Origin of the sequence: Luteolibacter sp. SL250, from assembly GCF_026625605.1 — a bacterium.
In the GTDB taxonomy this organism is placed as follows: domain Bacteria; phylum Verrucomicrobiota; class Verrucomicrobiia; order Verrucomicrobiales; family Akkermansiaceae; genus Luteolibacter.
In genome coordinates this window covers 1,770,128-2,692,873 of record NZ_CP113054.1, presented here as the reverse complement: position 1 = coordinate 2,692,873, position 922,746 = coordinate 1,770,128, and the positions used below count along the sequence as shown (strand labels likewise).

Annotated in this window: 786 protein-coding genes, 8 tRNA genes, 2 other RNA genes and 3 pseudogenes (2 of these 799 only partly in view); 458 read left to right on the top strand and 341 right to left on the bottom strand. The window is 62.8% G+C overall.

The window, feature by feature from the left end; genetic code table 11:
• From OVA24_RS11810 to OVA24_RS11795, 4 genes are all read right to left on the bottom strand, one after another.
• Window positions 1-1,241: the 5' portion of an FAD-dependent oxidoreductase gene (locus OVA24_RS11810; protein WP_267670005.1), read on the bottom strand. It extends 307 nt beyond the left edge of the window; 1,241 of the gene's 1,548 nt are visible here — the first part of the coding sequence; the start codon lies at window positions 1,239-1,241; its stop codon lies beyond the left edge, outside the window.
• A 26-nt stretch (window positions 1,242-1,267) separates the two neighbouring features.
• Window positions 1,268-2,863 carry an alpha-L-arabinofuranosidase family protein gene (locus tag OVA24_RS11805; protein ID WP_267670003.1) on the bottom strand — a complete coding sequence of 532 codons (1,596 nt, stop codon included), beginning with the start codon at window positions 2,861-2,863 and terminating at the stop codon, window positions 1,268-1,270.
• Between the two features lie 405 nt (window positions 2,864-3,268).
• Window positions 3,269-3,339: transfer RNA gene (locus tag OVA24_RS11800), tRNA-Gln, on the bottom strand.
• 387 nt (window positions 3,340-3,726) lie between these two features.
• Window positions 3,727-3,814 (bottom strand) — tRNA-Ser (locus OVA24_RS11795).
• A 662-nt stretch (window positions 3,815-4,476) separates the two neighbouring features.
• On the opposite strand from OVA24_RS11795, the gene OVA24_RS11790 reads away from it, so the two are divergent.
• Window positions 4,477-6,381 (top strand): Ig-like domain-containing protein, encoded by a 1,905-nt coding sequence (locus tag OVA24_RS11790; RefSeq protein ID WP_267670002.1) that lies wholly within the window; start codon window positions 4,477-4,479, stop codon window positions 6,379-6,381.
• 73 nt (window positions 6,382-6,454) lie between these two features.
• On the opposite strand, the gene OVA24_RS11785 is transcribed toward OVA24_RS11790, so the two are convergent.
• Window positions 6,455-6,577 carry a hypothetical protein gene (locus tag OVA24_RS11785; RefSeq protein ID WP_267670001.1) on the bottom strand — a complete coding sequence of 41 codons (123 nt, stop codon included), beginning with the start codon at window positions 6,575-6,577 and terminating at the stop codon, window positions 6,455-6,457.
• A gap of 165 nt (window positions 6,578-6,742) precedes the next feature.
• Here OVA24_RS11785 and OVA24_RS11780 point away from each other — a divergent pair, with 165 nt between their 5' ends.
• Window positions 6,743-8,242 carry a fibronectin type III domain-containing protein gene (locus tag OVA24_RS11780; RefSeq protein WP_267670000.1) on the top strand — a complete coding sequence of 500 codons (1,500 nt, stop codon included), beginning with the start codon at window positions 6,743-6,745 and terminating at the stop codon, window positions 8,240-8,242.
• A gap of 17 nt (window positions 8,243-8,259) precedes the next feature.
• Window positions 8,260-9,588: an MFS transporter gene (locus tag OVA24_RS11775; RefSeq protein ID WP_267669999.1), complete on the top strand. Its 1,329-nt coding sequence runs from the start codon at window positions 8,260-8,262 to the stop codon at window positions 9,586-9,588.
• Here OVA24_RS11775 and OVA24_RS11770 read toward each other — a convergent pair.
• Window positions 9,582-10,004 (bottom strand): hypothetical protein, encoded by a 423-nt coding sequence (locus tag OVA24_RS11770; protein WP_267669998.1) that lies wholly within the window; start codon window positions 10,002-10,004, stop codon window positions 9,582-9,584. The two genes, OVA24_RS11775 and OVA24_RS11770, sit on opposite strands and share 7 nt — an antisense overlap.
• Window positions 10,005-10,143: 139 nt before the next feature.
• On the opposite strand from OVA24_RS11770, the gene rpiB (OVA24_RS11765) reads away from it, so the two are divergent.
• The 4 genes from rpiB (OVA24_RS11765) (at window position 10,144) to OVA24_RS11750 (ending at window position 12,888) form a co-directional block, all read left to right on the top strand.
• Window positions 10,144-10,572, top strand: a complete 429-nt coding sequence (rpiB, locus tag OVA24_RS11765; RefSeq protein ID WP_267669997.1) for a ribose 5-phosphate isomerase B — start codon at window positions 10,144-10,146, stop codon at window positions 10,570-10,572.
• Window positions 10,565-11,005, top strand: coding sequence for a YiiD C-terminal domain-containing protein (locus OVA24_RS11760; protein ID WP_267669995.1), 441 nt, complete (start codon window positions 10,565-10,567; stop codon window positions 11,003-11,005). The genes rpiB (OVA24_RS11765) and OVA24_RS11760 overlap by 8 nt, the downstream gene beginning before the upstream one ends.
• A gap of 53 nt (window positions 11,006-11,058) precedes the next feature.
• Window positions 11,059-11,838, top strand: coding sequence for an MBL fold metallo-hydrolase (locus tag OVA24_RS11755; protein ID WP_267669994.1), 780 nt, complete (start codon window positions 11,059-11,061; stop codon window positions 11,836-11,838).
• A gap of 288 nt (window positions 11,839-12,126) precedes the next feature.
• Window positions 12,127-12,888 (top strand): class I SAM-dependent methyltransferase, encoded by a 762-nt coding sequence (locus OVA24_RS11750; RefSeq protein WP_267669993.1) that lies wholly within the window; start codon window positions 12,127-12,129, stop codon window positions 12,886-12,888.
• 3 nt (window positions 12,889-12,891) lie between these two features.
• Here the strand turns inward: OVA24_RS11750 and OVA24_RS11745 are convergent, their stop codons facing one another.
• Together OVA24_RS11745 and OVA24_RS11740 are read right to left on the bottom strand one after the other, a co-directional pair.
• The gene (locus OVA24_RS11745) at window positions 12,892-13,629 is read right to left on the bottom strand and encodes a hypothetical protein (protein ID WP_267669992.1); all 738 of its coding nucleotides are present in this window, start codon (window positions 13,627-13,629) and stop codon (window positions 12,892-12,894) included.
• A 14-nt stretch (window positions 13,630-13,643) separates the two neighbouring features.
• Window positions 13,644-14,024, bottom strand: coding sequence for a HesB/IscA family protein (locus tag OVA24_RS11740; RefSeq protein ID WP_267669991.1), 381 nt, complete (start codon window positions 14,022-14,024; stop codon window positions 13,644-13,646).
• A 260-nt stretch (window positions 14,025-14,284) separates the two neighbouring features.
• Between OVA24_RS11740 and rpoD the strand changes: the two genes are divergently transcribed.
• The 3 genes from rpoD (at window position 14,285) to OVA24_RS11720 (ending at window position 17,958) form a co-directional block, all read left to right on the top strand.
• A complete protein-coding gene (gene rpoD / locus OVA24_RS21350; RefSeq protein WP_324287857.1) occupies window positions 14,285-16,189 on the top strand; it encodes an RNA polymerase sigma factor RpoD in 1,905 nt (634 codons plus the stop codon).
• 83 nt (window positions 16,190-16,272) lie between these two features.
• Window positions 16,273-17,034, top strand: a complete 762-nt coding sequence (locus tag OVA24_RS11725) for an Hsp33 family molecular chaperone HslO (RefSeq protein ID WP_267669990.1) — start codon at window positions 16,273-16,275, stop codon at window positions 17,032-17,034.
• Between the two features lie 3 nt (window positions 17,035-17,037).
• On the top strand, window positions 17,038-17,958 hold the full coding sequence (locus tag OVA24_RS11720) for a glucosyl-3-phosphoglycerate synthase (RefSeq protein WP_324287856.1): 921 nt from the start codon (window positions 17,038-17,040) through the stop codon (window positions 17,956-17,958).
• Window positions 17,959-18,188: 230 nt separating this feature from the next.
• Here OVA24_RS11720 and OVA24_RS11715 read toward each other — a convergent pair whose 3' ends face one another.
• The gene (locus OVA24_RS11715; protein WP_267669989.1) at window positions 18,189-20,720 is read right to left on the bottom strand and encodes a protein kinase domain-containing protein; all 2,532 of its coding nucleotides are present in this window, start codon (window positions 20,718-20,720) and stop codon (window positions 18,189-18,191) included.
• Between the two features lie 143 nt (window positions 20,721-20,863).
• Between OVA24_RS11715 and OVA24_RS11710 the strand changes: the two genes are divergently transcribed.
• A complete protein-coding gene (locus OVA24_RS11710; RefSeq protein WP_267669987.1) occupies window positions 20,864-22,195 on the top strand; it encodes a DUF1501 domain-containing protein in 1,332 nt (443 codons plus the stop codon).
• Window positions 22,196-22,208: 13 nt separating this feature from the next.
• Window positions 22,209-24,617: a PPC domain-containing protein gene (locus tag OVA24_RS11705; protein WP_267669986.1), complete on the top strand. Its 2,409-nt coding sequence runs from the start codon at window positions 22,209-22,211 to the stop codon at window positions 24,615-24,617.
• An 11-nt stretch (window positions 24,618-24,628) separates the two neighbouring features.
• On the opposite strand, the gene OVA24_RS11700 is transcribed toward OVA24_RS11705, so the two are convergent.
• The gene (locus OVA24_RS11700) at window positions 24,629-25,426 is read right to left on the bottom strand and encodes an SDR family oxidoreductase (protein ID WP_267669985.1); all 798 of its coding nucleotides are present in this window, start codon (window positions 25,424-25,426) and stop codon (window positions 24,629-24,631) included.
• Between the two features lie 191 nt (window positions 25,427-25,617).
• Between OVA24_RS11700 and OVA24_RS11695 the strand changes: the two genes are divergently transcribed.
• The 4 genes from OVA24_RS11695 to nadD are packed head-to-tail and all read left to right on the top strand — an operon-like array spanning window position 25,618 to window position 29,096.
• Window positions 25,618-26,523 carry a hypothetical protein gene (locus tag OVA24_RS11695; RefSeq protein ID WP_267669984.1) on the top strand — a complete coding sequence of 302 codons (906 nt, stop codon included), beginning with the start codon at window positions 25,618-25,620 and terminating at the stop codon, window positions 26,521-26,523.
• Window positions 26,524-26,583: 60 nt separating this feature from the next.
• Window positions 26,584-27,267, top strand: a complete 684-nt coding sequence (locus OVA24_RS11690) for a response regulator transcription factor (protein WP_267669983.1) — start codon at window positions 26,584-26,586, stop codon at window positions 27,265-27,267.
• Window positions 27,264-28,475, top strand: a complete 1,212-nt coding sequence (locus OVA24_RS11685; RefSeq protein ID WP_267669982.1) for a sensor histidine kinase — start codon at window positions 27,264-27,266, stop codon at window positions 28,473-28,475. Before OVA24_RS11690 ends, OVA24_RS11685 begins: the two co-directional genes overlap by 4 nt.
• A gap of 30 nt (window positions 28,476-28,505) precedes the next feature.
• Window positions 28,506-29,096 (top strand): nicotinate (nicotinamide) nucleotide adenylyltransferase, encoded by a 591-nt coding sequence (gene nadD / locus OVA24_RS11680; RefSeq protein ID WP_267669981.1) that lies wholly within the window; start codon window positions 28,506-28,508, stop codon window positions 29,094-29,096.
• On the opposite strand, the gene OVA24_RS11675 is transcribed toward nadD, so the two are convergent.
• The gene (locus tag OVA24_RS11675) at window positions 29,044-30,045 is read right to left on the bottom strand and encodes a COX15/CtaA family protein (protein ID WP_267669980.1); all 1,002 of its coding nucleotides are present in this window, start codon (window positions 30,043-30,045) and stop codon (window positions 29,044-29,046) included. The two genes, nadD and OVA24_RS11675, sit on opposite strands and share 53 nt — an antisense overlap.
• A gap of 132 nt (window positions 30,046-30,177) precedes the next feature.
• On the opposite strand from OVA24_RS11675, the gene OVA24_RS11670 reads away from it, so the two are divergent.
• From OVA24_RS11670 to OVA24_RS11630, 9 genes are read left to right on the top strand one after another with little or no spacing between them, the layout of a single operon-like run.
• A complete protein-coding gene (locus tag OVA24_RS11670; protein ID WP_267669979.1) occupies window positions 30,178-30,573 on the top strand; it encodes a hypothetical protein in 396 nt (131 codons plus the stop codon).
• Window positions 30,524-31,321 carry a metal ABC transporter ATP-binding protein gene (locus tag OVA24_RS11665; RefSeq protein WP_267669978.1) on the top strand — a complete coding sequence of 266 codons (798 nt, stop codon included), beginning with the start codon at window positions 30,524-30,526 and terminating at the stop codon, window positions 31,319-31,321. Before OVA24_RS11670 ends, OVA24_RS11665 begins: the two co-directional genes overlap by 50 nt.
• 11 nt (window positions 31,322-31,332) lie before the next feature.
• The gene (locus OVA24_RS11660) at window positions 31,333-32,169 is read left to right on the top strand and encodes a metal ABC transporter permease (protein WP_267669977.1); all 837 of its coding nucleotides are present in this window, start codon (window positions 31,333-31,335) and stop codon (window positions 32,167-32,169) included.
• 42 nt (window positions 32,170-32,211) lie between these two features.
• Complete coding sequence (locus tag OVA24_RS11655; RefSeq protein ID WP_267669976.1) at window positions 32,212-32,820, top strand: peptidylprolyl isomerase; 609 nt, start codon at window positions 32,212-32,214, stop codon at window positions 32,818-32,820.
• 25 nt (window positions 32,821-32,845) lie between these two features.
• Window positions 32,846-33,550 (top strand): glycerol-3-phosphate 1-O-acyltransferase PlsY, encoded by a 705-nt coding sequence (plsY, locus tag OVA24_RS11650; protein WP_267669975.1) that lies wholly within the window; start codon window positions 32,846-32,848, stop codon window positions 33,548-33,550.
• Window positions 33,543-34,553: an NAD(P)H-dependent glycerol-3-phosphate dehydrogenase gene (locus OVA24_RS11645; protein ID WP_267669974.1), complete on the top strand. Its 1,011-nt coding sequence runs from the start codon at window positions 33,543-33,545 to the stop codon at window positions 34,551-34,553. The genes plsY and OVA24_RS11645 overlap by 8 nt, the downstream gene beginning before the upstream one ends.
• A gap of 34 nt (window positions 34,554-34,587) precedes the next feature.
• On the top strand, window positions 34,588-35,256 hold the full coding sequence (locus OVA24_RS11640) for a DedA family protein (RefSeq protein WP_267669973.1): 669 nt from the start codon (window positions 34,588-34,590) through the stop codon (window positions 35,254-35,256).
• 48 nt (window positions 35,257-35,304) lie between these two features.
• Window positions 35,305-35,928, top strand: a complete 624-nt coding sequence (locus tag OVA24_RS11635; RefSeq protein ID WP_267669972.1) for a LolA family protein — start codon at window positions 35,305-35,307, stop codon at window positions 35,926-35,928.
• Window positions 35,929-35,965: 37 nt separating this feature from the next.
• On the top strand, window positions 35,966-36,214 hold the full coding sequence (locus OVA24_RS11630; protein ID WP_267669971.1) for a hypothetical protein: 249 nt from the start codon (window positions 35,966-35,968) through the stop codon (window positions 36,212-36,214).
• Between the two features lie 148 nt (window positions 36,215-36,362).
• On the opposite strand, the gene OVA24_RS11625 is transcribed toward OVA24_RS11630, so the two are convergent.
• On the bottom strand, window positions 36,363-37,247 hold the full coding sequence (locus OVA24_RS11625; RefSeq protein ID WP_267669970.1) for a transglutaminase family protein: 885 nt from the start codon (window positions 37,245-37,247) through the stop codon (window positions 36,363-36,365).
• Between the two features lie 46 nt (window positions 37,248-37,293).
• The gene (locus tag OVA24_RS11620; protein WP_267669969.1) at window positions 37,294-38,019 is read right to left on the bottom strand and encodes a TlyA family RNA methyltransferase; all 726 of its coding nucleotides are present in this window, start codon (window positions 38,017-38,019) and stop codon (window positions 37,294-37,296) included.
• 93 nt (window positions 38,020-38,112) lie between these two features.
• On the opposite strand from OVA24_RS11620, the gene OVA24_RS11615 reads away from it, so the two are divergent.
• From OVA24_RS11615 to OVA24_RS11595, 5 genes are all read left to right on the top strand, one after another.
• Window positions 38,113-39,174 carry a 3-deoxy-7-phosphoheptulonate synthase gene (locus OVA24_RS11615; RefSeq protein WP_267669968.1) on the top strand — a complete coding sequence of 354 codons (1,062 nt, stop codon included), beginning with the start codon at window positions 38,113-38,115 and terminating at the stop codon, window positions 39,172-39,174.
• A 203-nt stretch (window positions 39,175-39,377) separates the two neighbouring features.
• Window positions 39,378-40,799 (top strand): class I SAM-dependent methyltransferase, encoded by a 1,422-nt coding sequence (locus OVA24_RS11610; RefSeq protein WP_267669967.1) that lies wholly within the window; start codon window positions 39,378-39,380, stop codon window positions 40,797-40,799.
• Window positions 40,792-43,506 carry an ATP-binding response regulator gene (locus OVA24_RS11605; protein ID WP_267669966.1) on the top strand — a complete coding sequence of 905 codons (2,715 nt, stop codon included), beginning with the start codon at window positions 40,792-40,794 and terminating at the stop codon, window positions 43,504-43,506. Before OVA24_RS11610 ends, OVA24_RS11605 begins: the two co-directional genes overlap by 8 nt.
• A gap of 53 nt (window positions 43,507-43,559) precedes the next feature.
• Window positions 43,560-44,621 (top strand): response regulator, encoded by a 1,062-nt coding sequence (locus OVA24_RS11600; protein ID WP_267669965.1) that lies wholly within the window; start codon window positions 43,560-43,562, stop codon window positions 44,619-44,621.
• 82 nt (window positions 44,622-44,703) lie between these two features.
• On the top strand, window positions 44,704-45,096 hold the full coding sequence (locus OVA24_RS11595) for a helix-turn-helix domain-containing protein (protein WP_267669964.1): 393 nt from the start codon (window positions 44,704-44,706) through the stop codon (window positions 45,094-45,096).
• Between the two features lie 10 nt (window positions 45,097-45,106).
• Here OVA24_RS11595 and OVA24_RS11590 read toward each other — a convergent pair whose 3' ends face one another.
• From OVA24_RS11590 to OVA24_RS11560, 7 genes are all read right to left on the bottom strand, one after another.
• The gene (locus OVA24_RS11590) at window positions 45,107-46,504 is read right to left on the bottom strand and encodes a carbohydrate porin (protein ID WP_267669963.1); all 1,398 of its coding nucleotides are present in this window, start codon (window positions 46,502-46,504) and stop codon (window positions 45,107-45,109) included.
• A gap of 5 nt (window positions 46,505-46,509) precedes the next feature.
• Window positions 46,510-47,649 carry a phosphatidylglycerol lysyltransferase domain-containing protein gene (locus tag OVA24_RS11585; protein WP_267669962.1) on the bottom strand — a complete coding sequence of 380 codons (1,140 nt, stop codon included), beginning with the start codon at window positions 47,647-47,649 and terminating at the stop codon, window positions 46,510-46,512.
• Between the two features lie 46 nt (window positions 47,650-47,695).
• Window positions 47,696-48,532 (bottom strand): alpha/beta fold hydrolase, encoded by an 837-nt coding sequence (locus OVA24_RS11580; protein WP_267669961.1) that lies wholly within the window; start codon window positions 48,530-48,532, stop codon window positions 47,696-47,698.
• A gap of 153 nt (window positions 48,533-48,685) precedes the next feature.
• On the bottom strand, window positions 48,686-49,612 hold the full coding sequence (gene trxB, locus OVA24_RS11575; RefSeq protein ID WP_267669960.1) for a thioredoxin-disulfide reductase: 927 nt from the start codon (window positions 49,610-49,612) through the stop codon (window positions 48,686-48,688).
• 63 nt (window positions 49,613-49,675) lie between these two features.
• The gene (locus OVA24_RS11570; protein WP_267669959.1) at window positions 49,676-50,617 is read right to left on the bottom strand and encodes a thioredoxin family protein; all 942 of its coding nucleotides are present in this window, start codon (window positions 50,615-50,617) and stop codon (window positions 49,676-49,678) included.
• Between the two features lie 4 nt (window positions 50,618-50,621).
• Window positions 50,622-51,749 (bottom strand): DUF4332 domain-containing protein, encoded by a 1,128-nt coding sequence (locus OVA24_RS11565; RefSeq protein WP_267669957.1) that lies wholly within the window; start codon window positions 51,747-51,749, stop codon window positions 50,622-50,624.
• Between the two features lie 48 nt (window positions 51,750-51,797).
• Window positions 51,798-54,485 (bottom strand): valine--tRNA ligase, encoded by a 2,688-nt coding sequence (locus OVA24_RS11560; protein ID WP_267669956.1) that lies wholly within the window; start codon window positions 54,483-54,485, stop codon window positions 51,798-51,800.
• A gap of 66 nt (window positions 54,486-54,551) precedes the next feature.
• Here OVA24_RS11560 and clcA point away from each other — a divergent pair, with 66 nt between their 5' ends.
• Window positions 54,552-55,898: a H(+)/Cl(-) exchange transporter ClcA gene (clcA, locus tag OVA24_RS11555; RefSeq protein WP_267669955.1), complete on the top strand. Its 1,347-nt coding sequence runs from the start codon at window positions 54,552-54,554 to the stop codon at window positions 55,896-55,898.
• Window positions 55,899-55,908: 10 nt separating this feature from the next.
• Here the strand turns inward: clcA and OVA24_RS11550 are convergent, their stop codons facing one another.
• From OVA24_RS11550 to uxaC, 3 genes are all read right to left on the bottom strand, one after another.
• Complete coding sequence (locus OVA24_RS11550; RefSeq protein ID WP_267669954.1) at window positions 55,909-56,895, bottom strand: carboxylesterase family protein; 987 nt, start codon at window positions 56,893-56,895, stop codon at window positions 55,909-55,911.
• 74 nt (window positions 56,896-56,969) lie between these two features.
• Window positions 56,970-58,058, bottom strand: coding sequence for a lactonase family protein (locus tag OVA24_RS11545; RefSeq protein WP_267669953.1), 1,089 nt, complete (start codon window positions 58,056-58,058; stop codon window positions 56,970-56,972).
• A gap of 37 nt (window positions 58,059-58,095) precedes the next feature.
• A complete protein-coding gene (uxaC, locus tag OVA24_RS11540; RefSeq protein WP_267669952.1) occupies window positions 58,096-59,499 on the bottom strand; it encodes a glucuronate isomerase in 1,404 nt (467 codons plus the stop codon).
• A 189-nt stretch (window positions 59,500-59,688) separates the two neighbouring features.
• On the opposite strand from uxaC, the gene OVA24_RS11535 reads away from it, so the two are divergent.
• The 4 genes from OVA24_RS11535 (at window position 59,689) to OVA24_RS11520 (ending at window position 64,019) form a co-directional block, all read left to right on the top strand.
• A tRNA-Thr gene (locus tag OVA24_RS11535) sits at window positions 59,689-59,764 on the top strand.
• A gap of 114 nt (window positions 59,765-59,878) precedes the next feature.
• Window positions 59,879-60,523, top strand: coding sequence for a hypothetical protein (locus OVA24_RS11530; RefSeq protein WP_267669951.1), 645 nt, complete (start codon window positions 59,879-59,881; stop codon window positions 60,521-60,523).
• Complete coding sequence (locus tag OVA24_RS11525) at window positions 60,520-61,674, top strand: hypothetical protein (RefSeq protein ID WP_267669950.1); 1,155 nt, start codon at window positions 60,520-60,522, stop codon at window positions 61,672-61,674. The genes OVA24_RS11530 and OVA24_RS11525 overlap by 4 nt, the downstream gene beginning before the upstream one ends.
• 101 nt (window positions 61,675-61,775) lie before the next feature.
• Window positions 61,776-64,019, top strand: coding sequence for a serine/threonine protein kinase (locus tag OVA24_RS11520; RefSeq protein ID WP_267669949.1), 2,244 nt, complete (start codon window positions 61,776-61,778; stop codon window positions 64,017-64,019).
• A 33-nt stretch (window positions 64,020-64,052) separates the two neighbouring features.
• On the opposite strand, the gene OVA24_RS11515 is transcribed toward OVA24_RS11520, so the two are convergent.
• Window positions 64,053-65,849: a hypothetical protein gene (locus OVA24_RS11515; protein WP_267669948.1), complete on the bottom strand. Its 1,797-nt coding sequence runs from the start codon at window positions 65,847-65,849 to the stop codon at window positions 64,053-64,055.
• 245 nt (window positions 65,850-66,094) lie between these two features.
• Here OVA24_RS11515 and OVA24_RS11510 point away from each other — a divergent pair, with 245 nt between their 5' ends.
• Together OVA24_RS11510 and OVA24_RS11505 are read left to right on the top strand one after the other, a co-directional pair.
• Complete coding sequence (locus OVA24_RS11510; protein WP_267669947.1) at window positions 66,095-66,667, top strand: hypothetical protein; 573 nt, start codon at window positions 66,095-66,097, stop codon at window positions 66,665-66,667.
• A 24-nt stretch (window positions 66,668-66,691) separates the two neighbouring features.
• On the top strand, window positions 66,692-68,461 hold the full coding sequence (locus OVA24_RS11505) for a Sel1-like repeat-containing protein kinase family protein (protein ID WP_267669946.1): 1,770 nt from the start codon (window positions 66,692-66,694) through the stop codon (window positions 68,459-68,461).
• Window positions 68,462-68,497: 36 nt separating this feature from the next.
• Here OVA24_RS11505 and OVA24_RS11500 read toward each other — a convergent pair whose 3' ends face one another.
• Entirely contained in the window at window positions 68,498-69,031 is a 534-nt protein-coding gene (locus OVA24_RS11500) for a hypothetical protein (RefSeq protein ID WP_267669945.1), read from the bottom strand.
• A 216-nt stretch (window positions 69,032-69,247) separates the two neighbouring features.
• Between OVA24_RS11500 and OVA24_RS11495 the strand changes: the two genes are divergently transcribed.
• Window positions 69,248-71,977 carry a serine/threonine protein kinase gene (locus OVA24_RS11495; protein WP_267669944.1) on the top strand — a complete coding sequence of 910 codons (2,730 nt, stop codon included), beginning with the start codon at window positions 69,248-69,250 and terminating at the stop codon, window positions 71,975-71,977.
• 4 nt (window positions 71,978-71,981) lie between these two features.
• Here OVA24_RS11495 and OVA24_RS11490 read toward each other — a convergent pair whose 3' ends face one another.
• Window positions 71,982-74,009, bottom strand: a complete 2,028-nt coding sequence (locus OVA24_RS11490) for a hypothetical protein (protein ID WP_267669943.1) — start codon at window positions 74,007-74,009, stop codon at window positions 71,982-71,984.
• Window positions 74,010-74,093: 84 nt separating this feature from the next.
• On the opposite strand from OVA24_RS11490, the gene OVA24_RS11485 reads away from it, so the two are divergent.
• The 15 genes from OVA24_RS11485 (at window position 74,094) to OVA24_RS11415 (ending at window position 94,061) form a co-directional block, all read left to right on the top strand.
• Entirely contained in the window at window positions 74,094-75,110 is a 1,017-nt protein-coding gene (locus OVA24_RS11485; RefSeq protein WP_267669942.1) for a hypothetical protein, read from the top strand.
• A 36-nt stretch (window positions 75,111-75,146) separates the two neighbouring features.
• Window positions 75,147-76,553: a type VI secretion system baseplate subunit TssK gene (gene tssK / locus OVA24_RS11480; RefSeq protein ID WP_267669941.1), complete on the top strand. Its 1,407-nt coding sequence runs from the start codon at window positions 75,147-75,149 to the stop codon at window positions 76,551-76,553.
• Window positions 76,554-76,572: 19 nt separating this feature from the next.
• Window positions 76,573-77,457, top strand: a complete 885-nt coding sequence (locus tag OVA24_RS11475; RefSeq protein ID WP_267669940.1) for a DotU family type IV/VI secretion system protein — start codon at window positions 76,573-76,575, stop codon at window positions 77,455-77,457.
• A gap of 16 nt (window positions 77,458-77,473) precedes the next feature.
• A complete protein-coding gene (locus tag OVA24_RS11470; RefSeq protein WP_267669939.1) occupies window positions 77,474-80,755 on the top strand; it encodes a type VI secretion protein IcmF/TssM N-terminal domain-containing protein in 3,282 nt (1,093 codons plus the stop codon).
• 18 nt (window positions 80,756-80,773) lie between these two features.
• Window positions 80,774-81,787, top strand: a complete 1,014-nt coding sequence (locus OVA24_RS11465) for a hypothetical protein (protein ID WP_267669938.1) — start codon at window positions 80,774-80,776, stop codon at window positions 81,785-81,787.
• Between the two features lie 54 nt (window positions 81,788-81,841).
• The gene (locus OVA24_RS11460; protein WP_267669937.1) at window positions 81,842-82,873 is read left to right on the top strand and encodes a type VI secretion system protein TssA; all 1,032 of its coding nucleotides are present in this window, start codon (window positions 81,842-81,844) and stop codon (window positions 82,871-82,873) included.
• Window positions 82,874-82,918: 45 nt separating this feature from the next.
• Window positions 82,919-83,665, top strand: a complete 747-nt coding sequence (tssB, locus tag OVA24_RS11455; RefSeq protein ID WP_267669936.1) for a type VI secretion system contractile sheath small subunit — start codon at window positions 82,919-82,921, stop codon at window positions 83,663-83,665.
• 94 nt (window positions 83,666-83,759) lie between these two features.
• Complete coding sequence (tssC, locus tag OVA24_RS11450) at window positions 83,760-85,190, top strand: type VI secretion system contractile sheath large subunit (RefSeq protein WP_345783440.1); 1,431 nt, start codon at window positions 83,760-83,762, stop codon at window positions 85,188-85,190.
• Window positions 85,191-85,307: 117 nt separating this feature from the next.
• Window positions 85,308-85,796, top strand: a complete 489-nt coding sequence (locus OVA24_RS11445; protein WP_267669934.1) for an Hcp family type VI secretion system effector — start codon at window positions 85,308-85,310, stop codon at window positions 85,794-85,796.
• Between the two features lie 141 nt (window positions 85,797-85,937).
• Window positions 85,938-86,651, top strand: a complete 714-nt coding sequence (locus OVA24_RS11440; RefSeq protein WP_267669933.1) for a type VI secretion system accessory protein TagJ — start codon at window positions 85,938-85,940, stop codon at window positions 86,649-86,651.
• A complete protein-coding gene (gene tssE / locus OVA24_RS11435) occupies window positions 86,648-87,127 on the top strand; it encodes a type VI secretion system baseplate subunit TssE (RefSeq protein WP_267669932.1) in 480 nt (159 codons plus the stop codon). The genes OVA24_RS11440 and tssE overlap by 4 nt, the downstream gene beginning before the upstream one ends.
• A gap of 27 nt (window positions 87,128-87,154) precedes the next feature.
• On the top strand, window positions 87,155-89,044 hold the full coding sequence (tssF, locus tag OVA24_RS11430; RefSeq protein WP_267669931.1) for a type VI secretion system baseplate subunit TssF: 1,890 nt from the start codon (window positions 87,155-87,157) through the stop codon (window positions 89,042-89,044).
• A gap of 3 nt (window positions 89,045-89,047) precedes the next feature.
• On the top strand, window positions 89,048-90,145 hold the full coding sequence (gene tssG / locus OVA24_RS11425) for a type VI secretion system baseplate subunit TssG (protein WP_267669930.1): 1,098 nt from the start codon (window positions 89,048-89,050) through the stop codon (window positions 90,143-90,145).
• A gap of 27 nt (window positions 90,146-90,172) precedes the next feature.
• A complete protein-coding gene (gene tssH, locus OVA24_RS11420; RefSeq protein ID WP_267669928.1) occupies window positions 90,173-92,782 on the top strand; it encodes a type VI secretion system ATPase TssH in 2,610 nt (869 codons plus the stop codon).
• 163 nt (window positions 92,783-92,945) lie between these two features.
• The gene (locus OVA24_RS11415; protein ID WP_267669926.1) at window positions 92,946-94,061 is read left to right on the top strand and encodes a hypothetical protein; all 1,116 of its coding nucleotides are present in this window, start codon (window positions 92,946-92,948) and stop codon (window positions 94,059-94,061) included.
• A 13-nt stretch (window positions 94,062-94,074) separates the two neighbouring features.
• Here the strand turns inward: OVA24_RS11415 and OVA24_RS11410 are convergent, their stop codons facing one another.
• From OVA24_RS11410 to OVA24_RS11375, 8 genes are all read right to left on the bottom strand, one after another.
• Window positions 94,075-95,850 carry an acyl-CoA dehydrogenase family protein gene (locus tag OVA24_RS11410; RefSeq protein ID WP_267669925.1) on the bottom strand — a complete coding sequence of 592 codons (1,776 nt, stop codon included), beginning with the start codon at window positions 95,848-95,850 and terminating at the stop codon, window positions 94,075-94,077.
• Window positions 95,847-97,805: a 3-hydroxyacyl-CoA dehydrogenase NAD-binding domain-containing protein gene (locus OVA24_RS11405; protein WP_267669922.1), complete on the bottom strand. Its 1,959-nt coding sequence runs from the start codon at window positions 97,803-97,805 to the stop codon at window positions 95,847-95,849. Before OVA24_RS11405 ends, OVA24_RS11410 begins: the two co-directional genes overlap by 4 nt.
• Before the next feature lie 4 nt (window positions 97,806-97,809).
• Window positions 97,810-99,051 carry a thiolase family protein gene (locus tag OVA24_RS11400; RefSeq protein WP_267669921.1) on the bottom strand — a complete coding sequence of 414 codons (1,242 nt, stop codon included), beginning with the start codon at window positions 99,049-99,051 and terminating at the stop codon, window positions 97,810-97,812.
• Window positions 99,052-99,055: 4 nt separating this feature from the next.
• Complete coding sequence (locus OVA24_RS11395) at window positions 99,056-100,510, bottom strand: phenylacetate--CoA ligase family protein (protein ID WP_267669920.1); 1,455 nt, start codon at window positions 100,508-100,510, stop codon at window positions 99,056-99,058.
• The gene (locus tag OVA24_RS11390) at window positions 100,467-101,471 is read right to left on the bottom strand and encodes a patatin-like phospholipase family protein (RefSeq protein WP_267669919.1); all 1,005 of its coding nucleotides are present in this window, start codon (window positions 101,469-101,471) and stop codon (window positions 100,467-100,469) included. The genes OVA24_RS11395 and OVA24_RS11390 overlap by 44 nt, the downstream gene beginning before the upstream one ends.
• Before the next feature lie 274 nt (window positions 101,472-101,745).
• A complete protein-coding gene (purC, locus tag OVA24_RS11385; RefSeq protein ID WP_267669918.1) occupies window positions 101,746-102,456 on the bottom strand; it encodes a phosphoribosylaminoimidazolesuccinocarboxamide synthase in 711 nt (236 codons plus the stop codon).
• 60 nt (window positions 102,457-102,516) lie between these two features.
• On the bottom strand, window positions 102,517-102,843 hold the full coding sequence (locus OVA24_RS11380; RefSeq protein WP_267669917.1) for a hypothetical protein: 327 nt from the start codon (window positions 102,841-102,843) through the stop codon (window positions 102,517-102,519).
• 57 nt (window positions 102,844-102,900) lie between these two features.
• On the bottom strand, window positions 102,901-105,462 hold the full coding sequence (locus tag OVA24_RS11375) for a DEAD/DEAH box helicase (RefSeq protein ID WP_267669916.1): 2,562 nt from the start codon (window positions 105,460-105,462) through the stop codon (window positions 102,901-102,903).
• Window positions 105,463-106,070: 608 nt separating this feature from the next.
• Between OVA24_RS11375 and OVA24_RS11370 the strand changes: the two genes are divergently transcribed.
• The 10 genes from OVA24_RS11370 (at window position 106,071) to OVA24_RS11325 (ending at window position 117,180) form a co-directional block, all read left to right on the top strand.
• The gene (locus OVA24_RS11370; RefSeq protein WP_267669915.1) at window positions 106,071-106,865 is read left to right on the top strand and encodes a ParA family protein; all 795 of its coding nucleotides are present in this window, start codon (window positions 106,071-106,073) and stop codon (window positions 106,863-106,865) included.
• Window positions 106,866-107,077: 212 nt separating this feature from the next.
• Window positions 107,078-108,106 carry a rod shape-determining protein gene (locus OVA24_RS11365; RefSeq protein ID WP_267669914.1) on the top strand — a complete coding sequence of 343 codons (1,029 nt, stop codon included), beginning with the start codon at window positions 107,078-107,080 and terminating at the stop codon, window positions 108,104-108,106.
• Between the two features lie 26 nt (window positions 108,107-108,132).
• Window positions 108,133-108,942, top strand: coding sequence for a rod shape-determining protein MreC (gene mreC, locus OVA24_RS11360; RefSeq protein WP_267669913.1), 810 nt, complete (start codon window positions 108,133-108,135; stop codon window positions 108,940-108,942).
• 3 nt (window positions 108,943-108,945) lie between these two features.
• Window positions 108,946-109,533, top strand: a complete 588-nt coding sequence (locus OVA24_RS11355; protein WP_267669911.1) for a hypothetical protein — start codon at window positions 108,946-108,948, stop codon at window positions 109,531-109,533.
• Window positions 109,534-109,540: 7 nt separating this feature from the next.
• Window positions 109,541-111,709 (top strand): penicillin-binding protein 2, encoded by a 2,169-nt coding sequence (mrdA, locus tag OVA24_RS11350; protein WP_267669910.1) that lies wholly within the window; start codon window positions 109,541-109,543, stop codon window positions 111,707-111,709.
• A 51-nt stretch (window positions 111,710-111,760) separates the two neighbouring features.
• Complete coding sequence (locus tag OVA24_RS11345) at window positions 111,761-113,350, top strand: Rne/Rng family ribonuclease (RefSeq protein ID WP_267669909.1); 1,590 nt, start codon at window positions 111,761-111,763, stop codon at window positions 113,348-113,350.
• A 199-nt stretch (window positions 113,351-113,549) separates the two neighbouring features.
• A complete protein-coding gene (gene pyk, locus OVA24_RS11340; RefSeq protein ID WP_267669908.1) occupies window positions 113,550-114,953 on the top strand; it encodes a pyruvate kinase in 1,404 nt (467 codons plus the stop codon).
• Complete coding sequence (locus OVA24_RS11335; RefSeq protein ID WP_267669907.1) at window positions 114,946-115,629, top strand: hypothetical protein; 684 nt, start codon at window positions 114,946-114,948, stop codon at window positions 115,627-115,629. Before pyk ends, OVA24_RS11335 begins: the two co-directional genes overlap by 8 nt.
• Window positions 115,630-115,650: 21 nt before the next feature.
• Window positions 115,651-116,337 (top strand): GNAT family N-acetyltransferase, encoded by a 687-nt coding sequence (locus OVA24_RS11330; protein WP_267669906.1) that lies wholly within the window; start codon window positions 115,651-115,653, stop codon window positions 116,335-116,337.
• 9 nt (window positions 116,338-116,346) lie between these two features.
• A complete protein-coding gene (locus OVA24_RS11325; protein ID WP_267669905.1) occupies window positions 116,347-117,180 on the top strand; it encodes a DNA-methyltransferase in 834 nt (277 codons plus the stop codon).
• A gap of 7 nt (window positions 117,181-117,187) precedes the next feature.
• Here the strand turns inward: OVA24_RS11325 and OVA24_RS11320 are convergent, their stop codons facing one another.
• Window positions 117,188-117,508 carry a hypothetical protein gene (locus OVA24_RS11320; RefSeq protein ID WP_267669904.1) on the bottom strand — a complete coding sequence of 107 codons (321 nt, stop codon included), beginning with the start codon at window positions 117,506-117,508 and terminating at the stop codon, window positions 117,188-117,190.
• Window positions 117,509-117,625: 117 nt separating this feature from the next.
• Between OVA24_RS11320 and dapA the strand changes: the two genes are divergently transcribed.
• Together dapA and OVA24_RS11310 are read left to right on the top strand one after the other, a co-directional pair.
• Window positions 117,626-118,507, top strand: coding sequence for a 4-hydroxy-tetrahydrodipicolinate synthase (gene dapA / locus OVA24_RS11315; protein ID WP_267669903.1), 882 nt, complete (start codon window positions 117,626-117,628; stop codon window positions 118,505-118,507).
• A gap of 45 nt (window positions 118,508-118,552) precedes the next feature.
• The gene (locus OVA24_RS11310) at window positions 118,553-119,626 is read left to right on the top strand and encodes a pyridoxal-phosphate-dependent aminotransferase family protein (RefSeq protein WP_267669902.1); all 1,074 of its coding nucleotides are present in this window, start codon (window positions 118,553-118,555) and stop codon (window positions 119,624-119,626) included.
• 76 nt (window positions 119,627-119,702) lie between these two features.
• Here the strand turns inward: OVA24_RS11310 and OVA24_RS11305 are convergent, their stop codons facing one another.
• Window positions 119,703-120,902 carry a pectate lyase family protein gene (locus tag OVA24_RS11305; RefSeq protein WP_267669900.1) on the bottom strand — a complete coding sequence of 400 codons (1,200 nt, stop codon included), beginning with the start codon at window positions 120,900-120,902 and terminating at the stop codon, window positions 119,703-119,705.
• 123 nt (window positions 120,903-121,025) lie between these two features.
• Here OVA24_RS11305 and OVA24_RS11300 point away from each other — a divergent pair, with 123 nt between their 5' ends.
• Both OVA24_RS11300 and OVA24_RS11295 read left to right on the top strand, forming a co-directional pair.
• Window positions 121,026-122,351 (top strand): CCA tRNA nucleotidyltransferase, encoded by a 1,326-nt coding sequence (locus tag OVA24_RS11300; RefSeq protein ID WP_267669898.1) that lies wholly within the window; start codon window positions 121,026-121,028, stop codon window positions 122,349-122,351.
• Between the two features lie 32 nt (window positions 122,352-122,383).
• On the top strand, window positions 122,384-123,490 hold the full coding sequence (locus OVA24_RS11295; RefSeq protein WP_267669897.1) for an Lrp/AsnC family transcriptional regulator: 1,107 nt from the start codon (window positions 122,384-122,386) through the stop codon (window positions 123,488-123,490).
• A 79-nt stretch (window positions 123,491-123,569) separates the two neighbouring features.
• On the opposite strand, the gene OVA24_RS11290 is transcribed toward OVA24_RS11295, so the two are convergent.
• From OVA24_RS11290 to tatC, 3 genes are all read right to left on the bottom strand, one after another.
• The gene (locus tag OVA24_RS11290) at window positions 123,570-124,844 is read right to left on the bottom strand and encodes an ATP-dependent Clp protease proteolytic subunit (RefSeq protein ID WP_267669896.1); all 1,275 of its coding nucleotides are present in this window, start codon (window positions 124,842-124,844) and stop codon (window positions 123,570-123,572) included.
• 64 nt (window positions 124,845-124,908) lie between these two features.
• Window positions 124,909-125,745, bottom strand: coding sequence for a hypothetical protein (locus OVA24_RS11285; RefSeq protein ID WP_267669895.1), 837 nt, complete (start codon window positions 125,743-125,745; stop codon window positions 124,909-124,911).
• A gap of 30 nt (window positions 125,746-125,775) precedes the next feature.
• Window positions 125,776-127,173 carry a twin-arginine translocase subunit TatC gene (gene tatC, locus OVA24_RS11280; protein WP_267669894.1) on the bottom strand — a complete coding sequence of 466 codons (1,398 nt, stop codon included), beginning with the start codon at window positions 127,171-127,173 and terminating at the stop codon, window positions 125,776-125,778.
• A gap of 176 nt (window positions 127,174-127,349) precedes the next feature.
• Between tatC and OVA24_RS11275 the strand changes: the two genes are divergently transcribed.
• Both OVA24_RS11275 and OVA24_RS11270 read left to right on the top strand, forming a co-directional pair.
• On the top strand, window positions 127,350-128,666 hold the full coding sequence (locus OVA24_RS11275) for an APC family permease (protein ID WP_267669892.1): 1,317 nt from the start codon (window positions 127,350-127,352) through the stop codon (window positions 128,664-128,666).
• Window positions 128,667-128,683: 17 nt separating this feature from the next.
• Window positions 128,684-129,772, top strand: a complete 1,089-nt coding sequence (locus OVA24_RS11270; protein WP_267669891.1) for a hypothetical protein — start codon at window positions 128,684-128,686, stop codon at window positions 129,770-129,772.
• A 13-nt stretch (window positions 129,773-129,785) separates the two neighbouring features.
• On the opposite strand, the gene OVA24_RS11265 is transcribed toward OVA24_RS11270, so the two are convergent.
• The 4 genes from OVA24_RS11265 to OVA24_RS11250 all read right to left on the bottom strand — a co-directional run bounded on the left by OVA24_RS11265 (window position 129,786) and on the right by OVA24_RS11250 (window position 133,494).
• Window positions 129,786-131,321 carry an FAD-dependent oxidoreductase gene (locus tag OVA24_RS11265; RefSeq protein ID WP_267669890.1) on the bottom strand — a complete coding sequence of 512 codons (1,536 nt, stop codon included), beginning with the start codon at window positions 131,319-131,321 and terminating at the stop codon, window positions 129,786-129,788.
• Between the two features lie 64 nt (window positions 131,322-131,385).
• Window positions 131,386-131,685 carry a hypothetical protein gene (locus OVA24_RS11260; protein WP_267669889.1) on the bottom strand — a complete coding sequence of 100 codons (300 nt, stop codon included), beginning with the start codon at window positions 131,683-131,685 and terminating at the stop codon, window positions 131,386-131,388.
• Window positions 131,682-132,860, bottom strand: a complete 1,179-nt coding sequence (locus tag OVA24_RS11255; RefSeq protein WP_324287855.1) for an MFS transporter — start codon at window positions 132,858-132,860, stop codon at window positions 131,682-131,684. The genes OVA24_RS11260 and OVA24_RS11255 overlap by 4 nt, the downstream gene beginning before the upstream one ends.
• A gap of 322 nt (window positions 132,861-133,182) precedes the next feature.
• Complete coding sequence (locus tag OVA24_RS11250) at window positions 133,183-133,494, bottom strand: hypothetical protein (RefSeq protein WP_267669886.1); 312 nt, start codon at window positions 133,492-133,494, stop codon at window positions 133,183-133,185.
• Between the two features lie 189 nt (window positions 133,495-133,683).
• Between OVA24_RS11250 and OVA24_RS11245 the strand changes: the two genes are divergently transcribed.
• From OVA24_RS11245 to OVA24_RS11220, 6 genes are all read left to right on the top strand, one after another.
• On the top strand, window positions 133,684-135,468 hold the full coding sequence (locus tag OVA24_RS11245) for a tetratricopeptide repeat-containing protein (protein WP_267669885.1): 1,785 nt from the start codon (window positions 133,684-133,686) through the stop codon (window positions 135,466-135,468).
• A 6-nt stretch (window positions 135,469-135,474) separates the two neighbouring features.
• Window positions 135,475-136,029, top strand: a complete 555-nt coding sequence (locus OVA24_RS11240) for a hypothetical protein (RefSeq protein ID WP_267669884.1) — start codon at window positions 135,475-135,477, stop codon at window positions 136,027-136,029.
• On the top strand, window positions 136,026-136,844 hold the full coding sequence (locus OVA24_RS11235) for a S8 family serine peptidase (protein ID WP_267669883.1): 819 nt from the start codon (window positions 136,026-136,028) through the stop codon (window positions 136,842-136,844). Before OVA24_RS11240 ends, OVA24_RS11235 begins: the two co-directional genes overlap by 4 nt.
• A 58-nt stretch (window positions 136,845-136,902) precedes the next feature.
• On the top strand, window positions 136,903-137,319 hold the full coding sequence (locus tag OVA24_RS11230; protein ID WP_267669882.1) for a DUF3828 domain-containing protein: 417 nt from the start codon (window positions 136,903-136,905) through the stop codon (window positions 137,317-137,319).
• A 168-nt stretch (window positions 137,320-137,487) separates the two neighbouring features.
• The gene (locus OVA24_RS11225; protein ID WP_267669881.1) at window positions 137,488-138,498 is read left to right on the top strand and encodes a lysylphosphatidylglycerol synthase transmembrane domain-containing protein; all 1,011 of its coding nucleotides are present in this window, start codon (window positions 137,488-137,490) and stop codon (window positions 138,496-138,498) included.
• Complete coding sequence (locus OVA24_RS11220; protein ID WP_267669880.1) at window positions 138,479-139,357, top strand: patatin-like phospholipase family protein; 879 nt, start codon at window positions 138,479-138,481, stop codon at window positions 139,355-139,357. Before OVA24_RS11225 ends, OVA24_RS11220 begins: the two co-directional genes overlap by 20 nt.
• Window positions 139,358-139,408: 51 nt before the next feature.
• Here the strand turns inward: OVA24_RS11220 and OVA24_RS11215 are convergent, their stop codons facing one another.
• Window positions 139,409-140,938, bottom strand: a complete 1,530-nt coding sequence (locus OVA24_RS11215; RefSeq protein ID WP_267669879.1) for a DEAD/DEAH box helicase — start codon at window positions 140,936-140,938, stop codon at window positions 139,409-139,411.
• A gap of 287 nt (window positions 140,939-141,225) precedes the next feature.
• On the opposite strand from OVA24_RS11215, the gene OVA24_RS11210 reads away from it, so the two are divergent.
• Window positions 141,226-143,616, top strand: a complete 2,391-nt coding sequence (locus tag OVA24_RS11210) for a c-type cytochrome domain-containing protein (RefSeq protein ID WP_267669878.1) — start codon at window positions 141,226-141,228, stop codon at window positions 143,614-143,616.
• Window positions 143,617-143,695: 79 nt separating this feature from the next.
• Here OVA24_RS11210 and OVA24_RS11205 read toward each other — a convergent pair whose 3' ends face one another.
• Window positions 143,696-144,922 (bottom strand): S41 family peptidase, encoded by a 1,227-nt coding sequence (locus OVA24_RS11205; RefSeq protein WP_267669877.1) that lies wholly within the window; start codon window positions 144,920-144,922, stop codon window positions 143,696-143,698.
• A 102-nt stretch (window positions 144,923-145,024) separates the two neighbouring features.
• Between OVA24_RS11205 and ssrS the strand changes: the two genes are divergently transcribed.
• The 6 genes from ssrS (at window position 145,025) to bioB (ending at window position 151,967) form a co-directional block, all read left to right on the top strand.
• Window positions 145,025-145,205, top strand: a non-coding RNA gene (gene ssrS / locus OVA24_RS11200) — 6S RNA.
• A 70-nt stretch (window positions 145,206-145,275) separates the two neighbouring features.
• Window positions 145,276-147,996, top strand: coding sequence for a hypothetical protein (locus tag OVA24_RS11195; RefSeq protein ID WP_267669875.1), 2,721 nt, complete (start codon window positions 145,276-145,278; stop codon window positions 147,994-147,996).
• Window positions 147,997-148,081: 85 nt separating this feature from the next.
• The gene (locus OVA24_RS11190; protein WP_267669874.1) at window positions 148,082-149,278 is read left to right on the top strand and encodes a phosphoglycerate kinase; all 1,197 of its coding nucleotides are present in this window, start codon (window positions 148,082-148,084) and stop codon (window positions 149,276-149,278) included.
• 47 nt (window positions 149,279-149,325) lie between these two features.
• Window positions 149,326-150,117: a triose-phosphate isomerase gene (gene tpiA / locus OVA24_RS11185; protein WP_267669873.1), complete on the top strand. Its 792-nt coding sequence runs from the start codon at window positions 149,326-149,328 to the stop codon at window positions 150,115-150,117.
• A gap of 100 nt (window positions 150,118-150,217) precedes the next feature.
• Complete coding sequence (locus OVA24_RS11180; RefSeq protein ID WP_267669872.1) at window positions 150,218-150,901, top strand: hypothetical protein; 684 nt, start codon at window positions 150,218-150,220, stop codon at window positions 150,899-150,901.
• A gap of 55 nt (window positions 150,902-150,956) precedes the next feature.
• Window positions 150,957-151,967: a biotin synthase BioB gene (bioB, locus tag OVA24_RS11175; RefSeq protein WP_267669871.1), complete on the top strand. Its 1,011-nt coding sequence runs from the start codon at window positions 150,957-150,959 to the stop codon at window positions 151,965-151,967.
• A gap of 205 nt (window positions 151,968-152,172) precedes the next feature.
• Here the strand turns inward: bioB and OVA24_RS11170 are convergent, their stop codons facing one another.
• Window positions 152,173-152,748: a DUF1287 domain-containing protein gene (locus OVA24_RS11170; protein WP_267669870.1), complete on the bottom strand. Its 576-nt coding sequence runs from the start codon at window positions 152,746-152,748 to the stop codon at window positions 152,173-152,175.
• Entirely contained in the window at window positions 152,745-153,410 is a 666-nt protein-coding gene (locus OVA24_RS11165) for a 3-keto-disaccharide hydrolase (protein ID WP_267669869.1), read from the bottom strand. Before OVA24_RS11165 ends, OVA24_RS11170 begins: the two co-directional genes overlap by 4 nt.
• 920 nt (window positions 153,411-154,330) lie before the next feature.
• Between OVA24_RS11165 and OVA24_RS11160 the strand changes: the two genes are divergently transcribed.
• Both OVA24_RS11160 and OVA24_RS11155 read left to right on the top strand, forming a co-directional pair.
• The gene (locus OVA24_RS11160) at window positions 154,331-155,311 is read left to right on the top strand and encodes an autotransporter outer membrane beta-barrel domain-containing protein (protein WP_267669868.1); all 981 of its coding nucleotides are present in this window, start codon (window positions 154,331-154,333) and stop codon (window positions 155,309-155,311) included.
• Window positions 155,312-155,331: 20 nt separating this feature from the next.
• On the top strand, window positions 155,332-156,171 hold the full coding sequence (locus OVA24_RS11155) for an alpha/beta hydrolase family protein (RefSeq protein ID WP_267669867.1): 840 nt from the start codon (window positions 155,332-155,334) through the stop codon (window positions 156,169-156,171).
• Window positions 156,172-156,248: 77 nt separating this feature from the next.
• Here OVA24_RS11155 and OVA24_RS11150 read toward each other — a convergent pair whose 3' ends face one another.
• The 10 genes from OVA24_RS11150 to OVA24_RS11105 form a co-directional block, all read right to left on the bottom strand.
• Window positions 156,249-156,839, bottom strand: coding sequence for a P-loop NTPase family protein (locus tag OVA24_RS11150; RefSeq protein ID WP_267669866.1), 591 nt, complete (start codon window positions 156,837-156,839; stop codon window positions 156,249-156,251).
• Between the two features lie 11 nt (window positions 156,840-156,850).
• The gene (gene fmt, locus OVA24_RS11145) at window positions 156,851-157,777 is read right to left on the bottom strand and encodes a methionyl-tRNA formyltransferase (RefSeq protein WP_267669865.1); all 927 of its coding nucleotides are present in this window, start codon (window positions 157,775-157,777) and stop codon (window positions 156,851-156,853) included.
• A gap of 15 nt (window positions 157,778-157,792) precedes the next feature.
• Window positions 157,793-158,425, bottom strand: coding sequence for an adenylate kinase family protein (locus OVA24_RS11140; RefSeq protein ID WP_267669864.1), 633 nt, complete (start codon window positions 158,423-158,425; stop codon window positions 157,793-157,795).
• 47 nt (window positions 158,426-158,472) lie between these two features.
• Complete coding sequence (locus OVA24_RS11135; protein ID WP_267669863.1) at window positions 158,473-159,372, bottom strand: UbiA prenyltransferase family protein; 900 nt, start codon at window positions 159,370-159,372, stop codon at window positions 158,473-158,475.
• A gap of 63 nt (window positions 159,373-159,435) precedes the next feature.
• Window positions 159,436-161,325 (bottom strand): M48 family metallopeptidase, encoded by a 1,890-nt coding sequence (locus OVA24_RS11130; protein ID WP_267669862.1) that lies wholly within the window; start codon window positions 161,323-161,325, stop codon window positions 159,436-159,438.
• 10 nt (window positions 161,326-161,335) lie between these two features.
• Window positions 161,336-161,932 carry a LemA family protein gene (locus tag OVA24_RS11125; protein ID WP_267669861.1) on the bottom strand — a complete coding sequence of 199 codons (597 nt, stop codon included), beginning with the start codon at window positions 161,930-161,932 and terminating at the stop codon, window positions 161,336-161,338.
• Window positions 161,933-162,059: 127 nt separating this feature from the next.
• Window positions 162,060-162,596: a DJ-1 family glyoxalase III gene (locus tag OVA24_RS11120; RefSeq protein ID WP_267669860.1), complete on the bottom strand. Its 537-nt coding sequence runs from the start codon at window positions 162,594-162,596 to the stop codon at window positions 162,060-162,062.
• A 28-nt stretch (window positions 162,597-162,624) separates the two neighbouring features.
• A complete protein-coding gene (gene trpS, locus OVA24_RS11115; RefSeq protein ID WP_267669859.1) occupies window positions 162,625-163,590 on the bottom strand; it encodes a tryptophan--tRNA ligase in 966 nt (321 codons plus the stop codon).
• 47 nt (window positions 163,591-163,637) lie between these two features.
• Window positions 163,638-164,144, bottom strand: coding sequence for a pyridoxamine 5'-phosphate oxidase family protein (locus tag OVA24_RS11110; protein WP_267669858.1), 507 nt, complete (start codon window positions 164,142-164,144; stop codon window positions 163,638-163,640).
• A 55-nt stretch (window positions 164,145-164,199) separates the two neighbouring features.
• On the bottom strand, window positions 164,200-164,595 hold the full coding sequence (locus OVA24_RS11105) for a YciI family protein (protein ID WP_267669857.1): 396 nt from the start codon (window positions 164,593-164,595) through the stop codon (window positions 164,200-164,202).
• A 226-nt stretch (window positions 164,596-164,821) separates the two neighbouring features.
• Here OVA24_RS11105 and OVA24_RS11100 point away from each other — a divergent pair, with 226 nt between their 5' ends.
• Window positions 164,822-165,430, top strand: a complete 609-nt coding sequence (locus tag OVA24_RS11100; RefSeq protein ID WP_267669855.1) for a PEP-CTERM sorting domain-containing protein — start codon at window positions 164,822-164,824, stop codon at window positions 165,428-165,430.
• 73 nt (window positions 165,431-165,503) lie between these two features.
• Here the strand turns inward: OVA24_RS11100 and OVA24_RS11095 are convergent, their stop codons facing one another.
• Entirely contained in the window at window positions 165,504-166,232 is a 729-nt protein-coding gene (locus OVA24_RS11095) for a DUF899 domain-containing protein (RefSeq protein WP_267669854.1), read from the bottom strand.
• A gap of 43 nt (window positions 166,233-166,275) precedes the next feature.
• Window positions 166,276-166,830, bottom strand: a complete 555-nt coding sequence (locus OVA24_RS11090) for a DUF1579 domain-containing protein (RefSeq protein WP_267669853.1) — start codon at window positions 166,828-166,830, stop codon at window positions 166,276-166,278.
• 274 nt (window positions 166,831-167,104) lie between these two features.
• Between OVA24_RS11090 and OVA24_RS11085 the strand changes: the two genes are divergently transcribed.
• Complete coding sequence (locus OVA24_RS11085; protein ID WP_267669852.1) at window positions 167,105-167,722, top strand: hypothetical protein; 618 nt, start codon at window positions 167,105-167,107, stop codon at window positions 167,720-167,722.
• A 121-nt stretch (window positions 167,723-167,843) separates the two neighbouring features.
• A complete protein-coding gene (locus OVA24_RS11080) occupies window positions 167,844-168,890 on the top strand; it encodes an Mrp/NBP35 family ATP-binding protein (protein ID WP_267669851.1) in 1,047 nt (348 codons plus the stop codon).
• Window positions 168,891-169,001: 111 nt separating this feature from the next.
• Here the strand turns inward: OVA24_RS11080 and OVA24_RS11075 are convergent, their stop codons facing one another.
• The 6 genes from OVA24_RS11075 to OVA24_RS11050 all read right to left on the bottom strand — a co-directional run bounded on the left by OVA24_RS11075 (window position 169,002) and on the right by OVA24_RS11050 (window position 177,893).
• Window positions 169,002-171,350 carry an FAD-dependent oxidoreductase gene (locus OVA24_RS11075; RefSeq protein ID WP_267669850.1) on the bottom strand — a complete coding sequence of 783 codons (2,349 nt, stop codon included), beginning with the start codon at window positions 171,348-171,350 and terminating at the stop codon, window positions 169,002-169,004.
• A 143-nt stretch (window positions 171,351-171,493) separates the two neighbouring features.
• A complete protein-coding gene (locus OVA24_RS11070) occupies window positions 171,494-172,057 on the bottom strand; it encodes an anthranilate synthase component II (protein WP_267669848.1) in 564 nt (187 codons plus the stop codon).
• 18 nt (window positions 172,058-172,075) lie between these two features.
• The gene (gene trpE / locus OVA24_RS11065) at window positions 172,076-173,575 is read right to left on the bottom strand and encodes an anthranilate synthase component I (protein WP_267669847.1); all 1,500 of its coding nucleotides are present in this window, start codon (window positions 173,573-173,575) and stop codon (window positions 172,076-172,078) included.
• An 80-nt stretch (window positions 173,576-173,655) separates the two neighbouring features.
• Window positions 173,656-175,080 (bottom strand): hypothetical protein, encoded by a 1,425-nt coding sequence (locus tag OVA24_RS11060; RefSeq protein ID WP_267669846.1) that lies wholly within the window; start codon window positions 175,078-175,080, stop codon window positions 173,656-173,658.
• Window positions 175,081-175,319: 239 nt separating this feature from the next.
• Entirely contained in the window at window positions 175,320-176,360 is a 1,041-nt protein-coding gene (locus OVA24_RS11055) for a metallophosphoesterase (RefSeq protein ID WP_267669845.1), read from the bottom strand.
• A gap of 138 nt (window positions 176,361-176,498) precedes the next feature.
• Window positions 176,499-177,893: a sulfatase family protein gene (locus OVA24_RS11050; RefSeq protein ID WP_267669844.1), complete on the bottom strand. Its 1,395-nt coding sequence runs from the start codon at window positions 177,891-177,893 to the stop codon at window positions 176,499-176,501.
• Window positions 177,894-177,967: 74 nt separating this feature from the next.
• Here OVA24_RS11050 and OVA24_RS11045 point away from each other — a divergent pair, with 74 nt between their 5' ends.
• The 4 genes from OVA24_RS11045 (at window position 177,968) to OVA24_RS11030 (ending at window position 183,019) form a co-directional block, all read left to right on the top strand.
• A complete protein-coding gene (locus tag OVA24_RS11045; RefSeq protein ID WP_267669843.1) occupies window positions 177,968-179,128 on the top strand; it encodes a hypothetical protein in 1,161 nt (386 codons plus the stop codon).
• An 82-nt stretch (window positions 179,129-179,210) separates the two neighbouring features.
• Window positions 179,211-180,806 carry a phosphoglycerate dehydrogenase gene (gene serA / locus OVA24_RS11040; RefSeq protein WP_267669842.1) on the top strand — a complete coding sequence of 532 codons (1,596 nt, stop codon included), beginning with the start codon at window positions 179,211-179,213 and terminating at the stop codon, window positions 180,804-180,806.
• A 153-nt stretch (window positions 180,807-180,959) separates the two neighbouring features.
• On the top strand, window positions 180,960-182,513 hold the full coding sequence (locus tag OVA24_RS11035) for a PEP-CTERM sorting domain-containing protein (RefSeq protein ID WP_267669841.1): 1,554 nt from the start codon (window positions 180,960-180,962) through the stop codon (window positions 182,511-182,513).
• Window positions 182,514-182,587: 74 nt separating this feature from the next.
• Window positions 182,588-183,019: an exosortase system-associated protein, TIGR04073 family gene (locus OVA24_RS11030; RefSeq protein ID WP_267669840.1), complete on the top strand. Its 432-nt coding sequence runs from the start codon at window positions 182,588-182,590 to the stop codon at window positions 183,017-183,019.
• A gap of 161 nt (window positions 183,020-183,180) precedes the next feature.
• On the opposite strand, the gene OVA24_RS11025 is transcribed toward OVA24_RS11030, so the two are convergent.
• The 4 genes from OVA24_RS11025 to OVA24_RS11010 form a co-directional block, all read right to left on the bottom strand.
• Window positions 183,181-183,993 (bottom strand): PEP-CTERM sorting domain-containing protein, encoded by an 813-nt coding sequence (locus OVA24_RS11025; RefSeq protein WP_267669839.1) that lies wholly within the window; start codon window positions 183,991-183,993, stop codon window positions 183,181-183,183.
• A 72-nt stretch (window positions 183,994-184,065) separates the two neighbouring features.
• The gene (locus OVA24_RS11020; protein ID WP_267669838.1) at window positions 184,066-185,910 is read right to left on the bottom strand and encodes an FAD-dependent oxidoreductase; all 1,845 of its coding nucleotides are present in this window, start codon (window positions 185,908-185,910) and stop codon (window positions 184,066-184,068) included.
• 41 nt (window positions 185,911-185,951) lie between these two features.
• On the bottom strand, window positions 185,952-187,424 hold the full coding sequence (locus tag OVA24_RS11015) for a DUF1501 domain-containing protein (protein WP_267669837.1): 1,473 nt from the start codon (window positions 187,422-187,424) through the stop codon (window positions 185,952-185,954).
• Entirely contained in the window at window positions 187,421-190,597 is a 3,177-nt protein-coding gene (locus OVA24_RS11010) for a DUF1553 domain-containing protein (RefSeq protein WP_267669836.1), read from the bottom strand. The genes OVA24_RS11015 and OVA24_RS11010 overlap by 4 nt, the downstream gene beginning before the upstream one ends.
• Window positions 190,598-190,820: 223 nt before the next feature.
• On the opposite strand from OVA24_RS11010, the gene OVA24_RS11005 reads away from it, so the two are divergent.
• The 8 genes from OVA24_RS11005 (at window position 190,821) to epsC (ending at window position 200,564) form a co-directional block, all read left to right on the top strand.
• Entirely contained in the window at window positions 190,821-192,914 is a 2,094-nt protein-coding gene (locus OVA24_RS11005; RefSeq protein WP_267669835.1) for a sensor histidine kinase, read from the top strand.
• A 2-nt stretch (window positions 192,915-192,916) separates the two neighbouring features.
• Window positions 192,917-193,552 carry a response regulator gene (locus OVA24_RS11000; RefSeq protein ID WP_267669834.1) on the top strand — a complete coding sequence of 212 codons (636 nt, stop codon included), beginning with the start codon at window positions 192,917-192,919 and terminating at the stop codon, window positions 193,550-193,552.
• 154 nt (window positions 193,553-193,706) lie between these two features.
• Window positions 193,707-194,246 (top strand): hypothetical protein, encoded by a 540-nt coding sequence (locus OVA24_RS10995; protein ID WP_267669833.1) that lies wholly within the window; start codon window positions 193,707-193,709, stop codon window positions 194,244-194,246.
• A gap of 9 nt (window positions 194,247-194,255) precedes the next feature.
• Entirely contained in the window at window positions 194,256-195,728 is a 1,473-nt protein-coding gene (locus OVA24_RS10990) for a DNA polymerase Y family protein (protein ID WP_267669832.1), read from the top strand.
• On the top strand, window positions 195,725-198,850 hold the full coding sequence (locus tag OVA24_RS10985; protein ID WP_267669831.1) for a DNA polymerase III subunit alpha: 3,126 nt from the start codon (window positions 195,725-195,727) through the stop codon (window positions 198,848-198,850). The genes OVA24_RS10990 and OVA24_RS10985 overlap by 4 nt, the downstream gene beginning before the upstream one ends.
• 44 nt (window positions 198,851-198,894) lie before the next feature.
• Complete coding sequence (locus OVA24_RS10980; RefSeq protein WP_267669830.1) at window positions 198,895-199,107, top strand: hypothetical protein; 213 nt, start codon at window positions 198,895-198,897, stop codon at window positions 199,105-199,107.
• A gap of 5 nt (window positions 199,108-199,112) precedes the next feature.
• Window positions 199,113-199,613: a rhodanese-like domain-containing protein gene (locus tag OVA24_RS10975; protein ID WP_267669829.1), complete on the top strand. Its 501-nt coding sequence runs from the start codon at window positions 199,113-199,115 to the stop codon at window positions 199,611-199,613.
• A 36-nt stretch (window positions 199,614-199,649) separates the two neighbouring features.
• Window positions 199,650-200,564 carry a serine O-acetyltransferase EpsC gene (gene epsC / locus OVA24_RS10970; RefSeq protein WP_267669828.1) on the top strand — a complete coding sequence of 305 codons (915 nt, stop codon included), beginning with the start codon at window positions 199,650-199,652 and terminating at the stop codon, window positions 200,562-200,564.
• Window positions 200,565-200,700: 136 nt separating this feature from the next.
• On the opposite strand, the gene OVA24_RS10965 is transcribed toward epsC, so the two are convergent.
• Together OVA24_RS10965 and OVA24_RS10960 are read right to left on the bottom strand one after the other, a co-directional pair.
• On the bottom strand, window positions 200,701-201,093 hold the full coding sequence (locus OVA24_RS10965) for a hypothetical protein (protein WP_267669827.1): 393 nt from the start codon (window positions 201,091-201,093) through the stop codon (window positions 200,701-200,703).
• 50 nt (window positions 201,094-201,143) lie between these two features.
• Window positions 201,144-201,503, bottom strand: a complete 360-nt coding sequence (locus OVA24_RS10960; protein WP_267669826.1) for a hypothetical protein — start codon at window positions 201,501-201,503, stop codon at window positions 201,144-201,146.
• Between the two features lie 226 nt (window positions 201,504-201,729).
• Between OVA24_RS10960 and OVA24_RS10955 the strand changes: the two genes are divergently transcribed.
• Both OVA24_RS10955 and OVA24_RS10950 read left to right on the top strand, forming a co-directional pair.
• On the top strand, window positions 201,730-203,175 hold the full coding sequence (locus OVA24_RS10955; RefSeq protein ID WP_267669825.1) for a DUF1501 domain-containing protein: 1,446 nt from the start codon (window positions 201,730-201,732) through the stop codon (window positions 203,173-203,175).
• On the top strand, window positions 203,172-203,774 hold the full coding sequence (locus OVA24_RS10950) for a YdcF family protein (protein ID WP_267669824.1): 603 nt from the start codon (window positions 203,172-203,174) through the stop codon (window positions 203,772-203,774). The genes OVA24_RS10955 and OVA24_RS10950 overlap by 4 nt, the downstream gene beginning before the upstream one ends.
• 190 nt (window positions 203,775-203,964) lie before the next feature.
• Here the strand turns inward: OVA24_RS10950 and hrpA are convergent, their stop codons facing one another.
• On the bottom strand, window positions 203,965-207,657 hold the full coding sequence (gene hrpA, locus OVA24_RS10945) for an ATP-dependent RNA helicase HrpA (protein ID WP_267669823.1): 3,693 nt from the start codon (window positions 207,655-207,657) through the stop codon (window positions 203,965-203,967).
• Between the two features lie 227 nt (window positions 207,658-207,884).
• On the opposite strand from hrpA, the gene OVA24_RS10940 reads away from it, so the two are divergent.
• Entirely contained in the window at window positions 207,885-211,184 is a 3,300-nt protein-coding gene (locus OVA24_RS10940) for a serine-rich family protein (RefSeq protein WP_267669822.1), read from the top strand.
• A 60-nt stretch (window positions 211,185-211,244) separates the two neighbouring features.
• Here the strand turns inward: OVA24_RS10940 and OVA24_RS10935 are convergent, their stop codons facing one another.
• Window positions 211,245-213,284 carry an ATP-dependent helicase gene (locus tag OVA24_RS10935; RefSeq protein ID WP_267669821.1) on the bottom strand — a complete coding sequence of 680 codons (2,040 nt, stop codon included), beginning with the start codon at window positions 213,282-213,284 and terminating at the stop codon, window positions 211,245-211,247.
• Between the two features lie 111 nt (window positions 213,285-213,395).
• Here OVA24_RS10935 and OVA24_RS10930 point away from each other — a divergent pair, with 111 nt between their 5' ends.
• Window positions 213,396-214,136 (top strand): hypothetical protein, encoded by a 741-nt coding sequence (locus tag OVA24_RS10930; protein WP_267669820.1) that lies wholly within the window; start codon window positions 213,396-213,398, stop codon window positions 214,134-214,136.
• Window positions 214,137-214,509: 373 nt separating this feature from the next.
• Entirely contained in the window at window positions 214,510-215,298 is a 789-nt protein-coding gene (locus tag OVA24_RS10925; RefSeq protein WP_267669819.1) for an outer membrane protein, read from the top strand.
• An 83-nt stretch (window positions 215,299-215,381) separates the two neighbouring features.
• On the opposite strand, the gene OVA24_RS10920 is transcribed toward OVA24_RS10925, so the two are convergent.
• From OVA24_RS10920 to OVA24_RS10890, 7 genes are all read right to left on the bottom strand, one after another.
• Window positions 215,382-216,089: an ABC transporter ATP-binding protein gene (locus OVA24_RS10920; protein WP_267669817.1), complete on the bottom strand. Its 708-nt coding sequence runs from the start codon at window positions 216,087-216,089 to the stop codon at window positions 215,382-215,384.
• On the bottom strand, window positions 216,082-216,876 hold the full coding sequence (locus OVA24_RS10915) for an ABC transporter ATP-binding protein (RefSeq protein ID WP_267669816.1): 795 nt from the start codon (window positions 216,874-216,876) through the stop codon (window positions 216,082-216,084). Before OVA24_RS10915 ends, OVA24_RS10920 begins: the two co-directional genes overlap by 8 nt.
• Window positions 216,873-217,868 carry a branched-chain amino acid ABC transporter permease gene (locus tag OVA24_RS10910; protein ID WP_267669815.1) on the bottom strand — a complete coding sequence of 332 codons (996 nt, stop codon included), beginning with the start codon at window positions 217,866-217,868 and terminating at the stop codon, window positions 216,873-216,875. Before OVA24_RS10910 ends, OVA24_RS10915 begins: the two co-directional genes overlap by 4 nt.
• Complete coding sequence (locus OVA24_RS10905; RefSeq protein WP_267669814.1) at window positions 217,868-218,779, bottom strand: branched-chain amino acid ABC transporter permease; 912 nt, start codon at window positions 218,777-218,779, stop codon at window positions 217,868-217,870. The genes OVA24_RS10910 and OVA24_RS10905 overlap by 1 nt, the downstream gene beginning before the upstream one ends.
• Window positions 218,780-218,839: 60 nt before the next feature.
• Window positions 218,840-219,988 (bottom strand): ABC transporter substrate-binding protein, encoded by a 1,149-nt coding sequence (locus OVA24_RS10900; RefSeq protein ID WP_267669813.1) that lies wholly within the window; start codon window positions 219,986-219,988, stop codon window positions 218,840-218,842.
• A 106-nt stretch (window positions 219,989-220,094) separates the two neighbouring features.
• The gene (locus tag OVA24_RS10895; RefSeq protein ID WP_267669812.1) at window positions 220,095-220,823 is read right to left on the bottom strand and encodes an alpha/beta hydrolase; all 729 of its coding nucleotides are present in this window, start codon (window positions 220,821-220,823) and stop codon (window positions 220,095-220,097) included.
• Window positions 220,820-221,728 carry an NAD(P)-dependent oxidoreductase gene (locus tag OVA24_RS10890; protein WP_267669811.1) on the bottom strand — a complete coding sequence of 303 codons (909 nt, stop codon included), beginning with the start codon at window positions 221,726-221,728 and terminating at the stop codon, window positions 220,820-220,822. The genes OVA24_RS10895 and OVA24_RS10890 overlap by 4 nt, the downstream gene beginning before the upstream one ends.
• An 11-nt stretch (window positions 221,729-221,739) precedes the next feature.
• Here OVA24_RS10890 and OVA24_RS10885 point away from each other — a divergent pair, with 11 nt between their 5' ends.
• The gene (locus OVA24_RS10885) at window positions 221,740-223,431 is read left to right on the top strand and encodes a hypothetical protein (RefSeq protein ID WP_267669810.1); all 1,692 of its coding nucleotides are present in this window, start codon (window positions 221,740-221,742) and stop codon (window positions 223,429-223,431) included.
• A gap of 8 nt (window positions 223,432-223,439) precedes the next feature.
• On the opposite strand, the gene OVA24_RS10880 is transcribed toward OVA24_RS10885, so the two are convergent.
• Both OVA24_RS10880 and OVA24_RS10875 read right to left on the bottom strand, forming a co-directional pair.
• Window positions 223,440-223,844 (bottom strand): DUF3293 domain-containing protein, encoded by a 405-nt coding sequence (locus tag OVA24_RS10880; protein ID WP_267669809.1) that lies wholly within the window; start codon window positions 223,842-223,844, stop codon window positions 223,440-223,442.
• Complete coding sequence (locus tag OVA24_RS10875; RefSeq protein ID WP_267669808.1) at window positions 223,844-224,140, bottom strand: putative quinol monooxygenase; 297 nt, start codon at window positions 224,138-224,140, stop codon at window positions 223,844-223,846. The genes OVA24_RS10880 and OVA24_RS10875 overlap by 1 nt, the downstream gene beginning before the upstream one ends.
• A gap of 243 nt (window positions 224,141-224,383) precedes the next feature.
• Between OVA24_RS10875 and OVA24_RS10870 the strand changes: the two genes are divergently transcribed.
• From OVA24_RS10870 to OVA24_RS10840, 7 genes are all read left to right on the top strand, one after another.
• On the top strand, window positions 224,384-228,004 hold the full coding sequence (locus tag OVA24_RS10870) for a PVC-type heme-binding CxxCH protein (protein ID WP_267669807.1): 3,621 nt from the start codon (window positions 224,384-224,386) through the stop codon (window positions 228,002-228,004).
• Window positions 228,005-228,270: 266 nt separating this feature from the next.
• Window positions 228,271-229,047 carry a class I SAM-dependent methyltransferase gene (locus tag OVA24_RS10865; RefSeq protein WP_267669806.1) on the top strand — a complete coding sequence of 259 codons (777 nt, stop codon included), beginning with the start codon at window positions 228,271-228,273 and terminating at the stop codon, window positions 229,045-229,047.
• Between the two features lie 77 nt (window positions 229,048-229,124).
• Window positions 229,125-230,675 (top strand): OpgD/OpgG family glucan biosynthesis protein, encoded by a 1,551-nt coding sequence (locus OVA24_RS10860; protein WP_267669805.1) that lies wholly within the window; start codon window positions 229,125-229,127, stop codon window positions 230,673-230,675.
• On the top strand, window positions 230,651-231,238 hold the full coding sequence (locus OVA24_RS10855) for a hypothetical protein (RefSeq protein WP_267669804.1): 588 nt from the start codon (window positions 230,651-230,653) through the stop codon (window positions 231,236-231,238). Before OVA24_RS10860 ends, OVA24_RS10855 begins: the two co-directional genes overlap by 25 nt.
• Window positions 231,239-231,242: 4 nt before the next feature.
• Window positions 231,243-233,384, top strand: coding sequence for a glucans biosynthesis glucosyltransferase MdoH (gene mdoH / locus OVA24_RS10850; RefSeq protein WP_267669803.1), 2,142 nt, complete (start codon window positions 231,243-231,245; stop codon window positions 233,382-233,384).
• A 62-nt stretch (window positions 233,385-233,446) separates the two neighbouring features.
• The gene (locus OVA24_RS10845) at window positions 233,447-235,078 is read left to right on the top strand and encodes a fumarate hydratase (protein ID WP_267675264.1); all 1,632 of its coding nucleotides are present in this window, start codon (window positions 233,447-233,449) and stop codon (window positions 235,076-235,078) included.
• Window positions 235,079-235,083: 5 nt separating this feature from the next.
• Complete coding sequence (locus OVA24_RS10840; protein ID WP_267675263.1) at window positions 235,084-235,689, top strand: L,D-transpeptidase; 606 nt, start codon at window positions 235,084-235,086, stop codon at window positions 235,687-235,689.
• Window positions 235,690-235,970: 281 nt separating this feature from the next.
• On the opposite strand, the gene OVA24_RS10835 is transcribed toward OVA24_RS10840, so the two are convergent.
• Window positions 235,971-236,333 (bottom strand): hypothetical protein, encoded by a 363-nt coding sequence (locus OVA24_RS10835; RefSeq protein ID WP_267675262.1) that lies wholly within the window; start codon window positions 236,331-236,333, stop codon window positions 235,971-235,973.
• Window positions 236,334-236,339: 6 nt separating this feature from the next.
• Window positions 236,340-236,723 (bottom strand): hypothetical protein, encoded by a 384-nt coding sequence (locus tag OVA24_RS10830; RefSeq protein WP_267675261.1) that lies wholly within the window; start codon window positions 236,721-236,723, stop codon window positions 236,340-236,342.
• Window positions 236,724-236,944: 221 nt separating this feature from the next.
• On the opposite strand from OVA24_RS10830, the gene OVA24_RS10825 reads away from it, so the two are divergent.
• Together OVA24_RS10825 and acnA are read left to right on the top strand one after the other, a co-directional pair.
• Window positions 236,945-239,719, top strand: a complete 2,775-nt coding sequence (locus OVA24_RS10825) for a bifunctional aconitate hydratase 2/2-methylisocitrate dehydratase (protein ID WP_267675260.1) — start codon at window positions 236,945-236,947, stop codon at window positions 239,717-239,719.
• Window positions 239,720-240,156: 437 nt separating this feature from the next.
• Complete coding sequence (gene acnA, locus OVA24_RS10820) at window positions 240,157-242,835, top strand: aconitate hydratase AcnA (RefSeq protein ID WP_267675259.1); 2,679 nt, start codon at window positions 240,157-240,159, stop codon at window positions 242,833-242,835.
• 12 nt (window positions 242,836-242,847) lie between these two features.
• Here the strand turns inward: acnA and clpB are convergent, their stop codons facing one another.
• On the bottom strand, window positions 242,848-245,424 hold the full coding sequence (gene clpB / locus OVA24_RS10815; RefSeq protein ID WP_267675258.1) for an ATP-dependent chaperone ClpB: 2,577 nt from the start codon (window positions 245,422-245,424) through the stop codon (window positions 242,848-242,850).
• A 135-nt stretch (window positions 245,425-245,559) separates the two neighbouring features.
• On the opposite strand from clpB, the gene OVA24_RS10810 reads away from it, so the two are divergent.
• Window positions 245,560-246,294: a GDSL-type esterase/lipase family protein gene (locus OVA24_RS10810; protein ID WP_267675257.1), complete on the top strand. Its 735-nt coding sequence runs from the start codon at window positions 245,560-245,562 to the stop codon at window positions 246,292-246,294.
• Window positions 246,295-246,310: 16 nt separating this feature from the next.
• Here the strand turns inward: OVA24_RS10810 and OVA24_RS10805 are convergent, their stop codons facing one another.
• Entirely contained in the window at window positions 246,311-247,534 is a 1,224-nt protein-coding gene (locus OVA24_RS10805; protein WP_267675256.1) for a hypothetical protein, read from the bottom strand.
• Between the two features lie 138 nt (window positions 247,535-247,672).
• Between OVA24_RS10805 and OVA24_RS10800 the strand changes: the two genes are divergently transcribed.
• Window positions 247,673-248,761, top strand: a complete 1,089-nt coding sequence (locus OVA24_RS10800) for an Ldh family oxidoreductase (RefSeq protein WP_267675255.1) — start codon at window positions 247,673-247,675, stop codon at window positions 248,759-248,761.
• Window positions 248,762-248,786: 25 nt separating this feature from the next.
• Here OVA24_RS10800 and OVA24_RS10795 read toward each other — a convergent pair whose 3' ends face one another.
• A complete protein-coding gene (locus tag OVA24_RS10795) occupies window positions 248,787-249,197 on the bottom strand; it encodes an HIT domain-containing protein (protein WP_267675254.1) in 411 nt (136 codons plus the stop codon).
• Between the two features lie 66 nt (window positions 249,198-249,263).
• Here OVA24_RS10795 and OVA24_RS10790 point away from each other — a divergent pair, with 66 nt between their 5' ends.
• From OVA24_RS10790 to OVA24_RS10755, 9 genes and pseudogenes are all read left to right on the top strand, one after another.
• The gene (locus OVA24_RS10790) at window positions 249,264-251,441 is read left to right on the top strand and encodes an excinuclease ABC subunit UvrB (protein WP_267675253.1); all 2,178 of its coding nucleotides are present in this window, start codon (window positions 249,264-249,266) and stop codon (window positions 251,439-251,441) included.
• Between the two features lie 24 nt (window positions 251,442-251,465).
• Window positions 251,466-251,771 carry a hypothetical protein gene (locus OVA24_RS10785; RefSeq protein WP_267675252.1) on the top strand — a complete coding sequence of 102 codons (306 nt, stop codon included), beginning with the start codon at window positions 251,466-251,468 and terminating at the stop codon, window positions 251,769-251,771.
• A 72-nt stretch (window positions 251,772-251,843) separates the two neighbouring features.
• Entirely contained in the window at window positions 251,844-252,197 is a 354-nt protein-coding gene (locus tag OVA24_RS10780; RefSeq protein WP_267675251.1) for a hypothetical protein, read from the top strand.
• A gap of 68 nt (window positions 252,198-252,265) precedes the next feature.
• Window positions 252,266-252,715: pseudogene (locus tag OVA24_RS21375) on the top strand (FKBP-type peptidyl-prolyl cis-trans isomerase); the annotation flags it as partial.
• A complete protein-coding gene (locus OVA24_RS21370) occupies window positions 252,704-253,426 on the top strand; it encodes an FKBP-type peptidyl-prolyl cis-trans isomerase (protein ID WP_345783439.1) in 723 nt (240 codons plus the stop codon). The pseudogene OVA24_RS21375 and the gene OVA24_RS21370, both read left to right, overlap by 12 nt.
• Window positions 253,423-253,926: a rhodanese-like domain-containing protein gene (locus OVA24_RS10770; protein ID WP_267675249.1), complete on the top strand. Its 504-nt coding sequence runs from the start codon at window positions 253,423-253,425 to the stop codon at window positions 253,924-253,926. The genes OVA24_RS21370 and OVA24_RS10770 overlap by 4 nt, the downstream gene beginning before the upstream one ends.
• Window positions 253,927-253,933: 7 nt before the next feature.
• Window positions 253,934-254,425 carry a rhodanese-like domain-containing protein gene (locus tag OVA24_RS10765; RefSeq protein ID WP_267675248.1) on the top strand — a complete coding sequence of 164 codons (492 nt, stop codon included), beginning with the start codon at window positions 253,934-253,936 and terminating at the stop codon, window positions 254,423-254,425.
• Window positions 254,426-254,434: 9 nt separating this feature from the next.
• Window positions 254,435-254,764, top strand: coding sequence for a pyrimidine/purine nucleoside phosphorylase (locus OVA24_RS10760; RefSeq protein ID WP_345783438.1), 330 nt, complete (start codon window positions 254,435-254,437; stop codon window positions 254,762-254,764).
• A gap of 17 nt (window positions 254,765-254,781) precedes the next feature.
• Window positions 254,782-255,546, top strand: a complete 765-nt coding sequence (locus OVA24_RS10755) for a DUF2459 domain-containing protein (protein ID WP_267675282.1) — start codon at window positions 254,782-254,784, stop codon at window positions 255,544-255,546.
• Here OVA24_RS10755 and tilS read toward each other — a convergent pair whose 3' ends face one another.
• Window positions 255,547-256,461 carry a tRNA lysidine(34) synthetase TilS gene (tilS, locus tag OVA24_RS10750; protein WP_267675246.1) on the bottom strand — a complete coding sequence of 305 codons (915 nt, stop codon included), beginning with the start codon at window positions 256,459-256,461 and terminating at the stop codon, window positions 255,547-255,549. It abuts the gene before it with no gap.
• A gap of 61 nt (window positions 256,462-256,522) precedes the next feature.
• On the opposite strand from tilS, the gene OVA24_RS10745 reads away from it, so the two are divergent.
• The 3 genes from OVA24_RS10745 (at window position 256,523) to OVA24_RS10735 (ending at window position 261,744) form a co-directional block, all read left to right on the top strand.
• Window positions 256,523-257,311 carry an SDR family NAD(P)-dependent oxidoreductase gene (locus OVA24_RS10745; RefSeq protein ID WP_267675245.1) on the top strand — a complete coding sequence of 263 codons (789 nt, stop codon included), beginning with the start codon at window positions 256,523-256,525 and terminating at the stop codon, window positions 257,309-257,311.
• 129 nt (window positions 257,312-257,440) lie between these two features.
• Entirely contained in the window at window positions 257,441-260,629 is a 3,189-nt protein-coding gene (secA, locus tag OVA24_RS10740; RefSeq protein ID WP_267675244.1) for a preprotein translocase subunit SecA, read from the top strand.
• Window positions 260,630-260,937: 308 nt separating this feature from the next.
• Window positions 260,938-261,744, top strand: a complete 807-nt coding sequence (locus OVA24_RS10735) for an FKBP-type peptidyl-prolyl cis-trans isomerase N-terminal domain-containing protein (RefSeq protein ID WP_267675243.1) — start codon at window positions 260,938-260,940, stop codon at window positions 261,742-261,744.
• An 85-nt stretch (window positions 261,745-261,829) separates the two neighbouring features.
• On the opposite strand, the gene OVA24_RS10730 is transcribed toward OVA24_RS10735, so the two are convergent.
• Both OVA24_RS10730 and OVA24_RS10725 read right to left on the bottom strand, forming a co-directional pair.
• Window positions 261,830-263,275 (bottom strand): DUF1501 domain-containing protein, encoded by a 1,446-nt coding sequence (locus OVA24_RS10730; protein WP_345783437.1) that lies wholly within the window; start codon window positions 263,273-263,275, stop codon window positions 261,830-261,832.
• 5 nt (window positions 263,276-263,280) lie between these two features.
• Window positions 263,281-266,514, bottom strand: a complete 3,234-nt coding sequence (locus OVA24_RS10725) for a PSD1 and planctomycete cytochrome C domain-containing protein (RefSeq protein ID WP_267675241.1) — start codon at window positions 266,512-266,514, stop codon at window positions 263,281-263,283.
• Between the two features lie 117 nt (window positions 266,515-266,631).
• On the opposite strand from OVA24_RS10725, the gene OVA24_RS10720 reads away from it, so the two are divergent.
• From OVA24_RS10720 to OVA24_RS10685, 8 genes are all read left to right on the top strand, one after another.
• Entirely contained in the window at window positions 266,632-267,162 is a 531-nt protein-coding gene (locus OVA24_RS10720) for a sigma-70 family RNA polymerase sigma factor (protein ID WP_267675240.1), read from the top strand.
• Entirely contained in the window at window positions 267,159-268,628 is a 1,470-nt protein-coding gene (locus OVA24_RS10715; RefSeq protein ID WP_267675239.1) for a DNRLRE domain-containing protein, read from the top strand. Before OVA24_RS10720 ends, OVA24_RS10715 begins: the two co-directional genes overlap by 4 nt.
• 375 nt (window positions 268,629-269,003) lie before the next feature.
• The gene (locus tag OVA24_RS10710) at window positions 269,004-269,759 is read left to right on the top strand and encodes a class I SAM-dependent methyltransferase (protein WP_267675238.1); all 756 of its coding nucleotides are present in this window, start codon (window positions 269,004-269,006) and stop codon (window positions 269,757-269,759) included.
• A 54-nt stretch (window positions 269,760-269,813) separates the two neighbouring features.
• Complete coding sequence (locus OVA24_RS10705; protein ID WP_267675237.1) at window positions 269,814-270,332, top strand: RNA polymerase sigma factor; 519 nt, start codon at window positions 269,814-269,816, stop codon at window positions 270,330-270,332.
• Window positions 270,319-270,618, top strand: coding sequence for a hypothetical protein (locus OVA24_RS10700; protein WP_267675236.1), 300 nt, complete (start codon window positions 270,319-270,321; stop codon window positions 270,616-270,618). Before OVA24_RS10705 ends, OVA24_RS10700 begins: the two co-directional genes overlap by 14 nt.
• Window positions 270,619-270,626: 8 nt before the next feature.
• Window positions 270,627-272,036 (top strand): hypothetical protein, encoded by a 1,410-nt coding sequence (locus OVA24_RS10695; RefSeq protein ID WP_267675235.1) that lies wholly within the window; start codon window positions 270,627-270,629, stop codon window positions 272,034-272,036.
• A 92-nt stretch (window positions 272,037-272,128) separates the two neighbouring features.
• A complete protein-coding gene (locus OVA24_RS10690; RefSeq protein WP_267675234.1) occupies window positions 272,129-273,727 on the top strand; it encodes an OpgD/OpgG family glucan biosynthesis protein in 1,599 nt (532 codons plus the stop codon).
• Window positions 273,728-273,857: 130 nt separating this feature from the next.
• The gene (locus OVA24_RS10685) at window positions 273,858-274,862 is read left to right on the top strand and encodes a hypothetical protein (RefSeq protein WP_267675233.1); all 1,005 of its coding nucleotides are present in this window, start codon (window positions 273,858-273,860) and stop codon (window positions 274,860-274,862) included.
• 90 nt (window positions 274,863-274,952) lie between these two features.
• Here the strand turns inward: OVA24_RS10685 and OVA24_RS10680 are convergent, their stop codons facing one another.
• Window positions 274,953-275,405, bottom strand: a complete 453-nt coding sequence (locus OVA24_RS10680) for a hypothetical protein (protein WP_267675232.1) — start codon at window positions 275,403-275,405, stop codon at window positions 274,953-274,955.
• 233 nt (window positions 275,406-275,638) lie between these two features.
• Between OVA24_RS10680 and OVA24_RS10675 the strand changes: the two genes are divergently transcribed.
• The 4 genes from OVA24_RS10675 to OVA24_RS10660 all read left to right on the top strand — a co-directional run bounded on the left by OVA24_RS10675 (window position 275,639) and on the right by OVA24_RS10660 (window position 277,782).
• Window positions 275,639-275,938, top strand: coding sequence for a PAAR domain-containing contractile injection system baseplate protein (locus OVA24_RS10675; RefSeq protein ID WP_267675231.1), 300 nt, complete (start codon window positions 275,639-275,641; stop codon window positions 275,936-275,938).
• 93 nt (window positions 275,939-276,031) lie between these two features.
• The gene (locus OVA24_RS10670; RefSeq protein ID WP_267675230.1) at window positions 276,032-276,301 is read left to right on the top strand and encodes a hypothetical protein; all 270 of its coding nucleotides are present in this window, start codon (window positions 276,032-276,034) and stop codon (window positions 276,299-276,301) included.
• Window positions 276,302-276,331: 30 nt separating this feature from the next.
• The gene (locus tag OVA24_RS10665; RefSeq protein ID WP_267675229.1) at window positions 276,332-277,288 is read left to right on the top strand and encodes a hypothetical protein; all 957 of its coding nucleotides are present in this window, start codon (window positions 276,332-276,334) and stop codon (window positions 277,286-277,288) included.
• A complete protein-coding gene (locus tag OVA24_RS10660) occupies window positions 277,285-277,782 on the top strand; it encodes a hypothetical protein (RefSeq protein WP_267675228.1) in 498 nt (165 codons plus the stop codon). Before OVA24_RS10665 ends, OVA24_RS10660 begins: the two co-directional genes overlap by 4 nt.
• 69 nt (window positions 277,783-277,851) lie before the next feature.
• Here the strand turns inward: OVA24_RS10660 and OVA24_RS10655 are convergent, their stop codons facing one another.
• From OVA24_RS10655 to OVA24_RS10580, 16 genes are all read right to left on the bottom strand, one after another.
• Window positions 277,852-278,424 (bottom strand): hypothetical protein, encoded by a 573-nt coding sequence (locus tag OVA24_RS10655; RefSeq protein WP_267675227.1) that lies wholly within the window; start codon window positions 278,422-278,424, stop codon window positions 277,852-277,854.
• 2 nt (window positions 278,425-278,426) lie between these two features.
• A complete protein-coding gene (locus OVA24_RS10650) occupies window positions 278,427-279,128 on the bottom strand; it encodes a hypothetical protein (RefSeq protein WP_267675226.1) in 702 nt (233 codons plus the stop codon).
• On the bottom strand, window positions 279,125-279,490 hold the full coding sequence (locus OVA24_RS10645) for a hypothetical protein (protein ID WP_267675225.1): 366 nt from the start codon (window positions 279,488-279,490) through the stop codon (window positions 279,125-279,127). Before OVA24_RS10645 ends, OVA24_RS10650 begins: the two co-directional genes overlap by 4 nt.
• A 6-nt stretch (window positions 279,491-279,496) precedes the next feature.
• Window positions 279,497-280,024: a DUF4123 domain-containing protein gene (locus OVA24_RS10640; protein ID WP_267675224.1), complete on the bottom strand. Its 528-nt coding sequence runs from the start codon at window positions 280,022-280,024 to the stop codon at window positions 279,497-279,499.
• A 3-nt stretch (window positions 280,025-280,027) separates the two neighbouring features.
• Window positions 280,028-282,130: a type VI secretion system Vgr family protein gene (locus OVA24_RS10635; protein WP_267675223.1), complete on the bottom strand. Its 2,103-nt coding sequence runs from the start codon at window positions 282,128-282,130 to the stop codon at window positions 280,028-280,030.
• 336 nt (window positions 282,131-282,466) lie between these two features.
• Entirely contained in the window at window positions 282,467-284,599 is a 2,133-nt protein-coding gene (locus OVA24_RS10630; protein ID WP_267675222.1) for a ShlB/FhaC/HecB family hemolysin secretion/activation protein, read from the bottom strand.
• Between the two features lie 59 nt (window positions 284,600-284,658).
• Window positions 284,659-292,701 (bottom strand): filamentous hemagglutinin N-terminal domain-containing protein, encoded by an 8,043-nt coding sequence (locus tag OVA24_RS10625; RefSeq protein ID WP_267675221.1) that lies wholly within the window; start codon window positions 292,699-292,701, stop codon window positions 284,659-284,661.
• Between the two features lie 983 nt (window positions 292,702-293,684).
• Window positions 293,685-294,278 carry a hypothetical protein gene (locus OVA24_RS10620; RefSeq protein WP_267675220.1) on the bottom strand — a complete coding sequence of 198 codons (594 nt, stop codon included), beginning with the start codon at window positions 294,276-294,278 and terminating at the stop codon, window positions 293,685-293,687.
• 327 nt (window positions 294,279-294,605) lie between these two features.
• Window positions 294,606-294,691: transfer RNA gene (locus OVA24_RS10615), tRNA-Tyr, on the bottom strand.
• 81 nt (window positions 294,692-294,772) lie between these two features.
• Window positions 294,773-295,966, bottom strand: coding sequence for an FAD-dependent oxidoreductase (locus OVA24_RS10610; protein ID WP_267675219.1), 1,194 nt, complete (start codon window positions 295,964-295,966; stop codon window positions 294,773-294,775).
• A gap of 3 nt (window positions 295,967-295,969) precedes the next feature.
• Complete coding sequence (locus OVA24_RS10605) at window positions 295,970-296,737, bottom strand: CAAX prenyl protease-related protein (RefSeq protein WP_267675218.1); 768 nt, start codon at window positions 296,735-296,737, stop codon at window positions 295,970-295,972.
• A gap of 8 nt (window positions 296,738-296,745) precedes the next feature.
• Window positions 296,746-297,912 carry an aminotransferase class I/II-fold pyridoxal phosphate-dependent enzyme gene (locus OVA24_RS10600; protein ID WP_267675217.1) on the bottom strand — a complete coding sequence of 389 codons (1,167 nt, stop codon included), beginning with the start codon at window positions 297,910-297,912 and terminating at the stop codon, window positions 296,746-296,748.
• 104 nt (window positions 297,913-298,016) lie between these two features.
• A complete protein-coding gene (sugE, locus tag OVA24_RS10595; RefSeq protein WP_267675216.1) occupies window positions 298,017-298,337 on the bottom strand; it encodes a quaternary ammonium compound efflux SMR transporter SugE in 321 nt (106 codons plus the stop codon).
• Between the two features lie 272 nt (window positions 298,338-298,609).
• Window positions 298,610-299,908: a phosphopyruvate hydratase gene (gene eno, locus OVA24_RS10590; protein ID WP_345783430.1), complete on the bottom strand. Its 1,299-nt coding sequence runs from the start codon at window positions 299,906-299,908 to the stop codon at window positions 298,610-298,612.
• Window positions 299,909-299,940: 32 nt separating this feature from the next.
• On the bottom strand, window positions 299,941-301,776 hold the full coding sequence (locus tag OVA24_RS10585) for a GreA/GreB family elongation factor (RefSeq protein ID WP_267675215.1): 1,836 nt from the start codon (window positions 301,774-301,776) through the stop codon (window positions 299,941-299,943).
• Window positions 301,777-301,981: 205 nt separating this feature from the next.
• Window positions 301,982-303,409 (bottom strand): FAD-dependent oxidoreductase, encoded by a 1,428-nt coding sequence (locus OVA24_RS10580; RefSeq protein ID WP_267675214.1) that lies wholly within the window; start codon window positions 303,407-303,409, stop codon window positions 301,982-301,984.
• A 111-nt stretch (window positions 303,410-303,520) separates the two neighbouring features.
• On the opposite strand from OVA24_RS10580, the gene OVA24_RS10575 reads away from it, so the two are divergent.
• The gene (locus OVA24_RS10575) at window positions 303,521-304,381 is read left to right on the top strand and encodes an AraC family transcriptional regulator (protein WP_267675213.1); all 861 of its coding nucleotides are present in this window, start codon (window positions 303,521-303,523) and stop codon (window positions 304,379-304,381) included.
• A gap of 36 nt (window positions 304,382-304,417) precedes the next feature.
• Window positions 304,418-305,074 carry a phytanoyl-CoA dioxygenase family protein gene (locus OVA24_RS10570; protein ID WP_267675212.1) on the top strand — a complete coding sequence of 219 codons (657 nt, stop codon included), beginning with the start codon at window positions 304,418-304,420 and terminating at the stop codon, window positions 305,072-305,074.
• A 6-nt stretch (window positions 305,075-305,080) separates the two neighbouring features.
• Here the strand turns inward: OVA24_RS10570 and OVA24_RS10565 are convergent, their stop codons facing one another.
• Window positions 305,081-306,655 (bottom strand): LamG-like jellyroll fold domain-containing protein, encoded by a 1,575-nt coding sequence (locus tag OVA24_RS10565; protein ID WP_267675211.1) that lies wholly within the window; start codon window positions 306,653-306,655, stop codon window positions 305,081-305,083.
• The gene (locus OVA24_RS10560) at window positions 306,652-307,233 is read right to left on the bottom strand and encodes a sigma-70 family RNA polymerase sigma factor (protein WP_267675210.1); all 582 of its coding nucleotides are present in this window, start codon (window positions 307,231-307,233) and stop codon (window positions 306,652-306,654) included. Before OVA24_RS10560 ends, OVA24_RS10565 begins: the two co-directional genes overlap by 4 nt.
• Before the next feature lie 187 nt (window positions 307,234-307,420).
• On the opposite strand from OVA24_RS10560, the gene OVA24_RS10555 reads away from it, so the two are divergent.
• From OVA24_RS10555 to OVA24_RS10540, 4 genes are read left to right on the top strand one after another with little or no spacing between them, the layout of a single operon-like run.
• Window positions 307,421-308,215 carry a hypothetical protein gene (locus OVA24_RS10555; protein WP_267675209.1) on the top strand — a complete coding sequence of 265 codons (795 nt, stop codon included), beginning with the start codon at window positions 307,421-307,423 and terminating at the stop codon, window positions 308,213-308,215.
• Between the two features lie 59 nt (window positions 308,216-308,274).
• The gene (locus OVA24_RS10550) at window positions 308,275-309,258 is read left to right on the top strand and encodes an FAD:protein FMN transferase (protein WP_267675208.1); all 984 of its coding nucleotides are present in this window, start codon (window positions 308,275-308,277) and stop codon (window positions 309,256-309,258) included.
• 8 nt (window positions 309,259-309,266) lie between these two features.
• Entirely contained in the window at window positions 309,267-310,526 is a 1,260-nt protein-coding gene (locus tag OVA24_RS10545) for an FAD-dependent oxidoreductase (RefSeq protein WP_267675207.1), read from the top strand.
• Window positions 310,519-311,463 (top strand): hypothetical protein, encoded by a 945-nt coding sequence (locus OVA24_RS10540; protein ID WP_267675206.1) that lies wholly within the window; start codon window positions 310,519-310,521, stop codon window positions 311,461-311,463. The genes OVA24_RS10545 and OVA24_RS10540 overlap by 8 nt, the downstream gene beginning before the upstream one ends.
• A 6-nt stretch (window positions 311,464-311,469) precedes the next feature.
• Here OVA24_RS10540 and OVA24_RS10535 read toward each other — a convergent pair whose 3' ends face one another.
• The 3 genes from OVA24_RS10535 to metK all read right to left on the bottom strand — a co-directional run bounded on the left by OVA24_RS10535 (window position 311,470) and on the right by metK (window position 315,284).
• The gene (locus OVA24_RS10535) at window positions 311,470-312,465 is read right to left on the bottom strand and encodes a nucleoside hydrolase (protein ID WP_267675205.1); all 996 of its coding nucleotides are present in this window, start codon (window positions 312,463-312,465) and stop codon (window positions 311,470-311,472) included.
• A 115-nt stretch (window positions 312,466-312,580) separates the two neighbouring features.
• Window positions 312,581-313,993 carry an adenosylhomocysteinase gene (gene ahcY, locus OVA24_RS10530; protein ID WP_267675204.1) on the bottom strand — a complete coding sequence of 471 codons (1,413 nt, stop codon included), beginning with the start codon at window positions 313,991-313,993 and terminating at the stop codon, window positions 312,581-312,583.
• Between the two features lie 97 nt (window positions 313,994-314,090).
• The gene (gene metK / locus OVA24_RS10525; RefSeq protein ID WP_267675203.1) at window positions 314,091-315,284 is read right to left on the bottom strand and encodes a methionine adenosyltransferase; all 1,194 of its coding nucleotides are present in this window, start codon (window positions 315,282-315,284) and stop codon (window positions 314,091-314,093) included.
• A 69-nt stretch (window positions 315,285-315,353) separates the two neighbouring features.
• Between metK and OVA24_RS10520 the strand changes: the two genes are divergently transcribed.
• The 7 genes from OVA24_RS10520 (at window position 315,354) to ftsY (ending at window position 321,338) form a co-directional block, all read left to right on the top strand.
• Complete coding sequence (locus OVA24_RS10520) at window positions 315,354-316,274, top strand: ArsR/SmtB family transcription factor (protein WP_267675202.1); 921 nt, start codon at window positions 315,354-315,356, stop codon at window positions 316,272-316,274.
• Between the two features lie 28 nt (window positions 316,275-316,302).
• The gene (locus OVA24_RS10515; protein WP_267675201.1) at window positions 316,303-317,166 is read left to right on the top strand and encodes a phosphodiester glycosidase family protein; all 864 of its coding nucleotides are present in this window, start codon (window positions 316,303-316,305) and stop codon (window positions 317,164-317,166) included.
• Between the two features lie 87 nt (window positions 317,167-317,253).
• Window positions 317,254-317,595 (top strand): hypothetical protein, encoded by a 342-nt coding sequence (locus OVA24_RS10510; protein WP_267675200.1) that lies wholly within the window; start codon window positions 317,254-317,256, stop codon window positions 317,593-317,595.
• A gap of 58 nt (window positions 317,596-317,653) precedes the next feature.
• Window positions 317,654-318,577, top strand: coding sequence for a D-alanyl-D-alanine carboxypeptidase family protein (locus OVA24_RS10505; RefSeq protein ID WP_267675199.1), 924 nt, complete (start codon window positions 317,654-317,656; stop codon window positions 318,575-318,577).
• A gap of 26 nt (window positions 318,578-318,603) precedes the next feature.
• Complete coding sequence (locus tag OVA24_RS10500) at window positions 318,604-319,752, top strand: aminotransferase class I/II-fold pyridoxal phosphate-dependent enzyme (RefSeq protein ID WP_267675198.1); 1,149 nt, start codon at window positions 318,604-318,606, stop codon at window positions 319,750-319,752.
• 12 nt (window positions 319,753-319,764) lie between these two features.
• On the top strand, window positions 319,765-320,442 hold the full coding sequence (locus OVA24_RS10495; RefSeq protein WP_267675197.1) for a 3-keto-disaccharide hydrolase: 678 nt from the start codon (window positions 319,765-319,767) through the stop codon (window positions 320,440-320,442).
• 44 nt (window positions 320,443-320,486) lie between these two features.
• Window positions 320,487-321,338, top strand: a complete 852-nt coding sequence (gene ftsY / locus OVA24_RS10490; RefSeq protein WP_267675196.1) for a signal recognition particle-docking protein FtsY — start codon at window positions 320,487-320,489, stop codon at window positions 321,336-321,338.
• 9 nt (window positions 321,339-321,347) lie between these two features.
• On the opposite strand, the gene OVA24_RS10485 is transcribed toward ftsY, so the two are convergent.
• Window positions 321,348-322,136, bottom strand: coding sequence for a hypothetical protein (locus tag OVA24_RS10485; protein WP_267675195.1), 789 nt, complete (start codon window positions 322,134-322,136; stop codon window positions 321,348-321,350).
• 65 nt (window positions 322,137-322,201) lie between these two features.
• On the opposite strand from OVA24_RS10485, the gene gcvT reads away from it, so the two are divergent.
• The 4 genes from gcvT (at window position 322,202) to OVA24_RS10465 (ending at window position 327,143) form a co-directional block, all read left to right on the top strand.
• Window positions 322,202-323,290: a glycine cleavage system aminomethyltransferase GcvT gene (gene gcvT, locus OVA24_RS10480; RefSeq protein WP_267675194.1), complete on the top strand. Its 1,089-nt coding sequence runs from the start codon at window positions 322,202-322,204 to the stop codon at window positions 323,288-323,290.
• Between the two features lie 32 nt (window positions 323,291-323,322).
• Window positions 323,323-323,700 carry a glycine cleavage system protein GcvH gene (gene gcvH, locus OVA24_RS10475; RefSeq protein WP_267675193.1) on the top strand — a complete coding sequence of 126 codons (378 nt, stop codon included), beginning with the start codon at window positions 323,323-323,325 and terminating at the stop codon, window positions 323,698-323,700.
• An 83-nt stretch (window positions 323,701-323,783) separates the two neighbouring features.
• Complete coding sequence (gene gcvP, locus OVA24_RS10470) at window positions 323,784-326,597, top strand: aminomethyl-transferring glycine dehydrogenase (RefSeq protein WP_267675192.1); 2,814 nt, start codon at window positions 323,784-323,786, stop codon at window positions 326,595-326,597.
• A gap of 54 nt (window positions 326,598-326,651) precedes the next feature.
• The gene (locus OVA24_RS10465; protein WP_267675191.1) at window positions 326,652-327,143 is read left to right on the top strand and encodes an 8-oxo-dGTP diphosphatase; all 492 of its coding nucleotides are present in this window, start codon (window positions 326,652-326,654) and stop codon (window positions 327,141-327,143) included.
• 6 nt (window positions 327,144-327,149) lie between these two features.
• Here the strand turns inward: OVA24_RS10465 and OVA24_RS10460 are convergent, their stop codons facing one another.
• Window positions 327,150-327,728: a sugar O-acetyltransferase gene (locus tag OVA24_RS10460; RefSeq protein ID WP_267675189.1), complete on the bottom strand. Its 579-nt coding sequence runs from the start codon at window positions 327,726-327,728 to the stop codon at window positions 327,150-327,152.
• 548 nt (window positions 327,729-328,276) lie between these two features.
• Here OVA24_RS10460 and OVA24_RS10455 point away from each other — a divergent pair.
• The 3 genes from OVA24_RS10455 (at window position 328,277) to OVA24_RS10445 (ending at window position 332,369) form a co-directional block, all read left to right on the top strand.
• Window positions 328,277-328,681 (top strand): GreA/GreB family elongation factor, encoded by a 405-nt coding sequence (locus OVA24_RS10455; protein WP_267675187.1) that lies wholly within the window; start codon window positions 328,277-328,279, stop codon window positions 328,679-328,681.
• Window positions 328,682-328,712: 31 nt separating this feature from the next.
• Complete coding sequence (gene gdhA, locus OVA24_RS10450; RefSeq protein WP_267675185.1) at window positions 328,713-330,077, top strand: NADP-specific glutamate dehydrogenase; 1,365 nt, start codon at window positions 328,713-328,715, stop codon at window positions 330,075-330,077.
• Between the two features lie 390 nt (window positions 330,078-330,467).
• Window positions 330,468-332,369, top strand: coding sequence for a sialidase family protein (locus OVA24_RS10445; protein WP_267675183.1), 1,902 nt, complete (start codon window positions 330,468-330,470; stop codon window positions 332,367-332,369).
• Between the two features lie 80 nt (window positions 332,370-332,449).
• Here the strand turns inward: OVA24_RS10445 and rpsD are convergent, their stop codons facing one another.
• Genes rpsD through rpsM form a run of 3 tightly spaced genes read right to left on the bottom strand, consistent with a single transcriptional unit; the run spans window position 332,450 to window position 334,025 of the window.
• Window positions 332,450-333,061: a 30S ribosomal protein S4 gene (gene rpsD / locus OVA24_RS10440; protein WP_267675181.1), complete on the bottom strand. Its 612-nt coding sequence runs from the start codon at window positions 333,059-333,061 to the stop codon at window positions 332,450-332,452.
• Between the two features lie 25 nt (window positions 333,062-333,086).
• A complete protein-coding gene (gene rpsK, locus OVA24_RS10435) occupies window positions 333,087-333,638 on the bottom strand; it encodes a 30S ribosomal protein S11 (protein WP_345783429.1) in 552 nt (183 codons plus the stop codon).
• Window positions 333,639-333,656: 18 nt separating this feature from the next.
• Window positions 333,657-334,025 (bottom strand): 30S ribosomal protein S13, encoded by a 369-nt coding sequence (gene rpsM / locus OVA24_RS10430; protein ID WP_267675179.1) that lies wholly within the window; start codon window positions 334,023-334,025, stop codon window positions 333,657-333,659.
• Between the two features lie 237 nt (window positions 334,026-334,262).
• Between rpsM and OVA24_RS10425 the strand changes: the two genes are divergently transcribed.
• The 8 genes from OVA24_RS10425 to OVA24_RS10390 all read left to right on the top strand — a co-directional run bounded on the left by OVA24_RS10425 (window position 334,263) and on the right by OVA24_RS10390 (window position 344,251).
• A complete protein-coding gene (locus OVA24_RS10425) occupies window positions 334,263-335,282 on the top strand; it encodes an AAA family ATPase (protein ID WP_267675177.1) in 1,020 nt (339 codons plus the stop codon).
• Window positions 335,283-335,328: 46 nt separating this feature from the next.
• Window positions 335,329-336,222, top strand: a complete 894-nt coding sequence (locus OVA24_RS10420; RefSeq protein WP_267675175.1) for a DUF58 domain-containing protein — start codon at window positions 335,329-335,331, stop codon at window positions 336,220-336,222.
• A 15-nt stretch (window positions 336,223-336,237) separates the two neighbouring features.
• The gene (locus OVA24_RS10415; protein ID WP_267675173.1) at window positions 336,238-338,229 is read left to right on the top strand and encodes a BatA domain-containing protein; all 1,992 of its coding nucleotides are present in this window, start codon (window positions 336,238-336,240) and stop codon (window positions 338,227-338,229) included.
• A gap of 3 nt (window positions 338,230-338,232) precedes the next feature.
• A complete protein-coding gene (locus OVA24_RS10410) occupies window positions 338,233-340,437 on the top strand; it encodes a hypothetical protein (RefSeq protein WP_267675171.1) in 2,205 nt (734 codons plus the stop codon).
• Window positions 340,438-340,494: 57 nt separating this feature from the next.
• Complete coding sequence (locus OVA24_RS10405; protein WP_267675169.1) at window positions 340,495-342,561, top strand: alpha/beta hydrolase; 2,067 nt, start codon at window positions 340,495-340,497, stop codon at window positions 342,559-342,561.
• 84 nt (window positions 342,562-342,645) lie between these two features.
• Complete coding sequence (locus tag OVA24_RS10400; RefSeq protein ID WP_267675167.1) at window positions 342,646-343,248, top strand: 3'-5' exonuclease; 603 nt, start codon at window positions 342,646-342,648, stop codon at window positions 343,246-343,248.
• Window positions 343,249-343,311: 63 nt separating this feature from the next.
• Window positions 343,312-343,752 carry a transcriptional regulator MntR gene (gene mntR, locus OVA24_RS10395; RefSeq protein WP_267675165.1) on the top strand — a complete coding sequence of 147 codons (441 nt, stop codon included), beginning with the start codon at window positions 343,312-343,314 and terminating at the stop codon, window positions 343,750-343,752.
• Window positions 343,753-343,756: 4 nt separating this feature from the next.
• The gene (locus OVA24_RS10390; protein WP_267675163.1) at window positions 343,757-344,251 is read left to right on the top strand and encodes a GNAT family N-acetyltransferase; all 495 of its coding nucleotides are present in this window, start codon (window positions 343,757-343,759) and stop codon (window positions 344,249-344,251) included.
• On the opposite strand, the gene OVA24_RS10385 is transcribed toward OVA24_RS10390, so the two are convergent.
• Entirely contained in the window at window positions 344,220-345,119 is a 900-nt protein-coding gene (locus OVA24_RS10385) for a helix-turn-helix transcriptional regulator (protein ID WP_267675156.1), read from the bottom strand. The genes OVA24_RS10390 and OVA24_RS10385 overlap by 32 nt on opposite strands.
• A 116-nt stretch (window positions 345,120-345,235) precedes the next feature.
• Between OVA24_RS10385 and OVA24_RS10380 the strand changes: the two genes are divergently transcribed.
• The 24 genes from OVA24_RS10380 (at window position 345,236) to OVA24_RS10265 (ending at window position 382,131) form a co-directional block, all read left to right on the top strand.
• Entirely contained in the window at window positions 345,236-346,267 is a 1,032-nt protein-coding gene (locus tag OVA24_RS10380; RefSeq protein ID WP_267675154.1) for a TIM barrel protein, read from the top strand.
• Window positions 346,268-346,421: 154 nt separating this feature from the next.
• Window positions 346,422-347,255 (top strand): class I fructose-bisphosphate aldolase, encoded by an 834-nt coding sequence (locus OVA24_RS10375; RefSeq protein WP_267675152.1) that lies wholly within the window; start codon window positions 346,422-346,424, stop codon window positions 347,253-347,255.
• 44 nt (window positions 347,256-347,299) lie between these two features.
• Window positions 347,300-348,673 (top strand): FAD-binding oxidoreductase, encoded by a 1,374-nt coding sequence (locus tag OVA24_RS10370; protein ID WP_267675150.1) that lies wholly within the window; start codon window positions 347,300-347,302, stop codon window positions 348,671-348,673.
• Between the two features lie 87 nt (window positions 348,674-348,760).
• On the top strand, window positions 348,761-350,800 hold the full coding sequence (locus OVA24_RS10365) for an autotransporter-associated beta strand repeat-containing protein (RefSeq protein WP_267675149.1): 2,040 nt from the start codon (window positions 348,761-348,763) through the stop codon (window positions 350,798-350,800).
• A gap of 97 nt (window positions 350,801-350,897) precedes the next feature.
• The gene (locus OVA24_RS10360) at window positions 350,898-352,208 is read left to right on the top strand and encodes a (Fe-S)-binding protein (protein WP_267675147.1); all 1,311 of its coding nucleotides are present in this window, start codon (window positions 350,898-350,900) and stop codon (window positions 352,206-352,208) included.
• Window positions 352,205-353,326, top strand: a complete 1,122-nt coding sequence (locus tag OVA24_RS10355; protein WP_267675145.1) for a Gfo/Idh/MocA family protein — start codon at window positions 352,205-352,207, stop codon at window positions 353,324-353,326. The genes OVA24_RS10360 and OVA24_RS10355 overlap by 4 nt, the downstream gene beginning before the upstream one ends.
• Window positions 353,323-354,303 carry a carbohydrate kinase family protein gene (locus OVA24_RS10350; protein WP_267675143.1) on the top strand — a complete coding sequence of 327 codons (981 nt, stop codon included), beginning with the start codon at window positions 353,323-353,325 and terminating at the stop codon, window positions 354,301-354,303. Before OVA24_RS10355 ends, OVA24_RS10350 begins: the two co-directional genes overlap by 4 nt.
• A gap of 235 nt (window positions 354,304-354,538) precedes the next feature.
• Complete coding sequence (locus OVA24_RS10345) at window positions 354,539-356,158, top strand: FAD-dependent oxidoreductase (protein ID WP_267675140.1); 1,620 nt, start codon at window positions 354,539-354,541, stop codon at window positions 356,156-356,158.
• A gap of 54 nt (window positions 356,159-356,212) precedes the next feature.
• On the top strand, window positions 356,213-356,824 hold the full coding sequence (locus OVA24_RS10340) for a carbonic anhydrase (RefSeq protein WP_267675139.1): 612 nt from the start codon (window positions 356,213-356,215) through the stop codon (window positions 356,822-356,824).
• A gap of 94 nt (window positions 356,825-356,918) precedes the next feature.
• Complete coding sequence (locus OVA24_RS10335; protein ID WP_267675138.1) at window positions 356,919-357,719, top strand: PEP-CTERM sorting domain-containing protein; 801 nt, start codon at window positions 356,919-356,921, stop codon at window positions 357,717-357,719.
• Between the two features lie 56 nt (window positions 357,720-357,775).
• Window positions 357,776-358,133: a transfer-messenger RNA gene (ssrA, locus tag OVA24_RS10330) on the top strand.
• 93 nt (window positions 358,134-358,226) lie between these two features.
• A complete protein-coding gene (locus OVA24_RS10325) occupies window positions 358,227-358,655 on the top strand; it encodes a hypothetical protein (RefSeq protein ID WP_267675137.1) in 429 nt (142 codons plus the stop codon).
• Between the two features lie 155 nt (window positions 358,656-358,810).
• A complete protein-coding gene (locus OVA24_RS10320) occupies window positions 358,811-360,391 on the top strand; it encodes a ShlB/FhaC/HecB family hemolysin secretion/activation protein (RefSeq protein ID WP_267675136.1) in 1,581 nt (526 codons plus the stop codon).
• Between the two features lie 42 nt (window positions 360,392-360,433).
• Window positions 360,434-362,284: a DUF2341 domain-containing protein gene (locus OVA24_RS10315; RefSeq protein ID WP_267675135.1), complete on the top strand. Its 1,851-nt coding sequence runs from the start codon at window positions 360,434-360,436 to the stop codon at window positions 362,282-362,284.
• Between the two features lie 36 nt (window positions 362,285-362,320).
• The gene (locus tag OVA24_RS10310) at window positions 362,321-362,722 is read left to right on the top strand and encodes an ExbD/TolR family protein (RefSeq protein ID WP_267675134.1); all 402 of its coding nucleotides are present in this window, start codon (window positions 362,321-362,323) and stop codon (window positions 362,720-362,722) included.
• A 15-nt stretch (window positions 362,723-362,737) separates the two neighbouring features.
• Window positions 362,738-363,424, top strand: a complete 687-nt coding sequence (locus OVA24_RS10305; protein ID WP_267675133.1) for an energy transducer TonB — start codon at window positions 362,738-362,740, stop codon at window positions 363,422-363,424.
• A 59-nt stretch (window positions 363,425-363,483) separates the two neighbouring features.
• Window positions 363,484-365,295 carry a putative porin gene (locus tag OVA24_RS10300; protein ID WP_267675132.1) on the top strand — a complete coding sequence of 604 codons (1,812 nt, stop codon included), beginning with the start codon at window positions 363,484-363,486 and terminating at the stop codon, window positions 365,293-365,295.
• Window positions 365,296-365,309: 14 nt separating this feature from the next.
• A complete protein-coding gene (locus OVA24_RS10295) occupies window positions 365,310-365,960 on the top strand; it encodes a hypothetical protein (RefSeq protein WP_267675131.1) in 651 nt (216 codons plus the stop codon).
• Window positions 365,961-365,983: 23 nt separating this feature from the next.
• Window positions 365,984-366,820, top strand: a complete 837-nt coding sequence (locus tag OVA24_RS10290; protein WP_267675130.1) for a peptidylprolyl isomerase — start codon at window positions 365,984-365,986, stop codon at window positions 366,818-366,820.
• Window positions 366,817-378,021 (top strand): filamentous hemagglutinin family protein, encoded by an 11,205-nt coding sequence (locus OVA24_RS10285; RefSeq protein ID WP_267675129.1) that lies wholly within the window; start codon window positions 366,817-366,819, stop codon window positions 378,019-378,021. Before OVA24_RS10290 ends, OVA24_RS10285 begins: the two co-directional genes overlap by 4 nt.
• A 120-nt stretch (window positions 378,022-378,141) precedes the next feature.
• Entirely contained in the window at window positions 378,142-378,981 is an 840-nt protein-coding gene (locus OVA24_RS10280) for a hypothetical protein (RefSeq protein ID WP_267675128.1), read from the top strand.
• Between the two features lie 35 nt (window positions 378,982-379,016).
• Window positions 379,017-380,171 carry a hypothetical protein gene (locus OVA24_RS10275; protein ID WP_267675127.1) on the top strand — a complete coding sequence of 385 codons (1,155 nt, stop codon included), beginning with the start codon at window positions 379,017-379,019 and terminating at the stop codon, window positions 380,169-380,171.
• Between the two features lie 98 nt (window positions 380,172-380,269).
• Window positions 380,270-380,890, top strand: a complete 621-nt coding sequence (locus OVA24_RS10270; protein ID WP_267675126.1) for a hypothetical protein — start codon at window positions 380,270-380,272, stop codon at window positions 380,888-380,890.
• Between the two features lie 101 nt (window positions 380,891-380,991).
• A complete protein-coding gene (locus OVA24_RS10265) occupies window positions 380,992-382,131 on the top strand; it encodes a hypothetical protein (RefSeq protein ID WP_267675125.1) in 1,140 nt (379 codons plus the stop codon).
• 19 nt (window positions 382,132-382,150) lie between these two features.
• Here the strand turns inward: OVA24_RS10265 and OVA24_RS10260 are convergent, their stop codons facing one another.
• A complete protein-coding gene (locus OVA24_RS10260) occupies window positions 382,151-383,497 on the bottom strand; it encodes a hypothetical protein (RefSeq protein ID WP_267675124.1) in 1,347 nt (448 codons plus the stop codon).
• Window positions 383,494-385,065, bottom strand: coding sequence for a hypothetical protein (locus OVA24_RS10255; RefSeq protein ID WP_267675123.1), 1,572 nt, complete (start codon window positions 385,063-385,065; stop codon window positions 383,494-383,496). The genes OVA24_RS10260 and OVA24_RS10255 overlap by 4 nt, the downstream gene beginning before the upstream one ends.
• Before the next feature lie 130 nt (window positions 385,066-385,195).
• On the opposite strand from OVA24_RS10255, the gene OVA24_RS10250 reads away from it, so the two are divergent.
• Entirely contained in the window at window positions 385,196-386,551 is a 1,356-nt protein-coding gene (locus tag OVA24_RS10250) for an O-antigen ligase family protein (RefSeq protein WP_267675122.1), read from the top strand.
• On the opposite strand, the gene OVA24_RS10245 is transcribed toward OVA24_RS10250, so the two are convergent.
• The 8 genes from OVA24_RS10245 to OVA24_RS10210 all read right to left on the bottom strand — a co-directional run bounded on the left by OVA24_RS10245 (window position 386,505) and on the right by OVA24_RS10210 (window position 394,067).
• Window positions 386,505-387,890, bottom strand: coding sequence for a class II fumarate hydratase (locus tag OVA24_RS10245; protein WP_267675121.1), 1,386 nt, complete (start codon window positions 387,888-387,890; stop codon window positions 386,505-386,507). The genes OVA24_RS10250 and OVA24_RS10245 overlap by 47 nt on opposite strands.
• Window positions 387,891-387,943: 53 nt before the next feature.
• Complete coding sequence (locus tag OVA24_RS10240; protein WP_267675120.1) at window positions 387,944-388,933, bottom strand: sulfate/molybdate ABC transporter ATP-binding protein; 990 nt, start codon at window positions 388,931-388,933, stop codon at window positions 387,944-387,946.
• Window positions 388,934-388,944: 11 nt separating this feature from the next.
• The gene (cysW, locus tag OVA24_RS10235; protein ID WP_267675119.1) at window positions 388,945-389,784 is read right to left on the bottom strand and encodes a sulfate ABC transporter permease subunit CysW; all 840 of its coding nucleotides are present in this window, start codon (window positions 389,782-389,784) and stop codon (window positions 388,945-388,947) included.
• Between the two features lie 4 nt (window positions 389,785-389,788).
• Window positions 389,789-390,673, bottom strand: a complete 885-nt coding sequence (locus tag OVA24_RS10230) for an ABC transporter permease (protein ID WP_267675118.1) — start codon at window positions 390,671-390,673, stop codon at window positions 389,789-389,791.
• Between the two features lie 24 nt (window positions 390,674-390,697).
• Window positions 390,698-391,714, bottom strand: coding sequence for a sulfate ABC transporter substrate-binding protein (locus OVA24_RS10225; RefSeq protein WP_267675117.1), 1,017 nt, complete (start codon window positions 391,712-391,714; stop codon window positions 390,698-390,700).
• Between the two features lie 157 nt (window positions 391,715-391,871).
• Window positions 391,872-393,077, bottom strand: coding sequence for a porin (locus OVA24_RS10220; RefSeq protein ID WP_267675116.1), 1,206 nt, complete (start codon window positions 393,075-393,077; stop codon window positions 391,872-391,874).
• A 224-nt stretch (window positions 393,078-393,301) separates the two neighbouring features.
• On the bottom strand, window positions 393,302-393,499 hold the full coding sequence (locus OVA24_RS10215; RefSeq protein ID WP_267675115.1) for a YezD family protein: 198 nt from the start codon (window positions 393,497-393,499) through the stop codon (window positions 393,302-393,304).
• On the bottom strand, window positions 393,480-394,067 hold the full coding sequence (locus OVA24_RS10210) for an RrF2 family transcriptional regulator (RefSeq protein WP_267675114.1): 588 nt from the start codon (window positions 394,065-394,067) through the stop codon (window positions 393,480-393,482). The genes OVA24_RS10215 and OVA24_RS10210 overlap by 20 nt, the downstream gene beginning before the upstream one ends.
• Window positions 394,068-394,408: 341 nt before the next feature.
• On the opposite strand from OVA24_RS10210, the gene OVA24_RS10205 reads away from it, so the two are divergent.
• The 3 genes from OVA24_RS10205 (at window position 394,409) to OVA24_RS10195 (ending at window position 398,211) form a co-directional block, all read left to right on the top strand.
• Window positions 394,409-394,978: a hypothetical protein gene (locus tag OVA24_RS10205; protein WP_267675113.1), complete on the top strand. Its 570-nt coding sequence runs from the start codon at window positions 394,409-394,411 to the stop codon at window positions 394,976-394,978.
• A gap of 42 nt (window positions 394,979-395,020) precedes the next feature.
• Complete coding sequence (locus OVA24_RS10200) at window positions 395,021-396,424, top strand: FAD/NAD(P)-binding protein (RefSeq protein WP_267675112.1); 1,404 nt, start codon at window positions 395,021-395,023, stop codon at window positions 396,422-396,424.
• Between the two features lie 215 nt (window positions 396,425-396,639).
• Window positions 396,640-398,211: an NAD(P)/FAD-dependent oxidoreductase gene (locus OVA24_RS10195; RefSeq protein ID WP_267675111.1), complete on the top strand. Its 1,572-nt coding sequence runs from the start codon at window positions 396,640-396,642 to the stop codon at window positions 398,209-398,211.
• A 466-nt stretch (window positions 398,212-398,677) separates the two neighbouring features.
• Here the strand turns inward: OVA24_RS10195 and OVA24_RS10190 are convergent, their stop codons facing one another.
• Window positions 398,678-398,896, bottom strand: coding sequence for a hypothetical protein (locus tag OVA24_RS10190; RefSeq protein WP_267675110.1), 219 nt, complete (start codon window positions 398,894-398,896; stop codon window positions 398,678-398,680).
• Window positions 398,897-399,206: 310 nt separating this feature from the next.
• Window positions 399,207-401,513, bottom strand: a complete 2,307-nt coding sequence (gene bamA / locus OVA24_RS10185) for an outer membrane protein assembly factor BamA (RefSeq protein WP_267675109.1) — start codon at window positions 401,511-401,513, stop codon at window positions 399,207-399,209.
• A gap of 141 nt (window positions 401,514-401,654) precedes the next feature.
• Here bamA and OVA24_RS10180 point away from each other — a divergent pair, with 141 nt between their 5' ends.
• From OVA24_RS10180 to OVA24_RS10170, 3 genes are all read left to right on the top strand, one after another.
• Entirely contained in the window at window positions 401,655-403,340 is a 1,686-nt protein-coding gene (locus OVA24_RS10180) for an ABC-F family ATP-binding cassette domain-containing protein (RefSeq protein WP_267675108.1), read from the top strand.
• A 73-nt stretch (window positions 403,341-403,413) separates the two neighbouring features.
• Window positions 403,414-403,734 (top strand): putative signal transducing protein, encoded by a 321-nt coding sequence (locus tag OVA24_RS10175; protein ID WP_267675107.1) that lies wholly within the window; start codon window positions 403,414-403,416, stop codon window positions 403,732-403,734.
• A gap of 56 nt (window positions 403,735-403,790) precedes the next feature.
• Entirely contained in the window at window positions 403,791-405,005 is a 1,215-nt protein-coding gene (locus OVA24_RS10170) for a DUF418 domain-containing protein (RefSeq protein WP_267675106.1), read from the top strand.
• Between the two features lie 155 nt (window positions 405,006-405,160).
• Here the strand turns inward: OVA24_RS10170 and OVA24_RS10165 are convergent, their stop codons facing one another.
• On the bottom strand, window positions 405,161-405,622 hold the full coding sequence (locus OVA24_RS10165) for a GNAT family N-acetyltransferase (RefSeq protein ID WP_267675105.1): 462 nt from the start codon (window positions 405,620-405,622) through the stop codon (window positions 405,161-405,163).
• A 66-nt stretch (window positions 405,623-405,688) separates the two neighbouring features.
• Between OVA24_RS10165 and OVA24_RS10160 the strand changes: the two genes are divergently transcribed.
• From OVA24_RS10160 to OVA24_RS10145, 4 genes are read left to right on the top strand one after another with little or no spacing between them, the layout of a single operon-like run.
• On the top strand, window positions 405,689-406,039 hold the full coding sequence (locus tag OVA24_RS10160; RefSeq protein WP_267675104.1) for an ArsR/SmtB family transcription factor: 351 nt from the start codon (window positions 405,689-405,691) through the stop codon (window positions 406,037-406,039).
• Entirely contained in the window at window positions 406,036-406,527 is a 492-nt protein-coding gene (locus OVA24_RS10155; protein WP_267675103.1) for an SRPBCC family protein, read from the top strand. Before OVA24_RS10160 ends, OVA24_RS10155 begins: the two co-directional genes overlap by 4 nt.
• Window positions 406,528-406,547: 20 nt before the next feature.
• Window positions 406,548-407,339 (top strand): DUF899 domain-containing protein, encoded by a 792-nt coding sequence (locus OVA24_RS10150; RefSeq protein ID WP_267675102.1) that lies wholly within the window; start codon window positions 406,548-406,550, stop codon window positions 407,337-407,339.
• Complete coding sequence (locus tag OVA24_RS10145) at window positions 407,339-407,638, top strand: hypothetical protein (RefSeq protein ID WP_267675101.1); 300 nt, start codon at window positions 407,339-407,341, stop codon at window positions 407,636-407,638. The genes OVA24_RS10150 and OVA24_RS10145 overlap by 1 nt, the downstream gene beginning before the upstream one ends.
• A 22-nt stretch (window positions 407,639-407,660) precedes the next feature.
• Here the strand turns inward: OVA24_RS10145 and OVA24_RS10140 are convergent, their stop codons facing one another.
• The 4 genes from OVA24_RS10140 to OVA24_RS10125 form a co-directional block, all read right to left on the bottom strand.
• Entirely contained in the window at window positions 407,661-408,578 is a 918-nt protein-coding gene (locus tag OVA24_RS10140; RefSeq protein ID WP_267675100.1) for an N-acetylglucosamine-6-phosphate deacetylase, read from the bottom strand.
• Window positions 408,579-408,587: 9 nt separating this feature from the next.
• Window positions 408,588-409,358: a glucosamine-6-phosphate deaminase gene (locus tag OVA24_RS10135; protein ID WP_267675099.1), complete on the bottom strand. Its 771-nt coding sequence runs from the start codon at window positions 409,356-409,358 to the stop codon at window positions 408,588-408,590.
• A 716-nt stretch (window positions 409,359-410,074) separates the two neighbouring features.
• A complete protein-coding gene (locus tag OVA24_RS10130) occupies window positions 410,075-410,935 on the bottom strand; it encodes a YceI family protein (RefSeq protein WP_267675098.1) in 861 nt (286 codons plus the stop codon).
• A gap of 75 nt (window positions 410,936-411,010) precedes the next feature.
• Entirely contained in the window at window positions 411,011-412,468 is a 1,458-nt protein-coding gene (locus tag OVA24_RS10125) for an AlkA N-terminal domain-containing protein (RefSeq protein ID WP_345783436.1), read from the bottom strand.
• A 118-nt stretch (window positions 412,469-412,586) separates the two neighbouring features.
• Between OVA24_RS10125 and OVA24_RS10120 the strand changes: the two genes are divergently transcribed.
• From OVA24_RS10120 to OVA24_RS10110, 3 genes are all read left to right on the top strand, one after another.
• On the top strand, window positions 412,587-413,087 hold the full coding sequence (locus tag OVA24_RS10120; protein WP_267675096.1) for a methylated-DNA--[protein]-cysteine S-methyltransferase: 501 nt from the start codon (window positions 412,587-412,589) through the stop codon (window positions 413,085-413,087).
• A 10-nt stretch (window positions 413,088-413,097) separates the two neighbouring features.
• The gene (locus OVA24_RS10115; protein WP_267675095.1) at window positions 413,098-413,547 is read left to right on the top strand and encodes a GNAT family N-acetyltransferase; all 450 of its coding nucleotides are present in this window, start codon (window positions 413,098-413,100) and stop codon (window positions 413,545-413,547) included.
• 78 nt (window positions 413,548-413,625) lie between these two features.
• Window positions 413,626-414,228, top strand: coding sequence for an LOG family protein (locus tag OVA24_RS10110; RefSeq protein ID WP_267675094.1), 603 nt, complete (start codon window positions 413,626-413,628; stop codon window positions 414,226-414,228).
• 152 nt (window positions 414,229-414,380) lie between these two features.
• Here OVA24_RS10110 and OVA24_RS10105 read toward each other — a convergent pair whose 3' ends face one another.
• From OVA24_RS10105 to OVA24_RS10060, 10 genes are all read right to left on the bottom strand, one after another.
• The gene (locus tag OVA24_RS10105; RefSeq protein ID WP_267675093.1) at window positions 414,381-414,902 is read right to left on the bottom strand and encodes a L,D-transpeptidase; all 522 of its coding nucleotides are present in this window, start codon (window positions 414,900-414,902) and stop codon (window positions 414,381-414,383) included.
• A 201-nt stretch (window positions 414,903-415,103) separates the two neighbouring features.
• Window positions 415,104-415,985, bottom strand: coding sequence for a GDSL-type esterase/lipase family protein (locus tag OVA24_RS10100; protein WP_267675092.1), 882 nt, complete (start codon window positions 415,983-415,985; stop codon window positions 415,104-415,106).
• Between the two features lie 22 nt (window positions 415,986-416,007).
• Entirely contained in the window at window positions 416,008-419,049 is a 3,042-nt protein-coding gene (locus OVA24_RS10095; protein WP_267675091.1) for a DUF1592 domain-containing protein, read from the bottom strand.
• Between the two features lie 83 nt (window positions 419,050-419,132).
• On the bottom strand, window positions 419,133-419,636 hold the full coding sequence (locus OVA24_RS10090) for a hypothetical protein (protein WP_267675090.1): 504 nt from the start codon (window positions 419,634-419,636) through the stop codon (window positions 419,133-419,135).
• A complete protein-coding gene (locus OVA24_RS10085) occupies window positions 419,636-420,529 on the bottom strand; it encodes a hypothetical protein (protein WP_267675089.1) in 894 nt (297 codons plus the stop codon). Before OVA24_RS10085 ends, OVA24_RS10090 begins: the two co-directional genes overlap by 1 nt.
• Window positions 420,530-420,601: 72 nt before the next feature.
• Window positions 420,602-420,826, bottom strand: a complete 225-nt coding sequence (locus tag OVA24_RS10080) for a hypothetical protein (protein ID WP_267675088.1) — start codon at window positions 420,824-420,826, stop codon at window positions 420,602-420,604.
• A gap of 258 nt (window positions 420,827-421,084) precedes the next feature.
• On the bottom strand, window positions 421,085-421,291 hold the full coding sequence (locus OVA24_RS10075; protein ID WP_267675087.1) for a hypothetical protein: 207 nt from the start codon (window positions 421,289-421,291) through the stop codon (window positions 421,085-421,087).
• Window positions 421,288-424,248 carry an ATP-binding cassette domain-containing protein gene (locus tag OVA24_RS10070; RefSeq protein ID WP_267675086.1) on the bottom strand — a complete coding sequence of 987 codons (2,961 nt, stop codon included), beginning with the start codon at window positions 424,246-424,248 and terminating at the stop codon, window positions 421,288-421,290. The genes OVA24_RS10075 and OVA24_RS10070 overlap by 4 nt, the downstream gene beginning before the upstream one ends.
• A 53-nt stretch (window positions 424,249-424,301) precedes the next feature.
• A complete protein-coding gene (locus OVA24_RS10065; protein WP_267675085.1) occupies window positions 424,302-424,757 on the bottom strand; it encodes a hypothetical protein in 456 nt (151 codons plus the stop codon).
• A gap of 37 nt (window positions 424,758-424,794) precedes the next feature.
• Window positions 424,795-425,634, bottom strand: a complete 840-nt coding sequence (locus OVA24_RS10060) for a hypothetical protein (protein ID WP_267675084.1) — start codon at window positions 425,632-425,634, stop codon at window positions 424,795-424,797.
• Between the two features lie 178 nt (window positions 425,635-425,812).
• Here OVA24_RS10060 and OVA24_RS10055 point away from each other — a divergent pair, with 178 nt between their 5' ends.
• The gene (locus OVA24_RS10055) at window positions 425,813-427,012 is read left to right on the top strand and encodes a Gfo/Idh/MocA family protein (protein WP_267675083.1); all 1,200 of its coding nucleotides are present in this window, start codon (window positions 425,813-425,815) and stop codon (window positions 427,010-427,012) included.
• A gap of 108 nt (window positions 427,013-427,120) precedes the next feature.
• Here the strand turns inward: OVA24_RS10055 and OVA24_RS10050 are convergent, their stop codons facing one another.
• A complete protein-coding gene (locus OVA24_RS10050) occupies window positions 427,121-427,564 on the bottom strand; it encodes a GNAT family N-acetyltransferase (RefSeq protein ID WP_267675082.1) in 444 nt (147 codons plus the stop codon).
• A 91-nt stretch (window positions 427,565-427,655) separates the two neighbouring features.
• Here OVA24_RS10050 and OVA24_RS10045 point away from each other — a divergent pair, with 91 nt between their 5' ends.
• The 7 genes from OVA24_RS10045 to ligD all read left to right on the top strand — a co-directional run bounded on the left by OVA24_RS10045 (window position 427,656) and on the right by ligD (window position 435,489).
• On the top strand, window positions 427,656-429,029 hold the full coding sequence (locus tag OVA24_RS10045; RefSeq protein ID WP_267675081.1) for a DUF1552 domain-containing protein: 1,374 nt from the start codon (window positions 427,656-427,658) through the stop codon (window positions 429,027-429,029).
• A gap of 111 nt (window positions 429,030-429,140) precedes the next feature.
• A complete protein-coding gene (locus OVA24_RS10040; RefSeq protein WP_267675080.1) occupies window positions 429,141-429,959 on the top strand; it encodes a PEP-CTERM sorting domain-containing protein in 819 nt (272 codons plus the stop codon).
• Window positions 429,960-429,994: 35 nt separating this feature from the next.
• The gene (locus tag OVA24_RS10035) at window positions 429,995-430,888 is read left to right on the top strand and encodes a glucose 1-dehydrogenase (protein ID WP_267675079.1); all 894 of its coding nucleotides are present in this window, start codon (window positions 429,995-429,997) and stop codon (window positions 430,886-430,888) included.
• 147 nt (window positions 430,889-431,035) lie between these two features.
• Window positions 431,036-431,347, top strand: coding sequence for a hypothetical protein (locus tag OVA24_RS10030; RefSeq protein WP_267675078.1), 312 nt, complete (start codon window positions 431,036-431,038; stop codon window positions 431,345-431,347).
• 19 nt (window positions 431,348-431,366) lie between these two features.
• Entirely contained in the window at window positions 431,367-432,251 is an 885-nt protein-coding gene (locus tag OVA24_RS10025; RefSeq protein WP_267675077.1) for a YihY/virulence factor BrkB family protein, read from the top strand.
• Window positions 432,252-432,281: 30 nt separating this feature from the next.
• Window positions 432,282-433,208, top strand: a complete 927-nt coding sequence (locus OVA24_RS10020; RefSeq protein WP_267675076.1) for a non-homologous end joining protein Ku — start codon at window positions 432,282-432,284, stop codon at window positions 433,206-433,208.
• Window positions 433,165-435,489 carry a DNA ligase D gene (ligD, locus tag OVA24_RS10015; protein ID WP_267675075.1) on the top strand — a complete coding sequence of 775 codons (2,325 nt, stop codon included), beginning with the start codon at window positions 433,165-433,167 and terminating at the stop codon, window positions 435,487-435,489. Before OVA24_RS10020 ends, ligD begins: the two co-directional genes overlap by 44 nt.
• Before the next feature lie 136 nt (window positions 435,490-435,625).
• Here ligD and OVA24_RS10010 read toward each other — a convergent pair whose 3' ends face one another.
• The gene (locus OVA24_RS10010; protein WP_267675074.1) at window positions 435,626-437,947 is read right to left on the bottom strand and encodes a hypothetical protein; all 2,322 of its coding nucleotides are present in this window, start codon (window positions 437,945-437,947) and stop codon (window positions 435,626-435,628) included.
• Window positions 437,948-438,035: 88 nt separating this feature from the next.
• Window positions 438,036-438,752 carry an AraC family transcriptional regulator gene (locus OVA24_RS10005; protein ID WP_267675073.1) on the bottom strand — a complete coding sequence of 239 codons (717 nt, stop codon included), beginning with the start codon at window positions 438,750-438,752 and terminating at the stop codon, window positions 438,036-438,038.
• Window positions 438,753-438,887: 135 nt separating this feature from the next.
• On the opposite strand from OVA24_RS10005, the gene xylA reads away from it, so the two are divergent.
• The 7 genes from xylA to OVA24_RS09970 all read left to right on the top strand — a co-directional run bounded on the left by xylA (window position 438,888) and on the right by OVA24_RS09970 (window position 445,709).
• Window positions 438,888-440,195, top strand: coding sequence for a xylose isomerase (gene xylA, locus OVA24_RS10000; RefSeq protein WP_267675072.1), 1,308 nt, complete (start codon window positions 438,888-438,890; stop codon window positions 440,193-440,195).
• Window positions 440,196-440,314: 119 nt separating this feature from the next.
• Window positions 440,315-441,568 (top strand): SGNH/GDSL hydrolase family protein, encoded by a 1,254-nt coding sequence (locus OVA24_RS09995; RefSeq protein ID WP_267675071.1) that lies wholly within the window; start codon window positions 440,315-440,317, stop codon window positions 441,566-441,568.
• An 85-nt stretch (window positions 441,569-441,653) separates the two neighbouring features.
• Window positions 441,654-442,400, top strand: a complete 747-nt coding sequence (locus OVA24_RS09990; RefSeq protein ID WP_267675070.1) for a hypothetical protein — start codon at window positions 441,654-441,656, stop codon at window positions 442,398-442,400.
• 12 nt (window positions 442,401-442,412) lie between these two features.
• A complete protein-coding gene (locus OVA24_RS09985; protein ID WP_267675069.1) occupies window positions 442,413-443,555 on the top strand; it encodes a glutathionylspermidine synthase family protein in 1,143 nt (380 codons plus the stop codon).
• A gap of 225 nt (window positions 443,556-443,780) precedes the next feature.
• A complete protein-coding gene (locus tag OVA24_RS09980) occupies window positions 443,781-444,200 on the top strand; it encodes an OsmC family protein (RefSeq protein WP_267675068.1) in 420 nt (139 codons plus the stop codon).
• An 87-nt stretch (window positions 444,201-444,287) separates the two neighbouring features.
• Complete coding sequence (locus OVA24_RS09975) at window positions 444,288-445,379, top strand: sialidase family protein (RefSeq protein WP_267675067.1); 1,092 nt, start codon at window positions 444,288-444,290, stop codon at window positions 445,377-445,379.
• Between the two features lie 162 nt (window positions 445,380-445,541).
• On the top strand, window positions 445,542-445,709 hold the full coding sequence (locus tag OVA24_RS09970) for a hypothetical protein (protein WP_267675066.1): 168 nt from the start codon (window positions 445,542-445,544) through the stop codon (window positions 445,707-445,709).
• Between the two features lie 208 nt (window positions 445,710-445,917).
• Here the strand turns inward: OVA24_RS09970 and OVA24_RS09965 are convergent, their stop codons facing one another.
• Window positions 445,918-446,859: an alpha/beta hydrolase gene (locus OVA24_RS09965; RefSeq protein WP_267675065.1), complete on the bottom strand. Its 942-nt coding sequence runs from the start codon at window positions 446,857-446,859 to the stop codon at window positions 445,918-445,920.
• A 323-nt stretch (window positions 446,860-447,182) separates the two neighbouring features.
• Here OVA24_RS09965 and OVA24_RS09960 point away from each other — a divergent pair, with 323 nt between their 5' ends.
• Window positions 447,183-447,527 carry a hypothetical protein gene (locus tag OVA24_RS09960; protein ID WP_267675064.1) on the top strand — a complete coding sequence of 115 codons (345 nt, stop codon included), beginning with the start codon at window positions 447,183-447,185 and terminating at the stop codon, window positions 447,525-447,527.
• Between the two features lie 3 nt (window positions 447,528-447,530).
• Here the strand turns inward: OVA24_RS09960 and OVA24_RS09955 are convergent.
• Window positions 447,531-447,604 (bottom strand) — tRNA-Arg (locus tag OVA24_RS09955).
• Between the two features lie 84 nt (window positions 447,605-447,688).
• Between OVA24_RS09955 and mtnP the strand changes: the two genes are divergently transcribed.
• From mtnP to OVA24_RS09930, 5 genes are all read left to right on the top strand, one after another.
• On the top strand, window positions 447,689-448,549 hold the full coding sequence (gene mtnP / locus OVA24_RS09950) for an S-methyl-5'-thioadenosine phosphorylase (RefSeq protein ID WP_267675063.1): 861 nt from the start codon (window positions 447,689-447,691) through the stop codon (window positions 448,547-448,549).
• Window positions 448,550-448,627: 78 nt separating this feature from the next.
• The gene (locus OVA24_RS09945) at window positions 448,628-449,548 is read left to right on the top strand and encodes a polysaccharide deacetylase family protein (RefSeq protein WP_267675062.1); all 921 of its coding nucleotides are present in this window, start codon (window positions 448,628-448,630) and stop codon (window positions 449,546-449,548) included.
• A gap of 23 nt (window positions 449,549-449,571) precedes the next feature.
• On the top strand, window positions 449,572-451,287 hold the full coding sequence (locus OVA24_RS09940; protein WP_267675061.1) for a dynamin family protein: 1,716 nt from the start codon (window positions 449,572-449,574) through the stop codon (window positions 451,285-451,287).
• A gap of 116 nt (window positions 451,288-451,403) precedes the next feature.
• On the top strand, window positions 451,404-452,210 hold the full coding sequence (locus OVA24_RS09935) for a DUF3108 domain-containing protein (RefSeq protein WP_267675060.1): 807 nt from the start codon (window positions 451,404-451,406) through the stop codon (window positions 452,208-452,210).
• A 116-nt stretch (window positions 452,211-452,326) separates the two neighbouring features.
• A complete protein-coding gene (locus OVA24_RS09930) occupies window positions 452,327-453,049 on the top strand; it encodes a L,D-transpeptidase family protein (protein WP_267675059.1) in 723 nt (240 codons plus the stop codon).
• A 9-nt stretch (window positions 453,050-453,058) separates the two neighbouring features.
• Here the strand turns inward: OVA24_RS09930 and OVA24_RS09925 are convergent, their stop codons facing one another.
• The 3 genes from OVA24_RS09925 to OVA24_RS09915 all read right to left on the bottom strand — a co-directional run bounded on the left by OVA24_RS09925 (window position 453,059) and on the right by OVA24_RS09915 (window position 457,108).
• Window positions 453,059-454,312: a PEP-CTERM sorting domain-containing protein gene (locus OVA24_RS09925; protein ID WP_267675058.1), complete on the bottom strand. Its 1,254-nt coding sequence runs from the start codon at window positions 454,310-454,312 to the stop codon at window positions 453,059-453,061.
• Between the two features lie 102 nt (window positions 454,313-454,414).
• Entirely contained in the window at window positions 454,415-455,905 is a 1,491-nt protein-coding gene (locus OVA24_RS21345; protein WP_324287895.1) for a glycoside hydrolase family 16 protein, read from the bottom strand.
• A 123-nt stretch (window positions 455,906-456,028) separates the two neighbouring features.
• Entirely contained in the window at window positions 456,029-457,108 is a 1,080-nt protein-coding gene (locus tag OVA24_RS09915) for a substrate-binding domain-containing protein (RefSeq protein WP_267675057.1), read from the bottom strand.
• Window positions 457,109-457,280: 172 nt separating this feature from the next.
• On the opposite strand from OVA24_RS09915, the gene OVA24_RS09910 reads away from it, so the two are divergent.
• From OVA24_RS09910 to OVA24_RS09885, 6 genes are all read left to right on the top strand, one after another.
• Window positions 457,281-458,195 (top strand): hypothetical protein, encoded by a 915-nt coding sequence (locus tag OVA24_RS09910; protein WP_267675056.1) that lies wholly within the window; start codon window positions 457,281-457,283, stop codon window positions 458,193-458,195.
• A 37-nt stretch (window positions 458,196-458,232) separates the two neighbouring features.
• Window positions 458,233-459,000 carry a GDSL-type esterase/lipase family protein gene (locus OVA24_RS09905; protein ID WP_267675055.1) on the top strand — a complete coding sequence of 256 codons (768 nt, stop codon included), beginning with the start codon at window positions 458,233-458,235 and terminating at the stop codon, window positions 458,998-459,000.
• 89 nt (window positions 459,001-459,089) lie between these two features.
• A complete protein-coding gene (locus OVA24_RS09900) occupies window positions 459,090-460,643 on the top strand; it encodes a hypothetical protein (RefSeq protein ID WP_267675054.1) in 1,554 nt (517 codons plus the stop codon).
• A gap of 11 nt (window positions 460,644-460,654) precedes the next feature.
• Window positions 460,655-463,597, top strand: a complete 2,943-nt coding sequence (locus OVA24_RS09895; RefSeq protein WP_267675053.1) for a PVC-type heme-binding CxxCH protein — start codon at window positions 460,655-460,657, stop codon at window positions 463,595-463,597.
• Window positions 463,598-463,723: 126 nt separating this feature from the next.
• Entirely contained in the window at window positions 463,724-464,533 is an 810-nt protein-coding gene (locus OVA24_RS09890) for a 3-keto-disaccharide hydrolase (protein ID WP_267675052.1), read from the top strand.
• 115 nt (window positions 464,534-464,648) lie between these two features.
• A complete protein-coding gene (locus OVA24_RS09885; RefSeq protein WP_267675051.1) occupies window positions 464,649-468,173 on the top strand; it encodes a PVC-type heme-binding CxxCH protein in 3,525 nt (1,174 codons plus the stop codon).
• Window positions 468,174-468,464: 291 nt separating this feature from the next.
• Here the strand turns inward: OVA24_RS09885 and OVA24_RS09880 are convergent, their stop codons facing one another.
• Window positions 468,465-469,157 carry a S1 family peptidase gene (locus OVA24_RS09880; protein ID WP_267675050.1) on the bottom strand — a complete coding sequence of 231 codons (693 nt, stop codon included), beginning with the start codon at window positions 469,155-469,157 and terminating at the stop codon, window positions 468,465-468,467.
• Window positions 469,158-469,267: 110 nt separating this feature from the next.
• Window positions 469,268-470,296, bottom strand: coding sequence for an A/G-specific adenine glycosylase (locus OVA24_RS09875; RefSeq protein WP_267675049.1), 1,029 nt, complete (start codon window positions 470,294-470,296; stop codon window positions 469,268-469,270).
• Window positions 470,297-470,413: 117 nt separating this feature from the next.
• On the opposite strand from OVA24_RS09875, the gene hchA reads away from it, so the two are divergent.
• Genes hchA through OVA24_RS09855 form a run of 4 tightly spaced genes read left to right on the top strand, consistent with a single transcriptional unit; the run spans window position 470,414 to window position 472,879 of the window.
• On the top strand, window positions 470,414-471,295 hold the full coding sequence (gene hchA / locus OVA24_RS09870; protein WP_267675048.1) for a glyoxalase III HchA: 882 nt from the start codon (window positions 470,414-470,416) through the stop codon (window positions 471,293-471,295).
• Between the two features lie 46 nt (window positions 471,296-471,341).
• Window positions 471,342-471,740, top strand: a complete 399-nt coding sequence (locus OVA24_RS09865; protein ID WP_267675047.1) for a hypothetical protein — start codon at window positions 471,342-471,344, stop codon at window positions 471,738-471,740.
• Window positions 471,737-472,279 (top strand): hypothetical protein, encoded by a 543-nt coding sequence (locus tag OVA24_RS09860; protein ID WP_267675046.1) that lies wholly within the window; start codon window positions 471,737-471,739, stop codon window positions 472,277-472,279. The genes OVA24_RS09865 and OVA24_RS09860 overlap by 4 nt, the downstream gene beginning before the upstream one ends.
• 15 nt (window positions 472,280-472,294) lie before the next feature.
• A complete protein-coding gene (locus tag OVA24_RS09855; RefSeq protein WP_267675045.1) occupies window positions 472,295-472,879 on the top strand; it encodes a hypothetical protein in 585 nt (194 codons plus the stop codon).
• A 22-nt stretch (window positions 472,880-472,901) separates the two neighbouring features.
• Here the strand turns inward: OVA24_RS09855 and OVA24_RS09850 are convergent, their stop codons facing one another.
• Window positions 472,902-473,225 carry a putative signal transducing protein gene (locus OVA24_RS09850; protein ID WP_267675044.1) on the bottom strand — a complete coding sequence of 108 codons (324 nt, stop codon included), beginning with the start codon at window positions 473,223-473,225 and terminating at the stop codon, window positions 472,902-472,904.
• Window positions 473,226-473,426: 201 nt separating this feature from the next.
• Here OVA24_RS09850 and OVA24_RS09845 point away from each other — a divergent pair, with 201 nt between their 5' ends.
• From OVA24_RS09845 to OVA24_RS09815, 7 genes are all read left to right on the top strand, one after another.
• On the top strand, window positions 473,427-475,925 hold the full coding sequence (locus OVA24_RS09845) for a discoidin domain-containing protein (protein ID WP_267675043.1): 2,499 nt from the start codon (window positions 473,427-473,429) through the stop codon (window positions 475,923-475,925).
• A 169-nt stretch (window positions 475,926-476,094) separates the two neighbouring features.
• Window positions 476,095-477,498 carry a cytochrome c oxidase accessory protein CcoG gene (gene ccoG, locus OVA24_RS09840; RefSeq protein WP_267675042.1) on the top strand — a complete coding sequence of 468 codons (1,404 nt, stop codon included), beginning with the start codon at window positions 476,095-476,097 and terminating at the stop codon, window positions 477,496-477,498.
• A gap of 153 nt (window positions 477,499-477,651) precedes the next feature.
• Entirely contained in the window at window positions 477,652-478,356 is a 705-nt protein-coding gene (locus tag OVA24_RS09835; RefSeq protein ID WP_267675041.1) for a sulfite exporter TauE/SafE family protein, read from the top strand.
• Window positions 478,356-480,779 (top strand): heavy metal translocating P-type ATPase, encoded by a 2,424-nt coding sequence (locus OVA24_RS09830; RefSeq protein ID WP_267675040.1) that lies wholly within the window; start codon window positions 478,356-478,358, stop codon window positions 480,777-480,779. Before OVA24_RS09835 ends, OVA24_RS09830 begins: the two co-directional genes overlap by 1 nt.
• Before the next feature lie 100 nt (window positions 480,780-480,879).
• A complete protein-coding gene (locus OVA24_RS09825; RefSeq protein ID WP_267675039.1) occupies window positions 480,880-481,794 on the top strand; it encodes a helix-turn-helix domain-containing protein in 915 nt (304 codons plus the stop codon).
• Window positions 481,795-482,092: 298 nt separating this feature from the next.
• Window positions 482,093-483,463, top strand: coding sequence for an LptF/LptG family permease (locus tag OVA24_RS09820; RefSeq protein ID WP_267675038.1), 1,371 nt, complete (start codon window positions 482,093-482,095; stop codon window positions 483,461-483,463).
• A 35-nt stretch (window positions 483,464-483,498) separates the two neighbouring features.
• The gene (locus OVA24_RS09815; protein WP_267675037.1) at window positions 483,499-484,164 is read left to right on the top strand and encodes a hypothetical protein; all 666 of its coding nucleotides are present in this window, start codon (window positions 483,499-483,501) and stop codon (window positions 484,162-484,164) included.
• A gap of 81 nt (window positions 484,165-484,245) precedes the next feature.
• Here OVA24_RS09815 and OVA24_RS09810 read toward each other — a convergent pair whose 3' ends face one another.
• From OVA24_RS09810 to OVA24_RS09800, 3 genes are all read right to left on the bottom strand, one after another.
• Window positions 484,246-484,800, bottom strand: a complete 555-nt coding sequence (locus OVA24_RS09810) for a PqiC family protein (protein WP_267675036.1) — start codon at window positions 484,798-484,800, stop codon at window positions 484,246-484,248.
• Between the two features lie 73 nt (window positions 484,801-484,873).
• Window positions 484,874-487,399 carry a hypothetical protein gene (locus OVA24_RS09805; RefSeq protein ID WP_267675035.1) on the bottom strand — a complete coding sequence of 842 codons (2,526 nt, stop codon included), beginning with the start codon at window positions 487,397-487,399 and terminating at the stop codon, window positions 484,874-484,876.
• A gap of 39 nt (window positions 487,400-487,438) precedes the next feature.
• Entirely contained in the window at window positions 487,439-488,131 is a 693-nt protein-coding gene (locus OVA24_RS09800) for an SGNH/GDSL hydrolase family protein (protein WP_267675034.1), read from the bottom strand.
• Between the two features lie 152 nt (window positions 488,132-488,283).
• Here OVA24_RS09800 and OVA24_RS09795 point away from each other — a divergent pair, with 152 nt between their 5' ends.
• Window positions 488,284-489,048 carry a PEP-CTERM sorting domain-containing protein gene (locus OVA24_RS09795; RefSeq protein WP_267675033.1) on the top strand — a complete coding sequence of 255 codons (765 nt, stop codon included), beginning with the start codon at window positions 488,284-488,286 and terminating at the stop codon, window positions 489,046-489,048.
• 33 nt (window positions 489,049-489,081) lie between these two features.
• Here OVA24_RS09795 and rsmH read toward each other — a convergent pair whose 3' ends face one another.
• The 5 genes from rsmH to OVA24_RS09770 form a co-directional block, all read right to left on the bottom strand.
• Window positions 489,082-490,101 carry a 16S rRNA (cytosine(1402)-N(4))-methyltransferase RsmH gene (rsmH, locus tag OVA24_RS09790; protein ID WP_267675032.1) on the bottom strand — a complete coding sequence of 340 codons (1,020 nt, stop codon included), beginning with the start codon at window positions 490,099-490,101 and terminating at the stop codon, window positions 489,082-489,084.
• Window positions 490,098-490,448 (bottom strand): nucleotide pyrophosphohydrolase, encoded by a 351-nt coding sequence (locus OVA24_RS09785; RefSeq protein WP_267675031.1) that lies wholly within the window; start codon window positions 490,446-490,448, stop codon window positions 490,098-490,100. Before OVA24_RS09785 ends, rsmH begins: the two co-directional genes overlap by 4 nt.
• 523 nt (window positions 490,449-490,971) lie before the next feature.
• Complete coding sequence (locus OVA24_RS09780) at window positions 490,972-491,490, bottom strand: hypothetical protein (protein ID WP_267675030.1); 519 nt, start codon at window positions 491,488-491,490, stop codon at window positions 490,972-490,974.
• Between the two features lie 51 nt (window positions 491,491-491,541).
• Window positions 491,542-492,402 carry a hypothetical protein gene (locus OVA24_RS09775; protein ID WP_267675029.1) on the bottom strand — a complete coding sequence of 287 codons (861 nt, stop codon included), beginning with the start codon at window positions 492,400-492,402 and terminating at the stop codon, window positions 491,542-491,544.
• Window positions 492,403-492,595: 193 nt separating this feature from the next.
• On the bottom strand, window positions 492,596-493,342 hold the full coding sequence (locus tag OVA24_RS09770; protein ID WP_267675028.1) for a DUF72 domain-containing protein: 747 nt from the start codon (window positions 493,340-493,342) through the stop codon (window positions 492,596-492,598).
• 98 nt (window positions 493,343-493,440) lie between these two features.
• Here OVA24_RS09770 and trpB point away from each other — a divergent pair, with 98 nt between their 5' ends.
• Window positions 493,441-494,643, top strand: a complete 1,203-nt coding sequence (gene trpB / locus OVA24_RS09765) for a tryptophan synthase subunit beta (protein WP_267675027.1) — start codon at window positions 493,441-493,443, stop codon at window positions 494,641-494,643.
• A 231-nt stretch (window positions 494,644-494,874) separates the two neighbouring features.
• On the opposite strand, the gene ptsP is transcribed toward trpB, so the two are convergent.
• The 3 genes from ptsP to OVA24_RS09750 form a co-directional block, all read right to left on the bottom strand.
• Entirely contained in the window at window positions 494,875-496,644 is a 1,770-nt protein-coding gene (gene ptsP / locus OVA24_RS09760) for a phosphoenolpyruvate--protein phosphotransferase (RefSeq protein ID WP_267675026.1), read from the bottom strand.
• 92 nt (window positions 496,645-496,736) lie between these two features.
• Window positions 496,737-497,003 (bottom strand): HPr family phosphocarrier protein, encoded by a 267-nt coding sequence (locus OVA24_RS09755; RefSeq protein WP_267675025.1) that lies wholly within the window; start codon window positions 497,001-497,003, stop codon window positions 496,737-496,739.
• A 110-nt stretch (window positions 497,004-497,113) separates the two neighbouring features.
• A complete protein-coding gene (locus OVA24_RS09750) occupies window positions 497,114-497,593 on the bottom strand; it encodes a low molecular weight protein arginine phosphatase (protein ID WP_267675024.1) in 480 nt (159 codons plus the stop codon).
• Between the two features lie 90 nt (window positions 497,594-497,683).
• Between OVA24_RS09750 and OVA24_RS09745 the strand changes: the two genes are divergently transcribed.
• Window positions 497,684-498,334 carry a helix-turn-helix domain-containing protein gene (locus tag OVA24_RS09745; protein WP_267675023.1) on the top strand — a complete coding sequence of 217 codons (651 nt, stop codon included), beginning with the start codon at window positions 497,684-497,686 and terminating at the stop codon, window positions 498,332-498,334.
• Between the two features lie 165 nt (window positions 498,335-498,499).
• On the opposite strand, the gene OVA24_RS09740 is transcribed toward OVA24_RS09745, so the two are convergent.
• Window positions 498,500-500,614: a RecQ family ATP-dependent DNA helicase gene (locus OVA24_RS09740; protein WP_267675022.1), complete on the bottom strand. Its 2,115-nt coding sequence runs from the start codon at window positions 500,612-500,614 to the stop codon at window positions 498,500-498,502.
• Between the two features lie 163 nt (window positions 500,615-500,777).
• Here OVA24_RS09740 and OVA24_RS09735 point away from each other — a divergent pair, with 163 nt between their 5' ends.
• From OVA24_RS09735 to OVA24_RS09720, 4 genes are all read left to right on the top strand, one after another.
• Complete coding sequence (locus OVA24_RS09735; protein WP_267675020.1) at window positions 500,778-501,065, top strand: hypothetical protein; 288 nt, start codon at window positions 500,778-500,780, stop codon at window positions 501,063-501,065.
• Between the two features lie 145 nt (window positions 501,066-501,210).
• Window positions 501,211-501,369 (top strand): DUF1328 domain-containing protein, encoded by a 159-nt coding sequence (locus OVA24_RS09730; RefSeq protein WP_267675019.1) that lies wholly within the window; start codon window positions 501,211-501,213, stop codon window positions 501,367-501,369.
• A 52-nt stretch (window positions 501,370-501,421) separates the two neighbouring features.
• Window positions 501,422-502,957: a CbiX/SirB N-terminal domain-containing protein gene (locus OVA24_RS09725; protein WP_267675018.1), complete on the top strand. Its 1,536-nt coding sequence runs from the start codon at window positions 501,422-501,424 to the stop codon at window positions 502,955-502,957.
• Window positions 502,958-503,083: 126 nt separating this feature from the next.
• Window positions 503,084-504,043, top strand: a complete 960-nt coding sequence (locus tag OVA24_RS09720; RefSeq protein WP_267675017.1) for a hypothetical protein — start codon at window positions 503,084-503,086, stop codon at window positions 504,041-504,043.
• Window positions 504,044-504,147: 104 nt separating this feature from the next.
• Here OVA24_RS09720 and OVA24_RS09715 read toward each other — a convergent pair whose 3' ends face one another.
• The gene (locus OVA24_RS09715; RefSeq protein WP_267675016.1) at window positions 504,148-504,612 is read right to left on the bottom strand and encodes an Lrp/AsnC family transcriptional regulator; all 465 of its coding nucleotides are present in this window, start codon (window positions 504,610-504,612) and stop codon (window positions 504,148-504,150) included.
• A 59-nt stretch (window positions 504,613-504,671) separates the two neighbouring features.
• Between OVA24_RS09715 and OVA24_RS09710 the strand changes: the two genes are divergently transcribed.
• Entirely contained in the window at window positions 504,672-505,787 is a 1,116-nt protein-coding gene (locus OVA24_RS09710) for a ketopantoate reductase family protein (protein ID WP_267675015.1), read from the top strand.
• A 188-nt stretch (window positions 505,788-505,975) separates the two neighbouring features.
• Window positions 505,976-507,751, top strand: coding sequence for an FAD-dependent oxidoreductase (locus OVA24_RS09705; RefSeq protein WP_267675014.1), 1,776 nt, complete (start codon window positions 505,976-505,978; stop codon window positions 507,749-507,751).
• A 4-nt stretch (window positions 507,752-507,755) separates the two neighbouring features.
• Here the strand turns inward: OVA24_RS09705 and OVA24_RS09700 are convergent, their stop codons facing one another.
• Window positions 507,756-508,580: a hypothetical protein gene (locus OVA24_RS09700; RefSeq protein ID WP_267675012.1), complete on the bottom strand. Its 825-nt coding sequence runs from the start codon at window positions 508,578-508,580 to the stop codon at window positions 507,756-507,758.
• A gap of 61 nt (window positions 508,581-508,641) precedes the next feature.
• Here OVA24_RS09700 and OVA24_RS09695 point away from each other — a divergent pair, with 61 nt between their 5' ends.
• Window positions 508,642-509,976, top strand: a complete 1,335-nt coding sequence (locus OVA24_RS09695; protein ID WP_267675011.1) for an arylsulfatase — start codon at window positions 508,642-508,644, stop codon at window positions 509,974-509,976.
• Window positions 509,977-510,011: 35 nt separating this feature from the next.
• Here the strand turns inward: OVA24_RS09695 and OVA24_RS09690 are convergent, their stop codons facing one another.
• Window positions 510,012-512,270 (bottom strand): FdhF/YdeP family oxidoreductase, encoded by a 2,259-nt coding sequence (locus OVA24_RS09690; RefSeq protein ID WP_267675010.1) that lies wholly within the window; start codon window positions 512,268-512,270, stop codon window positions 510,012-510,014.
• 83 nt (window positions 512,271-512,353) lie between these two features.
• On the opposite strand from OVA24_RS09690, the gene OVA24_RS09685 reads away from it, so the two are divergent.
• Window positions 512,354-513,400 (top strand): agmatine deiminase family protein, encoded by a 1,047-nt coding sequence (locus tag OVA24_RS09685; RefSeq protein ID WP_267675009.1) that lies wholly within the window; start codon window positions 512,354-512,356, stop codon window positions 513,398-513,400.
• A gap of 30 nt (window positions 513,401-513,430) precedes the next feature.
• Here the strand turns inward: OVA24_RS09685 and OVA24_RS09680 are convergent, their stop codons facing one another.
• From OVA24_RS09680 to OVA24_RS09670, 3 genes are all read right to left on the bottom strand, one after another.
• Complete coding sequence (locus OVA24_RS09680; RefSeq protein WP_267675008.1) at window positions 513,431-514,600, bottom strand: formylglycine-generating enzyme family protein; 1,170 nt, start codon at window positions 514,598-514,600, stop codon at window positions 513,431-513,433.
• Window positions 514,601-514,846: 246 nt separating this feature from the next.
• Window positions 514,847-515,089 (bottom strand): hypothetical protein, encoded by a 243-nt coding sequence (locus tag OVA24_RS09675; RefSeq protein WP_267675007.1) that lies wholly within the window; start codon window positions 515,087-515,089, stop codon window positions 514,847-514,849.
• A gap of 21 nt (window positions 515,090-515,110) precedes the next feature.
• A complete protein-coding gene (locus OVA24_RS09670) occupies window positions 515,111-516,031 on the bottom strand; it encodes a class I SAM-dependent methyltransferase (protein WP_267675006.1) in 921 nt (306 codons plus the stop codon).
• 96 nt (window positions 516,032-516,127) lie between these two features.
• On the opposite strand from OVA24_RS09670, the gene OVA24_RS09665 reads away from it, so the two are divergent.
• The 3 genes from OVA24_RS09665 to OVA24_RS09655 are packed head-to-tail and all read left to right on the top strand — an operon-like array spanning window position 516,128 to window position 518,820.
• The gene (locus tag OVA24_RS09665; protein WP_267675004.1) at window positions 516,128-516,772 is read left to right on the top strand and encodes a class I SAM-dependent methyltransferase; all 645 of its coding nucleotides are present in this window, start codon (window positions 516,128-516,130) and stop codon (window positions 516,770-516,772) included.
• Window positions 516,769-517,785, top strand: a complete 1,017-nt coding sequence (locus OVA24_RS09660) for an NAD(P)/FAD-dependent oxidoreductase (RefSeq protein WP_267675003.1) — start codon at window positions 516,769-516,771, stop codon at window positions 517,783-517,785. Before OVA24_RS09665 ends, OVA24_RS09660 begins: the two co-directional genes overlap by 4 nt.
• Window positions 517,786-517,794: 9 nt before the next feature.
• Entirely contained in the window at window positions 517,795-518,820 is a 1,026-nt protein-coding gene (locus OVA24_RS09655; RefSeq protein ID WP_267675002.1) for a type III polyketide synthase, read from the top strand.
• An 82-nt stretch (window positions 518,821-518,902) separates the two neighbouring features.
• Here OVA24_RS09655 and OVA24_RS09650 read toward each other — a convergent pair whose 3' ends face one another.
• From OVA24_RS09650 to OVA24_RS09630, 5 genes are all read right to left on the bottom strand, one after another.
• The gene (locus OVA24_RS09650; RefSeq protein ID WP_267675001.1) at window positions 518,903-520,114 is read right to left on the bottom strand and encodes an OmpA family protein; all 1,212 of its coding nucleotides are present in this window, start codon (window positions 520,112-520,114) and stop codon (window positions 518,903-518,905) included.
• Between the two features lie 32 nt (window positions 520,115-520,146).
• Window positions 520,147-520,779, bottom strand: coding sequence for an HAD hydrolase-like protein (locus OVA24_RS09645; RefSeq protein WP_267675000.1), 633 nt, complete (start codon window positions 520,777-520,779; stop codon window positions 520,147-520,149).
• 31 nt (window positions 520,780-520,810) lie between these two features.
• Window positions 520,811-521,818: a tRNA (adenosine(37)-N6)-threonylcarbamoyltransferase complex transferase subunit TsaD gene (tsaD, locus tag OVA24_RS09640; RefSeq protein WP_267674999.1), complete on the bottom strand. Its 1,008-nt coding sequence runs from the start codon at window positions 521,816-521,818 to the stop codon at window positions 520,811-520,813.
• A gap of 90 nt (window positions 521,819-521,908) precedes the next feature.
• On the bottom strand, window positions 521,909-525,388 hold the full coding sequence (locus OVA24_RS09635; protein WP_267674998.1) for a beta strand repeat-containing protein: 3,480 nt from the start codon (window positions 525,386-525,388) through the stop codon (window positions 521,909-521,911).
• A 181-nt stretch (window positions 525,389-525,569) separates the two neighbouring features.
• Window positions 525,570-526,871: a 3-keto-disaccharide hydrolase gene (locus tag OVA24_RS09630; protein WP_345783435.1), complete on the bottom strand. Its 1,302-nt coding sequence runs from the start codon at window positions 526,869-526,871 to the stop codon at window positions 525,570-525,572.
• A gap of 297 nt (window positions 526,872-527,168) precedes the next feature.
• Between OVA24_RS09630 and OVA24_RS09625 the strand changes: the two genes are divergently transcribed.
• The 3 genes from OVA24_RS09625 to OVA24_RS09615 all read left to right on the top strand — a co-directional run bounded on the left by OVA24_RS09625 (window position 527,169) and on the right by OVA24_RS09615 (window position 530,125).
• The gene (locus OVA24_RS09625; RefSeq protein ID WP_267674996.1) at window positions 527,169-528,038 is read left to right on the top strand and encodes a helix-turn-helix domain-containing protein; all 870 of its coding nucleotides are present in this window, start codon (window positions 527,169-527,171) and stop codon (window positions 528,036-528,038) included.
• A gap of 104 nt (window positions 528,039-528,142) precedes the next feature.
• Entirely contained in the window at window positions 528,143-529,165 is a 1,023-nt protein-coding gene (locus tag OVA24_RS09620) for a Gfo/Idh/MocA family protein (protein ID WP_267674995.1), read from the top strand.
• A 27-nt stretch (window positions 529,166-529,192) separates the two neighbouring features.
• Window positions 529,193-530,125: a sugar phosphate isomerase family gene (locus tag OVA24_RS09615; protein ID WP_267674994.1), complete on the top strand. Its 933-nt coding sequence runs from the start codon at window positions 529,193-529,195 to the stop codon at window positions 530,123-530,125.
• Between the two features lie 127 nt (window positions 530,126-530,252).
• Here the strand turns inward: OVA24_RS09615 and OVA24_RS09610 are convergent, their stop codons facing one another.
• From OVA24_RS09610 to OVA24_RS09575, 8 genes are all read right to left on the bottom strand, one after another.
• A complete protein-coding gene (locus OVA24_RS09610) occupies window positions 530,253-530,717 on the bottom strand; it encodes a DoxX family protein (protein WP_267674993.1) in 465 nt (154 codons plus the stop codon).
• Between the two features lie 4 nt (window positions 530,718-530,721).
• On the bottom strand, window positions 530,722-532,122 hold the full coding sequence (gene nuoF, locus OVA24_RS09605; protein WP_267674992.1) for an NADH-quinone oxidoreductase subunit NuoF: 1,401 nt from the start codon (window positions 532,120-532,122) through the stop codon (window positions 530,722-530,724).
• Window positions 532,119-532,520, bottom strand: a complete 402-nt coding sequence (locus OVA24_RS09600) for a type II toxin-antitoxin system VapC family toxin (protein WP_267674991.1) — start codon at window positions 532,518-532,520, stop codon at window positions 532,119-532,121. Before OVA24_RS09600 ends, nuoF begins: the two co-directional genes overlap by 4 nt.
• Window positions 532,517-532,816, bottom strand: a complete 300-nt coding sequence (locus tag OVA24_RS09595; RefSeq protein WP_267674990.1) for a ribbon-helix-helix domain-containing protein — start codon at window positions 532,814-532,816, stop codon at window positions 532,517-532,519. The genes OVA24_RS09600 and OVA24_RS09595 overlap by 4 nt, the downstream gene beginning before the upstream one ends.
• Before the next feature lie 41 nt (window positions 532,817-532,857).
• On the bottom strand, window positions 532,858-533,427 hold the full coding sequence (locus OVA24_RS09590; protein WP_267674989.1) for an NADH-quinone oxidoreductase subunit NuoE family protein: 570 nt from the start codon (window positions 533,425-533,427) through the stop codon (window positions 532,858-532,860).
• Window positions 533,428-533,429: 2 nt separating this feature from the next.
• Window positions 533,430-534,125 carry a thioredoxin-like domain-containing protein gene (locus OVA24_RS09585; protein ID WP_267674988.1) on the bottom strand — a complete coding sequence of 232 codons (696 nt, stop codon included), beginning with the start codon at window positions 534,123-534,125 and terminating at the stop codon, window positions 533,430-533,432.
• 18 nt (window positions 534,126-534,143) lie between these two features.
• Window positions 534,144-535,403, bottom strand: coding sequence for an NADH dehydrogenase (quinone) subunit D (gene nuoD, locus OVA24_RS09580; protein WP_267674987.1), 1,260 nt, complete (start codon window positions 535,401-535,403; stop codon window positions 534,144-534,146).
• A gap of 73 nt (window positions 535,404-535,476) precedes the next feature.
• A complete protein-coding gene (locus tag OVA24_RS09575; protein ID WP_267674986.1) occupies window positions 535,477-537,291 on the bottom strand; it encodes a hypothetical protein in 1,815 nt (604 codons plus the stop codon).
• A 150-nt stretch (window positions 537,292-537,441) separates the two neighbouring features.
• Here OVA24_RS09575 and OVA24_RS09570 point away from each other — a divergent pair, with 150 nt between their 5' ends.
• Window positions 537,442-537,948 carry a glycine cleavage system transcriptional repressor gene (locus OVA24_RS09570; protein WP_267674985.1) on the top strand — a complete coding sequence of 169 codons (507 nt, stop codon included), beginning with the start codon at window positions 537,442-537,444 and terminating at the stop codon, window positions 537,946-537,948.
• On the opposite strand, the gene OVA24_RS09565 is transcribed toward OVA24_RS09570, so the two are convergent.
• The gene (locus OVA24_RS09565) at window positions 537,949-539,784 is read right to left on the bottom strand and encodes an SLC13 family permease (protein WP_267674984.1); all 1,836 of its coding nucleotides are present in this window, start codon (window positions 539,782-539,784) and stop codon (window positions 537,949-537,951) included.
• Between the two features lie 87 nt (window positions 539,785-539,871).
• Here OVA24_RS09565 and OVA24_RS09560 point away from each other — a divergent pair, with 87 nt between their 5' ends.
• Window positions 539,872-540,498, top strand: coding sequence for a RibD family protein (locus OVA24_RS09560; protein WP_267674983.1), 627 nt, complete (start codon window positions 539,872-539,874; stop codon window positions 540,496-540,498).
• A 15-nt stretch (window positions 540,499-540,513) separates the two neighbouring features.
• Here the strand turns inward: OVA24_RS09560 and OVA24_RS09555 are convergent, their stop codons facing one another.
• Window positions 540,514-540,690, bottom strand: a complete 177-nt coding sequence (locus tag OVA24_RS09555; protein WP_267674982.1) for a hypothetical protein — start codon at window positions 540,688-540,690, stop codon at window positions 540,514-540,516.
• Window positions 540,691-540,751: 61 nt separating this feature from the next.
• Entirely contained in the window at window positions 540,752-541,870 is a 1,119-nt protein-coding gene (gene lpxB, locus OVA24_RS09550) for a lipid-A-disaccharide synthase (protein WP_267674981.1), read from the bottom strand.
• Window positions 541,871-541,999: 129 nt separating this feature from the next.
• Between lpxB and OVA24_RS09545 the strand changes: the two genes are divergently transcribed.
• The 4 genes from OVA24_RS09545 to nadA are packed head-to-tail and all read left to right on the top strand — an operon-like array spanning window position 542,000 to window position 545,368.
• Entirely contained in the window at window positions 542,000-542,923 is a 924-nt protein-coding gene (locus OVA24_RS09545) for a tetratricopeptide repeat protein (RefSeq protein ID WP_267674980.1), read from the top strand.
• A gap of 42 nt (window positions 542,924-542,965) precedes the next feature.
• Window positions 542,966-543,520, top strand: coding sequence for a bactofilin family protein (locus tag OVA24_RS09540; protein ID WP_267674979.1), 555 nt, complete (start codon window positions 542,966-542,968; stop codon window positions 543,518-543,520).
• A 33-nt stretch (window positions 543,521-543,553) separates the two neighbouring features.
• Complete coding sequence (locus OVA24_RS09535; RefSeq protein WP_267674978.1) at window positions 543,554-544,375, top strand: bactofilin family protein; 822 nt, start codon at window positions 543,554-543,556, stop codon at window positions 544,373-544,375.
• A 57-nt stretch (window positions 544,376-544,432) separates the two neighbouring features.
• On the top strand, window positions 544,433-545,368 hold the full coding sequence (gene nadA / locus OVA24_RS09530; RefSeq protein WP_267674977.1) for a quinolinate synthase NadA: 936 nt from the start codon (window positions 544,433-544,435) through the stop codon (window positions 545,366-545,368).
• A 19-nt stretch (window positions 545,369-545,387) separates the two neighbouring features.
• Here nadA and OVA24_RS09525 read toward each other — a convergent pair whose 3' ends face one another.
• Window positions 545,388-545,753 carry a DUF2200 domain-containing protein gene (locus OVA24_RS09525; RefSeq protein ID WP_267674976.1) on the bottom strand — a complete coding sequence of 122 codons (366 nt, stop codon included), beginning with the start codon at window positions 545,751-545,753 and terminating at the stop codon, window positions 545,388-545,390.
• 253 nt (window positions 545,754-546,006) lie between these two features.
• On the opposite strand from OVA24_RS09525, the gene OVA24_RS09520 reads away from it, so the two are divergent.
• The gene (locus tag OVA24_RS09520) at window positions 546,007-546,531 is read left to right on the top strand and encodes an adenine phosphoribosyltransferase (protein ID WP_267674975.1); all 525 of its coding nucleotides are present in this window, start codon (window positions 546,007-546,009) and stop codon (window positions 546,529-546,531) included.
• 22 nt (window positions 546,532-546,553) lie between these two features.
• Window positions 546,554-548,107 (top strand): glucose-6-phosphate isomerase, encoded by a 1,554-nt coding sequence (locus OVA24_RS09515; protein ID WP_267674974.1) that lies wholly within the window; start codon window positions 546,554-546,556, stop codon window positions 548,105-548,107.
• A 53-nt stretch (window positions 548,108-548,160) separates the two neighbouring features.
• Here the strand turns inward: OVA24_RS09515 and OVA24_RS09510 are convergent, their stop codons facing one another.
• Together OVA24_RS09510 and OVA24_RS09505 are read right to left on the bottom strand one after the other, a co-directional pair.
• The gene (locus OVA24_RS09510) at window positions 548,161-548,691 is read right to left on the bottom strand and encodes a hypothetical protein (RefSeq protein WP_267674973.1); all 531 of its coding nucleotides are present in this window, start codon (window positions 548,689-548,691) and stop codon (window positions 548,161-548,163) included.
• Entirely contained in the window at window positions 548,688-549,119 is a 432-nt protein-coding gene (locus OVA24_RS09505; protein WP_267674972.1) for a deoxycytidylate deaminase, read from the bottom strand. Before OVA24_RS09505 ends, OVA24_RS09510 begins: the two co-directional genes overlap by 4 nt.
• A 253-nt stretch (window positions 549,120-549,372) precedes the next feature.
• On the opposite strand from OVA24_RS09505, the gene rarD reads away from it, so the two are divergent.
• Together rarD and OVA24_RS09495 are read left to right on the top strand one after the other, a co-directional pair.
• The gene (gene rarD, locus OVA24_RS09500) at window positions 549,373-550,254 is read left to right on the top strand and encodes an EamA family transporter RarD (RefSeq protein ID WP_267674971.1); all 882 of its coding nucleotides are present in this window, start codon (window positions 549,373-549,375) and stop codon (window positions 550,252-550,254) included.
• The gene (locus tag OVA24_RS09495) at window positions 550,251-551,009 is read left to right on the top strand and encodes a zinc ribbon domain-containing protein (protein WP_267674970.1); all 759 of its coding nucleotides are present in this window, start codon (window positions 550,251-550,253) and stop codon (window positions 551,007-551,009) included. The genes rarD and OVA24_RS09495 overlap by 4 nt, the downstream gene beginning before the upstream one ends.
• A gap of 4 nt (window positions 551,010-551,013) precedes the next feature.
• Here the strand turns inward: OVA24_RS09495 and OVA24_RS09490 are convergent, their stop codons facing one another.
• From OVA24_RS09490 to OVA24_RS09480, 3 genes are read right to left on the bottom strand one after another with little or no spacing between them, the layout of a single operon-like run.
• On the bottom strand, window positions 551,014-553,137 hold the full coding sequence (locus OVA24_RS09490; RefSeq protein ID WP_267674969.1) for a hypothetical protein: 2,124 nt from the start codon (window positions 553,135-553,137) through the stop codon (window positions 551,014-551,016).
• The gene (locus tag OVA24_RS09485) at window positions 553,134-553,670 is read right to left on the bottom strand and encodes a hypothetical protein (protein ID WP_267674968.1); all 537 of its coding nucleotides are present in this window, start codon (window positions 553,668-553,670) and stop codon (window positions 553,134-553,136) included. Before OVA24_RS09485 ends, OVA24_RS09490 begins: the two co-directional genes overlap by 4 nt.
• Window positions 553,667-554,074 (bottom strand): hypothetical protein, encoded by a 408-nt coding sequence (locus OVA24_RS09480; protein ID WP_267674967.1) that lies wholly within the window; start codon window positions 554,072-554,074, stop codon window positions 553,667-553,669. The genes OVA24_RS09485 and OVA24_RS09480 overlap by 4 nt, the downstream gene beginning before the upstream one ends.
• A gap of 81 nt (window positions 554,075-554,155) precedes the next feature.
• Here OVA24_RS09480 and OVA24_RS09475 point away from each other — a divergent pair, with 81 nt between their 5' ends.
• A complete protein-coding gene (locus tag OVA24_RS09475; RefSeq protein WP_267674966.1) occupies window positions 554,156-554,758 on the top strand; it encodes a hypothetical protein in 603 nt (200 codons plus the stop codon).
• A 1-nt stretch (window position 554,759) separates the two neighbouring features.
• Here OVA24_RS09475 and OVA24_RS09470 read toward each other — a convergent pair whose 3' ends face one another.
• The 5 genes from OVA24_RS09470 to mutL all read right to left on the bottom strand — a co-directional run bounded on the left by OVA24_RS09470 (window position 554,760) and on the right by mutL (window position 560,295).
• Window positions 554,760-555,785, bottom strand: a complete 1,026-nt coding sequence (locus OVA24_RS09470; RefSeq protein WP_267674965.1) for a hypothetical protein — start codon at window positions 555,783-555,785, stop codon at window positions 554,760-554,762.
• A 3-nt stretch (window positions 555,786-555,788) separates the two neighbouring features.
• Window positions 555,789-556,313, bottom strand: coding sequence for a hypothetical protein (locus OVA24_RS09465; protein ID WP_267674964.1), 525 nt, complete (start codon window positions 556,311-556,313; stop codon window positions 555,789-555,791).
• A 46-nt stretch (window positions 556,314-556,359) separates the two neighbouring features.
• Window positions 556,360-557,196, bottom strand: a complete 837-nt coding sequence (locus OVA24_RS09460) for a hypothetical protein (protein ID WP_267674963.1) — start codon at window positions 557,194-557,196, stop codon at window positions 556,360-556,362.
• 246 nt (window positions 557,197-557,442) lie between these two features.
• Entirely contained in the window at window positions 557,443-558,210 is a 768-nt protein-coding gene (locus OVA24_RS09455; protein ID WP_267674962.1) for a hypothetical protein, read from the bottom strand.
• 291 nt (window positions 558,211-558,501) lie between these two features.
• Window positions 558,502-560,295, bottom strand: a complete 1,794-nt coding sequence (gene mutL, locus OVA24_RS09450) for a DNA mismatch repair endonuclease MutL (protein WP_267674961.1) — start codon at window positions 560,293-560,295, stop codon at window positions 558,502-558,504.
• Between the two features lie 231 nt (window positions 560,296-560,526).
• Between mutL and OVA24_RS09445 the strand changes: the two genes are divergently transcribed.
• Window positions 560,527-562,203, top strand: a complete 1,677-nt coding sequence (locus OVA24_RS09445; protein WP_267674960.1) for a DEAD/DEAH box helicase — start codon at window positions 560,527-560,529, stop codon at window positions 562,201-562,203.
• Between the two features lie 111 nt (window positions 562,204-562,314).
• On the opposite strand, the gene OVA24_RS09440 is transcribed toward OVA24_RS09445, so the two are convergent.
• Window positions 562,315-562,899, bottom strand: coding sequence for an LON peptidase substrate-binding domain-containing protein (locus OVA24_RS09440; protein ID WP_267674959.1), 585 nt, complete (start codon window positions 562,897-562,899; stop codon window positions 562,315-562,317).
• A gap of 181 nt (window positions 562,900-563,080) precedes the next feature.
• Here OVA24_RS09440 and OVA24_RS09435 point away from each other — a divergent pair.
• The 5 genes and pseudogenes from OVA24_RS09435 to OVA24_RS09415 all read left to right on the top strand — a co-directional run.
• Window positions 563,081-563,746, top strand: a pseudogene (locus tag OVA24_RS09435) (ATP-binding cassette domain-containing protein); the annotation flags it as partial.
• A gap of 90 nt (window positions 563,747-563,836) precedes the next feature.
• Window positions 563,837-564,562: an ABC transporter permease subunit gene (locus OVA24_RS09430; RefSeq protein WP_267674957.1), complete on the top strand. Its 726-nt coding sequence runs from the start codon at window positions 563,837-563,839 to the stop codon at window positions 564,560-564,562.
• A gap of 36 nt (window positions 564,563-564,598) precedes the next feature.
• Window positions 564,599-566,500, top strand: coding sequence for a Gldg family protein (locus OVA24_RS09425; RefSeq protein WP_267674956.1), 1,902 nt, complete (start codon window positions 564,599-564,601; stop codon window positions 566,498-566,500).
• A 49-nt stretch (window positions 566,501-566,549) separates the two neighbouring features.
• Window positions 566,550-567,971, top strand: a complete 1,422-nt coding sequence (locus OVA24_RS09420; protein ID WP_267674955.1) for a DUF4340 domain-containing protein — start codon at window positions 566,550-566,552, stop codon at window positions 567,969-567,971.
• A gap of 234 nt (window positions 567,972-568,205) precedes the next feature.
• The gene (locus OVA24_RS09415; RefSeq protein ID WP_267674954.1) at window positions 568,206-569,057 is read left to right on the top strand and encodes a hypothetical protein; all 852 of its coding nucleotides are present in this window, start codon (window positions 568,206-568,208) and stop codon (window positions 569,055-569,057) included.
• Between the two features lie 112 nt (window positions 569,058-569,169).
• Here OVA24_RS09415 and OVA24_RS09410 read toward each other — a convergent pair whose 3' ends face one another.
• Window positions 569,170-569,544, bottom strand: a complete 375-nt coding sequence (locus tag OVA24_RS09410; RefSeq protein WP_267674953.1) for a hypothetical protein — start codon at window positions 569,542-569,544, stop codon at window positions 569,170-569,172.
• A gap of 145 nt (window positions 569,545-569,689) precedes the next feature.
• On the opposite strand from OVA24_RS09410, the gene carA reads away from it, so the two are divergent.
• The 12 genes from carA (at window position 569,690) to OVA24_RS09350 (ending at window position 582,730) form a co-directional block, all read left to right on the top strand.
• Entirely contained in the window at window positions 569,690-570,838 is a 1,149-nt protein-coding gene (carA, locus tag OVA24_RS09405) for a glutamine-hydrolyzing carbamoyl-phosphate synthase small subunit (RefSeq protein ID WP_267674952.1), read from the top strand.
• Between the two features lie 8 nt (window positions 570,839-570,846).
• Window positions 570,847-571,257: a GxxExxY protein gene (locus tag OVA24_RS09400; protein ID WP_267674951.1), complete on the top strand. Its 411-nt coding sequence runs from the start codon at window positions 570,847-570,849 to the stop codon at window positions 571,255-571,257.
• 37 nt (window positions 571,258-571,294) lie between these two features.
• Window positions 571,295-572,563 carry an adenylosuccinate synthase gene (locus tag OVA24_RS09395; protein WP_267674950.1) on the top strand — a complete coding sequence of 423 codons (1,269 nt, stop codon included), beginning with the start codon at window positions 571,295-571,297 and terminating at the stop codon, window positions 572,561-572,563.
• Between the two features lie 74 nt (window positions 572,564-572,637).
• Window positions 572,638-573,390: an undecaprenyl pyrophosphate synthase gene (locus tag OVA24_RS09390; protein WP_267674949.1), complete on the top strand. Its 753-nt coding sequence runs from the start codon at window positions 572,638-572,640 to the stop codon at window positions 573,388-573,390.
• 72 nt (window positions 573,391-573,462) lie between these two features.
• Window positions 573,463-574,854, top strand: coding sequence for an efflux transporter outer membrane subunit (locus OVA24_RS09385; RefSeq protein ID WP_267674948.1), 1,392 nt, complete (start codon window positions 573,463-573,465; stop codon window positions 574,852-574,854).
• 18 nt (window positions 574,855-574,872) lie between these two features.
• The gene (locus OVA24_RS09380; protein ID WP_267674947.1) at window positions 574,873-576,183 is read left to right on the top strand and encodes an efflux RND transporter periplasmic adaptor subunit; all 1,311 of its coding nucleotides are present in this window, start codon (window positions 574,873-574,875) and stop codon (window positions 576,181-576,183) included.
• Entirely contained in the window at window positions 576,180-576,887 is a 708-nt protein-coding gene (locus tag OVA24_RS09375) for an ABC transporter ATP-binding protein (protein WP_267674946.1), read from the top strand. Before OVA24_RS09380 ends, OVA24_RS09375 begins: the two co-directional genes overlap by 4 nt.
• Window positions 576,888-576,895: 8 nt before the next feature.
• Entirely contained in the window at window positions 576,896-578,110 is a 1,215-nt protein-coding gene (locus tag OVA24_RS09370) for an ABC transporter permease (protein ID WP_267674945.1), read from the top strand.
• A complete protein-coding gene (locus OVA24_RS09365) occupies window positions 578,110-578,760 on the top strand; it encodes a response regulator transcription factor (protein ID WP_267674944.1) in 651 nt (216 codons plus the stop codon). The genes OVA24_RS09370 and OVA24_RS09365 overlap by 1 nt, the downstream gene beginning before the upstream one ends.
• Before the next feature lie 90 nt (window positions 578,761-578,850).
• Window positions 578,851-580,215 (top strand): sensor histidine kinase, encoded by a 1,365-nt coding sequence (locus OVA24_RS09360; RefSeq protein WP_267674943.1) that lies wholly within the window; start codon window positions 578,851-578,853, stop codon window positions 580,213-580,215.
• Between the two features lie 68 nt (window positions 580,216-580,283).
• Window positions 580,284-581,333 carry a hypothetical protein gene (locus OVA24_RS09355; protein ID WP_267674942.1) on the top strand — a complete coding sequence of 350 codons (1,050 nt, stop codon included), beginning with the start codon at window positions 580,284-580,286 and terminating at the stop codon, window positions 581,331-581,333.
• Window positions 581,330-582,730 carry a hypothetical protein gene (locus OVA24_RS09350; RefSeq protein ID WP_267674941.1) on the top strand — a complete coding sequence of 467 codons (1,401 nt, stop codon included), beginning with the start codon at window positions 581,330-581,332 and terminating at the stop codon, window positions 582,728-582,730. The genes OVA24_RS09355 and OVA24_RS09350 overlap by 4 nt, the downstream gene beginning before the upstream one ends.
• 3 nt (window positions 582,731-582,733) lie before the next feature.
• Here OVA24_RS09350 and OVA24_RS09345 read toward each other — a convergent pair whose 3' ends face one another.
• Both OVA24_RS09345 and OVA24_RS09340 read right to left on the bottom strand, forming a co-directional pair.
• Window positions 582,734-583,954: an MFS transporter gene (locus tag OVA24_RS09345; RefSeq protein WP_324287894.1), complete on the bottom strand. Its 1,221-nt coding sequence runs from the start codon at window positions 583,952-583,954 to the stop codon at window positions 582,734-582,736.
• 51 nt (window positions 583,955-584,005) lie between these two features.
• The gene (locus tag OVA24_RS09340; RefSeq protein ID WP_267674940.1) at window positions 584,006-584,902 is read right to left on the bottom strand and encodes a helix-turn-helix domain-containing protein; all 897 of its coding nucleotides are present in this window, start codon (window positions 584,900-584,902) and stop codon (window positions 584,006-584,008) included.
• Window positions 584,903-585,040: 138 nt separating this feature from the next.
• Between OVA24_RS09340 and OVA24_RS09335 the strand changes: the two genes are divergently transcribed.
• Both OVA24_RS09335 and OVA24_RS09330 read left to right on the top strand, forming a co-directional pair.
• A complete protein-coding gene (locus OVA24_RS09335; RefSeq protein ID WP_267674939.1) occupies window positions 585,041-585,247 on the top strand; it encodes a hypothetical protein in 207 nt (68 codons plus the stop codon).
• Between the two features lie 74 nt (window positions 585,248-585,321).
• A complete protein-coding gene (locus tag OVA24_RS09330; protein ID WP_267674938.1) occupies window positions 585,322-587,169 on the top strand; it encodes a monovalent cation:proton antiporter-2 (CPA2) family protein in 1,848 nt (615 codons plus the stop codon).
• A 228-nt stretch (window positions 587,170-587,397) separates the two neighbouring features.
• On the opposite strand, the gene OVA24_RS09325 is transcribed toward OVA24_RS09330, so the two are convergent.
• Genes OVA24_RS09325 through OVA24_RS09315 form a run of 3 tightly spaced genes read right to left on the bottom strand, consistent with a single transcriptional unit; the run spans window position 587,398 to window position 590,552 of the window.
• On the bottom strand, window positions 587,398-588,321 hold the full coding sequence (locus OVA24_RS09325) for an SGNH/GDSL hydrolase family protein (protein ID WP_267674937.1): 924 nt from the start codon (window positions 588,319-588,321) through the stop codon (window positions 587,398-587,400).
• A 45-nt stretch (window positions 588,322-588,366) separates the two neighbouring features.
• Window positions 588,367-589,974 (bottom strand): LamG domain-containing protein, encoded by a 1,608-nt coding sequence (locus OVA24_RS09320; RefSeq protein ID WP_267674936.1) that lies wholly within the window; start codon window positions 589,972-589,974, stop codon window positions 588,367-588,369.
• A complete protein-coding gene (locus tag OVA24_RS09315) occupies window positions 589,971-590,552 on the bottom strand; it encodes a sigma-70 family RNA polymerase sigma factor (RefSeq protein WP_267674935.1) in 582 nt (193 codons plus the stop codon). Before OVA24_RS09315 ends, OVA24_RS09320 begins: the two co-directional genes overlap by 4 nt.
• A 130-nt stretch (window positions 590,553-590,682) precedes the next feature.
• On the opposite strand from OVA24_RS09315, the gene OVA24_RS09310 reads away from it, so the two are divergent.
• From OVA24_RS09310 to OVA24_RS09300, 3 genes are all read left to right on the top strand, one after another.
• Window positions 590,683-591,495, top strand: coding sequence for a PEP-CTERM sorting domain-containing protein (locus OVA24_RS09310; protein ID WP_267674934.1), 813 nt, complete (start codon window positions 590,683-590,685; stop codon window positions 591,493-591,495).
• Between the two features lie 105 nt (window positions 591,496-591,600).
• Complete coding sequence (locus OVA24_RS09305) at window positions 591,601-592,848, top strand: polysaccharide pyruvyl transferase family protein (RefSeq protein WP_267674933.1); 1,248 nt, start codon at window positions 591,601-591,603, stop codon at window positions 592,846-592,848.
• Window positions 592,849-592,981: 133 nt separating this feature from the next.
• Window positions 592,982-597,502, top strand: a complete 4,521-nt coding sequence (locus OVA24_RS09300) for a Calx-beta domain-containing protein (protein WP_267674932.1) — start codon at window positions 592,982-592,984, stop codon at window positions 597,500-597,502.
• A 7-nt stretch (window positions 597,503-597,509) separates the two neighbouring features.
• On the opposite strand, the gene OVA24_RS09295 is transcribed toward OVA24_RS09300, so the two are convergent.
• Entirely contained in the window at window positions 597,510-598,094 is a 585-nt protein-coding gene (locus tag OVA24_RS09295) for an HD domain-containing protein (protein ID WP_267674931.1), read from the bottom strand.
• A 104-nt stretch (window positions 598,095-598,198) separates the two neighbouring features.
• On the opposite strand from OVA24_RS09295, the gene prfA reads away from it, so the two are divergent.
• The gene (gene prfA / locus OVA24_RS09290; protein ID WP_267674930.1) at window positions 598,199-599,299 is read left to right on the top strand and encodes a peptide chain release factor 1; all 1,101 of its coding nucleotides are present in this window, start codon (window positions 598,199-598,201) and stop codon (window positions 599,297-599,299) included.
• Between the two features lie 66 nt (window positions 599,300-599,365).
• Here the strand turns inward: prfA and OVA24_RS09285 are convergent, their stop codons facing one another.
• Window positions 599,366-601,294 carry an amidophosphoribosyltransferase gene (locus OVA24_RS09285; protein WP_267674929.1) on the bottom strand — a complete coding sequence of 643 codons (1,929 nt, stop codon included), beginning with the start codon at window positions 601,292-601,294 and terminating at the stop codon, window positions 599,366-599,368.
• A 22-nt stretch (window positions 601,295-601,316) separates the two neighbouring features.
• On the bottom strand, window positions 601,317-602,312 hold the full coding sequence (purM, locus tag OVA24_RS09280) for a phosphoribosylformylglycinamidine cyclo-ligase (RefSeq protein WP_267674928.1): 996 nt from the start codon (window positions 602,310-602,312) through the stop codon (window positions 601,317-601,319).
• A gap of 518 nt (window positions 602,313-602,830) precedes the next feature.
• On the opposite strand from purM, the gene OVA24_RS09275 reads away from it, so the two are divergent.
• From OVA24_RS09275 to OVA24_RS09180, 20 genes are all read left to right on the top strand, one after another.
• Window positions 602,831-603,442 (top strand): ATP-binding cassette domain-containing protein, encoded by a 612-nt coding sequence (locus OVA24_RS09275; protein ID WP_267674927.1) that lies wholly within the window; start codon window positions 602,831-602,833, stop codon window positions 603,440-603,442.
• Window positions 603,443-603,446: 4 nt separating this feature from the next.
• Entirely contained in the window at window positions 603,447-604,214 is a 768-nt protein-coding gene (locus OVA24_RS09270) for a hypothetical protein (protein ID WP_267674926.1), read from the top strand.
• 5 nt (window positions 604,215-604,219) lie between these two features.
• The gene (locus OVA24_RS09265) at window positions 604,220-605,146 is read left to right on the top strand and encodes a hypothetical protein (RefSeq protein ID WP_267674925.1); all 927 of its coding nucleotides are present in this window, start codon (window positions 604,220-604,222) and stop codon (window positions 605,144-605,146) included.
• A gap of 4 nt (window positions 605,147-605,150) precedes the next feature.
• The gene (locus tag OVA24_RS09260) at window positions 605,151-606,422 is read left to right on the top strand and encodes a type IV pilus twitching motility protein PilT (protein WP_267674924.1); all 1,272 of its coding nucleotides are present in this window, start codon (window positions 605,151-605,153) and stop codon (window positions 606,420-606,422) included.
• Window positions 606,423-606,566: 144 nt separating this feature from the next.
• Window positions 606,567-607,022 carry a hypothetical protein gene (locus OVA24_RS09255; RefSeq protein WP_267674923.1) on the top strand — a complete coding sequence of 152 codons (456 nt, stop codon included), beginning with the start codon at window positions 606,567-606,569 and terminating at the stop codon, window positions 607,020-607,022.
• A 115-nt stretch (window positions 607,023-607,137) separates the two neighbouring features.
• Window positions 607,138-608,913, top strand: coding sequence for a hypothetical protein (locus OVA24_RS09250; protein WP_267674922.1), 1,776 nt, complete (start codon window positions 607,138-607,140; stop codon window positions 608,911-608,913).
• 87 nt (window positions 608,914-609,000) lie between these two features.
• Window positions 609,001-609,528: a hypothetical protein gene (locus OVA24_RS09245; RefSeq protein WP_267674921.1), complete on the top strand. Its 528-nt coding sequence runs from the start codon at window positions 609,001-609,003 to the stop codon at window positions 609,526-609,528.
• The gene (locus OVA24_RS09240; RefSeq protein ID WP_267674920.1) at window positions 609,525-610,157 is read left to right on the top strand and encodes a hypothetical protein; all 633 of its coding nucleotides are present in this window, start codon (window positions 609,525-609,527) and stop codon (window positions 610,155-610,157) included. The genes OVA24_RS09245 and OVA24_RS09240 overlap by 4 nt, the downstream gene beginning before the upstream one ends.
• A gap of 17 nt (window positions 610,158-610,174) precedes the next feature.
• Complete coding sequence (locus OVA24_RS09235) at window positions 610,175-611,977, top strand: type II secretion system protein GspD (protein WP_267674919.1); 1,803 nt, start codon at window positions 610,175-610,177, stop codon at window positions 611,975-611,977.
• Window positions 611,974-612,558: a hypothetical protein gene (locus tag OVA24_RS09230; RefSeq protein WP_267674918.1), complete on the top strand. Its 585-nt coding sequence runs from the start codon at window positions 611,974-611,976 to the stop codon at window positions 612,556-612,558. Before OVA24_RS09235 ends, OVA24_RS09230 begins: the two co-directional genes overlap by 4 nt.
• Window positions 612,555-614,252 carry a GspE/PulE family protein gene (locus tag OVA24_RS09225; protein WP_267674917.1) on the top strand — a complete coding sequence of 566 codons (1,698 nt, stop codon included), beginning with the start codon at window positions 612,555-612,557 and terminating at the stop codon, window positions 614,250-614,252. Before OVA24_RS09230 ends, OVA24_RS09225 begins: the two co-directional genes overlap by 4 nt.
• On the top strand, window positions 614,245-615,417 hold the full coding sequence (locus tag OVA24_RS09220) for a type II secretion system F family protein (RefSeq protein WP_267674916.1): 1,173 nt from the start codon (window positions 614,245-614,247) through the stop codon (window positions 615,415-615,417). The genes OVA24_RS09225 and OVA24_RS09220 overlap by 8 nt, the downstream gene beginning before the upstream one ends.
• A gap of 16 nt (window positions 615,418-615,433) precedes the next feature.
• Window positions 615,434-615,847, top strand: coding sequence for a hypothetical protein (locus tag OVA24_RS09215; RefSeq protein ID WP_267674915.1), 414 nt, complete (start codon window positions 615,434-615,436; stop codon window positions 615,845-615,847).
• Window positions 615,844-616,311, top strand: coding sequence for a type II secretion system protein (locus OVA24_RS09210; protein ID WP_267674914.1), 468 nt, complete (start codon window positions 615,844-615,846; stop codon window positions 616,309-616,311). Before OVA24_RS09215 ends, OVA24_RS09210 begins: the two co-directional genes overlap by 4 nt.
• Complete coding sequence (locus OVA24_RS09205) at window positions 616,308-616,769, top strand: hypothetical protein (protein WP_267674913.1); 462 nt, start codon at window positions 616,308-616,310, stop codon at window positions 616,767-616,769. The genes OVA24_RS09210 and OVA24_RS09205 overlap by 4 nt, the downstream gene beginning before the upstream one ends.
• Window positions 616,766-617,551 (top strand): hypothetical protein, encoded by a 786-nt coding sequence (locus tag OVA24_RS09200; RefSeq protein ID WP_267674912.1) that lies wholly within the window; start codon window positions 616,766-616,768, stop codon window positions 617,549-617,551. Before OVA24_RS09205 ends, OVA24_RS09200 begins: the two co-directional genes overlap by 4 nt.
• Window positions 617,548-618,279, top strand: coding sequence for a hypothetical protein (locus tag OVA24_RS09195; protein ID WP_267674911.1), 732 nt, complete (start codon window positions 617,548-617,550; stop codon window positions 618,277-618,279). The genes OVA24_RS09200 and OVA24_RS09195 overlap by 4 nt, the downstream gene beginning before the upstream one ends.
• Window positions 618,276-618,800 carry a hypothetical protein gene (locus tag OVA24_RS09190; protein ID WP_267674910.1) on the top strand — a complete coding sequence of 175 codons (525 nt, stop codon included), beginning with the start codon at window positions 618,276-618,278 and terminating at the stop codon, window positions 618,798-618,800. Before OVA24_RS09195 ends, OVA24_RS09190 begins: the two co-directional genes overlap by 4 nt.
• A gap of 13 nt (window positions 618,801-618,813) precedes the next feature.
• A complete protein-coding gene (locus OVA24_RS09185; protein ID WP_267674909.1) occupies window positions 618,814-619,599 on the top strand; it encodes a cysteine peptidase family C39 domain-containing protein in 786 nt (261 codons plus the stop codon).
• A gap of 45 nt (window positions 619,600-619,644) precedes the next feature.
• Window positions 619,645-620,403 carry a DUF4198 domain-containing protein gene (locus OVA24_RS09180; RefSeq protein WP_267674908.1) on the top strand — a complete coding sequence of 253 codons (759 nt, stop codon included), beginning with the start codon at window positions 619,645-619,647 and terminating at the stop codon, window positions 620,401-620,403.
• A 48-nt stretch (window positions 620,404-620,451) separates the two neighbouring features.
• Here OVA24_RS09180 and OVA24_RS09175 read toward each other — a convergent pair whose 3' ends face one another.
• A complete protein-coding gene (locus tag OVA24_RS09175; protein ID WP_267674907.1) occupies window positions 620,452-620,832 on the bottom strand; it encodes an EF-hand domain-containing protein in 381 nt (126 codons plus the stop codon).
• Between the two features lie 179 nt (window positions 620,833-621,011).
• Here OVA24_RS09175 and OVA24_RS09170 point away from each other — a divergent pair, with 179 nt between their 5' ends.
• The 7 genes from OVA24_RS09170 to OVA24_RS09140 all read left to right on the top strand — a co-directional run bounded on the left by OVA24_RS09170 (window position 621,012) and on the right by OVA24_RS09140 (window position 630,577).
• Entirely contained in the window at window positions 621,012-621,917 is a 906-nt protein-coding gene (locus OVA24_RS09170) for a phosphatidate cytidylyltransferase (RefSeq protein ID WP_267674906.1), read from the top strand.
• Window positions 621,914-623,092, top strand: coding sequence for a 1-deoxy-D-xylulose-5-phosphate reductoisomerase (dxr, locus tag OVA24_RS09165; protein ID WP_267674905.1), 1,179 nt, complete (start codon window positions 621,914-621,916; stop codon window positions 623,090-623,092). The genes OVA24_RS09170 and dxr overlap by 4 nt, the downstream gene beginning before the upstream one ends.
• Window positions 623,093-623,121: 29 nt before the next feature.
• Window positions 623,122-624,225, top strand: coding sequence for a peroxiredoxin family protein (locus OVA24_RS09160; protein WP_267674904.1), 1,104 nt, complete (start codon window positions 623,122-623,124; stop codon window positions 624,223-624,225).
• 28 nt (window positions 624,226-624,253) lie between these two features.
• Window positions 624,254-625,243 (top strand): Lnb N-terminal periplasmic domain-containing protein, encoded by a 990-nt coding sequence (locus tag OVA24_RS09155; protein ID WP_267674903.1) that lies wholly within the window; start codon window positions 624,254-624,256, stop codon window positions 625,241-625,243.
• 65 nt (window positions 625,244-625,308) lie between these two features.
• Complete coding sequence (locus OVA24_RS09150) at window positions 625,309-625,866, top strand: hypothetical protein (RefSeq protein ID WP_267674902.1); 558 nt, start codon at window positions 625,309-625,311, stop codon at window positions 625,864-625,866.
• 63 nt (window positions 625,867-625,929) lie between these two features.
• Window positions 625,930-627,186, top strand: a complete 1,257-nt coding sequence (locus tag OVA24_RS09145) for a right-handed parallel beta-helix repeat-containing protein (protein ID WP_267674901.1) — start codon at window positions 625,930-625,932, stop codon at window positions 627,184-627,186.
• A 181-nt stretch (window positions 627,187-627,367) separates the two neighbouring features.
• Window positions 627,368-630,577, top strand: coding sequence for a phosphodiester glycosidase family protein (locus tag OVA24_RS09140; RefSeq protein WP_267674900.1), 3,210 nt, complete (start codon window positions 627,368-627,370; stop codon window positions 630,575-630,577).
• A 16-nt stretch (window positions 630,578-630,593) separates the two neighbouring features.
• On the opposite strand, the gene OVA24_RS09135 is transcribed toward OVA24_RS09140, so the two are convergent.
• Window positions 630,594-631,370, bottom strand: a complete 777-nt coding sequence (locus OVA24_RS09135; protein ID WP_267674899.1) for a helix-turn-helix domain-containing protein — start codon at window positions 631,368-631,370, stop codon at window positions 630,594-630,596.
• 118 nt (window positions 631,371-631,488) lie between these two features.
• On the opposite strand from OVA24_RS09135, the gene OVA24_RS09130 reads away from it, so the two are divergent.
• Window positions 631,489-633,645, top strand: coding sequence for an FAD-dependent oxidoreductase (locus tag OVA24_RS09130; RefSeq protein ID WP_267674898.1), 2,157 nt, complete (start codon window positions 631,489-631,491; stop codon window positions 633,643-633,645).
• A gap of 81 nt (window positions 633,646-633,726) precedes the next feature.
• Here the strand turns inward: OVA24_RS09130 and OVA24_RS09125 are convergent, their stop codons facing one another.
• Both OVA24_RS09125 and OVA24_RS09120 read right to left on the bottom strand, forming a co-directional pair.
• Complete coding sequence (locus OVA24_RS09125) at window positions 633,727-634,446, bottom strand: PEP-CTERM sorting domain-containing protein (protein ID WP_267674897.1); 720 nt, start codon at window positions 634,444-634,446, stop codon at window positions 633,727-633,729.
• Between the two features lie 85 nt (window positions 634,447-634,531).
• The gene (locus OVA24_RS09120) at window positions 634,532-634,828 is read right to left on the bottom strand and encodes a DUF2917 domain-containing protein (RefSeq protein WP_267674896.1); all 297 of its coding nucleotides are present in this window, start codon (window positions 634,826-634,828) and stop codon (window positions 634,532-634,534) included.
• Between the two features lie 153 nt (window positions 634,829-634,981).
• Between OVA24_RS09120 and OVA24_RS09115 the strand changes: the two genes are divergently transcribed.
• Window positions 634,982-636,412, top strand: a complete 1,431-nt coding sequence (locus tag OVA24_RS09115; protein WP_267674895.1) for an aminotransferase-like domain-containing protein — start codon at window positions 634,982-634,984, stop codon at window positions 636,410-636,412.
• 660 nt (window positions 636,413-637,072) lie between these two features.
• Here the strand turns inward: OVA24_RS09115 and OVA24_RS09110 are convergent.
• Window positions 637,073-638,752 carry a DUF4407 domain-containing protein gene (locus OVA24_RS09110; RefSeq protein WP_267674894.1) on the bottom strand — a complete coding sequence of 560 codons (1,680 nt, stop codon included), beginning with the start codon at window positions 638,750-638,752 and terminating at the stop codon, window positions 637,073-637,075.
• 200 nt (window positions 638,753-638,952) lie between these two features.
• Here OVA24_RS09110 and OVA24_RS09105 point away from each other — a divergent pair, with 200 nt between their 5' ends.
• The 13 genes from OVA24_RS09105 to OVA24_RS09045 all read left to right on the top strand — a co-directional run bounded on the left by OVA24_RS09105 (window position 638,953) and on the right by OVA24_RS09045 (window position 656,535).
• Window positions 638,953-639,846 carry a PEP-CTERM sorting domain-containing protein gene (locus OVA24_RS09105; RefSeq protein WP_267674893.1) on the top strand — a complete coding sequence of 298 codons (894 nt, stop codon included), beginning with the start codon at window positions 638,953-638,955 and terminating at the stop codon, window positions 639,844-639,846.
• A gap of 57 nt (window positions 639,847-639,903) precedes the next feature.
• Window positions 639,904-641,196 (top strand): dGTP triphosphohydrolase, encoded by a 1,293-nt coding sequence (gene dgt / locus OVA24_RS09100; RefSeq protein ID WP_267674892.1) that lies wholly within the window; start codon window positions 639,904-639,906, stop codon window positions 641,194-641,196.
• Window positions 641,197-641,423: 227 nt separating this feature from the next.
• Window positions 641,424-642,011, top strand: coding sequence for a hypothetical protein (locus OVA24_RS09095; RefSeq protein WP_267674891.1), 588 nt, complete (start codon window positions 641,424-641,426; stop codon window positions 642,009-642,011).
• Between the two features lie 114 nt (window positions 642,012-642,125).
• The gene (locus OVA24_RS09090) at window positions 642,126-643,985 is read left to right on the top strand and encodes a DUF1592 domain-containing protein (RefSeq protein WP_267674890.1); all 1,860 of its coding nucleotides are present in this window, start codon (window positions 642,126-642,128) and stop codon (window positions 643,983-643,985) included.
• A gap of 15 nt (window positions 643,986-644,000) precedes the next feature.
• Window positions 644,001-645,404, top strand: coding sequence for a DUF1552 domain-containing protein (locus OVA24_RS09085; RefSeq protein ID WP_267674889.1), 1,404 nt, complete (start codon window positions 644,001-644,003; stop codon window positions 645,402-645,404).
• A 743-nt stretch (window positions 645,405-646,147) separates the two neighbouring features.
• Window positions 646,148-648,277, top strand: coding sequence for an amidase family protein (locus tag OVA24_RS09080; protein WP_267674888.1), 2,130 nt, complete (start codon window positions 646,148-646,150; stop codon window positions 648,275-648,277).
• A 116-nt stretch (window positions 648,278-648,393) separates the two neighbouring features.
• The gene (locus tag OVA24_RS09075; protein ID WP_267674887.1) at window positions 648,394-649,983 is read left to right on the top strand and encodes a hypothetical protein; all 1,590 of its coding nucleotides are present in this window, start codon (window positions 648,394-648,396) and stop codon (window positions 649,981-649,983) included.
• Between the two features lie 37 nt (window positions 649,984-650,020).
• Complete coding sequence (locus OVA24_RS09070; RefSeq protein ID WP_267674886.1) at window positions 650,021-650,782, top strand: PEP-CTERM sorting domain-containing protein; 762 nt, start codon at window positions 650,021-650,023, stop codon at window positions 650,780-650,782.
• Window positions 650,783-650,890: 108 nt separating this feature from the next.
• Window positions 650,891-651,313, top strand: a complete 423-nt coding sequence (locus OVA24_RS09065) for a hypothetical protein (RefSeq protein WP_267674885.1) — start codon at window positions 650,891-650,893, stop codon at window positions 651,311-651,313.
• 130 nt (window positions 651,314-651,443) lie between these two features.
• Complete coding sequence (locus tag OVA24_RS09060; protein WP_267674884.1) at window positions 651,444-654,110, top strand: tetratricopeptide repeat protein; 2,667 nt, start codon at window positions 651,444-651,446, stop codon at window positions 654,108-654,110.
• A gap of 19 nt (window positions 654,111-654,129) precedes the next feature.
• Window positions 654,130-655,572 carry a sulfatase-like hydrolase/transferase gene (locus OVA24_RS09055; RefSeq protein WP_267674883.1) on the top strand — a complete coding sequence of 481 codons (1,443 nt, stop codon included), beginning with the start codon at window positions 654,130-654,132 and terminating at the stop codon, window positions 655,570-655,572.
• Window positions 655,569-655,931 (top strand): DUF6614 family protein, encoded by a 363-nt coding sequence (locus OVA24_RS09050; RefSeq protein ID WP_267674882.1) that lies wholly within the window; start codon window positions 655,569-655,571, stop codon window positions 655,929-655,931. Before OVA24_RS09055 ends, OVA24_RS09050 begins: the two co-directional genes overlap by 4 nt.
• A 10-nt stretch (window positions 655,932-655,941) precedes the next feature.
• Window positions 655,942-656,535, top strand: coding sequence for a hypothetical protein (locus OVA24_RS09045; protein WP_267674881.1), 594 nt, complete (start codon window positions 655,942-655,944; stop codon window positions 656,533-656,535).
• Between the two features lie 40 nt (window positions 656,536-656,575).
• Here OVA24_RS09045 and OVA24_RS09040 read toward each other — a convergent pair whose 3' ends face one another.
• Window positions 656,576-656,875 carry a Dabb family protein gene (locus OVA24_RS09040; RefSeq protein WP_267674880.1) on the bottom strand — a complete coding sequence of 100 codons (300 nt, stop codon included), beginning with the start codon at window positions 656,873-656,875 and terminating at the stop codon, window positions 656,576-656,578.
• Between the two features lie 70 nt (window positions 656,876-656,945).
• On the opposite strand from OVA24_RS09040, the gene OVA24_RS09035 reads away from it, so the two are divergent.
• The 4 genes from OVA24_RS09035 (at window position 656,946) to OVA24_RS09020 (ending at window position 661,795) form a co-directional block, all read left to right on the top strand.
• Window positions 656,946-658,613: a glycoside hydrolase family 5 protein gene (locus OVA24_RS09035; protein WP_267674879.1), complete on the top strand. Its 1,668-nt coding sequence runs from the start codon at window positions 656,946-656,948 to the stop codon at window positions 658,611-658,613.
• Between the two features lie 84 nt (window positions 658,614-658,697).
• Window positions 658,698-660,197 (top strand): S1C family serine protease, encoded by a 1,500-nt coding sequence (locus OVA24_RS09030; protein ID WP_267674878.1) that lies wholly within the window; start codon window positions 658,698-658,700, stop codon window positions 660,195-660,197.
• Between the two features lie 268 nt (window positions 660,198-660,465).
• Window positions 660,466-660,960, top strand: coding sequence for a 2-amino-4-hydroxy-6-hydroxymethyldihydropteridine diphosphokinase (folK, locus tag OVA24_RS09025; protein ID WP_267674877.1), 495 nt, complete (start codon window positions 660,466-660,468; stop codon window positions 660,958-660,960).
• Window positions 660,961-661,021: 61 nt separating this feature from the next.
• On the top strand, window positions 661,022-661,795 hold the full coding sequence (locus OVA24_RS09020; protein WP_267674876.1) for a hypothetical protein: 774 nt from the start codon (window positions 661,022-661,024) through the stop codon (window positions 661,793-661,795).
• Window positions 661,796-661,864: 69 nt separating this feature from the next.
• Here OVA24_RS09020 and OVA24_RS09015 read toward each other — a convergent pair whose 3' ends face one another.
• A complete protein-coding gene (locus OVA24_RS09015; protein WP_267674875.1) occupies window positions 661,865-662,725 on the bottom strand; it encodes a sigma-70 family RNA polymerase sigma factor in 861 nt (286 codons plus the stop codon).
• A 373-nt stretch (window positions 662,726-663,098) separates the two neighbouring features.
• Here OVA24_RS09015 and OVA24_RS09010 point away from each other — a divergent pair, with 373 nt between their 5' ends.
• From OVA24_RS09010 to OVA24_RS08985, 6 genes are all read left to right on the top strand, one after another.
• Window positions 663,099-664,124, top strand: coding sequence for a quinone-dependent dihydroorotate dehydrogenase (locus OVA24_RS09010; RefSeq protein WP_267674874.1), 1,026 nt, complete (start codon window positions 663,099-663,101; stop codon window positions 664,122-664,124).
• A 331-nt stretch (window positions 664,125-664,455) separates the two neighbouring features.
• Window positions 664,456-665,922, top strand: a complete 1,467-nt coding sequence (locus tag OVA24_RS09005; RefSeq protein ID WP_267674873.1) for an arylsulfatase B — start codon at window positions 664,456-664,458, stop codon at window positions 665,920-665,922.
• A gap of 33 nt (window positions 665,923-665,955) precedes the next feature.
• On the top strand, window positions 665,956-667,383 hold the full coding sequence (locus OVA24_RS09000; protein WP_267674872.1) for a sulfatase: 1,428 nt from the start codon (window positions 665,956-665,958) through the stop codon (window positions 667,381-667,383).
• Between the two features lie 135 nt (window positions 667,384-667,518).
• A complete protein-coding gene (locus OVA24_RS08995) occupies window positions 667,519-667,668 on the top strand; it encodes a hypothetical protein (protein WP_267674871.1) in 150 nt (49 codons plus the stop codon).
• Window positions 667,669-667,914: 246 nt separating this feature from the next.
• A complete protein-coding gene (locus OVA24_RS08990) occupies window positions 667,915-668,211 on the top strand; it encodes a transposase (protein ID WP_267670354.1) in 297 nt (98 codons plus the stop codon).
• Window positions 668,208-669,062: an IS3 family transposase gene (locus OVA24_RS08985; protein WP_324287898.1), complete on the top strand. Its 855-nt coding sequence runs from the start codon at window positions 668,208-668,210 to the stop codon at window positions 669,060-669,062. Before OVA24_RS08990 ends, OVA24_RS08985 begins: the two co-directional genes overlap by 4 nt.
• Before the next feature lie 51 nt (window positions 669,063-669,113).
• Here the strand turns inward: OVA24_RS08985 and OVA24_RS08980 are convergent, their stop codons facing one another.
• The 6 genes from OVA24_RS08980 to OVA24_RS08955 all read right to left on the bottom strand — a co-directional run bounded on the left by OVA24_RS08980 (window position 669,114) and on the right by OVA24_RS08955 (window position 681,266).
• On the bottom strand, window positions 669,114-670,478 hold the full coding sequence (locus tag OVA24_RS08980; RefSeq protein ID WP_267674870.1) for a DUF1501 domain-containing protein: 1,365 nt from the start codon (window positions 670,476-670,478) through the stop codon (window positions 669,114-669,116).
• Window positions 670,479-670,501: 23 nt separating this feature from the next.
• Window positions 670,502-673,081: a PSD1 and planctomycete cytochrome C domain-containing protein gene (locus tag OVA24_RS08975; protein ID WP_267674869.1), complete on the bottom strand. Its 2,580-nt coding sequence runs from the start codon at window positions 673,079-673,081 to the stop codon at window positions 670,502-670,504.
• Window positions 673,082-673,109: 28 nt separating this feature from the next.
• Window positions 673,110-673,817 carry a hypothetical protein gene (locus OVA24_RS08970; RefSeq protein ID WP_267674868.1) on the bottom strand — a complete coding sequence of 236 codons (708 nt, stop codon included), beginning with the start codon at window positions 673,815-673,817 and terminating at the stop codon, window positions 673,110-673,112.
• A 5-nt stretch (window positions 673,818-673,822) separates the two neighbouring features.
• Window positions 673,823-677,323: a hypothetical protein gene (locus tag OVA24_RS08965; RefSeq protein WP_267674867.1), complete on the bottom strand. Its 3,501-nt coding sequence runs from the start codon at window positions 677,321-677,323 to the stop codon at window positions 673,823-673,825.
• 19 nt (window positions 677,324-677,342) lie between these two features.
• Window positions 677,343-680,762: a LamG domain-containing protein gene (locus OVA24_RS08960; protein WP_267674866.1), complete on the bottom strand. Its 3,420-nt coding sequence runs from the start codon at window positions 680,760-680,762 to the stop codon at window positions 677,343-677,345.
• Window positions 680,763-681,137: 375 nt separating this feature from the next.
• Entirely contained in the window at window positions 681,138-681,266 is a 129-nt protein-coding gene (locus OVA24_RS08955; protein WP_267674865.1) for a hypothetical protein, read from the bottom strand.
• A 378-nt stretch (window positions 681,267-681,644) separates the two neighbouring features.
• On the opposite strand from OVA24_RS08955, the gene OVA24_RS08950 reads away from it, so the two are divergent.
• Window positions 681,645-683,633: a sialate O-acetylesterase gene (locus OVA24_RS08950; protein ID WP_267674864.1), complete on the top strand. Its 1,989-nt coding sequence runs from the start codon at window positions 681,645-681,647 to the stop codon at window positions 683,631-683,633.
• Between the two features lie 312 nt (window positions 683,634-683,945).
• On the opposite strand, the gene OVA24_RS08945 is transcribed toward OVA24_RS08950, so the two are convergent.
• A complete protein-coding gene (locus OVA24_RS08945; protein ID WP_267674863.1) occupies window positions 683,946-684,878 on the bottom strand; it encodes a ThuA domain-containing protein in 933 nt (310 codons plus the stop codon).
• A 108-nt stretch (window positions 684,879-684,986) separates the two neighbouring features.
• On the opposite strand from OVA24_RS08945, the gene rnhC reads away from it, so the two are divergent.
• The 6 genes from rnhC to OVA24_RS08915 all read left to right on the top strand — a co-directional run bounded on the left by rnhC (window position 684,987) and on the right by OVA24_RS08915 (window position 688,824).
• Window positions 684,987-685,946: a ribonuclease HIII gene (gene rnhC, locus OVA24_RS08940; RefSeq protein WP_267674862.1), complete on the top strand. Its 960-nt coding sequence runs from the start codon at window positions 684,987-684,989 to the stop codon at window positions 685,944-685,946.
• Window positions 685,947-686,028: 82 nt separating this feature from the next.
• Complete coding sequence (locus OVA24_RS08935; RefSeq protein ID WP_267674861.1) at window positions 686,029-686,358, top strand: HU family DNA-binding protein; 330 nt, start codon at window positions 686,029-686,031, stop codon at window positions 686,356-686,358.
• A gap of 49 nt (window positions 686,359-686,407) precedes the next feature.
• Window positions 686,408-686,929: a septal ring lytic transglycosylase RlpA family protein gene (locus OVA24_RS08930; protein ID WP_267674860.1), complete on the top strand. Its 522-nt coding sequence runs from the start codon at window positions 686,408-686,410 to the stop codon at window positions 686,927-686,929.
• Window positions 686,930-687,321: 392 nt separating this feature from the next.
• On the top strand, window positions 687,322-687,738 hold the full coding sequence (locus tag OVA24_RS08925) for a GNAT family N-acetyltransferase (RefSeq protein WP_267674859.1): 417 nt from the start codon (window positions 687,322-687,324) through the stop codon (window positions 687,736-687,738).
• Between the two features lie 83 nt (window positions 687,739-687,821).
• Window positions 687,822-687,896 (top strand) — tRNA-Glu (locus OVA24_RS08920).
• Between the two features lie 118 nt (window positions 687,897-688,014).
• Window positions 688,015-688,824 carry a zinc-ribbon domain containing protein gene (locus tag OVA24_RS08915; RefSeq protein ID WP_267674858.1) on the top strand — a complete coding sequence of 270 codons (810 nt, stop codon included), beginning with the start codon at window positions 688,015-688,017 and terminating at the stop codon, window positions 688,822-688,824.
• 25 nt (window positions 688,825-688,849) lie between these two features.
• Here OVA24_RS08915 and OVA24_RS08910 read toward each other — a convergent pair whose 3' ends face one another.
• A complete protein-coding gene (locus tag OVA24_RS08910) occupies window positions 688,850-689,662 on the bottom strand; it encodes an NIDO-like domain-containing protein (RefSeq protein WP_267674857.1) in 813 nt (270 codons plus the stop codon).
• Between the two features lie 225 nt (window positions 689,663-689,887).
• Between OVA24_RS08910 and OVA24_RS08905 the strand changes: the two genes are divergently transcribed.
• Entirely contained in the window at window positions 689,888-690,808 is a 921-nt protein-coding gene (locus tag OVA24_RS08905; protein ID WP_267674856.1) for a PEP-CTERM sorting domain-containing protein, read from the top strand.
• A gap of 175 nt (window positions 690,809-690,983) precedes the next feature.
• On the opposite strand, the gene mnmA is transcribed toward OVA24_RS08905, so the two are convergent.
• The 3 genes from mnmA to OVA24_RS08890 all read right to left on the bottom strand — a co-directional run bounded on the left by mnmA (window position 690,984) and on the right by OVA24_RS08890 (window position 694,251).
• The gene (gene mnmA, locus OVA24_RS08900) at window positions 690,984-692,063 is read right to left on the bottom strand and encodes a tRNA 2-thiouridine(34) synthase MnmA (protein WP_267674855.1); all 1,080 of its coding nucleotides are present in this window, start codon (window positions 692,061-692,063) and stop codon (window positions 690,984-690,986) included.
• A gap of 88 nt (window positions 692,064-692,151) precedes the next feature.
• Window positions 692,152-693,285 carry a HEAT repeat domain-containing protein gene (locus tag OVA24_RS08895; protein WP_267674854.1) on the bottom strand — a complete coding sequence of 378 codons (1,134 nt, stop codon included), beginning with the start codon at window positions 693,283-693,285 and terminating at the stop codon, window positions 692,152-692,154.
• A gap of 111 nt (window positions 693,286-693,396) precedes the next feature.
• A complete protein-coding gene (locus OVA24_RS08890; RefSeq protein WP_267674853.1) occupies window positions 693,397-694,251 on the bottom strand; it encodes a PEP-CTERM sorting domain-containing protein in 855 nt (284 codons plus the stop codon).
• A gap of 162 nt (window positions 694,252-694,413) precedes the next feature.
• Here OVA24_RS08890 and OVA24_RS08885 point away from each other — a divergent pair, with 162 nt between their 5' ends.
• The 4 genes from OVA24_RS08885 to OVA24_RS08870 all read left to right on the top strand — a co-directional run bounded on the left by OVA24_RS08885 (window position 694,414) and on the right by OVA24_RS08870 (window position 699,369).
• The gene (locus OVA24_RS08885) at window positions 694,414-695,289 is read left to right on the top strand and encodes a YicC/YloC family endoribonuclease (protein ID WP_267674852.1); all 876 of its coding nucleotides are present in this window, start codon (window positions 694,414-694,416) and stop codon (window positions 695,287-695,289) included.
• 218 nt (window positions 695,290-695,507) lie between these two features.
• Window positions 695,508-696,707: a glycosyltransferase family 4 protein gene (locus OVA24_RS08880; protein WP_267674851.1), complete on the top strand. Its 1,200-nt coding sequence runs from the start codon at window positions 695,508-695,510 to the stop codon at window positions 696,705-696,707.
• Window positions 696,707-698,113 carry an O-antigen ligase family protein gene (locus OVA24_RS08875; RefSeq protein ID WP_267674850.1) on the top strand — a complete coding sequence of 469 codons (1,407 nt, stop codon included), beginning with the start codon at window positions 696,707-696,709 and terminating at the stop codon, window positions 698,111-698,113. The genes OVA24_RS08880 and OVA24_RS08875 overlap by 1 nt, the downstream gene beginning before the upstream one ends.
• A gap of 11 nt (window positions 698,114-698,124) precedes the next feature.
• Entirely contained in the window at window positions 698,125-699,369 is a 1,245-nt protein-coding gene (locus tag OVA24_RS08870; RefSeq protein ID WP_267674849.1) for a glycosyltransferase family protein, read from the top strand.
• A 46-nt stretch (window positions 699,370-699,415) separates the two neighbouring features.
• Here OVA24_RS08870 and OVA24_RS08865 read toward each other — a convergent pair whose 3' ends face one another.
• The gene (locus OVA24_RS08865; RefSeq protein ID WP_267674848.1) at window positions 699,416-703,966 is read right to left on the bottom strand and encodes a CotH kinase family protein; all 4,551 of its coding nucleotides are present in this window, start codon (window positions 703,964-703,966) and stop codon (window positions 699,416-699,418) included.
• A 141-nt stretch (window positions 703,967-704,107) separates the two neighbouring features.
• On the opposite strand from OVA24_RS08865, the gene OVA24_RS08860 reads away from it, so the two are divergent.
• Together OVA24_RS08860 and OVA24_RS08855 are read left to right on the top strand one after the other, a co-directional pair.
• The gene (locus OVA24_RS08860; RefSeq protein WP_267674847.1) at window positions 704,108-705,106 is read left to right on the top strand and encodes an NAD(P)H-dependent glycerol-3-phosphate dehydrogenase; all 999 of its coding nucleotides are present in this window, start codon (window positions 704,108-704,110) and stop codon (window positions 705,104-705,106) included.
• Between the two features lie 157 nt (window positions 705,107-705,263).
• Window positions 705,264-705,452, top strand: coding sequence for a hypothetical protein (locus OVA24_RS08855; protein ID WP_267674846.1), 189 nt, complete (start codon window positions 705,264-705,266; stop codon window positions 705,450-705,452).
• A gap of 20 nt (window positions 705,453-705,472) precedes the next feature.
• Here the strand turns inward: OVA24_RS08855 and OVA24_RS08850 are convergent, their stop codons facing one another.
• Window positions 705,473-706,102 carry a response regulator gene (locus OVA24_RS08850; RefSeq protein ID WP_345783428.1) on the bottom strand — a complete coding sequence of 210 codons (630 nt, stop codon included), beginning with the start codon at window positions 706,100-706,102 and terminating at the stop codon, window positions 705,473-705,475.
• Window positions 706,099-708,276: a sensor histidine kinase gene (locus tag OVA24_RS08845; RefSeq protein WP_267674844.1), complete on the bottom strand. Its 2,178-nt coding sequence runs from the start codon at window positions 708,274-708,276 to the stop codon at window positions 706,099-706,101. Before OVA24_RS08845 ends, OVA24_RS08850 begins: the two co-directional genes overlap by 4 nt.
• Window positions 708,277-708,525: 249 nt before the next feature.
• Between OVA24_RS08845 and OVA24_RS08840 the strand changes: the two genes are divergently transcribed.
• Window positions 708,526-713,196, top strand: coding sequence for a delta-60 repeat-containing protein (locus tag OVA24_RS08840; protein WP_267674843.1), 4,671 nt, complete (start codon window positions 708,526-708,528; stop codon window positions 713,194-713,196).
• A gap of 272 nt (window positions 713,197-713,468) precedes the next feature.
• Here OVA24_RS08840 and OVA24_RS08835 read toward each other — a convergent pair.
• Window positions 713,469-713,541, bottom strand: a tRNA-Lys gene (locus OVA24_RS08835).
• 167 nt (window positions 713,542-713,708) lie between these two features.
• On the bottom strand, window positions 713,709-714,581 hold the full coding sequence (locus OVA24_RS08830; protein ID WP_267674842.1) for a cation diffusion facilitator family transporter: 873 nt from the start codon (window positions 714,579-714,581) through the stop codon (window positions 713,709-713,711).
• A gap of 193 nt (window positions 714,582-714,774) precedes the next feature.
• Between OVA24_RS08830 and OVA24_RS08825 the strand changes: the two genes are divergently transcribed.
• Window positions 714,775-715,476, top strand: coding sequence for a PEP-CTERM sorting domain-containing protein (locus tag OVA24_RS08825; protein ID WP_267674841.1), 702 nt, complete (start codon window positions 714,775-714,777; stop codon window positions 715,474-715,476).
• Between the two features lie 197 nt (window positions 715,477-715,673).
• Here the strand turns inward: OVA24_RS08825 and frr are convergent, their stop codons facing one another.
• From frr to OVA24_RS08810, 3 genes are all read right to left on the bottom strand, one after another.
• Window positions 715,674-716,240 carry a ribosome recycling factor gene (gene frr, locus OVA24_RS08820; protein ID WP_267674840.1) on the bottom strand — a complete coding sequence of 189 codons (567 nt, stop codon included), beginning with the start codon at window positions 716,238-716,240 and terminating at the stop codon, window positions 715,674-715,676.
• Between the two features lie 27 nt (window positions 716,241-716,267).
• Window positions 716,268-717,005, bottom strand: a complete 738-nt coding sequence (gene pyrH / locus OVA24_RS08815; RefSeq protein ID WP_267674839.1) for a UMP kinase — start codon at window positions 717,003-717,005, stop codon at window positions 716,268-716,270.
• Window positions 717,006-717,190: 185 nt separating this feature from the next.
• The gene (locus tag OVA24_RS08810) at window positions 717,191-717,754 is read right to left on the bottom strand and encodes a hypothetical protein (protein ID WP_267674838.1); all 564 of its coding nucleotides are present in this window, start codon (window positions 717,752-717,754) and stop codon (window positions 717,191-717,193) included.
• Window positions 717,755-718,119: 365 nt separating this feature from the next.
• Between OVA24_RS08810 and OVA24_RS08805 the strand changes: the two genes are divergently transcribed.
• From OVA24_RS08805 to OVA24_RS08795, 3 genes are read left to right on the top strand one after another with little or no spacing between them, the layout of a single operon-like run.
• Window positions 718,120-719,091, top strand: a complete 972-nt coding sequence (locus OVA24_RS08805) for a KpsF/GutQ family sugar-phosphate isomerase (RefSeq protein WP_267674837.1) — start codon at window positions 718,120-718,122, stop codon at window positions 719,089-719,091.
• Window positions 719,088-720,263 (top strand): BaiN/RdsA family NAD(P)/FAD-dependent oxidoreductase, encoded by a 1,176-nt coding sequence (locus tag OVA24_RS08800; protein ID WP_267674836.1) that lies wholly within the window; start codon window positions 719,088-719,090, stop codon window positions 720,261-720,263. Before OVA24_RS08805 ends, OVA24_RS08800 begins: the two co-directional genes overlap by 4 nt.
• 33 nt (window positions 720,264-720,296) lie before the next feature.
• A complete protein-coding gene (locus OVA24_RS08795; RefSeq protein WP_267674835.1) occupies window positions 720,297-721,367 on the top strand; it encodes a DUF3500 domain-containing protein in 1,071 nt (356 codons plus the stop codon).
• Between the two features lie 253 nt (window positions 721,368-721,620).
• Here OVA24_RS08795 and OVA24_RS08790 read toward each other — a convergent pair whose 3' ends face one another.
• The 3 genes from OVA24_RS08790 to rpiB (OVA24_RS08780) all read right to left on the bottom strand — a co-directional run bounded on the left by OVA24_RS08790 (window position 721,621) and on the right by rpiB (OVA24_RS08780) (window position 726,017).
• Window positions 721,621-722,673: a glucose-6-phosphate dehydrogenase assembly protein OpcA gene (locus tag OVA24_RS08790; protein ID WP_267674834.1), complete on the bottom strand. Its 1,053-nt coding sequence runs from the start codon at window positions 722,671-722,673 to the stop codon at window positions 721,621-721,623.
• A gap of 51 nt (window positions 722,674-722,724) precedes the next feature.
• Complete coding sequence (zwf, locus tag OVA24_RS08785) at window positions 722,725-724,251, bottom strand: glucose-6-phosphate dehydrogenase (protein ID WP_267674833.1); 1,527 nt, start codon at window positions 724,249-724,251, stop codon at window positions 722,725-722,727.
• A 92-nt stretch (window positions 724,252-724,343) separates the two neighbouring features.
• Window positions 724,344-726,017 (bottom strand): ribose 5-phosphate isomerase B, encoded by a 1,674-nt coding sequence (gene rpiB / locus OVA24_RS08780; RefSeq protein WP_324287893.1) that lies wholly within the window; start codon window positions 726,015-726,017, stop codon window positions 724,344-724,346.
• A gap of 376 nt (window positions 726,018-726,393) precedes the next feature.
• On the opposite strand from rpiB (OVA24_RS08780), the gene OVA24_RS08770 reads away from it, so the two are divergent.
• From OVA24_RS08770 to OVA24_RS08755, 4 genes are all read left to right on the top strand, one after another.
• Window positions 726,394-726,582, top strand: coding sequence for a hypothetical protein (locus OVA24_RS08770; protein WP_267674832.1), 189 nt, complete (start codon window positions 726,394-726,396; stop codon window positions 726,580-726,582).
• Window positions 726,583-726,628: 46 nt separating this feature from the next.
• A complete protein-coding gene (locus OVA24_RS08765) occupies window positions 726,629-727,150 on the top strand; it encodes a hypothetical protein (RefSeq protein WP_267674831.1) in 522 nt (173 codons plus the stop codon).
• An 18-nt stretch (window positions 727,151-727,168) separates the two neighbouring features.
• Window positions 727,169-727,894 (top strand): hypothetical protein, encoded by a 726-nt coding sequence (locus OVA24_RS08760; protein ID WP_267674830.1) that lies wholly within the window; start codon window positions 727,169-727,171, stop codon window positions 727,892-727,894.
• A gap of 104 nt (window positions 727,895-727,998) precedes the next feature.
• Entirely contained in the window at window positions 727,999-728,745 is a 747-nt protein-coding gene (locus OVA24_RS08755) for a hypothetical protein (protein ID WP_267674829.1), read from the top strand.
• 6 nt (window positions 728,746-728,751) lie between these two features.
• Here OVA24_RS08755 and OVA24_RS08750 read toward each other — a convergent pair whose 3' ends face one another.
• The 7 genes and pseudogenes from OVA24_RS08750 to OVA24_RS08720 all read right to left on the bottom strand — a co-directional run bounded on the left by OVA24_RS08750 (window position 728,752) and on the right by OVA24_RS08720 (window position 736,790).
• Entirely contained in the window at window positions 728,752-729,984 is a 1,233-nt protein-coding gene (locus OVA24_RS08750; RefSeq protein WP_267674828.1) for a competence/damage-inducible protein A, read from the bottom strand.
• Window positions 729,985-730,095: 111 nt separating this feature from the next.
• Window positions 730,096-730,719: a TVP38/TMEM64 family protein gene (locus OVA24_RS08745; protein WP_267674827.1), complete on the bottom strand. Its 624-nt coding sequence runs from the start codon at window positions 730,717-730,719 to the stop codon at window positions 730,096-730,098.
• A 99-nt stretch (window positions 730,720-730,818) separates the two neighbouring features.
• Window positions 730,819-731,751, bottom strand: coding sequence for a thioredoxin fold domain-containing protein (locus tag OVA24_RS08740; RefSeq protein WP_267674826.1), 933 nt, complete (start codon window positions 731,749-731,751; stop codon window positions 730,819-730,821).
• Window positions 731,752-732,015: 264 nt separating this feature from the next.
• Window positions 732,016-734,772 (bottom strand): annotated as a pseudogene (gene metH / locus OVA24_RS08735) (methionine synthase); the annotation flags it as partial.
• 56 nt (window positions 734,773-734,828) lie between these two features.
• Window positions 734,829-735,230: a GxxExxY protein gene (locus tag OVA24_RS08730; protein WP_267674824.1), complete on the bottom strand. Its 402-nt coding sequence runs from the start codon at window positions 735,228-735,230 to the stop codon at window positions 734,829-734,831.
• Window positions 735,231-735,289: 59 nt separating this feature from the next.
• Entirely contained in the window at window positions 735,290-736,384 is a 1,095-nt protein-coding gene (locus OVA24_RS08725; protein ID WP_267674823.1) for a homocysteine S-methyltransferase family protein, read from the bottom strand.
• A gap of 82 nt (window positions 736,385-736,466) precedes the next feature.
• Complete coding sequence (locus OVA24_RS08720) at window positions 736,467-736,790, bottom strand: hypothetical protein (RefSeq protein ID WP_267674822.1); 324 nt, start codon at window positions 736,788-736,790, stop codon at window positions 736,467-736,469.
• Window positions 736,791-736,995: 205 nt separating this feature from the next.
• On the opposite strand from OVA24_RS08720, the gene OVA24_RS08715 reads away from it, so the two are divergent.
• The 4 genes from OVA24_RS08715 (at window position 736,996) to OVA24_RS08700 (ending at window position 739,868) form a co-directional block, all read left to right on the top strand.
• A complete protein-coding gene (locus OVA24_RS08715) occupies window positions 736,996-737,880 on the top strand; it encodes a TIGR02587 family membrane protein (RefSeq protein ID WP_267674821.1) in 885 nt (294 codons plus the stop codon).
• Entirely contained in the window at window positions 737,877-738,275 is a 399-nt protein-coding gene (locus OVA24_RS08710) for a hypothetical protein (protein ID WP_267674820.1), read from the top strand. Before OVA24_RS08715 ends, OVA24_RS08710 begins: the two co-directional genes overlap by 4 nt.
• Complete coding sequence (locus OVA24_RS08705; protein WP_267674819.1) at window positions 738,272-739,420, top strand: DNA topoisomerase IB; 1,149 nt, start codon at window positions 738,272-738,274, stop codon at window positions 739,418-739,420. The genes OVA24_RS08710 and OVA24_RS08705 overlap by 4 nt, the downstream gene beginning before the upstream one ends.
• A 67-nt stretch (window positions 739,421-739,487) precedes the next feature.
• Complete coding sequence (locus OVA24_RS08700) at window positions 739,488-739,868, top strand: hypothetical protein (RefSeq protein ID WP_267674818.1); 381 nt, start codon at window positions 739,488-739,490, stop codon at window positions 739,866-739,868.
• A gap of 21 nt (window positions 739,869-739,889) precedes the next feature.
• Here OVA24_RS08700 and OVA24_RS08695 read toward each other — a convergent pair whose 3' ends face one another.
• The 4 genes from OVA24_RS08695 to gmk all read right to left on the bottom strand — a co-directional run bounded on the left by OVA24_RS08695 (window position 739,890) and on the right by gmk (window position 744,356).
• Window positions 739,890-740,570 carry a response regulator transcription factor gene (locus tag OVA24_RS08695; RefSeq protein ID WP_267674817.1) on the bottom strand — a complete coding sequence of 227 codons (681 nt, stop codon included), beginning with the start codon at window positions 740,568-740,570 and terminating at the stop codon, window positions 739,890-739,892.
• Window positions 740,564-742,099, bottom strand: a complete 1,536-nt coding sequence (locus tag OVA24_RS08690; protein WP_267674816.1) for a sensor histidine kinase — start codon at window positions 742,097-742,099, stop codon at window positions 740,564-740,566. The genes OVA24_RS08695 and OVA24_RS08690 overlap by 7 nt, the downstream gene beginning before the upstream one ends.
• 8 nt (window positions 742,100-742,107) lie before the next feature.
• Complete coding sequence (locus OVA24_RS08685; protein WP_267674815.1) at window positions 742,108-743,517, bottom strand: hypothetical protein; 1,410 nt, start codon at window positions 743,515-743,517, stop codon at window positions 742,108-742,110.
• Window positions 743,518-743,753: 236 nt separating this feature from the next.
• Window positions 743,754-744,356 carry a guanylate kinase gene (gmk, locus tag OVA24_RS08680; protein WP_267674814.1) on the bottom strand — a complete coding sequence of 201 codons (603 nt, stop codon included), beginning with the start codon at window positions 744,354-744,356 and terminating at the stop codon, window positions 743,754-743,756.
• A 95-nt stretch (window positions 744,357-744,451) separates the two neighbouring features.
• Here gmk and OVA24_RS08675 point away from each other — a divergent pair, with 95 nt between their 5' ends.
• The 6 genes from OVA24_RS08675 (at window position 744,452) to OVA24_RS08650 (ending at window position 753,115) form a co-directional block, all read left to right on the top strand.
• Entirely contained in the window at window positions 744,452-745,141 is a 690-nt protein-coding gene (locus OVA24_RS08675; RefSeq protein WP_267674813.1) for a hypothetical protein, read from the top strand.
• A 112-nt stretch (window positions 745,142-745,253) separates the two neighbouring features.
• A complete protein-coding gene (locus OVA24_RS08670) occupies window positions 745,254-745,421 on the top strand; it encodes a hypothetical protein (protein WP_267674812.1) in 168 nt (55 codons plus the stop codon).
• Between the two features lie 93 nt (window positions 745,422-745,514).
• On the top strand, window positions 745,515-746,150 hold the full coding sequence (locus OVA24_RS08665) for a helix-turn-helix transcriptional regulator (RefSeq protein WP_267674811.1): 636 nt from the start codon (window positions 745,515-745,517) through the stop codon (window positions 746,148-746,150).
• Between the two features lie 170 nt (window positions 746,151-746,320).
• Entirely contained in the window at window positions 746,321-749,266 is a 2,946-nt protein-coding gene (locus tag OVA24_RS08660; RefSeq protein ID WP_267674810.1) for a DUF6600 domain-containing protein, read from the top strand.
• 214 nt (window positions 749,267-749,480) lie between these two features.
• The gene (locus tag OVA24_RS08655) at window positions 749,481-750,221 is read left to right on the top strand and encodes a hypothetical protein (RefSeq protein ID WP_267674809.1); all 741 of its coding nucleotides are present in this window, start codon (window positions 749,481-749,483) and stop codon (window positions 750,219-750,221) included.
• Between the two features lie 197 nt (window positions 750,222-750,418).
• The gene (locus tag OVA24_RS08650; RefSeq protein WP_267674808.1) at window positions 750,419-753,115 is read left to right on the top strand and encodes a right-handed parallel beta-helix repeat-containing protein; all 2,697 of its coding nucleotides are present in this window, start codon (window positions 750,419-750,421) and stop codon (window positions 753,113-753,115) included.
• A gap of 31 nt (window positions 753,116-753,146) precedes the next feature.
• Here OVA24_RS08650 and OVA24_RS08645 read toward each other — a convergent pair whose 3' ends face one another.
• Window positions 753,147-754,052 (bottom strand): TIM barrel protein, encoded by a 906-nt coding sequence (locus tag OVA24_RS08645; RefSeq protein WP_267674807.1) that lies wholly within the window; start codon window positions 754,050-754,052, stop codon window positions 753,147-753,149.
• A 7-nt stretch (window positions 754,053-754,059) separates the two neighbouring features.
• A complete protein-coding gene (sufT, locus tag OVA24_RS08640) occupies window positions 754,060-754,605 on the bottom strand; it encodes a putative Fe-S cluster assembly protein SufT (RefSeq protein WP_267674806.1) in 546 nt (181 codons plus the stop codon).
• A gap of 110 nt (window positions 754,606-754,715) precedes the next feature.
• Here sufT and cdaA point away from each other — a divergent pair, with 110 nt between their 5' ends.
• A complete protein-coding gene (cdaA, locus tag OVA24_RS08635) occupies window positions 754,716-755,558 on the top strand; it encodes a diadenylate cyclase CdaA (protein WP_267674805.1) in 843 nt (280 codons plus the stop codon).
• Between the two features lie 85 nt (window positions 755,559-755,643).
• On the opposite strand, the gene OVA24_RS08630 is transcribed toward cdaA, so the two are convergent.
• From OVA24_RS08630 to OVA24_RS08615, 4 genes are all read right to left on the bottom strand, one after another.
• Window positions 755,644-756,162: a YbjN domain-containing protein gene (locus tag OVA24_RS08630; protein WP_267674804.1), complete on the bottom strand. Its 519-nt coding sequence runs from the start codon at window positions 756,160-756,162 to the stop codon at window positions 755,644-755,646.
• A gap of 31 nt (window positions 756,163-756,193) precedes the next feature.
• Window positions 756,194-756,661: a hypothetical protein gene (locus OVA24_RS08625; protein WP_267674803.1), complete on the bottom strand. Its 468-nt coding sequence runs from the start codon at window positions 756,659-756,661 to the stop codon at window positions 756,194-756,196.
• Entirely contained in the window at window positions 756,654-757,022 is a 369-nt protein-coding gene (locus tag OVA24_RS08620; protein ID WP_267674802.1) for an Hpt domain-containing protein, read from the bottom strand. Before OVA24_RS08620 ends, OVA24_RS08625 begins: the two co-directional genes overlap by 8 nt.
• Window positions 757,023-757,159: 137 nt before the next feature.
• Window positions 757,160-757,702 carry a hypothetical protein gene (locus tag OVA24_RS08615; RefSeq protein WP_267674801.1) on the bottom strand — a complete coding sequence of 181 codons (543 nt, stop codon included), beginning with the start codon at window positions 757,700-757,702 and terminating at the stop codon, window positions 757,160-757,162.
• Between the two features lie 240 nt (window positions 757,703-757,942).
• Here OVA24_RS08615 and OVA24_RS08610 point away from each other — a divergent pair, with 240 nt between their 5' ends.
• Window positions 757,943-758,086, top strand: coding sequence for a PEP-CTERM sorting domain-containing protein (locus OVA24_RS08610; RefSeq protein ID WP_267674800.1), 144 nt, complete (start codon window positions 757,943-757,945; stop codon window positions 758,084-758,086).
• A gap of 43 nt (window positions 758,087-758,129) precedes the next feature.
• Window positions 758,130-759,527, top strand: a complete 1,398-nt coding sequence (gene cysS, locus OVA24_RS08605; RefSeq protein WP_267674799.1) for a cysteine--tRNA ligase — start codon at window positions 758,130-758,132, stop codon at window positions 759,525-759,527.
• 65 nt (window positions 759,528-759,592) lie between these two features.
• On the opposite strand, the gene OVA24_RS08600 is transcribed toward cysS, so the two are convergent.
• Both OVA24_RS08600 and crcB read right to left on the bottom strand, forming a co-directional pair.
• The gene (locus tag OVA24_RS08600) at window positions 759,593-759,874 is read right to left on the bottom strand and encodes a hypothetical protein (protein ID WP_267674798.1); all 282 of its coding nucleotides are present in this window, start codon (window positions 759,872-759,874) and stop codon (window positions 759,593-759,595) included.
• A 32-nt stretch (window positions 759,875-759,906) separates the two neighbouring features.
• The gene (crcB, locus tag OVA24_RS08595) at window positions 759,907-760,284 is read right to left on the bottom strand and encodes a fluoride efflux transporter CrcB (RefSeq protein ID WP_267674797.1); all 378 of its coding nucleotides are present in this window, start codon (window positions 760,282-760,284) and stop codon (window positions 759,907-759,909) included.
• A gap of 113 nt (window positions 760,285-760,397) precedes the next feature.
• Between crcB and OVA24_RS08590 the strand changes: the two genes are divergently transcribed.
• The 4 genes from OVA24_RS08590 (at window position 760,398) to OVA24_RS08575 (ending at window position 763,492) form a co-directional block, all read left to right on the top strand.
• Complete coding sequence (locus tag OVA24_RS08590; protein WP_267674796.1) at window positions 760,398-760,793, top strand: BlaI/MecI/CopY family transcriptional regulator; 396 nt, start codon at window positions 760,398-760,400, stop codon at window positions 760,791-760,793.
• Window positions 760,794-760,894: 101 nt separating this feature from the next.
• Entirely contained in the window at window positions 760,895-762,514 is a 1,620-nt protein-coding gene (locus OVA24_RS08585; RefSeq protein WP_267675276.1) for a M56 family metallopeptidase, read from the top strand.
• 216 nt (window positions 762,515-762,730) lie between these two features.
• The gene (locus OVA24_RS08580) at window positions 762,731-763,294 is read left to right on the top strand and encodes a hypothetical protein (protein ID WP_267674795.1); all 564 of its coding nucleotides are present in this window, start codon (window positions 762,731-762,733) and stop codon (window positions 763,292-763,294) included.
• 24 nt (window positions 763,295-763,318) lie between these two features.
• Window positions 763,319-763,492, top strand: coding sequence for a hypothetical protein (locus tag OVA24_RS08575; protein WP_267674794.1), 174 nt, complete (start codon window positions 763,319-763,321; stop codon window positions 763,490-763,492).
• A gap of 60 nt (window positions 763,493-763,552) precedes the next feature.
• Here the strand turns inward: OVA24_RS08575 and OVA24_RS08570 are convergent, their stop codons facing one another.
• A complete protein-coding gene (locus OVA24_RS08570; protein ID WP_267674793.1) occupies window positions 763,553-767,368 on the bottom strand; it encodes a hypothetical protein in 3,816 nt (1,271 codons plus the stop codon).
• A 257-nt stretch (window positions 767,369-767,625) separates the two neighbouring features.
• Here OVA24_RS08570 and OVA24_RS08565 point away from each other — a divergent pair, with 257 nt between their 5' ends.
• Window positions 767,626-768,744 (top strand): helix-turn-helix transcriptional regulator, encoded by a 1,119-nt coding sequence (locus tag OVA24_RS08565; RefSeq protein WP_267674792.1) that lies wholly within the window; start codon window positions 767,626-767,628, stop codon window positions 768,742-768,744.
• Window positions 768,745-768,753: 9 nt separating this feature from the next.
• On the opposite strand, the gene OVA24_RS08560 is transcribed toward OVA24_RS08565, so the two are convergent.
• The 3 genes from OVA24_RS08560 to OVA24_RS08550 form a co-directional block, all read right to left on the bottom strand.
• Entirely contained in the window at window positions 768,754-769,680 is a 927-nt protein-coding gene (locus OVA24_RS08560; protein WP_267674791.1) for a phytoene/squalene synthase family protein, read from the bottom strand.
• A 420-nt stretch (window positions 769,681-770,100) separates the two neighbouring features.
• The gene (gene rplQ, locus OVA24_RS08555) at window positions 770,101-770,589 is read right to left on the bottom strand and encodes a 50S ribosomal protein L17 (RefSeq protein WP_267674790.1); all 489 of its coding nucleotides are present in this window, start codon (window positions 770,587-770,589) and stop codon (window positions 770,101-770,103) included.
• 27 nt (window positions 770,590-770,616) lie between these two features.
• Entirely contained in the window at window positions 770,617-771,699 is a 1,083-nt protein-coding gene (locus OVA24_RS08550) for a DNA-directed RNA polymerase subunit alpha (RefSeq protein WP_267674789.1), read from the bottom strand.
• A 244-nt stretch (window positions 771,700-771,943) separates the two neighbouring features.
• Here OVA24_RS08550 and OVA24_RS08545 point away from each other — a divergent pair, with 244 nt between their 5' ends.
• From OVA24_RS08545 to OVA24_RS08525, 5 genes are all read left to right on the top strand, one after another.
• Window positions 771,944-772,204: a hypothetical protein gene (locus OVA24_RS08545; protein WP_267674788.1), complete on the top strand. Its 261-nt coding sequence runs from the start codon at window positions 771,944-771,946 to the stop codon at window positions 772,202-772,204.
• 54 nt (window positions 772,205-772,258) lie between these two features.
• Window positions 772,259-773,677, top strand: coding sequence for a cryptochrome/photolyase family protein (locus tag OVA24_RS08540; protein WP_267674787.1), 1,419 nt, complete (start codon window positions 772,259-772,261; stop codon window positions 773,675-773,677).
• A 48-nt stretch (window positions 773,678-773,725) separates the two neighbouring features.
• Window positions 773,726-774,079, top strand: coding sequence for a hypothetical protein (locus OVA24_RS08535; protein ID WP_267674786.1), 354 nt, complete (start codon window positions 773,726-773,728; stop codon window positions 774,077-774,079).
• Window positions 774,080-774,163: 84 nt separating this feature from the next.
• Window positions 774,164-776,296, top strand: a complete 2,133-nt coding sequence (locus tag OVA24_RS08530; RefSeq protein WP_267674785.1) for a multicopper oxidase domain-containing protein — start codon at window positions 774,164-774,166, stop codon at window positions 776,294-776,296.
• A gap of 36 nt (window positions 776,297-776,332) precedes the next feature.
• Window positions 776,333-776,572 carry a hypothetical protein gene (locus OVA24_RS08525; RefSeq protein WP_267674784.1) on the top strand — a complete coding sequence of 80 codons (240 nt, stop codon included), beginning with the start codon at window positions 776,333-776,335 and terminating at the stop codon, window positions 776,570-776,572.
• Window positions 776,573-776,578: 6 nt separating this feature from the next.
• On the opposite strand, the gene OVA24_RS08520 is transcribed toward OVA24_RS08525, so the two are convergent.
• The 6 genes from OVA24_RS08520 to OVA24_RS08495 form a co-directional block, all read right to left on the bottom strand.
• A complete protein-coding gene (locus tag OVA24_RS08520) occupies window positions 776,579-777,544 on the bottom strand; it encodes a S1C family serine protease (RefSeq protein ID WP_267674783.1) in 966 nt (321 codons plus the stop codon).
• Window positions 777,545-777,779: 235 nt separating this feature from the next.
• Entirely contained in the window at window positions 777,780-778,763 is a 984-nt protein-coding gene (locus OVA24_RS08515) for a S1C family serine protease (RefSeq protein ID WP_267674782.1), read from the bottom strand.
• A gap of 64 nt (window positions 778,764-778,827) precedes the next feature.
• The gene (locus OVA24_RS08510) at window positions 778,828-779,844 is read right to left on the bottom strand and encodes a hypothetical protein (protein WP_267674781.1); all 1,017 of its coding nucleotides are present in this window, start codon (window positions 779,842-779,844) and stop codon (window positions 778,828-778,830) included.
• On the bottom strand, window positions 779,841-780,500 hold the full coding sequence (locus OVA24_RS08505; RefSeq protein ID WP_267674779.1) for a TPM domain-containing protein: 660 nt from the start codon (window positions 780,498-780,500) through the stop codon (window positions 779,841-779,843). The genes OVA24_RS08510 and OVA24_RS08505 overlap by 4 nt, the downstream gene beginning before the upstream one ends.
• 85 nt (window positions 780,501-780,585) lie before the next feature.
• Window positions 780,586-780,933, bottom strand: a complete 348-nt coding sequence (locus OVA24_RS08500) for a hypothetical protein (RefSeq protein WP_267674778.1) — start codon at window positions 780,931-780,933, stop codon at window positions 780,586-780,588.
• Window positions 780,934-781,036: 103 nt separating this feature from the next.
• Window positions 781,037-781,912, bottom strand: a complete 876-nt coding sequence (locus OVA24_RS08495; protein ID WP_267674777.1) for a hypothetical protein — start codon at window positions 781,910-781,912, stop codon at window positions 781,037-781,039.
• 130 nt (window positions 781,913-782,042) lie between these two features.
• On the opposite strand from OVA24_RS08495, the gene OVA24_RS08490 reads away from it, so the two are divergent.
• Entirely contained in the window at window positions 782,043-782,408 is a 366-nt protein-coding gene (locus OVA24_RS08490; protein ID WP_267674776.1) for a hypothetical protein, read from the top strand.
• A gap of 83 nt (window positions 782,409-782,491) precedes the next feature.
• On the opposite strand, the gene OVA24_RS08485 is transcribed toward OVA24_RS08490, so the two are convergent.
• The 3 genes from OVA24_RS08485 to OVA24_RS08475 form a co-directional block, all read right to left on the bottom strand.
• Complete coding sequence (locus OVA24_RS08485) at window positions 782,492-783,334, bottom strand: transglutaminase family protein (RefSeq protein WP_267674775.1); 843 nt, start codon at window positions 783,332-783,334, stop codon at window positions 782,492-782,494.
• A gap of 71 nt (window positions 783,335-783,405) precedes the next feature.
• Window positions 783,406-784,464 carry an alpha-E domain-containing protein gene (locus OVA24_RS08480; RefSeq protein WP_267674774.1) on the bottom strand — a complete coding sequence of 353 codons (1,059 nt, stop codon included), beginning with the start codon at window positions 784,462-784,464 and terminating at the stop codon, window positions 783,406-783,408.
• Between the two features lie 42 nt (window positions 784,465-784,506).
• Window positions 784,507-785,940: a circularly permuted type 2 ATP-grasp protein gene (locus tag OVA24_RS08475; protein ID WP_267674773.1), complete on the bottom strand. Its 1,434-nt coding sequence runs from the start codon at window positions 785,938-785,940 to the stop codon at window positions 784,507-784,509.
• Between the two features lie 166 nt (window positions 785,941-786,106).
• Between OVA24_RS08475 and OVA24_RS08470 the strand changes: the two genes are divergently transcribed.
• From OVA24_RS08470 to OVA24_RS08445, 6 genes are all read left to right on the top strand, one after another.
• Window positions 786,107-786,757 carry a hypothetical protein gene (locus OVA24_RS08470; RefSeq protein WP_267674772.1) on the top strand — a complete coding sequence of 217 codons (651 nt, stop codon included), beginning with the start codon at window positions 786,107-786,109 and terminating at the stop codon, window positions 786,755-786,757.
• Entirely contained in the window at window positions 786,747-787,142 is a 396-nt protein-coding gene (locus OVA24_RS08465; protein ID WP_267674771.1) for a hypothetical protein, read from the top strand. The genes OVA24_RS08470 and OVA24_RS08465 overlap by 11 nt, the downstream gene beginning before the upstream one ends.
• Before the next feature lie 301 nt (window positions 787,143-787,443).
• On the top strand, window positions 787,444-788,166 hold the full coding sequence (locus OVA24_RS08460; RefSeq protein ID WP_267674770.1) for a succinate dehydrogenase cytochrome b subunit: 723 nt from the start codon (window positions 787,444-787,446) through the stop codon (window positions 788,164-788,166).
• Between the two features lie 51 nt (window positions 788,167-788,217).
• Window positions 788,218-788,577, top strand: coding sequence for a four helix bundle protein (locus tag OVA24_RS08455; protein ID WP_267674769.1), 360 nt, complete (start codon window positions 788,218-788,220; stop codon window positions 788,575-788,577).
• A gap of 39 nt (window positions 788,578-788,616) precedes the next feature.
• On the top strand, window positions 788,617-790,593 hold the full coding sequence (locus OVA24_RS08450; protein WP_267674768.1) for a fumarate reductase/succinate dehydrogenase flavoprotein subunit: 1,977 nt from the start codon (window positions 788,617-788,619) through the stop codon (window positions 790,591-790,593).
• A gap of 58 nt (window positions 790,594-790,651) precedes the next feature.
• The gene (locus OVA24_RS08445; protein ID WP_267674767.1) at window positions 790,652-791,314 is read left to right on the top strand and encodes a hypothetical protein; all 663 of its coding nucleotides are present in this window, start codon (window positions 790,652-790,654) and stop codon (window positions 791,312-791,314) included.
• 253 nt (window positions 791,315-791,567) lie between these two features.
• Here OVA24_RS08445 and OVA24_RS08440 read toward each other — a convergent pair whose 3' ends face one another.
• Both OVA24_RS08440 and OVA24_RS08435 read right to left on the bottom strand, forming a co-directional pair.
• A complete protein-coding gene (locus OVA24_RS08440) occupies window positions 791,568-794,471 on the bottom strand; it encodes a M56 family metallopeptidase (RefSeq protein ID WP_267674766.1) in 2,904 nt (967 codons plus the stop codon).
• Window positions 794,468-794,854 (bottom strand): BlaI/MecI/CopY family transcriptional regulator, encoded by a 387-nt coding sequence (locus OVA24_RS08435; RefSeq protein WP_267674765.1) that lies wholly within the window; start codon window positions 794,852-794,854, stop codon window positions 794,468-794,470. The genes OVA24_RS08440 and OVA24_RS08435 overlap by 4 nt, the downstream gene beginning before the upstream one ends.
• A gap of 374 nt (window positions 794,855-795,228) precedes the next feature.
• Between OVA24_RS08435 and OVA24_RS08430 the strand changes: the two genes are divergently transcribed.
• A complete protein-coding gene (locus tag OVA24_RS08430) occupies window positions 795,229-796,095 on the top strand; it encodes a LamG-like jellyroll fold domain-containing protein (RefSeq protein ID WP_267674764.1) in 867 nt (288 codons plus the stop codon).
• Between the two features lie 348 nt (window positions 796,096-796,443).
• Window positions 796,444-796,516: transfer RNA gene (locus tag OVA24_RS08425), tRNA-Ile, on the top strand.
• Between the two features lie 29 nt (window positions 796,517-796,545).
• Here the strand turns inward: OVA24_RS08425 and OVA24_RS08420 are convergent.
• The gene (locus OVA24_RS08420) at window positions 796,546-797,457 is read right to left on the bottom strand and encodes a metallophosphoesterase (RefSeq protein WP_267674763.1); all 912 of its coding nucleotides are present in this window, start codon (window positions 797,455-797,457) and stop codon (window positions 796,546-796,548) included.
• A gap of 329 nt (window positions 797,458-797,786) precedes the next feature.
• On the opposite strand from OVA24_RS08420, the gene OVA24_RS08415 reads away from it, so the two are divergent.
• From OVA24_RS08415 to OVA24_RS08400, 4 genes are read left to right on the top strand one after another with little or no spacing between them, the layout of a single operon-like run.
• Window positions 797,787-797,948 (top strand): hypothetical protein, encoded by a 162-nt coding sequence (locus OVA24_RS08415; protein ID WP_267674762.1) that lies wholly within the window; start codon window positions 797,787-797,789, stop codon window positions 797,946-797,948.
• Window positions 797,949-797,959: 11 nt separating this feature from the next.
• Window positions 797,960-800,437, top strand: coding sequence for a cytochrome-c oxidase, cbb3-type subunit I (gene ccoN / locus OVA24_RS08410; RefSeq protein ID WP_267674761.1), 2,478 nt, complete (start codon window positions 797,960-797,962; stop codon window positions 800,435-800,437).
• A 13-nt stretch (window positions 800,438-800,450) separates the two neighbouring features.
• Window positions 800,451-800,621, top strand: a complete 171-nt coding sequence (locus tag OVA24_RS08405; protein ID WP_267674760.1) for a hypothetical protein — start codon at window positions 800,451-800,453, stop codon at window positions 800,619-800,621.
• Window positions 800,622-800,627: 6 nt separating this feature from the next.
• Window positions 800,628-801,263, top strand: a complete 636-nt coding sequence (locus OVA24_RS08400; RefSeq protein WP_267674759.1) for a cbb3-type cytochrome c oxidase N-terminal domain-containing protein — start codon at window positions 800,628-800,630, stop codon at window positions 801,261-801,263.
• A 169-nt stretch (window positions 801,264-801,432) separates the two neighbouring features.
• Here OVA24_RS08400 and nagA read toward each other — a convergent pair whose 3' ends face one another.
• Window positions 801,433-802,563, bottom strand: coding sequence for an N-acetylglucosamine-6-phosphate deacetylase (gene nagA / locus OVA24_RS08395; RefSeq protein ID WP_267674758.1), 1,131 nt, complete (start codon window positions 802,561-802,563; stop codon window positions 801,433-801,435).
• Between the two features lie 51 nt (window positions 802,564-802,614).
• Between nagA and OVA24_RS08390 the strand changes: the two genes are divergently transcribed.
• A complete protein-coding gene (locus tag OVA24_RS08390) occupies window positions 802,615-803,208 on the top strand; it encodes a hypothetical protein (protein ID WP_267674757.1) in 594 nt (197 codons plus the stop codon).
• A gap of 97 nt (window positions 803,209-803,305) precedes the next feature.
• Here OVA24_RS08390 and OVA24_RS08385 read toward each other — a convergent pair whose 3' ends face one another.
• On the bottom strand, window positions 803,306-804,115 hold the full coding sequence (locus tag OVA24_RS08385) for a hypothetical protein (RefSeq protein ID WP_267674756.1): 810 nt from the start codon (window positions 804,113-804,115) through the stop codon (window positions 803,306-803,308).
• A gap of 111 nt (window positions 804,116-804,226) precedes the next feature.
• On the opposite strand from OVA24_RS08385, the gene OVA24_RS08380 reads away from it, so the two are divergent.
• From OVA24_RS08380 to OVA24_RS08360, 5 genes are all read left to right on the top strand, one after another.
• Window positions 804,227-805,087, top strand: a complete 861-nt coding sequence (locus OVA24_RS08380) for an ABC transporter ATP-binding protein (RefSeq protein ID WP_267674755.1) — start codon at window positions 804,227-804,229, stop codon at window positions 805,085-805,087.
• On the top strand, window positions 805,084-806,022 hold the full coding sequence (locus OVA24_RS08375; RefSeq protein ID WP_267674754.1) for an ABC transporter permease: 939 nt from the start codon (window positions 805,084-805,086) through the stop codon (window positions 806,020-806,022). The genes OVA24_RS08380 and OVA24_RS08375 overlap by 4 nt, the downstream gene beginning before the upstream one ends.
• Window positions 806,023-806,029: 7 nt before the next feature.
• Complete coding sequence (locus tag OVA24_RS08370) at window positions 806,030-806,974, top strand: hypothetical protein (RefSeq protein WP_267674753.1); 945 nt, start codon at window positions 806,030-806,032, stop codon at window positions 806,972-806,974.
• A gap of 128 nt (window positions 806,975-807,102) precedes the next feature.
• Entirely contained in the window at window positions 807,103-807,825 is a 723-nt protein-coding gene (locus OVA24_RS08365) for a metallophosphoesterase family protein (RefSeq protein WP_267674752.1), read from the top strand.
• A 277-nt stretch (window positions 807,826-808,102) separates the two neighbouring features.
• Window positions 808,103-808,531 carry a hypothetical protein gene (locus tag OVA24_RS08360; RefSeq protein WP_267674751.1) on the top strand — a complete coding sequence of 143 codons (429 nt, stop codon included), beginning with the start codon at window positions 808,103-808,105 and terminating at the stop codon, window positions 808,529-808,531.
• Between the two features lie 171 nt (window positions 808,532-808,702).
• On the opposite strand, the gene OVA24_RS08355 is transcribed toward OVA24_RS08360, so the two are convergent.
• Window positions 808,703-809,320, bottom strand: coding sequence for a hypothetical protein (locus OVA24_RS08355; protein WP_267674750.1), 618 nt, complete (start codon window positions 809,318-809,320; stop codon window positions 808,703-808,705).
• A gap of 122 nt (window positions 809,321-809,442) precedes the next feature.
• Between OVA24_RS08355 and OVA24_RS08350 the strand changes: the two genes are divergently transcribed.
• The 4 genes from OVA24_RS08350 to OVA24_RS08335 all read left to right on the top strand — a co-directional run bounded on the left by OVA24_RS08350 (window position 809,443) and on the right by OVA24_RS08335 (window position 812,177).
• The gene (locus OVA24_RS08350; RefSeq protein WP_267674749.1) at window positions 809,443-810,153 is read left to right on the top strand and encodes a hypothetical protein; all 711 of its coding nucleotides are present in this window, start codon (window positions 809,443-809,445) and stop codon (window positions 810,151-810,153) included.
• Between the two features lie 32 nt (window positions 810,154-810,185).
• Window positions 810,186-810,653 carry a GNAT family N-acetyltransferase gene (locus OVA24_RS08345; protein ID WP_267674748.1) on the top strand — a complete coding sequence of 156 codons (468 nt, stop codon included), beginning with the start codon at window positions 810,186-810,188 and terminating at the stop codon, window positions 810,651-810,653.
• Between the two features lie 296 nt (window positions 810,654-810,949).
• Window positions 810,950-811,426 carry an RNA recognition motif domain-containing protein gene (locus OVA24_RS08340; protein WP_267674747.1) on the top strand — a complete coding sequence of 159 codons (477 nt, stop codon included), beginning with the start codon at window positions 810,950-810,952 and terminating at the stop codon, window positions 811,424-811,426.
• A 223-nt stretch (window positions 811,427-811,649) separates the two neighbouring features.
• Entirely contained in the window at window positions 811,650-812,177 is a 528-nt protein-coding gene (locus OVA24_RS08335) for a hypothetical protein (protein WP_267674746.1), read from the top strand.
• Window positions 812,178-812,387: 210 nt separating this feature from the next.
• On the opposite strand, the gene alr is transcribed toward OVA24_RS08335, so the two are convergent.
• The 5 genes from alr to OVA24_RS08310 all read right to left on the bottom strand — a co-directional run bounded on the left by alr (window position 812,388) and on the right by OVA24_RS08310 (window position 817,455).
• A complete protein-coding gene (gene alr, locus OVA24_RS08330; RefSeq protein ID WP_267674745.1) occupies window positions 812,388-813,500 on the bottom strand; it encodes an alanine racemase in 1,113 nt (370 codons plus the stop codon).
• Between the two features lie 139 nt (window positions 813,501-813,639).
• Window positions 813,640-814,395: a type II secretion system protein gene (locus OVA24_RS08325; protein WP_267674744.1), complete on the bottom strand. Its 756-nt coding sequence runs from the start codon at window positions 814,393-814,395 to the stop codon at window positions 813,640-813,642.
• A 173-nt stretch (window positions 814,396-814,568) separates the two neighbouring features.
• The gene (locus OVA24_RS08320; RefSeq protein ID WP_267674743.1) at window positions 814,569-814,964 is read right to left on the bottom strand and encodes a hypothetical protein; all 396 of its coding nucleotides are present in this window, start codon (window positions 814,962-814,964) and stop codon (window positions 814,569-814,571) included.
• 41 nt (window positions 814,965-815,005) lie between these two features.
• The gene (locus OVA24_RS08315) at window positions 815,006-816,016 is read right to left on the bottom strand and encodes a Gfo/Idh/MocA family protein (protein ID WP_267674742.1); all 1,011 of its coding nucleotides are present in this window, start codon (window positions 816,014-816,016) and stop codon (window positions 815,006-815,008) included.
• Window positions 816,017-816,024: 8 nt separating this feature from the next.
• Entirely contained in the window at window positions 816,025-817,455 is a 1,431-nt protein-coding gene (locus tag OVA24_RS08310) for a neutral/alkaline non-lysosomal ceramidase N-terminal domain-containing protein (RefSeq protein ID WP_267674741.1), read from the bottom strand.
• Window positions 817,456-817,621: 166 nt separating this feature from the next.
• Between OVA24_RS08310 and OVA24_RS08305 the strand changes: the two genes are divergently transcribed.
• Window positions 817,622-818,890 carry a Gfo/Idh/MocA family protein gene (locus tag OVA24_RS08305; protein ID WP_267674740.1) on the top strand — a complete coding sequence of 423 codons (1,269 nt, stop codon included), beginning with the start codon at window positions 817,622-817,624 and terminating at the stop codon, window positions 818,888-818,890.
• Between the two features lie 90 nt (window positions 818,891-818,980).
• Here the strand turns inward: OVA24_RS08305 and eda are convergent, their stop codons facing one another.
• From eda to OVA24_RS08285, 4 genes are all read right to left on the bottom strand, one after another.
• Complete coding sequence (gene eda, locus OVA24_RS08300) at window positions 818,981-819,619, bottom strand: bifunctional 4-hydroxy-2-oxoglutarate aldolase/2-dehydro-3-deoxy-phosphogluconate aldolase (RefSeq protein WP_267674739.1); 639 nt, start codon at window positions 819,617-819,619, stop codon at window positions 818,981-818,983.
• A 198-nt stretch (window positions 819,620-819,817) separates the two neighbouring features.
• Window positions 819,818-820,921 (bottom strand): zinc-binding metallopeptidase family protein, encoded by a 1,104-nt coding sequence (locus OVA24_RS08295; RefSeq protein ID WP_267674738.1) that lies wholly within the window; start codon window positions 820,919-820,921, stop codon window positions 819,818-819,820.
• A gap of 4 nt (window positions 820,922-820,925) precedes the next feature.
• Window positions 820,926-821,177 carry a hypothetical protein gene (locus OVA24_RS08290; RefSeq protein WP_267674737.1) on the bottom strand — a complete coding sequence of 84 codons (252 nt, stop codon included), beginning with the start codon at window positions 821,175-821,177 and terminating at the stop codon, window positions 820,926-820,928.
• Between the two features lie 90 nt (window positions 821,178-821,267).
• Entirely contained in the window at window positions 821,268-821,672 is a 405-nt protein-coding gene (locus OVA24_RS08285; protein WP_267674735.1) for a DUF2721 domain-containing protein, read from the bottom strand.
• 93 nt (window positions 821,673-821,765) lie between these two features.
• On the opposite strand from OVA24_RS08285, the gene OVA24_RS08280 reads away from it, so the two are divergent.
• On the top strand, window positions 821,766-822,035 hold the full coding sequence (locus tag OVA24_RS08280; RefSeq protein ID WP_267674734.1) for a YMGG-like glycine zipper-containing protein: 270 nt from the start codon (window positions 821,766-821,768) through the stop codon (window positions 822,033-822,035).
• Between the two features lie 115 nt (window positions 822,036-822,150).
• Window positions 822,151-824,283: a protein-disulfide reductase DsbD family protein gene (locus tag OVA24_RS08275; RefSeq protein ID WP_267674733.1), complete on the top strand. Its 2,133-nt coding sequence runs from the start codon at window positions 822,151-822,153 to the stop codon at window positions 824,281-824,283.
• Between the two features lie 193 nt (window positions 824,284-824,476).
• Here OVA24_RS08275 and OVA24_RS08270 read toward each other — a convergent pair whose 3' ends face one another.
• Entirely contained in the window at window positions 824,477-825,907 is a 1,431-nt protein-coding gene (locus OVA24_RS08270; protein WP_267674732.1) for an FAD-dependent oxidoreductase, read from the bottom strand.
• 251 nt (window positions 825,908-826,158) lie between these two features.
• A complete protein-coding gene (locus OVA24_RS08265) occupies window positions 826,159-826,734 on the bottom strand; it encodes a L,D-transpeptidase family protein (RefSeq protein WP_267674731.1) in 576 nt (191 codons plus the stop codon).
• Window positions 826,735-826,908: 174 nt separating this feature from the next.
• Here OVA24_RS08265 and OVA24_RS08260 point away from each other — a divergent pair, with 174 nt between their 5' ends.
• Window positions 826,909-827,550 (top strand): metalloprotease, encoded by a 642-nt coding sequence (locus tag OVA24_RS08260; protein ID WP_267674730.1) that lies wholly within the window; start codon window positions 826,909-826,911, stop codon window positions 827,548-827,550.
• 3 nt (window positions 827,551-827,553) lie between these two features.
• Here OVA24_RS08260 and OVA24_RS08255 read toward each other — a convergent pair whose 3' ends face one another.
• On the bottom strand, window positions 827,554-828,294 hold the full coding sequence (locus tag OVA24_RS08255; protein WP_267674729.1) for a sulfite exporter TauE/SafE family protein: 741 nt from the start codon (window positions 828,292-828,294) through the stop codon (window positions 827,554-827,556).
• 96 nt (window positions 828,295-828,390) lie between these two features.
• Between OVA24_RS08255 and OVA24_RS08250 the strand changes: the two genes are divergently transcribed.
• Entirely contained in the window at window positions 828,391-830,124 is a 1,734-nt protein-coding gene (locus OVA24_RS08250; protein WP_267674728.1) for an ABC transporter ATP-binding protein, read from the top strand.
• Window positions 830,125-830,157: 33 nt separating this feature from the next.
• Window positions 830,158-830,457 (top strand): hypothetical protein, encoded by a 300-nt coding sequence (locus OVA24_RS08245; RefSeq protein WP_267674727.1) that lies wholly within the window; start codon window positions 830,158-830,160, stop codon window positions 830,455-830,457.
• A 198-nt stretch (window positions 830,458-830,655) separates the two neighbouring features.
• On the opposite strand, the gene OVA24_RS08240 is transcribed toward OVA24_RS08245, so the two are convergent.
• The 3 genes from OVA24_RS08240 to OVA24_RS08230 form a co-directional block, all read right to left on the bottom strand.
• On the bottom strand, window positions 830,656-832,017 hold the full coding sequence (locus tag OVA24_RS08240) for a hypothetical protein (RefSeq protein ID WP_267674726.1): 1,362 nt from the start codon (window positions 832,015-832,017) through the stop codon (window positions 830,656-830,658).
• 76 nt (window positions 832,018-832,093) lie between these two features.
• Complete coding sequence (locus tag OVA24_RS08235) at window positions 832,094-833,440, bottom strand: hypothetical protein (protein WP_267674725.1); 1,347 nt, start codon at window positions 833,438-833,440, stop codon at window positions 832,094-832,096.
• Between the two features lie 137 nt (window positions 833,441-833,577).
• Window positions 833,578-834,513, bottom strand: a complete 936-nt coding sequence (locus OVA24_RS08230; RefSeq protein ID WP_267674724.1) for a 1-phosphofructokinase family hexose kinase — start codon at window positions 834,511-834,513, stop codon at window positions 833,578-833,580.
• A gap of 143 nt (window positions 834,514-834,656) precedes the next feature.
• Here OVA24_RS08230 and OVA24_RS08225 point away from each other — a divergent pair, with 143 nt between their 5' ends.
• On the top strand, window positions 834,657-835,556 hold the full coding sequence (locus OVA24_RS08225; protein ID WP_267674723.1) for a LysR family transcriptional regulator: 900 nt from the start codon (window positions 834,657-834,659) through the stop codon (window positions 835,554-835,556).
• A gap of 24 nt (window positions 835,557-835,580) precedes the next feature.
• Here the strand turns inward: OVA24_RS08225 and OVA24_RS08220 are convergent, their stop codons facing one another.
• The gene (locus OVA24_RS08220; RefSeq protein WP_267674722.1) at window positions 835,581-837,563 is read right to left on the bottom strand and encodes a DNA gyrase/topoisomerase IV subunit A; all 1,983 of its coding nucleotides are present in this window, start codon (window positions 837,561-837,563) and stop codon (window positions 835,581-835,583) included.
• A 390-nt stretch (window positions 837,564-837,953) separates the two neighbouring features.
• On the opposite strand from OVA24_RS08220, the gene OVA24_RS08215 reads away from it, so the two are divergent.
• On the top strand, window positions 837,954-839,366 hold the full coding sequence (locus OVA24_RS08215; protein WP_267674721.1) for an alkaline phosphatase: 1,413 nt from the start codon (window positions 837,954-837,956) through the stop codon (window positions 839,364-839,366).
• A gap of 308 nt (window positions 839,367-839,674) precedes the next feature.
• Here OVA24_RS08215 and OVA24_RS08210 read toward each other — a convergent pair whose 3' ends face one another.
• The gene (locus tag OVA24_RS08210; protein WP_267674720.1) at window positions 839,675-841,303 is read right to left on the bottom strand and encodes a glycerophosphodiester phosphodiesterase family protein; all 1,629 of its coding nucleotides are present in this window, start codon (window positions 841,301-841,303) and stop codon (window positions 839,675-839,677) included.
• Here OVA24_RS08210 and OVA24_RS08205 point away from each other — a divergent pair.
• From OVA24_RS08205 to OVA24_RS08190, 4 genes are all read left to right on the top strand, one after another.
• Window positions 841,302-841,514, top strand: a complete 213-nt coding sequence (locus OVA24_RS08205; RefSeq protein WP_267674719.1) for a hypothetical protein — start codon at window positions 841,302-841,304, stop codon at window positions 841,512-841,514. The genes OVA24_RS08210 and OVA24_RS08205 overlap by 2 nt on opposite strands.
• Window positions 841,511-843,100, top strand: a complete 1,590-nt coding sequence (locus OVA24_RS08200) for an alkaline phosphatase D family protein (RefSeq protein ID WP_267674718.1) — start codon at window positions 841,511-841,513, stop codon at window positions 843,098-843,100. Before OVA24_RS08205 ends, OVA24_RS08200 begins: the two co-directional genes overlap by 4 nt.
• 273 nt (window positions 843,101-843,373) lie before the next feature.
• On the top strand, window positions 843,374-845,143 hold the full coding sequence (locus OVA24_RS08195; RefSeq protein ID WP_267674717.1) for a hypothetical protein: 1,770 nt from the start codon (window positions 843,374-843,376) through the stop codon (window positions 845,141-845,143).
• A gap of 118 nt (window positions 845,144-845,261) precedes the next feature.
• Window positions 845,262-845,555 carry an SHOCT domain-containing protein gene (locus OVA24_RS08190; protein WP_267674716.1) on the top strand — a complete coding sequence of 98 codons (294 nt, stop codon included), beginning with the start codon at window positions 845,262-845,264 and terminating at the stop codon, window positions 845,553-845,555.
• 36 nt (window positions 845,556-845,591) lie between these two features.
• On the opposite strand, the gene OVA24_RS08185 is transcribed toward OVA24_RS08190, so the two are convergent.
• Window positions 845,592-847,220 carry a SpoIIE family protein phosphatase gene (locus tag OVA24_RS08185; RefSeq protein WP_267674715.1) on the bottom strand — a complete coding sequence of 543 codons (1,629 nt, stop codon included), beginning with the start codon at window positions 847,218-847,220 and terminating at the stop codon, window positions 845,592-845,594.
• Between the two features lie 133 nt (window positions 847,221-847,353).
• Between OVA24_RS08185 and OVA24_RS08180 the strand changes: the two genes are divergently transcribed.
• Together OVA24_RS08180 and OVA24_RS08175 are read left to right on the top strand one after the other, a co-directional pair.
• On the top strand, window positions 847,354-848,400 hold the full coding sequence (locus tag OVA24_RS08180) for a PA0069 family radical SAM protein (RefSeq protein WP_267674714.1): 1,047 nt from the start codon (window positions 847,354-847,356) through the stop codon (window positions 848,398-848,400).
• Between the two features lie 88 nt (window positions 848,401-848,488).
• Complete coding sequence (locus OVA24_RS08175; RefSeq protein ID WP_267674713.1) at window positions 848,489-849,412, top strand: sugar phosphate isomerase/epimerase family protein; 924 nt, start codon at window positions 848,489-848,491, stop codon at window positions 849,410-849,412.
• A 320-nt stretch (window positions 849,413-849,732) separates the two neighbouring features.
• Here the strand turns inward: OVA24_RS08175 and OVA24_RS08170 are convergent, their stop codons facing one another.
• The 3 genes from OVA24_RS08170 to OVA24_RS08160 form a co-directional block, all read right to left on the bottom strand.
• Window positions 849,733-850,821, bottom strand: coding sequence for an NAD(P)H-dependent flavin oxidoreductase (locus tag OVA24_RS08170; protein WP_267674712.1), 1,089 nt, complete (start codon window positions 850,819-850,821; stop codon window positions 849,733-849,735).
• A gap of 34 nt (window positions 850,822-850,855) precedes the next feature.
• A complete protein-coding gene (locus OVA24_RS08165; protein ID WP_267674711.1) occupies window positions 850,856-851,332 on the bottom strand; it encodes a hypothetical protein in 477 nt (158 codons plus the stop codon).
• Between the two features lie 166 nt (window positions 851,333-851,498).
• A complete protein-coding gene (locus OVA24_RS08160) occupies window positions 851,499-851,819 on the bottom strand; it encodes a bactofilin family protein (RefSeq protein ID WP_267674710.1) in 321 nt (106 codons plus the stop codon).
• 130 nt (window positions 851,820-851,949) lie between these two features.
• Between OVA24_RS08160 and OVA24_RS08155 the strand changes: the two genes are divergently transcribed.
• The 4 genes from OVA24_RS08155 to OVA24_RS08140 all read left to right on the top strand — a co-directional run bounded on the left by OVA24_RS08155 (window position 851,950) and on the right by OVA24_RS08140 (window position 856,186).
• Window positions 851,950-852,696: an FHA domain-containing protein gene (locus tag OVA24_RS08155; RefSeq protein ID WP_267674709.1), complete on the top strand. Its 747-nt coding sequence runs from the start codon at window positions 851,950-851,952 to the stop codon at window positions 852,694-852,696.
• An 18-nt stretch (window positions 852,697-852,714) separates the two neighbouring features.
• Window positions 852,715-853,164, top strand: a complete 450-nt coding sequence (locus OVA24_RS08150) for a hypothetical protein (RefSeq protein ID WP_267674708.1) — start codon at window positions 852,715-852,717, stop codon at window positions 853,162-853,164.
• A gap of 71 nt (window positions 853,165-853,235) precedes the next feature.
• Entirely contained in the window at window positions 853,236-854,852 is a 1,617-nt protein-coding gene (locus OVA24_RS08145; protein WP_267674707.1) for a hypothetical protein, read from the top strand.
• The gene (locus OVA24_RS08140; protein WP_267674706.1) at window positions 854,852-856,186 is read left to right on the top strand and encodes a hypothetical protein; all 1,335 of its coding nucleotides are present in this window, start codon (window positions 854,852-854,854) and stop codon (window positions 856,184-856,186) included. Before OVA24_RS08145 ends, OVA24_RS08140 begins: the two co-directional genes overlap by 1 nt.
• Window positions 856,187-856,751: 565 nt before the next feature.
• Here the strand turns inward: OVA24_RS08140 and OVA24_RS08135 are convergent.
• From OVA24_RS08135 to nadB, 3 genes are all read right to left on the bottom strand, one after another.
• Complete coding sequence (locus OVA24_RS08135; RefSeq protein ID WP_267674705.1) at window positions 856,752-858,521, bottom strand: beta strand repeat-containing protein; 1,770 nt, start codon at window positions 858,519-858,521, stop codon at window positions 856,752-856,754.
• A gap of 283 nt (window positions 858,522-858,804) precedes the next feature.
• A complete protein-coding gene (locus tag OVA24_RS08130; protein WP_267674704.1) occupies window positions 858,805-859,428 on the bottom strand; it encodes a thioester domain-containing protein in 624 nt (207 codons plus the stop codon).
• 259 nt (window positions 859,429-859,687) lie between these two features.
• Entirely contained in the window at window positions 859,688-861,301 is a 1,614-nt protein-coding gene (nadB, locus tag OVA24_RS08125) for an L-aspartate oxidase (RefSeq protein ID WP_267674703.1), read from the bottom strand.
• Window positions 861,302-861,396: 95 nt separating this feature from the next.
• Between nadB and bioD the strand changes: the two genes are divergently transcribed.
• The 3 genes from bioD to OVA24_RS08110 all read left to right on the top strand — a co-directional run bounded on the left by bioD (window position 861,397) and on the right by OVA24_RS08110 (window position 863,868).
• Window positions 861,397-862,026, top strand: coding sequence for a dethiobiotin synthase (gene bioD, locus OVA24_RS08120; protein WP_267674702.1), 630 nt, complete (start codon window positions 861,397-861,399; stop codon window positions 862,024-862,026).
• Between the two features lie 24 nt (window positions 862,027-862,050).
• Complete coding sequence (locus tag OVA24_RS08115) at window positions 862,051-862,314, top strand: DUF7336 domain-containing protein (RefSeq protein WP_267674701.1); 264 nt, start codon at window positions 862,051-862,053, stop codon at window positions 862,312-862,314.
• A 312-nt stretch (window positions 862,315-862,626) separates the two neighbouring features.
• On the top strand, window positions 862,627-863,868 hold the full coding sequence (locus OVA24_RS08110) for an RsmB/NOP family class I SAM-dependent RNA methyltransferase (RefSeq protein ID WP_267674700.1): 1,242 nt from the start codon (window positions 862,627-862,629) through the stop codon (window positions 863,866-863,868).
• Between the two features lie 4 nt (window positions 863,869-863,872).
• Here OVA24_RS08110 and OVA24_RS08105 read toward each other — a convergent pair whose 3' ends face one another.
• Entirely contained in the window at window positions 863,873-864,346 is a 474-nt protein-coding gene (locus tag OVA24_RS08105) for a hypothetical protein (protein ID WP_267674699.1), read from the bottom strand.
• Between the two features lie 89 nt (window positions 864,347-864,435).
• Here OVA24_RS08105 and OVA24_RS08100 point away from each other — a divergent pair, with 89 nt between their 5' ends.
• Together OVA24_RS08100 and OVA24_RS08095 are read left to right on the top strand one after the other, a co-directional pair.
• Window positions 864,436-864,567: a hypothetical protein gene (locus OVA24_RS08100; RefSeq protein WP_267674698.1), complete on the top strand. Its 132-nt coding sequence runs from the start codon at window positions 864,436-864,438 to the stop codon at window positions 864,565-864,567.
• Between the two features lie 199 nt (window positions 864,568-864,766).
• Window positions 864,767-865,501 (top strand): hypothetical protein, encoded by a 735-nt coding sequence (locus OVA24_RS08095; protein ID WP_267674697.1) that lies wholly within the window; start codon window positions 864,767-864,769, stop codon window positions 865,499-865,501.
• 419 nt (window positions 865,502-865,920) lie between these two features.
• Here the strand turns inward: OVA24_RS08095 and OVA24_RS08090 are convergent, their stop codons facing one another.
• On the bottom strand, window positions 865,921-866,106 hold the full coding sequence (locus OVA24_RS08090) for a hypothetical protein (RefSeq protein ID WP_267674696.1): 186 nt from the start codon (window positions 866,104-866,106) through the stop codon (window positions 865,921-865,923).
• A 115-nt stretch (window positions 866,107-866,221) separates the two neighbouring features.
• A complete protein-coding gene (locus OVA24_RS08085) occupies window positions 866,222-866,779 on the bottom strand; it encodes a hypothetical protein (protein ID WP_267674695.1) in 558 nt (185 codons plus the stop codon).
• Between the two features lie 108 nt (window positions 866,780-866,887).
• On the opposite strand from OVA24_RS08085, the gene OVA24_RS08080 reads away from it, so the two are divergent.
• A complete protein-coding gene (locus tag OVA24_RS08080) occupies window positions 866,888-870,079 on the top strand; it encodes a DUF1553 domain-containing protein (protein ID WP_267674694.1) in 3,192 nt (1,063 codons plus the stop codon).
• A 234-nt stretch (window positions 870,080-870,313) separates the two neighbouring features.
• Complete coding sequence (locus OVA24_RS08075; protein WP_267674693.1) at window positions 870,314-871,204, top strand: class I SAM-dependent methyltransferase; 891 nt, start codon at window positions 870,314-870,316, stop codon at window positions 871,202-871,204.
• 14 nt (window positions 871,205-871,218) lie between these two features.
• Here OVA24_RS08075 and OVA24_RS08070 read toward each other — a convergent pair whose 3' ends face one another.
• Both OVA24_RS08070 and OVA24_RS08065 read right to left on the bottom strand, forming a co-directional pair.
• A complete protein-coding gene (locus OVA24_RS08070; protein WP_267674692.1) occupies window positions 871,219-871,827 on the bottom strand; it encodes a hypothetical protein in 609 nt (202 codons plus the stop codon).
• Window positions 871,828-871,937: 110 nt separating this feature from the next.
• A complete protein-coding gene (locus OVA24_RS08065) occupies window positions 871,938-872,411 on the bottom strand; it encodes a Dps family protein (RefSeq protein ID WP_267674691.1) in 474 nt (157 codons plus the stop codon).
• A 205-nt stretch (window positions 872,412-872,616) separates the two neighbouring features.
• Here OVA24_RS08065 and OVA24_RS08060 point away from each other — a divergent pair, with 205 nt between their 5' ends.
• Window positions 872,617-872,805 (top strand): hypothetical protein, encoded by a 189-nt coding sequence (locus OVA24_RS08060; protein WP_267674690.1) that lies wholly within the window; start codon window positions 872,617-872,619, stop codon window positions 872,803-872,805.
• Window positions 872,806-872,951: 146 nt separating this feature from the next.
• Here the strand turns inward: OVA24_RS08060 and OVA24_RS08055 are convergent, their stop codons facing one another.
• Window positions 872,952-874,124 carry an RsmB/NOP family class I SAM-dependent RNA methyltransferase gene (locus tag OVA24_RS08055; RefSeq protein WP_267674689.1) on the bottom strand — a complete coding sequence of 391 codons (1,173 nt, stop codon included), beginning with the start codon at window positions 874,122-874,124 and terminating at the stop codon, window positions 872,952-872,954.
• A gap of 94 nt (window positions 874,125-874,218) precedes the next feature.
• On the opposite strand from OVA24_RS08055, the gene OVA24_RS08050 reads away from it, so the two are divergent.
• The 4 genes from OVA24_RS08050 (at window position 874,219) to OVA24_RS08035 (ending at window position 877,115) form a co-directional block, all read left to right on the top strand.
• Window positions 874,219-875,391, top strand: a complete 1,173-nt coding sequence (locus OVA24_RS08050) for a class I SAM-dependent rRNA methyltransferase (RefSeq protein WP_267674688.1) — start codon at window positions 874,219-874,221, stop codon at window positions 875,389-875,391.
• 118 nt (window positions 875,392-875,509) lie between these two features.
• Window positions 875,510-875,755 carry a hypothetical protein gene (locus tag OVA24_RS08045; protein WP_267674687.1) on the top strand — a complete coding sequence of 82 codons (246 nt, stop codon included), beginning with the start codon at window positions 875,510-875,512 and terminating at the stop codon, window positions 875,753-875,755.
• A 205-nt stretch (window positions 875,756-875,960) separates the two neighbouring features.
• Window positions 875,961-876,653, top strand: coding sequence for an aquaporin Z (gene aqpZ / locus OVA24_RS08040; RefSeq protein ID WP_267674686.1), 693 nt, complete (start codon window positions 875,961-875,963; stop codon window positions 876,651-876,653).
• Between the two features lie 270 nt (window positions 876,654-876,923).
• On the top strand, window positions 876,924-877,115 hold the full coding sequence (locus tag OVA24_RS08035) for a hypothetical protein (protein ID WP_267674685.1): 192 nt from the start codon (window positions 876,924-876,926) through the stop codon (window positions 877,113-877,115).
• Between the two features lie 55 nt (window positions 877,116-877,170).
• Here OVA24_RS08035 and OVA24_RS08030 read toward each other — a convergent pair whose 3' ends face one another.
• Window positions 877,171-877,992, bottom strand: coding sequence for a PPK2 family polyphosphate kinase (locus OVA24_RS08030; protein ID WP_267674684.1), 822 nt, complete (start codon window positions 877,990-877,992; stop codon window positions 877,171-877,173).
• A 134-nt stretch (window positions 877,993-878,126) separates the two neighbouring features.
• Here OVA24_RS08030 and OVA24_RS08025 point away from each other — a divergent pair, with 134 nt between their 5' ends.
• Both OVA24_RS08025 and ppk1 read left to right on the top strand, forming a co-directional pair.
• Window positions 878,127-879,686, top strand: coding sequence for a Ppx/GppA phosphatase family protein (locus OVA24_RS08025; RefSeq protein ID WP_267674683.1), 1,560 nt, complete (start codon window positions 878,127-878,129; stop codon window positions 879,684-879,686).
• Between the two features lie 111 nt (window positions 879,687-879,797).
• Complete coding sequence (gene ppk1, locus OVA24_RS08020; RefSeq protein WP_267674682.1) at window positions 879,798-881,891, top strand: polyphosphate kinase 1; 2,094 nt, start codon at window positions 879,798-879,800, stop codon at window positions 881,889-881,891.
• A gap of 86 nt (window positions 881,892-881,977) precedes the next feature.
• Here the strand turns inward: ppk1 and OVA24_RS08015 are convergent, their stop codons facing one another.
• From OVA24_RS08015 to OVA24_RS07975, 9 genes are all read right to left on the bottom strand, one after another.
• Window positions 881,978-884,080, bottom strand: a complete 2,103-nt coding sequence (locus OVA24_RS08015; RefSeq protein ID WP_267674681.1) for a DUF4034 domain-containing protein — start codon at window positions 884,078-884,080, stop codon at window positions 881,978-881,980.
• A 186-nt stretch (window positions 884,081-884,266) separates the two neighbouring features.
• Window positions 884,267-884,713, bottom strand: coding sequence for a hypothetical protein (locus OVA24_RS08010; protein ID WP_267674680.1), 447 nt, complete (start codon window positions 884,711-884,713; stop codon window positions 884,267-884,269).
• A 74-nt stretch (window positions 884,714-884,787) separates the two neighbouring features.
• Window positions 884,788-886,848: a DUF4034 domain-containing protein gene (locus OVA24_RS08005; protein WP_267674679.1), complete on the bottom strand. Its 2,061-nt coding sequence runs from the start codon at window positions 886,846-886,848 to the stop codon at window positions 884,788-884,790.
• Window positions 886,849-886,890: 42 nt separating this feature from the next.
• Window positions 886,891-888,966: a DUF4034 domain-containing protein gene (locus OVA24_RS08000; RefSeq protein ID WP_267674678.1), complete on the bottom strand. Its 2,076-nt coding sequence runs from the start codon at window positions 888,964-888,966 to the stop codon at window positions 886,891-886,893.
• Between the two features lie 200 nt (window positions 888,967-889,166).
• The gene (locus OVA24_RS07995; protein ID WP_267674677.1) at window positions 889,167-890,120 is read right to left on the bottom strand and encodes an acetyl-CoA carboxylase carboxyltransferase subunit alpha; all 954 of its coding nucleotides are present in this window, start codon (window positions 890,118-890,120) and stop codon (window positions 889,167-889,169) included.
• Between the two features lie 44 nt (window positions 890,121-890,164).
• Window positions 890,165-891,076 carry a LysM peptidoglycan-binding domain-containing protein gene (locus OVA24_RS07990; protein ID WP_267674676.1) on the bottom strand — a complete coding sequence of 304 codons (912 nt, stop codon included), beginning with the start codon at window positions 891,074-891,076 and terminating at the stop codon, window positions 890,165-890,167.
• A gap of 14 nt (window positions 891,077-891,090) precedes the next feature.
• Entirely contained in the window at window positions 891,091-891,627 is a 537-nt protein-coding gene (locus OVA24_RS07985; protein ID WP_267674675.1) for a hypothetical protein, read from the bottom strand.
• A 99-nt stretch (window positions 891,628-891,726) separates the two neighbouring features.
• Window positions 891,727-891,969 (bottom strand): acyl carrier protein, encoded by a 243-nt coding sequence (gene acpP / locus OVA24_RS07980; protein WP_267674674.1) that lies wholly within the window; start codon window positions 891,967-891,969, stop codon window positions 891,727-891,729.
• Between the two features lie 109 nt (window positions 891,970-892,078).
• Window positions 892,079-892,915, bottom strand: a complete 837-nt coding sequence (locus tag OVA24_RS07975; protein ID WP_267674673.1) for a hypothetical protein — start codon at window positions 892,913-892,915, stop codon at window positions 892,079-892,081.
• A gap of 187 nt (window positions 892,916-893,102) precedes the next feature.
• Between OVA24_RS07975 and fbaA the strand changes: the two genes are divergently transcribed.
• Entirely contained in the window at window positions 893,103-894,134 is a 1,032-nt protein-coding gene (fbaA, locus tag OVA24_RS07970; protein WP_267674672.1) for a class II fructose-bisphosphate aldolase, read from the top strand.
• A gap of 114 nt (window positions 894,135-894,248) precedes the next feature.
• The gene (locus tag OVA24_RS07965; RefSeq protein ID WP_267674671.1) at window positions 894,249-895,019 is read left to right on the top strand and encodes a VC0807 family protein; all 771 of its coding nucleotides are present in this window, start codon (window positions 894,249-894,251) and stop codon (window positions 895,017-895,019) included.
• A gap of 213 nt (window positions 895,020-895,232) precedes the next feature.
• On the opposite strand, the gene OVA24_RS07960 is transcribed toward OVA24_RS07965, so the two are convergent.
• On the bottom strand, window positions 895,233-895,517 hold the full coding sequence (locus OVA24_RS07960; RefSeq protein WP_267674670.1) for a 4a-hydroxytetrahydrobiopterin dehydratase: 285 nt from the start codon (window positions 895,515-895,517) through the stop codon (window positions 895,233-895,235).
• Window positions 895,518-895,651: 134 nt separating this feature from the next.
• On the opposite strand from OVA24_RS07960, the gene OVA24_RS07955 reads away from it, so the two are divergent.
• Window positions 895,652-896,095: a hypothetical protein gene (locus OVA24_RS07955; RefSeq protein WP_267674669.1), complete on the top strand. Its 444-nt coding sequence runs from the start codon at window positions 895,652-895,654 to the stop codon at window positions 896,093-896,095.
• Window positions 896,096-896,113: 18 nt separating this feature from the next.
• On the opposite strand, the gene OVA24_RS07950 is transcribed toward OVA24_RS07955, so the two are convergent.
• The 4 genes from OVA24_RS07950 to OVA24_RS07935 all read right to left on the bottom strand — a co-directional run bounded on the left by OVA24_RS07950 (window position 896,114) and on the right by OVA24_RS07935 (window position 900,587).
• Window positions 896,114-896,707, bottom strand: coding sequence for an exopolysaccharide biosynthesis protein (locus tag OVA24_RS07950; protein ID WP_267674668.1), 594 nt, complete (start codon window positions 896,705-896,707; stop codon window positions 896,114-896,116).
• Window positions 896,708-896,866: 159 nt separating this feature from the next.
• Complete coding sequence (locus tag OVA24_RS07945; protein WP_267674667.1) at window positions 896,867-898,759, bottom strand: hypothetical protein; 1,893 nt, start codon at window positions 898,757-898,759, stop codon at window positions 896,867-896,869.
• 113 nt (window positions 898,760-898,872) lie between these two features.
• The gene (locus OVA24_RS07940) at window positions 898,873-899,772 is read right to left on the bottom strand and encodes an ADP-ribosylglycohydrolase family protein (protein ID WP_267674666.1); all 900 of its coding nucleotides are present in this window, start codon (window positions 899,770-899,772) and stop codon (window positions 898,873-898,875) included.
• 50 nt (window positions 899,773-899,822) lie between these two features.
• Entirely contained in the window at window positions 899,823-900,587 is a 765-nt protein-coding gene (locus OVA24_RS07935; protein WP_267674665.1) for an NYN domain-containing protein, read from the bottom strand.
• A 110-nt stretch (window positions 900,588-900,697) separates the two neighbouring features.
• Here OVA24_RS07935 and OVA24_RS07930 point away from each other — a divergent pair, with 110 nt between their 5' ends.
• Window positions 900,698-901,177 carry a hypothetical protein gene (locus OVA24_RS07930; RefSeq protein ID WP_267674664.1) on the top strand — a complete coding sequence of 160 codons (480 nt, stop codon included), beginning with the start codon at window positions 900,698-900,700 and terminating at the stop codon, window positions 901,175-901,177.
• Between the two features lie 143 nt (window positions 901,178-901,320).
• Here the strand turns inward: OVA24_RS07930 and OVA24_RS07925 are convergent, their stop codons facing one another.
• The 4 genes from OVA24_RS07925 to OVA24_RS07910 form a co-directional block, all read right to left on the bottom strand.
• On the bottom strand, window positions 901,321-902,430 hold the full coding sequence (locus OVA24_RS07925; protein ID WP_267674663.1) for a nucleoid-associated protein: 1,110 nt from the start codon (window positions 902,428-902,430) through the stop codon (window positions 901,321-901,323).
• A gap of 213 nt (window positions 902,431-902,643) precedes the next feature.
• Complete coding sequence (locus tag OVA24_RS07920; protein ID WP_267674662.1) at window positions 902,644-903,426, bottom strand: SDR family NAD(P)-dependent oxidoreductase; 783 nt, start codon at window positions 903,424-903,426, stop codon at window positions 902,644-902,646.
• A 43-nt stretch (window positions 903,427-903,469) separates the two neighbouring features.
• Window positions 903,470-904,501, bottom strand: coding sequence for a zinc-dependent alcohol dehydrogenase (locus tag OVA24_RS07915; protein WP_267674661.1), 1,032 nt, complete (start codon window positions 904,499-904,501; stop codon window positions 903,470-903,472).
• A gap of 123 nt (window positions 904,502-904,624) precedes the next feature.
• Window positions 904,625-905,035, bottom strand: coding sequence for a hypothetical protein (locus tag OVA24_RS07910; RefSeq protein ID WP_267674660.1), 411 nt, complete (start codon window positions 905,033-905,035; stop codon window positions 904,625-904,627).
• 111 nt (window positions 905,036-905,146) lie between these two features.
• On the opposite strand from OVA24_RS07910, the gene OVA24_RS07905 reads away from it, so the two are divergent.
• Complete coding sequence (locus OVA24_RS07905; protein ID WP_267674659.1) at window positions 905,147-906,121, top strand: ABC transporter ATP-binding protein; 975 nt, start codon at window positions 905,147-905,149, stop codon at window positions 906,119-906,121.
• Between the two features lie 21 nt (window positions 906,122-906,142).
• Window positions 906,143-906,547 (top strand): DUF4279 domain-containing protein, encoded by a 405-nt coding sequence (locus OVA24_RS07900; protein WP_267674658.1) that lies wholly within the window; start codon window positions 906,143-906,145, stop codon window positions 906,545-906,547.
• A gap of 23 nt (window positions 906,548-906,570) precedes the next feature.
• Here the strand turns inward: OVA24_RS07900 and OVA24_RS07895 are convergent, their stop codons facing one another.
• The 9 genes from OVA24_RS07895 to OVA24_RS07855 form a co-directional block, all read right to left on the bottom strand.
• On the bottom strand, window positions 906,571-906,735 hold the full coding sequence (locus tag OVA24_RS07895; RefSeq protein WP_267674657.1) for a hypothetical protein: 165 nt from the start codon (window positions 906,733-906,735) through the stop codon (window positions 906,571-906,573).
• 336 nt (window positions 906,736-907,071) lie between these two features.
• Entirely contained in the window at window positions 907,072-907,611 is a 540-nt protein-coding gene (locus tag OVA24_RS07890; RefSeq protein WP_267674656.1) for a 5' nucleotidase, NT5C type, read from the bottom strand.
• A 12-nt stretch (window positions 907,612-907,623) separates the two neighbouring features.
• Complete coding sequence (locus OVA24_RS07885) at window positions 907,624-908,226, bottom strand: NUDIX hydrolase (RefSeq protein ID WP_267674655.1); 603 nt, start codon at window positions 908,224-908,226, stop codon at window positions 907,624-907,626.
• A 230-nt stretch (window positions 908,227-908,456) separates the two neighbouring features.
• A complete protein-coding gene (locus OVA24_RS07880) occupies window positions 908,457-909,134 on the bottom strand; it encodes an NlpC/P60 family protein (protein WP_267674654.1) in 678 nt (225 codons plus the stop codon).
• Between the two features lie 58 nt (window positions 909,135-909,192).
• Window positions 909,193-909,756 carry a hypothetical protein gene (locus tag OVA24_RS07875; protein ID WP_267674653.1) on the bottom strand — a complete coding sequence of 188 codons (564 nt, stop codon included), beginning with the start codon at window positions 909,754-909,756 and terminating at the stop codon, window positions 909,193-909,195.
• 16 nt (window positions 909,757-909,772) lie between these two features.
• A complete protein-coding gene (locus OVA24_RS07870) occupies window positions 909,773-911,638 on the bottom strand; it encodes an ABC transporter ATP-binding protein (RefSeq protein ID WP_267674652.1) in 1,866 nt (621 codons plus the stop codon).
• Complete coding sequence (locus tag OVA24_RS07865) at window positions 911,635-913,494, bottom strand: ABC transporter ATP-binding protein (RefSeq protein WP_267674651.1); 1,860 nt, start codon at window positions 913,492-913,494, stop codon at window positions 911,635-911,637. The genes OVA24_RS07870 and OVA24_RS07865 overlap by 4 nt, the downstream gene beginning before the upstream one ends.
• 492 nt (window positions 913,495-913,986) lie before the next feature.
• A complete protein-coding gene (gene msrB / locus OVA24_RS07860) occupies window positions 913,987-914,541 on the bottom strand; it encodes a peptide-methionine (R)-S-oxide reductase MsrB (RefSeq protein WP_267674650.1) in 555 nt (184 codons plus the stop codon).
• Window positions 914,542-914,615: 74 nt separating this feature from the next.
• Complete coding sequence (locus tag OVA24_RS07855; protein WP_267674649.1) at window positions 914,616-915,368, bottom strand: succinate dehydrogenase/fumarate reductase iron-sulfur subunit; 753 nt, start codon at window positions 915,366-915,368, stop codon at window positions 914,616-914,618.
• Between the two features lie 384 nt (window positions 915,369-915,752).
• Here OVA24_RS07855 and purN point away from each other — a divergent pair, with 384 nt between their 5' ends.
• Window positions 915,753-916,343 carry a phosphoribosylglycinamide formyltransferase gene (gene purN, locus OVA24_RS07850; protein ID WP_267674648.1) on the top strand — a complete coding sequence of 197 codons (591 nt, stop codon included), beginning with the start codon at window positions 915,753-915,755 and terminating at the stop codon, window positions 916,341-916,343.
• 46 nt (window positions 916,344-916,389) lie between these two features.
• Here purN and OVA24_RS07845 read toward each other — a convergent pair whose 3' ends face one another.
• The 5 genes from OVA24_RS07845 to OVA24_RS07825 all read right to left on the bottom strand — a co-directional run bounded on the left by OVA24_RS07845 (window position 916,390) and on the right by OVA24_RS07825 (window position 922,225).
• Entirely contained in the window at window positions 916,390-916,734 is a 345-nt protein-coding gene (locus OVA24_RS07845; protein WP_267674647.1) for a hypothetical protein, read from the bottom strand.
• Window positions 916,735-916,790: 56 nt separating this feature from the next.
• Entirely contained in the window at window positions 916,791-918,203 is a 1,413-nt protein-coding gene (locus OVA24_RS07840; protein ID WP_267674646.1) for an apolipoprotein N-acyltransferase, read from the bottom strand.
• Between the two features lie 388 nt (window positions 918,204-918,591).
• Entirely contained in the window at window positions 918,592-920,412 is a 1,821-nt protein-coding gene (aspS, locus tag OVA24_RS07835) for an aspartate--tRNA ligase (protein WP_267674645.1), read from the bottom strand.
• Between the two features lie 47 nt (window positions 920,413-920,459).
• Window positions 920,460-921,758, bottom strand: coding sequence for a histidine--tRNA ligase (hisS, locus tag OVA24_RS07830; protein WP_267674644.1), 1,299 nt, complete (start codon window positions 921,756-921,758; stop codon window positions 920,460-920,462).
• Window positions 921,759-921,820: 62 nt separating this feature from the next.
• Entirely contained in the window at window positions 921,821-922,225 is a 405-nt protein-coding gene (locus OVA24_RS07825; protein ID WP_267674643.1) for a thiol-disulfide oxidoreductase DCC family protein, read from the bottom strand.
• A gap of 71 nt (window positions 922,226-922,296) precedes the next feature.
• On the opposite strand from OVA24_RS07825, the gene OVA24_RS07820 reads away from it, so the two are divergent.
• Entirely contained in the window at window positions 922,297-922,662 is a 366-nt protein-coding gene (locus tag OVA24_RS07820) for a Dabb family protein (RefSeq protein WP_267674642.1), read from the top strand.
• Between the two features lie 4 nt (window positions 922,663-922,666).
• Window positions 922,667-922,746, top strand: the start of a protein-coding gene (locus tag OVA24_RS07815; protein ID WP_267674641.1) for a hypothetical protein. It continues 295 nt past the right edge of the window; only the first 80 of its 375 coding nucleotides appear in the window; it begins with the start codon at window positions 922,667-922,669; its stop codon lies beyond the right edge, outside the window.

Below are 922,746 nucleotides of genomic sequence, written 5' to 3'. Positions count from 1 at the left end.
ACCCCCTGCGGCAGCAGGCTGCGGTAAGGGATCTCATAGACCGACTTTCCGGAGCCGGTGAAGATCTGCTGCTTTCCATCCGGAGGATGGATGTCGATGGCGAAGGTCCCGCACGCGATCCCGTCCCCAAACGCCCGGCTGCCCAGCACGTCCTCCTCCACCATGGTGTAGTCCCCCACGATGCGGCGCGTCTCACGCACCCCCACCTGCACCCCGGAATCCACGATGTAGGAATTTTCGAAGCCGCCGACGTGCTTCCGCAGGAACTGGTGGATCTGCCACGCCTGCCTGCGGGTGATGATCTCCGCCCGCGTCAGGTCCTCCACCCGCGTACCGTCGATCCCCTGCAACCTGGTGCAGTTCACGGCGATCTGGCCTTCCTTCGGCAACTGGTACATGAGGATCCGCGGCGCGGCATCCGCCGGGAACTCGCCCGCCGCCACCGCCTTCTTCACGAGGTCCGTCAGACCCAGGAAAGCCAGCGTGCCGCTGGAGTCGATCTGCTCATCGCTGGGGGCGTCCTTCAGCTCGCCACGGTTCGCTTTCATCCACCTACGGAGATTGCCGTAGTCCACCCCGCCGATGCGGTAGAAGAGGGTGACGGGCTGCATCGCGCCGTCGCTCTCACGCCCCTTCACGAATGGCGCGCCGATCCTCGCCACCACATCCGCATCCGCGGAGCAGTCGATGACGAACTTCGGCCGGATGGCCTGCCTGCCGGACTTGTTCTCCACGATGACATGGCTCACCCGTCCATCGACCGCCACCGCGTCCGCGAAGACACTGTGCAACAGCAACTCCACCCCCGCACCTTCCGTCATGTCGAAAAGGAGCAGCTTCATCCCTTCGGGATCGAACGGGGTCATCGACGCGTTGTCGAAGGTGAGGTCCGTGACATGGCCCGGCGACGCGGTGATCTCCACCAGACGGTCCACCACCTCTCCTGCGATGCCCCGGATGACCTGCTCCCCGTGGATGTCATGGAAGGTGAACATCGGGTTCACCATGGCCGCGGTCAGGTTCCCGCCCAGGAAGCCGTAGCGCTCCACCAGCAGCACCTTCGCGCCGTTCCGCGCCGCGGCCACCGCCGCACCGATCCCCGCCGGCCCCGCGCCGATGACCAGCACGTCCGGCTCATGGGTCACCGGCACCTGCCGCGCCGGTTCCTCCACATAGGCTCCCCGCTTCCCGGCGTCCGCTTCCTTATCCGGGACTGAAGTCCCCGTTCCTTGATGATCCATTTCTTTGTTCTGTTAGATTCTGGTTCTCACTTCACTTTTTCGCAGGAGAGCAGCACCACGCTCCGCGCGGCGCATGACCACGAGGACACCGGCTCCGTGATCTCCTTCTCCACCGGCATCACGCGCTCCGGCGTGGCGAAATCATTCACGGCCTTCGCATCGGCGTGGCCCATGGTCCATGAGCGCTTCACCCTATATCCCGGAGGCAGTTTCAGCGCGACCTCCGCCGCATCCGCGCGGTGGCGATTGATGAGGCTGACGACCAGCGTGCCATCCTCCCGCAGGGCCGCGGCGGTATCGAGGAGGGGTGCCTCCTTCCGGTCGTAGTTTTTCGGGAAGTTCTTGTGCGACATGCCTCCCGTCTTCGGAGGCGGAGTGGTCACCACCGGGCTTTCGACCTTCACTTCCAGTGCGCTGCCGTTCATCCATTCCGAATATTGGCGGAACACATGGTAGAGCGGTGTTTTCACCACACCGTCCGCGTTCACCAGCATCGGCGCATGGCCGTTGATGAGGAAGACGTAGTTCGCCATCGCCACCCGCGGGCTGTGCCGCACCATCACGTTCAGGGTTCCGGCCACGAACATCATGTCCTCCACGTTGCGCGGATCCCTCCGCCGGAGGTTCTTCTTGAAGTCGCCCTTCCCCGTCGCGAAGTGCCGGATGTTCCATTCATCCATGGAAATCCGCACGTCGTTCTTCAGGCCGGTCTCCGCCTTGTGTTCGTCGATGGTCTTCAGCATCCGGCGGATGGCGAAGTCGAAGTATTCCGCGGTGAAGACGACCGCCTCATACTCGTCCGGCTGGTCGTTCACGGAACTGCCGTAGGCGTGGAGCGTCAGGTAGTCGATCTTGTCCCCCGCCTGCTTCAGCACCTCGCGGTCCCACTTCGGATCGGAGCCGGCGTTCGATCCCACGGCGAGGATCCTGATGGAAGGATCCTGCTTGCGCATGGCAGTGGCCCACTCCGCCAGCATCTTCGAGTAGGTCACCGCATCCGTGTGGCCGGTTTCCCATGGCCCCCACGTTTCATTGCCGATGCCCCAGTAGGGCACGTTGTAGGGAGCGGCGTGGCCGTTGGCCGCACGGCGTTTCCCCTGCTCCGATGTCGCGGGACCATTGCAGTATTCCAACCAGCGCAGCGCCTCATCCAGCGTGCCGGAGCCGAGGTTCACATTCACATACGGCGTGGTCCCCACCTGGGCGGACCATTGCAGGAACTCATCCGTGCCGAACTGGTGCGATTCGTTTCCGCCCCAGTGCTTGTTCGGCAGCACCGGACGCTTGTCCCGCGGCCCGATGCCGTTCTCCCAATGATAGACATCCGCGAAGCAACCACCCGGCCAACGCACGACCGGCACCTTCAGCTCCCGCACCGCCGCCATCACGTCCTTCCGCAGCCCCATCGCATCGGACTTCGGCGAGGTGTTGTCCCATATCGACGGGTAGATGCACTCGTCCGCCTCCTCCACATGCTCCAGGTATTGCCCATAGATGTCCGGCTCGATCTTTCCCGTCACCCGCGCCGTGTCGATCTCCACCGAGGCCTGGTAACCCTGCGCGAAACACACCTGGCCCAGCGCCGCCAGCATGCCCATCATGGATGAAAATTTCGTTCTCATTGCTGGATGGGACCATGCACAGCTCCGCAGATTCCTGCCATGGCCCTGTTGCACGGGTACATGTCCCGGATGCCCATTGGGAAAATGGCAGGCGGTGGCAACGGCCGCGCCGAAGGGTTGACTCACTACGGAGCGGTTGGATCAGGGTTCATCGATAGCCTGCGCGCCGAAAGCCACGGCGGACCGGGGCCGGTCCAGCCCTACCGGGTTTCAGAGCGGCTGTGCCGCCTTGGGAAATACCCGCCTCTCCTCTCTTCATCCGTGACCATCCGCATCCATCCGTGGTTCAAAATCAGACTTTGCAGCGGAGCAAGCAGCCGGGACACAAAAAAGGAGTCCGCTATGGACTCCGTGATTGCCGCTTGCTCTGGAACCAACATCAGTTGTTGGGAGCGATCGGAAAAGTAGCCTCACTAGGATTCGAACCTAGGCGAACGGAATCAAAATCCGGTGTGCTACCGTTACACTATGAGGCTTTTCCGAGGCCTTTCGGCCTCGCGGCGGGCAGAAATTATGCTGCGACTGACGGGTTTGGCAACAGGGAAATTCAACCGATTCAATCTTTTCCTCGTAGAGCTCCAGCCTACCGCCAAAGGCCCGTTGGCACTCACGGGTTTCGGACCCGTGGTCCTCATCCGGGCATTGCTTCCTCTCCTTAATGTCAACACCCCAGTCTCGCGAGCAGGGCTGGGGTGTTGGCGGAGAGAGTGGGATTGATTCGCTTCGCAAATCCAAGCGGAGTGGCTTCGCTCTCTTTGAAGGTTCGCTAACTCTCACGGGGCTTTCGAACCCGGGTTCGCACTTGGGAACTCGTCCCGCCCTATAACGCCAACACCCCAGTCCCGCGAGGGGGACTGGGGTGTTGGCGGAGAGGGTGGGATTCGAACCCACGTTAGGTTTCCCTAAGCCGGTTTTCAAGACCGGAGCCATAAACCACTCGACCACCTCTCCTCTGGGTCGCGGCGGGCCGCTGTGGCGAAGTAGGTGCTGGAGAAGCTTCGCAAAGTCAAGTGAGAAGCGACCGCCAAGGCCGCTGGGAATCCCGCTTCAGCGCGAACAACCCAGAACGAATAACGAGCCTCCCCCCTTTTGGATCGGGCGAATCGATTCCACACGTTCCAAAGATCCATTTGATCCAGTCCGTCGGGAATTTTCCCCTCGGTTTCAGAGAAAATGCAGGCACAGCACGATTCTGAACCACAGCAAAGACACAGCGCCGGGCCAGTTTCAACTTCCAGCGGAAAAGTCACTTTCCCGGAACCGGAACACGACATGAACTTGATTGCCATATCACATCCGCTTATGACACCCGCAGCTTGGTGAAAGCGTCCCGGAGAAAGGGTAGGAGCGACACCTCGATACTCATTTCCGGCAGTCATGCCATCAACATGCAGCTCATGAATTCCGAACGTATCCGTGCATCGAGATTTTTCCGCAAACTCGCGTCAACAGCCAGCCAACTGTGGACCGGAGTCCTGATCTGCGGATCGTTGGCCGGCATTGCCGCCGCGCAGCCGGTGAACGATCACTTCGCGAACCGGACGCTTATTCCATCACTTCCGGCTACGGTTACCGGAAACACCACTGGATCCACCCTGGAAGCCGGTGATCCCATGACAGGCCGCTCCATTTGGTGGAAGTTCACACCCCAGGCGAGCGGCTCCCACTACATCTCCGCCTACCCCGCCTACTCGAATTACTACAGGCTGCATCTCTATACCGGCAATTCGCTCGGCACCCTTGTAAAAAAGGAAGGCCAATTGATCGCCAGCGCCCCCACCTATACCTGGCTGGAAAAGTTCGAGCTGACCGCCGGTGTGGAATATAGCATCCTGGTGGGTTCCACGATTGATTGGGATGTCGGTCCCGTTACGTTGAAGGTGAACCGGAATTCACCTCCGGCCGTATCAATCACCCATCCAACCGCAGGCAAGCCGGCTTACCACGGCACAGCGCTTGAGCTGCGTGTGGATGCCAGCGATCCGGATGGGAACGTCGCGCGCGTCGATTACTACCTGGGCCACCATTACCTTGAAGGGAGCAGCCAACCCGTCGCCTCATCCACGGTGGCTCCATTCAGCGCGACGATGACCGTGCCTCCGGCCGGAACGTATCAGGAAAATGTCTTCGCGGTCGCCACTGACAACCAGGAGGCGAAGACCGTCTCGGCCTCCGTCTCATTCCTCATCACCGAATACGTCGCCCCCCCGGCAAACGACCACTTTGCGGATAGAATCCTGATCCCTGTCCTCCCGGCGACCGTTTCCGGAAATAGCGGCGGATCCACATACGAGGACGGAGAGCCCATTGCGGGACGTTCCATCTGGTGGAAGTTCATACCGCAAGCCAGCGGCCCCCACTACATCTCAGCCTATCCGAATGGTTCGACCAACAACCGGTTCAATCTCTACACGGGAAATTCGCTCGGTGCGCTGGTGAAACAGACCGGCCAGTTGGTCAATGGCTCTCCCGCGGGTACCCTGATGGAAAGGTTCGAGCTGAGCGCCGGAATCGAATACAGTATCCGGATTGGTTCCCAGGGATCTCTCAGCGACGATCCGGTCACCCTGACGGTCACCCCTAATTCGCCTCCGTCCATCTCGATCACCAATCCCGTGGGCAGCTTGCCCTACTACGTCGGCACGAACCTCGAGCTGCGTGTGAACGCAAGCGATCCGGATGGGAACGTCGTGCGGGTCGATTACTACTACGATTCCTACGACGCCGGAGGCACCAGCCTCCCCATTGCAACATCCACCGTTCCGCCGTTCACCTCCACGGTCACCCTGCCACCGGCTGCCAACCATTACCAACGCATCCTCGCGGTGGCCACGGACAACAATGGGGCGAAAACCGTCTCGGCTCCCGTTCTGTTCCTGATTACCTACTACACACCGAACGATTTTTTCGCAAACCGGAAAGTCATCACCGGAAACAGGGTTTTCGAACTGGGTGACAATCAGTATTCCACAACGGAAGCCGGGGAAACAGGAGGCGGCAGCAAGTCGATCTGGTGGTCGTGGACCGCTCCCGTTTCAGGAACCTTCGTCATCTCCAGCCGGGGATGGCCCGCGGGATTCATGCCGAGAGTCGATGTCTATACCGGTTCATCACTCGACACACTGACCCATGTCGGATCCGGCACCGCCAGCAACCTCAGCACGACCTACACCGCGCAGATATCCCTGGACGCCACCGCAGGCCAGACCTACGCGATCCGCGTGGCCACCGTTGGGGGCATTGGAGGTGAAGCAGGCCTGTCGATCCTGCCACTTTCTCCCCCGGGAACACCTCCGCAGCTCGAGATACTTCCGTTCTCCGACAATGGGAAAATCGAGTTCATGGTCCTGACCAACAGCGCGGTTTCAACCGAACTGCAACGGTCGCCCGACCTGAAGACCTGGACGCCTTTCACCAGCACCACTTATCCTCCGAACGGATACTTCAAGGAGATCTATCCACGTCCTTCCGAATCATCCTACTTCTACCGGATCGTGGAAAAAGTTCCTCCCCCATAGGGTAGTCCGCGTTCCGTTGGAGGGAAGTGAAAAGCAATGCACGCACGCACGATGCGCCGGCAGTCGGCCACCCCTACCTCACTCCAACCCTGAACGGAACCACCGGCAGCCCGCTGCGGTTGGAGAGGTTGCACAGCGGGTTGTTCGCCCAGGAGACAAGGCAAAGGCAGAGGAGGCTCCGGAAAAGCACACGCATGGAATCCACCCGATACCGCCGCCGTGCGATCCTTTTCTCCATCCGCTCCCGTCACGATGCTTTCTCCCCGCCCTCCTGTTACAAATCCGCTGAACAGTTAACCTCAACCCACCCGGCATGGCACTTCCCATGGGCGGGCGCAGGTGTCTATGCTGCGCGAAACCCATGCGTGCCTCCTCGTTCCTTCCCCTCCTGCCGCTTTTCTCCGCGATGGCCATGGCCGCGGTGCCCGCCGCTCCGCTCGGCTTCGCGATGACGGACAACTCCGCAAACAGCGTCACCCTCACCTGGTATCGCCCGCTGGTGGCGGATGCGACGGGCCACACGCTCTACGTGAGCGACAAGAAGGACGGCACCTTTACCAAGGTGCCCGGGGCACAGTTCGCGGAGCGGGCGGTGAAGATCGGCAAGCTGCCGCAGGGAACGACGTTTTACTTCAAGCTCACCGCCACCAATGCGGATGGCGAAAGCCCACCCACTCCCCCCACCCAGGCGTTCACGATCACGCCGTCTCCCGGCGCGCCGTTTCCGGTGAAGATCGCCAAAAACATGTGCCTCACACTGGGGTCCGCCATCGTCAGCACGACGAAGCCGGTGCTGGGCAAGCTGGAGGACCTGGTGGACGGCTCCGACGCGACGAGCTGCGGCTTCAAGGAGAAGGAACCCGTTGATGTCCGCATCAAGCTCGATCCGAAGATCCCCATCGCGGACGCGGAGTATCTGATGCTGAACTTCCGCACGGACTCCACCGGCCAAGGCTACGCCTATAACATCAACTGGCGGGCATTGAAGACCTACACCATCATCGAAAGCCATGACTCCACCGATGGCATCAACGGCACATGGACGGAGATCGCGTCCGGGGAGAACAAGTATCTGGACGGCGTGATCGCCTTCCCGAACCACAAGCCGAAGTGGATCGGCGTGAGGAACTCCAGCAACTTTCAGCTCTGCAGGCTGGATGTGTTCCGCGCCGCGCCGAAGGGCTTCCACAATGACTCGTGGCTTTTCGCCGGGGACAGCCTGGTGGTGCAGGACATGGTGGGCGGTTCCCCGGAGCGCCACAGTGTCTGGTTCTCCGATCTGGTGCGGAAGCAACACCCCGACCGCTATCCCATGGTCATCAACTCCTCCCAGGGCGGAGAGATGATGGGCAACACCTACGGGCGGATGAAGAACTTCCTGCCGCTGCTGAAGGCACCGGAAGGCGCGACCGTCCCCGTTGGCACCCTCCTCTGCTACGAGCCAGGCTTCAACGACGTCGGTGTCGGTGGTGGACTGTGGATGGGGGAGAAGTTCATCAAGATGCTCACGGAGGCGCAGGATCTCTGCACCGCGAATGGCATGTTCCTGGTGCCGGTCCGCATCGAGTTCTCCACCGGCTACCTGAACCTGGAGACGCTGGAACCCGTGAAATACAACGTCTTCTACAACACGCTGCCGGTGAACCTGGCCGGGGTGGATGTGTTCTGCCGGACAAAGGCACCGTATGCACTGGATCCCGCCACCCAGCTCCCCTACGCGGACTACTGGAGCTACACGCGGAAAAACCATGCCACCGCGCTGGCGAAGGATGGCGTCCACCACACGAAGGAAGGCTCCGACGGCATCAACCGCCTGTGGGCGGAAGTCGCGGACAAGATGATCTATTCGAAGCAGCGGTGATGGGATAAAGTGCCGCCGTGCCTTCCGCTCCGCTCCCGCGCAACATCCCGCTCTTCATCGCGTTCCGCGTGTTCTTCAACGCGCGGTGGTACTACCCGGTGCTGGCGATCCTGTTCCTGGACCTGGGGTTGAGCGTGGGCCAATACGCGATGCTCAACGTCGCGTGGGCGGCGGCCATCGTGGGGCTGGAGGTGCCATCCGGCGCGCTGGCCGACTACCTGGGGCGGCGGCGGATGGTCGTCATCGCCGCCATCCTGATGGTGGTGGAGATGGCGGTGTTCGCCTTCGCGCCACGGGGCAACCCCACCCTGCTGTTCGGGCTGTTCCTGGTCAACCGGCTGCTCAGTGGCGCGGCGGAGGCCAGTGCCAGCGGCGCGGATGAGGCGCTGGCCTACGACACGCTCGCGGCGGAGGGACGGGAAAAGGAATGGCCGCAGGTGCTGGCGCGGGTGATGCGCTGGCAGTCGGTCGCCTTCTTCATCACCCTGATGGCGGGCGCGGCGATCTATGACGAGGGCTTCATGCAGCGGCTGCTCCATGCCACCGGCCTGCCATGGACCATCACCAAGAACACCGCCATGCGGCTGCCGCTGCTGTTCACGCTGGGAAATGCCGTCCTCGCGCTGGCTGTCGCGCTTTCCATGCGGGAACCGGCGGCGACCTCCCACGATGGAGGCACGCAAGCCAGCCCGTGGAAAGCCACCCTCGCCGCCGGGCGGTGGATCTGGCTGACGCCCGCCGCCTTCGCCATCATCCTCACGGGCCTGTGCTTTGACAGCATCGTCCGCCTGTTCCTGACCTTTGAGGCGGGGTATTTCCGCATCATCGGCCTGCCGACGGCGGCCTTCGGCATCACTGCGGCGGCACTTTCCCTGCTGGGTTTCGTCGTCCCGGCCATCGCCAAACGGATGGTGGAGCGGGGCAGCATGGCACGGAACTTCGGCATCCTCGCCGTGGTGGTCTTCATCGGCCTGGTGGGGTCCGCCTTTGTCACGCCGTGGTATGGTCTCATCTGGCTGGTGCCGCTGGGCATGGCCATGTCGTTCATCCAGTTCTTCGTCTCCCACTACCTGAACGAACTGGTGACGGACTCCCGGCGCCGGGCGACGATCCTGAGCTTCCGCGGACTGGCGTTCAACCTGGGCTACGGAGCGGTGGGGCTGATGTTCGCCGGACTGACAAAAGGAATCAGCCAGGTCTCTGGTGCCGGAACGTCCGCGGACGAGGTGTTTGCGAAGTCCCTCGGCTGGCTGCCGTGGTATTTCATCGCCACGCTGGTGCTGCTGGCGGTGGTCGTCCGTTTGAAGAAAACCAAACCGGCATCATCGGAAAGGACCTTTCAGTAGCTCCAATGGAGATAAAGGATCTCGTTAGATCCGTCATCGGGGAATGCAACCATCCTGAATCGTCGGCCGACGCGATAATTGATCCAATCCGCGTCATAGATCGAGATGTTGGTCGGCCAAATTACTTTCATACTCCGGAACTTTCCCTGGAGGCTCGCAGGCAGTTCGGTTTTGGAAGTCGTCGATTCATAAGAGTGACGCTTGAGGAAATCGCGGACGTCCGCCGGATCGCACCGGTAGCGTGCCCAATAAATGCTGCCCGAACCCCTGACGCCATGGTGTGCCTCGATGATCTCTCCCGGCCCCACAAATGAACGCAATTCTTTGGCACGGTCTGGTGTAGCCAACGCGGCGATTCCCCATGCAGTCAATATAACCGCGGAGATTGACACAATAGGTTTCAGGAATCGTCGCATTTCCAAATGTGTTCCAGGAAGTTCATTCACGAGCTTACTCGTAGCAAGGAGCGGAATGTGAAATCGACGTGAAGCCGCTTCTTCTCATTCCTACCAGCCGGGTCTTTGACAAAAAGCTGCTGTTGCCTACCATTCTGCCATGAAAATCGCCATCGGCTCCGATCATGCGGGCTACACCTACAAGCAGGAAATCATCGTCCACCTGCGCAAGGCCGGGCATGAGGTGACGGACTTCGGTACGGACTCCACGGCATCCGTGGACTACCCGAAATTCATCCGCCCGGTGGCGGAGGCGGTGGCCGCCGGGGAGTATGAGCGGGGAATCGTCCTCGGTGGCTCTGGCAACGGCGAGGCCATCGCGGCGAACCGGGTGAAGGGTGTGCGCTGCGGCCTGTGCTGGAACCTGGAGTCCGCCAGGCTCACCCGCCTGCACAATGACGCCAACGTGCTGTCGATCGGCGAGCGGATGATGGACTCCAACACCGCGCTGGCCGTCGTCGATGTGTTCCTGACCACCGCCTTCGAGGGTGGCCGCCACCTTTCCCGCATCCGCCAACTGGATGAGTGACCATCTCCACGCCACCGAAAGGTTCCTTCACGAGCAGATCCCGCTTACCCGCGCGATGGGTGTCCGGGTCGCACGGTTCGATGAAGAGGGACTGGTGCTCACCGCACCGCTGGAGCCGAACCACAACCATCTGGGCACGGCCTTCGGCGGCAGCCTCAGCGCCATCGCCACGCTCACAGGCTACGCGCTGCTGTGGCTGGAGCTGGGCGACCGGGACTCCCATATCGTGATCAAGGGCAGCTCCCTGAAATTCCGCCACCCGGTCCGTGGTGAAATCCGCGCCGTCTGCCCGAGGATCGATGCGGAGGCGCTGGCGGCCTTCCGCGGAAAGTTCGCCCGCACCGGGAAGGCCGGCATTTCCCTGCGTGTCGCCATCGTGGAGAACGGGGTGGAATGCGTGGAGTTCGAGGGACTTTTCGTTGCCCTGCGGTGATCCGGCATCCGGCCCTTGATTCTTTCCCGGCGGCTCCCCATTTTCCCGGCGTGATGCGTTTCGCGGTTCTTGGGAGTGGCAGTGGTGGGAATGCGACGGTGGTCGAGGCGGGCGGACTGCGCCTGCTGGTGGACGCCGGCCTGAGCGCGAAGCAACTGGTCACCCGCATGCGTGCGGTGGGCATCGACCCCGCGCAGCTCGATGGCGTCATGCTCACCCACGAGCACGGCGACCACGTGCGTGGCCTGAAGGTGCTGCTGAAGCAATTCAACCTTCCCGTGTTCACCACCCCCTCCACCGCCCGCGTGGTGAAGGAACAGGGCATCGAGGGCGGGACCTGGAAATACTTCGAGGCTGGACAGTCGTTCGAGCTGAAGGGCGTGATGATCGACACCTTCGCCATCCAGCATGATGCGGTGGATCCCGTGGGATTCGTCTTCGACCATGAATTGCGGAGGCTGGGCCTGGTATCAGACGCAGGGTTCGTCACCCGCAGCATGACGGAGCGCCTGCGCAACCTGCACGCGCTGTTCGTGGAGGCGAACTACGATGACGCCCTGCTGGAAGCGGATATGAAGCGCCCGTGGGCAACCAAGCAGCGCATCAGCTCCCGCCACGGCCACCTTTCCAACAAGCAGGTGGCGGACCTGCTGGTGGAGATCGCCCATCCCCTGCTGCTGCGGATCGTGCTGGGGCATCTCAGCTCGGACTGCAACAAGCCGGACGTCGCCATCCGCCATCTGCGTGCCTGTCTGGATGGACTGGGGCACACCAGCATCGAAGTCCACTGCGCTGCGCAGGAAACGCCGTCGGATTGGTTCTTGCTCCAGTAAGGAGGGTGGACATTGCGGCTGCGCCGCCATGTCCGCTGCGCTCCCATTCTTGTCCACCGGCGGCATTGGCGAATGATCAAAGATCTACCGCGACGGACTCGAAGGTTCCTAATGTCTCTTTCCCTTTGCGCTTACTTTGTGGACTTTGCGACTTTGCGGCAGGTCTTTCCTGATTGCTGTTGCAGCCGGAGGACAGGAATGGAAGCGCAGCGGACATAGCGGCGCAGCCGCAATGTCCTCCCTCCTTACTCCTTGCGATTTCTACCACCTCCCGCTACCACTCGACGGATGCGTCCCCTTGGTGTTCTCGTTCTGGTTCTCGGAGTTACCGGGGGGATTTTCTATTGGACTACCCGTGCTGCGGAGAAGCCGGCTCCTCCCCCACCCGCTCCGCAAGTCACGGAACAGCCGAAGCAGCCCGCTTATACGGAGGGGACCGCCTCCCCGGATGGAATCGGCAAGTTTTTCCACGGCCGTGAGATCTCCCAGGTCATGGGCCACCCGGGGATTGGCTGGCTGGAACGTGACGAACGGGAGCAGGAGGAAGCCCCCACGCGCGCCATCAAGGCGTTGGAGCTGCCGAAGGACGCGGTGATCGCGGACATCGGCGCGGGGTCCGGCTACTATGCGTTCCGCATTTCACCGCAGGTGCCGGACGGAAAAGTCATCGCCGTGGACATCCAGCCGGAGATGCTCACCTTTTTGAAGGATCGGGCGAAACAGCTCTCCATCACCAATGTGGAGCCTCACTTGGGGACCATCGATGACCTGAAACTGCCGGATGCCTCACTGGACGCCGCCTTGCTGGTGGATGCCTACCACGAATTTTCCCACCCGGCGGAGATGCTGGCCTCGATGCACCGCGCGCTGAAGCCCGGCGGCCGTGTGTTCCTGCTGGAGTTCCGCGCGGAGGATCCCCGCGTCCCCATCAAGCCGCTCCACAAGATGACCGAGGCCCAGGCACGGCTGGAGTTCGAGGCTGCGGGCTTCCGCTTCATCTCGAACCGCCGCCAGCTCCCGTGGCAGCATTTCATGGTGTTCGGGAAATGACCGTCACTTGAAAACCGGAAACCCCGCGCCAGGCCGCAGCTCGGTGGGTGGCTCGATGTTGAACGAGCTGGACTTGCCGATCTGATACGGCCCGTAGGCGATCGGGATGACGGTCAGCAGCAGCACCTCGTCATCATCTTTCCGCGCCTTGTCGACGTGGACGACGGCGGCGCAGTTGGGGCTTTTGCTGACTTCCAGGATGTCACCGGTCTTGAACTTCCGGGCGGCCGCTTCATCTACCGTGGGAAAGACATACTCGATGACCACCGGGTAGGGTGACTCCGCGGTGAACTCGTCCGGCTTGACCAGCGCCTGGGCACGGATGACGACGCCGGGGCTGAAAAAGTCATTCCCGGTGAGCGCCCGCACCCCGTCGATCTGATACCTGCCCTCGATATAGGTGAGAAGAAGCGGCTTTTCGAAGTTCGTGAGGTAGTTCCGCATCAACAGGCCGTTCACCCGCGCGCGCTCCTCCGGACTTCCGCCGAAGAACCTTTTGTAAAGCTCCTGCGGCCCCCTTGCGGTTCCGTTGGGAACATCGAGGACCACATAGCGTTTCAGTTCCGGCGCACGCTTCAGCTTCCGGAGGATCTCATAGTTCTGTGGAACCTCGGGGTTCTGGAAGATGTAGAGGCACACGAACCAACTGACCAACGCGAAACACAGCGCGAGCAGGTTCGCCAGCAACCACCAGAAATAGGCCGGCTTGGAGGGAGGGGGCGCTTTGATTGTCCGTGGCACGGGCGGGGAAAGCGTCAGTTGCTGCCACAGGCTTCACCATCCGGCACGGCATGGGCTCCGGGTGGCTCGCTGGCGATCTCGAAGGAGGTTCCGCAGCCACAGGACCGGGCCGCCTGGGGGTTGTTCACCTTGAAGCCCGCATCGCTCAGATCATCGGAGAAATCGATCTCACAGCCGTTCAGGCGTTCGATGCTGTCCGCCGCGACGATCACGCGGGCCTGGTCTTTCTCCACCACCAGATCCCCCTCCTCCGGCATACCCACGTTCATTTCATACTGCCAGCCCGCGCAGCCGCCACGGCGCACGGCCAGCCTGAGCCCGGCTTCCGGTGCTGCCGCCTTGCGGGTGAGCAAGGCCCCGAGTTCAGCCGCCGCTTTGTCAGTGAGAGTGATCATGGTCCGCCACGAATCTGCCGTGGAACCAGACGATTGGAAATGAAAACGTAGGCGGTGATATGAAAAATCCCTCGCAAACCTAGGGAAGGTCCGCTTGAATGTTCTCCTGTGACGGTGCCCGTGCATCCGAGATTGCGTGAAATTATTCCTTGACGCTCCCCGATGCCACCTTTTCATTCCGCCCCGCAAGCGCGCATGCCGGGTTTGCCCTATAATGGATGAGGTATATCCATTTTTCCAGACTCCCTGAGCATTTCCATATGTCCAAACCAAAACCTTCTTCCGACAAGTCGAGCGAAAAGCCAAAGCCGAAAGCAAAGGCAGCGCCGGCCGAGAAGACCAAGGTGAAAGCCGCAGGCGCAGCCGCCAAGGCGCAACCCGCCGCGAAAGCGGCGCCAGCCCCTGCGAAAAAGCCCGCCAAAGCCGCTCCAGCCGCCCCTGAACCGAAAGCGTCCGCCAAGAAACCTGCCGCGGCCCCCGCCAAGACCAAGAAAAAGGAAGAGGTCGTGGAGGTTGTCGAACAGCCGAAGGTTTCCAAAAAGGACAACAAGCGCCGCATCGACACTCCTGAGATCCAGGAGAAGATCCGCGAACTCATCAAGCTGGCCAAGGAGCAGGAATACCTGACCTACGACGACATCAACGAAGTCCTGCCGAACGACCTGGTCGATCCGGACGACGTCGAGGCGATCATGGACCGGCTCCGCAACATGGAGTTCGACATCATCGATGCCTCCGAAGTGGACCGCTACAAGGACAAGAAGCGGGACGAAGGTGGTGATGACGAGGAGGACAGCAAGACCGACCAGAAGCTCGATATCCTGGACGACCCCGTCCGGATGTATCTGAAGCAGATGGGCCAGGTGCCTCTCCTCACCCGCGAGCAGGAAGTTGAAATTTCCAAGCGCATCGAGGATGCGGAGATCGAGGTGGCCCGCCACCTGCACCTCTTCGGCTTCACCGCGGAATCCTACCTGGAACTGGCCGACAAGCTCAACAAGGGCAAGGAGCGCTTCGACCGCGTCATCCTCGACAAGAAGATCGAGTCCCGGGAGCGCTACATGAAGGGCCTGCCCAAGCTGTGCGAACACCTGAAGCAGCTCCACCAGGAGAACGATGACATTTTCCGCCAGCTCTCCGTCAAAGCTCCGCGTGGCAAGAAGAAGCTCGAGGAGGACTTTGCCAAGAACCTCCAGACCCTCAACCGCCTTTACACCCGCTTCTACTACAAGCAGAAGGTCGTCGAGGACTTCTGCGAGCAGGTCGATGACTACATGCAGAAGTTCTGGAAGTACGGCCGCAAGCTGGCGACCGATCCGGAGGACAAGGAGTTCCAGACCAAGATGCGGGAAATCCAGCAACGCTCCTGGCACACCACCGAGTCCTTCGAGGCCGCGAACAAGCTGCTGAAGCACTGGCTCAAGGAAGCGCTCAAGGCGAAGACGGAAATGGTGGAGGCCAACCTGCGCCTGGTCATTTCCATCGCCAAGAAATACACCAACCGCGGCCTCTCCTTCCTCGACCTCATCCAGGAAGGCAACATGGGCCTGATGAAAGCGGTCGAGAAATTCGAATACCGCCGGGGCTACAAATTCTCCACCTACGCCACGTGGTGGATCCGCCAGGCCATCACCCGCTCCATCGCGGACCAGGCCCGGACCATCCGGATCCCGGTCCACATGATCGAGACGATCAACAAGCTGATGCGCGTGCAGAAGCAGCTCGTCCAGGAATACGGCCGCGAACCTTCCCCGGAGGAAATCGCCGAGGAAATCCACCTTCCCGTCGAGCGGGTCCGCGCCGTGCTCAAGATGGCGCAGCAACCAATCTCCCTACAGGCACCGGTCGGCGACTCGGACGACACCTCCTTCGGTGACTTCATCGAAGACAAGGCCGCCGACAACCCGATGGAGGAAGCCGGTTTCTCGATGCTCAAGGACAAGATCAAGGACGTCCTCGACACCCTGACCGAGCGCGAGCGCGAGGTGTTGGAGCAACGCTTCGGCCTCAAGGACGGCTACAGCCGCACGCTCGAGGAAGTCGGCCGCCAGTTCCAGGTCACCCGCGAGCGGATCCGCCAGATCGAGGCGAAGGCCCTCCGGAAAATGCGCCACCCCACCCGGATCCGGAAACTGGAAGGCTTCATCGAACTCCCGGGAGCCTGATGAGGTGGGACACTCCTGTCCCACCCGTCCACAACCAACCAAAGAAGGAGGACACTCGTCCTCCTTTTTCATTTCAGCCTCACATGGAAATCCAGGAAGAGTTCACCAAAATCGAGTCGATCTTCGTCCGCCACCGCAATGCCCTGCTGGTGCGCGGACAGTTCACGCCCATCTACACGGACTACTACCTGCATCTGATGCAGCATGGCATCCGCCATGGGGAGGAAATCGACCAGATGCTGAAGGACGCGCTGGCGGTCCTGACGCTCCATCTGGTGGCCCGTCCATGGGCGGAAACCATCGCCTGGACAGCGAACCTCCGCGCCCCGCGGATCAACCTCTTCGTCACCGGGGGATCCGTCGCGGAAGCCATCACCGGCAGGGTCTTCACGGAAGACGTGCGGGAGCCGGACCGGAACCTGTTCTATGCGCAGACCACCACCCTCCAGGGCGCGGAACCCCGCGTTTCCACCATGGAGGTGGAGGGGCGTGATCCCGTCGCCTGGGTGTCCCAATATTACGACCAGTCCGAACAGCGGCCGGCAAGGGCCTTCCGGCTCGATGACGAGAACTTCGTCCTCATCGCCGCCCAACCGGACTGCGACCTGGAATGGCTGGCCGGACTGGATGAGGACGCCGTCGCGGTCATCGAACAGACGGAAGAACTGAATCCGCTGGAGAACCGCCGGTTCCGTTTCCACTGCGGTTGTACGCTCGACAAGATCCTGCCGATCCTCGGGAGCTGGCGCGAACGCCCGGACGAACTGTTCGAGGGTTCCCATGAAATCACCCTCCAATGTCCCCGTTGCGCGGCCAGATATGTGGTCACGCGGGACATGCTCTGATCCATGATGCCGGGGAGGAATTTCCATCACTCCGAATTCACGGATGCCCGCCGTCTTGCCGATCTCAAGACGGCGCCAATCAGCGTGTGCATCCCCACGCTGGATGAGGAGAACACCATCGGCAGGATTGTTTCAACGATCCGCCGCGAGTTGATGGAATCCGTCCCACTGGTGGACGAACTGCTGGTGATCGACTCCGGTTCGACCGACGGCACCCGGGAGGCCGCAGCCGGCGCCGGTGCCACGGTCCACCTTTCGGCGGACATCGCCGCAGGGCATGGGACCCATCGGGGAAAAGGAGAGAACCTGTGGAAAGCGCTGTTCGCCGCAAAGGGGGATCTCATCTGCTATGTGGACGGGGACATTTCCAACTTCCACGCAGGCTTTGTCACCGGCCTGCTCGGCCCCCTGCTCTGCCACCCCGGGATCCGCTACGTGAAGGCGCACTATGAACGGCCGCTCACCAACGGAGGGGATTTCCACCGGACCGGAGGAGGACGGGTTTCAGAGATTCTCGTCCGTCCCCTGCTTTCGCTGTTCTACCCGGAACTGACCGCCATCTTCCAACCGCTCTCCGGCGAGTACGCCGCACGACGCTCCCTGCTGGAGCAACTGGCCTTCCCCACCGGCTACGGGGTGGAAATCGCACATCTCATCGACCTCCACGGAATGGGGGCGCTGGATGCCGTCGCCCAGGTGGATCTCGACCAACGCATCCACCGCAACCGGGGGGATCTGGAACTGGGCAGAATGTCGTTCTCGATCCTCCGGACCATCTTCCACCGGCTGGAACGGGATGGAAAGGTCACCGTCCATCACGCCTTGGAAGAGCTTCACCGCACCTGGACCCACGACTCCGGGGAAGCGGTGGGACTTGAAACCCGGATCGCCGAGCCGGAGCGGCCACCGATCATTTCACTGTAGCAAAGATCTACCGCAAAGTCGCAGAGGCCGCCAAGGTATGCGGAGGAGCAAACTGGATTTCTTCTCCTCTTTCCTGAAAACACCGTTGCGAAGCAACTGAGACGAACAGGAAAACTGAATCATCTGAGTCAAAACACTGGAAACTTCTCCTCCTTTGTTCGCCAATGCCGCCGGTGGACAGGAATGGAAGCGAAGCGGACATGGCGGCACTGCCGCAATGTCCACCCTCCTTACTGCAGCTCCTTGATGCGCTGGCGGCACCAGGCGAGGCTATCCTGATACTCCTCACTCTTTGGCCGGGATTCCAACAACCGCTCCCAGAGCGATGCGGATTCCGTGAATGCCCCGATCGCTTCTTCCTTTTTGCCTGCGAGCTGCAGCGCATGCCCCAGATCCCCCAGCAGGTAGCCGGAGGATCTCTGGATCTTCTCCATCGGAGGGCCGCCGGGATTCTTGTCCGCCTCCAGGCGCGTCATCAACCCGTGCGCCCTCCGGATCAGCTCCACCTCCTCTTCGCGTTTCCCGCCCATGCCCACCATTTTGCCCTTCTGCCACCAAAGCAGCGCCAATCGGTATCCGGCCAGCGTGTTTTCCGGGTGTGAGGCATAAAGCCCCTCGAGGATCCGTAGCGCCTCATCGAACGCCTTGAGCGCGGCTTCCGTTTCCCCTTTGTCCCGCATGAGACCCGCTTTCAGCCCGATCTGCGATGCCAGCCTGGCACCCGCCTCCACCAGATCCGGTTGCTCGCGCAGCAGTTCCTCCAGAATACGGATTGCTTCGGTTGACCGGGTTTCGGCTTCGGCGGTATCTCCTGAAAACAAGGCGGACTCAGCCATCAGGCCGTAGCACCCAGCCAGATCGAGCCTCAGCCCGGGATCCTTCGGGTTTTCCTTCAGCATCTTCGCGATCTCCTGGGCGGCCAGCATCTGGGTTTCCCATGCGTCACCGAGATTTCCCATGCCCTCGAGGATGGTCGCCGAAGAAAGATAACAGGTGGCCAGAACCGACCGGAGCACCACGGCATCCGGCCTCTCCTCCGCCAGCCGGTTCAGGCTCTGGGTTGCTGACATGAGCTGGTTGAGGGCCTTGCCCGTGTCCCCGCGGGCGGCGATCACATTCGCTTCATGGAAATCCAAGATGGCCATCAGTTGCTGGAGGCGGTCGGTGTCGACTTCCTCCTTGCGGACTTCCCCCAGCGCTTTCCTGGCGGCCTTGAATGCCCCCTCCATCCTTGGGTCGTTGTTTGATTTCAACAACAGCGCCAGCAAAAGACGACTCGTCGCCATCCGGAACCGCAGTTCCTCGTCAGCAGGGTTGTCCTTCCATACTTCCAGGACCTCCTTGAGCCGCGATATCGCTTTCTCGGCGTCCCCCGCCGCGAGCGAGATTTCCGCAAGCTGGAGTTTGATCCGCGCACTCTCGTCCGCCAGTTCCGGCACCTGCCCGATCCGCACGAGAAAGTCCTCGAAGTATTTCTCGAGCGATTTCAGCCGCTCCAGACGGCCGTCCAGAGGCGGCAGCTTGCGATGCCCTTTTTCCATCGCCCATGCGAACAGCCTGTCACCGATGAGCCGGGATGCCTCCAACCGGGCAATCCCGATATTCCTTTCATAGTCGAGGGCGCGTGTCGCTTCGCCTGCCGTTTTCTCAGCCGCAGCTTTTGCGGCGACCGCTGCCTCCGTCGTGGAGCGCAGCTCCGCCGTATCGTCCACGCGGCCCTTCTTCTCCGCATCCCGTTGGTTCGACGCAAGTTGCCAGAGTGCCCCGAGGACGAGGCAGGCTCCGCCAACCAGACACGCGGTGACACACCACCGGGAAGCCTTTCTTTCCGCTCCGCGGATCCGGTCGAGCATCGCGTCCCGCTCGATATCCCCGGCGAGCCTGCGCTCCCCGGCCTCGAAGCCTGCCAGCACCTCCGCCATGGAAGATGGCCGCATGGCCGGGTCCAGATGCAGGCAACGGTCGATCCATTCCCGCCTGCTCTCCTCCTCCTTGTCCGCAGGCGGCGACGGCCAGGAAAAGTCCGGATGGAGTTCGAGATTCTTCGCGATCTTCGGCAGATCCGCATGGATCCCCTCCCGGCGTGTCTCGCCCTGCGGCGGCGCCACCTTGATGAAGGTGTCATTGCAACGGGGGTACTCGCCCGTCGTCAGGCGGAATGCCAGCACTCCGAAAGCGAAGACATCCCACCGGTAGCCCGCCTCCTCCAGGTAGCCGCCCGGATCCCGCAGTTGTTCCGGCGGTTGGTAGAGAAGCGCGTCCGTGAACTCCAGATGGGACACTCCGGGCATGTTGCCCAGCGCCCAGTCCGAAAGCAGGACATTGCCGTTCTGATCAAAGAAAATGTTCCCGGGCTTCAGATTGCCATGGGCCACCCGCTTCCCGTGCATGGCTGCCAGCGCACGCCCCACCGCCATCAGGAGATTCCAGGGATCCTCCCCTGGAAACCGGTCCACACGGTACTGCAGCGAGCGCGGCTTGAGAGCACCATCCGCATCCGTATCCGCCAGCAGGGGCATCACCACCATCGCCGGGCGCCCCTCCAGTTCGCTGGAAATGATCGGCACCACGCCCTCCGGCCACCCATCCTGGATCAGGCGACCCAACATGGAGGAAAGGAGGTTCCGGCGGATGGCCATTCCTTCGAAATATTTCACCGCCACCTGCTTGCCGCCGGCATCTTCAGCCGAGCAAACCGAACCACACCCTCCCGGGCCAATCAGCCCGATGACGTTCAACTCCCCGGTATCCTGCGCACCCATCGATTTTTTATCTAGCGGGTTGACGCCTTTCCGCAACCCCGAACGAGCCACCCGGACTCCTAAAAAATAATTTCACGTTGTATGAAATTTATCCCAACTCCCTGCTGTAAAGCTTTTGTCGCCTTCCAACCCAACCTCACTTTATGAAGCACGTCTGCCCAGGCAATCCACTCGAGCGCTATTCCTCCCGCCGGGAGTTCTTCTACGTCGGACTTCTCGGAGGCCTCGGCCTCACGCTTCCGCAGTTCCTCAGGGACCGCGCTTTCGGCGACACTAAAACCTATGCTCTCCGTGAGCCGGTTGCCCAGGGAATCATCCACATCTTCCTTCCCGGAGGTCTCGCCCACCAGGAATCCTTCGATCCCAAGCCACTCGCCCCCGCCGAATACCGGGGCCCCTTCGGTGCCATCAACACGAAACTCCCCGGCGTCCAGTTCGGAGAGAAGATGACCGAAATGGCGAAAATCGCGGACAAACTCACCATCATCCGGTCGATGTCCCACGGTGAGGCCGCCCACGAGCGCGGCACCCACAACATGTTCACCGGCTACCGCCCTTCCCCGGCTCTGGAGTATCCATCGTTCGGATCGGTCATTTCGCACGAACTCGGTTCCCGGAACGACCTGCCACCCTACGTCTGCGTGCCGTCCGTCCCCAACGAATATGCGGGCTCCGGCTACCTTTCCTCCGCCTACGGTCCGTTCGCACTCGGCTCCGACCCGGGGAACGCGAACTTCCAGGTCAGGGACCTCAATCTCCCGACCGGGGTGGATGACAAGCGCTTCAGCCGCCGCCGCACCCTGCTGGACACGGTGGACCATCATTTCCGCACCCTTGAGGAGTCCGACGCGCTCGACTCCATGGATGCCTTCTACCAGCACGCCTACAAGCTCATCTCATCCCAGAAAGCCCGGGAGGCGTTCAACCTCGCGGCCGAGACGGACGCCATGAAGGACAAGTATGGCAAGAATGCGGCCGGCCAGCGCATGCTGCTCGCCCGCCGCCTGATCGAAGGTGGTGTCCGCATGGTTTCCCTCACCGCAGGCGGCTGGGATCACCACGACAACATCAAGAACGGCATGGACAACAACATGCCGAGCGTGGACAAGGCCATCGCCGCCCTCATCAACGACCTCGACGAACGCGGGATGCTGGACACCACCCTGGTCATGGTGACCTCCGAGTTCGGCCGCACGCCGAAGATCAACAACACCGCAGGTCGGGACCACTGGCCGCGGGTCTTCTCCACCGTCCTCGCGGGCGGCGGCATGAAGCGCGGCTACGTCCACGGTTCCTCCGACGCCCTTGGTGGCGAGCCGGAGACCGACAAAGTGGGCGTGGAGGATCTCGCCACCACCATCTACAACCAGATCGGCATCACCGCGGACAAGGAACTGATGTCTCCCGGCAACCGCCCGATCGAGATTGTGGACGGAGGTCACGTGCTCGACTCCCTCCTTTCCAAGAAAGCGTAACGTTTTCCCAGCCGTGAAACTCGCCCTCACCAGCCTCTTTGCATTCACTGCGGCGGCTTCGGCCGGCTTTTCCCCCGTGCTCAGCGGCATCCTCCCCCGCGGAGGACAGCGTGGCACGGAAATGGAAGTCATCTTCGCCGGCCAACGCATCGGGGATGTGCAGGAAATCCTTTGTTATGAACCGGGGATCACCATCTCCGACCTCAAATCGAAGGACGACAACAACGTCACCGCGAAAGTGACCATCGCACCGGACGCGAGGTTGGGCGAGTATTCCATGCGCCTCCGGACGGCTGGCGGGCTTTCCATCCTCAAGTCGTTCTATGTCGGACAGTTCCCGGCGGTCGAGGAGGTCGAACCGAACAACAATTTCGACCAGCCCCAGAAGATCGAACTGAACAAGACCATCAATGGCGTTGTGAAGTCGGAGGACGAGGACTTCTTCCTCGTTTCCCTCAAGAAAGGCCAGCGCATCTCCGTCGAGGTGGAGGGGATGCGGTTGGGCCGGACCCTCTTCGACACCTATGTGGCCATTCTGGATCCAAAGCGGTTCGAGATTGCGGCCAGCGATGACACCGCCCTCCTGAAGGCGGATTCCTTCGTTTCCGCCATCGCGCCGGAGGATGGCGACTACCGGGTGGTCGTCCGTGAGTCGGCCTACGAAGGCAGCGATGCCTGCCAATACCGCCTCCACATCGGGACCTTCCCCCGTCCGACCGCGGTCTATCCGCTGGGAGGCAAGCCGGGGGAAACCCTGGAGTTCAACTTTGTCGGGGACCCTTCCGGTGTCATCAAGAAGTCCGTCACCCTTCCGGCGAACGCTGTGTCCCCGTTCCCCATCTTCCCGGAACACGATGGACTCATGTCCCCCTCCCCTCATTGGATCACCGTATCCCCGCTCGAACATGTGGCGGAAAGCGGGGCGAACCAGGAGTTGAAAGCCGCCGTGGCGATGCCGCCCATCCCGAGCGCCGCCCATGGCGTGCTCTCCGAACCACAGAAGTCGGATTGGTTCAAGTTCGCGGCCAAGAAGGGTGACGCCCTCGTCCTCCAGGTTGTCGCCCGGGAACTGAGATCTCCCGTGGATTCCGTCCTGAGCCTTTACAATTCCGAAGGCAAGAAACTCGCCGGCAATGACGACAGCGGCGGAACCCCCGACAGCAAGCTGCCCTGGGCCTGCCAGGCGGATGGCGAATATTTCATCGAGATTTCCGACCAACTGAAACGCGGCGGAGCCGACTTCAGCTACCGGGTTGAAGTCGTCCGCAAAACGGAATCCATCACCGCGTCCCTGCCGACGGTCGAGCGGAACAACAGCCAGAAATGGAAGACCATTTCCGTGGCGAAGGGCAACCGTTATGCTGCGGTGGTCAACGTCGCCAAGCAGAACATCGCCTGTGACGTCCTCTTTGAAGCAGCCTCGCTTCCACCGGGCATCACCATGCACCGGCCTCCGGTTCCGAAGAACGTCACCAGCTTCCCGGTGATTTTCGAAGCCGCCGCGGACGCCCCCCTCGGTTCCGCGTTCACCACGTTCAAGGTGAGTTCCACCGGCGAAAACGTGCCGGCGGTCTCCGGCCCGCTGCTGGACACCATCGCCCACATCGAGATCAACAACCAAGGCACCTATCACGGGGTGACCCTCGACAAAGTTGCCACCGCCGTGGTCAACGAGATGCCCTTCAAACTGGAACTCGAGACCCCGGCGGCGCCATTGGTGAAGGACGGGATCATCAAGCTGAAGGTCACCGTCGCCCGCGCGGCGGACTACAAGGAACCCATCTCCGTCAGATTTCTGTGGAACCCACCGGGCATCAGCGCCCCGGTGAACGTGGAAATCCCCGGGGACAAGTCCGAAGCAATCTATGAACTGAATGCGAGCGCCGAGGCCGCAGCCGGAGATTGGCCGGTATGCGTCCTGGCCGAAGCGAAGGCTGCCGCCGGTCCGGTGCTGATTTCCTCCGGCTTCGCCACCCTCAAGGTTTCCGACCCGATGGTCGCCCTGGCCTTTGACTTGGCCGCCACCGAACAAGGCCGCCCGGTTTCGATGGTAGGCAAGATCGACAAACAGCAGGATTTCGAGGGCAACGCCACCGTCGAACTGGTGGGCCTGCCCCATGGAGTGAAATGCCCTCCCCAGACTTTCACGAAAGACCAGACGGAAGTGACCTTCCCGCTTGAGATCGCGGTGGATGCGGCCGTGGGCAAGCACAACGCCATCTTCTGCAAGGTGAACGTGCCGGTGAACGGCCAGATGGTGATCCACCAGACCGCCAAAGGAAGCACCCTCCGCATCGACAAGCCCGCCGCCCCGGTGGTGGCGAAGGCAGACGCTCAGAAGCCTGCGGCTGCCGCTCCCGCACCGGCGGCCGGGGAGAAGCCCCTCTCCCGTCTGGAGCAGTTGCGCCAGAAGAGCCAGTGATCACCACGCACTCAGCCCTTGAGCAGGGACTGTGTGCCGTCGATGTAGATCTCAGTCCCTGAAATATGGTTTGAGGCGTCGGAGACGAGGAACCAGGCCAACTGGGCCACCTGCCCGGCGGTTCCCGGACCTCCACCCGTCAGAGGCACCTCCCCGGCTGGGTATTCCGCAGCCGGGCGGATGGATTCCAAGCCACGTTCATCCGTCGAATCGTCGATGTCCGTCTCGATGCTGCCCGGGCAGATGACATTGACGCGGATGTGATCTTTCGCGAACTCCAGCGCGGTCATCTTCGCAAAGGCGGTCTGACCGGCTTTCGAGCAGGAGTACGCGGTTGCCCCGGTATTGCTGAACATCCGGTTGCCATTGACCGAGGAGACGATCACCACCGACCCACCCCGCTTTTTCAACATGGGATAGGCTCCCCTCACTGTCAGAAAGGTGCCGGTGAGGTTGATTCCCAGCGTTTCATTCCACTCCTCCAAGGTGATCTCCGCAAGCGGAGCCCACGTCCCGTTGATACCGGCGTTGGCCACCACGATCTGCAATCCATCCCACTCCGCGGCGATCCCATCGAAGACCCCCTTCATAGCCCCTTCATCCGCAACGTCCGCGGTAAACATCAGGTGCCCTGACCCGGCGCCGCCGATCTCATTCCAGACTTTCCGGATATCCTCTTCCGTCCTCGCCAGGAGGGCGACTTTCGCTCCGGCATGGGCCAGCAGCTTGGCGGTGGCCCTGCCGATGCCCGAACCCGCGCCGGTCACCAGAGCCGTCTTTCCTTTCAGGGTATCTCCCGCGACTTTCATACCACCTCACGCGCAGGCGACGTACCAGTTACGGAACAACGCAACGCCGGGAGATACAGGCCTCCGGGGATGCCTGTCCCCATGCACCGTGCAACCACCACCGGCAATCTGCACCGGCATGAAAATCATCACCCAGGTTGATGAAAAAGCGTGAGTCTGACGGCTTCTGTGCTGAAATTGATAGAAAGCCCATGAAAGCGACATTGCTGCCTCCGAAAAACCCCACTTACTGCGCCCCAATCACATCCAACCGGGAGCTTGGGAGCTGCCTGATCGCGAACATCCCGATGCGCGACCTCCTCTCCACGGAGCTGGTCCGGGCGGGTTTCGAGATGATTTCCCCCAAGGACGCCTGCCCGCGGACCATCCGCATCCCCATCGACACCTGGATCGAAATCGGCGCGTTGATGATCCTCGCCCGCAATCCTGGAGCCGCGAAGTTATGTGATTCCGACGGAGCCATCCTGGCATGGAAAGGAAATGAGGATCCCGAGCAGGTGACTGACAAGATCGTCACGGATGCGGATTGCTTCCCGGTGGTCTATCCTTGGGATCTGCTGCGCATGCACGAGGAAGTGCTGGCCATGATGGATGAAACCTCCCTGCTGGGTGATGTCAGCCCGCTCGCCACCCTCACCGGTGTGGTCCGGCTGGGCAAAGGTTCACGCATCCTTCCCGGCACGGTCATCGAAGGTCCCGTCCTTATCGGACCAAACAGCCAGATCGGACCGAATGCCTACATCCGTGGCGCCACCAGCATCGGTGCCAACTGTTTTGTGGGGAACGGTGCGGAGGTGAAAAATTCCATTATATACAATAACACCTATATCTCACGACAATGTTACGTTGGTGATTCCATTGTTGGCACCCATGTCACATTGGGGGCGGGGACCGCCACGGAGAACCACCGTCATGACGGCCGCCAGCATGTCTCCACCATCCATGGAAAACCCATCAACACCGGCAGGCTCAAGCTTGGAGCCATGATCGGAGACGGGGTGAAGACCGGCGTGAACACGTCCATCGCGGCCGGGGTGAAGATCAGCGTGGCCCGCACAACCCTCCCGGGAACCTACGTTTCCCAGGACTTGATGTGACCGATTTGTCACATTACCCCATTTCTCATGAGCGCAGATGCCCCGCTACAAATCGTCCCGATGCACAAGATATTGGTCGTCGAGGACGAAAGGGACATCGCGGATCTGATCGGGTTCAATCTCCAGAGAAACGGATTCGAGGTACTGAAAGCCCATGACGGGATCGCCGGCACGGAAATCGCGCTCAAGGAGCGTCCGGCCCTGATCATCCTGGACCTGATGCTGCCGGGCCGTGACGGCTACGCCGTCTTCCGGGAACTGCGGAGGGATACCCGGACGGTGAATACCCCGGTCATCATGCTGACGGCGAGAGCCCAGACGGAGGACCGGATCCAGGGACTGGAAGTCGGCGCGGACGACTACCTGACGAAACCTTTCAGCCCGAAGGAACTCATGCTCCGGGTGCAGGCCATCCTCAAACGCTCGGAAGCCCCTCCAGGGGCCGTGGATTTCACCTACGGCCCGTTCCGTTTCGACAAGAACGCCTTGAAATTCTACCTGGATGGAGAACCGGTTGACCTGACCTCCACGGAATTCAAGCTGCTCCTTTACCTCTGCGAGCGCTCCGGCAAGCCGCAGGACCGCAATGATCTGCTCAGAACCGTCTGGGGCTACAGCGACGAGGTCCACAGCCGGACGCTGGACACCCACATGAAGCGGCTCCGGCAAAAGCTCGGGGACCACGGAGCATGGATTGAAACTGTCCGGGGCGTCGGTTATTGCATGGCCGCCGCCGAACGATGAATCACCCCGCCACCATCCTTTTCATCGCCGGCGCTTTTGCAGCGCTGGTCTTCATCATCATCCGCTTGAGAATTTCACAAGCAGCCTACCAACGCGAAGTCGATGGCTGGAAAGCCCGCCTCCAGGCGGATCTCGACCAAGCCCGGGGAGAGCGCGACCGCCTGCTGAACGCTCTGGGCGACGCCGTCTTCCTGATCGACAAGGAGTCGGTCATCCGTTTCGCGAACAAGTCCGCATCCGCGATGTTCGGCGGCAGGGAACTGGTCGGACGGCCGGTCCGGGAGGCGTTCCTCGATCCCCGGTTGTCCCAACCCCTGTTCCTCTGCCTGGAATCCGGGGAACCCGTGCAGTCCCAGGTGGTGCTGAGCCAGCAGACCTCTCCACGGGGTGATCAGGAAACCCGCGGCGTCAACGCATGGGTCATCGATGCCGCTCCGCTCGTGGTTTCAAAGGACGAGATGCCGGTCATCCGGGTGGTGATCCGGGATGTGACCGCGGAGCACCAGTTGGAGCAGATCCGGAAGGACTTCGTCGCGAATGCCTCCCACGAGCTGCGCACGCCTCTGGCGATCATCAACGGCTATCTCGAGAACCTGATCGAGGATGACATGCTTTCGGAACCGGCGATGGCCCGCCGTTTCCTGGAGATCATGCGGAAGCACACGGAGCGGATCTCACGCATCGTGGAGGACATGCTGGTCATTTCCCGGCTGGAGTCGGGAGAGGCCAATGCGCTCAAGATCGAACCATTCAAGCTCCGTTCCTGCATCAGTGACATCCTCGAGCGGCTGGAGTCTGTCATCCGCGAGCACTCCGCCACGGTGAACGTCAATCTCGCGGATCCGGAGGTGGTTCTCCACGGCGACCGCTTTTATTTCACTCAGGTGCTTTTCAATCTGGTGGAGAACGCGCTCAAACAGAACCCGCGGCCCGGGCTCCAGATCGCCATCGGATCGAGGAATGCCAACGACAAGATCGAGATCTGGGTTTCCGACAGCGGGGTCGGCATCCCCAGCGCGGATCTTCCCCACATTTTCCGCCGCTTCTACCGCGTGGAGAAACACCACTCTCAGCAGGAAATCAAGGGAACGGGGCTGGGGCTCTCCATCGTCAAACGCGCGATCGAAGCGCACCATGGCACCGTCGGGGTGACTTCAACTCCCGGGAAGGAAACGAAATTCCTCATCACCCTTCCCCTCGCCCATTGACCGGCGGGGATTTCCCCGGAGAATGTCCGGGTGAGCGTTCCCCGCAAGATCGGCCTCTTCGGTGGCACCTTCGACCCCGTCCACCTCGGGCATGTCCATCTGGCGGATCTCGCCCGCAGGACGGTGGGGCTGGATGAGATCAGGTTCATCCCGTGCCAGATCTCACCGCACAAGACCGGCACCCATCCCGCAAGTCCCGCCGATCGGCTGGAAATGCTGGAACTCGCCACCGCGGATCTGCCGTGGGCCGTGGTGGACGACATCGAACTGACCGGCGTGGGGCCGAATTTTTCCTATCTCACCGCGGAACGGCTGCACGCCAGGTTCCCGGACGACCGCCTGTTCTGGATCATGGGCGGTGACCAGTGGGCCGCCCTGCCCACCTGGAAGCATCCGGAAAAACTCGCTGCAGTGGTCGAATTCATCGTGCTCGCGCGGAATGACCGTCCGGCACCGCGCGAGGGCTACCGCATGCATCTGGTGACCGGAGAGCACCCCGCATCCTCGACCGCAATCCGCCAGGGAAAAAGGGATCACCTCCACCCTGTCGTGCGCGATTTCATCGACCTCAGGCTGCTCTATCCCGGTCCTGTCCGGTCAGACCCATCCACCAGAGGATGACCAGGGAGAGCAGCACGGCGGCCAAACCCACGTGTACCACCTGCACCCATTGGTAGATGTGGACTTGGGACATCACCATGCCGAGGACCATCTGGATGAGGACGATGCCCATGGCAGCCTTTTCCACGCGCCCCGCTCCACCATCACGGAACCGCCCGCTCATCCAGTAGGCCCAGATGGACGCCGCCAGCACCGCCCAGGAAAAGCTGCGGTGGAACAGATACACCCACGCCTGCTCCAGTTCGTCGATCCACAGATCGCGCGCCTGGCCAACGTGGGCTTTCGCCATTTCATCGGTGATCTCCCGGATCTGGGAGCCGATCATCCCTTCCGCCGCGACCACCAGCACGAGGATGGTCACGGACCATTTCACCCACCCGGCACCGCCTTTGAGCCGGATCCTCCACGGGGTATCCGTCCCCCGCCACGCGCAGTAGGTGAGGGTCGCCAGCATCACCATCGCCAACGCGAGGTGGGTGGTGATGATGACCGGCTTCAGGCGTGATGACACCACCATTGCTCCGACCAAAGCGTTCACGATCACCAGCATGAGGGAGGCGAAGGCCATCCAGAACACCAAGGGCCGCTTCTTCCGCTGCCAGAAAGCCGCCACAAAGGTGGCAATGGTGAAGATGGAAACAGGGGTGGCGGAAAGCCGGTTGAGATACTCCGTCCACGCGTGTGTGACGTTGAACTCGGCATGGAGGCTTTCGACCGTGACCGACGTCGGATCGAGCCCCTGCTTCTCCGCCGCGCGGCGGAATTTCTCCATCGGCAGCTTGTCAAAATCGATCTCATCCGCAGAGGCGGGAGGCACCAGCTTCCCCCAGCAGCGCGGCCAGTCCGGACACCCCAGCCCGGCCCCCGTGACCCGGACGACCGCGCCGACACAGATCAGAGCCATCAGAGATACCAGCGCCGCAGTCGCCAGTTTTTGAAACCGAGTCATCCCCATGCGGCGAAGATGCTTTCCCGGACAAACGGATTTCCAGAGAAAAGCGTCATCTGCGGGAGAAGTTTCCGCAACCCCCTTGCAATAGCGGTCCATTTGCGACACTTTGCCGCCGTGCGGGGATCCCCATTGCTACGCTCCATTATCATCCTGCTGCTGCTCATCGCGTCGGCGGCGGTCCTGGTGCGCCTCACCGCCACACGGACACCTGCGCCGACCGCCCGCCAGGAGCAGGCCGCCGAGAGCAAACCCACGGACCAGAGACTTCCCTACCGCCTGACCTTTTCGGCGGAAACGGCGGAGGTGAAGCTTTCCGCAGGTGACCAGCCCCCCGTCAGCGAGCTGTCCGGTATTCTCGAAGCAGCCCCACAAGCTCCACTTTTCCTGAGCGTCCGCTGGAAATCCCCCGCAGCCGCCGGTGAACACCGTTTCGCGAAACTGGTTCTGGAACCCGCCGGCAGGCCCACCATCACCCATGTCTTCGACGCCGAGGGCGACATCGACGACGTCTTCGAACTCCCCTGAGATGAGCCACGAACACCATTCCTGCTGCGCCCATCACAGCCATCACCATGAGCTGGAGATCAAGGAGCTGTCCGTCTCCTACCGGCGGGTCGTGGCGTTGGAGGACATTTCGCTGGCAACCTCCTGCGGCAACCGCGTGGCCCTCATCGGTCCGAACGGAGCAGGAAAATCCACCTTGTTGAAAGCCATCGCCGGACTGGTTCCACGGACCGGCGGCACCATCAGTTGGCGTGGTTCCCATGTCCGCAAGTGGTCGCGCGAATTCGCCTACCTTCCCCAACGGGAGGAAGTGGACTGGGCATTTCCCATCACCGTCCGGGGCTTGGTCGAAATGGGCCGCTATCCCCAGACCGGCTGGTGGAAGCGTTTCAGCGCACAGGACCAACAGGCGGTGGATGCCGCCCTGCACTCCCTCGCTCTGGACGATCTCCAGCACCGCCAAATCCGCGAGCTTTCCGGAGGCCAGCAGCAGCGCGCGTTCCTGGCCCGTGCGCTCGCCCAGGAAGCCCACGTGCTGCTGCTGGATGAACCGTTCACCGGCCTGGACCGGAATGCCGCGCAGTTGCTGGGCACCCTGCTCGAACGGCTGGCCAAGGAAGGCCGCCTGGTCATTGCCTCCCACCATGACATGAACACGGTGCCCCTGCTCTTCGACGAGGCACTGGTGCTCAACCGCAGTTCCATCGCCTTCGGCCCGGTCGGGGAAATCCTGACGCCCACCCTCATTTCCGAAACCTTCGCGGCCTGAACCCGGACACCATGCCCGAGCTTCTCACCAATCCTTTCTTCCAGCGGGCGCTTGCCGCCGCCGCGTTCATCGGCTTCACCAACGGCTTCTTCAGCGGCATCGTCATCCTCCGGCGCAATGCCCTCTCCGTTTCCGCCCTTTCCCACACCATGCTGCCGGGGATCGCGCTGGGGATCTTTGTCACGGGGGCGCTCAGCCAGTGGAATGCCTTCCTCGGCGCGCTGTTCGCCGCATTGCTGGTTGGCCTGGGATCAGTCGCCGTCTCACGGGGAAACCGGGTGGGACAAGGCACCGCGCTGGCGGTCCTCTACACCACCGCCTTCGCGGGAGGCATCGCCCTGCTGCCAAAACTGGATACCCGGCAGGAGCTGGAGCATTGGCTGTTCGGGGACATCATCGCCGTCGGCAACTCGGACCTTTGGATCGCCTTCGGCATCGGTGCCGTGATCCTGTTCCTCACCAACCTGCTGATGCGGCCCATCCTGCTGACCCTGTTCGAGCCGAATGTGGCGGCGGCGCAGGGGGTGCACGTGCGGTTCATCCAGTATCTCGTCTTCGCCCTGCTGGTGCTGGCGCTGGTTTCCTCCCTGCAGGCGGTGGGCTGCGTGCTTTCCGTCGGGCTGCTGGTCACCCCGGCGGCGACGGTTTCCCTGTTCACGGACAAGACCTCCGCCCTGTTCTGGGGCGGCGGCGTGCTGGGCTGCGTCGGCTCAGTCGGCGCGGTTCTGGCCTCCGGAGTCCTCGGCATCAGCCCCGGACCTGCCATCGTCATCGTCCTCGGCGGACTGTTCGTCCTCGCCTACCTGCTCAGCCCGAAATACGGCCTCCTGGCGTGGAAAGCACGCTGACGCACTTGCACTGAACCCATCATTCACCTACCCATTTGTCCGATGAAACGCCGACTCGCCCTCTCCACCCTGCTGTTCGTTCCGCTGTTCGCCCATTGCCAACCGGCAAAGGAAACCCCGGCCGCTGAGAAACCCGCCGCCGCGGCGGTGGCGAACACCAAGGTCCGGCTCAAGACCACCCTCGGTGACATCGTCATCGAACTCAACGGGGAAAAGGCCCCCATTTCGACCGAGAACTTCCTCTCCTACGTCAAGAAGAAGCACTACGACGGCACCGTGTTCCATCGTGTGATCGATGATTTCATGATCCAGGGCGGCGGCTTCGCCGTCGATGGAGGCACTCTCGTCCAGAAGCCCGTGGCCGCCCCCATCCAGAACGAAGGTCAGAACGGACTGAAGAACGACCGCGGCACCATCGCGATGGCGCGCACCAGCAATCCCAACAGCGCGACCGCCCAGTTTTTCATCAACGTCTCCGACAACGCCGGGCTGAACTACCCGAGCAATGGTGGCTACGCCGTATTCGGCAAGGTCGTGGACGGCATGACCGTGGTGGACAAGATCAAGGCGGTTGAAACGTCGAACGCCGGCATGCACCAGAACGTGCCCGTCAAGCCGGTGGTCATCGAGAGCGCCACCGTCGTGGAGTGATCCCAGGCTTTTCCCCACCTCCCGCATGCAACTCTGGCTCTGCCCCCTGCTGGCATTCCTCCTTGGCTCCATCCCCTTCGGCCTTCTCATCGCGAAGGCCAAGGGCATCGACATCCGCCAGCACGGCTCCGGCAACATCGGGGCCACCAACGTGCTGCGGGTGGTCGGGAAGAAATATGGCATCACCTGCCTGATCCTGGACGCCCTCAAGGGACTTATCCCGACCATCATCGGGATTTCACTCATCCGCTTCGCCGGGATGAAAAATCCAATGATGATCTCCGCGCTGGATCCCTTCTCCGCGGAATTTCCCATGCTGACCGCCCAGGTGATGCAGGTGATCACCGGCCTCTGCGCCATCCTCGGCCACAATTACTCCCCGTGGGTTGGCTTCAAGGGAGGCAAGGGAATCGCCACCTCGGCAGGTGTGCTCATCGCGATGATGCCAGCCGCCATCGTGATCCTGCTCATCGTCTGGCTGCTGGTGTTCCTCATCTCCCGCTACGTTTCACTCGCCAGCATCGTCACGGCGGCGGTTCTGCCGTTGATCACCCTCTGGGGCTCCTGGTTCCATGGCAAGATCCAGAACGGCACGTGGAACAAGCCGCTGTTCGTCTTCACCATCATCATCGCGGTTCTCGCCATCTGGAAGCACCGGAGCAACATCCAGCGCCTCCGCCAGGGCACGGAGAACCGCTTCCAGCGCAAACCCAAGCCGGGCCATGTCTGAGACCCGTTTCCGCTCCATCGCCATCCTCGGCTCCGGGTCATTCGGCACGGGCATCGCCAAGCTGCTTTCGCCGAAGGTGGAATCCATCGTCCTCATCGGCCGGGATGCGGGTGCGGCGGAAACCATCAACCGGGAACACCGGAACCCGCACTACCTGCCGGACATCGTGCTGCCGGAAAATGTGACCGCTTCCTCCGATCCGGCGGATGCACTGGCCCATCCCCTTCTCATCTTCGTCGTCCCGACTTCCGCCACGCGGGCGACGGCCCTGAACCTGTCGGAGCTGGGCCTCCCGCAGGACCGGGTGCTGCTGTCATGCGCCAAGGGCATCGAGAAACAAACCGGCGACCGCATGAGCGAGGTCCTGCGTGAGGTTTTCCCATCCAACCCGGTGGCCGCGCTTTCCGGCCCGAACCACGCGGAGGAAATCGCCGCGGGCATGGCCACGTGCGCGGTGATCGGCAGCGAAGACCCGCAACTGGCGCTCTCCCTGCAGGACCTTTTCACCCTGCCCCATTTCCGTTCCTACACCAGCGACGACCTGCCCGGCATCGAGATCGGCGGAGCGGTGAAGAACATCTACGCCATCGCCGCCGGGATGGCCCACGGTCTGGGACTGGGGGACAACGCGGTGGCCGCCCTGGTCACCCGCGCGCTGGCGGAGATGACCCGCCTGGGCACCGCGCTCGGCGGACGGACGGAGACCTTTTCCGGACTCTCCGGTGTGGGCGACCTCATCGTCACCTGTTTCTCCAGCCACTCCAGAAACCACCGGGTGGGACTGGCTCTCGGATCCGGCAAGACCTTGGACGAAGCCGTGAAATCACTCGGCATGGTCGCCGAGGGCGTTCCGAACACCCTCTCCATCCATGAGGCCGCCCGCCGTGCGAACGTCCGCACGCCGATCATCGACGCGGTCTATGCCATCCTCTACGAGGGCAAACCCGCCCCTCTGGCGATGAAGGAACTGCTCTCCCGCGATCCGCGCCCCGAATGCGGCTGATCCCCTTTCCTTTTCCTTCCCCACCCACAAGCCAATGGAATTGCTCAAAACCGCGCTCGATTTTCTCCTCCATCTCCAGGACCACCTCAACCAGTTCACCCGGGACTACGGCTCCCTGGTCTATGGCCTCCTTTTCCTCATTGTATTCGCGGAGACCGGCCTCGTCGTCACCCCCTTCCTGCCGGGTGACTCCCTCCTTTTCGCCGTCGGCGCGCTGGCGGCGGATGAGGCTTCCGGCCTGAACATCTGGATCGCCGCCGGCCTCCTGCTGGTCGCCGCCATCCTCGGTGACACCGTGAACTACTGGATCGGCCGGAAGTGCGGTGCCTGGGCCATCCGCACCTTCCCGCGCTTCATCAAGCAAAGCCACATCGACAAGACTTCCGAGTTCTTCGTCCGCTATGGTGGCAAGACCATCATCATCGCCCGCTTCGTCCCGATCGTCCGCACCTTCGCCCCCTTCGTCGCCGGATCCGGTGCCATGGACTACAAGCGGTTCATGTACTTCAACGTCGTGGGTGCCCTGCTGTGGGTCGGGCTTCTGCTCCCGGCGGGCTTCTTCTTCGGACAGATTCCGGTCGTGAAGGAGAACTTCGAGATCGTGGTGCTCGGCATCATCGGATTCTCCCTGCTGCCGATGGTCTATGAAATCGCCGCGGCGAAGCTCCGCAACCGGAAGACGCCGCCGGTTTCGCTGGACTGATTCCACTTCTGTTCGACGCCAGCCACCATCCGACTATCTTGCCCGGTCATGCGCGCCTTCATCATCCAGTCCCTTCTCGTTTCCGCCGCGCTCGCCCAGGATGCCGTCATCGACGGCTGGCTGGAAAGACAGGCCACCATCACCTCCCTGGATGCCGGTTTCACCCAGCAGCGGAAGCTTCCTTCGCTGAAAGAACCGGTGACCACGCCGGGACGCATTTCTTTCGCCAAGCCGGACAAGTTCCGCTGGCAGCTCGGCGAGCCGATGCAGACGCTGGCGGTGTCCGATGGGATCACTCTCACCCTCATCGAGGAGTCTGAAAAGTCCGCCCGCCAGATTTCCAAGGACGCTCCGCAGGCCGCTCGTTTTTCGCTCCTTTCCGGCAAGGCATTCGAAAGCAAGGAGGCGTTCTACGGGAGCTTTGAGATCATCGAGAGCCGGGTCACCGCCGGGATCCATCAGTTCACGCTGAAACCGAAGGACCGGCGCATGCGCTCGAATGTGCCATGGGTCTTCATCGACATTGATCCCGTGAAGAAGGAACTGCGGGCGATGGAACTGGAGATGCAGGACAAGTCCCGCGTGCGCACCGTCTTCGAAAACCCGCGGTTCAATACCAAGCTGCCTGATTCATTCTTCAAGCCGGACCTGACCGGCTACAAGGTGAAGTGAGGATCAGGGGGCTTCCGGAGCGCCTTCTTGATCCTCGGTGGGCTCGAAGAAGGTGGCGCGGCCGGAAGAGGGAGTCTCCGAGGAGGAGGGCCGGGAGAAGGCCGGTGTGACATCCGAGGTTTTCGTGGGGCCCACAGGCTTCACCCGCGGGCTTTTCCCCTGTTCGGCTGACTTCGCGCTTTCCGTGTTGGCTGGCACCGCCGCTTTCGACTGTCCGCCTTTCAAGACCCACACCGCTGCCAGCACGAGCAGGACGGCGATGAGCAAGGCGGAAGTCCCGGAATGATTGCTCCTCTTCACAATGACCACGATTGATTCATCGGCAGGCCCGGGCACGGGCGGTTGAGGGCGTTTGCTCATTGGGAACGGGCACGTGGTGAACCGTTGCAGACCATCAATCAAGCGCAATCCGGCGAGAGGAGCCGCCCCACCACTCAGATGCCCTCCACCGGAATCACGTCCACAGCCACCTTGAGCTTCTGCCCCCCAGCCCCGAGGGTGACACCCCGCAGGGGGCTGACATCCGAGAAATCCCGCCCCCAAGCGATGGTGATGTGACGCTCGTTGGGCAGCATGTCATTGGTCGGGTCCGCATCGATCCACCCGGCTTCCTCTCCGCAAAAAACCGACACCCAGGCGTGGGAGGCATCCGCGCCGGTCAACCGCGTCTGTCCTGCGGGTGGTTTTGTCTCCAGATAGCCGCTGACATAGCGCGCGGGCAGGCCGAGCGAACGCAGGCAGGCCAGCATGAGGTGCGCGAAGTCCTGGCAGACCCCCGCCTTCTTCCGGAGGACCTCCGACACCGGTGTCGCCACATCGGTTGCGACGGTGTCAAATTTGAACTCCCTGTGGATCCTGCCCATCAAGGCGATCACCGCCCCGAGGATCGGCCGGCCCGCAGGGAAATCCTGCCGGGCGTAGTCCGCGAATTCCTTCGCCGTCGGGACCATCGGCGAAGCGAAGCGGAAGGCCCCCGCCTCCGAATATCCATTCAGGACGGAAGATCCGCATGCGGCCCGGACACGCTCCCAGGCGGGGGTTCCCTCCGCCTTCGGATGCACGGTAGGGAAAACCTCCACGAAGCTGTGGGCGACCACCTCCAGTTCGCCGTGACTCCCCTCCATCTCGAAGTAGGTGGTCACATTCCCATAAGCGTCCGCATGGACCCCGCGTCCCACCGGAACCGGCTGGATGGAAAGCTCATGCCACGGGCAGCGCTGGTTGGGAAGAGGACGGGGCGCCAGCCGCGCCATGTGATGGGAAACGGTGACCATCCCCTCGTAGAGGTAGCTCGTGCGATGGATCAGCTCGTATTTCATCCGACGGGGGACCATCCCATGAACGACCTGCCCTGAAAAGGCGGAATCAGCCGATCCATGCCAGAAACTCCTGGTTCCCATCCGTGCCGGTGATCTGGGAAGGGATCACCCCCCGCCATTCGCGGCCGTGTTCCTCCGTGACGAATTTCCTGATCTTCTCCACCGCCCGTTCATGGAGCGCCGGATCACGGACAATCCCGCCTTTCCCGATGTCATCCCGGTCCAGCTCGAACTGGGGTTTGATGAGGGAAATCACACTGCCCTTTTCCTCCAGGATGGAGAAAACGGCGGGTAGCACCTTGGTCAGCGAAATGAAGGAAAGGTCCATCACCGCCAGCATGACCTTTTCTCCGATGTCCTCCGGGACCATATGGCGGGCATTGAACTGCTCTTTCGCGATCACCCTGGGGTCGTTCCTCAGCTTCCAGACGAGCTGGTTGGTGCCCACATCCACGGCGTGCACCCTGGCGGCGCCACGTTGGAGGAGGCAGTCGGTGAAACCACCTGTCGACGCCCCGACGTCAAAGCAGACCCAGCCGGCAGGATCCACGCCGAAGGCGTCCAGCGCCCCTTCCAGCTTGAAGCCGCCGCGTCCGACGTATTTCGGCTTCTCTTTCACTTCCAGCGGCGCGTCCAGCGGGAGCTTCACGCTCGGCTTGTCGATCACCCTGTCCCCGCTCTTCACTTCGCCTGCGAGAACCAGACGCTTCGCCTGTTCCCTGGAATCACAGAGACCCCGGGATACCAGCAGCGCATCGACACGTTCCTTCATGGGTGGGAGACCTTCGTGTCCTTGAAATATCCCCGCCCCGCAAGGCAATTTGCCGCTTGCCTACGCGCACCGCACCCGTCAACGATCCGCGCCGTGACGCGCCACCGCACCGACGACCTCCGTATTTCAGGCATCAATCCGCTCATTTCACCCGCGGTGCTCGCCTATTACCTGCCCATTTCCGAGCAGGCGTCAGAACTGGTGGCCAGCGCGCGTGCCCAGGCCGAAGCCATCCTGCGTGGCGATGACGACCGCCTGCTGGCCATCGTCGGCCCCTGCTCCATCCATGATCCGGAAGCGGCCATGGAGTATGCGGCGAAGCTCAAGAAAGAGGCGGAGCGCCTGAAGGACGACGTCTTTGTCGTCATGCGGGTCTATTTTGAGAAGCCCCGCACCACCGTCGGCTGGAAAGGGCTGATCAATGATCCGCATCTGGACGATTCCTTCGACATCAACCACGGACTCCGCGTCGCCCGCGGACTGCTGCTGGATCTCGCGAACATGGGAGTCCCCGCCGGCACCGAGTTCCTCGACACCATTTCCCCGCAATACATCGCGGATCTGATCGCCTGGGGCGCCATCGGCGCACGGACGACGGAATCCCAGATCCACCGGGAACTGGCGTCCGGACTCTCCATGCCCGTGGGCTTCAAGAATGGCACCGGAGGGTCGATCCAGATCGCGCTGGACGCCATCCAGTCCGCCTCCCGGCCGCACCACTTCCTCTCCGTCACCAAACAGGGAGTTTCCGCCATCGTTTCGACGGCCGGCAACGAATCCTGCCACCTGATCCTCCGCGGCGGGAAATCCGGACCGAACTACGACAAGGAAAGCGTGGCGGCGGCGGAAGCGATGCTGCGGGAGCAGAACCTGCCGCCCAGCGTGATGGTGGACTGTTCGCACGGGAACTCCATGAAAGACTACCGCAACCAGCCGATGGTGGCTGCGGATCTGTGCAACCAGATTTCCGCGGGATCCCGGACCGTCACCTCAGTCATGATCGAGTCCAACCTGGTCGAAGGCAACCAGGGGCTGTCCAAGGACCTTTCCTCGCTCGTCCGGGGCAAGTCCGTCACTGACGCCTGCATCGGCTGGGATGACACCGTGGAGGTTCTGGACCGCTTTGCGGCGGCCATCCGAGCGAGACGTCATTGACCTTTCCGCGGACAACGGCTATTTCCGGGAGGTGATGTCCAAGGCGGTTCATCCCGTATGCCGTGATCGCGTAGTTCGCGGCGTTATTGCAAATGATTGCTTCCCGCAACGTGGGTTGATCCGGTAATTTCCGGCCTGTCAGCCATGCGGCCCCACCCGGCTTCCTTTCCAGGAGAGACACTTTCACCTGTTCCCTTTTACTAATGGATCTCACCAGCGAATCGTCCCAGAGCGTCATCACCTGCCGTAACAGCCAAGGCACCGAGCTGACCGCGAACCTCCTCCGCATCAAGCGTTACTCCGTCGTCTTCGAGGTCTATAACCCTTATAGCATCCTCCAGCTCTCGGAAGTGCTTTCCGACTTCCGGATCATGGCATCACGGAGGCTGCTGTACCACGGCAAGGCGGTGGTCAGCAACCTGCTCAACACCGGCATCGTCCTGGTCTGCGAGGCGATGCTCGATGAAGGCTGGGTCGAGGTTGATTTCCTCTCCAGCGTCGCCGCGGATACCAGCGGTGACCTTTCCAGCCAGTTCCTCTCGTTCATGAGCGAGTGGAAGTCCGCCAACAAGGTGCAGGATCCGTTCAAGCTGGTGGTGGCGGACCTTTCCAGCATGCTCTCCGGAGTCCAGCACTGGCTCACCGGCGTGGATGTGGGCATCCGCACGACGGTGACGCGCCGCCGGGACGACCTGGAGCAGGAGATCTTCGCCAGCATCGAGAACCGCGTGGTCGAGGAGGTCCTTCCTTCCATGGAGAGATTCGAGGACATCGCGAAGGAAATCGGCGATGCGGAGATCGCCGTCCACAAGTCCTATGTGCGGCGTGAGATCCACCCCATCGTCCTCTGCTCTCCGTTCCTTTACCGGACCTACACGAAGCCGCTGGGCTACGCCGGCGACTACGAGATGGTGAACATGATGCTGAGGAACCCCTACGAAGGCTCCTCCGCCTTCGCCAAGCTCCTCAACTTCGCCCTTCTGAACACCGAGCCCGTGGTCGCCCACCGCAACCGCATCGACTACCTCGTCGAGCTGCTGCGCTCCGAGTGCGTCCGCAGGGTCACCAAGGGCAAGACACGGGTCTTCAACCTGGCTTGCGGTCCTGCGGTGGAAGTGCAGCGCTTCCTGCGCGAGTATGACGAGAGTGACCTGGCGGAGATCGACCTCCTCGATTTCAACGCGGAAACCCTCGAATACACCCGTGAGCGCATCGTCGAATCGCGGCACGCCGGCGGCCGGGAAACCCAGGTCCGCTACTTCCAGCGATCCGTCCACCAGCTCCTCCGCTCCGCGACGCAGGGCGGAGAGGAGGATTTCACCAACTACGACATCGTCTATTGCGCGGGTCTTTTCGATTACCTCTCCCAGCGGGTCTGCAAGCGGCTTGTCGAACTGTTTTGCACGATGGTGCGGCCGGGCGGCATCGTCATCGTGACCAACGTGGCCGCCGCCAATCCGCGGAAGGCGTGGATGGAATACGTGATGGAGTGGAACCTGATCTACCGGGATGATGACGAGATGAGGGATCTGGTCCCTGAGGGATTCCCCGTCTCCCGCGTCGAGATCAAACCTGACCTGACCGGTGTGAACCTCTTCCTGGAGATCGAGCGCGCCAATGCTTGAAACGGTCGTCCATACCCATGAGAACAGCGCTGAGTTCAAGCGTCTGTTCCGTGACTATGAAGATCGCATCGCCGTCTCCAATTCACGGCGGGCCGCGCTGCTCGCCGCGATTTTCATGCTCGGCGGATGCACGCTGGACTACGTCGTTTTTCCGGAGCTGGCCAACAGCTTCCTCCTCATCCGCATCGCCTCATTCGTCCTGCTGGGTTCGATCTTCCTGCATCTCGGCAGGATCGACGTCGAGGACAGGGGGCATTTCATCTCAGCCGGCATCGCACTGATCCCGCTCATCGCCATCTGCGCGATGATCGTGAGAACCGGCGGCGGCAACTCGGAGTACTACGCGGGCCTGAGTCTGGTCCTCGTCGGACTGTCACTGCTGCTCCGCTGGTCATTCCGGAAATCGCTGGCGATGATCAGCGTGTGCCTCGTCTTCTACGCGCTCAGCGTTTCGCTGGCGAAGGAACCCGTCAACCGGCAGATCCTTTTCAACAACAGCTATTTCCTTTTCGTCACCTCCGTCTTCGTGGTGGCGGGCAGCTATTTCTACGAGCAGCTCCGGTTCCGGGAGTTCGCCCTGCGCAACGAGGTGGAGAAGTCCCACGAGTTGCTGGAAAGCCAGAACAAGCAACTCAGCGAACTGGACGAGGCGAAGACGCACTTTTTCGCCAACATCAGCCATGAGCTGCGCACTCCCCTCACCATCATGCTCGGCATCACCGAGCGGTTGAAAGCCTCCATCTCCAGGCAACCGGCGGACGCGAAGATGACGGAGATGACCCAGATGCTGGAACAGAACGGCCTCCGGCTCCTCAAGCTGATCGACGACCTGCTCGACCTCGTCCGGTTCGACACGGGACACACGGACATCAACACCCAGGCCACCGCGATGGACGCCCACCTGGATGGTCTGTTGCTCTCGCTGCGGCACCTGGCGGAGCAGGACCGCGTCAGCCTGGTCTGGGAAGGCAAGTCCGACGTCGGGCGCGTGATGCTCGACCGGGACAAGTTCGATAAGATCCTGCTCAACCTGGTCATCAACGCCATCAAGTTCACTCCATCCCGGGGGGTGATCGATGTGAAGGTGGACATCCGCGGAGGAAAGCTCCTCCTCACGGTGGAGGACACCGGCGTGGGCATCGCCCCCCATATCCTGCCGCGGATTTTCGAGCGCTTCTGGCAGGTGGATACCTCCTCCACGCGGAAGTTCCAGGGGGCTGGTATCGGCCTCGCCCTGGTGCGCAGCCTCACACAGGCGATGGAGGGAGAGATCACGGTGGACAGCCAGCCGGGAGTCGGCACGAAGTTCACGGTGAATTTCCCGGTCGAAACGGCATCGGAAACGACCGAAACCGAGATCGAGGAACCCCTCAAACACGGTGGGAAGATCGCTGATCTCCACCGCCGTGCCGCCATGGCGGTCCCCGGGAAAATCCAGTCCACCACCCCGTCCGGCCCCACCGGCGCGCTGCGGGCACCTCTTCCACCGGTTTCCATCGGTGGCCGCCCGAGCACCGCGCGGCCGTTGGTCCTCATCGCGGACGATGAGCCGGACATCCGGCGCTTCCTGCGCATGCAGCTCGAGGACGTGGATGTCATCGAGGCGGCGGACGGCGCGGAGGCATTCCAGCTCGCCCAGCAACGCCAGCCGCAGCTCGCCCTTCTCGACCAGATGATGCCGGAGATGGATGGCGTGGAAGCCTGCCGCAGGATCCGCGAGAACCACACCACACGCAGCACCGCCATCATCATCCTCACCGCCCGCGCGGATGAGCAGACGAAACTCAACGCGCTCCAGGCCGGCGCGAACGACTTCCTCACCAAGCCGTTCTCCACCGCGGAACTGAGCCTCCGCCTGTCGAACCAGCTCGCGATGGCCCGCATCCGCCGGGAACTCCTCGACCTCAACACGGAACTCCAGTCCGCGATCGAACAGATCAAGGAGAATGAGGTCGCGATGGTGCGGAACGAGAAGCTTTCATCGCTCGGCCGGATGAGTGCTGGCATCATCCATGAGATCAACAACCCGTTGAACTACGCGACCGCCGGCCTGCACGCGCTCGCCACTTTCACCCGCAGTCTTCCGGACAAGGACCAGGAGGATTTCGAGGACATCCTGAAGGACATCCGCGAGGGCGTGGAGCGCGTTTCCCAGATCGTCATCGACCTGCGCCAGTTCACCCGTGAGGACAACGGCATCAGCGGGGACGCGGATCTGACCGAAGTCATCGCCCGCTCCCAGCGCATGGTGAGCCACCAGGTGGGCAAGGAAATCTCCTTCAAGCTGAACGCTCCGCCCCACGCGATGATCCGCGGCAATGCGAACCAGCTCGTCCAGGTTTTCGTCAACTTTTTCCAGAACAGCATCGACGCCATCAACGAGCGGCCCGCCGTGCCGGAACCCGCTCCCGGGCAAATCGAGGTCACCATCGAGCCGGTCGGAGAGGGCTGGACGCTCACCGTCCGTGACAACGGCGTGGGTATCCCTCCGGAGAACCTCCAGAAGATCTTCGACCCGTTCTTCACCTCGAAGGACGTTGGCAAGGGCATGGGCCTCGGCCTTTCCATCACCCACCAGATCCTCCAGGGACATGGCGCGATCATGGAGGTGGACAGCCGCCCGTCCCAGTACACCGTGTTCCGCCTGACATTCCCCGGCGTTGCCTCCAAACAACCGGGAGATTCCGCTCTCGACCCTGTCGCCTGACCCATTCTAGAAATTCACCCATTCATCCCTCCATTCCCTTTCCCCACTGATCCATGAGCAAAGACATCGACTCCTACGACTATCAACGCTATGCCATTCTCTTCGTGGATGACGAGGCGACCACACGGAAGTATTTCCGGCGCCTCTTCGGGGAGAAATTCCGCATTCTTGAAGCGGAAGACGGTGTGGAGGCCCTCGCGGTCTTCAAACAGCATGCGGACGAGATCGGCGTCATCGTGACCGACCAGCGCATGCCGAATGAAACCGGTGTCGGCTTCCTCTCGAAGATCGCGGACAAATATCCGGATATCATCAAGATCCTCTCAACGGCCTACTCCGACATCGACGCCGCGATCGGCTCGGTCAACCAAGGTGGCATCTTCCGTTACATGACGAAGCCGTGGGACATCCCGCAGCTCGAAGTGACGCTTCGCCGCGCGATGGAGTTCTTCACGGTCAAACGTGAGCGTGACGCGCTTCTGGGCGCGAAGATGCAGGCCATGGGCAACGTGCTGCTCTCGAGCCGCCTCGCTTCGTTCGCCCTCGCCCCCGTCTGTGCGGGCATTTCCCTGAAGCGTGGTGCTGAGGCCATCGCCTCCTTCCTCCAGACCGGGGTGGCCGGACGCCGCACCGGGGATGATGAGGAATCCGCCTTCCGCTCCCCGGATTGGGCACGGCTCCACAGCCGGCAGATCGAGCTGGCAACCGCCCTCGAGAAGCAACTTTCCGAAGCTCTCGCCGTTGCCGGCCTCCAGGAGCGCATCGCCGCCCTGGAAGCGCAGCTTACGGCAGCCGGTGCCGAGGACGTCCTCGTCGGCGCACCCGAGCTGGCCACACGCGTGCAGGCCAAATCCGATCCCACCCCCAAGCTGCTGGACGCCCTGCTGGGCCGGACCGACGACAGCGACATCATCACCGCGGCGGTCAGGATCCTGGCGGCCTATATGGCGATCTATGATGCGGGTGGCACCATCCGCCGCATCCGCGGAGAAGGCCTCACACTGGACATCACGGAAGTCACCTCCACCGCTCCGGCGAGGACTCCAGGCGCGGAGACCGCCAAGTGGCTGATCGACGACGATCTGCTGATCTCCGCCGCGCTGGGCCTCCTCTGATCCGGCACAAGGTCAGCGTCAGCGTTGACAAGCAAGGAATGTGAACTAGTGTGGGTGCGTTCATCCACCCTTACCCACCCCCGTGAAACGGCGCGAAGTCGAAATCATCCAGAAAGACGGTAGGCTGCTGGTTTTTTTTGCGAATGATGTCTTCCCGGCATCACTTCCCATCATTGCCCGTGAAAGCCGCTTCAATGCAACGGAGCTTTGCACCCGCCTCGGTGTGTCGGAGCGTCACCTGCGCCGCCTTTTCGAGGAAGGCCTCGGCATCGGCGCCAAGGAATGGCTCCGCCAGGAACGCATGGTGGTGGCACGCAACCTCCTGAGGGAAGGCACCCCGATCAAGGAAGTGGCCACCCAGCTCGGCTTCGCGAACTACAAGAACCTCAACCGGGAGTTCCTCGCGTTCTATGACATCAGCCCGTCCGACTACCAGCGGCGGGAGCTGGCGAAGCTGAAGGCCACCGCGATCTGAGCGGAGACGCTCAGAAACGCAGTGTCGTCTGCAGGACGAACGCGATGGCGTCTCCCGGAGGGTCCACGAAATTCGTCCTGCCACCTGGGTGCAGGACCCACTGCACGCTCGGCTGCAAGGTCCACCAGGCGGTCAACTGCGCCTTGTAGGAAAGTTCCACAAGCCCTTCATAGTCGGGGATCTGGAAGTCGGTGCCATAGTTGCGGTTCACGTCCCGCACGCCATCCCCGATGTCGTCGCTGACCTTGAGATAGGAAAGCCCCAGCCCGATGGTGTCCCAATCCCGTCCGGGGATCAACCCCTTGAGGACGATGCCGCCATCAATGCCGAACTCGGTGAGATTCCGGTCTCCCGGTGCGGCGGCAACCCGGAAGAAGCCGATCGCGCCCTGCATGGCCGGGTCCCCGCGCCCTTCCTCAAGCCAAAGATATTGTTCGGCGAGGAGGTAGCCGCCGTAGTTCCCACCATGTTCGCGGGGTTCCGGCGGATTGAGGCCGAATGATGAGTCCACGATGAAGGAAACACCTTCCCGCACGTCACTGAACTCATCGGTATGGTAGAATCCGCCAAGCTTCAGGCTGCCCGGCAAGCCGCTCTCCCGGTTCCAGCGGAAGCCGGTTTCCGCGTAGATGAGTGCCCCTTCACTCCCATCCAGGCTGAAGTCCACCCCGTGGTAGCTGTCGTCCGGATTCCCCTCGTAAACCGCCGCCTGGACGTAGAACCCGTCGGTGGGCTCCACTTTCATGAACACGCCCAAGGCACCATAGGGAGTCGAAGGCAGGGAATGGTTTCCGTACGGGAAATCAGGGATCTGATAGAGATTGAAGGCCAGCGTGGGATAGAAAAACGTCTGGTTGAGGAAATTGATGGAAGACAGCGAATTGTAATATTCCGGCGCGATGAAGTCCCGGTCCACGGACATGATACCCGCCTTGACCATCAGCTTGCCATCCAGCAGTTCCTGGGAATACCAGGCCTCCCACAGCCGGAGCATGTTCGAGAAATCGACAAGGTTCACCTTATTCATGTCCCCAATGTGTTCGTCGGAGAACCCCTCCTCGCCATGAAGCCACACGGAACTGAGGAAGAACCTTCCTCCGTCCAGACCGACGAGTTTCTCCAGATCAAGGTCAACCACCCCCAGAAGCGCTCCTTGGTACACGGTCCCGGTCTTGATCCCCCCATCCACGTTGCTTGGCAGGCTGCCGAAATAGAAAAGCTCGAAATCGGCCCCCCGCTCCTTGAGGTCCGTCCTCAATCCGCCCCAGGTTCCGAGCATGTAGTCGCCCTCCAGCCACGTCATCAGCGGGGACTTTTCCTGCGGAGCCGTGGCGGGCAAGTCACCTGCCATTGAAAGCGGGGCCGCCAGCGCGAGAGCCGTGAGGGAGATGGAGAGCTTGGAAAGCATGGATTTCATTTGCCTTTTGGTGAGGGTTTTTTCGTGGAAAGTTCCTTGCACACCCCTTTGATGATCCCCTTGAGGAGCATTCCCATGGTGGAGAAGTAGCTGTTGGTGATGTTCGAGGAAAGGTAGGCCAGGTAGATGTCATTGGAGGACGACCAGTTCCTCGACGCGAAGTACAGGGGCTTCTCAGCCACGCGGTACTTGGATTTGTTGAATGCCAGACCCTTGAAGTTGTAGATGTCGTTGCCGTATTTCTCGCTGAGCTCGAAGAACAGCTTCGCGAACTTGTCATCGTTGTATTTGCCCAGCTCCAGCCGGACGAAAGTCGCCAGGCAGAGGTTGAGCACCTCCTTGCCCTCCGCCCGGAAAATGTCCACGGCTTCCATGTGCACCGCCGTCGCCAGCCGTCCGTAGCGGGACTCATCACAGCGCGAGGTGTTCGCGGAGTAACCGATCACCTCACCGTCACGGTAGATCGGATCATAGAACACGAATCCCACGATCCCGCCCTCGCGGTCATAGGCGACGAATTTTCTCACATCCGGTTCCGTCCCCCACACCGGCTTGCGGGCGTAGATCCAGATCTCCCGGTCGTTGAGGATCTTGTTCCCCATCCATTTGGCGGAAACGGCCTCCAGCTTCGCCGGATCGATGTCCTCCAGCCGATCCTCACGGATGACGATCCCTTCGCGCTTGGCCTCGTTGCGCGCGCGCTTGATCATGTCCAGTTCCTTCCAGTTCCCCTGTGTGTTGTAGGTCTGGATGGGCAGTTCCGGTTCCGGCCCCAGGCAATTGATCTTGTAGCCGCGACGCCGCAGTTCCTCGGCGCAGTGTTCCGAGATGACGATGAAAGAGGCCTCCGGATCGTCCCCCAGAAACAGGTCCAGGAACTCCCCCAGGTCCTCCCTGGCGCAGACGGGATCCGCCAGGACGATCCGCTTTGGCTTGCGGGCGAAAACCGGGTGGGAGACCGTCGTGAAGGCAACGTATCCCAGCCGGTCATCGATGAAATACTCCATCCCGTCCTGAAGCGTGGCGTAGGACATCGCCTCCCGCCCATACTTCCGGAGAAATGGCGACAACTTCTCCCACTTTCCGGCTCTGTCGAATGTCAGTGCGTCTGGCCCGAGAATCTTCTGAATTGCCATGCGCGGGAACTATGTTCGGTTCGGAGCGGGTATCACGCCTTATCCTTCATTCAGCCAAAAAATCAAGGACGGCATGGTTGAAGGCCTCCGGAGCCTCGACCGGGGCGAAATGGCTCACTCCCTCCAGAATCCGGAGCCGGGCGGCCGGGATCAGTTCCTCCATCCTGCCGCTTTCCTCACGACGGACGATGTCGGTCTCCCCGACGAGCAGCAACACCGGGCACGCGACCTTTTTGAGATCTTCCTCCGCGAAGGCGGGGAGGGTCAGCCACATGTCCTTCAACTTCGAGAATATGACCGGCCAATGCTCCGGACCGTCCGGAGAGAGCGCCTTGTATCCTTCGGACAGGATGGCCGGAAAATTTTCCGGAGTGGCACCCTCGATCTCCTGGCGGAACTCATCCGTCATCCCTTCCGGCCGGGAATGGGTGCCGAACGCGACCACCTTCCGGACCAAGTCCGGCCGGTCCATGGCGATCTGGAGACCGGTCACCCCGCCGTCACTCCAGCCCACGATGTCCACCTCCGTCAGACCCAGGTGGTCCAGCAACGCCCCGAAATCCTCCGCCATGATGCGGAAGTCGATGGTCCCGCCGGCATCCGGCGTGCGCCCATGACCGCGGGCCTCGGGAACGATGAGTTTGTAACGCTCCGCAAGTGCGGGGATCTGGCAGAACCAGCTTTCGATGGTCGCCGCTCCACCGTGGATCAACAACAAGGGAGGCCCGTCACCAAAAGTTTCGTAGTAGATTTCCGCGCCATTGACGCTGACCAGGGCCCCTGGAGCCCGGTTCGGGATCTCGGGAATCCCCGTCATTTCCAGTGCCGATGACTCAAGGGTAACCTGCTCATCGTGAGCGGGTTTCGGGATGTTGTTTTCCATGATGAGCGGTGCTACCAGAACGACGCATCCGGCAAGCCCCTCATGTGGCCTCCTTTTCGGACCCGTCTGCCACGATGATCAGGAAAAGTTAAATTTCATCAATGCGAAAACTGAAATAAATTTCCGCATTTTCATGAATGGCACGGGAGCATCTCACTCGTGTTCACTGAGGAAGCGCTCGGCTTCCAAGGCGGCGGCACACCCCTGCCCTGCGGCGGTGATGGCTTGGCGGTAGAAATGGTCCGCGACATCACCCGCGGCGAAGAGGCCGGGCGTTTTGGTGGAGGTGCGGCCCGGATTCTGGAGGATGTAGCCGTTCTCATCCTTATCCACCAGATCGCCGAGGAACGCGCTGTTCGGCACATGGCCGATGGCGACGAACACGCATGCCACATCCAGTTCACTTTTCTCTCCGGTCACCAGGTTGGTGATCTCCACGGCGCGCATCTCGCCCTTGTCGTCAGTGAGGTATTCGGTGACGCCGGAATTCCACACCGGTTCGATCTTCGGGTTTGCCAGAGCGCGATCGGCCATGATTTTGGACGCACGCAGTTCTTCCCTGCGGTGGATGAGATAGACCTTGCTGGCGAAGCGGGTGAGGAATCCCGCCTCTTCGCAGGCACTGTCCCCTCCACCGATGACGGCAACAGGAACGTCCCGGTAGAACGCACCATCACAGGTGGCGCAGGAGGTGAGGCCGTGGCCGATGAGTTGCTTTTCATTCGGCAACCCCAGGTGACGGGGGGCCGCTCCGGTGGCAATGATGACGGTCTTCGCCTCGAAAGATTCCTCACCAGCTTTCAGGAGGAAGGTGCCGTCCGCGCGTTTTTCCACGGATTCCACGCTGGCCCATGCAATGCGGGCGCCGAATTTCTCCGCCTGGCTCTGCATGTTCATCATCAGCTCCGGCCCCATGATCCCCTGCGGAAAGCCGGGGAAGTTCTCGACTTCGGTGGTCGTCGTGAGTTGGCCTCCGGGCTGGGTTCCGGAAAGAAGGAGCGGCGAGAGATTGGCGCGGGCGGTGTAGATCGCGGCGGTGTATCCGGCACATCCGGTGCCGATGATGATGACGTTTTCCATGATTCAGGGAGGCGCTGTGGCGCGGAGGAGTATTCGGACGGATCGTCCGATCCGTCAACCTCTTCACTGGATGCCGCGCAGCATTTTCTGCTGCTTGATCCAATCCCGGTCCTGGGAGGAAAGACGCTCCTCCTTCGTCTGTGAACGGAGGCCGTCCGGCTCGATCAGAACCAGGTTCCCCTTGTGGTAGTTCAGAAGCTTGGCGAACACCTTGCGCCCCTTCGTGTCCTGCCACTCCCGGTAGCCTTTTTTCTCCAGCCCCTTCCTCCAGGTCCCGTAGGTGGTGGAGGAAGCGATCTCACCCTGTTTGATGAGACCCCAGGTGAAATCCGCGTCGCCCCGCTTGTAGCCACGGTAGCGTCCGACGACTTCGCCGTTCGGACCGAGCAGCAGGAGGGTCGGATGACCGAGAACCTTGTAACGCTTCTTCAGATCGGTCGCAGCCTGTTTCCGCCGCAGCACCTTTTCATCGTGTTCCGCGAAGCTGTCGGTCTCAATGGAGGGATTCGAATCCACGACAAGACGGACCAATTTCTCATCCGCCCAGGCACCGAAATCCGGCCTGGAGAACAACTCCTCGCTGAGCGCTTTACCGGGCGCGGACCGAGGATCCGTGAACCAGATCAGCAGCGGCTTCCCTTCTCTGGAAGCCCTCCGTCTGGCGACGGCCTCGTTATCCTCCCAAGGACCCTTCCTGGGATTCGAAAGCAGTGTGCCGAGTTCCGGAAGCCCCTTGTCCGGATTATCCGGATCCGTGAAGACGAGATCCTCCTCCGGGACGATGGCAGCGGCAAGCCGCGCGGCATCCACATTCCCCCCGGGAGCAACCTGGGTGCCGTCCCTGCCTTTCGGCCGGAGCTCAGGGGGGATGCCGGTGGCACCGAACGGATTGGGTTCCTTCCCTTCGTCCTTCTTCCCCAGTCCGCAGGCAGTGACGCAGAGCCCCACCAACCCGGCAAGGCAGATACGGATGCTGGCGGCGGAAAATCGGACCGGAAAAGCCATGGTGTTACTTCTTGAGGCGGACGGGGGTTCCGCAATAGATGCAGCGGAACCATTTGAACGTCAACATATGGAGGGCCGTGGGGATAATGTGCCCGATACCCGGAACATGGTGGGCTTTGGAGTTTTTCCGGCAGTTGCGGGGCCAGAATAGACGCTGGCCGCAGATCCGGCATTTTCCGCCCACTCCGAAGATCAGGTAAAGGAATCCCACCACGGGAAGGGCAGCCGGGATGGCAAGCAGCCATTTCGGCACCCACGGAAGGCTTCCGGGGAACTGGTCCGAAACAAAGAGCAACCCTGCGGATAGGATGGCGGCAGGCAACAGGATCATCAGCAGCAACGTGATGATCGCCCCCAGCGCCAGACTCATCGGATGGGTGTGGAGGACGCCCTTGATAAAGAAGCGTGAATTCGGATTTTTCCCGCGGTTCGTCTCTTCACGGGGAGCACGCAGAAGGGCCACACGGTCGTTCTCCTGCAGGGACTTTTTACGGGGCGGCCTCTGTGCCGGGATATTGGAAAACTCCTCGAAGGTCTTCACCCGGCTGGTATCGATATCCAGACGAGACTCCGGTACCGCCGCCCTTTGGATGAGGCCGCTCGGAGAAGGTCTGGATAGGTCGGCGGGTTCCCGCCGGGCGGATGAGCCGGCAACTGGCCGCTCTTCCGGAGATGGCGCCGCCGGGCGTGAATCCTCATCACTGTCGCTCACCCGCACCTCCAGATCACCGGAGTACCGGTTGAGCAGGATGGCCGGCGGGATGTCGGAAACCGCCAGCTTGTTGTCGACCATGATCTTGACCGGCAGAGGGATGGCACAGGGGGAATCCTCCAACATCTGGGCGACCTCGGCGTTCCCCTCATAGTTCACCGGCATCTGCCGGGGCGCTTCCTTCCCTACCGGCAGCGCTGAGATCCCGGTCATTTCACGGGCGGTCTCAACCCATTCCTCCACGGATTCGCGTGCCGGAGTATGATTGGAGATCTTCAGGATGGAATTCGCCTTTTCCAAGGCGGCAACAAGATCATCCACCCCAGCATGGGCAATCGCTTCAATGTCGAGAAATCCCGCGACTTCGAGCAATTCCTGAACTGATTTCCCGATTCCGGGAATGGTGGTGATCTGCGCCATTCTGGGTTCTGCCGCTGAAAATAGGGATACCGCCGTCCGTGGCAAGCGTCATCCCAATGCCGAAAGCATATCCCGCAGTTGCTGGAGTTTCTGTTTCCAGTCCGCAAGGCGGGCCTTCTCCTGTTCCACAACCTCAGGCGGGGCCCGGTCCACGAAGCTGGCATTGCCCAGTTTGCCCTCGGCTTTCCGGACTTCCTGCTCGGTCTTCTCAATCTCCTTGGTGATGCGGATGCGCTCCGCCTCCACATCGATGAGGCCTTCCAACGGCATGTACACTTCACCCACGGGCGTGATGGATGCGGGAGTGCCTTTCGGGGCTTCGTAGGAGGAATCGAGGACGATCTCCCCCGCCCCGGCAAGCAGCGCGAGGATTTTCGCCTCGGAGGCAACCCAGTCCGGAGCCAGTTTGACGATGAAGCGGATGTCCTTCCGCGAACCCATCTTGTACTCCGCCTTCAGATTGCGGATGCGGGCTGCGGCTTCATAGATATCGGCGGCGACTTTCTTCGCCGCATCGATGCTCTCCACGTGGACAAGTGCCAGCAGTGGCTCATCCGGCAGCGGCTTGCACATCAGGTATTCCCCGGCGGAAACGTAGCCCATGCGGCTGGACAGCTCCTCCGTCACGTGCGGCATGTACGGATGCAGGAGCTGGAGGAAACGGCTCATCACCGCATCGAACGTGCCCAGCGTGGCCGCGCGCTCCGCAGGCGTCGCGGTTTCCCGCAGGTCCAGCTTCACCGCTTCCAGGAAGCGGTCGCAGAACTCCGCCCAGAGGAACTCGTAAAGGCGCTGGGCGATCTCACCGAAGCGGTAGTCCGCGTAGAGCGCCGCCAGATCCGCGTTCAGTTCGTCCAGCTTCGCCATCACGTCCAGGTGATAGACGGGCAGGTCCGTGTAGGTCTCCAGCAGTTGCACCTCCTCCCCCGCCATCTGGCGGAAGCGGCAGGCATTGTAGAGCTTGTTGGCGAAGTTCCGGCCTTCCTCGATGGAAGTCTCGTCAAAACGCACGTCCGAGCCAACGGGGGCGATGCGCATGAGGCCGAACCGCAGGCCATCCGCACCGTATTTCTCCATCAGGTCGATGGGGTCCGGGGAGTTGCCGAGAGATTTCGACATCTTGCGCCCCTGGAGGTCGCGGATGATGGCGGTGAAATACACGTTCCGGAACGGCAGTGCGCCGGTGAACTTAAAGCCGGCCATGATCATCCGGGCGACCCAGAAAAAGATGATGTCCGGACCGGTGACGAGATCGTTGGTCGGATAGAACTTTTTGAGCGTGTCGGATTCCTCGCCCACATCCGCCATGGTGGCGAACGGCCACAGCCAGGAGGAGAACCAGGTATCCATCACGTCCTCGTCCCGCTCCCAGTTGTCCGCATCCGCGGGAGGCTCCACGCCCACGTGGATGTCCCCGGCGGTGAAGTCAGTCATGTCGAGGGACTCCGCGTTCTTCAGCGCCTCCAGCTTGTCCTTGCGATACCACACCGGGATCTGGTGACCCCACCAGAGCTGGCGGCTGATGCACCAGTCCTGCAGGTTCTCCATCCAGTGGGCGTAGGTCTTCGCCCAGCGTTCCGGGCGGAAGACGATGTCGCCGTTGGCCACCGCCTCGGACGCCTCGTGCACGCAGGGGTATTTCAGGAACCACTGCATGGAAATGCGCGGCTCGATCGGCACGTCGGCGCGTTCGGAGAAGCCGACGTTGTTGTCGTATTCCTCGATCCTGATGAGCAGTCCCATCTCCTCCAGCTTCGCGGCGGCGCGCTTGCGTGCGACGAAGCGGTCGAGGCCGTGCAGTTCCGGCACCTCCGGGCAGTTGATGTGGGCGTCCGGGGTGAGGATGTCGATGATCTCCAGGTTGTGGCGCTGGCCGATCTCGAAGTCCGCCTTGTCATGCGCGGGGGTGATCTTCAGCGCACCCGTGCCGAACTCCATGTCCACGTGCTCGTCCGCGATGATCGGGATCTCCGCGAGCGGGAACGGCCGGATGACCTTTTCACCGATGTATTTCGCGAAGCGCGGATCCTTCGGGTTCACGGCCACGGCGGTGTCCCCCATCAGGGTTTCCGGGCGGGTGGTGGAAATTTCGAGGAATTCGCCATCCGAGCCGGAGATGGCGTACTTCATGAAATACAGCTTCGACCGCTGCGGCTTCATGATCACCTCCTCATCGGAGAGCGCGGTGAGGGAGACCGGGCACCAGTTCACCATCCGCTTGCCGCGGTAGATGGCGCCGTCCTTGAACAGCTCCACGAAAACGTGGCTCACCCACTTCGTGTAGGCCTCATCCATGGTGAAGCGCTCGCGGCTCCAGTCACAGGAACAGCCCAGCCGCTTGAGCTGGTTGATGATGATGTCGCCGTGCTTGTTCTTGAAATCCCAGACACGCTCGAGGAAAGGCTCGCGGCCGAGGTCACGGCGGGTCTTGCCTTCCTTTTCGCGCAGTTCCCGCTCCACCTTCGCCTGGGTGGCGATGCCGGCGTGGTCCGTTCCCGGGAGCCAGAGCACTTCCTTCCCGTTTTGGCGGGCGCGGCGCGCGAGGATGTCCTGAAGGGCATTGTTCAGGACGTGACCGAGGTGCAGGATGCCGGTGACGTTCGGCGGAGGAATGACGATCGAATACCCTTCCTTCTCCGAAGAAGGATCGGCTTCGAAGCATTTTCCATCGATCCAGGCGGCGTACCATTTGGCTTCCACCGCCTGCGGTTCATAGGCTTTCGGCAACTCGGACATTGGGGGCGGATGGTTGCCACGGGGTTCCGCGTTTGTCCAGCAAACGCCGCGTTACAATCCCCGGGGTTGAATGGGGCCTTCTGCCGCGGGCAGGATCCGGTTGTGGAGCTTCATGGCGGCGATGCTGGTGGGGGACTGAACGAACCGGAGGTCAAAAGACGGCACATCCTGCCGAAGGCGGTGGCGGTGGGGATCACCGCAGGGGTCGTCGCCTCCGCATTCCGGCTGGGACTTGAGGAGGTGGAGCACCTACGCGAAGTCCTGATCGCCCGGCTGCCACGCGGACCGGCACTGATGGCGGCCGTGGCCGGAGGCGCATTTCTCGGCGGTCTGGGCCTATGGCTGGTGAGGCGGTTCGCACCGGAAGCCGCAGGCAGTGGCATCCCGCATCTGCAGTCGGTCCTGCTCGGAGAAAAGCCCATGAGGTGGAAGCGGGTGCTGCCGGTCAAGTTCATCGCAGGACTCCTCAGCATCGGTGGTGGGATGGCTCTGGGCCGTGAGGGCCCGACGGTCCAGATGGGCGGTGCCGTCGGCATGATGGTCGCCGGTTGGTTCCGCATCCGGACCGGATTCGGAGAAAAGAAGGCGCTGATGTCCGCCGGGGCAGGTGCAGGTCTGGCGGCCGCGTTCAACGCACCACTGGCAGGGGTGATCTTCGTCCTGGAGGAACTCCAGCGCAGTTTCACTCCGGTGGTCTTTGTCGCTGCCTTCCTCGCGTCCGTCTGCGGGGATGTGGTGTCGCGGTTGCTGGCCGGGGATTCCCCCATCTTCCATCTTGGAAGCCTACCGGAAATCCCCCTGCGCGAGCTTCCTCTGGCGCTCCTGCTCGGTGTGCTGGCGGGGTTCGCCGGCATCCTTTTCAACCGCTCGTTGGTAGGCACCCTCAGCGGCTTCGAACGGTTGACGAAATCGGATTGGGTGCCCGGAGCACTCGCCGGCGGTCTGTGCGGTCTGGCCGCCTGGTCGATGCCCGGTCTGGCCGGTGGTGGCGGCTCCATCGCGGACCAGGCGATCTCCGGGGGCATCGCGCTGTCGTTGCTGCCGGTTCTATTGGTGGCCCGTTTCGCGCTGACGATGGTTTCCTACGGCTCCGGAGCGGCGGGCGGCATCTTCGCGCCGATGCTGGTGATGGGAGCTTTGGGCGGCTTGCTGATGGGACAGTCCATCGAAAGCATCTTCCCGGCGGCGCTCGGGCACCCGGAGGTGTTTTCGGTGCTGGGGATGGGAGCGTTGTTCACGGCGGTTGTCCGGGCCCCGCTCACGGGCGTGGTTCTGATGGTGGAGATGACCGGCCATTACGGCTTCATGCTCCCGCTGCTGGTGTGCTGCCTGACCGCCTACGGCGTGGCGGAGCGGCTGGGTGAGCCCCCCATCTATGAATCCCTGAGACGACGGGGAAAGACGACGGACTGACTCCGCAGCGTCAGCGCTTTTTCCCGGCCACGGGGATTCGCTTCTGGGCGAAGATCCACTCACCCAGCTCCGGCTTGCCGTAGACTTGATCCGTGATGATGTGGCCTGCGCCGGGAAGCTCGGTGTATTGGACATTCCCCTTCACCCCCTGCATGGCGGCGTACATTTTCCGCGAAGCCTCCACCGGCACCGAGTCATCCTTGTCGCCATGGAAGATCCAGATGGGCACGCCCTTCATGGTCTCCGCTTTCGAGGCGTCCCCGCCTCCGCAGAGTGGCACCGCACAGGCGAACACATCCGGCCACTTGGCGATCATCCCCCAGGTTCCGGCACCACCCATGCTGGAGCCGGTCAGGTAGATCCGGTCCTTGTCGATGGGCAGGTTGTCGGAAAGGTCCGTGATCAGGGCCATCAGGTTGTCCGCGACTTCATTTTTCCAGCCGATCGCCCGGTCCGGGCACTGCGGCATGAGCATGAAGAACGGTTGCTTTTTCTGCGCCTCCTCATTGTAGAGCTGGCGGGGTGAACCGGCCGCCTGGGAGGTATTGTCATCCCCGCTCTGTCCGGCACCGTGGAGCCAGACCAGCAGCGGGTAACGCTTTTTCCCATCCCATTTGGGATTCCCCTTGATCTGATATTTCAGCCCCTTTTCGGAGACGTTCTTCGTGAACTCCCCCTCCACCATCTGGGTGGCGAACTTCCCGTCGGTGAGGCTGTAGTCGAGCGAGTTCTTCTTCACCATCGCCATCACGAAGTCCCGGTCCTCCTGGGAGAGCCGTTCCATCGGAATCCTGACGATCTTGAAGTTCTTCGACGTGTTGACCTTGATCTCCGTCTCCGAGTATTCGAGCAGTTCCGCCTGGAGGGACTTGCCGTCATCGGACTTCCACTCCCGGACGATTTTCACCTCCGGCTTGGTCATCCCGTTGAGTGATCCCGGTTCCTTCGCGTGGAGGAACGCCGGAAAGAGGATCAATCCGAGGAGCAGGGTTTTCATGGGTTTTCAAAAGGAGGGGCGCACGCCGATGCGCCCATCTGGATCATGAAAGCGCATCGGCGTGCGCCTGGCCATCACTTGCCGAAGAGCAGGCAGATCGGCTTCGGAGCGGAGACCGTGTTGGCCGGTTCACCGAGCTTGCCGGTGGCGGTGTCCAGCGCCAGGACGCTGATGGTGTTCGTGTCCTGGTGGCCGATGAGCATCCACTTACCCGATGGGTCGATCTTGAAATGGCGTGGGGTCTTGCCGCCGCACGGCGCGTGCTGGACGAAGGTCAGCTTGCCGCTTTCCGCGTCCCGCGCATAGACAGCGATGGAGTCGTGACCGCGGTTGGAGCCATAGACGAACTTGCCGTTCGGATGGACTTCGACTTCCGAAGTGGTGCTTTTTCCGCTGAAGTCCGCTGGCAGGGTCGGCACGGTCTGGATTTCCTTGAGGCCGCCCTTTCCGTCATGGCTGGCGACGAGGATGGTGTTGTCCAACTCGTTGATGACGTAGGCGTGCTTTTCGTCGGGCGAGAATGCGAGGTGGCGTGGACCCGCACCAGGCTTCGTGCCAAGAGGCTCGGAGACTGTGATCTCAGACGTTTTCGGGTCATGCTTGTAGACCAGCACCTTGTCGATCCCCAGGTCTGGCATGAGGAGGAACGCGTTCGACTTGTCGAAATAAACGCCGTGGGCGTGCGGTCCCTTCTGGCGGCCGGTCGGGCCACTGCCGGTCGCGATGATGGTCGAGGCGAGCTTTCCGAACGAACCGTCCTCACCGAGGCGGATGGTGGAGGTCGTGCCGTCGTTGTAGTTCGCCACGGCGAGGGTGCTGCCGGTGGCATCGAGCGCGATGTGGCAGGGGCCTTTGCCGCCGCTTGAAGTCTCGCTGATGAACTCCAGCGTGTTTCCCGCACCGATCTTGAACGATGCGATGCCACCGGTCTTGTCCGGGAACTCCTGCTTCGGGCTGCCCGCCGCGTAGAGCACCGGCTTCGAGGGATGAAACTCGATCCAGCCGGGACCCTTGTATTCGGCGGCGAGCTTCGGTTCGGTGAGCTTGCCGGTCGCGGAGTCGAAATCCGCGAGGTAGATGCCGTCGGCTCCCGTGCCGATGAAGACAGGAGCGGCGAAGACGGAGGATGAAAGCAGGAAGAGGTTGAAAAGTGTGGTTCGCATGGGTCCGGGGTAGAACGGGATTCTCAGAGGGTTTGTTTCAGACGTTGAATTCGAAGTAACGGTTCGCGTTGTGGAAGCAGACATCTCCGATGAGCTTCGCCAGCATGTCGAAGTCGTCCGGCAGCTCGCCCCGCTCCGCCTCGGCGCCGATGAGGTTGCAGAGGATTCTGCGGAAGTACTCATGCCGCGGGAAGGAGAGGAATGAGCGGGAGTCGGTCAGCATGCCGACGAAGCGGGAAAGCAATCCTGTCTGGGAGAGGGCGTCGAGCTGCAGCTCCATGCCGTCCTTCTGGTCGAGGAACCACCAGCCGGAGCCGAACTGGATTTTTCCGGCGACGGTTCCGTCCTGGAAAGCACCGGTCATGGCGGCGAGCAGGTAGTTGTCCCGCGGATTGAGGTTGTAGAGGATGACTTTCGGCAGCGCATCCAGCTTCGCCAGCGCATCCAGATAAACGACGAGCGCGCGTCCCTGATCGTAGTCACCGATGGTGTCGTAGCCGCTGTCCGGCCCCAGCTTCGCGAACATCCGGGAGTTGGTGTTCCGGAAAGCGCCGAGATGGAGCTGCTTCGTCCAGCCTTTCGCCGCATCGAGCTGGCCGAAGAAAACCATCAGGTAGAAGAAGAACTTTTCCTTCTCCTCCGCCGTGGCCGCCCTGCCCGCACGGGCATTGTCAAAGATGGCGGATGCCTCCGCATCCGTGCAGGGAAGCGCGGGGCAGCGGTCCAGACCGTGGTCCGAGAGGCGCGCACCGGCTGCATGGAAGTCATCATGGCGCTTCTGGAACGCGGCCAGCAGATCGGAAAGCGTGGTGATGGAGATGCCGGAGGTGGCCTCCAGTTTCCCCAGCCACGGGTTCAGCAGATCCGGGCGGTCCACCAGCCACGCCTTGTCCGGTCGGAACGTCGGCACGACCTTGGTCCTGATTCCCGACTCCGCGATGGCAAGGTGGTCGTCGAGAGGATCCGCCGGATCATCCGTCGTGCCCACCACCCGCACGTCGAATTTCTTCAGGATGCCATGGGTGGAGAAGTCGGCCTCCTGGAGTTTCTCGTTCGTCCTTTCCCAGATCTCGTCCGCCGTTTCCGGAGAGAGCAGCTTGTGGATGCCGAAGTAGCGCTGGAGTTCCAGATGCGTCCAGTGGTGCATGGGATTCCGCAGGGTGTAGGGCACCGTCTCGGCGAAGGCCTGGAACTTCTCCCGCGGCGAGCTGTCACCGGAGATCAGGCTTTCGTCGATGCCATTGGCCCGCAGCAGGCGCCACTTGTAGTGGTCACCGCCCAGCCAGATTTCCGCGATGTCCTTCCACCGGTGGTTCGTGGCGATCTCACGCGGCGAGAGGTGGCAGTGATAGTCGATGATCGGCTGGTCCTTGGCCACCTCGTGGAAGAGGCGGCGGGCGGTGTCGGAATGGAGCAGGAAATTTTCGTCGAGGTAAGCCATCGCCCGCTCATAACACCCGTGCGGGCGTCCCCTCCACAAGCGATAAACGCGGATGGAGTGAAAATGATCTGATTCTGAAATGCGTCCCGCCCGGGAGATAGGCCATCCAATGAAAATCCCATTGCCAAGCAGCCTGCCCCTGTGCCAAGCATTCGCCGCCCGCGCGCCTCACATCCCGCGGCACAAAAGGCCGGCTTAGCTCAGTTGGTAGAGCAACTGATTTGTAATCAGTAGGTCAACGGTTCGAGTCCGTTAGCCGGCTCCATTTCCCACGCCGTGGCACGCTGCGAAAATACCCTCTGTGCCCGGGGAATTGGCTTGTGAAGATGATCTGTGAGAGACAGATAATATCACAAGACCAACCATACGTGGCAACCCCGTGAACCTCGCATCGCTCCCACTCTGCGCCTTGGCAGCCGCCGCCGGCCTGGGAGGTGGTGCATTCGCAGGATGGAGTTTCGGACTCCAACAACGCGCGCAGCAGGAACAGACCACCGCCCGTGAAAATCGGACGACATCCTCACTGGTCCGGATCACGGGAGGAAATCTCCAGGAAACCCTGCGGCTGCAGGCCGATCGTGCGGCACAGGAGGAAAAGGAGGTGGTGGCGCACTTTGAGAAGTTGGACGAGGCCTTGCGGCAGCAACTGGCCGCCAGCTCCGCGGAATCCGGCCGCGCCAACGAGACCGTCACGAGGATGGCGGCACTCCTTCCACCGTTGAAAAACCGGACCGAGAAAATGAAGGGGTCGTCCCCCGCCGTTCCGGACACCCTGCTGGCCGAAGCGCGGCAGGCGATCGGCTTTCCCGGGGCTTCCGCGGAATGGCCCAAGCTGACAAGCGATCTCACCGCACTGTCCGTGAAACTGGCGAAGCCCGTCCACATCAAGGACAAGCCATCACTCGAAACGGAAGTGGCCAAAACGACCGGCCTGGACGCGCTGGCTTCCCTGCCCGCGCCGGATGCGTGGGAAGCGGAGCGGAAGGCCCAGCTTGAGAAGTGGCTCCAAAGCAAAAAGCCATGATCGTATTCCGCATCACAGGCATTCTGGCCGCCCTCCTGCTCACCGCCTCCATCGCGCTGGGTACCCGCTCCCTGATGCAGCGGAAAACCGAGCGTGCCCGACAGACGGAAAGTTCCACGTCATTCCTTCCGTCCACCGCTCCCACCTCTTCAGCGGCTGCGACCGCCACCCGTGGGAGATACCTTTCCTCCCTGGAGGCCACCAGGAAGCAGGAAGCCCCGCTCTCCTCTCTCTGGACGGAGTTCGAGAAAAATCTCCGCGCCATCCATCCGGACTCTCCGGCCATCCGCTCGGAAGCGGATGCGGCTGCGGCGCTTCAGAAAGCCAATGCCTGGCTGGATGCCCGGGAAAAGGAAATGGCGGACGCCTCCAGCACCGCCGTAGTCCAGGCCGCGGACCAGATCCGCCAGGAGATCTCCCAAAGAAAGACCGAGCTGCAGGAACTCCGGAAACTGGCCGCCCTCCCCTACCGGGAAATGCTCGGCCAGTTGTTGGTGCTGGGCAGCAACCGCCGGACTCCACAGGGGATCGAGCTGGTGTGGATCGACGACCCGGCCGGGCACTCGAAAAGCGGCGGCTTCTGGGCTGCGAAGAAGGAAGTCACCACCGAGATATGGGGAAAAGTGACGGACGAAGCTCCTGCTGGCAGATGGTCGCCGCCACGGGTCGCCACGGTGGCGGACTTCATGGATGAGGCCCGCCAGAGATTCGTGGCCAGTCTCCAGGGACCCCAGAGAATCGCCTACGACAGTGCCAACGCGCAGGACAAGCAACGGATGCTGGCCTTCCACTCCGGAAGGATTTCCCAGATCGCAGCCAACCTGCAGAAAGCGGCGAATGCCAACCAGGCCGACTACTCCCGCTTTCCGGCACAGTTCGTGAATCTTCCGACGAAAGCGGGAACCGAACCTTTCGTCCAGAAACTGTCCGCGGACAATCCGCCCGGCTCTGCCTGGATCTTCCGTCTCCCGACATCCGCGGAATGGACGGCGATGAGCGGCAAGGTGGACGGGATCGGCGCTCCGGATGTGAGTGAATGGCTCATGGACAAGCCCTCCGCGGCCGACAAGAACTGGAAATCCAACCAAGCGACGGATCCTCCGGAGCCAGGCACCGTGGGCTTCCGGGTGGTATTCGCCGAAACTCCATAACTTCATCATTCCATATCATCCGCGACCTAACAATGTCCACGCTTCCCCCTTGCCGTCATCCCATGGGACAGGGTAGAAAACCGGAAGCGTCCTGACCGCCGATGCAATTCCAACTTTCGAATGAGCAGGGAATCAATTTCCCGCCACTCAGCCCCACCTATCAGGAAGGAGAGTTATTCTTCAACCGGTTCCGTGCGCTCGTGCCCCGGGATGCGCGGGACAGCATTATCGGCGAAGGTGGCACAGGATTGATCCACCTCGTGCGGGATGAGTTGATGGAGCGCATCGTGGCGCTCAAACTCCCCCACGAGAGCATCCTGCGGGATCCCAGCGCCCGCTTTGATGTCATCCGGGAGACCCGCCAGGCGATCGAACTGACCCATCCGCATATCGTGCGGATCCATGACTTCCATGAAGGAAAGGAAGGCTGGGGCATCTCCATGCAATATGTCCGGGGGATGAACCTGGATGAATGGCGGCACGTGGGGCGGATAGGGCCGCGGCGCAGCATCGTCGCCTTTCCAGTCGATCAGATTGTGGACTGGGTCACCCAGCTTTGTGAGGCGCTCGTCTATGCGCATGAAGACGCGCGGATGGTCCACCGTGATATCAAGCCGAAGAACCTGATGCTGGAAAAGCGTGAGGACGGCGGGGAAAAACTCCTGCTCACCGACTTCGGTATCACGCAGAAACTGCGGCTGCATACCATCATGCTCTCCCGCAGCCAGCCGGGAGTGAATGACAAGAACACGATGGGCACCCTGCCCTACATGCCGTGGGAACAGATCCAGGGAGCGCCCGCCTCCACCCTGGACGACGTCTATGCGGTGGGTGCCACCATTTACGAACTGCTCACGGGTCGGCCACCCTTCCACGAGGGCGGCTATGAACAGATCCGGATGCAGATCGAAACCGCCGTTCCCCCGCCGATGACGGAGCGGCTGGCGTCGTTTGATCTCCCCGACTTCCACATCCCGAAGGAATGGGAGGAAACGGTGGCGGCATGTCTTGCCAAACGGGCCGAAGACCGCCCAAGGAGCATCCGTGAAATCGCTTCAGGTCTGAGCTTGGGTGTTTCCCCCCTGGGAGGAGCCGCCACCCCGCAAGCACTCATCCCCCAGATCTCATCCGCGGAAGCGGAGGCGAACCAGGCCCAGATTCTCACCCTCAGGACGGAAAACCGGGAGGCCTCCGAGAAGATCTCCCAGCTTGAAAGCGAGCTTTCCGGCATCCGCACGGAACTGGACAAAGCGGTCCGGGAGGCAGCGGATTGGAAAAACTCACTTGCCGCCGCCGGAAGCGGATCCGACGAACTGACCCAGCAACTGGTGGACCTCCAGTCGGCGCTGAGGAACAAGGAACAGGACCTTGAGGCGGCCGCTGAAGCCAGGAAAGAACTTGAGCAACGTACCCGCGAGATCGAACAACAACGGGACCAACATTCGCAGCGCCTCGCCGCGCTGGAAGCGGAACTGGAGAAAGCCCGGCTGAACGCGGACGATGCGAACCGGGATTTGATTGATTCCCTGCGCGCGGACATCGAGGCCGCAAAGCGATCCCTCGAAGAGTCCCGCAACGCCGTCGCCGCGGAGAAGGCGGCTGCCGGAAAGGCGATCCAGGATGCGGAATCAGCCGCACGGAAGGACACCGAAAAAGCCGCCAATGATGCGAGGAATGCCCGCGAGGAACTGGAGAAAAGCCGGGCCGCACAGGGAAAGATCCAGTCCCAGTTGAAGGAAATGCAGACCGTCCGGTCCGCCCCTCTCAGGCAGGCATCCATCATTCTTCTGTCCTGCCTGATCCTCGGAGGAGGAATCGGTTTCGTGACGTCCAAACTCGGCGGTGCGAAGGCGGAGGCCGGGATGATCGCGGACCTGTCTCCATTTTCCGACTCGATCCCCACTTCCCCTTCCGATACCGGGGCTGCGGTCAGCGCGGGTCTTTTCCGGGAATATCTCATCGCCCAGTCGATCCCTGAACAGGACCATGCAAAAGTGATCCCCGGCATCGACGGCCTGGATGACGACGCCCCCGTGACGTCCGTTCCGTGGTGGACGGCGGAACAGTTCTGCGCGTGGCTGACCGGCAACAAAGTCTCCCCGGAAGACCGTGCCCGGAACCAGCACTACCGTATCGCCACCAGCACGGAGGTGGAGAAATCCGGTGGCGCGCGCAATCCGGAATGGGTCTCCGACCCACCATCCACCGATGGGAAAGCCCCCGCTTCATCCCGCCGGATCACCGGCCAGACGGAAGGTGCGGATCCCTGGCAAGCCCCCTCTTCGCCAAAGACCATGGACGGGAAGCCCATCGGCTTCCGTGTAACCCTGGAGAAAGGCAAATGATGGTGGAAACGGGACGACGCGACCTTCCGCGCCTCAGCCCACCCTGCCGACCATTCCGCGGATCACGGAAAGGATCTCCCTGCTCGCCACCGGGTTCCAGAACAACAGGCTGCGGCAGGTCTCGATGAGTCCGTCCACGGCAATGATGGGTTCGGCATAGACGCGCTCCGGCGCACGGGCCTCGAAGTCATCGAAATCCTTCGCAAATGACCCCGGCATTTCTCCGGGAAAGAGCCGCCCGATGAATTCCACCGCCCGCCACCACAGGTGGGGCGGAATCGCCTGGGAAGCGGTTTCAGCGGAAATCCCCTCCGCGATGCGTGCAGGCCCCAGCTTTTCTTTCCAGAGCTTGCCCTTCTCCGAATGGATGAAAGACGAAAGATTTCCAGATCCGGTGTCCCAGTCGCTGCGCTCGAATGTCTGGCCGTAGGCGTGGATCAACTCCATCAGATCGTCCATCGTTTCTGCAAGGGATGTCTCACGGGAGAACAGGGTGCGCACCGCAACAACCCCCAGTGAATAGAGGTCCGCGGTGGCGCCAATGCTGGGAATGATCCTGAAGTCCACCCGCTCGGTGATCTGGAGCCCACCGTTCTCCATTTCCGCCATGATGTCAGGCGCGACCTCCATGGGCAGGGACAGGAAGCGGCTCTCCCCCTGGACGGGTTTCAGGCTGAGGAAATTCGCGTGGATCTTGAGGCGCTTGCCACGCGGCAGGCGGATATCCAGTTCGAGGAGGTCTTTCCTGGAAACTTCCAGAATTTCATCCGTCTGCAGGGTGCCCTCGATGACGGACAAACCACCATCATCTGCCGGGGAAATTTTCCGGAAACGTATCCTGCCTTTCCCTTCCGTCACCCCGGCCACGCGGCCCGCCCGGTAGATGGATTGGGAAGTCTGCCCGCACTGGACCAGCATTTGCTCCCCTGCCGTGCCCAGAGGCATGGACACCACCTGCGGCAGCGCGAACAGGCTCACACGGTGGTTCCACAAGAACGGCAGGGATGCCGCCGGTTCGGCCAGGTGCACACCGAACGAATCCGTGGAGATCCCAAGGAAAGGCATCTTCTGGGCTTCCGTCGCCGCCTTCAGGGTTTCCATCGCCCCGCGGAGAAGGCTGAGTTTGAGGAAAAGGATCTCCGCCAAACGCTCGTTCATGCTCGAGCGGCCGTTGATGTATCCGACGCCCGCCTGGCCCTGGGCATTCTTGTCGAGGAACGTCTTGTAAATCCCCACGGGAGGAACCCTCAGCAGATCCTTCGGCTGGTCCCCGAAATCCTTGCCCGCGAGGAAGTCGGTGAAATCCTCATACTTCAGGCCGGGGGCACGGCTGATCATCATCAGACCACCTTCACGGTTCACCGCCTGGAGGTCCTTGAAAATTTCCTCGAACTCGACGGTGGAGGGAGAGCGGGTGGCGGACGCGGTCAGCGGGACGAACTTCACACCATCCGCATGTGAAACGAGGTACCGGTGCCAACTGCCGGAAAAGGTGGAAAGTCGGTGCCTTGCCAGCAACTCGTCATCCATGCAGAGGGTCCATCCCCCCTCCGGCCTCACCCGCCTGCCTTTCAGCGGGTCGATGAACACCGGTTCGCCGTGCACGGTTTCCCATTCACCGCGGATCATCAGGTCGGCGGACGCTTTCGCATAACCATCCGACATGCGCTTCCAGCGTTGGTCCAGCACCGGGCCGCTGCTCTCCGGCGCACCCGCATCGAACCCGCCTTCAAGTCCGGCGACCTCCTGGATACGTATCTCCACCCACTCCCGGGGATGTCCGGATGCGTCCCTGATGGCGCCAAGATAAGTGACGGCATCCAGTTGCATCTGGAGGATGCACGGACGCGGAATTCCATCCGCCGCGTCTTCCATGACGATGGACAATCCTCCGCACCCCGGAATTTCTAGATCAACCAGCTCCATTTCACCTAACAAACTGCGTTATGGTAGCCGCCTGATCCCCTGTATCTGCAAGGAAAAATTCCTCCTCTCTTTTCTGTTTGCCGGACCCCGCGGCCAGCTTATTTTGCTTGAGAGGAGGAGCCCGGACATATCATATCTTTCCTGAAGCCATGAAACCGCTCCGATTCGCCTCTTCCGCCATCGTTCTTGTCCTCACCGCCGCCCTTTCATCGTGCGGAGGAGGAAACAAGGGATCTGCTTCCGTGCCGCTGATTTCGCCGGATCCGGTGGCCGCGCAGGCTGCGGCCCAGGCGGCCGCGCAAGCTGCTGCCCAGCAAGCGAAAGACGCCCCCATCAAGGCCGGTGAATTCACGCTGACCATCACGCCTGACGCAGACGCGGCCTCCGCCAACGCCATCCCCGTCCATGTCCTCTCCGTCCATTCCGGGCAAGCTTCCCAATACAAGGTGATGGGAGCTGACAACTATTGGAAAAGCCCGAGTGGCAGCGCGCAGTCGAAGGTCTTCGGCAGCTCCGGCAGCCGTGGCAGGGCGACCTTCAAGGTCCCTTCCAGGGAAGGAGCGGACACCGTCGTGATCATCGCCAAACTGCCGCCATCCGGTGGCGGTGACGCCCGGATCCTGGAAATCCCGCTGAAGCGCCAGACCGGCACCGACCCGCTCCAGCCAAGCACCCCTCCCATTTCCGTCCGGCTGGGCCGGCTTGGCCTCCTGCCGAACTAACCCGAGTGGAAATCTGGTCCGACGATGCTTGAGATCACTCCATCCACATTCGACCGCCTCCATCTGATCGAGAAACTCGATCTGACGGAAGCCCTCGCTCCGGAAGCACGCACTTACCAGGTCCAGGATACCGGCGGACACAGGCCGGTGCAGGATCTGGTTGCGAAGATTTTCGAAGCGAGCTTCGGCAAGTCGAACGGAAGCGCGTGGGACACCAGCCGGTGGAACACCCGGGAAGGAGACCAATGGGCGACCGCCGCCCATGGAAAGGGAGGAAACGAGGCAGCCGTGGACAATGCTTCCCGCATTGCCAATCTCCAGCTCAACTGGCTGATTGCGGAACAGTCCCAGCACCTTTTCTTCCCCCAGATCGTCGAGGTCGGAGAGATCGATGGCATGCCCTATCTGCTCAGGGAACGGCAGCCGCAGAGCCTGGCCGCACTGGCACGAGCCCGTGTCACCCCGAATGGCGCGATGCTTTACCAGCTCATCAGCGGCATCTGGACGGCCCTGTGTTTCCTCCACCAGCCGGATCTCAACATCCCCCACGGAAATCTCAAACTGTCGAACGTTCTCTTTGGCGCCGGCCCGCTGACCGAAGCCAAGATCCTGCTCACTGATGCGGTTGAAACCCAGGAAACGGAGAGAAAGCGCCAGAAGCAGGAGGATTTCCGGTCCCTGGGGGCCATCCTTTACCAGTTTGCCTGCGCCAGTCCTGGCGCCATTTCGAATGTCGACGCACTGGTGAGGGCCGACTCGGCGGATTGGTCCGGCCTCGGTAAAGAAGGAGAGGCGTGGAAAGAACTCGCCATCCGCCTTCTCGACGAGAGCACCTACCCGACGTTCAACGCCGCGGCGGCGAGGCAGGAATGGCTGGACCGATTCCGCCCCAAAAAGTCGAAGTTCATCGCCGTACCGATCCCCGCCCACGCCCCACCCGCCGGACCAACTGTTGGCGGAGAGGCAAAGGCAAAGCCCGCGAGCGAGGTATGTGCGGAGATCGACGCCATCATCCAGAGCGGAAAACTCACCCTCGCCCTGTCCACCGCCACCAAGGCATTGGTCAAGCAGGAAGGCCCTTCCCCGGAGATCCTCAGCCGCATCGACTACTGCGTGGTCGGCATTTCCCCTGACGAAGTCGGCAGAACGGACGTGCTTTCACTCCTCGAGGAAGCCGCCAACCTTGGTTCCGTGCCCGCCACCTCACGCCTGGGGCTCTCACTGGTGAAGATCGAGCCTGATGAGGCCTACACCTGGCTGGAAAAAGCCGCCTCCCTGGGCGATGTGGAGGCAATCCCGCCGCTGGCCCGGCTATATGAGGACGGGACCCCACAACATCCCGCCAGCCCTGCGAATGCGGTTTCCATCATGAACCAATGGCGGGAGATCCAACCGGATGTTCATACGGACTATCTCTATGCGGCGATGATTCTCCGCGGGAAGGTCGGTGTGCCGGGAACCGAGGCTCTCACCTTGCTTGAAAGCTGCCATGAACGTGGGCACTACCGCTCCACGGATCTGCTGGCCCAGTGCCATGCCACCGGCATTGCTTCCCCGATTGATGAGAAGCGGGCATCGAGTCTCTTCGCGGAGGCCTGGAACCGGTCAAAGGCCGCCAACCAGGAATACCACACGGCTTCGAACAATCTGGGAGTTTGCTTCGCCACCGGCTTCGGCGTGCCGAAAGATATGGAAAAGGCGAAGCACTACTTCCGCCAAGGCGCCCTGGCGAAGCATGCCCCGTCCGAGGAAAACCTCAGCAGGCTGACACAGGCGAGCAACGCCCGCCTGTAGCACGCAGCCGCCGGGATTCCCTCCCGCCGCGGGTCCTCAAAGTTTGTCACCTGCGGTGGCGAAGTACATCGTCGGATCTCCGCCGAGCTTGATGGTTTCGCCTTCCTTCATGCCGCTCTGCTCCTTCGCGGCGAACACTTCACCGGTGGGTTTGCCTGTCGCCACATTGACTTTCATCACCGTTCTGCCCGGAGCCGCTTTGGTCTGGCTTTTGTCCCGCTTCACGGCCACCGCCACATACTTCACATTGCTCGCCTTGAGCTTCTGGCGGGTGGCGGCGGAACGGAGTACGACCTGGGCATTCTGTGCCGCCATCTTATGCTGTGCCTCGGTCGCCTGGCCGATGTGCATGGCATGGAAATTCCTGGATCCAGTGGACGCGGCAAGACCGAACCGGCCCACCGCTCCCGGGGAGAAGCCCGGATTCATCCACTCCTCGGGCTGCACCTTTCCCGGAGCTGTGAGCGGCGAACCCGTCGAAGAAAAGGATTGGTTCATGTCCCCGCAGGAAGTCACCGCCATAAGTCCCACGGTGAGGGCCGCCGTAACCATCAGTTGATATCGCTTCATAACGTCAGAAGGTTTGGTTTCAGAGTGATCCGAATTGCCGGCACCTTAACTGCGCGGGGAATCTCCGGTCAATCCACAAGATCGATCCTCACCTGGCGGATGTGGGAAACAACTCCTCCGCCCGGCGCATTCTTGCATGTTGCCGCACGGAGCTTGAACCTTTACACTCCAGCAGGTTGAATCCTTGTTGTAGCAGGCTCAATCCGTGACCCCACCGTGAAATTCCTTCTCCATAACGAAGAAAACATCACCTTTCCCGCGATACGACCGGCTTACCAGGAAGGAGAGTTGTACTTCGACCGCTTCCGGATGCTGACTCCGCGGGATGCCAAGGACAGCATCATCGGCGAAGGAGGTACGGGCATCATCCATCTGGTCAGGGATGAGCTGCTGGACCGTATTGTGGCACTCAAACTCCCGCACGAAAGCATTTTGCGCGATCCCAGCGCCCGCTTCGACGTCATCCGGGAAACACGCCAGGCGATCGAGCTGACCCACCCGAACATCGTGCGGATCCATGACTTCCATGAAGGCAGGAGGAACTGGGGCATCTCCATGCAGTATGTGAGGGGGATGAACCTGGACGAGTGGCGGCATGTGGGAACGACCGGAACACGGCGGACGATCGTCACCTATGACGTTGAACGGATCACCGCATGGATTTCCCAACTCTGTGACGCACTGGTCTATGCCCACGAAGAAGCGCACATGGTGCACCGTGACATCAAACCGAAGAACCTGATGTTGGAGCGGTGGGACGACGGGCACGAGCGACTGCTGCTCACCGATTTCGGCATCACGCAGAAGCTGCGCATGCACACCATGATGCTGTCCAGGGTGCAGTCGCGGACGGACGGGAAGGGAACCATGGGAACCCTCCCCTACATGTCGATGCAGCAGATCCAGGGGGAATCCGCATCGATCTACGACGACATCTATGCCGTGGGGGCGACCATCTACGAACTGCTGACCGGACGCCCGCCCTTCTATGAGGGAAGCTATGCCCAGATCCGGACCCAAGTGGAGACGGTCATCCCCCCGAGCATGAACCAGCGCTTGCAGGACTTCGACATCCCTGCCCGCGACATCCCCGATCTGTGGGAGGATGCTGTCAGCGCGTGTCTGGCAAAGAAACCCGCTGGCAGGCCCGCGTCCATCCGGGAACTCAAATCCCGGCTCGGTCTCTCGGACTCCGCCTCTCCCGCCACGGAGGATGCGCACCTCCGTGACGAAATCATCATCATCTCAAAGGCGCTCGAGGAACGCGGACAGGCCGTTCTCGCCCTGGAAGCGGAACGCGACACCTTGCGCAGAACCATCGCCGAAACCGCGCCGGTCGATATCCCGGCCGGCGAATGGCAGACCGCGTATCACGACCTGAAGGCCAACTTTGATGCGACCCGCTTCCTGCTGGACGCCGCCATGGGCGAACGGGATGCTTTCCACGCGTCATTGGCCGAAACCCAGCAGTCGCATGCCGAGCTTCTGCAGACCCACTCCCTGCTTGAGCACGAAGTGGATCACCTGCGAGGGATGTTCTCCTCCGGAGAGGCCGACGGAGAGGTGCTCCGGCGGGCGGAAGAAACAGCCACCGCGCGCATCCAGCAAGCGGAGGAAGACGCCCGGGCCAGAATCGCCGCCATCGAGGAAGAAGCCTCGGTGAGGATCCGGCAGGCGGAGGAAGCCGCCGGTCAACGGGCTGCCGCCGCGGAAGGTGAAACCGTGGCCCGCATCCAGCAGGCCGAAGGCAACTCCCAGGCACGCATCGACGCGATCCAGGAAGAATCATCCGCGAAGATCCGTGAGGCGGAGGAAGTCGCCCGGCAGCGGATCACCGCCGTGGAACGCGAAGCAGCGGACCGGATCCAGCAGATGGAAATCTCCGCCCAGGCAAGGATCGATGCCATCCAGGAGGAAGCATCGGCAAAAGTCCGTCAGGCGATGGATTCAGCCGAGCAAGTTGCCGCCGCTGCGAAAAGCGAAGCTGTTCCGCAGATCCAGCAGGCGGAGAGCTCCGCCCAAGCAAGGATCGACACCATCCAGGAAGAAGCATCCGCAAGAATCCGCCAGGCGGAGGAAGCAGCCGAACAGCGTGTTGTCACGGCGGAGAACGAAGCGGCCGCACGCATCCAACAGATCGAAAGCTCCGTACAGGCCAGAATCGATGCGATCCAGGAAGAAGCTTCCGTGAAGGCCCGGCAGGCGGAGGAGTCCGGCGAGCAACGGTCCTCCGCAGCGGAACACCAAGCCGCCGCCCGCATCCAGCAAGCCGAGGGTTCCGTGCAGGCGAAGATCGATTCCATCCAGGAAGAAGCTTCCGCGAGAATCCGGCAGGTGGAGGAAGCCGCGGAACAACGGGCCGGCGCGGCGGAACGGGAAGCAGCGGCCCGCATCGAGCAGGCGGAACTTTCCGTTCAGTCAAAGATCGACGTCATCCAGGAAGAAGCCTCCGCCAGGATCCGCCAAGCGGAAGAGTCCGCCGACCAGCGCGCTGCGGCAGCGGCGAATGAGGCGACGGCACGCGCCCGGAATGCCGAAGACTCCGTGCAGGCCAGAATCGATGCGATCCAGGAAGATGCCGCGACCAGGATCCGGGAAGCAGAGCAATCCGCCGAACAGCGGATCGCCTCCGTCGAGGGCGAATCCACGGCACGGGTCCAGCAAGCGGACAGCGCGGCCTTGGCAAAGATCACCACCATCGAGGAACAGACCGCCACCAGAATCCGTGAGGCGGAGGAATCCGCCGAACGGCGGATCACCGAGGCAGGGAATGAAGCCACTTCCCGCATCTCGGCAAAGATGGAGGAACTGGAGGAAACCGGACGCGTGCTGCGGCTGAAGGCGGCACGCCCGCTCGCGGAGGCCCTCGCAAAGCTGGAAGCCGCCAACCAACAGTTGGAGCGCCTCCGGGCGGAGCGCTCCGCCAATCAAAGCGGAGAAGGCTGAATCCTCAGCGCTTGCGCAGGAAGTTCCAGCCGAAGAAGCCAAAGGTCAGGAGGATAAGCCCCCCGAGGATCCAGGGTAACAGGGGGAAACCCTTTGTCTCCACGAAGCCGAACGCTTCCGGACACTCAACCAGTTCCCGCTTCGCGTCGTCATCCGGGCCGAAGGAGACACGGTATCTCAAAACATCCGAGAACGACGATGCGACACGGATGCATGGTCCGTTGGACGTCTCCTCAAGCTTCAACGGCCACTCGTTCGAACTCCCCTCCAGCGGCACCCATTCGCCCCCCTCTTTCTTCATGACGGACAGGTCGTATGAAAATTGATGCTTGGTCCAGCGGTCCATCCAGTTGCCGATCTTGATGAGCTCACCTTCCTCGACAACGCGCGGCTCACTCTCGCTTTCCGCGGTCTTCCGCAGAATCATCAGGTTCGGAGGAGGCAGGACAAACCAAGCTTCCGCCGGCGTGGCGACGGTTCCGTCCGGCCATGTGGCGGTGAGGCGCAGGCGGTAGGTTCCGCCAAGCGGGAGGGCGCTGTCCGAAGATTCGTCCGCTGTCAGCAGCTTGCTGAGGACGGCGGACTTTTCCTCCGGTGACAGCTTGGTCACCGTCTCCAGTTTCCGGGTGCTGTCCAGTTCATCAACGAAAGACAGCGAGCGCTCCAGTTTCGAGGGAGGTCCGAGATCCTCCTTGTCGCCGCTGGTCCAGTTCCAGGCGACCTTGTAGCCCAGGATATCACGGTCACGGCGGGGATCGAAAACACGGGCGCCATCCTTTTTGCCGGCCTCGGCGAGTTCACCGAGGAACGCGAGCCGCGGAGCATCCCGTTTGACGTTGATGAACGCGGAGGTGACCACCGGAGACACACCTTTACCGGTCGCGGTGAGGCGCAGTTCGTAGTCACCATTCGCCAGATCCGGGAACCATTGGAAAAGCGAACCCTCATTCCCGGTCACCTGTTTCACCCCCATCTCGGCACTGTCCGAAGCACGGCGGACGTACAACTCCAGCGTATAGTCCTCCGCCCGCTGCCCAGCAGGCAGATCAAGCGACCAGTTGATCCTGTCCGCGGAACGGCTGACCGGATAGGGTTGCCCAGCACTCGAGTCCGCCGGGGTGGTGAAGGCCAGCGCCACCGCCTGCTTTGGCCTGGCACTGTAAATCGAGACGCTCACCGGGACTTTTTTCTCCGGATGGCTGGTGAAGAATGCCTGGATATCAGGTCCTTTCAATGTGATCCGGCATAGCAAACGCTCCGCGAAGTTCTTCTTGAAGGAAGCGAGCGCGCCCCGGGCCGATTCGTCATACCCAGGGTAGGTCTTTCCGCCGATCTTCACGGTGGCACCGCTGATACGTTTGAGATTGTATGCTTCGAGGATCCTCGCCTTTTCGAGATCCCGGAAATCACCTTTGGCCAATGCTGCGGGATCCTTGATTTTCGATGCATCCAGGTAGCTGCTGACCGGCCAGTTGACCAAATCTTCGACACCGTCCGATATCACAAAAAAGTAAAACTCCCCCGCCCCGCCGAGGCGGGCCGCCGCAGTCGCCCTCGCCAGTTCGAAATGAGTCTCATTGTCACTGGGCGCGACCGTCTTCGCCCAGTCCGTGATCTTTGCACTGGTGGACCCGGAAACTTCGGCCCAAGCCTCGGACTCCAGGTTTTTAACCGTATCAAGATTTCCGAATGATCCGAGGAATAGCCGGAAACGCTCCCCCGCCAGCCCCTTTCCCGCCTCTCCGTTGAGCAGGGCACGGATGTTGGCCAGCTCCTGCCGCCTCAACTCCCGCTGCCCGGGATCATCCTCACTGGATATGCCATCCGCCTGGATCATCCATTTCCCGCGGATCCGTGACTGGACATCCCCGGCCAGCAGGCCGTTCACCAATTCGACCGCCTCATCCCGGTTTCCCTGCTCCACGGACCGCGAACGATCCATTAATATTCCAATGTCCTTCGCCATCAAAGGAGTGAAAATGGCAACCGTGACCAAGGCGATCACCAGCCTGAATACAGTCGGACGAATCATGAAAAAGCGAGGGATGGAATCTTCTTGCAGGATGGTTTGAAGCAGTTAGACAGGATTGCGAATAGGTTATTATCCTTATCCGAAGTGGCGAGCAAATTTCAATCACCGGTTATTGATACCGACGTATGGGCAAGGAGGACGGCAGCCCGGCTGCGGTTGATCCATTCCAGCTTTGCGGACCAGGGTTTCGAGCAGAAGAAGACTTATCTCGAAGATGAGATCGAATTCGCGCTGGAAGACGCTGGCGCTCTGGATGCCATACAAAAACGGACCCTGCTGGAGAAACTGTCCGGCTGCTTTCCGGTGTTCACGGACCATGCGGGTTCCGTGTCTTCTCCAAACGTTCCATCACAGGAACCCCGCTCTGTTAAGGTGGATCCGTTGGAGCAGTTCCTCGAGCACTGGAAACAAGCCGCTCCGGAGCAACGGGAACGCATCAGCGCAGCACTCTCAGCCGCCGGCATCACCCCCGCTCCACAGGCCGCCACCACATCGCTGCCGCCCGAGATCTCCTCACGGGTGATCCTGCCATCCCGGCCGGATGAACTGATGGATCTCACCCGTGGGCTCGACCAGTTGTGGAGGGAGCTCGACACCCCTGCCGCGCCGATTGATTTCAATCGTTTGTTCAAACTCCTGGGGATGCTCGCCAGTTCGATGCGGGATCTCCACAAGTTCATCTGGGAGTTCTGGAGGCAGAGCGCACCGCGGGAGTTGCAGTCCTTGATGACCAGCAACTTCCTTTCCTCGTTCGAAGGAACGGTGGCCGCCTATCTGAAAAACGACGACCAAAGCAGCTCCCGTGAACTTGCCGCGGAGATCGAGAAGACCAAGCGTCTCATGCTGGGCATCTGTTTCGCCATCCGCCGGGGAACCGAGGAGTTTGCCCGCGGACACCACCGAATGTTCGCGCCGGAGAACATCGAAAACACCGTCGCGATCGAGGAAACCGCAAGCGACGCATCCCGAGTCAGGGACCTCGGCCGGAAGTCCTGGGACAAATACACGAAGCTCACCAAGCATCTCACGGCGGATGCCGTGGACCAGGAGTTCCAACGGGCGTTCTGCGGCGCCCTGGTATCCTACCTCAGATCAAGCTGACCCTGCTGATCCACCTTCCAACCCCTTCATCTTCCCATGTCCACTCCCATCATCCACTGGCACGAAGGGTTGTTCCTCCTGCCCCAGCACTTCCAGATCCTCCAGCGCGGCATCCTCGACCAGTTCGGCAGCGAGCGGGCGATGAGCTGGGCGTATCCCTACGGCGTGGTGGAGGCCCGCATCTCAAATGACGATCTGGAGAATTTCCGCATCCGCTTTGACCGGCTGCAGGTGGTGATGCCCGGAGGCATCCACCTTTCCTACCCGGAGAACACGGACCTCCCCAGCCTGGACATCCGTGAAGCCTTCGCGGCGAATCCAAAAGGCTTCACGGTCTATCTCGGCCTTCCCCACTGGTTCTCCCACCGGGCGAATACCCTGGACAGTGATGAGCTGACCGGCGCGCGGGTGAAGATCATGTACCGTGTGGCCAGGGAGACCGTGGACATCTCCGACGAGAACACCGGCCAGACACCCCGCGCGGTCCAGTTCCGCCGCTTCAACGCGATGCTGCTGCTGGATGGGGATGATGACAGCGATCTGGAGAAAATCCCGCTGCTGAGGGTGGTGCATGATTCCAGCCGCGAGGAGCCGTTCCCCCGCCAGGATCCGGCCTACGTCCATCCGTGCCTGCATCTGAGCGCCTCCCCCACCTTGCGGGAAATGGTGAAGGACCTATCCGGGCAAGTGGCCGCGGTCCGGGAGCAGCTTGCCAACATCGTGGCACGTGGAAGCAACACGCAGACCATGAACCGGCTCCAACTGGAGCAGACCCTCCGGCTGCGCTCGCTGAACCGTTTTGCGGCACGGATGCCGGCATTCCTCGATGTGGGTGACGGAGCGGCCAAGGTGCCGCCGCTGGACATCTACATGGAGCTGCGCGGTCTGTTGGGGGAATTGATGGCGCTGTTCCCGGAGCGGGGTGGCTTCGACATCGCCCCCTACCGCCATGACAATCCCCTGCCATCCTTCCAGGCGGTGATTTCACAGATCCGCAACTATCTCCACGGTGCCGTGGCACCGGACTACTGGAAGGTCGATTTCCAGGCCGGCCCGGACGGCAGCCGTCTGGCCGTGCTGGAGGAGAAGCACTTCAACGAACCCAACGCCTGGTTCCTCGGCATCAAGACCCAACTGGAGCCGAGCCGTCTGGTGGAGCTGGTGGAGGATACGGACCAGTTCAAGCTCATGCCACGCTCCTACCTGGAGCGCGCGATCCGCGGTGTGGTTCTCAAGGAAGAGCGGTTCCCACCGCTGGAACTTCCCGCGGAGACCGGCCGATACTATTTCCGCCTCCAGACGACGCAAAGCCGCCGCATCTGGGAGGAAGTCGTGCGGGAGAAGGAACTGGTCTGCCGCTGGAGCATGCAGCGGGAGGTCGCAGATCTCCAACTGGGCCTCTACATGACATTGGGCGGTCGTTCCTCCGGCTCCGCCGAATAAACCAGCATCCTTCCAGGTCATGGCCAAGAACAAGGGCAAAGGAGAGGACTCCGGATGGGGTGGTGGCAGCGATGATGGATTCTGGGGCGGATCGTCCGCTCCTCCTCCACCACCAGCCGCGTCTTCCTCCCCTCCCCAATTTTCCGGTCCACCGTCGAAAAAGATCAGCCTTCTGGAAGCGGTCGAGCCGATCTTCCTCTTCATCTGCCAGCAACACCGCATCGTCAGGGACGGCAAGGACCTCTCCTTCGAGGCGGTGCGCGGTGAAACCACCCGTCTTCTGGGAAGCATCGAGGACGGTGCCCGGCGGGATCCCGTCCTGCAGCAGCAGTTCGACCGCATCCGGGATCCACTCTACTGGTATGTGGACTATTGGTTCGGATCCTCCGGGGAGTTCCCCACCCTGCGGGCTCCCTGGAACAACGACCGCCTCGGTGAGTATCCGGATGATGATGATGGCTCGCTCGCCGGTGACGAGGCGTTCTATGACAAGCTGGAGGCGACGCTGAAGGCGGACTCCCAGGATGAGGCCGCGAACGAACGCCTCGCTTTCTACTACACCGCACTCGGCATCGGTTTCACCGGCCTGTATTTCAAGGCCATCCCGGAACACCACGCCAAGCTGCGGGATTACATGGGCAGGCTCTACCCGCGCGTCCGCAAGTTCATCGACGCGAACCCATCCTCCAAAGTCACTCCGGAGGCATACACCTTCACCGACAAGCGCGACTTCGTGGCACCGGCCCGCGACCGCCCGCTGATCCTGCTGGCGGCGATCCTGTGCCTCCTGCTGACCATCTTCATCGGCTACTTCTACGTGTACGGCATCCAGAAGAAAGGCCTCGAATCCTCCGTGCTGGAGATCCAGCGCACGGAATCCGTCCAACCCGCCGTCCAGGAATGAGCCGCTTTCCCGCCGCATGAACCTTCTCAGTAAAATACCGAACTCAGCCAGGGGCGCCGTCGCCATCATGGGTCTCTGCGCCCCGGTCGTGATGATGGCCGGAGCGGCCCAGCCGGAGATGCTGAAGCTCTACATGGCGGGTTACATCACGCTCTGCGTGCTTTCCGCCCTGGGCGCCTACTTCGTCGACAGGGCGCAGAAGAAAAAGGCCAAGGGGTTCTCCGAAGACATCAAGGACAATGCCGGAAGCGTCCAGGGGGTGAGCGATCCCCAGCGGCGCCGCGAGATCGATGAAATGCGCCAGCAGTTCCAGCGCGGCATCGACATCTACAAGCAATACGGCAAGGACCTCTACAGCCTGCCATGGTATGTGGTGGTGGGTGAGTCCGGATCCGGCAAAACGGAGGCCCTCCGGCGCAGCGAGATCGGCTTTCCCGACAAACTGCAGGACTACTGGCAGGGAACCGGCGGCACCATCAGCATGCACTGGTGGTTCACCAACCGTGCGGTGATCCTGGACACGGCGGGCCGTCTGTTCGTGAGTGACAGTTCATCCGGCGGGGACCAGGCGCAGTCGCAGTGGATTTCCTTCCTCCAGATGCTGAGGAAGAACCGCTCGGACTGCCCCATCAACGGACTGGTTCTCGTCATCCCCGCAACCTCACTGGTGCCGCTGGAAGACGAAGCGGCCGAAAGCACGTCGGTCAAGGAGATCGACGCCAAGGCGGGCCAGATCGCCAAGCAGATGGAGACGCTCCAAACGGAACTGGGCGTGCGTTTCCCCGTGTATCTGTTGATCACGAAAACGGACCGGATCATCGGCTTCCGGGAATTCTTCTCCTACATCGAGTCCCCGGAGGAACGCTACCAGATGATCGGCTGGTCGAACCCCGAACCGCTCGGAAAGACCTTCGATCCCTCCAGCGTGGCATCCTCCCTGCGGGAGACATCGGACCGGCTCCGGCGGCGGCGCATGGCACTGATGAAGGATCCGATCCCGGCCCCCGGGAAAAAGCGGTTCGAGGAGGTGGATTCCATGTTCGCGTTTCCGGATGCGTTCGAGAAGCTCGCGCCAAAGCTGGAGCGTTACCTGCGCCACATCTTCGCCGTGGACGAATGGTCATCAAAGCCTCCATTCCTGCGCGGGATCTATTTCACCTCCGCCCTCCAGCAGGGTGCGGTTCTCGATGAGGCCCTTGCCAAGGCGCTGGGACTTTCCATCCGTGACATGGAGCACAAGACCGGGGAACACGACCTCAGTCTGGCGAAGAACCGTTCCTACTTCCTCCGGGATTTCTTCCTGGACAAGGTTTTCCAGGAGAAGGGACTGGTCACGAAAGGAAAGATCGCACGCAAACTTTCCGGCTGGAAGCTGTGGATCCCCGTCGGATTCGTATCCGCACTGCTCCTGGTGGGGCTCATCGGATGGTTCACCGGCCGCAAGCCCCCGGGCGAACTCCGTTCCTGGAGATTCCTCGCGGATGACGCCTACTCGACGGAGAACTATGGGTTCCATCCCCTGATCGTTCCTTCGTCAGAGGGCGGCTGGTCGTACATCAAATCCCCCGTCAGCTCGGACGATCTGCTGCGGAACCTGAACCAGCTCGGCAACGACCACCTGAAGTCCCGCCCGAAGTTCGGATGGTTGTTCTCACCTGCCGTGGCGCTGGACGGCGGAGTTTCGAAGGACCGCCACGCCGCATTCCGGACGGCGGCGGATGCCATCGTGACCCGTCCGCTTCTGGAAGCGGCGATCGACGGTCTCGCGAAGCGGTCGAGCCAATGGGGGGCGGAAGGCATTCCGCAGTCCGATGCGGATGCGCTCGATGAGATCCTTTCCTGCCTGTCTCCGAAGGCATCCGAAGGTTCTTCGGGCAAAGACTCCACGCCGGACCTTGAGTCCACCGCGGCCATCCTGATCCGCTCGGCCGGGCTGCCCTACACCAGTTCGAAGAACCGGGATCTTTACCGTAACACCATCGGCCCGGTGATCGGCATCCTGAAAGCCGCCCATCCGGATGGAAAGCTGCCAGCCACCGCAGTGGACGAAAAGAGCCGGGCGCTTCTGGTGACGGTGATCGACCGTCTGTTTGGGGGTGGGGACGACGGAGCGTTGACCCGTCAGTTGCAGTCCTATGATGTGGCCTGGAGGGCCGTCCGCGAAATCACGCCGGGAACTTCGTTCACGGATGCACAGAAGCTCGTACAATCCCTCAACTCCGCATCGGAAACCCTCGCGAACCTGGAGCCGCAGCTCCGCTACCTGGCCTCAAACACAGGAAAAGCCACCACCGAAGAATCCACCTCCAGCGAAAAGGAACAACCACGGACGCTCGGGAAGCGCCTGCTTCAGGAGCACGAACAAGGCCTCCAGGTGCTGGCCTCCAACCGCATGGGGCGCTGGCAGGACGACGCCGATCGTCCGGAAGAATCCAGCGAGGCGGCGAAGCTGAGGGAGAAACTCGTGGCCGAACACGCGAAGATGTTGGAGAACCCGGAGAAGCGCACCCATGCCGCACGGGCCGGACTTGCCAGCGAGGTGATGAATCTGGACACCATCGTACCGGAACGCTTCAGCCCCGCCACCTACACGCAGTTCGCTGCAAGCATCGCATCGGTGCAGGCGAAAGCGAAAGCGATCGGCATCGAGGAAATCGGGAATGTGCTCATCGGTATATGGTCGCAGCATTTCGTCGCGGATCTGCTGCCGAAGCACATCGGTTTCCCGCTGGTGTTCGACAAGGTCCGGGGAGACAACGAGAAGATCCTGCCAAGGGAGGAAGCCGCCGCGGTTGCCAGTGCGATCCTCCGGGTGTCGGAACTTTCGGACAAATCACGCCTGAAGCTCTCCCCGATCAAAGGGGTGATCGAGTCGATCTTTGATGTCGAGAAGCTCCCCAAGGGCGAGATCGTCGTCAAAGAGTGGGAGATTTCCCTGGCCCAGAATGACATCTGGTTCGGGCTGGTGAATGACGTGAGCATCGAGCCGAGCCGTCCCGGCTCCGGGAGGCTGCGTTGGGATGCAGCGAGCGGCGGAGAAGGGAAGCTGCTGGCGGCGGACCAAGGGGCGAAAATCTCCTATACGGACACAAACGTCCCTCCCAATACGTACCCATTCTCCAGCGGGAACCAGCCGCAGTGGGCTCCGGTGCACTGGGCGGTCGCCGCGATCAGCCAAGGGGCGCAGGGACCGTTCACCCAATTCGGCGGCAGGAGGATCTCCCTCAATGTGAAACTGCCCGCGACATTCCCGCAGGCCCTCGATGGACTGCCCACCACCCGGAACCTGAGCGAATAAACCACGTTCTATTTTGTCATGCTCGACGAACCGCCAGATACCGTCAAAGCAGCGGATGGTTCACGCATCCCGCTCGCCGTGTTCGGCAAGCACCGGGCTTGGTCGGACCATCTGGAGGACATCGGGCTGGACACTCCGTCGCTCGGAAAGTTCAAGCAATCCTTCTACACCGATGGGATCCGGACGAATCTGGATACGGGGGCGTGGGAGCCTCTTTCCGAAGAAGGCAAGACGGTGGACTGGGACCATGAATTGTTCATGACCGGCCCACGGGGGATGATCCTGGCACGGCTATGGGCGTCCACCGATGGGCGCGGCCGGCGTTCCTACCCGATGATCGCCGCAACCCACCTTCCCACCACACGGCTGCCTGCGGATCTCACCCCGCTTCAGGAAGCGCTGGAGCTGGCGAAGGAACAGTGCTCGTCAGCGGATACCCAGGATGCGGTCCGCTCCGCCGCCGTGTCCGGGAAGATCGCGCTCGAGTACGCCGTGCGCAATCTCTCACCGATGCCAGCCGAGGGGCCCACGGAGGAATCCCGCGCCAGGTTCCTGGGCATGGGGTCCGGTGAGGAGGGCTTCCGGAGGATCCTCCATGTCATGCTGGCCGACCTGGCGGCATTCTCAAAGAACCGCCGGCAGCCGGATGTGAGGCCGCGGCATTTCAGGTTGCCTTCATCTCCCGGAGATCGCGGGAAAGGCTTTCTGATGTGGCACACCTTCTTCCAACCCCATCTTCCGGACGGCACCCTGTGGACCATCATCGCCCCCAAGGATGGCGGCTGGGCGGATGTATCTGTCGGCGGAACCGACAGTGATTTCGTCCACCTCTCGAGGTTGAACGCGGAAGGGATGCCACCACTGAATGAGATTCCATATTCCCTGGCTCCGGAGAATGAGGAACAGTTCGGGAAAATACTCTCATCCTTCACTTCCCCACCCTTCGCGGTGACATCGCTTTTCGCTCCGGACCAGCCCTCGGGAACCTTCAGTTCCGTAATGGGGAGATTGTTTGGCAAAGGACAGCCATAACCGTTATTTCATTGACTGAATCCGACCGTAATTCCTAAATATAGTTATCAACAAGTGGCATTATCCCTCGAACAATACCTCGCCCCATGTGTGAATCAGCCGCCATGCGGCGATGATGTTTGGGAGAACATTGTCCTCGACTCAGAACTTGGGAAAACGCTCGACAGCATCGTCGGCGGACTGGACCGGGGCATGGTGGGCGGAGAGCGTGAATCCCAGGGCACAGGCGACTGGGCGGGCCTGCTGATGGAGGTGGGAGCCCACTTCGGAAACACCAAACATCTGGGGCTGGCATACTATGCGACCACGGCAAGCCTGAGGCTCTCCCAACTTGAAGGTTTGGTGGACGGCATCGTCCTCTTCAACCAACTGCTGCACAGATACTGGCTTCAGGTCCATCCGGTGATGGAAGACGGGGATCCGGATGAAAGGTTATCCCTCATCTCCCGCCTGGACACACCTGTCGTCATCAGCGGGATCGATGAGATCATCATCGCAAAGGGAAGACGTTCCGGGAGTTATACATTCGCGCAGGCGGAGAGTTCCCTTGCGGGGAATCCATCCCCCACGCTCATCGAAGCCTCGATCAATGAAACATTGTCCGAGGATCCTGAATTCTATGACCGGCTCGCCGCCCAATGCCGCGAGATCCGCCACGAACTGAATGCCCTCCGCGACACGCTGCAGACCCATCTGGGCAGTCCGTCGCTGTCCCTTCCCCTTCTGGAGGAAAAGCTGGGCAAGTTCGAGGGCTTCCTCGCCCGGAGCGCGGTTGTAACCGGAGGGGCAGCCCCCGCGACCGATGGCTCCCCGGAAGGAGGGGATGCCGCAACCCCGGCAGCGGCCGTGCAGGTGGCGCAACCGGGCGAGATCCGCAACCGCGCGGATGTCTGCCGCACCATCGACCAACTCATCCGCTTCTACCGCCGGACGGAACCCACCAGTCCGGTGCCGTATCTGCTGAACCGCGCGAAGCGTGTGGCGATGATGGACTTCATCGAAATCGTCAAAGAATTCCGCCTGAACGGCAGTCCATCCATCGACGATGTCTTCGGACCGACCGAGGAGATCACCGACTCCAACTGATGCCTTTCCCATCCCAGACACCGGCAACCAAACATTTCACATATTATGGCCAAGAAAACATCCAGCTCCCAGAAACTGCTCCCGCGGAAACCCCGTGTCCAAATCGAATATGACGTGGAGGTGGGTGACGCGCTCCGCCAGGTGGAACTGCCCTGGATCACGGGCGTGATGGCGGATCTTTCCGGTGCGAATGCCGGTGAACTGCCAGAGCTTTCCAAGCGGAAGTTCAGCGACGTCGATGCGGACAACTTCGACGCTTTCCTCAAGGACCAGAAGCCGCGCGTCACTTTTGCCGTCGACAATCTGGTGGCCGGAGAGGGCCGCATGGGCGTGGATGTGACGCTCGAATCCATGGCGGACTTCAGTCCGGATGTCTTTGCCCGCAAGATTGGCGCGGAGATCATCGAGATTGTCATCACGGAGGAAGGCAAGGGGTCCGACAAACGCTATGTGTTCGATTCCACGAATCCCCACAGCGCGCCGTTCGGGGAAAGCGTGGCTTCGTTGGATGCCCTTTCGAAGGAGTTCATCGCCTACAAGATCGGTGAAAAGGCCGCCGATCTGGAATCCTCGATCCTCCCCGATCCCCGGAACACGAAACGCTGGACGCTCCGGATCGTCAAGAAGGGCCCGCTTGCGAAACTGCTGGATGCCCGCAACCGGCTCAAGGAGCTCCTCATCAAGGTGGACGGCAAGGCCGGCGCCCAGAAGGCTCTCGACGAGCTGCTCCAGGACAAATCCGTGATGGAAGGCCTCCTGAAGGAACAAGCACCGTCTTCCGAAGCACCCTAACCCCAGCCCCCTTCCCGCCATGAGTAATGCCCAACAAGCCGGATCCACCAATGCCGCCGGCACCGTAACCACCCAGGAAAGCGCACTCGACCGGATGCTCTCCGTCGTGGATGCCCTCCGGCCGAAATCCGAAGAAGCGAAGCGCGAGATCCAGGACGCTGTTTCCACCCTCTTCGAGCACATCCTCGGAGACTACGAGAACATCTCGAAGGAGACCCCTGAGGTTCTCGACAAGATCGAACGCGTCATCGCCGAGATCGACCGCCGCCTGACCTCCCAGCTCAATCTCATTCTCCATCATTCGGACTTCCAGAAACTGGAAGGTTCCTGGAGGGGGCTCCACCACCTGGTCAGCGGCACGGAATCGAGCGACCAGCTAAAGATCAAGGTCATCAACATCTCCAAGAAGGAGATCTACAAGCAGCTCAAGGGCAAGGACCGCGCCGGCTGGGACCAGACCGAGCTCTTCAAGAAGATCTACGAAGAGGAGTACGGCACCCCCGGCGGCCAACCGTTCGGCGTGCTGATCGGTGACTACGAATTCGGCCACACCGGTCCGGACGTGCAGGTACTCCGCGGCATGTCGAAGATCGCGGCAACCGCTCACGCCCCGTTCATCGCCGCCGCTTCCTCCGAGCTTCTCGGCATGGAAAGCTGGACGGAACTGCCGAACCCACGCGATCTGCGGAAGGTGCAGGACTCCGTGGAGCATGCCGCCTGGCGCAGCCTGCGCGAGGATGAGGATGCCCGCTACCTGGGCCTGGCCATGCCCCGATTCCTCGCCCGCGTTCCCTATGGCTCCAAGACGGAGCCGGTGGAAAGCTTCGACTTCGAGGAAGATACGGACGGCTCCGACCACACGAAATACACCTGGTCCAACGCGGCCTATGCCATGGGCGCCAACATCAACCGCGCGTTCTATGAGAACGGCTGGACCACGCAGATCCGCGGTCTGGAGAGCGGCGGTATCGTGGAGAATCTGCCCACCCACCTGTTCCCGACGGACGACGGCGGAGTGGACGCGAAGTGCCCCACGGAGATCGCCATCACCGACCGGCGCGAGAAGGAGCTGGCGGACATCGGACTGATGCCGTTGTCCCACTACAAGAACAGCGACTATGCCTGTTTCTTCGGTGCCCAGTCGCTCAAGAAGCCCACTAAGTATCTGGATGCCGACGCCCAGGCGAACGAGAATCTTTCCTGCCGCCTGCCCTATCTGTTCTCCACCTGCCGCTTCGCCCACTATCTGAAGTGCATGGTGCGCGACAAGATCGGCTCATTCATGGAGCAGGAGGAGATGCAGAAATGGCTGACGAACTGGATCATGGCCTACGTGCTCCGCGGCGGCGGCGACGAAAGCCTGAAAGCGAAGAAGCCCCTGGCCGATGCCCGGGTGGAGGTCACCTCCATCGAGGGCGACCCTGGGAACTACAGGGCGGTCTTCTACCTCCGGCCGCATTTCCAACTGGAAGGACTCACCGCTTCGCTGCGTCTGGTGTCCAAACTGAAGCAGAAATCAAACTGATCAACCAACGAATCTTCGCCCCATTCCCCTCACCGGTCCGGCGGGGAGGATGAGGCAATCCTGAAAACCGGGTGACTCACCCGAATCCCGAAACCAACAACAGCCAAAAGCAAAACCATGTTTGACGCATATTTGAAAATCGACGGCATTCCCGGCGAGTGTGAGGACAAGGGCCACGAGCAGTGGATCCAGCTTCTCTCCTTCAGCCACGGAGTGCAGCAACTCGGCACCAACCTGGGTGGCGGCGGCAACCGCGGCTCCTCCGGCAAGGCCGAGCACCAGCACTTCAGCTTCACGAAGTACGTGGACAAGGCCAGTCCGAAGCTCAACCTCCATTGCAGCAACGGCCAGAACCTGAAGAAGGTGACCGTGGAAATCTGCCGTCAGGTGGACAGCCGCATCGCCTACCTCACCTACACCTTCGAGCCCTGCCTTGTCAGCAGCGTTCAGATCGGCGGTTCCACCCAGGGTGATGACCGTCCGGTGGAGCAGGTGAGCTTCAACTACACCAAGATCGAGTGGAAGTACACCGAGGTTGCCAAGGACAACACCCCTGGGGGCGACACCATGGCCCACTGGGATCTGTCCACCAACACCGGCGGCTGATTTCCCATCCGGAAAATGGGAAATCTACAGGAAATCAAAAAACAGATCTCCGACGGGAACGCGGCCGCAGCTCTGGCATCTGCCAAAGCAGCGGTCCGCGGGGCTCCGGCGGATCCATCCTGCCGTTCCGCCCTATTCAGCTTGTTCGCCATTCATGGCGAATGGAGCAGGGCTGCGGAGCAGTTGGAAAACGCCCTGCAGCTCGGCGGAGATCCGGGCCTGGCGGTGTATCTGATCATCCTCAAGACGATCTCCGGACGAGATGAGGTGTTGAGAGGTCTGGCGGATCCCCATTTCCCCGCGTGTGACAGCATACCGGACTGGTATCCCGGCTGGAAAGCCGCGCTGGAGGCACTGCACGGAGGCTCTCCGGAGCCGTTGGCCGCAGCCGCCGCGGACCGCGCCGATGCCCTGGACACCATCACCGGATTCAATGAGGAATATGAATTCGAAGGCTTCCGGAATTGTGACACGCGGTTGTGCGGTGTCTTCGAAGGGATTTTTGAAGGGAAGTATTCATGGCTGCCTTTCGAGCAGGTTCTGCGCATCGCGGTTCCCGCACGTCCGGAAATGCTCCACGACCTGCTCTGGCTGCCGGTGATGATCCACCTGCGCAAGGGAGCCCCCTTGAAAGGCTATCTATTTTCCACCTACCCGGGCACCGCCGGGCGGAGTGACGACGCTGCCAGGCTTGCCAGGGACACCGGTTGGGACGAACGGTTCGACACCGTGGACGTGGGGTTCGGCACCCAGCTTTTCGCACTCGGGGCCGAGGTGGTTCCGGTGTTTTCATTGGGCCAGTGCTGTCTCGGGGACCTACCGGACGCCACGCCCGCCTCCCCTGTTGAACCGTGAAAACGTCGTTCCGCGAAGAGCTGACACTGCCTTCCCTTTTCTGGAGGATCGATGAGGCGGAGCAGTCCCGGTACGCGCGGGGTGCATCTCTGGCGGTCTACCGTGCGGATGTACTGCGGAACCTTCGCTGGCTCCTCAATGCTTCTTCCGCCCGTTCGGAGGACCCTATCTGGAACTTCCCGGGCGCGGCGGCTTCGGTACTCAATTTCGGCGTCGCCCCTTATTCCGGGCGGATCGGTTCCTCCATGGACATGGATGAGATGGCGTCCTCGATCCGTGAGGCGATCCTCCACTTCGAGCCCCGCATCATTCCTTCCACACTGGAGGTCGAGCGCATCGGGGACCAGTATGACGATGAGGGCAACTCGGTCGCGTTCCGCATCAGTGGCAGCATCTGGGCCCAGCCGGTTCCAGAGCGGTTCACCATGGAAACCGCCGTCGACACCACTTCCGGAGCTTGGTCTTTCGACTCCTGATCGGCTCCCTCCCACCCATTCCAACGGATGAACGAAACTTTCCTCGGTTATTTTGAAGACGAGCTCCGCCACATCCGCGAAGTGGCCGGTGAGTTCGGCACCATGCACCCACTGGTGGCCGGCCAGTTGCGACTGAGAAACGATGGATGCGACGATCCGTTCGTGGAGCGCCTGCTCGAAGGCTTCGCTTTCCTCGCCGCCCGGGTCCACCAGAAGCTCGACGCGGATTTCCCGGTTTTCACCCAGTCGCTGCTTGAGACGATCTATCCGGCGATGCTGTGCCCGGTGCCATCCATGGGTATCGTGGAGCTGCAGGGGGACGCTGCTTTGACTGTGCCGTTGACCGTACCGCGGGGTTCCATGTTGACCGGACATCTGGGCCCGGATGCGGACACCCGGTGCGAGTTCCGCACGGCTCAGGAGGTGACGATCCATCCCATCCGCATCGCCCGTGATCCGCAGGGGAGACCCCGCTACTTCGACCGGGATCTGGACCTGCTGCAGCTTCCCTCGAGTGCCCCGGCAAAGGCGGCGCTCCGGCTCCGGCTGGATCTGCATCCGGATGCCGGTTTCTTCAGCGACCAGACTTCACTCGACGAGCTGACCTTTTTCGTCCGCGGCGACCTGGGTGGAGCAGGGCGGATTCTGGAAGAACTTTTCTCCCATGGCACCCACCTTTTCATCTCCTCCGGCGCCTATCCGGCGAAGATCCTCAAGACGTTCACGCTCGGCGACCGGGATGGCGTGAAGATCGTGCCCGGAGGTTTCTCAAAGGATGAAGCCCTGCTGCATGCGGATACACGGGTGTTCGAAGGTTACCGCCTGCTGCGCGAGTACATGGGGATGCCCCAGCGCTTCCTGTTTTTCAAGATCCAGGGTCTTCGCGCAGCCTTCGCCGGGTTGGAAAAAACCTCCGTCGATCTCATCATCGGCTTCAAGCGGTCCGCTGCGGAACTCGCGAATCTGATACGTCCGGAAACCTTCGTGTTGAATGCGACCCCCTTGGTCAATCTGTTCGAAAGACGGGCGGACCAGATTTCCGTAGACTCCGGGCGTTCCGATTTCCACCTGGTGGTGGACCGTACCAAGCCCCTCCACCACGAGATCCTGCTGGTGAACGAGGTGACCGGCATCACCGGTGGCACCTCCGAGAAGACCCGTTTCCTGCCGTTCTACCGCTGTGGAGCCGGGGAGCCGGGAGCGAAATCCTTCTTCTCCATCCGTCGCGCACCGCGCCTGAGCACCGGCCGGGAGAAACGGGAGGGACCATCCTCACGCTACGCTGGCTCGGAGATCTACATCTCCCTCGTTGACGGGAACAGCGCGCCCTACCGGGAAGACATCGATGCCCTCTCGGTGAAGGTGCTCTGCTCCAACCGCCACCTGCCCCTCTCGATGCCCATCGAAGGGCGCGATACCGACTTGCTCCCTGACGCGGGTCTGGCGCTGGCGGCGGTACGCTGGATCATCCCCCCCACCCCTCCGATGGACAGCCTGGCCCACGGAAGCGAGGCCTGGCGTTTCATCAGCCATCTGTCACTGAACTATCTCTCTCTGGTGGAAGACTCCGGCGGCGGCACGGCCGCCCTGCGGGACCTGCTGCGGATCTACGTGCCCTCCGGCATGGAAGATGTCTACGAGTGGATCGAGGGGATCACCTCGGTCACCTCCGCTCCGGTGATCCGGAGGATGCCGGGAGGCGGCCCCGTTGCCTTCCAGCGGGGGCTTGCGGTGGACATCACCTTTGATGATCGCCGATTCGCCGGTGCCAGCGCGTTCCTCTGCGGGATGGTTCTGGCGCGCTTCCTGGCGCACCATGTGACCATCAACTCCTTTGTTGAAACATCCCTTCACAGCACGACCCGCGGAAAGCTGATCACCTGGCCGCCGCTCACCGGGACCCGATCCCTCGCCTGACCCATGGCCATCCCAACCCAGAGTTCAGATGACCTGGAACGCGCCCGCGCCCGGGGATTCATCGAGGCATCCGGAGGGGATCCGTGCCAGACGGATTTCTTTGCCTTTGTACGCTGGATCGAGGGACTGCTTCCCAACATGCCCCGTGTGGGTGAAGGCCGGCATTTGTCGGACGATGTTCTGGTCTTCCACCAGACGCTGCACCTCGGCTTCGCACCGGCGACGGTGAGGGAGGTGAAATCCCTCCCGGAACGCGGGACCGGCGGCCCGGTCGGTGAAGTGTCCGGTTACTTTCTCGGCCTGTTGGGACCGTCCGGACCACTACCGCTGTCGCTAACCGAGTATGTGTGGGCACGCAGCCAGGGCGTCCCGCATCCTGACCGGATCGCCCCGGTCACGAACGCCCAGGTATCCGTCCACCGGCGGGATACCAGCCTCGAGGACTTCCTCAACATCTTCAACCACCGCTTCATTTCATTCCTCTACCGTGCATGGGCATCCTGCCGGAAGACGGTGGACTACGACCGCCCGGAGGAAGCGAACTACCCGCGCTTCATCGGCTCACTTTTCGGACTGGGGATGGACAGCCTCCGCGGGCGCCAGCATCTCAACGATGAGGCGAAGACCTATTTCGCGGGACATCTGTCGAATCCCAGCCGTCATCCGGAAGGCCTTGCGTCCGTGGCGGCCGATTATTTTTCGACCCGCGCGGAGATCATCGAAAACGTGGGCCGCTGGCTGGACATCCCGGACAACGAGCAGTGCGTCCTCGGCGCGCCTCAGATGACCACGCTCGGATCCGGCATCGTCATCGGGGGCCGCATGTGGGACCGGCAACTTCACTTCTGCCTCCGTCTGGGACCGATGCCGATGGCGACCTACAGGAAGCTCTTTCCGGGTGAGGAGTCGCTGGCGGCGCTGAAGGACCTCGTGAAATTCTACACCCACCGGGAACTCTTCGCCGAAGTCCAACTGGTGCTGGATTACCGGGACTATCCCGGTTGTGCATTGGGATCAGGTGCCCGCCTCGGCCTGAGTTCCTGGCTCCACAGCTCCCCACCGGCCCGCGACCTGGACAACCTGCACATCGAACTCCAGTAACCCAATCCATTCCCACCTCCGCCCACCATGCAATCCCAGACACCGTCCTTCTATTTCAAGAAACTGAATCCCTTCGCCTACGCGGCGATGGACAAGGCCACCGAGCGTTGCATGGAACGGGGAAACCCGGAACTGGAACTGGCCCACTGGATGCTGGTCCTGGCGGAGAACGAAGAGAGTGACCTGGTCAAAATCATCCGCCACTTCGGCGGGGAGTCATCCCGCGTCACCACGGACATCAACCGTTTCCTCGACGGACTGCCACGGGGGGCGAGCCGCCTTTCTTCCTTCTCCCGTCTGCTGGTGGACGCGCTGGAGCAGGCGTGGGTCTGTTGTTCGCTGGTGTTCGGTGGAACCAAGATCCGCACCGGGCATGTCCTGTTGGCCTCCGTCCGGAACTCCGCCCTCCGCGCGTATCTGGGCGGCATTTCCAAGGAGTTCCAGAAGGTGAACGCGCAACAGCTCGAGGAAGCGTTTGACGCCATCTGCAAGGGCTCCGCCGAGGACGACAAGGCAACCGCTTCCAGCGAAGATGATGCGGACTCCCCCGCCCCGCTGAAGCCGGGCGAATCCGCCCTTGAACGATTCTCCGTCGATCTCACCGACCGCGCCCGCAAGGGCGAGCTGGACCCGGTCCTCTGCCGGGATGACGAAGTCCGCCAGCTCATCGACATCCTCATGCGCCGCCGCCAGAACAACCCGCTGCTGGTGGGTGAAGCAGGCGTCGGCAAGACCGCCGTGGTCGAAGGCTTCGCGCTCAAGCTCGCTACCGGCGACGTGCCTGACTCACTCAAGAGCGTGATCCTCCGCTCGCTCGACATCGGTCTGCTCCAGGCGGGAGCCAGCATGAAGGGTGAGTTCGAAGACCGCCTGCGCAAGGTCATCGATGAGGTGCAGAAGTCCCCGAAGCCGGTCATCCTTTTCATCGATGAAGCCCACACCCTGATGGGGGCGGGTGGCGCCGAGGGTACCGGAGACGCCGCCAACCTGCTGAAGCCTGCCCTTGCCCGCGGCACGCTGCGCACCGTGGCCGCCACCACCTGGGCGGAGTACAAGAAGCACATCGAGAAAGACCCCGCGCTCACCCGCCGGTTCCAACCGGTGAAGGTCGAGGAGCCCACCGAGGAGCAATGCTGCCTCATGCTCCGCGGCATCGTTGACGTCCTGGAGAAGCACCACAAGGTGGAGATCCGCAATGAGGCGGTGGCCGCCGCGGTGAAGCTTTCCCACCGTTACATCCCCGCCCGCCAGCTCCCGGACAAGGCGGTCAGCCTGCTGGATACGGCCTGCGCACGCGTGGCCCTCAGCCAGGGTGCGCCACCGGCATCCGTCGAGCGCTCCCGTGAGAAGATCCAGCATCTGAAGCTGGAGCTGGAGATCCTGGACCGCGAGGCGAAGGCCGGACGTCCCGACCAATCCGCCATCGAAGCGGCCTCCGAGAAACTCGGCAAGGAAGAGGCGAACCTGAAAGCACTGGAAGAACGCTGGAACTCCGAGAAGGAGGCACTGGCGAAGATTTTCGAAACCCGGATCTCCGCCCGCGAAGGCAGCTCCGAAGCCGCCGCCGTGGTGGCTCTGGAGAACGCGCTGCTCTCCGCCCAAGGTGACGATCCGCTGGTGCAGAGCTGCGTGGATGAAGGTGCGGTGGCCCAGATCGTCGCGGACTGGACTGGCATCCCGGTCGGACGGATGGTGCGGGATGACATCAAGTCAGTGCTCGATCTCGCCCAACGCCTCACCTCCCGTGTTGTCGGCCAGGACCATGCACTGGAGATGATCGCCAAGCGGATCGTCACCGCCCGCGCCGGTATCGACAATCCTTCGAAGCCCATCGGTGTGTTCATGCTCGCCGGGACCAGCGGTGTCGGCAAAACGGAGACCGCACTGGCACTGGCGGAGGCCCTCTATGGAGGCGAGTCCAACGTCATCACCATCAACATGAGCGAATTCCAGGAGGCGCACACCGTTTCCACGCTCAAGGGAGCGCCTCCCGGCTACGTCGGCTATGGAGAGGGAGGTGTGCTGACCGAGGCTGTCAGACGGCGTCCCTACTCCGTCGTGCTGCTCGACGAAGTGGAGAAGGCACACAGCGATGTGCATGAGATCTTCTTCCAGGTCTTCGACAAGGGTGTGATGGAGGACGGTGAAGGCCGCCTGATCGATTTCAAGAACACCATCATCCTCCTCACCAGCAACGCGGGCAGTGATCTGCTGATGAGCCTTTGCAAGGATCCGGAACTCGCACCCGAGCCGGAGAAGCTGGCGGAAGCCCTGCGGAAACCATTGCTCGACATATTCCCCGCCGCTCTGCTGGGCCGTCTGGTCACCATCCCCTACTACCCGCTGGCGGACTCCACGCTGAAGATGATCATCCGCCTTCAGCTCGACCGGATCAAGAAGCGCATCGAGACGCAGAAGAAGATCCGCTTCAACTATGGCGACGACGTTGTGGACCTGATCCTCAGCCGCTGCAAGGAAGCGGACAGCGGCGGCCGGGTGGTGGATGCCATCCTGACGAACACCATGCTGCCGGAGATCGGCCGCAAGCTGTTGGAGGCACTCTACGCCGGAAGCGAGATCAAAGCCGTCGACATCAAGGTGAAGGACGGGGATTTCAGCTACGAGTTCTCCGAGTAGAGCCCCTGCTCCCGGGCCGCAGGCGGAAACACCCATCCATCCCTATGAGGTTTGGAAGGTCCCTCCTTGCCATGCGGGTGATCCGGGCTGATCCAAATCTCCCGTTCCGGACATCGACTGATTTTCATTTCCTATCACAGGGAACTTCTCATCATGTGTTGAAATGAAAACTCCCGTCACGTTGGCACTCCTGTCCTTTGGCATGTCCATGCATCTGACGGGATCGACCCTAAGGGTTCTTTCCGTCGCCACCTCTCCGGAGTCCTTTCCCGCGGACGACCGCTCCGTCATCTTCCGGGATGAATTTGACGTGCCTCCTGCCGGGAATCCCGGCTATGTGGAACATCAGAAAGGAAATCCGCAGGGGTTCACCCATTCCCCGGATGGCGGCCTGCGCGGTGGCGGCATGACCGCGGTTTTCGAAAAGGGTCAGGTTGAGAACGGCAGCCTCAAGGTCTTCTTCGGCCGGACTCCGGCAGGCAGCCGGGGCTTGAGGAAAGATGAGACATTCCGCGAGATCTATTGGCGCGTTTATGTGAAACACGAAGCAGGCTGGGAAGGGAATCCCGCAAAGTTCGGACGGACCACCTGTCTGATGAGTCCGGATTGGAAGCAAGGCTTCATCGCCCATGTCTGGGGAGGAAAGAACAACTGCCTGTGCATCGATCCTGCAACCGGCATCGTTGACAGCAACCCGGTGACCACACGCTACAATGACTTCGCCAATCTGAAATGGCTGGGCGCCCGCCACGGCGGCATTCCTGTCTTCAGCAGCGCGGAGTCCGGACGGTGGGTGTGTGTGGAGTCCCACGTGCGCCTGAACTCCCCCGGCAAGGCGGACGGCATTTTCCAACTGTGGGTCGATGGAAAGCTTGAAGCATCCCGCCATGACATCAACTGGCACGGCAACTGGGATGACTACGCCATCAATGCGGTGTTCCTGGAGAATCATTGGAACGACGGATCCAAAAAACGCCAATCGAGATGGTTCGACCACTTCGTCATCCGCACCGAGCCGATCGGTCCGGCAACCGCAGCCCGCCCCGTAACCATCGGGAGAACCGTGTCGCATGGAGACACTCCATGGGAGGTGGAAATCGCGAAAGATCCGGACGGAAAAGAAATCGTTTGGAAATCCAGTGCCCCCATTCCCTCCGCTGCCATCACCCTGACGGTTGACGATCGAAGCGTCCCACACGCGCCGGGAGTCACCTACTGGGTGAGGATCCGCAAGGCAGGTGAAGCGGAATGGTCGCCATGGCACTCTCCTTTCCGCTGAATGATCCGGAGGATCATTTCTCCAGAAGACGCTTCGCCACACGGTAGCCGGCATCATCCGGAGCACCACCGATTTCAGCAAAGAGGTTCCGGACACGCCTTTCACCGCGGCGGGTGATGTAACCGGCCAACTGCCGTGAGTCCTCATCTCCGAGTGCCCTTGCACGCGCCACGGAGACGCTCATTGCGAACAGTTCCGCGCCGATGTCCACCAACCTTCCGAGCAGAAGCTGGCGTTTCTCCAGCTTCGGTCCATATCGTGCCATGGAGTGGAAAAGCGTCCGTGCCAGCTTCCGGCTTAGGGAAGGTATCGGACCGAAATCCCCACCTCCTGCCGGAATGGGGAGCCAGCGCAGCGGATACCAGCCCGTGTAGAAGATGCCCGCCTTTAGCGCGGTCTTCATCCTTTCCCCCATCGACTTGCGCGTATCGAGGGCGGCGGCACCGCGCCTCAGGTGGGGATCGAGCGCCTCGCGGGCGATGAACAGGTGCATGATCTCCGTGGAGCCTTCGAAGATGGTGTTGATGCGGCAGTCACGGAACAACCTCTCCACTGGATCCGGTGCCTCACCGCGGTTCCGCAACGAGTCCGCCGTTTCATATCCCCGGCCTCCCTTGATCTGGAGCGTGGCATCCGCACCACGCCATCCGGCCTCTGTTCCCCACAGCTTCGCCAGCGCCGCCTCCAAGCGGATGTCCGCGGAATGGTCCGCATCCACCAGCGCGGAGGTGTAGAGCACCAGCGACTCCGTGGCGAAAGCATCCGCCGCCAGATCCGCGAGCTTGGCGGCGATGGCCGCGTGTTTCCCGATCGGCTGGCCCCATTGCTCACGTTCGCGGGACCATGGCAGGACCATCTCCAGACAGCGGTTCAGCAGACCGGCACAAGCGGCGGGAAGCGTGAGACGGCCTGTGTTCAAAGTGGTGAGCGCGATCTTGAGGCCCTTGCCCGCCTCCCCCACCAGATTCTCCACCGGCACCATCACATCGGTGAAGCGGATGACGCCATTGTAGAGGGCCTTCAGCCCCATGAAGTGGCAGCGGGTCACGATCTCCACTCCCGGCCAATCCGTTTCCACGATGAATGCGGAGGTCGCCTGCGGTTTGTCAGGCAGAGGTGTGCGGGCCATCACGATGATCGCATCCGCTTTGAGACCGTTGGTGCACCACAGTTTCTCACCACTCAGGGTGTAGTGGGTGCCATCTTCTGACAGCTTCGCTTCCGTCTTCATCCTCGCCGGGTCCGATCCCACGTCTTTCTCGGTCAAAGCGAACGCCGAGATGGATCCCGCCGCACAGCGGGTGAGGTACTTCCTTTTCTGCGCCTCATCGCCGAACATGAGCAACGGTTGTGGCAGCCCGATGGATTGATGCGCGGACAACAGAGCGGTGAGGTTTCCGCAATGCCCTCCCAGCAACATGGCGGTGCGGGAGTAGTTCGTCTGGGAGAGTCCAAGGCCACCATACTCCTTCGGAATCTTGATACCGAAGGCTCCGAGCGCAGCCAATCCTTCCAGCACTTCGTCCGGAATCTCGCCTTCGCGGTCGATCGCATCCGGATCCGTCTTCGTGTCCAGAAATGATCTCATCTTCGCGATGAACGCATCCCCTTCATCCCTGTCCTTCTTATCCTGCACCGGAAACGGAAAGATCCTCCCGAACTCCGGAGAACCATCGAACAGCGATGCGGCGAAGCCGCTGAGTTCCCGGGAATCCCGTGATGCCTCCGCCATTTCCAACGCCGCACGCTGGCCTTCTGACATCTTTGAAGTGTCGATGATCGAGCTCATGGTTCCTCCTTTCTGAATTGCATCGGTCCGCCACGGAACGGCGCGTAGCCGGTCCCCATCACCATCGCCAGATCGATGTCGTCCGCCGTTTCCGCCACCCCTTCGCTGAGGCAGAGCCGCGCTTCCTCCGTCATTAGCCCGGAAAGGCGGTCACAGGTATCAGCAGGCAACGGGGCGGCTCCCGAACGCAGTCCGAGCGCGACAGGGTTCGGGAACTCGCGCCGTCCACCGTAGAGGTAGAAGCCCTTGCCGGATTTCCTCCCCAACTGTCCTTTCTCCACCAGCTTCGCCGCGATTTCCGGGACCTTCATCCGCTCCGGATAGGCGGCGGTCAGTGTCCGCGCGACGTGGATGGCCACATCCAGTCCGACTTCATCCAAAAGGCGGAGTGGTCCCATCGGCATGCCGAAGTCCAGCATGGTGCGGTCGAGGGCTTCCGGATCTGCACCTCGTTCAAAGATCGCCGCAGCCTCCACCAGATAGGGCATGAGGATGCGGTTCACCAGGAAACCGGGCGAATCCCTCACCACCACGGGCAGCTTGCCGATGGAGCGGACAAAGGCGACACCCGTAGCCAGCGTTTCATCCGAGGTCGATGGAGTGCGCACCACCTCCACCAGTTGCATGCGGTGGACGGGGTTGAAAAAGTGCAGGCCGAGCAAGCGCCCGGGATTTGTGATCACTTCCGCGAGTTCATGGATGGGAAGCGCGGAGGTATTGGTCGCCAGCAAGGTCTCCGCCGACACCCGGGAGGAAAGGTCGGCGCAGATCTTCTTCTTGATGCCGAGTTCCTCGACCGCAGCCTCGATCACCAGATCACAGCGACCCATCGGCACCGGCACACTGGAAGGATGGATGCGGTCAAGCCCTCGCGCCGCCTCCGTTGGCGTGAGAACCCTGCGGGAGGCGGCATCACGGTACAACTTCCCGATACCCGCCATGCCTTTCGCGATGGCATCGGCGGAAACATCCCGCAACAGGACCGGATAGCCACGTGTGCTGAGCCAGTACGCGATGCCGGATCCCATCACCCCCGCGCCAATCACCGCGGTGTTCTCCACCTTCCGGGGTTCCGCCTCCACATGGCGGTGCTTCTTCGCCCGTTCCTGGAGGAAAAACAACCGCATCAATTGGTGCGTTTCCGGAAGCTCCGCCAGCCGGATGATCTCATCCCGCTCCGCCCGGAGGCTCTCCTCACGGGATCGCCCGACGGAGTCCGCCACCACCTCCAGCGCGGCGGCGGGTCCCGGGTAGAGTCCCCGTGTTTTCGCCATCAGACCCGCCCGCGCTTTCTTGCGGATGACCGCGACGGAAAGCGGATTGTGGATCAACGCATGACTCTCCATTTTCCGCTTTCCGCGTGCGATCCATCCGGAAGCAAAGGCATCCAGATTTTCCTCCGGCGCCACCGCATCCACCACGCCCTTGTGTTTCGCAGCCTTTGCCGCGAGCAGCTTGCCGGAAAGGATGAGTGACAACGCGGTGGGGAGCCCCACCAGCCGTGGCAGCCTCGTCGATCCGCCCCACGCGGGGAGAATGCCGAGCTGGGTTTCGGGCAGGCCGATCTTGGTCTTCTTCGAATCACTGGCGACCCGCCAATCACAGGCAAGGGCCAGTTCCAATCCACCGCCGACACACGCACCATGAATCGCGGCAACCGTGGGAATCCTCAGGTCAGCCAGACGGTCGAACGTCTGTTGCCCCAGCTCGATCAACGCCTTGAGTTCATCACCCTTCGCGGAAGAGAGCGTCCTCAGGTCCGCGCCCGCGATGAAGATCGATGGTTTCGCCGACCGGATCACAAGACCTTTCAAGGAAGCATACGTTGAGATCTCTGTAATGAGTCCGCCAAGTTCCTCCAGTGTCGCGCGGTCGAAGATGTTCGCCGTAGAGCCGTCACGGTCGAAGGTGATCGTGGCGATTCCGTCCCGGGTGGTGAGCTGCAGATTCGGCATGATGTCAGGTCCTTTCCAGCCACAGCGCGGCGCCTTGGCCGCCCCCCACACAGAGGGAGGTGAGCGCACGGCGTCCGCCGGTGGATTTGAGCTGATGGAGCGCTGTCAGCACCAACCGGGCACCGGTTGCGCCAACCGGATGCCCGAGTGCGATGGAGCCACCGAGGCGATTGATACGGGAAACGTCGATCTCATCCCGTTCCCCGTACTTTTTCATATGGGCCAGTACCGCCAGCACCTGTGCGGCGAATGCCTCATTGATCTCGATGACGTCCGCATCTGCGGGAGAAAGCCCGCTTTTCTGTTTCGCCAAGGCAATCGCCGGGACGGGGCCGAGCCCCATCCGCGCCGGATCACATCCCGTATAGGCGTATGAAACCAGGCGACCCAGCGGCTCGATACCGGTGTGACGGACCGCCGCCTCATCACCCACCAGCAGGGCGACCGCTCCATCGGTGATCTGTGAACTGTTCCCTGCGGTTACGGTTCCCGTCTGGCGGTCGAAGATGGGTTTCAATTTGGCGAGTTTCTCCAACGATGAATCATCACGGATTCCGTTGTCTGCGGTCACGGCTTTCCCATTCACGGCAACCGGCGCGATTTCCACATCAAGCTCTTCCCTCGCACCTGCGGCCTTGAGGTGGGATGCCACCGCGAATTCATCCTGCATCTCCCTGCTGATGCCGTGCTCACGGGCGAGAATCTCGGCGGTGTCGCCCATGATCATCCCACTGAAACGATCCGTCAGGCCGAGTTGCAGGCCAATGCGCGGCTTGAAGTCAGCAGGCCGGAATGCGGTCATCGCCCCGAGCTTTCCACCCACTCCCTTCGCCTTCGCCAGCGCTCCGAATTTCCCGGCGGTGCGGTGCGGATAGAACAAGGGCACCTGCGACATGCTCTCCGCTCCACCAACGAGGAACAGATCCCCCATCCCCGCAGCCAGCCGCTGGTGGGCGGTGGTGACCGCCTCCATCCCGGAGGCGCAGTTGCGGTGTACGGTGGCGGCAGGGACGTGCTGTGGCACACCGGCCCGCAGCGCGATGATGCGGGCGACATTCGCCGAATCATAGGGCTGCGCGACACAGCCGAAGATCACCTCGGAAAGACGTCCCGGATCAATGCCCGTCCGGGCCAGCAACGCCGAGCAGGCCTCCCGGCCCAGATCCGCCGCCGTCAGCCCATCGAAGTCCGTCCCCATCCGGATGAACGGGGTGCGGATGCCGGCGATGATGAAGAGGTCCTTCATGGTTTCAATTTTCAGCGGGCCGGTGATCGACCACTTTCTTTTCCTTCAGTTCCTTCCCCACGCCCTGGAGTTTCCTCATTTCCTCCCAGCCGTGGATCAGCACTTCATTGGGCGTGAATTCCGTCGCATCCCGGAACCGTTTCGCGATCTCCTCCTTCAACGAACCGGCGGAACCGTTCATCGCCACGGCATGGACGATGACCTGATCGCTTTCAAGAGGGTCGTCGTTTCGCTTCCTCAGCTCGATCTGCCACGCACCCATCCCATCCATGTCATCCAACAGGTTCTCCAGGCGGTTGAAATCGACCAACGTTCCCTTGAGCTTGCCGATGTCCAGTTCTCGGATGTCCGACACCCGCGATATTTTGCCAAGCAACCTCGGACAGGTGCGTCCGCAGTAGGGACATGGCTCATAGGTGATGCCGTTCTCGATCAGGTCTCCGGTGCGGTAGCGAAGCACCACGGTCCCACGCGCATCCAACGGAGTCACCACGATCTCACCCGGCTGTCCGTCCGGGACGCGCTCCCCGGTATCCGGATCGATCACCTCGACGAAGGCCATGTCCGGGTAGGTGTGGAATCCACTGGGCGCCCCCCCTTCCGGAGGCATGCACTCCGTCCAGGCGATCTTCGCCTCGGTGAATCCGTAGGTGGACATGATCGCCACCCCCGGGGAACCCATCTCCGCGCAAAGGGCCTTCAGCTTCCTCCGCATGCCGGCAGGAACCTTCTCCCCACCAAGGACGAGGCGCTTCAGGTTCTTCCAGCGGGAACCATTTGCAGCCCCTTCCTGGAGGAGGTGGTAGAGGAAAGTCGGCATTGCGATGATCGCGTCCGGATCAATCTTGTCGATGAGCTTCACGTTCCCCTCCGTGCCCATCGTCTTCCCCCCGCCGCTCGAAACCATGAAGGTCCCGAAACCTGTGCCGGCATAGTGAGCCTGCCAGAACGCGAGATGGGGGGCGAAGGGGAACGCATTGATGTGCCGCCATGGCCGCTCCGACCGGCAGAGCGTCATCAGGCGGACGCCGCCCTCCGTGAGCCGTTCGATGTCATGCTGGGAGTAAAGGAACGGAACCGGCGCGGCGGAGCGACCGGTCGTGCTGGTGAGGAAGATGGGGCGCAGTTCCCTTTCCAGGAGCTCATTGGCACCGCCCGGGCCATGGGTGACCGCGAGCTTCAGCGTGCTCCACTGGAGCTTCAGCACCTTTTCATCCGGGATGATGACAAAGTCCTTCGGTGTCCCGAGATCCTTCTTCGAGGTGAACGGCAGCTTCACCAGATCCCCGGTGCCACCGACATCCGCGGCGTCCAGTCCCAGCTCGCGGAACATTTGTCCGTAGTGCGCGGTGAATGGCACCACGCGCTCCCGGAGAAAGCGGCGGAGCATCGCATCCTGACGGTGTGAGATCTCATCATGCGACGCGTTCTCCCACCATGTTGTGGTTTTCGTCTTCATGGGTTTGAGGGTCTTCATGCAGCATGGCACGGATGGCCTCCAGATTGTCCGTCGCCACCTTGCGCCCGGCTTCGATGAAGCGGGTGAAATTCGAGTAGTCATGCCATGGGGCATAGAAATGCTGCGGCCGCAGACAGAGGTCGGCCCCCTTGACGGAGTCGTGCGCGATGCGGATCTGCGCAGCCCGGATGCTCTGCCTGAATGTGTCGATGGCATTGCCCGGAGCCATGAGGTTCACGTGCTGGTTCATGCCACTCATCATCCTCCGGAAGATCGAGCGCGGCTCCTCATGCTCATTCCTGCAGACTCCTTCCTCCACATCCTGGAAGGTCGGAATGACGGAAACCGCGAGGATCCTGTCCACATGGGAATATTTTTTCAGAACCCCCACCGGCACCGGATCGACCACCCCTCCGTCCACACACCTCCTGCCGTCCAGCAAGACCGGGGCGATGATGCCCGGCATCGCACAGGATGCATGGACCGCATCACTGATCTTTCCCTTGCTGATCACCACGCGCTCCTTGGTGTCGATGTCCAGCGTGACCACGAACAGTTCGCGCTCCAGGTCCTCGAATTTGAGATCCTCCAGCGAGCGTTCCAAGTGAGCCTTGGCCTTCAGTCCGCGGAAAAGCCCCTTCACCGGCGGCACGATGGGATCGGCTAGCCGCCACAGAGTCCGGCGGTCCTGCATTTCCGCCGCCAGCTCGCCCAGCTTTGTGCCGGAAAAGCCCGCAGCCCACAGGGACCCCACATACGCTCCCATCGAGGATCCCGCGATGGCGTGCACCTCGATCCCGTTTTCCTCCAGTACCTGCAGCACCCCCACATGCGCCAGCCCCCTCGCGCCGCCGGAAGACAGCGCCAATCCCAGCTTCAGGGGGGCCCCGTCATGCAGTGGCCGATCCTGACGCCCGGGGTTCGGTTCCCCTTTGAAAAATCTGACAATGGCTCCAAACATGGCCCGTCGGTGGGTTGCGGACCGGCTTTACCACCAGCCCACCTAACAGTAGCCGCGAACCCTATGGAATCAAATGGTTCCAGACAAAAAATGTTAAATCGCCCGATGCGCGGCGACCGAAACAAAAGCCGTCGATGGGATCGCTATATCATGATGGGCGGTTGCCGCCACATTGCGTGGGGATCGCCCGCTGATAAATACCCCGGCAGGGCAACAAAAAGCGGGCGGGGATGATTCCTCCCGGCCCGCTTTCCTTGAAAGGTGTTCGCGCAGATCAGGCCTGCTTCTGAAGACGGCCGAGGACTTCCTCATACGCCTCCATCACTCCACCGAGGTCACGGCGGAAGCGGTCCTTGTCCATCTTCTCCCCGGTCTTGAGATCCCAAAGGCGGCAACCGTCCGGGCTGATCTCGTCCGCCAGTACGATCACCGACGGATCTTCCTGCAGGCGTCCGAACTCAAGTTTGAAGTCCACCAGCTTCAACCCCGCCTTGGCGAAGAAGTCGATGAGGATGGAGTTCACCTTCAGGGCGGCGGTCCGCAGGAAGGCCAGATCTTCCGGAGAGGCCAGTCCCATCTCACGGATGTAGTCATCATTGATGAGCGGATCCCCCAGCTCATCGCTCTTGTAGGAGAACTCGATGATCGGCCGTGAGAAAACCTTTCCTTCGGCGATGCCGGTGCGCTTGCAGAAGCTGCCGGCGGCGAGGTTCCGGACGATGACCTCCACCATGAGGATCTCGACTTTTTTGACCTCCACGTTCGTTTCGTCGATCTGGCGGACGAAATGCGTCGGCACGCCTTCCTTTTCCAGGAATCCATAGATCAGGGTGCTGATCGCGTTGTTGAGGCGGCCCTTGTTTTCAAACTGTGCCTTCTTCTCGCCGTTGAAGGCGGTGGCGTCGTTCTTGAACTCCATCCGCAGGGTGTGCGGATTCTCCGTGGCCCAGAGGCGCTTGGCCTTCCCCTCGTAAAGCGGTGTCATTGGAAAGACGTAGAATCCGGCTCCGGATTGGTCAAGACCGCCGAAGTTCTCCCGGCATTTTCACCGGGAAACCCGGACGGAGAGCACTTTGTCCCGTGAAATCCAGTTCTCATAGGTGCCGTCCTTCAAAACCACCCAGTCGTCGCCCCAATGGATGATCTTCCCCCGGAGGGTATGGTCCGGATGAAAGCCGGAAATCGGATCCGGCCGGGTGGCCGGGTTGTTCTGCCACGCCTGCATCTCCACGGTCACGACACAGTCCATCCCGGTGGGGATCTCCACCGGGCCTTTGGGAGCAGCGGCGGGTTGTCCAACCGCCGGCCACGGGAAAAGGAATCCACCCAATGCCATGATGCCAATCACCGGAAGCAGGACTTTTGCCTTCATCCCCACCTGATAGCTCCAACCCGACTCCCTTGCCAGAAGAAGATTCGAGTTTCCCGGTCAGCCCTCGAGCAGCCCCATCAACTCCGCTTCGCTCCACCCCGCCGCATCCCCGCCTCCCGCTTCGTCGATGGCCACCGCCAGCCGGCGTTTCTTGTTCTGGAGGCTCACCACTTTTTCCTCCACCGTCCCCCGGGCAATCAGACGATAGATGGTCACCGGCCGGGACTGGCCGATCCGGTGCGCCCGGTCGGTCGCCTGGGCCTCCGCCGCGGGATTCCACCATGGATCGAAATGGATAACCGTGTCCGCCGCGGTGAGGTTGAGGCCATAGCCACCGGCTTTGAGACTGATCAGGAACACGGGCGGACCGTCCGGAGACTGGAATCGATCCACCAATTCCTGCCGGTTTCTGGTCTGTCCATCGAGCCGCAGGGAGGAGATTCCGGCCTCATTCAGGCTGTTCTCGATTTCCCGTAACTGCTTCTGAAATTGACTGAATACAAGAACCCTATGATTTCCAGAAATCGCTTCAGAAACCAGTTCCAACAAGCGTTGTAATTTCGCCGAGCGTCGCGGGACAGACAAGCGTTTGAATTTCTCATTTTCAAACAGGGCGAGGTCACAGCTGGCCTGCCGGAGGCGAAGCAGGACCGTCAGCATCCGCATCCTGGCCGCGCCGGAGTTCTTCGTATCCTCCATCTCTTCCACCCTCCGCCGCCCCTCGGCGAGCAGTTCGCGATACACCCCCTGCTGGTCAGTGGTGAGGTCACAGTATTCCTCGATGAAGATCTTGGATGGCAGCTCGGGTGCGACCTCCTCCTTGGTCCGGCGAAGCATGAATGGCGAGATCTTCAGACGGAGGCGCTCAAGCACCTTGGGATCATCCGCCGCGAGTTCATACCGCTGTTTGAAATCCTCCCGTTTGCCCAGCCAGTCCGGCTGGATGAAACGGAAGATGGACCAAAGATCCCTCACTCCGTTCTCCACCGGAGTTCCCGTCAGGGCGATCCGGGCATCCGAATTCAACCGGCTGATCGCCTTCGCATGATCCGTATCCGGGTTTCTCATCAAGCTCGCCTCATCGACGACGACGGCCGCGAACTTTTGTTTCAAATACCAGGCGAGATCCCTCGGTAATGTCCCATAGGTCGTGAGCAAAACCTCTCCGGATTTGACGGCACGCTGCTCAGCTTCCCGACCCGTTCCATGAAGCAGCCTGACCGGGAGATGGGGAGCGAACTTGCGCAGCTCGGTTTGCCAGTTGCCCAACAAGGAGGCGGTGGCGACGATCACCACCGGCCCTTCGGATTGCTGGATCAATCGTTCGATGCAAGCGATTGCTTGGATGGTTTTCCCCAAGCCCATGTCGTCCGCCAGAAGCGCGCCGCCGTAGTTTGAAACACGATCAATCAGCCAGCTTGCGCCCTGTGTTTGATACTCCCGCAACGAAGCTTTGATGGCCGGGAAAGCAGCACTATCTTTTATTTCATTAAAACCGCTGATGGATTTCGAATTGTGTAATTTTTCACACAATTTCCGGATAACTTCACCGGCACGTTTGGAGGCGGTGAATCCGTTCGCTTCCTGGCGGATTTCCAGCTCGGCAAACAGAGGCTCAATCATGTTTGCAGCATCGTCTGAAATGACGATTTTCTGCGATCCATTTCCGCGCTTTGAAACGAGCAGTTGGCGGATATCCGCTGCTGAAAAGGATCGCCCATCATTTGATTGAAACGAAAAATCGAATCTCAGCCAGTCATCCCCGGAGCCGAGAATCTTGATCTTCGGCTCGATGACGGCGACCTGCTTTCTCGTTAGTTTGAAGCGATCGCTTTCCGTAATCTTCCACGCCACCTCAACCTCCGGGAGACCTTTCGAGAGAAAGCGGATGATGGCATCCTCCCCTCTCAGGATCCAGCCGCTTGAATCGATCGATTCAAATCCAAATGCAACGAGTTGGCTGGCGGCCAGCTTCTCGGACGACCAGTCCCGCACATGGCATCGGTCCCCTTCCAACTTTGGCAATGCATCCACTTCGCCAAGCCCCAAGGAAACGGCAGGAGAGGCCCCATAGCGGACATCGACCGTCGCCTCCAATCGTTGGAGCGTGCCGTCGATCTTCATTTCGATCACATGCCCGGCAGGAACGAAATGGATGTCGTCCAACCACGGAACTGGCGAGAACCCGATCCACTCCTGCCACTGCCCGATCTCGCGGAGGAAATCCCTGAGAGGGATGCGGACGTTCCGATCCCTCCGAAGGCGCGCCAACAGTTGTTTCAACCAAGCCGGAGAGACAGCCGGCCCCACCGGCGCGACTTCACTTTCGGAAATCCGGAACCACCCCTCGCCCACCTGGGCGAGATCTTCGCCCGCCGTCAGGTGGACGGACTCGCCCACCCTCTCCGGTGACCCGACAGGATAGGGTCCCGGCTCCTGAATGGTGATCCGGGTGTCCGTTTTCCGCACGGCGACCCGGGGGTGTCCGATGGCCGCGCGGAGAAAGGATTCACAGAGGGCGCCATCCAGATTGAGCTGGAGATTGACGGCGGGCTTCAATCCCGTCCCGGCCAGCCATAAGGAAAGCCGCTCGTCCGCCGGGGTGATTTCCCCGCCCATGGTCAGGACCGCAGCCAGCTTGCCCCTTTTCAGGGATTCCTGCCAGTTCACCGGCAGGCCGATTGAGAACGCCACCACCACCGGAGTTGCGGCAGGCGGAGCGGAGGCACGCGGAACCGCCGCTGTTGCCACGGCATCCCGGGATGCCACGGCAGCCCGGGATGCCACGGCAGCCCGGGATGCCGCGGGCTGCGGAGCAGCGGCCGGAGCGCCACCCAGTGCCGCCAGACCGGAGGCCACCGCATGCGCGCACACCGCGCCGGTCGATTGGTTGTCGGGACACGCGCAGCGCGCCTCCAGGTTGGTGGGCGACAGCACCTTCACGGATACTTTGAAAACACGCTTCCCCTCCCGGACCGTCCCGGTCCACGCACCTCCGCCGCTTTTCACACCCGTGACCGCGCCGCCGTCAAACAAGCCTTTCCCCTCCTTGAAGGCCTTCCAGGATGCCGCGCCCCGCAGCGTTGATTCATTCCACCCGGTCATGTGCCGCGGATGGTGCCGTGGGAAGCCCTGCGGATCAACTTCTCTCTCTTCCGCTGCAATTTGGTTGCCAGTCCACCGCCCAACCGGAAGACTCCGCGACCGTCCGGCCTGCCTCGGGAAACATGAAAGTTGTCGCCATTGCCAATCAGAAGGGCGGCGTGGGTAAAACCACCACCGCCCTCAACCTCTCCGCCGCCCTCGCCCTCCGCGGCCAGCGCGTGCTCCTGATCGACCTCGATCCCCAGGCGAACTGCACCAGCGGTCTCGGCATCGAGCCTCCGGAGGACAGCAGCATGTACTCCGTGCTCATCGGAGAAAAGACCGTCCACGACCAGATTCTGGAAACCGGTCGGGAAAACCTGTGGCTCGTCCCCTCGGAAATGGACCTCGCCGGAGTCGAAATCGAGCTGGCCCGGAGCGACGACCACCTCACCCGCCTGCGCCGGATCCTCCAGGCGTTGAAGCCGAACGATCTTTTCGATTACTGCATCCTCGACACCCCGCCTTCCCTGGGCGTGCTCATGACTTCCGCGCTCGCGGCGGCGGATGAGATCGTCATCCCTCTCCAGTGCGAGTGGTTCGGCCTCGAGGGTCTGGCCAAAATCGTCCATGTCATCGATCAGATCCGCAGTTCCGACGCGAACCCGGACATCCGGCTCGAAGGCATCATCATGACCATGTACGACGGACGCACCTTGCTTTCCCGCCAGGTGGTGGAGGAAGTGGCGAAATTCTTCCCGGAACAGATGTATAAAGCAGTCGTTCCGCGAACCATCCGGATCGGCGAAGCTCCCAGCCACGGAAAAACGATCTTCGAACACGACCCGACCGGCATCGGAGCGCAGGCCTACGGAGCGGTCGGAGACGAGTTCCTGATCCGCCGTGCGGCGGTCGGACCACTGCTTGCGAAGCATTGAAGGTGAGGGCGTGGAACGCCCGAAAAGACTTTGGGGAACACCGGATTCCCGCTTGACCTCGGCGGGCCGAATGATGAGCCTTTTCCGCTTCCGGCACTGAATGCCGCCGACTTGTCTTGCGGAAGATTTTTTCCGTGGTCGCAAGCCGACGCCACCCCGAGCGTCCGGAGCTGACACTTTCTCCACGAGTCTCTCATTTTCAATTTCATCCAATGTTCAAAAAGCTTTTCGGCAATATTTTTTCCAATGACATCGGCATCGATCTCGGCACGGCGAACACTCTGATCAACGTCAAGGATCACGGCATCGTGCTCCGCGAACCGTCCGTCGTGGCGGTGAAATCCGGCACCAACGAGGTGCTTGCGGTGGGTGACGATGCCAAACGCATGCTCGGCCGGACGCCCGGCAACATCGTGGCGATCCGTCCGTTGAAGGACGGCGTTATCGCTGACTTCGAAGTGACCGAGGCGATGCTCCGCCATTTCATCCGCAAGGTGAACAAGAACAAGCGTTCCACCCCGCGGGTCCTGATCGCCATCCCATCCGGCATCACGGAAGTGGAACGCCGCGCCGTCCGTGAGTCCGCCGAGCAGGCGGGCGCGCGCGAGGTGTATCTGATCGAGGAGCCGATGGCCGCCGCGATCGGTGTGGGCTTGCCGGTCCAGGAGGCTTCCGGCAACATGATCGTCGATATCGGCGGCGGAACCACGGAAGTGGCGCTTATTTCCCTTTCGGGCATCGTCTACGCCCGCTCCGTCCGCACTGCGGGTGATGAGCTGGATGAGGCGATCATCCAATACATGAAGCGGGCCTACAACCTGATGATCGGCGAGCGCACCGCCGAGGACATCAAGATCCGCCTGGGCTCCGCAGCCCCTCTTCCGAAAGAACTCACGATGGAAGTGAAAGGCCGCGACCTGGTGGCTGGCCTGCCGAAGACCATCACCATCACTTCCCAGGAGATCCGGGAAGCGATGTCCGACCCTCTCAACACCATCGTGGACGCCGTCCGCACCACGCTGGAGCGCTGCCCGCCGGAACTGGCGGCGGACCTCGTTGACCGGGGAATCGTCCTCGCTGGCGGTGGTGCCCTTCTCAAGGGACTCGACCGCCTGCTGCGTGAGGAAACCGGCCTGCCAGTCCACATTGCGGAGGATCCGCTCAGCGCGGTGGCGGAGGGAACCGGCAAGGCGCTGCAGGAGCTTGCGCTCCTGAAGCGGGTCACCAACTCGGACCGTTGATCTGAGATCACGGCCCCGTTCCGGCCATGAAACCACTCAACCTCATCGCACTCCTGCTCTTCCTCGGAGGGGCCATGTGGGCGCTTACCCGCAGCGAGCGGGCCGTCCGGGAAATCCAGTCGGTCTATTTCTCCGCCATGTCCCCTTTCCTGAGCGTGGGGTCCAAGACGGAGGTCAACGCGCGGAATTTCATGGAAGAGGTGCGGCACTCGAAGGAGCTGCAAACCGAGCTTGATGCCGTGAATGGCAAGCTTGGCCGGCTGCGCGTCATCGAGTCCCGCTTCCGGGAGCTGGAAAATGAAAACGCCCAGTTCCGCCACGCGCTCCAGTTCAAGCAGGCGACCAAGTTCGACGTGGTGGCCGCACGGGTCATCCGCAACCAGCCGAACACCTGGGGCCAGACCGTGGAGATCGACGCCGGGACGGAACGCGACATCGGCATCCAACTCGCGGTCCTCTCCAATGAAGGCCTCGTCGGCAAGATCGACCGGGTGGACAAAGGCCGTTCGTCGGTCCTGCTGCTGACGGATGAGAAGTGCCAGGTTTCCGCGAAGGTCGAAGGTTCACCGGAGATCGGCATCCTCAGCGGCCCCCGCGGAGGCATGAGCGAAGGCGAGCCCCGCCTGCGCCTGAGATTCTTGTCCAAGGAAGCGCTCGTGAAACCCGGGCAGAGAGTATTCACCACCGGCCGGGGAGGCATTTTCCAGGCCAACATCCTTTTAGGAACCATTGAGCACGTCGAGAAAGGCGCGCTGGATTCCGAAGCTATCGTCCGTCCCTCGGTTGACTTCGCGGATCTCAGCACGGTCTTTGTCGTGCTCTCGGGAGATCCCTGAGCCGTGATCCGCTACACCATCATCACCGTCCTGCTGGTGCTCGCCGCGTTTGTGGTGCAGCAGTTCCTGCCAGCGTTCACCGGCTTCCACAACTCCCGCGTGCTGCTGGTGCAACTGGTCTTCCTGTGCGCCGCCGTCACGGTGGAGTCCCCCGCCATGCTGCTGCTGGCGCTCATTTCGGGATTCCTCTGGGATGCGAACAGCGTGACCGGTCCGCACGGCGGGGACCCGGAGGTGTACACGCAGCCGGTGGAGTCCATCCGCTTCGGCTCGTCGATCCTGCTGTTCGCCGGCATGGGCTATCTGATGCAGGGCATCCAGCCGCTGTTCCGCCAGGGGAAATGGTATCTCTCGGTGGCCCTCTCCGGCATCGCCGTATTCCTCTATCTGGCGGCGGAGTATGCCACCATCAGTTTCATCCGGGGTGGATTCATCCTGACAAAGGCCACGCTGATGCAGATGGCCTACACCTCGCTGGCGACCATGCTGTTCTCCCCGCTGGTCTTCTGGCTCCTCTTCTCGATCGCTTCGCTATGCCAATATTCCATCAACCCGGATGCGGACAAAAAGAACCGCCGCCGCACCTTCTGATTTCCCCATGGAACCCCATTACCGCGTCAGAATCTATCTGCTCACCGCCCTCATCCTGTTCGGGTTCGGGTCGCTGCTGACCCGCCTGCACAGTTTCCAGATCGAGCGCAAGGAACACTTCCAGGCGCAGGTCCCCGGCAGCCGCATCGTCACCGTGCGGGAACCCGGCATCCGCGGCAACATCACCGACCGCAACGGCGTCGAGCTGGCGCGCAATCTCCGCAACTACGAGGTCTCCTTCAACCTGGATGAAATCTACCGCGCCTACCGCCGCCAGCACGATGATGCCCCGAGCATCGACCGCATCACCAACGAGAGCGGCCTCCAGCGGAAGAAGACCGAGAAGGACATCGCCAAGGTGGTCAACGATTGGACCGTCGGCCGGCTGAAGGAACTGGGGCTGGACAAGAGCTACAACGAAAGCGCGCTGCGGGTGCACTACCGCACTCATGGCGGGCTGGTGCCGTTCACCTACCGGGCGGACCTCACCTATGAGGAGTTCGCCAAATTCGCCGAGCACAACCTCGAACTGCCCGGCGTGACCATCCGCACGAAACCGCAGCGGGAGTATCCGTATGGAGCGCTCGCCTCCCACGTCATCGGCTTCGTGAAGCAGTGGGAGAAGAAGGACATCACCGACGCGGAGAAACGGGAATTCAACCACTACGTCGGAGACGAACGCGGCGAGATGGGCATCGAGGGGACCATGGACAAGCACCTCCGCGGCATCAGCGCGAAGACCCAGGTCGTGATGGATGAAAAAGGCGCCATCATCAGTTCCTTCCCCGAAAGCAACCCGCGGGCCGGTTCCAACGTGCAGCTCACGCTGGACGCACGGATCCAGTTGCTGGCGGAAAATGTCCTGCGTGAGAACATCGGCCGGGGCGCCGCGGTCGTGATGGACGTGAACACCGGCGAGGTGCTGGCAATGGCGTCCGTGCCGGACTATGACCTGAATTCCTTCGTCCCCAGCATCACCGCGAAACAGTTCGCCGCGTACAATGCGAACCCGTTCAAGCCGTTCACCAATCGTTGCCTTTCCGGCTTCGCCCCCGGCTCCACCTTCAAGCTGCCGACGGCCATCTCCGGAGCGATGAAGGGGCTGGCCACGAATTCCTTCAGTTGCAGTCCCGGTTATATCAAATTCGGCAACCACTCCGTGGGGTGCTGGCTTTACAACCAGAGAAAGGGCAACCACGGCACACTCGGCTTGAGCAAGGCGATCCAGCAATCCTGCAACCCGTATTTCAACAAGATGGCGAATGCGGTCACACCGAGGGGGATGGCCGAAGGCTTCACCTTGGTCGGTTTCGGCCAGAAAACCGGCATCGAACTGCCGAACGAGGAACCCGGCCTCATCCCTGGCAACAAGGAATGGAAAGCCCGCAATCCGAACGCCACCGTAACGCCGGTCGAGAACGCTTTCCTTTCCATCGGCCAGGGCTACGCGATGGCCACTCCCCTCCAGCTATGTGCGATGGTTTCCTGCATCGCCAACGGAGGGAAATATTACAGTCCGCGCATCGTGAAAAGGGTGGTGGCTGATGACGGTGAAATCGTCGTCAACGACACGCCGAAGCTCAAAGTGGATATCACCGAAGCGGGTGTGAAACCATCCGACCTGGATCTGATCCGGAAAGGCATGTGGATGGCTGTCAATGAAGCCGGCGGCACCGCCGGAAAGGTCAAGATCCCCAACATCGAGGTTGCCGCGAAAACCGGCACGGCCCAGACGATCGACCGGGGCAAGAAATCCCACAACGCTTGGGTCGTCAGTTTCGCACCGTTCGACAAGCCGAAGTATGCCGTGTGTGTGCTGGTGCAGAATGGGGGGTCCGGTGGCGCCGTGGCAGGTCCGCTCGCCAATATGATCTACCAAGGCATTTTCGGACAGGAGAATGAGGGCATCAGGCTCCGCCTCTTCCCGCAAACGGAGTTCGCGGGCAACGACAAGCGCTATGAAGCCGAGGATATGATACTCCCCGAAAATTTCCTCTCCACCATCCAGGCAACCCCAGCAGACGATGGCGAAAGCGGCGACGAGGCCGACACCACCGCTCCGGAATCCGTTTCATCAAGCGCCAAACCCACCGCGCCGAAGCCGACCATCACGGAAGAAGCTGAAGCCGAAGGCCTCATCCCCCGCGCGAAACCAGTCCGCGGCCGCCGCAGGTGAAATTATATGCTTTCTCAAACCCATCCTATCTAACAGATTCTTATCAAAACCATGATCCAACGTATCAAACGACTCCTCGGAATCGGCAAACCCGATCCCTCGCGGGGAAACAGCATCATCGTCAACGTCGAGAAACTGGAGCGACGCGTCGCCCTGCTCGAGGACGGTGTCCTTGAGGAATACACCGTCGAGCGCGAAGGCGACCAGAACATCGTCGGCGGCATCTTCAAGGGAAAGGTCAAGAACATCGAACCCGGCCTGAAGGCCATGTTCGTTGACATCGGCCTGGACAAGAACGCCTTCCTCCACTTCTGGGACGCCATCCCCGCTGCCCTCGACTCCGGGCTGGAGGAGATCCAGCGCGAAGGCAGGCAGAAGAAGCAGCAGAAGAAGATCACTTCGAAGGACATCCCGGACATCTATCCGATCGGTTCGGAGATCGTGATCCAGGTTTCCAAAGGCCCCATCGGCACGAAGGGACCGCGCGTCACCACGAACATCTCGCTGGCCGGCCGCTATCTGGTGCTGATGCCCTTCACGGAGCAGTTCGGCATTTCCCGGAAGATCGAGGACCCGAAGGAGCGCCAGCGCCTCCGCCGCATCGTCCAGAAGCTGTCCGTGCCGGAAGGAATGGGTATCATCATGCGGACGGTGGCCAGCGGCACGCGTGCCCGCCACTTCGTCCGCGACCTCGCCATGCTGCTGGAGCAGTGGGACGAGATCGAGGAGAAGCGCGCCACCCGCCCCGCCCCGGCCTGCATCTTCCAGGAACCCGGCCTCATCGAGCGCACCGCCCGTGATTTCCTGACGGACGAGATCGACCAGGTGCTCTGCGATGATGCGGAGACCACCGAACTCATCCGCGACATCGCCGGCAAGATCTCCCGCCGCGCGAAGCGCCGGGTCCACCACCTGGCGACCGGCCACCAGCCGATTTTCGAAAAAGTCAGCATCCAGAAGCAGATCGACGAAGCGTTTTCCCGCCAGGTGTGGCTCCCGTGTGGCGGCTACATCGTGATCGATGAAACCGAGGCACTCATCTCCGTCGACGTGAACACGGGCCGCAACCGCGGCTCGAAGGACGTGGACAAGATGATCCTCGAAACCAACGTCGAGGCGGCCCAGGAGGTCGCCCGCCAGCTCCGCCTGCGGAACATCGGCGGTCTGGTGGTCGTTGACTTCATCGACATGCGCCACCGCAAGGACCAGCAGACGGTCTACAAAGCGATGAAGGACCGCCTGAAGAAGGACAAGGCGAAGACGCAGGTCCTGCAGATCTCCCCCATCGGCCTGATGGAGATGACGCGCCAGCGCCTGAACGAGTCCCTGCGGGACTCGATGTACGAACCGTGCCCGTATTGCCAGGGCCGCGGCCGGGTGAAAACGCCGATGACCATGTCCGTGGAAATCCAGCGCCGCCTGAACTCCGTGATCCAGAAACACCGCGACCATGTGGGCGACCTCATCGTCATCGTGAACAGCGACGTGCTCAACCGCTTCAAGTCGGACGATGCGAAGCTGCTGGTGGAGCTGGAACGCTCCCACTCCGGCCGCCTCATCTTCCGTTCGGACCCGTCGCTCCACCGCGAGCGCTTCGCCGTCATCGACGCGGCGACAGAGAAGACCATCGACCAAGCCTGACCCACCCTGTTTCAAACCGACGGCCATACCCGGATGGGGCGTGGCCGTCTTTTTTTTCCGGCTAGGTTGGTGCAAGTGCCTGCTGCGGCGGATCTTTCACCGATGGGGCCTTGTCAGGGTCATCCGGGGAGTATTTCCTCCCCTGCGGCATGACGCGTGCTTTGCATGCCTCGGCCGCCATCCATCTCAATTCCATCCCATGCCCCGCAAGACCAAGCTCACCGTTACCCTAGGACCGGCCACTGAATCTGAAGAAATGATCGGGAAACTGATCGATCTTGGCGTGAACGTGTTCCGACTGAACATGAGCCACGCCAAGCACGAATGGGCCAGTGAAATGTCCAAGCGGATCCGCCGCCAGTCCGACCAGCGGGGCATCCACATTCCGGTGCTCTTCGACCTCACCGGACCTTCGATCCGGACCGGCACCCTGGACCAGCCGTATGATCTGAAGGAAGGCGACATCGTGGAATTCCGCGAGGAGAACACCGCTCCGCAACTGCCCATCTCCACGACGGTCAACTACCCCGGCCTGATGGCGGATGTGAAGGAAGGCAACACCCTCGTGGTGGACAACGGCGTGCTGCTGATGCGCATCGACAAGGTGGAGAAAGACCGCGTCCACTGCTACGTGAAGACCCCCGGGGTCATGGGATCCCGCCGCCACATCAACCTTCCGGGTGTCCGGCTCAACCTGCCGGCGCTCACGGAGAAGGATCACAAGGACCTGGCGCTGGCCGTCTCCTGCAAGGCGGACTACATCGCCGGTTCCTTCGTCCGGGACTCCTCCCACGTGCGCGAACTGCGGGAAGCGATGGAAGCGTTGGAAGGCGAAGCGCAGATCGTTGCGAAAATCGAGGACCAGGAGGCCGTCAAGAACATCGACGCCATCATCCATGCGGCGGATGTCATCATGGTGGCCCGCGGCGATTTGGGTGTGGAGGTCGATTTCGAGGAACTCCCGATCCTGCAGCGCCGGATCGTGAAACGCTGCCATGAACTGGGCACCCGCGTGATCGTCGCCACCCAGATGTTGGAGTCCATGATTTCCAATCCGACACCGACCCGTGCGGAGGTGACCGACGTATCCAACGCCGCGTATGAAGAGGCGGATTCGCTGATGCTTTCCGGAGAGACGTCCGTGGGCCGCTATCCGGAGCGGTGCGTGGAGGCGATGGTCCGCATTTCCTCCCGGATCGAGCGCTCCGGCGGTCTGGGCTACGGCCAGAACGTCCTGCTGCGGGACGAACGGCAGAAAGTCGCACGCGCTGCGGTCACCCTGGCCGACTCCCTTCCGGACGGGCGTCTGGTGGTCCTGACCCGCCGTGGCGTGCTGGCCAACCATGTGGCGCTGCTGCGCCCGAAGACCGCCCACTTCTACGCCTTCACTCCGAAGCCTGTCGTGTGCCGCCAGCTTTCGCTGACACGGGGCATCACCGCTTTCCAGATTTCCTTCGCCGTGAATATCGAGGAGACCATCATGGCGGTCACCGAACACCTGAAGGAACTGGGTCTGGTGCGTCCGGGAACCCCCATGGTCATCGTTTCCGACATCCTTTCCAACCACTTCGCGGCGAATTCGATCCTGCTCCATCATGCCTGACCGGATTCCACGATGGTTGGGAGTCGCTGTGATCCTGGGTACCTGCATCTCCGGCGTCCGGCTGGATGCCGCGAACGTCGTCCTGACGTATGACCACGGAGCGGACTACCTTTCCCCCATCGCCGCCTACCCGGCCACCCAGGTCAGCATTCCCTACTATGATGAAAGTGGGTTCCGGACCAAACCGCTGGGCGATATCGATTCATCCCCGCCCTATCGCCTCGCACTTGCCGGTCCGCAAACGGGAACCCTGGCCGAGAATGGAACCGCCCACCTTTCGTTGCTCTACGACGACAGCCTGGAGGTCCATTCTCTGACCGGCCTGATCTTCGACGCCATCTCCGTGGATCTGGCGGAATATTCGATGGTCTATCCCGTGCCGCGGATCATCACCTTCGAGGGCATCCTGGGGGATGGCTCGGTCGTTGCGGCATCATTCACCCTGGATGGGATCATCACGGGAGGAAGCAGTGCCCCGGACTTCCAAACGTTCACCTTTCCGGAGACCTTCCGTGGCCTGCAAATCCTGAGGTCATCCACCGACCTCTACAGCCTCGACAACCTGACGCTTTCGGTTGTGCCGGAGCCGGCGTCCGCGATGCTGGCGGGTGTGGCGGTCCTCATGTCGGCGGGACGGAGGAGCCGGTTGCCACGAACGGACCGACCGGCCCATTGACCCATCACCGCATGATGCACGATGCCTGATATCCCCCACACTTTCCCGGCGCTCCAGCGCGGCATCCGCCGCCTGAGGCTGATCTTCGATACCTGGTATCCGTGGGATCTGAAAAAAGTCGGGGGAAAGGTGCGTGCGCTGAAATTCAGGCAACTGGAGATGGACGACATCGAATGGTGCCTGAAGCTGTATGCAAGGAACGAGCGTTGCGGAGTGCCGGAAAGCGGTCGTGGGCTCTATGAGGAATATCTGGAGTCGAGGGACCACCGCATCCTGATCGTGGAGGATTCCGGCGGCCGGGTGGGCACCTTCGGCATCCACATGGCGGATGAAACCACCGGCTACATCAGCTATCTGCTGGTGGATCCCGGTGCGCAGCGAACAGGAGTGGGGACCACCATGGTGCTGGCCGCCGCAGCGCTGCTGGGGGTGGATGATCGGGAGAAATATCTCATGCTCACCGCCTTTGACACCGCACTTCCTTTCTACCGCCGCCTGGCATTCGCGAGCATCCTGACGGAAAGGCATGAAGGCAGGCCGTTGCATCATCTCGCACACGGTCCCATGCCCCCTCTGCTGATCGCGGATTACATCGAAATGCTCCGCCGTTCCGGCGTGGATCCCGAGGAACTCCGGTTGCGCATCCCTTTCTCGAAAACCCCCACCCTTCCGGGAAGCTTGGACACGGAGGAGGAACTCCCCTACTGATTGCTCCCGATGAATCTGATCGGGGGGGATTGTCTGGAAGTCATGCCACGCCTGGCTGCGGGCAGCGTGGATCTCGTCGTCACCTCGCCCCCCTACAACCTCGGGATCGGCTACAACACGTTCAAGGACACCGCACCCAGGGATGAGTTCCTTGCCTGGTGCAGGGAGTGGGCGGCCGAGCTGCGTCGCGTGATGGCGGACGACGCCTCGTTTTTTCTCAATATCGGCGCGGCTCCGGCAAATCCCCTGCTGCCCCACCAGTTGATCCTTTCCCTGACCGAGGGAACCGAACCGCTGTTCGTCCTCCAGAACACGTTCCACTGGATCAAATCCATCACGGTGGCCACCCGGGCCGGAGAATCAATCAGCGCCGGGCATTTCAAGCCGATCAACTCGAAGCGCTTTGTGAATGACTGCCACGAGTATGTCTTCCACCTGACAAAAGGCGGCGATATCCCTCTCGACCGAAGGGGGGCGGGCGTCCCCTACCAGGACAAATCAAACATCGCCCGCTGGGGACACACCGGCGGCGAAGACCAGCGGTGCCGTGGCAACACCTGGTTCATTCCCTACGATACCATCAAATCCCGGGCGAAGGACCGCCCCCACCCCGCCACTTTTCCAATGGGGCTGGTGGAGCAATGCATCCGTCTCCATGGCAAGGGAGCCGCCACCCGGATGCTGGATCCATTCCTGGGCATCGGCACGAGCGCTCTTGCCGCCCATCGGCAGGGAATCGAAGCCTTCACCGGTATCGAACTGGATGCCGACTACCTCCAGTTTGCACATGAACGGCTGAATGGAGGAAGGGATTTCCTCTTTCCGCCAGCGAACAGTCCTTGAGGCAACCTCACATCAACGGAGCGGACTCCGCCGAGCCGAAGTGCTTGGTAAGCTGCACGCTGATGGCATCCTCCCCCAGCCCGTTGAGCGCATAAACGACGGTGTCACCCGCGTCGCTCTCGACATCCAGCTTCTGGTAGGTCTCATAGACTACGGCTTCATCCGGAATCGGATCGTCGTCCAAGGCACGGGCCACTGGATCTTGGAGGGCCGGCTGTCCGGACAGCGAAGGGAGCCGGATTTCCAACTGGCTGGAGTCCACCTCCAGGCGCTGCCCATCCGCGCTGCCACCGATGAAAAGGCATACTTCTTTCGGGGTTGCAGTCATCTGACACCCTAACACAGGTCTGCGGGAGCCGCAAACCTGTACAGGAACACAGAATTTCTCATTTTCCTCCGTTCCGGGTTTGCCCTTCGCAAAATGCCGTTCATCCTCCCGCCAGCCATGAGCTTTTCCGGCACCTACACCGCCCTGATCACCCCGTTCCGCGACGGCGGGATCGACGTCCCCGCTTTCCAAGCCCTCATTGAAAGACAGATCGCCGCGAAAGTCACCGGCATCGTCCCGGTCGGCACCACGGGTGAATCCCCCACCCTCGATACGGAGGAACACATCGAGGTGATCCGCCTCGCCGTGGAATTCGCCGCCGGCCGCTGCGAAGTCGTCGCCGGAACCGGTGCGAACGCCACCGCCGAAGCGATCGAGCTTACGGAAGCCGCCGAGAAGCTGGGCGCCACGGGCACGCTGCAGGTTTGCCCGTATTACAACAAGCCGTCCCAGGAAGGCCTCTACCAACATTTCCGCGCCATCGCCGAGTCCACCGAGCTGCCGATCATGCTCTACAGCGTGCCCGGCCGCTCCAGCATCGAGATCGCCCCGGAGACGGCGGCCCGCCTCGCCGCGGACTGCCCGACCGTCGTCGCCATAAAGGAGGCGGGTGGATCCGTTGACCGCGTGAACCAGCTCGTCCAGGCGCTGCCGGAGGGCTTCGGCATCCTCAGCGGGGATGATCCGCTCACCCTGCCCTTCTTCGCCGCCGGTGCGAACGGCCTCGTTTCCGTCGCCGCGAACCTCGTCCCCGAGGTGATCGTCAGCCTCGTGAACGCCTGCCTTGCGGGGAACTTCTCCGAAGCGCTCGCGCTGCAGAAGAAGTATTACCCGCTGATGCGCGGCCTGATGTCCATCGACGTCAACCCGGTGCCGATCAAGTCCGCCGTCGCCCTGCAGGGCCACTGCTCGGACGAGTTCCGCCTGCCCCTCGTCGGACTCAACTCCTCCGGCACGGAGCAGCTCACCGCGCTCCTCAAGTCCTACAATCTCCTCTGATCAGTCTTCTTCCTGAAAACTGAAAACTCCAAAACTTTCCATACCATGCCAACGCCCAAACTCTTCAGTCCAGGCCCCATCGACGTCTCGAAGGAAACCTTCGAGGCGATGTCCCACACCATGATCGGCCACCGCGGCTCCGATTTCGAGGCGCTTTACGCCTCCCTCCAGCCCGGTCTCCAGGAGATCTTCGGAACGAAGCGCCCTGTCTTTCTTTCCACCTCGTCCGCCTGGGGTGTGATGGAAGGCGCCCTGCGCAATCTGGCCCGCAAGAAGGTGCTCTGCCTCTGCTGCGGCGCGTTCTCCGACAAGTGGCTGGATGTCGCGAAAAAGTGCGGCTATGAAGCGGATTCCGTCCAGGTCGGCTGGGGTGAAACCTTCGACCCGGAAGCCGTCCGCGCCAAGCTGGCGGAAGGTGGCTTCGACACCGTCACCTTCATCCACTCGGAGACCTCCACCGGCGTCCTCAACGATCTGCCTGCCATCGCCAAGGTGGTGAAGTCCTTTCCGGACACCATGCTCATCGTGGACACCGTTTCCTCCCTCTCCACCGTGGATGTGGATATGGATGCGAATGGCGTGGATGTGATGCTCGCGGGCGTCCAGAAGGCTCTGGCGCTGCCTCCGGGACTCGCCGTATTCGCCGTTTCCGAAGCGGCCATGGAACGCGCCAAGGGCACCCCGAACCGGGGCTACTACTTCGACTTCGTCGAGTTCGCGAAGAACGCCGCGGTGAACAACACGCCGTCCACCCCGGCCATCTCCGTCCTCTACGGCCTGCAATATATCCTCGGTGAAATCGCCAAAGAAAGCTTCGCCGCCCGCAAGGCACGCCATGCCAAAACGAACGCGATGATCCACGCGTGGGGTGCGAAGCACGGCTTCGAGCACTTCGCGCCGGAGGGCTACCGCTCCACCGCCCTCACCTGCTTCAAGACGCCGGAAGGCTTCGACCAGTCCGGGTTCATCAAGAACCTGAAGACGAAGCACAACTTCCTCATCAACGGCGGCTACGGCAAGGTCAAGGGTCTCACCTTCCGCATCTCCAACATGGGCAACGAAACCGAAGCGACGATGCAGGAACTCATCGACGCGATGGATGACGTGCTGGGCGGTTGATCTGTCCCGGATCCGCCCTCAAACGAAAGATTCCAAGCGCTCCGGGAAACCGGAGCGCTTTTTTCTTTGGGGGATCTCAATACCCGCCGACCTCGCTCTCGCTGTTGATGATCTTTCCAGTCCCAGCGCGCGCTTCGGCGACCAGGCGCTTGTCCGTGGCGTCACGATCCCATGGCCTCGCCCCGGCGTTCTCCAGCACCCATTCGGCGGCTTCGGAAGCTGGCTTTGCCATGAGTCCTTCCGGCCACTTTGGTGCCTTGCCGAGCAGCGTGATCTTCTGTTCCTCCGCTGTGGAAGGCTTTCCTCCCAAGCCGGTGATCTCCAGCTTCGGCGGTTGGGACACGCCTTGTTTATCAAAGACGAGATTGTCGGAAAACCAATGATCACCGGGACCGCGCAGCCGGGCGAAGGAGCTGCGGCGGGTATCCTGCCCCTGGCGCAGCACATTCCCGGTCACCGAAACCGCCCCCCTCTCCCACGCCTGGCCCTCCCATTCCTTTTCGGAAAGGGAGTAGGTGAAGGCATACAGGCCCGGGTTGTGGATCAGGTTGTTCACCACCGCACCCCGCGCACCACCTTTGAACAACGGGTTGCGGTCGTTGTTGCTGATGTAGAGGTTCCCATACACGAGGACGTCGCTCACGTTGTCGTGGATCAACGACCCCATGGAGTGGACGCCTTTCTTGTGGGTGGAGTCCTTCAGTCCCTCACCGATGATGCAGTGGCTGAAAGTGATGCGGTGCGAGGTGTTTTCCCGCCACTCATCCGGACCCGCCCCCTCATGACGCGGACCGGAGGCGGAGAGATTCTCATCGGTGGCCCAGGTGATCGAGCAATGGTCCACGATGACATCCGCCGTGGCATTGGTGGTGATGGCATCCGCCTCCCAACCACTCTTCTTCGGCTTACCATTCTCACCGGGACGCACACGGAGGTGGCGGACGATCACGTCATCCGCGGAGATCGAAAGCCCGCCCTTGATCAGGGTGATGCCGGGTGATGGAGCGGTTTCACCCGCGATGGTCACCTTCGGGTTGGAGATCTTCAGTTTTCTTCCAGCCAGATCGATCACACCGCCGACCTTGAACACGATGGTCCGCGCTCCCTTCGCCCCAAGAGCCTCTGAAAGCGAACCCTTTCCAGTGGGGTTGAGCGTGGTCACTTCGATTACCTGTCCCCCGTCTCCTCCTTTGGTGGCAGTCCATCCCGGTGGCCTCTGCCACTCGCCGGCTGATACCCAGGCAGTTGTCAGAAAGCCGAACGTGATCCATTTCATGGCGTGGTTACGTTCCGCCGGAGCATGGGTTTTCATCCGCTGGAGTTCCTGGAACGCCGCATGCCGTTGGGCAATCCGCGCTTCACTCTTGATCATCCAGTCCGGGGGCAGGAAAGTGGGCTGATGTCCGCACGGGAATCCGCCCTCCACCTGGCCAGCCGCCTCCGCGAAGCTGGTCACACCGCCCTTTTCGCCGGTGGGTGCGTGCGCGACCGTCTGCTTGGCAGGGAACCGAAGGACTACGACATCGCCACCTCGGCGACTCCGGGGGAGGTCCTGCGTCTTTTCCCCGGTTCCAATGAAGTGGGGGCCCATTTTGGCGTCGTGATCGCGAAACATGGCGGACACCATGTGGAAATCGCCACGTTCCGGACGGATGGCTGCTACAAGGATGGCCGTCGCCCGGAAACCGTGGAATTCTCCACTCCTGAGAAGGACGCGGAACGGAGGGACTTCACCATCAACGGTTTGTTCGAGGATCCCGAAACCGGCGAAATCATCGACCATGTGGGTGGGATGGCGGATCTTCAGGCCCGTTGTCTGCGGGCCATCGGCGATCCCTCCGCGCGCTTTTCCGAGGACGCGCTGCGCTTGCTGCGGGCGGTCCGCTTCTCCACCTCACTGGAATTTCCCATCGAGGAAAAGACGCACGAAGCCATCCGCGCGCACGCCGGGCTGCTGGCAAAGATCTCCCCGGAGCGCATCCGGGACGAGTTTTCCCGGATCATCACCTGCCCGCACCGCCGGCAAGGCATCGAGCTGCTGGTGGAGAGCCGGTTGATGGAGCATATCGTCCCGGAAGTGTACGCACTCATCGGGTGCGACCAGCCGCCGGAATGGCATCCGGAGGGGGACGTCTACGTCCACACCCTCATCATGCTGGACATGCTGGGAGCGGACGCACCGCTGGAGCTGTGTCTGGCCGTCCTGCTGCACGATATCGCCAAACCGCCTACCCGGACGGTTGATGAGGATACCGGCCGCATCCGCTTCAACGGCCATGACGCACTGGGTGCTGAAATGGCCGCGGATATTCTCACCCGCTTGAAATACCCGAACGCGGTGATCGATGCTGTCGTGCCGATGGTGGCGAGACACATGCAGTTCATGCACGTCCAGAAAATGAGGGTGGCCAAGCTGAAGAAGTTCATGGCCGAGCCGACTTTCCCGATGGAAATGGAGCTGCACCGTGTCGATTGCGGATCTTCCAACGGATTCACGGATAACTACGACTTCCTTCTGGAAAAGGAGACGGAGTTTTCCGCGCAGCCGCTGATACCCCCCCGCCTGGTGACCGGCCAGGACCTCATCGCCCGCGGGATGAAGCCCGGCCCTCAATTCCGCGAAGTGCTGGAGTTCATCCAGACCGAGCAACTCGAGGGACGAATCCTTGATCGTGAAAGTGCCCTGAACCATCTGGATGGACTGCCGCGCGAAACTTCCGTCTGATTTTCCCGTATCCCCTACCAACCCATTTTCCCATGCATACCATTCCCACCGAACACTCCGATCCCGTGAACGCGAAGATCCTCGCCATTTCAGAGGATCTCATCGCGGGTTTCCACCGCCATCCTTTCCATGTCATCGCGGAGAAATCCGGAGTCGATCTGCCGACGGTCATCGAACGCATCCGCGCCATGCTGGAGGCGGGCGTGATCCGGCGGGTGCGCCAGACGCTGCTTTCCACCAAACTGGCCCACGGTGCCCTCGTCGCCTGGAAAGTGCCGGAGGAAAAACTGAATGCCGCCTTTGACTTCATGTCGAAGGAGGATCCCTTCTCCGGCCACGTGGTCATCCGTTCGACGGACACGGAGGTTTCCGGATCCGGCTACCGCCTGTGGACGACGCTCAAGGTGCCGGTGGGCGAGTCCCTGGAGTTCCATGCGGATGCCCTCAAGCGCCTGACCGGTGCCACCGAGTATCTGCTGATGCCGGCGAACGGCGTCTTCGCCCTGGGTGTGGGACACGTCCGCCGCAGAAGCCTGGAACCCGGCGACAAGGCGGAGGAACCTGCCGTGATGATGACCACCGTCCCGGTGGAACTCACTCCGGAGGAGTGGAACGTGCTGCTTTGCCTCAAGGAGGAACTCACTCCTGATGAAGTCGTCTATGATCCGTGGATCGGCCGGGCTGAGAAAGCCGGTGTCTCCATCGAACGGTTCTGCGAGGTGGCCGAAACGCTGAATGCGAAGAAGGTCATCGGCCGGTTCTCCACTTTCCTGGAGCACGTAAAACCATCCTCCACCGGTGAGCGGGTCACCCGCTTCAATGGACTGTTCCACTGGGCGGTGCCGAAGGGCCGCGAGATCGAAGCCGGGGCCGAGGTCGGCCGCCACTTCTGCATGACCCACTGCTACTGGCGGGAGGGTGGACCGCAATTCGGCGACGTGAACATCATGGGCGTGGTGCATGGCACCGAAAAGCCGCGCGTGCTGGAGCACAAGGCCGCGATCGACCGCCACCTTGAGTCCATCGGCATCCCCGTTTCCTACACCAACGTCTTCTGGGGAGGACGCTCCGAGATCAAGCCATCCGAGATCTCCCCGCAGGTCTTCGCCGACTGGCACCGGAAACACTCCGCGGAGTAACCGCTGCATTCATCTCCCAACGCAAAAGGGGCACCATCGCGGTGCCCCTTTCTGTTTTTGGGAAAGAAGGATACGCGGCTCACCTCACGCGGTAGTAGCCGTCGGGGTTGTAGAGGAAATAGACATCCTTGGGATTGAGGCGCGGCAGGAACATGCAGGGCTTGCCATCGGCATCCAGGGTTTCCTCGAAGGCCGCCGGGGTGGCCGCGGGTTTCGGTTTCTCCTGCGCATCCGGATCCTTGTTCAGCGAAGTCTCCTCGATGCCGGTGAGGATGTTGTTCACCCACTTCAACTCCTTCGCCTTGTCCCCGAACTCGCTCCAGTCGCCGCCGGAGGACTTCTCATACATGGCCTTGATGAACTCATCCGTGGAGATGCCCATCTTCGCCGCGACCGGGCTGGCCAGGCGTTCCCACCAGCGCTGGCTGTCCTGGTAGAACTCCTTCTGCTGGGTGAGATTCAGCCTCGCGAACATGAGTTGCGAGGCGATCTGGTGGTGGAGGATCAGGGAGTTCGGGTAGCAGTAGGATTCCTCCGCCAGCGTGGTGATGCAGGCGGCCATGGAGGCGGCGAATGATTTCACCACCACGTGGATGGGGGCCTCGCTGGCCTCCATCGACTTCAGGATGCGGTAGCCGGCCATGACCGAACCACCGGGGCAGTCATCGATGACGATGAAGATCGGCAGCTTCTTGTCCTTGTTGTTCCAGTAGTCGATCCGGCTGGTGATGTAGTCCGCGGTGGCCGGAACGATCATCCCGTTGAGAGGGATGCGCCGGTCGGAGATGACGAGCACGCCGTCGTCGCGCAGCGGCTTCTCCAGATACACCGGCTTCGCATCGGCGAACTTCGCCCGCTTCTCGGTGGTCTCGAAGAGCGAGATGTCGTTCTGGAGTTTGGTCAGCTCCAGCATGGCCTCGGTCTGGAGGGCCTTGAGATCGTTGGTGAGTTTGTCCGCCCGGAGCTTGGCGATCTCGCCTTCCTTGGCGAGCTTCTCCTTGTCCGCCTCTCCCTTGAGTTCGGCCTCGGCCTTTTTGGCTGCGTCCAGCGCGAGCCGCTCGGTGATGAGCTCGCGCTCCATCTTCAGTCGGGTGATCTCCGCACGCAGAGTGTTGGTCTCAGCGGTCAGCCGCTCCGCCTCCAGCTTGTTTTTCGTCGAAAGGGCCTCCGTTTCGGAAGATGGGCTGGGCGCCGGTTTCGGTGCGGCGGGAGCTGGTGGTGCCGTCGCAGGGGCGGTTGGAACCGCGGGAGTCGAGGCGGCTCCCGGGGTGGAAGGACCGGCGGATGCTTCCTTCGAATGACCGAAGGCGGCTAGGGAGAGGCCGATGAGGACGCAGGTGGCGGGCAGTTTCATGGCAGGAAAGGGTGCTACAGGAAAACGGTGGACCAGGCCCGAATTTTTCCCGGAACCTCCGAAATCAAACGATTTCCCGCTTCTTCCGCAAGCCGAGAAACAGCATGCAGGCGACAAACAGGAGGAACAGGGACGCTCCGATCGCCAGGAATTTCACCAACCGGCTGGAGGCGGCATCCACCTGTTTGTCCGTGATGGTGGTGGAAATCACCTCCCCGGCCTTGCGGCGCAGCACGAGATTTCCGTCCGCAAGTTCCACACCGGTGAGCTTCTTCATCGTCGGGCCCAGAACCGGGTCCGTCTTGTATCGCTCGGTCACCCGGTAGGGGGACATGCGCTCGATGAACTCCTTCACCACCGTCTTTCCCGGCACCTGGATATCCGAGATCTGGAGCACCAGCTCCCCCTCGAACAGCTCCGGACGGGCGATGATGGTTCCATTCAGGTAGCGATGGTCCGTCGTCACCCCACCGGATTCCCCTTCCTTCGCCAGCCGTGGCATCCCGTTGAGCGGAAACGATGCGGCGATGCGGAGATCCTTCTCCCCGATCTCCAGGATCCGGAATGTGCCACGGAAATCCTTCAGCGAATCATAAACCGCCACCGAGGTGTTCAGATCATCCGCGGAAAGTGAGAGGGTGGTGTCCTTTTCGTCCGCCAGATCCTGTCGGAAAACCTCCAACCGTTCAGCAAGACGGTTGAGGTCAGTTTCCCGGTCTTCGATGGAGGTCACCTCCACCGGCACGGGCTTTTCATCGGTGAACTTGGCGATTTCCTTGTACTGCCGGAAAAACGTGACGATGGAGATGACGATGAGGAAGACCATCATCACAACCACACAGATGAAGATCGCGCAGCCGGCGAAGGGCGAGCGGGCGGTGGCTTTGGCCGGTTCGGTCATGGAAGTCGCTGGATGGGGATGTGGAACGGATCAGTCCTGGTTGCGGCGGCGTTCCTCCTCCTCGGGGATGCTGTCCGGCGGACCCGCAGCGGGATCGACGGGTTCGTCGGTGATGTCGGTGTCCTCCTTGAGCTCGTCGATCTTCGGAGGCTCGGCGGTGTCCGGTGTCTCGTCGTGATACTGGCTGTGGTAGTCGTGGTAGGGATCGTGGTCCGGGGTTTCCTCCGCCTTCCAGCCGTCGTCACCGTGGTCCGCGTGTTCCTCGTTGTGGGCGGTGCGGATGTCCTCGTGCTCCTCGTAGTCGCGGAGCAGGCGTTCCATGCGCTCCTTCGCCTCAGCTTCTTCGGCCTTCTTCTCCTTCCGCTCCAGCATCCACGCCAGGAGGATGCAGATCTCATAGAGGACATACATCGGCAGCGCCATGAGCGAGAGCGTGATGATGTCCGGCGTGGGCGTGAGGACCGCGGCCAGCACCATGATGCCGACGATGGCGTAACTGCGGGTCTTCTTCATGGTGCCGTAGCTGAGAAGGCCCAGCTTCACGATGACCATGACCACGACCGGCAGCTCGAACGCGACCCCGAACAACAGGGTGAAGGTGGTGGCGAAGGAAATGTATTCACCGATCCGCCATTCGTTCGCGACACCCAGCGAGAGGCTGTACTGGTAGAAGAACTCCAGCGCCTTCTGAAGCACCACGAAGTAGGCGAAGCAGACACCGCCTAGGAACAACCCGAACGCGACCGCCAGCGCGGGCCACAGCACCTTTTTCTCATTCTGGTGCAGGCCGGGCAGGATGAACTGGAGGATGAAGGTCAGCAACAGCGGGAACGCCACGATGATACCGGCGAAGAACGCCAGCTTCATGGACAGCATGAAGGATTCCGTCGGCTTCAGGGTGGACATCATCCGTAGGTCCCCGCGCACGGACACCTCCGGCTGGAGCTTCCGCTCGATGAGGAATTTCACCTGTTCCCGCACCTTCACCTCCGGTGTGACTTCGTTGAGGAAGGCGTCCCTCTTGTCCTTGGGAAGGGTCAGTGCGGCCCGCTGGAGGGCGGCGATGCGGGCATGCCTTTCCAGATCCGGGTCCTTGAGATGACGCAGGAAAACCTCGCGTTCCGCTGGGGGCAGGCTGCCCGCAGCATGCTCCGCCGCCTTCGCCGCTTCCCAGCGATCCGGGGAGATGGGGATCGGGGGTCCGGCAAGCTGTTCCTTCGCCGTATCCTCCAGCACCTTGTAGATCGGCCGCTGGAGAACCTCCATGAGCTGCTTCTGGAACATGAAGCAGACGACCATCGAGATGATGAGCGTGATGGCGATCCGGAACACCGTGACCCGCAGGTCCTCGAGGTGGTCGAGGAACGGCTTTTCATTGTCCGGATTCACGTGATCCCGGAGTTGGAAGACCTTTTTGAGCAAAAACATGCCTGTGGGCCGGGATTCAACGCGCGGGGGACGGGGTCCGCAAGTCTCTAGAGGTGCTTTTGTTTCATGCAAGATCCGGCGGATTTCCACGTAGCCGCGCGATTCCCGCTGAATCCGCCGCCCGATGGGCTTCGGAAGCTTGCCCGGGGCGGGCGCGGTGCCTAAAATGCGATGGAATGAACGAACCTGCCCAGCGCCGCATCCGGACCGTCCCTGCGGCAGCATTGGTGGTGGCCAGCATGGTGGGCACCGGTGTCTTCACCAGTCTGGGCTACCAGGTGGGTCCCATCCCGTCCGGCCCCGCGCTCATGCTGGTCTGGGCCCTGGGCGGACTGCTGGCGCTGTGCGGTGCCCTCTGCTACGCGGAACTGGGTGGCGCCCTGCCCCGCTCCGGTGGGGAGTATCATTTCATCTCCACCCTCTATCACCCCTCGATGGGCTGGGCGGCGGGATTGATCTCCGCGGTGATCGGTTTCGCCGCGCCCACGGCGCTGGCCGCCATCCCGCTGGGGAACTACGCCCACAGCGCGGTCGATTGGCTCCCGGCGAAGGCGGTCTCCATCACCGCGCTGGTGGCGGTGACAGCGGGGCACCTGATCACCCTGAAGTCGAGCGCCTGGCTCCAGACGGTCTCCACAATCCTCAAGCTGTCGCTCATCGTCGGCTTCGTCATCGCCTCGTTCGTACTGCCCGGAAAGGGAGATGTCCGGTGGGAACCGAAGCTCACCGAAGACCTGGCCATCATCCTCCAGCCCGCGTATGCCATCGCCCTGCTTTTCGTCTTCTACGCCTACTCCGGCTGGAATGCGGCGATCTACATCCTGGATGAGATCGACGACGTGCGCCGTACCCTCACCCGGGCGCTGCTGCTGGGCACGGTTCTGGTCACCATCCTCTATCTGCTGCTGAACATGGCCTTCCTGAGGGCGGCCCCCCTTTCCTCCCTGCAGGGTGTGAACGAAGTGGGCTTCGTCGCCGCGGGGTCCCTTTTCGGCGAAGGCGCGGCACGCTGGTTCAGCGGACTGCTGTCGCTGGGCCTGGTTGCCACGGTGAGCGCGCTGATCTGGGCGGGACCGCGGGTGCTGAATGTCATGGGCAAGGATTTCCCGGCCATCGGCCTGCTGGGGCGGCGCAACCAACAGGGCATCCCGGTGGCGGCCACCCTTTTCCAGTTCCTGCTGGCCCTGGTCTTCGTCTGCGTGGGGGACTTCGAACGGTTGCTCACCTACACCCAGTTCGGCCTGACGCTGTGTTCCTTCCTCACCGTGGCCGGTGTTTTCATCCTGCGCGCCACCAGAAAGCCGGTGCCGGGGGCCTTCCGCTGCCCGTGGTTCCCCCTGCCGCCGATTGTCTTCCTGGCGATGACGGGTTTCGTGATGGTGCGTTCCTTCATCGCGGCCCCCGTCCCCACCCTCGCAGGGCTTGGAACCATTCTGTTAGCATGGCTGTTGTATTTTCCCCTGAAGCGGACGAAGTTGCCTTCAAGCCAGTAAATCGATCCATCCCACCTATGAAACGCTCCCACGCCCTGCTCCTGCTCGCCTGCGCCTTCATTGCCGGTTGCGCCTCAAAACCGAAGACGAGCAAAGTCCAGTATCTGGAAGATCCGCCGCCGGAGTTCAGGGAAGTGGGCGGCGAGGCCAGCGCCAATGACATCGCCCTGTTCCTGGCGGGCAAGCCGGTGAAGCGCGGAGCGGTCCTCTCCCGGCTCCAACTCACCACCAACTACCTGGAGCACCAGCGCGAGATGCGGGCCGTCTGGAGGCAACTGGCCAGCCGCCGGATCGCGGCGATGAACACCTGGTCCGGACAGAACCTCCCCTCACCGGCAGTCGTTCACTACCCGTTCGGCGGACCTGACCTGCTCCATGTGCGCGGCATGTTCCCGGATACGCCCAACTATGTCCTGCTCGGCCTCGAAGGCGTGGGCGAAGTTCCGCCACTGGAACACCTGCCGGCGGAGGAAGTGCTGGGAGCCTTGCCAGCCTACCGTGAAGCGACGAAAACCCAGCTCCGCGTGGGCTACTTCATCACGAAGGACATGCGGTCCGACCTGGAGCGCAGCGCGCTGCGCGGTGTGACGCCCATCCTGCTGGGAACCATCGCCCTTTCAAACGGCACGGTCACGGGCGTGTCCTCCGTTTCCGCAGGCGGAAAGCCGGGGGTTGAGATCACATTCAACGACTCCCGCGGCAGCGGCCACCGCGCGACCTACGTCTCCGGCGACCTTTCCAACAGCGGCTTCAACGGCAGCTACCAGTCCTGGGTCGCTTCACAAGGCAGAGGCGTGACCTACTTCAAGGCGGCGTCCTACCTGACGCATGACGACCGCTTCTCGAAGGTGCGGAATTTCTACCTCGCGAACTCCAACGCCATCCTGCAGGACGACTCTGGCATTCCCTTCCGCTATTTCGACCAGGGCCAGTGGAACATCCGTTACTTCGGCAACTATGAAGCCCCCATCGAGCTGTTCGCGAAGCATGCGCAAGCGGACCTGCGCGCCGCCTATGCCGCCAATCCTTCGACGTCCATCCCGTTCGGTTCCGGCTACCACTACAACGCTTGGAACGCCAACCTGATCCTGGCGACGAAGCGCTGAGCGACGTTGCCCATCACGGGTCGATGTTCTTCGCCGGTTCGTGGAACCCTTTCGCGCTGATGATCTGCTTCTGCTCCACCAGCTTCGCCTGGAGTTGCTGAACCGGTAGATCATTCAGCGGGGTTCCGGAGCCGATGCTCATGGAAGCGGCCACGCCGGAAGCATGGCCGAGCATCATGTAAACCGGCTCCATCCTCAGGGTGGAGAGGGCGATGTGGGAGGCGGAGACGCAGACCGGCACCAGGAGGTTCACGGCCTCCGACTTCTTCGGCAGCAGGACACGGTAAGGGATTTCGTAGGGTTTCACGAAGATCCCGCCCTTCATGCTTCCTTCCGGTACGATTCCGCCATCCTTGCCGACCACATACTGGACGTCGTGGACATCCAGCCGGTAGCTGCCGAGCGCGACGGAGTCCGGCTTGAACCGTGACGCCTCATCCTGGACGTCCTTCTGTGTCATCACGTAGTCGCCCACCAGACGGCGGGCTTCCCGGACGTAGATGTGGTGGGGGAAGTTCCCGTTGTCCGCGAACTCATCCTTCGCATGGCCCCACCGGGACATCTCCTCCCTGATCGCGGCGGGCACGGATGCATCGGTCAGCAGGAACCAGAGGTATCCCTCGCTGTATTCGCGGTGCTCGCGGGAGATGACGGCGCGTTCCTCGCGGCTGGCCTCGGGGAATGCCCATGATCCGCCGATCCATTCGCCGGTCCGGGAGTCCGTCTTGCGGTTCGGCAGCAGGTTCAGCGGAAGCAGCGCGGAAAGAGAGGCGGGCGGCTTGCGCTCGATGCGGGCGACATCCGGCGCGTAGCTGGCCCGGTGGTAGTTCGCGGGCCGGGTGATGGGAACGCGGTTCTCCGGCACATCCGTCAGGCAGACGCGGAAGGTGTAGCGCTGCGTCTTGCCATCCGCCTCCCCCACTCTTTCCGGCGGATAGCGGAGACCCGCGAGCGGTTCGTCATACTCCGCGCTCGCCTCCCTCCCCACACGGTATGAGCAACCCGCCCACTTGATGAGATCGCCTTCATAACTGGCGTCGATGAAGACAGCGGCGGAGATGCGACGCTTGCCCTCCGTCGTGACGGAAAGGATGCGGCAGCCTTCTTTCTCCAGCGAAACCACGGGGTCCTCCCGGAGCACCTTCAACGGTGTTTCCGCCAGCCAGTCTTCGAAGATCTTCTCCGCCACATGCGGCTCGAAGCGGAGGCCCTTGCGGCACAGTTTCACCTGTTCCGAATCCTCTCCATACTTGCCCAGATAGTAGCGGTGGATGCGGTCGTGGAACTCCCTGCCCAATCCTGCGAACGTCTTCTCATCCCCAGCGTTGGACATTGCCAGGCCGCTGGTCCGCATCGCCCCGAGGTGCTTGTCCTCCGTGATCAGGATGACGCTGCGGCCCTCCTTCGCGGCGGCAATGGCCGCGACGATGCCACCCGGTGTGGAGTCATAGACGAGGATGTCCGCCTTCAGGGAGGTCTCCTGCGCATGGCAGAACGCCGGAGCCAGCAGAAGAAGCGCGAGGAAGGTGCGGAGCCGGCGGGTTTTCATGAACGGTCGGATACGCGGCATGCCCAGCATCCCTTCCGACGAAACATCAGACGTTCGTGGACCGTCAGGCACCCGGCCACGGTGGGTGCCACTTGATGGCCGAAGGATCGACCTGCGTGAGCAGCTCGCGGGCTTCCGGCAGGGACAGGCCCCATTTCTCCAACCGCACCTTCACCTGCTCGTCGGTGGTCAGGTTCCGGATGTTCGGGGCAGGCACACTTTCCTCATCCCATGTCGGATTGGATAGGATATCGCCGGGGTGGATGGCGTCCACATCGTCCGCGGTGAAGACGACGTAACCGGTCGCACTGGGCAGCCCGATGAAGCGGCCTTGGTCGGCCTTCGCGCAAACGACGAGCTTCATGCTCCGGCCGGAGGGGTGGTGGATTTCCGGCGGTCGATGGCCAGCGGGAGGAGCACCACCAGACCGGCGATGAAGAAACCCGCGTTCACGAAAATGGCAATCCGCTCACCGAAGAAGGTGGCCGCCATGCCGAAGACCGGAGGCCCGATGACGGCCGCCAGCTTTGTGAAGAAGCCCCAGTAGCCGAAGTATTCCCCGCTCTTCCCTTCCGGGGTGAACGTGGCCACCACCGCCCGCCCGGCGGATTGGAGGGAACCCATGGCGACACCTGCCAGCGCGCCGATGATGTAGAACTCGACTTTCGTCCGGCATAGTGCCGCCCATACGCACACTGCGATCCACAGACAGAGGGATATCACCAGTGAGTATTTCGGCCCCTTCCGGTCCTGCAAGAAACCAAAACCATATGCTCCCGCCGCACCTGCGAGTTGCAGCACGACAAACAGGCCGATGATCTCATTTTTTTTCATTCCCACCACCTCGGCCGCATAGATGGAGGCAAAAGCAATCACGGCCGATAGCCCCGTAGTGAACAGGGTGAGAGCGATGAAAAATTTGCCCAATGCCCCGCCACTTCTCAACCGACGCAGGGACTCCGCGTTCTCCCGCCAACTAGCAGTCCATAGATTCCTGCCGGGCGGCAGGGATTGTGGAATAGCGCGCTCCTTCAGCAGTATCAGCGTGGGGAGAGCAGCAGCCATGAAAAAGACCCCAGTCATGATGAAAGTCCATGGAGTTCGCCCTTCTCCACTCTGGTAGATTACAAGCGCGAGGACAAGACTTATGAGTCCCCCGAAATACCCGAAACTCCATCCGTAGCCGGATATCTTACCGGCCGTTTCTGGCGTGCTGATTTCAGGCAGAAAGCCGGAGCAAATGTTCTCGCTCATCGAGAATGCGATGTAAGCAATCGCCACCAACGTAACCGCAAGTACCACCTCACCGCTGCCAACGAAGAACAAGGCGCAGGTTGCGACCGAACAAACCACGGTCGTAATCATGAGAAAGCTTTTCTTGCAGGCCTTCAGGTCCGCGATGGCGCCGATAAGAGGAGCGAAGAGGATCACCACGCACTGGGATAGGCTCAGAGTCCATCCCCACACCGCATTCGACCAAGGAGCTTTGTTCGCCACCTCTTCCTTGAAGTAAACCGAATAGATCACCGTGATGATCACGGTGACAAACGCGGAGTTGGCGAAATCAAAGCAACACCACCCGAAAATCTCCTTCTTCTTCACCGGTTCGTTCCGGACGGCAGGCTCATTCATCTGCCGCCATTAGAACCGGTTCTGGGACGGATGCAAGCGGGGCGAAGGGTGGAATGGGCAGCCCCCGACTGGGACCGCGGAATTCATTCCGCTTGGTTTCGCTGGCTGCTGGGAGCGCCGGTCTTCAGACCGGCATTGGCTTTGCCGGCATGTTGCTTTGGGGCGGAATGAATTCCGCGGTCCCAGTCCGGAGCAACGGTGCGGCCGCCGTCTACCGGCTTCCAATCCCTCACGCCGCCACATCCAGAGGACGGCGGGCGTTCACCAGCTCCTCCGCGATGATGTCGATGGCTTCCGGCATCTGCATGGGCATGATTCGCCCGTTGATTTCAATGCGATGGCTTCCCGGAATGGAACGCACCTTCCGCAGGATCCACATCGCGAACGCGGTCCCGCTGATGACACGGAGATTCACCTTCAGCGCCAGCCTCGAACCCGGGACGCATTCCGCGGGCAACCGGACTCCGAGGGGGGCGGGTTCGCCCCGGACAAGACTGGCAGCCAGATTGGAACGGTCGGTGAGGATGATGACGTCACGCATGGTGGGATCGGTTTGGTTTTGAGCGGGTTACTCCAGCAATGCGGATGCCAATGGACAAACCCGCACCACGGCACTGATTTTCATAAAACCTTTGCTGACAACATGATGCGGAATGCAAACATCAACCCGCATTTTGCAAATCCCGGGACTTGTGGAGGCCGGGAGTTTCCCGTTAGAAATCAAGGAGCCGTGCCGAGTTCCCCTCCTCCATCCAGAACGGCACGCGCCAGTTGGCTCGCCGGAAGGCAGCCGTATCTGGACGATCCAGCCGGTGCGGTGGCGCTGTTGAAACAAGCGAACGGCTCCGGGGATCACCTGCTGGCCATCGGCATCGCGGAGGCGGTGCTTGCCACCCAGCCAGCGGAGCGCGCCGGGATCGTGCAACAGATGGCCCGTGCGCTGGCGGTGCTGGGATCATTGGATGCGGCCCGCGGCCATCTGGACAAACTCGCGGCGGAAGAAGGCGCATCCGCCGAAACATCCGGCCTTCTGGGGCGGGTGGAGAAAGATCTGGCGGCAGGTTCCACAACACCCGAAGGACGTGCACAACACCTGCAGGCGGCGCTTGCGAACTATGCCAGCGGGTTCTCCTCCGCATCAGCCGCCGGGGACTCCGCCGGGGCCGCCTATTGCGGGATCAACGCCGCGGCGATCTCCGTGTTGCTCGACGATCCGGCGACCGCGAAGGAAATCGCGGAGCGGACTCTCATCCATGCGGGAGAGGGAGCGGACTACTATTCCCTCGCCACCCGGGCCGAGGCCCATCTGATCCTGGGGAATGAAAGCGAAGCGCGGAACCAGTATGAGGAAGCCGCCCGCCTCGCCTGCGCGGAAAAACGTCTGGCCGACCTGGCCTCCACCCGCAGGCAGTGCCGTGAACTATGCCTGAAGCTGCATGGCCGCAGGGATCATCTGGATGTATGCTTCCCCTCCGGTGGAATCGCCATCTTCTCCGGCCAACCGGACCTGGAGCCAACAGAGGAAGAAGCCATCTCCGTCCGTGGGATGCTCTCAGGCTGGCTGGCCGAGCGGCGGATCCGCGAAGTGTTCGGCAGCCTGAAGTCCCGCTGGGACATCATCCTGTTGGAAGCGGCCCGCGATGCGGGATTGGATCTGCATATCTCGATGGGTGTCGCCCCCGCTGGGGAGGATCCGGCCCGGTTGCACGTCCTGCTCAACCAAGCCTCTTCCCTGATGGAGCCACCTTCGGAAGGCGAGGATGATCCAGGCTTCATCGACCGGATGATGACCGCCCGCGCCGCGCTGCGGGCGGACCACTTGGGCTTCACGTTGGAGGCACTGGCGGTGGGCGCGGATTTTTCAGCCACCGCCCTGCCCTTCTGGCAGCGGAAAAACCTCCACGTCTCCGCCCGCCGTCCGGCCGCCCCGGAAGAGGATGCCGTGCCGGACAAGGAGGCTCCTGCGGATGCGGTGCCCTTTCCCCGGGCACTTGCGAAGGCAAAGGATAAGTCGGAGGTACTGGCGCTGCTCCATTTCCACTTCGCGGACTATACGAACTTCGGCCAGGGAGGCCCGGTCGTGTTCCAGAAAGCGGTGCTCGGTCCCATCGCCGCACGACTGGCCATCGCGGCGCATCCTCCCCTGGCAAGGCAGGGATTCGGCGCGGACTATCTTTTCCTGTTCGATGATCTCCATGCCGCCGCCGTGGTGTGCTTCGACCTGCTACAGGCCCTCGGGGAGTCCGGCACCCTCGGCAGACCCTCCGTCTGTCTCCACGCGGGGCCGCTCGTGCAGTTGGTCAATCCGGTGCTGAACTTCCATTCCCACGAAGGCACCTCCATCCTCCGTGCCGCCGCCGTCGCAGCCGCCATGCCCGCAGGAACGGTGGCTGCGACGGAAAGTTTCACCGCCCTCTCCTCCCTGGAGGCCATCCGGGGCTTCCGCTTCGAGCATTCCGGGGAGATATTGCTCGGCAACTCATCCGAACGGATCTTCCGCGTGCAACCCGCCTGACCCGCCATGAACCGACTCGTCATCGTCCCTGATCCGGCGCTGGAGGCGGCGGGCGCCCTGCTCACAACGAAACTCTCCGTCATGATCGCGGAGATCAGCGCGGACCATCTCCCGCAGTTCCTTGGCACCCACGCACTGCGCTGCCTGGCCTGGGCGTCGGCTGAAGCCCCCGGGGCGGAACTCATCCTCTGGGGAATGGGTGGCACCGGCCACGTGGTGGGATGGAGTTCCAGCGGAGATTCTGCACGCGCCCAGGCTGACGGCGGGGAAGGCCTCGTCGCCCGTGTGGCCGCAAGCCAGCGCTCCGCGACCGAAGGCGCGTATGATCTGCAGGCGGCGGAATGGACCAACCTCGAACGTCTGCGTGGTGTCACCATTTCCGCCATGGCGGCCAGCCCGGTCATCGTTTTCGGCACGACGGCCGCCGTCCTGAGCCGGGTGTTCTACGGAAAGGATGAACCTGTGCCATCCCCCGCCGCACCGGCTGACACGGCATCCTTGCTGGGCCGGTTGATCGAGGACCGCCTCATCCGCTCCACCCTGGGCATGGAATCCTCATGAACCACCGCTCCAACTGGCTGAGTCCCGAGGACGCCCGCGACGCCATCACCAACGGCCGCGGCGCGGGCATCAGGATCGCGGTGATCGATTCCGGGATCGAACTCACCCACCCCGCCATGGCCGGGCTTCGGCTCATCGATGACCTCGCCTTCGAACTGACCACGGAAGGCATCGTCAAGCGTTCCCCGGCCTGGGGCGTCGATCTCTTCGGCCATGGCACCGCCGTCGCCCATGTCATCCGCAGGATTGCCCCGGAAGCGCAGATCGGCAGTTTCCGGGTTCTGGACCAGCGGCTGGGAAGCAAGTTCCAGATCATCCGTGAGGCCGCCGCGCTGGCCGTGGATCTGGGCTACCACATCATCAACTGCAGCTTCGGCAGCCGCGCGGACATCACCCGCATCGAACATTTCAAACCATGGATCGACACGGCTTACCGCCGCGGCGTGCATGTGGTGAGCGCCTGTGACAACGACGACTTCCGCAGCGCGGAGTGGCCCGGGCATTTTCCCAGCGTCATCACGGTGAACATGGCGAAGACCGAGAGCGACGATCTGTTTTTCCGCTGGGACCAGCCGCATGGTCCCTTCGCCTCCCATCTGGTGGAGTTCGCCGCACGCGGGGTGGATCTGGAACTGCCATGGAAAAATGGCCGCTGGTCGAAGAAGACCGGCAGCAGCTTCGCCGCGCCCCACGCCGCCGGTCTGCTGGCACGCCTGCTTTCCATGCAACCGGGGCTGAAGCCACCGGTGGCAAAGGCGCTGCTCCAGGAAATCGCCACGCCGTGGAATCCCTCCATGCGGGGACCGAATTCCTGAGATCGTCCACAGCGCCGGATTGACCCATCCATCTGTTTCCGCTCTTCTGTCCGGAAGCATGAAACCGTTCTCCATCCTGCTGTGCCTCATCCTCACCCTGTTCGCGGAACTCCCCAGTTCCGCCGCCGGTGTGGATGACGGCCCCGGCATCGTGACCGAGAAATTCTACGCCGGATATGTCGCGGAGGTGGACGCCAACCGCGACACCAAGGTGTGGGTGGCCAAGTCGAAGCTGGTGACGGACAAATTCAGGAAAGCCTATGCAAAGATCATGAACTCGGAGGAGGTGGATGCTGATCCGGTGCTCAACGCCCAGGACATCCCCTCCGCACCGTTCAAGACCGAAACGGCGATCATCAAGGAGGACACCGCCACCGTGGTGGTGGCCTCCTCTTTCGGCGGCGACAAGCACCGGTTGAAGCTGAAACTGGTGAAGGTGAACGGCGTCTGGTTGCTGGATGGCCTGCCCGAGTGATCCCACCAACGGATTCCGCCCCCCCGTCCGGCATGCCGGCATCCGCCCCCATTTATCCTGCTTGCGACCACCCTCGGCGGGCTGGCATCTTTCGCGGACTTTCCAGCACTTCATTCTGTTTCCCAAGTTCATGCCCGTCCGACCACCCGCCACCCGATCCCTCCGGCCATGAGTGGAAGCGCAGGAAAAAAGTGGGGCAGCCGGGTGTTTTTCGGCATCCAGATCCTCATCGCGGCGGCCATCCTCTGGTGGGTCCTGTCACGGCCTGATTTCTCCAGCAGCTTTGCGACCGCATGGAAGAGCATCCATCCCGGCTGGATGATGGCGGGGGTGATCTGCGCCGGGGCGAGCATCGCCGCGCATGTGTGGAGATGGTGGATCTGCCTGCGCCTGCTGGGCGTGCAGGCGGGCTGGAAGATGCTGGCCCGCGTTTTTCTCGCCAGCTCGTTCGTCGGTACTTTTGTGATCGGGGGCATCGGTGGTGACGCGGCACGGATTCTGATGTTGACCCGGCGGTTTCCCGGATCCGCTTCCCGGCTGATGGTGTCCGTCATCGCAGACCGCCTCTGCGGGCTTGTCTCGCTGATCCTGCCCGCCCTGTTCCTCACCTTCCCCGCCCGCGAGGTTCTGTCCGCGACGCCCACGGGCAAGGCGGCGGTGCATTTCCTCTGGGGTTATCTGGTGTTTTCCTCGCTGCTGTTCCTCTTCTGCTGGTTCTGCGGCACGGAAAATGCCCGGCGGTGGCTTCCACGGTGGATGCCCGCACGGGAGTGGATGCTGCATGTTTCCGGCTGCTTCGAGCAGCTCCGTCCAGCCGGGTGGAAACTGCTGGGTGCGGTGGCCGCAAGCGTGCTGATGGTGGCCCTCCACTTCGCCACCTTCTGGTGCATCGCCCGGGGCTGCGATGCGGGTGTGACACTGCATGAAATCAACACCGTCATGCCGGTGATTGAGGCCGCCACCACCGTGCCCGCGACTCCCGGAGGACTGGGCATGAGGGAGGAGTTGTTCCGCGACCAGCTCGCCTCCCTGAGCAGGACTTCCTCCGGGGCCTCCGTCCTCATTTCCCTCGGAGGATTTCTCTGTGGACTGTTCTGGTGCCTGATGGGTGGACTGGCTGCCACCTCCCTTCTTCCAAGATCCCTTTCCCAGCCGAAACATGCCGGAAACGCTGCCTGACATCACCCCGGGACTCGCACTCAGCCTGGAGTCCTCCTACTTCGGGTTCTTCGCCCATGCGGGATTCGCAGCGGCGCTGCTCCATCATGGCATCAGGCCCGGGTTCTTCGCCGGAGCGTCATCCGGATCGATGATCGCCACCCTGCTCGGTGCCGGATTCACCGCGGAGGAGATCAAGGCGATCATCTTCGACCCGAAGTTCAAGTGGAGCTTCTGGGAGCTGAAGAGCTTCGCACGGGGCTTCGCGATGATGTTCTGCTGGCCGGGCGTGAGTGGCCTCACCTCAGCGCGGGACGCGCGGAAATACCTCACCCGCGTGCTGCTGGAGCGTGCCCCGGTACTGGAAGCGTGCCGCCACGGCGAAGTGTCCGTCACCGTCGCGAACCTGAACAAGCTGCGCACGGAGATCCTGACCACCGGGGACAGCGTCTCCGCCATCCTGGCGAGCTGCGCTTTCCCATGTCTGGTCTCCCCCCAGCAGGTTGATGGCGAACTATGCTGGGACGGAGGTCTGGCGAACAGCTCCCCATTCCTCCACTACGCGGAGGATGCGCGGGTCGATACCATCATCACCCACCACATCCACCATCCCTCCGTGGCGGACCGGTGGAAGCAGCCGGGCTTCCGCCCGCGCATCGCGGATACGCTGTCCCGCGGCCACCTCCTCATCACGGCGGAGATCCACCGCCTGCACCTGCAGGTGATGGAGAAATCCGGCAAGCGCATGCTGCCCGTCACCACCACCACGGACCGTCCCGGCCTGTTCAGCGGCAGGGCGGCCCAGCAGCGGTGCTATGACTTGGGATGGGAAAGCGGTGAGACCTTCGCCACGGGCTATCTGGCCCACCCACGGGCCTGATCCTGACCCCGGCCGCCGCAGCGGACAGGGTAGGTCCGGCCCTGTCATTGATCAGCGGTCGGATCCGACCATCTTGCGGATGGCATTGAGGCCGCTCCGCAGGAGGCCACCGGACGAGGAAGACCCGCGCTGTTCGCCACGATCCTCATCCATCTGGTAGCGGCTGCGGGTTGCCCCATCTCCCCTGCCTTGGTTGCCGGAACCCTGGGGACGTTCACCGTTGCCACGCTGGCGGCGGTCACCGCCCTGTGGCTGGCGTCCGCCTCCGCCCTGACGGCCACGGCTTCCACCGCCTCCGCCTTGCTGTTGCTGGCGTCCACCGCCCCCTTGGCGGCCACGGTTCCCACCGCCTCCACCTTGTTGCTGGCGTCCGCCCTGGACCATGCGGCCACCGGTTTTGAGCTTCACATGGCGCTGGGCCAGATCCTCGTCGTGCCACTCATGGTCATTCGAGTGGGGGACGGGCATCTTGATGACTTTCTCGATCTCGCGCAGGAACTCGCGCTCATCTTCCGAGCAGAAGGAAACGGCACGGCCTTCCGCACCGGCACGGCCCGTCCGGCCGATCCGGTGGACGTAGGCTTCCGGCTCGTTCGGGAGGTCGAAGTTCACGACCAGCCCGACGTCCTTCACATCCACGCCACGCGCCGCCACATCCGTCGCAACGAGGATGGGGGTGAGGCCTTTTTTGAAGCGGTCCAGCGCCTTCTCGCGCTGGGCCTGCGACTTGTTGCCGTGGATGGCGTCCGCCGGGAAGCCGGAGGAGGAAAGGCTCTTCGCCAGCTTGTTCGCTCCGTGCTTGGTGCGGCTGAAGACGATGGTGAGCTTGCCCGACTCCACGCCGGACTGCTCGCGAAGGAGCTTCTCCAGCAGCGGGCGCTTGTTGTCCTTCGACACGAAGCAGACGGTGTGCTCGATGCGTTCCGCCGTGGTGGTCTCCGGCGCGATGGAAACGCTGGCCGGATCACGGAGGATGGTCTTCGCCAGATCGACGATGTTCGGTGCCAGGGTGGCGGAGAAGAACAGCGACTGCTTGCGGGCGGGCAGGAAGGAGATGATGCGCTTCACATCCCGGAGGAAGCCCATGTCCAGCATGCGGTCCACCTCATCCAGCACGAGGAACTCGACCCCGGAAAGGTCAACATGGTTCTGGTCGATGAGGTCGAGCAGACGGCCCGGTGTGGCCACCAGCACATCCACACCGCGGCGCATGGCATTCACCTGTGGCACCTGGCCGACACCACCGTAGATGAGCGTCTGGGAGAAGCGGACGTATTTGCCGTAGGTCGTGAAGCTCTTGCCGACTTGGCCGGCGAGTTCACGGGTCGGAGCGAGTACCAGCACGCGGCATTGTTTCGGGCGGACCTGCTTCGGTTTCTCGTGCAGCGCATGGAGGATCGGCAGGGCGAAGCTCGCCGTCTTGCCGGTGCCGGTCTGCGCACAGCCGAGGACGTCGCGGCCTTCCAGCAGATAGGGGATCGCCTGGGCCTGGATGGGGGATGGCGTCTCATAGTTGAGTTCAGCCAAAACCTTGTGGAGGGGTGCCGCCAAAGGCAGCTCCCCGAATGTCTTCGTGGTCATGTTTTCGTATGCCAGCCCGCGCCGGATTGATGGGCGGCTGGCGGGTCGATGAGGTTGTCAGTGAATCCCAGAACAATCTCTCATCGATGAAGACCGGAACAGGCTCGGGCCACTCAGGCCCTGCGACGCTCGGGAAAGCGCGTGGCGGATGGATAGCCGATGTTTTCAGGAAAACAAGGGTTAAATATCAGGCACCCGAGGTGCCACAACTGATGCAAACCTAAAAAATAAACGAAAAACCGGGATTTACCCACACGTATTCCGCTGCAACCCAAAGCATCGGACCTGTGATTTCCCGCTACACCACCCTCTTCGTGCTTTCCGCGCCGTTCGCCATCGCTGCGGACAAGGTCACTTTCGACGATCACGTCCTGCCTGTTTTCCAGCAAGCCTGCCTCAACTGCCACAACCCCGACAAAGCGAAAGGCGGCCTCGATCTCTCCACCTACGGCGCGACCCTCAAGGGCGGTTCGGGCGGAAAGATCGTTGAACCCGGTGACGCGGGATCGAAGTTGCTCGGTTGTGTCATCCAGACCGTCGAACCGAAGATGCCACCGGAAGGTGACAAGATGGCCGGCGCTCAGATCGACGTCCTCAAGCAGTGGATCGAGGGCGGTCTCCTCGAGAACAAGAACTCCTCCGCGAAGAAACCGTCGAAGCCGAAGTTCGAGACTGCGATGGGTTCCGATCCCTCGAAGAAACCGGACGGTCCTCCACCGATGCCGCAGCATGTCCTGTTGGAGCCGGAGGTGATCACCCCGAAGGCCTCCTCCGTCCACGCCCTCGCAGTGTCCCCTTGGGCGCCGTTGATCGCCGTCACCGGCCAGCGGCAGATCCTGCTGCACGATACCAACACCCTGGAACTCGTCGGCATCCTGCCGTTCCCGGAGGGAGACCCCATCTCGCTCGCCTTCACTCCGGACGCCCGCTACCTCATCGTCGGCGGCGGCATCCCCGGCAAATCCGGCATCACCGTGACCTTCGACGTGACGAACGGCTCGCGACTGCTATCGGCCGCGAAGGAGTTCGACTCCATCCTCGCCGCGGACATCAAGCCCGGCTTCGACATCGTCGCCACCGGTGGTCCATCCCGCCTGCTCAAGCTGTGGAAGACGGAGGATGGCGAGATGATCACCTCCATCAAGAAGCACACGGACTGGATCACCGCGCTGGACATTTCCAATGACGGCATCCTGCTCGCCAGCGGCGACCGCAACGGCGGTGTGTGGGTTTGGGAAACGGACACCGGAAATGAATTCCACACCCTGCGGGCGCACCAGGCGGGCATCACCAGCCTCGCCTTCCGCTCCGACTCGAACATCCTCGCTTCCGCGTCCGAGGACGGCTCCGTCCGTATGTGGGAGATGAACAACGGCGGCGAGGTGAAGAAGATCGACGCCCATCCCGGCGGCGTGACCGCCTTCGCCTTCGCCCGCGACGGCTCGTTCATCACGGCGGGACGGGACAAGAAGGCGAAGCTCTGGAAGCCGGACTTCAACCTGCTCAAGGAAATCGGCCCGCTGCCGGAACTCCCGACCTCCGTGGTCATCGACGTCGAGAGCAAGAAAGCCTTTGTTGCCGACGCGCTGGGAACCATCCGTGCGTTCGACACCACCGAGGGCAAGCCACTCGGCGAAATCCACGCCAACCCACCTGCGATCGGGACCCGCATCAAAACGCTGGCGGAACGCGCCGGCACCCAGAAACAGCGGCTGGCGGATGCGGAAGCCGCGGCCAAACAAAAGGCCGCTGCCGTGGAAGCAGCGAAAAAAGCCTTGGCCGATGCCGAGAACACCCTGAAGCAGTCGAAGGAGATTGCCCAGGCCTCCAAGGCTGGCGCCGACAAAGCGAAACAGGAACTGGATGCCCGCAGGGGTGCACGCCAGAAGCAGCAAGAGGAAATCAACCGCCTCGCGGAAGCGAAGAAGGCGGCACAGGCCGACACCGACGCCAAGAGAGCCGCACTGGCAGCACTGCCGGAAGACCAGCGCGACCCCGCCCCGCTGTCCGCCGCGGAGCAGAAGAACCGCGAGATCGGCGACCAACTGGTGAAACTCCAGCAGGCGTTCGATGCCCCGGCCAATCAGGAGGGCCCGCTGGCCTCCGCCTTTGAGATGGCGAACAAAACCGCCGGAGTCGCCCAAGCCCGCATCAAACCTGCGGAAGATGCCCTGCCACCGCTGCGCAAAGCCGTGGAGGAGGCAGGCAAGGGCGCGGCTGCCGCCATTGCCGCAGCGGAAGCCGTGAAGAACGAACTGCCGCAGATCAAGGTAGCGGAGAAGCACTGGCACGCGGCAGCCATCAACGCCAGTGCCATCAAGGCCGCGGAAAAGGCCGAGTCCGCCACCGAGGAATCCGAAGGTGAACTCGCCGGCTTCGCTGAGGCGCTCAAATCCCTCGAAGCCCAGCTCGCCGTCATCGCGGCGAAGCGTGATGAGCTTGGCAAACTCCAGGAACGGCTCGCCCAGCCGGACCTGACGGAACCCATCAGGGAAGAGATGGCCGCCACCGCCGCTGCGGTCCAGTCCGTCATCCAACGGGAGACCGCCACCCTGCGGAAGCTGCAGGATGACACCCTCAGCGCCCGCTCAACCGTCGAGCAGAAACTTCCCGCCGCCTACCTCGCCTCCTCCGAAGCGAACCAACTGAAAGCGGCCTACGCCAAGGCCCGTCAGTGATCCCCTCCGATGGCGCTCCGCGTCATCCCCCTTCTGAAGGTGGGATCCTGACCAACAGGATGGCAGGTTGGGCCGGGGGCTATTTCGCAGCCGCTGGTCCATCCAGCACCTCCCCGGCTTTTTTCATCACCGGATCCACCCAGGAGGCCACCTTCGTGCGCTCCGCCTCATCCAGGGTATCCGCGCGGTTGCGTTTCTCAAAGTTGTCCCGGTCCGCGTCCACGAGATCCACCCGCACATCGGGAGTGATTCCGACGCGGTGCGGAGTCCGTCCGGAAGGAGTGTGATAGGTGGCCACGGTGAGACGCATGGCGGTCCCCTGCCCCAGCGGGATGATGTGCTGCACGGAGCCTTTGCCGAAGCTCAGTTCGCCGATGACCGTCGCCCGCTTCAGATCCTGGAGCGCACCCGCCGTGAGTTCGGACGCGGATGCGGACATGCGGTCGATGAGAACGGCGATGGGATACTCCCGTTTCCGCCGTTGGCGGGAGGGGGTCTTGAGTGGTTCCTCCTCGCTGCGGCTGCGGGTGGTGACCACGGTGGTATCCGGAGGAAGGAAAAGACCTAGAATTTTCACGGTCTCATGCAGATCCCCGCCACCGTTGCCACGGAGATCCAGGATCAGTGATTTCATCCCAGCGTCCTCCAGATCATCGAGGGAAACCTCCATCTCCTTCGCGCATGCACCACCGAATGAGGCGAGCCTGATATAGCCGGTGCCTTTCTCCTTGTTGATGATCTTCGCTTCCGCGACGGAGCGTTCCTCCACCAGACGGTGGACGAGGGAAATCTCGACAGGCTTCGGTTCCTCGGGGGATTTCAGTTTCAGGCGGCTCGTCTCCCCCGCCTTCCTCCGCAACGTGCCCACCAGATCCTCGAATTGCCCGCCCTCGGTCGGCCGGCCGTCGATCTCCAGGATGGAACTGCCTGCCGTGATCCCGGCGCGTCCCGCCGGGCCGGGCGGTGCCACGGCCATCACGTAGAGACCGGTATCCCGCAAGCCCAGTGTCAGCCCCAGCGAGGGCACCTCCGGATCGAGCTTCCCGTTCGATTTCATCAGCGCGGCCATCTCCGGGTGGATGAAGGAAGAAAACGGGTCCAGCCCCTCCATCATCCCCTCCAAGGCGTGGTTGACCAGCCGGTCATAGGCCAGACGGTCCGTATCCGGATGGTTTTTCCTGACCGCTTCCAGCACCTGGATGAACCGCTCGACGGCAGGATAGGCGGCTTCCTCCGCATCCGGCGGACCCGCCGGAGCGGCGATGGAAAGCGAAGGGACAAGCAGAAAACCGCAACACCATTTCATGACCCGTCTCTAACACCGCCCAACCACCTTGGCGCGGGAAAAATTCAATCACCTGCAATGCCAGATTTTGGTTGCGGGGGGAGGGATCGGATTTACTCTCTCCAACGACTGCTGTGTGCGTTCGATTTTGGCAGCTAGCCCGAACCGATATCACTACCACGGGATCAAAATCCGGCGAACCAGGTCATGCCTTCATAGGAAGACCCAAATAGTCCGGACGATCCCACTTGTTGAGCTTACGGAACGTGGCTCATAGCGCCAAGAACGGCACAGCGGTTTTTCTTTTCCCCGTTGTTCCTCCTCCTGACCTCGGGGGTTGATTTCTCCTGCGAATCCACGAGCATGTAGCTCTGATGAATCCGTTCAGCGCCGCCTTCTTCGTGTTCCTCGCAGGAACGGGAGTGCTGTCTGCCGCCGTTCCCGCGCAGGACGCCCCCGAAACCCGGGAAAGTGCGCCGGAGCCATCCATCGGGGAACTGATCGCCGATCTCTCCTCAGAGAATTTCGCGGTCCGTGAAAAGGCGACCCTCAAGCTCTGGACCCTTGGAGAGCCGGCCCTCACCGAACTGAAAAAGGCGTCCACGGGCGATGACCCGGAGGTGGCGTTCCGCACCTCGAAGCTCATCAGGGACATCGAGCATTTCTTCACTCCGGACACCGACCCGGAGTTGATCCAGCATGTGGAGGACTACAAGAAGGCGTTTCCAAAGAACAAAGTGGAGATCTTCAGAAAGATCGCCATGAAACGCGGGTGGCACCAACTGCTGAAACTCTACGCCGATGAAACGGATCCCGCCGTATTGGCGGAACTGCTGGACCAGGCCCATGGAGCCTCCATCATCGGAGCCCGCGAGAAGATCATCCTCGGGAAGAACGACGAAGCACGGAAATTCCTCGAACTGGCGCCCCGTGACGCCCGGTCACTGATGGCACTGGCCTGTTTCCACCGCTCGAATGGCACACTGGAGGAGGAGCGCCGGAAGGCGGACACCGGCCCGGCGGACTGGCGTGCGGCGCTGGCCCGTGTGGCCGGTGACACGGCAACCGCGGCGGCAGCGGCAAAGGAAGCCGGGGATCCGCATCTGGCAGCAGCGATGGGACTGTTCAACGGAGACTTCCTGCCCTGGCTGGATCTCATGAAGGAGAGTGAACAAAGCACCTCCCGGAAGCTGTATATGGACATCATCGGAGGCCGGTGGGATCCGGAACGGGAGGAAGAGGCCCGGATCGCCCTCAGGAAGCTTTCCGCCGAAGCCTCCGGTTCACGGGATGAAGCCGCCCGGGGCAGCGCCGCATGGAACCTTTTCCTCTCCGGTCATCCTGATCTGGCGGAAGCCGCTCTGACGAAAGCGCCGGTGCTCCAGGCGATCGACTACTACTCCTCGATCGAAAGGTTCGATGATGCGCTTTCCACCTTCGGACTGGACCCCGCGGCTCCCGATTTCAAACGATGGGTTGAGGAAAAGTTCGGAATCTACCTGAACCAGAAACGGTTCGAGAATGACCGTGCGGGGGACCAATCCAGTGAGGCGGAAAAGGAGCTGCTGAGGATGGCGGTTCTCCTGAACCAACTGGGACTGGAGGAGGAAATGCTCTCCGCATTCGAGAAACCATTGCTTTCCATGGCGGAGACGGAACTGGACGATTTCCTGATTCTGCTGGCCACACTTTTCGCCGCGGATCAAGGCCCATCCGACACGGCCGTCCTCGCCCAAGCCGTCGCCACGAAATGGGCCGGCGACGACGAAGGGCGCTGGCGTCAATTGGTGAACCTGGCCTTCAACGAGGATGAGGTCGCCATCCAGTGGTGGGACTGGCTGGCGGTTCTGGATGAGGAGTCGTCCTTCGCCGACCAATTCGAGGGGATGCTGGGACTGTTCGGCGCCATCCCCGATCCGAAGCGAACCCGCGACCGCTGGCTGGGCCTCGCATGGAAGGCGGTCGAGAAAGCGGCACCCGCGCAGAAGTCCCAGTATCTCAAGCGGATCGCCTACACCTCGGATTTCTCGCGGACGGAGGGCAGGTTCGCCGATATGGCCACCTCCCTCAAGGTCCAGGGGATGCAGGCCGCCGCGGACCAGAGTTCCGCCCTCCAGACGCAGAACTTCATGGGACTGTCGATCCGTGGCGAGTGGGACCAGGTGGCGGAGATCTTCACAAAAATGATCGCCGGGGACAGAGGCGACAAGGTCTCGCTGGGCCGCCCGGAACTGCACGCCTACCTCGCCGCCAGCCTCAGGCGGGCGGGCCGGGAGGATGAAGCGGTGGTGCATGATGGCTGGGCGGAGAAACTGTCGCTGGGCGACTCCGGCTCCTCCATCATCATCTCGAACGCCTACGCCTTCGGTGGAGACATGGAGAGAGCGTCCACCTGGCTGGCCCGCTACGCCATCGAGTCATCCCCCACTCCGGAACCTTACGGGGACCTCGCCAGCGGCTACACGCTGGACGCCTTCAACCGGTATTCAGTCCAGCTTCTGGAACAAGGCAGGTGGAAGGAATCCGCCGCGCTGGCGGAAGCGATGGCCCTGCGTGCCAACGACGGGGACACCAATCTCTCGCTGGCTCCATTCCTCCTGAACATCCGGCTGAGGGCGGATCTGCCCCACGGTCTGTCACTTCTGGAAGGAGACCGGGAACGGGGACTCGACCTGCTGGACCGGTGCCATTCTTACTTTCCCGGCGTCGGCCATCTGGCGGATTATTTCTTCCCCGCGCTGCGGAAAGCGGGCCTGATCAAGGAACATGACGAGTATTTCGAGAAATCCTGGAAGGTCATGTCCGGCTTGATCGAACGCTTCCCGCGCTCCGGACAGACGCTGAATGGCAGTGCCTGGCTCGCGGCCCGGGCAGTCCGCCGCCTGCCGGAGGGCGAGGCGCTTTCCCGGAAGGCGCTTGCACTGAATCCTGACGAGGCGGCCTATCTGGACACCCTGGGAGAGATCCACTTTTCGAAGAAAGACCGCAAGGGGGCGGTGAAATGGTCCGCCCTCGCCACGAATTTCGCGCCCGGGGATTCCATGATCCGCCGCCAGTATGAGCGATTTTCAGCGGACCCCTTCCCCGGAGATTAGATTCCCGCATTCCGCGCGCTTTCTTGCCCCCCGGAGATGAGCATGGCTTGACAGCGGGGCTTCTCTCGGGCGGGATTCCCCGCCCATGGCCAAACTCTCGATCCGCGATCTCGACGTCAATGCGAAGGAAGTCCTCATGCGTGTGGATTTCAATGTCCCCCTCAAGGATGGGGTGATCACCGACGATACCCGCATCCAGGGTGCTGTGCCTTCCATCAAACATCTCATCGCCGGTGGCGCGAAGCTCGTCCTCTGCTCCCACCTCGGCCGTCCGAAAGGGGGACCTGAGGCGAAATACTCCCTCGCACCTGCCGCAGCCGCCCTTTCCGAGATCCTCGGCCAGGAAGTGAAGCTCGCCCCGGACAGCATCGGTGAGGAAACCGCAGCCCTGCGTGCCGCCCTCCAGCCCGGCCAGGTCCTGCTGCTCGAAAACACACGCTTCTATCCTGAAGAGGAAGCGAACGAAAAGGACTACGCAAAGGCCCTCGCCGGCAGCGCCGAGATTTTCGTGAACGACGCCTTCGGCACCGCTCACCGCGCCCACGCCTCCACCGAAGGCGTCACCCATTTCATTCCGAAGGCCGCCTCCGGCTTCCTGCTCGACCGTGAGCTGGAATACCTCGTCGGCAAGCTGGAGAACCCTGAGCGCCCGTTCCTCGTCATCATGGGCGGAGCCAAGGTCTCCGACAAGATCCAGGTCATCAACGCCCTCATGGAAAAGGCCGACGCCTTCCTCATCGGCGGTGCGATGGCCAACACTTTCCGCAAGGCCCAGGGCTACCACACCGGCAACAGCCGCGTGGAGGCGGACAAGCTGGACCTCGCGCTCGAGATCCTCGCCAACGCGAAGGCAAAGGGCGTCAACTTCCTCCTTCCTGCTGATACCCGCATCACCCAGGAGTTCAAGGAAGGTGCCGAAACCAAGAGCACCCAGCCCTATGAACAGGGTGGCGAAACGCCGGACGGCTGGGAAGGCATCGACATCGGTGACGTGGCCGTCGACGAATTCGTCGCGGAAGTCGCCAAGGCCAAGACCATCATCTGGAACGGCCCGATGGGCGTGTTCGAACTCGACAGCTTCGCCAAAGGCACCAAGGCCGTGGCCGAAGCGATGGCCGCCAACACCGGCACCACCATCGTCGGTGGCGGAGACTCCGTCACCGCGGTCAACAAGTTCGGCCTGGATGACAAGATGACCTTCATCTCGACCGGCGGTGGTGCCTCCCTCGAACTGCTCGAAGGCAAGGTGCTCCCTGGCGTCGCCGCACTTTCCGACGCTTGATTGAATTACCTGCCAGCCTTTACGTCAAAATACCCGATCCCAACGATATGAACCGCAAGCCGATCTTCGCCGCCAACTGGAAAATGAACAAAGGACCTTCGGAAACGGAGGACTTCGTGAAGAGCCTGCTCTCCAAGCTCCAGGGCTCGAATTTCAACAGCGAAATCGTGATCGCGCCTCCGTTCGTGTCGCTGGCGAAGCTGGCGGACCAGCTCCACACGGCCACCGCCGTCCAGAACGCCCACGCCATCCAGATTGCCGCGCAGAATTGCTCCGAGTATGACTCCGGCGCCTACACCGGTGAGGTGAGCGTGCTCATGCTGCGCGAGTTCTTCGTCCACTACGTGATCCTCGGACACAGCGAGCGCCGCTCCATCTTCGGTGAAACGGACGCCGTCATCAATGCGAAGATCAAGAAGGCCCGCGAAGCGAACCTGAAGCCGATCTTCTGCATTGGTGAAACCCTCGCCGAGCGCGAAGGCGGGAAGCTGGAAGAAGTCCTCCGTACCCAGATCACCGGTGGTCTGAAGGATGTCTCCGAAAAGGATCTGGCGGAAATCGTCGTCGCCTATGAGCCCGTCTGGGCGATCGGTACCGGTGTGACCGCCACTTCCGCCCAAGCTCAGGAAGCCCACGCCTTCGTCCGCTCCGTGATTTCCGGGCTGTATGGCGCGGACGCCGCCGGCAAGATCCGCATCCAGTATGGCGGCAGCGTGAAGCCGAACAACGCCGCGGAACTGATGGCCTGCCCGGATATCGACGGCGCCCTCATCGGTGGTGCCTCCCTGGAGCCGCAGAGCTTCTTCGAGATCATCCGGAACGGGACCCAGTCCGCCTGACCGCCCGCGCTGCCGGAGCGTATGAAATTCAACGGACCCGGTTCTCACGAACCGGGTTTTTCATTTGTCTCAGGCATCCGGACCTTCTACTTTCCCGGCCATGAGACTCTTCGCACGGCTCGCCGCCCTGTTGTTCCTGCTCTTTTCCGGCATCGCCAGCGCGGAGCACGTCATCGTTTCCGGCGGTCCATCCCTGAAAAAATGGGAGCACCTGCGGGTGCCGGATGACCAGCATGACCGCTGGTGGGCGAACTTCATCCGCGCCGCCACCCTCCGCATGGCGGAGATCCGGCAGGCATACGGACCGGATGCACCCATCGTGTGGATGGTCCACCAGAAGAGCTACCAGGCCCGCGGCAGGGAGGACGGAAAACCCTACACCACCTGGATCAACGAACAGGCGGCGAAGCGGCGTGTCACCCTCATCTGGGTGAACTCCACCGGGGACCTCATCCGGGCCATCAACTCCCGCCCGCGTGGCTCCATCCAGACCTTCGACTACTTCGGCCATTCGAACCGCCATGCGTTCATGCTGGACTACGGCAGTGAGATCATGGCCGCGTCCACCTCCTGGCTGCATGAGCGGGATCTGCCGAAGATCAAATCATCGGTCTTCTCCAAGAACGCCTACTGCAAAAGCTGGGGCTGCCACACCGGCGAAAGCATGACCAAAGTGTGGAGGAACGCCGTCGGCATCCCGCTGGAGGGAGCCAAGGGCAAGACGCTCTATACTTCGGTTGGCCAAGGCAAGATGCCGCTCGTCGATGGCGGCTGGGCACGTTGACCCGACATCACGACCGGAAAATCCCCCGACCCTCCCCTTTCTTCCACTCTCCCACATGATTCTCTCCGAACTCCAGGCACTCTACGACCTTCCCTTCTTCGAACTCATCCAGCGTTCCCGGAAAGTGCATGAGGCCAACTGGCCGGATGCGGAGGTCCAGCTCTGCACCCTTCTTTCGATCAAGACCGGTGGATGCTCCGAAGACTGTTCCTACTGCGCCCAGTCCGCCCGCTACAACTCCGGCGTCCAGATCGAGCGGCTTATGGAAAAGGAGCAGATCATGGAGCGCGCCCGCGCCGCCCGTGAGACCGGCTCCACCCGCTTCTGCATGGGCGCGGCATGGCGTGGTGTCCGTGGCGGCACCCAGCGCTTCGAGCAGGTGCTGGACATCATCAAGGACGTCTCCACCCTCGGCATGGAAGTCTGTGTCACCCTCGGCGAACTCGGACCGGAAGAAGCGGTCCGCCTGCGCGAAGCGGGTGTCACCGCCTACAACCACAACCTGGACACCTCCCCGGAGCACTACCCGAACATCGTCTCCAGCCATACCTACGACGACCGCCTGCGGACCATCCGCAACGTACAGGACGCCGGCATGTCCGTCTGCTGTGGCGGCATCCTCGGTCTCGGCGAAACGATCACCGACCGCCTGCGCATGCTGGAGGTCATTTCCAGCTTCAACCCGCAGCCGGAGAGCGTGCCGATCAACTCCCTGATGCCGATGCCCGGCACGCCGCTGGCGGAAAACCCGCAGGTCGATCCGTTCGACCTCGTCCGGATGATCGCCGTCACCCGCATCGCCATCCCGAAGGCGAAAGTCCGCCTTTCCGCCGGCCGCACCCGCCTGTCGGATGAAACGCAGGCGATGTGCTTCTTCGCCGGAGCGAACTCCATCTTCTACGGTGACAAGCTGCTCACCGCAAAGAATCCATCCGTGGAAAAGGACCGTGCGCTGCTCACCAAGCTGGGCCTCTCGACGCTCGCACCGAATCCATCTTTGGAAGCACCAACAGCCGACTGCGACATGCCTGCCAGCCCTGCCTGCGCGGGCGCGGGATGCTGTTGAGCAAGGAGGGGATACACTCTTGTGCCCCGGCGGCATTGGCCAACGAAGAAGGAGAAGTTTTCAGAAGAGAATGAAACGAACAACAGATCTCTACGAACTTGGGGAATCCATCTTCCCCTTTCGCGATCTTTGAGTTTTGCGGTGAATCATTGGTTATTTGCCAATGCCGCCGGAGGACAGGAGTGTCCTCCCTCCTTACTTCTCCTTACTTCCACCGGTAGTGGCCGGTGAGCGGATAGGTCGCCAGCACGTCTTCTTCCCTCGCTCCACCTCCGATGTTGTGGATCACCAGCGGCCTGCCTTCCGCGGTCTTTTTGTCGCTCACGATCATGATGTGCGGCAGGTGCGGTGGCACGGTGCACGTGACCAGATCCCCTGGCAGGAACGCGGCGTAGTCCACCGGTGACTCCAGTTTGATCCCATATCCCTTCCGTTCAAAGAAGCGGCGGAGGTTGGGCACACGCCGGTGGTCGATGTTGCGGTCGGTGCGGCTCAGCCCCCAGTTCTTCGGGTAGGTGCCGAAGTTCGTCTTCATGTCCTCGTGGACGAGCTGCTGGAGATCCTGTGAAAGCCCGTCCCGCAGTGCCCGGATCACCACATCCGTGCAGACGCCCTTTTCACGCGGCACATCGCCGTTCGGATAAGCCAGCTTCGTGTAGGCGGGATCATAGCTCAGGGTGACCCCGATCTGCTTGCGGGCCGCTCCGACGATCTTCGAACCGGTCTGCGCGTGGAGCGGGACAAGGGCCAGCAGCCAGCAGAACAACGCGGCACGGATCATTTGAGGGACGTCAGTTCCAGCTTCCGGAATTCCACCTCGGTGCCTTCCGCCTGCAGCGCGAGCTTGCCGGAGGATGCGGTGCTTTTCGAGCCATGGTTCACGAGGACGCCGTTGACGTGGACGATGACCTCATCCCCCTTGCACTCGATGGTCATGGTATTCCACTCGCCGAGAGGTTTCTCCGCGCCGTCGTTGAGGTTGAGGATACGGCGGGCATCGGCAGGACCACCGCCGAAGTTCTGCCCTTCCTTGCGAGGGCGGCGCTTTTCCATGTCAGGCACTTCGATGTTCTCGCCGATGCACCAGAAATCCCCCGCGTCGCCGGAGTTCATCTGCACTTCAATGGACTTGGGGAACATCTTGTAGAGATTCCGTGGTTCGGAGGCGTGGATGAGCACACCGCAGTTTCCGCCCTTTCCGGGGAAGCGGTACTCCACCTCCAGCTTGTAATTCGAGTAGGACTTGTCGCTGACCAGGTGGCCTTTGGGATCACCCTTGCTGACGAGCAGACCGTCACGGACGATGAAACTCGGAGGCGTTTCCGGCTTGCCATCGGCAGATGGAACATCAGGGGTCCATCCGCTCAGATCCTTGCCATTGAAAAGCGGCTCGGCGGAAGCAAACGGAGAAAGAAGCAGGAGAGTGAGAAGCGTGGGTTTCATGGTGGATCTGGAAGATGATGAGGCTTTCGCGTTTCCCTCTACTACGGTCCACTCCCGTCTGTTTCAAGGAACGAATGGAGACCAGCGGAATACCGGGTTCTCCCGGAAGTGCGGTCTTGACGCGGAAGGCACGGAAATGTTCCTCTCACCAAACCTCCGAACCTGGGACCTGGCATTTTCCAGGTTCGATGAGTCTCCCTCCTCCCCGCGACTTCCTCCCATGAAGCCCAGATTCCTCCCCACCATCGTTTTCTCCCTCCTCCTCCCCGTATCCACCCACGCGGAGACCTACTACTGGGATGGTGCGTCCAATGGAGTCTGGGATCTGAACACGAACTGGGCGACGACGCTGGCCGGAGGCACGGATCCGGCGGGCTTTCCCGTTGCAGGAGATACCGCTGTCTTCGGCATCACGGGGTTGACCGGCGCACGCAACGTGAACCTGAACGGCGACCGCCAGATGGCCGGCCTGCAGTTCAACAGTGGCGAAACCTTCACTCTCCAGGGCGGCGGCACGAACCGGACGCTGGAACTCGGTGCCGGCGGCATCACCACCACCGCCGCCACCAAGACCGTCAACATCGGCAGCAACACCACCAACCAGAACGTGGCCATCTCGCTGATGGCCGCGCAGTCATGGGCATTCAACAGCACCGCTTCCTCCCCGAGCAATAGTTGGGGGATTTTTGTGAGGAACGCGGTGAGCCTGGGAATCTCCGGAACCCACACCCTGACGCTCGCGGGAACCACCAACACCTCCTCTCCCCTCAGCAACATCAGCGGCGCGATCAGCGACGGCTCCGGCACGCTCAACATAGAGATGAGCGGCGGCGGCAGCCTGCGCTGGACCCTTTCAGGGAACAACTCCTACACCGGGACCACGACCATCAAGAACGGTGGCATGACCATCGGCCACGTCAATGCGCTCGGCAGCACCTCCACTGGAACCACCGTGGAATCCGGAGCGTCACTTTTTTTTCCGGGACACCATCGGTTCCATCGCTGCGGAACCCCTCACCATCAGCGGCACAGGAGCGGGATCGAGCGGCGCGCTGCGGAACGTCAACGGGGTCAACACCTGGAACGGCGCCCTCACGCTGGCTGGCGGCACCTACATCACCTCGGACGCGGGCACCCTCACCCTCAGTGAGACGGCGGCCATCAGCCGTTCCGGCACAGGAGGACGGACCGCCACCTTCACGGGCAACGGAACCATCGAACTGCACGGTGAGATCAACGGCGACATCGCCGTCGTGCGCGGTGTCAACGGCACCCTCCTGATGACCGGCGTTGCCAAGGCCTACACCAACACCACCAGCATCTCCGCCAACGGCAACATGATCCTCAACACCTCGCTGGACGCGACCTCCGGGGTGACGGTCAATGGCAACCTGCGCGGAAACGGCGGCTCCATCCAGACAGGAGCTGCGGTGGGTGTGACCGGCACCGGCACGCTGGCACCCGGGACCACCACCACCGGACAGGAAATCGGCGTCCTCTCCATGGGTGCCCTCTCCCTCCAGAGCCTCGCCAGACTGGCAGTGGAAATCAACTCAGCCAGCATGACGAATGACCTGGTGGAAGTGACCTCCCTCAACGTGGGCAGTGGCGCTGTCCTCGCCGTCGCTGACCTTGGCAACTCCACCATCCCCCTCGGTGAGGCCCTCCTGTTCATCAGGAACGGCGGCTCGCTGACCGGTTCCTTCTTCACCGTCGATGGAACGCTGATCGAGGACAAATCGACCACCTTCACCGTGGGTTCGAATACGTTCCAGATCGACTACAACTACAGCGGCACACAGGGCAGCGGCGTCGCATTGATCTCCGTCGTTCCGGAGCCGACGGTATCCGCGCTGGCTTCCCTGGCAGCGCTGGCCATGGTCTTCCGCCGGCGGAGGTGAGGAAATCAGGCCCTCCCCTTATGAACCGCGGCACACTCTTCCGCTGGGCCCTGGTGGGAGCAACCGCCATGGCCATCGCGCTGGCGCTCATCAGTTGCACCCAGTCCCGCTTCATTTACTTCCCGCGTCCGTATGGGGCGGGCGTGGTCGGAGATTGGCGGAAATCGACCGGCGGCAGGCAGATCGACTTCGAAACCTCGCAGGGCAGCCAGCGTGCCTTCCTCCAGGGAAACCTCACCTCCCCGCGCAATCTGTGGATCTTCTGCGGTGGGAACGGCACCATCGCGCTGGACTGGTCCCAGTGGCTGCAGGAACACGCACCACAGGAGGATGCGTGGTTATTGATCGACTACCCGGGATACGGTGATTGCAAAGGCGCTCCCTCCCCCGGCCGCATCCGGGACTCCATCAAGACCGCCGTCCCCCTCGCCGCGAAGGAGCTGGGATGGCCGACGGTGCCCGATCCAGCGCGGTTGAGGTTCTTCGGCCACAGCCTGGGTGCGGCGGCCGCACTCGTCGGAGCATCCGAGTTTGGCATCCAGCGGGGTGTGTTGCTCACGCCCTTCACCAGCACCATGGACATGAGCAAGGCCATGACCGGCCTGCCCATCGGGTTTCTGATCTGGCACCGCTTTGACAACACGGCCCGGCTCAAGGAACTGGCGGAACGCGGCCCTGGCGAGGTGGTCATCTTCCACGGCACCACGGACGAGGCGATCCCCGTTGAAATGAGCCGCCAGCTCGCTGCGGAGAGAAAGGATGTGGTGAAGTTCATCGAGATCCCCAACGGCAGGCACAACACGCTACAGGATACGAATCCGGAGGAAATCGTGCGGGCGTTGGAGGAAATCGGACGGTGATCTTACGGAGTGCGGACTTCAGTCCGCTTGGCTTTGCTGGCTTGATTCTCTGGAGCGGACTGAAGTCCGCGCTCCGTTCAGCCAAAGATCCGGCGGCCCTCTTGCTCCTCAAAACGCATGAGAAAGCGGCTTACCTCGCGTGGTGATCTGAACCTGATGATGGTGAGATGCGCATGCTCCGGATCCTCCATGAGCCGGAGGTAGCGCCCACGCTGCCTGCCATAGGAGGTGATCGTCCACCAGATGATCGAGTCCTTGCTGAAAAACGATTTCCGGAACGATTCGCGGTTGCCGGTTCCGGGCCAGAGTTCCGCCTTGGTGAATGACCGACCGAAGGCACGCCGCGCCGCCTGCCACAGCGTGCGGGGAAATGAAAAGTCCACCCACACCACCATGGTCGCACGCCGCCATTTGACCGGCTGGGTGCGGGAGTAGTTGCCGTCGAGAATCCATTCCTCCCCTGCCAGTGCGTGCTCCACTTTGGCAAGGAACTCGTTCTCCGCGGTGCCCGTCCAGCCGGGCTTCCAGAACAGGGCATCCATCTCGATGTGGCGGATGCCGGTGACCGTGGACAGCCTCTTCGCCAAGGTGGATTTCCCGCTGCCACTCACGCCCACCACGTTGATCCGCGCGGGCCGGGTGAACGGTGGGAGTGGCCCGTTCTTCATGACCGTCCGGATTACTGGAATCCCTGTGGCTTCCGCCCGGCGAGATATTGCTCGGCGGTCATGCGCTTGCCGCCTTCCGGCTGGACGTTCAGCAACTCGACTGCGCCCTTGCCTCCACAAGCAACGAATAGCTTCTTGCCGGAAACTTGGAATCCCTCCGCCAGTTCCGCACCGCCGGGCGCGGGGATCACGGGCGGGAACACCTTGAGGCGCTTCCACTTTCCATCTTCCTGGACGGTGGTGAAAGTCCCCGGCCATGGATCATACGCACGGATGCGCCGCTCCAGCGCATCAGCGGTCATCGACCAGTCGATCCGGCCGTCATCGCGCTCCAGCTTCGACGCGTAGTTGGAAAAGCTGTCGTCCTGCGGCGTGCGGGTGTCCGTCCCCTCCCCGATCCGCTTGAGCGTTTCCGCCAATACTTCGGCCGCTACATCCGCGAGCTTGTCGTGGAGCGTGCCACCGGTTTCGTCCGGCTGGATCGGGATGGCCTTGTCGAAAATCACGTCACCCGCATCCAGCTTCTTCACCACGTGGATGGCCGCGATGCCGGACTCCTTGTCTCCCATGTCGATGGCGGCCTGTACGCAGGACGCACCACGGTGCCGTGGCAAAAGCGAACCATGAAGGTTGATGATCGCCTTTGACGGCAGCTTCAGCACGTCCTTCCGCAGGATCTGGCCGTAGGCGAAGACCACGATCACCTCCGGATCGAGCGCGCGCATTTCCTCCACCGCGGAGCTGATGTTGTCCGGTTGCAGCACGGGCAGCCCCGCCTCCAGCGCCTCCACCTTGATGCGAGGTGGCGTGAGCGCCTGGTGGCGGCCCACCGGCTTGTCCGGCTGGGTGACGAGGGCCAGCGGCTTCGGACCGTGGGCCAGCAGATGGCGGAAGGACGGCAGCGCGATGTCGCCGGTGGCTACAAAGATGACTCGCATCGGGAAGAAAGTGGATCAGGCCGACTTCGAGGCCAGCGCCTGGTATTCCGGCAGCGTGAGGACTTTCTGGATGATCTCCGACAGCACCTTCACCGGCGGCTGGGTCGCGTCGATGTCCGTGATGCGGTCCTGCGGGTAGAAAGCGAGGATCGGCTTGGTCTCCGCTTCGTAGGTGGCGATGCGCTGGTCGATGACCTTGTCGCTCGCGTCGTCGATGCGATTGTCCTTGAGCGCCCGCTTGCGCATGCGGCGGGCCAGTTCGTTGCGATTCGGGCAGGAAAGGTGAAAGACCTGCAGGACGTCCAGATGGCGCTCCAGGATGCGGGCCTGCTCCACATTGCGCGGAATGCCATCGAGGATGAGGATGTCGATGTCCGGCTTGTAGTTGTGGGTGTCCGCCAGGTTGTCGATCTGGGCTTTCCACAGCTCGATGGTCAGTTCATCCGGCACCAGCTCGCCGCGGCTGGAGTAGTGGACGAACTGCTGGCCCAGCGCGGTGCGGGTGTCCAGCGAACGGAACACATCACCACAGGCGCAGTGGAAGAACCGCGGGATGCTTCCCATCACCTTGCCTTGGGTGCCTTTTCCCGAGCCGGGGGCTCCCAGAAAGATGATGGCGGGTTTTTTCGAATCCGGATGGTGTGACATGAAGGGAACGGAAAATAAATGGCCCGTCCCACCGCCGCAAGCACGGATCAGCCGAGGGGTTCTTTTGAGGATGCGAAGAAAACCAGCACCGGGATGAGCAGCGCCACATCCGCCAGCACCCGCAGCGTGTCCATGTGGAAGCGGGTGCGCGTGCGGTTCAGCACATACAGCAGGGCGGCGCCGGTGAGGATGGCGTAGAAAAACGCACGCCTGACCAGGCCGTAGTCCACGACATCCTCCGGGTGGGGATTCGCCTGGTAGGCAAAAACGATGGCGGACAGCCCCAGAAGCACCAGCGGCAGGGTCAGCGCCAGCTCATCCGTCGCCTTGACCTCCCTATCCTGGCTGCGGTTCGCATGCTCCCACAGGTCGATGGCGGAGATATTCATGATGCACAGCACCGCGAAGCAGATCATCTCCCGGGACCGCATGGTCATGTAGAAATCCGCGGACTGGTTATAGACGCTGGCCAGCAAGCCCACTCCGTAGGCGAAGGTCAATCCCGCCAGGATGTTCTTCAGATACGGGATCTCGTTCGAATCCTCCTGGGAAAGGAGCGACAGCCCGAAAAACGCGCCGATGAGAACCACCGCCACGAACAGGTAGCCGAAAATGGAATACGGCATGTAGCGGATGACCAGGAACAGCGCCGTAACCGCCGCAATGCCGGCTGAGGCGGCGAACACCTTCCGGTACTTCCAGTGGAAGAAATGCCGTGGCTCACACCGCTCCGGGGTGTCCTTCCGCAGGGAGGCATCGATCAGGCGGTCCACCACGTAGATGACCCAGACCACCAGCCCCAGGGCGACGTAGGCCTCCCACGGGTGATAGACCAGACGCCATGTCTTCGCGAACACAGCCAGCCACGCCACCGCCACCAGCGGAGCATCCAGGCTCAGCAGGTTGGGGAAAAGCCACCAGGGCTTCTTCGGAAGTTCCGATGTCACAGCGGGCGGACCATCCCCGAGCAAGGCCAGGAAGGCAAGCGCTCAAATCGCCCCGGGATCCTGCTAGACGATCCGGGCGAAGGGCGGCACCGGCGCTCCGACCGCCTCCGCGGTGGCACGGAGCAGCTCGCTTTCCTGTTCCCCCAGCCTTCCGTCCCGCATGACCACCAGACCACAGAGCCTGAGCATCTGGACTTTCGCCAACTGTGGCAGGGCATCCAGTTCCTGCAGGACCAGGGACAATGATGGAGGATCGAACCCGCTGATCATCTGCTGCTCCGGCAGGTCCCGGCCGAGATGCTGCCGGAACTCCGCCTTCACATGATCCCCCCACGAACGGTTTCCTCCCATGATGGACGCAAAGACACCCAACAGCTCCGTCACCTGTTCCCGCACATCCGCGATGCCCCGGTAGCGGACGATGGACGCCCTCCTCAGGCCGACGCTGATCGCGACCTGCCGCTCGATCACTTTCTGCAGCATGAACTCGAACACGCTGATGCGGCCGTCCGCTCTCATGATCTCCACCGTCAGGTCGATGAAATGGCGGGCTTCCGGGCGGGTCATCCTCCGGAGGAATGGCAGGGAAAGATCCATCAGCGCCATCCGTTCCACGGCTGGGCATGCCTGCAGACGGTCCGCCCAGGTCCGCGCGCCGGCCAGGATGTCTTCCTCGTGCAGCCCCGGGGTGCGGTGGAAGGCACGGGTGTCCGCGTTCTGGCCGAGCAGCAGGGCCAGCACCAGGTACTTCGCATCCTCCTTCGTCTGGAGACGCAGGCCTTTCCCGTGGAGGCTGCCGAGGATGGCGTCGCCCACCTCGACATGGAGGTTGGAGGAGTTCCCCGGATCGTTGATGAAAACGGGCTCCATCACCAGATTTCCGGGCTTCCTGCGGCGCGGCGTGGGTTTTTCCCGGGATGCGGTGGTGCGCTCCATTTTCCCATCCCAGTGGGGTTCCAGCGCACGGATGCGCCGCTCCAGCGGCGGGTGGGTCCGGAGAAAAACATCAGCGAGGCCGGTTGCAGTTCCCGCGAAGAACAGGTGCCGCACCTCCATGACCGCGGGCGCGTGGATGGCAGCGCTTTCATCCATTCCACCGATTTTCTTCAACGCACCGGCCAGACCGGCGGGATTCCGCGTGAACTGGACCGCCGCCGCATCCGCCAGATACTCCCGCTCCCGGGAGACGGCCGCCTGCAGCAGGCGGGAGCAGAACACGCCCGCACTGCCGACCAGCCACAGAATGCCACCCACCATGGCGATGAGCGCGCGCGGATCGCCCTTCTTTCCGGAACTCCGGCTGGAGCGGCTGTCGCGCATGCATTCCAGCAGGAACCTGCCGATGAGCGAGATCATGAGCAGGCCGAAGATCCAGCCCGTGAGCCGCTGGTTGAGTCTCATGTCGCCATTCAGGATGTGGCTGAACTCATGGGCCACCACGCCCTGGAGTTCGTCGCGGCTGAGCTTCTCCAGACAACCGGTGGTCACGCCGATGACCGCATTTCCCGGATCCGTCCCGGCGGCGAAGGCGTTGATGCCGGACTCCTCCTCCAGCAACCAGATCTCCGGGGATGGCAGCCCGGAGGCGATGGCCATCTCATCCACCACGTTGATCAGGCGGCGCTCCAGAGGCTCCGCCGACGACCGCGGGACGAGCCGCCCTCCCAGTGAGCGCGCCACCACGGCCCCGCCGGCGGCGAGTTCGTTCAGCTTCCAGATGCTGCCGAGGATGATGGTTCCGCCCACTGCCGGAAAGACCACCCCGGCCATGTCCCCATGCCACCAGGAGCCTTGTAAAAACGCCCCCTCGAAGGTGTCCGAAAACCAGAACGGCAGGACGAAGCGGAGGGCGGTGTAGATCACCAGAACAACCGCGATGACACAGAGGATGAACCACCAGACCAGCAGGCGGCTGGAACGGCGGGCACGGTCCTGCGAGGCGAAAAAGTCCATCGCCGGAAGATCAGAACTGGACCTTCACCGGTTCCCTTTCCTTCGCTTCGGAAAGCTCGAACAACGCTGCCGGACCGAAGTTGAACATGCCCGCCACGATGTTCGTCGGGAACACCTCGCGCTGGTTGTTATAGCCCATCACGGAATCGTTGTAGGATTGCCGGGCGAAAGAGATCTTGTTTTCCGTGGAGGTGAGTTCCTCGGTGAGCTGGGCCATGTTTTGGTTCGCCTTCAGGTCGGGGTATGCCTCGGACAAGGCGAACAGGCGACCAAGCGTGCCTCCCAGGCTGCCCTCCGCACCGGCGAGCTGCTTGATGGCGATGGCATTCGAAGGATCCGCCGCGGCGACGGAGCGCGCGCTCTCCGCGGAGTTCCGCGCGGCGATGACAGCCTCAAGCGTTTCCCGCTCATGGCTGAGATAGGCCTTTGCCGTTTCCACCAGGTTCGGGATGAGGTCATGGCGGCGCTTCAACTGGACATCGATCTGGGAGAACGCGTTCCGGTAGAAGTTGCGGGCACGGACAAGGCCGTTGTACTTCGCGACGACGAACAGTCCCAACAGGACGACGAAGCCGACCAAACCGCAGGTAATGACAAGGACCATCATGGACATAAGGCCGTGATGTTAGACCCTATGTGACGTTCCGCCTATTCCAAAACATCGCGATGTTTTGACGGGATGTCCCAGGTTATGGATGGTGCGGGAGTTATGAGTTGCAGGAACTGATGTGCTCCTACGCCATGATGGCTTCGGACACTTCATCCACCGCGGCCTCTCCGGCCAGGTATTCGACCAAGGCAAAGCCGAAGTCCAGGGCGGTGCCCGCTCCACGGGACGTGATCAGCAGGCCGTCCTCCACCACGCGCTCATCCTCGGCATCGGGCAGTTCTTCCCAGGTGCTGGAATGGGAGGTGAAACGGCGGCCATCCAGCAGGCCCGCATCATGAAGGACCAGCGGCGCGGCACAGATGGCGGCGATCTTTTTCCCGCCGTCATGGAACTCCTTTGCGAGCGCGGCCACGCGGCCATCGGCGCGCAGTTCCTTCACCCCCGGACCGCCGGGGATGAGCAGCAGGTCGAACGCCTCCGGCGTCACCTCCTCCAGCGCCACATCCGGCACCAGGCGGATGCCACTGCGGCCGGTGACGGGACCGGGCCGGAGGCCGGCGATGAGCACCTGCACCTCCGCGCGGCGCAGGAGATCCACGGGCGTGATGGTCTCGATCTCCTCGAAACCATCCGTGATGACGCAAAGGACATGTTTGGGCATAGCCCGGGAAATCTAACCCCAAGGCGGCTCAGCGCAAGCCGGTGGCCGAGCGGACACGGGCGAGCACCCTGGAGGCTTCCCCGCGGGCGCGCTCCGCACCTTTCGCCAGCACGGAATCGACATATCCGGGATCGGCCACGATCTCCTCACGGCGCGCGCGCATCGGCGCGAAGTAGTCCCAATACGCCTCCGCCAGCCGCTTCTTCAGGTCGCCGTAGCCGCAGCCGCCTTTCTCATGGTCCGCGATCATGGTGGCGTAGTCCGCCTCACTGGCGAACAGCTTGTAGAGGGCGAGGATGGTGGAGTTTTCCGTCGGCTTCGGCTCCTCGACCGGGGTCGAGTCCGTGACGATGCGCATGATGAGCTTCTTGGTCGGCTTCTCTTCGCCGAAGATCGGCAGCGTGTTGCCGTAGCTCTTGCTCATCTTCCGCCCGTCGAGGCCGAGGATGACGCCCGTTTCCTCCCGGATGATCGGCTCCGGCAGGGTGAGGATGCCTTCACCATAGATTTCATTGAACTTGCCGACGAGATCGCGGGTGACTTCCAGGTGCTGCTTCTGGTCTTTGCCGACAGGCACGCGGTTGGAATCGTAAAGAAGGATGTCCGCCGCCATCAGCACCGGGTAGGCGAAGAGGGCGTGGTTCGGGTGGATGCCATTGGCGATCTTGTCTTTGTAGGAGTGGCATTTCTCCAGCAGACTCATCGGCGAGACGGTGGAAAGCAGCCAGGCCAGCTCGTTCACCTCCGGTACCGCGCTCTGGCGGAAAAACACCGCGCGCTCCGGATCCAGCCCGCAGGCCAGGAAGTCGATGGCCAGCTCCCGGACGTTCTTCCGCAACTCCTCAGCATTCTGCGTGGAGGTCATCGCGTGGTAGTCCGCGATGAAATAGAATGTCTCCCCTTCATCCTGCAGACGCACCGCAGGCTCCATGGCGCCGAAATAATTCCCGACATGGAGCTTTCCGCTCGGCTGCAGTCCCGTCAAAATTCTCATGCGGCGGGAGCATGCTTTCTACCCCCGCGGACGGTCAAGCACGGGTGCTAGACCCTCAGGTCACCCTGCACGCCACCGTCCTCCACCTTTCCGGTCACGGTGCCGACGAGTATCTTCGCCAGGACGACGAGTTTTCCGTCCTTGGTGTCCCAGTAGTGGGCCTTCAGCGGATCGACGCGGATCAGGGTGAGATTCGGATCTTCCTTCCCTTCCGGGAACCATGCCTTCACCAGCGGTTTCCAGAGTTCCTCCACCTTCGCGGGATCATCCACGATCTCGGCATCGCCGAAGACGGTGAGGAATTCATATTTCGAGGGATTGCTGTAGATGAGTTGCACCTGGGATCCGGCGCGGATGTGGCCCACGTGCTCGCTGTCCAGCCCGCTGAAAAACCAGAGGCTGCCGGCATCGTCCACCTGCTGGGTGTGCATGGGGCACACATGCATGGGAGTGGCGGTGAGGTCCGTGCCGAACATGCAGGTCGGACAGTGGGTGGTCAGGTCGCGGAGCTTCAACACCGCTTCCGCCGATACGAGATTTTCGGTTTTATCCATCTGACACCCTCCGCTGTGAATGCGGGATGATCAAACGGAAGATCCCCGCCATTTCTCAGGTAGTGCCATGCGCCGCGCTGGCAACGCGTGAAGACGGGCAGACATCCGCCGCGGGTCTCACCTCCACGGTCAGGCCGTAGGGCAGGGCCGGGCATGCCTTCGCAAGTTCCACCGCCTCCTCCATCGAGGCTGCATTCACCATGAAGAAGCCACCGACGGTTTCCTTCGACTCCGCGAAGGGGCCATCTGCCACCTCCTTGTTCTTTCCGGACACCAGCTTGCCCTCGTTCTCCAAAGGGCTGGCTGCGATCATGTTCCCCGCCTCCACCACACCGCCATACCAGGCCTCCCAGCGGGACATGACATCGCGGACTTCATCGATGGAAAGGCCGCGATGCCAGTCGGTGCCGCGGAACAGGAGCAGATAGGCGTTCTGGTGGTCGTGTTTCATGGAATCGATTGCTTTTCTACCAGAGGCAGGCCCGGCATGCCAAGGAGAGCCACGGGCTTCCATGAATCTAACAGTGCACGATCTGGCAGGCACTTTCGCGGACTTCGCAGAGGTTGATCTTACGCAATCGCGTAACAAAGCCGCGTTCTCCTTGCGGCATGTGTGAGCCCCCCGTAGACCGGCCGCCCCTTACATGAAGTCCCTTACCAATAAATTGAATTGCGCCGTGGCGATTGCAGCGGCATCCGCCCTTTTCGGGCTTTCCACCATTGAAAGCCAGGCCGCCAGCAGTGCCACCATGGTGTTCACCGTGGATGCCGGAGTGGTCACCCACATCAGCATCACCGAGCCTTTTGGATTCCTATCCAGAACGTCGGGTGAATTCCGGAGCGCCGGACTCGTCCTGGAGGATCTCTATGTGGGGAACACGGCTGAAGAGTTTGTGGAAGGATCGGGAAGCAACCCCGGATTGTTTTCCGTATCGGGCTCGGGTGTGAGCTTTGACGGGCCGATGGCGGTCAAATTCAACATGATAGGCTCCCCGACGGATGGCGATCTCGCGATCGTATTCTCTTTCACACCGGACCGCCTGACCCTTACCTCCGAAAACTTCGTGGAAATCTCTGGAGGATTCGCCGTGGATCCGTCCGCAGAGCTTTCCGTTCCTACGGCAGGATGGTATTCGGCCACGTTGTTTGAGGTGAACGAAGGGCTGGGTGATCCGCTGACCAATACCCTCTCGGTCAATGTCATCGTGAACTCCGTCCCTGAGCCGGGCAGCAGCCTGCTTTCCCTTCTGGGAGTGTCCACGCTGTTCCTCCGCCGCAGACGCTGAAAATCCCCAGCTTCAACAGCCGGGTGCGTGCCGCCACATGGGCGGTGACACCCGGCCTTTTCTTGCCCGGCGGTCAGTGGCCGCAGCAGCTCTTTTTTCCGCCTTCATCATAGCGGTCATGGAGACGGACCCAGTCCATGGTCCCGTCCTCGTTCCGCCCCTTTGGAGTAATGTCCATCCAGATGAAGCCGCCCAGCGCTTCCTCCAGCCCGCGGGCATAGGAGGAATAGGTGTGATAGATGGTGCCGTCCCCGTCCTTCACGAAAACACTGGCCCCGTGGTGCTCGCCCGGCTCATCCGTCGGGGCGTAGTTGTAGGTGGCCTTTCCCTCCGCGACCTGCTCCTCCGTGCAGGAGGCGTCGTAGTCGTAGTTGAAATCCGTGTTTCCGGATGACACCCAGGGAAACTTCCACCCCATCCGCTCCCTGAACGCCTCCAGTTTTGCCAGCGGCGCGCGGGACACCGCAACGTAGGAAACGTCGCGGTTCTCGAAGTGGAGCCTCGCTCCGTCCACATGGTCGCTGATGAAGGAACAGCCCGTGCAGCCTTCCTCCCAGGAGGGATCGAACATGAAGTGATAGACGATGAGCTGTGACCTCTCCCCGAAGAGCTCCGCCAGCGAAACCTTTCCGGAGGGGCCATCGAAGACATAGTCCTTCTCCACCTTCACCCACGGCATGGCGCGCAGCTCCTCCTTCAGCCGGTCGCGCTGGCGGGTGAATTCCTTTTCCTTCGCCAGGAGTTCCTTCCGGGCTTCCAGCCATTCGGCGCGGCTGGCCACCTTGTGTCCGTTATTGTCCATGGAGTGGTATGGTTGGTGTTGCTGACAGGACGCTGCAATCAAATCAGGGCTTTTTCTTCGCCTCGCCGGTGAAAATGGTGACCCACTCCCCTTTCTCATCCTTGAACCGGCTGGTGAAGGTGCGGACGCCATCATCCTTGAACTCCGTGATGTCCTGGAAGTCGGTCATCACGCCGCCACGCATGGGGCATGGGCCGGTGGTCTCCAGCGTGAGGATCTTTCCGGACTCATCCAGGCTGCCCTCATACTGCCACATCTTCCCCATCATGGAGTCGATCATGGTGCCGACATACTTTTTCTTCCCCGGGTCATAGCCCAGCGTCATGGCGTAGTGCATCTGCATGCCCATCAGCTCGCCGGAGCCTTTTGAGATGACCCAGAAGCCGCCCAGCATCTCGGCTTTCTCCGTTCCTGTGCTCTTCACCGTCTCCCCGGTGGGCATCTTCATTTCGGAAGTGGTGGTCCACTCCCCGGTGAATTTCTTGAGCCACTCATGTTCCTTCAGCGGCTTGGGCATCTCCGGCATTTCCTGGGCGGAGAGGGTGGTGATGCCACAGAATGCGGCGAAAATGGCGAGTGCGAGAGTCCTGATTTTCATGGTTCGGTCGGTTGGGGTTTCAATGGATCGACGGACGGGAACGGGAAATCAGGACAGGGTAGGCCCATTTTCCCGAAAAATCCCGGATTTCCGGAAAATGCGGAAGGATGGAGGTGCTTGCCCTTTTCCAAGTTGTGCGACGTCCCGTGTCTTGCCATCCTCCTCTACGATGAGGGTCCTCCTTTGCTCGTTTCTGTCCGCTCTTGGCACCGCCTGGGTGTCTGCCCAGGCGGAACCGTTCATCGAAGTTCCTCAACCCGACGGAACCAGTAGCGTGAAATATTATCCCGAACGGTTGGACCCCGTATCCCAAACTCCCCACGATTGGGAGAAACGGTATCACGATCTGCTCGGTGAAAGGCTGAAAACCGACGCTCCGTTTTTTGCCCGTATCATCATCTGCCCTGCCTTTTCGGGTGAATCCTGCATGCGGCTCCATGGCAAAGGGGACGAGCAGCGGTGTTTCGATCAAACCGAAAGCTTTTTCATCACCCATACCACTGCAGACAAGAGCATCTGGTACTCCATGCCGGAGAATAATGAGACAGCTGATAAGAGGGATGTCAAAGTCTCCACCAGGACAGCCGCCATCCCGCCTCCGATCGCGAAAAGGATCTGCCGCCTGTTCCAGCGATTCCTTCTCCTTCCCAAGAACGATTTTCCCGGAGGCGGACTGGACGGGATAACCTATGAATTCGCCACGCCTTCGTCGAAGGGTGAGGCATGGTGCCCTGGAGCACCCCATCTTGCCGGGTTGTTTGCCGAGCTGGGCAAGCAGATGATCGACTACTGCGAAAGTCCGTCCGACGAGAAGAGAGCCGGATTTCTGAAGGACATCGAGACGAAAACTGCGGCCATTGAAGAGAGGTTCCCACCAGAGCCAGACAGGTGACGATCGATCCTCTGAGGCTGGACCGGAGGACAGATCCATTTCTCCAAAAAATCCCGGATTTCCGGAAAATGCGCGTGAAGGGTTGCACCCTCCCCCAGTTGGGCAACAATCCCCCCGCCCCATGACTCCTGATTTCATCCGCGAAGCGCTCCGCCAGGTGCGCTACCCTGGTTTCTCCCGTGACATTGTTTCCTTCGGCCTGGTGAAGGACGTGAAAACCGAACCCGGCCAAGTGACGGTGAAGATCGAGATCGCCACCCGCGACCCGAAGGTGCCGGAACAGATCTTCCGGGATACACACGCCGTGCTGGACCAGGTGCCGGACATCGGTGCGGTGAAGGTGGACATCGACGTGAAGGATGCCCCCGCCGCGGCAGCCGGAGCGGGCGGCAGCGTGGGGAAATCCTCCATTCCCGGCGTGAAGAAAATCATCGCCGTGGCCTCCGGCAAAGGGGGCGTGGGGAAATCCACCGTCGCCGCGAACCTGGCCGTCGCCCTCGCCGCCACCGGTGCGAAGGTGGGTCTGTGCGACTGCGATCTCTACGGACCGTCCGTGGCCCAGATGTTCGGCACCGCCGAACGGCCGATGGCGAACGAGCAGGACGAGATCATCCCGGTGGAGGCCCACGGCCTGAAGCTGATGTCCATGGGCTTCCTACTGGAGGACCGCTCCCCCGTCATCGTCCGCGGTCCGATGGCGACCCGCTACACCCAGCAGTTCCTCCGCCAGGTGGCATGGGGAGAACTGGACTACCTGGTGCTGGACCTGCCACCCGGCACGGGCGACATCCAGCTCACCATCGTGCAGACCGTTTCCGTAGATGGCACGCTCATCGTGACCACGCCGCAGGAAGTCGCCCTCATCGACGCGCGCAAGGCGGTAACCATGTTCGCGAAAGTGAACGTGCCCATCCTCGGGCTGGTCGAGAACATGGCCTGGTTCGAGGCGGACGACGGGAAAAAGTATTACCTCTTCGGCAAGGAAGGCGGCATCCGCGAGGCCGCCGTCATGAACGTACAGGTGCTGGGCCAGATCCCGATCGACATCGAGACGCGCGAGCGCGGTGACTCCGGTGCGCCCGTGGCATTGGTGTCCCCGGAACAGAGCAAGGTCTCCGCCGCGTTCCATGACGTCGCGGCGAAGATCCGTGCGAAGGTGCCGGTGTAGGGCCATCCAACACCGGGCCAACGGAGCGCGGACTTCAGTCCGCCCCGGAGAATCCTGTCTTTGCGAAGCCAAGCGGACTGAAGTCCACGCTCCGTTTTTCCCATCCCTCTATCAGGGGAGCTTCCGGTCGATGCCGCGCAGGAGCGCGCGAACATTCATCCCCGCGCAGAAGGCACCTTCCTTGGCGTGCGTCTTCCAGTAGGACGCGGTGGAGATGACGCCCTTTTCGACGAGGATGTCCGCAGGCTCGCGGTTGTCACCGGGGGCGATCTTTGCGGCGGCTTTTTTCATGACGATGGCGACTTTCCCGCCATCGCACCTGCTGGTTTCGTTGGCGTTTTCCAGCCAGTAGTCCCCTATCGTGATGACGCCCGCGTCCAGCAGGCGTTTCACCACCTTGCGCAGCAGCGGGCTGATGTTCGGGCTGGGATCGGAGGAGGGCCGGAGCTTCGTCCAGTCGAGGGACTGGGACTGGCCCGTGGTCGCAGCCAGTCCACGGAGCCGGATGAACTCCGCGATGACCTGTGCGGCTTCCGAGCGGGTGATGGCGGACGATTTCTCCGCATCCGCTCCGTCGAAGGCGACCTTCACCGACGCCTTCCCGCCAGCTTCCTTCAGAAAGGCGGCGAAGGCCCCGCGGCTGACACCCTCCGGCAGGCCGGATTTCGCGGTGTCGGTGAGCTTTTCATGGATGACGGAGTACTGGGCGGCGCTGACTGGCTGCTTTGGCCCGAACACACCCTTCACCGGCAGCAGCATGCCGTGGGTGCCGGTCAGTTGCACCGCGTTCCATTCCGGATTCGCGGCGTGGATGTCCGTCACAGGCGGATAGAAGAGAATGTCTCCGGCGTCCAGCAAGGCACCCTGCACCACCGCGGCATCCAGGTTCCGCGGTTGCACGCCGTGCTTTACGGAAAGGGCGGCGGTCGCACCGACGGCTTGGCCGATGAGGAGTGTGTGCGGCTGCAGGCGGGTGGCGCCGTTGCCCAGCTTCGACTGCGAAAAATTCTTCTCCGCCGCCAGGAAGCCATCGAGCTTCTCCGGGATCAGGCTGCGGTAAGGAATGGCGAACGGACCGGTGATCCATTTGCCATTGCCGTGGTCCGGGATGTCCTCTGCACGGTCCAGCTCCAGTTCCATGTACTTCGGCTGCATGGAGCCATGCAAGTCCACCGCGTAGTCGCCCACGGCAATCGAGTCAGGAAACAGGACCGGCGTGCCTTTCTCCCTTTCGATGTCGCGGGCTTTCAGCGTGTATTCGCCGATCATGCGGCGGCTTTCCCGCGCGTATGCCATGACCGGGAAGTGTTTCAGCACCGGCCGGTAGGGTTCCAGATCCGGGTTTTTCTTCAGCCATTCGTCCAGCTTGGCGAGGTTGTAGGGTGTGTCATACCCTTCGTCATCCGCCACCGCCCAGTCGCTCTTGCCGAGGTTGTTCTGGATGTAGTGAAGGAGGTAGAGGGTCTTCAGAATGGCGTTCCGCTCCAGTTTCCTGCGTGCGGCGGGGTCCTCCAGTTCCCGCACGGTGGTCGGGTGGTAGTCGTTGTTGAAATTGAGGTGCGTGCGGGTGATCACGCGCTGCGGTGGGCGGGTGCCGTCCGGCATGCCGCGGTAGCCGATGAATTTGTACCAGGTCCACGGCCCCTCGCGGGGCACGCCCATGTCATCACCATTGCGGAGCGTCCGGGTGAATGAGGCCTCCTGCTTCTCCGTGTAGCCGGGCGGACGGGTCTTCACCTTCAATTCCTCCGGCACCCCGTTGGGGTACTGCTTCACCACCGCCGTCCAGGTGATGGCCTGGATGAGGATGTCCTCCAGTTTTTTGTCGGGCGTGAGCTGGTCGCTGGTGAGGTTTCCGGTCCGGTAGCGCGCCCCGGCCAATGGCAGGACATCGCCCCATTCGGTGGCATCGACGAGGAATTTGCTCTTCACCGACTTGGTGGTCTTTCCCTTTTCCGTCACCACCTCCACCTCCGCGCCTGTCACCCGGTCGCCATCCTTCGCCACTTTGACAACGGTCGCCCGCAGGGCGAGGTCCACCTTCGCTTCCGCCAGCATCTTGTGCAGGATCTCCCGGCCCACCCGCGGCTCCACGCCGATGTGGCCCCACCAATAGGCGGTCTCCGGATTGATGCCCTTTTTCCCGTAGTGTTCCTCGATCCGCTCGACGAGTTCCTTGTAAAGCCCGCGCTCCCGCACGCTGGTGCCGCCCTCGTCCATGGAGGTGACCGCCGCCGCATTCATCTGCCCGCCGATGTAGTCCGTCTCATCCAGCAGCAGCACCTTCGCTCCCAAGCGCGCCGCCTGGATGGCCGCCCCGCAGCCGCCCGTGCCCGCCCCGGCGATGACCACGTCATACTCCGCCGCCCACTTCTCCGGCGGCAGATTCGCCGGGATGAACTCCGCACGCACCGCTACCAGTGCACCCAGCCACATACAGCAAACAACGAGAATTTTCATGGAATCTTCGGGCGACTGATACTGCCCGGATCGCCTAGGGTTTTCACCCGATGATGCCGGAGCGCCGCATGTCCCCCGCCCCGCATGAAAAAACAGCGGCGGCCCTGGGGGCCGCCGCCGCAGCGAGCGTCACAACGGACGGATCAGAGCTTGAGGAAATTCTCCAGCAGGCGCTTTCCATCCTGGGTCAGGATGGACTCCGGGTGGAACTGGACGCCGTGGACTGGATATTCCTTGTGCTTCAGGCCCATGATCTCCCCTTCCTCCGTCCACGCGGTGATCTCCAGGGAATCCGGGAGCGTGTCGCGTTTCACGATGAGGGAATGGTAGCGGGTGGCCTCGAACGGACTGGGCATGCCGGCGAAGACGCTCTCCCCCTCATGGATGATGGGTGAGGTCTTCCCGTGCATGAGACGGTCCGCGCGGACGACATCCCCGCCATAGACCTGGCCGATGGACTGGTGGCCGAGGCACACGCCGAGGATGGGCGTGGTGGCACCCATTTCACGGATCAGGTCCAGCGAGATGCCCGCCTCATTGGGCGTGCAGGGTCCGGGCGAGATGCAGATGCGGGACGGATTCAACGCCTTCACCTCATCCACAGTGATGACGTCATTCCGGAAGATCTTCATCTCCGCACCCAGCTCGCCGAAGTACTGGACGAGGTTGTAGGTGAAGGAATCGTAGTTATCGAGAATCAGAAGCATGGTCGTGGTGGTCTGGGGTTAGGCACCGAGGGTTTTCGCCAGAGCCACCGCACGCAGCATGCCTTTGGCCTTGTTACGGGTTTCCTCATACTCGTAGGTCGGATCGGAATCCGCGACGACACCGGCTCCCGCCTGCACGTAGGCCTTTCCGCCTTTCAGTAGACAGGTGCGGAGGGTGATGCAGGAATCATGAGACCCGTCGAAGCCGAAGTAGCCGACCGCACCCGCGTAGGAGCAGCGCTTGTTCTTCTCCAGGGAATTGATGATCTGCATGGCCCGGATCTTCGGAGCGCCGCTGACGGTGCCAGCAGGGAAGGTCGCCCGCAGCACGTCATACGCGCTGTGGGATGGGTCCAGCTCACCGGTCACGTTGGAAACGATGTGCATGACGTGGCTGTAACGCTCGATGATCATGAAATCATCGACTTTCACGGCCCCGTGTTTCGCGATGCGGCCCACGTCGTTGCGGGCGAGGTCCACCAGCATGAGGTGTTCCGCCCGTTCCTTCGGGTCTGCCAGCAGGTCCGCTGCCAGAGCGTCGTCCTCCGCCTCCGTTTTCCCCCTCCAGCGCGTTCCGGCGATGGGGCGGATGTCGATCTTCCCGTTGATGGAGCGGACATGCACCTCCGGCGAACTGCCGACGAGCGCGAAGTCCCCCAGCTCCAGGATGAACAGGTAGGGCGATGGATTCACGAAACGCAGCGCCCGGTAGAGGTCCACCGGCGGGCGGTCGAAGTCCGTCTCGAAACGCTGGCTCGGCACGAACTGGAAGACATCCCCGGCGGCGATGAACTCCTTGCCGTCCCGCACCATCTTTTCGAACTCCTCCTGGGAGGTGTTGCTCTTGATTTCCGGCAGGTCGTAGTCCGTCAGGCCGTTGAGCGCAGGGACATGGAACGGCCGGTTCAGGATCTCCACGATGGCCTCGATCTTCCCGCGGGCGGCGGCGTAGGCCTCCTCCACCGAAGCGGACTCCCCGACGATGGCGTTGGCGATGACCTGCAGGCGGCGCAGACGGTGGTCGAACACGACGAGCGTGTCCGCCAGCATGAAAATGGCGTCGGGAATGCCCAGCGTATCCTCCGGCGGAGGGCCGATGGTCGGCTCGAACTGGCGGACGGCATCATACGACAGATAGCCGACCAGACCGCCCGTGAAGGGAGGCAGGGCGCCATGCGTCACCGGATGGTAGGCTGACATTTCGCGCTCCAGCGCGGCCAGCACGTCATCCGGCGCGGTGTAGCTCCGGGTCTTGGAGCCCTCGCGGACCGTGATTTCCTTCCCGCGGGCCTCGAAAACCGCGCGTGGTCCACTCCCCAGGATCGACCATCGGCCGCCCTTTTCCGTGCTCTCGGCGCTTTCGAGCAGGAAAGAATGGCGGCTATCCCTCAGCTTCAGGTAAGCCGAGAGCGGGGTTTCAAAGTCAGCGGCGAGCTGGGTGTAGACGGGCACAACATTGCCCCGCTCCGCCAGCCCGGCGAAGACTTCCAACGATGGTTCAACCGGAATGGAACTCACAAGGCCGCGACTCTTCCCCAGACGCCCGGTTTCCGCAAGCGCGGAGGAACGCCGCATGATTCGTCGATCCGTACGGCGGATTAGCGGAGGTCCTGGACGATCCGCGCCCTGATCCGGTATTCCGGCCCGCCCGGTTTGCCTGGAAGGCGTGCGAAATCACCGTCCACCACCACCGCACCGGCATCCAGCACCTCCTTGGCAACTCCCTGCCCGGTTTCATGGAGGGTGCTTACTTCGATTTTCTCCCAGAAATCCGTAAGATTGGGCTCGAAGTGCGTGGAGGAAATGACCTGCCCTCCCTCCGCACGCGAAAGATACAGCCGCAATCCCGGCTTTCCCATCAGGGCGACACGCTGCGGACCGTCCAAGATACACATGACGTTGGGAGGATGAGGGGTCACAAACGCCTCGAAGATCGCAGCAAACTCCTCGGCTCTCGCACGGCTTCCCGAATGGAAAACCGCCAACTCGGCCAAAGGGTCATAGCCACCGAATTCGCCTTCGGCCACTCCCCCCATATGCTTCCTGAGGGTCGCATCCAGGTTCACCAAAGAACCATATACCAACGGTTCCAGCAAAGGAGGTGGCGGGACTTTCGGCACTCTCTCCATGTTCTCTTCCGCTTGTTTCCCGGTGGTGGAGAAGGGGTCTTCCAGAGGCCTTCCGGTCAAGGTCGGGATCACATCGCCCGCCGGAGCCCATCGGGAGACGAAGTAACCCCGCGCCGCCGGTATGGGCCACTTCGTTTCAGCGGGATTGAAATTGATCCGCTCCGTGTCCCCCCGATGTTCCCGTAAGACCATCTCCGCCCGCGGAGTTCCGTCCTCCAGCATGATCGTCGCCGTAATCCGGAGGTCGTGGCCAGATTTCCCATTCCAGTCGCCAGCCACCCAGGTAGGCACCCCGCTGTGGAGGGTCACGGCCGTATCCACGGTGATCCCCTGTCCCCCTTCGGGCACAAACCGCAGATTGAACGAGTGCAGCGTGACAACAGACTCCCCCCTCCCCCACACCTCCGCCTCCACTTGGAGCTTCCCCTTTCCGGTCTGGCCGTCATTCCGGGCCCGCGATCCATTCTCCTGCGCGACCGTGCAGGATGCCACCGGTTCCCCCCGACCGGAAAATTCTCTCTCCGCCACCGCAGGGAAAATTTCATAAAGCAGCCGCACCCGGAAAGGCATCTCCCATACCACCATGCGCTGGTGCAGCCTGCGCATCGCGGACTTGCTCCCTTTCGCCACCACCCGTCCGGAAGTGGCATTCCACACCAACCAGTCCAGAGCGGCATCTCGCACATCAGGGGCATCCACTTTCGACAGATCCCATAATTCATCCTGGGGACGAAAGAAAATCGATTCCTCCGGCGCGTTCCCAAGCTTGGCCACGCCCTTCCCTTCAACCCCTCCGGTGACATATCTCTCCAGAGGCGCTTTCCACGCCACCACTTCCGCGGCCCGGCAGGCGCAGAACATGCAGAAAAACAGTGCAAGGAAACGGAGCGGCATGGTTCCCCATCCCGTCATAGGAAGACTTGGCTCACAAGATGGAAATGGTTACCCGCCCTTTCTCCACATTTGTGGACAATCTCCCTGAATCCCCAAAGGCCGATCTCGCCCAGGAGGTGATCGTGGAGGACGTTGGGAGCACCCGGTCTTCAGGCCGGCTCCTGCCCGGTATCGGAATTTCTCCCCAGGGGTGGATCCTCCCCGCCGGATCTCTCACGAGATCCGCTACATCTGCTCCATCACATCACCAGCTCGAACTGTTGCTGTTCATCCGTCAGCCATTGGTCGAGCCACGGGGAGTAGGTCTTCACGCGGACCGTTTTCTTGTCCGGAAGGAACTGCATGAGGCGGAAGAAGCCGCCGCCACGGAAGGGACGGTCCGGTTTCACGCCGCTCTGGTAGTTTGAGAGGATCTGGTGGACGGTCTGGCCGGCACTGCCTTTGCTGGCGAGGCGGCCCGCGCCATCGTGGAGGACGTGGCCGTTGAGGGTGAAGCGGACATTGGGGTGCTTGCCCGCGAGCTTGGTCCAGAGGGCCTCGCCATCGTTCACCGGCTCCAGCTTCGCCACACCGTAGGTGTTGGGGTTCCACGTCTGGGCTTTCCCGAGTTTGGGGAAATCATAACGCGTGTCGTCATCATAAAGATAGGCATGGGTGGTGAGGATGACGGCATGCCGCGGCCGCGCGGCGATCTGACGGTCCGCCCAGGCGACAACGGCATCCCGCGGGCCGAACTCCAGCGCGAGCACTAGGAAGTCGCCCTGCGGGCTGGAGAAAGTGTGGGCGGAGTTCTCCATTTTTCCGGCCTCGAAGTAGGCCACGCTGCCGCTGTTGGCATAGTCCTCCGGCTTGAAGAAATCATTCATCAGGGTGGTGCGGTCCAGACACTTGCCACCCGGGCCAAGGTCGTGGTTTCCGGGCAGGAGGGAATAGGGCACGCCCGCCTTTTTCAGCACATCCATTGCTTTCTTCGCGTTCGTCCACTGCTCCGGCAGGTTGTTGTCCGTGATGTCCCCGAGATGGGCGACGAAGCGGATGTCATGGCTGGCCTTGTGCGCGGCCACCCACTCCGCTTGGCGGATGAAGACCTCCGGATACAGCCGGGTGAGGGTCTGGCTGTCCGGAAAGGCGGCCAGCGTCCATGTCCCCGGCGGCGCGTCGAACGGGGTTTGCGGCACCTTTTCCGCATGTGGCGGGGTCTCCTGCGCGAAGGCGGCGGAAGGGAGAAGGGCGGCGAGGCCGGCACCGGCGGCGGGTTTCAGGAAATCACGGCGTTTCATGGGTTCAAATTGGAGTTCCGGTGGAGGCAGGCATGTCCGATCACCTGCGGATCCGCGAACCACGGTTCGCACTGATCCGACGGAATACACTGATCATGAAATGACTGTTCCGACACAATCAAAAAGGATGATCCCTTGTCACCTCCCCCGCTTCGCCCGCTTCTCGTAGTCCTTGTTCCGGGGATGGATGATGCCGTCGGCGATGAGTTTCTCCAGCGGAACCGCCCCCTTGTCATTGGTGTCCGCCAGCCAGCGGTCACACTCCGCCCGGAGTTCGGCCAGCTTCGCGGCGTGGGCCGGATCGTCGATGACATTCCTTACCTCGAAGGGGTCCGCCTTGCTGTGATAGAGTTCCTCCTTTGGTTTCTCCTTCCGGAAATGGATCGACTGGATGGCGTCCAGCTTGCCCTCCGCCGCCCATTGCCGCCAGACCTGCATGGTCTTGCCGCGCTCCATGTAGTCATTGCGCAGGGAGTATGGGACCTGCGGTTCGAAGTTCCGCACGTAGCGCCATTCGCCGTCGCTCACGCTGCGGATGCGGTCGTAGGCCTCATCCATGTAGTCGCGGTGGGAGTGGACGTATTTCCGCTGGTTGGTGGCCTTCCCCTCCTTGTCCATGAACGGGACCCCATCGAAGTTCTCCGGCACCGGCACCCCGGCCATGGCCAGTGCGGTGGCGGGCAGGTCCAAGAACTCCACCAAGCCCTCGCGCACCTCTCCCGCCCCGATCTTGCCCGGCCAGCGGACGATCAGACCGACATGGGTGCCCGTGTCATAGCACCACCGCTTGTAGCGCGCCATGCCCCGGCCGTGATCGCCGAAGTAGATGACGATGGTGTTCTCCGCGAGACCGTGCTTGTCCAGCCACGCCAGCACGTCGCCCGCGTTGTAGTCCACGGCGGTGACCAGATCATGGTAGTTCGCCACCTCCCGGCGGACCTCCGGAGCGTCCGGCCAGAAGGGCGGGAGCTTTACCTTCGCGGGGTCCCGGCGTTGTTCCGGTGTCAGCCGCTTCGTGTTCTCCGCGTATTTGTCGCCGTCATTCCGCACCTGGCTTTCGTGGGAGACGGTGAAGTTCGCGTAGGCGAAGAACGGCCCCTCCGGCACCACATCCTGGGTCCACCAGTTCTTCTGGGAGTCGCGGAACTCCTGCGGCTGGTCGAAGTTGAAATCCGTCTTTCCCGGCCAGGAGACGTGGTAGCCGCTGTCCCGCAGCAGCTTCGTGAAGGTCACCGGCGGGTTCACCAGCTTCGAGCGCATGTGCATGGCCCCTGTCTTGATGGGATACTGCCCGGTGATGAGTCCATGGCGGCTGGGCGCGCAGACCGGGGCATGGGTGAAAGCATTCGTAAAACGGGCGCCTTCCGACGCCAGCTTGTCGAGATTGGGCGTGATCGCGTCCGGATCCCCATAGCAACCCAGTTCCGGCCCCAGATCCTCACCGACGATCCAGACAATGTTCGGCCGCTTCTGTTCCTGCGCGGCACCCGACATGACCAGCCCCACGAATGCCCCGCAAATCCATCGTTTCATTCCCATCATCAACCCAGCCCGCCCTAAAAGGTTTCGCATTGCCAGCAAATCCTTTTCCATTGATATGGAACCGGATGCCGGAATCCACGAAAACCACCCTCACCCGCTACGCCCCAGCCTTGTTGCTGGCGGGTTGCGCGCTGATGCTGGGACTGCGGACTTCCCAGGAAAGCGGCACGCACCCATGGCAGCCATCCCCGACCGCCGCGCCGCAAGTTCCCGCTCCAGGTTCATTCACAAGCCCCTACCGCGAACTGCGTGAAAAGCAGGCCGCCGTCCTCAGGTCCGTGACCCGCCCGCCGCTCCTACCTGCGGACAACGCGCTGCCCCCCCTGTCCGTTGGGGAGGCGAAGCAGCTGGTCGCGGAATCGAGGCAGTTCGGGGGTGCCTCCGGCCGTGGCCGGGTGGCTGCGGAGGCGATTTCCCGGCTCTGTGCCGCCGGGCATGTGGACGAGGCTTTCTCCCTGATCGAACCCCAGGCTTCCGAAGCCAGAAACGCGGGCATCAAGTCCTTCTTCGAGACCGCGAAGCTGGATGAAGCGGAAATCGTCAGGCGGATCTCCGGTTTTCCGGAAAACGGGGATGCCGCCACCGCACTGGCCGCCTACCTGGCACGCGTGCCACTCCGGGGGATCGAGCTGTTCGCATCGCGGTATCCGGAACTGGAAAGGATCCTGAAAATTGCGATGTCCTCGTATCTGGAACGCCAATTCTCCGGTCCGGACACGGAACTGGCGAAGATCATCGTGGATTCCCTGCACGCGAAGGGTCTGGTGGAAGACCGGCTGTTGATGCGGAAGATCCTGGAAGACACTTCCACGAAGCCCATCCTCCGCATGCACGAGCTGCGGCTGCGCATCCCGGCGGCCAGTCCGTATTTCGGGGAGACCCAGATGGAGATCGTCAATCAGATGGCCCACACCACCCCGCGGGAAGCCGTCGAATTTTCCCTCAACGCGAAGTATCCGGAGCGTCCGAACACCGCCCTGCGGAACGTGCTGGGGATCTGGGCGAAAAACGACCGGGAAGCCGCCCTACGGTGGTACCGCGAGCATTCCGCGGGACTGACGGAAGCCCAGCGGGACGATGCCGCATGGGCATTCGCCAACAGCGCGGTGGAATCCGGAAATCTGGAGGAAGCCCGGGAGTGGTCGTCACGCATCAAGGGGCAAACCATGAAAAACTCCCTCGGCTCCCAACTGCGCAGGTTCCCTGGTTGGGACACCGGGGAGTGAGGAAACTCCGACCCTCCGCAGCCGCTTTTTTCACCGCAAACCCTTGCCAAGCGGGCGGCCTGCGGGTTATTCCCCCGCCCCTATGGCCACCTATCGTGTGTTGGTTTCCGATCCCATTTCGGAAAAAGGCGTTGAAGCACTCCGTACCGCTCCCGGGATCTCCGTGGACGTGAACACCGGACTCAAGCCCGAGGAGCTTCTCAAAATCATCGGCGACTATCATGGCCTGGTCGTCCGCTCCCAAACGAAGGTCACCGCGGAGGTTTTCGCCGCCGCCACCAACCTGAAGGCCATCGGCCGTGCGGGCGTGGGTGTGGACAACATCGACCGCGCCGCCGCCACCGACCACGGCGTGGTGGTGATGAACACCCCCAGCGGCAACACCATCTCCACCGCGGAGCATGCTTTCTCGCTGATGCTTTCCCTGGCCCGGAACATCCCGCAGGCCCACGCCACGGTCATCGCCGGAAAATGGGACCGCAAGTCCTTCGAGGGCAAGGAAGTCTTCGGCAAGCGCCTGGCCATCCTGGGCATGGGCCGCATCGGCTCGGAGTTCGCCAAGCGCGCGCAGGCCTTCGGCATCACCGTCGTCGCCTATGACCCGTTCCTGACCGCTGACCGCGCGAAGTCGCTGAAAGTGGAGCACGCGGAGACCCCGGAAGCCGCCCTCACCGGCGCGGATCTGGTGACCCTGCACGTCCCACTCACCCCGGAGACCCAGCACATCATCAACTCCGACCGCATTGCCCTGCTCAACAAGGGTGCGCTGGTCGTCAACTGCGCCCGTGGCGGTCTGGTCGATGAAGCCGCCGCGAAGGCCGCGCTCGATTCCGGCCACCTCGGCGGCATCGCGCTGGACGTCTATGAAGTCGAGCCGCCGCCGGCGGATTTCCCGCTGTTTTCCTCGAACAAGGCCGTCTTCACTCCGCACCTCGGTGCCTCCACCGCGGAAGCCCAGGAGAACGTGGGCATCGAAGTGGCCCACCAGGTGAAGGACTTCCTCGTCACCGGAGAGATCCGCAACGCGGTGAACATGCCGAACCTCGACAGCAAGACCATCGAGGAAGTCGGCCCCTACCTCGACCTCGCCCAGTCCCTCGGCAAGCTGCTCTACAAGATCGGCCCGGCCCAGTCGGACAGCATCAAGGTTTCCTACGTCGGCCCGGTTTCCGAGATCGACACGGAGCTGGTGAAGCGTTCCGTCCTCAGCGGCTACCTCTCCGCCGCCCATCACGAGGCGCAGGTCAACCTGATCAACGCCCCGGCCATCGCCAAGGCGCACGGCATCCAGGTCACGGAATCCACCGCGGCGCTCGCCAGCACCTTCACCGACCTCATCGAGGTGAGCGTGAGCAAGGGCGGTGAGACCACCACGGTGGCAGGCACCTTGGTCGGCAAGTCCGCCCGGATCGTCCACATCGCCGGTCACTACGTGGAGACCAACCCGGCAGGCCGTTTCCTCTTCGTGGAGAACGACGACCGCCCCGGCATCGTCGGTGTCATCGGCAGCGCGCTGGGCGCGGCTTCCGTGAACATCGCCAACATGTCCCTCAGCCGGAACCGCGACAAGAACACCGCCGTCACCGTCATCGAGGTGGATACGGAGCCACCAGCCACCATGCTGGAGTCCCTCCGCGCCACGCCGGGCATCCTGCGGGTGCTCAGCTTCGAGCTTTGAGGCACGGAATTTCCGGTTCCGCCGGTTTTTAACAGAGGGTTGGGTTCGTTACAGACGAATCCAACCCTTTTCCTTTGACGGAAAAAGAGAAATCCTTCGGGATCAGCGGGATTCGTCCGGACCGGCTCCGGAGAATCAAACCCTTATCCGACCATGAAACCCCCATCAGCGCCCTCCATCTTTTCCATCGCAGCCTGCCACGCCCTATTGGTCACCCTGTCCTGCTCCAGCGCCCACGCCCTCAACTGGGACGGATTGGCAACCGGGGCCGGAGCATCCGACGGGGGCGCGAACTGGAATGCGGGGAATGTCTGGTGGAACGGGACAAGCAGCGGAGCCTGGGTCGATGGCTCGTCCGCCGTGTTCGGAGCCGGAGGAATGGCCGGAACCGTCAATCTCCAGGGCCAGACCTACAATGTGTCCGGTCTGACGTTCAATGCGGTCGACCTGACCGATGTCACCGACCCACCTCCAACCGTGGTCCATCCCGCCTATACGCTCAGCAACGGAAGGACCAACATCGCCTCCGGCGGTTCCATCAGCATCGCCGCCACGGCGACCGGCCCCGATCCGAGCGACCGGATCAAGCTCAACCAGATCATCGGTGGCCATGACGTGACCATCACCCATACGGGAGGGTCGGTGTTCTATCAACTGGGTGGTTCCAACCAATGGACCGGAAACCTCACACTCGACGCGACCAACGGCAACAACAGCCAGTTCGTGGAGATCAAGGCACCCAACGCGATTTCCACGCTGGGCAAGATCACCGTGGAGAGCGGCAATACCCTTGCGATGGCCGCCTCCGGCACCTTCACCGGACCGGAGATCGAAATCCGGGGCACCGGAGCGAACAGCCGTGGGGCGTTCCGCATCGACGCCAACGCAACGATCAACAACAACATCACGCTGGCTGCGAACGCCCGCATCTCGACCATCAATGACGGCGTCGTGACGACTCTGGGAGGCAACATCACCGGAGCCTTCCTGCTCGACCAGAATTCCAGCGGCACCGTCGGCACCTTGATCTACGCGGGCACCAATACCATCAGCGAATTGTCCGCCACCAAAGGCAACGCACAGATCGGGGTGGGTTCCGTGGGCTCCATCACCGGCAATGTGACGGCGGGTGGAACGGCCGCGATGGTGACCGGAACCGGAACGATCAACGGCAACCTCAATGTCACCACCGGCGTGGTGAAACCCGGCGACCACACTGGCACCGGAATCGCAGGAGCCGGAACGGGTCTCGGGACCCTCAATGTGAACGGCAACGCCTCCCTCAACCTGACGGCAGCGGGAACCGCCGCCGAGTTCCAGATGGGATTGGCCAGCTCCGACCGCCTCGCCGTCACGGGCAATCTGACCCTCAGCGGTACCACTACCATTGTCGGACTGTTCGCCGCAGGTTACACGCCCACGGAGGGCAACACCTGGAACCTCATCACCTACGGCGGAACCCTCACCCAAGGCTCTTTCGATCTGGGCGCAAATATGAGGACCGGGGCCGACAGTGTCGGCAATGAAGGAAACCTGAACCTGCCGGACGTTTCCGCCAACGGGCTGGTCTGGGATGTCGCTCTCACGAACGGCGCACTCACCGCCACGCTGGCCGTCATTCCGGAACCCTCCGCGGCCTTGCTTTTCGGAGCTTCCACCACGCTCCTCACCCTCCGCCGTCGCCGGAAATCCGGCTGCGGGGAATAATTAACTTTCCTGAATCATTTCCGCCAAAAAACCATTGCCAACCCCACATCCAACTCCCTAACATCTTCCCCAGCATGAAAAAACTCCTCGTCATCGCTGCCTCCATGGTCGCCCTGTGCGGCGTGGTCTCCGCCGATATCCACGCACCACCCGCCTCGCAATACACCAAGTCCCGCAAGCTTGGCCGTGCGATTGGTAACATTCTCTACGGGGTGATGGAAATCCCCGAGCAAATCGTCCGCAAGACCGACGACCACGGCCGCAAGGCAGGCTGGTCCTATGGTGTGGTTGACGGCACCAGCCGCGGTCTCCGCCGTCTGGGTTATGGCTTCTACGAGCTGGTGACCTTCACCTGCCCGACCTATCGCGGCACCTTCAAGCCACCTTACGAGCGTTGCGGCGAAGACAACCGCATCGAGATGAACGTCAAGGACGGCCTCTCTGAATTCCCGCCGGAACTCGGTTTCGAGACCTACTTCAGCCACAGCCGCACCCAGCGCTATTGATCGGCTGACCTGAGAGTCCATTTTCAGAACCCGGTGGTGCCCACAAGCCCACCGGGTTTTTCTTTTTGGAGCGGGGACTTCAGTCCGCATCCGGGGAATCACGCCTCGCCTTGCCACTTCTTGCGAAGCAAGGCGGACTGAAGTCCGCGCTCCGTTCCCCCTTATCCCCTGCGCCTCCGGAGAACGGCGAGGAATGCCACGCCACCGGCAAGCGCCGCGGAGGAGGGCTCAGGAACCGTCTGGATCAGCAGGTTGTCCAGATAGGTGGTGGATTGCTGGGTCGTGCTCGTGGCCAACCGGAAGTTGAGGTTGCTTTCGGTCATGGCGTGGGCGGTGAAGCCACCGAGCACGCCGTCAAAAAGAGTGTTCCCTCCCTGGGTCGCGGACACATTGATCGTGGTCCCTCCGTGAAGAAGGGAGATGTTGATGGTGACATAACCTCCCGAGTTGTTGTCCGCCGCAGTGGTCGAATAGTCCCCGAAGGCGTGATAAAGCATGTTGCCCGGTACGGGATCGACGTCCACCGGGCCAATGCCATTTCCCCGGATGGCATAGAGGACGAACTGGCTGTCCGCCGAAGGCCCGGACCGTCCGAAGGCGACGGTGAGGGCGTTGCCGGCAGGCCCGAAAATGAGCCTGGGAACGCCCGCGGCATTCACATCCGCTGTCATTGCGGTGACGGCGAAGTCATACCTGATCCGGAGTTCCGACTGGCCGGCGGATGCCGTATTGAAGGCACCCGTGGCACCGGCGAACTGGGCCTGCGCCTGGCCGCTCCCGGTGTCAGTGAAAGCGAGTGACCTGGATCCGCCCGGGCCTGACGTTGAATAATCAGCCGTCGCATTGGTGCCACCGCTCAGGGTGACACCGGCCAGGTCGGTGCTGAAATCCGTGCTGATCGCTACCGCCGCATTCGCGGTGGGCAGGGAGATCAGAAACGCAGCGAGGGGGAAGAGGATCGGTTTCAGGCGCACGACGGGATTCCAAGGATAGGGGATGAAGCCGGGATTGCCTTGTGGTCAGGCTATTCCGGCATGGAGATGATATTACAGGGAAGGTGCGCCTGATTTTTCAGGAATGGATTTCAACATCTCCCCGACGTTTTCGTAGCGGGCGGATCCGGGTTGTTTCCACAGTGCCTTCGCCTCATCCAGGTGCTTGGTGTAGATGTCCCGTGGCATGCAGTCATGGGCGGTGGCCAGTGCGGCGGCACGACCGGCGGTGACTCCCATCATGCCGATGGTTTTCATGACGCGGATGCTGCCGAGCGCATCCCGGTTCACGCTGATGTTGCGGCCCGCCATGAAGAGGTTGGGCACATTGCGCGAGTAGAGCAGACGGTATGGGATCGGGTAGCCGACATACTTGTTCAGGCCTTTCCCCTGCTCCGCACGGGCAATGAACGGACGGCCCGGGATGGTGTTCTTGTATTTCTCCAACGGATAGTGGAGGTCGATGGGCCAGGTGGTGAGGAGGGTCGCGTCATTGAACTCCGTCTTGCCGATGATATCCTTGCCGCTCATCACGACATCCCCGAGCAGTTGGAGCGTCTCGCGCGGACCACCGATGTAGGCCAGCCACGTGAGTTCCGCGTTTTGGTGCTTGTTCTTGTCGCGTTCCGCGTAGGCACCGTGGTTCTTGATCGAGTTCCAGGAGCTGTAGGTGGCAAAGAGGTTGAGGTCCCGGGTCGTCTCCAGGTCCTTGATGGGATGCGCGTCATAGCCGCTTTCCCAGAACCACTCGGCATGGCCGAATCCGTCACGGACGCGCGGGTATGGGAACTGCGCGGAGGTGAACTTGAGCATCCATGGCTTTTCCTCAAACTTCACAGGCTCCTTGCGGTTCTGCCAAATCCACATGTTGCTCATGCCCATGCGGCCCTTTTCGGTTTCGGTGTGATCCGCACCGGCCCACAAGCCAATGAAGCCGTGGCCCGTGCAGTCGGAGAAAAGGCGTCCTGTGACCCGCTTGAGCTTCCCGGCGCCGATGTCCACCATCTTCACCGCGGCCAGCTTGCCGTCCTTCATCTCCACTCCGTAGGCGTGGTGGGACAGGAACAGGGTGATGTTCTTCTCCGCACGCACAACCTTTTCCTTCAGGTCGTCACCGAACTCCTTGGCAGGAGCGGGGGATGCGATCGCCTTGTCCTCGAATTCCTTCACGATGTCCGCGAGAGGATACTCGCTTTTCGGATAGTAGCCCTTCGCCCACACCCGGATCTCGGAAGAGCCGTTGCCACCAAGGACATCCCGGTTCTGGATGAGGGCGACCTTCAGGCCCATGCGGGCCGAAGAGATGGCGGTGGCGATGCCACCATAACCACCGCCGACCACGACGAGGTCGAAGTTTCCGGCGTCTTCCATCGCGGCTGGCACACCGGGGATTTTCCACGTGGTCCGCTCCTCGAAGGTGGCATCCGCAGGTGGATTGAACGCTCCGTCACTGCTGAAAAGGACGGCGTCGGCCCGGCCGTCGAAACCGGTCAGATCCTTGAGGGCGAGCTTCGCCTTGCCCTGCTTCAGGTTGACCTTGCCGGCAGGCTGCCAGGTCCACTTCTTGTCGTCCTTGCCCAGTTCCGCGACCAGCGGCTTGCCGTCGATGGAAACCTGGAAGGTGCCCGCTCCGGGCTTCTGGCCGAGCCGTGCTGTCCAATCAACGGTGCGGACCCACACACGGTACTCTCCGGCTTCCGGCACGGCCACCTCCGTGGTGGCATCCGCAACCGGCTTTCCCAGCCCGTGGGCGATGAGATAGGGCGAGCCCATGGACTCGATGAACTGGGTGTCGATCCCCCACCCGCCTTTGTCTGAGAATTGCTCCGCTTCGACGAGGAACGTGGCGGCCTGGAGCGGAAGGATGGCGGTGGCGTACAGGGGCAGCAGGAACTTCATTGATGTCTAAGTATGCGAATTGGAAAATGGAGTGGGCGAGGTCAGGCGAGGATGTCCTTGATGACATGGCCGTGGACGTCCGTCAGGCGGAAGCGGCGGCCCTGGAAAATGGTGGTCAGTTTCGTGTGATCGACCCCCATCAGGTGGAGGATCGTGGCGTGCCAGTCGTGCACGTGGACCGCGCCGGGCGTGAAGTGATCCTTGCTCGGCTCCAGCTTGTTTCCGTCCGCATCGGCGATGTTGTAGCCGTAGTCGTCCGTCGCGCCGTAGGTGATGCCCGGCTTCACGCCGCCACCGGCCATCCATCCGGTGAAGCAGCGGGGGTGGTGGTCCCGGCCGTAGTTGTCCTTGGAAATCTTGCCCTGGGAGTAGCTGGTGCGGCCGAACTCCCCTCCCCACACCACCAGCGTGTCATCCAGCATCCCGCGCTGCTTCAGGTCCGTGATGAGCGCGGCGCAGCCTTGGTCCGTCTCCGCGGTGAGCTTGGTGATGCCGCCCGGCAGCCCGCCGTGGTGGTCCCAGCCGGGGTGGTAGAGCTGGATGAACCTCACCCCGCGTTCCGCCAGCCGCCGTGCCTGCAGGCAGTTCGCCGCAAAGGTGCCGGGCTTGTCCACATCCGGACCATACAGATCCTTGGTCGATTGCGGTTCCTTCGAGGTGTCGCTGACCTCAGGCACACTGCTCTGCATGCGGTAGGCCATCTCATATTGGGAAATGCGTGTCTCGATCTCCGGGTCCAGTTCCGCCTCGAACTGCTGGCGGTTCAGTTCGCCCAGCTTGTCGAGCAGGGCGCGCCGTCCGCTCTGGCAGACGCCGTCCGGATTGGAGAGGTAGAAGACGGGATCTTTCCCGGACGAAAAGCGCACTCCTTGGTAGCGGGAGTCGAGGAAGCCATTCCCCCACAGCCGCGCATACAGCGGCTGGTCCGTCGGCTTCTTGGTGGTGAGCACCACGAAACCGGGCAGGTTGTCATTCATCGAACCCAAGCCATAGCTGACCCAGGCCCCGAGACTCGGACGCCCGGCGATCTGCGAGCCGGTCTGGAAAAAGGTCATCGCCGGATCATGGTTGATCGCCTCCGTCCACAGGCTTTTCACGAAGCAGAGATCATCCACCACCTTCGCCGTGTGTGGCAGCAGGGAGCTGACCCAGGCACCGCTCTGCCCGTGTTGCTTGAAGTCGAACTTCGATCCCGCCAGCGGGAAGCTCGCCTGGTTCGCGCTCATGCCGGTGAGCCGCTGCGCGCCGCGCACCTCCGGCGGCAGATCCTTTCCATGGAGGTCGCGGAGCTTCGGCTTGTAGTCGAAGAGATCCAGATGGGACGGTCCACCGGACATGAAGAGATAGATGATGCGCTTCGCCTTCGGGGCGAAGTTCGGGAATGCCGGAGCATTCACCGCCGCACCGAAGGCATCCCGGTCGAGCAGCGAGGCGAGCGCGGCCCCGCCGATCCCCTGCCCCAGGCGGGAAAGGAAGTGGCGGCGTGTGACGGCAAGTGGATGGAGCGGGTTCATCGCAGTGTGATGCTGGCGTCGAGGTTGAAGAGAGCGCTGGCCACGGTGGCGGCGGTGGCCGCTTCGATGGGAGGGAGCGCGGGGTCCGATTTGATCTGGCCGATGGAAAGGAGCTTGGCGGCACCCGCGGGATCCGCGGTGAAACTGTCCCGCTGCCCTTTGTACAACCCAAGCAGAACGGGAACCTCCTTCGGCCCGGCATTCCTGCCGGTCACTTCGCGGTAGGCCCACTTCACGCGTTCCTCATCGGTGGCTCCGCCTTCCTTCAGCATGCGTTCGCCGAGGGCACGGGCGGCTTCCACGAACTGCGGATCATTGAGCAGGACCAGCGGCTGCAGCGGAGTGTTCGTGCTCTGGCGCTTCGCGGAACAGGTGTCACGGGTCGCCGCGTCGAACACCATCATGTTCGGCGGGGTGGTGGTGCGCCGCCAGAAAGTGTACATCGAGCGGCGGTGGACGCCCGCTCCCTTGTCCTCCACATAGACCGGCAGGAAATTGTTCAGCGTCTTCCACATCGAGCCCTCAGCCTGGTAGGGCTTTGCCGGTGGTCCGCCGATCTGGGGCTGGAGGATGCCGCCGAGCGCGAGCGCGGAATCCCGCAGCATCTCCGCGGTCAAGCGGCGTGATGGCCCGCGGGCGAGCAAGCTGTTGTCCGGGTCCTTTTCGCGTCGCGCGGCATCCGCCCTGGAGTCCTGGCGGTAGGTGGCGCTGAGGACGATCTCCCGGCACATCCGCTTGTGATCCCAGCCGCTGTTGATGAAGTCCCGGGCCAGCCAGTCCAGCAGTTCCGGATGGGTCGGGTGGGCGCCCTGCAGCCCGAAATTGTCCGATGTCGCGACGATGCCGGTGCCAAAGAACTCCTGCCACAAGCGGTTCACCAGCACGCGGGAAGTCAGCGGATGATCCGGCATGGTGAGCCACTTCGCGTAGCCCAGGCGGTTGCGCGGTGCGTCCGCCGGGAAAGGAGGAAGGAATGCCGGCGTCTCCCGCTCGACTTTTTCGCCGGGCTGGTCATAGGCCCCACGCAGCAGGATGTGGGCGGGCCGAGGCTCGGCGGTCTCCTTCATCACGGAGATTTCCTTCACCCCGTCGATCACCTCCCGCCAGGCGGTACGGGCGGCGAGGAGCTTCTTCTCCCCTGCCCTGGCCTGCGGATGGATGGAGGAGAAATAATAGGCCCGCAGGGCCGCGGTTTCCTCAGGAGACAGCGTGGGTTTCGCCAGCAGGGTGGTGAGCGAGCTGCCATCCACAATCTGGGCGGATTCGATGGGTGTGATGGGACGGTTATAGATGCGGATGTCATCCAACGCGCCGTTGCGGAGGCCGAAGTCACGGCCTCGCGCCCCGAAGTTGATGGTACCCGACGTCCGGAAATCACGGCTGAGGTTGTCACGGACGATCTTGGTGGCGGCGGGCTTGCCGTTGAGATCGATCCTCATGCCGGTGGCCCTGCTCGAGCCGTCATAGGTGACGATGACATGGCTCCATTCCCCAACGGGGAGAGAATCGTCAGACTGGATGGAAATGGCACTACCCGGAAACTCACGCATGAGCGTCCAGCGGAGCCGCCCGTTCTCCAGCAACAGTTCGTAGCCGCAGAAGTTGGCGTCGAAGGAGGTGGTGTTGGCGATGACGACCGCCCTCGGATAATTCTCACCGGGTTTCAGCCAGAAGGAGAAGGTGAGCGGATCATGGCACTTCTTGATGCCGAAGTCCTGCATGGCGACGGCGTCGTCCCCGGTGCAGAGCATGCCTTGGCCCAGCTTTCCGGGAGTCTGCTTGTTCGCACCCTGGCGGGCCGTTTTCAACGGAGCTTTGGCTTTCTTCGGCGAAGCGGGATCCGCCTTGTCGGCGGGCTTCGCGGGATCCGGGGACGCCTGCGGGCCGACGGGCGGAGGAGCGGGTTTTTCAGCCGCGTTGGTGATCTGGCCGTCCTTGATCTCGTCAAAGGTGAAACGGGCGATGAGATCCGCATCCACGTATTCCCGCTTCCCAACGAGCCATGACTGGAAGTCCGCCTCATGGGCGGCGGGGATGCCGGCAAGGGCCTTCCCCGCACCGGCGACCGCCGAGGCGGTGCGGTCCATGGCGCTCTTTTGCTCCTGGGTGGGCAGCATCAACGCGGGCTGCGGCAGCGTGAGGCCGCGGTTGTCCCCTCCCTGGATCATCCCGTGTTCGTCGATGCTGTTGAAGAATGCGGCGAGGGAGTAGTAGTCCTTCGCCAGGATGGGATCATACTTGTGGTCATGACACCGGGAGCACTCGAAGGTCAAACCGAGGAACGCGGTACCGACGGTGTGCACCCGGTCGCTGATGCCGTCCTGGCGCATTTCCTCCGGGATGCTTCCGCCTTCGTTGGTCTTGCGGTGCAGGCGGTTGAACGCCGTGGCCAGCTTCTGGTCATGCGTGGCGTCCGGCAGCAGATCCCCCGCCAGTTGCTGGGTGATGAACTGGTCCCAGGGAAGGTTGTCGTTCAGAACCTTGATCAGCCAGTCCCTCCACGGCCAGGTCTGCATCTCGATGTCCGCCTGGTAGCCGAAGGAATCCGCATAACGCGCGACATCCATCCACGGCACGGCCATCCGCTCCCCGAAACGGGGAGAGGCGAGCAGGCGGTCCGCCACGGTCCCATATGCATCCGGTAAAGTGTCCGCGAGAAAGGCGTCGATCTCCGGTTGGGATGGAGGAAGTCCGGTCAGATCGAAGGTGACGCGCCGCAACCAGCGCTCCCGGCTGGCTTCCGGAGATGGCTTCATTTTCTCCGTCTCCAGACGGGCGAGGACAAAGCGGTCGATGTCGTTGCGCGGCCACGCTTTGTCAGCGACGGCGGGAACGGCGACCACGGAGGCAGGTGCGATGAAGGACCAGTGGGGCTGATATTCCGCCCCTTCGTCGATCCACTGTTTGAGCAGATCCTTTTCCTGCTGCGTGAGCGTGAGGTGGGACTTCGGCGGCGGCATCACCTCATCCGGGTCTTTGGAAAGGATGCGCAGGAGAGCCTCGCTGTCGGCGGATTTGCCGGGGACGATGGCGTCCTTGATCGCCTCCTCGCGGAGGTCCAGGCGGAGGTCCGCCTCACGGTGGGAGGAGTCAGGGCCGTGGCAATGGAAGCACTTGTCCGAGAGGATGGGGAGGATTTGCCGGTTGAAGGATACCTCCCCCGCGGAAGCCACGGCGGGCAGGCAAATGAGCAAACCCAACCCCAGCAACGGATGCCGGAAGGGTGATTTCAGGAATATGGGTGATTGCCTGGCCATCGGGATCGGGTTTCGACATCGCGCCGGGGTTCAAGGCGGCAATGATTCGGTTATCCTTTGAATCTTCCAAATTTCGCTTCCTGATTCAAGTACACGGAGGTGTAGAAGAATCCGCGCGGGCGTCCGCGTAATCATCCCCATGCCGAAGCGCCGATCCATCTTTCGTCCCGCCCTGATCGGCATGATGCTTTTCCTCCTCCCCAACGGGGTCCGGGCGCAGGCACCGGCGACCATCGGGGAACTGCGGGCCATCCCGAAACCGATGGTGCCTGACCATCCCCCCGTCGTCGTACGGGGAATCGCCACATCGGTCCGCGGCGAGAACTACCCCGACTTCATCCTGCAGGATGCGACCGGCGCGCTGGCGATCATTTTCGGGAAAGAGGTCGGCCCCATCGCCGAGGGGCAGATGGTGGAGGTGGCAGGACGGATCGATCCATCCAACACCTCCATGCGCATCCTCGCCGACCGGATCACCCCCGGGGAAATGGTCGGCCTCCCCGCCCCGGTGAAGGTGGATGCCGCGGACCTCGCGGATGGCTCGAAGGACTGCCAGTATGTCGAGCTGTCCGGCGTCATCCGCACAGTCCACACCGATGCCAGCCTCCAGCCGGTGAGGTTGATCCTCGGCCTGGGACCACAGGACCGGCGGCTGACCATCTGGGTTTCCCATTTTGACGGGGAGATCCAGGCGAAGCTGCGGCCAGATACGGCGGTGACCGTCCGCGGTGTCTGCCGTTCGTGGCGGACCTTGAAATACCAGCCGTTCGGCACCTTCATCGTCGTCACGGATCCATCTTCCATCCGGATCGACCGGGCGGCGCCACCCGGCCCGGCGGAACTGCCGGTGCGGTCGCTGCCGGAGATTTTCCAACTGACCATCGATGATCTGAAAGCCCGCCGGGAACGGATCAAGGGGGTGGTGACCCTGGCGTGGCCGGACACCCAGGTGGTGCTGGAGAATTCCGAAGGCTCCATGTTCCTCACCACCGGGGAGGATATGGGATTGCGCCCCGGCGATGAAGTGGACATCGCGGGTTTCCCCACCCGGCGGGACAGCCGTGTGGTGATGGAGGATGCCGTGGTGATCCATGGATCCCCCACCGCGCAGGAAGGCCCGATCACCCCGCTGGAGATCACCCCTGGACGGATCATCAGCGAAGCGAAGTCACTGGACCTGGACGGCCGCCTCCTGGGGATCGATGGCATCTTCCGCCAGATGATGCGGGAGGACAAGCGGCACATCCTGATCATGGGTTCGGACGACGGCCGGGAGTTCCAAGCCATCCTGCCGGTGGAGGAACCCCTGCCCCGCGCGCTGAAAAGCGGTGCCCGGGTGCGGATGGACGGGGTGTGCCGGATGTTGTTCACCGAACAACCGGTCAGGTCCCGCTCCGTCCCCAACAGCTTCGAGCTGATGCTGCCGGATGCAGGTGCCATCCGGATCATCCAGTCCGGACCATGGTGGACCACCGGACGGCTGCTGATGGTGCTGGCCACGCTGTTCATCATCCTGGGGATTTCCATCCTCTGGTCCCTTGCACTGAGGCGGCAGGTGCGCAGGCGGAGCGAGCTGCTGCTCCAGGAAATCCGTTCCCGTCATGATGCGGAACTTCTGGCGGCGGAACGGAGCCGTCTGGCGTCAGATCTCCATGATACCCTTTCACAGTCGCTGTCCGGCGCGGCGATGCAACTGGAGGTTGCCGGCGCCCTTTCCGCCGGGGAGTCCGGGACCACCGGCCACTTCACGCTCGCCAAGCGCCTGCTCGCGCGCAGCCGTGAGGATCTGCGGCGGGCGGTGTGGGACCTGAATCCCAGCGTGATGGAGGACCGGGACCTACCCTACGCCCTACGGAAGATCGCGGAAGAGATCAACCAGTCAGGCGTCTGCGAAGTGACGGTGGAGGCGACCAACGGCGGGATCGATCCGCTCCCGGAACGGATGCGCACCCATTTGTTCCGGGTGGGGCAGGAGGCGATCAACAACGCGCTGCATCATGGCCAGCCACGTCACATCCACGTGCGCATGGAAGTGGCGGGCGGCCAGGTCCGGCTGTCCGTCGCCGATGATGGCCGCGGCTTCGACCCCACCACCGCCCCCGGTCCGGACCAGGGCCATTTCGGGCTGAGTTCCCTTTCCGAGCGGTTGGTCCGGCTGGGAGGCAGCCTTGACATCACCAGCTCTGAAAAGGGCACCATCCTCACCGCGCAAGTTCCCAGTGACGCCGCATGACCATGAAAGCCGATCCGTCACGCATCCGCCTGCTCATCGCCGATGACCACTACATCGTCATCATGGGCCTGACCGCGCTGCTCAAGCTGAGGAAGGAGTTCCAGGTGGTCGCCAGCGCGCGCGATGGAAAGGCGGTGCTGGAGCTCTACCGCGAGCACCACCCGGATGTCGTGCTGATGGATCTCCAGATGCCGAAGCTGGACGGCATCGGCGCGGTGAAGGAACTCCTCGCCGAGTTCCCTGACGCCCGGGTGATCATCCTGACCAGCTTCGGCCGGGAGGAGGATGTCCACCTCGCCTTCAAGGCCGGTGCCTGCGGCTACCTGCTGAAGGAAGCGGAACTGCCCGTACTGGCGGAAGCGATCCATGCCGTCCACCGGGGGGAACGCTGGATGCCCGCCAATGTCGCCCACCTGGTGGCGGAGCGGGCGAAGCTGCCGGAGCTTTCCCGGAGGGAAGTGGAAGTCCTCGAACTGGTCGCCAAGGGCCTCCGCAACAAGGAAATCGCCGACCTGCTGGGGTTCAGCGAAGACGGCGCGAAGCAGCACCTGAGGAGGATCTATGGCAAGCTGGGCGTCACCGCCCGGGTGGAAGCCATCGCGGAAGCCCAGCGGAGAGGCATCCTCGACCGGCGGTAGTCAGGCCGCCATAAACTGTTCGATTGAACATTTAAACAACGGACGATAAAGTGCCTTCGTGCCTGCCCCCGGGATCGAAGATTTGCGCCGCCAGCTACGGGAAAAATTTCCCGCCGCCCATGGCGTGCAGTCTGGGAGCGCCCCCCGGAAAACGATGGGAAGTCCTTTCCAGATGGAGTCTTTCCCATCCGGAACCATCTCGGAAGTGATCCCCTCCGGACCGACGGCCGGGCTCTCGCTGGTGATCGCGGCGCTTTTGGGAGATCCCGGGGAAGGCAGCCCCCTGCCGGAACTGGCGCTGATCGACGGGGCGGATGGTTTCGATCCATCCTCCCATACCGCCGCGGCCTGCTCCCGGTTGCTGTGGGTGCGCTGCGCCTCCGCACCGGAAATGCTCAAGGCCGCGGATCTGCTGGTGCGCGACGGCAACCTGCCGTTCGTACTGCTGGACGCGAGCGGGCTTCCACATCGCGAACTGGCCGCCATCCCGGCGTCCTCCTGGTGGCGGCTCCGGCAGATGGCCGGGCGCACCGGCGGGCGGCTGGTGGTGCTTTCCCCCTCCCCCATCGTGCCGGGAACGGGCCTGCGGCTCAGGCTCTCCGCGGATCTTTCCCTCCACGACTTCGATGCCCCCCGCCGGGAATTGCTCGAAAGGATGGCCACTGATTCCGAAAGCCTCCGCCAAGCCACCTGACCGCGCGCCATGTTCATCTCGTTGCACATTCCGGATTTCGCGATGGCGGCGGCCTTGGCCGGTCACCCGGAAGGGAGGGATGCGCCCTGCGCCATCCTCGCCGCATCCTCCGGGAAGGTGGTGAAGGAAAAGCTGCCCCTGCTGGCCGTGAACCAGGCCGCCCGGCACACTGGTATCGGCGAGGGTTGGCCGCTCAACCGCGCGCTGGTCCGCTGTCCTTCGCTGAAGGTGATCCCCGCCGATCCGGAGCGGGAGGTATCCCTGAGGGAAAAGCTGATCCTTCTCGGCGAATCACTGACGCCGGATCTGGAACTCACCGCCGCGGATACGGTGACGCTCGATCTTTCCCACCGCAGAGCTGCTGTGGAACTGCCGACGGTGGAACTGGCGGATGCCGACCTGTGGCAAGGCCGCGCCGCCACGCCGGATCTCGCCCATCTGGCGGCACGCCATCGGGAACTCCACGGGCGCATGATCTCCCCCGCCGATCTTTCCCCGCTGCCGCTCGACCGGCTCGGCATCTTTTCCCCCGGTGAGAACTGTCTCACCATCCTCGGCTGGTGGGGCATCAAAACCCTCGGCGACTTCATGAACCTGCCACGCCAGGCGCTGGCCGAACGGCTGGGGCCGGAGAGCGGGCACTGGCATGATGTGCTGCACGGAAAGTCATGCCGCCTGCTCCGCCTCCACCGTCCGCCGGAAAGTCTGGCGCAACGCATCGATTTCGAGGACGCCGCCTGCACGCTCGATCCGGTGATTTTCCTGCTCAAGCGTCTTCTCCACACCCTCGCCGGCCGTCTGGCGGGCCGGTCGCTCGCCGCCGGGCTGCTCGACCTGCGGCTGACCCTGGAGTCCGGCAATACCCTCACCCGCCGCATCCGCCTGCCGGATCCGCAGACGGCGGTGGAAGGCATGCTGGCCCCTCTGCAAACCTGGCTGGAATCCCTCCGGCCGGATGCGGCGGTTGTCGCCCTAGAACTCGATGCGGAAGCCACCGCCAAGGACGCCTCCCAGCGCGACTGGCTCCACCGGGAACTGCCCAACCCGTCACGCTGGGCGGAAACGCTGGCAAAACTGGAAGCGCTGCTCGGGCCGGGCCATGTCGGTGTTCCCGTGCCTGCGGACTCCCATGCAGCGGACGCTTTCATCCTCCGTCCGGCGGCGGGAAACGCCGGTGCTGTCCTTGCCCGGCCGTACCATCCCGCCTGCCCGGTGCCGCTGCAACGCTACCGCCCTCCCCGCCCCATCGCCGTGGCCCATGAATGGACCGACGGAAGGCCCGTGCCACTCGCGCTGCTCACCGGTTCCCATCCCGGTGAGATCACCGGTCGCCGTGGTCCTTTTTCCTCCTCGGGCACATGGTGGCAGCCGTCGGAAGCATGGCAGCGGCTGGAGTGGGACATCCAGATCGCCAGCCGCCATCTGCTGCGGCTCGTCTTCGAAACGCCGGACCGCTGGCAACTGGAGGGCATCTACCGGTGACAGCCCCCTTCGCGGAACTGCACGCCCTCTCCGCCTTCTCTTTCCTGGAAGGGGCCAGCCAGCCGGAAACGATGATCCGTCATGCCGCCGAGCTGGGATACGGGACTATCGCCATCACCGACCGGGCGGGCTTCTATGGCTCCGCGCGGGCGCACCACGCGGCGAAGGAATGCGGCATCCGCGCCCTCGTCGGGGCGACGCTCGATCTGCCGGACGGCACGTGCTTTCCCGTCCTGTGCGCCACGCGGGAAGGCTACCGGATGATGAGCCGCCACCTGAGCGACCGTCACCTGCTGCCGGAGGAACCCCACAGCCTCCCCCATGGCACCGGGCATCTGGTCGCCCTCACCGGCGGGCGTGACGGCCCGGTGTGCAAGCCCCTGCTGCGCGACGACCGACCACAGGCACTGGAAGCCGCGCAACGGCTGGTCACGCTGTTCGGCAGGGAAAATGTCTTTGTGGAACTCCACCGCCACGGACTGCGGGAAGACGGACGCATCAACCGCCACCTCATCGATCTGGCCGGGCATCTCCGCGTTCCCGTGGTGGCGAGCAACGCCCCCCTCCACGCCACACGCGGCGACCGGCGGCTGGCGGATGCCTTCGCCTGCCTCCGCCATCATGTGCCGCTCGACCGGGCCGGACGCCTGCTGGCCGCGAACGGTGAACGCCACCTGAAATCCCTCCCGGAAATGGCCGCGCTTTTCGCCGATCTGCCGCACGCCATCCACAACTCGCTGCGCCTCGCGGAACGGATCGGTTTCACGCTGGAGAACCTCGGCTACCGCTTTCCGGCTTTCTCCGACGGTCAGGGAAAGCCGCTATCGCTGGATGAGCAGTCCGCACGCCTCCGTCACTTGGCCTACGCGGGCGCTCGGAAACGCTACGTGAAATCCAGCGCCAGGGTGAAGCAGCAGCTCGAAAAAGAACTGGCGTTGATCGGGCAGCTCGGCTTCCCAGGCTACTTCCTGATCGTCCACGAGCTGATGGAATTCGCCCGCGGGCGCGGCATCCTCTGCCAGGGCCGGGGGTCTGCCGCGAACTCGGTGGTCTGCTACTGCCTGGAGATCACCGCCGTCGATCCCATCAAACATGAACTCCTCTTTGAAAGGTTCCTGTCGGAGAACCGGAAAACCTGGCCGGACATCGACATCGATTTCCCATCGGGCGACCGCCGGGAGGAGGTCATCCAGCACGTCTATAAAAAGTATGGCGTCCGCAACGCGGCCATGACCGCCAACGTCATCACCTACCGCTCGAAATCGGCATTCAGGGAAATGAGCAAGGTGCTGGGCTTTCCGCCGGAACTGGCTGACCGCTTCTCCAGCGGCTCCCACCGTTTTTTCCGCAAGGATGACGAAGTGGCGGAAGTGAAAAGCCAGTTCGAGGACCAAATCGCCCCTCTGATCCCCCCTTCCCACCCGCGCCTCGCCGCGCTGGACCACCTCTTCCACGCGGCGCTCGGTATGCCCCGTCACCTCGGCCAGCACTCCGGCGGCATGATCATCTGCGACCACGGGCTGGATGCCGTCGTCCCGCTCCAGCCCGCCACCATGCCCGGCAGAACCGTCGTCCAGTGGGACAAGGACGATTGCGAGGACTTGGGCATCGTCAAGATCGACCTCCTGGGACTCGGCATGCTCGCCGCCATCGAGCATGCGCTGGAGATCCGTTCCCGCCGCGGTGATCCGGTGGACCTCGCGAAGATCCCGAAAGACGACCCCGCCGTGTTCGATCTGCTCTGCCGGGCCGACACCATCGGCACCTTCCAGGTGGAATCCCGCGCCCAGATGGCGACCCTGCCCATCCTGCGTCCCCGCACCTTTTACGATCTGGTGGTGGAGGTGGCCATCATCCGTCCCGGCCCCATCGTCGGGGATCTCGTCCATCCCTACCTCCGCCGCCGCAACGGCCGTGAGCCGATCGACTGCATTCATCCGGACTGTGCTGAAAACCTGAAGCGCACCTTCGGCGTCCCCCTGTTCCAGGAACAGGTCCTCCGCATGGCGATGGATATCGCCGGCTTTACGGGAGCGGAGGCCGACGAGCTGAGGCGGGCCATGGATTTCAAGCGCAACGACGAACGCATGCAAAAGGTCACCGCCAAGCTCCGGCTCGGCATGACCGCGCGGGGAATCAGCGAGGAGGTGCAGCAAAAGGTCGTCGCCGCCATCGGTTCCTTTGCGCTCTACGGCTTTCCGGAAAGCCATGCGATCTCCTTTGCCCTGCTGGCCTACACTTCCTGCTGGCTGAAGGTCCACCACCCGGCGGAGTTCTACACCGCTCTCATCAACCACCAGCCGATGGGCTTCTACTCGGTCCACACCCTCCTCCAGGACGCGAAACACCGCGGCATGCGGGTCAAGCCGGTGTCCTGCCTGTCCAGCGAGGTGCAGACCACCGTCGAGGATGACCTCACCATCCGGCTCGGCTTGCACCGGCTCAAGGGGCTGTCAGCCGCCACCGCCGCCCGGATCACCGGGATGAGAGAGGTTCAGGCTTTCTCCTCGCTGGAGGACTTCCTTTCCCGGGTGAAGCCCGGCGACAAGGAACGGCGGATCCTCGCCCGGGCCGGAGCCTTGAACGGGCTTCCCGAAGTCGCCCACCGCCGTCAGGCGCTCTGGCAGGTGGAACTACCCCTCCACGACGAACTGCTCCCGCCCGGCAGACCCGGCCCAGTGGAATATCTCCCTGTCATGTCGTCCACCGAGCGGCTGTCGGCGGACTTCGAGATCCAGGGAGCTTCCACCGGCCCGCACCCGATGCAGCTCTGGCGCAAACGGTCGGCAGACAGGAAGATCCTCCGCGCCAACGACTTGCGGAACCTGCCCCACGGCATCCCCGTCACGGTGGCGGGCATGGTCATCTGCCGCCAGCGCCCCGGCACCGCCAAGGGGCACTGTTTCATTTCGCTGGAGGATGAGACCGGCATCGCCAACCTGTTCGTGAAAAAGGAAACCTTCCACCGGCTGCGCGCCGTGATCACCAGCGAGCCGTTCCTGCTCTCCCATGGCCATCTCCAGCGGTCGGAAGGCGACCAACCGACGGTTTTCATCCACCACATCGAGCCGTTGCCGGGTGTGGAAGCCAGCCAGGCGGCACGGTCACATGATTTCCACTGACCAGTGGCTACGGCGGTCTGGAACCACCATCCTCCGCCAGGGGAATGAATGGGGTGAAGCGGAGCTTTGTTGAAAATCCCGGCGCGGACTCCATTGTGGCGGCGGGCAATGGCAGGAACGACCGCGGTATGTTCTCCGCCGCCCGCCCGGGCATCGCCGCGATCCAGAAAGAAGGTGTCGCTGTGACGGGTTGTGTCTTCGACGCCTCCGAACTCCTGCAATGCCCCACCCGCCTCACCGCCACCCTCCGTTCCTGACTGACATGACCACCATCACTCCCACCGCTCTCCGCGAACTCCTCACCGCCGATCCCTCAGCCGAACTCATCGACGTCCGCACTCCGCTGGAGTTCAGGGAAGTCCACGCACAGGGCGCGAAGAACCTGCCCCTGGACACCCTGGATCCGTCCTCCCTGCCGGACGGCAAGCCCATCTACCTTCTCTGCCGTTCCGGACAACGTGCCACCCGTGCCGCTGAAAAATTCTCCTCCTCACAGCTACCCGTCGTGGTGGAGGGCGGGACGCTCGCCTGGGTGGAGGCCGGCCTGCCGGTGGTGCGGAGCGAGAAGAAGGTCATCGGTCTGGAACGTCAGGTCCGCATCGCGGCCGGTTCCCTGGTCCTCACGGGGTTTCTGCTGGGATGGTTTGTGAATCCCCATTTCTTCTTCCTCTCCGGTTTCGTGGGGGCGGGACTCGTCTTCGCCGGTATCACCGACTGGTGCGGGATGGGACTGCTCCTTGCGAAAGCCCCCTGGAACCGCTGACATCACGGGTCCACCGGCCCAGCCCCAGATCCCACCGTGCCCGACCACTCCTATTCCGAGTATATCCCCAAACTTCTCGCCTCCTACGAGAAATTCGGAGGCCTCAACAACGCCGACGCCCTCAACCTGCCTTCCAAGCACGCCGTGGGCGAAATCTGCGAGGGCCTGCTGCAGTTGCTTTTCCCGGGCTTCCTCGACAATGACGTCGTTCATTCCGGCAACCTGGAGGAGATCACCGGCGAGCGTCTGGCATCCGTGATCGGCAGGCTGGAGGACCAGGTGCGGAAGAGCGTCCGCATTGGGAATCCCACCAAGCCCACCGGCCTGACACCGCCCATCATCCGGAAGTTCTGCAAGGCGCTCCACATCGTCCGGGAGATCCTCCGCACCGACATCGAGGCCGCCTACAACAACGATCCCTCCGCCCGCAGCCATGAGGAGATCATCCTTTCCTACCCGTTCATCGAGGCCATCGCCATCCAGCGGCTGGCCCACCGGCTCTACCGTGCGGGCGCGCCGATGATCCCGCGCATGATGACGGAGTGGGCGCACTCCCGCACCGGCATCGACATCCACCCCGGGGCCTCCATCGGCGCCCATTTCTTCATCGACCACGGCACCGGCGTGGTCATCGGAGAAACCTGCAACATCGGCAACCACTGCAAGATCTACCACGGCGTGACCCTGGGCGCCCGCACCTTCATCAAGGACGAACACGGCCACGTCATCAAGGGACTCAAACGCCATCCCAACCTGGGCGACAATGTGACCGTCTATCCGAACTCCACCATCCTCGGCGGGGAAACGGTCATCGGTTCGAACTCCACCATCGGTGCGAACGTCTTCCTCATGCACAGCATCCCGCCGGACAGTCTGGTCATCCACGAGGAAAAGAATCTCTCCATCCGCAGCAAGGTGGAGCGCCGCGCCGACCTCACATGGTCGATTTGAGCGAAGCTCAGATCAAACATCGAACATTGAACGTCCAACATCGGACGCTGAAGTGAGGAATCCTTCTTAATCCTATAATCTGCGCTTAAAAAATCTCACCGTCCGAGACTTTCCAACGTCTGCGCGGGGCCGCATCTCATTGGTGGAACCGGACCACCGCGCCGCCGGATCCGCTTCCAGGGTCATAGCCGAGGCTGATCTCGCACCAACGGTGGTTCCCCGGCTTGTAGCCCAGGCCACGCAGCCATTTACCGGTGCGCCGGACACACTCCCGTTCCTCCGCCTCCGTCCAGTTCTCCCAGCCAACCGAGCCGCTCCCGGCATCCCCAACACGCAGGGACACCGTCACCAGGTCACCTTGGTAAAAACAAAGGCCAGCCGCCAGCAAGCCCCCCTCAACGGGAGCCTGCGGGAGATGCCGCCATACAAAACCGTTCCCCATCTCCTCCTCAGTGGAGCCGCACAGCAAGACCGCCTGCTTTTCCTCCATCCCCCTCGCGATCCGCAGACCGCACGGGTGATGGAGCACGAACTCCCCGCTCAACAAGATTCCTTCCCTCATCCCGCCAACCGTCCGTCTCAGGCTTGGGTAACCACCCGTTTCGGAGCCGCACCCGCAAGGAGCTGCCTCACCTTGTCCATGTCCCCCCTCCTCACGAACCATCGCAGGGTTTTGGAAGAAAGAACCCATCCGAGATCTTCCACGGCCATTCTCCTGCCCGTAAGCAGGCCCACGTATCTGGCATCCCCGTCCGTGACTTCCATATACGGCCTGACGATGATGAGAAACGTCAGGATCAGGCCCAGTATCAGGATGATGCCCGCAGCAGGCAGCGAGCCGGACAACTGCGCGATACATCCCGTCAGCAGCAACGGTGAACAGATGCTGCGCAGGCAATAGCGCACACGGACCGGGGACGATGGTGGGAGGGATGCCATGGTGGTCTTAAGGGATGCCTTATTTTTGAAGACTCCTGACATTCGCCACAACGGATCCGACCGGGCAACCCGAATATGCCCGGCTACCATGAACCCGGCAGCTTACTCCACGAATCTGCCGCCCATCCGCATTTTCACCACCCGTCTTCCGGGATCATCACGAGGTTTTGCTGGGAAAGAAGCCCTTCTCTCCCCAGCGTATGGTAACTCCAGAAACCCAAAACCCATGCTCCAGGATTTCCAGAATCTCGCGCTGACCAGACGCCAATTTTTCCGGCGCTCCGGGACGGGGCTCGGCGTTGCGGCGGTATCATCACTGCTGGCAAAAGCCGGTCTCGGTTCGACGGCGGATGCAGGACTGCCCCATGCCGCCGCGAAGGCGAAGCGGGCGATCTACATTTCGCTGATCGGCGCTCCATCGCAGATCGACCTGTTCGACCACAAGCCGGAACTGGCGAAGCGGTTCAAGGAAGATCTGAAAGACTATCTGGCGAAGCAGGGCGAGCGGCTCACGGGCATGACCTCCGGCCAGGCGGCGTTCCCGCTGGCACCATCCATCTTCAAGTTCGCCCAACACGGACAGTCCGGCACCTGGTTCAGCGAGCTGTTGCCATGGCACGCGAAAATGGCGGATGACATCTGCGTCATCCGGTCCATGCACACGGATGCCATCAACCATGAGCCCGCGAACCAGCTCGTCTGCACAGGGTCCATGCAGAACGGGAAGGCATCGATCGGTTCCTGGCTTTCCTACGGATTGGGATCCATGAACAAGGATCTTCCGGACTTCGTGGTGCTGCATGCCAGGCACAGCTCCCCGTATTCCAACGTGCAGGCCATCTCCTCCCGCCTCTGGGGTTCCGGCTTCCTCCCGGGCAAGCACGCGGGCGTGGCCCTGCGGGCCGCCGGTGACCCCGTGTTGTATCTGAACGACGCACCGGGCATTTCCCGTGAAACGCGGCGCACCATGCTGGACGGCATCAACGCGCTGAACCGGAAATCCTTCGGCACGATCAACGATCCGGAGATCCAGACCCGCATCCAGCAGTATGAGATGGCCTTCCGCATGCAGGCGTCCGTTCCCGAGCTGGCCGACCTTTCAGGGGAAACGGAAGCGACCTACCAACTCTACGGCGAGGACAGCAAGACACGCGGCACCTTCGCGAACTCCACCCTCATGGCACGGCGGCTCCTGGAGCGCGGCGTGCGCTTCGTCCAGATCTTCCACCGCGGCTGGGACCAGCACGGGAACCTGCCACGCGACCTGGCCTCCCAGTGCAAGGACGTGGACCAGGGGGCCTACGGGCTGATCCAGGACCTCAAACAACGCGGCATGCTGGAAGACACGCTCGTCATCTTCGGCGGCGAGTTCGGCCGCACCGTTTATTGCCAGGGTGGTCTCAGCGAGACGAACTACGGCCGGGACCACCACCCGCGCTGCTTCTCCCTTTGGATGGCGGGCGGCGGCATCAAGCCCGGCACGACCTACGGTGAGACGGACGACATGAGTTACAACATCGTGAAGGATCCCGTCCACATCCGCGATCTGCATGCGACCATCCTGCACCAGCTCGGACTCAACCATGAGCGGCTGTCGTTCAAGTTCCAAGGCCTCGACCAACGATTGACCGGAGTGGAACCCGCGAAGGTGGTGGGTGGGATCCTCGCATGACGAAGCCGCGCCGCTTCCGTTGGCTCGTAAAATCCGCCGCCGTGGTGGTCGCGGTGGTTATCGTCTGGCTCATATGGCTGGGCATCTCCATCCACCGCTTCGGTTCGGAGGACCAGGCGCGCCCGTCCGATTGCATCATCGTGCTGGGTGCCGCAGTTCACGGGGATGTGCCCTCGCCGGTCTTTCTTCAACGGCTGCGCCACGGGGTGGATCTCCAGCACAGGGGCATGGCGCGGAAGATCATTTTCACCGGAGCCCGTGCGGAGGGAGACAGCCATTCGGAAAGCGGGATGGGCGAATTCTTCGCCCGCAGCATGGGCATCCCCGCGGACAACATCCTGATCGAGGAACGCTCTACTACCACGCTTGGCAATCTGGTGGAGGCAGCCGCATTGATGAAGGAACACCGCCTGGAATCCGCCATCATCGTCAGCGATCCCGACCACATGAAGCGGGCGATGAGGATGGCGCGGGATCTCGGCATCCGTGCGTATTCCTCCCCCACCCCGACATCCCGCTACCAGTCATGGAAAACGCGGCTGCCTTTCCTGCTGCGGGAGATGTATTTCTTCCACCACTATCTGGTGACAGGCGATTGATGCCCGGTCGATTGAAGTGGCCGGAGCTGGAAAGTAAGGAGGAGGCACACTCCTGTGCCTCGGCGGCATTGGCGATGCGGGATAAGATGGATCTGTCGTAAATGGCCTTTGCTATGGATTCCCAATGCCGCCGATGGACAAGAATGGGAGCGAAGCGGACATAGCGGCAAAGCCGCAATGTCCACCCTCCTTACTTGAGCTTCGCCCATGCTTCCTCCACCCGCTTTTCGGACACCTTTACAACAGTGGGAATTTCCGGGGCGAAGATGGATACACGCAGCTCCTCCAGCATCCAGCCGTGCGGCCACAGGCGAGGTTCCTCCGGCGCGTGCATCCATGCTTCATACCACGGCGACCACAGCCGCCGCATCTTGTCCATCTTCTCCAGATCCTTCACGATGGGCAGGGACGAAACACGGTCCAGCCGCGCGCGCATCGCCTTCAGCCTGCGCGGGTAGTCACGCAGCCCGGAGAAGCCCGCACGCCACGCGAACCTGCCACGGAAGAGCCATGTCAATTCCTCCTCCAGATCCTCCGCGATCTCACCATAGTTGCGATCGCCTTTGTTCCGGTCGATCCATGTCCGGATCTCAGGCAGGATCTCGAAGATCTCATCGAGCGCCATGCCGATGACCGCGGCGGCATCATACCAGCGCCCGCGTGCCTTTTCCTTCATGGCCGCGAAATCCTGCGGTGACCGGGGGAAAGCGCCTCCCGCCGCGCCTTCCGCGCAAAGCAGGATCAGATCCTCCAGTGAGGTTCCGCCCACGCCGAGGCGCGGCATCTCCACCTTCGCCATCATGCCGAGGGGGAACTTTTTCTTCAAATAGTTCACCTGGTCCTGGTGGGCCAGCCAAAGCAGCCGCGCGCCGCCCGCACGGTGGGATTCCGCCGCTTCGACCGGATCGGTATAGGCACGGACACCCACCGACTTCCCCTCATCCACCAGTGCCGGATAGGCGGGTCCGCCCGGAGTCATCACCAGCTCGGGCAGGCTCTCACCATCCCATGAACTGATGCCCCGCCGCTCGACATCCGCATTCGCCGCCGCTTCGAAACGCACGCGCATGCGGTCGGCGAGCTGCAGCTTCAGCACCGACACATCCTCGCCCATCGCCAGCTCGCCGCCATCATCGTCACAGACCCAGATCTTCGTCACCAGATGTGGTGGCAGGCGGGAGGCGTCGAAATCCCCCGCAGGAACGAACGCTCCTGTACGATCTTTCACGTACTCGACCATCGCCTGATACAGCGGACGATCCTTCGGAGCGGCTTTCCACAGTTCCGCGAAACCCTGCGCCACGGAGGCGATGGGCTGGCATACGCGCCGGAAATCCTTTGGCAAAGAGCGCAGCAGGATCTCCGCGCGTTCCTCCAGATCCCCGTCCACGCCCCATGGGGGCAGCCAGTCCGGCAGGCCCGGCAGTTGGTCCACATGGACGCCCAGCGTCACGCCATCATCCCGTTCTCCGGCAGCGGCATGGTAGTAGATGGCATACTCATTACCGTCATGGCGCACCATGTCCGGGTAGCCGTCCAACCCCAGGTATTCCAGATCCTCCGCCACCACGTCACCAACGGACATGATGAGATTGTCCTCATGCTTCTCCCGCCACTTGTGGAAGCCCGCCGCCGTGTTGATCTCGCCGGGCACACGTTCTTCGAAGAACCGCAGCACCGCATCATCGCTCCACAACCCGCCCGGACGGCGCAGCTTCTGTTCGATGAGCTGGAGTTCCTCCCGCAGCTCCTCCATGCGGTCCAGGAAGCGGCACTTCCTCTTCAGCCCGCCACCGACCACTCCCTCGCGGAGAAAAATGCCGTGCGCGGCCTTGGGATCCACACGTCCGTAATGAACGCGACGCCCGGCCACCACCGGCAAGCCGCCGCAGATGACCGTCTGCTTTCCATACACCGCGCCCTGGCCTTCGTCCCAATGCGCTTCACCGTAACGGCTGGTGCAGAGATGAGGCGCGACTTCCTCCACCCACTGTGGATCGATCCTGGCGACACGGCGGGCGTAGAGCTTCGATGTCTCCACCAGTTCCATCGCCATCACCCACTCCCAGCGCTTCGGCGCACCGAAAAGTCCCGAGCCGGGGAACACGGCGAAAAACCCGCCACCCGCACTGCGGTAGGCCTTGTTCTCCCGATCCCACAGACCGAACTGCCGCGGCACCCCGGAGAGCAGCGCCTTGTGGATGGTGGCATAGCTTCCCTGACCGGCGAAGTCCTTGCCCATGGCGCCGATCTTCACCTTCCATTCGCGCTCCAGCAGATCCTGCAGTTCCCCAGCCACGTTCCCCCACTCCACCGCGCGGCGTGCGTTGAGGAAAAGCGGCCCGCAGAATTTCCGCAGCGCGTTCATGCGCCAACGTCCGCGATCATCACGGAATGCGGAGACGTCCTTCCACATCCGCAGGATGCCGGTAAAGTCACTCTCCGCATCCTTCCAGCGCGCATGCGCCGCATCCGCCTCCCGCGCCTTCTCCGCCGGGCGTTCCTTCGGATCGTTCGACTCCAGCGCCGCCACGATGGGCAGCACCTCGGCCAGGCAACCTTCCTTCCTAGCTTCGATCAGCATGCGCCCCAGCCGCGGATCGACCGGCAGGCGCGCCATCTCCCAGCCGGATTCCGTGAGCTGCTTCTCCTTGTCCAGCGCGCCGACCTCCCGCAGCGTGCGGTAGCCCTCCGACACCGCCTTCGCCGCAGGTGGGTCGAGAAATGGAAACTCGTCGATCTCCGGCAGTCCCAGCGCTTTCATCCGCAGGATGACACCCGCCAGCGAGCTGCGGCGGATCTCCGGGTCCGTGAATTCCGGCCGCTCCAGCAGCTCGCTTTCCTCATAGAGGCGCACGCAGACGCCATCCCGCACGCGGCCGCAGCGGCCCTTCCGCTGCCGCGCGCTGGCCTGGCTCACCGGCTCGATCTGCAGGCGTTGCACGCCCTTTCCCGGACTCCAGCGGCTCACCCGCGCGATGCCCGTGTCCACCACGCAGGCGATGCGGGGAATGGTCAGCGAGGTCTCCGCGACGTTCGTCGCCAGCACCAGCCGCCGCTTGTTCCCCGGTTGGAAAACCCGCTGCTGGTCGCCCAGCCCGAGCCGCGCGAAAAGTGGCCGCACCTCCGTGCCACGGTATTGCCTGCCCTCCAGCACGTCCGCGCACTCGCGGATCTCACGCTCGCCGGGCAGGAAGACCAGCACGTCCCCCTGCGGCTCCATCACCGTAAGGTCATCCACCGCACGCGCCACATGCTGCGGCAGCTCCTCGTCATCCTTCGGCGGCAGGAAAAACTCCGCCACCGGAAACATGCGGCCCGGAGCCTCGATGACCGGCGTGCCATGGCCGAAGAACGCGGCGAAGGCACCCGCATCCAGCGTCGCGGAAGAGATCACGATTTTCAGGTCCTTCCGCCGGTCCAGCAGTTGCTTCAGGTAGCCCAGGAGGAAGTCGATGTTGAGAGACCGCTCATGCGCCTCGTCGATGATGAGCGCACCATATTGCTTCAGGCTGCGGTCACCCTGCGTCTCCGCGAGCAGGATGCCATCCGTCATGAACTTGATCCGCGTGTCCCGCGTGGTCTTGTCCTCGAACCTCACCTGGTAACCGACGAACCCACCGAGCGGCACCCTGAGTTCCTCCGCAACCCGCTTCGCCACGCTGGCCGCCGCGATCCGCCGCGGCTGCGTGCAACCGACCCGGCCGCCATCCGGCCCCAGTGCCTCCGCCACCATCTTCGGGAGCTGGGTCGTCTTTCCGGATCCCGTCTCACTCACCACCACCACCACACGGTGCGCCCGCACCGCCGCGATGATCTCATCCCGATGCTCCACCACCGGCAGCTCCGCCGGGTAATTCCACCTTCCTGTAAATTCGCTCATTTCTCCACGGAATCACCCATCCGTCCGCCTCTGCGTGCGGGCAGGGAAAGTAACAGGTTCCACCATCCGGTCAACCAACGCCCTTTTTTGGCTAAGAATGATCTTTTATCCCCCATCGGTCAGAAAGATGGCGAGAAATCCCCCGTCGGTTCCGTATGGTTCCCTTAATCCCTCCGGACCTGATGCCGGATGGGATCCAAAAATCCACAAACCCACATCCCAGCACCATGAAGACCCCATGGAAGGTCGCCATGTTCACCTTTGCCTGTCTGGCCCCAGCGGCGCATTCGGCGAAAGTGGAGGCCGACTTCAATGACCTCAATATCGGAGACACCCGCACGGTTGGCTTCGGCGGCTCACAGAACAACAACGTCCTCAACACCGGCCGTGGCTTCGCCACCGGTGGCGATGGCGAGTATAACAACGGCACGGGAGTGGTGAAGTTCCACGCGGGTGATCTCGCAGCCCCGGCCGGAGTCCAGAATTTCCGCAGCGAACAGAAGACACCGGTGGATCCCGCCGCCGCCGGCCTCGGTGTGGTCTTCACCTCGGACACGACCACCGTGGAACCGTTCCACACGCGGATGCAGGAGCGAAAATTCGCCACCGCGCTCACCGGAACGGAAATCTGGTTCTCTTTCCTTTTCAAACTCAATGGCCCTGCGGCGCAGGGACAGGTATTCTTCAACTCCCCCGCCACCACGGATGGAGGCGCCTCCGCCGGTGGCTTTGGCATCTCCCTCGGACATCCTTCCAAGCCTGGTGCGGTTGCCGTCAACCTCGACCCGGTGCAAACGCCGAACGATGTGCCGAACAGCAGCCCTCTCCTCTACTTTGACGGCACCAAAGGGGTGGAAACCGCAAACACCTCCGCCATCACCGCGCACCTGGTCGTCGGACGCATCACCTACAATGCATCCGGATTGGATATCATCGACGTCTGGCTCGATCCCGCGGATGCTTCGAATCCCACCGCCACCGCACCAACCCTGACGACAACCAGTGATGAAATCCCCGCCGAGGGTCTTTTCTCGGTCGCTTTTGAGGGAACGCGCAATCTCGCGCCGGTGCTCAGCGGATCGAACTATGTTTCCGGAGGGCAGTTCTACCTCGATCACTTCCGGATCAGTGATGACGCCGATGGACTGGCGTTCGTGACCGGCAACATCGAGAGCGATCCGAAACTGGTGATCGACTCCACCAGCACCGCCACCAGCCTGAACTTCCGGGGCGTCTATGGAACAGGGTCTCCTGTCACGGCGGCACCCCGCACCATCACGCTGCGCAACACCGGCGCGAGCAATCCCATCACCATCAACAGCATCGGGTTCCAAGCGGCGACGACGGTTTTCAATGTATCCACGGAAGCAACGCTTCCGGTCACGCTGGCGCCAGGCCAGACCACCTCCTTCACGGTCGGCGGCAGCAGCAGCGCCTTCGGTGTGGCCCAGTCCGCCACCCTGGCCGTCAACACCAGCGTCCCGGAACAGAACATGACTTTCCCGGTGTCCGCCACCTTCTTCACGGCAGGCACCAGGCTCACCGCGAACCCTGGATTCGAAACTGGCACGGACGGCTGGCTTTCCGACAACTTCAGCCTGAACACGCCGGCCGGGCGTGTCACCCCGGGTGCGATCGGCTCCGCGGGGATGGCCCACCTGAAAGGGATGGGCGTCACGGGATCCCCGGACAACTTCAGCCAAACCATGATCAACGGAGCGGCGGACTGGGAGATGACGTTCTACTTCAGCCCCCTGGATGGTTCCGTTTTCTCCGAATATCACTCGGAAGGCAACGCCCCGGAGGGTAATGACCGCACCTTCCAGGTCGTCATCCAGTCCAACAACACGCCCCCCACCCCCGCGAGCGGGACGGAAGGCACCTACACGGATGCGAACAACGGCAACGCCGCCCTCATCAACCTGGCCTACCTGCCTGCGAATGACCAGGGTTTCTCTGTCTTCAACGGATCATCATGGGAATCATTGGGACTGCCACTCATCGTCGGCTCGATCGATGCGAACAAGGACGGAAGCCTGCGTTCCAGCCATGGTGACAGCGTGGTGTTCTATCTCGTCCGTATCAAGGGAACCGGCTTCGGAACCTCCTCGGCGCGGTACAGCATCTCCGTTTCCCAGCCGAACTCCGTCACGACGGCGGCCACCGTTTCCAATCTGGCGACCTGGTCGTCGGATGCGGGAACGGACCATACCCCCGGCTCTTTCACCTTCCCCACCGGGGATGTCTCCCGCTCCGGTGGACTCACAACCAGCTACTGGATCGATGAGGTGTCGTTCTACGCGACGGAAGCGGCGGATCCGGATTTCTCCGTTGTCCCCACGGGTGAGATCGTCTCCCACAACGGAGTGACGACCTCCGGCGGCATCACCATCACCAACACGGGTTTCACACAGGATCTGGTCATCACCGGAGTGGAATTCAACCAGACCGTTGCCACCAGCCCGCAGGTGTTTCCCCTCACCATCCCACCCGGCACCTCCCGGGCACTTCCCGTCGATGTGATCCCGGCGAACTTCGCCACCGGGAACAACGCCACACGTCTGACCGCCACGGTGAAAAGCGATCTGCCAACCAACCCCGACCGCAACGTCATCATCACCTGCGTGGGCACCACGGACCAGAATCTGGCGGGAAACTGGAACTTCCAGGTGGATGGCGGTGACCCATGGACCGATTGGGATACCTGGGCCAGTTGGGCCGAAATCGAGACCGCGAATGCCTCCAAGGATGTGCCTGGCCTTCTCGACGGCACCGGAAAGGCAGCCTATCTGGGCAACAACTCCGCCATCAGGAGCACCTTCGGTGCGTCCACATCCGACTTCGTGGTGGAGTTCCCCTTCGCGCTGAAAGCCACCACCACGGACTTCCGCATGTTCAACCTGCTGATCCACACCGTGGATGGACGGAACATCAACATCCGCTACAGGAACGATGTGTGGCAGTGCTTCCAGGAAGGGACCGGCTGGCAGGACGTCATCACAGGAACACCCATCGTGGCGTCTGCGGATGGCAACAACGACGGCGACCTCGCCGATGCAGGTGACACGAAGAACGTCCATAAGTTCCGCCTGACCGGCACCGGATGGGGCACTCCCGCCGCCACCTACCGGATCGAGATCCTGGACGCCGCCGACCAACCGTTCGCCTCATCCGCGCCGGACCTCGCCTTCTTCCAAGGCGGAGTCCCCGCCGCAGGCGCCACTTCCGTGACCTTCCAGGCCCAGATGGAAAGCTGCCCCGGTTACTGGGTGGATGATGTGTCGGTGCGCTCACTGGCACCTCCCGCCGCCACCGAGCTGAAGATCACGGGCATCTCCGGGGGACCGGGGACGTTCATCCTCCACTGGGACAGCCAGGGCACTCCGGTGACCGTCGAGCGCTCCACCACCCTCCTGCCTCTGTCCTGGGAGGAAATCAGCATCAATGACGGAGACGGCACGCACACGGACTCTTCAGCTCCGGCTGGCCGCGCCTTCTACCGGGTGAAGCCCGTGGGCGCTCCCTGATCCCGGAAGGGCCAACCTCTCCGCCGTCCGCCCCGCCACGGGGCGGGCGGCGTCTGTTTTTCAGAACGGCTCGTCCCCCCAACCGGTGTCACGCCCCACCACCCACTCCTCAACCATGTCTCCGGGGAAGTCATCGAGGAAGCGCGACGGGCGGGTGATGATGTCGCCGGTGTAGGACTTCGGGTTCATCATGGGGTAACTCAGGTAAAGATCGTCCTTCGCCCGGGTGAGGGCCACGTAGAACAGCCGCCTCTCCTCTTCCAACGCCGGTTCATCGTCCGCCTCCAGGATGCGGCCGTTCGGAAACTGGCCGTCGGTGAGCCAGATGAGGAAGACCACCTTCCATTCGAGCCCCTTCGCCTGGTGGATGGAAGAGAGTGTCACCTTCTCATCATCCCGCGCGGATTTATCCCCGGAGGGATCCCCGTCCACCGCACTCATCAAGGAGAGCTGTGCGAGGAAATCGAGGATATCATCGAAGGTCGCCCCATACTGGGAAAGCTGCTCGATGTCGCTGCGGCGATTGTCGTAGTTGTCGAAGTTCGCCTTGAGGAACTCGTCATAGACGCCCTCCAGCACGCTGAAGATCATCTCCGAGGGACGGGCGAAAGTTCCTCCGGGGGTGAGTTCGTCCAGCGTGTAGCAGAGCTGCTCCCAGTGTTTGAGGGACTTTTTCGGAGCCTTGAACTTCAGGAGGATATCGGACCATTTCGGCGGTGGTTCCGGGTTTTTCGCAAAGCCGGTCCTGAGCCATTCCTGCCACAGCTTTTCCGCAGCCCCACCGCCGATGCCCGGCAGCAGCATGGCCATCCGCTTGAAGCTCACCTCGTCCCGCCGGTTGGTGACGAACCGTAGGAACGCGGCAATATCCTTGATATGCGCCTGTTCGAAGAACCGCAGCCCGCTGGTGATGCCGAACGGGATGCCGCGCCGGGTCAGCTCCATCTGCACCTCCATGCTCTGGAAATGAGCGCGGTAGAGCACCGCCATCTCCTCCAGTTCGATTCCCTCGTCCCGCAGTTCCAGGATGCGCTGCGCGACGAACGCCGCCTGCGTGTTGGGATCCTCCAGCGGCACCAGCGCCGGCTTCGCGCCGATGGCATCTCGGGACGAACGCAGGTCCTTCTCATACCTCGCCGTGTTCGCGCGGATCGCCGCGTTGGACAGATCGAGGATCTCCGGCACGCTCCGGTAGTTCGTCTCGATGGTGAAGACCCGGGACCCGGGGTAGCGTTGGGGAAATCCCAGGATGTGGTCCATGTCCGCACCGCGCCAGGAGTAGATCGACTGCGCGTCATCCCCCACCGCCATCAGGCTGTTGGACTCCCCCACCAGCAGATCGATCATGCGGCCCTGCACGGAGTTCGTGTCCTGATACTCGTCCACCAGGATGTGCCGGAAGCGTTTCCGATAGATCGCCAGCACGTCCGCATCCTCCTCCAGCAACCGGACTGTCTGCGTCAGCAGATCGTCGAAGTCCATGGAGTTCGTGTCGCGTTTCTTGTCCGTGTAGATTTCCCCCACCTTGCGGATCTCATCGAGCCAGTCGTAGAAGTACGGATACCTTTCACCGATGACATCCTCCAGGGAGGCCCCGGTGTTCTCGATGAGGCTGTAGATGGACGCCAGCACATCCGCTTTCGGGAAACGACGGCTCTTGGTGTCGATCTCGCACGCCGCCACCGCGGCGGCGAGCAGGGATTTCTGGTCATCCCGGTCGAGGATGGAAAAGGCGCGGGTGAAGCCGATCTCCTCCGCATGACGGCGCAGGATGCGATTGCCGATGGAGTGGAACGTCCCGGCCCACAAGTCGGACGTGTCGTGCGGCACCAGTTCCCGCACACGCTCCGTCATTTCCCGCGCCGCCTTGTTCGTGAACGTCAGCAGCAACACCTGCCTGGAGTCGATGCCGTGGTCCAGCAGCCATGCCACCCGGTAGGTGAGCGTGCGGGTTTTTCCGGATCCCGCCCCGGCGATGACCAGCGCCTTCCCCGGCGGGGAAGAAACCGCTTCATACTGCTCCGCATTCAGCGCCGCCTGGTAGTTGATGCCGGACGCGGGAGTGGCTCCGGGGCGGTGAAGGGAATACTGGCGGGCCATGGGACGCGGGGAAGATGACAGCACGGGCGACCGGGATCAACCCCGCTGAGGAGACTCCGTCCGGATGAATAATCTTGCTCTCCAGACCACGGAATGACTACTCCAGAGCCTATGAAACTCCCCTTGGTGATCGCTCTCCTCGCCTCCTGTCATACGACATACGCGGCGGTCAACCTCCCCTATGCCAATGATTTCGGTTCCTCCGCCTCGGATTTCACCGCAGGAGGAACCGGCACCTGGTCCGTGGGAAGCGGACGATATACCAACAACATCCCCACGGATGCTCCTTCGTATTCCGTCGCACAGGTTACGGGACTGGGCGGCGCCACCAAGCAGTCCTTCAGCATCTCCACGGTGATCGCCGCCGCCTCCGGCTCGTCCGCCTCCGTCGGCTTCGCCGTCCTCTCCAGCGGTTCCAACGTGAACACCTCCACATTCATCCTGGCGGATCTGTTCAACAACGGAACCCTGCGCTTCCGCCCGTTCAGCGCAGGCAGCCCCACCGGGACCGACATTTCCCTCGCCTCCCCGGTCAGATTCCTGGAGATCTCCACCCTGGGTGCCGTCAGTCTCTCCGTCACAGGCATCTACAATGGCGATGACTCCCTGACGCTCACCCTGTCCGCCACCCAGGGAGCCACCACCACCAACCATTCCACCACGTTCGCCAGCGGCAGCGTACCAACTGGCGATTTTTTCGGCTTCCGCAACCGGAACAACACGGGGGTCACCAACGTGACGCCCTACAGCGTGAGCTTGGACAGCGTCGCCATCAATGCGGTCCCGGAGCCGTCGGTGGCTCTGCTCACCGCCGGATTCATCGGCCTCGCAGCGCTGCGCCGCCGGCGCTAACGCGCTCCCGCCGTCAACTGGGATCCGGTTTCACGGATCCAACGATGAACATCGCCACTCTGCGTGGCTTGAGTCCAGTGCCATGACTGCGTTCAAGCATCCAATGCGTCGAAGATCTGCATTTTGCGGATTTCCCGATACGGCTGACGAACCATTTTATCCCGTCACGTCATGGCTTTACGCCTTGTATATCTGCATTTATTACCGTGCAAAATCCCTCCTTAAAATTGCATAAATCTGATATCGATACGCAAAATTCCCTATTTTAACTTATTTCGTGCCAACCAGTTGCGAAACTATTTCTCCGGATTAAGGCGCGGTTTGAAACAGTTAGAACCATCCTGTTTCAAACCAACCCCTAAGACCTATACCCATGAAACCGCTGACATCAGTCATCATCGCATCCGCACTCGCACTGCCTGCATTTGCGGGTGAACCCGCCTCCGCCCCGATCTCCTATCAATCCGCCGAGCCCGAATGGAGCTGGACCGGATTCTACATGGGTGTGCAGGTCGGCGGTGCTTTCAACACCGGCGACAATGGCGACCTTGAGTTTGACGGAGGCCCGGGGACCGCCGGTCCGGATGGCAACTTCGATGAAGTGATCCCCGCCTTCGGAAACAACTTCGACGGGAGCTTTGACTCGAGCTTCACGGGCGGCCTTTTCGCTGGTTACGACCATCAGTTCGGGCGGTTCGTCCTTGGCGGAGTGATCGACGCGAACTTCGCGGACATCAGGCAGCGCCAGAGCGGCTTCTCCGCCACACCGGCATTCTACCACGAGGATCGGGAGATCGACTTCATGGCCACAGGCCGCCTTCGCTTCGGCTATGCGTTCAACGACCGCGTGATGGCGTATGTCACGGGGGGTCTGGCCTACGCGAACGTGGACTATGATTTCAAGTCGAACACCCCCGCCACCGTTGCCAGCCGCGGCGGAGACAGCAGCCAGTTCGGCTATGTGGTCGGCCTCGGCTTTGAAGCCCGAGTCACCCGCAACATCTCGCTGGGTCTGGAGTATCTCTACACCAACCTGGGTGACGACAACTACAGGACAAACCTCAGCGGTGTCGGTGCATTCGCGCCTTCCACGGACACCCGTGGCTCCGACCGTGACTTCGACTACCACATGATCCAGGCGAAACTCGCCTACCGCTTCTGATCCACCCTCAGGTGTCCACCACCGATGGACGCCGCGGATTGCTTCGAGCTTGTCGTGGCCTGGCCACGGCAAGCTTTTCCGCTTCAGGCCCCAAGATAGGCTTCCTGCACCTGGGGATTCGCCTTCAGTTCCGCGCTCGGTCCTTCGAGGAGAATCTTTCCGGTTTCCAGCACGTAGCCATATGAGGACACATCCAGCGCGAGGTTCGCGTTCTGCTCCACAAGGAGGATGGTCAGGCCCTGCTCGCGGTTGATCTCCACGATCCGCTCGAAAATGGTCTTCACCAGCAGCGGGGCGATGCCAAGGGACGGCTCGTCCAGCATGAGGAACTTCGGTTTGGAAAGCAGCGCCCGGCCGATGGCCAGCATCTGCTGCTCCCCACCGGACAAGGTGCCGGCCGCCTGGGATGCTCGCTCCTTCAGGCGCGGGAACAGTCCGAAGACGTAGTCCGTCTGCTCCGCGATCCACTTCTTGTCCCGCTGGAGATAGGCCCCCATCTTCAGGTTCTCCGCCACCGTGAGGTTCGAGAAAATCATCCGTCCCTCCGGAACATGGCAGAGGCCATCCGCCACCACTTTGTTCGCCGGCAGACGGGAAATCTCATGGCCATCATAACGGATGCTGCCCGCAGCGGGTTTCACCAGACCGGAGAGGGCGCGCAGGGTCGTGGACTTCCCGGCACCATTCGCACCGATCAGCGTGACGATGCTACCCTTCTCCACCTTCAGGCTCACGCCGTGGAGGGCCTTGATGGCACCGTAGGAAACGTGCAGATTTTCGACCTCAAGCATGGGCGGCTTCGATGGGGGTTGCTGCGGCGCCAAGATAGGCCTCGATGACCTTCGGGTGGCACTGGATTTCCTTCGGCGTGCCCTCGGCGATCTTGCGGCCGTATTCGAGGACGGCGATGCGCTGGCAGATGCCCATGACAACCTTCATGTCATGCTCCACCAGCAGGACGGCCAGGTTGTAGCGCTCCTTGATGAAATGGATGAGGTGCATGAGATCGTCCTTTTCGGACGGGTTCATGCCAGCAGCCGGTTCGTCGAGCAGAAGGAGCTTCGGCCGGGTGGCGAGGGCACGGACGATCTCCAGACGGCGCTGGTCACCGTAGGGCAGTGATGTCGCCTCCTCGTCACGGAAGCGGGCGAGCTTGAAGATCTCCAGCAGTTCGAGCGCGTGCTTCTCGGTCTCCGCCTCGCACTTCTTCCAGCCCCGGCCACGCCACAGCGCGCCGAAGTAGCCCTGGGGATTGTGCAGGCGTGCGGCGACGCGGATATTGTCGATGACGCTGAGCGATTTGAAGAGACGGATGTTCTGGAAGGTGCGGGCGATGCCGAGGTCGGCCAGCTTGCTGGGCTTCACCCCGCGGGTGCAGCGCCCTTCCAGACGGATGGTCCCGGACGTGGGCTGATAGACGCCCGTGATCATGTTGAAGGCGGTGGTCTTGCCCGCGCCGTTCGGTCCGATGAGGCCGATGAGCTCCCCTTCCCCCACGGTGAGGGAAAGTTCGCTAACGGCGGTCAGGCCGCCGAAGCGGATCGTCGCCTTGTCGAGTTCCAGAAGAGGGGCGCTCATGAAAGTTTCGCTTCGCGGCGGAGTTTGATGCGGGAGAAAAGCCACGCCGGGCTCAGGAGCATGAGCAGGATGATGAGCAGCGCATACACGATCATCCGGTACTCGGAAAACTCCCGGAGCAGTTCCGGCAACCAGGTGAGCAGGGTCGCGGAGGAAACAATGCCGAGGGTGGCCCACAGTCCCTTGAGCGGCACGCGTCCGCAGAAGATCCTCAGGCTTCCTTCAATCAATTCCCCCAGCGCACCGCCGAGGATGACCATGACCACGATGTCGATGGATTTCAGCCAGCCGAAGCCGACCGGGGAAAGGAACTGCTTGTGGTGGGCGTAGAGGCCACCCGCGATACCGGCGAAAAAGGCACCGGTGACGAACGCGGTGACCTTTGTCCGGGTCGTGTTCACCCCGTTCGACTCGGCGGCGATCTCGTCATCGCAGACCGCGACGAAGCCCCGGCCGTAGGTGGAGTTCACCAAGGCGGTGACGGCATAGATGGTCACCGCCGCCAGACCGAAGGTCCAGCCGAGGGTGGTGAGTTTCGGGATGCCTTTCAGGCCGCTCGCCGCGCCCACCGCCTGGGTGTTCTGCGCGATGACGCGGATGATCTCACCGAAGCCGAGCGTCACGATCGCCAGATAGTCACCGCGCAGGCGGAGCGACGGCACACCCACCAGGAATCCGACGCCGGCCGCCAACAGGCCGCCCGCGATGAGGGCGAGGGGGAAAAACCAGAACTCATCCACCACGGCAGCTCCCGCTTTCAGGGACAACCACGCGGAAAAATAGCCACCCACCGCCATGAATCCGGCATGGCCAAGGCTGAACTGGCCGGTGTAACCGTTGATGAGATTGAGGCTGGTGGCCAGGATGATGGCGATGCCCACATCCGTCCAGACCCCCAGGTAGTAGCGGTTGAACTGCGGGGCCAGGTAGGAGGCGACGATCGAAAGGACGATGCCAACGAACAGCCAGCGTTTTGCTCCGGGAAAAGGCATCAGACTTTCTCGACGGTGGACCGGCCCAGCAGACCGGCGGGTTTGAAAAGGAGGATGAGGATCAGGATGCCGAAAGCGATGGCGTCCCGATAGTTCGACAAGCCGGGGATACCGCCCGCGAAGGTCTCCAGCAGGCCGATGATCAGGCCGCCCAGAACCGCTCCCGGCAGGTTGCCGATGCCTCCCAGCACCGCGGCGATGAACGCCCGCAGACCGGGCTGCACGCCCATCAGCGGCTCGATGCCCGGTGCCTTGATCGAGTAGAGGATCCCGGCGATGGCCGCCAGCGCGGAGCCGAGGCCGAAGGTGAAGGAGATGATCCGGTTCACCGGTACGCCCATCAGCAGCGCGGCCTGCTGGTTGTGGGAGACGGCGCGCATGGCGGTCCCCACCCGGGTGCGCTGGACGATGAACCACATCCCCGCCAACAGGGCGATGGTCACACCGATCATCAGCAGGTCATTTCCGGAAACGATGACATTGCCGAAATGGAAGGTCTTCTCCGGGATCATCCGCGGGAATGCCTGCGGGGAGGCCCCGAAGACGCTCTTGTGCTGCCCGGTGAACTCGATGAACAGCGAAACACCGATGGCGGTGATCAGCACGGTCAAGCGAGGACGGTTCCGCAGCGGCCGGTAGGCCAGACGCTCGATGGTGATCCCGATGGCCGCACAGATGGCGGCAGCGGCGACAAAAACCAGGATCACCCCCACCGCGGACGTACCGCCCATCATTTTCTCAACCGCAGGGGCGAGATAGAAGGCGGAGAACGCCCCCAGCATCAGCACATCCGCGTGGGCGAAATTGATGAAACGCAGGACGCCATAGACCATGGTGTAACCCAGGGCGATGAGCGCATAGATCGCCCCGAGACCGAGGCCGTTGATCAGTTGCTGAAATAGATGGTCCAATGTCGGCAGGTGATCGGTATGCTCGGTCGGTGGATTCGGTCTGCTTGCGATCTCCGCCGGTTACGGGTTGACGGTGGCGGTGTAGTTGAACTTCCCGTTCTCGATCTTGATGAAGACGAGGGCCTTCACCGCGTCCCGGTTTTCGTTGAGGGAGAAGCTGCCGCTGGCACCGGTGAAGTCCTTGGTGGCGGCGATGGCGTCGCGGATCTTCGCGCTGTCCGCGGAACCGGCGCGCTTGATGGCGTCCGCCATCACCTTCGCGGCGTCATAGCCCAGCACGGCCATGGCGTCCGGGGTCTTGCCGTTGTATTTCTTCTTATAGGCATCGACAAAGGCGACCATCTCCGGGGTGCCCTGCTCGACGGAGCAGTGGGTGGAGAAGTAGTTTCCGTTCATCGCCTCCTTGCCGATGCTGAGGAGCGCCTCGCTCTCCCAGCCGTCACCGCCGAAAATGGGGGTGGTGATGCCCAGATCCTTCGCTTGGCGGCAGATGAGGGCCACATCATTGTAGTAGCCGGGGAGGAAGATGGCGTCCGGATTGTCCGCCTTGATCGCGGTCAGCTGGCCCTTGAAATCCTTGTCACCGCCGTTGAAGTCCAGCTCGATGCCCAGCGTGCCGCCGCTGGAGGTGTACTTTTCCTTGAAGCTCTTCGCCAGGCCCTTGCTGTAGTCGCTGGTCACGTCGGTGAGGACGGCCACCTTGTTCGCGTTGAGCGTGCCCTTGGCGAAGTTCGCCAGCGCGGCGCCCTGGAAGGTATCCGTGAAGCACACGCGGAAAATATAGTCACCCTCCTGGGTCACCGTCGGGTTGGTGGACGCCGGGGTGATCATCGGGATCTTGTTGTCCTGGCAGATCGGGGCGGCCTCCATGGAGCGGCTGGACGCCACCTCACCGATGATGGCCACCACGCCGTCCTTCGAGATCAGCTTGTTCACCGCGTTGGAGGTTTCCCCCGCCTTCGTCTGGTTGTCCTCCGTGATCAGCTCGATCTGCTTGCCCAGCACGCCGCCGGCCGCGTTGATCTCCTCGATCGCCAGCACGGTCCCCTCATGGGAGGAGGTTCCGAAGGTGGCTTCCTTGCCCGTCAGCGAGGCGAATTCGCCGATCTTGATGGTGTCCCCGCCCCCGGATTTGCATCCGGTGAGGCCGAGGGTGGCGGCGGACGCGACGGTGGCGGCGGTGAGCGCGAGGAAGGTGCGGGGTTTCATAAGGGAAAATTCGGCGGCTGATGGTTCGCCGGGGAGTCTAGGGAAACCCTCCCGGTGAGCGCAACAGCAAAGCAGAATTCGTACCCTGTAAATGTATCCCTTTTCCCTAACCGAGGTGCTTCCGCAGCCAGGCATCCACCGCCTCCACGATGACGGGATAGGTGGACTCGTCGAAAACGTGGCCCGCTCCGGCGATGGGGAGCCATTCCTTCCCACAGGTGGCGGCGGCGAACGCGTCCTCGCCATCCTTGATCGGCACCAGATCATCCGCATCCCCGTGGACCAGCAGCCATGGCTGGATCACCTGGGCGGCGGCCTCCAGCGTGCTGCCGATGGAGGTGAGATCGTTCCAGTAGGTTTCCGAAAGCGGATGCTCCGGCTCATCCCACATGTTCCCCTGCCCCGGCGTCACGTCTCCGAACTCCCTCTTGGCGAAATCCGCCGTGTGGGTCATCCCGGCGAGGGACACCAGCACACGGATGCGCGCGTCCCGGGAGGCGGTCATCACCCCCACGGCACCGCCCATGCTGTGGCCGATGTAGGCGATATTGACCTCCTGCGGCACGCTGCGGATCACCGACTGGAGATCGCCGACTTCCTTCGTGATGCAGGAGTCGCCGAAACTCCCCTCGGAAGAACCGTTGCCGGAATAGGAAATGCGCAGGCACGCCCAGCCACGCTCCGCCAGTCCCTTCGCCACGGCGACCAGCAGCGGACGGTCCTTGTTCCCGGTCACGCCGTGGCCCAGGATGACCAGCGAGCCGAGCTTCTGGCCCAGGTGGTAGGAGACATCGATCCGCTCACCGGCGGAGTTGCGGATTTCGCTGGTGGTCATGATTTTTGGTTGAGGTTCGCGCCGCCCCTGTCCGGGAAGGTCAGTTCCGCCACGCCGGATTTGTCCAGCTCGCCAAGCCCCATGTCAGTGAGCCGCTGGTACTGGGCCTGGGTCGCTTCGGAAAGCGGAACGCCGATGTTCACGGAATGAGCGAGAGCATTCGCAATGCCACTGTCCTTCGCCGCGTGGGAGGCGGAGAAAAACACGTCGTGCTCCCGGGAAATCATGTCATCCCCATCCGTCTCCAGCACGCGGGAGTTCGCACCGGTCTGGGAGAAAATCTCCTTCAGCAGGACGGGGTCCAGCCCCAGCGCCACGCCCAGGCCCAACCCTTCCGCAAGACCGGCGGTGTTGATGTTCATCACCATGTTCACCAGTGCCTTCACCTTCGCCGCGTTGCCCACCGGACCCACATATTTCAGGGAGGAAGATATATCATCCAGCAGCTCCTTCGCCCGGTCGAAAACGGCCTGTCCGCCACCGATCATGAGATAGAGCGTGCCCTGCCGCGCCTGGGTGATGCTGGATGCCATGCTGGCCGCGAGCGTGTCCGCCCCTCCGGCTTTCGCCGCCGCCGCCGCTTCCTCATGTGAGGCGGGACTCACCGTCGCGCAGTTGATGAAAAGCTTTCCGTCCACCGGCACGGAAAGCAGCGAGCCGTCCCCGGTGAAGATGCCGTGCATGGCCGCATCATCCGTCACCACGGTGAAAATAACATCACTCGCCGCGCTCACATCCGCCAGGGATTCCACCGCGGTGGCTCCCAGCTCGATCGCCAGTGCATGTGCTGAAGGAGCATGGCGGTCATACACCGAGGAGATCTTGTATCCCAGGTCCGCCAGACGGCGGGCCATGTTCGCCCCCATCCGCCCCACTCCAACAAATCCAATACGGGAATCTTTCATTGCAGCGGAATGTGTCGGGTCACGAGGTTTCATGCAACCGGAAGTTTTTGCCAAAAGAATCCAAAACAATTACTCCGTTCAGCCTGCCAATGAACCACGAGTTACACGAAGCGATCCTGGCAATTTGTGACGGCGGCGGGACACGCGGGCCGGGTGCCCCGGACCACCAGCTCATCGCCGGAGCGGATCCGCAGGAGGCTCTTCCGGATTTCGCGGGGATCTTGTGGCCCTCTGCGAACAAGAAAGCTTGGAGCGACGCATCCGCAACTTTCCTGCAGCTCGCGGAACGCCTCCCCGTCACCGCATGGCCTGCCATGGATCAATCCATCCGCTCCTGGGTGCGCTGTCCCGGGCCTAGGGTTCTACCGACAGACACCTTCAGCCTTCAGGATATTTTCAGGCGCCTCACCGGAGGAGCGGAGGCCGCGTTCCCTTCCCCCGCCCACATTCTCATCGCGCTATGCCACCACTCAGGAAAATTGAGGGAGAAAGCGCTGTCATTCGTGGATCAATTGCCGCCTTTGCTGGAGACCTGTCTGTTGATGGTGCGTGCGAACGACTGGGTTCGCCCGATCCGCGCAGCGGCGACCAAAGCGATTCCCTCATCCATCAGCCATTTGGAGCCTAAGGAGCGACTGCTTCTGCTTCCACTCGCCATCCATTTCCGGGACTGCGGGAGGTTGGACGAAAGAGATCTGCCTGATACCTGGGTCCGACTTCTCAGCTCAACGGTCAACGATGACTTGTGGCTGGAGGTCTGGAGGAGTGCCCCTCCCAAGCAACAACGCCTTTATCTGTCCCTGCTCGATCCGGAGGCGAAGATGCCCGGACTCCTATTGAGGATGGCGCTCATCCGCAGCAGAAACCGTCTGGCGATCACCTTCCATCTGACCCGTATCTTTCCCCATCTCTCAGGGCAGGAGAAAGAGGAGGTGGAAAGAATCGCCTCCACTTCCCGCGTGGCATCAGTCGTCCGCATTTGGATGGAACATTTCCTCCAACACTCACCGGCCGAAGCCATCCCGCGACTGGTGGAGTTGCTTTCCTCCCGCAGCCGCAGTCTGCGGGACTTCGCCCGATTCCATCTCAAGAGGCTGTCTCCCATGGATTTCACGCAACATTACCTCCACCAGCTTGCGGAGGGATCGGATTCACCGACAGCACTGGCAGGATTAAGCGAGACAGCTCCCGCAGTTGCGCATGAAGTGGCCCTCGAAAGGTTGTCGTCACCCGTCCCTGCAATCAAGAAAGCGGCAATCCTCGCACTTTCTCCGGAGTGGATCGAAGCAAACCTCCCTTGGGCCTTTTCGCCCGGGGCATGGGATTCCCCCCAGAGCGGAAAGGCCATTCGCATGCGACTCGCCCGCATCCCACGGCAACTGGGGCCTCATGTGTTGGAGAATCAGGAAATTCTCGAAGCATCCCCGGATATTCGGTCGTTTCTCTTGAACCAAGTCTCCTGTTTCTCGAAATGGGATGGATTGGAAGTCCTGCTGCTCTCCCCCTCCGCGCAGCTCGATCCCCGTTTCCCCCACATCTTTTGGAAATGGGCCGGAACCGAACGATCCACATACTCTCATCTGCCGTCCGACAGGAAGGCCCGATTGCTGGAACTCGTCATGAGCTATCCTTTCCGCAACGAACTGGCGAAAAGACATTGGGCGGCCAGGGAACTGAAATTCCTGCTGGAGAGTGCGGAGTGACGCATCCTCTAACCTCCCGCCATCTCCTCCCAGGTCCGCAGATGGAAGCGCTCTTCATTCTCCGAACAGAATACGAGCCACCCTTCCCCGTCCTTGATGTGAAAAACCGCCACCTGCTCCCATTTCCGCCCCAGACACATGGCTTCCCGCGCATCACAGATGATGCCGAATCCCGGTTCGCGGTGGATCCCGTCCGGGTCATAGCCCGTCACCGGAAAGTGAACCAAACCCGCCGAAGATAGCTCCGCTTCAAAGCGGACCGTCCTTTCCGCGTTCTGGTGCGGATCAAGTTCCTCTCCATTCGGATCGCAGGCGGTGATCACCCAGAACTCCTGCGGATAGCCGCCGGGCGGGGGCGTCGCATCCAGCTTCGCCCCGAAGTAGCCCGGGTATCTCTCCCGCAGATCCATCATCACGCGTGGATCACTTCACCCAGCACGGACGATTTTCCGACGATGAGGTCGAATTCCTTCACCCGTTCCTGGAACAGGATGAAATGGGGCGTGAGGCGGTGGGCCTCCAGCGCTGCCATGTCGTCATAAAATTCGGCGAGGGTGAATACGTTCGGCTGGTCAACGCTGCGGGAGACGGTGAACTGGCGGCAACCGGGTTCATTGGCGATGCAGTCCGCGGCTTCCTCCGTGATGAAGCGCGCGAAATCATCCACCCGCTCCGGGTTCACCTCGACCGTGATCAATAGGGAAATCATGGGACAGAGTGTGTCCGTGGCAGCAAACCCCGCAAGCATCATATATAGAGTAAGGAGAGGGCACACTCTTGTGTCCCGGCTGCAACCGGAACCCATAGCCACCGTATCTTCCCATTACTATAGGTTCCCATTGCAGCCGGCGGACAAGAATGGGAGCGAAGCGGACATAGCGGCAAAGCCGCAATGTCCGCCCTCCTTACTTTTCCCTGAAATCCGCGGCGATGCTCCCGCGTATCCGCCGAGATGCCCCGCAGCCTCTTTCTTTTCCTCACCCTCCCTTCCCTACTCTCCGCAGCTCCGGTCGCCATTTTCGATGGCAAGACCCTCGACGGGTGGGAAGGCACGGCCGGTGTCTGGCGGGTGGAGGACGGCGCGATCACCGGCGGCTCCATGGAGGGGAATCCGAAGAACGAATTCCTCGTCACGAAGAAGGACTACAGGAACTTCGTCCTCACCTTCGAATACAAGCTCACTGGAACGGATGGCTTCATCAACGGCGGCGTCCAGTTCCACAGCCAGCGCATCGACAACCCGTCGAACGAGATGATCGGCTACCAGGCGGACATCGGCGGGGCCAAATACACCGGCTCGCTCTACGACGAGTCCCGCAGGAAGAAGAACCTCGCCACAGCGGATGAGAAATTGGTCGCCACGCTGGAGAAACCCGGCGAGTGGAACCGCTATGAGATCCGCGCGGAGGGCGACCGCGTCCGCCTTTTCGTCAATGGCACCGAGACCATCTCCTACACCGAGAAAGATCCGCAGATCCCTCTCAGCGGAAAGATCGGCCTGCAGATCCACGGCGACTGCAAGGCGGTCATCTCCTTCCGCAACCTGATGCTGGACGCCCTGCCGGACCACATCACCCCGGACCAGGGACGGGTCATGGAACGCTTCGGCGATCCGGCGCTGGCCGGGGGAAAGCCCTCGCCGTGGACGGCGGGAAAGTTCGAGCCGGCGGAGAATGAGGTCATCATCTTCGCCGGCCAGACCAACCTCGCCCGGGAGCAGAAATCGGGCACGCTGGAAGCCGCGCTCGCCACAGTCCACGCCGCGAAAAAGCCCGTCTTCCGCTCCATGGCATGGGAAGGGGACACCGTCTATGAACAGTGGCGGGACCTGAACTTCGGCTCCTGGGAGAGCCAGCTCCGCGCGGCGGGTGCCACCGCCGCCATCCTCCAGTTCGGCCAGATGGAGGCGCTGGACGGAGTGGAGAAGCTTCCTCAGTTCACCGCCGCCTACCACCGCCTGCTGGACCAGTTCGCCGCCGTCACGCCGCGTCTCGTCCTGCTTTCCCCCACCCCGTTTGAAAAGCCGCTGCTTCCGCTGGCACCGGACCTTTCCCAACGGAACCAGGACCTGAAAGCCTACACGGACGCCATCCGCGGCATCGCCGAACAACGCGGCGCGATCTTCGTGGATCTTTTCACCCCACTCTCCGGACGCAAGGAACGCCTCACCGAAAACGGCGTCCATCTCACGGACAAGGGCCTGGAAACCGTGGCCCACGCCGTGACCGGCCAACTCGGTGCCACCGACCATCTGGTGGGTGCCCAGCTGACCGCCCTCATCGTGGAAAAGAACCGCCTGTGGTTCGACTGCTGGCGTCCGGCGAACTGGTCCTTTGTCTATGGCGACCGCGTGCAGTGGCCCTTCGGCAAATCCTCGGTGGACGCTCCGTCGCTCCGCGCCGCCTTCGAGTCGCTCAAGCCGCTCATCGCCGCGCGGGATGCGGAGATCCATGCCACCGCCAGCGGCTCCACCGTATCAGCTCCCTCCCCTGCCCCCGCGCCGCCCGCCGTGGAAACGGTACCCCCTCTTACACCGGAGGAACAGATGGCGAAGTTCACCCTCGCCGATGGCTACCAGATCAACCTCTTCGCGGACGAGAAGTTAGGCGTGTCAAAGCCAGTCCAGTTTTCCTGGGATGAAAAGGGCCGCCTCTATGTCGCCTGCTCCCCCACCTACCCGCATACCCTGCCCGGCCAGCATCCCGGCGACTACATCCTCGTGCTGGAGGACACGGATGGCGACGGCAGGGCGGACAAGTCCCACCGCTTCGCCGAAGGTCTGACCATGGTGCAGGGCGTGGAACCCGGCGACGGCGGACTGTATGTCTGTGATTTCGACCAGATTCTCTATCTCCGAGATACGGACGGCGATGGAAAGGCGGATGAAACGAAGGTCATCCTGAGCGGCTTCGGCATCGGGGACACGCACCAGCTTGTCAATTCCGTCAGCCGTGGTCCGGACGGCTGCCTGTGGTTCACGCAGGGCCTGCATGCGTTCTCCCGCGTGGAGACTCCGCACGGCATCGCCCGGCTGGACAAGGCGGGTGTGTGGAAATTCAACCCGCGCACGCTGAAGCTCACACCCTACTTCAATGGCGGTGCGGCCGGGCACAACTGCTGGGGCGTGGTCTTCGACGACTGGTTCCGCCCGTTCCACAAGTCCGGCGACCGCCCCCACGGCTACTTCTCCCTTCCCGGCCTGATCGATATCCCGGATCCGGATGACTACCACTCCGTGGCAAACCTGTTCGAGAGCAGCCCGAAAACCACCGCACTGGATATCATCGGGACCAAGGCGCTGCCGCAGGACCTTCAGGGCACCGCCCTCATCGGCGGCTACTTCGGCTCCGTCGTGGAACTGCACCGGCTCACGGAGGACGCCTCCGGCTTCACCAGCAAGCAACTGCCCCGCCTGCTGAAGTCCGCCGACAATTCCTTCCGCCCGGTGGACGTCGGCATCGGCCCGGATGGAGGGATCTATCTGGCGGATTGGCTGAACCCGGTGATCGGCCACTACCAGGCAAGCTACGCGGACCCGCGCCGCGACCGGGTGCACGGGCGGATCTGGCGCATCTCCGCGAAGGCCCTGCCCCCGGTGAAGCAGCCGGACCTTTCCTCCATGTCCATTCCGGAACTGCTGGAACAGCTCCGCTCACCGGAACGCTGGACCCGCTATCAGGTGCGCCGCCTGCTGGGGGAAAAGCCCGCCGCCGAAGTACTTCCCGCCGCCGCGAAGTTCATCAAGTCCACCCGCCATGACCCGCAGGCGGACCATCTGCTGCTGGAGGCCGCCTCCCTCCACCAGGCACATGACCGCTATGATGCCGGGATTCTCCGGCAGCTCCTCGACTCGGAGAACCCACTCGTCACCGCCTACGGCGCGCGACTGCTCGGCGACTGGGCCGTCACGCATAAGGATGCCGTCCCCTCCCTCATCCGGCTCTGTTCCCACGATGATCCCCGGATCCGGTTGGAAGCCATCGTCGCCTGTGCCGCGGCAGCGAATGATCCCCAGTTGGTGAAAGGCCCGCTCGAGGCACTGGAGCATCCGCGCGACCGCCACATCGACTACGCGGTGAAGCAGGCCGTGAAGAAACTCCGCCCGCTGTGGGAGCCTGCCTTGGCAAGCAGCACCCTGAAGCTCCTCGACGGACAGGTCGCCTATCTCCGCCAGTTCACCGGTGACCGGAAGGAAGCGGCCCATCCCGGAAAGCAGATCTACGAATCCCTCTGCCTGAACTGCCACCAACCGGACGGCAAGGGATTGCCCGGAGTCTATCCCCCGCTCACCCCGAATGAATGGGTCGGAGCGGTGGACGTTTCCATTCCCATCCGCATCCTCCTCCACGGTCTCACCGGCCCCATCAAGGTGAATGGCAAGGAGTTCGGCGCCACCACCCCGATGCCAATGCCGCCGATGGGTCTGGATGACCAGCAGACCGCGGACATCCTCACCTACATCCGCGGCCAGTTCGGCAACCAGGCTCCCGCCGTCACCAGTGGGCAGGTAAAGGAGGTCCGCGCCGCGCACTCCGGCCGCACCGCCTTCTGGACGGCGCAGGAGTTGAAGTGAGGAGGGAGGACATAGCGGCAGAGCCGCTATGTCCGCTGTGCTTCCATTCCTGTCCACCGGCGGCCTTGGCAAGAAAAACGGGAAGTTTTCAGTATTCAGAACTCAGGAAAGAAAAGAGCTGGAGGATTCCATCCCTACTCCGCGCCTCTTAGCGATCATCGCGTCTTTGCGGTAGATCCTTTGTGGTTCGCCAATGCCGCCGGAGGACAGGAGTGTCCTCCCTCCTTACCCCTTGCCGCATCGCGGCTTCCTGATACATCGCACGGATGCCGCAGCCCTACGTCTCCCTCGAAGCCGAGTTCCATGACGCCTTCTGGGCGGAGGACGACGATGCGACGGAAGTTTCCCTGATGGAGCGCTTCCTGGCTTCCCACCCGGGGCGGGCTCTGGAGATCGGCTCCGGCTCCGGCAGGTTGCTGCTGCCGCTGCTGGCGGACCACCCGGAGGTGGAGGGACTGGAGCTTTCCGATGACATGATCCGCCTGTGCCGGGAAACGGCGGAACTGGCGGGCGAGCAGGTCGTGGTCCACCGCGGGGACATGACCGACTGGAAAGCGGAAAAAAACTACCGCTCCCTGCTGGTGCCCGCTTTCACTTTCCAACTCGCAGAGGACCCTGCGGCCACCCTCCGCCACTGGCGGACCCTGCTGGAGGACGGCGGCGGGCTCTACCTGACCGTCTTCATCCCATTCGCCGAACTGGAGGGCGACATGGAGGAAGACGTCTGGCATCCGGACCATGTGGCCCCTCTGGCCGACGGCCGGACGGCGAAACTCGACACCCTGCACCGGATCGACCCGCAGAAGCAAATATTGGAGCGCCGGCACCGCTATTACTTCGCCGATGCACCCGCCGACTTCCACGAATCCCGCCAGACCCTGCGATGGTTCGCCCCCCAACAAATGCACGATCTTCTCTCCACCGCCGGATTCCACGTAACGGAAGCGTTCGTGGACTTCGATCCCTCCCGTCCGGCCACCCGGCGGAAGATCGATGATTCCGACGGCATCCTCACCTTCCACGCCACCACCGGGCAGGCCTGAGATTTTATGCAAAATTCACGGCGTCAGACCATCGGCCTCGTTGACTTTTCAAACAGTTTGTCCCTATGAACAACGCCGTGCCACGGACTCTCGTTCTGTTATCCACCCTCACCGTTCTCACCCCTTCGGCTTTTTCCCAGACATGGGAACGCGAGGATGTGACCTTCCCCTCCATTGAGAGCCGGGCGAAAGACCTCGCCAACAAGCCCTACGTGGCTCCGGACAAGGGCGGCCTGCCTGACTGGATGAAGAACCTGACCTACGACCAGTACCGGGATATCCGCTTCAACCCGGACCAGGCGTTGTGGGCGGGTGACAAGCTCCCCTTCCGGGCGATGCTGTTCCACCCCGGCTATATCTACAACGAGCCGGTCCGGCTGAACGAATTCACCGCGACCCACACCCAGCGCATCCGCCTGGCGGAGGCGTTCTTCAACTACGGTCCGTTGGTGAAGAAGCACGGCGACCTGCCCGCCGACGGCGGTTTCGCGGGTTTCCGCCTCCACGCTCCCCTCAACAACGAGTATTTCGATGAGCTGGCCGTTTTCCAAGGTGCCAGCTACTGGCGCGCACTGGGAAAAAACCAACGCTACGGTATCTCCGCACGCGGCATCGCCGTGGATACCGGCTCGGAGGGAGTCAAAGAGGAGTTCCCCCAGTTCCGGGAATTCTGGCTGCGCAAACCGGACGCCAATGACAAGTCCGCCACCGCCTACGCCGTGCTGGACGGCCCGTCCTACACCGGCGCGTATTCCTTCAAGATCGAGCCGGGCGAGGACACCACCGTCAACGTCACCGCCGTGCTTTTCGCCCGCAAGGAGGTGAAGCGCCTCGGCATCGCACCGATGTCCTCCATGTTCTGGTTCGGTGAGAATTCCCGCCGCCGCTTCGACGACTTCCGCCCGGAGGTCCACGATTCCGACGGCCTTTCCATCCGTATGAGCACCGGCGAGCGCCTGTGGCGTCCGATTACCAACGACACGAACAAGCTCGAGTTCAGCTTTTTCGAAATGGACAAGTGTGAGGGCTTCGGCCTGCTCCAGCGCGACCGCCGTTTCAGCGCCTATGAGGATGCGGAGGCAAACTACCACATGCGCCCGTCCCTCTGGATCGAACCCACCTCCGACTGGGGTTCCGGCCGTGTGATGCTGATGGAGATCCCCACCACCAACGAGCTTTCCGACAACGTCGTCGCGCTCTGGGAGCCAAAGGAAACGCCGAAAGCGGGCGACCGTGTGGAGTTCTCCTACAAGCAGCATTGGACCGTCGCGGAGGACCCCTCCATGGCAGGCGGCCGCGTGATCGCCACCCGCACCGGTCTCCACGACTGGCAGCCGGAACAGCGCACCATCGCCGTGGAGTTCGCCGGACCGAATCTTGAGAAACCGGATGAAAAGCCGCTCCAAGCGCTGGTTCAGGGCGTGGGTCCGAATGCGGAGAAGATCAAGATTTCCGGCGTCGCCGTGCAGAAGCTGCCGGAGAACCGCTGGCGCGTCGGCTTCCAGGTCTCTCCCGCCGCGGAAGGCGGCAAACTCGCCGATGTCGGACAAGTGGAACTGCGCTGTTCCCTCCGCCGCGGCGAATCCGAGTTCCTCACCGAGACATGGGTCTACCGAATCAATCCCTAGAACCGTTCCGTCCGCTCACGGAAAACGAGCTGGACGAATGGGAACAGGCCTACGCTGCGGTGGAGGCCTACCTGCAGGCTCTCCGCATCCGTAACCGCCTGCTCGCCGCGGAACTGGTCCGGGGCATCCTGTGGCGCGCATCCGCCCGGGCTGCCAACGAGCCGGAGAAGACACCGCGTTTTCTCGCGATGGAGGAGGCGCTGGCGGAGATCGCCAACTGGACCCAGGACGTGCTGGATGAGCCGCTGGAGAACCGCCGCCTCGCCGCGCGGGGCCGCCTCGCGCTGTTGCTGGCGGGCATGCCCGGCAAGTGGCAGGGCGTCTTCCTGACCCCGCCGCCATGGCCGCCGGAATTCGTCGATTCCATGCGGAAGTCCTACCTCGCCGCCGGCCCGCAGTTCGCGGAGCTGACCATGATCCCCGCCCCCCTGGAACTCAACGCGCTGGGTTCCGGTGCAGCCCAGTGGCAGAACACAATGAACCGCCGGCCCATCCTGCGGAAGCTGTTCATCCTCGGCGTCCTCGCCACCATCGCGGGCATCATCTACCTTATTGTTTACTGAATCCATGGAGGGCCACGATCCCACAGCCGACATCAAGACGGAACGGCGCTACTACGGCCGTTTCAAAACCACGGTGCGGCGCTTCATCTTTTTCAGCACCGTGCTGGTGGTGACCACAGTCTCCAGCCTCTGGCTGGCGGACCTGTTCTACCGCGACGGCTACCACAAGGTGAACGGCATCCTGCTCGGCATCTTCATCGTCCTCAACGGCCTGCTCACCCTCGGCTCGCTCCACGCCGTGTTCGGCGCGATCGACATGCTGCTGGGGCGCAAGCAGGCGGTCCGCATCACCAAGCTGACCGACGGGATGGATGGTCCCCTCTCCCGCCGCTTCGCGGTGGTGATGCCGATCTACAACGAGGATTCCCACAAGATCTGCGCCCGTATCGAGGCGATCTACCGCTCGATCGAAGCCACCGGCCACCTGGAGTCGTTCGACTTTTTCATCCTCAGCGACACCCGCGACCTCGACCTGTGGGTGCTGGAGGAAACCGCTTGGACGAACCTCTGCCGGAACCTGGACGCCTTCGGCAAGATCTACTACCGCCGCCGGAAAAAGAATGAGAACCGGAAGGCCGGAAACATCGGCGACTTCGTCCGCACCTGGGGCGGCGGTTATGAGGGCATGGTCGTGCTGGACGCGGACAGCCTGATGGACGGCGGGGACATCCTCAAGATGGCCCGCGTGATGGAGGCGCACCCCCGCCTCGGCATCCTCCAGACCCCGCCGAAGCTCATCCGCGGCAATTCCATCTTCACCCGCCTGCAGCAGTTCGCCATGCGGCTCTACGGTCCGCTGTTCATCCGCGGGCTGAACTTCTGGCAGCTCGGTGGCGGCAGCTATTGGGGCCATAACGCGCTCATCCGCCTGAAGCCGTTCTCCGATTATTGCGAACTTCCCGACCTCCCGGGCAAGGAACCCTTCGGCGGGAAGATCCTCAGCCACGACTTCGTGGAGGCGGCGCTGATGGTCTCCCAGGGCTGGGAAGTATGGCTCGCCTGGGACATCGAGGGTACCTACGAGGAAGCCCCGCCGACGCTGGTGGACCACCTCATCCGCGACCGCCGCTGGTGCCAGGGCAACCTCCAGCACATGTGGCTGATCTTCGCTCGGAATCTCCCGTTCAGCGTGCGGATGCACCTTTTCATGGGCATCATGGCCTATCTGGGCAGCCCGGTATGGTTCCTATTTCTGATGGTCGGCACCTGGCTTGCCTGGGAGCGGGAGCGAAGCGACCTGAGCGCCTTCCCGTTCGAGAGTTTCGTGGAGCGCTGGCTGCACATAGGCCGCGGGGAACAGAGCATCATCCTCACCATCTTCGTCTTCACCCTCCTGTTCCTGCCGAAGATCCTCGCCGTCACCGGAGCGATCCTGGTGCCGCGCATCCGCCGCTCCTTCGGCGGGTTCTTCCCGCTGGTCACCGGCCTCACCGTGGAAACCGTGGTCTCCATCCTGCTGGCACCGTGCATCATGGCGTCCCACACCATGATGGTGGTCAGCATCTTCCTGGGGCGCGCGGTCGGCTGGGGCAACCAGAACCGGGAGACGGACGGCACCGCATGGGCGGACGCTTTCCGCGTGCACCTGTTCCCCACGGTGCTCGGCATCGCCTGGAGCTTCGTCGCCTTCAGGATTTCACCGACCTTCGCCGCCTGGATGTCCCCCATCCTGCTCGGCCTCGTCCTTTCCATTCCGGTCTCGGTCATCACCAGCCGCACCCGCTACGGCATCGCGCTGCGCCGCAGCAACATCCTGGCCACCCCGGAAGAGATCGACACACCATCCGTCATCCTGCTCGCGGATGCGGCGAAGTCCTCCCATGACCCAGCGCTGGACTCCTCCGCGGAACACCGCCAGGGGGTCATCGCCGCGATCGTGGACCCTTATGTGAACGGCGTGCACGTCTCACTGCTTGAGTTTTCCGAACTGACTCCGGCCGGGGAGGCACTCGCGGAACGCTGCCTGAGCGAAGGCCCCGCCGCCCTCTCCAAGGCTGAGATGTCCGAGCTGATGTACCTCGCCCCCGCCATGCTACACATGCACCGCTCCGTCTGGCTGCGCTCCACCGAGGGCATCCACTCCGTCTGGACGCAGGCACTGGAAAGCTACCGCCGCCGACTGGACAGCCACACGCCTGAGGCCTGATTCCGCAATTCCCGTTTGCCCCGGTGCCGCTCCCCGTCTAGAGATCGGCGCAGCAGCAACCCATGGCCGAGAAACCATTCTTCTACCAGGACCCATTCCCGCTCGGTCCGGACACCACGGAATACGAACTCCTCACCACGGACTTCGTCTCCACGGCGGAATTCAACGGAAAGACGATCCTCAAGATCGACCCGCAGGCGCTCACCCTGCTCGCCGCGGAGGCGATCAAGGCGGTGAATTTCACCCTCCGCCCGGCCCACCTGGCGCAGGTGGCCGCCATCCTCGACGATCCTGAAGCCACCGACAACGACCGCATGGTCGCGCTGATGCTGCTGAAGAACGCGGAGATCGCCGCGAAGGGTATCCTCCCCGCCTGCCAGGACACCGGCACCGCCACCATCGTCGGCAAGAAAGGCCAGCAGGTGTGGACCGGCTGCGATGACGCCGAATTTCTCTCCCAGGGCATCCACCAGACCTACACCAAGGAAAACCTCCGCTACTCCCAGACCGCACCGCTGGATATGTATGAGGAGGTCAACACGAAGACCAACCTGCCCGCGCAGATCGACCTCTACGCCACGGAGGGAGAGGCCTACAAATTCCTCTTCGTCAGCAAGGGCGGCGGCTCCGCCAACAAGACCTTCCTCTACCAGGAAACGAAGGCGCTGCTGAACCCGAAGCGGCTGAAGGAATTCTGCGTGGAGAAAATGAAGTCGCTCGGCACCGCCGCGTGCCCACCCTACCACATGGCCTTCGTCATCGGCGGCACCTCCGCGGAGAACTGCCTGAAGACGGTGAAGCTGGCCTCGACCAAATACTACGACGCCCTGCCGACCACCGGCAACGAACACGGCCGCGCCTTCCGCGACATCGAGCTGGAAAAGGAACTGCTGGAGCTGGCCAGGAACGTCGGCATCGGCGCACAGTTTGGCGGGAAATACCTCGCCCTGGACATCCGGGTCGTCCGGCTTCCGCGCCACGGTGCCTCCTGCCCCGTCGGCCTCGGTGTTTCCTGTTCCGCCGACCGACAGGCGAAAGCGAAGATCACCAAGGACGGCATCTTCCTTGAGAAGCTGGAGAAGAACCCCGGCCGCTTCATCCCGGAGAAATACCGCGACTGGAAGTTCAAGGGCGTGGCCATCGATCTCGACGAGGGGATGGAAAAGACGCTCGCCACGCTTTCCAAGTATCCGGTCACCACTGCCCTCTCGCTCAACGGCACCATCATCGTCGCCCGGGACATCGCCCATGCGAAGCTGAAGGAGGTCCTGGAGAAGGAGGGAGACCTGCCGGACTACTTCAAGAAATACCCCGTTTACTACGCCGGCCCGGCGAAGACCCCCGCAGGCATGGCCAGCGGTTCCTTCGGCCCGACCACCGCGGGCCGGATGGACAGCTATGTCGATCTGTTCCAGGAACACGGCGGTTCCATGGTCATGCTGGCGAAGGGCAACCGCTCCCAGCAGGTGACGGATGCCTGCAAGAAACACCGCGGATTCTACCTCGGCTCAGCCGGTGGTCCGGCCGCCCTGCTGGCTCAGGACCACATCAAAAGCCAGGAGGTCGTCGCCTTCCCGGAACTGGGCATGGAAGCGGTCTGGAAAATCACCGTGGAGAACTTCCCCGCCTTCATCCTGGTGGATGACAAGGGCAACGACTTCTTCCAGCAGATCAACAACTGCCCCGTTTGCTGAGCCGCATGAACCTCCGGAACGCCATCCTGCCGTTCGCCCTGGTGCTCACCGCCGGGCTGCTCCCGTCCTGCTCCATCATGCAGAAACCGGGAGCCGGTCTGGCCGCCTACCAGAACTATGACCGCCCGGCGAAACTGCCCGGAAACCCGGACAACGTGACGGTGAAGATCTCCATCCGCCGCCAACGCGCGTACGTGATGGAAGGACAGCAAATGTTGCTGTCGATGCCCGTTTCCGTGGGCACTCCCTCCACACCAACCCCACGCGGGCATTTCCGGATCACCGACAAACAGGAGAAACGCCGGACCAAGAACGGCTCCCCCACCCCCTATTGGTGCGGTTTCGCTCCGAAGCTGGGCTTCCACACCGGCTGGCTGAAGCACTACCCCTGCACGGACGGCAGCATCCGCATGCACGAAAATCTGGCTCCGAAGTTCTTCCGCCTGGTGAAGCGCGGCACTCCGGTCGAAATCGCCTACGCCCAGACCGAGGATTTAGCGCAGTGGCGCATGCCCCTGCCTCCGGATTCCGGCCCGCTGCCGGACTACCCCGCCAGCTTCTACAAGGGCGACGGTTATTTCCGGCAGCACAAGGAGCCGGTCTTCCAGTAAGGAGGGAGGACACTCCTGTCCTCCGGCTGCAACCGGAACCCAAAGCAAAGGCATCGGAGGGATAGATCCATCTGTTCTTTCATTCGCCAATGCCGCCGGTGGACAAGAGTGTCCAACCTCCTTACTCGGTTGCAACGGGAACGCGGGGCAAAACGAAGGGCAAGGCAGCTGTGCCGCAATGTCCACCCTCCCTTACCCCTTCAAACTCCGCACGCCAATCACGTGGTCCGTCACCGTCTGTTCCTCAACAGCATCCAGTCCGGCGTGGCCGATCATTTACACTATTCCTTCTGACGATCCGGTTCGGGTCGGTTTTTCCGGATGACGAAAGGCCTTTTGGCATCCCTTCGTTCGCGCCGATACCACATAACCGCGTACCAGCATACGGAAATGAAATGGGCGGCAATGAGTCCTAACACCAGATAGACGTTGAGGTCTGATCCAGTCGCCTCCTCTTCTCCACCACCGGGATGAGCTTTCTGAAAAATCGACTCGGCCTGTACCCAGAGTGCTTCGGACTGGGAACGGCTGGGGTCTCCTGAATTTACAATCAGATACGAAGACACCGCGAGAACCAGCGCGACCGCATAAATCCAGACGCGCGGCTTCCAACTCAACTTCCGGCGATCCTGGAAAACGCTCATGGAACCTTACCCCTTCAAACTGCGCACGCCGATCACATAATCCATCACCGCCTGTTCCTCGACGGTGCCCAGTCCCGCGTGGCCGATCATTTTCGGCAGTTTCCGCTCCCAGCGATCCTCATCGATCGCCTGGGGCAGCATGTAGTTGTGGCACTCCCCGCATTTCAGCATGTAGACCTCATGGCCGCGCTGGAGGCGGCTGAGGGATTTGCCGGATTTCGAGGCCATTTCCGCACTGGGGTTCGGGACGTCGGAAATTCCCCCTTCCGCTGGCTCATCCCCTGCTAAATCCCCCATCTGACCCTTGCTGGCCCCGTTTCCGCCACCCGCGCACGCCACCAATCCGAACACCGCAAATCCAGCCACCAACACGAGCCATGGGTTTCTCATGGCCCGGAGGCTTCCACACCCGGCCCGCTTGCTCAACCCCTGAAATTTTCCTCCCCGCATTTACCGGGAACATTTTTGACAAATCGCCCTTCTTCAATAACCTCCGCCCGTCCCCGCTGACAATCGCAAGACGCCGTCAATCTACCACAAAGCTCCGCTCAACGGACGCCCCGTGCGCATCCGGCGCCGACTGAACGACTTTCATCCATCGATCCACGAAAATGCACCTATATCAGGACTATCTGGCAGAAATTGAGGAACGCAAAACCGCCGGTTTGCACCCCAAACCCATCGATGGCGGTGAGCTGGCGGCCGAAATCATCTCCCAGATCAAGGACCCTTCCAACGAACACCGGAAGGATTCCCTCAACTTCCTGATCTACAACACCCTCCCCGGCACCACCAGCGCGGCGGGAGAGAAGGCGCGCTTCCTGGAAGAGATCATCCTCGGCAAGGCCACGGTGGAGGAAATCTCCACCCCGTTCGCCTTCGAGCTGCTGTCCCACATGAAGGGCGGCGCCTCCATCACCACCCTCCTCAACCTCGCTCTCGGGGACGATGCCGACATCGCCAAGCAGGCCGCCGAGGTCCTCAAGACGCAGGTTTTCCTCTACGACGCCGACACCTCACGCCTCAAGGAAGCGTTCAAGGCCGGCAACCCGATCGCCAGGGAAGTTCTCGAGAGCTACGCCGCCGCCGAGTTCTTCACCAAGCTGCCTCCCGTCCCCGGTGAGGTCCAGGTCGTCACCTACATCGCCGCCGAGGGTGACATCTCCACCGACCTCCTTTCCCCCGGCAACCAGGCGCACTCCCGCTCCGACCGCGAGCTGCACGGCAAGTGCATGATCGACGCGGACGCCCAGGGGCGCATCCAGGCCCTGCAAAAGCTCCATCCGGACAAGAGTGTCATGCTCATCGCCGAAAAGGGCACCATGGGCGTCGGCTCCTCCCGGATGTCCGGCGTGAACAACGTCGCCCTTTGGACCGGCAAGCAGGCCAGTCCGTTCGTGCCGTTCGTCAACATCTTCCCAGTCGTCGCGGGCACCAACGGCATCTCCCCGATCTTCCTCACCACCGTCAGCGTGACCGGCGGCATCGGCCTCGATCTCAAGAACTGGGTCAAGAAAACCGACGAGGAAGGGAAGGTCGTCAAGGACGCCAATGGCGATCCGGTGCTGGAGCAGGCCTACTCAGTCGAAACCGGAACCGTCCTCACCATCAACACCAAGGAGAAGAAACTCTACGGCAACGGCAAGGAGCTGGCCGACGTGTCCTCCGCCTTCACTCCGCAGAAGCTGGAGTTCATCCGCGCGGGCGGCTCCTACGCCATCGTCTTTGGCAAGAAGCTCCAGACCTTCGCCGCGGAGACCCTGGGCATCAAGGCCCCCGTCGTCTTCGCCCCATCCAAGGAAATCTCCCACCACGGCCAGGGCCTCACCGCCGTTGAGAAGATCTTCAACCGCAACGCCGTCGGCACCACCCCGGGGCTGATCCTGCACGCGGGCTCCGACGTCCGGGTGAAGGTCAACATCGTCGGCTCCCAGGACACCACCGGCCTGATGACCTCCCAGGAGCTGGAGGCCATGGCCGCCACCGTCATTTCGCCCACCGTGGATGCCGCCTACCAGTCCGGCTGCCACACCGCCTCCGTCTGGGACAAGAAGGCGCAGGCCAACATCCCGAAGCTGATGTCCTTCATGCAGCGGTTCGGCCTCATCACCGCCCGCGACCCGAAGGACGGCTATCACGCCATGACCGACGTCATCCACAAGGTCCTCAACGACCTGACCGTGGACGACTGGGACATCACCATCGGCGGTGACTCCCACACCCGCATGTCGAAGGGCATCGCCTTCGGTGCGGACTCAGGCACCGTCGCCCTCGCCCTCGCCACCGGTGAGGCCACCATGCCCATCCCGGAATCCGTCAAGGTCACCTTCAAGGGAACGCTCAAGCCCTACATGGACTTCCGCGACGTCGTCCACTCCACCCAGGCGCAGATGCTGAAGAAATTCGGCGAGAACGTGTTCCAGGGCCGCGTCATCGAGGTCCACATCGGCACCCTCCCCGCTGACCAGGCGTTCACCTTCACCGACTGGACCGCCGAGATGAAGGCGAAGGCCTCCATCTGCATCTCCCAGGGCGAAACCCTCATCGAGTCCCTGGAGATCGCGAAGAGCCGCATCCAGATCATGATCAACAAGGGCATGGACAATGAGGTCCAGGTCCTCCAGGGACTCATCGACAAGGCCGACAAGCGCATCGCCGAGATCCAGTGCGGCGAGAAGCCGCCGCTCGCCCCGGATGCCACCGCGAAGTACCGTGCCGAGCTGGTGGTCGATCTCGACGTCATCGACGAGCCGATGATCGCAGACCCGGACGTGAACAACGAGGACGTGTCCAAGCGCTACACCCACGACGTCATCCGCGGCCTTTCCTACTACGGTGGCACGAAGGCGGTTGACCTCGGCTTCGTCGGTTCCTGCATGGTCCACAAGGGTGACCTCAAGATCGTCTCCAAGATGCTCCGCAACCTGGAGCACACCCAGGGCAAGGTGGAATTCAACGCCCCGCTCGTTGTCGCCGCGCCGACCTACAACATCATCGACGAACTGAAGGCCGAAGGCGACTGGGACATCCTCCAGAAGTATTCCGGATTCGAGTTCGATGACAAGGCGCCGAAGACCGCCGCCCGCACCGAATACCAGAACATGATGTATCTGGAACGCCCGGGCTGCAACCTCTGCATGGGCAACCAGGAGAAGGCGGAGAAAGGTGACACCGTCATGGCCACGTCCACCCGTCTCTTCCAGGGCCGCGTGGTCGAGGATTCCGAGCGGAAAAAGGGCGAGTCCCTCCTTTCCTCCACCCCTGTCGTCGTCCTCTCCGCCATCCTCGGCCGCACGCCGAGCCTGGAGGAATACAAGGACGCCGTCGCGGGCATCGACCTCACCACCTTCGCCCCACCGGTGAAGGAGATGGTGGCGAACTTCTGACAGAGCGCGGACTCCGGTCCGCTGCCTTCCGAGGGTTTGAAATCGGAAGGCCCAGGGCATTCTTTTCAACGCAGATTAAGAGGATTACATGGATTCCGCAGATTAAGAAGGGCAGGTCAGCGTTGGATGAAAGTAACTCCAGCGCTGAACGGGAATCCGCGAAATCCTTCTTAATCCTCTTAATCTGCGTTTGAAGGAAGGCCACTTTGCTCTAACAGTCATCACCAGTCCTTGGCGGCATTGAATCTCAGTCGCCTTCAGGGTTGATCCCATGAGCCGTCACGTGCCTTCTATGGTATCCTCTCTTAAAGCGGCGGAGGGCCGCCGCGCTCCATGAGCTGGCGCAATGTCACGGCACCCCGATGAGGACGAATGTGTACCAAAATCGGGAATCCCCTCTGGCAGAATCCTGACTGCTGTTGTATGGATGGTAGCATATGGACACTCTCAGAACCTTCACCACCGGTTCCAGCACAGAGGGAAAGTTCCACTCCCTGCCGGCCCTTGCGGATCAAGGGTTTCCGAACCTCTCACGCTTGCCCGTTTCCATCCGCATCGTCCTGGAGTCCCTGCTCCGCAACAACGACGGACTGAAGGTCACCGAGAGGGACATCCGCAACCTGGCCGCCTACCATGCCGCGGCTCCGGGCGACTATGAGATCCCCTTCGTGGTGGCCCGGATTGTCCTCCAGGACTTCACCGGCGTGCCGCTGCTGGTGGACCTTGCCGCCATGCGCTCCGCGGTGGACCGGATGGGGCGCGATGCGAAGATGATCGAGCCGTTGGTCCCGGTGGACCTGGTGGTGGATCACTCCGTGCAGGTGGACTTCGCCGGGACCGGCGCGGCCTTCGAGCGGAACCTCGATCTGGAGTTCCACCGCAACCGCGAGCGCTACGAGTTCCTGAAATGGGGTGAGCAGGCGTTCGATACCTTCAAGGTCGTGCCCCCGGGCATCGGCATCGTCCACCAGGTGAACCTGGAGTATCTGGCGAAGTGCGTGCTGGAGAAAGACGGCGTCTTCTATCCGGACACGCTGGTGGGCACGGACTCCCACACCACCATGATCAATGGCCTGGGCGTGGTTGGATGGGGCGTCGGCGGCATCGAGGCCGAGGCCGGGATGCTCGGCCAGCCGGTGACGTTCCTGGTGCCGGAAGTCGTCGGGGTATATCTGACCGGCGCGCTCGTTACCGGAGTCACCGCCACGGACCTGGTGCTGGTGGTGACCGAGTTGCTGCGGAAGACGAAGGTCGTCGGCAAGTTCGTCGAGTTCTACGGACCGGGCGCGAGGGCGCTCAGCCTGCCGGACCGCGCCACCATCGCCAACATGGCGCCAGAGTATGGCGCGACCATGGGCTTCTTCGGCATCGACGAGGTGACCACCAGCTATCTGGAGAGCACCGGCCGCCCGCCGGAGCTGTGCAGGACCGTGGAGAACTACTACAAGGCGCAAGACCTGTGGGGCATCCCCACCGACCGCAACGCGCTGGATTTCACCCAGGTGGTGGACCTCGACCTTTCCACCGTGAAACCCGGCGTCGCCGGACCGAAACGGCCGCAGGACCGCATCGATCTGGACAACCTCAAGGTGAAGTGGGGCGAACTGCTCGCCGCACCGGTGAAGGACGGCGGCTTCGACAAGACTGGCAGCAAGACCGCCGTCGTCCACGTGGACAGCAAGGACGGCGTGCCGGACAAGATCGGCCACGGGTCCGTCCTCATCGCCGCCATCACCAGTTGCACGAACACCTCGAACCCCAGCGTGATGCTCGCCGCCGGCCTGCTGGCGCAGAAGGCGAACGCCTACGGCCTGACGGTGAAGCCGTCCGTGAAGACGTCCCTCGGCCCTGGATCCCGTGTCGTCACCGACTACCTCACCAAGACCGGCCTGCAGGCGGAGCTGGACAAGCTCGGCTTCCAGACCGTCGGTTACGGCTGCACCACCTGCATTGGCAACTCCGGTCCGCTGGACAGCGGCATCGAGAGCGTGGTCAAGGCGGAGGACATCGTCGCCGCTTCCGTCCTTTCCGGGAACCGGAACTTCGAGGCCCGTGTCCACCAGTCCATCCGGGCGAATTTCCTGATGTCCCCTCCCCTCGTCGTCGCCTTCGCCATCGCGGGCACCGTGGACATCGACATGGCCACCGAGCCGCTCGGCAAAACACCGAAGGGAGATCCCGTCTATCTGAAGGACATCTGGCCGACCGCGGAGGAGATCACCGCGGCCATGGTCTCCTCCCTCCGCCCGGAGGTCTTCCAGGCCCTCTACACCGGCTTCTCCGACCAGAATCCGAAGTGGAATGAGATCAAATCCTCCACCGGTGACGTCTATGAGTGGGATCGGGAGTCCACCTACATCCAGGAGCCGCCGTTCTTCGACGGATTCTCCCCATGCCCCCGTGACATCGAGGAAATCCACGGCGCGCGCCCGCTCGGCATCTTCGGCGACTCCGTCACCACCGACCATATCTCGCCCGCCGCCGCCATCAAAATGGACAGCCCGGCCGGACGCTACCTCAGGGACAAGGGCGTTGGCTTCGCCGACTTCAACTCCTACGGCTCACGCCGGGGCAACGACCGCGTGATGACCCGTGGCACCTTCGCCAACGTCCGGATCAAGAACCTCATGGTTCCCGGTGTGGAGGGGGGCGTGACCAAGGTCGGCGACAACGTGGAGGCCATCTACGATGCGGCGGAGATCTACAAGGAAGACGCCATCCCCACCATCATCATCGGTGCGGAGGACTATGGCATGGGATCCTCCCGCGACTGGGCGGCGAAGGGCACCAACCTCCTCGGTGTGAAGGCCGTCATCACCAAGTCCTTCGAGCGGATCCACCGGTCCAACCTCGTCGGCATGGGCGTCCTGCCCTGCAACTTCGTGGACAAGGACGACTACGAGAAAGTGAAGGACCTGGCCGACGCCACCTTCGACCTCGTGGGCATCGACAACGACCTCAAGCCCATGCAGCAGGCGACGCTCCGCGTCCATCCCGCAAGGGGCAGGGCGTTCGACATCCCCGTCATCGTCCGCATCGATACCCCGGTGGAAAAGGCCTACTACCGCGCGGGAGGCATCCTCCCCTACGTGCTGGCGCAGATTCTGGAGAAGTAAGGAGCAGCGGTGTCACACAAGTGAGAAAGTCATCTGCCCGTTCTGGAGATCCGCACGGATGACGTCACCTTCCTTGAAGTTGCCGTCCAGCACCTCCAGGCTGAGCGGGTCGAGGAGATGATGCTGGATCGCACGCTTCAACGGACGGGCACCATACACTGGATCGTAGCCCTGGTTGCCCAGGTATTCCTTCGCATTCTCAGACAGCGCGAGCGCGAGGCCCTGTTTGGCCAGACGCTTGCGCACCCGCTCGAGCTGGAGATCGACGATGGTGGTCAGTTCGTCCCGCTGCAGGCGGTCGAAGATGATGGTTTCATCGATCCGGTTGAGGAACTCCGGCCGGAAGTGCGCGCGCAGGGCTTCGGTCACCTTCGCCTCGCGTTGCTCCGCATTCTCCTCCGTCAGGATGTACTGGGAACCGATGTTGGAGGTCATGATGAGCACGGTGTTGCGGAAATCCACGGTACGGCCCTGGCCGTCCGTGATACGTCCGTCATCCAACACCTGCAGCAGCACGTTGAAGACATCCGGGTGGGCTTTCTCGATCTCATCGAAAAGCACCACGGAGTACGGCTTCCTCCGCACCGCTTCGCTGAGCTGGCCGCCCTCGTCATAGCCGACGTAGCCGGGAGGCGCGCCGATCAGGCGGGCAACGCTGTGCTTCTCCATGTATTCCGACATGTCGATGCGGACCATCGCTCCTTCGTCGTCGAAGAGGAACTCGGCGAGCGCCTTTGAAAGCTCCGTCTTCCCGACCCCCGTCGGCCCGAGGAAAAGGAACGAACCGATAGGGCGGTTCTCATCCTGCAGTCCGGCACGGGCGCGCCGCACCGCGTTGGACACCGCCTTGATCGCCTTCTTCTGTCCGATCACACGTGCTCCCAGCCGCTCCTCCATGTGGACGAGCTTCTGCTTCTCCCCTTCCTGCAGGCGGTTCACCGGGATGCCGGTCCATGAGGAAACCACGCGGGCGATGTCCTCCTCCGTAACCTCCTCCTTCAGCATCGCACCGTTCGTCTGCAACGATGCGAGTTGGTCCTTCGCATCATCCAGCGCCTTGGTCGCCGCAGGCAGTTCGCCGTAGGTGATCTCCGACGCACGGGTCAGGTCACCGATCCGTTGGGCCTTCTCCGCCTCCGTCTTGAGGGTCTCGATCTGTTCCTGCGCCCCGCGCACGTCGTCGATGATCTCCTTCTCATTGCGCCACTGCGCCATCAGGCCGGAGGACTGCTCGCGGAGGTTCGCCTGCTCCTCCTTCACCTTTTCCAGACGCGCCGCGGATCCCTTGTCGGTTTCCTTCTCCAGCGCCTTTTTCTCCATCTCGAGCTGGAGGATCTGGCGTTCGAGCGTGTCGATCTCCGTCGGCATGGAATCCAGTTCGATCTTCAGCCGGGAGGCGGCCTCGTCCATCAGGTCCACCGCCTTGTCAGGCAGGAAGCGGTCTGAAATGTAGCGGTCCGACAACGTGGCGGCGGCGACGAGCGCACCGTCCTGGATGCGCACGCCGTGGTGCACCTCATAGCGTTCCTTCAGCCCGCGCAGGATGGCGATGGTGTCCTCCACCGATGGCTCGCCGACCATGACCGGCTGGAAGCGACGCTCCAGCGCAGCGTCCTTCTCAATGTGCTTGCGGTACTCGTCCAGCGTGGTCGCACCGATGGTGCGCAGTTCACCGCGGGCGAGCTGGGGCTTGAGCAGGTTGGAGGCATCCACCGCGCCCTCGCTGGCACCCGCGCCGACGATGGTGTGCAGCTCGTCGATGAACAGGATGATCTGGCCGTCCGAGTCCGTCACTTCCTTGAGAAAGGCCTTCAGCCGCTCCTCGAACTCGCCGCGGTATTTCGCGCCCGCCAGCATGCCGCCGAGGTCCATGGCGATCACGCGTTTGTTCTTCATCGAGTCCGGCACGTCGCCGGAAACAATGCGTCGCGCCAGTCCTTCGACGATGGCCGTCTTGCCGACGCCCGGCTCACCGATGAGCACGGGGTTGTTCTTCGTGCGCCGGGACAACACCTGCAGCACCCGGCGGATCTCGTGGTCCCGGCCGATGACCGGGTCGATCTTCCCGGCGCGGGCGCGGGCGGTCAGATCGTTGCCATATTTCTCCAGCGTCTGGTATTTTCCCTCCGGTTGGTCGTCCGTGACCTTCTGGGAGCCACGGACGCTGTCGATGGCTTCCTTCGCGGAGGCCTCCGTGAGTCCCGCTTCCTTGAGGAGTTTGCCCGCAGGCGAGTCTCCCTTCAGCGCACCGAGCAGGAAATGCTCCACGCTGAGGTAGTCGTCCCCCATGCCCTCGCGGATGGTGTCCGCCTCATCCAGCGTCGAGCGCAGGCCCACGCTGATCTGCGGTTGGGTGCTGGCTCCCTGCACGCGCGGCTCCCGGTCGAGCGCCGATGCCACCGCGATCTTCAGGTGGTTCGTGTCCACACCCGCCTTCTGCAGGATGGGAACGGTGATGCCTCCCTCCTGCTGGAGCAGGGCGAGCAGGACGTGCGCGCTCTTCAGCTCGGAATGCGACGACTTGGAGGCCAACCGCTGGGCGGACTGGAGTCCCTCCTGTAGCTTCTGGGTGATTTTTTCGAGTCCCATAATTTGATGCCACACAGTCCCCTAGCATTCGCTTTTATCAAATGGAGGATGTGGAAATTTTTGAAAAATCCGCGGATCCTCTGCCATTTTTTCCATCGTCATCCGTCCCCCTTTCCCCTCACCCTCCGGGCTGTCATGAAACTCGGAACCTTTCTCGCCCTCGCGCTCACCCCTGTCTTCGCGCTCGCCCAGCCCGCCGCTCCGGTGGCGGACGCCGACCGCTCCACCACCCCGGCCGACCGCCTCGCCGAGGCCTGGTGGAAGAACCGCTGGGAGGCGAAGGTGAAAGCCACTGCTGAGGCCCAGGACAGCCAGCTTGTCTTCCTCGGCGATTCCATCACCCAAGGTTGGGAAGGACCTGGCAAGAAAACGTGGGAGGAGAAGTTCGCCGCCTACAAGCCGCTGAACCTCGGCTTCTCCGGCGACCGCACGGAGCACCTGCTGTGGCGCATCGAGCAGGACAAGGAGAGCCTCAAGAAGCTCAACCCGAAGGTGGCCGTCATCCTCATCGGCACGAACAACACCGGCCACCAGCAGCGGCCCGCTGGAGAAACCACCGGCGGCATCAAGGCCACGCTCGGCGCGCTCCATGCCATCTGGCCGCAGACCAAGCTGCTTGTCCTCTCCGTCTTTCCCCGTGGCGCGGACGCGAACGACCCGCACCGCAAGCTGAACGACGCGATCAATGCGGAAGTCGCAAAGCTGGCGGACAAAAAAACCATCTTCGTGCAGGACATTTCCTCCTCACTCATGAACGCGGATGGCACCCTTTCCAAGGACATCATGCCGGATCTGCTGCACCTTTCCCCGAAGGGTTACGAGCTGTGGGCCGCCGCCATCGAGCCGAAGCTGAAGGAGCTGGGCCTGTAAGCCCGCTCCGCCAACTTCAGGAGTAGCCCTCCACCGTGCGCCGCAGGATCTCCGAGATCCGGCGGCGTTCCTTTTCCCCGATTTCCGGAAAATCCTTCCCCTGCTCCAGCACTTCCTTCAGCCGGGAAAAGACCGCGCCTTTCACCCGTGGCGGCAGTACCTTGAATGCCTGGGAATGGATCATGTAGGAACAACGGTTCTTGAACAGCCGGCTGCCAAGCTGGAACTCCGCCAGCGTGCCACCGTCGTCCGCCTTTGGATACCGAGCGGTGAAAACATCCTGGAAAGCCGTGTCCCCATCGACCCCGCCGTCCCCCATCGGGGCCTCGTCCTTGAACAGCATGGCATCCACGATGGACTCCGCGTGTTCGTCCGCCGTCTTCCCCGCACGGCCGTCATCCGGATCAGCAGCCGGTTCCAGGGTCCTCGAAAACCAGTGCATCCGCCGGTATTCCATGGAGGCGGAGACCAGCAGGTTGTGCATGCGGCACTGATGCTCCAGCACCATCAGGGAAACGATGTCGCTGGTGTTGCGGAGGTATTTCGAAACGTCGATCACCCCGTCCAGCGTGCGGTGTTGCACGGCTTCGGTGACTCCGTCGCGCTCATCCGCCTCCGTGTAGATCCGGTTGCCCAGATGTGGCAGCGAACTGTTCCCGGTGACGTAGTAGCCGCCCCAACGGATAGGAATGGGGCTGCGGGCGTCGATGTGGTCCATCCCCAGCTTCAGGATCAGGTGGCCGTCCTCGTCCGGATGCACCGAGCGAATGAGCACTCCCGGCACCGACTCCGTACGACGGGTGCCATGGCAGGCAAGGCAGGCATTGCCATCCCTGGCGACGATCTTCGCGGGATCTTTCTGCGTGAGGTCGATCAGATAAAAGGTCATGCCCAGCACCGGGTCATGCGTGATGACTTCGATGTCTCCTCCCGGCACGAACCCCACGTAGGAATTCTCGTTGAAGTAAAGGCATCGCGGATTCTTCGGGCGGATCAGCGCGTTCTGCTGGCTGGTCTGGGAATAGACCAGCACCTGGGACTCCACCGGAACATCCAGCATCTCCAGCACGGCCGCCAGTTTCTGGAGATCAGTCTCCCCCCTCAGCGTCGTTTTACCGGAGGCAAGATCCTCCGCCAGCCGGGCGATACGGTCCGTCGCCTGTGTGTCCGAGTAACGGATCGGCTCCATTTCCCAGAACTCCACCGCACTCGCCGTTCCGCAGAAGGCGCTCAGGATCATGACGGAAAACCGCTTCAACACCCCGAAGCTGAATCCCCGGGCGGCGGCCCGCAAACCGAAATCCGTACCACTTTCATACCACTCGACAACCCGGGCCGTTCCATCTTTTCATGTCTCTGAACAGTTGCATACAAATCCATGTCCGAATTTCTCGTCATTCCCCGCGCCGACCACGATTCGCTAGTCATCGCCGCCTACCAATCCCGCGGTTACTCCGCGGATGAAGCCGCCGAGGGCGCGAAGCTGGCCGCGGAAGCAGCCCGCCACGGCATCCGCACCCACCACGCGCTGAAGGCGCTGCACCTGGACCACCTTTTCGGCTCGGAGATCGGCGGTTGCGTTCCCGGCGCGGAGATCGAGGTGCTGCCATCCCGCTTCCCCGCTTCCGAGCGCTGGAACGCGAACAAGAAACTCGGCCAGTCCGTGGCCTACCGCGCGATCGACCGAGCCATCGAACTGGCGGACCAATACGGCGTCGGCCAGATCGCCGTGGATAACACCTTCCACTACCTCTGGGGCGGTGGTTACGTGATGGAGGCCGCGGAGCGCGGCTACTACGCCTACACGAACTGCACCTCCACCCTCGCGGAGGTGGTTCCTTTCGGCGGGAAGTTCCCGACGCTGGGCACCAACCCGCACTCCTGGGGCATCCCGAGCACGGAGGCGAACGGCTTCCCGATCGTGATGGACTGGGCGACCTCCACCGTGGCCATGGGCCGCGTGCAGGCACTGAAACGCGAGGGCAAGCAACTGCCTCCCGGAGCAGCCGTGGACAAGGACGGCCAGCCGACCAACGACCCGCACCAGGTGGCGGCGCTGCTGCCCTTCGGCGGCCACAAGGGCTACGGCATGTCCCTGCTCAACGAAATCTTCGGCGGCCTCATTGGCGGCTCGCTCCCGACCATCCGTGGCCGTGAGACGACCATCCCCGGCGAAAAGACCACCACCGTTTTCTACTTCCAGGTCATCCATCCGGACGCCCTTTCCGGCGGCAACTTCGCGCAGGGCCGCACCCAGCAGGGCAACCTGAAGGCGGTGCTGGACGACGTCCTGGGCCACGGCAATGAGAACGCCATGCTCCCGGGCCAGATCGAAGCCGGTTTCCGCAAGCGTTCCGACGAAGCGGGCGGCATCCTGTTCACGGACGCCGAAGTGGCGGAGTTCAATGAACTGGCCGCCAGCCTCGGCCTGGCGCAGTGGGATGTTTCCGCGCTGAAGCGGGCCTGATGATCCACCGCGAGCCGTTACCGCATCACTCCAGATCGAGGGCGATGCGGGCGGTCTCGCGGATCTCCTCCACCTCCTCATCGGTGTAGGCCTTCTTCCCGTCAAAGGCCCAGACGGTGCCGGGCCATGCGGGATCCCCGCTTGTCCGCCCGATGATGTGGATGTGCATCTGGCGGACGATGTTGCCGATGCAGGCGACATTGAGCTTTTCCGGAGAGAAGTGGGATTCCGCGAACTCCGAGACATGGCGAACGGCTTCCAGCACCTCGGTGTAGCGATCCGGTGGAAGCTGGTGCAGGTCCTCAACACCCTCCACTTCCGGGACCAGGATGAACCAAGGGAACAGCGCGTTGTTCTTCAGCAGCAGTCGGCACCCGGCGGTCCTGCCCAGCGCGAAGCCACCAGTTTCCAACTTGGGATCGAGCGTGAATGCCATGCCTGAGAAAGGCATCATCGGTGGCCCTTGTCACCCCCGGATTCCGGGTTTAGCCTCGCAGGGCAGATGCCCTTCAAACTCGCCAGCGAATACCAACCCCAGGGTGACCAGGCGCAGGCCATCGCCAAGCTGACAAAGTCCCTGCGGGCGGGGAACCGCCACCAGACGCTGCTGGGCGTGACCGGCTCCGGCAAAACGTTCACGATGGCGAATCTGATCCGGGAGACCGGCAGGCCGACGCTGATCATGAGCCACAACAAGACGCTCGCGGCGCAGCTTTACTCCGAGTTCAAGAACTTCTTCCCGCACAACGCGGTCGAGTATTTCGTCTCCTACTTCGACTACTACCAGCCGGAGGCCTACATCCCGCGGAGCGACACCTACATCGAGAAGGATTCCTCCATCAACGATGAGATCGAGCGGCTGCGGCTCAGCACCATGGGATCCCTGCTCACCCGCAGCGACACCATCGTGGTGGCCTCCGTTTCCTGCATCTACGGCCTCGGTTCGCCGGAGGACTACAAGGGACGGATGCTGAAGGTGTGGAAAGGCCAGCGGATCACCCGGGAGGAATTTCTCAGCGAGCTGGTGGGCATGCTTTTCGAGCGGAACGACATCGCCTTCAGCCGGGGGAAATTCCGCGTGCGCGGGGATGTGGTGGAGATCCACCCCGCCTACCTGGAGAACACCGCCATCCGGGTGGAGTTTTTCGATGACGAGGTGGAACGCATCACCAGCATCCACACCGTCTCCGGCCATGTGATCGACCGGCTGGAGGAGCACACGTTTTTCCCGGCGAAGCAGTTCGTCACGGAGGGGAACAAGATGCGGAAGGCGGTGGTCGCCATCCGGGAGGAGATGACGGAGCAGGTGGCGAAGTTCGAGAAGGAGGGCAAGCTCATCGAGGCACAGCGCCTGCGCATGCGGACGGAGTATGACCTGGAGATGATGGCGGAGATGGGATTCTGCCAGGGCATCGAGAACTACTCCCGCCACCTCACCGGGCGCGAACCCGGCGCGCGTCCGCACACGCTGCTGGATTTCTTTCCCCGCGACTTCCTGCTGCTGGTGGATGAGAGCCACGCCACCATCCCCCAGGTCGGCGGCATGTTCGAGGGAGACAAGAGCCGCAAGACTGTGCTGGTGGACCACGGCTTCCGCCTGCCCAGCGCACTGGACAACCGGCCGCTGCGTTTCGACGAGTTCATGCAGATGACGGACCAGCGGGTCTACGTTTCCGCGACGCCCGCCGCCTTCGAGATCGTCAACTCCCGCCCGGAGAACAAGGCGTGGATCCCGGTGAAGTCCCGCGATGACATGGGCGGCTTCACCCACATCGACCTGAAGAAGCTGCGGGTGAAACCCAGTGGCAACGAGGAACCGGTGGAGGCGTTCGATCCGTCGAAGCGCGGCACCCCGCTGGTCGTGGAGCAGATCATCCGCCCGACGGGCCTGCTGGACCCCACCCTCACCCTCCGGCCGCTCAAGCACCAGATCGACGAAACCATCGAGCTCTGCCGCCAGCGCGTGGAACGGAAGGAGCGGGTGCTGGTCACCACCCTCACCAAAAAGACGGCGGAGGACCTGTCGGAGTATCTTCAAGGCACCGGCCTGAAGGTGCGCTATCTGCACTCGGACATCGACGCGATCGAGCGGGTGGAGATCCTGCGGCAACTGCGCGCGGCGGCTTTCGACATCCTCATCGGCATCAACTTGCTGCGGGAGGGTCTGGACCTGCCGGAAGTCTCGCTGGTCTGCATCCTGGACGCGGACAAGGAAGGCTTCCTGCGGAATGAAACCTCACTCATCCAGACGGCGGGACGCGCCGCGCGCCATGTCGGCGGCGAGTGCGTGCTTTTCTGCGACAACGTCACGGACTCCATCCAGCGTCTGATCGACGTGACGGAATACCGCCGCAGCCGCCAGATCGCCCACAACGAGGAACACGGCATCACCCCGCAGAGCGTGAAGCGGGCGGTGCAGCAAAGCCTCCAGACCCACGAACGCACGGTGGCGGGCGCGGACCAGCTCAACGCCTCCCTCGTTGCCGAGGATGCCGCCGCCTATGACAAGGTCCGGGTCATCGCGGAACTGGAGGAGGAGATGCGCGAGGCGTCCTCCCGGCTCGAGTTCGAGCGGGCGGCCCACCTTCGCGACCAGATCAACGCCCTGAAGAATGGCAGAACGCCCGCCGAACCTGCTGTGGCGGTGAAATATCCGAAAGGACGCCGTCCGAAGAGATAAGCCATCATTCGATTTCCGGGGCACTTGACCGGATGTCACAATTTCCTCACGGTTCCGGCTGTGTTCAGCGCGAAGGCAGACCGCCCTTATTTCGACACCTGGCTCAAGCGGACGCGCAAACAGTTCGCCGTCAGCGGACGCCTGTCACAAACCGCCCTGCTCCTGTCCCGGGAGGAAGGCGGCACCCCGGAAACCTGGGCTGACCGGCTGCGGAACCTGCTGGACGGCCATGAGGTCCCGTCCCTCGATCTGCTGACCCGGATCGACACCATCCTTTCCCACACACCACCACCTCCTTCTGGCCAGGACAGCCAAGGCTCCCTTTGGTGACCATCCCTTTCCCTGCTCCAACCCATCCCGATGCACCGCCTTCCTTCCCAATCCGCAGTCACACGATTCCGTGTGGCTGCTTATCTTTATATCCTGTTCATCCTGCTGGTGATCGCCGGTGCCGGCTACCTCGGCTGGGCGCTCTTCAACAACCATCCCCAGCATGTTATTTTCGCGGCTTCCTCCATCGGTGGCGCGGTGGCCGTCTTCATCTTCCACTGGATCACGGCGTCCCGTGTCCGCTGCCCGCTGTGCCTGGTTCCGTCAATGGCGAGGAAGAACTGTTCGAAAAACCGCAACGCGAAGCGGCTGATGGGCAGCTACCGGCTGAAGGTTGCGAGTTCCATCATCCTGCACAACCATTTCCGCTGCCCGTATTGCAACGAACCGACGGTTCTGGAGGTCCGGCAGCGCCGGAACGCCTGAAGACTCGGTATTTGACAGAATCCCCGGCAACGAAGAGTTTCCCCGCCGTGAAATTCTCCGCCAAACCCTTGCGCTCCTCCGCGCTCCGTACGCTCGTGCTGGCCACCGCCATCGCCGCAGCACCACTTTCCACCTACGCAGACAACAAAATGCCCGAGACTCCAGCCGATGTCAAAGCCGCCCCAGCCGATGCCGCGAAAACCGCGTCCGGCCTGGCCTCCAAGGTCCTTCAAGCAGGCAAGGGCACGAAAAAGCCTGCGGCGACCGACACCGTGACCGTCCACTACTCCGGTTGGACCACGGACGGCAAAATGTTCGACAGCTCCGTCCAGCGCGGCGAGCCGACCAGCTTCCCGCTCAACGGCGTGATCAAGGGCTGGACCGAAGGCCTCCAGCTCATGGTCGAAGGAGAGAAGCGCCGCTTCTGGATCCCCGCCGACCTCGCCTACGGTGAGAACCCGGGCGGCGGACGTCCGGGCGGCCTGCTGGTGTTCGACGTCGAACTCATCAGCATCAAAGAAGCCGCGAAGGTTCCCGCCGATGCGGAAAAGGCCAAGGACGGCACCGCTTTCAAGAAAATCTCCCCCGCAACCGGCGAAGGCAAACCCGGCGAAGGCGACCTGGTGACCTTCCACTTCAAGGCGGCGACCATGGACGGCGAAACCGTTCAGGACACCCACGGCGAGCCAACTCCTCCCACCGCCCCGCTCGACAAACTGCCGCCAGCCATGGCCGCCCAATTCCAGGACATGGGACCTGGCGAAAAGCGCCGCATCTGGATTTCCGAACCCCGCGCTCCTGGCGGACACATCGTCGCGGATCTGGAACTGATCTCGTTCAAGGCAGCCCCTCCAGCCCCGAAGGCTCCCGAGGATGTCGCAAAGGCTCCGGACGATGCGGAGAAGACCGCCTCCGGCCTTGCCTCGAAGGTACTGACCAAAGGCACCGGCACCGCAAAACCGAAGGAAACCGACACCGTCGAGGTCCACTACTCCGGTTGGACCACGGACGGCAAACTGTTCGACAGCTCCGTCCAGCGCGGTGAAACCACCTCCTTCCCGCTCAACGGCGTGATCAAAGGCTGGACCGAAGGCCTCCAACTCATGGTCGAGGGTGAGAAGCGCCGCTTCTGGATCCCCGCCGGTCTCGCCTACGGTGAAAACCCTGGCGGCGGACGTCCCGGCGGTCTGCTGGTATTCGACGTCGAACTGATCAAGATCGCGAAATGACCCGGCTGGCGGCCACGACTTTCTCCACTCTTCCCCTGTTGGCCGTGCTGTCCTGCACCGGCCCGCAGCGGGAGACGGAGGATGTGATCGCCGCCCCATCCCCTTCATCCGGCCTGAAGGTTTCCGCGGAAGCGGACGAAACGCCCGTAAAGCCCGGCGCGGGACGCGTCACCCGCATCATGCTGGGAGACCTGTTCAAGCTCCAGCAGGAGAACCGGGCGCTCATTTTCGATGTCCGCCCATCGTTCCTCTATCAACTTGGCCACATCCCCGGAGCGGTGAACTGGCCGAAACCCAGCTTCAACGCCCAACTGGCGGCGAATGAAGCGCGCATCACCGCCGCCAGGAGCGCCCGCAAACCGGTCGTGGTCTATTGCGTGGATTTCGCCTGCCCGGACGCCAGGACCGTGGCCACCTGGCTCTCCGAACGCGGACACTCCGTCGCGGTTCTGGAAGGTGGCTGGGATGCCTGGAAAACCGGTGGACTGCCCACCGAATAAGAAAGCCATGGCCTCCCTCAGCTCCATTCTTTTCCCTCTCGCGGTGGCATCCGCAATCGTGTCCTGTGCCCCTCACCCCGCACCGGCCCAGGCTCCCGCCCAACAACCGGAGGAGACGAAAGCCCCGGAAAAAAGCAAGCGCCTGCCCGCCAGCCAGCGCGGAACGGTCAGTTCCATTTCCCTCACGAAGCTGTTCGAGCTGCAACAATCCGGCAACGTCCTGATCTACGACGCGCGGCCATCCGTCTTCTACAAAGAAGGCCACATCCCGGGTGCCATCAGTGTCCCCAAATCGGTGGGCCGGGAGGCGGTCCGCGTGCGTGACCCGGAGCTGAAGGCGGCCAAGGCCGCCGGAAAGCCGATCGTGGTCTATTGCACCGGCGTCCTCTGCGCGGATGCCCGGACCGTGGCGCGGTATCTCGCCAGCGCGGGTTACTCTTCCTCCACCTTTTCCGGCGGGTGGGATGAATGGAAATCCGCCGGTCTCCCCACTGAATAAATCTCAAATATCATGTCAGACACCGCATTCACCAACGTCACCGTCGATACCAAGGCCAACATCTACTTCGATGGCCGCGTCATTTCCCACAACGTTCACTTCCAGGACGGCAGCCGCAAGACCATCGGCCTCATCTACCCGGGTGTATATCACTTCGGCACCGCAGCTCCGGAACTGATGGAGATCATCGCCGGCGAGTCCAAGGTCGTGCTGGATGGCACCGACGAGACGCTGGAAATCAGCGCGGGCACCTCCTTTGAAGTGCCCGGCAAGAGCGGGTTCACCATCACGGTGGCCGATGGCATCTGCGAATACATCTGCTCCTTCCTCCCCGCCTGAACCGAGCCTTGTTCCAAATGCGGGTGCTGAGATCCACCGGACGCGCGCTTCTCCTGCTGGCGGTTCCATTGCTGGCCACTTCCTGTGGTCTGCGGTTGCCCGTCCACCGCAAGCCGGTGGCCACCAAGCCGGCGGAGACGCGTACCGTCCTTGATCGGGAAAACTTCCGGATCAAGGACGGGAATGACCCGGACGTGGTGGTGTATCTGCTCGCGGACACCCTCCATACGGGAGTGGTGTTTCCCTACGACTGGCTGGTGGATTCCGGTTTCGTGCCTCCGGAGGGTTTCAAGGAAACCCCCGTGGCTGTCAGCATGAGCTGGGGGAACCGGGATGCCTACGTCGAGAAGCGCTGGCTCAGCCCGTGGAAAGTGTTCCGCGCGCTGTGTACCCCGTCTCCTTCCGTGATGGAGATCATCCCGGTCAACTGGAACATCCCGGAGGTGGTCCCGCACCAGCGGGTGTATCAAAAGCTGGTGCCACGGTCGAAGGGGCCGGAGGTCGCCGCTTTCCTGAACAACTGCAGCCGCATGGATGCCGACGGCAAGCCCGTCAACATCGGCCCGTCGAGCTGGGGCAGCGGAGTCCTGCTGGAATCCCGGCACGCGTATTTCCTGCCGCGGATCTGCAATATCTGGACGGTCCAGGCGTTGGAGGCCACCGGTTGCAATATGAACGCCTGGATGGGCCTGAGCGCCAATGGCGTGATCCGTCAGGCCGTGAAGCCCGGCAACGATTTCGAGCAGATCTGGCTCGGACCGGAGGAAAAGAAAGCGGATTGATTATTCCACGAAGAGCCGCCCCGCCCTCCGGCGGAGGCGCTTTCCTCCGGGTAAATTGACGGAAGAGGCCGATCCATCAATCATTTCAAGCGAGCGCTTCAGCAGATCTCTGCTGGGTGCGATCCCATGCTGAACCAGGTAGCGGGCAAGGACCTCCCCCTGCAAAGCCGGCGGCAGTTTTTTAAACTGGAGAAGGTGAACCCTGTTTTGTGGATCAAGAATATCCACCTGTTTTAATGCGAATTCCGTAACCGAGGAAATCTCCGCGAAATCCTCAAGCAACCGGATGAACGATCCAACGCCATCCCTGCCGCCGATTTCATCCAGCAAAGGGAATACCTCATTCCGCAGTCGGTTGCGCACCGCGAGCGGTTCATCGTTCGTGGCATCCTCCCGCCATTTCAATTGATTGCTTGAAAGCCATTCCCTGAGCTGCTTCCGCCGCCATCCGAGAAGAGGCCGGTGGAATTCGAGGCCTTTGACTTCCTGGATCTCCTTCATCCCCTTCGGACCATGCGAGCCGCGGAGGAGGTTCCACAGAATGGTTTCCGCCTGGTCATCGGCATGGTGGGCGAGGAGGACCCTGTTGCACCGGTGACGGGCGGCGCACTCACGGAAGAATTCATGGCGTGCATTCCGCGCCGCCGTTTCCAGGGATTCGCGGCGCTCCTCCGCCAACCGGCGGACATCCACGCGAGCCGTCTCGCCGGGCAGTCCGAGTCGATCCGCCAAGCGCTTCACGAATGCGGCATCCCCGGTTGAGGCCCTTCCCCGCAGGCGGTGATCGACATGACAGACGACCAGATTCCGGAATCCCTCCCGGAGCAGCAGGTGGAGCAACGCAACCGAGTCCGCGCCGCCCGAGACGGCGACCAACCACTTCCGCCGCTTCGAAGCCTCCCCGAACCAACTCATCGGCAAGAATCCTCCATCTTCTACCTTGAATCTTCAATCCCCATTCCCAAGTCTTCCGCTCATGCAGACCGCCGCCTTCTTGAAAGACCTCTTCGACCTGTCCGGAAAAACCGCCGTCATCATCGGTGGAACCGGCGAACTTTGCGGGACGATGGCCGTCGGCCTGGCCCGTGCGGGTGCGGAGGTTGTCCTCGGCGGCCGGATCCCGGAGAAGGCGGAGAAGCGCCTCGCGGAAATCGAGAGCCACGGTGGCAAGGGCTACTTCGTGCCGGTGGATGTGACCTCCCGCCAATCGCTCCACGATCTTCTGGATGCCGTGATCGCGCGCTCCGGAAAGGTGGATATCCTCATCAACGGCGCGGGCACGAATTCCCCGACTCCGTTCCTCGAGATCGCGGAAGATGAGTATCAGCGGATCATGGACACGAACCTGACGGCCATCTTCCGCGCCTGCCAGGTCTTCGGCCAATATTTCCTCGATGAAGCCCGCCCCGGCTCCATCATCAACCTGGGTTCCATCTCCGGACTCAACCCCCTTTCCCGTGTCTTCACCTACTCCGCCTCGAAAGCGGCCGTGCACAACCTGACCCGCAACCTGGCCCGCGAATGGGCGGACCGGGACATCCGAGTGAACACCCTGGTGCCCGGATTCTTCCCCGCGGAACAGAACCGCAAGGTGCTGGATGAGTCCCGCGTGCTGGACATCCTCCGCCAGACGCCCTCCTCCCGTTTCGGCAATGCGGAGGAACTCATCGGCGCGACGCTGCTCCTCGCCTCCCCGAAGGCTGGTTCGTTCATCACCGGCATCGAAATGATCGTCGACGGTGGCTTCCACGCCATGACCATCTGACGGAAGGCCGGCTTCCTCCGTGCCCCTCCGGCATTACATTTTTCGCACCACCACCGCTCTTGCTTCGCCGGATTTCCCGGTATATTGCCTCGCCCCCGGCGGAATATTCCCGCCAAACCTCGCTCTCACATGATTAAGTGGATCCTACAGAAAATCGTCGGCAGCAAAAACCAGCGCGAACTCCGCCGCATCCGTCCGACCGTTGCCCGCATCCGGGAGATCGAGGAAGCCCTGCAGAGGGAGCCTGAGGACAAGCTCCGTGAAATGACCGCGAAGTGGCAGAAGCACCTGTCACGTTATCATGCGCTGGAGGCACCGCCGAAGCCGGTCGTCGAGCGCATGGGACCGGATGAACTCCGCGCCACCGCCGAGGCACTGGACGAGCGTCTCGCCCCGCTCCGCGACGAGTTTTCCTCCCTCCCTTCGAAGGTCGAGGGAACCGCATCTTCGATCGAAGCCGCCAAGACCGCGTTCCATGAGATCGAGGGGGACTTCATCCGCTCCCGCGCCCGCTACCTGGAGCAGATCCTCCCGGAAGCCTATGCCGTCGTGAAGAACGGCGCGCGCCGGATGTGCGGCAGCACCATCGAGGTGAACGGCCACCCCTTGGGATGGGAAATGGTTCACTTCGACGTGCAGCTCATCGGCGGCACGGCGCTCCACCGTGGCATGATCGCGGAAATGCAGACCGGTGAGGGCAAGACCCTTGTTGCCACCCTGCCCGTCTATCTCAACGCCCTCACCGGCCTGGGTGTCCACGTGGTCACCGTCAACGACTACCTCGCCCAGCGGGACTCCCAGTGGATGGGTTCCCTTTTCCGCTTCCTCGGCCTGACCGTCGGCTGCATCCAGAACCAGATGCCGCCATGGGAACGCCGTGCGGAGTATGCCTGCGACATCACTTACGGCACCAACGCGGAGTTCGGCTTCGACTACCTGCGGGACAACGGCATGGCATCCTCCAAGGACGAGCAGGTCCAGCGCGGACACTACCTGGCCATCATCGACGAGGTGGACTCCATCCTCATCGACGAAGCGCGGACGCCGCTCATCATTTCCGGACCGACCAGCCAGTCCACCCACCAGTTCGACAAATACAAGGATTCCGTCGAAGCGCTGGTCCGCAGGCAGACCCAGCTCTGCACGGAGTTGGCCGCGGAGGCGAAGAAGTTGCTGGATGAAGGCGACAAGGACGGAGCGGGCCGCGCCCTCTTCAAGATCAAGCTCGGCCAGCCGCGCAACCGCCAGCTCATGCGCTACATGGAGGACCCGGACATGCGCCGCCTCCTGGAAAAGACCGAGCTTTCCCTCTATCAGGACGCCCAGAAGCGGGAACTCTTCATCATCAAGGAGGAACTCTACTTCACTATCGACGAAAAAGCCCACGACGCCGACCTGATGGAGATGGGCCGTGAGTTCCTCTCCCCGGGGGATGCGGAAGCCTTCACGCTGCCTGATCTCGGTACCCTTTACGCCGACATCGACACGGATCTGAGCCTGGACGACGAGCAGAAAGCCGCCGCCAAGGATGCCGCCCAGCAACGGATGGATTCCCAGGCGGAGAAGATCCACAATATCTCCCAGCTCCTGAAGGCATACTGCATCTTCGAGAAGGATGTCCAGTATGTCGTCAAGGATGACAAGGTCATCATCGTCGATGAAAACACCGGCCGCGAGATGCCGGGCCGCCGCTGGTCGGATGGTCTGCACCAGGCCGTCGAAGCAAAGGAAGGCGTCTCCATCGAGAAGGAAACCCAGACCTTCGCCACCATCACCATCCAGAACTACTTCCGGCTTTACGAGAAGCTGGCTGGCATGACCGGCACGGCGGAAACGGAAGCGGCGGAGTTCCACGACATCTACCGTCTGGACGTGCTGCCGATCCCCACGAACGCACCGAACATCCGCGTCGATGACAACGACCAGGTCTTCAAGACGCGCCGTGAGAAATTCAACGCCGTGATCCAGAAGATCGAGGCTGCCCACACCAAGGGCCAGCCGGTGCTGGTCGGCACGGCCTCCGTGGAAGCTTCCGAGACCCTTTCGCGGATGCTGAAGCGGGCGAAGATCCCGCACACCGTACTCAACGCGAAATACCACGCCCAGGAAGCGGAAATCGTTTCCCAGGCGGGCCAGAAGGGTGCCGTCACCGTGTCCACCAACATGGCGGGCCGGGGCACCGACATCAAGCTGGGCGCGGGCGTCCACGAACTCGGCGGTCTCTACGTCGTCGGCACCGAGCGCCACGAATCCCGCCGGACCGACCGCCAGCTCCGCGGACGTTGCTCCCGCCAGGGCGACCCGGGCCGTTCCCAGTTCTTCATCTCCTTCGAGGATGACCTGATGCGAAACTTCGCCGCAGCCGACCGCATGACCAACATGATGGAACGGTTCGGCATGAAGGAAGGCGAGGCCCTCGAGCATTCCTGGCTCAACCGCTCCGTCGAAACCGCCCAGAAGCGCGTCGAGCAGCGGAACTACACAGGCCGGAAGCGCGTGCTGGACTTCGACGACGTGATGAACAAGCAGCGGGAGGTCGTCTACGGCTACCGTAACGAGGTCCTCACCACGGAGACCCCGCGGGATCTGGTCAATGAGATCATCGACGAGTGCATTTCCTCCAAGGTCGGCGAATACCTGAACGGTCGCGACGAGAACTCCGAGGATTACAACGAGCTGCTGCATTGGGTGAACTCCACCCTCCCCATCCGCATCACTGCGGAGGAACTGAAGTTCGAGAACAGCAACGAGGAGGAGATTTCCGCCTTCCTCATCGGCAAGGTGAAGGAGACCTACGAGACCCGCGTGGCGGATCTGCCGCTGGAAGTCCTGGACCAGGAGGAGCGCCGCATGGTGCTCGCCGCCATCGACAAGCAGTGGCAGGCCCATCTCTACAACATGGATGCCCTCCGCGAAGGTGTGGGCCTCCGTGCCCAGGGCCAGAAGGACCCGCTCATCGAGTACAAGAACGAGGCCTACAACCTCTTCGTCACGCTGATGGATTCCATCAAGCAGGACGCGCTCCAGAACCTGTTCCGCTCCGCCGCGAACCTGGAGGCGTTCCTCCGCCAGCTCCACAGCGCGCCGCAGGAACTGCACGCCGCCGAGGAAGACTACATCTCCCACGACAACATCGCGGAGTCCGGCAGTTCCGGCTTCATCGACCCGGCCGCCATGCCTTCGCCGGAGGGAACGAAACTGAACCTCAGCCTGCCCAAGCGCAAACCGAGCTTCTCGATCGAGTCAACCGGCCGGAACGCCGATTGCCCGTGCGGCTCCGGAAAGAAATACAAACAGTGCTGCGGCAAGGAGGCGTAACGACCCTTTCTCCCAGACAATCTCATCCAGAAACGCCGGCGGACCTTCGTCGGCGTTTTCGTGTCCATCAACGGAGGTAGCGTCGTGGCTGCGCCACGACGGTTGGGTGAACTCCGACTCCATCCCGCGACGTGGGTACGTCAGGGGATTCTCCACCAGGGTCGGAGAGAGTTCGGTACTGGAGGATGATGGGGCGTCTTCCCAGCCGGAATGGCGCAGCCATTCCGCTACTCTCCAAAACAACTCCTTCTCGACACCCCCGCCGCCGCCACCTACTTTCCGGCCTTTCCAATCAAACCAATACCCTGATGATCCGCAACCTGCTCCCAGGCACCCTGGCGCTCAGCCTGATGGCCACCGCATTCGCCCAACCTGCCTCCCCCGCCGCCCCCGCCACTCCGGAGGAAGCACCGAAGCCGGCAGTGGATCCCGCCGTCCTCAAGAAGGACTCCTCCTATTTCCTCGGTTTCAGCAGCGGCAAACAGTTCGCCGGACATGGTCTGACCTCCGCGGACGTTGACACCGAAGCCTTCGTGAAGGGTCTACTGGCTTCCTTCGACTCGAAAAGCGAGATCGACGAGGAGAAGTTCAAGAACACCATGCAGGCACTGGGCGACGTGCTGCAGGAGCGCGAGAAGGCCAAGGCCGCCGCGAACCTGGAAGCTGGCAAGAAGTTCCTGGAGGAGAACGGCAAGCGCGAAGGCGTGACCACCACCAAGAGCGGCCTCCAGTACGAAGTGCTGGCAAAGGGCGGCGCCGAGAAATATGTGGCACCGAAGGAAGGTGACGACAGCGAGAAGCAATTCCTGGTGAACTACAAGGGCAGCCTCATCGACGGCACCGAGTTCGACGCCTCTCCCGCCGGTGAGCCCGTGCCGATGACCCTCGGTGTGATCGACGGCTTCAAGGAGGCCCTCACCACCATGCCAGTCGGTGCCAAGTGGAAGCTCTTCATCCCGAGCGAGCTGGCCTACGGCGAGCAACGCCAGGGTTCAGACATCGCCCCGAACAGCGTGCTCATCTTCGAACTGGAACTGGTGAAGATCGAAGACGCACCGGCCGCTCCGGCAGGTGGTGGTTTCCCTATCCCGATTCCGGGACAAGAAGGCCAGTAATCCACTCCCTTCAAAAAAGTGGCTCCAGGCATCCAGCCCGGAGCCTCACCGGTGAGGCCCGCGGCATGCGGGCCTCACGCCGTTTTCAGACCAGTCCGCGGATCTTCTCGCAGACGTGGCCTTCGTTCTGATCGATCCGCTCCGGACGGCCTTTGTCCTGGTAGATCATCTGGGTGTGATCGACACCCATCAGGTGCATGATGGTTGCGTGCAGGTCATGGACGTGCAGCTTGTCCTTCACGGCATGGAGGCCGAGATCGTCTGTTTCGCCGATGGACTGGCCGCCTTTGACACCACCGCCCGCCCACATCATGGAGAAGCCTGTCGGGTTGTGGTCGCGGCCATCGCCCTTCTCGGACATCGGCGTGCGGCCGAATTCTCCGCCCCAGATGACGAGGGTGTCCTCCAGCAGGCCGCGCTGCTTCAGATCCTTGATCAGTCCGGCCACCGGCTTGTCCATCTCCGCGCAGAGTTTCTTGTGGTTCGGTTCCAGCTTGTTGTGGGCGTCCCACTTGCTGCCCGCACCGTGGTAGAGCTGGACGAACCGGACGCCACGTTCGACGAGCCGCCGGGCCAGAAGGCACATGCGGCCGAAGTTCTGGGTATGGTCCTCGTCCATGCCATAAAGCGCCTTGGTTGCTTCGGTCTCACGGCTGAGATCGACCGCTTCGGGAGCCGTGGCCTGCATGCGGAAGGCCAGCTCCATGCTGCGGATGCGGGCATCCAGCTCAGTGTTGTCCTCCCTGCCCCGCATGTGGCGCTTGTTCATCTCCGCCAGCAGGGCGAGCTTTTCCTTCTGCCGGGCGGCGGTGATGCCCTTCGGGTTGTTGAGGTTGGCGATGGGGTTCGGGCCGTCATCCAGCAACGTGCCCTGATAGACCGCAGGCATGAAGCCGCTGCCCCAGTTCCGCACGCCATTGACCACCTGGGAGTCGCTGTCCTTCAGGACCACGAAGGACGGCAGGTTCTGGTTCTCCGTCCCCAGGCCATAGCTGACCCAGCTCCCCAGCGACGGCCTGCCGCCGAAGATGGAGCCGGTGTTCATCTGGCACACGCCGCCGGCGTGGTTGATGCCGTTGGAGACGCAGGCCTTCAACTGGCACCATTCGTCCGCGACGGATGCCATGTGCGGAACCAGATCGGAGAACCACTGCCCGCCTTCACCATACTGCTTGAAGGTGCGCGGGGTACCCATGATGGGGGCATTCGCCTCACCCATGGCGGTGATGACCTTGCCGAAGCTCTCCGGCAGTTGCTGGCCGTCCAGCTTGTTGATCAGCGGCTTGGGATCGCAGATGTCCAGGTGGCTCGGTCCACCTTCCATGAAGAGGAAGATGACGCGCTTCGCGGTACCCGGGAGTTGGGTCAGCTTCGGAGCCAGCGGGTTGATCACACTGCCCTGGGCTCCACCCAGCGCGGCCATGACATTGCTGTCGCCGAGGATGGAGGCCAGCGCGACCGCACCGAACCCCGCGCCGCCACGGCGGAGAAAGTCGCGGCGGGTGTGGAGGATTTCGTGATGGGGAATCATCGGGTTCATGGCAGGTAGAAAAATTCGTTCGAGTTGATGAGCGTGTGGAACAGGTCCGCCAGAGCCTCGAGTTTCGGGGAGCTGCGGGTCTTCGAGGAAGGCACTCCGCTGGATTTCTCCCAACTGAAGGTCGGCTTGTAGGTGTCCGTCAGGGTGTCCGCGTTCAGTTCAAAGAGACGCTCCGGGGCGTTCATCGGCTTCGATGCGGCGAGCTGGGTGACATCGAGAAGCTTGTTGGTGACGGAAACCGACGCCATGCCGCCACTCCAGAGGTGTCTCTCCGTGGTATCACGGCCACCGATGATCAGTTTGCGCTCCGGGTTCACATACCCATTTCCGATGCCATGGGGGACCGTCACGGATACCAGCTTGGCTTTGGGATCCGCAAGGTTCAGCGCATGGAAAGTGATGGAGCCGCCGAAGGTCTTGCCCTCCACCGGGCGATTGCTGACGACCGCGGCAATGTAAAACGGCGTGTGATCCGGAACAAAGATGGTGGACGGCACCACCTCACGGACCAGGGAGCCCTGGAAATCGTCGCCGGTGATCTCGAAAACGAGGTGGTTCGGCTTGTGGCGGGAGGTCTTGCCGGTGAGTCCGAGCGACCACCCCTTCGTGGCGAGGTCGCCGTTCCAGCGGGAGGCGATGGTGCGGACGGAGGCATCCGGGAACACGGAGTCCACATTCACCACGGCCTCCACCGTGAATTCCGGGGTCTCCGGAGCGGAGGCGACGCGCACTTTCTCGAAGGTCGTGCCCGGACGGAAAGTGATCGCCTTGGACGGGGCCAGGAAGTGCTTGTTGAACAGTGCCGCCGCATCGACCACCGGGTTGGTCACCTCCGGCGCAGCCTCAACCGGACGATCCTTCGAGATCACCGACTGCTGGTGCTTGAGGAACTTGAGCACGCCATCCACTTCCGCCTTCGTGCCGGGACGGGAGTACGCCAGGCGGATCGCCTCGGCGGCGGCGGCCTTCTCGTCGTTATTGGCATCCTTGAGCACCTTGGCGGCCATCACGCGGGCACGTTGGAGAGGCCACTCACCATTGATCATGACCAGGCTCTGGAGCGCGGTGGTGGTGGTTTCACGCTTCGCCATGCTGAAGAAGCCGGGCGCCGCGTCGAAGCGGGTCATGAACTCATCCGGGGAGTTCCGGCGCTTGCGGGTGAAGATGGAGCGCACCGGCTCGCTGGCGTCCACCCCGGGACCGGAGATCTGGTCCTTCAGCTCGCCGCTCATCATCAGCAGCGTGTCCCGGGTCTGCTCCGCGTCCAGACGGAGCGGATTCATGCGCCACAGCAGTTTGTTCGACGGATCGACCTGATTGGTCAGATCGGTCGGCTGCACCAGGGAACTCTGGCGGTAGGTTTCCGAAGTCAGGATCAAGCGGTGGAGTTTCTTGAAGCTCCAGCCGTTGGCCAGGAACTCGCCCGTCAGCCAGTCCAGCAGTTCGGGATTGGAAGGAGGGGTTCCCAGCCTGCCGAAGTCGCTTGTGTTCTCCGCCAGCGCCCGCCCGAAATGGAACTGCCAGACCCGGTTGACGATGACGCGAGTGGAAAGCGGATTGGTGGGATCTGTGATCCAGTCCGCCAGCGCGGTCCGCCGTCCGGAGGAGTTCCGCTCCGCCAGTGGCTTCACGTCCAGCTCATCCGGCTTGAGAATGGTGAGGAAACCAGGCTTCACATCGGTATCACCACGGCGGGATTTCAATACCGTCGGAGGCGCGGTGGTCCCCACATCCGTTGCCACAAAGGCGTAGGGCAGCGGCTTGGGCTTCGTTTCCTCGAACGGCTTCATCGCCTCGATGACCGGGTCCGCCTTCTGCTTGAGCTTCGCGAGGGTCTTGTTTTGATCCACCATCACCTGACGCTCGACCAGGTAGTTGATCTGCTTTTCATAGGGAGTGCGTTGGTCATCCGGCTTGGCGACCATGGCCTTCACCTCTTCCGGGAACATCTCGGTGGCCTTGCGGCGGGCATTGTCGAGGGCCGGCTGGATGAGAGCCTCATAAGCCTCCCGCGCCTCCTTGGATGATTCCTCCCATGCCTTCATCTGCTCCGCGTGGGCGGCCTTCTGCTCCGGGGTGGCCAGGGCCACGTCCTCACGCCACTGCACACCGGTGAAGAACGACTTCAGACGGTAGTAGTCCTTCTGCAGGATGGGGTCGAACTTGTGGTCATGGCAGCGGGCACAGGCGAAGCTGAGGCCGAGGAAAAGCTCGCCGGTCACGTCCGTCATCTCGTTCACCATCAGCTCGCGCTGCCCTTCGGCATCGCGCTGGTTCCATTCATAGATGCCATGGCGGAGGAACGCCGTGCCGATGAGCACGTTGGGATCGTCCGGGTTGATCTCATCCCCCGCCAGTTGCTCGCGGACGAACTGGTTGTAGGGCTTGTCGTCGTTGAAGGACTTGATGACGTAATCCCGGTATGGCCACGCATTCGGCCGGTAGGCATCCTCGCGATAGCCGTCGGACTCCGCGTAGCGGGCCAGATCCAGCCAGTGCTGGCCCCAGCGGATGCCGTAGCGAGGGCTGGCCAGCAACTCGTCCACCAGCCGCTCGTAGGCGTCCGGGCGCTTGTCGTCGAGGAACGCCTGCACCTGCGCCGGAGTCGGCGGCAGGCCGTGGAGATTGTAGTAAAGGCGGCGCACCATTTCCGTGCGGCTGGCCTGCGGAGCCTGCGACAGTCCTTTTTCCTTCAGCCCGGTGGCGATGAAGTTGTCGATCGGGTTGGCAACACGCGCATCCCCGACCGCAGGCGGCGTAACTTTCTTCAGCGGCTGGAACGCCCACCAGCCCTTTTCTTCTTCCGTGAACTCACCGGGCTTCTTCGCCTGGACGATCTCCGCCTTCGGCCATGGAGCACCCATATCGATCCACTTGCGGATGTCCTCGATCTGGCTGTCCGGCAACTTCTTGTCCTTCGGCGGCATCTGGAGGTCCTTGTCCTCATAGGTGACAGCCTTGTAGAGATGGGAGGCCATGGCATCCCCGGGGACGACCGCGGGACCGCCTTCGCCGCCCTGCAGGATGTAGCCCAGATTGTCCATGCGCAGGCCGCCCTTCTGCTTTTCCTCACCGTGGCAGTCGTAGCAATTCCCGGCGAAGACCGGACGGATCTTCGTCTCGAAGAACTTCAACGCCTCGGCATTTTCCGCAGTGGCGTGGAGCATCCCCGGCGCGGACAACAGGCCGAGCAACAGGAACTTCGTGCTGGGTTTACACAGGAAGGGCATTTCACACAAACTAGTCGAAACCGGCGCGGTTTTGGACAAAAAAGATTTCCGTCCAAAAACCCGCCGAACTGCACTTCTTTTGACAGAATCCACGATTTCCAGCGGTGGAATGATCCGATGAGCGATGACCCCAGCACCGACTTCCTGACCCTGCTGACCCGGCATGACCGGGCCCTTTCGCTCTACGTCTATGGCCTTGTCCCCGCCCAGGCGGATGCGGACGATATCCTACAGCAGACGAAGATGGTGATGTGGAAAAGCTTTTCCCAATTTGAGCCGGGGACCAACTTCATCGCCTGGGCGCGGAAGGTCGCCTTTCACCAGATCCTGGGCTACCGCCGCCAGGCGAAGCGCGCCCACCTCCCGCTGAGCGGGGAGATGCTGGAGCAGATCGGCCAGGAGGTGGCGAAACTCTCCGACCATGGCCAGGCCCGGCGCGAGGCGCTGGAGTCCTGCCTGCACAAGCTGCCGGTGGAGCACCGGCAGATCCTGCTGATGCGCTATTTCGAGGATCTGGAGGTTGACCAGATCGCCGAACGCATCGATAGCACCGCCGGTGCCGTCTATCGCGCGCTCAGCCGCCTTCGCTTCACCTTGCTGGAGTGTGTCGAAAACCGTCTCAAGAACGAAGAATCCGCCCTGTCATGAACTCCGGAGATGCCAAACGCTGGGAACTGCTCGAGCGCTGCGAACGCGCCCGGGACGGAAAGCTCTCCCCTGACGAGGAAGCGGATCTGGACGCCCTGCTGCGGGCGGACTCGGAGATGCGCGCGCTCTTCGCCCGCTCCCTGTTTCTGGACGCGGAGCTGCGGCACGACCCGCGCCTCGTCCGGGATCTGGCCTCCCAGGAGGCTCCCGCAGGGAATGTGGTGCCGCTCCGGCGCACCAACCCGCTCATCCCCATCGCCCTTTTTGCCGCCGCCGCCTGCGTGATGATCACCGTGGGCATCCGCACCTTCGTGAAGGATGCCCCGCCTTCCCTGGTCACCGCAGCGGTCCCGACCGTCGCGTCCATCACGAAGTCCCAGGGTTGCCGCTGGGGTGGCAGCACCCTGCCCACCGCGGAGGGATCACGGATTTCCGCAGGGACCTTTGAACTGGTGGAAGGTCTGGCCACGCTCAAGTTCGACAGCGGCGCGGAGGTCGTCCTGGAGGCCCCAGCCACGCTGGAGATCATCGACACCATGAACTGCCGCCTGGTACGCGGCACTATCGTCGCGGATGTTCCGAAGCAGGCGATCGGTTTCACCGTGGATACCAAGGATGCGAAGGTCGTGGACCTGGGCACCCGCTTCGGCGTAAGCGCGGATGACGATGGAAAATACCTCGTCCACGTGATCGAGGGCCTCGTTGAGGTCGGCCACAAGGGTGAGAAGGGCATGAAGCAGGTGACGCCTGCGCAGGCGCTCGACCGGGGTCTGCTCAAGAAAAAGCTCAACCCGTCCGTGGGTGAGGATGATGAGACGAACCGCTGGCAGCCGGATGTGATCGTGAGCGACCACCAGGGCTGGCAGACCATTTCCACCAACTACGGCAGCGGCCGGGATGCCTTCATCCAGTCCACCAAGATTCCGAAAAACTACGGCATTGAACCTTTCATGCGGGTGAAGAATACCACCCACCAGGAAGACCTCATCCGCAAGGGATATGCCGCCTTCGACCTGTCGAAGTTCGACCTGGAGAAGATCGAAGACGCGGAGTTCAGCCTGAACGTGGAGCCGAGCGATCTCGGCTTCGCGACGCTGGTCCCGGACAGTGTCTTCCACGTCTATGGCCTGACCGATGAGACGGGCGACACCTGGGAGGAGAAGGCCATCACCTGGCAGAACGCCCCCGCGATGAATGGGGACGGGAAGCTCCGCCACCTGCCGGATCCGGCGAAAGTCGTCCCGCTTGGCAGCTTCGAGCTGGCACAGGGCACCAGCCGCGCCACCTGCGCCATCAAAGGGTCCGCCCTGGTGGATTTCCTCAGGTCGGACACCAACGGCACCGCCACCATCATCATCTGCCGGGAAACGGACGAGACCGCAAAGAACGGCTTTGTCCATGCCTTCGCCACCCGTGAGAACCGCAGCAACACGCCTCCCCTGCTGCGGGTGAAGCTGCGGGAGTGAGGATACGAGGCATAGGACCGGCCTTCCTGATTTCCATAACCGGCGAGAACCGGACAGAGGGGGGCCTATATAAGCCCCCCTCTGTCCGTTTCCGGTTCGGGAGCGGAAAGGAAGCTCCGTTTCCGGTTCCTTTCCGGTTTTCCGGTTCAAGCCAAACGACGGAAAACGAAACTGATCACCAACGGCTTACAATTTCATCCCATACGATCCATCACGACTTTCTCCTTTCCGGTTCGTGTCCGGAACAGTTCCACTCGCCGGATCGCGGTAAAAACCGGAAAGCTCCGAGATTTCCGGTTCCGGAGAACGTCTTGAAAGAGTAGGATCGACCGGCTCAACCAGGTGAGGAGTGTCCACCCTCCCTACTGTTTCCCGATGATATCCTCCTCCACACAACGCTTCTCCGACCGGGTGGAAAACTACGTCCGCTACCGGCCCGGCTACCCTCCGGAGGTGGTGGATCTGCTCGTGAGAAAGGCCCATCTGTCCCCGTCATCCACGGTGGCGGACATTGGCTCCGGTACCGGCATTTCCGCGGAGATGCTCCTGAAGGCGGGTGTCCCCGTCACCGGCGTGGAGCCGAACGCGCCGATGCGTGAGGCGGCGGAGCGTCTGCTGGCGGCCTACCCCGGCTTTACCAGCGTGGACGGCACCGCACAGGCCACCACCCTGCCGGACGGAAGCGTGGATCTCATCCTGGCAGCGCAGGCGTTCCACTGGTTCGCCGGGGCGGAAACGCGGGCCGAGTTCTCCCGCATCCTGAAACCGGGCGGTCTCATCGCGCTGCTGTGGAACGTGCGGCAGGTGGATACCACGCCGTTCCTGCGGGACTATGAGGCCCTGCTGCTGGAGTACGGAACCGACTACAACACCGTGCGCCATGAGACCATCGACAGCCGCGTGCTGGGCGGGTTCTTCACGGACGGCTACGCCCTCCACACTTTCACCAACCGCCAGGTGTTCGGCTACGAAAGCCTCCGCGGCCGCCTGCTTTCCTCCTCCTATGCCCCCGCCCCGGGGCAACCGCGCCATGAGGAGATGACCGCGGAACTTGAGCGCATCTTCGCCCTGCACCAGCAGGACGGCACCGTGAGCATCGACTACATCACGGAGGTGTATCTGGGCCGTTAGGAAAATACGCCGGTCCGTCAGACAAATCTTCCCCTCCCGCGCGTCCACCCGATAATGGCCGGCGCGAAGCGGAAACCCTCACCCGAAGAACTGGAGCGGATCTATGACGATCACGCCACCGTCATGTTCGCCCATGCGATGTCGCTGCTGAGGGATGAGGCCGCCGCCCGTGACATCCTGCAGGACCTTTTCCTCAAGCTCGCCGGAGGCCGTGCGGATCCCTCCATGATGGAGAACCAGCGGTCCTACCTGCTGAGGATGGTCCACCATGCCGCGGTCGATCTCATGCGCCGGAACACTGTCCGCACGAACCACTCGGCGAAGGGACAGGGCGACCTGCTGCAGCCCTGCGCGGATCCGGACCGGGAGGCCTTCCGCCAGAGGCTGGAGGAAGCGCTGGCAGACCTGCCCCCGGAGCAACGGGAGGTGGTCGTGCTGAAGCTCTGGCAGGAGCGCACCTTCGAGGAAATCTCATCCACCTGCGGCATCCCCATGAACACCGCCGCCAGCCGCTACCGCTACGCCTTAGACAAACTCCGCGACCTCCTGCGTCCCCTGTATGAAGAGCTTTGATCCCATGAACGGCGGCGGCGACAACGACATCGAGAAGCAACTCCTGGAAATGGAGCTGCGCCCGCTGCCCGCGCACTGGAAGGCGATGATCCTGCCCGCCCCCGTGGCGGTCCCATGGTTGCCGCAACCTTTCCTCGCCGGTCTATGCGCCTGCTGGGCCGCCACCCTCACCTTCATCCTGCTGGCTCCCCCGGTCGAGCGGATGGAGGGACCGGTGCTGCGGCCCGCATCCGAACTGCCGCCACCGTCGCCGGAAGATCTGCTCGGATACAACACCAACCCATGATCCGACCGATGAAAAGCCTCCTGTCCCGCAATTGGTTCCGCCGCCTCTGCCAGAGCCTGCTCGGCCTGGTCTCGCTCATCGCCCTGCTTTATGCCGCCGCCAACTGGCATGGGGCCGGCATGCGCCGCGACGCGGTGCGGAAGATGAAAGCGGAAGACCAGCCTACCCGGCTCTCTGACATGGTCCGCGCGCTGCCACCGGAAGACGAGAATTTCGCGATGATCCCGCTGCTCGCGGAGGCCCGGAGCGAATCATTTGACCCTGGGAAGCAGGACGCCAACTATGCCCCCGGCTCCGCACGCGCCCGGCTCAACGACGCGCAACTTAGGCGGGGAGGTTCCAAGAACCGGTTCTTCCGCCACGATGACGGCTCCCTCAATGACCTGAAAAAGTCGCTCAAGCTCACCGGGGATGCCGCCACCAATCTGGCCACTTTTGAAAAGACCCTCGCAGGGGTCCTACCTGACCTGCGGGCGGGCCTGGACCGGCCGCAGACCGCCTCCCCCACACTTGCCATGTTGTGCGAGTTGGACGATTCAAACGTCAGCTACGGACTTTCGTTCCAGCTCGTCGATGTGGTGGGTTCCCTCACCCTGCGGGCGGAACTCGCGCTCGAAGCCGGCCGTTCCGACATCGCCCATGAAAGCATGATGATCTGCCTGCGCCTGATGGAGACCATGGCTTCCGATCAGCTGATGACCTCCCTCATCCTGCGCGGTGCGGCATTCAGCCGGACCCAGCCCACATTGGCAAAATGTCTGGAGAGATGCGGCTGGAGTGACACCCAGCTCAACGCCATCCGCTCACGACTGGCACGGTGGAATCCCACCGCGGAGTTCCTCCGGGCACTGGAACTCGAAATCACCGCCTCCTTCCCGATGTTTGATTCCTATAAAGAGGGCCAGCCCTCCGGATACATATCCTCGCCGGGAAGCTGGAATGCCTTTTCCATCTTCCCCCGTGTTGTTCCCGGAGGCCTGTGGGATCGCAGCGCGGCCATGGTCGTCTCCCGGGAACTCGACCTTAGGAAGGAACTGGCGAAGACGGAAAACCTCAAGGGTTGGCTGGATGTGTGCAACCGGTACGCCGCCACGTCGCCAAAGCCCGAGTTTTTCAACCATACGGCAGTGGAGTGGGATTTCGCCAGGCAGTGCCGGATGGCCGTTGACCTGACCATCCAGATCCATCAGGCGGTGCTCGCCTGTGACCTGGAGCTTCACCGGCTGGAGCACGGCAGCTATCCCTCCAGCTTGGCGGCTCTTCCGGGAACCTCAAAGATCGACCCGCTGACAGGTGAACCTTTCCGCCACCGGATGGAGGGATCCAGGCTGGCCATCCACTCGGTGGGAACTGACCTGAAGGACGATGGCGGCCAGCCGTGGAGGAAGGGCAAGCCGCCCACCGATGTGGTGTGGTGAGACAATGCGGCGGATAGTGGAATGTGCGCTGGATTTTCCACGTGCTTTCCACCCCGCCAACTGCCAGAAATCCGGCAGTGTTCTTCCACCGCATGACATCCTTCCGCAGGTCCCTCGTCGTCACGGCATCCCTCGCCGCCCTCCCTTTTTCCGCCTCCCTCGCCCAGCAGGAGTTTTCCTTCGACACGCTGAAGGCGAAGGCCCGCGCGCTGGCGGCGAAGCCCTATGAGCCGCAGAAGGACGACCTGGCGGACTTCTGGAAAAAGCTGACCTACGACCAGCACCGGGACATCCGCTTCAACATGGAGTCCGGCCTGTGGTGGAACGAGGGGCCATTTTCCATCGACTTCTTCCATCCCGGCTGGACGGCGAAGAAGACCGTCTCCCTGCATGAGGTGAAGGATGGCAAGAGCATCCACCTCGACTTCAACCAGAAGCTCTTCAACTACGGCAAGCAGGTGGTGCCAAAGGACACGCCCCCACCGCCGAACTACGCGGGCTGGCGCGCCCGCACCCACCTGAATTCAAAGGAATACATGGACGAGTTCCTCGTCTTCCTCGGCGCCAGCTACTTCCGCGCCATCCCCGCGAACTCGCCCTACGGCCTCTCCGCACGCGGTCTCTCCCTGAACAGCGGCATTCCCGGCGTGCCGGAAGAGTTCCCGGACTTCACCGAGTTCCACCTTGAGAAACCGGCCAAGGACTCGAAGTCGCTCAAGGTTTCCGCCCTGCTCAACGGGCCGAGCGTGGCCGGTGCCTACCAGTTCACCGTGACTCCCGGGGAGGAAACCATCGTCGAGGTGGAGGCGGAACTCACCCTGCGCAAGCCGGTGACCCAACTGGGTCTGGCCCCCTTTTCCAGCATGTATTGGTTCGGCGAAGGCACCCATCCGAAGCCGTTCGACTTCCGCCCGGAGGTCCATGACAGCGACGGCCTGCTGATGGAGCTGGGCAGCGGCAATCTCCACTACCGCCCGCTGGAAACGACGAAGGACCAGTTCCGCCACTGTGTCTTCACCATGGAGAAGCCACGCTCCTGGTCCCTGCTCCAGCGCGATCGCCACTTTTCCTCCTACCAGGACCCGGAGGCCCGCTACCATGAGCGCCCCAGTGTGAAGGTGGAACCGATCGAAGGTTTCGACAACGGCAAGCTCCACCTCATCGAGATGCCGACGAAGGATGAGACGGACGACAACGTCATCCTCCTCTGGGAACCGCAGCCGGAGCATGCCGTCGGCAAGCCGTTCAAGGTCCACTACCGTCTGCGCTGGATGCGCGATCCAAAGCCGTCCGGCCTCTTCACCGTCCGCGCCACCCGGCTGGGCAACCCCGTTCAGAAGCCGAATGAGGTGCTGGTCGCCGTCGATTTCGCGAAGCCGCTGGAACCCGAAAAGAAGGTCGGCGATCCGAAGTGGGATGACATCAAGGATTTCAAACCCGTCGTGGAGATCAACAACAAGCAGGTGAAACTCATCCACGTCGGCCTGTCCGACATGAGCATGCCGAACGTCGATGACATCCCCGCCGGTCTCGGCCGCAGCCCACAGCTTCATATGCCACAGGTGTTGCGTGCCTTCTTTGTCCTGGATCCAGGCACGGCCAATGACCTGGACATGACTCTGGAACTGCGTGACGGAAATGACAAAGCCATCTCCGAACGCTGGGTCTACTACTGGAGGAAAACCCATTGAACGAACGGATGGGTTGGACCTCCGGGCGTCGCATCCCTCCGGAAACTTCCCTCTTGATCGGCGCCACCCTGTTGCACACCATTTATCTTGTTGATCGATGGCGGGCAGCAATTCCAATTCCCCTTCCGGTATGCCGACCGCCGGACAATGTACGGCGAACGGGCCGCTCGGCATGGAGCGGGAATCCACCACCGTCACGGTCCACTCATCGGATATCGACCGGCTGCTTGACGCCGCCTACCAGGCGCTGCCTTTGATGCCGGAGGAACTGCGGGAACGGGTTTCGGAACTCCTCACCCCGGAAGCCATGGCGGTCATCGCCGGAGTGGCCGCCATCTGGGCGGGCAGCCATTTTTTCGGAGTCGGTTTCGTCGCCGACATCATCATCGCGGGAGCCACCATCATCGCCATCGGATGGGACGCGATCAAGGCGCTGAAAGCTTATGTGAAATACTACGACACGGCGGTCAAGGCCTGCAACGACGCTGACATCCAGGTCGCCGCACGCCATTTCGCGGATGCCACCCTCACCCTCGCCAGTGCCATCGGCTGGGCGAAACTCGGATCCTGGCTGGGAAAAGGCGGCGCACAGATCGGCCGGACCATCAGGGCGGGCAATACCGCAGCACAGAAGGCACGCTGGATCCGTTATATCAATTCCCTGAAGTTCGAAGTTCCCGCCGGCAAGGGCATGCTATGGTCAAAACTGGGAGACTTCCGCACGGCGGAAGAAATCGCCCGCCGCAAGGGCCTGACATCGCTCGAGATGATCCTGAAGAAAAATGGATTTTATCAGCTCTATTCGCGCGAGTTCGGGAAAACACAGAACGATCTCACCAAGGAAATCTGGACCTTGGTCTCCCGAAGATATGTCCAGAGCCTGCAAGGCGAAGTCGTCGGCTACGTGAACAGGGCCGCCCACTATGAAGCGATCAACAAAGCCGCCAATCCGAAGATCATCAACAGCACGGATCCCGTCATCGTACACGAAATCGATGAGATCAGCAAAATTCTTCTTGGTAATCCAAAGATCACCCATGTGACACTCATCGACGTCAAAAGCGGCGAAGCCTTCGGCTTCCGCTCCCGCGAGCTTCTGGAAAGCCTGATGAAGCTGGAGAAACGCAATCCCTGATGCTTCCGCGCGCTTCGCCCAAATCCCCCTGGAGAAGCGGAGCCAGCCCGCAATTTTCAATCCGCAGGAGTGGCTCCGATCCAGATCCCCTTACCGGAGGCCCGCCGCGAACGCTTCTTTCACGACCTTCTCGAACCCCTTCCGGATCACAAATTGCTTCACCGTGCTGGTGGTGATGATTTCCGCCGCTTTCGCGCCGAACATCCTGACCCCGGGCGCGAAATAGGCCGTATAGATACCCTGCGCGATCAGGCCGCGCGCGAAGTTCAGGTACATCTTGGAGGCCATCGTCTGAACGGACGGGTCCCGCCCGATGATGTCCGGATCGACCCGTGCCTGCATGAGAACCTCCACGACGGCCCGCCCTTCCAGGTTGAACAGCGCCATCGAGGCGATCCGTTCGGCCATGGACACCCGGCCATCCTTGTTGCCATCCCGGTCATCGAAGAAAGCGGCAACCGCCACCGCATCACTGCCGATGAACCCGATCGCTCCGATTGGAGATTTCACGAAACCATAGACGGCGACCCAATCAATCTTCATGCCATATCATTAAATTGGCACGAGCTCATCTGTCAACGGAGAACCCCCACATCCCACCCTGATCATATCAAAGAACGCATCCCGAGTGATGATCCAGACACACGAACAAATATATAAAACACTACATACCATAGTGTTGCCTGATCCGAAATATGAATCCTCAGCCGCCGATTCCCAGCTTGCATCGGAGCGATTGTTTTGCTCTCATTGACAAGAACGCTCCCACCATCCCCATGCCTCCAGCCGCCCGAGTCACCGACCTGCATGTATGCCCGATGGCCACGCCCGGCACGCCGCCTGTTCCGCATGTCGGCGGCCCCATTGTCACCCCGGGCCACCCGATGGTGATCATCGGCTTCATTCCGGCCGCCGCCGTAGGCAGCACCTGCGTCTGCGTGGGCCCGCCGGACTCCATTGTGAAGGGTTCGACTTCCGTCATGATCGGCGGCAAACCCGCAGCAAGGATGGGAGACATGACCGCACACGGCGGAACGATCACGATGGGATGCCCCACGGTCATGATCGGGGGATGAGCATTTCCTGGATTTCAACGGCAGATGTTCAGGATCGGCAAATCCCAGATGGAAAGCCTCGCTGCGGCACAGCGCGGGAATTTCATCCGTACGATGGCAGATCATCTTTCCGCGGCTTTCGGCGGTTGCAGGGAACTCCCGCGGGCTGAGCTCGAAGGGAAGATCGCCGCAGGGATCACTGAAGCGAACCAACACGGCATCGACCTGGAGCCGGATGTCAGGGTGTATCTGGAGATTCTCGCGGATCTCGACTGGGAGTTGCATGAGCGGCCAGGTGCGGACGCCATCCTTTCCGCAACGAACATCTCCGGGACGGGTAAAGTCGATCAGCTCTCCGATTGGGCGACCTTCGGGAACCGCTGAGCCTGGCAGGATACAACGACTTTCTTCACCATGAGCAAACGTCCCGCCCGTCCCCTCGATCCTGCCGCGGTGAAGGCGGCGGATGCGGCGATCTATTCCGCCCATGCCGGGGATCCCCGTCCCAATCCCCTTTACGATGCAGCCGGAAACAAGCAGCCACTGGATCCGAAGGACAGCTCCCAGGCAGCTCTGCGCTCCGAGTGGATGGATTCCTACGAGGCGAATGGCGGCAAGATGAACCCTCCGTCCGGATCGTCCGGGAAAACTCCGGTCGCAGCTCCGGTCGCACCCTGTCCAAAGGAGGCGACCGCCACACTCAAGGTGACCGCCCTCTACAACGTCATCCCGAACCCCGTCAAATTCGTGGATGTCACCATCACGGGCCCCGTGACGGCCACCCAGACCGCTGATGCGACCGGATCCACGGTCTTCACCGGCCTGCCACCCGGGACCTACCAGATCACCACGAAATACACGCAGAAGAATACGATCGTGGACAATGCCAAGAAGCACGTGTCCAGCACGGACTGGGCCTATGTGGCGGACCGCCCGCCCTACCTCCCTCCGGATACGAACAAGTGTAACGGCTTCGTCTATGAGGTGCTGACGGCCAGTGGAGAGACCGTGCCACTGAAGACCCGTTTCAGCTACCGCCGCATGTCGGATGTAAGCTATCCCCCACTGGCCGGCCACTGGGCGAGCTCCACCGGAAGCTTGGGCACGTCCGTCGTCGTCACTGACCCGGAACCTGGCGATGTCATCGCACAGGCGAAGCAATATTCCGACGCCACCGGACACGTGGGGATCATCAGCTACCCAAAGGACGGAAGTGGATCAAGAACGCTCGCAGAGGGGGAAAACGCGGAAGAAACCGTGGAGATGAAACGCCTCACCATCTCCGCGGCTGAATCGGAAGTCGTTGAAAACGGTTGGGGATGGAGGGATAGCCAAGCCGGAGATAGTTTCACCTACCGCAGATTTCCATGAATCCATCCCTTTCCAAGCTCATCCAACAGATCATGGAGATCGACCGTGAGATCGAAGATCTGTCCGTGCCCGGCGATCTCTTTTCCTCAAAGACCTTCATCGCTCTTTACGAAAACCCAGGTGGAATCATCGAAGACGCCAGAACACTGTTGCGTCATCTGGTCCTGACCCCGAAGCAGAAGCAGATCCTCGCCTACAGCCTCCAGAAACTCCCCGCGGAGGAATACCGGAATTTGGTCTCGCATGTGATCGACGGTGTGATTGAGGACGAAACCGATTTGAAAACCCTCGAAGTTCTCACCTTCCCGTCATTTGACTGGGGTGGAGGCCTGGTGAAAACTTCCGACACCCCGGAGACCATCGAATTGGTCAAAAGACTCCTGGAGCTGGAGAAGTTCCCTCCAGGTAGGAAGACCTACATCCAGACACGCGTCCTGAACGGTACGGCGAAGAAGGAACTGATCGACTACCAGGAGATGTACGCGGAGGAGTGACACAGGATGGACGGCTGGATGACCGGCGGTCGCGATTTTGCCAACACTCGTCCCAAGCTGCCAACCCGCTTACTTTCCCGGCTCCTTCGCATTCCCGACAAACCGATAGCCGCCTTTCCCGTCCGCTTCGCTGCGGAGTCCTTCGAATCGACTCCCCGCATACTCCTTCGAGTATCGATAAGGTTCAAGATCGTGCACCACCCTGGCATCAGTAGCGGAGAGCCGTGCTGCCGCAGCGTTGGCTCCACCAGCCTCACCGAAACTGTTGGAAATGGAAAGGATCTCCCGGTCTCCATCCAGAATCCCAGCTTTGACGAGGACGAAACGACATGATTCACCACCGCCCGCCCACTCCTCCGCAAATTCCTTGATCACCCAAAACTCTTCGATCCCAGCCTCCTCGATCCGGCTCACACAAATCACCTGATGTTTGATCCCCCTGAACTTCGTCCGGAAATGGGCAAGCGCGCGCCCTTCGCCTACTTTCGGAGCAACCCACAGTTGGACTCCCCACTCCGCCGCCAGAAACTTGCCGACCGCTGCCGCTCCGTCCTTCCGGAAAACGGCAATCCCCTTCCGGACCAGCCACTCGGATGACTCTTCCAATGCCTGTCTGGCCTTTTTCTGTTCGGTAATATCCATTCTCAATTCCCCCATTTCATGTACGGATCGACGTCGGCCGCCTTGTGATCTCCAGCTTTGTCCGGTCCGAAGAAATTGAACGTGCCCAGATTCGATCTGTCAGACACCACCTCACCGTTGGAATCGAACACCACTTCCCGATGACCGTCGGCGGAGACATATTTTTCATTCGATCCGAAGGGATTGTAGTAATCCTGATGAAATATGCTCTGGTGCCATGGCAATTTCTTGAAGCCCTGCGCCTCCGCATCCTCCTTGGAGGCCGGGATGTTGGTGTTCAGGATGTCGCGGTAGGTCGTATGCAGATCCTTGTCCGCCTCAAGCAAAGCCTTTGCCGAATCCGAATCCGTGAACATGGCCTCCACTTGTTCGCGGGTCAGATCCTTCCCGGTTTGCTTTTTGTAGAGGTCGATTGATTCATCCACAGTCATCCCCCCGGTCGCAGCTTCGAATTTCTTGTCGAACTCTGATTTTTCAGGGGTGGGGGGCAGGGGGCAGATCTCCTGGCTCGCCCCCATGTCACGCTGCTGTGGCGGCGGAGCAGGATTGTCCGCAGGTGGCAGAGATTTCTTGTACTGATCGGCCCATTCCTTGCGCAGAGCGGCATCCTCAGGCGCCATCGTCAACTTCCGCCCTCCGGTCTTGGCAAGGATGGCGGCATCGGCTGCGGCCACCGCATTTGGATCAAGCGGCCGGGTGATCATGGTGGGGGAAATGCAGCGTGAAGCGCCAGTTCCTCGGAAAGGGCGTTGGCTTTTTCGTCGGCGGTATTTTCACTCCTTTGGAGACAGTTTGCCAGGTCTCCATGGGATCCATTGTCCTTGTGGAATCCCGGCCCGAACAGCATGCGTGCTTCGGCAAACAGGTAGATCTGATCCTTGGTCCGCAATCCACAGGCCCTTGCTTCTTCCACCGACTCCCGGATGAACGGAACACGGCTGTCCGGAGGGACGATCGCGGATTCCTTCGGATGCTCCCGCCCCAGTCTCTCCGCCAGCCCTGCAACGTCACGCTCCAACATTTCAGAGTCCAGAACCATCATCTGTTGTCTTGAGATGATCAACATGCGCCGTTACAGGTTCAGATCGGAACGTGACAGCCTGCTCATGCCCCCCATCTGCTGGCCTGGACACAGATAGCATTCCACAGGCCCATAGAACTGGCTCTTCTGCTCTCCCTCACAGCTCTTGATGAATGTCGGCAACACCCGGGGATCGTAGAAACGGAAATATAGATTGTTCCCTTCCGGTCCCTTCACGATCAGAAACTTGCGGAAGTGTTTCCGCATTTCCCTCAAGGTCGAAGGGGCCTTGCAGAAAATCCCCCATGGCTTGGCCTTGATGTTCTCCAGCAGCCAAAGCGTGAAAGGGTGGTCGTGTTCCAGTTGGATGAGATACGGAGCCACTTCCTCGATATCCTCCTCAAGCTCGCCTGCATAGAGGCAGCAGTACTCCGGCTTGAATTCATCAAGCCGGTCGAGCAGGCCTTCGCAGGCGGCACCGTCGATGATGGTGTAAGTGGCGAGGTTTGGGTCCCCTTCGGTCGGGAAGAGGGCATCCCGGAGCTGGAGCTGCGGGGAGATCGGTGCGGGTGCGGCCATGGATCAGCTTTTCTTTCCTTTCTCGCAGATCTCGCAGAAAGGAGTTCCGGATTGGGCGGCCTGTTTGAGAACAACGGCGGTCGGTGACGCCGGTCCGGGAGATTTCTTCTTCTTGTCGCTGCCGCCACTCGCCGCCTTGTCGGATTTGCCGGGGTTCGCCTTGTCCGCTTCCTTCGGCTTCTGCGGAGGCGTGGGCGAACAGCCGGCGCCACTGCCTGCCGCTCCCCCGGAATTGATGAGAACAGGTGTCCCGGAAATGGCGACGCCGGTGGGGCCGACGGTGATGAATCCTCCGCCCGCCTTGAGCGTGATGGACATGCCCGCCTCGATGATGAGATTCATGCCGGCCTTCAGGTGCATCTCCGTGCCGGCTTCCTGTGCCAACCTCAGACCGGCTTTCTGGAAAATGTTCTGCCCCGCCTTGGTGGACAGGCTTTCGGAAACCTCTTCGTTCTGCTCTCCGCCGGTCTTGAAGTGCACATCCCCCTCCACTTCCTCGAAGCGGTCCTTTTTGACGATGACGTGCTCGTTCTCCCCGATGAACTCGAAATTGTCCTTCTTGACGCGGAGGTCGCGGTTCTTCTCGGCATGGATGAAGATCTGCTCGCTGCCTTTCTTGTCCTCGATGCGGATCTCGTTGAACCCTCCCCCACCCTTGCTGGAGTTGGTCTTGATGGTGCTGCGGGTGGCGTTCCCGGGCAACTCATACGGCGGCATGGCATCCGCATTGTAGACGCGGCCGGTGATGATCGGGCGGTCCGGGTTTCCTTCCAGGAATTCGACGATGACTTCCTGCCCGATGCGCGGGATGGTGATGCCTCCCCAGCCCTTGCCTGCCCAGATCTGGGCCACGCGGACCCAGCAGGAACTGCCGGCGTCGAACTTGCCGTAGCGGTCCCAGAAGAACTGGACTTTCACCCGCCCGTATTTGTCGGTGTGGAGTTCCTCACCGGAGGGCCCCACCACCATGGCGGTCTGCGGCCCCTGGACCACGGGGACATAGGCGTTGCGGGCGGGACGGAAGGTGGCACTCTTCGGGATCCCGGAGAACGAACATTCATAGGTGTCCTCTCCCGTCCCCGAGCCGGAGCTGTAGTTGCCGCACTGGGCCTGGAAAGAAGCACTGGTGATGAGGAACTGGCCGTTCTGGTCCTTCCGCGGGTTCTCCTTCACGCCGAAAATACACCCGACGAAGAGGCCTCTCGCATCCGTGGTGGCGGTGATGGTTTTCGTGGATACCTGCGCCTCCTCCCGGCGGATCTTCGCATACCTCTCCCCCTCCGACCTCTCGATGAAATCCCCCGGGTTGTCATACATCTCGTAGTCACCCAGACGATGGCCGTGGGGCTGCATGCTGAGTCCGAGGAGCTTGGTGCTGGGAGACGGAACGGGAGTTTCGAAGTTGAACGAATTGACGGCAAACGCACCCGGCGTGACGCGCTGGCGGACATGCCAGGAGTGGATGCGGCTATGATCCCGCAGGCCGCTGTCATGTGCCCGGTAGAGCAACGACTCAAACCCGGGAACCGGCTTGTGCGCGGACATGGCGTCACAGAACACCAGCTTGTGCCCGGAAGATGTGTGTTCGGCGAAGTAATAGATGCCTTCATGCTCAAGCAACCGCTGCACGAAGTTGAGATCCGTCTCCCGGTACTGCACGCAATAGACCCGCGGCTTGTAGGAGCCGGTCAATCTGAACTCATGATCGTTGAATCCGAAATCGGAGAAGATTTCCTTCACGATCTCCGGTACGGATTTGTCCTGGAAAATCCGGCAATCCGCCGTCTTCGAGAGAAACCAGATCCATGGCACCACGGTCAGTTCATACCGTGAAAGCCCCGAAAGGGCATATCCCGTGTGAACCACCTGTGAAACGTGCCCGTTGAAGTAACGGCTGCCTTCCTCCTCCATCTCAAGGGTGACGGTCACCCGTTGCCCGATGAGATCATCAAACGAAAACCCATCCTTGGTGGCCACAGCCGTCACACGATATTCGAACGGGGTGCTGAGGGACTCGTTTCCGGAAATCCGCTCAATGACCAGCACATCTTTACCCAACGGCGTCGCCAGGGCCAGACTGCGGTGCTCTTGGGTTGGGGTCGCCATGGATTTCAACTAAGCACGCTAGCAGGAAGGGTAACACTGGCGAGAAAAATCCATCCACTTTCGTGCCAATACCGGCAGAATATCCCATGACTGGCGGGAGCTGTTTCCAAATCAATCCGTAACGATATCCCCGACCTGTCCGAAGATGACAAAACACCCTGGAAGATCATCTTCCCCAGTTATATTTCCACCGATCCCACCTGATTGTCCGGGAAGAGTGATTCCCATTGGATTCATCCACGGAAGAATACAGGGAGAAAGAAATCGCCCCGGCCGGCCCAGGGATCCCCATCAGGGGCTTCCGCTGGACCAGGCGCGGGACGGCGGAGCATCCGATCAGAACGTCCAGACCAGTCCGATATGGGTCTGGTTGTCGTTGGTTCCCTGCGGGAACGGAGGCTCGTCGAGTTGCTGCACCTGGATGCCGTAGTCGATCCGGAGCCGCAGGTTGTCATTCACGTCATAGCGGAGGCCGATACCCACGGAGCCGATGGTCTGGTCGTCGTCAAGGGGGTCCGCGGCGAACTCCTCGGAGGCGCTGCCACTACCCCAGTCGGTGAAGATCAGGAAGCGGAGTTCATCCGCCCAGCCCAGGGATGGGAAGAGATGTCCAAGTGGATGGATCGCAGGGCTGTAAAGTTCCAGAGAGAGCAACCAGCCGTTATCCCCCCGGAAAGAACGTTCCGGGAAGCCTCGGACGGAGTTGTAGCCACCGAAGCCGAGTTGCTCGCTCTGCAACAGGTTGTCGGTGGAATATTGCCCGGTGAGGCGGCCATGTGCCAACATGCCCCAAGGCAGATCATGTTCACGGTCGAGTTCCACCTTCGTATACCAATAGCTGGACTCCGCCCCATTCCGCAGGGCCCCCAGCTCAGCATCACTGCTGCCGCCGATACCAAAATGGTTTTTCCAACTGAAGGTGGTCTCACCGGAAGCATCCGTCTGCCGCGCATTGTATTCAAGGACGAGCTGCAGGATGTCCGCGGAGTCCGCGGTGACGGTCGCACCACCGAACTGGAGGTTGTTGTCGGTGCTCTTGAAGTCGAGACCGGCACCCACCTCATGGAAAATGCCGAAACTCTGGCGATCACGTTTGCCCAAGGTCCACCATGCCAGACGTCCGTCCGCTTCACGGGCATAGCCGTCGCCCCGGATGATCTCACCACCGGCCACGATGGGCGGAAGTTCGTAGTAGTGGCGGAAGCCAACGACGGTGCTTTCCCCTGTGACATCCGACGGGATGCCCCCGATGGTGATACCGGCAACGCTCTCCGAATAGGCCGCGTAGATCTCCGTTGTCTGCTTCTCAGTCCAGGGGACGATATAGCTGCCAGCGACACCCTCGATGAAGTCCCCGTCCGGACTGGTGAAATACTGGATCGCAAGCTGGTGGTCGAGGTTCAGCGCGAATGCGTCATACCAAACCAAGCCGGCATAAATCCGGTCCTCCCCGAGGAGGTCCGTAAGCGCATTGTCATAGCCGGTGAAGAAGCGCAGCGGGCGCTTCTGCTCTACAAGCAAGGTCACTTCCGTCTGGCCGATGTAGTCCTCCACCGGGCTGTATTTCGCGGTGACCCGCCGGAACGGATGCTGCACCGGGCGCTCCAGCCTCGCCCACGGACTCTGGTTCAGATCGAGCAGGACCTTGTTGAGTTCGACAGGCTCGACGGCACTGAGGTTCGCCGTTTTGTCGCGGACTTTCTCAAGGATCTTGTCCAGCGAGTATGGCTCGTCATACCACGACGCCCACCAGGAACGATCTTCAGGGACCACGGATTTCGCATCAAGCTTGGTGACCTTTCCTTCCAAGATTGCGATGGCGACCTTGTCCGTGATCACCTGGGACGGCACGAAGGCGTGGGTGAGCTGGCGGCCGTGGCGGATGTAATGGTTCTCAACCAGTTTCACCAGATCTTCCAGACCTCCGAATGTGAGCGGCTTGTTGAGGAAGCGGCCGTCGATCTCCCGCAGCAGCTCCTCTTTCGCCGGAGGATCCTGGATTCCGCCGAGAAGCTTCACCCCGTCAACGGGTGTTACATCGAGCGGTGGGCGGTCACCGATCTTCACCCGTTTGTCAGGGATGAGCGTAACTCCCCGGAGCGGAATCTGCGCACCGGCGGGAGAAAGCGTGATCACCTGGCTGCGGCGCGCCGGGCCACTGGGAATCGGAGCGACCGGTGCGATCGGAAGCCCGGGCCCGTCCGGCAATCCCTGTGGCAACAGCGCCGGGTCCGGCGGCATCTGCCCCTCCGGCAAGGGAGCAGGGATCGGCACATTTTCTCCAACCGGGGCGGCGGGTGCAGCGGGCGCGCCAGGGGCGGCAGGTGCAGCCGGAGCGGCAGGGGCAGGATCCGCCGCTGGCTTGGGCTCCGCCTTGTTCTCCGGTTCCTGCGAGGACGACGGAGTGACAAAGGTGAGCAACGCACTGGTGGCGAGGGTGGCGGCGGACGCGAGCGAACGGGAGCGCATGATGGTGGCAGGTGATGGGAAACTTGCTTCGGGAGGGATTGATAATCCGGCGTGATCGGTCAGTCTTCGATGATCGCGTCGTATTTCACTTCAGGCGGCTGGCCACCTTGCTTCAGGTAGAGCGGATAGCGTCTCTTGTAGTAGAGCTTGTCCTCCGGCACCTGGCCGCCGACTTCCTTCTCATACCACTCATGCTCGTAGCTGGTGACAGAGAACGGACCATAGAGTGGCGGGAACAGGCCGGATTCGAAGCGGGCCAGCTTGCCGATTTCAACAATGCTCTCCGCATCACCCGAGATCAGGTTCGTCGTGCTGAGGAAGTCGTTGAAGAAGGCGCGGATCAGGGCGGCCACGTCCGAACCACCGGTGTCGATCACCGGACCAGCCCCGAAGAGATGGAGTGCGTTCGGTGCCCCGAAGCTCCCTGCATTCAGGGTATTCACCAATGTGGCGCCGGTCTGGCCGCCGAAGCTGAAGTTGAACTCCGTGGTGGAGAATGGACTTCCTCCGCCCGCCATCGCACTGAAGTCCGAGCCGATGAAGTTGGTTCCATCCGTTTCCGTGCCGATGCTGTTGGCGACAATGAACAGTTTCGCACCGCCATTGATGTCAGCGCCCAAATCGGCGTTGCTGCGGAACTCGTTGGTTCCAGGGGCACCCGGAGTCGTTCCGGCGACGAGAATGACGTTGCCCGCGCCCGTGAAGCTTGGACCACCGCCGCCTCCCGCAATGACATGGATGCCACCTTCAGTCAGCACCACCATGGTGCCGCTGGCTATCGTTGAACCGTTCCCTGTCAGCACCAAGCCAGGTTCCGGAAGGCCGGGAATGCTGCCGAAGCCCGTGCGTCCGGAGATTCCAGCGTCCAGCAAACGGAGGTCTCCGATCTCTCCGCCACCCAAGGACAGCACGTCGATCTGGTTGAGCGGGTTGACTGCGGTGAAATCCCCGGCGGTGCCGATGTTTCCGCTCAGCGTCAGACGAGCGAAGTCGAGCGCACTGTTGAGAGTGGCTCTCCCGATGTCACGCAGTTCCAGATTTCCATCCGTGTCCCGGATGAAAGAAGCAATGCTACCGACCACAAGATCCGAGAGATTCTCGACCAATCCGGTGAAGGTCACCTCGCTGCCAACTCCGGTATGGCCGATCTCAAGGGAGAAAGGACCGCCGACCGACCTGACATCCGCGCCGAACCTCAGATCTTCCGTTGAGATCGTGGTATTGGAGGCGAGGATCACATTGTCATTGTAGGTTTGGTCACCGGTGGTGGTGATGCTGAACGCGCCGGCGCCACCGAACGTGGTGCTTCCGTCCGCATTGGTCTCAATGCTTTCCAACGCCACTGTCGATCCAACATTACCGGTGAAGGTTGTGGATCCACCACCGGAAGTATTGACGACCAGCGTGCGGCCTGCGGCCGCGCCATCAAGAGTCGAACTGAAGCGGACGTTCGCTCCGTCGAGGACCGAATTCACCGCGCCGAGCGTGACCGCATCGCCATAGGATTGGTCGCCAACGGTGGTCACCCCCTCTCCATTGATCCGGGTGAAGCCACCGCCATCAGTGGTGAGGGACGCGAGCGCCGTGTTGCCACCAACGAAGCCACCGAAGATTGTGTCGCCCGCAGCGGTGACCGTGAGGCCCCTCGCGGCAGCATCACCGTCAACCGTCGTGGCAAAGGTCACCTGCGACGCCGAAATTCCGACGTCCGAAACAAGCCTTACAGCATCATTATACTGCTGGAATTCCGTGGTGTTGACTTGAATCCCTGCCACCGAACCAAGGAAGGTGGTGCCTCCCGCATCGGTGGTGAGGGATCTCAATTCCGTCGTCCCGCCGACCGAGCCTTCGAACCGGGTGTCGCCGGATGAATTCGCTGTGAGTCTGAATCCACCATTCACGGTTTGGGTGAAGATGATGCCGCCGCCGGTGACGGTCACGTCCGCCGCAAGGACAACCGGGCGACCGAATGAAACGTTCCCCGCGATGAGGGATTGCGTGGTTACATCCGCTGCGAGGGTGATGGTTCCCGCTCCGACCTGCCCGAGTTCGATCTCATCGCCCGTCGTGGTGATGCCGGTCACACCATCCACCGTTCCGACCGTGAAACCATCAGAGTCGGCCAGTTTCAGGGAACCATCAAGATCCGCTGAAACTGTGGTCAGGACATTGCCCGCATTCTTGATCTCGAAATTACCACTTCCGGCACTGGTGACCCGGAGTCCGGCTGCATCAACCCTGCCTGAGACGACCGTGGAGACCCCGTTGTTGACGAACTGCAGGTCGGACAATGCGGGGGCGAGGAGTCCATTGGCACTGATGAAGCCGGTGATATCACCACTTCCAGTGAACGTTAAGCGGTCGATGAGCGTGCCGCCACTATGGATCTGGGAGAAGCCGGTGAATGTGAGGCCCAGCACGTTGCCCGCGTTGGAGCCGGTGATGTTCCACGCTTCCGTTCCGACGGTTCCGGCAAAGGTATTGGTTCCGAGTCCGCCATTCACGTTTTCGATTGCGATGAAACGAATGCCATTGGTGGTGCCTGAACCTGCTGACAACGCTTGGAAGGTATCGTTGCCGGCGGTCAGATTGACGGTATCCGTGCCGCCCTGCGCGTCCATGTTCTCAATCGAACTGAACGTAATGCCCGAGGTCGTCGCGGAATTGGCGCCGTTGACCTGGATCACGTGATCGGCTGCAACCCCGTTCAGATTGATGAGGTCATTGCCCGCAAGCGCGTCCACATTGGCCAAGCCGGTGTAGAGCAGCCCGCCGGTATGGTTGCCGGTGCCATTGCCCGTAACCGTGAACGTGTCATCCCCCGCCGTGAGGGTGAGCAGCGCGGTGTCCACCGTCTCGAAGTTCGAGAAACCAATCCCGCCGATGGTGTTCGTCGCCGCCGCGTAGGCCTCGGCAACAACATCGTTGTTGAGGGTATCCGAACCACCGAGCGCATCGACGCTGGTCAGGCCGGTGTAGAGCAGACCGCCGGTGTGGCTGCCGGAGCCTTCGCCACCGGCAACCGCCGTCAACGTGAAGATGTCATTGCCGCCCGTGAGCGTCAGCAACGCGGTGTCCACCGTCTCGAAGTTCGAGAAGACAACCCCGCCGATGGTGTTGCCCGCCGCCGCGAACGCCTGGCCCGCAACACTGTTGACCAAGGTATCCGCGCCACCGAGCGCATCGACGCTGGTCAGGCCGGTGTAGAGCAGACCGCCGGTGTGGCTGCCGGAGCCTTCGCCACCAGCAACCGCCGTCAACGTGAAGATGTCATTGCCGCCCGTCAGGGTCAGCAGCGCGGTGTCCACGGTCTCGAAGTTCGAGAAGACAACCCCGCCGATGGTGTTGCCCGCCGCAGCGAACGCCTCGCCCGCAACGCTGTTGACCAGGGTGTCCGAACCACCGAGCGCATCGACGCTGGTCAGGCCGGTGTAAACCAGACCGCCGGTGTGGCTGCCGGAGCCTTCGCCACCGGCAACCGCCGTCAACGTGAAGATGTCATTGCCGCCCGTGAGCGTCAGCAACGCGGTGTCCACGGTCTCGAAGTTCGAGAAGACAACCCCGCCGATGGTGTTGCCCGCCGCCGCGAACGCCTCACCCGCAACACTGTTGACCAGGGTGTCCGAACCACCGAGCGCATCGACGCTGGTCAGGCCGGTGTAAAGCAGACCGCCGGTGTGGCTGCCGGAGCCTTCGCCACCGGCAACCGCCGTCAACGTGAAGATGTCATTGCCGCCCGTGAGCGTCAGCGACGCGGTGTCCACCGTTTCAAAGTTCGAGAAGGCGACCCCACCGATGGTGTTGCCCGCCGCCGCGAACGCCTCGCCCGCGACGCTGTTGACCAGGGTATCCGAACCACCGAGCGCATCGACGCTGGTCAGGCCGGTGTAAAGCAGACCGCCGGTGTGGCTGCCGGAGCCTTCGCCACCGGCAACCGCCGTCAACGTGAAGATGTCATTGCCGCCCGTGAGCGTCAGCAACGCGGTGTCCACGGTCTCGAAGTTCGAGAAGACAACCCCGCCGATGGTGTTGCCCGCCGCCGCGAACGCCTCACCCGCAACACTGTTGACCAGGGTGTCCGAACCACCGAGCGCATCGACGCTGGTCAGGCCGGTGTAAAGCAGACCGCCGGTGTGGCTGCCGGAGCCTTCGCCACCGGCAACCGCCGTCAACGTGAAGATGTCATTGCCGCCCGTGAGCGTCAGCGACGCGGTGTCCACCGTTTCAAAGTTCGAGAAGGCGACCCCACCGATGGTGTTGCCCGCCGCCGCGAACGCCTCGCCCGCGACGCTGTTGACCAGGGTATCCGAACCACCGAGCGCATCGACGCTGGTCAGGCCGGTGTAAAGCAGACCGCCGGTGTGGCTGCCGGAGCCTTCGCCACCGGCAACCGCCGTCAACGTGAAGATGTCATTGCCGCCCGTGAGCGTCAGCAACGCGGTGTCCACGGTCTCGAAGTTCGAGAAGGCAACCCCGCCGATGGTGTTGCCCGCCGCAGCGAACGCCTCACCCGCAACACTGTTGACCAGGGTGTCCGAACCACCGAGCGCATCGACGCTGGTCAGGCCGGTGTAGAGCAGACCGCCGGTGTGGCTGCCGGAGCCTTCGCCACCGGCAACCGCCGTCAACGTGAAGATGTCATTGCCGCCCGTGAGCGTCAGCAACGCGGTATCCACCGTCTCGAAGTTCGAGAAGGCAACCCCGGCGATGGTGTTGCCCGCCGCCGCGAACGCCTGGCCCGCAACACTGTTGACCAGCGTGTCAGAGCCTCCCAGCGCATCGACGCTGGTCAGGCCGGTGTAAAGCAGACCGCCGGTGTGGCTGCCGGAGCCTTCGCCACCGGCAACTGCCGTCAACGTGAAGATGTCGTTCCCCGCCGTGAGGGTCAGCAACGCGGTGTCCACCGTTTCGAAGTTCGAGAAGGCGACCCCGCCGATGGTGTTGCCCGCCGCAGCGAACGCCTCGCCCGCGACACTGTTGACCAGGGTGTCAGAGCCACCGAGCGCATCGACGCTGGTCAGGCCGGTGTAGAGCAGACCGCCGGTGTGGCTGCCGGAGCCTTCGCCACCAGCAACTGCCGTCAACGTGAAGATGTCGTTCCCCGCCGTGAGGGTCAGCAACGCGGTGTCCACCGTTTCGAAGTTCGAGAAGGCGACCCCGCCGATGGTGTTGCCCGCCGCAGCGAACGCCTCGCCCGCGACACTGTTGACCAGGGTGTCAGAGCCACCGAGCGCATCCACGCTCGTCAGGCCGGTATAGAGCAGCCCGCCGGTATGGCTGCCGGTGCCTTCGCCGCCGGCAACCGCCGTCAGCGTGAAGATGTCATCGCCACCCGTCAGAGTCAGCGACGCGGTGTCCACCGTTTCGAAGTTCGAGAAGGCGACCCCGCCGATGGTGTTGCCCGCCGCAGCGAACGCCTCGCCCGCAACACTGTTGACCAGGGTGTCAGAGCCTCCGAGCGCATCCACGCTCGTCAGGCCGGTATAGAGCAGGCCGCCGGTATGGCTGCCGGTGCCTTCGCCGCCGGCAACCGCCGTCAGCGTGAAGATGTCATCGCCACCCGTCAGAGTCAGCGACGCGGTGTCCACCGTTTCGAAGTTCGAGAAGGCGACCCCGCCGATGGTGTTGCCCGCCGCAGCGAACGCCTCGCCCGCAACACTGTTGACCAGGGTGTCAGAGCCTCCGAGCGCATCCACGCTCGTCAGGCCGGTATAGAGCAGGCCGCCGGTATGGCTGCCGGTGCCTTCGCCGCCGGCAACCGCCGTCAGCGTGAAGATGTCATCGCCACCCGTCAGAGTCAGCGACGCGGTGTCCACCGTTTCGAAGTTCGAGAAGGCGACCCCGCCGATGGTGTTGCCCGCCGCAGCGAATGCCCCACCCGCGACACTGTTGACCAGGGTGTCAGAGCCACCGAGCGCATCCACGCTGGTCAGACCAGTGAAGAGAAATCCGGGGGCGCTGGCGATGGTGCCGGTGCCTTCACCGCCAGCGACCGCCGTCAGCGTGAAGACATCGGCCCCCGCACTCAGAATGAGCAGCGCCGTGTCCACCGACTGGAATTCGTTGAACGTCATCCCGCCCACCGAATTATTGCCTGCATCAAAACTGGATCCCACGATCGCATTGATCAGGTTATCACTGCCAGTCCCGCCAAAAACCGTACCGACTCCGCTGATGGTGGCAGTGCCGTATTCGATGGTGTTTGCCGCAGTCGCAGTAACCGTATCAGCAACACCACTGAGGTGCACATTATTGGAACCTCCCGCCAGATCAACGGTGATCGCGGTGGCTGGTGCGGCACCGAACGTTGCCGTATCATCGCCCGCCCCCCCGGTGACCGTGGTCCCCGCAGAGAGGCTTCCGCTGGCGGTCATGGTGAACTGCGCGCCACCCGATTGCCCAAAGCTGAGTGCCGACACACCGCCAGCGGCAACGGTTCCATTGATGTTGAGATCCGCCCCTGCACCAATACTCAAGTCTCCGGTCAGTCCAATGGCGGCATTGATGGCCACCGAACCCGCTGCGTTCAATGCAAGGCCGCCATTCCCAGCGGTGTTGGTGATCGCGCCGTTGACACTGATCGTCCCACCAGCAGCCGTGGTAGTCAGGGTGAGAGTCGATGCGGTGTTCCAGGTGATGGATGCACCCGCATCGACAGTGATGTTGTCCGTGGCGGCAAGTGTGAGATTACTGGCTCCCAAAATCGCCTGCACTTGGAGCGCGGTGATGAAGCTATCCACCCCCGGATCACCGGCCGCGACATCGCCTGTCAGATCATCATCACCTACTTCATTGGGCGTGCCATCCCCATCCAAGTCCGGATCCGCTGCCCGGATGGTGAGATTGGTCGGATCGAGGAGGAGCTCCCCCTTCTTTCCGGAGGCGGAGGTAAGGTCCACGGTGCCGCCGAATGCCAGGGCAGCCTTGCCGGAAATCTCCGCAAAACCACCGGCACCACTGCCAGCGCCCTTGGCGCTGAGGTGCCCCTGGTAGGTGGTGGTGTTGTCCGCCCAGAAAATGATCCGCCCGCCATCGCCATCAACGGTGGCGTCCGCCTTCACCACGGCACCCTTCTCGATCCTCGTGGTTTTGGCATTGGTGATGGAAGTGTCCTTCCCTTGATAGCCGCCGCCGACCTTGACGGTGCCGCCACCCTTCGCACCGGAGGCATCAATGGTGGAGCCGCTTTTCAACGTCACCTCACGACCACTGATATCCACCTTGCCGCCCTTATCCCCTTTGACGGCCTGGATATTGCCTGAATGGGTGACGGAGCCTTCATCCCCCGCTCCGAGGTAAACGCCGCCGCCCGGGATGAAGGTCGCGGTGGTCGCACCCTCGCCACCCGCATTGATGGCATAGGTGTAGGGATTCCCCCCATTGTCCCGCATCTCTTTCTGGATGGCTTTGATCGAACCGGCGTTCACCACCTTGTCACCACGGTTGGAGGCCTTCACCTCCACATAGACATTCTCCTCGCTCGCCTTTCTCAGGACGATCTCGCTTCCCGCAGCCAGTCCGGCATTGCCGTTCTGCGCTTCAATGCTCCCTGAGTTCTGGACGTTCCGCCCGAAAAGATAAACATCCCCTTCGCGGGCGATGATGGCCCCCTTGTTCTCGATGCCGGCCTCGGACGTTCCGGAAAAGGTCAGGTCACCGCTGGCAAGGAATGACTCATTTGAAATGTTCAGGGTCGAACCGATGAATCCTTTGGTATCAATGACACCCTCCTGACCGACAACGATCCCGTGCTCATTGATAAGTGCGACCTTTCCGTTGGAAAGCAGGCTTCCCAGAATCTCGGAGGGCATAGTCCCCACCACCCGGTTGAGTGTGGCGGAGTTCGCGCCCGGCTGGGTGATCTGCGTGATCTCGTTGATACCGATGGAGAAAGACTGCCAGTCAATGACGGTTTGATCCGTCGCCGTGATCACGCTCAGAATATCTCCGTTCTGGGAAATGGTGGCTGAACCAACCGTCACATTTCCATCCGCAGGGTTCGCGGATGCCGTCTGAATCCATGCCGTGAGGGCGAAGAAGATACTGGAGAACATCAGGCGCCCGCTCCTGCGGACGAACGGATTAAGAGGACGGGTCTTCATGGCTGGCCTGGGACGATTGAAACAAGAAAACTTTGACACCAAGTGAATAAGTGAAGTGGAGAATTTCTGTCGAGGAAATTCAGATAGATCGAGCCGCCAAAGTGAGACGATTCCTTAACCTTCAGGGTAAGCCGGCATGAATGCCACTATAATGCATGGACACATCCGGAAACACCTCAAAAGGCATACACACGCCCCTACAGACAACTCATATAATACTAATCCTAAGGACAATGGAAATCCCGCACCACCACCTCCCCACCGCACCAATCTAAAGCATGCCGCAGGTGGGATGCATCCGATCGGGCATCCTTGCCACATTTCACGCAATTCAAGTTCGCCGTTCAAGCAAGACCTCGGTCCAGACTGGCTTGAGCCCCCCCTCCGCATCAAGATATGGTTTCGTCAATCGAACCGCACGAGGGTATCCAGCCCAATTTTTCCGGAGCCTCCTTCACCCGGCCGACGGAAATATCCGGGATGTTCCGGTCCACTCCGAACACCCGGAAATGAACCTGGCCACCGGATCCCCTGAGAACGCCCGGGCAGCACCCGTGCGAGTTCAGCGAACGCCAGCGGCCTCCTCCGCCTCGCCGACGTCCAGGCATACATGGAAACCATCCGTCAGCGCGCCGCCGATGACTCCACGATGACACCGCTGGAGCACCCGCGGTTCTAAGCCCGGATCGCCCGGACTCCTATCACGGCGATCGATCCGGATGACCCCAGCCTGAAGAACCACGATCTCATCAGAAAACTCCGCAGAAGGTTCAATGCCGAGGACGATTCCACCACGGAGGAGTCGGAGAAGCCCGACCCGCCAAAGGCGTGCGACCTGGACACCAAGGCGGCCGGGAAGAACTCGGAATCGAATGCGAATGAGGATTTCGCTCAGGCGCTCCGGGGGATTGGGACACATAGTGGCGCTCTGCCAACCGAGAGGCTATAAAGAGCGGCTTTATATAGATCTCGGGGAAATCCGCTCAATGTTTGGTGTATCGATAACCTCCTCCGAGGGTCTGCTCCCTGCGATAGACACTGCCGTCATCCCCCTTGTACTGGTAGCTCCCGTTCAGCAACTGCTCCCGGCGGTAGCTGCTTCCGTCCGATCCTCGCAACACTCTTCCGCCTCCGAGGGTCTGATGGTTCGTATAGGTTACCCCTGACGATGTGGTGTAACGGGGCCTGCCATCCAGTCCCTGGGAAGTTGTGACGGAGTTTCCCCAGCGATCGGTGGCTCTGGAGCCTCCACCCAGCAAATCGGTGGTCCTGTAGTCACTATCGAGAGTGTAGTTCCTGCGTTTGCTGAACAGATCCTGCCGACCAGAAGAAGAAAACGTGGATGGGGCGGATAGGCCAGAGCCGCCGCCCAAGGAAGATCTGCCGGAAGGCGACATGAGCTTCGGCATCGGTGCCGATGCCCAACTGAAGTCCGGTTGGTAGTCCGACCTGATGGGAACATACTCGGGCTGCCTGAGGTAGTTGGGATCCCTGGGCCTCTTGCCGGACATGACTTCCCTTTCATATTCGATCCCCCGATACCCCGCCGCGGGGTCATCGTCATCGTAGTCTGCCATGAGATCTGCACAGGAAACCAATGCGACCGGGAAGAGGAGTGAAAGCAATGGGAGGATGAGTTTTCCGAACATTGGAGAACGGTAAGACATCTGTTAGGATCACAACAAGAGGAAACAGGCAAGCAGCGCACCCAACATCCGCTGGTACCTTCCAAGTGCTGCTTTCTGCCCTCGGTCCAGCACCGCCCCATTCACTCGCATTTCGCAGCCCGGGGCTGTCCACTTCAAACCCTTCGCTCACAAAAGAACGAAACCAGATACCCAACCGCAAATCCCCCAAACGAACAAGGGGAGCCTTTCGGCTCCCCAAGTCATTGAGAAAGAAGATGGTGGGCAGAGCTGGATTCGAACCAGCGTAGGCGTAAGCCAGCAGATTTACAGTCTGCCCCCTTTAGCCACTCGGGCATCTACCCATCCCGCGTTGCGGGGCGCGATGTATGAGGAACGGGGGGGGCTTTGACAAGGGAAAATTGTCAATTTTCGCCAATTCACCATCATCTTTTTCCGACCGCTCCGATGACGCCCGCCATGGTTCGCGTCATCAGCCCGCGCAGCGGCGGAAGTGACTGCGAAACACGGAACATCGCCTGGCGGAATGGAGTGATCCATTCCATGTCCGACTGGAAAAATGGCGTCAGTCTGCGGGTGGCGAACTGGTAGTAGCGGATGGTCGGCCAGCGGCGGCGCTGGTACTCGCGGAGGGCATCCGCGAGAGGCTCGCGGGAGATGCAGTCCGCCAGGCAGGATGCATCCGCCAACGCCAGATTCACCCCCTGCCCCAGTTGCGGGCTCATCGCGTGGGCGGCATCCCCAAGGATGACGATTCTCCGGCCATACCAGCGGCGCATGGTCACGTCCCCATAGCGGGCGGTGGCGATCTGGCTCCAGTCATGGATCTGGTCCAGCAGGACCGCCGCACGCGGACAGAGGGAGAGGATGGGACGCTTCCATTCCTCCAGCGGCTGGGAGCGGAGCTTTTCATCATCACGGATGCGGATGCTCCAGAACAGGCTGACGAGCGGCTCGTCATGATCGAGATCGCAGCCGGTGGCGAGGAAGCCGCCGAGCTGGCGGGTGCCTCTCACCACTTGGTAAAGCTCATTTTCGGGGAAGACGCCGCGATTTTCACCGATGAACCAGTGGGCACCCCATGGATAGCCACGGTTGGTGCCACCACCGCCAACAAGGTGGCGGAGAGAGGAGCGCGCGCCATCAGCGAGGATCAACAGATCGAACGGATCGCTGACAGCGCCGTGGGAAAAAGCCAGGTGCCAACCGTCCGATGTTTCATCCGCTGAAGTGATCTCATGATTCCAACGGACATTCACGCCTGCCCTCTCCATCGCCGATATCAGATGATGCAGCAGCACGGGACGATGAAGCCCCGCCCCGAAAACCCCAGCATCCATGTCACGATAGAGCAGCTCCAGCAAGGTGGAGCCATCCGGATTCACGATGTGGAGGGAGTCCACCTTCGCCGCCTTGGCCAGAACGGCCTCCGCGATGCCCAGTTCGTCCAGCACGGCCATGCCGGATGGCTGCAGCAGGAATCCCGCACCGACCGGGCGGCACTCCGGTGCGCGTTCGAAAAGCGTCACGTGGTGCCCTTGGCGGGCGAGCAGCGTGGCGGCGGCGGGACCGGCCGTGCCACAGCCCACCACCGCAACCCGCATGCGCTCCGTGTCCATACGCTACCAGACTCCGTATTTCCCGTAGGCCATCGCATAGAGCCCCATCAGGAAATTCGCCACCGCGTGCATGATGACGCAGGCTCCCAGGCTCTTGCTCCACACGCAGAGGACATAGGTCAGGCTACCGTAGATGAAGGCCCCCGCATAGTCCACCGGCGCGTGGGCCAGCATGAAAAGGACGGTGATGATGAGGTAGGATTTCCAGTGCGCCCGGCCAAAGGGTTGCCGCCAATAGTTCCCTTCCCAGTCCATCACAAACCGCATCAGGAAACCCCGCCAGAAGATCTCCTCCACCAGCGCGACGATCACCGCGGCGCGGATGAACCGCATGACGGCGGAGAACCAGAAGGCAGCCGGGTTTTCGAAGATACCGGGATCAAAGCCTTCCTTCCTTTCCGCCACGCCCAGCCACTTCAGCACACCCTCCGTCTTTCCGGTGAGGCCCCAGTGGTCATAGAGCGTGGTGGGCAGCAGCCAGAAGCCGATGCCGACGGCACCGAAGACCGCGCCGATGAAGGCCCACTTCCACGACCAGTTGAACGTGTAGCTGCGCCAGTAGCGGATGAGGAAGAATCCCGTGGCCAGCACCTGGATGGGATAGACCAACTGCGCGGGATCCCGCCGCCACCAGGGTGCGGCGGGATGTTTCCACTCCACCAATGCCCCTCCGAATTGGAGGAGCATGAGGAACCCCATGAAGACGGCGAACGGGACGATATGCGCCCGGGCCAGCACATCGGGATCGTTGGCGGGCCGTGCGTCCTTCATGCCGGATCTCAGAGGCGGTTGACGAAGCGCTCGATCTTGTCCGTCGCGGTGCGGATGTCATCGAACGCCGTCGCATAGCAGCAGCGCAGGAAACCCTCGCCGGACGGGCCGAAGGCACCACCGGGCACCGCGGCGACGTTCTCCTGCTCCAGCAGACCGAAGGCGAACTCCTTGCTGCTGAGGCCGGTCTTGCGGATGTCCGGGAAGACGTAGAACGCACCGCCGGGCGTGTGGCAGTCCAGGCCGATCTCGTTGAGCCTGCGGACCAGGAAATCACGCCGCTGGTGGTAGCTGTTGCGCATTTCGATCATGGCGGGCGTGCCATTCTCCAGAGCCTCGATCGCGGCGTTCTGGCTCATGATGGGAGCGCAGAGCATGGAGTATTGGTGGATCTTCATCATCGCCTCGATGATGGGCTGCGGGGCGCAGGCGTAGCCCAGGCGGAAACCGGTCATCGCGAATGCCTTCGAGAAGCCGTGGAGCAGGATGGTGCGCTCCTTCATGCCAGGGAGGGACGCGATGGAAACGTGCTCCTCACCGTCATAGCGCAGCTCGCTGTAGATCTCATCCGTCATGACGATGAGGTCATGCTCGATGGCCAGCTTCGCGATGCCTTTGAGGTCCTCCAGCGGAGCAACCGCTCCGGTCGGATTGCACGGGAAATTGATGAAGATGATGCGGGTCTTCGGCGTGATCGCAGCAGCCACCGCTTCCGGCTTCAGGGAGAACTCGTCCTCCTTGGTCGTCTGGACCGCCACGGTCTTGCCGTGGGCCATGACAATGCTAGGGCTGTAGGACACGTAGCACGGCTCGTGGATGATGACCTCATCCCCGGGGTTGAGAAGCGCGCGGAGGGCGATGTCGATCGCCTCCGAGACACCGACCGTCACCAGGACTTCCGTCGGAGCGTCGTAGGAAACCTTGAAGAAGTTCTCCACGTATTTCGAAATCGACTTCCGCAGGGAAAGGAGACCCAGGTTGGAGGTATAGGTCGTTTGTCCTTTCTCCAGCGAGTAGATGGCGGCTTCGCGGATGTGCCATGGAGTGACAAAGTCAGGCTCGCCCACGCCGAGGGAGATGACCCCCTCGCGTCCCTGGACGAGTTCGAAGAAGTCGCGGATCCCGGAACGGGGGATGGCTGCGACGTTTTGCGCGATTTTCGCTTGGTAATCCATTGGCAACTCCGCACTTCGGCGGGGCGGAGGTTCTACCCCACCCACCGCCAAGGTCAATGCGGGGTTTGTACCGCAGGGTACAATTCCCGCATTTCTTCTGCTGCTCAGGCAGGTGTGGAAATTTTCAGGCCGACGATGCCGATCAGGATCAGCACCAGGCTCACCACCCGGAACAGGCTCACCGGATCCCCCATCAGGAAAATCCCTGCGATAACCGTGCCGACCATGCCGATGCCGGTCCAGACCGCATAGGCGGTCCCCACCGGCAGCGTGCGCATGGCCAGACCCAGAAGGCACAGGCTGATGATGATTGCCAGCACCGTGAAGACACTCGGCCAGAATTTGCTGAAGCCTTCGGTGTATTTGAGGCCCAGCGCCCAACCGACCTCAAACAGGCCGGCGATGACAAGGATGATCCAATTCATAATTCAACTAGGGGTTCCAAGGTCGTCCCTGGCTGATGAGTTGGATGGGCGGGGTCGTCCCCGCTTCCGCCGTTCGGCTGGGGGAAAATAGGAACGCCCCACTGTATTTCAAGCACTTATTCAAATGAACGAAAAGTCATCCGATCCTCATCGCCGACCTTCCCAGCTCTCGCACCCTCTTCGAGCCGCTCCACAAAAAAAACGGCGGCCCCGTTTCCGGAGCCGCCGTTGTGAGATTCAGCGCGGAGATCAACGACCGCCGCGCGGGGCAATCACTTGCCGAGGACCTTCAGCTTCTTGATGCCGAAGACCGCGTCGTCGCCCAGTTGCTCCTCGATGCGGAGCAGTTGGTTGTACTTCGCGATCCGGTCGGAGCGGCTCATCGAGCCGGTCTTGATCTGGCCGCAGTTCGTGGCAACGGCGAGGTCGGCGATGGTGCTGTCCTCGGTCTCACCGGAGCGGTGGCTGAGCACGGCGGTGTAGCTGTTCTCCTTGGCCAGCTCGACGGCGTCGAGGGTCTCCGTGAGGGAACCGATCTGGTTGACCTTGACGAGGATGGAGTTGGCGACGCCGGCCTTGATGCCTTTGCCGAGGAAATCGACGTTGGTGACGAAGAGGTCGTCGCCGACGAGCTGGGTCTTCGCACCGATCTTGTCGGTGAGGACCTTCCAGCCATCCCAGTCGTTCTCGGCGCAGCCGTCTTCGATGGAGATGATCGGGTAGCGCTTCTGGAGGTCGGCGTAGAAGTCGACCAGCTCGGAAGCGGAACGGACGGATCCGTCACCCTTCTTGAAGACATAGGCGTTCTTCGCCTTGTCGAAGAACTCGGAGGAAGCGACGTCGAGGGCGAAGGCGATGTCCTCACCCACCTTGTAGCCGGCCTTTTCGATGGCCTGGCAGAGCACCTGCATGGCATCTTCCACACCGTCGAGGGACGGGGCGAAGCCACCTTCGTCACCGACGGCGGTGGAAAGGCCGCGGTCGTGAAGCACCTTCTTCAGGGAGTGGAACACTTCAGCACCGTAGCGGAGGGACTCACGGAAGGTCGGCGCGCCGACGGGCACGATCATGAACTCCTGGAAGTCGATCGGGGCGTCCGAGTGGGCACCGCCGTTGATGACGTTCATCATCGGCACGGGGAGGACCTTCGCGTTCGGGCCGCCGACATACTTGTAGAGCGGTTGGCCGAGCTGGGCGGCGGCGGCTTTCGCCACGGCGAGGGAAACGCCGAGGATGGCGTTGGCACCGAGCACCTTCTTGGTGGAGGTGCCGTCGAGCGCCAGCATGGCGGCGTCGATGGCGGCCTGTTCGGTCGCGTCGAAGCCGAGAAGCTCGGGGGCGATCTTCGCGTTCACGTTCTCAACGGCCTGGGTCACGCCCTTGCCGAGGTAGCGGCTCTTGTCGCCGTCACGAAGCTCGACAGCCTCGTGCTCGCCGGTCGATGCACCGGATGGCACCGCGGCACGGCCGATGGCACCACCTTCAAGGTGCACATCGACTTCAACGGTGGGGTTGCCGCGCGAATCGATCACTTCGCGGCCGCGGATTTCAACGATGGTGGTAATGTCCATGGTATGGTTATATAGGCAGAGGGGTGTGTCCGTCAGGGATTGAACGGCTTGATGGAGCGGATCGTCAGGGTTTGCAAGGCTTCCGTCACGGAATCCCGGACTTTCACCTCGTCACCGACGGTGCGTTCCATGAGCGACTTTCCGACTTCGGAGAGGTAGGAGACAATTTTCTGTTCCGGCAGGGAGTCCCATGCGCCGAGGACGGTCATAACGATCTCTTTTCCGGATTCATCCGTGAAGGTGATGACCGTTCCGGCGTTCACCTTGGAAGCATCGGACCCCTTGAAGTCGGTGCCGCGGGCGCGGGCGATGTCCTTCTCCAGCTCGCTCTTGCGGCGCATGAGGACCTTCTGGAGGTCCTTGGCGGACTTGTATTCGAAGTTCTCGCGGAGGTCGCCGTAGGAACGGGCGATGGAGATATCCTTGGTGTTCTGCGGGATGCGGACGCGGATGAGTTCGTCCAACTCGATTTTTTTCTTCTCCAGGCTGTCCCAGGAAACGAGGAGCGGCTCCTCTTTCTTCCCTTCCCCGCCCACCAGTTCGGCGGTTTCCGGGCGGGCCTTGATGATCCGGGCCATCAGGGACTTCTTCTCCAGCTCGGCGAAGACCGGGCAGTCGAGAAGCCTGCGGGAGAAGTTCCGGGCCTCGTTGATGTCCATAGCCTCCACCAGATCCTGGAGGAGCGTCTTGTCCTCGCTGAGCAGCGTCTGGAGACGGGACGTTTTCCGTGGCCCGTCGGAAAGGTGGTCGTTCTCAAGCAGGTTGAGGATGGAGGCTCCCACATCCGCGCTGAAGACCTCGGCGGAAGCTCCCTTCCGCTCACGGCACACCCAGATCAGGGCATCCGGTCCGAGCGCGCGGCGGGCCAGTGTCGAGCGCAGGTGGTTCTCCAGAGCTTCCAGCTCGCCGCGGTCCGAAAGGATACGGGCGATCTCGGTGACGCCACGGGCGCCGACCTTGTCAAAGACATGGACCATTTTTTCCACCCACTCGTCGCCGAAGGCATTCGGGAAAGCTTCGTAGATCGCACGCTGGCGGCCGGAAGGAAGGGTGCCGGCCTCCTCCGCCAGCTTGAAGGAATCCGCCGTGAGGATCAGATCGGAAAGGCGGACCGCGGTCGGGTCGAGTTCCAGCGCCTTCGAGGAGCCGATGACTTCGTCCCGCGCGGCCACCAGTTGCAGTGCCTGGCCGAGCTGGACACGGGCTGCTTTCTTCGCGCCTTCGTCGATGTCATGGAGCAGGCGCTTCAGGGCATCGGAATCGTTTTCGAAGGCACCGATATCGGCGGCGATCGCCTCCAGAGCCTTGATCATGCCCTTGATGTCGCGGGCGGCCTCGAAATCCGCAACCAGCGACTCGGCGGGCGTGCGGTCGCTGTCCCGGAGGACGAGCGCCTCGGTCCGCTTCTGGGGCACCACCACGCGGCGGCTTTCCTTCAGCGTCTTCTTCGCGGAGTCCCACCATTTTTTGAAATTGCCTTCCGCCACCACTCCGCCGGAGATCTCCTTCTCGAGCGCCTCACCGGTCATGCTGCCGCCGTGGCTCTGGAGGAGGTGGACGATGAGTTCGACCGGATCCTTCTTCGCCAGCGTGCGGAGTTCCTCGAGTTGCTCGATCTTCTTCGCTCGGAAGTCATCGGAGGGAATCCACTCGGTCTTCTGGAACGCGAACTGCAGTTCCATCATTTGGCCGGAGGACCGCTCGAAATCGATGGTCACTTTCTTTCCGGGAAGGTCCCAATCGACCACTTTTCCGGCTCCGAAGGATTTGTGCAGGCAGAAATTTCCGGGAGCCAACTGGGAAAGCCGCTCGCCGACAGGTTTTGGAATGCGGCCGGCGTCAACCAGCTTCGCCACATCAGGATGCATGCGCGGAGGATGCGAACCAGTCTCATAAAACGCAAGGCATTCCCTGTGGAAATCTGGCCGCATCCTGCATCCAAGCCTTCGGAATCCTTGGTCACCGGCCCGAATGGATGACCTCGCGGGCTCCAGCGGCGGCAGGCGGACGGCGCACGGACCACCCGATGCAGCGGCATTCCACGGCATTGGATGGTCCGGGCACAGGATGCCCTCACGCCTTCCTCACTTTCTTCTCCAGCACCTCCGCCACTTCCTTCCACTCCACCTCATGGGGCAGGCGTTTGCTGGTGGCGGCGACCGCACCGGCCGCCCCCGCCGCCTCTCCCATGGCCACGGCATTTCCAGTGACACGGTAGCTGGCATGGGCGATGAAGTCTCCGCTGATGCACCGGCCCGCCATCATGAGGCCGTCCACATCGTTCGCGATGAGGGCGCGCAGCGGGATGTCGTAGGGGGTGAACTTCGTCACTCCGCCCCGCTCGATGGTGAGCTTGTCGTTCTCCTCCTTCGTCTTCGCGTGGATGTCCACGCCGAAGGTCACGCGCGCCACCGCATCCTCATGACGCGCGGCGCTCATGAGGTCATCTTTCTTGACCACATAGCGGCCCTTGATGCGCTTGCCGTCCCTGACGCCGATCTGTTCCGCCGTCGCCACCACCTGGAGGCCGTCCCACACCCCGCCCAGCTTCCGCAGGGAACGGCTGATGCCGAAGATCTCCTTCCGCGCCCGGACCGTCGCCGCCGTCATCGCGTCCGCATCGTCCGGACGGATACCGTATTCATGGTTCAGCATCAGCAGGACGATGTTGTCACGGATGTGGAAGATGGTCGGCATGCCGTAGGAAGGATCGATCCCCGCTTTCCGGATGTCCGCCTTCAGGTTCTCCGTGGCCTTCACGTGCCAGTTCAGGTCACCTTCATAAAAGGAAACGTAGTCCCGCATCTTCGTGATGTCCTTCACTGCCGCGATGGCGTTCATGGTCAGGGGCTGGCAGAGGCAGCGTGAGGACTCCTCCTTGCCCATCTGCCCCAGTTCCCAGTCGCACCCGGCCAGCGCGCCGAGCACACCGTCCCCGGTGGCGTCGATGAATACCGGAGCCCGCCACGCCTCCCGCCCGGAGGCGGACTCCGTGACGATGGTGGTCAGCCGCCGCCCGTCGCGGTAGGCGGCCACCACCCGCGTCTGCAGGCGGAACTTCACGCCCGCCTCCGTGCACATGTCCTCCAGCAGGAGCTTCATCTCATCCGGCTCATAGACGAACACCTTCGGGCTGGTGCCGCGCCGCGCGCCGCGCTCATCCAGCTTCGAACGGATCTCTTTTGTCAGGCCCGGTTTGTCGAAGTCGAAGATCCACGTCAGCAGCCCCGCCGTCCACACGCCACCGAGACAGCCGTGGACATCGAACAGGCGGACCTTCGCACCCGACCTGGCAGCGGCGATGGCGGCGGATACACCCGCCGGTCCCGCACCACAGACGATCACATCCGCGTCCTCGATCAGCTTCAGATCGCGGGGCGGCTCACCGAAAACGCCTTTCGCACCCTTCGGAATCTCCTGACCCAACAGTGGAACGGTCATGGAGCCAGCCAAGGCGGCGTGGATGAACTTGCGGCGGGAAACGTCTGATGAGGTTTGCATGATTTTCAGAAAGGTAAATTTGACACCTGATGACAGGATGAAACCCTGACAGTATGGCATTTATCTTTGATAGGGAGCGGAAACATGAAACATTCATAGCACAAAAGGAACATGCGAAGCACAGACCCCACTCCCCGCTTCTCCAGCTTGATCGACCGTATGCTGGATCGGGATCTCCCCCGTGGAGTCCACTTGGCGAACGAACCCGGGGCACCGACCGGCAGCCATGGGATCCTTCCCTACCCGCGCTTCAGCCTCTGTCTCTCCGGAACAGCCCGCTACGATGTCTCCGGGGATGGAGGCACCCGTGTGATCACCCTCGCCCGGGGAGAGGCCATCGCGGCGGCACCCGGCTGCCTCATGGAGCCGCATCCCCGGTCTCAGTATCTCGCTCTCGGCATTGTCTTCACCCCGGAGATGACGCGCTTCCTGCTGGCGCGGAAAAACCCGGGACAGCACCGCTTCCTGCTGGCCCACCACTCCACCGCCTTGCTGGATGAGGAAACCGGCCAGTTCTTCCGCGCGCTGACCCGCCCCTCCCCCCGGCCGCCGGAGGATCCCTACCTGCGGAAGCTGCTGCAACTGCTGCTCGTCAAGTCCCGGGAAATGGTGGAGTCGGCGCAGCCCGTCCCCTCCTCCCGCAAGGCATGGTTCACCTGGCAGTCCGCTTGCCGATTCATACAGGAAAACTTCTCCCAACCCATCGGACGTCCGGAAGTGGCCGCCTTCCTGAACCTCCACCCGAACCACCTTTCCCGCCTGTTCACTCGCTTCAGCGGCTGCAGCTTCAACCAATACCTCCTGGACATCCGCCTGCGCCACGCGGCGGAAATGCTGGCCGATCCCAGGATGAACATCGGCGACGTCGCGCGGGCCTGCGGGATTCCGGATACCAATTACTTCATCCGCTGCTTCCGCAAGCGGACGGGACTGCCTCCGGCACGCTACCGCTCCGCTGCAGATAAGGATTGAGCCGGGAACAAACCACCTCTCATTCTTTCTCCATCCATGGATCTCGAGAAGGAAGGCTACCGGATCATCCGCTCCGTGTTCACGGAAGAGGAGGTCGCGCGGTTCCGGGAGGAGGCCGACCGTGTCGCCGCCGCCGCGGGTTCCGCGTGTGTGCGGCATCTCCGGTCGCACTCCGGTCTTTTCAGGGACCTCGCCCTGGAAGAAAGGCTGCGTGTGCTGCTGCCGGGTGATCCCGTGCTCGCCCGGAGCATTCTTTTCGACAAGACACCGGAGGAAAACTGGCCGGTGGCCTGGCACCAGGATCTCACCATCGCCCTCCGCAGGCAGGAGAATGTTCCCGGCTACGGTCCATGGTCCGTCAAGGACGGCGCACCCCATGTCCAACCTCCCGTTGCCCTGCTACGGAACATGGTGACCATCCGTATCCATCTGGATGACACGCCTGCGGACAATGGTGCACTGGCCGTGGTCCCCGGCAGCCACCTGCACGGCCGCATCCCCGCGTATGAGGTCGCCACGTATGTCCGGCATCCCGTCATCTGTGAATGCCAGTCGGGAGACATCCTGCTGATGTCCCCTCTGATCCTCCATTCGTCAAAACGGGCGGTGACTCCGCGGCGCCGCCGGATCATCCATTTCGAATATGCCCGGGAGGGAGATCTCGCGGAGAACCTGGAGTGGCTGGAATCCTGATGCCCGCTACGGAGCCTCGTGATGCTTCATCAGGTGCTGGATTTCCTTCTGCACCAGCGCCCGGTCGAAGATGAACACCTCGTCCATCGCTCCATGGTAGAAATTCCTCAGTCCCGGCACGGGAACACTATGCCTGCCCAGAATGACGCCGCTCTCCGCGTTCCGCACGTTGGTTTCCACCCGGAAGTCCTCGCGTTGTGAAATGGGTTCCAGATTCCCATCCACGTAAAAAAGGACGTTTCCCGGAACTTCCGGCCTGCTCCCCGGTCCCAGCACCACCGCGATGTGATGCCATTTTCCGTCACACAGATCCGTGGTTCCGACCACCCTGCCGCCGTAGGTCCCGATCCGCAGCTTGCCCTTCGTTCCATGCTTCGACCAATCCACGGCGATCTGCCACACCCCGTATTCCGTCGCACTGCCCCACGAAAGGATCCCCTGTCCGGCCGAAAGATCCCCCTCCGGCAGCCGGATCCACATCGCCACCGTGCGGGGCAGCGCCCCTTCGATCCCGGGATAGCCGGATTCCGCGAAAGATCCCACGCCATCGAAGGACAGCGCTTTTCCCTTCACTCCATCGATCCACGCCGGCGGTGTGCCGATTCCAAAGCCGAAGGCATTGGAAACATCGCTCCGCAGCTTCATCGCCGCGTCGCTCCCCATCGCCAGATAGCGGCCAGAGTCCGCCCCGGCTTCACCCGCGCCTTCGTCGAAGCTCCAGTGGACGTAACCGCCCTCCCGTTCCGACTGGGCCGGAATCCTTGTGATGAAAGCACTCGCATCCGCGCTCCCCAGGCTGGTACTGCCTCTTTCCACCCTCAGCGCGTCCCCCTCGAACAGGGAGATCTTGCCGCGGTTCGCCGGGTTCATCGTGACCATTCCCGTCAGGACATGCACCTCCGTGGTGCCGTCGCCGGACGCCCGCATCCCGAACTCCGTCCCCAGGTCCACGACCTTTCCCTCGTGGGTTTCGACGGTGAAACCGCGTGCGGAAGGCGGGCATTTCACCGCCAGCCTGCCGACGTTGAGCTTCATGTCCATCCGCCCTTTCATCTCCACGTCGAACGGGCCTTCCAGGATCACCTTCGCACCGTTGCTCAGGCGCAGTTCCAGCAGACCCGCCAACGCCCTCAGACGATCTCCACGTTTGACCCGCCCTTCATGGATGCCGCTTCCTTTCTCCCATACCAGGGACTCGGAACGCGCGAGCATCGCCACCGGTTCCAGCAAGCCTTTCCCCCACCACGCCCCGACAAGGGACAGCAGGATCATGGCCGCCCAAGCCAGCCACCGGCCGCGCTGCTCCCTGCCCAGCACCTGCCCCACCCGGTCGATCACCCGCCAACCGTTGTCGCCCATCCCTTTCCCGGCACCCAGCCGCATCATAACCTCCCGCGCTGTCAGCTCCCCCGTCGGGTCCGTCATCGCCGGGGCCAGCAGGCGGTCCATCCCCACCATGTTCACCGTCGCCTCCAGGACCTCTTCCGACTCCTGGCACATCGCCAGCAGCGCCTCCCGCTCCTTCGCGGTGAGCGTTCCTTCCAGCAATCCCGCCACCAGATGATTCCAGTCCGTACTCATACCGATTCCGATGGATGGTCCAAAACTCCGAGTTTACCCCTCACACAGTCCCCCAGAACCATGCGCAGACGGTGCAACTGCATGGAAACCGCCGATGGTTTCCTCCCCAGCCTGCCGGACAGTTCCTCCAGAGACTCCCCTTCCTCATAGCGGGCCCGCAGCAGGTTCCGGGCGGGATTCTCCAGCCGCTCCAAGCACCGCACCAACGCCTCCAAGGCAGGTCCGTCCCGGTCATCGTTGCCGAATCTCGCTTCCAGCCCGGCATCCAGCAACGCCTGCAGCTCTTCATGGGAGCCGACCAGCTCCGGCCGGTTTTTCCGCCGGAAATTCGCCAGCAGTTTCATGGCAATGCCGCGGAACCATGGCTTGATCGGACGGTCCGGGTCACAATCCCCGATCCGCCGGAATGCGGTCATGAAGACCTCCTGCGCCAGATCCTCCGCATCATGGGAGTTCCGTAGCCTCACGGCGAGGCAGGCCCGCACATCCGCGTGATGCCGCTGCACCAGGATCGCGAACGCACCCAGGTCCCGCTTCTGCGCGGCGCGGATCAACTGGGGCTCGTCATTCGGTTCCATCGGTTGCTTCGGAAAGTATCACCTCCATGAGTGTACTGTTTCCACCCCCGATGTTCAGCACCGGAAATTTTTTCTCCCGAGGAAATTCAGGAAATCCGCCCCATCCCCCAACTTTCATGTGCTGAAATTTCCACCCGCGACAGTACCCCGTTGAAGGCCCCTTCCGCCGACACTCCCGAAAAGCCCCATGAAATCCCTACTGCCCACCCTGTCCCTCTGCGCATTCCTCGCCCTTCCGACCGCCTCCGCAGCCGTGATTTACCAGCACAGCTTCGGTGGAAGTTCGGCGAACACACTGAATGGTGTTTCCCTCGACACCGCCAGTGGCCTGCACGGAGGGTCCGCGGGAACCACCTGGCTCGCCAGCGACACCCGCTTCCTCGCTGACGGCTCCACCACGAACGCCGCCACCTCAGCCGCTGCCTACGTGCCATTTTCTCCCGTCAACGGTTTCATCTACACGATCTCCCTCGATGTCACGGCAACCGCCATGACCTCGAACACCGCACGCTTCACCATGAGCCTGCTCGACTTTGGCGGGACTGGCTCCCCAAGCCTCGGCGCTGACTTCCAGGCTACCGCCAACCACACCACCTACGGCACCATCGGTCTGCGCACGAGCGACTTCAATGACTCGGGAAACAAATACAACTTCCTTACCTGGACGGGTGCGGGGACCGGCGGAGCCAGCCACCTCAACCACACCACCCCCGGCACGTGGAACCTCTCCATCATCCTGGATACCACGGTGACCAACGCGTGGACCCTGGCGCTGATCGGCACCAGTGACAGCGGCCAGATCCTTTCCCGCACCGGGACCATTCCATCAACAGCGAGCATCGACCACATCATGCTTACCAACTACCAGCGGATCGAGGTCGGCATGGAAAGCTTCTCCGTCACCGCCATCCCGGAGCCGGGACTCACCCTGCTGTCCTCCATTGGCGGCCTGCTGCTGTTCCGCCGCGCCCGCCAGGGGTGAAATTCCCCGGAGAAAAATCCTGTCTTTCCCGTCCACCCGGATAATCTGAGCGAAACCCCATGTCCTTCCGCTTCCTGTTGCTGGTGCTGCCCCCGCTGCTTGCCGCCTTGCCGGCCTCCGCGGAGAAGTTCCGTTTCGAGCGGCCGCTCATGGGCACCCGCTTCATGGTGGTCTGTCATGCGGACGACAGGGAGACAGCGACCAAGGTGGCCAACGCCGCTTTCCGGGTCGCGGAGGAACTCAACGCCACCGCTTCCGACTACCTGCCGGAAAGCGAGCTTTCGATGCTTTCCTCAATGCCCGTCGCCAAACCCATCCCACTCTCTCCGTTGCTCTACGGGTTGCTCGAGCATTCCCGCCGCATGGCCGAGGCGACTGGCGGAGCCTTCGACCCGACGCTGGGGCCCCTCACCCGGCTCTGGAGGGAGACACGGGACCAGCGCCGCCTGCCGGATGCGGAAAAGCTCCGATCCGCCCGCGAGCGCACGGGATGGCGGAACTTCACGCTCGATCCGGAATCGCAGACCATCACCCTGCACCGGGAGAACATGGCTTTCGACCTCGGCGCGGTGGCCAAGGGCTACGCCGCCGACCTGATGCTGGAGTCCCTGGCGGAACACGGCATCCGCAGGGCGATGATCGCCGCAGGAGGGGAAATCCGGCTGGGTGACGCGCCGCCTGAGCGCGACGGCTGGCGGGTGGCCGTGCAGACCTTCGACCCCGCGCGTCCCGATGACATCGTCGTCCTTTCCAACGCCGCCGTCTCCACCTCCGGAGATCTTTACCAATCGGTGGAGATCGACGGCATCCGTTATTCCCACATCCTGTCTCCCCCTACCGGCCTGGGCCTGAAGCAGCGCGTCGCCGCCATGGTGATCGCGGACGAGGCGAAGCTCAGCGATGCCCTTTCCACCGCGGCCTGCGTGCTCGGCCCGGATTCATCCGAACAGCTGCGGCATTTCCCCGGACTCCGTGAACTGAAAGTGATGACACCTCAGGAAAGCCTCGTCCGTATTCCCGGAAACATCCCATCCACCCATTGAACCCATTTATGAAAAACAATCGCAGAGCGTTCATCCAGAACACCCTTCTTGGCGCCACCGGCCTTGGTTTCGCCATCGCCTCCACCACCGAGGTCCGCGCCGCGGAGGTCGCCAATGCCGCCGCGGCCGATGTGACCGATGATGTCGACGTGCTGGTCGTCGGCGGCGGCACGGGCGGAGTCATCGCCGCCATCCAGGCAGCACGCGCGGGTGCCAGCGTCCTGCTGGTGGAGCGTCACAGCCAGCTAGGCGGGACCATGACCACCGGCGGCGTCGCCTTTCCCGGACTGTTCGATGCCTGGGGCAAGCAGATCATCGCGGGTATCGGCTGGGAACTGGTGAAGGAAAGCGTGGAACTCGACCAGGGCACCTTCCCGGATTTCGCCAAGGTGCCGCAGCGCCACTGGCAGAACCAGATCCAGATCAACCAGTTCCTCTACGCCATCCTCGCGGAGGAGAAGTGCGAACAGGCGGGCGTGAAGATCGCCTACTACGAATCCCCACAGACGGTGACCAAGACGGACGGTGGCTGGGAGGTGGCCTGTGCGGGATTCGGCACCCGGCGGAAAGTGACGTGCAAACAGATCGTGGACTGCACCGGCGGAGCCGAGGTGGTGGGACTGGCCGGATTTCCCCGCCAGCGCGAGGAGGAGCGCCAGCCGGGATCCTATCTGTTCATGCTGGGCGCACCCAATGAGCCGGGCCGGAAGCAGACCCACCAGCTCTACGTCCACGGCGCGGACTCCACCAACTCCCGCACCGTGACGGAAGCGAACCTCACCGGACGCAAGTCCATCCTCGCCAAGGTGCGGAAGGATACCGGCAAGCGGCTGATGCACATGCAGTCCGAGACCGGCTTCCGCGAAAGCTACCGCATCGAGGGCGAAACAGTCATCACCGTGAATGACTACCGCTCCGGCAGGAAGTTCGACGACGCCGTCAGCAACGCCTTCTATCCGGTCGATCTGCACACCAAGAACGGCGTGAAGCCGGAACCACTGAAGCCTGGCACGGTGCCCACCGTCCCGCTGCGCGCCCTGATTCCCAAGGGCAGCCGCAACATCATGGTCGCCGGACGTTGCGTGAGCAGCGACCGCCTCGCGAACTCCGGTCTGCGGGTGCAGGCTTCCTGCATGGGCATGGCGCAGGCCGCCGGTGCCACCGCCGCGCTGGCCGCGAAAAAGGGGACCACTCCGATGGAGGTTCCGCTCAAGGAGATCCACGACTTGCTCCGCACCCACGGCGCCATTATCCCGGGGGATGTCTAAGAGGCAGCAACCGAAGCTCGGCACGCTCCCGCGCCGGACGGTATCCCTGCTCACCGCACTGACCTTCCTGGTCCTCGCGGTGACGGGGATCGTCGCCTTCATCCAGCCGTTCTCCATCGGCATCATCGGCCTGCATTCGCTGATGGGCTTCGTCTTCATCGGTCTGATCGTCCTCCACATCGCGAACAACAGCCGCCCGCTCGGCAGTTACCTGCGGAGCAAGGCCCTGTGGGGAACCCTCGCCGTCACCTCCATCCTCACCGTTCTTTTCTGGTGGCAGCCGGCCCCCGTCAGGGCGGTGCTGGGCCTGAGCGGGAACCTCGGTCCCGCCATGGAGCGGTTCGAAATGGACGCCGAAGGGATGGCCTTCGACTACAGCCCGTCACCCGCCTACAAGATGCGGCTCAATGTGAAACCGGGTCCCACCTACAAGGCGGACAGCCCGCCGCAAGTGGCCATCTGGCTGGAAAACCAGGGCGGCTATCACATCAAGACGCTGCTCGCTCCCGTCTCCAAGGAAGAGACACCTTATTGGTCCTTCAAACATGCGGGGTGGGAAAAGGCCCGGCGCGAGGCGGAGGAGCTGGGCGAGGTCGATGCCGTCTCCTCCCCCACTCCGAACGGATCGTTCGATCCCGCCGACTACATCCTGCCCAACTCAACGAAGGACTCCACGCCCTACAGCCTGGTGCTGGAGGTCAACCAACCCGGAGACGACCAGGCGTCGCTGGTCTATTCCGTCGAGATCGACAACAGCCTCCCCCGCACCTTCCAACTGCTCGAACTGCGCGGCTATCCCAAGCGTGAGGAAGACGATAAGGACGGAAAGGAAAAGTGGGGGCTGTATTACGTCGATGATTCCTTCACTTCCGCGCTCGATCTCATCGACAGCGTCCTGCTGACCCTCCAGCGCACTGCCCCGCAGTCCACGGATTGAACGGCGTCACTCCACGACCGGCATCATCAGATCCTCGATCTCCGCTGCCAGCTCCACGGCGGGCATCTTCTCCACCAGACGGGTGTGGCGCCCTTCCGCTGAAACCTCCCAATGGTTGGTGCCATCCGGGTCCACCTTCAGGTTCCCCCGTTCCGTGGAAAAATACCTGTCACCCGGGCGGACCGCGGCCAGCACCGCCGTCTGGTCATAGCTCGCCCTCCCACCCACCTCGTAGCGGCTGGTCTTTCCCATCTCCTCCTTGTCCTGGGGGATGGACATCGCATAGGCATCCACGACCGGGTTCCCCTTGATCTCCATGCGGATCATCCGGTCTCCCGTCCTCACGTGGCGGCCCACCTCATATCCGGCGATCAGGATCTCCACCGGCCAGTCCTCGAAAACCTCACGCGCGCTCTCCGGATCGACGATGATGTTCGTCTCCTTTCCGGAGGGAAATTTCCCGGCCATCGAGACGAGACGCTTCACCTTCTTCCTAACCAGCTCCTTTCCGTCCAGCGGGCTTGCGGCATCCGCCGGTGAACGCAGCAGGTTCCGGAGGTTCGGGAAAAATCCGACGCTGACCATCACGACGGACCCGTCCTCCGCCGCAGCGAGCGCCTTGCGATAGATCGCCACCGCATCCGGCGCCTCCGCGGACAGCGGCAGATCGATCGGGTAACGCTGCGGCAGCACCTCGGTCCACTTCTCACCCTTGTGCCAGGTATCGATCCCCGGTCCCTTTCCCTTCAACGCGCCGATGGGGATGCCCTCGCGCTTGTAAGAACGGTTGATGAGACCGATGAGCCTCACCGCGTTCGGCAGGTGGTTGGATGCTCCGGCGGCGAGGATCTCCGCCTCCCCGAGGTCCGCCAGACGGTTCAGAACCGCCAACGCGCCCACGTCGTCATAGTCCGGCCCCATGTCGGTGTCGAAGATCACCGGAACCTTTGCCGGGCACGTGAGCAAACCCGCCGCCATGACCAAACCTAGCAGAAACATCATCCTCATCGCGGTTATCTACCCACCGGACGCCGCCCTTCTCTCATCCTCCTCCCCACCAACGGAAAAACCGGCCGGGACATGCATCCCGGCCGGTTTTGTCAAAGCATGACAGCTCTCAATAGCGGTAGTGGTCCGCCTTGTAGGGGCCTTCCACCGGCACGCTGATGTAGTCGGCCTGGGCCTGGGTCAGCTTGGTCAGCTTGGCGCCGACCTTCTCCAGGTGGAGACGGGCGACTTCCTCGTCGAGGTGCTTGGAAAGCACCTTCACCTCGCCGGCCTTGTAGCTGTCCTTGTTCTTCCAGAGGTCGATCTGGGCGAGCGTCTGGTTGGTGAAGCTGTTGGACATCACGAAGCTCGGGTGGCCGGTGGCGCAGCCGAGGTTCACCAAGCGGCCTTCGGCCAGCATGTAGATGCTGTTGCCCGTCGGGAAGGTGTACTTGTCCACCTGCGGCTTGATGTTGTTGCGGACCACGCCAGGAGCAGCGTTGAGCTTGTCGATCTGGATCTCGTTGTCGAAGTGGCCGATGTTACAGACGATGGCCTGGTCCTTCATCTTCTCCATGTGCTCCAGGCGGATGATGTCGAAGTTGCCGGTGGTGGTGACGTAGATGTCGCCCCAGCCGAGGGTGTCCTCGACGGTCAGGACGCGGAAGCCTTCCATGGCAGCCTGCAGGGCGCAGATCGGGTCCACTTCGGTCACGACGACCTGGGCACCCTGGCCGCGGAGGGCCTGGGCGCAGCCCTTGCCGACGTCGCCGTAGCCGCAGACCACGCCGACCTTGCCGGAGATCATCACGTCGGTGGCACGCTTGATGCCGTCCACGAGGGACTCACGGCAACCGTAGAGGTTGTCGAACTTGGACTTGGTGACGGAGTCGTTCACGTTGATGGCAGGAACGAGCAGGGTGCCCGCCTTCGCCATCTGATAGAGGCGGTGGACGCCGGTGGTGGTCTCTTCGGAGACACCCTTCCAATCCTTCACGATCGTCGCGAAGATGCCCGGTTGCTCGGCGTGGATCTTCTTGAGCAGGTCCTTGATGACGGATTCCTCATGGGAGCCGGACGGGGTGTTGACCCAGTCGGAGCCGTTCTCCAGCTCGTAGCCCTTGTGGATGAGGAGGGTCGCGTCGCCACCGTCATCGACGATGAGCTGCGGTCCGAGTCCGCCCGGGAACTGGAGGGCTTCCCAAGTGCACCACCAGTATTCCTCCAGGGTCTCGCCCTTCCAGGCGTAGACCGGGATCTCGGCAGCGGCGATGGCCGCGGCGGCGTGGTCCTGGGTGGAGAAGATGTTGCAGGAAACCCAGCGCACGTCGGCACCCAACTCCACCAGCGTCTCGATGAGGACGGCGGTCTGGATGGTCATGTGGAGGGAGCCCATGACGCGCACGCCTTGCAGCGGCTTCTCAGGGCCGTACTTGGCGCGGGTGGCCATCAGGCCCGGCATTTCGTGCTCGGCGATTTCGATTTCCTTGCGGCCGAAGGCGGCGAGGGAGATGTCGGCGACCTTGTAGTCGGTGAAGCTCATATTAAAGTTATCAGTTTTCAGTGTTCAGTTTTCAGAAAGACATGGATGGGGTCCGGGTCCCGGCAGAAAACCGGAGGCCCGAACCTCGCAAACCTCTTCACCCGACCGCCTTCTTGAGAGCGGCGACCTTGTCGGTCTTCTCCCAGGTGAGGTCGGCGTCGTCCTTGCCGAAGTGGCCGTAGTTGGTGGACTTCGAGTAGATCGGGCGGAGCAGCTTGAGCTGCTTCACGATGTCGGCGGGCTTGAAGGAGAACACCTTCTTCACACCGGCCAGGATCTTCTCATCGGACACGGTGCCCGTGCCGAAGGTGTCGATGTGGATGCTCACCGGCAGCGGGTGGCCGATGGCGTAGGCGAACTGGACCTCGCACTTCGTCGCAAGGCCGGCGGCCACGACGTTTTTGGCGACCCAGCGGCCCATGTAGGCGGCGGAGCGGTCCACCTTGGAAGGGTCCTTGCCGGAGAAGGCACCACCACCGTGGCGGCCCATGCCACCGTAGGTGTCCACGATGATCTTGCGGCCGGTGAGGCCGGAGTCACCCTGGGGACCACCGACGACGAACTTGCCGGTCGGGTTGATGAGATACTCGGTGTCCTTGGTCAGCATGCCCTTCGGCAGGACCTTCTTGATGATCTGCTCGATGCAGAACTTCTCGATCTCCGCGTGGCTGGTGCCTTCCGCGTGCTGGGTGGAAATGACGACGTTGACGATGCGGGTCGGCTTGCCATCGACATACTCGACGGAGACCTGGCTCTTTGCGTCCGGGCGCAGCCACTTCACCTTGCCGGTCTTGCGGATGCGGGTCAGCTCGCGGCCCAGGCGGTGGGCATACATGATGGGGGCGGGCATCAGCTCCGGGGTTTCCGCGCTGGCGTAGCCGAACATGATGCCCTGGTCACCGGCACCCTGCTCCGCGTGCTTCTTGCCTTCCGCCTTCTTCGCGTCCACGCCCTGGGCGATGTCCGGGGACTGGGTGGTCAGGTAGTTGTTGATGAAAAGCTGGTCGGCGTGGAACACGTCGTCACCGTTGACGTAACCGATCCCGCGCACGGCGTCGCGGATGATCTTCTCCACGTTGATGACGGAGCCGATGGGCTTCTGGCCGATCTTGGGGATGGTGATCTCACCACCCACGACGACGACATTGCTCTTCACGAAGGTCTCGCAAGCGACGCGGCTCTTCGGGTCCACCGCGAGGCAGGCGTCGAGGATGGCGTCCGAGATGGTGTCCGCGACTTTGTCTGGATGGCCTTCGCCGACGGATTCCGAGGAAAAGATATAGGTGCTCATTCGGTTCGGTATTTCTTGGATCGATTTTCGTATCGTCAAATCGTGATTCGTTGATATATACCTCATCCCATGCCGTCAACGCTGAAATCCTTGAAGCTCCTGGCCGATCCCACCCGGTTGCGGATTCTGATGCTGTTGGAACAGGAGGCTCTCTCCGTGGCGGAACTCCAGGAACTGCTGGGCATGGGACAGAGCCGGATTTCCACCCAGCTTTCGCAAATGAAAACCGGCGGTCTGGTAAGCGACGAACGCAGCGGGAAAAACAACATTTACTCCTGCACCGCCGGGGAGGACCTGATGAAGGTGGCGCGGGTGGCCGCCTCTGAGATCCCCGAGGTTTCCGCGGATCAGTCCGCCCTCCGCCACCTGCTGCGGAAGCGGAAGGACAAGTCCCGTGCCTATTTCGATGAACTGGCAGGACGCTTCGGGAAAGATTACGTCCCCGGCCGCTCATGGAAGGCGCTGGCGGAGGCGTTCATCAAGATCCTCAACTACAAGGTGGTGGCCGACCTCGGAGCGGGCGAAGGCACGCTCTCCCAGCTCCTCGCGCAGAGGGCGGAGAAAGTCATCGCCGTGGACCTGTCGCCGAAGATGGTTGAGTTCGGCCAGCAACTGGCGGTCCAGCACGGCCTCTCCAACCTGGAGTTCCGCGTGGGTGACATCGAAAATCCGCCCATCGATGACGGCGCCCTCGACCTCGCCATCCTCAGCCAGGCCCTCCACCACGCGGAGCACCCGCAGACGGCGGTGAACGCCGCGTTCCGCATCCTGAAACCCGGCGGGCGGCTCATCATCCTGGATCTGCTCCAGCACAACTTCGAGGAGGCGCGGGAGCTGTATGCGGACCGCTGGCTGGGCTTCGCCGAAAGCGATCTCGCCTCCATGATGGAAAAGGCAGGCTTCAGCCGCATTGAGACGGTCGTGGCGGACCGGGAAATGGTGGCCCCGAAGTTCCAGACCCTGCTGGGCATCGGCGTCCGGCCCGAATGAAGCGGACGGTTGCAAAACCCCAACGGGGATGCACCTTCGCCCCATGCGCGCCGCGGCCCTCGGAGTCCTTTGCCTTTGTCTGATCCCGGTTGCCTGCACCCAGGCTCCCCCCCTCCCTTCCGCCGGACCACCGTCCTCCGCACCCACCGGAATCATCCGGGTTCCAGCCAAGGCGGACGAAACAGTCAACTCACCCGCCCCGGAGCCGATCCATTCCCCGGGGCAGCCGCTCAAGGTGGCCCGCACCAACCTCTCCGGGATCAGCTTTGAAGGCGTGGCCTTCGACAGCCGGACCCACCGGCTCGCAGTGGTGGACCAACCTTCCGACCCCGGAAGCCGCTTTCCCGATGCGAAAGCTGCCGCCGCATCCCGGAGCGGACTGGCCGCTTTCAATGCGGGATTCTTCACCCCGGAAGGTAGCCCGCTCGGGAAGCTCGTCTCCGCAGGTACACCCGCCGGATCGTGGAACCGTTCCTCGCTCGGCAGCGGCCTTTTTCAGGAAGATTCCTCCGGCGTCATGAGCCTGACCCGGAGAAAGGGTGAGGCCACGGCTGGCCGGAGGGAACTTCTGCAGGCCGGACCTCTGCTGGTGGAAAATGGCGGCGTGGTCTCCGGACTGGACGGGGCGAAACCCGCCGTGCGGATGCTCATCGCCTGGGATGGCGGCAGCCGCTGGTGGATCGGCAGGAGTTCGTCATGCACTCTCGCAGAGCTGGGCGCAGCGCTGCGTGGTGGCTCCCCTGCTTCCTGGCCGGTCCGGATAGCGCTCAACCTCGACGGCGGACGCTCCACCGATCTCTGGATCTCCTCCGCAGTTCCAGGAGGCCCTGCCAGCTTCCGCCCGCCGTGGAACCGCCCGGTGCGGAATTTCCTCGTCCTCTTACCCCGGTGAAGGGGCATTTTGTGCCGGTTCGGTTACAAAACGCAGGGGTGGACAGCATGGAGGCATGTGGTATGGTCACACCCCTCTATGAAAGCCATGTCCCCGGCGATCCTCGGAGCGGTGATCCTGCCAATCACGCTCACCTCTTGCGGTACGATGAAAGTCGTCAAGGCCGCCAAGGAAAAGACATCAAACGGTGTCACCGCCCTCGCGGATGCTTCCTGGGGCCGCCTGACCAAACCAAAGGTCCAGGTCGTCGAAGTCCGGGAAAAGGACCTGAAGGACATGCCGACCGGCGAAGAACAGGCTCTCGCCTTCGACAACCGCAAGAAACGCAGCTTCTGGGGATTCTTCAGCGGACCGGTCGATTTCAAGGAGCCAACCGGCCCGGTCAATGCCGGAGAACTGGACGGCACGCTCCTGCCGCCTCTTGAATAACCGCCATCCGGCGGTATTCGCGGCTTGAAGGCACGGCCCTGATGGGGATCATCCCGGCATGTCACGTTCGCTCTGCGTCCGATTTTCCGCGCTGGCCTGCTTCGCGGCCTTCGTCACTTCCTGCGGAGGCAATCCTCCTCCGCCCCTGAAACACCGGGAACTGGCCGGAACGGCAGCCCGCGAAAACGCCGCCGCCGCTCCTTCCCCCGCCCCTGTCCGGGTGGGAGCCATCCCCCTCACCCCTCCACCACCGGTCGTCGGTGAAAGCGCGATCGTGGTGGATGTGGAAAGCGGTCGTGTCCTCTACGCGAAAAACGCCGACCAGCGCCGGGCGGTGGCCAGCACCCAGAAGATCATCACCGCCCTCTGCGTCCTGGACGCGGGGAATCTCGACAAGGTGGTGACCATTTCCGCCTCCGATGGTGCGTGCGAACCCACCAAACTGGGGCTCAAAGCTGGCGAAACCTACACCCGCCGGGAGCTGTTGAAGGTCCTGATGGTGAAGAGCGCCAATGACGTCGGCCGTGCGCTCGCCCGCGACGTGGGAGGCAGCCAGGAGGCTTTCGCCGCGATGATGAACCGGAAGTGCGCCGCCCTGGGCATGCGCAACTCCCATTTCAAGAACCCGCACGGCCTCACCGAGCCGGACCAGTTCTCCACCGCCCGGGACATGGCCATCGCCGCCAGCGTCGCCTACCGCAGCCCCATCATCCGCTCCTTCGCCGCGACTAAGGCGTTCACGTTCCGTTTCAATGACGGCCGCACCCGCCTGCTTGAGAACACCAACAAGGTTCTCAAGACCCTGCCCTACTGCGATGGCATGAAAACCGGGACCACGAACGCCTCCGGGCGCTGCCTGATTTCATCCGGCTCGCTCAATGGCCGCTCGGTCATCGCCGTGGTGCTGAAGTCGAACACGCCCAACATCTGGTCGGACTCGAGCAAACTCCTCCGCTGGTCCCTGGAGCGCCCACAGTCCTGAGGTGGCATCATCCGAGGCCCGCCCCCATGCTCCAGCCCGAAGATGTCCTCCGCGAGCTTGAGGCCGATGGACTCCTCCGCGGCCTGCGCCCGCTGGATTCGGCAGCCGGAGCATCCGTGAACAGAAGCGGGCGGGAGTTGTGGAACTTCGCCTCCAACGATTATCTTGGACTCTCAGGGCACGAACGGATCAAAGACACCTTTTGTGAGGGCATTGGCAGATTCGGCGCAGGCTCGACCGCATCCAGGTTGGTCTGCGGCACCCAGCCCCCGCATCTGTTGTTGGAGGAAACCCTGGCGGAGAAAAAACGGACGGAGGCGGCGCTGACCTTTTCCTCCGGCTATGCGACCGCGCTCGGGACCATCCCGGTCATCGCCGGTAAAGATGATTTCATCATCCTCGACAAGCTTTCCCACGCCTCCCTTGTCGATGCCTCACGGCTGTCCGGGGCCACCCTGCGGGTGTTCCCCCACAACGACATGGGAAAGCTCTCACGGCTGCTCTCCTCCATCCGCGCCAAATCCCCGCATGCCACCATCCTGGTGGTCACGGAGTCCGTCTTCAGCATGGACGGGGATCTGTGTCCGCTGCGTGAAATCGTCGATCTCACAGAGGCCCACGGCGCGCTCCTTTTCCTGGACGAAGCCCATGCCATCGGCGTGCTGGGCAATCATGGGATGGGACTGGCGGACGAGTTGGACCTCCAGGAGCGGATTGCCTTCCAGATGGGCACGCTCAGCAAGGCGGTCGGGCTTTCCGGCGGATACGTCGCGGCGTCGCGGGCGTGGATCGATCTGTTCATCAACCGCGCCCGCTCCTTCATCTTCTCCACCGCCCCCCCTCCCGCCGTGGCACATGCAGCAACGGCGTCACTGGAGTTGATCGATTCCCCGGAAGGTGCCGCGCTGCGGGAACGGCTGTTCTCAAACATCCGGTTCCTGAAAGACCACCCATCCCCGGTGATCCCCCACATTTTCGGGGGAAACCATGAGACGCTGGACGCCGCCGCTTCCTTGGAATCCTCCGGCTTTCTCGTCCCTGCGATCCGCTTTCCCACCGTCCCGCGCGGGACGGCCCGGCTGCGGGTCAGCATTTCCGCCAGCCACCCTCCTGCCGCTGTGACCGCACTGGCAGCCGCCATTTCCGCACTTGCAAATCCCGCAACCCGTTCCTAACTCCCCTCCGCCATGCTGAAGAAACTCCTGCTCCTCGCCTGCCTCGTTCTGCCTCTCACCGCAGCGGAAGAAGGATTCACCCCGTTGACCAACGGCAAGGATCTGACCGGCTGGAAAATCGTCGGCGGAACGGGCGAATACAAGGTGGAGGGCGACCAGATCATCGGCACCGGTGAGAACGTGAAAGCGAACACCTTCCTCATCACGGAAAAAACCTACAAGAACTTCGACCTCCGCTTTGACATGAAGTTCGACAGCATCGCCGGCAACTCCGGGATCATGATCCGCGGGCTGCAGAAACCGGGCGAAAACGGAAGGGTCTACGGCTACCAGTGCGAGCATGACAACGGCAAGACCCGCTCCTGGACCGCCGGCCTCTTCGATGAAGCCCGCCGCGGCTGGCTGTTCCCCTACCGCAAGGGCGACGGCAAGAACGATACCCCGGAGGCAAAGGCCGCCCAGAAAGCTTTCACCGAACAGGGGCAGAAGCTTTTCAAGTGGGATGACTGGAACAGCATCCGCGTGCTCGCGGAAGGCAACCATCTCCAGATCTGGCTCAACGGCGAACTCCGGGTGGACTACAAGGACGAGGCTCCGGAATTCACCCCGGAAGGCTTCTTCGGCCTGCAGGTCCACTCTGGTAAGGCGACCAATGTCCGTTGGAGGAACCTCCGCGTAAAGGAACTATAAAGTTCCTCCCCCTTTGCTGATCCGTTGTTTATCCCATCCCCCGCATGGCTGGCTTTTTCAAATCACTCCTCGGCAAGATCACCAATCGCGCCGAGATCGACTGGGATGACCTTGAGGCGGATCTCATCGCTTCCGATCTCGGCATCCACCTGACCACCTTCATCATCGACGACCTGAAGGATCTGGGGCGGAAGATTTCCGCGGAGGATGTGATCGAGGTGACCCGCCGCCACCTGGCGGACCGCCTGCCGCAGGACGTCGCGCCACCGGCGCCGCGCCCGGACGGGAAACCCTTCGTCATTCTCGTCGTCGGAGTGAACGGCACCGGTAAGACCACGTCCTCCGCCAAGCTGGGCCACTGGCTGACGAAACGCGGTCACTCCGTGGTGATGGCCGCCGCGGATACCTTCCGGGCCGCCGCCGTGGAGCAGCTCCAGCGCTGGGGCGACCGGCTGCACATTCCGGTCATCAAGGGCAACCCGAACGCGGATCCCTCATCCGTCTGTTTCCACGCCCACCAGAAAGCCATCGCGGAGAAGGCGGACTTCCTCATCTGCGATACCGCCGGACGGCTCCACACCCGCCACAACCTGATGGAGGAGCTGACGAAGATCCGCCGTACCATCGCCAAACAGGACGAAACCGCGCCGCACCTGACCCTGCTGGTGGTCGATGCGACCACCGGTTCGAACGCCATGCAGCAGGCTAAGGAGTTCCACAAGGCGTCCCCGCTCGACGGCCTGATCGTCACGAAGCTGGACGGCTCCGGCAAGGGCGGCATCGCCATCACGATTTACGACCAGCTCGATATCCCGCCACGCTTCCTCGGCACCGGTGAGGAACCGGACGCATTCGCCATCTTCGAGCGGGACAAATTCGTCAAAGAGGTTCTCTGAACCTGCCGGTCATTCCGGCAGGTGGTCGCTGCAATATTCCTCACCGTCGGTTCCGATCCGGAACTCCAGCCGGGGATCTGAAATCTCCGTGCGCCCGCAGGTGGCACAGGTATGGAAGGCTTCTTCCTTCGGAAGTTTCTTTTCGTTGAACGACCGGCGACGTTGGACGGACTGCATGACCTTGGCCTGCCCCCGCAGTGCGGGGATGCCAGCCCATAGGATGTAGTTCAGATGGCCCAGCAGGAACAGCGGGAACAACCGGTAGTCCGCCAGCAAGGTGAGGACCAGAAGCACCGCTTGGAGGATCGCCAGAAATCTCACCTGCATCGGCAGGATGAAAAACATCAGGAATTCCACCTTCGGGAACAAGGTGGCGAAGGCCAGGAAGGCGGTTCCGTAGAGAAGGAATCCACTACCGGAAAAGGCCACCGGAGAGACGAAGTTCCCCAGCAGCAGGAACAGCCATCCGGCCATGAAATACAGCGTCGTGCGGAACACACCCCAGGCGCCCTCCAGGGCGTCACTGATCATGAAAGCGATCCTCACCATGAAGTAGAGCAGCAACGCGCCTGCCAGAGGCCCGAATGCGGAAACCTTGGATGAGGAGAAAAGGAACGTGACCACGCGCCAGACTTCCCCGGAAAGGATCTTTCCCCGGTCGAACTCCAACAAGGCACCGATATCACCCCGGAAAAATTGCAACCCGAACACCAGCGCGTGGAACATGGCGTAAAAACGGAACAACCCCGGAAACGCCAACCAGCCCATTTTCCGCTCCATCTGATCGAGAAATCGCATCGCAGGGGATCATCCACCCTCCCGCCCGATTGACAAGCCCTCCGCTCCTAACCATCCTTCCGTGCGTGAACGAGGAAGACCTGAAACGCACGCCGCTGGAAGCCAACCATGAAGCCCTCGGCGCCCGCATGGTCCCATTCGGCGGGTGGTACATGCCCGTGCAATACACTTCCATCCTCAGCGAGCACGCCGCCGTGCGGGAAAAGGCCGGTATTTTCGACATTTCCCACATGGGCCAGTTCATCGTCGGCGGCCCGGGTGCCGCCACCTGGCTCCAGAAAATGCTGACGAACAACATCGGCGCGCTGGAGATCGGCCAGGGGCAATACACCCTCATGCTGAACGAGCGTGGCGGCGTGATCGACGACCTCATCGTCTACCGCACTGGGGAGAACGACTTTTTCCTGGTGGTGAACGCCTCGATGATCGACGAGGACTACGAATGGTTCATCCGCTTCCAACCGGAAGATGCCGCCATCCGCAACGAAAGCGGCTTCTGGGCCGGACTTGCGATCCAAGGCCCCCTCTCCCAAGAGATCTACGCGAAGGTGCTTCCGGGCGAACCGCTGCCCGCCCGCAATGGCATCCACCGCACGGAGGGCAACCTGGTCATCTGCCGGACGGGCTATACCGGCGAGGATGGCTTCGAATTTTTCTGCCCTGCCGCGGAAGCGGGCGAATGGTGGGACAAGTTCATCGCCGCCGGGGTGGTGCCATGCGGCCTCGGCTCGCGGGACACGCTGCGGCTGGAGATGGGCTATCCACTGAACGGCAACGACCTTTCCCCCACCCGCACGCCGATCGAGGCAGGCCTGGGGTTCTTCGTGGATCTGACGAAAGACTTCACCGGCCGGGACATCCTCGCCGCTCAGAAGGAGGCGGGCCCGGCGCACAAGCTGGTCGGCATCCGCTATCTGGAAAAAGGCGCTCCGCCACGCGCCCATTACCCGGTCACGACGGAGAATGGCACCGTCATCGGCGAGCTGGCGAGCGGTGCCCTCTCACCCAGCTTGATGACCGGCATCGGCATGGCTTATCTGCCTGTGGAACACTCCAAGCCCGGCACTCTCCTCAACATCGACATCCGTGGCCGCCTCACCCCCGCGAAGGTGGTGAAGAAACCGTTCTACAAGCCCGTAAAGTCCTCTTCCTGATTTCCTGAAATCCCCATCCATACCCCAACTCCATGAGCATCCCAGCCGATCTCCGTTTCAGCACTTCCCACGAGTGGGTCCGCCTCGAAGGTGACATCGCCACCGTAGGCATCTCCGACCACGCCCAGGAGGAACTCACCGACGTCGTCTTCGTCGAGCTGCCCATCCTTGGCCGCAACGTGGATGGCGGGGATCCGACCGCCGTGGTGGAATCCGTGAAGGCTGCCAGCGACATCTACGCCCCTGTGGCCGGTGAGATCATCGAGGCCAACGGAGATGTCGAATCCGACCCGTCCTTGGTGAACACCGATCCCTACGGCAAGGGCTGGATCTTCAAGCTGAAGGTGAAAAACCCTGCTGAAGTCGAGTCCATGCTGACTCCCGAGGCCTACGCCGCCCACATTTCCTGATTTCCGTTCCCACTGTCTCCGCAAGGGACCGCGAGCCTCCGGGCTCGCTCTTTTCTTTTCCACCTCATCCGCCCATCCCATCCATGCGCTCCGACTTCCGCTCCCGTCACCTCGGCCCCATCGGTTCCGACCGTGAGGAAATGCTCCGTGATACCGGCTTCTCCACGCTCAACGCGCTCATCGACGCCGCCGTGCCGGGTGGCATCCGCATGGATGATTCCCTCAACCTTCCGGCTGCGAAGTCGGAGCAGGAAGCGCTCGCCTGGCTGAAGTCGATCATGGGCCGCAACAAGGTGCTGAAGTCCTACATCGGCCAAGGCTACTACAACACGCATGTCCCCGGCGTGATCCAGCGGAACATCCTGGAGAACCCGGGCTGGTACACCGCCTACACGCCCTATCAGGCGGAGATCGCCCAGGGACGACTGGAGGCGCTGCTGAACTTCCAGACGATGATCACGGATCTGACCGGTCTGGACATGGCGAACGCCTCCCTGCTGGATGAAGGCACCGCCGTTGCGGAAGCGATGACGCTCGCTCTGGCCCACAAGCCGAAAGGCACCGCGATCTGGGTTTCCGACCGGGTCCACCCGCAGACCCTGGACGTGGTCATCACCCGCGCCGAGCCGCTCGGCATCAAGGTGATCACCGGCGACTGGCAGACCGCCGCGCTGGAGGACGGGGTGTTCGCCGCCGTGGTGCAGTATCCCGACACCCGCGGCCGCATCGATGATTTCGCCGCATTCTGCGAAAAGAACACCAAGGCCGGCATCTACAACATCGTCGCCGCCGATCTGCTGGCCCTCACGCTTCTCAAAGCTCCGGGCGAATTCGGCGCGGACATTTGCGTGGGTTCCTCCCAACGCTTCGGCGTGCCGCTCGGCTTCGGCGGACCGCACGCCGGCTTCATGGCGTGCAAGGACGCCCTCAAGCGCAAGATGCCGGGGCGCCTGATCGGTGTTTCCGTGGATTCCCGCGGCAAGCCGGGCTTCCGCCTTTCCCTCCAGACCCGGGAGCAACACATCCGCCGCGACAAGGCCACCTCCAACATCTGCACTGCCCAGGTGCTGCTGGCGGTCATGGCATCGATGTATGCCGTCTATCACGGTCCGGAGGGGCTGAAGCACATCGCCCGCTCCGTCCATTCCCGCACCGCGACGCTGAAGGCGACCCTGGCCGCAGCGGGTGTCACCGTGGAGGAGGGGTCCTTCTTCGACACCATCGTCGCCAAGGTCGCCGATTCGAAGGCCGTCGCCTCCGCGCTGGTGGAGAAAGGTATCAACCTGCGTGTCATCGACAGCCAGCACCTTGGCATTTCCTTCGATGAAACGACCACCGCCGAAGAGGCGACCACCATCGCCGCGGCGTTCGGCGCGAAGAGTTCCGCCAGCTCCGACAGCAGTTCCTCGTGGCCCGCCGTCCTCAACCGTGGCAGCGCGTTCCTCACCCAGAAGGCCTTCAACAGCTACCATTCCGAAACGGAGATGCTGCGCTACGTGAAGCGCCTGGAGTCGAAGGATCTCGCGTTGAACGAATCCATGATCGCGCTCGGCTCCTGCACGATGAAGCTCAACGCGACCTCCGAGATGATGCCGCTGAGCTGGCCGGAGGTTTCCTCCATCCACCCCTTCGTCCCCGCCGACCAGAGCCAGGGGTACCGCGAGATGCTGTCCCTGCTGGAGAAGTGGCTGGCCGAGGTGACCGGCTTCGCCGCCGTCTCCCTCCAGCCGAACGCAGGCTCCCAGGGTGAATACGCCGGCTTGCTGGCGATCCGCAACTACCACCTGTCCCGTGGTGACACCCACCGCAACATCTGCCTGATCCCCGTTTCCGCCCACGGCACCAATCCCGCCTCCGCCGTGATGGCCGGGATGAAAGTTGTTGGCGTGAAATGCGACGAGAAGGGCAACATCGACGTGGAGGACCTGATTGCCCGGACCGAAGAGCACCGGGCCAACCTTTCCTGCCTGATGGTCACCTACCCGTCCACCCACGGCGTGTTCGAGGAAACCATCCGCACCATCTGCGACGTGATCCACGACGCGGGCGGCCAGGTCTACATGGACGGCGCGAACATGAACGCGCAGGTGGGACTCACCTCCCCCGGCCTGATCGGCGCGGACGTCTGCCACCTGAACCTGCACAAGACCTTCTGCATCCCCCACGGCGGCGGTGGTCCCGGAGTCGGCCCCATCGGTGTGGCGGAGCAGCTTGTCCCCTTCCTCCCGGGCCATGCCGAACTGGACAACAAATCCGGTGCGGTGTGTTCCGCCCCATGGGGCAGCGCCTCCATCAACACCATCTCCTGGATGTACATCGCCATGATGGGGCCGAACGGCCTGCGCGAAGCGACCGAGGTGGCCATCCTCAATGCGAACTACGTGGCCAGGAAACTCGCCCCCTTCTACCCGGTCCTCTACACCGGCAACCAGGGACTGGTCGCCCACGAATGCATCATCGACGTGCGCCAGCTCTCCGACCAGAGCGGCGTGACCGTGGAGGATGTGGCGAAGCGCCTGATGGACTACGGCTTCCACGCCCCCACCATGAGCTGGCCGGTGACAGGCACGCTGATGATCGAGCCCACGGAATCCGAAGCGAAGACCGAGCTGGACCGCTTCTGCGATGCGATGATCTCCATCCACGGCGAAATCAGCGCGATCATCCGTGGTGAGGCGGACGCGAACGACAACCCGCTGAAACGCGCCCCGCACACGGCGGATGTGGTCTGCGGCGACGACTGGGGCCGCGCCTACCCGCGCGAGCAGGCGGCCTTCCCCCTGTCCTATCTGCGCCAGCACAAGTTCTGGCCGAGCGTCGGCCGCATCGACAACGTCCACGGTGACCGCAACCTCGTCTGCACCTGCGATTCCGTCGAAGCTTACGCCGACAACTGAAACTTCAGGGGCGTGGCCCGACGGTCACGCCCCGTTTGTTCATTTCAACGATCTTTGAACGATCCTTCTCCCATCGACTGGGCACAGTGGACGCCCGGCATCCACGCCACCCTGATGTTCATTGTCAGGGATGGGCGGATCCTGTTGATCGAGAAGAAACGCGGCCACGGGGCAGGCAAAATAAACGGTCCGGGCGGTAAGATTGATCCCGGTGAAACGCCGCTCGAGTCCGTGATCCGGGAGACGCAGGAAGAACTGCTCATCACCCCGGTGGATCCGGTGGAGCTGGGTGAGCTGCATTTCCACATGTCGGACATGCCGCACATCATCTGCCACGTCTACCGCGCGGAGGATTTCACCGGCAATCCGACCGAAACGGACGAAGCGGTGCCGGTCTGGTTCCCCTTCGCGGACATCCCCTATGACAGGATGTGGGAGGACGACCGTTACTGGCTGCCGCTCCTGCTGGAGGGCAGATCCTTCGAGGGGAAATTCTCGTTCGATGGCGACCGAATGCTGTCGCGTCAGATCGTCGAGAAGGACTGAGAGATCTCAGTCGGCACCCGGGATCTCAATTTCCCGGATGACTTTGGCGGGAACGCCACCGACAAGCACGTTGTCGCCGAAACTCTTTGTCACGACCGCTCCGGAAGCGATCACGACATTGTTCCCGATGGTGACCCCGGGATTCAGGATCGCACCGCCTCCGATCCACACGTTGTCGCCGATGGTGACCGGGCTGCCGGATTCCGCGCCGGTCGCACGGAGTACAGGATCAAGCGGATGGGTGGCGGTGAAAATGCTCACCCGTGGCCCCATGAAGCAGTTCTCCCCGATCCGCACCTTGCAGACGTCCAGGATCACCAGATCGAAGTTGGCGTAGAAATTCCGGCCCAGATGGATGTTGTATCCGTAGTCGCAGCGGAAATTCGGCTCGATGAAGGTCTCAGATGTCAGGGAGCCCAGCAGCTCCCCCAGCAAGGCCGTGCGGCGTTCCGGCTCCAGTTCCGTCGTAGCGTTGTAGGCCCGGGTGAGGCCCCGCGCGCGCAGGCGCTCCGAGACCAGTTCCTGATCGGAAGCGAAGTAAAGTTCCCCCGCCAGCATCTTCCCTTTCTCCGTCCGGTGATCCATCCCCCATCCCTAACACGGAAGTCATCCGGAATCCGAAAAATCTTCAGAATCTAACAATCTGAAAGATAGACACTTACGACCACATTGAAAAAATCTGACAAAAATCGAAAGAAGAATCCACCGGTGTGGGTATATTCCCATGTCGCAAGACAAGGCGGCCCGTGTGAGATACTTTCTGGTTAAGGGTTTTTCCAGATTGGTGATCAGGCGGGCCGCTTTCTTTTTGCCCTGAGGAGTCGTTCGACTCCTCCCCATCGGGCACCCATCCCGGTTGGGGTGAAATTTGGGATTGCGGTCCCGGCTTCGGATCCTAACATGAAATTTGTTCATGACCCCAACGCAGTCCGCAACCAAACCCAGCAAGGCCCGTCAGGCGACGGTACCGGTGCAAGGTTGGTGCGGTCACCGGATGGCGGCATTCCGGGGGTAACGGACAGCCTCTCTAATGGGAATCTTTTCCCGAGGCTGTTCCGGAAATTCCACCCCTGACGGAATACCACCGCAGTTCCTTCCTCCATTTTTTGGAAGGGACTCATCCGACTCATATCATGAACCCATCCATTATTCTGGCTGAGCACGACCGCTCCGCCCTCTCCGCACTTCTACATCATCAGCTCCCCGGACTCATCCCTCACCCAGAGGCGTATGACGCGTTGTCGGGATTCATCGGATCCTCACGGATCTCACGGGACGAACCCATCCTGGGGATGCACGTGGGCCTCGGGGATCTGGTCATTCTGAGCTCCCCGCAACGCTCCCGCAGCATCCGCATCGTCCTCCCCCGGGAGGCGCGTGATGGAACGGAACGCATCTCTGTCCTCTCCCTGCTCGGACTCTCACTCCTGGGGCGGAAGGTCGGCACTCATGTCACCTGGAAGTCTCCTGCCGGGATTCAGCGGGAGATCGTGCGGGAGGTGCTCAAGGACTCTCTTGCTCCGCCCTGCCCGCGATGAGCGGTGCCTGTGGTCCGGCCACATCCATCTTATGTCAACTGATACCCATACCAGTCCCTGCGAATCCCTGGATTCATTCCTCGCCTACATCCGCCGGAGAGACCCGCTGCAGCCAGAATTCCACCAGGCGGTGGAAGAGGTCCTGCAGAGCCTCTGGGCGTTTGTGAAAGCCAATCCGAAATACCTGCGGCATGGTCTGCTCCAGCGCATTGTCGAACCGGAACGGGTGATCCTGTTCCGGATTCCATGGGTGGACGATCAGGGAACGACGCACGTGAACCGCGGCTACCGGGTCCAGATGAACAGCGCGATCGGGCCCTACAAGGGCGGCCTGCGCTTCCACCCGTCCGTGAACCTGAGCATCCTCAAGTTCCTCGCCTTCGAGCAGGTTTTCAAAAACTCCCTGACCACGCTGCCGATGGGTGGCGGCAAGGGTGGATCCGACTTTGATCCGAAAGGACGCACCGATGGCGAAGTGATGCGGTTCTGCCAGTCCTTCATGAACGAACTGTTCCGCCATGTGGGCGCTGACGTGGACGTTCCCGCCGGTGACATCGGCGTGGGGGCACGGGAAATCGGCTACATGTTCGGCCAATACAAGCGCCTCACCAATGAGTTCACCTCCGTGCTGACGGGGAAGGGCCTGTCCTACGGTGGCAGTCTCATCCGGCCAGAGGCGACCGGCTATGGTTGCGTCTATTTCGCCCAGGAGATGCTCCACCTCCGCAAGGACGGTTTCGAGGGCAAGAAGGTGGCCATCTCCGGTTCTGGCAACGTCGCCCAGTTCGCGTCCGAAAAATGCATCGAACTCGGTGCGTCGGTCATTTCCCTCTCAGACTCCGCCGGAACCGTACACATCCCGGATGGCTTGTCCTCCGAGCAACTGGCGTGGTGCATGGAGCTGAAGAACGAGCGGCGGGGCCGCATCTCCGAGTTCGCGGACCACTTCAAGCTACCCTACCTCGAGGGCAAGCGCCCGTGGGAGATCCCCTGTGACATCGCACTGCCCTGTGCGACTCAGAACGAGATCGACGGCGATGACGCCGCCCTCCTGATCCGCAACGGCTGCCAGTGCGTGGCGGAGGGCGCGAACATGCCATCCGACCTGGAAGCGGTGAAGGTCTTCCTCGACGCCAGGATTGCCTACGGCCCCGGAAAGGCGGCCAATGCCGGTGGCGTTTCCACCAGTGGTCTCGAAATGTCACAGAATGCGATCCGCATGCCATGGAACCGGGCGGATGTGGACAACCGCCTGCACGCCATCATGCAGAACATCCACCACTCCTGCGTGGAATATGGGACCGGAAAGGATGGATTCGTGAACTACGTGGACGGCGCCAACATCGCCGGATTCGTGAAAGTGGCGGACGCGATGCTCGCCCAAGGGGTTGTGTGACCCATTTCCCTTCCCTCTTTGTCGCTGCACGGTTGCCTGACAAGAAGCATGCCCGGCTCCGGAAACGGAGCCGGGCATGTGACTCCTCATTGACAACTCATCCTCCTACCAACTGAGATCCAGTTACTTGGACCAGGCCCACCTGAACCTTTTCGCGGACATCCGAAATTTTCTGCGATCTTTGCAAGAAAGCATCCCTTCCGAGGGTATCTCTCGATGTCGCAAGACAAGGCGGCCCGCGTGAGTTACTTCCTGGTTTTGGGTTTTTCCAGGATGGTGATCAGGCGGGCCGCTTTTTTGCTTCCGGTTCACGGGATTCTATTGCCCGGTATTGGACCTTGGATGGAAAATTTCCGGACTTCCCGGCAAGCAACTTCCTGAAATCCCAGTATGAAGCGTGGTGATCGAACATGGACGGCGGGCATTGGAACGTGGATGGCCTGCACTACGGTCAGCCTCAGCCAGGTGGCTCCGGCAGAAATCCGGACTTCCCGGGAAAGCGATGCCAGGATCACCGCCAGATGGTGCTTCGAGCATGAAGACAGGCCGCAGGAGGATACCGCGCCCGCAGGTGATCGGAAAGACATGCCCGGGGAAACGAACGAAGTGTCGTTCGGCTCGGGAATCGCCAGAATCGCACCCGGCGGATTCCTGAAAATCAACCCCGGAATGGACACCGATCTTTCCGGGTCTGGCACGCTGTGGCTCAGGTTCAAATTGCCGCTCGCGGGACCGGAAGGTCCGGTCGGTGGCGTACAGACTTTCATCGATCATGGGGCATTCAGGTTGTTCCTCACACCGGCAAAGGCGGCAAAGAACGGTTTCGGATGGGTCATCGGAGCGGAAGGAAAAGGCACCGGAGAAGCCATGGAACCGACACCCAATACCGTGGTCCCTGCCGGTGTTTGGGTTCAGGTGGCGCTGACCGTCGAACCCGGCACGCCGCTATCCCGGAGAAAAGGACGGCTCTATCACCGGGCCGAACTCGCAGGCAAGGATCCGAACCACTGGGTCTATTCCGGGGCGTTTCATTTCACCGGCGGAGCGGATCAGCCCCTCCATCTGAAGAACGGTGGAAACGATGGTCCCCTGCAGGTTGATGAGATCAAGTTCATCGACCGCTCCCTGGACATCGTCGCATTGGGCGGCCAGTGGGCCGCGATGAAAGATTTCGAACCGATCGGAGAGAATCCTCCGGGTGTGGTGATCGATCACATGCCAGCGGTAACCGGGCGTTTCATCGCCGGTTCCCCGTCCATCGTGATCATGGACGACGGAAGCTATGTCGCCAAAGGCGACGACTACGGGCCAGCCACCGGCAACAGCGAGCTGGTGAGGATCCATCGATCCACGGACAAGGGAGCGACATGGAAACAGATCAGTGAGGTGGAAGGGATCACATGGGCCAGCCTGTTCCTGCATCGCGGCGCCCTTTACATGATGGGCACCAGCGCGGGGCACCGCCTGGGGCATGCCGTGATCATGAAGTCCACGGATGGAGGTTTCACCTGGACGAAACCGGTGGACCAGGACAGCGGCCTCATCTTTGCGGATCTGTCCTATCACACCGCCCCCGTCCCGGTGACTGTCCACAACGGACGGATCTGGCGGACGATGGAAGACGAAAAAGGACCCGGCGGGTGGGGAACGAATTTCCGGGCATTCATGCTGAACGCCCCGGAATCCGCCGATCTGCTCAAAGCCTCAAGCTGGACGATGTCCAACCCCATCGGCCACGATCCGAAGCGGCTGGACGGCAGATTCAAAGGATGGCTGGAAGGGAACACCGTCATTGCCCCCGGCGGGGTGCCGGTGAACTTCCTGCGCGTCAGCATGGAGCCCGGCGGAGGAAAAGCCGCGGTGATCCGCTACAGCGCCGATGGAAAAACCGGCAGCTTCGATGCCGCCAAGGACTTCGTGGACTTTCCGGGAGCAGCCACGAAATTCCACATTCTCCATGATCCTGAAAGCGGCCTCTACTGGGCGTTGTCCAACGCGGTGCCGGAGAAGCATGACACGGGAGCCTACGGACAATCAATGACCAGGAATACCCTGGTGATCATGACCTCCAGGGATCTGGAGGCATGGGACATCAGGAAGACCCTCCTGTATCACCCGGACATCTCCCGGCACGGCTTCCAGTATCCCGTCTTCGAGTTCGAAGGGAACGACATCATCTTCGTCGCGCGGACGTCATATGATGATGGAGCCGGCGGAGCGCACCGCCAGCACGATGCGAACTACTTCACCTTCCACAGGATCCGAGACTTCAGGAAACTGGCCTCCGAGTAGTCATTCGCCAGCCAAACAAAAACGCCCGGCTCCTTGCGGAAGCCGGACGTTTTTGAAAAGCAACTGTTCCTTGCGGAATATCAGCGGGAGTAAAGCTCGACGATGAGCTGCTCGTTGACGAGCGGATCGATGTCGGAACGCTCCGGGACGCGGGCGATCACGGCTTCGAGCTTGTCCTTGTCGACCGTGAGCCAGTCGGCGATCGGGGATGCCTGGGTCAGGTCAACCATGCGGGTTGCGAGCTGCTGGGAGGATGGCTTTGCAGCCACCTTCACCACGTCGCCCGGCTTCACCTGATAGCTCGGAATGTCAACGCTGCGGCCGTTCACGAGGACGTGGCCGTGGTTGACGAGCTGGCGGGCTGCCTGGCGGGTGTTCGCGAATCCCGCGCGGTAGATGACGTTGTCGAGGCGGAGCTCCAGGAGTTGCAGGAGGATGACACCCGTGACGCCGCGGCGGCGGGTTGCTTCCTCATAGTAACCACGGAATTGCTTCTCGAGGACACCGTATTGGAAACGGAGCTTCTGCTTCTCGCCAAGGGCGACGGAGTATTCGCTCTTCTTCTTCCGGCCGGCGCGGACGCCGTGTTGACCCGGTGGGAAATTGCGGCGCTCGACTGCTTTGGACGGGCCGAAGAGGGAGACGCCGAAACGGCGGCTGATCTTCGCGCGTGGACCTGTGTAACGTGCCATGTTCTGGAATTTCTAAAGTTGGGGATTAGACGCGGCGCGCTTTCTTCGGACGGCAGCCGTTGTGCGGGATGGGGGTGACGTCGCGGATGGAGAGGATCTCAAGACCCAGACCCTGGACGGCACGGACGGCGGATTCACGGCCGGAACCCGGACCCTTGACGCGCACATCCACTTCCTTGAGGCCGTGGCCCATCGCCTGGCGGCAGGCGTCCTGCGACACGACCTGCGCTGCATAAGCGGTGGATTTACGGGAACCCTTGAAGCCCATCTTGCCGGCGCTCGACCAGCCGATCGAGTTGCCGTTCACGTCGGTGACGCTGACGATGGTGTTGTTGAAGGTGGCAGTCACGTGGACGATGCCGCGAAGAACGTTCTTCGAGCCCTTGGCCTTGTGAATCTTGATTTCTTCTTCACCTCCGCCGATCTCGGCGAAGATGTCGCGTTTCGCTTCCTTCTTGGGAGCGCCTTCGACCGCGGGTGCCGCAGCCTCAGGGGCGGGGGTAGGGGCGGGTGCTGGAGCTGCTGTTGGCTCAACCGCTGGCTTCACAGCGGCTTCTGGTTTCGTTTCTTCGGACATGAGTCTATGGTCAAAAAATTACTTCTTAACGCCCACGGTCTTCTTCTTGCCCTTGCGGGTACGGGCGTTGGTGCGGGTGCGCTGGCCGCGGACGGGAAGGCCACGCTTGTGGCGGATGCCACGGTAGCAGTTGATGGAGGTCAGACGCTTGAGCTGCGACTGGCGCTCACGGCGCAGGTCGCCTTCGACGATCACCTGCTCCGCCTGGATCACCTGGGCGATGCGGACAAGCTGGTCTTCCGTCAGCTGACCGGTCCGGATGTTCGGATCGATGCCGGCGTGATCAAGAATCTTCGCAGCGGTCGGGCGACCAATGCCGAAAATATACGGCAACGAGGCTTCGATGCGCTTCTCGTTGGGAATTTCAATACCTAGGATACGTGCCATGTTAAGCGGGATTTCGCAGTGACCGCAGGGTACGCCGGAACGCTCCGGGTTTCCGCGGGGGCGGCTGATTTAGCAGACGAACCCGGTCTGGCAAGTGGGAAATGGAAAATTTCGGTGATTGCTTCAGATTTCTTAACAGAATCCCCCTCTCGTTCCCGCATTGCCCCCAGGGGACGGTCCCTTCTGGACAAACCCTTGCACTACCTTAGTTTGGCACGGTCAGCCTCGTTCTATTTCATGGATTCCACCCTTCCCGCCCACCATCTGCCGCCCGACGATGTCGCGGCCATCGACGAACTCGGAAAAGTCTACCAAGCTCTCCGTGAGGAACTCGGGAAAACGATTATCGGCCAAGAGGAGGTGATCGAGCAGCTCGCCATCTGTCTGTTCGCCCGTGGCCATGCGCTTCTCATGGGGGTCCCGGGTCTGGCGAAGACCCTGCTGGTCTCCTCCGTGGCGGAAACCTTCGAGCTGTCCTTCAACCGGATCCAGTTCACCCCGGATCTGATGCCGGCGGACATCACCGGTACGGACATCATCCAGGAATCCGGCGTCGGCGGCAAACGGGAGTTTGAATTCGTCCGTGGCCCGCTTTTCGCGAACATCGTCCTGGCGGACGAAATCAACCGGGCCCCGGCCAAGACCCAGTCCGCGATGCTGGAGGCGATGCAGGAGCACAAGGTGACGGTGCTGGGGAAAACCTACCCCCTCTCCCCTCCCTTCTTCGTTCTGGCCACCCAGAACCCGATCGAGCAGGAGGGCACCTACCCCCTTCCGGAAGCGCAGCTCGACCGCTTCATGTTCCTCATCGAACTGGACTACCCCTCCGCGGCGGACGAAATCCGGATCGCCCGGGAAACGACCGGGTCCGCCCGCCAGACGCTCCACCGCCTGATCGACGGCAACAAGATCCTCGCCTTCCAGCAACTGGTCCGCCGCGTCCCCGTCCCGGAGCACCTCTATGAGTATGCAGTGAACATCGTCCGCCGCACCCGCCCGAACCAACCGGAGTCCCCGCAATGGCTGAAGGACACGGTCGGCTGGGGCGCAGGTCCGCGGGCCGTGCAGTATCTGATCCTCGGGGCAAAATCCCGCGCCGCCCTCCGCGGAGCCTACATGGCCTCCCTGGAAGACCTGGAAGCCGTGGCATCGCCGGTGCTGACCCACCGGGTCATTACGAACTTCTCGGCGGAGTCCCAAGGGATGACCTCGAAGAAGATCGTTCAGCGCCTGATTCAGGAAATGCGGGAGGAGTAATCTCCTTCATCTGGATTCTTGATTTTTGTCCCTTGGTTCCAAAGAAGTGAAATACGACTTCCTCGACAACAACCTGCTCTCCCGTCTCGGCTCGCTGCCGATTGAGACGCGCGTGCCGATGATGGGGAATGTGGCGGGTAAGCACCGTTCGCCACACAGGGGATCGTCGGTCGAGTTCGCGGAGTACCGCAAGTATGTGCCCGGAGACGATACCCGGCGGCTGGACTGGAAGGCCTACGCGCGCTCCGACCGCTACTACATCAAGGAGTTCGAGGCGGACACGAACCTGCGCGCCTACTTCGTGGTGGATGCTTCCGGTTCGATGAAATTTTCCGGCGAAGCCGGGCCGAAGGTCCAGTATGCGAGGAAGATCGCGGCATCGCTCGCCTACCTGCTCGTCAACCAAGGCGATGCCGCCGGGCTTTCCATCTGCACGGACAAACTCCATCTGGAGGTGCCCCCCAGCCGTCGCCCGGCCCACCTCGAAAGGATGTTCCAGACCCTCTCATCGCTGGAGCCATCCGGAGAAACCGGCCTCATCGGCGCGCTGCACACCATCGCGGAAAAAATCAGCCAGCGAGCCTTCGTGGTCATCCTGTCGGACCTGTTCACCGATCCGGAGTCGCTCGGCGATGCCCTCCAGCATCTGCGCTACCGGAAGCATGACATCTCGGTTTTCCATCTGATGGATCCGCAGGAGATCGGCTTCAACTTTGACAGCCCGCGCCGGTTCGTGGATCTGGAGGATGGAACGGCCTTGGTCGCGGAACCGAACCTCATCGCCGACGAATACAAAGCCGCCCTCCGAGACTTCCTTACCGCAGTCCGTGCCAAGTGCCATGATGCGAACGCGGATTATCAGTTGGTGACGACGGATACTCCGTTGGAGCCGTTGCTGAGGGAGTTCCTCACAGCGCGCATCGTTCGTTCGAAGCACTAGATCTGGATCGAAGAGATGCTGTTCCTTTCTCCACTACTCCTCTGGTTCCTCGCGGCCGCTGCGGTCCCGATCGCGATCCACCTGCTGAACCGCCGCCGCCACAAGACAATCCAGTGGGCGGCGATGCAGTTCCTGCTGAAGGCGACGCGGGAGAGCCGGGGGAAGAAGAAGCTGCGCCACATCCTGATCCTGACCTGCCGGGCACTGGGGATCGCTGCGCTGGCGCTGGCGGCGGCGCGCCCCATCGCATCCAACCTGATGGGTTGGGGCGGCGGCACGGTGAATACGGTGGTGTTGGTGCTCGACCGGTCCGCGTCGATGGAGTCCAGCCCTGGAGACGGTCTTTCACCGCGCCGCCAGCTTGTGCTGGAGCAGGTGCGGGGGGCGCTGAAGGACATCGGCTCGCCACGGCTGGTGTTGATTGACTCCGCCAGCGGCAGCCCCCAGGACGTCCCTTCAGCGGAGGTGCTGCCTGAGCTTTCATCCACCGCGGCGACGGACAGCGCGGCGGACTTCCCCTCCCTGCTCGCCAGTGCGGCGGAGTTCCTGTCAGAGACCCCGGGGCGCTCGGAGATCTGGCTGGCGTCCGATCTCCAGTCATCGAACTGGAAAGCGGACGACGAACGCTGGGCGGCGGCCCGGGCAAGCATCGCCAGCCTTCCCCAGAAGCCCGCCATCCGGGTGATCTCCCTTTCCGGCACCACGTCCCCGAACAATGCCCTCCGCTTGCTGGGTTCGCGGCGGACGGGAGATGAACTGACGCTGGATCTGGAGATCCTGCGGCCGGAAAATGCACGGGGCACGGCGAACATCCCGCTGACGACGAATCTCGATGGCGGCACCACCACGGAGACCCTCACCATCCCGGGGCAGGCGTTCCGTTTCCAGAAGAGAATCCCCCTGTCCGCGGACAGCGCCACCGGCCACGGGCATCTGTCCATCCCGGGCGATGGCAACCCGAGGGACAATGTGGCGTTCTTTGCCTACGGGCCTTCGCGTCCGGTAAAGTCGCTGGTGGTGGGTGCTCCCGGCGAGGCGGCGGACTACCTGATGCTGGCCGCCGCCCCCCCCGGGTTCGGCACCCAGTCAGCGGAGTTCATCCCACCTGCACAGGCGGCTGCGGTTTCCACGAATGATCTGGCGGCCATCCTGTGGGCAGCCCCCTTTCCTACCGGAGCCAACGCGGAGTGGCTCAACCGCTTCCTGACCGCAGGTGGACAGGTGCTTTTCCTTCCGCCCGGCGAGGCGTCCACAGCACCGTTCCTCGACCTGAAATGGTCGCAGCCCACCGAGGCGGAGCGTGGGAAATTCCTCATCCTCCAGGACTGGAACCATACGGACGGCCCGCTCCGCGACGGCATCGACGGAACTCCTATCCCTGCGGAACGGATGAAAGCCATCCGCAGGCAGATCCCGCTCGGTGATGCCGCGCCGCTGGCGAAGTGGGAAGACGGTGAGCCTTTCCTGTCCCGCCGTGTGGTGGATCGTGGCACGGCTTGGTTCCTCGGCTCCACACCGGACTACACCTGGTCCAACCTGGGCGATGCGGATGTGCTTCTGCCCGTGGTCCAGCGCATCGTCACCGCTGGGGCGGACCGCTTCGACGCTTCCTATCTCGACACGGTAGGAGGCGACCAGACACGGGCCCTCCCCGGTGAAGCCCGCACGCGGCTGGACCGCTACGGCGAACCGGATCCGGCGAACGCCGCTTATGAAGCAGGCGTTCATCGCCTCGGCTCCCGCCTGCTGGCCGTCAACCGCCCGCTCGCGGAAGATGAGCCGGAAATGCTCAGCCGCGAGCAACTCGACGCCACCCTGGACGGAACCCGCTACACCCTGCTCGACCACGCAGGCCAGGCAACAGAGGCGGATCTTTCCCGGGATCTCTGGCGGCCATTCCTCATCACCGTGATCTTTTTCCTGATCGCGGAGGCGCTCCTGTCACTGCCGAAGAAACATCCGGCATCCCCCCTTCCATCCGGCTCGTCGAAGTCCACCCCCGCCTGATCCTTGCTCCACCTTTCTCCAACCCCTGTCACCCTTGTCCTCGGGACCATCACGCTGATCGTGGTGGCGGTGCTGTGTGTCGTCTCATTCCGGCGGAGCCCCCATCCACGCCGGACGTTCGCCCTGGAATCCCTCCGTTTCGTGATCGCGTCCATCATCGTGGTCCTGCTTTGGCAGCCTGAGTGGCGCGTCACCCTCAATCCGGACGCAAAGCCCGCGATCGCCATCCTGTGGGATGATTCCAAGTCGATGACCACCGTCGACGCCGCCCTCCCCCCCTCGCTGTCGCCCAAAGGCGAGATCGTATCGAGGGCGGAACTGGTGGGCAGAACCCTCGCATCGGATCTCTGGAAGCCGCTCGCATCCGACGGTCGGAACGAAATCATCACGCTGCCATTCGCCAGCCCGCCGGAGGATACCAGCGTGCTGACAGGCACTGATCTGGAAAGTCCGCTGTCCGACCTGCTGGAGAAGCAAACCAACCTGCGGGCGGTGGTCATGCTCAGTGACGGCGACTACAATGTGGGACAGCCACCGGTCGCAGCGGCGCAAAAGATGCGGCTGCGGGGCGTGCCGCTTTTCTCCATTCCGGCGGGCAGCCAGACACGGCTTCCGGATCTGGACCTGCTGGCGGTGACGGCACCGTCCTATGGCATCGTCGGGGAGAACGTGCAGATTCCCTTCACCTTCCGTTCATCCCTGGACCGTCCCGTGCGGACTCTGGTCCGGTTGCGGGATGATACCGGGAGGGAAAGGACCAAGGACATCGTCATCGCTCCGAATGCCGAGACGTACGAGTCCATCCTCTGGCGCCTGGAGAAGGAAGGTTCCTCCACGCTGGAACTGAGCATCCCGGTGGCGGACGGCGAGCTGGTGCCCACCAACAACAGCCGGAAATTCACCATTTCCGGAAAGCCGGAAAAGATCCGTGTGCTGGTGATCGAGACCCTGCCCCGCTGGGAGTTCAGGTTCCTGCGGAATGCCCTTTCACGCGATCCGGGGGTGGAGCTTTCGTGCCTTCTTCTCCATCCACAGTTCGGTCCGGCGGCGGGGTTGCACTACATCGACAAGTTCCCGGAGAAGGTCGAGGACCTGGCGAAGTTTGACGTGATCTTCCTCGGGGATGTCGGCGTGGCGGCGGGCCAGCTCACCACGGAGCAGTGCACCCTGATGAGGGGGCTGGTGGAGAACCAGGCTTCCGGCATCGTCTTCCTGCCAGGACCACAGGGCAACCAGTTCACCCTGCTGGACACGGACCTTTCCGACCTCATGCCCGTCACGCTGGATGACGCGGCGAAGCAAGGCGTGCCGGAGGGCATCGCGTCGCCGCTGAACCTGACGACGGAGGGCCGCGCCTCACTGTTAACCATGCTGGGAAACACCGAGGAAGAGAATCCGGCGATCTGGAGACAGCTACCGGGCTTTTTCTGGCATGCACCCGTCATCAAGGCGAAGGGCGGCACGGAGGTGCTGGCCGTGCATGGCAACCGCCGGGGCAAGTTCGGCCCCATCCCGCTGCTGGTCACGAAGGCGGCGGGCAGCGGCAAGGTGCTGTTCATGGGCATCGACTCCGCATGGCGCTGGCGGCGTGGTGTGGAGGATCTCTATCACTACCGCTTCTGGGGCCAGGTCGCGCGGTGGATGTCCTACCAGCGGAACATGGCGGCGGGCCAGCGGGTGAGGATGTTCTTCCACCCGGAACGGCCGGAGCCCGGCGCGACTGTCACGCTCAATGCGAACGCCTTCGACCCGAATGGGGCGCCGCTCAAGGATGGCACCGTATCCATCGACATCACCGCACCGGACGGACGGACGGAACGGACGGAGCTGCAGAAGAATGACTCCGCTTGGGGCGCATTCAACGGACGGTTCAAGATCACCCTTCCCGGCGAATGGAAGCTCCGGGCCGCCGCCAGCGGAGCGGAGGACAAGCCAGTGGAAACCGTGATCCTCGCCCAAGGCACCGAAATCGAGAAAACCGGACAGCCCGCCCGCCCGGAGGTTCTCGAGGAAATGGCGAAGGTCTCACGTGGCCGGGTGATCCAGCCGGACCAACTGCCGGAACTCATCAAGGAAATCACCGCACTGCCGGAACCGCGACCTCTGGAGAAACGGATGCCCCTGCTGTCCCACTGGGCGACGCTGGCCGCCATCGTCGTACTGCTCGGCATTTTCTGGACCGGACGCAAGTTTAACGGAGCGTTCTGACCGTTTTGCGTCATCTTCCGACATTGCATCCCCGGGCATGGTTCATAGGATGGCGGGATGCGTCCCGATGGCATTCTTCTCCCGCTGCTCCTCGCCGGAGCCGGCATCATCGCTCTGGCGGCTCCTGAAAAGCCCGCTCCCCCGGATTCCTTCGACCGCCAGCTTGAAGCTGAGGTTCTGAAAATCGAACGCCGGGCCGCGGAGGAACCCACCGACAAAGAATCGTGGCTGGCGGGCCAGAAAGAATCCCGCCGCCAGTTGGCGGAGATGCTGGGACTGGACCCGATGCCGCCGAAAAGCGACCTGCAGGCGACCAAAACGGGAGAGTTCGAACATGAGGGGATCGTGGTGGAGAACCTCCATTTCCAATCCCTGCCAGGACTCTATGTGACGGCGAATTTCTACCGGCCGAAGGAGGTCACCGAAGCCCTTCCCACGGTCCTCTATTTCTGCGGCCACTCGGACAAAATCAAAAACAAGATCAGTTACGGGAACAAGGCGGGGTATGAACATCACGGCGTGTGGTATGCCAAGAATGGCTTCACCTGCCTGGTCATCGACACCGTCCAGCTCGGGGAGATCAGGGGCGCCCATCACGGAACGTACCGGATGGACCGCTGGGACTGGATTTCCCGTGGATACACCCCGGCTGGTGTGGAAGCTTGGGCGGGCATCCGGAGCATCGACTACCTGCTGACTCGTCCGGAGGTGGATGCGAAGAAGATCGGCGTGACAGGGCGGAGCGGCGGCGGTGCTTACTCCTGGTGGGTGGCGGCACTCGATGAACGGGTGGCGTGTGCCGCGCCTACAGCGGGCACCACCACGCTGCGTGACCATGTGGTCCGCAAGTGCGTCTATGGACACTGCGACTGCATGTTCATGGTGAACGGCTACCAGTGGGACTACGACCGTGTGGCCTCCCTTTGCGCTCCCCGCCCCCTGCTGATCGTCAACACGGACAAGGACCCCATCTTCCCCATCGACGGGGTGTACGACATTTTCCGCAGGACGCGGGAAGTCTATGGGATGCTCGATGCCGGCGACAACCTGGGGCTGCATGTGGCGGAAGGCCCTCATGAGGACGTCCAACCGCTCAACACCGGGGAGTTCCACTGGATGCTGCGGCATCTGAAAGGGGAACCCGCCAAGGCGACCTACGACGGGGCGGCGGTGAAATCCATCCCGATGGAAAAGCTGCGGGTGTTCGACAAACTGCCGGAGGACCAGAAGAACACGACCATCGACGAATCGTTCGTTCCGCTGGCGAAAGCTCCTTCACCGGAAGAATGGGCAACCGCAAAGCCGGGCCTGATGAAGACCCTGAGTGAGAAGGTATTCGCAAGCTGGCCGGAGACCGCCGCACCCCACATGGAGCCAGTGGGGAAAGCCATCTTGGGTGGGATCACCGCGGAAAAGCATACCCTCCGTCCATTGGGGAAAGACACGGAACCCGCGCTCGATCTTTATCTGTTCCGGAGGGATGGAACTGACGGCAAACGTGTCGCGCTCCACATTCTCGACAGCAAAGGATGGGAGGAGTTTGAAGGAAAATATGGTCCGTCATTTCCTTCGTTGTTTGCCGGCAGGGAAAAGGATAGCGCCAAATCCCCGGTGGTGGAATTGGGAGGAAAAGAAAGCAGCCTGGCGTTTCTCTGCCCCCGCGGTGAGGGCCCGCATCGAAAAATGGGAACGGAGAAAGACCAGATCCATCTCCGCAGGAGCTTCTATCTCACAGGTGCGACGCTGGAATCCTGGCAGATATGGGACATCCGCGCGGCGGTGAACCGGCTGCGATCCATGACTGGCTCCGGAGATGCGACGGTCCTGATCGATGCTTCCGGGGCACAGGCCGTGAATGCGATCCATGCCTCATTGTTCGAGCCGGGTGTAAGCCATCTCGATCTCCGGAACGTCCCTCCATCCCATCTGGACAAAGCGGCGCCCGCCTATCTGAACGTCCTGAAATACCTGGATATCCCGACGGCAGCGGCGATGGCCGCCGGGGCTCGTGATGTGAAGATCCGCACGACCGATCCCGACGGATGGAAAGTCGCGGTGGCTTTGGCCGGTGACGGAGGAAATGGAAAACATCGGCTGGAAGTCCTCCCGAATCCGAAAGATTGATGGCCTTGTGATGCGGCATTGCGGCGGGCTTTCAATTTAGCCTGTTCCGGTGAGCGACATGCCGCCATCGTTGCCGCCCGCTTCATGCTGATCCGTGATCTGACATTCACCGCCATCGACTTCGAGTCCGCGGGAACCGCCCGTGGCCAGACGGATGCGCCGATCCAAATCGGCATCGCCTCTTGGTCCGTGGCCGGGGAGCACCACAATCCCTTCGTTTCCTACCTGCACACGGACCAACCGATCCATTGGTCCGCGCAGAAGGTGCATGGCATCACACCCGCGCATCTGGCGGACGCCCCCACCCTGCTTTCGCTCTGGCCGGAGCTGAAATCCCGGCTGGGAGGAGCGGTGATCGTCGCCCACTCGAAGGGCACGGAAAAGAGATTCCTCCGCACCTTTCCCGGCCATGGCTTCGGGCCGTGGATCGACACCCTGCACCTCGCGCGCGCTGCCTGGCCGGAGCTGGCAAAGCACTCGCTCGGCAATCTGTGTGACGAGCTTGGCATCACCGGAACTGTCCGCCCGTTGGTGCCGGACAAGAACTGGCATGACGCTTTGTTCGATGCGGTTGCCTCGCTCGCGGTGCTTTCCCACCTCATCCGGCTGCACGATCTGGAGGAGCATCCGGTGGAGGCGTTGCTGCATCCTGACACCTCCCGTTGGCACCGTTCCCGGCGTGGCTGACGGGATGGGTTTCCGCCGAAACGTCTTTGCGTCCCGGGCTTCCGCCGTTAGAGTTGCCCGCCCATGACACAATCACCCCGGCGCACCAGCGGCTCCGTCGCAATGGACGACTACCTCGAACAGATCCTCCACCTGATCGAAGAAAAGGGATATGCGCGCGCGGTGGATGTGTCGAAGAACCTCGGCATCTCCCAGGCCAGTGTCACCAACATGCTCCAGCGGCTGGATGCGGAGGGACTGGTGAAGCACGAGAAATACCGTGGTACCGTCCTCACAGAGGAGGGGCTGCGGATTGCCAAGGCCATCGTCGAGCGGCACGAGACGCTCACCCGCTTTCTGCGGTTGTTCGGAATCGACGAGGAAACCATCTACCACGATGTGGAGGGGATGGAGCATCATGTTTCCCGGCCTACGCTCAATGTCATCCGTGCGCTGGCGGAGACACTGGAACAGGATCCCGATCTATTGAAGCGGATCTCGAAGAAATGTGGGAGCGGCAAGTGAGGCGATGATCGTCCGCCGTCTGATACCCGGCGAAGGGGCGCTCTACCGCGAGGCGAGGCTGCGTTCCCTGCTGGACTCACCCGAAGCATTTGCCACCACCCATGAGGCAGCATCCCAGAGAGATGCCGCGAGCTGGGCCGCGCAGGCAGACTCCTCCGCCACCGGCGGCGACCGCGCCACCTTCATCGTCCCCGGTGACCCGCCACTCGGCCTGGCTGCCGTCTATCGTGACACGGACCATCCATCCGAAGGTGAGCTGCTGCAGGTCTGGATCTCACCGGAACTCCGGGGCGGCGACACCGCCCTCCGCCTGATGGACACAGTCTGGAGCTGGGTGATGGAGAACGGATTCAGCCTGATCCGCGCCGAGGTGAAGACCGGCAATTTGCGGGCGTTGCGTTTTTACGAAAAGTATGGGTTCCACCCCACGGAAGACAAACCGTGCGCCGACGACAGCGTGATGCTGGTCAAGCCGGTGCGGACGCCGTCCGCTTCCTGAACTCCCGGGGGCTGCATCCCTTTTCACGACGGAACAGCCGGTTGAAAAAAGAGATTTCCCCGAAGCCGCAATTCAGCGCGATCTCAGTGACGGAGCGTTCCGTCTCCAGAAGTTCCGCGCAGGCGGCCTGCAGCCGCAGCTTGTTCACAAACTCGCTCACGGTCCGGCCCGCGTGTTCCTTGAACTGGCGGGCGAAGGTCGGGCGGCTCATGCCGGTGAGCTTCAGCAGATCCTCCATGCGGATCTCCCCACGAAAATGGCCGACCACATGCCGCACAGCCGCAGCAATTGCTGCCTGATGCCTGGATCCGGACAGGCCGAACGACCGCGACGAAAGGATCTCCCGGTGCCGTTCCGGCATGTCGGCGATGACCGAGAAAATCCCGATCAACCGTGAGAGCCGCTCTCCGGCCTTCACGCCGGTCATTCCTTCGAGGATCCCCCCTACCCGCGTGGCGGTGGTGCCTTTCAGACGGAAGCCACGCTCTGCCTTGCCAAGCAGATCTTTGGTGGCCGCCAGTTCGGAAAACTCCCATACCGGATGGGTCGCGGGGAAATGCCACTGGATGGAGGTTCCGGCACTCCCACCGGGGGCATGCCAGTAGTGGGGCAGGTTGCTGCCCAGAAGGACCAGCTCCCCCGCTCCGAATTCACCGATGTGATCCCCCACAAACCGGGTGCCTTTCCCCGCCGTGAAGTGGGTGAGTTCCATCTCCACATGGTGGTGCCAGTGCACGCCCTCCCCTCCGATCCGTTCACTCGTTCCATCCGGCTGTATCGAGTCCACTTCCCGCAGGTTCCGGGTCCAGCAGATGGTCCGGAATGCCTGTCCCGCCGGAGGATCAATGGTTTCACGGAGGCCTTTCACCGGCACTTTCATCGCACCATTCCCCCATCCCAACAATCCAATTTGAGACAATCATCCCATAAATTGAGCCTCCGCGCGTAGAAAAGCGCCGCATTCCATGCATGATGGATCCAACTATGAGCACGCAAACCCAATACCGGTTCTCCTTTGGTCCATGGAACATCAGCGAAGGCGGCGATCCTTTCGGCCCGGACTCCCGCCCCGTGTTTCCGCATGAGGAAAAGTTCGCGCTCTACCGCCCGCTGGGATTCGAGGGCGTGCAGTTCCATGATGACGATGTGGTTCCGGGAATCGATGGGCTGAGCGCGTCGCAGATTTCCGCGAAGGCCTCGGAGGTGAAGGCCATGCTGGACAACCAGGGTCTGACTCCCGAGTTCGTCGCACCGCGCCTGTGGTTCGCGGATGAGACGGTGGACGGCGGCTACACCTCCAACAGCGCGTCCGACCGTGCGTATGCCTGGGACCGCACGAAGAAGACCATCGACATCGCCAACGCCATTGGATCGAAAGCCATCGTCCTGTGGCTGGCCCGTGAAGGTTCCTACATCCGCGAGGCGAAGGATGCGAAGCTGGCCTACCAGCGAATCCTTGAAACGATCAACAACGTGCTGGAATACGACAAGGACATCGAGATCTGGATCGAGCCGAAGCCGAATGAACCGACCGACCAGGCGTATGTGCCCACCATCGGCCACGCCATCGCGCTTTCCTATGCCTCCACGGACCACAAGCGGGTGAAGGGCCTGATTGAGAGCGCCCACGCCATGCTCGCCGGTCTGGACGCCAGCGATGAGATGGCCTTCGCGCTCGCGCATGACAAGCTGGGCAGCGTCCACCTCAACGACCAGAACGGCCTGAAGTATGACCAGGACAAGAACTTCGGTTCCGCGAACCTCCGCGCCGCTTTCAACCAGGTGCGGGTTTTGGAAGAGTCCGGCTACGACGCGTTCGTCGGGCTCGATGTGAAAGCCATCCGCACGCAGAAGGGCAGCCCGGTCACCGACCACCTGAAGAACTCCCGGGAGATCTTCCTCCACCTGGTCGCGAAATACCGGGCGATGGACAAAGGACTGGTCCAGCAGTTCCGCGATGCGCGGGACTATGAGGCGCTGGAACTCTACATCATCCGCCATCTGCTGGGCATCTGACGCCCGGCCGGCGGAGCCGGTGACCGCGATGGATGGAACGCATGTTTTCGATCCATTTCGTCCGCAATTCGATCCGTCCTGCGGTTATCCTTCCAACCTCTCCGGAGAATCCCAATATTCCAGCGACGTCCGTAGAGCGCCGTTCTTACTTTCCATGAAATCCTACCGTCTCAACCGCCTTTTCAACCCGAAGTCGAACCGCTGTTTCGATGTCGCCGTGGACCACGGTTTCTTCAACCAGCCCGGATTCCTCCAAGGCATCGAGGACATCCGCAAGGCCATCGACATCCTCGTCGATGCGAACCCGGACGCGATCCAGCTCACTCTGGGCCAGGCGCGCCACCTACAGTCCATCCCCGGCAAGCAGAAGCCCGCGCTGGTGCTGCGGACCGATGTGGCGAATGTCTATGGCAAGGAACTCCTTTCGAGCAGCTTCAGCCTGATGATCGAGGAAACGATGCTCCAGGCGGTGCGCAATGACGCCGCCTGCGTGTGCGTGAACCTCTTCCAGATCCCCGGCGCGCCGGAGGTCCACCAGCAGTGCGTGGAGAACATCCTCCGCCTGAAACCACAGGCGGACTACTACGGCATGCCGATGATGGTGGAGCCGCTGGTTTTCCAACCGAACGAGATCGCAGGCGGCTACATGGTGGATGGTGACCTGACGAAGATCACCCACCTGGTCAGGCAAGCGGTGGAGCTGGGGGCGGATGTGATCAAGGCGGACCCGACCGCGGATGTTTCCGAATACCACAAGGTCATCGAGGCCGCGGGAGGCATCCCGGTGCTGGTCCGTGGCGGTGGCCGCGTGAGCGACCGGGAGATCCTCCAGCGCACCCACGAACTCCTGCAACAAGGAGCCAGCGGCATCGTCTATGGACGGAACGTCATCCAGCACCCGAATCCGAAGGGCATCGTCGCGGCACTGATGGCGATGGTGCATGATGATGCGGACGTGGACGCGGCGGAGAAATTGATTAACGGATGACATCCCCGGGAACCGGGGTTTCTTTTCACTCTCCGAACCGATTCATGCACCCGCTCGCCAGACAACTTGCCGCCATCACCGGAGCAGGCAACGTCCTCACGAAAACCGAGGACCTGATCCCCTATGGCTTCGATGGCACGGCGGCGCTGAAAGGCGGCGCGGGAGTCGTGGTCTTTCCGCAGGACACCGAGCAGGTCGCGGCGTGCGTGAAACTGGCGGCAGCGGAGGGCATCCCCATCGTCACCCGCGGATCAGGCACGGGGCTGAGTGGCGGCAGCGTGCCATCTCCCGATGCCATCGTGCTGTGCACGGTGAACATGGACCGCATCCTGGGAGTGGACCCGAAGAACCTCACGCTCCGCGCCCAGCCCGGCGCGATCACCCAGAAGATCGACGAAGCGGCGGCGGCCCACGGGCTTTTCTATCCTCCCGATCCGGGATCGATGAAGATCAGCACCATCGGCGGGAATGTGGCCGAGAACTCCGGCGGGCTGCGTGGCCTGAAATACGGCGTGACCCGCGACTATGTGATGGGGCTGGAGGTGGTGCTTCCCTCCGGGGAGATCGTCCGGCTCGGCAATGCGTGCGTCAAAGATGTGGCCGGCTATTCGCTGAAAGATCTTTTCATCGGCTCCGAGGGCACACTGGGCATCATCACGGAGGTGCTCCTGAAGCTGCTCCCCCGGCCTGCGGCGCGCCGCACCATGCTGGCGACCTATGGCAGGATGGAGGACGCTGCGGAGACGGTGTCCGCCATCATCGCGGAGAAGATCATCCCCTGCACTTTGGAATTCCTCGACCGGATGACCATCCGCTGCGTGGAGGACTATGCGAAGATCGGCCTTCCGCTCGATTGCGAGGCGCTCCTGCTGATGGAGACGGACGGCCATCCCGCCGCGGTAGAGGATGAGGCCGCGCAGATGGCCGCCATCGCCCGCAGCCATGGGGCCCGCGAAGTCGTCACCGCAAAGGACGAGGCGGAATCCCTCAAGCTTGCTTCCGCACGGCGCAGCGCGTTTTCCGCCCTCGCACGCGTCCGCCCCACCACCATCCTGGAGGACGTCACCGTCCCACGCAGCCATCTCGCGGAGATGGTCGCCTTCATTTCCGCAACCGCTGCGGAGCACCAGCTCATCTGCGGAACCTTCGGACACATGGGTGATGGCAATCTCCACCCGACTTTCCTGACCGACGAGCGGGATCCGGACGAGATGCACCGGGTGCATCTGGCCCTTGATGCCATCGTCCGGAAGACCCTGTCGCTTGGAGGCACCATCACCGGCGAACATGGCGTGGGTCTGGCAAAGAAGCCCTGGCTCAGGCAGCAGGTCGGCGACAACAGCATCGACCTCATGCGTCTCATCAAAAGGTCACTCGACCCCGGTTCCCTCCTCAATCCAGGCAAGATCTTCGATTAAAACGGATTGATGCCTCTAACAACTCGACAAACCACCCGCAAGTTCCCCGAATTGCTTGAGCAACAAATCCATTGCTCATCCAGACCCATGCAAATTTTTCCCCGGAAGCCCGATTTCATCGCCCCTTTGTCCGCCGCAGGATTCCTCGCCGGATCAACCTTGGTCCATGCAGCCCCATTCCTCTGGGACGGGAGTGACAGCAACGACTGGACGAATGGCGCGAACTGGAACGGTGGCGCGGTGCCATCCGGAGCGGATATCCGGATCAATGTGGGAGCTGCGGGTGCAACGAACATCGACTGGGATCACCGGCTGGTCTATTCCGCGGCCGAGGGGGAGATGAGTCTGGGTGGACCAGGCATCCGCGGACTCTTCATCGGAAACGGTTCCGGCACCGTAGGCAACATGGAGATCACCGGCGGCATCTTCAACAGTGTGGGTACGGACGCGGACGGCATGAGCAATGGCGGCGGAAATGCGACACTGGTCCTCAATGGAGGGGAATACCGGAAGACCGTCGGCGACAATGCGGGAGGAACCTTTTACCTGAATTTCGGCTCCGGCACCTCCCTGCTCGACATCAACGCAGGCTTGTTCGCCGTGAACCGGCTGGATCTCCAGGGAGACAACACCGTGGATTCCTCCACCAGCGGGGTGATCCGCCTCGACGGAGGGACCCTCTCGGTCGGCCGGATCCTGAAATCCAACTCCACCAGCACCCATGACATCTTCCTGAACGGAGGCACCATCCAGTCACGGATCAACAACGTCACCTGGGCAGACCTCACCAACGTGTCCTGGACATTGCAGAGCAACTCCACCTTCGAGATCAACCACACCGTCACGTTGGCCGAAGCTCTCTCCGGTACCGGCGGCATCAACAAAACCGGCACCGGCAGTTTCACCTTGTCCGGAGCGAACTCCTACACGGGGATCACCGACGTCAGCGGATCCGGCGCATTGGTCATCGCGCACAACAGCGCTCTCGGGGCGTCGGGCGCAGGCAACGGAACCACTGTCGCCAGCGGTGCTAGAGTCGTCCTGGCCGATGGCGTCACCGTCAGCGGGGAATCCATCACCATCGCAGGCGACGGTGCCGCCGGCAGTTTCGGCGCGTTGCGGGTGGGCTCAAATTCGACGGCCACCTGGGACGGTGCCATCACCACCTCGGGCTCAGCGGCGCGCATCGGATCGCAGTTCGGCGGAAATCTCATCGTCAAAGGCAACATCGACGCTTCCGCGGGCACCCTCACCATCCGGACAGAAGGCAGCGACACCAGCGACAACTTTGACACCACGATGGTCACCCTCGAGGGGACTTACACCGGTGGCCAGCTCACGGTTTTCCAAGGCGTCGTGAAACTCGGGGCTTCAGAACGCATCGACAATTCCACGGTGATCCAACTGGGCACCACCGCCGCAGCAACCCTCCGGCAGAGGTTCGACCTCAACGGTTTCAACGAGACGGTCAACCGGATCACTGTAAGCGGCAGCGCCGCCAGCAGCACGCACGAGATCACCAACTCCTCGGCCACGACCAGCACGCTGACGATCAACCCCACCATCAACACCACGTTCTCCGGCATCGTCACCGGCAACCTGTCCATCCGGAAGGAAGGAACCTTTTCGCAATCCTACTCCGGCATCAACACCTACACGGGAGACACGATTGTCAACGGGGGCACCCTCAATGTCACCACCACCGGTGAACTCAATGGCGGCGGATCGACCCTGGTCGCCAGCGGAGCCACCTTCAACCTCCTCGGGACCTATCTCTTCAACATCGGTGCGGATGGCGACAGCAACAGCATTTCCGGTGATGGCACATTGAACCTCACCGGCACGCTCAACCTCAACCTCACCGCCGCCGCGCTCGCCAATGGGAATTCATGGCAGATCGTGGATGCAGGAGGGTCGATCGACTGGACCGGCGCGAAAGTCACCAGTACTTCCGGCGACTTCGAAAGAGACTCCGGACTCTGGACCCTGCTTGACGGCGACAACGAATGGCGTTTCAGCGAAAGCAGCGGGATCCTCGAACTCACCATCGTTCCAGAGCCAAGCCACACCATCCTGTTTCTCGCCGGACTCGCCGGTTGCGCGGTCCGCCGGCGCAGATCGGTGTGATGCTGTTCGGGAACCGGGAGGGACACCCCCTCCACATCCGCAGATATGATCCAGTGAACTCCGCGTCCGTCCCCGGACGTCCGGCGCTCGATGTCACATGCCCCAGAATCTCCACCAACTCGACTACTCCATCCTGCAACAGTGCATGCACTGTGGCATGTGCCTGCCGACCTGCCCCACGTACGACACCACAAAGCGCGAGCGCAACAGCCCGCGCGGCCGGATTTCCCTGATGCGTTCCATCGCCGACGGAGACCTGGCGGTCACCGAGAGTTTCGCCGATGAAATGTCATACTGTCTGGGCTGCCTGGCTTGCCAGACCGCCTGTCCCGCCGGGGTTGACTACGCCACGCTGTTCGAAACCTCACGCGCCCACATCGAGTCCGCCCAGGTCAACGATGGCGCAGGGCGCACATTCTGGCGGACCCTCACGCTCGAGATCCTTTTCACCCGCCCACGCCTCCTCCGCCTCACCGGCAGGCTCCTCCACCTCGCCCAGACTCTGAAGCTCGACCAACTCTTCACGCCCCTCCTCCCGGCAAACCTCCGCCGCCTCGCCCCGCAGGCACCACGGATCGCGGAGAAATTCTCCGACGACCTTATCAGGGAACGTGAGTATCCCGGGACCGCGCCGAAGCACAAGGTCGCGCTGCTCACCGGCTGCATCCAGGACCTTGCCTATTCCAACATCAACCGGGACACCGCCGATGTGCTTCTCGCCAACGGATGTGAAGTCCACACTCCCGCGGTCCAGCCTTGCTGCGGTTCCCTCCATTCCCACAACGGCGCACAGGAGATCGCGGAGGAACTGGCACGCCGCCTCATCGATCTCATTCCGCCGGATCAATATGATGCCATCATCACCAATGCCGGCGGATGCGGGTCCCATCTGAAGCACTACACCCATTTGCTGGAGCATGATCCCACCTACGCCGCGAAAGCCGCGCTGTGGGATGCCAAAGTGCAGGACATCCACCAGTTCCTCGCGGGAACCGATCCGCGCCCTCCCCACGCCTCCCCCTTCGCCGCCCCCACCATCGTCACTTACCACGATTCCTGCCACCTCGCCCACGGGCAGAAGGTGGCCCTGCAACCGCGCGCGATCCTTTCCCTCATCCCCGGCCTTCTGGTGAAGGAACTGCCGGAAGCAAACTGGTGCTGCGGCAGTGCCGGGGTCTATACCATCACCCAGCCGGAGGAGTCGAAGCGACTGCTCGACCGCAAGGTGGCGAACATCCGCTCGACGGGTGCCACCGTGTTGGCAACCGCGAATCCCGGCTGCCATCTGCAGATCGTCAACGGGCTGAAAGCGGAGGGCGTCGCCATGGAGGTGGTGCATCCGATTTCCCTCCTGGCCTCCGCGTATCGGGCGGAATCCATCCCTATTCATTCCACAGAACTCTCATGAAACAGATCAAGATCGGCATCATCGGTGGCGGCCTCATGGGCCGCGAGATCACCAGCGCGTTCGCCCGCTGGTGCGCGCTCACGGACGTCACCGTGCAACCCGTCCTCACCGCCGTGGCGGACCTCAACCCCGCGACGCTGGAGTGGTTCAGGAACATCCCGACGTGCAGCCAACTGGTGACGGACTACCATGAGCTGCTGGCCAACCCGGAGATCGAGGTGGTCTATGTCGCGGTCCCCCACCATCTCCATGAAACGATCTATCTGGACGTGCTGGAGGCGGGCAAAGACCTGCTGGCGGAAAAGCCCTTCGGGATCGACCTGGCGGCGGCCGAGAACATCCTGGCTGCGGTGAAGGAAAGCGGGTGCTTTGTCCGCTGTTCCTCGGAGATGCCCTTCTTTCCCGGAGCGCAGCGTGCGCTGGAGATCGCGCGGTCCGGCGGGATCGGCAGGATCCTGGAAGTCGTCTCCGGCTTCCACCACAGCAGCGACCTGGATCCGACAAAAGCGGCGAACTGGAAGCGCATCAACGCGACCTGCGGCGAAGGCGGCGTGCTGAATGACCTGGGTATGCATGCCTGCCACCTGCCACTCCGCCTCGGCTGGAATCCCACGAAGCTCTTCGCCCAGCTCCAGAAGGGCTACCCGCAACGACCGGATGGCAAGGGCGGCACCACGCAGTGCGACACCTGGGACAACGCCCTCCTCCACTGCTGGACCCACATCGGGGAGGACGAGGTCCCGCTGCGGCTGGAGATGAAACGCCTGGCCCCCGGCGCGACGAACACCTGGTTTATCGAGATCCTCGGCACGAATGGCGGCGTCCGCTATTCCACTGCGGAGCCGAAAACACTGTGGATGTTCGAGCGCGGCAAGGAGCAATGGTGGAAGCGGACCGATCTCGGCTTCGGCACACCGTTCAAGACGGTCACGGGCGGCATCTTCGAGCCGGGTTTCCCCGATGTCATCCAGCAGATGTGGGCCGCCTATCTGGAGGAACGGGAAGGCAACCTCAACGGACGATTCGGCTGCGCGACTCCGGAGGAAGCCGTGGCCAGCCACCGGATCTTCGCCGCCGCCCTGGAATCCCACGAGAAAGGAACCGTCACCCGCCCATGAAACGCCACGGCATCCTCACGGCGGGAAACTTTCTCGTCGATTACATCAAGCTCATCGACGACTACCCGACGGAAGATATGCTCGCCATCATCCGCTCCCAGACGCGGTCGAATGGCGGCGGTCCCTACAACATGGTGAAGAACCTGGCCCGGATGAAGGTGGACTTCCCCATCCAGGCCGCCGCCCTGCTGGGAGATGATGACAACGGACGCTGGATCCTCGATGACCTGCAGGCGGACGGCATCGACACCACCTTCGTCCATTTCACCGGAGAACGTGGCACTTCCTTCACGGATGTGATGTGCAACCAGAAGAACGGCCGCCGGACTTTCTTCCATGATCCGGGCACCAACGCGCTGTTCGACGGCGACCAGATCGACTTCACCTCCACGTCCGCGAAGATCCTCCATCTGGGGCTGCTGATGATCCTGGAAAAACTGGATTCGTTCGCCGATGACGGGGAAACTCTCGCCGCGCATCTGCTCGCCCGCGCGGGGCAAGCGGGCCTGGTCACCAGCATCGACCTGGTGAGCACGGAGCATCCCCGCTTCCGGGACATCGCCCTCAGCTCGCTGCGGCACACGGACTACGCCATCATCAATGAACTGGAGGCGTCGCGGGTGCTGGGACGCTCCATCCCGGCGGACTCGGAAACGGATCTTGCAGATGCCACCGCGGAACTCATTTCCCTCGGAGTGCGCCGCGCGGCAGTGATCCACACGGCATGGGGTGGGTTCCTCACCACTGCGGAAGGCAGCTTCGTCTCCCGCCTTTCACCGAAGCTGCCGGACGGCTACATCCGCGGGGCGAACGGCGCGGGAGATGCCTTCGCTACCGGCTTTCTGTATGGCATTCATGAGGACTGGACGTTGGAGGAATGCCTGCGGATGGCCATCGGCGCGGCGACCGCCTGCCTTTCGGATCCCACGCCCTCCAACGGCCTGCGACCGGTGGAGGAGTGCCTGCAGCTGGTGTAAAGTAAGGAGGGTGGACATTGCGGCAAAGCCGCGATGTCGGCTTTGCTTCCATTCCTGTCCACCGACTGCAACCGGAACACGGAGCAAAGCCACTCCACCACAGATCCTCTCCGTCCTGAATCACCAATGCCGTTGAAGGACAAGGGTGTCCTTCCTCCTTACTCCCGATAGATTGAAATTTGCGGAGCCGGGACGCGTATCGGAAAACCGCAGCTTCGAAACCCACCCATCCGGAATGACCCGCCACATTTTCCTCACCGCAGCCCTCCTCCTCCCCCTGCAAGCCGCAGAGCACTCCGCCGACATCTGCATCTACGGGGGAACCAGCGCCGGAGTGGTCGCCGCCGTCCAGGGAACGAAAATGGGCAAGTCCGTCATCCTGCTGGAACCCGGCCAACACCTCGGCAGCATGGCCAGCGAGGGCCTCGGCGGAACCGACATCGACAACCACGGCCCGTTCCAGAACAGCCCGGCCGTGGGCGGACTGGCATTGGATTACTATCGCCGGATCGCAAAAGCCTATGGACGGGAGGAACCGTTCGAAGAGATGCTCCGGGCCAAGACCAAGAAAAAGGAACTGTGGCGCTTCGAGCCGCATGTCGCAGAGAAAGTTTTCGACGAATGGGCGGCGGAGGCGAAAGTGAAAGTCATCCGCGGGGCGCGCCTGGCCGATGAGGGGGCCGCCGTGAAGGATGGAGCCGCCCTGACGTCCGTCCGCACCGTTTCCGGGGACACGGTGAGTGCCAAAGTTTTCATCGATGCGACCTATGAAGGCGACCTTCTGGCCGCCGCCGGCGTCACCTGCACCGTGGGTCGCGAAGGCAACACGAAGTATGGGGAGACTCTCAACGGGATCGTCACGACCACGAAGCACAGCCAGTTCGAGAAAAAGATCGATCCCTACAAGACGCCCGGAGATCCGGCTAGCGGCCTGATCTTCGGAGTGAGCGACGAGGCGCTGGGCGAACATGGCGCACCCAGTCCGGCGATCCAGGCGTTCGCGTTCCGCAACAACTTCACCAAGGATCCCGCCCTCCGGATCCCCTTCGCGAAGCCGGACAATTATGACGTCACGAAATACGAACTCCAGCGCCGCTTTCTGGAGGCCGGAGGCAATGTCGGCGCGCCGAACCCCGCCCTGCCCACCGGAAAGACGGACCCCGGCGGCTGGCACCACCTCACCGGCAACATGCCGAACTGGAACCACGGCTACCCGGCGGCCTCCCACGCCGACCGGCAGAAGATGCTGAAGGACAGCCTGGACTACATCAAGGGCCTCTGCTGGTTCCTGGCCAACGATCCCGCCGTCCCGGAAAAGACCCGCATGATCTGGTCCCAATGGGGTACCGCCAAGGATGAGTTCACCGACAACGATGGTTGGCCGCGCACTTTCTACGTCCGGAATGGCCGCCGGATGGTCTCGGATTTCGTCCTCATCGAGCAACACGGTACCAAGACCAACACCCTGCCGGTGGAGGATTCCGTCGCCATGGTCTGGTGGCCGCACGACCTCCACAATGCCCGCCGGATCGTGAAGGACGGCTTTGCCTGGAATGAGGGAGCCGTCTTCGGCGGCACCAACTGGATCCCTTTCGGGGTGCCCTACCGCAGCCTCTACCCGAAGGCAACGGAATGCAGCAACCTGTTGACCCCCACCTGCCCTTCCTCCTCCTATGTTGCCTACGGTGCCTACCGCATCGAGTTCACCTTCATGGCCGCCGCACAGGCCACCGCCACCGCCGCGGCCATCGCCATCGATGACAAGCAGGCCGTGCAGAAAGTGGACTACACGAAACTCCGGGAACGGCTGCTGGCGGACGGGCAGGTCATTGCCATCCCGGAAGGTACTTTCTGATCCGCGCATTCGTCATCGACTCCCGCCCGTATAGGTCCTTCAATCCCGCCGGGCATGGACACGCTGAAACAACTCCTCGACAACAACCGCAACTGGGCGGACTCCGTCATCAAGGCTGAGCCGGACTTTTTCTCCCGCCTGGCGAACCAACAGACCCCCGAGTATCTGTGGATCGGGTGTTCCGACAGCCGCGTCCCGGCCAACCAGATCACCGGGTTGGCTCCGGGAGAGGTGTTCGTCCACCGGAACGTGGCCAACGTGGTCGCGGAGACGGATTTCAACGTGCTGGCCGTGCTCCAGTACGCCGTGGATGTCCTGAAAGTGAAGCACATCCTCATCGTCGGCCACTACGGCTGTGGCGGGGTGAAGGCTGCGCTGGAAAACGTGCGCCACGGCATCATCGACAACTGGCTGGCCCCCATCCGCTCGCTCCGGAGGCTCTACAAGGAAGAGCTGGAAGGCCTTTCCCCGGCGGATGCCCTCGACCGCCTGTGCGAGTACAACGTCCTCCACCAGGCGAAACACGTCGCACGCACCACCATCCTGGAAGATGCCTGGGCACGGGGACAGGAGATCGCCATCCATTCCTGGATCTACCGCCTGGATACGGGCCGGATTTCCGTGCTGTCGGACGCGATCAAGGCACCGATGGATCCGAACATTTGATCGACAACCCTCAGATCCACAGTTAGAACCGGTCGATGGCCCGGTCTGGTGACCTATTGGAGCCGCAATCAATCGTCATTTTCCATCTGTCGCCGTGAAACCATCGTTCATCTTCGCATGCGCCTCCCTCCCCGTGATCTGCGGCACCGTCCACGGTGCCACGGTCACAGGCTCCTACACCATCGCTCCGAACGATGCCAGCACGCCTCCACACGTGATGCCATCGGGACCGGATACGGATTGGGCCTATTGGACCCGCGGCAACGGCCTCACCTCCGGGCCGCTGGCCGCCACCAACAGCAGCTTTACGGGCCCCCGGAATTTTGAGCTTTCCACCCTGAACGGTGGTTCGCTGCGCGGTCCCGCAAACACAACGACCGGGGCGCCGGTGAGCTTCTTCACTTACGACAACGGAACCTCTCCGACTGAACCGGATGCCGGCACCAGCACCACCTACCGGCCCACGGGGATTTTCAACAGCCAGCTGGGCCCGAATGGTACCGGAACCTCCAATCCTTCCGGAGCCGGCATCCAGACCACGCTCAGCGGATTTCCGAGCCAGAGCCTGATCAGCGTATGGGTCTATAATTTCAGCGCCCAAGGCACCTTTGAAGTCTTCATCAATGGCACCCTGAGTTACACGGAAACCGTAGCGATCCCTTCCGCAAATCCGTCGGATGGAAAAGCCGCCTACCTTTTCAGCCTAAATTTCACCCCGGACACCACTACGGATGAAGTGAATATCCGTTACAGGATGACCGACCGTCTTTCCACGGATGCCAACGCCCACGTCGGCCTCCAGGCGATCACCATTTCCCCGATCCCTGAACCCGCTTCGCTGGCCATGCTCTTGCTGGGAACCGGGACCCTGGGGTTCCGCCGCCGGAGGATCTGAATAAAGGGCCTTGCGGATTGTCATTTCCGTGGCACATTTCCCCTGACTCAGTGTCAGGGGGCGTTCTGGTTTCGACGGGATGTTCGACGCGCTGGTTGCACGTGGAGGTTGAACGGCTGGCCTCCTAAAAAGCCGCTCAAAACAAATAAATGCAGACTCTAACGAGCTCGCACTGGCCGCTTAATTGACGACCACGCCTGAACCCCGACACCTGCTGAGGGGAACGGCGACTACCCAGCAGGCTGGATGGGAAACCGGGGAACCGGGTTTCCCATCGAGATCAAACAGGTTCCTAGGGAGGACAACGCCGCATGTGGGCCCAGTCCGACCGAAACTCCAGACCGCATGCTAAACGTGTAGATGCCTGTGCTGATGATGTTCCGGACAGGGGTTCGACTCCCCTCGCCTCCACCATTTTTTCCTGAAATGCCCCTGCAAGTCAGGGGCATTTTTGCAGGGTGACGGTTCTTTCACCCGATATTCCTCCGCATCCGGAGAATCCCGCGGATGTTGGGGGGCAATGTGACCATCCTGCCTGAAATCGACATCGACTATCTCATCAAGCAAGTTCCCAACCTGTCATCCGTCCGGTTCCGCCATTATTCATGGGAACGGTTGGGAAGCCGCATCGCTGCGGAACTGCTGGACCCGAGTTCCGGAGGCAACACCGGTGCGCGGGCGTGGCAGCGCACCCGGTGGGAGATGTTCCGTCTGATCGGTACGTGTGATTCCATCCACAGCGAAACGCGGACCCGGTTGACAAACGCTCCTCCTCGATCAACGGGAGAGCTTGTCGCACAACTGGCCCTGTGGCTGTCGGGAGTGGTTGGTATCCCCCTTTCGGTAGCCGCATCTCTGGTATCCATCGCCCTTTTCGCCATCGCCGAGGAATCGGTCCACGAGCTGTTGCCGTCGGATTCCGAATTGGTCGGGTGACTCCGGCGACACAGAGGATACCTCCCATCATCCAGAGCGGGGTTACAAGTTCGTCACCGGGACATCATTGTTAGGCCCCACCCCCGGAAGGAAGGTCCGGCGTTCCGATGATGTGTTTCCCTTCCAGCAGACCGCCATGCCTTCTCCCGCTCCGGGTGGCTGCCGGTTACCTGCTTCTGTTGGCCCATGGTCTCTCGCCCGCGCAATCGCCCGAAGCAGCGGCACCTTCGCCGGTTTTCTATGTGAAGGAATACCGCATCTCCGGCTCAACGAAGCTAACCACCCTGGAGATCCAGAAAACCGTCTATCCCTACCTGGGTCCCGCCCGCACCGCGGACGACGTTGAGAAGGCCCGCCAGGCATTGGAAAAGGCCTACCGGGACAAGAACTACCAGACCGTCTCCGTGCTCATTCCACAGCAGGACCCGCGGTTCGGGATCATCCGGTTCGAAGTGGTGGAAGGCAAGGTGGCCCGTCTCCGGGTGAATGGCGTGAAGTGGTTCCTGCCGAGCAGGATCAGGGCCGCCGTCCCATCGCTGGCGGAGGGCCAAGTCCCGGACCTCAAACAGACCGAGAAAGAAATCATCGCACTGAACCGGCTGGCCGACCGCCGCGTCACGCCGTCCCTGAAGGCGGGGACGGAGCCAGGCACCGTGGACATCGATCTGACGGTGGAGGACAAGCTGCCGCTCCACGGTTCCCTCGAGCTCAACAACCGTTACAGCGCCGACACAAGCAAGCTGCGGCTCAACGGGGCCCTGAGCTACGGCAACCTTTTCCAGCGGGGCCACACCGCCGGGGGCAGCTTCCAAGTCGCTCCGGAAAACACCGACGACTCACTTGTCTACTCCGCATACTACCTGGCCCGTATCAATGAGAGGGTGAGCTTGATGCTCCAGGGTACCAAGCAGGAGAGTGATATTTCCACGCTGGGCGGCACCACGGCAGTCGCCGGAGCTGGTGAGATCCTGGGGCTGAGAGCCATCTTCGATCTCCCGCCCGGAAAAGATTTCTACCAGACATTCACCCTCGGCCTGGATTGGAAAAATCTTGAGGAAACCACTTATGCCGGTAGCGGCGGAGTCGTCCTTCGGGAGGCACCCATCGAGTATTTCCCCCTCTCCGCCAGTTACTCCGCGGCTTTCATTGGTGAAGACCGCTTCACCGATGTCAATCTGACGGCAACCCTCCACCTGCGAGGCTTCGCAGGCAGCGACGACAGTGATTTCGACGACAAGCGCGCCTACTCCCGCGCCAGCTTCTTCCACCTGAGGGGGGATATCTCCCACACCATCGACCTGACCTGCGGCTCGCAACTCTTCGGCAAGCTGCAGGGACAACTCGCGGATGGACCGTTGGTCAACTCCGAGCAGCTCGCTGGTGGCGGCCTAGGAAATGCCCGCGGCTATCTGGAGTCCGAGGCCCTCGGTGACAATGGCATTTTCGCCACCTTCGAATACCGCACACCTTCATTCACCGGAGTCGAGGATGAGAATGGCAAGCGACGTGACGAATGGCGCATCCATGCCTTCCTCGAAGGTGGCATCCTGGGAATCTACGACCCCCTTGCCGGCCAGGACTCGACCATGACCTTTGCCAGCTTCGGTGTCGGCACCCGGTTCAAATATGCGGGCCACTACCACGGCTCCGTGGATTTCGCGCTCCCCATTCTCGACCAGGGAACCACCCGGGCGTTCGACCCACTCATCACTTTCCGTGGCTGGGCCGACTTCTGATCCACCAACCCTCCTGTTCCTCCCCTTCTCCCATCACCGTCCATGCGCTTCATCATCCCATTGCTCACGTTGCCGCTGCTCCAGACCTCCATCCTTCACGCCGAGGACAAGCCCGCCGCCTGGTGGAACCCGGCATGGAGCCAGCGACAGTTGCTCACCCTCGATACCTCCGCAGCGTCGTCCGATGCCAGCGGCGCGGCCACGGTGCTGGTACGCCTGCACGACGGCAATTTCCAGTTCGCCAACGCGACCGAAGGCGGATCCGACCTGCGTTTCATCGCCGGTGATGGCAAGACCTCCCTCCCCTACCAGGTGGAGAAGTGGGACGGCTTGCTGAATGAGGCATTCGTCTGGGTGAGGCTGCCGGAGATCACCAGCGGAGGTAAAACCACCGCCTACCTCTACTACGGTGGCGGGGATCCCGCCGTCGCGGCTCCTGACAAAGCCAAGGCCTACGGTGACAACAGCGCCGCAGTCCATCATTTCAGCGAACCGACACCGGCGGATGCCACCTCCAATGCCAACAATGCGAACGCCGCCGCAACCCTCGCCGAGGGATCCCTGATCGGCCGCGGACTGCGTCTTCCCTCGCCTGCGCCCCTCACGCTCGCCGGCAGCGACTCCATCAACTGGACCCAGGGTCAGGACCTGGGTGTGAGCTTCTGGATCAAGCCCGCGTCCCTCCAGGCAAATGCCGCGCTCCTGTCCCGCGGAGACTTCAAGATCCTCCTCGATCAGGGCATCCCGCTCATCGAATCGGCGGGACAACGCAGCAATGCAGGTGCACCGGTCGCCGCGGGATCCTGGCACCACCTCGTCGTCGTTTCAAAGGATGGCGGCCTCCAGCTCTTCCTGGACGGCAAGCCTTACGGGCAGCTCGCCGCGGTTCTGCCTGCCGGCAATGATGCGCTCGCCATCGGCCACGCAGCAGAGAGTGAGGCATTCATCGGTGAAATGGATGAACTTCACATCACACGGACAGCCCCGACTCCGGGCGACATCCAGCTCGCCTTCGCGAACCAGGGATCATCTGAGGCAGCCCAGCGGACCCTGTTCCTCGGCGAAGTCGAAGGGGGTGAAGCCACCGGCAGCCACAGCGCCGCCCTCGAACACGTCATGCTCTTCGGTGACATCGCCAGGAACATGATGTTCGACGGCTGGATCGCCATCGGCGTCTGCATCATCATGATCGTCGTCGGTTGGACCGTCGCCTTCCGGAAATTCACCTACCTCAACTCCATCCAGAAGGGCACCGCGGAGTTCCTCAGCCAGTGGAAGAGCCTTTCATCCGACCTCACCGCGCTCGACCACACCGATGAGAAGAGCATCCGTACGCTCGGTGGCAGCACCGCTCCCGCGACGCTCGCGCTCGTCGAAAAGTCGCCGCTTTACGAAATCTACCACATCGGCTCGGAGGAAATCCGTCACCGTCTGGCACGCGACAAGAACCGCACACAGGGACTCTCCGGACGCTCGATCCAGGCCATCCGCGCCGCGCTCGACGCCGGCTTGGTCCGCGTCACCCACAAGCTCACCAACGGACTGGTCTACCTGACCATCTCCATCGCCGGTGGCCCCTATGTCGGCCTGCTCGGCACCGTCGTCGGCGTCATGATCACCTTCGCCATCATCGCGAAGTCCGGTGAGGTCGATGTGAACTCCATCGCACCCGGCATCGCCTCCGCGCTGCTGGCCACCGTGGCGGGTCTGGTCGTCGCGATCCCCGCGCTGTTCATCTACTCCTATCTCAACTCCCGGATCAAGAATACCACCGCCGAGATCCAGGTCTTCATCGATGAGTTCATCGCCAAGATGGCGGAGTACTACCCACCCGCCGGTGAGGTATCCCCTTATGCCCCGGCGGAACGCCCGACCCCGGAAAGCAAACCTTGAACGCCCGGCAGAACAACTCCCTCAACGTGACCCTCCATGGCCTCCGCTGAAGAAAAATACGACGACATCAACGTCACGCCGATGGTGGACCTCTACCTGGTGCTGCTGCTCATCTTCATCATCATGACCACTGCCGGGGTGCAGGGCATGAAGGTGGACCTGCCGCGAGCGGGTGGAAAGGCTGCGGCGGACATCAGCGCGCCGAAGACCCAGGCCATCACCATCAACCCCGAAGGGAAGATCTTCCTCAACACCATCCCGGTGACGCTGCCGGAGCTGGAGACGAAGCTTTCCGCCCTGAAGTCCTCCACGCCGGAGTTCCCGGTGGTGGTGCGCGGTGACCGGGCGTCCCAGTACCAGGGGGTGATGGATGTGCTCGATGTGCTCGGCCGAGTGGGTGTCGAGAAGATCGGCCTGGCAACCCAGGCACCGAAGTAACCGTTCCCTTTCCCGATGTCTTCAGAAGGTCAGAAAAAGTCCCCGCTCGGACTCATCATCGGAGGTGTGGCCGTCCTCGGGGTCATCGCCGGGGCCGTGCTTTTCCTGTCATCAAGTCCCACCGCTCCGGCAAAAAAACAGGCTCCACCGACCATCGTCAACATCACGCTGCCACCGCCGCCTCCTCCGCCACCACCACCGCCGCCACAAAGCGAACCTCCCCCGCCCCAGGAACAACAAATGGTCGAGGCGGAGCCCGTGGTGGAGGAACCACCACCGGAGCGGGCACCGGCACCTGAACAGCCTCCATCCGAACTCACCACCAATCTCGGCGGCGGGGACGGCAATGGCTTCGGCCTCACACAGGGCAGCGGACGCGGCAACTTCGGCAGCGGTGGAGGCAACACCATCGGTGGGGCGGGCAGCAAGTATGGCCGCTTCAACGGTGGTCTGGGCCGCACCGTGAAGAACGCCCTCGAAAGGCACGACGCCACCCGAAAGGCCACCTTCCCCGCCACCCGCGTCGCTCTCTGGATCGACGCGAGCGGGCTCATCACCCGCTCGAAACTGCTCGACTCCACCGGTGACAGCGCGCTCGACCGCGCCATCAGCTCCCAGGTTCTTCCCGGTACCCGCTATGAGGCGCCGCCCGCCGACATGCCATCACCCATCATCATCCGCATCTCCGGCCGCAAACCCTGAGGGCCGGATATACCGGCACCACAGCCTCCCTTCCCCGAATCACTTTCCTATCTTCATCCATGCTCCGCTCCGTCTCCATCGCACTCATCGCCACCTCGACGCTCCACGGCCAGGAACCGGCCGACATTCCCGTACCGGATGTCCCGCCCGCCGATCTGCCTTTGGCAGAAGGTGCCATCGATCCCGTCCTACCCACACCGCCGCAAGCCGGACCGTCCACCAATGTGACGGTCAATCTCATCTCGCGTCTGGTGCAGAAGGGCATCCTCACGGCGGAGGAAGCGCAGGTTCTCATCCAGCAGGCGGAGGCGGATGCAGCACGGGCAACGGAGGCACAAGCCGCGGCAGCCGCGCCCATCGATCCCTACACCGGAACTCCACAGGGACAGGACACCCGCGTCACCTACATCCCTGAGAACGTCCGCAAGGACCTGCGCGACGAGATCCGCCAGGAACTCATGGCCCAGGCGCGGGAGGAAAACTGGGGCACGCAGGAAGTCCCGGACTGGACCCGCACCTTCCGTCTCTTCGGCGACTTCCGCGGACGCTATGAGTGGACGAACTTCGGCAACGAGAACGATACCTCCGCGCTGTTCACCAACTACAACGCCATCAACTCCGGAGCTCCGTTTGATGTCTCAAGCATGCCGCTCCAGTTCCCCGCACTCTACAACGCGGACCAGGACCGCGAGCGGGCGCGCATCCGCCTCCGCGCCGGAGCGGAGATCATGCTGGGTGACGGCTTCAACGCCGGCATCCGCCTGGCCAGCGGAGACAGCAACTCCCCCACCTCCACCAACCAGACATTGGGTTCCGGTGGCGGCAATTTTTCGAAGTATGCGTTCTGGCTGGATCGCGCCTTCCTGAGCTATGACGCAGGACCGCGCCTGAACGACGGTCAGGAACTCACCTTCTTCCTCGGACGTTTCGACAGCCCGTTCTTCTCCTCGGAAGTCCAGTGGGACGACGACATCGGTTTCGACGGTCTCGCGGTGCGCGGAAGGGTGAACCTTGTGGAAGACAAGCTGTCCACCTTCTTCTCCGGTGGCGTGTTCCCCATCTTCAACACGGACTTCAACTTCTCCTCCAACCAGCCGGAGAAGATCGCGTCCACGGATCGGTGGCTCTATGCGGCGCAGGTTGGCATCGACTGGAAGATCAACGACGACTGGAAGGCAAAAGTCGGTCTGGCCTACTACGACTTCAAGAATGTCGAGGGTGAGCTGTCCTCACCGTTCACCCCACTCTTCTCCTCACAAGAGGGCGACACCGACCACCGCAGGCTCATCGGCGGTCAGCGTGGCAACACCCGGATGCCCCTGCGCAACATCGTGCCGACGCCTGCCAACAACAACGGTGCCATCAACCAATGGCAGTACTACGGCCTCGCATCCGAGTTCCGCAACCTGACGCTGACCGGAAAGCTCGAATACGACCGTTATGAGGAAGTGAAGTTCTCCCTCCTCGGGGAGATCACGAAGAACCTCGGCTTCGATGAATCCGAAGTGGCGAGCCGCGCGTTCAGCGACGGACGCCCCGGCCGTACGCTGCTCAACTCACCTGATGATTTCCAAGGTGGCGATCTCGCATGGAACGTCGCGTTCCAGGTCGGGAAGCCCGGACTCACCAGCAAAGGCGATTGGGTTGCCAGCCTCGGCTACCGCTACGTCGAGAGTGACGCCGTCCTCGATGGCTTCACCGATTCCGACTTCGGCGGCGGTGGCACCAACCTCAAGGGCTTCACCCTCGGTGGTGCCTACGCCATCAGCCCGAACGTCCGCATCGGCGCGCGCTGGATGAGCGCGGACGAGATCGACGGCCCGCCGCTCGCCACGGACACCATCCAATTCGACATCAACGCACGCTTCTAACCGCCAGCCAGTCCATGAAATCCTTTCTCTCCCTGATCGCACTCACCGTCCCACTGGCCTCCATTTCCTCCGCCCAGGATCCCGCCGCGGAGAACGCCAAGCTCCGCGAAGCCCTGCGCACCACGGCCGTCCAACTGAGGACCGCCCAGGCGGATCTGGCGAACGCCCAGGCCATCACCACCGCCTCCGAAGCGAAGAACAAGCAACTGGAGAGCCAGCTCGCCCAGTCGGGTGAAAAGCTCGTCGCACAGACAAAGAAGGCGGATCAGGAAAAGACCGCCGCCGAACAGACCATCGCCGGTCTGAACAACAAGCTGGCCGACCGCGACAAGCGCCTCGCCGAGTACACGGAAGCCATCACCAAGTGGAAGGCCGCCTACCAGCAGGCCGCAACCGTGTCCCAGGCGAAGACCACGGAAAGCCGCAACCTGACCGGCGAGGTGTCATCGCTCAAGCTCGTCGTCTCCGACCGGGAACGGAAGAACATCGCCCTCTTCAACGCGGCCCGGGAGATCCTCGACCGCTATGAGTCCCACGCTCTCGGCAAGGCGATCCTTGCCAAGGAGCCGTTCACCCGCAACAGCCGCGTCCAGATCGAGAATCTGGTGCAGGGCTACAACGACCGCATTCTGGACAACCGCATCAGCGGCAAGCCGTCGAACTGAACCGCATCCATCCGCCCCCAGGCATGAAGGCACTTATCCTCTCCCTTTCGCTCATCGCCACCATCGCCCGTGGCGATACGGTTCTCGGCAAGATCGGCGAGATCGAGCTCACCACCGCCGGAGCACGTGAGGCGCTGGCTGGACTGCAGGCGGAGAGCAACACCGCCCTTGCCAAGAATCCCGCCGCCGTCGGCCAATATGTCCGCGCCCTGCTCATCCAGCGGCTGGTCCTGAAGAAGGCTGATGAAGGGAAATTCGCGGAGGATCCGGCGGTCATCGCGAAACTGGTCCGCGCGCGGGAGACCGCGCTTGCCGAAGCCTTTCTGGAAAGCCACTCCACCCCACCGGAAGCATATCCCTCCGATGACGAACTGAAGGCAGCCTACGAGTCCGCAAAGCCGTCGCTCCTCCTGCCGAAGGCATGGAACCTTTCCCAGATCTTCGTCAAAGGTGAGGCCAAGCGCGATGCAATCCAGAAAGCCCTCGCAGCCAAGGGCGCGGATTTCGCGGCCATCGCCAGGGAGTCCAGCGAGGAGAAGGCCAGCGCCGTGAATGGTGGCATGATCGGGTGGCTGACGGAAGCCCAGCTCCAGCCCGCGATCGCTGGAAAGATCCCATCGCTCGCCAAGGGGCAGGTTTCCCCCCCCATCCAGCTCAACGACGGCTGGCATTTCATCAAGGTCACCGACATCCGGGAACCATCCACCGCCAGTTTCGAACAGGTCCGCGGACAACTCATCGTACGGTTGCGCGCCGACCGCGCGAAGCAGATGCGGGCCGAGTTCATCAACCAACTTCTCAAGGATCATCCTCTCGCCATCAACGAGATCGAACTTTCCAAAATCCTCTCCGCTCCATGAAGCCCAAGCGCTACTTCTGCTCCCCTCTCCTCTTCACCGGCACCATCCGTTACGGGATGCCGGTTTTCTCGGGTCTTGCCATCTTCATCTCCGGCATCTCCGGTTCCCATGCCGGCATCTATGGCGGCGCACCAGGAACCACGCCCGCACCGCAAACCGGAACGCCAACCACCGGCGGAGCACCCACACCTGCCAACACCGAGGTCATCCGGACAAATGCCCAGGAGACCCTCCACCGGCTTGGCCAGGCCGTCGGTGCGGCGAAGGCCCTGCAGGATGCCGCGCGGGCTGCGGCGATCTCCGGCCCGAACAACCTGGGACCGAACCCCAACCAGCCCGGACAGACCCTGCCGGATGTCCCGAACGGACTCGCCCCCGGAGGCCTGCAGCCCGCGACCGGTGCCGCACCGAACACCACGCTCTGGCAGGGAGCCGAGCTACCCACCGCGAACGCGGACAATCTCAACCAGGTGACCATCCGCCAGACCGCGCAGCAGGCACTGCTGACGTGGCAGACGTTCAACGTCGGCAAGGATACCACGCTCCACTTCAACCAAACGGGCACGGGAGCACCTGCCAGCCAATCCATCGCCTTCAACAAGGTGGTTGATCCGACCGCGAACCCGACCCAGATCCTCGGCCAGATCAAGGCGGAGGGTCAGGTCTATGTCATCAATCCCAACGGCATCATTTTCGGCGGGTCTTCCCAGATCAACACGGGAGCCTTCACCGCTTCCGCCCTGCCTATCAATGATGCTCTCGTTGCCGGAGGTCTGCTCAACAACCCCAGCCAGCAGTTCCTTTTCAACGGGCTGGGCCATGCCGGCAAGCTGGGTGATGTCACGGTCCAGGCCGGGGCACGGCTGACCACCCCGGTCAGCGCGGACGGCAATGGCGGCAGGGTCACCCTCGTCGGAGCCAACGTCACCAACGACGGTACCATCTCCACACCCAACGGCCAGACCATCATCGCCTCCGGTCTGCAGGTCGGGTTCGCCGCCCACGCTTCCACGGACCCGTCGCTGCGCGGACTGGATGTTTATGTCGGCTCCGTGAGCGATCCCGCCAGCGTCCTCAACCAGAACGCGGGCATGACCACGAACGGCGGCATCATCGAGGCGGCCCGGGGTTCCATCACGCTCGCGGGGAAGGCCATCCGCCATGACGGGATTCTCGACTCCACCACCTCCGTTTCACTGAACGGGCGGATCGACATCCTCGCCCACTATGATGCGGTGTCGAACGCATCCAGCATCGCCACGTCACCTTTCCTCAACCGCAACACCGGCACGGTGGAACTGGGCGAGGGCAGCGTGATCCGCATCCTGCCAGAGTGGAACAGCACGGAGACCACGGTCGGACTTGAACTGGCGCTGCGCTCCATGATCAACGTCCAGGGACGGAACATCCATCTCGGCAAGGACGCGTCCATCCTCGCTCCGAACGCCATCGTCAACTTTTCCGCAGGAAACTGGAACTACCTCGCTGGCACTCTCCCGACCTCCACCTTTGTCTCCACGGGCGGCCAGATCTATCTGGATGAAGGCTCCCTCATCCATCTCGCTGGTACTGCCGGAGCCACTGCCACCGTCGCCCAGAATCTCCTCACGCTGGAGCTCCGGGGTTCCGAGCTGGCCGTGGCCCCCGTCCAACGGGACGGCGAACTCCGCGGTGAGACCATCACCGTGGATCTGGGTGTGTCCGGAACCCACGAAGGACGTTTCTGGATCGGCACGCCGCTGGCCGACCTCACCGGATACTCGGGACTGGTCCAGCGCAACGTGGGCCAGCTCACCACGGAGGGCGGAACCCTCAACCTGAGCGCAGGTTCCTCCGCCGTGGTCCGCAACGGAGCCACCATCGACGTCTCCGGCGGCTGGACGGACTTCACCGGCGCGCTGCTCCACACCACCCAGTTGATCCAAGGCAACAATCTGGTGGATATCTCGAAGGCCCTTCCCGGTGAAATCTACCGGGGTATCTTCAAACCGGGCGTTGCAATCCATCACGAGGCATGGGGGATCACCGATACCTTCTCACCCGGCATCTCCCCCGCCGGTTCCTACTACCGCGCGGGATACACACAAGGAGCCGACGGCGGCACCCTGAACCTCACCGCTCCCGCCATCGCCATGGATGGGACCCTCATGGGACATACCGTGACGGGGCCCCGCCAAGTCGTCGCGAACAACCCTCTGGAATCCGCCTCCCTCAACATCCGCTTCCAGGCGCAGACCGCCACCGGCCTGCTCCATTCACCGACCCCACCCTCCGTCATCTTCACCGATGACGATGAACAGACGCATCCGGACGCATTCCAGACCGATGCCTCCGGAAATCCGCTGGCCATCCCCGCCGACCGGATCTCCACGTTCCTCCTTTCTCCGGAAAAGCTGGCGGCAAGCGGCTTCGGGAACCTGTCAATCATCAACCCGGACGGGGACATCACCCTTCCCGAGAACACCAGCCTGAATCTGGGAGCGGGCAGCAGCATCTCCCTTACCGGTTCCAACATCACCATCAACGGCAGCATCACCGCGGCAGGTGGCGAACTGGCATTCAGGACGCACAACCTCCCCCAGGACGTCGTCAACGCGGCCCTCAATTCCAACGATCCCCTCCCGCAGCCCATCGCGGGGCACGGTATCTTCACCCTTGGTGCGAGCGGCAGCATCAGCACGGCAGGCCTGATCACCGACCTGCGGGGCAGCACCGGTGCAGACACGTTCCTGCCGGTCAATGGTGGCATTGTCTCCATCAACAGCTTCACCTCCCACCTTTCCGAAGGTGGTCTCATCGACGTCTCCGGCGGGCTCACGGTCAGCGCGGCGGGCTCCATTTCCTACGGAAACGGTGGCTCCCTCGCCATCGCGGCGGGCCGTGACCTTTCGATCGACAGCATCCTCGGTGGCAGCCTCCATCTCGGGTCCACTCTCCGGGGCTATTCCGGCACCACCCGTGCGGGATCACTCTCCTTCACCGCGCCACGCATCCAGGTTGGCGGGGAGTCACCCGGCGCGGGTTCCACCTGGTTCGACACCGACTTCTTCAACGAGGGCGGCTTCGGAAGTTTTTCGCTCACCGGCATCGGAACCGCGTCATCACCGACGACCTACCACGAGGGCCTCATCATCACTGACGACGCCCGGATCAACCCGGTCGTCCAACAATGGTTCGCCACCACCTCCGGAGGTGCACTAACCGTCGGCACCATCACCAACGGAGAAGGGATGAGGGCCGCGGGAAATCTTTCCTTCAGGGCGGTGGGAATCACCGACACCCGTTCCTCCAGTATCCTCGCCCGGGGCAGTGTGCTGATGGAACAAGGCGCGGTCATCTCGACTGACGCGGGAGGAAGCATCACCTTCCAGGGAGATACCGTCACGCTCCATGGCACCGCCATCGCGGCGGGGGGAAGCATCAATGTGACAGGCGCTTCCAGCTACCGGTCCGCCAGCCTGGCCTCAGAGGCCCTGCCCACCGTTCATCTGGGAAGCACCGCCCACCTTTCCACCGCCGGCAAAACGGTTCTCATCCCGAATGTCCACGGTTTCCGCGAAGGCACGGTCCACAAGGGTGGCTCCATCACCGTCAGCGGCAACATCACCGCCGAAAGCGGCTCCGTCCTCGATGTCTCAGGCACCAGCGGCGTCCTCGATCTCCATCCTGGCTATGCCTCCATCGACTACCGGAGCGCCCCCCTTGCCCCCGATCTCCGTCCTGCTCCCGTGACGCTGGAAACGAACGCGGGGAGCATCACCCTCACCGGCTCGCAGATGCTCCGGTCGGATGCCACGCTCATCGGCCATGCCGGTGGGACCTCGGCTTCCGGCGCCACGCTGAACGTTTCCTCCGGTCGTTTCATTCCTCCGGGCACCATCTACAACAGCGCGCAGGAGAATCTCATCGTATCACAGAGCGGCTCCACCCTCACCGGTGTTCCTTCGGTGGGAACCTCCACCTCACTGCCGGGTCTCGGACACATCACCGTCGATTCATTCTCCGGCGGCGGATTCGATCACGTCGCACTCAAAGGGAACATCCGCTTCAACGGGGATGTCGCCATCCACACCCCCGGCAGCCTGACCGTCGCGACCGGCGGTGTGATCTATGGCACGGGTAACGTCAACCTCTCCGCCAGCCACGTCAGCCTGGGTCAGGCATTCAAGGCGCCCACGCTGGCGACGGAGAACGTCCTCCATTTCACCAGCGTCAACGCCATCGGTGAAACCGCCCTGACTTCATATACCTTCGCCCCTACCCACGGAGCCGGTAGCCTGACGGTCACCGCCGACCTGATCGACATCGGCAACCTTTCCCTCCAGGGCATCGGCACCGCACGCTTCAACGCGACCAACGGGGACATCCGTGGAAACGGGACGCTCAGCGCGGCAGGCAGTCTGTTCTTCCAGGCGAGTCAGATCCATCCCACCACGGCATCGGCCTTCAACATCTTCGCCTACGATGCGGGCGGGGCACCTGGCTCAGTGACCATCACCGGCGGATCACAGCGCAGTCTCCCGATGTCCGCCGGAGGCACCCTTTCCATCCATGCCTCATCGATCTCCCAAGGAGGAACGCTCCGCGCACCTATCGGGACCATCAACATCGGCTGGGATGGAACGGGCACCGCACCGGTGGATCCCATCGCGGGCAATACCATCGCGAAGCCGGTTTCCTCCAACGTCACCCTCACCCGCGACAGCGTCACCTCCGTCTCCGCCATTGATCCCATCACCGGGAAGGGTGTCACACTTCCCTACGGAGTCAGCCCCGACGGAACCTCGTGGATCGACCCTGCGGGCAACGACATCACCATCAGCGGCCTGCCTTCGAAACAAGTCAATCTCTCGGCAAGCGGTCTCACCACCGAAGACGGTGCCCTCATCGACATCCGTGGTGGGGGTGATCTCAGCGCCTACCGATGGGTGGGAGGAAATGGCGGGCTGACTGATGTCCTCAACTCCTCCGCCAGCTTCGCGGTCATCCCCACCTACGGTTTCGACTACGCGCCGTTCGCTCCGTTCAATCCATCGGATACGGCGACGAACCTTTCCGGGGAAACCGGCTACACGAACAGCTCGCTCAAGGTGGGCGACACCGTAACACTTGCCGCAGGTTCCGGCCTGCCCGCCGGCACCTACACGCTGCTGCCCGCCCGTTACGCCTTGCTTCCAGGAGCTTTTCTGGTCACCCCCATCAGCGGCACTCCCGGCACATCCGCCGTCCGGCCGGATGGTTCCACCCTTGTTTCCGGCTATCTTTCCAACCAACTGAACCCGGCACGCACGGGAAGCACCTCCATCTCCCGTTTCGAAATCGCACCCGGCTCCACCGTCCGCGCCCGGGCCGAATACCGTGACTTCTCCGCCAACGCTTTCCTCAAACAGGCGGCGATCGACCGCAACCTGGCCGTCCCCCGGCTGCCGATGGACGCCGGCTACCTGTCCTTCACGGCGTCCACCATGATGTCACTCCAAGGCCAGGTGAACTCCCTGTCACCGGCAGCGGGCCGCGGCAGCCTCATCGACATCAACAGTCCGATCGACATCCTCATCAACGGCACCGGAACAGGCGGCTCACCTTCCCAGCTCACGATCTCCTCCTCCCTGCTCAACAGCTTCAATGCAGAGAGCCTGCTCATCGGAGGTCTCCGAACCTTCGAAGGAGGGAACATCACCGTCACTACCGGCACCGGAAAGCTCACTGTCGGCGATACCACCCTCACCGGGACGGACATCATCCTCACGGCAAAGGAGGAGCTGATCCTGGACGGGAACGCCACCATTTCCGCCGCGGAAGCGGAAACCGGCGCTGACACGATCCTGCTGACGGGAAATGGCGCTCTGGTCCGCGTGAGTTCCTCCACTTCCGCAAAGATGATCCGCGAAGGGATCACCGGAGCATCCGATCCGTTGCTGGCCGTGCGCCCGGGGGCGACCCTCAGCGGTGGCAGCATCGTGCTGGACTCCACCTCCCGCACGGATCTCAGCACGGATGCCGTCCTCGATGCCACTTCCGTCATGCTGGGCAGCGGTTCCGTCGCGATGGTCCTGGATCCAGGTGCCCCCGCGCCTACAGGCAACGGCCTCATCCTTTCCGGCGAAGCGCTGGGCATCCTGCAGGCCAATGCACGGAACCTGAGGATCCGCAGCTACACGAACCTCGACCTGCATGGGTCCGGAGACATCGGCTCGTCCGCATTCCAGTCCCTGTCACTCCAGGCAAACGCAATCCGTGGCATCGGCCAGAATGGCGGCACGGTCAACATCACCGCGAAGAACCTCCAACTCGGAGGCCTGACCGATGCTGTCCCCTCAGCCTCACTGCCACTCGACGGAACACTCGCCTTCCATGCGGCGGAAATCTCCGTGAACAGCGGCCACCTGCTTGCCGATGGCTTCTCCGATGTACGGCTCAACGGCAACCAGCGCATCATCACCACGGAGGAAGGCTCCTTCCGCTCCGGCGGTGATCTGACCCTATCCGCCCCCCTTCTCACTTCCGCAGCAGCATCGAACCATCTCCTGGCAGCGGATGGAGCGTTCCGTCTGATCAGAACCGATGGCGGCTCCACGCCGCCCACGGCGGGCGGACTGGGCGCAAAGCTTGGACTGGAAGGTGCCAGCGTCGCCATCGACGGGAACGTCACCCTTCCAAGCGGATCACTCACCCTGCACGCCACCACCGGCGATGTCGTGATCGGCGGCAACGCGCCCGCCACGATCAATCTGGATGGAACCAGCAAACTCTTCGTGGACACCTACCGGTATACGAACGGCGGAACGGTTCGCCTCGTTTCCCCGGAGGGTTCGGTTCATCTCGCGCTCGGTTCCACCATCACCGTTTCCGCTCCGGACGCCGGAGGAAACGCTGGCCGCATCGCCATCGAAACGCCCCGGGGTTCGGCGGAACTTGAAGGCACGCTGGTCGCAAAGTCAGGCGCTACCGGCACGGGCGGCGAATTCACGCTGGATACATCCACCATCGCCGGAGGAAGTCTCGGCTTTCTGGATGAGATGCTGAATACCGGCCACTTCACCCGCTTGCGCGACTATCGTGTGCGCACCGGCAACATCGTCATCGATGGGGACGCCATTTCTTCCTCCTACAATGTCTCCACGGATTCAGGCGGTATCACCGTGACCGGCTCCATCGATGCCTCCGGCAGGACGGGAGGATCCATCTCGCTCAAGGCGAACGGCAGCCTGACGCTGGATAGCGAGGCCGGACTCGATGTGTCAGCCGCCGACTTTGACTCCGCGGGCAAGGGAGGTTCCGTCACGCTGGAGGCCGGGATCCACCGTGACGGCGTGATCGACCCTTCGGCGCGGCTGATCCTGAACACCGGATCCCTGATCGATCTTTCGGTCGATTCATACGTGGCGGGTGACATCATCACACCCGGCTCCAGTGCCTACCGCGGGCAATTCACCGGCACCCTCCATCTCCGTGCGCCACGCGCCGCCGCGAACAATGACGTGCAGATCGACGCGATCGGTTCCACCATCACGGGAGCGTCCCACATCCTTGTGGAAGGTGTCAGGCTCCATGACCTGACGGGCACCGACGGAGTGATCCGCACGGATCTCCAGAACCAGATCAAGTCGGAGGCAAACACCTACCTGGGGAATGCGGGCACGGCCAGCGCGGCATACACAGAGATCAGGAACCGCCTTCTTTCTCTTTCCCCTGATCTCAAGCTCACCCTCGCGGCAGGAGTGGAGATCATCAACCGCACCGGAGATCTCACGCTGGGTTCCGCCTCCACCACGGCCACAAGTGACTGGGATCTGTCTTCGTTCCGCTTCGGCGCGGATCGATCGGCGGGTGTCCTCACCCTGCGGGCGGCAGGAGATCTCACTTTCCACAACGCGCTGAGCGACGGATTCAGCGGTGGTTCGAGCCTCTGGCTTTCCCCGCTGGCAGCCTACAACTCCGATCTTCCCGCCAACCTGCAGTCATGGTCGTACCGCCTGACTTCCGGAGCGGATTTCTCCTCGGTTGACTACCGCAGCAACGTCGCCCTCGGCTCGCTGGGCACGGAGTCCGGCATGATCCGGATCGGCAAGAACATGGGATCCGCAACCGCCACGGGTGGTAACAGCGCGGTCACCTCCTCCATCATCGCGAACAACTTCCAGGTGATCCGCACCGGATCCGGCAACATCGACATCCATGCAGGACGCTCGATCCAGCTCCTCAATCCCTTCGCATCCATCTACACGGCGGGAACCCGGGTCGCCAACCCGAACCGCATCGTGGCGGATGGGGACTTCGTCACGCCGATCCTCACCGCGAACGCGGCCCAAGGCGATCTGGGGGCAGCCCAACAGAACTACGCCGCCCAGTACAGCATGGCCGGTGGGAACGTGAGCCTCCATGCCCAGCACAACATCGAGAGGAAGACCCGCAACAACTCCGGTCTCATCGATGATTCATCCCGTCAGCTTCCGAACAACTGGCTCTACCGCCGCGGACTGGTGACAGCCGATGGCACCTATGGCGGCATCCGGATCTCAGGCGGCATCATCCCCGTCCAAGACGCCGCCGCATCCACCAGCTGGTGGGTGGATTTCAGCAACTTTTTCCAGAGTGTGGGTGCACTCGGAGGAGGAAACATCCAGCTCACTGCGGGCAACGATGTGAAGAACGTCGATGCCGTCATCCCCACCAATGCACGCGCAGCGCGTAGCACGCCTGATGCCTCCCGTTTCATCGAGCTGGGTGGTGGTGACCTCACCCTGACCGCCGGACATGACATAGATGGCGGGGTGTACTATGTCGAACGCGGTAATGGTGTGCTGGATGCCGGCGGCAGCATCACCACCAACTCCACCCGCTCCCCGTCCCCGGGTCTGGTCTCCAACCTCAACAATCCGTCCGCGTCCACCCTCCACCAGAACACGTGGCTCCCCACCGCCCTGTTCGCGGGCAAATCCTCATTCGAGGTCTCCGCCACCGGTGACATCCTCCTGACGCCACTGGCCAATCCATTCCTCCTGCCGCAGGGGGTGAACAACCGCTTCTGGTACAAGACCTACTTCTCCACCCTGTCCGCGGACAGCACCCTGGATGCCACTTCACTGGGAGGGGACATCACCCTCCGCAGTTCCGTCACACTACCAAACACGACCACACCCCAGTCCATCCTCCGGGCCTGGGCGGAGACCCAGCAGCTCCTTCCCCGCTCTGGCTCCACACCTTCCGTACTCCAGCCATGGCTCCGCCTGGCTGAAACCAGCCTAGCGCCTTTCGATCCGGTCTGGAACCTCACTGCTCCAAATCTCTATCTGACCGCACTCTCCGGCTCTCTGAATCTGGCAGGCCCGATCACGCTCCAACCATCCGCGACCGGCCAGCTCGAGCTGATCTCCGCTGGAGCGATCAGTGCCTTCCAGCCAACGGGTCTTTCCAACGGCCTGATCCCCGGCCAGTCGGTGCAGGCCTGGACCTCCGCGGCCATCAACGTCTCGGATGCGGATCCATCCATCCTTCCCCGACACCTCCGCCCCCTCAACAACTTTACCACGACGTCCGGTCTGGCCATCCCCTCCAACATCACGGCGGTAGGCTTCTTCAACCAGCTTGCGATCGCCTTCGGCGACTCCGGTTCCTACACGGGTGACAACGGCGTGCTTCAAACCAAGCAGCTCCGCCACGCGTCCGGTCTCCTCCATCGCGATGACACGGAACCAGTCCGTATCCATGCCCTGAGCGGAGACCTTTCGGGACTCACGCTCTTCACCCCGAAGAGTGCGGTGATCTCCGCCGCAGGTGACATCCTCGACATTGCCTTCTATCTCCAGAACCTGCGTCCCGGTGACATCAGCACCATCACGGCAGGACGCGACATCGTCGCCTACAACGCCGCCGGAGCGGGTCGGATCGCATCCCTCTCCAACGGAAATGCCCCGGCAACCAACAACGGACCGCTTTCCGGAGACATCCAGGTCTCCGGACCGGGAACGCTGCAAGTGGTTGCAGGACGGAATCTGGATCTGGGCCTTGGCGCCAGCCTGGGCGACGGTACTGGCACCGGTATCAACAGCATCGGCAACCTGCGGAATCCTTACCTGTCCCCGGACGGTGCGGACATCCACGTCGGAGCCGGCCTCGGCCCTGTAACTTCGCTTGCGTCCAGCGCCCTGGACTTCACGTCTTTCATCGCGGACTTCGTCCTCACCGCCACCGGAGCAAGCTACCTCGATGAACTCGCTCCCGGAGTCGATTTCCCGGCACTCTCTCCGGATGAACGGGCCCAGCTCGCCATCCGGATCTTCCAGCGGATACTCCGTGACACCGGCCGTGACTTCAACAACCCGGAGTCGGACGGCTACCGCAACTATGACCGTGGCATGGCCGCCATCCACTCCCTCTTCGGTGACGGAGATGACTCCAACTGGAACGGCAGCATCCTCACGCAGGGCAAGGACATCCGGACCAGGCTCGGCGGTGACATCAATATCATCGCACCCGGCGGCGGCCTCGCGCTGGCGAACACCACCCTCGGCAATCCCCTCACCCCACCTGGTATCGTCACGGAGGCAGGTGGAAACATCTCCATCTTCACGGACACGAATGTGGATATCGGTATCGGCCGGATCTTCACCCTCCGTGGTGGGGATGTGATGATCTGGTCCTCGAACGGCGACATCGCCGCCGGATCGTCATCCCGGACGGTCCAGTCCGCTCCGCCGACGCGGGTGGTCATCGACCCCCAGAGCGCCGCGGTCCAGACGGATCTCGCGGGACTCGCCACCGGTGGTGGTATCGGCGTGCTCGCCACCGTCCGGGACGTTCCGGCGGGTGATGTGGACCTCATCGCCCCCACCGGTACCATCGATGCGGGTGATGCTGGCATCCGCGTCACAGGCAACATCAACCTCGCCGCCGTCACCGTCACAAATGCCGGAAATATCTCCGCCGGAGGCACCAGCACCGGAGCCCCTGCCGCAGGAGCGTCCATGGCCAGCATCGCCGTATCCACCCCGCCGTCCACGGCTTCCACCTCCTCCGCACCGCAGGCATCGCAGGCAGCCGCCGCCGGTGACAATGTGTCGGGCACGCCGGAAACCATGATCGATGCTGTTTCCATCATCACTGCGGAAGTCATCGGCTACGGTGGCTCCGTGCCAAATGAGGACGAGGATGAGGAGGAAAGGCGCCGCCGGTCCGGAGATCAGGGTGACGCCAACTGAGCACCTGCGGACTCAGTGACGAAACTGAGACGGTCACCCGTTTGACCCTAACAGCAGCGGACGGAACCCTCGCATCATCCCTGATCTGATCAGGCGATGCATCAAACCAACACGACGAACATGACCTCCTTCCTCAGAAGCGCCCTGCTCGGCATCACTGCCTCCGCTCTGCTCCATTCCACGGCTGCTGCCGCCTTCACCTTCACCAACGGTGACCTTATCCTCGGATTCCACGCCACCTCAGGCGAGGGAGCCCAGACCAATGTCTACTTCAACCTGGGAAGCGCCACTTCCTACCGGGACGGCAGCTTCAACACGAACCTCGGCAACATCGGCGGCACGCTATCCACCGTCTTTGGAAGCACCTGGTATGACCGGAATGACATCTACTTCGGTGCTGTCGCGAATCTCTCGGACAAGTATCCGACCGGCTCCGGAAAGCTCGGTTCCGTGGGTGCGGTCAACGGCGACCCTTCCCTCACCGTCTACGCATCCCGTCCGGCCGTCGGAGCGGGCCAGTCCGTCCCGATCAGCGGGCTGAACTTCGAAAGCCTCGTCAACCCGGCCAAGGGCATCACCACCATCGAAGGAACCTTCGCCGCCCTAGGTGCCGGCAATGCCGACGGCACGTTGCTCATCAGCCAGACCGCCAACCCCACACTGTGGGAAAGCTCATGGAGCTACTTCAACAGCCCCTCCTACTCCTTCACCTCCCTCCCGGGCATCGAGCAAAACTTCGGCGGCGCCGGAGATGCCACCTTCCTCGATATCCAGCGGATCCTCTCGATCTCCAACGGCGCGAACCCATCCGGCACGGTGGGCACCGGCGAATACGTCGGCACGGTGATCATCGGCCGTGACGGCAGCATCGGCATGATCCCTGAGCCCTCCGTCAGCCTTCTGGCCGCCGGCGCCGCGCTCGCCGCCACTGTCCGCCGCCGCCGCACCGCCTCCAACTGAACCATGCCACTCACAACAACACACCAAGTCACACCATGAAAACCAAGACCACGCTCCTCCTCGGCTCCTTCGTCCTGCTCTCCCCCCTGGCCTATTCCCAGACGGAGATCAACATCACCGGGGCCACCGCTTTCCGCGCCGCCGCCCATGAAGCCATCCGCACCACCCTGACGGGAACGCAGTATGCCTACAACGGCGGCACCCTCGGCGGCGCAAGCCAGGCGATCTTCAAGGGAACCCTCGGCGGGCAGCAGTACATCGTCCGCACGAGCTTCTCCGGCTCCGGCCCGGGCATCGCTTCCATCAGCTCCCCGACCGCCACGGTGCAGGTTCTGGACGTCAACACCACCGTCAGCACCAACGGCACCGCAGCCAGCAGCCCGGTGTTCCAGAGCGTCAACCCCCGCTGGTCCTTCTCCGATGTTGAGAAGAACCTCGCCGGTTATCCGAATGCCAGCCTGGGTGGCGGCCCGGTGGGTATCGTTCCGTTCATGTTCATCGCCAGCCGCGGCGCGACGACCGCGCAGATCTCCAACATGACGACCCAGGCCCACAACGCTCTCTGGTCCCGTGGACAACTCTCCGGACCATCCCGTTACGGCTTCAACTTCTCTCCGGACACTTTCGTCCTCGCCACCGGCCGCTCCGGCGGTTCTGGCACCCGCTTCACCATTCTGGCGGAAACCGGATACGGCACGAACACCAACGTGGCCCAGTGGACCGCCAACGCGAGTGGCGAACTTACGGACGCCGCGAACGGCGGCTACTCCGGCAGCGGTGACGTCCGCAACGCCATCAACCTTGATCGTTCCAACCTCAAAGTGGGTGGCAGCGCGATCGATGCGGTGCTGGTCAGCTACATGACGGTCTCCGACGCCATCACCATCTCCGGCTACAGTCCTGCCACCGGTGCCTCCACCGCTGGAGCACCCGTTCCGCTGTCCTACAATGGTGTCCGCTACTCACCCGAGAACGTCCGCAACGGTTCCTACACGCTCTGGGGCTACCAGCAACTCTACACCGCCAACATCTCCGGTCTTGAGGTGACCTTCGACACCGCTTTCCGCGACCAGATCGCCGCCTATCTGGCGACCGATGTCAACGGTACGACCGGCATTGCGATCGACAGCAACCTGAAGGTCAGCCGCGTCGGCGGCGACGGCGGCCCGGTGGTTCCGACCGTGGACTGATCCCCAAGCATCCCACATCCACCCGGCGGGAAAAACCACCTTCCCGCACCATCCAGGCCGGGCCCCATTCACACCATGGGTGCCCGGCTTCCCTTTCCATGAAAACCGTTCTGGCAGGCACCGCTTTCTCCATTTTCGCACTGTTCCTGTGGGGATTCACCCTCAGCCGGGAGACCGGGGAAGCGAACAAGGAACCACAACCCGGCATCGTTCATCCCGAACGCAACGCCACACCAAAGCGCACCACAGCGGCTCCCGATCCGCGCGTGCCAGTCACCCATGTCCGTTCCTCCGCCACACCCCGGCTTTCCCATTTCCTGTCAACGGAGCCACGTCCTCCGGAAGGTCGGACGCGCCGACTGAAGCGTCCACCGGCATCTCCGGTCGCATCCCATACGGAAGGATCCCAGCTCCCCGGCGGTCAACGGTTGCCACGGGCAGAACGTGAGGATGTCTCCTTCGCCACTTCCCACAAGCTGCGTCGCCAACCGGCAGACTCTCCCTTCCCGCTGCGCAATACTCCCCAACTGGCCGCCCAAGTTCCCCCGACCACCCCGGCAACGATCGATGTTGATCCAACAGCCACGGTGCCCTCCCCATCTTCATCCCACGCAGCGGACGAGGACTTCAGATACCGTCAGATCTACGGACAGCACGCATGGATGGCGCGTCACATCCGGATGCACAACGGAGTTCAGGAAGACGAAGCCGGCCATTGATCCTCCGATCTGGCGAATTCGACACAAACTTCAAATCTCCATGGTGTCGGGGTGTTCCTACGGTGACGGAAACGATCCGAAACCGCCCATAACACCACCTCATGATCCCGTCATCCATCAAGCGGACCCTCGCTCTCGCAGCACTGCTCCTCTCCTCCACCGCCCTCACCTGCGGCCAGTCCATCCAGAGCGGAGATCTCATCATGGGATTCCGGGCAACAGGCGGCAACGGCGCTGACACCAACGTATTCTTCAACCTGGGGGATCCCACGACCTTCCGCGACGGCACGAATCCCACGACCTTCCAGAACATCGGCAGCGTCCTCTCCACCGTATTCGGCAGCGATTGGTACACCCGCAACGACATGCGCTTCGGTGCCATCGCCAACCTCTCCGACAAACTCCCCCAGGGAGCGCCAGGCATCGGGACGGCGGCCCCGGTGAATGGTGATCCTTCCCGCACGGTCTATGCTTCCCGCGCCACCGTGAGCGCCGGGCTGGCCCCCCTGTTCACCGGTTTCAACTACCAGTCTCTGGCCGAGGCCGCCCGGGATATCTCCAGCCTGGAGGGGATTTTCACTGATCTTGGGGCACCATCAGCCGAAGGGACGATCGTCCTCCAGGCCTCCACCAATGAAGTCGCCTGGCGGAATTCGTGGACCAAGCACGCCACCAATGCCAACGGCTACTCATTCACCGTCCTGCCCTCCATCGAACAGAGCTTCGGGCAATCCGGCGGATCCACCCACATCGACATCCAGCGGATCATCTCCATTGCGAATGGCGCCAACCCCACGGGACCCGTGGGCGGAGGACAATACGTTGCCACCGTCACCATCAGCAGCACCGGAGCGATCACCGCATCAAAAGCTGGCGGCCCATCGGGTGGAAATTTCTCCACCTGGGCCACCACCAACAACATCACCGGCGGCCTCACGGGTGATTCAGACAAAGACGGTATCCCCAACATCATGGAGTACGCCCTCGATCTGGACACCGGAGGATCCGACGGCACTACCGGAACCTTCGCAAACGGGACGTGGACTTTCACCAAACGCGCCGAAGCGGTGACCAACGGCGACATCACTTATGCCATCGAAGTATCGGATGATCTCGGTGTGACGCAACCCTGGACGGTCACCGGCGCTACCAGCAACACCCCGGAGCAAATCACCTTCGCCCTGCCACAGGGCAAGAGCAGGACCTTCGCACGGTTGAGGGTCAGCACACCGGCCAACTGATGAATGGTTCCCGTGAAGCCTATTTCAACTTCACCCCATTCCGTTGGGCCCATTCGATCCGCCAGTTGATCGCCGTTCCTTTCATCTTGGGATCGGTGATCCGCTCGATGGCCCACGCCGCACCTTCCTGGTTTTTCTTATACCACAGGGCGTTCTGCGAATACTCCATCAACGCCCTCTCCCGCCGCCAGTCACCCGCTGGAATACTCATGATCCAATCGCGGGCCTCAACAGGGTACCGGTCGATGTAACCGGTGATCGCGCGTCGATAGACCTCCTGGGTCTCCGGCCGGTCCGGAAGGCTCAGCCCCCACTCGGCGATGGCAATGGGATCCCGCCGGCGTGCGTATTCCGCGACCTTGCCTTCAACGCCCGCCACCATGGGATCCTTGAGAATGTCCCAGTTCCCCGATGCAATCGCAAGGTCGAGAAGATCCGTCGGTTTCTCGTTCCCCGAAGCGGCAAGCAACTGACGGACAATGTCTCCACGGAATTCTGGCGGCAGGTTTCCGATGAGACTCCCCACCAATCCTGACTCCTGTCCTTTCAACGAGGCGGTGAAAGCCTGCAGGGCGATGATCTTCTCCTGCTCCGTCGCCGCGGTGGCAATCTTTGCGGCAAGCTCCGCCGGTGTTCCATCAGGTTTCACCTGCTTGTAAAACTCCGCAGCCAGTGTCTTCGTCAAAGCATCAGCCGGCCTGTCCCGGAGCATCCTGAGAATGGCTTCCGTGACCGCGGGATCCGTTGAGCGGCGTTCCAGGAGCGGCCACAATGCAGCCTTCTTCAAGTTGTCGGAAAAGTCATCAAAGCAAGAGAGCACCAGCAGCGGATTCTCCGATGAGACCGCCGTCACCCACTGCCATCGGAAAAGCGCTGATCCCAATCCCAGATCACCGGACTGGATGATGCTCCATGCCTCCATCGGGTTCTTCAGGAATGCCGCCCTGAACGCAGGCACCAGTGAATTCACCCCTCCATCGTCACCGTCCCAGTTTCCCTCCAGGGCGGCGGTCATGGCTGACTGGAGATCGATCATCGCCCATTGCTCCAGCAGTTTCCGCTGCATGGCGGCCCGTTCCCGGCTGGTGAGATCCGTGCGGCGCGCGATGGCATCCCACGCGTCGCGGAAATCCTTGGACCCCAGGGGGGCCTCCCTCCGGTTGCCCGGAGTTTGCTGCGTTCCACCGGACTTGCCGGAAGCATCGCCGTCATGACCGGATGGATCTGATCTCCGTCCCACGCGCTCCCCGCTTTCCGCAGGATCATCATGCTGCTCCACGGCCGCGCTGCGGATGGCTCCGGCCACGCAGACACCTGCAACCAGGCAGACCAGATGGGTGACAATCTTCTGATGGCCGGGCTTCATGGTTTCCAGGGGATGCGCTGCCGGATCCGATCGTCCTTGATGATGCCCGCGAATTCGTCGGCGAGTTTCCGATCTTTGGCGTGTGACGATTCCACGATCGAAAGGGCGGCCATGTCTTTATCCGGACCGTCGGGGAGCCCCTTCACCCAGTTCAGGTAACCGTCGCCCAGCCGGGCGTGGTTCTCCCTCCCCAGATTCGTCCAGGCCTTGATCCGTTCATTGACCGATTCCGGTGAAGCATCGACCGGGACATGCTGGAGGTAGTCATAGAACTGCTGGGGATTCACCCCATGGAACATCGAAGTCACCGGCCTCATCGCCGCCTTCCATTTTTCCTCCTCCGGCAGGTTCCCCAGCAGTGCCATCGCCTTCGCTCCATCCTCCTCCGCGAGTTCTCCGAAGAGATATGCCCGGATGACTTCCGGTGATCGTGCGGCGAGTTGGGGAAGCGAGGATGAAACGGCGTTCACCACTTCCTCCGCGGTCATGGAACCATTCCGGAACGCGAAACGGTAGTCCGGGCCATTTCTGAGGACCGAACCGATGTCACGGTTGGTGATCCGGAAAAGCAGATGCTCCGGTGTGCTGCCCGGGTTGAGGGCAGCCAGAACCTCCAGGCGCCGCTCCAAATCCACCGACGGGTTTCTCAACATGAAGTCTCCATAGGCCCTGTTGGAAATGATCTCCTCCTGCTTCTCCGGAGGCAGGGTGCCTGCGGCCAGCAGGTTCTCAAACCAACGAGCCCCTTCCTCACCATGTTTCATCGCGAAGTCGGTGAGTACATCGGGCGAGTTGTCCTGCTTTGCCAGAACCAGGAAGTCTCCGGCTTTCTCAATCGGCCAACTGGTCGCAAGCAACTTCGGCAGGATGGGGTGGGCACCGGTCTGGTCGAACCGCTGGTTGATGGCGGTTATTTCGTTCAAGTCCGCCTTTGCTCCCAATTCGCGGGCGAACTGGGATCTCAACTGGTTGCTGAAGTCACTGTTGCGGGTCTCCGCCTTGAACCAGTCCGCACACCCCAGCAGCCCTTCCTGCGTGGTGACCGCCATCGCCGCCTGTGTCAGGAAATACGTCACATGCTTACGCACACGGTTGTCCTCCATGGCTTCCAGATGGGCGATCGCGGCATCTGGATCCGACTGCATCCAATGGATCAGACGGCTGGTCATTTCCCCCGAGGCTCCGAACCTGTCATCCGCTGCGACGGTCCTGGCGAAATCATCAATCGCGGACCGGGCGGCCTGCGCCCGGTCCGCCGAAGGAGCCACCTCTGAAGCGTCAGCAAGGAGCTTCACATAGTGTTCATGGCGCGACCTCCCCCAATCTTCGTTCGCAACGGAAAGCTTGAACCCGTCACCAAAGAGCTGCTTCAACACCCGCTCTCCACCAGATCCCGCTTGTTCCCTCAACCGCCGCCTCTCCGTGCCTTCACCGGCCGCTTTCCCCTCAACTGCGGGAGACAATTGTTCCCCGGCATCCGGTTGCACCTGGGACCACAGCAACCAACCCGCACCAAAAGCAACCACGTGCGTGGCGATCCTGACTGGTAGACGCAACGCGGGTTTCATGAACGGGAACATCTATCCATTTGGAACTCCGGTGACAATCGGGAAAGTCGGAGCCAAGAGATCTCCGCGGAGCAACCGGCAAGCTTTGGCTCGCAGGCGTCCGGGAACTTCCCCTAGCGTCGTGGAAAGAATGATGAACCTCACGAGCGACCAGAACCTTCACCCCGCTCCACCCCGGAATCATGCGTCAGACTGGATCATCGGCATCTCGTTCTCCCTGCTGGTCATCCCGTTCATCTTTTTCTCCAGCGCGTCGTGGATCGCATGGCCCCGCCTCGCCGCGCTCGCCCTTTCATGGTTGCTGGCAAGAAAGGTTTTTCCGGACGGCCTGCCAGGAACCCTGAAGGGTATGGGAGTGGTTCTTCTTGGGATCATCGTTTCAACATGGACCGGAGGCATGTTCAACCGGGAAGTTCCGGAATTGGAGACCTTCATGGCATTGGAGGGCTTGCTGGCCATCGGTGGTTCCGTCGTTTTCATCAAGGCTGTGCTTTCCTCCCGATGGCCGCGGATTCTCAACCGGACCTTTATCATCATTGCATCGGTGTTGTTGGTTTGCTCCATGGTGGGTTACTTCCTCCCGGTCCAGCGGATGATCACCATGGGTCCGCTGACCTATTTCGATACCACACGCCTGATTCTGATCTGGCCTACGAAGCTGGCGATGTCATGGGCGGGCCAGATCGGATGGGGACACGCGAACCATGCGGGGCTGATCTTTGGCATCTCGTTCATCCTCATCCTGGAGCGCCTGGCGTCGGGCGGAAGCCACCCGAAGAAGACATGGTGGTTGTTGGCTCTGGCGTTCGGCGTGGCACTGTTCCTCACGGGCTCCCGTGGCGCGTTGCTGATGATCGCCCCATGCCTGCCTATCCTCATTTTCCGGCGGGGGTGGGTCCGGGGCATTCGCTGCACGGCTCTCTGCCTCACCGCCCTCCTCGTAGGGATTGGCGCCCTTGCCGTGAAAAAGAACCTCCTCCTGCAGGAGGCATACGCCGTCGAAGCCACCCACCCGCAGCAACCGCCACCCGACCATCATTTGAAGGGTCTGGTGAAACGTGGCAGCGCCGGGCGGCTCGGCGCGTATTCGACACTCCGGGATGAACTGGATGGTTCCCTCTGGTTCGGGCGGGGCTTGTCCCAGAACAACCGCCCGCTCGCCCACCTGTTGAACGAACACTCCTCCTACCTCGCCACACTGCGCGGTGGCGGAATCATCGCGCTCACCGGGCATCTCGCCCTCCTTGCCATCGCCGCGGTGGCGGCATTCCAGTTATCCTTGGAAGGCACACGCTGGCCGCTCCTGCTGCTCGCCGCAGTGACAACCGCGATCCTCTTCGACCGGGGCAGCGTCTTTCTCGTGAACGCTTCCTACGAGTTCCCTTTCCACTGGGCCGCCGTGTTCCTGCCCGTGCTGATTGCGGCAGGCAGGAAATCCATCAAAGATGCTCCCCCGCCATCCTCGCCGGATCCAGCAGTTCCGTGAGCTCCTCACGGGTGATCCCCAGATCCTCCAGGCGGCCCTCACAAAGTTCACGCACGGTCCGGCCAGTTGATACGGATTCCTTCGCGATCGCGGACGCCTTGTCGTAGCCGATCTTCGGTGCCAGCGCGGTCACCATCGAAAGCGAATATTCGATGAGCTCGTTGCAACGCTCCACTTTCGCTTCGATCCCCTCGACGCACTTGCCGCGGAAGGCATTGGCGGAGTTCGCCAGCAGTTCCACCGACTCCAGCAGGCACGCTGCGATCAGTGGCATGGACACGTTCAGTTCCAGGAAGCCGCCAGCCCCGCACCAGGTGACGGTCGTCTGGTTCCCGGCCACTCTGGCGGCGACCATGGTCAGGGACTCGGACATCACGGGATTCACCTTTCCCGGCATGATGGAGGAACCCGGCTGGGTGGCGGGCAGGGAAATCTCGCCAAAGCCGCAGCGCGGACCGGAACCGAGCAGACGGATGTCGCAGGCGATCTTGTGCAGTGAAACGGCGATGGTGGAAAGATGGCCGTGCGCCTCCACGCAGGCATCCTTCGCGGACTGGGCCTCGAAATGATTCTCCGCCTCCACGAATGGCAGCCCGGTCCATGACGCCAGCTTTTCGATCGCCTGCCCGGCGAACTGCGGGTGGGTGTTGAGGCCGGTCCCGACCGCCGTTCCACCGAGCGGCAGTTCCAGCAACGCCTCCACCGCCTTCTGCGCCCGGATCGAGGAATGCCGGACCTGCGCGGCCCAGCCACCGAACTCCTGGCCGAGCCTGACCGGAGTGGCATCCATCAGGTGCGTGCGACCGATCTTCAGCACCTCATGGAAGTCCTCTGCCTTTGTCTCCAGCGCGATGGCCAGTTCATCCAGCGCAGGCACCAGCACCGACTGGATGGCGGAGGCGGTGGCCAGGTGGATGGCGGTGGGAAAGGTGTCATTGGACGACTGCCCGAGGTTCACATGGTCGTTCGGGTGGACTTTCGTCCCTTCTCCCGACGCCAGATTGGCGATCACCTCGTTGACGTTGGTGTTGGTGGAGGTGCCGGAACCCGTCTGATAGATGTCGATGGGGAACTGCCCGTCGTGTTGCCCGGATGCGACTTCCTTCGCCGCACCGATGATCCGGGCGGCGATCCCGGCGTCCAGCAGACCCAGCTCCGCATTCGTCTGCGCGGCCGCCATCTTGATGAGGCCATAGACGTGGACCAGCACCGGGGGCACCGGTCGGCCGGAGATGGGGAAATTCAGCACCGCCCGCTGGGTGGACGCGCCGTAGAGTGCATCCGCCGGCACTTCCATTTCACCCATCGAGTCCTTCTCCATCCGTGTGTTCCCGCTCATGGACGGAACATCACCGGACGGGACGTGTTTGTCGAACGGGATGTTCCCGCCGCTCAGACGTCGGCGGATTCCGGAAGGCGCACCGCCACCTCATCCCCCACACCCAGCGCGAGTTCATCGAGCTGCTTGCGGGAAAGCTCCACCTCCAGGAACTGTCCGTCCTCCAGACGCACGGTCAGCGAAGCGACCGGACCGGCGGAGAAAAGGTGGGTGATACGGGCGAGGCGATCCGTCGCCTCGACATATTCCGCCGCGAAGACGATCTCGATCTCATGCGGGCGGACATAGCGGTTCGAGCCCTTTTCATCGACCTTGTTCACGTTGCCGAGGAATTCATAGACGAACGGGCTGCGGGGCTTGTCATAGACGACTTGGGGCTTGCCCACCTGCTCGACGCGCGCGTTGCGCATGACGACGACCTGATCCGCCAACTCCAGCGCCTCTTCCTGGTCGTGGGTGACGAACAGGGTGGTAAGGCCGATCTCGTCGTGGAACTGGCGGAGCCAACGACGGAGATCCTTCCGCACCTGGGCGTCCAGCGCGCCGAACGGTTCGTCCAGCAGCAGGACCTTCGGACGGATGGCGAGGGCGCGGGCGAGCGCCACACGCTGCCGCTGGCCGCCGGAAAGCTCATGCGGCCGCCGCTTGTCCAGACCTTCCAGTTTCACCAACCGGAGCAGTTCGGAGACGCGGTCCTTCACCTCGGCCTTGGACGAACGCTTCGAACCCGGCATGACGGAAAGGCCGAAGGCGATGTTGTCCGCCACCGTCATGTGACGGAACAGGGCGTAGTGCTGGAACACGAAACCGACGCCGCGCTTTCCGGCAGGGACATCCACCACGTCCTCGCCGTGGAACTGGATCTTTCCGGGGCCGGGATCGGCGAACTCAAGGCCCGCGACGATGCGCAGCAGCGTGGTTTTTCCGGAACCGGAAGGGCCGAGCAATGCGGTGAGGCTGCCATTCCCCACTTCGAGGGAGATGTCATCCAGCGCGGTGTAGGCTCCGAAGGTTTTCGTGATGTTATGGATCGAGATCGACATGGCAGCAGAGATTATTTGTGGCCAGCGGAGCTGTGGCCGGTGAAATGTTCGACGACGCTCTTCGCACCGAGCGTGACGAGCGCGAGGAAGGCCAGCAGGGTGGCGCAGGCAAAGGCGGCGCTGAACTGGTATTCGTTGTAGAGCACCTCGATGTGCAGCGGCAGGGTGTTTGTCTTTCCCCGGATATGGCCGGAGACGACGGACACCGCGCCGAACTCGCCCATGGCGCGGGCATTGCAGAGCAGGATGCCGTAGAACAGGCCCCACTTGATGTTCGGCAGGGTGATGCGGCGGAAGATCTGCCAGCCGCTCGCGCCCAGCGTCACGCCCGCTTCCTCCTGGTCGCTGCCCTGCGACTCCATCAGCGGGATCAGCTCCCGGGCGACGAAGGGGAAGGTCACGAACGCCGTGGCTATGACAATGCCCGGCAGCGCGAAGATGATCTGGATGTCATGCTCCCGCAGCCAGGGGCCGAACCAGCCGGAGGCACCGAACAAGAGCACCCACACCAGACCGGCGATGATCGGCGACACCGCGAACGGCAGGTCGATCAGGGAAAGCAGGAAGGCACGCCCCTTGAAGCGGAACTTCGTCACCAGCCATGCGGCGGACAGGCCGAACAGCGTGTTCACCGGCACGGCGATGCCCGCCGCGATGAGCGTGAGCTTGATGGCGGACAGGGCGGCATCCTCGCTCAGGGAGGCGAAGAAGACCTCCCACCCGCGGCGGAACGCCTCCGCGAACACCGCGAACAGCGGCATCAGCAGGAACAGGGAAAGAATGATGACAGCCGCCGAGATGAGCAGGATCTTGACGGGCAGGGATTCGGTGGTGACCGGTTGTTGCTTCATGGCATCAGCGGTTGCGCCAGTCCAGGCGGCGCTGGAGCAGGTTGATGAGGAAAAGGAGTAGGAAGGAAATGATCAGCATGCCGGCGGCGATGACCGCGGCGGCGCCGTAGTGGTATTGCTCGAGCTGGGCGACGATGAGCAACGGGAGGATCTCCGTCTTCATCGGCAGGTTTCCGGAGATGAAGATCACCGAACCGTATTCACCGATGGCGCGTGCGAAGGCGAGCGTGAACCCGGTGATGAGCGCCGGCACCAGCAGCGGGAAAACCACGCGCCTGAATACCGTCCAGCGGCCCGCACCGAGCGTGGCCGCCGCTTCCTCGATGTCCACGCCCAGATCCTCCATCACCGGCTGCAGCGTGCGGACCACAAACGGGAACCCGATGAAGGAAAGCGCGATGAACACGCCGATGGCGCTATAGGCCGCGCCGCTCTCCGCCAGGGTCTTGACCTGCTCCCCCACCCAACCGGTCGGCTGGAAGGAGGTCTGGTACCATTTCGCCAATTTTACGATCCCCTGCCCGATCCACCCGCTGGGCGCGTACATCTGGGTCAGGGTGATGCCCGCCACCGCGGTGGGCAGGGCGAACGGGAGGTCCACCATGGCATCCAGCAGCCTGCGGCCGGGAAAATCATAGCGGACAAGAACCCATGTCACGAGCAGGCCGAACACCGCGCTCACCCCGGCCGCCGCCGCGCTCGCCCCGAAGGTGAGCTTCGCGGCGGCCAGCACGCGCGGTGAGGTGAGCAGCGCCCACCACTCCGCGGGTCCCAGCGCCGCCGCCTTGATGAACAGGGCAGCGAGCGGGATGAGGATGATGAGGCTCAGCGCTGCGACGGTGTAACCCATCGAGAGGCCGAAGCCGGGAATGACCTTGCGTCGTGACATGAGGAACGAAGTGGCGGGAGGCTCTTATTTGACTCCGTAGATCCTGTCGAAGGTGCCGCCATCGACGAAGTGCTTCGTCCGGGCCGCATCCCAGCCGCCGAAGTCCTTGTCCACCGTCACCAGCGGGATGACCGGCAGGGTGGAGACGAACTTCGCGGCGATCTCCTGGTTGCGCGGGCGGTAGAAGTGCTTCGCTGCCAGTTCCTGCGCTTCATCCGTGTAAAGGAACTTCAGATACTCCACGGCCACTTCCGTGGTGCCGTGCTTCTTCGCATTCTCCTCCACCACGGCCACCGTAGGCTCCGCCAGGATGGTCAGGGATGGATAGACGATCTCCGTCTCGCCCGGGAACTCCTTCTCGATGAGATGGGCTTCGTTCTCCCATGACAGGAACACGTCGCCGATCTTCCGCTGCGCGAAGGTGGTGGTGGCGCCACGGGCACCCGTGTCCAGCACCGGCACGTTCTTGTAGAGGCGGGTGATGTAGTCCAGCACCTTGGCCTCGTCCCCGCCATTCGCTTTGGACGCATAGGCCCATGCGGCCAGATAGTTCCACTGCGCGCCACCGGAGGTCTTCGGGTTCGGCGTGATGACTTTCACATCCGCCTTCACCAGATCATCCCAGTCCTTCACGGCCTTCGGGTTGCCCTTGCGGACCACGAACACGATGGTGGAGGTGTAGGGGGAGCTGTTGTCCGGCAGCTTTGTCTGCCAGTCAGCAGGCAGGAGTTTCGCCTGCTTGCCGATCACGTCGATGTCACCAGCCAGGGCCAGCGTCACCACGTCCGCAGCCTGGCCGTCGATGACGGAGCGCGCCTGCTTGCCGGAGCCGCCGTGGGATTGGTTGATGGTCAGTTTTTTGCCGTGGTCCTTCTCCCACTTCGCGGAGAAGACCTTGTTCACCTCCTCATAGAATTCGCGGGTGGGGTCATAGGACACGTTGAGGAGGGACACGGAACCTTCCGCATCTTTCTTGCCGCAGGATGCCAGCGACACGATGGCGGCGAGCGCGGCGGCGGAGAAAATCAGTTTTGCTTTCATTGGTTTGGTTCTGGTTGGTGGGATGGTTGGAAATTTCACTTTTTGAAATAGATCTGGTCGAACACGCCGCCGTCGGCGAAGTGCTGTTTCTGGACGGCTTCCCAGCCGTCGGGTTCCCGTAGAGATTGCTGGTCCCGACTTCGGGAAATTGGATCTCTCAGAAGGAGAAGCGAACGCCCGTCAGGTAGGTGACGCCGTCATATCCAAGGCCGGATGGACCTCCGCTGAGGTCGGCGTATTCCGCACCCGCAAGGAACTTGAGCTTGTCTCCGTTGATGAAATATTGCCCACCAAGGTAGAATGCCTGGTACTGGTTGCCGCGGCCGTCCACCACGAAGCTCTCGTAGCGGGTCTGCCTACGGAGGCTCCTGTCGCCGTCGCCATAGGCGAACGAGTAGCGGCCAACGAGCTGGAGCTTCTTCGGGATCACGTCATACGTGCCCTGGAGGAAGCCGCCGAAGACATCGCCATCCGTCCCCTGTCCTCCGGTGGCGTAGAAGCCCTCTGCCACCGCACTCCACAGACCATCCTGCACCCAGAAAGTGGAGGAGATCACATCCTCATAACGGTTCAATACCCCAGCTTCCGGATCCCGCTCGCTGTGCAGCCAGTCGATGCGGAAGTCCGCCTTCTTCACATCCAACGCCTTTGAGAAATCATACCCTACCCCCAGTGTGGTGGACCATCCGCCGTTGAACTCGCCGAAGGCCTGGTCGAAGTCATTCCGGTCGGCATCGATGGCATTGGAGTACACGCCCGCCTGCCAGGTGAAGAAGTCGAACTTCCCTTCCAGAGAAATGCCCGCCGCACGGTCGATCGAGAGTTGGTTGAAAATCTGCGAACGCTCGAAGGTTGGCTGGGCGTTGGTGGATTGCAGGAAATCATAGTATCCGATCTGCGGCTTCATCCTCCCCACGGTGACAGCGAAGGAATCCGATGGCTTCCATTTCACGTAGGCGTCGACCAGTCCGTCATAAACGTCCCGGAAGCCGTCGTTGCTCTGGAAATCCGCGCGCACCTCGACCTTCTTGTCGAACATCTTCGCATCGAAGCCGAAACGGAAACGGCGGTCCTCCCAGTTGTCCTCCGTATCCTGACCACCGTCCACGATGTGGTACTGGCCGTGGTAACGTCCGCGGAGCTTGAACTCCTGGAGGATGGGGTTGGTGTCATCCTTATGAAGCGTGGCGAGGTCCCACAGCTTCGCAACGCCGCCGGATTCTTCCGCGGTGGCGAGGGAGGAAAGAGCTGCGATGGCGCTCATCACGCCAATGCCCGCGGGCAATGCCTTGTGGATCCGGTAGGATGGATGATTGTTGGGGTACAGAGTAAGCCCTTGCGGAGTGATATCCTTGTGGTTCATGGGTATGGGGTGCCGATGTGCCGGCGCTGTGGAGTATGGATTCGGAGAATCCGACCGGAGCATTCCAAGGAAGCATGTTCCGGAAAGGCGCGGCGGCACGATGGTACCAGCACCCTCCGGATCTCCGGTCGGCGGGAGTGTTTCTTCGATTCCTCCGGGTGTCCGGTCGGTCTCTGACAAGCAAGGGGCGGAGAGATTGCCTCCGCCGGATTTAGATCATGGGATCACTTGAGGCCGTGCCCCTCTTCGCGGGACGCGACGAATCGCGTCTTCTCGATGCTCTCCACCTGGGTCACGCGTCCATCATGGACGGTGATCTGGACGGAGCCGTAACGAAGGGCCGCCACGTTTTTGCGAACCACTTCGAGCCACTCGGCTTTCTGGCCGTCATGTCCGTTGCGCTCAGTGCGTGTCGTTGTCATTGGATTCTGAATTGAGAGTAACAAGCTGCGAGAGCCCCGCGAGGAAGCCATCGGCCGGATCCGCCCGGCGGCGTGGGGACGGCTCTTTGGCCAGGCTCCCTCCTTGGGAAAAAGGTGGCACCACGCCATCCCGGCGCATCTTGCGGAGAGTCACCTCCACCACCTGGGCGATGGTGTAGCGGTCGAGGATGTTGGCGATGGCGTTGCGCACATCGATCATCACCATCCTCAGACCACAGTGATCCTCATCCGGGCAGGTGCAGGGCTGGTAGGCATTCTCACTCGCGCAGCAGATCGGGGCGAGCCGGCCGTCGATCAGACGGATGAGCTGGCCGACACCGATGCTGCTGGCAGGCACGGCAAGCGAGTAGCCACCGAACTTTCCGCGATGCGTCTCGACGAGACCCGCTTCGCGCAACTCCTGAAGGATCCGCTCGATGAATTTGAGAGGAAGGCGGTTGGCCTCGGCCAGCTCGGAACCCGAGACAGTACCCCGGCCCATTTCGGCCGCGATTCCCAAATTGATCGTGGCGCGCAGCGCGTATTCGGATTTCTTCGATAAGTGCATTCGATTAACTTGATGAAGTAGTAGTATATGCCTGGGTTCCATCCAAGGAAAAAAATAAAAAACTTCGATCTACTCACTCGTGAATGCCCGAATATTTCCTTAATCCCCTTACGATATGGTGCTTATATCATTATAAAACCAGCATGGGATAGATTCCCCCAACAATTTCCATCTTCGTTCTTATTCTTCCAAAATCTATTCTAGACAGGAATACCACCAGCATTTAGTAGGAATTAACTCCAGCGACCATGAACCTTACCAAACTAGATTCTTCGCTCCGCCAAAACCTGCGAAATCTCCTTCAAGGCTACGTGGAACATTGCGAGATTTCAGAGACCTTGATGGCTCATATCGAGGCTCCGTTCTACTACCATGGCTTCAAATTCGGTGCCCCGGTGTTCACCCACCGCCAGCCATGGGTGGCCCCCGAGCGCCCGTCAGTGGGCATCGCCGGCCTCAACCGCCCTGCGACCACGGCCCCATCGGAGATCATCCTCCAGATCATGGAAATCCTCTCACAGCAGCCGGATGCCGCAGGCCCAGCCCCTCTGAGACTGCTTCCAGTCGCGAATCCGGTGGCTCTGGAGTTCGGGGACGACGCTCCATCCGATGGTGAGTGGCCCGTCCTGGCCCATCTGCTTGAGGAGTTCCAGGCAACCTCAACCATCGGGTTCCTGGGCATCGGTCCTTCCGGTTCCGATGCGTTCCAGCTCAGCGGAACGGCCACCATCGACGTCATCCGCAAGCTGGTCGCGGGCGAGGGAAATCTCCGCATCCTGCAGCGGCTGGACCTGACTCCTCTACCCGCCGGCGGAACGTGGTCCCTCCGACTGGAGATCCCGCAACACCTCTCCGTCGCTGGGATCCTGAAAGCAGCGGACCTCGTGCTCTCGCTCCTTCACTACAAGTAAGACCTTCCATCTCCACATCCACCACTCCTCCGCTCCCACCCCATGTCCGAATCATCCCTTCCCATCGTTGTCGTCGGCGGCGGTTTCAGCGGCACGCTGACCGCCATCCATCTTTCCCGCCGGCTGCCGGAAAAGCCAATCATCCTGCTAGAAGAAACCGGCGAAGCCGGACCGGGACTTGCCTACCGCAGCACTGACGCCGCCGCGTGGCTGAACGTGCCTGCGGCGAAGATGAGCGCGTTCCACAACCAGCCGCTGCATTTCCTCGACTACGCCCGCGAGCAGCTTGGCGAGGGAGTGCAGGAGACCGATTTTCTCCCACGCCACGTGTATGGCGGCTACCTGAAGCGATGTCTGGAGGATGAGCAGGAGAGGAATCCCCTCCTGCAGGTGGAGAAGCGCCGCGTCCATGACCTGACGCGCGGCGACTCCCCCACCACAGCGCGCATCATCTTCAAGGACCAGACTGCGCTCGATGCGTCGCACGTGGTGCTCGCCACCGGCAACCAAGGCTCCGCATTCGCCTCCTCCCTCTGGGCGGACCATGCGAAGCCCGCACGCTCCCACGAGGCCATCTCCACCATCCACACCGGTGATACCGTGCTCATCGTTGGCACAGGCCTCACCATGATCGATGCCGTGCTGGATCTGGACCGCCGCGGAGACGCAGCCTCCATCCACATCGTGTCCCGCAACGGCCTGCTCCCACGCGCATACGCGCCTCCATCGCCCACACCCGCCCCGGACCTCGACCATCTGCCGGATTCCAACCTGCGCCGGGCCGTCCGCCTGTTCCGCCGCGCCATCCGCGGGCACGAAGCCCGGGGCGGTGACTGGCGGGATCTGTTCCATGAGATCCGCGACGCCACCCCTTCCCTGTGGAAAGAACTCTCCGCGAAGGACAAGACACGCTTCCTCCGCTTCATCAGCCCGTTCTGGGAAGTCCACCGCCACCAGTGCCCTCCGGAAACCTATCAGAAAATCCAGTCGCTGCTGGCTTCCGGAAAGCTGGTCCAGCATCGCGGCACGATCGTCTCCATCGAGCACTCCGGGAACGTCATCCGGCTGGGACTCGCCTCACGGAGCCGGAATGCCCCCACCCGCTGGATCGAAGCGCAGCACCTGCTGGATGCCACCGGACCGGCCCGGGATCTCCAGGTCATCGCGGATCCCCTCATCCAGAATCTTCTCCGCCGTGGCTTCATCAAGCCGGATGCCCACCGGTTGGGCGCGGAGACTTCCGCCGACTACCGGGCGCTGGGTCGCGACAACAAACCCTCGCCGTGGCTGTCCATCGTCGGCCCCATGCTGCGCGCCCGCTACTTCGAGGCCACCGCCATCAGCGAACTCCGCCTGCACGCTGCCAGTGCCGCAAAGCGGATCGCCCAAGCGGTCAATCCTTTGGAAGAAGTAGGTACTGAAGAGGCTCTCCATGAGGTCATTTAGTATTTTGGTGAGTCGCCTTCGCTCGGACACTTCCAACGAAAATCCGGAACACCATGGAATTCATCCTAGCATTACGCCTGTTGGCTCACAGCAAGAAGCATCCTCTCCTCAGACATCCACCCATTGGTGTTCTTTTTTGTGAAGCAACAGGAGCCCGGTGGCCCCGGCACGTTCGGGATTGAACGATTGCCTCCGCCCCCCCATTCTGCCCGCCCGTGGCAGCCTCCGTCGAAACCGTTGATATCATCCTTCCGCTCGAAGAATCGGAAAACGAAGATTCACGCCGCAAGGAGGCGGCCAAGAAGCTTGGCTTGCCGCGGTCGCGGGTGACGGACACGAAGCTCCGCAAACACTCCATCGATGCCCGCCAGCGGGCGGTGAAGGTGCAGCTCCGGCTGGACGTGGCGCTGGACGGTCCGTTCGAGGAAGAGGCGCCGCCCACCTGGTCCTGCCCTCCCCTGGCCGCCGATGCGAAGACGGCGATCATCGTCGGCTGCGGCCCGGCCGGGCTTTTCGCGGCGCTGCGCTGCCTGGAGACGGGGGTGAAACCGATCGTCCTGGAGCGTGGCAAGGACGCCAGTGCGCGCCGGTTCGACCTGGCACCCATCCTGCGAGAGGGACGGGTGATCGAGGAGTCGAACTACTGCTTCGGCGAAGGCGGTGCGGGCACCTACTCCGACGGCAAGCTCTACACCCGCGCCACCAAGCGCGGCCCGGTCGCCCGCGTTTATGAGATCCTGGTCGCCCACGGCGCGCCGGAGCGGATCCTGACGGACGCACACCCGCACATCGGCTCGAACCTGCTGCCGAATGTGGTGAAGGCCATCCGCGGCTCGATCATCGCCTCCGGCGGAGAAGTCCGCTTCCAGACAAAGGTGGTGGATTTCCTGCTCACCGGGAACCGACTCCATGGCGTGGTCACCGCCAGCGGGGAGGAGATCACCGCGGACAGCGTGATCCTCGCCACCGGCCATTCCGCGCGGGACATCTACAAGCTGCTGGCGGAAAAGAAGGTCCTGATGGAGCAGAAGCCCTTCGCCGTCGGCTTCCGCATCGAGCACCCGCAGCCGTTCATCGACCGGGTGCAGTACCACCTTTCTCCAGGCCAACCCCGCCCGGAGCTGTTGCCCGCCGCACGCTACCGTCTGGCGACGAAGATCCGCGGCCGCGGCGTCCATTCCTTCTGTATGTGTCCGGGCGGCTGGATCGTCCCCGCCGCGACGGAGAATGACGAGGTGGTGGTGAACGGCATGAGCCTTTCCCGGCGTGACTCCCCTTTCGCGAACTCCGGCATGATCTCCACCGTGGAGCCGGAGGACATCCAGGATCACACCCGGGAGCACGGCGTGCTGGCGGGCATCGTCTTCCAGAAGCAACTTGAGCAAACGGCGAAAAAAGCGGGCGGTGGCGGACAAGTCGCTCCCGGCCAGCGGGTCACGGACTACATCGCCGGGAAAATCTCCACCGACCTGCCGGAGACGAGCTATTTCCCCGGCGCGAAATCCTCCCCGCTCCATGAGCTGCTGCCAAAGTGGATCACCAGCCGCATGCGGGAGGGTCTGAAACTCTTCGGCACCCAGATGCGAGGCTATGTCTCCAGCGAGTCGCTGCTCCTTGGTTTCGAGACGCGCACCAGTTCACCCGTGCGGATCCCCCGCCGGGACGACACACTGGAGCACCCGGAGATCAAGGGACTGTTCCCCTGCGGCGAAGGCGCGGGCTATGCCGGCGGCATCGTCAGCGCGGCGCTCGACGGCATGCGAGTGGCGGATGCGGCGGTGGTTTGATGCGCACGAATCAGCAGTGCCCATGAAACGGAGAGCGACAGCTGCTGCCCTCCTCGCGATGGCATTCCTCCTCACCTGGACCACCGCCTTTCTCCTCCTGTCCCGCTCCCCCCTCCTTTCAGGCCCATGGCCGAGATCTCCGCTTCGCTCGGGATGTCTCGCAGCCCGCTGGAGGTTTCATCCGCCATCCTTTCCGGATATGGAAAGGAAGTCGTGCTTGAGTTCAAACAGGATGTTGCCCCCTTCGATCCTCCCCGTCCTCGGCAAGAAGCCCCGCAAGCTGCGGTGGGTGCGGTGGGTGCCTTCAGGAAATGTCGGTGGAGGTGCTCCACAAGTCCGTGCCGATCGACTCCCGCATCTACTCAGTGAAGTGATGTGAGCCGGGACCCGGATCACAGGTCGCAGTTCGACGCGGAAACCCTCATCCGCAAAGAACTCGACGAGCGTCCCGCGCCATCGCTCCGCGTCATCCATCGTGCCGATCAGCAATGTCAGCATCGCCTTGCGGGGATGATATTTGCTTCGCTTCTTGGTGGCACTCCCCAAGCAGAGCATAGGGGTCGGTTCCGATCTTTTCGATTGTTCGACCTTCGGCATCACTGCCAACCACAACGAATACATTCGCCGAGACCTCATCCATCCGGAACTCCCATCCAGGTGCATCACTAAAAGTTTTCGGTTTCATGGATTATTACCCGGTAAGGATTCCGCGCTTCAGCAGTGTTCCGGAGCCGATTCTCGCCCCGGCCGATAAAGATCCTCCGGCAGTCCTGCGATTTAGGAAATCGAATTACGGATGGGTCCAATATGGCCCCACAGAATTGAATCCCTGTAGGTTTGAAAGGTGGCGACGTTTGATGCTCCGTCATTGCAGCCGGAGCAGAACTTCATCTGCGCACCAGAGATGCCAGTGATCCCTTACCAAGGGAAGCTCACAAAAAAACCGGCCTCCCTCGCGGAAGGCCGGTTCTTCGGAAAGCACTGCTACGAGACTCTTAGTACTGGTAGTTCAGGTAGAAGTTGAACTGGCCGCCCTGGTCTGCCTCCTTGTCAGGCGAGCTGACCGGGATGGCGTAGTCGAGCGCGAGCGGCAGCGGGCTGATCGGCAGTTTGAGGCGGATACCGACACCCACGTCGCTGTAGAGGTCGGACGGGCTGGGATCCCAGCTACCGGCGTTGACGAAGCCCATGTCGTAGAACACGGCGGCGCGGACGGTCTCAACGATCGGCACGGTGTATTCCACGGAGAGGAAGCCGAGGGACTGGCCGCCGATGACTTCATCGGTGCCGCCCGCGACGTCACGCGGACCCACGTCACGGAACTCGAATCCACGGAGAGTACGGCCACCACCGAGGAACATCCGCTCGAAGATCGGCACATCGCCACCCCATCCATCGACGAAGGCAAGCTCACCGTTGAGGGAGAGGATGGTGTCCCACTTGAGGTTCCAGTATTTCTGGCCCTGGAGGGAGATGGTGAAGGTTTCCACATCCCCGCCGAGTCCGGCAACGGTCAGGCCGGCGTCGAACTTGTGGCCACTGCGCGGGAGGAGCGTGCTGTCCCGGCTGTCATAGATATAGTTGGCGGAAAGAGCACTGCGGAGGAAGTCGCCTTCCTCGCCGTTGAGGAGGGAGGCCGCAGGAATATTGTTCTCCAGGTCGATCTCCACCTGTTCGAGGCGGTACTCAAACTTGAGGGAACTGCGGTTGCCCAGCGGCTTGCGGAGGGAAACGGCGGCACCGACGTTCGTCTGTTCGAAGAAATCGCTGAAGTAGGTGGACTGGCGGTAGAAGAGTTCACCACCGAGCGCGAGCTGCTTGTCCATGAACCATGGCTCGACGAGCGACATGCTGAAGTCCGTCCGCTCGGAACCGAGGCGGAGGTTCATCGCGAAGCGCTGGCCGCCACCGGTGAAGTTCCATGGGTTGAAGAGGTCGAAGTTGGACTGCTCCAGGTTGAGGAAGCCGACGACGCTGTCGATGGAGCTGAAACCGAGGCCGACACCGACGGAACCGGTCGCCTTCTCCTCGACGAGGACGTTGACGTCGCGGTAGCCGGAACCGCCCGGGCTGCCGGAAGCCTGCACCTCGCTGAAGTACTGGAGGTTTTCCAGACGGGCCTTGGTGGTGTCGAGTTCCACGGAGTTGAACCAGTCACCCGGCTTGAGCGGGACTTCCCGGCGGATGACCTTGTCCTTGGTCTTCGTGTTACCCTCGATGTTCACCTTGCCCACGCGGTAGCGGGAGCCTTCGGTGATCTTGTAGTGGATGTTGACCCGGTTCGGGCCGGCATCGGTGATGTGGGGATCGACCACGACGTCCGCATAGCCGCGGGAGCCGTAGTAGCTGCGGATCATGGTGACGTCATCCCGCATCTTCTTGGAAGAGTAGGCGGAATTGCTGTTCAGCGTGAGCGCGGGGTAGAGTTCGTCCGATTGGAAGACACTCATTTTTCCGAAGCTGACGCCGTTGACGGTGTATTTGTCGCCTTCGTTGATGTTCACGACAAGGTCCACACGACCGTCGGAAACCGGTTCACGGGTGACATCCACCTGCACGCGGAGGTAGCCCTTGCTCTGGTAGTAGTCGGAGATGGCCTCCTGGTCGGTGTCGAGCTGGGTGGATTCGAAGCGTCCGGACTTGGTGAGCCAGGAGAACCAGCCCTTTTCCTTCGTCTTCATCTCCTTGCGGAGCTCACTGGCGGTGAAGTTGTTGTTGCCGTTGAAGCGGATCTTGCGGACCTCGTTCTTCTGGCCCTCGTCGATGACGAAGATCAGATCGGAGGCACCTTCCCGGCTGGTCGGCTGGGTGCGGTGGGTCACGGAAACGTCCGGATAGCCGTAGCCTTGGTAATATTTCTCGATGTTCCTGCGGGCTTCCAGGATCTGCTCGTCACTGAGGGCGCTGCCCGTCTTGAGCTTGGACTCCTTGGCCAGCTTCTGGTCCTTGAAAACGGTGTTACCGACGAAACCGACGCCCACCAGCTCCGGGCGGGTCGTCACTTCGGCGATGACCTTCACTCCGGCGCCGGAAGGCTCCGCGAGGAAACGCACGTCATCGACCAGACCGGATGCGAAAAGGGTGCGGATGTCATTGTCCAGGCCTTCGGCGCGGTAGGTCGAACCGGCCTTGGTGTTCATGAGGTTGCGGATGCGGGCCTCATCGACCGTTTTCGCACCGCGATACTGGATCGACAGTTCGGAAATGGTCTTTCCCTCGAAATCCTGTGCCTTCAGTTCTCCAGCCACCGAAAGCAGCGCGAGCGAGGAATAGGCGGCGGCCCGACCAAGGCGGTGGGTCATCTTTTTTCGTGTCGTGTGTTTCGGACGCATGTAGTGTTCTGGATGCACTATAAAGCCCGTCCCGACCCCTCCCCGTCAAGGTCAATAGCGGAATCCAACCGTTAGATTCTCCCCCGCGCGCGGCCGCGCGGATTTCCCGGGATGCGGGAATCCCTTGCCCCGGACCCTCCTCTCCACTACATCCGCCGCGTGCTCACGATCCACAAGCTCACCAAGACCCTCGGCGGCCGCACCCTGCTCCGCGAGGCGGAAATGACCATCAACTGGGGCGAACGCGTCGCCCTCGTCGGCCCGAACGGCGCGGGCAAATCCACCCTTTTCCGCATGATCCTCGACGAGGACCAGCCCGATGAAGGCACCATCGAGCGCGATGAATACGCCATCACCGGCTACCTCCCGCAGGAGGCGGGCGAGCCGACGGACGAGACGATCCTGGAGATCGCCATCGGCATCACGCCGGAACTCATCGGCTACCTGCGGACGATCCGCGAGGGCGAGAAATCCGGCAACCTTTCCTCCCCGGAGTTCGCCCACGCGCAGGACCAGTTCACCGCGCTGAACGGCTACCAGCTCGAGCCGAAGGCGAAGAAGATCCTCTCCGGCCTGGGCTTCAAGCAGGAGGACTTCGCCAAGCCCGCCCGCGAATACTCCGGCGGCTGGGTCATGCGCGCCCACCTGGCGAAGCTGCTGGTCATGGAGCCGGACCTGCTGATGCTGGACGAGCCGACCAACCACCTGGACCTCATTTCCCTGCTCTGGCTCCAGCGCTACCTGCTGAACTACTCCGGCGCCATCCTGATGATCTCCCACGACCGGGACTTCATGGACTCCATCATTGAGACCGTCGTCGAGATCGACCCGGACGCCGCCGCCCTCCTTTCCTACACCGGAAACTACAGTTCCTACCTGGAACAGCGGGAGAAGCGGTTCGAGCAGCAGACCGCCGCCTACCGGGCGCAGCAGAAGGAGATCGAAGGCCACCAGGAGTTCATCGACCGTTTCCGCCAGGTCGGCTCGAAGGCCGCGCAGGTTCAGTCCCGGATCAAGTTCCTCGAGAAGCTGGAGCGGGTCGAGAAACCACGCACGCCGAGGAAGCCGTTCAAGTTCAACTTCCCGCAGCCGCCGCGCTCCAACCAGAAGGTCATCGAGCTGAACCAGGTGGAGCAATCCTACGGTGACAAGCTGATCTACAAGGGCCTCGATCTGGTCGTGGACAAGGGCGAGAAGATCGTCCTCGTCGGACCGAACGGCGCGGGCAAGTCCACGCTGCTCAAGATCATCGCCGGAGTCATCCCCATCAACGGCGGCAAGCGCGAGCCGGGCTACGCCACGAAGATCGGCTACTATTCCCAGCACCGCTCGGAGGCGCTCAATGAGGACAACACCGTGCTGGAGGAGGTCATGGCCTCCTGCACCACCCTGCGGGAAGAAGACGCCCGCGCCATCCTCGGCTCGTTCCTTTTCCGCCGTGCGGATGTGGAGAAGCGCTGCGGCGTTCTTTCCGGTGGTGAGAAATCCCGCCTCAACCTGGTGAAGTTCCTCGTCGATCCGCCGAACCTGCTGCTGATGGACGAGCCGACGACCCACCTTGACATCCTTTCCATCGACTCGCTGGTGCAGGCGCTCAAGAATTACGAGGGCACGCTGGTCTTCATCTCCCACGACGTGCACTTCATCCGCACGCTGGCGGAAAGCACCTACCACATCACCCGCAACGAGAAGAACCCGGAGAAGGGCGCGCTGCTGACGAAGTACAGCGGCGGCTACGACTACTTCCTGGAGAAATCCGGCCTGAGCGACGACCGTGGTGCGGTGACGGCGTCCTGAGCCATTCCATGGAGCCCCGGCAGGTTGCGACCGCCGGGCGCGCCCACCCTCTGGAACTATGCTGCAACCTTCCATGCGACTGGTTTTCGAGAACATCGACTTCACCGTCGTCGGTCACATGCAGACGTTGCTGGAGGCTGAGGGGATTCGCACGGAACTGAGGAACGCGGGGGCGGCCGGGCTGGCCGGTGAGGTACCCTACACGCAGGTCTATCCGGAGCTGTGGGTGCTTGACTGGATGGATGAGCCGCGCGCGCTGGCAATCATCCGGGACTACCGGGAGAAAGACGCCGCCACCCCACCGGCGGAGGGCTGGAAGTGCCCGTCCTGCGGCGAGACCGTGGACGGGGTGTTCTCGGAGTGCTGGAACTGCGGTGCGGCGATGCCTGCCTGACGGGGATTTTGAAAAGTCGTGCACCGCAACCAGCGGGCGGTGCATGCTCCCGCCGAATGGTGCCCCCTCCCCTGCCGCTGCCCGCCTCCCTCACGCCGACGGACCGTCGGCTGGACCATCTGGACGCGCTGCGGGGTTTCGCCCTGTTCGGCATCCTGCTGGTGAACATGCATGGATTCAAATCATCCTTCGTTTCCTGGAGTGCCACGGAGGCTTACCTGCCGGGAATCTTGAATCTGCTGGCAATCCAGTTGATCGATGTCTTTGCGACAGGGAAGTTTGTTTCCGTCTTCTCGTTCCTTTTCGGGTTGGGGCTGGCACAGCAGTGGCAGCACTGGAGTGGGACGAGGCCAAGCCTGTTCCGTTGGTTCATCCTCCGCCGGATGTCGGTTCTCCTCATCTTGGGCGTCCTCCATGGCATGGTGCTATGGTGCGGAGATATCCTCACATTCTATGCGGTCATGGGGATGACCACGATCTTTCTCGTGCGCCGACGCACCCTCACCCTGCTGGTGCTGGCAGCGGTCGTGTTCCTGCTGCACAGCGGACTGTTGCTGCTGGGTTCCTATCTGGAGGCGACGTACGGAGAAATGAACCACAACTGGAGGGAAACGGCGGACGCCTGGGTGGAGTGCTACCAGTCGGATGATTTCTGGTGGATTACCAGTTCCCGGATCGACGAGTGGAAATATGCGATCGAAAGCCTGTTCCTCAGCCTGAGTTTCCATTCCTTCGTTTTTTTCCTGCTCGGCATGGCCGCGGGCAAAGCGGGGCCCTCCCAGTTGCTGGAGCGCCATGAGAGCCTCCTCCGGAAATGGCTTCCCCCGACTCTGCTAACAGGGATTGCACTCTCGGTGCTGGGCAAGGTGCAGGATTTCGGTTGGCTGCCATTTTCCGAACAAATGTGGTGGCTGCGTGCGGTGCAGTATCCCGGGGGAACCACCCTTATGGCGCTTTGCTATATCACCGGTGGCGCGTTGGTGTTCCACTCCGGCCGATGGCCCCACATCACCCGCTGGCTGTCCGCGGCGGGGAGGATGTCCCTGAGCAACTATCTGTTCCAGTCCATCGTCGCGAACGTGATCTTCATGGGGTGGGGTTTCGGTCTATATGGCAGGACGACCGCTTACTCAGGGTCGGTCATCTGCGTGGCGCTGTTCACCGGGCAGGTAGCACTCAGCCAACTATGGCTACGGAGGTTCAGGAACGGGCCGGTGGAGTATCTTTGGCGGAAGCTCGCCTACCGGGCGAAAAAGGAGTCCGCCGCGTGACTCTGGAAACCGAGGCCGGATAACCGCAGGGTGAAGGAACCGCGAATGCGGCGAATCCAGCGAATCTTTTTCTTCGTTCGTCAGATTCGCAGGATCCGCGGCTCCCAATCCTATCCGCCGCTTTTCGCAAAGGCCGACAGGATAGCTTCCGCAAATCAACCACCCAGCCGCTTCGTGAAAATGGAGCGCTCGTCGTTGCTGAAGCCGTCCGCCAGATAGAGGCTGGCGGCCTTTTCGTTGTGGTGGTTCACCTCCAGCCGCAGCGTGCGGATGCCCCGCTGCCGTGCCCATGCCTCCACCTCGCGGAATCCGTGCCGCCACTTTCCCCCGCCGCGGAACTCCGGGCTGATGAACAGCTCATCCAGCAGGACATACCGGCCGCCGAACTCCACACTGTAGCCCAATACGGCGACGAGATATCCGGCCAGCACGCCCTCCACCCGCAGCAGCCAGACGCCGCCCAGGCTTTCATCTGCCAGCAGATCCACCACCGCCCTGCGGACGGAGGCGGCATCGTGGACGAGCTGTTCCTCCGCATAGAACGCCTCCAGCAGGGGCAGCAATTCCTCCACATCGTCAGGGATGGCGTGCTGCCAGACGGAAAGCTCCGGTGTCATGCCCCCACCCTATCCTCCGGAAATTAGGAGTTGCAATCGGATGCCGTGGGATCTTTATTCAACCATATGGTTGAATTTAATTCCAGCAACCTTGACCGGACCTTCGCCGCGCTGGCGGATCCCACGCGGCGGAGCATCCTCGCGGAACTGGCGTCAAAGGGGGAGGAGCGCGTCACCGGGCTGGCCAAGCAACACGCGATGTCGCTGGCGGGCGTTTCCAAGCACCTCATCGTCCTCGAAAAGGCGGGGCTGGTGAAGCGCCGCAAGGATGGCCGGGTGCACACGATGACCCTGGAGGCCGCGCCGATGAGCGAGGCCCTGGCATGGATCGACCGTTACCGGACCTTCTGGGAGGCGAACCTCGACAGCTTTGAAACCTATCTCAAACAACTGCAGACCGGAAAACAGCAACCATGAACAACCAGAACGAACTGACGAAGCCGGACAACGCCACGCTGGTGATCCGGCGCCTGCTGGACGCCCCCGCGGAGCTGGCCTTTGACGCGTGGACCACCCCGGACCAGATCCAGCGGTGGATGCGCCCGGAGCCGGGCATGGAGATCCCCTTCGCCAGCATGGACCTGAAGCCGGGCGGCAGGTTCCGCATCCAGATGAAGAATCCTGAGGGGGAGTACTACACCGCCGCAGGTGAGTTCCACGAGGTGGTGCGGCCATCCCGGCTGGTCTACACTTGGGACTGGGAGGTGGACGGCAGCGGCGCGGAGCCGGGAGAGCTGGAGGGAAAGACCTCGCTCATCACCATCGAGTTCATCGCCTGCGGCGCGCGCACGGAGTTCATCATGACGCACACCCGCTTCGCCACCATCGAGAGCCGCGACAGCCACGCCGGCGGCTGGGGCCGTGCGGTCGAAACCTTCGCCGCCCATGTGGCGGGCAAAGCCTGAACCACCAACCCACCACGACCATGAGCACGCACCCCATCGCATCCACGGAGGAATGGACCGCCGCCCGCATCCGGCTGCTGGAAAAGGAAAAGGAACTCGTCCGGCTGGGCGACGAGCTGGCGGCGGCCCGCCGCGGCCTGCCGTGGCGGGAGGTCACGGAGGAGTATGTCTTCGACACGGCGGAGGGACCTCGCACGCTGGCGGACCTGTTCGGCGGCAGGAGCCAGCTTGCGGTGTATCATTTCATGTTCGCCCCGGAATGGAAAGAAGGCTGCCCGAGCTGCTCGTTCGTGTCCGATCACTTCGACGGCATGCTTCCCCACCTGGCGGCGCGGGACGTTTCGCTGGTAGCCGTGTCCCGCGCACCGCTGGAGAAGCTCTCCGCCTTCCGCAAGCGGATGGGCTGGAAATTCCCCTGGGTCTCGTCCGGCGGGAATCGCTTCAACCATGACTACGGGGTCTCCTTCACGGAGGAGGAACTGGCGGCGGGCAAGGTCCGCTACAACTACACGGAAAAGGAATTCCCCAGCACGGAAGGTCCGGGGATGAGCGTCTTCCGCAAGGCAGCGGACGGCAGGATCTTCCACACCTACTCCACCTATGAACGCGGCGTGGAGCGGCTGATGACCACTTACGACCTGCTGGACCTCATGCCAAAGGGTCGGGACGAGGACGGACTCCCCTTCACCATGGCGTGGCTCCGCTACCACGACCAATATGAAAGCGGCACCTTCGCCGATCCGGACAAGCCCTACTGGCCGAAGGAAGCTGCCAGCGGTGACAGCGGCCGCAGTTGCTGCGGCAACCGCTGATGAAACTCAAGCGGTCAGTTCCCGGGGAGGCCACGCTCCCCTCTTCCACCACGTGCTGCGGGTGCCGCCCGCCCCGTTGGCGTGGGGCGGGGCGCGCCGCCTCCTGGCTGCTGCCCGCCGCCCTGCTGGCAGCGATACCGAAATGCCCCGTGTGCCTGGCCGCCTACATCGCCCTGTTCACCGGCATCATCTGCCCGGCGGGGACGGCATCGCTCCTCAGGCATGCCGTCGTGGCGGTTTGCGTTGCCTTGCTCTTCATCTCCCTGGTCAGGCTCGTCCGGTGTTTCTGCAACCGTTGAGCGGACTTTTTCCCGACGCGGCTCAGAATCCCAACGCCGCGGCGACACCCGTGGAGCACGCGGCCACCGCATCCTCACGCGACCAGCCGAGAAAGGCGCACACGTTTTCCACCGCACGGTCCATCGTCAGTGAGGATCCGGCGAAGGTTTCCTTCCCCGGCTCACGGACGACGCCATCCTCCCCCACCTCCACCTCCACATGGGCGAGGGAGTAACGCCCCGGACCGCCACCCGCCGCGGCCATACAGTCAGTGGTGAAGAGAACCTTTCCCGGTGGCTTCGCCCGCACGAAGTTCCGCAGCACGCCGGGCGGCAGGTGGATGCCGTCCGGGATGAAGACCGCCATGAGCTCGTCCCGCGCCAGCACGCGCTGGATCACGTTGTCATGGCGGTGCAGGATGACCGGCACGCCATTCCCCACATGGGTGCAGAGCGTCATGCCCGCGCGGATGGCAGCATCGATGTGCGCGTCCGAGGCATTGGAATGGCCGATGGCCGTCCGCACGCCACGGGATGCGGAGTGCGCGATGAGTTCCGGCGAACCGGGCAGTTCCGGCGCGAGCGTGACCAGCCGCAGCAGGCCGCCCGCCGCTTCCTGGAAAAGATCGAACGCGCGCAGGTCCGGCGCGGACATGTGGCGGGGATCATGCGCGCCATGGTAACCCGGTTCCGGCAAGAGCCATGGTCCCTCCAGATGGAATCCTGCGATGATCTCCCGGGCGGCGGGTGACGCCTCCCGGAGCTTCCGGAAATGCTCCAACCGCCGGCACAGGGCATCGGCATGGTCCGTAATGAGGGTGAGCAGGATCTTTCCCGTGCCGTGGAGCAGCAGGGCCTCCATCGCCCGCTCCAGGGCGGCGGCGTCCACGTCATCGCGCTGGAAGTCCACCCCGGCGAAGCCATTCACCTGGAGATCGAAGTAGGGTGCGGCAGGCATCATCCGGAAAAGTCAGTGGTCGAGCAAGGAGGCGGAGTCGTCATCGAGATAGAGGAACGAATTCGCATGTCCGCGCAGCAGGGTGGCGGGACATGCGGTGCCGACCGGCCCCAGCAGGGTGTTCCTCACTGCTTCCGCCTTCCTCACTCCGGGGACGATGCACACCAGCATCCCCGCCCCGGCGAAGACCGGCAGCGTGAGGCTGAGCGCATGGGTGGGCACCGCGTCCAGCGTGGGAAAGCAGCCGTCATTCACCTGCTGCTGGCGGCAGATGCCGTCCAGTTCCACCTTTTTGATGAGATACGGATCGTTGAAATCCGCGACCGGCGGATCGTTGAAAGCGATGTGCCCGTTCTCGCCGATACCCATGCTGATGATGTCGATGGGGGCGGCGGAGAGCAGCGCCTCATAGCGGACGCTTTCCGCGGATGGGTCCGCCTCCCCGCCGATGGGGTGGAATCCGGCCACCTCCACATGATCCAGGAAGTGCTCCCGCAGGTAGCTGCGGAAGCTCTGCGGTGAATCCGCCGTGAGGCCGACATACTCGTCCATGTGGAAGATCTCCACGTTCCTCCAGACCTCCGGCGCGGAGCGCACCAGCGGGATCAGTGCGGCGTAGTAGTCATCCTGCGATGGGGCGCAGGCCATGACCATGCGCGCATTGCCCTTGTCCGCGACAATCCGGAGGATCTCTTCATGGACCTTCGCGGCGGCCGCAACGCCCATCTCCCTCCGGTTGAAATGAATGAAGACTGCGGGCTGGGCGAGTGGGTTGGCGGACATGGTCAAGGGCTTCTGGCTACTCCCCATCCATACGTGAACCGCTTCTTTCCGTCTATCGGCGTATGGCCCGGATCAATCCGCTTTTCCCTTCAAAAGTGATGCTTTTCCTACGGACGGTCAGATCCGGCATACTGGATCATTGGGAAGCACATCCGGCCCGCGGCCACACGATCTCTGAAACGATTCCACAAAATGGCTTGGAGGATCTGACTCCATAGGCTTGCTCAGATCAACGGATCGCCCCACCACTTATCTTTGGTCAATGACGAGGAAGTCGAAAAGATCGAGAAAATCGAAGAAACCAGAAACGCGCATAGCGGGCCTGGTGACGGCGGGTATTATTGCTGTATTCTTCGGCCTGTTTCAGCTGATATATGCCATCCCCTACCATTCCCCCGGAAGCGCGGACAAATCCGGAGGCCTCACCTCAAATTTCTCCGGCCACAGTGCAAGGTTTACAGGTGGCCTGGTGCTGCTTGTGGGCTGCTTCATATTGTCCTCCGCCCGAAGAATAACGAAACCGAAGGCGCGAAAGCGCCATGAGGATGGCAAATCGGAATGGCGGAACCCTACCCTGTCTGACACAACGGGAACTCCTTGGGAACATGACCAGGATCACACCAAGAGATGAACCGGACAATCCGCGACAGTCGATGCCTGGCCGCAGGTGAGGTAAAAGGATCCAGCGCATCCCGGACACCCTCCCCCGCGCCGGATCATCCGGCAACGGTCACCACCTTCAGGTGCAGGTGGATGACATCGTTCACCACGTGCTGGCCCAGCCGGGAGAAGAACCTGCCGGAACCGTAGATGGAACCCCACTGCGTGCGGTCGAAATCAACCATCGCCTGCGCGACGTATGAGCCGTCGTCCTTCCGCGCCACCAGCGCATCGAACGAAACGGGTATCACCTTTCCGCGCAGCGTCAGGTTACCCTCGATGCAATGGTTCGGCAGGCCGTCGCTGACGCCATCAATCCGAGTCGCGGAGACCACCGTGAAGGTGGCCACCGGGTGGTCCCCTATGCTGAAGAAATCATCACTCCGCAGATGGTCCACCAGCATGCGATTCATTGCCGTGTCCGTCAGATCCGTGCAGGCCAGCGAGTCCATGTCCACATGGATCTCCCCGGCCACCAGCACGCCGTCCCGGATCTCCACGCAGCCGCCCGCGAGCTTCAGCGATCCGGTGTGGAAGTTGAAAAGATTCCTGCCCGTCCAATGGATGGAACTGGCTTCCGGATCGACCGCCAGCTTTCCGTTCGATGAAGCGGCGGCATCCCCCTTCCCCTCGGGGGTGCCGCCGTCGGCCTTCCATTTTTCCAGACCGCCGGACAACACGGAGACATCCGTGTATCCCGCCTCCTCCAGCCGCGCGACGGCGACCTCCGCCTCCTTCGTGGAGTCACAGTATCCGCAGACGGTGAGCGCGGTCGCCGTATCCGGAAACGCCTGCTTCACCTTGTCGATGAACGCGGTTTCGTAGACGCAGAGATTCACCGCACCCGGAACATGCTCCGCCTCGTAGGAATCCGCGGATAATACGTCGATCAATGTGGAGGAAGGAGAAGAAGCCATGGTCCCGATCTAACACGGCTGAGGGTGGGATGCAACCTGGGGAAGGATCAGATGGAGCGCGGACTTCACCCGCCGCTACCCGGGCGAGCGCCACAGGTGCAGCACGGCGTAGCTCCGCCATGGACGCCATGGTTGGGACAGCACCTCAGCCTGCTTCGCGGTCACGCCGCCGAGCCGATTGCGCACGGCGATGTCTTCCTTCGGAAAGGCATCCGGCCAGCGCAGCGCGCGCATGGCGATGTAGTGCGCGGTCCACGGGCCGATGCCAGGCAGGGCCTCCAAGCTGCGGATGGCGGCGTCCGGATCGCTTCCCGGCTCCAGGGAGAACGCACCGGAGCAGAACGCCTGTGCCAGGGCGAGGATGCACCGCGACCGCGCGCTGACGATGCCCAGCCGGGCGACGTCATCCACGCTGGCGGCAGCCACCTTTTCCGCTTGCGGCGAGAGGCGCGTCAGCTCCGGGAAAGGCGTGGCGATCTTCTCCCCGAACGCCTCCGCGAACCGCCCCGCGATGGTCGTGGCCGCACGGACGGTGATCTGCTGGCCGAGGATGGCGCGGACCACCATCTCGAAACCATCGAAGGCACCGGGGACGCGCAGCCCGGGATTCCGCTCCACCGTCTCACCCAGCACCGGATCCTTCCCCAGATGGGCGGAGATGAGATCCGGCCTGGCCGCGAGGTCGAAGACATTCCGCAGCCGCCCCAGCAACGCGGGCAGCACCGGAACCAGGGAGTGGCAGAACTCCACCGCCAGCGCGTGCTTCCGCGCCGCATGCGTGACACGGATCCATCCCGTATGCCCGCCGATGCGGACGGTCCGCAGATAGGCGTCCTCCGTCACGCACTCCACGTCCTTCATCGTTCGTCCACGGAGGAAATCCAGGATGCCGTCCCAGTCGTAGGGTGGCCGGTAGCTGAGCAGCAGCGAGGAGGTATCACCATGAACCGCAGCCTTCCCTCCCCCGCCCGCCGCTTCCTTCCGCAGCCGTCCCGGCGGCATGCGGTAGTGCGTGACGAAGGCATCGTTGAATCGCCGCAGGCTCGCGAAACCACTGGCAAAGGCCACATCGATCACAGGCAGCTTTGTTTCCGTGAGCAGTTGTTTCGCCAGCAGCAGCCGCCGCGTCCGGATCAGCTCGATGGGTGAAACGCCCAGCTCCGCCTGGACGATCCGCCGCAAGTGCCGCGAACTCATCCCCAGCCCGGCGGCGATTTCCTCCAACCCCGCCTCCTCGCTGTCCTGCAACCCCTCCCCGATCCGCTGGACGATGAGGTGGGCGATGCGGTGCGCCTTGTCCACCGGAGCATTCCCCGGCGCCAGTTCCGGACGGCAGCGCAAGCACGGACGGAAGCCTGCCTTCTCCGCGGACTCCGCACTGGCATGGAAGACGCAGTTCCTCCGCGCAGGCGTCTTCGCCGGACAGACCGGACGGCAGTAGATGCCCGTGGACGTCACGCCGACAAAGAACACGCCATCGAACCGGGCGTCATGGGAGGCCAGGGCTTGATACGCGGCATCGTCATCGATCATGCTGCGACGGTAGCCCGTTTCACGGCAGATACTCGCCATTTCCGGACATGGAATGGAAATTCGCTTTCATGTCCGGAAATGGCCAGCTTCCACCCCGCATATGGTGCATGGTGGAGCCATGAAAACGACGAAGAACTGGTTCACGAAAACAATGCCCTCCCCTGTCGGCGTGCTGACGCTTGTCGCCGGAGAGACGGGACTGGCGGCGGTACTGTGGGAGAATGACGACCCGAAGCGCGTGCCGCTCCACCCGCGCGCGGAAAGCCCCGACCACACCGTTCTGCGGGAGACTGAGAGGCAACTGGCCGCCTACTTCGCCGGTCGGCTGCGCACCTTCGACCTGCCGCTGGAGTTCCATGGCACGGAGTTCCAGAAAAGGGTATGGGCCGCGCTCACCCGCATCCCCTTCGGCGAGACGCGGACCTACGCACAGATCGCGGTGGAAGTCGGCAGCCCGGCCGCCGTGCGGGCCGTGGGCGCGGCGAACGGACGGAACCCCATCTCCATCATCGCGCCATGCCACCGGGTCATCGGCTCGAATGGCAAGCTCACCGGCTTCGCGGGAGGACTGGAGGCGAAGACATATTTGCTGGGATTGGAGGACGGGCGGCTGCTTTGATACAGGAAGCATGGAATACCACATCGACCATCAGGCGGACGCGGACTCACTGCCCGCAGCCGTCCGCAAGGGTATCCGGGAAGCGGACCCGGGTAAACTGGGAGGGCGCGACTGGCAGCCCCTCCACCTTTCCCTGAAGGGCGATGACGGCACCGTGGCCGGCGGCCTCTACGGCGCGACCATGTGGTCATGGCTGATGATCGACGGACTGTGGATCTCCCCTTCCCTCAGGGGCCGGGGTTTCGGAAGGAAGTTGCTGCTTGCCGCGGAGGCCATCGCCACCAGCCGGGGCTGCACCGGATCATGGCTCGGCACCTTCGATTTTCAGGCCCGGGATTTCTACGAACATCTGGGCTACCGCGTGTTCGCCGAACTGCCCGGTTTCCCTCCCGGACACACGCATTTCCATCTGTCGAAGACGCTCGTATCGGAGAGGGAGGAAGCGGGACCGATCTGTTAGAACATGCATTTGCTCCTTACCCGGTTGCATCGGGGACCAGGAGATTGTGAAGTGGCCGTGCACCACCTCCTCCCTGCCATGAATCCACCCCGGTCCAATGCCATCTGCATCTATTGCGGCTCCAGTCCCGGACTGCTGCCGGAGTATGCGGAGGCCGCGGTGCATGTGGGCCGCACTCTGGCCCGGCGCGGCATCACCCTGGTGTATGGCGGTGCGCACGTCGGCCTCATGGGCATGATGGCGGATGCGGCGTTGGAAGCAGGTGGCCGGGTCATCGGCGTCATGCCACACCTGCTCATCGGGAAGGAAGTCGTCCACCCCGGACTGACGGAACTCCACGCGGTGGAATCCATGCACCAGCGCAAGACGCTGATGGCGGATCTTTCGGACGGCTTCATCGCCCTGCCCGGCGGCGTCGGCACGCTTGAGGAAATCTTCGAGGTCTATACGTGGACCCAGATCGGCTTCCACACAAAGCCCTGCGCCTTCCTGAATGTGGCGGACTTCTACTCCCCGCTGTTCCGATTTCTGGAACACGCCGTCGCCCAGCGCTTCGTCCGGGAGGAACACCACCGCATGCTGGTGATGGAGGAGAGCATCGAGGATATTCTTGATCGGTTTGCGAACGAGGAACCGGTCATCGCGGACAAGTGGATGGACATCAAATCCGAAGAACGATGAAACAAGATCCCACAGCACGGGACGCGGAGCGCGGCAGGGCATCCACCCGTGTGTCTTTCAGGTGGGTGAGGTGAGGGATCGGTCAGCCGTTGCAACCGGGTAAGGAGGGAGGACATGGAGGCTTTGCCGCCATGTCCTCCCTCCTTACTGGCTCACCGGCGGACGATGACGGGAGTGCCGATTTTGACGGCTTCGTAGAAGCGCTTGGCGTGGCGCGGCGGGAGGCGGACACAGCCGGCGCTGGCGGGGTAGCCGGGGACGTTCCCGGCGTGGAGGCCGTAGGCACCGGTGAAGCGCATGAAATACGGCATGGGCACGCCCTCGAACCGGCTGCCGGGCGGGCGGCCACCTTTCCGGATGTCGATGTTCTCCTTCACCACCTCGCCGTTGCGGACGTAGTTACCGTAGAGGGATGACCGGTGGTCGGGGCTTTTCTGGATGATGCGGTAGCGGCCGGTGGGGGTGGTCTTTCCTTCCCTGCCGGAGGAGATGGGGGCAATGGCGACGACTTTGCCGTGCTGGAAAAGGGTGGCTTTCTGGTCGGTGAGATCGACCTCGATCTTCCGGCCGCTGGTGCCGCCGCGGTCCATCATGCCGCCTAGCTCGGGGATGGTGGTGCAACTGGTGAGGCAGGCAACGATGGCGGCGAGCGGGAGTGCGATGGGACGGGACATGGAAAGATGGATGCTACCCTCTCCCACGGGTGCCGGGAATTGTCAAATGATCAGCTTCCGCCGGCGTTGCAACCGGGTAAGGAGGTTGGACACTCCTGTCCAACGGCGGCATTGGCGAATGAAGCAAGGGGTTGATCTATTCCTGCGGTGCCTTTGCTGTGGGTTCCGGTTGCAGCCGTAGGACAGGAGTGTCCTACCTCCTTACTTCACCGCTTCCTTGTATTTCACCATCAGGTCGTCCGCGCGCTTCTTCGCTTCGTCCAGCGGCAGGCCGGCCTTCACGCCGGGGCGGAGGTGCTTCGTTTCGGAAAGCCAGGCATACTCCAGCACACCCGCCCGTTCAGAGAGAATCTTGAGGGCGTCACCGGTCGGTAGGACGGGCTCACCCGGAAGCTTCAGCAACGACCACAGTCCCTTGACGGCGGCTTCCGCGATGAAGCGGTGGCCGTCACCGCCGGGATGGACGCCGTCCTTCGCGTAGATGAAGGAGGGATCCTTCGCCTTCTCATCCGCCACGGCGCGTTTCAGATCGGGGCGGATGTCCACGGTCTCCCAGCCTTCCGCCCGCATGGAGACCAGCCAGGCGGCATAGGTGTCCAGCACCTTGTCATAGCCCTGCGTGTCCTTCTCCGGGGTGTCCGGCATGAACAAGGGGGCGGAGAGGAAAATGATGCGCCCGCCGATCTTCTCCACCTCCGCCTTCAGACGGATGGCTCCCTTCACATGGGCGGCCTGCCTCTGCGGATCGAGCGGCAGGTAGATGCCATCGTTCATGCCGTAGCAGGCGAAGACGAGCGTTGGCTTGTAAGCGGTGAGGAGACGGCCCAGCCGTTCGTGCAGATCGGGCCGGGAGAACTTGCCGCCGGCATGACCGTCTTCGGAAAGACCGGACACGGTCTCACTGCCGAGGCCCATATTGACGATCTCCGCATCGCGGTAGGCGTCCGTATTCCGCAGCGCGCCCTCCACGAGCGTGGCCCACCGGCCATCCTGGGTGATGCTGTCGCCCAGAAAAAGGATACGTGTTTCCGCCGCACCGAGCATGAGCGGGAGGCACAGGAAAACAAACAGGAGTCGGATCATGGCAGGAACGGTCGGGAATGGATCACTCGTTCCTGCGGTTGAGGAACTGCGGGCTGCGGACAACAGCCAGGACCGCAGTGGAGAATTTCCCTTCGGAGGATTTCAGCGACGAAGCGATCTCCTCGATGAGCACCTTGTCGCTTGGCAGGACGGAGCGGCCGAGGGCGTAGCCGATGAGCTTGCGGGCGAGTACCTGGTTGAACTCCCGGTCGTGCTGACCGAGGTAGTTGCGAAGACCATCAATACCTTCCATCTTGGTCCCGTCCTTGAGGGAGCCGGTGTCGTCGATGGCCAGTCCGTTCTCGTCCTTGTCGCGGAAGCGGCCGAGGGCATCGAAGCCCTCCAGCGCGAAGCCCAGCGGATCGATCTTGTCATGGCAGGAAGCACAGGCCTTGTCCGCCCGATGGGACTCCAGCTTCTCGCGGACGGTCATCGGCTTGTCGGAGTGCTCCGGGAAAGGCGGGACATCGGCGGGCGCGGGCGGAGTCGGCATGCCCAGCACGGCATGGAGCAGCCAGTCGCCGCGCAGCACCGGGCTGGTACGCTGCGGGAAGGACGTCTTCACCAGCACGCTGCCCATGCCCAGGATGCCGCCGCGGTGATGGGAGGATACGGACACCTTCCGGAACTCACCTCCGGTAACGCCCGGGATTCCGTAGTGCTTCGCCAGCCGCTCGTTGAGGAAGGTGTAGTCCGCCAGGATGATCTCCTTCACCGGGCGGTCGTTGCGGATGAGGTGGCTGAAAAACTCCTTCGTCTCGCGGTGCATGTCGGCCCGCAGTTCCGGCGTGAACTCCGGGAACTTCCCGGCATCCACGGTGGAGTGCTTGGTGAAATTATGGAACTTCAGCCATTGCCCGGCGAACTCCTCCGCCAGAGCGGCGGAGCTTTTCCCGGCGAGCATCCGCTTCGTCTGGGCCTCCAGCACTTCCGGCTTCAGCAGGGATCCATCCGCCGCCGCTTTCCGCAGGGCATCATCCGGGCTGGACGACCAGAGGAAGTAGCTCAGGCGGGACGCCAGCTCCCACGCATCCACCGGATGGACGCCGGGTTGGTCCGACTTCTCCAGCCGGAAAATGAAATCCGGGGAGATGAAGACGCGCATCAGCACCTCCCGCGCGGCGGACTCACGGTCCAGCTCACGGCTGCGTGCCTCATCGTAGATGGCGTTCAGGCCGGTCCTTTCCTCCGCTGACAACGGCCTGCGCCATGCCCTGGAAGCGAAGTGGTGGAGATGCCCCTGCACCGACTGGTCCCACTCCTTCTGGATCTTCGCGTCAGGATTTTTCGGACTCAGGATGCGCCAGTCCTTCAGCATCCGCCGCATGCGGTCCTGCTCCTGCACGCTGATGAAGCTGTTGAGCTGGGCGTCGCTGAAATAATAAACTCCATCACTCTTTCCGTCCTTGAAGCGGTAGTTCCGCGCCACCTGTTCCAGACGGCGGGCGTATTCATCCGGGAAGATCAGCTTCATCCTGCTGAAATCACCCATGGTGCCGCGTGCCGCCTCCGTCTGCCGCTTCCACATCACCAACGCACCAGGGATGATTTTGGTGGGATCCGGCGGCTTCATGCCCGTGGCGGTGAACTGGACGGTCGCGAAATCCACCTCAGGACCGGACATCTCCAAGCGTCCCTTCACGCTCACGGATGCCTCCTCCCCGAAGGGCAGTGTGACGACCACCGGTGCCTGCAACACCAGCATGGTCGGCTCCAGCGGCTTGCCGAGCGGATGCTTTCCGAAAAGCGCCAGCGCCTTCTCCCCTTCCTCCACGGCTTTCTTCAGTCCGGCGATGCGGGCGGAGTCCGCGTCCGGCTTCTCCCCGAGCTGCTTGATGAGCGTGGTGTTCCCCTCGATGCGGCGCTTCAGCCAAGTGACGTAGTTCTCAAACTTGCCGTTCCGCTTGATGGCGATCTTCTCGATAATGACCATGTCACCGCGGCTGCCATCGCCCGTGTCCCCGGCGACGAGGTGAATCGGCTGCCCCGGTTTGATGGGCGTGGTCATCTCATACGCCCGCAGTCCGTCGGAGTCCTGCTGGCGGCGCTGGGTGCGCACCCAGCCGAGTGCACCGTCCGTATTGGTCCACGACCTCCGCTCCGCCTGGATCGCGGAGATCCTCGCTGCGACGGCGGCGGGGACCGCCTTCAGATTCCCCTCATCCGGGCCGGGCAGTTCACGCCAAGCAACACGGGTCAGATCGAGGAAGCGGGACTTGACCTTGTCGCTGTTGAGCATCTCCCACCAGTTGGAGAGGAATGCGGAGGAAAGCCCTGCTTCCTTCGCCAATTGATCGAGCGATTCAGCGCCGGTTTTCTCCCGGTGCTTGAACTTCCAGCAGGCGGTCATGTAGTCGCCCTCCCGCATGTCCTCCCCGTCCTTCGGGATGTGGGGTTCCGCCATCTTCTGGTACCAGACGTAGAGCGAACGCTCCGCCTGGTCCTTCAACTGGAGCGGACCGCGCAGGCCGACCCTCGTTTCCTGGAACATGACGCCGCGCCCGGGCAGGATGGCGGCATGCTCCGTCAGTTTCCGCGCGGCGGACAGGTATTTGTCGATCTGCTGGGGACTGACGAAAAGCACGTCCCCCACGTTGGAAAAACCCTCACCACCACCGCCGTCCGGCAGGAAATCCTTCGCCAGACCATAGTCGATGCCGGTCAGCGCCCGGATGGTGTTGTCGTACTCCGCGTTTGTCAGGCGGCGGACGGTGACCGGACCGGGATCTCCGGCATTCGCCTTTGCGGCGGATGCCAGGGAGCCGTCCAGCCACTTCGTGATCAGTTCCTTTTCCGCCGAGGCGGGCTGCGGATCATCCTCCGGCGGCATGTCACCACCATGGATGGCCTCCGCGACTTTCTCCCACATCTCGAAATTGCCGGCCACCTTCGGGTCTTCCGCCAGTTTCTTCAGGTCCACCCCCCCCTTGGTCTTCTTTCCACCATGACACTCGAAGCAATACTTCTCCATGATGGGACGCACCGGCTGCCAGTCCGTCTCGGCGGCATGTGCGGCGGTGAGGGAGATGGCGGTGACGAGAAGGGTTCCGGAGCGGAAAATCATGCAGGATCGTGAAAATTCGGCACCCCGGGCGGCCAGGGGCGCGGCGAGGATAGCGAGATTACGCGGGTCCGGCCCGGAAAATCTCACCGACCTGTGATTTCCATTTCCTCCGCAGGCCGGGAAACCTGCGGCTCCCCGGATTCCGCCACCTCAATCCGGAGGTCGGCCCCCGATTTCGGAAGATGGGCGACGTAGGTGTATCCCCATTTTTCCGCCCGGATCAGGTAACCTCCCATGAGATTGTCCGGCAGGATGGCGGTGAATTCCTCCAGCATGTCCCATCCATGGGATTTCAGGGCATCCCGGATGATATCGTGGCTCTCACGGTTCATCCGTTCCTCCGGAAAGCGGTAGGTCGTGCTCCAGGATGCGCCGGAAGCTCCACGCTGGGGTTCCCCTTTGCTCTGCGACGAGAGCTGTTTGAGGCGCTTGTCGATCGGATCAACCGTGGAAGAAACCTGGTGGATCGTGTAAGTGATGTGCGCGAAAAGGCCCAAGACAGCAAGCAGCCCGATGATGGCGGCCCGCTTCAACGGCCTCGCCAGCGGGTGACGGTTCACCCCGAACCCGTCGGACAGCCCGGCCATCACTGGATTTCCGTGCCGCTCGTCGGGTTGATCCAGCGGACGACCTTGCCACCCACGATATAGGCCTTCGCCTTCCGGGACTTCAGGCCCAGGATGGTCTGCGCCTTGTAGCTGATGGTTCCGGTGTTGAACTTCTTGCCGTCCACTTCCTCCGGCTCGCCGCCGGCCCATTCGCTCACCTGGTCGAACTTGATGTCCTTGATCGTGGCCCCCTTGAGGCTGTCCTGCATGGTCTGGACGATTTCGTCCGCGGACATGGAAACGAACTCACCGGTCGGCTCCGCAGGAGCGTCCCCGGGCTTCAGGGCCGGGTTGGTGCCGTCCGTCGGGGCGTCATTCTTTGCATCGTTGGATGCGGTTTCGGTATTGTCGGGCGTTCCACCCGCCATGTTTCCGGAGGACTCATTCTTCGCCATCCCGTCCTGCGGGGCGGTGGACTGCCCGTCGGCAGGCTGCCCGTCCATCGTCTGCGCCTGGGCGGCGACCGGCGAAGGAGCGGTGGGGGCGACCCCGATCAACTGCTCACGCACGTCCGTATTCTGGATCTCCACCTCTCCCTCGATGTTCGGGGAACCCGTGCCTACGATGAGGGTCCCCTGCCCGAGACGGAGGAGTTTCAGTTTGGTGCCGGTGGGCACGGGTATTTTCAGGCCGGACGAGGAGTCGGTCAGTTCGGCCTCCTTTTTGAGAGTCACTTCCTTGGGAAGCTGCTCCGGCGCATACACCCGGGGATCCACCCGCGAAAGATACACTTCCTCCTGGTTTCCGGGCTGCTGTGGAGGAGGTGGTGCCGTGGGCGAAAGGCCGGTGAGTTCGAGGCGCAGGGAAGGCTCGGCGAAGTAGCCGAAGACACCTGCACCGCCGACCACGAGGAAATTCGCGAAAAGTTTCATGTTGTGGGGTGATACGTAGCAAGCGGCCCGGATTTTGGAAAAGAATTTTTCCGGAGTCCGGGAGGAACTTCCTCACACTCCTCCGATGTGTGCCAAGGCCTTGTCAAAGCTGCAGTTCGCCAGGTAATGGCGGAGCTGCGGGTCGAGCTGGGAGCGATTCTCCAGAGTCCAAGCGGAAATCCCTTCCGAGACCTCCTTGAGAGCTTCCAGATGCCCCTCGGAATCCCGGTCCCGCCACGCATGGTCGGAGATCACGGCAAGACGGCGGCGGAGAAGATCGGCGAGTTCAGGGTGCATGGGAGAGAGGATGGGGAAGGCGCGACGCGCCAGTAAGGAGGAAGGACACTCCTGTCCTTCGGCGGCATTGGCGAAACAAGAAGGAGAAGTTTCCAGTTTTCAGGAAAGAAAAGAAAGCAGATCGCGAATCCGGCGAAATTTTGAAGGAGGTCATTTCTCTCTGTGTTCTTTGCGCACTTGCGACTTTTCGGTAAGTCTTTTGTGATTCGCCAATACCGTCGGAGGACAGGAGTGTCCTCCCTCCTTACTGCCTCCTCATCAATTCCTCACCACGAAATCCGGCAGGCCCTCCCCCTGCTCCGGCTCAAGCGGCAGGATGGGCTTGGCCGGGTCCACGGTGACGTCCGGATCGTCCGCCGCGAGGTGGCGGTGAAAGCAGAGGAAAGTGCCGCGCAGGCCGAAGAGGCCGTCGAAGCGGACGGGTCCCCAGTGCCAGTCGGTGCGATAGGGAGCGGCGGATTTCATGGCTTTCTGCGGCGGATGAGGGATAGGAGCGCGCGTGGGGAAATCTGGATAACCAGAGACGCGGCGAGGAGCAGGACGATGCCCAGGCGGCCCATGTTCCAACGGGCCTCCTCCGCCGGTTTGACTTCCTTTCCGAGCAGGGAGGTCACCGCAGGGAAGGTCGAGGTGGCGTATTCGAGGAAGAATTCGTTGCGGATGGGCTTGAGGAAAGACGTGTCCGGCACCAACGGGCCGAAGGTGTCCGCCACCTCCTTCGCGGACCGTTTGTCATTGAGGACCAAGCGGGCGATATCGGTGCGGACCTCCGCTTCGGTGAGACGGCGGCCGGTCTTTTCCTCCAACCGGCCGAGGAAAGCCGCGGGATCCGTTTTCCAGACATCCACCAAGGAGCGGGCGAAGTTGTAGGTTTTGAAAAGCGGCTTCAGTTCCTCCTTCGTGATGATGGAGGGATGGTCGCGCAGCCCGCAGATGGCGGCCTGGTAGGCCCAGCGGGAAGGCATGGCCTGTGCGGGCCACGGCGGAGGCGCCGCCTCGTCGTCCGGGATGACAGGTCGCGCGTTCGGCCAATGGAGGTGGGAGAGGTCCCTGAAATCGAAGGGCGCGGCCCCGCAGAGGATCATCTGCGGCACCAGCATGAGCGGCACGGCGGCCAGCGCCACGCGCTCCGAGATGCCCGGCAGCGCGGAGACGAACAGCCCGAGCGCGACGCTGGTCCACCCGGCCAGCGTGAGGGCCAGCCACAGCTCCATCTTTCCATATGGCAGGCCGATGATCCACGCGCCGGTCCACACCACCAGCGCGGCCTGGAGGGCGCTCTGGAGTGCCAGACCGGGGAGCTTTGCCAGCAGCCAGAACGTGCCCGGTATCTTCAACAAGCGCTCGCGCAGCCGGTGGGCGCGGTCCTTCACCAGCTCCTGCACGGATGAGGAAAGCGCGAGGAACTGGACCAGGATGACATTCAGGAAACAGAACGCGGGCAGATGCCGGTTCGCGGTGAAGGAGTAATTCCCCTCCCCCGTGATAATGCGGCAGACCCAGGCGACGATGGCCGCGAGCACCACGGCGATAACGCAAGAAGCCGCCACGGAGCGCCAGCCACGGATGCGCCGCAGCGACTCCCGCCGCAGTAATGTGAGCGCGGTGACGCCGGCCCACGGCTTCCCGGCGGAGGCCGTTTCCGGAGCGGCGGCGGAATCCTCCCGGCGGATGAGCGGAGGCTCGTAGGCATGGCGGGCACCGGCGTAGCGGAGCTTCCAGAATGCGGGGTCGAAATTCCGCCGCTGCGCCCCGCCGTCTAGCGTGGTCCGCCTGCCGACCAGCGAGTCGAGGATGCCGTCAGGCCCCCAGTTCTGCCGCACCGCGCCCGCCGCATGGATGCCGAAGTAATCCCGCGTCGCCTCCGGCGTGCCGAAAAATGCGAGCCGTCCGCCGACATCCAGCACGATGACCTTGTCGAACCTGGCGAAGACTTCCGGCGATGGCTGGTGGATGACGGCCATGACCAGCACGCCCGCGTCCGCCCGGGTGCGGAGGATTTTCATGACACCCTCCGCATCCGCACTGGAGAGCCCGGACGTCGGCTCGTCCAGCAACAGGGCATCCGGACGCCCGATGAGTTCCAGGCCGATGTTGAGGCGCTTCCGCTCCCCGCCGCTGAGGACCTTCTCCGTCACGCTGCCCACGCGCAGCGCACCCTTCGCCTCCAGTCCGACGGCGGCGAGCGTGCCGGAAATATCGGGCGCGGCCTCCGTCGTGCGGAGCGCGGCGGCGTAGCGGAGATTCTCCGTAACGGTGAGTTCCGCGAAAAGCACGTCGTCCTGCGGCACCAGCGCGAAGGACGGACGGACGGACGCCGGTAAAATGCCAACCTTTCCGGAGGTGAGGGATAGCCCGCCGGACAGCACGCTCATCAGCGTGGATTTCCCGCAGCCGCTGGGTCCCATGACGGCCACCAAGTCCCCGGACTCCAGCGCCAGCGTGATGTCGTCCAGCCCGGACTGCCCGTCGGGAAAGCGCAGCGTGGCATGATCCAGATGCAGCGACCAACCGCCACGCTCCCCGTGACTGGCACAGCGGATGAGGCGTGCGGCGGGGATCTTCCGCCCGCCGATGACAAGCTGATCCGCAGGCAGGACGGGCACCGCCCCCGTGATGCTACGGCCGTTCACGAGGACGGTGTCATGCGGGGTAAGGAACCATCCGTTATCCCACGACAGACGCGCCAGAGCACTCTCCGCGGAAAAAGAGACTGCCAGCCCGCCGGCATCTGGAACGACATGCAGGTCGGGAAAGAACTTCGCCGCCGCGAGTGCGGTGACGGCGGACAGGTCCAGCCGTTCCTCCCCGCCGATGAGGATGTGGTCCGACTCCTTCAGCCACTGGCTGTGCCGCGCGGGCCAGCGCAGGCCGGAGAAAACGAGCGGCTCCGGACAATCGTGCCGGACGAACCAATGGCCGCCGCTTTCCAGCATCCGCAGCGTCCCACCGGGCAGTCCGCGCAAAGCGGTGTGTCCGTCCCGCGCCGGATTACTGGAAAATGAAAGGATGCCATCACTCCCCGTGGAAACCCCACCGACGAAAGCCGCCACCTTTTCCAGCCATGGCCGGGTCCACCCCAGCGACGCGATCTTCTCCGACATCGGACCGGACAGGTGCGAAGGCAGCGTGGCGGCTGCCTCCACCAGGTTGACCGTGAGGTAGATCTGGTGCTCCGTCGCGGCAGGTGGCTCCACGCTGGCGGGGATCTCCGCGCGCCGCAGCATCACTTCCGAAACGAGTGCCGCCCGTGCCGCAGGCAGGAACATGCCGATACGTTCCTCCGTGTAGCGGCAGAACGCTTCCAGCGTCTCCCCCTCCCCTGCCGCCAGCCATGCCAGATGCAGGTAGACCGACTGCAGCACCGGATCCTCGAACGAGGCGGAGGCGGCACGCGCGGTGATGGCGGAGGACGGAGGCATTAAGGAAAAAGGGAGGACCCGCGCCCTCCCTTCCACGGTTCAGATGGGATGAATCAATACCACGCGTACTGGAGCACGTAATGGGCGCCGTTGTAGGTGCTGTTCGCCATGGTGATCTTCACGAAGAAGGTCCCGGTGTAGATGGGCGTGACACGGGCCACCGCGACCGGCTGGAGGTCGGAGTCGTTGGCGACCAGATTGCCGTTGCCATCGAACACGGCGATGTCCACGTCATAGGCATCCTCGCAGCCACCGGCGGCCAGGATGTAGTTGTTCCCAGCGTGGAGCGTGGTGCGGATGACGATGGACTGCCCGCGCTTCAGCAGGCCGTAGGTGTAGGCGGGGCGCACGTTCAGCGAGTATTGGCCCGCCAGCGTCTGGAACATCTGCGCGGCGCGGACCTTCGCACCGTTCACGGAGGCGTCCGCCGTGCCGGGCATCCAGAGCAGCGCGGCCATCAGCAGACCGGTGAACAGGGAACGGAGGGTGTGGTTACGGAAAGTTTTCATGGAGTCGGTTGGGAAAGTGGTTCTGGTGCGGGGTGGTTCACTTGTCCGGCAGCGCGCCTTTGGCGATTTCGGCGATCTTCTTGGTCGATTCCTCGGAAACGGTCGCGTTCTCCGCCACGGAAACGAGCGGCTTCAGCGCGGCGAGCCCCTTGCCCAGCGAGGCGATCTCCGCCGTGTCGCGCGTTGCCTGCGGCAGTGCGTTGAACTTCGCCTCCAGCGTGTCCAGCAGGGAGATCTGGCGGAGCGCCTTTCCGGCTTCCGGGGAGTAGGACTTCGACAGTTGTCCGGCGAAGATCTCCACACCGCGGATCCAGCCAGCGATAAGCGCCACGGAAGCGGAGTCCGTGTCGCCCAGCTCCTCCATTGTCTTGAGAGCGTCCTGGTAGGTCAGGTCCAGCGGCCCGGTGAGTTCCTTCCACTTTCCTCCGGCGGCTTTCGCCTTGATGTCGGCGGCGTGGGCCAGGACTTCCTCGGAGGCACCCAGTTTCGCGGCGGCTTGGAAGATCTCGATGGAAGCCACATCCAGCAGCTTCGTGTCCTCCGCCTGGATGGCGAGGAAAGCGTCCGCCACGCGGACACCGAGGCCGATGGCGGCGAGGCGGCTGTCCTTCGATCCTGCAAGCTCGGACGACTTGCGGGCGTCTTCCGCCGCGGCGGCCCAGTCGGCCGCTTTCGCGGTCTTCAGCACCGAGAGGATCTCACCCGGCAGCGGGAGGATCTCCAGGGACGCCTGCTTCTCCTCCGCGCTGAGGGATGGCGGGGCTTTCGGCTTCGCCGGCGCGCCGCCGTCCTCCTGCGCCATCAGATTTCCGGTCTGGAGGGCTGCTGCGATGGCGGCGGAACGCCAGAGGTATGCTTTCAGTGGGGATGCTTTCATGTTTCCTGGTGGTGTATCTCCAACGTGCGTGCGCCGGATTTGTTAGAAGAAAATATGGGGGCCGCGGACCGATGGTCCACTCCCGCTGGATATGCCATGCATCCCATCCGGGTGTCGAGACAATCAGATCATGCATCTTTGCGTATGGAATGGCGGACCGCCTGCGTTTAGATGAGTCATGATGAATTCCACAGGCACCACACGCCGGACTTTCCTGCAGACTTCGTTGATGACCGCGGCGGCCCTGGCTGCGGCGGGCGCGAAGGACGGAGAAAAGCTCCGTGTCGCCGTCATCGGCCACACGGGCATGGGTGACTACGGCCACGGACTGGACAGGATGTGGCTGGAGGTTCCGGGCGTGGAAATCGTGGGCGTGGCGGATGCGGGAGGATTGCAGAAAGCGGCAGCGAACCTGCCCGGAGTGAAGGGCTTCAAGGACTACCGGGAGATGCTGGCCGAGGTGAAACCGGACATCGTCTCCGTGGCTCCGCGGCATATGGCGGAACACCATGCCATGACCATGGCCTCCATAGCCGCCGGGGCGAAGGGCATCTACATCGAGAAGCCCTTCTGCCCCACCTTGCGGGAGGCGGAAGAGATCGTCAAAGCGGCGGATGCGAAGGGCGTGAAGATCGCCGTGGCGCACCGCAACCGCTTCCACCCCGTCCTGCCGGTGGTGAAAACGCTGGTGGAGGAAGAAAAGATCGGCCGCCTGCTGGAAATCCGCGCGCGGGGAAAGGAAGACCACCGTGGCGGCATGCTGGACCTGTGGGTGCTGGGTTCCCACGTGCTGGACCTGGCGGTGTATTTCACGGGAGATCCGGTGTCCTGCACCGCCACCGTGCTGCAGGATGGAAAGCCTGTGGTGAAGGCGGATGTGGCGGAGGGCAAGGAAGGCAGCGGCCCGTCCGCCGGAAATGAAGTCCACGCCCGCTATGAGACGGCGTCCGGCGTGCCGGTGTTCTTCGACTCCATCGCCAACACGGGGACGAAGGAAGGAGCCTTCGGACTCCAGCTCATCGGCACGAAGGGGATCATCGACCTGCGGATCGATGTCGAGCCGCTGGCCCACATCATGGAAGGCAACCCGGTGGTGATGTCAAAGGAACCGCGGGCTTGGGTACCCATCAGTACCGGCGGCATCGGCGTGCCCGAACCCATCGAAAAGCTGGGCCGGAAAGTCGGCGGACATTTCGCCGCGGCGGAGGATCTCATCGCCTCCATGCGGGACGCGGACCGCCAGCCACTCTGCTCCGCCGCCTCCGGCGCGATGACCGTGGCCATGATCTCCGCCGTGATGGCCTCCCACGTCCGCGGCGGCGCGAGGGTGGAGATGCCACTGGCGGAAAAGGAGAATCCCTTCGGCCAGTGGGAATGAGGATGCGGCGCAGCCGACCATGAAACCCGGAAGGGCGGAGAGAATCCATGGCCTTTCCGCCGACAGCCACGGCGGACCGGGGCCGGTCCGACCCTACCATTTTGAGTGCTATTCGAACCGCCGCGCCATCAGGATCATCCGCGGACTCGTGTAGAAGCCGATCTTCGAATAAAATGCCTCCGCCACATCATCGCGGGCAGTGAGCAGATAGATGCGCCGGTTTCCCTGTTCCTCCACACGTGCGGAAAGCCAAGCCATGAGCGCGGTGCCCACGCCCTGCCGCTGGAACCGGTGATCGACACAGGCCTCCTGCAGGTAGTAGTGGTTCCCGCCGGGCCATGGCTGGGAGATTCCCATCACGAAGCCGACAGGTCCCTTCTCCCCTTCGGCCACCACTCCGTAAAATCCGGGCGTCCCGGCCAACTGCGCCAGCCGGGCGAGCGCGACGTCCCGCCCCCATGTCTCGCTCCACGGCGGCTGCGCGAAGGTGGCGACAAAGAGGTCCGTGCAGGCGTCGAGATCGGACGGGAGGAATGGACGGTGCGTGGTCATGGAATGTCCCTTATCAGGGCAGCCCGGGATTGAAAATGCGCCTTGTTCTTTTGAAAGCACCGGGCCTTGCTGGCCGTAGCATCCCGCGCCGATGAATCTTCCCAGCGAACGCCGACACAGCATCTCCCGCCGACATTTCCTCCGTGGAGCAGGTGTCGCGCTCGGGCTGCCGTGGCTGGAGTCGATGAACGCATGGGGCAGCACCGTCGCCGGACAGGCCGGGGCAGCCGTCCCTGCGGCGAAAGGCGCGCCACGCCGCTTCGCCGCCGTCTTCATGGGAAATGGCGTGAACCCCCACCACTGGGGCGCGACCAACGGCCCGAACGGGCTGGAGTTGATGAAGACCCTCAGCCCGCTGGAAGCGGTGAAGGACAAGCTTCTGGTTTTCAAGGGGCTCTGGAACCCCACCACCGTCGCCGGCCCCGGCGGCCACTACCCGAAGATGAACGTCCTTTCCGGCCTGACCGTGAAGCAGACGACCACGGACGTGCAGGTGGGCACCACCATGGACCAGCTCATGGCCCTGGAACTGGGAAGCCGGACCCCCATGCCCAGCATCGTGCTCGGCACGGAGGGGCCGAACTACGGAACCGACAGTGGCTTCACCTCCATCTACTCCGCCTACATCTCCTGGAGCAGCCCCACCACCCCTGCCCCGAAGGAAATCTTCCCCCAACAGGCGTTCGACCAGCTTTTCGACGACGGCAGCCAGCGCAAGCGCGACAAGGGCGTGCTGGACACCGTCCTCTCCGACGCCAACGCGCTGCGCGCCAAGGTGAGCCGCCGCGACGCCCAGAAGCTGGATGAGTATTTCACCTCCGTCCGCGAGATCGAGCAACGGATCGAGCGCGCGGACCTGGCGAGCAAGATCGAGACGAACGGCGCGGGCTGGCAGCCCAGCGTGAAGGCCCCCACCTTCCCACGCCCCGCCGCGGGCATCCCCGTGGATGTCCGGGAGCACCTCCAGCTCCAACTGGACATCATGGTGCTGGCCTTCCAGATGGACCGCACCCGCATCGCAACCATGATGCTGAACAACGACCTGTCCCAGATGAACTTCGGCTTTCTGGGCAACATCAAGGGCGGCCAGCACGAACTCTCCCACCATGCGGGAAACCCGGAGCGCCTGGACATGTACCAGCGCGTGAACGAGTACCACATGGAGCTGCTCTGCGGAACCCTGCAGAAGATGGCGGCCACCAACGAAGGCGAACGCTCCCTGCTGGACAACAGCATGATTCTTTTCTGCTCCAGCCTGTGGGACGGCAACGCACACGACTCCCGCCAGCTCCCCGTGCTGATGGCCGGTGGCGGCGGCGGCACCATCCGCGGCGGACGCATGCTGGACTACAGCAAGGATGAGAACCGCAAGCTCTGCCGCCTGCACATGGCGGTGATGGAGCGCATGGGCATGAAAACCCAGCAGTTCGGCGACGCGGACAGCGCGCTGACGGACCTGGCGTGATCCGCCGCCACGGAAAACCCGTGGTTTGCCAGAATCACATCGACATTTCCGCGAAGTCCGGTTAGTGGGTCGGGAAACCCAGCCCCCTTGGGAAACCCAGCCCCCTTTGAAATGTCATTGAGATCCTCGCTTGCGACCCATGCCCTGTTGATGCTCGCCCTTTCCGCCGGGGCTCACGCGGTGGTCATTTTCAACTCCGATTTCACAACCGATCCCACCCCTACCTTTGCGCTGAATGGTGGCGGTGCGGCTCTTGCCACCATGGGAACCAGCGGCCCCGGAGGATCCCGCGCGATCCAGGTGGTGGACACCTCCACCACTGGCAACGTGGCCGCGCAACTGGTGATGAGCACCGCCGGAGTCCCCACTTTCAACACCACCACCGTAGGACAGGAGACACTCATCTTCTCCTTTGACATGGCGATAACCAGCATGAGTGCAACCGCGAACAACGCCGCCATTCCGCGCATCCTGTTCCGCAACACCACCACCACCGCGCAGGGCATCACCATCGGGCTCGGACTGAACAGCTCGAACCGGCTCATCCTGTTCGCCGCCCGTGGTGACAACGCCACAACCGCCGCGGCAAATCGTGTGGACCTTCATGATTTCGGCGAGTACTCCGCAACTCTGGACGACAACGACACCGACGATGCCTACGTCAATGTGGTCGTCACTTACATCAACGGTGCATCCAGCATGTCGGTGGCGGCTTCCCAGGCAGGGGTTTGGTCAAACAGCGGATCAATCGGTGGATTCCTCAATACCACCAGTTTCAGCAATTCGAACCTCACGGTGCTCGCCGCAACGGGATCCGGCACTGTTGGCACCCTTTACTTCGACAACATGTCCCTGGTGGCCATCCCGGAACCCGCATCCGCCGCGCTGCTGGCACTCGGGGTCATCCCGCTGGTCCGCCGCAGGCGTTGATCCCCGCTGGCACATCGCCTGCGAAAAGGGGTGCCATGCCGAACAAATCCAAGGACCAGGGAGCCTCCACCGGAGAGGCCCAGCTACCGCCACAGCACCAGGATCTCCAACCGGGTGAACAAAGGCCGATGACACCGCAACCCGTGTCCCTCCAGCCGGGTGCGGAAGGAAGCGGACGGTTGGCTGGCAGGGTGGCCCTGATCACGGGCGGGGACTCCGGGATCGGCAGGGCCACCGCCCTCACCTTCGCGCGGGAGGGCGCGGACATCATGATCGTCTATCTTGAGGAGGATGACGACGCGAATGACACCGCCATGGAGATCCGCACCATGGGCCGCCGCTGCGAAGTGCTGGCCACCGACATCGGCGTGGAGGGCAATTGCGTCTCCACCATCGAAGAAACGATTTCCCTTTTCGGGAAGCTGGACATCCTCATCAACAATGCCGCCGAGCAGCACCCGAGGAAATCCATCATGGACATCACGGAACAGGATCTCACAGACACCTTCCGCACGAATGTCTTCTCCATGTTCTTCCTGACAAAGGCGGCTCTTCCCCATCTCCGGCAGTCACCCGGCGCGTGCATCATCAACACCACCTCCGTCACCGCCTACCGCGGCAGTCCGGGACTGGTGGACTACTCCGCCACAAAGGGGGCCATCGTTTCCTTCACCCGCTCCCTCGCCCAGCAACTCGCACCGGAACAGATCCGCGTGAATGCAGTCGCGCCCGGCCCCATTTGGACTCCCCTCATCCCCGCCACTTTTCCGGAGGATGAGGTCGCCACCTTCGGCTCCGACACCCCCCTCGGCCGTGTCGGCCAACCGTGGGAGTGCGCGGAATGTTTCCTCTTCCTGGCTGCGGCGGATTCCTCCTACATGACCGGCCAGGTCATGCACCCGAACGGTGGTGAGATCATCAATGGGTGATTACCGGGCCGGATCGTATTGCACGACGGCAGTCGCAATTTGCACATCCACCAGCACCACTGTCGCGACGTTTTCCTCACCAATGCTGAGTTCCCAACATGGCACGCCACGAGCGACTGCCGCGCGGACATGATCGCCTCAACGCCAATGAAATCCACCTCTCCCAAGCCGACCCGCAGCCGCCGGGCCGCAATTTCGTCGGGCGGACTCCATACCTACTCGAAGAACCCGATCATCAACCGTTTCCTCCAGCTCACCGTCGAGGAAGGCCAGTTCATCCGCAGCGTGACGTTCTGCTACTGCACCAGCAATTCCAGGCAGATCGTCTTCTCGTTCGATGACGGCTCCGACCAACGGATGGTGTCGGACCACGACTATAGCGCCTTCAACGACTGGTGGAAGGACGCGTGCGATTTCCTGAAGCGGCTCCGCGGCGTCCATCTCAGCCCGGCAGCCTGATTCGCCCCAATCCTCCGGAATGAAGGAACTCTGGATCACCCTGCGCCGGACGGGCGAGGAGTTCTTTGACGATCATGTACCCAGGCTGAGCGCCGCGCTGGCCTACTATTCCATCTTCTCCCTGGCACCACTGCTGCTCATCGCCGTATCGATCGCCGGGATCTTCTTCGGTGACGATGCGGCGAACGGCGTGTTGGATGATCAGTTGAAATCCAGCATGGGGGAAACGGCCGCGGCCACGGTCCAGGAGATGTTGGCGAATACGCGGAAGCCCGCGGACAATCTTCTTGCCACCCTCACCGGGCTGGTGCTGCTGGTCATCGGCGCGGGAGGTGTGTTCGGCCAGCTCCAGGATGCGCTCAACACGGTGTGGGGCATCTCGCCGAAGCCGGGGCGCGGCGTGAAAAGCGTCCTGAAGGACCGCTTCCTCTCGTTCTCCATGGTGCTGGGCATCGGCTTTCTCCTCCTCACCTCCCTGGCGCTGTCCGCGTTCCTTCAGGGAGCCAGCGATCTGGTCGCGCGCGTGCTGCCACTGCATCCGCTGTTCTGGAACGGCCTGAGCGCCATCCTTTCCTTTTTCGTGATCACCGCGCTGTTTGCAGCCATCCTGAAGATCCTGCCCGATGCGGAGATCGGCTGGCGTGACGTGGTGGGTGGCGCGGTATTCACGTCCGTCCTGTTCTCCCTCGGAAAATTCGCGCTGGGCTGGTACCTCGGCAGGGAGGCTACCTCCTCGAGCTATGGCTCGGCGGGATCGCTCGTCCTGATCCTGCTGTGGGTCTACTATTCCTCCACCATCCTTTTGCTGGGCGCGGAGTTCACCCAGGTGCATGCCAGCCTTCGTGGGCGGCGCATCCGCCCGTCCTCCGGAGCTGTCCGCAAGGGCAAGTTGCCGCCGGAATGAGGGTGGCACGGTGATTGCGAAAAATGACCCATGGCCCGTTCAATCTGGAAAGGCTCCATCGCATTCGGTCTGGTGAACATCCCCGTCGGACTCTCCACCGCGGAGGTCCGGCCGGACATCCAGCTCCACATGGTGGACAGCAAGAACCACGCCCGCATCCGCTATGAACGGGTGAACGCGGACTCCGGCGAGGAGGTGCCGTGGGACCGCATGGTGCGCGGCTATGAACATGACGACGGAAAGTTCATCCTGCTGACGGACGAGGACCTGGAGGCCGTGCAGCCGAAACTGACGAAGACCATCGAGATCACCGACTTCGTGCCACTGAAGGACATCGATCCCCTGTTGTTCGACAAGCCCTACTACCTGGAGCCGGAGAAGCGCGGGCGGAAGGCATACGCCCTCCTGCGCGAGGCGCTCCGGAAGTCCGGCAAGGCGGGCATCTCCCGCGTGGTCATCCGCACCCGCGAGTATCTTTCCGCCATGTTCGTCCGGGAGGACGCGCTCATCCTCATGCTGCTGCGCTTTCCCCAGGAGATCAAGGCGGCCTCGAAGCTGGATCTCCCGTCCTCCGGCGCGAAGGAGTACCAGCCCGCGAAGCGGGAGATGGAATTGGCTGAAAAGCTCATCGGCGAAATGAGCGGAAAGTGGAAGCCGGACTCCTACCACGACGAATACCGGGAGGCGCTGATGGACTTCATCGAGAACAAGATCAGCTCCGGCAAATCCGTCGATGATGTGAAGGACGGCGGCGAGGACGACGAGGAGGAGGAAGATGGAAAGGTGCTGAACCTGGCGGACTACCTGGAACGCAGCGTGAAGTCGAAAACCGGCGGCGCGAAAAAAGCGACCACGAGGACCGCGAAGAAGACTCCGGCAAAGAAGGCCCACGCGAAGAAAACCACCACCAAGCATGCCAAAAAAGCCGCCAGCAAGAAAGCGAAGCGTAGCGCTTGAGAAATACCACGCGAAGCGGGACTTCACGAAGACCCGCGAGCCGACCACCGGCAGGCGGTCAAAGGACAGGCGGCTGTTCGTGGTGCAGGAGCACCATGCGCGCTCGCACCATTTCGACTTCCGTCTGGAGATGGATGGCACGCTCGCCAGTTGGGCCGTGCCGAAGGGCATTCCGGAAGATCCTGAGGAGAAGCGGCTGGCCGTGCATGTGGAGGACCACCCCATCGGCTACGCGGACTTCGAGGGCAACATCCCGGAGGGCAACTACGGCGCGGGACACGTGGCCATCTGGGACCGTGGAACGTGGGAGCCGCTGCACCGCAACTGGCGGAAGGAGTATGAACAGGGAAAGCTGGAGTTCGCCCTAAACGGCAGCCGCCTCGCCGGTGCCTATGTGCTGGTGCGGATGAAGGAAGAGCCGAACTGGCTGATGCGGAAGATCGTGAAGGAAGGCCTCCCGCTGCCGGATCTGGAAAAGGAGACCCCCGGCTTCATCTCACCGCAGCTCGCGAAGGTGGTGCCCGCCGTACCCGCCGGAAAGGAATGGCTGCATGAGATCAAGCTGGACGGCTACCGCCTGATCGCGGTGCGGAAGAAGAAAGAGGTCCGCCTTTTCACGCGCACCGGCTTGGACTGGACGGATCGCTTCGGACCGCTGGCGAAGGATCTCTCAAAGTTGCCTGGCGGAGATTTCATCCTCGATGGAGAGGCCGTCGTGCATGACGGGAAGGGCCGGACCCGCTTCGGTGCATTACAGGAGGCCCTGAAGACAGCGGAGGGAAAAGGCATCGTCTTCGTCGCCTTCGACATCCTGCATGCGGATGGCGTGAACCTGCGCCCGCTGCCGCTGGTGGAACGGCTGAAGCATCTGGAGAAGCTCATCCCCGGTGACACGGGAGTGGTCCGCCGCTCAAACACATGGCCCGGGCCGGATGGTCCCGCGTTGTTCAAGGAGGCGTGCAAGTTGGGGCTGGAGGGCATCATCAGCAAGCGCGCCGGCGGACGCTACCACGCCGGCCTGCGGCGGGACTGGGTGAAGTCGAAATCGCGCCCACGGCAGGAGTTCGTCATCTGCGGATACACGCCGCCGAAGGGATCATGCCCCGCGTTCGGCGCGCTGGTGCTGGGATCCTTCGACGGCGGCAAACTGATCCCCCGAGGCAAGGTCGGCACCGGCTTCACCGATGGACGACGCCGCGAACTGCTGCAGCGGATGAAGCCGCTGGCGAAGGACAAGCCCCCATTTCTTTTCCCCGAGAAGCACGTGACCTGGATCCGTCCGGAACTGGTGGCGGAGATCGAGTTCGCGGAACTCACCGCCGACGGCTCCATCCGCCAGGGCAGCTTCATTTCCCTCCGCGAGGACAAGGCCGCCGTGGACGTCCATCTGGATGCCATCCAGAAAGCCACCGCGGATGCCGGGGATCTCAATATCATGAACATCACCATCACCCATCCGGAGCGCGTGGTCTTTCCCGACGACGGCATCACGAAGCTGGAGGTCGCGCGGTTCTACGAGCGGGTCGGAAAACTGATGCTGCCCTACGTGCGGAATCGCCCGCTGGCCATCCTGCGCGCGCCGGATAGCATCGGCGGGCAGGTGTTCTTCCAGAAGAGTTTCAAGACGCACGTGCCGGATCATGTGCACACGAAAACGCTGGAGGATGGGACGGAGATCTTCTACGTGAAGGATCTGAAGGGGATCATCTCGCTCGCGCAGTTCGGGATGGTGGAGATCCACCCGTGGGGTGCGGCGTTCCCGAACCTCGACAAGCCGGACCAGATCATCTGGGACCTGGACCCGGACAGCGCGGTGCCTTGGAAGGAAACGCTCGGTGCGGCCTTCCTGCTGCGGGATTTCCTCGCGGAGCGCGGGCTGGAAACGATGGTGAAAACCTCCGGCGGCAAAGGCCTGCATGTCATCCTGCCGCTGAAGCGCGTGCATGGATGGGACGTGATCAAGCCTTTCTCGAAAGCTGTTGCCGGTGCCATCGCGGAGTTCAACCCGAAGCGCTTCGTCGTCACCGCCAGCAAACAGAAACGGTCGGGAAAAATCTACATCGACTGGCTGCGGAATGGCAAGGGAGCGACCTGCGTGGTGCCCTGGGGCCTGCGGGCCAGGGCGACCGCCCCGGTTTCCACTCCGGTGAACTGGGATGATCTCGCGGACGTGGCGCAGACCGGCTTCCACATCAACGAGCCGTTCTCACTGCCGGAAGACTGGAAGGGCATCAAGCCGCAGTCCGTGACGAAGAAACACATGGCGGAGTTCGGGCTGTAGACATCGGCGAAACGTGGCTGCGGCGTCCCGCCGCAGGGTCCGATGGTCCGAGGCCGCCTCACTCCGCCAATCCCTTGCAACGACGGCGGGACGCCGTCGCCACGGCCTGCGGCGGGGCGCCGCAGCCACTGACACCTCACTTCGCGAACTTCACCCACTCGATGCCTTTCACGGCATATCCGAAGTCATCCCCCTTCGGATTCCCTCCGATGGCGATGGCCTCGATGGCAGGGCGGTCCAGCTTGCCGCTGGAATCGTGCGGCGTGTAGTTCGCCCAACTGAACTCATCGAACAACATGACCACCCGGTGCGGCTTTCCGTCGGCGGGAACATCCGGCAGACTGATGGACCATGTGGCCCCGTTCGGTTCCTTGAGCATCGCATGGTAGGTGGCGGGCGTGGTGCCGGCGGTGATCGTGAAGGCGATGCCGTCCCACGAATCATCCGGACGATCCCCCGCTGGCAGCGGCAGCCATGGATACACCCAGCGGTCGCCGCCTTTCATCTTCGCCGTCACTTCCACGGAGCCTTCCTTCACGGCGAATCCGAGATCCGCCTTCGACGACGAGGGCTTCCAGTTCCCCTGTTCCTTCGCAACTGCAATTTCCTTCCGAGCCAGTGGCGTCACATCACCCAGCGACGTGTTGATCCGGACCACGGAGAAACAAGGGTCCATCCCCGGCGCGGTCGCGGTGATCTTCACCAGCATGGGCCGTGCGGGAATGGGTGCTCCGATGAGCTTCAGCGACAGCGTCCCGTCCCAGCGCCCCAGCGAGCCGATGGTGGCGGTGTTCCCGGACAACGTGCCGGACAGCGCCGCGTCCGTCTCCAGCGTGACGGAGACAGCGGCCTCTCCTTTCCCGAAGTGATAGACGCGCAGCGGCACCTCCATCGTCTCCGCACCGCGGAGGAACCATGAAGAATTGTCGAGCCGCAGGCGATCGGGCGGAAAGACGGTCTGGATGACCAGCGAGCTGCAGTCTTTCTTCTCCGCCGCCGGAGCTTTCGGCGCGGGCTTCACCGGCAGCTCAGCAGATGCGGGAAGGACAAGATAGACAGGATCCTCCCCCACCCGCTTCGGAACGGTCATCTCGCGTCCGAGAAAATCGTAAGCCTTCTCCGCCCCCAGCGCCGGCAGCGCGGCACCGTCCCCTGACCAGGCGGCAACGACCTTCTTCGGCTCGCCGTCGATCCGGACATCGAAAGCATAGGCGGAGGCCTCCCCGTCGAGCTTTCCGAGCGGCTTCGCTCCCGCCAGCAACCTGCCCGCCGCGGCCAGCGCCACGTAATCCGCGCGCGGCGTGTTGTCCCCGTTGAGCACGCCGAAAAGGATGCCGTTCTCCAGATAGTGCGGCAGCACGAAAGTGAAGAACTGCTCCGGACCCTCGTTCAGACCGGTGACCAGGTTGGTCGTCAGGAAACGGGCACGGAGTTTCCGATCCCCATCGGACAGCTCGACATCGCTTTTTTTCACCCCCTGCCGGAAATGGAAGTAGGACTCCGTGATCCACACCGGCTTTCCGCCGGATGCCTTCCTCATGGTGGCATACGCCTGCGGGATGCCACCACGGACATAGTGGTGGAAGTTGAACGTATCGAAAGCGGTGGCATCGAGATTCTCGATGAAGTTCATGATCACCCCGCTCTCCCGGTGCTCCGCGAAGACGTTCTGCCCGACGATCGCGTCCGGATCCCCCGCGCGGATGCCGTGCCACGCGGCCTTCTGGTAGGCCATCATCTCCGCGCCGGTGTGGCTGCCGAAGTTGGAGGTATCCCCCTCGTTCCATGGCTCCCACGCCCGCACCTTGCCCTTCCAGCGGGCGGACATGGCTTTCATGTAGTGATAGGCGTCCCGATAGTCGTCCGGGAAATGCTTCGCGTCCGCTCCCGCCCACTTTGGCGTGCCGTGGAAGACCTGCAGCACCTTGAGCCCCTGCGACGAAAAGGCATCCACGCTCCGGTCATACTTCGTCTCCGGAGCGAGCTTCCCTTTCTCCGGCTCCGTCTCCGGCCAGCTCAGGCGATCCCTCACCCAGCCCACTCCGGCGAGCGCGGAGAGGCTCGCCGCTTCCTTGAACCCGAAGGCCGCGCCGTCCTTGTAGAACCACGCGGCGGCGGTATCGATGGCGATGGGCGTGTCATCCGGCACCGGCGCCTTCAGCGGTTCCAGCACCGCAAAGGTGGTGCGGGCCTTCCGCGCACCATCGTCCGGCAGTTGCCAGACTTCGTAGTATCCGACACCGGCCTTTCCCAGCTTCGCCTCGGCACCCGTCCCGCCGCCGACCTGTTTCCCATCGTAGTCCACGCAGATCCACTTTCCCCCGTCGGCAGCTCCTGACTTCACCACCACCTCCTGCCCGGAAAGGAACACATTTCCCGGATTCCCCTCCAAGGGGCGGAGCTGCGCAAAGGCGACGGAACCGAGTGCCAAGAAGATGAGAAGGAATCTGGATTTCACGGCGGCATCATACGGGATTCCGCCCGGAAATCCTACACTGGATGGAGTAAGGAGGGTGGACACTCTTGTCCACCCTCCTTACTCCTCCTTACAACCCCTTCCTGAACTGCAGCGGCGTGATGCCCAGATATCTCCTGAAATACTGCGTGAAGGAACTCTGGTCACAGAATCCGCAGTCCGTGGCGATGGAGGAAATGGGGGCGTCGCTCTGCTTCAGCAGCTTGCACCCGGCCTGCACCCGCGTCTTGTGGATGAACTCCTGCGGGCTCATTTCGAAGACCTGCTGGAACTGCCTCCGGAACTGCCGCTCGCTCAGTCCGCACATCGCCGCCAGGGCACCCATGGATAGCCGCTCCGCATATGCCGTCTGGATGCGTTCCACCGCCTTGCTGATACGGGCGTTCGCCAGGAATGTGCCGCGCTTTTCGCTGAGGCTGTGCGTCGTCCCCATCACGCCCACCACGCTTCCGTCCATCGCGTAGAGCGGGAACTTGTTCGTCGTGTACCAGTCCAGGATCCGGTTCTCATCGAACAACACCTCCACCCGTCCCAGGATCGGTTGCCCGGTGGACATGACCAGGTGGTCGTCATCCACGATCCCCTTCGCGATGTGGGCGGGGAAAAAGTCGCGATCGCTCCTTCCGGTCAGCTCATCCAGGGAACGCAGCCCGTAGCGCCTGACCATGGCCGCGCTGGCGGAGATGATGTTGCCCGCCCGGTCCTTCGCGAAGAAGCACACGTTCGGCAGGTGTCCCAGCAGGCTCATGAACTGCACGGTGGGATCGTAGGGAGTGTCGGTTTTCATGGGGTGATCCGCCTTACCGGGGAGCGGACGCATTTTATGCCAATCCGGCCATCTTGCTCCAAAAAAATGCGCGCACCGCCCGGATCGCATGCTGGAACCTTGCGCGTCCCGTGGGAACCCCGTAGTACCCGTTCCATGTCCTATTTTCCCGGCATTCCGAAAATCCAGTTCGAAGGCCCGTCCTCGAAGAACCCTTTCGCCTTCAAGCACTACAATCCCGACGAACTCGTCGAGGGCAAGACGATGCGCGACCACATGCGGTTCGCAGCCGCCTACTGGCACGTCATGCGCAATGGTCTGGGTGATCCCTTCGGTGGTGGCACCGCCCTCATGCCATGGGACGACCAGTCGGACTCCGTGGAGAACGCGATCAAGCGCGCGGACGTGTTCTTCGAGTTCCTCGACAAAATGGACATCGGTTACTACTGCTTTCACGACCGCGACATCGCGCCGGAACTGAACAACCTGGCGAAGTCGAACGAGGCGCTGGAGAAGGTCACCGACCACCTGCTCCAGCTCCAGCAGTCCACCGGGAAGAAACTCCTCTGGGGCACCGCCTGCCTTTTCTCCCACCCACGCTACGCGCACGGCGCGGGCACTTCACCGAATGCGGAGGTCTTTGCCTATGGTGCCGCGCAGGTGAAAGCCGCGCTCGACGCCACGCTGAAGCTCGGCGGTGAGGGTTACGTTTTCTGGGGTGGCCGGGAGGGCTACGCCACCCTGCTCAACACGGACATGAAGCGGGAACTGGATCACCTCGCCGCACTGCTCCACCTCGCCGTGGACTATGCGAAGAAGATCGGCTTCACCGGCCAATTCTACATCGAGCCGAAGCCCCGCGAACCCTCCACCCACCAGTATGACTCCGATGCGGCGGCGTGCCTGAACTTCCTCCGCGAATACGGCCTGATGGACCACCTCAAGCTGAACCTGGAGACGAACCACGCCACGCTGGCTGGTCACACCATGCTGCATGAGATGACCGTCGCGGCAGCAGCGGGCGCGCTCGGCTCCATCGACGCGAACCAGGGTGACGAACTCATCGGCTGGGACACCGACCAGTTCCCGACCGACATCTACCTCACCACCTCCATCATGCTGAAGCTGCTGGAAAGCGGCGGTTTCACCACCGGCGGCCTCAACTTCGACGCGAAACGCCGCCGCGAATCCCACGAGCCGGAGGACCTCTTCCACGCCCACATCGGTGGCATGGATGCCTTCGCCCGTGGCCTGAAATCCGCCGCCGCCATCCGTGCGGACGGACGGCTGGAGGAGTTCGTCACCAAGCGCTACGCCTCCTGGAACGAAGGCATCGGTGCGAAGGTGGAAACCAAGGCCATCAGCCTGGAGGAGATCTCCGCCCACGTCCTCAGCCAACCGGAGCCGAAGCTGGCCTCCGGTCGCCAGGAGATGCTGGAGAACCTGGTGAACGAGTTCATCTGAGCGATCCCGGCACACCCGCGATTTTCCAACTCCAGCTTGCCCGGCACGGGCGGGCTGGAGTTTTTTGATGCCCGTGTATAGATGGTGAAACACGCACCGCTCCGCCACGTTCCCCGACCATGAAACCCGCACTCTTTCCCATCGCTGCCATCATCTGCTCCTCCGTCTGCCATGCAGAGATCCCGGAAACCAGCGCGCGCGGTGGCCTGCCGAACGTGCTGGCAAAGCTCGACGCGGGTGAGCCCGTCCGCGTCGCCTATCTGGGTGGCAGCATCACGGAGGCGGCGGGTTGGCGGGTGTTGTCGCTGGAGTGGCTGCGGGAGAAATACCCGAAGGCCGGCGTGGAGGAGATCAACGCTACTTTTTCCGGGACGAACTCCGCGTTCGGGGCCTTCCGGCTGGGGCGCGAGGTGGTGGCTAAGAAGCCCGACCTGCTGTTCGTGGAGTTCGTGATGAATGACGGCTCGACGGACCCGCAGCGGACCAGCCGTGCCATGGAGGGCATCGTCCGCCAGTTGTGGACGGCGGCTCCGGCGGCGGACATCTGCTTTGTCTACACCGTCGGAAAAAGCACGCTGCCCCTCTACCAGGCCGGCAGCCGCCCACCGGCGGTGGAGGCCATGGAAAAGGTGGCGGACCACTATGGCGTGCCGTCCATCGACTTCGGGCCTGCGGTCGCGGAGCTGGAAAAGTCCGGCAAGCTCACCTTCACCGCTCCCCTGCCCTCCGCACCAGCGGCGGACGGGAAGATCATCTTTTCCGGTGATGGCGTGCATCCTCACGTGGAGACCGGCCACCCGCTCTATCTGGCCGCCATCCAGCGATCATGGCCCGCCATTTCCGCCGCCGCGAAATCCGCAGCCCCCCACCAGCTCCCCGCACCGCTCGATGCCGCATCATGGCAGCGGGCCGCATTGCTCCCCATGAAGGGGCTCGCCCGGCGGGGCAACTGGCGGGAACTGGCTGCGGATGCGCCACCCATGAAATCCGCAGGCTCCCGCGCACCGCTCATGTGGTGCGGGGAAAAGCCCGGCGACGCCATCGAGTTCAGTTTCATCGGCACCTGCTTCGGCCTTTACTCGCTGAAAGGCCCGGACTGCGGGACATTCCGCGTGACGGTGGACTCCCTGCCTCCGGTGGAGGCGGCGAAGTTCGACAGCTTCTGCGTGGCGGACCGCTGGCGCGTCAGCCCATGGATCTACCCGCAAGACCTGCCCGACGGCGTCCACCGCGTGCGCATCGAGATGACAGGTACCGCTCCGGACAAAAAAGCGGTGCTGAAGGACCATTTCGCAAAGCTGCCGCCGGACCAACGCGATGGCACGCGCCTCTACGTGAGCGACGTCATGGTCATCGGCGCCGCAGAGCGCTGAGCGCCGCCGCGTGGAAAGGTATTCCGCTTTTGGAATCCGCATCTCGTTGACGGGGGGCACCATCCGCACCGATACTCCGCCGCCCATGAAGATGAAACGCAGCTCCTCCGCCTCACCCCGCCCCAACGGCATCCTCCGCTGGTCCACGCTCTGCGTGTTGGCCGGTGGTCTGGCCAGTTGCGAAAAGGAGGACAGCTACACCTTCACCGAGAAGGACGCGGCGATGGCAAAGCTCCAGTCCGGCATCGACAAGCTGGACTCCCAGCACGCCCTGCTGAAGTCCGGCGAGGTGGCGAACAATTTCCACATGGACGGCGTGGGCTACTACCACGCGGAGCGGCGCGAATTTTTCCCGCAGCCCTACAACCTGCGGGCGAATGACGGACGTTATTTCGTCGATGGTTCCTGGCAGGCGCAGCCCGGTCCGGACTTCGTCCCGTCCAGCCGCCCGTCCCCGGAATCCCTGAAAAAGGTCGATGCCGCCCTCACCGAGGCCCGCAAGGAAGAGGAAAAATCCGGTGGCAACACCGCCAGCAACAGCGGCGGCGGCTTCAGCGGCACGAACATGCTGCTCATGTACATGCTGCTCTCCGGCAACCGCGGTCTGTTCTCTCCCGGTGCGGGCTTCCAGCAGACCGACCGGAACCCCGCCGACCTGAACCGCCGCGCGATGGATGAACGCCGCACCGCCGCCGGCCATGCCTCCGCGAATCCCGGTTACCGCAGGGCCGTGGAGCAGAGCCGGATGCAGGGCACTCCGGTGAGACCGGGCCAGTCCGTGCGCGGCGGCTTCGGCTCGTCCCGCAGCAGCGGCTTCACCTCCGGCAGTTGATCCGCCTTTTCCATGAGAGACATCCGACTTGATACCCGGCTCCCCCGCCACAACTGGAAGCAACGGGTGGAGGAAGCGGGCCTCACCTGGCATGGCGCCGACGGCCTGCCCTACTGGACGGAGGATCGCCATCTGGTGATGACCCTGCAGGCGGCGGAGACGCTGGAGGCGGCCGCCAATGAGATGCACGCCATGTGCCTGCATGCCTGTTCGGAGATCGTCACCCGCGGTTGGCTCGACCGCCTTTCCCTGCCGGAGGAGGCCGCCCGTCTGGCGGAGGCGTCCTGGCGGATGGAGGACTCCTACCTTTACGGCCGGTTCGACTTCGCGTGGGACGGCAATGGCCAGCCGAAGCTGCTGGAGTACAATGCCGATACCCCCACTTCCCTGCTGGAAGCAGCCGTCGTCCAGTGGCAGTGGCTGGAGGATGTGGCTCCGGAAGGCGACCAGCTCAACTCCATCCATGAAGCCCTCATCGAGCAGTGGAAGCAGGAACGCGCGGAGCTGATCCACTTTGCCTGCGTCTGGGAGAACGAGGAGGACCGCCAGACCATCGCCTACCTGGCGGAGACCGCGGAGCAGGCGGGCAAGCAGGTGGAGCTGATGGACATGGGCGAGATCGGCCTGTCACCTGAGGGACGCTTCACGGACACCCGGGAGCGCCCCATCGAGCGGATCTTCAAGCTCTACCCGTGGGAGTGGATGGCGAAGGAGGATTTCTTCGGGGAGGTGGCGCTGGAGCGCGACCGCTTCCTGGAACCCGCCTGGAAGATGATGCTCTCCAACAAGGCGCTGCTCGCCATCCTCTGGGAGCTGAATCCCGGCCATGACCTGCTCCTTCCCGCCTTCCTGGATGAACGCGGGCTGCGTGCCGCCGGCGTCACCCGCTGGGTGGAGAAGCCGCTTTTCGGCCGCGAGGGCGCGGGAGTGAACATCCTCCACCACGGACGCATCGTCACCTCCGGCATCCCTCACCAGGGACAGGAGCCGCGCGTCTACCAACAGCACATGGATCTCTTCAATGCAGGCGGCCTCCATTTCGTGTGGGGCCTGTGGATGATTGGCGACGAATGCCGTGGCCTCTCCGCACGCGGTGATACCTCCGCCGTCACGGGAAATCTCAGTCGGTTTGTTCCGCACCGCATCGAGGGGTAGCGGCGGAGCCGCCCTCAAACACAAGGTAGGGCCGGACCGGCCCCGGTCCGCCGTGGCTTTTCGCGGAATGCCCATTGATGATCCACTACGACGAGGCTCCGCAGGCCAATCGGCCTATCAGCTTCGGCGCGCCCGGCGGTCGCGACCCTACCATTCTCCAGAATTCCGCCACCTTTTGGATCTTTCCTATCCGCGGATCAGCTCTATTTTCGTAGTCCTATCACCATGAAACGAACCGCATCCGCCCAATGGAATGGCACCCTCAAGGAAGGGTCCGGCACCCTCGAAACCCAGAGCGCGATCCTCAAGGACACGCCGTATTCCTTCCGCTCCCGCTTCGCTGATGGCACGGAGACGAATCCGGAGGAACTCATCGCCGCGGCGCACGCGGGTTGTTTCTCGATGGCGCTGTCCCTCATGCTCGAGCAAGCGGGGTCCCCGCCTGAAAGCATCTCCACCAAGGCGGAGCTGAGCCTCGATACGGACAAGCTGGAGATCACCACCATCGTCCTCACCCTGACCGCAAAGGTCCCCGGCATTTCCGAAGAGAAGTTCCAGGAAGTCGCCCAACAGGCGAAGGCGGGCTGCCCCGTCTCCAAGGTGCTGAAAGCGGAGATCAAGCTGAACGCCACGCTGGAAGCGTGAGTCGGCGTTGGTAACGGCGGAATGACACAACCGTCACATGGTCGCGCTGCGACCCCGCTACTTGCAATGCCCATACTTCCCGCAACCATGCGCCCTGTCGTTTCCCTGCTGTTGTTTCCATCCCTGTTCGGCGTCGCCGCCGCGGATCCCGCGGTCATCGCTTCGGAGTTCATCTATGAATCCGGGCCGTATCCGCAGATCCACGCGACGACCATCGAGGAAACGGCGGAGGGACTGGTGGCCGCATGGTTCGGCGGGACGAAGGAAAGGCACCCGGACGTCGGCATCTGGGTATCCCGGCAGGTCAATGGAAAGTGGACGCCAAGCGTGGAGGTGGCGAACGGCATCCAGTACACTCTCCCGGACGGAAAGGCGGTTCGCCATCCGACCTGGAATCCGGTGCTGTTCCAGCCGCGCGAAGGTCCGCTGATGCTTTTCTACAAGGCCGGGCCAACCCCGCAGACGTGGTGGGGCATGCTCACCACCTCCGTCGACCACGGAAAAACCTGGTCCACCCCGCGCCGCCTGCCGGAAGGCATCCTCGGCCCGGTGAAGAACCGCCCGCTGCAACTCACCGATGGCACCATCCTCTGCCCTACCAGCGAGGAAACGCCGGAGAAGCCCAGCAAGTGGACGGTCCACTTCGAGCGAACCCGGGACCATGGCATCACCTGGCAGCGCACGCCCGCGCTCCATGACGGTCTCGCCATCCAGGCGATCCAGCCCAGCCTGCTGACGCGAAAGGACGGCACGCTGCTGGCCATCGGCCGCACCCGGCAGGACCGTATCTTCACCATTTCCTCCGCCGACCAAGGCGTCACCTGGAGTTCGGTGAGACTGGGCAACCTGCCGAACAACAACTCCGGCACGGACGCCACCACCCTGCGGGACGGCACCCACCTCATCGTCTACAACCACGTCGGCGGCCTGCCGGGGAAATGGGGTGGCATCCGTACCCCGCTGAATGTCTCCGTCTCACAGGATGGCGAAACATGGAAAGCCGCGCTTGTCCTTGAAAAGGACCTCGGCGAATACAGTTACCCCTCCGTCATCCAGTCGAAGGATGGACTCGTCCATATCACCTACACGTGGAAACGCCAACGGGTGAAGCACGTCGTCATCGATCCGGCGAAACTCCAGCCGAAGGAGATGATGGAAGACGGCAGGTGGCCGGAGTGAGTGGCTTCCCAGCGCAATGACTGCTCCACTACGGCTGGGCAGACCGGTGCGACCTTCCTTTTTGATAGGGTCTCCGCAAGCGGCTAGCGGAACGGCTGCGCCGTTACGGTTGTGGCAACCCTCCTCCATCCCTGTGGATCCGCATGGGATGAAACGTCATCCATGAGAGGCAGGGACGATGCGACCACGGAAATCTCCCGCATCACCACCGAGCTGCGCTCCGCCCGGCTGGCCGGGGATCGTGATGCCCAGGGATCGGCTCGGAACGATGAGCGGGAATGGGATCGATCAGTACATTTCCGTGGAAACGGTGGCAGCCAGAGCGGCTGACTCTTCCGTAGCAACAGTGTTAACTGGCAACCGGATTTTAGGCAGTCCGGCCATCAGTGAATTGAGGTGGATGAGCAGCTTGCGGGTGACGGCTTCCGATACCAATGACCCATCGGTGCCATCTTTTCACCAAGCGGAGTCGTGGCAGTTACGTGGCTTTTCCCAGCCGTAGTGGCGCAGTCATTCCGCTACCCGGATTCCGAAACGCCTACTTCGGATAGTCACGCCACAGCCAGCGGAGGGTGTCCGGCAGGATGCTGGCCCCGTGCTTCGAGCTGTGCGCGCCCTCGCCGAAGACGAACTTCACATCATAGCCCTTTCCGCGGAGCGCGGCGTCCATCGCCTTGTTCGCCTCCGGCCATGAACCGAACTGGTTGACGATGTCGTTGCTGCCGTCCTGCAGGAAGACGCGGATGGGCTTCTTCTCCGTACCCCGGACGATCTGGGGATACTTGTCGCCGCCGCGGATGTTGGTGTAGCTGCCGATGAAGCTCATCACCTTGGAAAACTGGTCCGGCCTTTCCCATGCGACGGTGAAGGCGCAGATGGCACCGCTGGAGGAACCGCTGATCCCCCGCCCCGCCGGATCGTCCGTGATCTTCACGTGCTTCTCCGCCAGCGGCATGATCTCCTGCAGCAGGAATTTCGAGTAGGTGTCCCCCAGCGAATTGTATTCCAGCGAGCGGTTGGAGGCCGGTGCCGGACGTCCGTCCGGACGCTTGCGCGGAGCCTCGCCGGGAGCGAGCGGCTTGTCACCCGGGTTGATGAAGATCGCCGCCATCAGCGGCAGGTCATTCTTGTGGATCAGGTTGTCCAGCACCACCGGCACCCGCCAGCCGCCTTTGCGGCCGACGAAGGCGCTGCCGTCCTGGAACACCATCAGCGCGCAGGGCTTTGAGCCGTCATAGCCCGCCGGGATGTAGAGAAACCACTTCCGGTTCACGCCCGGAAAGTTCTTCGAGCCTTCCATGGTGAACTCCATCACCTTTCCCTCCGGCACGCCCGGCTGCGGCTGCGACTCCGGGCCGAGCTTGTACTGCGCATCCGGATCGACGGCGGCGGGCTTCGCCGGTGCGGGTTCCTGGGCGGAAACGGAAACAACGCCGTGAAGGGCGAATGCCGTGAGAAGCGGAAAGAGGGTTTTTCGCATGGTGGTGCGGATATAACCGTTGCGGGAGGGAGAAAGTTTCATCCTGCTTCAATGGAGCGCGGACTTCAGTCCGCCCCATGGAATCCCGTCCTTGCAAGGCCAAGCGGACTGAAGTCCGCGCTCCGTTCCCTACCCTGCGGACAGCGAAGCGCGCCCGGAGAGCAGCCCCGTCCGGCGGATTCATGGATTCTTCCGCCGGGTTGGTCAGAAGAAGGGTGCATCCCGGTCTGACGCCATGCTTCTAACAGCCTTGCTCATCGGCATCAGGTTTCTGGCGGGATCTTCCATTCTTCCTATGGGGTTCCTGCCAGAAACCGTCGGGGGTGAGGACGTTTTGTGACAGGGAACAAATCGACAACGAAAGCGTCCTGCGGCAAAGCTGTGGAGTGGGTATCAGAAAGCACTGGGGTCACGCCGTTTGGGCCATTGTCAGCGCGGGGCTTTTCGTTTGGTCCGCCTGGTCGTTCAACGAAGTCGAACATCATGAGGGACCGGGCGTCATCTTCTATGAAGAAATGGTAGGAACCCCGGTCGGAGAAGAGGAATACAAGGAGCGCATGAGATCGACCTGCACCGCGCTGGCCCTGTTCGGGATCGTCTCGACCATCTGCCTCATCGCCTCGGTCCGGGATGAGCGGAAGGGTCCGAAGGCTCGTTGGATGAAATGAAAGCGCGCTCGACTGGATTCGAACCAGTGACCGTCCGCTTAGAAGGCGGATGCTCTATCCAGCTGAGCTACGAGCGCTTTGGGGGCACAGGTTTTAGCAACGGCGGGCGGCCAAGTCAAAAACCGCTTTGAAAAAATCCTCCTGCGGCTAACTACCGGTCCATGGAACCAGCGATCGGGATCATCGGCGGCAGCGGGCTTTACGAATTGGACGGCTTCGAGAGGACGGAGGAACGGGTGGTGGAGACGCCGTTCGGCGAGCCGTCGGACGCTCTGGTGGGCGGCATCCTTTCCGGCAGGCAGGTGTGGTTCCTGCCGCGGCACGGGCGCGGGCACCGCATCCTGCCGACGGAGATCAACCACCGGGCGAACCTCTGGGCGCTGCGGAGCCTGAACGTGCGCTGGCTGATCTGCGTGACGGCGGTGGGCAGCCTGAAGGAGGAATACCGGCCGCGTGACGTGGTGCTGCCGGACCAATACTTCGACCGGACGAGCCGGAGAGAACACCACACGTTCTTCGGCGGCGGCATCGTCGGCCATGTGGCGTTCGCGGATCCGGTGAGCGCGGGGCTGCGGGCGATCCTGCGCGGGGCGTGCGAGAGCAGCCTGCTGCCCTACCATGACGGGGGGACGTATGTGAACATGGACGGCCCGGCGTTTTCCACCCGGGCGGAGAGCAACGCGAACCGGCAGCTCGGCTTCGACGTCATTGGCATGACGAACCTGCCGGAGGCGAAGCTGGCGAGGGAGGCGGAGATCGCGCTGGCGACGCTGTGCATGGTGACGGACTACGACTGCTGGAAGGTGGAGGAGGAGGCGGTGACGGCCGGGGCGGTGATCGCCCACCTGCATGCGAACGTGGCGAACGCGAAAAAGCTGCTGGCCGCCGCCATCCCGCAGATCCCCACGACACCTGACTGGCCGGAACACTCCGCGCTGGATGGCGCGATCATGACGCCGTCCCACCTGTGGCCGGCGGAGAAGAAAGCGGCGCTTGCCCCGCTGCTGGCGCGTTTCGGCTGAAATTTGCAACGCAAAGATAGTCGTGACATTGATCCCGCTTTGTTTAGCCTCCCTGAAACATTTCCTCCGCATATCCCCATGCAAAGCCCCATCGAAAAGCTCGGCTCGAACATCATCACCACCCTCGGGAACGATGACGGCCTCTCCGCCCTCTCCCGCCGCGGCTTCCTGGCGATGACCGCCACGCTGGCAAGCTGCTCCGCAGCCGCCCCCCTTCCGCCGCAAGGTTCCGCTGCGGCACCGGTGAAGACGAAGCCGAACACCGCCTACCGCACGCCTCCGGTACAGGGTCCCGTACCGCGCAACCCGGACGGCAACCACAGCAGCAACTTTTCCAAGGACGGCGGCATCACCTACTCCCGCGTCCTCGTTTCCGGGAACTACGTGGCGATGACCTTCGACGACGGCCCGCACCCGCAGAACACCCCGCGCCTGCTGGACATGCTGCGCGCCCGCAACATCAAGGCGACTTTCTACGTCATCGGCCGCAGCGTGGATCTCTACCCGAATGTGGTCCGCCGCACCGTCGCGGAGGGCCATGAGATCGGCAACCACACGCACACACACCGCCTGCTGAGCAAGCTGGGCATGGATGATGTGCGTCAGGAGATCAGCCGCTGCCGCGACGCGATCGTCCGCGCCGCCGGGGTGCAGCCGCGCACCATGCGCCCGCCCTACGGTGGCATGCTCCAGACCCAGCGCGAGATGGTCTTCAAGGAGTTCGGCAACCCATGCATCCTGTGGTCCGTGGACCCTCTGGACTGGAAGCGCCCCGGCCCGGGCGTGGTCAGCTCCCGCATCCTTTCCGGCACGACCGCCGGCAGCATCATCCTGGCGCACGACCTGCACTCACAGACCGTGGACGCCATGCCCGCCGCCATGGACGGCCTGCTGAAGCGCGGCTTCCGCTTTGTCACGGTTTCCCAGCTTCTGGCCATGAAAATGGACAGCGCGGCCGCAACCGCACAGACCTCGGACGCCGCAGCCCCGGCCCACTGAACCTACCGGACCGCTGACAAGGCATGTTCGGCGAGCGTTACTTCGCCACGCGCGAACGGTTGTCCGGCGTGATGACCGGCATTTCCGCCCTTGCGGGCGAAACGGGTGCGGACATCACCGGCAAGCTGCCTTTCGAGGAGATCGAAAAGGGCCTGGGCAATCCGTTCCTGTTCGTCATCTGCGGGGAGGTGAACGCGGGGAAATCCACGCTCATCAACGGTCTGTTCGGCCAGGATCTGTGCAAGGTGAACGTCCTGCCGGAAACCCACCGGGTGACCTGGTACCGCCATGGCCCGGTCGCGCGGGATGTGGAGATCACCCCGGTGCTGGAGGAACGCTACCGGCCGGTCGGCTTCCTGAAGGACTTCTCCCTGGTGGACACACCGGGGACGAACTCCGTGGTGAAGGACCACCAGCAGATCACGGAGCGGTTCCTGCCTGCGGCGGACCTTATCCTCTTCGTCTTCCCCGTCACCAATCCATGGGGCGCGGCAACGTGGGACTTCGTGTCAAAAATCCCGGAAGGCGGCCTGAACCGCGTGGCCTTCATCATCCAGCAGAAGGACCAGCGGGAACCCACGGACATCAGCGTGATCCTGGGACACATGCGGGATCTTTCGATGAAGCGCATCGGCCACGTGCCGCCGATCTTCGCGGTGTCCGGAAAACTCGCCTGCGAGGCGAAGAAGACGGCTCCCTTTTCCCGCAGCCAGTTGGAGAAAAGCGGCTTTCCGGAGCTGGAGGACTTCATCTCCCGGCAGGTCTGCGGATCTCCGGAACGCCGTGCGCTGCTGGAGACATGGCGGTCCCAGGCGTCCTCCGCCCTGCGCACCGTGGAAGATTGCATCGAGGGCCAGACGCGCACGCTCGATGACCAGGACCGTTTCTTGCACCAGATCGAGCGGGAGATCGACGCGATGCGCGAACGCTTCGTGGCCCGACTGTCCCGCCACCTACCGGGCGTGGCGGAAGTGTTCCAAACGGAGGCAGTGTGGGTGTCCAATGTGCTTTCCTCCCGGCTGGGCGCGGCCCGTTCGACCTTCCGCCTGTTCACCGGGGACCGCACCGGCCAGGAGATGGAGTCGCTTTTCATCGAACGGCTGCAGGCCGCCATCGAAGCCGTTGCCGAGGCCGACGGAATGGAGGTTGCGGAAGCGTGCCGCCACCACTGGGGCGAACTGCGGGAGCGGGTGAAGGCGTCGATGGGTGTGGACCTGGACGGATCCCACCCCATCGAAGAGACCCTGTCGGTGGCGAAGCAACGGTTCGTCAACCGGCTGGGCCGGAATGCCCAGCAGAGCATCGGCAACCTTAAGGTGCGCAACCAACTGGACAAGGTGCTGCGCCGCCGGAACGTGGCCCTGAAGTCATTCACCTTCATGACATTGGCACTGGTGACGGTGGCGGGGACATTGGGAGCGCTTTCCGTGCCCTGGCTTCCGTTCATTTTCTGCGGAGCGGCTTTCCTGTTCCTCGCGGGTGGCTTTTTCACCGCCTGGGCGACGCGGAAACGCATCGTGCTGGAGTTCCGCGACCGCCTTTTGGACACCTGCGGTGCCTTCGCCACCACCCTGCGCAATGATTACGAGGAGGCGTTAAGAGCCGTTTTCCAGGACTACGGCGACTCCCTGACCGCGGTGCGGAAGCACCTGGCGAAGGAAAAGCAGGCCGTGGAACCAAGGCTGAAACAGTGGAAGGAGCTGTTCCTGACCCTGAAAGCCATCGAGCAGGAACTATAACCCACGGGTATCGAATAAGAAACACCGCGGATCCGTTTCAACAACGGCACCTGAGCAGCCTTGCACTTTCCCTCGTTTCAGCCGATTAGTCCCCCCGGGCGCACTTCCCTCCCATCTTGAACTTCCTCCGCAGCACCATCCTGATCGCATTGGCAGCCACCGGGCTCGCGACCGCCGGACCGGAATGGCAGCGTGACGTCACCTCCCCGGATCTGGGCAACCACCCCCGGCTGGAACCCATCGCCCTGGACTACCAGGCGAGTTGGAAGGGTGTGCTCAACTCCGGGCACATGCACATGGAATTCGCCCCGCCGGGTGAGAAGAAACCCGGAGCCTATGTGGTGAAGGCCTACGCGCGCAGCCAGGGTGCCGCCGCCCAACTGCACCCCTACCAGTTTGATGCCTGGGCGGAGATCAATCCCTCCACCCTCCGGTCCCGCTACATCCGCACCAGTGAGACGGACAAGAACGGCAAAGAAGTCTCCATCGTCCGCTACTTTCCCGACCGGGTCGATTGCCACACGACCTACAAGCCATCGGACGGCGGCAAGACCGGCACCACCACCCGGACCTTCAACCATCCGGGGATCTTCGATCTTTTCGCGGTCATGCTGCACATCCGCAGCCAGCCGCTTGCGGATGGGGACCACATCAACGTCGTCATCCAGTCCACGGACCAGCCCTACCTGCTGAAAGTGCACTGCCTGGGCCGTGAGATCCACAACGGGCAGAACACCATCAAGCTCTCCGTAGGCATGCTGAAGATCGACCGCACCTCCCTGGAACTGCGGCCCTACAAGAAATTGAAACGCGACGCCACCCTTTGGCTCAGCGATGACTACGACCGCGTGCCACTCGAACTGCGGGCTGACATTTTCCTCGGCGATGTCCGGGTCGTCCTGACCCAGAGGAAGAAGCTCTGACCGCCACCGCCGGAGATGAACGAATCATCTTCTTTCAAATCGGCGGATCCGTGCGATCAGTGGTCATCCTGCCCCGGTCGGATAAACTTCATCACCACACCAACGCTCCTGTCCTGATGCGCCTCATTGCCCTCATCTCCGCCCTCCTTGCCCCGTTGGTCTCCGCCTTCGAACTTCCCGCCAACAGCAGCCAGTGCATCGTCGGCATCGCGGAGGGCTGGAACAGCTCGAACGTGACCCTGACCGTCTATGAGAAGCGGAAGGGAAAATGGGCCGCCACAGGCGCGCCGTGGACGGGCAGACTGGGGAAAAACGGCTTGGCGTGGGGTCTGGGGCTGCACCCGAACCCGAAGGAGGCCACCCTGAAAAAGGAAGGTGACATGCGCTCACCCGCCGGAGTCTACGACCTGGGAGGGGCCTGGGGCTACGATAAGTCGATCCAGAAGAACGCGAAACTCCCCTACCGCCAGATCACCAGCCGCGACCTGTGGGTGGAGGATCCGCAATCCCCGTCCTACAACCGGAACATCCTGCTCGACCGGGAGCCTTCCACACCCTGGGAAAAGAAGCAGCAGATGAAACAGAATGACTACCCGCAGTCGCTGAAGCTCTTCATCTCCCACAACGCGCCGCCGCGCGTGGTGCCGAACGGTGGTTCCTCCATCTTCTTCCACATCTGGCGCGGGGAAGGTTCACGCGCCACCGCCGGATGCACCACCATGCAGGAAGGCCACCTCCGCAGACTCATCGCCGGTGTCGATCCGGCACGCAGGCCTGTCTATGTCCTGTTGCCGAAGGCGGAATACGACGTGCGACGCGCGGAGTGGAAACTGCCCTGATGACTGCCGTCATCCCTGCCTGCGGCGGCGTACCAACAGGCCGAGACCGGCCAGCGCACCAAGCAGCGCGGTGGATGGCTCCGGGACTTGGTTCGAAATGAGGGCGAAGCTGAACGCCGGTTCCGTGCCAATATTCTGGAGCGTGGGATCCGCCGTCAGGGTCTGGAGATCACGCCCTTCGACGACCCAACGCTGGGTCTCCGGATCATAGGCGTAGCTGTAGATGTTGTCCCCGTTGTTGGTGCCGACATCCCCTTCCGCGCTGATGAGGAGGACACTGTTGGTCGGATCGTAGCCAGTGGTGGAGATCAGCCACTTGCCGGTGGTGCCCTTGGTCACGGTGGCGATGCCGGATCCTGCGGTGACATTCGCCGCACCATCGACACGGCCCATGGCGACCACGCCTTCCTGGCCGGTTGGGATATAGACGAATGCGGCGGGATCGTTCTCCGTGTTTCCGGAGTCACTGCTGCGGACAATGATATTGAAGGTGCCGTCCTCATTGGCGCGGCTGGAGGCATGGTTCGCCTCGTTCTTTCCACCGACCACCAGGAGGATCCCGTTCTGGCTGGTGGCGGGCAGCCCGCTGCCTGGTGCGTTGAAGCCGGTGAGGTTCACATTATAGACGCCCGCGTTGGCGGTGCCGTCATAGACTGTCCAGCCGCCCGTATTGGTCGCTCCACTGCCTGCGGTGAGGCCCGAGTAAGAACTGCGGAAACTGGTGATGGGATCGTTGTTGCCCGCGTTGTTGAGCCAGCCGCCGATGAATTCGGTGTATTTGAAGTAGCCAACCGCCTGGTTGACGTTCCACTCATCCCCGGCCTTCGCGCCGCTGCTGATGGCGGTGGGTCCGATGAAGGTCGCGGAGGCATAGCCGCCGCCGCTGGGCTGGATGGATGCGGTGGCATAGCCGCGGCCCGGCCCAATGGCGGGGAGGTCATCCTCCGGAGTGGCACCAGGAATCATCGGTCCTTCATTGCTGCGGCCGTTCTCCGCGATGGAGACGATCATGATCCCGCCGGACAGCTCCGCCGCCGCACTGGTACCGCCGAAACGGATGGCATAGTCACCGCGGTTCCCGCCCGCATAGGTAATGCCGCCCTGCGCGTACCCGAAGGCCCCTGAAACACCGGCCGCGCTGTTGCCGATGTCATTCTGCGTGATGGTCAGGTTGCCTGCGACGATCGCCCCGTCGGCGGACGAAAGGGCGAGTACGAAGCCGAGTCCAGCGGAGAGAAAAAGCGAAGTTGAACGGAGGCGCATGGCGTGGAGGAAAGGGCCGCCTTCCTCCGCATCCAAGAGATGCTGACCAACAGAATCGTAACAAGAAATGCCGCTTTCCTCCGCCCTCACGGAGGCCCGGCCTTATTTCCGCTCCCAGATGCGGATGTAGTCGATCTCATAGTCCCAGTTCGACTCGTCCGTGGTCATCTTCTTCATCGCGTCCTTCGCAAACTCGATGCCGATCTGGTTTGTGATGAGCACGTGCGCGGGCACAGTGTTCCATTCGTAATAGACCTGCTTGATCGGGTGTCCGTCGAGAATCCAGATCGGGCGGTCCTTGTGCCAGTCGAGGGCGAAGACGTGGAAATCCTCGGAGAAGTCCATTCCGGGAACGTACTCGTTGTCCTTGTTGAGGGCGCTGAAGATGGTGTAAGGATTGCCGAATTTGTCCGGCTGGTTGTTGACCTGGATGTTCACCGCCAGCTCGCGGGTTTTCTCCCGCCCCTGCCAGTTGAAGAACTCGAAGATGTCGATCTCCGGCGGCCAGCCGAGCTTGGAGAAGGTTCCGTCCGGATACTGCACGCCGGGGTTCAGCCAGAACGAGGGCCACGCTCCGATGCCCTTGGTCAGCTTCGCCCGCATCTCGATATACATGCCGGGGGTGATTTCGACTTTGCCGCGCAGCATGCCGGACTCGATGCCGCCCTTGCGGAGTCCGCCGCCGTCCGGGATCCTGCCTTTCAGGGTGAGGGTCTTGTCGCCGAAGACGTGGAGGTTCTTCGGGCTGTCGTCCGGATAGTCGCGATGAACGCTCCAGTAGGTCGCCAGGGTGTCGAGGCGGCCCTTGTCATAGATGTAGCGGTAGTAAAACTCCCGGTCCAGATCGGCGCGGTTTTTGATGGTTGCGTCGGCGCGGTTCTTGCCGAAGGTCCAGTCCTTCACCAGGACGAGATTCTGGCCGTAGGGGCGGCTGTGGTCCGCGGGGGATTCGGTCTTGGTGATGTAGGGCTTGGTGGCGCCGGGAGCCACCTTCGGCTCGGCGGGTGCGGGCGGTCCGCCCTTGAACGCCTTCAGGTCATTCAGGAGAACGGAGTAGGCTGCCTTTGGCGGATCGACATAGAGGTGAATCGAGCTAACCCTCGACTTGTCGAGGGCGTAGCCGCTGCCGCCGAAGGTCTTGCCAAAGGTGGTCTTGAGGGTCTTCGTCTCACCGGGCCCCACCCGGACGAGCTCGTTGTTCCATGGATTCGGCTCGGACGACTTGTTGTCCAGCCGGAGATAGACGGTAGCGGTTTCCTTGCCGGGGTTGCTGACACTGACCTGGACACCGCCGTAGTCGGAGAGATCCCACCCGCCACCGGGGACAGGGAAGTAGATGCCGGGGTAGCCTTTCGCCGCGGGGAAATCGACCTTGATCGCCGGGCGGCCGCCGCCTTCCGGATGGCCGATGCCGAAGGTCGCGCCGTGCGCGGAACTCAACCCTTCCAGGTTGAGTGTTCCCTGGAATTCGAAGAGGCTCCCGGTCTGCGGCGGCTTCCTGACGGCGGCGTCCTGTGCGGTGGAGGTGAAGGCCAGGCCCGCCCACGCGGAGAGCGTGGCAACCAGCAGTCGGGTGGTGATGGGGCGGATCATGGGGTTGGGGAAATGGGATGGATGGACAGGCGCAGAGGTGTATGCCAGCGGTAGCCGGACGCGGGATCAAATTGTGAGGTTTTTTGCTGAACAGTTAAGCCAAGCACAGCCGGATGACATATATCACGGCGCGTGCTGCTGGAGGAGATATCCCTCGGGCGAAAGGAAACCGTCGATGGGTTTGCCGAGGGTCTCCCCCTTCTGCCAGAACTCATCGACCTGCCAGCAGCGCGGGTTGTCCCGGATGCCCAGATCCCCGCTTTCCAGCAGCAATGAAACCATCTCCACCGCGTTCCGCCCGATGCCGTGGTAGTCCCGCCTCAGACCGGACAACCCGTCGCGCTGGGCGTTCACGCAGAACAGGGAGATATCCCTGGGAACGGAAAGGTTCATCTCCTCCAGCCAGCCGGTGATCTCCCTTTCGTCGTGGACGATCAACACATCCGGGCGGTATTTCCTGACCCATGAGGCGAAGGTTTTCCCGTTCCATGCGCCGGTGGAGGAGGCGATGGGCAGCCGCTGCGCGGGCTTCTGCCGGAGCTGGCCCAACAGGTAGGCGGCGTAGTAGGTGCCGCGCTGGTGCTTGTTCTGTGTCGGTTCGATCGCCATACCGATGCGCCGGTAGCCCGCTTTCTTCAGCAGGTGCAGTGCCTCGATCATCTTGTTGTAGTCGGACGTCTCGACGTGGTGGAGGTTGCGCGGGTGCCAGAGCGTGCGCCCGATCTCGACCGCCGCGAAGTTCTTCCAGTCGAACATCAGCCGCGGTTGGCCGGACATCAGCCGCGGGATGACAATCAGCCCGCGGATGCCACGCGCGTGCATGACCCGGCCGAGCTGACGGTGCTCCGAGGGCTTTCCGGAAAGGGTGAAGGATTCCAGCTTGTAGCCCATGCTCCGCGCCCGCTCGCAGGCACCGGTCCACAGCCGCTCCTGATAGACCGGGAAAGGATCGAGCGTGGGATCGTCCAGCGAGAACTCGGTGAGGAAGGCCAGCGTTTCCTTGTAACGGTGCTCCTTCGGCTGACGTGCGAGCGACAACGCCTTCGAAAGCATCGGTTGCGCTTGGTAGTCCAGCGCCTCCGCCGCCTCGCGGACTTTCCTCCGGGTCGCCTCCGAAATCCTCCCGACACCCCGCAGGGCAAGCGAAACGGTCGCGATGCTCAGGGCCGTGTGGCTGGCGATTTCACGGATCGTGGACGGCATTGAAAATCAGAACTAGCGGTTCGGGATGATCGGGCAAGCTTCCGGACCAGACAGGTACCAAGGGAAGCATTCACAAGGATTAACTGTTAACCGACGAATGACTTGGCGGACAGCACCATTCCAAAAATATTCCGCCCCGATGAAACTCCTGCCCTTCGGTCCGTTATGGTGTATGTCAGTGATCGCAGGCTTGGGCGTGGCACCGCTCCAGGCCGGTGTGATCCTTTACGAAGGCTTCGACTACAACATCGCCAACAACACCTCGATCCATGGCACGCAGGCGACCGGCAGCGGCATCCAGGGGAACTGGACGGTGACGAACACCGGCCCGGGCAGCCCATCCAGCACCTACCAGACGGCGGGCCTGTCCTTCGGGCCGAATTTCGCCACCAGCAGCGGTGGCTCCCTGCGGTTGGGCGCGACCTACGGCAGCGGCACCAATGTAGTGACAACGGCAACTGTCAGCCTGTCCGCAACGGCGACAGGAACGGTGTGGGGAAGCTACCTTGCGAACTACACCACCATCGGACTCGCCAATGGCGGATCGATGCTTGCCGGTGTTGCCACGACCGCGGAAGGGACCACCAGCAACCTGAAGGCAGGCGTGGCTTCCAACACACTCGCCACCGACCGGAAACTCGCCGCCGGATATGACAACTCCAGCACGGTTTCCGGGAACTTCGCGTTCGCTACCGGCACGACCTATCTCTTCATCTCCCGTTTCACCAATGTCGGGGCCACCCTCGGCGGAGGGACCAACGGAGTCGCCACGACGTGGGCACTCACCCTGGCGCAGTATGAGAACTGGCTCTCCACCGGTGCGACGGAAGCTGGCCTCGACAACAACTACAGCGTCCGCGTGAACGACACCTCGACATCCGGCACGTCCGCATTCGACCCGACCGGCCATCTCATGTTCCGTGCCGACGCTCCCGACAACAATGGTTCATCTATGATCGCGGTCGTGGATGAGATCCGCTTCGGCACCGCCCTGGCTGATGTCCATGTTGTGCCGGAGCCTTCCGCTGTTTTGCTCGGCAGCGGGGCCGGAATGATCCCTTTCCTCCGCCGGCGGCGCATGGCATGAAATGCCGGAGCCGCAAAACCCATTCTTCCAAAACTCCATGAAATCCCTCCGCCCGATCCTGCTCACCGCAGTCTGCATCGCCTCCTCGCTGCCTGGCGTCACGCACGCGCAGGTGAATGGGCCGACACCCTACCCTGACGCGAAGAACGAAGCCGCCTGGCCGGGCAAAGGCCCGATCCGCTCGTTCGGTTGGATGGTGGACAACCGGAAGTATTTCTGGACCCAGCGTGAGAAGGCCAAGGGCGCCGTCGTGCTGGTCGGTGATTCCCTCACCGCCGGATGGAAGCCGGATGTTCTGGCAGCCGCATTCCCGGGGCTGAAGATCGCGAACCGTGGTGTCGGTGGCGACACCAGCCGGGGCGTGCTGTTCCGCTTCAAGGAGGACGTCCTGGATCTGCAGCCACGCGCGGTCATGCTGCTGGTCGGCGGAAATGATCTGAGTGCCCACGGTGATCCCAAATACGCCGCGGAAAACATGGCCATCATGCTGGACATGGTGCAGGCCCATGATCCGGACCTCCCGGTCATCCTCGCCCAGGGTCCACCGAGCGCGAGTCCGGAAGCCCCCCACAAGCCGGGTGCCCGCGCGGACCTGAACACCCGCATCGCCAAGCTGGCGGAAGGCCGGAAAAACGTGACGCTGGTAGATCTCTTCACCCCCCTCGCCACCGCGGACGGAAAGCCGGTGCCGGAGTATTTCGCGAAGGATCTCGTCCACATCTCCCCGGCAGGCTATCAGAAGTGGCTCACCGTGCTGGTGCCCGTGTTCGACAAGCTCGGGCTGAAGGGTGCGGCGCAGCCTTGAGATTCCACAAGTGTTGCGCCATGGAAAACGGCGGAATTTGAACGAAAAGAACACAAGCGTTCCAAGGATGGTGTCGTATCCCTGATACGATGAAAAAACCATCCGGATCCCGTTTCAGGATACTCACGCTCGGCGGACCTGCCATGCTGGCGGCAGCCGCTCTTTCCGTGATGCTGCCCGCGCAGAACGCACCCGCTCCGGCGAAACAACCGGTCCGGGCGGGGTTCGCGGAAAGGGACATCACCCCCGCGCTGGGCATGGAGCAACCCGGTGGGTACGGAAAGGCCTTCCATAAGGAACTCCACGATCCGTGCAAGGTCCGCGTTTCCGTCTTCGATGACGGGATGAAGCGTGTCGCCTTCGTCGGCGTGGATGCGCTGATGGTATCGCGCGACCTGGTGCAGCGCTGCCGCGAGGGCATCGAGAAAGCCTGCGGCATCCCCGGCGGGAACGTGATGATCGGCGCGTCGCACTCCCACTCATCCGGGCCGACCGGCATGGTGCAGCCCGGTGAATACGACCATGCGGATGATTTCGTGAAGGACCTGGCCTACAACCAATCCTCCGCCGCGGACCCAGCGTATCTGAAGACCGTGGAGGACGCCATCATCGCGGCGGTGGTCGCGGCGGACAAGGAGAAGGTCCCGGCGAAGATGGGCTTCGGCAAGGGCCATGAGGACAAGGTCGCCTTCAACCGCCGCCTGCGCATGAAGAACGGCCAGAGCTGGAGCCACCCGGGCATCGGAAATCCCGACATCATCGACTATGCGGGCCCCATCGACCCCGAGGTCGGCGTGGTCGCCGCGTGGGACATGGAGGACAAGCTGCTGGGCGTGATGGTGAACTACACCTGCCACTGCACGACGAACCCGGGAGGCATCTCCGCGAACTGGGTGCAGTATCTGGAGCAGGTGCTGCAGGGCGGACTCGCCTCGAAGACTCCGGTGGTCTTCCTCCAGGGTGCGAGTGGTGACATCACGCAGGTGGACAACCTTTCCCCCACCCAGCAGCGGCGGGGTGAGGAGATGTCCCGCTTTGTCGGCGGACGCGTGGGCGCGGAGGCGCTGAAGGTGGTGCTGTCCATGGCGAAGGGGACGGACGTCCCGCTGGATGCGAAGCAGAAAGTCTGGCAGTCCGGCCGCCGCATCCCCTCCCCTGAGAAGGTGGCGGACGCGATGGCCATCCTGAAAAAGGAAAAAGAAGCCAGCCCGGCGCAGCGGACCTTCGCCAAGGAAACCGTGATGCTGGATGCTGCGGTGAAGCACTCCCCCACGGTGGAGGTGGAGGTGCAGGCGCTGCAGGTGGGACCGGCCGTGTTCGTCAGCAACCCGGCGGAATATTTCGTGCAGAACGGCCTGCGCATCAAGAAGGAGAGCAAGTTTCCCTTCACCTGGTCCGTGGAACTGGCGAACGGCTGCACCGGCTACGTGCCGACGGAAGAGGCCTTCCGCCCGGACGGCGGCGGCTATGAAACCCGCCTCACCTCCTACAGCAACCTGGAAGTCACTGCGGGAACGAAGATGGCGGACGCGGGCATTTCCCTGACCCGTGAGATGACGCCCGGCCCGGTACCTGCATTCCCCGCCCCCGCCCCGTTCTCGAAGGCGTGGGAATACGGCAACGTCGGACCTGAAACCAAATGACCCTGTCCTCCATGCGATCTTTCCGCCCCTGGCCTCTGCTCCTTTCCGCCCTGCCCTGCTCTCCGTTCATCGGTGTGCTTTTGGCACAGCCGCGGGAAACAGCATGGACTCCTGAAAAGACCCTGTCCTCCATCCGGATCGACGGTGCCTACAACGTGCGACTGGCCGCCGCGGAGCCGCTGGTCCGTGACCCGGTCGAGATGTGCTGGGACGCGGAGGGCGCGTGCTATGTGGCGGACATGATCGACTACCCTCTCGGCGGCCCGGACGGAGTTCCGTTGTCCCGTGTCCAGCGGCTCATCGACACGGATGGCGACGGGGCGTTCGACCGGGCCGCCACCTTCGCGGACAAACTGGATCATGTGCAGGGACTGCTGCCACACGAGGGCGGCCTCATCGCCACCACGCGCACGCAGGTGCTGTTCCTGAAGGATACGGATGGCGATGGAGTGGCGGACGTGCGCAGGCCGCTCATCGCCGGGTTCAATCCATCCTTCTCCCAGCTCCAGGTGGCCTCGCCGCGCTGGGGTCCGGATGGGGAGGTGTATTTCAACAACGGCCTGGACAGCAAGCAGATCTACCCCGTGGCCGGAGACGGCAGCGAAGGTGCGAAGACGGACATCGCCCGGACCAACCTGCGGTGGAATCCGGAAACGGGTGCCCTGCACGCGGCGGCGGGCTTCGGCCAGTATGGCGGCGGCTTCGACGACTGGGGGCGGCACTATTGTTCATCGAACCGCAGCCCGGTCATGTTCGCGGTGGTGCCACCGGAGACGCTGGCGGGAACCACCGCACCCGCGCGGCAACCGTGGGAGAACATCGCGCCGCACGGCCCGGCCTCGCGCGTCTTTCCCCTTCAGATCACCCATACCACGTCCGACGCGCACTCCGGCACAAACACCTCCGCCTGCGGGTTGGGCGTGTATCGCGGCCACCTGATGCCGGAGCTGGCGGGCGAGATCTTTGTCTGTGATCCCACCGGCCAGCTCATCACCCGCTTCCGCAGGCCGGAGGCCCACGGCGGCAGCCTCACCACCTCCCGCACCGGGAACCAGACGGAGTTCTTCCGCAGCAGCGACGAATGGTGCCGGCCGGTGAACATCACCACCGGACCGGACGGCGCGCTGTATGTCTGTGACATCTACCGCCGCTTCATCGACCACGCGCGGTTCTTTCCGGATGATTTCGTGAAGTCCCACGACATGCGGACCGGCGAGAACGAAGGACGGATCTGGAAGATCGTGCCGAAAGGCGTCACTCCGGAAAAGCCCACCGCCGCGCCGAAGGACACCGCCGGACTGATCACTTGGCTCTCCCATCCGAACGCATGGCAGCGCGAGACCGCACAGCGCCTGCTCCGCGAACGGGCAACCACGCCGGAGGCGCTCCGATCCACGCTGGACGCCCTTGCGGAAAGCAAGCCGCCTACCCCGCTTGGAAAGCTCCACACGCTCTGGCTCCACGCCACGCTCTCCGGACGGGCCGGAGTCACTGAGCCTTTGCTTTCACTGACGGAGAACGCACCACCGGAGCTGGCGGAAAACATCGTCCTCATCGCCCACCGCCATCCGGCATACTTCGGCAAGGAGACGCGGGAGACCGCTTCCCGTGCCGCGATGTCCGGTGGCACGCGGGCGCGCATGCTCGCGCTGCTGACCACGCGCTCCACCGCAGCGGAGGTGCCCTCCACCATCCGCGCGCTGCTGGCCGCCACGGATGATCTGGACGACCCATGGTTCCAGCAGGCGGTCATGGTCCACCTCGCCGGTCACACCGGACGGTTCACCGGGGACCTGCTGGCAGGACCATTCGCGGACAAGGCGGCGGACACGCGCTCCGCGTTCATCCGTGACCTGGCAGCGATGACCGCCGCGTCAAAGGACAAGGAAGATCTCACCGTGCTGCTTGCATCACTCCGCACCGCTCCGGGCGAACTGAGGTGGTGGAAGGCGGCAGTACTCGAGGGACTCGCCCAAGGTTTGCCGAAGGCGGGTGTGAAGTCTCTGGCGGAGTTCGCGTCCGTGCCTCCTCCCGGTGAGGGAGATCCGCGTGCTGAGATCCCGGGCCTGCTGGAGAAGGCGGGCAAGATCATCGCGGATGCCTCGCTGCCGGACGAGCTGCGCATCGCCAGCATGCCGCTGCTTTCCCAGCAACCGTATGAGGCCGCCGCACCTGTTCTCAAGGATCTGGTTTCAGGCCGCCAACCCGCCGCCATCTCCCGCGCCGCGTTCGCCATCGTCAGGAAGCATGGCGCGAAGAAAACCGCGCCGCTGCTCTATGAGATCCTGCCAACCGCGAATCCCGCGCTGCGGCAGGAGATCATCGCCATGCTGGGAAATGACCCCGGCACGCTGCCGGACATGCTCCAGCGCATGGACCGCGGCGAGGTGCCGAAATCCCTGGTCGATGCGGAGTCCCGCTGGCGCTTTCTCCAGAGCAAGGACGCCACCATCAAGGGCCTCGCGGAAAAGCTGTTCGAGCGTCCGGCTGACGACCGCGCGGGCGTCATCACCGCCTATCTCCCTGCCGCCGATGTCAAGGGAGACTCGGGCAGGGGCAAAGAACTCTTCACCCAGCTCTGCTCAACCTGCCACACCTACCAGGGTCATGGTAGCTCCGTGGGACCGGACATTTCCGACGTCCGGGCGAAGGACAAGCGCGCGCTGATCAATGACATCCTCGACCCCAACCGGATGATCGAGGCCCGCTGGAGCGCCTATATGGTGAAGATGAAGGATGGCCGCATGCTTTCCGGCATCATCGACTCCGACACACCCGCCGCCGTGGTGCTGAAGATGCCCGGCGGTGTTTCCGAAACCATCTCCCGCGCCGACATTTCCTCCATGGAATCCCACGATGCCAGCCTCATGCCTGTCGGTCTTGAGGGCGGCATCACCGTCAGCCAGATGGCCGACCTCCTCGCTTTCCTACGGGGGGAGACCCCAACCAAATGAATGAAATCAACCGCAGATGAACATGGATAGGAGAAGAATCCTCATTGGATTTCTTCATCTGCGCCCATCTGCGGTTCAACAATCTCTTCTCTTTGCGAACCAAGCCCACAACCACTCCGACAACCCATGAAATATCTCCTGCTCTCCGCCTTCCTCGCCACCGCCGCCACGCTCTCCGCCGCGGAACCGGTCAAGGTCACCGAAAAGATCGACATCCTCGACCTGATGAAAAAGGGCGAAGTGGACTACCACATCAATGACAAGATGGAGATCACCGGAAAGCCCGGGGAAATCTTCGTCCTCAAGGACGGGCAGCTCACCATCACCGGCCATGCATACGGCTACATGATCACCAAGGCTGCCTATGAAAACTACCGTCTGGTGACGGAGTTCAAGTGGACCGGCAAGACCTGGGGCAAGCGTGCGGAGAAGGCGCGGGACAGCGGCATTCTCGTCCACTGCCACGGCCCGGCGGGTGCGCTGGGCGGCACCTGGATCGCCAGCATCGAGGCGCAGATCATCGAGGGCGGCATGGGCGATTTCCTCGTACTCAGCCCGAAGCTGCCGGACGGCACCGTCGTCCAGTGCCAGATGGAGGCGGAGTTCGAACTGGATCGCGACGGCGAGAAACGCTGGAAAAAAGGCTCCCCGCGCCAGTTGCTGAAGTCCGGCAGGATCAACTGGGAGAAGCGCGACGAGGACTGGAAGGATGTCGTGGACTTCAAGGGCAAGGATGATCCCGACGCCGCCGTGGGCGAGTGGAACAGGATGGAGGTCATTTCCGAAAACGGCACTCTCCGCATCCTGTTCAACGGACGGATGGTGAACGAAGGCTTCGCCGCGCAACCTTCCTCCGGCCCCATCGCCATCCAGACCGAAGGCGCGGAAATGGTGGTGAGGAAATATGAACTGCTGCCTCTCGGCAGCGGAGAATGAATCGTGGATGCGCCGTGCCGGTGGCGTCCCGCCGCCGGACCTGAAGAAACCGGCGAGACGCCGCCACCACAGCCTGCCGCGGGACGCTGCAGGCACAGCCAGAATACTCCATCGCATGAAATCCACTCCATCATTTCCTTTCCGGAACGCCGGGGCAGCCGTCGCCGGATTGCTGTGCCTTTCACCTATCGCCTCCGCGGAGTGGGTGCTGCAACCGGTTCCCGCGAAAGGACAGACCTTCGGAGCAAAGCAGCCGCTGTGGTACCGCGCCCATCTCCATGTGGCGAAATCATTGGTCGATCCGTCGTCCGATGCGAAGGACCTGTGGCGGGAGTCGATGACGCTCGCCCTCCAGGACATCCCCGGGCCGTTCAAGGTGTATCTCAACGGCACGGTGATCGTGGACGCGAAGGAGGCCGCTGCGGATGCGCCGGTACGCTTCAAGGTGCCGAAGGACATCCTGAAGGGCGATGTCTTCAACACGCTGGCGATCCGGTTGGAGGGAAAGGCAGCGGAAAAGGGACTGACCCACGCGCCGGTCTTCGGCGGATATCTGGATGAGGTGCGGCTGGACCGCGACTGGTTGGTGCAGGCGGGAGAGCCAAAGGACAACAACCTGCAACCGCTGGCCCAGCCACCTGCAGCGGCGGCTTACACGCCCAAGGACTGGCGTCCGGCCAGCACGGTGCTCCAGGCGCCGGCGGAGCCTGTGCGCGGGAAGCAGGTGTCCCCGGCGGAGGCGCTCACGAAGCTGAAGCCCGCGCCGGACCTGGTGGTGGAGTCTCTACTGCATGAACCGGAAGTCGCCCAGCCCACGCATGTGAGCTTCGACGCGCGCGGGCGGATGTGGATTTCCCAATACCGGCAGTATCCCTACCCCGCCGGGCTGAAGATGATCTCCCGCGATGCCTACTACCGGGGGAAATACGACCGCGTGCCACCCGCGCCGCCGCACCACACGCCGGGCGCGGACATCGTGAGCGTGCATGAGGACACCGACGGCGACGGCACCTACGACCGCCACAAGAACGTCCTCACCGGGCTGAACATGGCGAACTCCGTGCTCCACGGCCACGGCGGCATCTGGGTGATGCACGCGCCCTATCTCCTCTTCTATCCTGACGCGGATGGCGATGATGTGCCGGACCGTGATCCGGAAGTCCGCCTTTCCGGTTTCGGTCTGGAGGACACCCACAGCACCGCCAACGGCCTCACCTGGGGGCCGGACGGATGGCTCTACGGCGCGCAGGGCAGCACCGTGAGCAGCCACATCGACACGACACCGGGCATCGATGGCACGAACAAGCCGTTGATCTATCTGGAAGGTTGCGCGGTGTGGCGCTACCACCCGGCGACGAAGGCATTCGAGATCTTCGCGGACGGCAGCGGCAACACCTTCGGCCTGCACTTCGATGCGGAGGGGCGCCTTTTCAGTGGCCACAACGGCGGCAACACCCGCGGCTGGCACCACATTCAGGACGGCCTCTACCTGAAGCAGGGCACCTCCCCGGACAAGTTCGGCCCGCCGACGAATCCCTACTCCTTCGGCGAGCTGCAGGACATGGCGACCAGCCATCCCATCGCCCGCTTCACGCACAACATCATCATGATGGAAGGCACGGCGATTCCGGAAAAGTGGCGCGGCCTGCTGATGGGTGCGGATCCCCTCCACCGGAAGCTGACCGCCTCCACCCGCATCCCCGCCGGCAGCACCTTTTCCACCACGGATGTCGATCCCGCGCTGACCAGCGATGACGTGACCTTCCGCCCGGTCTATCTCACGCCCTCCCCGGACGGCAGCATCACCATCGCGGACTTCCGCGAGGAATACATCGCTCACGGCCAGAACTACCAAGGGCAGATCGATCCCTTCACCGGCCGCATCTACCGCCTGCGCGGAAAGGATCTGCCGCTGGAGCGCGGCACCGATCTTTCCAAAAAAACCGACGCGGAACTGATCGCCACGCTTTCCCATTCCAACCTCTGGCACCGCCAGACCGCCGTGCGTCTGCTTTCCGAGCGCAAGGCGACGATCCCGGATGCCGCCGCCCTGCTCTCCGCGCCTGCTGGAAGTGCGCACCCCGCACTGGAGATCCTGTGGGTGCTCCACCAGACCGGCGCACTGGATGAAACGCTGGTCCTCCAGTGCCTGCGGCACCCCGCGCCGATGGTGCGTGCATGGACCATCCGCCTGCTCGGCGACGCGAAGCAACTCACGCCCCGCATCCACAAGACCATCCTGACGCTGGCTGCCACGGATCCGGATGCGGAGGTGCGCTGCCAGATCCTTTCCACCGCGCGGCGGCTGGGGCGAGACCAGGCGCTGCCGCTGGTCGCGGAGATCCTTTCACGGGACATCGATGCCCGGGATGCCTTCATCCCGATGATGGCGTGGTTCGTCCTGGAGTCCCACTGCAAGTCGTCCGCCGCCGAGGTGACCGGCCTGTTCGAGCAACGTCCCGAGCTGTGGGCACGCTCCATCGTCCGCACCCACATCACCCCTCGGTTGATGCGCCGCTTCGCCGCGGCGGGCACCCGCACGGATCTCATCCGCGCCGCGCGCCTGCTCGCGCTGGCCTCCACCCCGGAGGACAAGGCCGCGCTGATGGAAGGATTCGGCCAGGCGTTCCAGGGCCGCGCCCTGCCGCCGCTCCCTCCGGAACTGGCGGAGGAAATGGCAAAGCTGGGGAAAGGCTCCCTCCACCTGCGCCTGCGCCAGAAAGAGGCCGCCGCGCTGGATGAGGCGCTGGCCATCCTGTCCAACCCGCAGGCACCCGCACCGGAACGCCTGCAACTGGCCCGCATCTTCGGTGAGATCCAGCACCCGCCAGCGAGGGCCGCGCTGCTCGCCATCGCAACGGACGCCGCCTCGCCTGTGGATCTGGCGAACGCCAGCCTCGCGTCCCTGACGCTCTACGATGATTCCAGTATCGGAGCGGCTGTCACCGCAGCCCTTCCCCGGCTGCCGCGTGACCGATGGGATGCCGCGCTCGCCCTGCTCGCCTCGCGCCCGGCATCCGCGCTGTCCCTTGTTTCCGCGGTCGAGTCCTCCGCCATCCCGCGTGACGCTATTTCCGGTGATCTCCTCGTCCGCCTGCGGCAGCACCAGGACGATGCCCTGCTTTCAAAGCTGGCGATCCTTTTCCCGGTGAAAGCACCCGCCGCGCGGGAATCCTTCCGCCCACGGATCGAGGAAGTGAAACGCATCCTCTCCGCCGCGCCGGGAGATCCCTACGCCGGGGAAGCCATCTATATGGAACGCTGCGCCGCGTGCCACCAGCTTTTCCACAAGGGCGGCAACATCGGGCCGAACCTGACCAGCTACCAGCGGGAGGATCTGGGCACCATGCTCGTCAGCATCGTCGATCCCAATGCGGAGATCCGCGAGGGCTACGGCAACCATACCGTCACGACGAAGGATGGCCGGGTGCTCGGCGGCTTCCTCGCGGACCAGGACAGCAACGTCATCGTCCTGCGCGGCTTCGATGGGAATGACACGACGGTCCCGCGCGAGCAGATTGCGGATAGCAAGGCCGCCGGTCTCAGCCTCATGCCGGAGGGTCTGCTGGATCAGCTTTCCGACAAGCAGATGCGGGATCTCTTCGCCTATCTCCGGATCTCCCAGCCGATCAGCAAGTAAGGTAAGGAGGGAGGACACTCCTGTCCTCCGGCGGCATTGGCGAATCACAAGAGATTCACCGCAAAGTCGCAAAGGGCGCGAAGGGAAGAAAGGTGAGAATCGCAATCAGCTTTCTTTTCTTCCCTGAAAACACCGTTGCGAAGCAACTGAGACGAACTGGAAGTTAAAATCGTCTGAGTCAAAACACTGAAAACTTCTCCTTCTTTTATCGCCAATGCCGCCGGTGGACAGGAATGGGAGCGAAGCGGACATAGCGGCGCAGCCGCAATGTCCACCCTCCTTACTCCCTCCTTATTGTCTCGCGCGGTCAGCTCGGATAATCTGTTCAAGCTTCTTCGTGTTCGGGCGGCTGCACTCGGAATCCACGAAGAATGCCGTCTCCAGCGGAACCAGGAACTCCACCGCGGAGTTGATGCCCACCAGCTCGCCCACCGCATTCACCACCGGGCCGCCGCTGTCACCGGGCAGCAGCGGGATGTCGATCTTGAACTTGCGCACACCGGTGAAGGGACCTTCCGGTGGCAGGGACGAGGACAACTTTCCATTGCCGGAACGGTATCCGGTGGAGACTCCGCCATGGATGACCTCCGTGCCCTCCGGCAACCAGCGGTCACCCGGCGTCCATTGGTAATAGTAGGGTGTCCGCACCGGGACGTGGAGCAGCGCCAGATCCCCCGGGGCGGAACGCCAGACGACACGCGCCTTGTTCACCTCCAGCTTTCCACTCCGGGTATAAAAGACGAAGACATTCCTGCCTTCCATGCGTTCCAGGACGTGGTTGGCGGTCAGGAAATAACCATCCGGAGAAATGGGTGCGGCGGAGCCTCCATCCGCATCGGACGGAGCGGTGGTCTGGGAGAATTTCCTGCCCTGCCAGCCCTGGAGGTCCTCATTCGCGGTGACCAGCACCACGCTGGCCCTCTCCGCCACGATCTGCCGCGCCATCTTTCCCGGAGGCGTGGGGTCAGCCGGCGGAGGCGTCATGGAGCACGCCTGCAGGAGCCACACCCCCACACCCAACAGCCCTGCGTGAATCCAGCCTACCATTCCACCGCCAGAGAAGCACACGGGCTCCACTCCGTCACACGGGAAATTCAGTTTTCGCACAACATGCGCTCCACCACCACGCGGAAGGGAGATGACATGGGCAGCGCCAGCACCTCCTCCGGCGTCTTCCATTCATCCCCTTCCCTTTCGCCCGCCTTGGAAATACCGCCGTCATGCACGCTGAGGTCCACCCGATAGCGGGTGATGGTGTAGCGATGGCTGGCCGCAACCGGCAGCGACACCACTTCCTCCGCGTTCCGCAGTGGCAGCCGCCACAGTCCCTCCCGGCGTTTTCCCTGCTCCCGGTGCATCAGCACACGGCCCTTCCGATCCCGCAGCCACAAGGCATGCTCCGCCACCACCGTAACCTCCGCCTTTTTCCGCTTCACCGGCAGAAGTTCCGGCCCGCGGGTCCTGCAGAAAGATGCGACCGGGCAGGACAGGCAATCCGGCACCCCGGGACGGCAGAACGTCTGTCCCAACTCCATCAGCGCGGAGTTGAAAATGCGCGGCCGTGCCGGGTCCGCCAACGTCTCCGCCCATTCCCAAATTTTCTTCAATCCTGCCGTGTCATCCACCGTTCCGTGGAAATCCATCAGCCGTGAGATTGCCCGCGCCACATTCCCGTCGACCACCGCCGCGGGCAGGTCGAACGCGAATGCCCTCACCGCTCCCGCCGTGTAACGGCCCACCCCCGGCAGCCCCAGCAGATCCTCCAGCGCCTCCGGGAACTTTCCTCCGTGATGCTCCCCCACCGCGCGGGCGGTGTCCCGCAGCATGCGCGCCCGGCGGTAGTAGCCCAGGCCCTCCCACGCCTTCAACAATGGTTCGTCCTCCGCCGCGGCCAATGCCCGCACATCGGGAAATGCCTCCAGAAACCGCGTGTAAAAGCCCCGCCCCAAAACCGTCGCAATCTGCGTCTGCTGCAGCATCACCTCCGACACCAGCACCGCATACGGATCGCTGGTGCGCCGCCACGGGTAATCCTTTCCATTGACCGAAAACCACGCCGCCAGCGCATCCCTGAACGCCTCGCGCTCCTGGACCGCATCCTTTTCCCACCGGGGTTTCAGCACGGGGGCGATGGTGATGCCTTGACCCCTCCCCCGCCAAGAGAATCCGGCCTCCTGCCGACAGGAATGGTTGCACCGCCGGAAAATGAATGGTTGGCTGGCATAGAACCCCAAAAAACCATGGATTCATCCTGCAAAGAGCCCACAGTGGATCCGGCGGAGGACAACGCTTTCTTTCCCTCCCCCTATTCCCTTTCCCAATACACCTCCGCGAAGACCGACTTCGACGGCACCACCTATCCGGATCCCTACAAGGGCGGGAAATGGAAGGTCCTGATGGTCGGCACGGACGAGCGGTACATCCTCATGAAAAATGGCAGGATGTTCTCCACCGGCAACCACCCGGTGGAAATGCTGCTGCCGATGCACCATATGGACGCAGCCGGGTTCGGGATCGATGTGGCGACACTTTCCGGAAACCCCGTGAAATTGGAGATGTGGGCCATGCCCGGAGAGGACGAAACAGTCCGGAAAATCTATGGCAAATACCTGCCGAAACTGAAGCAACCGGAGAAGCTGGCGGACATCATCGAAGAAGCGACGGGACCGGCTTCCCCCTACCTCGGCGTTTTCATCCCCGGCGGGCACGGCGTCCTTGCGGGCATCCCGCGCAGCAGGGAGATCAAACGCCTGCTGGAGTGGGCCGTCGGGGACGGGCGCCTCATCATCACGCTCTGTCACGGGCCGGCGTGCCTGCTGGCGGCGGCGGTCGATGGAGGGGAGAAAAACTACCTCTTCAAGGGTGCGCGCATCTGCGTCTTTCCGGACAGCCTCGACAAGGGGGCGAACATCGGGATCGGCTACATGCCGGGGGAACTGCCGTGGTTGGTCGGGGAAAACCTGCAGAAGCTCGGCGTGGAGATCCTCAACGAAGGCATCACCGGCCAGGTCCACCGGGATGGCAAGCTGCTCACCGGAGACAGCCCGCTCGCGTCGAACAACCTCGGCAAACTGGCCGGCCCGGCGCTGATCGGGGAGGCGAAGCTGCGGGACGGGGCATGAACGGTTGATGGACTTCCCGTTTCCATCTCCCCACACTCCGCGCACGATGTCCGGTTTCCTGCGCACCCATCTCAAAGCCATCCTCCTCGGTGTGGTCGCCCTCATCATTGCCGGAGCGTTCACCGTGCCATCCGTGGATGCGATCATGAATGGCCGCCACAAACCGGTGCAGTTGTTCCGTAGCATCTCGTCCGATGAAAGGCACCAGATCACCGTCACCCGCCGCGTCGCCCTCCCGGCGAACGACGTGATGGACCCCACCGTGATCGCCACGTTCACCCTGAAAGACCACGTGACCGGCAAGGATTTGGAGACGCAGGAGGTGAAGATCGTGAAGGAAAGCGCCCTCCAGGAGCCGTTGTTCCTTTGGAGCAACTCCTCAGTCGTGGTGAAGCAGTTCGACACCCTCCAAGAGCGGGCATTGAGTTTCAAAAGACCGGAATGACGAAAAATCGGAAACGCCTGCTTTGGATCACCGTCATCCTCGCCATCATCGTCTGGCGAGTGTGGCCGGGCGTCGTGGCGGTGAACCGTCTCAATCTGGATGTCCCGGATGACTTCACCCTGCTGGAAAAGGTCATTCCTCCCACGTCTCCCCCGAGGACGATTCACACAGGGTTCTCCCATCCGTATTTCGAGAGAAACAAGCTATGGGCCGAGATCCTTTTTCTGCCCCGAAAGATCTCCCACGGTCACGTTTTTCACCTGATGGCTGCCGACAACGCATTGGGTGAATCCATCGCCGGAGTCCTCCGGAAACCGGGTGCCCTCACCGAGAGACTCGGGAATACCATGTGCGGAGGGTTCCATGCGGACTATCTGCTGTCATGGGAAGAGAAGGGCGTGAATTGGCAGGCGGTGGTCTGCACAGGGTGTGACGAAGTGATCTTCTACCACGAAGGCGTTTCCATGCGCTGCTGGATCACCAACAATGCGGCTGATGCGATCAGTGAATTGGAGAAGAAGGCCGAGGCGGCCCGGTAAAATGATCCCCGCCCGATGACCTCCGGTGAACGAACAGCCGCTGCGGAGACGATCCGGGCCTTTCTGGACGGGAAAGGTAGCCCACACGACTGGGATGAATTCATCTCCATCCGCAAGAAGGACCTGAACCACCAGTTGGTGCGGGATTTCTGCGCGGACTCCGATCTGCTGTATCCGTCCGGCGATGACCGCCGCTGGTGCGGGACCGAGGGGGAAGTCAGGCTGCGGGAGCTGGCGGCGTTGCTGGACTCCCGTGCACCGTTCAATGCCATCCGCAGCTTCATGGAGGAGGAGCGCCACCGCGCCGCCGATGAGCCAACGGTCATGGATGCCACCGGCCCGGGAAAGCTGGGCTACGCCACCATCACCCTACCGGTCTGCGGGATTTGTGTGGTCTTCCTTTCCGCGCTAGTCCCGCCGCTGGCCCGCATCGGAGTGCAGGCGGGCAGTGCGGTCGTCTATCTCTCCGTGCCTTTCGCGGCGGCGGTGGCGGTGCTGTCATGGGGAAAGAACCGCGACCGCGCATGGACCGCCGTCGGCGGACTGGCGACCGCAGGGTTCTTCGCGTGGCAGTTGCTGGCAAACCCGATCCATCCCTGACGCCCCCCGTGCAGCGCATGGCTCACGCCATCATCCCCTCCAGCGCGGTGCCGCAGTTCCAGCAACTGCCGAAGTTCGCCGGGGAAACCTCGCTGCACTTCGCGCAGGTGACTTCGCCCTCCACCACCCGCTCCGCCTGCTCCATGTCGCGGCGCATGATCTCCACCGCCGCCGCCTCATCCGCGTCATTCAGGATACACAGCGCGGGGAAGAAGTCCGGGATGGAGACGCCCTCGGTGGTGGAGAGGTTTTCGTTCCGGATGAAGGTAGGGATGCCCGCCGCCTCCAGCAGGGACTGGTAGTAGTTGATCTTCGTCAGGTCCCTTTGGCGCAGCAGTTCGATCATGGCGGAATACGATTCACCCCATCCATACCGCCGTCCGAGTGGTGCCGCGAGTGCCTATTTTCTCTCCGGATCCTCTGATCCTTGCATCTTTCAACCGCAATGAGAGGGACGTCCCCACCTACATCCACAAAAACAACATAACGCGATGGAAAAGCGGGATATCCCGCCGGACGGGGAACGTATCCCTTTCCCAGTTCCATCATGCGTTTCCCGTCACTGACCACCCTCGCCTTCCTATCCGTCATTTCCTCCGCCACGGCGGAAAACATCGCTCTCGGCCGGCCCTATGTGGCCTACCCCCGGCTTGGCGGCCACAAGGCCACCAACAACGGCAATGAAGCGAAGAAGCTTACCGACGGACTTCGCTCCGCCAAGGTGTTGTGGGAGGACCCGGAACACACCGTGGGTTGGGTGGACGCGCGGTGGCCGGTGCAGGTCGTGGTGGATCTTGGCAAGCGGCAGCCCATCTCCGGCATCACGCTCGGTTGCGGTGCGGGCGTCGCCCTCAGTTCGAAGCGCGTCCACATCTGGCCCGGCACCATCGACCTCTATGTGAGCGACGACAGCAAGGAATGGCACCGCGTCGCGGAACTCACCTCGCTCAACGACCTGGACAACGAGATCCTGCCACCGCTGGGCAACGAGTACGCCTACCGGAACATCTCCACCAACCGGCTGCGCACGGCGGGGCGCTATGTCCGCATCGTGCTGGGAACCCGCAAGGAAGTGTTTCTCGACGAGATCGAAATCCGACGCGGGGATGATGCGCTGCTTTCCTGGAAGCCATCGAAGCCCGGCGTGACCGGGGACAAGATCGAGAAAGAGATCATCCGCACGGATGCCACGCTGTTCGTGTCAAAGCGGCGGCACCGCATGGACATCGCCACCATCCTCGCTCAGCTCGAGGATCTTCCGGAGGAAAAGGCCGCGCCCATCCGCACCCGGCTCACCGCCCTGCGGGAAAAGGCGCAGGCGAACAACGACACCCCGGCGGAGAAGCGGGCGATCCTGCCGCAGGGGGAGATCGGCCGGGAGATCCTCGCGGAGCAGGCGGCGGTGTGGCGGGAGAAAGACCTGCCACCGCTCACCATCTGGCAGACCACCGCCGGACGGGACCCGCAATGGCTGGAAACGCCTCCCGCAGAAAAGGATCCGCGCCTTTCCGTCCATCTCATCCGTGGGGAGGACCGCACCGCCACCTTCAACATCACGAACGCCTCAGCCCGGGAGCAGGTTCTCACACTTTCCATCGGCGGTCATGGGGATGCATCCCACATCCGCGTGCGCTCCTTGGAGTGGACGGAGACGGTGGCCCGCACCGCCATCGTCCATGCGCTGCCGGACGCGGAGAAGACGGAGGGCGGTCACCGCATCACCATCCCAGCCGGGATGACGCGCCAGGTATCCCTTTCCATCCATGGTGCCGGGAAGGATGGCAACAACGCGGGCGTCGTCAGGATCGCCCCGGCGGATGCGTCCATCCCCGCGCGGGAGATCCCTTTCAACGTCCACCTCCATCCGTTCGACTTCCCGGAAAAGCAGTCGCTCCATTTCTCCGGCTGGGACTACCTGAACAAGTGGGACATCGCCCGCTACGGCGTGGCATCCAATGTCATGCGCCCCTTCCGCGAGCTGATCCTGGACTACAAGCTGGACCTGCCATGGGGGCCTATCACCCTCTGGCCGAAGGGAAACTTCAGCGCGGAGCAGACCTATGCCACGCCCGCCGATGAGCCGGACACCGCCATGTTCGACACCTGGGTGAAGGAGATCATGCCCACGGCGCACGGCTACAAGCTCAACATCTCCGGCCGCAACAAGGACAACCGCGCCCACATCAACGGCGTCCACCATGACAAGGATCCGGAGGCCTTCGACAAGCGCGTCGCCACCTGGCTGCGCTTCTGGGAGAAGCATGTCATCAGCCTGGGCCTGGACCCGGCAAAGTTCTCCCTCCTCATCATCGACGAACCGGGACTGGACGAGACCTCCCCCTACAAGGAGGACGAGGCCATCCGCGCATGGGTGGAGGCGGTGAAGAAATCCGGCGTGAAGTTCCGCATGTGGATGGACCCCGTCTATCATGAACCATGGGACGCCTGGCAGCCGTCCATCGACGCGATGGACGAGCTGTGCCTGAAGTATTCCCACTTGGTCACGCACGGCCCGCGTTACGTGGACTACTACCGGAAACGCTCCGGCAAGCAGCAGCTCAGCCTCTACGAATGCTATCCCATCATCGGCGGATTCGACCCCTACAGCTACTGGCGTCTCCAGGCCTGGATGGCGTGGACGATGGATGCGGACGCCATCGGCTTCTGGTGCGTGGCGGACACCGGGCGGAACGCCAGTTTCGGATCATGGAACAACGGTCTCAACACCCTGCACTATTGCCCGCTGTTTCTGGATGCGAAGGAAGTCGTCCCTGGCAAGGCGCTGGAGGCCATCCGCGAGGGCATCTATGATTTCCAATACCTCGTCATGCTGCGGGACGCGATCAAAGACGCCCGCGGAAAGGGAGTGGATGGCAAGAAGATCGAGGCTGCGGAGGAACTGCTGGCGGATGCGCCGCAGGAAGTCCTGTGGAACAACCGCGCCCTCGCCGAGCCGAAGTGGCTGGCCACCACGGAGATCGATCGCACCGTCGCGGACCGCGTGCGGGTGGAGATTCTGGAGACACTGGGCGATCTGGCGCGGTGAGGAAAATGGAGGGGCGCACGCCGCTGCGCCCATGCGGTCGGGCCGGACGACGTGCCAGATGCGAAGAAGGCGTAGCGACATGCGCTCCTCTTGCCCACCAGCAACATCCGCACAGTTTCCGCCAATCCCTGCGGAGCCATCCGGAGGGTGATCTGAGATCTTCCCGACCGTGTCCGCCCCGCAGCCATCCCAAAAGCGTCCGAATCTGGTCTCCGTGACCACGATCAACGCGGATGGCTCCCACCACGTCCTGCATCCGGCGGATGTGAAGGGGAAGTTCACGCGGGCGCGGCGGTGGTTCGCCATGGTGCTCATCGGCATCTACGTCGCGCTGCCGTGGATCCCGGTGAACGGCACTCCGGCGGTGTTCCTGGATGTGGCGGAGCGGCGGTTCCATTTTTTCGGCCTCACGCTGCTGGCGCAGGACCTGTGGGTGCTGTTCTTCGGCATCAGCGGACTTGGGTTCCTGCTGTTTTTCCTCACGGCGTTGCTGGGCCGCCTGTGGTGCGGCTGGGCCTGCCCCTACACCGTCTTCCTGGAGCATGTGTTCCGCCGGATCGAGCGGCTGGTGGATGGCGACGCGCCCGCCCGCCGGAGACTGGACGCCGCCCAGGCGGACGCGCGCAAGATCACAAAGCGGTTGATCAAGAACGGCCTCTACCTGCTGGCCGCGGCCGTCCTGGCGCACGTTTTCCTTTCCTACTTCGTCTCCCTGCGCGGCCTCTACATGGCGGTGAAGGAAGGCCCGATGGGGAACCTCACCGCGTTCGGCACGGTGGCATTCTTCACCGCCGCATTCTTCTTCTGCTTCGGTTACTTCCGGGAGCAGTTCTGCATCATCCTCTGCCCGTATGGCCGCATCCAGTCCGCGCTGACGGACGACGAGACGGTGGTGATCGGCTACGACGCGCGGCGTGGCGAGCCACGGGGCAAGGCGACGAACCCGGACGCTGGCGCATGCGTGGACTGCACCCGCTGCGTGCAGGTCTGCCCGACCGGCATCGACATCCGCAACGGGCTGCAGATGGAGTGCATCGGCTGCGCGGCGTGCATCGACGCGTGCGATGACATCATGCGCAAGCTGAAGCGGCCCACCGGACTGGTGCGCTATGACTCGACGAAGAGTCTGGCGGGAAAGAAAACGCGCATCCTCCGCCCGCGCATCCTGGCGTATTCCTTTCTCGGCGTGGTCGGGATGGCGGTGCTGGGCGTGGTGGCGTTCCACAAGGCGAAGCCGGTATTCGCGGAGGTCACGCGCTCGCCGGGGCCGGGCTTCTACAATGACGCCGCCACGGTGCGGAACCACTACAAGGTGCGCCTGGTGAACAAGCGCAACCAACCGGTGCGGTTCACCATTTCCCTGGAGGGGAACCCGGCGGGATTCACCACCAGCGGCGCGGGGGAAACCATCACCCTGGACGCGCTGGGCGAACTGGCCCGGCCCATCGTCGTGCTGCAGGAACGCGCGCACTACCGGGGACCGCGGGAGATCACCTTCATCATCCACGCGGAGCCGGGGAATGCCACCGTCCGCCAGACCGTCCGTTTCCTAGGCCCCAATCCCAAATCCTGAACCTACTTTAGCATCATGAAACATCCCTGGTTGTTCGTCATCGGAGCGTTCCTCCTGCTCATCGCCGCCTGGACCAGCCTGCTGGTGGTGGCGAGCCGCTTCACGCCGCAGACGGTGGAGATCTCCCGCTGAAAGCCCCCCCGCCCGCACGCAATGGACGCCATCCATACCACCATCGGAGCGCTGGCCGCAGGTCTGGTGACCAGCGTCCACTGCGTGGGGATGTGCGGTCCCATCGCGTGCGGGTTGTCCTCCCTCCCCGCCACGGAAGCGCAGCGGCAGGCGGGCATCATCTCCTACCATGTGGCGCGGCTGACCAGCTACGCGCTGGTGGGCGCGTTGTGCGGGGCGCTGGGCAGGCAGCCGTTGGAGTGGTTCTTCGACTCGCCTGCGGTGCTGCTTCCTTGGGTGCTGGTGGCATTGCTCATCCTCTTCGGCCTCGGACTTGAAAAGAAGCTGCCCCGTCCGCCCGCATTGCTGAGATTCACCACGCGCATGCGGTTCCGGCTGGGCCGTCTGTCCCCGGTGCGCGGTGGCGCGACCATGGGGCTGTTCACGCCGCTCCTGCCGTGCGGGCCGCTCTACCTCCTGTTCGGTGCCACATTGCTCAGTGGCTCCGCCATCCGTGGGGCGGAGTTCGCGTTGGCATTCGGCCTGGGTACGGTGCCGTTGCTGTGGCTGGCACAGCATCATGTCCGCCACCTCCAGAAGCGGCTCGGCCCCGTCGGCATGAACCGGGTGAAACGCGGGCTGGCCCTGGTCACCGCGCTGGTCCTCGCCCTCCGTTTCCATGACACCCTCCCATTCCACGAGGCGGACCCCGCCGCCGGGAAAGAACTCCCATCCTGCTGCCACTGATGTCCTCCTGCCTCCATTGCGGAACCCACTTCTCCCCCGCCACCCCGGAGGAAAGCTTCTGCTGCCGTGGCTGCGAGTACGTCCACGGCCTGATCCACCACGAAGGACTGGACCGATTTTATGAACTGCGGGGCGAATCCGCCGCGAAGCCCGCGCGCAGCGTCCCCTTTGAATCCCACGATTTCTCATGGCTCCCAACCGGCACACGGGGGGACGAGGGCAACCAAAAAACCGGAGAGTCCGCGGAAGCGGATTTCTCGCTCGAAGGCCTCTCGTGTGTCGGTTGCGTATGGTTGGTGGAGAAGGTCTTCCTACGCCAGCCCGGCGCTCTGGAAGCCGCGGCGCAGCCCGCCACAGGCACTCTCCACCTGCGCTGGACACAGGGACAGACGGATCTGCCCGCGTTTGCCCGGGAGCTGGCTTCCTTCGGCTACACGCTGGGGCCATCCCGGAAACAACGCGGCGGCGAAACGCGGCGGCTGGGTGTGAAGCTGGGTCTTTGCGGTGCCTTCGCCATGAACGCGATGGTCTTCACCCTGCCAACCTATGTCGGCATGCCGGAGGACTTCGCCTTTGCGGGGATCTTCCAGCTTGTGGCCTTCCTTTCCGCAACGCTGTCCATGCTCATGGGCGGCACGTATTTCATCAGCCGGGCGTGGAAGTCGGTGCGCCACGGCATCCTGCACATCGACCTGCCGATCGCGCTGGGCATCCTGCTGGCCTATGGCGGATCCATCATCGGCTGGGCGGCGGGAGTGAAGGGGCTGCTCTACTTCGACTTCGTGTCGATGTTCATCTTCCTGATGCTGGGCGGCAGGTTCCTCCAGCTTTCCGCGATCGAACGGAACCGCAACCGCCTCCAACGCCAGCGGCCCGTGCCGATGCATGTGACCTCCCCGGACCGGGACGGTGAGGTTCCGCTGGAGGACATCACGCCCGGTCTGCGCTTCGGCCTGACGCCGGGGCAGTCCGTGCCGGTGGCCGCCACGCTGGACGGCATGGCGGCGGACTTCTCGCTGGAGTGGATCAACGGCGAGGCGGAGCCGGTCACTTTCCAGCCCGGACGCAGGCTCCCCGCCGGGGCCATCCATCTGGGGCAGAAGCCGGTGCTCCTTACCGCGGAGGAAACGTGGACGGACTCCCTGCTTTCCCGGCTGGCGGACACGCGGCGGGATACGGTGCGGGTGCCCGCGCTGGAGCGGTTGCTGCGCGTCTATCTGCTGTGCGTGCTGGCCGTCGGCGTGGGTGCGTTCTTCTGGTGGCTGCGGCATGTCCCTGTGGCGGAGGCACTTCAGGTCATGATCTCCATCTTCGTGGTGTCCTGCCCGTGCGCGCTGGGGCTGGCGCTGCCCTTCGCGGATGAGCTGTGCGGGTCCATCATGGAACGCTCCGGTGTCTTCATCCGGGAGTCCCTGCTGTGGTCCCGGCTGAAGACAGTGCGCACCATCATCTTTGACAAGACGGGCACGCTCACGCTGGAGCGGCCATTGCTGGCGGATCCCGGCGTGATCAAAGCGCTGCCCGTGGAAGGCCGGCTGGCACTCGCCCGCCTCACCGCCGGCTCGCTCCACCCCGTGTCCCGCTCCCTGCTGGAAAATCTGGGCCATGAGGGGCAGACGCTGCTGCGCGCCCATGGCCACGCGGAGATCCATGACACACCCGGCGTCGGCAGGCATTTCTTCACCGACGACGCGGTGTGGTTTCTCGGCAGGCCCGGCTGGCTGAGCTTGGAGAATCTCCCGTCCCCCTCCCCACGCACCGGCATCTCCCACGATGCGGAGCTGCGCAGGAACGACGAGGTGGTGGCATGCTTCCGTTTTCACGAATCCCTGCGCCCTGACGCGGCCTCCGCCCTCGATGCGCTGAAGAGGGACCACCGCCTCATCATCCTCTCCGGAGATCGCTTTGAAAAAGTGGCTGCCGCCGCGGAACTGCTGGGCATCCCGCCGGAGGACGCGTATGCCTCCCTTTCCCCCATCGACAAGGAGGACATCGTCCGTCAACTGGACCAACGGGACACACTCTATCTGGGCGACGGTGCGAACGATTCCCTGGCGTTCAACGCGGCGTGGGCCACGGGCACGCCCGTGGTGGACCGCAGCCTGCTGGAGGCGAAGGCGGACTTCTTCTTCATGGGACACGGGCTGCGCTTCCTGCCACGCCTGCTTTCCTTGGCGCGGCGGCGGCGGCAGGTCGTCCACATCGCCTTCACTTTCGCGCTGGTCTACAATCTGTGCGCCATCTCCGCCTCCGCACTGGGCCACATGAATCCGCTGGTGGCCGCCATCATCATGCCGCTCAGTTCCGCCGTCTCCCTCGCCATCGTCACCTTCGGCCTGCGGCAGCGGGAGGGGCCGCCACCGGCCGCAGCGCCCACCCGGTCCGTCACCGCCCTGGATTCCCCCCTGTATGGAGCCCATTGAAACAGCCGTGCATGGGAAAGCACTTCAGGAGAAAGGGGAGGTTGCTTTGTCGTTTGCACCTGTGTACGATCACTCGCAGAACGTACCTATCCCGCAGGACATGACCCAAGACGAGCACCCGTTTGAGCGCAGCCTTTTCGAAAAGCTCCGTAGTTCCGAACTCTTCGTGACCTACCAGAATGCCTTCCGGAGCGCGACGGGTCTGCCGCTCCGGTTGGTGGACAATGACACGGGAACCTGGTGTCTGGATGATGCGGCGGTGAACCGCAGCCCGTTCTGCGAGAAATTGAACCTCTGCAGCTCCGCCTGCCACGCCTGCATCACGGTGAACCGCCTGCTGATGGAGGAGGCCAAGGTCAACGGCCCCACCACCTGCCACTGCTTCGCCGGGCTGTCCGCCTCCGCGGTGCCCATTCTGGCGGGCAATCGTCTCATCGGCTTCCTCAAGACCGGCCAGGTCTTCCACAGCGTGCCGGATGAGGAAGACTTCCGCGCGGTGGCAAAGACGCTCCAACGCCAGGGCCTCACCGAAAGACAGGCGCAGGAGATGCGCACCGCCTACCTCCAGACCCGCTCCGTGGAACCGGAACGCTACCAGAGCATGATCACCCTGCTGGCCACCTTCGGCGACCAACTGGGCAAGCACGCGGAGAAACTGGCCATCATCGACGCGAACAACGAGCCGTCTTCCGTGGCGAGGGCGAAGAAGTACATCGAGAAGAACCTTTCCGAGCCTCTTCCGCTCGCCCTCGTCGCCAAACAGGCCGGGGTGAGCGAGTCCCATTTCTGCCGACTGTTCAAGGAAGCCACCCAACTCACCCTCACCGACTACATCAACCGCCGCCGGATCGAGTGGGCGAAGCGGGAACTCCTGAAGCCGGAAGTCCGCATTTCAGAGATTGCCTTCCAGATCGGCTACCAGAGCCTCTCGCAGTTCAACCGCAGCTTCGCCCGCTTCACAGGAAATTCCCCGACGAACTTCCGCCGGGAGGAACTCGCCCGCGCCGCCAGCTAGGCCGCTGGGAGCGCTGGTCTCCAGACCGGCGTTTCGCTTCGCAAAGCAGCGTCTTACTGGATGGATTGGACCCCTCTTGACCGGCCAGCCCTTTTTAAGCGCGGATTAAAGGAATAAGAAGGATTCCGCGGATTTTGGATTTTGAATTCCCTAGCTCCGCGAGTCTTCTCCATTCGCCGGATTCGCAGGATTTGCGATTTCCCAACCGATTCCGGACCGGCGACCGGTGGATTTCGCAGGCCACGATCACGCTCGACACCCCCGCCCGCGCCCGGCCATTCTTTCCGGGCGTTCACCCATGAACCTTTCCCGCCCGACATTCATCAGGATCCTTTTGCCCCTCGTGCTGACCGTTCTGGGCGCTGTCGTCTGCCTGCTGTTGCTGCCGGGGGAGACCGCCGCGGTGCAGTCCCAGCTCACCGGATTTCCGGATTCCGACGTTTCCGCCCACCTTTTCCGCCCGACCATCCTGGCCGGGATGTGCTTCCTCCCGGCCCTGGCCGCCGTGGCCTATTCACTGAGTGGCACCCTGGACCGCTACATCGCCCGTCAATTCCTCGGCATCTTCGCCATCTGTCTGGCCGCCCTTTTCGCTATCTGGCTGCTGATGGATGTGCAGGACAATATCAGTGAATTCCTTGAAAGCGGGAATGTCCCGCTGACGATGCTGAATTTCTACTCCGCGCGCTCATCAGCCATCATCCTGTTCCTGCTCCCTTACGCACTGCTGCTTTCCCTGCTCTACTCGCTGGGGAAATTCTCCTCCTCGCGGGAAATCGTGGCCGTGGTCCAGACGGGCCGCAGTGTGCCACGCATCACCGCCCCGCTCATCGCGGCCGGGCTTTTCTGCACGCTGCTCTGCACCGGACTGAACTACCATTGGGCGCCCACCGCGGAAGGCCGGAAGGACGAGATCCTGGACGCCGCCCGCGGCAAGGATATCACGCAGGCGAAGGATGTGCTCTACCGCAACGCGGAGGCCCGCAGGCTCTGGATGGTCGGAAAATTCCCACCAAACTATGAAAAAGGCGCACCGTTGCTGGATGTGGAGGTTACCACCACCCGCGCGGACCACTCGCTCGAAAGCCGCCTGACCGCCAGCCGTGCGCTGTGGGACCGCTCCAAACAGACGTGGACGTTCGAGAACCCCACCATCGGCCTGTTCCAACCGGGCATGCCGCCTGAGTTCATCCAGTCAACCACTCCCGTGGTCCACACGGACTGGAAAGAAACGCCCTGGCAGATCATCAAACCGGGACTTTCCTCGAATTTCCTCGGCGTCCCGGACCTCAACGGCTGGCTGCGCGCGAACGCGGGCAACGAGGTGAGCCTGAACCCGGCGCCCTACCTCACCCAGTGGCACTACCGTTGGGCGCTGCCCTTCACCTGTCTGGTGACGGTGCTGCTGGCCGCGCCGCTGGCCATCCACTTCTCCCGCCGCGGTGCGGGCGGCGGCATCTTCCTGGCGGTGGTTCTTTCCGCGCTCATGCTGCTGGTCTCCAGCATCTCCCTGGTACTGGGGGAATCCCTCATCCTGCCGCCGGCACTCGGGGCATGGCTGCCGAACATCCTGTTTGGAGCGGTCGGCTTCTACCTGTTCCAACGCCGTCTGGCCGGCCGCCCGATCTACCAGCGGATCAGAGCCCTGTTCCCGGACGACAACGCCTGAGCCCCCCTTCCCTACCTCCCCATTTTTCCCAAATCATGGCCTTCGGCGACAACTGGCACCTCCGCTCCCGCGCCCGTGAATGCACGGCGACTGAAACCCCATTCACCAACGGCCAGCAGATCATCACCGCCATCTTTCCGGATCCGGAATCGAGTGGCTACCTGCGCAAGGATTTCTCCCTGGATGGCTGGAGCGGCCGCGCCGATGACGCGCCGAAGCCGTTCTCTTTCTGGAAGACCACCTTCACTTCCACCGCCACGGCGGAAAAACCCGCCACGGAGAAGCTCAGCGCGGAGGAAATCCTGCGCCGGCTCATCGAGGAGGACGAGGACCACACGGAAAACACACGCTACATCCTGGCCGTCATGCTGGAGCGCCAGAAGCTGCTCCGCGAGACGGACAACCAGCGCACGCCCAACGGCATCATCCGCGTGTATGAGCACAAGAAAACCGGAGAGGTCATGATCGTCCGCGACCCGGACATCCCCCTCGCGGAGATCGAGAAAGTGCAGGAAGAAGTCGTCGTGCTGCTGGAGAACAACGGCCGCGTGCCGGAGCCGGAGCATCCGCAGGACGTGGTCGCGGAGTCACCGCAGGAAGAAGCCTCCGCTGAAACCGCGACCGATGAGGCGGAGGAAGCGGCACTCCCCGATGAGTCGGATGAAGACGAAGACGGGGAAACGGAAAAGCGTGACTCCTGATGGAGCGCGGACTTCGGTCCGCTCCAGATAACAGGGTCTTTGCGATGTCAAGCCGGCTGAAGCCGGCGCTCCGTCCCTGCCTCAGCGCATCGACGCGGCGATGGCATCCGCCATCCTGGAGAGGAGGCGGGACTCGGCGGCGACCAACGGCTCATAGCCGTCCTTTTCCAACGGTTCCTTCGCGTTGAAAGTCTTCGAAATCCGGAGGGTTCTCGCCGGGAGATCATACACGCGGTAGGATGCCTCGATGATCGCGTGGCCATCCGCTCCGCCGTGAAACTGGCGGATGTCGATGACCACCTGCCGGGTGATCTCGCCATCGCGCTGCCATGGATAGACCTGCACATTGCCGGTGCCCAGACGGCGACCGAGATTGGCGGCCATCACGCGGGAGATGCCGTTGGCCAGTTCACCCGCCCAGCGGTGGTCGCTGGCGACGGCCAAGGCGTGTTCCGATTCCTGGAGGACGAGATTCGGGCGGTTGATGTATTCCGCCAGCACCACGGGACCCACTCCGATGCTTCTGCCGCCTCCCGATGGCAGGGGGCCGTCCGCGCTGAGCATGTAGAAGGTGGTGCCACCGCCGCAACCGGCGGCCAGCAGACAGGCGAAAAGCAATGGGAGGACTTTCGTCATTGAAACAGCGGGATCGCGGCAAACGATGTCACGTTTCGCCCGCTCCGCAATGTTGGATTTGCTGGCGGAGACGCTATTCCTCCACCGCATCCGCCGGCTTCTGCTTCTTGCTGATGCCGCGGAAACCGGCGTCGATCCGCATGGCGTCGGGATCGTGGTAGGGATTCAGCCGGAACACCCCATCCCCGTCCCGGACCACCGGGCAGGGCCGTCCGTTGATGGCCGCCTCCACCACCGCCGCCTTTGTCCGGATGACAATTTCTGATGGAAGGGTGCCGCGCGCCTGGTAGATGCTCCCCCTGGGCGGGTGGTTGAAAAAGGGCCGGTAGCTGGCGTCGATGTGGCAGACGAGCTTTCCGCCGTCCTCTTTCACGATGATCTTTCCGAACGGAAAGGAATCCGCCGTGAACTCCGCCACGGGTGTCCGGAAACCCAGCCGCATGCTTTCCTCCGCCTCCGGCTGGTAGGCCACCCAGGTCTTCATGGGAACTGCGGACAGCAGCCAGCCCGTCTTTCCCTCCGGCAGTTCCAGGCTGGCATCCTTCACGGACATAGTCCCTTTCCCGACGGAAAACTCCGGTGCGGTGAGGAAATCCGGCCATGGATCTTCCTTGCCGTCGATCAATCTGCGGGAAAAGACCTCCGTGTAGCAGTTCCACTTCATCTCCAGCTTCCTCCCCTGCCGTTCCCAGGCGATCTCCCTTTCCAGCCCCTCCGAGGAGTCCTTCGTCACCTTCCCCGCCAGGATGAGGTCGCGGAAGGCACCGAACGATCCGTACTCCGCCTTGTTCCCCATCTCGACCACGAAGCCGGACCGCGCCTCCACCCACTCCCGGTCCGGGATGCCCTCCGCATCCGCGCCCGCAAGGTTGTCCTGGTAGAGGACGATGTGGCGCGTGCGCTTTTCCAGCACTGTCCGGCATTTCCCGCGCAGGTGGGTGGCGCCCAGCGGCCTGACGGCGGCATAAACGTCACCGTCCTCGATGAACCACCAGTCCCCCGGCGACAGCTCCGCGGGCAGGGACTTCACCGGCTCCCGGTTGATGGACAGTCCCTCCACCCCGTCCGTCCAGCGCATGAGGAACATGCCTGCGGACGCGCGGTTGATCTTCGACTTTACCAGCCGGTCGCGGTTCGTCGCGGTGTCGCTGGTGTAGGAGGCGATGAGCGTGTTCCGGTGCTGGAGGGTGCCCAGCCTGCCGAACTCGATGAACTCCCGCAGCCATGGCCCGGACGGACCGCCGCGGTGATCGGACAGGGGTTCGTCCGGCTTCTTCTGGAAATACAGGTCTCCCTCATCCAGGAAGCTCATTCCGTTGAAAACGTAGTGCGGGTAGAGCGCGCAGAACCGCTTCGGGCTGCCGATGGGCGCGTCCGGATTCCGGCTGTTGTTCCAGAATGCGACCGCCCCGACGTAGCACGGCGCGATGACCCCGGACGCGGTGGAGGACCCCAGCGTGTAGTCCGCCGTCTGATAGTTCACATACTTTTTCGGGGCCAGCGGGTCGGCATCCTTTTCCCCCTCCAGCACGGGATGGCGGTCATGCGGGATGTGGGTCAGCGCGGCCTGTAGTTCATGAGGCATCCGCTTTTCCCACGCCAACGGGTCCAGGTAGTCGGGCAGATCCGGCAGGCGGGCCTGCGCCTGGTTGAGCGGCCAGGAGGAGCGGAAGGACTTCGGATCCTCCCCGTCCCACTTCTGGAAAAGGTTCAGCCACACCGGCCGCCGGGAGGCGGTGGCGAAGAGGAAGCGCTCGCTGTCCGACCCGAACCACTGGCTGGGTGCCATGCTGCTGCCCGGCCCGGTGTTCCTGCCGGTGGCGGCGGACCAGGTGAGCATGCGGTTGATCCAGCACCGCTCCGCGATCATGTGCGCCATCCGCCGCAGATGCGGATCCGGCGTATGCTCCTTGATCATCTCCCAGTCGGTGATGCCGTTGAAATGGTTCTCCAGCAGGTTGTACTCCCCCACGTCGCCAGTGGTGTTCTGGTGGTCCAGCTCCCGGCGGAAGCCCCAGTAGGCCATCTTCTCCGCCTTTGCATCCCCGAGCAACGCCCCACCGAGAATGAGCGGAGTGAGGTGGCCGTGGACGTTCGATCCGTTGCCACCCGCCACCTCCAGCCAGTTGTCGTAGTCGTTGTCCGGGTGCGTCAGGTCCGCCTCCCGCAGGGTCCGCAGCAGCAGGTCCCGCGTCTCATCCGTCAGCGCGTCCGGCGCGCGCAGGGCGAAGATGATCCACTGGTGCATGGTCCGCGCCCCTTTCTCCCGGAAGGCGGGGATGTCCGCCAGCGCCTTCCGGCAACCGGCGGCGATCTCCGCGTTCGCCGCCGCGACCAGCGCCGGATCACCACCGGCGAGGTTCTCGAAGGTGGTCCGCCGGAACTTCTCCCGACCGATGTTCTCGCGGAAATGCAGGCTCTGCATCCAGAACTCCAGCGCATCCTGTCCGGACGCCTGCCTGCCCGCGAAAAACTCCGGCGGATAGTCCGCCAGCGCCCAGCGGCTGACATCCACCGGCTGCGCCTGCAGCGGTACCAGCGAGAGGAAGAGTGCCAGCATAGGTCCGCAGCGCAGGTTCACGGGAGTAGATTTTTTCATCGGATCAAAATGAACGATTTCCGCAGGAATGACCCCGGCTCACTTTCCGGAGCGTTTCTCCAGCCATGCCTTCACCCCCGGCCACGTCACGGCCAGGCTGCCCGCCGCGTCCGGGTGGGTGCCGTCCGGGATGTATTTCTTGTAGGTCTCGAAGTCGTCTTTTTTCAGTTTCTCCCACGCGGCGTAATGATCGATGAGATCGAATCCCCGGGACTTCGCCATCTTGCGGTAGCTATCGTTGTAATCCTGGAGCTTCGGCCTCCACGAATCGCTCTGGTTGCCGTCCGGAACGTCCCACCCGACATTCATGACCTGGAGGACGATCTCCGTCCGCGGGCTGCCCTTGCTGATGGCCGCGATGATCTTCTCCAGGTTCCCCGCCGCCTGCCGCACGGAGACATCATACTTGTCCCGCGCGTCATTGAAGGCGAACTCCACCAGCACCAGGCCCGGCTGGAGCTTCACCACCTTTTCCTCCACATGCTGCAGGCCCCAGCCTGAGTGTTGGCCCGGACCGGAATTGTTCACGAAATTGACCTGACCGGGATATATCGCGTCGAACCACTTCTTCATCTCTTTCGCCCACTCGCCGCCATGGCTCAGGCTGGTACCATAGACCACCACCGTCTCCTTCTTCCCTGCGGCGAGGTTTTTGAAAACATCCGGCTTCTCCGCGGCACCCAAGTTGCCGAGCATCACCGCCACCATCACACCGATCCATTTTCCGAGCATCGCCGCTTCTAGCAAGATGCGCGGGGGTTCCACAAGTCCCCTGAAAGTGGGGCCTTCCGCCGCAGCCCGCCACCCCCGGGAGTGCATGAATCATTGACCGCCGGGTCCCATTGAGCTCTCATGTGGATGGTCCCCCGCCACGTTTCCACATCATGATTTCCCGCACATCCCTTCTGCTCGTTGCTTCGGCTGCGTTCCTGCCGGTCATTTCCCACGGTGCGCTGGTGGTGTACTCCTTCACCGGAGCGACGAACGGATCCACCGGCCCCTTTTCCCCGGAAGGGGTGGCAACCGGAGTGAACGCCAGCATGATGACCGCATCCAACATGGGAAATGGCACCACCGGCGGGGTGATGAGCGCGTTCGCCAATCCCAATGACACGTCCTCACCCGCCTATATCTTCGACGGGAAAGGATACTCGCTGAATGCGGGCGTCACCGCGAACGATTCCACCGGCCCGCTGGATACCCCCACGCTGAGCACCTTCACCTTTACGGTCACCCCCACTGGTGCCCCGATCACCTACACCACCCTCACACTGGATTTCGGTTCGGACCTGACCAACAACGTCGCCATCAACGGCACCGACTTCCGGTTCGACCTCTACTACTCCATCGGCGGGGGCGCGCTGACCCAGGTGGGAAGCACCTCGCTCCTCAGCATCAGCAGCAACACCAGTCACGCAGTTCAGAACGACTTGACCAAGGATCTCTCCTCCATCCCGGCATTCTCATCCCCGGTCTCCGGAGCGGTCACCTTCGAACTACGCTTCGGCGACAATAACTCCGGTGCGGCGGACAAGCGCATCTTCATCGACGACATAAACGTCAACGGTTCCGTCGTCCCGGAGCCGTCCTCCGTCCTGCTGCTGGCCGGGGCAGCGGCCACGCTGCTGCGCCGCTCACGGAAAGGTTGAGCCCGTTTCCGCCCACATCGGATTGGTCCATGTTCACGCCTTCACCGCCCAGCGCAGTTTCGCCGGGGAGCTGCGCGGGTTCATCCGCCGTTCCTCCGGACCGGGGACAATGGGGCCGTCGCTGATCTCCGCGTAGATACTATCCCGCAGGCCGGCCTTAAAGGCGAGCTTCACCCGCCGGTCCTCCCCGGAGTGGAAGGTCAGCACCGCGACGCGGGCACCGGCTTTCAGGCAACCGGGCACCGCACGCAGAAAGGCGTCGATGGCAGTGAACTCCTCGTTCACGGCGATGCGGATGGCTTGGAAGACCCTGCGGACCGTCTTGTCCAGTTCCTCCTCATCCGCCCGCACGGCCCCACGGATGGCCTCCGCGAGTTCGGTGGTCGTCTTGAAATGCTTCCCGGCCAGCGCTTGGGAAAGGGATTCCGCACGCGGCTCGTCGGAGTTGTCCCACAGGGCTTTCTCAAATTTCTCCGCGCTGACCTTCGCCAGCCAGTCCGCGGCGGAGACGCCCCGCTGTGGATTCATGCGCATGTCCAGCGGTCCCGCCGTCTTGAAGCTAAAGCCGCGCGACGGATCATCGAACTGCATGGAGGAACATCCGAAGTCCGCGAACACGAAATCCACCTGTTCCCCCGCCAGCACCTTCGCGATGCCCGCGTAGTTCGACTTCACCGCGCGGAACATTTCCTCCCCGTAACCTTTCTGCCGCAGCCTGGCCTCCGTCTTCGGCATCTCGATGGGATCGAGGTCCAGTCCGGTGAGATACCCGCCGGGCGAGATCATTTCCAGGATCCGCGAGGCGTGCCCACCGTAGCCCAGCGTGCCGTCCACACCGCGCATGCCCGGCTCCAGCGCCAGCGCGGAAAGGCACTCCTCCACCATGATGGGCACGTGCGCGCCCGCCGGGGTCTTCCCGGAGGCGATCACCTTCGCCACGGTTTCCGCATACTTTTCCGGATCGTGTTCCTTGTACTTGTCCTCGAAACGCCGCGGATTCTTTCCACTGTAGCGCTTCCGCCGTGGTGGACGTGGTGACGATTCCTCGCTCAAAGTTCGGAGTATTTCAGGTTGTTCCCGCGCGCTTTCTCCACCGGGTAGCGCAGCTCATTGTTGGCGATCTTCGCCTCCATCACCTCGCCCAGCTTCAGTCCTAGGTTGTCCGCCAGCTCGAACAGAAGGATGCCGACATCCGCGATCTCCGAGGCGATCTCCTCCCGCCGCGCCTCCACCCGCGCCGCGATCTGGTCATCCTGCTGCCAGACGAAGTGCTGCATCAGTTCCCCCGCCTCCGCGGCAATGGCCACGGAGAGATCCTTCGCATTGTGGTACTTCCGCCACTCCCGCGCATCCACGAAGCTCTGGATGCGCCCGGTCAGCGCGGCAATCGAATCACTCATGCCGGGAGGAAACGATTTCCGGAGACCAGCGGCAATGCCGGAGTAAGGAGGCTGGACACTCTTGTCCACCGGCGGCATTGGCGAGCCAGGATGGATCTACCGCAAGGACGCTAGGGTCGCGAAGAAAACGCAAAGGGAGGAATATGGATATCTTCAATATTCATGTGATTCGTGGTTGGAGGGCGGATGAACTCGTCCGTTGGATGCCTTTGCTAGGGGTTCCGTTGCAGCCGAGTAAGGAGGGTGGACACTCTTGTCCACCGGCGGCATTGGCGAGCCAGGATGGATCTACCGCAAGGACGCTAAGGTCGCGAAGAAAACGCAAAGGGAGGAATATGGATATCTTCAATATTCATGTGATTCGTGGTTGGAGGGCGGATGAACTCGTCCGTTGGATGCCTTTGCTAGGGGTTCCGTTGCAGCCGGAGGACAGGAGTGTCCTCCCTCCTTACTGCTCGTTCGCTATCGCGCCGGGCTGCCGCATCTTCACGACAACCGGTGCCAATCGAGCTTGATCTTCCCCTCACCGCAGCCCTTCCCTCTTCACCCGCCTCACGAACTCCTCCTTTTCCTCCCGGTCACGGAAAACCCGCAGCGGGATGGTGCAGACGCCCGCATCTCCGAAGACGAACTCCAGCCGGTCCGCATCCTCCGTGGCATCGGATAGGTCCTCGAGGCTGAATGACATATCCGCCTTCATGCTTTCGCAATGGAGCTGCCGATCGGTGACCTCGAAGCTGGTCGGAATCGGCAACTTTGGCCCGGTCTCGCGTTTCACATAGTTGCGGATCCTCCTTGAAACGGTGTGCCGGATGGGGATGAAAACCACCGCGTACCCCACGATGAAGACGAGCGGATACACCCACCACAGGTCCGCCGATTGCTTCGAAAGGACGGAGATGAAATAGTAGCCGATCATCGCACCCACGCCGCCCCACATCGGCTCGCGGAACCGTTGCCGGGCATAGTTCCTCCCCCGCAGGTAGTGCCGGATCATCGGCTCGCTGACGTCATCGAGGGTGGCTTCGTATTCGATTCGCATGGGCGGCGGGAGGGTAGGATGAGGCGGACCGCGGCGGCAAGGCATCCATCTTCAACGTCCCTCATCAATCTCAATACCGATGGTGCGGTTCAGTTTCAGGAATTCCTCATGCCCCGCAGCATCGGCACTGTAAACGAACCCTCCCGGGGTGAGTGCCATCGAATATCCTTTGCGGAGCTCCAGCCCCAGTGCCTTCAGGGCAATGCCCGGCGTGGGATCCCACGTCACGTTATCTCCGGCTGGCGGCGAGAACTGCTTGTCTCCGGTTTTCTCGAAGGCCTTCTCATAGAGCAACTGAACGTAGTTATCGGTCACGGTGTAGTTTTTGGCCGTGAATCCTTCGGGGAGATATTGCCCGACCTCCCGCAGCGCCTCGCGGATCCGCTTCACGAAGTCCTCGTCATCCGTTGTTTTATCCTTTCCCGCCTCGCTTCCAAACGCGTTGTCTCCGTCACCTCCCTCCAGATCAACCCTGCCCTTCTGCACTCTGTGCATGGCGACGTTGTTCAACGGATCAAAATAGTTCGATCCCATCGAGCGCAGGAAAAGGAAGTATTCCTTGGTCTTGGTCAGCTCCGCCGGATTTTCGTCATGGTTGTAGCCGCAAGGGATGAAGATAACACTTTCCGTCAGATAATCTCCTTCCTTCACCACTGCGGTGACGCGGAAAATCGCAACCGCAGATGGCCCCGTGTACCCTCCGTCGGTGATGGTTTCCAATTCAGACCCACGGGAGTCTTTGACCTTTCCGACAAGCTGGACGACATCCACCACCACGCCACGGACGATCACGTCGGCCCCGGCGCACTTGTCCTTCCAACTGTAGAAAGGAGCGAAAGCCTGGGAGTTCTGCACCACTGCCAGGAGCAACCCGACGGCCAGCACCATATGTTTCACGGCGATAAGTTTCATGCTTGATCGGATAGGTGAATCGGATCCAAACGGCAATCACTTCCGTCATTCCGATAATGGTCAGAGTCTGCGCATTGCAGCCCCGGCGCGCGGACTGTGGCTTGGCTGATGACGTTCGATGAACAAATGATATCCCGCAGGCCTTCCGGCGTACAGCTTCGGCGGCCCGGGCCGGGCCAGCCCTACCAATTTTTCAGGGGCGGCTGCGCCGCATATCCTTCGAAGACATCTGCAGGACTTCCTGTACCATCCCCTTGAACTTCTCCGCGAAGACGGGGCCGACGCCCTTTTCCTCGTGCTTGAAGTAGACATAGACTTCGCCCCAGTGCTTCTTCTGCTTCTTCACGAAGGCCGCCCAATCCCCCAAGTCCGCATCCGTGTAATCCTCCCGCCTCAGCCGCAGGTAGCCGAAGTCTGCGGTGACTTTGCGCGGTGTCGCCAGCTCGGCGCTTTCCGCCAGACAGAGCGCGGCGTTGTGCTTTTCCAGCAGCGCATACACCTCCCCGTCGAACCACGATTCATGGCGGAACTCGAAGGCCGCCCTCATTTCCTGCGGCAGCTCCACCAGGAAATCCGCCAACACCTCCGTGTCCTTCTCCACGTTCGGCGGCAGTTGCAGCAGCACCGCGCCGCGTTTCTCCCCCAGCCCGGTCATGATGTGGTGAAAATGGCGCATGGTGTCGCCGCAGTTCCGCAGCTTGGCGAAGTGCGTGACCTTCTGCGGGGCTTTGAACGTGAAGCGGAACTCCTCCGGCGTGCCCGCCACCCATTTCGCCACCGTCGTTTCCTTCGGGATCTGGCGGAAGGTGTAGTTGACCTCCGTGGTGGAAAACCGCTCCGAGTAGTAGCCGAGCATCTTTGCCACCGGCAGGTCGGCCGGGTAGAAGCCCCCCTTCCATTCGGGGTATTGGAAACCGGAAGTGCCGATCCAGAAGCGCATGTCGGGAGTATAGCATCAAATCCGGTTGCGGGAATGGAGGCCATTCATCCCGCATTCGCCCTTGAATCCGGTGCTGTCCCACGGGATGCTGCGCGGACATGGCAGCCGCTACCATCACCCCAGACACCACCGGCCACTTCGGCCAGTTCGGTGGCATGTTCGTCCCGGAAACGCTGATGACCCCGCTGCAGGATCTGTCCGTGGCCTATGAGGCCGCGAAGAATGATCCCGCCTTCCACGACGAATTGAACGCCCTGCTCACGGACTACGTGGGCCGTCCGACCCCGCTGTATTTCGCGGAGCGGTGGACGGAGAAGCTGGGCGGGGCCAAGATTTACCTGAAGCGGGAGGACCTGCTGCACACCGGCGCGCACAAGATCAACAACGCCATCGGCCAGATCCTGCTGGCGAAGCGGCTGGGCAAGAAGCGCATCATCGCGGAAACCGGCGCGGGCCAGCACGGCGTGGCGACCGCCACCGTCTGCGCGCGCTTCGGCATGGAGTGTGTGGTCTACATGGGCGCGGTCGATATGGAGCGCCAGGCGCTCAACGTGGCCCGCATGCGCCTGATGGGGGCGGAGGTCCGCGCGGTGACCGCCGGCCAGGCCACCCTGAAGGAAGCGGTCAACGAGGCGATGCGCGACTGGGTGGCAACCGTGGACCACACCCACTACATCCTCGGCTCCGCGCTGGGATCGCATCCTTTCCCGATGATCGTGCGGGATTTCCACCGCGTGATCGGCGTGGAGGCCCGGGAGCAGATCCTGAAAAAGGAAGGCCGCCTGCCGGACCTGCTGGTCGCCTGTGTGGGCGGCGGCTCGAACGCCATCGGCCTGTTCCACCCATTCCTGGGTGATGAGAACGTCCGCATGGTGGGCGTGGAGGCCGGGGGCGACGGGATCATCCCGGAGCGCCACGCGGCGCGTTTCCAGGGCGGCAAGCTGGGCGTGCTGCAGGGCACGAAAACCTGGCTGCTGGCGGATGACGACGGCCAGATCCAGCTCACCCACTCCATCTCCGCCGGTCTGGACTACGCCGCCGTGGGACCGGAACACGCCTACCTCCAGAACATGGGCCGGGTGGAATACACCTACGCCACGGACGATGAGGCGCTGGCCGCCTTCAAGGAACTGGCCCACTGCGAGGGCATCATCCCCGCGCTGGAGTCCTCCCACGCCATGGCCTACGTCTCGAAGATTGCCGGCAGCCTGCCGAAGGACTCCATCATCATCGCGAACCTGTCAGGCCGTGGTGACAAGGACGTCGAGCAGGCGGCAAGGCATTTGCTCGGCGGAGTGTGAGGAGTAAGGAGGGAGGACACTCCTGTCCTCCGGCGGCATTGGCGATAAAAAGAGGAGAAGTTTTCAGTGTTCAGGGAAGAAAGAAGGCTGACCGCAAATCTTACGAATCCGGCGGATCCGGCGGATTTTGAAGAGTTTCATCTCTTCACTTCGCGCCCTTTGCGTCTTTGCGGTGAATCTTAAATGATTCGCCATTGCAGCCGGAGGACAAGAGTGTCCTCCCTCCTTACTTCAATCCAGCAGGTCGCCGTAGTGCTTCCGGGCAAGACCGAGGGAAAGGTCCATGATGGCCTGGCTGTTGGAGAGTTTGAGGGCGTCCGCAGCCATGGCGGCGCAGTCTGCGTGGCTGAGCGAACGGATCGCCTGCCCGACGCGTGAAACCTGCAGCGGGCCGACGGAAAGTTCCTCCACCCGCAGGCCGATGAGCAGCGGGGTGAGGCGGATGTCACCGGCGATCTCACCGCAGATGCCGGTCCAGATGCCGTTGTCCAGGCCGGCGTCGATGGTGCGCTTGATGAGGCGGATGACCGCGGGGTGGGTGGGCCGGTAGAGATCCGCGACGTGGGGGTTCACCCGGTCCACGGCGACCGTGTACTGGATGAGGTCGTTGGTGCCGATGGAGAAGAAATCCACCTCCGGGGCGAGAATGTCCGCGCAGACGGCGGCGGACGGCACCTCGATCATGACACCCATGGGCAGCTTCGGATCAAAGGGAACCCCTTCCTTGTCGAGTTCATCCATGCAGCGGTTGAGCATCTCCCGCCCCAGACGGACCTCCGACAGGCCGGAGATGAGCGGGAACATGACCGCCACCTTTCCCTTCGCGCTGGCACGGAGGATGGCACGGAGCTGGTCACGGAACATGGCCGGACGGGAAAGGGAAACACGGATGCCCCGCCAGCCCAGGAACGGGTTGGGCTCCGGATCGGTCGGCTCGACAGGCAGCTTGTCACCGCCGGCGTCCAACGTGCGGATGATGACCGGGTGCGGGGCCATGGCCTTGGCCACACGGGCATAGACTTCTTCCTGCTGAAGCTCGTCCGGCATCTCCTTCCCGCCGCTGTTGAGGAGGAGGAATTCGGTACGGTAGAGGCCGACGCCTTTCGCACCGCTGCTTTTCACGAGGGAAAGTTCGCTCACCAGCTCGATGTTCGCCGAGACGGTGAGCGCGCGCCCATCCGTCGTCTCGGTGGCCTTTCCGCGCATCTTCTCCAGAGCGGTGCGCACGCGTTCCTTGCTCGCCTGGAGTTCATCGTAGTGACGGCGTGTCTCCTCGCTGGGGTGGAGGATCAACTTTCCGGTATAACCGTCGAGGATCGCCGGGGCCAGCGCCTGGATATCGATGACCGCACCGTCCAGTCCAACGACGGCGGGGATGCCCAGCGCGCGGGCGAGGATGGCGGTATGCGCGTTCACGCTCCCCTGCTCCGTCGCGAAGCCGAGCACGTGCTTGCGATCCATGGACGCCGTGTCCGATGGGGAAAGGTCATAGGCCACCAGGATGTGGCGGTCATCCGGCATGGCCGGACGGATCTCCTCGTCCGGGCGGAAGTTCCGCAGGACCCGCTGGGAGACATCCTCGATGTCCGCCGTGCGCTCGCGCAGATACGGATCGGAAATGCGCCGCATGGCCTCGAGGAAATTCTGCATCACGGCGTAGAAGGCGTACTCCGCGTTCTGCTGCCGCTTGCTGATGGCCTCGATGACCTTTTCCGTGACCGCCCTGTCCTCGAGCAGCATCACGTGGGCCTCGAAAATGGCCTGCTCAGCATCCCCCGCCAGGCTCTCCAGGCGGTTCTGCAGTTCGACGAGCTGTTGCTTCGTCAGTTCGACCGCGTCGCGGAAGCGCTGTTGCTCGCCCTCCACGTCCTCCTCGTCGATCTCATAGACCTCCGGTGCGGAGAACCCCCTTGCGATGACATGAACCGGGGATATGGCGATGCCCGGCGAGGCTGGAATACCCTCGTAGATGATTTCCCGCTCCGGTTCGCGCGCCACCATTTCTTAACTACCCCAGCGTGGTCGTCCCACCGCCTCCCGGGCAAGGATCAAATTCAGGGAGGCAAACCCGCCTCCCATCCCCCTGAGGGTGATCAATCTTCCTCGAACTTGCGCTCGATCAGATCCCCGATGGCGGCGAGCGCGGCATCCGCGTCGGAGCCTTCGGCATTGACGGAAATGACGGAGCCGTGTCCGGCGGCCAGCATCATCAGGCCCATGATGCTCTTGCCATCGACTTCCTCGCCGTCTTTTTCCACAAAGATATCGGATTGGAAGCGGTTCGCGGTTTTGACGAACTGGGCTGCGGGCCGTGCGTGGATGCCGAGCTTGTTGAGGATCGTGAAGTCTTTTTTGGCCATGGAATGGTAGCTGTCGCCGGGGCACTCTAGGAAGCGGATGCGGGGCATCCAAGGCAAAAGTTACCCGCCCGGAATCCGCCCCGGCGGAGTGCGCCGGAGCCGGGAAAGGGTCACACTTTGTGAGTGCTGTCGATGTAGGCGATGATCGTGGGTATGGCTTCCTCCAGCACCCGCGCGGTCTCGATATAGGCGGCATGTCCCATGCCGATGGGATCCGGCACGTCGATGTGGCCGCCCTTTTCCGGAATACCGGCGAACTCGCGGACGAGGTGGAACTTGTCCGAAAACTCCGGGAATCGCGCCTCCAGCGTCTGCAGGTGGCTGCGTGTCATGGCGAAAACATGGGTGGCTTCCTCCAGAATGGCCTTTGACACGAGGCGGCTGCCGAACTTGTCCAGCGCGGCACCGCGTTTTTTCAGGATCATGACCGTTTCCGGGCTGGCGGGTGTGCCTTTCGATGCGGATACCCCGGCGGAGCTGACGGCGTAGTCGCCACGGCCACCGACCACCTTCCGGAACAGACCCTCCGCCATGGGGCTGCGGCAGGTATTGCCGGTGCAGACGAAGAGCACGTGTTTCGGAGCGGACATCGCGGCGGAGGATGCCTCCTGACCGCCACGCCGTCAAATGGCAATGCCGGAGGCTTGCGCCGCGACGGAGGATATGTATGATGCCAATAGGTGGAAGAAGTTTGGGACCAGATCGGCAAACGTCTGCGCGGGGCCCGCGAGGCCGCGGACCTGGCGGTGGATGACGTGGTGTTCCGCACGCGGATCCCCCGCAGCGTGGTGGAGGCGCTGGAAGCGGACGATTTTTCGGTCTTCACCAGCCCCACCTATGCCAAAAGCTTCCTCCGCCAATACAGCGAATACCTCAAGGTGGACGCCGAACCGTGGCTGAACGCACTGGAGCCCGCCTCCTATGTGAGCGGGGAGGCCTGGCAGCCCATGTTTTCCGGCGGTGAACCACAGCCGTCCGCAGCGAAACGCCCGGTGCGGGATCCACGCCAGAAGGAACGGGAACCGGAACCCGCGCGCAACCAGTGGTCAGCCGTGTGGCTGATGCTCCTGAGCGCCGGCCTCGTCATCGGCGTGGTGAAGGGCTACCAATTTCTGGATGCCAAATTCGGCCATGAGGAACCGCAGCAGCAGGCAAAAACCCGCATTGCCGCCCCATCGGAAGCCGCCACCGCTCCGGTGAAGGAGACGGAACCGTCCCCGCAGATCCCCACTTCCGCGCCCAGCCGGCAGGATGTTTCCCAGGCCGCCGCCGGGGTTCCACAGGAGGAACCACGCGCAAACCCGCCGCGCGCGCTGATCATCCGGGAGTAAGGAGGATGGACACTCTTGTCCACCGGCTGCAACCGGAACCCATGGCAAAGGGATCTTCTCGGCTCGCGGTCAGCCTTCTTCTCTTCCCTGAAAACTGGAAACTGAAAACTTCTCCTCCTTTGCCTGCCATTGCAGCCGATGGACAAGAGTGTCCATCCTCCTTACTCATTTCCAACCGGCGATGATCTTCAGGAACGGCTTCAGGTAGCGCTGTGCCTTTCCGGCTCCGATGCCGGGGACCTCCATGGCTTGCTCCGCATCCGCCGGACGGTAGCGGGCCAGTCCCTCCAGCGCCTTGTTGCTGAAGACGACGTAGGGCGGCACGTCCTCGTTCTTCGCGATACGCGCGCGTAGGTCGCGCAGCATGGAGTAAAGCCCGCCGTCAAAGCCCTGATCCGCCAGATTGATCTGCTTTCCGCCCGCATCCGGGTCCGGCCAGCAGAGGGTGTAGGATCGCTCCCCGCGCATGACCTTTTCCCCTGCAGGGGTCAGCGTCATCAGCGGATACTCCCCGGTGACGGTGACGACCAGACCGGCGTCCGAAAGAGAGCGGGTGAGCGCGTTGATGTATCCGGCCCCCTTGTCCTTCAGCGCGCCGTAGGTGCTGAGTTCATCCAGCTTCGCGGAAAGGATTTCCTGGGACTTGCTGCCCGCCAGCATCTGGACGATGCGGCCGCGCCCGAACTTCGCCTCCCAGCCGCCCGGGATGCGGCGTGACATGCGGGCGACGCCGCTGAGCGCCTTCCGGACAATGAGCGCCTCCTCCTCCGTGGGTGGCCGTGCGGTGCCCGCGCCGCCTTCCCGGCAGATGTCACAGGTGCCGCAGGTGCTGCCGTCGTCCTCGCCGAAATAGGTCAGTATCCACTGCTGGCGGCAGATGCGTGAGTAGCTCATCTCCACCATCGCCTTCAGCTTCTCCCGGTCGCGGCGGTCCTTCTCCTCGATGGAGTTCTCATCCAGCTCAAGCTGGCGGGTGAGGGTGTGCGGCTTCAGCAGGCGGGTGCCGCGCACGCGCTTGCCCGGGATGTCGAACCGCTCGATGTAGCCTGCGCGGGCCAACGTGGACAGCGCGCTGCCCACGGACATCGGGTTCTTCACCTCCGCGCCCTCCGCGATCTCATCCAGGGTACGGTGCACCTCATACTCACGATCCCCCTCGTTGAGGAGATACTGGTAGATGGAGCGGATGACCGCGACGGTGGGGTTCGCCCCCTCAATGAAAAACTCCTGCGTCCGGGTGTCCGCGTAGTTGAACAGCATCTCGCAGTAGGCGCTTTCCCCGTCCCGTCCGGCGCGCCCGGCCTCCTGGTAGTAGGCCTCCACGCTGCCGGGGATCTCATAATGGACGACGAAACGGACGTCCGCACGGTCGATGCCCATGCCAAAGGCATTCGTCGCCACCGCCACGTCCGCCTTCCGCGTGATGAAAAGGTCCTGCGCCCGCTCCCGCTCCTGGTCGCTCATGCCGCCGTGGTAGGCGATGCATTTCACGCCCCAGCTCGCCAGCGTCTCGGAAACGCTGTCCACCTTCTTGCGCGTGGCGCAGTAGACGATTCCTGTCTTGTGCGCGGCGATGACGTTGCGCATGCGCTCGTCCTTGTTCGCCGCCTTGTCCACGGCGGTGATGTTCAGGGAAAGGTTCGGACGGGAAAAGCCGCTGACCTGCTCGAACGCGTCGCGGAGCTGCAGCACCTCGCGGATGTCCTCCCGCACCACCGGCGTGGCGGTGGCGGTGAGGGCCACGCATTGCGGCCTGCCGATCTTTTCCAACGCCTTCCCCAACCGCAGGTAGTCCGGGCGGAAGTCATGGCCCCACTGGCTGAGGCAGTGCGCCTCATCCACGGCGAAAAGCGACACCTCCACCCCGCGCAGCGCGTTGAGGAAGCTCTCCGCGCGGAACCTTTCCGGTGCCACATAGACCAGCTTGTACTTCCCGGTCCGCATGCCATCCAGCCGCTCCTTCTGTTCCTCCCAGTTGAGGGTGGAGTTGATCATCGTCGCCGCAATGCCACGCGCCACCAGAGCGTCAACCTGGTCCTTCATCAGCGCGATGAGCGGGGAAACGACGAGCGTGACCCCATGGAAACACAGCGCGGGAAGCTGGTAGCAGAGGGATTTCCCCCCACCAGTGGGCATGACCACCAGACCATCCCCGCCGGAAACGATGCGCGACACCACCTCCTCCTGCCCTTCCAAGAATCCGGAAAAGCCAAAATACTGTTGCAACGCCTGGTGTGGCGTCATCACGAGCGGCTTGGTTCCGGCTGGGGGCGAAGGCATCTTGAATCTGCGCAAATGAACAATACTTCCCGCACAGGGGTCAACCCCGGGGAGGGGAATTTTGTTCGCCTGGGACCGCAATCATCCCCAAAGTTGCGGCACTTCCTTCAAATCCGCCGACAACGGCACGCGATCCGCTGAAGGGCCTCTCCATCAGCATTTCATGAAGCTCACCCACGAAGACCTGCGAGGCACTTGGATCGTCGAAGGCAGCGAGATCGACCACCTGGAGCCGGGCGGTGAGATCTACCACTTCCAGCCGCCGGACACTTTCATCTATGAGTTTCCGCCGTCCACGCGGCGCATCCGCTACCGCTACCAGCTCACGGAGGATGGCTTCACCTATGGCCGGAAAGGCGCGCCGAAGTCCCCTGTCACCGCTTGGCTGGAGGCCGGCTACCTGATCCTCCGCCCACCCCACCTGCGGGAGACGTGGAGCAGGAGGGCGTGATGCCGGGTTTGCCCCAGTGATCCGGTTTTTTGCACGATTAGATTGCAAGGAGCTACCCTTCAGGAATCCGCACCAACGCAACTGCAAGGAAAAGCGGCATGGCCCGGGTTCTGCGACTGGGGAATCCAACCAACCCCATAACACCATGCTACACTGGACCCTTGTCTTTCTCGTCGTCGCCATCGTTGCCGCCATCCTTGGTTTCGGCTCCCTTGCGGGTACCGCCGCCACCATCGCAAAGGTGCTGTTCCTAGTGTTCCTCGTTGTCTGGATCGTCTCCCTGGTGACCAAGGGCAGGCGCTGACCCTCCGACGATCCATGTTGGACGCGCGGCGCGGGATGGGCATATTCACACCATGCCCTTCGCGCCGAAACCCCACAGCGCCCTCCTCATCGTAGGCCACGGTTCCACCGAGAACCCGGACTCCTCGACCCCGTATTTCGAACATGCGGACGAGATCCGCAAACGTGGCCTCTTCGCGGAGGTGCAATGCTGTTTCTGGAAAGAGGAGCCATCCATGCGGGAGGCCCTCCACATGATCGATGCGGAGGAGATCTACATCGTCCCGGACTTCATCAGTGAGGGCTACTTCACACAGGATATCATCCCGCGTGAATTCGGCCTGACCGGGCCGACCACCCGGGTGGATGGAAAGACACTGCACTACACCCTGCCGGTGGGCGTCCACCCGTCGATGACCGGGCTGATCCTGCGCCGCGCCCGGGAAGTCGCGCCGGACGCCGCTCCTGCGGAGACCACCCTCATCATCACCGGCCACGGCACGGGCCTGAACCAGAACTCCACCAAGGCCATCCGCGACCAGGTGGAGCAGATCATTTCCTCCGGCGCGGGCTACCACCGCGTGACGGATGCCTTCATGGAGGAGCCGCCGTTCATCGCGGAGTGGGACGCCATGTCTCCCACGGAGAATGTGGTGGTCGTGCCCTTCTTCATCTCCGACGGCCTGCACTCCTATCAGGACATCCCCGTGCTGTTGGGGATCGAGAGCGAGGTCGGGGCCGCCGCCAGCCAGCGGGAGGTGTTCCGCCACAACCCGCACCACCTCCGGGGGAAGACCCTCTACTATTCCTCCGCCATCGGCACGGAACGCCTGATCGCGGACGTCATCCTGGACCAGATAGCCGACTTCGACACCATCCACAAGTCCTCCACCATATTGGATGCTTCTGTCTCCGCTTCAGAACGCGAGGCACTTCCACTGCACCGGTTTGTTAACGAGGCCCTTGTGGCTGGCATGCACCGAATTGGTGAGATCGAGATCATCCGGTCCGTTGACGGCTTCGTTCTCTGCCATGAGCGGGATATCGATGCCGTTAAGCACGGCGATCTTTCCGGCTTGGAGGCCTTCCAAGGGTCGGAAGCGGCCCGTGATATTTCCACCTATGCGCCGGACGGCGCGTACCGTTTCACAAAGGGGCAGACAAACCTTCGGGGCGGCTGGGTGATGAGTCTCGGATCCATTGGAGATTTGCTCCTCGCGCTGGATCTCTTCTATCCTGCTGCGGTCGGCCTCAACAGGGCAGCAGGCGACGGCCGACTGCATGTCCAGAACCTGCGCGACAAGTTGAACCGTCAGACAGGGATGTATCGCAGCGCCCGCTTTATCAGTTCTGCCGGTGCCCAGCAGCTTGTCCGCGATGTCTGCGGACCACGCAACCAATGCGCGAAGCGGATTCTCTGGAAGATAGATGATTCCACGCCACTGGAGGACAGCGAGGCGAGTCGCTTCAACGGAATTTCCAGCGGCCTTCCACCAGCGGAAGTGTTCCCACTCCTTTGCCAGGAGGCCTGCAATCATTTCGTCTCCGAATGCCGCAAGGTCTCCAAGGCGGAGCATGATGCGAAGACGGCCGCCGCCAGCGGGACCTGATCCGCCCGCTCTAACAGAACCGTTACGATTTCCCGCCGGGTTTCCACCCGGATGGATTTTCCGATAAAGAACCCGTGACCGCATCGTTCAGATGCCGTCAAATCCACCGAACACCAGCCATTTCCCATGCTCCGCCCGCTCCTGATCCTCAGCTCGCTCGCTCCCATGCTCCACGCCGCCGAACCGGTGGGGAAACCGGATGTGGTCCTCAGCACGCCCGGGCTGGTCGCGTTCTGGGACTTTGCCGAAAAGGAAGGTGAGCCCCGCGTCTCAAAGGGCACGGAGCAGAAGCACGCGCTGCTGGAGTCCCCCGCTGCCATCCCCCGCGTGGAGGGCGGGCCGTATTCCGGCTTCTCCACGAAGCTGGACGGCAGCCATTTCCTCCGCGTGCCGCGTGCGAAGATCGGCAACCTGGACATCCATGGAAAGGACGCGCAGGTCAGCCTGTTCACCGTCATCCGGGTGGATGACATGAAGAAGGGCGTCACCGTCGCGGGCATCTGGAGCGAGGGCAAGGGTGCCAACGATGACGGCGGCACCCGCCAGTATTCCCTGCTGCTGAACATGGGCATGTACGGCGGACCGAAGCGCCTGGTGCCCCACATTTCATCCGAAGGCGGCGTGACGCGCCGTGCGGACGGCAGCGCCTTCCCCTGGTGCGCGGACTATGCCGTGAACCAGTCGGAGATCCCCGTGGGGAGATGGGTCACGCTCGGCTCCACCTATGACGGGAAGTATGTCCGCGCCTACTTCAACGGCGTGATGGAGCAACGCGGACTGGACCCGGTGAAGGACCGCCGCAACGACCCCTACTTCACCAAGGAAGGCCCGGATGGCAAAGACCGTGGTATGAACCCCTACTACCATGGCCGTGGCATCTTCACCTATGACGCGGAGAAGCACGCAGCGACCAAGCCGGACGGCGCCGCCGACTTCACCGTGGGTGCCTGCTACGCCGTCGGCCACAAGGTGGGCAACCCGCTGATCGGCCTGGTCGGTGGCGTCGCCGTCTTCAATCGCGCCCTCACCGATGAGGAGATGAAGGCGCTGCATGACTCCGCGAACATCAGCGCACTCGGGGAGTGATCCCTGGATGGGGACCGCATTGCGGCACAGCCGCCACGCGATGGGCGCAAAGGTTGCCATCGTGCAGGATGGCATTCTTGGAGGAAGTTCGTAGAGCTGATGCGCTACACCGGAATTTCTGAAGAGTGTTTTATTTTCTGCATTGGGATGTCGGACTTGATGTCCCGGATCGAGGTGATCTTGCCAATGTGTTCCACCCTAAAACGACGATAGGAATTCAAGTCCGCAGCTACGATCTTGAGCAGGAAATCGCAATCGCCGGCAAGCATGTGGCATTCGACGATCTCAGGCAGCTTCATGATTGCGTCAACGAACTGTCCGATCGTCTTTTCATCCGGAGCTTTAAGCCAGACTCTGGCAAAAACCGTGAAGCCGGCACCAAGCTTGTCGGCGTCCAGGACTGCCGAATATTTCTCGATGTAGCCTGCTTCTTCCAAAAGCTTCACCCGGCGCAGGCAGGGCGAAGGTGAAAGGCCAACCCGGTCTGCGAGTTCGTTGTTGGCAATCTTTGCTTCCCGTTGGAGAACGCGAAGGATGGAGCGATCAATGGAGTCAAGACCGACTGGCATAATATTCTAATTATAGGTCAGATTAGGGGTAAAATATTCCAATATTATGAATATAAGGGGTGAAAAACGCAATCCTGAAACTCGATTTTTGGTTTATAATCTCCTCAACCGCCAACCTCCGGAATGTTGGACGATTTTACAAACAAGAGATTATGAGAACACTGATTATCGGACTTGGAGCGCTTGGTGGAGTGATCGCGGCTAGGCTGCTTTCCTCCGGCGCTGATGTAAGCCTGGCTGCCCGTGATGCCAATTCGTGCGAGCGGCTCAAATCCTCCGGCCTTCTGCTACCACTTGAAGGAATCAAAGCTGAGGTGAAGCAAATCGGTACGATCAAGGACTATGAAGGCCAGAGCTTTGATCTCATCATCCTGGCGACCAAAGCAGAGGAAGCCATGCGCACCATCGGAGTGGTGGGTGGTCTGCTAGGGGAAGGGGGCATTCTGATTCCTCTCCAGAATGGAAGCGTTTATCAGTCAATCGCGGACCAGCTTGGTGCGGACAAGGTAATTGGCTGTGTCTCGCACATCGGAGCAACCATGGTGGAGCCAGGAATTTTCGAACAGAGAAACTCGGGCCACCTTCTGATCGGTGAGCTAGGAGGTGGAATTTCAGATCGGATTGTGGCGGTACGTGACTGGCTGTCGCCTCCTGTTGCGGTCCAGGTGACGGGAAACTTTCTGGGGGCGAGTTGGGGCAAGCTGCTCCTCAATTGTTCTGTAACGACCATCGGAGCCATCGTTGGAAAGACAATGAGGGAATACTGCGAAACCAGCCAAGGTAAGGAACTGTTCCGGAAAGCCTATGACGAGGCTCTACTTGTAGCCCGGACATCAGGAGTAACACCTGAGGCAAGCGCATTTGATCCGGTTCCTCCTGGATGGACGGACCGCAGTGAGGCTGGCTCCGGATACGATGAGTGGCTTGAAGGGATAATCAAAGGATATGGCGATCTGAAGCCGTCGATGCTACAGGACTTCGAGAGAGGAAGAACAACGGAGATTGCTTTCATCAACGGTTTTGTGCGCGACCTCGGGAAGAGGTTTGGCGTCCGGACTCCGACCAATTCAGCGATCGTCGATATGGTCAGGTTGATTGAGTCAGGCAGTCGGAAACCCGGTTCCGAGAATATCGAGGCGATCTCACGCTTATCCTCGCCCTGCCATGGCAGATGAGCACCACGCCTCTGATGGAAGGAACCGCGAATCCTTCTTCATCAGTAAATCAGTGTAATCAGTGGTAATCCTCCACCCCACACAGGGACTGGACCCACTCATTTCAACGATCCGGAATAAGAATGGATTCGCCTGCGTATAGGGACTGGCCCAATCTCCCATAACAGACCCGCGAAACCCGTTCGACCATGCGCCAGACCATCCCAATCCTGCTGTTCTCCACCTGCCTCAGCCCTGCGGCGGACGTTGTCATCTACGGGGCCACGCCGGGCGGCATCGCCTCCGCGATCTCCGCGGCGAAGTCTGGCTCCACGGTGACGGTGGTGGAGCCGGGGAACCGGATCGGCGGACTGGTGACCAGCGGCCTGTCGCACACGGATTTCCATTCCTTCGAGAGCCTTTCCGGCAGCTTCGCGGACTTCGCGTCGCGGGTGGAGGCCCACTACATCAAGACCTACGGCAAGGATTCCCAGCAGGTGAAGGACTGCTTCCGCGGCACCTTCGCGGAGCCGAAGGTGAACCTGCTGGTGCTGGAGCAGATGCTCGCGGAGCAGAAGGGCATCACCATTTTCAAAGGTTCGCACCTTTCCGGGGTGACGGTGAAGGACGGCCGCATCGTTTCCGCCAGCTTCAGTTCCGGGGACTACACCACCACGCATGACGGGAAGGTCTTCATCGACGCGACCTATGAGGGCGACCTGATGGCGAAGGCGGGCGTCGCCTTCCACGTGGGCCGCGAGGGCCGCGCCGAGTTCAACGAGTCCTTGGCTCCGGAGCAGGGCGACAAGCAGCTCCAGGCCTACAATTTCCGGCTCATCATGACGCCGGATCCGGCGAACCGGGTGCCCGCGCCGAAGCCGCCCGGCTACCGGCGGGAGGACTTCGTGGAGCTGCTGCCCGCGCTGGAGTCCGGGAAGATCAGGAAGCTGTTCGACTACCCGAAGGAGTGCATCTTCAAGGCGCAGACCCCTCCCCTGCCGAACAACAAATACGACATCAATGATGTCTCCGGCGGCTTCATCCGACTGTCCCTCCCCGGCAAGAACGCCGGCTGGCCGGAAGGCACGCGCGAGGAACGGAAGGCCATCTTCGCCGAGCACCTGCGCGACCAGGTGGGCATGATCTATTTCCTCCAGAACGATGACTCCGTCCCGGCGAAGTTCCGCGACGAGGCGCGGTCATGGGGATTCTGCAAGGACGAGTTCACGGACAACGGCCACCTGCCGCCGGAGCTGTACGTGCGTGAGGCCCGCCGCATGATGGGCGTCCATGTCTTTTCCCAGAAGGACAGCGAGCGTCCGGCCAATGACCCGCGCGCGCCGCTTTTCACCGACACCATCGCCATGGGCGACTACGGCAACAACTGCCACGGCACCTTCCACGAGGGGCCGCGCTTCGGCGGCAAGCACACCGGGGAGTTCTACAATCCGGTCCCGCCCTACCAGATCCCCTACGGCGTGCTGCTGCCGAAGACCATCAACAACCTGCTGGTCCCGGTGGCCGTGTCCTCCACCCATGTGGGCTTCTGCGCGCTGCGCCTGGAGCCGATCTGGATGTCCCTGGGCCAGGCCGCAGGGTATGCCGCATCGCTCGCCGCGAAGGACGGCACGGACGTCCAGAAGGTCCCGGTGCAGGCGATCCAGAAGCTCCTCATCGCGGACAAGTCCGCCCTCACTTACTTCAGCGACCTGCCGCTGGACTCCCCTCATTTCGCGGCGGTCCAGTGGTGGGCGGCGAAGGGCGGCTTCCACGGGGTCGAGCCATGGGGCAAGACGCTCCGCGGAAAGAAGATCCACGGCCAGTACAACGAAGCCGCACCCGCCCATGAGGCGAAGGTGGATGAGCCGCTCACCCCGGAGCTGAGGGAGCGCTGGATCTCCCTGGCGAAATCAAACGGCATCGATGTGGCGCAGGCGTCATCCGCCGCCACGCGGGGCGACTTCATCCGCGCCATCCATCCATAACCGCTCAGGCGGCCTTCCGCCTGCGCAGCCAGCACAGCGGGAGCGCGCCCGCTGCCAGCACGAGGGCGGAAGGCTCCGGCACCGTGGGGGTGAAGCCGATGTCGTCCAGGCCGAACAGGCCGTTGCTGGACGTGCTGATGGGATTCACGGAAATTTCCACCCGTGAGATCGCATTCTGTCCGGAGGTAATCTGGTAGCCGCTGTAAACCGCGGCCGTCGCGTTGTCTGAGACGCCGGTATCCGGCGCGACCTGCGTGGACAGGACATTGTTCAGGGCGTCGTAGTAGGTGAAGGTGACGGAATTCACCTGTCCGAAGCGTCCGGAAAGAGTGAAGCCGAACGCGGAAACGCCGAGATCGGTTCCGGTCGTCAAGGTCGTGCCATTCCATGAACCCAGTTGGATCGACATGCCATAGAGACCGGTTCCCGCACCAGGAAGCCGCATCGAACTGCTGGGCGAGGTCGAGAAAGTCGTGTTGCTGATCGCCACGACGCCAGAGGAGATCTCTCCGGTATAGATGATCCTCAGGTCGGGGAGAGTCGTATCCGCGATATTGTCGAAAATATATTCGTTCGCTGTCGTGCTGTTCCCGGTGAATCCACCGAACGACTGGATCGCACCGAATCCGGGAAGGGCTTCGAGGACCGACTGAGGGGTCGAACCTGAGGCATTATCATCACCCACCTCTTTGGCATCCGTCGGATCGATGGCATCCGAGCCCCCCACCCTGACAGGGTTGTTGATGGTGATGGTCGCCGCGCTGGCGGCTCCGGCGGAAATGATGAACACTGCGATGAGCTGTGAAATAGTCTTGGGAATAAATGCCATGGGAACACAGAGCCTACGAATTTGCTTGGTCAACTTTATCATCGATCCAGAGTTCAGAGCCATGATCCGCCGACTACTGCTGGTGTTCGTCTCGTTCGTTTCCTTTTGCACGGCGGCGGAGCGAAAACCCAACATCATCTTCATCCTTGCGGATGACCTCGGCTACGGGGAGCTTGGTAGTTACGGGCAGAAGATCATCCAGACCCGCAACCTGGATCTTATGGCTTCCGAAGGGATGAGGTTCACCCACTTCTATTCCGGTGCCACCGTCTGCGCGCCGTCACGCAGCGTGCTGATGACCGGCCAACACCAGGGCCACACCCGCGTGCGCGGGAATGCGGGCAAAAAAAACCCGCTGGCCCAGGCACTGCGCCCGGGGGATGTGACGGTTGCCTCCCTGCTGAAGCAGCAGGGCTACACCACCGCCCTCATCGGCAAATGGGGACTGGGTGACGAAGGCGCGGCGGAAGTCGGCATGCCGCGCAGGCATGGCTTCGACCAGTTCTTCGGCTACCTGAACCAGAGCCACGCCCACAACCACTACCCGAAGGAACTGTGGCGCAACGAAGAGAAGGTGCCGAACGAAGGCTACTCCGACGACCATTTCGCGACGGAATCCCTGAAGTTCGTCGCGGACAACAAGGACCGGCCGTTCTTCCTCTACTGGAGCATGGTGGTGCCGCACGCGCACAACGCGATGCGCGGGAAAGGCCCGCTGGGTGGCGCGGAGGTGCCGGATCTGGGCATCTATGCGGACAAGGACTGGCCCGGCCCGGACAAAGGCCACGCCGCCATGATCACGCGGCTGGATTCCTACGTCGGGCGGATGATGGAGCAGTTGCGGAACCTGGGCATCGCGGAGAACACGCTGGTTATCTTCACCAGCGACAACGGCCCTCACAACGAGAGCGGCCACGACATCACACGCTTCAATCCGTCCGGTCCGTTCACCGGCATCAAGCGGGCTCTGACGGACGGCGGCATCCGCGTGCCGTTCATCGCTTGGTGGCCCGGCAAGGTGAAGCCCGCTGTCTCAGCACACGTCGGCTACTTCGGTGACATCATGGCGACCGCCGCTGACCTGTCCGGCGCGACGCTGCCACCGGACCGCGACTCCATCAGCCTGCTGCCCGTCCTTTCAGGCCAGGGGGAACAGAAGGAGCATGAGTTTCTCTACTGGGAATTCCACGAAGGCGGCTTCCGCCAAGCCGCGCTCTACCAAGGCCGCTGGAAAGGCATCCGCCGCAACGGCAAAATGTTCCTCTACGACCAGCGGAATGATGTAGCGGAAAAGAACGACGTCGCCGCACAGCATCCGGACGTGCTCGCAAAGATCGACGCGTATCTGAAAACGGCACGCAGTGAGTCACCCGACTGGCCCGTGGAAAAGGATTGAGGCAAACAGGCCGTCCCATGAAACGGGCGGCAGTGTCAGGCCTCACTGCACCGGATATCGATCTCCACGGACTTGCTGGTCGGGGTGCCACTGCCCTCCGCCTGGCTTCCGATAGGGACGAGGACGTTCGCTTCGGGAAAGTAGGCGGCGGCGCTGCCGCGGGGCATCTCGTAGGGCAGGGCGACGAATCCCCGGGCGGTGCGTGTGCCTCCCTCCCAATGGCTGGTGATGTCCACGGGGGTGCCCGGCTTGATGTTCCTTTCCAGCAGGTCCTCCGGGTTCACCAGGATGATGCGCCGCGCATCGGAGATGCCACGGTAGCGGTCGTCCGGGCCATAGACCGTGGTGTTGAACTGGTCATGGCTGCGGAGCGTCTGGAGGACCAGACGGCCCGGCGCGGGTTCGAAGATATCGATGGAGCCCGTGGCGAAGACGGCCTTCTTTTCCGGAGTGTCCCACCGGCGTTCCTTCGCGGAGTTCGGGAGGTAGAATCCACCGGGATGGGAGACCCGGTCATTGTAGTTTTCAAAACCGGGCACCACCCGCTCGATGAGATCGCGGATGCGGTCGTAATCTTCCGCCAGCCACCGCCACGGCACCGGGCTGCCGTCCCGGTGGTAGGCCTCCGCCAGCCGGGCGACGATGGCCACCTCGCTGAGCAGGTCGGGCGACGCGGGGGAAAGCACGCCCTGCGACATCTGGACCACGCCCATCGAGTTCTCACAGGTCACGAAATGGTCGATCCCATCCCGCTCGCTGCGGCCCAGGCACGGCAGGATGAGCGCGGTCCCCCCCGTCACCAGATGGCTGCGGTTCAGCTTTGTGGAGACATGGCAGGTCAGCTCGCAGTTGTGCAGCGCCTCCGCCGTGTAGTCCGTGTCCGGAGAGGCCTGGAGGAAATTTCCGCCCAGCGCGAAAAACACCTTCGCCCGGCCATCGTGCATGGCGTGGATGGATGCCACCGTGTCGAAGCCATGCTTGCGCGGCGCGCTGATGCCACACTCCCGATCGAGCGCTGCGAGAAAGGACTCCGGCATCTTCTCGAAGATGCCCACGGTGCGGTCGCCCTGTACGTTGCTGTGGCCGCGCACCGGACACAGCCCCGCGCCGGGCCTGCCAATGGCCCCCAGCAGCAAGTGGACATTGGTGATTTCCCGGATGGTGGCCACCGCGTTGCGGTGCTGGGTGAGGCCCATGGCCCAGCAGGTGATGACCTTGCGGGACTTCCTCACCAGCAGCTCCGCCAGCGAGCGGATCTCGCTTTCCTCCACCCCGCTCATGCGGACGATCTCCTCCCAGCGGGTTTCCTCCACCGCGTTGCGGTAGGCTCCGAAGCCCTCCGTGTGGTCACGCAGGAAAGAGGCGTCCAGCACACCGGGGGACAAGGTTTCTTCCTCCATCAACGCCTTTGCGATGCCACGGAAAAGCGCGAGATCGCCATTGATCCGGACCCGCAGGAACCGGGAGGCCAGCGGGGTGGACCGGCCGAGCAGTCCACCGACATGCTGCGGATGGGAAAAGGCGACCAGCCCCGTTTCCCGCAGCGGGTTGATGGCGACGATCTCCGCGCCGCGCTTCACCGCCTCCTCCAGCGTGGTGAGCATGCGCGGGTGGTTGGTCCCCGGATTCTGCCCGGCGCAGAGGATGACATCCGCCTCCAGGAAGTCGTCCATGGTCACGGTCCCCTTCCCCACGCCGATGGATTGCTTCAGGGCGAGGCCGCTCGACTCATGGCACATGTTCGAGCAATCCGGCAGGTTGTTCGTCCCGTAGCTGCGGACGAAGAGCTGATAGAGGAAGGCCGCCTCATTGCTGGCCCGCCCGGAGGTGTAGAAGACGGCCTCATCCGGAGAGCCGAGCTTCCGCAGGTGCGCGGCGATGATCCTGAACGCATCCTCCCAGGAGATCGGCTGATAGTGGTCATTGCCCGGACGGAGGATCATCGGCTCCGCGATGCGTCCCTGCCGGTCATGCCACAGGTCCGTCTGCTCCTGCAGGTCCCGGACGGAGTGCTCCGCGAAAAATTTCCGGTCGGCCAGCTTTGTGGTGGCCTCGGAAGCCAGTGCCTTCGCCCCGTTCTCACAGAACTCCGCGACGGACCGGTTCCCGTCCGGGTCCGGCCAAGCGCAGCTTGGGCAGTCGAAGCCGCCTTTCTGGTTCATTTCGAGCAAGGCCGCCGTGCCCCGCAGGAGGCCGGGCCCCTCCATGATGAATTTTATGGAGGAGGTCACCGCCGGCAGCCCCGCCGCCCACTTCTTGGGCTTCTCCTGCACCGGCTGTTCCTCATCGCTCATTCAGAAGAAACAACGGCGCGAAGATCATTATTTCAAATGGAATCCGCTTTCTCTTTTGCCATGGATCCATTCATCGTCCCTGCATGAACGCCGCCGCCGCAGGATACGCCATGCCACCCGAGTGGGCACCCCAGGAAGCCGTCTGGCTGTCCTGGCCGGTGGATGACCCGCGCCACTGGGGCGGAGCCAAAAAGGACCTGATGTGGTCGAAGTTCGCGGAAATCGCCGCGGGCATCTCCCGCTTCGAGCCGGTCCGGATCAACGCGCCGGGAGCGGACCACGCCGCCATCGCCGCCGCCTGTAACCGGGCGAAGGCCGTGCCGGAGCGCGTGGAGCTTTTCGACCACCCGCACAATGACGTCTGGTGCCGCGACCACGGCCCCATCTTCGTGAAACACCACGGAACCGGAGACACCGCCGTCACCGACTGGGGATTCAACGCATGGGGTGGAAAATTTCCGCCGTGGGATCTGGACGACGCCATCCCCTCCCGCGTCGCCGCGGCGCTGGGCAAGCGCTTGTTCAAGCAGGACATGATCCTGGAAGGCGGCGCGATCGAAATCAACGGCACGGGCCAGCTCCTCACCACGGAGGCGGTGCTGCTCAATCCGAACCGGAACCCGCACCTCGGCCGGGAGGAGATCGAGCAACGCCTGCGCGATGGTCTGGGCGTTTCGGAAATCCTGTGGCTGAAGCAGGGCATTGAGGGCGACGACACGGACGGCCACATCGACGACCTCGCCCGGTTCGTGGATGAGGAAACCATCCTCGCCTGCATCGACTTGTCCGGCACGACTGAAAACCGGAAGGTACTGGCAAACAACCTCGGGCGGCTGCGGGACTTCCAGAGTCCGAAGAAGCGGCCGTTCGAGATCATCGAGATCCCGCTGCCGGAGGCCTGTGAGGTGCCCGGCTGGCGGCTGCCGGTGCTGCCGGCGTCGTATGTGAATTTCCTCATCGTGAACGGCGGCGTGCTGGTCCCCACCTTCCGCCAGGGGCGGAACGACGACCGCGCGCTGGGAATGATCCGCGAGCTGCTCCCCGGCCGTGAGGTCGTAGGCATCGACTGTCTGGATCTGGTCGAGGAAGGCGGCACGCTCCACTGCATCTCCCAGCAGCAGCCGGCTTGAGGTGAAGTTCCTCGGCACCCGTCCGGGCTATCAATTCAGCGGCCCCTTCACCAGACGGAAGCCGAGGTAGTTCTTTTTCCCCGTATCAGGAAACTCCTGGGAGCGGTAGGAGCTGCGGCACTGGAAAGCGCTGCTGCTCCAGTCACCCCCCCTCACGGCACGGGGAAACAGGGAAGACGAGCTCTCCGCCTTCACCACGTAGCCCTCGGACCAGTCACTGGTGGAAGTGTCCCAGCAGTATTCACGGACGTTCGCGTCCATGTCATAAAGCCCGTAGGGATTCGGCGGAAAACTGGCGACAGGAGCGGTGTAGGGAATGGCGCCGGTGACGTAGGTGGGGTGCATGCCATCGATGCCGGTGGTATCGTATGCGTAGTTACTGCGGGAGGCGAAAAAGTTGGCGACGCTGTGATCGATGGTGGTGCCTGAGGGGAAACGTCTGCCGACGACGCCACCACGTGCCGCCTTCTCCCACTCCGCCTCGCAAGGCAGGCGGTAGCCGTTGGCACCGAATTCCCATATGATGCGGGTCGGTGAGCCGGTGCGATACACGGTGTGGCGGCCATCGCTTCCACGGAGCGTATAGCACGGCTGGCGGCCCTCCTGCTCGCTCTTGGCATTGCACCACTTGATGACGTCATACCAGTTCACATTCGTCACCGGGTGGTCAGGTCCCTTCCCCGCTCCGGCCGAGTTGCTGAAGGTGTATTCATTGGCGACCGCCCAGGTGAAGGTGGAATCCCACTCGGCCTTGGTGACCTCGGTCGCCTTCAGGTGAAACGCGCCCGTCTGGGTGGTGATGGGAGGACGTTCCTTGAGGAGGCCCTCATAGGGGACATTCTGGTCTCCCATGATGAAGGAGCCGGAAGGGATCCGGACATAGCCGGACGGGACGGGATCGAACGTGTAGGAGAAGCGCAGGAAGTTCCTCCCTGGAGTGCCCGCACCGGGGACCAGGACGGTCTGCTCCGCGCCAGTGCCGGTGACGGTGACACCGGTGGGGAGCCACGAACGCTGCTCCAGGGTCTCCGACTTCTGGAGGATATACTCCACTCCGGCGGTGCCGGTGAATTTCAGCTCCACGTCATTGCCGATGCGTTTCACCGAGGAGATGGCCGGCTCCTGGGCGGAGGCCGTGATGGAGGAACAGACAAGGGCCGCTGTGGCGAAGCAGGCGCACGGGTAGGTAGGATGGATCATCCATGGAACGACGCACGGACCGCCGTTTCCTTGGCCAACGGACCTGTGGAAAGGACCGCCGATTTTCCATCTAAGAATCCGTCACTTCACCACGCAGCGGAACGCGATGAACATGGGGAACTCCTCGGCGACCTTGTGCTCCGCCTTGCTGAAGGCACCTACCGGCCTATCTGCGGAAGTCGGATGATCCGCGCGGTGGCATAGGAGCTGGAGGAGGAAAACGGGACGTCCCGCTGGAAACCGGGTTCAGCGGATTTCAAGATACCAGTTATATTCCGGGTACCGTTCTTTCCAGAATCCGGTCAGGGGCCGCTCCACCCTTTCCCAGTGGTCCTCCGTGAGGATGAACGGAGGCCGGTCCTCCTGTCCAATGATGAAAGTGCGTCCATCGAACGAACCAACCCCTGCAGCGAGGACCACGGGCGGGGTCGCATGGATCGCGCCGTGGAACACGATGATCGAGGCTCCATCAAGATCGACGGGATTCATCTGTTCCGGCGGAGGAGTGGGTCAACGGGCTGAAGCACCCGCCACGCAGCGGAACGCGATGAACATGGGGAACTCCTCGGCGGCCTTGTGCTCCGCCTTGCTGAAGGCACCGCCGCCCTGCGACCGGCGGTGGCTGTAGAGTTCCTCGCAGGCGGTGACGGCCAGCCCGCCCTTGCCCATGGCGGAGATGAGTTCCGACAGTGGGCGATGGTAGAAAATGGTCTGCTCCGGTCCGCCTTTCCCCGGATGGGTGGCAATCTGGATCTCCAGCGGCGAGCCGTAGCTGTCCAGCCTGCGGAACTGGATCTTCTGGTCGTTGTCGAAGCCCCAGTGCGTCTTCTTCGGGATGCGGAAGCAGGGGTGCATGAAGACCAGCACGGCATGGCCGCCGGACTTGAGGGACTTCGCCACGTTGGTGAACAAGCCAGTGATGTCCGGCACGTCATGGACGGCCATCAGGCAGGTGGCGGCATCATAGCTGCCGTCCGCCCACGCGCCGGGCTTGCAGGCATCCGCAGTGCGGAAGGAAACGTTCCGATTCTTCCCGTGGCGGCCCTCCGCGGCCTGGATGAGGCGCGGGCTGGCATCGACACCGAGGAAGGTCCCGGCACCGGCATCCAACAACGGCTTCACCAGCACGCCCTGACCGCAGCAGACGTCGATGATCCTTTCCCCGCCCTTCAGGTCCAGCATGCGGAGCGTGGCAGGCAGGATGACATTCCGGTGGTAGTCGGAGCCGGTTTCACCGACCAGCTTGTCATACCACGCGGCGACAGGATCCCATCCCTGGTCGTCGCCGCCTTTTCCCCCACCCTGCCGGGCTGGCTGCACGCTGCCTTTCTTCGCGGGTGGTCCGGGCTGCCGCTTCGGCTGGGAAAACGGCCCCTGCCCCTGCTTTGAAGGAGGTTGGTTCCGGAAAGGTCTGCGTGGCGGCTGCGGCATGGAGCCATGATGCGCAACCCGCAGGCAAGGGCAAGGGCGGTTGTTCCGGGCGTATCGTGATCGACCGATGCCCCGAATCCCTCCACGCTCCGCCGCGTGCCCACCCGCGTCGTCATTCCAGAACTCCTCGACCACCTGCCTGCGGATGACCCGGAGGCACGGCGCAGCCGGAGGGACCTGCGGCGCATCAATTTTTTCATGGGCAACGAGCGCTGGGTGCTGGCCACCGCACGGCGGTTCCCGGAAGCGGCGGCGCTGGGCGTCACGGAGCTGGGTGCGGGCGACGGGGACCTCACGCGGGCACTCGCCCGGCTGCATCCGCAAACGACGGTCACCGCGCTGGATCTGGCGCCGCCACCGCCCTCGCTGCCCTCCAACGTGGTCTGGAACCAGGGCGACCTGTTCCGGTCCCCCAGCCCGCCGCAGGGTGGCATCCTGATCGCCAACCTGTTCCTCCACCACTTCGAGGGGGACGCCCTGCGGGAACTGGGCAGGCTGGCGGAGGGTTTCCGCGTGCTCATTTTCTGCGAGCCGCTGCGGGCACGGCTGCCGCATCTGCTGGGATACGCCGCCCATCCGTTCATCAACCGGGTCACCCGCCATGACATGCATGTCAGCATCGATGCCGGATTCTCCGCCAACGAGTTGCCCCGCCTGATGGATCTATCCGAAAAACGCTGGATGATCGGAGAACATTCCACATGGCGCGGTGCGCTGCGCGTGTTAGGTTGCCGCGCTTGAACCGTGAAATCACCATCGCCGGAGGCGGACTTGCCGGATTGTCGCTTGGCATCGCCCTGCGCGAACGGAACATCCCGGTGACGGTTCTGGAGGCCGGTTCCTACCCGCGCCACCGGGTCTGCGGGGAGTTCATTTCCGGCGTGGGTGAAGGCACGCTCTCTCGGCTGGGCATCCTGCCCCTGTTCGCGGACGCCCGCCACCATGAGACGTTGATCTGGCATGAACGGGGGAAGGTCCTGCACCGCAACCGGCTGCCGGAAGCCGCCATCGGCATTTCCCGCCACGCGCTGGACGAGCGGCTGAGACTCCGGTTCGAGGAACTGGGGGGCTGCCTCAAGACCGGCATTCGCGCCCGACCGCAGCCTGCGGATGGCTTGGTATGGGCGGCGGGACGCAGACCGCGCAACGGGCGATGGATCGGACTCAAGGCGCATGTCCGAGGGCTGCCGATGGAGGCGGATCTGGAGATGCACGCCGGGGCGAATGGCTACGCCGGATTGGCCGGGGTGGAGGATGGCTGGGTGAATGTCTGCGGCCTGTTCAGGATCGACCGCAAGCTGGAGGCGAAGGGACCGGACCTGCTCACCGCCTATCTGGCCGCGGGTGGCCATCCACAACTCGCCGACCAACTCCGGGCCGCGGAATGGCGCGAGGGATCTTTCTCCGGCGTCGCCGGATTCGAGCTGGGGCAGCAACCGGAGGTGCCCGGCCTGCTGTGCCTGGGGGATGCGGAGAGCATGATCCCCCCTTTCACTGGGAATGGCATGTCGATGGCCTTCCAGGCGGCGGAGGCGGCCGTCGAGCCGCTGGCTGCATGGGTCCACGGGAACGCCTGCTGGGAGTCCACCCGCCACACCATTTCAGCGGACCTGAAGAAGCGCTTCCGCCGCCGGCTTTCCACCGCGCTGTTTTTGCATCGCGTCCTGCTCAGTGATCGGGGAAGAACCCTGCTGCAGACACTCTCCTCCGCACGGCTGCTGCCATTCAAGCCCGTGCTCTCCCTCGTCCGTTAGATCTCCGAAATGTTCCTCCGTTCCATCGCATCGGCCGTCCCCGAATACCCCTTCACCCAGGATCAATGCTGGAACGCGATGCAGGATGGAGGGCTGACCTCCAGGCTGAAGCCCCGCTCCGCAGCCCTGGTGGAAAAGATACTCACCGGAGGGAACTCCGGCATCGCCACGCGGAACTTCGCCGTGCCGGACATCGTCCCACTTTTCAGCCGCGGACCGCAGCAACTCAGCGAGGACTACGAGCGGGAGGCACCGGCACTGGCGGCTGAGGCGCTTTCAAAGGCCATCTGCAAGGCGGGCATCGCCCCGGCGGAGATCGACGCGCTGTTCCTCTGCACCTGCACCGGCTATCTCTGCCCCGGTGTGACCAGCCATGTGGCGGAGAAACTGGACCTGCGCCCAGACGTCTATCTGGCGGACCTGGTGGGCCTGGGTTGCGGCGCGGCCATCCCCACCCTGCGGGCGGCCCATGGGTTCCTGGCCGCGAATCCGGACGCCACCATCGCGGTGGTTGCCGTGGAGATCTGTTCCGCCGCCTTTTATGCCGATGATGACCCGGGCGTGCTCATCAGCCTGTGCCTGTTCGGCGACGGTGCATCCGCCTCCATCTGGTCCGGAACGGGCCAGTCGGGAGCCTGGCGGGCCGGAGACTTCACCACCGTGCATGTCCCGGAAGAACGGGAGAAAATCCGCTTCGTGAATGCGGATGGCCACCTGAAGAACCAACTCCACAAGTCCGTTCCCGGCCTGGCCGCGGATGCCGTCGCACAGCTCTACGCCCGGCGGACCGGCGACCCTGACCAAGTGCTGGCCCACTCCGGCGGGCGCGATGTGATCGACGCGCTGGAAGGCGTGCTGCCCTTTTCCCTGGCGGAAACCCGCGCCGTGCTGGAACGCCATGGCAACATGAGCAGCCCGTCCGTCCTGTTCGCGCTGGAGAAGCGACTGGCGTCTCCGGCGGATGACCGGCATCTGTGGCTCACCGCCTTCGGCGCGGGTTTCGCCGCACATGCGTGTGAGATGCGGAAGGACTGATGACATCCATGGTTCATCGGGAGATGGGGATCGCACCCACTTTTCCAGCCGTAACGGCGAAGCCGTTCCGCTACGGATAAGATCACTTCTTCCGGATGTGCCAGATCTCGCAGATCTGGTTGCGCTCCGGGGAACTGCCGCCGAAGCGGGTGGTCTGGCCGATGTAGACGGCCTGCACGAGTTGACCCGGGCGCTTTGCGGTGGAGACGGCCTGCGCGGCGGCGGTGGCGCGGTCCGAGGAAAGCACGCGGTTCGACTCCGGGTTGCCGGTGGTGGACGCATAGCCGACGACCAGGATAAGGTCGCCTTCCTCCACCTGCTCCACCAGGCCGGGGATGGCCTGGATGTCATCCGGGGTGAGTTCGCTGGAACCCGTCGGGAAATCGAGGGTACGCAGGACGCGTGCGCCCAGCTTCACGCCGATGTCGCTGTAGGCCGTCATGTTGTCGGAGTCCTTCGTCCCTTCCAGGCCACGCAGCGTGCGGAAAAGCTCGACGGCGGCAGGCAGAAGCTCGTTCTCCGACTTGGCGAAGATGCGGATCTTCGCAAGTTCCGCCTCAAGTTCCTTCACCCGCTTCTCAAAGAAATCGCTGGAGCGCTTCGCCTCGTTGAACTGGCGCTGAAGGTCCGCGTACTCATCCTGGGACCGGCCGCCTGCGGCGGATGCCAGGTCGCGCTGGACCTTCGCCAGCTCCGCGGCGAGGCGGTCACGCTGGCCCTTGATCTCCGCCACTTCCTTCTTCGCCAGATCCCCGTCCGCTCCGCTGACCAGCAGGCGGCTGAGCTCCGCCTGGAGGCGCGCGTTTTCCGAAGCGAAACTCTGGCGCAACTTTTCCGAGGTGATGAGCTCGCCATTCTTGGCGTCCAGAGCGGCGTCCTTCTCCTTCAGCATGCCTTGGAAACTGTGCGCCAGTCCGACAATGGACTCCGCATCCTTGGTGAGGCGCTTGGTGATGTCGTCGATCGACTCGCCGCCGTTCTCCAACGGGCGCAGTCCCATGGACATGCGCTGGCGGTTCAGTTCGCCGCGCATGGCCTCCACCTCCGCTTTCATTGCGGACCGGTCCTCTTCGGGTTCCGCCTTTTTTTTCTGCCCGTTCATCACGACCAGAACCACCACCAGGATCGCTGCCACCAGAAGGCCAACACCGACGAAAGTCGGAATCGCCTGTTTCGGGGCAGCATCATCACCATGCGTATCCAGCGCGTCGTTGGCGGCGGCGTCCTGTTTGACAAGCTCCGCTTCCTTTCCGGCGATCGTGGATTCCGCGCTTTTCTCGGGGGTTTCTGGCATGGAGGGAGGTTGGCCGGTCCGCCCGCCCCCTGTCAATGCCCCGCCAAGGCCAGAAACTCCGCCGGGTTGTCCAGCAGATGGTCCGGATGTTCCGCGGCGAGCCGTTCACGGGTATTGAAGCCCCAGGTGACACCCGCGCATGGTATCCCGGCCTTCTTCGCGGCCTGGAGATCCCGCACCTCGTCACCGACGTAGAGCATTTCCTCCGTCTTCAGGCCATATTGCTTGCGCGTGGCGTTCAGATGGCGGGATTTCCCCGTGAGCTTCGAGGTGGAAGAAACGAAATCGAACAGCCCGCGGATGCCGTGGCTGTCCAGGAACAGCTCCACGTTGTCCACCGCGTTGGAGGTCAGGATGCCGAACCGGTCCACCCGGGCGCGCAGCGCGGGCAGTACCTCGCCCACCCCGGCGATCAACGGCAGCCCGGCGATGCTCCGCCGCATGGCCAGCGTCCCCTTTGCGATGAAGAACGGGATCTTCGTCTTCGGGATCTTCATCTCCTCGATGAACTGGTTGATGGTGTAGCTGCGGAAGCCCTCCATCTCCTCGCGGTCGATCTGCCGGATTCCATAGGCCGGGCCGATCTCGTTGAAGATCCTGCGCCCTTCCTCCATGGTGTCCGCGATGGTACCGTCGAAGTCGAAAATGATGGTTCTGTAGATCATCCGTTTGTCCACCCTAACACGGAATGGGTCTTCAAACGAGCGGCAAGTTTGGGAAGATATCCTCATCCAGCCGTGAGGACTGCCCGTCGAGGTGACGGAGCAGCGCGGCGAAGGCGATCATCGCCGCATTGTCCGTGCACAGCGCGGGCGGTGCGATGGCCAGTGAGATCCCCCTTTTGTCACAGGCCTCCTGGAACGCGGCACGCAACGCCTTGTTCATGGTGACGCCGCCGGACAGTGCGACCATCCGGTGGCCGGTGCGCTCCACAGCCTTCATCGTCTTGCCGACGAGGATCTCGATGACGGCCTGCTGGAAGGAGGCGGCCAGATCCGGCAGGCGGATGTTCCCTTCCTCCCGCTGGAGCGTGTAAAGAACCGCTGTCTTCAGCCCGGAAAAGGAAAAGTCCAGATGCGGATCATGCAGCATGGAGCGCGGGAAATCATACGCCTTAACATCCCCGCCAACGGCGGCTTTCTCGATCTCCGGGCCACCGGGATAGGGCAGACCGAGCATTTTTCCGACCTTGTCGTAGGCCTCGCCCGCCGCGTCGTCCCGCGTCCCTCCGAGCCTGGTGTATCTCCCCGCTCCCGCCACCTCCAGCAGCAGCGTGTGCCCGCCGGAAACGATGAGGGCGACGTGGGGCGGCACCTGTGTGCCACCCACGAAGGGGGAAAGGAGGTGCCCCTCCAGATGGTTCACGCCGAGGAACGGCTTGCCCAGCGCGCAAGCCATCGCCTTTGCCGCCGTGCTGCCGATGAGCAATGAGGAAGCAAGACCCGGCCCCGTGGTCGCTGCGAAAGCGTCGATCTCCGTGACGCCAACCCCGGCATGTGCGATGGCCTGGTCCACCAGCGGCCGGAGGTTCAACGAGTGGTTCCGCGATGCCAGCTCCGGCACCACGCCTCCATGCTCCCGGTGCAGCTCGATCTGCGATGAAATCTCCGACGCGAGGATCTCCGTCGCCTCCCCCGGCTGCCCGCGGAGGATTGCCACCGCGGTTTCATCACAGGAAGATTCGATCGCCAGGAGTAGTGCCACGCACGGAGGCTAATGCCGGTTCCCGCCCGCGGCCCAATAAAAAATGGGCCTGAAAATGGCAGGGCCGGGCCGGCCCCACCGGAACCGGACTCAATCCCTGCGTCGCCTGCGGAGCAGCACGCCAAGAGATGCCCCAGCAAGCAGGAAGGTGGCGGACGGCTCCGGGATGAGAGCGACAATCTCACCGGTATTCAGGATGGAGGCCCCGAAGGTACCCGTTTGCAGGACCCCGTCCACCTCCGGATCAACGAAGAAGATCTTCGACAACTGGTCGCTGGTGACACCATTGGCATCACCGCCTATGAAGAAGCGGTCGGAGCCGTTGCCGGCCGCATTGCCGTTCCAGTTGAGGATGGTGAGGCTGCTGCTCCAGGTCTGGTCTGCGGAGGATGCCATCTGGATGACATTGGCCAGACCCACGAGATCGAGCGTATTATCCCCCAAGAGGATGAGGCGGCCCAGGGTTTCCGTCTGGTCGCCGACGGTGGTGATCCTGCCATTCTCCAGAGTGATGTCCGCGGCGTTGTTGATGACTTCCGTGGCCTGCAGTCCGAGGGTGGAATTAGCCACGTGGACGGCCGTCGTCGCGGTCAGGCCGCCACCTCCCACCAACAGCCTGCCACCCTCGATGCGGGTGGTTCCACCGTAGTCGTTCACTCCGGTCAGTTCGAGGGTTCCTGACCCGGTCTTCACGAAGCGGGAAGCGATGCCGGTGCCGGTGAGTCCGCCGGACAGCCGGGCATCCACATCCGCGGAGCCGTTCTCCACTTCGACCGTGCGGGAGCGGCCGTTGAGGTCGATCTTCGATTGGAAATCAAGGGTGGCGTTCGACCGGGTGGAGGACAGACGGAAGGTGAAGTCCGCGTCCTCGTTGGAGTTGTTGCTGAGGAAATTCGCAGCCCCCCAGGTGACGGACGCCCCCAGCGACACCTTCCGCTCGGCACCGTGGGCGCTGAAGCCGGAGTCGCCGGTGAGGCGGAAGTTGCTGGTCGTCCGCTCCAGATCGAGCGCCCCGCCGCCATTGAGGTTGGCGCCGATTTCGAACACCCCGCTGTTGATCCGGTGGTTGGCGGAGGTGAGTGTGACAGAGGCGGTGGGAGCATAGCGGAACAACCCACCGTTGAGGACGAATTCACCGTTCGCCCCGGCGGCAAGGCCGGTGCCGGTGTAGTTGGTGAAGCCGGTGCCGCCCACGAGGAGGTAGCCGGTGCTGCCGAAGGAACTGCTGATGTTCAGATCAGCACCTTCCAGGTAGTTGCTGATCCAGGTTGATTGGGCGATGCCCCCGCCCGCGCCGCTCAGGTTCACATCGTTCGTACCGGTGAACAGGACACCACGGCCGTTGCCATTCGAGTTGAAGTTGTGGCCGGAGGAGAACTCGAGGTTGATCGCCCCCCCGGAAGAGTCGAACGTCATGGTCTGATACGTCAGGGAGGCACCGGTGGTGTAGCTGCCGGCGCCGAACCGGTAGTTGGTGGTGTTGCTGGTGACGTTGTTGAAGGTGCCCGCGGCGATGTCCGTCTGCCCGGAAAGCTTTTCGATGGCCGTTCCCGTACGGGCGGCGAAGCCATAGGTGCCATCATTCGCCCTGAGGATGACGTTGGCGCGGGAGCTTCCGGTCGTGAGCAAGCCGTTGCTGAGGGTGCTCGCGTTGCCGGCAAGGGCGGTGGCGGTGAGGGAGTTCCCCGCGCCGAGGAGGTCGATGAGGATGTGCCGCTGGCTCTGGGTGGAGCTGCTGAGTGTGTTGGCGGTCAGGGCCATGCCACCGGTGACCCGCAGCGTGGCGAATCCGTTCTCGGCTTCCGCCAGGCTGATGGTGTTGACGGTTTCCGGACCACTGCCAAGGAACTCCACCGTGCCATTCTGGACAGTGACCTGGCCGGTGGCAGAGATGGGGTTTTTCCCACCGGAGTAGTCCAGGACGAGAGTCCCTCCACGGACCGTGGTGGCGCCGGTGTGGGTATTGTTTCCGGAGAGTATCCATTTTCCGGAACCGTTCTTGATGACGGCTGTGGTGTTGGTTCCGGTGGTGACGTTGGCCAGGTTGAGCCCCATCCGGTTGTCGTCATCACTGTAGCCGGTGAGATAGAGGGTCCTTGACCCGTTTTCCGCGGTGATCGTCCCGGTGTTGTTGAAAACCAGCGCGCCGGTACCGGAGGCCTCTATGGTGGAAGTGGCAGTCAGGTTGAAGAGACGGTTCGTGGTTGAACCCGCCCCGGTGTACTGGAGGCGCCCCCCGGCGAGGATAATGCCGTTGGCGACGTTCGATGAAGCCCCCATCTGGCTGGCGACACTGCCGTTCTTGATGTCAGAAACGGAAAGCGTGCCGTTGGTGATCTGGGTACCGCCGGTGTAGGTGTTCTGGGCGGTGAGGAAGAGGGTGTTGGTGTCCTGCTTGGTGAAGCGGGTGGTGCCGGAGTCCGGCAGGACACCCCCGTAAGTGAAGTCACCATTCGCGGTACTGAGGCCGAAATAAGAGGTGCCGGCGTACGTGACCGTGGCGTTGGATCGGAAACTGGTGATATCCGCGGAACTGAAGCCGGCGCCACCCGCACGGAGGATGAGCGCCGCGTTGGACGCCACGGTGACATTTCCCGTGAGCAACGACGGAGCCGAAAGAACCAACCCGCCTTCGCTGATGGTCATACCGCCGGCAGCGTTGATGGTTCCAGTCAGCAGCAGGTTGTTGCCGCTGGTCTTGAACAGGCGGTGGGACGAATTGTAGGTCCCCTCGTAGGTACCGCCGCCGTTGTTGGTGTCCAGCGCGATGAACGCACCGGAGGCGAGGTTCGCACCCGCAATGTGGGCGTCGATCTGCGCGGAGGTCATTCCGCCGTTCGTCCGGAAACTCAGGGTCGCACCGGCAGCCACGGAAATGCTTGATGGTGCGACGCCCACCGCGCCGAGGCGCAACGTGCCCTCATTGACCTGGGTGGTGCCGGAGTAGGTGTTCGCCCCATTCAGCGTCCAGACACCGGCGCCCGTCTTGAGGATGTTCAGGGTGCTGCCAGCCTCATTGCCGATGACGCCGCCGATGTAGGCTCCCGTGTTGGTCCCCGTCAGTTCGAGGGTCTGGGTGCCGAGCCCGGTCGCCAGGGTGACGTTGTTGTTGATGAAAACGGCCTGCGCGGTGCCGCTGCCGCCGCCGCGGGCGCTGTTCCACTTCTGTCCGGCGGCGAGAACGACATCCACCTTCTGGCCCGCCGTGGTGGAGCCGATGGTGAGACCACCGCTGAAATGGTTGATGCCCAGCTCGCCGATGGTGAGGACGCGGTCCATCGTCTCCCCCAGCAGGGTGTGGACATTGGTGGTCGCTCCCGTGAGGGTCTCCAGTCCGGCGATCGTCTGGTTGCCATCCAGCTTGACGTTGATGGCGGCGGCGGACTGGGAGAAGGTCGCCACGTCCGTGCCAGCAGGGACATTTCCTCCCGCCCAGTTCGTACCAAGGGACCACACGCCGTTGCTGGCACCGGTCCAGTTGATGGGATCCGCATGGGCGCTGATGGCCGCCACTGCGAACGAAAGAGGCACGAGTACACGCGGGAACAGGGAGAGACGGGAGGGTTTCATCGGGGTTTGTGGGAAAAAGGGCCGGGCTTGTCCTTTCTTCACTTCTGCAAGAAAAGGATCACGGTTCGCAAGGAAATTACCAAAAGCCGGAGGGATCATCCCCCTCCGGCCTGCATCCGTTGTCAGAGGAACCGTCCTACCCGGGTACCGGCATGCCAGCCGGGAGGCGGTGACTGTACCATTACTTCACGGAGATGTTCCGGAACTTCACCGGATCACTGTGACCGGCGAAGCCGAAGAAGCCGCTCTTGCGGTCCTTGCCCGGGTGGGCCTTGCCATCCATGAAGGTGGCGGCATCAACCTTGGAAAGATCGGTGTCGAGGATGGTGACGCCGTTGAGTTCGACGCGGATGGTGGAGCCTTTGACGGTGACTTCCTGGAAGTTCCACTCCCCCGCCGGGCGGGTGTAGCCGCGGTGGGCGGCCGCCATGCCGTAGGCGCTGCCGTGGAACTGCCGGGGATCCAGCTTGGCGTATTTCTCCGCGTTGTCGTCCAGCACCTGCAGCTCGCACATGGCGACCTGGGATGGATTCCCCTCTCCGGTATGGCGGATGGCGAGGCCGTTGTTGCCGCCGGGCGGCGTGTTGAACTCAAGGCGGGCGCTGAAGTCGGAAAGCTCCTTGTTCCAGTAAAGGGTGCCGCTCTTGCCCTGCTTGATGGTGATGCTCCCGTCCTTCACCTCATGGTCGGCCACGTCACCGGCCCAGCCTTCGAAGTCCTTGCCATTCCAGATCGGTTGGAATCCATCGCCACCCTTGGATGCCAGGATGGCGTTTGCCTCCTCCGGCTTGATCTCCTTCAGGAAAATATTCCGCCAGCGGATCTCCCCGCCGTGGGTCTGGAGCTGGATGGGACCGTGCGATGGCACGGGCTTCTTCCGGTCATAGTAGTTCTCCATGACCACATGGTCCACCACCAGTGTGTCGTTCAGCCAGACGCTCACCCGGCTGCCGACCATGACGATACGGAACTTGTTCCACTCCCCGAACGGCTTGTCCGCCTTCACCAGCGGATCCTTTCCGGGCGCACCAGGGGAGTTGTTCCAGAGACCGCCGGAACCGAGCGGTTTGCCCAGCTTCACCGACTTCTCGTCATTCTCGGTGGAATCCCAGATCTGCACCTGCGGGACGCCGCGCAGATAGACGCCGGAATCCGCCTTCGGCACGGTCTTGTATTCCAGCAGCAACTCGAAGTCGCCGTAGTCCTTCGTGGTCGTGGCATAGTCGCCGAAGCCGTCGTTCACCAGCTCCCCGTTCTCCACACGCCAGTGGGGTTGGCCATCCTTGCCCGGCTGGGTCATGGTGGCGGTCCACTTGTCGATCTGGGCCTTCCGCTCCGCCTCCGGCATGGCCAGCAGCTTGCGGTGGTCGAAGGTGCTGCCTCCACGCCAGCCGTCGAGGCTGGTTCCGTTGAATAGACTGACAAAGCCCTCCGGAGGCTTCTCCGCCGCAAGGGCGAGGCTGGCGAGGACGGTGCCGAGAATGAGATGGCTGGCGGTTTTGAGCGGGTTCACAATGGATGGTGTTTGCTGGGGTTTTCCGTAGGTGGATGAAACGTATCCCAACCTCCATGACTTCTCTCTTTTCCCACCGATTTCGAGCGTTTTTATGGAGGTGTCCTGATTCCAGGTTTCCAACCATGCCTTTCATCCGTGTCCATCCTTGGCTGGATTGTCAAATTGCCGGCAAGCTGGAACACCATCGCCACGTCTCCGACCTTGCCGCCTCACCCGGAGGCTGGTATTTCCATTGATCTGAAACAAGGCTCCGCCATCCATCCCGTGAAACCCGTCAGAGAACAGATCCCCTCCTCCACATCCGCCGAGATCGTCTTCTGCGAACGCATCCGCGGGAAAGATTTCGGCTGCCTGTGGCATTTCCATCCGGAGTACGAGCTGACGCTGGTGCTCTCCGGTGGCAGTTCACGTTGGATCGGCGACAAGATCTCCCCCATCACCAAGGGCGACCTCACTTTCATGGGACCGAACCTGCCGCACGACTACCGCAACGACTCCGTGGCCGGCTCCGCCCCAAAGAAGGTGGACGCCATCACCGTGCAGTTCCACCCGTCGTTCCTCGGCGCGGACTGGCTGGAACATGCGGAGATGGCTCCCATGCAGCGGCTTTTCCAGCGCTCGCTGCACGGCCTCCAGATCACGGGAAAAACCCGCGATGAAGTGGCCGCCATGATGCTGAGGATGCCCGCCGCAAAGGGCGTCCGCCGCCTGATCCTGCTGATGGAGATCATGGAGCGCCTCAGCCTCTCGCGGGACATGGTGCGCATCTCCTCCCCCGGCTTCACCCCGGAGATCCAGTCGTCCGACAACGACCGGATGGAGAACATCTCCCGCTTCATCGAGTCCAACCTGGAACGCCCCCTCTACCTCACGGATGTGGCCCGCAACGCGGGGATGACCGGCGTGACCTTCAGCCGCTACTTCCGCTCCCGCACGGGCAAGACTTTCCCCGACTACGTGAACGAGCTGCGCGTCGCCCGCGTCTGCCGGCTGCTGGCGGAAACGGAGGACACCATCAGCGAGATCGCCTGGAACTGCGGGTTCGACTCCATGGCGAACTTCCAGAAGCAGTTCCGCCGCATCCACGGCTGCACGCCAAAGGCCTACCGCCAGAAGGCCCACCGGCAGGAGTGAACCGCGCACCTCTTTTCCCAACGTGACCTGAAAGAGGATCACTATGACGGAAAACCGTTCACGCATCCGCGGCCTGTCCGCGTATGTATGGGACGGTTCCCATCATGAAAAAATACAACGTCGGCATCATCGGGTATGGCTGGGTGGCCACCGCCCACATCCCGTCCATCAATGCCTCGCGCCAGGCACAGGTCACCGCCATCTGTTCCTCCCGCCCGCAGAATGACGCCGCGCTTTCCGCGAAGCATGGCGGGACCATCCGTTCCTATACGGATCTGGATGAAATGCTGGCGGACCCGGACATCCACATCGTCTCCATCTGCAGTTTCTCCGGCCTCCACGCGGAGCACGCCATCAAGGCGGCGCAGGCGGGCAAGCACCTCATCATCGAAAAACCCATCGCCCTTTCATGGGAGGACTGCCAGCGGGTGGCGGATGCCGTGGCCGCCGCCGGGGTGAAAGTCTGCGTCTGCTTCGAGTGCCGCTTCTCCAGCCAGCTACTGGCGACCCGCGCGGTGATCGACCAAGGACTGCTGGGTGACCTGCACTACGGGGAGGTGGATTACTTCCACGGCATCGGGCCGTGGTACGGGCAGTTCGAGTGGAACGCGAAACGGAACGGAGGCGGCAGCGCGCTGCTCACCGCCGGCTGCCATGCGCTGGACGCCCTGCTGCTCTGCATGGGTGGTGATGTGGAGTCCGTCTCCAGCTACTCCACGAAATCGAAGAGTCCCATCTTCGCGCCCTACGAATATGACACCACCAGCGTGACCATCCTCCGCTTTGCCGATGGTCGGGTGGGGAAATGCTCCGCCGTGGTGGACTGCCTGCAACCCTACTACTTCCACACCCAGCTCTGCGGCAGCGAGGGCAGCCTGCTGGATGACAAGTTCCACTCGATGAAGCTGAAGACGGACAAGTCCGCGTGGAGCAGGCTTTCCTTCAAGGCGCTCGATTCCGGCGATGTCACGGACCACCCCTACCAGACCCAGTTCCAGGCATTCCTCGACGCGCTGGACGAAGGGAAGGACATGCCGCTGACGGACCTGAAGACCGCCCTCCATACCCACCGCATCATCTTCGCCGCGGATGAGTCCGCCCGCACCGGTCGCCCGGTCGATCTCTGAAAACATCCAGCCTCTTTCCTGAAAGCCATGCCACGCAAAGCCAGCGCCCTCGCCCCCGGATGGTGGGACTATACCACCCTCGATCCGTCCATCATCGCGGAAGCCGCCGCCCTCACCCCGGAGGCGCTGCTCAAGCTGTCTCGCCCCGGCTTCACCGTGACCTTCCACGACACGCTGGAGGATTTCTACTGCGCGCAGGCGCTGGAATACATCGAAGCTTGGCGGCAGGCCACGCCGGACAACCCCACCGGAATCTGCGGCCCCATCGGCCCGACGGAGCAACTGCCGCTGGTGGCCCGCATGGTGAACGCACTGGATCTGAAACTCAGCGACGCCCATTTCTGGGGCATGGACGAATGGATCATCGACGGCAAGGTCCCGTCGGTGGACCACCCGCTGTCCTTCGAGCGCTGCGACCGCGAGCTGTGCTTCAACCGCATCCGTCCGGAACTCGTCATGCCGGATTCCAACCTCCATTTCCCCTCCGAGAACCATGAAATTTTCGAAAAGACCTGGGATGCGGGGATCCGCTGCGTGGTCATGCAGGGCGGCCAGGGGGATGTGAAGCATTGGGCCTTCAACGATCCCCTGCCCCGCACCGGTGCCTACACGGACGCTCCACCAACCCCGGAGGAATACCGCAAGCTGAAAACCCGCATCGTCGATCTCCACCCGGTCACCATCGCCCAAAACGCGCGGACCTCCGGCGGAGGAAATGTTTCACTGGTGCCCACCCGTGCCGTCACCGTGGGACCACGTGAGACCTGGCTGGCGGACCGCGTGTCCATCTGGCAGGCGGGCGTCCATGACAATCCCTTCGGCCAGCGGCTCACCGCTCTGATGATCTCGAAACGCTACATCGACACCTCCGTGCCGATGTCACTGCTGGCGGACCATCCGGACGTGCGGTTCCACTATTACCGCGGCGGCCTCGGCACCTGTGCGGTGGAGATGCACTGATACCAACGCCGGAAATCGTCCCACGGATTACACGGATTCAAATTCTCGGTTTCATTCTGAATCCGTGAAATCCGTTTCAATCCTTTAATCCGTGGTCTAAAAAGGCGGACCTATCAAAGACGCGCATTCAGTCCTGCCCCCGGGACTGCGCTGGCTTCAACGAGCCTTTCTCCACCCACCACAGATAGCCGAACGCCAGCAGGTAACCCGCGAGTTCGACCGCCTTCGTCCAGTAGTTCAGCCGGGTGTCACCACCGTGGCAGCCGCAGGAAATATCGAGGTTCTTCGACCATGCCCAGCCGACGGCGGTGACGAAGGTCAGCACCAAGCCGCTCATTGCGAGAAGGGTGCCCTTCCGCAGCACGCCCAGCATCAGGCACAGGCCACCGATGACCTCCACCCACGGCACCGTGTAGGCCGTCACCGCATCCAGCGGGGCGGAGACGAGCTTGTAGTTGCTCACATCCCGTGTGAAGCGGTCCAGCCCGGTCACGAAAATCTTAAGACCGCCGCTATAGGTGAACCACGCTCCCAGCGCGACGCGCAGGACCAACGCGGCCATCTCCGGCTTGTTCCTCGGGATCGGGTGCACCGGATCAGACGGGTTGCAGGAACCGGCGCTGGGCCTCGGCTTCCGGGTTCAGGGCGACTTCATCCAGTTCACCCACCGTGTCCGCCAGCAGCTCCTCGCGGAACTTCGCGATGATCGCCTCCACCGGCCAGGACGATGCCTCGCCGAACGCGCAGATGGTTCGCCCGTCGATCTGATAGGCCACGCTTTCCAGAGTTTCGATGTCCTTCGGAGTCGCCTCCCCGGCCACCAGACGGTCGGAGATCTTGCGCATCCAGGTGGAGCCTTCGCGGCATGGCGTGCACTGGCCGCAGGATTCGTGCGCGTAAAAGGCGTTCAGGTTGTTGAGCACCCATGACATCTTGCGCGTGTCATCGAGCACAATCACGCCGCCTGAGCCGGCCATAGAGCCGCAGGCCGCCAACGTGTCGAAATCCATCTGGATATCCCAGAACGGCAGGTCGCGGGTGGAGCCGTCCGGGTTCTTCAATTTGAAAACCTCATCGCAGCGCAGGATCTTCGAGGAGGACCCGCCGGGGATCACCGCCTTGATCTCACGCCCATCCTTCGGACCACCGCAGAGGTCGTAGATCACCTCGCGCATGGTGAGCTTGCCCACCTCCACCTCAAAGTAGCCCGGGTTCTTCACATCTCCGGAAATGCAGAGGATCCGGGTGCCGGTGTTCCGCGCCACGCCCAGCTTCGCATACTCATCCCCGCCCATGCGGACGATGTGTTTCACGTGGCAGAGCGACTCCACGTTGTTGACGATGGTCGGGCACATGTAGAGGCCCAGCGCCGCCGGGAAATAGGGCGGCTTGATCCGCGGGTAGGGACGCTTCCCTTCCAGGGACTCGATCAGTCCGGTCTCCTCACCGCAGATGTAGGCACCCGCACCACGGTGGACGTAGATCTCCACGTCGAAGCCGGAGCCGAGCACGTTCTTGCCCAGGAAATTGTGCGCGCGGGCTTCCTCGATGGCGCGCTCGACGATCAGCGCGGCCTCCGGGAACTCCTCACGGATGTAGATGTAGGCGACATGCGCACCCACAGCGAAGCAGGAGATGACCATGCCCTCGACGAGCTGGTGCGGATCCTGGTGGAGGATGTAGCGGTCCTTGAAGGTACCCGGCTCGGACTCGTCCCCGTTGCAGATCAGATAGACCGGTTTGGTATTGTTCGGCGGGATGAAGGTCCACTTCATGCCCGTCGGGAAGCCCGCACCGCCACGGCCACGCAGGCCGGATTTCTTCACCTCTTCCGTGATATCCTTCGGCGCCATGGTGAACGCCTTTTTGAGATCTTCGTAACCGCCATCGCTCATGTAGGTGCCGATGGAGGTATCCCAGCCCTCACGGTCCACGTTCTTGAAAATGAGCCGGTGCTCGCGTGGATGGGGTTGCTTGCCTTCCTTGTAGGTGATCATGGGATATGGGAAATGGTGGGGATTCTCTCCAACAGGAGTCCGTAGGGTATGAAGCGTTCGAAGTCGGAAATATTCCGCGTGGCCACCGGCTCACGCGAACAAAGTGCGGCTGCGGCGATCATGCAGTCCGCGTGGGAGCCGCGGCGGCGGCCGGTCTGGTGGAACAGGCGGGAAGCCTGTTCCGCGTGGTCCTCGTCAAAGGGACGCACCCCTCCAGCCAGCACGGCGCGTACCGCGTCCTTCTGGGACAGCGTGTGCGGACCATTCAGAAACTCGGACCAGGCGACGGCGGATGCGGTGAGCACCTCGCCTTCCTCCAGCCACTGCTTCACCACCTCCACCTGCGGCGGGTAGGCGGTGACCAGGTCGATCAGGATGTTGGTGTCGAGATGGATCATGCTTCCCACCAGTATTTCTTCGCTTCCCGCTCCGCCTGGAGTTCGGCCCGGTAGCCGGCGGCTTCTTCACGCAGGACACCACCCCCACCCTGCAACCAGGCCAGTGCCTCCAACGGAGATGGAGCGGCCTTCTTCTGGTCCAGACGCTCTTTGGCCTCCTGCACGGCACGACGGATCACCCCGGCCTTCGAGGTATCCCAATATTTGCTCAGTTCCTCGAGCAACTGGATGGTCAGGCCATCCAGAGCCATGCTGGTACGGGTCAGTTTGCCGAGGTCACGGTAATTGGTATTCATGTGGTAATAATTACCTCAATATTTACCGCGTCACAAGTTTTTTATGCGGAGTAGTTACCCAACAGCCCCTCCGCCTTGTCCGGAGAGATGCCCTCATGGAAATCATCATTCACCATGCAGACCGGCGCGGAACCACAGGAGGCCAGGCACTCCGCGAACTCGACGGAGAACTTGCCACAGGGCGAAACCGAGATCGGATGGTGATGGGAGTCGCTGCTGGAACGGTCGATACCGGTCAGCTCGCACAGCTTCTCCATCAGCTCGTAGCTGCCGCCCATCGCGCAGGAAAGCGTGCGGCAGACGCGGATGTGGAACTTGCCCGGGGCGGACTGGCGGAAGCCGGGGTAGAAGGTGACCACCTCCACCACCTTGATCGGCTCCAGATCCAGCTTCGCGGCCACCCACTCGATGGCGGCGGCGGAAATGTAGCCGAACTTGTGCTGCACGATATGGAGCAGCGGCAGCGTCGCGGAGCGCTTGCTGGCCGGATAGTGCGAGATCCTTTCATCGGCCTCCGCCTCGAGTTCCGGTGTCACCGCGAACGGTGGGTAGAACGGCGTGCCCGGTGTTTCGTGGGACGCGATGGTTTCTTCGAGGATGGAACCTGACATGGCTATTTCACGAGTTTTGCCAACTCAGCGACCGATTCGCTGCGGCTGACGATATTTCCTTCGAGATCACAGGTAATCACGGAAGGGATACCGGTGATCTTGTGATCGAACTGCTTCTCGAATCTTTCGACACGGGACATCTTCAACTGCGGCCAAGGCATTTTCTTTTCCTTGGCGTAATCCTCCATGGCACCCTCATCCGAATCGCTGGTGATCAACACGATTTCGAAATTGGCGTTCTTGTTCTTGTTATAGAAATCGACCAGAACGGGGGAATACTTGTGGCACGGTCCGCACCAGGATGCGGTGTAGTAGAAGATGTAATATTTCCCGGGTTTGGATTCCTGGCTGAAGCGCTTGAATGAACGCCCATCCAGTTTCACCAGGTTTCCATCCAGGATCTCATCGAATTTGCTCGGCTTGCCGGCCGTCGCGGCAACGTCACCGGAAGCGGGTTCCGCGGGCTTCCAATCCGCCAGACGCCTTGCATCCGCTTCGGACAGGGCGGATGCCTTGATGGATATTGTTCTACCGTTCTTCACCCTGAACGCGCCGGTCTTCTCACCGCCGCTGTCGCTGACCGAAACAAGCTCCAGCTCGGCGGGCTTGCCGTCCTTGCTGGTCCATGTCTCGAAGCCGGCAAAGGCGGAAGCCGCAAGCAGGCCGGAAACGACGGGGATGAGGAAGGAGGTTTTCATGGCGAATCTCACTTGGCATCAACGGTCGCACTCGCCCATCACGAAATCGAGCGAGCCGAGGATGGCCGGAATATCCGAAACCATGTGTCCGGGCAGGAGCTTGGAAACGATGGCCAGGTTGCAGAACGAGGGGCTGCGGATTTTCATGCGGTTCGGCACACCGCCGCCCTTCGAGTGGATGTAGAATCCCAGCTCCCCCTTCGGGTTCTCCGCCGCGAAATAGACCTCTCCGGCAGGAGCGTCGATGCCCTGGGTGGAGACGATGAAATGGTGGATGAGTTCCTCCATGGACATGAGCACCCGCTCCTTGTCCGGCAGGATGCTCTTGGGGTCCGCGAGGTTCACCGGTCCGGACGGCATGGTGTCCAGCACCTGGCGGCAGATGCGGATGGACTGCCTCATTTCCTCCATGCGGATGAAATAGCGGGAGTAGCAATCGCCCTCCTCCATCACCGGCACGTCGAAATCATATTTCTCGTAGCCCAGGTAGGGGCTGTCCTTCCGCAGGTCCCGCGGCACGCCGGAGGCGCGCAGATTCGGCCCGGTCATGGCCCAGGAAATGGCGGACTCACGGGTGATGACGCCGATGTCCACCATCCGGTCGAGGAAGATCTTGTTCTTGTCGAGAAGCTTGGAGATCTCCCCGATCGCCACTTCGCACTCGTCGAGGAAGCGCCTGACGGACGACTCGAAGCCGGGAGGCATGTCGCGCAGTTGGCCGCCCACCCGGGTGTAGGAGGTGGTGAAGCGCGCGCCGGTCAGTTGCTCGCACAGGTTGTAGATCTTCTCCCGCTCAGTGAAGGTGTAGAGGAAGACGGTCATCGCGCCGACGTCCATCGCGCAAACACCGACGCCCAGCATGTGGGCGGAAATGCGGGCCAGTTCGCAGCACAGCACCCGCAGGGCTTGGCCGCGCGGAGGCAGTTCCCAGCCCATCAGCTTTTCCACGGCCATGGCGTAGGCCACATTGTTCGCCAGCGGGGCCAGATAGTCCAGACGGTCCGTGTACGGGACGAACTGGTTGTAGTGCATGTTCTCCGCGATCTTCTCATCCCCGCGGTGCAGGAATCCGACATCCGGGTCAGCCTTGATGATGACCTCGCCGTCCAGTTCCAGGATGAGGCGCAACACGCCGTGCGTGGCCGGGTGGGAAGGGCCCATATTGAGCACCATCCGCTCCCCCATCATGTCGTCCGTCTCCGCGTGGTAGTCTTCGGCGGCTTTGGCGGCACGGCCAAGCGTGTCCGGCACCTCGTAGTCGGTGGTGATATTGCTCATGCGGATTCGGGCGCACCAATAAGCACCCAAACACAGATGGTGGGCAAGGGCTTTGTGAAAATTTTCACAAGCTTCAGCGACCGTACCGTTCGCGGAACTGCTTCAGCAAATCATCCACACGGTCATCCCCTTCGACGCTTGGTTGCGGTCTCTGGGGTTGAGGTGGTGGCGGCGGGCCGAAACCGGCTGCCGGAGAGGCTGGTTCGAAGACAGGCTCGAAAACCGATCCGGAAGCCGGAGGCGGCTGCACCGGTTCATCCTGCACGACCGGTTGGAACACCGGTTCAAAGACCGATCCGTGGGACACGGGCGGCGGAGGCGCGGGCTCGTATTGGGCGGCCTGCTGGAAGTGCGGCGAGGCGACCTGAAAGGCAGGCGGCACATTGGCGGCGGGTTGCGCCGGTCCAGACGGCTCTTCCGGAGCGACCGGCGTGAAAAACGAAGAATCCTTCAGGAAGTCAGGCACCGGCTGGTTGCTGAACGGCTCCTCACGGGCCGGCTCGTCGAGCACCTGCGCATCATAGACCGATCCTCCGCCCCATGGTTGGGGTGACGGGAAAACAGGCTCGGCCACCTCTTCCTCGGCAGCCGGGAAAAATCCTGTCGCCGGTTCATCCGTGACGGGCGTGAAAAACGACGCGGGAGATGGCTCCGGAGCCTCCGCAAAAGATGGTTGCTCCTCCTCCTCCGGGGACGGCTCCGCGGGTGATGGGACATTCGCTTCGGCGGCTGGGTCGCTTTCCATCGCTGCGGCTACAGCAGGGGCCACGGCAGGCACTCCTTCCGCCTTGTCGTTGATCGCCTTCATCCAGGCCGTTCCGGCCGCGCGGATCAGCCCGCGGGCATGACGCTCCGAAGCATCAATACGCCCGAACACTTCCTTTCCCAGTCCCGGGACGCGGGAGTCGAACAGGGCGATGATGTCGTCGTCGGAAAGCGGGTCCAATTCGATGAGAACTTCCGACAGGCGGTCCGCGAGACCTCCGCTGAGGCGGGGCGTGAACGCGTTCTCCCACACGTCCTTGTTCAGGGAAATGATCACATCCACCCGTTCCGCCTGATGGCGGATGGCACCGATGAATGCGGCGAAGCCCAGCGCCGCCGTCTCATCCGCGGAGAATCCTTCCAGATCATCCGCCACCAGCACCACCCTCATCAGCAGGGAAACCAGCGCCAGCAGGGACGTCAGGCGCTCCATGGCAACGCCTTCCGTCACCGGTTCACCGGCCACCTCCATGCCCAGCACGCCCGCCCGGCCCGGATGGTCAACCGGAGTCGCGGCATAGCGGAAAAACGCGCTCACCCAGAACGAAACCTCCCTCACCGGCAGACCGCAACGCTGCGCCAGCTCCATGTTCAGGCGCGGCCCCAGAACCTCGAAGTTCTCCCGCGCCCAGTGGGCGGTGACCGCGTTCGGGTGGTGGAAATCAAACGTCTCCACCGGCCGGTTCCGCAGCGCGGACAGCGCGCCTTCCCGGTCTTGGCAGGGCACCTCTCCGGATATCACCAGTGGCTGCAGCGCGTAGGAGAAAAGTCGGCGGATCACCAGGTCCAGCACGGTCACCCCACCGGCTGCTGGCAGCGCCCGGCCAAGACGGTTCAGCGCATCCTCCGTGACCGAGATGGCTCCCACCCGGCTGCCGGACGGATGCAGCGGGATGAACTCATGGCTGCCGCCGAGCTGGTGCTGGATCCGGGAAAGGAGATGGGTTTTTCCGTGACCCGCGCGCGGTGCGCGGAGGAGGATGCAACGCCCCTCCCGGTCCGTCTCTACATCCAGCGTGGTGAGAAGCTCACCATAGGCTTTGCGATTGACCACATCCGTGTGGGCGGATGGAAGCCGTCCGAACGATTCGAAGAGCGTTTGAAAGGGATGATCGTTGGCCATAGGGGGCATGGAGATGAAGCGTGGAGCGAAATTGATGGAACTTCGTCCCCTTCACAAGCTTTCAGAAAACAATCTCGAAAAACCGGGATGATTCCCCTCCCCTGTCGGAAATCTCTCGTATCGTCCTCCATGCCATCTCAAACTACCCGTATGACCACTTCGCTCGTGATGACCGTTCTCGGCCCGGACCGCTCCGGCCTCGTGCGCACCCTATCGGACATCGTCGCCGCCCAGGGCGGAAATTGGCTGGAAAGCCGCATGGCCCGCCTCGCAGGACAGTTCGCCGGCATCGTCCGTGTGGAATGCGCCGACGCCTCCGCGGATGAACTGATCGCACGACTCCAGGCACTGGGCGCGGATGGCATCACCGTACAGACCGTGCGGGAAACCGCCCCCGCCCCGGAGAACCGCCGCACCCTTTCCGTGGATGTCGTCGGCAACGACCGCCCCGGCATCGTCCGCGAACTCGCCGCCGCCATCGCCAACGCGGGAGGCAACGTCGAGGAGCTCACCACCGGACTGGAAAGCGCGCCGATGGCGGGACATCCGCTGTTCCGCGCCCGCGGCGTGGTATCCATTCCGGAGAATTCGGACGCCATCGCCCTCACCACCGCGATTGAGAATCTCGGAGGGGATCTGTCCGTGGACGTTTCCTGATCAGAACGGCCAGATGAACGGGATCAGGCTGCAGGAAATGATCCAGCAGATGATGTTGAGCGGGATGCCCACCTTGAGGAAGTCCACGAACTTGTAGCCCCCCGGCCCAAAAACCATCATGTGCGTCTGGTAGCCCATGGGCAGCGCGAAAGCTGTGGAGGCAGCCACGGTCACACCCATGACGAAAGGACGGGAGTCCACTTTCAGCTCATGCGCCAGCGTTACGACGATGGGCACCATCATGACCGCCGTCGCATTGTTCGAAAGCACCTCCGTCAGGATCAAGGTCAGCAGGAACACCGTCCACAACAGCACCACCGGCAGATACTCCGGGGAGACAAAACGCTCCGTGAGCTCCACGATCTCCGTGGACAGGAACTTCGCCGTCCCTGTGTTCTGCATCGCCATGCCGAGCCCCAGCAGTCCGTAAAGCATCAGCAGCACCTGCCAATCCACACTCGCATATGCCTCACGCGGCGTGACGATCTTCAGCCACAGCAGGAGCAGCGCTCCGACGAGCGCCGCGTAGTGGATCGGGATCTCCGGGATCCACGAAACAAAGGGATGCAGGAAGTCCGTCAACGTCGCCACCAGCACCACCCCCACCAGCGTGGCCCAGGAGATGATGATGTGCTTGTTCTTCCCCACCTTCGGCTCATCCTGGGAGGGAGCCTCCTCCGGCAGGTCCGTCAGCACGAAATCCCGGGTGGCCTTCAGGCTGTCCAGGTTGTTGAGCGCGGTGATGACCAGCAGCGTGTCACCGGTTTCCAGCGGGAGCGTGGCGATCTGACTGGTGATGTTGATGCCGTCCCGGTGCACGGCCAGCACCACGCAGTTGTAGCGCTGGCGGAAGTCCGATGCAGCCAGGGTCTTGCCGTGCAGGGAGGATTCATCCCGGATGACCAACTCGGAAACGATGCCGTCCACCGTCGAGAGCACCTGCGCGCCGATTTCGTCGAACAACTCCTCCGCTTTGGCCGCCCCACCGCGCCGGCGGTGCAGCGCCACCAGGAAGCGGTCGTTCGGCTCGATCACCAGCTTGGAAATGGGGGTCATCAGACGGGTCCCCTTGCGGCGGATCTCCATCACGTGGACACCGGAGGCACGGTCGGCCAGCGGGGTGTCCACCAGCTTCATGCCGACGATGGGAGAACCCCTGCCGATCAGGAGATGGTGCAGCGGCGAGGTCCGGTGATCGATCTCAAGGGAACCGGTGATCGAGGAACGCGCTGGGATCAGCTTCGGACCGAAGATCGCCAGATAGCCGATGCCGGCGACGGCCATCGGCAGGCCGATCGGAGCCAGTTCGAACATACCCATCGGCTTCTCGCCCAGACCCTTCAACGACCCATTGACCAGCAGGTTGGTCGAAGTACCAATCAGGGTGCAGCACCCCCCCAGGATCGAGGAGTAGGAAAGCGGCATCAGCAGGCGGGACGGCGCGATGTCCTTGCTGCGGGCAAAGCCGAGAGTCACCGGCAGGAGGATGGCGACGATGGCCGTGTTGTTCATCCATGCACTGAAGAACGCGGCGAGCAGGGAGAAGGCGAGAATGGCGATGCGGGTATTCCCCGACAGTTTGTTCTTCAGCACCTTTCCGATGTGATCCACCGCGCCCGACCGCTCGAGCGCACCGCCAATGACAAAGAGCGCGGCGATGGTCAGCGGGGCCTCATTGCGGAACACATCCATCATCTCCGTCGGACTCACCAGCTTCAACGCAACCACCAGACAGAGGATCGTGAGCGCCAGCACATCCGGCGCCGCCCATTCGCGGATGAATGCGACCAGGGTGATCAGGATGACCAGTAGGGTGAGGCCGATTTCTAACGTCATGGATGGATGCATCCCCTCGTGGGGCGCCCGTCAATGCAGCCCCCGAGCGTCTTTGACAAGACTGTAACGATCCCACACCCTCCCCCCATGAAGCGCCCGCGGATCTCCACCAACCTGGCGATCTCCGCCGATGGCAAGATCTCCTCCCCCGCGCATGCCCCATCCGGCTGGACCTCCCCCGGGGACAAGCGCCGGTTCCTCGCCCTGCGGGAAAACGCCGACGCCATCCTGGCCGGCCGCGGAACGCTCGACAACGACCGCATGACCATGACCGGCCCGAAGAACCCGCTGCGCTGCATCGTCTCCCGCAGCGGGAAGCTCGATCCGGGCCACCCCATCTTCTCCACCCCTGGCGGTGCCATCCACCTGCTGGTGACCGGTGGCCCGCCTCCGCCCGTTCCCGCAGGAGTCACGGTCCATACGGGGAATCTTCCGGATTTCCTGTTGGAACTGGCGGCCAACCACCACGTCAAAAACCTCCACTGTGAAGGAGGAGGCGAATTGATCCGGGAACTGGCCGATCTGGATCTGGTGGATGATTTCCACGCCACCCTGGCAGGGCACACGCTCTTCGGGGGGCAGGAGGCACCCACCGCCACCGGGACAGCACGGGATTTCCTCCCGGCGACCCGCCATTTCAGAATCTCACACTTCGAGGCTCACCCGGAATCGGGCGAGTGCTTCGTCAGCTATACGCGGGACCGGAAAACCTGATCCCTCCGGCACGGTTCAATGGCCGTGACCGTCGTCCTTCTTGCCGTGGTCCGCGCCGTGGCCGTGGTCATCGCCATGACCGCCGTGGCTGCCATGGGACTGGTGGAGCTTCTTCGTTTCCTCGAAATCGTGGCGCTCGCAGGAAAATCCAAGCACACAGAGAGGCAGCGCGATCAGGAAAATTTTCTTCACGCGCCTTCAATAACCACTCGCCCGGGGAACGCAACCCCCAAGGACCAAAAAAGCAGCGTAATCAGGGCAGCCATCCGGCAACCACCTCAGCCGCCCGCGCGTGGGCCCCCAGACCACCCAGCTTCGCCGACGTCTCCGCCAGCCGGACCTGCAACGCCACACGGGTCCCGGGATCTTCGATGAAGCGCTTCAGTGCAGGCACCACCTTCTCCGGTTCCGCCTCCCCCTGGATGAATTCCTCAACCACCTGTTCCTCCGCCAGAATGTTCACGATGCCGATGAACTTGATCTTCACCAGCAGCTTCGCCATCACGTACGTCAGCCCGGCCACCTTGTAGACCAGGCAATAGGGCAGGCCGTAATAGGCCGCCTCCAGGGTCGCCGTGCCACTGGCGATCACCCCGCACGCCGCCCGCTGCATCAGGGCATGGGCTCCGCCGTCCGTCACGGTGACAAAGGCATCCGCCCCCGCCTCCCGCACCATTCCACGCATGATTTCCGCGAGCTTAGTGGACGCGGCGGGTGCTTCGAACCGCAGGCCGTGCCGCCAGCCGTGGAGCTGTTTCGCGGACTCCACCATCATCGGGAACAGGGAGGACACCTCCCGCTCACGGCTCCCGGGGAACAGACCCACCAGGGACTCCTCCCGCGTGACATCCATCCTCCGTTCCTCAAGCTCATCCACCAGCGGATGGCCGACGAATTTCGTCTTCAGTCCGGCATTGGCGAAAATGGGTTCCTCGAACGGGAACAGGCACATCATCTGGTCCAGCAGCGCGACCATCTTCGGGATGCGCTTCTTGTTCCACGCCCAAACCTGCGGGCTGATGTAATAGACCTGCTTCACCTCCGGGCATTCCTTCTTCACCGCCTTGGCGAAGCGCAGGTTGAAACCGGGATAGTCGATGAGCAGCAGCACGTCCGGCCGGAATCTTTTCACCTCCTCCAGCATCTCCCCGAAGCGTTCCTTGAACCAGCCGTAACGCTTCAGCACCTCCCACACGCCCATCACCGCGGCATCCTCCACCCAGTCCTTCGTCCCTGCCACCTCCGCCATCTGCGGTCCGCCCACCCCCGCCACCTCGGTCCCCGGCTTCCGCTCCAGCAGGGAGCGCAACAAACCCGCGCCGTGCGCATCACCGCTCAGCTCCCCCGCCACCACATATACGCGTCCGGACATCGCGCGCATCCATAGCGTCCCCCCACCGCAATACCACGAAAAATCCGCACCTCCAGACTTCCGGGTTGCTTTCGACGCTGCCCCGGCTTTGATCACGCCTCCGCCACACCGCGAAATCCAGCTTTCCCAATGTCCGCAGATTCCCACGAAACGCCCCGTCCCCTCGGAGAAATCTCCCAAGAGCCGTCCGCCTTCGACCAGTTCATGGACAGGAACCAGAAGAATCTGTTGATCCTGGCCGTCGTTCTCGTCATCGCCGCCGCCGCGTTCATCATCTACCGCGGCCTCCAGAAGAGCCATCAGCACACCGCCGGAGCGGATCTCAGCCAGGCGGAGGATCTGGCCGCCCTGCAGAAGCTGGTGAAGGACTACCCGGAAACCCCGGCAGGCGGCAGCGCACGCCTCCTCCTCGCGGAAAAGCAGTGGTCCGACGGCCAGCAGGACGACTCCATCGCCACCCTCCGCTCCTTCATCTCTGAACAAGCCGAGCACCCCGCTCTGGCGACCGCCAAAGCCAGCCTCGCCTCCAAACTGGCTTCCCAGGGCAAGTCGGACGAAGCAACCAAGACCTTCGAAGAGATCGTCTCCGGCGGGGAGTCCACCCGCTACCTCGCTCCATACGCCCTCCTTTCCCTCGGGGATCTGGCGAAAAACGCCGGCAAAATCGACGAAGCCCGGAAATACTACGAGCGCGCGCAGAACGAGTTCCCCGGCAGCAACTTCGCCACCACCGCCTCCGCCCGCATCGGCATCCTGAATGCAAAGGCCCCCGTGGAGATCGAGCCGCCACCCGCTCCGGCCCCCGCCCCGGGCGATGCGCCCGCACCTGCGCCGGAAAACCTGCTCTCACTTCCCGGCCTGACACCTCCCGCGCCAGAACCAGTTCCCGAGGCCCCTGCACCCGCTCCCGAGGCCCCTGCACCCGCTCCCGAGGCCCCTGCACCCGCTCCCGAGGCCCCTGCACCCGCTCCGGAAACCCCTGCCGCTCCGGCACCTGAGGCTCCCGCACCGCCCCCGGCACCCGAGGCCCCAGCGCCCGCACCAAAACCTTGAATTCCGTTTGACATTCAATCTCGCCCACTCCTCTTTTAATCCGTGTTCAAAAAAGTAATCGGCCAAGACCTCGGGCCCACCGGCAGCCCGGCACCTTCCCACGACCTGCCATCGGCAGCTCCCTCCGCACCTTCCGCGGCATCTTCCTATTCCGTCCCAGCTCCTCCTTCTTCCAGCGTTCCGGCCTCCCAGGCCCGTCCTGCGGCTGGAGCCACACGGAATGTCCTCTCCTCCGACGTTGAGATCAAAGGCACCGTCAAATTCGCCAACGACCTCGTCGTCGATGGCAAGATCGAGGGGGAAATCTCTTCCGACGGCAACCTGACCGTCGGTGAGAACGCCCGGATCAAGGCGGAGATCAAGACCAACACCGTCGTCATCTACGGCAAGGTGCATGGAAACATCAGCGTCACCGACCGTGTCGAACTGAAGTCCAGCGCTGAAGTCGTCGGCGACATCAAGGCGAAGACCCTTTCCATCGAGGCCGGTGCCATCTTCGTCGGCAAATCGACGGTCGGCACCCCGGCCCAAGGCGCACCCGCGTCCAAGCCCGCCGCGGAACAAAAGCAAGGTGAGCTTGCGGGAACCAAGGCTTGAAAGCCCCACACTTCCCTGCCCGTTTGAACGACCATGGCCGATGAGCCCAAGCGCCATCGCATCGAACTGGTGTGCCCGGACTGCGGGCACCGCCAGCTTGAGCCAGCCATGGTCGTCTCCACGCAGTGCCGGTCCTGCCGCGGAAACTTCCAGGTGATCGACGGAAAAGCGGTCCCCCGCTACCGGGCGACCACCCGCCTCGCCAAAGTCCGGCCGGATGCTCCCGCAAGCGAGCCTCAGGCTGAGAAGATCCCCCCCTTCAAGCCACAGCCCGCCGCTCCTCCGAAACCATCCTTTTTCCGTCGGCTCATTTTCCGGCAGAAGCCACCCCGTGAAGTGGTGTGCTTCAGTTGCAGCCATACCCACAAGGCCGTCGCGGAAGCCCAGTCCAGCCAGTGTCCCCGCTGCAGCGCCTACATCAGCTTGCGGGACTACGTCATTTCAGAGCCGTGGAACCGCCGGATCCAGACCCGGGGCGATGTGTTGATCGACAAGTCCGGCGTGGTTTCCGGGATCACCATCCAGTGCCACCACCTCACCGTGCTGGGTGAACTCGCCGGATCGGTTGACTGCTCCGGAGATCTCGTCATCCGCAGTCATGGCAAGATCCTCGGCAAAGTGTCCTGCCGCCAGCTCCGCGTGGAGCGCGGGGCAAAGGTGGAGTTCCTCAATCCGGTCACCGCCGCCTCCGCCTTCATCGACGGAAATGTCCGCGGCCAGATCTCCTGCACCGGCGCCATCACCCTGGCGAAGCGGGCCCACCTCCAGGGACTTGTGAAGGCCGCCTCACTCGTCATCAAGGAAGGCGCGAAGCACACCGGAGCCATCGAGATGATCCAGCCCCCGAAATCCTGACAGCACGGCAATATTGCCACTGGTTTCCTTTCCCGAAATTCCGCTTATAATCCCCGCATGCCCGCCGCCCTCGACCTGAAGGAGGAAATCCTGGCCCTCAAGAAAGCCAGGAACGCCGTCATCCTCGTCCACAACTACCAGTCCGGAGACATCCAGGACCTCGGCGACTATGTGGGGGACTCCCTGGGGCTGGCCTATCACGCGAAGGCGACGGATGCGGACGTCATCGTCTTCTGCGGCGTGCATTTCATGGCGGAGACCGCCAAGATCGTGAACCCGGGCAAGATCGTGGTCCTTCCCGACAAGGACGCCGGTTGCTCGCTGGAACAGTCATGCCCCGCCCCGCAGTTGGAGGCCTTCCTCAAGGCGAACGCGGAGAAAAACTACTACGTCATCGCCTACATCAACTGCTCCGGCGCGGTGAAGGCCCTCTGCGACGTCATCTGCACCTCCGGCAATGCCGTGAAGGTCGTCAACCAGGCCCCGCCGGACCGTCCGATCCTTTTCGTTCCGGATGAGAACCTCGGTGCGTGGGTCATGGAGCAAACCGGCCGCAAGATGGACCTGTGGAAGGGCAACTGCTACGTCCACGTCGAGTTCACGCGCGACTCCATCAACCGCATCAAGGCGGAATATCCCGACGCGCTGGTCGTCGCCCACCCGGAGTGCACGCAGGCCGTGCGCCTGCTGGCGGATGAAGTCTGCTCCACGGAGAAGATGGTCACCTACGTGAAGAACGCACCGGTGAAGAACATCATCGTCGTCACGGAGAGCGGCATGCTCCACCGCCTGCGCAAGGAAGCCCCGGACAAGAACCTCATCGCCGGACCGACGGACCGCTGCGCCTGCGCGGACTGCCGCTACATGAAGATGAACACGCTCGAGAAACTCCGCGACTGCCTCGACAAGCTGGAGCCACGCGTCGAGATGCCGGAGGATATCCGCAAGCGCGCGGAAGCCCCGTTGCTGCGGATGCTGGAGCAGTCGAAGTGAGCCATTCCGCTCCGGCGTGCTAAGGTTCCCGCAGGATCTTCTCCATCTTGCGGCCTTTCGCCAGTTCATCCACCAGCTTGTCCAGATATCTCACCTGTCTGGTCAGTGGTACGGTGATTTCTTCGATCCGATAACCGCAGATCGAACCGGTGATGAGATCCGCATGGGGATTGAGGGTGGCTTCCCCGAAAAATTCCGCGAACGTGGCCTGGCTCTCCACCAGGCGCTTGAGATCCTTTTCACTGAAACCGGTCAACCATGCGATGACCCGGTGGAGTTCATCAATCGTGCGCCCTTTTTTCTCCACTTTCGCAACATAATGCGGATAGACGGAAGCGAAATGCATGTCAGCGATCTTCTTGTCGTGATGTGCTGTCGGGTTCATGAGGTGGTGACTGATTTCGGGAACGAGGGGAAGCTGTGATCCGCAGCTACAAACCATGATTCAGGCGGGTGCGTTGGACGAGGATAAATAGGCAAGGGCGAATCGGACCCCACCAACAGACCTGCGCTCCCGATACTCCCCCTCCTGCGGAGCTTTTCCGCCGATGACATCTCCCATGAGCCCCATGAGGCACTTTCATCGCATTTCGCCCTCTTCACTTGATTCCTGCCCCCGAAATCTGGACTCTCCCCGCATGTCCAACTCCGCAGAGCTTCACGCCGCCATCCGCGACGTGATCGACTTCCCGAAGGAGGGGATCATTTTCAAGGACATCACCCCCATCCTGGCGGATGGACGCTTGCTCCGCCGCACCATCGACCTGCTCTGCGAGACCGCGGGAGGGGCGAAGGTGGACAAGGTCGCCGGGATCGACGCACGGGGATTCATTTTCGGGGCCGCCGTGGCGGACCGCCTGGGCGCCGGCTTCGTGCCCATCCGGAAAAAGGGCAAACTGCCGTGGAAAACCCACCAGGCCGCCTACGCGCTGGAGTACGGGGAATCCGTCATCGAACTCCACCAGGACGCCGTCTCCCCCGGTGAGAATGTCCTCCTTGTCGATGACTTGCTGGCCACCGGAGGGACCGCCGCCGCTGCGGCCGGACTGCTCGGCACACTGGAAGCCCGGATCATCAGCATCTCCTTCGTCATCGAACTGGCCTTCCTGGAGGGGCGCGGAAAGCTCGCCGGCCATCCCGTCCATTCCCTTCTCACCTACTGATTTCAAAATACGTCCGCATACCATGTCCTGGCAATCCTACAACCAAAGCATCGTCCGTTACCCCAAGCTGGCCTTCTCCCTCGACCTGTCCCTGATGGACATCCCTGCGGAGCACGAAAGCTCGCTGAGTGGAAACGTCGCGAAAGCGTTCTCCGACATGCAGGCCCTTGAGTCGGGCGCCATCGCCAACCCTGACGAACAACGCATGGTCGGCCACTACTGGCTGCGCACCCCCGCCCTGGCACCGACCGCGGAACTCCGCGCGGAGATCACCGGACCACTCGCCGCGCTGAAGACCTTCGCGGAGAACGTACACACCGGTGCCGTGGCACCACCCTCCGGCGGCGTGTTCGAGCAGATCCTGCTCATCGGCATCGGCGGCTCCGCCCTCGGCCCCCAGCTCGTCGCTGACGCCCTCGGCCAGTTCTCCCGCCTCCCCCTTTTCTTCTTCGACAACACCGATCCGCAGGGCATCGACAACGTCATCGCCAAGCTCCGCGGCCGCGGCCTCAACAAGACCCTGGTGCTGGTCATTTCCAAATCCGGCGGCACCCCTGAGACGCGCAACGGCATGCTGGAGGCGAAGGCCGCCTACGATGCCGCCTCGCTCGACTTCGGCAAGCACACTGTCGCCATCACCGGCTCGGGATCCAAGCTCGACAAATACGCCACCGACAACGGCTTCATCGCCCGCTTCCCGATGGAGGACTGGGTCGGCGGCCGCACCTCCGTGCTTTCCACCGTGGGCCTTGTTCCCGCCGCGCTCCAGGGCATCGACATCGACTCCATGCTGGCCGGCGCCGCCGCCATGGATGCGGAGACCCGCAAGCCGGACGCCGCCACCAACGCCGCGCTCCGCCTGGCCCTCGCCTGGCACAACGCTGGCAAGGGCAAGGGTGAAAAAGACATGGTCGTCCTGCCCTACAAGGACTCCCTCGTTCTGTTTTCGAAGTACCTCCAGCAGCTCGTCATGGAGTCGCTCGGCAAGGAGCACGACCTGGATGGCAACGTCGTCAACCAGGGCATCGCCGTCTATGGCAACAAGGGTTCCACGGACCAGCATGCCTACGTGCAGCAGCTCCGTGACGGTGTGAACAACTTCTTCGCCGTGTTCATCGAAGTGCGCAAGGGCCGCAGCGGTTCCAGCATCGAGGTGGATCCAGGCACCACCAGCGCGGACTACCTCCAGGGCTTCCTCCGCGGCACCCGCAAGGCGCTCCACGAGTCCGGCCGGAAGTCCATCACCATCTCCATCCCGGAGGTTACCCCATTCTACCTCGGCCTGCTCATCGCCCTGTTCGAGCGTGCGGTTTCCTTCTACGCCTCGCTCGTCAACATCAACGCCTACCACCAGCCTGGTGTGGAGGCGGGGAAGAAAGCCGCCGGCATCTTCCTGGACCTTCTCAACCGCGTCCGCAGCCGCCTCATCGCGGATGCGAAGACGGCGGATGCCATCGCACTGGAGGTCGATGCGGATCCGGAGGACGTCTATCACTGCCTCACCCACCTGGCCGCCAACGGCGAGGTCCAGATCTCCATCGGCAAGACCCCTGCGGAAGACACCTTCCAGCTCTGAGGGCCTTCGCGGTCAACCGGCCGGGCGACATGCCCGCGCCGGTGGATCGACGTTCACTCCGCGGGCTTTTCCGGAGTTCCCGCAGCCGCCGGAGGGAATCCCACATCGATTGAGATGTGGGTGGTCAGGAAATTCCCCATCGGTGTGCAGCAGTCGATGTCTCCTGCCCAGAAACCCGTCTCCCTCGCCCGCAGGCGGAGCTTGAATTCATAGCGGGAAGCGGACTTCGCCGCAGGCTCCAGATAGTAGCTGGTGAGCCCGAAGGCGCGGGTCCTCGATCCCGGCCTTGGCACCGCGGAGACCACCTCGAATCCGTCGAGCAGGCCATCCGCGAAGTCGATGTTGCCCAGATTCAACGGCTTTCCTCCCCTGCCCTCCACCAGCACGGAAAGATCGAACTCCTCTCCCACCGCCACGGTGTCCGGGTGATCCACCGTCACGTGGAAAGCCGGCTCCTCCCTCACCATGAGGAAATACCCCAGTCCGCCGATGCCCAGCCATGCCATGGACGTCACCAGGAACGTCACCAGCGCGGTGATGAGGATGATGCGCCGGGTGGACGCGGATCGGTGGGCCGGATTCATTTCACCATCGGATAGTCCGTGATCTGCTCCAGCTTCACCCCATAGATGCGGGCGATCTCCGGGGCGTCGGAAACGTGGTAGGCTTCATGATAGTAGATCTCCTTGATACCGTAGGAGCACAGCGTCTGCATGCAGGCGGTGCAGGGCATGGTGGTGGTGGCCACCAGCTTCACCTCACCGCGCTTGAACAGGCTGCAGAGGTTGATCTCCGCGTGGAGCATGAACTTCTGCCGGGCGTCGCGGTCCGACCAGAAGCCCTCCGGCGCGTTGAAACCCGGCGCCAGACCATTGTAGGCGGTACCGATCACCCGGTTGTCGAAATCAAGCGCCGCCGCCCCCACCTTCCGGTACGGATCCTCCGACCGCAGGCTGGCGACGTGCGCCAGGGCCATCGCGTAACGGGGGATCGAAAGACGTTCGGAAGTCATGGGGCGACATTGGCCGGTCGCCTGGAAATTGCCAAGCGCAACCCATGGGACGGGTAACGTGGCAGGGCAGCGACCACCGGGCGCGCCGAAGCTTCCGACGGATGGGTGGATGACCTCCCATGCGAGGAGGAATACCCGTGGACTTCCCGCGTTACAGCTTCGCCGGCCCTACCGGGCCACACTGTACCACCCACCCCCACCTGGACACATTCCCACTTGGATTCACGCCCGCCCGCCGCCAGATTCCACGGAAGTGAACTCACCCCGCTCCGGAGTCCTGGCCGCCATCGCCGCCTTCTTTCTCTGGGGGGTGCTTCCAATGTTCTGGAAGCTGCTGCATTTCCTGCCGCCCATCTCCATCGTCGCCCAGCGCACGCTATGGTCGCTGGTCATCCTGCTGCTGATCCTGCGGCTGCGGCGGGAGACCTCCTCGCTCGGCGCGGGGTTGCGTTCGCCGCGTGCCGTTTTCTGGCACCTGCTGTCCGGGCTCATGCTGTCCTCCAACTGGCTGCTCTACATCTGGGCCACGCTGAACAACCACATCATCGAGGGTGCTCTGGGCTACTATCTGAATCCGTTCTTCAACATGCTGTTCGGCGCGCTGTGGTTCGGGGAGCGCCACAGCCGTGGCCAGCTCGCGGCCATCGCCATCGCTTTTTGCGGCGTGCTGCTCCAGGTCCAGGCCATCGGCAGGTTTCCGTGGATCGCGGTGACGCTGGCGGTGACATTTTCCCTCTACGCCGTGATCCGGAAGCGCACCCCGCTCGGCTCGCTGGCAGGACTCACGGCGGAGACCGTTCTGCTGGCCCCGCTGGCCTTGGGATGGCTCGTCCTCCACTCCACCACCCCGGCGGATGCCTTCGGCACCTCCCCGTCCCAGTTCCTTCTGGTGGCCGCCACCGGGGTAGCCACCGCCGCACCGCTGCTGTGCTTCGGCTACGCCGCGCGGAAAATCAGCCTGACCACGCTGGGCATCCTCCAGTTCATCGGCCCCACCATCCAGTTCCTCATCGGCTGGCTGCTCTATCAGGAGGAAATGAGCACCCTGCGGCTCGTCTCCTTCGGCCTGATCTGGGCGGCCGTTTCCATCTATGCCTGGGACTCCATGCGTGGACGGAAAACCCGGTCCGTATGAGCCCCGCGAACGGGGCTTGCCCCGTGTCCACCGGGCGGCTACCCATGGGCATGCTCGATGAAGTGCGCTCGTTGTTGATCCTCCAGGACCGTGACCGCCGGTTGCTCGCGCTCGCCAAAGACCTGGACAAACTCCCCCAGGACGAAGCCAGGGCGAACGCGAAGCTCGCCGCCGACCAGGCCGCCGTCACAAAAGCCCACGACGCCCTCCGCGATGCCGAACTGAAGGTAAAAAAGGTCGAGCTGGACGCCAACACCCGCCGCACCAGCATCCTCCGCCTGAAGAACCAGCAGTTCGAAACACGCAAGAACGAGGAGTTCCAGGCGCTGGGCCACGAAGTCACCCGCTATGAAAAGGAAGTGGACGAACTGGAGACCCAGGAACTGGAACTGATGGAGGAGGTGGACAAGTTCCGCAAGGTGCTGGCGGACGCGGAAAGCGCGAAGAAGCACACCCAGGGTCTGATCGACGAGGACCTGAAAAGCATCCGCGACAGGAAGGAACGCCTCACCGCCACCCGGGATGAAGTCAGGGAAGAACGGGCGCCCCTCGCCGCCGCGGTCGAAGGTTCCCTCCTCGCCTACTATGAACGTCTGATGAAGACGAAGGATGGTCTGGCCGTGGCACCCATGCTCGACGGCGGCCGCTGCGGCGGTTGCCAGATGAAACTCATCGCCTCCACCGTGGTGAAGGTGCAGGCCGGAACGGAACGCGCCACCTGTGAAAACTGCGGGCGCATCCTCCACAACGGCTGAGCGGTCACCAGAACTCCTTGCGGCGCTCCTCGATCACCACCAGCCAGTTCATCATCGTCACCGGTGGCAGGTCCGCCGGATCGACCATCGGCCGAAGGTTCATGGTGGTGTTCGCCGGGTTGAGCAGGGCATCGTTGATGCCGCGTGAGTCCAACGGCCTCGCGGCTTTGTCCTCATCAGTATTGTCTTTGGCGGCCAACGACCCGATCTGCCCGGTTACCCCCACCGCATAGGGCGAAGAGTCCGCTCCGAAGCGCTTTTCCGGGGCGAACAACGAACACGGTGGGTAGTAGGGCAGCGTCCCGGTGTATCCCGCGGGAGCCGCGATGCTCACGGTATTGAAATCACTGCCGATGTAGAGCCGGTAGTTCGTCACCAGGGAGAATCCCTTCGTGAACGAGGAGAGGTTCGCGCATTCGTTGAGGATAAGACCGAAGTCACCGCTCGCGATCGGAAACGAGGGCTTTTTCACCGCCACGTTCGAGCGGTAGTCGGAATTCACCACCAGCGAGTTGTTCATCGTCACGTTGTCCGCTCCGATCGCGGCGAGGAATTTGGGAAATCGCTCCGGGAAGACGGAGACACAGATCCTGCCTTGCGGGCCGACCGTCGTGGTGAACGGTACACGGGGGCGGAAATATCCCCTACGGGTCCCGCCTCCCGACCATCCGAAGGCGGAGTCACTGAAGGTGATGTTTCCGGAAACACCTGACTTGAAATACAACTTCGAGGTGGTGCCATAGGCCACATCCACCGGCTCGGAGAAGTAGTAGGTGTCGTTCCGGTTCGCCACATGGGTGAAACCGATGGGGACCGAGGCCGCAGTCCCCTGAATGGGAGGAAAGTCATCATAGCGCCGGCTCCCTCCCTTGTAGTAGTGGAACCGGAACTCCGTGGGAGAAGGAGACGCGCCGCCTGTCACCTTCGTGACGTCCAGGCGCATCGCGCACTGCTTCGCGCCGGAGCTGTAGTCATTCCAAGCCGTGGTGGAGAGGGTGTTGGTCTCATCATCATTCGTCACGGAGTGGCGGTCGAAGAAGTCCGCCCCCCGGTTGATCGGAATGAAGGCGGCGCGCCCGCTTTCAGATGGCATGGAAATCGGGAAATAACCTCCGTTGGCGACTTCATACGCCTCGCGGACACCGGGGGTGAAGGGATTGCCGTCGAATTTCTTCCCGCCCACCGTCGCGTTCCTGTCCAGCGTCAGCCCCCCGCGAGTGGAAAGGCCCGGCAGGACGGCGCCGGCCTCCACCACCGCGCTGTCCGCAAACACATTTCCGGAGATGTCGATGTTCTTCCAGTCCACCCCGTCCTTGTACTTGCCAAGGTTGACGAAGGAAGACGCGGAGATCGCAAGCTGGGATGGCACCTCATAGATCGAGAGCACGAACTCCCTCCGTGAAAGCGCCGTCCCGGTCAGACCATTGTCATGATCCGCCAGGTCCATCGAGAATCCCCACCAGTTCCTCTTCGCCAGGAAGTTCTCCCCGGGCTTCGCATAGCCGAAGTTGATCGCGGGATACTTCAGCGTCTTGTACTCCTTTGCCGCCAGTCCATTGTAGTTCTTGCTGTTGGCGATGATGGGATAGACCAGGTCGTTCGTGTTCACCGTGCCATCGGTGGAGACCAAGGCCTCGGGGAATCCTTTGGAAAGCGTGCGGTTGATCCCCGGCGTCACATAGACGGTGTTCGCGGCTCCATGGACGTTGGTGAACATCAGGTTGGTGGTTCCCAACGCACCGTCCCCGGCGTTCGACGAAACGCTGTTGCCTTGACCGATGTTCTTCTTCCCGTCGGTGGTGATGGAGGTGCCCGCATTCGCCTGGATGACCGCATCCGCAAAGATGTTCTGCCAACGCAGGGAATCCCTCGATGTCCCGGCCGCCGCGGATCCGTTCCTCATCGCCCGCATCGCGCGGTTTGGAGTGATCGCCACGATGGACCTCAGGATGACGTCCTCCTTCTCGTTGTAGTCCACCCTGAGCTGGATGGTCGACTGGACGGACTGGGAGAGCAGCGCCCGCTTGTACGCGAAGATCAGCATGAAGGTGAGGATCGCCGCCGTGGAGATCACCATCACATAGGCAACATAGCCCGCCGGGTGGCGGTATCTTGGATTCGTCTTCATTGCTGCATCGTTCCCGAGTAGGTGAGCCGCTCGTCGGCCGGTCCGGTGAGCTGCATGCGGAGGATGCCATCCGTCACGAAGAAGGAGACATCCGAGGCTTTGCGCGTGATCGACCACTGCCGGGTCCCGAGGCTCGGGCTGGCGGAGTCCGGCACCAGATAGTAGTTGAGTTCCTCCCTGCCATCCTTCTCCTCGTAGGCCAGGATCGCGGACCGCATGGTTCCATCCGGCTGGCGGAAGTTCATCAGCATCACGGGGGATGCCGTCAACCTGGGATTCCGCCCGGCCAGTGCGTCGTCGATGGTGGCATGGAGCCGGAAACGGTCCGCCTTCCCCGCCATCTTCCCGACATAGAGGCCGATCATCGGCGCTTCCTCGCTGAGGAAACTCTGCGCTCCCAGGATCCTCAGGAACGTGATCTGCTGGTTCATCAACAGCAGGATGATGGCCGCGATCGACAGACCAACGCCCATGGCCAGGGTCAGTTCAACCAAGGTCATCCCTTTCTTCATCATGCGGTGGCAGCGTTTCATTGCGTCCGGACGACGGTTCGGGATTTGATGTACTGGCGGCCGCCGATCTGGTAGGTCACCACGCTCTGGAGCCTCCATACGGTCATTCCCGCCGGATTGGTGGCGGCGGTGCCGGACATGTCGAGGTTCCCCGGATCCGCGCTGCGCGAGCGGTAGACCGTGCCGTTGATGGGCCGGTTGCCGGGCAGGCGGCCCAGCTCGACCGTGGTCTGGACCGTGTTCGGATACACCGGCCAGGGCGAGGCATTGGACGTGATCGTTTCGAAAGGCACCCGCTGGGCGTATGCCCGCTCATAAGTCATGTAGGCGTCCGTCACCGTCTGCTGCAACGCCCACTGCCGGGGGTGCAGGACATTGAGGGAAAGCTTCAACAGCACCAGCCCCAGAATCGTCAGAATCGCCATCGAAAGCGTCGCCTCCACCAGAACGAAACCCCTGCCGGATCCCGGCTTGCGGAACCGGCGGACATTGCGGAAAGTGCGCCCGTGACAGGTGCCGCCAGGATTTCCGGACTGATCCTCATCTTCCTGCTGTGCGCCGCCCGCACCGCGGTCGGACAGGCCATCCTGGAACCCCCCTTCGGCCTGCAATGGGGGGATTCTCCACAGAAGCTGATTGATTGGGCGGGGAGACATTCGCTGGACGTTAATCTTTTTCTCCCCGGGGATCAACCTGCATTGCGGGTGCTGAAGATCCAGCCCAGGAAGGGCTTCCTGCCGGACACCCGGGCCGCCTCCGTGGAGGGACGGTTCCTCGGCGGCAAGCTCTACGAACTGACAGTCCACTACTCCGACCCCGAGGCGTCCTCCCAGATCATGGAGGGACGGTTCGAGGAACTGCGGAAGCAGATCACCGCGGAACAGGGAAAGCTCACCAACAACCTCCAGCAGAGGACCGTCAGCGACCAGTTCGCCACCAAGACCCAGTCGTTTCATCGGGAGCCGGTGAAGGGGTTGTTCATCTTGCTGGCATTTACGGAGGTCGAGGATCTCCTGCGGAAGAAACGCGAATCGAAATTCTCGCTGATCTATCGGAACGACAATCTGAGGGAGGAGATCAGGCAGGTTCTCGCGTCACCGGACAGGTGACCTATTCCATGGTGCCCAGCATGCTGTTCACATGCAGGTTGCGGCTCACCTGGAAGGTCAGTTTCGCAAGGCGGTCGATGCCAAAAGGGGTTGAGGTGAGCAACTCCACGGTCCACATCCCGTCTGAGGTCACATAGGTGTCGAGGTCCACCGGGCGGGCATCATCCTTCGGCACGTTCGCGTCACCCAGCATGACCGATGAAGGCACCACGATGCCCTCCGTGCCGAGCACCGCCGGCCCCTTGTAGATCTGGAGGTAGGCGCGGGAGTCCGGATACAGGTCCGTGGCAGCGACGGTCAGCGTCCGGATCTTCGCCCGGAAAACCTCCCCCTCCGCGATGCCGGAGATGCTGCCATTCGCAACAGGCCAGATCTGGATGTACTGGGACGCCAGTTGCGAAGCAGGGGAAAGCTGGTCCGGAAGGGAAAAGATGGAGAAACGCTCCTCACCCCTCACCTTGGTGCGGTCCGCCCCTGTGATCGACGTCACCTGGAAGCTGAATGTCCGCTCCCCGTTGCCGGTGATGGCGGTCTGGGAGAGCAAGGTGGCGAGCAACCGGTCCAGATTGAGACCCAGACCGCCGAGCCCATACGACTGCGTGTGCTGCAGGAAGGTGACGCTCCTGGCCGCTGAGGGAGCGGTGGCGTCCGCCGAAAGCCCCGTGACATTCACATCCACCCAGAACGGACGGTCGGCCCGGGTTCTGGGGATGGTCGTGTAGGGATCCTCAGACCGGATCACCAGCGTTGCAGTCGGGATGTAGGATCCAACGAATTTGCTGTCGAGCAGGTAGGAAGTCAGGGGAGCGGATTTCACCGTCCACAGCTCGAACCGGGCACCGTCATCCGCCACGGAGAGTCCGGACTGTTGTTCGCCGCTCGCACTGATGTTGCTCAGCTCCCATTCCACACCGGACGGCATCTGGATCTGCCTGATGAAATTGGTGTAGGTGGCCGTCGTCTGCGCGGACATGGACGTCACCGTGAGAGCCGCGAGTGAAAGGATCCTGAAAATACCCGTTTTCATGAATCAGTTGGTTTTCGGGGGGATGGGCTGCAGTTTTGAGATCGGCCCCCCCTGCAGGGTGGAGACGACGACATTGGCGCTCTTCGCCAGACGCTCGTTGAGCGCCTCCTCCAGAGGCTGCTCTCCACGTGCCTGTGCGAGCGTGATTTCCTGGGATGTCACCCAGCCACGGTTCGCGGCGTGGAATTCGGCCCAGCCGACCAGCCGCGCGCCGGGCTGCATGCCGACACGGTCCGCGAACTGCGGAGGCAGCGCGAGGATCGATTTTTTCGGGACCAAGGTGGCCAGTCCGTTGAAACAAAGGACGTCCGAACGGCTGATGAGATCCTGGGGGACATTCTCCTTGCTCGGATCCTTCCCCTCCTGGCGCGGAAGCTCGCGGAGCGGATCGTTCGCCTGCTGCTGCTTCAGCGCGCCCGCGAGCTGCTCGTGGGTCGCCGCATCACGCATCTGCTGCTTCTGTTGGGCGGAAAGCAGAGAAATCGAAGCCGCCAGTGCGATGGCTCCGGAACATGGGATTCGCTTCATGGGATGTCGGGGGTTCGGGGGAGGGGGAAAATAGTGGGGCCGGACTTCAGCGTTCGTCATCAACGGTCGGATCGCCGTCCACCTTCGGGGCATTCCCGGGATTGCTGGAATCGACACCATCGACGTTGTTGCCGTGGCCGTTGTTGCTCTTCGTCCGGAAGGTGACCAGAAGGGCGAGATCCTGTAGATCAAAACCGGAATCCCTTTTGTTGGTGTGGGTCAACTCCATCAGATAGATCACATCTTTCGGGCCGATTTTCACCCGCCCTTCACCGTCCAGATACTGGCGGATGAAATCATCGATCGTAGGCTGTTGGTAGAGCGGCGTGGTGGTGGGCGGTATGTCACCGTTGACCAGGGCCACCACATTGCCGTTTGGATTGGTGGATTTGAAAAGGGTCGACCATCCGTCGAAGTAATAGCGTCCCGCGAAGTTGATGGCATTCCCCGGCTGCACGGTACCGCTGTAGACCACCGTTGACGGGTTCACCTTGTCCTGGGTGTCACAGAAGATCCGGGAATAGTTGCTGTTGTTGATGCTTACCTGGGCCTCGGCCGGTACCCATTCCCAACGGGTGACCTGTCCCCACAGGTTCGTCCATACCACCTTGACGGACGCTCCGATGACCCGCACATCCATCGTCACCTTGACTTTCGGCGTGCAGGTCCCGGGAGGGGTGATTTCCACAATGTCCTTCACCACCGCCGGATAGGTGATGTCCCAGCTCAAAATCGGCCTCTCACCGATCTGTACGTACGCGGGGGTCGCGGACAGGGATCCGACCGGCACCGGTGGATCCTGGGCCCGCGCCGTTCCGGCACAGATCGCGCAGAGGGTGAGTGCAACCGCCCGGATGGCAGCGACTGCGTGGCTTGTTTTCATGGCTGGGTGTGGAGGTGTGTGGCATCCGCCCGCCCCGTCGGCCCTTCGGCCGGAGAAGCGGTCGACCTGGATCAGAGTGGCACGTGCGGCTTTCACCGTTCGTGCCAATTCGGGACAGAATACCCGATCCAGGTCGGCTGGAGCAGCACTTATCATAATGCGGCTCCAGAAATTAAATATTACGTGAACACGGGTGGGCGGATCGGGTGGGTGTGGGTTTTTGGACAGCAGTTGCAGGAAAGGAATTCAGCGGTTGGCGGACGGATCACTCCAAGACTTCCAAGGACCGGCGGGGATCTCATAGTCCTCGGCGAAGCGCCACTCGACCGTGGCCCCGCTGCGGAGATTCAGGAAATCCCGGACCGCCGGGCTCAGGTCGATGCCCGCAGCCTGGTTGAGGTTCGGGCGCGGAGCCTCGCTGCCGAACACATATTGGAAATGATCTGTCTCGAACGGTCCGACATCCTCCCACTGCGCGTAGCAGACACGCCCGGCATGGTGGATGGCAAGCCAGCGTCCCTTGCAGACGGACACGTTGTCCCCGCGATAGCTGCGCCAGAACCAGGGGATCACCTCACTTGCTTCCGGCCGGTGGCGGCCGTCTTTCCCGATGTCATTGTAGGGAAGCGCCACATAGAACGGGTTGAGCCGCGGCGCGAATCCCGCCGGCGCGAAACCGTCCCGGTTCTCCGGGTGGTCATATCCGCCGAAGCTGCCCTGCCAGTTCTGGTCCCAGGCACTCTTCACATTCGTTGTCGGATTGTTTTCCGAAGGCTGTTCCCCCACCCAGAACACCGTCGCGGTGATGTTCCGCTTCCAGGGCAGGTTCGCCCGCAGGCTGTCGCCGGACTGCTCCGCCACCCTGCGCGCCACCTGAGGAACTCCGAACGGATCGCTCAACGATGAAAGCGCGGACCGGCGCTCCTCAAGCAGTCCCTCATGCGCGGCTTCCAGACGGTCACCGAACAAAATCGAAGCGTCGCCCCCTGCGAGGCTCGCTCCGATCCACCCCATCACCGCTATTAAAGTTTTTGTCATTCCAGCGCAAAAAACTCGAACTCAGAAGCTGTTGGCTGGGGACACCGTAAAAAATTTTTGAAACCTTAACAAATAAAAAATGAATAATATTGAACGAAATCACGATTAGGCGGTCACCAACGCCTTTCGTTCATTTTCCAAGGATCAAACCTCTATCCCCACTTGGAACAAAAGCACCTACCTCTCTCAAAACGGGTCCGAAATCCACCAGATATTAGAGATCTAATTCAGGATATCAAGATATTTTATAAAAACTTACCAATCCGGTCAGCGGAGCTCCCGGCCCCCGCTGAAACGCCTGGCGAGATCCTGCAGGCTGAACTCGCTCAAGGTCGGCCTGCCATCTGCGGCGCAATAGGGAAGCTCGCACAAAAACAGCTCGTCCAGCAGAGGCCCCGCCTCCCTCAGGCTGGCCTTCACCGGTTGGGCCGCCTTCCTGGCCAGCAGCTTCGCCAATCTCTCGAAGGCGAATCGTTTCCCCGGCACCCCGTCATGCAGCAGATCATCCAGCAGTTCCCGCATGAAAACCACCGGCTGGTCCACTGGAATGGAAGCCGGAAGTCCTGAAATCTGGAGCGTGTTGCCACCGAACGCGGCCACCTCGATGCCAATCTCCGCGAGTGCCTCCCTTTCCTTCAAGACCGCATCCAGATCCCGGGGATCCAGCTCGATGAGGACGGGCACCAGCAGGCCCTGGACGGAGATGCCCTGAGCGTGCCTGCGCAGCAGTCCTTCATAGAGGATCCTCTCGTGGGCCGCCTTGGGGTCGAAAACCACCAGTCCATCCGCACTCTCCAGCAGGATATAACGCTGGTGGAGCAGGGCCAGGACCCGGAACCGCGCCGGGGCCGGATTCTCCAACCGCGTTTCCTCCATCTCCTCTGGCACGGTCCGCTCTGGAGCGGACACCGGCAGCAGCGGCTGGACCGCTCTGGCGACCGCCGCCCATGGCCGCACCGCTGGCGCGGCCTCCCGCACCGGCTGGCTCATGGGAAGTGGCTTCACCTCCGCCGCCGGCTCCACCACCGCGGCGGTGGCGGCCACATTGGCCACATTGGCCACGGTAGCAGCAGGCGGACGCAGCGCATCGGCCACAGCCTCCAGGATCACGTCCCTTACATCCAGCGGACGCCGGAACCTCACCTCCCTCTTCGCCGGGTGGACGTTCACATCCACCAGTGATGGCTCCAGATCGATCCACAGCCAGGCCGCGGGCTGCATGCCATCCGCCAGCCCTCCGCGGAAACCCTCCACCAGCGCCCGGGAGATCACGGAATCCTCCACCGGCCGGCCGTTCAGAAAGACGAACTGATGCCGCCGCCCCTTCCGCGCGTGCACCGTCGGCAGCAGCAGCCCGGTCACGGACACACCGTTTCCGCGGGTTTCCGGCACCGTGATCAACTCACGCGCCAGATCCGTCCCGACGATCTGGCGCACGCGACCGATGGCGGAGTCCGCCGGCGGCAGGTCGAACACCTCCCGGTCGTCCCGCCGCAGCCGGAATCTCACCTGCGGGGCGGCCAGCGCGTGCAGCCGCACCTGGTGCTCGATGTGGGCGGACTCCGTACTCTCCGCGCGCATGAACTTCTTCCGCGCCGGCATGTTGAAGAAAAGCGCCTTCGCCTCGATCACCGTGCCGGGGGCGCAGCCCGCATCCCTCACGTCCCTGACCGTACCTCCATCCACTGAAATCTCAGTCCCCACATCCACGCCTGCTTCACGGGTGACCATGCGGAAACGGGATACACTGGCGATGCTGGGCACCGCCTCTCCGCGGAAGCCCAGCGTGCGGATCTCCCCAAGGTCCGCGGATGTCCGCAGCTTGCTCGTCGCATGGCGTTCCAAGGACAACAGCGCGTCCTCCCGGGACATGCCGCAGCCATCATCGCTCACCCGGATCAACGCCGCACCACCGCGGTCCGTATCCACGCGGATCTCCCCCGCCCCGGCGTCGATGCTGTTCTCCACCAGCTCCTTCACCACGGATGCCGGGCGTTCCACGACCTCCCCCGCCGCCACCTGGCTGGCGAGGATGTCTGACAGAACCCGGATCTTTGGCATCGCGCCACGAATTAACTCCTCTTCCCCCGGGGCATCAATCCCCAACCCTCCATGGCATGCCAGGGCCGCGTCACGTGGCGGGAAGAATGTGGGTTCCGGCCAGAAATGCCGTCTTTCCGCCCGGAAAAACAATACATTCCGTGCTTGTCATCCTCTCCAAAACAGCGTTTGCGTCTGCGTCCCGCGCCAACGGATCCGTTTTCCAAGGGCGTGCATTGTACCCCACGTCTTATGGATACGCCTCCTTTCTCCGAACTCGGACTCCCCGCCCCGCTCCTCGCCGCCGTCGAGGCGCTGGGCTATGAAAAGCCATCGCCCATCCAGGCGCTCAGCATCCCTCCCGCACTGGAAGGGAAGGACATCCTCGGCCTTTCCGCCACCGGCTCCGGAAAGACCGCCGCATTCACCCTCCCCGCCCTGGCGAAGCTGGATGTGAAACTGGCCGTGCCGCAGGTCCTCATCCTCTGCCCCACGCGAGAACTCGCCGTGCAGGTCTGTGAGGAAGTCCACCGCCTGGGTGCGAAGCTCCCCGGCCTGCACGCCACCCCCGTCTACGGCGGCGCGCCCATGGACCGCCAGCTCCGCGCCCTGCGTATGGGCACCCAGCTCGTCGTCGGCACTCCCGGACGCCTGTTGGACCACCTCCGCCGCGGATCGTTCGATCCGTCGAACATCCGCATGGCCATCCTCGATGAAGCGGACCGCATGCTGGACATGGGCTTCAAGGAGGAGATGGACGAGCTGCTCGCCGCGCTGCCCGCGGACCGCCAGACCCTTTTCTTCTCCGCCACCATGAACCCCGGCGTCGCCCGGCTGATCCAGAAGTTCGGCAACGAGCCGCAGAAAGTGGAGATCCAGCAAAAGGCGAAGACCGTCTCCACCATCGACCAGTCCTACTTCGAGGTGCGCCAGCGCTCGAAGGTCGAGGTGCTTTCCCGCATCCTCGACATGAACCCGCCGCGGCTGGGCATCATCTTCTGCAACACGAAGCGCTCCGTGGACGAGTGCACGGAAGACCTCATCAACCGTGGCTACGCCGCCGACCGCCTGCACGGTGACATCACCCAGCAGATGCGGGAGCGGACGCTGAAACGCTTCCGCGACGGCTCAGTGGAACTCCTCGTCGCCACCGACGTCGCCGCACGCGGACTGGACATCGACGAGATCGACATCGTCTTCAACTACGACCTGCCGACGGATCCGGAGGACTACGTCCACCGCATCGGCCGGACAGGCCGCGCCGGTCGCTCCGGCCGCGCCGTTTCCTTCGTCTTCGGCCGGGAGATCTACCGTCTGCAGGCCATCGAGCGCTACATCCGCCAGGTCATCAAGCGGGAGAAGATCCCGTCCGTGGAGCAGGTGGAGGGCCGCCGCGCCGACCTCATCTTCGAACAGCTCAAGGAACGCCTGGAGTCCGCGAAATACGACTCCCACCAGGAACACATCGACCGCCTGCTGGAGCAGGGCCACACCCCCACGGACATCGCAGGAGCACTGGTCACCATGCTGCGTGAAGCCTCCGGCCGCGAAGGCGAGCCGATCGAGGAGGACCGCGAGCGTGAACGCCCGGCCCGCCCCGCGCGTGAACCCCGTCCGTTCCAGGAAAGGGAAGACCGCGGACCACGCCCGGAGCGTGCACCGCGCGGACCCATCGACCGGGAACCCGGCATGGCCCGCCTTTTTCTCTCACTGGGGAAAACCCACGGCGTCCTGCCGAAGGAGATCGTCGGCATGATGTACCGGGAAGCCGGTCTGCCGGACGGCTGCCTGGGCCGCATCACCCTTTTCCCGAAACACTCCCTCGTCGATGTCCCGGCGGAAATGGCCGACCAGGTCATCCAGCGCACCCGCAACGCCCGCCTGCGCGGCAGGCCTTTCCGGATCGACTACGACCGGGGACCGGAGTGATTTTGAATCGGATGATCCCAGTCTTCATGGAAGGGCGGTCGATGGCCGCCCTTCTTTTCGTTCATCCAGCGGATGACATTCGATGATGATCCCTCGCTCGCCAGCGAAGCATCAGCTCCCCTCTCTAGCTTTCTCCAGATAGCCACAGATCAGCGGGATCCTCTGTTCCACGGCGTCGATCTCCAGCAGGCGCTGGCGCAGGTCCGGGTCGTGGACGAACTGCTGGCTGATGATGTCGGTCATGAGTTCCGGGCTGTCCGCGCGGTCCACCAGCTTCAGGATGCCGTCACGCACCAGCGGCGGCTGGTCGCTGATGGCGTCCTCCACCGCGCCGCGGAGCGTCAGCATCGCCGCCTGCGCCTGGTTCTCCGGCTGGAAGCGGGAAAGGACCGGCTCGATGGTGGCGGAAGGATAGGGCTCGTCCGAATGCCAGTGGAGGAAGCGCACCCTCATCACACCGTGGAGGAGGAGATGGGAGGTTCCGTCATTCTGCTCCCGCGACGCCCTCACCAGCCCGATGGTCCCCACCGGGGCGGAACAATCCGCGGGACGGGGGCTTTCCCCGCCGATCAGGCGGGTCACGGCGAAAAAGCAGCTCCCCTCCATGGCATCCTCCAGCATCCGCCGGTAGCGCGGCTCGAAGATATACAGCGGCAGGCCGCCGTGCGGAAACAGGGTGCAGTCCGGCAGCAGCATGACGCCGCATCTTTCCGGTAGTTCCAAGCCAGCCATTTCCTATCAGACAAGCACCGCGGAGAGTTCCGTGCAACCGCATCCGTGAGGTTTTCGCTTGAAAAAATGGCTCCCGCCGTCTTTTCAAAACAGCAATCCGGGCCCGCGCCGCTAAGACGCCTGTCCCATCATTGATCCGTCTCCCATGATTGAAGTTGAAAACCTCACCAAATCCTTCGGAACCAAAGTCGCCGTGGACAATCTTTCCTTCTCCGTGAAGAAGGGCGAAGTCCTGGGTTTCCTGGGACCCAACGGCGCCGGCAAGTCCACCACCATGCGGATGGTCACCGGCTTCTTCCCCCCCACCTCCGGGGATGCGAAAGTCTGCGGCATCTCCGTGACGGACCGTCCGGCGGAGGCAAAGACAAAGATCGGCTACCTGCCGGAGTCCGCCCCCCTCTACAATGACATGACCGTCACCGGCTTCCTGAAATTCTGCGCCAGCGTGCGCGGACTGCGCGGGAGCGACCGGAATGACGCCGTGGAGAAAGCCATCGAGACCTGCTTCCTCCAGAGCGTGGCCCGCCAGTCCATCGACACCCTTTCCAAAGGCTACCGCCACCGCACCTGCCTCGCCCAGGCGCTCCTCCATGATCCGGAGGTGCTGATCCTCGACGAGCCGACCGACGGTCTGGACCCGAACCAGAAGCACGAGGTCCGCCAGCTCATCAAGCGCCTCGGCCAGAACAAGGCGATCCTGTTCTCCACCCACATCCTGGAGGAAGTGGAGGCCGCCTGCACCCGCGCCGTGATCGTGGACCGCGGCAAGATTGTCGCGGACGGAACCCCCGCGGAGCTGGTCGAACGCTCCGGCACCGGTTCCCTCACCGACCTGTTCCGCGCCGTCACCACCCGGGACACCGCCGCCTGATCCCCCTAACAGCCCACTTTTCCCCAATCCATGTTCACGATCTACAAACGCGAGCTGAAAAGCTACTTCACCCAGCCCACCGCCTACGCGATCATCGTCATCTTCCTGCTGTTCGCCCTTGGCTTCACGTTCTCCTTCGGTGCGTTCATCGCCGCGGGTGACGCCTCCCTGGAGTGGCCGTTCTTCGCCTGGCACCCGTGGCTCTACATGCTGCTCGCCCCTGCGGTGGGCATGAAGCTGTGGGCGGATGAGCAGCGTACTGGCACCATCGAGCTGCTGGGCACCATGCCGATCTCCACCTGGAGCGCCATCATCGGCAAGTTCCTCGCCCCCGCGACGGTCTGGCTCCTCGCCCTGCTCCTCACCTTCCCCATCGTCATCACCGTCAACTACCTCGGTGACCCGGACAACGGGGCGATCCTCTCCGGCTACCTGGGGAGCTTCCTGGTGTGCTGCACGTTCATCGCCATCACCATGCTGGTGTCCGCCTGCACCCGGGACCAGGTCGTCTGCCTGATCGTGTCGTCCGCGGTCTGCGCCATCATGGTCATCGTCGCCTACGAGCCGGTCGTCACGGAACTCCGTAAAATCGCCGCCCCGTCCGTGGTCGAGGTGCTCACCTCCTTCGGTGTCTGGGAGCATTTCCGCTCCCTCTCCCGCGGGCTGTTCCGCGTCCAGGACCTCATCTGGTTCGGCAGCCTCATCATCCTGCCCCTGCTCGGCACCGGGGCCATCCTTTCGGCCAAGCGCGCCTGAACCCCGCAATCCACCCATTCCTTTCCTCCATCGACCATGGCCAAAACCACACATCCGGTTACCCGGGCGGCCCTCGGCATCGCTGCCCTCGCCGCCATCGCCATCCTCGCCAACTGGCTCATCTCCCTGACCCCATTCGGGAACAAGGGGGTGGACTTCACCGAGAACAAGATCCTCACCCTCTCCGAAGGCACCCGCGGTCTGGTGTCCGAGTTGGATACCCCCGTCGTCATCCGCTACTATGCGACGCGGAACTCCCCCTACATGCCGGAGGATCTGAAGATCCACATGCGCCGCGTGGATGATCTCCTGAAGGAGTATGTCTCCCTCTCCAATGGCAAGATCCGCGTCGAAAACATCGACCCTGAGCCTGACACGGACGCGGAGGACTCCGCCAATCTGGATGAGATCAGCGGCCAGCGCATCAACGACGAGAACCTCTACCTCGGCATCGCCGTCGCCTGCCTGGACAGGACCCGCGTGCTGCCGTTCCTCGATCCCAACCAGGAGACGATGTTCGAGTATGAGCTGTCCAAGGCCATCTCCGAAGTGAGCACGCCGAAGAAGCCGGTGGTGGGCGTGATGTCCGCCTTCAACCTGGCCGGCCAGCCCGCGATGATGCCCGGCCAGCAGGGCAGCCCCGCATGGGTCGTCTTCCAGCAGCTCAAGCAGTCCTACGAGGTGAAGTACATGCCACTGAACCACACGGAGCTGGACCCCAAGGAGCTGAAGGTCCTCCTAGTCCTCCACCCCGCCGGCATCACCCCCGAAGGTGAGTTCGCCATCGACCAGTACCTGCTCGGCGGCGGCACCGTGATCGCCGGTCTGGACGCCTTTTCCGTCTCCGCCCAGATGCTGAGTGGCAACGCAAACCCGATGATGGGCCAGCAGGGCATCCCGGTCAGCTCCACCCTGCCGAAGCTGCTCCCCGCCTGGGGCGTTTCCTTCGAGTCCGTCAAGGTTCTCGCCGACCCCACCCATGCCACCGCGCTGGGAGGCAACCGCCAGGGTCTGGCCGTGCTTTCCCTGCCTCAGTCCTCCATGCCGCAGAAGGACAACGTGATCACCAAGGACCTCGGCTCCGTGGTGCTGTTCCTTCCGGGTGCGTTCAACCGCACCAGCGGCGGCGGCGTGTCCGTCAACACCCTCGTCCGTTCCTCCACCGAAGCCGGATTCGTGGACGCGGTCCGCGCCTCCCAGATCGACCCAACGCTCGCCACCTCCCTCAAGCCGGAGGGCAAGGCATTCGACCTGGTCACCCACCTGAGCGGAAAATTCAAGACCGCCTTCCCGAACGGCAAGCCAACCGCAGAAGGGCAGGAACCGAAGGAAGAGAAGAAAGAAGGCGAGGACGCGAAACCCACCCACCTGACCGAGAGTGCGCAGGACGGCAACGTCTTCCTCATCGCGGATGTGGACGCGTTCTACGACCGCTTCGCCTACAACGTGCAGAACTTCGGCGGCATGCAGATGGCCAGCCCGATGAACGGCAACGCGACGATGCTTTTCAACATCATCGACCAGGCCATCGGCTCGAAGCACCTCATCGGCTCCCGCTCCCGTTCCGCCCTGCGCAGGCCGTTCACGGTGGTCCAGGAGATGGAGGCCGCGTTCAACAAGAACGTCGGCGCGAAGATCACCGAATTCGAGACCAAGCAGAAGGAAGCCCAGCGCAAGCTGTCCGAACTGCAGGCCCAGAAAACCCAGGGCAGCGAGCTCTACCTTTCCCCCGAGCAGGAAGCGGAGATCCGCAAGCTGCGCGAGGAGCAGGTCAACTACGCGCGGATGGTCCGCGACCAGCAGAAGGAACTGCGCCGCCAGAAAGACGAACTGGGCGGACGGATCACCCTTCTGAACGTCGCCGCCATGCCCGCCCTCGTCGTTCTTTTCGGATTCGGCCTCTTCCTGAAACGTCGTTCCTCCACCCGCGCCCGCTGATCCCGCGGAGTCCGAACCAATCAACCTACAGCCATTTCCCCACTCTCCCATGAACAAACGTCAGGTCATCATCCTCTGGATCGTCGCCGCCGTGCTGGCCGCATCGGTCGCCCTCATCAAACGCGGAAAGGAAAACGAGACCAAAAGCGCCACCAACCGCGCCGCCGGACAGACCCTGCTGGAATCCTTCCCCGCGGGCGACGTCGCCACCATCGAGATCAAGGGCGCGGACTCCTCCGTGACGCTTGCCAGGAAGGACGGCAAGTGGATCGTCCCCCAGCGTGAGGATTTCCCCGCGAAGTCGAACGGCGTGAACAGCGTCAACGACCTCCTCCGGACCGTCGCCGACCTCAAGATCGCCCAGAGCATGCAGGCGGGCCCGTCGTTCGCCGCACGTTTCGGCATGGATGAAAGCTCGAAGGACCCGAAGGAGCACGGCATCAACGTGATCTTCAAGGACTCCGCCGGAAAGGAACTGGCCAACCTCACCGTCGGCAAGAACATCGAATCCGCGGCCGGCAGCGGTGTGCCGCTGGCAGGTGGTGGATCCACCGGACGGTTCGTCCGCAACCATGCGGACGATTCCGGATTCTATGCCACCAGCGAGCTTTTTCCCAGCCTGAGCGACCAACCGAAAAGCTGGCTCGCCGCGGATGAGTTCCTCCGCATCGAGAAGATCCAGTCCATCTCCGTCACCCTGCCGGGCAAGGACGAGATCGCCTGGAAGGCCGTGCGGAACAGCGAGGACGCGGAATTCTCCCTGGATGGAGCCGCAGACAACGAAGCCATCGAGCCTGCGACCGCCAACTCGCTCAAGAGCCTGCTGGCCTACAACCGCTTCGACGACGTGGTGCCGAAGGCCGACATCGAAAAGCGCGCTGTCGCCGACCAGAAGCGCGTGGCCGTGATCAAGACCTTCGAAGGCATCACCTACACCATCACCTTCACCCCATCCAAACCGGATGAGAAACCCGCCTCCTCCAACCCGGAGGATCCATCCCCCGCCGCGCAGGACACCTTCCTGGTGAGCGTGGTCGTGGAAGCGGACATTCCCAAGGAGCGCAAGAAGGAGGAAGGCGAAAAGCCGGAGGACGCGAAGACCAAGGATGAAGCGTTCGCCACCCGGACGAAGGAACTGAACGAATCCCTCGCGCGGGTGAAGTCATTCGCCCCCTACACCTTCCAGGTGGCGAAGGCGAGTTTCGAGCAACTGCTCAAGGACCGCGCCACCCTCACAAAGCCACCCGAACCCCAGGGGCAAGGCGCACAAGCCCCGCAAGCCGGTCCACAGGGCGGCGGATTCAACCTTCCTCCCGGCATGATCGTGCCGGGGATGGGCCCCTCCAACCAAGCGGTCAGCGAGCCTGTCGAAGCGGTCACACCGCCGGTCAGCATCCCTGCGGCGGATGAGAAGCCGGCGGAGGAAAAGGCTCCCGAAGAGAAGCCCGCCGAAGCTCCTGAAAAGAAATAAGCGATCTCCAACTGATGAATGGAATGGCCCGGCAACCCCGGGCCATTTCCGTTTGGAGGATGGAGCGTTGAATTTCGGGGCGCATGCCTGCTGACAAAACGGCTCTGTTTCGCCATGGACTACCCTCAGCCGGACGTCCCACGGCGTCCGCTGACCTAGCGAAGTTGCCCGGACATGAAACTCCGATTTCCGGGTTGTGAGGTGGGCCCGCTCCATTCTAGAAACATGGAATCCATGAAAGCCCCCGCCTTCATCACCGCTCTCTTGTGTCTGGGCGCCGTTGTCTGTGAGGCGACGGTCTTGCTCCACCAGGATTTCTCAAGTTATCCGTCCGGTTCCATTCATGGCAGGACCGTGACCGGGCCGAATGTCTCCGGAACCTGGACCGCCACCAATGACTCCTACGGGACGTTTTCCCCAGACGGCGGGATCCTTTCCTTCACCCGCACGCAGACGACCTCCAGCACCGCTGTCTCAAAATACGCCCAGTTCAGCGTCGCGGCCACGACGGACTCCACTGCCCTCCACCAGGAATTCTGGGCCATGGCAACGATTTCGACCGACACGCTGCAGGCGGCGTTCGTCTCCATCCCTCTCCACCGCGACAGCGGTGCTGCGGGGCAGAGGATCATCTTCGGAATCGACAGCGGAAAGGCGTTCCTGGCGACCGGGGCTTCCGGTGCGACCCTGAGCGCCCAGGCGCTGTCCACCACCACGCCGGGCACCGCCGGCCACACCCTGCTGGTCCGGATGGCGCAGGGAGCCAACACCAACGACGACATCTACCATCTCTGGATCGATCCCGACTTGGGCGCGGAGCAGGACGCACTGGGCGCTCCCGATGTCCAGATCACCGGTCAAAATTTTGTCTGGAACGGTGGCAGTTCGCTGGGATCCAACACGATCACCGCAAACGTCAGTTTGGGGATCATCACCACCCAGAACGCCACCCAACCGCAGGGCGGCAGCTTTTCCGACATCCGCGTGGCCACGACGTTCGAGAGCATCCTCGTTCCCGAACCCGGGACGACCCTGTTGTTGGTTCCCGGCCTCGCACTCGTGTGCCGTCGCCGGAGAGCGGTTTGACCGGCTCCGATCCGTGACCTCCGTCGAAGGAGTGTCGCCCGGTGAATGCCCCGGGTTGCCTGAAAATTTCCCCACAGCAGGAAGTCCCACGACTTCCCCTACAAGAGTTCACTCAGGCAACGCCTTCCAGAATGCGCGCCGGCTTGCCCTTGCGCAGGGCGTTGCGCTGCCACTTGCGGAAGCTGAAGTCCCGCTGCCGGAGCAGCGTTTCCAGAGAGGCTCCGTCATGCTCCAACTGGAGATGGGAGGCGAGGATCTTCCGCAGGCGGTAGAACGGGAGGTAGTGATCCTCCTCCAGTTTCCGGCGGCAGCCGAGGAAGCACTCCAGCACTTCCTCCCAGTCGGTGCCGTGGATCAGAAGACCGCGCAGGTCGAGCAGATCATCCCAAGCGGCTTCCGGAGTGGTCCGGAAAAGTTCCTCCACCACCTTTGCGGCGCTCACACGCCAGAAACGGGCCGGTTCGATGCTCGGGCAACAATTGCTCACGGGCGGAACGTAGCATTTTGAGACTGCGTCGCAATTGAAATTTTCAGCCGATTTGTACCCGGGAGCGGTCATTCTTCAGGATGATACGTGCAGGCCAAGCATTCTCTTGCATCGTCCCGCCCCCCCACCTAGCCTCCGCCCCGCCGTGCCGAAATCCGCTATTCTCGCCTTGGAAGACGGACGCTGTTTCGAAGGAACCGCGTTCGGAGCCACCGGAACCACCACCGGGGAAATTTGTTTCAACACCTCGATGTCGGGGTATCAGGAAGTCATCACCGACCCGTCCTACCGGGGCCAGATCGTGTCGATGACCTATCCACAGATCGGAAACTACGGGATCAACCTGGAGGACGACGAGTCCAACGGGCCGCACATCCGTGGATTCGTGATCGGGGAACTCTGCGAGGTCCCGTCCAACTGGCGCTCCCACAAGCCACTTTCCGAATGGCTGGCGGAGCACGGCGTGCTGGGCATCGAGGACATCGACACCCGCGCGCTCACCAAACACCTGCGCTCCCGCGGTGCGATGCAGGCCTGCCTGACGACCGAACTCGACAAGGAAGCCGCCATCGCCGCCGCAAAGGCCGCGCCTTCCATGGCCGGTTCCGACTACGTGAAGGAAGTCTCCACCGCGGAGGCCTACGACTGGACCGCGGAGTCCCGCGAATGGATCCTGCCGAACGCCCTCGCCGACATCTCCGGTCCCTACGCCGACCTGCCGCCGGTGAAGCACCGCATCGTCGCCTATGATTTCGGTCTGAAGTACAACATCCTCCGCCGCCTGCGCCAGGCAGGGTTCGAGGTGGAGGTCGTTTCCTCCACCACCCCCGCTTCCGAAGTGCTGGCAAAAGATCCGGACGGTGTCTTCCTTTCCAACGGCCCCGGGGATCCGTCCGCGCTCGGCTACATCCACGAGGAACTGAAGCAGCTCATCGGCAAGAAGCCCATCTTCGGCATCTGCCTAGGCAACCAGCTCCTCGCCCACGCCTTCGGCGGCACCACCTTCAAACTGAAGTTCGGCCACCGTGGCGGCAACCAGCCGGTGAAGGACCTGCGCACCGGCAGGATCTCCATCACCTCCCAGAACCATGGCTTCGCCGTGGACCCGGACTCCCTCCCGGACGACGTGGAGGTGACCCACATCAACCTCAACGATGGCACCGTGGAAGGCATGCGCCACAAGACCCACCCCGTCTTCAGCGTGCAATACCACCCGGAAGCCGCCCCCGGTCCGAACGACGCCGCCTACTTTTTCGAGGAGTTCTCCGCGCTCATCGACGAAGCGAAGAAGTAAAACCGCGAATGGACGCAAATGGACGCGAATTGATCTTCAAGGATGAAGTGTATTCCATCGTCTCCTGCGCGTTCGAAGTCCTGAATGGAATCGGTCATGGCCTGCATGAAAAGCCCTATGAAAACGCCCTGGCGGTGGAGATGCTCCACAGGGGTATTCCATTCGTCCAGCAGCCACGGTTTCCGGTCGTTTGGCGAAACCAGATGGTCGGAGAGTTCATTCCGGATCTCATTGCCTACGGCCAAATCATCATCGACACAAAGACGATCGAGCGGATCACCCAAATCGAACGTGGCCAGATGCTCAATTATCTGCGAATCAGCAAACTGAGCGTGGGCGTCATCCTCAACTTCAAGAAACGAAAGCTGGAGTGGGAACGCATCGTCCTCTCTTCAATACAACCCTCTTCATTAGCGTGAATTCGCGTCCATTCGCGGTTCAAATCCTCCAATCCGTATGAACACCATCGTCGTAGGTCTCCAGTGGGGAGACGAAGGAAAAGGCAAAGTCGTCGACTATCTGACGGAAACCGCTGACGTGGTCGTGCGCGGCCAGGGCGGGAACAACGCCGGCCACACCGTCATCGCCAAGGGCGTCCGCTACATCCTCAACCTGCTTCCTTCCGGCATCCTGTGGGATGGCAAGATCAACGTCATCGGCAACGGTGTCGTGGTTGATCCGGTGGGTCTGGTCGCGGAGATCGAGCGGAATGAAGGCCAGGGCGTGTCCATCACCGCGGAGAAGCTCCTCATTTCCGACCGCGCGCACGTCGTCCTCCCGTTCCACAAGGAACTGGACGCGGCGCGCGAGATCGCGCTGGGCGACCAGAAAATCGGCACGACGAAGCGTGGCATCGGCCCGACGTATGCGGACAAGGTGAACCGCTGCGGCCTGCGAATCGCGGACCTGCTCGACAAGGAATTCACCACCGCCCAGGTCACGCGCCGGGTTGCGGAGGTGAATGAGATCCTCGCGAAATACGACCTGCCGCAGTTCACCGCGGAGCAGGTCATCACGGAAGTCTATGCCGCCTTCGAGCGCCTGCGCCCGCACGTGACCAACACCATCCCCGTGCTGCACAAGGCATGGAAGGAAGGAAAGACCGTCCTTTTCGAAGGCGCGCAGGGCACGCTGCTGGACATCGACTACGGAACCTATCCGTTCGTCACTTCCTCAAACACGACTTCCGGCGGCTCCTGCACCGGGTCCGGCCTGCCACCGAACGCCATCCAGCGCGTGGTGGGCGTGTGCAAGGCCTACACCACACGTGTCGGTTCCGGTCCGTTCCCAACCGTCGATGAAGGGCTTTCCGAATACCTGCATGGCCTGGGCCGTGAGTTCGGCGTCGTTTCCGGCCGCCCGCGCGGCTGCGGCTGGCTGGACACCGTGTTGCTCCGCTTCGCCTGCATGGTGAACGGTGTCACCGGCCTGGCCGTGACGAACGTGGACGGTCTCGACGAATACAAGACGCTCCAGATCTGCACTGGCTACGAGATCGACGGCGTGGTCCATGAACTTCCTCCCGCCGACCGTTCCGCATGGGACAAGGCGAAGCCGGTCTATGAAACGCTGCCCGGCTGGCTGAGCGACACCACCTCCACCACCCGCTACGAGGATCTGCCCGCGAACGCGAAGGCCTACCTCACCCGACTGTCGGAGCTGTGCGGCGCGCCGCTGGCTTTCGTCGGTGTCGGACCGGACCGGGTGCAGACGCTGGTGGTCTGATGAGCCTGAGGCTTTTCGTGGAAAACGAACGCCGTCTTCATCATCCCGTCACAAGTGTTGGTTTCCTTTCCCCCGTGAAATCCGCCACACTCAACGAGAATCCGCCGACCGAATCCATGCCCAAGCATCCGGACATCCCCCGCCACATCGCCATCATCATGGATGGCAATGGGCGATGGGCGAAGGAGCGGGGCCTGCCGCGCCGGGAGGGCCACCGCGCCGGTGCGGAGTCCATCCGCGAGGTGATGGAGGCGTGCAAGGAACTGGGCGTGGAGTATCTCACGCTCTACGCGTTCTCTTCGGAAAACTGGAACCGTCCGGAGGATGAGGTGCAGGCGCTGATGAACCTGCTGGACCGCTTCCTGGACGAGCAGGCGAAGGAACTGGACAAGCAGAAGGTACGCCTGCAGGCCATCGGCCAGCTCGACCGCCTGCCGCAGAAGACGCGGGAGCGCTTGGAGAAGATTATGGCCCGGACGGCGGGGCATCGCTCGATGACCTTGGTGCTCGCGCTTTCCTACGGAGCGCGGGAAGAGATCGTGGCTGCCGCCAAGGCGCTCGCGGAAGATGCCCTTGCGGGAAAGATTTCTCCCGCTGCCATCGACGGGGACGCCTTCGCATCCCGGCTCCAAACCGCAGGCATCCCTGACCCGGACCTGCTGGTGCGCACCTCCGGGGAACTAAGGGTCTCGAATTTCCTGCTGTGGCAGATCAGTTACGCGGAGATCGTGATCGTGAAGAAATTCTGGCCGGACTTCCGCCAGGGGGACCTCTTCGATTCCGTGAAGGAATACCAGTCGCGCCACCGCCGGTTCGGCGCGCTTTGAGAAAATCCCACGGATCCGGCGGATCTTCACCTTTCCTAAAGGTACCGGGCGATAGTTTCACCCCATCCGCCGATGAACCCCGCCCGACTGCTCACCCTTTCCTTCGCCGCGCTGCTGGCCTCCGGTTGTGCCTCCCACACCGGACTGAATGCCGACCAGCCGCTGCCCGCGGACTGGAAGAATGCCGGAGGATTTCCTGTCGCCTCCCCTTCCCGCGACCTGTCCCGCTGGTGGACGAAGTTCAACGACCCGGTGCTGAACCGGCTGGTAACGACCGCCCTGGAGAACAGCCCGGACATGGCCACCGCCTCCGCACGCATCCGTGAGTCACGCGCGAACTTCGACGCCCAACGCTCGACCCTTTTCCCGAGCCTCAACGGATCCGCCGGCACGAACTACAACGCGGCGAGCAACGATAGCATCGGCACCACCTCCAACTCGTTCTCCACCGGCCTCAGCGCCTCATGGGAGATCGATCTGTTCGGCAGACTGCGCAGCCAGCTCCAGACCGCAGCCGCCAACCTGGGAGCCACGGAGGAGAACTACAACTCCGTCCAGGCCGCCATCGCCTCCGAAGTGGCCATCTCCTACGTGACGCTCCGCTCGCTGGAGGCGCGCCTCGCCACCGTGAAGGCCAGCCTGGGCAGCCGCGAGGAAACCTACAACATCGCGAAGTTCCGCCAGCAGGCGGGCATCATTGACACCCTCGAGGCCGACCAGGCGCTCACCAGCCTCCAGCAGGCCCGGGCCTCCATCCCGTCCCTCGAGCAGTCCGCCGCCCAGACGCGCAACCTCATCAACCGGCTGGCCGGAAAGAACCCGGGCACGCTCGACGGCATCCTCAACTCCGGCCGCAAGGCGGTGCCGAATCCGCAGCAGTCGCTCGCCATCGGGATCCCCGCGGACACCATCCGCCAACGTCCGGACGTCCGTGTGGCCGGCTACCAGTTGCTGGCCGCCGCCGCCAGTGTCCGTTCCGCGGAAGCACAAAAGTATCCATCCCTGAATCTCTCCGGCTCGCTGGGACTGAACACCATCACCTCTGGAAAACTGTTCAACCCGGAGACCGCCACCGCCGGACTGGCAGCGGGGATCACCAGCCCCATCTTCGACGCGGGCCGCATCCGTGCAGAGATCGCCGCGAACAAGGCCTTCGAGGAACAGGCGGTGCAGACTTACCGCTCCAACGTCCTGACCGCCCTCTCCGAGGTGGAGGACTCCCTCATCGCCTGCAAAAAGTCCGCCGAGCGGCTGGAAGCCCTCCGCCAGGCCGAAACGTCCGCCAGATCCGCCGCCAATCTTTCCCAGCAACGGTACGAAGCCGGGGTCACCGACATCCTCACTGTCCTCGATTCCCAGCGCACCCTCCTCGGTCTGGAGGAAAGCGTCATCTCATCCCAATCCGACCGCGCGATCGCCTACATCCAGCTCTACAAGGCGCTGGGCGGCGGCTGGTCGAAATAACCTCTTTCCATCACTCTCATGAAATCCGAGTCCTCCAAAGACCTCGCCACCATCGTCCACAGCGGCCGTCCGAAGCCGGTGCGGAAATGGATCATCACCATCCTCGCCGTCCTCGCGGTGATCGGTGGCTTCCTCTACTACCGCGCGAAATCCGCCCAGGATGAAGGGAAGCCCGTCTTCGTCACGGAGCCACTGAAGCGCGGCGACATCTCCCTCGGCATCACCGCCACCGGCAACCTTCAGCCCACCAACAAGGTGACCGTCAGCTCGGAACTCTCCGGTATCTGCGAGGCGGTCTATGTCGATACCAACGATGAGGTGACGAAGGGCCAGGACATCGCGAAGCTGGATACCCGCAAGCTCAACCAGCAGACCGAGAAAACCCGCGCGACGCTCGCCGCGGCGGAAGCACGGGTCCAGCAATCCCAGGCAACCGTGCGGGAATCCGCTGCGAATCTCGAACGGCTGGAGGATCTCCACAAGCTGTCCGGTGGGCGGACACCTTCGAAAGCGGAGATGGAAACAGCGCACGCCGCCGCTGACCGTGCCAAGGCCGATCTCGAAAACCTCAGCGCCGCCGTCTCCGGAGCAAAAGCCGACCTGCTCGCCAACGAAAGCGATCTGGCAAAAGCGATCATCAAGTCCCCGGTGAATGGAGTGGTGCTGACGCGCTCGCTGGAAGTCGGCCAGACCGTCGCCGCCTCCTTCAACGCGCCGGAGCTTTTCGTCATCGCGGAGGATCTCCGGAAGATGGAACTGCTCGTCGCCGTGGCGGAAGCGGATGTGGGCAAGGTGGAGAGCGGCCAGAGCGCCTCCTTCACCGTCGATGCCTGGCCCGGCCGGACCTACACCGCCAAGGTCAAGAAGATCTCCTACGGCTCCACCATCCTCGACAACGTGGTCACCTACCAAGCCGAGCTTGAAGTCTCCAACGACGACCTGACCCTGCGGCCGGGGATGACGGCCACCGCGACCATCGACGTGGCCAACCGCGAGCAGGTGCTCCTCGTCCCGGCCACCGCACTCCGCTTCCAGCCTCAGGACCCGAACTCAAAGGCTGACGGCCCCCAGCAGAAGAAGACCTTCATGCAGTCGATCACGTTCCAGTTCCCCCGCCGGCGGGGAGGCCGTCCTCCGGGAGGCGGCAGGGAGCATGGCGAGGGGAAATCCGGCATGGCCACCGTGTGGGTACTGAAGGACGGCAACCCCGAAATGGTCTCCGTGAAGACCGGACTCAGCGACGGCCGGAACACCGAGATCATCACTGACGAAGTGAAAGAGGGTGCCCCCATCATCGTCCGCCAGATTCTCGCGCCGACCAAACCATGAGTTCCCCCACGCCAAGCCACAGCGGCATGATCCAGCTCCGCAAGCTGACCAAGACCTATGGTCAGGGGGACGCCGCGTTCCAAGCGCTGCGTGGTGTGGATCTGGACATCCCCGCCGGCCAGTTCCTCGCCGTCATGGGGCCGTCCGGCTCGGGAAAGTCCACGCTGATGAACATCCTCGGCTGCCTGGATGTGCCGACCGGTGGGACCTACAGCTTCAATGGCATCGCCGTCGAGAAGCTGGGTTCCGACGAACGCTCCCTGCTCCGCCGCCACGCGCTCGGATTCATTTTCCAGGGTTTCAACCTGCTCGCACGGACCTCCGCGCTGGAGAATGTGGAGCTTCCCATGCTCTATCGCGGGGTTCCGGGAAAGGAACGCCATGAGAAGGCCCACCAGGCACTGAAGATCGTCGGCCTTCAGGACAAATACCGGAACACTCCCGCCGAACTGTCCGGCGGCCAGCAGCAGCGCGTCGCCATCGCCCGCGCGATCGTCACCGAGCCAGGCACCCTCTTCGCGGACGAACCGACGGGCAACCTGGACTCCTCCACCACCATCGAAATCATGAACCTTCTCCGGAATCTCAACGAGGAACGCGGGATCACCGTCATCATGGTGACCCACGAGGATGACGTCGCCGCCTACGCGAAGCGCATCATCCGGGTGAAGGACGGTCTGATTGAATCCGACATCTTCAACTGATCCACGCCGTGTTCTTCAACACCTTCCTCATCGCCCTCCGGGAAATCCGCCGCAACCTGATGCGGGCGTTCCTCACCGTTCTCGGCATCGTCATCGGCGTGGCCGCGGTCATCACCATGGTGACGCTGGGCCGCGGCGCCACCGAGGCGGTGAAGTCCCAGGTTTCCAATCTGGGCAGCAACCTGCTGGTCCTCCGCCCCGGCATGGGCTTCGGGCGGGGTGGCGGTCCGGGCATCCCGCAGTTCGACCTCGAGGACGCAAGGATCATCTCGGAGCAGGTGGGAGGTCTGCGGAATGTCGCGGCGCTGGAGGACTCCACGGTCAGCACCGGCTTCCTCCAGAAGGCCCGCTCCGGCCGCATCGCGGGCACCACCCCCGCTTATTTCCAGATCGCGAAGTGGAACCTCGCGGACGGGAGATTCTTCGAAGACGAGGACGTGCAGCATGGCGCTGCGGTGTGCGTGATCGGCCAGACCGTCAAGCGGGAGCTGTTCGGCGACGTTGACCCCATAGGCCAGCGGATGCGGGTGAAAACCGCCTCCATCACCGTCATCGGCGTGCTCGCGGGCAAGGGCCAGACGGGCTTCGGTCAGGACCAGGACGACACCATCATCATGCCTCTCACCACCTTCGCACGCCGGGTGCAGGGCGCGGCGTCGCTGAAGTCCATCGACCAGATCATGATCTCCGGGGACGACCAGACCTCCAGCGACCAGATCATCAATGAGGTGACCGCCATCATGCGGGAACGTCGGAACCTGGGTCCGAACGAGGACGACAACTTCAACATCATGGACACCCGCCAGATCGCGGAGACCCTCAGCTCCACCACCAAGGTGATGACCACCCTGCTGGGCGCGGTCGCGGGGGTGAGTCTGCTGGTCGGCGGCATCGGCATCATGAACATCATGCTCGTTTCCGTGACGGAGCGGACACGGGAGATCGGCATCCGCCTGGCCATCGGCGCGCGGGCGCGGGAGGTGTTGCTGCAGTTCCTGGTGGAGGCCATCACCCTTTCCTCCTTCGGTGGCCTCGTCGGCATTTCATTCGCGTTCGGACTCTGCGTCTGGTTGTCGAAGCTCATCGAGGTTCCCTTCATGTTCGATCCCAAGATCAACGTGATCGCCTTCATTTTCTCCGCCGCCGTCGGCATCCTGTTCGGCTTCATGCCCGCAAGACGGGCGGCCGCACTCGATCCCATCGAAGCACTCAGACACGAATAATGCGATTGCTCCTCATCGAAGACGATCCCCTGCTCCAGCGCAGCCTCGCCGCGGGCCTGCGCGAGGAGAACTACGCCGTGGACACCGCCAGCGATGGCGAGGACGGACTCTTCAAGGCAGGATCGAACGCCTACGACTGCATCATCCTCGACGGGATGCTGCCGGTCTTCGACGGCTGGGAGGTGCTGCGGCAACTGCGGCCGGCCAACACCACTCCGGTGCTCATGCTGACCGCACGGGATGCCGTTCCGGACCGCATCCGGGGACTGGACGCGGGAGCGGACGACTATCTGACCAAGCCCTTCGACGGCGACGAACTGCTGGCCCGCATCCGCGCGTTGATCCGCCGCAACAGCGGTCAGGCGAGCAACCTGCTGGAGATCGGCGACGTCACCATCGACACCGCGGCACGCACCGTCTTCCTGTCCGGGGAAGCCGCCTCCCTCACCCCGCGTGAGTATGCGCTGGTGGAATACCTCGCCCGCCACCGGCCGAAGGTCATCTCACGCAGCGAGCTTTACGAACACCTCTTCGATGAGGATGACGACACGCTTTCCAACCTGCTCGACGTCCATGTCTCGAACGTCCGCAAGAAACTCGGCCACGACTTCATCGTCACGCGGCGCGGACATGGCTATGCCATCGAGTGACCTCCCCATTCCAACCAAGTCACGCCCCTGATCGGCTTCCTCCATTCCCTGCGCTGGCGCGTCCAGCTCTGGCACGCGCTCATCCTGGGTGTGGTCATCACGGCGCTGTGCCTGCTGGCCTACCGTCTGGCGGCGGAGGACCGCGCGGAACGGGTCGGGCGGGAGCTGGAGAACTTCGAGCGGTCATTCATGCGCCGGGTATGGGAGAAAGCGACGGATTCAAAGCCCGACACGCCGCCTACCACGGAGGACATCCGGGCGATGCTGGCCGGTCTGAACGCCGCCAGCGACCTGCCGCATTTCATGCGCGGGCTGTTCGACCCGAACGCGACGGAGAGCGTCTATCTCTGCTACTGGGACCACGATGGAAACGTGCTTTTCCGCTCCGCGAACGCGCCCGCCGACCTCGTCCGGCCAACCCGGACCGAAATCGATGACCGGGCGAAACGGACGAGCCACGGCCTGACCCGCGAGCTGATCCGCAGGGGGCCGCGCGGCTTCCACGGCATCGTCGGGCGGGACATCTCCCCGGACGTCGCGGACCTGCGGACGATGGCGCTGCAGATCAGCGGACTGGGTGCGGGTCTCTGGCTGTTCGGCCTCATCGGCGGCTGGTGGCTGTCCGGCCGGGCCATCCGCCCGATCGAAAAAATCAGCCGCACCGCTTCCCGTATCACGAATGGCAATGTGTCCGAGCGGATCGACATTCCCGACACGGACAACGAACTGGGACGCCTGAGCCGGGTGCTCAATGACACCTTCGACCGGCTGGAGTCCGCCATCCACCAGCAACGGCAGTTCACCGCGGACGCCTCCCACGAGCTGCGCACGCCCCTGACCGTCATCCTTTCAGAAACCTCCCGCGGCCTGAAGCGCGACCGTCCCGCGGAGGAATACCGTGACATCCTCTCCACCACACGTGATGCGGCGGAACGCATGCGCTCACTGGTGGAGTCCTTGCTGGTGCTCGCCCGGCAGGACGGCAACTCGTCCACGCTCACCAAGGAGTCCTGCGACCTGACCACCATCGTGTCCGATGCGGTGAAACTCCTCCGTCCGCTGGCGGATGAACGGCAGATCCGGATCGAACCGCAGCTCGCTGAGGTCTCCGTCCATGGTGACTCCAGATCCCTTTCGATGGTGGTGGTGAACCTTCTGTCGAACGCGATCCACCATCAGGATCCCGGAGGGAGCGTCACGCTGCGGCTTTCCGGCGAAGAAGGCCGCGCCGTCCTGGAGGTGAAGGATACCGGCAAGGGCATTTCCCCGGAGCATCTCCCGCACCTGTTCGACCGTTTCTACCGTGTCGATCCGGCACGCGCCGCGACCGGCGGTCACTCCGGATTGGGATTGGCCATCGTGAAAGCCATCGTGGACAACCATGATGGCACCATCGATGTCACCAGCGCGCCCGGCGAAGGCACGGTGTTCCGGGTTTCTCTGCCGAAGAGTTGAGGGAGGGATGGTTTTGCCTCGGCCTCTGTAAATCCGAATTTACGCTAAACCCATTGTCCTGAACCGGCATGCCGGTTATCCAGATAGGTGCGATGCACCTTGTGAACCAACGGCTGTGGAAGATCATCGGGGGCGGTGCCCTGGGTGCAGCCAGTGCCGCGGGATTGGTCGCCATCCGTCTGGCCATGGCAACCCATCAGCCCGAGGAGGAGCAAGGGCACGCCGAAACTGTCAGGGAACTTGAGGCGTCTGTGATGAAGGAGGATATCGCCGCTTTGCTTTCAAAAGACACTGACGGAAAGCTGGAGCGATGGATGGAAGCGGATCCCGCCGGGGTGATGGCGCACATCGACTCGATGGAAGACCGTGGGTTGGCCGTGGAGCTGGCGGGGAGATTCGTGAAGGCCATCCGGAATCCGCATCACGATCTGCTGCTGGATTGGCTCGCCCGCCAGAAGGACGGACGCATCGCGGCGTTGGTTTTCCAAGCGATACTGCCCCGTATGGCCCGGGAGGATGTGGACCGCTGCATCGCCCTGTCATTCAACCTCGGTGATGGCACGGAAGCCCGCACCGCGCGGGAAGCCCTTTTTTCCGAACTGCCGCTGGAGCAGCGGATGCGACTGCTGGAGCAACAGAAGCCGGATGAGCGTGCGGAGCTGTTGGGAAAGAAGGCCGCCGGTTTCGGAGCGCGGGCACCGGAGGCGTGTCTGGAAATGATCGCGGAACTGCCGCCATCCACGCACCGCAGCGAGGCGGTGGCGGGACTCATGAAATCCTGGGCCAACGGAGCGGATGCTTTCCGGTTGGCGGATCCCGTTTCGGCGGTGAAGGCGGTGCAGACCATCACGGATCCGGAACTGCGCAATGAATGCCTGAGGCAGGCCGTCCTGGAGTGGTCCGACAGGAATCCGGATCTGGCCTCCCAATGGATCACCAAGCTTCCCACTGGACCGGACAAGGATGCAGCCATCGGTGCTTTGGTCACACGTCTGGCCCCGGCGGACCCGGCCACAGCGACCGAATGGGCGGCGACCATCTCCGATGAGGCGCTGAGGTCGGAAACGATCCGCCGGTTGGGAGAACAACCATCCAGCAAGCTGAAGAAGGAACCATGAAGAACACCGCGAAATTCATGTCCATCACCCTCGGTGCGGGATGCCTTTTGGGAGCGGTGATCCCCCTTCCCGGTCGCAGCGGAAAAGCGAGTGCCGCGCCATCCGTCGCTGCGACCCGGCCCAGCATCAACTCCGATCCCGGGAAGGAGGCGCATGATCTGGATGGCATCACCGCCGCCGATGCCGCCGCAGCCGCGATCACGGACCCACGCGGATTTTTCCAAGCCCTGCTCAAGGCGAACCCGCAGCCGTCACGGGAGATCGTGGAAGCGTTCTTCAACGCGTGGATCGGCATCAGTCCGGATGCGGCGTTCCAGGCTGCGCTGCTGCTGCCCGGAAGGTTCGGCTATGAGGTGAAGACCAACCAGTTCTTTCCCCGGCAGGTGCAGTTGCTTTTCCACCGGGAACCGTTGGCCGCGCTGCGCTGGGTAGGGAGGATCGAAGGCGTCATCGGCCACGACATCACGCTCCACACCAGGATCGACCGGCTGGATGACCTCCGGCAACTGGATCCTCGGGAAGTCAGCCGGTGGCTGAACCGTTGCCCGGTGGGTGGGGTGTCCGCAGGGATGGCGAAGAGTTTCGCGGAGGCGCTGGCCAAGGAAGACCCAGCGGCGGCGATCCGCTGGGCGGAGTCCCTGAACGTGGAATACCAGAACGTGGTGCTGCCGATGATGCTCCACCACCTGAGGGCGAAGGATCCGCAGGCGGCGATGGACTACGTCCGGAACGCGCCATCCCATCTCCGGCAGCATGTCACCCTGTTCGCCATGGAGACGGGATCCGCCGATGCCATCATGGGGCAGATGAAGTGGCTGGCCGGGGAGATGGGGGTCACGTCCCACAGTGGAATCAACAACCTGCTCGGAAACCTTTATAAAAAGGAACCGGACGCCGCCATCGCCCATGTCGTGGCCATGGAAGGCACCACCCAAGGGTTGGACGCCGCGAGAGGGTTGGGGACCGCGGCATGCCTCTATAGACCAACCAAGGACGCTGTGGCGGTGATCTCAAAGCTGCCTGACTCCCTCCAGGCGGACGCTTTCCGTGCGGCGATGTTTTTCCGCATGCCGAATGATTTTCCGGCCTTTCTCGGTCCGTTGGCGGATGGCTCCATCCAGGGAGAAAGCCTCAATGCCTACATCCGCCAGTTGGTGGGATTCGTGGATGGAGAAAGGGAGACAACATCCGGACGGCCGAGATTCACCTGGAGCGTGGCGGAGGATCCGAAATTTCTGGAACCCTTCCAGAAGTGGATCAGTGATCACCCCGGCCCGGAGCGGGACCGGTTCATCCGCCAGACGGTGGAGGTCCTGGCGGACAAGCCGGAGCTACGGGACAAGGTGTTCGGCAACCTGCCGCCGGAAGAAATGAAACGGATCACGGAAAGACGGTAGCCGCTACTTCTCCGTCTCCACATCCGGCAGCAGCACCGTCGCCAGGCCCAGCAGCGGCAGGAACGCGCAGATCTGGAAGACGAAGTTGATGCCGTGGATGTCCGCCACCTTGCCCAGTACGGCGGAGCCGATGCCGGCGATGCCGAAAGCCAGTCCGAAGAACAGGCCAGCGACCATCCCCACCTTCCCCGGCAGCAGCTCCTGCGCATAGACCAGGATGGCGGAAAAGGCGGACGCCAGGATGAGGCCGATGAACACGCTCAGGATGCCGGTCGTCAGCAGGTTCACATGCGGCAGGGCCAGCGAGAACGGAGCGACGCCCAGAATGGAACCCCATATCACCCGCTTGCGGCCGATGCGGTCCCCCACCGGACCACCGACGATGGTGCCCACCGCCACCGCGAACAGCAGCAGGAACAGGTGCATCTGCGCGCTCTGCACGGAGATGTGGAAGCGGTCGATCAGGTAGAAGGTGTAGTAGCTGGTCAGCGACGACAGATAGACGTACTTCGAGAACACCAGCACCACCAGCACGGTCATGGCGAGGACGACGCGGTTCCGGCTCACCGGAGAAACCGACGATACGCCCGCCGACTTCGGCTTGCGGTGGATGCGGTGCAGGTTCGAACCCTGCCATTTCCCGATCTGCCACAGCACCAGCACCCCCAGCAGGGCGATGGCGGAGAAGACGACCAGTGACTTCTGCCCGTGGGGGACGATGATCCAAGCCGCCAGCAATGGTCCCACAGCGGTGCCCGCATTCCCCCCCACCTGGAACAGGGACTGGGCGAAGCCACGCCGCCTGCCTGCCGCCATGTGCGCGATGCGCGACGCCTCCGGGTGGAAGATGGCCGAGCCACCACCCACCAGCGCGGCGGAGATCAGGATGGAGTGGAAGCTTCCCGCATAGGCCAGCGCGATCAATCCCACCAGAGTCATGCCCATTCCAACGGGCAGTGAATACGGCATCGGACGGCGATCCGTCACCAGGCCGACGACGGGCTGGAGCAGGGACGCGGTGAGCTGGAAGGCGAACGTGATGAGGCCCAGTTGCGTGAAGGAAAGGGCGTAGTCCTTCTTCAGGATCGGGTAGATGGACGGGATCAGCGCCTGGATCGTGTCATTGAGCAGGTGCGAGAAACTGATCGCGAACAACAGGGCGAACACCATTTCATGGGAGGTCGCCCGCGGTGCTTCCTCCGGGATGGCCGTTGAATTTTCCATGCCCGCGAAGGTGCCGCCGGGCCTCCCCGTCCTCAATCCAAGTGACCGGTGCTAACCGTGGTCTTTCTGGTATTTTTCTCGGCTCCGCTTGCGGAACTCGGCGGGCGTCATTCCTTCATAGCGTTTGAAGAAGCGGCTGAAATACGACGGATCCCCGAAGCCGAGGCCGTAGCCCACCTCGGAAACACTCATTGTCGAATGGAGAAGCTGGCGCTTGGCATCGAGCAACCGCCGCTGCCGGAGATGCTCACCCGCAGGCTGTCCCGTCTCCACCGCGACCACATCATGGAGGTGGTTGACGGTCACCCCCAGCGCCTTCGCATAGGGGTCGAGTGTCAGCCACTCATGGTGGTGGGCCTCCACCTCATTCAGGAAACGTCTCACCAGAATGGACTGGCGACCCCGCCCGATCACATGGCTTTCCACTTCATACCACCTCGCCGCTTTCACGAACAGGATGCGGAGCAGGCAGCGGGCGACCTCCGCGGCCCCCTGCGGCGCGGCATCATATTCGTCCTGAAGCTGGCGGAAAACCTCCTTCACCCACGGCAACCGGTCGTCCGGCAAGCGGAGCCACGGAGCATGCTCCGAATTGAAGAAGAACGGCAGGTTCATCAGGAAGCCATCCTCCACTCCTGCCTCCAGGAACTCCCGGGTGAATGAGACGATGGTACCCGTCATCCGCGGTTTTGGCACGATGGTGTGGACCTGCCCCGGACTCAGGAAAAAGAGCGAGGCACCGGTGGTCTCCGACTCACGGAAATCATGCATCAGCGAACCATCCCCCAGCAGCAGCGAAACCTGGAAGAAATCATGGTAGTGGGGCCGCAGGCGCGTTGGATCAATGGTGAACGATTCGTTCAGCGGCAGGGTCACGAAACCATCCTCCCGCAGGCGTTCCTCCCCGTAGGAGATCATCCCGATCCTCGGCACCTCGCGGCGGTTCATGACCATGATCTGGCATGTTTCTTCACAGGGAATCGAGTCCTATCATCTGTACAAGCCCCTATTCCATCCACCTGCCTCCCATGGTGTTCCCGCTGGCTGGACATCAAGGACTCCCGGGTGAATATAACCCTGTTCCCAATGATCATCCTCAAAATCTGCCTCACCCTCTTCCTCATTGCCTGGTCGTTCTTCGGCATCTGGATGCTGGTGAAATACAACGTGCTCTTCGGGCCGCACCGGGATGATCCTTCGGAAACCCCCGGCGCGAGATCCTTCGGCGTCGCCCACGTGGCATCGGTCTGGTTCGGCTTCTTCGTGCTGGCGCTGTATTTCCTGTTCCGTTGATACGGACAAGGAAACGAAAGCCACAGGGTGGCCGTCCTTGAATATCCGCGGAAACCCGGCACGCTGCACGGCAAATGGGATACGAAAATGTTTTCCTGCAGGCGGTGATCTACCTCACCGCCGCGGTGGTTGCCATTCTGGTGGGAAAACGTCTGGGGCTTGGCGCGGTGCTCGGTTACCTCATTGCCGGTGCCGCGATCGGGCCGTGGGGGTTCAGCCTGATCGGGAAGGACGCGGAGCAGGTCGCCCACTTCGCGGAGTTCGGCGTGGTTGTGATGCTTTTCCTCATCGGCCTGGAGTTGCAGCCGCTCATGCTGTGGCGGATGCGCCGGCAGATTGTCGGACTCGGTTCCCTGCAGGTCGTCCTCTGCGCGGTGGCCGTGGGCGGCACGGCCATGGCCTTCGGCACCGGATGGAAGGCGGGACTCGCCATCGGCCTGATCCTGGCCATGTCCAGTACCGCCATCGTGCTGCAGACGCTGGCTGAAAAGGGTCTGCTGCGTACTGAGGCGGGACAGAACTCCTTTTCCGTCCTTCTTTTCCAGGACATCGCGGTGATTCCCATCCTCGCGCTGCTGCCGCTGCTGGGAACCGGCGGCGCCGCCTCCGCCCATGGTGACGGCCATCACCAGTCCGACGCGTGGATGGCCCAGTGGCCGGGCTGGGCGCAGGCGCTGGTGACCTTCGGGGCCATCATCCTCATCATCGCCGTGGGCCGGATCGCGATGCGCTACGTGTTCCAGGCCATCGCGAAGACGCGGCAGCGGGAGGCCTTCACCGGTGCGGCGCTGCTGCTGGTCATCGGCGTGGCGCTGCTGATGACCAAGGTGGGCCTCTCCCCCGCGCTGGGTGCGTTCGTCGCGGGGGTCGTGCTGGCCAGCAGCGAATACCGCCATGAACTGGAGAGCGATTTGGAGCCGTTCAAGGGACTTCTGCTGGGAGTGTTCTTCCTCGGGGTGGGAGCCGGGATCGACTTCGGCTTCATCATGGAGCATCCGTTGCTGGTCATCGGCGGCGCACTGGGCCTCATTCTCATCAAGGGTGCCATCCTGCAGGTGTTGTCGATGTTCAGCGGCCTGACCGGACGGCAGTCGCTGGTTTTCTCCGCATCCATCGCGGCGGGAGGCGAGTTCGCCTTCGTGTTGATCAGCCTCTCGCTGGCGTCCGGAGTCTTCCCGCCGGACACCGGCCGTGCGCTGGTGGCGATGGTGGCGCTGTCGATGGCCGCCACGCCGCTGCTCATCCTCCTTTCGAAATCCATCGTCGCGCGTGGTCTCAGCGGAAAGGAAGACCGCGAACCCGACGTGAAGGATGACGGGAACCCGGTCATCATCTGCGGCTTCGGCCGCTATGGCCACGCTGTGGGACGCCTGCTCCGGATCCGTGGATACGGCTGCACCATCCTCGACAACGACAGCGACCAGGTGGAACTGCTGCGCCAGCTCGGCATCCCGGTCTACTATGGCGATGCGAACCGCCCGGACATGCTGGACCTGGCGGGAGCGTCCCGCGCGAAGGTCCTGGTGGTCGCCATCAAGGATGAAGCGGCTGCCTCCATCATCATCTCCAACGCGCGGCGTCACCACCCACACTTGAGGATCTACCTGCGGGCCCACAGCCGTGCGGAGGCCTACAGCTACCTGGGCCAAGGTGAACAACACATCTACCGGGAGACGCTGGATTCATCCCTCCGGATGGGCGCGGACATCCTGGAACATCTGGGGCTGTCCTCCCAGGAGGCGAAGCTCGCCGCGAGCGTCTACTTCACCCGCGACGAGGAAATGGTCCGCTCTATGGCGGAACACCGCAACAAGGACGACGGGGAGTATCTCAACGCCGCCCGTGAAGCGGTGCAGTCGCTGGACGAACTGCTGCGCAGCGACCTGGAGCGGGAGCAACGCAGCCAATCAACCGATGGGTAGCCCTAGCGCTCACGGAAACCGCGGCTGAACCTGTAAAGTGGGGGGCCTGGTCGTCATCCGCGGGAAAAAGAAAAGGCCGCAACCGGTGCCTCGCCAGTCTGTCTTCCCCCCGGATAACAGAACGGCGCCAGCAGTCGATTGCGGCTGAAGTGGCTATGGTCTACCCTGCCAGGCGTTTCAGGTGAAGCTGGAATTCCCACGCGATCACGTAGGATTGGCTGGAGTCCATCATTCCGGCTTCGGGGTCTTCGCGTCGGAAATGACCCGGAAGGCATACTCCGCCAGCGCCTTGTGACCGGCGGGCGTGGGATGGAGGCCATCGGCGGAGAAGAGATGGCGGCTGTCATTCGCGCCCTCGGTCACGCTCACAAAGCCGAACTTCGCCGGGGCCGCCTCGATCTCATTGAACATGGCATCCATATCCAGCTTGATGATCTTCAGCTCCGGATTCTTCGCCTGGAGCCTGCCGATGGCGGCGTCCATCTCGACGTTGAACGCCTTGCTGGCATCGGAAACGGCCTTGAGGGCGATGGGGGCCATGTCACCGAGAATGGCCACCCTGCGGACGAGGGAGGGGAATTTCGAGCCATCGGACAGGTTGCCCCACATCACATACTTCACGCCCGCATCCGCCATGGCCTGGATTTGCCCTTCCACGTCCACCACCACCTTCGCCGCCTCCTGGCCGAGGGTGGCCCAGGAGGACCCGATCTGCTCCGGCTGGATGGCCAGCGCCATGAGATCGTTCGTGCCGATCCGGACGATGTGCAGCGCGTCCTTTTTCACGCCGTCCTTGTTGAAGTCCGGGTTGAGGTAGCGCTTGCTGATCTGGACGGTCAGGTTCTGGCCCTTGTTCTGATCCCTGCCCTTCGCCGCGGCGTAGCCACTGGTCGAGCCGCCGACGGCGTAGTTGGTCCCGCCGAAGTAGAAGCCGTTCATGCCGGACGGTTTGAAGCCGGGGATGTCCAGCATCTGCGGACCGGCGAGCTGGGCGACCCAGGTCGGGCGGAATTTCACCTCCTTCTTGTCCGGGCCGACCGAGCGGTTGCCCATGTCGGTGAGGCTGTCGCCGAAAGTGACGAGATCCTTGAACCCACCGGCATGACAAAGCGCGGCGAGTGAAATGAACAGGAGCGGGACGAGGGGTTTCATGGGTTTGTTTGGATGGAGGAGATGGTGGCGGACGACGGGAAGCGGTCAGTAGGATTTTGGGAACAGCGTGTTGAACCGCATGAGGTCCTCGATCTGCCGTTGGTTGAGCGCACCGTCGAAGATGTAGATCTCATCCAGGTCCCCGCGGAAGAAGCCGGTGCCGCGGCTGCGCTTCGGTTCATCATGGCGGAGGCTCCGGGCGATCCACACCGGCCGCGCGCCTTCCTCCGAACTGGTGTGGATGCGGGTGAAGACCCCTTTCGACGCCGTGGCCTCCATCTTCCCATCCACATAGAGCAGGGCGGGAATGCGGTTCCCATTCCGTTCATCCTTGTAAAGAACCACCGCGCAGTGATGCCAGCGTCCGTCACGCAGGTCCGTGGAGCCGGCCACCAGGGAGGGATAGATGCCGACGCGCAGCCTGCCCACCGGGCCTTCGTTGACGTAGGGATTGACCGATATCTGCCAGGCGTTCCCCTTCTCCGCCAGATCCCCCCAGGAAATGATGCCGTATCCCTGCTCCGAGTCGAAGTCCTCCGGCAGGCGCAGCCAGAACGCGACCGTCCTCGCGGCGTCGCCCACCACTCCGGGATAGTGGGTTTCCAGCGCGTTCCCAAGACCATCAAAGGCGAGCGCCTTGCCATACGGTCCGTCCACCCATTCCGGCAGGGCATCCGGCAATCCGCCGATGTTCCTCAGGTCTGCGGCACGGGGTCCTCCGGCGATGAGCTTCCCGCGGGCCGCGGTGGCGGTGCCAGCCCCTTCATCCAGCGCCCAGTGGGCATATTCCGGGATACGTGGTGACTGCGGTGGCAGGCTGGTGACGAAGGCATTCGCATCGATCCCCCCGCCCTTCCACCAGACCTTGCCGCTGGAGATGAACTTCTCATTCGAAACCAGCGTCACAGCCTTTTCCCCGTCGCCCGGACGCACGCGGATCTTTCCTTCGAAAACCTCCGCTTCCGTCTCCCCATCCCTGGCGACATGGAGGCCGAACGCTTTTCCGGGATCCGTCACCGTCCCGCCGGGACTGCCCAGGTTGAACCGCACCGCCTTTTCCGGAATCCTCACGGAAACCCTCCCCTGGTGGACGAAGCCCTCATCCCTGCCGCGGATCTCGAAATCCGCCGGGCCTTCCAGGATGACTTCCGCGCCATTGCCGAAATGGACTTCCGCCAGACCGCTTTCCAACTTCAGCCGGGTGCCCGCGCGCAGGCTTTCCCCTGCGGGAGGCGTCAGCCACTTCGCGGAGTCCCCCCTATGCAGGGTCGCGGCGGTGCCACTGACGTAAAAGGAGAGTCCCAGCCAGACAACGACCAGCGCGGCGAGCCCCACGGCCGCGGTGAACCACCGGGTCCTCCGCCGTGACACCCGTTCCACCCGACCCATCACCGAGGCGACAAAGGGCGAGGCATCTTCCCGCTCATCCCCGATCCGCTGGATCACGCTGCGGGAAAAACCGGAGCGATCCGTGAGATTCCGCAACGCCACTTCCAGAAAGCGGTCCACCTCCACCTGCTGTCCGAATTTCCGGGCGAGCGAGGGATGTTCTTCACAGAGGGCGGTCAGACGCGACATGCCCTTCTTGTCCAGTCCGCCTTCCAGCGCACGGATCATCAGGCTGCGGAATTCATCTTCAACGCCCGTGTTCATGCCGTTCCGCCGTTGGTTTTCATCTCCTTCTCCACGCAGGCCGCCAGCACCTCGCGCAGGCGGTAGAGCTGGGTGGTGAGGGCAGAGTATCCCCTGCCCGATCTGTCCGAAAGCTCCTGGACGCTCATGCCTTCAAGATAGCGGTCGTGAAGCAACTCCCGCGAGGGGCCGTCCATCCTGGAAAGGCAGTCCTGCAGCGCCTCCAGCCGTTCCTCCGGTCCACCCGGCCGGTCCCTTTCCTGTCCGCGCCAGAGGATCTCCAGTTCCTGGTGCCCACCCACCCCCTCCGCGCGGAATTTCCGGCGGTGGTTCCGCACCAGGTGGTGGGCGATGCGCCGCAGCCACGCCCCGAGCGAGGTCTCCGGATCGAAGTCCGCCAGCTTCCGCCAGGCGATGACGAAGGTCTCCTGCGCCAGATCCTCCGCCTCACAGCGCACGGCGATGCGGAGGGCGGCGAAAGAACGCACGCTCCCCTGGTAACGCCCCACCAGGGTCCCGAATGCCGACAGATCCCCGCGTTGCGCCCTCCGGATCAGGTCCGGTTCGTCATCGGGAATCGCGTCGGAAGTAGCGGTCACCAGTGGATTCATGTGCCGCGGGAGGCATTTGTCACATCTCCTTCGGAAAAAAATTTCCGCCTCCCGGTGACATTCCCCTCCGTCAGGACATTCCACCTTCCGGAGCCAAATCCGCTTCATGCCCCATCCCATGACGATATCCCCACCCGCCCGCCTCGCCCTACTCGCCGGCATGCTGACCTTCGCGCCCGTTTGCAAGGGCGCGACCCTTTATTCACAGAACTTCAACGCCGGTGGCAGCACCAGCACCCTCTCGACCATCAACTGGTCCGGTTGGGGCGCTCTCGGGAGCGCGACCGCCACCACCTACACCACCAGCTTGGGGACATCCCCGGATTCCCGGCTCGGCCAGGTCACGGGCAATACCGGAGGCTCAAAGGCCATCTTCGCCCAGTCACGGAACTCCGGCAGCCCCACGATCATCAACGACCGGTTCGTGGTGACGTCCACGACGATCAACGGGCCCCACCAGTTGGGCTCCATCGAGAACGTGTCGCTCGGGACACTGAGCTGGAAGCAATCCCTCACGGCGCCGACGGGGGCGAATTCCCAGTATGTCCAGGTCTTGGTCCAGGTGGACAACGTCTGGTATGCTTCGGTCGAGACATTCACCAATTCCGCCGGCGGCAGCTCCGGAAACAACGGTACGAACAACGAGACCAAGGAATTCGACCTCGCGGGAGCAACCGGCCTGGGAACAACCTCCTGGTATGGGATCACGTTCGGTGACAACTCACCCATCACGATCGGCTCCCAGGTCACCAACCCCATCGGGGACACCATCACCGGGATTGGCTTCGCCATGTTCACCGGAAACGGAAGCGGGCGCACGGTGTGGATCGACGACGTGGAGATCAACAGTATCATACCGGAGCCATCTTCCGCGCTGCTCGCCGCGGCAGGCGTTCTCGCCCTCTCCGCCCGCCGACGCCGGGCGAAGTGATCCCCCGGCCTCCATCTCCGGGAAGATTTCCATGGAGGCAGGGAAGTCATCGACTTCACGCCCGGAGCATCCGAACTTCACCAAAGCCTGAAAATCCCACCCGCCATGCAACGCCGCCATTTCCTCCACACCGCCCTCGCCACCGTCTTCGCCACCATCCCGGCCGTGGCGCAGGGCAAGCGTCCGCCGAAGATCGTCCTCCGGTCCTCCTGGCAGACGGTGAACATCGGCGACATCGCCCACACGCCCGGCGTGCTGGCCATTCTGGAGAAATTCTTTCCCGAGGCGGAGGTGATCCTCTGGCCGTCCAGCGTGGCGGATGGAGTCGAAGAAATGCTCCTGCGCCGTTTCCCCAAGCTGGTCATCACTAAGGACCGCAAGATCATCGACACCTGTGACTTTCTCCTCCACGGATCAGGCCCATACCTGACGGCCCACCGTGACGTGGCCATCTGGAAGGACGAAGTGAAGAAACCTTACGGCGTCTATGGCATCACCATGGCACCGGCCGGGGACCCGGGGATGAAGATCATGAACAACAGCGGCCTCGATGAGAGAACGAAGGCGCTGCTCGATACCGCCGCCTTCGTCTTCCTGCGTGACCCGAAGTCCCTCCAGGTGGTGAAGGACGCCGGGGTGAAGTCACCCATCATCGAGTTCGGCCCGGACGGCGCGTTCGCCTGTGATGTCCGGGATGATGCGAAGGCCCTCGCCTTCATGGAGGCCCAGGGGCTGAAGGAAGGGAAATTCCTCTGCTGCATCCCCAACCTCCGCAACGCCCCCTACTGGCGCATCAAGCGCGGCACCCGCTTCAACCCCGCGAAGCACGAGCAGAACGAAAAGATGAAGGAGCACGACCACGTGCTGCTGCGCGAGGCCATCGTCCGGATCATCAAGGAGACCGACCTCAACGTGCTGATCTGCCCGGAGGACTCCACCCAGATGCAGGAAGGGAAGGAACTGCTTTTCGACCCGCTGCCGGACGATGTGAAGGAACGCGTCGCGTGGCGGGACAAATTCTGGCTGACCGATGAGGCGCTGAGCGTGTATGTCCGCTCCGCCGGGTACTTCGGCAGTGAGATGCACACGCCCATCATGTGCGTCGGCAACGGCATTCCGGCGATCGTCTGCCGCTTCGTGGAACAGACCACCAAGGGCTTCATGTGGGAACAGATCGGCCTTGGCGACTGGTTGTTCGACCTCGACAACGAAGAGAACCGCTCGCGGTTGGTGCCGACAGTGCTGGCCATGGCGAAAGATCCCGCCTCCGCGAAGGCAAAGACCGCCAAAGCCCGCGACTACGTCGTGCAGCGGCAGAAGGAAACCGTCGCGATCCTGAAGAAGCGCGTCTGACGGCAGCGGGCCGACGAAGTCAGGGTTAATCCGGAAGCGGAACGCCCCCGAAAGTGGATCATCACCGTGGCGGAATTACTTTGAAGAATTCCAGCCGTCTGCCATTTCTCAGGGAAACCCGCCCATCACCTCTGTGAAATCCGCAGCCGCGTTCATCGCTTCCGCCGCGCTTGTCTCCTTGTCCGCCGAAGCCGGGACGCCCCGCGATTTCGCCGTGGACCTGCGGGCAGACGTCTCCGACACCGCCCCGCACATTATCCTCTCCTGGACGGTGCGGATACCCGTCACCGGAGCGACACCCATCACCGTCACCACGCAGAGGATTCACCGGCGGCCGAAGGGTGCGAACACCTGGACCCTTCTTTCCACCCTGACAACCTCGCAGACGTCCTACACGGACACCACCGCGGTCATCGGCGAATCCTATGAGTATTGGCTGGAGCGGAGATTCAGCAGCGGTTTCCCGAACATGGCCGTCGGCTATATTTCCGCAGGCGTGAAGGTACCGGAGGTCCATTCGCGCGGCATCCTGCTGCTGGCGATCGACGACACGATGGTCACTCCGCTCGCTGCGGAAATCGCGCTGCTGAAGGCGGATCTCGCTGCGGATGGCTGGACGGTCAAAACCATCGTCACGCCGCGCACCGGCACCGCGATCACCACGAAGGCGCTGATCAAGTCGGTCTATGATGTGGATCCCGCCAATACGAAGTCCCTCTACCTTCTCGGCCGGGTGCCCATCCCTTACTCCGGCAACATGGCCCCGGACGGACACTCTCCGGACCACGTGGGCGCCTGGCCTGCGGACACCTACTACGCGGACATGGTGGGGACCGGCTGGACGGACAACACCGTGGATAACACGGGTGCGAACGACAGCCGCAACGACAACGAGAAGAATGATGGCAAGTTCGACCAGAACACCATCCCCAGCTCCGTGGAGCTGGAGGTCGGCCGGGTGGACCTGGCGGATATGAACCGCGCGCCCACCTCCGGAGTGAGCGAGGTGTCCCGCCTCCGCCGCTACCTCCGCCAGTCGCACCAGTTCCGCCACAAGCTGGGGGCTTACTGGAACATCCCGCGCCGCAGCATCATCCGGGACGGCTTCGGTCATTTCAACAACGGGGAAGCCTTCGCGGTCCAAGGCTGGGCGACCGCACTCACGGCGGTGGGACCGACGGTTGACACCCCGGGAAGCGGCCAGTGGTTCACCCCGGCTTTCGCTTCCGGGAAAGATTATCTCTTCGGCCACGGTTGCGGCGGCGGATCGTCCGACACGGCCTCCGGATTCGGCAGTTCTCGGGACTTCGGCACCAAGCCCAGCCGGGTGGTTTTCACCTCCCTGTTCGGAAGCTACTTCGGTGACTTCGGCTATCCCAACACCCTCATGCGCGCGGCGATCTGCGGGAACGCGGACGGTACCTCGCTGGGTCTGACCTGCTTCTGGAGCGGCAGGCCGAACTGGTTCACCCACCACCCGGGCATGGGCGAGACGTGGGGGTATTCCGCAAAGGCTTCCATGAACGCGGGTCTCAGCGGAGGCGGATCCTACGCGCCCTTGGCATCATCCGGCGGCGGCACCCACATCGCCCTGATGGGGGATCCCGCGCTGCGGATGCACATGACCACGCCACCGCGCGGACTGGCCGCCACCAGCTCCAGTGGGAATGTCGCGCTCGGTTGGGCCGCCTCCACGGAGAGCGCGGTGAACGGCTACCACGTCTATCGTGGTCCGTCCGCCGACGGTCCTTTCACCCGCCTGACCACCGATCCCGTCACCGCCACCACCTTCACGGACACAACGGCACCTGCCGGGGGGACGCTGACCTATCTGGTGAAGACGCTGAGGCTGGACTCCGTACCGGGCGGTTCATTCCACAACCTGAGCATCGGCTCACCGGTGACCATCACACCATCGGAGGAAGTGGCAGCGGCCCCGGCGAACCCGTCCGAACTGGAGGTGATGGTCTCCCCCGCGACGGCACTCGTCGGTTTCCACAAGTTCGACGACAGCACTTCCAATCCCGAATCCGCCGATGTCGCGGAGCCGGGATTCACCGCAACCGTGACGAAGTCAACTGAGTCCCGCAATGCCGGCGGCAGCGACGACACCTACTATGGGGACAGCAAGATCAAGTCACCGAACGCCTCGGATGGATTCCTCCGCATGACGGGTGATTTCACCCTCACCGTGAACCATGGCGGCACCACCCCATGGCTGCTCGACTCACTCCTGTTGGATGCGGTCACCTTGAGTTCGGGGTCCCTGCTCAACGTGTCCTACTCCGTGAATGGAGGCGCACCCGTACGCATCACCGCCACACCGCTGGCCCTCGCCTTCTCGACCGATTCAACCGCCGTGCAGCCCTATGGTGACTTCTCAGTGTCGATCCCGGGGGTGACGCTGAATCCGGAAGACACCATCGTCTTCACCTTCAGCCTCGCTGCGGGAAGCGCCCGCATCGACAATATCGCGCTCGCGGCGAAGCCACCAGTGCCGGCGACAACCCTCGATCTGGCGTGGACGGACAACTCCGACAACGAGACCGGCTTCCTCATCGAACGGAAAAGCAGCCTGACAGGGACCTACGAATCCATCGGCACCGTCGGAGCCAACATCACCCGCTTTACGGACACCAACGTCCCTTACCAGCCGGGAGTCTACTTCTACCGGGTCACCGCACAGGGCACGACGAATTCCACCCCGTCCAACGAGGTGTTCCACGAACCCATCCCGGGCCTCGTCGAGTTCCCCGCTGCCGTCGCCAAATACGACCGGAACACCGGTACGGCAGCCATCCCGGTCATGCGCGTATCAGGTTCCCACGGCACGGCCAGCGTCTCATTCGCCACGGCCAACTCCTCCGCCACGGCGGGCACCCACTACACCGCCACCACCGGCACGGTCACTTGGCAGGACGGGGAGTCCGGCACGAAATACATCAATGTGCCCATCCTGCCCACGCCCAGTTTCCCCCGGCAATTCAAGGTCACCCTCAGCAGTCCCACCAACGGTATGGGGCTGGGGATACAGACGTCCCACACAGCCCTGATGGAGGATCCGGCAGGCACCCTGGATGCTCCGTGGATGTCCGCCATCTTCGGCACCATCACCCACTACTCGCCCGCCGTCACCGTGGACGGAGCCATCGGTGACGCAATCATCGGCGGCACCGCACCAGTCGCCGCCGGGACCGCGGAAAGCGGCCACTTCATCCACCAGACGCGCAGCGGGGACGGCACTCTGGTCATGCGCGTCCGCGGGTCGAATCCAGCGCACAACAACGCACGGTTCGGCGTGATGATCCGCTCCGACCTCGCGACCAATGCGCAGATGGCGGTGACCCTTTCTTCTTCCAACACTTCCTTCGGCACGAAGTTCCTCTACCGCCCCACCACCGGCGCGGCCACCGCGGCACCACTGGCGGCGGACTGGCCTGCCAACACCAACAACACCATCATCGCCTGCTGGGTGCGCATCACGCGCATGGGCGACCTGTTCGTCTCAGAGGTATCCGCCGATGGCACGAACTGGACCCACCTCGCCAGCCAAACCATCCCCGATTTTCCCGCCAGCGCGCTGTGGGGCATCTACCACTGCGCGGACTCCGCGGTGGTGGACTACCAACTGGGCGTCTATGAGAACGTGGCCCTCACCGCACCTCCGCTGCCTGTCACGCCCGGCGGATTCACCATCGCCTCCACGGGCACCACCGGGGCGACGCTCAACTGGACCGCCCAGGCCATGGCGACCGGCCACCTGGTCGAGCGGCGCGGGGATGATGGTTCGCAGACCACCTTCAGCGCATCCGGGGCGGGTTCCCACACGGACACCACCGCGCAACCTGACACCTCCTACGAATACCGCATCACCGCGGGAAATCCCGGCGGAAACAGCCCCCCCACCGGCTTCATCCGCACCACCACCTCGCCTGCCGCCAGCGCTCCGCTGCGGCCCGGATTCCTCGATCCCGCCGCGACTCCCGGCACCGGCATCGTGCTTTCCTGGTTCGACGCCTCCGCGAATACCGGAGGGGTGGAGATCGAGAGGAAAGCCATCCACGGAGAGTGGACCCCGCTGCACACACTGCCATCCGGCGGCACCGCCTACAGCGACACCACCATCCTGCCCGGCGTCCACTACCACTACCGGGTGCGCAACGCCCCCGCAGGCCAGCTCTCCTCCTGGGCCACCCGCTTCCCCATGCCCTCCGCTCCGCCGGTCGTCGCCCCGGGCACGGCGACCGGCTACCAGCTCTGGCTGCTGGAGAACCAACTGCCGATGGATGAAAGCGGCCCGGGGAATGCCACTGCCATGCCTGCGGACGGATCCGCGCCCCTGCTGGTGAAATACGCGCTCGGCCTGTCCCCAGCAGCCTCCACCCTCTCCGGCAAACTCACGCAGGGAACCCACCAGACCGGAGGCCAGACCTACGCCACCCTTTCCTTCACCCAGCCGGATCCCCTGCCATCCGGAATCACGTGCGAAGTCGAGCGCAGTCCGGATCTCTCACCGGGAAGCTGGCGGACGGACGGAGTGGTCCTGCACGGCACCACCACACAGGCCGGAACCGTGACCTCCACCTACCGTCTTTCCGAATCCCAGTCCTCCGGAGGAAAGCAGTTTCTGCGGCTGAAGGTCACGAAACACTGATGCACCATCAAAAGGCGCCGCCGTGGGGAAGGATTCCCTTTCCGGCGGCGGCGTGAAGCATGGCCTCCACCTCCTGCCACAGAGCCGGGGAGCTTTTGGCGATCACCACGTTGCGCTCCATCACCTGCTTCCAGGTGACACCGTGCTCCCGCCAGCTCTGGCCGTTGTTGTTGAGGTTCTGGATGAGCGGCAGCATCCGGTCCAGGGCATTGGCAAAGGCGGCTTCCGGCGTTTCGCCCGCCTCGAACTCATGCCAGATGGCCATGAACTCCATGCCGAGTTCCGGGGACAGCAGGGCGAAGATGCGGTCGGCCGCGGCCTGCTCGCACTCCGCCTTGTCCAACCGTGCGGCGTAGCAGAACGTGTCCCCGGCATCGATCTCCACGATATCATGGAGGATGACCATCTTCAGCACCCTGAGCTGGTCCAGCGAGGCGGGCATGTGGGGGAAAAGCCCGATCGCCAGCAGAGCGAGGCTCCAACTGTGTTCGGCGGAGTTTTCCCTGCGGTCGGTACCGACCACCTTCGTGCGGCGCAGCACGGACTTCAGTTTCTCACACTCGATGATGAACGGGATGACGGTTTCCAGCATGGTTCTGCACCGCCAAGGACGTCAGGGAATCCCCCGGCAGTCCAGAACCATCCCGCTGGTGGAGGATCACCGGAAAACTCGTTTTTTTCTCCACCCGCGCGAGAATGTCCCTTATCAAACCGCCCGCTTCCATGGACTACTCCGCGCTCATCTCCAAACGCCGCCAACGCTTCGCCGGACTGGAGGAAGCCATCGGTGATCCGAACCTGTTCGACCAGCCGAAGCGGGCCACGGAGATCCTGCGCGAGCACCGGAACCTCAAGGCATCGCTCGACCTCTGGGACAAGCTGGAGGACACCCGGCGGCAGCTCTCGGACAACGAGGAGTTGGCGAAGTCCGGCGACCCGGACTTTGCGGAGATGGCGGCCGAAGAGATCCCCGCCCAGCAGCAGCTCATCACGCGGCTCACGGAGGAACTCCAATACGCCCTGCTGCCGGCGGATCCCACGGAAGACCGCGACGCTTTGATCGAGATCCGCGCCGGTGCCGGTGGTGATGAGGCCTCCCTCTTCGCCGCCGAGCTGATGCGGATGTACCAGCGCTACGCGGACCTGCGCGGGTGGAAGTCCGAGCATCTGGAAAGCAGCCCGTCCGAGGTCGGCGGCTTCAAGGAAGTGATCCTGAAAATCACCGGGGAGCAGGTATTCCGGTATCTGAAATATGAATCCGGCGTCCACCGCGTGCAGCGCGTGCCCGCGACGGAGACGCAGGGCCGCGTCCACACCTCCACCGTCACCGTGGCCGTCCTGCCGGAGGCGGAGGAGGTGGATGTGGAACTGAAGCAGGAGGACCTCCGCATCGAGGTTTGCCGTGCGGGCGGCGCGGGCGGCCAGCACGTGAACCGGACGGAGTCCGCCGTGCAGGTGTTCCACCTCCCCACCGGCATCTATGTCCGGTGCGAGGACGGCCGTTCCCAGATCAAGAACAAGGAGATGGCGCTCCAGATCCTCCGCTCGAAGCTCTACGAACAGAAGCTGCGCGAGCAGCAGGACGCGTATTCCTCCCACCGCCGCTCGCTCATCGGTTCAGGGGACCGGTCGGAGAAGATCCGCACCTACAACTTTCCGCAAAGCCGGATCACCGACCACCGCATCGGCCACACGTCGCACAATCTCACAGGCATCATCGCCGGGGATCTCAATGAGTTCACCAACGAGCTGCAGAAGGCGGAAATGGCGGACCGCCTCGCGGAAGCGGGGCTCTGAGGGCGGCGGCGTGAGTCAACCCCAGGCGGACACCGCGGCCATGCCGCGATGTCCATCCATCCCGCCTCACAGCGGCAGGCTGTCGTAGCTGCGGCCGCCGACGCCTTCGTACCAGCGCAGGTAGGCGGAGTTGACCATGGAGTAACCGCCGGGGGTCGGGTAGTTGCCGGTGAAGTACCAGTCGCCACACTCGCCCTTGATGGAGGCACGGAGGTTCTCGATGCTCTGGAAGATGACCTCGACCTCGCCCTGCCACTCGATGTTCTCCGGATAGACCATCCGGCTGATCTCGGCGGAGATCTCCTCGTCCGTGAAGGAGTCGTAGATCTGCTTCACGCGGTTCTGCCGGTCGGCGGCGGGCTTCTTCAGTTCCTCCCGGCACTCGTCATAGACTCGGTCCAGCAGGGACTGGCGTCCGGCACGGCGGTGCAGCGCCACCGCGGCGGAGAAGGCGATGAACTTGCCCAGCTCCGACATGTCGATGCCGTAGCAGTCCGGGTAGCGGATCTGCGGGGCGGTGGAACAAATGACGATCTTCGACGGCTTGGTGCGGGCGAGGATCTTGAGGATGGATTTCTTGAGCGTGGTGCCGCGGACGATGGAGTCGTCCAGGGCGACGAGGTTGTCGCCTTCCTTCACCGCGCCGTAGGTGATGTCATAGACGTGGGAGACGAGCTGGTCGCGGCTTTTCTCCTGGGAGATGAAGGTCCGCATCTTGATGTCCTTGTGCGCGACTTTCTCGCCACGCGGCCAGTTGCGGAGGATGAGGTCATCGACGAGATCAGCGGTCAGGGTTCCCTCTTCCGAAGCTTTCAGGATGGAGGAGCGGACTTCCTGGCGGCGGTAGAGCCGCAGGCCGTCCATCAGGCCGTGGTAGGCGGTTTCCGCCGTGTTCGGGATGAAGGAGAAGACGGTCTTCTCGAAAGCACCGCCGATGGATTTCACCACCTGGTCTACCAGCGCGGCGCCCATGGCCTTCCGCTCGCGGTAGATCTGCGGGTCATTGCCGCGGGAGAAGTAGATCTTCTCGAAGGAACAGGGGGAGTATTTCTGCGGCACCGCGAACTGCTGGTCCGTGATGGTGCCGTCCGACTTGATGGTGATGATGGAGCCGGGATCGACCGCCTTCACGTCATCCACATCCGCCTCGAACACGGTCATGAGAGGCACGCGCTCCGATGCGAAGGCGATGACCTCATCCGTGATGAGCATGTGGCACGGGCGGATGCCGCGCGGGTCGCGCATGACGAACATGTCGCCGTTGCCGATGGCGCCGCAGATGGCGTAGCCGCCGTCCCACTCGCGGGCGGAGTCGGAGACGAGCTGTGGCACGTCCAGCGCGGAGGAAATCATGGCCGGCATCTCATTGCCCGGCACGCCCTTGTCACGTAGCGCGCGGTAGAGGTCCGTGTGGTGCTCATCCAGATGGTAGCCGATCTCTTCCAGAACGGTCTGCGTGTCCGTGCCGAAGACCGGGTGCTGGCCGCGCTCCAGGAGGACCTGGTTCAGCTCGGCCGCGTTGGTCATGTTGAAGTTGCCCATCACCATGAGGGTGCGGGTCGGCCAGTTGCTGCGGCGCAGATAGGGATGGCAGCTACCCTCGTCGAACTCGCCTGAGGTGCCGTAGCGGAGGTGGCCCACCAGGATCTCACCGCCGAAGTCGAAGTTGCGCTTCACACTGTCCGGCTTCTTCGGGTCGAGCTGACCCTTGCGCGCCATCTTGCCGAAGTTCTTGATCTCCTTGCGGAAGATCTGGGCGAGCGCGTCCTGCTCGATGCCCCGGCGGCGGAACACGTACGGCTGGCCGATGGGCATGTTCAGCTTCACGCAGCCGATGCCGGTGCCGTCCTGCCCGCGGTTGTGCTGCTTCTCCATCAGGAGGAACAGCTTGTTCAGACCCCACAGGGAGGTGCCGTAACGGTCGTAGTAATACGCCAGAGGTTTGCGGAGCCGCACCGCAGCGATCCCGCATTCGTGTTTCAGGAAATCGCTCATCGTTGATGGATTCGAAGCATCATCACTCTCCGGAGACCCGCACTCGGACACCCTCCTGCGGAACCATGCGCCCGAGTATCACGCCGCCATTGCCCGCCGTCAAACTGGCTTCCACGTCTTTTTCATCGACGATGGCGACCCAGCCGATGCCCATGTTGAAGGTGTGGAAACGGTCCTCCGCATCCACGTGGGCGAGCAGGTTGTCGATGCCCGGGAGGTCCCATTTCGGGATCTCCAGGTCGGCGCCCATGCCGCGGAAGAGACGCTCGAGATTCTCAGGAAGGCCGCCACCGGTGATGTGGGACATGGCCTTCGGCTTCACGCCCTTCGCCTTCAGGTCGCGGGTCACGTCGTGGTAGAGGCGCGTCGGCTTCAGCCAGGCGGCCAGTTCCTCTTCGGAAATTTCCCCCGGGTGCTCCTTCAGCACGCGGCGGACGAGCGACCAACCGTTGGCGTGGATGCTGTCGGACGCGTAGCCCACCAGCACGTCACCGACGGCGACGGTGGTCGGGTCGATGAGGTCGCCCTTTTCGGCGCAGCCGATGCAGAAGCCCGCCAGCTCGATGACGTCCGTCGGGACGATGCCGGGCATCTCCGCGGTCTCACCGCCGGCCAGGATGCAGTCGCAGGCCTCCAGGTAGTCGGCCATGCCCTTGATCAGGCTGGTGATCTTTTCCTCATCCAGCGCGGCGATGCCAATGTAGTCCAGGAACAGGAGCGCGTCCCCACCGGTGGTGAGGATGTCATTCACGCTCATGGCGACCAGATCCTTGCCCGCCGTCTCCAGCAAGCCATGCTCCAGCAGCAGCTCCAGCTTGGTGCCGACGCCGTCGCAACCGGTCACGATCACCGGTTCCTTGTAGGAACTGAGGTCGTAGCACGCGGCGAACAACCCGAAGGCTCCCCACAGCTTGCGCGATTGCTGGGTCCGGCGCACGTGCGCCCCGATGTCTCCCACGAGAGCGGCCGCTTTGCGCGTGTCCACCCCGGCCTGTTGGTAAGTTAGCTTGCCCGCCATTTCGGTGCGGTGGTTCTACCAATCCCCCCCCTCCCGTCACGCAGAAAAACGGGCCATTTCCATCGATCTCCTTTCCGGCGGCGAAATGAGACGGCGGAGAGCCTCCATTTCAAACATCAGGAGACCCCCAAAGCACTTCCAGCCGGAGATCCTTGCCGCCAGTTTACAAAAAAATATTCCGCAATATTCAGACATACACATCCTCCGGGCACCATCGGATAAAGAACGATCCACCGCATCCACTTCGCCCGAATCCGCGGACGAACCATATCCAACTGTTAGATAAATCAGCCAGTTCCGCATCTTTCCGGATCATCCGCAGGATGATTCTGACAACAGGAGACATCCCAACCGGAGGAAAACAACGTGCGCAACAGAAACGTATTCTCTGATATTCAGGAAATCCTGAATTTCAATATAACTTGACCTTTCAATAAGGTTACATAATTTCCCCGTTCAACAAATCGGTGAGTTCCGCGCCCCCAGCATCCCGACCCAGCCTCCATCTCGATTCAGGATTGAAGATCGGGTATGGCTCCCCCATCGCCGGTCTGGAGAAATCCATCGAACTCGGCGGAGGCACCCATTTCATCCTGGCGCGGAACGGCCGCGGGAAAACCACGCTGCTGCGGACCATCGCCCGCACGCTGCGCCCCGTGGAGGGCAGTCTGAAGACGGACGGAGCGCTGCAGTACCTGCCGGAGGACCTGCGGTTCGACCAGGACATGACAGCAGGGATGATCCTGCGGTCACTGGTCCCGAAGAACCGGCTCAAGGAAGCCTTGGCCCTGGCGGAACGCATCGAGCTGAACCTGAAACGTCCCTACGGCCGCCTCTCGACCGGCAACCGCCGGAAGATCAACCTGATCATGGCGGAATTTTCCATCCACCCGGACACGGGCAACATCCTGTTGCTGGACGAGCCGTTCAGCGGCTTGGACGCCTTCGCCCGCCAGGCGTTCGAGGAAATCTGGCGCGCCTCTTCGGACAACGTGCTGCGCCTGGTGAGCTGCCACCCGGACTACGATTCCATGACCCTTTCCAGCGCCCTGCTCATCGACAGGTCCACCATCCGCCACCTGACCGGAGCGGACCAGACCTGGAGCGAACTGAAGAACCTCCTTCACTGATACGATGAGACTTTTCCGCCTCACCCTCACGACGATCCTCCTGCGCAAGGCGTGGGTGATCTGCGCGTTGTGCGTGCTGGTCATCCCCTTCGTCCTGCCATGGATATCGAGCGCGTCGGAAAAGCCGGTGCTCATCCAACCGGCGCGCATCCAGGCGGCGTGGAGCACCCTGTGGATCGTCACCATGCTGTGGGGTTACTTCACCGCCGCGAAGCAGGGAGAAACCAACGCCACCTCCGGCACCGGCGAATACTTCCTGACCACGGGCCTCGGCGCCACCCGCCAGTTGTCGGAGATCTGGCTCGCGGTATTCATCTTCATCCTGCCGATGGCCTTGGCAACCGCCGCCATCACCCAGTTCGCAGCCTCCCCCTCCGACCCTGCGGAACGCACCATGTGGTGGACGCTCAACACCCAGTATCTGGTGCTGTTCCTGCTGGTGACCGCCCCCCTGCTCTGCCTCGCCGCGGCGCTGGCGTCACGCTTCGGCAGCGTGGCCGGCTATGTCACCACCCTCGCCCTCACGCTGTATGGACTCTACGGCGTCGGCTATCTGGACAACCTGCTGAAGCTGGAACAGAACCCGATCCTCCAGGGCATCTGGCTGTTCTCCCCGCACTACCACTTCGCGGACCTGACACAGCGCCTCTACTTCAAGTCCGGCGCACTTCCAACCACGGCCTTCTGGAAGATGACCGTCTATTTCCTCGGCATCCTCGCCCTTTGGTCCGGCATCTCCCGTCTCGCCTTCCGCACGAAGCTTTCCTCCTGATCCCCTTGCAACCGCCCGGCTCCATCACCTCTTACATCCTGAGCCTCTGCCTGATCGCGGCAGGCGGCTCCATGTGCACGTCGATGGCGAAGTCGCTCACGGCGGACAAGGAACTGAAGGCCCCGGTCAACCCGTTCGGCATCAACTCCAGCCCGTATGGCGAGGTGCTCGCCATGGCGATGCAGGGCACCATCGACACCTACTGGCACAGTGGCGTGGAACAGGCCACCCATGGATCCGATGACCACGGAACCCCGCACGTGCACACCGCGGACTGCGGGCATGACATCACTCCACCCATCCCGGCCACCGGACTGCGTGGCGGAATGACCTCGCTCCTCGACGAACTGGCGGAAGCATCCGAGGCACGGACGAATCCGAAGCCGGCCAGCCGCGCCCAGACCTTCAACACCCGGCGCGAGATCGAGGACAAGCTGCGCTTCGCCTACAAGCTGGATCCAGCGCACTACGCGAACTACAATACCTACCATTTTTTCCTGACGGAGCCTGAGCTGGGCACCCGCCCGAAGCTCACCCCGCAGGCAGCGGGCCTGGCGGACAAGACCATCCGCTACTGTCTGGCGAGGACCGACGACCCGCGTCCGGCCCTGACCGCGGCCGCCGCGGCGGGGAACCTTCTGGAGCTGATGTTCAACGACAGGACGGCGGGCAACGCCCGCTACAGCACCTCCGTGATGCGGGAGTATCTCCACCTCATGGACCAGTGCATCGAACGCCATCGCCTGATCTCCGGCCAATGGGCCGCCGCAGGCCAATGGGATCTGCTTTCCCCGATGCGCAGGATGGAGGCGCAGGACCGCCTCTCCTTCACCCTGAAGGTCCGCAACGCCTCCGAACAGACGATCACCCGGCTGGAGCAGCAGGAACAACCGGTCGCTCCGTCCGCACCAACTCCTCCCTCCGCCAACTGAACTGATGTCATCCGCCTCCCCACCACGGCCTCCTTATCCGGAGGGAACCCCCGCCATTCAGGCGGCGCGTTTCCAGCCGGGCATGAACGGCCGCCAGCTCCTCGGGATCATCTTCCGGGTGTGCAGGGAGCTGCGTGTCTCAGACATCCAGATGCGCTCCGGGCGGCCGGTCTACATCCATACGAACAAGGGCATGGAGATGCTCGACTTCCTGGGCATCCTCTCCGCCACCCACATGGATGAGATCCTCAAGGAACTCATCCGCAACCGGGAGAACGCCGGGCACGGCTTCGGCGTCGCGGACGCGGGCTCCCACGTGGAGGAGCAGATCGCCCAGGCGATGCATGATTTCACGTCCACAAAGGTCGCGGACTTCTCCTGCGATGGCATCCCGATGGGAGAGGCGGGCGAGCGTTCCGGACGCCTCCGGATCCAGGCGCACCTCAGCTCCTCTGGCCTGGGTGTCACCTGCCGGATCCTGAATGATTTCATCCCGGAGCTGGAGCAACTCGGCATCGATCCGGACACCATCGCCACCCTCCGCCACGCGTCGCTGAAGCGGGCGGGACTCTGCCTGGTCACCGGCCCGACGGGTTCCGGAAAATCCACCACCCTGGCGTCCCTCATCGACTGGGTGCGCAGGCACCACCCGAAGCACATCGTCACCGTCGAGGACCCCATCGAGTACCAGTATCCGGACGACATGCCGGACCCGGTCTATCCCGGCCACCGCACGCCCTCGCCCAGCATCGTCACGCAGCAGGAGGTGGGGCGCGACGTCCACTCCTACCGCCAGGGCTTGAAGGACGTGCTGCGGAAGGCACCGCACATCATCCTGCTCGGGGAGATCCGCGACCGTGAGGCCATGGAGACGTGCATGGAGGCCGCGCAGACCGGCCACCTCGTCCTCTCCACGCTGCATACTACGGGTGCGGTGAAAACGCTCGGCCGGATTCTGGAACTCTATCCGAACGAAAGCCACACCGCGGTGCTGAGCCGGCTTTCCGAAATCCTCATCTTCATCCACTCCCAGGGACTGCTCAACGGAGTCAACCGCCGGGTGCTGACCTATGAATTCCTCCACAACAGCGAGGACGCCATCTCCAGTGCCATCGCCAACTACGACGGCGGCGCGCGCTCCCTGGAGGACGTCATCCACCGCGCCGGAAACGTGCAGTGGGACAACAACCTCAAGCGCCTGCTCCAGCAAGGGCTCATCTCCTACGACACCTTCGAGAACGCACGCATGAACCGCGCCGACAACGAGGTCTTCTAGAACTTCCCACCAAAAATTTTCAAACGAACCGAAGTCCCGCCTGATATTACACGATCACGTAATAGTGAATTCCCAAATGTGAGGCATCATCGGTTCGTTCGAAGGACAGAGAACAAAACAACACCACACATAGACACACACCGTATGAAACTGACCCCCACCACCAAGCGCAAGGCCGGCATGACGCTGCTCGAACTGACCGTCGTCATCCTCGTCCTGCTCTCCCTCATCTCGATCCTCTTCATCGGCGCCCGCGCCTGGAAAAAGGGATCGGACCGTGCTGCCTCCATCCTTCAGATCCGCAATGTCCAGCAAGCCGTCCGTTCCTATGCGAACATGAACGGCATCAACCCGGGTGAGACCCCGACGTTCACCGCACCTGAAGGTCAAGACGCGAAAACCCTCAAGGGAGAACTCTTCGGCGAAGGCAAGTTCATCACGAACGACCCGACCGCAGAAGGTGCAAAACACCCGGCTGGCGGTAATCACAAGTACTCGATCACAGCAGCGACCGTTGTTCCTGAGATCGGCGACCTCTACATGACCGTCACCGGCACCGACGCCAGCGACTACATCCCGACCGAAACCGCGGACTGGTAATCCACGTGATCCCCTCCGGGGATAAGCACGATCATCCACGGCTTGCCCGCACCTGCGGGCGAGCCGTTCCCTCATTCCAGCGTCTCTCGTCCCGGCCCGCAACCACCCACTTCCCTTGAGTGACCTCCAACACCCTTCCGGACTGAATCCCGTCCAGCAGTACCGTCAGGCGAGCCATTTCCTGCGGAAAACCAGCCGCGCGAAGAACCCGGCCTGGTACCAGCACCCGCTGGAGCTGGACTTCCAGCTCCACATCCGGAGTGATGGAGCGGGAGTGACCGCCTACCTGCACGACCACCGGGAGAATCTATGGGCACCCGGACCACCCCTGGAGGAGCAGCACCTCCTCGACACCGCCGCCATCACCGCCTACGCGACCGCCGCGCTGGACCATGTCCGCTCCGCTGGCGGCACGTCCCTGGGAGTGATCCTGCATGTGGCGGATGAATTTTCCCTGACCGAGATCAAGCCGGAGTTGCACGACAGGGAGACCCTCGGCCAACTGAGGCAGCAGGCCATCGATGAGCCGGCCTCCATTCTCGCGGACTTTATCCAGGAGGATCTTTCGTCCTGGAGGCTCCTGCCCTATTTCTCCCCCGCCAGCCATTCCATCGCCACCGCGGTGACGGTCTCCCGGCGTCATGCCCCCGCCCTGGACGCGCTGCGCGCACTGGGTGAAGCGGAGAATTTCCCGGTGATCACCTGCGCGCTCAGTTCCCCGCTCATCGCGCTGCTGGGCATCCCCGGCAACGTGCGGCGGACGCCGGAGCGCCCGGCCGTCGCGATCCTGCAATACACCTCCTTCACGGTCATCGCGTTCCTTGACGGAAACTCGGACCTCATGCTGCTGCGCACGCAGCTCCACCGCGGTCTCCGGCGCCCGCCGAATTTCCGCCAAGCCATCGCCACCGCGCTGGCCTCCCTGGAGATCGATTCACCGGACATCTTCGTGTTCGCACTGGGTGCGGATGTGGACCGCACCCTGCTGGCGGATCTCAGCCCCGTTTTCCCGACCAGCCACATCGAGGAAGTCTCCGTTCCCGGAGCAGGTGTGATCCCCACATGGTGTGCGGAATACCTCATCTCCATCAAGGCGCTGGAGCCTGTGGACGACCTGCCCGGAACCACCTTCCAGGCATTCCAGGAAGACCGCTGGGCACTCCAGGATTTCCTCCCCGCCACCAGGGAGATGGCCGAGATTTTTCCGACCAAGCAGGAGATCTCCCTGCTACGGATCCTCCGCTACACCCGCGCCGTGGCGGCGATCATCGCCCTGGCGACCATCGGCTGGGTGGTCTTCGGACTTTTCAAGATCATCAACACCCCCGAATGGGCGTTCGAGCCGTCGGAAACCACCGCGATGAAAAAGCGGGTCGCAGCCCTGAACATCGAAAAGTCGAGGATCGACCACTGGAACACGTTGCTGGAAGACCGCTCGAAAGGTTGGACGGTCATGGAGTGCCTGGTGCGGTTGTTCCCGGAGAACTCCGGCATCCTGATCCGCAGCTTCGACTACAGCGCGCGGCCGGACGCCACGCCCGGCCAGCCCAGGGTCGGCATGACACGGGAGTGGAAGATCAACGGCATGACCAACGAACAGGGGGTGCAGTTGCTCAACAGCCTCAATTCACGAGAGGGCATCTCCGCACGCTTCAATGAAATCGCCGCCGTCACCGGAAATCCGACATTCCGGACGGACATCGGCACACGGAGCCTGATCGTCAGTGTCCGCACCTCGGAGAACGCCGCTTTCCGACGGGGAACAGCACCTGGCGGCCCCATGGCCGGCCCCGCCGCCAATGCTGCCTATCCCTTCACCTTCAGCATGGATGTCACCCAGCGCTTCGAGGCTACGGACCCATCCGCCATCCTCACCGCGAAGGCTCCCTGAGCCTCTGCTTATAAAAAAATTTACGCTCCCCGATTGATAGTTTAGACTTTCAAATTATCAGCAACGCGGGTTCAATCCGCCTGAACGATGTACAAGCAATCGATCATCTTCTTCGGCATCGTGCTTCCAGTCCTGGGTCTGCTGGCCTTGGTGGGCGCCTGCTTCTACATCAAGTCCGAGATGTCGGACAGCTTCGCGGTGAAGATGTCACAGTTCCGCGCTTACTCCCAGGGACGTCAGGCGGCGATGCAGACGGAGAGCAAGATCAAGAGCCAGCGTGAGCACCTTGAACGCTGGAAAAAAGAACTGGCGGTGGAAACAACCAGCACCGTCCGGACGCATCTGAAGACCATCACCGACCAGATTTCTTCGAAGGAATTCCAGGAAACCGGCTTCGACCCGTTGACCACCCGGTCCGGTTTTGCCGCTGTCACCCAGCAGAAATCATCGCAGTTCCGGATGGGATTCCGCGGTACGTTCCGCTCGGCCCAGCGTGCCATGCTGGAACTGGAGGCACGCATGCCCCAACTGACGCTCCAGGAACTGAAGGCCACCCCGAGCGACCAGTCCACCCTCCTCAATTTCCAAGTCAGCTACACCGCATGGGAGCATTGAGATCCATCATTCCCATCCTCCTCTGCGGCTGCCTGCCGGTTTCCGCCGCGAAGAAGCCGACGGCGGGTGGCGCGCCGGTGCAGGCTCCCGTCAAACCGGCGAATGACCAGTTCCCGGCAAAGCCGCTGCGTCTTGTGGGAGCCTCCGTGGAAGAGTTCGTCCAGAACGCGGTTCCGAATCTGGCCATCTCCACGCGGGAGTTCGACCCCTTCGGGATGCCGCAGGATCCGGACTACCGGCCACCGGCACCTCCGCCCACCGCAGTCGCGGACAATACCCCGCAGTCCGCTCCTTTCGCCGACATCATCCGCAGGATCCAGATCACCACGGTGATGACCGGGGACAAAAAGTTCCTCGTCGGTTCGCGCAGCTTCTCCGCCGGTGACCGCTTTCCTGTGAACTTCGAAGGCCAGAGCATCTGGATCGAAGTGGTGGAGGTGAGCGCCCATCTGGTCCAGTTCAAGAACGTCCAGACCGGAGAGACCGCCGCTCAGTCCCTCAATCTGTTGCCTCCCGGCATGACTCCGGGCAGTGGTGGCATTTCAGCACCCGGCATGGTCCCCACCAACCAGCAGGCACCTCTCGACCTCAACACACCCGGATCCGCACCGGCACCTCCCACCCGCTGACCCTTCACCTTTCCGCCATGAAACCACCCGCCCTGCTGCTGCTGCCCATCGCCCTCTTCACGGCCGGACTTTCTTCCGCACAGGACTCACCACCTCCGCTGACATCCGCCCCTCCCGCCACGGATCCCGGACCGCTGGTGAATCCTCCCGCGCCGCAGGATGCCCCACCCGCGCCTCCCGCGGGCGATGGTTCCATGCCCACCATCGACGGCGCACCACCGAAGACCGTCGGCCCTGCGGCCGAACCCATGCCCGCCATCGAGCCGGTACCGGTCCCACCTCCCTCCCCTTCCGAGCAGGGCGGCGCGCCAGGTGCACCGCCCGCCCCCGGAACCGCCTTCGGGCCGCTGGAGCAACAGAAGCTCGAAGCCCAGCAAACCTCGGACGGCTACATCATCAAGGATGCGCCACTGAATGAAATTTTCCAGTTCCTGGCGAAGTCCGCAGGCAAGCAGTACTTCCACAACGTCAAGATCACCGGCCAGGAATACCTGGTGACCGGCCACCTCAATGACGGGGATCCCCAGCAGCAGATGGAGGAACTGGCATTCATGTACGGCCTGTCCCTCCACGTGAAGGGAAACACCATCTACGCGCTGACCCAGGCGCAGCTCAGCCAGCTCCCCGCCGCGGAGTACCACTACCAGCTCAAGTACCTGCGCCCTTCCGACATCGACCAGATCAAGGAGCTGATCCGACCGGTCCTCAGTCCGGGCACGGGGATCGTCAACTTCGAGCCGAAGACCAACACCGTCATCATCATCGACTCCGCCCACCGCATCGAGCAGGCACGGCAGTTCCTCCACACCATCGACCAGGCGAAGGGCCAGGTCGTGGTGGAAACCAAGATCTTCCGCGTGAACAGCACATCCGGCCAGCGGACCGGAGTGAACTGGTCGGCCTCCCTGGGTGAATCCGGAACCAATCTGGAGGTTTTCCGCGACCTTAACTCCATCTTCGGCATCCAGACGGCGGCGACCGCCGGAGCCTCCGGCAATCTGGTGCTCGACCCTGTCCAGCTCACCGGCGTGCTGCGGGCCCTTTCCGAAGGCGGCATCGCCAACCAGGTCTCCAACCCGACCCTGATCACGGAAGACAACGAGCAGGCTTCCATCTCCATCATCGACCGGGTGCCCATCATCACCGCCACGGTCAACGAAACCGACCGGACCACCCAGACCACCGAGGAGGTCCGCTACAAGATCGACACCTCTGACAAGTCCATCTCGGACGATCCGGAGAAGCACCGCGAGATCGGCATCTCTCTGGTGGTGACACCGACGGTTCTTTCGGACGGCACGGTGCGGATGCGCCTGCGCCCGCGCTCCGCCCAGATCGTCGAGAACATCCGCGGCATCTCCGGGAACTTCTATCCCCGTGTTTCGGAGTCGATGGTGGAGTCCACGGCGCGCGTGCCTGACGGCCACTCCCTGGTGGTGGGCGGCTTCTATGGCGAAGTGCAGAACAAGGACAAGACGAAGGTCCCGCTGCTCGGCGACATTCCGGTGATCAACTTCTTCTTCAAGAGCAAGGAAGCCTCCAAGGAGCAGTCCAGCCTCGTCTTCATCGTGACGCCCACCTCCTATGACCCGCGGAACCGAGGCGAGAACAGCCAGATCGCAAACCGGGTGAGGACCGCCTCCCAGCTCCAGCGCGACCATGACTGGGTGGACCCCTACAATCCCGGCCCGGCCCATGAGCCGAACCTCCGCCGCGCGCTGAGGGACCTGCAGCCTGACGAAGCCCCCTACTATCCCCGCGCCGAAGAACTGGCGCCGAAGCCCAAATCCCGGAGGGCCACCCCTTCCGGCCGGCCATGAGTTCAGCACCAAAAGCACAGACGGTCAGCCAGATCGCCCTGCCTCCGCAGAGGGAGAGCCTGGCCACCGCAGTGGAGGAGTGCCTGCAGCGGACGGCCACCGCACTGTTCCAGACCGGCACCGCCGGCAAGGATGACCTCATCCACGCGATGCACCTTGTCCGCCAGTCGAACTCCCACGGGCAGCCGGCCGACCTCCTGGACACGCTGGCACGGCATCTCCACAAGGACGAGGATCAGGTGGCCTCCGTCGTCGCCAGCTACGGCGAGCGCATCTCCGCCACCCTCAACCCCAACCTCCACGTGATTCCCTTCGCCGGGAAGTTCATCGCCCCTTCCACCTTCTACGAGGCCTATCCCGGCATCCAGCGGCTGGGGGCCGCGCTGATGGCCGCGGTCATCTACGCGGAGGATGCGGATGCCATCGGCACCGCCTCCGTCAACCCCATCGCCGCGGTCATCCTCGGCGAAGAGATCGCCGCAGCGGTCGCACGCCGGGTCAACGTGCGGCCCATCATCACCTCCGTGATGCTGGACCACCAAAGCTGGACCCAGATCATCCGCAAACATTTCCAACGATGATCGACTTCGATGGCATCTCGTTCAACGACCTGATCAGCCGGCGCATCATGTCCGAGCTGGGGGCGCATGATCCATCCTACCTCGACCTCGCCCACGACCAGGTGCCGAACCGGGTCACGCGTTTCAGCTTCATGGCCTCCCTGGCCAGGATCAATGGCCTGCCCTTCATGCCGAAGGTGGCGGACTTCTGTGAAAGCGACCTCCACGCGCATTGCGACGCCACGGTGATGACGCGCGGCTTCTTCGCCCCCATCTGCCGGTCCGGCACTGACAAAATCATCGTCGCCATCGCGAACCCGTGGAACCCCCTGGCGGAGGAGTACCTCGCGCCGCGCTTTCCCGACCGGCAGATCGTCAAGGTGGTCACGCTGGCCTCGGAGATCAGCCGCGCGATCGAGTCCGTGGCGACCAACAGCGGCCCCAGCCGTTCCGAGCTGGAGGCCATCGACGTCGAGGACATGGACGACGGCATCCATGACTTCAATGTCACAACGGACTACACGGAGCCGATGGCGCAGCTCATCGCCACCATCATGGCGGATGCGGTGCGGACGCGCGCGTCCGACATCCACTTCAAGGTGGAGAAGGAGATCTTCTACTACTCGTTCCGGGTGGACGGCGACCTGGGCCAGCGGATCGAGATCCCGATGAAGCTGAAGGACCGGCTGGATGCGTTCCTGCTGAACCTGATGAAGCTGCCGACCGAGATCCGCAACACGGCTCCGGGCATTTCGGGACGTTTCACGATCTCCTATTTCCAGCGCCCCATCGACATCCGCTATGAGCGGCACCGCACCTACCGCGGCTACCACCTGACCATGCGTCTGCTCGACAAGAGCAACATCAACGTCACGCTCGGCAAGGGCACGCTGGCTTTTGATGACGAGACGATGTTCGCGCTCCACCGGGTGATGAAGATCCCCGCCGGAATCATCGTCATGTCCGGCCCCACGGGATCCGGCAAGTCAACCACGCTCAACGCCATCCTACGGGAGCTGAACCGTCCGGAGGTGAACATCCTCACGCTGGAGAACCCGGTGGAGGACGAGGTGCCGGGCATCACCCACTGCGACCTGAAAAGCCCGCGCGAGTTCAAGCCGATGATCGCTTCCTTCATGCGGTCCGACCCGGACATCATCCTCATGGGTGAGGTGCGGGACCTGGAGTCCGCGGAACTGGCCATCGAGGCGGCGGTGACCGGGCACAAGGTGCTGACGACCATCCACACTCCACGGGCGTCCCAGATCATCGAGCGGTTCGAGCAGCTCGGCATCGAGCGGTGGAAGATCGCGCAGACGCTGAAAGCGGCGTGCGCCCAGCGCCTGGTGAAGATGCTCTGCCTTTACTGCAAAGAGCCGATCAACGGCATCCCCGAACTGGAGCGGAAGACCTTCAGCCTGGATGACTCCTGGGCATCCATCCCGCTGTTCCGCGCGAAATCCGGCGGCTGTCCGGAGTGCCGCTATTCCGGCTACGCGGGACGCACCGCCATCCTCGAGATCATCCCGATCACACCGAAGGTTTCCGACCAGCTTTCGAAAGGTGAGATGACTCCCTACGAACTGGAGGTGAAGGTGGCGGAGGAAGGCAAGCTGCCGAACCTGCGGCGCAGCGGCCTGCGGCTCCTCCGGGAAGGAAAGACCGACCTGCACGCCGTCAGCCAGGTCATCGACATGACATACACCGATGAGTAGCCTCCCCACCACCAAAGCGGCGCCGCAGGCTGCCGGTGCCGCCGCGATGGGACGCCCCGCCGCGGCCCGGGGCAAGCCGGCCCAGAAGTCGCTTTTCGCCTCCTTCACGAATCCCGCGCCGAAGCTGTTCTCCCGCAAGGAGTTGATCGGCCTGTTCCGCGGCCTCAGTTCCATGCTGCGCGCGCAGATCAACACGGCGGACGCGCTGAAGTACTATTCCCACGGCCTCCCGAACAAGGGGATGGTGGACGCGCTCAACAAGATCTGCGTGGACATCACCGCGGGCGTCAGCATCCATGAGGCGTTCCGCCGCACGGGCCGCTTTTCGGACACCATCATCGGCCTGGTCCAGGCGGGTTCGGATGCGGGCCAGCTCCATGAGGCCTTCCGCGCGCTGGCGGTCCGTCTGACCAGTGAGGCGCATTTCAAGAAACAGATCCGGAAGTCCACGCTGGTGCCGGGCATCATCATCTCCGTCCTCATCGGCGCGTTCATGATCTCCCAGATCAAGATCGTGCCGCAGGTGGAGGAGATGCTTTCCGGCGTCGGCCAGAAGGCGGACGGCCTCACCGCCATTTCCTTCGCCGTCAGCCATTTCATCCAGAAGACCTGGTTCCTGATCGTCGCCATCATGGTCGGATTCGCCGTGACGGTCGGTGTCTCGGCAAAGGTGAGGAACTTCATCCTCGGACTGGCTATGTCCCGCTGGCGGCTGCTGAGGAACCTGATTCTTGGCATGCGCCAGATGACGTTCCTTTCCACAATGCGGCTGCTGCACTCCAACGGCATCAACCTGGCGAAATCCATCCGCGTCTCCGCCAACAGCGTGAAGAACACGCCGTTCTACTCCGAACTGCGCAACGCCGCGGACAAGTATGAGCACTCCGGCGTCCCTCTCTCCACCGCCTTCGCGAAATACACCTCAGTCGATCCCCAGGTCACGCACATGCTCGCCATCGGTGAAAAGTCGGCATCCATCGACAACCAGCTTGAGATGCTCTGCGAGATGTATGAGGAGGACGCCCAGAACAACATGCAGGCCTTCGCCGCGACGGTGAGCTTCCTGGTGCTGATCATCGCCGTATTCCTCATTGCCGCCGTGTTCGTCGGCACGTTCCTGCCCATCTTCCTGATGGGTCCGAAGATGATGAACAGCGCCATGTGATCCTCCCTCCACCGCCATGCAACTCACCCGCTTCGACCGCTGGCTGCTGGAGTCCTTCATCCAGGAGACGCACATCTACACGCTGAGCCCGCCGGCCAGCGTGCCGCGCGGCATCCGGGAACTGCCCATGCCGGACACGCCGGGCCGCCGCTACCAGCACCACTTCGTCGCCCGCAGCGAAGGAGCGGCCAACCGCCTCATCACCACGCTCCGGGAGAACGGGCAGATGTTCTCCACCCAGGTGGTGGACCGCCAGTGCTGGTACACTCCATTCATCGCCCCGAAGGGCAAATCCGTCACCTGGCGGCTGGTGTGGATCCTGCTGACCTGCGTGGGGCTGTTCTACGCCACCATGTTCCTCCGCTACCTGCTCACAAATCCGGAGTTCATCGGAAATCTGAAGGACGCCATCAAAATCCTGAGTGAATGAACGGCGAAAAAAGCTGCTTCACCAATCACTTCGGATATGTTAATCAACTGTCCGTGTCCACCTCCAGACATCGCCGTCACCTTCATCATCCGGGACTCACGCTGATCGAGATCACCATCGTACTGTGCGTGCTGATGGCGCTGATCGGCACGGGCCTCTACGTCGGCGGCTCGATCAAGACCTGGCGCGCTGGCCGCGAGGCGGCGGAGGCCTTGCGCACGGTGTATTCCGCACAACGGATGTATCTCGCGGACAACCCGACGGTGGCCAAGGAAAGCATCACCCGCGAGCAGCTCATCCCCTACCTTCCGGACCGGGCGACCGCGATGCCTACGGTGAAACCCTTGAAAGGCAATGCCCTGAGCATCCGGGTGACCGTTATTCCGCCCGTGCTCGTCCAGGGTGGCAGTGTTTACGATCCTTCCGGCAGCTCCACCGATAATCTCTGGGACGTGGGAGAATGACGCGCCACCTCATGCCGCTCATCCTGCTGGCCGCGGCCCCATTCGCCGCGGCGCTGGAGTTCCGCCATGTCGGGGATTTCCTCCTCCAGTCCCACTTCAAGATCACGGGTGGCCGGGTGACGGACATCCCGATGAAGCCGATGGCGCTCCATGTCTATACGGACGGAGTCCAGATCCGCATCTCCGCGGAGGATGAACCGGAGGCCTACTCCACGTATGAGATCTACCGCTCGGACGGCATCGGCCGCCAGCGTGAGGAATCCGGTGCGCTGGAGATCGTCCCCGGGCTGCAGGCGATGAGCCGGACGGACGGGGTGATGCGCCACCTGCGCCTGTCCGCGGAGGCGCTGACCATCACGACCTTTCCCGGAGTATCCGACCAGACCATCGTCAGCCACGCCGTGGCCGCCGTCCGCACACCCGCCGCCAGCCCGTCCACCGTTCCGGCCAAGCCATGAAACCCCTGCCCACCGACTCATCCAGCAACCGCAACCGCCGCGTGCTGGATGACCTGCCCGTGCTCCAGACCTCCGCCGGTTCTCCGTCGAACTACCGGCGGACGGGCAACCCCATCCACCGCGCGTATCCGTGGCTGCTGCTCATGAGCACCGCCCTCTCCGCGGGATTCTGTGTCCTCTACCTGACGAAGCCGGTCATCCAGGCAGGACCAAGCGCCGAGATCGTCCCACAGCCGGAGGCCGCACCGAAACCGGAGCCGGTGCCCGCCGCTCCCGCACCAAAGGCGGAGGAGCAAAAGCTGGCCGCGCAGCCGAAAACGCCGCCGCCGCTCCTCCCCGGCAACCGCCTGCCCGGTGAGTCCACCGCGCCGAAGATCACCCGTGCCACGCGCCCCGCCGCCGCCACCACGGAGCAGACCAACCTTTCCGTCCAGCACGTGCTCACCGCACAGATCCCGCAGGGGGATGTCTCCCGCATCATCCTGGACGTCCCGGTCCTGTACAACAGCCGCCAGCTCCGCTGGACCCAGGCGGATGTCGAGGAAGCCCGCGGGCTGCTGGCCCGGCTGGCCGTCCACCAGGAGCAAACCGCGATGCTCCGTGAAGAAGCCTCCGGACTGCTGGAGGACTGGAACCGCCTGGTCGCGCGCTCCATCCCCACCTCCGAACTCCGGGCGGACAGCCCCAGCCTGCCCGCCAACCAGAACGGTTCCCCCGCGCTGAACGTACCCGCCAGCCTGGACACCAGCGAATCCATCCAACTGAAACCCGCCGGCCAATGAAGAACCCGCTTTTCCTCATCCTGGCAGTGGCTGCCTGCGGAGCCGTCTCCGCCCAGCAGGACCGGGTTCCATCCGGCCTCCGCCCGCTCCCCCCGAAGGAACCCCGGAAGCCTAACGAAGTGACAGTCGTGCTGGACCCACCCGCCCCCTCCCGTACACCGGCGGTGGAGGAGCCGTCGCCACCCGCACTCATCGAGAATGCCAGCTCGCTCCCCGCTCCGGAGGCGGACGAACCGGCAACTCCCGCACCCGCCGACAAGAAGCCGAGTGTGAAGGTGCGGGTGGAAAAGCTGCAGGGTGCCGACGGTCCCGTCGAACCCGGCGACGTGAAGCTGCTGTTCCCCTTCCCCGCGAAGCCCCTCTCCTCCATCCCGAAGGGCTGGAAGCTGGACTCCTCCGAGTCCGCGCCCCCCTTCACCCGTGATGTGGAGATTTCCCCCGGATCCACCATCCCGCTGAGCATCCGCCCGCACGTGCTGGTGCCGGACACCGACGGAGCCACCACCTTCACCATCAGCGAGCCGGGCTACCAGGCCGCGCTGGGCTACCAGCAGAAGGACACCGTCGGCGCCATCCTTTCCAACTCCGTCCGCCAGCTCGAGGAAGACTCCCTGCAAATGGGCTTCGCCATCGAGCGGCTGCAGCAGCTCCTGGTCTCCCTGCCGAGAGCTCCGGAACCGGAAGCCACCGAGAAGCCACCTGTCGCCAAACCCATCCCACGGAAATGAAGCCGGCCATCATCCCGATCTTCTGTTCACTGGTGCTCGTCTCACTCGCCACCGCGGGTGCCAGCCATTGGTGGTCCGTCCGCCAGCTCACCGCGTCCCCCTCCCGGGGACTGCCATCGATCCAGGCGCCGGCTCCCGCGAGGCCCGCACCACCCGCGCCACAGGTACCCAAATCCCCCGCCGGGCTGACCGTGGCCGCACCACCGGTGCCCCCTGCCCCCGCCCCGGCCCAAGCTCCTGACATGGCCCTCCAGAAAATGCTGGAGCTGAACCAAAAGACGCTGGAAGAGGTGAAACGCCTCAGCAAAGAGAACCGCGACCTGCGCGACCAGATGGCGGAGACCAACCGCGACCTGATGAAACTGGAGTTCCGCGTGGACACCCACTCGCAATCCTTCCGCCCGCTGCCCACCAGCGACGACCGTCCGGAAACCACCCTGGATGTGAACCGCCTGGACTCCAACCTTTCATCGGGCGGGGTGCTGCCATCGCTGGATGAGGTGATCCCGCTGCCGGAGTGAACTTTCCGCAGGGATGAATGGCGCGAATCTGACCGGCTTCCTGGCTGCGGCGGTTGCCCTCGCCGCCTTCAGCATGGCGTACGCCAGCCTCCGGCAAGCGAGGACGGCAATCCGCGCCCGGGTGCTGGCCATTCTCCTGGTCCTCGCCATGCCTTCCGCCCTGGTCGCCGCCTACTACGCTGGCGTGCCGCTGGAATACGGATGGTACTATGAAATGAGATCGTGGCCGGGCAGTGAATTCCTCATCCTGCCTGCCGGAGCCGCCGCAGGGGCCCTGGCCACCTTCCTGCCCCGGCTGTTGCTGGCGCTGCCGCTATCCGCGCTGCTGGCGGCAGCCGTGATTCCCTACCTGAAGCCGGTGATCATGCCCCTGATGGATGGAGATTTCGCGGAGGAATGGGTGGACGGCTACAGCCTGCAGAGCACCGCATCCACCTGCGGCCCCGCCAGCGCCAGCACCATCGCGAGATCTCTGGGGATGAACCTCACCGAAAAGAAAACCGCCCGCGCCGCGCACACCTACCATAACGGGACGGAGGCATGGTACCTGGCCCGCTACCTGAGGAGCCGGGGGGCGAAGGTTCATTTTGATTTCCGCGAAAGCTTCTCCCCGGATGTGGAATTTCCCGCCGTGGTGGGGGTGAAATTGGGAAGCACCGGGCACTTCATCCCGGTGCTGGAGGTGAAGGGAGACCAGATCCACATCGCGGATCCGCTCCGTGGCGGAGAGTGGATCTCCATGGAGGCGTTCCACGCCCGCTATGGCTTCACCGGCTTCCACATGACGGTTTCGAGATGATCTCCTCCATTGCCAGGCGGAGGGATCGCATCCAGATTCCGGACCATGAAGCGACTCCTGTTCTCCGCCCTGCTGCTGCCCCTTTCCGCCTCCGCGCATGATCCCTGGGTGCAGGTGAACGTGGTGAAGCAGGAGCCTAAGCAGCCGGTGTATGCGGACCTGATGCTGGGCAACCATGGCAACAACCACCGGGACTTCCTCCTGGCGAGCAAGATCCCGCTGGCGGCGTCCACCCTGTCACTGGTCGGTGCGAAGGGCGCGGTGACCGACCTGAAGCCGGACATCGTGGATGCCGGGTCCGAGGAGAAAGAGGGCTACTGGAGTGCCAGGATCCCATCCGCGCCCGGAGGCCTGCAGTGCGTGGCGCACACGTATGACGCGGTGGTCACCTACGCGCCGAAGCGGGTGGTGAAAAGCGCGAAGACCTACTTCATCTCCGCCGCCGGGGAGAGTGGTGGCGTCACGTTTTCCGATCCGCTGGGCCACGCGCTGGAAATCATCCCGATGGACGATCCGACGAAGGCCACCGCAGGAATGAAACTGAAGGTGCGCGTGCTTTTCAAGGGCCAGCCACTGGCGGACACGGTGGTGTCCTGCATCCCGCGCGGGGTGGAACTGGACAGCGGCTTCGACCCGGACCATGAGGCGAAGACGGACGCGAAAGGCGAGGCGGAACTGCCACTGCCGGAGGCGAACCGCTACCTGGTGGTGGTCCACCGCAAGGCCCCGGAGGAAACCGGCGAAAAGCACTCCGCGGGCACCGACTACGCGGCGACGCTGACGCTGCTGGCCGGCGAAAAATAAAAGCCACGGACCGTTTCCGGGCCGTGGCTTCCTTGGATCCGGTCGCGCTTACTGGCCGGCCGGCTTGTCGCCTTTGTCCTTCCTGGCACCCCGGTCAGGGCGGGCGGGGATGGCTTTCTTCTCCTCGTCGGAGAGCTTGCCGTCGCCGTCCTTGTCGAAGCGGGCGATCATCTTTTTCTCGCGGTCCTCGCGCATGGCCTTTTTCTCCTCGTCGTTCAGTTTGCCGTCGCCGTCCTTGTCGAATTCCTTCTCATGGGCGGCGCGGGCGGCTTCACGCTCCTCCTTGGAGAGCTTGCCATCCTTGTCCGCGTCGAATTTTTCGATGATCTCCGGAGGAAATCCGCCGCCGCGTTTTGGCTTGTCCTGTGCGCCGGCGAGGGCGGTGGCTCCAAGCAGTGCGCCGAGGATCATCAGTTGGGTCGTCTTCATATGGTTGGTGTATCGGTTGTGTTGAAATCCGGGGTCCGCGTTGGCGTTCCCGCATGATCATGAAACCGGGGGTGGCGCGAAAGGTTGCGGAGAATCAATGAAAGTTCCGGAGCCGCCGTTTGAAATGCGCCGGAATGAGTTGCCACGGACCGGACCGCCGTCTTGGATTTCACCCACCCATGGCAGACTCCTCCACGCCAGCTCCCTCCCCGTCAAAGGGGACCGTCTTCATCCGCCGGACCGCCAGCACGCTGCTGCTGTGGGCCATCGTCGCCGGAACCTGCTACTCGATGAATGCAGCCGCCTATCTGGGACTGCTGGCCGGGCTCACGCTGCTGGCCGCGATGGAGTACTACCGCATGGTGCAGGAGGACGGCGTTCACTGCTATCCACGCCTGGGGATGCTGACCACGGCCGCGTATTGCGGGTTGGTATTCCACACGTTCCATTCCGGAGCGAAGGTGCTGCCGCCGGAGTTCGACCTGTTCGCCATCGCCTTCATCACGATGGCGTCCTTCGCGCTGCAACTGCGCTACCCGGTCCACGGAAATGACGTGCTGCTGTCCGTGGCGTCCACGGTGCTGGGTTTCATCTACATCCCGTTCCTGTTCAACTTCGCCACGCGCATCGTGTTCATCGTCCCGGGGCCCTCGGAGGTGCCGGGGGCGTTCCTGCTGCTGTGGCTGCTGGCCGTGACGAAGTTCACGGACATGGGGGCCTACATCGTCGGCTCCATGATCGGGAAAAAGAAGATGATCCCACACATCAGCCCCGGGAAGACGTGGGAGGGCTTCGCGGGTGCGGTGTTCTTCTCCCAACTGGCGGCGTGCGGTCTCTACGCGCTGATGCCGGTGAAGCTGGCCGTCCTTTCCGGTTGGCCGCACGTCATCGCGCTGGGCTTCCTGCTCTGCCTGTTGGCGGTCATCGGGGACCTGGCGGAGAGCGTGGTGAAACGCGCGCTGGGAGCGAAGGATTCCGGGAAGATCCTGCCGGGCATCGGTGGATCGCTGGACCTCATCGACAGCATCTGCTTCACGGCCCCGGCGCTGTATTTCTATCTGAAATGGGTTCTGAAAGTCGCATGACCTCCACCGCACGAAAACGCCGCGTCGTCCTGCTCGGCTCCACCGGCTCGATCGGGACATCCACGATGAAGGTGGCGGCGATGCTGCGGGACCGCATCGAGATCATCGCTCTGGCCGCCTGCACCAGCGTGGAAAAGCTGGCGGAGCAGGTGCGGGAAACGGGCGTGAAGGATGTGGCCATCCATGATGCGACGAAGGAGTCCGCGCTGCGCGCGCTGGTGCCGGAGGGAACGCGCATCCATACCGGCACGGAGGGTCTGGTCCATCTGGCCACGCTGGCGGAGGCGGACATCGTGCTGGTCTCCATCATCGGCACGGCTGGCCTGCATCCGGCGCTGGCCGCCATCGAGCAAGGGAAGGACCTGGCCGTGGCGTCGAAGGAGATCCTGGTGATGGCCGGCGAGGTCATCACGGCGGCGGCGGAGAAACACGGCGTGAGAATCCTGCCGGTGGACAGCGAGCACAACGCCATCTTCCAGTGCCTGGACGGCCACCGCGGTGGCGAGGCGGAGGTTTCCCGGCTGATCCTGACGGCGTCCGGCGGACCGTTCCGCAGGATGCCTGCGGACCAACTGGCGCAGGTGACGCCGGAGCAGGCGCTGAAACACCCGACCTGGAACATGGGGCCGAAGATCACCATCGACTCCGCGACGCTTTTCAACAAGGGGCTGGAAATGATCGAGGCCCGCTGGCTGTTCGGCATCGGCATGGAGCGCATCGACGTCGTCGTTCATCCACAGAGCATCATCCACTCCATGGTGGAGTTCCGGGATGGATCCGTGCTGGCGCAACTGAGCCGGACGGACATGTGCTTCCCCATCCAGTATGCGCTGACCTGGCCGGACCGCGTGAAGGGGAACCTGCAGCCGCTGGATTTCCCCACGCTGGCGAAGCTGGAGTTCGAGTCCCCGCGCGACGATGACTTTCCGGCGCTGAACCTGGCCCGCCGCGCCGGCCTGACCGGCGGCACGCTGCCCGCCGTGCTGAACGCGGCGAACGAGGTGGCGGTGGACGCCTTCCGCGCCGGGCATCTCCCCTTCCCTGGCATCTGGGAATGCGTGGCCGCCACCATGGACGCCCACGACGTCCGAACCTCTCCGGATCTGTCCACTGTGGTCGCGGCGGACGCCTGGGCACGGGAAACCGCCCGCGATTTCTGCCAGCATCCCGCCTGATCTTTGCTATCCTTTACTCCGTTCCAGCCATGCACCGCCTTCCCAGCATCCCGCTCCTGATTTCCCTGCTGTCCCTGCCCCTCTGCGGGCTGTCCCACGCGCAACCCGCCGCCGCGGAGCTGGTGGAGAAAGAATACCAGGCATCCATGGAAAAATGGGCGCTGGAACTGCGCCTGGCGGAAACGCCGGAAGCCCGCGCCGCCGCCGTGGCGAAGCGCCCGGATCCCCATGCCGCAGCGAAACGGATGTGGGCAGCCATCGGGGGATCCCTCAAGGAAGGATGGACGCTGGAGCCGGCCTCCTGGTTCCTCAGCCTGGCTTCCAACCTCATCATCCGCAAGGAGGACGGCCTGCCCGGCCCGGCCTATGCCCAGGAGACCAAGGCCATCCGCGAGGCGGTGGAGCAGCACCACCTGAAAAGCCCGGACCTCACCCCCATGTGCTTCGCGCTGACGGCGGGGAATGACCCGGGCACCCTCGCCCTGCTGGAAAAGATCATCGCCACGAACCCGGACAAGAAGATCCAGGGGGTGGCCTCCCTGGCCACGGCCATGGTGCTGAAAAACTCCGGTGACACGCCGGAGCTGATGGCCCGCCGCCTGACCGCGATCAAGAAAGCCATCATCGATTCCGCGGACGTCGAGATCGGCGGCACCAGCGTTTCCCGCATCGCCGCGGACGAGCTTTACATCATCCGTTACCTGACGAAAGGCCGGGTGGCACCGGACCTGCAGGGGACGGACTCCGCAGGACGCGCGCTGACGCTTTCCGAGCAGAAGGGAAAGATCGTCGTACTGATGTTCTGGAACAGCAACATCTCGGAAGCCAACCGGGTGGTTGAGTTCGCCAACGGCCTGCAGGAGAAATTCCAGGGCCAGCCGGTGGTCGTGCTGGGCGTGAACAATGACCCTCTCGAGCAACTGCGTGGCTTCCAGGCGGACGGCACCGTGCGCTTCCGGAATTTCAGCGATCCGGAGAACAAGCTTTCCGCGGAGTACCGCATCGGCCACTGGCCGCTGATCTATGTCCTGGATGCGGAGCGGAAGGTCAGCTTCACCGGTGCCCCCGGCTCCTTCGTGGAGCTGGCGGTGGAGGCCCTGCTGAACCCCGCGCCGGCCACCCCGGCGAAATAAATCCCTACACGCACCCACACCCATGGCCATGCTAAGAAATCTATCCGGCGCCCTGCTCGTCTTCATCCTGTTCCCGGTCACCCTGTGGACCGTGGGGGCCATCTGGTTCGACGGGCCGCTGCCAGGCGTCGGCAACGGACTGCTGGCCGTGTTCTGGGTGATCCTGCTGGCCTTTGCCGTCACTCGGTCCCGGAAGCTGCGGCTGCGCTTCGCCGGGTGGCTGCTCATGTTCCTGGCGGTGCTGGTGCCATGGCTGCTCAAGAAGCCGTCGAACGACCGCGACTGGGAGGTGGAATCCGCCAACGTCCCCGGCGTGACCATCGAGGGGGATCTGGTGACTTTCACGAACTTCCGCAACTTCGACTACCAGCCGGACGGCACGCCCATCGAAAAATGGGAGACGAAACAGTTCCACCTGTCCAAGCTGAAGCACATGGACTTCTTCATGACCTACTGGGGTGGCCGTACCCTGGTGGGCCACCCCATCTTCAGCTTCGACTTCGGGGACGAAGGTCACGTGGCATTCTCCATCGAGAGCCGCCGGGAAAAAGGCGAGACGTATGACGTGCTGACCAGCCTCTACAAGCAATACGAGCTGATCTACATCGTCGGCGCGGAGAGCGATGTCATCCGCCTGCGCACCAACTTCCGCAAGGGCGAGGATGTCTTCCTCTACCGCCTCAAGATCAAGGAAACCACGACCCGCATGCGCTTCGCGGAGTATCTGGACTCCATCAACCGCTTCCAGGCGCGCCCCGCCTGGTACAACGCCATCACCGCGAACTGCACCACCGCCGTGCGCGGACAGATCACCACGGAGGAACGCCACTCGCTGGACTGGCGCATCCTCGCCAACGGCAAGCTGGACGAGGCGCTCAACGAACTGGGCATCTTCGACAAATCCCTCCCCTTCCCCGAGCTGAAGCAGCGCAGCCACATCAACCCCGCCGCGCTTGCGAATCCGGATCCCGCCACATTCTCCGAGACCATCCGCAAGGGAGTCCCCGGTTTCGAGTGAGGATGGGACAAAAAGGGAATGAAGATCTCACTTCATTCCCGCCAGCAAGGGGGTATGGTGGAGGGATGAAAGCCGCACTTCCAGAACGTGCCTCCATTTCCGCAGCCATCATCCTCGCCGCATTCCCGCTGATGTCCTCCGCGCAGCCCGACGGCGGCGGGCCTTCCATCCCGCTCACCGCGGAGAAGGACGGTTGGCAGACCTACCGGAACGCACGCTTCGGCATGGTGCTGCCGGTGCCACCCGGGATGACGGCGCAACGCCCGCCGGACAATGGCGGCGGCCAGGCGTTCCGCTCCGCGGACGGAAAGGCCGAACTGATCACCTGGGGTTCCTTCAACATCGATGGCATCGGCGACGTGGCGAAGCGCTGGGAGGCCGCCCTCATCGAGCCGGGCCGAACCATCACCTACAAGCGGAAGACGGAGAAATGGTTCGTCATTTCCGGCGCCCGCAAGGACGGCTCCGCCTTCTACGAACGCTACGATGCGGACGCGAAGTACTGCGCCGGATGGCTGGTCACCCATCCGCAGGAAGAGGAAAAGAAATGGTCCGCGCTGATCGAGCGGATCGCCAAGGACTACGCGGCGAACCTCGGCAAAGGCGCGGATACCCTGGAGTGACCCCTCTCCGAAAAAAGATGGAGTTCCCGGAAGGATCGTTCATACGTTGGACGTATGAATTGCATGCAAAACCCATCTTGCGTTGTTCTTTCCGTTCTTCTGGCCGGTTCCGCGCTCGCTGCGGACTTTCATGTCTCCCCTGCCGGGTCCGGGACGAAGGACGGCGGCAGCGCGGCGAACGCGGCTCCCGGGGCATCGGCATCCGCGCTCTTCAACGACACGCTGCAAGCGGGTGACCGGCTCCTCTTCTCCGCCGGTGACTACCATGGCCTGTCGCTGAACCTTGCCAAGGGCGGCACGGAGGAAAAGCCGAAGGTGATCCTCGGTGCGCCGGGCGCGGTGTTCTCCTCCAACTGGACGATCGAGAAGCCGGACAAAGGCGCCACCGCCATCACCCTGGCACCGGGGCTCTCCCATGTGGTGTTCAAGGATCTGTCGGTCCGCAACTACTGCTTCGTCGTGCGGGCGAACCCGGCAAAGGATGCCCCGCGCTCCGGCCTGGTCTTCGACAACTTGGATATGCAGCAGATGCGTCACGGCTTCTACCTGTCCGACTGCGATGACCTGGTCTTCACCGGCTGCGACATGAAGCGTTACAGCAAGCACGGCTTCCGCTTCGAGCAGGGCTGCGACCGTGTGAAGGTCAGCAAATGCACCGCCGACTGTTCCGAGGGAGACGCCGTCTGGGAGACGAAGACGGAGGTCTTCACCTTCGGCTTCCTGCTCAACAACGGCGGCGAGCCGAACACCTCCTTTGTCTTCGAGGACTGCCTGGCGACGAACAACATCAAGTCCAACCAGACGGTGAAGTACACCAACGGAGATGGCTTCGTGGCGGAGGGCAACTCGCAGGATGTGACCTATACCCGTTGCCGCGCGCTGCGCAACCAGGACGGCGGCTTCGACCTGAAGGTGAAGGATGTGAAGCTGACCGACTGCATCGCCACCGGCCACCGGCGGGACTTCCGGCTGTGGCACAACGCGACGTTGAAGAACTGCTTCGGCGGCTGGTCGCAGACCGGCCTGTGGACGAAGGGTGGCCCCGTCATCCTTGATAATTGCACCTTCATCGGCCACCGGCACGCTTCCGTGGAGATCGAGGACAAGGCCCCAGGCCCCCTCACCCTGAACAACTGCCTGTTGGTGACCGGAGATGCGAAGGTCGGAGCGGCCATCGGAAAATACGACGGCACCGGCACCGTGGTGGTGAAGACCGCGGAGGAAGCGGGAATCTCCAGCCCGAATCCGGCGTGGGACGGACAGGGCCCCGCCATGAACAGCACGAAGCATCCCGGCAAGGGCTACCGCGCCGTCCGCTGATCCCATGTGGCGGATGATCCTCCGCCATGAGATCACCCGAAAGTGGCACCACGACATGCCACTTCAGGGGTATTGCCTCTTCCCGCTGCTTCCGTTGGAATGGGATACCGGACAAAAACCCATCTCCGTCCGGTTTTCCGGAGGAAAGGTCTGAACCCACCTTTCCCCGTTTTGAGAACCCATGAAAACCCGAGGATCAGAATGGACGTTGATGGCTTCACTCGCAGCGTGGCTGCTCATCACGGAGGCCGGTGCGCAGACCACCTTGACCCAACCCCTGGTGGGCCAGTTCGGAGATGCCGGCAACATCGTCGGCAGTGCCAGCGCCGTCCCCGGCAATGATCTGGCTTCTTTCAACACCGCGATGTCGGCGGCTTTCGGCGCATCCGCCGGTGGCGTGTTTGACTTCCCATCCACCACCGCCATCACCGCAAACACCACCGTCCTGAGGGGGACGACGGCGTCGAAGGACTTCCAGGTCACCTTCAGCAGGGGCATGCAGGCGTTCAACAACGGCGCCACCTATACGGCCAGTTCCGGAACCCGCGGGACCACCACGAACTCCACGCCCGGAGACTACAGCATGAGCTTCGGTCCGGTCCGGGGCGTGCCGGGTGGAGAGACCCTCGAAAGCAACTTCGTCAGCGGGGTGGGATTCGTCGCCATGTCGCGGACAAACGCCGCTGCGGATGGGAACGTCTTCCCCCTGGACCTCCGCGCCACCGCGACCTTCTCCGACGGCTCCACCGAGGTGGTCACCAGCGGGCTGTCCGGCACCCGGGGGGAAAACGTCTTTTTCGGTTTCACCGCCCCCTCCGGCCTTGCGGTGCAGGGCATCCAACTGGAAGCGTTCCAGTCCGGAACCACCGTCCCCGTCTCCGCCCGCATCGGGCTGGATGACATCGGCCTCATCATTTCGGAAACTCCGTTCAGGTTCACCGTCATCACTCCGGAAAATTCCTACCTGCTCCCCGGTGCGGACTTTATTTTTGGCGTGGAGTCTCCCGTGGAGATCCATGCCGGAAACGTCACCCTCATGCTGGACGGGCAGGACGCGACCAGCCGCCTTTCCTTCGGCGGCACACCTCAGGCGCGCGAGATCTCCATCACCGGCCTGACCCCCGGCAACGACCATGAAGCCATCGTCACCATCGATGCCGGAGGGAATACCCTCGTCCGCACCTACCGCTTCACCACCCGGGAACCCGCACCGGAGATAGCCGCGGTCACGCGGAATGGAAGCTACCTCCACCCGGCGGCGCATTTCGAGTTCACGGTCCGCCCGTATCCCGGTCTCTCCATAGCCCCTGCGGATGTCACCTTGTCCCTCAACGGCACACCGGCCAACGGCAGGCTCTCCTTCGGCGGCACTCCCGGAAACCTGGAGGCCTCCATCTCCGGCCTGGTCCCCCACCAGAGCTACCACGCCACCATCACCTCCAGCAGCGCTCACGGGCTATCCACCACCCGGACCTATCATTTCCATACCCTCGGGACCCCGCTCGCCCTTTCCGACACCGGCGGATTCACCGACAACAGCATCTATCCCACCGGTGATTTCCAGCCCACCACCCATGGTTCCTCAATCTGGCAGCCGCAGGTCGGCGCGAACCAGGCACTGATCATCAATACCGGAGAACCGGGATATGAAAAGGTGCTGCGGCGCCCCCAGGGCGGCGGCGCGCGGGCGGACTATCTTTATTTCCCACCGCTGGCCGACGGCGTTCTGAAAGTGGCGTTCGACGCCCGCGTTTCCGAGGCCGGCCACCGCACGCTGGACATCGCTGTCATGCCGGACAGCACCAACAACACGCTGATGGCAGGGTTCCTCCAGTTCGGCCTGACGCCGAACAAGATCAGCTATTTCGACAATACCAACTATTACGCGATCGATGACTCCAACCTCGATACGGAATGGCATCACTACGAACTCATCCACCACTACAGCGGCCCCAACGCACGCACCTATGATCTCTACATCGATGGAACGCTCACCGGCTGGAGGATCCCCTGGCGCAACGGCTTCGACGGCCCCCTTGCCCGGCTGCGCATCCAGACCATCGCGGTGCCCGGCGGTGCATCCCCGGGGGTGGTGGACATCGATAACATCGTCATCACCGCAAGCCCTCTTGAGGTGACGCCCATCGCCGCACCGGTGACCACCACCCAGTTGGGGCAGGGCGTGGTTTACAAGAAATTCACCCACTCGAATCTCTTCTCATCGAAGCAGAACGTCTTCGTCACCGAGATCAACCTGAACGATCCCTCCCCCCGTCTGGCCTTCCCCCATGCCAACGGCAGCCTCCGCACCGTCCCGCAGTTCGCAGGAACGGTCTCCGGGGCCGTGGCTGCCATCAACGGGCAGTTCTTCAACGGTTCCGGATCCATCCAATACTTCAAGGCGGGCGGCACCCTCATCAATCCGACCGACAACGCACAGGATCAACAGGCCGTCACGGATGACGGCCTGGGCACCCCGAACAGTGTCCGGATGGTGCAGAAACCCGGCGACGGATGGGAGAGCCTCGACGATGCCAACATCATGTCCACCGGGCCATGGCTGTTCCGCGATGGCGTCCGATGGACCGACTATGATCCGGGGGACACCGACTTCGCCAGCGTCCGCCATCCCCGGACCGCAGCCGCCTGGACGTATGACAACCGGCTTCTCCTCATCGCCGTCGATGGCCGGACATCAGCCTCCGCAGGGATGACCATCCCTGAACTCCAGACCTACATCGACTCCCTCGGCTGGATCAAATACGCGACCAACTACGACGGCGGCGGCTCCACCACGCTGTGGTCGAATGCTGGAGGCGGAACGGTCATGAACGTCCCCGCCTCCGACCCTCTCCGCCCCGTTGCCAACGCCATCGCTGTTACGGCGGCCCCGGTGGCCTCTCCCGCCACCCCTGCCAGTGTGGCCGCCGTGGAAGGTGAGGCACAGGTTTCCCTTTACTGGCAGCTTTCCTCCGGTGCCACCAGCTATGAGATCCGCCGCGCGGAGTCCGTGGACGGCCCTTACGAAGCCATCGCCAATCCCGCGAACACTTGGTTCACCGACACCAACATCACTCCGGGCAGCCGCTATTTCTACATCATCATCGCGAAGAACTCCGCCGGAGAAAGCATCGGGACCGCGCCGCTCGGCACCGGTGCCCCGGACGGCGCCCCGCTGGTCCCATCGGTCGCCATTTCCATCACTTCCGGCACTGTAAACCTTACCTTCGGCACCGAAAGCGGGCGCAGCTACCAGCTCCAGCGTTCCACCGATCTGAAGCCCTCCGGCTGGGACAACATCGGGGACCCCGTGCCAGGCACCGGTTCCCCCATACTCCTCCAGGATGCCTCCGCCGACCCAGCCGCCTTCTACCGCATCTTCATCGATTGACGCGTGCCATCCAAGGCTACCTGCGCGAACGCCCGCCGAAGCACATCACGCTGACGACGCGGGCGTCCTCCGCCGTGTCATTGTAGAGGCGGTGGTTCGCCTCCGCATCGAAGTAGATGCTGTCCCCTTCCTTCAGAGCGATGATCTCATCCCCGAAAAGGAATTTCACCTCCCCTTCCAGCACCATGAGGAACTCCTCCCCCTCATGCTGCAGCGCCTCCTGCCTGCCGCCGTTGGCAGGCACGCGGATCTCGAACGGCTCCATCACGCGGTCCGCCCCGCGGGCGACGAGGGACTCATAGTAGTTGTTGAGCCGCGGGTCGTCCGTCTGCGCGCGGTTGCGCTCGATGATCTGCCGTTCCCCGCGCCGCACCACGCTGATGGACGGCTTTTCATCCAGTCCGTCCAGCAGGTCGGAAAGCTTCAGGCCCAGCGCCTCGGTCAGCTTTGACAGGGTGATGAGCGTCGGGGTCACGCGGAAGTTCTCCACCTTCGACAGCAGGCCTTTGGCCAGTCCGGATCGTTCCGACACTTCATCCAGAGTGAGTCCCCGCTGGAGGCGGGCGTCCTTGAGGCGTTGGGCGAGTTCGACCAGATTCACGGTGATCCTGCGGTGTCTTCTTTCCGCGCGCCGCACCTTAGCCGCCGTGCGCGGCTTTGGAAACAACATCCACAGCTTCGTGGCGAAACCGGCACCGGCGCGTTCCGTTTTCCGGCAAGGTATGCCGCTTTCCCGTGGAACGGCACGTTTGCCATGGCGCTGATGGTCTCCGGCACGGCAGAAGGGCGGCATGGTTGGAAAATCCACCGGTTTTTCCAACCGCCCCGGCGATCTGAAAGCAACCGGCGTGCCCGCCGTAGGTAACGGCCCCTTTTTCACATCATCCAACAGAAACCCCACAAGCGAACCCATGCACAAACTCATACCGACCTTCACCCTTTCAAGCCTGCTGCTGGCCAGCACCGGATTCGGCGCGGAGCCGGAGAAATACGACCTCGTCATCTACGGCGGATCCAGCGCTGCGGTCGCGGCGGCGGTACAAGCAAAGAAGATGGGCCGCAGCGTGGTGGTGATCGAGCCATCCGACCGGATCGGCGGACTGACCACCGGCGGCCTGGGCCAGACGGACATCGGCAACAAACACGTCATCGGCGGCATTTCCCGCGACTTCTACCGGGCGGTGCGCACCTGGTATCTGAAACCGGAATCATGGAAATGGGAGAAGAAGCCGGAGGGCGGAGCCTTCCGCGGCACCGGCCAGAGCCAGACCGCCGCGGAGGAGGACACGCTGTGGACCTTCGAGCCATCGACCGCGCTCGCCATCTACCACGACTGGGTGAAGAAGCATGACATCAAGATCATCTACGGCGAGAGGCTGAACCGGAAGGGCGAGGCGAAGAGCAAGGACAACGGAACCGGCTACTGGACCGCCGCCCCGGGCACGGTGGCGGAGGGTGTGGTGAAGGACGGCAACCGCATCACGGAGATCGTGATGGAGTCCGGCAAGCGCTTCTCCGGGAAGTTCTTCATGGATGCCACTTACGAAGGCGACCTCATGGCCTCCGGCGGCGTCGCCTACACCGTCGGCCGCGAGGGCTTCGATGTCTATCAGGAGACGCTCAACGGCGTGCAGACGCTGAAGGCGCGGCACCACCAGCTCGCGGATGGCGTGGACCCGTATGTGAAGCCGGGGGATCCGTCCAGCGGCCTGCTGCCATGGGTGGACACCACCGGCCCGCAGAAGGAAGGCGCGAGCGACCACCGCATGCAGGCGTTCTGCTTCCGCATGTGCCTCACGGACGTGAAGGAGAACCAGATCCCCTTCCACAAGCCGGAGGGCTACGACGAGCAGTGGTACGAGTTGCTTTTCCGCCACTTCGAGAAAGGTGGCGGCGAGGGACGTTTCCCATGGATCAACTCCCTGATGCCGAACCGCAAGACGGACACGAACAACCGCGACGGCTTCTCCACCGACTTCATCGGCCAGAACTACGAATGGCCGGAAGGCACCTATGACAAGCGCAAGGAGATCCGCGCGAAGCACTTGCTCTACCAGCAGGGCGTGATGTGGAGCCTGGCGAACCACCCGCGCGTGCCGGAACGCGTGCGTGCGGAGGTGTCCAAGTGGGGCATGACCAAGGACGAGTTCACCGACGGCAACGGCTGGCAGGGACAGATCTACGTGCGGGAAGGCCGCCGCATGATCTCCGACCTGGTGATGCTTCAGCAGCATTGCCAGCAGGAACGCCCGGTGGAGGACTCCGTCGGCATGGGCGCCTACACCATGGACTCCCACCATGTCCGCCGCCACATCGACGAAAAGGGCCAGGTGAAGAACGAGGGCGACGTGCAGGTTGGTGGCTTCCCTCCGTATCCCATCAGCTACCGCAGCATCGTCCCGCGTGAACAGGAATGCTCGAATCTGGTGGTTCCCATCGCCCTCAGTTCCTCCCATATGGCCTTCGGCAGCATCCGCATGGAGCCGGTGTTCATGATTCTGGGCCAGAGCGGCGCGACCGCCGTGAGCCATGCGATCGAAGCCGGCACGACGCTGCAGAAGGTGGACTACGCGAAGCTGCGCGAACGCCTGCTGGCGGACGGGCAGGTGCTGAACTACACCGCGCCACCGAAGGACCGCACGAAGCTGAAGGACATCAAGGAACTGAAAGGCACCATCGTCGATGACGGGGCCGCGTCCCGCAACGGCGGCTGGTCCGCCTCCACCCTGCTCATCGGCGTGGGTGAGGGCTTCCAGCACGACCACGCCGCGGGCGATGGCAAGGCGGTCGCCAAGTTCACCGCGAAGCTGCCGAAGGCCGGCACCTACGACGTGCAGGTGGCCTACGTGGCGAACAACAACCGCGCGGACAACGTGCCGGTGACCATCGCAGCCAAAGGCGGTGACAAGCAGGCAACGCTCAACCAGAAAAAGGCACCCGCCATCGATGGCAGCTTCACCTCCGTCGGCCGCTTCGAGTTCGACAGTGAAGGCAGCGTCACCATCACCAACAAGGACACCAACGGCCACGTCGTCATCGACGCCGTGCGCTGGATGCCGGTGGACTGACACGTCCGCTCCTGAATGAAAAAGCCGCCTCCGGATCTCCGGCGGCGGCTTTCCCTTTTCCAGGAAACCAGAGGGAGAAGGTCAGCGGCGGCGGCGCGCCATGAAACCGAGGCCCGCGAGACCGGCGAGCATGGCGGCCGAAGGCTCCGGGATGACTTCATAGCTGATGACCAGCGTCGGGCGGTATCCTGCGGTCGCTCCTTCGGAACTCACCAGACGGGTGAAGAAGCTATCCGACGTGGCGTTGGACGTCATGATGTAGTTGAGTTCACCGCCGGTTCCGATGATGGACTGGACATCCGCGACGAAGGCCGAGCTGCTGCCAAACGTGCGCGCGACGTCCGAGGTACTCCCGGGATTGGAGACGGTGATGGTGCTGAGGGGCGTACCCGCCGTCCCTCCCGGAGTGGTATCTCCGGTCGCACTGTTGCCATTTCCATCAGGATCCGCCCAGATGGCGCCGGATTCGGTGAAGCTGAATCCGTAGTCATTCAGGGTCACTGTCAATGCACCGTTGCCCAGGCCCGGCGTCGTCGCCAGCCGGACATCCATGGTCACTCCCGTCACAACGATGGACTCACCCGGACCCAATGTGATCGGAGCGAGGGTGAAGCTCAGCAGTGCGTGGAGGGCGTAACTGTTGTTGTTGTAGCCGATGATGAGGGTGCCGTCGTCAGCGCTGGATGTCCCTTCGCCACGGATCGTGCGGTCCGCGGCCGGGGTCAATGAGATCACGGCAGCCTGGGTTGAGGCCAGACCGGACAGGGCGGAAAACGCGGCAAGGGCAAAGGATCGCTTCATCGGAGGGCAGTTGGGGGAATCACGCGGGCTTTGTCAATGCGTGGGGGGCGGAAAGGGAAATGCGGCGTCCCTGCCAGTCACGGACTCAACAAGCCCCCACTTCGATCCGGGATGCCTGCAGCCCCTCGATGACCACGGAGGATCCGGCGGCCACCGCCAGCCGGTCGCCGGGTTGCAGCACCACATCACCCGCATCACTCCTTCCACTGGTGATCCAGACGGTGCCCTCGCTGCAGCTTACCAGCAGCCGCCGCACGGGGGAGAGCCGCACGGTCTCCCGCTCCGACAGCTCCCTCGACAGGCGGATGCTCCCTGCCCGCCCGCCGAAACAGGCAAAGGAAAGACGGCGGAGAAATGGGAGCGGAGGCAGCACCAGTTGCATGCCTTCCACCTTACCCCTTCCCGGCGGAGCGGGAATCCACACCCTCTTGGGTTTCCTACCTGCACAGATCATCACTTTGGAAAAACTGTACAGGCACAATCTGCGATTCCCTGTATATTGTCCAGGTCGCCGCCTTCCGGCACACTCGCAGCCATGGCCCAGGAACTCGCAACCCCGCTCTACCAGCAGATCGCCGAACGCATGGAATCCATGATCGAGGCCGGTTCCCTGCGTGCCGGGGACCGCATCCCCTCCGTGCGCCAGCTCAGCGTCCAGCACCATGTCAGCGTGCCGACGGTCATGCAGGCCTACACCTTGCTGGAGAACCGCAGCCTGATCGAAGCCCGGCCGAAGTCCGGGTTCTACGTGCGCCCCCGCTTCGCCAACGCGCTGCGCGCCCCGGAGGCGGCGAAGTACAAGTCCACCGTCACCTGCCTGTCCGGCTTCGCCTCCTGTCTGTCCATGGCGGACGACATGATCGATCCGTCGCTCGTCCCCTTCGGCGCGGCGGCCCCCGGCGCGGAACTGCTCCCGCTGGACAAGCTTTCACGCCTCACCGCGTCCATCGTCCGCCGCTCACCGTCGGCGGCGATGAAATACGATCCCGCGCCCGGCAGTTTCGCACTGCGGAAGCAACTCAGCCGCCGCTCCCTGGACTGGGGATGCAGCCTTTCGCCGGACGATTTCGTGGTGACCATCGGCGCCAGTGAGGCGCTCCACCTCGCCCTGCTCGCAACGACCAAGCCCGGGGACACCGTCATCGTGGAATCCCCCGCCTACTACGGCACGCTGAACCTGATGGCTCAGTTGAAGCTCCGCGTGGTCGCCATTCCCGCCTGCTCCGCGGACGGCATCGACATCGAGGCGGTGGGCAAGGCGCTGGGCCGTCATCGTGTGTCCGCCATCCTGGTGGTGCCGAGTTTTTCCAACCCCGTGGGCGGGCTGATGCCGGAAGCCAACCGCCTCGCGCTGCTGCAGCTCGCGGAGATGCACCATGTCCCGGTCATCGAGGATGACATCTACGGCGACCTGCCGCACGACGGGCCGCGCCCGCGCTGCATGAAGGCGATGGACTCCAACGACAACGTGATCCTCTGCGGATCCTTCTCAAAGACCTTGGCTCCCGGCTATCGGGTGGGCTACATCGCCGCCGGGAAGTACATGCCACGCATCATGGAGCTGAAGCACGCCTTCAACCTCGGCGGCTCATCGCTTTCCGCGCTGGCCATCGCGGAGTTCCTCAAGACCGGCGGTTATGAACGTCACCTGAGGAAGCTGCGCCACACCTACCGCCAGCAGGTCTGCAAGATGCGGGAAACGGTGGCCGAGGTTTTCCCGGACTCGACGAAGGTGAGCAACCCACAGGGCGGATTCGTGCTGTGGGTGGAGCTGGAGGAAGGCACCGACGTGCTGCCCATCTTCCGGCAGGCACGCGCCGCCGGCATATCCTTCGCTCCGGGTCCCCTGTTCTCTCCGGACGGACGTTTCACCAACTGCCTGCGCCTGAGCTGCGGCCACCCGTGGAGCGAAAAGATGGAGGCCGCGCTGGGCACGCTGGGAAAAATCGTCCACGCGGCGGTGTGATGGCGCAGGCAACAGGTCATAAAAGTAACTCCCAGCCAAACGAGACATGAGCTTGGTTGTGGCCAGAGCATCCGCGGAAGATCGACCGATCTTGGACCGGCTGTTGCAGCTCTACCTTCATGAACTTGCGAGCCATGATCATTCCCCGATCGGGGATGACGGTTTGTTCGAATATCGGTGGTGGAATCTCTACTGGAGCAGTCCTCATCGACATCCGTATATTCTCCGATTCGAAGAAAATTTGGCCGGTTTCGCTCTCGTGCGATCACGGGAAGAAGGCGAGGTTGGTGAGTGGCAATGGCAAATCGCGGAGTTCTTCATTCTCCCGGCTTTCCGGAAGAGAAAGATAGGCTCCATAAGTGCTCATACCCTTTTGCTGAGCCGGGCTGGCATGTGGGAGGTTCCGTATGATGTCTCCAACGTGGCGGCCCGACGATTCTGGACCTTGATCGCGGCAGACCGTGATCTGACAGCAAAGGCAATCCCGGCAGGCCCAGCCCGGGAATGTTTTCTCATCAGGACAACGGAGGGAGAGGCCGGCAAGCCGCCCGTCGCAGGGTAGGACCGCCGCGCTCCGCCGGACTACATCATTCCGATGCGATCTCCCGGGGAAGCGGAGGTTCCCCAGCCGTCATGGCGCAGCCATGACGCTACGGAACGTCACGCGTGGCGCGCGCTGAAGAAGACCTCCATGCGGTGGTTGAGGTCGGCGTAGAAGCGTTGCTTGATGGCCTCCAGCGCTTCGCGCTTGTGGCTTTCCGCGATGCCGATGTTCTGTTCCTCCATCTTCATCTTATCGGCGAAGGCACGCTCCATCTCGATGAGTGAATCCAGGAACTCGCGGGCGGCGCGGGTGTGTTCCACGCCATCGACCAGCGCGTGTTCCAGCCGCTGGTTGCGGGTGACGGCGATGAGGTTGCCGCTGGAGAGCTGTTCCATGTAGCGGCTGCGGCTCTGCTTGTAGGCCTTGTGCTCGGAGTCGAAGGAAATCTCATCCCGGTCCACCAGCGAGTCATACGGCCCCGGTTTCGTGAAAAACTTCACGATGAGCGGGATGGTATCCACCAGCATGAAAAGGGCGGTGAGGATGATGTAGGTGTAGAAGGCGAACTGACCGCCCTCGTTCCCGGCTTCGAACAACGCATGCAGGGCCAAGGTCTGGGTCAGGATGTCCTTCCGCGGCTCCGCCCGGATGGCGGCCAGACGGTCGGACTCCTCCGCCACCACGGCGGTCAGCTCCCCCTGTACGACCTCCAGTTCCTTGATCCGGCTGTCGATCTGCAGCTTGATGGTTTCCCGCAGACCGTTCTGCTGGGTGACGAATTGCTCCGCCTGGTCCTGCTCCACCTTCTGCTTGAGGGCGGCGACACGGTCGGCCTCCGCCTGGTTCGCCTTCTCGATCTCCGCGAGCTTCGCTTCGAATCCGGCGATGGCCGTGGCCTCCGCCTGGCGCGACTGGGTCTGGAGGTTCGCTTTCTCAGCGGTCAGGTGCTCCAGCAGCGCACCCATGCGCTTTGATTCCTCCCGGCGCGGTTCAAGCTGGTCCGCGCGGATGGAGCGGGCGCGCGGCCCCTCCCCGGACAGTCCGGAACGCTGGCCGTTCAACTCCCGCTCGAACTCCGCCTGCCAGAATCCCAGCTCCGTCTGGAGCTTCGCATACTGCGGGCTGAGTTCCTCGAATTGCTTGTCCACCACGGTGAGCCGCTCGCGGAATGGCGCGGTTCCTTCGTCGATCGCCGCCTTCAGTTCCTTCTGCTGCTCCGCCGTCAGGCCTGGGATGGCGGCGTCAGCGTTCTCATTTTCCTGGAGGATGAACTTCGCCTGGAAGGACTCGTTCCACTTCTGCCGTTGTTCGGCGATGGCGGCTTCCAGTTTGGTGATGTTGCCGCGGACCTTTTCCTTCTCCTTCTCAAAGCCGGTGCGGACGATCTCGATCTCCGCCGCGCGGTCCTTCTCGATCACCGAGGAAACGGTGTCCCGGAACAGCAGCAGGACCAGCGGGTGGGCGATGGTGATGCCCATGAGAATGGCCACCAGCAGGCGCAGGCAGAACTGCGCTCCCTTCCGCATGAAGGAAAGGTATGGCCGGTAACCCGCCAGCAGGGCGCGGTCGATGGTGAGGATGATGAAGGCCCACACCGCCGCCACCGGGTAGATCACCCGCGCATTATCCGTCAGCGTGGAGAGCGCGTAGGCGCAGGCGATGAACGCGAACATGCACGGGACGAGCACAGTCGCACCAAAGGCGACATACTTCCGCTGCTCCCAGTTCGGGCATTGTTCGAGAGTGTGGGTACCGGCTCCGGAGAGCCAGAAGAAGGCGCGTTTGATGGCGTGCATGGAGGTGGAAAAGCGAGAGACTGCCGGGAGAAAGGGTTGGGCGACGGTGCCCTTTGAAACTGGACTTACGGACAACGTCCGGGGAAATTTCATCTCATTTCAAATTTTTTCCAGTCCGGTTCAGCGGAGCCCTCCGACTTTCACCTTGAGCGGCCGGCCCGGATTTCCTACTGTCGTCCTTCCTTTGAAAAACCCCTCCCATGAAGCATTTCCCGACCCTGTCCTCCCGCCGTGCCCTTCTGCCACCCCTGGCCGCCCTCTCCTTTCTCGCGGCAGGCCCGGCGCACGCGGTCCTGCTCATCGCGGATTTCAATGACATCTCCGCGGGCACTCCGGTGAACAAGGCCGGTGGCACCGGCTTCTCCGGAAACTGGAGCGGATCCGCCTCCAGCAACATCATCGCCGGGGACCTCACCTCCACCCTCTACAACGTGCCGCAGACCGGCACCGCCCAGGCCCTCCGGAATGGCAACAACGGAGGCGTCCGCCAGAACTTCCGGACGGTGGCCAACTCCCCGACCGGAGAAATCTGGTTTTCGTTCCTGACCCGCACCATGACCTCCGCGGACGAAACGGACACCGAAAGCGCGGGCATTTCACTGAACCCCGCAAATACAGGCACCCCGTTCAATGATCGCGGCGACTACTACATCCAGATGACCGGCGGCACGCTGGTCTATTCCTTCGGGGCTGGCACGGCGGGTTCCCAGGTCATTTCCTCCACTCCCGGGGTCGCGTCGGACAAGATCTCCCTCATCGTCGGGCGGCTGACGATCAACGCCGGGGGAGCGGCGGACGCCGTCAGCCTGTGGGTGGATCCGGACCTGATCGCCAACAGCGATATCAGCGCCTACACCCCGGCCTACTCCAGCACTACCATCAACATGGCTGACACCATCACCCGGCTCGGCGCGATCAGCTATCAGAATGCCGATCCCGGACTGACCGGTGGCACGCTGGACAACATCCGTTTCAGTGACGGGGCTGGGGATGCCGCACAGGCATTTTACGACGTGACCGGCGTGCCGGAGCCATCCGGCCTCGCGCTGGCCCTGCTGGGTGCCGGCGGATTCCTCGCCCGGCGCAGGAGATAAGGGCGCGGACTTTTTTCCGCCTCGACTTCCCCCGCTCCGCCCGGTCCCATGGCGTGGATGTTGAACCGGTTTTACGGAGCTTTTGACACGGAGCGGCAGTTCAAGGCGGGCGACCCCGCGGACTACCGCACGCCCTTCCAGATCGACCGGGACCGGGTGCTGCACACGCCCACCTTCCGCCGCCTGCAGAACAAGACGCAGGTCTTCTGGAGCGGGGAGTATGACTTCTACCGCACACGGCTCACCCACTCGCTGGAGGTCGCGCAGATCGGCAAGGCGATCTGCCACTGGCTGCTGGCAGGAAAAGAGGGACCGCTCTCCGCGGACTTCTTCATCGACCCGGACCTGGTGGAGGCCATCTGCCTTTCCCACGACCTGGGCCACCCGCCGTTCGGCCATGCCGGGGAACGCTCGCTGAATTTCTTCATGCGCGACCACGGCGGCTTCGAGGGCAACGCGCAGACGCTGCGCCTGCTGACGGAGCGCATCTTTTCCGCGAAGCGGACCGGCATGGATCCCACCCGCGCCTTTCTGGACGGCGTGCTGAAATACAAGTCCCTGTGGAGCGAGCTGAAGAAAGACGACGGCACCCCTCCGGAGCACCACTTCATCTACGACCATCAGCATGTCTTCCTGGACTGGGCCATGGGCGGGAATGACTTCCCGGCGGAATACACCCCGGGCAAGGCGCGGGATGCCTTCAAGTCCATCGAGTGCCAGATCATGGACTGGGCGGATGACACCGCCTACTCCCTCAACGACCTGTCCGACAGTGTCCGCGCCGGATTCCTCAGCATCGCCAAGATCGAGGCATGGGCGGAACAGAACGGGCACCCCACGGATCCCGGCACGCCGCTGGGTGAACTGACAAAGGCCATCCGCGCGCGGAAGGTCGATCCGTTTGTCGGCAGCCGCATCGGGAAATACATCCGCTCCACCCACCTGGTGGAGGACAACAACTTCATGAGCGGCACGACGAACCGCTACAAATACCGCCTGGAGATCGACCCGGAGATGCGGGCGGAGTCGAAGGTCTTCAAGAAGCTGGCCTTCGAGGTGGTGTTCCTATCCCCGCAGCTCAAGCAACTGGAGCACAAGGGCAGCCGCGTGCTGCGACAGCTATGGGACGTGCTGGCGGAACGCTACATCGCCGGACAACCCATCGACGGCCAGTTTTTCCAGCTCCTGCCTGCGGACACGGCGGAGGAAATCCGGAGCGCGGCCGACGAAGCAACGCGCGCCCGGCTGGTGTGCGACTTCCTCGCCGGCATGACGGACGGCTATGCCGTGCGCACCTACAAGCGGCTGTTCATGCCGGACTTCGGCTCCATCGGGGATCTGGTGGGGTGAGGAGGGTGGACACTCCTGTCCACCGGCTGCAATGGGAACCCATAGCAGCGGCATGGCGGGCCAGACAGTCTAATCCGCCCGCAAACTGTGGCGGCTTCCCGCCGCCGTGTCCCTTGTGAAATTCCTGCTGCGGGACGCAGCAGGCACGGCCTGCGCCGGGACGGCGCAGCCACAGTCCGAAAATCGTGGGATCTTGCCGCACTGGCCTGAACATGCTTTGTTGGCGGATGCACTTCCGCCCCGCATTCATCGTCGTGGCCGCATCCTGCCTCATCGCCACCCCGGCATCGGCGGATGAAACGGAAGACCATATCAAGACGATCCGCGCACAATATGCGGCGATCGAAGCGGTGGGCACGAAGGGCGAGGAGATCAAATTCGAAGCGGAGGGCGACCCACTTTCCGGCACGCTCACGCGGTTCCGGAAGGACGGCCAGATGGTGAAGGCGGTCCTCAGCTACACGAGCGGCGACCATGGCGGGTCCGACGAGCGTTTCTACTACCGGGACGGGAAGCTGTTCTTCATCCACGTGACGGACAGTTCCTGGAAGTTCGGCGGCAAGCCGGCGTCAAACGGCCAGCCCGGCACCATCGACGAGGTGACGGAACACCGGATCTACCTCCACGACGGAAAGGTCATCCGCAACCTGACCAAGACGGCGTCCGCCGAATCCGGGGAGGATCTGGCGAAGGCGTTGGCGAAGGCGGAGAACAAGGCACCGGTGGACAGGGAGCGGGAAACCGCGGTGCTTTCCCACGCATCCGCGCTGCCCGGACTGAAAGACGCCGCGGCTATCCTGAAAATGATGGAGTGAGGGTGGAGGCGGCATCCCTTTTCTCCGCTGAAAATTTCTCCTTCGCCGGAAGCCGGGTGTGCCCTTTCGTTTGTGAAAGATCCGCCTCCCAACAGCCGTTTAGCCACCTTTTCCGTGCGTTCTTTCCTCACCATCCTCCTCCTGCTGCCGGCCGTCTCCTCCGCGGATGACTTCACGAACAACGCGCAACCGTTGCTGAAGAAGTACTGCTACGACTGCCACAGCGAGAACAAGCAGAAGGGCGGCATCCAGGTGGACCACCTGAAGACCACGCTGGACGCCTACCAGTACCACCGCTTCCTGGAAAACATCGCCCATGCGGTGGAGGCGGGCACCATGCCGCCGAAAGACGATGTGGATGACGACGAGATCCCCAGCGACGATGAGCGGAAGAAGCTCATCAAGGAGATCCACAGCGCCCAGGAAAAGCTGGTCCATGGCGACTTCCCGAGGAATCCGGGACGCCCGATCGTGCGACGGCTCAACCGCAACGAATACAACTACTCGGTCCGTGACCTGTTCGGCGTGAACTTTTTCCCCGGCCGGGAATTTCCAGCCGATGGAGCGGGTGGCGAGGGCTTTGACAATGTGGGCGACGCCCTTTTCGTGCCACCGGTGCTGATGGAGAAGTATCTGGCCGCATCCAAAAAGATCATCGACGACATCTACGTGAAGCCGGACCTACTGGCCCGCCTGCTGGTGGCGAAGCCGTCCGAGAAAGTCACCCCGCAGGACGCGGCGAAGAACGTGCTGAAATACAACGCCAGCCTGGTGTTCCGCCGCATGGCGACGGACGAGGACATCTCCTCCATGCTGGCGCTGGCGGAGAAGAACCTGTCCGAAGGCCGCCCTTTCGACGAGTCCCTGAAGGCTCCGCTCCAGTCCCTGCTGATGCACCCCGCTTTCCTGTTCCGGTCGGAAGCCGACCAACCGGGAAAGGCCGAGTGGAAGATCGACAACTTCGAGCTGGCGACCCGCCTTTCGTATTTCCTCTGGTCCTCCACCCCGGACCGCCAGTTGCTGAAGCTGGCGTCCGAAGGGAAGCTGTCCGACAACGCGGTGCTGGCCCAGCAGGTGGAGCGGTTGCTCAACGACCCGCGGTCGGAGGCGGTCGCCCGCCACTTCGCCGGGCAGTGGCTGGGCTTCGACGAGGTGCGGGAGGTGGCGGACCCGGACACAAAGCGGTTCCCCTCCTTCACGCCCACCCTGCGGACGGCGATGTACCGGGAGTCGGTCGATTTCTTCAACCACCTGATCCGGGAGAACCGCCCGGTGACCGACCTCATCGACGCGAACTACACCTTCGCCAACGAGGAACTGGCCAGGCACTACGGCATCCCCGGCGTGTCCGGGACACAGTTGCAGAAGGTGGTGCTGACGGACCGCAACCGCGGCGGCGTCATCGGCCAGGCGTCCATCCTGGTCACCACCTCCGTGCCGCTGCGCACCAGCCCGGTGAAGCGCGGCAAGTGGATCCTGGACAGCCTGCTGGGCACCCCTCCCCCGCCACCACCACCGGACGCCGGTGTGCTGCCCGGAGATGACAAGTCCCCGGAGGGCCTGACCTTCCGCCAGCAACTGGAGAAGCACCGCGACCAGCCGAACTGCGCGGGCTGCCACGCGAAGATCGACCCGCTGGGCTTCGGGCTGGAGAATTTCGACGCGGTGGGCCGCTGGCGTTCCACCGACGCGAACGGCAAGCCGGTCGATTCCAAAGCGGAGCTGCCCGGAGGTTTGGGCTTTTCCACCCCCTCGGAATTGAAGAAGATCCTGCTGGAATCCGACGAACTCTTCCTCCGCAACATCGCCCGCAAGATGCTCGCCTACTCCCTGGGACGGCCATTGGAATATTACGACGAACCGGTCGTATCCGACCTGGTCAAAACCCTGCGGGCAAATGAACTCAAGATCCGTCCGCTGATCCAGGCCATCGTGCTTTCCCATCCTTTCCAGAACCGCTCCGCGAAACGCTGAACCTCACTTCCCATCATGGCCAACATCCAGACCAACCGCTGGCACCTGCAACGCCGCACCTTCCTCAAAGGCATCGGCGCGACCCTCGCCCTCCCCGCACTGGAGGCCATGCGTCCCGTGATGGCGGCCGGCACCTGCGGCGGACACCCCATCCGCATGGCCATGCTCTATATGCCCAACGGCGTGCGTCCGGACCGCTGGACTCCGGAAGGCAGCGGCGACAAGTTCAAGCTCTCCCCCATCCTCTCGCCGCTGGAGGCACACCGGGATGACATCCTGGTCATGACCGGCCTGCAGAACAAAAACTCGTTCGGCGGCGACGGCCACTATGTGAAAACCGGCGGCTGGCTCACCGGTACCACCATCACCAAGACCACCGGCTCCGACATCAATGCGGGCGGCGTTTCCATGGACCAACTCGCCGCGCAGCAGATCGGCCAGACCTGCAAGCTGCCCTCCCTGGAGCTGGGCACGGAGTCCGTCGTCTCCGGCATCGACACCAACGTCAACTACACCCGCCTCTACGCCTCCCACATTTCCTGGAAGGCACCGACGGTCCCGCTGCCGTGCGAGATCAACCCGCGTGTCGCCTTCGACCGGCTGTTCCGCACGAAATCCCACAACGGCCAGAAACAGGAAGCGGACCAGAAGTCCGTGCTCGATCTCGTCCGCGAGGACGCAAAGCGCCTGCAGAACAAGCTGGGCCAGTCCGACAAGCAGAAGCTCGACCAATACCTCGACTCCATCCGCGAGGTGGAGCGCCGCATCGAACAGGAAGCGAAGTCGCTCGGCGCCGGTGAGAACCTCTCCCCGGAACTGGCGAAGCACCTGGGCGATCTGGACGCCCGCATTTCCAAGGCCATGGGCAAGGCCTCCCGCGAGGAGGAACTGCACTCGCTGCCGCGCTTCGACCACGGCGAACATTCCCGCATCATGCTGGATCTCATCGTGCTCGGCTTCTGGTCGGACAGCACCCGGGTCTCCACCTTCATGTTCGGCAACGACGTGACCGGCCGGAACTTCTCCTTCGTCGATGGTGTGAACGGAGGCCACCACGACCTTTCCCACCACTCGAACGATGCGGCGAAGCTCGACCAGTACGAGCGGATCAACCGCTGGCACATCGAGCAATACGCCTACATGCTGGACCGCATGAAGCAGATCAAGGAAGGCGACGGCAACCTGCTGGACAACTCCATGGTCGTGTTCGGCTCACCCATCCGTGACGGCAACGCGCACGACCCGAAGAACGTGCCCGTGGTGCTGGCCGGAAAAGGCGGCAACCAGATCAAGACCGGCCGCCACCTGGAGTTCGACTCCGGGACCCCGCTCTGCTCGCTCTGGCTGTCCATGCTGGCGAAGGCCGGCGTGAAGGAACATTCCTTCGCGGACGCCACCACCGCGCTGCGCGGGGTGTGACGCCCTACGGACCAAGGTCTCCGCGTCACTTCATCGGATGGCCCGTGCCGTCCTGCAGCCGCCCGCATCTCCGGTGCGTGACGATGGCATTCCTGCGGCTTTCCTCACCTCCTGATCGGCTTCGGCGAGCTTTTGCCGCCCGATCAACAGTGACCGGCCCCCTCCAGACGACGGGTGAGCCTGCCCGGATGAGTTCATTTTCACCATTTTTTGACCCAACTACCTCCAAATTCACGTTGAGACCGGTTCTTGCAGGCGATCAGGCAATCCGGGGCATTCATGAATCGGGCTGAATTTGTCTCCAAACGGGAAATGAAGGCCCCTCATGGCTTCAAACATTGTTGCAATTTTCACAAAATCAGCGAATTGCGACTTTTTTCGACTACTACGCAAAAATACGTAATTTTTGACTTCGGCACGAAATCTGTCTGCGCACCCAATCAATAATGTTTCATATTTGATAGGCAATGGGTTACAACAACAGATTCAAACACACGCTTCGTAGCGTATGAAGACCGATGCCTTTGGAAGCGATTCATTTGTACGTTTTCCGGTCTTTTTTCACTATTGAAATTGCGGCGGTTTGGAAAAATCATCAAAATAGAGTCAGTTACAACTATTCACAATGTCACATCATTCAACCCTGTTGAATGGCATGACGCATGCAAAGGGCTGCGGGCGAACCGGTCGGGCTTTCCGTCACTGACGGAGAGGCCACTCCGGGCCTCCACAAACCAACTACCATGCAGATCAAGAAACTACTCCCGGGCTCCGGCCCCATGCTGATGGCAGGTCTCGCCAGCCTTGCCCTCATTCCCCAAGTTGAAGCCCGCCGGACGACGGGTGAAGCGGCACCCACCACCACCCCGTCCTCGGATGCGCCGGTCGAAGACGTGGTCATGTTCCAGCTTGAGAACGCGACCATCGAGGACATCCAGACCGCGATGAAGGAAGGTTCCCTAACCTCCGTGGAGCTGGTGAACCTCTACCTGCGCCGGATGCAGGCCTACAACGAGTCCAGCACCATCTCCCCGGTGGCCCCGCTGAACTCCGTGCTCTTCCTGAACCCGGACGTGCTGGAGGACGCGGCCCAGGCGGACCGCCTGCGGAAGCAGGGGATCGTCCTCGGACCTCTCCATGGCATCCCGTTCCTGGTGAAGGGCTCCATCCCGATCCGTGACATGCCGCTCTCCGGCGGTGTGACCGCCTGGCGGAACGTCATTTCCAACGGCGACGCCTGGTGCGTCGAGAAGCTGCGCCAGGCCGGCGCGGTGGTCATGGGCCATGCGAACATGGACAGTTGGGCCAGCTCCGCGACCAACTCCACCTCCCAGATCGCCGGTTCGGTGCGCAGCGCCTATCTGCAGGGTGCGCTTCCCGGTGGTTCCTCCGGTGGTTCCGGTGTTTCGTCCGGCGCCTATCTCACGAATTTCACCTTCGGTGGTGAGACGGGTGGTTCCATCCGCAACCCGGGCGACCGCAGCGGCCTGGTGGCCTACAAGGTCAGCGGCGGCTCCATTTCCGTGAACAAGATCATCCCGCTCGTCCCGGAGCGCGACGTCATCGGGCCGATGACCCGCAGCGCCCTGGACAACGCCATCGTCCGTGACGTGGTGGGCGTGAAAGATCCGGCCGACCCATGGGCGCCGATCCTGCCGATCCTCGAGGACCGCCGCAAGCTGCCTGAGACCGGCTACACCGCCGCGGTGAAGACCGCCACGCTCGCCGGAAAAAAGATCGGCGTCATCGGCACCTACGTCGGACTCCCGCACCCGAACCCGGGGATGGGCGCGACCTCGAACACCACCACGGTCCAGACCACCACTCCGGCCACCAAGGCCCTCATCGACCAGATGATGGTGGACATGCGCGCCGCCGGTGCATCGATCGACTTCGTCTACATGCCGCCCGCGGTCAGCACCACCTACCCGCTGGGTGAAGGTGCCCCGACGCTGGCGCTGAACGGCGCCTACAGCAACCACGTCGCCTCCTACGTCTACCGCAGCGTGATCGAAGCGGCCATCAGCCGTCCCGACTACACCTACAGCCAGAACGCGGAAGCCGTGCTCGCCACCGCCGCCCTGACGTCCAACATCAGCTCCACCCGCCGGGCGATGATGTATCTCCTCAACGGGCAGACCGGCACTTACGGTCCCGGCGAGGCGATCTCCTTCGACTCCGCCCCCGGCCGCGAGCACTACGAGGCTCGGAAGCTCCAGAAGAACGCCTTCGAAGGCTGGCTGGACTCCACCGGGCTCGACGCCGTGGTTTGGCCGATGTGGCCGAACAAGTCGCGCACCAGCGGCTCGATCATCGGCCGTGACCTGGTCAACTTCATGCACCTGCCGTCCGTCACCGTGCCCATCGGCAAGCTGACCCAGTCCGCGACCTCCACGCTGCCTGAGGGCGACGAGCCGCTGACCATGGACATCACCGGCCGTCTGTTCGACGACGTGAAGGTCCTGGCCATCGCGAAGGCGTATGAGTCCGTCACGAAGCACCGCTACTCCCCGCCGCTCGCACCGCCGATCTCCGGCGAGGTGTTCGACTACAAGCGCCAGGCGAAGAAGCCCTATGTGCGTGACTTCAAGGCTCCGGTCCTGACCGCCTCCACCACCGCCACCTACGGACGGAACAACACGATGATCCTCTCCGGCACGGTGGCCGATGCCAACGGCATCGACCGCCTGGAGGTGAGCCTCGCCGGCCAGCTGGTGTCCGCGGTTGTCGAAGGCAACACCTGGACCGCCGTCCTGCCCGGAGACGCCGCCGCCAACGTGTTCCTCGCGAACGCCACCTCGGTGGATGTCCTGGTGCTCGCCGTTGACCCGGCCGGCAACGCGACCTCCGCGAAGGTCAACGTGACGCTCTGATCCATCCCGCGAACCACAGGGTGGCCGCGGAGTGATCCTCCCCGCAGCACGCGCTCCGCGGCCCCCATTTCCCTCTCTTCCCGTCTCTTCCTTTTCCTTCTTCCGACCTTCCCCACATGGAAACCTCCACCCTCAGAAAGATCTCCATCGCCGCGGCTGTCGTCACGGCCATCACCGCCGGCATCCTCATCCACCGGGCGGGTGAATCCTCCACCGGAGCGGACGGAGAGTCCGCCGGTTCCGGCAGCAACCGCCGCAAGGTCGAATGGACCGCTGGTGCGAACTACAACATCTCCGAATGGCTCGAACGCATCTCTGACACCTCCGCGAAAGACCTCAGGACACTGATGGAGGAAGCCATGAACCTCTCCGACACGGAACTGCGCAAACAGGTCATCGAGGGCATCGTGGACCGCTGGCTCGCAGAAGACGCGCAGGGTTTCACGAAATACTGGTCCGCCCTGGAAGTCCACGGCGCGGATGGCAAGCTGGCGCTGCTGGCGGAGGCCCTGCAGAACTCCCTCACCAAGCTGGATGAAGCCACCGCCGCGTCCGATGAGATCTACGTCATCGTCCAGCGCCTGATCTCCCACCTCGCCAACACGGACCCGGCGCGCGCGCTGAAATGGGCGAACCTCTGGCTGCTCAACGACGCGAAGGAGAACGCCCTGGTGGCGGTGGCCCGCACGCTTGCGAAGACGGACGTCAACCGCGCCCTCTCCGTCATCGCGGACATGAAGTCACCCGTGCGCCGGGGCCAGGCCGTCGCCGCCGTCGCCATCGTCTGGGCGTCGCAGGACATGAACGCCGCGCTCACCTGGGCGGGGAACCTGCCGAACTCCATCGAGCGCGGGCTGGCGCTCAACGGCGCGCTCCTGGTCGCCGCGCAGCAGGATCCGGTGATGGCTTCCCAGTCGCTGGAGGGGCATGCCCGCCGGATCAATGAAGACTACGTCCGCGAACGCAACGCGGATCTGACCTCGAAGGGCCTCACCGAAGCCGACATGGCGGAGGATTCGGAGACCTACAAGGAGATGCTCGCCGCCGGCAACATCAGCCTGCCCTACAGCGCGGACGTGGAGCTGATGGCGGACGCGGGCAAGGTGCTTGGCGAAAAGCTGGCCGAGTCCGACCCGGCAGGCGCCGTGGAGTGGGCCGCCAACCTGGAGACGGACTACCTGAAGCTCAAGAGCCTCTCCGGCGTGCTGGAGGGCTGGGCACGGACGGATCCCTACGCCGCTCTGGCCTACCTGAACGAACATTTCCCCTACAACAACGACCTCTACGCGTCCCTCTACTCCTCCTGGTCCATCTCGGACAGCCCCGCCGCCGCGGAAGGTGCGCTCAGCATCAAGGATCCCTACCAGCGTTCGCTGGCACTGGAGACCGTCATCAACAACTGGGCCATCCGCGGGGATGCCGATGCGGCGATCACCTTCATGGAGCAACTGCCCCCGGCGGAAGTAACGGACGGCGTGCGCGCCGCGACCGCCACCGCCATCAGCCAGAGTTCCCCGCAGAAGGCATGGGAGATCGCCCGGGGCATCTCGAACGAGAACGCCCAGTTCCGCGCCCTGAAGGCCGCCTTCGCCACCATGGTCATCGAGAACACCCCGGAAGCCAGCGCGCTCCTGGCCTCCACCACCCTCCCCGAGAAAACCACCGAACGCCTCCGCGACATGATCGACGCGGTGGCCGGAAACTGAATCCCCCAACCATCTCCACACCGACTCCGCTCCCACCATGAAACGACTGACACATCCACTGCTGCTCCTCACCGCCGGACTCCTGCCCTTGGGCACGGCACAGGCCGCCATCACCACCTTCGACGGGTTGGCCTATGAGACCCCCCTCACCACCCTGCCAGGCTGGACCGCCTCCGAGGCGAACAACACCAGCCACCTCATCGCCTGGACGGAAAACAACACGGGGGCCTTCGGCGGCGCCTACGTGCCGGGCAACGCCTCCCCCGTCACGCTGACCATGGCCTCCAGCATCTTCAGCTCCGTCGCCGGTGTTTCCATGGAGATCGCCCTCTACGGCAGCTCCGCCAGCGATCCCGGCCGTGACACCTTCAGCATCGGCATCACGGACGGTTCCGGCGCGGCGTTGGTGACCATCGTCTTCGCCCCGGCCGTCTCCGTCGGCGGTGAGGCCCGCTGGGAGGTCGGCTACTCCATCGGCACGGGAAATGTCTTCTACACCGGCCGCACCTTCAGCCCCGGACCGGCGGACTACGACATCGGCGTGTCATTCAACAATTCCGACTTCGTCTTCACCTACGGCAACTCGCTGGGAACGAACTCCGTCAACGGAACCATCGCCGGTTACAACGGCGCGACCAACGGCCTGGGCGACATCAAGTTCGTGTGGACCAAATCCCCGACCGAAGCCTACGGCGACAACTACATGACCTTCGACAACATCGCGGTCGTGCCCGAGCCATCCGCCGCGGCCCTCTGCGGCCTGGCGGCAAGTGTTTTCCTCGTCCGCAGGCGGAAGTGAGGAATTGAAAAGGAAGAGCAGGGCTGCGCCGTCCGGTACGGCGCAGCCATTTCCTTCCCCGGGAACGTGCTTCCCTCCGCCTCCGGAAGTCCCTTCAATCCACCCCGCATGAAACGCGCGTGGTGGTTGCTGGCAGCTCTGGTGGTTTTGCTCACCGCCATCGTGGCCGTTTCATCGGCCTGGAAATCGAGGAACTACTCGAAGTCGAAGGCCAACGTCGCGGTGCTCGCAGGATTGCCGGGGATCGAGCCGGTGGAGCAACGGGAGTTCAACGGCACCCGGGTCCGGACGACGTCCATGGAAAACCGGCTGCGGGGACTCGCCGGGATGGATCTCCATGAAGTTCCGTTCCAGATGGTGGAGCACCAGTTCCGGAATGCCGCCGGGAGGTTCAGCGTGCAGGTGTGGGAAACCAACGGAAAGGTCGATGAGGTCGCCATTTACGGAGACCCCTCGTCCGGCCTGCCTCCCGCGACCATGGCCACACTGAAAAGGCTGTTCCCGGACGCGGACTATCATCCGAAGCCGTGAGGTGTGGCCGGGCAAAGCCATTTGGCTTCCCATCCACCGCAGATTCCCCCAGACACAAACCCACCCCAGCGGCTTTAAATAGGGAAACCGAATGCCGGATCCGGAAACAGCTCGGCCATGGCCCATCGCCATGGATTTCCGCAGGAGCAGCGTGCTCCTGTTGGTGGCGTGCGCGTGCCTGGCGGTCACCGCCTGCGAAAAGCAGCCGGTCCAGATCGCGGAGGCTCCGCCGAACCCGCTGGCGACCCAGCTTTCCGGCGCACGGCTGGATGCGGCGAGGACGGCACTCGAGAAGAACCGGCGGGATGAGGCGCTCCTGCTGCTGGTCTCCGCTCTGAAGGCGGACCCCGGCCACACGGAGGCGCTGCAGTCGCTCCGCGTGCTGCTGGCGGAGACGCGCTGGCACTACCCCGCGGCACGGATGGATGCGGGCCTGCCGGTGGAGAAGCTGGTGCTGTCCGGCACCTCCCTCTGGGCCGGTGTTTCCGGTGGCTACCAACCGGGCACGTGGAACGCGACCGCCCGCTGGAACTTGGCCACCCCGGCGGTGGAGGCGGTCCTCTTTCCCCGCCCCGCGGAGCAGACGCAGGCGCTTTTCCTTTCCCCGGACCGGAGCAAGATCATCGTCCAGCGCGGCACGCCGGGGGATTTCATCTCCGTGCTGTGCGATGCGGAGAACCTGCAGCCCATCCGGAACCTGGGCAGGTATCCCGAAAGCTGTTCCGTCGCGGCGGTCACCACCTTTTCCCCGGACGGCTTGCTCATCGCCTACCCGCAGGCGAACAGCGGAACGCTGACCTGGCAGATCGCGGATGCGGCGACGGGTGAAATCATCCGTTCCCATGAGCAACCGAAGACAGTCATCCCGCTGTCCGCCCGGCTGGACCGCCAGCACCTGGACATCCTCCACGCGGATGGCACCCATCTGAAGATCCCGGTCTCTCCGGTGGAGGAAATCGCTTCCTCCCCGGCCGTCTCGCTGCCGCGGGAATCCGGGGACGGTTTCACCCTCAACGGGAATGTCGCGGAATTTCCCGGGACGAAGATGGCCCCCATCCGCGACGGCGCGGCCATCACCGCCTTCACCCTGGAGGACGGCCGTGCGGTAGCGGCCACCGCGAAGGGCGGCATCACCGTCCACCGGCTGTTGCCTGCTGCGAAGACCACCGGCCGGGATGCGGGTCCCATTCATTTCAAACCGTCCATGCTCGCCCCCCTCACGTTGCTCGCGGAAGGACTGACGGGACTGAAGTTCGACGAGGAAAGGCGGAGCTTCACCCTGCTGGCGGAGAAGGAACGCCGCGCCGCGATCGGCGGGGCGGGCGCGGTTGCCCTGCCGGGCCTGGATTTCTCCGCGGTGGTGGAGGGCATCCTGTCCACGCCCTGCTCCACCGGCCAGCCGGATGCCGCCTTCCTCCTGCATGACCGGATCTCCCGTGCCAGTGAGACACGCCGCGGCTTTCTCGCGCTGGGACCGGAGGCATCTTCGGCGGAGCCGTCATCGGTGGAGAAGATCCAGGCCATCTTCCGGACGGGTGACTCCGCCGCCATCATCGCCGCCGTCCGGGAGATCCCCGCGAAGGACCCCGCCGCGGCCGCCGCGCTATCGCTGGCCCTGGAGGCGGAACATCCGGAATGGATCTCTGCCTTTGCGGAGGGGAAAACACCCTTGCCTCCGCTGCTGCGGAAGCTGGCCGCCTCCCGCATCGCCTGGCTGGAGGGCAACAAGGCGGGCGCGATCTCCCTCTGGCGGGATGGCTTCCCCGACCTCAGAACCGTGCGCCGCTCGGAAGACTGGGACGGTTGGGAGACGGTGGACTTCACCCCACGGTTCGCGGAGCATTTCATCCTCATCGACCAGCAACTGGCCACCTTCGAGCTGCCTGCGGACGCCTCGGTGGAGCGGAAGAAGGCACTGGCCGGACGCCTGCTGGACCCGGATACAGCCAGGAGCATCGGTCGGTCGCGGCATGCGGAAGCCTGCCTGAAGGCGGCACAGGACATGGCCACGGACAAGGACACCGCCGCGCTGGCGCTGGAGCTTTCCGTCCGCGCGCGGGAGCTGGGCGCACCACCGGTGCCCGGCCTGCGGGCGGAGGCGACCGCATGCACGACCCTGGAGCTATATCAGAAGGCGCATGAAACGTGGATCTCCCTCATCACGGATCAGCCGCTGGAGGAACAACGTTCATCCGACTACGCGGAGGCCGCCTACCTCGCCTTTGAAAATGGCAATGGCGACCAGGCGATGGAGATCCTCAACACCGGCCTCCACCGTTTCCCGGAGGATGCGGACTATGCCTACCGTGCCGGATGGATCTCCCTGCTGACCGCCCGCTGGGACCGCGCCCACCTCTACCTCACCGCCGGAGAACACACCGGCTTTCCCGAGGAGAAGCGTGAGAAGGCGCTGGCGATGCTCGCCATCGCCGCGTCCGAATGCGGCTACAGCGAGGACGCCGCCATTTACTTCGAACAGCTCGCCGCGATCGATCCATCATGGTCGGAGCCGGATCCACCGAAGGCCGATGGCTGGCCGCCGGAGCTGAAAATTTCCATCCACCAACTGGCTTCTCCACCAAAGGCGATGCCCGTCACGGAAGACGGCCTGATGCTCGACCTGCCGCCGCCCGACGGCAGAAACATCGATCCGCTCGCGCCGCTCGATCCCGTGCCGATGGTGGAGGATGTCCTGCCGCTGCCGGTGCCCGAGGAACCCGGCGGCATCGACCTCACCAGAAAGCCCATCAAGGCGGATGACATCCCCTCGCTCCCGATGCCGAAAAACAAGCGCTAGGGATCAACCCAAACCCGTCATGAAGCTCCCGCGCTTTTCCATCACCCTCTGCCTGCTGCTGGTCCCGTTCCTCTCCGCAAGGTCCGCGGTGGAGAAGCCCAACATCATTTTCATCCTGGTGGATGACATGGGCTGGGGGGATCTCGGAGCCTTCGGCAACAAGGGGACGAAGACGCCGAACATCGACCGGCTGGCGGCGGAAGGCCTCCGCTTCACCCAGTTCTATGTGAACTCCCCCATCTGTTCTCCATCGCGCACGGCGCTGACCACCGGGCAGTATCCGCAGCGGTGGAAGATCACCTCCTATCTGAGCAACCGCGCGGAAAACGAACGCCGCGGCATGGCCCAGTGGCTGGATCCCGCCGCGCCATCTCTGGCCCGCTCACTCAAATCCGCCGGCTACACTTCCGGCCATTTCGGCAAGTGGCACATGGGCGGCCAGCGGGATGTGGGCGAGGCACCGATGATCACGGAGTATGGTTTCGACGAATCCCTGACGAACTTCGAGGGACTGGGGCCGCGCCTGCTGGGCATGGCGGACGCGCATGATGGCAAGCCGCCGCGCCCGCACTCGCTGAACTCGGAGAAGCTCGGCCGTGGGCCCGTCATCTGGTATGACCGCACGCACCTCACGGAGGGTTTCGTCGGAGCCGCCATCCAGTTCATGAACAAGGCAGAGGCGGACGGGCGTCCGTTCTTCATCAACCTCTGGCCGGACGATGTGCACTCCCCCTTCTTTCCGCCAGCCGACCGCCGTGGGGACGGCAGCAAGCGCGAGCTCTACCGGGGCGTGCTGGAGACGATGGACGAGCAGCTCGGGAAACTTTTCGACCATGTGCGGGACACACCCGCGCTGAAGGACCGTACGCTGATCGTGTTCTGCTCCGACAACGGCCATGAGCCGGGCGCGGGTACCGCAGGACCACTGCGAGGCGCGAAAGGCACGCTCTATGAAGGCGGCGTGCGCTCGCCGCTCATCGTCTGGGGGCCTGGGTTGATCCCCGCGGGCAAGGCGGGGCAGACGAACGGGACGTCCGTCTTCGCCGCGTTCGATCTGACTGTCTCCCTGCTGGCGCTCTCCGGTGGCACCGCCCCGATAGACACCACCTTCGATGGCGAGAATCTGTCCCCCACCCTCATCGGCACGGGAACGGATTCCCGCAAGAAACCGATCTTCTGGCGCAGGCCGCCGGACCGGAAAGGAACCGCGGAGGAGAACCTCCTGCCCGATCTGGCGATGCGTGATGGAGAGTGGAAACTGCTCTGCAACTACGATGGCTCCGCGCCCCAGCTCTACCACCTGCCCGCCGATGCCGGAGAGGCGACTAACCTCGCAGGACGCCATCCGGAGGTAGTGGAGAAGATGACCCGCGCCGTGACCGCCTGGCACGACAGCCTGCCACCGGACCATGGCCCGGCACTGGGTGAGAAGCGCTCCCGCCGGCAGGCACCGCGGAAATGACCTCCTACCACGTCCACTTCAGCGCGCGGGATGGCATCCCGGATGACGCCCTGCTTTCACAGGTGCATGCCTTCATGGCCACCCAGATCCGGGACAACCACGCGCTTTCCTACCGGGTGCTGCGCCTGACGAACAAGGCCAGCTTCCCGGATCTGCCGGATTTCCAGCTCATCGTGGACTACGCCTCGGAGGATGATCTCCAGGCCGCGTTCCGCCACATGAAGGCCCTCTACCGGGAGGAACCCCACGCTCCGCTGATGCGGATGGTTTCCACCTTCCGGGTGTCCTTTTCCCGGGACGAGCAACCGCCTGATCCGGAGGATGAAGGACAGATTGCATTTGGAAACGGGATGGAATAGCGTGTCCGCTATGGACAGGCGCAAATTCATCGGCCTCGCCGCATTCGCCACTCCCGCTGCCGCCGTCGCGGCGGACGAAGAACAACCTCCCTATGAGGCCTGGTGGGGGAAGACGGAGACGTTGGCCAAGTTCGACTCCTATTCGCCGGACCGCGGGATCGTCCTTTCCGTGGAACTGACCGTGCCTCCGGAAAAGGAAGTCACCGAATCCCACAACGATGCCGGGGAGTTGACGGGCTACCAGTGGAAGAACATCCGCCTGCCCGCCGACTTCATGCCCGGATCGACCTACCTGACGAAGTTCCACCTGGTGTGGGACGGCAAGGAGGTGCCCATCCCCGAAAAATTCTGGAACGACCTGGCCCGGCTGACCGTCGTCGACTGCAAGGTCGACATCAAGGAGGTTCCGGACAAGTTCATGCGGAAATTCTTCGATTTCGTCGCCGACCTTTACCAACCGAGGGTGATACGGTCGATGGAAGGCGGCACCGCACTGATTGAATGGAACCGCTCGGAGGAATGTGACAGCAGCTCGACCATCCGCTGGATGGTGAGCAGATCCGGCACGGTGCTGCGGCACCGGACCGGAACGGATGGTTGCTAGGAATGAAAAGATGGCAGGGCCGCAATGCCCCACGGGCTTTTCAAGCGAGGTCGCGCACCTGCACCTTGTCCCAGAAGTGCTTGCAGGTGTCGATGAACACGTGGTGGTCCGGATCCACCTGATAGGCGTCCTGCGCCTCGATGCTGTCGAATTGCATGACCAGGGCGTAGTCCCATGACTGGTCGATGACCGGGCGGGGCATGACATTCGCCGGGACGGCCCAGCGGCCACCTTTCACTCCGTCCAGTTTGAAGAGGGAGTCGAGACCCTTTTCAAAGGTGGCGCGGTCGTCCGCGTTCTTGTGTTCTTCCTTCAGCCAGAAATAAACGTGATGATCCATGGCGTATGGACCTATCGTCCCCGCGTGCGGCCCGCAAGCCCGTAACAGCCTGTCCAACAGATCACGCCCCATGAAGCCATTCCCCATCCTCGCCGCGACATTCATCGCCCTCGCGGCCACCGCCTCCGCCCAGAACGAAACGCTCCGCCAGGCCGGCGAGGGACGGGTTTTCCTGAAGACACCGGCGGACCAGCCTCCTCTCACCGGAGTTTCCGTCACACTGGGCAGCGCCACGGACGCGCTGTGGGAAAAGGACCCGGCGAAATCCGCGCGGCAGAAGGACATCCGCTTCGGCATCCGGTCCTGGGAGTGGCAGGAGATCAGGATCAACTTCACGCCCACCTACGACGGACCGTTGGAGCTGTCGCTGGCAGGCCTGTGGGAACAGGAACAGCCGGGGAAAATCTACCGTCAGGAAATCCTGTGGGACAGCCTGGTGACCAGCGGCACCGCCATCATGAACGGTGGGTTCGAGGCCCGCGCGGGCGCCGTGCCGGACGGCTGGACCAGCCAGGGCACCTACCCCGGCGTCGGGGAATGGCCTCTGGAGGGTGCCGCCTCCCACGAGGGGAAATCCGTCGGCACCTCATGGCACAACCGCATGCTCTCCCAGACGCTCCAGGTGAAGAAAGGCAACCACGTCACCATCACCCTGCAGGCGCGGGCCGCGAACCTGCCCGGCTACGTCGCGCCGAAGACCTACCCGAAGGACAGCGCCGCCCATCAGGCGGCGGCGAAGATCAAGCGCGGCGTGAACCTGGGCAACTGCTGGGAGGTCGGTCCGCCGTTCTCATGGAAGGTCCCCTATACCCCGGACGACATCGACAAGATCGCCGCGGAGGGCTTCGATCACATCCGCATCCCCGTCGCGTGGCACCACCACATGACGAAGACCGCCGCTGACACCTACGAGATCAAGCCGGGCCTGCTCGCGGAGCTGGACCCCGTCATCCAGCGGGCGATCGAAAAGAACCTCCACATCCTGCTGGACTGGCACCATTTCTACGAGCTGGACAAGGACCCCACCGGCCACCGCCAGCAGTTTGTGAGAGGCTGGCACACCATCGCCACCCACTACAAGGACGCCTCCCCTCTCCTGTTCTTCGAGCTGCTCAACGAGCCGCATGACAAGCTGACCACCGAGCTTCTCAACCCCATCCAGGCGGAGGCCATCGCCACCATCCGTGGCATCCACCCGCAGCGCGTCATTTTCCTGAGCACCGGGGACTGGGGCAAAATCGAGGAACTGGACAAGCTCATCCTACCGGACGACGGCAAGCTGGTGGTGACCGTCCATTGCTATGAGCCGTTCATCTTCACCCACCAGAACTCCTCCTGGACCTACCTGAAGGATCTGAAAAACATCACCTACCCCGGTCCACCCGCCACCCCCGTCTCCCTGCCGGAAAGCCTCAAGGGCAACCGCCAGGTGGCGGACCTCATCCAACGCTACAACACGGTCCAGGGCATCGACAACCCATCCTCTCCGCAGAAGATGCTGCTCCTGCTGGACGCGGCGAAGCGCTGGTCCGACCACTTCGGCCGGCCGATCCACCTCGGTGAGTTCGGCGCCATCGACGCCGCGGACGCCGCCAGCCGCGCCCGCTATGTGAAGGACGTGAAAGAGGCCGCCGAATCCCGCGGCATCCCGTGGACACTCTGGGACTGGAAGGCGAAATTCGCCTACTGGGACAAGAAGGCGCAGCAACCGCTGCTGCGCGGAGCGATCTTCGAGTGAGCCGGGATGGGACCGTGGCGGCCACTTGCCGCCCCGAAAACATTAGACGTCCCCCCATTCCTGCCCTAGCCTCCGGCCAGTCCCATGCTACGCACGCTTTCCGCCCTGTTCCTCACCGTCGCGGCGTTGTCCGCGCAGGACGCCCCGCTTCCCGTCCCGACCGCGCCCCCCCTGCCGAAAGGCACGCCGTCCGCCCCGTCGGATGTCTATCGTTCCGTCGTCCGGATCGAGGTGGCGACCCAGGTGCCCGACTATGGCACGCCGTGGAATGCGGGCCGCTTCAGCGGCGGAATCGGCACCGGTTTCATCATCGGGAAAAACAAGATCCTGACCAACGCGCACGTGGTGTCGAACCAGCGGCGCATCCTCATCACCATCCACGGCAGTCCGGAAAAATATCCGGCGAAGGTGGAACACGTCGCCCATGACTGTGACCTGGCCCTGCTGTCGGTGGAGGATTTCTCCGCTTTCGAGTCCTTCCCGACGTTCAGCTTCGGGGACATCCCGTCGCTGGAAAGCCAGGTGCGGGTGATCGGCTACCCGGTCGGCGGCGACCGCCTGTCGGTGACGCGCGGCGTGGTTTCCCGGATCGACTTCCAGCCTTACTCCCACTCGCGGGCGGACTCCCACCTGGTGGTGCAGATCGACGCGGCGATCAACCCGGGCAACTCCGGCGGTCCGGTCATTCAGGACAACAAGGTGGTCGGCGTGGCCTTCCAGGGCCTGCGTGCCGCGGACAACACCGGTTACATCATCCCCACGCCGGTCGTGAAGCGCTTCCTGAAGGACATCGAGGACGGCAACTACGACCACTACGCGGAACTGGGCGTGAACGAGTTCCCCCTGCACAACCCGGCCATGCGCAAGGCGCTGGGCCTGCCGAACGACGGCGTGGGCGTGCTGGTCACCAATGTCATCCCCACCAGCTCCGCCGATGGCGTGCTGAAAAGCGGCGACGTGCTGGTTTCGCTCGATGGCAAGGAAGTCGACAGCGCCGGCATGGTTCTGGTGGACGGGGAGAAGGTGAACTACAACGAGATCATCGAACGGAAGTTCGCCGGGGACAAGGTGGCCGTGCGGTTCAGGAGGGACGGCGGCTGGAACGACGTGGAGATCACCCTCAAGCCGCTCCACTGGTCGCGGATGTATGCCATCGAGTATGAGAAGAACCCGCGCTACCTGGTCTTTGCAGGCCTCGTTTTCCAACCACTGGACACGAACCTTTTCGCCGCGGCGAAGTTCAATGACGTGACGCTGCGCCGCCTCTACACGGACTACGTGTCGAAGGGGCTGTTCCAGAAGCACAAGGACGTCGTCGTGCTGACGCGGGTCGAGAGCGATCCGGTCACCAGCCAGCTCGGCGACTTCAACGGCTTCGCCGTGGAGAAGATCAACGGCACGGAAGTGAAGGACCTGAAGCATGCCAACGAGCTGCTCCATCCGGAAACCCCTCCGGAATTCCATGTCATCGAGCTGTTCGGCGCGAACCGCCCGATCGTGATCCCGTCCGCCAAGGTAGAGGCCGCCAACCAGCGGGTGCAGGAGAACTACGGCATCAACCAGCTATCGAACCTGGAGGAGTGAGGAGGCTGGACATTGCGGCGGAGCCGCTATGTCCGCTGCGCCCGCATTCCTGTCCTCCGGCGGCAGCGGCGAAACATGAAAAACCTACCGCGAAGCCGCGGAGAACGCCAAGATACGCAAAGAGAATGAAGGGTTATCGGCATTCGCTCGATTCGTAAGATTCGCGGTCTGCCTTCTTTCTTTTCTGAAAACTGAACACTGAATACCTCTCCTCCTCTGTCTGCCATTGCAGCCGGAGGACAGGAGTGTCCTCCCTCCTTACTCCATCATGTCGCGCACTGGCATCGCACTCGGCTCCAATCTAGGTGACCGCGTGGAGAATCTCCGGCGGGCGAAGGAGTTGCTCGCCTCCATTTCCACCGGTCCGGTGCTGGCCGCACCGGTCTATCTCACGGAGCCGGTGAACTGCCCGCCGGGGTCGCCGGACTTTCTCAATACGGTGGTGGAGATTTCCTATGACGGCACCCCTGCGGAGCTCTTGGAAATGACACAGGCATTCCAGCGCCAACTCGGACGCACGGAGGCGGTGGAGCGGAACGCCCCGCGCGTGATCGACATCGACCTGCTCTATTCCGGCGGGGAGATCATCTCAACGGAGGTGCTGGAACTCCCCCACCCGCGCATCGCGCTGCGGCAGTTCGTCCTGCGTCCGCTGGCGGACCTCCGCCCGGATCTGGTGCTGCCGGGGCACACGCTCACCATCGCGGAGCATCTGGAAAACCTCGCGGAACCCGCACTTCCGGTGGCGGCGCGGGAGTGGTGAGGTTGCACCTGGCACTTCGCGCCTTGAAGGATGGGTGAGAGCGGAATAGGTTGAACGTTCCATGAAGACCTTCCTCCTCATCTGCTGCATCGCCACCGTGCTACCGGAGATCTGTCCTGCCGATGAAGCGGTGAAGGAAAAGCTGGAGCGGATCCAGAAGGAAGGAACGGAAAATGGGAAACGTCGCCTCGTGGCCATCCGGGAGGATCTGGCGGCGCTGGAACGCGGCGCCGATGATGAACTGCTCCTCAAGCTGGGAAGGCACCTCTATTTCCTTTCGTCCAATGACTACCGGATAAGGGAATTGCAGCAAGAGGCAGCGCCTCTCCGGACAAAGGTGAGGGATGCCCTGCTGCGCACTCCCGGCCATGCGGAGGCACAAGAGCGCCATTTCCTAGCCCTCCGGTCGGATGTTCTGGAGCGGCACAAGGCCTTCAACTACCTTTATCTGGCCGGGGTGGACCTATACCGTATCCTGCCGCTTCTCCCCTCTCCCGAGACCGTCCGGGTGTTGGGCAGGATGCTGGAGGACACCAAGGGGGCGACTGCGGAGACACGCTTCCCCAACCAGCCCATTGATGTGATCAATGTGCCGATGAGTGCTGCGGAGCATGCGGTGATCGCCCTCCACTACCTCCCGCTCCAACAACCTCCGGTACCGCGGAATAAAGTCGTGGAAGTAGAAGTGATCGCCGGCGGCCTCCAACATCACCCGGCATGGATCGACTGGTGGCATGACGTGAGGGACCGGGGCCGCACCTATCGATTCGAAGGATCTCCAGTCACCTATAACCACGATGGCGTGGTGAAATCACCAGAGAAGTCATCCAAATGAAAAAACCGCGGCGGGTTTCCCCGCCGCGGCTATCGCCAATTTACAAAACACACACAATGAATCGTCCGCTCAGGCTTCCGCCAGACCGCCTGCGATCGGCTTCGGAAGAGGCTTTTCCTTCTTCCGGAGCGCGCGGCGCATTTTGGTGAGGGCGGAGTTCTGAAGCTGGCGGATCCGCTCGCGGGTCACGCCGAACTCACGACCGACTTCCTCCAAGGTGAGCGGCTTCCTGCCGTTGAGGCCGAAACGCTCGTCAATGATACGGCGTTCGCGGTCATCGAGGACGGAAAGCAAGCCATCCAGCTCGCCGTGGAGATTCTTGTCGGACAGCATGTCCAGCGGGTTCGCGGCTTTTTCGTCGCCGATGACCTCGCCATATTCCGTGGCCTCACCTTCGTTGATGGGTGCATCAAGCGAGGTCGGACGCTGGGAAGCCTGCTTCAGCATCGCGAGCTTGCGGCGCGGAAGGCCGACTTCGTCCGCCAGTTCCTCGTCGGTGGGTTCGCGGCCGAGCACTTCAGCCAGCATGGTGGAAATGCGGCGCATCTTCGCGATCTTGTCCACCATATGGACGGGAAGGCGGATGGTCTTCGACTGGTTGGCCAGTGCGCGCTTGATGGACTGTTTGATCCACCATGCGGCGTAAGTGGAAAGCTTGCCGCCCTTTTCAGGATCGAAGCGTTCGACCGCCTTCATCAGGCCGATGTTACCCTCGGAAATGAGGTCGGTGACGGGAAGACCATAGGCTGCATAGTCCTGGGCGATCTTCACCACAAGGCGGAGATTGGCCCGGATCATGTGAGCCCTTGCTTCCGGATCCCCTTCTTTGATCCGTTCGGCGAGCTGGACTTCCTCCTCGGCGGTGAGGAGCGGAGTCTTGGAGATCTCGCGCAGGTAAATCTTCAGGCTGCTGTCAGATTCGTAAGCCATAATATCAGTTGGATGGAGTTACATACGTGAAGCGTCGCTGGGCCGGATTTTATTCCGATAATCTCATTAAAATTGCATGGTAGCCACTTTGTGGGGACATCCATGCCACTTCTTGGGATCACCAGCGACGAATCGCTGGGTTATTAATCGCAAATTCCGTGCCCTATTGCGCTTTTTCCACAACTCGCTTAAAAGCAGCGCAGTTCCCCGAATCGGTCAAAATGACCCACCGTCCCAGCCGTGCAAAATGTCCCACCGGGCGGGCAGATTGGCACCCTGATGGACAAATTTCGCACAGTGAAAGTAACCCATCCGGAGCAAACGCAAACGGGAAGTTTTCGACAATCGGGCGGCGGTCCCTCACTTTCCGGCCGTGTTCGACTCGCTTTACCCCTTGTTCCGCGCGGGCCTTTTCCAACTGGATGCGGAAACCGCCCACCATCTGAGCCTCGTATCGCTCCGTGCGGCGGAGAAATCCGGCGCACTGGCCCTCACCTGCCCGCAGAATGACTATGGCAGCCCGGTGGAGGTCATGGGGCTGAAGTTCCCGAACAAGGTTGGCTTGGCGGCCGGACTGGACAAGGAAGGCAACACCATCGACGCGCTGGGCCGCCTGGGATTCGGTTTCGTCGAGATCGGCACCATCACCCCGCGCCCGCAGGCCGGGAACCCGAAGCCGCGGCTTTTCCGGCTGATCCCGCATGAAGCGATCATCAACCGCATGGGCTTCAACAACCCTGGCATCGACGCCGGGGTGGCGAACGTGAAGGCGTCGCGGAAATTCAGCGGCGTCATCGGTTTCAACATCGGCAAGAACAAGGACACGCCGAACGAAAACGCGGCGGACGACTACTTGATCTGCCTGCGCGCCGCCTACACCGTGGCGGACTACATCGCCGTGAATCTTTCCTCTCCGAACACCCCCGGCCTGCGTGACCTGCAGGGTGCGGAGGCCAGCGCCCGCCTTCTGGACCTGCTGAAGAAGGAGCAGGAAAAGCTGGCGGCGGAGCATGGGAAGAAGGTGCCGCTTCTTTTCAAGGTGGCTCCGGATCTGGAGGAGCAGCACATCGCGGACCTGGCCCGCGTCTTCGTGGACGGCGGGCTGGACGGCGTCATCGCCACGAACACCACGCTCGACCGCCACGCGGTGGCCGGACATGCGTATGCGAACGAGGCGGGCGGGCTTTCCGGAAAACCGGTGCTGGAGAAAAGCACGCGGGTGCTGGCATCCTTCGCCCACCACCTGGAAGGAAAGGCCGCGCTCATCGGCGTGGGTGGCATTTCATCCGTCGAGGATGCGAAGGCGAAGATCTCAGCCGGTGCCGACTTGGTGCAGATCTACACCTCCTTCATCTACCAGGGACCGAAGCTGGTCAGGGAGATTGCGCAGGCGTTGTGAGGGGCGGGCTCCGCTTATCCTTACAAAACTACCTTATATAGTAAATTTACGGATTGACGCGTCCGGCGTGTGCGGTTAGTATCCAGCGTGCGGATGCCTGAGGGCTGACCACACCCCGTCAGCGGAACGGTCCGGACGGCATCCTGCAGCGGCACCTGGCCGCGTATCCGCACCGTGGAAGACCAGACTCACTGGATGAACCGGCCCACTCCGATTCTCCATGAATTCCTCCACCATTCCCGCATCTGCATTCCGCGGTGTCGTTCCGAAACTTCCTTTCCCGGCCGTGGTTCAACCATGCGGCCCATCCACCACCGGCCGCGACGTTTCCATGACGCTTTCCCGCTTCCGTCTCCCGCTGCTGTCCGCCCTGATAGCGTTTCTTTCTCCGACATCCGGAGCTGCCGAGAAATCCTGCTGCGCCACGCCCACCGGCCGGGGTGCGCTGTTCGCCGTGGCCACCGCCGCGCCGGAGAAGGCGGAGGAAAAGAAGCAACCGAACATCATCTACCTGCTGGCGGATGACCTGGGCGGCGATGACGTGGGCTGGCGGAACCCGGAGATCAGGACACCCCACCTCGACAAGCTCGCCGCCTCCGGTGCGAAGCTGGACCAATACTATGTCCAGCCCGTCTGCTCCCCTACCCGCGCCGCCTTCCTCACCGGCAGGTATCCCCTGCGCTATGGATTCCAGACCGGGGTCGTCCGGCCATGGGCGGGGTATGGACTGCCGCTGGAGGAAAGATTGCTCCCGCAGGCGCTGAAAGAGGCGGGCTATGAGACGGCCATCAGCGGCAAGTGGCATCTCGGCCACTTCAAGCCGGAGTATCTGCCGACACGGCGGGGCTTCGATCACCAATATGGGCACTACAACGGCGCGATCGACTATTACACCCACATCCGGGACGACGGATTCGACTGGCACCGCAATGACAAGGTCAGCGGCGATGAAGGCTACAGCACCGAACTCATCGGCAAGGAGGCCGCCACCCGCATCCGCGGGCGGGACAAATCGAAGCCGCTGTTCCTCTATGTGCCGTTCAATGGCGTGCACAGCCCCCACCAGGTGCCGGAGCGCTACCTTTCCCTCTACCCGCAGTTCGAGGGCAACCGGAAGACCTACGCGGCGATGATCAGCGCGCTGGATGACGCCGTGGGTGAGATCGTGAAGGCGCTCGCCGACGAGAAGCTTTCCGATGACACGCTCATCATTTTCTCCAGCGACAACGGTGGGCCGAATCCCGGCAAGCTGTCCAACAACGGGAAGCTCCGCGCGGGCAAAGGCACCGTCCATGAGGGCGGCGTGCGGGTGGTCGCCTTCGCCACCTGGCCCGGCACCATCGCCGCAGGTTCCACGGTGGAGACGCCGATCCACATCACCGACTGGTACCCCACGCTGCTGGCCGTGACCGGCGCACCGCGGGAACAGAAGCTGCCGGTTGATGGCAAGGACATCTCCGCGGTGCTGAAGGGCGGAACGATCCCCGAGCGGGAGATCGTGCTGAATGTTTCGCCGAACTCCGGTGCGATCCGCTCCGGCGACTGGAAGCTGGTCGTGAAGAACGGCCGGACCGACGATGAGGAAGGAGACGCGAAACCCGCGCCCGCCGCCGCGGCGAAAGTTGAACTCTACAACCTGGCGGATGATGTTTCGGAAAAGAGCGACCTTTCCACCGCCCATCCGGAAAAGGTGAAGGAGTTGAAGGCCATCTACGACTCCCTGTCCGCCGAGGCCGCCGCACCGAAGCTCCGGCCGAAGCCACGTGATTTCAAGACCCCCGCCGTGTGGGGCGAGTGATCCACCATCCTTTTCCCCGAATCCCATTCCGCCATGAAACGCTTCCTCACCCTGTTCCTCGTCTCCACCGCCTTTCTCCAGGCGCAGCCGGAGCGGAAACCCAACATCCTCATCATCGCCGCGGACGACCTCAACCACTGGGTCGGCTACACCGGGCGCAACAAGCAGACGAAGACGCCGAACATCGACCGCCTCTCCGCGCGCGGTGTCAGCTTCTCCAACGCCCATGCGACGGTCCCAGTCTGCAATGGATCCCGCGCCAGCCTGCTGTCCGGCATCCGCCCCTACACGTCCGGCGTCTATGGGAACGCGGATGACTGGCGCAAAGTGGTCCCGGAGGAAAAGACCATCATCTCAACCTTCAGGAAGGCCGGCTATATCACGCTGGGCTCCGGAAAACTCTACCACGGCGGCTACGACCGGAAAGAGGAGTGGGACGACTACCTGAAGAACGAAGGCAAGCTGGGCCCTGAACCGGAAGGCAGCAAGGGCGTCGGCGGCATCCGCTTCGGAGTGGTGGAGGCGGAGGACTCCGATCTCAGCGACCACCGCATCGTGAACTACGGCATCGAGCAGCTCGGGAAGAAGCACGACAAGCCGTTCTTCCTCACCGTGGGCCTGCACAAGCCGCACATGCCATGGTTCGTGCCGAAGAGATACTTCGATCTCCATCCGCTGGAGTCCATCAAGCTGCCGCCCACCAAGCCGGATGACCTTTCCGATGTCCCTGCCGCGGGCGTGAAGTTCGCCCGCCCGGACGGCGACCACGCGAAGATCGTGGAGTCCGGCCGCTGGAAGGAAGCCGTGCAGGCGTATCTCGCTGCCGTTTCCTATGCGGACGCGGAGATCGGCCGACTGCTCGATGCGCTGGAAGCATCCGAGCACAAGGACAACACCATCGTCGTGCTGCTGGGGGACCATGGCTGGCACTTCGGCGAGAAGGAGCATTGGCGGAAGTTCGCCCTGTGGGAGGAAGCGACGCGCGCTCCCTACATCTGGGTCGCTCCGGGAGTCACCAAGGGCGGCGTGGTGAGCACGCGGCCCGTCGATTTCAGCAGCTTCTACCCGACGCTGACCGACCTGGCCGGCATCACGAAGCCCGCGCACGTCGAGGGGGAAAGCATCCGCACGTTGCTCGCGGATCCCGCCGCGGAGTGGAAGGGCCACGCCCTCAGCACCTGGCTGCGCGGCAACCACGCCATCCGCACGGAACACTGGCGCTACATCCGCTACGCGGACGGCACCGAGGAACTCTACGACCACCGGGAAGATCCGTATGAGTGGACGAACCTCGCCAAGGAAGAGAAGCACGCCGCGCTGAAAAACGAACTGGCCGCACTGCTGCCGGAGAAGAACGCACCTGGCCTGACCGACACCGACGGCCGTGGCGCCCCCGGCAAAGGTGCGGGACGGGGCAAGGGCGCCCGGAAGAAGAATGCCGGCGGTGACGGCGAAGATTGATCCCCCGCCCTCCGCGGCAACCCATTGGCCATCGGGGGCCGCCATCCACGTCCATCAAGATCCACATCACGGCGCGGCCGGTCATCCACCACACGGCGGATGAATTGGTCCGCTGATTGCTTTTACCCCACCACCATGAACGGCATCGAATTCAAAAGTCCGATCATTCCGCTGTTGGTCCGCCGCGCAGGATGGATCGTCAAACAGCAGCCCGCCGTCCATTCCCTTTGTCCCGCCCCTGCCCCCGTCTCCCCGGCCCGCCCGCACCGCAGGAAGGCGGCGTAGGAGGAAGTAAGGAGGGAGGCACTCTTGTGCCCCGGCGGCATCGGCGAATGAAGGAGGAGAGGTTTTCAGTATTTTGACTCAGATGATCTGATTTCCCTATTCGTCTTAGTTGCTTCGTGCCCTTCGCGCCTTTGCGGTGAATCTTTTCTGATTCGCCAATGCCGCCGGAGGACAGGAGTGAGGTGAGTTAAATGGTTGGACCATTTGTCCCCGGAGAATAGAGGACAGTCGGAACCAACCATCCCCATGAGTGCCCAGTATAGTGATGAGTTCATGATCCGTGCCGTTGCCTTGATCGACGCCTGTGGATCGGTCACCGAGGTGTCCCGCCAGCTCGGCGTGGCGCGCAGCGCCCTCTACCGCTGGCGCGACAAGGCACGGAAGCCCGCCCCGCGTCCCACCTCCCCGCAAAAGGAAGCCGCCTTGGTTTCCGAGTTGCAGGCGGTCCGCCGCGAACTGGCCCGCCTCACCCAGGAGAACGACATTTTAAAAAAAGCCTCCGCGATCCTGGGCTCCTCTGTTCCACCCGATCCAGAACGCTGATCAAGGAGCTGCGGGAAAGCAGCGGGGCCAGCCTGCGCAGGATCTGCTCGGTGCTGGGTTTGCCGCGCAGCACCTATCACCACAAGCCTCGTCCTCCCGCGCAACCCTGGCCGGATCAGGAACTCGCCGCCCTCATCAGCACCATCTTCCACGCCAACCGCCGCTGCTACGGCTACCGCCGGATCGCCTGCGAATTGGCCAATCGTGGCGTCTCCTGCGGCTGGCAGCGGGCGCGCAGGATGATGCGCCGGCAAGGTCTCCACGCCATCCAGCGCCGGCGCTTCACCCCGAAGACCAGCGATGGCAAGGCCTCCCATCCCTGTGCCAACCTGCTTGCCAAACTGCCGCCACCCCAGGCTCCCGACCAGGTCTGGGCCGGGGACATCACCTTAATCCCGAGCCGTGAGGGTTGGCTCTACCTCGCCGTGGTCATCGACCTGTGGTCACGCCGGATCATCGGCTGGAGCCTGTCACGCTCCATCGACCGCGCGTTGGTCACCGATGCCCTGCGGCAGGCGCTCCAGAGCCGCAGGAAGATCGTTTCCACCATTTTCCACAGCGACCGGGGCAGCCAGTATTCGAGCACCGCGTTCAGGGCGATGCTTGCCGGATCAGGCCTGCGACAGAGCATGTCGCGGCTGGCCAATCCCTACGACAACGCCAGGACCGAATCCTTCATGGGTACCCTCAAAGCGGAAATGGCGGAGGAGGAAACCTTCAGGAATCTGGATGAGGCGCGGCAGAAGATCTTCAGCTACATCGATGCCTTCTACAATCCGAGGCGGCTCCATTCGTCGATCGGATACCTCAGTCCCAACCAATTCGAAGCCCGATTCCAGAGACAGAAATGAAGGACACCAGTGGTCCAATTTAGGGTTGCACCTCAGGAGTGTCCTCCCTCCTTAGGCGAAGATCTCGCGCGCGACCTTGCCTGCCACATCCGTCAACCGGAAGTCGCGGCCCGCGTAGCGGTAGGTCAGTTCCTCATGATCGAGGCCCATCAGCGCGAGCAGCGTGGCGTGGAGGTCGTTGGTGTGCATGCGGCCGTCGATGGCCTTGATGCCGAGTTCATCCGTGGCTCCGTGGGTGTAGCCTTTCTTCACGCCGGCACCGGCGAGGAACATGGAGTAGCCGGTGATGTTGTGGTCGCGCCCGTCCTGGCCCTGTGCCGCGGGCTGGCGGCCGAACTCCGATCCGAACAGGACCAGCGTGTCCTCCAGCAGCCCGCGCTGGTCCAGGTCCTCCAGCAGCGCGGCCGTGGGTTTGTCCACGTTCGAGGTCCGCTCGATCAGCCCCTTGTGCAGGTTGTTGTGGTGGTCCCAACCCGGCTGGCAGATCTCGACGAAGCGCACGCCCGCCTCGCTGAGACGGCGGACCATGAGGCACTGGCGGGCGAAGGCACCCGCAGGACCGTCCTTGATGCCGTAGGCTTCCTTCACGTGTTCCGGCTCCTTTGAGATGTCCAGCAGGGCGGGCACTTTGTCCTGCATGCGGAAGCCCAGTTCGTAGGAGGCGATGATGCCATCGACCGGATCCGGCGCGCCGGGAGTGGCGGCATAGCCACGGTTGAGGGACTGGATGAAATCGAGCTGCTTCCGCTGGCGTTCCGCCACGGCGGCAGCCTTCAGGTTCGCCATGAACCCCTGATCCGTGATGCGGGTGCCCTGAAAGTGGGCGGGCAGGAAGGCGCTGCCATAGTTCACCGCGCCACCGAAGTTCGGCGATGGGTTGATGGTGATGTAGCCGGGCAGGTCCGCATTATCCGTGCCCAGCCCGTAGAGCAACCACGAGCCCATGCTGGGCCGGGTGAGCGCGGCGTTCGCACTGCCTGTATGGAGCTGGACCACCGCCTGCGGGTGGGCCGGGGTGTCCGTGTGGAGGCCGCGCAGCCAGCACATCTTGTCCGCGTGGGAGGCGATGTTCGGCAGCAGGTCGGAGAACCACGTCCCGGTCTCGCCGTATTGCTTGAAGCCGAACTTCGACGCTACCAGCTTGCCACCGCCGGGGGATGTCTTGCCGTCGCTTTTCTGGAGCTCGGGCTTGTAGTCGATGGTATCGACCCCGGACATCGCGCCCTCCATGAAGATAAAAATGATGCGCTTCGCCTTCGGTTCGAAATGGGGCTTCTTCGGCGCGAGCGGATTCACCGGTGCGGGTGCGGCGCGGAGAGCGTCCTTGCCGAGCAATCCGGCGAGGGCGAAATATCCGAAACCCGCGCCGGCGGAACGGAGAACGGATCTGCGGGAGAACTGGGAATAGGGATTCATGGGATGGATTTCCAAAGAGGTTTTCAACGGACGAAGCGGAACTCAGCTGAGGCAAAGACGCCTTGGACAAAGGTCATCCACGCGGCGGTGCGGGCGTCGCCAGCCTCCACCACCTCTTCGGCAGTGGTCTGGTCGTCCCGCGGGATGTCGTCCGGATTCGCGGCCTGGGCATCCGCGACGATGGGGCGGTCCGCATCGGACGGTGCCTGCACATCGGCCCGGGCCTGCAGTGTCTCATGGGGTGCGTTTTCGAACTCATCGAGCAACGCCAGCGCCGCGGAGATCTCACCATTCTGAGGCTCACGGCCATACGCACCGAGGAAGACCGAGCGCACGCGTTCCTCCGCGGACACGTCCCCTGCCACCAGCCCACCGGCAAGCGCCAGCGCCTGTCCGCGGACAAAGGAGGAGTTCAGCATGAACAGAGCCTGCGACGGCACCGTGGTCTCCTCACGCCTGCCGGAGACGAGCGTCTGGCCCACCGGATCGAACGCCTCCAGCGCGCGCGGCGTGACACCGCGGAGCAGCGGCAGATAGACACTGCGGCCCAGCGAAGTGTTCGCGTTCCGGTGGACGGTGGCCGCTTCCTGGCCGTTGTCGCGCATCTCGATCATCTTCAGCTTTTCCACGGGAGCGCCGGACGGCGGCTGGCGGTCGAGCTTTCCGGAGACGGCCAGGATGGTGTCGCGGATCTCCTCCGCGCTCATGCGGCGCGGAGCATGCCGCCATAGCAGACGGTTCGCTGGATCGACTCCAACCAGATTGGCGGGGGCGTCACCGCCGAGGCGGTAGGTGCGGCTCAGGACCAGCTCGCGGATGGTCTTCTTCACCGACCAGCCACCGGCGACGAAGCGGTTGGCAAGATGATCGAGCAGTTCCGGATGGGAAGGTGTGTCACCCGTCACGCCGAAGTTGTCCACCGTGGTGACCAGCCCTTCACCGAAGAGGTGCTTCCAGATCCGGTTCACCGCCACTCGCGGCGTGAGCGGATTCCCCGGATGGGTGAGCCACTCCGCGAGCTGCAGGCGTCCGCTCTGCGCGGGATCGATGGCCGGCGCGCCGGGCACCGCGAAGATCTGTGGGAAGCCACGCGGCACCTCCGGCCCGAGGCGCTCCGCCTCGCCACGGATCCGCACCTGGGTGTCCGCAACCTGTGCCGCCTCCCGGACCCCGTGGACCGCCAGGCCGCGCGCGGCGGGGTCGGTGAGGTCCATGAGATCCGCCTGTGCTTTTTCATACCGTAGCCGGTAGGCACGCTGGACGGGCTGGCCGTTGGCGTTGCGCTTCAGGCCCTCCGGCGTGCCACGGATTTCATCCCATTCCTTCTTCGCCTCATCCGCTTTCCTCCGGAGTTCCGCCGCCTTCACGGGATCGGGCGGAGGGGCGTTATCGGTGGAAAGGCGGACCAGCTTCTCCCCATCGTAGTAGTCCAGGCCGCCACCGCCCATCTTGTTGCGGACGCCCGCGCCGTCCTCCGTGCTGGTGAAGATGCCCGCCAGCGAGTAATACTCCGTCGTCGGCACCGGATCCGTCTTGTGGTCATGGCAGCGGGCGCAGCTCACCGTGAGGCCGAGCACGGAGCGGGTCACGGTATCGATCTGTTCATCGACATTGTCCATCTGGAAGCGGATCTTGAAACGCTGGTTCACGTCCTTCACGCCGAGCGCGAGGAAGCCCGTCGCCGTGAGCAGGCGGTCGCGCTCCTTTCCATCCTCCCCGGGAAGCAGATCCCCCGCGATCTGCTCGCGGATGAAGCGGTCGAACGGGACATCCCGGGAAACGGAGTCGATCACATAGTCCCGGTACTTCCACGCATGGGGATAAGGGATGTTGCGTGACGGTCCGGTCGATTCGCCGTAGCGCGCCACGTCCAGCCAATGCCGCCCCCAGCGCTCGCCGAAGGCAGGAGATGCAAGCAGGCGGTCCACCGCATTTTCATACGCGTCCGTAGCGGCATCCTCCGTGAAGGCGCGCAACTCCTCCGGGGATGGCGGCAGGCCGGTGAGGTCATGAGTCACGCGGCGCAAGAGCGTGGCACGGTCCGCATCCCCTACGGGTGACAGCCCCCTACCCTCCAGCTCCGCGAGGATGAAACGGTCCACCTCCCCCGCCGGCCATGCGGCGTCCTTCACCGCTGGAGTGGTCGGCGTCGTGAGCGGCTGCCAGGCCCAGTGGGATCTACGGAGGTTTTCGTACTTCGTGCGGTCCTTGCCGATGTATGAAGGAATCTCCTCCGCCGGCCATACCGCGCCGTCGTCGATCCATTTCTCCAGATCCGCGATCTCCGCCTCGTCCAGCGCGTCGCTGTCCTTCGGCATGCGCCGCCGTTCCTCCGCATGGCGGATGCGCCGGATGAGGGCGCTCCCCTTCGCATCCCCACGGATGACGGCGGCACCGCCGTCCCCTCCCTGGAGGAGTCCGTTCAGGTCATCCACCCGCAGGCCGCCCGCCGCCTTCGTATCCGCGGCGTGGCAGCTGTAGCAGTTCTCCGAGAGGATCGGACGGATGCGTTTCTCGAAGAACTCGAGCTTCGCGGGATCCGTCGAGGCATGGACGACGGCGGCAGGCAGCACCGCAGCCAGCGGGATGAGCAGGCGCTTCATGGGATGGGTTGCGTTTCCTGGTGGAAGATCAGTTCGCGGCGGTCTCACCCGGAGATGCCTCGACGCTGACGGGCTGGAGCAGCAGCGTGCGGTCCGGGATGCTCTTCATGTTCATGCGGCGGGTGACGGGGTCCTGATAGACGCAGAGCAGCCAGCGGCGGTCCTTGCGCACGGCGCAGCGGGTCTCCGTCAGGCGGTTCCAGCGACCCTCGTCCTGGAACTCGAAGCGCACGCCCTGCACCGCGCCCGCCTCCCCCTTCAGCTCCAGGTCCGTCATGCCTCCTGACGCCGCCTCCACGTAGCTGCGCCCGACCGCGCCGCGGATGGCTTTTCGGGAGAAGTTGACGACGCGGTAGGTGCCGAGGGAAAAGCGGGGGCCATGGTCCACCAGCACCGCCTGGTAAGGCTCCGCGGAGCCCGCGGCGGCCGGCACCAGGATGATCAGCGCCTTGTCCACCGTGGCCGGGATACGGATCTTCGCGGCTGCAGCGGGCGGGGCCTTCGGGTCCCCCGCCGGAGCGCGGTGGAAGACGGCCAGGTCACTCTCGACGGGGATCGTCACCGGATCCGTCATGTTCGCGGTGGAAAGGCGGACCGGCTCGGAGCCGGATGCCTTCGCCAGATGGATGGTCTCCTGCCCGGCGACATACTTGAGGCAGAAGAATGAAACAGCGACGTTCCGGGATTCCGCCTGGAGCGGCAGAGCGAGGGTGAGGAGCAGGAGCAGTTGTTTCATAAGATTCAGATTTCGGATGGAGTGAGCCAGCGGAAGGAGACGATGCTGATCCGGCGGCCGAATTTCTTGTTCAGGTCCGTGGAAGCCTTGAGGGAGGCGTCGTCCTTCGGATCGATGTGGTCCGGGTAGCGCTGGACGGTCGCCTCGCACCAGGCGCGGACCACCCGGCCCTCCCGGTCCACGGCTTCACCGCAGGTCCGGATGACGAAGGTGTCTCCGCGGACGGTGAGCTGGGGCAGCAGCGGGGTGAGGATGTCCGCCTGGGTGATGAGGCCCGGCGCGCCATCCGCGGTGTTGCCGGAACCAGCGGTCTGGTTCGCCCCCGTCGCCACATGGAAATCAAAGCTGCGGTCGATGATACCATCATTGATGCCTGACACATCGATGGCCGCCTGGACCGCTCCTGCGGAGGACAGTCGCTCATCCCCGCCGGGCCGGCGGTTCACGAACTCCGCGAGCGAGAGGAACGGCCCGCGCTTTTCCACCTGCTCCACCAGGGCTTCCGCGAGTGCCCCGACCTGCTCCGCCGACAGGCGGCGGTGGCCGCTCCATTTCTCACGGTCGGATGATCCGCCGCCCTGGGATGCGTTGTTGCCGCCGACGGATGGCACGTTGCGGGAGACCGGCACGCCGTCTCCACCCGCGACATCCCCGCCGGACAGGGGCAGCGGCGCATTGAAGTTGGAGGCGAGCAACGCCTGCCATGCGGCCACGCTCGTGGAGTTCACGTTGAACGCGCCCTTCACCAGCAGGTTCGCGGCGATGTGGTCGTGCGCCTCCTTGTCGGACAGCAGCCGGTCGGTGGCGGCGGACGGGGTTTCACGCCCGGTGTAGCGCTCGAACCGGAGGTTCGGCAGGTGGCCGCGGCCCGCGAGGAATTCGGTGATCAGCGCCTCCCGGTGCAATGCCGCCCCCCCGAAGCGCGCCGGATGATCCACGGCCCCGGAAAGGAAGTGGGAGTCCAGCAGGGCGTTGTTGGCGAAGTAGGAATGATCGAGGTAGGTCCTGCTTCCAGCGGTGGCTGTGACCGCATCCGCCTGGATCAGCGCCGGTGCGAAGGAGTTCGCGAACGGATGGGCCACCAGCGGGAGCTGCCCACCCGCATTCAGCGGAGCATGGGTGAACTGCCCCAGCGAAAGCGCGGGCTCCAGCGGCAGCGAGGAGAAGGAGGCGAACTCCGAGCCGGTCTGGGAATAGACGCCGGATCCACCGTAGCCACGGTTGCCGTCGTTGCTCAGCTCGATGGTCGGGCTGTCCGGCGGCCAGTCGGTCATCGGCTCCCATTTGAATTCATACTGGTGGTGGGCGAAGTCCTCCGTCTGGTCCAGCCCGCCCGCGGCATAGAGGTTCCCCGGGTTGTTGTTGATCCAGGAACGGGAGGGGAACTTCGAGTCCCGCTCCGTCTTCTGCTGGAAGGAGGCGATGAGGAACGGCTCCTTCCAACGGATGGCGTCATCCGCCCCCGCCTCGTCCGGGTCCACGCCGGTGTTTCCGGGAGCGGTCTTCGGGATCGAAGGATCCACCACGATGGTGGGCAGTTCGTTCCGGCCGAACTCGGGAAGGTACTCCTTCTCCTTGTCGCCGTAGTCCAGCTCGATCCCGCCGATGAAGCGGCGCTGGATCCGGGTGCCGATGCCGACGTAGTATTTGAGGAACCCGGTGACCTCGCGTTTCCCCGTCTCCGCCAGTTCATCCGCACCGGCACGCTCCGGCTTCACCTCCACCTGGATCTTGTCCCCACCCTTCACCGCTACGGTGCGGATGGTTTTTCCATAGTCCCTGCCGGTGCTGGCACCTGTAGGGCTGACGAAAAGGTTCTGTGTGGTCACCCCGCCGATGTCCTTGCTGCTGCTGGCACCCGCCGGTGGATGGAAGCCCGGCCGCATGGTGAGCCCCTGGACATTGTAGCGGTGGCTGCCGTGGAGCGTCCACTCATGGCCGGTGAAGACGACATGCTCGCCCGGTTCCATGACCCGGCTCCCCTGGCCTTTCTCCGGCAGCAGCTTCAGCAGGTAGAAGCGGTTCTGACGGTTCTTGAAGTCGGCCTGTGTGTGGGCGTCGGTCAGGCGCGTGTAGTTCTCCGCCAGCCGGGTGCCGTTCTTGTAGAGGCGGAACGCCATCGGCACGCGGTGGAGTTCGATGGTGGCACCGCTGAACTGCAGCGGGACGTTGTAAGGATTCCACAGCGCGATGACCGGGTCGATCACCAGCCAGGTGATGTAGTTGTCCCGCTGGCTGGCGGGCGTGGACCGCGCCCCGCCGTTCGCCCACATGGTGTCGAGCGTCTTCTGGTTCACGCCGAAGGCCAGGCTGAAGACAAACTGCGCCTTCGCGATGACCGGCGCGATCTGCTGTTCATTGAACGCGGGCTGGCGGAGCAGTTGCTCCGTGGAGGTGATGGCCGCGGGATCCGGCCGGTCCACGACGGTGGCCGTCGTCACCGGGTGCGATGGGTTGGTGCCACCTGTGAGATCCCGGTACGAACGGTAGTGGGAGTGAAGAAGCGCCCAGGATGGATCCGGCGAGGGAAAGGGATTCGCGCCCTGGAACCGCGCCGGTGGGGCCACCAGCGGGCTGTCTGTCCCGGAATACAGGAAGCGGTCCGCGTGGCTGGAGGGCAGCTTGTCCTCCCGGAAAAGCTGTGACAGGTCCGTCTTCCACCCACCTCCGACGGAGTCGGTGAGCAGGCCGAAGGAACCGGCGGCCGCATCATGGAACGAGGCATCCTCCTTCTTCAGCCCGATCAACCGCGACTGGCCGAGGGAGACGAGCCTCCGCCTTTCCTCCCTGCGCTCGGAAAGCGGCTTCCAGTCGAACGCCTTCACCGCCTCATAGCCCGGCTCATGGGCGGCGGACATGCGGTCCATGCCGCGGGCGAAGTCATTCTCCTCCTCATCCTCCGCTGGCAGGGAGATGTCGATCTTCTGCGACTGGTCGAAGACCGCCCATGCGTAGCCGTCTTTCCGGCCATCCTTGCGCGAGGCCGAAGCGATTTCCACGATTCCGGCTTCCACCGCTCGCTTACCGGAGACAACCGGCGGAGCGAGCCGGACCATGCGGCCTTCCGTAGGGGTTCTCACAAAATCCGCATTGCGGTTCGCCTGGTACTCCGATGAGGAGACGAGCCAGCCTTTGAAGCGGTTCTTCTTCTCCCGCTCCCAATCCGGGGCGCCACCGCGGCCATCCCACCGCCAGCCCTCCCATACGCCGGTGAGGTGCGGGCGGGCATCCAGGCCCTCCCCTTCCGACGGAGCAGTCACCCGCTGGTCCTGCCCGGCCAGCGACTGCAGTTCGCCGATGGCCATCTGCAGCGCCAGCCGCGCGTTCGCCCTGGCCCGCTGGACCTCGCGGTCATTCCCGGCGGTGCGCACCGTCACCGCGGAAAGCGTGGTCATGGCCAGCGCCAACAGCATCAGCAGCGACAGCATCAGGATCGTCGCGACGAGGGAGAATCCCCGCCCGCCGCGCTTTCTCCGCGGTCCCGTTCCGTGTAGGGTGGATGGCATCTTTCTTTCCGTGGGGTTCTCAGTGGGCGGTCTCGATGCGGTAGAACTCGGCGGGCTTCGCCGGATCGAGGGTGATAGTGGCGGTGCCGTTGCCCGCCGTGTCCGTGGCCGCGGTCCCCAGGTCCGTGCCGAAGGAAACGAGATCGGAGGATCCTTTCACCGCGTAGGTGGTGGACGGAGCCCCCCGGAACTGGATGGTGAACTGGCCGCCGTGGATGCCGTGGGAGATGATCTCCAGCGCGAAGGCTCCGCCGTTGACCGTGATGGTGACGGTGTGGGTCACCGGATCGTTCGGTCCGTCCAGGGTGATGGTGTAGGTGGTGGTCACCGACGGCGTGAGGGATACCACTGCGTTTCCGTCCACGATGGCCACCGCACCAACTCCGTTGTCGATGGTGACGGAGGTGATGTCCTTGCCCAGCTTCAGGGAAAGCTCCGTGCTCTCCCCGGCATTGATGGTGGCGCTGGCGACGGAGGAATGGAGCAGGCCCGTGGTGCGGTCCCACCAGGCGTTCCGGTGCGCGAGGACCTCCGTCTGGTCCAGGATCCTGTCGTAGATGATGAGGTCGTCGATCTTTCCGCGCCAGAAGCTGCCGGCGAGATCCTTCGCCGCGCCGATCACCCACGCGCCCTGCGACGGCTCGAAGAAAGCCGCGGGCGTTCCGGTGCCGGCGGGCCGGCCGTCGATGTACCAGCTCACCACATTCGCCGTGACATCCACCACGCCGACGAGGTGGCTCCAGGCACGTGCGGGGACTTTTCCGGTTGACGAAATCGTCGTGCCGCCGCCGACGTTCGCGCGGACGGTGCCGGTGTCATCCACTGACAGGATCTGGCGGCCGATGAAAGGGGAAGTGTCCTGCTGGGCGACGATGACGCGGTTGGTGGTGCCGGTGCCCGGGTTGGTCTCGATGATGGCTTCCACGGTGAAGCCGACGAGATCCTCGTCATTCGGATCGATGATCCGGTCCGTGATGACGGCGGCGGCGGCGTTGAAGGTGCCCGCGCCGTCGAGGAAGCCGGTGGCCCCCAGGTTCACCGCGATGTAGTTGCGCAGCACCCCGTCATGGGGGGCGGCTCCGCCCGCGGAGTCCACGACCAGGCCGGAGGAAACGCCCTCGTTGAAGCGGTACCAGGCGGCGGGCCTCGCCGCGCGGATGACCGCGGAGTGGGCGGTGTCCGGTGCGGGCGGGACCGCGTCGAGTTCATCCGCGCCGACCAGGTTGGTGAGCCTGAGCTTGATGCCGGTCGCCTCCGCGGCCGGGATGTCGTGGAAGCCGCGCAGGTCGGTGAATTCCAGCAGTCCCCCGCTGCCGTAGGTCAGGGTTCCCGCGACCGCGGTCGGAAAGTCGCCTGCCGTCGCCGCCCAGTGCAGCCGCACTTTGTCAGGCTCCACGCCATCCGGCGAAGGCAGCGAGGTCGCCTCGAAGCCGAGGATCACCGGCGGGGTGAGCTGGTTGTAGATGACGTCGAAGGAAGAGGTGTAAGTCGCGCCGCCCTCACCCGTCGCGGTGAGCGTGTAGGTGGTGGAGGCGGTGGGCTGCACGCCCGCAGCGGTGGCGGTGCGGTCCGCCCCGATGGCAAGCGTCCCGACGCCGTTGTCCACCGACACGGAGGTCACATCCGCACCGACGAACGCCAGCAGATCCAGCGGGGTGCCGGTGACTACGGCGGATGCCGTACCTTTGAAGTGGATGATGCCTTTCGTGAGCTGGTACCACGCCTGGTAATGGCCGGAGATCCTGGAGTCCGCCGGGTCCCCGTTCCGGTCAGGATCATCCAGCAGGTCGCGGAAGACGGCCACCTCGTCGATCTGTCCCTTGAACAGGTTGCCCGTCAGGTTTTTCGCGGAGCCGATGACCCATCCGCCCTCCGTGCCCTCCAGTGTGAAGCCGCCGGAAGGAGTGATGGTGTCCGCCAGCTTTCCGTTCAGATACCAACGGAACTGGCCGCCGTCGGGATCGACGACAAAAACGACATGGTTCCAGGCATCCGCCACCAGCTTCGCGGCGGAGTCATGACCGGTCCCGCCGAGCACGGAGAAAAGCGTGCCGTCCGGCCTCACGGAGATGATCTGGCGGCCGGTGCCGTTGATGTCCTGCTGGGAGATGATGACGTTGTCGATCGTCGCCCCGGCGGAATGCTTCACGATGAGCTCCACGGAGAATCCCTTCGGCACCTCGGGATCCGCCGATCCGGGATTGAGGATCTGCCGGTTCAGCACCGTGGTGCTGCCCGCGAACACGCCTGCGCCGTCGATGACACCGCCACCGCCCGCGATGGTCTCACCGCGGACCGTTCCGTTGTTGGGGATGGTGTTCTCCGCGGAGTCCACCAGGTGCCGCGAACCGGCGGCCTCGTTGAAACGGTACCACGCCAGCGGGTTCGACCCACGGATCGCCGCGGAATGCGCGGTTTCCGCCTGCGGCGCCGCGGTCGCCTGGACGGTCCCCGTGGCGTTGGTGGCGGTGAGGGTGAATGACGCCGACGACGACGCATCCAGATCGATGAAGCCGGTCAGCGCTCCTTCCGGGATGGTGTGGATGACCGCACCGCCCGGAGTTTCCCCCTCGCGGATCTCCGCCGTGGTCGGGTTCGGCAGGCCGCCTTCGGAAAGGTTCCAGTGGAAGCGCAGCTTTCCGGTGGATGGCAGGCGGGTGATGGTGAATCCCCGGATCTCCGGCTCCGAAAGCACCGCCGGTGTCACGTCGTTCGCATTCCAGAACACGGCGCGGTGCACCACTCCGGCGAAGCTGGTGACCTGGGCAACATTCGTGTTGAAGCGCGGATCGATGCCGTTGGCGGTGTCCCGCGCCAGTCCACCCGCGTTGCCGGTGTTCATCGTTCTGACACTCAGCGTGTCATTCCCGGACCAGTTGCCCGGCAGGCCGGTGATGACGAATGAGTCGAAGATGTCATCATCCTGACCGTCCGGCTTCACCCGCAGTTCCAGCGTCCCGGCATGGTTCCATGAGGCGGAAAAGGAGTAGGTCAGCCCAGCCTCCAGCACGCCGATCGCACTCTGCAGGGCAATGCTGGGCAGCGCCGCGTCATTCAGGCTGTCCGGGTGGGTGGTGGTCTGCCCGCCTTGCTTGCTCAGCAAGGTCGGCACACCGCCGATCAAATAGATACCGGAGCCGCTGGAGTTCCCGCCGATCTCCACCAGCAGCTTCGTGCCGGTCAGGTCAGAGGCCGCCGGGGTGAAGCGGGCGTTGAAGGTGAAACCGGAGGAGTGGAGATAAGTTCCCGCATTGTCGATCAACGGAACTCCGGATGGATTGCCGGGAGGCTGCACGTTCCCGTCATTGACGATCCCCTTCCCCTCACTGTCGTAGAGAGACGTGGCGGGGTCCAGACCGACGAGGATCTCAGCCGATGCCGGAACGGACCAACTGGCGGCAAATACCGCCGCGAGATAGAGGAATCGATGCTTCTTCATGCAGATAGATAAATTGGTAGGGTATCAAGGCGCGTTGAGCCGGTGACGGCTTGCTTCATTCCAACGGGCTGGCCACGTCGCCTTACCCCCATTCACTTCCGGGAAATCCCTTCTCGGGTCTTTCCTTCCTGACGCGTCCAAAACGGACCGTCGGCCGCCATTGCGGGCACCTGCTTCCTCAAGCTCGGTGACCGGGAAGGATCTCTCGTCCTCGGGGACGTCAAAAACCTTCCGGCGGGCAAATCGTACCAAAATACTACCTTTAGTCAAGTATCCGATTAAACAATCTAGATCGCGCTATCCTGTGACCACGCCTCCCCCACCCCGCATGGGGATTCCACACCACTTCAACCGGTTCACGGTTAATGGTGGAGCTTACCTGCTGGAGACGATCATCCAGCCTAGGATCATGATGAGGAGGAGGAATCCCCCGACCATCAGGAACAGGGTGACGCCGGTTTTCTCCGGGTGCTTCGCGGGTTGCTCTGGGCGGTTGCGGTTCATGCACATGGTTCCGCAGATACCGGACCAACGACATGAATGACTATTAATGAATGACTTGCGATCACCCCATCAGACTACACGATCCAGGGAAGGTGGATTGCGCAACCTGTCCGGAGCAGATCGCCCGCCCTCACCTGAAGCGGACCACCATCGCCCCCACGGCATCGCGTGGGTTCCCAGCGGCAATGGATCTGCCAGAATTTTCCCCAGGTTGACCGGAAGAACCCCCGGGAGACCTGCTTTCGTGTATATGTGTGTGTCGGGACGGATCGAGCCCATGCTTGGTCCGTCCCTCTCACGCCGGAATGCGCCGGGAGAATCCCCATGTGGGGACATTTCCTGCTAGGATCGTCCGTCGGTGTCCCGTATCCCGGTCCTATGTCAAAAACCATTCCGTGGGGGCTTGCGGCCCTCCTTTCCGTCTCGGTCGCCTCCGCCGAGATCACCCTCGCCCCGCTGTTCCAGGATGGCGCGGTGCTCCAGCGTGAAAAGCCCGCTCCCGTGTGGGGCAAGGCGACTCCGGGAAAGGATGTCACGGTGACCTTCGCCGGCCAGACAAAGAACACGAAAGCGGACGCCAGCGGCAGGTGGCAGGTGGCCCTTGATCCACTGTCCACCAGCGCGGAGGGCAGACCGCTCAGTGTAACCGAGACCGGTCTGGCGCCGAAGGAAGTGAAGGACATCCTCGTCGGCGAGGTCTGGCTGGGCAGTGGCCAGTCCAACATGGAGTGGACGGTCAGCAACACCACTCCGGAGAACAAGGCGGAGGCGGCGAAGGGTTCCGTCCCGCTGCTGCGTCTGTTCCAGGTGCCGAAGAAAGTCAGCAACAAGCGCCAGGAAACCGTGGACGCGAAATGGACGAACGCGACTCCCCAGACCGCGACCAACTTTTCCGCCGTCGGCTACTTCTTCGGCAAATACCTGACGGAGGAACTCAAAGTGCCTGTCGGCATCATCCACAGCTCGTGGGGCGGTTCCCGGATCGAGCCATGGTGGGCGGATGAAGGTCTGAAAGAGGTGCCGGATCTGGTGAACCTCTACAACGACCGGATCAAGAAGCAGCCGGGATTCCCGGAATACGACGATGCTTTCAAGAAATACGTCGGTGACGTGCGCGCGTGGAGCGACGCGGCGCAGAAGGCCCTGGACGGTGGTTTCCCCGCCCCGGACATGCCCGCCGGTCCGGAACTGCTGAAGGCCGGGTCCGGAGCGGAGACCGGCACCTACCAGGCGATGATCCATCCGCTGGTGCCCTACGCGCTCCGCGGCTTCCTCTGGTACCAAGGCGAGTCGAACTCCGGTGAAGGCATGGCCTACACGCTGAAGCAAGAAGCCCTGCTGGCAGGCTGGCGGAGGCAGTTCCGCGCGCCGGAAGCACCGTTCCTCTACGTGCAGCTCGCCCCGTATTTCTACAACGAGGGAGCGGACAAGGTCATCCCGCAGTTCTGGTGGGCGCAGCAAGCATTCCTCAAGGTCCCCCACTCCGGCATGGCCGTGACCAACGACATCGGCAATCCGAAGGACATCCACCCGAAGGAAAAGATGGAGGTCGCCCGCCGTCTGTTCCTGTGGGCGATGGCGGACACCTATGGCAAGAAGGACCTCGTCCACTCCGGCCCGCTCTTCAAAGGCTACAAGGTCACCGACAAGGGCATCGAGATCTCCTTCGATCACACCGGCGGCGGTCTGACCACCCGTGACGGCAAGGCGCCCACCCTCTTCGAGATCGCCGGAGCGGACGCCCAGTTCCAGCCCGCGGAAGCGACCATCTCCGCCGATGGCAAGACCCTGCTCGTCAACAACCCCGCGGTCGCCAAGCCGGACCGTGTCCGCTTCGCCTGGTCCCAGGTGGCCGCGCCGAACCTGATGAACAAGGAAGGCCTGCCCGCAGGTGCCTTTTACACACACTACCCGGTCGATCCCGCCCTGGGCACCAACCTGCTGAAAGGAAAGCCACACAAGTCCAGCCACCCGAACACCTACGGCTGGGACCTGGGCCTGACCGACGGCACCTGGGGCACCCATGCCCCGACGGCCTACGCCACGGATGCCTCCGACACCTTTCCGAAAACCGTCACGGTGGACCTGGGAGCGGCGCAGGACATCCAGGCCGTCATCTACGGGACCCCCTCCATCGGTGCCACCAAGACCGTCGCAGTCTCGATCAGCGAGGATGGCACGAACTTCACCGAAGTGGGCCGCAATGATTTCCCGGCCAAGAAGGCGGCAAGGGCGGAGGCACGCTTCGCTCCGAAGAAAGCCCGCTACATCCGCGCGACGTTCATCGCCAATCACGGGGCCCAGGACGACTTCGGAACCGCCTTCGCCTTCCTTTCCGAGATCGAAGCCTACGGGCCGCAGAAGTGATAGGGAGCGAATCTCCAGAGTAGCGGATCTTGGGCGTAGCGAACCTCGTGAGAGGTTCGCTACCCCTCGCGGGTCCGCAACCCCATCCCTCAATCCGCGCAATCCCTCTTCAATCCTCTTAATCTGCGCTTAAAAAAAGCGTCCTTCAGGCAGGGTCCCGCAGTTCCCTCCCGGACTTCCCCCCAAGCCGAAGGTCTCCCACCCTTCGCTACCCCTTGTAGCGGCGTCTCTCCTTAAAAGCAAAAAGGCGGGGAGATCCATGGATCCCCCCACCCGGAATTGGCGCAGCCATCACGCTGCACCCGGTAACGGTCACTTGGTCACTTCGACCTCGTAGTCGCCCAGCGCCCACTGGATGCCGGCGAGATAGTGGCGCACCACCTTCGGGTGCCAGTACATGTCATGGTTGTGGCCGAGCGAGCAGTAGAAGACGCGGCCCTTGCCCCAGTGGCGTGCCCAGGCGACACCCCAGTCCTTGTCCTCACGCTTCAGGCCCTTGACGTTCATGTCGGACTTCTCCGGATCCAGGCGCAGGAGCATGTGGACCTTGCTGGAATCATAGGGGGCCTTGAGCTGGTAGATCTCCTCCTTGAAATCGACATTCTGGCCGTCGAACATGGCAACCAGCGGGTGCTTCTCCTGACCCGGCTCCACCTTGATGCTGACCTGGGTGCCGGCGTTCCACGGATGACCGTCGAAGTAGCCGTTCACCATCTCACCATACTCCGCCCAGTCATAGAAGGTGTCCGTCGCGGCGTGGATGCCGATGAAGGCGCCACCGCCCTTGATCCAGGCCATCAGGTTCTCACGCAGCTTTCCTTCCTTCTCCTTCGCGGCGGCAACGGCAGCTTTCTTCTCGTCCTCGGAAAGCTTCTCCAGCTCCGCCTTCGACGGCAGGAATGGATTCATCGTGGTGCTGAGGAACATCACGCCGTCGAACTGCTTGAGCTTGTCGGCCTCGAAGTTCCCGAGGTCATCACTGACGACCGTTTCAAAGGCACCGGTCTTTTTCCCCATCTCCGTGAAAGCGAGCTTTCCGGTGGCGATGGAGGCGTGGCGGAAGCCGCCGGTTTTCGAGAAGACGAGGACCTTCCGCGCCTTCTTCGGCTTGGCATAGGCTTCAGCGGGCAGCGCGGCGGCGATTTTCTCGCTGGCTCCGGCGGGTGGTTGTTCACCGGCGGGGTTCTGCGCCACGACAAAGAGCGCGACAGCGCCCAGCAGACAGGTTGGTAGGATGGCCTTCATTGGAGTTTTTTGTTAGGGATCCGCGGGGCGGGCCGCAAGTGATTTGCTGAAACGCCTGTTGGTCATCCGATCTTGCATAGCGGGCGGCGGGCCGTGAATCTTTTTTCCATGACCAGCCACACCGCCCCCCTCACCCAGGAACAGGCGGAGAAACTGCGGACGGTGCTGGAGAGGGACGGCTACGACTTCGAGCCGAAGGAACACGCCATCTACTCCGCGCGGAAAGGGAAGCTCAACGTCACGGTGTACCGCAAGGGGCCGAAGGTGCTCATCCAGGGAAAGGAAACGGAGGACTTCATCCGCTTCACCCTGGAGCCGGAGATCCTCGGCGAGGCGAAGCTGGGCTACGAGGAGGTGCTCCAGCCGGAGATGTTCTCCCCCCACTTCGGCGTGGATGAGAGCGGCAAGGGTGACTTCTTCGGACCGCTGGTCATCGCCGGGGTCTACACGGACGCCGCCATCACCCGCCACCTGATGGATGCGGGCATCATGGACTCGAAGCGCATCACCAGCTCCGCGAAGATCCGCAAGCTGGCCCAGATCATCCGTGAAACGCCGGGCTGCCTGCATGAGGTCGTCTCCATCGGCCCGGAACGCTACAACGAGATGCACGCCTCCTTCGGCAATCTCAACCGGCTGCTCGCGTGGGGCCACGCCCGGGTCATCGAAAAGCTCGCGGAACGGCGGCCGGACTGCCCCCGTGCCCTCAGCGACCAGTTCGCCCGCCCGGAAGTCCTCCAGCGCGCGCTGAAGGCGAAGGGCCTCACCCTGACCCTGGAACAACGGACCAAGGGCGAATCCGACATCGCGGTGGCCGCCGCCTCCATCCTCGCCCGGGAGAGGTTCGTGGACTGGATGAAGAAAACCTCCGACGCCGGTGGGGTGGAACTCCCGCTGGGTGCGTCCGACTCCGTCGTTGCCGCGGCGCGGCAAGTCATTGCCCGTCATGGGGAGGCCGCCTTGGGCAAGGTGGCGAAACTCCATTTCCGCACTTCTGCGGTCGTTTTGGGCAAAACTCCACCGTCAGGTGATGATTCCTCGCCGGATGGCACGGAAAACGCATCGTAAGCTGCGGATTTTGCGGGACATACGACCGATAATTTGGTCTAAAATCACCGCGCATCCCGAACCATCCACTTCCGCAAGTCCCATGGCCACAATCACAAAGCGAGAACTCGTCATCAAAATCACTGATCAACTCGGTGCCAAGGGTATTGAAATCACCCAACAGAATGTCTTTGAGGTCGTCCAAACCTTGATCGATGAAATCACCGAATCCCTGGCCCACGGCGACACCGTGGTGATGCGGAACTTCGGTGCCTTCCAGGTCCGCGAGATGCGCGCCAAGATCGGCCGCAACCCGAAGGATCCGGGCAAGGACGTGCCGATCCCGGCCCGTGCCGCCGTGAAGTTCAAGCCCGGCAAGGAGATGAAGGAAAAGGTGGCCGCCACCCTCCAGATCATCCGCGAACAGAAGTGACCCTGACGGAACGCTGGCCTGCGCCGGCGTTTTCTGTTAGCGGTCATCCATGCCCGCAGCATCCCTTTCCAGGAGGACCGCGCTTTTCGCCGCGGTCCTCTTTCCTTTGGCACTCCCCTCCTGCATCTCCCGCCCCAGTGGGTATGAGGGCTACCAGACCCGGTCATACAACGTCCGCGGCGGCCACTACCAGCCGATGAGCGTCGAGCAGGCGCTCGACTACGAGGAAACCGGCGTCTGTTCCTGGTACAACGAGTCGAAGTTCCTGGGCCTGAAACGCGGCAACACCTCCCTCGGTGAAAAGGTCATGCCGTGGCACCTCATCGGTGCGCACAAGACGCTCCCCCTGCCTGCGGTGGTGAAGGTCACCAACGTCAGCAACGGGAAGTCCGTGAAGCTCCGCATCAACGACCGCGGCCCGTTCATCGACGGCCGCATGCTCGACGTCTCACCGCGCGCCGCGAAGAAGCTCGGCTTCTACGACCAAGGCCTCACCACCGTGGAGATGAAGGTGCTCTCCGTCGGTGACGGAAAATACAAGCGCAAGCGCCGGAGCTGGTTCTTCTTCTGATGAGGCCCTGACTTGGTCTCTCCTCCCACCATGCCTATCCCGCACTGCAGAAAGTTCACATGAAAGGAAATCCACTCACGAACCTGATCATCATCGGCATCCCATTCTTGGGCCCTCTGATGGCCACGCTGCTTTCCGACGCACTGGAGTTTTCGTGGCTTGATGGGCTATGCATCCTGATCCTCCTCGCGCTTCCCGTGGTTTATTTCTTCTTTTTCCGGAAAAGACGTCCCAAAGGTGACTCTCCAACCGCTGGCAGCCCCCGGCTATCTTCGGCGGAGAGAGACAGCCAGAGGCATCCGGGAATCTAGACTGGACGCGGCATTTGGAGGGAGACTACCAGAATGGAAACATTGCCAGAAATCGGGCAGAGGCCGGCGGATTGGGATGACATGGCTTTCCTATGGGAACTCCACGTGGCGACCATGCGGGGATACGTGGAGCGGACCTGGGGCTGGGATGAGACATTCCAGAGAGACCACTTCCACAAAACCTTCTCCCCGGAGCACCTGCGGATCCTGACCTGCGGTGGCCGGGACATCGGCGTGCTGGAGACCCACCTCCATCCGGACCACCTTTTCCTCGCACGGATCTCCATCCTCCCTTCCCGCCAGAATCGCGGGATCGGCACCAGGATCATCCGCCCCATCCTGCAAGATGCGGGCGAACGAAACCTCCCCGTTCGGCTGCAGGTCCTGAAAGTGAATCCCGCCCGTTTCCTCTATGAACGGATGGGCTTCACTACCTGCTCGGAAACCACCACCCATTTCATGATGACCCGCCCTCCATCGTCCGTAAAAATCGGCTGATTTCCGGACTTTGGAAAATTTCCGTCACTAAGCTCTTGCACTCAGGCGCGCGGTAGGATTCTTTTCCGCCGCACCGCGACAACGACCCGTTCGTCTATCGGTTAGGACTCCAGATTTTCATTCTGGCAAGAAGGGTTCGACTCCCTTACGGGTCGCCATTTTTTATGTGGCAGCGTGATTGAAGGGCATGTTTTCGCCCTGTGTCCCAAAGGGATCGACGGCATCCATGCATTTGGCTAAACTGGCGGAATGCCAAGGGATGCCCCAGAACCACTGATGGTCGATGTCGCATCATGGAAGGAACTCGCGGCGCGGTGCTTTCCGGAGATCCACGCCGCAATTTGCTGCGATGCTGAAATGCTCTGCGATGAACTGGCGGACATGACGGATGCGGCGCACCGTCGCGGCGACACCGATTTCCTCAGGCGGTCGTACGGTTTCATCCGCTGGTCGATGCGGTATACGGATGATGCCCGCTTGAGAAGTGCGGTCGCTCACTGGTTCTTCGACCGGATCCTGCAACTGGAGTCATCGAAGAAAGCCTGCGTGGACTTCCTCGATTGGGGCGACGTGAAGGCATTCATGGATGCCTGGGGCTGCGAACCTTCCTTCAAAGACGAAGAAAACTTCGGCGCCTTGATCGAAGTGTGGACGAAGCGCTGGGGGCGGAACCAGAAACTGCCCGATCCCATGCTGCCACCGGTCGTCCTGGAGGTGCCTCCGGAGTATGCGGATTATGTGGATCATCCCATGTACGGAAAGGGACCACGGTTCACAGGTTGGGATCCGGTGGAGGATAACTACACCGCCATGTTGTGCTGGATTCGTCCTCCGGAGAGCCGAATCCCCGGAACCGCCATCCGGGCCGATCCTGACCGGCAAAACCACGCCGGTTTTCCCTATGGAATCTACTACGATCTGAAAAGAATCTGCGAGGACTGCGCGCGGCCGTTCATCTTCTTCGCCGAGGAGCAGCGGTTCTGGTTCGAGGTGCTGCGGTTCAACGTGAATGCGGACTGCATCAGATGCCCGCCATGCAGGGAACTCCACCGGAAGAAGCGTAAGAAAAAGCGTGATGCCGGATGACGGCCAGGCGGTGAGGTATCCCGGCTCAGGGCCGTCTTCTGCCCCGGACCATGGCGATGCACGCACCGGCAGCCGCCAGCAACGCCGACGATGGCTCCGGTATGGGAGCGATGGTCACGTCGTAGTTGCCGGATCCGTCCGCCCGGAAGTGGATGTATTCGTTGGCACCGACCGGGAAGTCCCCATGCCCCAGCTCACCGGGGATCACCACGCCGTGGGTATCTTCCAACAGCCCGATGGTGGCGAAGCTTCCGCCACTCTCCACGCCGATGACGGCTTCATTGAGGTCGGGAAACATGCTCATGTCCCCATAGCTGAAGGCGATGTCCCCGGCATTGAACTGGATGCCATGGAGCGTGGTGGCACCCTCGAAGAAGATCGCCTGGAAGGTGGCGAGGTTCCCCGGATGGTCCACGCTCACCATGTTCCGCCATGTGACCGCGTAGTAGCTCTCACCCGCGCCGACGTGCTCGAGCACCTGACCGGAAGCGCCAAGTTCCAGGTCCACCCAGAGCGGGGCGATACGACTCGCACCGGACATCCCGAGAGGCTGGAGATTGTAGTCTGCGGTCGGCCCGTCCGCATCGCCAAAGCGGATGAATCCGTTGAGCGTGATGGTCGGCCCGGCCGTCGGCTCGCTGCCGAAGTAGGGGGTGATGAACGGATAGGTGCCGAAAGTCCCTTCATCCTTGTCCGCCGGGCCGGTGGAGCCGGAAGCCCGGATCACCCCGCCGACGGGATCCAGAAGCAGCGCGGCGGAGGCGGTGGAAAATGGCAGGATCAACGCGGAAACAGCGACCGAACGGAGGAAGCGGCGGGAATCATGAAGAAAATTCATCGCGCATGACTATTTGACGGAGTGATCCTTACGAAGAACACATAGCGGCATTTTTTCATCCCTGAAAAACAATGAATCTTTAATGACATCGTTTCTTGATCATCGACGCCGATTCAAGACATCGGCCCGGAACCTCCCCCCCTGAAAGTGGTAACACCACCGCATGGCCAGGATGAAAGAAATCCGGAAGGATCACCTGCTTCTTTTTTGGACCGACCTTCCGCCATGTACGAAAAGCCCTCCCGCAACGTCCCGTCCGCGCTCCGCCTGCTGGCGGTGCTGTCCATTTCCGCACCATTCTCCCAAGGCGCACTGCTGGTCTATGAGGGATTCACCGGCTACAACGCGGGCGAACTGAATGGCCAGGCGGCGAGCACACAAAGCATCGGCCTCAACGGTAGCTGGGATGGTTCATCCTACGGGAATCGCCACCAGTTGACGGCATCCGGCCTGACCTTTTCCGGTCTCGCGACGAGCGGCGGAGCATTGACCACTGGAAATGATGTCCGGCTTTCCGGCATCGCCATGAACCACGCGGGAGTCGCCGCGGGCGACACACTGTATTCCAGTTATCTGGTGAGCTTTTCCAGCGCCACCAATTCCGGGTCGGGCCTGTTGACAAGGATCAACGGCACATCCGCCACCCAGGCGAGCGGATATTTCAACTCATTCGCGGACAGCCGGTCCAGCAACTACGCCGCGGTCAGCTATGACTCGACCTTGTTCAATGCCGCCAACCATACAGCGGAAAGCACCGCCATTCCCGCCGGCCAGACTTTCATCGTCATCAGTTCCTTCACGAATGTGGGCAACGCCGCTGGCGGCACCGGAAGCCTCTACGTGCTGAGCCAGGCGCAGTTCCTCAATCTCCGGACCATCGGCCTGTCGAATCTGGCGTCACTCACGGTCGGCCAGGGAGCAACGGAGGCGTGGGCCACAGCGTCCGCAACATCAGCCTTCAACGGCAGCTTCGACAATGCGGACTTCCTCCACATCCTGTCGCTTTCATCTTCCGGGACCATCGACGAGCTGCGCTACGGCACGACGCTGGAGGCCGTGCTGCCGGTGCCGGAGGCATCCACACTCGCCCTCAGCGGTCTGGCATTCGCCGGTCTCGCCATCCGGCGGAAAAGGTCGCGTCATTGAGGCGCTGGGAGCGCCGGTCTTCAGACCGGCATCTCCGATGGTTTGGCGGGTTACCAGCGAAGCCCGCCGTCATCGATAGCTTGTTGGAGCGCGGACTTCCAGTCCGCCCCGGAGAATCCGGACTTTGCGAAGCCAAGCGGACTGAAGTCCGCGCTCCGTTCCCGCAATTCATGGTTCACGCCACGGTCTCGAACACCCCACCGCCGAGCATCCTGCCGCCATCATAGAGCGCGCAGATCTGGCCGGGGACCACGGCCCGCTGGGGATGGCGGAAGGTGAGGCGGACTTTGCCATCATCCAGTGGCTCCAGCACCGCGGGCTCCGCCTTTGAGCGGTAGCGCGGCTGCGCGTCCACCAGGCGCTTTTTGTCAAAGGGTTCATTGAGCGCGGACAGCGTGCCGACCACACACTCCTTCGCATACAGGCCGTGGGTCTCCGGCAGGTCCCAGCCGACGACGAGCTGGTTTTTCTCCGGCACCTTGCCGACGACGACATAGGCCATGCCCTCCCGGGGTGACGCGACGCCGTGCCCTTTCCGCTGTCCCAGCGTATAGAGGTGCAGGCCCTGGTGAGTGCCCATCACGCGGCCGTCCGTATCGATGATATCGCCGGGATTGTCCGCGACGTAGTGGCGCAGGAAATCGCTCATCTTCACCTGACCCAGGAAGCAGATGCCCTGGCTGTCCTTTTTCTCCGCCACCGGCAGGCCGAAGCGGCGGGCAACGTCCCGCACCTCCGGCTTCAGCATCTCCCCCGTCGGAAAAAGCGCGTGCGCCGCCTGGAACTGCGTCATCAGGGAAAGGAAGTAGCTCTGGTCCTTGTTCGGGTCCGCGCCGCGCAGGATGGCGGACTGGCCGTCCGGCAGGATGCGCTTCCGCGCGTAGTGGCCGGTCCCCACGAATTCGAAGCCTTGGCTGATGGCGTAGTCCAGAAAGACGCCGAACTTCATCTCCCGGTTGCACCAGACGTCCGGGTTCGGCGTGATGCCGGAGCGGTAGCCCTCCACCAGGTAGTCCACGATGCGGTCCTTGTAGGAGTCGATGAGGTCGATGACGCGGAACTCGATGCCCAGCGTCTTCGCCACAGCCTTCGCGTCCTCGATGTCCTGCTCCCACGGGCAGTCCCCGGGGATGCCCTCCTCATTGATCCAGTTCTTCATGTAGCCGGCGGCCACCTCGTGCCCCTGCTCCAGCAGCAACGCCGCCGCCACGGAGCTGTCCACCCCGCCTGAAAGTCCTACCAGAACCCGTGCCATGCGGCGGGAGATTCAGGATGCCCGGCCCGGGATGCAAGTGGAGATTTCCCCCGGCCCCAAGGGCGTCATACCTCTCCGGAGATGACTTTCACTTTGCCTGAGAGTCTGGTTTGGATTTGGGAATGGGCATGAGCCGCTCCATCACCTCCTGGAACTCTTTTGAGGAAAGCCCCGTCCATGAGGCGCCACTGCTCCAGCCCGGATACTCGATATAGAAGTTCATGCACTGATAGCAGATGCTGGTCTGGAAAATCACCTCATCACCATTGGTGACCCGGATGCCATGAATCGGATAGTGGCACAATATGCCATTGGCGCGATACGCGCCAACCGTGGCCTTCAATGACGGCATGAGCGCCTTCACCTCATCCGGAGACAGTCTCTTCCGCTGGAGGATCTTTGAAGTGCTTCCGTATGGGGCGATTGGAAAGCGATCCCTCGGCAGGCGTTTCTGCCAACCACGATCTGTGGACTTCACCTTCTCCTCTCCCATACCTGAGAGGAGAAAAACCTCGATCTCCATGGCTGGGGAAATCGCCTCCGCCAGATCCCTGCGGTAGGCGGCCTCCGCTTTTTCCAACGCTTCGTCATAGCGTTTGTCAGCTTGTTCGATCGCGGCCTTTATTTCCGGGGACGGGGAAGGCCGGAGGGTGAGCCATGGGGCTTCCCCGATCCTTGCCGCACGCCCCAACTGCCGCTCTGAATCGGTTTCCAGCAGATTTTCCATCGCGGACTCCGCCGCTTCACCCACGGTATCTCCCGCGAACCACTCGCCGGGAAACTCTCCCAGGGCTGCCTTGTCCTCCAGCAACCGCTCCACATCCGGCTCAAGGCGGATGTCCCCCAGCAGGCCCGCCGTTGCGGCCGCGAAGGCACGCTTCACCGGTTCCTTCTCCGCCATCATCCCACGCAGCGCGGGAATGGGATCCTCCCGCCAGCGACCCAGCAACCTGGCGGCCAGAGCCGGAGCATCGCCATCTTCGATGGACTTTCCGGTGTATGCCAGATCCAGCAGCTCGACGGTTGTGATCTTTCCGTCCTCACGGAGCTTGTCCCACAGCGGCTGGCTCTGTTCTTTAAACTCCTCCGCCCACCATCCGGGCGGCTTGGCAGGGACAGCTCCATTTTCCTGTGCCTCTGAAATGGCAATGCAGCAGGAAAAGGCAGCCAACAGCCCCGCGGACAAACGGTGCCACAAGGAAATGGAGATGAGTCGGATCATGGGACGACAGATTCGCCCATCTTTCCCAATCCGGAGGTCGGATCGAGGAAAAAGAAGATCGGGGTTGGAAGCCCCGGCACCGGCCTGGGCCAAGATAGCCCAGCCACATTTTCAGAGACCCCGCCGGCGGCGGACCGCCATGCCGGCCATTCCCACCGCCAGCAACGCGGCGGCGGAAGGTTCCGGGATGAACTCCAGCCGCAGGTTGTCCATCGCGCTGATGCCGTTCGTGTTCCTGACATCGTAGGCGGCGAAGGCGGCGGAATCCGAATAGAGCACTGACGAACCAATCTGGCTGGAGATGGTGAGCGGAGTTCCCACATTATCCATGACCACCGGGGTGGCGGTTCCATCGGCACCGATGGAGTAGAGGGTCAGAACGGAAGCGAATGTGTTCGCCGTGTCGGTCTTCACGGTCTCATAGACCAGCCGGTACCAATTTCCGGCAGTGAACAGAGACTGGTTGAACGAGAGCGTCTCGACATCGGACGTTCCGCTGCGGAGGCGGAGGGTCACGCCGGAGCCTCCGGCAGACCTGATGATACTGCCCCCCATCGAATTGGTGGACGACATGGCCGTGGCTTGGGTCGTCACGAAGCCGAAATTCAACACCGTCAGATCCGTTGCCTCGATATCCGACCAGCGGAAATCCGCGCTGGAACGGAAACCCTGACCACTGGAAAGCGCCGCCAGGTCAATGGCCGATGTGGCGTCCGCCCCCGGAGTCGGGCGGTAGTATTTGTTGCTGGAGGACGATCCCACCAGAATGCCCTCTCCCCCGCCCACCCCCGCGGTTCCATTCCAGGTCCATCCCGGAACCGCTGCATCACTTGCTCCGGCGAAGGCAGAGGTCAGTGAAGTCTCGTCTCCGCTGAAATCCGCGAAATAGGAAGTGATGGCGGCGGGGCAGACTGCGGAAAGGCACAGAAAGGCGGCGGCGGTGCCGAACCATGGGGAGCGTTTCATGAGGAACAGAGGTGGGTTTTCGAGGAAAGTGGAGGCCTCTCGACTGCGGTGATTTCTACCAGAAATCCCGGATCATCCGGCATCCCCCATTCGTGTGATGTTCATTCCGGAGGGCGGAAATTCCGGTTCCCTTCCGCCCCCGGCAGCGTGCAGACTCCGCGCATGCAATCCATGACCGGCTTCGGCCGCGGCTCCTCCACCAGCGGCACCTGGCTGGCCACCGTTGAAATCAGCTCCGTGAACCGCAAGCAGGCGGAGATCGTGGTGCAGGCACCCCGCGACCTGAACGAGCTGGAGGCCCGCATCCGGAAACACGCGCTGGCCGCCGTGGCACGCGGCCGTGTCCAGATCTCCATCACGCTGGACCAGCCGGGGCTGGCGGCAAATGCCATCACCATCGACACCGTGCAGGCGCTCGCATTCGAGAACGCCTTCCGGGAGCTGGGCAAGCTGCTGGACCGCGAGCTGAAGCCGGAGCCGTCCGACTTCCTCCGGCAGCCCGGCATCTTCAACACCGGCCGCACGGAGGTCGATGTGGAGGCGGCCTGGCTGGCGGTCGAGCCCGCCTTGCTGGAGGCTCTCTCCCAACTCACCACCATGCGTTTGCGCGAGGGGGATGACCTGAAGGCGGACTTCCTCACCCGACTGGGCACGCTGGCCGCACTGGCGGGAAGAATCGCACTCGAAGCCCCGGGCCGCCCGGCGCGTCAGTTGGAACAACTCCAGAAACGCCTGCGCGACTCCGGACTGGAGATCGATCTGAACGATGAGCGGGTGCTGAAGGAACTGTCGATCTACGCGGACCGCTGCGACATCACGGAGGAGCTCACCCGGCTGGGCTCCCACTTCGCGAAGTTCCGTGAATACCTGGACGGCGCGGAGCCACCCGGACGGCCGCTGGATTTCCTCTGCCAGGAACTGTTCCGGGAGTTCAACACCATCGGCTCGAAAGCGAATGACTCGTCCATCGCCCAGACGGTGGTGGAGGCGAAGACCGAGCTGGAGAAAATCCGCGAGCAGGTCCAGAACGTGGAGTAAAGGAGGGTGGACACTCCTGTCCACCGGCGGCATTGGCGAATTATCAAGGATTCACCGCAAAGTCGCAAAGACCTGACTACCATTAAATCTCTCCTTCTTTTTATCACCATTTCAGCCGGTGGACAGGAGTGTCCACCCTCCCATATGGGCTACGCGATCACGTGCCGCGTCGCTTTTGACACGCGCGCAGTTGGTTCCCTACGCTAACGAATCCCCCCATGAGAATCGTCGTCCACGACTATGCAGGCCACGCTTTCCCACCATCGCTGAGCCGGGAGCTCGCGGCGCGCGGCCATGAGGTCGTCCACGCCTTCGCCAGCTCCCTGCAGACACCGCGCGGGGAACTCCGCACGCGTGAGGGAGACCCGTCCTCCCTTTCCTTCCGCGAGGTGGCGATGGACAGCGACTATGTCCGCTACAAGTATTCCTTCCTGCGGCGGAGGAAAATGGAGATCGCCTACGGAAAGGAAGCCGCCCGCTTCATCAGTGAGTGGCGACCGGACGCGGTGATCTCCGGGAACACGCCGACGGAGGCCCAGGGCCCCATCGTCCGCGCGGCGGTGGGCTGCGGCGCGCGCTTCCACTACTGGGTCCAGGATTTCTACAGCCTGGCGGTGGACAAGCTGGTGCGGAAGAAACTGCCGCTTGTGGGCATCCCCATCGGCGCATGGTACCGGCACCTCGACCGCCGCCAGTTCCGGGACAGCTCCACGGTCATCGCCATCACGGAGGATTTCGCGCCCGTGTTGTCACAGGAATTCGGCGTGGATCCGTCCCGCGTTGCGGTGATCCCGAACTGGGCGCTGATCGATGAGATCCCGTCCCTGCCGAAGGACAATGACTGGTCCCGCAAACATGGGCTGCACGACAAGTTCGTCTTCCTTTACACCGGCACCATCGGCATGAAGCACAACCCCGGCCTGCTGCTGGAACTGGCCCGCCACTATGCGGCGGATCCGGAGGTGAGGGTGGTGGTGGTGTCCGAGGGCATCGGCTCCGAGTGGCTGCGGGAGCAATCCGCGAAGGAAAACCTGACGAACCTGGTGCTGCTCCCCTACCAACCCTTCGGCGACCTGCCCGCGGTGATGGCGTCCGGAGACGTGCTCACCGCCATTCTCGAGCCGGAAGCCGCCGAGTTTTCCGTCCCGTCGAAGACCCTCACCTACCTCTGCGCGGAGCGTCCGCTTCTGCTGGCCATGCCGGCGGGAAACCTGGCCGCCCGCATCACCGGGCGGAATGATGCCGGGGTGATCGTCCCGCCGCATGACACCGGGGCCTTCGTCCGGGAGGCCGCCTACCTGCGGGACTCCCCGGAGCGCCGCGGCGAGCTGGCCCGGAACGCACGCGCCTATGCGGAGCGGACCTTCCCCATCGGGCGGACCGCACAGGCTTTCGAGGATCTACTTACTTCCGCGTGATGCTCTCCGTCCTCGCAGACCATGGTTTGCTACCACGGTGGCTCCGGCCAGCGGTTGGGGAGGACGACACCGTAGCCATCCCCCGCACGTGGAGCGCGGTGTGGATCGAGCGGCTGCTGTGGGTGTTCATGATTTCCTTCGCCTTCGACTACCGCGCGTCCGACACGCGGACCGGAGGTGCGGGCATCGACCAGATGCTTTTCCTGCTGGCATGGGCCGGGTCCACGGGGTGCATCTTTCTGCTCGGCTGGAGGTTCCTGCTCGTCCGCCCCATCGCCTGGTTCATCCTCCTCTGGGGAGGATTCCTGGCCTACATGATCGGGAACGCGGTGCTCCAGGGCGTTCCGTTCGACCGGTGGTTCCGCATGGTGCTGCCGCTGATCTTCCTGTTCACCGGGATCATGAACGCCCACATCGCCGGTTGTGCGGGCATCCGTCCTTCGCGGATCGTCGCGCCGGTGTTCGCCGCGGCGTGCATCAACGTGATCTGGCGGATCATCCATGGCTTCCTGTTCAAGGAGGTGACGCTGGAGACGGTCCGGATCGAGGTGCAGAGCCCGTCGGGCAACTGGCTGGCGGCGTGGATCGGCTGCGCGCTGCTGCTCCGCAGCCGGTTCCACTGGAGCCTGCTGGTGGCCATCAGCGTGCTGTTCATCGGCGTCTTCATCACGGTCACCCGTTCGTTGCTGTTCCCGGTCTTCGCCTCCGCGCTGGCCAGCGGCATCTGCTTCCTGCTGGCCGTCCGCTGGCGCCAGTTCGAGTGGATGGACCTGGTGAAGCGGCTGCTGCCCGTGGCCATCGCCTGCGTCGCCGGCCTGGGTCTGCTGGGGCTGGCGGCGGTTTTCCAACCACGCATGATCGAAAGGTGGAACGAGCGGCTGTTCCACCTGGCGGACGACCGCAATCTCACGGCGGACATTTCCTACCTGACGCGGAAGGCGGAGGCGGACTCGATCGCCAAGATCCTGGCGGACGAGCCGCACCACTTCATCAACGGCATGGGCATCGGCGCGTCCTACAACTGGGATGCCGCCTACATGCCGGAAATCTTCCTCGTCTTTCCGGAGGACAGCGAGCTGGGCGTGGATGTCTGGACCATCGGCCACTCGACATGGAGCTACGCGCTGTTCAGCGGCGGCATCATCGCGCTCGCGGGCTACTCCGCGCTCATCATCGGGACGCTGGTGACCAGTATCCGTTCCGCGCGGGCGAACGCGTCCCACCCGGGGCCTGACCAATGGCTCGCTTTCCTGCCGTTCATCGCCACCTGCTGTGTGCTGAGCGAGACGCTGACGTCGAATCCGTTCAACGAACGCCTGGCGGGCATGACGTTCGGCATGATGCTGGGGATGTTGCAGGCGTTCTTCATACGGGCATCCTGGATCCACCGCAGCATCACCTCCTGAAAAGCCCACCCATGTCACCGCATACCGGAAAGCTCATCGTCGTGGCGGATCCCATCTGGATCGGCCACCACCCGATGTACCTCGCGCAGTTCACCGCGGCATTCGTCCGGCTGGGCGCCCACGTGGTCGCGCTGTGCCCGGAACCGGAGGAAGCCCGCCGGGAGATTCTGGCGGCGGTGTCCGCTGAGGTCGCGGCGGATCTGGACCGCCACGTGACCATCGGTCGGATCGAACCCGCGCGGAGGAGCTTCCTCAACGGCCGCTTCGAGGGCGACCCGGTGGGCACCACCCAGCGCTGGATGCAGGTGCAGCGGGAGATTTCACGGACGGAGGCACGCAACGGCCGGCCGGTGGACCTGGTCTATTTCCCGTATCTGGACACCTACCTGCGCTTCCTTCCGGTCAGCCTGGCCCCGGAGATCCTGCTGGGCAGGCCGTGGGCGGGCCTCTACCTGCGCAACCACCACCATGCCGCGCCGCCCTCCCTGAAACGCTCCGTCGTGATGATGGGAAAGGGGGACGCTATCCTGCGCTCCGCCTCCTGCCGCGGCATCGGCGTGCTGGACGAACGCTTTATTCCGGAAATGGAACGCTTCACCGGCAGGACCGTGCGGATGTTCCCGGATTTCACGGACACGACGCTGCCGGAGGAACCCTCCGCGCTGGCGCGGGAGATCCTGGCGAAGGCCGGAGGCCGCACCATCGTCGGCATGATCGGCCTGGAGCGACGGAAAGGCCTGCTGACCCTGCTGCGGACGGCGGAGCTGGCGATGCTACGGGATCTGCCGTACTACTTCGTGGGAGGCGGCCGCATTTTCCGCCAGGAATACACGGATGAAGAGTGGGCGGGCATCCTGAAGCTGGCCGGCGGCGGACTGGAAAATCTCCACCTGGATCCGGAGGCGGGCCGCATCCCCACGGAGGCGGAGTTCAACTCGCTGTTCTCCACCTTCTCCGTCGCATGGGCAGCGTATGAGAATTTCCAAGGCAGCAGCAACACGCTGGGAAAGGCGGCGGCTTTCCGCATCCCCTGCCTGGCCAGCGACGGCGGGTGCGTGGGATACCGGGTGGAAACCTACGGCACCGGCCTGACCATCCCGCAGGGAGACGCGGACCGGGCGCTGGAGGCCATCCCTCTCATGCGGGAGGGACGGGACCGGAACGGCCGGCCGCTCGCGCTGCGGCATGCGGACTTCCAGGCGGACCATTCGCTCGCGCGGCTGGACCAACTGCTGGGGGAGCTGCAGGTGGGTTGAGGGGAGCCTGAGATATGAGAAAGTGGGACAGGAGTGTCCCACCTCCTTACTTCACCCTCAGCCGTGCGAACCACTTCGCGGGCATCTGTGATGCCGGGACGGCGCTGCGGTAGGTGACGGCAGCGGTGCCGTCCGGCTGACGCCGCGTGCTGACGTGGATCAGATCCGTGGTACCCCAGTCATCGCCCAGGGTCAGGCTGCTCTCCGCGATGTAGTCCACCCCCGCCACCGCGAGGCTGCGGCGGAAGGTGAAGAGCGCATACGCTTCCTCCGTGCCGCCCTCCGGGGTGAAAGGCGCGACCGACATCCGCGGCAACGTCCGCCCGCCGATGGCCGCTTCCAGGAAATTGCTCATGCCATCGCCGTTGCTGTCGCCATTCGGATCCAGCACCGGGGGCAGGTGGTCGCCTTTCCCGGGACCGCCGTTCAGCGCGGCGCTGGCATGCCAGTTGCCCGGCACGGTGTGGTCCAGATCCGCCACGGCTTTCAGCACCATGCTGGCCCCTGTTCCATCCGCATCCACCGGCCATGGTTCCGCATCCTGATAGGTGAAACGCCGGATCACCGCACCGGTGGCGTCCAGCACGCTCACCGTCTCCGTACTGTTGTTGAAGCTGCCCGTATATTGTCCGGCGACCGGCAGGACGGGAGGAGGTGTGATATCACCCGGCGGAGGATACCTCACGGCGAAGGCCGCCGTGTTCGCCACCACCAGCACCCGCCCGCCGGGGGCCAGCGTGCGCAGTCCGGCGGGCGCGTTGTCGAAGGAGAACGTGACCGCCTCCGCCAGGGTGACGCCGGACAGGTCGATGGTCTGCGTGCCGATGTTCGCCAGCTCGATGTATTCGAAGTCATTGTCCACGTACCCCGCCTCCTCCGGCGTGGACGGATCCGCCGGGTGATACATCAGCTCCGTCACCACCAGGTTCGCCGCCGCGGCGGGGACGGTGGAGACATTCAGCGTCGCCTGCGCCAGCGGGCTCCACTGCGTGCCGTTCCGCACCCGGGCGCGCACGACATGCATTCCCGGTGTCGTGGATGCCGGTGTGCCCGCCACCTGCGAGAGCGCGCGCACACGGAGATCGAAGGAAAGGTCGTTCGCCTTCGCCACGCCATTCACGTGGGTATATTGGTGGACCTGGATGGCGATGGTGTTGCTCCCCTCCCGCAGCACGCCCGGCGGGGAGATCCATGTCATCCACTCTGTTTCGTGCCCCTTGTCGATCACCGCGGTCGCGGATGTGGCGTGGTCGACGGGCGTCGGGGAAAACGGCATGCCCACGCGCCGGAGTTCCACTCCGTTGAGCCACACCACCGCCCCGTCATCCGCCAGTAGGTCGAAGCGCACCGCATTCATCGAGCCGGTGCCAGAGGCGTTGAAGGTCCTGCGGAAATACGTCGTGCCCATCTGCGTCTGCTCCCGCACGGAGGAAACCACCGCCCAGCCGGAATCATCGAAGCCATCCCCGCTCCATGAGACGGGCAGGCTGGAGGATGCGGAGAATTTCCATGCAGCCCCCACGGGCAGGAGTTCCGTCTGGTTCATCTGCGCGGCGGAGGTGGTGACCGCCGCCGGGCTGGCAGCGCCTCCCAGCTCGCGAGGGTCCGGCCCGTCGATGGTGTAGAGCACCTCCGCGGCATCCGGGTTCGGGTTGGCCAGACCGAAGCCGGACCCACCGGAGAAAGTGATGCGGGGAGGCCGGGCAACGATGCTGGCCACGGACCCGGCCGCGGTGGTGGGCGTGGTGGCCATGCTCTGTGTGTCCATCCACTCGAGCCGCGCCTGCAGCCACTGCTTCAGCAATGAAACCTCATGGGCGTGGGTGGTGCGGTCCTGCCAGCCGATGGGCGTGGTCCAGACATAGGTGCCGAGGATCTGCCAGCGGGCGAAGTGGCGGCCCGCCGGACTTTCCACGCTGGGCGTGCTGTTCGGCCAGGTTCCGGTGCCATTCGTCACGGGAGTGGACAGACCGGCGGTGAGCTGCGCGGCCATGCCGTCCACCCGTGCCGCCACGGCCTCATCCGTCAGGACGCCCGCGCGCTTTTCCCACCAGCGGTCCCAGTAGCCGCGGCGGAACTCCGGATCCTGGAACAGGCGCGGGAACCACGGATAGTGGGACGGGCCTTTCTGCGACAGCCAGTCGTCGAACAGGCGGATCCAGTGCCAGCCCTCCCCCGGTCCCTGCCCCGGCTGCGCGCTGCCGCCGCTCTCCGTCTCGCTGTTGTTCGCGAAGGAAAGGTTGAAGTCCCACACCGGCAGCGCCTTCACCTTCTGCCCGCGCTTCTTGTGGAAATAGTTGCTGTTCTGGTAGGCGTCCGTCTGCCGGGCGAACTCCGCCATGAGATGCCAGTCCTGGAAGGAAGTCGCGTCGATGTAGGCGGCATAGCCGGTCGCGGGATCGGCGAATCCGCTGCCGGAAAGCGCGGCCTCAAAGCCGTTCATATACGTCCGCAGGTAGTCGATCTGGGCACTGGTCGGCGTGCCCGGCTCCACCATGTCCAGCGGCTGTCCTCCCCACGCGCTGGACGTGGTGGTGGTGAAGCCGTTGTCATACGGCGGCTTGTCCTTGGAGAAGATGTAGCCGCCGGTGATGTCTGTGGCCAGCGGCGTGAGTTCCTCCACATCCACCCGTTCCTCATCCCGCTTGATCTTCTCCACCAGCACATAGACCCCGCGGTAGTCGCCGTGGTCGAGCGTGGTTCCGGCCTGATTGAAGAACACCTCCACGAAGCGGGTGCGCATCCCCGCCCCCGGCCCAGCCCAGTCCCGCGCCAGACCGTAGGCCAGCGCGTTGCGCATGAGGCTCTTGTCATTCCACGGCGCGTGCAGCACCCAGTCCGCGCCCTCCGGCATGCCCAGCACGGGGAGTTTCTCATCCTCGTCGATGTGGTCGCGCCACAGTTCCCACGCATACTGCTTCTGCGGGAAGCCCGCGGAGGACTGGCCCCGCACATGGGTGCCACCGCGCAGGACCTGGTTCGGCGTGGCTCCCAGCGACGTTTTTCCCGTCACCTGGTCCGGCTCGTAGATGGCCGCCAGCGTGGTCCGGTAAGGGGCGCTCTGCGAGGTGTTGGAGTCCACGTTCACCCCGAAGGAATCCAGCACCAGCACCGGCAGGTTCGACTGGAACGGCTGGCCGGTGGAGCGGTAGTTCGCCTTCACGTTGTCACCCATGCGGATGAAATGGCGGTTGCCGATGAAGCCCGGCAGATGATCCGGACGGAAAACGCGGGCACGCACCGTCGTGCTGTTCGTCACGATGACGGGCGCGGTGTAAATGGGGGATGTCTCCAGCGGCTCCGAAAGATCCGTGGTGTAGCGGATGGTGCCGGACGCCCCGGCGGGCAACGAGAGCGTGAGCTGGATCGGCGCGCTGATCACCCCGCTGGCCGCGCTGAACACCACATCCGCCGCAGGGCCGTTCGGCGACTGGACGCCGAAATTCGCGACGCCAGGAGTCGGCGTGGCGAGGAAGCCCTGCGTCAGCGCGGTGCCCATCACGCCGTAGCTGATGTCCTCACTCTGCGCGGTGTAGGTGTAGGAGCTGGCCGTGGTCGCATCCGGCCTCACCAGAGCGACATGGCCGCCACCTTTCCCGAGGTTGAAGTTCGTGTGCAGCACCGGCCCGGTGCGGTTCTTCGACGAGGCGAAGATCAACTTGTACTCATACGGCTGGAGCATGGCCCCCGCGGGGAACAGCCACCGCTTCGGCGTCGCCGCGGAGTTGGTCAGCGCCCAGCCGGTGAGGTCCAGCGGGGTGTCCGTACCGTTGTAGATCTCGATCCAGTCCGGCTTGTTCCCGTCCTCATCTTCGATGCCCTCGCCGTTGTCGGTGAGGAATTCCGAGATGATGGGGCCGCTGGTGATGACCTGCGCGGGGACGATGCCCGCCACGAACACCGGGTCGAAGTTCGCCAGCGTATTCGAGCCAAGTTGGATGCTGGAAACCGTGCCGCCATCCGCCACGCCGAAGTCCGACAGGTCGAGCGCCACGCCGAAGACCTGCTGGGAGATGTTCGAGGAAGACTCCGCCAGCGGCGCGGCGCGGAGTTGCGCCAGTGATGCCACGGTGAGAGCGCTGGTGTTCCCGCTGTTCCGGGTGTCCAGCACATCCGCGCCGGAGGTGGAGTAGCCGGTGCTGCCATATGCGCTGCCCGCCACCTGCTGGGTCACGCCGTTGATCCTCACCTGGAAGCCGTCCGCGGGGGCGCCGGTATTGATCTCCAGCAGCACGATGTCCGGCCCGGGACGGTTCACCAGGGCCGGGGAGGACTCCAGCGTGACGGCTGCCTCCCCCACCGCCGGATTGATCAGCCCCGTGTCGAAAAGGAAGTCCGACAGGTATCCCTCCGCTGCCGCGCCGGTGGCCGTAGAGCTGCCATCCACCGCCAGCACCACGGAAGCGGTGGCCCCGGCGAATGAGGTGAGCGTGCCGGTCTGCAGGCGATCCCGTGAAATGTTCGCGCCGTTCACCGTCAGCCCCAGGATCTGGTTGCCGGAGCGCTGCATGCCTGTCACCGCCACAGGCGCCGCCGTCAGGCATGGCATCATGGCAAGCAGGCAGAGCGTGGATGAATGGAAGGGGGAGCCTCGCATCAGGGGGTTATCATGGGTTTATCAGCCGATCTTTCCGTGTCCGCCGGAAAAGGAAAGCTCCGAAGTGACTGCGGCGATCCACCATTCCACGGACCACCATTGCTTTGCCTCCCCTCCCTCTTTCGCGTAAATCCTCCGCGCATGAACCAACGGATCGCCATCCTCGGTGCGGGGAACATGGGCAGTGCGCTCGCGCACGCCCTCGCCAGCCAGGGTGCCGCCGTGTCCATCTGGGACCACTTCCCGGAGACCATCGCGGAAATCATCTCTGACCGCACGAACCGGCGGTATCTCCCCGGCATCGACCTGCACCCCGCCATCCAGCCACACACCAGCGCGGCGGAGTGCATGGACGGTGTCCGCCTTGTCATCCTCTGCCTCCCTTCCATTTTCGTGGAGGGGGTCCTCCTCCCACTCCTGCCCTCCCTCCGGGCGGATGCCATCCTGCTCAACGTGGCCAAGGGCTTCGCCCCCGACGGAAAGACGATCCTTCCCGCGTGGCTCCACACCATCGCGCCCGGTCACGACTGTGCCCACCTTGCCGGTCCCGCACTGGCGGATGAGATCGCCGGCGGCTGCCCCACCTTCGTGACCATCGCCGCGCGCCACAGCACCACCGCGGAGGAAACCGCCGCCATCATCCGCGGGGACATCCTCATCCCCGGCACCACCACGGATCTGGAGGGAGCCGTGCTGGCAGGCATACTGAAGAATTCGTATGCCATTTTCCTCGGCCTGCTGGAGCGACTCTGCGGCCAAGGTCACAACCTCTCCGCCAGCGCGATGACGCTCTGCAGCATGGAAATGGAGCGTCTGCTCACCGCCATGGACGCCCGTCCGGAAACCGTCCGCGGCCTGCCTGGCATGGGAGACCTCACCGCCACCGGCTGCTCACCCCGCAGCCACAACCGCCGTCTCGGACAGGACCTAGCGGCCGGGCTGCCACCGGAGGGCCTTCATCGCAGAGACGTCCATGTCCCGGAGGGCGTCCGCGCCACCATCACCTTTCTCCAGGCCGCCCGCGACCGCCGGGTGGAAGCCCCAATCCTTTCCGCCGTCGCCGCCATACTCCGCGGCACCCTCCCTCCCACGCCTTCCACCCTGCTGGATGCCCTCCGCGCCGCCGCCGGAACCGGTTGAGCCGCAGCCATGCGCGGTATATCTATCTGGCAGGCGGCATTTCCTAACTCCTCCAGTTTGCATTTTATCTCCCATGGGCCTATCATGAGGGGATGGATATTTAGCGAGAAACCCATCCGGAACCATCCCGTTGCCGGACTATCACACCCTCCAGCCCATGAAATCCGACCTCCGCTACTTCCGAAACAGCATGTGCAAACGCTTCCCCGATTGCTCCGAAAAGCAGGTCGATGAAGCGATTTCCAAAGCGTTGGAAGAGATCAAGCCCAGCCGCGACCGGACCAAGCTCAACCGGCTGGTCGTCGGTTTCCTTTCCAACCATTGCGGGGATGCGGTCTTCCGCTGAATGCCCACCGGGAATCCCGCTCACAATCCGAGGCGCGTCGCGTGCCAACTGGCCTCCGCGCGGGTGGAGATGTCGAGCTTCCGGTAGATCGCCTTGATGTGAGACGCCACCGTGGACTCCGCGATTCCCAGGTTCTCCGCGACGTCCACATTGCGGAACCCGCGGGAGATCAGGGCAAGGGTCTGCTTTTCCCGCTCGCTCAGGCCGGCGTCATCATCCGCGACGGGCCCGGTCATGCGGAAGTGTTCCATGATCCGGCGGGCGATGGACGGTGAAAGTGCCGGGATACCTTCATGAAGCTGGACGAGCTGGCGGCTGAGCTGGCCCACGGGCTGCTGCTTGAGCAGATATCCCTGCGCCCCCGCCGACAGCGCCGCGACGATGTGGGAATCCTCCCCGATGGCGGTGGTGATGACGCAAAGCGTGGACGGTGACACCGCACGCAGCGAGCGCAGCACGTCGAGCCCGGACCCGTCAGGCAGCCCCAGGTCGATGAGCGCGAGGTCGAAAACATGCTGCCCGGAAAGCTCCCGCGCCGCGTCCACGGTCGCGGCCTCCAGGATCGTGCTGTCCTTGAACGCCGCCAGCACCACTCCGGAGAGCCAGCGCCGGGTCTCCGCCACGTCTTCAACAATGAGCACCCGCTTCACGCCGTCCGCCTCCTTTCATGATCCAGAGGAATGTGGATGACCAGCTCCGTCCCCCGCTCCGGCCGCCGGATCTCCAGGGAGCCGCCCATACGCGCCAGCCGCGCCCGTATGTTCGCAAGCCCGTTGCCTCGGTGATCGTCGAAGTCTCCGCTGCCCACCCCGTCATCGCCAATGCTCACACGCAGCGAGTTGCTCCCATGCGCCACCGTCACACAGGCGTGACGCGCTCCGGAGTGCCGGATCACGTTGCTGACCGCTTCCCGCAGGATCGAGCGCAGGGCGTGGACGGTGGGAGACTCAAGCACGGTCCGGTCGCAGCCATTCCCTTCCCACCGTAGGGAGATCCCGGCGGCGGCGAGGCGCTCGGAGGATTCCGCCCGGAGTTCGCCGAAGGCTTCATCAAGGGTGAGCGCCTCCGCAGGAAAATCGTTGATGACGGAGCGGAGATCCTCCAGGGATTCACGGATCCTGGCGTCCTTCCGCTCCGTGTTGTCGCTGTGCAGCGCGGCGAGCAGTTGCGCCCCAATGTTGTCGTGGATGTCGCGGGCGATCCGGCTGCGCTCCTCCGCCACACCGGACTCATAGGCGGAGCGGCTGGCGATGGCGTGTTCCAGGCTTCTCACCAGCTCACCGGCGAGGGTGGCGTCCTTTGGTGAAAACAGGCGCCGTCCCGCGGCGGCGAATTTGAGCCTGAGGCAGGGCAGCCCCCCCACGGCTGGCATCGACATGGAAAGCCCGTCATCCCCGACCGCCACCGCAGGCCGCCCCCTTTCCTCCGCTTCCATACCCAGGGGCGAAAAGATCTCCTCCAGCAGCTTCCGCCAGCGGTCGTCGCGCGCATCTTCCGATGGGGCCAGGGCCACGTCCATCACCCGCCCGAACCACTCCGCGGGGTGGGTATCCCGCGTCCCCCGCATGCGCTGCCACATCCACGTCCGCAGCGGCAGCCAGACCACGCCGCAGACCAGCAGCGTCAGACTCAGTGACATGCCCGGCGACATCCGCAGGCCTAACAGGAAAAGCATGTCCAGCACGACCAGCAGCAGCACCGTCAGCGTCCAAACCGCGATGCGCCGCCACCAGATGCCCAACTCGAACAAGCGGTAGCGCAGGATGCCGAAGGCCAGCCCGGCATACACCAGCAGGAAAAGCAGGAACGCATACCCCTGCAGCGGGGAGGTATCCACGCCGAACAACTGCGGAAGCAGGATGAACAGGACGAACGCGCTGGTTCCCAACATCCACGACAGCAGGAACCACTGGAGCGCCGCCCGCTCGACGGGTGTGCGGCTGGTCCGGAACCAGTGGATGCCCGCGAGGATGAAGGTCATGCCCGCACCCACCACCACCAGAAAACGCCGGGCAAAGGTCATCGACTCGAAAATCCCCACTTGCTGGGCCACGAACCAGCCCACAAACAGCGCCACCACCAGCAACCCCGCCCACCTGGGGCCGAGGGGCCTCGGGTAGTGCAGCAGCAGCGCGATGAAGCTGGCGATGAACAGGCTGCCGCCGAAGAAATTCAGATCCCCGGCCCAATGGAACAAGGTGCCATCCAGGGCCAGCTCCCGCGTGCTGTAGATGGCCGCCGCAGGGGAAAACAACAGCGTCGCCGCACCGCTCAGCAACAGGTAGCGGGCCGCCGCATCCTTTGGGCGGAAGGCGAACACGGTGGCGGCCACCAGCCACGCCACCAACCCCACCACCAGTTGCACCCAAAAAACCGCAGGAAAGGAGGTGAACGGACGCCCCCGCTGGTCGGGAACCAATGGCACCACCCCGCCGTCCGCTTTCGTCAGGCGGACCTCCCCGGACGCCAGGATTTCCGCCAACCGGTCCTGCCGGGACAGAAACTCCCGGTATGTCTGGTAGTCGCCCATGCTCCCGTCCGGCTCGATCACGAGATCCAGGGCCTTCAGTTCCATCTCGTGGTCATTCCCGGCAATCGCACGGATTCTGACACCTTCCGGGATGCCGGCGGCCGGCCCGGTGCTTTCCACCACGACCACTCCCCCTTCTGCCGCCGGCAGCAGGGACAAGCCCAACCACGGTTGCGCATGCGCCAGCAGGAGCACCACCCCCATCACCGCCAACCCCACCGCCACCGCCGCCGACATCACAGCTACCGGAGGCAGCCCACCAGGACGGAGGGACGGAGGGGGAGGCGAAGTCATGTCTGGATGATATGGAAATCGGGAGGGAGTATCCCAGAGTGTTGGAAATATGAACATCCTCCGTTCAGGGGATTCCGCGCCGGGGCCGGATGTGTATCATCCCAGACCATTCATCAACAACCGGAAACCGACATTCCGTCTCCCGCACCATGATCCCGGCATGGCAATGGAGACGTCCCCGGGTCATTCCGGCCCCCACCTACGAAGGGGCCTTCCAGCAAGGAAATACCTCCGAACACCTGACCAGCCATGCATCGCCATCCCACCTCGCCCTTGTCATCCATCCGCCTGGCATTGACCGCCTTCCTGCTGTTCGCGCTGGGTATCCCTTCATTCGGCCAGGCGGCCTATCAGGGCACCTACATCGGCTACTCCTATATCCGTCTTGAAGGAGCCGTCACCCAGCCGGAAACCGCCAACGGCACCGTCATTGCTGAAGTCGCCAACGATGGATCCATTACTCTCCAGGGCGGGGGAATCACCGGCACCGTCGATTCCGCCGGCACCATCAACTGGGTGCAGCCGAATGGCTTTTACCTCACCGCCGGAAACATCTCCGGCGGCACGCTCCACGGCAGTGGCTCCACCACCAACGGCCTGACCACCACCCACACCCGCATCGAACTGAAAACCGGCGGCTATGACGTCAATGCCTCGCTCGACGGCTATTTCACGGTCATCAATCCCAAACCCCCGCTGCACGACTCGGTGGCCATCATCCACGACGGCACCCGCTTCGTCGTCCTCGGTGAAAAGGGAGCCATCCATTTCTCGGAAGATGGCCAAACATGGCAGAGCCGCCACACCGGCAGCGTCCATCCCATGACGGCGCTCGCCTACGGTTCCGGCACCTACGTCGCTGTCGGAGAAAACAACACCCTGCTCACCAGCACCGATCTCGAAAACTGGGTTCCCCGCGCCTCCGGTATCGGACAAGTCCAGAACTGGCACATCACGACCGTCACATTCCACGATGGCCGGTTTTACATCGGCAACATGACCGGAGGAATCACCCGCTCCAGTGATGCCACCGGAGCCACCTGGGAAGCTCCCATGTACACTTCCAACGCCATCGGCCCTCTCACGAACCCTCTCCTGCGTGCCATGGGCAGCCGTCTCTATCTTGTGGCGAAAGGCTACGGCCAAACCCGGTTCAAGATCCACCACTCTACCAACGGCACCACATTCACCGAAGCCGCGCTCGATGCCAGCGCCATCCCTTCCTATTTCAACACCAACCCGGATCACCTGGTCCATGGCAACGGCGTCCATCTCATCAATGCCTACGGCTACAGCGCCACCTCGACCGACGGCGTCAATTTCACCGCACGCAACAATCCCGATGCCTTCAGCTTCGTCGGCTTCGACGGCGAACGCTTCATCGCCCGCACCCCGGGGGGCACCAACGCGAAATTCTACCACTCCACCAATGGAGTGACATGGACGGAGGGAACGCGAGATTCCCTCACCAACGCCACCGGAGTCGCCCATCACGGGTCCCTCCGCATCGCCACCGGTGCGCTCTACCTCACCCGCCGCTCCACCGACGGGCTCGCATGGGAAAAGATCACCTCCAGCGACATTTCCGCGGACATCGCCACCAACTCGAACGAACTCCGCGTCACCTACGGCAACGGTCTCTATATCCTACACGGTATTGCCACCGTCGTCGAGAACCTCAACTTCATCACCCGCGACGGCCTCAACTGGACTCCCGCACCCACGAAGAGATCCATCGCTTTCGCCAACGGCATCTTCTTCAGCGGCGACCAGATTTCCCTCGACGGCATCACCTGGATCGACGCCAACCTCCCCCTCAATCAGAACGAAACCATCAAATTCGTCGCCTCGGATGGCGACACCCTGCTCGCCATCTCCATCCAGAACCGCGTCTTCACTTCCGATGACGGGTTCACCTGGCAGCATGTGAATGCGGCCAGCCCCGCCCCCGGCAACGCCCACACCGTCGTCGGCGCCAACGGCCAATGGATCGCCCTCGCCACCGGCGGCCAATACTATCACTCCCCCGACAACGGAGCCACCTGGACCAGCGCCACAAAAAGCAACGCCACCCTGAATGGCGCCGCCTACGGCAATGGCCGCTGGGTAATCGTCGCCAACAATGGCCACATCTACACCGGAAGCGATCCCGCCTCGCTCACCTCCACCGGCCCCACACTCACCCAGGGAGGCGGCTACGACAGCGTCGTTTTCATCGACGGAAAATTTTTCGTCCGCCGCGACAACTTCGGCACCTACTTCGTCTCCGACGCTCTCCCCGGCAGCACCTGGGAAGAAAAATACTTCAGCGGCACCGTCCGCTTCTACGGCATGGCCTCCGGCCCGGACTTCTCCCTCATCACCGGTTCCAACAGCACCGTCATCCGCGCCGAACGGAACCAGGTCGGCCATCCCGTCCTCACCACCCAGCCGCCAGCCACCGTCACGCTGGTCCAGGACGGCACGCTCCAGCTTCAGGCGGGCGTCATCGGTGATCCCGATTTGACCTACCGCTGGTTCCGCAACGGCCTTCCGCTCGAAAACGTTGGCCGCGTCACAGGAGCTGACACCACAGCCCTTACCATCACCGACATCCGAGGCAACGACGCCGGGACCTACCACCTCCTCGTCACCAACCCCCTCGGCACCGTTGTCACCCGGGCAACCCAGCTTACGGTCAACCCCAAGCCTCTTGTCGTCACCCCGCCCCTCAGCCTGACGAAAAAACCGGGCGCGGACGCCACTTTCACCGTGCAGGGCAGTCCCGATACCACCGCCATCCAGTGGTTCCACAACGGGCAGCCCATCTCCGGAGCCACCTCCGCCACCCTCACCCTTTCCAACCTCACCGACGCCAACGCCGGACTCTACGAAGCCCGCCTCACCAATCAATTCGGCGACATCTTCAGTCCTCCGGCGAGCCTTTCCATTACCCATGTCGCCTCGGGAATATCCGCGGACGGCCCTTACAATGCCAACATTCCAGCCCTGAATTTATCCTTCACCCGAAGTTATCTGGGATACAGCGCGAATGGCATCGAGATCCGGAAAATCCACGAATATCCCGACGGGAAAATCCTCGTCGGAGGCCAGTTCTCATACCTGAGCGATACCCGCCACGGCCTCATGCGTCTCAATGCCGACGGCACCCTCGACACATCCTTCGCCTTCCCGCTCCTGCGCGAGTCGGTCTCCAACTTCTTCTACAACGCTTCCGTCGAAGATTTCGGTTTCCTCTCCGACGGCCACATCGTCGTCGTCCTCAGTGCCGCCGTGAACTACGGTCAATCCGCCTCCCTTCCCATCTCCACCCGGATCCTTCTCCTCGATGCGAATGGAAATCCGGATTTCTCCTTCAACATCCCATTCCCCGCGAACGCCCAGGTCGGTTCCCTTGCCATCGACTCCCAGGACCGCATCGTCCTGGCAGGCTACCGGTTCTCCGGCACGGGCAACAACACGGTCAACATCGCCCGCTACCAGGCCAACGGAACACCCGACGCCTCCTTCGACGGAAAGCTTGTCACCACCGGCATTTCAAACTTCATCCAGCGGGGAGTGAAGCTCCTTCCCGACGGCAAACTGGTCGCCGTCGGCCAGAACAACAGCAGCCGCCTCACCACCACCCGGCTCACCTCCTCCGGAACCCAGGACCCCACCTTCACCAAAGCCGACCTCGGCACCGGTTCCACCGGAGTCAAAGAACTGAAACTACACGACGATGGAGGTTTCCTTATTTCCGGTGGCATCGGCATCGTCACCATCAACAGCGTCCAGAGCCCCCGCAGGCAGGTTGCCCTCTTTCATGCCGACGGAACTCTGGAGCCAACGGTGAACTCCGCCACGAATCCCGCCCACACCTACTTCGGCACGATCTATTCCAGCGAAATCCTTCCCGACAACAGCCTCCTGTTTGGCGGAAGCTATTCCTACTACGACAACCTCGATTACCTCCCCGAAGGTCTGCTCAAGAATCTCGCCCAGTTCGAAGCCTCCGGCACCGTGATGATGATGGAGAGCCAGCAACTGGAGGCCGACTTCGCACCCTCGCAACATCCGTTCTCGCTTCTCCATGCCAACCCGTCCCACTCCCGGATCTATGCCGGACGCTGGATCACCACCACCAGCTTCCCGAACGCCCCGCGCATTCTCCGCCTCACCACCGGCTCCGGCCCGCTTCCCGGAGCACCCGCCCCCGCCATCACCCATCAGAGTTCCGGCACCTATGCGGAACCCGGAGACTCTGTCACGTTCGCCGTCTCCGCGGTGGGAGGCGCCCTCTCCTTCCAGTGGAGCAAGAACGGCCAGCCCATCCCCGGCAAAACCGGACCCTCTCTCGACATCCACCCCGTGGGCATCGATGACGCCGCCACCTACACCGTCGCGGTGACGGACGGATCCACCACCGTCTACTCATCCGAGATGATCCTCACTGTCCGGGGAGCCGCCTCCACACCCACCTTCTCCTCATGGAAAAGCCAGTACAGCTTCCCTCCCGGAGAAGAAGGCTTCAATGATGATCCCGCCGGAGACGGTGTCGCCAACGGCTTCAAGTATCTCTTCGGTCTCGATCCCAACGTGCCTGCCGTCCTGCAGACGGAAGTGCCTCACCCTTCCGGACAGAAAAAGTTCGACTCGGCGACGATCAACAGCATCAACAGCGGTCCGGGACTGCCTGCCCCCGGGACGGAAGGCGGGAAATCCTATCAGCTCGTTTCCGTCCGGCTTCCTGCTGATATGAAAGGCCTCTCTTTCGAAATCCAGGCGACCACGAATCTCGTCTTCGGCAACGGTTCCGCACAGGCCCACCAGCTCGGAGAACCGGTCACGGATGGGGATGCGCTCATCCATTCCTTCTATCTCACTCCCGCCACCGAAGACTCCGCACGACTCTTCTGGAGGCTGGAAATCGGTGAATAGCCTCCTTCATCTCCAGCCCTGCAACCTCCAGCGGGCCAGGAACCGTGCTGGAGACAAGCACCCTTTCCCGGACCCGCATCGGCGGCTGTGGTTGCCAAAGCAGCATCTGATCGACCGGGAAAGGGAAATTTTCCCTGCCATGGCAACGGTCGAATCCAGGGTTCCCACCTTTGCTGAAACCGGTATCCAAAAATGATCCGGCACCTCCGGTCGTGATCACGGTACACATTGCCGGCATTCCATCAATTCGCCAGCACTCCTTAACAAGGAAGTACCCCGGCTTGGATTCGAACCAAGGACCAAAAGATTAAGAGTCTTCTGCTCTACCAACTGAGCTACCGAGGCATTAGGGGCAGGCGATCCGCTGTCGCGGACTGCCGACGGCCAAAGGCATAGGGCCATCCGCGGCGGAGGGCAACCGGAAATTTACCACTTTTATGACATCAGGTCTGAGATGGGCGGAAATACCCTGCAATCAGAAGGCCAGGAAGCCCGTGTTTCCACCATCTCCGCTACCCGAACGGCTCGATGTGCGTCACGACATCCGTGACCTGCGGAACCTCCCGGCAGATGGCGTCTTTGACGTCGTGGCCGATCTGGTGGCCTTTCTCCACGGTCATGTGGGGGTCCACCTCGATGTGGATGTCCATGAAGTAGCCGAGGCCCATTTTTTTCATGCGCAGTTTCTCGATGCCCATGACCTCGGGGACTGCGGTGGCGACGGCCCTCACCTGCTCCAGCAGTTGCGGGGACGGGGCACCGTCGAGGTTCTCATGGAGGGCGGTGCGCAGGAGGAGGATGCCGTTGAAGACGATGACGGTGCAGCCGACCAGCGCACCGATGTCGTCCGCTTTCTCGAACCCCGGACCACCGATGAGGGCGACGAGGATGCCGACGAGTGCGGCGGCGGAGGTAATGGCGTCCGCCCGGTGGTGCCAAGCGTCCCCTTTCAACGCGGTGCTTTCCGTCTCCACACTCTTTTTCAGTGCATGGCGGGAGAGCAATTCCTTCGTGATGATGACCACGACGAGGACGGGCAGGGTGAACCACGCGGGCGGTTCATGGCGGTGGATGATGTTCCTCACGCTCTGCCAGATGATGACGCCGCCGGCGGCCAGCAGGGATACGGCGGAGAAAAGGGCGCCGAGTTGCTCTGCCTTTCCCAGGCCATAGGGATACCTCTCGCTGGGCGGGCGGTGGGCCACCTTCAGCGAACACCAAACGACGAGGGAGGAAAACAGGTCGTTGAGCGACTCGATGCCGTCCGCGATGAGCGCGTAGGAGTTCCCCACCACCCCGGTGACGATCTTCACCAGCGCGAGCACGGCATTCACCGCCATGCTCCTGACGACCGTCCGCGCGGCGATGTTTTCATGCCCGGTCATGCTTGCCCGGAGGAAGGGTGGGATCTCCGAACCGTCCGTTCAACGGGAAACGACGACGCCCGCCACTTTGCCGGACGGATGACCGTGGATGAGTTCAGGCGGAAAGCACAGGTTGCCTCATTAGGCTTATCAATATTGAGATTCATTCTCTTTAAACTTGCTCAGACTGGCAATCCATCTACTGCTCGCGCGCGTGAAAACACACCTTCTCCGCAGCTTTTCCGCACTCATCCTTGGTCTGGCGTTGTCCGGAGGATCCGCCTCTGCGGTGACTGCGTTCACCGAGACCTTCAACACCAACGCAAGCGGCTGGCTGACCGGCAACTCCGTGGCCCCCACCTACAGCGCGACGGGTGGCGTCGGCAATTCCGGCTATATCTCCTTCACTTCGACTTTCACCTCCGGAGCCAGCGGTCCGTTCGGCGCGCCGCCGCTGCAGACGCTGATACGTGGCAATGCCAGCGCCGACGCCAGCGGTGACGCTTTCGCCGGAAACTGGATCACCTCCGGGGTGACCACCATGACGGTCGCCGTCCGGCACAACTACAACCAGACACTGAACCTCTACGCACGGCTCGACGCCGGCGGCGGAAACGCCGCGAGCCTGGCCAGCACCGCGTCGTACGCCGTCGCCTCCGACACCTGGACCACCATCACCATCCCGATCACCAACAGCAACCCTCCGTTCCTTTCCTACGGCGGCGGGGATTTCAATTCGGTGTTCGGCAACATCCAGAACGTGCAGCTGGGATTCTACCTCCCCGCGAACACGACGTTCACGGACTTCCGCATCGATGTGGACAACGTTTCCGTCGCTGTCCCCGAGCCGGCATCCCTCGGTCTGCTGGCCGTCGCCGGTGCGGGCATCGTGCTCCGCCGCCGCAGGCTGGCCTGAGGCACCGCTTTCCATCTGATAGAGGAGCAAATCCCGCCAAGGGGTTTGCTCCTTTTCTTTCGGAGGGACACACGCCGATGCGGCCGCACGGCGCCCAAGAAGCGAAGAGGACGCAACGGCATGCGCCCTCCGGAAAATGAGGACGCCGGTCGGCTGACCGGCGTCCTGAAGCATTGGGAAGGATCGGGGAAAGCGGATCAGACCTTCATCAGGTCCGCTTCCTTGGCGACGGCGTGCTCGTCGATCTTCTTGGTGAACTTGTTGGTGAGGTCCTGGACTTCCTTCTCGAAGTCCTTCTGGGCGTCTTCCGCGATGATATTGTCCGCCTTCATTTTCTTGGCGGCATCCATGCCGTCCTTGCGCGCGGCGCGGAGGCGGACCTTCGCTTCCTCCGCCAGCTGCTTGATCATCTTGACCATGTCACGGCGGCGTTCCTCGGAGAGTTCCGGGATGGGCACGCGGATGGAGCGGTCCGCGGCGGCGGGGTTGAGGCCCAGCTTGCACTCGCGGATGGCGCGCTCGATGTCGCGGGTGGTGGACGGATCAAAGGGCTGCACGACCAGCATCCGCGGCTCCGGCGAGTTGATGACGGCGAGGCTCTTCAGTTTCGACACCGCGCCGTAGGCATGGACGTGGACGTCGAGGTTTTCGATGAGGGCGGGGCTGGCCTTGCCCGTGCGGACACCGGCGAACTCGTGGATGAGGTAGTCCACGCATTTGGTCATCGCTTCTTCGACTTCGAGAATGGCTGTATCAGGGTCCATGATGTGCTGGTTGGGAAAAGGTGGGGATCACTCACCGTGCACCAGGGTGCCGATGGGGAGGCCGCGCAGGGCGTGGGAAAGGTTCCCGGCCGGGCCGAGATCGAAGATGATGATGGGGATGTGGTTGTCCATGCAGAGGCTGAATGCCGTGGCATCCATGACGCTCAGGCGCTTGGTCAGGCACTCCTGGAAGGTGACGGTCTCATAGCGGACGGCGTTGGGGTCCTTTCGCGGGTCCGCGTTGTAGACACCGTCCACCTGGGTGGCCTTGAGGATGACATCCACACCCATCTCGCTGGCGCGGAGGGCGGAGGTGGTGTCCGTGGAGAAAAAGGGGCTGCCGGTTCCCGCGGCGAAGATGACGACCTTTCCGTCCTCGAGCTGGCGCTCGGCCTTCCGGCGGATGAAGGGCTCCGCGACGTTCTTCATCTCGATGGCGGACTGCACCCGGCAACTGACACCGTGATGCTCCAGCGCGCCTTCCAGGGCCAGGGCATTCATGACGGTGGCCAGCATGCCCACGTAGTCCGCGGTGGCACGATCCATGCCGCGCGCGGAAGCACTGGCTCCGCGCCAGAAATTCCCACCGCCGACGACGATGCCCAGCTCCAGGCCGGTCGCCACCGCTTCCTTGATCTCCAGAGCGATGCGATCGACGATCTCCGGAGAAATGTTGTCCGTGGACCCGGGCTCCCGCAACGCCTCGCCGCTGAGTTTGAGGATGGCGCGCTTGAAGGGACGGGGATCTTTGGAAGGAGAACTCATGCGATTTTTGTCTGCACAGAGAGAAGCGGAATCCCCCCCGTCTTGGGAAGTGAAATCACGGGATCATCCGAGGGGTGGGCGAATCCCGAGAGAGATTCGGCGGCGGGGAAATCCACGATGAACTGGCGCCGGTTTGCCGGGTGATCTCCACCCAGCCGAATTTCCCACGAAATCCGCTACGCAGATCAGTTCGCCGGCGGCAATTCACCGATGGTGAACTTGCCCGCCAGATCGACCAGCGGCGCCTTGCCCTCGGTGGCGCCTTCGATGGCGATGGTGACGACGAGCGGCTGGGTCTGCGGGCGCTGGTATTCCTCCAGCGTCTTCCGCACGGCGATGAGGGCGAGCCTGAGCACCTGGCGGCTGGTCAGGTCCACCTCCGTCGGGATCTCCAGCTCGGTGATGTCCAGCGTGACGATGAGCCCTTCCTGGGACATGCGGCCGTTGATGCCCACCTTGCACAGCACCAGCAGGTTCGCCTCCGTGACCTTGTAATTCGGGTTGTTCGTCGGGATCTGGTGGGGGGTCTTGATGGAGTCGATGAGTACTTCCGGAAACGCACCGGTCAGAGCCATGGGGCGGGCCATGACGGACGCCTGGAGCGCCTCCCCCACGTCCATGATGACATCATCCCCATCCGTGCCGTGTAGGCTCAGCGGTTCATAGATGGGCACCACCATGATGGTGGTGGCCACCGCGCTGCCCGCCAGCAGCAGGGAGCAGAACAGGGTCTGGAAAAGCCGTTTCATCCCGCGAAAATGGCGCATCTCCCTTGCGTCCGCGAGCCAAAAGAACCGGACGGTATGGGGTAGCGAAGCTCGTGAGAGCTTCGGCTGGGTGGATGGCATCTGATGAATAGACGCCGGTTTCTTAGGGGACGTCCTCCCAGCCGAAGGTCTCACGACCTTCGCTACCCCTGCGGGCGGATCTTTCCGCGTAGCGAAGCTCGTGAGAGCTTCGGCGGGGCGGATGGCAACTGATGGACCGGCGTCGGTTTCTTATGGGACGTCTCCCCAGCCGAAGGTCTCACGACCTTCGCTACCCCCTCACGACCTTCGCTACGCCTACCGGCGAATGACTTGCAAATCCCCTTCCCCCGCCTTGTCATCAGGGCATGGATCATCTGGCCCTCGCCCGGAATGTCATCGGAATCGAAACGGAAGGACTGCTGCGCATGTCCAGCCGGCTGGATGACCAATTCATCGTCGCCGTGGGACTGCTGCAGACGACGCTGGACAACCGCGGGAAGATCGTGGTGGTGGGTGTGGGCAAGTCCGGGAACATCGGCCACAAGATCGCGGCGACGCTGAACTCCACGGGGGCGACCGCCGTGGTGCTGAACTCCCAGAACGCGCTGCACGGGGACCTTGGCCTGATCTCCGACGGGGACGCGGTGCTGCTGCTGTCCTACTCCGGGGAGACGAACGAGCTGCTGGACCTCATCCCTTTCATCAAGCGGTTCGACGTGCGGCTCATCGCGCTGACGGGCCAGCCGGACTCCTCACTTTCCAAGCTGAGTGACATCACGCTGGACACGTCCGTGGAGCGTGAGGCGTGCCCGCTGAACCTGGCGCCAACTTCCTCCTCCACGGCCATGCTGGTGATGGGGGACGCGCTGGCGATGGTGCTGCTGGAGGCGCGCGGGTTCACGGAGGAAGACTTCGCCCGCTACCACCCCGGTGGCTCGCTGGGCCGGGCGCTTCTCACCCGGGTGTCCGACATCATGCGCGGCGGGGAGGCCCTGCCAACGGTGACGGAGGACGCGCTGGTGCTGGACGCACTCATCGCCATGAACGCGGCGCGTGCCGGTGCCTGCCTCATTCTCATGCCGGACGGCTTTCTGGCCGGGATCTTCACCCACGGCGACTTCGCCCGCGGCTACCAGAAAGACCCCTCCATCGGGGAACGGCCCATCGCGGGGCTGATGACGCGCCGCCCCATCACCGTGCAGGCGGACTCCCTGGCGGTGGAGGCGGTGAAGACCATCGGCCTGAACCGGATCGACGACATCGTGGTGCTGGGCGCGGATGGCAGGCCCGCAGGGCTGGTGGACACGCAGGACTTCGCCCGGCTGAAGATCATTTGAGCGCGCACCTTTCCATCATCGGCGGCGGGCCTGCCGGGCTGCGGGCTGCGGAGATCGCCTCATCGCGGGGTGTCTGCGTGACCCTGTTCGACGGCAAGCCATCGGTCGGGCGGAAATTCCTCGTCGCGGGAAAGGGCGGGCTGAACATCACCCACGGGGAGGCGCTGGAAAAGTTCACCACCCGCTACTCCGGGCCGCCGGAGTTCTGGCAGGAGATCATTTCCTCCTTCACCCCGCAGGACCTGCGCGACTGGGCTGCGGAACTGGGCGTGGAGACCTTCCAGGCGACCAGCGGGCGCGTCTATCCGAAGGCGCTGAAGGCGGCTCCCCTGCTCCGCCGGTGGATCGCGCGGCTGAAGGAGAACGGCGTGACCTTCGCGATGAACCACCGCCTCACCGGGATCGATCCCGGGTTCACGCTGCATTTTGAAAATGGCACCGCCCACGCGTGCGATGCGGTGCTGCTGGCGCTGGGTGGCGGCTCATGGCCGCAGACGGGATCCGACGGCGGATGGATCCCCGTGCTGGAGCGGCTGGGCGTGCCGGTGGCCCCGCTGCAGCCCGCCAACTGTGGGTGGGAGCACGCGTGGCCGGAGGAAATCCTCCCCGCCATCGAGGGTGTGCCGTTGAAAAACATCCATATCCGCGCGGACGGACGGCTGGCCGTGGGCGAGCTGATGCTCACGCGCTACGGCGTGGAGGGCGGGGCCATCTATCAGCTCGGCGCGACGCTGCGCGGGATGGAAAGACCGGCCATCGCCATCGACTTCAAGCCGACCTTCACCGCGGAGGAACTCACGCGGAAGCTGACCCACGTGAAGCGTGACTTCCTGGAGGCGGCGCGCGTTTCGTGGAAGCTGCCGGACGCCGCGTGCGCGCTGCTTTCCCGCACGCCCCACGCGGATGCCGCCAGTCTGGCGGCGGAGGTGAAGCACCACGTCATCCCCCTCAGCCGGCCACGCCCCATCGCGGAGGTCATCTCCTCCGCCGGTGGTGTCCCCTTTTCCGCACTGGACGGAAACCTGATGCTGCGCGACCACCCGGGCATCTTCCTGGCCGGGGAGATGATCGACTGGGAGGCCCCCACCGGCGGCTACCTGATGCAGGGTTGCTTCGCCACCGCGACGCGTTCCGCAGCGGCCGCAAGCGATTGGTTGAAACAATTCCGTTAATTGGTCAGTTTCCATCCACCCACCTTCCACTCCATGAAACCCATCCTCCTCAGCGCGCTCGGCGTCGCCACCCTCATTTCCGCCTTCCAGATCACCAGCCAGAAGGCCTGGGCGAAGGAAACCGCCGCCGCCGGATATGACGCAGCGAAGCTGCAGATCGTCACCATCGAGATGGCGGACGCGGCCAACGCGTTCCTCAAATCCCTGGACGGGGAACAGACCAAAAAAGCCCGCTATCCGTTCGAGGATAAGGAGCGCGACAACTGGAACTTTGTCCCGACGACCCGCAACGGCCTGCCGATCAAGGAAATGAAACCGGAGCAACGGGATCTCGCCCGCAAGCTGCTGGAAACCGGCATGAGCGCGAGCGCGCTGGTGAAGATCGACACCATCATGGCGCTGGAAAAGCTGCTGGGTGAGATCGAGAACCGCCCGGACCACCGGGATCCGGAGAAGTATTTCACCACCATCTTCGGCGAGCCATCCGCCACCGGCACCTGGGGCTGGAGATTCGAGGGCCACCACACCGCCGTGAACTTCACCCTGGTGGGGGGCAAGGTCATTTCCGCCACGCCGTCCTTCCTCGCCGCGAACCGTGCGGAGACCCGTGAAGGCCGGATGAAGGGCACCCGCCCGCTGGCCCGCGAGGAGGACCTGGCCCGCGCCTTGGCCACCCTGCTGCAGGAAGCCGGAAAGCCCGTCGTCTATACCGAGAAGCCCCCGGCCGAGATCCTGACCGGCAACGAACGGAAAGCACGCCAGCTCGACCCCGTCGGCCTCCTTTCCACCGAAATGACCGACAAGCAGAAGGAAGGCCTGCTGACCCTCATCTCCGAATACGCCACCCGCCACCGCAAAGAGATCGCCGACAAGGACATGGCGAAGATCAAGGCGGACTTCGACAACGTCCGCTTCGGATGGGCAGGTGGCCTGAAGAAGGGCGACGCCTACTACTACCGCGTGCAGGGCAAGACCTTCCTCATCGAGGCCTGCAACATCCAGAACGACGCCAACCACATCCACACCGTCTGGCGGGATCTGGAAGGCGACTTCGGTCGCGACGCCCTGGGCAACCACATGAAGGGCCACAAGGACGACCATTGAGGGTCGGGGTGCCCCTTTCCTTTCCCAATGCGGCCGAGTAAGGAGGGAGGACACTCCTGTCCTCCGGCGGCATTGGCGAACCAGGAAAGATTCACCGCAAAGACGCGAAGATCGCGAAGTGGAGGAGGAATATCTTCAGATTCGCGGTCAGCCTTCTTTTCTTTCCTGAAAACTTCTCCTCCTTGGCTCGCCATTGCAGCCGGAGGACAGGAGTGTCCTCCCTCCTTACTCGGAGCAGTCGGAGCCAGATCCCTTACCCCAACATCGCCCGGAAGCGCGGGAGGATCTTCTGGTAGAGCGAGTTCTTCCCACCGCGGGAAAGCTGGAGGCCGACGAGCTCCGCATCCACATCCGGATCGGCAGGTGAGAGAGAGTTCGCCAAATAACCGTCAGATTGGATCTGGCGGGAAACGTGGCTGGCACCGGCATCCCGGTTCACCCGCACGGTGACGTGACCGGAGGAGATCTCCACTTTGCCGAGCGGCGCGGAGGAAGGATCTGAAAGGAGGCGCGCGTTCACCTTACCGCCGGCCTTCGCGCGAAAGACGAACCCATCCGCGGAGGGGGACGTCTGTTCCCAGCCGGCCTGGACACCCAGCCAGGCGAGCACCTGGAGGGCGGAGTTCCGGTGGTCCGGGTGGTGGATGATCTCCACACAGTCCACCGCCGGGAGGGCGGCCTGCGCCACGGGATCGTCAAACAAACCGGCGATGCCGACGCGGAACTGCCAGGAACGCGTCCAGGCGAGATCCTGCAGGATGAGATCACCATTCGCCTGCGTCGCATCATCAATGATGGAAAAGGCGGCGGCGGGATCGCTCCACGAAGAACTGTCGATGATGAGGCGGTCCATCACGGCGACGAGGCGCTCGGTGAAGACGTCCGAAAGCTCCCCCTGCCACCAGAAGATGAGTGGCAGGTCGGAGTTGAGATGGGAGAAAACCGTATTCCGGAAACGTCCGGTGACGCGTCCGGTGAGGTGGAAGGCCACCTGCTCGCAGCAGATGGATTTCTTCCCGCCGGAAAGGTGGCAGTGCGCGGTGATCCAGGCACGGAGGCTGGCCTCCGTGGTGCGCTTGTTGATCTCCACCAGGATGGCGCGGCAGGCGTGCTCGCTGGTGAGCTTCTGGATGATGCGGGAGTTCTCCACCAGCGAGCCTTCCCGCTCGCAGTAGATCGCCAGGTTCATCAGGGAGGCGTTCGTCTGCGCGTCGTCCTGCTCCCACAGCTTGCGGAGTTCCTTGTCGATCGCGCCGACAGGCACTTCGATTCCAAGTTCGGGGCAGGTTTCCGGAGTAACGGTCATGGCATTTTTCTGGATGTGGCGGAAGTACGGCGCTTCCGCCAATTTACCGTTTCACAGCCTGCGCCACTGGAAGCCGTCCTGCTGGATGAGGGCGTCCGCTTCGCGCGGGCCCCAGGATCCGGCGACGAACTCGGCCATGGCGGGCGGGGTGTCCGACTTGTGCCAGGCGTTCTCGATATGGTCGATGAAGCGCCATGCTTCCTCCACCTCGTCACGGCGGGCGAAGAGGGTGGCGTCACCGGCCATGGCGTCCAGCAGGAGGCGCTCATAGGCCTCCGGGCTGCTCTTGCCGAAGCTGGTGGAGTAGTGGAAATCCATCTTCACCTGCTCCAGGCGGAGGCTGGTGCCGGGGATCTTCGAAACCATGCGGAGGGAAATGCCCTCGTCCGGCTGGATGCGGATGACCAGCACGTTGCCACCGGGAACCTCACCTTGCGCGCCGAACAGCACGCTCGGGGCGTCCTTGAAGTGGATGGATATCTCCGTGGACTTCTTCGGCAGGCGCTTGCCCATGCGGATGTAGAACGGCACGCCGCTCCAGCGCCAGGTGTCCACCAGCAGGCGGACGGCGACGTAGGCTTCCGTCTGGGAATCCTTCGGCACGCGGTCTTCCTCACGGTAGCCGGGCACTTCGTTGCCATCGACATGACCGGCGGTGTACTGCGCGCGGACGACGTTGGCGGCGACCTTTTCCGGGGTGTCCCACTGGCGGAGGGAACGGATGACCTTCACCTTCTCGTCCCGCACGCCATCGGCGGTGAGGTCGGTCGGCGGCTCCATGGCGACGAGGCTGAGGAGCTGGAGGAGGTGGTTCTGCACCATGTCCCGCAGCGCGCCGGACTTGTCATAGTAGCCGCCGCGGCCGCCTTCCATGCCCAGGTTCTCCGCACAGGTGATCTGGATGTGGCTGATGTATTTGCTGTTCCAGAGCGGCTCGAAGATGGAGTTGGCGAAACGCAGCACCATCAGGTTCTGCGCGGTCTCTTTTCCGAGATAGTGGTCGATCCGGTAGGTGGCGCTCTCGTGGAAGGTGGCGTTCACCACCTCGTTGAGGTGCTTCGCGGTGGCCAGGTCGGTGCCGAACGGCTTCTCCACGATGACACGCGCCCAGCAGCCGTCCTTCGCTTGGTTCAGTCCGGCGTTCTTCAGGTTGATGAGGATCTCATCGAAGAACTCCGGCGAGGAGGCGATGTAGAAAAGACGGTTTCCTTTCCCTCCACGCTCCTGGTCGATGGCGTCCAGACGCTCCGCAAGGCGCTTGTAGCCGTCCGCGTCATGGAACTCCGACTGGTGGTAGTGGATGTTCTCCGCAAGGGTGTTCCACACCTCGTCATTGTGCCCGGAGCGGGAAACCTTCCGGTTCAGCTCCTCCAGACCGGTACGGAACTCCTCGTCCGACTTTTCCCGCCGGGCGAAGCCGACGATTTTGACGCCCGTCGGCAGCTCGCCATCGATGGCCAGGTTGTAGAGGGCGGGCACCAGCTTGCGGTGCGTGAGGTCGCCGGTGGCGCCGAAGATCACGACGGAACATGGCTCCGGGCGCGAACGGGCGACGAGGTCTTCTCGGAATGGATTCATGGAGAGTTGAGAGTTCGGGGTTGATAATTGATAGGAAGAGGTCGATGGGCGGAAAGGAATCTCTTCCCATCAACCCTCCACTATCGACTATCTCACCACGGCAGCGGGAAGGCGCGGTTGAACGCGAATACCCGCTCGCGGATTGCATGCAGTTTTTGCACATTCGCATGATCCGACAAGGCTTCATGGATGAAATCGGCGACGGTCTCGACATCAGCCTCTTTCATACCGCGGCTGGTGACGGCCGGGGTGCCGATGCGGATGCCGCTCGGTTTCATCGGGCTGCCGGTGTCGAACGGGATGCCGTTCTTGTTCACGGTGATGCCCGCTTCGTCGAGCGCGTGGGACGCTTCCGCGCCGTTGAGGCCCTTCGGACGGAGGTCCACCAGCATGAGGTGGTTGTCCGTGCCGCCGGAGACGATGCGGAAGCCATGGGAGGCGAGACGGGCAGCGAGAGCCTGCGCGTTCTTCACGATCTGCGCGGCGTAGTCCTTGAACTCCGGCTTGAGCGCCTCACCCAGGCAGACTGCCTTCGCGGCGATGACGTGCATGAGCGGTCCGCCCTGGATGCCGGGGAACACCTGGGAGTCAATCTTCTTCGCGAACTCCTCCTTGCAGAGGATGATGCCGCCGCGCGGTCCGCGGAGGGACTTGTGCGTGGTGGAGGTGACGAAGTCCGCGTGCGGCACCGGGTTCGGGTGGACGCCGGCGGCGACCAGACCGGCGATGTGCGCCATGTCCACGAAAAGGTAGGCACCCACCTCGCGGGCCAGCTTGCCCATGCGCTCGAAATCGATCTCACGCGGGTAGGCGGAGGCACCGACGGTGATGAGGGCGGGCTTCAGGTCGCGGGCGGTCTTTTCCAGCTCCGCGTAGTCGATGCGCTCATCCTCGGCGCTGACGCCGTAGTGGGTCACATCATAGAAGCGGCCGGAGAAGTTCGCCTTGTGGCCGTGGGTGAGGTGGCCGCCGTGGGCCAGGTCCATGGTGAAGATCTTGTCGCCGGGCTTCAGCACGGAGAAATAGACGGCGGTGTTTGCCTGGGAGCCGGAGTGCGGCTGGACGTTGGCGTGCTCCGCGCCGAAGAGTTCCTTCGCACGGTCGATGGCCAGTTGCTCGACGACATCGACGTTTTCGCAGCCACCGTACCAGCGCTTGCCGGGGTAGCCCTCGGCATACTTGTTCGTCAGCAGGGAGCCTTGCGCCTCCATGACGGCCGGGGAGGCGAAGTTTTCCGAAGCGATGAGCTCGATGTTGTTCCGCTGGCGCTGCTCCTCACCGACGATGGCGGCGTAGAGGGCGGGATCATTCGCCTGGATGCGGCTGCCGGAGGACTGGATGACGCGGGCCTCATGGCGGCCACCCTCGAAGGAGGCGGAAAGGAAGGCGTCCACCATGGCGACGGCTTCCTCAGGAGTGGTGTTCTTGCCGGAGAAGCAGAGGACGTTCGCGTCGTTGTGCTCGCGGGTGGTCTTCGCCTCATCCACGGTGCGGACGACGGCGGCGCGCACGTGGCGGTGGCGGTTGGCCGCGATGCTCATGCCGATGCCGGAGGTGCAGGCCAGGAAGCCGACATCAAAGGTTCCGTCCGCCACGTTGCGGGCGACGGCGTTGGCGTAGTCGGCGTAGTTGCAGGATTCGGTCGTTTCCGTGCCGAAGTCCTTCACTTCGTAACCCTTGCCCGTGAGGTGGGCGACGAGGGCGTTCTTCAGTTCCAGCGCGCCGTGATCGGCTCCGAGGGCGATGCGTAGTGTGGCTTGGCTCATGGGGATGGGGCGGGGATTCAAATGTGCGGAAGCGCGTTTGGAAACCGGAAACTTGCACGCCCGCCCATTCCCCTCACCCGATTCCGGCGCCCAACTTCCCACCCACCGGACAACCACCACACTACTCTTTTATTTCCAGATATTTATAAAATCAAAACACAACGCACCATTCAGCGGGGTAATCATGATCATTCAAACTTGGAATGTCCACGCGCCAAGGCCGCCGTCCGCGAGCATCGATTTGCCGGAAGCCGGAGAAGCAAGACTCCATCGGTCTCCGGAGATCTCCCGGCGATTTTCACCAAATAAAACGCACACCAGCCCCGTCTCATACATATCCGGACCATGCACCAACGTTAGGACCATCTCCACCGCCATGAACTCCGCGCGAACTTCCCTTTTCCTCCATCTGCTCTCAGCCTGCGCGCTCATGGCCTATACCGTGGTGGCGTGCACCGTCACCCCCTTGCCGGATGAGGATGCGCCTGCTCCCGCTGGAACCCACCTGGAGGATGAACGGGAAAACACGCCGCGGACGCCGGGGCCGGAGCGGGAGATCCAGTGACGTTTGGGCTTCACCTCATCCTTCCGCCGGGCACAGGATGGGTGGAATGAATGGAGAAGACCAGCCGCCCCCTGCCACGGATCCCTATCTCACGCCGGAATCACCGCCGGAGGAGGAAACCACCCGCACCTACGTCACGCCTGGGTTTTTCCGCCTGCTGCTGGGGTTATCCCTGGTGCTGATCGTCATGCAGTTCACCGCCGCTATGATGACAGAGCACACGCTGCCCCCGGCACTGCGCGAATATGCGGCCAGCGATGAAGGCATGCCGGAAGGGACGCTCGCGTTTGTGATCCTCGGGGTTGGTGTCCTTGCCTTCCTGGTCTGCGCCGCATCCTACGTGGGCATGTTCATGCTCCGCAAATGGGGCCGCCGGTGCTATGTCATGTCGAATGTGGCGGGCATCGCCGCCGCCACCCTGCTGCCCCCGTCCGTCTCCTCCAGCATCGCGGAGGCCATCGACTGGGTTTCGTGCATCGCCATCGGCAAGATCATCGCCGTCGCGTATTTCACCCCCCTCTTCGATCTGGCGGAGGAGGAAAGGATGAGGATGCGTCCGAACCTGTAGCCTGCCAACCGGACAAACATGGCACCGATCAGCTTCCGCAAGCTTGTCGCATGGCACCTCCTCATGGTCGCCGCGCTCGCGCTCTGCTGGATGATGCCCACCCTGTGGATCTTCCCGATGGCCGTCGTCAATCTGGCGCCGCTGATGATGCGGCCACAGCCTGAAAGGGAGAGGCGTGAATCCTCCCTCGTCTCCTCGGCGGCCATCGTCCTCACCATCGCCGCGCTCGGCACCTTTATCATTTATCTGAGTGACAAAGATCCGGATCAGGGAACCCGCGAGACAGTTCCTCCGGCCTATCTCTGGTGGTTCGTTCTGGCGCTGGCGGCGATGGCCTCCTGGCAGCTCATCCGCCGGTGGCGGAACCCCGGAAAGTCCATCAGCGGTGATCCCGCGCCCCCGGGGCACTCCGGACGCACCTATGCCTACCATTGCCCAGCCTGCCAGCAACTGGACGCGGTGGAGGCCGGCTCCCTGATCCCGGAGCCGAAGCTGCCCACATGGAACTGTCCCGCGTGCGGCCAGCTCATCGGGCCTGCACAGAAACACCCTGTCATCCTCATTCTCCTCCATGCCATCTTCCTCATCCTTTATCTCATGGTGACCGGGATGAAGCTATGCCCGCTGTGGATGTCCGTGACCGGAGCCTTCATCTCGTATGGCATCATCCAATATCTGTTCGGGGGCATCAGGATCGTGCCCATCACCCGGCGGAAGGATTTCATCGCGGAGGAAATGGAATAATGCAGCAACGCCATTTCATGGCGTTCCGCATGGGAGACCGGCCATCATCCCGTGACTCCGTTCCATCCTTGCCTCCATCGCGCGGGGAAGATAGATGATCCAACATGAAATCCCTCCTCCTTTCCCTGGCGGTTTTGCTGATGCCCGCCTCCCTGCACGCGCAGGCTCCGCCCGCAGCAGCGGCGGATCCGGTGCTGACGACCTTCCGGCTGGATGACGGACGCTTCGTGAAGTTCCGCAACGACAGGACGGTCACCGTCTGGAGAAACGATGGCGGAGATCTCCGGGACCTCCTTGACGGCAAATGGGAGGCGGATCCCTTTTCCGAAGGCGTCCGCGTCTATCGCCTGACATGGAGCAATGGCGGGACCTGGGATATGGAACTGGCCCGGGACGCCTCCATGATCCGCGCCACGACCCAGACCGGAGAGAAAAGGAACGCGCACCGCACGGACGAACTCGTCACCTACATCCGGACGGATGACGAGGGCATGCTCCACGTGAACGGCACGCCCATGATCCCACTGCCCAAGGATGGAAAGGCGACACGGGTCTTCATCCGCAGCGGGGACATCATCACCGTGGAACTGAAGAAGCGGGGGCCCGCGGCGCGCTTCGCCCTCGAAATATTCCGAGACAACCGCAGCATCATCTCCGCGAAGGACTTCGTCTATACCTCCGCGCCGGACCCGGACTGGAAAGTCACCGCCAACACCAACGGATACCGCCCGGTGGATACCTCGAAGCTGCGCGACTTCGCCCTGGGCAACGTGATCTCTCCCCTCGCTGCCACTCCGAAAGGTTCCGACGAAAAATTCAGCCGGCTCTTCTTCAAATACATCGTCCCGTGATGACCACTACCCCCGTACCGTCCGCCGCAGGAGATCCAGCGCGGACTGGCTGGCCGCCTGCTTGAAGTCCTTCCGCTTCCGCGGGTGATAGACTTTCACCGCCAGCGTCTCCCGGCCCTTAATTGCGAGGCCGATCCACGCGGTTCCCACGGGCTTTTCATCCGAGCCGCCGCCAGGTCCGGCGATGCCGGTGATGGACAGGGCGACATCCGCCCCGCTGACGCGCAACGCGCCCTCCGCCATCTGACGTGCCACCGGCTCGCTCACCGCGCCGTATTCCGTGATGCTCTCCGGAGACACCCCCAGCAGCCCGGTCTTCGCCTCGTTCGCATAGGTGACGAAGCCGTGGGTGAAAACGACGCTGGACCCCGGCACGTTCGTGATCCGGTTGGCGATCAGGCCGCCGGTGCAGCTCTCCGCCGTGGCCAGCTTCCACATCTTTCCCGTGAGCAGGCGCACCACCGTGCGTTCCAGCGAGCTGCCGTCCTCACTGATGAGATTGCTTTCAAAGGCACCCAGCGCGATCCCCCGCCCCGCCTGCAGCGCGTCCGCATTTCCGATCAGGCGCAGGTCCACCTCACCCACATGGGCGCAGTAGCCATACTCCAGCCCCGGCACGGCGGCGAGCCGCGCGTCGATGCCCTGGTGGAAGTCACTCTCACCGATGCCGGTGAACTTCATCTCCAGCACGTCGTTGAACGCCTCGATGCCGGAAAGGGCGCGGAGGCGTGGCACCACCTCGTTGTGGAACATGGGGTAAAGTTCCCGGGGAGGCCCGGGCAGCAGGAAGATGGCGCAGTTCCCGCGCTCGTTGAGGCGGGGCGGCACATAGATGCCGGGCGCGGTGCCGTTCGGGTTCGGCAGCACATCCGCGCCGACGATGACCAGCGCCTGCTTCAGGTTAGACTCCGCCATCGCCTTTCCGCGCATGGCGAAAAATGCCTCCAGGGAGCGCACCGCCGCCTCGTCCGTGATGAGATCCGCGCCCAGCACCTCAGCGGTGATCTCCCGTGTCAGGTCATCGCTCGTCGGCCCCAGCCCGCCGGTGACGATGACAGCGTCCGCACGGCCCACGGCTTCCGCCAGCGCGTCACGGATCGCCTCACCGTCGGGCACCGTCATCTGGCGGGTGATCCTGAGACCCAGCTTGAAAAGTTCCCGCCCGAACCAGGCGCCATGCGTGTTCAGCGTGTTGCCCAGCAGCAGCTCCGTTCCGGTGTTCAGAATCTCGATTCTCACGGCGTGAGCCTGTCCCGGGATGTGCCCCACCGCAAGTGCCGGGTGGTGCCTTCCCTGCCGTTCGACCACTCGAAGATGCCGGTCTGAAGACCGGCGCTCCCAGCGGTCCCCTCATCCCTTCAGTTTCCTCCGCGCAATGAACCACAGCACGCCCGGCACCAGGATGCTGGCCGCCACGGCCCAACCGGGAGCGTCTTTCCCACTGGCCCCGATGCCCGCGAAGACCGCCGCCATCGGCAGGTTCCCGCACGCGGCGGCCAACAGGAAGCGCCCGAAGGGCATGCGGGAGATCCCCGCCATGCAGGACACCGTCTCCGGCAGGATGGGGATGGCCCGCGAGAGAGCGACCATCCACCCACCGCCATCGGTGAAAAATTTCCGGCCCAGTTCGCGATCCCGCTCCCCCAGCCAGCGGCGGACGAAGCCTTCCCCCATCACCCTGCCCAATCCGTAGCCGGTGATGGCGGCGAGCATGGTGCCGGCGAACGCGAACAACGCGCCCAGCCATGGACCATAAACGTAACCCAGCGCCGCCATGACCACGGTGGCCGGGATGGGTAGCACCAGATCCGCCGCCAACAGGCCGATGCCCGCCGCCCACGCCCAGCTCCCGCCCGCGCCGATCCATGCCGCGGCTCCTTGGAAAGTAAGCCGCTCATCCCATGAGCCACCCCACACCAGCCACGTGGCCAGCACCAGCACGGCCAAGCCCAGGAACACCAACAACAGACGCATGCACGGAACGTGGGCGGGAACCGCACGCCGCTCAATCCACAAAAAAACGCCGGAAGGAATCTCCTTCCGGCGTCCGTTGAGCCGTGGGGAGGGCGGTGCTTATTCAGCCGGCTTGCCGTGGGCCTTCATCGCCTCAAGCTGCTTTCTCAGTCCGTCCATCTGCACGGCAGCTTCGCTTTCCGGGGCGATTTTCATCGCTTCGTCCACGGCCTTGATCGCTTCGTCGAATTTCCCTTGCTCGGCATAGACCAGGCTACGCATGTGGCTCACACGCTGGGTGTCCTCCGGCTCCATGCCGCCTTCCTTGAGGGTTTTGTCGATCAAGGCCAGGGCACCGTCGAAGTCCTGTTTCTCCGCCAGGGCGTTGAGATCCCCTTCGAACTTGGTGAGGCGCTCCTTCGCCGCCTGCTTCTTCACGAAGCCGGTGGAATCCTCCGGGTCCGCCTGTTTGATCGCGTCGATGGTGGAAACGTAGAAGGTGGAAACCATGGAGTCGCTGAGTTCCATGCCCTCCAGCACGCCCACCAGCGCCTTCGCCTTGGCCGCGCCCTCGAGCTTCTCCGCGGAAGAGAAGCCTTCATCACGCGCCTTGCGCTTCTCCAGCAGGGTATCCAGGTGCTTCACATACTCCCCCGGTCCGCCGGGCTCGTAGCCCGTCGCGGCGAACGGACGGCCTTCCTCATCGGCGAGCAGGATGGTCGGAAAACCCTCGACAACGTATTTCTTCGCCAGCTCCTCGTTCTGCTTCTGCAGCGCCTCGGACTGGCCGGATTTGTCCTGGGGATAGTCGAGTTCCAGCAGGACGAACTTGTCCTTCACGCCATTTTTGAAGGTGTCGTGTTTGAAGACCTCGTCGTTGAGCTTGATGCACCAGCCGCACCAGTCGGATCCGGTGAAGTCGATGAGCAGGGATTTCTTCGATCCGGCGGCCTCCTTCTTCGCCGCTTCGTAGTCGGTGGACCAGCCTTCGCCCGCGGCGAACGAAATGCCCGTGCAGAGAAGGGACAGCAAGGCCGCCCGGGTATGGATCATGAGTTTCATGTTGGATGAACGTGCGTTGGGTTCTGACGGGCGTCTAGTGGATTGTTTCGCGGCGCTGAACATCGAACATCGAACGTCCAACATTGAAATTTGAAGGGAAGAATGGGTGGGTGGCGCGGGGAGGATGAAGGAACATCCAGGGGTAGATGGCGTTTTTTCCAGGCGCAGATTAAAAAACGCCCGAACACACCGGAAGACTCCGCCCCCGGAACCACTTCAGCGTTCAATGTTGGACGTTCGATGTTCGACGCTCTTTTAGTATCCAAGCCACGGCCCGAGCCATTTCTCCACTTCCTCCACGGTCATGCCCTTGCGCGCGGCGTAGTCCTCGATCTGGTCTTTCTGGATCTCCGAGATGGCGAAGTAGTGGCTCTCCGGGTGGGAGAAGTAGAGACCACAGACTGCGGCACCGGGGTGCATGGCGCAGCTTTCCGTGAGTTCGACGCCGGTCGCGGCAGTCGCTCCCAGCAGGTCGAAAAGGATGGGCTTCTCCGTGTGGTCCGGCTGAGCTGGATAGCCCGGCGCGGGACGGATGCCCTGGTAGTTCTCATGGATGAGCTGATCCTTCGTCAGTTCCATCTCCGTTTCGTAGCCCCACTCGATCCGCGCACGGTGGTGCAGCAGCTCCGCGAAGGCCTCCGCGAAACGATCGGCGATGGCCTTCACCATGATCGAACCATATGGATCGTGCGCCTTCTCCAGCTCGGACGCGAATTCATCCGCTCCATGGATCCCGACGACGAAGCCCCCGATGTGGTCATTCCCCTTGCAGGGAGCCACCCAGTCCGCGAGCGCGGCGTTCGGCTTGCCGGAGTCTTTCTTGAGCTGCTGGCGCAGGGTGTGGAAACGGGCCTTTTCCGCAGTGCGCGTTTCGTCCGTCCAGACGATGACGTCGTCCCCATCCGAATTGGCGGGGAAAAATCCATACATGCCGCGGGCGGTGAAACGCTTCTCCGCAATGATGCGCTCGATCCAGCCGAGCGCATCCAGGTGGAGCTTGGCCGCTTCCGCAGCGCCTTCCTCGTTGCGCGTCTTCAGCACCTTCTTCTCACGGTCCCATACGCCGCGAAGTTCCCAAGCGTGGAAGAACGGCGTCCAGTCGATGTATTCCGCCAGCTCCGCGAAGGACTGGTCATCCAACACCCGCACCCCGGTGAAGGACGGCACGGGCGGCGTGTAGCCGTCCCAATCCAGTTTCGGTCCGGCGGCACGCGCTTCGTCCAGACTGATGGTCGCTTTCTTCGGTCCGCCCAGGAAGGCAGCACGTTGCTTCTCCTGCTTCGCCAGGTTCTCGGCCACGAAGGCATCACGCTGGTCCGCGGAAAGGAGGGCCGTCGTCACCGGCACGGAGCGGGACGCGTCCAGCACGTGCACCACAGCACCGGAGTAGTGCGGCGCGATCTTGATGGAAGTGTGCGCGGACGAGGTGGTCGCACCGCCGATGAGCAGCGGCAGCTTCATGCCCCCCTTCTCCATCTCCTTCGCCACGTGGACCATCTCATCCAGCGATGGCGTGATGAGGCCGGAAAGGCCGATGACGTCCGCACCGATCTCCTTCGCCTTCGCCAGGATCTTGTCGCAGGAAACCATCACTCCCATGTCCGTGACCTCGAAGCCGTTGCAGGCCAGCACCACGCCGACGATGTTCTTGCCGATGTCATGCACGTCCCCCTTCACGGTGGCGATGAGGAAACGGCCGGCGGAACGCCCGCGCTCCGCCTTCACCAGTGCTTCCTCGTAGGTGAGCGATGGATCTCCCTTCCGCAGCGCCTCGATGTCGCCCGCAAGGTTCGCGGCCTTGTCCGCCTCCATGAAGGGCGTCAGCCAGGCGACGGACTTTTTCATCACGCGCGCGGACTTCACCACCTGCGGCAGGAACATTTTCCCCGCGCCGAAGAGGTCGCCCACCACACCCATGCCATCCATCAGCGGTCCCTCGATGACCTTGAGCGGGCGCACGTATTTCACGCGGGCCTCCTCCGTGTCCTCGTCGATGAACTTGTCGATGCCTTTCAGCAGCGCGTACTCCAGCCGCTTCTCCACGGACTCATTCCGCCAGGAAAGATCCTCCTCCACCTTCTTGCCGCCCTTGCCTTTGAAGCTCTCCGCCAGGTCCAGCAGGCGTTCCGTCGCATCTTCGCGGCGGTTCAGCAGCACGTCTTCCACCGCCTCCAGCAGGTTCTTCGGGATCTCGTCATAGACCTCCAGCATGCCGGCGTTGACGATGCCCATGTCCATGCCCGCCTTGCCCGCGTGGTAGAGGAAGGCGGAGTGCATCGCCTCCCGCACGACGTTGTTGCCGCGAAAGGAGAAAGAAATGTTCGAGACACCGCCTGACACCTTCGCACCAGGGAGGTTCTCCTTGATCCACCGCGTGGCATTGATGAAGTCCAGCGCGTAGTTGTTGTGCTCCTCGATGCCCGTCGCGACGGTGAGGATGTTCGGGTCGAAGATGATGTCGTCCTGATTGAATCCGACCTCATCCACCAGGATGCGGTAGGCGCGCTCGCAGATGCGGATCTTCTCCTCAAAGGTCGCGGCCTGACCCTTTTCATCGAAGGCCATCACCACCACCGCCGCGCCGTATTTCATGATGTGGCGGGCGTGGGATTTGAAAATCTCCTCGCCTTCCTTCAGCGAAATGGAGTTCACGATCCCTTTGCCCTGCAGATACTTCAGCCCCTCTTCCAAAATCTCCCACTTCGAAGAATCCACCATGATGGGCACCTTCGCCACATCCGGCTCCCCCTGTACCAGGCGCAGGAACTGGCTCATCATCGCCTTGCCGTCGATGAGGCCGTCATCAAAGCAGATGTCGATCACGTTCGCGCCGTTCTCCACCTGCTGGCGGGCGACCTCCACCGCCGCCTCCAGGTCCCCCGCACGGACCAACTTCGCGAACTGCGGGGAGCCGGCGACGTTCGTACGCTCCCCGATCATCAGGAAACGCTTGTCCGCGGTGTGGTTGTAGGCGTCCGTACCGGAAAGGCGGAGAGCGTGGGGAATGGTTTTCATGGAAGATAAAACGAAACGCGGAGATGAAGAGGTCGCGGAGAGAGGCGCGGAGTTCAGATGGATGGAAACTGGTGGACGCGGCGTTTGATCCCGTCCTTCAGGAGAACCGTATGGAAGTTGATCAGGAGTCCGAGGTTTTTGCGAGCCAACCTTAGGTAGGTCGAAAGTTGGGCTTCGTGAATGGGAAGGAGACCGGAAACGGTTTTCAGTTCCACGACAATGCAGTCCTCCACCAGCAGGTCGATCCGGTAGCCTTCGTCATCCAGAACGTTGCCCTTGTAGACCACCGGCAACGGGACCTGCCTCTCGGATGAAATGCCGCGCATCAACAGTTCGGCGGAGAGGGCCGCTTCGTAGACACGTTCGAGCAATCCAGGGCCGAATTCACGATGAACCTCCATGGCGGCATCCACGATGATCCCGGACAACTCATTTAGTTCCTCCTTCGATTTCATCAGCTCCTCTTGAAAACTCTGCGCTTCTCTCCGCGACCTTTGCGTCTCCGCGTTTCGTTTCAACCAATCACAGGAACCTGCCTCGGAGCATATTTGGCGACGGCCTGTGCGATGGCGGCGACGTGCTCCGGGGTGTTGCCGCAGCATCCTCCGGCGAGGTTGAGCAGGCCCGCCTGGGCGAACTCGGCCATGTAGTCGTGCATGTGCGGCGGCTCGAGATCGAAGCCGGTCGGGGCCAGAGGGTTTGGCAGACCGGCGTTCGGGTAGCAGGAGACGTGGGTGGCGGCACAGGCGGAGAGTTCCTCCAGGAACGGCTTCATCAGGTCCGGGCCGAGGGAGCAGTTCAGGCCGATGGCGAGCGGGTCGATGTGGGCGAAGGCATTCCACAGCGCCTCCACCTTCTGCGCGGAGATCATGGTTTCACCACCGCGGCCGACGGCGGCGGAGACGATGACCGGCAGGCGGCGCTTCATCTCGTCATACACCTCGCGGATGGCGACGACGGCGGCCTTTGCGTTGAGCGAGTCGAAAATGGTCTCCACCATCAGGATGTCGCAGCCGCCATCGATGAGCGCGCGCACCTGATGTTTGTAGTCTTCCAGCACCTGGTCGAAAGTGACCACGCGGAAGGCGGGATCGTTCGCGTCCGGGCCGTTGGTGAGGGAAACGGTGAGCGGCCCGATGGCGCCGGCCACATAGCGGCGGATGCCGGTGTCGCTGCCGATGTTGTCCGCCCATTTCCGGCACAGCCGGGAGGATTCGTAGTTCAGCTCCCACGCCAAGTCTTTCAGGAACGGGTTCTCCAGGATTTTCTGGAAGAATTCCGGATCCTTCCGCCCGCCGTGTTCCCGCGGGTCCTCGACGAAGAACTCACTCTGGGCGATGCTGGTGGCGGAGAAGGTGTTGGTCTCGCAGATGTGGGAACCCGCCTCGTAGAACCTTTTGTGGATGTCCCCGATGACGTCCGGCCGGGTGATGGAAAGGATGTCGCCGTTGTTCAGCAGATCCTTATCGGTATCGGCGAACCGCTCCCCGCGTGCGTCTTTTTCCTGAAGTCCGTAGGTGCGGATGGTGGTTCCCATCGCCCCGTCCAGCACGAGAATCCGTTCGGAAAGGGACTTCTTCAGGTCATCGGTGGGATCGGCTTGCGGCATGCCGCAGCCTATGCCGGAAAACCCGCCACTCAAGAAACAAATCTTCGCATCACGATATGATGATGCGAAGATTTCCTATTCGTCATCTGAACTCCAGCGAGTAGCCGCTGTCCGCATCAAAGTGCATCTCCTTCCATTTCATCCCACTGCCGGACACCATCAACGTGATCTCAAGGGGCACCAAGCCCGCCAAGCCGTCATAGCTGGCCGATCTGCCTGAGCCGACCGATCTGCGGTCGCCCCCTATATCGACCACCGCCATGTAGGGCGAGCGATTGGAAAACGTGGCATTCCCCTTCATTCCCGTCGCCAGATTCTCGGTCTGGGCGGGTGGTGTGAAAGACCATCCGCCACGGGAGCAACCCGCCAGCAGGCTGATGCAGAGGAATGGTATGATCCGGTTCATGAGGGAGAGCGATTGACCCTGTATGCTGGGATCCCAAGCAGGTGGCGGCAATCCCGGAAATTTTCCCGGCGAGGCTCTCAAGCGATGCATTTCGCCCTCCGCTCCCGATCTTCCTGCAACCGTCTGTCCTTCAGACGCTACGCAACTCCATACAATGACTAGGGGAAGGCGGTTGGCACATACTTTGCGAAAATGATCCCGTGCCATGATCGACTTCAGCCATGCCAGGACACCTTCGCAGTCTCTGCAGGAGTATGGCCGCGGTCTGGCGGGTGGGCTGATCTTTTCCATGCCGCTGCTTTTCACCATGGAGGTGTGGTGGGCGGGCTTCATCCTCCACCCGCTGCGCATCCTGCTGTACGTGCTGGCGACCTTCTGCCTGCTGCTGATGTACAACCGTTTCGTTGGCCTGCGGAAGGACGCCTCGTTCCTCGAGGTGGTGATCGACTCCGTGGAGGAAATGGGCATCGGCATCCTGGTGGCGGCGGTCGTTTTGTGGATCACGGATCGGCTGAACCTGCAGATGACCGCCACCGAGATCGGCGGGAAGATCATCATGGAGGCGATGACGGTGGCCATCGGCGTGTCGGTGGGCACCGCCCAGCTCGGCGCGCCGGACGATGGTGATGACGGAGTGGCAGGTGATCGAGAGGGTGAAAGGCGGAAGGCCTATCTCCCGCAGACGTCCATCGCGCTGTGCGGCGCGGTGCTGTTCGCGGCCAACATCGCGCCGACGGATGAGATCGGCGTCATCGCCATGGAGAGTGCCCCGTGGAAGCTGCTGCTGATGGTCGGCTGCGGGCTCGGACTTTCCTCACTCATCCTCCATTTCACGGATTTCCGTGGTGCGGCGGCCCACACTCTGACGGACACTGTTTGCCTGAAGGCACGCGGGGTGACCACCACCTATGCCGTGGCCCTGGTGGCGGCGATCTCCGCGCTGTGGTTCTTTGGGAAGCTGGACGGGCAGCCCGCGCCGCTGGTCACTGCCATGACGGTGGTGCTCTCCGTACCAGCCGCGCTGGGTGCCTCCGCCGGGCGCTTTCTTCTGCAGACCGGCGGTAGCGCCGGAAAGGACGATCCATCATGAACACGAAGTCCAAGGACAGCCGCAATACGAAGAACCCGCTGGAGTGGGCGGTCTTCGGCCTGAGTTCCCTGCTTGTCGCCGGAGTGATCGTCTTTCTAGGATGGAGTGCCATCACGCTGGAGGACCGGCCGGCCGCCTTCCGGGTGGATCCGGGCGATGCCATCCGGACGTCCGGCACCACGGTGGTCCCTGTCCACATCACCAACACGGGGTCCACCACCGCCGCGGAGGTGACCGTGGTGGTGGGCGCGGACTTCGCCTCCGGCGGAAAGGAAAGCACGCTGACCATCGACTTCATCCCGCGCGGTGGCAGCCGCGAGGTCCGCGCCGTGTTCACGGGCACGGAGATGCCCACCACCGTCACCGCGCGGGTGGCGGGCTACGTCGAGCCATGAAAAAGCCCCGCGTCATCGCCGTGCGGAGTGAGGACGGCATCGTCCGCCTGGTCTACACCACGGACACCATGCCCGGCTACCGGCGGCACCGGCGCGGCACCGGCTTCAGCTTCCTGCAACCGGATGGAAAGGTACTGGCGGACCGTGCGGAGCGCCGCCGCATCCTGTCACTGGCGGTGCCACCCGCCTATGAGGACGTGTGGATCTGCATGTTGGAGAACGGCCACCTCCAGGCCACGGGCATCGACGCCCGCGGGCGGAAGCAATACCGTTACCATCCCCAATGGCACGCCGGGTCAGCCGACCGGAAGTACGGGCTGCTTTCCTCATTCGCCGCCGCACTGCCGCGCATCCGCCAGCAGGTGGCGAAGGCCCTTTCCCGACCCACACTCACGCGGGACCGGGTCATCGCCGGCATCGTCGCGTTGCTGGACAGCACCGGATACCGCATCGGCAACGCCCGCTATGAAAAGGAGAACCGCACCTTCGGACTGTCCACCCTGCTCAACCGGCACCTACGGGAGGCGGACGGCCAGCTCACGCTCCGGTTCCGTGGAAAGGCCGGTCAGGAACACCTGGCGGAAATTGCCAATCCCCGTCTGGTGCGGCTCGTGTCCGAGCTGCAGGAACTCCCCGGGCAGCACCTTTTCCGTTATGAGGACCGGGACGGCGGCCTCCACGACATCGGCACCGCGGATGTGAACGGCTGGCTGAAGGAGATCACCGGAGGAGACTATACCGCCAAGCAGTTCCGCACCTGGAAGGCGACCGTGCTGTGCGCGCGCGAGCTGGCGAAGGAGCCACCGCCTGACACCCGCACCGCGCGGGAACGGGTCATCCGGCAGTCCATCAAAGACACCGCGCTGCGCCTGCACCACACTCCAGCCACCTGCCGGAAATACTACATCCACCCCGCCCTTCTGGCCGCCTACCGGACGGGCGATCTGTTCAGGATCATGCACGCACTCCCTCCCCGTCTCCGCCGGACGGACGGCACCGCCGGACTGCGGAGTGACGAGCGCCGGGTTCACAAGATCCTGGAGTCGCGGACGGAACGGAGAACCCGGACGGGAAAATCTCAAGCCACTGCGGCCAGCCTCACGGCTATCACAAAAAAATTGGAAGTCTCCGGAGGCCGGATGTAGGATGGAGGGTGCTTCCCGTCCACGGCGGACTGGGTGCCTGCCTGTTCCCCGAAAACCAGAAAAAGCCATGCTGACGCAACCGATACCGGAGGTGACGAGCGGGGATGTGGAGCGGGTGGTGCACAGGGATTTCCCTTCGGAAAGGCACGCGGAGATCCATGAAATTCTGTCAGTATATGGCAGGGAAAGCTGGCAGTGCGGGGAGGACCGAGTGCGGCTGGCGGCGCTGAAACTGGCCGCAGGGGATGTGGGGAGGCTGCGTGCGGAGATCGACCGCGCGACGCTGGACTACCATGGGATCATCGCCGGAGCGGAGTATCCGGGGTTCACGATCAAGGTGGGATGCTGCGGCACTCCGACGGATGACGAGCACTGCGAGCATGCGGCAAATGCGAAGGCGGTCATTGATGAGGACTGGCGGCAATACCGGGAGTGGCTGGAGAGGTGAACATCGGTCATCCTGAATCGGCTACCCCGGATACCTGTAGCCTGTGCCGCGGACGGTGGCGATCCAGCGGGGTTCGGACGGATCTTCCTCCAGTTTTTTCCGCAGGTTGAGGATGTGCTGGTCCAGCGTGCGGGACTCCGGGAAATACTCCATGCCCCAGCAGCGGTTGAGGAGTTCATCCCGGGTGATGACCTGCCCGGGGTGGCTGGAGAAGAGGTGGAGGATGGAGACTTCCCGTGCGGTGAGATCCACGCACGGGTGGCCGTCGCGCTCAGCCTTCTGGTGGCGCGGGAGGATGCGCCACGGGCCGATGGGAAACGACTCCTGCGCGGAAGTGGCGGGTTCTTTCCGCCGGACGAGGGCGCGGACGCGGGCGAGCAGCTCGTGCTTGCCGAAGGGCTTGCGGATGAAGTCGTCCGCGCCCAGCTCCAGACCGAGGACGATGTCAACCTCCTCAGACTTCGCGGAAAGAAAGGCGAGCGGCACGCCGGAGTCCTCCCGGCGGATGGTACGACAGACATCGTAGCCGCTGGCACCGGGCATCATGATGTCCAGCAGGACCAGCTCCGGCCTGCCGTTGCGCCATGCGTCGATGGCGGCGGTGCCGTCCGCGGCCTCCAGCACCTGGTGGCCCTCCGCCGTGAGGAGGTCGCGGATGGCCTCCCGCGTCACTTCATCGTCCTCCGCCACCAGGATCAGCATGCGCCAGTCTCCTTTCCAGTGGTGGGGATGACGAGACGGAAAACGGCTCCCTTCACGGAGGGCAGCAGCTCCAGGGTGCCGCCCATGCGGGCGGCGAGGTCCCGGCTGATGGACAGGCCCAGGCCGGTGCCGCTGACGCCTTCACGGGTGCCTTCCCGTGCACGCCCGAAGGGGCGGAAGATCTTTTCCCGCGCTACAGCGGGCACACCCGGTCCGTCATCCGCCACGGTGAGGGTGAGGGTGCCGCCCGCCGCCTCCCCGGTGATGTGGCAGGTGGCCCCGGGACCGGCGTATTTCTCCACGTTGGAAAGGAGGTTGGAGAGGATCTGGGAAAACGCGTCGCCATCAACGGGGTGAGGGCCGGGCAGGTCCACGTGCCAGATGCAGCGGATGTCCTTGCGCTCCAGCAGCGGGGTGAAGCTGCGGCGGATGCTTTCCACCAGCTCCGCAGGGCGGCACGGGGCGGCCTCCGCAGAGGATGCGCCGCGCTCCTGGCGGGCAAAAGCCAGCACGTTGTCCACGATGCGGGAAAGGCGGCCCGTCTCCTCACGGATGAGGGACAGGCGGCGGCCGACCTTTTCACCGGATGGCGGCAGCTCGTCGATGGCGAGGTCCGTGTTGAGCAGGAGGTTGGTCAGCGGGGAGCGCAGTTCATGGGAGACGCGGTTGACGAAGCTGACACGCTCCTCCGCCACCCGCAGGGCGCGGCGCTGGCCGGACGCGGCGAGCATGCCGGTGACCACCAGCAGCACCGCCACGGCGGAGGCACCCGCGACGGTGGGGACGTGGTAATGTACGATGGATCTGGTAGGAAACCACCGCCGCAGCTCGAAGTTGCCGAAGCGGGAGACATGGCGCAGGATCTCATCCGGGCGCACGGACTCCGTCTCCTGTGGGCGCGTGGTGGCGTAGGCGCGCCACTGGAACCGGCCCGGCTCCGTGGCGAAGGAAAGCTCCGGGTTGTCCGCCAGATCCTTCATGACCACGGCGGCGGCGGCATCCGGGTCCAGCACCATGGCCACGACCTTGCGTTCGCTGCCGCGGATGTGGAGCGGCGGCCTGCCGGGGATCTCCCTGAAGCCGATGCCCAGGAGCTGGCGGATGTCGATGATCCACGGTTCCGGCTGCGCGGGGGCGTTCTTCGCATCCTTCGCGGCGGACTTGCGGTCCTTTTCCAGGATGGGATGGAGGCCGCGCGGCCCCAACAGGACGGGGTTCAGACGTTCCCCCAGGATGACGACGCGGGTGACCCCGGCGGTGGAGGATTCCCATGAAGTGTCCCCGTGGGTGCGGGTGTCCAGCAGCTCCATCGACTCCTCCGCCAGCGCGTCGTGCCAGAGCTTCTGCATCTCCGTGATGCGGGAGATGGCGGCGTGGAAAGTGGCGTCCACCCGGTTCCCCGGCGGAGGAGAGGCGACGCGCTCCGTACTGCGCGCGAGCAACACGCCGCCCGCCAACACCAGCGCGGCCAGCAGCCCCGTGAGCCAGAGGATGGCACCCGGCGAGGAGAGGGAGGGCGGGACTTTCATGCGGAACCTCAGTCGATGCGGATGAAGGTGAGGATGGTCTCCTGCGGGTCCGGCTGCCCCTGTGCGGTGAAGGTGGACCCGGTGCTGGCGAGCATCCATTTCCCGCGCTGAGGGCGGATGGTGGATTCGTAGGAATACGTGGAAAACAGCGGCATGGTCATGTCCGGCCGCCACTCATTCCCATCCCGGAAGCGTCGGCACACCGTGTCCCCCAGCTTCGTGACATGGTGGAATTGCGCGTTCAACAACAAGCCCCGCGCATCGTCCGTCAGCCTTACCTCCGCGGTCATGCCGACGTTCCGTGTCTCATAGGCGGTGGCGGTGGACTGGATCTCCGCCTTCGCGTCCTCCGGTTGCGGGGAGATGGGTTCGTTCCGGTTCCTGAAGCCGTAGGGCATGTATTCTGTCGGATAGATGTACTCCTCCCACTGGTTGATGCCGGTCCGCTCACCCTTGCGGCTGGTCCCTGCCAGCTCGGTCACGGTGGTGATGTTTTCTCCTCCGGAGATGCCCAGACCGTCCCACGCGGTGGCGGCGATGCCGCCGGTGGGCTGGGACTGGATCCAAGCGGAAAACTTCCGCTGCGGGATCTTCACCAGACGGACGCTGATCCGGTATTCGTCCGGCCCCTTTGCGGGGGCTGCCGCCGGAGCTTCCGGCTGGACATCGCCGCGGAAGAACACTGCGACGGTGGTTCCATCGGTCCGGCCGGGAAACTCCGTCCGGCTGACGAGGTGGACTTTTCCCGGAGCGAAGGTCGGGCTGGAAAGGAGGGTGCCCCGCCGCGTGGCCATGCCGGGAGGATCCGCAAAAGGATCCGGATGATAGCCCTCCGGCTTCCAATTGAGGGTATGGGTGCGGAAGTTTGGCAGGAACATATCCCCCGGCTGGCTGGTGCGCCGCGCCAGTTCATGGTAGAAGAGGACATCCGCCAGGACCACCCATTCCGATTCCAGGTTGAAGGAGTTGTCTGCGGATGCACCGGAGAAGCTGTTGGCGGAGATGCCCATGTTCCGGGTCTCGAAGGCGGTGGGATAGGGCCATCCGTTGGGAGGGGATGGCATGAACTCGGTGGGGTAGATCTGCTCGGCGATTGTATCCACACGGATGGCGCGCTCCCGTGTGCCGCTGCCGAACAGCGTGTGGATGGGCGTGGCTTTTCCGCCGTCGATGAGCGGCTGGAGCGCTGCGCGCAGCTTCGCCGCGTCACCGTCCGTGTCCTCCCACTGGTCCAGCACGGCGGATGGCAGGGCGATGTATTCGACCAGGCGGTGGACGGCGGCTCCGGCGGGCGGCGGCGGCGCGGATTCCTTTGCGCCGGGTTTTTTCACGAACGGGTTCGCATCCTGTGCGGTGGCGCTGACCAGAGAAAGTCCAAGGATGAGCAGAGCCGGATGATGATGGCGTTTTTTCTTCATTGCGGGTGGTGTGGGTTACACCCCGGAGTGAAGATGATCCCACCGCAGTCCGCGCCAAATGGACATCATTGTTCTGCAAAAGTTGTGCAAAATACGGTAGTGGGATGACTGCGCCATCACGGCTGGGTGAATGGACGCTGCTCTCCGGGACCTGTCCACCATGGACGGCGTCCTTTCCGTGCGGAGTCATGGGATCGGGGAAGGATTTCTCCAACCGTAATGGCGCAGCCATTACGCTACCCCACAAGAGTCCTCGAAATACGCAGGCGCTCCGCGACCAGCAGGGACAGGAAGCGGGTGTAGTCCTCCTCCGGCGTGCGTGACAACAGGCGGTAGGTGTATTGCGGCCAGTGGGAAATCTCACCGAGCGCATTTTCCATCCGCAGGGCGATGACTTCCTCACTGTCCGTCCCCCGCCCTACCAGACGGGAGCGCAGCTCGTTCTCGCTTTCCGGCATGACAAAGAGGTCCACCAGCGCTCGCTGGATGGCCACATCATCGGACGCGCGGACCTGGGCCGCTCCCTGGACGTCGATGTCCATGACGACATCCGCCCCAGCTTCCAGATAACCCAGCACCTCCGACCGCAGGGTGCCGTAGCGGTTGCCGTGGACCAGGGCGTGTTCCAGGAACTCCCCGGCGGCCAGCTTTTCCTCGAATTCCTCCAGGGTGACGAAGTGGTAGTGCTCCCCGTGGATCTCCCCCGGCCGCGGCGCGCGGGTGGTGCAGGAAATGGAATGCCGCGCCTCCCCGGAGTGGGAGAGGCGTTTGCAGAGGGTGGTTTTCCCGGATCCGGACGGACCGGAAACGACGAGGAGGATGCCTGTGCGGAGGGACATGGGATGGTGGGCGCACATTCGGCACTGCGGACGGTGAAAATGCCAGTCTGGATTCTCTGTTTGGATCTCCCCCGCAACTCTGCTAGATCGGCGGGATGAACAGTCGCCCACCCCACCCGCCACAGGTTCCGCCACTGCCGAGGAAAGGCCTGTCCGGTCCGGCATGGGTGGGGATCGGCTGCGGTGCCCTCGTCGTCGTCATCATTTTGGTGGTCGGTGCGCTGGGCTTCGTCGGAGTGAGGAAATTCAAGGAATTCCAGGCGAACAAGGAGCTGGCGGTGGCGGAGATGATCATCGCTACCCATCCGGATCTGGAGAAAGTTTCGGCGGATCCGGAAAAAGGGGAGATCACCGTGCGCTCGAAATCCGGCGAGGTATACACGGTGAACTACAAGGAGATCACGGAGGGGAGATTCTCCTTCAAGGACTCCGCGGGCAACACGGCCCGGCTGGGTGGCAGCACGGACCTTTCCGAAGTGCCGGCATGGGTGCCGCGCCCGCCCTCCATCTCCGGCACGCCGACGGTCTTCCATGCCGTCACCGACGGAAAGGCGGGGGGCATGTACAATGCGACGTCCACCGTCCCGTTCGATGACCTGGAGACGTTCTTCAACGATGAACTGACCAAGGCGGGCTTCGGCGCGGCCACCAGCAACCGCAGCACCTGGGGCGGGAACCGGACCGCCAGCCGTTCCGTCTCCACCGCGGACAGGGAAGTCACCGTGAACCTCACCATGGATGCGAGGAAGCCGGTGACCATCCAGGTTATCTACAAGGAGAAGTAGGCCGCCGGAGCATTACAAAGCAAAAGCCATCTTCCATTTGCGGAGTGGAATACCCGGTCTATCAGTCCACCATCCGGGAAATGATGCCCGGTCTGATAGAAACCTGAATGTCATGAAAGTGAACCGCAAGACCCGCAACGGGGAGAGCCGCGAAGTGCTGCTCAAGGAATATTTCATCACCGCATCCCTCATCGCGCTGCTGAAGCGTGCCGGGGAGGAGGCCGCCCGCCTGAACCCGAAGTTCAAGCCGGCCATGATCCCCGTCCGGGTGCGCCATTGATCCGGCCACACGCCTGATTTTCCAGGTTGCGTCCGGAGCGCATCGGACCAGACTCACGGAACTTCCATGTTTCGCGCAGGCTTCCGGGATCTCGTGAAACCCCAATGGGTCGCCACCATCGGGGAGTTGAAGATTTCCGGCGGCCTGCCGGTGAGCGAACTGGCCCGTAGGATCGACGCCAGCTACATGGCGGTGAAGCAGTACTGCGAGGATCTGAAAGACCTGGGCTATCTGGAACGCTCCCGCATCCCGCGCACGGAGGTTGGGCGACCGGAGATTTTCTACCGTCTGACAGGAAAGGCGGACGTGCTGTTTCCGGAGGCGGGCGCGGCATTCATGCTGGATGTGCTGGAGAGCCTGCGGCCGATTTTCGGCGACAGCGCGCCGGAGCGGGTGCTGTTCCAGTATTTCCAGCACCAGCAGGAGGAATGGCTGCCGAAGCTTTCGAAGGCGAAATCTTTGGTGGAGAAGGCGACGTTGCTGGCGGGCCTGCGGGAGAAGAGCGGCTGCTTCGGCCGCTGCAAGTATGATCCAGCGAAGGGCTTCCGGATCGAGGAATATCACCACCCCCTGCAGCGGGTGTTCGACAGATACCCCCGTGCCGTCGCAATGGAACAGCGGATGATGGAGCAACTGCTGGGCACGAAAGTGGTGAGGAACGAAATCCCGGGAGGAAAAGCGGGCCCCGCGCGGGTGGATTTCGAGATCGCCGTGCTGGGGCAGAGGTGAGATTCCACCACGATGGAGGTAACCGGTTTTCCCATCCGCCCCCCCGCCCGTTCCGTGAGCGAATTCCCCCCCACAGGTGGTCCCAACAAAATATTTTCACCGGACGGATTTCCGGGTGAATATTGCCCCCTGGTGGTTCCGTCCCATCCACCGTAACCAAACTCTCTGCCATGAAAACCCCGATCGCTGCGACCTTCACGGTCCTCTCCCTCCTCGCCACCACCGGCTGTGACCGGAAATCCGGTGACGCCGATGCCAAAGTCAACGACCTCCAGCGCAAGGCGGACGAACTCCAGCAACAACTGGAAAACGAACGCGTGGCGCGTGAGCGGTATGAGATCGAGCGGGAACGCGCCGCGCTCGACCTGGAAAGGGAGGAGTTGGCCAGACAGGCCGGGGACAAGGCCGCCGCGGAGGCGGAGCTGGCAAAGCGGGAGCGGGATCTGGCCGCACGGCAGGGACGCGTGGAGCAGATGGAGACGGACCTGGACGCGAAGCAGCGCGACATGACCGGCCGGGAGCAGGACTTGGATGACCGCGAGCTGGATCTGGCAGGGCGCGAGGCGATCGGCTCCGGCTACATCGAGGACGCGCCGCTGGATGCGCTGCCGGTAGCGGACTACACGACTTTCTACGAGCCTCTCTCCGCCTACGGCTCATGGATCGAGACAGTGGACTACGGCTACGTCTATCAGCCCGCCGCGGTCCGGTCCTCCGGCTGGCGGCCCTACACCGTAGGCCGCTGGGCCTGCACGGACCGGGGTTGGACCTGGATGTCGGATGAGCCGTTCGGCTGGGCGTGCTACCACTACGGACGCTGGGCGCTGGTGCGCGGCCATGGCTGGGTGTGGGTGCCGGGTGACGAGTGGGCGCCCGCCTGGGTTTCCTGGCGGGAAAGCGGTGACACCATCGGCTGGGCGCCGCTGCCGCCGGAGACGCTCGCCTGGCGCGGACGGACCTGGGGGAACAACATCGACGTGGAGTTCAGCATCAGTTCGTCCTGGTTCAGCTTCGTGCTGGTGAAGAACTTTTCCTCCCCCATCCGCAGCCACTGCCTGCCGTTTTCCCGGAACAACGACCTGTTCCGCAACACCCGCAACATCACCAACATCCACTGGCGGAACCGCGACGTCATCTGCGGCGGTCCGGAGTACCGCCGTGTGCGTGACCAAGTGTCCGCACCCCTTCCCTTTTACCGGCTCAGCCGTGACCAGATGCGTCGGCCGGGCCGCGACCCGCTGGAAATGCGTCCGCGTGTTTCCGGAGATGAGCTGCGCATCGCCGGACCACGCATCGACGCTCCATGGAACAGCGCCCTGCGGCCGTCCCGCGTGCGGGAACGCCTTGAAAATGTCTCCATCGAGCGGGACGGAAAACTCCGTCCGGAAATCTCCGAGCGCTTCCGGGAGAACCGCCAGGAACGGCGCAGGGAGGCGGAGCGCGCCGTGGAGAGTCTGGGAGGCAGGGAGGATTTCAACCGTGAGCGCGGTGAGCGGCTGGAGTCGAACCGCCGGGAAGCGGAACGTCTGGTGCGCGACCAACCGCGCAGGCCGGGCGGAGATGATACCCCACGTAGGCCCGGCACCCCGGGTGATGCGGATGGACAGCGTGACGACAACCGTGGCCGACCGGACGTCAACCGCCCGGACCGCGGTCCTTCGCGCGACCGTGGACCACGCCCGGACGAAAACGCGGAAAATCCTCCCGGACGCCCGACGCCCGGCTCTCCCGGTGCGGATCGCCCTGAACGCCCCGGCATGGAGCGGCCTGAACGTCCAGGCATGGAGCGCCCAAGTGCGCCCGGCGGAGATCGCGCTGAGCGCCCGGGCATGGATGATCCCCGCCCCCCGCGTGGACGCCGTGAAGCATCGGAAGAACGCCAGCGTGACATGAACGAGGGCCGCGGCCTGCAGCGAGGAGAACGTGGCGACCGCGGACGTGATCGTGCTCCGGATGCTCCGCGCCCGGGAGCCCCCACCCCACCCGCCGACACCACCCCCGGCACTGATCCCGTGACTCCGCCGGCGGAGCCGCAGCGTGATCCGGACACCCCTCCCACCCCGCCAAACGTCATGCCTGACCGGGACGCCCGCGAAGGCCACGAAAATGGCCGTGGCAGGATTCCGGGAAATCGCCAGAACCCCGGGCAGGATCCCCGCCGTAACCCGGACACGGAAAATTCCGGACAGCAGGGCATGAACCGCCAGCAGGAAGTCGAGTCACGCAGGCAGCAGGTCGAGGAAGCCAAGGCCCGCGAAGAGCAGCAGAGCCGCATGCAGGAGGCTGAGAAGGCACGCCAGCAACAGCAGGAGCAGATGCGCCAGCAGCAGGACGACGCCGCGAAGAAAGCGGAGGAAGCCAAGGCCCGCGAGGAGCAGCAGAGCCGCATGCAGGAAGCCGAGAAGACTCGCCAACAGCAGCAGGAACAGATGCGCCAGCAGCAGGAGGATGCCGCGAAGAAAGCGGAGGAAACCAAGGCCCGCGAGGAGCAGCAGAGCCGCATGCAGGAAGCCGAGAAGGCACGCCAGCAACAGCAGGAGCAGATGCGCCAGCAGCAGGAGGACGCCGCGAAGAAAGCGGAGGAAGCCAAGGCCCGTGAGGAGCAGCAACGCATGCAGGAAGCCGAGAAAGCCCGCCAGCAACAGCAGGAACAGATGCGCCAGCAGCAGGAAGAGGCGAGAAAGCAGGCAGAGGAAGCCAAAGCCCGTGAGGAGCAGCAGCGGATGCAGGAGGCCGAAAAGGCACGCCAGCAGCAGCAGGAGCAGATGCGCCAGCAGCAGGAGGAGGCCCGTAGGAAGCAGATCGAGGAAGCCCGTGAACAACAGCGCCAGCAACAGGAGGAGATGCAGCGCCAGCAACAGGAACGCGCCCGCCAGCAGCAGGAGGAAATACAGCGTCAACAACAGGAACGCCAGCGTCAGATCGAGGAAGCCCGTGAACAGCAGCGTCAGCAACAGGAGCGCATGCGTGAACAGCAGGAAGAAATGCAACGCCAGCAGCAGGAACGGGCGAGGGAGCAGCAACAACAGCAGCAGGAACGCATGCGTCCACCCTCCCGGGGAGACGGAGGTGATGGCCAACCGTCACCAGGCCGCAGGGAACGCCGCGAGAGATGACCTTTACCCAAAGCCCGCCGGGCGGAGTCGTGGGGGTAGTGGAAGTTGTGAGACTTCCGGCGGTGGGGGGAGTCTGCGGATGCCCCCGGCCCCTCCATGGATTTGCCACCCGGCCGGCTGTCCCGAGCCTTCCTTGCAGTTCCCTCCCCTCCGGAAGTCACATCCTTTCGGTTGACCCGCGCCGGATCCGCCGCACTGTGATCAAGGGGTCCTCATGAAAACTTTGCCATTCATCATCCTTTGCACCACCGCACCACTGGTGACAGCCCAGCCGGACAACCCGGAGAGCGCTGAGGTTGCCAAAGAGGGAAAGGAAAAGATAACCACCATCGCCGAGGTGCTGGGCAAGCCGATCAAGTCGGACCAGAGCGAAGCCCTCACCTCCCTGATCTTCACGGCGATGATGGGGAAATACGCGAAGGAGAAGATGATCGACGCGACGGATGAGGAGGTGGAGACGTTCCTCTCCAAGAACGACGAGCTGGGAAAATCCACGCGCGATGGCTTCATCCGGGACAAGAAGCGGCTGGAGGAGGAGCTGAAGTCCACCTCACTCAGCGATGCGGACCGGAAGAAGAAGGAAGAGGAACTGGCGATGGCGGTGGATGTCCTGAAGAACATGGACGAAGAGACTGAAAAGCCGAAGAAACCGGACGCCGATGAAAAGAAGATGGCCCGGGAGTTTGTCCGAACTTGGAAGGTGAATCGGGCGTTGTTCAAGCAATACGGCGGCCGCGTGATCTTCCAGCAGGCGGGCCCGGAACCAGTGGATGCCTACCGGGATTTCCTCCGTGAGGAGGAGGCGAAAGGTTCGTTCAAAATCACGGACGAAGAGTCGAAGAAGGTGTTCTGGAAATACTTCACCGATGGCTCGATGCACACATTCCTCGACGCGAAGGAAGGCGCGCAGGCGATGGAAACGCCGTGGTGGCTCAAGGAGCAGAAACCGGAGTAAGGAAGGTGGACACTCTTGTCCACCGGCGGCATTGGCGACGGACGTGAGGAGTGGATCCATCTTGAGATACCTTTGCTATGGATTCCCATAGCAGCCGGAGGACAGGAATGGGAGCGTAGCGGACATAGCGGCGCAGCCGCAATGTCCTCCCTCCCTACTGACAAATCGGCGTCATTTGTCCGTATTGCATGGCGCCAATGATTCTCCGCTGCCTGCTCGTTTCCACCTGCCTATCCGTGCCCGCGCTTGCGGGTGAGATCTCGGTTTCACCGGACCGTCCGTTTCCGGCGATCCTGGAGGCTGCACGGAAGGAGCCGAAGCCGGTGACGGTGGTGATGCATGCCGGGACCTACCCTATCAGCGAGGCGATCGCGCTGGGCGCGGAGGACTCCGGGATCCACTTCCGGAATGCGGAGGGGGCCGAAGTGGTGATCGACGGCGGCAGGAAAATCACGGGCTGGACGAAGCAGGCGGACGGCCTGTGGCGGGCGGAGGTGCCGGAGGTCCGTGAGGAGAAGTGGTACTTCCAGCAACTGTGGATCAACGGCCGCCGGGCGACGCGGGCACGCACGCCGAACAAGGGGTTCCTGCACATGGAGGACCGTGCGACGTCCGCGATCTTCCCCGGTGAGAAGCCGGGCGATGAGAAGTGGGAGACGGCGCTGAAGTACCAGGCGTTCACCACCAGCGCGCCGACGTTCGCCATTTTCCAACAGATCAAGCCGGAGGAGACGGGGGATGTGGAGATCATCATCCCGCACACGTGGGACGTCCACCATTACCACCTGAAGCAGCTCAACCCGGCGGCGAACGCGGTGCTGATGCACGGGCCGCGCATGCGCGAACTGCTGACGAACGAGCCGGACGGACGCTTCCACATGGAGAACTACCGCGCGGCGCTGGATGCCCCGGGCGAGTGGTTCCTTTCCCGCTCCGGGGAGCTGCTCTACTCGCCTCTGCCGGGTGAAGATCTGTCGAAGGCGGAGGTTTCCGCGCCGGTATCGCAGAAGCTGGTCAGCATCGACGGGGCGAAGGACATCCGCTTCACGGGCATCTCCTTCCGCCACCAGCAGTGGGTGATGGGGCCGGACGGCTACGGCGACCCGCAGGCGGCGCACATGATGGGCGCTGCGGTGGAGGTGGACCGGTCGGAGAATATCCACTTCGACAACTGCGAAATCAGCCACACGGGCAGCTACGCGCTGTGGTTCCGGCATGATGTGGGGCACAGCTCCGTGAAACACAGCCATCTCCACGACCTGGGGGCCGGGGGTGTCCGCATCGGCCCGACGACGCAGCCCGGCGCGACGAAGACGACGGCGTTCGTGACGGTGGACAACAACATCATCCAGCACGCGGGGCGCATTTTTCCGGACGCCATCGGCGTGTTTGTCGGCCATGCGTCGGACTGCGAGGTGACGCACAACGACATCGGCGATCTTTACTACACCGGCATCTCCGCGGGCTGGCACTGGGGCTACGGGGAGACGGTCGCGCACCGGAACCGGTATGAGAACAACCACATCCACCACATCGGCTGGGGCTACACCAGCGACATGGGTGGGTTCTACAATCTGGGCACGTCCCTGGGCACGGTGGTGCGAGGGAACCACGTGCATGACATCAGCAGCCACCGCTACGGCGGCTGGGGCCTCTACACGGACGAAGGCAGCACGGGCCTGGTGTTCGAGAACAACCTGGTGCATGACACGCGGGAGAGCGGCTTCCACCAGCACTACGGCTACTACAACATCATCCGGAACAACATTTTCGCCTTCGGCAAGAACGCGCAGATCCAGCGCAGCAGGCCGGAGAAACGGCTGAGCTTCATCTACGAGAACAACATCATCGTCTGGAACCCGGACACGGCGAAGCTACTGCACGGCACGAAATACAACTGGGCGGATGTGGAGAACCGCGGCCACGGCGACCCGAAGACCGCCTACATCATGCGAAAGAACCTCTACTGGCCGGTGACGGGAAAGATGCCGGAGATGACCGAGGGATGGTCATGGGATGAGTGGCGGAAGCAGGGACGCGACAGCGGCTCCGTCATCGCGGACCCGCACTTTATCGATCTGGCGAAGCGTGATTTCCACCTGAAGCCGGACAGCCCGGCGCTCAAGCTGGGGTTCAAGCCATGGGACCTTTCCCTCGCCGGCGTGCGGTCGGACGGACCACGCGGAAAGGCATGGCGCAAGCTGGCTGAGAAGGCGGACTTCCCGAACTGGGAGGAGGACTCCAAGCCGTGGCCATCGCCGCCGTGGTCGATCCCCATGAAGACGTTCGAGTTCGCGGCGGACGGCACGTTGCCTGTCATCGGCGCGACGGCGGATCTGTCGAAGGAGAAGAAGGGCGACTCCATCGGCGTGACGGGTGAGGCTTCCTCGCCCATCCCGCCGGAGGGTGGCGCGGCGAAGTCTGCCTCCCCCGCCCCGTCGAAGAAGTCGATCCGGATCAAGGACGCTCCCGGCCTGACGCCGGCGTGGCTGCCGGTGCTGAACCTACACCCGAAGTTCGCCCCCGGTCCGATCCGTGTTTCGTTCGACGCGATGTCACAGACCGGTGCGGAGTGGTTTTTCGAGGTGCGCGGCGGTGAGTTCGGCGCGGGCCCCTACCTTTCGTGGAAGGATGGAAAGCTGGCCGCGACCACCGCCCGCAACGTGCCGCTGGCGGACATCCCCACCGGGGAATGGTTCCGCGTCCGCATGACCGCCACCCCTGGCAGCGGCACCTGGAACGTGGAGATCACCCGCCAGGACGGCACAAAGACGAATCACCCGGACATCCCCTGCAAGACGGAATGGACGAAGGCGAACCTGGTCCTGTGGAGCGCCATCTCCAATGCGGACACCGTCTTCCACATCGACAACCTGGAGCTGTCCGGCGAGTGATCCGGATCCGCTGGAGGATGGAGCCTTGCCCCTACTTCACCTGGCACAGATGGACAGCCTCACGCAGGCCGGCCATAGGATCACCCGTGGGGATGAACTCGTGGCCGACCCAACCGGTGTAACCGAGTTCGACTAGTTTCTCCATCAATGGTGGGTAGTTGATCTCCTGCCGCCGGCCGATCTCACCGCGACCGGGATTCCCTGCCGTGTGGATGTGGCCGAGGATGTCCTTGCAGGATTCCAGACGGCGGATGAGATCACCATGCATGATCTGCACGTGGTAGAAATCGAACAGGAGCTTCATGTTCGGGGAATCGACAGCCCTGACGATCTCCGCGCAATCGTCGAGTTGGTCACCCTGGTAGCCGGGGTGGCCTTTCATTTCCTCCGCCACGCGGCTGTTGAGGTGCTCCAGCAGGAGGATGACTCCCTTTTTCTCCGCATGCCCGATGACTTTCCGGAACGCTTCCACGCAGTTCTTCTTCCCCTGCTCCAGACTGACAACGCCACCACCCTGAGCCGTGGTATCCGCGAAGCCGGTGAAACTCAGCACGGCGGGATTCCCGCGGGCGGCGCACTGGTCGATGCGCTCGTGGATGGCTTTGAGGTTCTCATCCCAGAATGCGGGCTGGTTCATTCCTTTCACGAAGCCGTGGGCGGAAACGTAGGCGCACTTCAACCCGTGGCGTTCCAGCAGGTCCCAGTCCTGCGGGCCGACGCCCTCGACACTGCGGCAGCCCAGTTCCAGGGCGGCTTCCACCGTATCTTCCAGCTTCCACTTCGCGCCGCGGGCAAAGCACCAGTGGACGATGCTCTGGCGGATCTTTCCCATGCCGGACTTTGGCGCGTCCTGCGCGCGGGCGGCAGGAACGGAGGAAACACCGGCCACTCCGACGGCGGAGGCGAGCAGCCCGAGGGCGGAGCGGCGGTCGGTCATGACCGGCTCAGATCATGCCCAGCTTCATCTTGCCTTCCTCGGAGATCATTTCCTGGTTCCAGGCAGGATCCCACACCAGATCAACCTTCGCATCGTCGATGCCGTCGATGGTCATAATCTTCGCCTGGGCGTCGGCGGCGATGACCGGACCCATGCCGCAGCCGGGGGCGGTGAGGGTCATTTTCACCAAGGCGGTGGTCTTCCCCCCCGCTTCCTCCAGGATGCAATCATAGACGAGGCCGAGGTTCACGATGTCCACGGGGATTTCCGGATCGTAGACTCCCTTGAGCTGCGCCCAAACCTGCTCCTCGAGCGGAGCGTCTTTCAGGCGGACGGCTTCCGCCTGCTTTTTCTTTTCCTCCTCCATGTCGATGCCGAGGGCATCGGAATCTTGGGCGGAAATACGGGCGAGTCCCTGTGAGGTGGCGACCGTGAAGGTGCCTCCCAGCCGCTGGGTGATGAAAACCGGGGTACCGACCGGAAGGATCAGCGAGTCCCCGCTGGGAATCTGGATGGCTGGTACCTCGCGTGTCAGTGTGATCTCCTCGTGCATGGCGTGAGTAAAAACCAGCACCGCCCGACCGGCAAGGGATCACTTCAGCGATTCTTCACCGGTTTCCAAGTGACAGAACCGGACCACGGATCTACGTTTCCCCTGCGGGGATGTTGGATTTTCTACAAAACCATTGGCGGGACGGCATCGAGATCCTCGTGCTGGCCATCTGCGTGTACCAGATCTACCGGGCGTTCAGGAACACCCGCGGCGCGCAGATCCTTGTCGGACTGGCGTCCATCCTCATCGCCCTCACGCTGATCTCCCAGCTTTTCGATTTCCAGGTCATCGGCTTCATCATCACCCGGGCGGCGGCGGTATTGGCCTTCGCCCTCATCGTGATCTTCCAGCCGGAGCTACGGGACGCTCTGGCGCGCCTGGGCAGCAAGCGGATCTACCCATTCTTCACGAGCAAGGGCCGCGTCGCCCTGTTCGAAAAATTCTCGGACTCCGTCATCAACCTTTCCAAGAAGCGCATCGGTGCGCTGTTCGCCATCCAACGGGGCATCAACCTGAAAAAGCACCTGGAGACAGGCGTGGTGCTGGACGCGAAATTCTCGCCCGAACTGGCGATGGCGGTGTTCCACCCGAAGGCACCGCTGCATGACGGAGGCATGATCATCGCGGAGGACCGCGTCGCTGGCGCTGCCTGCGTATTTCCCGTGACCCAGCGTGAAATGCACGACCGCTCCACCGGCCTGCGTCATCGCGCCGCCATCGGTGTGACGGAGGAGACGGACGCCGTTGCCGTCGTGGTCAGCGAGGAAACGGGCGGCATCTCCATCTGCATCGACGGAAAGCTCGAAAGAAACCTGACGGAAAAGCAATTCCGCGACCGCATCAACGAACTCTTCATCTCACGCAAACCTGCCAATGAAACTGAATCCACCGAAGCACTGGCTGGCGAAGCTCCTGTCACTGGGTCTGGCGGCCGCGATATGGTTTCTGATTAAGGGCCACCTGGAGGTGGGGCCCGTGGACACCAGCAACGCCCCCAGGGCGCGGCCGGTGGCGGAGTGATCCCCGCCCTTGTGGCCATCAATACTCCTCTTCTTCCTCATATCCCGGAACGGGCGGGATGAGATCCTCCCGCATGAGCAGGCGGCCCAGGTCCAGGTCCGGCAAAAGGTCGGCGGCGGTGTTTTTCACGACCGCCGCATAGGGGGTGATGCGGTCCAGTTCCGCGATGGCACAGTGGACCATGGAGGAAATGATGTCACCGTCGTAGCGCTCGCGCTCGAAGAGGTTGGTGATGCGGAAAACCAGGAACTCGCGGTCCAGATCATACTCGAATCCCCCCAGCGTGAGCTGCTTGTTCGCACGGGCCAGCAGTTCCAGCACGGCGGGCAGATGATCCTCATCCAGCGCCAGGCGGGACTCGGTGACGATGCTCAGCGCGTTGAGCTGCGGGTAAGCCTGGGCCACAAGGGCGACGCGCGTGTGGTGGGCATCGAAACCGGCCTGGAGCACGTCACGGCCCTCCACCAGTTCACAGTGCCAGCCGTTGCCGCCGAAGCATTCTTCAACGGAGAGGATTTGTCGCGAATGATGGCGCATGGGAGATGATCGTCAGAGGATGGAAATTTCGTCAGGCACGGGATACGCGCCCGGAGATGGCTTTGGCAAGCAGCACCCGGCGGTTCCGCGGGATCGGCGAGAGGGACAGATGGATGCCGGAGGTCTTTTCCGCGTCATGGTGCAGGGTCAGCCTGGACAGGTCCGGGTCCACCTCCGCCCCGTGGATTTCCTGCCAGAGGACCAGCCGCATGGACTTCTCCGGCTTGAAAAGCGGGAAAATCTCCACCCCCAGCGGGGTGAAGATGAGATAGGCGTGCCGCGTCATGCGGATGGCCAGACGCGCCGCCAGCCACGCCAACACCAGTGGCACCAGCGCCCATAGTTGGGAAAACTGGAACTGGAAGTCCCGCTGGAAAACGCTCACCAGCATCGTGACGGAAACCGCCACCAGCACCGCCGCGGCGATCCAGAATGGCACCGCCTGCCCGGCCCGGGTGAAACGCAGCTCTTTTTCCGGGGACTGGATCGGGTCAGGCATCTGGTTGGTTCGCACGGAAGCCGGCCACGGCGTCCTCCGCCGCACCCAGTTCCTTCACGAAGCGTTCCAGATCCAGCGGATTCTGTCCAATCTGAGGTTCACGCTCCCACATGCCGAGCAAGGAAAACATGCGCTCCAGACCGAACATGGCGGCCCCCCCCTTGCAGCGGTGGAAATCCTCGGCCAGCCGCGGCAGTTCCCCTGCGGAAAACAACGACGGCCAACCGGCCAGCCTTACGCGCACGTCCGCGAAATACTCTTCCGCAAGTTCGAAAAACCCAGGCAAATCACCACAAGCCATCCGCTCGAAACGGGTGGGATTGAAAACCAGGTTGCTGTCTGCTGAAAAAGACTGAGTCATGGGCACATCTCCCGGCACGGCGGAGCGGCGGGATGGGATACGTGAAGATGCGCAGATCCTACCCGGGATCATCCCACCCGCCATTACGCGATCATGTGTGTCGGAAAGGATGCAGAACTGGGAATCACCCGGCCTCCCTAGCCTCTTTCTTTGATCGCCCCACGCAGGCGGTCAGCCAGGTCCGCCTTGCCACCTGCTTCCGCGAGTGCGAGGCGCACCTCCAGAACACCATCCGCGGCGAGTTCCTCATGACTCATCGCAGCGACTGCGGCCGCAGCGCTTTCAAAATCTCCGATGGCCACCGCCCCCTCCGCCAGTTCCAGCAGGGAGACAGTACTGGGAGGCAGGGGCTTTTCATGATATACGGCCCACCGAGCCTGATCCGGCAGTTCTTCCGCTCCGGGACCTTCCACCTGGTCCAGGTAAACGAATTCCTCCCCTTCCTTCATTCGTCTCCAACTGTTCAGCCCCACTACGATCATCAACCCCAGCACAACGAAGGATCCTTCCAGTAGAAACGGCGTGGACAGCAGCCCGGCAATGACGCCCAGCCACTCCCCGAACAAGCCCGGAACATACCGCCAGCCGATCAACAGCGTGAGCACGAAAACCGTGATGGTCCCCAGAATCACCGCCGCGATCAGGATCTGTTTGTTTCTTCCCACTTGCTCTTCGGTCATCTCCGCGGGGAAGCTACCCCGCCAAGCCGGATTTCCCAAAGCCCAATCCAAGGAGATTTATTTTATAAAACTTTACTATTTTAAAAAATGCTCCACTTTCCGGGTGCCGTGAGCCTTGTTTTTTCAAGAAAAGCCGTATTGGCATACCTGTGGATCGTCCCGACGGTCGCGCTGTCCGTGTTCGCGGTCGGGCAAGTCACAGGGAAACGTTCAGAGGCCCCCACCTTCACCCGACCTCCTGTGAAAGTACCTATCGAGGTGCTGAAGGAAGGCCAGTCCCCGCGGGTGATCTATGTGGAACTGGACACCCCGGCGATCCCGGAGCCGTCCACCATGCTGCTGCTGCCCTTTTCCGCGGCGCTCATGTTCCGCCGCAAACGGTGAACCCACACTTGCCGGGCGGGCAATGCTTCCCTAAACCCCGCGGATGCGGCTTTTCGACACGCTGACCCGGACCGAGCGCGAGCTCTCCCCCATCGATGGATCCACCTTCCGGTTCTATTGCTGTGGTCCCACGGTCTATGGTCCGGCGCACATCGGGAACTTCCGCACCTTCGTCCTGCAGGATGTCTTCCGCCGCGTGCTGGAGACGGGAGGCCTCCGCACGCTGCACGTGCGCAACATCACGGACGTGGATGACAAGACCATCCGCGACTCCCAGAAGGCCGGGAAGATGCTGAAGGACTTCACGGACGCATGGACGGAGAAGTTCCACGCGGACTGCGAGGCGCTGGCCTGCCTGCCGCCCCACATCGAGCCGGGCGCGGTGGACCACATCCCGCAGCAGATCGACATGATCGCGAAGCTGGTGGAAAAAGGCCACGCCTACTCCTCCGACGACGGCTCGGTGTATTTCAAGATCTCCTCCTTTCCCGGCTACGGAAAGCTGTCCCACCTGGACACCCGCGAGCTGGACTTGGGCAAGACCCAGAACGAACGCGCGAACGCGGATGAATACGAGAAGGACAGCCTGTCCGACTTCGTCCTGTGGAAATCCCGCAAGCCGGAGGACGGTGAGAATTTCTGGCAATCCCCGTGGGGCGAGGGCCGTCCCGGCTGGCACCTGGAGTGCTCCGCGATGATCCACGAATACCTGGGCGATACCTTCGACCTGCACTCCGGTGGCGTGGACCTCGTGTTCCCGCACCATGAGAACGAGATCGCGCAGAGCCAGTGCGCCTGCGGCGGCCACTTCGCCGCGCATTGGTTCCACATCACCCACCTGCTGGTGGACGGCGGGAAGATGTCGAAGTCGCTGGGGAACCTCTACACCATCGAGGACCTGGCCGCGAAGGGCTTCACGCCCATGGAGGTGCGCTACGTGCTCATCGGCGCGCACTACCGGAAGCAACTCAACTTCACGCTGGAGTCCCTCTCCGGTGCCCGCGAGGCGCTGCTCAAGCTGGCGAAGGGCGCACGGCAGCTCGCCGCGAAGATCGGGGACGAGCATGTGACCTTCACCTCGGTCGGCTTCGGTCCATTCGAGGCCGCATGGAAAAGCCTGCAACATGACCTGAACACGCCGGGCGCGCTCGGTGGCATCTTCACCGGCCTGAAGGAAGCATCCTCCCTGGAAGGCGTGGAAGCGGCGAAGGCGTTGGCCGGACTGAACCGCATCCTGCGCGCGCTGGGCATCACCTTGCCGGAGATCGTCGAGCAAAAGGAAGCCGACGTGCCGGATAACATCCGCGCGCTGGCCGAGGAACGCTGGGCTTTCCGCACCGCGAAGAACTGGGCGAAGTCCGACGAACTCCGCGATCAACTGGCCGGACTCGGCTGGGTGGTGAAGGACGGCAAGGAAGGGTACACGCTGGTGGAGAAGTAGGGAAAAACGCTCCGTTCTCCGAGTAAGGAGGGAGGACACTCCTGTCCTCCGGCGGCATTGGCGAATCACAAGAGATTCACCGCGAAGACGCCAAGGACGCCAAGGACGCCAAGGACGCCAAGGACGCCAAGGACGCCAAGGACGCCAAGGACGCCAAGGACGCCAAGGACGCCAAGGACGCCAAGGACGCCAAGGACGCCAAGGAAGATACAAAACTTTTCAAGATTCGTGGATTCGCAGGATTCGCGGGCAGCCTTCTTTTCTTCTCTGAAAACTGAACACTGAAAACTTCTCCTCCTTCGTTTGCCATTGCAGCCGGAGGACAGGAATGGGAGCGCAGCGGACATGGCGGCGCAGCCGCAATGTCCTCCCTCCTTACTCACCCCTGCGGAACCGCACGGAATCCCGCCCACACGGCCAGCAGGCCGACGATGATACTGCCGCCGATGTAGAGCAGCGCCGTCACCGTCTCCCCGCGGCGCAGCAGGAAGACATTCTCATTCGCGAAGGCGGAGAAGGTGGTGAAGCCGCCGCAGAGGCCGGTCATGAGGAACAGCCGCGCGTCCGGCGACAGCATGCCCCGCCGCTCCGCGAGCCCGGCGATGATGCCGATGATGAGGCAGCCGGTGATGTTCACCGCAAAGGTGCCCAGCGGGAACTTCAGGTTCGGCAGGCGATGGAGGATCGCGCCGCCCAATGCCCAGCGGGCGATGGACCCGATGGCGCCGCCGAGACCGACGATGAGCGCTTGCTTCATGCCGGGATGCTAATGGCCCGGCCTGCGGACGGGGAGGAAATTTCGCAGGCGATCACGGGCATATTACAAATGTAGTGGACAAGACCACTACATTTGTAATAGACGCATGGATTATGACACCGCCGAGTTTTCCGGAATCCGAATGGGCCATCATGGAGGTGCTGTGGGCGTCCTCCCCGCAGACGGCGTCCGAGGTGGCGAAGGTGCTGGCGGTGACGAAGGGCTGGGCGGAGAACACGGTGCGGACGCTGCTGGGCAGGCTGGTGGAAAAGGGCGCGCTGGCGGTGGCGGAGGAGGCGGGACCGCCACGGAGGTATGTCCCGGCGGTGAGGCGTGAGGCGTGCGTGAAGGCGGAGAGCGAATCCTTTCTGGACCGCGTCTTCCGGGGCGCGGCGAAGCCGTTGCTGGTGCACTTCGCCAGCAACGCGGAGCTGACCCCGGAGGAGGTGAAGGAGCTGAAGAAGCTGCTGGATGACTCCATCAAGAAGAACAAAAACCCGAAACCCTGAATCCGACATGAACCCCATCGACCTGATCTTCGACTGGATGCTCACCACCACGCTGCGGGCATCCGTCATCGCCGTGGCGGTGCTCGCGCTGCAGCCGCTGGCTGTCCGCACGGTGGCGCTACGCGCTGTGGCTGCCCATGCTGGTGGTGATGGTGCTGCCCGCGCTGCCGTCCGTCCCGTTCGGCTGGTCGTTGCCGGTGACGGAGGACCGCTGGGAGCCGGTGGTGGCGACTCCCCCGGCAGCCCACGAGGCGGTGGTGGAAATGGAACTTTCACCCCACTCCCCTGCCCCGGCTGCTGTGGGCGGAACGGCTGCCGTGCGGCGGACGGTGAATCCCTTTGCCATCGCCTGGCTGACGGGTGCCTGCGTGGTGCTGGCCATGGGGCTGGCGGGATATGTGCGGCACCTGCGGCGCATTTCCGGCACGGCGGTGGCGGTGGAGGAATCGCTGCTCAGGCAGATCCGCGCGGCGGCGGATGAGGCGGGCCTGTCCCGCGTGCCACGGGTGCTGGTGTCCCCGATGTTGGACAGCCCGGCGGTCACGGGCGTTTTCCGCGCCACACTGTTGCTCCCGGCGCGCTTTCCGGAGGGATTCAGTTCGGAGGAAACGCGGCTCATCCTGCTGCATGAGTTCTGCCACCTGAAACGCCATGACCTGGCGGTGAATGCGGTGGCCTGCGTGCTGCAGGCGCTCCATTGGTTCAATCCGCTGCTGTGGTTCGCCTTCGCGAGGATGCGCGCGGACCGTGAGGAGGCGTGCGATGCGCAGGTGCTTTCCATCGGCTCCGGGGACAGCCGTGCGGCCTATGGCGCGGCATTGCTGAAGCTGCAGGGTGGCTTTCCGCTGCAGGGATTCAGCCTCGGCTTCGTGGGCATCTTCGAGCGTGCGGCGGGGATGAAGTCACGCGTCAGGGAGATCGCCGCGTATCGGAAAACGGGCATGGGACAGCGGGTGGCTGGTGCTGCCATGCTCACGCTGCTGGTGGTGTTCGGCGCGACGAAGGCTCAGGAACCGGTGAAGCCGGAGACACCGGCGGCGGGTGGTGGGAACACGGAAAAGGTGGCGAAGCCGCCGAGCGCCGGGCAGATCGCCATCGACCGCAAGCTGGATACCATCGTCATCCCGAGGATCAGTTTCCAAGAGACGGCCTTGCTCGATGGCGTGGAGTTCCTGCGCCTTAGGTCGGATGAACTGGATGTCACGGCGCCCCCTGCGGAGCGTGGCGTCAACATTGTGGGAGTGCTGCGGCCGCAGAAGGAAGGCGAGCTTTTCAACCCCGGCCCGAGGATCAATCTGGAAAAGCGGAACATCACGCTGCGCGACGCGCTGGTTACCTTCTGCCAGGACACAGGTTCCATCTTCCGCGTGGATGACCATGCGGTGGTGGTCCACCCGACGGACATGGAGGGCTACGGACAGATGCCGGAGCAAAAGGGCGCGGCGGCGGACTTCGCGGCGACGCTCATCCTCCAGCGCGCGAGGCTCGAGATGACGCCGCTGCAGGAGCTGGTGGACACTTTCAACGAACAGGCTGCCAAGGCGGCGAAGGGCGGGCCGGTGTTTCCCATCGTCATCGGTGAAGGCGTGGACCCCGCCGTCACCAGCGGCACCATGGCCCTCCGCCGCGTGCCGCTGGCCACGGTGCTGTCCTACACCCTGGACGGAATGGGCCTGACTTGGACGGCGGAGGAAAAGAGGATCGTCATCCGGAAGAAGTGAGAGGCTGCTGAAGGAGACCCTAGTCTCCAGACCAGCGGCGGCGGCGGACGGATAGGTGGCATTCGTTGTGACAAGCTCCCCTCGGTGCCCCTCACGCGGCACTCTCAATGGTTCCGACCGGTGCGTTCTGCAAAGCTCGGCGCATCGAAATAACCCGAAGAAACGCGCATTACCTCTCTGGGCTGACCGTGGAACCCTTGGGATTCCTTGATGGAAATGAATTTCTCCCACTGGCATGCCGACTGCGGATGCTTCCCCTCCATGGACAAGGACCTCCACCGCTACCTCAACGGGCATCTCGCCGGTTCCCACTGCGCTCTTTCCCTCATCGCGGAACTCTCGAAACGCCAGACGGATTCCAAGGAGCGGAAGTTCTTCGAGGAGCTGGAGGCCAAAGTGGAAACGGATCAGCGTATCCTCAAAGAACTCATTGCTGCCAGTGGCGGAGAAGAAAGCACCGGTCTGCATTCCCTCGGCGAAATCGGGGGCAAAGTCAGCCGCCTCCTCTTCCTCTACGAGGGCATGGAACCCGGCAAGCTCGGCAACTTCGAAGCATTGGAAATGCTGGCACTGGGGATCCAGGGCAAGCGCCTGCTGTGGGTAGCGCTGCAGGAAGTGGCCCACCATTTCCCGGAGTGGTCCTCCATCGATTTCCAGAAGCTGGAGTTCGATGCGATCCACCAGCGGGAGGAGGTTGAGGACCGCCGTATCTGCCAAAGCCGCAGCGCCCTCGCCGATCCTGTCCGCAAGGGAATCACGACAAAGGCCCCCGCGGCCTGAACCTCAAACACCGTGGAGACTCCCATGCCACAAGGAGACAAATCCAGTTACACCGACAAGCAGAAGCGCAAAGCGGAGCACATCGAGGAAAGCTACGAGGAACGTGGCCTCTCGCATGAGGAAGCGGAGCGACGTGCCTGGGCCACCGTCAACAAGCAGGACGGCGGCGGCAAGAAGTCCGGCTCCGGCCGGAAATGAGGGGAGAGAGGATCTCGGCGGACAAGGAAGACGCAAGCGCCTTCCCGTCCGCAGACTGCCTCAATCCGCTGAAATTTGTTCCACCCTCACCCGGAGGAATTCCTTTCCCGCCCCCTTGGGGAAAGTGCTGCGGATGACGACCGTCTCCATGGAGGTGACCGGATCAAAGGTCACGCTATCCTCGATGACTCCATCCGTGGACCAACTTCCCTGTGCAAGGGTGGTGGAGCGCTCCGGGACATAGCGGATGTCCTGCAACTTCGAGTTGCCACCGGGACGCTGATAGCTGATGGCCATGTAGGAGACGTTTCCGGACTTCGCGGCATGACCTCCGTCCAGATTGATGGTTCCCAGGATGTCGTTGACGAATTGCAGCAATGCGCCGAGCGATTTCAGCGGGTTCTTTCCGAATGCGTATGGAACGAGGTTCGCCACACCGTCCCCGTCCGCATCCGCCATGAGCTGCGCGAGAGGGGAGTCGGGATTGTCAGCGAAAAAGAACTCCTTCCATTCTTCCGAATTCCGGGGAGACACCTCCGAGGTGAGGGTGGTGGCCGCACCTTGCACGTAGGCGGCCCGGAAGTAATGGGGGATCGGAAGCTTGATGGAGGAAAATTCCCCTGAAGTGCGGTTCAGGACGGTGTATGCGGTGCCAATCACCGGCTGGAATCCCGGGGCAAGAGTGACGCTCATCTTTCCGGCAACCGTCACGTTGTTATGGGAGGTGATGCGGCCCGCGGTTCCCGTCGGCCCCGCCAGCTCCAGATTGACCGTCCCGCTTGCGGTGAGATTGACCCACGCGCCGGTGAAATCGATGCCTCCGCCTTGGTTGATGTTGAGCACGCCCTCGTTCTGGAATCTGCCCTGGAGAGGGGCTGTGGTCCTGACGTTCATGACGCCGTAGTTGTAGAGATGGCCGGTGTTCTCGTCATTGATTGGGCCGGTTCCGGTCCATGTGATGTTACCGCGGTTGTTGATGATGCCCCAGCCGTTGTCCCCCCACCACAGGTAGTGGCCGATGCGCTTCTCACCCGCGCCGAGAATATCAAAGCGGGTGCCTTCCGTGATCCCGACCGTGCCGGTGATCCTGCCGGCGGTCCACTCGAAGCGGCCGTCATTTGTGCTGGAAATGGCGGCGTCGGTTCCGCAGCGGAGGATGGTCTCACGCATTTCCAGAGTTCCGCCATCGGTGATGGTGATGCCCCCATTCAATCTTGAGTCCGAGATCATGGCAACCCTGCCGGCGCCTCTCACCTGTGACCCCGGATTCAGGGTGAAGTAGGATTTCGAAATGAGTTCTCCAGCCCGGATGTCGAGTATTCCGCCGCTATTGTTGTAGAAGGCTCCGAGCAGATTCACCGCGTGCGGAACCGTGTCCACCGGCATCAGAAAGGTGCCGTAGTTGAAGAACTCGTTGTAGCCCAGGTTTGCATCCACCGCAGCGGAGAACGTTCCGTAGTTGTGGATGCGGCCCGCATTCTCATCCACGATGGCTCCGGTTCCGGTCCATGCGATGGTGCCCCGGTTGGTGATCGTCCCCGCCGCGCCATCTGACCAACTGAAGTAGTGGCCGATGCGTTTCTCGCCCTCGCCGAGAAGATCCATCCGGGCGTCGGCCTGAATTTCAAAAGCACCGCTCACCCTGCCGCCGGTCCACTCGAACCGGCCGCTGCCCGGGGTAAGGGCCGCGTCGGTCCCGGATCTGACCAGTCCACCGCGCAGTTCCAACGTACCGGAGATGCCGGAGCCTCCATTCCACATGCAGTTGGAAGTCACCACCAGGCGTCCCGCACCGGTCACCCCGGAGCCCGCATTGAGCGTGAGGTCCGATTTTGTCCGCAACTCCCCGCCTTGGACTTCGAATTTGCCCGGAGCAGTGTTGAAGACCGGCCCCAGGACATCCACGATGTGGGGTGTGGAGGCAGCCGGCACGAGGAAAGTGCCGGTGTTGTTGAACTGGTTCACGCTCAGTTCTCCTGTCAAAGCCGCGGTGAAGGTGCCGGTGTTGTGGATCCGGCCTGCGAATTCATCCACGATCTTCCCTTCCGTCCAAAGGATGGTTCCGGCGTTGTTGAGATCCAGGGTTACCGGATACCAGCGGACATTGTGACCTAGAAATTTATCGCCAGGTCCGCTGATGCGGAGAACCGAAGCGGCGGCAATGTTGACGGTTCCGCAGAAGTTCCCGCCGGTCCATTCAAAGTGCCCGGTGCCTTCCGTGGCAATAGTTCCCTGGGTGGTTGTTTCATTCCCCCCTCTCATGCTTCCGCTGCGCCATTCGACATTACCGCCATCGAGAACGGTGGAAGTCCCGATGAGGTTTCCTCCCGCCGTCGCCACCAACTTTCCCGCTCCGGAGTAGCGGCTGCCATCCAGCAGGTTCACGACCGCGTTCGCCTGTACCGTGCCGGTGCGGACATCCGCTGTCCCGGAATTGCTCAGAGCGATTCCGGCTTCAAAGGAGGTGGTCCCGCTTGAGCCCTGCTTGCGCAGTGTGCCGGTGGAAGTGTTTGTGAAACCTCCCCCATCGCCGATCGGGCGGAACTGTTCGTCATTGTGGGCGATGAAGGTCCCGGAGTTGACGATCGATCCTCCGCCATAGCCGGTCACGATGTCTCCGGTTCCGGTCCAGTTCGCGGTTCCGGCATTGTTGATCACCCCGTGCTGGCGGTGACAGGGGCTGCAGGTGCTGGGACCGCCACCCAGCCGCTTCTCCTCCGTGCCCAGAATATTGATGGTCATACCCGCGGGGATGTTGAGGTTCGCCGGTCTGGCCCCTTCGTAGGGTCCTTGGGTGATGCCCAGGCTACCGGAGACCCAGTTGAAGGTGCCGCCGTCTCCAGTCATGGCGCCATCACCCTCCATATAACCGCCATCCAGCTCCAGGATGCCGGTCATCTCCGAGGTGGTGGAAGGAGGGATGTAGAGGCTGCTCCCCGCAGTAATGGTGGTCCTGCCCGCCCCCTCGATCTTTGATCCGTCCTCCAGAACCAACTGTCCTGTGGTGAACCGGAACACGCCCGCCCGCACATCCATGGTCCCCTTGTTCCGGAAATACATGGGCCGCGCGGAGCCGGTGGAAGCGAATGTGGTGGTGGTTCCGGAACCATCCTTGATGAACTCGCCCTCGGGTTCGTTGGAGAAGGTGAACCAGAGATAGCCGCCATCCGTGGCGAAACTACCGGAGCCATCCGCAAGGAACGTCCCCTTGTTGAGGATGGACACATGAGTGTCCGTCCCTCCCACCTGGCGGATGACACCGTCGCCGTTCCAGGTGGTCACGCCGTTCAGGGTGAAGGTGCCCGAGTTGATCATGTGGTCGCCGGAGCCGCGGATATACATCAAAGCGCCGCCCGCTTGAGTCAGATCCCCCCAAACCATTCCCTTGTCCCAGTTGAACATGGTGCCAGGTGGCATGACGACATGCATACCGATGGTGCCGCCGTCCATGTTGATCACGGATCCGATCGTAAGAGTGTTCCACGTTCCGGAAGAAAGGATCTGACCGGAGCCACTGATATCCAGCGTATTGATGGTGCAGTTGCCACTGACGATCAGTGTCCCCTGAAGACTCAGCGAGCCGAGGGAGAGTGAACCAGCGCGGACTGTGAAGCCTGCGGGAATCGTCGCGCTTTCACCACTGCCCGGAGGCGGCACCGGGGCACAGGGAGTCCCCCAGTTCTTGGGATGATACCAGTCGTCGCCGTTGCCGATGCCCTCGGACGCATCACTGGGATTGCATTTTTCCGGAGCACGCCCGGTGAAAGTCTTCGCGGACGCGGTGGCACCCAGCGAGAGACCGATGAGGAGAACCGCCCCAGCAATGGCCAGCGGATTCCCGTTTGAGCCGAAGACGGCCAGCATGATGCGTTTCATGGCAGGAAAAGAGAGGGGGTGGACAAACCGGGGACAACCGGTCCCACGGGACAGCGCATCGAAAAACGTGACCCCGGACAAGATACAACTTCCGGACGCCCTACGCATTGTTACGTAGCCGCATATACATTGGATACATCGCGCGGACACAGCCCCGGCGACGGATTGCGAATTGGATGTCCGGAGACGCGATTCACGCGGATTCAATCCCCTTGAGAAAAAGGAGCCCATCTGTTAGATATGGATTCCACGCCCAAATGCGCCACTCCCCCGGCCCTCCCTCCGACAGCCTGCCCAGCCAGGAAGATCTCAACCTGATCATCTCCCTGCTACCGGAACTATACCGGGCCGCCGACATGAGCAGCTTTCCGGTGACGAGCCTGCGCCTCATCAACCAGCTCATTCCATCCGCCCATTTCAGCTCGTACAACGAGATCGAGATGACCACTGGCTCCGCCCGCGTCTTCTATGAACCATTTTCATTCACCGAGGAAGCGGAACGCCACAAACCCGGCCTCTGGACTTATCGGCACCAACATCCCCTGATGCGGCTGCACGAAGAGAACCGCCACGAGGATGTCCACAAGATCAGCGACCATCTCAGTGCGGATGAACTCCACAAGCTGGAGCTCTATCATCAGGTGCTGGGAAAAATGAAAGTCGAGGACACCTTGTCGTTGAGCCTCCAGAGCGGCCGCAACCTGAAGATCTTCTACGCGATCAATTCCTCCACCACCTTCGATGAACGGGACCGCGCGGTGGCACGCATCATCCGGCCCCATCTCATCCAGGCATTCGAGAACGCATTGGAGTTCACCGACGCCCGGGCCATGGCGGTCCTCTCCGCCCATGCCTTCCGCGGCGGCACCCACGGCCTGATCATGACGGACTTTTCCGGCCGCATCATCCACGCCAGCGAGCAGGCTTCCACCCACCTCTCCCAGGCACGGATCGCGGACGGTGAGACACTCTCCGGCACTGCCACGAATGAGAACCTCCCGGCACGGATTCTGGATTGGTTGCGCCGTGCGGGAAGAACCGACGGCAATACCACCCCGCCGCTGGAACTGGAAATGCCAGGCTGCAGCCTCGTCTTCCGTGCTGCGGTGGTGGACAAGCACCACTGGATCATCGCCTCACAGTCACAGGATGTCCGGGCGCTGGCAGACGTGTTCCGCAACACCTACCAGCTTTCTTTCCGCCAGGCGGACGTCCTGCTGTGGTTGTCCCGCGGCAAGTCGAATGCGGATATCGCCTTGATCCTGAACATAAGTGATCGGACGGTGGCGAAACACGTGGAGCATATTTTCGAGAAGCTGGGCGTGGAAAACCGCCTGGCGGCCAGCAGGAAAGCCATCGAACTTCTGGGCAGATAGCTTCTCCCATCAGAAAAGCAGGGCTTCCACCAGCAGGCGATGGACGGTGATCCGTGGCACCTTCACCCTCCCATGGACCATCTTTCCATCCAGCAGCTCCAGCGTCTCTTCCGCGATGAGCGCTGGCAGAACGGAGGCCGCCCGCAGTCTTCTCAATCGGAGAGTGGACGCGTATCCGATGCCTTGCCCGGTCCACTCCACCGCCTGACGGTGCCAGATTCGATACTCCCGCATCAACGCTTCGGGATCGAACGGATCCGCCACGGGCAGGTAGCACCGCCCGTTCGCCAGATCTTCCGGCAGGTCCCGGAGGATGTTCACCAACTGCAGGCCCTTGCCGTAGGAAATCCCCCTCCCAAGCAACTCCGCCTCCCCCGCCGATGAATAGCGGTCCCCGAGAGTGAGGAAACCGAGTTTTGTCCAGAACGCACCGACACACCCGGCAACCCGCCATGTGTAGTCGTCCAGTTCCTCCGCGTCCATCAATGCCACAGGCAGCTCCTTCCCAGCACCGGAAAACCGGGTGAGGTCGAGTGATTGCCCGCTGATGATGATGGTCACCACTTCCCGGACCAACCCTGCCTGGCGGGCCTCAGTCCGCTCCAGCCATCCGAGAATCCCGGGAGCTCGCGCCAACATCGCGGCCTCACCCGCAGTGGCGGCTTCCAGCATCCTTTCCGGCCATGCGGGCAACGCCGCACCAACTCCGACTGATTCCGCAAAGGCCCCCAACAGGGAGAGGCGCTCCTCCACCGGCACCCCTTCCGTGTCCGCGATGGTGTCACTGGTGCGGGCCAACAGATAACCAAGACTGGCCGCCTCCCTCATTTCCCGGGGGAGCAGGCGCAAGGTGAGGTAGAAGGAACGCGAGACTTCCTTGAGGATGCGTTTGCCCAGGTCGTCGTTCACGGCAATGAGCGTAAGGAGGGTGGACATTGCGGCAAGCCGCTATGTCCGCTGCGCTCCCATTCTTGTCCACCGGCTGCAATGGCGAGCCAAGGAAGAGAAGTTTTCAGTGTTCAGTTTTCAGGGAAGAACGAAGGCTGACCATGAATCTTGAACCGTTACCATTCTTCACTTCGCGTCCTTTGCGTCGCTGCGATGAATCTTTGATGATTCGCCAATGCCGCCGGAGGACAGGAGTGTCCTCCCTCCTTACCCGGCTGCAATGGGAATACAGAGCGAAGGCATTGCCGGGACTGTTCCGCCGTCCCCTCTATTCGCCGATGCCGCCGGTGGACAAGAATGGGAGCGAAGCGGACATGGCGGCTCTGCCGCAATGTCCCCTCTCCATAAAAAAAACCGCCCGTGGCGGACCACGGGCGGCTTCAAATGATCGGTTGCTACCTCTTCAGCTTATTCAGCTTCAGCGGCAGGAGCGGCTTCTTCGGATTCAGCCGCCTTCTTCTTGGCAGCCTTCTTTGCCTTTGGAGCCGGAGCGGCTTTTTCTTCCACCACTTCGACCGGGGCTTCCTCAGCCTTGGCTTCAGCTTGGTCGACCCACTCGATGATCGCCATCGGGGCGGCGTCGCTCGAGCGGACTCCCAGCTTGGTGATGCGGGTGTAGCCACCCTGGCGGTCCTTGGAGGCGGGAGCCACTTCAGCGAAGAGCTTCTTCACCAGGTCCTTCTCATAAAGGAAGGCGATGGCGAGGCGGCGGGAGTGCAGGTCGTCGCGCTTGGCGAGGGTGACCAGCTTTTCAGCCACCGGACGGAGGGCTTTCGCCTTGCCGAGGGTGGTCTTGATGCGCCCGTGCTCGATCAGGCTGCCTGCCAGGTTGGCGAGCAGGGACCGGCGGTGGGAGGCGGAGCGTTTGAGCTTGGTGGTGTTGCGTCGATGTCTCATCGGATGCTTCCGTTTCTATTTGAAGTGTTAGTCGTCGAGGTTCTGGGCGATCAGATCGGCAAGGCCGACCGGTGCTTCGTCTTCCGCACCGAGGCGGGGCGCACGCGAGGCGGCGACCGGACCGGAAAGCAGCGATGAATCGAAGGTCATACCGAGACCAAGGCCCAGCTCCACGAGCTTGTCCTTGATTTCGTTGAGGGACTTTTTGCCGAAGTTGCGGTACTTGAGCATCTCCGCTTCCGACTTCATGGCGAGCTGGCCGACGGAGGTGATGTTCGCGTTGTTCAGGCAGTTCGCCGCACGGACCGAAAGCTCGATCTCGTTGACGGACATGTTGAGAAGCTTCTTGAGGGCGGCGTTCTCCTCGCTGGATTCGGCCGGTGCTTCCTCGAAGTCCACGGCGTTCTCGTCATAGTTGACGAACACGTCGAGGTGGTGGCGGAGGATGGCGGAAGCCTGCAGGAGGGCGTCCTGCGGGGTGACGCGGCCATCGGTCCAGATGTCGAGGGTGAGCTTGTCGAAGTCGGTCATCTGGCCGACCCGGGTGGTGTCCACGGAGTATTTCACGCGGGTCACCGGGGAGAAGATGGAGTCGATGGCAATGACGCCGATCGGCTGGTCCTTGCGCTTGTTCTCGTCACCGGTGGAGAAACCACGCCCGACGCGGACTTCGAACTCGGCGTCGAACTTCACCTTCTTGTCGAGGGTGCAGATGACCTGGTCCTTGTTCACCACGTCGTAGATGTGGTCGCCCTGGATGTCACCGGCGGTGACAACGCCTTCTTTCTCCACCTTGATGGAGAGGATGCGTGGTTCCTTCTCGTTGTGGGAGAATTTGACCTTCTTCAGGTTGAGGACGATGTCCGTGACGTCTTCGACGACGCCCGGAAGGCTGGAAAATTCATGCTGGACGCCTGCGATGCGGACCGAGGTGATCGACGCACCTTCCAGGGAGGAAAGCAGGACGCGGCGGAGGGAGTTGCCAACGGTGTGGCCGTATCCGCGCTCGAAAGGTTCGGCGACGAATTGGGCGTAGGTGTCCGTGGCAGTTTCCTCGTTGCGGACGAGGCGGTTAGGAAGCTCGAAACGAGCGAGTTTGATGGCTGACATGTCTTTTTCTGGTGGCCGGGTTACCCTCCTGCGAGCGGTGACGATCCGGATGACGGAGCGACGGAGGACCTACGGCGGATTTTGGAGCTCGCGGGGCGCAGACTCAAAACTGGTCCGGCCCGAGTTGCAAAGCATTTTTTCCCGGAAGAATGAGCAAAATCCGAAATTCTGCGCAGTTTCATGAAATTTCGTTGGATTCCAAGGCAAACGGTTCCAATGTTAGATTGTAGAACGGGAGAACAAGATGAAATCCAAACGCAATCTAACGAGGTTTACCTACGAGACGGCTGCTTTCGAAGGGTGGCGTCTTTGTATCAGTCGGGCGGGTACAACCTTCACGAAATACTTCCCCGACAAAAAATACGGTGGCGGCAGGAAATCCCTGGCGGTTGCCGAGACAGCCCTGAGCGCCATCCGAGGCGTTCTGGAAGGCGCCAAAAGGATCAACGGCAAGCTCAGCGCCAATACCGTGCGGAAGGCCGAAAAAATCCTCAACGAAGTGTAACCCCACCGCACTTTCCTGTTCCCATGCATCCCGGCAAGCCTGAGGCTCCGGCGCATGCCCCGGGACGGAAAGTGCGTCATTCATTGGTTCCGCCGCGATTTGCGGCTGGCGGACAACACCGCGCTCAGCCGAGCCTCCGCTTCCGGACTGCCGGTTGTCCCTGTCCATATCCTCAGCGAATGGAAAGGGGAACATTCATGGACCGGATCGAACCGGCAGCAGTTTCTCTGCGATTGTCTGGCGGAACTTTCTTCGTCCTTGGACGCCATTTCCGGGAATTTGATCCTGCGGAAAGGCGATCCCATCCGGGAGCTCGAGAAGCTGGCCAAGGAAACGGGCGCGAGCGCGATCTACCTGAACAAGGACCCGGACCCGCATGGGAAAAAAACGGAGGAACTGCTGCGCGCCTTCTGCCAGCGGAGCGGGATCGATTTCCATACCTTCGACGACGTCGCGCTGCACCATCCATCCGAGGTGCTGACCCAGGCGGGTGCACCCTACAAGGTCTTCACCCCCTACAGCCGGAACTGGCTGGGATTGGAGAAGCCGGCACCGGTGGCAAAGCCATCCGCCCTCAATACACCACGCGGCATCCGTTCGCTGGAACTGCCCAAGGTATCCCATTGGAAACTCGATGCACCGTCCGCGGATCTCATTCGTGCCGGAGAAAAGGCGGCACGTCTGCGCATGCGGCGGGCGATCAGGGAACGGCTCGCCGACTATGAAAAGGATCGGGATTTCCCGGCGCGGGACGGCACCAGCCGTCTCTCCCAGGACCTGAGGTTCGGCCTCATTTCCATCCGGACCCTGTATGCGGAGTCCATGGCGGCCCGGAGCGAGGCGAAGCCTGCGGGAAAGAAAGGCATCGACGTGTTCATCAAAGAACTCGCCTGGCGGGAGTTCTACTTCGCCATCCTCCACCATTTTCCGGAGGTTCTGGATGTGGAGTTCAATCCGGATTGGAGGGGGCTGTGGTGGGCCGAACCCGGAAAGCAATTCGAAGCATGGAAGGAAGGCCGCACCGGCTTCCCCATCGTGGATGCGGGCATGCGCGAGCTGTTGGCGACGGGATTCATGCATAACCGGGTGCGGATGATCACGGCCATGTTTCTCACGAAAGACCTGCACATCGACTGGCGGCTCGGGGAGTCGTTCTTCATGCAGCACCTCACCGACGGGGAGATCGCCTCGAACAACGGCGGCTGGCAGTGGTCCGCAGGCACCGGGGCGGACGCGGCCCCCTACTTCCGCATCCAGAACCCATGGTCCCAAGCCGCCCGCTATGATGCGGACGGAGCTTATATCAAGCGCTGGGTGCCGGAACTGGCGTCCGTGGACGCGAAAAAACTCCATACCCCGCCGAAGGACGGCGGGTCCGTGGCACCGGGCTATCCCGCCCCCATCGTGGATCACAAGGCGGAGCGGGAGCGGACGCTGGAAATTTTCAAGCGACATCGGGCGAAACGTGGGTAAGCTTTTCAGGGAATAACCCGGCCGCCTGGCCGTCATACGTCCGTAACCATGCACAGACTCCGCTGCATCATCGCCGTGATGCTCGCGATATTCATCGCGGGACCGGCCTGTTGCTGCCTCGGCATGACCCAACCGGTGAAGCAGGCGGAGCATTCCTGCTGCAGCGGCAAGTCGAAGGAAAAGAAGGAAAGCGTCTGCAGTTGCTCCACGGCGAAGCACCAGAAGCTGGCGGAGAAAGACACTCCCCTGCCCGCTCTTTTCTCCGCCACCCTCCCTCCTCTCCCCGGAGCCCCCGTTCCGGTGCTGCTGGCGGACCGGACGGTGTCCCTCCCCCCCGCTCCGGTTTTTGACACCGGCCCGCCCCGGCTGCGTTTGGCGGTGTTGCAACGTTTCCTGATCTGATGAAGTGGGTGATCCACGGGCTTTTCCCCGTGAGCTTCATTCCCATGCGCACCCGTTCCCCGGGAGCACCACTTCATCATGCTCATGAAAACCATCTTCCTATTCCTATTCCTATTTCTATCCACACTGGGCCTTCACGCCCGCGTCATCGAATATGACCTCGAAATCCGCCGCGAGAACTGGACTCCGGGCGACGGTCTGAAAGCCGTGCCCGCCATCACCGTCAACGGCGGCATCCCCGGTCCCACCCTGCGCTTCCGCGAGGGGGACACCGCACGCATCCGCGTCCACAACCGGATGACCAAGGAGGAAACCTCCGTCCACTGGCATGGCATCGTCCTGCCCGTGGCGCAGGACGGCGTCCCACACGTGACTACTCCGCCCATCCAACCGGGCGGCACGCACACCTTTGAGTTCAAGCTGCCCCATTCCGGCACGTATTGGTACCACAGCCACACCCACCTGCAGGAGCAGGAAGGGGTGTACGGTTCGATCGTGGTCGATCCCGCCGCCGGAGAGCCGGTGAAGGCGGACCATGATCACGTTGTGGTCCTGTCCGACTGGACCACGGAAAGCCCGGATGAAGTGATGCGCTCCCTGCGCCGCGGCACGGAGTGGTATGAGCTGAAAAAAGGCTCCATCCAGAGCCTGACCGGCGCGGCGAAAGCCGGAGCCCTCGGCGAATTCTTCGACCGGGAACGCTCCCGGATGCCTGCCATGGACATCTCCGACGTCGCCTACGACGCCTTCCTGGCGAATGGGAAGCGGGCGATCCACCTGCCGGGGAAACCGGGTGAGACGGTGCGCCTGCGTTTCATCAATGCAGGAGCCTCCACGTATTTCTACCTGAACTCCGCCACCGGGCCGCTGCGGATCGTCGCGGCGGACGGCCCACCCGTCAGGCCCATCTCTGTAAAGCGCCTCCTGGTGGGGATGGCGGAGACCTATGACGTCATCGTGAATGTCCCCGCCTCCGGTGAATGGGAGGTGCGCGCCACCGCCCAGGACGGTTCCGGCCATGCCTCCATCTTCCTGGGTGATGGTGACCGACACGCCGCACCGGACATCCCGCGTCCGGACAACTACCGGATGGACCACCACCTGATGGCTGCCATGGACGAGATGGACATGGACGACATGCCAGCGGGTCACCAAATGGAGGAAGCGGAACGCCCGCTACCCCCCTACTCGCGGCTCCGCTCTCCGGGTCCCACCGCGTTCCCAGCGTCCCTGCCGCGCCGCACCATCGAGCTGCGCCTGACCGGTGACATGGAGCGCTACATCTGGTCTTTCAACGGAAAGACCTATGCGCAGGACGGCGTGATCCCGATCAAGAAAGGCGAGGTCATCCGCATGGAGTTCATCAATGACACCATGATGCACCACCCCATCCACCTCCACGGTCACTTCTTCCGCGTTCTGGCCGGACAGGGAAAAGATGCCCCGCTGAAGCACACCATCGACGTGCCGCCGATGGGCAAGCGCACCGTGGAGTTCCACGCGGACAATCCCGGCGACTGGCTGCTTCACTGCCACCTTCTCTACCACATGCACGCCGGCATGACCCGCATCTTCGCCTATCAGGACAAGAATTGGAATCCCCCGCCCCAGGGGAAACTGAAGACCGGCACCAATGTCATCTGCACCGATGAATGCTGCGTCCCGGCTGAATCACAGCCCGCGACGGGCGGAACCGCCGACCACCAGCCACACGCCGGAGGCCATGACCATGACCCGCTTTTCATGTTCGTGGACGGCTCCATCCAGTCCCACATGAGCGAGGGTCAGTTCACGGTGATGAATTCCTACAACGACTTTTTCGCCGCGTGGGAGATGGGCTGGAGGGATGAGTTCTCCTATGAGGCGGAGATCGGCTGGAAGCGCTACTTCGACCCCAACCTCTCCTCCGTGCTGGGCTGGCGTTTCACCAACCATGACGGGGAGGCGGACCGTGCCTTCGCCGGTGTGGAGTACCGGCTCCCCTACCTCATCGACAGCACCCTGCAGATCGACTCGGAGGGCGACGCGCGCGTGGGGCTGGGCAAGTCGCTCCAGATCACCGACCGGCTGAATGTCTTCGCGGAGGTCCAGTACGACACCGGCAGCGAATGGGAGTGGACGACCGGCGCGACCTGGACCCTCAACAAGCAACTCTCCCTCATCTCCCAGTACCATTCCGAATACGGCTTCGGCGGAGGCCTCCAATTCCGCTTCTGATCCACCATCACAACCAAACACCAAACGAACAACATCATGAAAACCACCATCAGCATCATCGCGCTCGCCCTCTTCTCCGGACTCTCCGGTGTCATCGCAGCCCCTGAAAAGACGAAGCCCTACACCAAGGACGTCTGCATTGTTTCGGACAACAAGCTCGGCTCCATGGGCCGGGTGATCACCAAGGTCTATGATGGCCAGGAGGTGAAGTTCTGCTGCAAACCATGCATCGGCAAATTCGAGAAGAACCCGGAGAAGTTCCTGAAGAAACTCTGAACCCCGTCACTGCCGCTTCATCAGCCGCGCGGCGAGCGCCTTGAGATCCTCCACCGGGATTGCGAAGCTCTCCGCGCGGTTGGCCCGGGCGATGTTCATGCCCACGCACCTCCCGTCAAGGTCGAGCAAAGGCCCGCCAACGATGGATTTGTCACCGATGATGTCGTGCTGCATCACCCTCGGGAAGCCGCTGCGGCGGTCGGAGTAGGCACCGCTCATCTGATCATTCCGGGTGATAGGGCCTGGATCCAGTGTCACGTCCACCGTCTCGTCCACTTCCTTCCGCTGGTAGGTGACCTGCACCACCGTGCCGGGCTTGAGGTTCTTCAGCGCCTCGGAAACCTCGTCAAACTTCACCACCGCCCGACCATTGAGCGCGACGATGATGTCGCCTTTCTTCAGTCCGGCCTTCGCCGCGGCTCCGTCCTCCGCCAGATCCTCGATTTCAAGGGTCTCCTCGGAATCTTCCTTGAATGCGATGCCCAGATTCCCTCCACCCGCCGGGATGGGGCGGATCTTCGCGCTGACGATGCCGACCAACGCGCGCCGAGCCTTCAGGCTGGTGGCCCCGTTGGCGACAACCCAGCTTCCCTGAGGGATGTTGCTGGAGGGTGCGTAGGCCACCGGGATGAGGCCCGAAGCCTCCACCTGGACCAGCGCGACATCCCACTCGTCGTCCACGGTGACGACCTTCGCATCCGGATAGGACTGTGTGTCAACCCTCACGGAAAGATTGGCGGTACCGGCGATCTCGCTCGCTTTGGTGACGATGTATCCGTCCGGTGACACCACCACCCCGTAGGCGATCTCCTTTCTCCCGCTGAGCATCACAGCGCTGGATTGCTGGAGCACGTGGCGTTGTTCCTCGAAAACGGAAGTCACCGCCGGTCCGGTCCGGCGGTAGGTGGACTCCAGCGACTGGAATCCGTGGGACTCAGCCGCCAGCGACAGCGCGATGAGTGGAAAAGTCACGACCATTTTCAAAAGCGCCGGACCGTGGCTGCGGCGTCCCGCCGCAGGCCGTGATTGTGGCGTCCCGCCGCAATTCTCCCTCACGGAGACCTTCGCCATCCTGTTATCCATATCACACATCACGATCCTTGTTGTCCGGCCCGATGACCACCACCCGACGCTCTCCAAAGCGACGGCGGGACGCCATCGCCACGGCCTGCGGCGGGACGCCGCAGCCACATATCCCAGCAGGCCATCAATTGCGTTCACCGAGTTTCAGTTTGAAAGTTTGCGGCTTCCCGCCGCGCATCGCCTCGATCTCCACCTTGTCCCCGGCGGCCATCTCCTTGATCAGTTCCTGGAGTTGCTCCCGCGTCTCCAGCACGGTGCCGTTCAACTCCAGCAGGACATCACCTTCCTTGATGCCGGCTTTTTCGGCCGGAGTTTCACGGCCGACTTTGAGCACCTTCAGACCTCCCCCGGATTTCGCCTCGGTCGCCACGCCCAGCAGTCCACTGCCCTTTTCCGGCTTCTGCGCGAAAGGGCCCTCCCCGATGAACTCCGACCGAAGCATGCCGTCCCAGTTGTTGATGAACTCCTTCAGGGGAACGTGCATGTTCACCTGCAACTGCTCACCCACCCGGGAATGGATGCCGATCACCTTTCCGGACATGTCGAACAGCGGACCGCCGGAGTCACCTCCGATCAGAGCGCAGTCGGTCTGGATGGTAGAGTTCGCGATGCGCACCAGACGTCCGAGCCGGACGACCGAACCCCGCTCCTTGTCAAACCCGCCGGAATGACCCAGTGAAAACACCCAGTCCCCCAGTTGGGAGGTTCCTTCCTTGTCGATGGGCACGAACGGGAAAGGTCCCTTTTCCGTGATCTTCACCATCGCCGCATCCACATCCGCGACGAGGCCAAGTGTCTCCGCCTTCAGCTTCCGCCCGTCCTCCATGATGACGGTGACCTCCTTCCCCACCCCGGTACTCACGTGGGCGGCTGTCAGCACCAGACCGTCCGCGGAGATGATCACGCCGCTGCCGCTGCCATCGCCGATGTCGATGCACACCGTCGCGTCCCGCGCCTTCTGCAGGGCGGAGGTGAGCGCCTTCTGGATCGCCTCGATGTCCTCGCGGTTCTCAGGAGCCTTCTTCTCATTGAAATAGAAGGGCTGGGCCTCCACCAGGTGGGTGAATGCGCACAGCAGGAGGAAGATACGGGAAACGGACCGGAACATCGGGATGGACTGCGTTACCTTAGGCAGATCCCACGTTTTCCGCAACAAGGGGAATTGCAAGGATTCAGGCGCGCCTCAGGTAGTCAGGCACCTGGTCTTTCTGGGATGCGGGTGGCAGCGCGGCGCTGGCGAAGGAAATTACCGCACCCACGCCTGCCGCATGGGAGCCTCCCAAACGGGGTTCCACCTCCAGATCCGGGAATCGGAAACGCATCCTCGATCTCATCCAGGCAACAAAGGAAGAAACCAGCAGCCCCCCGCCGAGCAGCAATGAAACCCCACCCCACCATTCCCTCACCCAGATGGACACCTGCTCCTTCCAGACATCCAATGCCGAGGGGGCAGCCACCTTTTTGGCCGCCGGGCGGTGGGAAAAGACGGGAATCTCCTCCGGAGAACCACCACCTCCCAGCATGCGCTCCATCCAGTAGATGCGGATGGACATCTGGACGGAGAACGCGTCGAGCTGGTCCGTGGTATTCAGCTTCTCAAAGGCGGACATGACGGAGCTCTGCAAGGCGCGGCGCTGGTCCGCCGCCGATACCGTCTCCGTCAGGGACGGGCTGAGATGAATGGCGGACCGCTGCGGCGCTCCCAGGAAGTAGAACACCACCACGGCAGGGCGGCCGGTGGTGAAGAGACGCTCCACTGTTTCCTCCGCACGGACCTCCCCGGGGATTTCCTGCTCCCCGCCGAAGACATAGACGAAAAAGTCGATGGATGAGTCACCCGCGTGGTACTTCAGGAACCCCAGCCGGTCCTTGTAGTCCTTTGGATTCAGCAAGCCCTGAGGGTCCACCAGAAATTCGGTGGGTTTCTCCGCGAAGTAGGCGCTGAGGAACTTTTCAGGGATCTCCGACGAACGCAGGGGATCATTCGTCACCTCATCCGCTTTCGGTTTCTCCACATCCAGCGGTGTCTCAGGCTCCGGTTCCGGATCATCCGCCAGGATGAAGCTGCGCAGGATGCCTCCCGCTTCCTCGAAGGCTTTCCGCTCGTCGTCCTTCCAGGTTGGCAACTGGAGGGAGGCGGCATGGACGGTGGAAAAAACCGCCAGCACCAAGAAAGGAAGCGATCTCACTTCTCCACCTCCTCCGTCACCGGTTGCTCCTCCGGCACGCGGTGCCCGGAGCGGATCCTGCGGACCAGATCCCCCATCTGCGGAGGCGGCAGCACCTTGCGCTCGAACTTCTCCGGGGCGCGCCGGGCCTGGCGGCTGCGCTTCGCCAGGATCCCCCCCAGGTGGAGGATGGCTTTCACGAGTCCGTCCGCATACCGTCCGTCGAGCCAGTGGGAATGCGCCCGGGAAAGGCATTCGAAGGTGTCCGACTCATCTAGAAAAGGATCCAGCAGGTAGCCGAAGGTCACCGCCGCCGCCTTTGACTCCGGGTCGATCGTGAAAAGAATCCCCGCTTCATTCGGCTTGCCCACAGGGATGTCCTCGAACGCGGCGCGGTTCAGCAGCCAGAAGCCGAACTGGCGGATGTTCGCCACCTCTCCCAGCGGCCCGGTATAAACGGCTACGAAAATCTGCGGGAACTTCCGGCCGATCTCTTCCATTGCCGACTCCACCTTGCGCCGTCCTCCACGCCGCAGGAGGCCCGCAGCGTCCGTCAGGCTGCGGAGGGTCACCTCTCCATCACCGAAGTTGGCGTCCGCATCCGCCAGCGAGAACCCGCAATGAGGGCACGACTGTGCCGCTCGGTGGATTCGTTGAACGCAGCGGGGACACTTCATTTCGGGGCCGTTACCACGGATTTCTTAAATAACAATCCGCGGAAGGTCAAAGCGAAAGCGACCGGGAGTGCCAATCCATGCCCGCTCAGAAAATCCCGAAGAGGATGGTGAGGAGGAGGACGCCCAGGCTGACGAGCCACGCGTGGAACATCCGGCGGATGGACGGCTCCGCCTGCCAGATCTCCCTCACCTCCCGCGCCGCGGCGGGAAGTTCCGGCAATTTACCCACGGTCCGGAAGATCCAGAAAAACGGAAAGCAATCCATGATCAGGAGAAGAATGTCCGCCCCGGTGAGAATGGTGTCGTGCGCGGTGGCCTCCTCCTTCCGCACCTCATTGCGGGCGGCGACCAATGGCATGAACCAAGCCATCCCGAAGGCGAACGTGAAGATCGCCGAGAAGCTGAGCAGGCAGATGACGAGTGGGTTCGGCATAAGGGAGCCCGGATGCGGTACATTGCCAAATGCCGCCTGCCCCGGCAATGACGGAGTTGCAGGGATGGGCGACGCTTCCCCAGCCGGAAGCTCCACAACGCCACTACTTCGGTTTGACGATCCGCAGGGTGGTCGCGTCCGAGGCAAGACGGTTCCCGGTTCTCAACGCCATCATCAAGGTGGCATCCGCCAGAGAAATGTCTCTCGCTCTCATCTGCGGAATGAGAGCTTGTGAATCCGTGGCCGGATCAATCACGAGCCTGACTCTCTTTTCCGGGACGACCAGATCGGCGATCCGGGAATTAAGGAATGCAACCGCTTCCTCCAGCGACGTGTCCACGAAATCCAGGCGCGGGACGATAATGTTGCGTGCGGCATCCATACCCTTCCCATCAGGCATCGCGAAACGCGCCGGATCGATCCGATCACCATCATGGAATTCGATGAGGTTGTTGCTCACGTAGATGCAGCTCCCTGTAATGGCGGCGCATTGGTTGAGGAGATCATGGAGGCCAATGTTCCTCACGGACAACTTCTTGATTTTCCGTTCGTCCAGCCCCGGAGTGACAATGATAAATCCGTAGGGTTTTGGCGCGGTTGGCAGGCGCTCGCAACCACCGTTTGACATACGGAAGAAGTCCACGGCCTCCCCGAGCTTGGTATTCTCGAAATCGACCCGCGGCATGACCATCAAGGTCATGCGCTCGAGCACCTTCTCCCTTTCCGCCGGAGCGATGGTGATGCGATTTCCCTTCTCCTGTGCAAACAGGGTCCCGGAGACCGGAACAGCAAGAGCGATCAGGAGAATTGGCAATTTCATCGGTCGAGCGGAATACGATTCATGACCGAAGAAGTGACCTGCCGCGAGCAAAAAGAAGAATGTCGCCGGGGCGGAAGATTCATCTACCACCCCCGTCGAACCACCCACTCTCTGGCACACCGCCATCGGAAAAACGGCGCCCATCCGCTGCGGTGTCATGGGATGATCGACGCCTCCCCAACCGGAAGTCTCACGACTTCCGCCACTTCGTCATGCCGGCCCGGCGACAAGCCATGCCGAAATCAATGGACGCCAGGGACAGCATTATGATTTCATGGATGTTACCACCATGAAACCCTTCCCTCTCTTCCTTTCCTCACTCCTTGTTCCATTGGTATTGGTGCTTTCGAGCTGCCAGCCACCGGGATCGGCCACGGCGAGACCTCCGGTGGAGGTGGGCAAGACCTACTGGATCACCTTCCCCAATGGCGTGGCGGACAAAGTTTCCACAAGCGGCCGTGGTTTCCTGGCCCAATACACATCGGTCAAGGTGCTGAAACTGGCTGGTGGTCCTTGGGTGGAAGTGGAAACGTCGTGGACGCCCCAGATGCAGTTCGAAGAAGGGAAATCCGTTCCGCCGACCACAAAGACTGAAGTCCTCCTGCTCAATCTGGACCATGTGCTCTTGATCAAAGAACTTCCCGACAAACCGTAGGAAGCGGACGGCATCCACCGGGCAGCTGTAATCACAGGGTTCATCACCATCTCCCCAGCCGGAAGTCTCACGACTTCCGCTACCTACACCTTCTCCACCAGCACTTGCACATCCATCTGGCAGTGGCCGGTGCCATAGTAGGAGCCACGAACCGGGGAAACGTCATCATAGTCCCTGCCGACGGCGACCTTCACGTAACGCTCGTCCGCGAGCGTGTTGTTCGTCGGATCGAAGCCGAGCCAGCCGGGTCCGGGGAAATAAACTTCGCACCACGCATGGGATGCCTGCGCGCCGATGAGGCTGTCACGCGGACCGTTGTAGAGATACCCCGAAGCATACCGGGCGGGGATGCCCAGTGTCCGGCACAGGCCGAGCATGACGTGGGTGAAATCCTGGCAGACTCCTGCCCGGAGGCGGAAAGCTTCCTCCACATGGGTGTTGTAGCTGGTCACTCCGGGATCATAGCGGAACTCCTGGTGAACCCACGCCATGACGGCCTGCGTCCGCCCGAAGACGGACGGAATGCCGTAAATGATGTCCACCGCCTGCTTCCAGACGTCCGGATGTTTCGAGACCCAGCGGCTTTCCTGGAGGAACTGCCAGGTGCGCTCACGCGTGGAGGCATCATCATAGTGGGCGGGCGTCAGTTGCCTCACCGCATCCGGGATCACCAGCGGCAGGTTGTACACCTTGATCCGGCTCTCGATCTCGAGCCGTGGATGCGCGCCGGACACCTCGAAATGATGGGTGATGTTCTGGAACAGGTCCGTGAAACGGCGGAGACGGGTGGCAGGCAGCACGCGGATGACCGCGGACAACGTCTGCTGGAACGGGAACAGCCTCGGCTCCAGGTGCAGCGTGTTCACACTGTCCGTCACCGGGGCAAGATATTGGAAAGTCGTTCGGTGCAGGACGGAAAGCTTCATTCCATACCGCGGGGCGCCGCCGTCTCCTCCCGCCACTTCCACTGGAATTGTGGAATCCTGCCCGATGATGCTCACGGCTGCGCCTTGTTCCGTTGTTGTTGCTGCTGCTGTTCGAATTGCCAGCCGGCAACGGCGGACTTCACCCGTTGCGGCTCCGGCGGGACGTCCGTGACACGCTCCGGCATCAACACATAGGTTTCGAAAATCTCCCCGCCGATGGCGTTGAATTTGGTCTGCAGGCCATCCAGATAGCCATGCAGCCCTTCCCGGAACACATCATCCGTGGAGCTGAAGTTGATGTCAGCCAGCAGCTTGCCCGCGATGCGTTCCGATTCGTTGGAAAAGGTGCCTCGAGGCGCGCCGGAGACCTTGTGCAGGCTGGCGTCCAGCCGCTCGATGCAGAAGCGGACGGAGCGCGGGAACTCCGGAGAAAAGATGAGGTAGTCCACCACCCCGCGCGCGGAAATTTCCCGTTGGTCCGAACGGAACGCCCCCATCGCGCCGCAGGAGCGCAGGATGGCCGTCCAGTGGAGGACGCCGGGTGAGGTGATCTCATCCTCCGCGGTCTTCGGCAGGTAACTGGTGATGTCCAGAAAGCGGGTGGTCTTGTCCGCACGCTCCAGTTGCCGGCCGATGTCGATGAATTCCCACGCCTCGTTCCGCGCCATGGTGGAGGCCGCCACCCCCAGGAAAGTCGCCGCGCCGCGGCGGATGCTTTCGTAGTATTTCGGCGGATTCGACTCGATGAGGAACGACGCTTCCGCGGAACGGGTGAAAAGGTAGAGCGAGTTCAACTCCTCCCAAAGTTCGTCGGAGAGCTGGTCGCGGATGGTGCGGGCGTTTTCCCGCGCCTGGGCGATGCAGGAGGCGATGCTGTTGGGGTTCTGCACGTCATCCGAAAGGAAGCGGATGACCTGGGAGCTGCCCGGCTCGTCATAGAGGGTCTCGAACGCCTCCTCCTCACCAAGGCTCTGGATGATGGGCGCCCAGAAGCCGCGAAGGCGCTCGCTGTCCAGGGTCTCGAAGTCGAGGAGGAGCTGTTGGTTGACGTCGATCAGACGGGAGAGGTTGTCGGCCCGTTCGACATTGCGGACCATCCAGTAGAGAGTGTTTGCGACGCGTGAAAGCATGACCGGAGTTGAAAATGGGTTGGGGTCGGGGTGGGTGCGTTCTTACCGGAGGACCCAGGTGTCCTTGCTGCCACCACCCTGGGAGGAGTTCACCACCAGGGAACCCTTCGTAAGCGCCACGCGGGTCAGCCCCCCGGGCACAATCTTCACCTCGTCACCGTAGATGATATACGGCCGCAGGTCGATGTGGCGGCCCTCGATGGCTCCATCGCACCACGTCGGGCAGCGGGAAAGCGACACCACCGGCTGGGCGATGTAGTTGCGCGGGTCCGCGATGATCTTTTCCCGGAAGATCTCGATTTCCTCCTTCGACGCGGACGGTCCCATCAGCATGCCGTAGCCGCCGGACTCGTTCGCCGCCTTCACCACCAGCTCCGGCAGGTGGCCGAGGATGAATTTCAGGTCCGCCTCCTCCGACGCGAGGTAGGTCGGCACGTTCGGCAGGATCGGCTTCTGGCCGAGGTAGTATTCGATCATCCGCGGGACGAAGTAGTAGGTGACCTTGTCATCCGCGACACCGGTCCCCACCGCGTTGGCGAGGGCCACGTGTCCGGCGCGGTAGGCATTCATCAGGCCTGGCACGCCGAGCACGGAGTCCTTGCGGAACACGGTCGGGTCGATGAAATCGTCGTCGATCCGGCGGTAGATCACATCCACCCGGACCAGTCCGTGGGTGGTGCGCATGTAGACGAAGTTGTCCTTCACCACGAGGTCCTTGCCCTCGACGATCTCGATGCCCATCTCGCGGGCGAGATAGCAATGCTCGAAGTAGGCGCTGTTGTAGCAGCCGGGGGTGAGGAGTACGCACACCGGGTCCGCCTCCCGGCGCGGGGAGATGTGGTGCAGCATGTTCAGCAGGTCGCGCGGGTAGGAGTCCACCGGGCGCACGCCCAGCGTGTTGAAGATGTCCGGGAACGCCCGCTTCAGCGCGTTGCGGTTCTCAAGCAGGTAAGAGGCGCCGGACGGGCAGCGGCCGTTGTCCTCCAGGACGTAGTAGGTGCCGTCCTTGCCCTTGATCATGTCGCTACCGCAGATGTGGATGTAGATGTCCGCCGGGACGTCCACACCACGGAACTCCGGCCGGTAGTGTTTCGCGTTCTCGATGTAGTGGCGCGGGATCACCTCATCCTTGAGGATCTGCTGGTCATGATAGATGTCGTGCAGGAAAAGGTTCAGCGCGATGATCCGCTGCGTCAGACCCGCCTCCAGCAGTTCCCACTCGTTCGCCGGGATCACCCGCGGCACCGGATCGAACGGGAAGATCCGCTCCATACCCCGGTTGTCATGATACACGTTGAAGGTGATCCCCTGGCGGACGAAGTAGAGCTCCGACGCCGCCTTGCGGTCCAGGAACTCCCTCTCGCTCAAATTGTCCATCCTGTTGAGGAGCGGCGCGCAATGTGGCCTGACCTCCCCGCTTCCCGCGAACATCTCATCATGAAAACCGCCCGGATCGTAGCCCTCGAATATTGCCATGGATTTGTAAATTAATCGTTAGCAGATGGCGGGCCAACTCTAAAAAACGCTGGGTTTTCGAATTGAGCCAAGACACATGGTTTGGAATCGCCATCGGGACTGCGACAGGTCACTCTGGCCATGCGACCCGCCCGACGGTCGCCGGAATGGCGATACCTACCCCTCGATGAGAAAACTGACCCTTTCCGTCACGCTGCTGGCCATTTGCTGGGTGATCGGCATGTCTCTCCAAGCTTTTATGGTGCCTTTGACGGGCTTGACATTCGGGCTTTTCTTCGCATCGCCGCTGGCAGTCACGCTCGCCATGTCGAAGCTTCTTCGGGGAACTGCCACGCAATCCATTCTGCTCGCGTCGGCACTCGGTTACTCCCCTCTCCTCGCCTATTTATTCCAAGTCATTGATCTGGAAAAAGATGGATTTCAAACCACCATCTTTTTCAACTCGATATCGGTGATGGCTTTGTTGTGGCTGACGGCAGGCTTCACCAGCAAACCTTCTCTCCAGAACTGGGAGGAGCGGTTCCTGGCTCTCCGGAATGAGAACGAGACCGAGTTCGCAAATTTATCTCCAACTCGATTCAGCGATGCCCTCGATCATCTGAACTGGAGTCGAAGGGATGTCTTTCAGGACTCCGACGTTCGGATCATACGCTATACAAGATTGGACGAGGAGATTTTTACCTGCGAACAACCTTCTTCCAATCCGAAACTCATAGGAACTCCGGCACTCGTCACCGAAGTGTTGGTAGCCGTGCAATTACGATCTTCCCAACCTCCGGAATCGGAGCAAACAGGAATCCAGCCGAATGTCATATGAGAACCACCACGGGGAACTGGAGCCTTCTGTCATCACAGCGGTCGGACGACTGTTCTCCGAAGATTCGGGTAGGATCGCGGATCTTCTTCGTGAAAGTGGCGGCGGCCCCCGCGTCCATCGCATCATTCTTGCAATGGCCATGCATGACTCAAAACTGCTGGAATCCCTCTGCAAAAGGTGTGCAACTGACGTCCGCGATGTCCTGAAGCTCGAAGATGAGCCCGAGGAGCACTGGCCGCACATCCCCAGAAAGGATGACGCGGCAGCCGAGCTGGCACGCCGTTACGATTGGCTGGACTTCGTTGTTCCATCCTCTCTCGCATATTGGGGCCAATGGTCGAAGAACTGGAGGCCGGAATGGTCGATTGGCCCATTTGGACAGTGAATCAGCCGACCGAATGATCATCAGCGCCATCTCCCGCAGACGGTGAGTCACGAAGTCCCTCACAACCGGCGCATGTCAGCCGTCCGCCACCGGACGCCTCGAGGAGGCATCCCTTACCAGCAAAGCCTGCGAACCAGTCGCAATAACCCCCTCAGGAAGGTCTGGATTTCCCGCAAAACCGCCCGTCGCACCGCACATTTTGGGAATGTCCTGTTATTGAGAGGATACCCCTTGAAATGCACGCAACTCCCCTCTACTTCTCGCGGCGGAAGCACTCCCGCCATCGCTTCAACCGATACCCATGAACGCCCTGACCCGCAGCATTTCGGCCTACTGGAACTCCTCGATCGGAAAGAAACTCATCGTCGCCGTCACTGGGATCGCCCTTGTTTTGTTCCTTTTCGGCCACATGACCGGCAACCTGCTGGTGTTCGCGGGCCGTGAGGCGTTCAACGACTACGCGCAGTTCCTGCACCACGCCCTGCACGGCGCGGGCATCTGGATCGCCCGTCTGGGCTTGCTGGGCGCGGTGGTTCTGCATGTGGTGGCTACCATCGCCCTGACCCGCCAGAACAAGAGCGCGCGGAAGCCCTACGAATATCAAGCGACCATCAAGGCGACGAAGTCCTCCCGGATCATGATCTGGACGGGCCTGACCATCCTCTTTTTCGTCATCTACCACCTGATGCACTACACCATCCGCGTGGGGAATGAGTATGCGAACCCCGCTCTCTACACGGATGCCGCCTATCTCGCGAAGACCGGCGAGGCCCGCCATGATGCCTGGAAAATGGTCATCGACGGCTTCTCCGTCTGGTGGGTCGCGATTTTCTACGTCATCGCCATGACGGTCCTGTGCTCCCACCTCGGCCACGGTGTCGCCTCCATCTTCCAGACACTGGGCTGGAACTCGAAGAAATCCCGCCCGCTGATCGAGCAATTTTCCTGGGCCTACAGTGCGGTGATCTGGCTGGGCTTCGTGTCGATCCCGGTCGCAATCCTCGTTTTCAAGTTCGGACGCTGACGGCCCCATTGAATATTGATGATTGATTATTGATTATTGATTATTAGGAAGATGAACCCGGAAGACCTCAAAGCCCGCTGCAAGCAGTTCTCGCTGCGGGTGATCCGTCTGGTAAGGGCCCTTCCCGATGACAAAGTCGGTCGTCCCATCGCCAACCAACTGATCCGCTCCGGCACTTCGGTGGCCGCGAACTACCGGGCAGCCTGCCTTGCCAAATCCCGCGCCGACTTCGCATCCAAGGTCGGGACCGCCGTGGAAGAAGCGGATGAATCCGCTCTCTGGATGGAGCTCATCATGGAGGATGAGATCCTTCCCCGCGACAAGGTCCAACCACTGTGGCAGGAAGCCACCGAGCTGACTTCCATCTTCTGCGCTTCCATCAAAACCGCCCGCCGGAACGGCGCTGATTGATTCAACAATCAATAGTCAATTTCCAATACTCAATTCACCATGTCCTTCGTCCTCGACAGCAAAATCCCATCCGGCCCGCTTGAGCAGAAATGGTCCAAGCACAAGATGGACTCGAAGCTCATCAACCCGGCCAACAAGCGGAAGTTCTCGATCATCGTGGTCGGTTCCGGTCTGGCGGGTGGTGCGGCTGCGGCGACACTCGCGGAGCTGGGCTACCAGGTGAAATGCTTCTGCTACCAGGACTCCCCGCGCCGGGCGCACTCCATCGCCGCGCAGGGTGGCATCAACGCCGCGAAGAACTACCGGAACGACGGTGACTCCGTGCGCCGCCTTTTCTACGACACGATCAAGGGCGGCGACTTCCGCGCCCGTGAGGCGAACGTCTACCGCCTTGCCGAGGTTTCCAACGCCATCATCGACCAGTGCGTGGCGCAGGGCGTGCCCTTCGCCCGGGAATACGGCGGCCTGCTGGACAACCGCTCCTTCGGCGGTGCGCAGGTGTCCCGGACTTTCTACGCACGGGGCCAGACGGGGCAACAGCTCCTCATCGGCTGCTACCAGGCGTTGGAAAAGGAAATCCAGCGCGGCGGGGTGAAGATGTTCCCACGGACGGAGATGCTGGACCTGGTGCTGGTGGACGGCCATGCCAAGGGCATCGTCACCCGTGACCTGAACACCGGCAAGATCACCACCCATGCGGCGGACGCCGTGATCCTGGCCACCGGCGGCTACGGCAACGTGTTCTTCCTCTCCACCAATGCGATGGGCTGCAACGTGACCGGAGCCTGGCGCGCCGCGCGCCGGGGCGCCCTCTTCGCGAACCCGTGCTACACCCAGATCCACCCGACCTGCATCCCGGTCAGCGGTGACTACCAGTCGAAGCTCACCCTCATGTCGGAGTCCCTCCGGAACGACGGCCGTGTGTGGGCGCCGAAGTCCCGCGAGATCGCCGCGAAGATCCGCGAAGGAAAACTCAAGCCGTCCGATGTGGCGGAGGACGACCGCGACTACTTCCTGGAGCGCAAGTATCCTTCCTTTGGCAACCTCGCACCGCGCGACATTTCCTCCCGCGCCGCGAAGGAAGCCTGTGACGACGGCCGCGGCGTCGCCGGCACCGGCCTGGGCGTCTATCTCGACTTCCGCGATGCGACCGCCCGCCTCGGCGAGCCGACCATCCGCGCCCGCTACGGCAACCTCTTCCAGATGTATGACAAGATCGTCGGTGAGGATCCCTACAAGCAGCCGATGATGATCTACCCCGCCGTCCACTACACCATGGGCGGCCTGTGGGTGGACTACAACCTGATGTCCAACGTCCCCGGCCTGCACGTGCTGGGTGAGGCGAACTTCTCCGACCACGGCGCGAACCGCCTGGGGGCATCCGCCCTCATGCAGGGTCTGGCCGACGGCTACTTCGTCATCCCCACCACCATCGCCAACTACCTTGCCACCCAGAAGCCCGGCACCTTCAACACGGAAATGCCAGAGTTCAAGGCCACGGAGGCCGAGGCGAAGGAACGCGTCAACAAACTGCTCAACATCAAGGGCAAGCGCACCGTGGATTCCTTCCACAAGGAACTCGGCCTGGTCATGTGGAACAAGTGCGGCATGGAGCGTTCCCGCGAGGGCCTCACGGAAGCCATCGCGAAGATCCCGCAGATCCGCGAGGAGTTCTGGCAGAACGTCCGCATCCCCGGCTCCGGCGACATCGCCAACATGGAGCTGGAGAAGGCGGGCCGCGTCGCCGACTTCCTCGAGTTCGGGGAGCTGATGTGCTACGACGCCCGCGACCGCGAGGAATCCTGCGGCGGCCACTTCCGCGCCGAGCACCAGTTCACCGACGCCGATCCCGACGTCCAGGCCGGCAAGACGCAGGCCGGTGAGGCGAAGCGCCACGACGACCTGTTCTCCCACGTCTCCGCCTGGGAATACAACGGCGACGGCAAGGCCCCGACGCTCCACAAGGAGCCGCTCGTCTATGAAACCGTGAAAGCATCCATCCGGAGCTACGCGTGATGCCCGCTGGGAGCGCTGGTCTTCAGACCGGCATCTTCAGGAGAGGAGGAAAACTCCCATGCGCTATCTTCTGCCCGCACTTCTCCTCGTTTCCTCCTCCGTCCATGCGCAGGAGAAACGGCCCGCGTTCGCCATCCCGGATTCCACGCTTTCCCCGGACCGACGCTACGGTGTGACCGTACCCTCTCTGGATTCCAGCCCCGTGGATTCCAACAAGCTTGTCGAAGCTGCCACCGGCAAAGTCCTGGCCTCCATCAAAGCGAATCCGTTCTTCGACCGGAAGAACCATGAGACGCTCCTTCCTTCCCGCTGGTCGAAAGATGGGAAGTTCCTACTGTGGGAGGTCGATGGCAAATGGTTCCCCCATGCCTTGGTCCTGCTGAAAGTCGGGGACGGAAATGTCAGCCAGTTCAATTTGCTCGAACTCGCCCAGAGATCGATTCTGGCTGAAACCAAAAAAGCCACGCCGGACAGGTACGAAGCCGCACGCAAGGCGAACTCAGGGAACGGTTCCGCTTACCCGGATGGATTTTCGGTGGATGTGGAGGCGCTTGATCCGATTGCCCTGCCCCTCCGCCTGAGAATTGCGCTGACGTCCAATCCGAAAGGCATCGAGGACTTTCCCACTCTGGAATCCTCAATGGAGGCGGTTCTCACAACGGAAGGAAAGCTGGAGATCACGGATTTCAAGATGGGACCCGGCGTTTCCCGGCACTTTTGAGCTCCACCGATGGGCCGCAATCGGAGCCAAAGCACCGCGGGATAGATCCGCCCTTCACTTGATTCCGCCAATGCCGCCGTGCGACAGGAGTGTCGCACCTCCTTACTCCCCTCTCCGCCTGGTCCCGTAAGGAGGGTGGACACTCCTGTCCACCGGCTGCAATGGGAAACCATGGTAAAAGCATCCTTGGAGTAGATCCGCCTCCCACGCCTGTCGCCAATGCCGCCGTGCGAGAGGAATAGGAGTACCTTCCTCACTTCCTCTTCAGCCGCCAGACTGCTTCCACCTTCTGCTGGCGGGTGGGATGAACCTCCGTGACCAGTGGGTCAAAGCCATCCGCTTCGACTCGGAAGTTGATCCCGTTCTTTTCGAACTTGTAGGTCTCCCATTCCAGCTTTCCTTTCACGGATGCCAGGGTATCCCGGTACACCCATGGGTTGGCGCTGACAGGGGTGACGCGGAAGTTCCTGACCGGCTCCGCGGTGGCATCGTCCACCGCAGTGACTTTGATGCGGAGGGCCGGCTTCATGACGATGACCACCTCCCCACCCGGCCCGGCGATGGGATACCCGCTCATGATCCGCTCGCCTTCACCGATGTTGAGTGTGAAAGGCTCCGCCGGCGCGCTGTCCCAGGTGAAGCGCCCGTCCTCATCCGTTTGGGTGCGGTAGCCCAGCGTCCGCTGGTTCCGCCACTGATCCACCCGGACCTCCACTCCGGCGTACGGACGTTCGTCCTCCCGCACCACACGTCCCCGGAACAGGGTTGGCGGGGAGAGGGTGAAGACGTGATCCTTTTCCTGCCCCACCATCACGCCTTCCTGCGATGGGCTGAATCCGTCAGCCTCTATGGTGAGCAGAGCGTATTTACCCGGCAGCCGCTTGATGACGAACCTGCCGTCGCCGTCGGTGATCGCAAAGCGCGGAGAGCTTATGGCGCGCGGATTGATTCGGGCACCGTGGACCGGCCTGCCATCCCGATCCACCACCCTGCCATGGATGCGCGGGCCGGTTTTCAGAACCAGGGTAGAGGAGCCGTTCCTGAGGACCTCCTCTCCGCCAGGGAGGTCGGTGGCACTGCCGCTGAATGCCACATAATCCGGGTGGGAGATATCCAGTTCCAACTTGCTGAGATCCTCCGGAAATCCATCCAAACTCCAGCGTCCGTCGTCATCCGTCTTCGTGCCGAAATTGCGGGGGAGCAAGATCAGCATCGGATGCACGAATGGTGAACGATCCGTGCGGATCGCGGCACCTGCCACCGGCTGCCCATCCTCCCCGACAACCCGGCCGGAGATGGGCAAGGAAGGCTCCATCCGCACCTCGATCTCCTGCCCCCATGCGTGACGCTGGAATTCCATGTGCTTCATCAGATACCCGGCTTCCGCAACAAGAATGCCGAGCCGTTTGGTACCCGCCCACATAATGCGTTCAGGTCTGGATTCCCTCTCCAATGTTTCCGGAGATAGGGTGAAAATGTAGCGACCATCACCATCCGCAGCCACCTGGAAAGGGAGATCGCCATCGAAGCCCAGGTGGAACCTCAACCCCGGCATGGGCTGGCCGGTCCGCGCGTGGATGAAGCGTATCCTGGCCTCCGTTGGCAGCGGACGATCCTGCGGGATCACCCGGGCAATCTGGATATTGGGCTTACCCTCATCCGGCCCCACATATCTACCATTGATGTAGCCTTCCGACATCAGATGCTGCAGGTCGTCCAGATCCTTGAGATCCATCGGTCGGGAATGGAGGAGTTCAACCAGGTTTCCGATATCTGTTCCCGGCGGATGGAGGTAATCCGGCGGTACATTCTTCGGCGACACCAGACGCTCCAGCATTTCCCTGTCTGCCGCCGGATCCCTGGATAGCTCACCTTCCGGATCCACCCCACCGGAGTCCCCTTCGCTTTCCTCCATGTCCGCCACCATTGCGAGCGGGCTCTCCACCGGCCGCGCAACGGCGGTCAGCGAGGCGATGCCAGCCCCCATGATGGCGATAAATGCCACTGCGGCCCCGGCGGTCCAGCCCATGCGATTGCGGAACGGACTTTCCGCAAGGATGGCACGGACGCGACGCTCGATGGCGGAGGAACCCATCATCGGCACGCCGGTGCGGCGGACGGCACGGGCATCACCCACCGTCCAGCCGCTGGCCACGCGGACGAGCAGTTCCGCGTAGTCCGCGGCGGCACCGCCACCGGTGACGACGGCATCATCCGCCGCCAGTTCCGTCTCATGCCGCAGCCGTTTCCCCAGGTTCCATACGGCGGGGTTCCACCACCAGATGGCACAGGCGCAGGATGCGAGAGCCTGCCACCACAGGTCCCTGCGGCGGTGGTGGGCCAGTTCGTGCCGGAGGATGGCGCGAACCTGTGCCTCCGTCATGGCAGACATCCCTTCCGGCAGCCACAACCGCGCACGGAACCAACCGGTGAGCAAAGGACTGGCGAGACCCGGCACCCGGCGGTAGTTGGCACGCCGCATCCGCAGCGCGTCCGTCAGGCGGTCGCCCACGTCCGTCATCGTTCCGTCCGCCGGTTGCCCATGGCGGTGCAGCCAGAACAGGCCGGTGACATTCCGGAACACCAGCCACAGTGCGACCAGCATCGCTCCGCCGGACCATAAGAAGAGCAGGTGGTCCTCCAGCTCCTTCAGCGCGACTTTCCATGAAGGAACCTCGTCGGTGGGAGACTGTGAGGAAGGAGCTGGCTCGGGAAAAGCCTCCGCGACATCCATCTCCGGAATGACCGGCAGCACGCGGGGCACGACGGAGTCCGCAGGTGGGTCCATCTGCTTGATGAGGGTTTCTTTCATCGCTGGCTGCGGAGGAACCGCGGGAATGTCAGGCTGCACCGTCTCCCAGCCGGATGCGGCGGGGGCATCCACATGGACGGACAACACCGGCAGCCTGCCGGCGGCGAGCGGCCACAGCGCCGTCAGCAGCAACGCGGGGAACGCAAGCCGCAGGATCCAGCAACGCGCGACGGCGGAACGTCCGCGGAAAAGGGCGGCGAGGGCCAGGACCATCAGCACGATCACGGAGGACTTCACCGCGCCCATGCACCACACCGCCAGTTCCGGATACCGTGTGAGGAATGCCCCCGCATCGAGGGCCGCAGCGGGAAATGCCGCGCTGGATGCCGCCCCGGACGCGTTCATTTTTTCCGCGCCTCCCCGATGAGTTTCATGAGACGGTCCGCTTCCTCCGCCGTGAGCTTCAGATTCTTCTGCCCCAGCAGCGCCATCGCCGCCTCCGGCGCGGAGTTGTTGAAAAACTTCCTCACCATGCCGCGCAGTGCGCCGACCTTCGCCTTGCCCGCGCTCACCGGCAGGCTGAACCAGTCCCGCCCCGCCTCCTGCTCCTTCACCAGCAGGCCCCTTTCCACCAGCAATCGCAGGATCGACCGCACCGCCGAATACGTCGGCGGGTCCGGCAGCTCCTCCCCGATCTCCCGAGCGGACACCCGCCCGCGTTTCATCACGATGCCGATGACCTGCCGCTCGCGGCGGCTCAACGATTCGTCAGATTCCTCATCCCACATACCCCATGCTGATATTTCAACAGGGCATGGACAGGCAAGCCATTTCTGCTGAAATTTCAACACCCCATGCGGAACCGGGATGCGGGGCACGATCCACCGGTGGGCCTCCATCCTTCCGAGCCGCCGATGATGAAAGCTTCGGCGGCGGCACGGGGAACAGCGTTGGCACCGGTGGATCATGCCCGGCGCATGTATCCGGAACGGGGCAGGCGCCGGAATCTTTGGTGATTTCCATGATGCGCGTTCTGACGCTTGTCGCGGACAGTCATGGGATCTACCGCAGGGCTGCGCCACCATCCCGTTCAGGGAGAGCGGACCAAACGAAAACTCTGAGAACGCTGGACTTTCGCGGAGTTCCCGGATTTGATCCTCTCATGAGCTTTTCCAAAGGTCTGGTCCTTGCGGCATTGGTTGGCGCGGTTTGTTTCCCGGTGGCCGATGGGGCACTCTTGCTCCGGTATGATTTTGATGATGGGACGACTCCGACGGCGGACAGCGGCACCGGACCGGCCGCCAATGGCACTCTGATCGGAGCCGGCAGTTCTTTCATCGCGAATACGCCGAGCGGAACGGGACGCGCCTATTCCACGAGCGGAGCGAACGCCTACATCACGACGGGGACCACCGCCTCGCCTGACACCGGCACCAATCCATCGAAACTCGATTCGCTGAACGCCTTCACACTCACGATGTGGTTGAACATCCAGGCCCAGCCAGCGACGAACGACCGGTTGGTCTCCGACTGGTCGGGCGATGCGGGATTTGATCTCCGCGTCGGATCAAATGTCACTTCCACCGACTATCGGCCCTTGCTGCAGGTGAACAACAGCCTGGCATCCCCGACGTCGAACATCGGGGGCTTCGGATCGTGGGTCTTCCTCGCGGTTACCTACGATGGCAGCCAACTGAGTTCCAACGTCCTGTTTTACACAGGCGGGACCTCCTCAGCGGCCACCCAGTTCGGAAGCGCGGTTGCGCTTTTCCAGAACAACACGGACCCCACCCCGGACGAACCGGAAGGCGCGGTCCTGGCGAACTCGGTTGACTTCCAGGTGGGTGGCAGTGCGGCGACAACTTCCGATCGTTCGCCGAATGCTTTCTTTGATGACGTGCGCGTATATGACGAAGTGTTGTCAGTGGCCCAACTGGAAGCGATCCGGCTGGAGAATGTCCCCGAGCCATCCTTGGGGAGTCTCGCATTGCTGACCCTGGCCGGACTTGCAACCCGCCGCCGCCGCTGAACGCGGCTGGCTGTTGAAATAAGACCGGCAAACGTGGCTTGCTTCTTCCTGCGGCAGGTCGTGGCCATGGTCGACACGGAAGCTGGACACCCGTCCCCGAAGGGCGGGTCGGAGAGATTCGCGGCACGTCCAGCCTGGCCCGAATCACCTTGCCATCGACCCAAGCGCGAAGGTAGTAACTGCCACCCTTGTGACGCACCAAATTCTCACCGACCTGAGTCCAACCGCCCATGCGCGAATTTTCGCGCATTCGGGTATCTTTGACAAAACGGCATGGGCATCTGGTATGGTCAACGGAGCTGAATCTGAGGATCTCCCCAACCTCAAACCATTCACAATCAATAATAAGGGCCTGTAGCTCAGCGGTGAGAGCAGGGGACTCATAATCCTTTGGTCGTGGGTTCGAACCCCACCGGGCCCACTTTTCAATCCCCTGCCTTTTTCCCGGGGTCAGTCGAGCTTTCCGCGGGTCGGCTCCGGGCCGAAACCGGAGATGGTGAGCTGGCCGGGATGGCAGTCCACGATCGCGAACGGATTGCCGGTGGCGGTTTCGACCATTCCCTTGAAGTTGACGTAATGGCACTGCCCGGCGTGGGTGTGGTTGCCCTTGTGGTTGTGACCGTTGAAGAAGGCGGCCACATGCGGGTGGCGGTCGATCATGGCGACCACTTCACCTGAGTTCCAGAGCCGGTGGGAATCCTCCTCGGGCAGCACCGGGAAATGTCCGCAGACGATCACGCGCTGGCCAGCCGCTTTCGCGGAGACGAGCTCCCCTTCCAACCACTGGAGCTGGTTGTTGCCCAACGCTCCGTTCCATTCCTTCGCATTGTTCGCCCCCGTGCCTGCCAGCCTGGAGAGCCGCTCCTTCGCCACGGCAGTACGCGGATCATCCGCAGGGTGGAGGTAGGTGGAGATCTCGGTTCCGTCGATGACGACGATTCGCCATGCTCCGTGGGAGAAGCTGTAGTGCGCGGATGCAAGCCCGGTTTTCTCCAGCACGCGGGGCTTGTCAGCGTCCGCCACGTCAAAGTCATGGTTTCCCAGCACGATGCGGTGCGGTGCCTTCAGCCTGGCATAGCGCTCCAGCACGGGATCGAAACTGGCGAAGTCCCGGTCGATGAGATCTCCCAGTGTGATGACGAACGCGAGGTCATGCCGGTTCAGCTCCGTGATGCAGGTCTCCAGCTTTCCGAGCGATTCCCGGTAGTGGCGGGTGCCTGCGGGCGGGACATCGGCATACTGCGGATCCGCGATGACTCCGAAGCGGAGCTGCGGCGACTGGCTTCCGGGTGCGGCCATGATTGGAGCGGCACCCAGCGCGGGCAGGCTCAGGGTGAGGAATCGGCGGCGGCTGAATGACATGGCCCGCCAGCGTGGACGCCGGTCACGGGATGTCAATTTCTCCCGTATGTCACGCAGCCATCAGGGATAAATCAAAGCATGCGTCCAGCTTGCTCGAGGTACGGTTGGCTGACTGGAGTGGAATCCATCGACGGTGGCATTCCGGCAACCCGCCCACCATCGTCCGGAGGAGGCCGCCGTCGCATCTGAACACATCCGTCGGAGTCCGGCTGGAAATCCCGCCATGCTCCGGTCTCCGCATCCCCTGCCCCGGGGCTTGGGCAAGAAACGCGCAGCTTCCGCAAAGCGGCGCGAAGCACCCAGGGGCGGAATCTGATTCCATCCACAACGTGAACGTGCTCGCCGTGACCATCCTCGTCAGCTCCTGCCTGGCCGGGATCTTCGTCGTCTGCTTCGCCGCGGAGGCCCGCCGTTCCAGACGCTCCAGCTTCGAGCGTGACTCCCTCCTGCCGCTGGAGACCGGCAAACAGCCCGCCACCAAGCGTCCCTGAACCTCCCCGCCATGTCCAACACCGCCACCATCACCTACGACGACAAGTCGGTCCGCCATTTCATGAATGCCTCCATCTTCTGGGGCATCATCGGCATGATCGTCGGCGTTCTCGCCGCCACGCAGTTGTCGTGGTGGCAGATGAACGGAAAGTTCCTGGAAGCGATCACTTTCGGCCTCGTGAAGTCGGAGGGGCTTTCCTACATCACGTTCGGCCGCATCCGTCCGCTGCACACGAACGCGGTGATCTTCGCGTTCGTGGGGAACATGGTGTTCGCTGGCGTCTATTACTCCACCCAGCGGTTGTGCCGGGTGAGGACGGCATCCGATCTGCTGTCGAAGATCCACTTCTGGGGCTGGCAGCTCATCATCGTCGGCGCGGCGGTCACACTGCCCGCAGGCCTGACACGCGGGAAGGAATATGCGGAGTTGATCTGGCCGCTGAACATCGCGGTGGTGGTCATCTGGGTGGTGTTCGGCCTGAACTTTTTCCTGACGCTGGCACGCCGCAACGAGCGGAGCCTGTATGTCTCCCTGTGGTTCTACATCGCCACCATCGTGACGATCGCGATGCTTTACATCGTCAACCACCTGTCGCTGCCAACGTCGCTGCTGCACAGCTACCCCATCTTCGGCGGGGTCCAGGACGGGCTGGTGCAGTGGTGGTACGGGCATAACGCCGTCGCGTTCTTCCTGACGACACCGATCCTGGGCATCATGTATTATTTCATCCCGAAGGCGGCGGACCGTCCGGTGTATTCCTACCGGCTGTCCATCATCCATTTCTGGGCGCTGGTGTTCATCTACATCTGGGCGGGACCTCACCACCTGCTGAACACTGCGCTGCCGCGCTGGCTGCAGATGCTGGGCATGCTGTTCTCCGTGATGCTGTGGGCGCCTTCATGGGCGGGCATGCTCAACGGCCTGCTGACACTGCGCGGCGCGTGGGACAAGCTGCGCACGGACCCGGTGATCAAGTTCTTCGCAGCGGCGGTGACGTTCTACGGCATGGCCACCTTCGAGGGACCGCTGCTCTCCATCCGGGCGGTGAACGCGCTGTCCCACTACACGGACTGGACGGTGGGACACGTGCATTCCGGCGCTCTGGGCTGGAACGGCTTCATGGCAGCGGGCATGTTCTACTGGCTGGCCCCGCGCCTGTGGCGGACAAAGCTGTGGTCCACCTCCCTGGCGAACATGCACTTCTGGGTGGGCCTCGTGGGCATCCTGCTCTACGTGGCCTCCATGTGGGTGGCCGGCATCATGCAGGGACTCATGCTCGCACAGACGAACCCGGACGGCGCGACGCTGAAATACGAGTTCGTCGAGACACTCAACTCCATCAACATCTACTACGGAATCCGTAGCTTCGGCGGATTCCTTTTCCTCGTTGGCTTCCTGCTGTGTGCGGTGAACATTTTCATGACCGCGCGGAAGGGCGTGGCGGAGGATGAGACCGTAGAGGTGACCTTGCTTGGAAAGGCGACGAAGGATAGGATGACGCTTGCGGAGGCGCTCTCCTCCGACCCCGTCGTGCACGCCGTGCTGGCGCTGGCCTTCATGATCCTGTGGTTCCTGCTGCCACCACACGCGGACAAGGCGGCGCTGGCGGCGACCGTCCTGCTTGTCATCAAATCCATCTCAGCCTTCCGCGCGGGCAAGGGTTCCTGGAACGACTACTTCAACCGCCTGCTGGAGAACTACCTGCCTTTCACCGTGCTGATCTTCGCCGCTGCTGCGGTCGGCGGCGTGGTGCAGATCATCCCCTCCCTGCTGGTGAACCGCGCGGTGAACGTGGAGGACCGGGTGCAGGTTCCCTACACTCCGCTGGAACTGGCGGGCCGGGACATCTACGTCGCTGAGGGTTGCTACAACTGCCACTCCCAGATGATCCGCACGCTGGTGCCGGATGTGCTCCGCTACGGTCCGGGGGAGGACCAGGGATACAGCCGCCTGGGCGAATCCATCTACGACCACCCCTACCAGTGGGGGTCGAAGCGCACCGGCCCGGACCTTGCCCGCGAAGGCGGTGCGCTGGTGAAGGACGCCAAGCTGATGCGCAGCGGAAAAAGGGACAACCTGTGGCATTTCACCCATTTCCTCGATCCGCGCCAGATGTCGTCCGGCTCCAACATGCCCGCGTATCCATGGCTGTTCGGGAAGAAGGCGGCGCTGAAGGAACTGCCCGCGAAGATCGCCGCACAGGCACGGCTGGGAGTGCCGTGGCCGGCGATGACAAAAGATGAGATCGAGCAGAACGCGCGGGACCAGGCGTTGGAGATCGCGTCCTCGCTGGTGACCGCCGGGGCGTTCCTGCCGGACAAGCCGGACCTGGGACCTGAGGAACTGCGCCGCCACCTTTCGGAGACACAGGTCGTCGCCCTCATCGCCTACATCCAGAAGATCGGCGTGTATGCCCCGGTGGAGAAGCCGCCGGTGAAGAACCCCACGCTGGATCCGGACGCCCACCGCACCACCTCCACCCACTGACCTCCCTCCACCAATGTTCAAACGCGTCATCTACGAAGATTGGGCCGCGATCGTCCCCATCATCTCCTTCATCGCCACCGCGGCGGTGTTTCTGACCGCCACCGTGCGGGCGCTGTGCCTGCCGAAGTCCCGCTGCCAGGAACTGGCGGACATCCCGCTGGAGGACTCCACCCCACGCCGCTGACCCGCCATGGACCAGAAGAAGCAACCAGAGATCACCCACGCGGAGTACGCCAGCAAGAAGGGCGAGATCGCACTGCGTCCCCACGAATTCGACGGAATCCAGGAGTATGACCAGACCCTGCCCAACTGGTGGTTGTTCATCTTCCACGCCTCGGTCATCGCCTTTGTCGGCGGATGGTTCCTCTACTACAACGTGGGGCTGACGAAAACGGATGCGGAAAACGTGGACGCGCAGCTCGAAAGGATCGCCAGCGCGAAGGCGAAGGCGCTGGAGGACATGCTGTCCACACTGAACGACGAAACGTTGGTGAACCAGTGGGCCACGGACACCACCGTGGTGGACGCGGGCAGGCAGATCTATCAGGCGAACTGCATCGCCTGCCACGGTGAGAACCTCACCGCCAGCATCGATGTTGGCGGCGGCCAGAAAGTGAACCTTCCCGGCCTCTCACTGAAGGACGCGGAGTGGAAATACGGCGCGAAACCGATGGACATCTTCCGCATCATCAACGAAGGCACTCCCGCTGACAGCCCCGGGCACAACGGAGCGAAGATGCAGGCGTGGGGCCAGACGTTGCCGCCGCTGCAGGTGGCACAAATCACCGCATTCCTGATCCATGAGAATGAGGCGGAGTTCAGGTAAGCAAGGAGAGTGGACACTCCTGTCCAACGGCGGCATTGGGATCCCACAGCAAAGGCATCTTGGGCGGATCCGTCTTCCCCAGTCCTACCGATATCGTCAGCTTCAGCGACTCTGAGTGGATTCCCTATGATTCGCCGATGCCATCGGAGGACAGGAGTGTCCTCCCTCCTTACCTCCTCTGACCGGCCACCCACACACCGCTGACGCTGAAGTCGCGCTCCAGCATCACCAGGTCCGCGTGGAAGCCCCGCTCCAACTTGCCGAGTCCCTCCAGACCCAGTGAACGTGCCTGGTTCCAAGAGGTCATCCTGGAGATCTCCGCCAGCGGCAGGCCGGTGAGGTCCCTCACGCGGGCCACCCCGTCATTGAACTTCAACGTCGAGCCCGCAAGCGTGCCGTCGCCCAGCCTCACCACCTGATCCCGGATCTCCGCGTCCAGCCCGCCCAACCGCATCCTTCCGTCCGGCATCCAGGAGGCCGCCACGGAGTCCGTGATGAGCATGAGGCGGTCGATGGAAACACGGTGGAACATCAGCGAAAGCATGTCGGTGGAGAGGTGCACGCCATCGCAGATCAGCTCCAACATCAGCGCGTCATCCAGCAGGCCCGCACCCACCACGCCGATTTCCCGGTGGTGCAGGGGCGTCATCGCATTCCCGAAATGGGTGAGATGGGAAAGGCCGCACGACTTCGCCTCCATGATCTCCCGGCAGGTCGCGGCGGTGTGGGCGGCGGAGCAGGTGATTCCCAAAGATCGCGCCACGCGGATGAGATCCAGCGCGCCGGGCATCTCCGGTGCAAGTGAAAGGATGCGCAGCGGGGCGATGGCATGCAGCGCCCTCAGTTCCGCCTCATCCGGAGGACGCACGTATTCCGGATTCTGCGCTCCGGCCTTCGCCGCATTGATGAACGGACCTTCCAGATGGATGCCCGGCATCCGGCACAGCCCGCCCTCCCCCATCACCAACGCACAAGCGCCCAGAATGTCCTTCAGCCGGTCCGCAGGCTGGGTGAGCGTGGTGGGCAGCCAGGTGGTCACGCCCTCCCGCAGCTTTGTCCGCGCGATGTGGCGCACCGCCTCCGCCTCGCCGTCACAGACATCCGCGCCTTCCGCCCCGTGCGAGTGGATGTCGATGAAGCCGGGCATGATGATCCTCCCACCCGCATCAAAGATTTCATCCGCGTCCACCGTTTCCCCCGCAGCATGCACCGATACGATCCTGCCTCCCTCCACCAGCAACGCCCCCTCCCTTTCCCATCCCGGGGAGACCAGATGCGCATGCCGGATCAATGTCTTCATCTGGGGAACATGCTTCCCATCCGGACCGCCGTCCGTCTAGCCTCATCATCCATGAAAAAGGCCGTCGCCCTCATTCCCTTCCTGCTCCTGACCCAGTGCGCCACCACTCCGGAGGAAGAGAAAGACCCCGGTCTGGACCGCAGCCCATACCACCTGGCGGAGAAAACGTCCCCAACACTGGCCGGTGTCAACCTGCCGATCCTGAAGTCTCCGGCACTGGAAAAGCGATGGGGCAGCCCACGGATCACCATTCTCCCCACCGGTGGTTACCACCTCAGATACACCAAACCCGGGAACGAGTTCGAGAGCCTGTCCATCTACGCCGCACCCGGCACCTTGGACAGCGACGCCCCCACTCCGCCGGGCTACTTCGACATGGGCTACGACGAGAAAAAGGGAGAACCCATCTCCATCCCGGTGAAGCAGTCATGGCGGACCGTGGACATCGCCGGGCGTTCCACCCACGTCTATACCGACAGCCCGGGCAGCGGCGCGGATCCACTGCAACTGTCCACCGTCACCTTCCCCGCCAGCCGTCCCGGCAAGCACGCCGCGAGCTTCCGGGTCACCGCAACTTCGAACCTGGAGGACGGCGAAAGCATCATCCTCTCCTACATGCGGACGGTGGCGTGGGCCGGAAATTGAACCCGCAACGGCCACCCGAAAATCTCCCTCCAGGATGGAAAAAGCCGCATCCCCGACGGGGGTGCGGCTGTGGTTGATCGGAGGGAAATCCGGAGAATCACTTCAGCGTGACCTCGACTTCAGGCTTCGTCTCCACCTTCACGCCGTCGAGTTTCTTCATTTCCTCCATGGCCTTTTCCGGATTCCCGCGGCCCATGGACGCCATTTTCTGGAGCGCGCCGGGCTTCTCCATCATCTTGCCGAAATCCATGTCCACAAGGGTGATGGTGTTTTCCTCCACATAGGAGGCATTGCTGGCGGAAATGCCAGGCTCGATGACGACCTTCACGCTGACCCGCATGCCGGCGAACAATTCCTTCATCTGCTTTTCCTCCTCCGCGCCGATCTCCTGGACGGGCGGAGCTTCACCGGCAGGGACCTCGTCATTCTTTGGCTGCGGGATCTTGATGGAGAGCTTGCCACCTTCAAATTTGAAGAGGATGGGCTCGGACTTCGGGGTCGCCGGGGCGGGCTGGCCGGGCATCTGCGGAATGGAGCTTTTCGCCGCCTCATCCGGGGAAATCTTCAGTTTGTTGATATCGGTGAATCGATAGGTCACCTTCGCCCCCTTGCCACCGTCCTTCGCGGTCGCTTCGACCTTCTCGAAGGTGACGCCTTCGCCGAGAGTGGCGGCGCGGGCCTTCGCCTTGTCCTCGGACACCATTTCCGCCAGCGGGTCCTTCGCGGCATCCCCGCCGAACGCCGCGAGCTGGGCGAGCATCTCGATGGCCTTCGCGCCGAAACCGGTTTCCTCCGTGAGCGTGCCGCTGCCGTCCTTGTTCAGACGGACGATGGTCTCACTCTGGAAACAACTGCTCAGGGAACCAGCGGCGAGGAGCGACAACAACGGAAGGATGAATCGTTTCATGGTTTGGGAAATGTCATGCCACCCTGCATGGTCCCGCCGGAGGAAACAAGCAACTCCGTGCAAAATCCTCGTTGCCCGATGTCCGGACGTCCCTAATCTTTCCCGCACCCGATGTCCGACCCCACGCCCGCCGTCGAAATCCGTGATCTGGTGAAGGATTTCAAGACCTCCTTCCGCCGCCAGATGCTGCGCGCCGTGGACGGCGTCTCCATCCGCATCATGCCTGGCGAGGTATATGGCCTCATCGGCCCCAACGGATCAGGGAAATCCACCACCATGAAGGCGTTGCTGGGGCTGGTGGCGCCAACATCCGGCAGTTGCTCCATCTTCGGCAAAGATTCGCTCAAGACCGACTCCCGCCATGACGTGGGCTTCCTGCCGGAGAACCCCTATTTCTACAAGCACCTCAGCGGCGCCGAAACACTCCGCTTCTATGGCAAGCTGTGCGGGCTGAAAGGGAAGGAACTGGAGGACCGCATCGGCCATCTGCTGGCGCTGGTGGACCTGGAGGGGGCGCGGGACCGCAGGATCGGCGGATACTCGAAGGGCATGCTCCAGCGCATCGGCCTGGCGCAGGCGATGGTGCAGCGTCCACGCCTGCTGATCCTGGACGAGCCGACCGCCGGGGTGGACCCGCTGGGTTCCCGGCAGATCCGCGACCTCATTTTCAAGCTGCGGGAACAGGGCATCACCGTCTTCCTCTGCTCCCACCTGCTGGAACAGGTGCAGGAGGTCTGCGACCACGTGGGGATGATCTTCCGCGGAAAGATCGTCCGTGCCGGACGGTTGGAGGATCTCATCGCCATCGAGGAGCAGACGGAGATCATCCTGCAGGACGCTCCGGCGGAACTCATCGGGGAAATCCGCGCGCTGGTGGAACGCTCCGGCTCCGCAAAACTGGTCCGCACCGGCAAGCCCCGCACCACCCTCGAACGCCTGTTCCTCCAGGAAACTTCCCGCGACGACAAATGACGCCCTCCTCCGCCATCCAGGCCGCCCCGCCGGCCGCGAAGCCGCAGCGCGCGTCCCGCGCCGCCCGCATCCGGGTCATCGCCATGCACACCTTCACCCAGTTGGTGCGGATGAAGGTGTTCTATTTCCTGGCGGTCTTCGCCGTCATCGCGCTGGCCAGCAATTTCTTCAACCTGCCGCAGCACAGCGGCCCGGAGGCGGCGGACACCAACGTGCTTCCGTTGGTGAAAAGCTGGTCGCTGGGCACCATGACGTTGTTCTCCGTGGTGATGGCCATCGTCTCCACCGCGCTGCTGCTCCCAAAGGACATCGAGGACCGCACCCTCTACACCATCCTGGCGAAGCCGGTGCCCCGGTTCGACTATCTGGCCGGGAAGCTGCTAGGCGTGCTTTCACTCATCTTCATCTCACTGCTGGCGATGGATCTGGTCATGACCGGGGTGCTGCACATCCGCACGGGCATGGTGCTGGACGCGGAGATCGCCTGGGCGCAGCAGCGGGGGCATCCGCAGGAGTATCTGGACGCGGTGCGGGTGGACGTGCTGAAGCATGGGCCGAGCTGGTCGCTCCAAGGAGCGGTGCTGGCCATTTTCATCCGCTCCGCCATCGTCGCCTCCATCGCACTGTTCATCTCCACCTTTTCCACCAGCACGTTGTTCACCACCATCGTCGGGATCCTGATCTATTTCATCGGTCACTTCCAGGCGGATGCGATGAACGTCTATCTGACCTCCGGCAGCGCCGCCGCGAAGGTCGCGACCGGCCTGGTTTCACTGGTGATTCCGAATTTCCAGCTCTTCAACGTCATCGACGCGATCATCGAGGGCGCCGTCATGCCCGGGCTGGTGCTGCTGAAGCTGGCGGGTCTGGGCCTGTTCTACATGGTGCTCTATACCGTGTGTTCCTGGTTCATCTTCGCCGACAAGGAATTCTGATCCGCCCATGCTCCCGCTCCGCAAAATCCTCATCGTCATGGTGGCCCTGCTGGTGGCGGGAGCCGTCCGCGCGCCGCTGGAGCTGGCGATGACGAAGGAACTGCGGGACTCCAGGCTGCTGCCGGAGCCTTTGGACCTGGATGCGCGTGAAAAGATCGGCCAGACGGGTTTTGCGGTCGCGCTCGGCGGGTTGCGCACGCTGGTCGCCACGTTCTACAATCTGCGCGCCTACACCGCTTTCACCGAGGACCGGTGGATGGATGCCGAGGAAAGTTTTGAGACCACCGTGGCGCTGGCCCCCTCCACCACCTACTACTGGGTCAACGGTGCCTGGCACCTGGCCTACAATGCGGGGCACAGCTACCAGAATGACAGTTCCCTGCCACCCCTGCGCCGCCAGGAACTGTGGCGCAGCACCGTCATCAAGGGCCGGAAGTTCCTCGAAAGGGGCATCCGCAACAACCCGGATTCCTGGACCCTGAACGCGGAACTGGGCCTGCTGCTTTCGGACGCCAACAAGATGCCGGCCTTCACCGGTCCCGGCGGTTCCACTCCGCCGGAACTCTACCAGGCCGCCGCGGATGCCTACCATGCCGCCAGCGAACACGGCGGTCCCGCCCACACGCGGCGGAACCGGTTCTACAACCTGGCCCGCGTGCCCGGCCGGGAGGCGGAGGCGCTGGCGCTGGGGGAAAAGCTGGCGGAGTCCCGCACCAACCGCACGCCCACCGTACTCTCCCTCCTGTTCGTCCTCCGCATGCACGCCAACCCCGCCCAGGACGGCTATTCCCTGAGCAGGACGCTTTTCAACGATGACCGGCATGCCTACCGCGCACTGTCATTCCTGTGGGAGGACCGACGCCAGAACTTCCCGGTGGACGGCTTGGCCCTGGTGCTGAAGGCCCTCGAAGAACATCTGGCCATCCCTCCGGAAAAAAGTATCCTCAGGTGATGGGGATCAAACCCAACCTGCCCCTTCCCCCTTCCTGACGGACGCGCCCCGTGAGGTTTCGCCTCGACACCGTCCCCGCTTCCGCCAAAATTTGCGTCCAATTCCCTATCAGTCCTATCTCCACCCCAATGCGGATCGCGATATTCGGTGACATTCACGCCAACCTGGAGGCTCTCGAAGCCGTTCTCGAGGACGCACGCGCCCAAGGCACCACCGACTATGTCTGCATGGGGGACATCGTCGGCTACAATGCGGACCCGGCGGCCTGCCTGGAGATCGTGAAGGAGATGAACTGCCCGGTCATCAAGGGCAACCACGATGAGGACGCCTCCGGGGAACATTCCCTGGAAAGCATGAACCCGGTGGCCGCCGCCGCGCTGGAATGGACACGCGCCCAGCTTTCCGAAGAACAACGCCAGTGGCTGCGCCGCCTGCGCATGGTCCGCCAGGTCGCGGACTTCACCATCGTCCACGCCACCCTCGACCAACCGGCGAACTGGAACTACGTGACCAACCGGTTCGACGCCATGTCGAACTTTTCCTACCAGTTCACCCAGCTCTGCTTCCACGGCCACACCCATGTCCCGCGGGTCTACGTGAAGTCGGACAAGGTCCACGAGGTCCCCGCCGAGTCCATCGCCATCGAGCCGAACTCGAAGTACTTCATCAACGTCGGCTCCGTCGGCCAGCCGCGCGACGGAGACTGGCGCGCCTGCTACGCCATCTACGACATCGACCACAACCTGGTCGTCTTCCGCAGGGTGGAGTATGACATCAAGAAGACGCAGGAGAAAATCCTCGCCGCCGGCCTGCCGGAGATGCTCGCGGAGCGGCTTGCGGACGGGCGGTGAGTGCGTCCCGGCGGGATTGCACTCCGGAGTAGCGGCATGGCTGCGCCATGACGGCTGGGAAAACACCGATCCTCCCGAGACTCCGCAGGGAAAGGATGCCATCCATGACCTGTTGGCATCCGAAGATCCCTACCATCCAACCAGCCGTCATGGCGAAGCCATACCGCTGCCAGAGACTTGATAGTAGCCCGTTGTCAGGACGATACAACCTCCTCCGTATTTTCCCATGGATTGAAAGCCAAGACCGATATATGAGGGACCGAACACCCCCTTGGATATGAAGAAAACCATCTTAACCGTGACGTTTTGTGCTATGGCAGGACTGCTGGCCTGGAAACAGTATCAACTCCACGAGGAAAGGGAGCATAAGAAGCGTACGGAATATCTGCTGTGGTTGAATCGCAGTGTTCCGTGTCCTGACTGCAACAAACGCTTTCTTCCGGAAGGAAGGAAAGCCTCCAGAACGCGGTCCATCGTGGCAGGAACCACCTCCGGCGCTGCAGCCGGTGGCGCTGGCGGTGCCTACGCGGGGGCAGGGACCGGCGTTGCCGTAGGGGGTGTCGGCGCCTTTCCTGGTGCAGCGGTTTTTGGCACCATCGGTGCGGTGGGCGGCGGTCTCGTCGGAGGCTTGGGCGGTGCGCTGTTCGCGGAGGGCCGTATTGAATGCCCCTCCTGCAAGCATGTCTTCAACAATCCCAAGGACTGAACCCATCGGCCAACCGATGATGAGCCTCCCCCCCCTGCTTATCATGCGAATGATCGGAGATCCTCCCCACGACTCCGCGAGGAAAGAATGCCATCCATAGCGTCCTGGCATCGGAAGATCCCACCGATCCACCCCACCGTCATGGCGAAGCCATGACGCTACCCTCGCCCCTCACTTTCCGAACTGTTCCAGCCAACCTTTCACGGAGCGGCGGTTCAGCAGGATGAGAGTCAGGATGGGATAGAGGCAGGTGAAGAGGATGCTTCCGATCGCGCCGCCGATCATCGCGGCATCCATGCCCGTCTTCATCCCGGCCGGCAGGTCGCCCATCTGTCCGAGCTGGTCCTCCATCATCTGCCGCTGCGCCGGGACCATGTAGATGAACACCAGCACGCCGCCGGCGATTTTCCCAAGAAGCGAAGCGATGGCATAACGGTTGGACGCCTTCACAGCATCTTTCTTCGCACGGAGCAGCTTGATCCCGGCGATGGTCACCAGCACCACGAGGACCGCAGTGATCCCCAAATTGATGTTCATCATCGGCTGGATGGCCCGGGTCATGTTCTCCTGTGCGTCGCGCGCCGGTCCGGGCGGGACCATGTTGATGAACGGGTTCCCCGCGACCGCCATGAATATGCCCCAAAGTCCGGTGATGAGACCATAACCCGCGGCGAGCAGGTGGAGGATGCCGAAGACCTGCAGAATCGCCGGCTTGTGGACGGGAATCGGCTGTGGAGCGAAAGATGGTCCTGACTCGGTCGGTGCCTGATAGATGTTCCCTTCGTTCATGTCGCCGTCCATCGCAGCGTGCCGCCGGGAAGTTGTCGAGAAATCACGCCGCCCATCGGGAGATTCCGCATCCCTTCATCAAACCCTCGATTTCCCGGCGGATTCATCTATGTTTCCGGATCATGCGCTCTCCCATCGTTCTGGCCATCGGCGCGCTCCTGCTGTTGGCGGGATGCGACAAGGCATCACGCAAACCCTCCGGCACGGCCTCCGCCCCGCCCGCGCCGCCACCTCCCCTGCCGGTGGTCGCCATCGCGGATGTTCCGCCCCCGTCCACTCCGGAGGTGGAGCTGAAGCCGGGATCGAATCTGGGCATCGTCGCGCAGGATGCCTACGGCCATGAGCGGTTCTCGGGATTCCTTTCCGTCGTCAATGGCATCACGGACCCGACGAAGATCCGGGATGGCACGGAGCTGAAGACCCCGGCCATCCCCGTCGCCTTCCAGGACGCCGGGGTGGATCCCGCCTACCAGCCCGCCATCAACGCACTGGCAAAGGCGGCGACGGATTACTTCGCGCAGTCCGGCGCCTTCCGCGGCGCGCTCTCCGCCACCACGGAAAGCGGAAAGCCGGAGTTGTCCCCCGGAGTGACCTCCGTCTTCACCTCCAGCGCGGATGCGGTGGATGCAGCGGTCGCCGTGCTGGAAGAGGCGAAACCACCGCACACCGTGCCGAAGAAAAGCATCGAGCAGTTCCGCCAGGCCTCCACCCACCTGCGGAAGCTCGCGAAAGGAGACATCGCCACGGATGATTACTCCCAGGATCTGGTCGGCCAGCGGTTCGGCCTCGGTTTCACCAACGCCCTCCTGTGGACGAAAGCACAGCACCAGTGATGCCACCGCCCGGCGATCCGTGGATCCCCGCCATGGATGACCTCCCGGAACCACCCGCACGGCTCACCCATGCGGAGGTGGAGATCATCTTCTCCCACAGGACCCCGGACAATGCGCCGGAGGGCTTCGTCGCCGGCTACCACTTCGTCATCCGCGACGCACGCGGTCGTGAGGCCGGGCACATCAACCTCCGCATCGGCAGCACGCCCCATGTCACCTTCGTCGCCGGCCATGTCGGCTACGAAATCCTGCCGGGGCGACGCGGCCACCGCTACGCGGAAAAGGCCTGCCGCGCGCTCGCCCCGTGGGCCGCCACCTTTCCCATCGGCCTCATCATCACCACGGACCCGGACAACCACGCCAGCATCCGCACCATCGGGAACCTCGGCGCACGTTTCATCGACGAGGTGGACGTCCCGCCCGACGACCCCCATTTCCTCCGCGGCAGTCTCCGCAAGCGGCGCTATCTCTGGCTGCCGGAGTCCACGCAATCCGCGTGATTCTCTGGATCCGTGGTCAAAAAAGGCCGGTCGATTCCAAGGCAATGACCCGGCGAAGCCAATGCCAGTCTGAAGACCGGCGCTCCCAGCGCCAGCAGAACCAATCACGCCCCTCCGGATTTCCTAAAAAAATTCCTCCGGATACCCGTTCATTCAGTACTTGCCACAAACTGAAAAGTCGGATTACTTCAACCAGTCGGCGCATCCCGGATGCGTGACGACGCGCTTCGCTCGGGTCCCCTCACGTCATGGTCCCGGCAAGTGTGATGAATATGGCGTGATTAGAATTGAAGAAAATGGACATCTACGTGGGCAACCTGCCCTACACCGCTACCGAAGAAGACGTCACTGGTCTCTTTGCCGCTTACGGCCCTGTTGATCGGGTCAAAATCATCACCGACCGTGAGACCGGCAGATCCAAGGGATTCGCCTTCGTCACCCTCGGCGACCAAAGCCAGTTGAACGCTTCCATCGAGGCGCTTAATGGATACGAATTCCAAGGCCGCGCGCTCCGCGTGAACGCCTCGGAACCGAAGGAGTCCAAGCCAGGCGGCTTCCGCAGCGGCGGTGGCGGCGGCTATGGTGGCGGCGGCGGCGGCGGTTACGGCGGTGAACGCCGTGGCGGTGGCGGCGGCGGCTACAAAGGTGGCGGCGGCGGTTACGGCGGAGATCGCCGTGGCGGTGGCGGCGGCTACAAAGGTGGCGGCGGCGGTTACGGCGGAGATCGCCGTGGCGGTGGCGGCTACAAAGGCGGCGGCGACAGCTGGGATTGATCCCTCGTCCACCAAAGGACTTTTTCACAGAAACGCCCGGGTCCGCCCGGGCGTTTTTTTTGCGCCCCGCGCAAAGCCATTCGAATGGAGCCAATGGAGGATGACATCAGAAGGTGGCCTTTTCCGTCACCAAAATGGGATCGCATCTCCCGCCCCCATAGGTGACGGGTTCCATCCATTCCCAGAATCTCGATCTGGCGGCTGGTCTCGACCATTTCAAACGATGAGCGTCCTTCAGATCACTATCATCACCATCTTCGGTTTCATCACCCGGGTCACAGCCGCTGAGCAAAATGGCCTACCCGGATCTGACCTGCCCGATTGGTACTTCGAATACAGGCCGGGAGTCGAGGGCGGCCGCTTCCTGTTCTACGTGGGTCCCAACCCGCTTTTATTGGATCCAAAACTAAGGGAACACACACCCAAAACTTACAGCGAGGCGATCCGGATATTCGGGCCTGCTTTCATCCATAGTCTTTCTGGATTAGGAGCCCGCGAATGGAACTTCAGCGATGGAAAACGCTTCCGCCATGGAGGTGGCGGCTTGGAGGCCCCCTTCGAGGCGAAACTGGAGGATTCAACAATTACCTTGATCACAGTCACGGTAGGCAAAGAGGGGCCAGCAGGCGAAAGTGCCTGCGGAAGTGAATCCCAATCCATCTTCCAGTTGGAACCCCGAACTCATGGAAGGACGATTCTGCTCCTATCGAGGGGAGAAGCCGGTGATGCTGAACGCATCCCTGAGAAATGAATGGCCAAAAACCTACCTCGAAGCCATTCAGATCTTCGGACCCGCTTTCCATCGCACTTCCGAATCAGAATGTTGGGAATGGGATTTCACCGACCGGAAAACCCTGAGGAGCAAGGGCAAGCCCACGAAACTGGACCAGCCTTTTGACGCTGAACTCATCGAATCCGGGGAGAGGACTGACACGGCCCCGGCACGATAGAAAGTTGCCGATCACTCCTTATAGCACCTTTTCACCCGTGGCGTGATGCCGGTGAAGACTTCCCACACGATCACGCCCGCCTTTTCCGCGACCTCGGCCACGGGCAGGTTCGGGCCGAACATCTCCACCTCATCCCCTTCGCGGACATCATCATCCGCATCCGTCACATCCACCATCGTCTGGTCCATGGTCACCCGGCCCAGGATGGGGAACCTGCGGCCACGGATCCAGACCTCCCCACCCTTTCCTGAAATGTGGCGGGGGTAGCCGTCCCCGTAGCCCACGCCCACGGTGGCCACCTTCGTCGGCCGGGTGGTGACGAACTGGCGGCCGTAGGACACACCGTGCCCGGCGGGCAGGGTCCGGACCAAGGTCACACGGGACTTCAGAGACATGACGGTGGAAAGTTTTTCCTGATGCCCGGGCAGCGGTGAGACGCCATAGAGCATGAGGCCCGGCCTGGCGAGATTGCACACGGTGCCGTCATAGCCCAGCAGGCCGGCGCTGTTGGAAAGGTGCCGCCACTTGAAGGTATCCGGCCCACCCAGCTCCGAAATGACCGCACGGTAGTGGTCGAACTGCCGCCGGGTGAATTCCTCGTCCTCATCCGCCGAGGGGAGGTGGGAGCCCAGTCCCTCGATCTCCAGGTTGGGCAGGGCTGCCAGTTCCCTCATCACCTCCGGCAGGTGATCCGCGACGAAGCCGCCGCGCCCCATGCCGGTGTCCACGGCCAGATGCACTTTCAGCACCTTTCCCGCGGCGGCGGCCAGCGCGTCGAACTGAGCAGCCTCCGTCAGGGAAGAAATACAGGGCGTCCAGTCCCGCGCCACGATCTCCGGGCGTTCCTCGCTCCAGGTCGCACCGAGGAGGTAGATGCGCGTGTCCACCCCCGCCTCCCGGATGCGCCGGGCTTCCCCCACATTCGCCACACCGAAAAAGACGATGTCTTCCGTTGAAAGCGCCTTAGCCACATCCTCCAGGCCATGCCCATAGGCCCCGGCCTTCACCACCGCCATCAGCGCACAGCCGCTCGCCTTCCGTGCCACGGCCAGGTTCCGTTTCATCGCCGCCAGGTCAATTTCCGCCCACGCCCTCGGCGGGGAGATCGGTAAGACTTCGTTCACGCGCCAAAGCTAGCCGCTCACCGTCCACCGGCAAGACACAGATGGCCCCATAACCTCATGAAACAGAAAACCGGAAGACCCACGGGGGATCTTCCGGTTGGAATTGATCCGCCGTCACAAGGACGGCGGGATCAGTTGATTATTGCTCGACGTCGAGGTTGGCTCCACCGCCACCTTCAGGAGTGGTGTTGGCGCTGCCACCACGCAGTTTCGGAGCGGCCACCTTCGGGGTGATTTCGCTGCCCCACACGGTGCCTTCGCCCTTCTGGAGCAGGCTCTTGCCGCCGGGAAGCATCGCGCGCTTGGACTTGCTGATGATCAGCTCGCTGGCGGAGCCGTCGATGCGGAGGATGACCGCCTTGTCACCGAACGGACCGGCATCGAACAGCTCCGTGGAGCCTCGCAGCAGCGGGGTCACCGCCACCGGGATGTTGGTGTCATTCGAGGAGCTGAAGGCGATGTTGCCGTCCAGGACGTAGCCGAAGCCGACTTCACCGGCTTCAAGCGCCTTGGAAGGAGGGCTGGTGATGTCGTCCGGCTTCTTTGTGCCAGCCGCTTTCGCGTAGAACATCTTCTCGTTGCCGTGACCGACGGCAAGAAGCTGGCGGAAGTAGTCGTTGGAAGTGTTGCCACCGGCCTGCGCGAGCGGGGATTCGGTGTTCATTTTCACGTCCGCGAGGGTATCCTTGTCAGGATAGCTGTTGTAGTCTTTCTCGAACTCCATCAGCGCGAGGCCGATCTGCTTCGAGTTACCGAGGGCCTCCACAAAGGGGCCTTTCTTGACCTGTTTCATCACCATGGGGGCGGTGAGGCCCACCAGTGCGGCGATGATGGTGATGACGACGAGCAGCTCCACAAGCGTGAAGCCCCGCGCCGATAAACGATGCGCTTTCATACTGTTGTTTATGTTGGGTTTCGTTGGAATGGGGCAATCGCCCCGATTTAATGATCCCCCGCCGGATGAAAATCCCACGGGATTGCTCCAAACATAGAACCCGCCACAGGCGGCGCAAGAAGGAAGTTATGAAGAAAGGAGCCGGAATTCCGCTGATTTCCGTTCCCTCTTTTTCAGGGGACTCCGGCACCCGTTTCCGCGCGCGATTTCACCCCGCTGAGCAACTTCCACTCCCCTTTGGTCATGGCGTAGGGACCTGCGAACTCGATGGTGGTGCCGCCTTTGCCCTTCGTGCGGCAGGCGTATGCCTGGTGCCGGTCCAGATAGTAGAAGATGAGGTAATCCTTGTCCCCACTGTTCGCCTCCGCGAGGAAATCGGGAAGACCCTGCTGGTCGATGAAGATGCGCAGGTCTCCGCATTGCCGGGACCTGTCCATGAGCTTCCGGTACCCGGCGGAGCCGGTGGACTCCCGCACCAGCAACATCTGGTTCCCGGAAGAGCTGCTGGAAATGCCACCGCAGGCTCCCAGCAACAGGAACGGAATCAGAAGCAGGTGCCAGCGGTGCATCCCACCCAGTAGTCCAGAATGTCCCGGTGCGCGAATCATTCTTACTTCGCGCGGGCTTTCTCCATCACCTCCGCCAGGGTGACGGCTTCCCCTCCGCGGCGCTTGCTTTCATCCGCGGCTTCCATGAAGGCATAGATCTCCAGCGTCTCCGCCATCTCCACCGGCGGCTTTCCGGTCCGGAAGAAATCCGCGATGGCGAAAAGCAGCGGTTCATAGCCATCGTACGCGCCGATGGCGAGCTCGCCCTTGTCGCCTTTCGCCAGTCCGCCGTAACCCTTCCGGTCCGTGGTATTGGATTCCCGGAAGACCCCGGTCCTGCCTCCGGTCCATTCCCCGGTCACCTGGATGAGGCCGTCGGCGGTGGTGCCGCGCTTCACACTCACCGCCCCTTTGCCGAGGACGGTGAAGACGGATTCCACTCCGTGGATGCCATACCAGAACAGATCGACGTGGCTTTTCTCCAGCTTGGCCGGGCTGTGCGCCTCCGCGCTTTTCACCGTGCCAATCTTTCCGGCGCGAGCCTGCAGGGTGGCAGTGCCGTAGCGCAGGGAGGAAGCGGTGAAGATGGGAACACCCGCGGCGGCGGCCTCGTCGTAGATCGTGAGACAATCCGCGAGGGTGGCGGCCAGAGGTTTGTCGATGAAGATCGGCTTCTTCGCCTTCAGCACGGGCCTCACCTGCTCCAGATGGACCTTCCCGTCGTTGCTCTCCAGCAACACCGCGTCCACCTTCGTGAGCAGTTGGTCGATGGAATCCACGATCTCGACACCCATCTTCTTCACGGTTTCGGTGTATTCCGGGACGCGTTCATAGCTTTCAGGGATGTCCCTGCTGCCCGGAGCATAGGCGGCCACCACCTTCAGACCGGCCAGCCTCGGCGCGTCCTCCGGGTTTTTCGGACCGACGTTGAGGATCTTGGTGAATGCGGTGGAGTGGCTGGTGTCCAGGCCGATGATCCCGATGCGGATCTCCTTCGGCTTTTCCTCCGCCGGTGCCAGCGGAGCCATCCATGCGGCGCACAGGCCGGCGATCATCCAGTGTTTCATGTTCATGTCGTTGATCAGGGTTTGGTTTGTCGCGCCATTTCGAGCAGGGTATCCAGCATCACGGCGCTGGCCTTCGGTTCGAGGTGATTCGTTCCGGGCCAGGTTTCGTAGCCGCCCAGCTCCAGTTGCCGCGGTGTGGGCAGGTAGCCGAGGTAGTCGTGCGCCATGCTGATCATGAAGGAATGGGGAAGCGGCGCCGCTTTCCTGAACTCCAGCCCGGTCTCCGCGAAAACCTCGACCGGCATGGCACCGATGCCGGTTTCCCCGATACGGATGAAGTGCAGCGGCACCCCGATTTTCTGCTCCGCCCTCACGATGGAAAGGACCCGCTCCGCGTAGATCTTCGGCATGTCCACCTTCCCCTCCGGCACCTCCTTCTTCGCCGTTTCCTCCGCCCACGCGGCCAGTTCCGGATCCACGGGCTTGCGCAACAGTTCCACCACGCGGTGGCGGGCATCCACCTCCACCTGCCTCTTCCACTCCACGGTCTTCAGGGCACCGTCCACCTTTCCGGCCACATCCCTTCCGACCATGAGCATTTTTTCATAGGCGGGGAACTTCGGGCCGCCGTGGCGGAAGTTCACATTGTTGATGTCACCACTGGTGCCGTTGGCCAGCATCGCCACGAAGGGGGGGGATGCGGCATCCGGCGGCTGCGGCTGCAGCTTGCCAAGTTCCCCGCAGAACACCCCGAAGTAGTCCGCGGAAATGTCCCCGAACTTCACCCCGCCGATGTAGTGGACCGAGTAGGCGGCGAACAGGGAGATGAGCCTCCCGCCCGGCTCCCTGAACGCGACGAAGGAAAGTGTGGGATCCACCGGCCCGACCGGATCCACCAGATTCGGGCTCGCCACAGCCGGGTTCATCTTTGCCTTGTCGATCTTGCCGAAGGGATTGGAAGGCATGGTGCCCTCCTTCATCGACCACCGGCGGTTGAACACATGCTCCGGGATGTCCACCTTGCCGGATGCCACCTCCGCCGGACGCAGCCTGCGGTCCGCAATGCCGACCGCATCCGCGATGCGTGAAACGACAAACTGCTGGTAGTCCGTGAGCGGGGCCTTCAGGTCATAGCGGTGGCCCAGCGCATCCCCCGCGGAGTGGGTGTGCGTCGCGGAAATCAGGACATTTTCCTCCGGAATGCCGGTCGCCTCCCTGATCCGTTTCCTCGCTTCCACGGAAACCGTGCCGCGGATGCCGAGGAGGTCGCAGACGACCAGCGCGACTTTCTTTTTCCCGTCATCCACCACCAGCGCGCGGACGTGGAGTTCATCATGGACGTTCGCAGCGAGTTGCCTGCCGAAGTTGCCGATGATGGGAACTCCCAGGGCCGGGGTGATGTTGCTGGTGGCCGCACCAGCCCGCAGTTCTTCGCCACCGGAGGAAACCCACGGCAGGGAGCAAAGGGTCACACTGAATAGTATGGAGAGGTTCTTCATCATCATGACATGGAGCGCCCGGAGGGATGCATGCTCCGGATACCCTTTCTGAAACGCTTTCCCTTTCAGTGTTCCACACTCTTAAACCGTCTCATTCGGATGCTTTTCCGGAGATCTGACAAATGCCCGGACAGCACCGCCGTAACCGCATCCGATTTTACCTACCAAACCCATGAAACGCCGCGAACTCCTTTCCTCCATGGCCACGCTCGGTACCGGGCTGGTGTTGCTCCCCCACATGGCTGCCGCCGCCACCACCGCAGCCACCGGGGAATCCCTGCAGGTGGCCGTCGTCGGACTGAAGCGCGGCATGGACCACGTGAAGGCGCTGCTGAAGCTGCCGGGAGTGAGCATCAAATACGTGGCTGAGACGGACGAAGGCCGCCTGGCGAAGGGCATGAAAACCATCTCCGAAACCCAGAAGGAACCCTGCAAGGGCGTGACGGATTTCCGGACTTTCCTGGAGGACAAGGACCTTCATGCCGTGTTCATCGCGACGCCGAACTTCTGGCACACCCCGGCCGCCCTGCTTTGCATGGCCGCGGGCAAGCACGTCTATGTGGAGAAGCCCGGCAGCCACAACCCGCGGGAGGCGGAGATGATCGTCGAGTCCGCGAGGAAATACGACCGCCTCTGCCAGATGGGCAACCAGCGGCGGTCCTGGCCGGGCGTGGTCGAGGGCATCGCGAAACTCCATGACGGCGCGATCGGCAAGGTCCGCTACGGCAAAGCGTGGTATGACGCCAGCCGCAAGACCATCGGCAAGCGCGCGCAGCCGCCGGAAGGAAAGCTCGACCTCAACCTGTGGCAGGGTCCCGTGCCGGAGCGGGAGGACGTGATGGACTACGTCCACTACGACTGGCACTGGCGCACCCACTACGGCAACGGCGAGCTGGCGAACAACGGCGTGCATTCACTGGATGTCGTCCGCTGGGGACTCGGTGTGGACCATCCCAGCCAGGTCAGCTACCTGGGCGGGCGCTATTGGTTCGATGACAAGCAGGAGTTCCCGGACAGCGGCTCCGCCATCTATGACTTCGGCCACTGCGGCGCATCATGGGAGCAGAGCAGTTGCCACCCGTCTTCCGTGGAGAAACACGCCACCTGTGCCTTTTATGGTGAGGGCGGCAGCATGTACGTCATCGGCGGCAAATGCGTTTTCCATGACGAAAAGGGCGTGAAAACTTCCGAGACCGAAGGCCCCGCCGGAGATCCCGATCACATCGGCAATTTCCTCGATGCCATCCGTGGCAAGGCGAAACTCAACTCCGAGATCGAGGTCGGCCAGACCAGTGCCATGCTCTGCCACCTCGGCAACATCGCCTTCCGCACCGGTACGGTCGTCCGCTTCGACCCTAAGGCGAAGAAACTCATCGGCAACCCCGAAGGGGAAAAGCTGTGGGCACGGGAATACCGCAAGGGCTGGGACGCAAAAGTCTGACCTGCCTGGAACGACGGACCTGATGGAACCTCCGTCGATGGAGAATCCCATCAGGGTATGCGCGCGGATGAGATCAGTGCCGTGCCGGCATCACTCCTCCGTCTCCCCAGCCGCCAAGGCGAGCGCCTCTTCGGTGAGGCGGGTGATCTCGCTCCACTGGCCGGCGGCGACGAGGGCCTTGTCCACCATCCATGATCCGCCGATCGCGGCCACCACGGGAAGTTTCAGATACTCGAGGAGATTCTTCGACCCGATCCCCCCGGTGGGGATGAAGTTCACGCCGGTATGGCCGTATGGTCCGGCCAGGGCCTTGAGCATGCCCACACCGCCCGCCGTCTCCGCCGGGAAAAACTTCAGCAGCTTGCAGCCCAGCGCCATCGCCTGTTCCACCTCGCTGGGCGTCATGACGCCCGGGGAGAACTGGAGGCCGCAGGCATTCGCCGCCGCCACGTTCGCCGGATTAAGCCCCGGAGCCAGACCGAAGACCGCGCCCGCGTCCTTCGCCCGCAGCACCTGTTCCCTGTCGAGGAGCGTACCCGCTCCAAGCAGGATCTCCGGAAATGCCTTTGCGATGCGCCGGATGGAACCTTCCGCCGCCGCCGTGCGGAAGGTGATTTCCATGATGTCCAGCCCTCCCTTCAGCAAAGCTTCTGCAAGCGGCTCCGCGTCTTCCTCACGGTCCAGCACCACCACGGGCACGATGCGTCTTCTGGCGATTCGATCCAACATGGACCGAAGATGGAAGCTCCCCGGCCACAGGTCCAGAAGAGATCTGTGTTTCCGGCAGCCAGTCCGCGCGATGGAAAATGGCGGTCCGGCCGATCACCCCCCAGGGAAACCCATTAACCTGTGGGATGAGTCAGTCGGACCGCCCGAGTGTCGCGACATTTCGTGATATAGCACCGGACGTGCCAACCCACGCGCGACCTATGGAAGAACCTGCTGAACCGCTGGCGGCGCAGCGGGAACGGAGGCCAGTGCGGGCCTACGGCTTATCCAATGGTGGATGAACGCCAGCTTCTCCGTCACGGCATCTGACAGGATGAAGGGATAGGGATCCGCCATGCCCATGCTGCGGTTGAGACTGTTGATGACGAACCGCAGTGCATGCCAGTTCTCCCGGATGGAGGGGAAGTCCAGGCCGTAGGGATTCTGGAGCGCCCGGTGCTCCCCTTTCAACCGGATCTCAACTCCCCCTGCGGAGGCGGATTCCAGGGTGTCCATGATATGGAGATAGTGGGACCATGTCTCCGCCCAGTCCTCCCAGGGATGGGCTGCCGCATACGGAGTCACGAAACGGACGCCCCAGTCAGCGGGAGGTCCGGCCTGATAGTAGCTCTGCAGCGCTGCCCCGTAGTCCGCACGCTCGTCACCGAACATCCCCCGCACTTCATCGATCCGCGGATCCGACCTTACCAACAGATCCCAATAGTAGTGGGCGCATTCATGCCGGAAGTGTCCCAGCAGGGTGCGGTAGACCTCCCGCATGTTGAGCCGGGTTTTCTCCCGCACCGCATCATCCGCCTCTTCCAGGTTGATGGTGATGATGCCGTTCATGTGCCCGGTGAGGATGCGCTCACTCTCCGACATCGGCGTGGCGGGATCCGCAAGAAAGGCGAAGGCAAGCCCGTTCGCCGCGTCCACCGTCTTCGGGATGACGGGCAACCGCAGTTTCAGCAGCGAATAGATCAGCCTGCGCTTCGCAGCTTCCATCTTCACCCATGATTCACGGTTTCCGGGTGCGGATAGGTCCGGGATCACCTGGACCAGGCGGCAGGAGATACAGAACGCCTCCGGATCATCCGCCGCAATCATCCAGTTGCAGGCGTTCTCCGCCTCATAGTTCCGGCACTTCCGGTAAAGGAAACCCTCCGCTTCCGGAATCAGGCTCCCCCATTCCCCACCCGCTCCGGTCAGGACGGAGATCTGGAGCCGGTCCGGCAGGAACCCCAGCGTGTGGTTGCAGGAAATACAGAACGTGTTTTCGAAAAACAGGCGTTCCCCACAGTGCTGGCAGAAATAGACGTTCATGAACTCAGAAAATCGCCTGCAGCAGCTTCACCATCGCCATGATCACGCCGATCAGGCCGGCGCCGATACCCAGGAAGCTGACGATTCCCCCGCGCACGCTGGGAGCGAGGGAAAGGATGATTCCCAGCAAGCCGAAGATGATCGCCACCCCTGCGAGGAGGAACACGAGGAAACCATTGTTGACGACGAAGATCAGAATCGCGGCCACCAGCGCGATCAGTGAAGGAAGGCTGAAGGATGCTTTGGAATTTGCCATAATCCCACCTATACACCCGCTTCCGCATTCCGCCCCCAAAAATTTCGCCAGGTGATGGGCAGGAAACGGATACCCTTGGCGGATCCCCCCTCACTTCCCGCCCGCGTCCTTCTCCATCGCGTTGAGCAGGATGCGCAGCGCGCCGCCGGAGATCCACACCTCCCACACCAGGCATGCCAGCGAGGCGGCCATCAGCGCCAGCGCGATGGTGAACGCCACCATGGCCGTCACCTTCCAGGATCCGACCACGCCCAGCATCGCCACCACGCACAGGAATAGGCTCAGCGCCCCCAGCAACTGCATCGCGCGGATCAACGTCAGCCTGCGCCGTAAGTTGGCGATCTGTGCCTCCAGCAGCACATCCCCTGCCACCAGCCAGTCGCTGTGCAGCTTCCGGATCAGTGCCGCCAGGTGCAGGAACCGGTTCGTGAAGGAAAGGAACAGCAGGCTGATGGCGGGGAACAGCAGGGCGGGCGTGGAGACCTCGAGTGTCATGGCGGTATTATCCACGAAAATTCCCATGAATAAATCCTCTTGAGAACCTGTCATAGCGATCTAACTTAAAATCGAATCCGACAATCTATGACCATGAAATCCATCACACTCACCATCGGTGCCGTCCTTACGGCCCTCACCCTTTCAAACTGCGCGGACATGGGTCCGAACACCCAGCGCGGAGCCGCAACGGGCGCCATCATCGGCGGCGTCGCCGGCGGCGTGCTCGGCCACCAGTCCGGCCGCGGACTTGAAGGCGCCGCCCTGGGAGCCGCAGCAGGCGGTGTGGCAGGCGGCGCCATCGGCAACAACCGGGACCAGCAGGAGCGCCGCTACTACCGCGACCGCGACTACCGCTACTGAACCGCTTTCCGGCCTATATCAGTGGAGAGGACGTCCGGGAAATCCGGGCGTCTTCTTTTTTTGGATGATTTGTGCCACCGGGGCCTCTTAACTCCAGTCGATTCCGAAACCCCGTATGCCCCGCCTCCTCGCCGCCCTCTTCCTGCTGTTCGGTTGCAGCTTGCCAGCCCTCGCCCAGTTCAAACTTCCCGGAGGGACCTCCAGCACCACGCTGATGGTGCCGGAAACCAGCACCATCGCCCCCGGCAAGCCCTTCACCGTGGCACTGAAGCTGACCCACCCCGCGGAGTGGCACAGCTACTACAAGAATTCCGGCGGCATCGAGAAATCACCCACCATCACCTGGACGCTGCCGGAGGGCTTCTCCGCCGGTCCCATCCAATGGCCGGTCCCGGAACTGAAGGACCTGAGCGCCGGGGACTTGGTGATGAAAAGCCTCATCTACTCCGGCAGTCCCGTCTTTCTGGTGGACATCACTCCACCTGCGACGCTCACAACGGGCACTCCCGTGACCCTCACGGCAAAGGCGGAGTGGCAAATCTGCAAGACGGCCTGCATCGATGAGTCCGCCACCTTCACCCTCAAGCTGCCCGTCGCGGACGCCCCCGTGGTGGACGCAGCCCACGCCGCCCTCTTCACCGCCGCACGCCAGGCGCTCCCCGCCACCAATCAGGATTGGAAGGCCGCCGCAAAACCCCAGGGCGACGGCATCCTGCTCACCCTCACCCCCGTTTCCGAAAAGGCGAAGGGCGTACAGGCTTTCGATTTCCTCTTCATCCCGGACCAGCAGTTCATCGTGCCGGTGACCGCCAATACGGGCATCTCACTGCAGGACGGCGCATGGCAGGTCCCGCTGAAACGCCGCACGGAGCAGATCAGCATGGATGAGATCCCACAGGAGGACGCCTTCTCCGGCATCCTCGTTTCGAAAAGCGCCGCCTTCCCGCCCGTCGCCATCGGCACCATTTCGCTGAAGGAATCCACTGCCACCCCCGCCCCGGCGGATGCCACCGTGCCCGCGCCGGACCAGACTTTGCTGGTCATCATCGGCGGCATGTTCCTCGGCGGCCTCATCCTCAATCTCATGCCCTGCGTCTTCCCCGTCATCGGGCTGAAGATTTCCGGCTTCGTCCAGCAGGCCGGGCATGACCGGCGGAAGATCGTCCTGCACGGCCTCATCTTCACCCTCGGCGTGCTCATCTCCTTCTGGTTGCTCGCTCTCGCCCTCTACCTCGGCGGCATCACCAGCTGGGGGAACCAGCTCCAGGACCCGCGGGTCAGTTTCATCGCCATCGTCATCATGCTCCTGCTCGGCATGAACCTCTTCGGGGTCTTCGAGATCGGCACCTCCGCGACCGGCGTCGGCGGGGACCTCGCGCGGAAGTCCGGCATCGCCGGAACCTTCTTCTCCGGCGTGCTGGCCACCCTGGTCGCCACGCCATGTTCCGGTCCTTTCCTCGGCACCGCCATCGGCGCCGCGGCCCGCCTGCCCGCCGTGCCGTTTTTCATCGCCTTCACCTTCATGGGCCTCGGTCTTTCGCTGCCCTACCTCGTCCTTTCCGCCTTCCCCGCGTTGATCGAAAAACTCCCACGCCCCGGCGCGTGGATGGAGTCGTTCAAGCAGGGCATGTCCTTCCTCCTGTTCGCCACCGCCGGCTACTTCCTGTGGGTCTATGGCGCGCAGGTCTTCGACCACAATGAGGGACAGAAGGGCCTCTGGGTCATGATCGGCATCAGCATCATCGCCTGCGCCGCATGGATCTACGGCCGCTGGAGCCTGCCATACCGCACCGCGAAGGTACGCATCGCCGCCCGCATCATCGCTCTCGCCTTCGCAGCTACCGGCACCCTCCTAGCCTGGCCATGGCCCGTCCCCACCGTCCAGGCCGCGGATGCCGCCAACAAGCTCGAGTGGCACCCATGGTCCCAGGAGGAAGTCGAGCGCCTGCTCGCCGCCGGCCAACCGGTCTATGTCGATTTCACCGCGAAGTGGTGCCTCACGTGCCAAGTCAACAAGAGCCGGGCCTACACCCCGGATGTCGTGAAACTGATGAAGGACAAGAACATCGTCGCCCTCAAGGCGGACAAAACCAACACAAGTCCCGCCATCGACGCGAAGCTGAAGGAACTCGGCCGCACCGCCATCCCCGTCAACGTCCTTTACATCCCCGGACAGCCGGAGCCGGTCATCACGCCCGAGCTGCTGTCACCGGAGGTGCTGAAGGAAATCTTCGGAAAAATCCCGTGATGCAGGTTTCAGGATGCAGGATCCAAGATCCACGGAAATGGCCTGACTCTTGGTGATGGTGGAAGGAACCACGGGTTACGCGGATTCAGATTCCACGCTTCGTTTCGAATCCGTATAATCCTTTAATCCGTGGTCAAAAAAGGCGCGTGAGTCATGGCGTCGAACCCAACCCGGAGGACGCCTGAATCCCGCCTCACCCCCTCAGCGCGTCGATCTTCTCCTTCACCTCCTGCCACGCGACTTCATGCGGCGGCTTCCCGGACTTGGCGGCCAGGGCAGCGGCGACACCCGCCGACTCGCCCATGCCTACTGCATTTCCAGTAACACGGTAGCTGGAGTGGGACACGAAGTCCCCGCTGATGCAGCGGCCCGCCATCAGCAGCCCGTCCACATCCTTTGCGATCAGCGCGCGCAGGGGGATGTCATACGCCTTCACCTTGATGCCCGTGGCATGGCTGGACGCCTTCTTCTCGTTGTGCTCCCCGGTGGTGGCGTGGATGTCCACGCCGAAGGTCGCGCGCGTCACCGCGTCATCATGACGGGCACCGGCGATGATGTCGTCCGTGGAAACCGTGTAGCGTCCGGCGATGCGGCGGCCGTCCCGCACGCCGATCTGTTCCGCCGTGGCGACAATCTGGAGACCCTCCCAGCCACCTCCCAGTCCGCGCAGCCCGTCGATCATCTTGTTCATCTCCGCCCGCGCGTTCACCGTCGCGCGCGTGACCGCCGCCGGGTCGAAGGGCTTCACCCCATACTCATGGTTGAACATGGCGAACAAGAGATTCTCCTTCACATGCCAGAGCGTGGGTGAGCCGTAGGATGGGTAGTGGCCGAATTTCTGGATCTCCTTGCGGATGGCGTTCTTCTTGTCGCCGTTGCTGTTCTCCCCCTCCAGGGGCTTGCCGAAGCGGACGAACCCGCGCAGCTTCTCCGGGTCCCGGACGATGAGCAGCGCGTTGAGCGACATCGGCTGGCACGGGCAGGTCGCAGTGTCGCCATAGGAAGGATCCCCCAGGGAAAAGGTGCAGCCCGCCAGCGCACCCAAGTCACCGTCACCGGTGCAGTCGATGAAGACGGGCGCGGTCCAAGCCTGCCGCCCGGCCTTCGAGTCCGTGATGATGGTGGTCAGTTTCCGCCCGTCGCGGAAGGCGGCGGCCACCCGTGTGTGGTATTGGAAAGTGACACCCGCCTCCACGCAGAGCTCCTCCAGCAGCAGCTTCAGCGCCTCCGGGTCATAGCTGAACGCGCTGGCGCTGCTGCCGGTGTAGGCCCCGCGCTGCTCCAGTTTCGTCCGCAGTTCCTTTGCGAATCCCGGCTTCGCGAAATCAAGGAAATACCCCAGCAGACCCGCCGTCCACACTCCGCCCAGGCAGCCCCGCCATTCGAAAAGCCGCACCTTCGCCCCCGCCCGCGCCGCCATGATGGCAGCCGTCACACCCGCAGGTCCCGCCCCGCAGACGATGACATCCGCATCTCCGGTCAGCGGCGCATTTTCCGCCGGGATGGTGAACGTCTTCCCATCACCCGCAGGCACCGCTGCGGCGGCTGCGGCGGTCGTGAGCATGGCTGGAGATCCGAAGGCGGCGAGGGTCTTGCCAAGGAAATGGCGGCGGTTCGTTTTCATGGGCGGATTTTTGGGGATAGGACAAAACGCGCCCTCCCGGGAAATCCTTGCAAATCTCCGTCATCATTTCCGTGGGGCAGGGACCGCATTCCCATGCGGTCACGTGGGGGGCGGCCACCGCCATCCTCCGACCCCATCCTGCCACAATACTCCCCCATATCCTCCAAAGAGGACGTCTTAGACCATCCGGCATCCCGGGGACTCCTCCGCCGCCCCCCGCCGGACGCCATGGAATGGCGTCCCTGCCTCCATCAATAAACGATCCGCACGGGAGTGCCCACCCGCACGTTGTCGAACAGGATCGGCACGAACTCATGCGGCAGGCGGATGCAGCCGTGGGACGCAGGTTCACCCGGCTGCGGAATCAGCCCGCCATGCATGCCGATGCCGTAGGAAGTGAGACGCATCCAGTAGGGCATCGGCGCTGGCACATACTTTTCACCCGGCCCCTTGCGGGTGCTCGGTTTCGCGTCGCCGTTTACCACGTTGCCGAACTCATCCTCGATCCAGCCGTAGCGGTTCGAGTATTTGTCCACGATCTTTTCCGTGATCCGGTAGGTGCCGCCCGGAGTTCCATGTCCCTCCTTGCCGGTCGCCACATAGGTCCAGCCCACCTCACGACCCGCGCGGCGCACGAACGCCTTCTGCTCGGAAAGGTTGATGGTCACCGTCACCTCACCGGGGCCGCCGTCATCATACCACTGGTACATGACACGCTCCGCCTTCGGCAGCGGCCTCGGCGGCTCATTGGACGGCGCGCATGAGAACATCGTGAAAGCGGCTGGAAGGCAGAGAAGCCCTGGGATCTTGGTGAGAACTCGGCGCATGGGGAGATTCAGGAAAGTGGCTTGGTGGTGGGGCGTCCCAGCCAGTGGCCGCCGCTGCGCACCATTACCTCCGGACGATTCCCCGGTCAAGGCCGCGTGACTTTGCCGTCACCGGTTATCCATTGCAGCGGGCCTTGCACATCCCTTCCAACGCGCCTAACAGTGGCGCGGCACATGATCCATTTCTCCATTTTCGGCATCCCCGTCGCAGTCCAGCCCTTCTTCTGGGTGACCATGGCCCTGCTGGGCGGCGCACTGAGACCGGATACCATGACACCCGAGGGACTGCTGGAGCTGGCCCTCTTCATGCTCGCCGGGTTCATCTCCATCATGGTGCATGAGCTGGGCCACGCCCTGACCATCAAACACTACAGGCTGCCGACCTCCATCACTCTCCAGGCCTTCGGCGGCTACGCCACTTATCCCTCCGGCCGCCTGTCCCGCCCGCAGAACTTCCTCGTCACCGCCGGTGGTCCCGCCGCCCAGCTCGTGCTGGGACTCATCGCCCACATCCTCCTCCACTACCTGCCATTCAACCAAGGGATCTTCATGTTCCTCGACTCACTGAGATGGGTCAGCGTGGCGTGGGCGATCCTCAACCTTTTTCCCGTCCTGCCTCTGGACGGCGGCCAGTTGGTCAATGCCGTGCTGGGACCGGCACGTATCCGCATCACCCTCTGGATCACCATCATCACCGCCGTTGGCGTCGCGCTGCTCGCACTCGCCCTCCACCCGCGGCAGATCTTCCTGGCGATCTTCTTCGGCATGTTCGCCTTCCAGGCCGGACAGGCACTCCGCGAGACACGCTGGCGCTGACATCTACCAGAGAAGCAGGCGCAGTGCGGCGAGCGTGGCGAAACCCACGATCATCCACTCGAACGCCGCCTGCGGCACGTGCCGGATGAGCCACCGACCGCCGAAGATGCCCACCACCACGCCGGGCAGCAGCTTCGCGTTCTCCAGCAGGCTGTCCGGAGTGATGAGCGCCAGCCGCGCGTTCATCGGCACTTTCAGAATGTTGATCAGCAGAAAGAAACGCGCGCCGATGCCGATGAGTTCCATCTTCGGGATCCTCCGCCCCAGCAGGTAGAGCTGGATCACCGGCCCCGCAGCGTTCGCCAGCATGGTCGCAAATCCACCCAGCACACCCGCTCCCGCGCCGAACGCCCGTGACTCACCGATGCGGTCGAACAGCGCCGGCCTCAGTCTCCGGAAAACCTGCAGCGCCACCATCGACAGAACACAACCACCGATGACCTTGCGCGCCAGCTTGTCGTCGATCGCGCCCAGCAGCCACCACCCCAACCCCAGCCCGATCAATGCGGGCGCGAGCAACTTCCACACCGGCCCCCAGGAGCCGAACTTCCTGAACGCGGGATACGCCATCAGGTCCGCCACGATGAGCAACGGCAGCGCCAGCCCCACGGACGCCTTCGGCCCGTAGATGTCTGCCAGCAGCACCACGGAAATCATCGAGATGCCGCTGAACCCTGACTTCGACAGACCGATGCAAAGAGCGGCCAACAACGCCAACGCATAGACACGGGGATCCGACAACATCTCGCCGGGGATCCTTGCCCATCCCCCACGCTTCCGTCCACCCGCACTTGAAAAATTCCGCGGGAAAGACGAAGGTATGGATTCGTTCACGCCGCCATGCTTTCCCGCATCCTCCGCCACACCTTGCGCTTCCCCATCCGGAGCGCCGTATCGCTGGTGATGGCGGTCACATGCACCGCCCTGCTGCTCGCGCTGCCGGGGGCGACCATGTATTTCATCGACACCATCATCCCGCAGAAGCGGCAGGACCTCATCCTGCCCACCGCCGGCATCGTGGTGGGAGCCATTTTCGCCCGCCAGCTCCTCTTCACCCTCCGCACCTGGTTCAACAACGTGCTGGAGCTGAAGCTCACCCACATCATCCGGGTGGAGCTTTATGACAAGCTCCAGCGCCTGCCGGTGAAGTGGTTCGACTCCAACTCCTCCGGGGAGATCATGTCGCGCGTCTCCGACGACGTGCCCGCGACCAACCGCGTCATCATCGAGGGCATCGACCAGGCGGTCGCCGCCGCGCTGCAGTTCCTCATCGTCATCGGCTACATGCTGTTCCACTCCTGGCAGCTCACGCTGGTCACCCTCATCCCCCTGCCTTTCATCGGCATCATCACCTCCTGGTGGGCGAGGCGCGCGGAGCCGAAATGGAGGGAATCCTCCGAAGCATCCTCCGCGCTCAATGCCCTGTTGCATGACAACCTCTCCGGCATCCGGCAGATCAAGGCCTACACCGTCGAGCCGGAGGCCCTCATGAACTTCGACGAGGCTTCACGGAAGGTTGGGGAAAAGCAGATGAACGTGATGCGCGGCCAGTCCGTCGTGTGGCCGTCCGTCTCCTTCATCGCGGAGTCCGGCATCGTCCTCATGCTCGCCTTCGGCACGCTTTGGACCATCCAGGGAAAGATCAGCTCCGGCGTGGTCATGAGCTTCCTGGTCGCATGGGGGTTCCTGTTTGATCCCATCTCCCGCATCAACGCGCTCTCCCAGACCTTCACCCGCGGCATCGTTTCCGCAAAGCGGATCTTCGCCATTCTGGACACCCCGGATGAAACCCACCTCACCGACGGCCTGCGCCCCGAAGTGATGAAAGGCCATGTCCTTTTCGAAGATGTTTCCTTCAACTACTCCGATGAGGCACCCGCCGTCAGCAACCTCACCCTGGAGGCACGACCCGGAGAAACCATCGCGCTCGTGGGGGCAACCGGCGCGGGCAAGTCCACCGCGCTCAACCTCCTCACCCGTTTCTACGAACCCACCTCCGGCCGCATCCTCATCGACGGCAACCCGCTCTCCGGGCTGTCAAAGGAATGGCTGCGCGACAACACCGGCTACGTGACGCAGGACAACTTCCTCTTCAACACCACCCTGCGCGAGAACCTCCTGCTGGCGAAGAAAGACGCCACCGATGAGGAACTGTGGAAGGCGCTGGAACTGGCGAACGCCGCGGAGTTCGTCCAGCGTTCCCCGCAGGGTCTGGACACCATCGCCGGGGAGCGGGGCAGCCGCTTCTCAGGGGGCGAAAAGCAACGTCTCTCCATCGCCCGCGCCCTGCTGAAGAACCCGCCGCTGCTGCTGCTGGATGAGGCCACATCCGCCCTCGACAACCGCACGGAGCGACTCGTCCAGCAGGCCCTCGAAAATTTACGCAGTGATCGTACCTGCTTTGTCATTGCCCATCGGCTTTCCACCGTCCAGAAGGCTCACCGCATCTGCGTCCTCGACCGCGGCCGCCTCATCGAACAAGGCACGCACGAAGAACTGATCGCGGCCAACGGATCCTATGCGCGGCTTTGCGAAGCAACGCTCTCCGTCACAGACAAAACTTCCCACGACTGAAAACTCCTCCAAAATCCCTCTCACATCCCTCACATGGAAACCTTGCTCCAACTCCCGGAAGATGAAGCCCCCAGCACCATTTCCGAAGTTCTCGCCGCCCTCCGCAAACAAGACCTCGAACCGCGCCACGAAAAGAAGTCGTGGGGTGACTGGATCCACCTGGAAGGCTACACCACCGTCATCAGCATCGAATCGAACCGCGGCCTGAGCCGTTCCGCCACCGTCGAACACGGCGAGGGCGAGGAGCAGGATGAGCCCATCCCGTCGATCTTCCGCGCCTTCGGCCACATCGGCTGGCACGGTATCGACGACGACGGCGAGTTCGAACTTTGAGTCTGGCCGGGATCGCATACTGGGACCGCGGAATTCATTCCGCCCCGGAGAATCCAGCCAGCGAAGCCAAGCGGAATGAATTTCGCGGTCCCACCTCCCTCTGGGAAAATCAGTTGGCTATCGGCTATCTCCTGACATCACCGCCCCCCTCTTCCCTTCAACGTTCGATGTTGGACGTTCGATGTTCGACGTTCCCCCTTAGAACGCCATCATGTCCCGCAGCGCCTGGGCAGTGGGAATGATCTCCCCCTTCCACTCCGTGTCCGGCTTCCGGGTGATGGTCACGTTCTTCGGCAGCTTGGAGATGTCATAGCGTCCGCCGGGGCCTTGGTAGATAACCACCTCGATGGGCTTCTGACCTTCCTTCAGGTGCTGATCATCCACAAAAACACAGTTCTGGAAGATGCAGTTCCGCGTCACCAGGACGAAGCTGGACGGAACCTTGCAGTCCACGAAGCGGCAGTTCTCAAACCTGAACCACGGATGGTTCAGGTAGTTGGCAGGCTCCCGGTCGCGGAATGAGATCGGTGGCAGATCGACCTTCTCGAACACGCAGGTCCGCGCACGGAATCCGACATCCACGACGTTCCACTCCAGGGCGAGGCGGTTCGTGACGAGGCAGTTCTCGAAATAGAACTTCGTCGCCTGGTCCTCGCCATACCACCAGCCGCCCTTGTTGAAGCCGCAGTCGTTGATCCAGCAGTTCAGGAAAAAGTTTTTGCAGGCATGGTCCGCCAGGAAGCTCAGCCCGTCGAAGCTGGCTTTCGTAGCCACAATGGTTCCCCAGTTGGTGAGGATGTTGGTCTTGCCGGACCACACCGTTCCCTTTGGCACAACGATGTTCGCCCGCTGCTGTTTGTTGCGCTCCCCGATCATGATGCCGTCGCTGATCCGCTGCTTCAGCGGAGGCACGGTCATCGACTCCAGCCACCTTCCCTTCAGGGCGAACGGCTTCTCCACCACCGGCGGGTTGACCACCGGGATGTCGATCTTCGGAATATCCTTCAGCTCCACCGGATCCGTGCCGCGGGAGTCTTCCTCGAACTCCACCCCCTCGTTCTGCATCCCCGCGGAAAGCTCCAGCAGCAGTTGTTCCCCTTCCTTCCGGATCGCCAGCGCCTCGTCCACCTGGCCCGCCTTCGTCAGCGTCGCCTGCTGCTCGCGCATGGTCTTCATCAGCGCTTCCACGACCCTCGCCCGCGCGGCGTTCGCATCCTTCATGATGACGTCGCGGGCCGCGATATATTTTCCCCGCAGATCCACGATGCCCGGGTCCGCGTGGGTAGTGGTCTGGCCGGACTTTGTGATGGATTCCGCCTCCTCACGGACACGGATGAGCGCCTCCAGGTCACCCGTCGCCCTCACCTTTTCCTCCAGCGCCTTCAGCGCGGCGACATATCTCTGGGAAAGCTCCGCCTGCTTGAACAGCGCGTCGGTCTCGGATTTCTCGATCTCCGTGGAGGCGGATTCCTTCAGCTTCTCCACGAATTCGCTGGCATGGGCAGGCAATACCACAAGAGCGCAGGAAAGCAGTGGAGGCAGAAACTTTCCGAGGTACATGAGGAAACCAACTATCCGCGTGACCAAATCATGTCAATGAAACGCGGGTCGGCAGACAGAGGCACCTTTCCTGCCATCAGAACGCCATCATATCCCGCAGCGCCTGCGCCGTGGGAATGGTCCCGCCTTTCCACTCCGTGTCCGGCTTCCGGGTGATGGTCACATTTTTCGGCAGTTTCGAGATGTCATACCTTCCGCCCGGCCCGACGTAGATGACCACATCGATCGGCTTCTGCCCCTCCTTCAGGCCCTCATCATCCACAAAAACGCAGTCCTGGAAAATGCAGTCCCTCGTCACCAGCACGAAACTCGACGGAACCTTGCACCCCACGAAGCGGCAGTTCTCGAACCTGAACCACGGGTGATTCAGATAGTTCGCCGGCTCCTTCTCCTTGAAGGAGACCGTCGGCAGTTCCACCTTCTCGAACACGCTGGTCCGCACGCGGAATCCGTTGTCCACCACGTTCCATGCGGAGGCCAGGGATTTGCCGACCACGCAGTTCTCCAGATAGTATTTCGACGCTTGGTCCCAACCCCACCAACCGCCACCGCGGTTGAGGGTGCACTCGTCGAAGGAGCAGTTCACGAAATAAGAATCACTCGCCAGATCGCCGAGAAATTTCAACCGCTCGAAGGAGGATTTCGTCGCCACGATGTAGGCCGCCGAGGAAAAGATCCTCGTGTCCCTGCCCGACCAGACCGTCCCTTTCGGCAGCACGATGGTCGGCCACTTCTTCTTGCCCCTGTCGCCAAGGACCACCTGCTCGCTGATCCTCTGTTTCAGTGGCGGGAGCGTCATCGACTCCAACCACGTTCCCTTGATCGAGAATGGTTTCTCGAACAGGGCGGGCGCGGTCGTGGGGACGTTGATTTCCTTCAGTTCCTTCAGCTCCGTCGGTCCTGTGGCGCGCGCATCCTCCTCGAACTCCACCCCCTGGTTCTGCGTCCCGGCGGAAAGCTCCAGCAACATCTGCTCGCCCTCCTTCCGCACCGCCAGCGCCTCATCCACCTGACCCGCTTTCGTCAGCGCCGCTTCCTTCTCGCGGATGGCCCTGGTCAACGATTCGACGACCTTCCCACGCGCCGTGTCGGCGTCCTTCATGATGACGGTTCGGGCCGCGATGTATTTCTCCCGCAGGTCCGTGATGCCCTTGTCCCCGTGGGAAGTCACCTCCCCGGACTTCGTGATCGAGTCCGCTTCCTCCCGCACGCGGATGATCGCATCCAGATCCCCGGTCGTCCGGACCCTCTCCTCCAGCGACTTCAACGCCGCGACATACTTTTGCGAAAGCTCCGCCTGCCTGAAGAGTGCGTCAGTCTCGGATTTCTCGATCTCCAGCGAAGCGGATTCCCTCAGTTTATCCACAAACTCGCCAGCATGAACCGGCAGCACCACCAGGGCACAGGATAGCAATGGGGGCACGAGCTTTCCGAAATACATTAGGAAAACCAACTATCCGCCTGGCCATGGCATGTCAATGAAACGCGCCATCAGCCGTTCCCACCGTGGAACGCGGCAGATATACCATGAACAAGCTCCACGGACCAGACCGCCACGCCCTACCATGTTTCCACATCCACCCGTTCCATCCGGACGTGGATTTCATCCATCGCAGGAAGGGATCTGGAAACTTTCTCCAACGCGGACCATGCGAATGCGGTGGCCAGGCGGGCGCGGGCCTCCAGCGACCGTCCGGTCACCAACCCTGCCAGATATCCGGCCAGCAACGAGTCTCCGGCCCCAACGGTACTGACGACCTCCACCTCCGGCGGCTTCGCATGGAGCGTGCCTTCCTTCGTGTGGAACAATGCCCCCTTTTCCCCCATGGACAGGACAATGTGCCCGATCCCCTCCCCCAACTGCCGCAGAACCGGCGCGGGATCCGCAACCAGCGCTTCCGGAGGGATGCCCATCACCTCCGCCAGTTCGTGCTCGTTCGGTTTGATGAGATCCACTCCCAGGTCGAGCGCCAGTGCCAAGGCCTCCCCGCTCGCATCCACAGCAACCCACGCCCCACCCGCTTTCGCTATCTCCAGCAGGTCGCGGAAATGCGCGGGTTCCACCCCGGATGGCAGGCTTCCACCGAACACACACCACTTCCCCGGCGTGGCCAGTTCACCCACCGTCCTGACCAACCTGCTCCACCCAACGCCATCAGGACTCAGTCCGGGAAAATTGATGTCCGTCGTGCCTGCGCTCCTGTCACCGATGATCTTGATCCCGGTTCGGGTCTCTCCGGGGATACGGATGAATGCATCGTCGATGCCCGTCTCACGAAACAGCTTCTCGAAAAGCGCGGGATTGTCCTCCCCCAGAAATCCGGTCGCCATGCAGGGAATCCCGTACGCGGCCAGCAGCGCCGCTACATTCACACCCTTTCCCCCTGCTTGACGGTGATGCCAGTCCACACGATTGACCTTCCCCGGCACAAATGTCTCCAGATGGACGGTGTGGTCGATCGCAGGATTGAGTGTGATGGTGATGATTTCTGCCATGGCTGCCGGGGTCCTTCCTGCCGCCATCTCCCCACATGCCTGCGGGTGAAGCGAACAGAAAAGTGCGCAACCCAATCCAAATCATCACTATCACTTATGGATTAGAACCTTGTCATAGCCCGTGTCTATGGGATGATCAGATCATGGATCTGCGCCAGCTCGAGTATTTCACCACCATCATCCGCGAAGGATCCCTCACTGCGGCGGCGAAGGCGTGCCAGGTCGCCCAGCCATCACTGAGCCAGCAGCTCAAAGCACTTGAGGATGAGCTTGGCGAGCCGCTGGTCCACCGCAGGCCGCGCGGCGTGGAGCCAACCAGCGCCGGGTTGGTCCTGTTGGAACATGCCACCCGTCTTCTCGATGAGGCCAGGAAGCTGCGCGAACGCTTCGAAAAGCGGCGCGAAACCCAGGAAGGCAGGGTCACCTTCGGCATCATCCCCACCATCGCCCCCTACCTGTTGCCAAAGCTGCTCAAGCCGTTCCGCGAGGTCTACCCCAAGATCGACCTCCAGATCCAGGAAGCACGCACCGGCGAGCTGATCCAGCAGATCGTCGACGGGACCATCGAGTTCGCCGTGCTGAGCGATGTCGCGCCGCAGGTCCTCAAGAAGTGGTCGCTCCATGTGAAGGAACTTTTCCGCGAGCCGCTGCTGCTCGCCCTGCCCGCGAACCACCCCCTGTCCCGCGCGAAGTCCGCCCCCCGCCCCGATCAACTGGCGGCGGAGGAACTCATCCACCTGAAAGACGGCCACTGCCTCACCGACCGCACCCTGAAAGTCTGCCGGCTCAAGCGGCTGGACGCCCGGCTGGAGTGCGACCAGCTCGGCACCGCCCTCGCCATGGTCGCCTCCGGCATGGGCTTCGCGGTCGTCCCGGAGTTCGCCGCACGGACGCGCAATGACCCATCGCTGGTTTTCCGCCGCTTCGCGAACCCCGATCCGGAGCGCACCATCAGCCTGCTCAAGCGCCGGGCGCAACCGCTTTCAATGGCCGCAAAGGAGCTCGCCAATCTTCTCCAGGGCATCCAGGCGGAGCTGCGGTGAGGGAGTGGCGAAGCGACCCGTGGATCACGCACCCAGCGTCGGATCATAGTCCTTCGGCGCGCGGACGATCTTCTCGATCGCGTGCTTGGTGACCAGGTTCCCGGCGCTGGACCGGCTCTTGATGCCGAACTCGAAGAACGGCAGCGGGCGGATCAGGTTGCGCATCCGCAGCACCGGCTTCAGGTGGACCAGCAGCATCTGCTGGGCGCTTTCCTCCTCCGTCTTGTGGACGGCGAAGTAGAGGATGCGCGTGCCGGGCGTGCCCTTCGTCAGGTCGTATTCCTTGTCGCGGGTGATGCCGCCCATGCGGAAACGCTTCGCCAGGATCGGCCCGTCGCGGCCGTCGCGGTAGATCATGGAGTAAACGAGATCCTCGTCCTTGCGCAGGATCGCCACGCGCAGCGGCTTCTGGCCGACGAAGACCTTCTCCGCCACCTTCAGCACCCGCATCTTGCCATCTCCCGTGAAGGTGATGAGGTCATCCAGCGTGGAGCATTTCTCCAGCGGCTCGCCGTCCTTTTTCAGGCCGTAGCCGGCGAAGCCGTTCTTCGCGTCCAGGTAGAGCGTCTCCGTCGCGGCGACGACCTGCGTGCGGTCCACGCGATCGAACGATGAAATCTCCGTCCGCCGTTCGCGGTCCTTGCCGTATTTCCGCATCAGCTCCTCATACCAGCGGATGGTGTAGCGCGTGAGGTTGCGGAGGTTCTTCTCCGTTTCCTCGATGGACTTCTCCAGTGCCTTGATCTCCTCGTCCGCCTTGAACGAGTCGAACTTCGAGATACGCTTGATCCGGATCTCCGTGAGCCGGACAATGTCGTCCTGGGTCACCTCGCGCTTGAGTAGCGGCTTGAACGGGGTGAGGCCCTTGTCGATGGCGGTGATGACTCCTTCCCAGGTCTCCTCTTCTTCGATGTCGCGGTAGATGCGGTTCTCGATGAAAATCTTCTCCAGGGAGCTGAAGTGCCATTTGTCGGCCAGCTCGCCCAGTTTGATCTCCAGCTCCTGCCTCAGCAGGTCCTTCGTCTGGAGGGTCACGCGGCGGAGGATCTCCGAGACGGGCATGAAGACCGGCTTTCCGTCCGCGATGACGCAGGCGTTCGGGGAAATGCTCAGCTCGCAGTCGGTGAAGGCATAGAGCGCATCGCGGGTGTTCTCCGCATCCGCTCCGGCAGGCAGGTGGACGAGGATGTCCGCGTGGGCCGCCGTGTTGTCCTCGATCTTGGCGATCTTGATCTTCCCTTTGTCCGCCGCCGCGACGACGGAATCCATCAGGTTCCCCGTCGTGGTGCCGAACGGGATCTCAGTGATGCGCAGCAGGCCCTTCTTGTCCGTGGCGATGCGGGCACGCACACGCACCTTTCCGCCGCGCAGGCCGTCATTGTACTGGCTGGCATCCATGATGCCCCCGGTCGGGAAGTCCGGCACCAGTGTGAACGGCTGCTCGCGCAGCACGGCGATGGACGCCTCGATGAGTTCGTTGAAATTGTGCGGCAGCACCTTGCAGGCGAGACCCACGGCGATGCCCTCCACGCCCTGCGCCAGCAGCAGCGGGAACTTGATCGGCAGGGTGACCGGCTCCTTGTTCCGGCCGTCATAGCTGGGAAGCCATTCCGTCGTCTTCGGGTTGAAGACGACGTCGAGCGCGAATTTCGTCAGCCGGGCCTCGATGTAACGAGGGGCGGCGGCACCGTCCCCGGTCAGCGTGTTGCCCCAGTTGCCCTGGGTGTCGATGAGCAGTTCCTTCTGGCCCAGGCCCACCATGGCGTCGCCGATGGACTGGTCGCCGTGCGGGTGGTATTTCATCGTGTTCCCCACGACGTTCGCCACCTTGTTGTAGCGGCCGTCGTCCAGCTCATCCATGGAGTGCAGGATGCGGCGCTGGACGGGCTTCAGGCCGTCGTTGAGGTGGGGCACCGCCCGCTCCAGGATGACGTAGCTGGCGTAGTCGAGGAAATAGTCGGAATACATCCCCTTCAGGGAGGAATGCTGGTCCGGATCGTGCGTCATGGCCGGGACGTTTAGGTGACCCGGGCCGCAGGCGCAAGCCCGGGGTGCGACTACCCCCCTTCCTGGCATTTCGGAAGAAGTGCCAAGTGATCAGTGATCGGTGATCAATGCGGGAATGATGATACCGGAGAGATCGGAACAGATTCCAGATTCCGCTCCAGATTCCCCATAACACATTAACGGCAAACAAATTTCACCTCATCAGAAAATGATCCGCCCGGAACCACATCCTCCATCGATCCCGTCTTCCACTGATCACCGATCACGGATCACCCGGCACTTCTCCCCACCTTTGCGGTGAAACCCTCCTCCTGCAAATGAGGTGACGGTATCGACAAAGTGCGCTCCCGTTCTTGCGGTGCCCGGGGGGCCGATCTAGAAGTTACCCCCATGAACAAACCCGATTTCTCCCGCCGCGACTGGCTGAAGACCGCAGCGCTCACCGGAGGCTTCGCCGCCTTCGCCGCGCCACGCTCATCCGCCCAGCCGCCCAAGGAGGCCGGAAAAAAGATCCGGGGTGTCATTTTCATGGTTTCCGACGGCATGAGTCCCGGCGTCCTCACGCTGGGGGAGGCATGGTCCCAGCTCACCCGGAAGTCCGGCACCCGCTGGTGGGCCCTGATGAACGACCGCAAGGCCGCCCGCGGCCTGATGGACACCGCCTCCGCCAACTCCCTGGTCACGGACTCCGCCGCAGCCTCCACCTCCTGGGGCGGAGGCGAGCGGGTGAACAACGGTGCGATCAATGTCCGCCCGGACGGCCGCCCGTTGGTACCGCTGGCCCATGCCCTCGGTAAAAAAGGCGTCCGCATCGGCCTGGTCAGCACCGCCACCATCACCCACGCCACCCCGGCGGGCTTCGCCGCCGTTTGCACGGAGCGCGGGAACGAGGAGGAGATCGCCACCCAATACCTGAAGACCGTGGACGTCCTGCTGGGCGGCGGTTCCGGCTACTTTTCCAAAGACGAACGCCCGGACAAGCGCGACCTCTCCGGTGAGTTCTCCGCAGCGGGCTACGACGTCGTGGGCAACCGTGACGCCATGCTGGCCGCGAAGTCACCCAAGCTGCTCGGCACCTTTTCCCGCGGACACATCCCCTACTCCATCGACCGCGATGCTTCCGATGAACTGAAACGCACCGTCCCCACCCTGACCGAGATGGCGACCGCCGCTCTCGGACGCTTCCTGGAGGGAGACAAGCCGTTCCTCCTGCAGATCGAGGGCGCGAGGATCGACCACGCCGCGCACCGCAATGACATCGGCGCACTTCTGCACGACCAGATCGCCTTCGACGACGCTCTGGCCCACGTCCTTGCCACCACAGCGGGACGGGACGACATCCTGGTCATCGCCACCAGCGACCATGGCAATGCGAACCCCGGCCTCAACGGCACCGGCGGAGGCTACGGAAAGACCAACGGACTTTTCGGAAGCATCACGAAGCAGAAAGCATCCTACGAAGCTCTGTTCACCGACTGGACGAAACTCTCCCGCCCGGACGACAAGGAAAGCCTCAAAGGACTGGTCTCCAGCCGTCTGGGCTTCGGCGCGGAGGACAACGAGATTTCCGCCCTGCTGGATATCTTCGCGAAAAAGCCGGTCATTGAGTGGAACGAACAGCTCGCCAAGCCGGAAGGACTTCTCGGTCAGATCCAGGGGAACCATACCGGCATCGGCTGGACGGGCACGTCCCACACCACCGACCCCACCCTCGTCTCCGCCTTCGGCCCGCAGTGCGACCGCTTCACCGGCATGGTCCGCAACAGCGATGTCTACGGCCATCTCATCGAGATGCTGGGCTGAGAAAAGGAAAGGCTTTTCTCCCATAGCGCCATCTTCCCCCCCCGTCGGCGCCGCCGACGGAAAGGAAGACCCTTCTCCGAAAGGGCCAAGGGGAGATGCCGCATGGTCTGTGCGGCGGATACAGTGAGCGATGCGTTGGAGCATCATCAACCAGAGCACCTCCGCCCCTTGGGATCCTCCCCGTCAACCGAACCTATCACGAGGTCCGCCACCCTTGACATGCCGCATCAGCACAAGCACGTCACCCAAACCCTTCCGGAGAAAACGCTTCCTTTCCGCTCATTGCGCGGCCATGAGCACCTCCCCCCTCACCGACTACCCGCATAGTAGTCCGTCACCGTCTTGGAAACGGCATCCGGGAAATCCGTGGCGAAGCTCGCGCATCCCAGGTCCATCAGCTGCTGATAGGTCTCCGCATCCTTCATCTCCCATGGCAGGGTCTGGAACAGGATACCCCGCGCGCGCAGCCTGCGGCCGGTTTCCTTGAGAAAGTCCACGGACGGGGTGAGCACGCCGTCCTTCCGGCGCACATGGATCTGGAGCTGGTCCACGCCCTTGAAATGCTCCGCCTCCAGCTTGTCCAGCCGTGCGGCCAGCGCCGCCTCATCCCCGCCCATCCAGTGGAGGGTGAATGACTTTGGCGCCACCGCCTTCCAGCCGCGGATGACGTCCGGCTTCGTGCTGGCCAGGATCAGCCGGCTGGTGACGCCCCCCTTGTCCGCCTCATCCGCGAGTTGCTTCAGGTCCACGTTCTTGATATCGACGTAGATCTTGCGCCGTGGATCCTCCTTCAGTTGGGATACGATGTCCGCGAAGGAGGACACGCGCTGGCCCTTGAACTTCTCCCCCTTCCACACGCCGATATCGAGCGCGGCAACTTCCTTCCACGTGAGATGCTCGATGCCCTTCTTCCGCACCTCCTCGGTCTCATGCGGCAGGATGCGATGGAAGTCCTTGTCATGGAACGCGACGATCACGCCGTCCTTCGTCGTGCGGATGTCCGCCTCCGGGATGGTGCCCAGGCTCCACGCCAACCCGAACGCCTCTTTCGAGTTCTCCGGCCCCAACTCCCCCGCACCACGATGGCTCTGGATCATGAAATCCTCCCGCTTGATGTGATCCCGCACGTTCCAGAGTTTTTCGGGATCCTTGAGTTCCGCACGCAGCCCCGCGGGCCGGTCCGTGGTGATGAAATCCACCCCGTAGCGGATCATCCGCCGCGCTGCGTCGGCGTCATTCACCGTCCATGAGGTGATGGTGTATTTCCTGTCCTTAAGCGCCTTCACCCACTCCGCACCCACCGGTGCCCGCCAGTCGAACTGGAAGCCCTGCGCACCCGTGCTTCCCAGCTCCTTCACGTAGGCCTCCGCCTTGCCCGGTTCATCCGCGCCCTTCAGGGAGGAAAGCCAGTGCGCGCGGAACTGCGGGAGCTGCCTGCGGCACTCCTTCACCACCTCCGCATCAAAGGCGATGAAGATCACCTGTTCCGGGTCCGCCTTCTTTTCCGCGAGGATCTTCCCGATGGGCGCGACGATCTCCGGGCCGTCCTTGATCTCCAGGTAGAACAGTTTTCCCGGCTTCAGCAGGTCCAGCACATCCGCCAGGCGAGGGATTTTCTCCCCCTTGTAGTCCGGGCTCTTCCATGACCCCACATCCAACGTGGAAAGCTCGCTCCAGGACATCTCCTCTATCTTCCCTTCCCGTCCCGCCACGCGCTTCAGGTCCTTGTCATGGAAGCAGACCACCTCGCCGTCCTTGCTCAGATAGAAGTCCCCCTCGATGCCGTCCGCATTCTCCTCCCACGCCAGTTTGAACGCGGCGATGGTGTTCTCCGGCGCCTTGTGCGACGCACCGCGGTGCGCGACAAAACGCGGATGCTGTGCGGACGCGAACAACGTGCAGGCGAAAAGGACGCCGGTGATGAGGATGGGTTTCATGGAATTGGATCGTGTAAAATACGTGGCGGATGATGGGCCTTTTACGCGCCGCCGCCCGCAGCGCTTTGCGGTGACGATCCCGCCATACTTTATGAGCCATCCCCCCAAGACCATCCCGGAATCCGGAAATCCACGACCGGTCAAGAAACTTACGATGAACATAACGTGCCTTGATTCCGTCCCGGATTTGCTGGCATTCATCGAGGTGTGAATCCCCATCCGCACTTCAACCCAAACTCCATTTCCCGCCGTGCGTATCTCGCCGGCTCCGCATCCTTCCTCATCGCCATGGGCACCAGCCGCATTTTCGGCGAGCAGGGCACCGGCACACGCCTGCCCGTTTTTTCCGGCTATCCCTTCACACTGGGCGTGGCATCAGGAGATCCGGACGCTGAGGGATTCGTGCTCTGGACGCGCCTGGCCCCCCAACCGCTCCAGGGTGGCGGCATGCCCGCGGAGCCGGTGAAGGTCCAGTGGCGTGTGTGTGAGGACGAGGCGATGACGAAGGTGGTGGCAAAGGGCGAGGCCGTGGCCATCCCCCACCTCGCCCACTCCGTCCACGTGGAGGTGGCCGGGTTGAAGCCGGACCGCTGGTATTGGTATGATTTCAAGGCGGGCGGCGACGTCAGCCCGCAGGGCCGCACCCGCACGTTGGAACGCGCGGACCGGCCGGCGGCGCAGACTTCCCCGCTCAAGATCGCCTATGCATCATGCCAGCACTTCGAGGCGGGCCACTACACCGCCTATGACCACATGCTGGCGGAGTCCCCGGACCTCGTCCTGCATCTGGGCGACTACATCTATGAAGGACCCGGCAAAAGCGGAAAGATCCGCGAGCACGTGGGACCGGAGATCAAGACCCTGGAGCAGTACCGCAACCGCCACGCCCAGTACAAGACGGACCTTTCTCTGCAGAAGATGCACGCCGCCGCGCCATGGGCCGTCACCTGGGATGACCATGAGTTCGACAACAACTACGCCGGTGACATCCCGGAGGAGAAAGGTCCGGCCTCCTATGAGGAATTCCTCAACCGCCGCGCCGCCGCCTACCAAGCCTACTACGAACACATGCCGCTCCGCCAGAGTTCCATGCCGGACGGCCCGGGCATGAAGCTCTACCGCAGCATCCGTCACGGAAAGCTGGTGGACTTCCACGTGCTGGACACCCGCCAGTACCGCACCGACCAGCCGAACGGCGACGGCTCGAAGGCCCCCACCGCGGAGATGCTCAACCCGAACGGCACCATGCTCGGCTCCATCCAGCGCGAATGGCTGCTCTCCGAACTCACCACCTCCCGCCCCACCTGGAATGTCATGGCCCAGCAGGTCATGATGGCCCGCGTGGACCGCCAACCCGGACCGGAGGAAAAATTCGGCATGGATCTGTGGTCCGGCTACGAGTTCGAACGCCGCGCCCTGCTCAAGGCGTTCCACGACCTGAAGATCACCAACCCCATCGTCCTCACCGGCGACATCCACACCCACTGGGCGAATGACCTGAACCTCCAACCGGAGGACAACAACGGAGCCGTCGTCGGCACGGAGTTCGTCTGCACCTCCATCAGTTCCAACGGCGACGGAGAGGACGCCACCAAAGCCTTCGAGTCCCTCAAGTCGGAAAACCCGTGGGTGAACTACTACAGCAGGCGGCGCGGCTACGTGAGCTGCACCATCGACGCCAACCAATGGCGCACCGACTTCCGGGAAGTCGACTACATCACCCGCCCCGGTGCCCCTGTCCACACCCCGGCATCCTTCGTCGTGGAGAACACCCGTCCGGGAATGCAGAAAGCCTGAGCCACACCATCCGGAAAAGCTCGAATCCCGCCCCGGACGATCCGGTGCGGGATTCTTCAACAAGCAGCAACCCGGGAAAGTTCTGAGCCACCGCTCATCGTCAACATCACTCCTTTCCCGCCGGATTTCAATGACCGAACTATGGTCGGAATCGGTGGAGTGATTTCGCTCGGTCCGCGTGGCCTGCAGGGCCTGCCCTGACGCATGGCATCCGTCGGATCGACCGGAAGGAATAATCACCGGAAGAATGCTTGCTTGCGCCAACTGGCCCGCATGCCGAAAATACGCGCGATGTTGGCTTGGCGCTGGTGGTTCCTCATGGTCTGGCTTTCCTGCCAGGCGGCCGGGGGGATCGTCTGGCAGCCGGTGATGGATTATCCCATTTCCTTTCCGAAGGACCACGGGGAGAAGCGCGCGGCCATCAACCCCTTCGAAAATTTCACCCATCTCGGCACCGACTTCGGCTTGATGGGTCCGGGCGAAGAAAGGATCGAGTCGAAAGGCGGTCCGGTCAAGGTGAAGGCCGGCGCGGAGTGGACCGGTGTCTGGCATTCTCTCGCCGGACTGGCGCTGGATGACCGGCAGATGGATCTCACCGATGTGACCGGCCTTCTGGGGCCGCCCGCCACCCGTTCCCCGGTCCGCGCGGTGACCCTGAACATCCGCGGCACGGGAGAAGTCCGGCTGGAACTGGCGGACCTGGAACGGAAGCCCGTCTGGGAGCGGAAGATCCCCCTCAACCCCGGCCTGCAACCGAGGCTGCGCTTTGAACTGCAGCCGGTGGAACTGGGTCGGGTGAAATTCATCAACCTCATCATCGAGCCCGGAGCGGAGGTGGAGGTGACCAGCCTGGGATTTGAGGTGGAGCGCCCTGACATCCCCCCGGAAGAGTGGATGTTCCGCGTCTCCCTCGGCAAGCTCCGCCGCTGCCATGACGCCGAAAGCGGGCTCACCCGCGACCGCGCCCACGCCCCTGCCGGTGTGTTCGACTCCGTGGCGTCCACCGGCATGCACGCGCTGGCCAGCGCCGCCGCCGCTGCGGAGGGTCTGCTGGACAGGGAAAAGGTTTCGGACGAAATCCGCCACACCACCGCCGTGCTGCTGGCACTGCCTCGGGCGGCGGGTTTCCTACCGCACTTCACCGTCCGCCGGGAGGACGGCTCCGCATGGATCCACCCCGGCACGGAGTACAGCACCGTCGATACCGCCATTGCCCTTATTTCCCTGCGGCTGGCCGCCGCCATTCTCAATCTGATCGATGTGTCCGACGCGCTCGATGCCGGCATCAACGGGTTGGATTTCGATGAGATCACGGACGCGGAGGGTTGGGTCAGCCACGGCCTGGCGGAGGATGGGAAATCTCCTCTGGTGGGGAAATGGCGCGACTGGGGCGGAGAAACCGCGCTGGTGCTCGCGCTGGAAGCCATGATCGAAAACCGTCATCCGCAGGGCCGTATGGAATCGACAGGCAACGTCTTCCGCGGGGTGGAGTTCATCATGGAAATCCAGAGCCTGTTCTTCCCCGACTTCGACCGCAAGGACCCCGACCTCATCGTCGGCTCCGTGTGGCCGAAGCAGCGGCAGGAACTACTCCAACGCCAGATTTCCTACATGAAGGAACAGTGGCCTGACGCTCCAGCCACGAACGCCGGGATCTTCGGTCTGTCCGCCGGGGAGGCGGGTATGCCCGGCACGGGCTACACCGCGAACGGCCCCGACCTGCCCGGCATCCGCTGGATCCACCCCCATGCCATGATCATGGGACTGGCCCTGTCCGGCGGAAATTCTTTCGGCCCCGGAGTGCAGCGGCTGGAGCGGGCCGGTCTGTTGTTCCCCCAAGGACTGCCGGAGAACATCGAGGTCACCCTTCTTCTCCACAATCCCATGCAAGGCTCACTCAACGCCGCTTTTGAAACCATCGCCAGCTACCACGGATGGCGGCGCGGGAAAGGCGCTGATGTCATCGACCAGGCGTGCATGTCGGACGCGCTCATGCGGAAGGGTGCGCAACGATTTTTCAAACCCGCCTCCGGCGGACAGTGAGGGCTCCGGATTGCATGCCTCCAACTGGACGCCTCCGGTTTCCGGATCCCTCCTCCAGACCAGACGCCCCACGTCGCTTTTCCATTGATGCTCTCACTGATTCCGTAAAGATCGTGGGATGATGAATCACCTTGATGCTCCAGTGGCGTTTCTCGGCCCCATCGGAGGGCCTGAGCTGATCATGATCCTGATGGTGCTCGCCGTCCTGGTCGGCATCCCGGTGATCGTGCTCGTGGTCCTCGCGCTGAACAGACCCGGAAACATGCCTCCGGCGGTGACGATGGCTCCGCCACTGCCGCCATCGACCGGTCCACTGGCAAAGCTGCAGGAACTGGAGACGCTCAAGGCGCAGGGACTCATCACGCAGGAAGAATACGCGGCGAAGCGGGAAAAGATCATCGGAGAGGTCTGAGAAAACGACTACCCCTTCCGCGCCATGCCGGGGTCATCACACCCCCACGGCGGCCTTATGTGGTTCCATCGCCAGCAGGCACACGTCGTCGTCGAACTGCATCGTCTCGGAAAACTCCAGCACCGTGGCGAGGATGGAGTCCAGCAGGGTGTCCAGCGGATCCGCCGCGTGTTTCCCCACGATCTCCATCAACCGCTTCTCGAAAAACGGCTCGCCGCTGCGGCTTTCCGCCTCCAGCACCCCGTCCGTGAACATCACCAACCGGTCCACGGAGTGCAGCGGCAGTTCGTTCGTCGGATAGGCCGCACCGCGGATGAGGCCCAGCGCGGGGCCTTTCTCCGCCCGGACATCCGCCAGTTGCCGGATGCCGTCCGGGCCGATGGCGATGGGAGCGGGATGCCCCGCACAGGAGTAGCGCAGTGTGCCCTCCTCCAGGTCCGCCACGGCATAGAAGGCAGTGGCGAACATGGTGGTCCCCGCCCGCTCCAGGATGGAGGAGAGGCCGTCATTCAACCCCCTCAGGAAAAGCCCCGGATCCGCCGCCTGGCCGCGCTGCTTCTCCAGCAGGCCGCGCAACATGGCCACCACCAGCGCCGCCCTCACGCCATGGCCCATCACGTCACAGATCAACATGCCCGCCTGCCCCGGTGAGATGGGGATGACCTCGAAGAAATCTCCCGCCAGCCCGGAGATGGGGATGTAGCGGGACCCCAGTGCCAGTGACGAGCCATCCTTTGCGGCGATCTTCGGGAATCCGCCGCCCGCCAGCGCCTGCTGGATCTCCCGCGCCAGTTGCAGTTCCTCCTCGTAGGCCTGGTTCCGTTGCTGGAGTTCCTTTGCCATCACCACCGCCTCCTGCCGCGTTTTCACCAGTTCCGTAACGTCGTTGGACACACCGAAGGTCCCTTTCAGCTTCCCGTTCCGGTCTTTCCACGGAAACTTCGAGGTCAGCACCCATGTTTCGTCGGTTCCCTCCTGCCACGTTTCATGTTCCAGCTTTTCCGTGACCGGTTCATCCGTCGCCATGATCCGGTTCTCATCCTCCTGCGCCTCACCGGAATGCTGGTCCAGGAAGAAATCCCGGTCGTGTTTCCCCAGCAACTGGTCCGGGTGCTCCAGCCCCATCCACTCCGCCATCCCCTGGTTCGCCAGCACGAAGCGGGACTCCCTGTCCTTGAAATAAACCTGCACCGGGATGTGGTCGATGAGCTGCCGCAGCAGGAAACGCTCCTCCTCCACCTGCGCCTCCGCCCGCTTCCGCAGGCTGATGTCGATCATCGACCCGGCGATCCTCGCCACCCGTCCGTGTGAGTCCCTTACGATCGTGCCCCGGATCCTCAGCCAGCGCGGCTCCGCCATCACCGTCCTCACCTTCGCATCAATCGCCAGTGTGTCCGGCCCGTGGGGTTCCAGCGCCCGGGCCACCACCCGGCCGAACATCTCCAGATCATCCTCGTGGATCGCGCCGTGGGGCGGCAGGAACACATTCGGCGCATCCGTCTCATCCCCCGCCTCCAGCAGCTCCAGAACTCTCGGGGAGTAGTAAATGGACCCATCATCCAGCGACCAGTCCCACAAGCCCTCGCTGGAAGCCCGCAGTGAAAGTTCAAGTCGTTCCAGTAGGAGGCTGTCTTTGTTCTGCCCGGGTTCGCCGCTTGGATCCATCCGTCCACCATGCGCCATCCGGACCACCTGTTCAACCCGGGAAGTCGGGGGAAGGTCACTTTGGCGGTTCACCCACCTTGACGGAAAAACTCTTTTCATTGCGTTCACATGAACACTATGAAAGATTTCCCACATGATTCCCAAAGGACGGGGTGCGGACGCGGATCCGGCCAACCGCTTTTCCGCGATGCGCGTGGAAGTGGACGACGACGCATGGGTGGATGACGACCCGCGGCCGCTGAAGACCGTCTTCCTGCGGGATGACTCCCAGTCCGTGCTGGCGGTGAATGATGCGGACGATCTGTCCTTCGACTACGGGCTGAATCCCTACCGGGGCTGTGAGCACGGCTGCGCGTATTGCTACGCCCGCACCTACCACGAATACCTCGGTTTCTCCGCCGGACTGGAGTTCGAGTCGAAGATCGTGGTGAAGGAAAACGCGCCGGAACTGCTGGAGGCCGCACTGGCAAAGCCGTCCTACAAGGTGGGGAAAATCGCAATGTCCGGCGTGACGGACTGCTACCAGCCGGTGGAGCGGAGGCTGGAGATCACCCGCCGCTGCCTGGAGGTGCTGGCCCGTTTCCGGAACCCGGTGACCATCATCACGAAGAACGCGCTGGTGGCGCGGGACATCGACCACCTGGCGGAGCTGGCCCGCCACAACGCGGTGGCCGTCTATCTGTCCGTCACCACCCTGGACCCTAAGCTGGCCCGCGTGCTGGAGCCGCGCGCCTCCTCACCCCGCGCACGGCTGGAAACCATCCGCCAACTTTCCGAAGCGGGCATCCATGCCGGCGTCAGCGCCGCGCCCATGATCCCCGGCCTGAACGACAGCGAGCTGCCCGCCATCCTGAAGGCCGTGGCGGACCATGGCGGGAAATTCGCCGCCTACTCCGTCGTGCGCCTGCCCGGCGCGGTGAAGGACGTCTTCTCCGGCTGGCTGGACCGCCACCAACCGCTGGCAAAGGAAAAGGTGCTGGGCCGCATCCGCGCGTTCCACGGCGGCAGCGTGAACGCCACCACCCCCGGCATCCGCAACCGTGGCACCGGAGAACAGTCGAAGCAACTCAACGCAGTCTTCCACACCCTCTGCCGCCGCCACGGACTGGATCCCCATTTCCCGCAACTCAGCACCGCATCCTTCCGCCGCGTCATGCCCGGACAGGGGGAGCTGTTCTGAGCCGGCAGGTATGGAAAACCATCATTTCCTTCCGTTTCAGCCGATTTCGAGTGCCTCCCCGCCCCCACCACCGCTAGAAGCTGGAACCATGCCCACACGCCGCGCTTTCATCCTCACCGGAGCCGCCGGGCTCGTCCCGTTTTTCATGCCATCCGCATTCGCCGCCGCCGGCGGGACAGCCCCCTACCGCAAGGCCGTGAAGCTGGGCATGAGCAAGGGCGACAACCTCGCCACCCGCATCGCCAACATCAAGGCCGCGGGCTTCGACGGCTTCGAGGCCGACAGCCCCACCGACCTGAATCTGGATGAGATCAAGGCACTGGCCAAGGAACACGGCCTGGCCATCCACGGCGTGGTGGACAGCATCCACTGGAATGTCCGCCTTTCCGATCCCGATGCCACCGTCCGGGAAAAGGGGCTGGAGGGCCTGAAAACCGCCCTCCGCGACAGCAAGCACCTGGGCGGTGACACCGTCCTGCTGGTGCCCGGCGCGGTGAAGGATCCGGAGAAGGAAAATTTCGACCAAGTGTGGGAGCGGTCCATCGCGGAGGTGAAGAAGGCACTGCCGTTGGCGGAGGAACTGGGCGTGAAGATCGCCATTGAGACGGTTTGGAACAACTTCATCACCACGCCGAAGCAGCTCGTGGACTACGTGGATGCCTTCGCCAGCCCGTGGCTCGGTGCCTACCTCGACCACTCGAACATGCTCAAATACGGAGCCTCCCCCGCCGAATGGGTGCGCGCCCTCGGAGCGAAGCGCCTCATCAAGCTGGATATCAAGGGCTACAGCCTGAAGCTGGCCAAGGAGTCCGGAAAGGACGGCGACGGCTTCAAGGCCCCCATCGACGGCGGGGATGAGAACTGGCCGGAACTGAACAAGGCACTCGCGGAGATCGATTTCCGCGCCACGGACGGGAAGCCCGGCGGCTGGGCCACCGCGGAGGTCGGCGGCGGGGATCTCGCGCGGCTCAAGGAGATCGCCCGTCAGATGGACGCCGTCTTTGCCCTGTGACGCGATGACTTTCCACCCGCGCCGGGCGGGAAAAGGCAAACCCACCGGCGGGCGGTATCGGGGGGAGGACCGGCCACGGGTGGGTTCGTTGCTGCTGCTTCGGGGGGAAGTCGGATGCTGTATTTGGGGGGTGTCTTTCCGGAAGCGGGGGGACTTTCGTTCGGACGGCGGGAAGATGGCACATTTCCGGACACAACCCCATTACGCGATCGCGTAGTACGGGCGGGATTTTCCCATCCAGAACTGGGACCGCGGAATTCATTCCGCCCCGGAGCAATGAGCCAGCGAAGCCAAGCGGAATGAATTCCGCGGTCTCAGCGTCACCCCTCCAGCTCACGTACCAATGCCGCCATCAGCTCCGCCGCTGGCAATCCCCGTGCATGGGCCGCACCCGTGCCCGCCCACTGCACCGCGAAGCTATCGCTGCCGGAGACGAGCGCCGTAGCGTGGAGCTGCTTCGCCGCATCATACGCCACCGGATAGGCGGGGACGGGCGGGCTGGCCGGGATGTCCGCATGCCGCGTCAATCCATTGGGAAAACCCCTCGCCGGGCGACCGGAGATGACGGAGGTGAGGAGAGTTTCCCCGGTCCCCGCCCCCAGCAACCGCCGACGGTAGGCGGCGCTGGCGGACGACTCCGGACAGGCGATGAATGCCGTGCCGAGCTGCGCGGCGGCGGCTCCCTCATCCAGCGCGGCGCGGATGCCACGGCCATCCATGATCCCTCCCGCCGCGATGACCGGCAGCCCGCTGTTTTCCATCAGGAGCCGCACCAACGACGCCGTATCCAGCCGCTCATCATCAGCATCCGGATCGAACATCCCCCTGTGCCCGCCCGCTTCGATCCCTTGTGCTACGATTGCATCCACCCCAGCGGCTCCGATCATCTCCGCCTCATGGAGGTTCGTCGCGGTGGCGATGGTGACGATGTCCGCCTCACGCATCGCACCGATCCAGTCCGCATCCGGCAGGCCGAAATGAAAGCTCACCACCGCCGGGCGGGCGGCCAGCAGCAGACCAAGCATGTCTTCATCCGCAAGAAAGCTCCGGTAGATCTCCTCCAGCGCGGTGGGAGGCTCCGCATCCACCTGCCGGAACAACGGCGCGAGGTGGGCAAGCCACCCGCTTTCCCGGCCCACATCGCGCACGGCCGGAGCATGGCAGAAGACATTCACATTGAACGGCAGCGCCGTCAGCGCACGCGTCTCCGCGATCATCCGCTCCGCCTGATCCACCGTGGCCGCCCCGATGGAGATGGAGCCCAACCCGCCCGCCTGCGAAACGGCCGCCGCCAGCCGTGGCGTGGAAACCCCGGCCATCGGCGCCTGGATGATGGGATGGCGGATGCCCAGCCTGCGGAGAAAGTCGTCCCGTCCCATGCCACGGATGATGGCCCCGCCCCACCGCATGAGAAAGGGGAAAGATGGAGCGCTCCCAGCGCCTTCATTCGCGCCTCACAAAGGTAGCCGCCCTCTTCATCACATCGGCATAGTTCTCATCGGAAAAGAAAAACGGATAGACCTCCTCATAGCGTGCGGTGTCCGGCGGCCATTCAGCCCATCCCTTGTCATAGGAGAACCCGGACCACAGCCAGCCGTCATCCTCCCGGGTGATCTCCACCAGGATGGCCCCGCAGCCCAGGTCCAGGCAGATGCCGCAGCCGAAGAGGATGGACTTCCCCTCGTGGTCAGCGGGAGCCTCCAGCAGGAATACCTTCACGGAATCAACGTTGTGTTCCGGATAGTCACAGTCAAACCGCCCGACCAGTCCCAGCTCGTCCCCTCCCAGCAACCGGTGGAGGGATCTGCCATTCACCAGGAAATCCAACGTGAACCGTTCCGGGCTGCCCGACTTGTCGGGCCAACCGCTGCCGGGCTGGTGGAGGACCGCGATGTCGAGGATATCGAAACGTCCGGGCATTTTCTTGATAGCCGATGGTGGAACTGGGAGCGCGGACTTCAGTCCGCTTGGCTTCGCTGGCTGGATTCCCCAAAGCGGACTGAAGTCCGCGCTCCATGAAGAAAAAACAGCGGAGGTCCGGAGACCGCCGCTGCTTCTGGAAAACGTATGGTGCTGGAATCCCTGATCAGCCCCCGATCTCGGTGCGGCCGGAGAGGGAGGCGCCCTCCTCCATGGAGAAGACCTTGGATTTGATGTCGCCGTTGATGCGGGACTTGTCCTTCAGCTCGCAGCGCTGGGAGGTGATCTTTCCTTCCACCTTGCCATAGACCTTCACCTCGCCGGCGGTGACATCGCCCTTGATGGTGGCGTTCTCCCCGATGGTCACGCGGCCCTTGTCCGAGGTAATCTCACCTTCGATCTTGCCGTCGATGATCATGTCATTGGAGAAGCGGATGGAGCCGGTGATCTCGATACCGCTGGAAAGAACGTTGGTGGGATTCGCCATGACGGAAATGGAGCAGAGGCACGGGGGTGTGGCAAGAGATCAATTCCCCGCAGGAAAGGGCGAGAAATTTCCCGTGCATTCCGCCCCCGGATCGCGTTAGAAGCCGTGAGAACTTCACGTAAAAGTCAAAATGCCCCGTGTCACCATCACCGTCGCCGAAGCCAACCCGCAACCCTATCGGTTCCAACTGGATCGGGAAGTCGTGCAGATCGGCCGCGGGAGTGAAAATGACATCGTCGTGGACAGCGGCTCGGTTTCCACCCACCACGCGGAGATGCGGCGGGTCCTGGGCGGTTATGAGCTGCACGACCTGGGCTCCACCAACGGCGTGAAGCAGGACGGCGTGCGCTATCCGTATGTTTCCCTTTTCCACGGCAGCACCGTTTTCCTGGGGGATGTGGCGTTCGACTTTTCCCTGACGGATGAAGAGCAGGCATTCCTTGCCAGCGAGATCCCGGCCGACCCCGGCTACGTCCACGTGCCCGTCCCGGACGCTCCGATCTCCACCCAGCCGATGGCCCAAGCCGTCAAACCCCGCCCAATCCCCAAGCGCCAGGTCATCCGTGTGGAGGAAGACGGCGGTGGTGGCTTCCTCGCCGCCATCCTGCTCATCATTTTCGCCGCCGTCGCCTTCGGCATCGGTGTGGGCATCCGCCACCAGAAGGAAACCGGCGGCTCCATCATCGACCACATCAAGGCGAAGCGGGAAGGCAAGGTGGTGGCTCCGGCAGCCGCACAAGCTCCCGCCGCCCCCACCCCGCCACCTGCCCCGGTGCCGATGCCACCGCCGGTGGTGCCGATGCCCGCGCCCATCCAGCAGGGAGATGGCAAGCCGCTGCCACTCCCCGGTGGTCCGGCTCCCGCTCCGGGACAATGATTGATCCCCTGCCTTTGAATGAGGCCCCTTCGTGTTCTCATCATCGTCGCTTTGGTCGCAGGTCTCCTCGGAGCCGGCTACTTCTGGGCCTACAAGACTTCGTCCATGGGCTGGGTGGCCTCCACCAAACGCCCCGTGCTGCGGATCATGGGCATGAACCTGGACTACAATGAGGAAAACGGCCGGCGCTTCAGCGCGTTCTTCCGGCCCCTCATCGAGCGGGAATACCGGCAGAGCGCACCGGAGTTGGTAGAGGGAACCTTCACCGGCATCGGCAGTTCCGGCGGCATGCATGTCAGCCGCCCGGGAAAGATGGGTATCCTGATCCGGTTCGGTCCGGAGCATGAATCCATCCTCAAGGAACTCCCGCAGGATAGCGACGTGCAGGTCTGGTACAAGCGGAAGTCCATTCCGGAGAATCCGTTCAGTTATCACTATCAACTGACAAATCTCCTCATCCAACAGTGACATCCGGCCAGGAAAGACTCTGAACATGTCTTCCGTTTTTTGATTGCCGCGGACGCGGGATCATTCAGGGTATGCAAACCTTGAAAACCCGGAATCCATATCTCCGTGCGGTCTGCACCCATGTCGCCGGTCTGGCGGTGGGCCTCGGTCTGGGCCTGGGCATCTGGCACGCCACCCACCAGGATGGATCAGGCAACGAAGGCCCGGGCAAGGAGGACGAGAATAAATCCGCAACCAGATCCTCCCACCGCCGGGACCGCTCCACGCAGACACGCAGCGGAGTGGACGTGCTGAAAGCCGTGGCACCCTACCTTTTCGCCGAACGGGCGGCGGAGAGAACGAACCACACGCAGAGCTTCACCTACGGGGAATACCTGAAGTCTTCCTACGAACGGCTGGCCAAGTCCGCGGACGCGCTGGCTCCGGCGGATGACGTCGCCGCAGCCGCCATCGCCCTGCTGGAAAAGCAGAACTCCCGTGCCCAGGGCCGCACCTTCACCCCGGAAGAGGCGAAGGAACTGGCCGAACTCCAGCCACGTCTCCTGCACTGGTTCCGCCAGGACCCGGAGGCCGCCATCAAGTATCTCTACGATGGCAACCGCTCCTTCCACATTGATATGGGGTCCGCTCTCTACGCCGCCATCCATGAGAAGGGATTGGAAACAGCCACCGGCTGGCTGAAAGAACGGGATCCGCGCAACTCCGGCCAATTTTCCTATGTCTTCGCCAACTATGTCGCCAGCCAGGGAGACCCCGCCATCCTGAGGAGCCTCAAGGACACCCTCCCACCGGAACATTGGAACCGCATTCGTGGCCAGGCATTCTCCAGTTGGCCGTTCGACAAGGCGGATGAACTCCTTGCCATCGCCAGGGAGAACAATTCCCCCGCAGGCCTCGCCTACCTGGCCATGCGCAACGGACAGAAGGGCGCGGAGTGGCTCATGAAACACATGGCCTCAGAGGACATGGACCCCGCCTTCCGCGAGGCGCTCACCAACTCCCCCGAGTACCGCCAACTGCTGGAGAACAGTTCCCATATCCCCATCGAGGTGCGGGCGGAGACACTGGCCAAGAACCGCACCGACGGCAAGGATGCGGAGCAGCTCACGCTGGAACTCGGCGGCAGGGACGTCGCCAAGGCCCTCGACAAGGCTTCGAAGGACTGGCGCTTCGCTTTCCGCAACGGGAAGGTCACCTTCGAGGAGGTCTATGAAGCCGTGGTGGCGGATCTCCCCGGACTGGCGCAGGCATCCCCGGACGCCATCCGCCTCCAGGTATTCAAGGAACTTGCGGAGGAAAACGGACCCGCCGCCATGCAGGCGCTAGCACACACCCCTGAGCCGGACAAGTGGCAGGTCGCCCTGAAACCGACGCAGTGGATGTTCTACAATGTCGATCCCCAGAAATTCTACGACTACCTCCAGGCCATCCCCCACAACGATCCCACGCTGCACCAGGCGCGCTTCGAGTCATGGGTATGGCACAGCGCGAGCAACATCTCCCTCTACAGCCGGGACTACGTGGAATGGGTGAAGAACATGCCGGAGGGCATCGACCGTGAGATGGCCGCCATCGGCATCCTCCGCAGCGTGACCCCGAACGACAAAGCCATGTATGCCGAGGTGGACTCCTGGGTGAAGGACCCCGCCATGCGCGACCGCATCAAAGCCCCACCTCCTACCCGGTGATGAAACCCTCCATCTCGAAACTCACCCACGCCGGAGCGGCGGTGTTCGGGCTGTTGCTCGCCTTCGCCCTGCTCCACCGCCAGGAGGCCCACTCGGGCACCGCAGCCACCGATGTTCCATCCGGCAAGCCCACCCGCCCCGGCCACCGCCATGGAAATGGAGGGTCCGCTGAAATGAAGGCCGCCACGGCCGCACGACATGCCGCTCCGCAGAAGTTCCGCGCCGGCGAATACCAGAAGGCGTGGGACGCCATCGCCGACCAATCCCTGCCGGCCCAGCAGCGCTTCTACCTCCAGATGGAACTTCTGCGCCAATGGGCTGAGGTGGACCTGGAAGGTGCGCTCATCGCCGCGTTCGACACCTCATGGGACGGGCGCAACCAGGGAATGGGCATCCAGGGTCTGCTGCAGGCGTTCGACCAGGAATTCGCGAGGCGTCCGACGGAGTCCTGGGACATCATCACCTCCGGCCGGTTCGGCCTCGGTGCGGCCCTCGCCAAGGGCAAGTGGGCGCAGTCCGTGGTGAAGGAAAATCCCCTGCTGGTGGCGAACCATCTGCGGCAGATCCCGTATCACACCCGCCGCTCCCTCTTCCCGCAGGTGCTGGCCGCCATCAAGGAAGATCCGTCGAAGATCGGCGCGTTCTATGACAAGCTCACCGAACTGCCGCAGGATAACCTCTTCCGGGACATGGTGCGTGACTCCATCAGGGAGTTGGGTGCGCGTGGTTCCACGGACGAAATCCGCTCGAAGTTTCTGGAATCCACTTCGGATGCCCAGCGCACGATCCTCGTGCACGAGTTCGGCAAATCCTTGGCCAACTCCTCCGCCGACACCATCCAGGCGGAACTCACGAAGCTCCCGGAAGCGGACCGCGGGCGCATGCTACGCTCCCTGGCCCATCACGCGGAAACCGGTGGTGAACATTCACCCCAGCTCATCGCCATGATCGTGAAGGCGGGCGAGTACAAGGAAGTCGTCCAGCAGGTGAACGAGCACATCCGGACCTACGCCTCCACGCCGGAGAAGCAGGCCAGCCTCGCCGCGTGGGCGGTCAATCTGCCGCAGATGCCGGACGCCGCGGCGGTCATCCACCGCTCCGTCAGTTACTATGCCATGAACGATCCCCAGGGCGCGCGCGCCTGGCTGGATTCCGTCCCGGCCTCCACCTGGGGCCGCAACACCGCCCTCGCCGAATATTCCCAGCAAATGCTCTGGAAACACAACAACCCCGAGGAATCCGCCTGGGCGCTTTCCCAGATCAACGATCCCAAGCTCAAGGAAACCGCCACCGGGTGGCGCGGCAGTTGGGAGAAGAAGAATCGCAAACAGTGATACCAAGTCTCAGAAATCGTCTGACTTTTCGTGATGGCAGAGGGAACAACGGATCATGCGGGTTCCGCAGATTAATTCCACTTTGTTGGATTTCCCCATCCCTGATCGGAAGGGGACATTGCACCAAGTGGAATTAAGAATGAAGCGGAGAATCCGAATCCGTGAAATCCGTTTCAATCCTTCAATCCGTGGTAACAAAAGGCCGGTCCGCCGTAAGATGACATTATCTGGGAAGACGGTGTGAGATGACACCGGTGATGGACGGGCGAATCGGATGGTCGCCCCCCTCCGCCCAGCCGTCATGGCGCAGCCATGACCCTACGGAAGCACCGCGCACCGCGCGGAAAGGAATGACTTTTCTCCGAAAAATCCCGTGCGACGCGGCTCTGCCTGACAAGCCCGAAGGGAACGGGGATGACGTCCGATTTCAGGGGCCTGAAGGAAGTTTGGGGGATCATGGGGCGTTGTGCCATCCTCCCCGGACTTTCCGGAGAAGAGTCCTTCCCTTCCCTCCGCTCCGCTCCCGCCGGGGGAGGGCAATCATCCCCACATCCGGACCTCATCCTCACGCGGCTGCCCTGCGCCTGCGCAGCCCCAGTACCAGAGCGCCGAACGCCACCAACCCGGCGGCCGCCGGTTCCGGCACCACGACCAGCGCCACGCCTTTGTCGGCACCGTTCACGAAATCGTAGTCAAGCTGGAACTGGTTTCCGTTCAACGTGATCTGGTCATTGTCATTGATCAGATTTCCGCCGTAGGTGAACCGCTGGCCATTCCAGACGCCGCTGTATTTGATGAACATCAGCGCGCCATTGACCAAGGACGCTCCCCCGAGATCATTGAGCGTCAGGATCGACCCTTCCGTGATGTTGAGATTGCCCGTGAGTCCATCCAGCGTGATGAGATCCGAAGTTGCGGTGGAGGAATTGATGTCAATCGCGAGAGTGGAAGTGGCTGCGAAATCAAGACGGCCCATGGTCAGGCTTCCGATTTCAGGCAGCAGCGTCGCGCCGGGTGCCAGCCTGCCATTGATGGTCGTGGTCGCGAGATTGTTGATGGATCCGTTGTTCCCCCGCAGCGTGGCGCCTGCCGCCACGGTCACCGCCGATGTGTTCGTCAAACCGGTGTTGAGAGCGAGGATGCCGCTGGTGACGGCGGTGCTGCCGGTATAGGTCTTCGCGGTGGTTCCGAATGTGACCGTGGCGTTCGGGGAGTTGTTGCTGCCGGGCCCCTTGTTGACCGAGATCGCGCCGGAAATGTTGCCATTCACTGTCAGAGCGGAGGTGGCCGTAGCGCTGGTGGTCACAAACTGGAGGGTCGTGGAGGCGACATTGGTCGAAATGTTCGCCGTGGAGGCCAGGGTGAGGGTGCCGGCATCGGCTCCGATGGAAACCGTGCCGGACGCGAGGGTGATGGCTCCCGTCCAGGTGTTGGTCCCATTGACATTACGGAGCGCGCCTTTCGAGTCCGGGCCGTTGCCGCTCAGTGTGAGAGCCTCCGCCGCCATGGTGCCCACATCCCCACGGAAAAAGAGACCGGCACCCGACTGCACCACCGTCCCGGAAGAAGTGGAGCCCAGTGCATTCACATGGCCGATGGTCAGCGCACCTTGGCTGACGGTCGTGGCGCCCGAGTAGGTGTTGTTTCCGGAAAGGGTCCAGCGGTTGTTGCCGTTGGATGCACCGGGAGCCATGCTGATCGAGAGGGACCGGTCGGCACCTCCGTCGCTGATCACACCCGAGATGGTGTTCAACGGGGTGGAAGTGGAACTTCCTCCCAAAGTCAGCGTATGGGCACCGGCGACTCCCAAACTCACACCGTTGCGAACGAATATCCCATCGGTACTGGTTCCCGTTCCGCTGATATTGGAAAGCCAGCTCTGGTCTGCTGTGAGGGAGATGGCCACATTCTGGTTGGCCGTGGTGCTCCCGATCGTGAAGACCTTCGTAGGAGGATCAGTGGTGTTCGTGGCACCGGAAGCCACGATGCCGCCCGCACCAATGGAAAGCACCACATTGGATCCTCCACCCTGCAGGGTAAGCCGGTTGGATTGGCCGGTGTAATTGAGGCCGGAGACCGAAATATTCCCGCCCAGATCAACGATCTGCGGAGACAAACTGCCCGTTACCAGGGACGTCGCGTTGAACGTCGCCACATCTGAAGCACCAGGGATCAACGAATCCGGGTTCACATTCCCGGCGGCATCCGTGGACCAGTTTTCCGCATTGCTGAAAGCGGAACCGGCACTGCCATCCCAATAGAGCGGAATCGCGCTCAGCGAACCTGGGAGTGAAATGCAAGCGACAACGAAGGCCGGAAAAAGGCGGGTTTTCATGGCTGGGGGTTTTTAGACTTTTTCCGTCAAAAACAGAAACTAATCTGCCACATACCACCCGAAGGAACGCCGTTTGTCAAGATGGCCCGCAACCGGCTTTCCCAGCACCAACCTACGTTCTGAAAATGGAAAACCCGACGATGCTTATGGAAGCCTCGACGGGTAACCGTTGTTTTCAAATTTCCCTGCCAGCTCTCGGACGGAATTCCTTCCTGAATATCCCCTTCCATGCCGGCTGATCCGGCAGGGAAGCTCAGGAGACGCATGAAAGCTCCGCCGCCATTCAGCGCCTGCGGCGGAACAGCACGAGCGCGGAGAGTGCGGCAAGAGCGACACTGCCCGGCTCAGGAATCGCCCAAGTGACGACGTTCTGATAGTCCGGATGCGTGAGATAGTAGATGTTCGCTGGAGCGAAGGTGTCGATGTTCGCCAGGTATTGGTTCGCCAGTGCCGCCACAGCGTCGCCATCCGGGTTGGTTGGGCTGCTGGGCGAAAGGACCACGTTACCGTTGCCGAGCGAACGGGTCGGGGAAAGCTCCGCGACGACTTCCCAGATGGCCCATTGGACCGCAGCGGCGTCGAGAGCGGTTCCACCGGATGCAAGGAAACCACCGACCAGCTTCGAGATGGCGACGGAGTTCACAAGATCCTGCGGGTCCTGGAGGTCGAAGGTAACGGTCTGGCCGTAGCTGAGCCCTTGGGCCGGTTCCACGCAGAATGCCTGGAAGTCGGTGAAAAGCAGAGTACCGGACGGGTAGTTCTGGAAGTAGCTTCCATCCAAGGAACCGTTGACCGGCACGTTCGGATTGATCTCAACCAGGGTGGTGGTGATGGTTTGGGACACAGCCTTGCCGCTGAACGCGAACGAGGCAAATCCCACTGCACAAAGCAGCAGAGTTGTTTTCATGGGGGGGAGCTTTTGGGGGTGAAAGCGGCCCCAATTGGCCAGAGTGCGGCCCGATGGTCAAACAAAGTGTTAGAACCCCGCTTCGATCCCGACCAAGAACCTCCTCAATGGATACACAAATTACTCAAATTAATCCACATGCGACAAATAATCGCATTTTTCACAAACCAAAACCAAGCATGTGTTAATCATTAAACATCCTTAATGATCCTACAGACCTTGTTTGAAATGCCCTGAAACCAAGGACTGCTCCCGTATTTCAGAACTTCCGGATGACCGTGTCCCGGCAGGAAGCTTGGTCCGCCGTCGGGTGGTCGAGGGTGAAGTGCAGGCCTCGGGATTCCTTGCGCCGGATGGCGCACTCCACGACGAGACTGGCAACAGCCACGAGGTTGCGCAGTTCCAGGATGTCCACGTTCACACGGTGCCCCCAATAGAACTCGCGGACCTCTTTCTTGAGGTTCCGCAGGCGGGCGGCGGCACGCCGCAGGCGGTTGTCCGTGCGGACGATGGAAACGTAGTCCCACATCAGGCGGCGGATCTCATCCCAGTTATGGTAGATGACCACCAGCTCATCCGGCTCCGCGACGTCACCGTGTTCCCATTCCGGGATGGGTGGAGGGGTGGAGTCCGCTTTGCCAGGGCCATAGGAACGGATCATTCCATCCAGCGCCCGACGGGCCATGACATTGCCTTCAAGCAATGAATTCGAGGCGAGGCGGTTGGCACCGTGCAGGCCGGTGCAGGCGACCTCACCGATGGCGAACAGCCCCTTGAGCGTGGTTTTCCCATCCACATCCGTGGAAACCCCGCCGCATTGGTAGTGGGCGGCGGGCACCACGGGGATGCGCTGTTTCTCACAGTCGAGGCCGAACTTGAGGAGTGTCTCGTAGATGAAGGGAAAACGCTCGCGCATGAAGCCCGGGGGTTTGTGCGTCACGTCCAGATAGACGCAGGGCGCGCCGGTGCGCTTGATCTCGCGGTCGATCGCGCGGGCCACGATGTCGCGCGGGGCCAGGGAACCGCGCGGATCGATCTTTTTCGTGAACTCCTCCCCTTTCGCATTCACCAGGATGCCGCCTTCCCCGCGCACCGCCTCACTGACAAGGAAGGAACGTGCCTCCGGGCCGGTCGCTCCGGGATTGTAGAAACAGGTGGGGTGGAACTGGATGAACTCCATGTTCGCGATGGCCGCCCCCGCCCGCCAGGCGAGCGCCACTCCGTCCCCCGTCGCGGAGTCCGGGTTGGTGGTATAGAGATAGACCTTTCCGCAGCCGCCCGTCGCCAGGATCACGCGGTCGGAGCGGAATACCTCCACCTCTCCGCTCTCCGCGTCCAGCACGTAGGCCCCCAGCACGCGGTCATCCGTCAGGGAGCCGAGCTTCGAGCTGGTGATGAGTTCGATGGCCACGCGGTCCTCCAGCAGCGTGATGTTGGGCGTGTTGCGGGCGGCCCCGATGAGCGCGCGCGCGATCTCCCGCCCGGTCGTGTCCCGGGAGTGGAGGATGCGCCGGTGGGAGTGCCCGCCTTCCTTCCCCAGTTGGAAATGATCCCCGCTGCGGTCGAAGTGGACGCCATGGGCAATGAGGTCGTCGATGGTCTCGTCCGCGCCCTCGACGATCAGGCGGACGGCGGCCTCATTGCAGAGACCTGCGCCGGCATCCAGGGTGTCCCGCACGTGGTCCTCCACAGTGTCCCCCGCCTCGCGCTCCTCCTCCGGCAGCACGGCGGCGATGCCACCCTGCGCCCAAGCGGTGTTGGACTCCATCAGCTTTCCCTTCGCCAGCACCGTGACCGAGCCATGCTTCGCCGCCTTCAGGGCGAACGATAAACCCGCAATGCCCGCCCCGATCACCAGGAAATCCGTTGTCATCCGCGCCCAGCATCGACATCCCGCCGCCCCCGCAAAGCGAAATTTCGCGCAGCGACAGCCTTGACCGGAGCGTCCCGCCACGCCACCCCTCCCCCGTGAGTTTCTTCATCACCGGCACCGATACCGGCGTGGGCAAGACCTACGCCACCCGCCTCATCCTCCAGTCCCTGCGTGAGGAGGGGATCGACGCCGTGGGCTACAAGCCCGTCTCCTGCGGTGACCGCGATGACGCCATCCAACTGGCGGAGGTGTCCGGCGGTCTGGAGCTGGATGAAGTGAACCCCGTCCACCTCGCCTCCGCGCTGTCCCCGCTGGTGGCCGGCATGCTGGAAAACAATCCGGTGAACCCCGCCGAGCTGACCGCAGGCTACCACCAGCTCGCCAACAAGCATGCGAAAGTCATCGTCGAAGGCGCGGGCGGCTGGGAGGTCCCCATCGCCGCCGGCTACCGCGTTTCCGACCTGGCCGCGGATCTGGGCCTGCCGGTGGTGGTCGTCGCGGCGAACAAGCTGGGCGCGCTGAACCACATCATCCTGACGGTGGAGGCCATCAAGGCGAAGGGCCTGACCTGCGCCGGCATCGTCCTCAACCAACTGGAGGATGAGATGGACACCGCCATGATCACCAACAAGGGCATGGTCGAGGAACTGACCGGAGTACCGCTGCTGGAGCACCTCATCTTCAACCAGAACTTCCTGGATCCTGAGGGGTTCTTGCATCTTTGATCCGCAGAGAACACGGTATCTATCATGGAATCCGTATTCGTAGTACAGCACCTGAACATTCTCAATGAGGATGAAGATCAGGTGAAGATGATTGGCGTCTACCGGAGTCACGAGACAGCGGTGGCAGCCGTCGAACGCCTCAAAATCCAGCCTGGGTTCTGCGAACACCCCAGAATCGTGGATACCTTGGAAGATGAAGATCGCCGTGGTTTCTACGTCGAAGAATATGCATTGGATCAGGATCACTGGCGGGAGGGATATGTCACTGAGACGTATCCGATCGACTGACTTGCCGCTGCCGCGTTCGAGCGAGACGTCATCCGGCTGGAAAACATGGACGAAGGGATCGGCGCGGCTTATTGACGGCGGGGCGGGAAGTAAGGAGGGTGGACACTCCTGTCCACCGGCTGCAACCGGAACCCTCAGCAAAGAAATCTCGATTCGCGGCCAGCTTCTTCTCTTCCTGAAAACACCGTTGCGAAGCAACTGAGACGAACAGGAAAACTTAATCATCTGAGCCAAAACACTGAAAACTTCTCCTCCTCCGTTCGCCAATGCCGCCGGTGGACAAGAGTGTCCACCCTCCTTACTCCTTTCCCCATGCCCGCCAAGAATTTCCATGTCCGCCAAGCCGCCGTCTCCGCCCTCCGGGCGTGGGCGAAGGGCCATGACTATGCCGAGACGCTGATCGACCGCCACGCGGACCGGCGGATGCTTTCCTCCCAGGACCGCGGGCTGCTGCAGGCCATCCTTTTCGCGACACTGCGCCACCGCAGGTTGCTGGACCACTGGATCGGCATCCTGCGTGAGGGCAAGCTGGACCCGGAGACGCGGGATGTCCTGCGCGTCGGGCTGGTGCAGATCCTTATTCTGGGCATCCCGGACCACGCGGCGGTGAACGAGACGGTGGAGGCGGGCAAGGCCAGCGTCCGCTCCCTGATCAACGCGGTGCTGCGACGCGCGATCACGTCGCGGAAGCGGCTGCTGGATGTGGAGGAACTGCCCGCCGCGGTGGTGCATTCCCACCCGGACTGGCTCTACAACCGCTGGCGGCAGGAGTTCGGAAAGGCAAACACCATTTCCCTGATGGAGTGGGACAACACGCCCGCCGAAAACTATTTCCGGGTGAACCCGCTGGCAAAGGCGGACGACTTCGACCCGTCCACCTATCCCGCCGTCGAGGGCGCCCCCGGCTTCCATGAGCTGTCCGGCGCTCCACCCACCGCCCTGCTGGCCGCCGGGAAGATCTACATCCAGGACCCGGCCACCCGCCACGCGGTGGACCTGTTGGCCCCGCAACCCGGCGAGGGCGTGCTGGACGCCTGCGCCGCCCCGGGCGGAAAGGCATTCCTCATCGCCGCCGCACTCGGCTCCGCAGAGAACCTGCTCTGCACGGACTCCAACGAAAAACGCCTCCCCCGCCTGCAGGAAAATCTGGAGCGCCTCCACGCCGGGCAGGCGGAAACCGCCGTCCATGACTGGACGAAGCCCGCCCCGGAGGAATGGCACGGCGCGTTCGATGCCATCCTGCTGGACGTCCCATGCTCGAACACCGGAGTGATCCGCCGCCGCGTGGATGTCCGCTGGAGGCTGCAGGCCCCGGACATCGAGAAACTCGTCGTCACCCAGCGCAAGATCCTGGAGGCCGCCCTGCCTTGCCTGAAGCCCGGCGGACGCTTGGTCTATTCCACCTGCTCCATCGAACGCGCGGAGAACGCCGCCCAGGTGGAGGCGTTCCTGGCCGCCCATCCGGAGCTGGAACTGGTGGAAACCCGCGACGCGCTGCCTTTCCGTGACGGCACGGACGGGGCCTTCGCCGCGCTGATCCGGAGAAAGGCGTAGCCGTTCAGCGGCCCTCAGCCGCCTTCTTATCCAGCGCCGCCTGGATGCCGTCGATGAGTTCCCGGTCCTGCCAACTCAGGCGCGCAAGCGGCACCACCACCGGCTTCCTGTCCACCAGCAGGCGTACGTTGCCGTCCTGCACGACGGTCGGCTTCACCGGAGGCGCGGGCATCGGTGGGACCGGCGCACCCTTCGGAGCGGTAACGACCAGATCCTCGAACGCCACCAACTTTCCCGCCAACGGCTTCCCCTCCACACTGGTCCAGAAGCGCGTGTCATAAAGGATGACATGGGTCACATATCTCGCCATGCCGGACCCGGTGGGAGATTCCACGGAAGCACCCGGCTCCGCACCGCCACCCACTTCCCGTTTGGTATATTTCTTCGGTCCCACCAACGGGTTCCCGGGGAAATCCACCTGGGCGGAGCAAAGCATCACTCCCGCGAGTGACAAGGTCCAGATACTCCACGATTTCATGGAAACCATGATGATACCGGCGGAGTGGCATCTCAAGCTCCCGTTTTTCACGCTCGCCAAGCAGGCGATGCTACCACATCAAAGAGGACATGAAATCCTTCCTCGGCATGCTGTTCACCCTCATCGTGCTGGCCGCTGTCATTGGCGGGGGTGCGGTGCTGTGGTATCTCAGCAGCAGCTCCGGGTTCTCCCGGAAACCAGTCCCGGCGAACGCGAGGTGACGGAGGAATGGAATTGCCAAAAGGAGGGGAATAAGGAAGGGTATCCCCATCAGTCCGGGCTGGTTTTTCCCGGCCGGATGCGGGGCGACTGGCCCTACGTGATTGCGGAATAGGCCGGAGGGAAGAATCCGGGTAGGGTATTGGCAGTTCTGGAAGCGCTCCCCCACTCGCGCGTTTCCAATTCCCCCTCCCCCCCACCATGAAATCGAACCCATTTGCGGTCGTCGCCATCATCATCCTCGCTCTCGGAGCCATGTTCCCATGCCGCGCTCTGGCACAGGATCCTCCGGTGCCCGTCGGCAAGCTGGAAGCTTCCTCCCTTCTGGTTCGCGCCGGAACCAAGCCCACCCTCAACTGGGATATCACCTACCCGGCCGTGGTGAAGGACATCGTCAAGATCACCCCTCCCGGCACCTGCACCCCGAAGGTCAAGGTGAACATGGACGTCCGTGTTGTCGGAGCCTCCGTGAAAGTGGTCTGGCTCAACGCATGGGGGATCGTCACCCGGTGGGAATGGGCACAAACCCAAGCCTCCGTGAGCATCAACAACAGCGGTTACACCGAAATCTTCTCCAACACCCAGGACAAAGTGAAACCAGGCACGATCGTCTACACCAAGAAGGTCAGCGCCAACCAACCGATCAACTTCGCGGGGCGCTACTACTTCAACGGCTGGTCCGACCAGTTCACCTCCAACAGCGGACAGAACGTGGTCGCCCTGGTCAACGGAGACATGCCTCCCACCACCACCCCGCTCTACCAGCAGCCCACCATCGAGGACTTCATCAAGCCTTACCTCGACGGCCAAGGCCGCGTCAAAATCGGCCCGAAGGATGTCATCTACCTCATGGAGCTGACCCACACGAACAAGAACGACGGAGGATTCGACCTTCAGGACCTTGCCCTTCTCGTCACCTTCCAGGAAACCAACTGATCTCCTCCGGAAGATACCAAGCGGATCAGCCGGAAGGCGGTCCGCTTTTTTTGATCCTGAAACCCGGGTTTGCAGCCCCGTCAATCCGGCTTCATTTTCCCACCCTCATCCTTCGCGGACTGATATGGGGTCGGGTTATCCGTCCTATCACTGTTGATGGTTGCGGAGGTAGCCCCTGATTTTCCTTCGCGGTATTCGGAAGTATTGGTGCCGGAGGATGGCTTCCGCTCACAGGAAGAGACGGAGGCAGCCAGTGCGATGGAGCCCAAGGAAATGACAAGCGCGTTCATGATCTCCGTCGTCGCAGCTTTGCGGCCAGAGAATGAATCACTGATCATCAGACACATAGATCACACAACACAAAGCAGGCCGCGCTTCGTGCAATCCGGAGCTTTCGTAATGCACCCCGTGGGGATCCATCAAAGGATCACCAAACGGACCAGTTCCTCCGTGGTGCCCGCCGTGCCAATCTCCTCACCCGCCTTTGTCACGGTCACTATCCCTCCTCCTTCGATATGACGCTTCGCGTCTTCCAAGTGATCGTGGATCTGACGGACAGCTTCGCTGGCGCCGTCCAGGTTAACCGAGTTCAGTTCCAGAATCATAAATTGGGGGTCGGCAACGGGGCCGGAGATAAGATGTCACTAAAACGGCCATAAACCACCTACGTGATCGCGTGATAAAAAACGACTATCAGACGTTCATTATGCAACTTATCCCTTAAAATATCCGATTAAAGGCAAGATTAAGCTGAATTATCTCATTTTTCCAACCAAAACGGCGAATGCCGTTGAACACCCTCTCCCTGCCTGGAATCCATAGCCCCTCCCTTGCGATCTGGACACCATCCCGGGGGTAGTTCGCGGGATCGAGCACGGAAGAGGCGAGGTGGAAACACGCCCACGCCCTCAACACCCGGATCTCCGCGCGGGGTCCGCTCATCCGGCTGGCGAGGTGCTGGAAATGGCGAACGGGATTTCCCATGAAGCCCGCCGCCCCACCCTGCGCCCGTTCCATGATCCAGCGGAGGGCCCGGTAGGGCGATGGCCGGCGGGTAAGGATGTCCTCTCCCCCGTGGAGGTCCGCCATCCATGCCTTGTTGAGTTGGAGGATCGCTTGGGCGGGCTTTCCTTCCAACCACAGGGACTGGGAGTAGCCGAGCGCGGCTAGGTAGAAGTCCTCCTTTTTTCCCTCCAACCGGCGCGTGATCTCCGGCCCCAGGCGGGACACCACCTGCGGCAGCCAGGGACAGGGTTCTCTATCCGGGAAATCCACCACTCCGTCACCGAGATGGCCGTGAATCCCTCCGATGGCAAAGCGTATTTTCGGTGACAGTACCCGGGGGCACCCCGGAGTATTCCTCTGAATCCCCAAATTCCCATCCTGATGAAAACCCACGGGCTCCTGCTCGCATCAGCCATCCTTCTCGGTTCCTGCCAGCCGGAGGAACGTCCCGTCATGCCCGACGCTCCACACCGGGCGGATGCGCCGAAGGAGGAATCTCTGCCGGAAAAGATCAGCTTCAACGACCACATCCAGCCCATCCTCTCCGAGAACTGCTACCACTGCCACGGCCCGGACTCCGGCACGCGGGAGCCGAAAAGCGAGCCGCTGCGGCTGGACCTGGCGGACAAGGCCTTCGCCGCGCGGGAGGGCGGGCAGCCCGTCATCATCAAGGGGGATGCCGCCGCATCCATGCTCATGAAGCTCATCCGCTCCACGGATGAGCAGGAGGTTATGCCTCCCCCGGCCAGCCACAAGAAGCTCTCTGCGCGTGACATCTCCCTGGTGGAGCGGTGGATCCAGCAGGGCGCGGAGTATCAGGCGCATTGGTCCTTCATCCGGCCCGTGCGGCCGGACGTGCCCGCCGGGGAGAACGCCATCGACCATTTCATCAAAGCCCGGCTCGCTACGGAAGGCCTGCCCCCGAACCCGCCGGAGGAAGCCCGGCGCTTTTTCCGCCGCCTGCACCTGGACCTGACCGGCCTGCCCCCATCCCCGGAGGAAACAGAGAAATTCCTCGCCGCGCCCGACCCGGAACCGGTCATCGACGCCCTGCTGGCCTCCCCCGCCGCCGCGGAACACCAGGCCCGGCTGTGGCTGGACGCCGCCCGCTACGCGGACACCCACGGCATCCACATCGACAACTACCGCGCCATCTGGCCCTACCGCGACTGGGTGGTGGACGCCTTTGCCACGAACATGAAGTGGGACCGGTTCACCATCGAACAAATCGCCGGGGATCTGCTGCCCTCCCCCACGCTGGAGCAGAAGATCGCCACCGGCTTCAACCGCTGCCTGGCCACCACCGGCGAGGGCGGAGCCATTTCCGAGGAATACGAGGCCATCTACGCAAAGGACCGCGTGGAAACGGTGTCCGCCGTCTGGCTGGGCCTGACCACCGGCTGCGCCGCCTGCCACGACCACAAGTTCGACCCGGTGAGCACGGCGGACTTCTACTCCATGGCCGCGTTCTTCCGGAACAACACCATGAAGGCGATGGATGGCAATAATGCGGAGCATCCGCCGAACATCTTCGCCCCGCTGCCCGCGGACCGGGAGCGGTGGACGAGTCTTGCCGGGGAGATCGCGAAGATCGACGGAGAAATCGCCGCCCGGAAATCCGCCGCGAAGGCGGACTTCGGAGCATGGCTGGCGAACGCGAAGATCGGCTCCGGGGATGTGACGGATCCTTCCCTGGCACTCCACCTCCCGCTCAATACCGGAGAGTCCATCTCCCGCGGCACGGTGGAGGGCAAGCCCACGGAATGGACCATCCCGGGCGGGCACCGCGACGGCCCGCTGGGTCCCGCCCTGCTGGCCAGCTCCGCCACGACGGATCTGGGCGATGTGGGAGCCATCTCCCGCAGTGAGAAAGTCAGCTTCGGAGTGCATCTCTACATCGAGGGGACACCCAGCGGCGCGGTGATCGCCCGCATGGACCCTGCGAACCAGCACCGTGGCTGGGACCTGTGGCTGGAGAACGGGAAGGTCGGCACCCATTTCATCGACCGCTGGCCGGACGCCGCGAACAAGATCGTCGCGCCGGAACCTCTGGAACCCGGCAAGTGGCACCATGTCATGGTCACCTTCGACGGCAGCCAGGCCTCCCACCGGACGCTGACGCTTTTCGTCAACGGCAAAGCGGTGAAGAAAGGCCCGGAACCGAACACGCTGGGGCAGGACATCTCCACCAACGCCAGCCTGAGGATCGGCTCACGGAAAGACGGCGCGAACCGGCTGGGCGGCACCGTGGCGATCCAGGACTTCCGCTTCTACCGCAGGATCCTCCCCGCCGGGGAGATCGCCGCGTTCAGCGGGCAGAACCAACTCCAGCATTTCCTTTCCATCCCCGCGGAGCAACGGACGAAGGAGCAGACCGCCGCTCTCTTCGACCACTACCTGACGGGCCACGACCAACCGACACTGGCGCTCCTGAAAGCGCTGGCCCCGCTCACCGCGGAGCAGACCACCCTCCGCCAGCGCGGGTCCGTGACCCTCATCATGGAGGAAAAGAAGGACAGCCCCGCCACCGCCCACATCCTGGAGCGCGGCGTGTATTCCTCGAAAGGTGCGCTTGTCCCGGCGAACATCCCCGTCTCCCTCCCGGCCATCCCGGAGGAAGGTCCGCACGACCGCCTGGACCTCGCGAAATGGTTGGTGAACCGGGGTAATCCGCTGACTGCACGGGTCACGGTCAACCGCGCATGGCAGCAGTTTTTCGGCACCGGCATCGTCGAGTCGGCCGGGGACTTTGGCATCATGGGCGCGCGGCCCACCCACCCGAAGCTGCTGGACTGGCTGGCCGTCGAGTTCATGGACTCCGGCTGGGACCACCGCCACATCCTGAAGCTCATCGTCACCTCCGCCACCTACCGCCAGTCCGCCACCATCTCCCCGGAGAAGCTGGAGAAGGATCCCTACAACAAGCTGCTGGCCCGCGGCCCGCGCCAGCGGATGGATGCGGAGGTGCTGCGCGACATGGCGCTGTCCGCCTCCGGCCTGCTATCCGCGAAAACCGGCGGCCCGCCAGCGAAGCCCTACCAGCCGGAAGGCATCTGGGAAGCCGTCGCCATGCCGCAGTCCAACACCCGTTCCTACAAGGAAGACAGCGGCGAGGGCCTCTACCGGCGCTCCGTCTACACCTTCTGGAAACGCACCGCGCCGCCGGCTTCCATGGAGATCCTGAACGCCCCGTCCCGCGAGGTCACCTGCGTCCGCCGCGACCAGACGAACACGCCGCTGCAGGCGCTGGTCCTGCTCAATGACCCGCAGTTCGTCGAGTCCGCCAGGCAGCTCGCCACCCACGCGATGAAAGCCTCCGCAGATCCCGCCGCGCGGCTCGACTTCATTACCGCACGCCTGCTCAACCGCCCGCTGGACGCGGAGGAAAGGAAGATCATCACCCGCACGTTCACCGACATCAGCGCATCGTTCACGAAGGATCCCAAAGCCGCCGCCGAACTGCTGGCCACCGGCGGCACTCCTCCCGACGCCGCCCTCCCACCCGCGGAACTCGCCGCCTGGACCTTGCTTACCAGCCAGATCCTGAATCTGGATGAGGCGGTGACGAGGTAGGCGGGGGCGAAGGCAAGGGAGTAGCGAAGGTCGTGAGACCTTCGGCGGTGAGAACTCACCCTCATCCCGGAACTCCAGTCCTCTGATGATTCCCCCTCCCATCACGTCCCTCAGCTAACTTTGCCTTGGGATTCCACCCACTCACCCAGCCGAAGGTCTCACGACCTTCGCTACCTACCCTACCATATTGGATCTCGCCCGGCGGGGATTCCCCACCCATCCTCCCTCCGCCAGATGCCCGACCCTTTCACGACCGCGATCCGCAAGCGCCAGCCCCTGCCTGATGGAATGACCGATGCCCTGCGGCTCATCGACGGCAGCGGAGATGGGGTGCCGGGCGTTTTCCTGGAGACCTTCGCGGACCGCTGGCTGGTGTCCACCACGGGCCGGACGATCCCGCCGGAGTTCGGTCGCTGGCTGCGCGACCAGCCGCAGTCCGTCCACTGGAAGCACCTGGACCAGCACCAGAAGGACTCCCCCGCCCACTTCAGCGGCCCGGTCACGGACGGACCGTTCCTCGCGCGGGAGAACGGCCTGAACTTCGAGATCTCCTTCCAGTCCGGCTACTCCCAGGGCATCTTCCTGGACCAGCGGGACAACCGCGCGGAGGTGCGTCGCCGGATGGGCACCGGGCTGCGACTGCTAAACACGTTCTCCTACACGGGTGCCTTCTCCGTGGCCGCCGCCGCCGCCGGTGCGGAGACCACCACCCTGGACCTCTCCCAACCCTATCTGGACTGGGCGAAGCGGAACCTCTCCCACAACGGCATCGACCCCGCCGCCCATCATTTCTGCAAGGGCGACACGTTCCACTGGCTGCGCCGCTTCGCGAAACAGGAGCGCAGGTTCGATGGCATCGTCCTCGACCCGCCGACGTTCTCACGGGATGAAAAGGGCAAGGTCTTCCGTGTGGAGAATGACTTCGGCGAGCTGGCCGCGCTGGCCGCCAGCGTGCTGGCCCCCGGCGGCTGGATCCTCTGCTGCACGAACTTCAAAAAACTGCCGCCGTCCGCCTTCGAGCGGCAGCTCCTCACCTCCGTCCGCCGTGGGATGAAGGCCTCCCATTCCACCATGCCCTCCGACTTCACCGGCGAGCCGTATCTGAAGTCCGTCTGGCTGGAGTGAGCGGTGGCCCTGCTTCATCTGCTGGACTCCGCGGTCCAGAGGAAGATACCCGAATGAAAACCTCTCCGGTAGATATCCTCCCAGATATCAAAGACCAGCGAGACCTGATAGCGGTCCATGAACTCCGGCGTGATTGCCCGGCCCAACCCCGCCTTGAGCTGCCGCTCCGTGGGTGCGTGGGTGATGAACAGGAGGGCGTTCATGCGTTTGGCGGAGTATCCCCTCCCAGCCGCTAGTTTCGGCACGATGGACTCCAGATCCGGATGGATGGCACTTTTCTTCCCATGCGCCCGATCCAGAACGTAGGAGTCGCCGTAGTGGCGGACCTTCGTGGAGGCGTGGGTGAGAATTTCCAGATCCGCCCGCATACCATCCGTCAGCGTGAACGAAGCTGTTTCGCTGTACGAACTCCCCCTTCCCTCCATACCCAGCCGCTGGAGGAGGTTGGTCTCCGGCGGCTTCTCGAAAAGGAGCGTGGCCAGAAATGGTAGCCGGTTTCCTTTCTTCATGGCCTCCCGCAATCCGTAAAGGCCGTGGGTCGCCTGCTCACGGTCCACCGCCCGCAACTCCGCAACCAACTGTTCCTGCCATGTCATGCCAGCCAGCATGAACGGTCCGCGCATTCATGGGCGAGGGGAAATGCGCTCCCTCCCAGCCATTCCACCACGGCACGAAAAACCCGCAGCCGCTATGGGGGCGGGTGCGGGTGGGTATATCGCGGAGCGTCGCAGGCTCAGAGATTTTTCAGGAAGGAGCGCAGCATCCACAAGGTCTTCTCGTGGGTCTGAATGCGCTTGATGATGAGGTCCTGGGTTTCCAGGTCACCGGCGTCCTCTGCGGCCTTGCGGGCGGAGGTCGCGTTGGTGACGACGGTTTCGTGACCTTCGATGAGGTGCGCGACGAAGTCTTTCGCGGGCATCGGCTCGGCGGCCAGCTCCGTGATGGAGGACAGCGAGGCGAGGGTCTTCAGGCCGCCTGGGGCGAGCACGTTCAGACCGCGGATCCGCTCGGCGATCTCATCGACGGCTTCGAAGAGTTCCTCATACTGGGTCTGGAAAGCGGTGTGCAGGGAGAAGAACGCCGGGCCTTCCACGTTCCAGTGGGCGATGTGGGTCTGGCCGAGAAGGGCGTAGGAGTCCGCCAGGAGGGTGGTGAGGCCTTTCACAACCGCGTCGTTCTTGGTGGCTGATTTCGTCTGTGTTTTCATGGTGCTGAGTTGTCTTGGGAAGGCGGTGGGATCGAGCCGCTTGGTTAGTCTCAATATGCCCCTGTTTTGATGACCCGCAAGTGAAAAATTCGTTGGTATTTCAACCAATTTCGCGCATTCTCTTATTGAGAATGATTCGCGCGAACGTGACAATTTTCGGCGTTTTCTTGACTCTCCCGGCGGCTGGTTGACTTTGTGTGAAACGATGTCGGAAACGCTCTGCGATTGGTCGAAACACGAGATCCGTGAACGTGCGGAGGAGCTTCTCGAACTGACCCGGAACCCGGAGTTCTTCTGCCGGAAGTGCGCCCGCGTCGCGAACATCCCCTACGTCCTCTGCAAGCCGATGAAGTTCGAGAAGCAGCTCCGCAAAAATGCGAAGGACGGGGATTGAGAGTAAGGAGGGTGGACACTCTTGTCCACCGGCTGCAATGGGAACCCGTAACGAAGGGCTCTCGATTGGCGGTCAGCTTCTTCTCTTCCCTGAAAACTCCTTTGTGGCTCGCCAATGCCGCCGGAGGACAAGAGTGTCCTCCCTCCTTACTTCTTCAGCAGCACGGCTCCATAAAATCCGTCGAAGCCGAGTTCCGCTGGTGAGATGGCGCGGTCCTCCAGCAACTCGAAAGCCCCACCTTCCAGCAGCTTGTCCACCTGCCTGCGGTTCTCCGATGGCAGGACGGAGCAGGTGGCATAGACGAGGCGGCCGCGGGCTTTCAGCATCTTCGGGTACTCTTGGAGCAGCTCCGCCTGGATGGTGCGGACCCGCTCGAGCGCGGCGGGCTTCAACCGCCACTTGAGATCAGGCTGGCGCTTGAGCGTGCCGAGTCCGGAGCAAGGCGCGTCGATGAGCAGACGGTCCGCGATGGGACCGAACTCGTCCGCCGTGGTCTCGCTGATGAGGCGGGTGGTCACGCACTTCGCACCGGCGCGGGTGGCGCGTTTCTCCAGTTCCTTGAGCTTCTTCCCATCCACATCCATGCCGTAGATGCGGCCCTGGTTCTCCATCAGGGCGGCGAGGTGCAGTGCCTTTCCACCGGCACCGGAGCAGGCGTCGATCACCCGGTCTCCGGGCTGCGGAGCCACCATGCCGGCGATGAGCTGGGAGCCCGCGTCCTGGATCTCGATCCGACCGTCGTAGCGCAGCGGCTTCGGCAGGGCCTTTCCGGGGGCCAGCACCAGGGCGTCCGGCACGCCGTCCACGGGTGAGGTTTCCACGCCTTCCTTCGCCAGCCATTCCATGGCTTTTTCGCGCGTGGTCTTGAGCGTGTTCACCCGCAGATAGACGGCGGCGCGCTCGTTGAGGGCGGAAATTTCCGCGTCCCAGGCGTCTCCCAGCTCGGAGAAAGCAAGCTGGTCCAGCCAGTCCGGGATGGACTCCCGCACGGCGCGCGGCTGGTCCGCCAGCAGGTCCTGCCGGGAGGCGATCTCCTCCGCGCCACGGCCATTGTATTTCCACCACTCCGGCAGTTCATAGCCCATGCGGACCCACTGCGCCGCGCACAGGGCGGTGGTTTCCTCGCTGTCCACCAGGAAGCCCAGCGCCCGTCGCCAGCGCACCACCTCGAACACGGTCTCCGCGATGAAACCTCGGTCCCGCTTGCCCCACTTCGGGTTTTCCTCGAACGCCGCCGCCAGCTCATGGTCCAGGACTTTGAACTCCCGGAAGACCGATTTCGCGATGGTCGAAGCGGCCTCAGCCAGGATGCGGTGCATTTTCATCCGCTTATCCTTGCCAGATCCCCCAACCTGACAACTCCAGCCACGAAAATCTTCACTTCAGCGTTCAATGTTGGACGTTCGATGTTCGATGTTCATCCTCACCCGCGTGCCGACCGTCCAACTCAAGTACCAGTCCTTCCACCCCTCCATCTGGCCGAAAATGATCGGCGAGGTCTCGCGCGATGCGGACCCGGGTTCGTTCGTGGAGGTGCTGGGCAAGGAAGGCACGCGGTTCGGCTGGGGCTTCTGGAACCCGAAGTCGCGCATGCCGCTGCGGGTGGTGAGCCACTCGCTCGAGGATCTGGACGAGTCATTTTTCGAAACCGCCATCCGCCGTGCGGCCTCCCTGCGCCGGGAGATCCACAAGCTGGACGCGGAGACGGACAGCTACCGGGCCGTCCACGGCGACGCGGATTTCCTCCCCGGCATGGTGGCGGACAAGTTCGCGGACGTGCTGTCCGTGGAGATCACCAACCTGGCCGCCTGGCAGCGCCTCGGCGGCTGGCTGCCGCTGCTCCATGAATCCTTCGGCACGAAGCGCATGGTCGTCCGTGTCGATCCGGATCTGGCCCGGGTGGAGGGCATCCCGCGCAGCGGCGGCGTGGAGTCCGACAAGTTCCGCACGGTGAAGATCCGCGAACACGGCATCCGCTACGAGGTGGACTTCACCGACGGGCACAAGACGGGCTTCTTCTGCGACCAGCGGGACAACCGGAAAAAATTCGGCGCGCTGGCGGAGGGCCGGTCCGTGCTGGACCTCTGCTGCTACACCGGCGGCTTCTCCGTCTCCGCCGCCCTCGCCGGGGCGAAGGACGTCACCGCCGTGGACCTGGACGAAACCGCCGTGGAAATGGCGAAGCGAAACGCGAACCTGAACTCCGCGAAGGTGAAGTTCACCCACGCGGACGCCTTCACCTGGGTGCGCACCATGATCGAGAACGGCCGCAAGTGGGACCTCGTCATCGCGGACCCGCCGAAGTTCATCCACGGCCGCGAGGATGAAACGGGCGTGGCGAAATACGCCGACCTCAACAAGCTGGCACTCCAGCTCGTCGAGAAGGACGGCCTTTACGTCACCTGTTCCTGCTCCGGCCAGCTTTCCGTGGAGGAACACGAGCGCATCATCACCGGCGGCGCGCATCGCCTGAACAAGCGCCTGCAGATCTTCGACCGCACGGGAGCCGGCCCTGACCACCCCACCCTTTCCAACTACCCGGAAAGCCGCTACCTCAAGCTGCTCTGGAGCCGGGTGGTGGGATAAGGGAAAGGAAGGCAAGCCTCCGGATTGCCTCCCCAAAAAACATCCCGCGGCTTGCCATTCATGATGAGGCAATCCGGAGGCTTGCCCTCCTTTCTTCCATCCCCTCCTATCTTTCCTCATGTCTTCCTTCCAGTGGTCCGACCTCCGTTTTCTCAGCGGTGAGGCCCCCATTGACAAGACACGCCGCCATCTCCCCCATTGGCAGCAGGATGGAAAAACCTACTTCGTCACTTTCCGTCTCGCCGACTCCCTTCCCTCTTCGCCCCTCAACCAATGGACGGCAGACCGTGCCCGCTGGATCGCGGAGCACCCGCAGCCCTGGTCCCCGGAAACCGAAGCGGAATACCACCGCCTGCTCTCCTGAGAAAGGAAGGCAAGCCTCCGGATTGCCCCCCACAGAAAGAAGCATGCCCGGGATCCGCCGATCTGATGAGTCAATCCGGAGGCTTGCCTTCCTTTCTTTCCTCCCGAACCCCGCATAATTAACCTTGAGTAATGCGCTGTCAGTTTCTAATCCAGATAGAGCGTGAAGTGCCGGAACCGGGCACTCCCAACCAAAAGTTGCATCCATGAAAAAGTACATTGCTGAAGCGATCGGGACATTCTGGCTGGTATTCGGAGGCGCGGGGAGCGCGGTGCTGGCTGCGGGATGGCCGGAGCTGGGCATCGGATTTTTGGGGGTGGCACTGGCGTTCGGCCTCACGGTCCTGACCATGGCCTATGCCATCGGCCACATCTCCGGATGCCACCTGAACCCCGCCGTCTCCGTGGGATTGTTTGTCGGCGGACGCTTTCCAGCGAAGGATCTGGTCCCCTACATCATCTCGCAGGTCATCGGCGGCATTGCCGGTGCGGGATTGCTCTATCTCATCGCCAGCGGAAAGGCTGGGTTTGTTGCCGGCGGGTTCGCTTCGAACGGCTACGCGGACCTTTCTCCGGGGAAATACTCGCTGGTCGCCTGCTTCGCCGCAGAGGTTGCCCTGACAGCGGTTTTCCTGATCATCATCCTGGGATCCACGGACAAGCAGGCACCTGCGGGGCTGGCTCCCGTCGCCATCGGCCTGGGGCTGACGCTCATCCATCTGATCTCCATCCCGGTCACCAACTGCTCCGTGAATCCGGCGCGGAGTCTGGGTACCGCCACCTTTGCCGGCGGCGCTTATCTTTCCCAGGTCTGGCTGTTCTGGGTGGCCCCTATCCTCGGTGCCATCATCGGCGCGGTCCTCTACGGGTTCATCCGCCCGGCCGACGCCCGCAGGTGAGGGTAGAAAGGAAGGCAAGCCTCCGGATTGCCACCCAAAGAATCACCACCTCAAGCCCTCTCCATTTTGATGCAGGCAATCCGGAGGCTTGCCTTCCTTTCCTCCCTTTCCCGGCATCGTGCAATCCGGGCTGCGGGCGGTGGTGCAATACGCGCCACCGGGAGCCCCCCCCCCCATCCGTCCCTGATGGGGTGGAAACCCTTGCACCATCAGCATCCGGCGCTCCCCGGCCGGTCATGGCATCCGCCCTGCGATGATCCGCCGAAATTCATGAACTTCTTCTCCGCAACCAACGAACAGGTCCTCCGCCAGAAAATGGACACCCGCACCATCGCCGAACAGGAACGCGAGATCCTCTACCTCCGCCGGAGGCTGGAGAAACTCGGCGCTGCCCGTGCCCAGGCGGCGGCCCAACCCGCTCCCGTGATCCTGTCACGCACGCAGGCGTCGCTCGCGGCGTGAGTAGGTTGTCCTTTCAGGTGAGGCAATCCGGAGGCTTGCCCTCCCTTCCTTTCCTTCAGTCCCCCACGACGATGGACTTCGGGTCCCAGGTGATCTTCGGGTACTCCATGTTCAGGCCCTTCAGCGTGTTGACCATGATCTGGGCGACGACGAGGTCACGGTACCACTTCCGGTCCGCCGGGATGACATACCACGGAGCGAGGTCGGTGGAGGTCTTTGAGATCACCTCTTCGTATGCCTTCATGAAGTCAGCCCACCGGGCGCGGTCGGAAAGGTCGTCCGGGTTGAATTTCCAATGCTTGGCCGGGTTCGCCAGACGGGACTCCAGGCGCTTCTTCTGTTCATCCTTGGAGATATGGAGGAATAACTTGACGATGGTGGTGCCTTCCTCCGCCAGCATGCGTTCAAACTCCAGCACATGGCGTTGGCGGCGTTTCCAAACTTCGTCCGGGAAAAGCTTTTTCACCCGCACCGCGATGATGTCCTCATAGTGGCTGCGGTTGAAGATGACCATCCCTCCGTTCCGCGGAACGTGCTGGTGGATGCGCCACAGGAAATCATGCGCCAGTTCCTCCTCCGCGGGTTTCTTGAACGCCTGCACCCGGATGCCCTGCGGATCGATCCCGGAGAATACGTTTTTCACGCAGCCATCCTTCCCCCCCGTGTCCATGGCCTGCACCACCACCAGCACCCGATGTTTGCTCTGGGCGTATAGGACTTTCTGCAGTTCACGCAACTCCACCTTCAGCCGGTCGGCGATCGGAAGATAGGAGTCTTTCGTCACGGACTCGAAGACCGTTTTCTCCGAGGTGTCCATCTTGCCAAGATCCAGGGCATCCCCCGGCTTCACAAAATATCGTTCAAGTGGGCCCTTCACCGGCATGGCGCATTTATCCCCCCGGGAGTGACCCCTGACAAGCCGGAAGGACCGCGAAATCCCATCCCCGCCCGTGAAACGTGCGTCACACATTGGAGGTTGTAAATGCGCGGTTCGCAGCCAGTCTATGACCGATGCCCGCCTCCCGGAAGTCCCTGCAACTGAAGCAAAATTCCGCCTCACTCCATACCGCGCTCCACATCGGCGCCAGTTCCGTTTCCATGATGGTGGCGGAACGTGACGGAAAAGGCACATTGTCCCCTGTCGATTTCCTGGAGCAGCCGGCTCCACTGGCGAGCGACATTTTCCGTGACGGCAAAGTGAGCCTTTCCACCACGGAACGCATCGTTTCCATCATCAAAGGCTACCAGAAGGCACTGGCGGAGCTGGGCTATGACCCGCACGACCTCACCCGCGCGGTGGCGACGAACATCCTCAGCGAGGCGACGAACCATGACACGGTGATGAACCGCATCCGCATCGCGTGCGGGCTGCGTGTGAGCACCATCGACGACGGGGAGATGACCCGCCTCATCTATCTGAAGACGCGCCGCCGACTGAAGAATCTGCCAGCCATGCAGCAGGACACCACCCTGGTGGTCCACGTGGGTCCCGGCAACACCCGCGCCCTTCTGTTCCAGAACGGAAAGATCACCCGCTACACCAGCTACCGGCTGGGCACCCACCGCACCCGTGAGGCGCTGGAAGGCTCCCACACCGAAGGTCCCGCGCTCAACCGCGTGATCCGCGAACATACGTCCGGAAATCTGGCCCAGATCCGATTCGACTACTCGGATGTGGCCATCGACGGCATCGTGGCGATCGGCTATGAGATCCAGTCCGTGGCGCCCTCGCTCATCAAGAAAGGCAGCGCCTCCCCACTGAAGACGCTCCGCCAGTTCACCTCGGAGGCGGCGACGCTTTCCGACGTGGAGCTGGTGAAGAGATTCCAGGTGGACTACCAGACCGCTGAAGGCCTGCTGCCCGCGCTGGAGATCAACCTGGCCATCGCGGAGGTTCTCAAGCAGGAGGAGATCCACATCCCGGACAGTGACTACGAGCAGGGATTGCTGCATGACCTGCTGGTTTCCCAGGAACTGACCGGAACTTTCGCGGAAGAGGTGCTGCGCTCCGCCAACATCCTCGCGGAGCGCTACCAATCGGACATCGCGCATGGCGAACACGTGGGCAGCCTGTGCACCCGGTTCTTCGATGCCACGGCGGATCTGCACCGCCTCACGCCACATGACGCGCTGCTGCTCCAGGTGGCGGCCATCCTCCACGAGGTGGGTACCTTCATCACCGCGCGCGCGCACCACAAGCATTCGGAATACATCATCCTCAACTCGGAGATCTTCGGACTGGACCGGCTGGATGTCACCATCGTCGCGCTGGTCTCCCGCTACCACCGCCACTCCGGGCCGAAGCTGGAGCACCCCAGCTACGCCGCCCTCGGGACGGAGGACCGGATCCGCGTTTCAAAGCTGGCGGCGCTGCTCCGCGTGGCGGACGCACTGGAGCGCACCCACGCCCAGCGCGTCGCGCAGATCGAGATCAAGCGTGAAGCCGGCAAGCTCCGCGTCCGCCTGCCCGGACTGGAGGACGCCGCCGTGGAACGCATCGCCATGGAGTCGAAGGCGGACCTCTTCGAGGAAGTCTTCGGCCTCACCGTCGTCATCGATGAAGATAACTAAGTTTGTCAGTTTCCAGTGTTCAGTTTTCAGGGAAGAGACTGCGGTCGCTTCCGGATTCCTGCATGCTGCCTTCCTGAAAACTGAAAACTGAACACTGGAAATTTTTCTCCCATGATCCCCTACCTCAACCGCGAACTTTCCTGGGTCGAATTCAACCAGCGGGTGCTCAACGAAGCCCTGCGCGACGACCTGCCGCTGCTGGAACGGCTGAAGTTCCTGGCGATCACCGCGTCGAACCTCGATGAGTTCTTCCAGGTCCGCATCGGCAGCCTCATGCTCATGCGCCGCAGCGGGCGGAAGACGCCTGACTTGTCCGGCCTCACCCCGGTGAAGAACCTGGCCCTGCTGCGCACCCGCATCCTCCGGATGTGCGCGGATCAATACTCCCTGCTCAACAACGTGCTGCTCCCCGCGCTGGAGAAGCACCAGATCCGCCTTCTCTCCGTCCGCGACCTGAACCTGACCCAGGCGGCACAGGCTTCCGTCATTTTTGAAGATGGGGTCTTCCCCCTGCTCACCCCGCTGGCCATCGATCCGGACGGCCCGGCGCTCCAGGTGCCCGGTCTCCAGATCGTGGTGGCCTGCCGCCTGCTCGACCCGGAAACCCAGGCCGTACGCCACGCCGTGATCCCCATCCCGGAAAGCGTGGGCCGCCGCGTGCCCATCTCCACGGATGGCGAGGGTGCATCCTTCCTCTTCATCGAGGATCTGGTGGCCGCGCATGCCGACCAGCTTTTCCCCGGTGAGAATGTCACCGCCACCACCGTCTTCCGCGTCACCCGCAACGGCGACATGGCCGTACAGGAGGAGGACGCGACCGACCTTGCAGGCGAGATGGAGGATGTGCTGACCGCCCGCCGCTTCGCGGACACCGTGCGGCTGGAGCTGCGTGAGGACGCACCGCGCGACCTCGCCCGCATCATCCAGAAGGTTACCGGCGCCAGCCCGCAGGAAGTCTACCAGATGGACGGGCCGCCTGGACTTTCCTCCTTCATGGATGTGGCGTTCCTCTCCGGCTTCGACCACCTCCGCGACGCCGACTGGCCCGGCCAGCTCTCCCCCGCCATCACGCCCGGCTCGACCATGTTCGAGACCATCGCCTCCGGCGACCTGCTGCTTTTCCATCCCTATGAATCGTTCGAGCCGGTGCTGCGACTCATCGAGGAAGCGGCGGAGGACCCCGACGTGATCGCCATCAAACAGGTGCTCTACCGCACCGCCCGCCAGTCCCGCATCATCGACGCATTGATCAAGGCGGCGGAGAACGGCAAGCACGTGACCGCCCTGGTGGAACTGAAGGCGCGTTTCGATGAAGCCCGCAACCTCGACCGTGCGGACGAACTCCGCCGCGCAGGCGCGCAGATCGTCTACGGGGTGAAGGGCCTGAAGACGCACGCGAAGATCTGCCTGGTCGTCCGCCGGGAGTCCGGACGCCTGCGCCGCTACGTCCACCTGGGAACGGGCAACTACAACGAGTCCACCTCCCGCCTCTACACGGACCTCTCCTACCTCACCTGCAAGCCTGACTACGGCAACGACGCCTCACTCTTCTTCAACGCCGTCACAGGGCGTTCCAAACTGCTGCGCTTCCAGCGCCTGGTCCCCGCCCCCACCGCGATGAAGCCGAAGCTGCTGGACCTCATCGCCAGCGAGGCGGACCGGGCCGGACAGGGGCTGCCTGCGAAGATCACCGCGAAGGTGAACTCCCTGCAGGATCCCGATATCATCGCCGCTCTCTACAAGGCCTCCCAAGCCGGGGTTGAGGTGAAACTCAACATCCGTGGCATCTGCTGTCTGAAACCGGGCGACGCGAAGCACTCGAAGAACATCGAGGTCATCTCCGTCATTGACCGTTTCCTGGAGCACGCCCGCCTTTTCCATTTCCACCAGGGTGGGGATTCCCAGGTCTATATCGCTTCCGCGGACTGGATGACCCGGAATCTGGAGAAGCGGGTGGAACTGATGATCCCCATCGACGCACCGCCACTGAAACGCCGCCTCATCCGCATCCTGGACGCCTACTTCCAGGACAACACGCAGGCCTCCCGCATCCTGCCCGACGGCACCTCCCAGCGGATCGTCCGGGCGAAGGGCAAGAAGGCGTTCCGCGTGCAGGAACAATTCTACCAGCAGGCCAGGCAGGCCGCGAAAGCCCGCGAACACGAACGGGCGATGACCTTCGAGCCGCACGTGCCGGTGGAGTGAATGGGATGTGGAGACGGCTCGTGCCGTGGTCTCATACCCGTTTCACGAACGGACAAGACATCTTCCGTAACGATTCAGCATGCTGATCATCTGGCTGCCTTCAGAGCCGCCTCCGTCCGCAGGCGCGCGATCCAATTTTCGCAGGGTTCATAGGCGGAGTATTTGGACCATACCCGCAGGTCAATCGTTCCATCCATCTTCTGCAACGCCTTGTAAACGGTATCCGACTCTTCCGAGTAGAGGCCAAAGTGCATCGCCTGCGCATTGGCGATCAGCTTGCTATCCGGAAACTTCGCTGCGAGCAGACGCAGCCCACCGAGCAGCAAAAGCACGTCCGGTTTTTTCCCGCCAAAGACATTCTGCAGATTCGTCTTTGAACTTCTCGCATACCCGAGGACGGTGATCATAGCCCGTGCGTAAGCCATGGAACGTTGTTCTTCCGGCAGATCCTTCAGCCGCGCGCGCAACCAAGGTTCCCATTCGCCGGGCTTGCCGTACCATTTTGGCTGCAGCAGATCCATGGTCTGGAGCACCGCGTCGGTGCATTCCGGGAACCTGATGAAAACATGATCGGAGAGCGCGTCGAATTCCTCCCGGTCCATTCCCTCGCCCTTCATGATCATGAGCGCGACGGACGACCAGACAGGTTCGTCATCGCGCAGTTCCCTGCATGCCATGAGATCTTTGCGCGCTTGTCCGAGGCGGGTTCCAAACCCCTTCCACTGTACGTCTTCCACAGCACCGGCATGGTATCCGCCGCGCGCGTTCCACGCACTATGCGCCCAATAGCTGGCGGAGGCAAGTTTCGCAAACGGAGACGCAGGAAACTCCGCGGACCATTTTGCGACCAGTTCCTGTTTGAGGATGCGCCGCTTCTCCTGCGCGATGTTCCGCGGTTTCTCCCTGAACCAGCCGAAAAACCGCTCGCTGTAATAGAGACCATCCTCGTCCCTGCCACCGTCGGTGGAACGGATGGTCCTGATCAACTGTTCCAACGCCGCAGGTCCCCGCGCGGCGGCCTCGTCCATTCTGTGGGAAAACTCCGGATCATCTCCGAAGCTGCGGGCAATAATGCGGGGGCCGCCGACTTTACCCAGATCCCACGGCACCTGGCCGATGAACGCGAGAGCGGAATCATAGCCGCCCTTTCCACCGATATGATCCATGTGCAGGTGTCCTCCAGCAAGTTTGAGGTATTTGAACGCGAGCTGGCGGTCCCGCAAACAGGTCGCAGCAGCGGATGCATGCGCGGAGCCAAGCCAGACACTATCAGGATACTGTTTTGACAGCAGATCCATGCCAGACGCGAGCAGCTCCGCATCGATCGCGCAATGCCATAGGAATGCCGGTCCGGCGGAGCCGTAACCATCGGTGACACCGATCTCATACAGCACGCGGGCATAGTGTTTCGCCCGGTCTTCCGGGGATTGGTTCCCGAGCAAACCGCGCAGCCACGGTTCCCACTCCCCGGGTTTGCCAAAGGATTCGGCGTAGAGGCACTTGACGGCTTTCGAAAGGGACAGGGAATCCCCGGGAAAGTCATTCACCAGCTCCGCCGCCAGCCTGTCGAACGCCGGGCGGTCGAGGTCTGACTTCACCACCACCTGGAAGTAGGCGGCATACCATGCAGGATCGACCTTGCGGAAATCCCGGCACTGTTCCAACAGGGCCATCGAACGGTCGATGAAACCGCCAGCCACCTTCCAGATGTCATCTGCGTCCGCCACACCCCTGCCTGAATAGATCGCATAGTGGGCCTGAAGCGAACACAGCCGTGCCTCCGCAAGCATGGCGGCACGGGATTGAGGAAAGCGCCGTCGCCATTCAGCACAAACCTCCAACTGGTATTCCAGCCTCGGCCTGCCATCAATCCTCCCGCCCTCACCCGTGATTCCCTCAAAAAAAATGGGCGTGGTGTGGCGACCGTCCTTGTCACGCATCTCTTTGGCAAGCAGCTCCGCCGCCATATTCTCCAAGGCTTCCACTCCTTCCAGCAATGCCATTTCCGACCGCGCCCTGATACCACCTTCGGTATCCTCCACCCATCCGGAGAGGGGAGGCAGCTCCTTCACCTTCAGTACCTGTGTCCGTGGATTGACGAGCTTTCCGGGCGGCGAATCCTGCGCGCCGGCATGACTGAGAACCATGACCGAAAGCGAGCAGAAGACCAGGGACCAACGGATAAGCATACCCGGTATATGGACGACCGATGGAAGCAGGGCAAGGCTTGGAAGCCATATCATCGGATGATCATAAACCCCACCGCGCGGCACCTCTCCGAATGACATAAGGCTTCCGCAGGAAATCGCCGCACCGCAAACCCGAATGCAAGGTCCACCGATCACAATTCCTTCATCCCTTGCCGGCATTTGTGCCTAACCATCCCGTTGCGGCCGGCACGCCATTCGCTGGCGCGGGCGTCGGCTCTCATCCACCTTGAGATCTGAAGGAAACTCCGGGTAGTGGTGGCCGGAAGCTTTCCGCGCGGCGGCCGCCGCTTCCGGGTTCTTCGGGTTCTTCCGCAGCAGTCTGGCCTTCGGCATGATGATGTCGGAGACAAAGGAGAGCCCCATCAGCAAGGAAGTCGACACTTCCGCGAGGTGGGTTTCCCCGTCATCATCCGTGTATTCGACCTGGTGGATGGTGGAGTTCATTCCGACCAGCCAGCCGGAGCTGTAGGGACCGGTCTCCAGCTTGGTCACCTTCCCGCCCTTGCGGCGGATGGCGGTCCTCACCCGGCTGACATCCCATGGCTTCACCAGCAGGCCCAGAACCAGGCCGGCGATGGCGATGTATTGGAAGATGCCCTCGAACCCATCCATGGGGACCAATGGCTAGCAGATGGGGCTCCTCCGCGCAATCGTCATCAGGCGGAGCGACCAAGACCCACGCGCCTTCACTTGCCGTATGCCTTCCAGGTGACCCAGCGCACGCAGCGGTGGTAGTTGTCGTAGTCGTCCCACACGCGCAGATCGAGCTTGCCGTTCAGGCGCTGCATGGCGTCATAGGCAAGGTCCGCATTCTCATCATAGCCGCTGTACCACATGGCCTCCGCATTGGTGACGTAGGTGCTCTTGGGAAATCTCTCCGCCAGGGATCTCAGGCCTTTGCGCACCAGCACCTTGTCCGGCTTGATGCTTCCGTAACGCTCCTTCCGTTGGTCCGGATAGCGCATGGCGTAACCCTCGTTGGCGATGACGGCGGAGGCATAGGCGCGGGCACTCGCATCCTCCGGCAGGCCGGCAAGACCCTCGCGCAGGAACGGCTCCCACTCACCGGACTCACCGCCCCAACGCGGCGCGGTCGCAAAGGCGAGCATGAGATGGCATTCGCGGGACTCGGGGAAGTTTTTGAACATCGGCTCGGCGAGCGCCTTGAACTGATCGCTCTGGAGGTCGAGTTGCCCGGATCCCATCATCACCTGCACGACGGCGGTGAACCACGCGGGTTCCGTCTCCCGCAGTTCCTGCGACTGCTTCAGATACTCCGAGGCTTTCAACAGACCGTAGCGGAATCCCGCCCAACGGCTGTCGGAGACACCACCAGCGTAGCTGGCGCCGCGTGCCGCCCAGGCGCGGGCCACCCAGTGATGGGCGGATGCCAGCTTCGCGTAGGGCGAAGCCGGGAATTCCTTCTCCCATGCTGCCAGCAGCTTCTGCCGTTCCATCGACTCCCTCAACTGGGTCAGGTAAGGCATGTCCTGCTGGAACCATTGGTAGAAGGCGAATGCGTTGTAGCTCCCGTCCGCGTCACGCTGCTCCGAGGTGTGGAGGTGTTTCACCATATCCTCCAGCGCATTCGGACCATCCGCAGCCGCCTCCACGACCCGCGCCGTGAAGGCGACGTCATCCCGGACGAACGACTTGATGTCCGGCAGCCCCACCATCTTCGGGTCCCAGGGGATGGACTTCAAATGGTAGAGGAGATTTTCATAGGATGATTTGGGGGTGAACATGCCATCCAGCTTGCCATTCGCGCGGCGCAGCGCTGACTGGATCGCGGCCTGGTCGAGCACCCCCCACGCTGCGAGGGCGGCCTGCTCGCTGGCCAGACCGATGCTGGCGGGATAATCCTTCGCCCACGCCTCCCAGCCGCGGTGGATCATGCCGAGATCCGGCACCACGCCGGTCAAGGTCATGCTCGCGTTCTGGCCCACAGAGATCGACAGCTCGGCGATGGTCCTGACATAGGCCTTCGCGGCCACGTCCGGGGGCAGTTTCGCCAGCTTTCCACGGAGCCATGGTTCCCAGGCGAGGCGGTCACCCGCCCACTCCGGCCGGATCTGCATCACCGCACGGGAAAGGATGTAGCCGCTGTCAGGGAAATGCTGCAACGCATGGTCCACCGCCTTCTCGAACGCCTCCCGGTTATGGTCCGTGACGCGGATGGTCACCAGCTTCGTGACATGCCAGCCGGGGTCCTTGTCCGCCAGCTCCTTCGACTTCTCCAGCAGGGCCAACGAGCGGGCGCAGATATCCGCCACCCGCTGGTAGTTGTCATCCAGGGTCGGTGCCTCCCCGGAGTCCCCGATGGCAGCGACGGCCCTACCGTTGAGCGAAGCCGCTTCCGCAACCATCGCCACGAGCGATTGCGGGCACTTCGCCCGCCACTCCCCGACCATGGTGTGGATGTCCTGCGGCCTGCCCTTCGGCGAAGCGAGTTCGCGGTAGAAATATGGCATGGTGTAGCGGCCGTCACCGTCCTTCGACTCCGCTGTGAGGAGATGTTGGCCCAACTTCTCCATGGCGTCCGGCCCGGCCGCGATGGCCTCCGCCGTCCTCGCGGTCACCCTTCCTTCCGTATCGTCCTCACGCCATTCGGTGACAGGCGGCACTGAGTCCGCGGCCAACCGCCGGGACATCGGGTTCGTGCCGGAAAGTGGGTTCTTCGCCTGGCCGGGGGCGATGTCTGCAAGCAGGAAAGCAATCGCGGGAATGCAGATACGGAGATTCATCATCAAGGGGGATATGTAAAATGTTCCGTGCCATCAAGACATGACTCATTCCATCAATTTCCATGCCAGCCAGTTGGTGCAGCGTTCATAGTAGTCATACCTGTACCACACCCGCAGATCGACTTTCCCATCCAGTTTTTTGATCTCCTTCAGGGCGAGGGCCGCCTTTCCGGAATATTTGCAGTGGAACATGGCCTCCGCGCTGGGATAGCGGATGGAATCCGGATGCTTCTCCCGCAGGGAGGCAATGCCTTTCCACAGCAGGTCCATGTCCGGTTTCTTCCCTCCGAAAATCTCCTTTTCGTTCTCCTTCGAGAAAAAGGCATAGCCGGCATCCATGATCACCGCCTGTGCATAGGTGCGGGCACGGACATCCTCCGGCAGGGCTTTGGTCTTTTCCCGCACCCAAGGTTCCCATGCACCGGCCTTGCCGCCCCATTTCGGACGGAATGAATAGAGAGCCCCACCGAGTGTCTGCGGGCATTCCGGGAAATGGCTGAACATCACATCCGTGATATCTTCGAATTCATCGTTCGGATCCCCTTCACCGAGCAACAGATCCAGCGCCACATCCGTCCATGCGGGATCCGTCCGCTGCAGTTCTTTCGCCGCCGTGAGGTGCTTTCTCGCCTGGGCCAACCCTTCGGCGAAGCCCTTCCACTGGTTTTCCCCGACCTCGTTGGCGTAGGTTGTCCCGCGGGCATCCCAAGCACGGCTGATCCAGTAGCGGGCGGACGCAAGCTGGGCGTCCGGCGATGCCGGATATTCCTTCCGCCAGCGCTCCAACAGGTCCGCATGGGCCAAGCGCAGCTCCGCGGTGTATAGATTCGTTTCCTTGACGTTGAACCAACTGAAGAAGCGTGCGGCATTCGAGTTCCCGTGCTGATCCAACGGACTTTCGGAGCGGATTTTTTTGATGAGTTCCTCCAGCGCGGCGGGGCCGGCGGCACAGGCCTTCCGCATGATGGTGCCCCGATCCGGCGGGGTTTCACTGAAGTAACCGGAAAAGGCGGGGACACCCATCTCCTGGGGGTTCCAAGGTGTGGAGCGGATGAAGCTGACGGCGATCTTATAACCGTCCTTGGTGCCCACCATGAATTCCACATCGAGGATGTTGCCGGCCCGTTTGAGCGCTGCCAGCGCTCCGGCCCGGTCCTCCAGGACCCAGCAGCGCAGCGCGACTTCCTGCGTGGCGATCACGATGCTGTCCGGATACTCCGCGGCCAACAGTTCCAGCCCTTTCAACATACGCTCCCTCTCCAGTGGCAGGTAGCCCCGCGCTGCAGAATAGCCACGATGGTTCCCGAACCCGGCGTAGGTGAGGGCATACAGCTTTGCGGCGGTGTCAGGCGGCAGCGTATCCAAATGCCGCTTGAGCCAAGGGGCCAAATTCTCCCGCTCATCCGGCTCCCGGCGATCAACGCGGTTCAGAACCGCGCGGGAGAGAACGTAGCCGCAATCCGGAAATTTCCGGATCAACTCCACGGTTCCCCGTTCCAGGCCATCCGTGTCATCCCCCAACTGGTCCACCGTGACGAAATAGGTATTCATCCATGCGGGATCCACCGAGCGGAGAGCGGATGATTTTTCGAGAAACGCGGCGGACGCCTCCAGATCACGCCGCATCCGGATCCATTTGGTGCCCTCCACATCCTTTCCGTTGGGGATGAGCCTCGTGTCATTGGCCAACTCCGCATGGAGACGGGCCTGCGCCAGCATCGCAGCCTCCGACCGGGGGAATTTCTCCAGCCACTCCCCGAACACCCGCTTCTGATAGGCCCTCCGTTTCTCCCCCCTGATAGGATCACCACCCAGCGCGATCTGGCGGTAGAAGTAGGGGGTGGTATAGCGGCCATCCTTGTCCTTCATCTCATTCCTGCGGAGCTGCTGGGCAAGTTCTTCCAGTGCCTCCGGCCCGGCGAGCAACGCGCGGGTGGCGCGCTCTTTCACCTTTCCCTCCGTATCCTCCAACCATCCTACGGTTTCAGGGAGCTCCTTTGCCTCCAAGGTCCGCGCATTCATGCGCTTCAGTTTGTCAGCATCCTTACCCTGTCCGGAGGAATCGACGAAGAGGCAGATCCACAACAGAGCGGCGGGACAAAGAAACCGGAGGGAGTTCATCGGACGAGTGTCAGGCAATAATCCGGGATGGACAAGAAAAGACGGCCCAATGCGGGAGCTCCAGGGCAGCCCGCCGTGGAGTGTGGTGGATGGCGGAAGGCACCTCAGGTCTCCGCAACGAAAGCCACGACGAAAGGAGGCAAGCTTCCGGATTGCCCCAGATGACAATCCGGAGGATTGTCATCCTTTCCCACCGGGCGTCACTTGCCCTGCCACGCGCCGAAGGCGCGGAACTTTTCGTAGCGCTGGTCGAGGAGCTTCTGGACGGGGAGCTTTTTCAGGTCCTCCAGGTGACGGAGGATGGTGTCCCTGAAGGCGTCCGCAGTGGCCCGGTGATCGTGGTGGGCGCCACCGGTCGGCTCCGCGATGACGTCGTCGATGAGGTTGAGCTTCATCAGGTCCGGGGCGACGAGTTTCATGGCTTCCGCGGCCTCCGGGGCGTGCTTGCGGTGCTTCCAGAGGATGGCGGCGCAGCCTTCCGGGCTGATGACGGAGTAGTAGGCGTTCTCCAGCATGAGGACGCGGTCCGCGACGCCGATGCCGAGTGCACCACCGGAGCCACCTTCGCCGAGGACGACGGCGATGACGGGAACCTTGAGAAGCATCATTTCCCGCAGGTTGAAGGCGATGGCTTCCGCGATGTTGCGCTCCTCCGCGCCGATGCCGGGGAAGGCTCCGGGGGTGTCGATGAGGGTGATGACGGGCAGGCCGAACTTTTCCGCCATCTTCATCAGGCGGAGCGCCTTGCGGTAGCCTTCCGGGTGGGCGCTGCCGAAGTTGCGCTTGAGGTTCTCCTTAGTGTCCCGGCCCTTCTGGTGGCCGATGACGACCACGCGCTGGTTTCCGATCCGCGCGAAACCTCCGGGCATGGATGCGTCATCACCGATGTGACGGTCACCATGCAGTTCGTAGAAGTCCGTGAAGGCGAGTGCGACGTAGTCGAGCATGAACGGGCGGTTCGTGTGACGGGCGATCTGGACGCGCTGCCAGGGTGTGAGGTTTCTGTAGATCGAAGCGCGGGTTTCGGCCAGTTTCCCCTCCATGATGGAGATCTCCGCAGACATGTCGATATTCTGCGACGCTGCTTTTGCGCGCAGTTTCTCCAGTTCGCGTTCAAGCTCGGCGGCGGGTTTTTCGAATTCGAGAAGCTGCATGTTCGGTGGGAAAAATGATGGCGGACGGGCCGCTGGGAGGGACGTTAGCGTTTCGGATTGCGGATTTCCACCTCATTTCCGGCGCGGGTGAGAAGATTCAGCTCCTCCATGTCCGGACCGCTGAGGAAGATGCCGCGGGCACCTTCCTTGTCGTCGTCGCTGGTGGTCGGGTCGTCCGCCAGCAGCGGGACCGGGACCTTGGTGAACTGGATGTACTTCGCGGCCCCGCGGTAGCCTTTCGCCTGCGGCTGGAGGCGTTTACCTCCGAGCATCGCGCCCTTTGATTCAATGGCGGTTTTCTGGTTTCCGAGCGGGGTGCCTGAGCCGATGCGGATGATGGGATACTCCCGCAGGAACCTGCCGCCATCCCAGATGGAAACCGCCATGCGCTGTGGTTCGATGAGCAGCCGGTATTCCAGCGGCATGACGATGAGTTCGTCCCCGGGCTGGATGTTGCCCAGCTCGAACATGCCGTTCAGATACATGATCATGTCCAGGGAGGTCTTGTTCTTCCCCGCGATGCCGAGGAAGGAGTCCCCGCGTTTCACCACATGGACGGTCTTTCCCTCCCGGTGGGCCGTGGACAGCACCTCGTCCATGTTCATATCCCCCACGATGCGGCGGGCGATGGGTGCCGACGGAGAAGTGGGGAAAACATTCACGATGGCGGCGAGCTTCTCGCGGGCCTCCGTGTATTGGTCGAGCGCGAGCAGTTCGTGCGCCTTCTGGAACGCCTTTTCCCCCGGATCAATATCCGGCAACTCGGCGGAATCCAGCATCTTCGCGAAATCCACATCCGGCTCTTTTTTGACGATCTCCGTCGGATTGGGGATCAGCTTCTCAAACACGCCGCCCATCGGGGCGACGAGGATGTGGTAGAGGAACATCGCCGTGAATCCCATGACGCCGAGCACGGCGAAAAGGGCGACCAACTTGACCAGAAACCACAGTCTCATGATGACACACGGGGTTATAACAGTCCCCGCCTCTTGAAGTCGAATGCGTTGATCTCCTGGGAACGCAGGATCATTTCAAAGGAAAACTTCAGGATGGAGATCTCCCAGGCGTCGTCCACGCCCTCGATGACCGCCAGCGAGGGATTCCCCGTACGGCGGATGTCCTCCATAACACGCTCCCGGACGGCGTCGATGGAGTCGTGGATGATTTCCTCCTGCACGTGGCCCCGCTTGAACTGGAACCCGTACTGGAGGAAGGCGAGATCCCTGCCCTGCTCCTTGAACTTCCGCACCAGCGCGTCCAGCCGGGCGCGGGCGTCGTCGTTGAAGCCCTCCAGCTCGATACCCCGGTAGCCGTCCGGCCGGAAGATGCGCGGCCGCATGGCCTCCACCTCACCCGTGCGCACCCTGACCTCGTTGTTGCGGTCCAACAGCTCGCTGATGAGCTGGAACTCGAAGCGGGTCTCGCCGAAGGTCTCGATCCGGCGATCCGGCTCGCGGAGCACCTTCGTCATCTCCAGCGCGTATTGGATGTTGTCCGGGGAATGCATCAGCCGGGGGAATCTCCGCTCATTCGGGCGCATTGCAAAGAAAAGGACGGACATCCGCGAGGAGTCCGCCCTTTCCGAAAGCGTACGCCTGCCGCTTGATCAGCCTTGCTGGCTGTTGATGTAGGTCACGACGTCGCCGACAGCCTGGAGCTTTTCGGCTTCTTCGTCAGGAACTTCGATGTCGAATTCCTCTTCGAAAGCCATCACCAGTTCGACGGTGTCGAGGGAGTCGGCACCGAGGTCCTCGACGAACTTCGCCTCAGGGGTCACTTGGTCGGCGCTGACGCCGAGTTGGTCAACGATGATATCTTTTACGCGTTCTTCGATGCTTTTGTCAGACATGGGCTGCTTTGGTTGATTGGTTGGCGTTGCGGTTGGTTATCGCGCCGCTGGCGGACTTGGCAACCCTGAAAACAGCGGTTGCCGGGTAAATCCGCGCGGGAGCTGTGTTTCACCCGTCTTCCGGGGCTGATTTCCCTTCCTGTTCCCCGTCGGAAATTTCCTCCGCACGGACGAATTCGATGATTTCCCCTGAAAATTTCGAGCGGATGCGTTCCATCAGCTTTTCCGCCGGCTGGCCGTCCTCTTTTTTGAATCCGCCGTAGGTCAGGCCGTCGATGCGGAGGCGGCCCTTGCCGGAAACGCCGTCATACCCGGCGAAGGCGAGGCCCTTGTTGTCCCACTTCCTGAGGTCCAGCGTCTTGAGATCCGTGTAGGGCACCCGTTTCCCCTCCTGGGAGGTAATGCCCTCCTCATCCGCCACGATGCGGCGGCGGAAGGTCCGGATGAGGAAAAACGCCGTGACCAGGGAAAGAATGACACAGACGACGACGCAGATCCATTGCTGGTCGATCTCGCGCTTCGTCATCGGCTCCTCCGGCGGCTTGCTGGCGTAGCCGTGTTCCGCGGAGTAGTCCTGCCACAGCAGCGTCCACTGCCGGCGTTCCTTCACCTTTGCGAAGTCATGGAGGATCTCCGGCCAGGGCATGGGCTGTTTCAGATCCTTCGGCAGGATATAGGGATCCTCCGGGAACTTCACGCTCTGGGTGGCGGCGAAGCTTTTCCACTCCGCCTCCGTCAGGGCATCACCCTTGGCATTGAACGCTTTGACCGCCTCTTCGAAGGACTGCGCCAGATAGAACACGTGGTTTTTCTTCCGGTAGCCGATCGCGCCGTCGTAAGCGAAATAAACGGCGAAGACGGAAAACATCAGCAGCATGGCCACCGCACGGAGCAGGAACCACGGCGTGGGCTTGCAGACGATGGCATCGGGAGAAGCGGTCGGCATCGGGTGGGACAAAACCCGGATTCCCAGTGCATGGCAAGTACGGAAGCCCCGCTGGCATCCTGCCCCGGTGCCATGGAGGTGGGGCGGATGGTTGTCGGATGCCCCACGTCCACCCACCGCCGGCCGTTTTCCCGACGGGAATTCCCGCTTGTCGGAAGGCCTCCCCTTGGTTACGCACTCCGCCGTCATGCCAATCGCCACTCCAGAACAATACCGCGCCATGCTGGACGCCGCCCAGAAGGGCAGCTACGCCTACCCGGCCATCAACGTCACCTCGCTGACCACCATCAACGGTGCCCTCAAGGCCTTCTCCGACGCGAAGTCCGACGGCATCATCCAGATCTCCACCGGCGGCGGTGAATTCGCATCCGGCCTGTCCGTGAAGAACGCCGCCTTCGGCGCGATCGTCCTGGCGGAAGCCTGCCACCTCCTTGCGGAGAAGCACAACGTGCTCATCGCCCTGCACACCGACCACTGCCACCCGGAGAAGGTGGAAAGCTTCCTCAAGCCCCTCCTCCAGGCCTCCCGCGAGCGCGTTGCCGCCGGCAAGGGCCCGCTGTTCCAGTCCCACATGTTCGACGGTTCCGTGGTGGACCTGAAGGAAAACCTCACTATCTCCAAGGAACTCCTCAAGGAGTGCGCCGACCTGGGCATCATCCTGGAAGTGGAAGCCGGCTGCGTCGGCGGTGAGGAAGACGGCCACGACACCTCCGGCCTCCCGGCCGAAAAGCTCTACACCACCCCAGAGGACATGCTCGAAGTCTATGAAGCGCTCCAGCCGATCGGCCGCTTCCTCTTCGCCGCCACCTTCGGCAACGTGCACGGCGCCTACAAGCCCGGCGCGGTGAAGCTGAAGCCGAGCATCCTCCGCGACGGCCAGAAGGCCGTGACGGACAAGCACGGCGCGGCCGCCGAGATGGACCTTGTGTTCCACGGTGGTTCCGGCACCTCCAGCGAAGACCTCCAGGAGACCCTCGACTACGGCGTCGTGAAGATGAACATCGACACCGACACCCAGTACGCCTTCACCCGCCCGATCGTCACCCACATCTGCTCGAACATCGAAGGTGTGCTCAAGATCGACGGCGAAGTCGGCAACAAGAAGCACTACGACCCACGCTCCTACCTCAAGAAGGGCGAGCAAGGTCTCTGCGACCGCATGAAGCAGGCTTGCGACGAGCTCCGCTCCAGCGGCAAGACCATCTTCGGCACCGTCTGATCCCATGGAGCGCGGACTTCAGTCCGCATCTTCATCCATTTCCAAAAAGCGGAGTCCCCATGGGGCTCCGCTTTTTCGTTTCCGGAATCCACCATCCCTGCTTTCCTCCCCGGCGTGTCCCAGAAGCCGAAAGACAACCCGCTCGCGAACATCCTCATCAATGTCATCATCCCGGTGCTGGTGCTCAGCTACCTGAGCAAGGATCCGGAGATCCAGCAGAAGCTGGGCAAGGAAGTGAGGCCATGGCACATCGGCCCGCTTTACGCGATGATCATCGCGCTGGCGCTGCCCTTCTTCTACGGGATCTGGTCGTTCATCCAGACGCGGAAGTTCAACTTGTTCTCCGCCATCGGGCTTTTCTCCGTGCTGCTGACGGGCGGCCTGACGCTGTATCTGTGGAACAAGGACGGCACGGTGAAGGAGAACGCCGGACTGCTGTTCGGCCTGAAGGAAGGCTCCATCCCGCTGATGCTGGGCGTGGCGGTGCTGGCATCCGCACGGACGGCGACGCCGCTGCTGAACGTATTCCTCTACAATGACAGCATCTTCGACATCCCGAAGATCCGTAAGATCATCGCTGACCTGGGCAAGGACGCGCCGTATCTCCAACTGCTGCGCAACGCGACGCGGATGTTCGCCTTCTCGTTCTTCGTCAGCTCGCTGATGAACGTGGGACTGGCGCTGTGGTTCTTCCGCAGGTTCGACCACACGGCGGCGAACGCCCTCGAAAGCTACAACGAGATCGTCGGTCGTCTGACGTTCTGGGGCTTCGTGGTGATCGGCGTGCCGATCCTGGCGTTCCTGTTTTTCACGCTGCGGTATCTGCTGAAGGGGCTGCGCGAACTGACCGGCCTGGGAGATGACGAGCTGATGCTGCCGAGGTGAAGGACAGGAAGGCAATCCTCCGGATTACCTCCAAAATGACAATCCGGAGGATTGTCTTCCTTTCGGCGGCCGGGCCGCCGCTGACCGGCGGTGCCCCCCGCACACGGAACAGCCGGAGCGGACGGTCATCCCGTCAGATCCGGCTGGTGCATTTTTCAGACTCTCAGGCTTCCCCTTTTTCCAGCTCTTGGAGGAGCCTCTTCGGGGAAAGGATCAGTCCACCAGGTTGTCCACCCGCTGGGCCAGCTCCACGTCCAGCTCGGTCACGCCGCCCGCATCATGGGTGGTGAGTTTCAGCGTCACCTTCGTGTGGCGGATGGTGATGTCCGGGTGATGCTGGGCTTCTTCAGCGATCTCGGCGAGATCGTTGACGAAATCGATCGCATCCATGAATTCCTCGAATTCGACGGTACGGGTGATGGATTTTTTCTCATACTCCCACTCCGGGCATTTTTTGAGTGCGGCGGTGAGGTCTTCGTCTTCGAGCAGGTCGGACATGCGGTTGTGTTGAGGGAAAGTTCGCGGGCAGATTGCGGCGTGACATTCAGGGTTGGCAAGCTGTGTTTCCAAACTTTTGCAAAATCCTTGCGGCATGTTGCAATCAGCCACGGGGAAGCCTAGGTTCCAGGATCATGAAGACGATTTTCAGCCTCCTGACAGTGTGCCTGCTCATCGGAGCCTGCGCCCCTTCCACCCCCCAGACCCGCATCTCCGCCCATCCGGAGAAATACGCGCGTCTGAGCGCGAAGCACAAGGCGCTGGTGGAGGAAGGGAGAATCGACCGCGGCATGCCCAAGGATGGGGTGCTGCTGGCCTGGGGGACCCCGGCGAGCAGATACGAGGGACAGGAAGGACGCCGCAGCACGGAACGCTGGGACTACGCGGGCAGCCGTCCGGTGTTCGTCCACAATTTCCACGGGGGATACGGATTCTATGACTACTGGGGTGACGGTGGCTATTACCGTCCGTATGGCTACCGCTTCATGGTGGGACCGGAGGTCGTCTATGTCCCCTACACCAGGGCGAGCGTGACCTTCGCGGGTGACCGGGTGGACTCCTGGGAGCGGATCAAGTGATGGTGCCGGATTCCGGCCTCACACCACACCCGCGACTGCCAGCGTGACGGCCGCGGCGGAGATGAGGAAGCCTGCCAGCGCCATGGCACCGTCCTTTGCGATAAGAGAAAGGCCGAAGGCGATGGCACCCGCACCCACCACGTTCGCGCTGAGGGGCACCACCTCCGTGAGCGGCATCACCAGCATGGTGACCGCCGTCACCGTCGCAATCCCGATCATCGCGGGACGTCCGGTCAGGAATCGCAGGCGTTCCTTCAGCAAACGGTCGATGAAGGCGGCGGGCTTCTTCACCCACTTGCTCCCCGTCATTTTCAGGATGATCTTCGACTTGATCTTCCGGTCGAGCAACCAGCCCGGCAGCCAGAAGTGGTCGTTGCCACAGATGAGCTGGACAGAGATGGTGAGGACGAAGAGGCCGATGACTGTCGGCACGCCAGGGATGTCCGCGATGCCGGGCGCGGAAACGAAGACACCCGCCAGCAACAGCAGCGGACCGAATGAACGTCCGCCCACCGCATCCATAATGTCGTCCACCTTCACCTTGTCCGCTTTCTCCGCGCAGCGGTGGATCTCACCGAGCAGTTCCTCCAGATTTTCCGGACGCTTTTCCATCTGTTAGAAGATGCGCATGATCCCGTGCGTGTCAAACCGGCTGCGGGGAGTAGCGAATCTCGTGAGAGATTCGGCTGTGGGGAAGTCCATCAGAAACCGGAGCGGATCTGTCAGCGGACGTCCCCTCAGTCGAAGGTCTCACGACCTTCGCTACCAGCTTCACTCCTTTCGCCACTTGTCGAACCAGCGGGCGGGCTTGCTGGGACTGCGGCGCTTTTCCCGGTCCTCTGCTTTCCTCACTCCCTTGACGGCCTCCTCCACCACTTCCGCCGTCCCCTCCGCAGCCTGCGAAATGATCTTACCCGCCTCCAGCCGCCGGACGTGAATGCGGTCCAGCGTGCCGGTGACCTCCATTTCCAGCAAACGGCTGAGAGGTTGGGTCACCACTCCCGGCAGGCCGGTGAGCTTTCCACGGGCGCTGCCGGAGACGGTTTCCTTCCGGAGGTCCACCTGACCACGCGCATCCACGGTGAGGGTGCCACCGCTGGCCTCGAAGCTGCCCACGCTGACGATGTGCCCGCTGCTGGTGAAGTGCGCCTCGAACCGTCCCTCCCCGGACTCCGCGCGTTCCACACCGGGGATGATGGCGGCGAAAAGATCATGCACCTGGTCGAGCAGCGGCACCTCGATGACAGGCGCATTCTCCAGCATCATCCTGCCCTCACCGTCGAACAGCCGCCCGCCGAGATCCGCGGAGCCGGTGTAGAAAAGCGAGAGGACGCCGGGAGTGCTGGTTTTTCCCTTTCCCATGGCCTGCTTGATGCGGTCCAGCCGGACGCCGGACGCCTTGATGGCGGCGTCCCGCAGCCGTCCTCCGGTGTAGTCGCCGTCCACGGTCAGGTTACCGCCGAAAACTTCGCCCCGCACCTCCCGGAGGGACCACGTGCGACCGGTTAGGCTCCCGCCGCCGGTCAGCGCGGTGATGTCCACTTTCTTCCCTTCGTGGGCAACGGTCACCGCGCCCGCCCCCCGGGTGGAGAACCGGGCCACGCTCCACCCGCCGTCCTTTTCCCAGCGGATGTCCCGCGCGGTGATGGCGGGAAATGTGACGACCTCCAGCGACGGAGGGAGGGAGTCCGCCAGCATGGGGATGTCCCCGGCGATGGACCACAAGTCCGCGTCTCCCTCCAGCTCCGCGACGTGGAATTTCCCCCGGTGGTGGCTGCCGTGGAGCGTGTCTTTTTTGCCATCCCCGTCCTGCACGGTGCCTTCGAAAGTGAACGGAGTGCCCTTCCATCCCTGCCGCCGGATGACCGCCTCCGCCCTGCCATGTTCCATCGCGACGCCCGCGTTGATGACTGACTCCTCCTGAGAGGAAAGCTCCGCCGTCGCCCCCGCGTCGCGCAGTGGCACGCCTTTCAGGCTGACCTCCCTGCCATTTCCCTTGAGCGATGCGCTCCAGTCAAAGGCGGGCGTGGAGGCATCCACGGTGAATTTTCCGCGGATTTTGAACCGGCCCGTGCCATCGTCGAAATCCAGCGCTGCGAGCGTCGCCCTCGCCGCCTTCAGCTTCATGACAAAGCGTGGCGGCGGGCGCAGAGGTTCCTGCCGTGTGATGATGTCGCCCTCCAGATCCACGACCAGTCCGCGGTGCCGGACCTTTGCCTCCGTCACGGTGATCTTTCCGCGCCGCGAGCGGAACTTCGCGGAGACATCCTCCAGCGCGATGTGGCCCTCCGCATCGGACACGACCACCTTCGAGCGGCGGACGCTCCAGACCATGGTGCGGGAGCCGGTGGAGATCCACTGGGACGGCGGCAGGCTGACGGCCAGGCTCTCCACTTCCAGCACCTGCTTTCGTTCGCCCTCCGTCTCGTGGAGAATGAAATCGCGGAACACCACTCCGCCGCGCCACAGACTCCATGAGGCGCGGCTCCACTCTGGCTCCAGCCCGCGCGCCTCCAGGCGGTCGCGCATCCGTTGTTCGATCCCCGCGATGATGCGGCCCTGCGCGAGCGTGAGGACCGTCACCACCACGGAGGAAAATCCCACCAGGATCCACAGGAAGATCCGCCAGCGGCGGGAAAGGCGGAACCTGCGGAGGGAGGACATTTCCCTAACTTATCCCGCCCCCTCTTGTCCGCCAGCGGTCAATCCAATCGGTTTTCCAACGGATGGAATGCCAAAGGCACGCCGCACCTTTGCCGGATGCACGGTGGCCCCTATCAGAAGTAGCTGGAGAGCCGCTCGATCTCCGCGCGGGCGTTGAGGTCCGCGAGCCAATGCGCCGGCACCTGGCCGGTCAGTTCCGCTGCTCCGTAGATGGTGCCCAGGATGAGCGCACGCGCCGCACTGTCCCCGCCCGCCATGGCGTTCTCCACTAGGGCGATGGCAGGGTCATCCGGATATCTCAAAAGCAGGTGGCAGACACCGGCGAAACCGCCGTCGATGTCGCAGCTCAGGCCGTGGGTCGCCAGCACGGCGGCATTTCCATCGACGGAGTGGAGGTGTTCCTCCGCCGCGGCCAGCCAGTCCTTCAGATTCCCGTCCAGCTCCCGCCCCACCCTGCGGAGGGCCGCGGGGATCGGCTCGCCCCGTTTCACCGCCAGCGCCACCGTGGCGAAAAACTCCGCCGCGGAGATGACATCCGGATGGTTGTGGGTGAAGGCGGTCAGGCTCCTGACAGCGGCACGCAGCTCCGCATCATCGTTCCACGGGAGGAGAAGCAGCGGCGCGAACCTGCCCGCGCCGGAAAGATCGTGCGAATGCGCCCCGGCCCGCTCCGGCGGCACTCCGGCCTCCAGATTGGCGAGCGTGCCCTTTGTGGAGCCGTCCCTGTAGCTGATGGTGGCCGGGCTTTCCCAATAGGCCCGCCACGCCGCGGCGTAGCCGGTGAGGTCGAATTTTCCGACCTCCGCGACATACCGCAGCAGTACCAGCACCTGGTCCCCGTAGTGGGTGAAGTCCCCCGCCTTCTTCCCGGGATGATAGGACGAAATGGGATCCTGATAGCGTTCCGCGTCCACGATCCTGCGGGAGATCTCTTCCTGGTCATAGACCCAGTGGGGTCCGAGGCTGATCGCATCCCCGAGAAAGGCCCCCGTCACCATCGCGCTGTTTGACATGGGTGGAATCTAACGCCGTCCTCCCCCGCGTCAAAGTCATGCTGACGGGATCATTTCGCCGCAGGTGCTTTCTTCGAGCCATTTTTCAGCCGCACGGAAGGCGCGGACTGTTCGCCGTTCTTATCCTGCCTCACTTCGAAAAGATCGATGGCGGCGAACAGATCGACGAGTTTCTTGAAACCATAGGTGCGATGGTCGAACGGGCCTAGATTCCGGATGTAGTTGGAAACCCTGCTCAAAGATGCCCAACCATCGTCCTCCTCTGCGGTCTTCACCGCGCTGCGGAGGGTGTTCATCAGTTTGGTGTTGCCCTTGAGCTGCTTTGTCGCGTCCGACTTCGGTTTGTCCCGGGTGGTCGCCTCCTTCGTCTCGTCCTCAAGATAGAAAAACTTCGAACAACTGGCGATGAACGGGTCCGGCGTGTTGCGCCCGCCGAAGCCGAAAACCAGCTTTCCATCCGCGCGCAGCCGCTGGATCAGCGGTGTGAAGTCGCTGTCCGAGGACACCAGGCAGAAAGTGGTCACCGCCTTGGTGTAGAGGATGTCCATCGCGTCGATGACCAGCGCCATGTCGGTCGCGTTCTTCCCCTTCACCAGGTCGAAGTTCTGCATCGGTTGGATGGAGTTCTGGTGCAGCACGCGCTCCCACCCGGCGAGGGCGGGTTTCTTCCAGTTGCCATAGGCGCGGCGGATGTTCACCACGCCATGCTCCGCCAGTTCAGAAAAGATGAAGTCCACCTTCGCGGCGGGCGAGTTGTCCGCGTCGATGAGGAGGGCGATGCTGTCGGAAGATACGGGATTCGGGATGGCTGGCATGGAGATTGGCACCATCCCTGCCATGGCATGCGCCCGGGGTCGAGCATGGAAGGTGGACGTGGCATCATTCCCTTGCCTCAAGCAATCACACCGCGCTATCTCTGGATGTCATGAAATATCCATTCGCAGCCATCTGCCTCCTGGCCGGAGCCATGCTTTCGTCATGCAACGTCCGGGAGAACATCACCCATGCGGAAAAGGCGGTGGACGAGTTCCACGTCCTCTATGAAACCGGGAAACCGGAGCTGATCCATCAGAAGGCGGATGCCGCCCTCAAAGCCACGGTCACCGAACAGGACATGGTTGCGTTCGTGAATGGAGTCCACGACAAGCTCGGCAAGATCACTTCCTCCACAAACGAGAATTCATCCATCTTCTCCGGAACCAATGGAACGGAAGTCAGGCTGGTATACAAGACCACCTACGAAAAGGGAACTGGCACGGAGAAGTTCTCCTACCTCATCGACGGCGGGAAACCGGCTTTGTTGAGCTGGTTCATCGACTCCCCGCAACTGACCTCCCATCCGTCGAAGAAGGAAGACCCTGCGGCGGCAGCCCCGGCGGACGGCGCAGCCGTCCCAGCGCGGTAGGGACGCGACCGCCGGGCGCGCCGATGCTTTCGGCGGACAGGCCGGTGACGTCCAATCGTGGGACTAAAGCGCGATGACCTCGCGGCTTACAGCTTCGGCAGCCCCGGCCGGGCAGCCCTACCATTTTTCAGGGAAGCATCCCATCACTCGCCCAGGTCCTCGTTGAAGAAGACCTTGATGAATTTCATTTTCTTCCCTTCGTCGAAGCCGTGTTCCAGCACGCGGTCCGCCTTTGCCACGGCGGATGGCTTCAGGCGGATCTCCACACCGGTGTCCAGTTTCATGACGGACTGCTGGAGCTTCTTCTTCACCTTGCTGACGTCCTTCTTGGAAATGGAGAAGGAATCATCAAAGCGCTGTCCCTGTTCCTCCTCCACCTGCGCGCGGTGCTCGGCGAAGCGCTTTTTCGCATCCGGGGTTTTGAGCACCTCGTCCTCGAATTCGTGGAGGCTGAACGACTCCTTCTCCTCGAAGTAGGTGAGGGCGTCCTTCTCCGCGCCGGAGGTTTCCCATGGCGGCAGATCGTCCTCCTGCTCCGCGGCCGGGGCAGCGGAGGAAGAAGCTTTCTTTTCCTTCTTCTCCTTCTCCAGGAAGGCGACGGCCATGTTGGTGTAGTTCTTCGTCAGGAACGACGGGTCGGTCACCGGCAGCACGCCGAGGAAGTCCCGCACCCAGAAGCGCGAGTCCGTGCCGGACCGGTCGAAGGTGAGGACGTAGTAGCCCTTGTTCGGCAGGTGGTCGATGATGAGGCAGCCCTTGTCGATCTTCTCCGGGTTGATCCCCTGCTCCGTGTGCAGGTGCAGGTCCCCGTCCTTCGTCGAGATGCTCAGGAACGGCACCACGCTCTCCGATTTCAGGATGCAGATGCCTTTCTTCAGCTCGCCATCGACGTCGATCTCCTCGATCAGCGAGATGCACAGATCACCGGATTTGATGTTGGGGTGGTTCGACTTGGCGTAGAGCCGCTTGGCGATCTCGCAGCCCTTTTCATGCAAGGTGGCCCCATCCGCGAAGATGGTGCGGGCGCAGACGTTCATCTCGTGCTGTTCCAGCGACGTGTGGTGGCTGAAACGGTGGGCGAGGAGATTCTTGAACGGCTTCAGGAAAATGGCGGTCAATCCCTCCCGGTCCTCTTCGCCGATGCTGAAGACGTCCTTCGAGGTCTCCAGCGGCTCGTCGCGCTGGGGATGGCCGACTTTGGCAAGGACGAGACCGGTGGCGGAGGCGGAGGTGAAGCGGATCTTTGCGGACATGGAATGCGGGGCCGGGACGATAACCGGCGACCGGCATTTGGAAACAGGAAACGTCCGCGTTCCCGGCGTGCCTTCATTTTGCGGCGTCAGCCTGTCCTCAATGAAGATGAAACGAAACGCGGAGACGCGGAGACGCGGAGATTTCATTCCGGTCTTTTTCCCTCCGCGCATCTCTCCGCGACCTCCGCGTCTCGGCGTTTCGTTTGGTGCCCGTCACTTCTTCTTCGGCAGCGCGCGGGTGGCGCCGACGGAAATGCCGCCATCCACCAGCAGGAGTTGGCCGGTGATGTAGCGGCTCTCCTCGGAGGAAAGGAACACGACCGGGCCGTCGAGGTCGCCGGTGGCGCCGGGACGCTTGAGCGGGATGCGGTCGCTGAGGTACTCCACCCATTCCTCATTCTCATACATCACGGCGTTCTGCGCCGTCTTGAACCATCCCGGAGCCAGGCAGTTCACGGTGATGCCGTGGATGCCCCAGTCATCCGCCAGGCTCATGGTGAGCTGTTTGCTGCCGCCGCGGCTGGCACAATACGGACCGAGGCCCGCGTAGCCCGCCACACAGGTGACGGAGCCGATGTTGATGATGCGGCCGTAGCCCGCCGGGATCATGAATTCCTTCGCCACCTGCTGGGCGACGAAGAACGTGCCTCGCAGGTTGGTGTCCAGCACGAGGTTCCAGTCGTCCCAGGTGATCTCGGTGGCGGGCTTGCGCACGTTGCAGCCGGCGTTGTTCACCAGAATGTCGATCTTCTCCACCTTCGCCTTCACGTTCGCGACGGCTTCCTGGATGCTCTCGAATGAACCGACATCAAGCACGACCGGCGTGCACTTGCGGCCCAGCGCCTCCACCTCCGCGGTGATCTTGTGCAGCGACTCGATGCTGCGGCTGGTGACGACGAGATCGGCTCCGGCTTTCGCCAGCGTGATGGCAAAGCGCTCACCCAGCCCGCGGCTGGCTCCGGTGACAAGTGCGGTGCGTCCTGTGAGATCGAACATGGCAATGGAAATGGATGATTGGGGATTGGGAAATTGGGGAGGATCAGGGCTTCAGCACGACCTTGAGCAGGCCTTCGGTGTTCTTCGCCAGACGGGCGAACCAGTCGCCGCCTTCGGAAAGCGGGACGGACGCGCTGAGCAGCGGCTCGACGGAAATGGAGCCGTCCTCGATGCGCTGGATCGCCTCCGGATACTCACCGGCGCAGGCGCAGGAACCTTTGACGGAGATCTGGCGGGTCACCACATCCTGGAGCGGGAATGGCACGCTCGGCTGGAGGTTTCCGACGAGGACCGCGGTGCCGCCCTTGCGCAGGGAGCGGATGGCCAGGTCGATGGGAGCGGCCGCACCCACGACCTCGAAGGAAGTGGCCGCGCCGTCTCCGCCGCAGAGTTCCTTGATGGTGGCGGCGAGGTTTTCCTGCTTCGCGTTGAAAGCATGGCTGGCGCCGAGTTTTTTCGCAAGTTCCAGGCGGGAGTCGTCCAGATCCACGGCGATGACCTCCGCCCAGCCGCGTGCCTTCAGCGACTGGATGACCAGCAGGCCGATGAGGCCCGCGCCGACGACGACGGCAGGCTCATCCGTGATGGCCGGCGCCAGGTTCACCGCGTGCAGGGCGATGGCGACCGGCTCGGCGAAGGCGGCTTTCTCAAAGCTGAGGCTGTCCGGGATGCGGTGGAGGATGCGGGTCGGCAGCACGACTTTCTCCGCGAAGCAGCCGTGGCGGCGGTAGTCGCCGCAGGAAACGCCCAGCACCTTCCGGTTCGCGCACAGGTTGAAATTCCCCGCTCCGCACTCGGGACAATCGCCGCAGAACTCCGTGGAGTCCCAGGTGATGCGGTCGCCCACTTTCCAGTCGGTCACGCCCTCGCCCAGTTCCGACACAATGCCGGCGGACTCATGGCCCATCACGATCGGCGGGATGCGGCGGCCGCTGCGGCCGTCCATACCGTGGATGTCGCTGCCGCAGACCCCGCAGGCCTGGATGTCGATGAGCACCTCGCCGTTGCCGGGAGTGGGCGTCGGGAACTCGGTGAACTCGAAAGTCGATGGTGCGGTCAGAAGGAGAGCTTTCATGGGCGTGACGGAAGTCTGGAAGGGAGGGGACGGGAGGTCAAGAGGCCGTGGAAGAGGTTTCCAGCCGCCATTCTGCGCACATCCCCCCTTAGGTTCCTCCTCCCATCGGGCGATCATTGAAACTCAGCCGGCCGCCCCGGAGTCGCCCAGTTCCCGCTCCGCATAGAAGATCACGAAGATGCAGGAGACGAACGATAGCACGAAGGGAATCACAGCCAACAGCACACCTGGAGGACCGGGAATACTCCAAGGGCCAATGAGTATGGTGATGCTGCCAACCCCGGAAAGAGCGACCCTGAGAAATGGGTCAAATTCATACACGAAGCCCGCCGCATTGACCACTCCAGCCACCGCCGCTGTGATTCTGACAGCCGGTTTCGACATGAAAATCCCCACCACGGCGAGCAGTAGAAAGGCATCCAATACACCCCGGGTGACAGTGATCTTCGCCACGGGAAAAATATAGCCCAACACACTGACGACCGTAAGATAGACCAAACTGGATTTTGCGATCATCAAGCTCAGGTGCTTCATACCGTCAAACTTCATCACACGCATAAGAGACTGCACAAGCAACCAGTGGACTCCCTTTCATTTCCCGTTTCCATCCCGACCCATCCGCGCTACGCTACCCGCGATTCTCCAATGCCGCTCCTCGACGTACGCCACCTCACCACCCGGTTCCACACGCGCAACGGCATCGTCCATGCGGTGGAGGATGTTTCCTTCACCGTGGAGAAGGGACAGACGCTCGGCATCGTGGGTGAGTCCGGGTCGGGGAAAAGCGTCACCTGCTACTCGCTGCTGGGCCTCATCCCGCAGCCTCCGGGGCGCATCCACTCCGGCGAGGCGATCTTTGACAAGACGGACCTGCTGAAGGCGTCCGAGGACCAGCTCCGCAAGATCCGCGGCAAGCGCATCTCGATGATCTTCCAGGACCCGATGACCTCGCTGAATCCCTTCATGAAGATCAGCGCGCAGCTCACGGAGCCGCTGGCGCTGCATGAGAATCTCACGGGAAAGCCCGCGCTGCACCGGGCGATCCAGGCGCTGGAGGAAGTTGGCATCCCGAATGCGGAGGAACGCATCCATTCCTACCCGCACGAATTTTCCGGCGGCATGCGCCAGCGCGTGATGATCGCCATGGCCCTCATCACCCGGCCGGAACTCCTCATCTGCGATGAGCCGACGACCGCGCTGGACGTCACCGTGCAGAAGCAGGTGCTGGACCTCATCCGCGACCGCCAGCGGAAGCTGGGCACCGCCGTGGTCTTCATCACGCACGACCTCGCCGTGGTGTCCGAAATGTGCGACCACATCAATGTGATGTATGCCGGACGCATCGTTGAAACCGCGCCGAAGGACGAGCTTTTCCGCAACCCGCTGCATGCCTACACGCGCTCCCTGCTGAAATCCATCCCCGCCGCGCAGCCGAAGGGCGAGCCGCTCTACACCATCCCCGGCCTGCCTCCGGACATGAGCAACCCGCCCGCCGGTTGTTCCTTCCAGCCGCGCAACCGCATCGGGAATCCCGACCTGTGCCTGAAGACCGTCCCGCCGCTCAGCGAGATCACCGCCGGACACTACGCCCAGGACTGCCCCGGGTGTCTGGCGAAGTGAAGACTGGAGACGCTCCGCCGCATGACCCCCGGCTACATCTACCTTCGCATCCACGGGGACTTCGACGTGGACCGGTTCACCGCTTCCGTGCCCCTCCGGCCCGACGAGGCCGCCAACAAGGATTCCTTCAATCCCGAGCGACGCCTCCCACGGTGCTCATACGTGAGTTATGGCACAGCGGAAAGCACCGGCACCTATGTGGACGTCTACAAGCTGTCCGAAGACCTCGTTGACCTGCTCTCCCCCCATGCCGGGCACCTGGCTGCCGCGATGAAGGAACACCAGGCGGAAGCCACCCTCCAGATGGTGCTGTATGTCCCGACCGATGAAGAGACTCCAATGGCCGCGCTCGGTTTCTCAACGCGCGTGATCCAGTTCCTGAACTCGATCAACGCGTCGATCGACGTCGACTCCTACCTTGAATGATGGGAGCCGCGGGATCTTCCCCGTCACCGCACCCCGAAGGCTTCCTTCGAATCAAGGAACGCCTTCATCGTGAAGCCACCGATGATGGTGCCAATGGGGAAGCAGAGCAGCAGCAACCCATTCGAGATGATTCCCAGATAAAATCCCCACCGTCTCCGCAGCAGCACGCCGATCGGAGGGATGATCATGAACATAATGTCCAGCCCTAACAAGAGAAAGAACGGTTCCAGAGCCCCGACATCCCCGGCGACCAATCGGAACAGCAGGAGCATGCCGAAAAGCGAGCCCGGAACGAGGACCAGCCACGCCATAATCCTGACCCAGTAGTAGGCTGAGGGGATGTTTCCACCGGAACGCGAGCGACGCCGACGACGCACCTCCCGGACCCGCGACTCCTCCAGAGGTTGCGGGAACTGAGGTGAAACTCGCTGCGGCTTCCATTTCAGGTCTTCAGGCATCGTCCGCACATAACATGACATATGACGCGGAATGTCATGCCATATCCGCGGAAGCCACCTTCCCCCTTACGGCTCACCCAGAAACCGCATCCTCACCTCCGACCAATTCCCCACACGCGGATACCTGTCCTCCTTCGCGTTGTGCGGGGCGTCGAACAGGATCCCCTGCCCCGCGAAGCGTTCGAAGTGGCGCGGGGAGTCATCGATGAGGAAGTCCGCGTGGATGATGCTCTTGTCCCCGCAGAAGACGATGTTGTGGTCCGGGAAAAAAGGCAGGTGCTCCTTGATCCATCCATACTTCTCCGTGAAAGAGTGCGGATACTCCATCGCCGCGGTGGCGATGAAGACCTCATGGTGTTCCAGCAGGTCACGGATGGTTTCCGCGGCCCCTTCCATCACGGGGATCTCCCGGAAGAAGCCGGGAATGAAAAGCTGGGCGCGCACCGCTTCCCGGCGCTCCTCGCTGATGGCGTCGTAGATATCCACTCCGTGGAGGGACTCCCGCAGCAACTCCTCACCGAACTCCGTGCGGTAGATGGCCAGCCGCTTCGCCAGCGTGTCCGCCATCACTTCATCCATATCAATCGCGATGCGCTGTCGTTTCATGGGAAAAGAAGCTCAGTTGAAGACGGGCTGCAGCGTGGGGTCCAGGTGGCGGGCGTAGGCGTCGCGGATATCGACCTCACGGCCACGGTGCGGATCGAGCGGCGGCAGCGCGTCGATGTCGAAGAACCCGACGCCGAGGCTTTCATGGCTGGTCGTCGGCTCACCGCCGATGAGGTCGCAGAGGAAGAAGATCTTGTAGATGGCATTCGCATTCGGCGCGTAGCCCGCGCGTTCCTTGTCGATGACGGAAACGATGCGGGTCGCCTTCACGATGTAGCCGCTTTCCTCCCGGCATTCCTTTTCCGCATTCTCCGCCGGGGAGATGTTCACATCCGCCCAGCCGCCCGGCAGCGTCCATAGACCGGTGGCCGCCTCCTTGATGAGCAGGATCTCACTGCCGCGGAACACCACCGCCCGCACATCCACCTTCGGCGTGTCGTAACCGATCTCGTCCGGCCATTTGAAATCCGGCGAGTAGTCCGGCAGCGCCAGCAACTCCCCCGCCATCTCCCGCAGCCGCACGAACCGCTCCCGGTCATACGGATCCTTCGAGTAGGTGATCCCCGCCTGGCCGATGGCCGCCAACTCCCGTGCGAATTCCAACAGATTACTCACTGGAAGAGAGTAAGGAGGGTGGACACTCCTGTCCACCGTCGGCATTGGCGAATCAGGAAAGACTCACCACCAAGACGCCAGGGGCGCCAAGAAAAGAAATGAATCTCTTTAAGATTCGCTGGATTCGCAAAATTCGCGGTCCGCTTTCTTTCTTTCCTGAAAAGTGAACACTGAAAACCTCTCCTTCTTACTTAGCCAATGCCGCCGGAGGACAAGAGTGTCCTCCCTCCTTACTCCTTCATGTAGCGGTATCGCCACGGGTGGTAGCCCTCGCGGATGAGGCGTGACTTGAGGATGCCGCAGGCATTCACCCGCCAGAAGGGCTTCGGCCCCGCTTCATAGCCGACGATTTCAGTGCGGTCATCGCTCCATTTTTCGAAAAGTATCACGTGACCCTCCTTCAGCAGGATGTCACCGGTCCGCAGCTCATCCCACGACTGCAGCGGTGCGCAGATGGAGGGAAGCTCCCGGGTGGAGTAGGGCCGCGGCAGCATCCAGCAACGGGAGACGAATCCGGAGCAGTCGATCCCCACGCTTTCCGCGCTCACCACCGCGTCTCCGTGCTCCCGTTTCCATTTGGTCGCCACGTCACCGGCTTTCTTTCCGTCCTCCAGCCCCTTGAGGAAGGATTCCGGAGTGTCGAATCCGCCCCACTTGTAGGGCATGCTCCTCGCCGGTTTTCCCGGCACCCACCATCCGCCGCGCTCGCCGTGATGGATCAGGGAGGTGTCCGGCGTGTCCACGCGGATGCCCCTGGAGTCTTTGCCATGCCGCACGTGGTGGGCTTCCGGCTGCCACTCGAGCTGCTTGTAGAGGAGGGCGATCTCCATCGCCTTTCCGGGGGTGGCTTTCGGCGCGCATGAGAGAAGGAGGAAAGGCAGGACAACAGGAACGAGAAAACGGAGCATCAGGAGCGGGGGGATCTTGTTGGCCGGACTCTAACGGCTCCCCCTCCGATGGCAGGCACTATTTTCCGCCGATCCGCTTATCCCGCTTTTCGCGCATCCAGAGAATGGCAACCACCAGCCCGATCAGACCTCCCATGTAGCCCGCATTGTGGATATAGCCCACATGGGTGAACGCCCTGACATCCTCCACGCCCAGCTCCGCGCACATCTCCACCCACCGCGCACCGGTTCCATCCTGGATCAGCCCGAGGAGCCAGCCGAAGGCTCCCGCCGCTGCGGCTGCGGCGAAAACCAACAAAAAGCCCTGGCCGACCTTCCTCCATGCCACTCCCGCCGGCCATGCCGGAACGGCGATGCGCCCGAGGAACCAGCCTGCGAAAAACCCGACCCACCAGGTGGCGAGAAAGCCGATCTCCGCGACGAAGATCCGTTCATGCAAGCCGAAGTCCGCCGCACGGAACTGGTCGAACTTGAAGCGGGTGAAATACTCCGGGGAGATGGTGTAGGTGATCTGGTCATGGAGGATGCCATAGCACCCGCTCACCAGCGCACCCGCGACAGCCATCTTCGCCATCAGCCAGGCTTGGCGCGGTTGGATCTTCGGAAGTAGCAGCGTGATCATACCGGCAGTAGGATCATCATATCACGGAAGCCACCGGGCCCACGACACTTTCCCGTTTTTCCTGGAGGAGCTGCCGGGTGTAGAGCCCGTGGTAGTGGCCCTTCGCCGCCATCAGTTCCCGGTGGCTGCCGCTTTCCATGATGCGTCCTTTCTCGATCACCAGGATACGGTCCGCCCCACGGATGGTGGACAGACGGTGGGCGATGACGAAGCTGATGCGTCCGTGGAAGATGGCCTCCAATCCCTGCTGGATCAGCCGCTCCGTTTCGGTATCGATCGAGGACGTCGCCTCATCCATGATGAAGATCTGCGGATCCGCCAGCAGCGCGCGGGCGAAGGAGATGAGCTGCTTCTGCCCGGTGGAAAGGCGGTTGCCGCCCTCCCCCACGTCCGTGTCATAGCCGTGCTCCAGCGCGCGGATGAAGGCGTCCGCATTCACCTTTCCGGCCGCCTCCTCCACCTCCCGGTCGGACGCGGACGGCCTTCCGTAGCGGATGTTCTCCCGCACCGTCCCGCTGAACAGGTGCGGACTCTGGAGGACGATGCCGAGGTTCGAGTGATACCACGCGAGCGACCGCTCCCGCAGGTCGATGCCGTCCACGGTGATGTGTCCGCCCGTCGGCTCATAGAAGCGTGCGGCGAGGTTGACGATGGTGCTCTTTCCACCACCGCTCGCGCCCACCAGGGCGATGGTCTGCCCGGCTTCCACCACCAGGTCAAAGCCATCCAGCACCTGCTCCCCGGTCTCATAGGAAAACGCAACTTTCTCGAAAGCGATCCTGCCGATGCCGGCGGGATGACCGTCCGGTGCCATGCCGGGCGGACGGCTCTGCGGATCGCTCCATTTCTCCAGCCGTGCCTTCACATCATCGCTGTCGCGGATGCCGGGCACCGTGGCCAGCAGGCTGAGCACGCGCTCCCCCGCCGCCTGCGCGCCCTGCATGTTCACCAGCGTCTGCGCGATCTGGTTGATGGGGTTGAAGAACTGTCCGGCATACGTGATGAAAGCCACCAGCGTGCCCAGCGTCAGCGTTCCCGCCATGACATGGGAGCCACCGCGCCACAGGGCGATGCCCGCCGCCACGCTGCCCAGCGTGAGCACGATGGGGATATACACCGCGGACTGCAGCGCATTGCGGATGGACACCTCATACATGGCCGTGGACTGGACCTGGAACTCGGCGGCGTTCTCCCGCTCCCGCACCAGCGACTTGCTGGTCCGCAGGCCTTGCAGGGACTCCGCGAAGGAGGCGGTGACGAGGGAGTTGTATTTCCGCGTCTCGCGGGAGCTCAGCAGCAGCTTCTTCTGGAACACGGCGCTGATGACCACCAGCGGCGGCACCACGGACAGCACCAGCAGGCCCAGCACCGGATGCAGGACCAGCAGCACCACGGCGATGAGCAGCACCAGGCAGAACGCCCACAGCAGATCCAGCGTGCCCCAGGAAATGATCCGCGCGAGCTTGTCACAGTCGGACGTCAGGCGGGAGATGAGCCAACCCGTCGGCCGGTGGTCGAAGTACGCCAACTCCAGTTCCTGCAGCCGCTGGAACGCCTCCTTGCGGATGTCATGGCTCATGTTGTTCGACAGGCCGCCGGCGGAGTTGATGAAAAGCCACACTCCTCCGGCCAGCGCCACCGCCAGCACACCATACGCCACCGCGGGCAGCCGCAGGGACACGATGCCACCACCCGCCACCACGGAGTCCACCGCCCAGCGGGTGACGAGCGCGAAGCTCGCGTCGCAGATGGCGATGAGGATGGCGGAGACCGCCAGCGGCACCAGCAGCCTGCGGTGCGGCAGCGCGTGGCGGAACAGCCGGCCCCACAGCCGCAGGTCGAGCCTGGAGCTGAACACATCTTCCTGGGGTTCGTCTTTCATGGTGTGGAATGGGTCGCGCCGTCCGGCGCCGTTTCTTCTTCGGTGGAGGTCTGGATCTCCCACAGCCTGCGGTAGAGGCCGTCTTCCGCCAGCAGTTCCGCGTGGGTCCCCTGCTGGATGATGCGTCCGTCCGTAAGGACGATGACGCGGTCCGCGTGCATGAGGGTGGAAAGCCGGTGGGCGATGACCAGCGTGGTCTTCCGCCCGTGGCGGCCGCGCAGCGCGTCGAGAATGGTGGCCTCCGTCTCCGCGTCCACGGCGCTCAGTGCGTCGTCCAGCAACAGCACCGGAGCATCCCGCACGAGGGCGCGCGCCAGCGCCACCCGCTGCCGCTGGCCGCCGGAGAGGGTCACGCCCCGCTCACCGACCAGCGTCGAGTAGCTGTCGGAAAATCCGGAGATGGTGTCATGGATGTCCGCAAGTCTGGCCGCCTGCCGGATGTCATCGTCACCCGCGCTGCTCCTGCCGAAGCGGATGTTCTCGCCGATGGTCTTCGAGTAGAGGAACGGTTCCTGCATCACCACGCCGAACTGGGAGCGCAGCCACTGGCGTTCCAGCCCGCTGACATCCCGCCCGTCGAAGGTGATGGTTCCGGACTCCGGATCATACAGCCGCAGCAGCAGGTGGAAGAGCGTGGACTTCCCGGAGCCGGACGGCCCCACGATAGCCAGCGTCTCCCCTGGTTCCACCGTGAAGGAAATGCCATTCACCGCGGCGGACTCCCCGCCGTGGGCGAAGACGATATCCGTCGCCTGGATGCGGCCCGACACCGGTCCCGCGGGCTTTCCATCGCCTGCGGGCTTCGACTCCTCCGGCACGGAAAGGATTTCCCCCATCCGGTTCAGCGCCACCACCGACTTGCCGAGGTCCGTCAGCGTCCGGCCCATCTGCCGCACCGGCCACAGCAGCATGTTGAGGAACATGATGAAGGTGAACAGCGTGCCCACGGAAAGAGTGCCCTGTGAAATGAACCACGCGCCCGCGAACAGCGCCAGGCCCTGCTGGATGAGCACGACCAGATCGGAGATGGACCAGTACCACGCCATCAGCTTCAGCAGGCGCAGGCTGCGGTCGCGGTAGTCCGCGTTCGGCACGGCGAACTTCGCGACCTCGAACTCCTGCCGGGCGAAGGCACGCACCACCCGCAGCCCGGTCAGGTTCTCCTGCACCGTCTTCGTCACCACGCCCTCCGCCTCCGCCATCTCCCGGAACAGGTGCTTCACCCGGCCGACGTAGAAGTAGCCGAACAGGACGATGGGCCCTACCAGGGCGAAGGAAATGAGCGTCATCCGCCCGTCCAGCATCACCATCACCGGCACGGCGGTCAGCAGCAGCAGCAGCGCGTTGCTGATGTCCACCACCTGCATGGACAGGGCCATCCGCAGCGTCTCCACATCGGACGTGCAGCGCTGGATGAGGTCGCCCGTCTCCGCGCGGTCATGGTAGGATACCGGCAGCCGCTGCAGGTGGTCGTAGAGCCGGTCCTTCAATCGGCGGGCGATGCCATCGGACGCCTCCGCGGCGAAGCGGCCCTTCAGGTAGCTGAACGCACCCGCGCAGACCGTCAGCGCCACCATGACCAGCGCGGGCAGCCACAACCGCCCGGACACGAACTCCGGCCCGCCGAGCAGATGGATGACCCGGCTGCCCAGGCCCCCGTCAGGAGTCTTTCCGGAAAGGGCGAAGTCGATGGTCGCGCCACCCACCAGCGGCGTCATGTAGTTGATGACCGTGAAGACAAACAACGCCGCGATCGCCTTCGCATAGCGTCCGCGGAAGCCGTGCATGAACTTCCACAACAGGGCGGCGGCGCGCCTGCCTTCGTTGGGAGGGGTCGTTGGTGGAGGTGAGGTCATGGGATGAGACTGGAAAAACAAAAACCCGCTCGGGGGAGAGCGGGCCGGTCCAGACAATCATCAGACACTCAGCTCGCTTCTTTCGATTCCGGCGAGCCTGGGAGGAAACACGTCCTGCCTGTCAGACAACGCCCGCACCTGGGAACCAGATGCCTCGGTTGAGATGATAGCGGAAGGATTTCATAACGCGGGAAATCCGCAAACCAGCGGATGGAGGAAACGCCTAACATCCCCGGCCGGGGGACGGCAAGGGAATTTACGGAATGGCGTAGCGAAGCTCGTGAGAGATTCGGCGGGGTGGATCCACCCAGCAAGATCGCTCCGGTTCCCAAAAGGACTTTCCCAATCCGGAGCGAAGCTCGCAAGAGGCGTAGCGAAGCTCGTGAGAGCTTCGGCGGGGTGGATCCACCACCTGCCAAACGGCCTCAGTTCCCAAAGGAATTCCCCCCAACCGGAGGTCTCACGACTTCCGCTACTCCACGATACTAATGCTCAGGGCTTCTTCTCTTCCTTCTTCTCCGCAGCGCCGTCCTTCTTCGCGGGGACGAAGACGAGGCCGCCACCGTTGATGCAGTAGCGCTTGTCGGTGGGGGTGTTGAATCCCTCACCCTCAAAGACGTGGCCGAGGTGGCCGTCGCACTTCGCGCAGACGACCTCAACCCGGATCATGCCGTGGGAGATGTCCTTTTTCGTCTTCACGTTCTGCGCCTTGGCCGGGTCATAGAAGGACGGCCAGCCGCAGTTGGAGTCGAATTTTTCCTTGGAGGAGAAAAGCAGCGCGCCGCAACCGGCACAGTGGTAGGAGCCCTCGCCCTGGTGCTTGAACTCCTTGTAAACCGCGCCGTTGGCGGCTTCCGTCCCGGCCTGGCGGAGGATGCGGTACTGCTCCGGAGTCAGTTCCTTCTTCCACTCCTCATCAGTCTTCTCGACCTTGCCGGTGGGTTCAGCGGGAGCTTCCTTGCTCGTTTCCATAACTGGTTCTTTCGCGTTGCAGGACAGGATCGCAAGCGAGAAAATCAGGGCGGTGAGTCTGCGGGCGGATTTCATGGATTGAACGGGGTTTCCCTTAAGAGACACCTTATTACGTCCTCTTCCAGAAAATCCTTCCGGATCCGCGGAAATCACGCGAACTGCTCCGCGGCGACCGCCTTGGTGAAGTCGCGGTTCATCCGCGCGATGTGGTCCACGCTGATCTCCTTCGGGCAGGCGGCCTCGCACTCGTATTGGTTGGTGCAGTTGCCGAAGCCTTCGGAGTCCATCTGGCGGACCATGGCCAGCACGCGCTTGTCGCGCTCTGGCTGGCCCTGCGGCAGGTGGCCCAGGTGGGACACCTTCGCGGAGACGAAAAGCATGGCGGACGCATTCTTGCAGGCGGCCACACAAGCACCGCAGCCGATGCACGCGGCGGCGTCGAACGCAGAGTCCGCGTCCGGCTTCGGGATCGGCAGGGAGTTCGCGTCCACGGCGGAGCCGGTCCGGACATCCACATAACCACCGGAGGCGATGATCCGGTCGAAGGCGCTGCGGTCCACGATCAGGTCGCGGATGACCGGGAAAGGATTCGCACGGAACGGCTCGATCCAGATGGTGTCGTTGTCCGCGAACTTCCGCATGTGGAGTTGGCAGGTGGTCACCGCCTTGTCCTTGCCGTGCGGGATGCCGTTGATGGTCAGGGAACACGCGCCGCAGATGCCTTCGCGGCAGTCGTGGTCGAAATGGATCGGCTCGCCCCCGTCCTCGATGATCCGCTCGTTGACGATGTCCAGCATCTCGAGGAAAGACGCCTCGGACGGGATGTTTTTCGCTTCGTAGGTCTCAATTTTACCCTGTGCCTGCGGACCCGGCTGGCGCCAAACTTTGAGCGTGAGATTCATGGGGAATGCTATGCGTTTCCGGACCTTCGTTTCGTAAAACGGCGGGTCCGCTCTGCGGTTCCAACGTAAGCACCTTTCCCCCCGCGACTAGGACAAAAATCATTTTCATGGGATGAAAAACTCAGTCGCATCCCCTGTTGAAACCCGTTCTCAACGGCGTGAAAAAATCTGGAAAATTACCTTAAAAATGTCTTGACCCAAATCCGGATCCATGATTATTTCCCGCCGTCGCGCGACACCAGCAGGCGGCCCGATTGAGCATCCCTTTGGGTTTTTGGGTTTTTCCCGGGGATAATCGATCGGGCCGCTTCATTTTTACAAGGTCGCATGGTTTCCCCTGATTTCGGGATTCACCGCCACACCTCCCTTTCCTAGGCTCGGTGCATGAAGATCGCCATCCTGGCATCCCACGGAGGCTCCAACATGCAGGCGGTGCTGGACGCCATCGCATGCGGCAGGCTCGGCATGGAGCCGTCCATCATCATCTCCAACAACCGGAAGGCATACGCGCTCGAACGTGCGGCTGCCGCCGGCATCCCCCACCGCGTCCTGAATGGAACCACCCACCCGGAACCGGCGGACCTTGACCAAGCCATCCTCGCGGCCCTGCGGGAATCCGGGACCGACATCGTGCTGTTGGCCGGCTATATGAAAAAGCTCGGCCCCGCGACCCTTTCCCACTTCGACGGTCGCATCGTGAACATCCACCCTTCCCTGCTGCCGAAGTTCGGCGGCCAGGGGATGTATGGCAGCCGCGTGCACGAAGCGGTGCTCGCGTCCAGTGAGACGGAAACCGGCGTGACCATCCATCTGGTGGACGGTGCCTATGACGAAGGCCGCATCCTCGCGCAGACCCCGGTGCCCGTGCTCCCGGAAGACACCGTGGAGACACTGGCCGCACGGGTGCTGGAGCGGGAGCACCGGTTTCTGGTGGAAACGCTGGTCCGGGTCTCCAAGGGAGAGATCCCGCTCTGATAAAAACTGGAATCGCCTCCACCACCACTCCCGGCTTCAAGGAGATTCAGGCCATCGCCTGGCGTATCATTTTCAGCAAAATGAGCAGGACGACCAATAGGAACCATGATGAAGCAATGACCATCCGCCGCTTCAGTCCCACGGCCATGCGATCAGCATCAATATCATGAGATGCCATTTGTCTGAGCACCTCCATTTCCCTCCGCATCATGAAGACATCCCACATGCTGAAAAGCTTCCGGAATTCTTCGCGTTCGATCTTCAGTCCACACTTCTCCAGGAAAGGACATACCACTGAAGAACGATAGAAAGCGAGATCAAGCATGGTGATCCAGAAGCAGGAACCCACCACAACGACTATCAGGAATATGGTTATGGGCAAAAGATCCATGGTTCGATGAGCGGGGAAAGAAGCACAGTTACCTACCTGAATACCCAAGCTGTCTTTCACGCCCGCAGTGCATCCTTCAGTCTCAGTTTCTCAGCTGCCTTCATCCGGAGTTCTTCCATTTTCTGCCTGACCGCCTTCACCGCCAATCCTACCCAGCACACCGCGGCAAGCCCCAGAGAGACCCACGGCGTGAGCCAGCCGAACCGGGTGTAGGGCGTCAGGCGGTCCGACTTCCCGATGACCGATGTCACCGTCCCCTGCTCCATCGCACCCAGTCTGGCGCGGACCCTTCCGGATGGATCGATGGCTTGGGAAACACCTGAAGTGGCGGAGGAAAAGATCCACCGGTGGTTCTCCGCGGCACGGATGCGGAAAAGCTCCGCGTGCTGATCATGCTGGTTACGCCTCCACGACATGGCATCCATCACCGGTGCGGCGATGAACTGTGCCCCGGAGGCGGTCATTTTCCGGATCACGCCTTCATAATCGCAGTCGAAGCAGATGGGAGTCCCTACCCGGCCATGGGTGGTGGTGACCGCCTTCGCCTCCGTGCCCGGCTTTCCATCCGCGAACATGTGGACGGTGTGGATCTTGTTGTGCTCCCCCAGCGCGCCGGAGGCATCCAGGGTGAGCGCGATGTTTCGCCATACCTCGGAATACTTCTCCCGGGACTGAGTGCCCAAGGTCAGGGTGATGTCCCGCTCCTTGCAAAGGTCCAGCAGTTGCCGCCACTCCTGTTCATTCTGGCGGACGTCATACGGCAGCGCGTATTCCGGCCAGACCACATAGCGGATCTCCGGCGGCAGCGCGCGAGTGGCCTCGGCATACTTGTCCAAGGTCGTGTTCTCCAACTGGATGGCGGCGATGGGGAGATCAACATGGGGTTTGTCGATCGGCCTACCCACCCATGCGGCCACATACACGACCACCCCCGCGACCACGGCTCCATACACCGCACGGAACCTCCACGGAACCGCGAGAAAAAACACCACCAGCATGCCCACCCCATAAACGCCGATCCATGGCAGCAGCGCGTTCGGCCCCACGGCCAGCCCCACTGTCATCCATGGGAACTTCAGCGGGAAAAGCTCCGCGCGGATGAACTCCCAGCCCGCCCAGTTCAATGCGGTGAAGACCGTGAATCTCCATCCCGTAAGGTGCCGGGCCAGCCCCTGCATGTGCGCGAACAACGCGGGGAACGCCGCCAGCACGATCCATAGGACGATGGCCGTCGGCCCGAACAGATTCCACAACCACGACAGGCTCAGGCTGAACGCCGTCATCCCGAAGATGAATCCCAACGCGCGGGCACGGCTCCCATGCACACCCCGCAGGGAATGGATGAACCCGAAGACGGAAGGCACGATGAGCCATCTCCAACCGACCGGCGGAAAGGCCCCGGCGTAGGCCGCACCGCAGAGGACGGCCGTGAGGCAGCGGAGGGGGAAGGAATACGACGTCGTGTTCATGCGGTATCAGACAGGGTGGAGGACCACGCACCTCCGCGTCGAGATCAAGTTTCGCTCCTACAGTTTGGGGATTGTCTTACATGTGCGCTCCCCGGGTGGGGTGGCAGGGACCGCATTGCGGCATAGCCGCTATGTCCGCTTCGCTTCCATTCCATGCGGTCAGGCGGAGGCAATGTCTTTCACCCCGACAGTCGGTTTCCAATGTCTTTCCCTCGGAAGAATCGCAGGGATCATCAGGAAAATCGGAATCGTGGGATGATGAACATCCACCCTGCCGGACGGTTTGGAAAACCGTCCCTGCCGAAGACCGGATCCCTGCCCCTGGAATCTCCCAAAAAAGAGGCCGGAAGGAAATCCCCCCGGCCTCTCTTGGATGATGGTGGCAGGATCAAGCCTGCGGAGCCTTCTCGGCGGCGGGCGCCGTTTTCGGGTCCTTGTAGGTGGACTGAACGTACACCTCGCGCAGTTGCTTGAAGTCGATCTGGCAGGGGCTGCTGGCCATGAGGTCCGCGCCCTTGTTGTTTTTCGGGAAGGCGATCACCTCACGGATGCTGTCCTCACCGGCGACGAGCATGGCGATGCGGTCGAGGCCGAGGGCCAGACCACCGTGCGGAGGCGCGCCGAAGCGGAAGGCATCCAGGATGTGGCCGAACTTGATCTGCTGTTCCTCCGCATCCACGCCGAGAACGGTGAACATCTTCGCCTGCAGGTCCTTTTCATGGATCCGGATGGAACCACCGCCGAGTTCGTAGCCGTTCAGCACGACGTCATAGGCCACGGCGCGGACGTCCGCATACTCACCGGCTTCCAGCTTGGCGATGTCATCCGGGTTCGGGCGGGTGAACGGGTGGTGCACGGCGACCCAGTGGCCGCTCTCCTCGTCGTGGGCGAGCAGCGGGAAATCAACCACCCACAGGAAGTTGTAGGCGGTGGAGTCCTTCACCAGGCCCATCATGTCCGCGATCTCCACGCGGACGCGGCCGAGGATGGTGCTGACGCTCTCGCGCTTGCCCGCTGCGAAGAAGACGATGTCCCCTTCCGCGAGGCCCAGCTTCGCGACGACGGCTTCCTTTTCGGAGTCCGTGAAGATCTTCCAGAGGGGGCTCTTGTATTCGCCGTTCTCCAGCTTGATGAACGCCAGGTTCTTCACCGGCAGGCCCGCCTGCACGGCGATCTCGTTGAGGCGGTTCATCTGGCCGGTGGTGATGCCGGCGAAGCCCTTCGCATTGATGGCGCGGACCACGCCGCCGCCGTCGATGATGCTGCGGAAGATCTTGAACTCGGTCGCGGCGAAGACGTCGCCCAGGTCCGTGATCTTCATGTCATAGCGGGTGTCCGGCTTGTCGGAACCATAGATGTCCTCCGCGTCGCGGTAGGTCATGCGCGGGAACGGGGTCGGCACGTCGATGCCGAGGCCGGCCTTGAACATGGAAACCAGCAGGCCTTCCACCAGCTTGATGATGTCTTCCTGGCCGACGAAGCTGGCCTCGATGTCGATCTGGGTGAACTCCGGCTGGCGGTCCGCGCGCAGATCCTCGTCACGGAAGCAGCGGGCTATCTGGAAATACTTCTCCAGGCCTGCGACCATCATGAGCTGCTTGTACTGCTGGGGAGCCTGCGGCAGCGCGTAGAAGCGGCCCGGGTTCAGGCGGGATGGAACGAGGAAGTCCCGCGCACCTTCCGGCGTCGGGTTGGAAAGGATCGGCGTCTCCACCTCGAAGAATCCGCTCTCGTCGAGGTAGCGGCGGGCGGCAGAGGTGATGACGGCACGCTGACGGATGTTCTTGCTCATGCGCGGGCGGCGCAGGTCGAGGTAGCGGTACTTCATCCGCAGGTCCTCGTTGGACAACTCCTTGTCGAGCTGGAACGGCAGGACCTCCGCCTTGTTCACGATGTTGAGCGTCTCCGCGACGATCTCGATGGTGCCGGTGGCGAGCTTCGAGTTGGTGGTGTCCACCTCGTCCGTCTTGAGGCGGGCCTCCACCTTGCCGGAAATCTGGACCACATCCTCCACGCGGAGCGTGTGGGACACATCGGCGGCTTCCTTGGAGACTTCCGAGCGGAAGACGCACTGGGTCACCCCCTCGCGGTCCCGGAGGTCGATGAAGATCACCCCGCCTTGGTCACGGGCCGAATTGACCCAACCGATCAGGGTAACGGTTTTACCGATGTCGGATTCACGGAGTTCGTTGCAATGATGTGTGCGCATTTGGAGAGAGGTTTGTTAAACGACGGATGGCCGTGGTTGAAAATTCTTCAAGCCAGCAACGGACCGTCCGGCTGGTGCATCAGGGAGGTGATCCATTCGACGGCGTTTTCGGCGCTGCCGGTGGCTTCGGTGCGGCTGGAGAGAATCTTGGCTTTCAGCTCGGGATATTCGGAACCGACGACGACGGCGAAGCGCGCACCGGCTTTCTCGGCGTTCTGGAACTGCTTGCCGACCTTGACGTTCCCGGCCAGGGCGTAGTCGGCGGAGATGCCCGCGCGGCGCAGGTCGGTGAGGAGCTTCAGGCTTTCGCCGCGCTTGGTTTCATCCGCGACGACGACATAGACGTCGCACCCGGCGGCGTTGCGCTGCAGCCAGACTTCCATCTGCATGTTCGCGTGCGGGGTTTCCTCGATGAGGTTGCGGATCACATAGTCACCCATCGCGAAGCCGGTCGCGGGGAGATCCACCGCACCTTCGGAAATGGTGGCGATCAGCGTGTCATAGCGGCCACCACCGGCGACGGCGCGCATGGATTTCCTGGAGTCGAACACCTCGAACACCACGCCTGTATAATAAGCAAGACCGCGGACAATGGAGAGGTCCAGCTCCACGAAGTCACCCAGGCCGCGCGCGGTCAGGTCCGCCTTGATGGCGGCGTAGGCGGCGGAAGCGTTCTCCGGGTTCGCGATGAAGGCTTTCACCTCCTCCGGGGTGAGGGAAAAAACAGCGAGCTTCTGTGCCAGCACATCCGGCTTCTCCCGCTCGATCTTGTCGATGATGCCGAGGAAGTCCGGAATGCTCTCTCCGGCGATACCCTTCGCGGTCGCGTAGTCGATCCACGCCTGGCGGTCGGAGACACGGACGACGAAGTCACCCTCCACGAAACCGAAGGCCAGCATCGACTCGATCGCCAGTGAGATCAGCTCCGCGTCCGCCGCAGGTCCGGCTTCGCCGAAGATGTCCACGTTGAACTGGTGGAACTCGCGGCCGCGGCCTTTCTGCGGCTTCTCATAGCGGAAGCACTGGCCGATCTCGAACCACTTGAGCGGCTTCGGGAAATTCCGCTGGTGTTCCGCGATGAGGCGGGCCAGCGAGGCGGTCACCTCCGGACGGAGCGTGACGTCGCGGCCACCCTGGTCCTCGAAGCGGAAAAGCTGGGAGGAAAGTTCGCCGCCGGACTTTTTCAGATAAAGGCCGGTGTCCTCCAGGATGGGCGTCTCATACTCCACGTAACCACAGCGGCGTGCGACACCGCGCCAGGTTTCGAACAAATAGTTCCGGATGGCGCATTCACGGGGTGTGAAATCGCGGAATCCTGGAAGGGCTTGGAAAGCTAGTGCGGCCATGGGCGGGCGGCGAGGATGCACGCCGGAACCGGCATTTCAAGACGGATTCCGCGCCCCTCCCCTCACTCCAGCAGCCGTTTCTGGACCTCCGGGTCCGGCATTTCGCAGAATCCGCCCTTTTCGGAGAACCAGTAGCGGTGGTCCGCGAACCACTGGTAGGCGGCGTCCCGGATGAAACGGGGGACGAATTTCACCGGTGTCAGGAGCCGCCACCAGCCCCCCAGGACACGGGTCAGCTCGATGAGGGCCTCGCTGCGTTGGAAAATTTTTCCGTCGGACTCCCGCATCAGGACCATGGTTCCGCCCTGTTTCGCCGCGTTTCCGCCGAACCCTTGTTCCGCCGCCAGCTTCCCCTGCAGCGGGGCGAATTTCAGCCGCTTGTGGGTATCCAGCTTCACCGCCCGGCGCACGGAGGCGGAACAAAACGCGCAATCGCCATCGAAGAACAGCACCCAGCCCATGGACATGACGTTAGCATGGACCCGCCTGGGATGGAATTATTTCGACACGAATCCGCTGATTTCCGAGTATCCGGGATATGAAAAAACTCATTCTCTCCATCCTCGCCATGACAGCCGCCCTCTCCTCCGCCGGTGATTTCCGCCACATCGTCCTATTCCAGTTCAAATCCACCGCCACGCCGGAGCAGGTGAAGGAGATCGAGACTGAGTTCGCGAAGCTCCCCAGCCAGATCGACGTCATCAAGGACTTCGAGTGCGGAAAGATGGACAATGCCGAGGTGGGCATGAACGACGGCCTCACCCACGCCTTCCTGGTCACCTTCAAGGACAAGGCGGACCTGGAGAAATACCTGCCCCACGCCGCCCACCAGGCCTTCGTCGCCAAGGTGAAGCCGCTGCTGGAGAAGGCGCTGGTCTTCGACTACACGGCGAAGGAGAAATGATGCCATGAGCGCTCTTTCCCGCCGAAAAACATCAGCCTGGATCTGCGCGGCCTGCATGACCGCCGTGTGGATGTTGAAGGGCGG

What these genes read in the sequence shown, in the direction of transcription:
- OVA24_RS11805 (WP_267670003.1), bottom strand. Translation starts at nt 2,863, where the DNA reads ATGAGAACGAAATTTTCATCCATGATGGGCATGCTGGCGGCGCTGGGC.
- OVA24_RS11790 (WP_267670002.1), top strand. Translation starts at nt 4,477, where the DNA reads ATGACAGGCCGCTCCATTTGGTGGAAGTTCACACCCCAGGCGAGCGGC.
- OVA24_RS11785 (WP_267670001.1), bottom strand. Translation starts at nt 6,577, where the DNA reads ATGCGTGTGCTTTTCCGGAGCCTCCTCTGCCTTTGCCTTGTCTCCTGG.
- OVA24_RS11780 (WP_267670000.1), top strand. Translation starts at nt 6,743, where the DNA reads ATGCGTGCCTCCTCGTTCCTTCCCCTCCTGCCGCTTTTCTCCGCGATG.
- OVA24_RS11770 (WP_267669998.1), bottom strand. Translation starts at nt 10,004, where the DNA reads ATGCGACGATTCCTGAAACCTATTGTGTCAATCTCCGCGGTTATATTG.
- rpiB (WP_267669997.1), top strand. Translation starts at nt 10,144, where the DNA reads ATGAAAATCGCCATCGGCTCCGATCATGCGGGCTACACCTACAAGCAG.
- OVA24_RS11760 (WP_267669995.1), top strand. Translation starts at nt 10,565, where the DNA reads ATGAGTGACCATCTCCACGCCACCGAAAGGTTCCTTCACGAGCAGATC.
- OVA24_RS11755 (WP_267669994.1), top strand. Translation starts at nt 11,059, where the DNA reads ATGCGTTTCGCGGTTCTTGGGAGTGGCAGTGGTGGGAATGCGACGGTG.
- OVA24_RS11750 (WP_267669993.1), top strand. Translation starts at nt 12,127, where the DNA reads ATGCGTCCCCTTGGTGTTCTCGTTCTGGTTCTCGGAGTTACCGGGGGG.
- OVA24_RS11740 (WP_267669991.1), bottom strand. Translation starts at nt 14,024, where the DNA reads ATGATCACTCTCACTGACAAAGCGGCGGCTGAACTCGGGGCCTTGCTC.
- rpoD (WP_324287857.1), top strand. Translation starts at nt 14,285, where the DNA reads ATGTCCAAACCAAAACCTTCTTCCGACAAGTCGAGCGAAAAGCCAAAG.
- OVA24_RS11725 (WP_267669990.1), top strand. Translation starts at nt 16,273, where the DNA reads ATGGAAATCCAGGAAGAGTTCACCAAAATCGAGTCGATCTTCGTCCGC.
- OVA24_RS11720 (WP_324287856.1), top strand. Translation starts at nt 17,038, where the DNA reads ATGATGCCGGGGAGGAATTTCCATCACTCCGAATTCACGGATGCCCGC.
- OVA24_RS11715 (WP_267669989.1), bottom strand. Translation starts at nt 20,720, where the DNA reads ATGGGTGCGCAGGATACCGGGGAGTTGAACGTCATCGGGCTGATTGGC.
- OVA24_RS11710 (WP_267669987.1), top strand. Translation starts at nt 20,864, where the DNA reads ATGAAGCACGTCTGCCCAGGCAATCCACTCGAGCGCTATTCCTCCCGC.
- OVA24_RS11700 (WP_267669985.1), bottom strand. Translation starts at nt 25,426, where the DNA reads ATGAAAGTCGCGGGAGATACCCTGAAAGGAAAGACGGCTCTGGTGACC.
- OVA24_RS11695 (WP_267669984.1), top strand. Translation starts at nt 25,618, where the DNA reads ATGAAAGCGACATTGCTGCCTCCGAAAAACCCCACTTACTGCGCCCCA.
- OVA24_RS11690 (WP_267669983.1), top strand. Translation starts at nt 26,584, where the DNA reads ATGCACAAGATATTGGTCGTCGAGGACGAAAGGGACATCGCGGATCTG.
- OVA24_RS11685 (WP_267669982.1), top strand. Translation starts at nt 27,264, where the DNA reads ATGAATCACCCCGCCACCATCCTTTTCATCGCCGGCGCTTTTGCAGCG.
- OVA24_RS11675 (WP_267669980.1), bottom strand. Translation starts at nt 30,045, where the DNA reads ATGACTCGGTTTCAAAAACTGGCGACTGCGGCGCTGGTATCTCTGATG.
- OVA24_RS11665 (WP_267669978.1), top strand. Translation starts at nt 30,524, where the DNA reads ATGTCTTCGACGCCGAGGGCGACATCGACGACGTCTTCGAACTCCCCT.
- OVA24_RS11660 (WP_267669977.1), top strand. Translation starts at nt 31,333, where the DNA reads ATGCCCGAGCTTCTCACCAATCCTTTCTTCCAGCGGGCGCTTGCCGCC.
- OVA24_RS11655 (WP_267669976.1), top strand. Translation starts at nt 32,212, where the DNA reads ATGAAACGCCGACTCGCCCTCTCCACCCTGCTGTTCGTTCCGCTGTTC.
- plsY (WP_267669975.1), top strand. Translation starts at nt 32,846, where the DNA reads ATGCAACTCTGGCTCTGCCCCCTGCTGGCATTCCTCCTTGGCTCCATC.
- OVA24_RS11645 (WP_267669974.1), top strand. Translation starts at nt 33,543, where the DNA reads ATGTCTGAGACCCGTTTCCGCTCCATCGCCATCCTCGGCTCCGGGTCA.
- OVA24_RS11640 (WP_267669973.1), top strand. Translation starts at nt 34,588, where the DNA reads ATGGAATTGCTCAAAACCGCGCTCGATTTTCTCCTCCATCTCCAGGAC.
- OVA24_RS11635 (WP_267669972.1), top strand. Translation starts at nt 35,305, where the DNA reads ATGCGCGCCTTCATCATCCAGTCCCTTCTCGTTTCCGCCGCGCTCGCC.
- OVA24_RS11625 (WP_267669970.1), bottom strand. Translation starts at nt 37,247, where the DNA reads ATGAAATACGAGCTGATCCATCGCACGAGCTACCTCTACGAGGGGATG.
- OVA24_RS11620 (WP_267669969.1), bottom strand. Translation starts at nt 38,019, where the DNA reads ATGAAGGAACGTGTCGATGCGCTGCTGGTATCCCGGGGTCTCTGTGAT.
- OVA24_RS11610 (WP_267669967.1), top strand. Translation starts at nt 39,378, where the DNA reads ATGGATCTCACCAGCGAATCGTCCCAGAGCGTCATCACCTGCCGTAAC.
- OVA24_RS11605 (WP_267669966.1), top strand. Translation starts at nt 40,792, where the DNA reads ATGCTTGAAACGGTCGTCCATACCCATGAGAACAGCGCTGAGTTCAAG.
- OVA24_RS11600 (WP_267669965.1), top strand. Translation starts at nt 43,560, where the DNA reads ATGAGCAAAGACATCGACTCCTACGACTATCAACGCTATGCCATTCTC.
- OVA24_RS11590 (WP_267669963.1), bottom strand. Translation starts at nt 46,504, where the DNA reads ATGCTTTCCAAGCTCTCCATCTCCCTCACGGCTCTCGCGCTGGCGGCC.
- OVA24_RS11585 (WP_267669962.1), bottom strand. Translation starts at nt 47,649, where the DNA reads ATGGCAATTCAGAAGATTCTCGGGCCAGACGCACTGACATTCGACAGA.
- OVA24_RS11580 (WP_267669961.1), bottom strand. Translation starts at nt 48,532, where the DNA reads ATGGAAAACAACATCCCGAAACCCGCTCACGATGAGCAGGTTACCCTT.
- trxB (WP_267669960.1), bottom strand. Translation starts at nt 49,612, where the DNA reads ATGGAAAACGTCATCATCATCGGCACCGGATGTGCCGGATACACCGCC.
- OVA24_RS11570 (WP_267669959.1), bottom strand. Translation starts at nt 50,617, where the DNA reads ATGGCTTTTCCGGTCCGATTTTCCGCCGCCAGCATCCGTATCTGCCTT.
- OVA24_RS11565 (WP_267669957.1), bottom strand. Translation starts at nt 51,749, where the DNA reads ATGGCGCAGATCACCACCATTCCCGGAATCGGGAAATCAGTTCAGGAA.
- OVA24_RS11560 (WP_267669956.1), bottom strand. Translation starts at nt 54,485, where the DNA reads ATGTCCGAGTTGCCGAAAGCCTATGAACCGCAGGCGGTGGAAGCCAAA.
- OVA24_RS11550 (WP_267669954.1), bottom strand. Translation starts at nt 56,895, where the DNA reads ATGAAAACCCTGCTCCTCGGATTGATCCTCTTTCCGGCGTTCCTCCAC.
- OVA24_RS11545 (WP_267669953.1), bottom strand. Translation starts at nt 58,058, where the DNA reads ATGCGAACCACACTTTTCAACCTCTTCCTGCTTTCATCCTCCGTCTTC.
- uxaC (WP_267669952.1), bottom strand. Translation starts at nt 59,499, where the DNA reads ATGGCTTACCTCGACGAAAATTTCCTGCTCCATTCCGACACCGCCCGC.
- OVA24_RS11525 (WP_267669950.1), top strand. Translation starts at nt 60,520, where the DNA reads ATGATCGTATTCCGCATCACAGGCATTCTGGCCGCCCTCCTGCTCACC.
- OVA24_RS11520 (WP_267669949.1), top strand. Translation starts at nt 61,776, where the DNA reads ATGCAATTCCAACTTTCGAATGAGCAGGGAATCAATTTCCCGCCACTC.
- OVA24_RS11515 (WP_267669948.1), bottom strand. Translation starts at nt 65,849, where the DNA reads ATGCAACTGGATGCCGTCACTTATCTTGGCGCCATCAGGGACGCATCC.
- OVA24_RS11510 (WP_267669947.1), top strand. Translation starts at nt 66,095, where the DNA reads ATGAAACCGCTCCGATTCGCCTCTTCCGCCATCGTTCTTGTCCTCACC.
- OVA24_RS11505 (WP_267669946.1), top strand. Translation starts at nt 66,692, where the DNA reads ATGCTTGAGATCACTCCATCCACATTCGACCGCCTCCATCTGATCGAG.
- OVA24_RS11500 (WP_267669945.1), bottom strand. Translation starts at nt 69,031, where the DNA reads ATGAAGCGATATCAACTGATGGTTACGGCGGCCCTCACCGTGGGACTT.
- OVA24_RS11490 (WP_267669943.1), bottom strand. Translation starts at nt 74,009, where the DNA reads ATGATTCGTCCGACTGTATTCAGGCTGGTGATCGCCTTGGTCACGGTT.
- tssK (WP_267669941.1), top strand. Translation starts at nt 75,147, where the DNA reads ATGTCCACTCCCATCATCCACTGGCACGAAGGGTTGTTCCTCCTGCCC.
- OVA24_RS11475 (WP_267669940.1), top strand. Translation starts at nt 76,573, where the DNA reads ATGGCCAAGAACAAGGGCAAAGGAGAGGACTCCGGATGGGGTGGTGGC.
- OVA24_RS11470 (WP_267669939.1), top strand. Translation starts at nt 77,474, where the DNA reads ATGAACCTTCTCAGTAAAATACCGAACTCAGCCAGGGGCGCCGTCGCC.
- OVA24_RS11465 (WP_267669938.1), top strand. Translation starts at nt 80,774, where the DNA reads ATGCTCGACGAACCGCCAGATACCGTCAAAGCAGCGGATGGTTCACGC.
- tssB (WP_267669936.1), top strand. Translation starts at nt 82,919, where the DNA reads ATGGCCAAGAAAACATCCAGCTCCCAGAAACTGCTCCCGCGGAAACCC.
- tssC (WP_345783440.1), top strand. Translation starts at nt 83,760, where the DNA reads ATGCTCTCCGTCGTGGATGCCCTCCGGCCGAAATCCGAAGAAGCGAAG.
- OVA24_RS11445 (WP_267669934.1), top strand. Translation starts at nt 85,308, where the DNA reads ATGTTTGACGCATATTTGAAAATCGACGGCATTCCCGGCGAGTGTGAG.
- tssF (WP_267669931.1), top strand. Translation starts at nt 87,155, where the DNA reads ATGAACGAAACTTTCCTCGGTTATTTTGAAGACGAGCTCCGCCACATC.
- tssG (WP_267669930.1), top strand. Translation starts at nt 89,048, where the DNA reads ATGGCCATCCCAACCCAGAGTTCAGATGACCTGGAACGCGCCCGCGCC.
- tssH (WP_267669928.1), top strand. Translation starts at nt 90,173, where the DNA reads ATGCAATCCCAGACACCGTCCTTCTATTTCAAGAAACTGAATCCCTTC.
- OVA24_RS11415 (WP_267669926.1), top strand. Translation starts at nt 92,946, where the DNA reads ATGAAAACTCCCGTCACGTTGGCACTCCTGTCCTTTGGCATGTCCATG.
- OVA24_RS11410 (WP_267669925.1), bottom strand. Translation starts at nt 95,850, where the DNA reads ATGAGCTCGATCATCGACACTTCAAAGATGTCAGAAGGCCAGCGTGCG.
- OVA24_RS11405 (WP_267669922.1), bottom strand. Translation starts at nt 97,805, where the DNA reads ATGCCGAATCTGCAGCTCACCACCCGGGACGGAATCGCCACGATCACC.
- OVA24_RS11400 (WP_267669921.1), bottom strand. Translation starts at nt 99,051, where the DNA reads ATGAAGGACCTCTTCATCATCGCCGGCATCCGCACCCCGTTCATCCGG.
- OVA24_RS11395 (WP_267669920.1), bottom strand. Translation starts at nt 100,510, where the DNA reads ATGAAGACGAAAACCACAACATGGTGGGAGAACGCGTCGCATGATGAG.
- OVA24_RS11390 (WP_267669919.1), bottom strand. Translation starts at nt 101,471, where the DNA reads ATGTTTGGAGCCATTGTCAGATTTTTCAAAGGGGAACCGAACCCCGGG.
- purC (WP_267669918.1), bottom strand. Translation starts at nt 102,456, where the DNA reads ATGACACCGCTTTACGAGGGGAAGGCCAAGCGCCTCTGGGCCACGGAG.
- OVA24_RS11380 (WP_267669917.1), bottom strand. Translation starts at nt 102,843, where the DNA reads ATGAAGGCAAAAGTCCTGCTTCCGGTGATTGGCATCATGGCATTGGGT.
- OVA24_RS11375 (WP_267669916.1), bottom strand. Translation starts at nt 105,462, where the DNA reads ATGGGCGGGGAAATCACCCCGGCGGACGAGCGGCTTTCCTTATGGCTG.
- OVA24_RS11370 (WP_267669915.1), top strand. Translation starts at nt 106,071, where the DNA reads ATGAAAGTTGTCGCCATTGCCAATCAGAAGGGCGGCGTGGGTAAAACC.
- OVA24_RS11365 (WP_267669914.1), top strand. Translation starts at nt 107,078, where the DNA reads ATGTTCAAAAAGCTTTTCGGCAATATTTTTTCCAATGACATCGGCATC.
- mreC (WP_267669913.1), top strand. Translation starts at nt 108,133, where the DNA reads ATGAAACCACTCAACCTCATCGCACTCCTGCTCTTCCTCGGAGGGGCC.
- mrdA (WP_267669910.1), top strand. Translation starts at nt 109,541, where the DNA reads ATGGAACCCCATTACCGCGTCAGAATCTATCTGCTCACCGCCCTCATC.
- OVA24_RS11345 (WP_267669909.1), top strand. Translation starts at nt 111,761, where the DNA reads ATGATCCAACGTATCAAACGACTCCTCGGAATCGGCAAACCCGATCCC.
- pyk (WP_267669908.1), top strand. Translation starts at nt 113,550, where the DNA reads ATGCCCCGCAAGACCAAGCTCACCGTTACCCTAGGACCGGCCACTGAA.
- OVA24_RS11335 (WP_267669907.1), top strand. Translation starts at nt 114,946, where the DNA reads ATGCCTGACCGGATTCCACGATGGTTGGGAGTCGCTGTGATCCTGGGT.
- OVA24_RS11330 (WP_267669906.1), top strand. Translation starts at nt 115,651, where the DNA reads ATGCCTGATATCCCCCACACTTTCCCGGCGCTCCAGCGCGGCATCCGC.
- OVA24_RS11325 (WP_267669905.1), top strand. Translation starts at nt 116,347, where the DNA reads ATGAATCTGATCGGGGGGGATTGTCTGGAAGTCATGCCACGCCTGGCT.
- OVA24_RS11320 (WP_267669904.1), bottom strand. Translation starts at nt 117,508, where the DNA reads ATGACTGCAACCCCGAAAGAAGTATGCCTTTTCATCGGTGGCAGCGCG.
- dapA (WP_267669903.1), top strand. Translation starts at nt 117,626, where the DNA reads ATGAGCTTTTCCGGCACCTACACCGCCCTGATCACCCCGTTCCGCGAC.
- OVA24_RS11310 (WP_267669902.1), top strand. Translation starts at nt 118,553, where the DNA reads ATGCCAACGCCCAAACTCTTCAGTCCAGGCCCCATCGACGTCTCGAAG.
- OVA24_RS11305 (WP_267669900.1), bottom strand. Translation starts at nt 120,902, where the DNA reads ATGAAATGGATCACGTTCGGCTTTCTGACAACTGCCTGGGTATCAGCC.
- OVA24_RS11300 (WP_267669898.1), top strand. Translation starts at nt 121,026, where the DNA reads ATGTCCGCACGGGAATCCGCCCTCCACCTGGCCAGCCGCCTCCGCGAA.
- OVA24_RS11295 (WP_267669897.1), top strand. Translation starts at nt 122,384, where the DNA reads ATGCATACCATTCCCACCGAACACTCCGATCCCGTGAACGCGAAGATC.
- OVA24_RS11290 (WP_267669896.1), bottom strand. Translation starts at nt 124,844, where the DNA reads ATGAAACTGCCCGCCACCTGCGTCCTCATCGGCCTCTCCCTAGCCGCC.
- OVA24_RS11285 (WP_267669895.1), bottom strand. Translation starts at nt 125,745, where the DNA reads ATGACCGAACCGGCCAAAGCCACCGCCCGCTCGCCCTTCGCCGGCTGC.
- tatC (WP_267669894.1), bottom strand. Translation starts at nt 127,173, where the DNA reads ATGTTTTTGCTCAAAAAGGTCTTCCAACTCCGGGATCACGTGAATCCG.
- OVA24_RS11275 (WP_267669892.1), top strand. Translation starts at nt 127,350, where the DNA reads ATGAACGAACCTGCCCAGCGCCGCATCCGGACCGTCCCTGCGGCAGCA.
- OVA24_RS11270 (WP_267669891.1), top strand. Translation starts at nt 128,684, where the DNA reads ATGAAACGCTCCCACGCCCTGCTCCTGCTCGCCTGCGCCTTCATTGCC.
- OVA24_RS11265 (WP_267669890.1), bottom strand. Translation starts at nt 131,321, where the DNA reads ATGAAAACCCGCCGGCTCCGCACCTTCCTCGCGCTTCTTCTGCTGGCT.
- OVA24_RS11260 (WP_267669889.1), bottom strand. Translation starts at nt 131,685, where the DNA reads ATGAAGCTCGTCGTTTGCGCGAAGGCCGACCAAGGCCGCTTCATCGGG.
- OVA24_RS11250 (WP_267669886.1), bottom strand. Translation starts at nt 133,494, where the DNA reads ATGCGTGACGTCATCATCCTCACCGACCGTTCCAATCTGGCTGCCAGT.
- OVA24_RS11240 (WP_267669884.1), top strand. Translation starts at nt 135,475, where the DNA reads ATGAACCGACTCGTCATCGTCCCTGATCCGGCGCTGGAGGCGGCGGGC.
- OVA24_RS11235 (WP_267669883.1), top strand. Translation starts at nt 136,026, where the DNA reads ATGAACCACCGCTCCAACTGGCTGAGTCCCGAGGACGCCCGCGACGCC.
- OVA24_RS11230 (WP_267669882.1), top strand. Translation starts at nt 136,903, where the DNA reads ATGAAACCGTTCTCCATCCTGCTGTGCCTCATCCTCACCCTGTTCGCG.
- OVA24_RS11225 (WP_267669881.1), top strand. Translation starts at nt 137,488, where the DNA reads ATGAGTGGAAGCGCAGGAAAAAAGTGGGGCAGCCGGGTGTTTTTCGGC.
- OVA24_RS11220 (WP_267669880.1), top strand. Translation starts at nt 138,479, where the DNA reads ATGCCGGAAACGCTGCCTGACATCACCCCGGGACTCGCACTCAGCCTG.
- OVA24_RS11215 (WP_267669879.1), bottom strand. Translation starts at nt 140,938, where the DNA reads ATGACCACGAAGACATTCGGGGAGCTGCCTTTGGCGGCACCCCTCCAC.
- OVA24_RS11205 (WP_267669877.1), bottom strand. Translation starts at nt 144,922, where the DNA reads ATGAAATGGTGTTGCGGTTTTCTGCTTGTCCCTTCGCTTTCCATCGCC.
- OVA24_RS11195 (WP_267669875.1), top strand. Translation starts at nt 145,276, where the DNA reads ATGAATCCGTTCAGCGCCGCCTTCTTCGTGTTCCTCGCAGGAACGGGA.
- OVA24_RS11190 (WP_267669874.1), top strand. Translation starts at nt 148,082, where the DNA reads ATGGCCAAACTCTCGATCCGCGATCTCGACGTCAATGCGAAGGAAGTC.
- tpiA (WP_267669873.1), top strand. Translation starts at nt 149,326, where the DNA reads ATGAACCGCAAGCCGATCTTCGCCGCCAACTGGAAAATGAACAAAGGA.
- OVA24_RS11180 (WP_267669872.1), top strand. Translation starts at nt 150,218, where the DNA reads ATGAGACTCTTCGCACGGCTCGCCGCCCTGTTGTTCCTGCTCTTTTCC.
- bioB (WP_267669871.1), top strand. Translation starts at nt 150,957, where the DNA reads ATGATTCTCTCCGAACTCCAGGCACTCTACGACCTTCCCTTCTTCGAA.
- OVA24_RS11170 (WP_267669870.1), bottom strand. Translation starts at nt 152,748, where the DNA reads ATGATCCGTGCCGCGTTGTTCTGCTGGCTGCTGGCCCTTGTCCCGCTC.
- OVA24_RS11165 (WP_267669869.1), bottom strand. Translation starts at nt 153,410, where the DNA reads ATGAAACCCACGCTTCTCACTCTCCTGCTTCTTTCTCCGTTTGCTTCC.
- OVA24_RS11160 (WP_267669868.1), top strand. Translation starts at nt 154,331, where the DNA reads ATGCGCTCGGCAGCACCTCCACTGGAACCACCGTGGAATCCGGAGCGT.
- OVA24_RS11155 (WP_267669867.1), top strand. Translation starts at nt 155,332, where the DNA reads ATGAACCGCGGCACACTCTTCCGCTGGGCCCTGGTGGGAGCAACCGCC.
- OVA24_RS11150 (WP_267669866.1), bottom strand. Translation starts at nt 156,839, where the DNA reads ATGAAGAACGGGCCACTCCCACCGTTCACCCGGCCCGCGCGGATCAAC.
- fmt (WP_267669865.1), bottom strand. Translation starts at nt 157,777, where the DNA reads ATGCGAGTCATCTTTGTAGCCACCGGCGACATCGCGCTGCCGTCCTTC.
- OVA24_RS11140 (WP_267669864.1), bottom strand. Translation starts at nt 158,425, where the DNA reads ATGTCACACCATCCGGATTCGAAAAAACCCGCCATCATCTTTCTGGGA.
- OVA24_RS11130 (WP_267669862.1), bottom strand. Translation starts at nt 161,325, where the DNA reads ATGGACTTTTTCGCCTCGCAGGACCGTGCCCGCCGTTCCAGCCGCCTG.
- OVA24_RS11125 (WP_267669861.1), bottom strand. Translation starts at nt 161,932, where the DNA reads ATGATGGTCCTTGTCATTACCTGCGGTTTGGTCGGCTTCGTCGTCCTG.
- OVA24_RS11120 (WP_267669860.1), bottom strand. Translation starts at nt 162,596, where the DNA reads ATGCCCAAACATGTCCTTTGCGTCATCACGGATGGTTTCGAGGAGATC.
- trpS (WP_267669859.1), bottom strand. Translation starts at nt 163,590, where the DNA reads ATGAGAATTTTGACGGGACTGCAGCCGAGCGGAAAGCTCCATGTCGGG.
- OVA24_RS11110 (WP_267669858.1), bottom strand. Translation starts at nt 164,144, where the DNA reads ATGGATAAAACCGAAAATCTCGTATCGGCGGAAGCGGTGTTGAAGCTC.
- OVA24_RS11105 (WP_267669857.1), bottom strand. Translation starts at nt 164,595, where the DNA reads ATGAAACACGACCACCAGAACGCCTATCTGCTCCTGTTCCGCGGCACC.
- OVA24_RS11095 (WP_267669854.1), bottom strand. Translation starts at nt 166,232, where the DNA reads ATGGACAATAACGGACACAAGGTGGCCAGCCGCGCCGAATGGCTGGAA.
- OVA24_RS11090 (WP_267669853.1), bottom strand. Translation starts at nt 166,830, where the DNA reads ATGAAAATCAGGACTCTCGCACTCGCCATTTTCGCCGCATTCTGTGGC.
- OVA24_RS11080 (WP_267669851.1), top strand. Translation starts at nt 167,844, where the DNA reads ATGACTCCTGATTTCATCCGCGAAGCGCTCCGCCAGGTGCGCTACCCT.
- OVA24_RS11075 (WP_267669850.1), bottom strand. Translation starts at nt 171,350, where the DNA reads ATGAAAATTCTCGTTGTTTGCTGTATGTGGCTGGGTGCACTGGTAGCG.
- OVA24_RS11070 (WP_267669848.1), bottom strand. Translation starts at nt 172,057, where the DNA reads ATGCTTCTGATTCTCGATAACTACGATTCCTTCACCTACAACCTCGTC.
- OVA24_RS11060 (WP_267669846.1), bottom strand. Translation starts at nt 175,080, where the DNA reads ATGCCGCTCCGTTTCCTTGCACTGTTTTTCTGCATGTTCTGCGCCTGC.
- OVA24_RS11055 (WP_267669845.1), bottom strand. Translation starts at nt 176,360, where the DNA reads ATGAAACGCCGTGATTTCCTGAAACCCGCCGCCGGTGCCGGCCTCGCC.
- OVA24_RS11050 (WP_267669844.1), bottom strand. Translation starts at nt 177,893, where the DNA reads ATGAAACGATGGATTTGCGGGGCATTCGTGGGGCTGGTCATGTCGGGT.
- OVA24_RS11045 (WP_267669843.1), top strand. Translation starts at nt 177,968, where the DNA reads ATGCCGGAATCCACGAAAACCACCCTCACCCGCTACGCCCCAGCCTTG.
- serA (WP_267669842.1), top strand. Translation starts at nt 179,211, where the DNA reads ATGGCCACCTATCGTGTGTTGGTTTCCGATCCCATTTCGGAAAAAGGC.
- OVA24_RS11035 (WP_267669841.1), top strand. Translation starts at nt 180,960, where the DNA reads ATGAAACCCCCATCAGCGCCCTCCATCTTTTCCATCGCAGCCTGCCAC.
- OVA24_RS11030 (WP_267669840.1), top strand. Translation starts at nt 182,588, where the DNA reads ATGAAAAAACTCCTCGTCATCGCTGCCTCCATGGTCGCCCTGTGCGGC.
- OVA24_RS11020 (WP_267669838.1), bottom strand. Translation starts at nt 185,910, where the DNA reads ATGAAGTTCCTGCTGCCCCTGTACGCCACCGCCATCCTTCCGCTCCAG.
- OVA24_RS11015 (WP_267669837.1), bottom strand. Translation starts at nt 187,424, where the DNA reads ATGAACCCGCTCCATCCACTTGCCGTCACACGCCGCCACTTCCTTTCC.
- OVA24_RS11005 (WP_267669835.1), top strand. Translation starts at nt 190,821, where the DNA reads ATGCCGAAGCGCCGATCCATCTTTCGTCCCGCCCTGATCGGCATGATG.
- OVA24_RS11000 (WP_267669834.1), top strand. Translation starts at nt 192,917, where the DNA reads ATGAAAGCCGATCCGTCACGCATCCGCCTGCTCATCGCCGATGACCAC.
- OVA24_RS10995 (WP_267669833.1), top strand. Translation starts at nt 193,707, where the DNA reads ATGGGAAGTCCTTTCCAGATGGAGTCTTTCCCATCCGGAACCATCTCG.
- OVA24_RS10990 (WP_267669832.1), top strand. Translation starts at nt 194,256, where the DNA reads ATGTTCATCTCGTTGCACATTCCGGATTTCGCGATGGCGGCGGCCTTG.
- OVA24_RS10980 (WP_267669830.1), top strand. Translation starts at nt 198,895, where the DNA reads ATGAATGGGGTGAAGCGGAGCTTTGTTGAAAATCCCGGCGCGGACTCC.
- OVA24_RS10975 (WP_267669829.1), top strand. Translation starts at nt 199,113, where the DNA reads ATGACCACCATCACTCCCACCGCTCTCCGCGAACTCCTCACCGCCGAT.
- OVA24_RS10960 (WP_267669826.1), bottom strand. Translation starts at nt 201,503, where the DNA reads ATGGCATCCCTCCCACCATCGTCCCCGGTCCGTGTGCGCTATTGCCTG.
- OVA24_RS10955 (WP_267669825.1), top strand. Translation starts at nt 201,730, where the DNA reads ATGCTCCAGGATTTCCAGAATCTCGCGCTGACCAGACGCCAATTTTTC.
- OVA24_RS10950 (WP_267669824.1), top strand. Translation starts at nt 203,172, where the DNA reads ATGACGAAGCCGCGCCGCTTCCGTTGGCTCGTAAAATCCGCCGCCGTG.
- hrpA (WP_267669823.1), bottom strand. Translation starts at nt 207,657, where the DNA reads ATGAGCGAATTTACAGGAAGGTGGAATTACCCGGCGGAGCTGCCGGTG.
- OVA24_RS10940 (WP_267669822.1), top strand. Translation starts at nt 207,885, where the DNA reads ATGAAGACCCCATGGAAGGTCGCCATGTTCACCTTTGCCTGTCTGGCC.
- OVA24_RS10935 (WP_267669821.1), bottom strand. Translation starts at nt 213,284, where the DNA reads ATGGCCCGCCAGTATTCCCTTCACCGCCCCGGAGCCACTCCCGCGTCC.
- OVA24_RS10930 (WP_267669820.1), top strand. Translation starts at nt 213,396, where the DNA reads ATGAAACTCCCCTTGGTGATCGCTCTCCTCGCCTCCTGTCATACGACA.
- OVA24_RS10925 (WP_267669819.1), top strand. Translation starts at nt 214,510, where the DNA reads ATGAAACCGCTGACATCAGTCATCATCGCATCCGCACTCGCACTGCCT.
- OVA24_RS10920 (WP_267669817.1), bottom strand. Translation starts at nt 216,089, where the DNA reads ATGCTTGAGGTCGAAAATCTGCACGTTTCCTACGGTGCCATCAAGGCC.
- OVA24_RS10915 (WP_267669816.1), bottom strand. Translation starts at nt 216,876, where the DNA reads ATGAGCGCCCCTCTTCTGGAACTCGACAAGGCGACGATCCGCTTCGGC.
- OVA24_RS10910 (WP_267669815.1), bottom strand. Translation starts at nt 217,868, where the DNA reads ATGCCTTTTCCCGGAGCAAAACGCTGGCTGTTCGTTGGCATCGTCCTT.
- OVA24_RS10900 (WP_267669813.1), bottom strand. Translation starts at nt 219,988, where the DNA reads ATGAAACCCCGCACCTTCCTCGCGCTCACCGCCGCCACCGTCGCGTCC.
- OVA24_RS10895 (WP_267669812.1), bottom strand. Translation starts at nt 220,823, where the DNA reads ATGACCACCAGCGAAATCCGCAACTCCGCCGGTGAGCGGATCGATGTC.
- OVA24_RS10890 (WP_267669811.1), bottom strand. Translation starts at nt 221,728, where the DNA reads ATGAAAGATTCCCGTATTGGATTTGTTGGAGTGGGGCGGATGGGGGCG.
- OVA24_RS10880 (WP_267669809.1), bottom strand. Translation starts at nt 223,844, where the DNA reads ATGATGGATCTGCGGGAGAGATACCCGGGCTACTTCGGGGCGAAGCTG.
- OVA24_RS10875 (WP_267669808.1), bottom strand. Translation starts at nt 224,140, where the DNA reads ATGATTTCCCTATTGATCACGGTCGAGGTGAACCCGGAGCGGGTGGAT.
- OVA24_RS10870 (WP_267669807.1), top strand. Translation starts at nt 224,384, where the DNA reads ATGCCCCGCAGCCTCTTTCTTTTCCTCACCCTCCCTTCCCTACTCTCC.
- OVA24_RS10865 (WP_267669806.1), top strand. Translation starts at nt 228,271, where the DNA reads ATGCCGCAGCCCTACGTCTCCCTCGAAGCCGAGTTCCATGACGCCTTC.
- OVA24_RS10855 (WP_267669804.1), top strand. Translation starts at nt 230,651, where the DNA reads ATGGGTCTACCGAATCAATCCCTAGAACCGTTCCGTCCGCTCACGGAA.
- mdoH (WP_267669803.1), top strand. Translation starts at nt 231,243, where the DNA reads ATGGAGGGCCACGATCCCACAGCCGACATCAAGACGGAACGGCGCTAC.
- OVA24_RS10845 (WP_267675264.1), top strand. Translation starts at nt 233,447, where the DNA reads ATGGCCGAGAAACCATTCTTCTACCAGGACCCATTCCCGCTCGGTCCG.
- OVA24_RS10840 (WP_267675263.1), top strand. Translation starts at nt 235,084, where the DNA reads ATGAACCTCCGGAACGCCATCCTGCCGTTCGCCCTGGTGCTCACCGCC.
- OVA24_RS10835 (WP_267675262.1), bottom strand. Translation starts at nt 236,333, where the DNA reads ATGAGCGTTTTCCAGGATCGCCGGAAGTTGAGTTGGAAGCCGCGCGTC.
- OVA24_RS10830 (WP_267675261.1), bottom strand. Translation starts at nt 236,723, where the DNA reads ATGAGAAACCCATGGCTCGTGTTGGTGGCTGGATTTGCGGTGTTCGGA.
- OVA24_RS10825 (WP_267675260.1), top strand. Translation starts at nt 236,945, where the DNA reads ATGCACCTATATCAGGACTATCTGGCAGAAATTGAGGAACGCAAAACC.
- acnA (WP_267675259.1), top strand. Translation starts at nt 240,157, where the DNA reads ATGGACACTCTCAGAACCTTCACCACCGGTTCCAGCACAGAGGGAAAG.
- clpB (WP_267675258.1), bottom strand. Translation starts at nt 245,424, where the DNA reads ATGGGACTCGAAAAAATCACCCAGAAGCTACAGGAGGGACTCCAGTCC.
- OVA24_RS10810 (WP_267675257.1), top strand. Translation starts at nt 245,560, where the DNA reads ATGAAACTCGGAACCTTTCTCGCCCTCGCGCTCACCCCTGTCTTCGCG.
- OVA24_RS10805 (WP_267675256.1), bottom strand. Translation starts at nt 247,534, where the DNA reads ATGATCCTGAGCGCCTTCTGCGGAACGGCGAGTGCGGTGGAGTTCTGG.
- OVA24_RS10800 (WP_267675255.1), top strand. Translation starts at nt 247,673, where the DNA reads ATGTCCGAATTTCTCGTCATTCCCCGCGCCGACCACGATTCGCTAGTC.
- OVA24_RS10795 (WP_267675254.1), bottom strand. Translation starts at nt 249,197, where the DNA reads ATGGCATTCACGCTCGATCCCAAGTTGGAAACTGGTGGCTTCGCGCTG.
- OVA24_RS10790 (WP_267675253.1), top strand. Translation starts at nt 249,264, where the DNA reads ATGCCCTTCAAACTCGCCAGCGAATACCAACCCCAGGGTGACCAGGCG.
- OVA24_RS10770 (WP_267675249.1), top strand. Translation starts at nt 253,423, where the DNA reads ATGACCCGGCTGGCGGCCACGACTTTCTCCACTCTTCCCCTGTTGGCC.
- OVA24_RS10765 (WP_267675248.1), top strand. Translation starts at nt 253,934, where the DNA reads ATGGCCTCCCTCAGCTCCATTCTTTTCCCTCTCGCGGTGGCATCCGCA.
- OVA24_RS10755 (WP_267675282.1), top strand. Translation starts at nt 254,782, where the DNA reads ATGCGGGTGCTGAGATCCACCGGACGCGCGCTTCTCCTGCTGGCGGTT.
- tilS (WP_267675246.1), bottom strand. Translation starts at nt 256,461, where the DNA reads ATGAGTTGGTTCGGGGAGGCTTCGAAGCGGCGGAAGTGGTTGGTCGCC.
- OVA24_RS10745 (WP_267675245.1), top strand. Translation starts at nt 256,523, where the DNA reads ATGCAGACCGCCGCCTTCTTGAAAGACCTCTTCGACCTGTCCGGAAAA.
- secA (WP_267675244.1), top strand. Translation starts at nt 257,441, where the DNA reads ATGATTAAGTGGATCCTACAGAAAATCGTCGGCAGCAAAAACCAGCGC.
- OVA24_RS10735 (WP_267675243.1), top strand. Translation starts at nt 260,938, where the DNA reads ATGATCCGCAACCTGCTCCCAGGCACCCTGGCGCTCAGCCTGATGGCC.
- OVA24_RS10730 (WP_345783437.1), bottom strand. Translation starts at nt 263,275, where the DNA reads ATGATTCCCCATCACGAAATCCTCCACACCCGCCGCGACTTTCTCCGC.
- OVA24_RS10725 (WP_267675241.1), bottom strand. Translation starts at nt 266,514, where the DNA reads ATGCCCTTCCTGTGTAAACCCAGCACGAAGTTCCTGTTGCTCGGCCTG.
- OVA24_RS10720 (WP_267675240.1), top strand. Translation starts at nt 266,632, where the DNA reads ATGAGCGATGACCCCAGCACCGACTTCCTGACCCTGCTGACCCGGCAT.
- OVA24_RS10715 (WP_267675239.1), top strand. Translation starts at nt 267,159, where the DNA reads ATGAACTCCGGAGATGCCAAACGCTGGGAACTGCTCGAGCGCTGCGAA.
- OVA24_RS10710 (WP_267675238.1), top strand. Translation starts at nt 269,004, where the DNA reads ATGATATCCTCCTCCACACAACGCTTCTCCGACCGGGTGGAAAACTAC.
- OVA24_RS10705 (WP_267675237.1), top strand. Translation starts at nt 269,814, where the DNA reads ATGGCCGGCGCGAAGCGGAAACCCTCACCCGAAGAACTGGAGCGGATC.
- OVA24_RS10700 (WP_267675236.1), top strand. Translation starts at nt 270,319, where the DNA reads ATGAAGAGCTTTGATCCCATGAACGGCGGCGGCGACAACGACATCGAG.
- OVA24_RS10695 (WP_267675235.1), top strand. Translation starts at nt 270,627, where the DNA reads ATGAAAAGCCTCCTGTCCCGCAATTGGTTCCGCCGCCTCTGCCAGAGC.
- OVA24_RS10690 (WP_267675234.1), top strand. Translation starts at nt 272,129, where the DNA reads ATGACATCCTTCCGCAGGTCCCTCGTCGTCACGGCATCCCTCGCCGCC.
- OVA24_RS10685 (WP_267675233.1), top strand. Translation starts at nt 273,858, where the DNA reads ATGCCGACCGCCGGACAATGTACGGCGAACGGGCCGCTCGGCATGGAG.
- OVA24_RS10680 (WP_267675232.1), bottom strand. Translation starts at nt 275,405, where the DNA reads ATGAAGATTGATTGGGTCGCCGTCTATGGTTTCGTGAAATCTCCAATC.
- OVA24_RS10675 (WP_267675231.1), top strand. Translation starts at nt 275,639, where the DNA reads ATGCCTCCAGCCGCCCGAGTCACCGACCTGCATGTATGCCCGATGGCC.
- OVA24_RS10670 (WP_267675230.1), top strand. Translation starts at nt 276,032, where the DNA reads ATGGCAGATCATCTTTCCGCGGCTTTCGGCGGTTGCAGGGAACTCCCG.
- OVA24_RS10665 (WP_267675229.1), top strand. Translation starts at nt 276,332, where the DNA reads ATGAGCAAACGTCCCGCCCGTCCCCTCGATCCTGCCGCGGTGAAGGCG.
- OVA24_RS10660 (WP_267675228.1), top strand. Translation starts at nt 277,285, where the DNA reads ATGAATCCATCCCTTTCCAAGCTCATCCAACAGATCATGGAGATCGAC.
- OVA24_RS10655 (WP_267675227.1), bottom strand. Translation starts at nt 278,424, where the DNA reads ATGGATATTACCGAACAGAAAAAGGCCAGACAGGCATTGGAAGAGTCA.
- OVA24_RS10650 (WP_267675226.1), bottom strand. Translation starts at nt 279,128, where the DNA reads ATGATCACCCGGCCGCTTGATCCAAATGCGGTGGCCGCAGCCGATGCC.
- OVA24_RS10645 (WP_267675225.1), bottom strand. Translation starts at nt 279,490, where the DNA reads ATGTTGATCATCTCAAGACAACAGATGATGGTTCTGGACTCTGAAATG.
- OVA24_RS10640 (WP_267675224.1), bottom strand. Translation starts at nt 280,024, where the DNA reads ATGGCCGCACCCGCACCGATCTCCCCGCAGCTCCAGCTCCGGGATGCC.
- OVA24_RS10635 (WP_267675223.1), bottom strand. Translation starts at nt 282,130, where the DNA reads ATGGCGACCCCAACCCAAGAGCACCGCAGTCTGGCCCTGGCGACGCCG.
- OVA24_RS10630 (WP_267675222.1), bottom strand. Translation starts at nt 284,599, where the DNA reads ATGCGCTCCCGTTCGCTCGCGTCCGCCGCCACCCTCGCCACCAGTGCG.
- OVA24_RS10625 (WP_267675221.1), bottom strand. Translation starts at nt 292,701, where the DNA reads ATGAAGACCCGTCCTCTTAATCCGTTCGTCCGCAGGAGCGGGCGCCTG.
- OVA24_RS10620 (WP_267675220.1), bottom strand. Translation starts at nt 294,278, where the DNA reads ATGGCAGACTACGATGACGATGACCCCGCGGCGGGGTATCGGGGGATC.
- OVA24_RS10610 (WP_267675219.1), bottom strand. Translation starts at nt 295,966, where the DNA reads ATGGACACGGAGCGCATGCGGGTTGCGGTGGTGGGCTGTGGCACGGCC.
- OVA24_RS10605 (WP_267675218.1), bottom strand. Translation starts at nt 296,737, where the DNA reads ATGAAGGACGCACGGCCCGCCAACGATCCCGATGTGCTGGCCCGGGCG.
- OVA24_RS10600 (WP_267675217.1), bottom strand. Translation starts at nt 297,912, where the DNA reads ATGGATTACCAAGCGAAAATCGCGCAAAACGTCGCAGCCATCCCCCGT.
- sugE (WP_267675216.1), bottom strand. Translation starts at nt 298,337, where the DNA reads ATGAATTGGATCATCCTTGTCATCGCCGGCCTGTTTGAGGTCGGTTGG.
- eno (WP_345783430.1), bottom strand. Translation starts at nt 299,908, where the DNA reads ATGGACATTACCACCATCGTTGAAATCCGCGGCCGCGAAGTGATCGAT.
- OVA24_RS10585 (WP_267675215.1), bottom strand. Translation starts at nt 301,776, where the DNA reads ATGCATCCTGATGTGGCGAAGCTGGTTGACGCCGGCCGCATTCCAAAA.
- OVA24_RS10580 (WP_267675214.1), bottom strand. Translation starts at nt 303,409, where the DNA reads ATGCAAACCTCATCAGACGTTTCCCGCCGCAAGTTCATCCACGCCGCC.
- OVA24_RS10575 (WP_267675213.1), top strand. Translation starts at nt 303,521, where the DNA reads ATGCGAAGCACAGACCCCACTCCCCGCTTCTCCAGCTTGATCGACCGT.
- OVA24_RS10570 (WP_267675212.1), top strand. Translation starts at nt 304,418, where the DNA reads ATGGATCTCGAGAAGGAAGGCTACCGGATCATCCGCTCCGTGTTCACG.
- OVA24_RS10565 (WP_267675211.1), bottom strand. Translation starts at nt 306,655, where the DNA reads ATGAGTACGGACTGGAATCATCTGGTGGCGGGATTGCTGGAAGGAACG.
- OVA24_RS10560 (WP_267675210.1), bottom strand. Translation starts at nt 307,233, where the DNA reads ATGGAACCGAATGACGAGCCCCAGTTGATCCGCGCCGCGCAGAAGCGG.
- OVA24_RS10555 (WP_267675209.1), top strand. Translation starts at nt 307,421, where the DNA reads ATGAAATCCCTACTGCCCACCCTGTCCCTCTGCGCATTCCTCGCCCTT.
- OVA24_RS10550 (WP_267675208.1), top strand. Translation starts at nt 308,275, where the DNA reads ATGTCCTTCCGCTTCCTGTTGCTGGTGCTGCCCCCGCTGCTTGCCGCC.
- OVA24_RS10545 (WP_267675207.1), top strand. Translation starts at nt 309,267, where the DNA reads ATGAAAAACAATCGCAGAGCGTTCATCCAGAACACCCTTCTTGGCGCC.
- OVA24_RS10540 (WP_267675206.1), top strand. Translation starts at nt 310,519, where the DNA reads ATGTCTAAGAGGCAGCAACCGAAGCTCGGCACGCTCCCGCGCCGGACG.
- OVA24_RS10535 (WP_267675205.1), bottom strand. Translation starts at nt 312,465, where the DNA reads ATGATGTTTCTGCTAGGTTTGGTCATGGCGGCGGGTTTGCTCACGTGC.
- ahcY (WP_267675204.1), bottom strand. Translation starts at nt 313,993, where the DNA reads ATGAGCTTCACCGACTACAAGGTCGCCGACATCTCCCTCGCCGCCTTC.
- metK (WP_267675203.1), bottom strand. Translation starts at nt 315,284, where the DNA reads ATGAGCACCTATATCTTTTCCTCGGAATCCGTCGGCGAAGGCCATCCA.
- OVA24_RS10520 (WP_267675202.1), top strand. Translation starts at nt 315,354, where the DNA reads ATGCCGTCAACGCTGAAATCCTTGAAGCTCCTGGCCGATCCCACCCGG.
- OVA24_RS10515 (WP_267675201.1), top strand. Translation starts at nt 316,303, where the DNA reads ATGCACCTTCGCCCCATGCGCGCCGCGGCCCTCGGAGTCCTTTGCCTT.
- OVA24_RS10510 (WP_267675200.1), top strand. Translation starts at nt 317,254, where the DNA reads ATGTCCCCGGCGATCCTCGGAGCGGTGATCCTGCCAATCACGCTCACC.
- OVA24_RS10505 (WP_267675199.1), top strand. Translation starts at nt 317,654, where the DNA reads ATGTCACGTTCGCTCTGCGTCCGATTTTCCGCGCTGGCCTGCTTCGCG.
- OVA24_RS10500 (WP_267675198.1), top strand. Translation starts at nt 318,604, where the DNA reads ATGCTCCAGCCCGAAGATGTCCTCCGCGAGCTTGAGGCCGATGGACTC.
- OVA24_RS10495 (WP_267675197.1), top strand. Translation starts at nt 319,765, where the DNA reads ATGCTGAAGAAACTCCTGCTCCTCGCCTGCCTCGTTCTGCCTCTCACC.
- ftsY (WP_267675196.1), top strand. Translation starts at nt 320,487, where the DNA reads ATGGCTGGCTTTTTCAAATCACTCCTCGGCAAGATCACCAATCGCGCC.
- OVA24_RS10485 (WP_267675195.1), bottom strand. Translation starts at nt 322,136, where the DNA reads ATGCGATTTCTCGATCAGATGGAGCGGAAAATGGGCTGGTTGGCGTTT.
- gcvH (WP_267675193.1), top strand. Translation starts at nt 323,323, where the DNA reads ATGAGCATCCCAGCCGATCTCCGTTTCAGCACTTCCCACGAGTGGGTC.
- gcvP (WP_267675192.1), top strand. Translation starts at nt 323,784, where the DNA reads ATGCGCTCCGACTTCCGCTCCCGTCACCTCGGCCCCATCGGTTCCGAC.
- OVA24_RS10460 (WP_267675189.1), bottom strand. Translation starts at nt 327,728, where the DNA reads ATGGATCACCGGACGGAGAAAGGGAAGATGCTGGCGGGGGAACTTTAC.
- OVA24_RS10455 (WP_267675187.1), top strand. Translation starts at nt 328,277, where the DNA reads ATGAACCCATCCATTATTCTGGCTGAGCACGACCGCTCCGCCCTCTCC.
- gdhA (WP_267675185.1), top strand. Translation starts at nt 328,713, where the DNA reads ATGTCAACTGATACCCATACCAGTCCCTGCGAATCCCTGGATTCATTC.
- OVA24_RS10445 (WP_267675183.1), top strand. Translation starts at nt 330,468, where the DNA reads ATGAAGCGTGGTGATCGAACATGGACGGCGGGCATTGGAACGTGGATG.
- rpsD (WP_267675181.1), bottom strand. Translation starts at nt 333,061, where the DNA reads ATGGCACGTTACACAGGTCCACGCGCGAAGATCAGCCGCCGTTTCGGC.
- rpsK (WP_345783429.1), bottom strand. Translation starts at nt 333,638, where the DNA reads ATGTCCGAAGAAACGAAACCAGAAGCCGCTGTGAAGCCAGCGGTTGAG.
- rpsM (WP_267675179.1), bottom strand. Translation starts at nt 334,025, where the DNA reads ATGGCACGTATCCTAGGTATTGAAATTCCCAACGAGAAGCGCATCGAA.
- OVA24_RS10425 (WP_267675177.1), top strand. Translation starts at nt 334,263, where the DNA reads ATGGATTCCACCCTTCCCGCCCACCATCTGCCGCCCGACGATGTCGCG.
- OVA24_RS10415 (WP_267675173.1), top strand. Translation starts at nt 336,238, where the DNA reads ATGCTGTTCCTTTCTCCACTACTCCTCTGGTTCCTCGCGGCCGCTGCG.
- OVA24_RS10405 (WP_267675169.1), top strand. Translation starts at nt 340,495, where the DNA reads ATGCGTCCCGATGGCATTCTTCTCCCGCTGCTCCTCGCCGGAGCCGGC.
- OVA24_RS10400 (WP_267675167.1), top strand. Translation starts at nt 342,646, where the DNA reads ATGCTGATCCGTGATCTGACATTCACCGCCATCGACTTCGAGTCCGCG.
- mntR (WP_267675165.1), top strand. Translation starts at nt 343,312, where the DNA reads ATGACACAATCACCCCGGCGCACCAGCGGCTCCGTCGCAATGGACGAC.
- OVA24_RS10390 (WP_267675163.1), top strand. Translation starts at nt 343,757, where the DNA reads ATGATCGTCCGCCGTCTGATACCCGGCGAAGGGGCGCTCTACCGCGAG.
- OVA24_RS10380 (WP_267675154.1), top strand. Translation starts at nt 345,236, where the DNA reads ATGAGCACGCAAACCCAATACCGGTTCTCCTTTGGTCCATGGAACATC.
- OVA24_RS10375 (WP_267675152.1), top strand. Translation starts at nt 346,422, where the DNA reads ATGAAATCCTACCGTCTCAACCGCCTTTTCAACCCGAAGTCGAACCGC.
- OVA24_RS10370 (WP_267675150.1), top strand. Translation starts at nt 347,300, where the DNA reads ATGCACCCGCTCGCCAGACAACTTGCCGCCATCACCGGAGCAGGCAAC.
- OVA24_RS10365 (WP_267675149.1), top strand. Translation starts at nt 348,761, where the DNA reads ATGCAAATTTTTCCCCGGAAGCCCGATTTCATCGCCCCTTTGTCCGCC.
- OVA24_RS10360 (WP_267675147.1), top strand. Translation starts at nt 350,898, where the DNA reads ATGCCCCAGAATCTCCACCAACTCGACTACTCCATCCTGCAACAGTGC.
- OVA24_RS10355 (WP_267675145.1), top strand. Translation starts at nt 352,205, where the DNA reads ATGAAACAGATCAAGATCGGCATCATCGGTGGCGGCCTCATGGGCCGC.
- OVA24_RS10350 (WP_267675143.1), top strand. Translation starts at nt 353,323, where the DNA reads ATGAAACGCCACGGCATCCTCACGGCGGGAAACTTTCTCGTCGATTAC.
- OVA24_RS10345 (WP_267675140.1), top strand. Translation starts at nt 354,539, where the DNA reads ATGACCCGCCACATTTTCCTCACCGCAGCCCTCCTCCTCCCCCTGCAA.
- OVA24_RS10340 (WP_267675139.1), top strand. Translation starts at nt 356,213, where the DNA reads ATGGACACGCTGAAACAACTCCTCGACAACAACCGCAACTGGGCGGAC.
- OVA24_RS10325 (WP_267675137.1), top strand. Translation starts at nt 358,227, where the DNA reads ATGTTGGGGGGCAATGTGACCATCCTGCCTGAAATCGACATCGACTAT.
- OVA24_RS10315 (WP_267675135.1), top strand. Translation starts at nt 360,434, where the DNA reads ATGCGCTTCATCATCCCATTGCTCACGTTGCCGCTGCTCCAGACCTCC.
- OVA24_RS10310 (WP_267675134.1), top strand. Translation starts at nt 362,321, where the DNA reads ATGGCCTCCGCTGAAGAAAAATACGACGACATCAACGTCACGCCGATG.
- OVA24_RS10305 (WP_267675133.1), top strand. Translation starts at nt 362,738, where the DNA reads ATGTCTTCAGAAGGTCAGAAAAAGTCCCCGCTCGGACTCATCATCGGA.
- OVA24_RS10300 (WP_267675132.1), top strand. Translation starts at nt 363,484, where the DNA reads ATGCTCCGCTCCGTCTCCATCGCACTCATCGCCACCTCGACGCTCCAC.
- OVA24_RS10295 (WP_267675131.1), top strand. Translation starts at nt 365,310, where the DNA reads ATGAAATCCTTTCTCTCCCTGATCGCACTCACCGTCCCACTGGCCTCC.
- OVA24_RS10290 (WP_267675130.1), top strand. Translation starts at nt 365,984, where the DNA reads ATGAAGGCACTTATCCTCTCCCTTTCGCTCATCGCCACCATCGCCCGT.
- OVA24_RS10285 (WP_267675129.1), top strand. Translation starts at nt 366,817, where the DNA reads ATGAAGCCCAAGCGCTACTTCTGCTCCCCTCTCCTCTTCACCGGCACC.
- OVA24_RS10280 (WP_267675128.1), top strand. Translation starts at nt 378,142, where the DNA reads ATGACCTCCTTCCTCAGAAGCGCCCTGCTCGGCATCACTGCCTCCGCT.
- OVA24_RS10275 (WP_267675127.1), top strand. Translation starts at nt 379,017, where the DNA reads ATGAAAACCAAGACCACGCTCCTCCTCGGCTCCTTCGTCCTGCTCTCC.
- OVA24_RS10270 (WP_267675126.1), top strand. Translation starts at nt 380,270, where the DNA reads ATGAAAACCGTTCTGGCAGGCACCGCTTTCTCCATTTTCGCACTGTTC.
- OVA24_RS10265 (WP_267675125.1), top strand. Translation starts at nt 380,992, where the DNA reads ATGATCCCGTCATCCATCAAGCGGACCCTCGCTCTCGCAGCACTGCTC.
- OVA24_RS10260 (WP_267675124.1), bottom strand. Translation starts at nt 383,497, where the DNA reads ATGAAGCCCGGCCATCAGAAGATTGTCACCCATCTGGTCTGCCTGGTT.
- OVA24_RS10255 (WP_267675123.1), bottom strand. Translation starts at nt 385,065, where the DNA reads ATGAAACCCGCGTTGCGTCTACCAGTCAGGATCGCCACGCACGTGGTT.
- OVA24_RS10250 (WP_267675122.1), top strand. Translation starts at nt 385,196, where the DNA reads ATGATGAACCTCACGAGCGACCAGAACCTTCACCCCGCTCCACCCCGG.
- OVA24_RS10245 (WP_267675121.1), bottom strand. Translation starts at nt 387,890, where the DNA reads ATGAGCGGGAACACACGGATGGAGAAGGACTCGATGGGTGAAATGGAA.
- OVA24_RS10240 (WP_267675120.1), bottom strand. Translation starts at nt 388,933, where the DNA reads ATGTCGATCTCGATCCATAACATCACGAAAACCTTCGGAGCCTACACC.
- cysW (WP_267675119.1), bottom strand. Translation starts at nt 389,784, where the DNA reads ATGAAGCAACAACCGGTCACCACCGAATCCCTGCCCGTCAAGATCCTG.
- OVA24_RS10230 (WP_267675118.1), bottom strand. Translation starts at nt 390,673, where the DNA reads ATGTCACGACGCAAGGTCATTCCCGGCTTCGGCCTCTCGATGGGTTAC.
- OVA24_RS10225 (WP_267675117.1), bottom strand. Translation starts at nt 391,714, where the DNA reads ATGAAAGCAAAACTGATTTTCTCCGCCGCCGCGCTCGCCGCCATCGTG.
- OVA24_RS10220 (WP_267675116.1), bottom strand. Translation starts at nt 393,077, where the DNA reads ATGAACCACAAGGATATCACTCCGCAAGGGCTTACTCTGTACCCCAAC.
- OVA24_RS10215 (WP_267675115.1), bottom strand. Translation starts at nt 393,499, where the DNA reads ATGACAACGACACGCACTGAGCGCAACGGACATGACGGCCAGAAAGCC.
- OVA24_RS10210 (WP_267675114.1), bottom strand. Translation starts at nt 394,067, where the DNA reads ATGCACTTATCGAAGAAATCCGAATACGCGCTGCGCGCCACGATCAAT.
- OVA24_RS10205 (WP_267675113.1), top strand. Translation starts at nt 394,409, where the DNA reads ATGGCTCATATCGAGGCTCCGTTCTACTACCATGGCTTCAAATTCGGT.
- OVA24_RS10200 (WP_267675112.1), top strand. Translation starts at nt 395,021, where the DNA reads ATGTCCGAATCATCCCTTCCCATCGTTGTCGTCGGCGGCGGTTTCAGC.
- OVA24_RS10190 (WP_267675110.1), bottom strand. Translation starts at nt 398,896, where the DNA reads ATGAAACCGAAAACTTTTAGTGATGCACCTGGATGGGAGTTCCGGATG.
- bamA (WP_267675109.1), bottom strand. Translation starts at nt 401,513, where the DNA reads ATGACCCACCGCCTTGGTCGGGCCGCCGCCTATTCCTCGCTCGCGCTG.
- OVA24_RS10180 (WP_267675108.1), top strand. Translation starts at nt 401,655, where the DNA reads ATGCGGGAATCCCTTGCCCCGGACCCTCCTCTCCACTACATCCGCCGC.
- OVA24_RS10175 (WP_267675107.1), top strand. Translation starts at nt 403,414, where the DNA reads ATGCGACTGGTTTTCGAGAACATCGACTTCACCGTCGTCGGTCACATG.
- OVA24_RS10170 (WP_267675106.1), top strand. Translation starts at nt 403,791, where the DNA reads ATGGTGCCCCCTCCCCTGCCGCTGCCCGCCTCCCTCACGCCGACGGAC.
- OVA24_RS10165 (WP_267675105.1), bottom strand. Translation starts at nt 405,622, where the DNA reads ATGACACCGGAGCTTTCCGTCTGGCAGCACGCCATCCCTGACGATGTG.
- OVA24_RS10160 (WP_267675104.1), top strand. Translation starts at nt 405,689, where the DNA reads ATGGTTGAATTTAATTCCAGCAACCTTGACCGGACCTTCGCCGCGCTG.
- OVA24_RS10155 (WP_267675103.1), top strand. Translation starts at nt 406,036, where the DNA reads ATGAACAACCAGAACGAACTGACGAAGCCGGACAACGCCACGCTGGTG.
- OVA24_RS10150 (WP_267675102.1), top strand. Translation starts at nt 406,548, where the DNA reads ATGAGCACGCACCCCATCGCATCCACGGAGGAATGGACCGCCGCCCGC.
- OVA24_RS10145 (WP_267675101.1), top strand. Translation starts at nt 407,339, where the DNA reads ATGAAACTCAAGCGGTCAGTTCCCGGGGAGGCCACGCTCCCCTCTTCC.
- OVA24_RS10140 (WP_267675100.1), bottom strand. Translation starts at nt 408,578, where the DNA reads ATGATGCCTGCCGCACCCTACTTCGATCTCCAGGTGAATGGCTTCGCC.
- OVA24_RS10135 (WP_267675099.1), bottom strand. Translation starts at nt 409,358, where the DNA reads ATGTCCGCCAACCCACTCGCCCAGCCCGCAGTCTTCATTCATTTCAAC.
- OVA24_RS10130 (WP_267675098.1), bottom strand. Translation starts at nt 410,935, where the DNA reads ATGGCTTCTTCTCCTTCCTCCACATTGATCGACGTATTATCCGCGGAT.
- OVA24_RS10125 (WP_345783436.1), bottom strand. Translation starts at nt 412,468, where the DNA reads ATGATCGATGACGATGCCGCGTATCAAGCCCTGGCCTCCCATGACGCC.
- OVA24_RS10120 (WP_267675096.1), top strand. Translation starts at nt 412,587, where the DNA reads ATGAAAACGACGAAGAACTGGTTCACGAAAACAATGCCCTCCCCTGTC.
- OVA24_RS10115 (WP_267675095.1), top strand. Translation starts at nt 413,098, where the DNA reads ATGGAATACCACATCGACCATCAGGCGGACGCGGACTCACTGCCCGCA.
- OVA24_RS10110 (WP_267675094.1), top strand. Translation starts at nt 413,626, where the DNA reads ATGAATCCACCCCGGTCCAATGCCATCTGCATCTATTGCGGCTCCAGT.
- OVA24_RS10105 (WP_267675093.1), bottom strand. Translation starts at nt 414,902, where the DNA reads ATGTCCCGTCCCATCGCACTCCCGCTCGCCGCCATCGTTGCCTGCCTC.
- OVA24_RS10100 (WP_267675092.1), bottom strand. Translation starts at nt 415,985, where the DNA reads ATGATCCGACTCCTGTTTGTTTTCCTGTGCCTCCCGCTCATGCTCGGT.
- OVA24_RS10095 (WP_267675091.1), bottom strand. Translation starts at nt 419,049, where the DNA reads ATGATTTTCCGCTCCGGAACCCTTCTCGTCACCGCCATCTCCCTCACC.
- OVA24_RS10090 (WP_267675090.1), bottom strand. Translation starts at nt 419,636, where the DNA reads ATGGCCGGGCTGTCCGACGGGTTCGGGGTGAACCGTCACCCGCTGGCG.
- OVA24_RS10085 (WP_267675089.1), bottom strand. Translation starts at nt 420,529, where the DNA reads ATGAAACTTTTCGCGAATTTCCTCGTGGTCGGCGGTGCAGGTGTCTTC.
- OVA24_RS10080 (WP_267675088.1), bottom strand. Translation starts at nt 420,826, where the DNA reads ATGCACCCTGAACTCGCCGATCTTCTCCGCCGCCGTCTTGCCGTGATC.
- OVA24_RS10075 (WP_267675087.1), bottom strand. Translation starts at nt 421,291, where the DNA reads ATGAAATCCGCCGCTCCCTATCGCACCGACTGGCACTGGGGACCCGTC.
- OVA24_RS10070 (WP_267675086.1), bottom strand. Translation starts at nt 424,248, where the DNA reads ATGCCTCCGTCCTCCGCCATCACCGCGCGTGCCGCCTCCGCCTCGTTC.
- OVA24_RS10065 (WP_267675085.1), bottom strand. Translation starts at nt 424,757, where the DNA reads ATGAAAACTTTCCGTAACCACACCCTCCGTTCCCTGTTCACCGGTCTG.
- OVA24_RS10060 (WP_267675084.1), bottom strand. Translation starts at nt 425,634, where the DNA reads ATGAAAGCATCCCCACTGAAAGCATACCTCTGGCGTTCCGCCGCCATC.
- OVA24_RS10055 (WP_267675083.1), top strand. Translation starts at nt 425,813, where the DNA reads ATGATGAATTCCACAGGCACCACACGCCGGACTTTCCTGCAGACTTCG.
- OVA24_RS10050 (WP_267675082.1), bottom strand. Translation starts at nt 427,564, where the DNA reads ATGACCACGCACCGTCCATTCCTCCCGTCCGATCTCGACGCCTGCACG.
- OVA24_RS10045 (WP_267675081.1), top strand. Translation starts at nt 427,656, where the DNA reads ATGAATCTTCCCAGCGAACGCCGACACAGCATCTCCCGCCGACATTTC.
- OVA24_RS10040 (WP_267675080.1), top strand. Translation starts at nt 429,141, where the DNA reads ATGTCATTGAGATCCTCGCTTGCGACCCATGCCCTGTTGATGCTCGCC.
- OVA24_RS10035 (WP_267675079.1), top strand. Translation starts at nt 429,995, where the DNA reads ATGCCGAACAAATCCAAGGACCAGGGAGCCTCCACCGGAGAGGCCCAG.
- OVA24_RS10030 (WP_267675078.1), top strand. Translation starts at nt 431,036, where the DNA reads ATGAAATCCACCTCTCCCAAGCCGACCCGCAGCCGCCGGGCCGCAATT.
- OVA24_RS10025 (WP_267675077.1), top strand. Translation starts at nt 431,367, where the DNA reads ATGAAGGAACTCTGGATCACCCTGCGCCGGACGGGCGAGGAGTTCTTT.
- OVA24_RS10020 (WP_267675076.1), top strand. Translation starts at nt 432,282, where the DNA reads ATGGCCCGTTCAATCTGGAAAGGCTCCATCGCATTCGGTCTGGTGAAC.
- ligD (WP_267675075.1), top strand. Translation starts at nt 433,165, where the DNA reads ATGCCAAAAAAGCCGCCAGCAAGAAAGCGAAGCGTAGCGCTTGAGAAA.
- OVA24_RS10005 (WP_267675073.1), bottom strand. Translation starts at nt 438,752, where the DNA reads ATGAAAACCGACACTCCCTACGATCCCACCGTGCAGTTCATGAGCCTG.
- xylA (WP_267675072.1), top strand. Translation starts at nt 438,888, where the DNA reads ATGTCCTATTTTCCCGGCATTCCGAAAATCCAGTTCGAAGGCCCGTCC.
- OVA24_RS09995 (WP_267675071.1), top strand. Translation starts at nt 440,315, where the DNA reads ATGAAACCCGCACTCTTTCCCATCGCTGCCATCATCTGCTCCTCCGTC.
- OVA24_RS09990 (WP_267675070.1), top strand. Translation starts at nt 441,654, where the DNA reads ATGAAGATGAAACGCAGCTCCTCCGCCTCACCCCGCCCCAACGGCATC.
- OVA24_RS09985 (WP_267675069.1), top strand. Translation starts at nt 442,413, where the DNA reads ATGAGAGACATCCGACTTGATACCCGGCTCCCCCGCCACAACTGGAAG.
- OVA24_RS09980 (WP_267675068.1), top strand. Translation starts at nt 443,781, where the DNA reads ATGAAACGAACCGCATCCGCCCAATGGAATGGCACCCTCAAGGAAGGG.
- OVA24_RS09975 (WP_267675067.1), top strand. Translation starts at nt 444,288, where the DNA reads ATGCGCCCTGTCGTTTCCCTGCTGTTGTTTCCATCCCTGTTCGGCGTC.
- OVA24_RS09970 (WP_267675066.1), top strand. Translation starts at nt 445,542, where the DNA reads ATGAGAGGCAGGGACGATGCGACCACGGAAATCTCCCGCATCACCACC.
- OVA24_RS09965 (WP_267675065.1), bottom strand. Translation starts at nt 446,859, where the DNA reads ATGCGAAAAACCCTCTTTCCGCTTCTCACGGCATTCGCCCTTCACGGC.
- mtnP (WP_267675063.1), top strand. Translation starts at nt 447,689, where the DNA reads ATGGAACCAGCGATCGGGATCATCGGCGGCAGCGGGCTTTACGAATTG.
- OVA24_RS09945 (WP_267675062.1), top strand. Translation starts at nt 448,628, where the DNA reads ATGCAAAGCCCCATCGAAAAGCTCGGCTCGAACATCATCACCACCCTC.
- OVA24_RS09940 (WP_267675061.1), top strand. Translation starts at nt 449,572, where the DNA reads ATGTTCGGCGAGCGTTACTTCGCCACGCGCGAACGGTTGTCCGGCGTG.
- OVA24_RS09930 (WP_267675059.1), top strand. Translation starts at nt 452,327, where the DNA reads ATGCGCCTCATTGCCCTCATCTCCGCCCTCCTTGCCCCGTTGGTCTCC.
- OVA24_RS09925 (WP_267675058.1), bottom strand. Translation starts at nt 454,312, where the DNA reads ATGCGCCTCCGTTCAACTTCGCTTTTTCTCTCCGCTGGACTCGGCTTC.
- OVA24_RS21345 (WP_324287895.1), bottom strand. Translation starts at nt 455,905, where the DNA reads ATGATCCGCCCCATCACCACCCGACTGCTGGTTGCCACGCTCTCCGCG.
- OVA24_RS09915 (WP_267675057.1), bottom strand. Translation starts at nt 457,108, where the DNA reads ATGCCGTCCACGATCCGTGAAATCGCCAGCCACACGGCCCTGAGCATC.
- OVA24_RS09910 (WP_267675056.1), top strand. Translation starts at nt 457,281, where the DNA reads ATGTCAGTGATCGCAGGCTTGGGCGTGGCACCGCTCCAGGCCGGTGTG.
- OVA24_RS09905 (WP_267675055.1), top strand. Translation starts at nt 458,233, where the DNA reads ATGAAATCCCTCCGCCCGATCCTGCTCACCGCAGTCTGCATCGCCTCC.
- OVA24_RS09900 (WP_267675054.1), top strand. Translation starts at nt 459,090, where the DNA reads ATGAAAAAACCATCCGGATCCCGTTTCAGGATACTCACGCTCGGCGGA.
- OVA24_RS09895 (WP_267675053.1), top strand. Translation starts at nt 460,655, where the DNA reads ATGCGATCTTTCCGCCCCTGGCCTCTGCTCCTTTCCGCCCTGCCCTGC.
- OVA24_RS09890 (WP_267675052.1), top strand. Translation starts at nt 463,724, where the DNA reads ATGAAATATCTCCTGCTCTCCGCCTTCCTCGCCACCGCCGCCACGCTC.
- OVA24_RS09885 (WP_267675051.1), top strand. Translation starts at nt 464,649, where the DNA reads ATGAAATCCACTCCATCATTTCCTTTCCGGAACGCCGGGGCAGCCGTC.
- OVA24_RS09880 (WP_267675050.1), bottom strand. Translation starts at nt 469,157, where the DNA reads ATGACGCCTCCGCCGGCTGACCCCACGCCTCCGGGAAAGATGGCGCGG.
- hchA (WP_267675048.1), top strand. Translation starts at nt 470,414, where the DNA reads ATGGATTCATCCTGCAAAGAGCCCACAGTGGATCCGGCGGAGGACAAC.
- OVA24_RS09865 (WP_267675047.1), top strand. Translation starts at nt 471,342, where the DNA reads ATGTCCGGTTTCCTGCGCACCCATCTCAAAGCCATCCTCCTCGGTGTG.
- OVA24_RS09860 (WP_267675046.1), top strand. Translation starts at nt 471,737, where the DNA reads ATGACGAAAAATCGGAAACGCCTGCTTTGGATCACCGTCATCCTCGCC.
- OVA24_RS09855 (WP_267675045.1), top strand. Translation starts at nt 472,295, where the DNA reads ATGACCTCCGGTGAACGAACAGCCGCTGCGGAGACGATCCGGGCCTTT.
- OVA24_RS09850 (WP_267675044.1), bottom strand. Translation starts at nt 473,225, where the DNA reads ATGATCGAACTGCTGCGCCAAAGGGACCTGACGAAGATCAACTACTAC.
- OVA24_RS09845 (WP_267675043.1), top strand. Translation starts at nt 473,427, where the DNA reads ATGCGTTTCCCGTCACTGACCACCCTCGCCTTCCTATCCGTCATTTCC.
- OVA24_RS09835 (WP_267675041.1), top strand. Translation starts at nt 477,652, where the DNA reads ATGGACGCCATCCATACCACCATCGGAGCGCTGGCCGCAGGTCTGGTG.
- OVA24_RS09830 (WP_267675040.1), top strand. Translation starts at nt 478,356, where the DNA reads ATGTCCTCCTGCCTCCATTGCGGAACCCACTTCTCCCCCGCCACCCCG.
- OVA24_RS09825 (WP_267675039.1), top strand. Translation starts at nt 480,880, where the DNA reads ATGACCCAAGACGAGCACCCGTTTGAGCGCAGCCTTTTCGAAAAGCTC.
- OVA24_RS09820 (WP_267675038.1), top strand. Translation starts at nt 482,093, where the DNA reads ATGAACCTTTCCCGCCCGACATTCATCAGGATCCTTTTGCCCCTCGTG.
- OVA24_RS09815 (WP_267675037.1), top strand. Translation starts at nt 483,499, where the DNA reads ATGGCCTTCGGCGACAACTGGCACCTCCGCTCCCGCGCCCGTGAATGC.
- OVA24_RS09810 (WP_267675036.1), bottom strand. Translation starts at nt 484,800, where the DNA reads ATGACGAAAGTCCTCCCATTGCTTTTCGCCTGTCTGCTGGCCGCCGGT.
- OVA24_RS09805 (WP_267675035.1), bottom strand. Translation starts at nt 487,399, where the DNA reads ATGAAAAAATCTACTCCCGTGAACCTGCGCTGCGGACCTATGCTGGCA.
- OVA24_RS09800 (WP_267675034.1), bottom strand. Translation starts at nt 488,131, where the DNA reads ATGCTCGGAAAATGGATCGGTGTGATGGTGGCGGTGATGCTCGGCAAC.
- OVA24_RS09795 (WP_267675033.1), top strand. Translation starts at nt 488,284, where the DNA reads ATGATTTCCCGCACATCCCTTCTGCTCGTTGCTTCGGCTGCGTTCCTG.
- OVA24_RS09785 (WP_267675031.1), bottom strand. Translation starts at nt 490,448, where the DNA reads ATGAGTGATTCGATTGCCGCGCTGACCGGGCGCATCCAGAGCTTCGTG.
- OVA24_RS09780 (WP_267675030.1), bottom strand. Translation starts at nt 491,490, where the DNA reads ATGCGAATCGAATACGAAGCCACCCTCGATGACGTCAGCGAGCCGATG.
- OVA24_RS09775 (WP_267675029.1), bottom strand. Translation starts at nt 492,402, where the DNA reads ATGAAACTTATCGCCGTGAAACATATGGTGCTGGCCGTCGGGTTGCTC.
- OVA24_RS09770 (WP_267675028.1), bottom strand. Translation starts at nt 493,342, where the DNA reads ATGCGCTTCTGGATCGGCACTTCCGGTTTCCAATACCCCGAATGGAAG.
- trpB (WP_267675027.1), top strand. Translation starts at nt 493,441, where the DNA reads ATGGCAGCCGCTACCATCACCCCAGACACCACCGGCCACTTCGGCCAG.
- ptsP (WP_267675026.1), bottom strand. Translation starts at nt 496,644, where the DNA reads ATGGTGGCGCGCGAACCGGAGCGGGAAATCATCTACGAGGGTATTCCA.
- OVA24_RS09755 (WP_267675025.1), bottom strand. Translation starts at nt 497,003, where the DNA reads ATGGCCAAAAAAGACTTCACGATCCTCAACAAGCTCGGCATCCACGCA.
- OVA24_RS09750 (WP_267675024.1), bottom strand. Translation starts at nt 497,593, where the DNA reads ATGTCCGCTCCGAAACACGTGCTCTTCGTCTGCACCGGCAATACCTGC.
- OVA24_RS09740 (WP_267675022.1), bottom strand. Translation starts at nt 500,614, where the DNA reads ATGCCTTCGCCCCCAGCCGGAACCAAGCCGCTCGTGATGACGCCACAC.
- OVA24_RS09735 (WP_267675020.1), top strand. Translation starts at nt 500,778, where the DNA reads ATGAAGCTCACCCACGAAGACCTGCGAGGCACTTGGATCGTCGAAGGC.
- OVA24_RS09730 (WP_267675019.1), top strand. Translation starts at nt 501,211, where the DNA reads ATGCTACACTGGACCCTTGTCTTTCTCGTCGTCGCCATCGTTGCCGCC.
- OVA24_RS09725 (WP_267675018.1), top strand. Translation starts at nt 501,422, where the DNA reads ATGCCCTTCGCGCCGAAACCCCACAGCGCCCTCCTCATCGTAGGCCAC.
- OVA24_RS09720 (WP_267675017.1), top strand. Translation starts at nt 503,084, where the DNA reads ATGCTCCGCCCGCTCCTGATCCTCAGCTCGCTCGCTCCCATGCTCCAC.
- OVA24_RS09715 (WP_267675016.1), bottom strand. Translation starts at nt 504,612, where the DNA reads ATGCCAGTCGGTCTTGACTCCATTGATCGCTCCATCCTTCGCGTTCTC.
- OVA24_RS09705 (WP_267675014.1), top strand. Translation starts at nt 505,976, where the DNA reads ATGCGCCAGACCATCCCAATCCTGCTGTTCTCCACCTGCCTCAGCCCT.
- OVA24_RS09700 (WP_267675012.1), bottom strand. Translation starts at nt 508,580, where the DNA reads ATGGCATTTATTCCCAAGACTATTTCACAGCTCATCGCAGTGTTCATC.
- OVA24_RS09695 (WP_267675011.1), top strand. Translation starts at nt 508,642, where the DNA reads ATGATCCGCCGACTACTGCTGGTGTTCGTCTCGTTCGTTTCCTTTTGC.
- OVA24_RS09690 (WP_267675010.1), bottom strand. Translation starts at nt 512,270, where the DNA reads ATGAGCGATGAGGAACAGCCGGTGCAGGAGAAGCCCAAGAAGTGGGCG.
- OVA24_RS09685 (WP_267675009.1), top strand. Translation starts at nt 512,354, where the DNA reads ATGAACGCCGCCGCCGCAGGATACGCCATGCCACCCGAGTGGGCACCC.
- OVA24_RS09680 (WP_267675008.1), bottom strand. Translation starts at nt 514,600, where the DNA reads ATGATCCATCCTACCTACCCGTGCGCCTGCTTCGCCACAGCGGCCCTT.
- OVA24_RS09675 (WP_267675007.1), bottom strand. Translation starts at nt 515,089, where the DNA reads ATGAATCCCGTCGATCTTGATGGAGCCTCGATCATCGTGTTCCACGGC.
- OVA24_RS09670 (WP_267675006.1), bottom strand. Translation starts at nt 516,031, where the DNA reads ATGCCGCAGCCGCCACGCAGACCTTTCCGGAACCAACCTCCTTCAAAG.
- OVA24_RS09655 (WP_267675002.1), top strand. Translation starts at nt 517,795, where the DNA reads ATGTTCCTCCGTTCCATCGCATCGGCCGTCCCCGAATACCCCTTCACC.
- OVA24_RS09650 (WP_267675001.1), bottom strand. Translation starts at nt 520,114, where the DNA reads ATGCCAGAAACCCCCGAGAAAAGCGCGGAATCCACGATCGCCGGAAAG.
- OVA24_RS09645 (WP_267675000.1), bottom strand. Translation starts at nt 520,779, where the DNA reads ATGATCTACAGAACCATCATTTTCGACTTCGACGGTACCATCGCGGAC.
- OVA24_RS09635 (WP_267674998.1), bottom strand. Translation starts at nt 525,388, where the DNA reads ATGAAACCCTCCCGTCTCTCCCTGTTCCCGCGTGTACTCGTGCCTCTT.
- OVA24_RS09620 (WP_267674995.1), top strand. Translation starts at nt 528,143, where the DNA reads ATGAAAAAATACAACGTCGGCATCATCGGGTATGGCTGGGTGGCCACC.
- OVA24_RS09615 (WP_267674994.1), top strand. Translation starts at nt 529,193, where the DNA reads ATGCCACGCAAAGCCAGCGCCCTCGCCCCCGGATGGTGGGACTATACC.
- nuoF (WP_267674992.1), bottom strand. Translation starts at nt 532,122, where the DNA reads ATGATCACCTACAAGGAAGGCAAGCAACCCCATCCACGCGAGCACCGG.
- OVA24_RS09600 (WP_267674991.1), bottom strand. Translation starts at nt 532,520, where the DNA reads ATGATCCATCTCGACACCAACATCCTGATCGACCTGGTCACCGCCTAC.
- OVA24_RS09595 (WP_267674990.1), bottom strand. Translation starts at nt 532,816, where the DNA reads ATGAATACCAATTACCGTGACCTCGGCAAACTGACCCGTACCAGCATG.
- OVA24_RS09590 (WP_267674989.1), bottom strand. Translation starts at nt 533,427, where the DNA reads ATGTCAGGTTCCATCCTCGAAGAAACCATCGCGTCCCACGAAACACCG.
- OVA24_RS09585 (WP_267674988.1), bottom strand. Translation starts at nt 534,125, where the DNA reads ATGAAAACCTCCTTCCTCATCCCCGTCGTTTCCGGCCTGCTTGCGGCT.
- nuoD (WP_267674987.1), bottom strand. Translation starts at nt 535,403, where the DNA reads ATGAGCAATATCACCACCGACTACGAGGTGCCGGACACGCTTGGCCGT.
- OVA24_RS09575 (WP_267674986.1), bottom strand. Translation starts at nt 537,291, where the DNA reads ATGGCCAACGATCATCCCTTTCAAACGCTCTTCGAATCGTTCGGACGG.
- OVA24_RS09570 (WP_267674985.1), top strand. Translation starts at nt 537,442, where the DNA reads ATGACCACTTCGCTCGTGATGACCGTTCTCGGCCCGGACCGCTCCGGC.
- OVA24_RS09565 (WP_267674984.1), bottom strand. Translation starts at nt 539,784, where the DNA reads ATGACGTTAGAAATCGGCCTCACCCTACTGGTCATCCTGATCACCCTG.
- OVA24_RS09560 (WP_267674983.1), top strand. Translation starts at nt 539,872, where the DNA reads ATGAAGCGCCCGCGGATCTCCACCAACCTGGCGATCTCCGCCGATGGC.
- lpxB (WP_267674981.1), bottom strand. Translation starts at nt 541,870, where the DNA reads ATGTCCGGACGCGTATATGTGGTGGCGGGGGAGCTGAGCGGTGATGCG.
- OVA24_RS09545 (WP_267674980.1), top strand. Translation starts at nt 542,000, where the DNA reads ATGTCCGCAGATTCCCACGAAACGCCCCGTCCCCTCGGAGAAATCTCC.
- OVA24_RS09535 (WP_267674978.1), top strand. Translation starts at nt 543,554, where the DNA reads ATGGCCGATGAGCCCAAGCGCCATCGCATCGAACTGGTGTGCCCGGAC.
- nadA (WP_267674977.1), top strand. Translation starts at nt 544,433, where the DNA reads ATGCCCGCCGCCCTCGACCTGAAGGAGGAAATCCTGGCCCTCAAGAAA.
- OVA24_RS09525 (WP_267674976.1), bottom strand. Translation starts at nt 545,753, where the DNA reads ATGAACCCGACAGCACATCACGACAAGAAGATCGCTGACATGCATTTC.
- OVA24_RS09520 (WP_267674975.1), top strand. Translation starts at nt 546,007, where the DNA reads ATGTCCAACTCCGCAGAGCTTCACGCCGCCATCCGCGACGTGATCGAC.
- OVA24_RS09515 (WP_267674974.1), top strand. Translation starts at nt 546,554, where the DNA reads ATGTCCTGGCAATCCTACAACCAAAGCATCGTCCGTTACCCCAAGCTG.
- OVA24_RS09510 (WP_267674973.1), bottom strand. Translation starts at nt 548,691, where the DNA reads ATGAATCCGGCCCACCGATCCGCGTCCACCCGGCGCATCATCCTCATC.
- OVA24_RS09505 (WP_267674972.1), bottom strand. Translation starts at nt 549,119, where the DNA reads ATGACTTCCGAACGTCTTTCGATCCCCCGTTACGCGATGGCCCTGGCG.
- OVA24_RS09495 (WP_267674970.1), top strand. Translation starts at nt 550,251, where the DNA reads ATGAGCCCCGCGAACGGGGCTTGCCCCGTGTCCACCGGGCGGCTACCC.
- OVA24_RS09490 (WP_267674969.1), bottom strand. Translation starts at nt 553,137, where the DNA reads ATGAAGACGAATCCAAGATACCGCCACCCGGCGGGCTATGTTGCCTAT.
- OVA24_RS09485 (WP_267674968.1), bottom strand. Translation starts at nt 553,670, where the DNA reads ATGAAACGCTGCCACCGCATGATGAAGAAAGGGATGACCTTGGTTGAA.
- OVA24_RS09480 (WP_267674967.1), bottom strand. Translation starts at nt 554,074, where the DNA reads ATGGCGATTCTGACGATTCTGGGGCTGGTGCTGTTGAAGCTTTCCCTC.
- OVA24_RS09470 (WP_267674965.1), bottom strand. Translation starts at nt 555,785, where the DNA reads ATGAAAACGGGTATTTTCAGGATCCTTTCACTCGCGGCTCTCACGGTG.
- OVA24_RS09465 (WP_267674964.1), bottom strand. Translation starts at nt 556,313, where the DNA reads ATGAAGCGAATCCCATGTTCCGGAGCCATCGCACTGGCGGCTTCGATT.
- OVA24_RS09460 (WP_267674963.1), bottom strand. Translation starts at nt 557,196, where the DNA reads ATGAAAACAAGCCACGCAGTCGCTGCCATCCGGGCGGTTGCACTCACC.
- OVA24_RS09455 (WP_267674962.1), bottom strand. Translation starts at nt 558,210, where the DNA reads ATGGGGTGGATCGGAGCGAGCCTCGCAGGGGGCGACGCTTCGATTTTG.
- mutL (WP_267674961.1), bottom strand. Translation starts at nt 560,295, where the DNA reads ATGCCAAAGATCCGGGTTCTGTCAGACATCCTCGCCAGCCAGGTGGCG.
- OVA24_RS09445 (WP_267674960.1), top strand. Translation starts at nt 560,527, where the DNA reads ATGGATACGCCTCCTTTCTCCGAACTCGGACTCCCCGCCCCGCTCCTC.
- OVA24_RS09440 (WP_267674959.1), bottom strand. Translation starts at nt 562,899, where the DNA reads ATGCTGCTGCCGGACTGCACCCTGTTTCCGCACGGCGGCCTGCCGCTG.
- OVA24_RS09430 (WP_267674957.1), top strand. Translation starts at nt 563,837, where the DNA reads ATGTTCACGATCTACAAACGCGAGCTGAAAAGCTACTTCACCCAGCCC.
- OVA24_RS09425 (WP_267674956.1), top strand. Translation starts at nt 564,599, where the DNA reads ATGGCCAAAACCACACATCCGGTTACCCGGGCGGCCCTCGGCATCGCT.
- OVA24_RS09420 (WP_267674955.1), top strand. Translation starts at nt 566,550, where the DNA reads ATGAACAAACGTCAGGTCATCATCCTCTGGATCGTCGCCGCCGTGCTG.
- OVA24_RS09415 (WP_267674954.1), top strand. Translation starts at nt 568,206, where the DNA reads ATGAAAGCCCCCGCCTTCATCACCGCTCTCTTGTGTCTGGGCGCCGTT.
- OVA24_RS09400 (WP_267674951.1), top strand. Translation starts at nt 570,847, where the DNA reads ATGGACGCAAATGGACGCGAATTGATCTTCAAGGATGAAGTGTATTCC.
- OVA24_RS09395 (WP_267674950.1), top strand. Translation starts at nt 571,295, where the DNA reads ATGAACACCATCGTCGTAGGTCTCCAGTGGGGAGACGAAGGAAAAGGC.
- OVA24_RS09385 (WP_267674948.1), top strand. Translation starts at nt 573,463, where the DNA reads ATGAACCCCGCCCGACTGCTCACCCTTTCCTTCGCCGCGCTGCTGGCC.
- OVA24_RS09380 (WP_267674947.1), top strand. Translation starts at nt 574,873, where the DNA reads ATGAAATCCGAGTCCTCCAAAGACCTCGCCACCATCGTCCACAGCGGC.
- OVA24_RS09375 (WP_267674946.1), top strand. Translation starts at nt 576,180, where the DNA reads ATGAGTTCCCCCACGCCAAGCCACAGCGGCATGATCCAGCTCCGCAAG.
- OVA24_RS09365 (WP_267674944.1), top strand. Translation starts at nt 578,110, where the DNA reads ATGCGATTGCTCCTCATCGAAGACGATCCCCTGCTCCAGCGCAGCCTC.
- OVA24_RS09355 (WP_267674942.1), top strand. Translation starts at nt 580,284, where the DNA reads ATGCCGGTTATCCAGATAGGTGCGATGCACCTTGTGAACCAACGGCTG.
- OVA24_RS09350 (WP_267674941.1), top strand. Translation starts at nt 581,330, where the DNA reads ATGAAGAACACCGCGAAATTCATGTCCATCACCCTCGGTGCGGGATGC.
- OVA24_RS09345 (WP_324287894.1), bottom strand. Translation starts at nt 583,954, where the DNA reads ATGGAAAATTCAACGGCCATCCCGGAGGAAGCACCGCGGGCGACCTCC.
- OVA24_RS09340 (WP_267674940.1), bottom strand. Translation starts at nt 584,902, where the DNA reads ATGAACCGCCGCGAGGTGCCGAGGATCGGGATGATCTCCTACGGGGAG.
- OVA24_RS09335 (WP_267674939.1), top strand. Translation starts at nt 585,041, where the DNA reads ATGATCATCCTCAAAATCTGCCTCACCCTCTTCCTCATTGCCTGGTCG.
- OVA24_RS09330 (WP_267674938.1), top strand. Translation starts at nt 585,322, where the DNA reads ATGGGATACGAAAATGTTTTCCTGCAGGCGGTGATCTACCTCACCGCC.
- OVA24_RS09325 (WP_267674937.1), bottom strand. Translation starts at nt 588,321, where the DNA reads ATGAAACCCCTCGTCCCGCTCCTGTTCATTTCACTCGCCGCGCTTTGT.
- OVA24_RS09320 (WP_267674936.1), bottom strand. Translation starts at nt 589,974, where the DNA reads ATGAACACGGGCGTTGAAGATGAATTCCGCAGCCTGATGATCCGTGCG.
- OVA24_RS09310 (WP_267674934.1), top strand. Translation starts at nt 590,683, where the DNA reads ATGACGATATCCCCACCCGCCCGCCTCGCCCTACTCGCCGGCATGCTG.
- OVA24_RS09305 (WP_267674933.1), top strand. Translation starts at nt 591,601, where the DNA reads ATGCAACGCCGCCATTTCCTCCACACCGCCCTCGCCACCGTCTTCGCC.
- OVA24_RS09295 (WP_267674931.1), bottom strand. Translation starts at nt 598,094, where the DNA reads ATGCTGGAAACCGTCATCCCGTTCATCATCGAGTGTGAGAAACTGAAG.
- prfA (WP_267674930.1), top strand. Translation starts at nt 598,199, where the DNA reads ATGTCCCTTATCAAACCGCCCGCTTCCATGGACTACTCCGCGCTCATC.
- OVA24_RS09285 (WP_267674929.1), bottom strand. Translation starts at nt 601,294, where the DNA reads ATGAGCGATTTCCTGAAACACGAATGCGGGATCGCTGCGGTGCGGCTC.
- purM (WP_267674928.1), bottom strand. Translation starts at nt 602,312, where the DNA reads ATGGCGGGCAAGCTAACTTACCAACAGGCCGGGGTGGACACGCGCAAA.
- OVA24_RS09270 (WP_267674926.1), top strand. Translation starts at nt 603,447, where the DNA reads ATGAGACTTTTCCGCCTCACCCTCACGACGATCCTCCTGCGCAAGGCG.
- OVA24_RS09260 (WP_267674924.1), top strand. Translation starts at nt 605,151, where the DNA reads ATGTCATCCGCCTCCCCACCACGGCCTCCTTATCCGGAGGGAACCCCC.
- OVA24_RS09255 (WP_267674923.1), top strand. Translation starts at nt 606,567, where the DNA reads ATGAAACTGACCCCCACCACCAAGCGCAAGGCCGGCATGACGCTGCTC.
- OVA24_RS09245 (WP_267674921.1), top strand. Translation starts at nt 609,001, where the DNA reads ATGTACAAGCAATCGATCATCTTCTTCGGCATCGTGCTTCCAGTCCTG.
- OVA24_RS09235 (WP_267674919.1), top strand. Translation starts at nt 610,175, where the DNA reads ATGAAACCACCCGCCCTGCTGCTGCTGCCCATCGCCCTCTTCACGGCC.
- OVA24_RS09230 (WP_267674918.1), top strand. Translation starts at nt 611,974, where the DNA reads ATGAGTTCAGCACCAAAAGCACAGACGGTCAGCCAGATCGCCCTGCCT.
- OVA24_RS09225 (WP_267674917.1), top strand. Translation starts at nt 612,555, where the DNA reads ATGATCGACTTCGATGGCATCTCGTTCAACGACCTGATCAGCCGGCGC.
- OVA24_RS09220 (WP_267674916.1), top strand. Translation starts at nt 614,245, where the DNA reads ATGAGTAGCCTCCCCACCACCAAAGCGGCGCCGCAGGCTGCCGGTGCC.
- OVA24_RS09215 (WP_267674915.1), top strand. Translation starts at nt 615,434, where the DNA reads ATGCAACTCACCCGCTTCGACCGCTGGCTGCTGGAGTCCTTCATCCAG.
- OVA24_RS09210 (WP_267674914.1), top strand. Translation starts at nt 615,844, where the DNA reads ATGAACGGCGAAAAAAGCTGCTTCACCAATCACTTCGGATATGTTAAT.
- OVA24_RS09205 (WP_267674913.1), top strand. Translation starts at nt 616,308, where the DNA reads ATGACGCGCCACCTCATGCCGCTCATCCTGCTGGCCGCGGCCCCATTC.
- OVA24_RS09200 (WP_267674912.1), top strand. Translation starts at nt 616,766, where the DNA reads ATGAAACCCCTGCCCACCGACTCATCCAGCAACCGCAACCGCCGCGTG.
- OVA24_RS09195 (WP_267674911.1), top strand. Translation starts at nt 617,548, where the DNA reads ATGAAGAACCCGCTTTTCCTCATCCTGGCAGTGGCTGCCTGCGGAGCC.
- OVA24_RS09190 (WP_267674910.1), top strand. Translation starts at nt 618,276, where the DNA reads ATGAAGCCGGCCATCATCCCGATCTTCTGTTCACTGGTGCTCGTCTCA.
- OVA24_RS09185 (WP_267674909.1), top strand. Translation starts at nt 618,814, where the DNA reads ATGAATGGCGCGAATCTGACCGGCTTCCTGGCTGCGGCGGTTGCCCTC.
- OVA24_RS09180 (WP_267674908.1), top strand. Translation starts at nt 619,645, where the DNA reads ATGAAGCGACTCCTGTTCTCCGCCCTGCTGCTGCCCCTTTCCGCCTCC.
- OVA24_RS09175 (WP_267674907.1), bottom strand. Translation starts at nt 620,832, where the DNA reads ATGAAGACGACCCAACTGATGATCCTCGGCGCACTGCTTGGAGCCACC.
- OVA24_RS09170 (WP_267674906.1), top strand. Translation starts at nt 621,012, where the DNA reads ATGGCAGACTCCTCCACGCCAGCTCCCTCCCCGTCAAAGGGGACCGTC.
- dxr (WP_267674905.1), top strand. Translation starts at nt 621,914, where the DNA reads ATGACCTCCACCGCACGAAAACGCCGCGTCGTCCTGCTCGGCTCCACC.
- OVA24_RS09160 (WP_267674904.1), top strand. Translation starts at nt 623,122, where the DNA reads ATGCACCGCCTTCCCAGCATCCCGCTCCTGATTTCCCTGCTGTCCCTG.
- OVA24_RS09155 (WP_267674903.1), top strand. Translation starts at nt 624,254, where the DNA reads ATGCTAAGAAATCTATCCGGCGCCCTGCTCGTCTTCATCCTGTTCCCG.
- OVA24_RS09150 (WP_267674902.1), top strand. Translation starts at nt 625,309, where the DNA reads ATGAAAGCCGCACTTCCAGAACGTGCCTCCATTTCCGCAGCCATCATC.
- OVA24_RS09145 (WP_267674901.1), top strand. Translation starts at nt 625,930, where the DNA reads ATGCAAAACCCATCTTGCGTTGTTCTTTCCGTTCTTCTGGCCGGTTCC.
- OVA24_RS09140 (WP_267674900.1), top strand. Translation starts at nt 627,368, where the DNA reads ATGAAAACCCGAGGATCAGAATGGACGTTGATGGCTTCACTCGCAGCG.
- OVA24_RS09135 (WP_267674899.1), bottom strand. Translation starts at nt 631,370, where the DNA reads ATGCCGCCCTTCTGCCGTGCCGGAGACCATCAGCGCCATGGCAAACGT.
- OVA24_RS09130 (WP_267674898.1), top strand. Translation starts at nt 631,489, where the DNA reads ATGCACAAACTCATACCGACCTTCACCCTTTCAAGCCTGCTGCTGGCC.
- OVA24_RS09125 (WP_267674897.1), bottom strand. Translation starts at nt 634,446, where the DNA reads ATGAAGCGATCCTTTGCCCTTGCCGCGTTTTCCGCCCTGTCCGGTCTG.
- OVA24_RS09120 (WP_267674896.1), bottom strand. Translation starts at nt 634,828, where the DNA reads ATGCAACTGGTGCTGCCTCCGCTCCCATTTCTCCGCCGTCTTTCCTTT.
- OVA24_RS09115 (WP_267674895.1), top strand. Translation starts at nt 634,982, where the DNA reads ATGGCCCAGGAACTCGCAACCCCGCTCTACCAGCAGATCGCCGAACGC.
- OVA24_RS09110 (WP_267674894.1), bottom strand. Translation starts at nt 638,752, where the DNA reads ATGCACGCCATCAAACGCGCCTTCTTCTGGCTCTCCGGAGCCGGTACC.
- OVA24_RS09105 (WP_267674893.1), top strand. Translation starts at nt 638,953, where the DNA reads ATGAAGCATTTCCCGACCCTGTCCTCCCGCCGTGCCCTTCTGCCACCC.
- dgt (WP_267674892.1), top strand. Translation starts at nt 639,904, where the DNA reads ATGTTGAACCGGTTTTACGGAGCTTTTGACACGGAGCGGCAGTTCAAG.
- OVA24_RS09095 (WP_267674891.1), top strand. Translation starts at nt 641,424, where the DNA reads ATGCACTTCCGCCCCGCATTCATCGTCGTGGCCGCATCCTGCCTCATC.
- OVA24_RS09085 (WP_267674889.1), top strand. Translation starts at nt 644,001, where the DNA reads ATGGCCAACATCCAGACCAACCGCTGGCACCTGCAACGCCGCACCTTC.
- OVA24_RS09080 (WP_267674888.1), top strand. Translation starts at nt 646,148, where the DNA reads ATGCAGATCAAGAAACTACTCCCGGGCTCCGGCCCCATGCTGATGGCA.
- OVA24_RS09075 (WP_267674887.1), top strand. Translation starts at nt 648,394, where the DNA reads ATGGAAACCTCCACCCTCAGAAAGATCTCCATCGCCGCGGCTGTCGTC.
- OVA24_RS09070 (WP_267674886.1), top strand. Translation starts at nt 650,021, where the DNA reads ATGAAACGACTGACACATCCACTGCTGCTCCTCACCGCCGGACTCCTG.
- OVA24_RS09065 (WP_267674885.1), top strand. Translation starts at nt 650,891, where the DNA reads ATGAAACGCGCGTGGTGGTTGCTGGCAGCTCTGGTGGTTTTGCTCACC.
- OVA24_RS09060 (WP_267674884.1), top strand. Translation starts at nt 651,444, where the DNA reads ATGGATTTCCGCAGGAGCAGCGTGCTCCTGTTGGTGGCGTGCGCGTGC.
- OVA24_RS09055 (WP_267674883.1), top strand. Translation starts at nt 654,130, where the DNA reads ATGAAGCTCCCGCGCTTTTCCATCACCCTCTGCCTGCTGCTGGTCCCG.
- OVA24_RS09050 (WP_267674882.1), top strand. Translation starts at nt 655,569, where the DNA reads ATGACCTCCTACCACGTCCACTTCAGCGCGCGGGATGGCATCCCGGAT.
- OVA24_RS09045 (WP_267674881.1), top strand. Translation starts at nt 655,942, where the DNA reads ATGGACAGGCGCAAATTCATCGGCCTCGCCGCATTCGCCACTCCCGCT.
- OVA24_RS09040 (WP_267674880.1), bottom strand. Translation starts at nt 656,875, where the DNA reads ATGGATCATCACGTTTATTTCTGGCTGAAGGAAGAACACAAGAACGCG.
- OVA24_RS09035 (WP_267674879.1), top strand. Translation starts at nt 656,946, where the DNA reads ATGAAGCCATTCCCCATCCTCGCCGCGACATTCATCGCCCTCGCGGCC.
- OVA24_RS09030 (WP_267674878.1), top strand. Translation starts at nt 658,698, where the DNA reads ATGCTACGCACGCTTTCCGCCCTGTTCCTCACCGTCGCGGCGTTGTCC.
- folK (WP_267674877.1), top strand. Translation starts at nt 660,466, where the DNA reads ATGTCGCGCACTGGCATCGCACTCGGCTCCAATCTAGGTGACCGCGTG.
- OVA24_RS09020 (WP_267674876.1), top strand. Translation starts at nt 661,022, where the DNA reads ATGAAGACCTTCCTCCTCATCTGCTGCATCGCCACCGTGCTACCGGAG.
- OVA24_RS09015 (WP_267674875.1), bottom strand. Translation starts at nt 662,725, where the DNA reads ATGGCTTACGAATCTGACAGCAGCCTGAAGATTTACCTGCGCGAGATC.
- OVA24_RS09005 (WP_267674873.1), top strand. Translation starts at nt 664,456, where the DNA reads ATGACGCTTTCCCGCTTCCGTCTCCCGCTGCTGTCCGCCCTGATAGCG.
- OVA24_RS09000 (WP_267674872.1), top strand. Translation starts at nt 665,956, where the DNA reads ATGAAACGCTTCCTCACCCTGTTCCTCGTCTCCACCGCCTTTCTCCAG.
- OVA24_RS08995 (WP_267674871.1), top strand. Translation starts at nt 667,519, where the DNA reads ATGAACGGCATCGAATTCAAAAGTCCGATCATTCCGCTGTTGGTCCGC.
- OVA24_RS08990 (WP_267670354.1), top strand. Translation starts at nt 667,915, where the DNA reads ATGAGTGCCCAGTATAGTGATGAGTTCATGATCCGTGCCGTTGCCTTG.
- OVA24_RS08980 (WP_267674870.1), bottom strand. Translation starts at nt 670,478, where the DNA reads ATGAATCCCTATTCCCAGTTCTCCCGCAGATCCGTTCTCCGTTCCGCC.
- OVA24_RS08975 (WP_267674869.1), bottom strand. Translation starts at nt 673,081, where the DNA reads ATGAAGCGCCTGCTCATCCCGCTGGCTGCGGTGCTGCCTGCCGCCGTC.
- OVA24_RS08970 (WP_267674868.1), bottom strand. Translation starts at nt 673,817, where the DNA reads ATGAAACAACTGCTCCTGCTCCTCACCCTCGCTCTGCCGCTCCAGGCG.
- OVA24_RS08965 (WP_267674867.1), bottom strand. Translation starts at nt 677,323, where the DNA reads ATGCCATCCACCCTACACGGAACGGGACCGCGGAGAAAGCGCGGCGGG.
- OVA24_RS08960 (WP_267674866.1), bottom strand. Translation starts at nt 680,762, where the DNA reads ATGAAGAAGCATCGATTCCTCTATCTCGCGGCGGTATTTGCCGCCAGT.
- OVA24_RS08955 (WP_267674865.1), bottom strand. Translation starts at nt 681,266, where the DNA reads ATGAACCGCAACCGCCCAGAGCAACCCGCGAAGCACCCGGAGAAAACC.
- OVA24_RS08950 (WP_267674864.1), top strand. Translation starts at nt 681,645, where the DNA reads ATGTCAAAAACCATTCCGTGGGGGCTTGCGGCCCTCCTTTCCGTCTCG.
- OVA24_RS08945 (WP_267674863.1), bottom strand. Translation starts at nt 684,878, where the DNA reads ATGAAGGCCATCCTACCAACCTGTCTGCTGGGCGCTGTCGCGCTCTTT.
- rnhC (WP_267674862.1), top strand. Translation starts at nt 684,987, where the DNA reads ATGACCAGCCACACCGCCCCCCTCACCCAGGAACAGGCGGAGAAACTG.
- OVA24_RS08935 (WP_267674861.1), top strand. Translation starts at nt 686,029, where the DNA reads ATGGCCACAATCACAAAGCGAGAACTCGTCATCAAAATCACTGATCAA.
- OVA24_RS08930 (WP_267674860.1), top strand. Translation starts at nt 686,408, where the DNA reads ATGCCCGCAGCATCCCTTTCCAGGAGGACCGCGCTTTTCGCCGCGGTC.
- OVA24_RS08925 (WP_267674859.1), top strand. Translation starts at nt 687,322, where the DNA reads ATGGCTTTCCTATGGGAACTCCACGTGGCGACCATGCGGGGATACGTG.
- OVA24_RS08915 (WP_267674858.1), top strand. Translation starts at nt 688,015, where the DNA reads ATGGTCGATGTCGCATCATGGAAGGAACTCGCGGCGCGGTGCTTTCCG.
- OVA24_RS08910 (WP_267674857.1), bottom strand. Translation starts at nt 689,662, where the DNA reads ATGAATTTTCTTCATGATTCCCGCCGCTTCCTCCGTTCGGTCGCTGTT.
- OVA24_RS08905 (WP_267674856.1), top strand. Translation starts at nt 689,888, where the DNA reads ATGTACGAAAAGCCCTCCCGCAACGTCCCGTCCGCGCTCCGCCTGCTG.
- mnmA (WP_267674855.1), bottom strand. Translation starts at nt 692,063, where the DNA reads ATGGCACGGGTTCTGGTAGGACTTTCAGGCGGGGTGGACAGCTCCGTG.
- OVA24_RS08895 (WP_267674854.1), bottom strand. Translation starts at nt 693,285, where the DNA reads ATGATCCGACTCATCTCCATTTCCTTGTGGCACCGTTTGTCCGCGGGG.
- OVA24_RS08890 (WP_267674853.1), bottom strand. Translation starts at nt 694,251, where the DNA reads ATGAAACGCTCCCCATGGTTCGGCACCGCCGCCGCCTTTCTGTGCCTT.
- OVA24_RS08885 (WP_267674852.1), top strand. Translation starts at nt 694,414, where the DNA reads ATGCAATCCATGACCGGCTTCGGCCGCGGCTCCTCCACCAGCGGCACC.
- OVA24_RS08880 (WP_267674851.1), top strand. Translation starts at nt 695,508, where the DNA reads ATGAGAATCGTCGTCCACGACTATGCAGGCCACGCTTTCCCACCATCG.
- OVA24_RS08875 (WP_267674850.1), top strand. Translation starts at nt 696,707, where the DNA reads ATGCTCTCCGTCCTCGCAGACCATGGTTTGCTACCACGGTGGCTCCGG.
- OVA24_RS08870 (WP_267674849.1), top strand. Translation starts at nt 698,125, where the DNA reads ATGTCACCGCATACCGGAAAGCTCATCGTCGTGGCGGATCCCATCTGG.
- OVA24_RS08865 (WP_267674848.1), bottom strand. Translation starts at nt 703,966, where the DNA reads ATGCGAGGCTCCCCCTTCCATTCATCCACGCTCTGCCTGCTTGCCATG.
- OVA24_RS08860 (WP_267674847.1), top strand. Translation starts at nt 704,108, where the DNA reads ATGAACCAACGGATCGCCATCCTCGGTGCGGGGAACATGGGCAGTGCG.
- OVA24_RS08855 (WP_267674846.1), top strand. Translation starts at nt 705,264, where the DNA reads ATGAAATCCGACCTCCGCTACTTCCGAAACAGCATGTGCAAACGCTTC.
- OVA24_RS08845 (WP_267674844.1), bottom strand. Translation starts at nt 708,276, where the DNA reads ATGACTTCGCCTCCCCCTCCGTCCCTCCGTCCTGGTGGGCTGCCTCCG.
- OVA24_RS08840 (WP_267674843.1), top strand. Translation starts at nt 708,526, where the DNA reads ATGCATCGCCATCCCACCTCGCCCTTGTCATCCATCCGCCTGGCATTG.
- OVA24_RS08830 (WP_267674842.1), bottom strand. Translation starts at nt 714,581, where the DNA reads ATGACCGGGCATGAAAACATCGCCGCGCGGACGGTCGTCAGGAGCATG.
- frr (WP_267674840.1), bottom strand. Translation starts at nt 716,240, where the DNA reads ATGGACCCTGATACAGCCATTCTCGAAGTCGAAGAAGCGATGACCAAA.
- pyrH (WP_267674839.1), bottom strand. Translation starts at nt 717,005, where the DNA reads ATGAGTTCTCCTTCCAAAGATCCCCGTCCCTTCAAGCGCGCCATCCTC.
- OVA24_RS08810 (WP_267674838.1), bottom strand. Translation starts at nt 717,754, where the DNA reads ATGAAACGGCTTTTCCAGACCCTGTTCTGCTCCCTGCTGCTGGCGGGC.
- OVA24_RS08805 (WP_267674837.1), top strand. Translation starts at nt 718,120, where the DNA reads ATGGATCATCTGGCCCTCGCCCGGAATGTCATCGGAATCGAAACGGAA.
- OVA24_RS08795 (WP_267674835.1), top strand. Translation starts at nt 720,297, where the DNA reads ATGAAACCCATCCTCCTCAGCGCGCTCGGCGTCGCCACCCTCATTTCC.
- OVA24_RS08790 (WP_267674834.1), bottom strand. Translation starts at nt 722,673, where the DNA reads ATGACCGTTACTCCGGAAACCTGCCCCGAACTTGGAATCGAAGTGCCT.
- zwf (WP_267674833.1), bottom strand. Translation starts at nt 724,251, where the DNA reads ATGAATCCATTCCGAGAAGACCTCGTCGCCCGTTCGCGCCCGGAGCCA.
- rpiB (WP_324287893.1), bottom strand. Translation starts at nt 726,017, where the DNA reads ATGAGCCAAGCCACACTACGCATCGCCCTCGGAGCCGATCACGGCGCG.
- OVA24_RS08770 (WP_267674832.1), top strand. Translation starts at nt 726,394, where the DNA reads ATGAACTCCGCGCGAACTTCCCTTTTCCTCCATCTGCTCTCAGCCTGC.
- OVA24_RS08765 (WP_267674831.1), top strand. Translation starts at nt 726,629, where the DNA reads ATGAATGGAGAAGACCAGCCGCCCCCTGCCACGGATCCCTATCTCACG.
- OVA24_RS08760 (WP_267674830.1), top strand. Translation starts at nt 727,169, where the DNA reads ATGGCACCGATCAGCTTCCGCAAGCTTGTCGCATGGCACCTCCTCATG.
- OVA24_RS08755 (WP_267674829.1), top strand. Translation starts at nt 727,999, where the DNA reads ATGAAATCCCTCCTCCTTTCCCTGGCGGTTTTGCTGATGCCCGCCTCC.
- OVA24_RS08745 (WP_267674827.1), bottom strand. Translation starts at nt 730,719, where the DNA reads ATGCGTCTGTTGTTGGTGTTCCTGGGCTTGGCCGTGCTGGTGCTGGCC.
- OVA24_RS08740 (WP_267674826.1), bottom strand. Translation starts at nt 731,751, where the DNA reads ATGATCCATACCCGGGCGGCCTTGCTGTCCCTTCTCTGCACGGGCATT.
- OVA24_RS08730 (WP_267674824.1), bottom strand. Translation starts at nt 735,230, where the DNA reads ATGAAATCGAAGGAGGAACTAAATGAGTTGTCCGGGATCATCGTGGAT.
- OVA24_RS08725 (WP_267674823.1), bottom strand. Translation starts at nt 736,384, where the DNA reads ATGCCGCAAGCCGATCCCACCGATGACCTGAAGAAGTCCCTTTCCGAA.
- OVA24_RS08720 (WP_267674822.1), bottom strand. Translation starts at nt 736,790, where the DNA reads ATGAACCGGATCATACCATTCCTCTGCATCAGCCTGCTGGCGGGTTGC.
- OVA24_RS08715 (WP_267674821.1), top strand. Translation starts at nt 736,996, where the DNA reads ATGATCGACTTCAGCCATGCCAGGACACCTTCGCAGTCTCTGCAGGAG.
- OVA24_RS08710 (WP_267674820.1), top strand. Translation starts at nt 737,877, where the DNA reads ATGAACACGAAGTCCAAGGACAGCCGCAATACGAAGAACCCGCTGGAG.
- OVA24_RS08705 (WP_267674819.1), top strand. Translation starts at nt 738,272, where the DNA reads ATGAAAAAGCCCCGCGTCATCGCCGTGCGGAGTGAGGACGGCATCGTC.
- OVA24_RS08700 (WP_267674818.1), top strand. Translation starts at nt 739,488, where the DNA reads ATGCTGACGCAACCGATACCGGAGGTGACGAGCGGGGATGTGGAGCGG.
- OVA24_RS08695 (WP_267674817.1), bottom strand. Translation starts at nt 740,570, where the DNA reads ATGCTGATCCTGGTGGCGGAGGACGATGAAGTGACGCGGGAGGCCATC.
- OVA24_RS08690 (WP_267674816.1), bottom strand. Translation starts at nt 742,099, where the DNA reads ATGAAAGTCCCGCCCTCCCTCTCCTCGCCGGGTGCCATCCTCTGGCTC.
- OVA24_RS08685 (WP_267674815.1), bottom strand. Translation starts at nt 743,517, where the DNA reads ATGAAGAAAAAACGCCATCATCATCCGGCTCTGCTCATCCTTGGACTT.
- gmk (WP_267674814.1), bottom strand. Translation starts at nt 744,356, where the DNA reads ATGTCCCTCCGCACAGGCATCCTCCTCGTCGTTTCCGGTCCGTCCGGA.
- OVA24_RS08675 (WP_267674813.1), top strand. Translation starts at nt 744,452, where the DNA reads ATGAACAGTCGCCCACCCCACCCGCCACAGGTTCCGCCACTGCCGAGG.
- OVA24_RS08670 (WP_267674812.1), top strand. Translation starts at nt 745,254, where the DNA reads ATGAAAGTGAACCGCAAGACCCGCAACGGGGAGAGCCGCGAAGTGCTG.
- OVA24_RS08660 (WP_267674810.1), top strand. Translation starts at nt 746,321, where the DNA reads ATGAAAACCCCGATCGCTGCGACCTTCACGGTCCTCTCCCTCCTCGCC.
- OVA24_RS08655 (WP_267674809.1), top strand. Translation starts at nt 749,481, where the DNA reads ATGAAAACTTTGCCATTCATCATCCTTTGCACCACCGCACCACTGGTG.
- OVA24_RS08650 (WP_267674808.1), top strand. Translation starts at nt 750,419, where the DNA reads ATGATTCTCCGCTGCCTGCTCGTTTCCACCTGCCTATCCGTGCCCGCG.
- OVA24_RS08645 (WP_267674807.1), bottom strand. Translation starts at nt 754,052, where the DNA reads ATGACCGACCGCCGCTCCGCCCTCGGGCTGCTCGCCTCCGCCGTCGGA.
- sufT (WP_267674806.1), bottom strand. Translation starts at nt 754,605, where the DNA reads ATGCACGAGGAGATCACACTGACACGCGAGGTACCAGCCATCCAGATT.
- cdaA (WP_267674805.1), top strand. Translation starts at nt 754,716, where the DNA reads ATGTTGGATTTTCTACAAAACCATTGGCGGGACGGCATCGAGATCCTC.
- OVA24_RS08630 (WP_267674804.1), bottom strand. Translation starts at nt 756,162, where the DNA reads ATGCGCCATCATTCGCGACAAATCCTCTCCGTTGAAGAATGCTTCGGC.
- OVA24_RS08625 (WP_267674803.1), bottom strand. Translation starts at nt 756,661, where the DNA reads ATGCCTGACCCGATCCAGTCCCCGGAAAAAGAGCTGCGTTTCACCCGG.
- OVA24_RS08620 (WP_267674802.1), bottom strand. Translation starts at nt 757,022, where the DNA reads ATGACTCAGTCTTTTTCAGCAGACAGCAACCTGGTTTTCAATCCCACC.
- OVA24_RS08615 (WP_267674801.1), bottom strand. Translation starts at nt 757,702, where the DNA reads ATGACCGAAGAGCAAGTGGGAAGAAACAAACAGATCCTGATCGCGGCG.
- cysS (WP_267674799.1), top strand. Translation starts at nt 758,130, where the DNA reads ATGCGGCTTTTCGACACGCTGACCCGGACCGAGCGCGAGCTCTCCCCC.
- OVA24_RS08600 (WP_267674798.1), bottom strand. Translation starts at nt 759,874, where the DNA reads ATGTCCGCTGCGCTCCCATTCCTGTCCTCCGGCTGCAATGGCAAACGA.
- crcB (WP_267674797.1), bottom strand. Translation starts at nt 760,284, where the DNA reads ATGAAGCAAGCGCTCATCGTCGGTCTCGGCGGCGCCATCGGGTCCATC.
- OVA24_RS08590 (WP_267674796.1), top strand. Translation starts at nt 760,398, where the DNA reads ATGACACCGCCGAGTTTTCCGGAATCCGAATGGGCCATCATGGAGGTG.
- OVA24_RS08580 (WP_267674795.1), top strand. Translation starts at nt 762,731, where the DNA reads ATGAATTTCTCCCACTGGCATGCCGACTGCGGATGCTTCCCCTCCATG.
- OVA24_RS08575 (WP_267674794.1), top strand. Translation starts at nt 763,319, where the DNA reads ATGCCACAAGGAGACAAATCCAGTTACACCGACAAGCAGAAGCGCAAA.
- OVA24_RS08570 (WP_267674793.1), bottom strand. Translation starts at nt 767,368, where the DNA reads ATGAAACGCATCATGCTGGCCGTCTTCGGCTCAAACGGGAATCCGCTG.
- OVA24_RS08565 (WP_267674792.1), top strand. Translation starts at nt 767,626, where the DNA reads ATGCGCCACTCCCCCGGCCCTCCCTCCGACAGCCTGCCCAGCCAGGAA.
- OVA24_RS08560 (WP_267674791.1), bottom strand. Translation starts at nt 769,680, where the DNA reads ATGTCCACCCTCCTTACGCTCATTGCCGTGAACGACGACCTGGGCAAA.
- rplQ (WP_267674790.1), bottom strand. Translation starts at nt 770,589, where the DNA reads ATGAGACATCGACGCAACACCACCAAGCTCAAACGCTCCGCCTCCCAC.
- OVA24_RS08550 (WP_267674789.1), bottom strand. Translation starts at nt 771,699, where the DNA reads ATGTCAGCCATCAAACTCGCTCGTTTCGAGCTTCCTAACCGCCTCGTC.
- OVA24_RS08545 (WP_267674788.1), top strand. Translation starts at nt 771,944, where the DNA reads ATGAAATCCAAACGCAATCTAACGAGGTTTACCTACGAGACGGCTGCT.
- OVA24_RS08540 (WP_267674787.1), top strand. Translation starts at nt 772,259, where the DNA reads ATGCCCCGGGACGGAAAGTGCGTCATTCATTGGTTCCGCCGCGATTTG.
- OVA24_RS08535 (WP_267674786.1), top strand. Translation starts at nt 773,726, where the DNA reads ATGCACAGACTCCGCTGCATCATCGCCGTGATGCTCGCGATATTCATC.
- OVA24_RS08530 (WP_267674785.1), top strand. Translation starts at nt 774,164, where the DNA reads ATGAAAACCATCTTCCTATTCCTATTCCTATTTCTATCCACACTGGGC.
- OVA24_RS08525 (WP_267674784.1), top strand. Translation starts at nt 776,333, where the DNA reads ATGAAAACCACCATCAGCATCATCGCGCTCGCCCTCTTCTCCGGACTC.
- OVA24_RS08515 (WP_267674782.1), bottom strand. Translation starts at nt 778,763, where the DNA reads ATGTTCCGGTCCGTTTCCCGTATCTTCCTCCTGCTGTGCGCATTCACC.
- OVA24_RS08505 (WP_267674779.1), bottom strand. Translation starts at nt 780,500, where the DNA reads ATGAAGTGTCCCCGCTGCGTTCAACGAATCCACCGAGCGGCACAGTCG.
- OVA24_RS08500 (WP_267674778.1), bottom strand. Translation starts at nt 780,933, where the DNA reads ATGCCGAACCCACTCGTCATCTGCCTGCTCAGCTTCTCGGCGATCTTC.
- OVA24_RS08495 (WP_267674777.1), bottom strand. Translation starts at nt 781,912, where the DNA reads ATGACACCGCAGCGGATGGGCGCCGTTTTTCCGATGGCGGTGTGCCAG.
- OVA24_RS08490 (WP_267674776.1), top strand. Translation starts at nt 782,043, where the DNA reads ATGAAACCCTTCCCTCTCTTCCTTTCCTCACTCCTTGTTCCATTGGTA.
- OVA24_RS08485 (WP_267674775.1), bottom strand. Translation starts at nt 783,334, where the DNA reads ATGAAGCTTTCCGTCCTGCACCGAACGACTTTCCAATATCTTGCCCCG.
- OVA24_RS08480 (WP_267674774.1), bottom strand. Translation starts at nt 784,464, where the DNA reads ATGCTTTCACGCGTCGCAAACACTCTCTACTGGATGGTCCGCAATGTC.
- OVA24_RS08475 (WP_267674773.1), bottom strand. Translation starts at nt 785,940, where the DNA reads ATGGCAATATTCGAGGGCTACGATCCGGGCGGTTTTCATGATGAGATG.
- OVA24_RS08470 (WP_267674772.1), top strand. Translation starts at nt 786,107, where the DNA reads ATGAGAAAACTGACCCTTTCCGTCACGCTGCTGGCCATTTGCTGGGTG.
- OVA24_RS08465 (WP_267674771.1), top strand. Translation starts at nt 786,747, where the DNA reads ATGTCATATGAGAACCACCACGGGGAACTGGAGCCTTCTGTCATCACA.
- OVA24_RS08460 (WP_267674770.1), top strand. Translation starts at nt 787,444, where the DNA reads ATGAACGCCCTGACCCGCAGCATTTCGGCCTACTGGAACTCCTCGATC.
- OVA24_RS08455 (WP_267674769.1), top strand. Translation starts at nt 788,218, where the DNA reads ATGAACCCGGAAGACCTCAAAGCCCGCTGCAAGCAGTTCTCGCTGCGG.
- OVA24_RS08450 (WP_267674768.1), top strand. Translation starts at nt 788,617, where the DNA reads ATGTCCTTCGTCCTCGACAGCAAAATCCCATCCGGCCCGCTTGAGCAG.
- OVA24_RS08445 (WP_267674767.1), top strand. Translation starts at nt 790,652, where the DNA reads ATGCGCTATCTTCTGCCCGCACTTCTCCTCGTTTCCTCCTCCGTCCAT.
- OVA24_RS08440 (WP_267674766.1), bottom strand. Translation starts at nt 794,471, where the DNA reads ATGAACGCGTCCGGGGCGGCATCCAGCGCGGCATTTCCCGCTGCGGCC.
- OVA24_RS08435 (WP_267674765.1), bottom strand. Translation starts at nt 794,854, where the DNA reads ATGTGGGATGAGGAATCTGACGAATCGTTGAGCCGCCGCGAGCGGCAG.
- OVA24_RS08430 (WP_267674764.1), top strand. Translation starts at nt 795,229, where the DNA reads ATGAGCTTTTCCAAAGGTCTGGTCCTTGCGGCATTGGTTGGCGCGGTT.
- OVA24_RS08420 (WP_267674763.1), bottom strand. Translation starts at nt 797,457, where the DNA reads ATGTCATTCAGCCGCCGCCGATTCCTCACCCTGAGCCTGCCCGCGCTG.
- ccoN (WP_267674761.1), top strand. Translation starts at nt 797,960, where the DNA reads ATGTCCAACACCGCCACCATCACCTACGACGACAAGTCGGTCCGCCAT.
- OVA24_RS08405 (WP_267674760.1), top strand. Translation starts at nt 800,451, where the DNA reads ATGTTCAAACGCGTCATCTACGAAGATTGGGCCGCGATCGTCCCCATC.
- OVA24_RS08400 (WP_267674759.1), top strand. Translation starts at nt 800,628, where the DNA reads ATGGACCAGAAGAAGCAACCAGAGATCACCCACGCGGAGTACGCCAGC.
- nagA (WP_267674758.1), bottom strand. Translation starts at nt 802,563, where the DNA reads ATGAAGACATTGATCCGGCATGCGCATCTGGTCTCCCCGGGATGGGAA.
- OVA24_RS08390 (WP_267674757.1), top strand. Translation starts at nt 802,615, where the DNA reads ATGAAAAAGGCCGTCGCCCTCATTCCCTTCCTGCTCCTGACCCAGTGC.
- OVA24_RS08385 (WP_267674756.1), bottom strand. Translation starts at nt 804,115, where the DNA reads ATGAAACGATTCATCCTTCCGTTGTTGTCGCTCCTCGCCGCTGGTTCC.
- OVA24_RS08380 (WP_267674755.1), top strand. Translation starts at nt 804,227, where the DNA reads ATGTCCGACCCCACGCCCGCCGTCGAAATCCGTGATCTGGTGAAGGAT.
- OVA24_RS08375 (WP_267674754.1), top strand. Translation starts at nt 805,084, where the DNA reads ATGACGCCCTCCTCCGCCATCCAGGCCGCCCCGCCGGCCGCGAAGCCG.
- OVA24_RS08370 (WP_267674753.1), top strand. Translation starts at nt 806,030, where the DNA reads ATGCTCCCGCTCCGCAAAATCCTCATCGTCATGGTGGCCCTGCTGGTG.
- OVA24_RS08365 (WP_267674752.1), top strand. Translation starts at nt 807,103, where the DNA reads ATGCGGATCGCGATATTCGGTGACATTCACGCCAACCTGGAGGCTCTC.
- OVA24_RS08360 (WP_267674751.1), top strand. Translation starts at nt 808,103, where the DNA reads ATGAAGAAAACCATCTTAACCGTGACGTTTTGTGCTATGGCAGGACTG.
- OVA24_RS08355 (WP_267674750.1), bottom strand. Translation starts at nt 809,320, where the DNA reads ATGAACGAAGGGAACATCTATCAGGCACCGACCGAGTCAGGACCATCT.
- OVA24_RS08350 (WP_267674749.1), top strand. Translation starts at nt 809,443, where the DNA reads ATGCGCTCTCCCATCGTTCTGGCCATCGGCGCGCTCCTGCTGTTGGCG.
- OVA24_RS08345 (WP_267674748.1), top strand. Translation starts at nt 810,186, where the DNA reads ATGGATGACCTCCCGGAACCACCCGCACGGCTCACCCATGCGGAGGTG.
- OVA24_RS08340 (WP_267674747.1), top strand. Translation starts at nt 810,950, where the DNA reads ATGGACATCTACGTGGGCAACCTGCCCTACACCGCTACCGAAGAAGAC.
- OVA24_RS08335 (WP_267674746.1), top strand. Translation starts at nt 811,650, where the DNA reads ATGAGCGTCCTTCAGATCACTATCATCACCATCTTCGGTTTCATCACC.
- OVA24_RS08325 (WP_267674744.1), bottom strand. Translation starts at nt 814,395, where the DNA reads ATGAAAGCGCATCGTTTATCGGCGCGGGGCTTCACGCTTGTGGAGCTG.
- OVA24_RS08320 (WP_267674743.1), bottom strand. Translation starts at nt 814,964, where the DNA reads ATGCACCGCTGGCACCTGCTTCTGATTCCGTTCCTGTTGCTGGGAGCC.
- OVA24_RS08315 (WP_267674742.1), bottom strand. Translation starts at nt 816,016, where the DNA reads ATGAACATGAAACACTGGATGATCGCCGGCCTGTGCGCCGCATGGATG.
- OVA24_RS08310 (WP_267674741.1), bottom strand. Translation starts at nt 817,455, where the DNA reads ATGATGATGAAGAACCTCTCCATACTATTCAGTGTGACCCTTTGCTCC.
- OVA24_RS08305 (WP_267674740.1), top strand. Translation starts at nt 817,622, where the DNA reads ATGAAACGCCGCGAACTCCTTTCCTCCATGGCCACGCTCGGTACCGGG.
- eda (WP_267674739.1), bottom strand. Translation starts at nt 819,619, where the DNA reads ATGTTGGATCGAATCGCCAGAAGACGCATCGTGCCCGTGGTGGTGCTG.
- OVA24_RS08295 (WP_267674738.1), bottom strand. Translation starts at nt 820,921, where the DNA reads ATGAACGTCTATTTCTGCCAGCACTGTGGGGAACGCCTGTTTTTCGAA.
- OVA24_RS08290 (WP_267674737.1), bottom strand. Translation starts at nt 821,177, where the DNA reads ATGGCAAATTCCAAAGCATCCTTCAGCCTTCCTTCACTGATCGCGCTG.
- OVA24_RS08285 (WP_267674735.1), bottom strand. Translation starts at nt 821,672, where the DNA reads ATGACACTCGAGGTCTCCACGCCCGCCCTGCTGTTCCCCGCCATCAGC.
- OVA24_RS08280 (WP_267674734.1), top strand. Translation starts at nt 821,766, where the DNA reads ATGAAATCCATCACACTCACCATCGGTGCCGTCCTTACGGCCCTCACC.
- OVA24_RS08275 (WP_267674733.1), top strand. Translation starts at nt 822,151, where the DNA reads ATGCCCCGCCTCCTCGCCGCCCTCTTCCTGCTGTTCGGTTGCAGCTTG.
- OVA24_RS08270 (WP_267674732.1), bottom strand. Translation starts at nt 825,907, where the DNA reads ATGAAAACGAACCGCCGCCATTTCCTTGGCAAGACCCTCGCCGCCTTC.
- OVA24_RS08265 (WP_267674731.1), bottom strand. Translation starts at nt 826,734, where the DNA reads ATGCGCCGAGTTCTCACCAAGATCCCAGGGCTTCTCTGCCTTCCAGCC.
- OVA24_RS08260 (WP_267674730.1), top strand. Translation starts at nt 826,909, where the DNA reads ATGATCCATTTCTCCATTTTCGGCATCCCCGTCGCAGTCCAGCCCTTC.
- OVA24_RS08255 (WP_267674729.1), bottom strand. Translation starts at nt 828,294, where the DNA reads ATGTTGTCGGATCCCCGTGTCTATGCGTTGGCGTTGTTGGCCGCTCTT.
- OVA24_RS08250 (WP_267674728.1), top strand. Translation starts at nt 828,391, where the DNA reads ATGCTTTCCCGCATCCTCCGCCACACCTTGCGCTTCCCCATCCGGAGC.
- OVA24_RS08245 (WP_267674727.1), top strand. Translation starts at nt 830,158, where the DNA reads ATGGAAACCTTGCTCCAACTCCCGGAAGATGAAGCCCCCAGCACCATT.
- OVA24_RS08240 (WP_267674726.1), bottom strand. Translation starts at nt 832,017, where the DNA reads ATGTACCTCGGAAAGTTTCTGCCTCCACTGCTTTCCTGCGCTCTTGTG.
- OVA24_RS08230 (WP_267674724.1), bottom strand. Translation starts at nt 834,513, where the DNA reads ATGGCAGAAATCATCACCATCACACTCAATCCTGCGATCGACCACACC.
- OVA24_RS08225 (WP_267674723.1), top strand. Translation starts at nt 834,657, where the DNA reads ATGGATCTGCGCCAGCTCGAGTATTTCACCACCATCATCCGCGAAGGA.
- OVA24_RS08220 (WP_267674722.1), bottom strand. Translation starts at nt 837,563, where the DNA reads ATGACGCACGATCCGGACCAGCATTCCTCCCTGAAGGGGATGTATTCC.
- OVA24_RS08215 (WP_267674721.1), top strand. Translation starts at nt 837,954, where the DNA reads ATGAACAAACCCGATTTCTCCCGCCGCGACTGGCTGAAGACCGCAGCG.
- OVA24_RS08205 (WP_267674719.1), top strand. Translation starts at nt 841,302, where the DNA reads ATGGAATTGGATCGTGTAAAATACGTGGCGGATGATGGGCCTTTTACG.
- OVA24_RS08210 (WP_267674720.1), bottom strand. Translation starts at nt 841,303, where the DNA reads ATGAAACCCATCCTCATCACCGGCGTCCTTTTCGCCTGCACGTTGTTC.
- OVA24_RS08195 (WP_267674717.1), top strand. Translation starts at nt 843,374, where the DNA reads ATGCCGAAAATACGCGCGATGTTGGCTTGGCGCTGGTGGTTCCTCATG.
- OVA24_RS08190 (WP_267674716.1), top strand. Translation starts at nt 845,262, where the DNA reads ATGATGAATCACCTTGATGCTCCAGTGGCGTTTCTCGGCCCCATCGGA.
- OVA24_RS08185 (WP_267674715.1), bottom strand. Translation starts at nt 847,220, where the DNA reads ATGGATCCAAGCGGCGAACCCGGGCAGAACAAAGACAGCCTCCTACTG.
- OVA24_RS08180 (WP_267674714.1), top strand. Translation starts at nt 847,354, where the DNA reads ATGATTCCCAAAGGACGGGGTGCGGACGCGGATCCGGCCAACCGCTTT.
- OVA24_RS08175 (WP_267674713.1), top strand. Translation starts at nt 848,489, where the DNA reads ATGCCCACACGCCGCGCTTTCATCCTCACCGGAGCCGCCGGGCTCGTC.
- OVA24_RS08170 (WP_267674712.1), bottom strand. Translation starts at nt 850,821, where the DNA reads ATGCGGTGGGGCGGGGCCATCATCCGTGGCATGGGACGGGACGACTTT.
- OVA24_RS08165 (WP_267674711.1), bottom strand. Translation starts at nt 851,332, where the DNA reads ATGCCCGGACGTTTCGATATCCTCGACATCGCGGTCCTCCACCAGCCC.
- OVA24_RS08160 (WP_267674710.1), bottom strand. Translation starts at nt 851,819, where the DNA reads ATGGCGAATCCCACCAACGTTCTTTCCAGCGGTATCGAGATCACCGGC.
- OVA24_RS08155 (WP_267674709.1), top strand. Translation starts at nt 851,950, where the DNA reads ATGCCCCGTGTCACCATCACCGTCGCCGAAGCCAACCCGCAACCCTAT.
- OVA24_RS08150 (WP_267674708.1), top strand. Translation starts at nt 852,715, where the DNA reads ATGAGGCCCCTTCGTGTTCTCATCATCGTCGCTTTGGTCGCAGGTCTC.
- OVA24_RS08145 (WP_267674707.1), top strand. Translation starts at nt 853,236, where the DNA reads ATGCAAACCTTGAAAACCCGGAATCCATATCTCCGTGCGGTCTGCACC.
- OVA24_RS08140 (WP_267674706.1), top strand. Translation starts at nt 854,852, where the DNA reads ATGAAACCCTCCATCTCGAAACTCACCCACGCCGGAGCGGCGGTGTTC.
- OVA24_RS08135 (WP_267674705.1), bottom strand. Translation starts at nt 858,521, where the DNA reads ATGAAAACCCGCCTTTTTCCGGCCTTCGTTGTCGCTTGCATTTCACTC.
- OVA24_RS08130 (WP_267674704.1), bottom strand. Translation starts at nt 859,428, where the DNA reads ATGAAAACAACTCTGCTGCTTTGTGCAGTGGGATTTGCCTCGTTCGCG.
- nadB (WP_267674703.1), bottom strand. Translation starts at nt 861,301, where the DNA reads ATGACAACGGATTTCCTGGTGATCGGGGCGGGCATTGCGGGTTTATCG.
- OVA24_RS08115 (WP_267674701.1), top strand. Translation starts at nt 862,051, where the DNA reads ATGGAATCCGTATTCGTAGTACAGCACCTGAACATTCTCAATGAGGAT.
- OVA24_RS08110 (WP_267674700.1), top strand. Translation starts at nt 862,627, where the DNA reads ATGCCCGCCAAGAATTTCCATGTCCGCCAAGCCGCCGTCTCCGCCCTC.
- OVA24_RS08105 (WP_267674699.1), bottom strand. Translation starts at nt 864,346, where the DNA reads ATGAAATCGTGGAGTATCTGGACCTTGTCACTCGCGGGAGTGATGCTT.
- OVA24_RS08100 (WP_267674698.1), top strand. Translation starts at nt 864,436, where the DNA reads ATGAAATCCTTCCTCGGCATGCTGTTCACCCTCATCGTGCTGGCCGCT.
- OVA24_RS08095 (WP_267674697.1), top strand. Translation starts at nt 864,767, where the DNA reads ATGAAATCGAACCCATTTGCGGTCGTCGCCATCATCATCCTCGCTCTC.
- OVA24_RS08090 (WP_267674696.1), bottom strand. Translation starts at nt 866,106, where the DNA reads ATGATTCTGGAACTGAACTCGGTTAACCTGGACGGCGCCAGCGAAGCT.
- OVA24_RS08080 (WP_267674694.1), top strand. Translation starts at nt 866,888, where the DNA reads ATGAAAACCCACGGGCTCCTGCTCGCATCAGCCATCCTTCTCGGTTCC.
- OVA24_RS08075 (WP_267674693.1), top strand. Translation starts at nt 870,314, where the DNA reads ATGCCCGACCCTTTCACGACCGCGATCCGCAAGCGCCAGCCCCTGCCT.
- OVA24_RS08070 (WP_267674692.1), bottom strand. Translation starts at nt 871,827, where the DNA reads ATGCGCGGACCGTTCATGCTGGCTGGCATGACATGGCAGGAACAGTTG.
- OVA24_RS08065 (WP_267674691.1), bottom strand. Translation starts at nt 872,411, where the DNA reads ATGAAAACACAGACGAAATCAGCCACCAAGAACGACGCGGTTGTGAAA.
- OVA24_RS08060 (WP_267674690.1), top strand. Translation starts at nt 872,617, where the DNA reads ATGTCGGAAACGCTCTGCGATTGGTCGAAACACGAGATCCGTGAACGT.
- OVA24_RS08055 (WP_267674689.1), bottom strand. Translation starts at nt 874,124, where the DNA reads ATGCACCGCATCCTGGCTGAGGCCGCTTCGACCATCGCGAAATCGGTC.
- OVA24_RS08050 (WP_267674688.1), top strand. Translation starts at nt 874,219, where the DNA reads ATGTTCATCCTCACCCGCGTGCCGACCGTCCAACTCAAGTACCAGTCC.
- OVA24_RS08045 (WP_267674687.1), top strand. Translation starts at nt 875,510, where the DNA reads ATGTCTTCCTTCCAGTGGTCCGACCTCCGTTTTCTCAGCGGTGAGGCC.
- aqpZ (WP_267674686.1), top strand. Translation starts at nt 875,961, where the DNA reads ATGAAAAAGTACATTGCTGAAGCGATCGGGACATTCTGGCTGGTATTC.
- OVA24_RS08035 (WP_267674685.1), top strand. Translation starts at nt 876,924, where the DNA reads ATGAACTTCTTCTCCGCAACCAACGAACAGGTCCTCCGCCAGAAAATG.
- OVA24_RS08025 (WP_267674683.1), top strand. Translation starts at nt 878,127, where the DNA reads ATGCCCGCCTCCCGGAAGTCCCTGCAACTGAAGCAAAATTCCGCCTCA.
- ppk1 (WP_267674682.1), top strand. Translation starts at nt 879,798, where the DNA reads ATGATCCCCTACCTCAACCGCGAACTTTCCTGGGTCGAATTCAACCAG.
- OVA24_RS08015 (WP_267674681.1), bottom strand. Translation starts at nt 884,080, where the DNA reads ATGCTTATCCGTTGGTCCCTGGTCTTCTGCTCGCTTTCGGTCATGGTT.
- OVA24_RS08010 (WP_267674680.1), bottom strand. Translation starts at nt 884,713, where the DNA reads ATGGATGGGTTCGAGGGCATCTTCCAATACATCGCCATCGCCGGCCTG.
- OVA24_RS08005 (WP_267674679.1), bottom strand. Translation starts at nt 886,848, where the DNA reads ATGATGAATCTCCGTATCTGCATTCCCGCGATTGCTTTCCTGCTTGCA.
- OVA24_RS08000 (WP_267674678.1), bottom strand. Translation starts at nt 888,966, where the DNA reads ATGAACTCCCTCCGGTTTCTTTGTCCCGCCGCTCTGTTGTGGATCTGC.
- OVA24_RS07995 (WP_267674677.1), bottom strand. Translation starts at nt 890,120, where the DNA reads ATGCAGCTTCTCGAATTCGAAAAACCCGCCGCCGAGCTTGAACGCGAA.
- OVA24_RS07990 (WP_267674676.1), bottom strand. Translation starts at nt 891,076, where the DNA reads ATGAGACTGTGGTTTCTGGTCAAGTTGGTCGCCCTTTTCGCCGTGCTC.
- OVA24_RS07985 (WP_267674675.1), bottom strand. Translation starts at nt 891,627, where the DNA reads ATGCATTCCCCGGACAACATCCAATACGCGCTGGAGATGACGAAGGTG.
- acpP (WP_267674674.1), bottom strand. Translation starts at nt 891,969, where the DNA reads ATGTCTGACAAAAGCATCGAAGAACGCGTAAAAGATATCATCGTTGAC.
- OVA24_RS07975 (WP_267674673.1), bottom strand. Translation starts at nt 892,915, where the DNA reads ATGCCGACCGCTTCTCCCGATGCCATCGTCTGCAAGCCCACGCCGTGG.
- fbaA (WP_267674672.1), top strand. Translation starts at nt 893,103, where the DNA reads ATGCCAATCGCCACTCCAGAACAATACCGCGCCATGCTGGACGCCGCC.
- OVA24_RS07960 (WP_267674670.1), bottom strand. Translation starts at nt 895,517, where the DNA reads ATGTCCGACCTGCTCGAAGACGAAGACCTCACCGCCGCACTCAAAAAA.
- OVA24_RS07955 (WP_267674669.1), top strand. Translation starts at nt 895,652, where the DNA reads ATGAAGACGATTTTCAGCCTCCTGACAGTGTGCCTGCTCATCGGAGCC.
- OVA24_RS07950 (WP_267674668.1), bottom strand. Translation starts at nt 896,707, where the DNA reads ATGGAAAAGCGTCCGGAAAATCTGGAGGAACTGCTCGGTGAGATCCAC.
- OVA24_RS07945 (WP_267674667.1), bottom strand. Translation starts at nt 898,759, where the DNA reads ATGTCCTCCCTCCGCAGGTTCCGCCTTTCCCGCCGCTGGCGGATCTTC.
- OVA24_RS07940 (WP_267674666.1), bottom strand. Translation starts at nt 899,772, where the DNA reads ATGTCAAACAGCGCGATGGTGACGGGGGCCTTTCTCGGGGATGCGATC.
- OVA24_RS07935 (WP_267674665.1), bottom strand. Translation starts at nt 900,587, where the DNA reads ATGCCAGCCATCCCGAATCCCGTATCTTCCGACAGCATCGCCCTCCTC.
- OVA24_RS07930 (WP_267674664.1), top strand. Translation starts at nt 900,698, where the DNA reads ATGAAATATCCATTCGCAGCCATCTGCCTCCTGGCCGGAGCCATGCTT.
- OVA24_RS07925 (WP_267674663.1), bottom strand. Translation starts at nt 902,430, where the DNA reads ATGTCCGCAAAGATCCGCTTCACCTCCGCCTCCGCCACCGGTCTCGTC.
- OVA24_RS07920 (WP_267674662.1), bottom strand. Translation starts at nt 903,426, where the DNA reads ATGTTCGATCTCACAGGACGCACCGCACTTGTCACCGGAGCCAGCCGC.
- OVA24_RS07915 (WP_267674661.1), bottom strand. Translation starts at nt 904,501, where the DNA reads ATGAAAGCTCTCCTTCTGACCGCACCATCGACTTTCGAGTTCACCGAG.
- OVA24_RS07910 (WP_267674660.1), bottom strand. Translation starts at nt 905,035, where the DNA reads ATGAAGCACCTGAGCTTGATGATCGCAAAATCCAGTTTGGTCTATCTT.
- OVA24_RS07905 (WP_267674659.1), top strand. Translation starts at nt 905,147, where the DNA reads ATGCCGCTCCTCGACGTACGCCACCTCACCACCCGGTTCCACACGCGC.
- OVA24_RS07900 (WP_267674658.1), top strand. Translation starts at nt 906,143, where the DNA reads ATGACCCCCGGCTACATCTACCTTCGCATCCACGGGGACTTCGACGTG.
- OVA24_RS07895 (WP_267674657.1), bottom strand. Translation starts at nt 906,735, where the DNA reads ATGATCATCCCTCCGATCGGCGTGCTGCTGCGGAGACGGTGGGGATTT.
- OVA24_RS07890 (WP_267674656.1), bottom strand. Translation starts at nt 907,611, where the DNA reads ATGAAACGACAGCGCATCGCGATTGATATGGATGAAGTGATGGCGGAC.
- OVA24_RS07880 (WP_267674654.1), bottom strand. Translation starts at nt 909,134, where the DNA reads ATGCTCCGTTTTCTCGTTCCTGTTGTCCTGCCTTTCCTCCTTCTCTCA.
- OVA24_RS07875 (WP_267674653.1), bottom strand. Translation starts at nt 909,756, where the DNA reads ATGATCACGCTGCTACTTCCGAAGATCCAACCGCGCCAAGCCTGGCTG.
- OVA24_RS07870 (WP_267674652.1), bottom strand. Translation starts at nt 911,638, where the DNA reads ATGAAAGACGAACCCCAGGAAGATGTGTTCAGCTCCAGGCTCGACCTG.
- OVA24_RS07865 (WP_267674651.1), bottom strand. Translation starts at nt 913,494, where the DNA reads ATGACCTCACCTCCACCAACGACCCCTCCCAACGAAGGCAGGCGCGCC.
- msrB (WP_267674650.1), bottom strand. Translation starts at nt 914,541, where the DNA reads ATGAAATCCGCCCGCAGACTCACCGCCCTGATTTTCTCGCTTGCGATC.
- OVA24_RS07855 (WP_267674649.1), bottom strand. Translation starts at nt 915,368, where the DNA reads ATGAATCTCACGCTCAAAGTTTGGCGCCAGCCGGGTCCGCAGGCACAG.
- purN (WP_267674648.1), top strand. Translation starts at nt 915,753, where the DNA reads ATGAAGATCGCCATCCTGGCATCCCACGGAGGCTCCAACATGCAGGCG.
- OVA24_RS07845 (WP_267674647.1), bottom strand. Translation starts at nt 916,734, where the DNA reads ATGGATCTTTTGCCCATAACCATATTCCTGATAGTCGTTGTGGTGGGT.
- OVA24_RS07840 (WP_267674646.1), bottom strand. Translation starts at nt 918,203, where the DNA reads ATGAACACGACGTCGTATTCCTTCCCCCTCCGCTGCCTCACGGCCGTC.
- aspS (WP_267674645.1), bottom strand. Translation starts at nt 920,412, where the DNA reads ATGCGCACACATCATTGCAACGAACTCCGTGAATCCGACATCGGTAAA.
- hisS (WP_267674644.1), bottom strand. Translation starts at nt 921,758, where the DNA reads ATGGCCGCACTAGCTTTCCAAGCCCTTCCAGGATTCCGCGATTTCACA.
- OVA24_RS07825 (WP_267674643.1), bottom strand. Translation starts at nt 922,225, where the DNA reads ATGTCCATGGGCTGGGTGCTGTTCTTCGATGGCGATTGCGCGTTTTGT.
- OVA24_RS07820 (WP_267674642.1), top strand. Translation starts at nt 922,297, where the DNA reads ATGAAAAAACTCATTCTCTCCATCCTCGCCATGACAGCCGCCCTCTCC.